This is a genomic window from Candidatus Brevundimonas phytovorans, assembly GCA_029203145.1.
GTDB lineage: Bacteria > Pseudomonadota > Alphaproteobacteria > Caulobacterales > Caulobacteraceae > Brevundimonas > Brevundimonas phytovorans.
The window spans coordinates 760,343-1,657,182 of sequence record CP119309.1 but is presented as its reverse complement, the minus strand read 5'-3'; the positions used below and the strand labels follow the sequence as shown (position 1 = coordinate 1,657,182).

At 66.6% G+C, this 896,840-nt stretch carries 881 protein-coding genes, 21 tRNA genes, 1 other RNA gene and 1 riboswitch (2 of these 904 running past the window's edge); of the genes, 424 read left to right on the top strand and 479 right to left on the bottom strand.

What is annotated here, in order from left to right:
• The 3 genes from P0Y52_08090 to P0Y52_08080 form a co-directional block, all read right to left on the bottom strand.
• Positions 1-1,243, bottom strand: partial view of an amidohydrolase gene (locus P0Y52_08090; protein ID WEK56518.1) — the 5' portion only. 500 nt of this gene lie to the left of the window's left edge; the window shows 1,243 of its 1,743 coding nt (coding positions 1-1,243); the start codon lies at positions 1,241-1,243; its stop codon lies beyond the left edge, outside the window.
• Positions 1,244-1,259: 16 nt separating this feature from the next.
• Entirely contained in the window at positions 1,260-2,708 is a 1,449-nt protein-coding gene (locus P0Y52_08085) for an alginate export family protein (protein ID WEK56517.1), read from the bottom strand.
• A 75-nt stretch (positions 2,709-2,783) separates the two neighbouring features.
• Entirely contained in the window at positions 2,784-3,488 is a 705-nt protein-coding gene (locus tag P0Y52_08080; GenBank protein WEK56516.1) for a polysaccharide export protein, read from the bottom strand.
• A 132-nt stretch (positions 3,489-3,620) separates the two neighbouring features.
• Here P0Y52_08080 and P0Y52_08075 point away from each other — a divergent pair, with 132 nt between their 5' ends.
• Positions 3,621-5,057 (top strand): chain-length determining protein, encoded by a 1,437-nt coding sequence (locus tag P0Y52_08075; protein WEK56515.1) that lies wholly within the window; start codon positions 3,621-3,623, stop codon positions 5,055-5,057.
• Between the two features lie 63 nt (positions 5,058-5,120).
• Entirely contained in the window at positions 5,121-5,822 is a 702-nt protein-coding gene (locus P0Y52_08070; protein ID WEK56514.1) for a hfsB, read from the top strand.
• On the opposite strand, the gene P0Y52_08065 is transcribed toward P0Y52_08070, so the two are convergent.
• From P0Y52_08065 to P0Y52_08045, 5 genes are read right to left on the bottom strand one after another with little or no spacing between them, the layout of a single operon-like run.
• Positions 5,819-6,766, bottom strand: a complete 948-nt coding sequence (locus P0Y52_08065) for a glycosyltransferase family 2 protein (protein WEK56513.1) — start codon at positions 6,764-6,766, stop codon at positions 5,819-5,821. The genes P0Y52_08070 and P0Y52_08065 overlap by 4 nt on opposite strands.
• A complete protein-coding gene (locus P0Y52_08060; GenBank protein ID WEK56512.1) occupies positions 6,763-7,503 on the bottom strand; it encodes a polysaccharide deacetylase family protein in 741 nt (246 codons plus the stop codon). The genes P0Y52_08065 and P0Y52_08060 overlap by 4 nt, the downstream gene beginning before the upstream one ends.
• Positions 7,500-8,432, bottom strand: a complete 933-nt coding sequence (locus P0Y52_08055) for a glycosyltransferase (protein WEK56511.1) — start codon at positions 8,430-8,432, stop codon at positions 7,500-7,502. Before P0Y52_08055 ends, P0Y52_08060 begins: the two co-directional genes overlap by 4 nt.
• Complete coding sequence (locus tag P0Y52_08050; GenBank protein ID WEK56510.1) at positions 8,429-9,880, bottom strand: lipopolysaccharide biosynthesis protein; 1,452 nt, start codon at positions 9,878-9,880, stop codon at positions 8,429-8,431. The genes P0Y52_08055 and P0Y52_08050 overlap by 4 nt, the downstream gene beginning before the upstream one ends.
• Complete coding sequence (locus P0Y52_08045; protein WEK56509.1) at positions 9,880-11,427, bottom strand: exopolysaccharide biosynthesis polyprenyl glycosylphosphotransferase; 1,548 nt, start codon at positions 11,425-11,427, stop codon at positions 9,880-9,882. Before P0Y52_08045 ends, P0Y52_08050 begins: the two co-directional genes overlap by 1 nt.
• A 139-nt stretch (positions 11,428-11,566) precedes the next feature.
• Here P0Y52_08045 and P0Y52_08040 point away from each other — a divergent pair.
• The 8 genes from P0Y52_08040 to P0Y52_08005 all read left to right on the top strand — a co-directional run bounded on the left by P0Y52_08040 (position 11,567) and on the right by P0Y52_08005 (position 15,313).
• A tRNA-Ser gene (locus tag P0Y52_08040) sits at positions 11,567-11,658 on the top strand.
• A gap of 197 nt (positions 11,659-11,855) precedes the next feature.
• On the top strand, positions 11,856-13,046 hold the full coding sequence (locus tag P0Y52_08035; GenBank protein WEK56508.1) for an integrase arm-type DNA-binding domain-containing protein: 1,191 nt from the start codon (positions 11,856-11,858) through the stop codon (positions 13,044-13,046).
• A 9-nt stretch (positions 13,047-13,055) separates the two neighbouring features.
• Positions 13,056-13,214 carry a hypothetical protein gene (locus P0Y52_08030; protein ID WEK56507.1) on the top strand — a complete coding sequence of 53 codons (159 nt, stop codon included), beginning with the start codon at positions 13,056-13,058 and terminating at the stop codon, positions 13,212-13,214.
• Positions 13,211-13,399, top strand: a complete 189-nt coding sequence (locus tag P0Y52_08025; GenBank protein WEK56506.1) for a hypothetical protein — start codon at positions 13,211-13,213, stop codon at positions 13,397-13,399. The genes P0Y52_08030 and P0Y52_08025 overlap by 4 nt, the downstream gene beginning before the upstream one ends.
• Positions 13,396-13,782, top strand: coding sequence for a hypothetical protein (locus tag P0Y52_08020; GenBank protein ID WEK56505.1), 387 nt, complete (start codon positions 13,396-13,398; stop codon positions 13,780-13,782). Before P0Y52_08025 ends, P0Y52_08020 begins: the two co-directional genes overlap by 4 nt.
• Complete coding sequence (locus P0Y52_08015) at positions 13,779-14,009, top strand: hypothetical protein (protein WEK56504.1); 231 nt, start codon at positions 13,779-13,781, stop codon at positions 14,007-14,009. Before P0Y52_08020 ends, P0Y52_08015 begins: the two co-directional genes overlap by 4 nt.
• A 108-nt stretch (positions 14,010-14,117) precedes the next feature.
• Entirely contained in the window at positions 14,118-14,819 is a 702-nt protein-coding gene (locus P0Y52_08010; GenBank protein ID WEK56503.1) for an SOS response-associated peptidase family protein, read from the top strand.
• A 221-nt stretch (positions 14,820-15,040) separates the two neighbouring features.
• Complete coding sequence (locus P0Y52_08005; protein ID WEK56502.1) at positions 15,041-15,313, top strand: hypothetical protein; 273 nt, start codon at positions 15,041-15,043, stop codon at positions 15,311-15,313.
• 43 nt (positions 15,314-15,356) lie between these two features.
• Here the strand turns inward: P0Y52_08005 and P0Y52_08000 are convergent, their stop codons facing one another.
• The 4 genes from P0Y52_08000 to P0Y52_07985 form a co-directional block, all read right to left on the bottom strand.
• On the bottom strand, positions 15,357-15,638 hold the full coding sequence (locus P0Y52_08000; GenBank protein WEK56501.1) for a hypothetical protein: 282 nt from the start codon (positions 15,636-15,638) through the stop codon (positions 15,357-15,359).
• Positions 15,639-16,031: 393 nt separating this feature from the next.
• Positions 16,032-16,169 (bottom strand): hypothetical protein, encoded by a 138-nt coding sequence (locus tag P0Y52_07995; protein WEK56500.1) that lies wholly within the window; start codon positions 16,167-16,169, stop codon positions 16,032-16,034.
• Positions 16,170-16,232: 63 nt separating this feature from the next.
• Complete coding sequence (locus P0Y52_07990) at positions 16,233-16,523, bottom strand: hypothetical protein (GenBank protein WEK56499.1); 291 nt, start codon at positions 16,521-16,523, stop codon at positions 16,233-16,235.
• A gap of 351 nt (positions 16,524-16,874) precedes the next feature.
• Positions 16,875-17,387, bottom strand: coding sequence for a hypothetical protein (locus tag P0Y52_07985; protein ID WEK56498.1), 513 nt, complete (start codon positions 17,385-17,387; stop codon positions 16,875-16,877).
• 577 nt (positions 17,388-17,964) lie between these two features.
• On the opposite strand from P0Y52_07985, the gene P0Y52_07980 reads away from it, so the two are divergent.
• A complete protein-coding gene (locus tag P0Y52_07980; GenBank protein WEK56497.1) occupies positions 17,965-18,147 on the top strand; it encodes a hypothetical protein in 183 nt (60 codons plus the stop codon).
• On the opposite strand, the gene P0Y52_07975 is transcribed toward P0Y52_07980, so the two are convergent.
• The 8 genes from P0Y52_07975 to P0Y52_07940 are packed head-to-tail and all read right to left on the bottom strand — an operon-like array spanning position 18,144 to position 27,079.
• Positions 18,144-18,452, bottom strand: coding sequence for a hypothetical protein (locus tag P0Y52_07975; protein ID WEK56496.1), 309 nt, complete (start codon positions 18,450-18,452; stop codon positions 18,144-18,146). The genes P0Y52_07980 and P0Y52_07975 overlap by 4 nt on opposite strands.
• Positions 18,449-18,934 carry a hypothetical protein gene (locus tag P0Y52_07970; GenBank protein WEK56495.1) on the bottom strand — a complete coding sequence of 162 codons (486 nt, stop codon included), beginning with the start codon at positions 18,932-18,934 and terminating at the stop codon, positions 18,449-18,451. The genes P0Y52_07975 and P0Y52_07970 overlap by 4 nt, the downstream gene beginning before the upstream one ends.
• A 46-nt stretch (positions 18,935-18,980) precedes the next feature.
• Positions 18,981-19,313, bottom strand: a complete 333-nt coding sequence (locus tag P0Y52_07965; protein ID WEK56494.1) for a hypothetical protein — start codon at positions 19,311-19,313, stop codon at positions 18,981-18,983.
• Positions 19,314-19,330: 17 nt separating this feature from the next.
• Entirely contained in the window at positions 19,331-23,143 is a 3,813-nt protein-coding gene (locus P0Y52_07960) for a hypothetical protein (protein ID WEK56493.1), read from the bottom strand.
• Complete coding sequence (locus P0Y52_07955) at positions 23,144-23,566, bottom strand: hypothetical protein (protein WEK56492.1); 423 nt, start codon at positions 23,564-23,566, stop codon at positions 23,144-23,146.
• Between the two features lie 8 nt (positions 23,567-23,574).
• The gene (locus P0Y52_07950) at positions 23,575-24,210 is read right to left on the bottom strand and encodes a hypothetical protein (protein WEK56491.1); all 636 of its coding nucleotides are present in this window, start codon (positions 24,208-24,210) and stop codon (positions 23,575-23,577) included.
• On the bottom strand, positions 24,210-24,794 hold the full coding sequence (locus P0Y52_07945) for a hypothetical protein (GenBank protein WEK56490.1): 585 nt from the start codon (positions 24,792-24,794) through the stop codon (positions 24,210-24,212). Before P0Y52_07945 ends, P0Y52_07950 begins: the two co-directional genes overlap by 1 nt.
• The gene (locus P0Y52_07940) at positions 24,794-27,079 is read right to left on the bottom strand and encodes a phage tail length tape measure family protein (protein WEK56489.1); all 2,286 of its coding nucleotides are present in this window, start codon (positions 27,077-27,079) and stop codon (positions 24,794-24,796) included. Before P0Y52_07940 ends, P0Y52_07945 begins: the two co-directional genes overlap by 1 nt.
• A 176-nt stretch (positions 27,080-27,255) precedes the next feature.
• On the opposite strand from P0Y52_07940, the gene P0Y52_07935 reads away from it, so the two are divergent.
• The gene (locus P0Y52_07935; GenBank protein WEK56488.1) at positions 27,256-27,630 is read left to right on the top strand and encodes a hypothetical protein; all 375 of its coding nucleotides are present in this window, start codon (positions 27,256-27,258) and stop codon (positions 27,628-27,630) included.
• Here the strand turns inward: P0Y52_07935 and P0Y52_07930 are convergent.
• The 14 genes from P0Y52_07930 to P0Y52_07865 all read right to left on the bottom strand — a co-directional run bounded on the left by P0Y52_07930 (position 27,627) and on the right by P0Y52_07865 (position 35,855).
• On the bottom strand, positions 27,627-27,764 hold the full coding sequence (locus P0Y52_07930) for a hypothetical protein (GenBank protein ID WEK56487.1): 138 nt from the start codon (positions 27,762-27,764) through the stop codon (positions 27,627-27,629). The two genes, P0Y52_07935 and P0Y52_07930, sit on opposite strands and share 4 nt — an antisense overlap.
• A gap of 173 nt (positions 27,765-27,937) precedes the next feature.
• On the bottom strand, positions 27,938-28,267 hold the full coding sequence (locus P0Y52_07925; GenBank protein ID WEK56486.1) for a hypothetical protein: 330 nt from the start codon (positions 28,265-28,267) through the stop codon (positions 27,938-27,940).
• Positions 28,267-28,701: a phage tail tube protein gene (locus tag P0Y52_07920; protein ID WEK56485.1), complete on the bottom strand. Its 435-nt coding sequence runs from the start codon at positions 28,699-28,701 to the stop codon at positions 28,267-28,269. Before P0Y52_07920 ends, P0Y52_07925 begins: the two co-directional genes overlap by 1 nt.
• A gap of 10 nt (positions 28,702-28,711) precedes the next feature.
• The gene (locus P0Y52_07915; protein WEK56484.1) at positions 28,712-29,104 is read right to left on the bottom strand and encodes a DUF3168 domain-containing protein; all 393 of its coding nucleotides are present in this window, start codon (positions 29,102-29,104) and stop codon (positions 28,712-28,714) included.
• A complete protein-coding gene (locus P0Y52_07910) occupies positions 29,105-29,548 on the bottom strand; it encodes an HK97 gp10 family phage protein (GenBank protein WEK56483.1) in 444 nt (147 codons plus the stop codon).
• Positions 29,535-29,870 (bottom strand): phage head closure protein, encoded by a 336-nt coding sequence (locus P0Y52_07905; protein ID WEK56482.1) that lies wholly within the window; start codon positions 29,868-29,870, stop codon positions 29,535-29,537. The genes P0Y52_07910 and P0Y52_07905 overlap by 14 nt, the downstream gene beginning before the upstream one ends.
• On the bottom strand, positions 29,870-30,064 hold the full coding sequence (locus P0Y52_07900; protein ID WEK56481.1) for a hypothetical protein: 195 nt from the start codon (positions 30,062-30,064) through the stop codon (positions 29,870-29,872). Before P0Y52_07900 ends, P0Y52_07905 begins: the two co-directional genes overlap by 1 nt.
• Before the next feature lie 9 nt (positions 30,065-30,073).
• Positions 30,074-30,385 carry a head-tail connector protein gene (locus tag P0Y52_07895; GenBank protein WEK56480.1) on the bottom strand — a complete coding sequence of 104 codons (312 nt, stop codon included), beginning with the start codon at positions 30,383-30,385 and terminating at the stop codon, positions 30,074-30,076.
• Positions 30,385-30,579 (bottom strand): hypothetical protein, encoded by a 195-nt coding sequence (locus P0Y52_07890; GenBank protein WEK56479.1) that lies wholly within the window; start codon positions 30,577-30,579, stop codon positions 30,385-30,387. Before P0Y52_07890 ends, P0Y52_07895 begins: the two co-directional genes overlap by 1 nt.
• Positions 30,580-30,672: 93 nt before the next feature.
• Positions 30,673-31,878, bottom strand: coding sequence for a phage major capsid protein (locus P0Y52_07885; protein WEK56478.1), 1,206 nt, complete (start codon positions 31,876-31,878; stop codon positions 30,673-30,675).
• Between the two features lie 62 nt (positions 31,879-31,940).
• Positions 31,941-32,600, bottom strand: coding sequence for an HK97 family phage prohead protease (locus P0Y52_07880; GenBank protein ID WEK56477.1), 660 nt, complete (start codon positions 32,598-32,600; stop codon positions 31,941-31,943).
• Positions 32,597-33,859, bottom strand: a complete 1,263-nt coding sequence (locus P0Y52_07875; GenBank protein WEK56476.1) for a phage portal protein — start codon at positions 33,857-33,859, stop codon at positions 32,597-32,599. Before P0Y52_07875 ends, P0Y52_07880 begins: the two co-directional genes overlap by 4 nt.
• A complete protein-coding gene (locus P0Y52_07870) occupies positions 33,856-35,379 on the bottom strand; it encodes a terminase large subunit (GenBank protein ID WEK56475.1) in 1,524 nt (507 codons plus the stop codon). Before P0Y52_07870 ends, P0Y52_07875 begins: the two co-directional genes overlap by 4 nt.
• On the bottom strand, positions 35,376-35,855 hold the full coding sequence (locus tag P0Y52_07865; protein ID WEK56474.1) for a hypothetical protein: 480 nt from the start codon (positions 35,853-35,855) through the stop codon (positions 35,376-35,378). Before P0Y52_07865 ends, P0Y52_07870 begins: the two co-directional genes overlap by 4 nt.
• Before the next feature lie 134 nt (positions 35,856-35,989).
• Here P0Y52_07865 and P0Y52_07860 point away from each other — a divergent pair, with 134 nt between their 5' ends.
• Positions 35,990-36,616 carry a DUF4145 domain-containing protein gene (locus P0Y52_07860; protein ID WEK56473.1) on the top strand — a complete coding sequence of 209 codons (627 nt, stop codon included), beginning with the start codon at positions 35,990-35,992 and terminating at the stop codon, positions 36,614-36,616.
• On the opposite strand, the gene P0Y52_07855 is transcribed toward P0Y52_07860, so the two are convergent.
• From P0Y52_07855 to P0Y52_07820, 8 genes are all read right to left on the bottom strand, one after another.
• Complete coding sequence (locus P0Y52_07855; protein WEK56472.1) at positions 36,613-36,825, bottom strand: hypothetical protein; 213 nt, start codon at positions 36,823-36,825, stop codon at positions 36,613-36,615. The two genes, P0Y52_07860 and P0Y52_07855, sit on opposite strands and share 4 nt — an antisense overlap.
• Before the next feature lie 641 nt (positions 36,826-37,466).
• A complete protein-coding gene (locus P0Y52_07850) occupies positions 37,467-37,736 on the bottom strand; it encodes a hypothetical protein (GenBank protein WEK56471.1) in 270 nt (89 codons plus the stop codon).
• Complete coding sequence (locus P0Y52_07845) at positions 37,733-38,470, bottom strand: hypothetical protein (protein WEK56470.1); 738 nt, start codon at positions 38,468-38,470, stop codon at positions 37,733-37,735. Before P0Y52_07845 ends, P0Y52_07850 begins: the two co-directional genes overlap by 4 nt.
• A complete protein-coding gene (locus P0Y52_07840; GenBank protein ID WEK56469.1) occupies positions 38,467-39,183 on the bottom strand; it encodes a hypothetical protein in 717 nt (238 codons plus the stop codon). Before P0Y52_07840 ends, P0Y52_07845 begins: the two co-directional genes overlap by 4 nt.
• Positions 39,119-40,030, bottom strand: a complete 912-nt coding sequence (locus P0Y52_07835) for a helix-turn-helix domain-containing protein (GenBank protein WEK56468.1) — start codon at positions 40,028-40,030, stop codon at positions 39,119-39,121. Before P0Y52_07835 ends, P0Y52_07840 begins: the two co-directional genes overlap by 65 nt.
• Positions 40,027-40,452, bottom strand: coding sequence for a helix-turn-helix domain-containing protein (locus tag P0Y52_07830; protein WEK56467.1), 426 nt, complete (start codon positions 40,450-40,452; stop codon positions 40,027-40,029). The genes P0Y52_07835 and P0Y52_07830 overlap by 4 nt, the downstream gene beginning before the upstream one ends.
• Positions 40,449-40,823, bottom strand: coding sequence for a hypothetical protein (locus tag P0Y52_07825; protein WEK56466.1), 375 nt, complete (start codon positions 40,821-40,823; stop codon positions 40,449-40,451). The genes P0Y52_07830 and P0Y52_07825 overlap by 4 nt, the downstream gene beginning before the upstream one ends.
• A complete protein-coding gene (locus P0Y52_07820; protein WEK56465.1) occupies positions 40,820-41,002 on the bottom strand; it encodes a hypothetical protein in 183 nt (60 codons plus the stop codon). Before P0Y52_07820 ends, P0Y52_07825 begins: the two co-directional genes overlap by 4 nt.
• Positions 41,003-41,082: 80 nt before the next feature.
• On the opposite strand from P0Y52_07820, the gene P0Y52_07815 reads away from it, so the two are divergent.
• Complete coding sequence (locus P0Y52_07815; protein WEK56464.1) at positions 41,083-41,517, top strand: hypothetical protein; 435 nt, start codon at positions 41,083-41,085, stop codon at positions 41,515-41,517.
• On the opposite strand, the gene P0Y52_07810 is transcribed toward P0Y52_07815, so the two are convergent.
• From P0Y52_07810 to P0Y52_07800, 3 genes are read right to left on the bottom strand one after another with little or no spacing between them, the layout of a single operon-like run.
• Positions 41,460-41,903, bottom strand: a complete 444-nt coding sequence (locus tag P0Y52_07810) for a hypothetical protein (protein ID WEK56463.1) — start codon at positions 41,901-41,903, stop codon at positions 41,460-41,462. The two genes, P0Y52_07815 and P0Y52_07810, sit on opposite strands and share 58 nt — an antisense overlap.
• A 60-nt stretch (positions 41,904-41,963) precedes the next feature.
• Complete coding sequence (locus P0Y52_07805) at positions 41,964-42,224, bottom strand: hypothetical protein (protein WEK56462.1); 261 nt, start codon at positions 42,222-42,224, stop codon at positions 41,964-41,966.
• Positions 42,225-42,268: 44 nt separating this feature from the next.
• The gene (locus tag P0Y52_07800) at positions 42,269-42,508 is read right to left on the bottom strand and encodes a helix-turn-helix transcriptional regulator (GenBank protein ID WEK56461.1); all 240 of its coding nucleotides are present in this window, start codon (positions 42,506-42,508) and stop codon (positions 42,269-42,271) included.
• On the opposite strand from P0Y52_07800, the gene P0Y52_07795 reads away from it, so the two are divergent.
• Both P0Y52_07795 and P0Y52_07790 read left to right on the top strand, forming a co-directional pair.
• Positions 42,507-42,932 carry a helix-turn-helix transcriptional regulator gene (locus P0Y52_07795; protein WEK56460.1) on the top strand — a complete coding sequence of 142 codons (426 nt, stop codon included), beginning with the start codon at positions 42,507-42,509 and terminating at the stop codon, positions 42,930-42,932. The two genes, P0Y52_07800 and P0Y52_07795, sit on opposite strands and share 2 nt — an antisense overlap.
• Before the next feature lie 42 nt (positions 42,933-42,974).
• Positions 42,975-43,295 carry a hypothetical protein gene (locus tag P0Y52_07790; GenBank protein ID WEK56459.1) on the top strand — a complete coding sequence of 107 codons (321 nt, stop codon included), beginning with the start codon at positions 42,975-42,977 and terminating at the stop codon, positions 43,293-43,295.
• Between the two features lie 199 nt (positions 43,296-43,494).
• Here P0Y52_07790 and P0Y52_07785 read toward each other — a convergent pair whose 3' ends face one another.
• Positions 43,495-43,713 carry a hypothetical protein gene (locus tag P0Y52_07785; protein WEK56458.1) on the bottom strand — a complete coding sequence of 73 codons (219 nt, stop codon included), beginning with the start codon at positions 43,711-43,713 and terminating at the stop codon, positions 43,495-43,497.
• Between the two features lie 198 nt (positions 43,714-43,911).
• Here P0Y52_07785 and P0Y52_07780 point away from each other — a divergent pair, with 198 nt between their 5' ends.
• Positions 43,912-44,553, top strand: a complete 642-nt coding sequence (locus tag P0Y52_07780) for a DUF1275 family protein (GenBank protein ID WEK56457.1) — start codon at positions 43,912-43,914, stop codon at positions 44,551-44,553.
• 11 nt (positions 44,554-44,564) lie between these two features.
• Here the strand turns inward: P0Y52_07780 and P0Y52_07775 are convergent, their stop codons facing one another.
• The 4 genes from P0Y52_07775 to P0Y52_07760 form a co-directional block, all read right to left on the bottom strand.
• On the bottom strand, positions 44,565-44,840 hold the full coding sequence (locus P0Y52_07775) for a hypothetical protein (GenBank protein ID WEK56456.1): 276 nt from the start codon (positions 44,838-44,840) through the stop codon (positions 44,565-44,567).
• Between the two features lie 184 nt (positions 44,841-45,024).
• The gene (locus P0Y52_07770) at positions 45,025-45,198 is read right to left on the bottom strand and encodes a DUF1328 domain-containing protein (GenBank protein ID WEK56455.1); all 174 of its coding nucleotides are present in this window, start codon (positions 45,196-45,198) and stop codon (positions 45,025-45,027) included.
• 265 nt (positions 45,199-45,463) lie between these two features.
• Complete coding sequence (locus P0Y52_07765) at positions 45,464-45,853, bottom strand: hypothetical protein (GenBank protein WEK56454.1); 390 nt, start codon at positions 45,851-45,853, stop codon at positions 45,464-45,466.
• 88 nt (positions 45,854-45,941) lie between these two features.
• Positions 45,942-46,163 carry a hypothetical protein gene (locus P0Y52_07760; protein WEK56453.1) on the bottom strand — a complete coding sequence of 74 codons (222 nt, stop codon included), beginning with the start codon at positions 46,161-46,163 and terminating at the stop codon, positions 45,942-45,944.
• Between the two features lie 185 nt (positions 46,164-46,348).
• On the opposite strand from P0Y52_07760, the gene P0Y52_07755 reads away from it, so the two are divergent.
• From P0Y52_07755 to P0Y52_07745, 3 genes are read left to right on the top strand one after another with little or no spacing between them, the layout of a single operon-like run.
• The gene (locus P0Y52_07755) at positions 46,349-46,609 is read left to right on the top strand and encodes a hypothetical protein (GenBank protein WEK56452.1); all 261 of its coding nucleotides are present in this window, start codon (positions 46,349-46,351) and stop codon (positions 46,607-46,609) included.
• A complete protein-coding gene (locus P0Y52_07750) occupies positions 46,609-47,145 on the top strand; it encodes a hypothetical protein (GenBank protein WEK56451.1) in 537 nt (178 codons plus the stop codon). The genes P0Y52_07755 and P0Y52_07750 overlap by 1 nt, the downstream gene beginning before the upstream one ends.
• The gene (locus tag P0Y52_07745) at positions 47,142-47,486 is read left to right on the top strand and encodes a hypothetical protein (protein WEK59418.1); all 345 of its coding nucleotides are present in this window, start codon (positions 47,142-47,144) and stop codon (positions 47,484-47,486) included. The genes P0Y52_07750 and P0Y52_07745 overlap by 4 nt, the downstream gene beginning before the upstream one ends.
• Before the next feature lie 5 nt (positions 47,487-47,491).
• Here P0Y52_07745 and P0Y52_07740 read toward each other — a convergent pair whose 3' ends face one another.
• Positions 47,492-48,130, bottom strand: a complete 639-nt coding sequence (locus P0Y52_07740) for a hypothetical protein (protein WEK59417.1) — start codon at positions 48,128-48,130, stop codon at positions 47,492-47,494.
• Between the two features lie 29 nt (positions 48,131-48,159).
• Between P0Y52_07740 and P0Y52_07735 the strand changes: the two genes are divergently transcribed.
• From P0Y52_07735 to P0Y52_07695, 9 genes are all read left to right on the top strand, one after another.
• Positions 48,160-48,651: a hypothetical protein gene (locus tag P0Y52_07735; protein ID WEK59416.1), complete on the top strand. Its 492-nt coding sequence runs from the start codon at positions 48,160-48,162 to the stop codon at positions 48,649-48,651.
• A gap of 5 nt (positions 48,652-48,656) precedes the next feature.
• Entirely contained in the window at positions 48,657-49,874 is a 1,218-nt protein-coding gene (locus tag P0Y52_07730) for a site-specific DNA-methyltransferase (protein ID WEK59415.1), read from the top strand.
• The gene (locus tag P0Y52_07725) at positions 49,871-50,602 is read left to right on the top strand and encodes a hypothetical protein (protein ID WEK59414.1); all 732 of its coding nucleotides are present in this window, start codon (positions 49,871-49,873) and stop codon (positions 50,600-50,602) included. The genes P0Y52_07730 and P0Y52_07725 overlap by 4 nt, the downstream gene beginning before the upstream one ends.
• 53 nt (positions 50,603-50,655) lie before the next feature.
• A complete protein-coding gene (locus P0Y52_07720) occupies positions 50,656-51,420 on the top strand; it encodes a hypothetical protein (protein ID WEK59413.1) in 765 nt (254 codons plus the stop codon).
• Positions 51,421-51,640: 220 nt separating this feature from the next.
• A complete protein-coding gene (locus P0Y52_07715) occupies positions 51,641-51,880 on the top strand; it encodes a hypothetical protein (protein ID WEK59412.1) in 240 nt (79 codons plus the stop codon).
• An 8-nt stretch (positions 51,881-51,888) separates the two neighbouring features.
• Positions 51,889-52,131, top strand: a complete 243-nt coding sequence (locus P0Y52_07710; GenBank protein WEK59411.1) for a hypothetical protein — start codon at positions 51,889-51,891, stop codon at positions 52,129-52,131.
• A 56-nt stretch (positions 52,132-52,187) separates the two neighbouring features.
• Positions 52,188-52,691, top strand: a complete 504-nt coding sequence (locus tag P0Y52_07705; GenBank protein ID WEK59410.1) for a MazG-like family protein — start codon at positions 52,188-52,190, stop codon at positions 52,689-52,691.
• Complete coding sequence (locus tag P0Y52_07700) at positions 52,688-53,107, top strand: thermonuclease family protein (protein ID WEK59409.1); 420 nt, start codon at positions 52,688-52,690, stop codon at positions 53,105-53,107. The genes P0Y52_07705 and P0Y52_07700 overlap by 4 nt, the downstream gene beginning before the upstream one ends.
• Positions 53,104-53,295, top strand: a complete 192-nt coding sequence (locus P0Y52_07695; GenBank protein WEK59408.1) for a helix-turn-helix domain-containing protein — start codon at positions 53,104-53,106, stop codon at positions 53,293-53,295. The genes P0Y52_07700 and P0Y52_07695 overlap by 4 nt, the downstream gene beginning before the upstream one ends.
• 471 nt (positions 53,296-53,766) lie before the next feature.
• Here P0Y52_07695 and P0Y52_07690 read toward each other — a convergent pair whose 3' ends face one another.
• A complete protein-coding gene (locus tag P0Y52_07690) occupies positions 53,767-53,967 on the bottom strand; it encodes a hypothetical protein (GenBank protein ID WEK59407.1) in 201 nt (66 codons plus the stop codon).
• 286 nt (positions 53,968-54,253) lie between these two features.
• Between P0Y52_07690 and P0Y52_07685 the strand changes: the two genes are divergently transcribed.
• The 4 genes from P0Y52_07685 (at position 54,254) to P0Y52_07670 (ending at position 58,201) form a co-directional block, all read left to right on the top strand.
• Positions 54,254-55,651 carry an ammonium transporter gene (locus P0Y52_07685; protein ID WEK59406.1) on the top strand — a complete coding sequence of 466 codons (1,398 nt, stop codon included), beginning with the start codon at positions 54,254-54,256 and terminating at the stop codon, positions 55,649-55,651.
• Positions 55,652-55,792: 141 nt separating this feature from the next.
• Positions 55,793-56,470: a TorF family putative porin gene (locus P0Y52_07680; GenBank protein ID WEK59405.1), complete on the top strand. Its 678-nt coding sequence runs from the start codon at positions 55,793-55,795 to the stop codon at positions 56,468-56,470.
• Positions 56,471-56,587: 117 nt separating this feature from the next.
• The gene (locus P0Y52_07675; protein WEK59404.1) at positions 56,588-56,890 is read left to right on the top strand and encodes an SCP2 sterol-binding domain-containing protein; all 303 of its coding nucleotides are present in this window, start codon (positions 56,588-56,590) and stop codon (positions 56,888-56,890) included.
• Positions 56,891-56,995: 105 nt separating this feature from the next.
• A complete protein-coding gene (locus tag P0Y52_07670) occupies positions 56,996-58,201 on the top strand; it encodes an acyl-CoA dehydrogenase family protein (protein WEK59403.1) in 1,206 nt (401 codons plus the stop codon).
• Positions 58,202-58,261: 60 nt separating this feature from the next.
• On the opposite strand, the gene P0Y52_07665 is transcribed toward P0Y52_07670, so the two are convergent.
• The gene (locus P0Y52_07665) at positions 58,262-58,498 is read right to left on the bottom strand and encodes a hypothetical protein (protein ID WEK59402.1); all 237 of its coding nucleotides are present in this window, start codon (positions 58,496-58,498) and stop codon (positions 58,262-58,264) included.
• 58 nt (positions 58,499-58,556) lie between these two features.
• Positions 58,557-59,162: a sigma-70 family RNA polymerase sigma factor gene (locus tag P0Y52_07660; GenBank protein WEK59401.1), complete on the bottom strand. Its 606-nt coding sequence runs from the start codon at positions 59,160-59,162 to the stop codon at positions 58,557-58,559.
• A 172-nt stretch (positions 59,163-59,334) separates the two neighbouring features.
• On the opposite strand from P0Y52_07660, the gene egtB reads away from it, so the two are divergent.
• Positions 59,335-61,482: an ergothioneine biosynthesis protein EgtB gene (gene egtB / locus P0Y52_07655; protein WEK59400.1), complete on the top strand. Its 2,148-nt coding sequence runs from the start codon at positions 59,335-59,337 to the stop codon at positions 61,480-61,482.
• Positions 61,483-61,571: 89 nt separating this feature from the next.
• Here the strand turns inward: egtB and P0Y52_07650 are convergent, their stop codons facing one another.
• Positions 61,572-61,802, bottom strand: a complete 231-nt coding sequence (locus P0Y52_07650) for a general stress protein (protein ID WEK59461.1) — start codon at positions 61,800-61,802, stop codon at positions 61,572-61,574.
• A 98-nt stretch (positions 61,803-61,900) separates the two neighbouring features.
• Positions 61,901-62,056, bottom strand: coding sequence for a hypothetical protein (locus P0Y52_07645; protein ID WEK59399.1), 156 nt, complete (start codon positions 62,054-62,056; stop codon positions 61,901-61,903).
• Positions 62,057-62,167: 111 nt separating this feature from the next.
• Between P0Y52_07645 and P0Y52_07640 the strand changes: the two genes are divergently transcribed.
• Positions 62,168-62,446, top strand: coding sequence for a hypothetical protein (locus tag P0Y52_07640; protein ID WEK59398.1), 279 nt, complete (start codon positions 62,168-62,170; stop codon positions 62,444-62,446).
• Between the two features lies 1 nt (position 62,447).
• Here the strand turns inward: P0Y52_07640 and P0Y52_07635 are convergent, their stop codons facing one another.
• Complete coding sequence (locus P0Y52_07635) at positions 62,448-63,149, bottom strand: MBL fold metallo-hydrolase (GenBank protein ID WEK59397.1); 702 nt, start codon at positions 63,147-63,149, stop codon at positions 62,448-62,450.
• Between the two features lie 170 nt (positions 63,150-63,319).
• Here P0Y52_07635 and tig point away from each other — a divergent pair, with 170 nt between their 5' ends.
• The 3 genes from tig to P0Y52_07620 all read left to right on the top strand — a co-directional run bounded on the left by tig (position 63,320) and on the right by P0Y52_07620 (position 65,883).
• Positions 63,320-64,663, top strand: coding sequence for a trigger factor (gene tig, locus P0Y52_07630; GenBank protein ID WEK59396.1), 1,344 nt, complete (start codon positions 63,320-63,322; stop codon positions 64,661-64,663).
• A 168-nt stretch (positions 64,664-64,831) separates the two neighbouring features.
• Positions 64,832-65,473: an ATP-dependent Clp protease proteolytic subunit gene (locus P0Y52_07625; protein ID WEK59395.1), complete on the top strand. Its 642-nt coding sequence runs from the start codon at positions 64,832-64,834 to the stop codon at positions 65,471-65,473.
• Between the two features lie 89 nt (positions 65,474-65,562).
• On the top strand, positions 65,563-65,883 hold the full coding sequence (locus tag P0Y52_07620; GenBank protein WEK59394.1) for a hypothetical protein: 321 nt from the start codon (positions 65,563-65,565) through the stop codon (positions 65,881-65,883).
• 26 nt (positions 65,884-65,909) lie between these two features.
• On the opposite strand, the gene P0Y52_07615 is transcribed toward P0Y52_07620, so the two are convergent.
• Positions 65,910-66,557, bottom strand: coding sequence for an HAD-IB family hydrolase (locus P0Y52_07615; GenBank protein ID WEK59393.1), 648 nt, complete (start codon positions 66,555-66,557; stop codon positions 65,910-65,912).
• A gap of 194 nt (positions 66,558-66,751) precedes the next feature.
• Between P0Y52_07615 and clpX the strand changes: the two genes are divergently transcribed.
• The 9 genes from clpX (at position 66,752) to P0Y52_07570 (ending at position 78,252) form a co-directional block, all read left to right on the top strand.
• Positions 66,752-68,020 (top strand): ATP-dependent Clp protease ATP-binding subunit ClpX, encoded by a 1,269-nt coding sequence (gene clpX / locus P0Y52_07610; protein ID WEK59392.1) that lies wholly within the window; start codon positions 66,752-66,754, stop codon positions 68,018-68,020.
• A gap of 362 nt (positions 68,021-68,382) precedes the next feature.
• The gene (gene lon, locus P0Y52_07605) at positions 68,383-70,782 is read left to right on the top strand and encodes an endopeptidase La (protein ID WEK59391.1); all 2,400 of its coding nucleotides are present in this window, start codon (positions 68,383-68,385) and stop codon (positions 70,780-70,782) included.
• Between the two features lie 139 nt (positions 70,783-70,921).
• Positions 70,922-71,197 (top strand): HU family DNA-binding protein, encoded by a 276-nt coding sequence (locus P0Y52_07600; protein ID WEK59390.1) that lies wholly within the window; start codon positions 70,922-70,924, stop codon positions 71,195-71,197.
• A 41-nt stretch (positions 71,198-71,238) separates the two neighbouring features.
• Positions 71,239-71,315 (top strand) — tRNA-Val (locus P0Y52_07595).
• Between the two features lie 219 nt (positions 71,316-71,534).
• Positions 71,535-74,951 carry a response regulator gene (locus tag P0Y52_07590; protein ID WEK59460.1) on the top strand — a complete coding sequence of 1,139 codons (3,417 nt, stop codon included), beginning with the start codon at positions 71,535-71,537 and terminating at the stop codon, positions 74,949-74,951.
• The gene (locus tag P0Y52_07585; GenBank protein WEK59389.1) at positions 74,936-75,784 is read left to right on the top strand and encodes a protein-glutamate O-methyltransferase CheR; all 849 of its coding nucleotides are present in this window, start codon (positions 74,936-74,938) and stop codon (positions 75,782-75,784) included. Before P0Y52_07590 ends, P0Y52_07585 begins: the two co-directional genes overlap by 16 nt.
• Complete coding sequence (locus P0Y52_07580) at positions 75,781-76,356, top strand: chemotaxis protein CheB (protein WEK59388.1); 576 nt, start codon at positions 75,781-75,783, stop codon at positions 76,354-76,356. The genes P0Y52_07585 and P0Y52_07580 overlap by 4 nt, the downstream gene beginning before the upstream one ends.
• Positions 76,353-77,492 (top strand): hybrid sensor histidine kinase/response regulator, encoded by a 1,140-nt coding sequence (locus P0Y52_07575; GenBank protein ID WEK59387.1) that lies wholly within the window; start codon positions 76,353-76,355, stop codon positions 77,490-77,492. Before P0Y52_07580 ends, P0Y52_07575 begins: the two co-directional genes overlap by 4 nt.
• 124 nt (positions 77,493-77,616) lie before the next feature.
• Complete coding sequence (locus P0Y52_07570) at positions 77,617-78,252, top strand: hemerythrin domain-containing protein (GenBank protein WEK59386.1); 636 nt, start codon at positions 77,617-77,619, stop codon at positions 78,250-78,252.
• A gap of 7 nt (positions 78,253-78,259) precedes the next feature.
• Here P0Y52_07570 and pdeM read toward each other — a convergent pair whose 3' ends face one another.
• A complete protein-coding gene (gene pdeM, locus P0Y52_07565; protein WEK59459.1) occupies positions 78,260-78,994 on the bottom strand; it encodes a ligase-associated DNA damage response endonuclease PdeM in 735 nt (244 codons plus the stop codon).
• Positions 78,995-79,005: 11 nt separating this feature from the next.
• A complete protein-coding gene (locus tag P0Y52_07560) occupies positions 79,006-81,447 on the bottom strand; it encodes a ligase-associated DNA damage response DEXH box helicase (GenBank protein WEK59458.1) in 2,442 nt (813 codons plus the stop codon).
• Positions 81,448-81,710: 263 nt separating this feature from the next.
• On the opposite strand from P0Y52_07560, the gene P0Y52_07555 reads away from it, so the two are divergent.
• The gene (locus P0Y52_07555) at positions 81,711-82,838 is read left to right on the top strand and encodes an FAD-binding oxidoreductase (GenBank protein WEK59385.1); all 1,128 of its coding nucleotides are present in this window, start codon (positions 81,711-81,713) and stop codon (positions 82,836-82,838) included.
• 16 nt (positions 82,839-82,854) lie between these two features.
• Here P0Y52_07555 and P0Y52_07550 read toward each other — a convergent pair whose 3' ends face one another.
• Together P0Y52_07550 and P0Y52_07545 are read right to left on the bottom strand one after the other, a co-directional pair.
• The gene (locus P0Y52_07550) at positions 82,855-84,459 is read right to left on the bottom strand and encodes a cisplatin damage response ATP-dependent DNA ligase (GenBank protein ID WEK59384.1); all 1,605 of its coding nucleotides are present in this window, start codon (positions 84,457-84,459) and stop codon (positions 82,855-82,857) included.
• The gene (locus P0Y52_07545; GenBank protein ID WEK59383.1) at positions 84,459-85,478 is read right to left on the bottom strand and encodes a ligase-associated DNA damage response exonuclease; all 1,020 of its coding nucleotides are present in this window, start codon (positions 85,476-85,478) and stop codon (positions 84,459-84,461) included. Before P0Y52_07545 ends, P0Y52_07550 begins: the two co-directional genes overlap by 1 nt.
• Before the next feature lie 151 nt (positions 85,479-85,629).
• Between P0Y52_07545 and P0Y52_07540 the strand changes: the two genes are divergently transcribed.
• Positions 85,630-86,871: a putative DNA modification/repair radical SAM protein gene (locus P0Y52_07540; protein ID WEK59382.1), complete on the top strand. Its 1,242-nt coding sequence runs from the start codon at positions 85,630-85,632 to the stop codon at positions 86,869-86,871.
• Positions 86,871-88,313, top strand: coding sequence for a UdgX family uracil-DNA binding protein (locus P0Y52_07535; protein WEK59381.1), 1,443 nt, complete (start codon positions 86,871-86,873; stop codon positions 88,311-88,313). The genes P0Y52_07540 and P0Y52_07535 overlap by 1 nt, the downstream gene beginning before the upstream one ends.
• A gap of 22 nt (positions 88,314-88,335) precedes the next feature.
• On the opposite strand, the gene P0Y52_07530 is transcribed toward P0Y52_07535, so the two are convergent.
• Positions 88,336-88,587, bottom strand: coding sequence for a hypothetical protein (locus P0Y52_07530; GenBank protein ID WEK59380.1), 252 nt, complete (start codon positions 88,585-88,587; stop codon positions 88,336-88,338).
• A 94-nt stretch (positions 88,588-88,681) separates the two neighbouring features.
• Positions 88,682-89,878: a hypothetical protein gene (locus tag P0Y52_07525; protein ID WEK59379.1), complete on the bottom strand. Its 1,197-nt coding sequence runs from the start codon at positions 89,876-89,878 to the stop codon at positions 88,682-88,684.
• Between the two features lie 152 nt (positions 89,879-90,030).
• Between P0Y52_07525 and P0Y52_07520 the strand changes: the two genes are divergently transcribed.
• A complete protein-coding gene (locus tag P0Y52_07520) occupies positions 90,031-90,243 on the top strand; it encodes a hypothetical protein (GenBank protein ID WEK59378.1) in 213 nt (70 codons plus the stop codon).
• Positions 90,244-90,257: 14 nt separating this feature from the next.
• Here P0Y52_07520 and P0Y52_07515 read toward each other — a convergent pair whose 3' ends face one another.
• Both P0Y52_07515 and P0Y52_07510 read right to left on the bottom strand, forming a co-directional pair.
• Positions 90,258-91,682 carry an amino acid permease gene (locus P0Y52_07515; GenBank protein ID WEK59377.1) on the bottom strand — a complete coding sequence of 475 codons (1,425 nt, stop codon included), beginning with the start codon at positions 91,680-91,682 and terminating at the stop codon, positions 90,258-90,260.
• 146 nt (positions 91,683-91,828) lie between these two features.
• A complete protein-coding gene (locus P0Y52_07510) occupies positions 91,829-95,137 on the bottom strand; it encodes an autotransporter outer membrane beta-barrel domain-containing protein (protein ID WEK59376.1) in 3,309 nt (1,102 codons plus the stop codon).
• Between the two features lie 303 nt (positions 95,138-95,440).
• Here P0Y52_07510 and P0Y52_07505 point away from each other — a divergent pair, with 303 nt between their 5' ends.
• Entirely contained in the window at positions 95,441-96,691 is a 1,251-nt protein-coding gene (locus P0Y52_07505; GenBank protein ID WEK59375.1) for a glycosyltransferase, read from the top strand.
• A gap of 100 nt (positions 96,692-96,791) precedes the next feature.
• Here P0Y52_07505 and P0Y52_07500 read toward each other — a convergent pair.
• Together P0Y52_07500 and P0Y52_07495 are read right to left on the bottom strand one after the other, a co-directional pair.
• A tRNA-Asp gene (locus P0Y52_07500) sits at positions 96,792-96,868 on the bottom strand.
• 111 nt (positions 96,869-96,979) lie between these two features.
• Positions 96,980-98,593: an AbgT family transporter gene (locus P0Y52_07495; GenBank protein WEK59374.1), complete on the bottom strand. Its 1,614-nt coding sequence runs from the start codon at positions 98,591-98,593 to the stop codon at positions 96,980-96,982.
• 210 nt (positions 98,594-98,803) lie between these two features.
• Between P0Y52_07495 and P0Y52_07490 the strand changes: the two genes are divergently transcribed.
• The 20 genes from P0Y52_07490 to P0Y52_07395 all read left to right on the top strand — a co-directional run bounded on the left by P0Y52_07490 (position 98,804) and on the right by P0Y52_07395 (position 117,350).
• Complete coding sequence (locus tag P0Y52_07490) at positions 98,804-99,181, top strand: NADH-quinone oxidoreductase subunit A (GenBank protein ID WEK59373.1); 378 nt, start codon at positions 98,804-98,806, stop codon at positions 99,179-99,181.
• A complete protein-coding gene (locus P0Y52_07485; protein WEK59372.1) occupies positions 99,151-99,762 on the top strand; it encodes an NADH-quinone oxidoreductase subunit B in 612 nt (203 codons plus the stop codon). The genes P0Y52_07490 and P0Y52_07485 overlap by 31 nt, the downstream gene beginning before the upstream one ends.
• On the top strand, positions 99,759-100,385 hold the full coding sequence (locus P0Y52_07480; protein ID WEK59371.1) for an NADH-quinone oxidoreductase subunit C: 627 nt from the start codon (positions 99,759-99,761) through the stop codon (positions 100,383-100,385). Before P0Y52_07485 ends, P0Y52_07480 begins: the two co-directional genes overlap by 4 nt.
• A 95-nt stretch (positions 100,386-100,480) precedes the next feature.
• A complete protein-coding gene (locus P0Y52_07475; GenBank protein WEK59457.1) occupies positions 100,481-101,659 on the top strand; it encodes an NADH-quinone oxidoreductase subunit D in 1,179 nt (392 codons plus the stop codon).
• A complete protein-coding gene (gene nuoE / locus P0Y52_07470) occupies positions 101,656-102,330 on the top strand; it encodes an NADH-quinone oxidoreductase subunit NuoE (protein WEK59370.1) in 675 nt (224 codons plus the stop codon). The genes P0Y52_07475 and nuoE overlap by 4 nt, the downstream gene beginning before the upstream one ends.
• Positions 102,330-102,596 carry a hypothetical protein gene (locus tag P0Y52_07465; protein WEK59369.1) on the top strand — a complete coding sequence of 89 codons (267 nt, stop codon included), beginning with the start codon at positions 102,330-102,332 and terminating at the stop codon, positions 102,594-102,596. The genes nuoE and P0Y52_07465 overlap by 1 nt, the downstream gene beginning before the upstream one ends.
• Positions 102,597-102,602: 6 nt before the next feature.
• Positions 102,603-103,916 (top strand): NADH-quinone oxidoreductase subunit NuoF, encoded by a 1,314-nt coding sequence (gene nuoF / locus P0Y52_07460; protein ID WEK59368.1) that lies wholly within the window; start codon positions 102,603-102,605, stop codon positions 103,914-103,916.
• 4 nt (positions 103,917-103,920) lie between these two features.
• Positions 103,921-105,966, top strand: a complete 2,046-nt coding sequence (nuoG, locus tag P0Y52_07455; GenBank protein WEK59367.1) for an NADH-quinone oxidoreductase subunit NuoG — start codon at positions 103,921-103,923, stop codon at positions 105,964-105,966.
• A gap of 3 nt (positions 105,967-105,969) precedes the next feature.
• Positions 105,970-107,046: an NADH-quinone oxidoreductase subunit NuoH gene (gene nuoH / locus P0Y52_07450; protein WEK59366.1), complete on the top strand. Its 1,077-nt coding sequence runs from the start codon at positions 105,970-105,972 to the stop codon at positions 107,044-107,046.
• A complete protein-coding gene (locus tag P0Y52_07445; GenBank protein ID WEK59365.1) occupies positions 107,046-107,258 on the top strand; it encodes a hypothetical protein in 213 nt (70 codons plus the stop codon). Before nuoH ends, P0Y52_07445 begins: the two co-directional genes overlap by 1 nt.
• Positions 107,258-107,749: an NADH-quinone oxidoreductase subunit NuoI gene (gene nuoI, locus P0Y52_07440; GenBank protein ID WEK59364.1), complete on the top strand. Its 492-nt coding sequence runs from the start codon at positions 107,258-107,260 to the stop codon at positions 107,747-107,749. Before P0Y52_07445 ends, nuoI begins: the two co-directional genes overlap by 1 nt.
• Positions 107,750-107,812: 63 nt before the next feature.
• Positions 107,813-108,439, top strand: coding sequence for an NADH-quinone oxidoreductase subunit J (locus P0Y52_07435; GenBank protein WEK59363.1), 627 nt, complete (start codon positions 107,813-107,815; stop codon positions 108,437-108,439).
• A complete protein-coding gene (nuoK, locus tag P0Y52_07430; protein ID WEK59362.1) occupies positions 108,439-108,747 on the top strand; it encodes an NADH-quinone oxidoreductase subunit NuoK in 309 nt (102 codons plus the stop codon). Before P0Y52_07435 ends, nuoK begins: the two co-directional genes overlap by 1 nt.
• A 13-nt stretch (positions 108,748-108,760) precedes the next feature.
• Entirely contained in the window at positions 108,761-110,830 is a 2,070-nt protein-coding gene (gene nuoL / locus P0Y52_07425; protein WEK59456.1) for an NADH-quinone oxidoreductase subunit L, read from the top strand.
• Between the two features lie 5 nt (positions 110,831-110,835).
• Positions 110,836-112,323, top strand: a complete 1,488-nt coding sequence (locus tag P0Y52_07420) for an NADH-quinone oxidoreductase subunit M (protein ID WEK59361.1) — start codon at positions 110,836-110,838, stop codon at positions 112,321-112,323.
• 7 nt (positions 112,324-112,330) lie between these two features.
• The gene (gene nuoN, locus P0Y52_07415) at positions 112,331-113,773 is read left to right on the top strand and encodes an NADH-quinone oxidoreductase subunit NuoN (GenBank protein WEK59360.1); all 1,443 of its coding nucleotides are present in this window, start codon (positions 112,331-112,333) and stop codon (positions 113,771-113,773) included.
• Between the two features lie 6 nt (positions 113,774-113,779).
• Positions 113,780-114,526 (top strand): biotin--[acetyl-CoA-carboxylase] ligase, encoded by a 747-nt coding sequence (locus tag P0Y52_07410; GenBank protein ID WEK59359.1) that lies wholly within the window; start codon positions 113,780-113,782, stop codon positions 114,524-114,526.
• Positions 114,523-115,329 (top strand): type III pantothenate kinase, encoded by an 807-nt coding sequence (locus P0Y52_07405; GenBank protein WEK59455.1) that lies wholly within the window; start codon positions 114,523-114,525, stop codon positions 115,327-115,329. Before P0Y52_07410 ends, P0Y52_07405 begins: the two co-directional genes overlap by 4 nt.
• Positions 115,330-115,335: 6 nt before the next feature.
• Positions 115,336-117,012, top strand: coding sequence for a ribonuclease J (locus tag P0Y52_07400; GenBank protein WEK59358.1), 1,677 nt, complete (start codon positions 115,336-115,338; stop codon positions 117,010-117,012).
• Entirely contained in the window at positions 117,012-117,350 is a 339-nt protein-coding gene (locus P0Y52_07395; protein WEK59357.1) for a DUF3088 family protein, read from the top strand. The genes P0Y52_07400 and P0Y52_07395 overlap by 1 nt, the downstream gene beginning before the upstream one ends.
• Positions 117,351-117,505: 155 nt before the next feature.
• On the opposite strand, the gene P0Y52_07390 is transcribed toward P0Y52_07395, so the two are convergent.
• The gene (locus tag P0Y52_07390) at positions 117,506-117,859 is read right to left on the bottom strand and encodes an isomerase (protein WEK59356.1); all 354 of its coding nucleotides are present in this window, start codon (positions 117,857-117,859) and stop codon (positions 117,506-117,508) included.
• 88 nt (positions 117,860-117,947) lie between these two features.
• Here P0Y52_07390 and P0Y52_07385 point away from each other — a divergent pair, with 88 nt between their 5' ends.
• From P0Y52_07385 to P0Y52_07370, 4 genes are read left to right on the top strand one after another with little or no spacing between them, the layout of a single operon-like run.
• The gene (locus P0Y52_07385) at positions 117,948-118,214 is read left to right on the top strand and encodes a DUF1467 family protein (protein ID WEK59355.1); all 267 of its coding nucleotides are present in this window, start codon (positions 117,948-117,950) and stop codon (positions 118,212-118,214) included.
• 58 nt (positions 118,215-118,272) lie between these two features.
• The gene (locus tag P0Y52_07380) at positions 118,273-119,589 is read left to right on the top strand and encodes a proline--tRNA ligase (protein WEK59354.1); all 1,317 of its coding nucleotides are present in this window, start codon (positions 118,273-118,275) and stop codon (positions 119,587-119,589) included.
• Positions 119,586-120,896, top strand: coding sequence for a lipoprotein-releasing ABC transporter permease subunit (locus P0Y52_07375; GenBank protein WEK59353.1), 1,311 nt, complete (start codon positions 119,586-119,588; stop codon positions 120,894-120,896). The genes P0Y52_07380 and P0Y52_07375 overlap by 4 nt, the downstream gene beginning before the upstream one ends.
• A complete protein-coding gene (locus P0Y52_07370) occupies positions 120,889-121,605 on the top strand; it encodes an ABC transporter ATP-binding protein (protein ID WEK59352.1) in 717 nt (238 codons plus the stop codon). The genes P0Y52_07375 and P0Y52_07370 overlap by 8 nt, the downstream gene beginning before the upstream one ends.
• Positions 121,606-121,614: 9 nt before the next feature.
• On the opposite strand, the gene msrA is transcribed toward P0Y52_07370, so the two are convergent.
• The gene (gene msrA, locus P0Y52_07365) at positions 121,615-122,250 is read right to left on the bottom strand and encodes a peptide-methionine (S)-S-oxide reductase MsrA (GenBank protein ID WEK59351.1); all 636 of its coding nucleotides are present in this window, start codon (positions 122,248-122,250) and stop codon (positions 121,615-121,617) included.
• A gap of 315 nt (positions 122,251-122,565) precedes the next feature.
• On the opposite strand from msrA, the gene dnaE reads away from it, so the two are divergent.
• Genes dnaE through P0Y52_07350 form a run of 3 tightly spaced genes read left to right on the top strand, consistent with a single transcriptional unit; the run spans position 122,566 to position 126,798 of the window.
• Positions 122,566-126,021 (top strand): DNA polymerase III subunit alpha, encoded by a 3,456-nt coding sequence (gene dnaE, locus P0Y52_07360; protein WEK59350.1) that lies wholly within the window; start codon positions 122,566-122,568, stop codon positions 126,019-126,021.
• Positions 126,021-126,434: a DUF3224 domain-containing protein gene (locus P0Y52_07355; protein WEK59349.1), complete on the top strand. Its 414-nt coding sequence runs from the start codon at positions 126,021-126,023 to the stop codon at positions 126,432-126,434. The genes dnaE and P0Y52_07355 overlap by 1 nt, the downstream gene beginning before the upstream one ends.
• Positions 126,435-126,447: 13 nt before the next feature.
• Positions 126,448-126,798: a GFA family protein gene (locus tag P0Y52_07350; protein WEK59348.1), complete on the top strand. Its 351-nt coding sequence runs from the start codon at positions 126,448-126,450 to the stop codon at positions 126,796-126,798.
• Here the strand turns inward: P0Y52_07350 and P0Y52_07345 are convergent, their stop codons facing one another.
• Positions 126,799-127,980 (bottom strand): S41 family peptidase, encoded by a 1,182-nt coding sequence (locus P0Y52_07345; protein WEK59347.1) that lies wholly within the window; start codon positions 127,978-127,980, stop codon positions 126,799-126,801.
• 217 nt (positions 127,981-128,197) lie between these two features.
• Here P0Y52_07345 and rpsB point away from each other — a divergent pair, with 217 nt between their 5' ends.
• The 16 genes from rpsB (at position 128,198) to P0Y52_07265 (ending at position 143,534) form a co-directional block, all read left to right on the top strand.
• Positions 128,198-129,043, top strand: a complete 846-nt coding sequence (gene rpsB, locus P0Y52_07340) for a 30S ribosomal protein S2 (protein ID WEK59346.1) — start codon at positions 128,198-128,200, stop codon at positions 129,041-129,043.
• Positions 129,044-129,145: 102 nt separating this feature from the next.
• Positions 129,146-130,087, top strand: a complete 942-nt coding sequence (gene tsf, locus P0Y52_07335) for a translation elongation factor Ts (protein ID WEK59345.1) — start codon at positions 129,146-129,148, stop codon at positions 130,085-130,087.
• 139 nt (positions 130,088-130,226) lie between these two features.
• On the top strand, positions 130,227-130,964 hold the full coding sequence (gene pyrH / locus P0Y52_07330; GenBank protein WEK59344.1) for a UMP kinase: 738 nt from the start codon (positions 130,227-130,229) through the stop codon (positions 130,962-130,964).
• Between the two features lie 39 nt (positions 130,965-131,003).
• Positions 131,004-131,561: a ribosome recycling factor gene (frr, locus tag P0Y52_07325; GenBank protein ID WEK59343.1), complete on the top strand. Its 558-nt coding sequence runs from the start codon at positions 131,004-131,006 to the stop codon at positions 131,559-131,561.
• A 29-nt stretch (positions 131,562-131,590) separates the two neighbouring features.
• Positions 131,591-132,358 (top strand): polyprenyl diphosphate synthase, encoded by a 768-nt coding sequence (uppS, locus tag P0Y52_07320; GenBank protein WEK59342.1) that lies wholly within the window; start codon positions 131,591-131,593, stop codon positions 132,356-132,358.
• Positions 132,358-133,176, top strand: coding sequence for a phosphatidate cytidylyltransferase (locus P0Y52_07315; protein WEK59341.1), 819 nt, complete (start codon positions 132,358-132,360; stop codon positions 133,174-133,176). Before uppS ends, P0Y52_07315 begins: the two co-directional genes overlap by 1 nt.
• On the top strand, positions 133,173-134,369 hold the full coding sequence (dxr, locus tag P0Y52_07310) for a 1-deoxy-D-xylulose-5-phosphate reductoisomerase (protein WEK59340.1): 1,197 nt from the start codon (positions 133,173-133,175) through the stop codon (positions 134,367-134,369). Before P0Y52_07315 ends, dxr begins: the two co-directional genes overlap by 4 nt.
• Before the next feature lie 23 nt (positions 134,370-134,392).
• Complete coding sequence (locus P0Y52_07305; GenBank protein ID WEK59339.1) at positions 134,393-135,610, top strand: M50 family metallopeptidase; 1,218 nt, start codon at positions 134,393-134,395, stop codon at positions 135,608-135,610.
• A gap of 53 nt (positions 135,611-135,663) precedes the next feature.
• Entirely contained in the window at positions 135,664-138,066 is a 2,403-nt protein-coding gene (bamA, locus tag P0Y52_07300) for an outer membrane protein assembly factor BamA (protein WEK59338.1), read from the top strand.
• 32 nt (positions 138,067-138,098) lie between these two features.
• On the top strand, positions 138,099-138,683 hold the full coding sequence (locus P0Y52_07295) for an OmpH family outer membrane protein (GenBank protein ID WEK59337.1): 585 nt from the start codon (positions 138,099-138,101) through the stop codon (positions 138,681-138,683).
• A gap of 8 nt (positions 138,684-138,691) precedes the next feature.
• Complete coding sequence (gene lpxD / locus P0Y52_07290; protein WEK59336.1) at positions 138,692-139,705, top strand: UDP-3-O-(3-hydroxymyristoyl)glucosamine N-acyltransferase; 1,014 nt, start codon at positions 138,692-138,694, stop codon at positions 139,703-139,705.
• The gene (gene fabZ / locus P0Y52_07285; GenBank protein WEK59335.1) at positions 139,702-140,166 is read left to right on the top strand and encodes a 3-hydroxyacyl-ACP dehydratase FabZ; all 465 of its coding nucleotides are present in this window, start codon (positions 139,702-139,704) and stop codon (positions 140,164-140,166) included. Before lpxD ends, fabZ begins: the two co-directional genes overlap by 4 nt.
• Entirely contained in the window at positions 140,163-140,951 is a 789-nt protein-coding gene (gene lpxA, locus P0Y52_07280; GenBank protein ID WEK59334.1) for an acyl-ACP--UDP-N-acetylglucosamine O-acyltransferase, read from the top strand. Before fabZ ends, lpxA begins: the two co-directional genes overlap by 4 nt.
• Complete coding sequence (gene lpxI, locus P0Y52_07275) at positions 140,948-141,796, top strand: UDP-2,3-diacylglucosamine diphosphatase LpxI (protein ID WEK59333.1); 849 nt, start codon at positions 140,948-140,950, stop codon at positions 141,794-141,796. The genes lpxA and lpxI overlap by 4 nt, the downstream gene beginning before the upstream one ends.
• Positions 141,793-142,959 (top strand): lipid-A-disaccharide synthase, encoded by a 1,167-nt coding sequence (lpxB, locus tag P0Y52_07270; GenBank protein ID WEK59332.1) that lies wholly within the window; start codon positions 141,793-141,795, stop codon positions 142,957-142,959. The genes lpxI and lpxB overlap by 4 nt, the downstream gene beginning before the upstream one ends.
• 107 nt (positions 142,960-143,066) lie before the next feature.
• Positions 143,067-143,534, top strand: coding sequence for an SMI1/KNR4 family protein (locus P0Y52_07265; GenBank protein WEK59331.1), 468 nt, complete (start codon positions 143,067-143,069; stop codon positions 143,532-143,534).
• Between the two features lie 67 nt (positions 143,535-143,601).
• On the opposite strand, the gene P0Y52_07260 is transcribed toward P0Y52_07265, so the two are convergent.
• The 5 genes from P0Y52_07260 to miaA all read right to left on the bottom strand — a co-directional run bounded on the left by P0Y52_07260 (position 143,602) and on the right by miaA (position 146,016).
• On the bottom strand, positions 143,602-143,769 hold the full coding sequence (locus P0Y52_07260; GenBank protein WEK59330.1) for a hypothetical protein: 168 nt from the start codon (positions 143,767-143,769) through the stop codon (positions 143,602-143,604).
• Positions 143,770-143,781: 12 nt separating this feature from the next.
• On the bottom strand, positions 143,782-144,279 hold the full coding sequence (locus P0Y52_07255; protein WEK59329.1) for a ClpXP protease specificity-enhancing factor SspB: 498 nt from the start codon (positions 144,277-144,279) through the stop codon (positions 143,782-143,784).
• Between the two features lie 118 nt (positions 144,280-144,397).
• Positions 144,398-144,761: a transfer-messenger RNA gene (gene ssrA / locus P0Y52_07250) on the bottom strand.
• A gap of 49 nt (positions 144,762-144,810) precedes the next feature.
• On the bottom strand, positions 144,811-145,083 hold the full coding sequence (locus P0Y52_07245; protein WEK59328.1) for a hypothetical protein: 273 nt from the start codon (positions 145,081-145,083) through the stop codon (positions 144,811-144,813).
• A 60-nt stretch (positions 145,084-145,143) separates the two neighbouring features.
• Entirely contained in the window at positions 145,144-146,016 is an 873-nt protein-coding gene (gene miaA, locus P0Y52_07240) for a tRNA (adenosine(37)-N6)-dimethylallyltransferase MiaA (GenBank protein WEK59327.1), read from the bottom strand.
• 77 nt (positions 146,017-146,093) lie between these two features.
• Here miaA and P0Y52_07235 point away from each other — a divergent pair, with 77 nt between their 5' ends.
• A complete protein-coding gene (locus P0Y52_07235) occupies positions 146,094-147,164 on the top strand; it encodes an Mrp/NBP35 family ATP-binding protein (protein ID WEK59326.1) in 1,071 nt (356 codons plus the stop codon).
• Between the two features lie 663 nt (positions 147,165-147,827).
• Here P0Y52_07235 and P0Y52_07230 read toward each other — a convergent pair.
• Positions 147,828-149,921, bottom strand: a complete 2,094-nt coding sequence (locus P0Y52_07230) for a DNA topoisomerase IV subunit B (protein ID WEK59325.1) — start codon at positions 149,919-149,921, stop codon at positions 147,828-147,830.
• 156 nt (positions 149,922-150,077) lie between these two features.
• Between P0Y52_07230 and P0Y52_07225 the strand changes: the two genes are divergently transcribed.
• Positions 150,078-151,232: a low temperature requirement protein A gene (locus P0Y52_07225; GenBank protein WEK59324.1), complete on the top strand. Its 1,155-nt coding sequence runs from the start codon at positions 150,078-150,080 to the stop codon at positions 151,230-151,232.
• On the opposite strand, the gene P0Y52_07220 is transcribed toward P0Y52_07225, so the two are convergent.
• The gene (locus tag P0Y52_07220; protein WEK59323.1) at positions 151,229-153,574 is read right to left on the bottom strand and encodes a UvrD-helicase domain-containing protein; all 2,346 of its coding nucleotides are present in this window, start codon (positions 153,572-153,574) and stop codon (positions 151,229-151,231) included. The two genes, P0Y52_07225 and P0Y52_07220, sit on opposite strands and share 4 nt — an antisense overlap.
• A gap of 151 nt (positions 153,575-153,725) precedes the next feature.
• Here P0Y52_07220 and P0Y52_07215 point away from each other — a divergent pair, with 151 nt between their 5' ends.
• Positions 153,726-153,911, top strand: coding sequence for a hypothetical protein (locus P0Y52_07215; GenBank protein ID WEK59322.1), 186 nt, complete (start codon positions 153,726-153,728; stop codon positions 153,909-153,911).
• Positions 153,912-153,921: 10 nt separating this feature from the next.
• Positions 153,922-154,245: a hypothetical protein gene (locus P0Y52_07210; GenBank protein ID WEK59321.1), complete on the top strand. Its 324-nt coding sequence runs from the start codon at positions 153,922-153,924 to the stop codon at positions 154,243-154,245.
• A gap of 82 nt (positions 154,246-154,327) precedes the next feature.
• On the opposite strand, the gene P0Y52_07205 is transcribed toward P0Y52_07210, so the two are convergent.
• Genes P0Y52_07205 through P0Y52_07195 form a run of 3 tightly spaced genes read right to left on the bottom strand, consistent with a single transcriptional unit; the run spans position 154,328 to position 155,693 of the window.
• Complete coding sequence (locus P0Y52_07205; protein WEK59320.1) at positions 154,328-155,047, bottom strand: SIMPL domain-containing protein; 720 nt, start codon at positions 155,045-155,047, stop codon at positions 154,328-154,330.
• Positions 155,037-155,279, bottom strand: coding sequence for a ribbon-helix-helix domain-containing protein (locus P0Y52_07200; GenBank protein ID WEK59319.1), 243 nt, complete (start codon positions 155,277-155,279; stop codon positions 155,037-155,039). The genes P0Y52_07205 and P0Y52_07200 overlap by 11 nt, the downstream gene beginning before the upstream one ends.
• A 3-nt stretch (positions 155,280-155,282) precedes the next feature.
• Entirely contained in the window at positions 155,283-155,693 is a 411-nt protein-coding gene (locus P0Y52_07195) for a YbaY family lipoprotein (protein WEK59318.1), read from the bottom strand.
• Positions 155,694-155,837: 144 nt separating this feature from the next.
• On the opposite strand from P0Y52_07195, the gene P0Y52_07190 reads away from it, so the two are divergent.
• On the top strand, positions 155,838-156,758 hold the full coding sequence (locus P0Y52_07190) for an EamA family transporter (protein ID WEK59317.1): 921 nt from the start codon (positions 155,838-155,840) through the stop codon (positions 156,756-156,758).
• Here the strand turns inward: P0Y52_07190 and P0Y52_07185 are convergent.
• The gene (locus tag P0Y52_07185; protein ID WEK59316.1) at positions 156,755-156,940 is read right to left on the bottom strand and encodes a DUF4169 family protein; all 186 of its coding nucleotides are present in this window, start codon (positions 156,938-156,940) and stop codon (positions 156,755-156,757) included. The two genes, P0Y52_07190 and P0Y52_07185, sit on opposite strands and share 4 nt — an antisense overlap.
• 132 nt (positions 156,941-157,072) lie before the next feature.
• On the opposite strand from P0Y52_07185, the gene P0Y52_07180 reads away from it, so the two are divergent.
• Together P0Y52_07180 and P0Y52_07175 are read left to right on the top strand one after the other, a co-directional pair.
• Positions 157,073-157,306 (top strand): DUF2171 domain-containing protein, encoded by a 234-nt coding sequence (locus P0Y52_07180; GenBank protein WEK59315.1) that lies wholly within the window; start codon positions 157,073-157,075, stop codon positions 157,304-157,306.
• 97 nt (positions 157,307-157,403) lie between these two features.
• Complete coding sequence (locus P0Y52_07175) at positions 157,404-157,799, top strand: YccF domain-containing protein (GenBank protein ID WEK59314.1); 396 nt, start codon at positions 157,404-157,406, stop codon at positions 157,797-157,799.
• 142 nt (positions 157,800-157,941) lie between these two features.
• Here P0Y52_07175 and fumC read toward each other — a convergent pair whose 3' ends face one another.
• Positions 157,942-159,333: a class II fumarate hydratase gene (gene fumC, locus P0Y52_07170; GenBank protein WEK59313.1), complete on the bottom strand. Its 1,392-nt coding sequence runs from the start codon at positions 159,331-159,333 to the stop codon at positions 157,942-157,944.
• A gap of 106 nt (positions 159,334-159,439) precedes the next feature.
• Between fumC and P0Y52_07165 the strand changes: the two genes are divergently transcribed.
• Entirely contained in the window at positions 159,440-159,790 is a 351-nt protein-coding gene (locus P0Y52_07165) for a RusA family crossover junction endodeoxyribonuclease (GenBank protein ID WEK59312.1), read from the top strand.
• A gap of 94 nt (positions 159,791-159,884) precedes the next feature.
• The gene (locus P0Y52_07160) at positions 159,885-161,180 is read left to right on the top strand and encodes an acetamidase/formamidase family protein (GenBank protein WEK59311.1); all 1,296 of its coding nucleotides are present in this window, start codon (positions 159,885-159,887) and stop codon (positions 161,178-161,180) included.
• Between the two features lie 94 nt (positions 161,181-161,274).
• Here the strand turns inward: P0Y52_07160 and gltA are convergent, their stop codons facing one another.
• Together gltA and gltX (P0Y52_07150) are read right to left on the bottom strand one after the other, a co-directional pair.
• Positions 161,275-162,576, bottom strand: a complete 1,302-nt coding sequence (gene gltA / locus P0Y52_07155) for a citrate synthase (GenBank protein WEK59310.1) — start codon at positions 162,574-162,576, stop codon at positions 161,275-161,277.
• Positions 162,577-162,641: 65 nt separating this feature from the next.
• Positions 162,642-164,057: a glutamate--tRNA ligase gene (gltX, locus tag P0Y52_07150; GenBank protein WEK59309.1), complete on the bottom strand. Its 1,416-nt coding sequence runs from the start codon at positions 164,055-164,057 to the stop codon at positions 162,642-162,644.
• A 165-nt stretch (positions 164,058-164,222) separates the two neighbouring features.
• Between gltX (P0Y52_07150) and P0Y52_07145 the strand changes: the two genes are divergently transcribed.
• The gene (locus P0Y52_07145; protein WEK59308.1) at positions 164,223-166,229 is read left to right on the top strand and encodes a ComEC/Rec2 family competence protein; all 2,007 of its coding nucleotides are present in this window, start codon (positions 164,223-164,225) and stop codon (positions 166,227-166,229) included.
• On the opposite strand, the gene lexA is transcribed toward P0Y52_07145, so the two are convergent.
• From lexA to P0Y52_07125, 4 genes are all read right to left on the bottom strand, one after another.
• Positions 166,210-166,902 carry a transcriptional repressor LexA gene (lexA, locus tag P0Y52_07140; GenBank protein WEK59307.1) on the bottom strand — a complete coding sequence of 231 codons (693 nt, stop codon included), beginning with the start codon at positions 166,900-166,902 and terminating at the stop codon, positions 166,210-166,212. The genes P0Y52_07145 and lexA overlap by 20 nt on opposite strands.
• Before the next feature lie 345 nt (positions 166,903-167,247).
• Positions 167,248-168,045 carry an indole-3-glycerol phosphate synthase TrpC gene (trpC, locus tag P0Y52_07135; protein ID WEK59306.1) on the bottom strand — a complete coding sequence of 266 codons (798 nt, stop codon included), beginning with the start codon at positions 168,043-168,045 and terminating at the stop codon, positions 167,248-167,250.
• The gene (gene trpD, locus P0Y52_07130; GenBank protein WEK59305.1) at positions 168,042-169,076 is read right to left on the bottom strand and encodes an anthranilate phosphoribosyltransferase; all 1,035 of its coding nucleotides are present in this window, start codon (positions 169,074-169,076) and stop codon (positions 168,042-168,044) included. The genes trpC and trpD overlap by 4 nt, the downstream gene beginning before the upstream one ends.
• Positions 169,077-169,080: 4 nt before the next feature.
• Positions 169,081-169,671, bottom strand: a complete 591-nt coding sequence (locus tag P0Y52_07125; GenBank protein WEK59304.1) for an aminodeoxychorismate/anthranilate synthase component II — start codon at positions 169,669-169,671, stop codon at positions 169,081-169,083.
• Positions 169,672-169,780: 109 nt separating this feature from the next.
• Between P0Y52_07125 and P0Y52_07120 the strand changes: the two genes are divergently transcribed.
• The gene (locus tag P0Y52_07120; GenBank protein WEK59303.1) at positions 169,781-169,969 is read left to right on the top strand and encodes a hypothetical protein; all 189 of its coding nucleotides are present in this window, start codon (positions 169,781-169,783) and stop codon (positions 169,967-169,969) included.
• Here P0Y52_07120 and trpE read toward each other — a convergent pair.
• Positions 169,966-171,507, bottom strand: coding sequence for an anthranilate synthase component I (gene trpE, locus P0Y52_07115; GenBank protein WEK59302.1), 1,542 nt, complete (start codon positions 171,505-171,507; stop codon positions 169,966-169,968). The two genes, P0Y52_07120 and trpE, sit on opposite strands and share 4 nt — an antisense overlap.
• A complete protein-coding gene (locus P0Y52_07110) occupies positions 171,504-173,429 on the bottom strand; it encodes a SurA N-terminal domain-containing protein (protein ID WEK59301.1) in 1,926 nt (641 codons plus the stop codon). The genes trpE and P0Y52_07110 overlap by 4 nt, the downstream gene beginning before the upstream one ends.
• Positions 173,430-173,560: 131 nt before the next feature.
• On the opposite strand from P0Y52_07110, the gene tpiA reads away from it, so the two are divergent.
• From tpiA to P0Y52_07095, 3 genes are all read left to right on the top strand, one after another.
• A complete protein-coding gene (gene tpiA, locus P0Y52_07105; GenBank protein WEK59300.1) occupies positions 173,561-174,310 on the top strand; it encodes a triose-phosphate isomerase in 750 nt (249 codons plus the stop codon).
• A gap of 93 nt (positions 174,311-174,403) precedes the next feature.
• On the top strand, positions 174,404-174,823 hold the full coding sequence (gene secG, locus P0Y52_07100) for a preprotein translocase subunit SecG (GenBank protein WEK59299.1): 420 nt from the start codon (positions 174,404-174,406) through the stop codon (positions 174,821-174,823).
• Positions 174,824-174,944: 121 nt separating this feature from the next.
• Complete coding sequence (locus tag P0Y52_07095) at positions 174,945-176,597, top strand: CTP synthase (protein ID WEK59298.1); 1,653 nt, start codon at positions 174,945-174,947, stop codon at positions 176,595-176,597.
• 9 nt (positions 176,598-176,606) lie between these two features.
• Here the strand turns inward: P0Y52_07095 and P0Y52_07090 are convergent, their stop codons facing one another.
• The 5 genes from P0Y52_07090 to P0Y52_07070 form a co-directional block, all read right to left on the bottom strand.
• Complete coding sequence (locus tag P0Y52_07090; GenBank protein WEK59297.1) at positions 176,607-177,164, bottom strand: RNA polymerase sigma factor; 558 nt, start codon at positions 177,162-177,164, stop codon at positions 176,607-176,609.
• Positions 177,165-177,172: 8 nt separating this feature from the next.
• Positions 177,173-177,613, bottom strand: coding sequence for a periplasmic heavy metal sensor (locus tag P0Y52_07085; GenBank protein ID WEK59296.1), 441 nt, complete (start codon positions 177,611-177,613; stop codon positions 177,173-177,175).
• Positions 177,610-177,885 (bottom strand): hypothetical protein, encoded by a 276-nt coding sequence (locus P0Y52_07080; GenBank protein ID WEK59295.1) that lies wholly within the window; start codon positions 177,883-177,885, stop codon positions 177,610-177,612. The genes P0Y52_07085 and P0Y52_07080 overlap by 4 nt, the downstream gene beginning before the upstream one ends.
• A gap of 130 nt (positions 177,886-178,015) precedes the next feature.
• Positions 178,016-179,425, bottom strand: a complete 1,410-nt coding sequence (glnA, locus tag P0Y52_07075; protein ID WEK59294.1) for a type I glutamate--ammonia ligase — start codon at positions 179,423-179,425, stop codon at positions 178,016-178,018.
• Positions 179,426-179,501: 76 nt separating this feature from the next.
• Positions 179,502-179,840, bottom strand: coding sequence for a P-II family nitrogen regulator (locus P0Y52_07070; GenBank protein ID WEK59293.1), 339 nt, complete (start codon positions 179,838-179,840; stop codon positions 179,502-179,504).
• Between the two features lie 119 nt (positions 179,841-179,959).
• Here P0Y52_07070 and P0Y52_07065 point away from each other — a divergent pair, with 119 nt between their 5' ends.
• Complete coding sequence (locus P0Y52_07065; GenBank protein ID WEK59292.1) at positions 179,960-180,784, top strand: NAD(P)H-hydrate dehydratase; 825 nt, start codon at positions 179,960-179,962, stop codon at positions 180,782-180,784.
• Between the two features lie 6 nt (positions 180,785-180,790).
• Here the strand turns inward: P0Y52_07065 and P0Y52_07060 are convergent.
• Both P0Y52_07060 and P0Y52_07055 read right to left on the bottom strand, forming a co-directional pair.
• Positions 180,791-180,875: transfer RNA gene (locus P0Y52_07060), tRNA-Leu, on the bottom strand.
• Positions 180,876-181,003: 128 nt separating this feature from the next.
• Positions 181,004-182,662 carry an amino acid permease gene (locus P0Y52_07055; protein WEK59291.1) on the bottom strand — a complete coding sequence of 553 codons (1,659 nt, stop codon included), beginning with the start codon at positions 182,660-182,662 and terminating at the stop codon, positions 181,004-181,006.
• A 160-nt stretch (positions 182,663-182,822) separates the two neighbouring features.
• On the opposite strand from P0Y52_07055, the gene hrpB reads away from it, so the two are divergent.
• Both hrpB and P0Y52_07045 read left to right on the top strand, forming a co-directional pair.
• Entirely contained in the window at positions 182,823-185,258 is a 2,436-nt protein-coding gene (gene hrpB / locus P0Y52_07050) for an ATP-dependent helicase HrpB (protein ID WEK59290.1), read from the top strand.
• A 62-nt stretch (positions 185,259-185,320) separates the two neighbouring features.
• Positions 185,321-186,610, top strand: coding sequence for an MFS transporter (locus P0Y52_07045; GenBank protein WEK59289.1), 1,290 nt, complete (start codon positions 185,321-185,323; stop codon positions 186,608-186,610).
• A 3-nt stretch (positions 186,611-186,613) separates the two neighbouring features.
• Here the strand turns inward: P0Y52_07045 and P0Y52_07040 are convergent, their stop codons facing one another.
• The 3 genes from P0Y52_07040 to P0Y52_07030 are packed head-to-tail and all read right to left on the bottom strand — an operon-like array spanning position 186,614 to position 189,617.
• Positions 186,614-187,426 (bottom strand): RNA methyltransferase, encoded by an 813-nt coding sequence (locus P0Y52_07040; GenBank protein WEK59288.1) that lies wholly within the window; start codon positions 187,424-187,426, stop codon positions 186,614-186,616.
• On the bottom strand, positions 187,426-188,337 hold the full coding sequence (locus P0Y52_07035) for a class I SAM-dependent methyltransferase (protein ID WEK59287.1): 912 nt from the start codon (positions 188,335-188,337) through the stop codon (positions 187,426-187,428). The genes P0Y52_07040 and P0Y52_07035 overlap by 1 nt, the downstream gene beginning before the upstream one ends.
• Before the next feature lie 17 nt (positions 188,338-188,354).
• Positions 188,355-189,617, bottom strand: a complete 1,263-nt coding sequence (locus P0Y52_07030; protein WEK59286.1) for a glycosyltransferase family 2 protein — start codon at positions 189,615-189,617, stop codon at positions 188,355-188,357.
• A 281-nt stretch (positions 189,618-189,898) separates the two neighbouring features.
• Here P0Y52_07030 and P0Y52_07025 point away from each other — a divergent pair, with 281 nt between their 5' ends.
• From P0Y52_07025 to P0Y52_07010, 4 genes are read left to right on the top strand one after another with little or no spacing between them, the layout of a single operon-like run.
• Positions 189,899-190,531: a TetR/AcrR family transcriptional regulator gene (locus P0Y52_07025; GenBank protein WEK59285.1), complete on the top strand. Its 633-nt coding sequence runs from the start codon at positions 189,899-189,901 to the stop codon at positions 190,529-190,531.
• Entirely contained in the window at positions 190,528-191,322 is a 795-nt protein-coding gene (locus P0Y52_07020) for an ABC transporter substrate-binding protein (GenBank protein WEK59284.1), read from the top strand. Before P0Y52_07025 ends, P0Y52_07020 begins: the two co-directional genes overlap by 4 nt.
• Positions 191,319-192,308: an iron ABC transporter permease gene (locus P0Y52_07015; protein ID WEK59283.1), complete on the top strand. Its 990-nt coding sequence runs from the start codon at positions 191,319-191,321 to the stop codon at positions 192,306-192,308. The genes P0Y52_07020 and P0Y52_07015 overlap by 4 nt, the downstream gene beginning before the upstream one ends.
• Entirely contained in the window at positions 192,305-193,072 is a 768-nt protein-coding gene (locus P0Y52_07010) for an ABC transporter ATP-binding protein (protein WEK59282.1), read from the top strand. The genes P0Y52_07015 and P0Y52_07010 overlap by 4 nt, the downstream gene beginning before the upstream one ends.
• Before the next feature lie 387 nt (positions 193,073-193,459).
• Here the strand turns inward: P0Y52_07010 and P0Y52_07005 are convergent, their stop codons facing one another.
• Positions 193,460-195,487, bottom strand: coding sequence for a lytic transglycosylase domain-containing protein (locus P0Y52_07005; GenBank protein WEK59281.1), 2,028 nt, complete (start codon positions 195,485-195,487; stop codon positions 193,460-193,462).
• Between the two features lie 115 nt (positions 195,488-195,602).
• On the opposite strand from P0Y52_07005, the gene dapA reads away from it, so the two are divergent.
• From dapA to prfB, 4 genes are all read left to right on the top strand, one after another.
• A complete protein-coding gene (gene dapA, locus P0Y52_07000) occupies positions 195,603-196,487 on the top strand; it encodes a 4-hydroxy-tetrahydrodipicolinate synthase (protein WEK59280.1) in 885 nt (294 codons plus the stop codon).
• Entirely contained in the window at positions 196,487-196,954 is a 468-nt protein-coding gene (smpB, locus tag P0Y52_06995) for an SsrA-binding protein SmpB (protein ID WEK59279.1), read from the top strand. The genes dapA and smpB overlap by 1 nt, the downstream gene beginning before the upstream one ends.
• 104 nt (positions 196,955-197,058) lie before the next feature.
• Complete coding sequence (locus tag P0Y52_06990) at positions 197,059-199,443, top strand: penicillin-binding protein 1A (GenBank protein WEK59454.1); 2,385 nt, start codon at positions 197,059-197,061, stop codon at positions 199,441-199,443.
• Positions 199,444-199,570: 127 nt separating this feature from the next.
• Positions 199,571-200,687 (top strand): peptide chain release factor 2 gene (gene prfB, locus P0Y52_06985; GenBank protein WEK59278.1). Its coding sequence is split into 2 segments (ribosomal slippage): positions 199,571-199,639 and positions 199,641-200,687, totalling 1,116 coding nucleotides; the frame shifts between segments, so codons are not numbered across the junction.
• A 50-nt stretch (positions 200,688-200,737) separates the two neighbouring features.
• Here the strand turns inward: prfB and P0Y52_06980 are convergent.
• The 3 genes from P0Y52_06980 to tyrS form a co-directional block, all read right to left on the bottom strand.
• Positions 200,738-201,295, bottom strand: a complete 558-nt coding sequence (locus tag P0Y52_06980; GenBank protein WEK59277.1) for a polymer-forming cytoskeletal protein — start codon at positions 201,293-201,295, stop codon at positions 200,738-200,740.
• Between the two features lie 103 nt (positions 201,296-201,398).
• Positions 201,399-201,866, bottom strand: a complete 468-nt coding sequence (locus P0Y52_06975; protein ID WEK59276.1) for a peroxiredoxin — start codon at positions 201,864-201,866, stop codon at positions 201,399-201,401.
• A gap of 12 nt (positions 201,867-201,878) precedes the next feature.
• On the bottom strand, positions 201,879-203,135 hold the full coding sequence (gene tyrS / locus P0Y52_06970; GenBank protein WEK59275.1) for a tyrosine--tRNA ligase: 1,257 nt from the start codon (positions 203,133-203,135) through the stop codon (positions 201,879-201,881).
• A 184-nt stretch (positions 203,136-203,319) separates the two neighbouring features.
• Here tyrS and P0Y52_06965 point away from each other — a divergent pair, with 184 nt between their 5' ends.
• From P0Y52_06965 to P0Y52_06955, 3 genes are all read left to right on the top strand, one after another.
• Positions 203,320-204,462, top strand: a complete 1,143-nt coding sequence (locus P0Y52_06965) for an anhydro-N-acetylmuramic acid kinase (protein WEK59274.1) — start codon at positions 203,320-203,322, stop codon at positions 204,460-204,462.
• On the top strand, positions 204,459-205,418 hold the full coding sequence (locus tag P0Y52_06960; protein WEK59273.1) for a DMT family transporter: 960 nt from the start codon (positions 204,459-204,461) through the stop codon (positions 205,416-205,418). The genes P0Y52_06965 and P0Y52_06960 overlap by 4 nt, the downstream gene beginning before the upstream one ends.
• A gap of 150 nt (positions 205,419-205,568) precedes the next feature.
• Positions 205,569-206,546, top strand: a complete 978-nt coding sequence (locus tag P0Y52_06955; protein WEK59272.1) for a TerC family protein — start codon at positions 205,569-205,571, stop codon at positions 206,544-206,546.
• A gap of 9 nt (positions 206,547-206,555) precedes the next feature.
• On the opposite strand, the gene P0Y52_06950 is transcribed toward P0Y52_06955, so the two are convergent.
• Positions 206,556-207,206: an alpha/beta hydrolase gene (locus P0Y52_06950; protein ID WEK59271.1), complete on the bottom strand. Its 651-nt coding sequence runs from the start codon at positions 207,204-207,206 to the stop codon at positions 206,556-206,558.
• Positions 207,207-207,367: 161 nt separating this feature from the next.
• Here P0Y52_06950 and P0Y52_06945 point away from each other — a divergent pair, with 161 nt between their 5' ends.
• Genes P0Y52_06945 through P0Y52_06890 form a run of 12 tightly spaced genes read left to right on the top strand, consistent with a single transcriptional unit; the run spans position 207,368 to position 216,953 of the window.
• On the top strand, positions 207,368-207,838 hold the full coding sequence (locus P0Y52_06945) for an Rrf2 family transcriptional regulator (protein ID WEK59270.1): 471 nt from the start codon (positions 207,368-207,370) through the stop codon (positions 207,836-207,838).
• Positions 207,835-208,971, top strand: a complete 1,137-nt coding sequence (locus tag P0Y52_06940) for a cysteine desulfurase family protein (protein ID WEK59269.1) — start codon at positions 207,835-207,837, stop codon at positions 208,969-208,971. The genes P0Y52_06945 and P0Y52_06940 overlap by 4 nt, the downstream gene beginning before the upstream one ends.
• Before the next feature lie 3 nt (positions 208,972-208,974).
• Positions 208,975-210,441: a Fe-S cluster assembly protein SufB gene (gene sufB, locus P0Y52_06935; protein ID WEK59268.1), complete on the top strand. Its 1,467-nt coding sequence runs from the start codon at positions 208,975-208,977 to the stop codon at positions 210,439-210,441.
• Complete coding sequence (locus P0Y52_06930) at positions 210,441-210,662, top strand: hypothetical protein (protein ID WEK59267.1); 222 nt, start codon at positions 210,441-210,443, stop codon at positions 210,660-210,662. Before sufB ends, P0Y52_06930 begins: the two co-directional genes overlap by 1 nt.
• A complete protein-coding gene (sufC, locus tag P0Y52_06925; GenBank protein ID WEK59266.1) occupies positions 210,662-211,411 on the top strand; it encodes a Fe-S cluster assembly ATPase SufC in 750 nt (249 codons plus the stop codon). The genes P0Y52_06930 and sufC overlap by 1 nt, the downstream gene beginning before the upstream one ends.
• The gene (gene sufD / locus P0Y52_06920) at positions 211,408-212,430 is read left to right on the top strand and encodes a Fe-S cluster assembly protein SufD (protein ID WEK59265.1); all 1,023 of its coding nucleotides are present in this window, start codon (positions 211,408-211,410) and stop codon (positions 212,428-212,430) included. Before sufC ends, sufD begins: the two co-directional genes overlap by 4 nt.
• Complete coding sequence (locus P0Y52_06915) at positions 212,409-213,662, top strand: cysteine desulfurase (GenBank protein WEK59264.1); 1,254 nt, start codon at positions 212,409-212,411, stop codon at positions 213,660-213,662. Before sufD ends, P0Y52_06915 begins: the two co-directional genes overlap by 22 nt.
• 5 nt (positions 213,663-213,667) lie before the next feature.
• Positions 213,668-214,069 carry an SUF system Fe-S cluster assembly protein gene (locus P0Y52_06910; GenBank protein ID WEK59263.1) on the top strand — a complete coding sequence of 134 codons (402 nt, stop codon included), beginning with the start codon at positions 213,668-213,670 and terminating at the stop codon, positions 214,067-214,069.
• 10 nt (positions 214,070-214,079) lie between these two features.
• On the top strand, positions 214,080-214,478 hold the full coding sequence (locus P0Y52_06905) for an iron-sulfur cluster assembly accessory protein (GenBank protein ID WEK59262.1): 399 nt from the start codon (positions 214,080-214,082) through the stop codon (positions 214,476-214,478).
• A 1-nt stretch (position 214,479) separates the two neighbouring features.
• Entirely contained in the window at positions 214,480-215,469 is a 990-nt protein-coding gene (locus P0Y52_06900; GenBank protein WEK59261.1) for a methionine ABC transporter ATP-binding protein, read from the top strand.
• Entirely contained in the window at positions 215,469-216,125 is a 657-nt protein-coding gene (locus tag P0Y52_06895; GenBank protein ID WEK59260.1) for an ABC transporter permease, read from the top strand. The genes P0Y52_06900 and P0Y52_06895 overlap by 1 nt, the downstream gene beginning before the upstream one ends.
• A gap of 18 nt (positions 216,126-216,143) precedes the next feature.
• A complete protein-coding gene (locus P0Y52_06890; GenBank protein WEK59259.1) occupies positions 216,144-216,953 on the top strand; it encodes a MetQ/NlpA family ABC transporter substrate-binding protein in 810 nt (269 codons plus the stop codon).
• A 4-nt stretch (positions 216,954-216,957) separates the two neighbouring features.
• On the opposite strand, the gene P0Y52_06885 is transcribed toward P0Y52_06890, so the two are convergent.
• The 9 genes from P0Y52_06885 to P0Y52_06845 form a co-directional block, all read right to left on the bottom strand.
• Positions 216,958-217,278 carry a YbjQ family protein gene (locus P0Y52_06885; protein ID WEK59453.1) on the bottom strand — a complete coding sequence of 107 codons (321 nt, stop codon included), beginning with the start codon at positions 217,276-217,278 and terminating at the stop codon, positions 216,958-216,960.
• Between the two features lie 15 nt (positions 217,279-217,293).
• Complete coding sequence (locus tag P0Y52_06880; GenBank protein ID WEK59258.1) at positions 217,294-217,821, bottom strand: dihydrofolate reductase; 528 nt, start codon at positions 217,819-217,821, stop codon at positions 217,294-217,296.
• Between the two features lie 52 nt (positions 217,822-217,873).
• Positions 217,874-218,545, bottom strand: coding sequence for an aquaporin (locus P0Y52_06875; protein ID WEK59257.1), 672 nt, complete (start codon positions 218,543-218,545; stop codon positions 217,874-217,876).
• Between the two features lie 91 nt (positions 218,546-218,636).
• The gene (locus P0Y52_06870) at positions 218,637-218,951 is read right to left on the bottom strand and encodes a phosphoribosyl-ATP pyrophosphohydrolase (protein ID WEK59256.1); all 315 of its coding nucleotides are present in this window, start codon (positions 218,949-218,951) and stop codon (positions 218,637-218,639) included.
• A gap of 5 nt (positions 218,952-218,956) precedes the next feature.
• Positions 218,957-219,814, bottom strand: coding sequence for a thymidylate synthase (locus P0Y52_06865; GenBank protein ID WEK59255.1), 858 nt, complete (start codon positions 219,812-219,814; stop codon positions 218,957-218,959).
• Between the two features lie 266 nt (positions 219,815-220,080).
• Positions 220,081-221,040, bottom strand: a complete 960-nt coding sequence (locus P0Y52_06860) for a CsgG/HfaB family protein (protein WEK59254.1) — start codon at positions 221,038-221,040, stop codon at positions 220,081-220,083.
• A 56-nt stretch (positions 221,041-221,096) separates the two neighbouring features.
• Complete coding sequence (locus tag P0Y52_06855) at positions 221,097-222,266, bottom strand: hypothetical protein (protein WEK59253.1); 1,170 nt, start codon at positions 222,264-222,266, stop codon at positions 221,097-221,099.
• 79 nt (positions 222,267-222,345) lie between these two features.
• Complete coding sequence (locus P0Y52_06850; protein ID WEK59252.1) at positions 222,346-222,894, bottom strand: DUF924 family protein; 549 nt, start codon at positions 222,892-222,894, stop codon at positions 222,346-222,348.
• Positions 222,895-222,969: 75 nt separating this feature from the next.
• Positions 222,970-223,046, bottom strand: a tRNA-Pro gene (locus tag P0Y52_06845).
• A gap of 212 nt (positions 223,047-223,258) precedes the next feature.
• Here P0Y52_06845 and P0Y52_06840 point away from each other — a divergent pair.
• Positions 223,259-223,332: transfer RNA gene (locus P0Y52_06840), tRNA-Gln, on the top strand.
• 70 nt (positions 223,333-223,402) lie between these two features.
• On the opposite strand, the gene P0Y52_06835 is transcribed toward P0Y52_06840, so the two are convergent.
• From P0Y52_06835 to cysG, 10 genes are read right to left on the bottom strand one after another with little or no spacing between them, the layout of a single operon-like run.
• On the bottom strand, positions 223,403-224,803 hold the full coding sequence (locus P0Y52_06835) for an FAD/NAD(P)-binding protein (protein ID WEK59251.1): 1,401 nt from the start codon (positions 224,801-224,803) through the stop codon (positions 223,403-223,405).
• The gene (locus P0Y52_06830; protein ID WEK59250.1) at positions 224,800-225,828 is read right to left on the bottom strand and encodes a sulfate/molybdate ABC transporter ATP-binding protein; all 1,029 of its coding nucleotides are present in this window, start codon (positions 225,826-225,828) and stop codon (positions 224,800-224,802) included. Before P0Y52_06830 ends, P0Y52_06835 begins: the two co-directional genes overlap by 4 nt.
• A 1-nt stretch (position 225,829) precedes the next feature.
• Entirely contained in the window at positions 225,830-226,690 is an 861-nt protein-coding gene (cysW, locus tag P0Y52_06825) for a sulfate ABC transporter permease subunit CysW (GenBank protein WEK59452.1), read from the bottom strand.
• An 11-nt stretch (positions 226,691-226,701) separates the two neighbouring features.
• A complete protein-coding gene (cysT, locus tag P0Y52_06820) occupies positions 226,702-227,547 on the bottom strand; it encodes a sulfate ABC transporter permease subunit CysT (GenBank protein ID WEK59249.1) in 846 nt (281 codons plus the stop codon).
• Positions 227,544-228,584, bottom strand: coding sequence for a sulfate ABC transporter substrate-binding protein (locus P0Y52_06815; protein WEK59248.1), 1,041 nt, complete (start codon positions 228,582-228,584; stop codon positions 227,544-227,546). Before P0Y52_06815 ends, cysT begins: the two co-directional genes overlap by 4 nt.
• A complete protein-coding gene (locus P0Y52_06810; GenBank protein WEK59247.1) occupies positions 228,584-229,603 on the bottom strand; it encodes a cysteine synthase A in 1,020 nt (339 codons plus the stop codon). Before P0Y52_06810 ends, P0Y52_06815 begins: the two co-directional genes overlap by 1 nt.
• 58 nt (positions 229,604-229,661) lie before the next feature.
• Positions 229,662-230,738 carry a phosphoadenylyl-sulfate reductase gene (locus P0Y52_06805; GenBank protein WEK59246.1) on the bottom strand — a complete coding sequence of 359 codons (1,077 nt, stop codon included), beginning with the start codon at positions 230,736-230,738 and terminating at the stop codon, positions 229,662-229,664.
• Complete coding sequence (locus tag P0Y52_06800; GenBank protein WEK59245.1) at positions 230,725-232,392, bottom strand: nitrite/sulfite reductase; 1,668 nt, start codon at positions 232,390-232,392, stop codon at positions 230,725-230,727. The genes P0Y52_06805 and P0Y52_06800 overlap by 14 nt, the downstream gene beginning before the upstream one ends.
• Positions 232,392-232,679 carry a DUF2849 domain-containing protein gene (locus tag P0Y52_06795; GenBank protein ID WEK59244.1) on the bottom strand — a complete coding sequence of 96 codons (288 nt, stop codon included), beginning with the start codon at positions 232,677-232,679 and terminating at the stop codon, positions 232,392-232,394. Before P0Y52_06795 ends, P0Y52_06800 begins: the two co-directional genes overlap by 1 nt.
• Positions 232,676-234,079: a siroheme synthase CysG gene (cysG, locus tag P0Y52_06790; GenBank protein ID WEK59243.1), complete on the bottom strand. Its 1,404-nt coding sequence runs from the start codon at positions 234,077-234,079 to the stop codon at positions 232,676-232,678. Before cysG ends, P0Y52_06795 begins: the two co-directional genes overlap by 4 nt.
• A gap of 130 nt (positions 234,080-234,209) precedes the next feature.
• On the opposite strand from cysG, the gene gcvA (P0Y52_06785) reads away from it, so the two are divergent.
• From gcvA (P0Y52_06785) to P0Y52_06765, 5 genes are all read left to right on the top strand, one after another.
• Positions 234,210-235,139: a transcriptional regulator GcvA gene (gene gcvA / locus P0Y52_06785; GenBank protein ID WEK59242.1), complete on the top strand. Its 930-nt coding sequence runs from the start codon at positions 234,210-234,212 to the stop codon at positions 235,137-235,139.
• Positions 235,140-235,248: 109 nt separating this feature from the next.
• On the top strand, positions 235,249-236,064 hold the full coding sequence (locus P0Y52_06780) for a ferredoxin--NADP reductase (protein ID WEK59451.1): 816 nt from the start codon (positions 235,249-235,251) through the stop codon (positions 236,062-236,064).
• A 108-nt stretch (positions 236,065-236,172) separates the two neighbouring features.
• Positions 236,173-237,117: a sulfate adenylyltransferase subunit CysD gene (gene cysD / locus P0Y52_06775; GenBank protein ID WEK59241.1), complete on the top strand. Its 945-nt coding sequence runs from the start codon at positions 236,173-236,175 to the stop codon at positions 237,115-237,117.
• Between the two features lie 11 nt (positions 237,118-237,128).
• A complete protein-coding gene (cysC, locus tag P0Y52_06770) occupies positions 237,129-238,967 on the top strand; it encodes an adenylyl-sulfate kinase (protein WEK59240.1) in 1,839 nt (612 codons plus the stop codon).
• 26 nt (positions 238,968-238,993) lie between these two features.
• On the top strand, positions 238,994-239,329 hold the full coding sequence (locus tag P0Y52_06765) for a ferredoxin family protein (protein ID WEK59239.1): 336 nt from the start codon (positions 238,994-238,996) through the stop codon (positions 239,327-239,329).
• On the opposite strand, the gene P0Y52_06760 is transcribed toward P0Y52_06765, so the two are convergent.
• The gene (locus P0Y52_06760; GenBank protein WEK59238.1) at positions 239,307-240,977 is read right to left on the bottom strand and encodes an ATP-binding protein; all 1,671 of its coding nucleotides are present in this window, start codon (positions 240,975-240,977) and stop codon (positions 239,307-239,309) included. The genes P0Y52_06765 and P0Y52_06760 overlap by 23 nt on opposite strands.
• Positions 240,978-241,280: 303 nt before the next feature.
• Here P0Y52_06760 and P0Y52_06755 point away from each other — a divergent pair, with 303 nt between their 5' ends.
• The 3 genes from P0Y52_06755 (at position 241,281) to P0Y52_06745 (ending at position 244,161) form a co-directional block, all read left to right on the top strand.
• The gene (locus P0Y52_06755) at positions 241,281-241,988 is read left to right on the top strand and encodes a hypothetical protein (protein ID WEK59237.1); all 708 of its coding nucleotides are present in this window, start codon (positions 241,281-241,283) and stop codon (positions 241,986-241,988) included.
• Between the two features lie 278 nt (positions 241,989-242,266).
• The gene (locus P0Y52_06750; protein WEK59236.1) at positions 242,267-243,328 is read left to right on the top strand and encodes a chemotaxis response regulator protein-glutamate methylesterase; all 1,062 of its coding nucleotides are present in this window, start codon (positions 242,267-242,269) and stop codon (positions 243,326-243,328) included.
• Complete coding sequence (locus P0Y52_06745) at positions 243,325-244,161, top strand: protein-glutamate O-methyltransferase CheR (protein WEK59235.1); 837 nt, start codon at positions 243,325-243,327, stop codon at positions 244,159-244,161. Before P0Y52_06750 ends, P0Y52_06745 begins: the two co-directional genes overlap by 4 nt.
• 20 nt (positions 244,162-244,181) lie before the next feature.
• On the opposite strand, the gene P0Y52_06740 is transcribed toward P0Y52_06745, so the two are convergent.
• From P0Y52_06740 to P0Y52_06730, 3 genes are read right to left on the bottom strand one after another with little or no spacing between them, the layout of a single operon-like run.
• A complete protein-coding gene (locus tag P0Y52_06740) occupies positions 244,182-245,792 on the bottom strand; it encodes a methyl-accepting chemotaxis protein (protein WEK59234.1) in 1,611 nt (536 codons plus the stop codon).
• Positions 245,789-246,313, bottom strand: a complete 525-nt coding sequence (locus P0Y52_06735) for a chemotaxis protein CheW (GenBank protein WEK59233.1) — start codon at positions 246,311-246,313, stop codon at positions 245,789-245,791. Before P0Y52_06735 ends, P0Y52_06740 begins: the two co-directional genes overlap by 4 nt.
• Positions 246,310-249,165 carry a hybrid sensor histidine kinase/response regulator gene (locus tag P0Y52_06730; GenBank protein WEK59232.1) on the bottom strand — a complete coding sequence of 952 codons (2,856 nt, stop codon included), beginning with the start codon at positions 249,163-249,165 and terminating at the stop codon, positions 246,310-246,312. The genes P0Y52_06735 and P0Y52_06730 overlap by 4 nt, the downstream gene beginning before the upstream one ends.
• Positions 249,166-249,498: 333 nt before the next feature.
• Here P0Y52_06730 and P0Y52_06725 point away from each other — a divergent pair, with 333 nt between their 5' ends.
• Together P0Y52_06725 and P0Y52_06720 are read left to right on the top strand one after the other, a co-directional pair.
• Complete coding sequence (locus tag P0Y52_06725; GenBank protein ID WEK59231.1) at positions 249,499-249,885, top strand: response regulator; 387 nt, start codon at positions 249,499-249,501, stop codon at positions 249,883-249,885.
• A gap of 1 nt (position 249,886) precedes the next feature.
• On the top strand, positions 249,887-250,249 hold the full coding sequence (locus tag P0Y52_06720) for a hypothetical protein (protein WEK59230.1): 363 nt from the start codon (positions 249,887-249,889) through the stop codon (positions 250,247-250,249).
• A 44-nt stretch (positions 250,250-250,293) separates the two neighbouring features.
• On the opposite strand, the gene P0Y52_06715 is transcribed toward P0Y52_06720, so the two are convergent.
• The 3 genes from P0Y52_06715 to P0Y52_06705 are packed head-to-tail and all read right to left on the bottom strand — an operon-like array spanning position 250,294 to position 253,262.
• Positions 250,294-251,307, bottom strand: coding sequence for an NADP-dependent oxidoreductase (locus P0Y52_06715; GenBank protein WEK59229.1), 1,014 nt, complete (start codon positions 251,305-251,307; stop codon positions 250,294-250,296).
• 32 nt (positions 251,308-251,339) lie between these two features.
• The gene (locus P0Y52_06710) at positions 251,340-252,431 is read right to left on the bottom strand and encodes an alkene reductase (protein WEK59228.1); all 1,092 of its coding nucleotides are present in this window, start codon (positions 252,429-252,431) and stop codon (positions 251,340-251,342) included.
• Positions 252,432-252,482: 51 nt separating this feature from the next.
• Positions 252,483-253,262, bottom strand: coding sequence for an SDR family oxidoreductase (locus P0Y52_06705; protein WEK59227.1), 780 nt, complete (start codon positions 253,260-253,262; stop codon positions 252,483-252,485).
• 103 nt (positions 253,263-253,365) lie between these two features.
• On the opposite strand from P0Y52_06705, the gene P0Y52_06700 reads away from it, so the two are divergent.
• Positions 253,366-253,959 (top strand): TetR/AcrR family transcriptional regulator, encoded by a 594-nt coding sequence (locus P0Y52_06700; GenBank protein WEK59226.1) that lies wholly within the window; start codon positions 253,366-253,368, stop codon positions 253,957-253,959.
• 132 nt (positions 253,960-254,091) lie between these two features.
• Here the strand turns inward: P0Y52_06700 and P0Y52_06695 are convergent, their stop codons facing one another.
• Complete coding sequence (locus tag P0Y52_06695; GenBank protein WEK59225.1) at positions 254,092-254,868, bottom strand: LytTR family DNA-binding domain-containing protein; 777 nt, start codon at positions 254,866-254,868, stop codon at positions 254,092-254,094.
• A 462-nt stretch (positions 254,869-255,330) separates the two neighbouring features.
• Here P0Y52_06695 and P0Y52_06690 point away from each other — a divergent pair, with 462 nt between their 5' ends.
• The gene (locus P0Y52_06690) at positions 255,331-256,344 is read left to right on the top strand and encodes a CocE/NonD family hydrolase (protein ID WEK59224.1); all 1,014 of its coding nucleotides are present in this window, start codon (positions 255,331-255,333) and stop codon (positions 256,342-256,344) included.
• A gap of 231 nt (positions 256,345-256,575) precedes the next feature.
• On the opposite strand, the gene P0Y52_06685 is transcribed toward P0Y52_06690, so the two are convergent.
• On the bottom strand, positions 256,576-257,409 hold the full coding sequence (locus P0Y52_06685; protein WEK59223.1) for an alpha/beta hydrolase: 834 nt from the start codon (positions 257,407-257,409) through the stop codon (positions 256,576-256,578).
• A gap of 50 nt (positions 257,410-257,459) precedes the next feature.
• Positions 257,460-258,158, bottom strand: coding sequence for a pirin family protein (locus P0Y52_06680; GenBank protein WEK59222.1), 699 nt, complete (start codon positions 258,156-258,158; stop codon positions 257,460-257,462).
• A gap of 122 nt (positions 258,159-258,280) precedes the next feature.
• Between P0Y52_06680 and P0Y52_06675 the strand changes: the two genes are divergently transcribed.
• On the top strand, positions 258,281-259,180 hold the full coding sequence (locus P0Y52_06675) for a LysR family transcriptional regulator (GenBank protein ID WEK59221.1): 900 nt from the start codon (positions 258,281-258,283) through the stop codon (positions 259,178-259,180).
• 136 nt (positions 259,181-259,316) lie between these two features.
• Here the strand turns inward: P0Y52_06675 and cobU are convergent, their stop codons facing one another.
• The gene (gene cobU, locus P0Y52_06670; GenBank protein WEK59220.1) at positions 259,317-259,838 is read right to left on the bottom strand and encodes a bifunctional adenosylcobinamide kinase/adenosylcobinamide-phosphate guanylyltransferase; all 522 of its coding nucleotides are present in this window, start codon (positions 259,836-259,838) and stop codon (positions 259,317-259,319) included.
• Positions 259,839-259,875: 37 nt separating this feature from the next.
• Positions 259,876-260,085: riboswitch (cobalamin riboswitch) on the top strand.
• Between the two features lie 134 nt (positions 260,086-260,219).
• On the opposite strand from cobU, the gene P0Y52_06665 reads away from it, so the two are divergent.
• The 10 genes from P0Y52_06665 to P0Y52_06620 are packed head-to-tail and all read left to right on the top strand — an operon-like array spanning position 260,220 to position 270,498.
• Positions 260,220-262,175, top strand: a complete 1,956-nt coding sequence (locus P0Y52_06665; protein WEK59219.1) for a TonB-dependent receptor — start codon at positions 260,220-260,222, stop codon at positions 262,173-262,175.
• 4 nt (positions 262,176-262,179) lie between these two features.
• Positions 262,180-263,190 carry a threonine-phosphate decarboxylase CobD gene (gene cobD / locus P0Y52_06660; GenBank protein ID WEK59218.1) on the top strand — a complete coding sequence of 337 codons (1,011 nt, stop codon included), beginning with the start codon at positions 262,180-262,182 and terminating at the stop codon, positions 263,188-263,190.
• Positions 263,187-264,035: an ABC transporter substrate-binding protein gene (locus tag P0Y52_06655; GenBank protein ID WEK59217.1), complete on the top strand. Its 849-nt coding sequence runs from the start codon at positions 263,187-263,189 to the stop codon at positions 264,033-264,035. The genes cobD and P0Y52_06655 overlap by 4 nt, the downstream gene beginning before the upstream one ends.
• The gene (locus P0Y52_06650) at positions 264,032-265,015 is read left to right on the top strand and encodes an iron ABC transporter permease (GenBank protein WEK59216.1); all 984 of its coding nucleotides are present in this window, start codon (positions 264,032-264,034) and stop codon (positions 265,013-265,015) included. Before P0Y52_06655 ends, P0Y52_06650 begins: the two co-directional genes overlap by 4 nt.
• Positions 265,012-265,788 (top strand): ABC transporter ATP-binding protein, encoded by a 777-nt coding sequence (locus tag P0Y52_06645; GenBank protein WEK59215.1) that lies wholly within the window; start codon positions 265,012-265,014, stop codon positions 265,786-265,788. Before P0Y52_06650 ends, P0Y52_06645 begins: the two co-directional genes overlap by 4 nt.
• The gene (gene cbiB, locus P0Y52_06640; GenBank protein WEK59214.1) at positions 265,778-266,722 is read left to right on the top strand and encodes an adenosylcobinamide-phosphate synthase CbiB; all 945 of its coding nucleotides are present in this window, start codon (positions 265,778-265,780) and stop codon (positions 266,720-266,722) included. Before P0Y52_06645 ends, cbiB begins: the two co-directional genes overlap by 11 nt.
• Entirely contained in the window at positions 266,710-268,182 is a 1,473-nt protein-coding gene (locus P0Y52_06635; protein ID WEK59213.1) for a cobyric acid synthase, read from the top strand. Before cbiB ends, P0Y52_06635 begins: the two co-directional genes overlap by 13 nt.
• Entirely contained in the window at positions 268,179-269,222 is a 1,044-nt protein-coding gene (gene cobT, locus P0Y52_06630; protein WEK59212.1) for a nicotinate-nucleotide--dimethylbenzimidazole phosphoribosyltransferase, read from the top strand. The genes P0Y52_06635 and cobT overlap by 4 nt, the downstream gene beginning before the upstream one ends.
• Positions 269,223-269,254: 32 nt before the next feature.
• On the top strand, positions 269,255-269,986 hold the full coding sequence (locus P0Y52_06625; GenBank protein ID WEK59211.1) for an adenosylcobinamide-GDP ribazoletransferase: 732 nt from the start codon (positions 269,255-269,257) through the stop codon (positions 269,984-269,986).
• Positions 269,983-270,498: a hypothetical protein gene (locus P0Y52_06620; protein ID WEK59210.1), complete on the top strand. Its 516-nt coding sequence runs from the start codon at positions 269,983-269,985 to the stop codon at positions 270,496-270,498. The genes P0Y52_06625 and P0Y52_06620 overlap by 4 nt, the downstream gene beginning before the upstream one ends.
• Before the next feature lie 229 nt (positions 270,499-270,727).
• Here P0Y52_06620 and P0Y52_06615 read toward each other — a convergent pair.
• Positions 270,728-270,817: transfer RNA gene (locus P0Y52_06615), tRNA-Ser, on the bottom strand.
• An 88-nt stretch (positions 270,818-270,905) separates the two neighbouring features.
• On the bottom strand, positions 270,906-271,835 hold the full coding sequence (locus P0Y52_06610; GenBank protein WEK59209.1) for a DMT family transporter: 930 nt from the start codon (positions 271,833-271,835) through the stop codon (positions 270,906-270,908).
• A gap of 137 nt (positions 271,836-271,972) precedes the next feature.
• On the opposite strand from P0Y52_06610, the gene P0Y52_06605 reads away from it, so the two are divergent.
• The 13 genes from P0Y52_06605 (at position 271,973) to P0Y52_06545 (ending at position 284,400) form a co-directional block, all read left to right on the top strand.
• Entirely contained in the window at positions 271,973-272,794 is an 822-nt protein-coding gene (locus P0Y52_06605) for a septal ring lytic transglycosylase RlpA family protein (protein ID WEK59208.1), read from the top strand.
• Between the two features lie 37 nt (positions 272,795-272,831).
• Positions 272,832-273,458 carry a dTMP kinase gene (gene tmk / locus P0Y52_06600; protein ID WEK59207.1) on the top strand — a complete coding sequence of 209 codons (627 nt, stop codon included), beginning with the start codon at positions 272,832-272,834 and terminating at the stop codon, positions 273,456-273,458.
• Positions 273,455-274,435 carry a DNA polymerase III subunit delta' gene (locus P0Y52_06595; protein WEK59206.1) on the top strand — a complete coding sequence of 327 codons (981 nt, stop codon included), beginning with the start codon at positions 273,455-273,457 and terminating at the stop codon, positions 274,433-274,435. Before tmk ends, P0Y52_06595 begins: the two co-directional genes overlap by 4 nt.
• Positions 274,432-275,217, top strand: coding sequence for a TatD family hydrolase (locus tag P0Y52_06590; protein WEK59205.1), 786 nt, complete (start codon positions 274,432-274,434; stop codon positions 275,215-275,217). The genes P0Y52_06595 and P0Y52_06590 overlap by 4 nt, the downstream gene beginning before the upstream one ends.
• Positions 275,214-276,023, top strand: a complete 810-nt coding sequence (locus tag P0Y52_06585; GenBank protein WEK59204.1) for an MBL fold metallo-hydrolase — start codon at positions 275,214-275,216, stop codon at positions 276,021-276,023. The genes P0Y52_06590 and P0Y52_06585 overlap by 4 nt, the downstream gene beginning before the upstream one ends.
• 75 nt (positions 276,024-276,098) lie before the next feature.
• Entirely contained in the window at positions 276,099-276,494 is a 396-nt protein-coding gene (locus tag P0Y52_06580) for a cupredoxin domain-containing protein (GenBank protein ID WEK59203.1), read from the top strand.
• A gap of 122 nt (positions 276,495-276,616) precedes the next feature.
• Positions 276,617-277,543, top strand: coding sequence for a type III polyketide synthase (locus P0Y52_06575; protein ID WEK59202.1), 927 nt, complete (start codon positions 276,617-276,619; stop codon positions 277,541-277,543).
• Positions 277,540-278,085, top strand: a complete 546-nt coding sequence (locus P0Y52_06570; GenBank protein WEK59201.1) for an isoprenylcysteine carboxylmethyltransferase family protein — start codon at positions 277,540-277,542, stop codon at positions 278,083-278,085. The genes P0Y52_06575 and P0Y52_06570 overlap by 4 nt, the downstream gene beginning before the upstream one ends.
• A gap of 284 nt (positions 278,086-278,369) precedes the next feature.
• On the top strand, positions 278,370-279,152 hold the full coding sequence (locus tag P0Y52_06565) for a hypothetical protein (protein WEK59200.1): 783 nt from the start codon (positions 278,370-278,372) through the stop codon (positions 279,150-279,152).
• A 144-nt stretch (positions 279,153-279,296) separates the two neighbouring features.
• The gene (locus P0Y52_06560) at positions 279,297-280,370 is read left to right on the top strand and encodes an efflux RND transporter periplasmic adaptor subunit (GenBank protein ID WEK59199.1); all 1,074 of its coding nucleotides are present in this window, start codon (positions 279,297-279,299) and stop codon (positions 280,368-280,370) included.
• A gap of 4 nt (positions 280,371-280,374) precedes the next feature.
• The gene (locus P0Y52_06555; GenBank protein ID WEK59198.1) at positions 280,375-281,580 is read left to right on the top strand and encodes an ABC transporter permease; all 1,206 of its coding nucleotides are present in this window, start codon (positions 280,375-280,377) and stop codon (positions 281,578-281,580) included.
• Complete coding sequence (locus P0Y52_06550) at positions 281,577-282,293, top strand: ABC transporter ATP-binding protein (protein WEK59197.1); 717 nt, start codon at positions 281,577-281,579, stop codon at positions 282,291-282,293. Before P0Y52_06555 ends, P0Y52_06550 begins: the two co-directional genes overlap by 4 nt.
• Positions 282,294-282,366: 73 nt before the next feature.
• Positions 282,367-284,400 carry an ATP-binding protein gene (locus P0Y52_06545; protein WEK59196.1) on the top strand — a complete coding sequence of 678 codons (2,034 nt, stop codon included), beginning with the start codon at positions 282,367-282,369 and terminating at the stop codon, positions 284,398-284,400.
• Between the two features lie 146 nt (positions 284,401-284,546).
• Here P0Y52_06545 and tatC read toward each other — a convergent pair whose 3' ends face one another.
• From tatC to P0Y52_06530, 3 genes are read right to left on the bottom strand one after another with little or no spacing between them, the layout of a single operon-like run.
• Positions 284,547-285,434, bottom strand: coding sequence for a twin-arginine translocase subunit TatC (tatC, locus tag P0Y52_06540; GenBank protein WEK59195.1), 888 nt, complete (start codon positions 285,432-285,434; stop codon positions 284,547-284,549).
• Positions 285,431-285,979 carry a Sec-independent protein translocase protein TatB gene (gene tatB, locus P0Y52_06535; protein ID WEK59194.1) on the bottom strand — a complete coding sequence of 183 codons (549 nt, stop codon included), beginning with the start codon at positions 285,977-285,979 and terminating at the stop codon, positions 285,431-285,433. Before tatB ends, tatC begins: the two co-directional genes overlap by 4 nt.
• A 26-nt stretch (positions 285,980-286,005) precedes the next feature.
• Positions 286,006-286,224, bottom strand: coding sequence for a twin-arginine translocase TatA/TatE family subunit (locus tag P0Y52_06530; protein WEK59193.1), 219 nt, complete (start codon positions 286,222-286,224; stop codon positions 286,006-286,008).
• Positions 286,225-286,334: 110 nt separating this feature from the next.
• Between P0Y52_06530 and rnhA the strand changes: the two genes are divergently transcribed.
• A complete protein-coding gene (rnhA, locus tag P0Y52_06525) occupies positions 286,335-286,787 on the top strand; it encodes a ribonuclease HI (GenBank protein ID WEK59192.1) in 453 nt (150 codons plus the stop codon).
• Positions 286,788-286,958: 171 nt separating this feature from the next.
• On the opposite strand, the gene P0Y52_06520 is transcribed toward rnhA, so the two are convergent.
• Genes P0Y52_06520 through P0Y52_06510 form a run of 3 tightly spaced genes read right to left on the bottom strand, consistent with a single transcriptional unit; the run spans position 286,959 to position 288,963 of the window.
• Positions 286,959-287,417, bottom strand: a complete 459-nt coding sequence (locus P0Y52_06520; protein WEK59191.1) for an NfeD family protein — start codon at positions 287,415-287,417, stop codon at positions 286,959-286,961.
• 3 nt (positions 287,418-287,420) lie between these two features.
• Positions 287,421-288,458: an SPFH/Band 7/PHB domain protein gene (locus P0Y52_06515; protein ID WEK59190.1), complete on the bottom strand. Its 1,038-nt coding sequence runs from the start codon at positions 288,456-288,458 to the stop codon at positions 287,421-287,423.
• A 25-nt stretch (positions 288,459-288,483) separates the two neighbouring features.
• Complete coding sequence (locus P0Y52_06510) at positions 288,484-288,963, bottom strand: NUDIX hydrolase (protein ID WEK59189.1); 480 nt, start codon at positions 288,961-288,963, stop codon at positions 288,484-288,486.
• Between the two features lie 77 nt (positions 288,964-289,040).
• Between P0Y52_06510 and P0Y52_06505 the strand changes: the two genes are divergently transcribed.
• The 4 genes from P0Y52_06505 to P0Y52_06490 all read left to right on the top strand — a co-directional run bounded on the left by P0Y52_06505 (position 289,041) and on the right by P0Y52_06490 (position 293,331).
• Complete coding sequence (locus P0Y52_06505; protein ID WEK59188.1) at positions 289,041-290,444, top strand: FAD-binding oxidoreductase; 1,404 nt, start codon at positions 289,041-289,043, stop codon at positions 290,442-290,444.
• Positions 290,445-290,538: 94 nt separating this feature from the next.
• Entirely contained in the window at positions 290,539-291,312 is a 774-nt protein-coding gene (gene yaaA / locus P0Y52_06500) for a peroxide stress protein YaaA (GenBank protein ID WEK59187.1), read from the top strand.
• A gap of 64 nt (positions 291,313-291,376) precedes the next feature.
• Positions 291,377-292,174 (top strand): 3-hydroxybutyrate dehydrogenase, encoded by a 798-nt coding sequence (locus tag P0Y52_06495; protein WEK59186.1) that lies wholly within the window; start codon positions 291,377-291,379, stop codon positions 292,172-292,174.
• 131 nt (positions 292,175-292,305) lie between these two features.
• Complete coding sequence (locus P0Y52_06490) at positions 292,306-293,331, top strand: patatin-like phospholipase family protein (protein ID WEK59185.1); 1,026 nt, start codon at positions 292,306-292,308, stop codon at positions 293,329-293,331.
• A 300-nt stretch (positions 293,332-293,631) separates the two neighbouring features.
• Here P0Y52_06490 and P0Y52_06485 read toward each other — a convergent pair whose 3' ends face one another.
• Together P0Y52_06485 and P0Y52_06480 are read right to left on the bottom strand one after the other, a co-directional pair.
• A complete protein-coding gene (locus P0Y52_06485) occupies positions 293,632-294,552 on the bottom strand; it encodes an L-threonylcarbamoyladenylate synthase (GenBank protein ID WEK59184.1) in 921 nt (306 codons plus the stop codon).
• Entirely contained in the window at positions 294,549-295,100 is a 552-nt protein-coding gene (locus P0Y52_06480; protein WEK59183.1) for a cytochrome b, read from the bottom strand. The genes P0Y52_06485 and P0Y52_06480 overlap by 4 nt, the downstream gene beginning before the upstream one ends.
• A gap of 122 nt (positions 295,101-295,222) precedes the next feature.
• On the opposite strand from P0Y52_06480, the gene P0Y52_06475 reads away from it, so the two are divergent.
• Complete coding sequence (locus P0Y52_06475) at positions 295,223-297,007, top strand: acyl-CoA dehydrogenase (GenBank protein ID WEK59450.1); 1,785 nt, start codon at positions 295,223-295,225, stop codon at positions 297,005-297,007.
• 43 nt (positions 297,008-297,050) lie between these two features.
• A complete protein-coding gene (locus P0Y52_06470) occupies positions 297,051-297,788 on the top strand; it encodes an energy transducer TonB (protein ID WEK59182.1) in 738 nt (245 codons plus the stop codon).
• On the opposite strand, the gene P0Y52_06465 is transcribed toward P0Y52_06470, so the two are convergent.
• On the bottom strand, positions 297,785-298,582 hold the full coding sequence (locus P0Y52_06465) for a serine protease (protein WEK59181.1): 798 nt from the start codon (positions 298,580-298,582) through the stop codon (positions 297,785-297,787). The two genes, P0Y52_06470 and P0Y52_06465, sit on opposite strands and share 4 nt — an antisense overlap.
• 64 nt (positions 298,583-298,646) lie before the next feature.
• On the opposite strand from P0Y52_06465, the gene P0Y52_06460 reads away from it, so the two are divergent.
• The 4 genes from P0Y52_06460 to P0Y52_06445 all read left to right on the top strand — a co-directional run bounded on the left by P0Y52_06460 (position 298,647) and on the right by P0Y52_06445 (position 301,880).
• A complete protein-coding gene (locus P0Y52_06460) occupies positions 298,647-300,869 on the top strand; it encodes a S9 family peptidase (GenBank protein WEK59180.1) in 2,223 nt (740 codons plus the stop codon).
• A complete protein-coding gene (locus P0Y52_06455) occupies positions 300,866-301,408 on the top strand; it encodes a GNAT family N-acetyltransferase (GenBank protein ID WEK59179.1) in 543 nt (180 codons plus the stop codon). The genes P0Y52_06460 and P0Y52_06455 overlap by 4 nt, the downstream gene beginning before the upstream one ends.
• A gap of 100 nt (positions 301,409-301,508) precedes the next feature.
• A tRNA-Asp gene (locus P0Y52_06450) sits at positions 301,509-301,585 on the top strand.
• 218 nt (positions 301,586-301,803) lie between these two features.
• Positions 301,804-301,880, top strand: a tRNA-Asp gene (locus P0Y52_06445).
• Positions 301,881-302,389: 509 nt separating this feature from the next.
• On the opposite strand, the gene P0Y52_06440 is transcribed toward P0Y52_06445, so the two are convergent.
• From P0Y52_06440 to lipA, 18 genes are all read right to left on the bottom strand, one after another.
• Positions 302,390-305,965: a M1 family aminopeptidase gene (locus tag P0Y52_06440; protein WEK59178.1), complete on the bottom strand. Its 3,576-nt coding sequence runs from the start codon at positions 305,963-305,965 to the stop codon at positions 302,390-302,392.
• 10 nt (positions 305,966-305,975) lie between these two features.
• Positions 305,976-306,866: an ABC transporter ATP-binding protein gene (locus tag P0Y52_06435; protein WEK59177.1), complete on the bottom strand. Its 891-nt coding sequence runs from the start codon at positions 306,864-306,866 to the stop codon at positions 305,976-305,978.
• An 85-nt stretch (positions 306,867-306,951) separates the two neighbouring features.
• Positions 306,952-307,902: a transcriptional regulator GcvA gene (gene gcvA / locus P0Y52_06430; protein WEK59176.1), complete on the bottom strand. Its 951-nt coding sequence runs from the start codon at positions 307,900-307,902 to the stop codon at positions 306,952-306,954.
• Positions 307,902-308,903: a cysteine synthase A gene (locus P0Y52_06425; protein ID WEK59175.1), complete on the bottom strand. Its 1,002-nt coding sequence runs from the start codon at positions 308,901-308,903 to the stop codon at positions 307,902-307,904. Before P0Y52_06425 ends, gcvA (P0Y52_06430) begins: the two co-directional genes overlap by 1 nt.
• Before the next feature lie 65 nt (positions 308,904-308,968).
• Positions 308,969-310,375 carry a dihydrolipoyl dehydrogenase gene (gene lpdA, locus P0Y52_06420; GenBank protein ID WEK59174.1) on the bottom strand — a complete coding sequence of 469 codons (1,407 nt, stop codon included), beginning with the start codon at positions 310,373-310,375 and terminating at the stop codon, positions 308,969-308,971.
• Between the two features lie 2 nt (positions 310,376-310,377).
• Entirely contained in the window at positions 310,378-310,857 is a 480-nt protein-coding gene (locus tag P0Y52_06415; GenBank protein WEK59173.1) for a glutathione peroxidase, read from the bottom strand.
• 72 nt (positions 310,858-310,929) lie between these two features.
• Positions 310,930-312,216, bottom strand: coding sequence for a pyruvate dehydrogenase complex dihydrolipoamide acetyltransferase (locus tag P0Y52_06410; GenBank protein WEK59172.1), 1,287 nt, complete (start codon positions 312,214-312,216; stop codon positions 310,930-310,932).
• Positions 312,213-312,518, bottom strand: a complete 306-nt coding sequence (locus P0Y52_06405; GenBank protein WEK59171.1) for a DUF5076 domain-containing protein — start codon at positions 312,516-312,518, stop codon at positions 312,213-312,215. The genes P0Y52_06410 and P0Y52_06405 overlap by 4 nt, the downstream gene beginning before the upstream one ends.
• Positions 312,518-313,861 carry a pyruvate dehydrogenase complex E1 component subunit beta gene (locus P0Y52_06400; GenBank protein WEK59170.1) on the bottom strand — a complete coding sequence of 448 codons (1,344 nt, stop codon included), beginning with the start codon at positions 313,859-313,861 and terminating at the stop codon, positions 312,518-312,520. Before P0Y52_06400 ends, P0Y52_06405 begins: the two co-directional genes overlap by 1 nt.
• Before the next feature lie 3 nt (positions 313,862-313,864).
• A complete protein-coding gene (gene pdhA / locus P0Y52_06395; protein WEK59169.1) occupies positions 313,865-314,896 on the bottom strand; it encodes a pyruvate dehydrogenase (acetyl-transferring) E1 component subunit alpha in 1,032 nt (343 codons plus the stop codon).
• A 114-nt stretch (positions 314,897-315,010) separates the two neighbouring features.
• A complete protein-coding gene (locus P0Y52_06390; GenBank protein ID WEK59168.1) occupies positions 315,011-315,343 on the bottom strand; it encodes a septum formation initiator family protein in 333 nt (110 codons plus the stop codon).
• Positions 315,344-315,480: 137 nt separating this feature from the next.
• Entirely contained in the window at positions 315,481-316,758 is a 1,278-nt protein-coding gene (gene eno / locus P0Y52_06385; GenBank protein ID WEK59167.1) for a phosphopyruvate hydratase, read from the bottom strand.
• A 99-nt stretch (positions 316,759-316,857) separates the two neighbouring features.
• Complete coding sequence (locus P0Y52_06380; protein WEK59166.1) at positions 316,858-317,472, bottom strand: hypothetical protein; 615 nt, start codon at positions 317,470-317,472, stop codon at positions 316,858-316,860.
• Between the two features lie 112 nt (positions 317,473-317,584).
• On the bottom strand, positions 317,585-317,767 hold the full coding sequence (gene rpmF, locus P0Y52_06375) for a 50S ribosomal protein L32 (GenBank protein WEK59165.1): 183 nt from the start codon (positions 317,765-317,767) through the stop codon (positions 317,585-317,587).
• 277 nt (positions 317,768-318,044) lie between these two features.
• On the bottom strand, positions 318,045-319,181 hold the full coding sequence (locus P0Y52_06370) for an NAD(P)/FAD-dependent oxidoreductase (protein ID WEK59164.1): 1,137 nt from the start codon (positions 319,179-319,181) through the stop codon (positions 318,045-318,047).
• Positions 319,175-319,411 (bottom strand): hypothetical protein, encoded by a 237-nt coding sequence (locus P0Y52_06365; GenBank protein ID WEK59163.1) that lies wholly within the window; start codon positions 319,409-319,411, stop codon positions 319,175-319,177. The genes P0Y52_06370 and P0Y52_06365 overlap by 7 nt, the downstream gene beginning before the upstream one ends.
• Positions 319,412-319,517: 106 nt before the next feature.
• The gene (locus P0Y52_06360; GenBank protein ID WEK59162.1) at positions 319,518-319,964 is read right to left on the bottom strand and encodes a type II toxin-antitoxin system RatA family toxin; all 447 of its coding nucleotides are present in this window, start codon (positions 319,962-319,964) and stop codon (positions 319,518-319,520) included.
• A gap of 7 nt (positions 319,965-319,971) precedes the next feature.
• On the bottom strand, positions 319,972-320,943 hold the full coding sequence (gene lipA, locus P0Y52_06355) for a lipoyl synthase (protein WEK59161.1): 972 nt from the start codon (positions 320,941-320,943) through the stop codon (positions 319,972-319,974).
• 197 nt (positions 320,944-321,140) lie between these two features.
• Here lipA and P0Y52_06350 point away from each other — a divergent pair, with 197 nt between their 5' ends.
• Positions 321,141-322,697, top strand: coding sequence for an AMP-binding protein (locus tag P0Y52_06350; protein ID WEK59160.1), 1,557 nt, complete (start codon positions 321,141-321,143; stop codon positions 322,695-322,697).
• Between the two features lie 108 nt (positions 322,698-322,805).
• Positions 322,806-323,228 (top strand): DoxX family protein, encoded by a 423-nt coding sequence (locus P0Y52_06345; GenBank protein WEK59159.1) that lies wholly within the window; start codon positions 322,806-322,808, stop codon positions 323,226-323,228.
• 21 nt (positions 323,229-323,249) lie between these two features.
• Here the strand turns inward: P0Y52_06345 and ygiD are convergent, their stop codons facing one another.
• From ygiD to P0Y52_06325, 4 genes are all read right to left on the bottom strand, one after another.
• Positions 323,250-324,005: a 4,5-DOPA dioxygenase extradiol gene (gene ygiD / locus P0Y52_06340; GenBank protein ID WEK59158.1), complete on the bottom strand. Its 756-nt coding sequence runs from the start codon at positions 324,003-324,005 to the stop codon at positions 323,250-323,252.
• A gap of 4 nt (positions 324,006-324,009) precedes the next feature.
• Entirely contained in the window at positions 324,010-324,612 is a 603-nt protein-coding gene (gene wrbA, locus P0Y52_06335) for an NAD(P)H:quinone oxidoreductase (GenBank protein ID WEK59157.1), read from the bottom strand.
• A gap of 88 nt (positions 324,613-324,700) precedes the next feature.
• Positions 324,701-325,168 (bottom strand): hypothetical protein, encoded by a 468-nt coding sequence (locus tag P0Y52_06330; protein ID WEK59156.1) that lies wholly within the window; start codon positions 325,166-325,168, stop codon positions 324,701-324,703.
• Entirely contained in the window at positions 325,143-326,030 is an 888-nt protein-coding gene (locus P0Y52_06325; GenBank protein ID WEK59155.1) for a D-alanyl-D-alanine carboxypeptidase family protein, read from the bottom strand. The genes P0Y52_06330 and P0Y52_06325 overlap by 26 nt, the downstream gene beginning before the upstream one ends.
• Before the next feature lie 112 nt (positions 326,031-326,142).
• On the opposite strand from P0Y52_06325, the gene P0Y52_06320 reads away from it, so the two are divergent.
• The 3 genes from P0Y52_06320 to P0Y52_06310 are packed head-to-tail and all read left to right on the top strand — an operon-like array spanning position 326,143 to position 328,787.
• The gene (locus P0Y52_06320; protein ID WEK59154.1) at positions 326,143-327,507 is read left to right on the top strand and encodes an MFS transporter; all 1,365 of its coding nucleotides are present in this window, start codon (positions 326,143-326,145) and stop codon (positions 327,505-327,507) included.
• Complete coding sequence (gene mazG / locus P0Y52_06315) at positions 327,508-328,296, top strand: nucleoside triphosphate pyrophosphohydrolase (protein ID WEK59153.1); 789 nt, start codon at positions 327,508-327,510, stop codon at positions 328,294-328,296.
• Positions 328,263-328,787 (top strand): hypothetical protein, encoded by a 525-nt coding sequence (locus tag P0Y52_06310; protein WEK59152.1) that lies wholly within the window; start codon positions 328,263-328,265, stop codon positions 328,785-328,787. The genes mazG and P0Y52_06310 overlap by 34 nt, the downstream gene beginning before the upstream one ends.
• 179 nt (positions 328,788-328,966) lie before the next feature.
• Here P0Y52_06310 and P0Y52_06305 read toward each other — a convergent pair whose 3' ends face one another.
• The 7 genes from P0Y52_06305 to dusB form a co-directional block, all read right to left on the bottom strand.
• Positions 328,967-330,595 (bottom strand): Na+/H+ antiporter, encoded by a 1,629-nt coding sequence (locus P0Y52_06305; GenBank protein ID WEK59151.1) that lies wholly within the window; start codon positions 330,593-330,595, stop codon positions 328,967-328,969.
• A 3-nt stretch (positions 330,596-330,598) separates the two neighbouring features.
• Complete coding sequence (gene hflX / locus P0Y52_06300) at positions 330,599-331,912, bottom strand: GTPase HflX (protein ID WEK59150.1); 1,314 nt, start codon at positions 331,910-331,912, stop codon at positions 330,599-330,601.
• Positions 331,913-332,158 carry an RNA chaperone Hfq gene (gene hfq, locus P0Y52_06295; GenBank protein ID WEK59149.1) on the bottom strand — a complete coding sequence of 82 codons (246 nt, stop codon included), beginning with the start codon at positions 332,156-332,158 and terminating at the stop codon, positions 331,913-331,915.
• Positions 332,159-332,265: 107 nt separating this feature from the next.
• Positions 332,266-333,126, bottom strand: a complete 861-nt coding sequence (locus P0Y52_06290; GenBank protein ID WEK59148.1) for a D-amino-acid transaminase — start codon at positions 333,124-333,126, stop codon at positions 332,266-332,268.
• On the bottom strand, positions 333,126-334,535 hold the full coding sequence (locus P0Y52_06285) for a sigma-54 dependent transcriptional regulator (GenBank protein WEK59147.1): 1,410 nt from the start codon (positions 334,533-334,535) through the stop codon (positions 333,126-333,128). Before P0Y52_06285 ends, P0Y52_06290 begins: the two co-directional genes overlap by 1 nt.
• Before the next feature lie 9 nt (positions 334,536-334,544).
• Positions 334,545-336,797 carry a PAS domain-containing sensor histidine kinase gene (locus P0Y52_06280; protein WEK59146.1) on the bottom strand — a complete coding sequence of 751 codons (2,253 nt, stop codon included), beginning with the start codon at positions 336,795-336,797 and terminating at the stop codon, positions 334,545-334,547.
• On the bottom strand, positions 336,797-337,852 hold the full coding sequence (dusB, locus tag P0Y52_06275) for a tRNA dihydrouridine synthase DusB (GenBank protein ID WEK59145.1): 1,056 nt from the start codon (positions 337,850-337,852) through the stop codon (positions 336,797-336,799). The genes P0Y52_06280 and dusB overlap by 1 nt, the downstream gene beginning before the upstream one ends.
• Positions 337,853-337,916: 64 nt before the next feature.
• Here dusB and P0Y52_06270 point away from each other — a divergent pair, with 64 nt between their 5' ends.
• Positions 337,917-339,053 (top strand): bifunctional 2-C-methyl-D-erythritol 4-phosphate cytidylyltransferase/2-C-methyl-D-erythritol 2,4-cyclodiphosphate synthase, encoded by a 1,137-nt coding sequence (locus P0Y52_06270; GenBank protein ID WEK59144.1) that lies wholly within the window; start codon positions 337,917-337,919, stop codon positions 339,051-339,053.
• Here the strand turns inward: P0Y52_06270 and P0Y52_06265 are convergent.
• Complete coding sequence (locus P0Y52_06265) at positions 339,050-340,354, bottom strand: diguanylate cyclase (protein WEK59143.1); 1,305 nt, start codon at positions 340,352-340,354, stop codon at positions 339,050-339,052. The two genes, P0Y52_06270 and P0Y52_06265, sit on opposite strands and share 4 nt — an antisense overlap.
• 287 nt (positions 340,355-340,641) lie before the next feature.
• Here P0Y52_06265 and P0Y52_06260 point away from each other — a divergent pair, with 287 nt between their 5' ends.
• Positions 340,642-341,472: a YihY/virulence factor BrkB family protein gene (locus P0Y52_06260; protein WEK59449.1), complete on the top strand. Its 831-nt coding sequence runs from the start codon at positions 340,642-340,644 to the stop codon at positions 341,470-341,472.
• On the opposite strand, the gene P0Y52_06255 is transcribed toward P0Y52_06260, so the two are convergent.
• Positions 341,438-341,680 (bottom strand): sulfurtransferase TusA family protein, encoded by a 243-nt coding sequence (locus P0Y52_06255; protein ID WEK59142.1) that lies wholly within the window; start codon positions 341,678-341,680, stop codon positions 341,438-341,440. The two genes, P0Y52_06260 and P0Y52_06255, sit on opposite strands and share 35 nt — an antisense overlap.
• Positions 341,677-342,171, bottom strand: coding sequence for a CinA family protein (locus tag P0Y52_06250; protein ID WEK59141.1), 495 nt, complete (start codon positions 342,169-342,171; stop codon positions 341,677-341,679). Before P0Y52_06250 ends, P0Y52_06255 begins: the two co-directional genes overlap by 4 nt.
• A gap of 84 nt (positions 342,172-342,255) precedes the next feature.
• Between P0Y52_06250 and P0Y52_06245 the strand changes: the two genes are divergently transcribed.
• Positions 342,256-344,532 carry a fused MFS/spermidine synthase gene (locus tag P0Y52_06245; protein WEK59140.1) on the top strand — a complete coding sequence of 759 codons (2,277 nt, stop codon included), beginning with the start codon at positions 342,256-342,258 and terminating at the stop codon, positions 344,530-344,532.
• A 48-nt stretch (positions 344,533-344,580) separates the two neighbouring features.
• On the opposite strand, the gene mfd is transcribed toward P0Y52_06245, so the two are convergent.
• Both mfd and P0Y52_06235 read right to left on the bottom strand, forming a co-directional pair.
• Complete coding sequence (mfd, locus tag P0Y52_06240; protein WEK59139.1) at positions 344,581-348,027, bottom strand: transcription-repair coupling factor; 3,447 nt, start codon at positions 348,025-348,027, stop codon at positions 344,581-344,583.
• Positions 348,028-348,038: 11 nt separating this feature from the next.
• On the bottom strand, positions 348,039-348,356 hold the full coding sequence (locus tag P0Y52_06235; GenBank protein ID WEK59138.1) for a succinate dehydrogenase assembly factor 2: 318 nt from the start codon (positions 348,354-348,356) through the stop codon (positions 348,039-348,041).
• 83 nt (positions 348,357-348,439) lie between these two features.
• On the opposite strand from P0Y52_06235, the gene recG reads away from it, so the two are divergent.
• Entirely contained in the window at positions 348,440-350,530 is a 2,091-nt protein-coding gene (gene recG / locus P0Y52_06230; protein WEK59137.1) for an ATP-dependent DNA helicase RecG, read from the top strand.
• Here recG and P0Y52_06225 read toward each other — a convergent pair.
• The 5 genes from P0Y52_06225 to kdsA are packed head-to-tail and all read right to left on the bottom strand — an operon-like array spanning position 350,527 to position 355,766.
• The gene (locus P0Y52_06225; GenBank protein ID WEK59136.1) at positions 350,527-351,318 is read right to left on the bottom strand and encodes a hypothetical protein; all 792 of its coding nucleotides are present in this window, start codon (positions 351,316-351,318) and stop codon (positions 350,527-350,529) included. The two genes, recG and P0Y52_06225, sit on opposite strands and share 4 nt — an antisense overlap.
• Positions 351,308-352,411: a DUF3089 domain-containing protein gene (locus tag P0Y52_06220; GenBank protein ID WEK59135.1), complete on the bottom strand. Its 1,104-nt coding sequence runs from the start codon at positions 352,409-352,411 to the stop codon at positions 351,308-351,310. The genes P0Y52_06225 and P0Y52_06220 overlap by 11 nt, the downstream gene beginning before the upstream one ends.
• Complete coding sequence (rfaD, locus tag P0Y52_06215; protein WEK59134.1) at positions 352,408-353,409, bottom strand: ADP-glyceromanno-heptose 6-epimerase; 1,002 nt, start codon at positions 353,407-353,409, stop codon at positions 352,408-352,410. Before rfaD ends, P0Y52_06220 begins: the two co-directional genes overlap by 4 nt.
• Positions 353,406-354,869, bottom strand: a complete 1,464-nt coding sequence (gene rfaE2, locus P0Y52_06210) for a D-glycero-beta-D-manno-heptose 1-phosphate adenylyltransferase (protein WEK59133.1) — start codon at positions 354,867-354,869, stop codon at positions 353,406-353,408. Before rfaE2 ends, rfaD begins: the two co-directional genes overlap by 4 nt.
• Before the next feature lie 18 nt (positions 354,870-354,887).
• The gene (gene kdsA / locus P0Y52_06205; GenBank protein ID WEK59132.1) at positions 354,888-355,766 is read right to left on the bottom strand and encodes a 3-deoxy-8-phosphooctulonate synthase; all 879 of its coding nucleotides are present in this window, start codon (positions 355,764-355,766) and stop codon (positions 354,888-354,890) included.
• A gap of 150 nt (positions 355,767-355,916) precedes the next feature.
• Between kdsA and sseA the strand changes: the two genes are divergently transcribed.
• Complete coding sequence (sseA, locus tag P0Y52_06200) at positions 355,917-356,759, top strand: 3-mercaptopyruvate sulfurtransferase (GenBank protein WEK59131.1); 843 nt, start codon at positions 355,917-355,919, stop codon at positions 356,757-356,759.
• A gap of 3 nt (positions 356,760-356,762) precedes the next feature.
• Here the strand turns inward: sseA and P0Y52_06195 are convergent, their stop codons facing one another.
• Together P0Y52_06195 and P0Y52_06190 are read right to left on the bottom strand one after the other, a co-directional pair.
• Positions 356,763-358,067 (bottom strand): dicarboxylate/amino acid:cation symporter, encoded by a 1,305-nt coding sequence (locus tag P0Y52_06195; protein ID WEK59130.1) that lies wholly within the window; start codon positions 358,065-358,067, stop codon positions 356,763-356,765.
• Between the two features lie 31 nt (positions 358,068-358,098).
• Complete coding sequence (locus P0Y52_06190; GenBank protein WEK59129.1) at positions 358,099-359,184, bottom strand: amino acid ABC transporter substrate-binding protein; 1,086 nt, start codon at positions 359,182-359,184, stop codon at positions 358,099-358,101.
• 96 nt (positions 359,185-359,280) lie between these two features.
• Here P0Y52_06190 and metC point away from each other — a divergent pair, with 96 nt between their 5' ends.
• Entirely contained in the window at positions 359,281-360,474 is a 1,194-nt protein-coding gene (gene metC / locus P0Y52_06185) for a cystathionine beta-lyase (GenBank protein WEK59448.1), read from the top strand.
• On the opposite strand, the gene P0Y52_06180 is transcribed toward metC, so the two are convergent.
• Positions 360,433-360,509: transfer RNA gene (locus P0Y52_06180), tRNA-Arg, on the bottom strand. The genes metC and P0Y52_06180 overlap by 42 nt on opposite strands.
• Positions 360,510-360,633: 124 nt before the next feature.
• On the opposite strand from P0Y52_06180, the gene P0Y52_06175 reads away from it, so the two are divergent.
• On the top strand, positions 360,634-361,638 hold the full coding sequence (locus P0Y52_06175; GenBank protein ID WEK59128.1) for an NADP-dependent oxidoreductase: 1,005 nt from the start codon (positions 360,634-360,636) through the stop codon (positions 361,636-361,638).
• Positions 361,639-361,695: 57 nt separating this feature from the next.
• Here P0Y52_06175 and P0Y52_06170 read toward each other — a convergent pair whose 3' ends face one another.
• The 3 genes from P0Y52_06170 to P0Y52_06160 all read right to left on the bottom strand — a co-directional run bounded on the left by P0Y52_06170 (position 361,696) and on the right by P0Y52_06160 (position 363,180).
• Positions 361,696-362,001, bottom strand: a complete 306-nt coding sequence (locus P0Y52_06170) for an ETC complex I subunit (protein ID WEK59127.1) — start codon at positions 361,999-362,001, stop codon at positions 361,696-361,698.
• A 79-nt stretch (positions 362,002-362,080) separates the two neighbouring features.
• Complete coding sequence (locus P0Y52_06165) at positions 362,081-362,383, bottom strand: sel1 repeat family protein (protein ID WEK59126.1); 303 nt, start codon at positions 362,381-362,383, stop codon at positions 362,081-362,083.
• A gap of 77 nt (positions 362,384-362,460) precedes the next feature.
• Positions 362,461-363,180: a glutathione S-transferase N-terminal domain-containing protein gene (locus tag P0Y52_06160; GenBank protein WEK59125.1), complete on the bottom strand. Its 720-nt coding sequence runs from the start codon at positions 363,178-363,180 to the stop codon at positions 362,461-362,463.
• A gap of 179 nt (positions 363,181-363,359) precedes the next feature.
• Between P0Y52_06160 and P0Y52_06155 the strand changes: the two genes are divergently transcribed.
• Both P0Y52_06155 and P0Y52_06150 read left to right on the top strand, forming a co-directional pair.
• Positions 363,360-363,914, top strand: coding sequence for an RcnB family protein (locus P0Y52_06155; protein WEK59124.1), 555 nt, complete (start codon positions 363,360-363,362; stop codon positions 363,912-363,914).
• 163 nt (positions 363,915-364,077) lie between these two features.
• Complete coding sequence (locus P0Y52_06150) at positions 364,078-365,040, top strand: RcnB family protein (GenBank protein WEK59123.1); 963 nt, start codon at positions 364,078-364,080, stop codon at positions 365,038-365,040.
• 202 nt (positions 365,041-365,242) lie between these two features.
• Here the strand turns inward: P0Y52_06150 and gatB are convergent, their stop codons facing one another.
• The 3 genes from gatB to gatC are packed head-to-tail and all read right to left on the bottom strand — an operon-like array spanning position 365,243 to position 368,505.
• On the bottom strand, positions 365,243-366,736 hold the full coding sequence (gene gatB / locus P0Y52_06145) for an Asp-tRNA(Asn)/Glu-tRNA(Gln) amidotransferase subunit GatB (protein WEK59122.1): 1,494 nt from the start codon (positions 366,734-366,736) through the stop codon (positions 365,243-365,245).
• A 2-nt stretch (positions 366,737-366,738) separates the two neighbouring features.
• The gene (gene gatA / locus P0Y52_06140) at positions 366,739-368,217 is read right to left on the bottom strand and encodes an Asp-tRNA(Asn)/Glu-tRNA(Gln) amidotransferase subunit GatA (GenBank protein WEK59121.1); all 1,479 of its coding nucleotides are present in this window, start codon (positions 368,215-368,217) and stop codon (positions 366,739-366,741) included.
• Positions 368,218-368,505, bottom strand: a complete 288-nt coding sequence (gatC, locus tag P0Y52_06135; protein WEK59120.1) for an Asp-tRNA(Asn)/Glu-tRNA(Gln) amidotransferase subunit GatC — start codon at positions 368,503-368,505, stop codon at positions 368,218-368,220.
• A gap of 119 nt (positions 368,506-368,624) precedes the next feature.
• On the opposite strand from gatC, the gene ruvX reads away from it, so the two are divergent.
• From ruvX to dprA, 5 genes are read left to right on the top strand one after another with little or no spacing between them, the layout of a single operon-like run.
• Complete coding sequence (gene ruvX / locus P0Y52_06130; GenBank protein WEK59119.1) at positions 368,625-369,089, top strand: Holliday junction resolvase RuvX; 465 nt, start codon at positions 368,625-368,627, stop codon at positions 369,087-369,089.
• A 40-nt stretch (positions 369,090-369,129) separates the two neighbouring features.
• Positions 369,130-370,113, top strand: coding sequence for an aspartate carbamoyltransferase catalytic subunit (locus tag P0Y52_06125; GenBank protein ID WEK59118.1), 984 nt, complete (start codon positions 369,130-369,132; stop codon positions 370,111-370,113).
• On the top strand, positions 370,110-371,408 hold the full coding sequence (pyrC, locus tag P0Y52_06120) for a dihydroorotase (GenBank protein ID WEK59117.1): 1,299 nt from the start codon (positions 370,110-370,112) through the stop codon (positions 371,406-371,408). Before P0Y52_06125 ends, pyrC begins: the two co-directional genes overlap by 4 nt.
• Before the next feature lie 15 nt (positions 371,409-371,423).
• Positions 371,424-372,059, top strand: coding sequence for a glycerol-3-phosphate 1-O-acyltransferase PlsY (gene plsY / locus P0Y52_06115; GenBank protein WEK59116.1), 636 nt, complete (start codon positions 371,424-371,426; stop codon positions 372,057-372,059).
• Complete coding sequence (gene dprA / locus P0Y52_06110; GenBank protein ID WEK59115.1) at positions 372,056-373,141, top strand: DNA-processing protein DprA; 1,086 nt, start codon at positions 372,056-372,058, stop codon at positions 373,139-373,141. Before plsY ends, dprA begins: the two co-directional genes overlap by 4 nt.
• Here the strand turns inward: dprA and P0Y52_06105 are convergent.
• The gene (locus tag P0Y52_06105) at positions 373,138-373,341 is read right to left on the bottom strand and encodes a hypothetical protein (protein WEK59114.1); all 204 of its coding nucleotides are present in this window, start codon (positions 373,339-373,341) and stop codon (positions 373,138-373,140) included. The two genes, dprA and P0Y52_06105, sit on opposite strands and share 4 nt — an antisense overlap.
• A 153-nt stretch (positions 373,342-373,494) precedes the next feature.
• On the opposite strand from P0Y52_06105, the gene topA reads away from it, so the two are divergent.
• Positions 373,495-376,155 (top strand): type I DNA topoisomerase, encoded by a 2,661-nt coding sequence (gene topA / locus P0Y52_06100; protein ID WEK59113.1) that lies wholly within the window; start codon positions 373,495-373,497, stop codon positions 376,153-376,155.
• 41 nt (positions 376,156-376,196) lie between these two features.
• Here the strand turns inward: topA and P0Y52_06095 are convergent, their stop codons facing one another.
• The gene (locus tag P0Y52_06095) at positions 376,197-376,484 is read right to left on the bottom strand and encodes a hypothetical protein (protein WEK59112.1); all 288 of its coding nucleotides are present in this window, start codon (positions 376,482-376,484) and stop codon (positions 376,197-376,199) included.
• Positions 376,485-376,769: 285 nt separating this feature from the next.
• Between P0Y52_06095 and P0Y52_06090 the strand changes: the two genes are divergently transcribed.
• The 4 genes from P0Y52_06090 to P0Y52_06075 all read left to right on the top strand — a co-directional run bounded on the left by P0Y52_06090 (position 376,770) and on the right by P0Y52_06075 (position 381,468).
• Positions 376,770-378,344 carry a DEAD/DEAH box helicase gene (locus tag P0Y52_06090; protein ID WEK59111.1) on the top strand — a complete coding sequence of 525 codons (1,575 nt, stop codon included), beginning with the start codon at positions 376,770-376,772 and terminating at the stop codon, positions 378,342-378,344.
• 90 nt (positions 378,345-378,434) lie between these two features.
• Positions 378,435-379,493 carry a GGDEF domain-containing protein gene (locus P0Y52_06085; protein WEK59110.1) on the top strand — a complete coding sequence of 353 codons (1,059 nt, stop codon included), beginning with the start codon at positions 378,435-378,437 and terminating at the stop codon, positions 379,491-379,493.
• Between the two features lie 41 nt (positions 379,494-379,534).
• Positions 379,535-380,311 (top strand): 1-acyl-sn-glycerol-3-phosphate acyltransferase, encoded by a 777-nt coding sequence (locus P0Y52_06080; protein ID WEK59109.1) that lies wholly within the window; start codon positions 379,535-379,537, stop codon positions 380,309-380,311.
• An 80-nt stretch (positions 380,312-380,391) separates the two neighbouring features.
• A complete protein-coding gene (locus P0Y52_06075; GenBank protein WEK59108.1) occupies positions 380,392-381,468 on the top strand; it encodes a PA0069 family radical SAM protein in 1,077 nt (358 codons plus the stop codon).
• 3 nt (positions 381,469-381,471) lie between these two features.
• Here P0Y52_06075 and P0Y52_06070 read toward each other — a convergent pair whose 3' ends face one another.
• The gene (locus tag P0Y52_06070; GenBank protein ID WEK59107.1) at positions 381,472-382,716 is read right to left on the bottom strand and encodes a TRAM domain-containing protein; all 1,245 of its coding nucleotides are present in this window, start codon (positions 382,714-382,716) and stop codon (positions 381,472-381,474) included.
• 156 nt (positions 382,717-382,872) lie between these two features.
• Between P0Y52_06070 and P0Y52_06065 the strand changes: the two genes are divergently transcribed.
• Positions 382,873-383,511 (top strand): glycine zipper 2TM domain-containing protein, encoded by a 639-nt coding sequence (locus tag P0Y52_06065; protein WEK59106.1) that lies wholly within the window; start codon positions 382,873-382,875, stop codon positions 383,509-383,511.
• Between the two features lie 73 nt (positions 383,512-383,584).
• Here P0Y52_06065 and P0Y52_06060 read toward each other — a convergent pair whose 3' ends face one another.
• The 5 genes from P0Y52_06060 to P0Y52_06040 all read right to left on the bottom strand — a co-directional run bounded on the left by P0Y52_06060 (position 383,585) and on the right by P0Y52_06040 (position 390,162).
• On the bottom strand, positions 383,585-384,319 hold the full coding sequence (locus P0Y52_06060; GenBank protein ID WEK59105.1) for a TlyA family RNA methyltransferase: 735 nt from the start codon (positions 384,317-384,319) through the stop codon (positions 383,585-383,587).
• The gene (locus P0Y52_06055; GenBank protein WEK59104.1) at positions 384,316-387,048 is read right to left on the bottom strand and encodes a valine--tRNA ligase; all 2,733 of its coding nucleotides are present in this window, start codon (positions 387,046-387,048) and stop codon (positions 384,316-384,318) included. Before P0Y52_06055 ends, P0Y52_06060 begins: the two co-directional genes overlap by 4 nt.
• 129 nt (positions 387,049-387,177) lie before the next feature.
• Entirely contained in the window at positions 387,178-387,741 is a 564-nt protein-coding gene (locus P0Y52_06050) for a DUF2497 domain-containing protein (GenBank protein WEK59103.1), read from the bottom strand.
• A gap of 171 nt (positions 387,742-387,912) precedes the next feature.
• A complete protein-coding gene (locus tag P0Y52_06045) occupies positions 387,913-389,394 on the bottom strand; it encodes a TolC family outer membrane protein (protein ID WEK59102.1) in 1,482 nt (493 codons plus the stop codon).
• Between the two features lie 138 nt (positions 389,395-389,532).
• Positions 389,533-390,162, bottom strand: coding sequence for a protein-L-isoaspartate O-methyltransferase (locus tag P0Y52_06040; protein ID WEK59101.1), 630 nt, complete (start codon positions 390,160-390,162; stop codon positions 389,533-389,535).
• Positions 390,163-390,295: 133 nt separating this feature from the next.
• Between P0Y52_06040 and P0Y52_06035 the strand changes: the two genes are divergently transcribed.
• A tRNA-Cys gene (locus P0Y52_06035) sits at positions 390,296-390,369 on the top strand.
• Positions 390,370-390,439: 70 nt separating this feature from the next.
• Here P0Y52_06035 and P0Y52_06030 read toward each other — a convergent pair.
• Positions 390,440-391,255, bottom strand: coding sequence for an RNA methyltransferase (locus P0Y52_06030; GenBank protein WEK59100.1), 816 nt, complete (start codon positions 391,253-391,255; stop codon positions 390,440-390,442).
• A 110-nt stretch (positions 391,256-391,365) separates the two neighbouring features.
• Between P0Y52_06030 and P0Y52_06025 the strand changes: the two genes are divergently transcribed.
• Positions 391,366-391,440 (top strand) — tRNA-Asn (locus P0Y52_06025).
• Positions 391,441-391,658: 218 nt separating this feature from the next.
• Here P0Y52_06025 and P0Y52_06020 read toward each other — a convergent pair.
• On the bottom strand, positions 391,659-392,441 hold the full coding sequence (locus tag P0Y52_06020) for a hypothetical protein (protein ID WEK59099.1): 783 nt from the start codon (positions 392,439-392,441) through the stop codon (positions 391,659-391,661).
• Positions 392,442-392,523: 82 nt separating this feature from the next.
• Here P0Y52_06020 and P0Y52_06015 point away from each other — a divergent pair, with 82 nt between their 5' ends.
• On the top strand, positions 392,524-393,129 hold the full coding sequence (locus P0Y52_06015) for a TIGR00730 family Rossman fold protein (protein WEK59098.1): 606 nt from the start codon (positions 392,524-392,526) through the stop codon (positions 393,127-393,129).
• A 116-nt stretch (positions 393,130-393,245) separates the two neighbouring features.
• Positions 393,246-393,542: a hypothetical protein gene (locus tag P0Y52_06010; protein WEK59097.1), complete on the top strand. Its 297-nt coding sequence runs from the start codon at positions 393,246-393,248 to the stop codon at positions 393,540-393,542.
• Positions 393,543-393,618: 76 nt separating this feature from the next.
• Here the strand turns inward: P0Y52_06010 and gltX (P0Y52_06005) are convergent, their stop codons facing one another.
• From gltX (P0Y52_06005) to P0Y52_05995, 3 genes are all read right to left on the bottom strand, one after another.
• Positions 393,619-394,953 (bottom strand): glutamate--tRNA ligase, encoded by a 1,335-nt coding sequence (gene gltX / locus P0Y52_06005; GenBank protein WEK59096.1) that lies wholly within the window; start codon positions 394,951-394,953, stop codon positions 393,619-393,621.
• An 84-nt stretch (positions 394,954-395,037) separates the two neighbouring features.
• The gene (gene dksA, locus P0Y52_06000; GenBank protein WEK59447.1) at positions 395,038-395,472 is read right to left on the bottom strand and encodes an RNA polymerase-binding protein DksA; all 435 of its coding nucleotides are present in this window, start codon (positions 395,470-395,472) and stop codon (positions 395,038-395,040) included.
• A gap of 185 nt (positions 395,473-395,657) precedes the next feature.
• Complete coding sequence (locus P0Y52_05995; protein ID WEK59095.1) at positions 395,658-396,083, bottom strand: flagellar assembly protein FliX; 426 nt, start codon at positions 396,081-396,083, stop codon at positions 395,658-395,660.
• A 181-nt stretch (positions 396,084-396,264) separates the two neighbouring features.
• On the opposite strand from P0Y52_05995, the gene P0Y52_05990 reads away from it, so the two are divergent.
• The 4 genes from P0Y52_05990 to P0Y52_05975 are packed head-to-tail and all read left to right on the top strand — an operon-like array spanning position 396,265 to position 399,763.
• Positions 396,265-397,383 (top strand): flagellar basal body P-ring protein FlgI, encoded by a 1,119-nt coding sequence (locus P0Y52_05990; protein ID WEK59094.1) that lies wholly within the window; start codon positions 396,265-396,267, stop codon positions 397,381-397,383.
• Entirely contained in the window at positions 397,383-397,682 is a 300-nt protein-coding gene (locus tag P0Y52_05985) for a rod-binding protein (protein ID WEK59093.1), read from the top strand. The genes P0Y52_05990 and P0Y52_05985 overlap by 1 nt, the downstream gene beginning before the upstream one ends.
• Entirely contained in the window at positions 397,679-398,119 is a 441-nt protein-coding gene (locus tag P0Y52_05980) for a flagellar basal-body protein FlbY (GenBank protein WEK59092.1), read from the top strand. The genes P0Y52_05985 and P0Y52_05980 overlap by 4 nt, the downstream gene beginning before the upstream one ends.
• Positions 398,120-398,173: 54 nt before the next feature.
• Positions 398,174-399,763, top strand: a complete 1,590-nt coding sequence (locus P0Y52_05975) for an EAL domain-containing protein (protein WEK59091.1) — start codon at positions 398,174-398,176, stop codon at positions 399,761-399,763.
• Positions 399,764-400,056: 293 nt separating this feature from the next.
• On the opposite strand, the gene P0Y52_05970 is transcribed toward P0Y52_05975, so the two are convergent.
• Positions 400,057-401,649 carry an ABC-F family ATP-binding cassette domain-containing protein gene (locus P0Y52_05970; GenBank protein WEK59090.1) on the bottom strand — a complete coding sequence of 531 codons (1,593 nt, stop codon included), beginning with the start codon at positions 401,647-401,649 and terminating at the stop codon, positions 400,057-400,059.
• Positions 401,650-401,877: 228 nt separating this feature from the next.
• On the opposite strand from P0Y52_05970, the gene P0Y52_05965 reads away from it, so the two are divergent.
• On the top strand, positions 401,878-402,402 hold the full coding sequence (locus P0Y52_05965) for a group III truncated hemoglobin (protein ID WEK59089.1): 525 nt from the start codon (positions 401,878-401,880) through the stop codon (positions 402,400-402,402).
• A gap of 113 nt (positions 402,403-402,515) precedes the next feature.
• Positions 402,516-405,455, top strand: coding sequence for an excinuclease ABC subunit UvrA (gene uvrA, locus P0Y52_05960; protein WEK59088.1), 2,940 nt, complete (start codon positions 402,516-402,518; stop codon positions 405,453-405,455).
• A 30-nt stretch (positions 405,456-405,485) separates the two neighbouring features.
• Here uvrA and P0Y52_05955 read toward each other — a convergent pair whose 3' ends face one another.
• Complete coding sequence (locus tag P0Y52_05955) at positions 405,486-406,379, bottom strand: hypothetical protein (GenBank protein WEK59087.1); 894 nt, start codon at positions 406,377-406,379, stop codon at positions 405,486-405,488.
• A 21-nt stretch (positions 406,380-406,400) separates the two neighbouring features.
• Positions 406,401-407,327 (bottom strand): hypothetical protein, encoded by a 927-nt coding sequence (locus tag P0Y52_05950; GenBank protein WEK59086.1) that lies wholly within the window; start codon positions 407,325-407,327, stop codon positions 406,401-406,403.
• 104 nt (positions 407,328-407,431) lie between these two features.
• Between P0Y52_05950 and trmFO the strand changes: the two genes are divergently transcribed.
• Positions 407,432-408,829 carry a methylenetetrahydrofolate--tRNA-(uracil(54)-C(5))-methyltransferase (FADH(2)-oxidizing) TrmFO gene (gene trmFO / locus P0Y52_05945; protein ID WEK59085.1) on the top strand — a complete coding sequence of 466 codons (1,398 nt, stop codon included), beginning with the start codon at positions 407,432-407,434 and terminating at the stop codon, positions 408,827-408,829.
• A 6-nt stretch (positions 408,830-408,835) separates the two neighbouring features.
• Here trmFO and P0Y52_05940 read toward each other — a convergent pair whose 3' ends face one another.
• Both P0Y52_05940 and P0Y52_05935 read right to left on the bottom strand, forming a co-directional pair.
• On the bottom strand, positions 408,836-409,558 hold the full coding sequence (locus tag P0Y52_05940) for a sterol desaturase family protein (protein WEK59084.1): 723 nt from the start codon (positions 409,556-409,558) through the stop codon (positions 408,836-408,838).
• A 113-nt stretch (positions 409,559-409,671) separates the two neighbouring features.
• Positions 409,672-410,877 carry an MFS transporter gene (locus P0Y52_05935; protein WEK59083.1) on the bottom strand — a complete coding sequence of 402 codons (1,206 nt, stop codon included), beginning with the start codon at positions 410,875-410,877 and terminating at the stop codon, positions 409,672-409,674.
• A 68-nt stretch (positions 410,878-410,945) separates the two neighbouring features.
• Here P0Y52_05935 and P0Y52_05930 point away from each other — a divergent pair, with 68 nt between their 5' ends.
• Positions 410,946-411,437 (top strand): MarR family transcriptional regulator, encoded by a 492-nt coding sequence (locus tag P0Y52_05930; GenBank protein ID WEK59082.1) that lies wholly within the window; start codon positions 410,946-410,948, stop codon positions 411,435-411,437.
• Between the two features lie 2 nt (positions 411,438-411,439).
• On the opposite strand, the gene P0Y52_05925 is transcribed toward P0Y52_05930, so the two are convergent.
• From P0Y52_05925 to P0Y52_05915, 3 genes are read right to left on the bottom strand one after another with little or no spacing between them, the layout of a single operon-like run.
• Positions 411,440-412,216 (bottom strand): sulfite exporter TauE/SafE family protein, encoded by a 777-nt coding sequence (locus P0Y52_05925; protein WEK59081.1) that lies wholly within the window; start codon positions 412,214-412,216, stop codon positions 411,440-411,442.
• 4 nt (positions 412,217-412,220) lie between these two features.
• Positions 412,221-412,754, bottom strand: a complete 534-nt coding sequence (locus P0Y52_05920; GenBank protein ID WEK59080.1) for a rhodanese family protein — start codon at positions 412,752-412,754, stop codon at positions 412,221-412,223.
• Between the two features lie 28 nt (positions 412,755-412,782).
• Entirely contained in the window at positions 412,783-413,106 is a 324-nt protein-coding gene (locus tag P0Y52_05915) for a metalloregulator ArsR/SmtB family transcription factor (protein ID WEK59079.1), read from the bottom strand.
• 72 nt (positions 413,107-413,178) lie between these two features.
• Here P0Y52_05915 and P0Y52_05910 point away from each other — a divergent pair, with 72 nt between their 5' ends.
• Complete coding sequence (locus P0Y52_05910) at positions 413,179-414,051, top strand: MBL fold metallo-hydrolase (GenBank protein ID WEK59078.1); 873 nt, start codon at positions 413,179-413,181, stop codon at positions 414,049-414,051.
• On the opposite strand, the gene P0Y52_05905 is transcribed toward P0Y52_05910, so the two are convergent.
• The 11 genes from P0Y52_05905 to P0Y52_05855 form a co-directional block, all read right to left on the bottom strand.
• Positions 414,048-414,680, bottom strand: a complete 633-nt coding sequence (locus P0Y52_05905; protein WEK59077.1) for a squalene/phytoene synthase family protein — start codon at positions 414,678-414,680, stop codon at positions 414,048-414,050. The genes P0Y52_05910 and P0Y52_05905 overlap by 4 nt on opposite strands.
• A 40-nt stretch (positions 414,681-414,720) precedes the next feature.
• Entirely contained in the window at positions 414,721-415,341 is a 621-nt protein-coding gene (locus tag P0Y52_05900; protein WEK59076.1) for a hypothetical protein, read from the bottom strand.
• 92 nt (positions 415,342-415,433) lie between these two features.
• The gene (gene secF / locus P0Y52_05895) at positions 415,434-416,405 is read right to left on the bottom strand and encodes a protein translocase subunit SecF (GenBank protein WEK59075.1); all 972 of its coding nucleotides are present in this window, start codon (positions 416,403-416,405) and stop codon (positions 415,434-415,436) included.
• A complete protein-coding gene (secD, locus tag P0Y52_05890) occupies positions 416,405-418,003 on the bottom strand; it encodes a protein translocase subunit SecD (protein WEK59074.1) in 1,599 nt (532 codons plus the stop codon). The genes secF and secD overlap by 1 nt, the downstream gene beginning before the upstream one ends.
• Positions 418,004-418,047: 44 nt before the next feature.
• The gene (yajC, locus tag P0Y52_05885; protein ID WEK59073.1) at positions 418,048-418,362 is read right to left on the bottom strand and encodes a preprotein translocase subunit YajC; all 315 of its coding nucleotides are present in this window, start codon (positions 418,360-418,362) and stop codon (positions 418,048-418,050) included.
• Positions 418,363-418,510: 148 nt separating this feature from the next.
• Positions 418,511-419,608 carry a M23 family metallopeptidase gene (locus tag P0Y52_05880; protein WEK59072.1) on the bottom strand — a complete coding sequence of 366 codons (1,098 nt, stop codon included), beginning with the start codon at positions 419,606-419,608 and terminating at the stop codon, positions 418,511-418,513.
• A gap of 125 nt (positions 419,609-419,733) precedes the next feature.
• Complete coding sequence (locus P0Y52_05875; GenBank protein WEK59071.1) at positions 419,734-420,378, bottom strand: protein-L-isoaspartate(D-aspartate) O-methyltransferase; 645 nt, start codon at positions 420,376-420,378, stop codon at positions 419,734-419,736.
• The gene (gene surE, locus P0Y52_05870) at positions 420,375-421,163 is read right to left on the bottom strand and encodes a 5'/3'-nucleotidase SurE (GenBank protein ID WEK59070.1); all 789 of its coding nucleotides are present in this window, start codon (positions 421,161-421,163) and stop codon (positions 420,375-420,377) included. The genes P0Y52_05875 and surE overlap by 4 nt, the downstream gene beginning before the upstream one ends.
• 160 nt (positions 421,164-421,323) lie before the next feature.
• A complete protein-coding gene (gene serS / locus P0Y52_05865; GenBank protein ID WEK59069.1) occupies positions 421,324-422,844 on the bottom strand; it encodes a serine--tRNA ligase in 1,521 nt (506 codons plus the stop codon).
• A gap of 246 nt (positions 422,845-423,090) precedes the next feature.
• The gene (locus tag P0Y52_05860) at positions 423,091-424,392 is read right to left on the bottom strand and encodes a YceI family protein (protein ID WEK59068.1); all 1,302 of its coding nucleotides are present in this window, start codon (positions 424,390-424,392) and stop codon (positions 423,091-423,093) included.
• Between the two features lie 70 nt (positions 424,393-424,462).
• A complete protein-coding gene (locus P0Y52_05855) occupies positions 424,463-425,173 on the bottom strand; it encodes a YceI family protein (protein WEK59067.1) in 711 nt (236 codons plus the stop codon).
• A gap of 180 nt (positions 425,174-425,353) precedes the next feature.
• Between P0Y52_05855 and mutL the strand changes: the two genes are divergently transcribed.
• Together mutL and P0Y52_05845 are read left to right on the top strand one after the other, a co-directional pair.
• On the top strand, positions 425,354-427,267 hold the full coding sequence (mutL, locus tag P0Y52_05850) for a DNA mismatch repair endonuclease MutL (GenBank protein WEK59066.1): 1,914 nt from the start codon (positions 425,354-425,356) through the stop codon (positions 427,265-427,267).
• A gap of 4 nt (positions 427,268-427,271) precedes the next feature.
• Positions 427,272-427,739 carry a low molecular weight phosphotyrosine protein phosphatase gene (locus P0Y52_05845; GenBank protein WEK59065.1) on the top strand — a complete coding sequence of 156 codons (468 nt, stop codon included), beginning with the start codon at positions 427,272-427,274 and terminating at the stop codon, positions 427,737-427,739.
• Here the strand turns inward: P0Y52_05845 and rsmD are convergent.
• Complete coding sequence (gene rsmD / locus P0Y52_05840; protein WEK59064.1) at positions 427,717-428,289, bottom strand: 16S rRNA (guanine(966)-N(2))-methyltransferase RsmD; 573 nt, start codon at positions 428,287-428,289, stop codon at positions 427,717-427,719. The genes P0Y52_05845 and rsmD overlap by 23 nt on opposite strands.
• Positions 428,290-428,292: 3 nt before the next feature.
• Positions 428,293-430,092 carry a pseudouridine synthase gene (locus P0Y52_05835; GenBank protein WEK59063.1) on the bottom strand — a complete coding sequence of 600 codons (1,800 nt, stop codon included), beginning with the start codon at positions 430,090-430,092 and terminating at the stop codon, positions 428,293-428,295.
• Between P0Y52_05835 and tadA the strand changes: the two genes are divergently transcribed.
• Positions 430,081-430,563 (top strand): tRNA adenosine(34) deaminase TadA, encoded by a 483-nt coding sequence (gene tadA, locus P0Y52_05830; GenBank protein WEK59062.1) that lies wholly within the window; start codon positions 430,081-430,083, stop codon positions 430,561-430,563. The genes P0Y52_05835 and tadA overlap by 12 nt on opposite strands.
• A gap of 31 nt (positions 430,564-430,594) precedes the next feature.
• Positions 430,595-431,011: an MliC family protein gene (locus P0Y52_05825; GenBank protein WEK59061.1), complete on the top strand. Its 417-nt coding sequence runs from the start codon at positions 430,595-430,597 to the stop codon at positions 431,009-431,011.
• A gap of 15 nt (positions 431,012-431,026) precedes the next feature.
• Here the strand turns inward: P0Y52_05825 and aroB are convergent, their stop codons facing one another.
• Positions 431,027-432,136, bottom strand: a complete 1,110-nt coding sequence (gene aroB, locus P0Y52_05820; protein ID WEK59060.1) for a 3-dehydroquinate synthase — start codon at positions 432,134-432,136, stop codon at positions 431,027-431,029.
• Positions 432,133-432,714: a shikimate kinase gene (locus P0Y52_05815; GenBank protein WEK59059.1), complete on the bottom strand. Its 582-nt coding sequence runs from the start codon at positions 432,712-432,714 to the stop codon at positions 432,133-432,135. The genes aroB and P0Y52_05815 overlap by 4 nt, the downstream gene beginning before the upstream one ends.
• Before the next feature lie 60 nt (positions 432,715-432,774).
• Between P0Y52_05815 and P0Y52_05810 the strand changes: the two genes are divergently transcribed.
• From P0Y52_05810 to P0Y52_05790, 5 genes are all read left to right on the top strand, one after another.
• A complete protein-coding gene (locus tag P0Y52_05810) occupies positions 432,775-433,677 on the top strand; it encodes a tyrosine recombinase (GenBank protein ID WEK59058.1) in 903 nt (300 codons plus the stop codon).
• A 17-nt stretch (positions 433,678-433,694) separates the two neighbouring features.
• Entirely contained in the window at positions 433,695-433,919 is a 225-nt protein-coding gene (locus P0Y52_05805) for a DUF1902 domain-containing protein (GenBank protein ID WEK59057.1), read from the top strand.
• Positions 433,920-434,174: 255 nt separating this feature from the next.
• Positions 434,175-435,125, top strand: a complete 951-nt coding sequence (locus P0Y52_05800) for an acetyl-CoA carboxylase carboxyltransferase subunit alpha (protein WEK59056.1) — start codon at positions 434,175-434,177, stop codon at positions 435,123-435,125.
• 88 nt (positions 435,126-435,213) lie between these two features.
• Entirely contained in the window at positions 435,214-435,789 is a 576-nt protein-coding gene (locus P0Y52_05795; GenBank protein ID WEK59055.1) for a response regulator, read from the top strand.
• Positions 435,786-436,274 (top strand): chemotaxis protein CheE, encoded by a 489-nt coding sequence (locus P0Y52_05790; protein WEK59054.1) that lies wholly within the window; start codon positions 435,786-435,788, stop codon positions 436,272-436,274. Before P0Y52_05795 ends, P0Y52_05790 begins: the two co-directional genes overlap by 4 nt.
• Here P0Y52_05790 and P0Y52_05785 read toward each other — a convergent pair.
• The 5 genes from P0Y52_05785 to P0Y52_05765 form a co-directional block, all read right to left on the bottom strand.
• The gene (locus tag P0Y52_05785) at positions 436,259-438,148 is read right to left on the bottom strand and encodes an ABC transporter ATP-binding protein/permease (GenBank protein ID WEK59053.1); all 1,890 of its coding nucleotides are present in this window, start codon (positions 438,146-438,148) and stop codon (positions 436,259-436,261) included. The two genes, P0Y52_05790 and P0Y52_05785, sit on opposite strands and share 16 nt — an antisense overlap.
• Before the next feature lie 49 nt (positions 438,149-438,197).
• A complete protein-coding gene (locus tag P0Y52_05780; protein WEK59052.1) occupies positions 438,198-439,214 on the bottom strand; it encodes a beta-eliminating lyase-related protein in 1,017 nt (338 codons plus the stop codon).
• A gap of 3 nt (positions 439,215-439,217) precedes the next feature.
• Positions 439,218-440,141, bottom strand: a complete 924-nt coding sequence (locus tag P0Y52_05775) for a mechanosensitive ion channel family protein (protein ID WEK59051.1) — start codon at positions 440,139-440,141, stop codon at positions 439,218-439,220.
• A 125-nt stretch (positions 440,142-440,266) separates the two neighbouring features.
• On the bottom strand, positions 440,267-442,078 hold the full coding sequence (locus tag P0Y52_05770; protein ID WEK59050.1) for an ATP-binding protein: 1,812 nt from the start codon (positions 442,076-442,078) through the stop codon (positions 440,267-440,269).
• Positions 442,079-442,179: 101 nt separating this feature from the next.
• Positions 442,180-442,482: a BolA family transcriptional regulator gene (locus P0Y52_05765; GenBank protein ID WEK59049.1), complete on the bottom strand. Its 303-nt coding sequence runs from the start codon at positions 442,480-442,482 to the stop codon at positions 442,180-442,182.
• A 45-nt stretch (positions 442,483-442,527) separates the two neighbouring features.
• On the opposite strand from P0Y52_05765, the gene P0Y52_05760 reads away from it, so the two are divergent.
• Positions 442,528-443,199: a J domain-containing protein gene (locus P0Y52_05760; GenBank protein WEK59048.1), complete on the top strand. Its 672-nt coding sequence runs from the start codon at positions 442,528-442,530 to the stop codon at positions 443,197-443,199.
• Here the strand turns inward: P0Y52_05760 and P0Y52_05755 are convergent.
• A complete protein-coding gene (locus P0Y52_05755; GenBank protein WEK59047.1) occupies positions 443,159-443,422 on the bottom strand; it encodes a hypothetical protein in 264 nt (87 codons plus the stop codon). The genes P0Y52_05760 and P0Y52_05755 overlap by 41 nt on opposite strands.
• A 131-nt stretch (positions 443,423-443,553) precedes the next feature.
• Between P0Y52_05755 and P0Y52_05750 the strand changes: the two genes are divergently transcribed.
• Genes P0Y52_05750 through cobS form a run of 3 tightly spaced genes read left to right on the top strand, consistent with a single transcriptional unit; the run spans position 443,554 to position 446,111 of the window.
• Entirely contained in the window at positions 443,554-443,982 is a 429-nt protein-coding gene (locus tag P0Y52_05750) for an organic hydroperoxide resistance protein (protein ID WEK59046.1), read from the top strand.
• Between the two features lie 4 nt (positions 443,983-443,986).
• Positions 443,987-445,096 carry an FAD-dependent monooxygenase gene (locus P0Y52_05745; GenBank protein ID WEK59045.1) on the top strand — a complete coding sequence of 370 codons (1,110 nt, stop codon included), beginning with the start codon at positions 443,987-443,989 and terminating at the stop codon, positions 445,094-445,096.
• Positions 445,097-445,106: 10 nt separating this feature from the next.
• Positions 445,107-446,111 carry a cobaltochelatase subunit CobS gene (gene cobS / locus P0Y52_05740; protein WEK59044.1) on the top strand — a complete coding sequence of 335 codons (1,005 nt, stop codon included), beginning with the start codon at positions 445,107-445,109 and terminating at the stop codon, positions 446,109-446,111.
• A 162-nt stretch (positions 446,112-446,273) separates the two neighbouring features.
• Here cobS and P0Y52_05735 read toward each other — a convergent pair whose 3' ends face one another.
• The 8 genes from P0Y52_05735 to P0Y52_05700 form a co-directional block, all read right to left on the bottom strand.
• Positions 446,274-446,702, bottom strand: coding sequence for a molecular chaperone DnaJ (locus tag P0Y52_05735; GenBank protein ID WEK59043.1), 429 nt, complete (start codon positions 446,700-446,702; stop codon positions 446,274-446,276).
• 7 nt (positions 446,703-446,709) lie between these two features.
• Positions 446,710-447,558 carry a division plane positioning ATPase MipZ gene (locus P0Y52_05730; GenBank protein ID WEK59042.1) on the bottom strand — a complete coding sequence of 283 codons (849 nt, stop codon included), beginning with the start codon at positions 447,556-447,558 and terminating at the stop codon, positions 446,710-446,712.
• 96 nt (positions 447,559-447,654) lie between these two features.
• A complete protein-coding gene (locus tag P0Y52_05725) occupies positions 447,655-448,296 on the bottom strand; it encodes an SPOR domain-containing protein (GenBank protein ID WEK59041.1) in 642 nt (213 codons plus the stop codon).
• 71 nt (positions 448,297-448,367) lie between these two features.
• The gene (locus tag P0Y52_05720) at positions 448,368-449,129 is read right to left on the bottom strand and encodes a chorismate mutase (GenBank protein ID WEK59040.1); all 762 of its coding nucleotides are present in this window, start codon (positions 449,127-449,129) and stop codon (positions 448,368-448,370) included.
• 284 nt (positions 449,130-449,413) lie between these two features.
• Positions 449,414-449,986 carry a prephenate dehydratase domain-containing protein gene (locus P0Y52_05715; protein ID WEK59039.1) on the bottom strand — a complete coding sequence of 191 codons (573 nt, stop codon included), beginning with the start codon at positions 449,984-449,986 and terminating at the stop codon, positions 449,414-449,416.
• The gene (locus P0Y52_05710) at positions 449,983-451,353 is read right to left on the bottom strand and encodes a 3-deoxy-7-phosphoheptulonate synthase class II (protein ID WEK59038.1); all 1,371 of its coding nucleotides are present in this window, start codon (positions 451,351-451,353) and stop codon (positions 449,983-449,985) included. Before P0Y52_05710 ends, P0Y52_05715 begins: the two co-directional genes overlap by 4 nt.
• Before the next feature lie 60 nt (positions 451,354-451,413).
• Positions 451,414-452,460, bottom strand: coding sequence for an enoyl-CoA hydratase/isomerase family protein (locus tag P0Y52_05705; protein ID WEK59446.1), 1,047 nt, complete (start codon positions 452,458-452,460; stop codon positions 451,414-451,416).
• An 8-nt stretch (positions 452,461-452,468) separates the two neighbouring features.
• Positions 452,469-453,605, bottom strand: a complete 1,137-nt coding sequence (locus P0Y52_05700) for an isobutyryl-CoA dehydrogenase (protein WEK59037.1) — start codon at positions 453,603-453,605, stop codon at positions 452,469-452,471.
• A gap of 259 nt (positions 453,606-453,864) precedes the next feature.
• On the opposite strand from P0Y52_05700, the gene hemB reads away from it, so the two are divergent.
• On the top strand, positions 453,865-454,869 hold the full coding sequence (gene hemB, locus P0Y52_05695) for a porphobilinogen synthase (GenBank protein WEK59036.1): 1,005 nt from the start codon (positions 453,865-453,867) through the stop codon (positions 454,867-454,869).
• Positions 454,870-455,037: 168 nt separating this feature from the next.
• On the opposite strand, the gene P0Y52_05690 is transcribed toward hemB, so the two are convergent.
• Positions 455,038-455,532: a flavin reductase family protein gene (locus P0Y52_05690; protein WEK59035.1), complete on the bottom strand. Its 495-nt coding sequence runs from the start codon at positions 455,530-455,532 to the stop codon at positions 455,038-455,040.
• Between the two features lie 132 nt (positions 455,533-455,664).
• Between P0Y52_05690 and P0Y52_05685 the strand changes: the two genes are divergently transcribed.
• Both P0Y52_05685 and P0Y52_05680 read left to right on the top strand, forming a co-directional pair.
• Positions 455,665-456,564, top strand: a complete 900-nt coding sequence (locus P0Y52_05685; GenBank protein ID WEK59034.1) for a flagellar motor protein MotB — start codon at positions 455,665-455,667, stop codon at positions 456,562-456,564.
• Positions 456,565-456,675: 111 nt separating this feature from the next.
• Positions 456,676-457,413: an arginyltransferase gene (locus P0Y52_05680; protein ID WEK59033.1), complete on the top strand. Its 738-nt coding sequence runs from the start codon at positions 456,676-456,678 to the stop codon at positions 457,411-457,413.
• A gap of 164 nt (positions 457,414-457,577) precedes the next feature.
• Here P0Y52_05680 and P0Y52_05675 read toward each other — a convergent pair whose 3' ends face one another.
• From P0Y52_05675 to parC, 3 genes are all read right to left on the bottom strand, one after another.
• A complete protein-coding gene (locus P0Y52_05675) occupies positions 457,578-458,600 on the bottom strand; it encodes a M48 family metallopeptidase (protein WEK59032.1) in 1,023 nt (340 codons plus the stop codon).
• A gap of 6 nt (positions 458,601-458,606) precedes the next feature.
• Entirely contained in the window at positions 458,607-459,176 is a 570-nt protein-coding gene (locus tag P0Y52_05670; GenBank protein WEK59031.1) for a LemA family protein, read from the bottom strand.
• A gap of 268 nt (positions 459,177-459,444) precedes the next feature.
• Positions 459,445-461,646: a DNA topoisomerase IV subunit A gene (gene parC / locus P0Y52_05665; protein ID WEK59030.1), complete on the bottom strand. Its 2,202-nt coding sequence runs from the start codon at positions 461,644-461,646 to the stop codon at positions 459,445-459,447.
• Between the two features lie 147 nt (positions 461,647-461,793).
• On the opposite strand from parC, the gene P0Y52_05660 reads away from it, so the two are divergent.
• Positions 461,794-463,524 carry a cytochrome c biogenesis protein DipZ gene (locus P0Y52_05660; protein WEK59029.1) on the top strand — a complete coding sequence of 577 codons (1,731 nt, stop codon included), beginning with the start codon at positions 461,794-461,796 and terminating at the stop codon, positions 463,522-463,524.
• Here the strand turns inward: P0Y52_05660 and recO are convergent, their stop codons facing one another.
• Together recO and P0Y52_05650 are read right to left on the bottom strand one after the other, a co-directional pair.
• Positions 463,525-464,256: a DNA repair protein RecO gene (gene recO, locus P0Y52_05655; GenBank protein ID WEK59028.1), complete on the bottom strand. Its 732-nt coding sequence runs from the start codon at positions 464,254-464,256 to the stop codon at positions 463,525-463,527. It abuts the gene before it with no gap.
• Positions 464,256-464,735, bottom strand: coding sequence for a nuclear transport factor 2 family protein (locus P0Y52_05650; protein WEK59027.1), 480 nt, complete (start codon positions 464,733-464,735; stop codon positions 464,256-464,258). The genes recO and P0Y52_05650 overlap by 1 nt, the downstream gene beginning before the upstream one ends.
• A 602-nt stretch (positions 464,736-465,337) precedes the next feature.
• Between P0Y52_05650 and P0Y52_05645 the strand changes: the two genes are divergently transcribed.
• Both P0Y52_05645 and P0Y52_05640 read left to right on the top strand, forming a co-directional pair.
• On the top strand, positions 465,338-466,846 hold the full coding sequence (locus P0Y52_05645) for an acetyl-CoA hydrolase/transferase family protein (protein WEK59026.1): 1,509 nt from the start codon (positions 465,338-465,340) through the stop codon (positions 466,844-466,846).
• 40 nt (positions 466,847-466,886) lie between these two features.
• Positions 466,887-467,927, top strand: coding sequence for an MBL fold metallo-hydrolase (locus tag P0Y52_05640; protein WEK59025.1), 1,041 nt, complete (start codon positions 466,887-466,889; stop codon positions 467,925-467,927).
• 57 nt (positions 467,928-467,984) lie between these two features.
• Here the strand turns inward: P0Y52_05640 and P0Y52_05635 are convergent, their stop codons facing one another.
• From P0Y52_05635 to folK, 11 genes are all read right to left on the bottom strand, one after another.
• Positions 467,985-469,226 (bottom strand): serine hydrolase, encoded by a 1,242-nt coding sequence (locus P0Y52_05635; GenBank protein ID WEK59024.1) that lies wholly within the window; start codon positions 469,224-469,226, stop codon positions 467,985-467,987.
• A 17-nt stretch (positions 469,227-469,243) separates the two neighbouring features.
• A complete protein-coding gene (gene era, locus P0Y52_05630) occupies positions 469,244-470,197 on the bottom strand; it encodes a GTPase Era (GenBank protein WEK59023.1) in 954 nt (317 codons plus the stop codon).
• Positions 470,194-470,907, bottom strand: coding sequence for a ribonuclease III (gene rnc, locus P0Y52_05625; GenBank protein WEK59022.1), 714 nt, complete (start codon positions 470,905-470,907; stop codon positions 470,194-470,196). The genes era and rnc overlap by 4 nt, the downstream gene beginning before the upstream one ends.
• Complete coding sequence (gene lepB / locus P0Y52_05620; protein WEK59021.1) at positions 470,907-471,833, bottom strand: signal peptidase I; 927 nt, start codon at positions 471,831-471,833, stop codon at positions 470,907-470,909. The genes rnc and lepB overlap by 1 nt, the downstream gene beginning before the upstream one ends.
• A 57-nt stretch (positions 471,834-471,890) precedes the next feature.
• The gene (gene acpS, locus P0Y52_05615; GenBank protein WEK59020.1) at positions 471,891-472,292 is read right to left on the bottom strand and encodes a holo-ACP synthase; all 402 of its coding nucleotides are present in this window, start codon (positions 472,290-472,292) and stop codon (positions 471,891-471,893) included.
• Positions 472,289-473,047, bottom strand: coding sequence for a pyridoxine 5'-phosphate synthase (locus P0Y52_05610; GenBank protein ID WEK59019.1), 759 nt, complete (start codon positions 473,045-473,047; stop codon positions 472,289-472,291). Before P0Y52_05610 ends, acpS begins: the two co-directional genes overlap by 4 nt.
• Before the next feature lie 32 nt (positions 473,048-473,079).
• Positions 473,080-473,664 carry an orotate phosphoribosyltransferase gene (gene pyrE / locus P0Y52_05605; GenBank protein ID WEK59018.1) on the bottom strand — a complete coding sequence of 195 codons (585 nt, stop codon included), beginning with the start codon at positions 473,662-473,664 and terminating at the stop codon, positions 473,080-473,082.
• Between the two features lie 47 nt (positions 473,665-473,711).
• A complete protein-coding gene (locus P0Y52_05600; GenBank protein ID WEK59017.1) occupies positions 473,712-474,491 on the bottom strand; it encodes a TIGR00730 family Rossman fold protein in 780 nt (259 codons plus the stop codon).
• A gap of 28 nt (positions 474,492-474,519) precedes the next feature.
• On the bottom strand, positions 474,520-476,673 hold the full coding sequence (locus tag P0Y52_05595) for a bifunctional (p)ppGpp synthetase/guanosine-3',5'-bis(diphosphate) 3'-pyrophosphohydrolase (protein ID WEK59016.1): 2,154 nt from the start codon (positions 476,671-476,673) through the stop codon (positions 474,520-474,522).
• 197 nt (positions 476,674-476,870) lie between these two features.
• Complete coding sequence (gene rpoZ, locus P0Y52_05590; GenBank protein WEK59015.1) at positions 476,871-477,230, bottom strand: DNA-directed RNA polymerase subunit omega; 360 nt, start codon at positions 477,228-477,230, stop codon at positions 476,871-476,873.
• Positions 477,231-477,323: 93 nt separating this feature from the next.
• Positions 477,324-477,866, bottom strand: coding sequence for a 2-amino-4-hydroxy-6-hydroxymethyldihydropteridine diphosphokinase (gene folK / locus P0Y52_05585; protein WEK59014.1), 543 nt, complete (start codon positions 477,864-477,866; stop codon positions 477,324-477,326).
• A 30-nt stretch (positions 477,867-477,896) separates the two neighbouring features.
• Here folK and P0Y52_05580 point away from each other — a divergent pair, with 30 nt between their 5' ends.
• Positions 477,897-478,478: an NYN domain-containing protein gene (locus P0Y52_05580; protein WEK59013.1), complete on the top strand. Its 582-nt coding sequence runs from the start codon at positions 477,897-477,899 to the stop codon at positions 478,476-478,478.
• Positions 478,475-479,119: a uracil-DNA glycosylase gene (locus tag P0Y52_05575; GenBank protein WEK59012.1), complete on the top strand. Its 645-nt coding sequence runs from the start codon at positions 478,475-478,477 to the stop codon at positions 479,117-479,119. Before P0Y52_05580 ends, P0Y52_05575 begins: the two co-directional genes overlap by 4 nt.
• Before the next feature lies 1 nt (position 479,120).
• Here P0Y52_05575 and P0Y52_05570 read toward each other — a convergent pair whose 3' ends face one another.
• Positions 479,121-480,338: an N-acetylmuramoyl-L-alanine amidase gene (locus P0Y52_05570; GenBank protein WEK59011.1), complete on the bottom strand. Its 1,218-nt coding sequence runs from the start codon at positions 480,336-480,338 to the stop codon at positions 479,121-479,123.
• 455 nt (positions 480,339-480,793) lie between these two features.
• Between P0Y52_05570 and P0Y52_05565 the strand changes: the two genes are divergently transcribed.
• Genes P0Y52_05565 through P0Y52_05555 form a run of 3 tightly spaced genes read left to right on the top strand, consistent with a single transcriptional unit; the run spans position 480,794 to position 485,809 of the window.
• Positions 480,794-483,484 carry a ribonuclease E/G gene (locus P0Y52_05565; GenBank protein ID WEK59010.1) on the top strand — a complete coding sequence of 897 codons (2,691 nt, stop codon included), beginning with the start codon at positions 480,794-480,796 and terminating at the stop codon, positions 483,482-483,484.
• A 54-nt stretch (positions 483,485-483,538) separates the two neighbouring features.
• Positions 483,539-484,975 carry a M48 family metalloprotease gene (locus P0Y52_05560; GenBank protein ID WEK59009.1) on the top strand — a complete coding sequence of 479 codons (1,437 nt, stop codon included), beginning with the start codon at positions 483,539-483,541 and terminating at the stop codon, positions 484,973-484,975.
• 30 nt (positions 484,976-485,005) lie between these two features.
• Positions 485,006-485,809 (top strand): thioredoxin domain-containing protein, encoded by an 804-nt coding sequence (locus P0Y52_05555; GenBank protein ID WEK59008.1) that lies wholly within the window; start codon positions 485,006-485,008, stop codon positions 485,807-485,809.
• Positions 485,810-485,825: 16 nt separating this feature from the next.
• Here the strand turns inward: P0Y52_05555 and P0Y52_05550 are convergent, their stop codons facing one another.
• From P0Y52_05550 to thiS, 3 genes are all read right to left on the bottom strand, one after another.
• Entirely contained in the window at positions 485,826-487,520 is a 1,695-nt protein-coding gene (locus tag P0Y52_05550) for a hypothetical protein (GenBank protein ID WEK59007.1), read from the bottom strand.
• Between the two features lie 72 nt (positions 487,521-487,592).
• Positions 487,593-488,381 carry a thiazole synthase gene (locus tag P0Y52_05545; GenBank protein ID WEK59006.1) on the bottom strand — a complete coding sequence of 263 codons (789 nt, stop codon included), beginning with the start codon at positions 488,379-488,381 and terminating at the stop codon, positions 487,593-487,595.
• A 119-nt stretch (positions 488,382-488,500) separates the two neighbouring features.
• Positions 488,501-488,698 (bottom strand): sulfur carrier protein ThiS, encoded by a 198-nt coding sequence (gene thiS / locus P0Y52_05540; protein ID WEK59005.1) that lies wholly within the window; start codon positions 488,696-488,698, stop codon positions 488,501-488,503.
• 763 nt (positions 488,699-489,461) lie between these two features.
• Here thiS and aroQ point away from each other — a divergent pair.
• The 4 genes from aroQ to aat are packed head-to-tail and all read left to right on the top strand — an operon-like array spanning position 489,462 to position 492,512.
• Positions 489,462-489,917: a type II 3-dehydroquinate dehydratase gene (aroQ, locus tag P0Y52_05535; protein ID WEK59004.1), complete on the top strand. Its 456-nt coding sequence runs from the start codon at positions 489,462-489,464 to the stop codon at positions 489,915-489,917.
• 40 nt (positions 489,918-489,957) lie between these two features.
• Positions 489,958-490,449: an acetyl-CoA carboxylase biotin carboxyl carrier protein gene (accB, locus tag P0Y52_05530; GenBank protein ID WEK59003.1), complete on the top strand. Its 492-nt coding sequence runs from the start codon at positions 489,958-489,960 to the stop codon at positions 490,447-490,449.
• An 8-nt stretch (positions 490,450-490,457) separates the two neighbouring features.
• On the top strand, positions 490,458-491,810 hold the full coding sequence (gene accC / locus P0Y52_05525; GenBank protein WEK59002.1) for an acetyl-CoA carboxylase biotin carboxylase subunit: 1,353 nt from the start codon (positions 490,458-490,460) through the stop codon (positions 491,808-491,810).
• A gap of 6 nt (positions 491,811-491,816) precedes the next feature.
• Positions 491,817-492,512, top strand: a complete 696-nt coding sequence (aat, locus tag P0Y52_05520) for a leucyl/phenylalanyl-tRNA--protein transferase (protein WEK59001.1) — start codon at positions 491,817-491,819, stop codon at positions 492,510-492,512.
• Here the strand turns inward: aat and P0Y52_05515 are convergent.
• Both P0Y52_05515 and P0Y52_05510 read right to left on the bottom strand, forming a co-directional pair.
• Entirely contained in the window at positions 492,479-493,150 is a 672-nt protein-coding gene (locus tag P0Y52_05515; GenBank protein WEK59000.1) for a DUF2155 domain-containing protein, read from the bottom strand. The two genes, aat and P0Y52_05515, sit on opposite strands and share 34 nt — an antisense overlap.
• Positions 493,147-493,539 (bottom strand): NADH:ubiquinone oxidoreductase subunit NDUFA12, encoded by a 393-nt coding sequence (locus P0Y52_05510; protein WEK58999.1) that lies wholly within the window; start codon positions 493,537-493,539, stop codon positions 493,147-493,149. Before P0Y52_05510 ends, P0Y52_05515 begins: the two co-directional genes overlap by 4 nt.
• A gap of 219 nt (positions 493,540-493,758) precedes the next feature.
• Here P0Y52_05510 and P0Y52_05505 point away from each other — a divergent pair, with 219 nt between their 5' ends.
• The 3 genes from P0Y52_05505 (at position 493,759) to P0Y52_05495 (ending at position 497,926) form a co-directional block, all read left to right on the top strand.
• Positions 493,759-496,401, top strand: a complete 2,643-nt coding sequence (locus P0Y52_05505) for a TSCPD domain-containing protein (protein WEK58998.1) — start codon at positions 493,759-493,761, stop codon at positions 496,399-496,401.
• Positions 496,402-496,460: 59 nt separating this feature from the next.
• The gene (locus tag P0Y52_05500) at positions 496,461-496,952 is read left to right on the top strand and encodes a pentapeptide repeat-containing protein (GenBank protein WEK58997.1); all 492 of its coding nucleotides are present in this window, start codon (positions 496,461-496,463) and stop codon (positions 496,950-496,952) included.
• Positions 496,953-497,017: 65 nt separating this feature from the next.
• Positions 497,018-497,926, top strand: coding sequence for a pentapeptide repeat-containing protein (locus P0Y52_05495; GenBank protein WEK58996.1), 909 nt, complete (start codon positions 497,018-497,020; stop codon positions 497,924-497,926).
• 72 nt (positions 497,927-497,998) lie between these two features.
• Here the strand turns inward: P0Y52_05495 and aspS are convergent, their stop codons facing one another.
• Positions 497,999-499,828: an aspartate--tRNA ligase gene (gene aspS, locus P0Y52_05490; GenBank protein WEK58995.1), complete on the bottom strand. Its 1,830-nt coding sequence runs from the start codon at positions 499,826-499,828 to the stop codon at positions 497,999-498,001.
• A 175-nt stretch (positions 499,829-500,003) separates the two neighbouring features.
• Between aspS and P0Y52_05485 the strand changes: the two genes are divergently transcribed.
• Genes P0Y52_05485 through P0Y52_05470 form a run of 4 tightly spaced genes read left to right on the top strand, consistent with a single transcriptional unit; the run spans position 500,004 to position 504,841 of the window.
• Positions 500,004-500,678, top strand: a complete 675-nt coding sequence (locus tag P0Y52_05485) for a DnaA/Hda family protein (protein WEK58994.1) — start codon at positions 500,004-500,006, stop codon at positions 500,676-500,678.
• Positions 500,679-500,729: 51 nt separating this feature from the next.
• A complete protein-coding gene (locus P0Y52_05480) occupies positions 500,730-502,961 on the top strand; it encodes an RNA degradosome polyphosphate kinase (GenBank protein WEK58993.1) in 2,232 nt (743 codons plus the stop codon).
• Complete coding sequence (locus P0Y52_05475; protein ID WEK58992.1) at positions 502,961-504,463, top strand: Ppx/GppA phosphatase family protein; 1,503 nt, start codon at positions 502,961-502,963, stop codon at positions 504,461-504,463. Before P0Y52_05480 ends, P0Y52_05475 begins: the two co-directional genes overlap by 1 nt.
• 9 nt (positions 504,464-504,472) lie before the next feature.
• Positions 504,473-504,841 (top strand): VOC family protein, encoded by a 369-nt coding sequence (locus P0Y52_05470; protein ID WEK58991.1) that lies wholly within the window; start codon positions 504,473-504,475, stop codon positions 504,839-504,841.
• A gap of 6 nt (positions 504,842-504,847) precedes the next feature.
• Here P0Y52_05470 and rnd read toward each other — a convergent pair whose 3' ends face one another.
• The gene (gene rnd, locus P0Y52_05465; GenBank protein ID WEK58990.1) at positions 504,848-505,999 is read right to left on the bottom strand and encodes a ribonuclease D; all 1,152 of its coding nucleotides are present in this window, start codon (positions 505,997-505,999) and stop codon (positions 504,848-504,850) included.
• 81 nt (positions 506,000-506,080) lie between these two features.
• Between rnd and purM the strand changes: the two genes are divergently transcribed.
• Positions 506,081-507,118 (top strand): phosphoribosylformylglycinamidine cyclo-ligase, encoded by a 1,038-nt coding sequence (gene purM, locus P0Y52_05460; GenBank protein WEK58989.1) that lies wholly within the window; start codon positions 506,081-506,083, stop codon positions 507,116-507,118.
• A gap of 77 nt (positions 507,119-507,195) precedes the next feature.
• On the opposite strand, the gene P0Y52_05455 is transcribed toward purM, so the two are convergent.
• Positions 507,196-508,788 (bottom strand): peptidase S10, encoded by a 1,593-nt coding sequence (locus tag P0Y52_05455; GenBank protein ID WEK58988.1) that lies wholly within the window; start codon positions 508,786-508,788, stop codon positions 507,196-507,198.
• Positions 508,789-508,959: 171 nt separating this feature from the next.
• Here P0Y52_05455 and purN point away from each other — a divergent pair, with 171 nt between their 5' ends.
• Together purN and P0Y52_05445 are read left to right on the top strand one after the other, a co-directional pair.
• On the top strand, positions 508,960-509,580 hold the full coding sequence (gene purN / locus P0Y52_05450; protein ID WEK58987.1) for a phosphoribosylglycinamide formyltransferase: 621 nt from the start codon (positions 508,960-508,962) through the stop codon (positions 509,578-509,580).
• A gap of 109 nt (positions 509,581-509,689) precedes the next feature.
• A complete protein-coding gene (locus tag P0Y52_05445) occupies positions 509,690-511,750 on the top strand; it encodes a peptidase M13 (GenBank protein WEK58986.1) in 2,061 nt (686 codons plus the stop codon).
• Positions 511,751-511,833: 83 nt separating this feature from the next.
• On the opposite strand, the gene P0Y52_05440 is transcribed toward P0Y52_05445, so the two are convergent.
• Together P0Y52_05440 and ndk are read right to left on the bottom strand one after the other, a co-directional pair.
• Positions 511,834-512,040 carry a hypothetical protein gene (locus P0Y52_05440; GenBank protein ID WEK58985.1) on the bottom strand — a complete coding sequence of 69 codons (207 nt, stop codon included), beginning with the start codon at positions 512,038-512,040 and terminating at the stop codon, positions 511,834-511,836.
• A 152-nt stretch (positions 512,041-512,192) separates the two neighbouring features.
• On the bottom strand, positions 512,193-512,612 hold the full coding sequence (gene ndk, locus P0Y52_05435; GenBank protein ID WEK58984.1) for a nucleoside-diphosphate kinase: 420 nt from the start codon (positions 512,610-512,612) through the stop codon (positions 512,193-512,195).
• Positions 512,613-512,708: 96 nt separating this feature from the next.
• Between ndk and P0Y52_05430 the strand changes: the two genes are divergently transcribed.
• Both P0Y52_05430 and P0Y52_05425 read left to right on the top strand, forming a co-directional pair.
• Entirely contained in the window at positions 512,709-514,592 is a 1,884-nt protein-coding gene (locus tag P0Y52_05430) for an ABC-F family ATP-binding cassette domain-containing protein (protein ID WEK58983.1), read from the top strand.
• On the top strand, positions 514,592-514,849 hold the full coding sequence (locus P0Y52_05425) for a DUF2164 domain-containing protein (protein ID WEK58982.1): 258 nt from the start codon (positions 514,592-514,594) through the stop codon (positions 514,847-514,849). The genes P0Y52_05430 and P0Y52_05425 overlap by 1 nt, the downstream gene beginning before the upstream one ends.
• 38 nt (positions 514,850-514,887) lie before the next feature.
• Here the strand turns inward: P0Y52_05425 and P0Y52_05420 are convergent, their stop codons facing one another.
• From P0Y52_05420 to P0Y52_05400, 5 genes are all read right to left on the bottom strand, one after another.
• Positions 514,888-515,154, bottom strand: a complete 267-nt coding sequence (locus P0Y52_05420; GenBank protein WEK58981.1) for a hypothetical protein — start codon at positions 515,152-515,154, stop codon at positions 514,888-514,890.
• A gap of 5 nt (positions 515,155-515,159) precedes the next feature.
• Positions 515,160-515,447, bottom strand: a complete 288-nt coding sequence (locus P0Y52_05415; protein ID WEK58980.1) for a hemolysin — start codon at positions 515,445-515,447, stop codon at positions 515,160-515,162.
• A 19-nt stretch (positions 515,448-515,466) separates the two neighbouring features.
• Complete coding sequence (locus P0Y52_05410) at positions 515,467-515,718, bottom strand: hypothetical protein (protein ID WEK58979.1); 252 nt, start codon at positions 515,716-515,718, stop codon at positions 515,467-515,469.
• 83 nt (positions 515,719-515,801) lie between these two features.
• Positions 515,802-516,263: a DNA polymerase III subunit chi gene (locus P0Y52_05405; GenBank protein ID WEK58978.1), complete on the bottom strand. Its 462-nt coding sequence runs from the start codon at positions 516,261-516,263 to the stop codon at positions 515,802-515,804.
• A 27-nt stretch (positions 516,264-516,290) separates the two neighbouring features.
• Positions 516,291-517,766: a leucyl aminopeptidase gene (locus P0Y52_05400; GenBank protein WEK58977.1), complete on the bottom strand. Its 1,476-nt coding sequence runs from the start codon at positions 517,764-517,766 to the stop codon at positions 516,291-516,293.
• Positions 517,767-517,862: 96 nt separating this feature from the next.
• Here P0Y52_05400 and P0Y52_05395 point away from each other — a divergent pair, with 96 nt between their 5' ends.
• From P0Y52_05395 to P0Y52_05360, 8 genes are all read left to right on the top strand, one after another.
• Complete coding sequence (locus tag P0Y52_05395; protein WEK58976.1) at positions 517,863-519,056, top strand: LptF/LptG family permease; 1,194 nt, start codon at positions 517,863-517,865, stop codon at positions 519,054-519,056.
• Positions 519,053-520,156 carry an LPS export ABC transporter permease LptG gene (lptG, locus tag P0Y52_05390; GenBank protein WEK58975.1) on the top strand — a complete coding sequence of 368 codons (1,104 nt, stop codon included), beginning with the start codon at positions 519,053-519,055 and terminating at the stop codon, positions 520,154-520,156. The genes P0Y52_05395 and lptG overlap by 4 nt, the downstream gene beginning before the upstream one ends.
• 41 nt (positions 520,157-520,197) lie before the next feature.
• On the top strand, positions 520,198-522,675 hold the full coding sequence (gene lptD / locus P0Y52_05385; protein WEK58974.1) for an LPS assembly protein LptD: 2,478 nt from the start codon (positions 520,198-520,200) through the stop codon (positions 522,673-522,675).
• Positions 522,676-522,779: 104 nt separating this feature from the next.
• On the top strand, positions 522,780-524,111 hold the full coding sequence (locus tag P0Y52_05380; GenBank protein WEK58973.1) for a peptidylprolyl isomerase: 1,332 nt from the start codon (positions 522,780-522,782) through the stop codon (positions 524,109-524,111).
• Positions 524,108-525,127, top strand: coding sequence for a 4-hydroxythreonine-4-phosphate dehydrogenase PdxA (gene pdxA, locus P0Y52_05375; protein WEK58972.1), 1,020 nt, complete (start codon positions 524,108-524,110; stop codon positions 525,125-525,127). Before P0Y52_05380 ends, pdxA begins: the two co-directional genes overlap by 4 nt.
• A 9-nt stretch (positions 525,128-525,136) precedes the next feature.
• Entirely contained in the window at positions 525,137-525,946 is an 810-nt protein-coding gene (gene rsmA / locus P0Y52_05370) for a 16S rRNA (adenine(1518)-N(6)/adenine(1519)-N(6))-dimethyltransferase RsmA (GenBank protein WEK58971.1), read from the top strand.
• Complete coding sequence (locus tag P0Y52_05365; GenBank protein WEK58970.1) at positions 525,943-527,079, top strand: aminotransferase class I/II-fold pyridoxal phosphate-dependent enzyme; 1,137 nt, start codon at positions 525,943-525,945, stop codon at positions 527,077-527,079. Before rsmA ends, P0Y52_05365 begins: the two co-directional genes overlap by 4 nt.
• A 230-nt stretch (positions 527,080-527,309) precedes the next feature.
• On the top strand, positions 527,310-528,356 hold the full coding sequence (locus P0Y52_05360; protein WEK58969.1) for a L,D-transpeptidase: 1,047 nt from the start codon (positions 527,310-527,312) through the stop codon (positions 528,354-528,356).
• Positions 528,357-528,641: 285 nt separating this feature from the next.
• Here P0Y52_05360 and gmk read toward each other — a convergent pair whose 3' ends face one another.
• The 8 genes from gmk to P0Y52_05320 form a co-directional block, all read right to left on the bottom strand.
• Positions 528,642-529,283: a guanylate kinase gene (gene gmk, locus P0Y52_05355; protein ID WEK58968.1), complete on the bottom strand. Its 642-nt coding sequence runs from the start codon at positions 529,281-529,283 to the stop codon at positions 528,642-528,644.
• Positions 529,273-530,172 (bottom strand): YicC family protein, encoded by a 900-nt coding sequence (locus tag P0Y52_05350; GenBank protein ID WEK58967.1) that lies wholly within the window; start codon positions 530,170-530,172, stop codon positions 529,273-529,275. The genes gmk and P0Y52_05350 overlap by 11 nt, the downstream gene beginning before the upstream one ends.
• Complete coding sequence (mltG, locus tag P0Y52_05345; GenBank protein WEK58966.1) at positions 530,169-531,359, bottom strand: endolytic transglycosylase MltG; 1,191 nt, start codon at positions 531,357-531,359, stop codon at positions 530,169-530,171. The genes P0Y52_05350 and mltG overlap by 4 nt, the downstream gene beginning before the upstream one ends.
• Position 531,360: 1 nt before the next feature.
• Complete coding sequence (fabF, locus tag P0Y52_05340; GenBank protein WEK58965.1) at positions 531,361-532,641, bottom strand: beta-ketoacyl-ACP synthase II; 1,281 nt, start codon at positions 532,639-532,641, stop codon at positions 531,361-531,363.
• A gap of 119 nt (positions 532,642-532,760) precedes the next feature.
• Positions 532,761-533,000: an acyl carrier protein gene (locus P0Y52_05335; GenBank protein WEK58964.1), complete on the bottom strand. Its 240-nt coding sequence runs from the start codon at positions 532,998-533,000 to the stop codon at positions 532,761-532,763.
• A gap of 184 nt (positions 533,001-533,184) precedes the next feature.
• Positions 533,185-533,925 (bottom strand): 3-oxoacyl-[acyl-carrier-protein] reductase, encoded by a 741-nt coding sequence (gene fabG / locus P0Y52_05330; protein ID WEK58963.1) that lies wholly within the window; start codon positions 533,923-533,925, stop codon positions 533,185-533,187.
• 122 nt (positions 533,926-534,047) lie between these two features.
• Entirely contained in the window at positions 534,048-534,992 is a 945-nt protein-coding gene (gene fabD, locus P0Y52_05325) for an ACP S-malonyltransferase (protein ID WEK58962.1), read from the bottom strand.
• Positions 534,993-535,588: 596 nt separating this feature from the next.
• Complete coding sequence (locus tag P0Y52_05320; protein WEK58961.1) at positions 535,589-536,872, bottom strand: Nramp family divalent metal transporter; 1,284 nt, start codon at positions 536,870-536,872, stop codon at positions 535,589-535,591.
• A 247-nt stretch (positions 536,873-537,119) separates the two neighbouring features.
• On the opposite strand from P0Y52_05320, the gene rpsF reads away from it, so the two are divergent.
• The 10 genes from rpsF to alr all read left to right on the top strand — a co-directional run bounded on the left by rpsF (position 537,120) and on the right by alr (position 546,571).
• A complete protein-coding gene (gene rpsF, locus P0Y52_05315) occupies positions 537,120-537,500 on the top strand; it encodes a 30S ribosomal protein S6 (GenBank protein ID WEK58960.1) in 381 nt (126 codons plus the stop codon).
• Positions 537,501-537,511: 11 nt separating this feature from the next.
• Positions 537,512-537,790: a 30S ribosomal protein S18 gene (gene rpsR / locus P0Y52_05310; GenBank protein WEK58959.1), complete on the top strand. Its 279-nt coding sequence runs from the start codon at positions 537,512-537,514 to the stop codon at positions 537,788-537,790.
• 1 nt (position 537,791) lies between these two features.
• Entirely contained in the window at positions 537,792-538,376 is a 585-nt protein-coding gene (rplI, locus tag P0Y52_05305; protein WEK58958.1) for a 50S ribosomal protein L9, read from the top strand.
• Between the two features lie 368 nt (positions 538,377-538,744).
• Positions 538,745-541,147, top strand: coding sequence for a TonB-dependent receptor (locus P0Y52_05300; GenBank protein WEK58957.1), 2,403 nt, complete (start codon positions 538,745-538,747; stop codon positions 541,145-541,147).
• The gene (locus P0Y52_05295) at positions 541,141-541,782 is read left to right on the top strand and encodes a DOPA 4,5-dioxygenase family protein (GenBank protein WEK58956.1); all 642 of its coding nucleotides are present in this window, start codon (positions 541,141-541,143) and stop codon (positions 541,780-541,782) included. The genes P0Y52_05300 and P0Y52_05295 overlap by 7 nt, the downstream gene beginning before the upstream one ends.
• Before the next feature lie 71 nt (positions 541,783-541,853).
• Positions 541,854-542,225 (top strand): hypothetical protein, encoded by a 372-nt coding sequence (locus P0Y52_05290; GenBank protein ID WEK58955.1) that lies wholly within the window; start codon positions 541,854-541,856, stop codon positions 542,223-542,225.
• A gap of 122 nt (positions 542,226-542,347) precedes the next feature.
• Positions 542,348-543,847 (top strand): replicative DNA helicase, encoded by a 1,500-nt coding sequence (locus P0Y52_05285; protein ID WEK58954.1) that lies wholly within the window; start codon positions 542,348-542,350, stop codon positions 543,845-543,847.
• Between the two features lie 113 nt (positions 543,848-543,960).
• Positions 543,961-545,088 carry a hypothetical protein gene (locus P0Y52_05280; protein WEK58953.1) on the top strand — a complete coding sequence of 376 codons (1,128 nt, stop codon included), beginning with the start codon at positions 543,961-543,963 and terminating at the stop codon, positions 545,086-545,088.
• 5 nt (positions 545,089-545,093) lie between these two features.
• The gene (locus tag P0Y52_05275) at positions 545,094-545,489 is read left to right on the top strand and encodes a hypothetical protein (protein ID WEK58952.1); all 396 of its coding nucleotides are present in this window, start codon (positions 545,094-545,096) and stop codon (positions 545,487-545,489) included.
• 44 nt (positions 545,490-545,533) lie between these two features.
• A complete protein-coding gene (gene alr, locus P0Y52_05270) occupies positions 545,534-546,571 on the top strand; it encodes an alanine racemase (GenBank protein ID WEK58951.1) in 1,038 nt (345 codons plus the stop codon).
• A 3-nt stretch (positions 546,572-546,574) separates the two neighbouring features.
• On the opposite strand, the gene P0Y52_05265 is transcribed toward alr, so the two are convergent.
• Positions 546,575-547,216: a YIP1 family protein gene (locus P0Y52_05265; GenBank protein WEK58950.1), complete on the bottom strand. Its 642-nt coding sequence runs from the start codon at positions 547,214-547,216 to the stop codon at positions 546,575-546,577.
• Between the two features lie 160 nt (positions 547,217-547,376).
• Between P0Y52_05265 and radA the strand changes: the two genes are divergently transcribed.
• The 6 genes from radA (at position 547,377) to P0Y52_05235 (ending at position 553,428) form a co-directional block, all read left to right on the top strand.
• The gene (gene radA / locus P0Y52_05260) at positions 547,377-548,750 is read left to right on the top strand and encodes a DNA repair protein RadA (protein ID WEK58949.1); all 1,374 of its coding nucleotides are present in this window, start codon (positions 547,377-547,379) and stop codon (positions 548,748-548,750) included.
• Between the two features lie 49 nt (positions 548,751-548,799).
• A complete protein-coding gene (locus P0Y52_05255) occupies positions 548,800-549,336 on the top strand; it encodes a CvpA family protein (protein WEK58948.1) in 537 nt (178 codons plus the stop codon).
• 82 nt (positions 549,337-549,418) lie between these two features.
• A complete protein-coding gene (gene purF, locus P0Y52_05250; protein WEK58947.1) occupies positions 549,419-550,924 on the top strand; it encodes an amidophosphoribosyltransferase in 1,506 nt (501 codons plus the stop codon).
• A gap of 6 nt (positions 550,925-550,930) precedes the next feature.
• Entirely contained in the window at positions 550,931-551,272 is a 342-nt protein-coding gene (locus tag P0Y52_05245) for a VOC family protein (GenBank protein WEK58946.1), read from the top strand.
• A gap of 43 nt (positions 551,273-551,315) precedes the next feature.
• A complete protein-coding gene (locus P0Y52_05240; GenBank protein ID WEK58945.1) occupies positions 551,316-552,077 on the top strand; it encodes an SDR family NAD(P)-dependent oxidoreductase in 762 nt (253 codons plus the stop codon).
• 10 nt (positions 552,078-552,087) lie between these two features.
• Positions 552,088-553,428, top strand: a complete 1,341-nt coding sequence (locus P0Y52_05235; protein WEK58944.1) for an O-antigen ligase — start codon at positions 552,088-552,090, stop codon at positions 553,426-553,428.
• A 98-nt stretch (positions 553,429-553,526) separates the two neighbouring features.
• Here the strand turns inward: P0Y52_05235 and der are convergent, their stop codons facing one another.
• From der to P0Y52_05190, 9 genes are all read right to left on the bottom strand, one after another.
• Entirely contained in the window at positions 553,527-555,152 is a 1,626-nt protein-coding gene (gene der, locus P0Y52_05230) for a ribosome biogenesis GTPase Der (GenBank protein ID WEK58943.1), read from the bottom strand.
• 32 nt (positions 555,153-555,184) lie between these two features.
• The gene (locus P0Y52_05225; GenBank protein WEK58942.1) at positions 555,185-556,606 is read right to left on the bottom strand and encodes a PQQ-like beta-propeller repeat protein; all 1,422 of its coding nucleotides are present in this window, start codon (positions 556,604-556,606) and stop codon (positions 555,185-555,187) included.
• Positions 556,607-556,629: 23 nt separating this feature from the next.
• Positions 556,630-557,364, bottom strand: coding sequence for a tetratricopeptide repeat protein (locus tag P0Y52_05220; protein WEK58941.1), 735 nt, complete (start codon positions 557,362-557,364; stop codon positions 556,630-556,632).
• Between the two features lie 202 nt (positions 557,365-557,566).
• Entirely contained in the window at positions 557,567-557,992 is a 426-nt protein-coding gene (locus tag P0Y52_05215) for a hypothetical protein (protein ID WEK58940.1), read from the bottom strand.
• Positions 557,982-558,539, bottom strand: a complete 558-nt coding sequence (locus P0Y52_05210; protein WEK58939.1) for an RNA polymerase sigma factor — start codon at positions 558,537-558,539, stop codon at positions 557,982-557,984. Before P0Y52_05210 ends, P0Y52_05215 begins: the two co-directional genes overlap by 11 nt.
• 25 nt (positions 558,540-558,564) lie before the next feature.
• Positions 558,565-558,942 (bottom strand): DUF6249 domain-containing protein, encoded by a 378-nt coding sequence (locus P0Y52_05205; protein WEK58938.1) that lies wholly within the window; start codon positions 558,940-558,942, stop codon positions 558,565-558,567.
• Positions 558,943-559,061: 119 nt separating this feature from the next.
• Complete coding sequence (locus P0Y52_05200; protein ID WEK58937.1) at positions 559,062-559,358, bottom strand: hypothetical protein; 297 nt, start codon at positions 559,356-559,358, stop codon at positions 559,062-559,064.
• A complete protein-coding gene (locus P0Y52_05195) occupies positions 559,348-559,875 on the bottom strand; it encodes an RNA polymerase sigma factor (protein ID WEK58936.1) in 528 nt (175 codons plus the stop codon). The genes P0Y52_05200 and P0Y52_05195 overlap by 11 nt, the downstream gene beginning before the upstream one ends.
• A gap of 27 nt (positions 559,876-559,902) precedes the next feature.
• Entirely contained in the window at positions 559,903-560,322 is a 420-nt protein-coding gene (locus P0Y52_05190) for a hypothetical protein (GenBank protein ID WEK58935.1), read from the bottom strand.
• A gap of 206 nt (positions 560,323-560,528) precedes the next feature.
• Here P0Y52_05190 and P0Y52_05185 point away from each other — a divergent pair, with 206 nt between their 5' ends.
• Both P0Y52_05185 and P0Y52_05180 read left to right on the top strand, forming a co-directional pair.
• On the top strand, positions 560,529-561,023 hold the full coding sequence (locus P0Y52_05185) for a hypothetical protein (protein ID WEK58934.1): 495 nt from the start codon (positions 560,529-560,531) through the stop codon (positions 561,021-561,023).
• Between the two features lie 10 nt (positions 561,024-561,033).
• A complete protein-coding gene (locus P0Y52_05180) occupies positions 561,034-561,273 on the top strand; it encodes a DUF2188 domain-containing protein (protein ID WEK58933.1) in 240 nt (79 codons plus the stop codon).
• Here the strand turns inward: P0Y52_05180 and P0Y52_05175 are convergent.
• Positions 561,270-561,623, bottom strand: coding sequence for an ArsC family reductase (locus tag P0Y52_05175; protein WEK58932.1), 354 nt, complete (start codon positions 561,621-561,623; stop codon positions 561,270-561,272). The genes P0Y52_05180 and P0Y52_05175 overlap by 4 nt on opposite strands.
• 204 nt (positions 561,624-561,827) lie before the next feature.
• Between P0Y52_05175 and P0Y52_05170 the strand changes: the two genes are divergently transcribed.
• A complete protein-coding gene (locus P0Y52_05170) occupies positions 561,828-562,475 on the top strand; it encodes a glutathione S-transferase family protein (GenBank protein ID WEK58931.1) in 648 nt (215 codons plus the stop codon).
• A gap of 7 nt (positions 562,476-562,482) precedes the next feature.
• Here the strand turns inward: P0Y52_05170 and P0Y52_05165 are convergent, their stop codons facing one another.
• Positions 562,483-563,802: an Hsp70 family protein gene (locus P0Y52_05165; protein ID WEK58930.1), complete on the bottom strand. Its 1,320-nt coding sequence runs from the start codon at positions 563,800-563,802 to the stop codon at positions 562,483-562,485.
• Between the two features lie 98 nt (positions 563,803-563,900).
• Positions 563,901-565,079 (bottom strand): Xaa-Pro peptidase family protein, encoded by a 1,179-nt coding sequence (locus P0Y52_05160; GenBank protein WEK58929.1) that lies wholly within the window; start codon positions 565,077-565,079, stop codon positions 563,901-563,903.
• 186 nt (positions 565,080-565,265) lie between these two features.
• Between P0Y52_05160 and P0Y52_05155 the strand changes: the two genes are divergently transcribed.
• A complete protein-coding gene (locus P0Y52_05155) occupies positions 565,266-565,859 on the top strand; it encodes a TetR/AcrR family transcriptional regulator (protein WEK58928.1) in 594 nt (197 codons plus the stop codon).
• 2 nt (positions 565,860-565,861) lie between these two features.
• Here P0Y52_05155 and P0Y52_05150 read toward each other — a convergent pair whose 3' ends face one another.
• The gene (locus P0Y52_05150) at positions 565,862-567,652 is read right to left on the bottom strand and encodes an alkaline phosphatase D family protein (protein WEK58927.1); all 1,791 of its coding nucleotides are present in this window, start codon (positions 567,650-567,652) and stop codon (positions 565,862-565,864) included.
• 66 nt (positions 567,653-567,718) lie between these two features.
• Positions 567,719-570,265 (bottom strand): TonB-dependent receptor, encoded by a 2,547-nt coding sequence (locus P0Y52_05145; GenBank protein ID WEK58926.1) that lies wholly within the window; start codon positions 570,263-570,265, stop codon positions 567,719-567,721.
• Between P0Y52_05145 and P0Y52_05140 the strand changes: the two genes are divergently transcribed.
• From P0Y52_05140 to P0Y52_05130, 3 genes are all read left to right on the top strand, one after another.
• Positions 570,207-571,460 (top strand): acyl-CoA dehydrogenase family protein, encoded by a 1,254-nt coding sequence (locus P0Y52_05140; GenBank protein ID WEK58925.1) that lies wholly within the window; start codon positions 570,207-570,209, stop codon positions 571,458-571,460. The two genes, P0Y52_05145 and P0Y52_05140, sit on opposite strands and share 59 nt — an antisense overlap.
• Complete coding sequence (locus tag P0Y52_05135; protein WEK58924.1) at positions 571,457-572,479, top strand: phosphotransferase family protein; 1,023 nt, start codon at positions 571,457-571,459, stop codon at positions 572,477-572,479. Before P0Y52_05140 ends, P0Y52_05135 begins: the two co-directional genes overlap by 4 nt.
• 464 nt (positions 572,480-572,943) lie before the next feature.
• Positions 572,944-577,848, top strand: a complete 4,905-nt coding sequence (locus tag P0Y52_05130; GenBank protein WEK58923.1) for an Ig-like domain-containing protein — start codon at positions 572,944-572,946, stop codon at positions 577,846-577,848.
• Between the two features lie 721 nt (positions 577,849-578,569).
• Here the strand turns inward: P0Y52_05130 and P0Y52_05125 are convergent.
• Complete coding sequence (locus P0Y52_05125; protein ID WEK58922.1) at positions 578,570-579,667, bottom strand: NADP-dependent oxidoreductase; 1,098 nt, start codon at positions 579,665-579,667, stop codon at positions 578,570-578,572.
• Between the two features lie 146 nt (positions 579,668-579,813).
• Between P0Y52_05125 and P0Y52_05120 the strand changes: the two genes are divergently transcribed.
• Entirely contained in the window at positions 579,814-580,314 is a 501-nt protein-coding gene (locus P0Y52_05120; protein WEK58921.1) for a nuclear transport factor 2 family protein, read from the top strand.
• Between the two features lie 2 nt (positions 580,315-580,316).
• A complete protein-coding gene (locus P0Y52_05115) occupies positions 580,317-581,474 on the top strand; it encodes a 12-oxophytodienoate reductase (protein WEK58920.1) in 1,158 nt (385 codons plus the stop codon).
• A gap of 58 nt (positions 581,475-581,532) precedes the next feature.
• Here the strand turns inward: P0Y52_05115 and P0Y52_05110 are convergent, their stop codons facing one another.
• The 7 genes from P0Y52_05110 to P0Y52_05080 form a co-directional block, all read right to left on the bottom strand.
• Positions 581,533-582,954 carry an aldehyde dehydrogenase family protein gene (locus P0Y52_05110; GenBank protein WEK58919.1) on the bottom strand — a complete coding sequence of 474 codons (1,422 nt, stop codon included), beginning with the start codon at positions 582,952-582,954 and terminating at the stop codon, positions 581,533-581,535.
• A 37-nt stretch (positions 582,955-582,991) separates the two neighbouring features.
• Positions 582,992-584,230 carry an FAD-dependent oxidoreductase gene (locus P0Y52_05105; protein ID WEK58918.1) on the bottom strand — a complete coding sequence of 413 codons (1,239 nt, stop codon included), beginning with the start codon at positions 584,228-584,230 and terminating at the stop codon, positions 582,992-582,994.
• An 85-nt stretch (positions 584,231-584,315) separates the two neighbouring features.
• Entirely contained in the window at positions 584,316-586,673 is a 2,358-nt protein-coding gene (locus P0Y52_05100) for a TonB-dependent receptor (protein WEK58917.1), read from the bottom strand.
• Between the two features lie 147 nt (positions 586,674-586,820).
• Positions 586,821-587,678, bottom strand: coding sequence for an SDR family NAD(P)-dependent oxidoreductase (locus P0Y52_05095; protein WEK58916.1), 858 nt, complete (start codon positions 587,676-587,678; stop codon positions 586,821-586,823).
• Positions 587,671-588,507, bottom strand: a complete 837-nt coding sequence (locus P0Y52_05090) for an acetoacetate decarboxylase family protein (protein WEK58915.1) — start codon at positions 588,505-588,507, stop codon at positions 587,671-587,673. Before P0Y52_05090 ends, P0Y52_05095 begins: the two co-directional genes overlap by 8 nt.
• Before the next feature lie 73 nt (positions 588,508-588,580).
• On the bottom strand, positions 588,581-589,771 hold the full coding sequence (locus P0Y52_05085) for an amidohydrolase family protein (protein WEK58914.1): 1,191 nt from the start codon (positions 589,769-589,771) through the stop codon (positions 588,581-588,583).
• A 130-nt stretch (positions 589,772-589,901) separates the two neighbouring features.
• The gene (locus P0Y52_05080; protein ID WEK58913.1) at positions 589,902-591,224 is read right to left on the bottom strand and encodes an MFS transporter; all 1,323 of its coding nucleotides are present in this window, start codon (positions 591,222-591,224) and stop codon (positions 589,902-589,904) included.
• Between the two features lie 259 nt (positions 591,225-591,483).
• Between P0Y52_05080 and P0Y52_05075 the strand changes: the two genes are divergently transcribed.
• Genes P0Y52_05075 through P0Y52_05005 form a run of 15 tightly spaced genes read left to right on the top strand, consistent with a single transcriptional unit; the run spans position 591,484 to position 605,372 of the window.
• Positions 591,484-592,356 (top strand): hypothetical protein, encoded by an 873-nt coding sequence (locus P0Y52_05075; GenBank protein ID WEK58912.1) that lies wholly within the window; start codon positions 591,484-591,486, stop codon positions 592,354-592,356.
• A gap of 11 nt (positions 592,357-592,367) precedes the next feature.
• Entirely contained in the window at positions 592,368-593,177 is an 810-nt protein-coding gene (locus P0Y52_05070) for a hypothetical protein (GenBank protein ID WEK58911.1), read from the top strand.
• A gap of 2 nt (positions 593,178-593,179) precedes the next feature.
• The gene (locus P0Y52_05065; GenBank protein WEK58910.1) at positions 593,180-594,079 is read left to right on the top strand and encodes an enoyl-CoA hydratase; all 900 of its coding nucleotides are present in this window, start codon (positions 593,180-593,182) and stop codon (positions 594,077-594,079) included.
• On the top strand, positions 594,076-595,161 hold the full coding sequence (locus P0Y52_05060) for a nitronate monooxygenase (protein WEK58909.1): 1,086 nt from the start codon (positions 594,076-594,078) through the stop codon (positions 595,159-595,161). The genes P0Y52_05065 and P0Y52_05060 overlap by 4 nt, the downstream gene beginning before the upstream one ends.
• A 12-nt stretch (positions 595,162-595,173) precedes the next feature.
• Positions 595,174-595,923, top strand: coding sequence for an enoyl-CoA hydratase family protein (locus P0Y52_05055; GenBank protein ID WEK58908.1), 750 nt, complete (start codon positions 595,174-595,176; stop codon positions 595,921-595,923).
• Positions 595,924-595,934: 11 nt separating this feature from the next.
• Positions 595,935-597,095 carry an acyl-CoA dehydrogenase family protein gene (locus tag P0Y52_05050; GenBank protein WEK58907.1) on the top strand — a complete coding sequence of 387 codons (1,161 nt, stop codon included), beginning with the start codon at positions 595,935-595,937 and terminating at the stop codon, positions 597,093-597,095.
• Positions 597,096-597,097: 2 nt separating this feature from the next.
• The gene (locus tag P0Y52_05045) at positions 597,098-598,174 is read left to right on the top strand and encodes an acyl-CoA/acyl-ACP dehydrogenase (protein ID WEK58906.1); all 1,077 of its coding nucleotides are present in this window, start codon (positions 597,098-597,100) and stop codon (positions 598,172-598,174) included.
• Positions 598,164-599,315, top strand: a complete 1,152-nt coding sequence (locus P0Y52_05040; protein ID WEK58905.1) for an acetyl-CoA C-acetyltransferase — start codon at positions 598,164-598,166, stop codon at positions 599,313-599,315. Before P0Y52_05045 ends, P0Y52_05040 begins: the two co-directional genes overlap by 11 nt.
• 11 nt (positions 599,316-599,326) lie before the next feature.
• On the top strand, positions 599,327-600,238 hold the full coding sequence (locus P0Y52_05035; protein WEK58904.1) for an SDR family oxidoreductase: 912 nt from the start codon (positions 599,327-599,329) through the stop codon (positions 600,236-600,238).
• 10 nt (positions 600,239-600,248) lie between these two features.
• The gene (locus P0Y52_05030) at positions 600,249-601,409 is read left to right on the top strand and encodes an acyl-CoA/acyl-ACP dehydrogenase (GenBank protein WEK58903.1); all 1,161 of its coding nucleotides are present in this window, start codon (positions 600,249-600,251) and stop codon (positions 601,407-601,409) included.
• Complete coding sequence (locus tag P0Y52_05025; protein WEK58902.1) at positions 601,406-602,185, top strand: SDR family oxidoreductase; 780 nt, start codon at positions 601,406-601,408, stop codon at positions 602,183-602,185. The genes P0Y52_05030 and P0Y52_05025 overlap by 4 nt, the downstream gene beginning before the upstream one ends.
• A gap of 32 nt (positions 602,186-602,217) precedes the next feature.
• Positions 602,218-602,646 carry a MaoC family dehydratase gene (locus P0Y52_05020; protein ID WEK58901.1) on the top strand — a complete coding sequence of 143 codons (429 nt, stop codon included), beginning with the start codon at positions 602,218-602,220 and terminating at the stop codon, positions 602,644-602,646.
• Positions 602,647-602,655: 9 nt separating this feature from the next.
• Positions 602,656-603,858 (top strand): acetyl-CoA C-acyltransferase, encoded by a 1,203-nt coding sequence (locus tag P0Y52_05015; GenBank protein WEK58900.1) that lies wholly within the window; start codon positions 602,656-602,658, stop codon positions 603,856-603,858.
• Positions 603,858-604,181, top strand: coding sequence for a 2Fe-2S iron-sulfur cluster-binding protein (locus P0Y52_05010; GenBank protein WEK58899.1), 324 nt, complete (start codon positions 603,858-603,860; stop codon positions 604,179-604,181). Before P0Y52_05015 ends, P0Y52_05010 begins: the two co-directional genes overlap by 1 nt.
• A gap of 9 nt (positions 604,182-604,190) precedes the next feature.
• Positions 604,191-605,372, top strand: coding sequence for an acyl-CoA dehydrogenase family protein (locus tag P0Y52_05005; GenBank protein WEK58898.1), 1,182 nt, complete (start codon positions 604,191-604,193; stop codon positions 605,370-605,372).
• A gap of 61 nt (positions 605,373-605,433) precedes the next feature.
• Here the strand turns inward: P0Y52_05005 and P0Y52_05000 are convergent, their stop codons facing one another.
• From P0Y52_05000 to P0Y52_04965, 8 genes are all read right to left on the bottom strand, one after another.
• Complete coding sequence (locus tag P0Y52_05000) at positions 605,434-606,204, bottom strand: SDR family oxidoreductase (GenBank protein ID WEK58897.1); 771 nt, start codon at positions 606,202-606,204, stop codon at positions 605,434-605,436.
• A complete protein-coding gene (locus P0Y52_04995; protein ID WEK58896.1) occupies positions 606,194-607,747 on the bottom strand; it encodes a FadD3 family acyl-CoA ligase in 1,554 nt (517 codons plus the stop codon). Before P0Y52_04995 ends, P0Y52_05000 begins: the two co-directional genes overlap by 11 nt.
• Complete coding sequence (locus P0Y52_04990; GenBank protein ID WEK58895.1) at positions 607,744-609,165, bottom strand: MFS transporter; 1,422 nt, start codon at positions 609,163-609,165, stop codon at positions 607,744-607,746. The genes P0Y52_04995 and P0Y52_04990 overlap by 4 nt, the downstream gene beginning before the upstream one ends.
• A 124-nt stretch (positions 609,166-609,289) precedes the next feature.
• Positions 609,290-609,985: an SDR family NAD(P)-dependent oxidoreductase gene (locus tag P0Y52_04985; protein WEK58894.1), complete on the bottom strand. Its 696-nt coding sequence runs from the start codon at positions 609,983-609,985 to the stop codon at positions 609,290-609,292.
• Complete coding sequence (locus P0Y52_04980; protein ID WEK58893.1) at positions 609,982-610,530, bottom strand: 6-carboxytetrahydropterin synthase; 549 nt, start codon at positions 610,528-610,530, stop codon at positions 609,982-609,984. The genes P0Y52_04985 and P0Y52_04980 overlap by 4 nt, the downstream gene beginning before the upstream one ends.
• 37 nt (positions 610,531-610,567) lie before the next feature.
• Complete coding sequence (locus P0Y52_04975; GenBank protein ID WEK58892.1) at positions 610,568-611,569, bottom strand: Rieske 2Fe-2S domain-containing protein; 1,002 nt, start codon at positions 611,567-611,569, stop codon at positions 610,568-610,570.
• 174 nt (positions 611,570-611,743) lie between these two features.
• Positions 611,744-612,709: a LysR family transcriptional regulator gene (locus tag P0Y52_04970; GenBank protein WEK58891.1), complete on the bottom strand. Its 966-nt coding sequence runs from the start codon at positions 612,707-612,709 to the stop codon at positions 611,744-611,746.
• A 151-nt stretch (positions 612,710-612,860) separates the two neighbouring features.
• Entirely contained in the window at positions 612,861-613,670 is an 810-nt protein-coding gene (locus P0Y52_04965; GenBank protein WEK58890.1) for an enoyl-CoA hydratase-related protein, read from the bottom strand.
• 215 nt (positions 613,671-613,885) lie between these two features.
• Between P0Y52_04965 and P0Y52_04960 the strand changes: the two genes are divergently transcribed.
• Positions 613,886-614,566 (top strand): SDR family oxidoreductase, encoded by a 681-nt coding sequence (locus P0Y52_04960; protein ID WEK58889.1) that lies wholly within the window; start codon positions 613,886-613,888, stop codon positions 614,564-614,566.
• Positions 614,567-614,982: 416 nt separating this feature from the next.
• On the opposite strand, the gene ligD is transcribed toward P0Y52_04960, so the two are convergent.
• On the bottom strand, positions 614,983-617,604 hold the full coding sequence (gene ligD, locus P0Y52_04955; GenBank protein ID WEK58888.1) for a DNA ligase D: 2,622 nt from the start codon (positions 617,602-617,604) through the stop codon (positions 614,983-614,985).
• A 378-nt stretch (positions 617,605-617,982) separates the two neighbouring features.
• Here ligD and P0Y52_04950 point away from each other — a divergent pair, with 378 nt between their 5' ends.
• Together P0Y52_04950 and P0Y52_04945 are read left to right on the top strand one after the other, a co-directional pair.
• Positions 617,983-618,183 carry a hypothetical protein gene (locus P0Y52_04950; protein ID WEK58887.1) on the top strand — a complete coding sequence of 67 codons (201 nt, stop codon included), beginning with the start codon at positions 617,983-617,985 and terminating at the stop codon, positions 618,181-618,183.
• A 187-nt stretch (positions 618,184-618,370) separates the two neighbouring features.
• A complete protein-coding gene (locus P0Y52_04945; GenBank protein ID WEK58886.1) occupies positions 618,371-618,634 on the top strand; it encodes a hypothetical protein in 264 nt (87 codons plus the stop codon).
• A 279-nt stretch (positions 618,635-618,913) separates the two neighbouring features.
• Here the strand turns inward: P0Y52_04945 and P0Y52_04940 are convergent, their stop codons facing one another.
• Complete coding sequence (locus P0Y52_04940) at positions 618,914-619,429, bottom strand: Crp/Fnr family transcriptional regulator (protein ID WEK58885.1); 516 nt, start codon at positions 619,427-619,429, stop codon at positions 618,914-618,916.
• Between the two features lie 425 nt (positions 619,430-619,854).
• Between P0Y52_04940 and P0Y52_04935 the strand changes: the two genes are divergently transcribed.
• The 4 genes from P0Y52_04935 (at position 619,855) to P0Y52_04920 (ending at position 622,880) form a co-directional block, all read left to right on the top strand.
• Entirely contained in the window at positions 619,855-620,463 is a 609-nt protein-coding gene (locus tag P0Y52_04935) for an NAD(P)H-dependent oxidoreductase (protein ID WEK58884.1), read from the top strand.
• Positions 620,464-620,841: 378 nt separating this feature from the next.
• The gene (locus P0Y52_04930) at positions 620,842-621,018 is read left to right on the top strand and encodes a DUF1328 domain-containing protein (protein WEK58883.1); all 177 of its coding nucleotides are present in this window, start codon (positions 620,842-620,844) and stop codon (positions 621,016-621,018) included.
• 887 nt (positions 621,019-621,905) lie between these two features.
• The gene (locus P0Y52_04925) at positions 621,906-622,136 is read left to right on the top strand and encodes a hypothetical protein (GenBank protein ID WEK58882.1); all 231 of its coding nucleotides are present in this window, start codon (positions 621,906-621,908) and stop codon (positions 622,134-622,136) included.
• Positions 622,137-622,403: 267 nt separating this feature from the next.
• A complete protein-coding gene (locus P0Y52_04920; protein WEK58881.1) occupies positions 622,404-622,880 on the top strand; it encodes a hypothetical protein in 477 nt (158 codons plus the stop codon).
• 780 nt (positions 622,881-623,660) lie between these two features.
• Here P0Y52_04920 and P0Y52_04915 read toward each other — a convergent pair.
• Positions 623,661-625,112, bottom strand: a complete 1,452-nt coding sequence (locus tag P0Y52_04915) for a recombinase family protein (protein WEK58880.1) — start codon at positions 625,110-625,112, stop codon at positions 623,661-623,663.
• Complete coding sequence (locus P0Y52_04910; protein ID WEK58879.1) at positions 625,109-626,491, bottom strand: recombinase family protein; 1,383 nt, start codon at positions 626,489-626,491, stop codon at positions 625,109-625,111. The genes P0Y52_04915 and P0Y52_04910 overlap by 4 nt, the downstream gene beginning before the upstream one ends.
• Positions 626,492-626,833: 342 nt before the next feature.
• Here P0Y52_04910 and P0Y52_04905 point away from each other — a divergent pair, with 342 nt between their 5' ends.
• Positions 626,834-627,091 carry a hypothetical protein gene (locus P0Y52_04905; protein ID WEK58878.1) on the top strand — a complete coding sequence of 86 codons (258 nt, stop codon included), beginning with the start codon at positions 626,834-626,836 and terminating at the stop codon, positions 627,089-627,091.
• A gap of 292 nt (positions 627,092-627,383) precedes the next feature.
• Here P0Y52_04905 and P0Y52_04900 read toward each other — a convergent pair whose 3' ends face one another.
• Positions 627,384-633,872, bottom strand: a complete 6,489-nt coding sequence (locus P0Y52_04900; protein WEK58877.1) for an IPT/TIG domain-containing protein — start codon at positions 633,870-633,872, stop codon at positions 627,384-627,386.
• A 326-nt stretch (positions 633,873-634,198) separates the two neighbouring features.
• Between P0Y52_04900 and P0Y52_04895 the strand changes: the two genes are divergently transcribed.
• The gene (locus P0Y52_04895) at positions 634,199-635,248 is read left to right on the top strand and encodes an AraC family transcriptional regulator (GenBank protein WEK58876.1); all 1,050 of its coding nucleotides are present in this window, start codon (positions 634,199-634,201) and stop codon (positions 635,246-635,248) included.
• A gap of 273 nt (positions 635,249-635,521) precedes the next feature.
• On the opposite strand, the gene P0Y52_04890 is transcribed toward P0Y52_04895, so the two are convergent.
• Complete coding sequence (locus tag P0Y52_04890) at positions 635,522-637,303, bottom strand: hypothetical protein (GenBank protein WEK58875.1); 1,782 nt, start codon at positions 637,301-637,303, stop codon at positions 635,522-635,524.
• Positions 637,304-637,338: 35 nt separating this feature from the next.
• Between P0Y52_04890 and P0Y52_04885 the strand changes: the two genes are divergently transcribed.
• The 4 genes from P0Y52_04885 (at position 637,339) to P0Y52_04870 (ending at position 642,051) form a co-directional block, all read left to right on the top strand.
• On the top strand, positions 637,339-637,659 hold the full coding sequence (locus tag P0Y52_04885) for a hypothetical protein (GenBank protein ID WEK58874.1): 321 nt from the start codon (positions 637,339-637,341) through the stop codon (positions 637,657-637,659).
• 22 nt (positions 637,660-637,681) lie between these two features.
• Positions 637,682-639,127, top strand: coding sequence for a hypothetical protein (locus P0Y52_04880; GenBank protein ID WEK58873.1), 1,446 nt, complete (start codon positions 637,682-637,684; stop codon positions 639,125-639,127).
• 346 nt (positions 639,128-639,473) lie between these two features.
• Positions 639,474-640,808 carry an RES family NAD+ phosphorylase gene (locus P0Y52_04875; protein WEK58872.1) on the top strand — a complete coding sequence of 445 codons (1,335 nt, stop codon included), beginning with the start codon at positions 639,474-639,476 and terminating at the stop codon, positions 640,806-640,808.
• A gap of 40 nt (positions 640,809-640,848) precedes the next feature.
• Entirely contained in the window at positions 640,849-642,051 is a 1,203-nt protein-coding gene (locus P0Y52_04870) for an HNH endonuclease (GenBank protein ID WEK58871.1), read from the top strand.
• A 197-nt stretch (positions 642,052-642,248) separates the two neighbouring features.
• On the opposite strand, the gene P0Y52_04865 is transcribed toward P0Y52_04870, so the two are convergent.
• Positions 642,249-642,491, bottom strand: coding sequence for a helix-turn-helix transcriptional regulator (locus P0Y52_04865; GenBank protein WEK58870.1), 243 nt, complete (start codon positions 642,489-642,491; stop codon positions 642,249-642,251).
• A 477-nt stretch (positions 642,492-642,968) separates the two neighbouring features.
• On the opposite strand from P0Y52_04865, the gene P0Y52_04860 reads away from it, so the two are divergent.
• The 6 genes from P0Y52_04860 to P0Y52_04835 all read left to right on the top strand — a co-directional run bounded on the left by P0Y52_04860 (position 642,969) and on the right by P0Y52_04835 (position 648,307).
• Positions 642,969-643,460, top strand: coding sequence for an RNA polymerase sigma factor (locus P0Y52_04860; GenBank protein ID WEK58869.1), 492 nt, complete (start codon positions 642,969-642,971; stop codon positions 643,458-643,460).
• A gap of 5 nt (positions 643,461-643,465) precedes the next feature.
• Complete coding sequence (locus P0Y52_04855; GenBank protein WEK58868.1) at positions 643,466-644,446, top strand: FecR domain-containing protein; 981 nt, start codon at positions 643,466-643,468, stop codon at positions 644,444-644,446.
• Positions 644,447-644,539: 93 nt separating this feature from the next.
• Positions 644,540-645,844 (top strand): type IV secretory system conjugative DNA transfer family protein, encoded by a 1,305-nt coding sequence (locus P0Y52_04850; protein WEK58867.1) that lies wholly within the window; start codon positions 644,540-644,542, stop codon positions 645,842-645,844.
• Positions 645,844-646,491, top strand: a complete 648-nt coding sequence (locus P0Y52_04845) for a hypothetical protein (protein ID WEK58866.1) — start codon at positions 645,844-645,846, stop codon at positions 646,489-646,491. The genes P0Y52_04850 and P0Y52_04845 overlap by 1 nt, the downstream gene beginning before the upstream one ends.
• 158 nt (positions 646,492-646,649) lie before the next feature.
• Positions 646,650-646,994 carry a helix-turn-helix transcriptional regulator gene (locus P0Y52_04840; protein WEK58865.1) on the top strand — a complete coding sequence of 115 codons (345 nt, stop codon included), beginning with the start codon at positions 646,650-646,652 and terminating at the stop codon, positions 646,992-646,994.
• On the top strand, positions 646,991-648,307 hold the full coding sequence (locus tag P0Y52_04835) for a type II toxin-antitoxin system HipA family toxin (GenBank protein WEK58864.1): 1,317 nt from the start codon (positions 646,991-646,993) through the stop codon (positions 648,305-648,307). The genes P0Y52_04840 and P0Y52_04835 overlap by 4 nt, the downstream gene beginning before the upstream one ends.
• A gap of 7 nt (positions 648,308-648,314) precedes the next feature.
• Here P0Y52_04835 and P0Y52_04830 read toward each other — a convergent pair whose 3' ends face one another.
• From P0Y52_04830 to P0Y52_04815, 4 genes are all read right to left on the bottom strand, one after another.
• Positions 648,315-649,346, bottom strand: coding sequence for a hypothetical protein (locus P0Y52_04830; GenBank protein WEK58863.1), 1,032 nt, complete (start codon positions 649,344-649,346; stop codon positions 648,315-648,317).
• Positions 649,343-649,864: a plasmid mobilization relaxosome protein MobC gene (mobC, locus tag P0Y52_04825; GenBank protein ID WEK58862.1), complete on the bottom strand. Its 522-nt coding sequence runs from the start codon at positions 649,862-649,864 to the stop codon at positions 649,343-649,345. Before mobC ends, P0Y52_04830 begins: the two co-directional genes overlap by 4 nt.
• 241 nt (positions 649,865-650,105) lie before the next feature.
• The gene (locus tag P0Y52_04820; GenBank protein ID WEK58861.1) at positions 650,106-650,981 is read right to left on the bottom strand and encodes a zincin-like metallopeptidase domain-containing protein; all 876 of its coding nucleotides are present in this window, start codon (positions 650,979-650,981) and stop codon (positions 650,106-650,108) included.
• Positions 650,982-651,051: 70 nt separating this feature from the next.
• Positions 651,052-651,345 carry a DUF736 domain-containing protein gene (locus P0Y52_04815; GenBank protein ID WEK58860.1) on the bottom strand — a complete coding sequence of 98 codons (294 nt, stop codon included), beginning with the start codon at positions 651,343-651,345 and terminating at the stop codon, positions 651,052-651,054.
• Between the two features lie 526 nt (positions 651,346-651,871).
• On the opposite strand from P0Y52_04815, the gene P0Y52_04810 reads away from it, so the two are divergent.
• From P0Y52_04810 to P0Y52_04785, 6 genes are all read left to right on the top strand, one after another.
• The gene (locus P0Y52_04810) at positions 651,872-653,617 is read left to right on the top strand and encodes a methyltransferase domain-containing protein (protein ID WEK58859.1); all 1,746 of its coding nucleotides are present in this window, start codon (positions 651,872-651,874) and stop codon (positions 653,615-653,617) included.
• A 221-nt stretch (positions 653,618-653,838) separates the two neighbouring features.
• The gene (locus P0Y52_04805) at positions 653,839-655,968 is read left to right on the top strand and encodes an AAA family ATPase (protein ID WEK58858.1); all 2,130 of its coding nucleotides are present in this window, start codon (positions 653,839-653,841) and stop codon (positions 655,966-655,968) included.
• Entirely contained in the window at positions 655,965-657,245 is a 1,281-nt protein-coding gene (locus tag P0Y52_04800) for an McrC family protein (GenBank protein ID WEK58857.1), read from the top strand. Before P0Y52_04805 ends, P0Y52_04800 begins: the two co-directional genes overlap by 4 nt.
• A 92-nt stretch (positions 657,246-657,337) precedes the next feature.
• Positions 657,338-657,964: a DUF5710 domain-containing protein gene (locus P0Y52_04795; GenBank protein ID WEK58856.1), complete on the top strand. Its 627-nt coding sequence runs from the start codon at positions 657,338-657,340 to the stop codon at positions 657,962-657,964.
• A 269-nt stretch (positions 657,965-658,233) separates the two neighbouring features.
• Complete coding sequence (locus P0Y52_04790) at positions 658,234-659,397, top strand: DNA cytosine methyltransferase (protein ID WEK58855.1); 1,164 nt, start codon at positions 658,234-658,236, stop codon at positions 659,395-659,397.
• A 4-nt stretch (positions 659,398-659,401) separates the two neighbouring features.
• Positions 659,402-660,127, top strand: a complete 726-nt coding sequence (locus P0Y52_04785; GenBank protein WEK58854.1) for a GIY-YIG nuclease family protein — start codon at positions 659,402-659,404, stop codon at positions 660,125-660,127.
• A gap of 719 nt (positions 660,128-660,846) precedes the next feature.
• Here P0Y52_04785 and P0Y52_04780 read toward each other — a convergent pair.
• Positions 660,847-660,975, bottom strand: coding sequence for a hypothetical protein (locus P0Y52_04780; protein ID WEK58853.1), 129 nt, complete (start codon positions 660,973-660,975; stop codon positions 660,847-660,849).
• A 169-nt stretch (positions 660,976-661,144) separates the two neighbouring features.
• The gene (locus P0Y52_04775; GenBank protein WEK58852.1) at positions 661,145-662,056 is read right to left on the bottom strand and encodes a WYL domain-containing protein; all 912 of its coding nucleotides are present in this window, start codon (positions 662,054-662,056) and stop codon (positions 661,145-661,147) included.
• Positions 662,057-662,123: 67 nt separating this feature from the next.
• On the opposite strand from P0Y52_04775, the gene P0Y52_04770 reads away from it, so the two are divergent.
• The 4 genes from P0Y52_04770 (at position 662,124) to P0Y52_04755 (ending at position 666,584) form a co-directional block, all read left to right on the top strand.
• Positions 662,124-663,104, top strand: a complete 981-nt coding sequence (locus tag P0Y52_04770) for a nucleotide-binding protein (protein WEK58851.1) — start codon at positions 662,124-662,126, stop codon at positions 663,102-663,104.
• A 14-nt stretch (positions 663,105-663,118) separates the two neighbouring features.
• On the top strand, positions 663,119-664,672 hold the full coding sequence (locus tag P0Y52_04765) for an adenylate/guanylate cyclase domain-containing protein (GenBank protein ID WEK58850.1): 1,554 nt from the start codon (positions 663,119-663,121) through the stop codon (positions 664,670-664,672).
• Positions 664,669-665,358, top strand: coding sequence for a hypothetical protein (locus P0Y52_04760; protein WEK58849.1), 690 nt, complete (start codon positions 664,669-664,671; stop codon positions 665,356-665,358). The genes P0Y52_04765 and P0Y52_04760 overlap by 4 nt, the downstream gene beginning before the upstream one ends.
• Before the next feature lie 800 nt (positions 665,359-666,158).
• Positions 666,159-666,584 carry a hypothetical protein gene (locus P0Y52_04755; GenBank protein WEK58848.1) on the top strand — a complete coding sequence of 142 codons (426 nt, stop codon included), beginning with the start codon at positions 666,159-666,161 and terminating at the stop codon, positions 666,582-666,584.
• 178 nt (positions 666,585-666,762) lie between these two features.
• On the opposite strand, the gene P0Y52_04750 is transcribed toward P0Y52_04755, so the two are convergent.
• The 5 genes from P0Y52_04750 to P0Y52_04730 are packed head-to-tail and all read right to left on the bottom strand — an operon-like array spanning position 666,763 to position 681,496.
• Positions 666,763-670,020: a DUF499 domain-containing protein gene (locus P0Y52_04750; protein ID WEK58847.1), complete on the bottom strand. Its 3,258-nt coding sequence runs from the start codon at positions 670,018-670,020 to the stop codon at positions 666,763-666,765.
• A gap of 49 nt (positions 670,021-670,069) precedes the next feature.
• The gene (locus tag P0Y52_04745) at positions 670,070-672,874 is read right to left on the bottom strand and encodes a DUF1156 domain-containing protein (GenBank protein WEK58846.1); all 2,805 of its coding nucleotides are present in this window, start codon (positions 672,872-672,874) and stop codon (positions 670,070-670,072) included.
• Complete coding sequence (locus P0Y52_04740) at positions 672,858-677,087, bottom strand: hypothetical protein (protein WEK58845.1); 4,230 nt, start codon at positions 677,085-677,087, stop codon at positions 672,858-672,860. The genes P0Y52_04745 and P0Y52_04740 overlap by 17 nt, the downstream gene beginning before the upstream one ends.
• Complete coding sequence (locus P0Y52_04735) at positions 677,084-680,587, bottom strand: helicase-related protein (GenBank protein WEK58844.1); 3,504 nt, start codon at positions 680,585-680,587, stop codon at positions 677,084-677,086. The genes P0Y52_04740 and P0Y52_04735 overlap by 4 nt, the downstream gene beginning before the upstream one ends.
• A gap of 24 nt (positions 680,588-680,611) precedes the next feature.
• Positions 680,612-681,496, bottom strand: coding sequence for a WYL domain-containing protein (locus P0Y52_04730; GenBank protein ID WEK58843.1), 885 nt, complete (start codon positions 681,494-681,496; stop codon positions 680,612-680,614).
• Positions 681,497-681,717: 221 nt separating this feature from the next.
• Here P0Y52_04730 and P0Y52_04725 point away from each other — a divergent pair, with 221 nt between their 5' ends.
• Entirely contained in the window at positions 681,718-684,372 is a 2,655-nt protein-coding gene (locus P0Y52_04725) for a PD-(D/E)XK nuclease family protein (GenBank protein WEK58842.1), read from the top strand.
• Positions 684,369-687,782, top strand: a complete 3,414-nt coding sequence (locus tag P0Y52_04720; protein WEK58841.1) for a UvrD-helicase domain-containing protein — start codon at positions 684,369-684,371, stop codon at positions 687,780-687,782. The genes P0Y52_04725 and P0Y52_04720 overlap by 4 nt, the downstream gene beginning before the upstream one ends.
• A 284-nt stretch (positions 687,783-688,066) precedes the next feature.
• Here the strand turns inward: P0Y52_04720 and P0Y52_04715 are convergent, their stop codons facing one another.
• Complete coding sequence (locus P0Y52_04715; protein WEK58840.1) at positions 688,067-688,432, bottom strand: hypothetical protein; 366 nt, start codon at positions 688,430-688,432, stop codon at positions 688,067-688,069.
• 436 nt (positions 688,433-688,868) lie between these two features.
• Here P0Y52_04715 and P0Y52_04710 point away from each other — a divergent pair, with 436 nt between their 5' ends.
• Complete coding sequence (locus tag P0Y52_04710; GenBank protein ID WEK58839.1) at positions 688,869-689,777, top strand: HEPN domain-containing protein; 909 nt, start codon at positions 688,869-688,871, stop codon at positions 689,775-689,777.
• A 6-nt stretch (positions 689,778-689,783) separates the two neighbouring features.
• Positions 689,784-690,023, top strand: a complete 240-nt coding sequence (locus P0Y52_04705) for a hypothetical protein (protein WEK58838.1) — start codon at positions 689,784-689,786, stop codon at positions 690,021-690,023.
• A 479-nt stretch (positions 690,024-690,502) separates the two neighbouring features.
• Here P0Y52_04705 and P0Y52_04700 read toward each other — a convergent pair whose 3' ends face one another.
• Positions 690,503-691,495, bottom strand: coding sequence for an endonuclease/exonuclease/phosphatase family protein (locus tag P0Y52_04700; protein WEK58837.1), 993 nt, complete (start codon positions 691,493-691,495; stop codon positions 690,503-690,505).
• A 122-nt stretch (positions 691,496-691,617) separates the two neighbouring features.
• Here P0Y52_04700 and P0Y52_04695 point away from each other — a divergent pair, with 122 nt between their 5' ends.
• A complete protein-coding gene (locus P0Y52_04695; protein WEK58836.1) occupies positions 691,618-691,908 on the top strand; it encodes an AlpA family phage regulatory protein in 291 nt (96 codons plus the stop codon).
• Here the strand turns inward: P0Y52_04695 and P0Y52_04690 are convergent.
• The 6 genes from P0Y52_04690 to guaB form a co-directional block, all read right to left on the bottom strand.
• Positions 691,865-693,118 carry a tyrosine-type recombinase/integrase gene (locus P0Y52_04690; GenBank protein WEK58835.1) on the bottom strand — a complete coding sequence of 418 codons (1,254 nt, stop codon included), beginning with the start codon at positions 693,116-693,118 and terminating at the stop codon, positions 691,865-691,867. The two genes, P0Y52_04695 and P0Y52_04690, sit on opposite strands and share 44 nt — an antisense overlap.
• A gap of 290 nt (positions 693,119-693,408) precedes the next feature.
• Positions 693,409-694,971, bottom strand: coding sequence for a glutamine-hydrolyzing GMP synthase (gene guaA, locus P0Y52_04685; GenBank protein ID WEK58834.1), 1,563 nt, complete (start codon positions 694,969-694,971; stop codon positions 693,409-693,411).
• A complete protein-coding gene (locus P0Y52_04680) occupies positions 694,968-695,702 on the bottom strand; it encodes a 5'-methylthioadenosine/S-adenosylhomocysteine nucleosidase (protein ID WEK58833.1) in 735 nt (244 codons plus the stop codon). The genes guaA and P0Y52_04680 overlap by 4 nt, the downstream gene beginning before the upstream one ends.
• Complete coding sequence (locus tag P0Y52_04675; protein ID WEK58832.1) at positions 695,699-697,126, bottom strand: RsmB/NOP family class I SAM-dependent RNA methyltransferase; 1,428 nt, start codon at positions 697,124-697,126, stop codon at positions 695,699-695,701. The genes P0Y52_04680 and P0Y52_04675 overlap by 4 nt, the downstream gene beginning before the upstream one ends.
• Positions 697,127-697,138: 12 nt before the next feature.
• Entirely contained in the window at positions 697,139-697,531 is a 393-nt protein-coding gene (locus P0Y52_04670) for an MAPEG family protein (protein WEK58831.1), read from the bottom strand.
• 241 nt (positions 697,532-697,772) lie between these two features.
• Positions 697,773-699,230 carry an IMP dehydrogenase gene (guaB, locus tag P0Y52_04665; GenBank protein WEK58830.1) on the bottom strand — a complete coding sequence of 486 codons (1,458 nt, stop codon included), beginning with the start codon at positions 699,228-699,230 and terminating at the stop codon, positions 697,773-697,775.
• 128 nt (positions 699,231-699,358) lie between these two features.
• On the opposite strand from guaB, the gene P0Y52_04660 reads away from it, so the two are divergent.
• The gene (locus P0Y52_04660) at positions 699,359-699,910 is read left to right on the top strand and encodes a DUF2061 domain-containing protein (protein ID WEK58829.1); all 552 of its coding nucleotides are present in this window, start codon (positions 699,359-699,361) and stop codon (positions 699,908-699,910) included.
• A gap of 67 nt (positions 699,911-699,977) precedes the next feature.
• Here P0Y52_04660 and P0Y52_04655 read toward each other — a convergent pair whose 3' ends face one another.
• Positions 699,978-700,700 carry an RlmE family RNA methyltransferase gene (locus P0Y52_04655; GenBank protein WEK58828.1) on the bottom strand — a complete coding sequence of 241 codons (723 nt, stop codon included), beginning with the start codon at positions 700,698-700,700 and terminating at the stop codon, positions 699,978-699,980.
• A gap of 81 nt (positions 700,701-700,781) precedes the next feature.
• Here P0Y52_04655 and P0Y52_04650 point away from each other — a divergent pair, with 81 nt between their 5' ends.
• Positions 700,782-701,246: a peptidylprolyl isomerase gene (locus P0Y52_04650; GenBank protein ID WEK58827.1), complete on the top strand. Its 465-nt coding sequence runs from the start codon at positions 700,782-700,784 to the stop codon at positions 701,244-701,246.
• Between the two features lie 156 nt (positions 701,247-701,402).
• On the opposite strand, the gene P0Y52_04645 is transcribed toward P0Y52_04650, so the two are convergent.
• Together P0Y52_04645 and P0Y52_04640 are read right to left on the bottom strand one after the other, a co-directional pair.
• The gene (locus P0Y52_04645) at positions 701,403-701,954 is read right to left on the bottom strand and encodes a hypothetical protein (GenBank protein ID WEK58826.1); all 552 of its coding nucleotides are present in this window, start codon (positions 701,952-701,954) and stop codon (positions 701,403-701,405) included.
• A gap of 11 nt (positions 701,955-701,965) precedes the next feature.
• Positions 701,966-702,922 carry a M28 family peptidase gene (locus P0Y52_04640; protein WEK58825.1) on the bottom strand — a complete coding sequence of 319 codons (957 nt, stop codon included), beginning with the start codon at positions 702,920-702,922 and terminating at the stop codon, positions 701,966-701,968.
• 141 nt (positions 702,923-703,063) lie between these two features.
• On the opposite strand from P0Y52_04640, the gene ligA reads away from it, so the two are divergent.
• From ligA to P0Y52_04625, 3 genes are all read left to right on the top strand, one after another.
• A complete protein-coding gene (ligA, locus tag P0Y52_04635; protein ID WEK58824.1) occupies positions 703,064-705,382 on the top strand; it encodes an NAD-dependent DNA ligase LigA in 2,319 nt (772 codons plus the stop codon).
• 14 nt (positions 705,383-705,396) lie between these two features.
• Complete coding sequence (locus P0Y52_04630; GenBank protein WEK58823.1) at positions 705,397-706,011, top strand: 3'-5' exonuclease; 615 nt, start codon at positions 705,397-705,399, stop codon at positions 706,009-706,011.
• Between the two features lie 178 nt (positions 706,012-706,189).
• The gene (locus P0Y52_04625; GenBank protein WEK58822.1) at positions 706,190-706,612 is read left to right on the top strand and encodes a DUF2147 domain-containing protein; all 423 of its coding nucleotides are present in this window, start codon (positions 706,190-706,192) and stop codon (positions 706,610-706,612) included.
• 58 nt (positions 706,613-706,670) lie between these two features.
• Here P0Y52_04625 and P0Y52_04620 read toward each other — a convergent pair whose 3' ends face one another.
• The 5 genes from P0Y52_04620 to P0Y52_04600 all read right to left on the bottom strand — a co-directional run bounded on the left by P0Y52_04620 (position 706,671) and on the right by P0Y52_04600 (position 711,714).
• Positions 706,671-707,657: an aldo/keto reductase gene (locus P0Y52_04620; GenBank protein ID WEK58821.1), complete on the bottom strand. Its 987-nt coding sequence runs from the start codon at positions 707,655-707,657 to the stop codon at positions 706,671-706,673.
• 92 nt (positions 707,658-707,749) lie between these two features.
• A complete protein-coding gene (locus tag P0Y52_04615; GenBank protein ID WEK58820.1) occupies positions 707,750-708,442 on the bottom strand; it encodes an LrgB family protein in 693 nt (230 codons plus the stop codon).
• Entirely contained in the window at positions 708,439-708,819 is a 381-nt protein-coding gene (locus P0Y52_04610) for a CidA/LrgA family protein (protein WEK58819.1), read from the bottom strand. The genes P0Y52_04615 and P0Y52_04610 overlap by 4 nt, the downstream gene beginning before the upstream one ends.
• A 4-nt stretch (positions 708,820-708,823) precedes the next feature.
• Complete coding sequence (locus P0Y52_04605) at positions 708,824-710,647, bottom strand: aminopeptidase P family protein (protein WEK58818.1); 1,824 nt, start codon at positions 710,645-710,647, stop codon at positions 708,824-708,826.
• Positions 710,648-710,847: 200 nt separating this feature from the next.
• Entirely contained in the window at positions 710,848-711,714 is an 867-nt protein-coding gene (locus P0Y52_04600; GenBank protein WEK58817.1) for a 50S ribosomal protein L11 methyltransferase, read from the bottom strand.
• A gap of 79 nt (positions 711,715-711,793) precedes the next feature.
• On the opposite strand from P0Y52_04600, the gene P0Y52_04595 reads away from it, so the two are divergent.
• Entirely contained in the window at positions 711,794-712,393 is a 600-nt protein-coding gene (locus P0Y52_04595) for a hypothetical protein (protein ID WEK58816.1), read from the top strand.
• Between the two features lie 99 nt (positions 712,394-712,492).
• On the opposite strand, the gene P0Y52_04590 is transcribed toward P0Y52_04595, so the two are convergent.
• The 3 genes from P0Y52_04590 to P0Y52_04580 all read right to left on the bottom strand — a co-directional run bounded on the left by P0Y52_04590 (position 712,493) and on the right by P0Y52_04580 (position 714,276).
• A complete protein-coding gene (locus P0Y52_04590) occupies positions 712,493-712,702 on the bottom strand; it encodes a DUF3126 family protein (GenBank protein WEK58815.1) in 210 nt (69 codons plus the stop codon).
• 95 nt (positions 712,703-712,797) lie between these two features.
• A complete protein-coding gene (gene cysE, locus P0Y52_04585; GenBank protein ID WEK58814.1) occupies positions 712,798-713,619 on the bottom strand; it encodes a serine O-acetyltransferase in 822 nt (273 codons plus the stop codon).
• A gap of 27 nt (positions 713,620-713,646) precedes the next feature.
• The gene (locus tag P0Y52_04580; GenBank protein WEK58813.1) at positions 713,647-714,276 is read right to left on the bottom strand and encodes an NUDIX hydrolase; all 630 of its coding nucleotides are present in this window, start codon (positions 714,274-714,276) and stop codon (positions 713,647-713,649) included.
• Positions 714,277-714,321: 45 nt separating this feature from the next.
• Between P0Y52_04580 and P0Y52_04575 the strand changes: the two genes are divergently transcribed.
• Positions 714,322-714,918, top strand: coding sequence for a nitroreductase (locus P0Y52_04575; GenBank protein ID WEK58812.1), 597 nt, complete (start codon positions 714,322-714,324; stop codon positions 714,916-714,918).
• A gap of 186 nt (positions 714,919-715,104) precedes the next feature.
• On the opposite strand, the gene P0Y52_04570 is transcribed toward P0Y52_04575, so the two are convergent.
• Positions 715,105-715,989, bottom strand: a complete 885-nt coding sequence (locus tag P0Y52_04570; GenBank protein ID WEK58811.1) for a DUF817 domain-containing protein — start codon at positions 715,987-715,989, stop codon at positions 715,105-715,107.
• A gap of 218 nt (positions 715,990-716,207) precedes the next feature.
• Here P0Y52_04570 and P0Y52_04565 point away from each other — a divergent pair, with 218 nt between their 5' ends.
• Positions 716,208-717,233 (top strand): DUF4238 domain-containing protein, encoded by a 1,026-nt coding sequence (locus tag P0Y52_04565; GenBank protein WEK58810.1) that lies wholly within the window; start codon positions 716,208-716,210, stop codon positions 717,231-717,233.
• A 25-nt stretch (positions 717,234-717,258) separates the two neighbouring features.
• On the opposite strand, the gene queF is transcribed toward P0Y52_04565, so the two are convergent.
• A complete protein-coding gene (gene queF, locus P0Y52_04560; GenBank protein WEK58809.1) occupies positions 717,259-717,720 on the bottom strand; it encodes a preQ(1) synthase in 462 nt (153 codons plus the stop codon).
• A 410-nt stretch (positions 717,721-718,130) separates the two neighbouring features.
• On the opposite strand from queF, the gene P0Y52_04555 reads away from it, so the two are divergent.
• From P0Y52_04555 to P0Y52_04525, 7 genes are all read left to right on the top strand, one after another.
• Positions 718,131-719,057: a nitronate monooxygenase family protein gene (locus tag P0Y52_04555; protein ID WEK58808.1), complete on the top strand. Its 927-nt coding sequence runs from the start codon at positions 718,131-718,133 to the stop codon at positions 719,055-719,057.
• 31 nt (positions 719,058-719,088) lie between these two features.
• Positions 719,089-719,784 (top strand): TorF family putative porin, encoded by a 696-nt coding sequence (locus tag P0Y52_04550; GenBank protein ID WEK58807.1) that lies wholly within the window; start codon positions 719,089-719,091, stop codon positions 719,782-719,784.
• A 52-nt stretch (positions 719,785-719,836) separates the two neighbouring features.
• Positions 719,837-720,067 carry a hypothetical protein gene (locus tag P0Y52_04545; GenBank protein ID WEK58806.1) on the top strand — a complete coding sequence of 77 codons (231 nt, stop codon included), beginning with the start codon at positions 719,837-719,839 and terminating at the stop codon, positions 720,065-720,067.
• A 170-nt stretch (positions 720,068-720,237) separates the two neighbouring features.
• Positions 720,238-720,450 (top strand): cold-shock protein, encoded by a 213-nt coding sequence (locus P0Y52_04540; protein WEK58805.1) that lies wholly within the window; start codon positions 720,238-720,240, stop codon positions 720,448-720,450.
• A 269-nt stretch (positions 720,451-720,719) separates the two neighbouring features.
• Positions 720,720-720,932 (top strand): cold-shock protein, encoded by a 213-nt coding sequence (locus P0Y52_04535; protein WEK58804.1) that lies wholly within the window; start codon positions 720,720-720,722, stop codon positions 720,930-720,932.
• 27 nt (positions 720,933-720,959) lie between these two features.
• On the top strand, positions 720,960-721,193 hold the full coding sequence (locus P0Y52_04530; protein WEK58803.1) for a hypothetical protein: 234 nt from the start codon (positions 720,960-720,962) through the stop codon (positions 721,191-721,193).
• 20 nt (positions 721,194-721,213) lie between these two features.
• Positions 721,214-721,477, top strand: coding sequence for a hypothetical protein (locus P0Y52_04525; protein ID WEK58802.1), 264 nt, complete (start codon positions 721,214-721,216; stop codon positions 721,475-721,477).
• A 22-nt stretch (positions 721,478-721,499) separates the two neighbouring features.
• Here the strand turns inward: P0Y52_04525 and P0Y52_04520 are convergent, their stop codons facing one another.
• Together P0Y52_04520 and P0Y52_04515 are read right to left on the bottom strand one after the other, a co-directional pair.
• The gene (locus P0Y52_04520; protein WEK58801.1) at positions 721,500-722,678 is read right to left on the bottom strand and encodes a PLP-dependent aspartate aminotransferase family protein; all 1,179 of its coding nucleotides are present in this window, start codon (positions 722,676-722,678) and stop codon (positions 721,500-721,502) included.
• Positions 722,679-722,682: 4 nt separating this feature from the next.
• Entirely contained in the window at positions 722,683-724,086 is a 1,404-nt protein-coding gene (locus P0Y52_04515) for a pyridoxal-phosphate dependent enzyme (protein WEK58800.1), read from the bottom strand.
• Positions 724,087-724,200: 114 nt separating this feature from the next.
• On the opposite strand from P0Y52_04515, the gene rnr reads away from it, so the two are divergent.
• Positions 724,201-726,516 (top strand): ribonuclease R, encoded by a 2,316-nt coding sequence (rnr, locus tag P0Y52_04510; protein ID WEK58799.1) that lies wholly within the window; start codon positions 724,201-724,203, stop codon positions 726,514-726,516.
• Positions 726,517-726,697: 181 nt separating this feature from the next.
• Positions 726,698-727,405 (top strand): NUDIX domain-containing protein, encoded by a 708-nt coding sequence (locus tag P0Y52_04505; protein ID WEK58798.1) that lies wholly within the window; start codon positions 726,698-726,700, stop codon positions 727,403-727,405.
• A gap of 16 nt (positions 727,406-727,421) precedes the next feature.
• Here P0Y52_04505 and P0Y52_04500 read toward each other — a convergent pair whose 3' ends face one another.
• Entirely contained in the window at positions 727,422-727,979 is a 558-nt protein-coding gene (locus P0Y52_04500; protein ID WEK58797.1) for a hypothetical protein, read from the bottom strand.
• Between the two features lie 135 nt (positions 727,980-728,114).
• On the opposite strand from P0Y52_04500, the gene rpmG reads away from it, so the two are divergent.
• Complete coding sequence (gene rpmG / locus P0Y52_04495) at positions 728,115-728,282, top strand: 50S ribosomal protein L33 (GenBank protein WEK58796.1); 168 nt, start codon at positions 728,115-728,117, stop codon at positions 728,280-728,282.
• Between the two features lie 103 nt (positions 728,283-728,385).
• Here rpmG and P0Y52_04490 read toward each other — a convergent pair whose 3' ends face one another.
• Positions 728,386-729,750: a PleD family two-component system response regulator gene (locus P0Y52_04490; protein WEK58795.1), complete on the bottom strand. Its 1,365-nt coding sequence runs from the start codon at positions 729,748-729,750 to the stop codon at positions 728,386-728,388.
• A 6-nt stretch (positions 729,751-729,756) separates the two neighbouring features.
• Positions 729,757-730,122 (bottom strand): response regulator, encoded by a 366-nt coding sequence (locus P0Y52_04485; protein WEK58794.1) that lies wholly within the window; start codon positions 730,120-730,122, stop codon positions 729,757-729,759.
• A gap of 120 nt (positions 730,123-730,242) precedes the next feature.
• On the opposite strand from P0Y52_04485, the gene P0Y52_04480 reads away from it, so the two are divergent.
• The 4 genes from P0Y52_04480 to P0Y52_04465 all read left to right on the top strand — a co-directional run bounded on the left by P0Y52_04480 (position 730,243) and on the right by P0Y52_04465 (position 733,555).
• Positions 730,243-731,505, top strand: a complete 1,263-nt coding sequence (locus tag P0Y52_04480) for a DNA polymerase IV (GenBank protein WEK58793.1) — start codon at positions 730,243-730,245, stop codon at positions 731,503-731,505.
• A gap of 55 nt (positions 731,506-731,560) precedes the next feature.
• A complete protein-coding gene (locus P0Y52_04475) occupies positions 731,561-732,019 on the top strand; it encodes a RidA family protein (GenBank protein WEK58792.1) in 459 nt (152 codons plus the stop codon).
• Positions 732,016-733,161 carry a GNAT family N-acetyltransferase gene (locus tag P0Y52_04470; GenBank protein WEK58791.1) on the top strand — a complete coding sequence of 382 codons (1,146 nt, stop codon included), beginning with the start codon at positions 732,016-732,018 and terminating at the stop codon, positions 733,159-733,161. Before P0Y52_04475 ends, P0Y52_04470 begins: the two co-directional genes overlap by 4 nt.
• A gap of 88 nt (positions 733,162-733,249) precedes the next feature.
• Positions 733,250-733,555, top strand: coding sequence for a CsbD family protein (locus P0Y52_04465; GenBank protein ID WEK58790.1), 306 nt, complete (start codon positions 733,250-733,252; stop codon positions 733,553-733,555).
• Between the two features lie 72 nt (positions 733,556-733,627).
• Here the strand turns inward: P0Y52_04465 and clpA are convergent, their stop codons facing one another.
• Entirely contained in the window at positions 733,628-735,928 is a 2,301-nt protein-coding gene (clpA, locus tag P0Y52_04460) for an ATP-dependent Clp protease ATP-binding subunit ClpA (GenBank protein WEK58789.1), read from the bottom strand.
• 13 nt (positions 735,929-735,941) lie between these two features.
• Complete coding sequence (gene clpS, locus P0Y52_04455; protein WEK58788.1) at positions 735,942-736,271, bottom strand: ATP-dependent Clp protease adapter ClpS; 330 nt, start codon at positions 736,269-736,271, stop codon at positions 735,942-735,944.
• 173 nt (positions 736,272-736,444) lie between these two features.
• Between clpS and P0Y52_04450 the strand changes: the two genes are divergently transcribed.
• Complete coding sequence (locus P0Y52_04450; protein ID WEK58787.1) at positions 736,445-736,948, top strand: nuclear transport factor 2 family protein; 504 nt, start codon at positions 736,445-736,447, stop codon at positions 736,946-736,948.
• Positions 736,949-737,018: 70 nt separating this feature from the next.
• Here P0Y52_04450 and phaP read toward each other — a convergent pair whose 3' ends face one another.
• The gene (phaP, locus tag P0Y52_04445; protein WEK58786.1) at positions 737,019-737,489 is read right to left on the bottom strand and encodes a TIGR01841 family phasin; all 471 of its coding nucleotides are present in this window, start codon (positions 737,487-737,489) and stop codon (positions 737,019-737,021) included.
• A gap of 266 nt (positions 737,490-737,755) precedes the next feature.
• Between phaP and P0Y52_04440 the strand changes: the two genes are divergently transcribed.
• Positions 737,756-739,192 (top strand): D-alanyl-D-alanine carboxypeptidase, encoded by a 1,437-nt coding sequence (locus P0Y52_04440; protein ID WEK58785.1) that lies wholly within the window; start codon positions 737,756-737,758, stop codon positions 739,190-739,192.
• Between the two features lie 18 nt (positions 739,193-739,210).
• On the opposite strand, the gene P0Y52_04435 is transcribed toward P0Y52_04440, so the two are convergent.
• Together P0Y52_04435 and P0Y52_04430 are read right to left on the bottom strand one after the other, a co-directional pair.
• Positions 739,211-739,777 carry a DUF2239 family protein gene (locus P0Y52_04435; protein ID WEK58784.1) on the bottom strand — a complete coding sequence of 189 codons (567 nt, stop codon included), beginning with the start codon at positions 739,775-739,777 and terminating at the stop codon, positions 739,211-739,213.
• Positions 739,778-739,846: 69 nt separating this feature from the next.
• Positions 739,847-740,203 (bottom strand): phage holin family protein, encoded by a 357-nt coding sequence (locus P0Y52_04430; GenBank protein WEK58783.1) that lies wholly within the window; start codon positions 740,201-740,203, stop codon positions 739,847-739,849.
• Positions 740,204-740,318: 115 nt separating this feature from the next.
• Between P0Y52_04430 and P0Y52_04425 the strand changes: the two genes are divergently transcribed.
• The gene (locus tag P0Y52_04425; protein WEK58782.1) at positions 740,319-740,756 is read left to right on the top strand and encodes an HIT family protein; all 438 of its coding nucleotides are present in this window, start codon (positions 740,319-740,321) and stop codon (positions 740,754-740,756) included.
• A gap of 1 nt (position 740,757) precedes the next feature.
• Here P0Y52_04425 and P0Y52_04420 read toward each other — a convergent pair whose 3' ends face one another.
• Positions 740,758-741,108 (bottom strand): DMT family protein, encoded by a 351-nt coding sequence (locus tag P0Y52_04420; GenBank protein ID WEK58781.1) that lies wholly within the window; start codon positions 741,106-741,108, stop codon positions 740,758-740,760.
• Positions 741,109-741,159: 51 nt separating this feature from the next.
• On the opposite strand from P0Y52_04420, the gene P0Y52_04415 reads away from it, so the two are divergent.
• Both P0Y52_04415 and P0Y52_04410 read left to right on the top strand, forming a co-directional pair.
• A tRNA-Thr gene (locus tag P0Y52_04415) sits at positions 741,160-741,235 on the top strand.
• 21 nt (positions 741,236-741,256) lie between these two features.
• On the top strand, positions 741,257-741,883 hold the full coding sequence (locus P0Y52_04410; GenBank protein ID WEK58780.1) for a TetR/AcrR family transcriptional regulator: 627 nt from the start codon (positions 741,257-741,259) through the stop codon (positions 741,881-741,883).
• Between the two features lie 83 nt (positions 741,884-741,966).
• Here the strand turns inward: P0Y52_04410 and P0Y52_04405 are convergent, their stop codons facing one another.
• Positions 741,967-743,838 carry a ferrous iron transporter B gene (locus tag P0Y52_04405; protein ID WEK58779.1) on the bottom strand — a complete coding sequence of 624 codons (1,872 nt, stop codon included), beginning with the start codon at positions 743,836-743,838 and terminating at the stop codon, positions 741,967-741,969.
• Positions 743,838-744,110 (bottom strand): FeoA family protein, encoded by a 273-nt coding sequence (locus tag P0Y52_04400; GenBank protein ID WEK59445.1) that lies wholly within the window; start codon positions 744,108-744,110, stop codon positions 743,838-743,840. Before P0Y52_04400 ends, P0Y52_04405 begins: the two co-directional genes overlap by 1 nt.
• A gap of 148 nt (positions 744,111-744,258) precedes the next feature.
• Between P0Y52_04400 and P0Y52_04395 the strand changes: the two genes are divergently transcribed.
• Positions 744,259-744,792, top strand: a complete 534-nt coding sequence (locus tag P0Y52_04395; GenBank protein ID WEK58778.1) for a cytochrome c family protein — start codon at positions 744,259-744,261, stop codon at positions 744,790-744,792.
• Positions 744,793-744,811: 19 nt separating this feature from the next.
• Here P0Y52_04395 and P0Y52_04390 read toward each other — a convergent pair whose 3' ends face one another.
• The 4 genes from P0Y52_04390 to P0Y52_04375 all read right to left on the bottom strand — a co-directional run bounded on the left by P0Y52_04390 (position 744,812) and on the right by P0Y52_04375 (position 750,828).
• Positions 744,812-748,045, bottom strand: a complete 3,234-nt coding sequence (locus P0Y52_04390) for an efflux RND transporter permease subunit (protein ID WEK59444.1) — start codon at positions 748,043-748,045, stop codon at positions 744,812-744,814.
• Complete coding sequence (locus P0Y52_04385; GenBank protein ID WEK58777.1) at positions 748,045-749,181, bottom strand: efflux RND transporter periplasmic adaptor subunit; 1,137 nt, start codon at positions 749,179-749,181, stop codon at positions 748,045-748,047. Before P0Y52_04385 ends, P0Y52_04390 begins: the two co-directional genes overlap by 1 nt.
• A gap of 109 nt (positions 749,182-749,290) precedes the next feature.
• Positions 749,291-750,067, bottom strand: coding sequence for a hypothetical protein (locus tag P0Y52_04380; GenBank protein ID WEK58776.1), 777 nt, complete (start codon positions 750,065-750,067; stop codon positions 749,291-749,293).
• Positions 750,064-750,828, bottom strand: a complete 765-nt coding sequence (locus tag P0Y52_04375; GenBank protein WEK58775.1) for a class II aldolase/adducin family protein — start codon at positions 750,826-750,828, stop codon at positions 750,064-750,066. The genes P0Y52_04380 and P0Y52_04375 overlap by 4 nt, the downstream gene beginning before the upstream one ends.
• A 164-nt stretch (positions 750,829-750,992) precedes the next feature.
• Between P0Y52_04375 and P0Y52_04370 the strand changes: the two genes are divergently transcribed.
• The 3 genes from P0Y52_04370 to P0Y52_04360 all read left to right on the top strand — a co-directional run bounded on the left by P0Y52_04370 (position 750,993) and on the right by P0Y52_04360 (position 753,474).
• Positions 750,993-752,129, top strand: a complete 1,137-nt coding sequence (locus P0Y52_04370) for a DUF2336 domain-containing protein (protein ID WEK58774.1) — start codon at positions 750,993-750,995, stop codon at positions 752,127-752,129.
• Positions 752,130-752,160: 31 nt separating this feature from the next.
• The gene (locus P0Y52_04365; GenBank protein ID WEK58773.1) at positions 752,161-752,937 is read left to right on the top strand and encodes an NAD kinase; all 777 of its coding nucleotides are present in this window, start codon (positions 752,161-752,163) and stop codon (positions 752,935-752,937) included.
• Between the two features lie 63 nt (positions 752,938-753,000).
• Positions 753,001-753,474, top strand: coding sequence for an Hpt domain-containing protein (locus tag P0Y52_04360; GenBank protein WEK58772.1), 474 nt, complete (start codon positions 753,001-753,003; stop codon positions 753,472-753,474).
• Between the two features lie 69 nt (positions 753,475-753,543).
• On the opposite strand, the gene P0Y52_04355 is transcribed toward P0Y52_04360, so the two are convergent.
• Positions 753,544-754,689, bottom strand: a complete 1,146-nt coding sequence (locus P0Y52_04355; GenBank protein ID WEK58771.1) for a DUF2336 domain-containing protein — start codon at positions 754,687-754,689, stop codon at positions 753,544-753,546.
• A 96-nt stretch (positions 754,690-754,785) separates the two neighbouring features.
• Positions 754,786-755,589 (bottom strand): transglycosylase SLT domain-containing protein, encoded by an 804-nt coding sequence (locus P0Y52_04350; GenBank protein WEK58770.1) that lies wholly within the window; start codon positions 755,587-755,589, stop codon positions 754,786-754,788.
• A 128-nt stretch (positions 755,590-755,717) separates the two neighbouring features.
• Between P0Y52_04350 and P0Y52_04345 the strand changes: the two genes are divergently transcribed.
• Entirely contained in the window at positions 755,718-756,452 is a 735-nt protein-coding gene (locus P0Y52_04345) for a TonB family protein (protein ID WEK58769.1), read from the top strand.
• Between the two features lie 9 nt (positions 756,453-756,461).
• On the opposite strand, the gene P0Y52_04340 is transcribed toward P0Y52_04345, so the two are convergent.
• Positions 756,462-757,478, bottom strand: coding sequence for an FAD-dependent oxidoreductase (locus P0Y52_04340; protein ID WEK58768.1), 1,017 nt, complete (start codon positions 757,476-757,478; stop codon positions 756,462-756,464).
• 48 nt (positions 757,479-757,526) lie between these two features.
• Positions 757,527-759,377, bottom strand: a complete 1,851-nt coding sequence (locus tag P0Y52_04335) for a phosphoenolpyruvate carboxykinase (GTP) (GenBank protein ID WEK58767.1) — start codon at positions 759,375-759,377, stop codon at positions 757,527-757,529.
• A gap of 214 nt (positions 759,378-759,591) precedes the next feature.
• Between P0Y52_04335 and P0Y52_04330 the strand changes: the two genes are divergently transcribed.
• Positions 759,592-760,218 carry a DUF938 domain-containing protein gene (locus P0Y52_04330; protein ID WEK58766.1) on the top strand — a complete coding sequence of 209 codons (627 nt, stop codon included), beginning with the start codon at positions 759,592-759,594 and terminating at the stop codon, positions 760,216-760,218.
• Between the two features lie 46 nt (positions 760,219-760,264).
• Here the strand turns inward: P0Y52_04330 and P0Y52_04325 are convergent, their stop codons facing one another.
• Entirely contained in the window at positions 760,265-760,759 is a 495-nt protein-coding gene (locus P0Y52_04325; protein ID WEK58765.1) for a hypothetical protein, read from the bottom strand.
• 312 nt (positions 760,760-761,071) lie between these two features.
• Between P0Y52_04325 and P0Y52_04320 the strand changes: the two genes are divergently transcribed.
• Complete coding sequence (locus P0Y52_04320) at positions 761,072-761,839, top strand: pseudouridine synthase (protein ID WEK58764.1); 768 nt, start codon at positions 761,072-761,074, stop codon at positions 761,837-761,839.
• Positions 761,840-761,992: 153 nt separating this feature from the next.
• Here P0Y52_04320 and P0Y52_04315 read toward each other — a convergent pair whose 3' ends face one another.
• The 8 genes from P0Y52_04315 to P0Y52_04280 all read right to left on the bottom strand — a co-directional run bounded on the left by P0Y52_04315 (position 761,993) and on the right by P0Y52_04280 (position 768,077).
• On the bottom strand, positions 761,993-762,757 hold the full coding sequence (locus tag P0Y52_04315) for an ATPase (protein WEK58763.1): 765 nt from the start codon (positions 762,755-762,757) through the stop codon (positions 761,993-761,995).
• Positions 762,758-762,779: 22 nt separating this feature from the next.
• Complete coding sequence (locus P0Y52_04310) at positions 762,780-763,454, bottom strand: HAD-IA family hydrolase (protein WEK58762.1); 675 nt, start codon at positions 763,452-763,454, stop codon at positions 762,780-762,782.
• On the bottom strand, positions 763,451-764,446 hold the full coding sequence (locus tag P0Y52_04305; GenBank protein WEK58761.1) for an RluA family pseudouridine synthase: 996 nt from the start codon (positions 764,444-764,446) through the stop codon (positions 763,451-763,453). The genes P0Y52_04310 and P0Y52_04305 overlap by 4 nt, the downstream gene beginning before the upstream one ends.
• On the bottom strand, positions 764,443-764,841 hold the full coding sequence (crcB, locus tag P0Y52_04300) for a fluoride efflux transporter CrcB (GenBank protein ID WEK58760.1): 399 nt from the start codon (positions 764,839-764,841) through the stop codon (positions 764,443-764,445). The genes P0Y52_04305 and crcB overlap by 4 nt, the downstream gene beginning before the upstream one ends.
• 49 nt (positions 764,842-764,890) lie before the next feature.
• Complete coding sequence (locus P0Y52_04295) at positions 764,891-765,385, bottom strand: hypothetical protein (protein ID WEK58759.1); 495 nt, start codon at positions 765,383-765,385, stop codon at positions 764,891-764,893.
• Positions 765,386-765,489: 104 nt separating this feature from the next.
• Positions 765,490-766,218 (bottom strand): RluA family pseudouridine synthase, encoded by a 729-nt coding sequence (locus P0Y52_04290; GenBank protein ID WEK58758.1) that lies wholly within the window; start codon positions 766,216-766,218, stop codon positions 765,490-765,492.
• An 11-nt stretch (positions 766,219-766,229) separates the two neighbouring features.
• Entirely contained in the window at positions 766,230-766,676 is a 447-nt protein-coding gene (locus P0Y52_04285; protein ID WEK58757.1) for a hypothetical protein, read from the bottom strand.
• Between the two features lie 84 nt (positions 766,677-766,760).
• Complete coding sequence (locus P0Y52_04280; GenBank protein WEK58756.1) at positions 766,761-768,077, bottom strand: replication-associated recombination protein A; 1,317 nt, start codon at positions 768,075-768,077, stop codon at positions 766,761-766,763.
• A 67-nt stretch (positions 768,078-768,144) separates the two neighbouring features.
• Between P0Y52_04280 and P0Y52_04275 the strand changes: the two genes are divergently transcribed.
• Positions 768,145-768,564 (top strand): VOC family protein, encoded by a 420-nt coding sequence (locus P0Y52_04275; GenBank protein WEK58755.1) that lies wholly within the window; start codon positions 768,145-768,147, stop codon positions 768,562-768,564.
• Here the strand turns inward: P0Y52_04275 and bla are convergent.
• The 3 genes from bla to P0Y52_04260 form a co-directional block, all read right to left on the bottom strand.
• Positions 768,561-769,442, bottom strand: a complete 882-nt coding sequence (bla, locus tag P0Y52_04270) for a subclass B3 metallo-beta-lactamase (protein ID WEK58754.1) — start codon at positions 769,440-769,442, stop codon at positions 768,561-768,563. The two genes, P0Y52_04275 and bla, sit on opposite strands and share 4 nt — an antisense overlap.
• 84 nt (positions 769,443-769,526) lie before the next feature.
• Entirely contained in the window at positions 769,527-770,915 is a 1,389-nt protein-coding gene (locus tag P0Y52_04265; protein WEK58753.1) for a trypsin-like peptidase domain-containing protein, read from the bottom strand.
• Positions 770,916-771,113: 198 nt separating this feature from the next.
• Positions 771,114-772,349: an ectonucleotide pyrophosphatase/phosphodiesterase gene (locus tag P0Y52_04260; protein ID WEK58752.1), complete on the bottom strand. Its 1,236-nt coding sequence runs from the start codon at positions 772,347-772,349 to the stop codon at positions 771,114-771,116.
• Between the two features lie 100 nt (positions 772,350-772,449).
• On the opposite strand from P0Y52_04260, the gene P0Y52_04255 reads away from it, so the two are divergent.
• Complete coding sequence (locus tag P0Y52_04255; GenBank protein ID WEK59443.1) at positions 772,450-773,370, top strand: ABC transporter ATP-binding protein; 921 nt, start codon at positions 772,450-772,452, stop codon at positions 773,368-773,370.
• Positions 773,360-774,217 (top strand): ABC transporter permease subunit, encoded by an 858-nt coding sequence (locus P0Y52_04250; protein ID WEK58751.1) that lies wholly within the window; start codon positions 773,360-773,362, stop codon positions 774,215-774,217. The genes P0Y52_04255 and P0Y52_04250 overlap by 11 nt, the downstream gene beginning before the upstream one ends.
• Before the next feature lie 16 nt (positions 774,218-774,233).
• Here P0Y52_04250 and P0Y52_04245 read toward each other — a convergent pair whose 3' ends face one another.
• The 29 genes from P0Y52_04245 to rpsJ form a co-directional block, all read right to left on the bottom strand.
• Positions 774,234-774,704, bottom strand: coding sequence for a GNAT family N-acetyltransferase (locus P0Y52_04245; GenBank protein ID WEK58750.1), 471 nt, complete (start codon positions 774,702-774,704; stop codon positions 774,234-774,236).
• Positions 774,705-774,810: 106 nt separating this feature from the next.
• A complete protein-coding gene (gene rplQ / locus P0Y52_04240) occupies positions 774,811-775,230 on the bottom strand; it encodes a 50S ribosomal protein L17 (protein ID WEK58749.1) in 420 nt (139 codons plus the stop codon).
• 118 nt (positions 775,231-775,348) lie between these two features.
• Positions 775,349-776,368 (bottom strand): DNA-directed RNA polymerase subunit alpha, encoded by a 1,020-nt coding sequence (locus P0Y52_04235; GenBank protein WEK58748.1) that lies wholly within the window; start codon positions 776,366-776,368, stop codon positions 775,349-775,351.
• Between the two features lie 94 nt (positions 776,369-776,462).
• Positions 776,463-776,852: a 30S ribosomal protein S11 gene (rpsK, locus tag P0Y52_04230; protein ID WEK58747.1), complete on the bottom strand. Its 390-nt coding sequence runs from the start codon at positions 776,850-776,852 to the stop codon at positions 776,463-776,465.
• A gap of 14 nt (positions 776,853-776,866) precedes the next feature.
• A complete protein-coding gene (rpsM, locus tag P0Y52_04225; protein ID WEK58746.1) occupies positions 776,867-777,235 on the bottom strand; it encodes a 30S ribosomal protein S13 in 369 nt (122 codons plus the stop codon).
• Positions 777,236-777,372: 137 nt separating this feature from the next.
• Positions 777,373-778,095: a TonB family protein gene (locus tag P0Y52_04220; GenBank protein WEK58745.1), complete on the bottom strand. Its 723-nt coding sequence runs from the start codon at positions 778,093-778,095 to the stop codon at positions 777,373-777,375.
• A gap of 61 nt (positions 778,096-778,156) precedes the next feature.
• On the bottom strand, positions 778,157-778,717 hold the full coding sequence (locus tag P0Y52_04215; protein WEK58744.1) for an adenylate kinase: 561 nt from the start codon (positions 778,715-778,717) through the stop codon (positions 778,157-778,159).
• Positions 778,718-778,741: 24 nt separating this feature from the next.
• Complete coding sequence (gene secY / locus P0Y52_04210; protein ID WEK58743.1) at positions 778,742-780,121, bottom strand: preprotein translocase subunit SecY; 1,380 nt, start codon at positions 780,119-780,121, stop codon at positions 778,742-778,744.
• A 147-nt stretch (positions 780,122-780,268) separates the two neighbouring features.
• Positions 780,269-780,862 carry a 50S ribosomal protein L15 gene (rplO, locus tag P0Y52_04205; GenBank protein WEK58742.1) on the bottom strand — a complete coding sequence of 198 codons (594 nt, stop codon included), beginning with the start codon at positions 780,860-780,862 and terminating at the stop codon, positions 780,269-780,271.
• 166 nt (positions 780,863-781,028) lie between these two features.
• Positions 781,029-781,223 carry a 50S ribosomal protein L30 gene (gene rpmD, locus P0Y52_04200; protein WEK58741.1) on the bottom strand — a complete coding sequence of 65 codons (195 nt, stop codon included), beginning with the start codon at positions 781,221-781,223 and terminating at the stop codon, positions 781,029-781,031.
• 5 nt (positions 781,224-781,228) lie between these two features.
• Positions 781,229-781,834, bottom strand: a complete 606-nt coding sequence (rpsE, locus tag P0Y52_04195) for a 30S ribosomal protein S5 (GenBank protein ID WEK58740.1) — start codon at positions 781,832-781,834, stop codon at positions 781,229-781,231.
• Between the two features lie 13 nt (positions 781,835-781,847).
• Positions 781,848-782,204 carry a 50S ribosomal protein L18 gene (rplR, locus tag P0Y52_04190; protein WEK58739.1) on the bottom strand — a complete coding sequence of 119 codons (357 nt, stop codon included), beginning with the start codon at positions 782,202-782,204 and terminating at the stop codon, positions 781,848-781,850.
• A gap of 3 nt (positions 782,205-782,207) precedes the next feature.
• Complete coding sequence (gene rplF, locus P0Y52_04185) at positions 782,208-782,741, bottom strand: 50S ribosomal protein L6 (GenBank protein WEK58738.1); 534 nt, start codon at positions 782,739-782,741, stop codon at positions 782,208-782,210.
• 1 nt (position 782,742) lies between these two features.
• A complete protein-coding gene (rpsH, locus tag P0Y52_04180; GenBank protein WEK58737.1) occupies positions 782,743-783,141 on the bottom strand; it encodes a 30S ribosomal protein S8 in 399 nt (132 codons plus the stop codon).
• A gap of 15 nt (positions 783,142-783,156) precedes the next feature.
• Positions 783,157-783,462 carry a 30S ribosomal protein S14 gene (gene rpsN, locus P0Y52_04175; GenBank protein WEK58736.1) on the bottom strand — a complete coding sequence of 102 codons (306 nt, stop codon included), beginning with the start codon at positions 783,460-783,462 and terminating at the stop codon, positions 783,157-783,159.
• Between the two features lie 19 nt (positions 783,463-783,481).
• Positions 783,482-784,042, bottom strand: a complete 561-nt coding sequence (gene rplE, locus P0Y52_04170) for a 50S ribosomal protein L5 (protein ID WEK58735.1) — start codon at positions 784,040-784,042, stop codon at positions 783,482-783,484.
• Positions 784,042-784,350: a 50S ribosomal protein L24 gene (gene rplX, locus P0Y52_04165; protein ID WEK58734.1), complete on the bottom strand. Its 309-nt coding sequence runs from the start codon at positions 784,348-784,350 to the stop codon at positions 784,042-784,044. Before rplX ends, rplE begins: the two co-directional genes overlap by 1 nt.
• 1 nt (position 784,351) lies before the next feature.
• Positions 784,352-784,720, bottom strand: coding sequence for a 50S ribosomal protein L14 (gene rplN, locus P0Y52_04160; GenBank protein WEK58733.1), 369 nt, complete (start codon positions 784,718-784,720; stop codon positions 784,352-784,354).
• A gap of 18 nt (positions 784,721-784,738) precedes the next feature.
• Positions 784,739-784,981, bottom strand: a complete 243-nt coding sequence (gene rpsQ, locus P0Y52_04155; GenBank protein ID WEK58732.1) for a 30S ribosomal protein S17 — start codon at positions 784,979-784,981, stop codon at positions 784,739-784,741.
• 10 nt (positions 784,982-784,991) lie between these two features.
• A complete protein-coding gene (rpmC, locus tag P0Y52_04150; protein ID WEK58731.1) occupies positions 784,992-785,189 on the bottom strand; it encodes a 50S ribosomal protein L29 in 198 nt (65 codons plus the stop codon).
• Positions 785,186-785,626: a 50S ribosomal protein L16 gene (gene rplP / locus P0Y52_04145; GenBank protein ID WEK58730.1), complete on the bottom strand. Its 441-nt coding sequence runs from the start codon at positions 785,624-785,626 to the stop codon at positions 785,186-785,188. The genes rpmC and rplP overlap by 4 nt, the downstream gene beginning before the upstream one ends.
• Before the next feature lie 6 nt (positions 785,627-785,632).
• Complete coding sequence (rpsC, locus tag P0Y52_04140; protein WEK58729.1) at positions 785,633-786,376, bottom strand: 30S ribosomal protein S3; 744 nt, start codon at positions 786,374-786,376, stop codon at positions 785,633-785,635.
• The gene (gene rplV, locus P0Y52_04135; protein WEK58728.1) at positions 786,376-786,756 is read right to left on the bottom strand and encodes a 50S ribosomal protein L22; all 381 of its coding nucleotides are present in this window, start codon (positions 786,754-786,756) and stop codon (positions 786,376-786,378) included. Before rplV ends, rpsC begins: the two co-directional genes overlap by 1 nt.
• A gap of 3 nt (positions 786,757-786,759) precedes the next feature.
• Entirely contained in the window at positions 786,760-787,038 is a 279-nt protein-coding gene (gene rpsS, locus P0Y52_04130; GenBank protein WEK58727.1) for a 30S ribosomal protein S19, read from the bottom strand.
• A 2-nt stretch (positions 787,039-787,040) separates the two neighbouring features.
• Positions 787,041-787,877 (bottom strand): 50S ribosomal protein L2, encoded by an 837-nt coding sequence (gene rplB / locus P0Y52_04125; GenBank protein WEK58726.1) that lies wholly within the window; start codon positions 787,875-787,877, stop codon positions 787,041-787,043.
• Positions 787,878-787,881: 4 nt separating this feature from the next.
• Complete coding sequence (locus P0Y52_04120) at positions 787,882-788,187, bottom strand: 50S ribosomal protein L23 (protein WEK58725.1); 306 nt, start codon at positions 788,185-788,187, stop codon at positions 787,882-787,884.
• Positions 788,187-788,825, bottom strand: a complete 639-nt coding sequence (gene rplD, locus P0Y52_04115; protein ID WEK58724.1) for a 50S ribosomal protein L4 — start codon at positions 788,823-788,825, stop codon at positions 788,187-788,189. The genes P0Y52_04120 and rplD overlap by 1 nt, the downstream gene beginning before the upstream one ends.
• Entirely contained in the window at positions 788,825-789,571 is a 747-nt protein-coding gene (rplC, locus tag P0Y52_04110; protein WEK58723.1) for a 50S ribosomal protein L3, read from the bottom strand. The genes rplD and rplC overlap by 1 nt, the downstream gene beginning before the upstream one ends.
• A 23-nt stretch (positions 789,572-789,594) precedes the next feature.
• Positions 789,595-789,900, bottom strand: a complete 306-nt coding sequence (rpsJ, locus tag P0Y52_04105; GenBank protein ID WEK58722.1) for a 30S ribosomal protein S10 — start codon at positions 789,898-789,900, stop codon at positions 789,595-789,597.
• Between the two features lie 630 nt (positions 789,901-790,530).
• Between rpsJ and P0Y52_04100 the strand changes: the two genes are divergently transcribed.
• Together P0Y52_04100 and P0Y52_04095 are read left to right on the top strand one after the other, a co-directional pair.
• The gene (locus P0Y52_04100) at positions 790,531-791,286 is read left to right on the top strand and encodes a hypothetical protein (GenBank protein ID WEK58721.1); all 756 of its coding nucleotides are present in this window, start codon (positions 790,531-790,533) and stop codon (positions 791,284-791,286) included.
• A gap of 226 nt (positions 791,287-791,512) precedes the next feature.
• Entirely contained in the window at positions 791,513-792,271 is a 759-nt protein-coding gene (locus P0Y52_04095) for a hypothetical protein (protein ID WEK58720.1), read from the top strand.
• 142 nt (positions 792,272-792,413) lie between these two features.
• Here the strand turns inward: P0Y52_04095 and P0Y52_04090 are convergent, their stop codons facing one another.
• From P0Y52_04090 to P0Y52_04080, 3 genes are all read right to left on the bottom strand, one after another.
• Complete coding sequence (locus P0Y52_04090) at positions 792,414-793,307, bottom strand: DUF2807 domain-containing protein (protein WEK58719.1); 894 nt, start codon at positions 793,305-793,307, stop codon at positions 792,414-792,416.
• A 107-nt stretch (positions 793,308-793,414) separates the two neighbouring features.
• A complete protein-coding gene (locus P0Y52_04085; protein WEK58718.1) occupies positions 793,415-794,323 on the bottom strand; it encodes a transcriptional regulator in 909 nt (302 codons plus the stop codon).
• Positions 794,324-794,337: 14 nt separating this feature from the next.
• On the bottom strand, positions 794,338-795,480 hold the full coding sequence (locus P0Y52_04080; protein ID WEK58717.1) for a GNAT family N-acetyltransferase: 1,143 nt from the start codon (positions 795,478-795,480) through the stop codon (positions 794,338-794,340).
• 156 nt (positions 795,481-795,636) lie between these two features.
• Between P0Y52_04080 and P0Y52_04075 the strand changes: the two genes are divergently transcribed.
• The gene (locus P0Y52_04075) at positions 795,637-795,801 is read left to right on the top strand and encodes a hypothetical protein (protein ID WEK58716.1); all 165 of its coding nucleotides are present in this window, start codon (positions 795,637-795,639) and stop codon (positions 795,799-795,801) included.
• A 127-nt stretch (positions 795,802-795,928) separates the two neighbouring features.
• On the opposite strand, the gene tuf (P0Y52_04070) is transcribed toward P0Y52_04075, so the two are convergent.
• The 4 genes from tuf (P0Y52_04070) to rpsL form a co-directional block, all read right to left on the bottom strand.
• A complete protein-coding gene (gene tuf / locus P0Y52_04070) occupies positions 795,929-797,119 on the bottom strand; it encodes an elongation factor Tu (protein ID WEK58715.1) in 1,191 nt (396 codons plus the stop codon).
• A gap of 122 nt (positions 797,120-797,241) precedes the next feature.
• A complete protein-coding gene (gene fusA, locus P0Y52_04065; GenBank protein ID WEK58714.1) occupies positions 797,242-799,320 on the bottom strand; it encodes an elongation factor G in 2,079 nt (692 codons plus the stop codon).
• A gap of 138 nt (positions 799,321-799,458) precedes the next feature.
• Positions 799,459-799,932: a 30S ribosomal protein S7 gene (gene rpsG, locus P0Y52_04060; protein WEK58713.1), complete on the bottom strand. Its 474-nt coding sequence runs from the start codon at positions 799,930-799,932 to the stop codon at positions 799,459-799,461.
• 78 nt (positions 799,933-800,010) lie between these two features.
• On the bottom strand, positions 800,011-800,385 hold the full coding sequence (rpsL, locus tag P0Y52_04055; protein WEK58712.1) for a 30S ribosomal protein S12: 375 nt from the start codon (positions 800,383-800,385) through the stop codon (positions 800,011-800,013).
• A 394-nt stretch (positions 800,386-800,779) separates the two neighbouring features.
• Here rpsL and P0Y52_04050 point away from each other — a divergent pair, with 394 nt between their 5' ends.
• Positions 800,780-801,826: a hypothetical protein gene (locus P0Y52_04050; protein WEK58711.1), complete on the top strand. Its 1,047-nt coding sequence runs from the start codon at positions 800,780-800,782 to the stop codon at positions 801,824-801,826.
• Between the two features lie 223 nt (positions 801,827-802,049).
• Here P0Y52_04050 and rpoC read toward each other — a convergent pair whose 3' ends face one another.
• Positions 802,050-806,246 (bottom strand): DNA-directed RNA polymerase subunit beta', encoded by a 4,197-nt coding sequence (rpoC, locus tag P0Y52_04045; GenBank protein ID WEK58710.1) that lies wholly within the window; start codon positions 806,244-806,246, stop codon positions 802,050-802,052.
• Between the two features lie 101 nt (positions 806,247-806,347).
• A complete protein-coding gene (gene rpoB, locus P0Y52_04040; GenBank protein ID WEK58709.1) occupies positions 806,348-810,463 on the bottom strand; it encodes a DNA-directed RNA polymerase subunit beta in 4,116 nt (1,371 codons plus the stop codon).
• Between the two features lie 307 nt (positions 810,464-810,770).
• On the opposite strand from rpoB, the gene P0Y52_04035 reads away from it, so the two are divergent.
• The 4 genes from P0Y52_04035 to P0Y52_04020 all read left to right on the top strand — a co-directional run bounded on the left by P0Y52_04035 (position 810,771) and on the right by P0Y52_04020 (position 816,428).
• Positions 810,771-811,292, top strand: coding sequence for an FKBP-type peptidyl-prolyl cis-trans isomerase (locus P0Y52_04035; GenBank protein WEK58708.1), 522 nt, complete (start codon positions 810,771-810,773; stop codon positions 811,290-811,292).
• A gap of 269 nt (positions 811,293-811,561) precedes the next feature.
• Positions 811,562-812,287, top strand: a complete 726-nt coding sequence (locus P0Y52_04030) for a hypothetical protein (protein WEK58707.1) — start codon at positions 811,562-811,564, stop codon at positions 812,285-812,287.
• Positions 812,288-812,445: 158 nt separating this feature from the next.
• Positions 812,446-814,389: a peptidase M61 gene (locus tag P0Y52_04025; protein WEK58706.1), complete on the top strand. Its 1,944-nt coding sequence runs from the start codon at positions 812,446-812,448 to the stop codon at positions 814,387-814,389.
• A 50-nt stretch (positions 814,390-814,439) separates the two neighbouring features.
• On the top strand, positions 814,440-816,428 hold the full coding sequence (locus P0Y52_04020) for a peptidase M61 (GenBank protein ID WEK58705.1): 1,989 nt from the start codon (positions 814,440-814,442) through the stop codon (positions 816,426-816,428).
• Between the two features lie 61 nt (positions 816,429-816,489).
• Here P0Y52_04020 and P0Y52_04015 read toward each other — a convergent pair whose 3' ends face one another.
• The 6 genes from P0Y52_04015 to P0Y52_03990 all read right to left on the bottom strand — a co-directional run bounded on the left by P0Y52_04015 (position 816,490) and on the right by P0Y52_03990 (position 820,681).
• Positions 816,490-817,170, bottom strand: a complete 681-nt coding sequence (locus P0Y52_04015) for a type 1 glutamine amidotransferase domain-containing protein (protein WEK58704.1) — start codon at positions 817,168-817,170, stop codon at positions 816,490-816,492.
• Between the two features lie 148 nt (positions 817,171-817,318).
• Positions 817,319-817,699 (bottom strand): 50S ribosomal protein L7/L12, encoded by a 381-nt coding sequence (gene rplL, locus P0Y52_04010; GenBank protein ID WEK58703.1) that lies wholly within the window; start codon positions 817,697-817,699, stop codon positions 817,319-817,321.
• A gap of 55 nt (positions 817,700-817,754) precedes the next feature.
• Positions 817,755-818,270 carry a 50S ribosomal protein L10 gene (gene rplJ / locus P0Y52_04005; GenBank protein WEK58702.1) on the bottom strand — a complete coding sequence of 172 codons (516 nt, stop codon included), beginning with the start codon at positions 818,268-818,270 and terminating at the stop codon, positions 817,755-817,757.
• A 315-nt stretch (positions 818,271-818,585) separates the two neighbouring features.
• Entirely contained in the window at positions 818,586-818,987 is a 402-nt protein-coding gene (locus tag P0Y52_04000; GenBank protein WEK58701.1) for an NUDIX hydrolase, read from the bottom strand.
• Between the two features lie 29 nt (positions 818,988-819,016).
• On the bottom strand, positions 819,017-820,018 hold the full coding sequence (locus P0Y52_03995) for an inorganic phosphate transporter (GenBank protein WEK58700.1): 1,002 nt from the start codon (positions 820,016-820,018) through the stop codon (positions 819,017-819,019).
• Positions 820,019-820,024: 6 nt separating this feature from the next.
• Positions 820,025-820,681 (bottom strand): DUF47 domain-containing protein, encoded by a 657-nt coding sequence (locus tag P0Y52_03990; GenBank protein WEK58699.1) that lies wholly within the window; start codon positions 820,679-820,681, stop codon positions 820,025-820,027.
• A 173-nt stretch (positions 820,682-820,854) separates the two neighbouring features.
• Here P0Y52_03990 and P0Y52_03985 point away from each other — a divergent pair, with 173 nt between their 5' ends.
• Positions 820,855-822,021 (top strand): aspartyl/asparaginyl beta-hydroxylase domain-containing protein, encoded by a 1,167-nt coding sequence (locus tag P0Y52_03985; protein ID WEK58698.1) that lies wholly within the window; start codon positions 820,855-820,857, stop codon positions 822,019-822,021.
• Positions 822,022-822,138: 117 nt separating this feature from the next.
• On the opposite strand, the gene rplA is transcribed toward P0Y52_03985, so the two are convergent.
• The 6 genes from rplA to P0Y52_03955 all read right to left on the bottom strand — a co-directional run bounded on the left by rplA (position 822,139) and on the right by P0Y52_03955 (position 825,590).
• Positions 822,139-822,825, bottom strand: a complete 687-nt coding sequence (rplA, locus tag P0Y52_03980) for a 50S ribosomal protein L1 (GenBank protein WEK58697.1) — start codon at positions 822,823-822,825, stop codon at positions 822,139-822,141.
• Positions 822,826-822,828: 3 nt separating this feature from the next.
• Positions 822,829-823,260 (bottom strand): 50S ribosomal protein L11, encoded by a 432-nt coding sequence (gene rplK / locus P0Y52_03975; GenBank protein WEK58696.1) that lies wholly within the window; start codon positions 823,258-823,260, stop codon positions 822,829-822,831.
• A gap of 622 nt (positions 823,261-823,882) precedes the next feature.
• Positions 823,883-824,458, bottom strand: a complete 576-nt coding sequence (gene nusG / locus P0Y52_03970) for a transcription termination/antitermination protein NusG (GenBank protein ID WEK58695.1) — start codon at positions 824,456-824,458, stop codon at positions 823,883-823,885.
• Positions 824,459-824,471: 13 nt separating this feature from the next.
• Positions 824,472-824,771, bottom strand: coding sequence for a preprotein translocase subunit SecE (secE, locus tag P0Y52_03965; protein ID WEK58694.1), 300 nt, complete (start codon positions 824,769-824,771; stop codon positions 824,472-824,474).
• Positions 824,772-824,841: 70 nt separating this feature from the next.
• Positions 824,842-824,917 (bottom strand) — tRNA-Trp (locus tag P0Y52_03960).
• A gap of 136 nt (positions 824,918-825,053) precedes the next feature.
• Entirely contained in the window at positions 825,054-825,590 is a 537-nt protein-coding gene (locus tag P0Y52_03955) for a nitroreductase/quinone reductase family protein (protein WEK58693.1), read from the bottom strand.
• Positions 825,591-825,687: 97 nt separating this feature from the next.
• Between P0Y52_03955 and P0Y52_03950 the strand changes: the two genes are divergently transcribed.
• On the top strand, positions 825,688-826,074 hold the full coding sequence (locus P0Y52_03950) for a hypothetical protein (GenBank protein WEK58692.1): 387 nt from the start codon (positions 825,688-825,690) through the stop codon (positions 826,072-826,074).
• Between the two features lie 68 nt (positions 826,075-826,142).
• On the top strand, positions 826,143-826,886 hold the full coding sequence (locus tag P0Y52_03945; protein ID WEK58691.1) for a helix-turn-helix domain-containing protein: 744 nt from the start codon (positions 826,143-826,145) through the stop codon (positions 826,884-826,886).
• 70 nt (positions 826,887-826,956) lie between these two features.
• Here the strand turns inward: P0Y52_03945 and P0Y52_03940 are convergent, their stop codons facing one another.
• From P0Y52_03940 to P0Y52_03925, 4 genes are all read right to left on the bottom strand, one after another.
• A complete protein-coding gene (locus P0Y52_03940; GenBank protein ID WEK58690.1) occupies positions 826,957-827,610 on the bottom strand; it encodes an outer membrane beta-barrel protein in 654 nt (217 codons plus the stop codon).
• Positions 827,611-827,782: 172 nt separating this feature from the next.
• Entirely contained in the window at positions 827,783-827,902 is a 120-nt protein-coding gene (gene cydX, locus P0Y52_03935) for a cytochrome bd-I oxidase subunit CydX (protein WEK58689.1), read from the bottom strand.
• Positions 827,903-827,924: 22 nt separating this feature from the next.
• Positions 827,925-829,073, bottom strand: a complete 1,149-nt coding sequence (cydB, locus tag P0Y52_03930; protein ID WEK58688.1) for a cytochrome d ubiquinol oxidase subunit II — start codon at positions 829,071-829,073, stop codon at positions 827,925-827,927.
• 27 nt (positions 829,074-829,100) lie between these two features.
• The gene (locus P0Y52_03925; protein ID WEK59442.1) at positions 829,101-830,663 is read right to left on the bottom strand and encodes a cytochrome ubiquinol oxidase subunit I; all 1,563 of its coding nucleotides are present in this window, start codon (positions 830,661-830,663) and stop codon (positions 829,101-829,103) included.
• 218 nt (positions 830,664-830,881) lie between these two features.
• On the opposite strand from P0Y52_03925, the gene cydD reads away from it, so the two are divergent.
• Both cydD and P0Y52_03915 read left to right on the top strand, forming a co-directional pair.
• Positions 830,882-832,498, top strand: a complete 1,617-nt coding sequence (gene cydD, locus P0Y52_03920) for a thiol reductant ABC exporter subunit CydD (GenBank protein ID WEK58687.1) — start codon at positions 830,882-830,884, stop codon at positions 832,496-832,498.
• On the top strand, positions 832,495-834,165 hold the full coding sequence (locus tag P0Y52_03915; protein ID WEK58686.1) for an ATP-binding cassette domain-containing protein: 1,671 nt from the start codon (positions 832,495-832,497) through the stop codon (positions 834,163-834,165). The genes cydD and P0Y52_03915 overlap by 4 nt, the downstream gene beginning before the upstream one ends.
• A 268-nt stretch (positions 834,166-834,433) precedes the next feature.
• Here the strand turns inward: P0Y52_03915 and P0Y52_03910 are convergent, their stop codons facing one another.
• From P0Y52_03910 to P0Y52_03885, 6 genes are all read right to left on the bottom strand, one after another.
• Positions 834,434-835,756 (bottom strand): hemolysin family protein, encoded by a 1,323-nt coding sequence (locus P0Y52_03910; GenBank protein WEK58685.1) that lies wholly within the window; start codon positions 835,754-835,756, stop codon positions 834,434-834,436.
• 105 nt (positions 835,757-835,861) lie between these two features.
• Complete coding sequence (locus tag P0Y52_03905; GenBank protein ID WEK58684.1) at positions 835,862-835,996, bottom strand: hypothetical protein; 135 nt, start codon at positions 835,994-835,996, stop codon at positions 835,862-835,864.
• A 73-nt stretch (positions 835,997-836,069) separates the two neighbouring features.
• On the bottom strand, positions 836,070-837,641 hold the full coding sequence (locus P0Y52_03900) for an ATP-binding protein (protein WEK58683.1): 1,572 nt from the start codon (positions 837,639-837,641) through the stop codon (positions 836,070-836,072).
• Between the two features lie 281 nt (positions 837,642-837,922).
• The gene (tuf, locus tag P0Y52_03895; protein WEK58682.1) at positions 837,923-839,113 is read right to left on the bottom strand and encodes an elongation factor Tu; all 1,191 of its coding nucleotides are present in this window, start codon (positions 839,111-839,113) and stop codon (positions 837,923-837,925) included.
• 60 nt (positions 839,114-839,173) lie between these two features.
• Positions 839,174-839,247: transfer RNA gene (locus tag P0Y52_03890), tRNA-Gly, on the bottom strand.
• A 96-nt stretch (positions 839,248-839,343) separates the two neighbouring features.
• Positions 839,344-839,427, bottom strand: a tRNA-Tyr gene (locus P0Y52_03885).
• Between the two features lie 210 nt (positions 839,428-839,637).
• Here P0Y52_03885 and rlmB point away from each other — a divergent pair.
• Both rlmB and P0Y52_03875 read left to right on the top strand, forming a co-directional pair.
• Positions 839,638-840,450: a 23S rRNA (guanosine(2251)-2'-O)-methyltransferase RlmB gene (rlmB, locus tag P0Y52_03880; protein ID WEK58681.1), complete on the top strand. Its 813-nt coding sequence runs from the start codon at positions 839,638-839,640 to the stop codon at positions 840,448-840,450.
• Between the two features lie 94 nt (positions 840,451-840,544).
• Positions 840,545-841,393 carry a TerC family protein gene (locus P0Y52_03875; protein WEK58680.1) on the top strand — a complete coding sequence of 283 codons (849 nt, stop codon included), beginning with the start codon at positions 840,545-840,547 and terminating at the stop codon, positions 841,391-841,393.
• 98 nt (positions 841,394-841,491) lie between these two features.
• Here P0Y52_03875 and metG read toward each other — a convergent pair whose 3' ends face one another.
• The 6 genes from metG to P0Y52_03845 all read right to left on the bottom strand — a co-directional run bounded on the left by metG (position 841,492) and on the right by P0Y52_03845 (position 850,007).
• Positions 841,492-843,201, bottom strand: coding sequence for a methionine--tRNA ligase (metG, locus tag P0Y52_03870; GenBank protein WEK58679.1), 1,710 nt, complete (start codon positions 843,199-843,201; stop codon positions 841,492-841,494).
• Positions 843,202-843,274: 73 nt separating this feature from the next.
• On the bottom strand, positions 843,275-844,621 hold the full coding sequence (locus P0Y52_03865; GenBank protein WEK58678.1) for an MATE family efflux transporter: 1,347 nt from the start codon (positions 844,619-844,621) through the stop codon (positions 843,275-843,277).
• A gap of 65 nt (positions 844,622-844,686) precedes the next feature.
• Positions 844,687-845,085, bottom strand: coding sequence for a DUF1489 domain-containing protein (locus tag P0Y52_03860; GenBank protein WEK58677.1), 399 nt, complete (start codon positions 845,083-845,085; stop codon positions 844,687-844,689).
• A gap of 172 nt (positions 845,086-845,257) precedes the next feature.
• Positions 845,258-847,240, bottom strand: a complete 1,983-nt coding sequence (locus P0Y52_03855) for a biotin carboxylase N-terminal domain-containing protein (GenBank protein WEK59441.1) — start codon at positions 847,238-847,240, stop codon at positions 845,258-845,260.
• Positions 847,241-847,436: 196 nt separating this feature from the next.
• On the bottom strand, positions 847,437-848,336 hold the full coding sequence (locus P0Y52_03850; protein ID WEK58676.1) for an enoyl-CoA hydratase-related protein: 900 nt from the start codon (positions 848,334-848,336) through the stop codon (positions 847,437-847,439).
• 78 nt (positions 848,337-848,414) lie between these two features.
• Entirely contained in the window at positions 848,415-850,007 is a 1,593-nt protein-coding gene (locus tag P0Y52_03845; GenBank protein WEK58675.1) for a carboxyl transferase domain-containing protein, read from the bottom strand.
• Between the two features lie 80 nt (positions 850,008-850,087).
• On the opposite strand from P0Y52_03845, the gene P0Y52_03840 reads away from it, so the two are divergent.
• Positions 850,088-851,914, top strand: a complete 1,827-nt coding sequence (locus P0Y52_03840) for a patatin-like phospholipase family protein (protein ID WEK58674.1) — start codon at positions 850,088-850,090, stop codon at positions 851,912-851,914.
• Here P0Y52_03840 and P0Y52_03835 read toward each other — a convergent pair.
• The 15 genes from P0Y52_03835 to P0Y52_03765 all read right to left on the bottom strand — a co-directional run bounded on the left by P0Y52_03835 (position 851,820) and on the right by P0Y52_03765 (position 861,044).
• Positions 851,820-852,611 carry a methyltransferase domain-containing protein gene (locus tag P0Y52_03835; GenBank protein WEK58673.1) on the bottom strand — a complete coding sequence of 264 codons (792 nt, stop codon included), beginning with the start codon at positions 852,609-852,611 and terminating at the stop codon, positions 851,820-851,822. The two genes, P0Y52_03840 and P0Y52_03835, sit on opposite strands and share 95 nt — an antisense overlap.
• Before the next feature lie 43 nt (positions 852,612-852,654).
• Positions 852,655-852,731 (bottom strand) — tRNA-His (locus P0Y52_03830).
• A gap of 82 nt (positions 852,732-852,813) precedes the next feature.
• A complete protein-coding gene (locus P0Y52_03825; GenBank protein ID WEK58672.1) occupies positions 852,814-853,563 on the bottom strand; it encodes a M48 family metallopeptidase in 750 nt (249 codons plus the stop codon).
• A 134-nt stretch (positions 853,564-853,697) separates the two neighbouring features.
• Positions 853,698-854,411, bottom strand: a complete 714-nt coding sequence (locus P0Y52_03820) for an energy transducer TonB (GenBank protein ID WEK58671.1) — start codon at positions 854,409-854,411, stop codon at positions 853,698-853,700.
• Between the two features lie 18 nt (positions 854,412-854,429).
• Positions 854,430-854,861 (bottom strand): biopolymer transporter ExbD, encoded by a 432-nt coding sequence (locus tag P0Y52_03815; GenBank protein ID WEK58670.1) that lies wholly within the window; start codon positions 854,859-854,861, stop codon positions 854,430-854,432.
• 5 nt (positions 854,862-854,866) lie between these two features.
• Entirely contained in the window at positions 854,867-855,781 is a 915-nt protein-coding gene (locus P0Y52_03810; protein ID WEK58669.1) for a MotA/TolQ/ExbB proton channel family protein, read from the bottom strand.
• Positions 855,782-856,223: 442 nt separating this feature from the next.
• Positions 856,224-856,299 (bottom strand) — tRNA-Phe (locus P0Y52_03805).
• 73 nt (positions 856,300-856,372) lie between these two features.
• Entirely contained in the window at positions 856,373-856,531 is a 159-nt protein-coding gene (gene yacG, locus P0Y52_03800; protein WEK59440.1) for a DNA gyrase inhibitor YacG, read from the bottom strand.
• Complete coding sequence (locus P0Y52_03795) at positions 856,531-857,565, bottom strand: ribonuclease E/G (GenBank protein WEK58668.1); 1,035 nt, start codon at positions 857,563-857,565, stop codon at positions 856,531-856,533. The genes yacG and P0Y52_03795 overlap by 1 nt, the downstream gene beginning before the upstream one ends.
• A 1-nt stretch (position 857,566) precedes the next feature.
• Positions 857,567-858,130: a Maf family protein gene (locus P0Y52_03790; protein WEK58667.1), complete on the bottom strand. Its 564-nt coding sequence runs from the start codon at positions 858,128-858,130 to the stop codon at positions 857,567-857,569.
• Positions 858,131-858,174: 44 nt separating this feature from the next.
• Positions 858,175-858,393, bottom strand: a complete 219-nt coding sequence (gene infA / locus P0Y52_03785) for a translation initiation factor IF-1 (GenBank protein ID WEK58666.1) — start codon at positions 858,391-858,393, stop codon at positions 858,175-858,177.
• A gap of 101 nt (positions 858,394-858,494) precedes the next feature.
• Positions 858,495-858,962 carry a UPF0262 family protein gene (locus P0Y52_03780; GenBank protein ID WEK58665.1) on the bottom strand — a complete coding sequence of 156 codons (468 nt, stop codon included), beginning with the start codon at positions 858,960-858,962 and terminating at the stop codon, positions 858,495-858,497.
• A complete protein-coding gene (locus P0Y52_03775; protein ID WEK58664.1) occupies positions 858,959-859,456 on the bottom strand; it encodes a DUF2948 family protein in 498 nt (165 codons plus the stop codon). The genes P0Y52_03780 and P0Y52_03775 overlap by 4 nt, the downstream gene beginning before the upstream one ends.
• Positions 859,446-860,735 carry a UDP-N-acetylglucosamine 1-carboxyvinyltransferase gene (gene murA, locus P0Y52_03770; protein ID WEK58663.1) on the bottom strand — a complete coding sequence of 430 codons (1,290 nt, stop codon included), beginning with the start codon at positions 860,733-860,735 and terminating at the stop codon, positions 859,446-859,448. The genes P0Y52_03775 and murA overlap by 11 nt, the downstream gene beginning before the upstream one ends.
• Before the next feature lie 102 nt (positions 860,736-860,837).
• Positions 860,838-861,044 (bottom strand): hypothetical protein, encoded by a 207-nt coding sequence (locus tag P0Y52_03765; GenBank protein ID WEK58662.1) that lies wholly within the window; start codon positions 861,042-861,044, stop codon positions 860,838-860,840.
• Positions 861,045-861,107: 63 nt separating this feature from the next.
• Here P0Y52_03765 and P0Y52_03760 point away from each other — a divergent pair.
• A tRNA-Thr gene (locus P0Y52_03760) sits at positions 861,108-861,182 on the top strand.
• 172 nt (positions 861,183-861,354) lie between these two features.
• Positions 861,355-864,651, top strand: a complete 3,297-nt coding sequence (locus P0Y52_03755) for an amidohydrolase family protein (GenBank protein ID WEK58661.1) — start codon at positions 861,355-861,357, stop codon at positions 864,649-864,651.
• A 75-nt stretch (positions 864,652-864,726) separates the two neighbouring features.
• On the opposite strand, the gene P0Y52_03750 is transcribed toward P0Y52_03755, so the two are convergent.
• From P0Y52_03750 to P0Y52_03735, 4 genes are all read right to left on the bottom strand, one after another.
• Entirely contained in the window at positions 864,727-865,383 is a 657-nt protein-coding gene (locus P0Y52_03750) for a DedA family protein (GenBank protein ID WEK58660.1), read from the bottom strand.
• A gap of 118 nt (positions 865,384-865,501) precedes the next feature.
• Positions 865,502-866,110: a hypothetical protein gene (locus P0Y52_03745; protein WEK58659.1), complete on the bottom strand. Its 609-nt coding sequence runs from the start codon at positions 866,108-866,110 to the stop codon at positions 865,502-865,504.
• A gap of 62 nt (positions 866,111-866,172) precedes the next feature.
• A complete protein-coding gene (gene msrB / locus P0Y52_03740; GenBank protein ID WEK58658.1) occupies positions 866,173-866,664 on the bottom strand; it encodes a peptide-methionine (R)-S-oxide reductase MsrB in 492 nt (163 codons plus the stop codon).
• A gap of 180 nt (positions 866,665-866,844) precedes the next feature.
• Positions 866,845-868,323 (bottom strand): hypothetical protein, encoded by a 1,479-nt coding sequence (locus P0Y52_03735; protein WEK58657.1) that lies wholly within the window; start codon positions 868,321-868,323, stop codon positions 866,845-866,847.
• Between the two features lie 151 nt (positions 868,324-868,474).
• Between P0Y52_03735 and P0Y52_03730 the strand changes: the two genes are divergently transcribed.
• Positions 868,475-868,858: a DUF805 domain-containing protein gene (locus P0Y52_03730; protein WEK58656.1), complete on the top strand. Its 384-nt coding sequence runs from the start codon at positions 868,475-868,477 to the stop codon at positions 868,856-868,858.
• On the opposite strand, the gene lipB is transcribed toward P0Y52_03730, so the two are convergent.
• A complete protein-coding gene (gene lipB, locus P0Y52_03725) occupies positions 868,855-869,571 on the bottom strand; it encodes a lipoyl(octanoyl) transferase LipB (protein WEK58655.1) in 717 nt (238 codons plus the stop codon). The genes P0Y52_03730 and lipB overlap by 4 nt on opposite strands.
• Before the next feature lie 63 nt (positions 869,572-869,634).
• On the opposite strand from lipB, the gene P0Y52_03720 reads away from it, so the two are divergent.
• The 7 genes from P0Y52_03720 to P0Y52_03690 all read left to right on the top strand — a co-directional run bounded on the left by P0Y52_03720 (position 869,635) and on the right by P0Y52_03690 (position 874,844).
• Positions 869,635-869,886: a FliM/FliN family flagellar motor switch protein gene (locus tag P0Y52_03720; GenBank protein ID WEK58654.1), complete on the top strand. Its 252-nt coding sequence runs from the start codon at positions 869,635-869,637 to the stop codon at positions 869,884-869,886.
• A 331-nt stretch (positions 869,887-870,217) separates the two neighbouring features.
• Positions 870,218-870,302 (top strand) — tRNA-Leu (locus tag P0Y52_03715).
• A gap of 63 nt (positions 870,303-870,365) precedes the next feature.
• Positions 870,366-871,781, top strand: a complete 1,416-nt coding sequence (gene mgtE, locus P0Y52_03710) for a magnesium transporter (GenBank protein WEK58653.1) — start codon at positions 870,366-870,368, stop codon at positions 871,779-871,781.
• A 41-nt stretch (positions 871,782-871,822) separates the two neighbouring features.
• Complete coding sequence (locus P0Y52_03705) at positions 871,823-872,671, top strand: lysozyme (protein ID WEK58652.1); 849 nt, start codon at positions 871,823-871,825, stop codon at positions 872,669-872,671.
• 42 nt (positions 872,672-872,713) lie between these two features.
• Positions 872,714-873,880 carry an isovaleryl-CoA dehydrogenase gene (locus P0Y52_03700; protein WEK58651.1) on the top strand — a complete coding sequence of 389 codons (1,167 nt, stop codon included), beginning with the start codon at positions 872,714-872,716 and terminating at the stop codon, positions 873,878-873,880.
• A gap of 52 nt (positions 873,881-873,932) precedes the next feature.
• Positions 873,933-874,121, top strand: coding sequence for a DUF3008 family protein (locus P0Y52_03695; protein WEK58650.1), 189 nt, complete (start codon positions 873,933-873,935; stop codon positions 874,119-874,121).
• Between the two features lie 81 nt (positions 874,122-874,202).
• Positions 874,203-874,844, top strand: coding sequence for an exopolysaccharide biosynthesis protein (locus P0Y52_03690; GenBank protein ID WEK58649.1), 642 nt, complete (start codon positions 874,203-874,205; stop codon positions 874,842-874,844).
• A gap of 283 nt (positions 874,845-875,127) precedes the next feature.
• Here the strand turns inward: P0Y52_03690 and flaF are convergent, their stop codons facing one another.
• Both flaF and flbT read right to left on the bottom strand, forming a co-directional pair.
• Positions 875,128-875,490, bottom strand: coding sequence for a flagellar biosynthesis regulator FlaF (flaF, locus tag P0Y52_03685; GenBank protein WEK58648.1), 363 nt, complete (start codon positions 875,488-875,490; stop codon positions 875,128-875,130).
• Positions 875,450-875,875, bottom strand: a complete 426-nt coding sequence (gene flbT, locus P0Y52_03680; GenBank protein ID WEK59439.1) for a flagellar biosynthesis repressor FlbT — start codon at positions 875,873-875,875, stop codon at positions 875,450-875,452. Before flbT ends, flaF begins: the two co-directional genes overlap by 41 nt.
• A 179-nt stretch (positions 875,876-876,054) precedes the next feature.
• Here flbT and P0Y52_03675 point away from each other — a divergent pair, with 179 nt between their 5' ends.
• From P0Y52_03675 to P0Y52_03645, 7 genes are all read left to right on the top strand, one after another.
• Positions 876,055-876,489: a hypothetical protein gene (locus tag P0Y52_03675; protein WEK58647.1), complete on the top strand. Its 435-nt coding sequence runs from the start codon at positions 876,055-876,057 to the stop codon at positions 876,487-876,489.
• Positions 876,486-876,692 carry a hypothetical protein gene (locus tag P0Y52_03670; protein ID WEK58646.1) on the top strand — a complete coding sequence of 69 codons (207 nt, stop codon included), beginning with the start codon at positions 876,486-876,488 and terminating at the stop codon, positions 876,690-876,692. Before P0Y52_03675 ends, P0Y52_03670 begins: the two co-directional genes overlap by 4 nt.
• Positions 876,693-876,768: 76 nt before the next feature.
• Positions 876,769-877,629: a MoxR family ATPase gene (locus P0Y52_03665; GenBank protein WEK58645.1), complete on the top strand. Its 861-nt coding sequence runs from the start codon at positions 876,769-876,771 to the stop codon at positions 877,627-877,629.
• A 91-nt stretch (positions 877,630-877,720) separates the two neighbouring features.
• A complete protein-coding gene (locus P0Y52_03660; GenBank protein WEK58644.1) occupies positions 877,721-878,623 on the top strand; it encodes a methyltransferase type 11 in 903 nt (300 codons plus the stop codon).
• Between the two features lie 156 nt (positions 878,624-878,779).
• Positions 878,780-879,373 (top strand): HD family hydrolase, encoded by a 594-nt coding sequence (locus tag P0Y52_03655; GenBank protein WEK59438.1) that lies wholly within the window; start codon positions 878,780-878,782, stop codon positions 879,371-879,373.
• Positions 879,374-879,381: 8 nt separating this feature from the next.
• A complete protein-coding gene (locus P0Y52_03650) occupies positions 879,382-880,338 on the top strand; it encodes an NAD regulator (protein ID WEK58643.1) in 957 nt (318 codons plus the stop codon).
• 95 nt (positions 880,339-880,433) lie between these two features.
• A tRNA-Ser gene (locus P0Y52_03645) sits at positions 880,434-880,523 on the top strand.
• A gap of 58 nt (positions 880,524-880,581) precedes the next feature.
• Here the strand turns inward: P0Y52_03645 and P0Y52_03640 are convergent.
• Positions 880,582-880,713 (bottom strand): hypothetical protein, encoded by a 132-nt coding sequence (locus P0Y52_03640; GenBank protein WEK58642.1) that lies wholly within the window; start codon positions 880,711-880,713, stop codon positions 880,582-880,584.
• A 227-nt stretch (positions 880,714-880,940) separates the two neighbouring features.
• On the opposite strand from P0Y52_03640, the gene P0Y52_03635 reads away from it, so the two are divergent.
• The 11 genes from P0Y52_03635 to P0Y52_03585 all read left to right on the top strand — a co-directional run bounded on the left by P0Y52_03635 (position 880,941) and on the right by P0Y52_03585 (position 896,392).
• Positions 880,941-882,386, top strand: a complete 1,446-nt coding sequence (locus P0Y52_03635; GenBank protein WEK58641.1) for an aldehyde dehydrogenase family protein — start codon at positions 880,941-880,943, stop codon at positions 882,384-882,386.
• 12 nt (positions 882,387-882,398) lie between these two features.
• Positions 882,399-883,163, top strand: coding sequence for an SDR family oxidoreductase (locus P0Y52_03630; GenBank protein ID WEK58640.1), 765 nt, complete (start codon positions 882,399-882,401; stop codon positions 883,161-883,163).
• The gene (gene leuB, locus P0Y52_03625; protein WEK58639.1) at positions 883,147-884,265 is read left to right on the top strand and encodes a 3-isopropylmalate dehydrogenase; all 1,119 of its coding nucleotides are present in this window, start codon (positions 883,147-883,149) and stop codon (positions 884,263-884,265) included. The genes P0Y52_03630 and leuB overlap by 17 nt, the downstream gene beginning before the upstream one ends.
• Positions 884,266-884,275: 10 nt before the next feature.
• Positions 884,276-885,562 (top strand): acetylornithine deacetylase/succinyl-diaminopimelate desuccinylase family protein, encoded by a 1,287-nt coding sequence (locus P0Y52_03620; protein WEK58638.1) that lies wholly within the window; start codon positions 884,276-884,278, stop codon positions 885,560-885,562.
• Between the two features lie 5 nt (positions 885,563-885,567).
• Positions 885,568-886,137, top strand: a complete 570-nt coding sequence (locus P0Y52_03615; GenBank protein WEK58637.1) for a cupin domain-containing protein — start codon at positions 885,568-885,570, stop codon at positions 886,135-886,137.
• 292 nt (positions 886,138-886,429) lie between these two features.
• Positions 886,430-888,625, top strand: a complete 2,196-nt coding sequence (locus P0Y52_03610) for a TonB-dependent receptor (GenBank protein ID WEK58636.1) — start codon at positions 886,430-886,432, stop codon at positions 888,623-888,625.
• Between the two features lie 191 nt (positions 888,626-888,816).
• Entirely contained in the window at positions 888,817-890,136 is a 1,320-nt protein-coding gene (locus P0Y52_03605; GenBank protein WEK58635.1) for an aspartate aminotransferase family protein, read from the top strand.
• Positions 890,137-890,188: 52 nt separating this feature from the next.
• Positions 890,189-892,777, top strand: coding sequence for an ABC transporter substrate-binding protein (locus tag P0Y52_03600; GenBank protein WEK58634.1), 2,589 nt, complete (start codon positions 890,189-890,191; stop codon positions 892,775-892,777).
• Complete coding sequence (locus tag P0Y52_03595; GenBank protein ID WEK58633.1) at positions 892,774-893,634, top strand: ABC transporter permease; 861 nt, start codon at positions 892,774-892,776, stop codon at positions 893,632-893,634. Before P0Y52_03600 ends, P0Y52_03595 begins: the two co-directional genes overlap by 4 nt.
• A gap of 2 nt (positions 893,635-893,636) precedes the next feature.
• The gene (locus tag P0Y52_03590) at positions 893,637-895,265 is read left to right on the top strand and encodes a dipeptide ABC transporter ATP-binding protein (GenBank protein WEK58632.1); all 1,629 of its coding nucleotides are present in this window, start codon (positions 893,637-893,639) and stop codon (positions 895,263-895,265) included.
• Positions 895,262-896,392, top strand: coding sequence for a P1 family peptidase (locus P0Y52_03585; GenBank protein ID WEK58631.1), 1,131 nt, complete (start codon positions 895,262-895,264; stop codon positions 896,390-896,392). The genes P0Y52_03590 and P0Y52_03585 overlap by 4 nt, the downstream gene beginning before the upstream one ends.
• A 170-nt stretch (positions 896,393-896,562) precedes the next feature.
• Here the strand turns inward: P0Y52_03585 and P0Y52_03580 are convergent, their stop codons facing one another.
• Positions 896,563-896,840, bottom strand: the end of a protein-coding gene (locus tag P0Y52_03580; protein ID WEK58630.1) for a zinc-dependent metalloprotease. It continues 2,182 nt past the right edge of the window; 278 of the gene's 2,460 nt are visible here — the last part of the coding sequence; its start codon lies beyond the right edge, outside the window — the gene reads right to left on this strand; it ends in the stop codon at positions 896,563-896,565.

Sequence of the window (896,840 nt, the reverse complement as noted above, 5' to 3'; positions counted from 1 at the left end):
GGACCGGACGGCGGTCCTTGGCGCCGTGCCGGTTCGTGGCGTCGCGCACGGCGCCGATCAGCAGGTCGATGGCGGCGTCGCCATTGGCGTGGACCTCGATCTGCCAATCGTTCCTGAAGGCCAGCTCGATGGCGTCCAGCGCCTGTTGCTCGGTCACGGCGGGATAGCCGCGATAGGAGGCGGGCTGGCCCTCGGGCGGGACATAATAGGGCTGCGACAGCCAGGCGGTCTTGCCCTGGGGCGAGCCGTCCAGCGTCAGCTTGACCCCGCCGATGCGGAACTTGCCGACATAGTTCTTGCGATACAGCGGGGTCGCCATGATGTCGGTCGAGGTCAGGATGTCGGGGAAGGACAGGATGTCGATCGGCAGCTCGCCCCGCGCAGCCAACTGAGCCACCATCCGGCAGCCGTCGGACGAGGATCGGCCGTCCTGGGCCGTGGTGTAGCCGAAGCTGGAATAGAAGCGGGCGCCTTCGCGGAGCATCTCCATATTGGCCTGGGCGTCCAGTCGGGTCAGCAGGGCGCCCATGACGGTGAACAGGGCGAGTTCCTCCATGACCCCGTTGGGCTGCTGCGAGCCCGCCTCGCGACGGAAGACCCCGCCATCGGGATTGGGCGTCGAAGCCGTGATCCCTGCCGCCGCCAGAGCCGCGGTGTTGGCCACGCCCAGATGGCCCGACTGATGCAGAAACAGGATCGGCACGCTGTCGGAAATGGCGTCCAGCTCGGTCCGGGTCGGGTGGCGATGCTCCTTCAGCTGGGAGTCGTCGTAACCAAAGCCGATGACCAGTTGGGTGTCGCGGACCAACTGCGCGTGCATATTCATCCAGTCACGGGTGATGCGTTGCAGCGCGGGGATGTCGTCGCCCTGACCGTCGGGGGCGGGCAGCAGGTTGGCGTAGCGCGCCTGTAGCCCCACCATCGAGACGTGGCCGTGAGGGTCGAAAAAGCCCGGGAGCAGGGCGCGCCCGTCCAGATTGATCGTCTGGGCGCCCCGGCCCGCCGCCGCGCGGGCCGCGTCCAGCGAGCCGACGGCGACGATGACGCCGTTGCGGACCGCCACGGCCTCGGCGCTCGGCATGGCGTCGTCGATGGTCACGATGGGCCCGCCGGTGAAGATCGTTGCTGGCGCGGCGCGGGCGGTCTGGGCCATGCTGCGGCCTCCCAGCAGGGTGGCGCCGGCCAAGGCGCCGGCTCCGGCGAGCAGGCTGCGGCGGCTGGACGGGGGGAGGATCAGGGTCATGGAGGCCTCGCTCAGCTCAATAGTTGGCGATCAGATTGACGTAGGCGCCGGACCAGAGGGGCGGGTCGGCCACGATGGACTTGATCCCCGCCTGCGGGTTGGAGATCGAGAAGCCGGCGGTCAGGAAGAGGTTGGGCGACACCACGCGGAAATATTCAAAATAGAGGTCGTCCGAGAGGTGGCGGCGCGTGACCCCGGTGATGGGGTTGTCCACGTTGTCGCCCTCGACCCGCGTCGCCTGGCCGAACTGGATAGGGCTGCGCAACTGGTCGGCTTCGATGCGGTGGATGCGAACCGTGAAGGTGTCCATCGGCGTCGGCGCGATGCTGGCCGCGACCTGCCAGGAGTTCACATTGGAGTTGATGAAGACCATCGACGACTTGGTGCCGGTGGACCAGGCCGAGGGGTTGCCCTCGTAGTAGAGGGGGTCGAACCGCTCCAGCCGGTCGGTGTCGGGATCGTCGCCGGAGAAGGTCTGATAACCGACGGTGAAGGTCGGCTTCCAGCGATGCTCGGCGAAGGTATAGCCGACCTGGGCGCGACCGGCCCAGGCGCGCAGGTCGATGCGGTCATTGCGCTCGAACGCCAGATCCGCCGCCATGAAGGCGTTGGGCAGGCCCGCGATCGGGGCGCGCGTATAGAGGTTCACGAACTGTAGCCCGTCGCGGGCGCCGGGAATGATGCTGGGGACGCCGACCCCGCCGGGCGGGGCCTTGGGATAGGGGGAGGCAGACTCGATCACCTGGCCCGCCGTCAGGCCGATCAGGGCGTTGGGGTTGGAGTCGTAGCGGAAGTCCACGCCCGCCAGCCGGTTGTGGCTGTCGTTGTCCGGCGACTCATTGGGGTCCAGATAGAAGGCCGTGGCCTTGAACTTGTCATGGCTGACCTCACCCAGGGCGGCGAAGGCCCAAGCCTTGCGCGGTCCCAGCTTCAGCGCCCCGCGCGAGAAGCCGCTGGACCCGCCGGCCTCGATCAGCATTCCGGTTCCGGCCTTGAAGACGCGCGGGCCGACGGACAGGTCAAAGGTCGTCTGATCACCTTGATAGCGCCAGCCGAGATAGCCTTCCTCCAGCGTCACCCGCCCGGTGTCGCCAGCGTCGAAGGCGTCCGTGCCTATGGTCATCGAACCGACGCCGGACAGGCCGCCATAGAGGGCGGCGCGGTCGCTGATGCGCCGCTCGAAGGTCAGGCCTGGCTTCACATAGGCCTCGAACCATTCAGCGTTGGAGTCGAAGTCGGTGACGCCGGCCACCGTCTTTCCGAAATCCCAGAACAGGTTTTGCTCGGCGACCAGATTCACCCCCGCCTGGAGGTGGGCGCGGACTGTGGCGCCGTCCTGAGCGTAGAGGACCATAGGGTCCTTGGCGTCGGGGGCCTGATCAGCGTTTTGGGCCGCAGCCAGCGACGGCGCGAGCGTCAGGATAAAACTGGCTGTGGCGACCCGATGCGCCGCGCGAATTCCCATGAACCCACAATCCCCGCCCTGAATGGGCGTCCCGCTCACGGCAACGTCTCAGCGAGCTTGGCGGTTCCGTTCCTGTCAGGTGGAGGCGTAGCCGCCGTTCAGCGCATAGCTGAAACCGATGGGCAGGGCGGACCGGAACAGGGTGAAGAAGGCGGCCAGTTCACCCAGGGTCGAGCGCGGCACGAAGATGATGTCGCCGCGATGCAGGGTGACGACCTCGGCCCGGCGCGGGCGCAGGTCGATGGGGCGCATCATGCGGACGCCGCCGGGGCCGCGACGGATCAGAGCGGCCTGGGCGGACCTGGCCGAGGGCAGGAAGCCGCCAGCCATGACCACGGCCTGATAGGCGTCGATGTCGCCCGGCATGTCGAACACGCCCGGATTGCGCACCTCGCCGTCGACCCAGACCTTGAGCGGGCCAGCCAGGCGCAGGGTCACTTCCACCTCGGGGCGGCGCAACTGGGCGGCGTAGCCCTCGGCGATGTCGGCCTCCAGCTCGGCCAGGGTGCGGTCCGCCGCCATGACGTGACCGAGCAGGGGCAGGGAGACGCGGCCGTCGGGCCCGATCTTGAGCTGACGGGTCAGTTCGGTCGCAGTGGGCAGGGCGACCTCGATCTCGTCGCCCGGAAACAGCAGGTATTCCGGCGCTATGTCGGTCCAGGGGGCGAAGGCCAGATCGGGGGCGTCCGTCGATGCGCCGGTCATCGCGCCGCGACCGCTGGCGCAGCCTGCCAGGCCAGCGGCCAGGCCCATCAGAACAAGGCGACGGTCAGGGGTCATGTTGGGCGCGAAACAACGGTCATTTTCAAATGAAGGCCAAGCTGGACCCTTATGGGTAACGCCCGGTTAACGCGGGTCCTTCAAGGGTAGAAGCGAAGTTCCCAGGATGGATGCGTCCGGCCCATGCCTTCTATGTCCCGTGCAGCCGCTCGACCGCGTTACGGCGTCCTGGACGTCGTGGCGCTGCTGTTTCGCGAGCTGTGGGTGATGCTGCTGGTCTTCGCCGTCCTGTTCGCTCTGGGCGGCGCGGCCGTGCTGACGCTGAAGAAGACCTATACCGCCGGGGCCAGTCTGTTTGTCGGCGTGGGTCAGGAATACGTCTATCAGCCGCGCGTGGGCCAATCGGAACGTGGCATGCCGCCGACCGCGACGGAGGTGGCCCAGTCCGAGGCGGCGATCCTGAACAGCACCGAGGTCAAGCGCCGCGTGGTGCGCGCCATGGGCGTCGAGAGCTTCCAGCACGGCAAGCCCTCGACCGCCAGCCGGGCCAAACAGGAAGACGACGCCGTCCGCGCGGTCGGGGCCGGCCTGGACGTGGTGGTGACGCCGCTGAGCCCGGTCGTCGGCCTGACCTACAAGAGCGACGACGCCGCCCTGTCTGCGCGGGTCCTCAATGCCGTCATCGAACAGTATCTGACCTATCGCCGCGAGGTCTTCCAGGACCGCGCCACGCCCGCCATCCAGACGCAGCGCCGGGCCTTTGAGGATGAGCTGGCCACGGCGGATCAGGCCTATGAAGAGTTTCTGCGCACCAATAATATCGGCGACTTCGCCACGGCCAAGGCGACGCTGGCGGCCACCTATCAGTCGGTCTTCGCCGAGCGGATGGGGGTGCAGGCGCAACTGAACCAGGCGGCGCAGCGGCTGATGACCCTGGCAGGGCAGCAGGGCCGCACCCCGGTTGAAATCGCCTTGCAACAGGACCTGAACATCTCGGCGCAGGATCAGATCCTGCAGTTGCGGACCCAGCGCGAGGACCTGCTGAGCCGCTATCAGCCCGACGCCCAGCCTGTGCGCGAGATCGAGGCGCGGATCGCGCAGATGCAGGCCTATGTCGGCACCGGAACGGCGGTGGGGGCCAAGGAAGTCCGCACAGGGCCCAATCCTGTCTGGGTCGAGCTGGAGACCACCCGGATCAACGCCCAGGCCGAGCGGGATTCCCTGGCTGCGCGTCTGGCTGTGCTGGATCGCCAGGTGACGGACCTGCGGGCGCGTCAGGCGCGCCTGACCGAGCTGGAATCGCGCAACGCCACCCTGGCCGGCAATCGCGAAGTCCTGACCGCGTCGATCCGCGAGTTCCAGCAACGCGAGACCCAGAGCCGGGCCGACAACGAACTGGTCAAGGCCGGCGCCGACAATGTGACGGTGATCGAGCGCGCCCAGACGCCCTCCAAAGGCAAGAGCCTGAAGGCGCCGCTGATGATCGCGGCCTTCCTGTTCGCCGGTTTCACGGCCCTGTGCGTGGGTCTGCTGCGGGTCTTCCTGCGGCGGGGCTTCGCCTTGCCGTCGACGGCGAGCCGCACCTTGCAGATGCCGGTGCTGGCTGTGGCCCCGATGAAGGCGGGCTGATCCCTTTGAACGTCGCCGGCCATGCTAGGCTGATGCTTCAATGGTGAGCGCGTAACCGATTCGATGGTCGATCTGACGACGGAAATGGCGGGACTGTGGGCGGCGCTGGGACCAGCGTCGGCCCATCGCGGCCGCGTCATCCAGTTCGCCGCCGCCACGACCGGCGACGGCGTCTCGACAGTGGCGCGGGAATATGCGCGGCTGGCCGCCGTGCGCGCCCGCAGACCCGTCTGGCTGATCGACGGGGATCTGACCCAGCAGGGACAGTTGGACGCCATCGCCGCAGAGCCTGAGCGGTTCGGCCGTCTGGCGGCGCCGGTCCAGGCCTCGCCGGACGGTTCGGCCTTCTATGCGGTGACGCCGCCGATGCGCGGGCGTGACGGCCTGCCGGTGGCCCCCGCGCGGCTGGTGACGGCGCGCGCCTGTCTGGGCGGGCGGCTGTTCGTCACGCGCTTCCATACCGAGCTGCTACGCGCCGGCCAGCGGGTCGAGCCAGTGGCGGAAGCCCGTTACTGGACCGCCCTGCGCGCCCATGCCGATACGGTGGTGATCGACACGCCCGCCGCCGACCGCAGCGACATGGCCATCACCCTGGCGCCCTTTGTCGACGCCACCATTCTGGTGGTCGCGGCCGAGACGACGGCGGCCAGCGAGCCGGTGGCCCTGCGCGACGAGATCGACGCCGTGGGCGGGCGCATCGCCGGGGTGGTGATGAACCGTTCGACCTGGACGCCGCCGCCCATGCTGAAGCGGCTGGTCGGCTAGGCCTTCTGACGCTCCAGCCGCGCCAGTTCGCGCGCGCCGTAGAAGTGCGGCTCGAAGCCCTTCATCCAGAACAGCTTGCCCAGACCGCGCGCGCTTCGGTCCAGCATCTCGGCGCGCCGGGGGCTGGCGATCAGGGTCAGGGCGAGCGCGGCGCTTCCCCAGACGACGGTCTGGGCGGCGCCGATCACCATCCAGCGCGCGACGGCGGGCCAGTTCCGGGCGGCAGCGGCGGTCTGGCTGGGGCCTTGTCCATAGGCGAAGGCGCGGGTCAGGGCGTAACGCAGCGTGGCCCTGTGCGGCGGGGCGAACTCGTCCACCCAGGCGTCAGCGGCCCAGCCGAATTGACCGCCGCGCGCCGCCAGGGCCGCGAACAGGGCGTCGTCCTCGCCGCCTGACTGATCCGCCGAGGTGTTGAAGGGGGCGACGCCGGGCAGGGCGGCGGCGCGCACCAGCAGGGCGTTGCCGCAGCCGTGAGGGTTGTCGATCCGTTGCGACTGCGCCGGGCCTTCGCGACCGAAGAAGCGTTCGAGGTAGGGGGTGGTCCAGCCGGTCCCGTCGGGCACGCGGCCCCGGATCGGGCCGAAGACGGCGTCCGCGCCGGTGGCTTTCTGGCCCGCCAGCAAAGCCGCCAGCCAGCCGGGCGAGGCGGCCTCGTCATCGTCGAGGAAGGCGATCAGGGGCGCGTCTGTGGCGGCCAGACCTTCGTTGCGGGCCGTGGCTACGCCCGGCCGAGGGGCGTGACGCCAGATCAGGGGCACGGGGGAGGCGGGGCGCAGGCGGTCGACAGCATCACGAGAACTGGCCGCCGGATCGTTGTCGACCACCACGATCTCGCGCAGGCGGTCGGCGACGCCGGTCTGGAGGAAGAGGGAGCGCAGGGCGCGCTCCAGACTGTCGGGGCGACGCAGGGTCGGGACAATGACGGCGACGTCGGGGGCGGTCACGCCAGGACCTCGCCCACCGTGCGGATGTCGCAGCCGACCTTTTGAGCATGGGCGATCAGGCGTAACAGGGCGTCGGGCGTGCAGCCCCAGGGCGAAGGGGCCTCGCGCACGTCGTGGGTGTAGAGGATCAGCCAGGCGTTCTCAGAGACGGCGCGGTCGATCCATTGGCGACCGACCACCTGACCGTCCGCCCCCTCGATGCCGACGCCGGGCAGTTGGTTCAGGTCGGCGCCGTCGTGGACCAACCCCTTGTGCACCCCGCGCAGCGAGGAATAGCGCCCGGCCAGCAGGCCCTTGGCGCGCGGCGAGACCTCGCCATAGGGATAGGCGAAGTGGATCGGGGCGGCGCCTAGGCCGCGCAGAGCGGCGTCGTTGGCGTCCAGATCGGCGGTCAGATCCGCCTCGCGCGTGCGATGGCAGTCCAGATGGTCGTAGGTATGGCCCGCGACCTCATGGCCGCGTCGGATCAGATCGCCGATCTCGCCGCTATCGGCGAAACGGCCCATATGGCCTTCCTGCCCGAACAGGCCGCCGCAGACGTAGAAGGTGCCGCGCGCGCCTTGGGCCTCAAGCGCCTCGGCGCCGGCGTGAGCGGCGCTGACGGGAATGTCGTCGAAGGTGAAGCTGACGGTCGGGCGGGTCAGATCCAGTCGCGCCGGGCGGCGGTGCGTCAGCCGGGCGAGGCGGCGGCGCAGCTTGCCCTTCAGGCTGAGGTCAGGCGTGTAGGGCTGGATCATATCGCCTCCGCATAGAGGGCGGCGCGGTAGAGGCGCAGGCTGAAGGCGCGCAAGGGCGTCGGCAGGGCGGACAGTCGGGCGGCGCGTTTGAACAGGGGGCGGATGGCCTTGAGGCCCGGCACGGCCTTCAGCTTTCGCGCCACGCGATAGCTGGGGTAGGCGGCGACGAAGTCAGGGTGTCGCGCGACGACGCGGGCGAAGTTGGGGGCCGACTGTTCGTACTTGGCGGCCAGAGCCTCGACTGTGTCCAGACCCATGTGGGTGGCCGGGTTGTCCAGATGCACCACCGCGAACCGGCGCGAGACGCGCATGGCCCACTCGACATCCTCCCAGCCCCAGCCCGAGAATCCGGGGTCGAAGGCCTCGGCGTCGAACACGTCGCGGCGGACCAGCAGGTTGGAGGTGAAGACGTACTTCTCGGGCTGCAGGGCGCGCTGATCGTGGGGCAGGCAGTCGGAGCGGGCGGCCATCTGGCGATGGACGGCGAAGCGGGCCTCGTCCGGGGCCTGCAACAGGGAGAAGCCGCCGAAGGCGACGGCGGGGGCTTGGTCGCGGGCCAGCGCCGCCCAGGTTTGCAGGAAGCGGTCGTGGTCGGGCCGCATGTCGCTGTCGAGAAACAGCAGGCTGGCCCCGCGTGCGGCCGAGGCCAGTCGGTTACGTCCGATGGAGCGGCCTTCGTTGGCGCTGAGGGTGATCAGGCGAGCGGGCAGGGTCAGGGCGTCGATCTGGGCCGTCAGGCGGGCGGTCAGCGCGGGATCAGCCGTGCCGTCGTCCAGAAGGACCAGTTCGGCCCGACCGTTCAGCGCCGACGCCTCACGGTCCAGCAGGGCCAGAAGGGCGGCGGGGTCGTCACGCAGGAAGGGGACCAGGACCGACAGGATGGGCTGGATCTCAGTCCGTGCGGGGTTGTCGTGCAGTCGGGCGTTCATGCGGCGGCCCTTCTGGCGCGAAGGGCGCCGATCAGGCGCTGTCCCAGCTGGCGAACGCCGCCCGCGTTCAGGCCCCAGGCGCAGGCGCCGTAGACGACCGCGCCGACGGAGGCGTCCAGCATCAGCTCGGCGAAGCCGCCGACGGGGGGCAGGACCCAGACGACCATAGCCATGACGCCGGCGGCCAGCGAGCAGCGGATCAGGGCGTTCCACGGGATCGGCAGCGGCAGGATGCGATGGCCGATAGAGGCCGAGGCGAGCAGGCCGACCGCGAAGCTGGCGGCCGTGGCCCAGGCTGCGCCGACGACGCCGAAGCGCGGGATCAGCAGCAGGTTGAGCGCCACATTGGTCACGGCCGGCACGCTCATCGCCAGCAGCAGCCAGCCGGTGCGGCGGCCCAGGGTGAAGGCCTGATGGAAGTAATAGACGGTCACGCCCGACAGGAAGGCGGACAGGGCGATCCACGGCGTCACCAGAATGGCCGCCTCGCGCAGGTCCTCGCCGATCATGAACTCTGACAGCGGTCGCGCGACCAGGGCGACGCCGACCGCCGCGGGCAGGCCGATCAGGACCAGGGTCGAGGCCTGTTCGCGCGCGGCCAGGACCAACTGGCGACGCCCGCCGCGCTCCAGCGCCATGACCAGGGCCGGTCCCCCGGCCGCGCCCAGCCAGATGAAGAGGACGTCCAGCGTCCGATTGGCGATGCTGTAGCCGGCATGATAGGCGCCGACCGCCGCCTCATCGAGGAAGATGGCCAGCAGGAAGCGGTCGGTCGAGGCCAGCACCAGCGAGAGCCCGAGCGAAGCCGCAATCGGATAGCCATAGACGGCGTAGGCCTTAAGCCGCTGGGAATCGACCACGCCCTGACGCGCCTCGCGCAGTTCGCCGGGCAGGAAGAAGGGCAGGGCCATCAGCGGGGCGATCAGCAGGCCCGCCAGCGGTGAGGCGCCGCCCGCGCCGCCCAGGGCGAAGGCCGCCCCGACGACGAACCCGGCGACCGTGTTCCAGATGTCCAGCGTGGCCGCCTGGCGCACCTCGCCCGCCGCCCGATAGCGCTCCTGGGCCAGCTTGGCGAAGCAGCGCACCGGAATGCCGACCAGGGCCACGGCCAGGGGGAAGCGGAATTCAGCCGGCATCGGCCAGAGCCAGACGGCCATCCCCGCCACCGGCAGGAAGACGGCGGTGACGATGAAGGCGGTGCGATAAAGGCTGGCGAAATGGCTGGCCATGTCCGCGCCTTGGCGCTGGGCGGCCCAGAAGCGCGCCATGGCGGCTTCCAGCCAGCTGAAGCTGGCCACATGGGCCAGGGTCATGACCGACAGGGCCAGGGCGTAGCGCCCATAGTCCTCTGCGCTGAGCAGACGGGTGAAGACGATGATGGTCAGAAAACCGACCAGACCCTGCATCACATTGGCCGGCAGGTAGCCCAGCACGCCGCGCCAGAACATCAGCGCACCGACATCCGGTCGCCCAGCAGGACAGGAATGGTGACGGCGATGATCCACAGATCCAGCCAGAAGGACTGTCGCTCGATATAGTCGATGTCCAGCCGCACCCGTCGGCGCACCTCGGCCTCGGTATGCAGGGGGCCGCGCGAGCCCTTGATCGCCGCCCAGCCGGTCATGCCGGGCTTGATGCGGTGACGATGGGCGTAGTCGGCGACCAGGCGTGCGGACTCGGTCTCGCCGGTCTTCATGCCGATGGCGTGGGGGCGCGGACCGACCAGGGACATCTCGCCGCGCAGCACGTTCAGCAGCTGCGGCAGCTCATCCAGGCTGCTGACCCGCAGGAAACGGCCGAGGCGGGTGATGCGGTCGTCGTCGGCCGTGACCTGACGGCTGGCGGTGGCGTCGGCGGTCTCATGACGCATGGTGCGGAATTTCCACACCACGATCTCTTCCTGATTGAAGCCGTGGCGGCGCTGGCGGAACAGGGCCGGACCGGGGCTGTCGAGGCGCACCAGGGCGGCGATCAACAGCAGCAGGGGCGCCAGCAGCAGCAGGCCGACCGAGGCCAGCACCAAATCCTGCAGGCGCTTGTGAAAGGCGCGGCGATCCGGCGACACGGTTCCCTGCATCAGGGCCAGCGGCGCCTGGGCCAGGCGTTCGAGCGCCGCATTGCGCTGCTTCGCCGTTCGGGGATCGACCAGCAGGGTCAGGGGAATGGGCAGGACGCCGAGGCGGTGGGTCAGCTCGCTGACGCGGGCCACGGCCTTGGGGTCGATGGCCAGGACGATGCGGTCGATATAGGGCGTCAGGCGATGGTTCAGCAGGGCGTCGACCTCGCCCAGGACCGGGACGCCCTCGACGGCGCGGGGCGAGCGCGCCAGGCGGTCGTCGAACACGCCGAGGACATTCAGGTCACGACGCTGCAAGGCCTCCTGGATCAGGGCCTCGGCGTGTCGCGTCGCGCCGACGACGACAAGATTCGGCGTCAGGGTTCCCCCGCGGCGCCAGCGCGCGACCAGATAGCTCCAGGCCATATGGGTCGCCAAGAGGACAGCCAGGGTCGCCACGGTCCATTGGCTGTAAACCGACCAGGGCGTGGTCACGCCGTGCAGGGCCAGGCCGGTTAGGCCGACCGCGAGACCACCCACCGCAACGATCGCGGCGACGCGCGCCAGATGCAGGGCCAGCAACTGGTCTCGCTCGAACCGGTAGAGATCCAGCGAGCGCAGCAGGGCCAGGACGGTCATGGCCCCGACCGCCAGAGGCAGGGCCTCGATGACGCGCGCGGCCATCAGGCCGTAGTCGATGGAAAGAAGCGCCAGGGCGAGGAAGCTCATCCCCCAGACGCAGACGATGTCCACGCCCCGGAAGTAGAAGACGCGAAGGCGAGCGGCCCCGCGCTGGCGGCTGTTCAGCCAGAGGTCGGGACGAAACGGCCCGCGTCGCGCCTGACCCGCCGTCAGCGAATCAGCCCCGCCCGCCGCCGCCGTCTGCTCGGCGTCGGCGGTTCGGGTCGGCGCGGTAAAGAGGGTGTCGGCGGACGTCATGAGAGAGGAAAAGCGCGATCTAACAGGCGTGAGGTTCAAGGTTTTCTCGCATATCGGCCATCTATGGCGCGTTAACGCGACAGTATTTCAGCTGCCCCGTTGCGCCGGGGCGAATGACTCGCTATCCACGCCGCCTGCCGGAGACGTGGCCGAGTGGCTGAAGGCAACGGTTTGCTAAATCGTCGTACCCTGTAAGGGGTACCGAGGGTTCGAATCCCTCCGTCTCCGCCAGAACCCCGTCCGCAGGGGTCCGTGGCAATCCACAGCAAACCTCCCAGACCCCTAGATTACCGGGCTTTTTGTCCGCTCTAGTCCATACCCGTTCGCTCGAAGCCAACGCTCGCTCTTAGGGCGGAACTTAGGGCGGACTTAGGGTGGCGACCGGTCCTGTCGTTCCTCTATGTTCTCTTTACGTTCACGGAGGCCGTATGGCGCGCGCGATCAACAGACTGACGTCCAGAGGAGCGAAAGCTCTTCGAGAGCCCGGCATGCACGCTGATGGCCAGGGGCTCTATCTGCGAATCGATCAGACCGGTGCCCGGCGTTGGGTCTGGATTTATTTCCGGCATGGAAAGCGTCGAGAGATGGGGCTGGGCTCCATTGAGGATGTGGAGCTGTCCGAAGCGCGTGCGGCTGCCAGCAGGGCCCGGCAGGACCTTGGCGAAGGTCTCGACCCCATCGAAAAGCGGCGCGCCGACGCGATCCCGCCGACGGCGCGCACATTCTCCGCCGTCGCCAACGACCTGATGGACGCCTTGGAGCCCAGCTGGCGCTCGCCGAAGCAGCGGGGGCAGTGGGAGGCATCGCTAACGCAGCACGCGCCGGCCATCTGGAAGGCGGACGTTTCGGCCGTCGACACTGAGATGGTTCTCGCGGCGCTGACGCCGATCTGGTCGGCTAAGGCCGAGACGGCCACGCGGGTGCGATCAAGGATCGAGCGGGTTCTCGATGCCGCGAAGGCGAGGGGGCTCCGCCAGGGTGAGAACCCGGCGCGTTGGCGGGGCCATCTCGCATCTCTTCTTCCGAAGGCCGCTCGCAACAAGGCGCACTTCGACGCCATGCCTTACGGCGATGTCCCGGCGCTCATCACCCTCTTGGCTGGCCGCAAGAGCGTGTCGGCGCTCGCGCTGCGCTTTCTGATCCTTACTGGAAAACGCTCAGGCGAGGTTCGGGGCGCGGACTGGTCCGAGATCAAGGGCGAGACCTGGGTGATCCCTGCTGAGCGCATGAAGGCGGGCAAAGAACACCGGGAGCCGCTGTCGCGGGCTGCCATAGCCCTGCTCGACGGCATCCCGCGGGACGTTCGGTCGGGCCTTATCTTCCCCGGTTGGAACGGTCCGCTCAGCGACATGACGCTCAGCAAGGTTCTCCGAGCCAACAATATCCCGAACGCCACGGTCCACGGCTTCCGGTCGTCGTTCAGAGACTGGGCCGGCGACTGCACGCACCACCCGCGCGAGCTGATCGAAGAGGCGCTGGCTCACCAAATCGGCAATGCCGTGGAGCGTGCCTATCGCCGGTCTGACGCTCTCGAAAAGCGGCGTGGCCTCATGGACGCCTGGGCCGACTTCTGCACGGGCAAGGTCGGGAACGTCACACAGTTTCCAAAGCGCGCGTAGGAGGCGCAGATGCACGAACAAGATGGGCCTGACGAAGCATTTGCCCGCGACCTGGCCGAACTGGACCGGGAGCTTGAAGCTCGCACCGATCACCAGATGCCGGAGAAGACCGTCAGCCTTCTGGCTGGGCTGGTCGCCGGCATGTCTCTGGTGGGGAGGCCCGCATGATGAGCGACGCCCCGGATGCTGAACTTGCCGACCTGATGTTGAAGCTGGTTGGGCTGGACCTGACCTGCGCTGACGGTCGGGCGGGCGCCGGCTTTATCTTGCGCGAGATCGAGGCCAAGGCGCCCGGCTCGATCGCCCGCATGCAGGCCGGGCTAGAGCGAAGTCGAGGCGTGCAGTTGCAATGATCGTGACGACCGTCGGCGCGCTGCTGGAGCAATGCGTTCGCGTTACATGGTCGTGCCAGTGGTGCAGAGACGGCGGCAAGGTCGATCTTCAGCGCATTGCCCGCCACAAGGGACTGAGCTTCTCCATGCTCAACCATCTTCCCCTCTGCACCAACGGTGATTGCAAGGGGATGATCCGGTTCCAGGCGCATCACGGCATGCGGTCGCACTGGTTGATGACGGCCGAGGGCGACCAGAAATTTCAGGCTCACAGCGACTGGCTGTTCCAGGCAAACATCATCGAAAGGCGTCGGCTCGCTCAGAAGCAACGAAGGGCGGGTCTACCGAAGGGGGAACCAAAGCCGACTCGTCCGACTGAATCGCCGGATAGGAGGTCGCCATGAAGAAGCTGGTTCAGGCCAAGGCCGGGGTGAAGTTGGAGCGTATAGAGCGCCTTGCGGCACGCCAGAAACGGGAGACCTTCTTCCGGTTGACCAGCCACAGGAAGACACCCGAGCGCCTGATCTTCGACGAAGCAGAAGCGCGACGCGCCTTTGCCCAAGAGGTGGCGATCTCACTGGAGGATGACGTGGTCCAGGGGCTGATCAAACTGGGCGCGTTGGACCACTGAACGCAAACACCCCCCGCCGGCGAGGGCGAGGGGTGTTCTGCTGCGAGGCAGCTGGAGCGCATCCTGCTCCGTCTTTTCAATGTGCCGGACGCGTGAGAGGTTCCCGTCATGTGCAACCTCTACCGACAGCGCAGCGGCCCCCAGGCGATCCTCGACCTGTCGCGCGCCATGCGGTCTGACGTCGGCAACATGGAGCCGCGGGACATCTACCCCGACTACGCGGCGCCCATCGTGCGCTGGGAGGGGGAAGATCGGATCCTGACCGCCGCGCGTTGGGGCATGCCGTCGTCACGCAAAGCGCTGATGGATGCGGCGACCAGGCGCGCCGACAAGCTGCGAGCCAAGGGCAAGGCCGTCGATTTCCCCAAGCTGCTGGAAATGGAACCGGACAGCGGCACGACCAACGTCCGCAACACGGCGTCCTCGCACTGGAAGCCATGGCTCAAACCTGAGCACCGCTGCTTGGTCCCCTTCACGGCCTTCAGCGAGCCGGGGCGAGACGCCGAAGGCAAGTACCGGCCGATCTGGTTCAAGCTGGCCGTCGACGACCCGGAGCCGCTGGCCTTCTTCGCCGGCGTCCACGTCCAGGACTGGACCTGCGTTCGCAAGATCAAGACCGGCATGGAGACCTGCGACCTGTTCGCCTTCCTGACGACCGAGCCCAGCGAACCGGTAAAGTCGGTCCACCCCAAGGCCATGCCGGTGATCCTGACCGAGCCCGACGAGATCGAGGCCTGGATGTCGGCGCCGTGGGAGATCGCGAAAGAGCTGCAGCGGCCTTTGCCAGATGGAGCGCTCGTCACATGCTGACGCCAAACCGCGTCGAACTGCTTGGTGGCCTGGTCGCCGTTGGGGGCATAGCTGTCGCACAAATATGGGAGCATCCATGGGCGTCATGGTTGGGCCCGATGGCGATAGTGACAGGCATTCTGGTCGTGCTGCTGCAGAGACCCCTGTCCAGAAGGCGCGGCCGGCGGCGCCGTCGGCGGTAGGAGTGCGCAAGGTCTCCCGACTCAGATAGACCGTCGGGCATGACCCCCGCCGAACTGAACGACGCGCTGGACGGCATGGCGAAAGCTGCTGGCGATGACGCCGACAAGCTGCCCGGCCTGATCTCGGTGCAGACCGACCACTGGGTGAACGTGCTGTCCGGCGTCAGGGCGACTTGCTCGGCCCTGCATGACGGGCTGCGGCACCGGGACATCGTGATCCACGTCGGTTCGGCGCAGGAGACCAAGGTGCTGACCCGCGCCGAGGCGGGCGAGCGGGGTCAACCGTATCGCGATCTGACGCCGCGCGCCTGAAACGACAAAAGCCCGCCCCGGCGAACCAGAGCGGACATATCAACTAGGCAGCGCCAGGGGCGCGGAGATTGGAGACTGTTTCAGCTTGTTGGAGGAGTAGCCGCCGCACAGAACGCAGGGCTCTCGAATCCAGACCATCGCCGCGGCCATCCGTCATGTCGATGACGACTTCCAACATGTCGGCAGCCTCTGCAGGATTTCTGGGGCTGTGACGCATGATGCGCTCCTCCAATCGGGAGAAGCGCGCCCATGTGAGATCGTCACCCTTTTCCTCGAGCGACATTTGACGCCAACGCTGTACTGCATGCTTGAAACCATTGGGCATCTGGCAGCTCCATTGCTTGACACCCTGATGAGGGGCTCAAGGTTGAGTCGCCACAACTTAATGGTTAACGATATCCACAGACATGTAAGTCTAGCCATAATGCCGGAGCCCGCGGTCTCGACCCTTGCAGACAGCGCCCGCGCCCCCATTTAGAACTCAGAGCTTCGGCTCGGTGAGCCCGTCTGAGTCCCAATGTGGCAGGCGGGCTTTTGCTTGTCTGGCCTAACCCGGCAGAAGCCTTCGCCACAGCGGCCTCTCTATTCGCCCGACCCCCGCCGTATCGACCGCATCGCTCCCCGTCACGATCTCGAAGCACGTCCGATGTTCAGCCGTTGGCGCGCCCCTCATTTGACCAGGTTGCTCGATCCGTACATCTGTCAGTCGGCGGGGGGCTCAATGGCTATGAGGCCAGTTTCTGATGATCATAGCTGCCACGGCCACCACCATCGCCACAGGTGTGCCCAGCACGATGCCGCGCCGCATCTTATGCGCCGCAAACAGGATTTCCCCCAGAATTGTGGAGATCAACATTCCGCTTCCCCCGAAACGATGACTGACATTTCCACATCCCCAGACGATCGTCGACGCCGAATCTCACTGAACGCTTTCACGCGGACACTCCAGCCCCTTCATTCCAATGGTGTCGAAGAAGCGGCATAGGCGGCCAACTTGTGCCCATCCAGCCTCGCCCCAGGCCTCGACCGCGTTGTCGTGCTGCTCGCCTGCGATGCGGCTGGTCAGCACCTCGTCAGACGGCACCGGCTTAGGCTGGACCCTCAAGTCCTCGGCACGGGGCAGGGCGGCGCCCGACGTCGCGCAGCTGGCGACAGCGACGCTGCAACTCACGATCATCAGGCACGCCATCAGGAAGGGCTTGCGCGGCATGGTCTCTCTCCTCTTGCCGGTTGCGGATGGTGGTGTTGTCGTGGACAGCCCCGTTCGCGGCGGTTTCCCGCGCGCTGGAGGCCTTGCTCTCGGCCTTGGCTTGCTCGGCCGCCTGACGGTCGCGAACGCTCTCAGCGCCCCTGTGAGCGCAGTATCCGCCGAAGATCAGGACGGCGGTGAGGACGGTGAGGATCAGCCAGGCGGTCGGGGTGAGGGCGCGGGCGACGCGGAGGGCAAAGGCGATCACTGAGCGATCCTCCCCGTCTCCATCTCGCGAGCCAGGCGCACGGCGCGCCCCTTCACCTGCTTGGCCCAAAGACTGGACCGCATGCCGGCCGCCGCCTGCGCATATCAGCCCGCCTCGATGTGGCCGAGCGTGTTCTTGAACCCTGACAGCCCCTCGAAAGCGAGCGTCTTTGGATCGTCCCAACCCATGTTGAAGTGCATGTTTTCGACTACGCGTCGGCGCACGGGGTCGAGACGCCTTAGCCACGGCAGGGCCGTGTGGATGACGGCGTTGTGCTCTCTGGCGTCTTCGATCAGCCAAGCCTCCGCAGTCGCTTCCGTGATGACCTGGCCTTCCTGAACGCCCCTCGCGCGGCCGTATCCGATGGTCCATGGAGCCCCCGAGCCTTTGCCTGTTCGAGCTCTTGGCGACAGCGGATCGGGATAGGCTTTCAATCTCAGGCCTTCGTCCTTCTTCAGCGCCGCGATCAGTTCGGGGTCTGGTTCGCCCGGCGCTCCGGCGGTGCGCGCCAAACCCATGGCGTCGGCCAAGGCGTCGATCATGGGCACCCACTCGGGCTTAAGCTTCGCGCCGGGCGCATAGGGGCGCACAGCATCGAACAGGGCCTTGCGGTCCATGTCGGTCTCCAGTTCCGATTTTGGGGTGGGGTTAGTCGGCGCCGGTAGATCTGCGTCGGCTTAATCTATGTTAGAGAGCGATCGTGCTTTCGATGCTCAAGTTGCCCGTTGCCTTTTGGGGGAGGTGATGGGGGCGATGCATGGCGACAGCGGTCATTTTGCGGTGCTGGCGAAGGGTGCCGGGTGGCGAAGACCGTGTCTGGTACGAGTACGCCCCGCTCGTGAACGGCCAAGCAAAGCGGCGCCCAAACCATATGATGGGGTCGGTCGAAAGTGCCGCACATCTCGCAGAGAGAGCAGGCTTCAGCGTCCACCCCGATGTACTTGATTACCGCGTCCAATAGCCCGGGCAGAAGAAGGACTGAGCTGCAGAGATGGAGAAACGTCCAGAACACGCCTTGCTGATTCTGTTGATCGGCGCGACGGCCATCTTCGCCATACTAAGCATCATCGTTTTCACTCAGGGAGTGATGGCGCTACTTTAGGAGACTGCTTCGATGGAAACGCGATTGATCGACAAGCTAGCCACCCGTGACCGGCAGCCCTGCAGCGCGCTGCTCCTTGCACCGAGGGCCTGATGGCTGAAGACCGCCAAAACCTGGAGCCGCTTCGCGTGTTGGTGCGCCAGGCAAAGGCCATGCCGTCGCTTATTGCGACCGACGCTTGGCGTTTGCAGATGACCGCTGCCCTGGCGGCCGCCCGCGCCGATGGGGTCAGGTCCGAGGAACTGGCGCGCTTCGAATTTATGTTGCTCGACTAGCCTTCAGTCCTCACGACCTCAACTGCACCGGGCTGGGCCGCCGCCGCAGCATCTATGGCTCTGTTCGCCATGTCCTGCTGTCCCGCGTTGACGACCTTGGCGAAATAGAAGCCCAGGATCAGCAGCATGCCGTCCTTGAATAGCCCGACGATGGTCTGGACGCTCTCGCGATAGTCGGCGGGTATGTGCGGGCCCACCCAAGCGATCATCGGCGTGTAGAGCAAGCAGCCGGCGAGGAAGCCCAGGGCCAGAATGGTGGTCGTCTGGGGCATGGGCGGGAAGCGGATGACAATGGGTAGGTTCATGCCGTGGCCCTCGCGTGCGCGTCGATCACGGCCTTGAGCTGCCGGATCTCGCCCTCTTGCTGGATAGTTTTCTCGGTCGCCGTGTCTCGCTCTGCGCGTAGGCGAACGACGTCGGCATGGGAGATCTCGAGTTGCCTCCTCAGATCGGCCACAAGCCGCGCCTGCTCAGCCTCCCGCGCGACGGCGGCGCGCACCTCGGCCTCGGCTTCAGCCACCCTCTGGCGAAACTCGTTGAGGGTGTCCTGCATGCGCTCGATCTCTTCGCGCAGGGATGCGGTCGTGCCGGTCAGGGCGCTGGCGATGGCGGCGATGACGGCCGCTTCCCCTGTCGCCTCGTCCTTGGCCGCCGTGGCGGCGACGGCGCGGCGCGAGGGTCTCTGAGCCCAGGCGGTCAGAACCCCGCCGAGGCCAAGGGCCGTCAGAAGCGCGACGATTCCCTCCCACGACGCGAAAGGCATGCCGATGTGATGGCCTGCGGACATGCGGGCTCCTAAGCGATGGGTGGTGTTTGGAGACGAACCGGGTTCGTCAGGCTTCCGGGTCAGCCGGGGCCTGGGGCTCTTCGGGCGCCGACGGCGCTGGCGGCGGGTTCACGAGGGCGTCCAGCCGGGCGAAATCCGCGTCCAGTCCAGTGCGCACGTCGACGAACCACTTCGCCACGCTGGGCATGTTTACAGCCGCCGACGTGCCGTTGGGCAGACCATCGAACAGCAGTTCCGCCACCTTGGCTTCGAAGGCCTGGGCCTCTGGGCCGGTCATCACGGCGCGGGCGGCTTCGACACGGTCCAGATAGAGGCTGGCAATGACCACTTCGGCAGCTTCGGCTTCGGCGATGGTCTTGGGCTTGGTGAACGTAGCCATGGGGAGTCCTGTTTGGGTTAAACTGAGGGGGTGTAGGTGACGTTGAAGTCGCCGCCGCTGATGGTGACGGTGCCCGTGCCCGCTGTGCGGCGGCCCTGAAGATTGAGAGTGATGGCGCCGGCTGGTCGGGTCTGGGCAAGAAGACCAGCGGGGCTCAGGGACAGGTCGATCAGGGACGACGAGCCACCGCCGGGCACGACTGCTAAACTGGAAGCGAGGGGAGAAGATGCGCCCTGCTCGATGACGCGGAACTCCAGGTTGGCGTCCACACCGCTTGTCGATGCCGCGAGACCACTGATCGCTGCTGTCCAGAAGCCGGCCGCCGCTCGGTTGGCGAATGTCACGCTGGCCACGGTCACGAAGGTTGTGTTGCTGATCGTCCCGGTAACGGCTCCCCGCCCTGCTGCTGCAGTTCCAACGCCAGCGACAGGCACGTCAGACCCGCCGAAGCGCGGCCCGCTGACCGCGTTCTGGCTCATGTAGACGTAGGCGTTGGCCTTGGTCTCCGAGCCTTCCGCCACCGAGGTCGGCCCTGTCCACCAGACCAGCTTTTGCGTGCCGCCAAACGCCTTGCCGTAGCGGGTGCGGGTGTTCTCGGTCGGGCTGTAGACGTACCAGTTGCCCGCCCGGTACTCGGTGCGCTCCCCGGCGCCGGGGTCGCGGATGCCGAAGGCGCTGGCCAGTATTTCGAACGCCGACGTCGTGCCGTCATTGGTCGAGCTGAAGCCGCTGACGTAGCCGTTGACGTCCAGCACCACGCCCTTGATCGCCTTGGCCGTGCCATTGGCCGATGCCGCGACGCTCTCCACCGTCGTCAGGCGCGCGGTGACGCCAGTGCCGGGCGTGTTGACTGTGGCCTCCAGGGAGGTGACACGGCTGGCGTCTGCCTTTCCTGTTTGAAGGTTCGCGGTAGCGGTCTCTAGGGTTGCGACGCGGGACGCCACATCCGGCAGGACTGAGCCCGTCGCAATCTCTTCGGGCGTCGCCTGGCGGAACTGCAGCCGATGAAGCGTCAGGTCTTTGGCGCTGAACGCCCCGCCCGAGAACGATGCGAGGTTGGTGTAGAAGTAGCCTTGGCAGGTCGTCGGCATCCCAGCCGCCCCGCCCAAGGGCGCGACGGTGAACATCTTGGAACCGCGATAGGTTACGCCCGGCGTCGTCGTCGGGTGATTGATCGCCAGATCGACTGTGGAGCCGTAATACCCCGTCGTCCGGTTGGCGCGGAACTGAACGCCGAAGCGCTTCAGGTCGCCGCTGTTGACCGTCACCTGATACTCGACGACCCAATACAGGGCGTCCGACGCCGGCGCGAAGCCAGCCGTCACGATGGGGAAGGAAGCGTTGCCTGTCCCCGGATCGACCAGACGCATCGCCTTGTCGCCGTAGATGAGCCCTGTGGTCTGGCGGGAGATCGTCAGGCCGGTCGGCGCCCCGACATTATCGGGTCGGGCGTTTGCTGCGGGCCAGAGTTGGAACCCGCCATCCTTCATCACGCCGTCGCCGCCAGCCGCGAACGCCTCAAGCAATTGTACCCGACTGACGTCCGCCTTCTGCGTCTGAAGGTCGATAGTCGCCGTCTCCTGGGACGCCATTCGCGCCAGTAGTCCAGTGCCAGGCGTGTCGACCTTGGCCTCTAGGGCAGTGACGCGAGATGCATCAGCCTTGCCGGTTGCAAGGTTCGCCGTCGCCGCCTCCTGCACTCCCATGCGCGCGACGAGGCCGGTTCCAGCCGTATTCACCGTGGCTTCTAGAGCCACAAGGCGGGTCGTCGAAGCCGTATCGTTCGTGGTGATGGCGGTCTCGGCCGCCGTCAGCCGAGCCAGAACGCCCGTGGTCGGCGTGTTGAGGCTGGCGAACATCGCGTCAGAGCGGGCCAGCAGACCGGTGCCCGGCGTGTAGATCGCCGCGTTCAGCGATCCGAGCCCAGTTTCGGCCGCATCGATCGCGTCCTGCATGGCGACGATGGTCGGCGCGGTCGGCGACGGGTCCAGCAGCGGCGCCGTGTAGGGCCCATAGACCTGCCGAGCGCTGTAGTTCTGGTTTCGCTGATACTGGACTGCGACGTAGTAGGTCGCGCCTGGCTGCAGGCCGTCCACCGGGATTTTCGTGACGGTCGGCGGGCCCTGATAGGCCTGCGTCCATGGCCCGGCCGCGGTCGGCCCATGCTCGACGATGATGGCTGTTGCGGTGTCATTGCTGACGATCCCGCCGAGGTCGAAGCCGGGAAGCTGGCCGCCGGCGGGCGAGGGCGGGCGGACGACGATCGTCCAGTCGTCGATCTCCGGCGGCGACACATAGGTCGGATCAACCGGCGTCAGGACCGGCGGCGACGGCGGCGTCGGGTTCTGGCCCATGGCGAAGGCGTACTTGCCGTCGGTCTCGCTGACGAAGGACACCCGCACCACGCCCGTTGCCGGATCATAGTCGGTCGTCAGGCACAGGCACTTCACCCCGTTCAGGACGAAGCCCGGTTCGGTGATGGTGAAGGCGTCGCCGGGGCGGATGCGCTGCAGGTGCGGCTTCAGCGGGATCACGCCCGCGATGCCCTCGCGCGTGTTCGCGATCTGGAGCGCCGCGAGTTGGGCCGCCTGCTTGGCGTTGGTCACATAGGGATAGTCGATCCCGCGCGTCCGCTTCGCCCCGTCCTCGGTCTGATAGGCGGCGGCCGTCACCTCATCGATGGCGGTCAGCTGCCAGCGATGCGCCTCGGACCAGAAGCGGGGGCGGATGGTGTTGATACGGTCGATGCGGCTGGCGGCCGTGTCGATCTCCAGCGGTCCTGCCGTGTCGGCGGCCGAGATGGTGACGATGCTCGCCCGGATCGACGCGCGCTGGATGCAGCTGATCTTGCCGGCGCGCTGGGCGTAGATGGCGCCGCCCGCTTGCAGGAAGGCGTCCAGCACCTGGCTCTTGTCGTCGTCGGTCGTTGGATAGGCGCCGACGGTCCAGGCATTGGCGTCGGCCACATTGGCGGCGGCGACGAAGGCCGGCACGTCAATGCCCGACAGCTTCGCCCCGATGCCGCCGACCTGATAATCGACCTGCGGCGCGCCCTTGCCGGTCGGGCCTTCCCACAGCCCCAGCGCCCACTTCAGGGCCCAGAGGATCGGGTTGGTGATGTAGACCCAGGTCGAAGGGTCGTTCAGACGACAGGCGCCGGAGCCGCCCGGATATGTGCTGTCGCGCCTCGGGTCCCAGCCCAGGAGGCCGCGGAAGGTGATGATCGGCTTCACCTCGCCGGTCGGATAGGCGGTCCCTTTCGAGTTCTCGCCCATCACCAGCAGGTAGCTGGCCTTGCCCGACAGCCTGTGGGCCGAGGTCCAGCCCGGCAGGCTGGCGCCTTTCTTGAGGCCGGTCGGCGAGACAAGGGCCGTATCCGGCTGAGCGCCCAGACGGTTTCGGTACCAGAGCTCGCCGGCGTACTGGCTGGTGATCGCCATGCCGGTGGCGTCGAAGGCCACCGTCTCGTCATCGGCGCGGACGCCCTCGAAGCCGTCAATCGGCCCGGCGCCCGACAGCACCGACGGGATGCCGTAGTACATGAGGTCAGGGCCGAAGGTCTTGCGATAGACCGCCGAGCCCGGCACGCCGATGCGCCCTGCGGCGAACGGGATGGGCCCGTCAGGATCGAGCGTCCATTCGAAGGTGCGACCCGCCGCGCCGACCTGCGGCTGCAGCGCCGACATGGCGGCCGAGATGGCCACGTTGGTCAGCACGTTCATGGCGACCGACTTCAGCGTCGTCATGAAGCCGACCTTCGCCGCTGTGGCGGCCACGGCCGGGGCGGCGCTGGCGGTGAAGGACGCGGCCGCAAGGGCGAGCTGAGGCATTCAGACCCTCCAGGCGGTGACGAAGTGCAGCGGGATCAGGACCTGGCAGACGCCGTCCTTGAACCCGAGGATGCGGCCGTTATCGAGCGCGACCGTCAGCGAGCAGCCGAAGGGATCGCCGTCGTCCATCGCCATGGCGATGATGTCGCCGGGCAGGGCGGCGGCCGGGGCGATGCGCGCGCCCGGCAGGACAGCATCCATCAACTCCACCAGATCCTTGAACCCGGCCTTGCGGATGTACCGGACGGCGCCCGCCTCGGTCGTGTGGCGCGCGGCGGTCAGCAGCTTGGCCCGCCGCCCCACCTTGTGCAGGGCGTGGGCCGCCAGCTTGCCGCAGTCCCGAACACCAGGCGCGTATGAGCGACCGGCAAAGCGGTCCATGCAGGCCTGCGTCGCCGCGGCCCGCTTCAGCATGGAAGTCATGCGTCAGCCTATTTTTTGGTCAGGGGGACGAAGGTGTTCAGCAGGCGCTTGAACAGGCCGGGGTTCTCGGGCCGGCTGCGCCACTCATTCTTGCGGGCGACGCCGTCGACGTACTGGAGACCCAGCTCGCCGGGCCAGATGCGGCTGTGGAAGGCGTGGTTCAGGCGCCAGTCGGCGTTCGGCTCCAGTTGGCGCTCGGCCTGGGTGCCGCACTCCAGCGTCAGGGACCAGCTGTCCCCGACCTGAAGCCGGGGCTTGTCGATCTCGCCGTCAAACTTCAGTTCGGGCAGACCCATCAGCCCGCCGGTGGCCGGATCGATGACGCCTTCCCACCACTGGACGCGCACGCCCTGGGTCGAGGGATTGCCGAGCGCGGCCGTGGCTACGTCCGACGCCGGCAGGATGACGATATCGACGCGCGTCGTCTGCGCATCAGCGCCGTCCTTGATCGACCCGACCGACGACAGGACGCCATAGACCGGATGCCGACCGAAGTAGGTCTCCGGCCCTTCGCCTTCGCCAGCGTCGAACACCGCAAAGCCGCCGTCGGTCAGGCAGATCGCGCCGCCCGGCATGTCGAACCGGACGAGGGTGCACTTGATTGGCGCGGGCTGCTGGAAGGCGGCGACGAGGGAAGCGTCCATCACTCGCGCTCCCTGACCGTGAACTGCAGGCCGACCAGCCGCTCGATTCCCACGGCCCACTCGCCAAGGTCACGGACGAACCCCTCGATCATCGGCTGCGCGATCTCGACCACGTCATTGTCGTTCGGCGGGCGGCGCAGCATCGTGCGGAGGGGGATGGTTGCGGTGCCGGCGACAGACGTCGCACTGGCCTTGGCGCGATAGAGGAAGCGCTGGCCTGCGGAGACGACCGAGAGGAACTGGCCCTTGCGGATGACGTAGCCGTTGGGCAGGCCGTCGATCACCAGCGACGTCCCGGCCTGACCCGCGCCCTTCACCAGCGGCGTGCCGGGGTTCGGGATCACAAGACCGGGCTGGAATACGCGCATCAGCACCGTGTCGCCCTCAGCCATCAGATCGTCCCAGTCCATCGACTGCACGTAGGTCATGACCGGCATGGAGAAGGTGAGGGCGTAGCGCGTGCCCTTGCGGAGCAGTTCCTGTTCGGCGCCGCCCATCGCAGGGGACAACACGTTCTTCGCCGACACCATGCCGATGGCCATCTTGGCGGGCGCCGGATCGGTCGGCAGCGTGAGGACAGCCATCAGCTACGCCCTCGGGTGTAACGGCTGGTCCGCGCCATGTCGGACGGGACCGTCTGGCGGGCGCCTGCGAAGGCCGCGCCGCCGGTCGCCGTCGCCATCTGCTGCATTTGCGCCAGAAGGTCTGCAGTCATGACCGCGCCGGTGAGGTCGAAGTGCATCGGCGCTTTGCCTCCACCGCTCAGACCCTGACCGGGTCGGCGAATATCCACCATCTCGCCCGGCGTCGCCTTGAACGCGACCAGAGAGCTGTCGATGCCGCCCGCACCGCCAACGCGGAACGAGCCGCCTGTCTTGAACCCCGGCAATTTGAAGCTCTTGAGCAGGCTGGCCCAGTCGAAGCCGCCGCCGGACGATCCGCCGCCAAACGCGTCGGACAGGCTTCGGCCAATGCCCTTGATTGCATCTTGAAACGTGTCGCCGACGATGGCGCGAAGAACGCCTTCCCAGTCACCACGCAGGGCGCTGTCGATGCCGGAGGCAAAGGCGTCCGCGAACTTCTCACGGCTGTCGGTGATCGCCTGGTTCATGCGGGCGATGGCGCTGTTGACGGCCTGCACGCCCGGCATATCGCCGACGTCAGTCAGTGTCTGGCCTTCCGGCAGGGAAAGACCACGGGCGTCCCAGCCCGCGTTCTCTCGCGCCAGGCCGGTCTTCCAAGCCGCCGCATCAGGCCCGCCGAGCGCAATGCCGTCCTGCAGCGCCTTCACCGTCTGCGCATGTTCGCGCCAGGCCCGCTCGCTGTCGGTCAGCAGGCCTTCCAGCGCGGCGTTCGCCCGGTCGCGAACCGCCTCAAAGGCCTCTGCCGTCGAGTTGGTCGCCTTTTGCGCCTGGGCCACCATGTTCTGGTCGAGACGCTGCATCCATTGGCCGATCTCAATGACCATGTCCGGGATGTATGAGTGACCGACGACGGCGTCGTACAGCTTGAAGAAGGCGTCCGAGACGCCCTTTACCTTGTCGATCACGCCGCGCAGGACGCCGAACAGCTTGCCCTGAAGCCAGGAGGTGACGCCCTCGACCAACTTGCGCATCGACGCGATCACGCCGGGGAATAGGGTCTCAAAGGCGTTGAGGATAGCGCCGACAGCGGCCTTCACTGCTTGCCACAGGAAGCCCCACATGGCGCTGAAGTCGCCACGCAGGAGGGCCCCGAGGGCACGGAAGACGTTAGTGATGATGTTGATGGCGCCGGTGATCAAATCGAGCGCAGCGCCGAACACCTGGGCAATGCTCTGTCCCCAAGCCTTCAACTGGGCAGAACTGGAGCCGCCTCCGCCGCCGAAGATGGCACCGAACACCTCGCCGATAGCGGCGACAGCTCCCTTCAGGGCGTCGAACAGCGGCTCGATTTTTGGGCCCAGTGTCTCTTTCAAAGCCGCGGCGAACTGCATCACCACAGGGATGATGTCGTCCTTGAAGGCAAGAAAGGCGAGAACTGCCGCACCGACCGCCAGAATGACCGGGCCGCTCATGACGGCGGCCACTGCGCCGAACACCGGCAGCAGGGCCCCCACCGCAGTCACCACCCCGCCGAGGCCGACCAGCAGGGGACCAATGGCCGCCGCGACCGCCGCTCCGATGGCGATGAACTTCTGAGTCTCGGGCGAGAGGCCTGCGAAAGCTCGGGTGATCTCAGCTACCTTGGCGATCAGCGGACCAATCACGTCGCGGACGATGGGCTCGAACGCGCCCTCCAGATCCATGAGCGCCGTCTTCATCGGCTTCCAGACGTCGGCGTTCCCGGCCGCCTCAGCCGCGCCGCCAAACTGGCGTTCAAGCTCACCGAGCATGATGCCTTGGGCGCCGGCTGTGTCGCCGACCGCGACCATGGCCTTGATCTGGTCTTTCTGCTGCGCGGTGAACTGGATGCCTGCCCGGCCCAAGGCTGCCAGGCCCTTCACCGGATCGTTCAACGCCTTGCCAACCATCATGGTGGCGCCCTGCAGATCACCCTGCATGCGGGCCGACAGGTTCAGGGCGGCCAGCTGGGCGCGGTCGAAGGCGTCGCCGGAGATACTGCCGAAGCTCAGCATATTCGCTGTCAGCTTCGTCAGGATCTCGTCGTCATCGACGCCAGAGAGATTGCGCAGCGCTTCGGCCGAGGCGGACAGTTGTTCGAAGGTCTTTCCGCTGGCGTCGCCCATGCTGGTCAGCGCAGCCTTGACCTGGCCGGCAGCATGGGCGGCGTCCTGACTGCCTTGCAGCAGATGGACGCCGAGGGCGATGAAGGGCGCCGTGATAGCCGCTGACATGCCCGCGCCGACCGTGGCGATACCCGCCCCCACGGACTGCATCTTGCCGCCGGCGTCCTTGAGGTGCTTCTGCGCAGCCGACAGGCCGTCGGTGAAAGCGCCGCTGTCGAGGCCAAGAACAACGCGCAGGGCGCCGACGGTAGCTGACACCATGTGTCCTCCTTGCGCGAAACGCTCGCGGCAGGCTCAATGCGGGGATGAGGATGATCTTGATCGCGACGGCCCTGGCTGGATTACAGGCCGAGCCACCCGCTAGGCCGCCCTTAGGGCCGCCCACGAATGCACTATTCAGCGGCGCACGGTCCGCTCTTGACGCGCGCCTGTTCGACTTCCCATCCGCTCGCTTCCGAGATGTGCGCGGCGACGCCAACGTGCTCTGCGGGTTCGTCAACGCCAAGAACCGCTTGGGCGCCTACACCGGTTGGAAACGGTTTGCCTACGTCGCGTTCGGCGACGATCCGTCGATTTACTTCGATGAACCCGACGGATCAGGCGACATCATGCTCGACGCAGCCTGCGGGGATGACGGATTGCGTCGGACCGGTCCGGACTACTCGGCCAGAATCTCAGCACCTCGCAACTAGACCGGGCGGGCCATCCTCATGGCGGCGAAGACGGCCTTCATCTCCTCGGGAGATTGCACCCTTGCCGGCACCGTTTCGCTCGTCAGGCTTTCGAGTGTCGGCATCCGCTTCGGGTTGTGATTGGCGAAACCCATCAGGCTCGCCGTGGTGTGGGCTAGCCAGGCGCGGTTCTTTCGTTCCGTCTCGGCCGCCTGACCCCTGGCTTGAAGGCAGAGCCGGTAGAGGCGGGGCGTCTGACGCCAGAAGGTGTCAGCGTTGAACCCCGCCTCGATCCAGAGTGAGAGCGCCCGCTCCCACCTCCAGTCCTCTACCGGGCCTTCGGAGGGCGGGCAGGATCCTTACCCTCCGACTTGCCGAACGACGCGGCCATCGCCTCGCCAATCAGCTCTCCGGCCCGCGCGATACCCACGTCGTGTATGATCCTGCCGGCCGCTTTCACATCCACGGCGGGATGGTGCTCGGAAAGGGCGGCGTGGAAGACGGCACGCACGGCGCTGGGTGACTTGATCTCGGCGGTCCCGTCCATCAGGCCAGGGACGACGGCCTCAAGCTCACACAGCGCATTGAAGTCCAGCAGGAGGGTGTAGTCCTGCCCGTCAGCCTGGAAGCCGACTTCTCCCTTGATCTGGTTCGCCATCAGTTAGGCCCCGGGGTGTAAGTGGGCAGGCCGGTGACCTTGATGGGCAGGCTGAAGCGACGAACGCTATCGACTTCGATGGCTTCGGACGGCTTGCCGGTCACGATGCCTTCAAAGTCCTCGGTGCCGCCGTCAGGATACTCGACGCGGAAGATGGTCACGCCGTCCGCCATGAACAGCGTCGAGGCTATGGCGTAGGCCGCATCGGTGAAGTTGAAAGTGACCTCGGCCTCGCCGGGGTCGCGCAGCGTGCCGCGGAACTCGCGCGTTCCGTTGGGGCTGGCGAGGTGGGTCACATCGACCGTCTCGCGTACCGGCTGAGGTGGCTGGATGGAAACAGCTTCGCCGATCTCGGTGTAAACGGCGGGCGGCCCGTCGTCGGTCTGATAGCTGAACTTGGTGCCCAGACCGATGGTGGCTTCAGAAGCGGCCATTGCGGATCTCCTATGCGATGGCGTGATGGACCATCAGGTCCAGGGAGGTTCGGTAGAGGGCGTTGCCGTCCTCATCGAATGTGTCGTCGCGCTCGTCTGCGATCAGGACGGCGTCGATACGGACGTCGCCGACCGTCCAGCGGACGCCGGACATGACGGCGTCCACGGCGCGCGCGGCGCGCTTGGCGTCGCCGTAGGTCGCGGCCCAACAATCGACCTGCATACGGCTAGCGACCAGGCCGGAGGCGCCCGTCAGGTGATAGTCGCGCTGCCCGTCGATGCGATGAAGAACGATGGCGGGTAGGGCGCCGCCCTGGTCGCGGCGGCCCGGCGTGATCCGTTGGGCGACAAGCGCTGTCACACCCGCTGACACCAGCAGGCGGTTGATCAGAGCGGCTTCCATTCAGCTGCCTTTCGCTGCGAGACGGGCGGTCTTTCGCGCCAGCCGCGCGGCGGCCTTGGCGATCTCGGCCCAGAGGTCTTCTCCAACACCGGGAAGCAGGTTCTCTTTCTCGGCGTCCCATGCGGGGCGGGCGAAAGGTTGAGGCCCATGTTGCGGCGCGCCGAACTCTTGAAGGTGCGCCTGCGGCTGCTGGCCTGGACCTGCATAGGCTTCGACCTCCGACACCTTGCGGTGACGGCGCGGGCGCTTCGTGGTGACTGTGATGCTGTCGCGAAGATCAGCGGCATGAACGGGCGCGTTCTGGCGCATGGCCTCAGCCACTGGCTCCAGCCGCGCCACCGCGACGCGTCGAAGGACATTGCGGCCCGTGGCCTTGGGCAACTGGCCCAGGGCATCATTGACCGCCCGCAGGCCCTCGACGCGGAAGTGCTTAGACCCGGCCATCGCCGCGTCCGACTGCCGACAGCTCCAGGCCCTCGCGTCGCCCGATCTCCTTTACGTGGGTGATCGCGTAGGTGCGTCGGTCGAAGATCAGCCGATCAGTCGGCGTGACATCGGCGACGGTAGAGGAATATCGGATCTGGAAACGAGCGCTGATCTCGGCGGCGCGCTCTCCGGCGCGGTATCGCTCCCCGTCTTTCACAGGCTCGTAGCTGGCCCAGACTGTGACCAGATCGGCCCAGGCTTCAACCGGAGCGTTGAACTCGTCCCGCGTGGTGGTGACACGCTGGATGGTGATGCGCCGATCCAGCTTTCCGGCCTGCATCAGTCGGCCTTCGGCGCGACGCCGCCCTTGGTTCCGTTCTTGTCGTGGTCGAGAGGATCAGCCTTCAGGGCGCCGGCGCGGCGAGCCTTGCCTGCAACGTCTTCGCTGACGGTCAGCTTGGCGCCCGCCGGATAGTCGGCGTGGCCGTTGGGCAGGCGATGGCGATAGAGTCTGGCGAACGTCACGGTGCGCATGGCGATATCCTAGATGCGGATGGTGCGATACGGCCGCAGGAGGTTCTCGACCGTGGGATTGAGGGCCACGATAGTGCCGGTGATGACCGACTCCCTGTTGGCGTAGATGCCCCCGAGGGTCAGAAGCGCAGCGGCTTTGAACGCCGCCTCGGCACCCTGAGGAACCAAACTGCGATCGCAGTAGTCGAGGCACGACAGGACCGCGGCGTCGGCATAGGCTTCGACTAGGGTGTCATCATCGCTTCCGTCGATGCGCAGGTGCTGCTTGGCTTCGGCGAGCGACATCAGCGGTCCGGTCGTGAGGACGACGACGTCCAGCATCAGTCGGCCGCCTTGTTCTCGGCCCTCGGCTCGGCCTTGTTCTGCGCCGCCGGTGCGGCCTTGCCCTTGAGCGGGACCAGCACGCCGTTGTCGACCAGGTGCGCGACTTCCGAGGCGTTGCCATCGTAGGTCTCGCCCGAATGATACAGGCGGTCGAACAGGACTTGCCGGGTGGCTTTGAACGATTGGATCATGGTGGCCTCCTTGCGAGGCGGTCGAGGTGTTCGGCCGCCACGAAAAGAGGCCCGGCAGGTTTGATCCCGCCGGGCGGTTCAGTTTCAGGGAGATCAGGTGACGCGGCCGAAATCGCCATAGATAAAGGCTTCGGGGCGATAGACCGCGAGGGCCAGACGCTCTTCAGCCAGGATGGTGACGAGGTTCTTGGTGAAGTCGTCGTTCACGTAGCCGGTCTCGACGCGAGCGTCCCAGCGGTCGAAGACCTGGGCGCCCAGCTTGAAGGCGCCGGTCAGGAACTTGTCGACCGCGATAGCTTGGGTCGTCACGACTGGCAGCGACCACAGGGTGGGCGAAGCCGTGCCCTGCGGGTTGCCGATGATGTAGCGGCCCTCGCTGTCCTTCAGGGTCTCGATGAACGCCCAGTCGATGGGGTTCATGACGTGGCCCGTCGCGGGATACTGGGCCAAGGCGGCTTGCAGCATGGCCAGACGCATCATGTCGATGCTGGTGGCACCGGAGATGGTGATCGGAGCGGCGTAGGCCGTGGCCTGCGGGATGATGCCGTGCAAGTTCTGGCCCGAGCCGCTGCCGTTCAGCAGTTGCTGCTCTTCGGCATAGGCCAGGCCGTACAGCAGGCGCTGGTCGATGGTCGAGCGGAGTTGCGACACATCGCTCAGGATCTGCTTCGACGCCTTCATCCAGTGAGCGATGACCTTTGCCGAGGTGGTGACCAGATCGAACTGCAGGTCCGACTCCGGCTTGGCGGCGCCTTCAGCGACCGGAGCAGCGCTGTTGGTGAAGCCGGTTTCCTTGACGTACTCCAGCGTCGAGCCGTCCATGCGGCCCTGGGAGAGCAGGTCGCGCACAGTCAGGCGACGTTGCGGCAGGGGCAGGATGCCCGGCAGGCGCGTGGTCTGCACGGCGTCACCGACCGAACCGGCGGCAGCGGTCGTTGCCGACGTAAGCGTGGCTTTGATCTGCAGGTCGCCGCCGCGCGCCGACTTGGAGAAGCCGGTGGCCTGGAAGCTTTTGAAGCCTTCCGACTCCACGAACTGGTCACCGATCGACTTCTCGCCCTGGTCGGGATCGCCGCCGCCGCGCGCCATCTTCTGTTCCAGATCGTCCAGACGGGCCTTGGCCTCGTTCATGGCCGTCAGGGCGCCGTCGATGACTTCCTTCTGGGCGCCGGTGGCGTCGATGCCCTTTTGGGCTTCGGCGACGGCTTTCTCGGCGAGAGCTTTCACGCCGTCCAGCTTGGTGTCGAAATCAGCCTTGAACTCGGTTGCCAGTTCGGCAGCAGTCTTTTGATCGCTCATGGCGACCTCCTTTAGAAATGTGGGGGGGGGTGTCATTGGAGCCCGCCGAAGCGGGCGAGGTGTCAGGCGCGCAGGGCTTTGAGGAAGTCCATTGCGTCATCGGCCTTCGCCTCGGGTTCCCCCCGAAGGTACGGCTTGCAGGCTGAGGCCATGGCGGCCGCAGCGCTCTTCGAGAAACCTGCTTCCCGCAGGTGGTCCTCAAACTGGCGGACGGTCGGGGCTTCGCCCGCCGTCAAAATGGATTTGACCGTGTCGATGCGAGCGGCCTGGCCGAGCGCGCCGAACGTGACTGGGCTGACCTCGCGGAGGTCGAGCTTCTTCAGGATGGTGACGCCGCGCTGATCAGGGTGCGGCGCCGACTCCAGCTCGCGATAGCCGATGGATAGCTCGTCCAGTGCACCTTCGCGGATCAGCGCATAGGCCTCGGCGGCCTTGGCCACGGTATCTTTCAGCAGCCGGCCAACCACCCGCAGCCCCTTGGCGTCTTCCTCCAGATCATCCCAGATGCCGATGGGCTGGTGGCTGTCGTGCTGCCACAGCATTTTCAGGCCGCGCTTCGATTTTTTCAGCCCGGCGATTGATGCCTTGAAGGCGCCGGGCGCGACCATCTCGCCGTAGCTGTCGATGACGTTGAAGGTCGAGGCGTAGCCTTCGATCACTCCATCATCGCCAACGGCTTTGACATCCAGGCCGAGGCCGCTGTCCTTGGTCTGAAGCATCATTCACCTCCTCCGGCGACGAGCGCGGGCGGGTTCGCCATTTTGATCGGGATGTTCTGCGACTGCATGCGCGGCACATCGCCGCCCGGAACCGGCGGCAGGTTTTCAAGGGCGCGGACCTCGTTGATGGTCATCGCGCCGATCTGGGTCATCTTCTGGTAGAACTCGGACCGGCCCTTGCTGTCGGCGCGGAGCAGGCCCTCAAGGTTGAACTCGACCACGATGCCGGCGACGCGGTCGGCCGGAGTCAGCAGCTGCTTGGCGATGGCCTGTTCGATGCGCTTCAACCGGCGCCGCAGAGTGAACTTCTGGAAGCGGAGCGTCTGCTCCTCCAGGCCGGTGCCCCAGCTGGTGGACTTCTCGGTGTGCCCGATCATGTGGGGCGGCACTTCGAAGAAGCGGCAGATCTCCTCGACGCTGAACGACCGGCTCTCGAGCATCTGCGCGTCTTCGGGCGACAATGAAATCTGATGCGGGGTGATCCCACCCTCCAGGAGCATCGGACGACCCGCATTCATGGCGCCCGCGTGTTTCTCCTGAAGCGCCTTCTCCAGTGGCCCTCGAACTGCTTCGCCCAGCGTCTTGTCGGCCGGTGCCGAGAAGATGAGCGAGGGGCGAACCCCATTGGCGAAGGTGGTCTGCGCCGCGGCGTTCACTGCCAACGACAGGCCGAAGACCTGACGGCCGTAGCTCAGCGTCGACAGGCCGCCGAGCGGCGATCCGCCGAAGCCGCGCACGTGGAAAACGTTCTCCTGCGGCTCGTCGAACGACTTGCCGTTCTCTGTCCAGCGGTAGCGAAGGGCGCCGTTCGACTGCCGGGTGATGGATGGGTTGAAGATCGGATGCAGAGCGACGATCCGCCCACCGTTGCGCTCGATCCGCGCATGCATGTTGCCGCGAAGCTCAAGGGCTGCCTGGCCGCCTTCCCAGAAATCGAGCGAGGTCTGATCATAGTTCGGGCTGTCGTGCAGCACGCGGTAGAGCGGGTGATCCCTGGCTGGCACGCGGTTGCCCGCCGCGTCGGTGCGATAGACCATGATCGGCAGCGATGCGATGGTCCCGGCCAGCAGGTTGACGCACGCCCAGGCCGCCGACAGGCCGAGAATGCCCGTCTCCGTGACAGCCACGCCCGCGTTTGAGTTGTCGACCCAGCCGTCAGGCCGCGTCGTGGTGAGATGCTGAACCAAGTCCGACTTAACGAGGTCCTGGTCTGCATCTCGCAAAACCAGCGGCTGATAATTTCGGTCAGCCTTCGTGATCACGCGGGCACTCCCAGGCTGGCGAGGTAGTCGTTCCATCCCGCCTCCTCACCTTCTGCGGGCCCTAGAGCCACGCCAACAGCCATCGCCAGACTGACCATGCCGTCGATGCGGCCAGTCGATTGGGACTTGTCCATTTTCCGATTGCCCGCCGCGTCCTGAACGAGGATCGCGTTGGCGGCGCACATGGTCATCACCGGGTGCCCGCCATGGCGGAAGCGGTGATGTAGAAACTCGATCTCGGCACGGTCGATGGCCGGCGCCATGCTGACGAAGCCCTGCCCGAACTCTTCGAACGGCAGGGTAACGTCCAGCCGGTCCAGCTCGGCCTGAAGCGTCTTCATCCTGTGGCGGTCGAACGCGATCTTGCGGACGTCCATGCCCTCGGTGATGCGGGCGATGTCGCGCGCGACGAAGCCATATTCAACCGCCGGGCCGGGCGTGGCCTCCATGAAGCCGTCGCGCACCCAGGCGTCATATGGCGACCGGTCCCGCTTCGACCGATCAACCAGCGTGGCTTCAGGGGTCCAGAAGGTCGGCAGGATGTGCCAGGCCCCACCCTCCTGAGCGATCAGGACCAGGGCGGTGAGGTCGGTTGTCAGCGACAGGTCGAGGCCGCCGTAGACCGGGTTGCGCTGGAAGACCTCCAGATCAACCGGGCCAGAGCATGCTTTCCAAATCGACGGGCTGACGAATGGCGTGTGCCGCGTCACCCGCTGGTTGAGGTAGAGGTTCCTGAAGCTGTTCTCGACCGAGGGCATGCGCGCCGCTTCGGCCGCCTTGTTCGTGATCTCGACCAGGGATCGGAATGTCCCGAGGGCGGGGTTCGCGGCCTCCCAGGCCTTGGGGTCGGTCAGTTCTGCGTCTTCCGGCGCCGCGTAGACGTGGCAGACGATGGTCGGGTCGCCCGACCGTTTGGCGTCGTCGATCCTGATCGACAGCATGTCGGCGTCGCTCGGCGCCTGCGTCGAGATGATCAGCTGCAGCGCGTCGTCGTAGGCGCCCTGCGCCGTCTCGATGGCCTCGATAAATGCGTCGAACTCGCCACGGACTTGGCCCATCTCGTCGTGGATGGCGAGGACGGGCGAAAGGCCGTGCGCCGTTCCGGCCTCGGCGGCGAGAGCCTGATACTCCGTGTTCATCGGCAGGCCGTGCAGCGTCTTCCCTGACGGGACGATCCGCACGATCTTCCGCAGCCGCTCCGACAACTGCACCATCTTGGCGGCGAGGTTGAAGACCACGGCTGCCTGCTTCCGGCTTCGGGCGCCGGACACGATCTGACTGTTCAGCCGGGCCTCGGGCCCGACAAGGTGCGCCAGCATGATGCCGGCGATGAGAGCGGACTTCCCGTTCTTCCGAGCGATCGACAGGATGCCGATGCGCGTGCCGTGCGGGTTGTCATAGACCTCCAGGATGAAGCGCTTCTGGAACGCATCCAACTTCATCGGCTTGCCGACCAGCTTGCCCTCTGGGGTAGGACAGAGCCGCTCGATGAAGGCGATGACCTTCTCGCCCCTCGTCACTGGAGCGCTGTCGGCCTCGCCAGCAGGTCTTCGTCCGCCAGAGGGTTACCGTCCTCGATCTCTTTGGCCTGGGCCCGGCGCTTCGCGACGTCGCGCGCTTCGCCAGCCGCCCGGCCGTGAATGTTCAGCGACTGCCGCGCCGCCTTGATTTGAGCGTGCAGTCCATGAACGACGGACACGCGCGGGTGCGTGGTCAGGCCGCCCTTCGGCCCGGTAGTGGTCACGCCCTCAGATCGCAGCAACCGGCGCTGCTCCACCAACATGGCCATAGCGTTCGCGAGATCCGACGCAATGGCCAGGTCGTGGCCATTCCATTCTGACTTCGCCCGCGCCGCGATGATGTCGTCCCAGAAAGGCAGCGCGTCCGACTCAAGCGGAGCGTGCGCTGGCGCTTCGATTTCCTTTGCCGCCCTGAGCATGACGGCAACCGCTTCGGTCGCGCTGTCGATGCGGGCCTTCCGAGGCTTGCGAGCCATGCCGCCTCCGCGTGCGCGCGCCTGCGCGAGAAAACTGGATTAGCGTTAGTTTTGTGGGCCCCCGCCGGTCCATAAGAGCGCGGCGCTGGACTTTTAAAGCCCCCCGTCTCAACTTGAGGAGGGGAGGATTATCAATGGGTGTATTTCGTCTGGACTGCCCGCACTGCTCTACGGCGCGGGTAGCCTGTGAAGTTGTTTGGCAATCGGATCGACGCGGCGAAAAGCTGATTTTGATGCTTTGCGGCTCGTGTCGCTTACCGATCACTGCGGCTGTTCGAAACAACTATGGCGCGCTACAGGATCTGATCCAGTTGAATGGTGATCTTACAAATGAACAGTGGTTCATTCGTGAGTCATGGCCAGAAGTAACAAAAGCAGCGGCTCCGGCTCATACGCCTTGGCCAGTCGCTAAGCGCTACATCGAGGGTGAGGAAGCATATAAGCGCAAGAGTTGGAACGCTGCTGTTGCGATGTTCCGATCTTCCTTAGATATCGCTACCAAGACCATGGCGGATGCGCCGGAGGGCGCGACCTTTTTCAAGCGCCTCGAATGGCTACACACCAATCATCGCATAACACCGGATATGTGGGCATGGGCTGACCGCGTGAGGATAGAAGGCAACGAAGCTCTGCATGATCCGGAAGATTTTACAGAAGAAGAGGCGAAGCCTCTGAGGTTATTCACCGAAACCTTCCTAAAGTATGTGTTCGAGTTACCGGGCGAGATTGCGACCTATCGGCAAGACACTGAGGAGGCCTAACGGTTCCAATGATGGTTCGGATCTAGCGGCACGCCATCGTCATCGCACCCGATGATGCGGCCGCGCTTCTCTTCCCGCTGCTTCGTGCTGTCGTGGTGAGTCTTGCAGAGGGACTGGAAGGGACCGGCGAAGAAGCCATCCTCGGTCTTCTTGCTGTCCTTAGTGACGTGGTCGACGACCGTGGCCGCCGTGACGCGTGGCAGGCACATGGCGCAGAGCGGATGCCTAGTTAGCTGATTAGCCCTGACGTCGCGCCAGCGCCTGGTGCGGTAGAGCCTACGGTACTGGAGAGCGGCTTCGCTTCTGGTGTCTTGGCCCATCGGTGATTGGCCCCAAGTGTTCCGGCCTTCCCGGCAATGAACGGCTCGCGCCGCCCGCACCCCGGTTGCTTTCTCAGCTCTAAGGTCCGTTGTGGTTGCCCTGCTGCGCTTGGGAGCCAGACCAGGGGAACGTGGTGCGAGGTTGTGGGAGGGGCACCGCAATGAATCGAGCCCCGGGCACCTTGCTAAAAGGGCGGGCGCTCTACCGACTGAGCTACCAAGGCGTGGTCAGGATCTGTCTGGGATCAACAGCTTGAGTAGCATGCCTAAAACCACAGCCGCTGCAAAGAATGGCCAACCTGCCGCTGCCCAGAATGCAAGGTTGATAACAACAAGCGGAGGCGGCACGTGCCTCGCGGTTCGTAGCATCCATGAAAAGACGACGACAGCGCCCAACACGTAAACGACTATCCCTGCCGTCATTACGCTAAGCTCCAAGGAAAAGGCCCGCCGGTTTCCCGCGGGCCTGATCTGGACGCGCGAAGCGCCGTTAGAGATTTGTCGCCTGATTTGCGCGGAAACGCAATAGCTCAGTACCGAGTGACGGCGCGACTATCGAGGTCGTTCAACTCGCGCTCAAGGTGGTGTACTTTTTGCTCAAGATCCCGAACGTCAGACTGAGCGTTGGCCGCCACATTCTGTGCCTCAACTGCTGCAGCCTGAGCCTCCTCGACGGCAGCCTTGGCTTCTTCCGCCATAGCAAGCGCGTCGCCCGCGATGGCCTCAGCATCGCTTTCCATTGCTGGCGAACAGCCTGCCAAGCATGCTCCCGCCAGCCCGATGATCAGATGTCGCCTCATGCCGCTTCCCCCATGCGCGGCGTCATCTTGAACGCCACAGACGCCATGTCCAGAGCCAGGCGAAGCTCTACCTCGACGGCAGCGGCCTTGCGATCGTCATTCCCGGCCAGTTGGCGAGGGGTGCTGCCCCGGCCGCAAACCGCCTCCAGCAGGGCGGCAAGGCGTTCAGATCCTGTCGCCCGAGCTATATGGGCGTGCACCGCGGCCAGCGCCTGTCGCTGAGCATGCCGCAACTCGGCGGCTGCCATGACCTGCTGGACGGTCAGGTCACCACCGCCGCCGTTGTCATTGGCGCTCGTCGAGAGGCCGTCTCTGTGCGCCGAGGCATGCAGAGCGGCGTAGCGGTCACCCGTTGCGATCTGGACGGCGGACAGCCGGGCAGGCTTTCGGCTGGTCAGCCATTGCCAGCCGTCGCGGGCGCGGACCGCGCCGACTTCGAACGTCTCCACCCCGCGCTCCGCAAGCAGCTCGTCCTGCTGGCGGCATGCCTGCGCGAGTTCACTCTCATCCGCCTTCCGCCGCAGGTCCTCTAGCGTGTCGTCGATCTCGTCCAGCAGCGTCTTGGCGACGCCGTACTGCATCAGCTTCAGGCGGTTCTCGACGTTGGCGATCTTGGGCAGAAGGTTGCAGCCGGGCGTCGCCTCGACCCGCCCGCGCACCAAGGCGGCACGGTCCGTCAGGCGGCGCCGCTCCAGCGCGATGGACTGCGCGGCCGTGGCCTTGATCGTCGTCATGCGGCTTCTCCGTACTGGTAGGGTTCGTGGTCGATGGGCGGGATGACCTTTCGGGCCTCCAGCATCGCCCGCATCTCGGCGCTCATGGCGCTGCCGGCGGGCAGGGGCGCGGACGGAGTCGGACGCAGGGCCTTCTTTCTCGCAGCGGCTGCCTTGGCCGTCGGCGTCTCAGCCAGGGCGGCGAGCGTCTTCGCCACCATGGCTTTGACCTCCTCAGGCGACGGACGGTCCTCGACCACCGGCTTGGGCTCGGCCGCCTTCTGGCTGGCGACCACCGCCGCACGGGCGCGATTGTAGGCCCGAGTGAAGCGGCCGCACGTCGGCGTCGTCCTGGCCAGATGCGCCAGCTTGCCCGGCTTCGGCGCCCACTCGCTGTCCGGCAGGGCGATGTAGGCCACCATGCCCGTCTCGATGCTCGCCGCCGTCATGCCGCTCAGCGCCTCGAAATAGTCGGCCCAGAACGCGGTCCACTCCACCTCGCTCCGCTCCATCCGCAAGTCGCCGAAGATCTGCTCCCGGCTCTTCACGATCAGCATGATCTCGTCCGGCGTGGCGGGGCGCAGGGCCTCCTGGCGCAGCGCGGGCAACAGCATGGCGGCCTCGGACCGCAGCACGTCGCTGGCGGCGATGACCTCGATGGCCTTGGCGTCAGAAGTTTCGACGAGCAGCCACGACCGCAGTGGCCCTCTCAGCGCCGGCAGTCGATCGGTCACGGTTTGCGCTGCGTTCGGCTGTGCGACGGGGAAGCTGTTCATGGGTCTGGTTTGCATGGCGGGCCTCCGGAATGTTCAGGGCTTGGCGGTTGTCGGCGATGGACTGGGCGATGGCGGCGTCGAAGAACTTCCACGACGCGATGGGCGGACCGCGCTTGGCGGCGATGGCGGTGACGACAGGCAGGACGTCGTGCTCCCAGCTCGCTCCGTCTCGGCGCCAGGCGGCGAGGCGGCCCAGCGTCGTGGTCAGGCCGGGCTGGCGGGCCGGGTCGAGACGGACCGTGTTGGCGGCGTGGGCCAGCAGCTCGGCGTGGTGCCGGGCGTCGCCCTCCGGCCAGTCGCTGACCACCACCTCGACGACCCGAACCACCGGAACCGGATCGTTCGCAGGCGCCTGTGCAGCAACAGCAGCACCTAGCGGTTCACCTAATGGTTCCCCTAGCGGTTCAAACGTAGTGAGCCCCGACACCGTGTCGGGTTGGTTTGGACAGGGTGTCGGGTTGGTCCGGACAGGCTGTCGGGTTGGTTCGCAAGCCGACTCTGTGTCGGGTTGAGCGGTGTCAGCCCTCTCCGGCGGGGTCGTGGCGATGAACTCGATCAAATCCGACGTGCGCGATCCGTCACGTCGACGACGGGCGTGGCGCTTGATCCAGCCACGGCTCTCGAAGACCGCCAGCGACCGCTCCACGCTCTTCACCGAGCAGGACGACTGGGCCGCCAGGGTGTCCTGTCCGGGGTAGCAGGTGCCGTCGGCGCCGACGTAGTTCGCCAGGACGAAGAGGATCGCCTTCTCCGTCGCTGTCGCGCACGGCTGGTCCAGCGCCCATGTGATGGCCTGGACGCTCATAGGGTCGCCAGCCCGGCCATGGCGATGCGGCCGCGGGCCTCAAGGATCAGGGCCTCCAGGTGCTTGGATGCTGCATCGATCTGCGCTGTCAGCATTAGGTCGACCGGATCGGCGGGCAGGGCACGGAAGTAATCCAGGGTGCCATTCACCTCAGCCGCGAAGGCAGCATCGGCCGCCATCAGGCTCTCGACCTTTCGGACCGCGTGCATGACGGTTGTGTGGTCGCGCCCGCCTAGGGCCCGCCCAATCTGCGGCAGGCTCAGGTGCGGACAGACGTCACGGATCACGTACATCGCGATCTGGCGAGGCCGCGCGACCGAGCGGATCACCCTGCGGCCAGTGATCTCGCCGAGGCTGATGCCGTGACGCCTGGCAACGAACTCCACCACAGCGCGGGCCTTGATCCGGCGTTCAGGCGTCATCGCGTCACCTTCCGGCGCAGCAGGCTGTAACGCGCCTCCGCCGTCCTCAGGTCGCAATCGACCGCTGACGCGATGGTGTTGGCGCCATGGCCCTCCCGGTAAAGCCGCTCCGAGGTGGCCAGCTTCTCTTCCGTCCAGGCGAAAGGGCGCGGTCGCGGACCGCAAACCGGCAATCCAACGTCGTTGGAGGCCTCCAGCCCCTGCAGGTCCTCACGGCACCGACCCATGACGTTGGCGATGGTCTGCCAGCCTCGGCCCTTGGCGCGCATCTCGCGGGCCATCTGGACCTCTTGGGGCGTCAGGCCGCCGCGGCGGGACGTGGCGAAGGCGCCGGTATTGGTCGAGTTCGCTCTATTGGTCGCGACTGTCATCTTGCGCCCCGCAGGCACTCGCTGGTCACGATGTTGCGGGCCGCCTTGAGCTTGCCGACTGCGGTCATGTCGCGGCGCTCGGTGGCGCGTTGCTCCAAAGCGTCGAACACGCCCTGCACCGTGGCGAAGGGGTCGGTCTGGCCATGCAGGAGGCTGTCCTTGCCCGTGAGCGCAAGCACGGCCGCGTGGAGGCGCGAGAAAACCGTTCCCAGCATCACAGCACCCCGTCGGTGGCCATGTGAAAGCGCCTGGTTTTGGAATGACCGGTCGCCTGAACGCGGCCGTCCGTGATCATTTCTCCCAGCCGTCGTTCGACAGTGCGGCGCTTCCAACCCAGAGCGGTCGCCAGGGGCACAATGCTATCGATGCCTTCCTTCAGGGCTCGCAGGACGGCGAGGCGCTGTGCTTCCTTGTATGTGACCGCCTCGGGCATGGCGTCGACGTCATCAGGCGCAACGTCAGCGAGGATTGCCCAGGCAAGCCTGCGGGCCTCCCCGTCCGAAAGTACGGGTCCATCCGGCAGCACGAGGCGGACACCCTCGGCCGTGATCTGGTGATGAGCGCGGCGCAAGGCGTGGCGACTTGTGCCGGCCGAAAAGCACCGACCGCCTTGAGCAAGACGCTGAGCGCCGAACATCACGCCACCACCCGCAGCGTCGGACGCATCCGCATGGTCGCGTCGAACGCGCGCTGAGCGGCTTCGAGGTTCTCGCGGGCGCGGTCCTGCGCCTTCTCGATCTCATGCGGCTCGCGCACGCCGTCGGCGTCGATCTCATAGACCGTGCTCAGGGCGGCTCCGCTGGCCGCGTTGGCGGCGACGTGGGCCGCCAGGGCGCAGTTCATGGCCTCGTCACCCTCGACCATGCGCGCCATGGCGCCGAAGACCACCGACTGGCCGCAGACCTGTTCCAGCTTGGCGATCTGCATCAGCGTCGGCAGGTCGTTGTTCGACGTGCTGATCAGCTGGCTCACGCGTTGGCGGCTTATGCCGAGGAAGACGGCGGCGGCGTCATGCGTCCCGACCGCCGTCACCAGCTGATCGAACAGGGCCTTGATGTGGGCAGGGTTGAGCTCGCTCATTGCGAAGTTCCGGTCTGGGGCAAGGTGACGACCGGGAAGCCCGGCCATACGGTCAAAGGGTCAGGCCGCTTGGGGCGGCGGCTCAGAGGGAGGTTCGGGTTGGTCGGTTTGGATGACGGTCAGGCGGGCGACGGTCGGGGCGATGGCGCGCAGGAGCGCCGTCGACAGGTCGGCCGTTTCACTGGCCAGGCGCGCCGCCTCGACCATCTCTTTGCGGACGCGGGCCACGGTGAACTCGTCCGCTCCCGATCGGCGCAGCCGGTGATAGTCCTCGACGTGCAGGACCACCGCCCGCACCGCCAGGATCAGGCTTTCGGTCATCGAGACTGGCCGTCCCGTCCCCTTGATGTTGCCCCCCGCCATGGTCAGGCGGCTTTCGGCTGCTGCGGTTGGTCGTTCGCGACCCGCAACTCAGAACAGACCGAGCCTGCGGCGACCTTGCCGTCGCTCCACTTCTCGATCCGGAGCGCCAGTCGAAGCGACGCCTCGCGCTTGCCGTTTTCGATTTCAGACAGCCAACCCTTGCTGGAAGGGCTGAGGCCAAGGGCCACGGCACACTGCTCAAGCGAGAGGCCGAGGGCTGCGCGATGATGAGCGAGTTTCATGCTGAAAGGTTCACATAGTTTGAACCTTTCGTCAATCTCAGAAGTTCACATGGTGGCGGGCGACTTCCTGTGGGGAAGTTCGCATCATGTGAACATGGAACAACCCGACGGCCCGGACTGGTATCTGCATGAGTGGTTCGCCACAGCGGGCCTCAAGCAGCATGACTTGGTCAAAAAGCTCGACTATCCGAAGAATACGGCTAGTCGGCTGTGGCATGGGCTCCAGCCCTTCCGCCGCGACCATATTCAAGCCATTTCAGAACTGCTGAACATCCGGCCGCATGAGCTGTTGATGCACCCAGACGACGCTATGCGGATCCGGCGTCTGGAGGCGGCTGTTCGCGAAGTGGCGAAGGAAGAAGCGGCGCCCACCGTCGCCAAGTCTGAGGCTGACAGCAAAAAGCGCACTGGGCGCGCAGCATAAACATTCACGGGTGAATGACGGATAACCTCGTGGGAGGGTCAAATGAACGTAGCGGCCACAACCGGCGGCAACGTTGCAATCATGGCGGCCATGATGCGCAAGCGAGCCATTGAGCATTTCCGGAAAGCCGGCGCGCTGAGCGCGGAGACAGCAGTGCCGTTGCCGCAAAAGCACTCGCGGTCGATGGTGGAGTGGCTGATCAAGCAAAAGGTGATCGTCCCGGCAGGCGAGGGGCTCTTCTACCTGGACCAGGAGGCGGATGCTCGATCTCTTCGAGCGCAAGGCCAAGCAGCCATCGCCGTCATTCTCGCGATGCTGGTGTTGCTGGCCTTTGTGGTGATCGGCCTGCTGCTGACGAACTAGCTAGGGAGGCGTGGGGGATGGAGCACGATGATCGAGATCCGCCGAAGCGCCCGCCCGATCGAGCTGACGTGTGGTTCCGCAGGATCGTCGGGCTGATCTTCGCTGCATTCGTGGTGATTGCCCTACAGCAGGCCTTCCAGGCGAGGCCCTCTGACCCAGCTGTGGTTGAGCAGGGCAGGGGAGGTGCTGGGTGACCTGCTCAACGGGCGGCGTTTTTGCTTTCGCGCTCTAGGGTGTCCGCCTCCTCACGATACCGCTGGGCGATCTGGCCGAAGCGATCGCGGTCAGCCTTGAAGGGTGAAAGCGTAGCCATGTTCTCGGCATTGCGCTGTAGCTGGCGAAGATCGACTAAGCGGGAGGAGCGGGTCATCATGAAGCGGAACTCGGAAACTGCACTCGGATAGCGGCTCTGGAGCAAGCCTGAGCCCCTTCCGACTACGGTCCGTTTGAGGGCTTGGATGACCTGCCAGTTCCCTGAGGTTGTTCAAAATTGTCGTGTAGTGCCCGAACGTCCTAAGTCACCAAGTCCGAAAGGGCGGGGATTTCGCCGCCAGGCTTGAGTGAAACTGACGGGATCGTTTTCCTGCTTGGCTTCCCGGCGTAATGATCGGGGACAATGATCCGTCTCGACGCCCGCTCCAGAACGCTCGCAGCCTGCCTATCCGCCGTCGCCGGATATGTTGATGTCGTCGGCTTCCTGATGACGGGCGGATTCTTCGTCTCGTTCATGAGCGGCAACTCGACACGGCTGGGGATCGGACTTGCCGGGGCAAGTGAAGCAGCGGTTGTCGCTGGCGGATTGATCCTGTCATTTGTCGCCGGGGTCGTGCTGGGAGCGAGCGTGGGGCGCGCAGCTCGGGGCTGGAAGGAACCGGCCATCCTCGGGCTCGTCGCGGTGCTGTTGATCCTGGCGGCCCTAACTCATTGGCTCGGCATAGGCCTGCTCGCCGCGCTGCTGCTCGCCTTGGCGATGGGCGCCCAGAACGCCGTGTTCGCACAGGACGGCGAAGTCAGCGTCGGCTTGACCTACATGACGGGCACGCTGGTCAAGCTGGGCAAACGGCTGACGGTCGCGCTCTGGGGCGGTGACCGATTTGGATGGTTTCCGTACCTGCTGCTTTGGGGCGGACTGCTAGCCGGGGCAGTGTTGGGGGCGATGGCCTATGCGCGCTTTGGTCCGAACGCCTTGGCTTTCGCTGGCGTTGCCATGCTGGTGCTGGCTGTCCTGTCGGTCAAATCACCCCCACAACCGCGATAGTTGCGGCCGGCTCAGGTTTCACCCCTGGCAGGGTCTTCACGTTCTTGAGCTTGAAGCTCCGCAAGCAACAACTCCGACTCCGCGTCGCACTCTGCCTTCGCTTGGTCGAGCCATCTGCTGATCGCAAACTGCCTTTGAACGATGTCCCTGAACTGGCCGGGAATATCGTCCTCGGCAGCTGCTTCATGCGCGAAAAGGGCCATCATGTCCGTGATCGCCTGCATGCGGCCCATGATCATGCCCAATCGTATGCTGGGGTCGTTCTGGAGGTCAGGGGCTTCTTCCATGTCGTCACCTAGCGCGTTGCGGGCTGATGGCGGTGAGCTTATCCTGAACTCATCCCTTTGGGGATCAGCGGCCTGGCTTGTAGGGCAATCCCCCCGGAGGCTCTCGCCGGGCTGCTTTGAAATTCACATGCGAAAACGGCGGCCCCGAGTGGAGCCGCCGCTTCTTGGATTTCGTGAGGGAAGGTCAGGTGACCTTCTTTGCCACTGTGAAACCGAGCACCAGGAAGACCGCGAAGATTATCAGCGCGAGGACCGCCAGGAACTTGGCTATACCCGCCGCCGCGCCAGCGATTCCGCCAAAGCCCAATAGGGCGGCGACGACGGCGATGATGGCGAAAATGATGGCCCACTTGATCATGATCGTTCTCCTTTAAGCGACACCAACGATCCCCCGGCTGAGCAGTTCCGGCTTTTACCACTTGGGGCGGGGTTCTCAGCACTGGGTTACATCAACGCCGTTGTCAGTTTTGAAGCGTGCGAATAGGCTCGCATTGCGTTTCTGGAAGAACGCACGCGGCCCGGCACCCCCTTGACCTCCGGGTCATGGCCGGCCGCACCTCATCCTCAATTGAAAACGGCGGCCCCGGATGGAGCCGCCGTCGCCAAATTTAGGTCTGTCGGCCTTATTCGCCGGTGGCGATCGGCTCCAGCAAGAAGCTCGGGACTTGGAACGTCAGGTTGGCGTTCGCCGGGTTGTCGCACTGCTTCTCGTTATAATAGGTCATGAGGTGGGTGCGGCGCTCGCTGACCAGCCGCTCGGCGTCGCGGGCGTTCAGGTAGTTGCCGGCGGCAGCAGGCCAGAAGAACAAGACGGCCGCAACGTTCGCCGCGTTCACGCCCTTGTCGCTGTCGGCGTCGCGCTTGACGGTGTCGAGCCGCGCAAACTCGTCCTTCAGCTGGGCGCAGGTCATGGCGCGGTCGCCCGGCTGCATGACGTTGACCTTTTCGGTCGTGGTGCATGCGGTCAGGGCCAGGCCAGCGCATAGTGTGGCGGCGATAGCGGTCTTCTTCATGGGAACCCCCCGGTTCGATAGATGGCGCAACCCTTTGTTGCACGCTGGCTAACTGATATCACACCGTTCGCTTATGTCGAGTGAAGGCTCAAGCGGACTCTTCTGCTTCCGGTGGGACGTCTCCCACGGTCGCCAAGGTTTCGATCCGGCTCCAGATGTCCCCGTCCTCGCGACACTCGATCTTGAAGAAGACCAGGCCATCGACGCGGCCCATCATGGCTTTGCCTCTGCGAAACGCAGCGTCTTCGCTGGGGAAGGTCAGCAGCTCGCCAGCGGCAAGCTCTCCGCGACGGCGCTTGAACTGCGCCACGTGATAGGTCTGGTCCTTCCTCATCCCGCCCCCAGAAGTTAACGCACACTGATCGTCGACCTACGAGGAGGAGTCGATAGGCGATGCGACAATCGCGGACGTTGGTTCAAATGGCGTGAACTATTTACTTGACGGTTGGTTCAAATGGTGTGAACCTTCTCCCCACACCAAGAGGGGAGGCGCCCATGGCCCACGACAGCTACATCGACATGCGCCCGCATCCGCTGGGCATCGGCTTCCATCCGAACTGGCAGGCTGTCCGTGACCGCCGCGCTGAGCGCGAGTGCAATCGGATCATGCGCGAAGCCTCCGAGGCCCAGAGCCAGGCGCGCCGTGAAGCCGCCGTTCAGGCCGCCGCCGGACGCGCCAGTCGGGTCTTCGTCTTCGCCGTCCAGGCGACCCCCATCATCGGCCTCGTCGGCTGCTTCTGGTGGGCGCTGGCCTGATGCGCGAGTTCTATTCCATCGTCAGCACCGGCACGCCGAAACGCGACATCGACCTGTTCGGCCGCACGACCGTCCGCATCGACGGCGCCCGCGAACCGGGCGGGGCAGGGGTCCCGGTCATCTACCTGTCGGCCTATGTCGACGATGCCGAGGTCTTCGCCCAGCGCCTGTGCGCGGCCCTCTCATGGCTGGACGACCGGCAGAACCTCGACAGCCCGGCCCCGCCGCCGGTCCAGCAGGTTGCGACAGTACCCGTTGAGGAAGAGGTCGGCCCCTACAGCCTGCCCGAATACGTCGAGGACGTGGACTGGTCCGAGCGCCTGTTCCTGCCCGAAGACCTGACCGCCACCGACTGGCGCGGCTGGGCCGAGGCCTTCGAGCGCCGCGTGGATCTCGCCATGTCCGACGGTCAACTCGCCATGCTGGAGGCCGAGAACGGCGCCGGGCTCAAGGCTTGCCCCTTCCGCTATCGCGGCGCCTTGGGCCGCAAGCTTCAGACCCGCTACGTCGAGACAGCCAGTCAGGTGGCGGCATGATTCGCGAGCATCCCCGCCGCCTGGTGGCCGATGAAGCCGTGCTGCTGCGCGCCGTCCGTCCCCTACAGCGTCTGAGCCGCTGCGCCTTCGCGGGCGTGCCGTTCCGCCTGCAGCCCGAGGTCATGGGCGGACACGACGACCGGCTGACCTTCCCTGAGGAACTGGTCCTGCGCCTGATCGCCAAGGGCTATCTGGTCGCTATCCAGCAGGCCGCACCATGGCCGGAGCGCAATGTTCCGGCGCGACCGTTCACCGTCATCCTGACCCAGGAGGGCGAGCGGACCCGCAACAGCCTCCTGAAGCAGAGCCGCGCCGTCGAGATCGACAGGGTGGCCGCATGAGCCGGTCAAACATTTCCAGATGGGATGACTGTACGGGGCCCAGGCAGTTGATCGAGGATCGCCTGTCCGATGCGCACAAGCCGATCGTACTCGTCCGAAATGGCCTGGACCCTTTTATACAGTTTCAGCGGATCGACGAACCCACGCGTGTCGAGCTGTCGATCGCCAGTCCTCGGATCATGACCTTCCGTTGCTGCAACCGTGCCGAAGTAGGCGTTTTTGAACTGTTCGGTTTGGCGATGAATGCGTGCCAAGCAGAGCGCCATCTCACCAGATGGATATCTATCTACAGGGAATGCTACGTACATTCTCGATACGTGTTCAAAGTTATCTGGCGTCACGTACGACCCCTCCTTCAATTCATTGAAGGCTGCAGCGCTGATGTCCGCCATCAGATAGCCGATGCTGCATACCAGCTCGACGGTGCGGACCACTTCGGCATTTGCAGCCAGCCGCGATTGCCGGCTTGCCGTCCAGGCGGCGAAGATCGCGGCGGCGACTGCCAGAACCGAGCCCACAGCCTGGAACCAGTCCGCAGCCGTCGATCCAGACCAATCAACGCCAGCTTCGAGCACTCTCGCGGCAGCGCCCGCGCAAAAAATAAAGCCGAGCGCCGCCCACATCGGCCAAAACCTACTGCTCAAACGCTGTTCCCCCGCGATTGGGTCTCAGCATGACCCGCTCGCTGTTCCAGATCAACGCCGAGCTGACGCGCCTCCGTGAGGAGAAGCGGGCCTTGAAGCGCAAGCACTACGCCCCCGGCCACGTCCGGTCCCGATCCTTCCGCCCCGAAGGCCCCGGCCAGCGCCAGCCGCGTGAGCGCGATAACCGCCACCTGGCCTTCATCCGCCGGCTGCCCTGCGCCGCCTGCGGGATCGCTGGACCCTGCGACGCCGCACACCTGAGGGCAGGGGACATCACCATCGGCAAGCGCCACACCGGCAAGGCCGAGAAGCCGTCCGACCGCTGGACGACGCCCCTCTGCCGGGACTGCCACACGAAGCAGCACTCCGGCGCCGAACTGGCCTTCTGGTCCGCCCTCAACATCGACCCCTTTGACCTGTGCCAGGCGCTCTTCGGCGTCTCGGGCGACACCACCGCTGGAGAAGCGATCATCAAAGCCGCCAACGACCACCGCCCCTCCGCAAACGCACAGGAGGCGTGAGGGGGATGGCTGTAACGATCCTTCTTGGAGATGTCCGTGATCGCCTGCGGGACATGGAGGCAGAGTCCGTCGATATTGTCGTGACCTCGCCGCCATACTGGGGGCTGCGCGACTACGACGTTTCGGGCCAGATGGGGCAGGAACCTACCCTGGCAGAGCACCTAGCCGTCATGGTGGAGGTGTTTGAAGAGGTCCGCCGGGTCCTGAAACCTCACGGCTCGCTCTGGTTGAACTACGGAGACTGCTACGCCACCGCTCCAAATGGCCGGTCTGCCGCCGACACGAAGGCTGAAGGCAAGGATGACCGCGCCTTCCGCGACAAGCCCATGTCGACCATCGGCGGCGGCATAAAACCCAAAGATTTGTGCATGCTGCCGAACCGTCTTGCCATCGCCCTGTGCGATGCGGGCTGGTGGGTCAGATCCGAGATCATCTGGGGAAAGACTAACCCCATGCCCGACTCCTCCGGCTCGCAGCGGCCCGCCACTGCGCACGAAAAGATCTTCTTGCTGACCAAATCCGCCGATGCCGACATTTGGAGGGCGCGCGACACTGGGGAACTGTCGTTTGCGCCGGACCTGACCGCGCAATGTCCGCTAATCACCGACCCGGCTAAATCCGCGCACCGTTGGATCAAGATCGGCAGCTATTACGACGCCGTAGCCTCGCTGCAGGGCCGGACCTCTGATGAAGATGCGGCGACCTACCGCGGGGGATCCTACGTCGGCGGCGAGCCTGGGCCGCGTGCTGTCACCGGCAACCGCCGGGTGAAGATGCCCGATGGGTGGGACACAGGCGAAGGCGGCCACGGATCGCACCATCGACAGGGCCGGGAAAAGGGCAAGAGCCGGACGGTCTCGCCACGTCACGAAGGCCACATCAACCACACCGGCATTGCAAATACGCCGCGTGGCGAGGGGCGCTACCTTCGGAACTATGAACCGGCACCGTTGACCGTTTTCGAGATGGCGATCCAACCGTTTAAGGGCGCGCACTTTGCGACGTTCCCCACTGAGCTGGTGGAGCGCTGCCTTCGCGCTGGCTGCCCGGCCGGCGGCAAAGTGCTGGATCCGTTCGGCGGCGCCGGCACCACGGCACTGGTGGCTGACCGCCTCGGGCTCGACTGCACCATCATCGAACTGAACCCCGAATACGCCGATATCGCTCGCCGCCGCATCGCTGGCGACCAGGGCATGTTCTCGGCCGTGGAGATCGCAGCATGAGGGTGCTCATCGGCTGCGAGTTCTCCGGCGTCGTTCGCCGGGCCTTCGCCGCGCGGGGGCACGATGCCTGGTCATGCGACCTGCTGCCCGCCGCGGACGGATCGAACCGTCACCTGGTCGGAGACGTGCGCGACTTCCTGAACGACGGATGGGACCTGCTCGCCGTCTTCCATCCGCCCTGTACGCGCCTTTGCAACTCGGGCGTCCGGTGGCTCAAGGAGCCGCCGACGAACCCTCCACGGGACTGCACGCCTGAGGAGTTGGCGGCGTGGCCCGGCATGACGCGGGACGAGAGACTGGCCGTGATGTGGCTGCACCTGGATCAGGGCGCGGCGCTGTTTTCCGACCTGTGGACCGCACCTGTCGAGCGGATCTGCGTTGAGAACCCGGTCATGAACCCTCATGCCCGTGAGCGCATCCGCGACTTCCGGCGTCCGGCTCAGACTGTCCAGCCTTGGTGGTTCGGTGAGAAGGCCTTCAAGGGAACCGGGCTCTATCTGCGCGGCCTACCCCCTCTGGTTGCGACCGACCGCCTGACGCCGCCGAAACCTGGAACCGACGAACACAAGGCGTGGTCGGCCATCCACCGCGCCCCGCCATCGGCTGATCGCTGGGCCTTCAGGTCCAAGACCTTCGACGGCATCGCCAACGCTATGGCTGACCAATGGGGAGACCTCGACGGCCTCACCCCTGATCAACGCGACCTTTTTGATGCGAGGACCGCATGACCGCCCCTGCCACGCCCCGAGTGTCCGTTCCGGTTTCCCTGCTGGAGCGAGCCGTGAACCTGTTGCCGTTGTCGGCACCGCGCAGGGAGATTTCCGCCATGCTCGCCGCCGCCCCTGTGCGCGAGGAAGGCGGGGCCGTGTCATCTGAGGTGCTGTTCCGCGCCCTGAGGAACTACAATCTCAGCAACATGTCGTGGGAGGATGACCCGCACGTCGGCTACCCATTGGTGGACCTTATGTCGAATGACGGAACCACCATTTCGACCGGCGAAGAGGAGATGCGCATTCTGGCTGACCACCTAGCCGCCGCCCTCGCCACCCGCGAGGAAGCCCCGGCAGATGCGTTGGCGTGTCAGAGTTGCGGCGGTGAAATCCAAGGCTGGACCTGCCAAGGGTGCGGGTTGTCGTTCACTGAGATTAATGGCCGCCTCCGCGCCCAGCCCCAAGCCCGCGAGGAAGCGCAGCCGGAGGCGGTCGAGGATGAACCGTGGCCTGACAGCCCGGTCGCCAACGCGATCCACGCCCTGTTCCAGCAAGACTTCTGCTTGGACAACGAGGAGGCGTCTACCGCTACGGGCGACGTTCTCAAGATCATCGACAATCACACCCCGCCCGCGCCAGAGGCTGAGAAGCTGCGGGCGGCGGTTGAGGCGTTGAAGCCGTTTGCGGCACTGGCCGACAAGTTCGGCTGCTGGTCCGTGGTCGAGGTATGCGCGCCGGACCCAGGCAACCCTTCACCCGTAATACAGCCCTTGCCACTGTCGGCTTTCGAGAAGGCGGCCCAAGCCCTCACCGCCCTGCAACAGAAGGGGCAGTGATGGACCTTCGCTTGTGCGACTGCGGCTCCAAGGCCCGCTACGTGACCTATCGTGTGTGCGAAGACGCCGTTGAAAGCTGGATCGAGTGCCGCCGAGGTTGTGTCCAGACTGATGAGATCGAGGATGCATACGGCGACTACGAAACCTCGGCCTACAACTGGAACCATCGAAAGCTGAAGGCTGACCAATCCCTATCCGCAGCACCTAGGGAGGCGGGGGAATGAGCAACTTCACAGTGAAGCAGCGCGCGATGATCTGCGAGAGCGACCCTGACGACGTGACGGGCGATGAGGGTTGTGGCGTCGAGCTTAAGAACGGCGCTGATTATGCCGTTGCGCGCAGCCTGGAGCGTCGCGGCTATGGTCACGTTCAGGGGCCGGGATGCCCGTTCTACGGCATGTATTGGAACAACTCGACGGGCTTGGTTGCACGTCAGGATATTCTGGCAGGTGACGCATGACCGCCCCGATGCCTGAGACCATTCGCGATGACGTTCAGCGCCGCGCCGAGAAATTGGCGCAGCGATGGGAGAACGCGAACCACGACATAGGGGTGCTGGAGCGACGTGTTGAGCGGATCGTGGCGATCCGAGACCAGATCGACGCCGAGATGAAGGAACTGGAGAAGGTCGCTGATCTGCTCGGCATGAAGCCGAAAAAGCCCAGCCTCTATTCCTGCCCCATCGACGAACTGACCGGGGAGACGTGGTGATGCCTGAGACCATGAGCCCGCGCGAGAAGGTGACGGCGCCTGCTATGAGCACAAATATGACCACGCACACGACCCTCCGCGCCGCCAATATCGCTCGCCAAGCCGAGTGGGATCAGGACAACCAGATCACCGCCGCCTATCGGGGCAACGAGCTGGCTGGCGAAGTCGGCGAGGCCTGCAATGTCATCAAGAAGCTGGAGCGCGAGCGGCTCGGCATCCTCGGCTCGCGCGCGACCGTCGACGAACTGGCGGACGAACTGGCCGACGTCCTGATCTGCGCAGACCTGATCGCCATGCACTACGGCATCGATCTGGAGGCTGCAGTGGCGCGGAAGTTCAACGCGACCAGCGAGAAGGTCGGCTTGGCAACACGGCTCGCGGCTGGCGATCGCGAAGGTAATGCGGCCGGCGAGGCCTATCAGGTCATCGGCACGCTGGCTGGCGCCGCGGGCCTGTTCGAACACCCCGAAGTGCAACGCGCTCTGGACCATTTCAGCGAGGGCGGCGCGGGTGAAATCTTGCCCTGGGGCGCGACGCTGCCGAAGGGCGATCCTACATGAGTGCGCTCGTCCTGATCTGCGCCACCCTCCTGATGTCCGACGGCGACAGCGGGCGGTGCGTGACCGCTGACGGCGAGCGCCATCGCGTTCGACTGGCCGGGATCGATGCCGGAGAAGTCGCGCCGTTCACCCGATGCCGCCAACGCCCCGATGTGTGGGCGTGTTCTCCAGCCGCACGGGCCACCGCCGAGCGCGCCAAGACCCGCGCCCGCCAACTCGCCGCCAACGGCGCCCGCTGCGGGATCACCGACACGGACCGCTATCGTCGAAACGTGGCGCGTTGCACGGTCAACGGCCGCGACCTGGGGGCCATCCTCGTTCGCGAGGGCCTGGCCATTTCCGAGACCAACTATGGCGATCCATACCGGCGCGAGGAGCGGCTGGCGCGGGAGCAGGGAAGGGGCATCTGGCAATGAGCGCTGCGAACGACAACAAGCTGGCCTATTCGCCGGCCGAAGCCGCCGAGGCTCTTGGGGTCGGCCGATCCACGATCTTCGACCTGATGAAAAACGGGCAGCTTCGGCGGGTGAAAATCGGGGCGAAGACGGTTATCCCCAGATCGTCTCTCGAGGCTTTGCTGGCCGAAACGCCCGACGCCGCTTAGGGCGTGACTTAGGGCGGAGCAGGAGATCGGCGCGCAAACTCCGTCATAGCGGAAAGGTAGCGCGCCCTCCGTCTCCGCCAGAAACCCCCGTCGTCGGGGGGCAGCCGAAAAATCGCAAACGTTCAAGCCCCGTTCCGGGTTCTGGGCCCATCAGGGATGATGGCGGCTGGCGTGACGTCGCGCCGGATGGTGATAGGCTGTCGCTATGAGAGACGTCCCGCACGCCCTTTCCAAATCCGGTCGCGTCTGGAAGGTAATGGCCGTCCTTGTCGCTGGGGCCACGGTTTCGGGCTGCTATTCCTGCTCGCTGAATGGCGGTTGGGAGGGACAGATGAACCCGTTCTGTGTCGAGAAGGATACTCTGATCGGGCCGTTGGCGTGGCCGGAGGGCGCCGCCTTGGGCGACGGCCTTCCACCTCGGGCGCTCTAGGCCGGGTAGGGCGGGGCGCCGCTTCTTTTGCTTTCCGTCGTTCATCGCGGTTCTGTCGGCGTGACGGGCGGCAATGCGGCTTCGTTCGCGAGCGGGCGGGCGAGATCCCTGGCCGAGACGCCGTTCTGGCGGAGGATGCGCCGTGCGATCTCCGGCGCGCCGATCAGCGGCAGGGGCTGGCCGAAGGTTCGGCGCCACAGGCGATTCAGGTGAGCGTCGTCGGAAGACAACTGGGGGGTCATGGCGCGGCCTCGCACATCGGGTTGCGGGCATCCTAGGGCCCCGCGACGGCGGCCATCGTAAAAGCCTGTAAAGTCGACGATCGCGGGTCTGTGTGTGGCGGTTTCGGTGAGTCTTTGAGGTAAATCTTCTCTTTCAGGCTCGATCGTGGGTGGTGAATGTCTCTCGCGTCGAGGAACGGCGTGACCTTGTGGTGAAAAATTCTCAGTGCGCCGCATTTTCCCTCTTGCCGAGTTAGCAAATGCAATAAAATGTTCGCAACTGCGAAACGCATGAGGGGATACAGGCATGACGCAGTTGAAAAATAGTCTACCGGGGCTTCTCGCCCTTCTTTGTCTGACCGGGGGATTGTTCGCGGTCGGTGCGGCGCTTGCGGCGCCGGACGCCGCGACCGTCGCCAACATCGCCAGTGCCGCTGTTACAGCGTCGGAGCCTGCTCCGGCGCTGTTTTTGCATCAGGTTCCGCTGGAGCTGGATGCGGCGGGCACGGCCTGGCTGGGGACCTCCACCGCCCTGGTCCTGCTGATGACCCTGCCGGGTCTGGCGCTCTTCTATGGCGGCATGGTGCGCCGCAAAAACGTCATCGCCACGATCACCCAGTCGGTCGCCGCCTTTGCGGTCGTGTCGCTGACCTGGTTCATCGCCGGCTACACCATCGCCTTCGGCACCAACGGAGATGCGGGGGTCAACCAGTATGTCGGCAGTCTGGACGCCTTGTTCCTGAACGGGGTGACGGTGGACACGGCGCATAGCCTGTTGCCGGGCATTCCAGAGTTCCTCTGGGTGTCCTTCCAACTGACCTTCGCCATCATCACCCCGGCGCTGATCACCGGGGCGTTTGCGGAGCGTCTGAAATACTCGGGGATGCTGCTGTTCACGGCCCTGTGGTCGCTGATCGTCTATGCCCCCATCGCCCACTGGGTCTGGGGCGGCGGCTTCCTGGGAGCGCAAGGGGTGCTGGACTTCGCCGGGGGCGCGGTGGTGCACGTCAACTCGGGCGTGGCGGGCCTGGTCTGCGCCCTGTTCCTTGGGCCGAGAAAGGGCTACGGCGTCGAGCCTATCACGGCGCACAATCCGGTTCTGACCATGATTGGCGCCTCGCTGCTGCTGGTCGGCTGGATCGGCTTCAACGCCGGTTCGGCGGGCGCCGCCAACGGCCTGATGGGCGCGGCCCTGATCAACACTCTGCTGGCGGCGGCCGCGGCCTCGCTGACCTGGAAGTTCGTCGAGGTCATCTACAAGAAGAAATGGTCGCTGATCGGGGTCCTGTCGGGCGTCGTCGCGGGTCTGGTCGCCATTACGCCGGCGGCGGGCTTCGTCGATCCCAAGGGCGCGGTCGTCATCGGCCTGATCGCCGGTCCGGCCTGCTACGTCTCGTCGGTCTGGCTGAAGAAGCTGCTGAAGTATGACGACAGCCTGGACGCTTTCGGCCTGCACGGCGCGGGCGGCCTGGTCGGCGCGCTGCTGACGGGCGTCTTCGCCTCCACCGCGATCAACAGCCTGTCGGAAGGGGCCAACATCGGGGCCCAGGCCCTGGGTCTGGTCTGGACCATCCTGTGGAGCGCGGTCGGCACGCTGATCATCCTGCTGATCTGCAAATACACCACGGGCCTTCGCGTCACCGACGCGCAGGAGGAAGACGGCCTGGACGCCCACCTGCACGGGGAAGTGCTGGACGGCGTCTGAGGAAGAGGGGCGGGACGCGGCGCCTCCCTGCCGCGTCCCGCCATCAACAAGCGAAACTTTCGAAAGAGGCCCCCTGGTCGCTGTTCATCAACGACTTTGCGGGCAGACGTGCGGCAACCACAGACATCAAGGGGATATGTCATGAAACGAGTTCTTATCGGCGCCAGTGCGCTGGTCCTGATCGCCGCCGGCTCGGCCCAGGCGCAAAGCCAGCCCGAGGTGGCGTTCAACATCGGCGTGGTCAGCGACTACGTCTTCCGCGGCGCCAGCCAGACCAATGAGGATCCGGCGATTCAGGGCGGGGTCGACGTGACCTTCGGCGGCGGCTTCTATGCCGGGACCTGGGCGTCCACGGTCGACTTTGGCGACGACACCGACGCGGAGGTGGATCTGTACGGCGGGTATCGCACCGAGGCGGCGGGCTATGCCCTGGACTTCGGCGTGCTGGGCTACCTCTACGTCAACGAGCCCGGCGCGGCGGACTACAACTTCGTGGAGTTCAAGGCGGCGGCGTCGCGGGCCGTCGGTCCGGCGACCCTGGGCGCGGCGGTCTATTATTCGCCCGACTTCTTCGGCGTGGATGATGAGGCGACCTATCTGGAAGCCAACGCCGCCTACGCCCTGGCCGACAAGTGGACCGTCTCGGGCGCGGTCGGCCATCAGTGGCTGGACGTCACCGACGACTACACCACCTGGAACCTGGGCCTGGCCTATGCCCTGACCGACAACCTGGCGGTGGACGTGCGCTATCATGACACGGACGTGGACGGGCCGCTGACCGACGACCGCTTCGTGGTGGGGCTGAAGGCCAGCTTCTAGGGACGGCGGGGCGGCGTCCGGGGCGCGACCGGTCGCCGCTTTCCCTAGCGTGATCTTGGCGCCGCCCTCGCAGCGGGCTACGCCTGCGCCTCAATCTTGCTCTTGGGAGAGACGCACTTGGACCTGAACGCCGTCACTGATCACATTCGTAGCGCCGTGGGCGACAACTCTGGCCTCGGCAAGACCGTCAAGCTGGACCTGGGCGATGTCGGCAAGATCTTCATCGACGGCGCCTCGACGCCGAACTCGGTGTCGAACGAAGACAAGCCCGCCGACGCCACCGTCTCGATGAAGTGGGACGACTTCGTCGCCCTGTCGGAAGGCAAGCTGGACCCGATGATGGCCTTCATGCAGGGCAAGCTGAAGATCGCCGGCGACATGATGATCGCCCAGAAGCTGGCGCCGCTGCTGAAGCGCTGATGCGTTTCTGAGCCACCAGAAAAAGAACGGCGCGGCTCCCTCGGGGCCGCGCCGTTTTGCTATCGGCGCTCGCAGAAGCGCGGTGAAGAGATTGAGGACACGACCATGGATTTCGCCCCCTCCGAACGCGGCCTGATGTGGCGCGAGCGTCTGTCGACCTTCATTGAGGCGCATGTCGTGCCGGCTGAGGCGGAATACCGCGCCCAGGTTCACGGCAATCCCAAGGTCCAGGCCCCCGTGATGGAGGCGCTGAAGGCCAAGGCGCGTGAGGCCGGGCTGTGGAACATGTTCCTGCCGGGCGAGCACGGCGCGGGTCTGACCAATCTGGAATATGCGCCGCTCGCTGAGTTGATGGGGCGGCGACTGTGGTCGGCCGAGGTGTTCAACTGCAACGCGCCTGACACGGGAAACATGGAAGTCCTGCATATGTACGGCGACGCCGCGCAGCAGGAACGCTGGCTGAAGCCGCTGATGGCGGGCGAGATTCGCTCGGCCTTCCTGATGACCGAGCCCGAGGTGGCCTCGTCGGACGCGACCAATATCCAGACCCGCATCGTCCGCGACGGCGACCATTATGTGATCAACGGCCGCAAGTGGTGGTCGACCAATATGGCGCACCCGAACGTCGCCATGACCATCGTCATGGGCAAGACCGACCCGAATGCGGCGCCGCATCAGCAGCAGAGCCAGATCATCGTCCCCGTGGACACGCCGGGCTTCCGCGTCGAGCGGATGCTGTCGGTGTTCGGCTATGACGAGGCGCCGATCGGTCACGCCGAGGTGGTGCTGGAGAATGTCCGTGTCCCGATCGAGAACCTGATTGCAGGCGAGGGGCGGGGCTTCGAGATCGCCCAGGGACGCCTGGGCCCGGGCCGCATCCACCATTGCATGCGCGTGATCGGCGCGGCCGAGGTCGCGCTGGAGCTGATGTGCCAGCGTCTGCTGACGCGCACCGCCTTCCGCAAGGCCATCGCCGAGCATTCGGTGTGGGAACAGCGCGTGGCCGAGGCGCGCACCAATATCGAGATGTGCCGCCTGCTGGTGCTGAAGGCCGCCTGGATGATGGACGAGGTCGGCGCCAAGAACGCCAAGTCCGAGATCGCCCAGATCAAGACGGCGGCGCCGAAGATGGCGCTGCAGGTCATCGACGACGCCATCCAGGCCTTTGGCGGGGCGGGTGTGTCCGGCGATACGCCTCTGGCCGAACTCTACGCCACGGTGCGGACCCTAAGGATCGCCGATGGCCCCGACGAGGTGCACAATCGCGCCATTGCTCGGCTGGAATACGCCAAGCACGGCGGCCGCCGCTGAAAAAAAAGGGGGCCGTGGCGGTCGCCATGGCCCCTGGTTCACCAGGTCAGGGTCTGATCGCTAATGACGCTTGTCTGGTCGGAAGACCTGATGGCGGTGGTGCGAGCCGATGCCGCCCTCCGTCACGTCGCTGATGAAGAAGTTGGGGCTGTGATGTTGGGGCGGCTCGGCGCCAAAGTGGCGGTTGAGCCAGCCTTTGAAACCGGTCTGTTTGGCTCTTGGCGCTTCGGGCGCGCCCGCGGCGGAGGCGTCCGTTTCGCTCGGAGTGCGGGGTTGGATATGCAGGGGGTTCATCATGTTCGACTCTCCCAAGTCTGCTGCTAGAACCGATCAAAAGAGGGGGTGTTCCTCCGGCCTAGCTGCCTTCGTCGATTACATTTTGGACAGCATCCGCAGGGGCTTCAATGTCCAGCAGGACGGCCAGTCGGTGGCGGGCGCGGTTGACCCGGCTCTTGATCGTCCCGACCGCGCAGCCGGAGATGTCGGCCGCTTCCTGATAGGACAGGCCCGCGGCCCCGACCATGACGATGGCTTCGCGATGCTCGGCCGGAAGGGCGTTCAGGGCGGCCTGTAGCGAGGTCAACTCGGCCGTCCATTCCTGGCTGGCCTCGGCGGTCAGACCGGCGGCGTAGCGGCCTTCCTCGTCCGCCACTTCGCGCCGGCGTTTGGCCGCGCCTGTGTACCAGCTATTGCGCAGGATGGTGAAAAGCCAGGCCCGCAGATTGCTGCCCGGCTCGAACCGCGCCCGGTGGGCCCAGGCCTTGGTCAGGGTCTCCTGCACCAGGTCGTCGGCGTCGGCGGCGTTGCGCGACAGGGTGAAGGCGAAGGCGCGCAGGGAGGGCAGGAAGCCGGTGATGGCGTGACGCCAGTCGGCCGGATCGACAATCCCGATGGGGCGAGAGGAGGCTGAATAGTTCGGGCCATTGTCCTGCGGCCCGTCAGGCACGCGAACATCGGGCATGCAACGGGAATCCTGAAAGCCGGGCGGCGCGGTCCGACAGTGGAGGGCGCGTGGCGGAAACGCGGGCTCTGCACGACCGTTCCGCGCGCCGGGCCTTGTGAGCGAGCGGAACCGTGCGCGTCAGGCGGCATTCAAAAGACGGATAGATCAGCCGTCAGCGAGAACCCAGCGAATGAGCCGACCCCTTCGGGCTTCCCCCGTCGTTGAGCAGGATGTGGCGGTCTATCGGCGGACAAGGGGCGTGTTGCGGCGCCTCGCGGCCGGGCTGTCGGCGGAGGACCTGGCGGCGCAGTCGATGACCGAGGCCAGTCCGGGAAAATGGCATCTGGCCCATATCAGCTGGTTCTTCGAGACCCTGATCCTGGCGCGGCGTCCCGGCTATGTCCCGGTCGATCCGCGGCTGAACCGGCTGTTCAACTCCTACTACGAGGCGCTGGGCGAGCGCGTGGACCGGGCCGAGCGCGGGCTGATGTCGCGGCCGTCGCTGGACGAGGTCATGACCTATCGCGACGAGATCGACCGTCGCATGGAGGCGCGCCTGGCCGAGGGTCTGGATGAGGGTCTGGAGCGGTATCTGTTCGACCTGGGGCTGCATCACGAACAGCAACATCAGGAGCTGTTTCTGATGGATATGCTGAACCTGATGGCGCGCTCGCCGCTGGACCCCGCCGCTTACGAAGCGGAGCCGCGTGTGGGTGCGGTTCAAGCTCGGCGGGGAGGCTGGGCGGCGTTCGAGGGGGGGCTGACGACGATTGGGGCGGGGCCCGAGAACTTCACCTTCGACAATGAGCGCCCGGCGCACCGGGTCTGGCTGGAGCCTTTCTCGCTGGCCGCCGATCTGGCGACCAACGGTGATTGGATCGCCTTTATCGACGACGGCGGCTATCGGCGGGCAGAGTTCTGGCTGTCGGACGGCTGGGCCCAGGTGAAGGCCGAAGGCTGGACCGCGCCCCTCTACTGGCGCGAGGAAACGGCGGGGTGGAGCACGATGACCCTGGCCGGGCGACAGCCTGTCGATCCCGCCGCCCCCGTGCGCCACGTCAGCTTCTACGAGGCCGACGCCTTTGCGCGGTGGTCGGGACGGCGGCTGCCGACAGAGGCGGAATGGGAGCAGGCGGCGCGGACGGAAGCGGGGGCCTTCTCGAACCTGACCGGCGAGGTCTGGCAGTGGACGGTCAGCGCCTACGCCCCCTATCCGGGGTTCCGGCCGACCGAGGGAACGGCCGCCGAGTACAACGGCAAGTTCATGGCCAATCAGATGGTCCTGCGCGGCGGAGCCTTCGCCACGCCGGAGGGGCATGCGCGACCCAGCTATCGCAACTTCTACTATCCGCATCAGCGCTGGATGTTCGCCGGGGTCCGGCTGGCGGCGGACGAGACGCAGATTGAGGAGACCGGCGTGAATGCGGCCTTTCGTCAGGACATGATCGACGGCCTGTCGCGCCGGGCGAAGGCCCTCCCGCCCAAGTGGTTCTATGACGCTGAGGGCTCTCGGCTGTTTGAGGAGATCACGCGTCTGCCGGAATATTATCCGACCCGGCAGGAGGCCGCCTTGTTGCGGCGGGTGGCGCCGGAATGGGCCAGGCGTTTCGGCCCGGACGCGGTTCTGGTCGAACTGGGATCAGGGGCCAGCGAGAAGACGCGTATCGTGCTGGACGCGGCGCGCGACCTGGCCGCCTATGTTCCCATCGACATCAGCCCGACCGCGCTGAACGAGGCGGCCGAGCGCATCCGCGGCGACTATCCGGGGCTGAAGGTCCTGCCGACGGTGGGGGACTTTGAACACCTGGCGCCGCCTCCCGCCGAGGCCGGCAAGGGGAGACGGGTCGGCTTCTTTCCGGGATCGACCATCGGCAACCTGACGCCCGAGGCGGCGGTCGCCCTATTGCGATCAGCGCGGGAGGTGCTGGGCGAGGGCAGCCTGTTCATCCTGGGAGTCGATCAGGTGAAGTCGCCGGACATCCTGGTCGCGGCCTATGATGACGCTCAAGGCGTGACCGCGGCGTTCAATCGCAATCTGCTGGTTCGGGCCAACCGCGAACTGGGCATGGATTTCGAGCCCGAGGCCTTCGACCACCTGGCGCTGTGGAACGCGGACCAGTCGAGGATGGAGATGCATCTGAAGGCGACACGGCCCATGACCGTGCGTCTGGGCAAGCTGGCCTTCCGCTTCGGCGCTGGCGAGACCATCCATACCGAAAGCTCGCGCAAGTTCGATCGGGCGTCGGTGGTGGCGCTGGCGAAGGCGGCGGGCTGGGAGATGGAGGCTTTTGAAGTCGGCTCGGATCCCGCCGTCGGGCTGGCCTTGCTGGTCGCCTGACCAGGGGGGGGCAGGCGACGCGGGAAAGGCGCGCAGCATAAAGGCGGCGCGCCCTTGGGCTGCGCCGCCTTGATGGGGGAGGTGAGGGCTTAACCCTTGGACGGGGTTTCGCTGTCGGTCTTGTTGCGCGAGCCGTGTGAGGCCTCGCCGCCCTTGCGGCCGGCCTGAGCGGCCAGGCTGCGATCCTGTGAGAAGCTTCGCTTTTCGCTAGGCACGCTGGCGCCGCCCTTGCGGGCGATTTCGCGTTGACGTTCGGGGTCCATCGAGGCGAAGCCTCGCTTGGAAACACCCGAGCCGCGGGTAGGCTGACCTTCGGCCATTTCGGCTGTTCCTTTCAAAGACGGTGGCGCTTGCCGGAAAGAACCCGGCGCCGCCGCCGTGGTTCCGAACAAGAACCATTTCCTTGTTCTGTGGACGGTCAGTCGTGGGGGCGGGAATCACCGGGGTCGCCGCCGCCCGGTTCGAGAGGCGGCAGCTCGTCCGGGCGCTCGCCGGGCTGAAGGTCGGGCTGGGGCGTGGCGGGCGGCTCGATTTCAGGCGCGCCCTGGGGCGTATCGGGTTCGATATAGGTCATGGATATCTCCTGTCGGACCGCTCCAACGCCTGGGGAGAGAAGGCGGTTCGATCAGGAACCCGCGGCGGATCGGCGGGTTGAAATGCGACCTCTCATCACAGGAGATTGCTTATGGCTGAGCCCTACACGTCCGCCGTTTCGCCGGAAGACATCATCAACGGCGTCTCGACGGAGAGCCTGAAACTGGAGCGGGAGGCGGACTCCATCCTCGCCCAGGGTGTCCCGCCGCGCCCGATCCGCCGGGCGGTCCGGGAGGACGCGGCAGAGGCGCGGGTCTGGGCCGATCGGCGCGTCAAAAGGGCGCGCGACGCCATTCGCGACCAGCCGACGCGGGCGACCCTCTACGCCCTGGGTATCGGCGTGATCGTCGGTCTGTTGGCCGCCCGATAGGTCAGGACGGACCGGAAGCCGGCCGGGCGATCGGCGCACGCGCCATCGCCTGATCCGACACATAGGGGTTCGAACGCCGCTCGGCCCCGAACGTGGAGTGGGGGCCGTGGCCCGGCACAAAGGTTACGTCATCGCCGAGGGGCCACAGCTTGGTCGTGATGGCGTTCAGTAGGGCTGCGTGGTCGCTGCGCGGGAAATCCGTCCGGCCGATCGAGCCCTGGAACAGGACGTCGCCGACCTGGGCGAAGCGGGCTTCGCGGTTGAAGAAGACGACATGGCCGGGCGTGTGGCCGGGGCAGTGGACGACCTCCCAGGTCGTCTCGCCGAGGGTCAGCACGTCGCCGTCGCCCAGAAAGCGCGTCGGGGTGAAGGTGCGGGCGTCGGGCAGGCCGTACTTCTGGGCCTGGGTGGGAATCAGGTCGATCCAGAACTGGTCCTCGGCGTGGGGGCCGATGATGGGGACGCCGGTCTTTTCCTGCATCTCGGCGGCGCCGCCCGCGTGGTCGAGGTGGCCGTGGGTGATCCAGATGGCGTCCAGCGTCAGGCCGCGCCGCGCGATCTCGCCCAGAATCGCATCCGCCGAACCGCCTGGATCAATCACAGCGGCCTTGTTCGTCCGGGTGCACCAGACGGTGGTGCAGTTCTGCTGCAAGGGCGTGACTGGCGTGATGAAGACGCCGATGGGGGAGGCGGGCTGGCTCATGGCCTCTCAGATAGCGGCAGCAGGGCGAGTAAGGAACCGGGCGCGTTGACCTTTCGGCCCCTTCTCGACATAAGAGCGGGCTTCGAGGCGCCGCTCCAAAAGGGCGGCCCTATTGCTTTATCCACCGCGCGCGCCGTTCGGCGTCGCCACAGAGCGTCAGAATCCCGACCATGCAAGTCGTCGAAAAGTCGAACGAAGGCCTCAGCCGCGTGCTCGCGGTGACCATCCCGGTAGCCGAGCTGAACGAAAAGCTGGAAGCGCGCATCAAGGAAGTTGCGCCCCAGATGAAGCTCAAGGGCTTCCGTCCGGGCAAGGTGCCGGCCGCCCACGTCAAGAAGACCTTCGGCCGTGACTTCATGGGCGAAATCATCAACGCCTCGCTGAACGAAACCAGCCAGAAAGCTCTGGAAGACGCCAAGCTGCGTCCGGCCGCCCCGGCCGAGATGAAGCTGATCTCGGACATGGACAAGGTCATCGCCGGTCAGGAAGACCTGGCCTATGAAATGTCGCTGGAAGTCATGCCCGACTTCACCCCGGTCGATCCCAAGACCCTGAAGCTGGAGCGTCCGACCTACACCGCTTCGGACGAGGATCTGGAAGAAGCCCTGAAGGAACTGGCCTCGCAGGCCAAGTCCTATGAGGACAAGAAGGGCAAGGCCGTGAAGGCCGCCGAAGGCGACCAACTGACCATCGACTTCGTCGGCAAGCTGGACGGTGAAGTGTTCGAAGGCGGCTCGGCCGAGGACGCCGACCTGGTGATCGGATCCAACCGCTTCATTCCGGGCTTCGAAGAGCAGCTCAAGGGCGCCAAGGTCGGCGAAGAGAAGACCATCGAGGTCACCTTCCCGGAAGACTACCAGGCCAAGAACCTGGCCGGTAAGCTGGCCACCTTCGACGTCACCGTGAAGGCCATCAAGGCCGAGGCCGAAGCCAAGATCGACGACGAGTTCGCCACCCGCATCGGCCTGGAGTCGCTGGACAAGCTGAAAGAGCTGCTGAAGGCCAATCTGGATCAACAGTACGCGGGCGCCGCCCGCTTCAAGCTGAAGCGCGCCCTGCTGGACCAACTGGACGAGGCGCACAGCTTCGATCTGCCGCCCAAGATGGTGGACGCCGAGTTCGAAGGCATCTGGGCCCAGGTGTCGGCTGACAAGGACGCCGGCCGTCTGCCGGAAGAAGACGCCAAGAAGTCGGACGACGAGCTGAAGGCCGAGTACAAGAAGATCGCCGAACGCCGCGTGCGCCTGGGTCTGGTGCTGGCTGAAATCGGCCGCGCCAACAACGTCGGCGTGACGGACCAGGAGCTTTCGGGCGCCATCATGGCCGAAGCCCGCAACTATCCGGGTCAGGAAAAGATGGTGCTGGACTTCTATCGCCAGAACCCCAACGCCGCCGCCCAACTGCGCGCGCCGATCTATGAAGAGAAGGTCGTCGACCTGATCGTCGGCGTCGCCGACGTCACCGACACGCCGATCTCGAAAGAAGAGCTGCTGAAGGAAGAAGACGAGGGCTAAACCCCTTCTTCTTCTCCAAGCTGAGGCTTCTGATCCCCGTCCCGGTTTTCCGGGGCGGGGATTTGCTTTTGAGCGCCGCCTTGCGCCAAGGCCTCATGAACGCGATATCGTAGGGGGACAGGCGCGCGCTCGGTGAGTCGCGTCCCTCATGCATTCGAGAAGGCCTTCATGCGCGATCCGATCGACTACATCTCCAACAACCTGGTGCCGATGGTGGTGGAGCAATCCAGCCGCGGCGAACGGTCGTTCGACATCTTTTCGCGCCTGCTGCGCGAGCGGATCATCTTCCTGACCGGTCCGTTCGAGGACGGCATGGCCTCGCTGATCTGCGCCCAGCTGCTGTTCCTGGAATCGGAAAACCCGAAGAAGGAAATCAGCATGTACATCAACAGCCCCGGCGGTCAGGTGACCTCGGCGCTCGCGATCTACGACACCATGCAATACATCAAGAGCCCGGTCTCGACCGTGGTCATGGGCATGGCCGCCTCGGCCGGTTCGCTGATCCTGACGGCGGGTGAAGCCGGCCAGCGCATCGCCCTGCCGAACGCGCGGGTCATGGTGCACCAGCCCTCGGGCGGCTTCCGCGGCACGGCCTCGGACATTGAGCGCCACGCCGAGGACATCATCGCCACCAAGCGCCGCCTGAACGAGATCTACGTCCACCACACCGGCCGGACCTATGAGGAAGTGGAGCGCACCCTGGACCGCGACCACTTCATGACCGCCGAAGAAGCCAAGGCCTGGGGCATCGTCGACCACGTCTATGACAAGCGCACGCAAGCCGACGACGACGGCGTGAAGACGGTCTGAACCTGAGGTTCATCGTCTGAGATAGCGAGGCGGGGTCCGGGGACGGGCTCCGCCTCGAATCGTTTCAACGCCCGTGCTATCAGGCGGCCATGCAGTACACGCGCGATTCCAAAGGCTCCGTCGAAGTCGACGGCGACATCTATGAGTGGGAGATCCGCCGGCAGCCTCAGCCCAAGGCGGGCGGGAAGTGGGAGGGCATGGCCGTTACCCTGTGCCTGGTGGACTTCAAGCGCGAGGCCATCATCCAGTTTCCGGCGCCGCTGCGTCCCAACGGCCGGCCGGACGTCGAGAAGCAGCGGGTCAACGTCGATGCGGTGCGCAACGCCGTGGTCTCGGCGATGGAGGCAGGTTGGAACCCGACCTCGCGCGGCAAGCCCATGGTCTTTGACGTGGACGCCGACGGTCACTGACCGTCGGCCCTGCGCGTCGGGCGTGCTCAGGGACGGGCGGTGAAGACGCGGAAGCCCTTTTCAGCGGCGATGGCGATCATTTCGGTGTCGCCCGAGGTGTCGCCATAGGCGGCGGCCAGCGTCATGTCGTCGCCATAGGCGGCGCGCAGACGGCGCACCTTTTCCTCGCCCCGGCAGTTCTCGCCCGCGAAGGCTCCGGTGACGCGGTCCTGAGAATCGAAAACAAGCTGCGTGCCCAGCAGGCCCTCGGCCCCCAGACGGCGGGCGAAGGGGGCGACGGTCGTTTCCGGCGAGGCGGTGACGATGACGCGGTGCGCGCCCTTCTCGCCCCAGGCCTTCCAGCAGGCGAGGGCGTCGGGGCGCATGAAGCGTCCCCAGACCTGATCGGCGTAACGCTCGGCCTCGGCCTCAAGCGCCTGACGCTCCACGCCGTGCAGGAATTCACGCACCGAGGCGGCCTTGATCCGGCCCCGGTCGCGGTCGCCGATGTAGGCCGCCAATGCGGGGGCCATCCTGGCCAGACCGATGGCCCAGCCCGCCGCGCCCGCGCGCCAACGCAAGAAGGCGGTGAAGCTGTCGCGAATCGTCAGGGTGCCGTCGAAGTCGAAGGCGACGATGGGACGGCTCCCCACAGGGGACTGGCGAAACGATTGTGCGGCGCCCATGTCTGACATTAGCCGTGATCCCCATAGAAACTGTGCTGTCCGCCCCTGTTAGCGACATTGTCGTGTCGCAACAGGGTTGTGGCGGAACGTGTGATGGGTGATTGTCTTTTTTTGAAGACCTTCGTGCATAGATTCACGGATCAATGACGAGGTAAGCGCCTTTCGTCCCATGTCGGGCCGGATCGCGGGAGTGAGAAGGGTCTATGACCAAAGCCGCCGGCACAGACGCCAAAAGCACGCTCTATTGCTCGTTCTGCGGCAAGAGCCAGCACGAAGTCCGCAAGCTGATTGCGGGACCGACCGTGTTCATCTGCGATGAATGCGTCGAACTGTGCATGGATATCATCCGCGAAGAGCACAAGATCGCCTTCAAGACGACCAAGGACGGCGTGCCGACTCCGAAGGAGATCCGCGACGTCCTGGACGACTACGTGATCGGCCAGAGCCACGCCAAGAAGGTGCTGAGCGTCGCCGTTCACAACCACTACAAGCGCCTGAACCACGCGACGAAGAACAACGACGTCGAACTGGCCAAGTCGAACATCATGCTGATCGGGCCGACCGGCTCGGGCAAGACGCTGCTGGCCCAGACCCTGGCGCGCATCATCGACGTGCCGTTCACGATGGCCGACGCCACGACCCTGACCGAAGCCGGTTATGTGGGCGAGGATGTCGAGAACATCATCCTGAAGCTGCTTCAGGCGTCGGATTACAACGTCGAGCGGGCTCAGCGCGGCATCGTCTACATCGACGAAATCGACAAGATCTCGCGCAAGTCGGACAACCCGTCGATCACCCGCGACGTGTCGGGCGAAGGCGTGCAGCAGGCCCTGCTGAAGATCATGGAAGGCACCGTCGCCTCCGTGCCTCCGCAAGGCGGCCGCAAGCACCCGCAGCAGGAGTTCCTGCAGGTCGACACCGCCAACATCCTGTTCATCGTCGGCGGCGCCTTCGCCGGCCTGGAGAAGGTGATCTCGGCCCGCGGAGCAGGGGCCTCCATCGGCTTCGGCGCCAAGGTCAAGGAAATCGACGAGCGCCGCACGGGCGACATCCTCAAGGGCGTCGAGCCGGACGATCTGATGCGCTTCGGCCTGATCCCCGAGTTCATCGGCCGTCTGCCGGTTTTGGCGACGCTGGAAGACCTGGACGAGGCGGCGCTGGTCACCATCCTGACCGAGCCGAAGAACGCCCTGGTCAAGCAGTACAAGCGCCTGTTCGAGATGGAGAACGTGACGCTGACCTTCACCGACGACGCCCTGTCGGCGGTCGCCAAGAAGGCGATCACCCGCAAGACCGGAGCCCGTGGCCTGCGTTCCATCCTGGAAGGCATCCTGCTGGAGACCATGTTCGAACTGCCGACCTTCGAAGGCGTCGAGGAGGTCGTGGTCAACGCCGAGGTGATCGAAGGCCGCGCCCAGCCGCTGCTGATCTATTCGGAAAGCTCCAAGAAGAAGGCCGACGGCGCCGCCTGATCGGATGCTGTGAAGTCGGAAGGGGGCGGCGCCGGCGACGGCCCGCCCCCTTTGCCGTTCCGGCCTGATCTGCGGCCCCGGCGCCACAGACCCGCCGCGGTGGAGATGACTTACCCGGCCGCCAACAGCGCATGAACCGGCCTCTGTGTCGGAGAGGGCCGATCAGGACGTCCACCGTGGCCGTCGAAACACGCATCTGTGGGCCATCCGCCCGCCACGCTTGAACACGGCGTCACACGAACCACATACTCACACGAAAGCCGCCGGAATCGGCGGGTCGTTCTGAGGAGTCCCGGCATTCGCGCCGAGGCGTTTCAGGGCGGCGGGCCGGAGATCTCCGATGGCCCAGGAAAGTACGCATCATGACCGAGAGCAAAATCCTCCCCGTCCTGCCGCTGAGAGACATCGTCGTCTTTCCGCACATGGTCGTGCCGCTGTTCGTAGGACGCGAGAAGTCCGTCCGGGCGCTGGATGAGATCATGAAGGGCGACAAGCAGATCCTGCTGGCCACCCAGAAGAACTCCGTCGACGACGATCCGGCGGCGGACGCCATCTATCAGACCGGCGTCCTGGCCACTGTCCTGCAACTGCTGAAGCTGCCCGACGGCACCGTGAAGGTGCTGGTCGAGGGCAAGGGCCGTGCGCGCCTGACCCGGTTCACCGACCGCGAGGACTACTACGAGGCCGAGGCCGTCGAGATCGCCGATGAAGAAGGCGACGCATCTCAGAGCGAAGCCCTGCTGCGCGCGGTGATCGAGCAGTTCGAAAACTATGTGAAGCTGAACAAGAAGGTCCCGCCCGAGGCCCTTAGCTCCATCCCCCAGATCAGCGACCCGTCCAAGCTGGCGGACAGCGTGGCCGCCCACCTGTCGGTGAAGATCGCCGACAAGCAGGGCCTGCTGGAAACCATCGACGTGCCCGCGCGCCTGGAGAAGGTCTATGGCCTGATGGAGGGCGAAATCAGCGTCCTTCAGGTCGAGAAGAAGATCCGCTCGCGCGTGAAGCGCCAGATGGAGAAGACCCAGCGCGAATATTATCTGAACGAGCAGATGAAGGCGATCCAGCGCGAGCTGGGTGAGACCGACGACACGCGCGACGAACTGCTGGAACTCGAAAAGCGCATCCGCAAGACCAAGCTGTCCAAGGAGGCCCGGACCAAGGCCGAGGCGGAGCTGAAGAAGCTGCGCAACATGTCGCCGATGTCGGCGGAATCGACCGTGGTGCGCAACTACCTCGACTGGCTCCTGTCCGTGCCGTGGGGCAAGGCCAAGACCAAGCCGATCGACCTGCAAAAGGCCGAGGACATCCTCGAGGAAGATCACTACGGCCTGGAGAAGGTCAAGGAACGGATCATCGAGTATCTGGCCGTCCAGGCGCGCACCGGCAACCTGAAGGGCCCGATCCTGTGCCTGGTCGGTCCTCCCGGCGTCGGCAAGACCTCGCTGGCGCAATCCATCGCCAAGGCGACGGGGCGTGAATACGTCCGCATGTCCCTGGGCGGCGTGCGCGACGAGAGCGAGATCCGCGGCCACCGCCGGACCTACATCGGCTCCATGCCCGGCAAGATCATCCAGTCGATGAAGAAGGCGAAGACGACCAACGCCTTCGTCCTGCTGGACGAGATCGACAAGCTGGGCTCCGACTGGCGCGGGGATCCGTCCTCGGCCCTGCTGGAAGTGCTGGACCCGGCCCAGAACTCGACCTTCGGCGACCACTATCTGGAGGTCGACTACGACCTGTCGCAGGTCATGTTCGTGACCACGGCCAACAGCCTGAACATGCCTCAGCCCCTGATGGACCGGATGGAGATCATCCGGGTCAGCGGCTACACCGAGGACGAAAAGGTCGAGATCGCCAAGCGTCACGTCCTGCCGAAACAGCTCAAGGATCACGGCCTGAAGGAAGGCGAGCTGATCGTCCCGGAAGAGACAATCCGCGACCTGATCCGCTACTACACACGTGAAGCCGGCGTGCGTTCGCTGGAACGCGCCCTGGGCGGCTTGGCCCGCAAGGCCGTGCGCGAGATGGCCAAGACCAAGGCCGTCTCCATCACCGTCGACGCGGCCAAGCTGGCCGAATATGCGGGCGTGAAGAAGTTCCGCTACGGCGAGACGGACGCTGAGGATCAGGTGGGCATCGTCACCGGCCTGGCCTGGACCGAGTTCGGCGGCGACATTCTGACCATCGAGGCGATCAAGATGCCGGGCCGTGGTCGCATGACCGTGACTGGCAACCTGAAGGAGGTGATGAAGGAGTCGATCTCCGCCGCCGCCTCCTACGTCCGCAGCCGCGCCCTCAGCTTCGGCGTCAAGCCGCCGGTGTTCGAGAAGACCGACATCCACGTCCACGTGCCGGACGGCGCCACGCCCAAGGACGGCCCCTCGGCCGGCGTGGCGATGACCGTGGCCATGGTCTCGGTCCTGACGGGCATCCCGATCCGCAAGGACATCGCCATGACCGGCGAGATCACCCTGCGCGGCCGGGTTACGGCCATCGGCGGCCTGAAGGAGAAGCTGCTGGCGGCCCTGCGTTCGGGTGTGAAGACGGTGCTGATCCCTCAGGAGAACGAGAAGGATCTGGAGGATGTGCCGGAGAACGTGAAGGCGGCGCTGGAGATCATTCCGATCTCGACCGCCGATGAGGCGCTGAAGTGGGCGCTGACCGGTACGCTGACGCCCGTGGAATGGGACGAGGCGGCCGAGCCGCTGCTGCCCGCGCCTCAGGCGGCGCCGACCCAGGACGGAACCGCCGTCAGCCACTGAGGCTGACTGAGCTTTCGAAGACCGACGCGCGGCCCGGGGCGACCCGGGCCGCGTTGTCGTTTCAGAGGCGAGCGTCTTTGACGCGGCGGCTCGGAAGCTCTTAAGTGCGCCCCGGGGAAAATGCTGGGGAGCAGAACCAATGAACAAGACCGAGTTGATCGGCGTCATGGCCGAGGCGGCGGGCATCAACCGCGACCAGGCCAAGCTGGCGCTGGAGGCCTTTACCGACAATGTGACGGCTGCGCTGACGCGCGGGCATGACGTGCGCCTGGTGGGCTTCGGCAGCTTTGTCGCCGTGGATCGCAAGGCCGGCGCCGCCCGCAATCCGCAGACCGGCGAGACCATCGCCCGCGCCGCGTCGCGCACCGCCCGCTTTCGGGTTGGGGAAGGATTGAAAAGCGCCTTGAACGGCTGAGCAGAGACAGGCATGAAGCGCGCCTGACGCACGCGTCATGAGGGCGGCTAGCTCAGCTGGTCAGAGCATCTCGTTTACACCGAGAGGGTCGGCGGTTCGAACCCGTCGCCGCCTACCAATTTTCAAGAAAAGTCAGATATTTGCCGCCCTGGGGTCTTCCTCGCGGGCGTGTCTTGCCGCCAAGGGGAGGCGTGGCCCTGCGCCATTCAGGTTCTGGATCAGCGATCCTTGAGAGCGCGATGCGGGCTTGGAAAAAGCAACACAGGTTATTGCGCTGTGCGCTCCGATCTCTAGGCAGGAAGATTCACGTCGCTTGCCCGAGGTCAGACTGCTGATGATGTTGTTCCGTCGCCCCTCCGCGGGCTCGAAGACCGAAGCCTGGTCCGCAGCAGGGCTGGGACTGGTTCTGGCCTTCTTTCTCGCGACGAGCGGCGTGGCCTGGCTCAACGTCCAGGTGCTCAAGGCGAACAACCAGCAGATCATTCATACCCATCAGGTGATCGTTGCGGTCGACGACCTTCTGTCGACCGTTCAAGACGCAGAGACCGGCCAGCGCGGATATCTGCTTACGGGCAATCCCATTTATCTCCAGCCCTACGACATCGCATCGGCCGCGGTGACGCGTCGTCTGGAGGATGTGGCGCGCCTGACCCAGGACAATCCGGTGCAGCAGGCCCATCTGAGCCAGGTCCGCAGGCACGTGGACGCCAAGATGAGCGAGTTGGAGGCTACAATCCAGGGGCGCCGCACCGAAGGTCTGCAGGCCGCCGTCGCCCGGATGAATACGGACCGCGGCAAGGCGGAGATGGACGCCATCCGGGCCCAGGTGAATCTGATGCGGCAGGAGGAGCAGAAGCTTCGCCTCGCACGCCTTGAGGCGATGGATGCGGCCTATCGCACCGCCTTGATCAGCGGCGTCCTGTCCGGCCTGCTGGGCGCCGCCCTGACTTTGGGCATCTACGCCCTCATCCGACGGAGCGTTCGTCAACGTGCGCGTCAGGAATGGATTCACAAGGGGCAGGTCGGTCTGGCGGACGCCATGATGGGCGATCAGTCGGTCGAGCAACTGGCGAACAGCATCCTGGCCTATCTGGCGCGCTACGCCGATGTTCAGGCGGCGGCGCTGTTCAAGGGGGAGGGCGGCGTTTTCCGGCGGGTCGCCGCGCTCGGCGTTCCGGCCGATGCGCCGATCCCAGACCGTTTCGGCTCGCGCGAGGGCCTGTTGGGACAGGTGGCCGCCGAAGGGCGCGCCATGGCCGTGCCGGATGTGCCCGAGGGCTATCTGACGATCGGCTCGGCGCTAGGGCGCGACAGGCCGCGGCACCTGATCATCGCTCCAGGCCGGGCTGACGGCGAGGTCAACGCCGTCCTCGAACTCGGCTTCCTGCATCTTCCCGACGATCGTCTGATGGCGCTTCTGGAGGAGACGGCGCCGTTGATCGGCGCCGGGTTGCGCTCGGCCCGCTATCGCGCCCGTCTGCAGGACATGCTGGAGGAGACCCAGCGTCAGTCCGAGGAGCTTCAGGTCCAGAGCGAAGAACTGCGGGTCTCGAACGAGGAACTGGAGGAGCAGGGGCGCGCCCTCAAGGAATCCCAGGCGCGGCTGGAACAGCAGCAGGCGGAACTGGAACAGACCAACAGCCAGCTGGAGGAACAGGCTCAGGTTCTGGAAACCCAGCGCGATGATCTGGAACGGGGATCGGCCGCGCTGGGGCTGAAGGCGCGGGAGCTGGAGCAGGCCAGCCAGTACAAGTCCGACTTCTTGGCCAATATGTCCCATGAGCTGCGAACCCCGCTCAATTCGCTCCTGATCCTGTCGAAGCTGCTGGCTGACAATCCTGACGAGACGCTGTCGGAGGAGCAGGTCAAGTACGCGCGCACGATCCAGTCCTCGGGCAATGATCTGCTGACCCTGATCAATGACATTCTGGACCTGTCCAAGATCGAAGCCGGCCATATCCAGGCGCGCCCCGAGGCGGTGTCCGTACAACGCCTGGGCGATGACATTCGGCAGATGTTCCAGCCGGTGGCCGATGATCGCGGCCTGGCCTTCGAGATCGACCTGGGATCGGGCGCTGATGCGCTGGAGACGGATCGCCAAAGGCTAGAGCAGATCCTGAAGAACCTGCTGTCGAACGCCTTCAAGTTCACCGAGAAGGGCAAGGTGACGCTGTCGGTTTCGGCGGTCGGCGCGGACGAGGTGGCCTTTGCGGTTTCGGATACGGGCATCGGCATCACCCCGGATCAGCAGAAAAGCGTGTTCGAAGCTTTCCAGCAGGCGGACGGCACCATCAGCCGTCGCTACGGCGGGACCGGTCTGGGCCTGTCCATCTCACGCGAGCTCGCGCGGCTGCTCGGCGGGCGTATTCGCCTGGAAAGCCGGCCCGGCGAGGGCAGCGTCTTCACCCTGACCCTGCCGCGCACCTACGACGCCGCCCACGTTGCGTCGCGAGAGGCCCCGGTGGCTGCTGCGGCTGGCGCTTCGGCCTCGGCCGCGCCTGTGACGGCGGAATCCAGGCCCCTGGCCCGTACTCTGGACGATGATCGCGATCATCTGGCGGGGGCGCGTCGCCTGCTTCTGGTGGTGGAGGACGACGACCGCTTCGCCGCCATCGTCCGCGACCTGTCGCGCGAGATGGGGTTCCAGTGCATTCTGGCGGGCACAGCTGAGGAGGCCGTGAAGCTGGCCAAGCGCTATCGGCCCAACGCCGTGGTGCTCGACATCGGCCTGCCCGACCAGTCCGGCCTCACGGTGCTCGATGTGCTCAAGCGTGACGACGAAACCCGGCATATTCCCATCCATGTCGTCTCTGCCGACGATCACAGCCAGACCGCGCTGTCGCTGGGGGCGATCGGCTATGTGATGAAGCCGGTGGCGCGCGAGGCCCTGGCCGAGGTGCTCCGAACCCTGGAGGAGAAGCTGACGCGCACGATGCGTCGCGTCCTCATCGTCGAGGATGACGTGGTTCAGCGCGAGGCGGTCAGCAAGCTGCTGGAATCCCGAGATGTAGAGACGGTGGGTGTCGGGACGGCGGCGGAATGTCTGCAGCAACTCAAGAGCCAGACATTTGACTGCATGGTGCTGGACCTGACCCTGCCGGACGCGTCGGGATTCTCCCTGCTGGAGACGCTCAGCCGCGAGGGCGGGCAGGGCTATCCGCCGGTCATCGTCTATACCGGCCGCGACCTGTCGCCGGAGCACGAGCAGCAGCTTCGCCGCTATTCCAGCTCCATCATCATCAAGGGCGCCAAGTCGCCTGAACGGCTGCTGGACGAGGTCTCCCTGTTCCTGCACCAGGTGGTGTCGGAACTGCCGCCCGAACAGCAGAAGATGATCCGCAAGGCCCGCCACCGCGACGCTGTGCTGGAAGGCCGGCGGATTCTCATCGTCGAGGATGATGTGCGCAACATCTACTCCCTGACCAATGTGCTGGAACCGCGCGGCGCCCGCATCGAGATCGCGCGCAACGGCAAGGAGGCGATCGAACGCCTGGAGCGGTCGGCTGAAGATCCGGCGCAGTCCATCGATCTGGTCCTGATGGACGTCATGATGCCCGTCATGGACGGCCTGACCGCCACGCGCGAGCTGAGGAAGGACCCGCGCTGGCGCGACCTGCCGGTGCTCATGCTGACGGCCAAGGCCATGCCCGACGATCAGGAGCGCTGTATTGCGGCGGGGGCCAACGACTACATGGCCAAACCCCTGGATGTGGACAAGCTGCTGTCGCTCGTACGTGTATGGATGCCGCGTTGAGCCCGGTCGCCCCCCACGAGGTGGAAGACATAGAGATCCAGTTGCTGCTGGAGGCGCTGTTCCAGCGCTACCACTATGACTTCCGTCATTATGCGCGAGCCTCCATCAAGCGCCGCCTGCTCCAGGCCCGCAGCCATTTCGGCCTGCCGAGCCTGACGGCGCTTCAGGAGCGCGTCCTGCACGACGCGGAGATGCTGCCGCAGCTTTTGGGTTTCCTGACGGTCCAGGTCAGCGAGATGTTCCGTGACCCCGCCTATTTCCGGGCCTTGCGCGAGCAGGTGCTGCCGCATCTGAGAACCTATCCGTCCCTGAAGGTGTGGATCGCGGGATGCAGCGCCGGCGAGGAGGTCTATTCACTCGCCATCCTGTTCCGGGAGGAGGGCCTGTTCGACCGGACGATGTTCTACGCCACGGACATCAATCCTGACGCGCTGCGGGCGGCGGAGGCCGGCGTTTACTCGCTGGATCGCATCCGAAAGTTCACTGAAAACCACCAGAAGTCCGGCGGTCGCACCTCGCTGTCGGACTACTACACCGCCGACTATGGTCGGGCGGTGTTCGACAAGTCCCTGAGGGCCAATGTCGTCTTCTCGGACCATAGCCTGGTGTCGGACGCGGTCTTCGGCGAGATGCAGCTGATCTCGTGCCGCAATGTGATGATCTATTTTGATCGTCCGCTTCAGGACCGCGCCGTCGGCCTGTTCAAGGACTCCCTGGCGCGCGGCGGCTTTCTGGGGATCGGCTCCAAGGAGAGCTTGCGCTTCTCGAAGCACGCCGGGGCCTTTGCGGACTTCGTGTCGGAAGAGAAAATCTACCGGATGCGCGAGCCATGATCCCTGATCCTGCCCGCGCCGTCGTGATCGGCGCCTCGGCCGGTGGCGTACAGGGGCTGCTCGCCATCCTTCCGGCGCTGCCTGGCGACTTTCCGCTGCCGATCCTGGTCGTGCTGCATGTGCCGGCGGACCGCAGCAATGTGCTGGCGCCCCTGTTCGCGTCCAAATGCGCGCTGACCGTCAAGGAGGCGGAGGACAAGGAGCCGGTGGAGCCTGGCGTGGTCTATTTCGCCCCATCCGACTATCATCTGTTGGCGGAGACGGACGGAACCCTGGCCCTGTCGTCCGATGAATTGGTCAACTATTCGCGCCCGTCGATCGACGTCCTCTTTGAAAGCGCCGCCGACGCCTATGGCGGGGGTCTGGTCGGGATTGTCCTGACCGGCGCCAATGAAGATGGAGCCGCCGGGCTGAGGGCGGTCGCCGCCGCCGGCGGTCTCGCTGTCGTCGAAGATCCGGCGTCCGCCTACGCCCGACCCATGCCGGAGGCCGCGCTTCGCGCCTGCCCGGCGGCGCAAGTGATGTCGCTCGCGCGCATTCTCGAATTCCTGAAAGGACTAGGACAAGCATGACTAGCCCGGAGAAGCCGATCCATCTCCTGCTTGTGGACGATCTCGAGGAGAACCTCCTCGCCCTGGAAGCTCTGCTGAAGCGTGACGGCGTGGTCTGTCTCAAGGCCCGGTCGGGCGACGAGGCGCTGGAGCTTCTGCTGGTGCATGAGTTCGCCCTCGCCCTGATCGATGTCCAGATGCCGGGGATGGACGGGTTTCAGCTCGCGGAGTTCATGCGCGGCAACGCCAATGCACGCCATATCCCCATCATCTTCGTCACGGCCGGCAGCGCCGATCAGCAGCGACGCTTCAGGGGCTATGAGGCCGGGGCGGTGGACTTCATCCAGAAGCCAGTCGAGACAGACATCCTCAAGAGCAAGGCGAACGTCTTCATCGAGCTTTACCGACAGCGGCAGGAAATCCAGTCCCATCGGGACGAACTGAAGGCCTATGCAGCCGCCCTGAGCGCCGCCGACCGTCGCAAGAACGACTTCATCGCCATGCTGGGGCATGAACTGCGCAATCCCGTCATGGCCTTCCGGGCGGGGCTTCATCTCCTTGAGCGTCAGAAGGACCCGGAGAAGGACGCCTTGATCCACGCCCGGATGGAGGTTCAGGCCCACCACCTGTCGCGGTTGATCGAGGATCTGCTGGACGTGGCCCGCATCGACCAGGGGAAGATCTCACTGAAGCGTGAGCGCGTGACGGTTCAGAGCATCATCGACTCGGCGGTCGACACCAGTCGGCCCAAGATAGACGCCGGGCGCCACGACCTGACGGTCGACATGCCGGGCGCCCCGATCTGGCTCGACGGCGACTTCACGCGCCTGTCCCAGGTGGTCAGCAATCTGCTGACCAATGCGGCCAAGTACACGCCGTCTGAGGGCCGCATCGAGGTGTCGGCGAACCGGGTCGAGGACCGGGTGCGTATCGATGTCGCCGACAACGGCGTCGGGGTGCCCCCTGAAATGCAGGCCCGCGTCTTCGATCTCTTCACGCAGTCGAGCGGGCCGGACGACCGGTCGAGCGAAGGTCTCGGCATCGGCCTCGCCCTGGTGCGCGAACTGGTCGAGATGCACGAGGGCGCCGTGGAGCTGGAAAGCGGGGGCCAGGGGGCGGGCAGCCGGTTCACCGTCTGGATTCCCGTCGCCGGCTAAGCGCGCCGCCGCGCCTGAACGACCTTCGCCGTTCGGAACCGGTCGGGCGGCGAAAGGTTCGTACTGCGAATGTAGAGCTTGTCGCTCGCCGATGGCGATCGACGGCCCTGAGCAGGAGCAGTTCATGCAGAAGACGAAGGCGGCGGACCACGCCAGGACAGCGAAACGCGCGCGCGCCGTGACGCCCGAAAAGGCCAAGGCGGAGGCCATCGCCAAGGCGAGATCATCGGCGCCAGATCTGGTCGCACGGATCGGCAGCACGCCGGCCACCAAGTTCCGGGGCGACCCGGACATCTTCGGTCGGCTGGTCGAGGATCATGATCGCCACCGCGCGCTTCTGGCGATGATGCACGAGACGCAGCCAGGGTCCGCCGAGCGCGAGGGGCTATTCGAAGAACTGGTTTACGAATTGAAGGCGCATGCCGCCGCCGAGGAGCAGGCCCTCTGGTCCAGCGTCTTGCGGAATCCCGCCACCACTGACTTCGCGCGCCACGCCATCGCCGAGCACAAGGAAATCGACGAACTTCTGGCGGATCTCGCCGCACGAGACATGGCGTCTCCAGGCTGGCTCCGCCGTTTCGCCGCCCTGCGCGACGAATACCTCCATCACATTCGTGAGGAGGAACAGGAGCAGTTTGTCGCTGCAGAAGAGGCGCTGACGCCCGCGGACCGCCGCCACATGCGCGCGGTCTTCAATCGGCGAAAGAAGGAAGAGAAGGCGACCGCAGAGATCGAAAAGAAGATCCGCCTGAAGCCGTAATCGCCGCCTAGCCGCGCAAGCTGCCGGGGAAGGCGCGAGGCGGGGAGCGATCGGGTTTCAGGCGTTCGGGCGGCAGGGGCGTGACGCGGCGGCCCAGCGCGAAGCCGACGGGACGAGTCTCGAACAGGGGAGCGAAGGCGGCGTCGAGAAGGTTCAGGCCTCCGGCGTAGGCGCCGAAGGCGGGCAGGATCAGGCGCTGGCCATCGGAAGCGAAGCATCGGCGGCGAACGCCGCCGGCCGGGCCGTGAATGCGGGCGCAAGGATGCAGGTGCCCGGCCACCTCGCCGCGAACCGGGCGCGGCGAGGGATCGTGACGCAGGGTGAGGCCGGCCGCCTGGACGACCGCCGCCGTTTCGCCGCCCAGGTCGCCGGCGCCGTCCGGGTCGTGGTTACCGCAGACCCAGATCAGTCGCAGCCGCGCGGCGAGGGCGCGGAGCCGGTCCTTTTCGGGCGCGGCGATCCGGCTTTCGGCGCCGCCGTCATGAAGGGTGTCGCCCAGCAGGACGACCGACCGGGGGGCCAGGGCGGCGACCTCCTGTTCCAGGCGGTTCAGCGTCTCGCGCGTGTCGTAGGGAGGCAGCATCTGTCCCCGGGCGGCATAGGCCGAGCCCTTTTCCAGGTGCAGGTCAGCGACGACCAGCATGGCTTCGTGCGCCAGCCATAGAGCGCCGGACGCCCGTAGCGTCGCCTCCACCCCGGCCAGGCGGACCGTCAGGGCCCCGTCGTGACTGCCGGCCGCCATCTCCGTCACGGTCAAGACATGGCCTCGTGGATCAGGGCGGCGTCCTCCAGCATCATGTCGGCGGCCGAGGTTCCGGGCGCGCGCTCCTTGCCGATCTCCATCAGCAGAGGGACGGCGAAGGGCGACAGGCGGGCCAGTCGCTCGACCCGTATGCGGCCGGAGATACGCGTCAGCAACTCAGCCAGACGCGCCACGTCCAGCAGGCCGCGCGCAGCGTCCTCGCGGGCGCAGGACAACAGCAGATGATCCGGGTCATGACGGCGCAGGGTGTCGTAGATCAGGTCGGCGGAGAAGGTGACCTGGCGGCTGTTCTTCTCGTGCCCGGGCATGCGCCGCTCGATCAGGCCGGAGATCAGGGCGCATTCCTTGAAGGCGCGTTTCATCATGAAGCTCTCGTCCAGCCAGGCTTCCAGGTCGTCGCCCAGCATGTCCTGCTCGAACAGGGCGTCGAAATCGAGGCCCTCCATCGGCCGCATGGCCCAGATGCACAGGGCGTAGTCGTTGGCCAGATAGCCGATCGGGCCCACCCCGGCCCGGTCGAGCCGCCGGGTGATCAGCATGGCGAGGGTGGTGTGGGCCAGCCGCCCCTCAAAGGCGTAGCAGACCATGAAATGCCGCTTGCCCCGGCTGAAGGTCTCCACCAGCAGGTCGTCCTCGCCCGGCAGGCTGGAGTGGTCCTTCTGCGCGTGCAGCCATTCGCAGACATCGGGCGGCAGACGCGACCAGGCGGCCTCGTCGCTCATCATTTTCCGCACACGCTTGGCGAGATAGGTGGACAGGGGGAATTTCGAACCGCCCCAGCTGGGGACCTTGGGCTCGTCCGAGGTCGAGCGGGTGACGATGGCGTCGGTCCCCTCGACCCCCTCGAAACGCCAGACCTGGCCCGCAAAGAGGAAGCTGTCGCCGGGCGACAACTGTTCAAAATACCACTCCTCGGCCTGACCGATCATGCGGCCTGATCCGCGACGGCCTGGCAGACGGATATTCAGCGTCTGGGAGGTGACGATGACGCCGACATTCATCCGGTGTCGTCGCGCCGTCTCTTCGTTCCGCACCCGCCACAGCCCGTCGAGGCCGCGGATGATGCGACGAAAGCGATCATAGGTCTTGAGCGCATAGCCGCCGGTCGAAACGAAATCGACCACCTGCTCCCAGGCCTCCCATGTCAGCCCGGCGTAGGGCGCGGCGCGGATCACTTCCTCATAGAGGGCTACAAGGTCGAAGGGCTCGGAGCAGGCGCAGCCCATGACGTGCTGGGCCAGGACGTCGCGCGCGCCGACGCGCGGCGGATCGCCGTCTAGGGCATTGTCCGCCACGGCCTCAGCCGCCGCCTGACATTCGAGCATTTCGAACCGGCTGGCGGGTACGAGCACGGCGCGAGAGGGGTCGTCCAGCCGGTGATTGGCCCGGCCGATGCGTTGAACCAGTCGCGATGAGCCCTTGGGCGCCGCCAACTGGATGACCAGATCGACCGCCCCCCAGTCGATGCCGAGGTCCAGCGTCGAGGTGCAGACGACGGCGCGCAGTTCGTTGCGCGCCATGGCCGCCTCGACCCGGCGGCGCTGTTCGGCGGACAGGCTGCCGTGGTGCAGGGCGATGGGCAGATTGTCGTCGTTCAGCCGCCACAGCTCCTGAAAAGCGAACTCGGCCTGCCAGCGGGTGTTGACGAAGACCAGGGTGGTCCCCGCTGTCTTGATGGTCTCATAGACCTCGGCCATGGCGTGCTGAGCGGTGTGACCGGCCCAGGGGACGCGGTTCTCGGACAGCAGAACCTCCAGCTGAGGCGGGGCGCCGGGCTGGCCCATGACCAGATCGTCGCCGCGATCCGACAGCCAGCGCCGCACGCGCGCCGGATCATCCACCGTGGCCGACAGGCCGACGCAGCGCAAATGGGGTGAGAAGCTTCGCAAACGGGCGAGGCCCAGCGCCAGCAGGTCGCCGCGCTTTGAGCCGTAGACGGCGTGGATCTCGTCGATCACCACGCAGCGCAGATTCTCGAAATAGTCGCGCGCCCCTTCCCAGGCGCAAAAGAGCGCCAGTTGTTCCGGGGTGGTCAGCAGGATGTCGGGCGGGGCGATCCGCTGGCGCTGGCGGCGGGCCTGGCCGGTGTCGCCGGTGCGGGATTCGACCACGATGGGCAGGTCCATCTCGCGCACCGGCGTCAGCAGGTTGCGCTCGACATCCACGGCCAGAGCCTTGAGCGGCGAGATATAGAGGGTGTGCAGGGATTTCGGCCCGTTGCGCGGCCCGCGCTCGGCCAGGTCGATCAGGCTGGGCAGAAATCCGGCCAGGGTTTTGCCGCCCCCGGTTGGGGCGATCAGCAGCACGTCGGAGCCCAGCTCAGCCTTCTCGATCATGGCCAGTTGGTGCGCGCGCGCCGACCAGCCGCGGCTGGCGAACCAGTCACGGAAGCGGGGCGGCAGCCGGTCGGAGGCGAGGTCGCAGGTGTCCAAGCGTGATGATCCCAGGGGCAGGAAGTCGAATATAGGCGCGTTCTTGTTCTGTTTCACCTCTGCATCGGAGATCGAGACTGAGGCCGGGCCTCGCCAAGGCCTGGACGAGAGCAACCCTCGCCCACAAGGCGCGTTCCGTCGTCCGGTCTCAAAGCAAGGCTTGGAGAGAAGGGCGAATGGCGGGACTGACCCGGAAACGAGATTTGAGGAGCGGCCGCTCCCTATGGGCCGACAGTGCTTTCCTTGGCGTGCCGGCTCGCCCCTTGAAGCAGGCGATCTCGGTCGACGTCGCTATTGTCGGCGCCGGGATCAGCGGCGCGCTGATGGCCCATGAGCTGTCGCGGGATCATGAGGTGGCGGTTCTGGATCGCCGCCCCCCGCTGACGGGGTCGACCCTCGCCTCGACCGCGCTCCTGCAATGGGAGATCGACCTGCCGTTGACGGCGCTGGCCAGGAAAATCGGGCAGGCCGACGCCCGACGGGCCTATCTGCGGTCCCGAAGGGTGGTGGACGACCTTGGGCGTATCGTGGCCGACGAGCAGATTCGATGCGGGTTTCAGCCCCGAAAGGCCCTCTATCTGGCTGGCGACGCCTATGGGCGGCGAGCGCTGGAGGCGGAGGCCGAGGCGCGGGCGGTGATCGGGCTGGACAGCCGGTTCCTGACGGCGGCCGAACTGGGGGAGCAGTTCGGCGTCGAGCGGACAGGGGCCATTCTGAGCGGGGGCTCGGCCAGCGCCGATCCGGCCCAGCTGGCGGCTGGCTTGCTTCGGCGCGCAGCGGGACGGGGCGCGCGGATCTATTCGCCGGTCAAGGTCATGCAGGCGGCGTCCGACCCGGACGGGGTCACGCTGCTGACCGACGAGGGCCTGGCCGTGCGGGCGTCGGCGGTGGTCTTCTGCTGCGGTTATGAGCGGCCGGAGGGCGTCTCGGCGCCGGATTCCGAGGTGATTTCGACCTGGGCTCTGGCCTCCAAGCCGGGAGCAAACCTTCCGGCCTGGCTGAGCGAGACCATGGTCTGGGAAGGAGCTGATCCCTACCTCTACATGCGCACGAGTCGAGACGGGCGCTTGATCGTCGGCGGCGAGGACGAGGCCTCGGCGACCGCGCATGCGGACCCCGCGCTGATGCACAAAAAGCGCGACCGAATCCTGGCCAATGTGAAGCGGCTTCTGCCCGAGGTGGAGATGGAGGTCGACTATGTCTGGGCGGGCGCCTTTGGCGAAAGCGCGACGGGGCTTCCCCATATCGCGCCGGTGGAGGGTTTGGATCACGCCTGGGCGGTGATGGGGTTCGGCGGCAACGGCATCACCTATTCTGTGATCGCCAGCCAGGTGGTCGCGACCGCCCTGAGGGGCCAGAATGACCCGGACGCCGATCTCTATCGTCGCTGACAGGGCGGGGCGCGGGCTAATCCAGCATCCGTTCGAGGGTCGCCAGTTCGTCCGCCTCCTTGGCCGGCTTGTCCCAGCGGATGCGGCTGATGCGGGGAAAGCGCATGGCGACGCCGGACTTGTGGCGCTTGGAGCGCTGCAGGCCCTCAAAGGCGACCTCCAGCACCAGGCCGAACTCGCGCGTGGCCGTGACGGAGCGGACGGGACCGAAGCGGTCGATCGTGTGGTCGCGCACGAACTTGTCGAGCTGCTTCAGCTCTTCGTCGGTGAAGCCGAAGTAGGCCTTGCCGACCGGGGTCAGCACATGGATGCCGTCCGCGTCCTCGGTCCAGACGCCGAAGGTGTAGTCGGAATAGAAGCTGGAGCGTTTGCCGTGGCCGCGCTGGGCGTACATCAGCACGGCGTCGATCAGGTGCGGATCGCGCTTCCATTTGAACCACGGCCCCTTGGGGCGACCGGCTTCATAGACGCTGTCCAGTCGTTTCAACATCAGCCCCTCAGCGGCTTGTGCGTCGCCCGACGGCGGCTCGGCCCGCTGGGCGGCGAGGGCGTCCCAGGTCTCGAACGGCACCAAGGGCGACAGGTCGATGCGGTCTGACCCGGCGGCGGCGACAAAGGCCTCCAACCGCGCGCGGCGCTCGACGAAGGGCAGGGCGCGTAAGTCTTCGCCGTCGGCCGCCAGCAGATCGTAGGCGCGTATGCCGGCAGGATGGCTGACCATCAGCTTGGCGTCGGCGGTCTTGCGGTTCAGCCGTTGTTGCAGGTCGCCGAAGGGGGCGGCCCGTCCGTCGCGCAGCACCAGAAGCTCACCGTCGATGACCCCCTCATAGGTCAGGGCGGAGACGACATCGGGAAAGGCGCCAGATACATCTTCGCCGGTGCGGCTGTAGAGGCGTTTGACTCCGCCCTCGCTGACGGCCTGAACCCGGATGCCGTCCCATTTCCATTCGGCGGCGTAGGCGGCGGGGTCCAGCCTGGGCAGGTCGATGGTTTCGTCAATCGGCTGGGCCAGCATGACGGGGCGAAAGCGGCCGTGCGCCATGGCCGAGGGGCGCTCGGTCTTGCCGTCCAGCCAGGCTAGAAGGTCGGCGTAGGGCGGGCTCTGCGCGTGCCAGACCTCCTGAATATCTGCGACCTCGACGCCGCCGAAGTCCGCCGCCGCCTGCCAGGCCAGCCGCGCCGACACGCCGACGCGCAAACCGCCCGTCACGAGCTTCAGCAAGGCCCAGCGTCCGTCGGCGTCGAGAGCGTCCAGCCACCCTTCCAGCAGGCCCTGTACCTCGGCGCGCTTGGCTGTGTTCAGGGTATCTACCACCTCGGACAGTTCGGGCTCGCGGTTGGCGCCGTGACGCGCGGGCCAGATCAGGGCGACCGTCTCGGCCAGGTCGCCGACATAGTCGTAGGAGAGGCGGAACAGTTCGGCGTCGACGCGTCCCTCGACCACCTGTCGGATCATGGCGGGCTTGGCGGCGGTGAAGGACAGGGCGCCGGTCAGGGCGGCCAGGGCCCAGCCCCGGTCGGGATCGGGCGCATCGGCCAGATGATCGCGGATCAGCCGGAGCTTGGCGTTGCGCGAGGCTGTGAAGGACAGTCGGTCGAGCAGGGCGGCGAAGGCGCGCATCAGTCGTCGTCCTCGTCTTCATAACCGACCAGGTGAAGGGCGCGGGCCGAAAGCCCCTGCAGTTCGGCCCAGCGGCGCAGGGCGTCGTCGCGGCCGTGGGTGATCCAGATCTCCTGAGGTGAGAGTTCGGTCAGGGTGGCGGTCAGCTCGTCCCAGTCGGCGTGGTCGGACAGGATCAGCGGCAGTTCGACGCCGCGCTGGCGCACCCGCGCCCGCACGCTCATCCAGCCCGAGGCGAAGGCGGTGACAGGATCGGGGAAGCGTCGGCTCCAGCGGTCGGCGATGGCGGAGGGCGGGGCGACGACGATACGCCCGGCGAAGTCGGCCTTTGATCCGGTCGCCGGGGCCAGAGGTCCCAGATCGACGCCGAAATGCTCGTAAAGACGGTTCAGCCGTTCGAGCGCGCCGTGGACATAGATGGTCTCGTCATAGCCGGCCTCGCGCAGCAACCGGATGACCCGCTGGGCCTTGCCCAGGGCGTAGGCGCCGACCAGATGGGCGCGCTCTGGGAACTGCTGGACGGAGCGCAGCAGGCGGCCGATCTCCTGCGTGTCGGGCGGATGGCGAAAGACCGGCAGGCCGAAGGTGGCCTCGGTGATGAAGACGTCGCTGGGCACCGGCTCGAAGGCGGCGCAGGTCGGGTCGCGCCGACGCTTGTAATCGCCCGAGGCGGTGATGGTCACACCGCCGTGGCGCACTGTCGCCTGGGCCGAGCCGAGGACGTGCCCGGCGGGGGCCAGCGACACCTCGACGCCGCCCACTTGGAGCCGTTCGCCATAGGCCAGGGCTTGTGTTTGCCCTGCGAAGTCGGCGCCGTAGCGCTCGCCCATGATGGCCAGGGTCTCGGGCGTGGCCAGGACGGCGCCGTGGCCGGCACGCGCATGGTCGGCGTGACCGTGGGTGATGACGGCCCGATCCACCGGGCGCGGCGGGTCGATGTAGAAGTCGCCTTCCTGGCACCATAGGCCGCCAGGCGTTGGTCGCAGGACCGAGGCGAAAGCGTGATCGGGCAGGGACATGCGCGTGAGGGTCGCTTTCAAGGCCAGTCGGACATCAGGGCCCGGCCCTGAACAGGGCAGGGAAACGGAGCCATGAAGGTCAGGGTTCCGCCGTCGTCTCCATCATACGGCCACGCTGGACCTTTCGGATCTCGGAACATATCATGAACATATGGCCCGTATTGAACTCAGGCGAAAGCTCTCCATCCTGTCCGATGCGGCCAAGTATGACGCCTCGTGCGCGTCGTCCGGCGCGCCTAAGCGCAACTCTCTCGACGGCAAGGGCGTAGGCTCGACCGAGGGCATGGGCATCTGCCACGCCTATACGCCGGACGGGCGCTGCGTCAGCCTGTTGAAGATCCTGCTGACCAATTTCTGCATCTATGACTGCGTCTATTGCATCAACCGCTCGTCCTCGAACGTCGAACGGGCGCGGTTCACGGTGGACGAGGTCGTCGATCTGACCCTGGCCTTCTACAAGCGCAACTATATCGAGGGGCTGTTTCTATCGTCCGGTGTCGTGCGCTCGGGCGACTATACGATGGAGCAACTGGTCGAGGTCGCGCGCCGTCTGCGCGAGGATCATGACTTTCGCGGCTATATCCATCTGAAGCTCATCCCGGAGGCGGATGAACGGCTGGTGGCGCTGGCGGGGCGGTATGCCGACCGGCTGTCGGCCAATATCGAGCTGCCGCGCGACGAGGCCCTGGGGCGGCTGGCGCCGGAGAAGGACGTCCGCCTGATCCGCAAGACCATGGGACAGGTGCGGCTGAGGCTGGAAGCGGCCAAGCCGGAGAAGCGCGACCGGCATCGGCCGCCCGCTTTTGCGCCCGCCGGTCAGTCGACGCAGTTGATCGTCGGCGCGGACGGGGCGCCGGACACGGAAATCCTCGACCGTAGCGCCTCTCTCTATGGCGGCTATGGCCTGCGCCGCGTCTATTATTCGGCCTTCAGTCCTATTCCCGACAGTTCCAGCATCCTGCCGCTGTCGAAACCGCCGCTGATGCGGGAGCATCGGTTGTATCAGGCCGACTGGCTGATGCGCTTCTATGGCTTCAGCGCGCCCGAGATCGGGGAGGGGGCATCGGACGGCATGCTGGATCTGGCGGTCGATCCCAAGCTGGCCTGGGCGCTGAAGCGTCGCGACATCTTCCCCACCGACGTCAATCTGGCGGCGCGCGAAGACCTGTTGCGCGTACCGGGGCTGGGGGTGAAGGCGGTGGATCGCATCCTGTCAGTCCGGCGCTATCGCACCTTGCGGCTGGAAGACGTGGCGCGGTTGACGCGGTCGATCGACAAGGTGCGGCCCTGGATCATCGCCCTCGACTGGACGCCGGGCGGTTTGACGGATGCGGAGGACCTGCGCGCGCGGCTGGCGCCGCAGCGGGCCCCGGAACAGTTGAGCCTGTTCTGATGCATAGGGTGGTTCTGGCCAGCGAGACGGATTTCGCGGGGTGGAAGGCGGGGGCGCGGGCGTTGCGTCTCGGCGGCGTCGAACCCGCCGGCGCATGCTTCGTCGCCGGAAAGGCGGTGCAGGGCGGGCTGTTCGGGTCGGACATCGAGACGCCGCCGCCGCAGGGTGAAGCCTTCGCCGTCCCGCGCGCCTTCCTGGACACGGCAGGCGACCTGATCCTGCACCGCGCGCCGGATCGCTTTGACTTGATGTATCGGCTGCTGTGGCGGCTGCAGGGCGAGCCCGATCTGATGCGGGTGGTGTCCGATCCCGATGTCGCAGCGGCGGCCGAACGGGTGAAGAATGTTCACCGCGCGGCGCACAAGATGAAGGCCTTCGTCCGATTTCGCGAGACGAGGGATGCGGACGGCGAGCGCTGGGTCGCCTGGTTCGAGCCGGCGCATCGCGTGCTGGAGAAGACGGCGCCCTTTTTCGCGCGGCGGTTCAGCACCATGCGGTGGTCGATCCTGACGCCCGACGGGACTGCTCATTGGGACGGCGAGGCCCTGACCTTTGGTCCGCCCGGTCGTCAGGACGAGGCGCCGCAGGAGGACGAGGTCGAGGATTTCTGGCGCACCTACTACGCTTCGACCTTCAATCCGGCGCGTCTGCGCACGCGCATGATGCAGTCGGAGATGCCGAAGCGGTACTGGAAGAACCTGCCCGAGGCGTCCCTGATCCCCGGACTGGTGGCCTCGGCGGCGACCCGCACCGAGGTCATGGTCTCCGAACCTTCGCCCCCGCCCAATGAGAAGTTCCAGCGTCTGCGCGCACCGACCGTCGATCGAACCTCGACCGATGACCTTGTCGCCGCGGACCTGGCGGATCTGGAGCGAGGGCTGCAGAACTGCCGTCGCTGCCCTCTATGGCGGGATGCGACCCAGGGCGTTTGCGGACGGGGACCGCACGAGGCGCGGCTGATGATTGTCGGCGAGCAGCCGGGGGATCAGGAAGACCTGGCAGGCCAGCCTTTCGTCGGGCCAGCCGGTCAGGTTCTCGACGCCGCCCTGGCCGAAGCGGGCATTGATCGCTCCGGGGTTTACCTGACCAATGCGGTCAAGCACTTCAAGTATGAGCCGCGCGGCAAACGCAGACTGCACAGAACGCCGAACGCGGGCGAGGTCCAGGCCTGCCGCTGGTGGCTGGATCAGGAGCGGCGGCTGGTGAAGCCCCGTCTGATCCTGGCTTTGGGCACCACGGCGGGGCTGGCGCTGCTGGGAAGAAAACCTGCGATCCAGGCGGAGCGGGGGCGGGTGGTCGAGGCGCCCGACAGCGCTCCGATCCTGCTGACAGTTCACCCGGCCTATATCCTGCGCCTGCCGGACGCCGAGGCGCGGTCCAGAGAGCGAGACGCCTTTGTCGCGGATTTGCGGGCCGCCAGGAAGGCGGTCGGATCGGGCTGAAAGGACGCGCGGGGGCGGCGTCTCAGGCGGCGGCGTCGAGCTCCTGCGTGAGGGCGCCGGGCAGCAGAGGGTCTGAAGGGAAGCCGAGTTGGGGATTGCTCCTCACCTCGATCAGGCGCTCGCCGTGGTAGAGGCATAGCGTCGAGAAGCCGAACCATTCCGCCATGACCGGACCCAGGGCCCGTCGGGCGCCGGCGTCGTCGCAGGCGTCCAGAACCCGAATTTCACGCGCCGGAACGCCGGGCATGTTAACGATGCAATAGTATGAAATCACGCCACTTTCCCCGATTTGGCGCTTCAAACGATCTTGCAGCCAAAGGGTTCCGTCCAAAGCCGCCTTGCCTTGGCCGCCGGCCGCTCTGACGGAGCTATCCTGTCAGAACCTCGGCGGCCTCGGGAAAGCGCTGGGCCAGACGGGCCGCCCAATCGGCGGCGGGGATGCGGGCCAGGCGCGCCTCTCGGGGGCGGGAAAGGACCAGGGCGGCGGCCTCGCGGTGTGCGGGCCAGTCCATCAGCAGCCGCATGGCCGCCTCGAAATCCGGGTGGGTCGCGGCATGGGCGAAGGCCCGGTCCAGGGCCTCTACGTCGTCGAAGTCGGGCAGGCGCGAGAGATAGTCGCGAAGAACGGGCGCCGACAGGTCGCGCTCGAACAGGCTCCACCGCATGTCCTGGGCCTCCTGTCGGTGTCCCTCGGCGTCCAGAACGTCGATGGAGGCGGCTTCCCAGGCCGGGGTCAGACGCGGGGCGCCTTCCTTTGGATTGTGGCCGAAGGTCCAGCGGCGGTTGAGCGGCGATGGGCTGAGGGCGGCCTCCAAAGCCGCGCGGGCCTCGGCGGTCCGACCCACCGCCAGCAGACGACGGGCGATGTCGGCGGCCAGGTCGGGCGATCCGGCCTGCTCGGGCGTGACAAGCGAGAGCCAGAGATCGAGGTCTTCAGCCCTGTCCGCCAGGCGGCGCACCAGATTCCGACCCGCCGGGGTCTTCCTGGCCGAGGCGTCCAGACTGTCGAGCAGGCGACGCGCCGTGCGGACGCCGAGCGCTTCGCCGGCTGCGGATATCCAGCGGCCATAGTCCTGAGGGCGTCGGCCAAGGGCGTCGATCAGGTCACGCAAGGCGTCGTCGTCCACGGTTTCGGCCAGAAGAAAGAGATCAGGCGCGGCCTCGTCGAAGATGGCGCCGAGTTCGCCCTTGGTGTCCTTCACGCGGGCGGCCAGGCCCGGATAGAGGTCGAACCAGCGGACCAGGACGGCCAGCGCCTGGCCGGGCGCCTCCGTCGCCAGACGCCCGCTGGCCATCCGGCGGTGGGCGTTCAGGTCGTCGATCAGTTCGCCGCGCTTGCGCCAGGAGACGCGGGTGCGGGCGGCGGCGAGGGCGGTCAGGCGCTTGTCGATCTCCTGCGCCAGGACGTCGGGGCCGAGTTCAGCCGCCAGTTCGAGGCGAAGGCGGCGTTTGAGGTTGGCGTTCCCGGCGCCGGCCTCGATCAGCAGATCCGCCAGGCGAGGCGCGCCGAGATGGGCAAGGTTGGCGGCGGAAAGCCGGTTCGAAATCCTGGAAGGTCGCGCCATGATGTCCCTTGGCCGGGCGAGGCCGCCCACAGGCTGAGCCTTATAGCATGGATGCTCCGAACAGGGCCGGGTGGCACAGGGCAGGCGACAGGATCCGCTCGACCGTGCAAAAGGCGCCGGCGCGGTCGTCGACCGTCAGATGAGGACGCTCCATGCCGAAGGTCGATGACACGGTCCATATCCGCTTTTCCATTCGCGGCATGTCAGGCCCTGTCTGGCAGACCAACGCCGTGATCGCCTCGGTGAGCGGCACGTCGCTGCTTCTCGACGGGCTGGATCGCCCGGCGCCGGCTGAGAAGTCCGAGCTGAAGCCCGCGGGGCCGGGGCGCTGGACCCTGGACTGGGAGGTTCGGCGCCGGCCCTGACGCTCTGTGACCGCTTACGGCCTGTCGTCGTCTTCTGCAGCCGCCTGTCCGGCCAGACTGTGACGGCGTCCATAGGCCAGATAGAGGGCCACGCCTGCCAGGTTCCAGATCAGGAACCAGAGCTGGGTCTTCTGCGGCAGGCTGGCCAACAGGTAGAGACAGCCAGCAATGGCGATCGGTCCCACCACCCAGGCCAGGGGCGTGCGGAAACCGCGCGGCGCGTCGGGTGCGCGACGGCGCATGATCAACATGCAAAGCGCCACGGCGCTGAAGGCGACCAGGGTGCCGGCGTTGGCCAGGGCGACGATCTCATCCAGGGGGAAGAAGAGAGCGATGGCCCCCACCACGGCGCCCGTGAACAGGGTGATTCGCACGGGCGCGCCGCGAGACGTGACCTTGGACAGGCCGTGCGGCAGTAGGCCGTCGCGCGCCATGACGAAGAAGATGCGGCTCTGGCCGTAGAAGAAGGCCATGATGACGGTCGGCAGGGTGATGACGGCGGTGACGGCCAGGAAGTGGGCGGCGCCGGGTTGGTTGATCTCGCGCAGGATGAGAGCCAGGGGCTCGGGGCTGTTGGCGAACCGCGTGAAGGGCGTGGCCCCCAGGGCGGCGAGGGCGATCACCGTATAGATGGCCGCGCAGGCCAGCATCGAGCCGACGATGCCGATGGCCAGGTCGCGTTTGGGGTTTCGGGTTTCCTCAGCGGCGGTGGCGATGGCGTCAAAGCCGTAGAAGGCCGAGAAGATGATGGCGGCGGCGGCCATGACGCCGCGCTCGATCCCGTCGGCGCCCATGTTGCGCGCAAAGCCGTAGGGACTGAAAGGCTCCAGGTTGGCGGCGTTGAAGTGGGGCAGGGCGAACCAGACGAAGACGGCCAGGGCCGACAGCTTGATCGCGACCAGCACCATGGTCAGGCTGGCGCTCTTGCGCGTGCCGGCGATCAGCAGACCGGCCACCACCGCGATGATGAAGAGGGCGGGCAGGTTGGCTACGCCGCCAGCGTGGGGCGCCTGCATCAGGGCCATGGGCGCGCCCAACCAGCTGTGCAGCAGCGGCGCGGCGTAGCCTGACCAACTGACGGCCACGGCGCTGACCACCAGGCTGTATTCCAGGATCAGGCTCCAGCCGATGATCCAGGCGATGACCTCGCCCATGACCACGTAGGAATATGTATAGGCGCTGCCCGAGGCCGGGATCATGGTCGCCATCTCGGCATAGGCCAGGGCCGCGCAGGCGCAGACGAAGCCGGCGATCAGGAAGGACAGCAGGACCGCAGGGCCGGCCTTGTCGGCGCCGATGCCGATCAGGGTCAGGATGCCCGTGCCGACAATGGCGCCGACGCCCATGGCGATCAGGTGCGGCCAGCTCAGGGTGCGGGCCAGGGCGGCGCCGTCCTGGGGCGTTGTTTCGATGCGCTTGCGGGTGTTCCAGCGGCCCATGCGGGGCTCCTGATCAGGTCGTGAAGGTAGAGCGGCGAGCCGGGGAAGGCCCCATCACAAAAGGCGGAGGGCCTGTGACGCCAGGCTCCCATGAAAAAGGGCCGCCGGATGAACCGGCGGCCCCTCTCGGTTTCAGATCAAACCGATCAGAACTTGAAGCTGGCCCGCAGCAGCAGGGTGTAACGGACGTAGTCTTCCAGCAGTTCGGCGTCGCCGGTGATGGCCAGCATGCCCAGATCGTTGCCGATGTTCAGGCGGAAGCCCAGGATGGGGCCGCCGCCCTCGATGCTGGCGGGGTCCAGGGTGAAGGCGTCGCCGCCCGAGGCGAAGCGGGCGATGGTCGTGCCGGCGTCGACCGAGAAGTTCTGACGCCAGCCGAGGCGAACCTCGGGGCGAATCCAGCCGTTCTGGCCGAAGCCATAGCCGATGTTCACGGCGGCGACGCCGGAGAAGATGTGGCTGTCGCGGTCGTCGATCTTGAGGTCGAAGCCGTCGCCGCCGCCCAATTCAGTGCGGGCGTCTTCGCTCAGCGAGAAGTACTCGCCGTAGATTTCAGGACGAACGTTCAGACGGCCGAAGTTGCGCTCGTAGGAGGCGCCGCCGGCGGCCGCCAGGGTGAAGCCGTGCCAGTCGGATTCGTTCTTCAGATTGATGCCGTCAGCGACCAGCTTGCGGGTTGCGTTGAACGAGGCGTAGCCGCCCGCCGCCCGCGCCCAGGTGGTCCAGTACTGGCCCTGAGCGCGCCAGTAGAGACCCAGTTCGAGCAGGTTGGCCGACAGGACCTCTTCGGCGGCGGCCTCGGGGTCTTCCAGGTCGGAGGACGTGAAGGCCGCAGTCAGGCCGATGGCGCCCATGTTGGTGCCGCGCTCGACGCCGCCCGCGACGCCGAAGCCCTCGGACCGGAAGCCGTAGGAATCGGTCTTGTCCTTGTCGGCGTAGAAGTTGATTTCCTGCACCCAGGCGCTGGTTTCGCCCGGCGCAGCCGAGGCGTTTCGACCCGTCAGGGCGCGGGTGACGGCGTCGACGCCGCTGGCCAGAGACAGCAGGGGACCGCCCGAATGGTCCGGCAGCATCTGCTCATAGATATCGAAGAAGCCCTCACGGCCGGTCTGGCTGAGGATGGCGTTGCGAATGGCCTCGTTCTGGCCCAGGGCGCCATAGATGGAGTCGTAGGCAGCTGATTCCACGCCGATCATGCCGGCCTCTTCGGCCGTGATGCGGCGGGCCACGACATCGATCTTGCCGTTGGCGATCTGCGCGGTGTCGGTGCTAACGACAAAGGCGTAGGGCGAATTCGACTGCAGGGCGTTCGGGTCGATGGCGCCGTCGGTGATGTTGAGCGTGTCCGCGTCAATCAGGGTGAAGCGGCTCTCGCCCGTGGGGTTGATCAGCGAGTTGAAGCGGACGCCCAGGCCGGCGTTCGCCGAAACCGTGGCCGTGCCGTTGACATTGAAGCCGCCGGAGGTCGCGTTTGCGGGATCGAGGGTCACGATCAAGGCGCCGTCGGCGCCGACGTTGAGGCCGGTCACGTTCAACTGGCCTGTGTGGCGAGCGTCCAGCGTGCCCTTGGAAATGTCGATGTCCAGCAGGCCGTCGGTGTCGGAAAGCTTGCCGGTCACGATTGCGCCGCCGGAAATGCTCAGGATGTCAGCGCCGGCGCCGAAGCTGATGTCGCCAGTGACCGTGCCGTTGCGGATGTCCAGAACATCGGCCCCTGAGCCCAGCCGGATCTCGCCAGTGATCAGTGGTTCCTTGCCGTCCGGCACGCCGTCGTTGTCCGCATCGGGCAATTCTGTGTCGGGAACGACGACGCCGTCCTGGATAAACGTGACGCCCGTCGTATTGGCGCTGAGATCGACGGCGATAGCCTCGCCGGTGACATCGACACCTGCCGTAGGCGAAATTCCGGTGGCGATCATGCCGGTGTTGCGGAAGCTGGTGACGGTTCCAGACTCGTCACGGAAGGCGACGGCGTCGCTTTTCGAGCCGCCGACGCCAGCTGTCACCTGACCGGAGTTGTCGAACGACGTCACATTGGCGCCGGACTGAATCAGGACGCCCGAGACGGTGTTTTCCGCATTGGTGACGCCGGTGGACTGAATGGTTCCAGTGTTGACCAGGGCCGGTACAGAGGCGCCGGCTCCAATAAGAACAGCTGTGCTGTCGGCGTTGACAGCGCTGGCGCCGATTGCCCCCTTGTTGAAGACGCCGCCGGCAACCGCAACGGACTGGCCCGTGCCGCCGATCTGCAAGCCATGAGCAGCAACGCCGGAATAGAGCCCGATCCCTTCAATGGAGCCGCGGTTGATGACGCCGTAGGCGTTGTCGCCTGTTCCTACAGCTCCCAGGGTGATGGCGTCGGCGGCGGAGCCGATCAGAACTGCAGGCGCGCCGCCAAGCGATTTGATCGTCGCGGTTCCTTCAGAGACGTCCGGGAGGCCGTCGCCGTCGCGATCAGTATCCTCTCGGTTCTTGATGCCGTCGCCGTCATCATCCTCGTCGCCATTCTTGACCCCGTCACCATCGTCGTCGCCGTCCACGCCGCCGATCAGGTATTGAGGCCCGGTATCGAAGAGTACGCCGCCGGTCACGTCGCCGGCGATTCTCACCGCCGGGCCGCCTTGAAGCAGGTCGTCGGCATCAAGCTCGTCCAGATAAAGGGCGTCGGCGTTGGCGCCAGTCTCCGGTCGGGCGGGTGGGGGAGTGGTATACCGATAGCCGGAGCTGCTGATCGCCCCCTGAATTTTCACAGCGCCCTGCACGTCGCCATCCAGGGCGAGGCCGACTGCGTTCTGCCCCTGAGCGCCGATGCTTCCAAGAATAGCGACGTCGCCGGTCACAGGGCCCGTGACATGAACACCAAACGAATTTTCGCCGCCAATACTGATGGTTCCCAGGCTGGTCAGCTTGCCGACGAGCGGCGCCTCAATGGCCACACCTGCCGAGTTATTGCCCTCGACCTTGATGGACCCGCCGGCTTCAATCAGCACATTGCCGGTCAGAGGGGCGGCGCCGGAGATGCGGATGCCGTAGCGATCCGTGCCTTCGGCGAAGGGGCCGTCCAGGTCGCCGTCCTTGTCGGTGTCGGTGTATTCAGTGATGGCGTCGCTGATGTCGATGGCGCCGCCGACGGTGACGTTGGCGGTGTTGCCGCCCTGGACCAGGATGCCGGTCGCACCGTTGGCGGCCTTCTCCATCTTGATGGAGGAGCCGGCGTCGAGGTCGACATTATGGCTGGAATTGACGGTGACAGCCGCACCGCTTGTGACGGCGATCGATCCGCCCGAGGCGAAGCGAATATTGTCGGGCGCGGTTCCCGTGGCGGTCGCGGTCGAGATCGGCGTGGTGCGCGCGGTCGAGATCACGGTCTCAGGCGTCGGCGTCGTTTGCGCCTGAACGCCGGCAGCGGCCATCAAGGGGGCGATCGCCACAGCGGTCGCGAGCAGAATACGCATAAGTTAGAAACCCCTCGTGGACACACGCGCAACGACGTCAGCCGTCCGTCTATCAGGCTCGGCGTCGCCATGCCCCAAATTTCTCGAATTTGAGGCGATTGCAAGGCCCGGCGTAGGCAGCCTCAGGTGAACGGCGCCTGAATGTCGTCGTTTTTGAGCGCCCGCGGTGCCTTGTGGAAAAGGACGCTTGAGCGCAGCCGTTTCCGGGGCTAGGGGCGATTCATGGTGAGTTCCAAACGTCATCCGCGCATCCAAAGCCGGTCCGGTCGCGTTGCGGCGTCGAGATCTGGAGAGACCGCCTCAATGACCATGAGCGATATCGATGTTCAGGAAGGCGAACTGCGCCTGATCCCTGGATTGGACGAAGAAGTCGCTGAAACCCTTAGGATCCTTAAGGCCTCGACCGCCGACCCGCGTCCACGGCTGGTGGACACCACCATGTTGTTCGCCCCGCGTTCGGGCGGAGTGAAACGCTATCTGCTGTCCAAGAAGGCCTGGCTGGAGGCGAATCGGCCCTCGGTCGCGCACACTCTGGTGGTGCCCGGAGCTCGGCATAAGGCGGGTGCGGACGGCATCGTCCAGCTTCATGCCGCCAAGCTGCCTTTCGGCGACGGCTATCGCTGGCCGAGCTCGGTGCGTCGCTGGGGCGCCTGGGTCGCCTCGATGAACCCGGCCGTGATCGAGGCCGGCGATCCCTACACGCCGGGGCAGGGCGCGCTGGAGGCTGGTCAGAGGGCGGGCTGCCCGGTCGTCGGTTTCTGCCACTCGGACCCGGCCGGTCTGGCGGCCCTGCATTTCGGCGAATGGGCCAAGAAGCCGGTCGAGAAGCGCTGGGCCAAACTGTTTTCGCAATTCGACCGCGTCGTCTCGCCCAGCCGCTTCATCGCGCGGCGTCTGGAGGAAGCGGGCGTCGGCGGCATCGTGATTCGCCCCCTGGGGGTCGAGGTCGACACCTTCCGCCCGGATCGCCGCGATCGCGACTGGTTGCTGAAGAAGCTGGGTCTGGGCGCGGACGCCCGCCTGCTGTGCTTCGCAGGTCGTCCGGCCAAGGAGAAGAACGTCGACGTGCTGATCGACGCCGTGCAGCGGCTGGGCGCGCCCTATCATCTGGTGCTGGTCGGCGCAGGCGCAGGGATGCCGCCCGAGGATCGCGTCATCTCCCTGCCCTATGAGAAGGACCCCAAGGCCGTGGCGCGGATCATCGCCAGCTGCGACGCCTTTGTTCACGCCAACGACAAGGAACCGTTCGGCCTCATCGTGCTGGAAGCCATGGCCTGTGGCCGCCCGGTCGTGGGCGTCAACGCCGGCGGCGTGGCCGAGACGGTCGATCAGAGCGTGGGGCAGTTGGCGGCGTCCGCCGATCCAGCGGACTATGCCGAGGCCATCGAGACCCTGTTCGAGCGTGATGTGGAGGCCCTGGGCCAGGCGGCGCGGGTCAAGATGGTTGAGCAGTTCGCCTGGAACCGGGTCTTCGAGGACCTGTCGATGCTCTATGGCGAACTGAGCGGCCGGCCCGAGTTCGTCATGCCGCAGGAGGTCGCGCCGCTGAACTAGCGGCGTGACGTTCGGCGCACGCGAAAGCGCTTGGCGGCGTTACTGATGATATAATGATATCAGCGGGGGCGGTGTGCGCCATTCCCTTCGCTGAAGAGAATGGCGCGAGTGACGGGACTCGAACCCGCGACCTCCGGCGTGACAGGCCGGCACTCTAACCAACTGAGCTACACCCGCGTTGCCCGCTGGGAAGCAATGCGTCCCGGCGAGGGGCGTCGTTTAGGCGGGCCGGCCGGTTACTGTCAAGCGATCCGACTGTGGATAAGTGGGAATATCGCGAGACCTCCGTTACTTGGCCGCTCCGGCGGCAGCCTGAGGCGGCGCCACGGGACCGGAGATGCCGCCATCCGCCGGCAGGTGTGAGGCGACGGCGGGCGGCGGGGGCTCGTAGTGGACGCCCACGCCCGGCCCGAGCGGCAGGTCCAACGCCACCCACGCCGCCACCATGATCAGGCCGGCGACGAGGAAGGCTCCAGCATAGGGCAGCATGGTGGCCATCAGCGACCCCAGACCGAACCGGGGATCCCAGCGCTGCGCGAAGGTCAGGATCAACGGGAAGTAGCTCATCAGCGGGGTGGCGATGTTGGTGACGCTGTCGCCCATGCGATAGGCGGCGGTCGTCATCTCGGGGCTGATGCCCAGCAGCATGAACATGGGCACGACGATGGGCGCCAGCGCCGACCACTTGGCCGAGGCCGAGCCGATGAACAGGTCGAAGACGCAGGACACCAGCACCACCACGATCAGCAGCAGGGGCTTGGGCAAGGCCAGTTCGCGCAATGACGCGGCGGCGTTGACCGCCAGGATGGGCCCCAGGCCCGACCAGTTGAACATGGCCACGAAGTGAGCGGCGAAGAAGGCCAGGACGATATAGGGGGCCAACTGGCTGATCCCCTCCCGCATCATGCGCACCAGGTCGTGGTGCGACTTGATCGAGCCGGAGCCGACGCCGAAGGCCGCGCCGGAACCGAAGAAGGTCAGAGCGAAGAAGGCGACCAGCGAACGATACAGAGGATTGTAGCGCTGGGCGGGTTCGGCGTCGGCGTCGACGAAGGGCGAGCCGGGCAACAGGGTGATCAGGGTCCACAGGGCGATCATGGACAGGATGGTCAGGCCCGCGAACATCAGGCCGCGCTTATCCATGCTGGAGAGGGGCTGCTTTTCCTCGGCAGTGGCGGGCGCGGCGGAGGAGGGGACCCAGGGGCCGAGGCGCGGCTCGATCACCCGGTCGGTCAGGAACCAGACGATGGGGGTGAAGACGAAGACGACGCCGACGATGAAGAACCAGTTGCCGGCGATGCTGACCGCATAGGACGGGTCGATCAGGTGGGCCGCGGGCTCGGTGATGCCCAGAATCAGCGCGTCGCTGGCGCCGGGAAACAGGTTGCCGGCGTATCCGCCCGAGACGGCGGCGAATCCAGCGGCCAGACCGGCCAGCGGATGGCGGCCCGCAGCGGCGAAGATGACGGCGGCCAGAGGAATGACCACGACGTAGGAGGCGTCGGAGGCGTGGTGCGACACCATGCCCGTCACCACCACGATCGGCGTCAGGATGAATCGCGGCGCGTTCAGAAGGGCGCCGCGAATGGCGGTCGAGAACATCCCCGTTCTCTCGGCGACCGAGGCGCCGTAAATAATTGTGATCACGATCCCCAGGGGCGGGAAATCGGCCAAGGTGCGCGGCATGCCGATGAAGAGCCGCTCCAGATTGGCGGGCGATAACAGGCTCTCGGCCTGCAGCACGTCGCCCGTCACCGGGTTGAGGGCGGACCAGCCCAGACCGGCGCCGATCAGGCTGAGCGCGATCAGGCCCAGGATCAGCCACAGAAAGAGAAAAACAGGGTCGGGCAGGCGATTGCCGACGCGCTCGATGGTGTTCAGCAAGCGGGCTGCCAGGCTCATGCTGCGACCTTGATTACAGAGGTATGGGAAAGTCGCCATTTACGCGTATGGGCCGTGCAACTGGCAACGGTGCGGGCTGCGGCAAAACGCGCGCAGGCTTGCGAACCATTCTCAACAAAAAACCTTTGCCGACATGGGTTTGAACCTGCCGAAGGTTGGGTCTAAGAAGCCCCGAATCCGCCCCCTCCCTCGGCGGGCGAGGCAGCTCGAATGAACGCATTTCTTCTGGAATACCTCCCGATCGTCGTTTTCCTGGCGATCGCCGCCGTCCTGGGCCTCGGCTTCATGCTGGCCGCCTGGGCTCTGGCGCCGAAAAACCCCGACACTGAGAAGCTGTCGGCCTATGAGTGCGGCTTCAACGCCTTTGATGACGCACGCATGAAGTTCGACGTCCGGTTCTATCTGGTGTCGATCCTCTTCATCATCTTCGACCTGGAAGTGGCCTTCCTGTTCCCGTGGGCGGTGTCGATGTTCGACCTGTCCACCGGCGGCATGGTCTTCGCCTTCTGGTCGATGATGGTCTTCCTCGGCGTCCTGACCGTCGGCTTTATCTACGAATGGAAGAAGGGAGCGCTGGAATGGCAATAATCGCGCCTTCGTCGCCCTTGGCGTCGCCCCTGGTCCCCGCCGGCTCCGCTGCGCGCTCGACCGTTGAGGGTTACGACCCCAAAATTCACGACAAGTTCTTCGAGGCGGTGAACACCGAGCTCGGCGAGCAGGGCTTCCTGACGACCTCGCTGGACGACGTCATCAACTGGGCCCGCACGGGTTCGCTGATGTGGATGTCGTTCGGCCTGGCCTGCTGCGCCGTGGAGATGATCCACCTGTCGATGCCGCGTTTCGACCTGGAACGCTTCGGCACCGCCCCGCGCGGTTCGCCGCGTCAGTCGGATCTGATGATCGTCGCCGGCACCCTCACCAACAAGATGGCTCCGGCCCTGCGCAAGGTCTATGACCAGATGCCGGACCCGCGCTACGTCATCTCGATGGGCAGCTGCGCCAATGGCGGCGGCTATTATCACTACAGCTACAGCGTCGTGCGCGGCTGCGATCGCGTGGTGCCGGTGGACGTCTATGTCCCGGGGTGCCCGCCGACCGCTGAGGCCCTGCTGTACGGCATCCTGCAGTTGCAGAAGAAGATCCGCCGCACAGGGACGATCGAGCGATGAGCGAACTGGTGCGCGTCGCGGAGCGCGAATCCGCCCTGACCCCGCTGGGAACCGAAATGGTGGCGGCTCTCGGTGTCGAGGCCGTCGTCGCCTATGGCGAGCTGACGCTGATCGCCCCGCGCGAGAACATCGTCGAGGTCATGGCGGCCCTGCGCGACCAATTCGGCTTCCAACTGCTGATGGACGCCTGCGGCGCCGACTACCCGGACCGCGCCGAGCGGTTCGAAGTTGTCTATCACCTGCTGTCGCTGACCCGCGCCGCGCGTGTGCGCGTCAAGGTCTCGACCGATGAGGTGAAGCCGGTTCCCAGCGTAACGTCCGTCTATCCGTCGGCCGGCTGGTTCGAGCGCGAAGCCTTCGACATGTACGGCATGATCTTCTCGGGCCACCCCGACATGCGCCGCATCCTGACCGACTACGGCTTCCAGGGGCACCCGCTGCGCAAGGACTTCCCGATGACGGGCTATGTCGAGGTCCGCTACGACGAAGAGCAGAAACGCGTGGTCTATGAGCCGGTGAAGCTGGCCCAGGAATATCGCAACTTCGACTTCCTCTCTCCGTGGGAAGGCGCTGAATACCCCGCTCCGGTCCTGCCGGGCGACGAGAAGGCGGGAGCCAAGTAATGGCTGTTGGCGAGAACACTCCGGCGACGGCCGCCCCCAAGGCGATCGACCCGTTCGAGGACTATGAAGACGGCCTGACCCCGCATGCGCGGGCGATGGACGACCGCAAGTTCACCATCAACTTCGGCCCGCAACACCCCGCCGCGCACGGCGTGCTGCGTCTGGTGCTGGAGCTGGACGGCGAGCTGGTGACGCGCGTCGACCCGCATATCGGCTTGCTGCACCGCGGCACCGAGAAGCTGATGGAGGCGCGCACCTACCTCCAGAACATCCCCTATCTGGACCGGCTGGACTACGTCTCGCCGATGAACCAGGAGCACGCCTTCTGCCTGGCCATCGAGCGCCTGCTGGAACTGGACGTGCCGTATCGCGGCCAGCTGATCCGGGTCCTGTACTCGGAAATGGGCCGTATCCTGAACCACCTGCTGAACACGACCATGCAAGCCATGGACGTGGGCGCCCTGACCCCGCCGCTGTGGGGCCACGAAGAGCGCGAGAAGCTGATGGTCTTCTACGAGCGGGCCTGCGGCGCGCGTCTGCACGCCAACTACTTCCGTCCCGGCGGCGTCCATCAGGACCTGACGCCGGAACTGGTCGACGACATTGGCCGCTGGTGCGCCGAGTTCCCGGCCAAGCTGGCGGACATCGAGAGCCTGGTCACCGAGAACCGCATCTTCAAGCAGCGCAACGTCGACATCGGCGTGGTGTCCAAGGAACAGGCTCTGGCCTGGGGCTTCTCGGGCGTCATGCTGCGCGGCTCGGACATCGCCTGGGACCTGCGCAAGGCCACGCCTTACGACTGCTATGCGGACCTCGAGTTCGACATTGCTGTCGGCAAGAACGGCGACTGCTGGGACCGCTATCTCTGCCGCATCGAAGAGATGAAGCAGTCGGTGCGGATCATGGAGCAGTGCATCCACAAGCTGCGCAACTGCCCCGGCGAGCCGGTCCTGACCGAAAACCACAAGATCACCCCGCCGCGCCGCGGTGAGATGAAGCGTTCGATGGAAGCGCTGATCCACCACTTCAAGCTCTACACCGAGGGCTTCAAGACGCCGGAAGGCGAGGTCTATGCGGCCGTCGAAGCGCCCAAGGGCGAGTTCGGCGTCTATCTGGTGTCGGACGGCACCAACAAACCCTACCGCGTCAAGCTGTCGGCCCCGGGCTTCCGTCACCTGCAGGCGATGGACTGGATGAACACGGGCCACATGCTGGCGGACGTGTCGGCTATCCTCGGCTCGCTCGACATGGTGTTCGGAGAAGTGGACCGATGAGCGTTCGTCGCCTCGCCAAGGAACAGCCTGAATCCTTCGCCTTTTCAAAGGATACGAAGGCCAAGGCTGAGTGGTGGATCAAGAAGTACCCGGAATCGCGTCGCCAGTCGGCGGTGATCCCGATCCTGTGGCTGGTCCAGAAGCAGGAAGGCTGGGTTTCGGAACCCGCCATCCGCGCCATCGGCGAACTGTTGGGCATGGCCTACATCCGGGTGCTGGAGGTCGCGACCTTCTACACCATGTTCCAACTGGAGCCGGTTGGTAAGGCCGCCCTGATCCAGGTCTGCGGCACCACCCCCTGCATGCTGCGCGGCGCCAATGAGCTGATGCGCGTCTGCAAGGAGAAGATCGGGCCCAAGGACGAACTGTCCGCTGACGGCCGTTTCACCTGGCAGGAAGTCGAGTGCCTGGGCGCTTGCGCCAATGCACCGATGGCCCAGATCAACGACTACTACTACGAAGACCTGACGCCCGAGACGATGGCCCAGATCATCGATGACTTCGCCGCCGGCAAGTCGCCGAAGCCGGGTTCGCGCGTCGGTCGTCACACGTCCGAGCCCGAAGGCGGCGCCAGGGTTCTGACGGACCCGACGCTGTACGACGGTTCGCGCGCCAAGAAGATCAAGTCGCTGCCGAACTCCAAACCGGTCGTCGAGAAGGCTCCGGCCTGATGACGCGACCGAACCTCGACAGCGATGAGGGCAGGGCGGCCTATCGGGCCGAACTGCGCCGAGTCGGCTGGCCCCTGCGTTGGGGCGGGCTGGCCTTGATCGTCATTGCCGCGGGCATGGTGCTGGCGGTCAAGGACGGCAAGTGGCTGTCGGAAGACCTGCTGATCGTCGCCTACGGCCTGCTGGCCGCTGGCTGGGCGATGGTCGTTACGGCTATTTTCTTGCGCACCCGCCACCACAAGCGCCGTCTGGCGGAAGGACTTTAAGGGCTCATGGTCGGAATCCTCGAAGACAAGGATCGCATCTTCACCAACCTCTACGGCTTCCATGACTGGGGCCTGGAGGGTGCGAAGCAGCGCGGCGCGTGGAACGCCACCAAGGACATGCTGGACCTTGGCCGCGACTGGATCATCACCAACGTGAAGAACTCGGGCCTGCGCGGACGCGGCGGCGCCGGTTTCTCGACCGGCTTGAAGTGGTCCTTCATGCCGAAGGAAGTGAAGGATCGTCCTCACTACCTGGTCATCAACGCCGATGAATCCGAGCCCGCGACCTGCAAGGACCGCGAGATCATGCGCCATGATCCGCAACTGCTGATCGAAGGCGCCCTGATCGCCTCCTTCGCGATGCAGGCCCATGCTTGCTACATCTACCTGCGCGGCGAGTACGTGCTGGAGCGCGAGCGCATGGAAGCCGCCGTCAAGCAGGCCTATGAGGCCAAGCTGATCGGCGACAACAACGTCCATGGCTGGGACTTCCACGTCTATATCCACCACGGCGCCGGGGCCTATATCTGCGGCGAAGAGACCGCCCTGCTGGAGAGCCTCGAAGGCAAGAAGGGCCAGCCGCGCCTGAAGCCGCCGTTCCCGGCGGGCGCTGGCCTCTACGGCTGCCCGACGACCGTGAACAATGTGGAATCGATCGCCGTGGTCGGCACCATCCTGCGCCGGGGCGCAGACTGGTTCGCCAGCTTCGGCCGCCCGAACAACACCGGCACCAAGCTGATGAGCCTGTCGGGTCACGTGAACACGCCCTGCGTGGTCGAAGAGGCCATGTCGATCCCGCTGCGCCAGTTGATCGAAGATCACGGCGGCGGCGTGCGTGGCGGTTGGGGCAACCTGAAAGCCATCATCCCGGGCGGCGCCTCCTGCCCGGTCATCACGCGCGAACAGGCCGAAACCGTGCTGATGGACTTCGACTCCATGCGCGAAATGCGCTCGTCGCTGGGCACCGCCGGCGTGACCGTCATGGACGAGTCCACCGACATCGTGAAGGCGATCGCCCGCATCAGCTACTTCTTCAAGCATGAGAGCTGCGGCCAGTGCACGCCTTGCCGCGAAGGCACCGGCTGGATGTGGCGCGTGCTGGAACGCATGGCCGTGGGCGACGCCGATCCGTCGGAAATCGACCTGCTGCTCGACGTGGCCGGTCAGGTCGAAGGCCACACCATCTGCGCCCTCGGCGACGCCGCCGCCTGGCCCGTTCAGGGCCTGATCCGGCACTTCCGTCACGAGATCGAAGACCGAATTCAAACCTACCGCAGCCGCCGCGCGAACTTCGCCGGCCACGCGATCGCGGCGGAGTAATCGTATGCCTATCGCCAAGGTCAACGGCGTCGAAACCGAGTTCGAACCCGGCATGACGGTTCTGCAGGTCGCAGAACTGGCCGGGCAAGAGATCCCGCGTTTCTGCTACCACGAGCGTCTGTCCATTGCCGGCAACTGCCGGATGTGCCTGGTTGAAGTGAAGCCCGGACCGCCGAAGCCGCAGGCGTCCTGCGCCCTGCCGGCCGCTGAAGGTCAGGAAATCTTCACCGACACGCCGATGGTCAAGAAGGCCCGCGAAGGGGTGATGGAGTTCCTGCTCATCAACCACCCGCTGGATTGCCCGATCTGCGACCAGGGCGGCGAGTGTGACCTGCAAGACCAGGCTGTCGGCTATGGCCGTGACGGTTCGCGCTACGGCGAGAACAAGCGCGCGGTCGAAGAAAAGAACATGGGCCCGACGGTCAAGACGTTCATGACGCGCTGCATCCAATGCACGCGTTGCGTCCGCTTCATCACCGAAGTGGCCGGCGTTCCTGACATCGGCATGATCTCGCGCGGCGAAGGCGCCGAGATCACGACCTATCTGGAAAAGAACATCGACAGCGAGCTGTCGGGCAACGTCAACGACCTGTGCCCGGTGGGCGCCCTGACGCACCGCCCGTGGCAGTACCACTATCGCCCGTGGGAGCTGAAGAAGACCGAGACCATCGACGTCATGGACGCCCTGGGCTCGAACATCCGCGCCGACGCGCGCGGCGCCGAGGTCATGCGCGTGCTGCCGCGCGTGAACGAGGGCATTAACGAGGAGTGGTTGTCGGACAAGAGCCGCTACGCCGTCGATGGTCTGCAAGCCCGTCGCCTCGACCGCCCGTGGGTGCGTGAAAACGGCAAGCTGCGCGTCGCCTCGTGGGACGAGGCGCTGGCCGCGGTCGCCACCAAGATCAAGTCGGCTTCGGCTGACCGCATCGGCGTCATCGCCGGCGACCTGCAGGACGCCGAGTCGATGAAGGCGACGCTGGACCTGTTCCGCGCCCTGGGCTCGGCCAACACCGACTGCCGTCAGGACGGCGCCGCGATCGGGCAGGGGGCTCGTGAGGGCTGGCTGTTCAACTCCGGCCTGCAAGGCATTGAAAACGCAGACGCCATCCTGATCGTCGGGGCCAACCCGCGCACGGAAGCGCCGCTGCTGAACACGCGTCTGCGCAAAGTTTGGCTGAAGGGCGCCGCCGAGATCGGCGTCATCGGCGAGCAGGTCGACCTGACCTATGACTACAACTACCTGGGCGCCGGTTCGAAGACCCTGGGCAAGCTGCCCAAGGCGGCTGTCGACTTCCTGACCAAGGCCGAACGCCCGGCGATCATCGTCGGCGCGGGCGCCCTGATCGGCGACACCGGCGCGGCTGTGCTGAACGCCCTGGGCGCGCTGGCCAAGAAGGTCGGCGTGGTCAAGGACGGCTGGAACGGCTTCAACGTCCTGCACACCGCAGCGGCGCGCGTCGGCGGTCTGGACATGGGCTTCGTTCCCGCTGACGGCGGTCTGGACGTCGCCGGCATGCTGAAGCCGGGCGCGCTGGACGTGCTGTTCCTGCTGGGCGCCGATGAGGTCAACGCCTCCGCCTCGGACGCCTTCCGCGTCTATCTGGGTTCGCATGGCGACCGTGGCGCGCACGGCGCCGACGTCATCCTGCCGGGCGCCGCCTATACCGAGAAGTCGGGCCTGTACGTGAACACCGAGGGCCGGGTGCAGATGGCCGAACGCGTCGTCTTCCCCAAGGGCGAGGCCAAGGAAGATTGGGCCATCATCCGCGCCCTGTCGGAACGGGTCGGCTGCAAGCTGCCGTTCGACACCCTGGAGCAGCTGCGCGCCAAGCTGATGGGCGACCATCCGACCTTTGGCCGCATCGACTATCTGGCCCCGGCGGCGTCGTTCGACGTGGCGGCCTTGGGCGCCAAAGGCGATCTGGGCGACGTCGCCTTCGTCTCGACCATCGTCGATCCCTACCTGACCAACCCGATCGCGCGCGCCAGCGAAACCATGGCCGAGCTGTCCGCCGAGCGGACTGCCCCGGTCGTTCTGGCGGCGGAGTAAATCATGGACGCTGCGACCTCCTTCTGGGCCACCCCCCTCGGCTGGACCCTCGCCACCCTCGGCGGCATTCTGATCGTCACGGTCGGGATTCTGATCTCGCTGGCCTTCCTGCTGCTGGCGGACCGCAAGATCTGGGCCGGCGTGCAGATGCGCAAAGGCCCCAACGTGGTCGGCCCCTTCGGCCTGCTGCAGTCCTTCGCCGACTTCTTCAAGTTCGTGCTCAAGGAAATTGTCGTCCCGTCGGGTTCCGACAAGGTCGTCTTCCTGGCCGCGCCGCTGATCACCTTCATCCTGGCCTTCATCGCCTGGGCCGTGATCCCGTTCGCGCCGGGCTGGGTGATCTCGGACCTGAACGTCGGCATTCTTTACATCCTGGCGATCAGCTCGCTGGGCGTTTACGGCATCATCATGGGCGGCTGGGCTTCGAACTCGAAGTACCCGTTCCTGGGTTCGCTGCGTTCGGCGGCGCAGATGGTGTCCTATGAGGTCTCGATGGGCCTGGTCATCATCAACGTCATCCTGCTGGCCGGGACGATGAACCTGACCGAGATCGTCACCCAGCAGACCGGGTGGATCTGGAACTGGAACATGTTCGGCGGCGGCCTGGACACCCTGCCGACCATCGTGGTCATGATCCCGATGACGATCGTCTTCTTTATCTCGGCCCTGGCCGAGACCAACCGCCCGCCCTTCGACCTTCCCGAAGCAGAGTCGGAACTGGTGGCCGGTTATCAGGTCGAATATTCGTCGACCCCCTACCTGCTGTTCATGATCGGCGAATACGCCAACATCGTCTTCATGTGCGCCATGATCAGCCTGCTGTTCTGCGGCGGCTGGAACCCGGGCTTCCCGACCGACTTCCTCGACAGCTGGCCGACCTTCCTGGCCAACCTGTTCTACTTCCTGGTTCTGGCGACCAAGATCGTCTTCTGGTTCTTCATGATCGCCCTGACCAAGGCCTTCGTGCCGCGCTACCGCTACGATCAGCTGATGCGCCTGGGCTGGAAGATCTTCCTGCCGACGTCGCTGATCGCCGTGGTGGCCGTGGCGGCCTGGCGCGTCTTCGCGGTAGGTGCGTGATGGGCGTGCGCGCCACAGCACTGATCGGCCTGGTTCTCCTGGGCGCGGCCGGCGGTTGCGCTGCGTATGAGGCCGAGCCCGTCTCGGTCTATCAATGGGAACGCAAGGTAGAGCGAATTCAGCGTGAAGACGCTGAACGTGCGCGCCTGTGCGGAACCCTCGACAAGGAAAGCGCGCGCTATGAACGCGAGTGCGCCGGAGTGAAATCGTAATGCTGACCCGTATCGTTCAGGCGGCCAAGGGCGCGATGCTGACCGACGTGTTCGGCGCCGTCGGCCTGTCGATGAAGTACATGATGAAGCCGAAGGCGACGGTGAACTATCCGTTCGAGCGCAACCCGCAGTCGCCGCGCTTCCGTGGCGAACACGCGCTGCGCCGCTATCCCAACGGTGAAGAACGCTGCATCGCCTGCAAGCTGTGCGAGGCCATCTGCCCGGCGCAAGCCATCACCATCGAGGCCGAACCGCGCGCCGACGGCAGCCGCCGCACGACGCGTTACGACATCGACATGGTCAAGTGCATCTACTGCGGCCTGTGCCAGGAGGCCTGCCCGGTGGACGCCATCGTCGAGGGACCGAACAGCGAGTTCGCCACCGAGACGCGCGAAGAACTGCTCTATGACAAGGCCCGTTTGCTGGACAACGGCGACCGCTGGGAACGGCTGATCGCGAAGAATCTGGAACTCGACGCTCCGTATCGCTAAACCGAGCCGCGATTCCGCCATGGGATCGCAGCGCAAGATTTTGAAGGGGGCTTTGTCCCACCCATGCTGCAAGGCATAGCGTTTTATCTTCTGGCGACGGTCGCCGTGGTTTCGGGCCTTCTGGTCGTGACCGCGCGCAATCCCGTGCACTCCGTCCTGTGGCTGATCCTCAGCTTCTTCTCGGCCGCCGGCCTGTTCGTCCTGCTGGGCGCAGAGTTCCTGGCCATGCTGCTGGTGGTCGTCTACGTCGGCGCCGTCGCGGTGCTGTTCCTGTTCGTGGTCATGATGCTGGACGTCGACTTCGTCCGCCTCCGCGAAGGCTACGCCCGCTACCTGCCGTTGGCCGCCATCGTGGCCGGGGTGCTGCTGGCCGAGATGATCATGGTGTCGATCACCGTGGTGCAGGGCGGTGCGGCCAAGGCCTCCATCGCCCCCGTGGTCGCCACGGCTGACGCCACCAACATCGAGGCGATCGGTCGCGTGCTCTATACGGACTACGTCTACTTCTTCCAGGCTGCGGGCATCGTGCTGCTGATCGCCATGATCGGCGCCATCGTCCTGACCCTGCGTCATCGTCCCGGCGTCCGTCGTCAGGACCTGGCCGCCCAGGCCAACCGCGAACGGGCCAAGGCCGTCGAGGTCAAGTCGGTCGCCACCGGCCAGGGCGTCACCCCCGAGGAGCTTCTGTGATGGACATCTCGCTCCAGCACTATCTGGCGGTCGCCGCCATGCTGTTCACCATCGGGGTGTTCGGCATCTTCGTGAACCGCAAGAACGTCATCATCATCCTGATGTCGGTCGAGCTGATCCTGCTCGCGGTGAACATCAACTTCGTCGCCTTCTCGACCTATCTCAACGACGTGTCGGGTCAGCTGATGGCCATGTTCGTCCTGACCGTCGCCGCGGCTGAAGCCGCTGTCGGTCTGGCGATCCTTGTGACCTTCTTCCGTAACCGCGGCGACATCGCGGTTGACGACGCCTCCGTGATGAAGGGCTGATCGGAACGTGACTATCCAGACTCTCGTCACTCTTGGCGTCTTCGCCCCCCTGCTGGGGGCGATGATCGCTGGCTTCTTCGGTCGCAGGATCGGGAACATCGCCTCGCAGTCGGTCACGACCGGCCTGCTGTTCTTCTCGTGCGCGGTCTCGTGGATCGTGTTCAGCCAGTGGACCTGGGGCGGGCTCGAAGCCTTCACCGTCCACATCGCGCCCTTCATCCACGTCGGCGACTTCCAGTCGAACTGGTCGATCCGCGTGGACGCCATGTCGGCCACCATGCTGATCGTGGTGACGACGGTGTCGTCGCTGGTTCACCTCTATTCCTGGGGCTACATGGCCGAGGACGACAGCCGTCCTCGCTTCTTCGCCTACCTGTCGCTGTTCACCTTCATGATGCTGGCGCTGGTGACGGCCGCCGACTTCCTGCAGATGTTTTTCGGCTGGGAAGGCGTGGGTCTGGCCTCCTATCTGCTGATCGGTTTCTGGTACAAGAAGTCCACGGCCTCGGCCGCCGCCATCAAGGCCTTCGTGGTCAACCGCGTCGGCGACTTCGGCTTCCTGCTGGGCATGATGACCATCTTCTGGATGTTCGGCACGATCCAGTTCGCCGAGCTGTTCCCGCAGATCGCCGGCAAGGTCGGCTCGGGCTGGGAATTCCTGGGCCACACCTGGTCGGCCCTCGATCTGGCCGGTCTGCTGCTGTTCATCGGCGCCATGGGCAAGTCGGCCCAGTTCTTCCTGCACACCTGGCTGCCGGACGCCATGGAAGGCCCGACGCCTGTTTCGGCCCTGATCCACGCGGCGACCATGGTCACCGCCGGCGTCTATATGGTCTGCCTGCTGTCGCCTCTGTATGAGCACGCGCCGACGGCGTCGCTGTTCATCGCCATCATCGGCGGCATCACGGCCATCTTCGCCGCGACCGTCGGCATGATGCAGAACGATATCAAGCGCGTGATCGCCTACTCGACCTGTTCGCAACTGGGCTACATGTTCTTCGCCGCTGGCGTGGGCGCCTATCAGCCCGCCATGTTCCACCTGTTCACGCACGCCTTCTTCAAGGCGCTGCTGTTCCTGGGCGCCGGTTCGGTGATCCACGGCATGCACCACGAGCAGGACATGCGGAAGATGGGCGGCCTGTGGAAGCTGCTGCCCGTGACCTATGCGGTCATGATGATCGGCACCATCGCCATCACCGGCCTGGGTCTGCCCGGCGTCGGCGGCTTCGCCGGCTTCTACTCCAAGGACTCCATCATCGAGAGCGCCTATGCGGCGGCGACGTCGGGCCACTCGGCTGCGGGCATGTTCGCCTTCGTCATCGGCATCTCGGCGGCCCTGCTGACGGCCTACTACTCGTGGCGCCTGGTCTTCATGACCTTCCACGGCACGGCCAAGTGGAAGGACGACGGTCATCACGCCGCCGACGACCACGCTTCGCACGCCCAGCTGGAGACCCACTCCGAGCCGCTCGACGGTGATGACCATGCGCACGACGACCACCACCATGGTCCGCTGTCGCCGCATGAGAGCCCGGCGCCCATGGTCCTGCCGCTGCTGGTGCTGTCGATCGGCGCCGTGTTCGCGGGCATGATCTTCGCCCCGCACTTCATCGGCCACCATGAGGCCGAGTTCTGGCGCGGCGCCATCTTCGTCGGCAGCGACAACCACGTCCTGCACGAGAGCCACAACGTCCCGACCTGGGTGAAGTGGTCGCCGCTGGTCGTCACCCTGCTGGGCACCTTCGCCGCCTTCTGGATCTACGTCCTTAAGGAAGGCGTCGCCAAGCAGTGGGCCGATCGCAAGGGCCCGCTGTGGACCTTCCTCTACAACAAGTGGTTCTTCGATGAGCTCTATGACGCCGTCTTCGTGAAGGGCGCCAAGGCGATCGGCGACTTCTTCTGGAAGATCGGCGACGTGAAGATCATCGACGGCCTCGGTCCCAACGGCGCCGCCTGGGCGTCGATGAAGTCCGGTGGCTGGCTGGCCCGCTTCCAGTCCGGTTTTGTCTATTTCTATGCATTCGTGATGCTGATCGGCGTGGCTGCGTTCCTTGCCTTCGCCATCTTCACGTGGGGAGCCTGAGCCTCGTGCCTCACATTCTGAGCATCGTCACCTTCCTGCCGCTGGTCGGCGCCGGCCTGCTGCTGCTGGCCTGCCTGACGAACAAGGGCGGTCAGGACGCCGCGGCTCCGGCCGCGCGCTGGATCGCCCTGGCCACTACGCTTGTGGTGCTGGCCGTGTCCGTCCTGCTGGTCGCCCAGTTCGATCCGTCGAACCCGGCCTATCAGTTCGTTGAAAACTACGCTTGGTTCGCCGGCGCCGGTTATCACCTGGGCGTGGACGGGATCTCGATCCTGTTCGTCCTGCTGACGGCCTTCCTGATGCCGATCTGCATCATCGCCAGCTGGAAATCGATCGAGACGCGCGTCGTCGAATACATGATCGCCTTCCTGGTGCTGGAGACCCTGGTCATCGGCGTCTTCACGTCGCTGGACCTCTTCCTCTTCTACATCTTCTTCGAAGGCACTCTGGTGCCGATGTTCCTGATCATCGGCATCTGGGGCGGGGCGAACCGGATCTACGCCTCGTACAAGTTCTTCCTTTACACCCTGCTGGGGTCGGTGCTGATGCTGCTGGCCATGCTGTGGATGGCCCATGAGACGGGCACCACGAGCATCCCCGAGCTGAAGAAATACGCCTTCGACCCCGCCGTTCAGCCCCTGCTGTGGCTGGCCTTCTTCGCCTCGTTCGCGGTCAAGATGCCGATGTGGCCTGTCCACACCTGGCTGCCCGACGCCCACGTTCAGGCGCCCACGGCCGGTTCGGTCATCCTGGCCGGCATCCTGCTGAAGCTGGGCGGTTACGGCTTCATCCTGTTCAACCTGCCGATGTTCCCGGTGGCGTCGCAGATGTTTACGCCCCTGGTGCTGACCCTGTCGGTCATCGCCGTGGTCTACACCTCGCTGGTCGCCTTCCGTCAGACGGACATCAAGAAGCTGATCGCCTATTCGTCCGTCGCCCATATGGGCTTCGTGACCATGGGCATCTTCGCCGGCAACGACACCGGCGTGCAGGGCGCGGTCTTCCAGATGCTGAGCCACGGCCTGATCTCGGGCGCGCTCTTCCTCTGCGTCGGCGTCATCTATGACCGGATGCATACCCGCGAGATCGCCTTCTACGGCGGCCTGACGGCGCGTATGCCCTGGTACGCCGCCATCTTCCTGATGTTCACCATGGCCAACGTCGGCCTGCCGGGCACCTCGGGCTTCATCGGCGAAGTGCTGACGATGACCGGCGCCTATAAGGTCTCGACCTGGGCCGCCCTGATCGCCGCCTCGGGCGTCATCTTCTCGGCGGTCTATGCCCTGACGCTGTTCCGCAACGTCATGTACGGCGAGATCACGAACCCGGCGCTGAAGACCATCACGGACATCGACAAGCGCGAGCTGCTGATCTTCGTGCCGCTGATCGTGGGCACCATCTGGCTGGGTCTCTATCCCAACGCCGTCCTCGACTACACCGGGCCGACCGTTGAGGCCCTGACGACCGCCTATCGCGCAGCCATTGGCGGGTGAGAGCATAATGACTGATCTGTCTTCCGCCCTTCAACTCGCCGCCCCGGAGCTGACCCTTGCGGTCGGCGGGCTGGTGCTGCTCATGCTCGGCGCCTTCACCGGCGAGAAGTCGACGCGCCTGATCTCGGGCCTGTCGATCCTGCTGCTGGCCGCGGCCTCGGTTCTGGCCGCAGTCGGTCCGCTGGGTACGGCCTTCAACGGCGCCTATGTGGCTGATCCGCTGGCTGTTTATGGCAAGGTCGCCATCTTCCTGTCGGCGGCCGTCGCCATCGTCCTCGGTGACGGCTGGATCCACCGCAACGGCATCGCCAAGTTCGAGTACCCCGTCCTGATCGTGCTGGCCTCGGTCGGCATGTCGATGATGGCCTCGTCGGGCGACCTGATCTCGCTCTACATCGGCATCGAGATGCACTCGCTGGCCCTCTACGTCCTGGCCGCCTATCACCGCGACAACCTGAAGGCCTCGGAAGCGGGCCTGAAGTATTTCGTCCTGGGCGCCCTGTCGTCGGGCCTGCTGCTCTACGGCGCCAGCCTGATCTACGGCTTCGCCGGTTCGATGCGCTTCGTCGACATCGCCGCCTTCGCCACCGCCAACCCTGGTCCGGGCCTGATCTTCGGTCTGGTCTTCCTGATCTGCGGTCTGGCGTTCAAGGTTTCGGCCGCGCCGTTCCACATGTGGACGCCTGACGTTTATGAAGGCGCCCCGACCCCGGTCGTGGCCCTGTTCGCCACGGCGCCCAAGATCGCCGCCATGGTCCTGATCATCCGCGTCCTGGTCGAAGGCTTCGGTGTCGCGCACGCCCAGTGGGCCCAGGTCATCATCCTGATCTCGCTGATCAGCTTCGCCGTCGGTTCGTTCGGCGGTCTGATGCAGAAGGACATCCAGCGTCTGCTGGCCTATTCGTCGATCATCAACATCGGCTATGCCCTGCTGGGCGTGGCGGCGGGCACTGAAGCCGGGGTTCAGGCCACGCTGATGTTCATGACCCTTTACGTCATCGACCAGTTCGGCTTCTTCGCCGTCCTGCTGTCGCTGAGCCGCAACGGTCGTCCGATCCGCAAGATCGCCGATCTGGCCGGTCTGAAGAAGGATCGCCCGCTGATGGCGGTCGCCCTGACCGTCCTGTCCCTGTCGGCTGTCGGCATTCCGCCGATGTCGGGCTTCTGGGGCAAGTTCTTCGTCTTCGGCGCCGCCGCAGACGCGGGCTACTGGATGGCCGGCGCCGCTGGTCTGGTCGCCTCGGTCGTGGCCGGCTTCTACTACCTGCGCATCATCAAGGTGATGTGGTTCGACGCCCCGGCGACCGACGTCGCGCCGGACAAGTCGCCGCTGGAAGCCAAGTGGATCGCGCTTGCGGCCGCCGCCTTCTGCTTCCCGCTGGTGATCGTCGCTCTGACTTGGCTGGAGCCGCTGACCCGCGCCGCCGCCTCTGGCGTCGGCGTCGGGTAAGGGCGCTTGACGGCCCCGGTCCTGATCCTCGACGAAACCGACTCCACCAACGCCGAGGCGCGACGCCGCGCCGAGGCGGGCGAGCCCGGTCCTCTATGGATCACGGCGCGGCGCCAGACAGCTGGCCGTGGCCGTCGCGGACGCAAATGGGAGAGCGAGAGCGGTAATCTCGCCTCCACCCTGCTGCTGCTGACGCGGAAATCCCCCGCGGAGGCGGCGCAGTTGACCTTCGCCGCGTCGCTGGCCGTGGCGGACCTGCTGGATCGTTACGTTCCGCCGGCTCTGGTCACGATCAAATGGCCCAACGACGTGTTGCTGGACGGTCGCAAGACCTCCGGCATCCTGATCGAGTCCGGCCCCGCGCCGTCAGGCGGCCTGTGGCTGGCCGTCGGCATCGGGGTGAACCTGAGCCAGACGCCGGACGAGACCGAACGGCCCGCCACCTGCATCGCCGAGCATCTGGCCAACGGAATCGTCTCTCCGCCGTCGGTGGAAGAGGCGGCCAAGGCCCTGGCCGAGACCTTTGGTGTCTGGCTGGATCGCTGGACCACCTTGGGCTTCCAACCCATTCTTGACGCCTGGACCGCGCGGACGCCTGGTCTGCACGGCCCCTGCACGGCGCGGTTGACCCATGAGACCCTGACCGGCGTGGCTGACGGGGTCGAGGCGGACGGCTCGCTGCGCCTGAAACTGCCGGACGGATCGCTGCGGGTGATCTCGGCCGGCGACGTCTTTTTCGGAGAGGCCGCCTGATGCTGCTGGCGATCGAGCAAGGCAACACGAACACCCTGTTCGCCGTTCACGACGGCCATGAGTGGATCGCGCAATGGCGCACGGCCACCGACGCCATGCGGACGGCGGACGAATACGCCGTCTGGCTGCATCAGTTGTTCGAGATGGGCGGGGCCAAGCTGAGTTCTGGCCTGAACATGAAGGATCTGGACGGCTGCATCATCTCCAGCGTGGTGCCGCAGTCGATCTTCAACCTGCGCAACCTGGCGCGGCGCTACATCCACGTCGAACCTCTGGTGATCGGCGAGAACGTCAACCTCGGCATCGAGGTGCGCATTCCCAAGCCCAGCGAGGCCGGGGCGGACCGTCTGGTCAACGCCATCGGCGCCCTCCAGGTCTATGAGGGCGACCTGCTGCTGATCGACAGCGGCACCGCCACGACCTTCGACGTGGTGTCCGGCGGGGCCGAGCGGGGGCAGGGCGCCTTCGAGGGCGGACTGATTGCGCCCGGCATCAACCTGTCGCTGCAGGCTCTTCACGAAGCGGCGGCCAAGCTGCCGCGCATCGCCATTCAACGCCCCGATGTCGTCATCGGGCGCGATACCGTCACCTCCATGCAATCCGGCGTCTTCTGGGGTTATATCGCCCTGATCGAAGGCCTGGTGGACCGCATCAAGACCGAGTGGGGCAAGCCCATGACGGTCGTCGGCACCGGCGGCGTCGCCTCCCTCTTTGAGGGTTCAACCCAATCAATCGACCGGTTCGATCCGGACCTGACTATCCGCGGCCTACTCGAAATCTGGCGGCGGAATACCCACCTCTAGGGACACATGACAAAGAAAACTCAAAACGACGAACTCGTCTTCCTGCCGCTGGGCGGCTCGAACGAGATCGGCATGAACCTGAACGCCTATGGCTTTGGCCCGGCGCACGACCGCAAGTGGATCCTCGTCGACGTCGGCGTGACCTTCGGCGACCCGTCCACGCCCGGCGTGGATGTGATCGTGCCCGATCCCTCCTTCCTGGAAGGCGAGAACATCCTGGGCATCGTGCTGACGCACGCCCACGAAGACCATATCGGCGCCCTGGGCTGGCTGTGGCCGCGCATTCAGGCGCCGCTCTATGCTACGCCCTTCACCGCCTATCTGATCCGCGAGAAGCTGCGCGACGCCAATATTCTGGATCAGGTCGAGCTGAACGAGATCCCGCTGGGCGGGGACCTGAACCTGGGTCCGTTCGACGTGACCTTCGTCACCATCACCCACTCGATCGCCGAGCCGAACGGCCTGGCTATCAAGACCCCGTTGGGCACGGTCCTGCACACCGGCGACTGGAAGATCGACAATGATCCGGTCGTGGGCGAGCGCACCGACGTCGAGACGATCAAGCGTCTCGGCGACGAGGGCGTGCTGGCCATGGTGTGCGACAGCACCAACGTCTTCGTGGACGGCGTGGCCGGCTCCGAAGGCGATGTGAAGGTGGCCATGGCCGACCTGATCAAGGACCTGAAGGGCCGCGTCGCCGTGGGTTGCTTCGCCTCCAACGTCGCCCGTATGGACAGCGTCATTCGCGCCGCCGAGGCCGCTGGCCGTCGCGTGGCCCTGGCCGGGCGGTCGATGCACCGCATCAGCGCCGCCGCCAAGTCGGTCGGGATGCTGAGCGACGTGAAGCCCTTCCTGTCGGAACAGGAGGCCCGCGTCTGGCCCGCCGACGAGATTCTCTATCTCTGCACCGGCAGCCAGGGCGAGGTCCGTGCGGCCCTGTCGCGCGTGGCCGAGGGTACGCACCCCTTCATCAAGCTGGGCAAGGGCGACCACTGCATCTTCTCGTCGCGTGTCATCCCGGGCAACGAGCTGTCGATCGGTCGTCTGCAGGACAAGATGGCCGACCGGGGCGTGCGCCTCTACACCGAGAAGGACCATCCGGGCATCCACGTCTCGGGCCACCCGTGCCGTGACGAACTGCGCGAGATGTACAGCTGGGCCCGTCCGCAGATCGCGGTGCCGACCCACGGCATGCGCCGTCACCTGATGGAACACGCCAACCTGGCCAAGGACATGCAGGTCCCCGAAACCGTGACGCCGCGCAACGGCGACATGGTGCGTCTGGCCCCCGGACCCGCCGCGATCATCGACGAAGTGCCCTCGGGCCGTCTGTTCGTCGACGGCGGCATGCTGGTCGAAGAGGCGGGCGAGGCCCTGCGCGAGCGCCGGCACGCGGCCTCCAACGGCGTCCTGGTCGTCAGCTTCGCCATGGACAAGCGCGGCAAGATCGTCAGCGACATCGACGTGCGCGGCATCGGTCTGCCGGGCGACGAGGACCGTCCTCTGGGCGACATCCTCGACGATCTGGCCGAGCGCGCCGAACAGGCGGTTCGCAAGCTGAAGGGCGAGGCGCTGGACGATGAACTGGTGGTCGAACAGGCCGTCAGCCGCGTGCTGAAGAAGGCCAGCCAGCAGATCTGGGATCGCCGTCCCATCGTCGAAACCGTGATCCTGCATCTGTAATGACGGACCGGCTCTATCTGCTGAACGCCGACTGGTTCGACGAGCAGGGCGGGCCCTGGTATTGCCCGCCCGGCGCCCGGATCGAGGGCGTGCTCGGCCTCTATCCGCGCCTGCGCGAGCAGGTTCAGGTCACGCATCTGGACCACCCCCGTCCTCGCGCCGCCGTGGTGGCCGAGGTGGGGGAGGCCAACCAGAGCTGCCCCCTGCTGGTGCTGGACGGCGAGTTCGACTGGCCCGACGCCCAGGTCAGCGCAGAGACCGGCGCCCGGTTCTTGCAGGACGACGACATCCTGCCCTACTGGGCGGCGCGCTACGGGATCGGGCGACCGCACCCGTAAATAGGGTTCTTTTCCTCCCCACGTGTGGGGAGGGGGATCACGAAGTGGTGGAGGGGGCGGCGCAAACCTTAGCCGTCGTGTCGCCCCCTCCGTCTCGTCGGCTGCGCCGCCGATCCACCTCCCCATGAAATGGGGAGGAAAGGACGAACTCAGCGCTACAGCGTGACCTTGCGATAATTTTCCTTGTCCAGATTGCCGATCTCGACGGAAATCTGCGCCGGACCGGCATAGGGCTTCACCCCCGCCAGCAACGCCGCCTGAACGGCCTCGCCCAGCGCCGTCTTCTGCTCCTGGGTCCGTCCGGCCAGGATGCGCAGGTCGCAGTGGACCATGGCCTGGGCCGGGTCGCCGTCGGCGATGATCAGGTCGTCGCAGCGCACGATGCGGGTCTTGCAGGCCTGGGTCGTCGCCCCGACCAGGTCTACGCATAGCTGGTGGATCTCCAGCGCCAGGGCGCGCCAATCTGTCCCGTCGAAATGGGGGGAGTGTTCCAGGGTGATCTGTGGCATGAGGGCGTCCTTGTTTCGCGCCTTTCTTAGCCCGCTGCTGACGCGGGCGGAATGCGGAGGGCGCACGAACTGATGGATGGAATGCTCGATGCCTCTTGGCCCCTTTACCCTGGTGGCGCTGTATCTGACCTCCTGGTGGATCGTGCTGTTCACCATCCTGCCGCTGGGTTCGTCGAAACAGACCGAGACGCCGCCGACCGACGGCAGCCAGTGGGGCGCACCCGCTGATCCGCAGCTGAAGAAGAAATTCATCACCACGACCTGGGTGTCGGCCATCGTCTGGGCCGTCATCGTCTTCATCGTCTGGTCCGGGTGGATGCCGCTGCCTGACTTCAGCCGCGGACCTGCGCTCTAGCTTTCGCCCCATTCGCCCGGTTAACCTCGGGCCAGACTGATTTTGCAGAGATTCTCCCATGCGCCTGTCGCGCTTTTTCCTGCCGACCCTCAAAGAAGCCCCCTCCGACGCCCAGATCGTGTCGCACCAGCTGATGCTGCGCGCCGGGATGATCAAACAGGAGGCCGCCGGCATCTACGCCTGGCTGCCGCTGGGACTGCGCGTCCTGCGCAAGATCGAAGGGATTGTGCGTCAGGAGCAGGAGCGGGCAGGGGCGGTCGAACTGCTGATGCCGACGCTGCAACTGGCCGACCTGTGGCGTGAGAGCGGCCGCTACGACGCCTATGGCCCCGAGATGCTGCGCATCACCGACCGTCATGAGCGCGAGCTGCTGTACGGACCGACCAACGAGGAAATGGTCACGGATATCTTCCGGGCCTATGTGAAGTCGTACAAGGCCCTGCCGCTGAACCTCTTCCACATCCAGTGGAAGTTCCGCGACGAGCGCCGTCCGCGCTTCGGCGTCATGCGCGGCCGCGAGTTCCTGATGAAGGACGCCTATTCCTTCGATCTGGACGAGGCCTCGGCCCGCATCGCCTACAAGCGCATGTTTGCCGCCTACCTGAACACCTTCTCGCGTCTGGGCCTGAAGGCGGTGCCGATGCGCGCCGACACCGGCCCCATCGGCGGCGACCTGAGCCACGAGTTCATCGTCCTGGCCGAGACCGGCGAGAGCGAGGTCTTCTGCGACCGCAAGCTAGTCGAGATGGATGCGCCCGGCCACAACCTCAGCGTCGAGCAGCTGGAAGGCGTCTTCAACGAGCGCACGGCCCTCTACGCCGCGACTGAGGAAATGCACGACGCGGCCCAGTTCGAGGCCCAGACCGCCGAGGGCGACCGCCTGTCGGCGCGCGGCATCGAGGTCGGCCACATCTTCTACTTCGGCACAAAATACTCGGCCCCGATGAAGGCCAAGGTCGCTGGACCCGACGGTCAGGACACCGAGGTCCACATGGGCAGCTACGGCGTCGGCGTGTCGCGTCTGATGGGCGCCATCATCGAGGCCAGCCACGACGCGGGCGGCATCATTTGGCCCGACTCTGTCGCCCCGTTCGACGTGGTGGTGATCAATCTGCGCGCCAACGACGAAGCCGTCTCAGCCGCCTGTGAAGAGGCCGTGGCCAAACTCGAAGCCTTGGGCAAGGACGTCCTCTACGACGACACCGACGAGCGTCCGGGCGGCAAGTTCGCCACCGCTGACCTGATCGGCGTGCCGTGGCAGCTGACCATCGGTCCCAAGGGTCTGGCTGACGGCGTGGTCGAACTGAAGCGCCGCGCCACCGGCGAGAAGCAAACCCTGCCGCTGGACGCCGCCCTGGAGCTGCTGACGAAATGACCGACGCCGCGACGGCCCCCGCGCCGCCTGCCGTAAAGCCTGCCGGTCCCTTCTCCGCCTGGGAGATCGGACTGGCCCTTCGCTACCTGCGCGCCAAGCGCAAGGAGGGCGGGGTCGCCCTGATCGCCATCATCAGCTTCGTCGGCATCATGCTGGCCGTGGCGGTGCTGATCAGCGTGATGAGCATCATGGCCGGCTTCCGCAGCGAACTGTTGGGGCGGATGCTGTCGTTCAACGGGCATATGTATGTTCAGGGCCCGGTCCTGACCTCTCCCGACCGCGAGGCGGCGCTGAAGCGGATTTCCGACGTGCCCGGCGTGGTCTCGGTGTCGCCGCTGACGGAATCGCCCGCCATGTTCCGCGCGGGCGGTCAGATGACGGGCGGCGTCGTCCGCGGCGTGCGTCCGCAGGATCTCGCCTCGACCAAGTTCGTCTATGACAGCCTGACGCCCGAGATGCGCGCCTCCTTCGGTCAGGGCGCCTATGGTGGCGACAACATCCTGATCGGCAAGGCTCTGGCCGACCAGATGGGTCTGAGCGTGGGCAGCGCCCTGTCTATCTATTCGCCGACCGGCGCCGACAGCGCCTTTGGCAACCTCGGCGGTCTGGAAAAGACCTATCGCGTTGGCGGCATCTTCAGCTCCGGCACCGCTGACTACGACCGCGCCTTCATCTTCATGCCGCTGGAACAGGCCCAGCTCTTCTTCGGCAAGGACGGCCTCTGGGACGTGATCGAGATGAAGGTGGCCGAGCCCGATCAGGTTGAAACCCTGCTGACGCCGGTGCAGCAGGCCGCCGGGCCGGGCAGCATCGTCACCGACTGGCGCGTGCGTCTGGCCGCCTTCTGGGGCGCCCTCAAGGTCGAGCGCGTGGCCATGAGCATCATCCTGGGTCTGGTCGTGGCCATCGCCGCCATGAACATTATTTCCGGCATTGTCATGCTGGTGAAGAACAAGACCCGCGATATCGCCATCCTGCGCACCGTGGGGGCCAGCCCCTCGTCGATCCTGCGCATCTTCTTCATATCGGGCGCGGCCATCGGCATCGGCGGCACCATCGCCGGTCTGGTGCTGGGCCTGCTGTTCTGCCTGAACATCGGCGCGATCCAGCACTTCCTCGAGGCCCTGCTGGGGGTTCAGCTGTTCAACGCCGACGTCTATATGCTGGACGCCATTCCGGCCCTGGTGGATCCGTGGGACGTGACCTGGGTCGCGGTCTTCTCCTTCTTCATGAGCTGCCTCGCCAGCCTGCCGCCGTCGTGGAACGCGTCGCGGATCGACCCGGTGGAGGCCCTGCGCTTTGAATAGTCCGCTGAACACCACGCCGACGCTTCGCCTGCGCGGGATCACCCGCACCTATCCGACCGCCTCGGGCGGGCTGACGGTGCTGAAGGGCGTCGATCTGGACATCATGCCGGGCGAGGTCGTCGGCCTGATCGGACCCTCAGGTTCGGGCAAGTCCAGCCTGCTGCACGCCGCTGGATTGCTGGAGCGTCCCACCAGCGGTCAGGTCATGATCGACGGCGAGGACGTCGGCGGTCTGGACGAGCGAGCGCGCACGCGTCTGCGTCTGTCGCGCATCGGTTTCGTCTATCAATTCCACCACCTGCTGCCGGAATTTGATGCGCGGGATAACGTGGCGCTGCCGATGCGCATCGCCGGTCATTCCGAGGCTGAGGCGCGCCGCCGGGCCGAGGCTCTGCTGACCAGCCTGGGTTTGGGCGAACGCTTCCTGCACCAACCCGCCCAGTTGTCGGGCGGCGAGCAGCAGCGCGTCGCCATCGCCCGCTCGCTGGCCAACAGCCCGCGCCTGCTGCTGGCCGACGAACCCACTGGCAATCTGGACCCGACCAATAGCCATGCGGTGTTCGAGTCCCTGCGCGAACTGGCCAAGACCACGGGCGTCGCCGCCCTGATCGCCACCCACAATATGGAGCTGGCCGGTCACATGGATCGTGTCTTCGCCCTGAAGGATGGCCATCTGGAAGAACGCGCGGCCGAGGCTCAGGCCTACTAGGCGGGCCTGTTAGCCCACGGCGGCGGCCCCCCACAGGGCGCGCAGCCTCGCGCTGCGGCCGCAGCCGATGCGATAGGCTTCGTACTGGGCCGGGTGTCGACGGGCGAAGTCCTGATGCTCTTGGCCTGCGGGCCAAAACCGCATCGCCGGATAGACCGGGGTGATGAAGGGTCTTGTCGCCTTGGCCCCCAGCGCCGTTTGCGCCGCTGCGCGCGACGCCTGGGCCGTGGCGGTCTGGGCCTCGGTGGCATAGACCGCTGTGACATAGGACGGACCCTGATCGCAGACCTGTCCTGTGGGATCAGTCGGGTCGATGGTGCGCCAGTAGCGATCGACCAGGGTGCGGTAGCTGAACACGGCGGGATCAAACGTCACCAGCACCGCCTCGCGATAGCCGGTGCCGCCACGCACGACGCGTTCATAGGTGGGGTTGGGCGCCGTGCCGCCGACGAAGCCCGACACCGCCGAACGCACGCCAGGCAGGCCGTCGAACGCCTTTTCTTCGGTCCAGAAGCAGCCGCCGGCGAAGATGGCGGTCTGATAGCCTGGCGGGGCCGGCTCCAGCGCGGCGGCCTTCACCGGCGCTTCGCCCGGCGAGCAGGCCGCAGCCAATATCAGGACAATCAGAGGCGGCAGACGCGACATGACAGGCTCCCGGTCATTCTCCCCTCGGTACGAACGATATGGGAAGACGGATGGCTTTGCACAGCGAGCCGCTTGCAATGAGAACAAAGGGGGAATATAGAACGTTTCAGGAACACGCTAACTGGGGATAAGCCGATGTCGCGTTGGGTGAGGGATATGCTGTCGCTTGCGTCGTGCGGCGGCTTCGTCTGGATGATCTGGCAGGCGTCTTTCCTGGTGACGTGATCGCCGCATCGACTCCCTGCATGATCAAACTTCGGCCGCGCGGCGGTCGGACATGAGAGGTCTCGGCAGCCGGGACCAGCGGAGTTTGTATTGACGGAAGCGGCCAACAGTCAGGGTTTTGTCCATCTGCGGGTCCGCAGCGCCTATTCCCTGCTGGAAGGGGCGATTAAGGCCGGCAAGATCGGCAAGATGGCCGCAGACGCGGGAATGCCGGCGGTCGGCGTTGCTGACCGCGCCAACCTGTTCGGCGCGCTGGAGTTCAGCCAGACCGCCAAGGACGCCGGGGTTCAACCCATCGTCGCCTGCGCCCTGCCGGTTCTGGGCATCGGCGGCCAGGTCGCCGAGCGTTGGGCCAAGACCCCGACCGTCGTGTTGCTGGTCCAGAACGAGCAGGGCTGGCTCAATTTGTGCGCCCTGTCGTCCGCTGCTTACCTCGACGCTGGCGAGATGTCCGAGCCAGGCGTGCCCTGGTCGCAGGTTGTGGATAAGTCCGAGGGGCTGATCCTGCTGTCAGGCGGTCCGGACGGCCCGATCGACCCCCTGTTCGTCCAGAACAAACATGGTGATGCGCTGTCTTCTCTTGAGGAGATGAAACGCGTCTTTGGTGATCGTTTCTACGTCGAGTTGCAGCGCCACGGTCTGCCGCAGGAGCCGATCGCTGAGGCGGGGCTGGTGGAATGGGCTTACGCGCATGACGTGCCTCTGGTCGCCACCAACGACGTCTATTACGCCAAGGCGGCGCAGGCGAAGTCGCATGACGCCCTGTTGTGCATCTCTGACGGGGCCTTCACCGGCCAGGAAGACCGGCGCCGCATCACCGGGGAACACTGGTTCAAGACGGCGGAGGCCATGCGTCAGCTGTTCTCGGACCTGCCCGAGGCCTGTGACAACACCATCGACATCGCCCGCCGCTGCGCCTTCCTGGTGCCCACGCGCGCGCCCATCCTGCCGCGCTTCGACACCGGCGCCGGCCGCTCCGAGCCCGACGAACTGGCGCACCAGGCGCGCGAGGGGCTAAAGGCCCGTCTGCAACAGGTCACGCCCGCCGCCCCAGAAGAAGAATACTGGACCCGCCTCGAATGGGAGGTGGGCATCATCCAGCAGATGGGCTTCCCAGGCTACTTCCTGATCGTGGCCGACTTCATCAAATGGGCCAAGATTCACGGCATTCCGGTGGGGCCGGGGCGGGGTTCCGGCGCGGGCTCGCTGGTGGCCTGGTCGCTGACCATCACCGATCTGGACCCCTTGCGGTTCGGCCTGCTGTTCGAGCGCTTCCTGAACCCCGAACGCGTCTCCATGCCCGACTTCGACATCGACTTCTGCCAGGAGCGGCGGGAAGAGGTGATCGACTATGTGCAGGACCACTACGGCAAGGACCGGGTGGCCCAGATCATCACCTTCGGCACGCTGCAGGCGCGGGCCGTGCTGCGCGATGTCGGCCGTGTGCTGCAGATGCCGCTGGGGCAGGTGGACCGGCTCTGCAAGATGGTGCCGAACAACCCGGCCAACCCGGTCACTCTGGCCCAGGCTATTGATCTGGAGCCGCGCCTGAAGGAAGCGCGCGACGCCGAACCGGCGGTGCGGACCCTGCTGGAAACCGCGCTGGAGCTGGAGGGGCTGTACCGCAACGCCTCGACTCACGCCGCCGGCATCGTGATCGGCGACCGGCCGCTGACCGAACTGGTGCCGCTCTATCAGGATCCGCGTTCGACCATCCCCGCCAGCCAGTTCAACATGAAGTGGGTTGAGCCGGCGGGTCTGGTCAAGTTCGACTTCCTGGGCCTGAAGACCCTGACGGTGCTGGACCGGGCGCGGGAGTATCTGGAACGGCGCGGCGCGGCGCCGGAATGGAACCTGCTGCCGCTGGACGACGCGAAGACCTATGAGCTGATGGCCTCGGGCCAGACGGTCGGGGTGTTCCAGCTGGAATCCCAGGGCATGCGCGACACGCTGCGCAAGATGCGCTGCGGCTCCATCGAGGAAATCACCGCCCTGATCTCCCTTTATCGGCCGGGGCCGATGGAGATGATCGACACCTATATCGACCGAAAATTCGGCCGGGCCGAGGTGGACTATCTGCACCCGTCGCTGACCGAGGTGCTGACCGAGACCTATGGCGTCATCATCTATCAGGAACAGGTGATGAAGATCGCCCAGGTCCTGGCGGGTTACAGCTTGGGCGAAGCCGACCTTCTGCGCCGGGCCATGGGCAAGAAGAAGAAGGAGGAGATGGATTTCCAGCGCCTCCGCTTCGTCAAGGGCGCCTCCGAGAAGAACGTGCCCGAGGCCCAGTCCGGCTCCATCTTCGATCTGGTGGCCAAGTTCGCGGGTTACGGCTTCAACAAGTCGCACGCCGCCGCCTATGCGCTGATCTCGTTCCAGACGGGCTGGCTGAAGGCCAATCACCCGGTCGAGTTCTTCGCGGCCTCGATGAGTCTGGACCTGTCGAACACCGACAAGCTGGCGGTCTTCTATCAGGACTGCCGCCGCTTCGAGGTGCCGGTCCTGGCCCCGGATATCAACCGATCCTCGGCGGACTTCGACGTCCAGTGGAAGGACGGTCAGGGCAGCGTCCTCTATGCGCTCGGCGCCATCCGCAACGTGGGTCTGGAGGCGATGAAGCACGTCGTCGAGGTGCGCGAGGCGGGCGGGCCGTTCACTGACCTGTTCGACTTCCTGGAACGGGTTGATCCCAAGGCGGTCAACAAGCGGGCGCTGGAAGGCCTGGCCAAGGCGGGCGCCTTCGACAGCCTGAACCCCAACCGTCGCCAGTTGTTCGAACAGGCCGACATCCTGATCGCCTATTGCCAGAGCGTCGCCGCCGAGCGGGCCTCGTCGCAGGTCAGCCTGTTCGGGGCGGATCAGGCGGGGGCTTCGCGTCCTCGCCTGCGCAGCGTCGAACCCTGGGCCGGGCCGGACAAGCTGGATCAGGAACTGGCGGCGGTCGGCTTCTACCTGTCGGGCCACCCGCTGGAGGATCTGACGCCCGCGCTGAAACGCAAGCGCGTGACCTTTGTGGCCGAGGCGCAAGGGTTGGCCGAGGCCGGCCACGAAGCCTTCCTGATGGCCGGCGTCGTGCGTCGTCGTCAGGAGCGGGCCAGCGCCAAGAGCGGCGAGAAGTTCGCCTTCGTCACCTTTTCGGACCCGACGGGCGAGTTCGAATGCCTGTTCCCGCCGGAACAACTGCGGCGATGCCGGGATATCCTGGAGGTCGGGACCTCGGTTCTGGTCAAGGTGCGCGCCAAGTCGGCGGACGGCGAGGTGCGTTTCTTCGGCGACGACGCCAGCCGAATGGAGACCCTGCTGGACGACACCCAGATCGGGCTGCGGGTCGTGCTGTCGGCGCAGTCGGCGGACGCCGAGGCGCTGAAGGCGCGGCTGGACCGGGCGCGGGCCCAGGGCAAGGGCGGCGAGGTCTGGCTGCAGGCGACGCTGGGCGGCCGCACCGAGGTCGAGATCAAGCTGCCGGGGCGTTATCGCCTGGATGCGGCCCTGCGCGGGGCGCTGAAGTCGGCGCCGGGCGTAATCATTCTGGAGGATGCCTGATGACCGATGGTTTGGCTGTGAAGCATGCGCGCGGGACGTTCGATGTCCTCATCACCCCGGTTCAGCCGGCAGAGGGTACGGCGGCGGACGCGCCGGGCCGGATGCTGCTGGCCAAGACCTTTCACGGCGACCTGATCGGGACCGCGGTCGGGGAGATGCTGGGCGCCATGGGGCCGGATCGGTCGGGGGCCTATGTGGCGCTGGATCGGGTGCATGGCGTGATCGACGGACGGGAGGGCGCCTTCACCCTAGTGCATCGCGGTCTGATGGATCGGGGCGCACAGGAACTGCTGATCACTATCGTGCCCGGATCCGGCGCGGACGGGCTGGCAGGGATCGCCGGGGTGTTTCACCTGACGATCGCGAACGGCGTTCACCACTACGATCTGGAATACAGTCTGCCGACATCCTGAAGGAGGATCGACCATGGCCGTGCATAAGGGGTCCTGCCACTGCGGCGCGGTGGCCTATGAGGTCGAGGTCGGGCTGGAGGGCCTGGTCGAGTGCAACTGTTCGCACTGCTATCGCAAAGGCTTCGTTCTTGCCTTCGCGCCGCGCGCCGCTTTTCAGCTGACGGCGGGCGAGGGGGCCATGACCTCCTACTTCTTCAACCAACACAAGATCGACCATCGCTTCTGCAAGACCTGCGGGGTTCAGCCCTTCGGCTATGGCGTGGCGCCGGACGGGTCCGAGGTGGCGGCGATCAATGTGCGGACGCTGACCGACGTGGAGCCCTGGGACTGGACGGCGAAGCGGGTGGACGGGCGCAGGTTCTGATCAATCCGGGTCGGGGCGGAACTGCTCGCGCGGCGTGCCGTCGACGGCGTAGAGCCGCTCGACCGGAAGCTTGATCACAAGTCCGGTGCGCGGCAGGCGCAGATCATAGATGGCGCCCAGCAGGCCGGCCATGGGCTGGCCGACCACGCGCGCGCCCTGAGCGTGGAGACCGATGGCCAGGCCTTCGCCCATGCTGCCGGTCCAGCGTCCGACGCGGACCTCGACGGGGCCGTGATGGCGCTTGCCCGCGCGGGGCAGGACCTGTTCGACCCAGCGGCGCTCTATTCCCGTCGCGCGCGCCTCCGCGGGCAAGACGTGGATCTGGTAGGCGGCCGGGGCGTCGACGAACCAGCCCATAATCCCGCGTGCGACGATCGTATTGCCGCCGCTGGGCGTTTCGCTCAGGTCGATGACCACCAACTGATCGTCGGACGCGGTGGCCATGGCCGCGTCAAAGGCCGCGATGGCGGCTTGGTCCCCGAGGGAATCGTTCACCCGGATGACGAGGGCGTCTCGCTCAAGACGGCTTTCGACCGGGGCCTGGTCTCGCGGCGCTTTGTAGAGACTGGGCAGGTTCAGGCGGCGGGCGGTTCCGTCGGCGTCGGTGATCGTCAGGTCGCGCGGGCGGTCGCGGCGGCCGGCGGCCAGGACGCGCGCGGCGTAGCCGGCGCGGTCGCCTTCGGGCGGTAGGCCGATGTCACGCCAGAAGGCGGTGACGGCGTCGCGGGTCGTCTGATCTCCCACGGCCGTCAGTCGATCGCCCGGCTGAACGGCGGCCGCCTGGGCCGGCGAGCCCGCGCGAACGGCGGTGATGATCCAGACCCCGTCCCGCGGCTCGATCCACAGATCCGAATAGCTGGGCGTGACCGCCCAACTGTCAGCGAAGGATGAGCCGGTGATGGCGTGGTGATCAGCCAGGGCGGTCAGAGCGTGTTCCGCATAGCGCAGCAGGCCGGCCTGGTCATGAACCGCCTCGGCTTCGGCCCTCAGAATATCCGTCTCGGGAAAGGCGCCGCCGGGCAGACGTTCGACATAGGCATACTGTTCCGCGACGAGGGCGGGCAGGGACAGGGCGTCGTTCCGATAGTTGTCGGCGGTGTGATCAGGCGTCTGGGCGGCGGCGGCGGCAGCCACGATCAGGACGGCCAATGGGGCGGCGAAGAGGGTGTGGGAAATCCGCATCCGACTATCAGGCGGGGCTTCGAAAGCGCGGACAAGTTAAATCCCGATCATGTTCTCGCCCTTGCGTTTTTTCAGTGATGCGCCTAGAGAGCGCGCGCACTTCGCACGTGGGCGTGGCGCGGTCCGGGGAGACATCCCGGCCTGCACCGTTCCGAGGGACCGTCCGGTCCTTTTAATCGCTCACGCTAGGTTTGATCGGAAAAAGGACACCACGATCATGGCTCTGCCTGAATTCTCGATGCGTACGCTGCTGGAAGCCGGCGCTCACTTCGGCCACCAGACGCACCGCTGGAACCCGAAGATGGACCGCTACATCTTCGGCTCGCGCTCGAACATCCACATCATCGACCTGTCGCAGACGATGCCGCTGTTCCACCAGGCTCTGGTGGCTGTGCGCGACGTCGCCGCCAAGGGCGGCCGCGTTCTGTTCGTCGGCACCAAGCGTCAGGCTGCCGGCCCGGTGGCTGAAGCCGCCACGCGCTGCGCTCAATACTACATGAACAACCGCTGGCTCGGCGGCACGCTGACCAACTGGCGCACCGTTTCGGGCTCGATCGCCCGCCTGCGTGAACTGGAAGGCCTTCTGGCCAACGGCGGCGAAGGCCGTGTCAAGAAAGAGCTGCTGACGCTGCAGCGCGAGAAGGACAAGCTGGAACTGTCGCTGGGCGGCATCAAGGACATGGGTTCGATCCCGGACATCATGTTCGTGATCGACACCAACAAGGAAGCGATCGCGATCCAGGAAGCTCGCAAGCTGAACATCCCGATCATCGCCATCCTGGACACCAACTCGGACCCGGACGGCATCACCTACCCGGTCCCGGGCAACGACGACGCCGCCCGCGCCATCCAGACCTACTGCGACCTGATCGCCGACGCCGTCCTGGACGGCCTGGCCGCCGGCGCTTCGGCTTCGGGTATCGATCTGGGCGCTTCGGAAGCTCCGGTCGAGCCGATGCTGCGCGAAGCCGCTGCTGCTCCGGTTGAAGCCGAAGCCGCTCCGGCCGGCACGGAAGCTGTCGCCGCTGAAATGCTGGCGACTGAAGAAAAGGTCGAGGGCTAAGACGCCCTCAAGGCCCGGTCGCTGATCGGGCCTGCTGCCAAACTGACATGCGGCCGGGCTATTCAAGCCCGGCCGCTCATCTGATTTTCCAGGAGACTGAACATGGCCGAGATCACTGCCGCCCTCGTGAAGGAACTTCGCGAGCGTTCGGGCGTCGGCATGATGGACTGCAAGAAGGCGCTGGTCGAAAACGACGGCAACATCGAAGCAGCAATCGACTGGCTGCGCGCCAAGGGCCTGTCCAAGGCCGCCAAGAAGGCTGACCGCGTCGCCGCTGAAGGCCTGGTCGCCGTCGCGTCGAAGGAAGACGGCAAGGGCGAAGTCGCCGCCGCCATCGAATTCAACGCGGAAACCGACTTCGTCGCGCGTAACGACCTGTTCCAGAACGCCGCCAAGTCCTTCGCCCAACTGGGTCTGGACCACCACACGCTCGAAGCCCTCCACGGCGCCGAGCTGGAAGCGGGCAAGACGGTTCAGGACGAAGTGACCAACATGATCGCCACCATCGGCGAGAACATGCAACTGCGTCGCGCCGCCCGCCTGTCGGTGTCCGAAGGCGTCGTTTCGACCTACGTCCACAACGCTGTGTCGCCGGGCGTCGGCCGCATCGGCGTTCTGGTGGCTCTGGAAGGCGAGGGCGACAAGACCGCTCTGCGCGAACTGGGCCGCAAGATCGCCATGCACGTCGCTGCGACCGCGCCGCTGTCGCTGAACACCGACGACCTGGACCCGGCCGCCATCGAGAAGGAACGTGCTGTTCTGATCGAAAAAGCCAAGGAAGAAGGTCGTCCGGAAAACATGATCGAAAAGATCGTGGAAGGTCAGATCAACAAGTTCCAGAAGGACGTGGTGCTGTCGAAGCAGCCGTTCGTCATGGACCCGGACGTGACCATCGAACAACTGGTCGCCAACTCGGGCAAGGAACTGGGCTCCTCGAACCTCAAGCTGGCCGGCTTCGTCCGCTTGGCCCTGGGTGAAGGCGTCGAGAAGGTCGAAGTCCCCGATTTCGCGGCCGAAGTGGCCTCGATGATGGGCGGCAACTAAGATCGAAGTTTCTTCCTGAAAGGGAAGAATTTTCAAAAGGGCGCGTTCGGCTTTGATGGCCGGCGCGCCCTTCGTCTATGATGAACCGCCGATTCACCTCGCGCGGATGCCTAACCCCAGTATCCACGGACCCAGACCCATGCCCGACGCCTCTCCTGAATTCCGATACAAGCGCGTCCTGCTCAAGGTCTCGGGCGAGGTCCTGATGGGCGATCAGTCCTATGGCATCGACATGAAGACCGTCGATGTCGTGGCGGCGGCTGTCGCCCAGGTGGCGCGCGCGGGCGTCGAGATCTGCCTGGTCATCGGCGGCGGCAACATCTTCCGCGGCCTGTCCAAGGCCGCCGAGGGCATGGACCGCGCCAATGCCGACTACATGGGCATGCTGGCCACCATCATGAACGCCATGGCCATGCAGGGCGCACTGGAGAAGATCGGTGTCGATACGCGGGTCCAGAGCGCCATCCCCATGGCCGCCATCGCCGAGCCCTACATCCGTCGTCGCGCCATGCGGCACCTGGAAAAGGGCCGGGTGGTGATCTTCGCCGCCGGCGTGGGCGCGCCTTTCTTCACGACCGATTCCGGCGCGGCGCTGCGGGCCGCCGAGATGGGCTGCGACGCCTTGCTGAAGGGCACCAGCGTGGACGGCGTCTATACCGCCGACCCCAAGAAGGACCCCTCGGCCACCCGTTACGAGACGCTGACCTATCAGGAGGTCCTGGCCAAGGACCTGCGGGTCATGGACGCCTCGGCCATCGCCCTGATGCGCGACAGCGACATTCCGATCGTGGTCTTCTCGATCCAGGAAGAGGACTCGCTGCGCCGGACCCTCCGCGGCGAAGGCACCTTCACCGTCATTACCAACAAGGCCGCGTAAGCGGCTCTCGACCCGAACGACAGACCAAGGACAACCACCATGGCCAAGCCCGACCTCAAGACCTATCGCGACCGCATGGAAAAGGCCGTCGCCTCGCTGAAGGAAGACTTCGCGGGTCTGCGCACCGGCCGGGCCAACTCGGGTCTGCTGGACCCGGTTCAGGTCGAAGCCTATGGCTCCAACTCCCCGCTGAGCGCCGTGGCCGCCATCAGCGTGCCGGAGCCGCGTATGATCTCGGTCAATGTCTGGGACAAGGGCATGGTCGGACCCGTCGAGAAGGCCATTCGCGCCGCCGGCCTGGGTCTGAACCCGATCGTGGACGGCCAGACCCTGCGTATCCCGGTGCCGCCGCTGACCGAAGAACGCCGCAAGGATCTGGTCAAGCTGGCCGGCAAGTACGCCGAGCAGCAGAAGATCGCTGTTCGCAACGTGCGCCGCGACGCCAACGACGACCTGAAAAAGGCTGAAAAGGCGACCGAGATCAGCCAGGACGAACAGAAGAAGATGGAAACCGAGGTCCAGAAGGACACCGACGCCGCCATCAAGAAGATCGACGAGGCCTTGAAGGTCAAGGAAGTCGAGATCATGCAGGTCTGACGCAGAGCGCGTCAGGAGGGATTGCAGCAATGTCGGCCGAGACCGTCGCCACGGCGCCTGAAAAGGGGCCTCGTCACGTCGCCCTGATCATGGACGGCAACGGTCGCTGGGCCGAGCGTCGCGGTCTGCCGCGCGTCATGGGCCACCGCGAGGGCGTCCAGGCGCTGCGTCGCACGATCAAGGCGGCGCCGGACTTCGGCATTCGCTGCCTGACGGTGTTCGGCTTCTCGACCGAGAACTGGAGCCGCCCCGCGGACGAGGTTTCGGACCTGATGGGCCTGGTCCGGGCCTTTGTCGGCAGCGACCTGAAACGGCTGGAGGCGGGGGGCGTGCGTATCCGTATCCTGGGCCGTCGCAAGGGTCTGCCGGCCGACATCGCCGCCATCGTCGACCGCGCCGAGGCGCAGACGGCCCACAACGACGGCTTTCTGTTGCAGGTGGCCTTCAACTATGGCGGCCGCGCCGATCTGGTCGACGCGGCGCAGCAGCTGGTCGATCAGGCGCGGGCCGGACAGTTCGTCGGCGATGTGACCGAGGATGATCTGGGGGCTGGCCTGTCGACGGCGGGGGCGCCGCCGGTCGATCTGATCGTGCGAACATCGGGCGAACAGCGGCTGTCCAACTTCCTGCTGTGGGAAGCGGCCTACGCCGAACTGGTTTTTCAGGACATTCTCTGGCCTGACTACGGTGCAGAGGCGCTGGGCGAGGCGGTGTCCCTCTATGGTGGTCGCGAGCGGCGCTATGGCGGCCGCGACGCCCTGCCGGAAGTGGCGTCAGTGAAGGCGGCGGCGAACTGATGGCTTTGAAAATAGGCGACATCGGCCTGAGAGCGGCCTCGGCCGTGGTCCTGGCGCCGGCGGCGGTCCTGGCCACCTGGGCCGGCGGCGGCTGGTTCTGCGCCCTGGTGGTGGCGGCCTGCGGCCTGCTGGCGTTCGAGTGGGCGCGAATGAGCGCGCCGCGGTTCTGGCGTTCGGTGGGAGCGGCGGTCGCGCTGGCGCTGATCATCGCCGTGGTGGCTGCGCACATCGGGCAGATGTCGCTGGCCCTCATCCTGCTGGTCTTCGGCGCGCTGGCGGCGGGCCTGTTCGCCCGCTCGCGCGGCGGCGAGGCGCTGGACGCCGCCTATGGCGTTCTCTACCTCGGCTGGCCCTGCGTCCTCCTGATCTGGCTGCGCGACCTCAACGACGCCCAGGGCCTCTACTGGACGGTGCTGGTCTTCGCCGTGGCCTGGGCGTCCGACATCCTGGCCTATCTGGTCGGCAGCGCCGTGGGCGGGCCCAAGCTGTGGCCGCGCTTTTCGCCCAACAAGACCTGGTCCGGGTTCATCGGCGGCCTGATCGCCGGGATGATCGCCGGCGCCGCCATGGCCGGCTGGCTGGAAATGGGCCGTCTGAACATCTTCTGGGGCGGCGTGCTCGGCCTCGCCGCAGCCCTGGCCACGATGGCCGGGGACCTCTGGGAATCGGCCTTGAAGCGCCGCTTTGGCGTCAAGGATGCGGGCAACATCATTCCAGGCCACGGCGGCCTGCTGGACCGGGTGGACGGCCTGATGTTCGCGGTCGTGGTCGTGGCGGCGGGCCGCGTGATCGTCCTGATGCTGGGGCAGGGGACATGATCACCCGCAAGGTCAGCGTGCTGGGTTCGACCGGCTCGGTCGGCACTTCGACGCTGGACCTGATGGATCAGGCCGAGAAGGCGGGCTCCGGCGCGTTTCAGGTCGAGGTTCTGACCGGCGGGAACAATATCGCCCGTCTGGCCGAACAGGCTCGGCGCTGGCGGCCCAGGCTGGCGGTGACGGCTGATCCAGCGCGCCTGTCGGAACTGCGCGACGCGCTGGCCGGAACCGAGATCGATATCGCCGCTGGGCCCGAAGCCATCGTCGAGGCGGCGACGCGGCCCGTGGACTGGGTCATGGCCTCCATCGTGGGGGCGGCTGGACTGCGCTCGGCCTGGGCGGCCGCCGGCACCGGCGCGACCCTGGCCCTGGCCAACAAGGAAAGCCTGGTCTGCTGCGGTCCGGCCCTGATCGAGCGGGTCAAGCGCAGCGGCGGCAAGCTGATTCCCGTCGACTCCGAGCACTCCGCCATCTTCCAGGTGTTTCCTGCAGAGGCGCCCGAGCAGGTGGCCAAGCTGGTGCTGACCGCCTCGGGCGGGCCGTTCCGGACTCTGCCGCGCGAGGCCATGGGCCGCATCACGCCGGAACAGGCTGTGGCTCACCCGAACTGGAGCATGGGCGCCAAGATCTCGGTCGACAGCGCCACCATGGCAAACAAGGGTCTGGAACTGATCGAGGCCGCCTATCTGTTCGGCATGGGCGGTGACCGGATCGATGTCGTGGTCCACCCTGAATCAATCATCCACAGCCTTGTGGAATATGTGGATGGTTCGACCCTGGCCCAGATGGGGCCGCCGGATATGAAGACGCCGATCGCCTGCGCTCTGGCCTGGCCTGACCGTATGGCCTGGCCCGCGCCCAGGCTGGACCTTGCAGCGCTGGGCCGTCTGACCTTTGAGGCGCCCGATATGGCGCGCTTTCCCGCGCTCAAGCTGGCGCGAGAGGCTCTGGCGGCGGGGGGCGTGGCGCCCATCGTCTTCAACGCGGCGAACGAGGTCGCGGCCCTGGCCTTCCTTGACCGCCGGCTGGGCTTTCTCAATATTGCCGCAGTCGTCGCCGACACCTTGGAGCGCGCGACGATTTCGGGGGTGAGTTCCGGTTCCGACGACGCCTGTGACGCGGCCTTGGCCGTTGACGCGGCGGCCCGACGGATTGCGAACGACATCATCGCCTCGCTCGCGATTGCTGCCTGAGGGCGACAGGAGACATGACTGGGATGCTAGGTGTTCTTGGGCAGGCCCTGATCTATGTCGTGCCGTTTTTACTGGTGCTGACGCTGGTCGTCACCGTCCATGAACTGGGCCACTTCCTGACCGCGCGGGCCTTTGGCGTGAAGATGGAGCGCTTCTCCATCGGCTTTGGTCGCGCCATCTTGCAGCGCACGGACAAGCGCGGCGTTGAATGGCGTCTGGGCTGGCTGCCGCTGGGCGGCTACGTCAAGTTCGCGGGCGACCTGGACGCCACGGGCGTGCCGGACAAGGCGGGCCTGGAGGCCCTCAAGAAGGAAGTGATCGCCGCCCACGGGCCTGGCGCCGAAAAAGACTACCTGTATTTCAAACCCTTGTGGCAACGGGCCCTTGTGGTTGCGGGCGGTCCGATCGCCAACTTCGTGCTGGCCATCGCCATCTTCACCCTGCTGTTCAGCCTGGTCGGGGTCGAGCTTCGTCCGGCGCGGGTCGTGCAAGTGATGCCGGATTCTCCAGCCGCCGCCGCGGGCTTCATGCCGGGCGATCTGATTACCCGCGTCAACGGCAAGCTGATCGTGGACGGCGGAGAGGTGAGCAAGGTCGTGGCGCTGAGCAGCGGCGATCCGGTTCAGTTCACGGTCGAGCGCGCGGGCGCCGAGGTGCTGCTGACCGGGACGCCGGAACGCAAGATGGAAGACAACCCCATCGCCGGACGGGTTTCGGTCGGCCGTATCGGTTTGGTCATGGGCTCCAGCCGCGATGAGGTGCGCCACGTCCGTTATGGACCGATCGCCGCCGCGGGCCGTGGGTTCCAGGAAACCGGCAACATCCTGAGCACCACCTTCACCTATATCGGCCGCATCTTTACGGGCCGCGAATCGGGCGATCAGTTCAGCGGCCCCTTGGGCATCGCCAAGGCTTCGGGGGCCCTGACCCATGCGGCGGTGGCGGCCAATCCTGATCCCCTGGCCATGGCTGGAAATCTCCTGCTGACGCTGACCAGCTTCGCCGCCATACTTTCGGTCGGAATCGGCTTTCTAAATCTGCTGCCTGTTCCGGTTCTGGATGGGGGGCATCTGATGTTCTACGCTTATGAAGCGGTGGCGCGTCGGCCTGTCGCCGCTCAGGTTCAGGAGGCGGGCTATCGCGTCGGTCTTGCTTTGCTCGCCAGTTTAATGTTGTTCGCGACCTGGAACGACCTGCAGAAACTCAATCTCTTCAAATTCCTCGGCGGGCTCGTCTCGTGAGCCGACGCCAGCCCCCGATGGTTCCCCGAATGATTCAGAACGACAGTCGCCTCATGATCCGAACCCGTGGCCGTATCCTTGGACCCAGCGCATTGGCGTTGGCTGTCGCCGCCGGCCTTGCCGGACCGACGCTGGCGCAGACGGCGCCCGCCGCCGTGACCGCTGGCGCGCAGCAGGATCCGCAGGTCGTGGTCGCCGCCCCGGCCGAGGACCGCGCGGTCGTCAGCCGCATCCTGGTGCGCGGCAATCAGCGCATCGACCAGACCACGGTCCTGTCCTATCTGCCGATCCAGCCGGGCGACACCATCGACGCCGCGACCATCGACGTTGCGGTTCGCACCCTGTCGCGCACCGGCCTGTTCGCCAACGTGCAACTGGGCCTTCAGCCCAATGGCGACCTGGTGGTCGAGATCGCGGAAAACCCGATCATCAACCAGGTGACGTTCGAGGGTAACAAGGCCCTCACGCAGAAGAAGCTGACGGACGAGGTCACGATCAAGCCGCGCGGCATCTATACCCGCGCCCGCGTCCAGGAGGATGTCGGCAAGATCATCGAACTGTACCGCCTGTCGGGCCGTATCTCGGCCACCGTGACGCCCAAGCTGGTCCAGTTGGAACAGAACCGCGTCGATGTGGTCTTCGAGATCGACGAAGGCCCCGAAACCGGCGTCGCCGCCATCACCTTCCTGGGCAATACGGCGTTTTCGGACAGCGACCTGCGCGACGTCATGGTCACCAAGGAATCGTCCTGGTGGCGTCTGTTCAGCTCGAACGACAACTATGACCCCAACCGTCTGGATTACGACCGCGAGCAACTGCGGAAGTTCTACACCAACCGGGGCTATTACGACTTCCGTATCCTGTCTTCCGTGGCGGAACTGAAGCCGGACAACAGTGCTTTCGGCATGACGATCACCGTGGAAGAGGGCGACCGTTACAAGTTCGGCGACGTCAAGGTCGTGACCGAAAACGACCGCCTGAACGCCGATTTCCTGCAACGTCTGCTGCCGATCCGCTCGGGCGACCTGTATGAAAGCGACCGGATCGAGCGCGCCGTCGACGCCCTGACCTTTGCGGCGGGCTCCGCCGGTTACGCCTTCGTCGAGATCAACCCCAGCTATCGCGCCAACCCCGAGACCGACACGGTCGATGTGACCTTCAACCTGAAGGAAGGCCAGCGCGTCTATATCGACCGCATCAACGTCGTCGGTAACACCCGCACCCTGGATTCCGTCATCCGTCGCGAACTGATGGTCGGCGAGGGCGACGCCTTCAACCGGTCGCTGGTGGAGCGGTCGCGCAACAACCTGCGCGCCCTGGGCTTCTTCAAGGACGTCAAGATCGAGGAAACGCGTGGCAGCGCGCCGGATCGCAGCGTCGTCAACGTGACGGTGGAGGAGCAGCCGACGGGTGAACTGTCGGTCGGCGCGGGCTTCAGCTCGGTCGATTCCTTTGTGCTCAACCTGGGCATCACCGAGCGCAACTTCCGCGGGCGCGGCCAGAACGTCGTGGCCCGCGCCGAGTGGGGTTCGCTGCGCCAGCAGATCGACTTCCGCTTCACCGAGCCGAAGTTCCTGGGCCGTGACCTGCGGGCCGGTTTCGACCTGTTCCACACCCGCTACGACCTCAGCGAATACTCCTCGTACGACTATCGCTCGACGGGCGGCGGTCTGCGGCTCAGCTACCCCCTGAACGGCTATTCGCTGTTCAGCGTCCGCTACTTCCTGAAGAATGACGAAGTCATCATCCCGAGCGGCTACTGCGGCAGCGGCCAGGGGTCGTCGGCCCTGTGCGATCAGGCCGGCGCCTTCATCAACTCGTCGGCGGGCTATACGCTGATGGTTGACCGCCGTAACGATCCTGTGCGCCCTACGCGCGGTTGGTCGGCCTCGGTGCGTCAGGATCTCGCCGGCATCGGCGGCGACGTGAACTATCTGAAGACCGAGGCGGACGCTTCCTGGTACTATGGCATCAGCCCTGCCTGGGTCGTGAGCGTGCAAGGCTCGACCGGCTATGTCACCGGCTGGAACGGCGATCCGATCCGCATCAACGACCGCTTCTTCAAGGGCGGCAACACCTTCCGCGGATTCGAGACGGCCGGCATGGGCGCGCGCGACCTGACGACGACCGACGCCCTGGGCGGCAACTTCTACGCCATCGGCACGGTTGAACTGACGGTGCCGAACTATCTGCCCGACGAATACGGCATCAAGACCTCGCTGTTCGCCGATGTCGGCACCCTGGGCCTGCTGGACGACCGCTATACGGTCAACTCCGTCACCGGCCTGCCCAACCCGAACATCGTCGACAACCTGGCCCTGCGGGCCGCGGCGGGCCTCAGCATCCACTGGCGTTCGCCGATGGGACCAATCCGCTTCGACCTGTCGAAGGTTCTGTCGAAGGAAGATTACGACAAGACCGAGACCTTCCGCTTCTCCACCTCGACCCAGTTCTAACCGCAGCCTTCCAGACTGCTCAAAGGTTCAAGATGAAACTGTTTGCTATCGGCGCCGCCGCCCTTGTCTCGCTCTCCGCTTCGGCGGCCATGGCCCAGGCGCAAGGTCCGGCCAACCCCGGTCCGGCCATCCCGGGCGTCTGCGTCTATTTCAACCAGCAGGCGCTGGCCCAGTCGACGGTCGGCCAAGCCGTTCAAGCCCGCATGGAGCAACTGGCCAAGGACGTTCAGGGTGAAATCGCTCCCTACGCCACGCAGCTGCAGACCGAGTATCAGGCCCTGCAACAGGGCGCGTCGACCATCCCGGCCGACCAACTGAACCAACGCCGTCAGGCCCTGCAACAGCGCGCCCAGGAAGCCCAGCAGCTGGAACAGACCCGCGACGGCGAACTGCGCTACACCCTGGCTGAACAGCGCAAGAAGATCTCGGAAGCCATCGAGCCGATCCTAGTCGCCGTCTATCAGGAAAAGGGCTGCGGCATCCTGGTCGACCGTGAGAGCGTCTTCATCATGAACCCGGCCATGGATGTGACGCCGCTGGTCATCCAGCGCCTGAACGCGGCCCTGCCGACGCTCAGCTTCAATCGTATGCCGGTTCCGGCTCAGCCGCAGTCGTAAGACGGGCCATGCCCGATCCGAGGTTCTTTCAGACCCTGTCGCCCCTGACGGTCGCCGCCCTCGCCGAGCAAATCGGCGGGGAGGTGGTCCGGGGCGGCGACGTCGTCATCTCGGCCGTTGCGCCCCTGTCCTCAGCGGACCGGGGCGCGATTGCGTTTCTGGGCGACCGGAAGTTCGCGGCGGCTCTGGCGGAAACCCACGCGGGCTGCGTCATCCTTCCGGCCTCGGCGGTCGAGGCGGCGCCATCGGGCGCGGCGGTGATCGTGTCCGGTGAAGCCCAGGCCGCCTGGGCGCGGGCTTCGGCCCTGCTGCACCACCCGATCCGGCTGGATCGCGTGGCCAGCGTCGCAGAGGCTATCGAGGACGACAGCGTCGTCATCGAGCCGGGCGTGGTGCTGGGCGAGGGCGTCCGCATCGGTCGCGGCACGCGCATCGGCGCCAATACTGTTGTCGGTCCGGGCGTTCAGATCGGCCGTGACTGCCTGATCGGTTCCAATGTCTCCATCGGCTTCGCTCTGCTGGGCGATCGGGTGAAGTTGCTGTCGGGCGCACGCATCGGCGAGGCGGGCTTTGGCGCCGCCGGGTCGAAAGCCGGGCCCGTGGATATTCCGCAACTGGGCCGCGTCATTCTGCAAGACGGCGTCACCGTCGGGGCCAACTCGTGCATCGACCGCGGCGCCTATGGCGACACCGTGATCGGTGAAAATTCCAAGATCGATAACCTGGTCATGATCGGCCACAACTGCGTCATCGGCCGCAACAACCTGATGGCCGGTCACGTCGGTCTGGCGGGATCGGTCACGACCGGCGACAACTGCATCTTCGGCGGACGGGCGGGCGTGGGCGACCACATCACCATCGGCGAAGGGGCGCGTGTCGCGGCCGGCGGCGGCGTCCTGGCCGATGTGCCGCCGGGCGAGACCTGGTCCGGCTATCCTGCAAAACCCCTTCGCCAATCCTTGCGTGAAGCCATCTGGCTGGCCAAACAGGCGTCCCAGAAAAAGACCCCGAGAGAATCATGAGCGACGCTGACAGGATCGACTACGCGGAAGTCATGCGGCGGCTGCCGCATCGCTATCCCTTCCTGCTGGTCGACAAGGCCGAGGCTTTCGTAGCGGCGACCTCTATCGTGGGGATCAAGAACGTCACCCACAACGAGCCCTTCTTCCCCGGCCACTTCCCGATCGATCCGGTCATGCCGGGCGTCCTGATCGTCGAGGCCATGGCCCAGACGGGCGCTTTGCTGATGTCCAAGTCGCTGGACGTGGCGGTGGCCGACAAGGTCATCATGTTCATGTCCATCGACGGCGTGCGCTTCCGCAAGCCCGCCCGTCCGGGCGACCAGCTGCGCATGGAGGTCAAGGTGATCCGCGCGCGCGGCGACGCCTACAAGTTCCGTGGCGAGACCTTCATCGACGGCAAGCTGGCCGCCGAAGCCGAGTTCATGGCCATGGTCGTGACCGTGGCGGAACCCGCCCAGTGACCATCCACCCGACCGCCGTCATCGACGCCTCGGCCCAGATCGCTGACGGGGTCGTCATCGGTCCCTGGTGCATTGTCGGCCCCGGCGTGAGCCTGGCCGAGGGCGTCAAGCTGATCAGCCATGTGGTGGTCCAGCAGGACACCAGCGTGGGCGCGCGGACCGTAATCCATCCCTTCGCCGTCATCGGCGGCGACCCGCAGCACAATGGCTACAAGGGCGAGCCGGTGCGGCTGGAGATCGGCTCGGACAACGTCATCCGCGAGCACGCCACCTTCAACCGGGGCACGCCGCAGGGGACGGGCGTGACGCGGGTCGGTTCGAACAGCCTGTTCATGACCGGCGCCCACGTTGGCCACGACTGCGTCGTCGGCGACAATGTCGTCATGGCCAACAACGCCACCCTGGGCGGCCATGCCCAGGTCGGGGACAAGGTCTTCCTGGGCGGCCTGTGCGCCGTGCACCAGAACGGTCGGGTGGGGCAGGGCGCCATCGTCGGCGGTCTGGCCGCTGTGACGCGCGACGTCATCCCCTACGGCTCGGCCTGGGGCAACCACGCCAGCCTGCACGGCCTCAACCTGATCGGGCTGAAGCGCAAGGGTTACGGCAAGGACGCGGTGCGCCGCCTGCTGGCCGCCTTCCGCGACCTGTTCGAGGGCGAGGGCGTCTTCGCCGAGCGCCTGGACCGGGTCGAGGCGATCTATGCCGACCTGCCCGAGATCATGGAGATCGTCGCCTTCATCCGCGACGGCGCCAAGCGGCCGCTCTGTCTGCCGGACGCGGAATGACAAGCCCGGCTTTTGGGGCGCCCAAGCTGGCCCTGATCGCGGGTTCCGGTGATCTGCCTATCCGTATTGCGACGCGGTGCGAAGTCGAGGGGCGGGCAGTCTTCATCATCCGTCTGGCGGGCTTCGCCGACGAGCATCTGGTGCGCTGGCCGGGCGAAGAGTTCGGCATGGCCGAGATTGGCCGTATCCTGAAGGCGATGAAGGCTGAGGGCTGCGAGGCCGTCTGTTTCGCGGGCTATGTGAACCGGCCTGACTTCAAGAATTTGAAGCCCGACTTCAAGGGCGCGACCCTGCTGCCCGGCATCGTGGCGGCGGCGACCAAGGGCGATGACGCCCTGTTGCGCAAGATCCTGTCGGTGTTCGAGGCCGAGGGGTACGCAGTCGAAGGCGCCGACGACATTCTGGGCGGCGAGGCCCTGGCGCCCGGCGCGCTCGGCGCCGTGTCGCCGACGGCGGAGCAGCTTGCCGACCTGAAGAAGGCCCTGCACGTCGCTGAAAAATCAGGTGAACTGGATATCGGTCAGGGCGCGGTCGTCTGCGACGGATTGGTGTTGGCGGTCGAGGCGCAGGAAGGCACCGACGAGATGCTGCGCCGCGTGGCGGGGCTGCCCGCAGACCTGCACGGCGCGCCCGGCGCGCTGAAGGGCGCGCTGGGCAAGGCGCCCAAACCGATTCAGGACCTGCGCGTGGACATGCCCGTCATCGGCTCCACGACGGTCGAACTGGCCGCCGCTGCGGGTCTGGCGGGCATCGGCGGGTTCGCAGGGCGGCTGATCATCATCGACCATGAAGCCTTGGTCGCGACGGCGGATCGACTGGGCCTGTTCGTCTGGGGCGTACGATGAGCCACTCCCTGAAGATCATGCTGGTCGCCGCCGAGGCCTCGGGCGACGCCCTGGGCGCCGGTCTGGCGCAGGCCTTGAAGACGCGGCTGGGATCGGATGTCAGCTTTGTCGGCGTCGGCGGTCCCAAGATGGCCGCCGAGGGCGTCGTCAGCCCCTTCGACATCGCCGAACTGTCCATCCTGGGCTGGATCGAGGGACTGAAGGCCTATGGTCTGGTCAAGCGTCGGGTGGCCGATACGGTGGCTCTGGCCAAGGCTGAGCAGCCCGACGCCGTGGTCCTGATCGACAGCTGGGGCTTCACCATCCGCGTGGCCAAGGCCCTGCGCGAGGTGCTGCCGGGCGTGCCGCTGATCAAGTATGTCGGCCCCCAGGTCTGGGCCTCGCGTCCGGGCCGGGCCAAGACCCTGGCCGCCAGCGTCGATCATCTGCTGTCGCTCTACAGCTTCGACGCGCCCTGGTTCGAGCGCGAGGGTCTGCCGACGACGGTCGTTGGCTCTCAGGCTTTGCACGTCGACATGGCCAGCGCCGACGGCTCCCGGTTCCGCGCCGCGCGCGGCATCGCCGCCGAAGCGCCCCTGCTGCTGGTCCTGCCAGGTAGTCGCCCCAGCGAGATCACGCGGATGACGCCGGTCTTCGAGGAGACAGTGAAGCGTCTTAAGGCGGCGAACCCGTCGCTGGAGGTGGCCGTGATCGCCGCCGGCACGGTCGCCGCCGACGTGGCGGGCCGCGTCGCCGCCTGGCCCTTCCGCGCCCATCTGGCGCCCGAAGCCGACAAGTATGATGCGATGAAGGCCGCCAATGTCGCCCTGGCTACCAGTGGCACGGTCTCGACCGAATTGGCCCTGGCCGGCGCGCCCATGGTCATCGCCTACAAGATCGACGGCCTGTCCTACCTGCTGATGAAAAACCTGGTGACGGCCAAGCACATCACCCTGTTCAACATCGCCGCCGACGACCGCATCGCCCCCGAGTTCATCCAGAACGACGCCACGCCCGAGAAACTGACCGAGGCGGTGGGGCGCCTGTTGTCGGACCCGCAGGCGGCGGCCGATCAGGCTGCGCGCCAGACGGCGGCCCTTGATCTGATGGGGCGAGGCGGTCCCGATCCGTCAGAGTTGGCGGCGGACGCGGTGTTGCGAGTTATCGCGGCACGTAAGAGCTGAATGGCCGGTTCAGGCCAAAGACTGTTTCGACCCATAGGCGACATGTACAACGTCGGCTAGCCTAGCAGCCAAGCTGGCAATCATGCCCACAACGCTCAGGGGGCATAATGCGCGCGCTCGCCGATTTTTCATCGAAATGGTCGCATCCCGAATACCCGCCTGTACGGGTCCTAGTTGCCGACCTCAAGCGAGCGGAGGATCAGCTCGATAGCCGCTTGCCTAGCGACTACCGTGATGCCGTCCTCAGCATTGGCTTGCCGAGGCCGACAACTGCTCTTCTGCACAGCATCTGTGAAGAGGAAGCCGATTTTTCGGATGTGGCAGAGTTTCTCGCAGCAGACGAGATGGTCGAAACGACCCAGGCATGGCGACAGATGGGTTTGCCAAAAGACAAAATCGCCTTTGCTTCGGATTGCATGGGCAATTTGTTCGTCTTTGATAGCGGTGGGCTAAGCCAAAATTCCCAAGTGTGGTTCTTCGACCACGATAGCGGCGAGATCGCACTCTTAGCGGCGTCTTTTGACAGTTGGCTTCAGCGGTATCTGGACCTGAAGTTCGTGTCATTGGACGATTGAACCAAGACCACGAACTCCCGCTTTCCACCCTAAGGCTGCCACCAGAAAGTCTGGTGAGTAGCCCCGGCTAGCGCGTCATCCAGGGCTTGTTCGAGCCGGATTTGACCGTGATGGACTGGTCGCGCTGGAGGCCGCCTTTTTGCGGCGGGCCGGGGCGGGTCTTCTGGGCGGCCTGTTTCAGGCGCAGCGCGCGCTGGGCGGGCGTTTCGGCGGGCTTGTCGTCGGGGGCGGTCATGAGGGCCAGCGCCTATTTCTTGCGGAACTGGTCCAGGGAGACGACCTTGGGGCCGTCGTCGTCGCCCGAGGGGGGCGGGGCGGCGTTCGGGTCGCGGGCCGGCGGCGTCAGGGGCGCGATCTCGGCCTCGACGATTTCCGGCTCTTCGAACTGCAGCAGGAACTGGACGCTGGGGTCGTAGAAACGGGTCACGGCCGAATAGGGCATGGCCAGAACCTTGGGCATGCCGCCGAACTTCAGCATGATCGAGAAGCGGTCGTGCTGGACGTCGAGATCCCAGTACTGGTGCTGCAGGACGATGGTCATCTCGTCGGGGTACTTGGCCAGAACGTCGGGCGGCACCGAGACGCCGGGCGCCCGCGTCTTGAAGGTGATGTAGAAATGGTGCGCGCCGGGGATGCCGGCCGGCTCGGCGGCGCGTTCCAGCGCAGAGCGGATCACGCCGCGAAGGGCGTCCTGGGCGAGTTGCTCATAGAACATCTCGTCGACCGGGGGAGATTGATCCGTCATCGGGAGCCTCGAAACTGGGTACGCGCGACTGTTACCCGCGACAGGCGAGCGACGGAAGATGCGGATTTGAGGAAAGCGCCGGGATTCTGTTGCCAGGCTCCCGCAATGTCTCAGAGGAAGTGGAGGGCTTCTGTTGCCAGGCGCCCTCCGGGCCCCGCCTGAGGATCTGAACCCCCAGGACTTAAGTGTTCGAAATCAACCGAACCGCATTACGCGGCGAGGCGGACTTCTCCAGCGAAGTTATCGTTCGCAGTTATAAAATGGCCCGATACGGTGGGCCAAGACGGGCAAAAGCATCCTCTTTACACGTCCGTCGATGCTAGTCGGCCCCGCAGCTCCCGCCGATAACGCGGTGAGAGATTGGTGGAGCCGCCGGGAATCGCACCCGGGTCCGGTCCGCTTATTACAGGCGCGTTTATCGCCATAGTCCGGGCGAACCCGGACAGGATCAATATAGGCCGCTGAATGGCGGACGCAAGCTGATCAAGCCAATATCAGCAGAGCTGCTGACCCGATCAAACCCGGAAAGGCTCAGTTGCCATCCAAGGTTGGATTGTTGGTCGGATTGCCATTGGTGGTGCGCTCGATGATGTGCTCGGCGTTCTGGCGACGCAGATCACGATCTGCGATCGTCGTGCAAACTCGGCGAGGCCGATTGGAGCCCATGACCGTTTCGCGGCGGCAAACCACACCCTGTCGACGAGAGGGCGGGGCTGACGTTTCTGCTGACGCCGCCGCTTGTCCTGAGGCGGGCGGCGGCGTTTGACCGGAGAGGAAAGCGGCGAAAATGAAGGCGATCAACATGACCTGGTCCACTCTGACTTGTTATATGAAAACGATGTTATACGCGTCCGAACTACCTGGCTAGATACGCCGCCAGTCCGAGGTCTGGTTGCGGAACCAGGTGAGCTGGCGCTTGGCGTAGTGGCGGGTGGACAGGCGGATGGCGGCCATCGCCTGATCCAGGGTCATGACGCCCGTCAGGTGGGCGGTCAGTTCGGGGACGCCGACGGCCTTCATGGCGGGCAGGATAGGATCGAGGTTGCGGGCCAGCAGGGCGCGGACCTCGTCCACGGCGCCGTTGTCGATCATCAGGCGGACACGGGCGTCGCAGGCGGCGTAGAGGCGGTCGCGGGGCGGCTCGACCACGAGGGCGTCGTAGGAACCGGGGGCCAGAAGCGGCTGGGTGTCGGCCTTCCAGTCGCTCAGCGAGCGGCCGGTGGCCTGGGCCACGGCGAGGGCGCGGATCAGACGCTGACGGTCGCCGGGGGTGATGGCGGCGGCGGATTGGGGATCGGCCTCGGCCAGACGGCGGCGGAAGGCGGCTTCACCCCCGGCGTCATAGGCGGCCTGGACCGCGTCGCGCAGGGCGTCGGGCACGGCGGGAATGTCGGCCAGACCGCGTGTCAGGGCGTTGAAGTAGAGGCCGGTGCCGCCGACCAGCAGGGCGGGGCGACCTTGCGCCGCCAACTCGTCCAGCAGCGGCATGACGGCGCGGGTCCAGCGGCCGACGGACCAGGATTCGGCGGCGTCGGCCACGCCATAGAGGCGGTGCTCGGCGCGAGCTTCGTCCTCGATTGACGGGCGGGCGGTCAGGATGCGCAGGTCCTTATAGAGCTGCTGGCTGTCGGCGTTGATGATGACGGCGCCGGTCCGTTCGGCCATGTCCATCGCCAGACGCGACTTGCCCGAGGCGGTCGCGCCGGCGATCAGGGTGAGGCGGGGGGCTTTGGTCAAGGAAACAGGCTCGCGAACAGGATCAGAGGGCGATAGAACGCCCGCGACCGGCCCGGCAAGGGCCAAGGAGCAGAGCCTTGATCGACCGCACCGCTGTAACCGCCGCCCTCGACGCCGTCATCGACCCGAAATCGGGCCAGGGGCTGGCCGCCGCCGGTCTGGTTCAGGGGCTGATGGTGGGCGAAGACCGTGCGGGCTTCGTCATGGAGGTTCCGGCGGGCGAGACGGCCATCTACGCCCCCGTGCGCGACGCAGCCGAGGCGGCGCTGAAGGCCATGCCGGGCATGGCGCGGGTTTCCGTCGTGCTGACAGCCGAGGCCGTGGCGGCTGCGGCTCCCCGTCGCACGGCGGGCCTGTCGAAAGCCGCGACCGATCAGGGGCGGGCCAAGGCGCCGGTTCCGACCGAGCGTCCGGCCCATGTGAAGCGGGTTCTGGCCGTGGCCAGCGGCAAGGGCGGGGTCGGCAAGTCGACGGTGGCGGTGAATCTGGCGGCGGCGCTGGCGGCGAGGGGCCTTTCGGTCGGGATTCTGGACGCCGACGTCTATGGGCCGTCGCTGCCGACCATGCTGGGATTGTCGGGCCAGCCGGACTATGTGGACGGGGCCATCGTGCCGCACGTCGCGTTTGGGCTGAAGGCCATGTCGGTGGGGCTGTTGACCAAGGCCGACGACGCCATGATCTGGCGCGGACCGATGGCCTCGCAGGCCATCACCCAGATGCTGACCCAGACGCGCTGGGGCACCGAAGCAGCGCCGCTGGACGTTCTGGTGGTGGACCTGCCGCCCGGCACCGGCGACGTGCAGCTGACCCTGATCCAGAAGACGCCGCTGGACGGGGCGGTCATCGTCTCCACCCCGCAGGAGGTGGCGCTGGCCGATGCGCGCCGGGCCCACACCCTGTTCCAGCGCGTCAATGTGCCGACGCTGGGCCTGATCGAGAACATGAGCGGCGAGGTCTTCGGGCGCGGCGGCGCCGAGGCCGAGGCGGCGCGGCTGGGCGTGGCCTTCCTCGGCGACCTGCCGCTGGATGCGGCCCTGCGTCAGGCGGGCGACGCAGGGCAGCCGCTGGTTTCGGCGGAACCGGACGGCGAGGTTGCGGCCCGGTTCGCGGCGGTGGCGGCCAGGGTGGCCGAAGGTCTCGGCCTCTGAGGGCTTGAGGGTCTGAAAAGACTTAGAAATCTGCTGCGTCGTCGGGGCGGTGATAGCCCCGCCGCCGGATGGCGTTGCACTGCGTTTGAAAAAAACAGTGCAATTAGTGCAATCGGCGGGGGCGGTTTCCTGTCCCGCTCCAGCTCGGCTTGAGCTGACAGGAGCGGGGACGGGATCACGGCGTTGCTGGTGTCAGTGCGCGTGGTCGAGCCGGGGGCCTGGGCGGACCGTGGCGGGCGGTGATGTCAAAGAACAGCCCGCAGTTTGGGCCGATCTGGCGCCTGGGCGAGCAGATGACGCTGCTTGCCGGATTGGGGCCTTTGATTTCAAGGTCTTGCGCCGCCGACTTATGATGGCAGGGCGGCGATAGCGCGCGCAAATTTCCCCTTCGGGCCGGGTTAGCCGTTGAGGCGGCGGCTTTGCCGAAGGCGGCCGTCGACCCTCATCCGGCCCTGCGGGCCACCTTCTCCCGTAGGGAGAAGGAAGGCGGGTTGGGGAGGGGGCGCGCGCCACACTTTACTCGCTCATCCCGGCGAAGGCCGGGATCCAGATCGTATGACGGAGAGGCTGGCTTCAAATGACGCTATGGCGTCACCGGCTGTCAGCATCGCGCCTTACAATCTGGATCCCGGCCTTCGCCGGGATGAGCGGATTTTGGTGATATCAGACGTCCAGATCCGCCATGGCGAAGCGGGCGTTTTCCTGGATGAACTGGTAGCGGGCCTCGGCCTTGCGGCCCATCAGGCGTTCGACCAGGTCCTCGATCTCTTCCTCGCTGTCGGGCAGGGAGACGCGCGCCAGGGTCCGCTTCTTCGGGTCCATGGTGGTTTCCTTCAGCTGGGAGGCCATCATCTCGCCCAGGCCCTTGAAGCGGCCGATCTCGACCTTCTTGCCCTTGAAGACCGTGGCTAGCAGCTCGTCGCGGTGGGCGTCGTCGCGGGCGTATTCCGAGAGGGGACCGGCGCTGATGCGGTAGAGCGGCGGCAGGGCCATGAAGAGGCGCCCCTGACGAATGGTCTCGGGCATGGAACGGTAGAAGAAGGTGATCAGCAGGGCCGCGATGTGGGCGCCGTCCACGTCAGCGTCGGTCATGATGACGATACGCTCGTAGCGCAGGTCTTCGATGTTGAAGCGGGCGCCGGGCTGGACGCCCAGAGCCAGGGCCAGATCCGACAGTTCGATATTGGCGCGCAACTTGTCCGCCGTCGCCGAGGCCACGTTCAGAATCTTGCCGCGCAGGGGCAGGATGGCCTGGGTGGTGCGGTCGCGGGCCTGTTTGGCCGAGCCGCCAGCCGAGTCGCCCTCGACGATGAACAGTTCGGTGCCCTCGGCGGCCTGACGTGAGCAATCCGACAGCTTGCCCGGCAGGCGCAGCTTGCGGGTGGCGGCGGCGCGCTGGACTTCCTTGTCCTTGCGGCGGCGCAGGCGGTCTTCGGCGCGGTCGATGACGAAGCCGAGCAGGGCGTTGGCCTGCTTGGGGCTTTCGGTCAGCCAGTGGTCGAAGGGGTCGCGCAGCAGCTGTTCGGTCAGACGCTGGCCTTCGGGCGAGGACAGGCGGTCCTTGGTCTGGCCCTGGAATTCCGGGTTGCGGATGAAGACCGAAATCAGGGCGCCGGCGTTGGCGATGACGTCCTCGGCCGTGATCTGGGCCGCGCGCTTCTCGTTGATCAACTCGCCATAGGCCTTCAGGCCCTTGACCAGGGCCGAACGGAAGCCCGCCTCGTGCGTGCCGCCGTCGGGGGTCGAGACCGTGTTGCAGTAGGAGCCGATGAAGCTGTCGGCGTCGCCGAAGCCGATGGGCGACCAGGTGACGGCCCATTCCAGCGCGCCCGCCTCGCCCTTGCGCTCGGCGCGCCCGGCGAAGACGGGGGTGACGGTTTCCAGCTCGCCCACGCGCTCGGCCAGGGCGTCGGCCAGACCGCCGGGGAAGTGCAGGGTGGCCTCAGCCGGGGTGGCGTCGGTGATGCGTTCCGGGGCGCAGGTCCATTTGATCTCGACGCCGCGGAACAGATAGGCCTTGGCGCGCGCCATGCGGTAGAGGCGGGCGGGCTTGAAGGCGGCGCCGACGCCGAAGATCTGCTCATCCGGATGGAAGCGGATGCGCGTGCCCTTCTTCTTGGAGGGACCGACCTGCTGGATGGGGGCCTGAACCAGGCCGCGGCTGAAGGATTGCCGCCATTCGAATCCGTCGCGCCAGACGGTGACGTCCAACTGGTCCGACAGGGCGTTGACCACCGAGACGCCCACGCCGTGCAGGCCGCCCGAGGTCTCATAGGCCTTGCCCGAGAACTTGCCGCCCGAGTGCAGCACGGTCATGACGACTTCCAGCGCCGACTTGCCCGGATGTTTGGGGTGTGGGTCGACGGGGATGCCGCGGCCGTCGTCGCGGACCGACAGGAAGCCGTCAGCGTCCAGATCGACGGTGATCAGCTTGGCGTGGCGGGCCACAGCCTCGTCCATCGCATTGTCGAGGACTTCGGCGAACAGGTGGTGCAGGGCGCGCTCGTCTGTGCCGCCGATATACATGCCAGGGCGTTTGCGGACGGGCTCCAGCCCCTCCAGCACTTCGATCGAGGAAGCGGAGTAGCCGGTGGCGGCGGCCGTCGCCGTGCTGGCGTGCGTGGCCAGCTCGACCTTGGGCTCATGCGCGACGGGCGCGGGCGCTGGGACCGCCGCAGGGGCGGGCGCGGGCGCCTTTTCAGGCACGCTCGGTTGGGTGGGTTCAGCGTCGTCGAGCGTGGAGAAAAGGTCAGCCATCTACGCAGTCTGCGATGATTCGGGGACCGGACAGGTAGGCCCCGCGCCGGGCAGGAGCAAGCCTTGCGGCCATTGGCGCCCGATATCCACCGATTGGCTGGACGCGCGGGAACGACGGACGCAAGCTTGGGTGGAATTCAAGGGATAGAGCCGGTCATGACCAGTCTGATGCGCGTCCGTCGGGACGGGGAGCACGCCAAGGTCGGCTTCGTCGAGTTGTTCTTCGATCTGGTCTTCGTTTTCGCCATCACCCAGGTCAGCCACCTGTTGCTGGCGCACCTGACGCCGCTGGGCGCGCTGGAGGCGGCCATCCTGCTGGCGGCGGTGTGGTGGGTGTGGATCGACACCAGCTGGATCACCAACTGGCTCGATCCCGAGCGCGGCCCCGTGCGCTTGATGCTGTTCGGGCTGATGGCGGCGGGGCTGATCCTGTCGACTTCGCTGCCGCAGGCCTTTGGCGACAAGGGACTGGTCTTCGCCTGCGCCTTCGCCGTCATGCAGGTGGGGCGCAGCCTGTTCACCCTGTGGGCGGTGCGCGGATCGGCGGTTCAGAGGGCCAATTTCCAGCGGATTTCAGCCTGGGCCGTGCTGGGAGCCGTGTTCTGGATCGGCGGAGGCCTGGCCGAGGGGCAGGCGCGGCTGCTGATCTGGCTGGTCGCATTATCGCTGGATTTCACGGCGCCGGCGCTCGGCTATGTCGTGCCGGGGCTGGGGCGGTCCGTCACGACGGACTGGGATGTCGAGGGCGCGCATCTGGCCGAGCGGGTCGGCCTGTTCGTCATCATCTGCCTGGGGGAATCCATCATCATCACCGGCGCGACCTTCGCTGAGCTGGCCTGGACCCCGGCGGTCGTGGCGGCCTTCGTCTCGGCCCTGGTCGCGGCGATCACCATGTGGTGGCTCTTCTTCAGCGAGGCGCACGAGGCGGCGTCGGAGACCTTTGTCCACGCCGCTGATCCCGGCGCAGTGGCGCGGCGGGCCTATACCTATTGCCCGATTATCGTCGTGGCCGGGATCGTGGTGACGGCGGTGGGGGACGAACTGACGCTGGCGCATCCGCTGGGGGCGACAGCGACAGCGACCGCCGCGGTGCTGATCGGCGGGCCGCTGCTGTTCCTGCTGGGCACCAGCCTGTCGATCCTGGCGGTCTGGGGCAAGGTCGCCTGGCCGCGCGTGGCGGGCATGGCGGCGCTGGGGCTGGCAGCCGCCGCCAGCCCGCTGCTCACGCCGGTGGCGCTGACGATGCTGTCGACTACGGTTCTGGTGGTGGTCGCGATCTGGGAGAGCGTCGGCCGTCGTCAAGCAGCCTAGGGGGCGACCTTCTCGACGAAGCTGTCGATGACCTTCTTCTCGCCGGCCTTTTCGAAGGTGACGATCAGCTTGTTGCCCTCGACGGCGCGGACGGCGCCGTAGCCGAACTTCTGGTGGAAGACGCGGTCGCCGCGCGACCAGCCGGAGCCGGTCTTGGGATCGGCGGTGGCGATCAGGCGCCCTTCGCCCTCGATCACGGCGCGGCGGGCGTAGGCGGGCTTGGGCGTCTGGGTCGAGGTGAAGCTCTGGGCGCGCTTCCAACCGGGGCTGGAATAGCCGGCGCCGAAGGAGGGGGCGTCGTCCCAGCGGCTCTTGGCCTCTTTCATGCCGGTCGAGGCGCCATAGTAGCCGGTGTCCGACTGCGGCTCGACGTGGGCGAGGGGCAGTTCGTCGACGAAGCGGCTGGGCAGTTGCGAGGTCCAGCGGCCATAGACCAGGCGGTTGGCGGCGAAGCTGATGCGCGCGTCCTGCTTGGCGCGGGTGACGCCGACGTAGGCCAGGCGGCGTTCCTCCTCCAGACCCTTCACGCCCTTTTCGTCGATGCTGCGCTGCGAGGGGAAGACGCCTTCCTCCCAGCCGGGCAGGAAGACCAGGGGGAACTCCAGCCCCTTGGCGCCGTGCAGGGTCATGATTTGCACCGCGCCGCTTTCGGATTCGGGCGCGGCCCGGTCGAGGTCCATGACCAGGGAGACGTGCTCCAGATAGCCCTGCAGCGTCTCGAACGACTGCATGGCCTGGGTCAGTTCCTTGAGGTTGTCCAGGCGTGTCTGGCCGCTGGTGCGGTCGGCCTTCTGCATGTCGGTGTAGCCGCTCTCGTCCAGCAGGGTCTCTGTGACCTGCCAGTGGGGCGTGCCCATGGTCGCCAGATCGCGCCAGCGGTCGAGGTCACGGACGAAATTGGCCAGGGGCGTGCGGGTGCGGGCCTGAAGCTCATCCGTCGTGATCAGGTGGCGGACGGCCTGCATGGCCGACACGCCGTTCTCGCGCGCGATGTGCAGGATCTTCTGGACGCTGGTGTCGCCGATGCCGCGCTTGGGCACGTTGACGATGCGCTCGAAGGCCAGATCGTCGTCCTCGGACTGGATCAGGCGCAGGTAGGCGTGGGCGTCGCGGATCTCGGCGCGCTCGAAGAAGCGGGGGCCGCCGATGACCTGATAGGGGACGGCCAGCATGACGAAGCGCTCTTCGAACGCCCGCATCTGGAAGGAGGCGCGGACCAGAACGGCCATGTCCCGGTATTTCATGCCCGACTTGCGGGCGGTTTCGATCTCGTCGGCGATCAGGCGGGCCTCGGCCTCGCCGTCCCAGACGCCGCGCACGCGCACCTTGTCGCCGCTGTCGTCCTCGGTCCACAGGGTCTTGCCCAGACGGTCCTGATTGGTGGCGATCAGGGCCGAGGCGGCGCCGAGGATATGCTTGGTCGAGCGGTAGTTGCGCTCCAGCTTGACGATCCTGGCGCCGGGGAAGTCCCGCTCGAAGCGCAGGATGTTGTCCACCTCGGCCCCGCGCCAGCCGTAGATCGACTGATCGTCGTCGCCGACGCAGCAGACATTGCCGGTCGAGGAGGTCAGCAGCCGCAGCCACAGGTATTGGGCGACGTTGGTGTCCTGATACTCGTCCACCAGGATGTAGCGGAAGCGGTTTCGATATTCCGCCGCCAGATCAACGTGCTGGGACAGAATGGTGAGGTTGTGCAGCAGCAGGTCGCCGAAGTCGCAGGCGTTCAGCGTGGCCAGCCGCTTCTGATAGGCGGCGTAGAGGGCGTGGCCCTTCCCGTTGGCGAAATCCTCGCCCGGCGGCAGCTTCTCGGGCGTCCAGCCGCGGTTCTTCCAGTGGTCGATCAGGTGGGCCAGCGACTTGGGCGTGTGCTTCTTGGTGTCGATATTGGCGGCTTCGAGCAGCTGTTTCAGCAGCCGTTCCTGATCGTCGGTGTCCAGGATGGTGAAGCTGGACTTCAGCCCGACCAGTTCGGCGTGACGGCGAAGGATCTGGGCCGCGACCGAGTGGAAGGTGCCGAGCCAGCGCAGGCCCTCGGCCGAGGGGCCGATCAGGTGGGTGATCCGCTCGCGCATCTCGCGCGCGGCCTTGTTGGTGAAGGTGACGACCAGCAGTTCCCAGGGCTTGGCCCGGCCTGTGGCCAGGATATGGGCCAGGCGGGTGGTCAGGACGCGGGTCTTGCCGGTGCCGGCGCCGGCCAGGACCAGGACCGGCCCCTCGGTCGTCTCGACCGCCAGCCTCTGTTCGGGGTTCAGACCGGACAGGTAGTCGCGAACGCCGGCGACGCCGTCGGGCGACGGGGCGCGCGCGAGGTCGGATATGCGGGGGGCGGGCAGGTCGGTCACAGGATAAGCGGCTCACGCTAGGCGGATTCGAAACGAGAACATAAGCAGCACAGAGGCCAAAGTCAGGCCCCGATTGAAAATGGCCGGCGGGAACCGCCAAGCCTGACCCTCGTTCTCTCGACCTCAGGGGATGCGAAGGAAGGGAAAGCCAATGGCAGAGAGTTCAAGCGGAGGCGGCAACGCCGGACTGGCCTTCATCGTCGGCGGCCTGGTGGTCGTGGTGGCGGTTCTGGCCTGGTTCCTGTTGGGTCGCGGGGGCGCGCCCGAGACAAAGAATGTCGATGTCGACGTCAAACTGCCCGAGGTGTCGGCCCCGGCCGTGCCGAGCGGCCAATAGGAGGGCGGACATGACCGATCCCAATATCCCGCCCTCTGACGGCGTGGCGTCTGATCGCGTGGTGCATCAGACGACGATCAATACCGCTCCGCCCCAGCGAAAGGGCGGCGGCGCCTTGGCCTTCATCGTCGGCGGTCTGATCGTGGCCGTGGCCGTGATCGGCTGGGTTCTCTATTCCGATGGGCGGCCGATGGCCCCGCCGGAGCGGCCGGAGGTCAATCTGGACATCAATGTCCCGGCGCCCAAGCTGCCGGAGGCGCCGCGTCTGCCCGATGTGCCGCGGCCAGCCGAACCGCCGACGGTCACGGCGCCGACCCCGGAGCCCGCGACCTGACGCTGACCTGTCGGTTGAGAAGTTTCGTCGTCGCCAAAGCCCTCATCCCGGCCATCGCCGGGATGAGGGAGTGAGTTGATGCCTATTTCAGCCGGTAGCTGATGGTGGTGACGACGCGGACCTTCTTGTTCAGGGAGGTGGCTTCGTCGCCGAAGCCGTCGCGGGGCAGGATTTCGAAGGAGCCCTGACCGGCCGACTTGATGGGGCCGAGCGGGGCGCCGGAGTCCTTGGCGAACTGGACCGCGCCGGTGCGGGCGGCGGCGGTGGCTTCGGCGATCATGACGGGCCGCACGTCGTTCAGCTTGGTGAAGATGTAGGACGGCCCCTGGAAGTCCTGCAGCACCACGCCCTGATGCACCAGATCATTGAGGTTGCGGGTCGTGGTCTGGACCCGGTCCACGTCATTGGTCCGCACGATGACGGTCTGGTTCAGGATGAAGCGGGGACCGCCGGTCTGGCTGGCGTATTCGCGCGAGCGGGTGTCGGCCACGCCGAGCTGGCCCAGATCGACCGAGGCGTCGGGATAGCCCTGAGCCTTGAGGAACTGGCGCACGATGGCCAGGTCGCCGTCGATGCGGGCCTGAACGTCCGACAGAACCTCGCCCGAGGCCGTGAAGCGGATGGGCAGGACGGCGAGGTCGGCCTTTACGTCCTTTTCCGCGAGGCCGCGCACGGTGACGGAGCGGTCGCCGGCGCGGGCGTTGACCACACCCTGACCGATCAGGGCGCCGCCGCCGATCAGGCCGATGGCCAGAAGTCCGCCGATGACGGCGGCGGGGATCAGGCGGTTGTCAGGGCTCATCGTTCTCTCCGGCAAAGCTGCGGTCGCCGCTCGCCCATTGCAGAGCCAGGACGCGGCAGGCCGAGGCGAGGGGGCGACGGCCGCGCCAGGCGTCGATGCGGATCAACAAGGCGGCGCGTCCGAGGTTCAGTTCAGCCCCGATGGCGTCCAGAACGGCCCAGAACTCTGGCTCCAGCGCCACTGAGGTGGCGTGGCCGGACAGGAGGACGGAACGCTTGGCGAGGCTGCTCACGGTTTAGCGGACGCCGACCATGATGATGTCGGCCTTGTTCGGCGCACCGTTGGTCAGGACCGAATGCCGGGTGTCGGTGGTGAAGCGCAAGACGCCGGCCGGGTCGCGGATTTCGGCGCGGACGGCATAGGTGTGGCGCGGGTCGATCTGGGCCTTGGGCGCCGACAGGGTGACGGCGTAGGGCGGGCCGCGGCCCTCCAGCGGCATGGTCGTTTCAGCCAGGACGCGTGCGGGGGCGTCCATCAGGCTGACATCCTCGAGCTTGACCGTCAGGACATGGCCGGGCGGCAGCAGGATGCGTTCGCGATAGGCGGCGGTGACTTCGATCGGGGTCGAACCGGACTCGGGGCCGGCGACACTGGAGCAGGCGGCGACCACCAGGGCCAGCGGGGCGATCAGCGGAAGAAAGCGCATGACGAAATGTCCTGTCTGAGGGAGCCAGCTTAGCAGAACGCGCCAGCAAGGCATAAGGCTGCAAGTTGGGGGCGGCGCTGTCGGGGAAGCGGTGATAACGAGGTTCCGGTTTCGTTTCCCTTGAGTCGCCGTTGAGGCCCGCCTGTGACCCAGTCTGCAAAGCTTCCCCTGTCGCCGGCCGCCCTGGCCCTGGCCGGGATCGGCGTCTGCGCCCTGATCTGGGGCACGACCTGGTATGCGATCACCTTCCAACTGGGGGCGGTCGATCCGGTGGTGTCGGTTGTGATGCGCTTCGCCATCGCGGCGGCGGTGCTGGCCCTGGTGGTCAAGGCGACGGGCGGCAAGCTGGCCATGACGCGGCCGCAGCACCTGATGGCCATGGGGCAGGGGCTGTTCTCGTTCTCGATCAGCTACGCCTTTGTCTATGCATCCGAGGAGAAGATCGCCTCCGCCGTGGTGGCGGTGATCTTTGCGGCCCTGGCCTTCCTCAACCTGATCCTGTTCCGCGTGGCCTCGAAGCAGAAGGCGGCGCCGGCCGCCTGGTTGGGCGCGGGCATGGGGGTGATCGGGGTGGCGGTGCTGTCGGGCGGCGAGGTCATGGGCGCCGGCTTGGGTCTGCACGCGGTCGAGGGCGTGACCTTCGCCGTGATCGCCGTCGTCGCCTCGGCATTCGGCAACTGGTTCGCCTGGAAGGGTCAGCAGGCGGGGGCTCAGGTCCTGCCCGGCACGGCCTGGGCCATGGCCTATGGCACGGGCGCGCTGGCGCTTTACGGGCTGGCGACCGGGGTGTCGTGGTCGGTGGCGTGGAGCCCGGCCTATGTGATCTCGCTGCTGTATCTATCTCTGTTCGGCTCGGTGATCGCGTTCGGGCTGTATTTCACCATCGCCCGAATGAGGGGCTTTGCCCTGGCCAGCTATGTCTCGGCCCTGACGCCGCCGATCGCCATGCTGGTGTCGGTGATGTTCGAGGGCGCGCGGTTCGGCTGGATCGCCCTCCTGGGGCTGGCCCTGGTGCTGGCGGGGCAGTTGTTCCTGATCCGGGCGCCGAAGCGGTCGGCGGCCTAGCTCTCAGGTTCATCCAGCTTGTGGCCGTCCAGACGGGCGGCGTCGCGGTCGCGTTCCGTCTGGGTGGTCAGGCGCTCGACCTTGGTGCGGCCAAACGCCAGGCGGTTGCCGTCGGCGGCGCGCTTGGCCTCAGCCTTGTCGCGGGCTTTGCGCGCCTTGTTCAGGTTGACGATCTCGCCCATCAGGCGTGGCCTCTGTCAGACGCGGGATGGACGGTCAGCGACATCGTGAGCTCCTGTGATCGACCATTGTGATGGACCCGAACGCGGCCTGGACCGTTTCACCATCACCCGCAATCAGTAATGGAGACAACCATGGTAAGCGCCTCGATGATCAAGGAACATCTCGAAGTCGTGGGTTCGGACGGCGGGCACGTCGGCCGGGTGGACCATGTGATGGGCGATCAGATCGAGCTGGCCAAGATGGATCTCGGCTCCGGCCTGAAGCACCATATGATCCCGGTCAGTTGGGTCGATCACGTCGATGAACACGTCCATCTGAACATGACCAAGGACGAAGCCAAGGCGCGCTGGGTCGTTAAGCACTAGGCCGCCTTACCGCGAATTTACCCGGGCCCCGCTGTCACAGGCGGGGCCTTTTCGCCATATCAGGGGCGTTGCGCGATCTCGCGCCGGGGAGACGACCTTGATCCGACTGATCCTGAACCTGCTGTGGTTCTTCCTGGGCGGCTTTGTTTCTGGGCTGGCCTGGCTGTTCGGAGGGCTGTTGCTGGCCCTGACGGTGGTGGGCCTGCCGTGGGCGTTCGCGGCCTGGCGGATCGCCAGCTATTCCTTCTGGCCGTTCGGGCGCGAGATCGTCTGGCGTGATCCCAATCCCGCCGATCTGGGAGCGGGTTGCCTCGGTCTGGGGCTGAACGTGATCTGGCTGGTGCTGGCGGGCTGGTACATCGCCCTGGCCCATATCCTGATCGCCGTGCCGCAGTTCGTCAGCCTGATCGGCATCCCCTTTGCGCTGAAGAACGTCGAGCTGGCCAAGCTGTCGCTGGCCCCCGTGGGGCGGACGATCAGGGACAAGCGCTGACCTCAGTGAGAGCGTCATTAGGCTTTCGAGCGCGTCTGAAGCCAAAGGACTGGACCCCGGCCTCCGCCGGGGTGAGCGGGGAAACAAAAAACGCCGGTCAGGGCGAACCTGACCGGCGCTATGTCTAGTGTGTCGCTCAGTCTCAGCCCGGCGAGATCATCTTTTCGGGGCGGACGGCCTCGTCGAACTCGGCGTCGGTCAGGTAGCCGCCGCCGACGGCTTCCTGGCGCAGGGTGGTGCCGTTCTTGTGGGCGGTCTTGGCGATCTTGGCGCAGGCGTCGTAGCCGAGCTTGCCGTTCAGGGCCGTGACCAGCATCAGCGAGTTGTTCAGGCCGCGCTCGATGTTGTCGACGCGCGGCTCGATGCCGACGACGCAGTTGTCGGTGAAGCTGATGGCCGCGTCGGCGACCAGTCGGACCGACTGCAGGAAGTTGTAGGCCATGACCGGGTTGTAGACGTTCAGCTCGAAGTGGCCTTGCGAGCCGGCGAACGACAGGGCGGCGTTGTTGCCGAACACCTGGGCGCAGACCTGCGTCAGGGCTTCGCACTGGGTCGGATTGACCTTGCCCGGCATGATCGACGAGCCCGGCTCGTTTTCCGGCAGGGCCAGTTCGCCCAGACCCGAACGCGGGCCGGAACCGAGGAAGCGGATGTCGTTGGCGATCTTGAACAGCGAGGCGGCGACCGTGTTGATCGCGCCGTGGCTGAAGACCATGGCGTCGTGGGCGGCCAGGGCTTCGAACTTGTTCGGCGCCGTGGTGAAGGCCAGGCCGGTGATGGCGGCGATGTTGGCGGCGACCTTTTCAGCGAAGCCGATGGGGGCGTTCAGGCCGGTGCCGACGGCGGTGCCGCCCTGGGCCAGTTCCATCAGCTTGGGCAGGGTCTGCTCGATGCGCTCGATGCCGTTGGCGACCTGTTGCGCATAGCCGCCGAACTCCTGACCGAGGGTCAGGGGGGTCGCGTCCTGGGTGTGGGTGCGGCCGATCTTGATGATGTGGGCCCAGGCCTTGGACTTGGCGTCCAGGGCGGCGTGCAGGTGCTTCAGCGCGGGCAGCAGGTCGTTGACCACCTGTTCGGCGCAGGCGACGTGCATGGCCGTCGGATAGGTGTCGTTCGACGACTGGCTCATGTTGACGTGGTCGTTGGGGTGGACCGGCTTCTTGGAGCCCATCTCGCCGCCCAGCATCTCGATGGCGCGGTTCGAGATCACCTCGTTGGCGTTCATGTTCGACTGGGTGCCCGAACCCGTCTGCCAGACGACCAGCGGGAAGTGGTCGTTCAGCTTGCCTTCGATGACCTCATTGGCGGCGGCGATGATGGCGTCGGCCAGCTTGGCGTCCAGCTTGCCCAGATCGCGGTTGGTCTCGGCGGCGGCGCGCTTGACGATGCCCAGGGCGCGGACGACCGGCAGGGGCATCTTTTCCCAGCCGATCTTGAAGTTGCCGAGCGAACGCTGGGCCTGTGCGCCCCAGTAGCGGTCCGAGGCGACCTCGATGGGGCCGAAGGTGTCGGTTTCGATACGGACGTTGCTCATGGCGCTGCGCTTCTCATCAGACGTGGCGGGAGGATGCCGGGCGGTGTAGCACGCAGACGCGGCGGGGCAAGATCGGCCCGACCATTGGCTAAAGGAGCGAGCGCACGTGGAAGGCTGGATCGGGACAGGCAAGGTGCGCGGGCGAGAGGTCGGCGACACGGTCGAGATCACCATCGACGGCCTGACCACTCAGGCCAAATACTACAAGCCCCTGGCCTATGAGTTCTTTCGCAAGGAATGGAGCGCGCGGCCGTCCTGGGGCGACTATGTCGTCGAGATCCGCATGGAGCACGTCGGCGACGCGCCGTGGATGGACCTGGACAACCTGGCCAAGGCCCTGCTGGACGCCATCAAGGGCTATTTGTTCCACGACGACAGCCAGGTGGCGCGGCTGCTGGTCGAACGGAATGAAGGCGAACGCGAGCGGATCACCATCCGGGTGTTTCCGAGGACATAGGGGCGCCGGCGGCGTCCACCGAAGGGTTGCCGAAGCTTAACTTGCCGGATCATCCGCCCCGGCTACCGTCGATATCTTCTCGGGGAGATCGTCGATGCGTGGCCTTGCCGCTGTCCTGTTGTTGCTGTCGGCGTCGCCCGCGTGGGCCGAGACGCAGACCTGGGTTCTCTCGGTTGATCGATGGGGCAATGCCGAACGGAGCACGCTGAAGCTTGAGGACAAAGGCGACCTGCTTTCGGGTCGGTTGAACGACCTGGCGGTCGAGGGGCGGCGTGAGGGGGATCGCCTCGTCTTCACCGCTGTGGACTCTGACGGCGGCCGCTATCGCTTTGAGGCGTCGCAGGCGGGCAATGTCCTGTCCGGCTGGGCCGACTACCCCGACACCAACACGCCCGAGGCGCGCGCCAGGCACGCCTTCACCGCGCAACGGCTGGAAATCCCCGCCGGTCCGCCGCAACGGCGCACCTATGACCCCGAAACCTTCTCCAACGCCTTCACGGCAGAGCGGGCGCCGGTCATGGTGATCCGTCCGGGCGACATCATCGCCACGCGCACGATCGATTCCGGCGGCGTCGATGAGCACGGCCGCACCGTGGCCCTCTATGGCAATCCGCAGACGGGGCCATTCTTCGTCGCCGGGGCCAATCCCGGCGATGTCCTGGCTGTCCACATCCGAAAGTTGGCGCTGAACCGGGACTACGCCGACAGCCTGGACGGCTTCACCAGCAGCGCGATGCCGCTGAGGCTGGCTGCGCGGTCGGCTGACCTGGGCCAGCGGGTGCGGTGGCGACTGGATCGCGCCGCCGGAACGGCCCGGCTGGAGAATCCGCCCGCCGGATTGAAGGACTATGTTGTTCCGGTGCGACCGATGCTGGGCGGCGTCGGCGTGGCGCCCGACTTCGGCTTCGCGCCCTTCTCGGCCGGCGATACCGGCCGTTTTGGCGGCAATATGGACTTCAACCAGGTCGGACAGGGCGCGACTCTCTATCTGCCGGTCTATCAGCCGGGGGCTCTGCTTTTCCTCGGTGACGGGCACGCGCTTCAGGGCGATGGCGAGACCACCCAGTGGGCGCTGGAGACCTCGCTGGACGTGGAGTTCAGCGTGGAGGTTTTGCCGGCCCGTCCGCTTTCCAGCCCGCGTGTCGAAACCGCGGACGCGATCACGGTCATTGGTCAGGCCGGTTCACTGGATGAGGCGGTGCGCGCGGCGACAGGCTCTATGGTCCAGTGGCTGGAGCAGGACTACGGCCTCAGCCTCTCGGAGGCGTCCTTGATCCTGGGAACGGCGGCGGAATACAGGGTTGTCACGCTGGCGGGCCGCAACGCGGGGATGGCGCTCAGTCTTGATAAGGCGCGACTGCGAGACCTGCCCAAAAAGCCAGGGGAATAGAGGGGCGGCGTCGCCGCTCTCACGCTATGAGGAGACAAACAAAAAGGCCGGGGTGTGAACCCCGGCCTTTTCCATTTCAGCCTATGGCCGTCGATCAGCCGCGCTGTTCGATCGGCACGTAGTCGCGCTGCGTCGGGCCGGTGTAGAGCTGACGCGGGCGACCGATCTTCTGCGAGGGATCGGCCATCATTTCCTGCCACTGCGAGATCCAGCCCACGGTGCGGGCCAGGGCGAACAGGACGGTGAACATGGTGGTCGGGAAGCCCATCGCCGACAGGGTGATGCCCGAATAGAAGTCGACGTTCGGGAACAGCTTGCGCGAGGTGAAGTACTCGTCCGACAGGGCGACGCGCTCCAGTTCCTTGGCGACCTGGAACAGCGGGTCGTTCTCGCGGCCCGTGGCGGCCAGCACTTCATAGGCCGACTGCTGCATGACCTTGGCGCGCGGATCGTAGTTCTTGTACACGCGGTGGCCGAAGCCCATCAGCTTGTACTTCTTGTCCTTAACGCCCTGAATGAACTCGGGAATACGGTCCGGCGTGCCGATTTCCTTGAGCATGTTCAGCGCCTCTTCGTTGGCGCCGCCGTGCGACGGGCCCCACAGGCAGGCGATGCCGGCTGCGATACAGGCGAAGGGGTTGGCGCCCGACGAGCCGGCCAGACGGACGGTCGAGGTCGAGGCGTTCTGCTCGTGGTCGGCGTGCAGGGTGAAGATGCGGTCCATGGCGCGAACCAGGGCCGGATCGACCACATAGTCCTCGGCCGGAACGGCGAAGCACATGCGCAGGAAGTTCTCGGCGTACGACAGGTCGTTGCGCGGCGAGATGAAGGGCTGGCCGACGTGGTACTTGTAGGCGCGGGCGGCGATCGTGGGCATCTTGGCGATCAGGCGGATGGCCGAGATGTCGCGCTGCACCGGATCATGGATGTCCAGGCTGTCGTGATAGAAGGCCGACAGGGCGCCGACGGTGCCGACCATGATCGACATGGGGTGAGCGTCGCGGCGGAAGCCTTCGAAGAAGCGGTCGAACTGAGCGTGCAGCATGGTGTGCCGCGTAATGCTCTCTTCGAACTTCTCATATTGCGCTGCGGTCGGCAGTTCGCCGTGCAGCAGCAGGTGGCAGACTTCGATGAAGTTCGACTGCGAGGCCAGCTGGTCGATCGGATAGCCGCGGTGCAGCAGGACGCCTTCGTCGCCGTCGATGAAGGTCAGGGCGCTTTCGCACGCCGCCGTCGAGGTGAAGCCGGGGTCAAAGGTGAAGGCCCCGGTCGCGCCGTACAGCTTGCGGATGTCGACGACGTCCGGTCCGGTGGAGCCCGAAAGGACGGGAAGTTCCACGGTCTTGTCGCCGTAGGCGAAGGTCGCCGTGCCGGCGGGTTTAGCTTGTTCAGTCATCTAGGCCCCTTGTTCTTCTTCCGGCCGGGCGCGGGGAGGCGTCCAGTCTGCATGGTTATGGGTGATCACTTAGTCTGTTGCAGCGCATCATCCAAGCGCCCGAGACCTTCGTCGCGGCCCAGGGCGGCAAGAATTCGCGCAATGTCCGGCGAGACGGAGCCGCCGGTGAGGGCGCCGCGCATGGAAGGCCCTATTTTTCCGAAGCCTACACCTTCTTCCTCGGCGAAAGCCTTAAGCTCGGCTTCGAGGGCGAAAACGTCCCAGCTCTGGAAAAGACGGAGCCGTTCACGGAGTCGTGAAAGTCGGTCGCGGCCTTCGCCGGTCAGCAGACCCACGGTTTTCTCGTCCAGCGCGAGCGGACGCGCCTTCAGCACGAAGTCGGTCTGGGCCGCCAGATCGACAATGGTCTTGGCGCGATCCTTGACGAAGGGCATGGCGCGCAGCAGGCGGGACTCGTCGTCGGGTTGCAGGGCGCGACCCTTGGTCAGGTGGGCGTCGAGGGTCAGCTTGGCCAGACGGTCGTCGTCGGCCAGACGAATCCAGTGGGCGTTGACGTGGGCCAGCTTGTCGAAGTCGAGGCGGGCGGGCGCCTTGCCGACGCCGGGCAGGTCGAACCACTCCAGCGCCTGTTCATCGCTGAACAGTTCGTCGTCGCCGTGCGCCCAGCCCAGACGCGCCAGATAGTTGCGCATGGCCTCGGGCAGATAGCCCATTTCGGCGTATTCATGGACCGCCTGGGCCCCGTGGCGCTTCGACAGCTTGGCGCCGTCGGGGCCGTGGATCAGCGGGATGTGGGCGAAGGTCGGGCGGGCCCAGCCGAGCGCGTCATAGATCAGGCTCTGGCGGGCGGCGTTGTTCAGATGGTCGTCGCCGCGAATGACGTGGGTCACGCCCATGTCGTGGTCGTCCACCACCACGGCCAGGTTATAGGTCGGCGCGCCGTCCGAGCGCAGGATGACCAGATCGTCCAGCGACCCTGAATCCCAGCGCACCGGGCCCTGAACTGCATCCTCGACCAGGACGGAGGTGTCCAGCGGGCGGCGGAAGCGAACGGTGAAGGGCTTGGCCAGATCGTCGACGCTCGGCTCACGGTCGCGCCAGGGCGAGACGAATTCGCGACCCTCGGCCTTGGCCTGATCGCGTAGCGCGCCGGTTTCCTCGGCGGTCAGGAAGTCGCGGTAGGCGTGGCCCGAGGCCAGCAACTGCTCGGCGACCTCGCGGTGACGGTCGGCGCGGGCGAACTGGAAGACGGGCTCTTCGTCGCCGAAGAGCTCCAACCAGGACAGGCCGTCGAAGATGGCCTTGACCGCCTCGTCGGTCGAGCGTTCGCGGTCCGTGTCCTCGACGCGGATCAGGAATTTCCCGCCCCGGCTCTTGGCGTAGAGCCAGTTGAATAACGCGGTTCTCGCCCCGCCGATATGGAGGTAGCCTGTGGGCGAGGGGGCGAAGCGGGTGACGACAGTCGAGGAAGGGGAGGTCATAACAAGGGGTCCGTTGCGGAGGCCCTTATACGCCCGCGCGCGCCAAAGCGAAGCCTTGCCGGACGGGTTCTTGACGGCGTTCGTGCCGAAGTCGCGGACCAGACGGATCGTTGGCGGCTGTGGGCGCCGGTCTTCTTTGGCGGCGGATGCGCGACCTATTTCGCTTTGAAGAGCGAACCGGCGACTTGGCCGCTGATACTGGCGGCGGTGCTGGCCTTCGCCGTTTGGCTGGCGGCGCGACGGTTCGGGCTGGCGCGGCGGTGGACCCTGATCCTGTTGATGCTGGCCTGTCTGTGCGGCGGGGCGGCGGCGGCCAAGCTGAGGACCGAGGCCGTCAGCGGGCCGATTGCGCCGGCCTTGGCCGAGCCGACTGTGGTCGAGGCCTGGGTCATGGATGTCGAGAGTCCCGGCGAGCGCGGCGCGCGAATCGTCGTGGCGCCGGTGCGGATCAGGGGGCTGGCGCCCGAGGCGACGCCGGTGCGGCTGCGGGCCACGGTGCGGGGCGAGCCGCCCGCGCCGGGGGAGGCGGTGCGGCTGTTCGGCAATCTGAACCCGCCGCCGTCGCCGGCTAGTCCGGGGGCCTATGATTTTGGCCGCAACGCCTATTTCCAGGGCATGGGCGGGACGCTGTTCGCCCTGGGCCAGACGCGGCCGACGGTGCTGGCCGAGCCGCCGTGGCGAGTGCGGATGGCGATGAAGATCAATGCCGCCCGCTATGCCCTGGCGCAGCGGATCGTGGCGCGGCTGGGCGAGCGGACCGGCGGGATCGCCGCCGCCATGACCACGGGGCACGAGACGTGGATCGGGCGCGAGGATCTGGACGCCATGCGCGATTCCGGGCTGGCGCACATCCTGTCGATCTCGGGCCTGCACATGGCCATTGTCGGGGGCTTTGTCTTCTTTGGGGTTCGACTGGGCGTGGCGGCCTGGCCGTGGCTGGCGCTCAGGGTGTCGGGCAAGAAGGTGGCGGCGGTCGCGGGCCTGATTGCGGTCGGGACCTATCTGGTGGTGTCGGGGGCGCCGCCGCCGGCGGAGCGGTCGGCCATCACCGCCTCCATCGCCTTTTTCGCCATCCTGCTGGATCGACAGGCGGTGACCATGCACGCCCTGGCGGTCGCGGCCTTTGCGGTGCTGTTGCTGCAGCCCGAGGCCATCGTCACGCCGGGGTTCCAGATGTCGTTTGCGGCGACGGCGGCCCTGGTGGCGCTGGCCGAGGTCTGGCCGCGCCGGATCAAGGAGATTTCGGCGCCCTGGCCGATCGTGGCGGCGCAGCGCCTAGGAAGCTGGCTGCTGATCGCCTGCACCGCCAGTCTGGTGGCGGGCATGGCGACCGGGCCGTTCGCCATGCAGCATTTCAACCGCACCGCCGTCTATGGCCTGATCGCCAATCTGGCCACCTCGCCGGTCGCGGACTTCATCCTGATGCCGGCGCTGGCGCTGGGGGCCGCGCTGGAGCCGCTGGGGCTGGGCGCGCCTTTCCTGTGGCTGGCGGGCAAGGGCGTCGAGATGATGCTGGCCATCGGCCACTGGACGGCGGGTCTGCCGGGCGCGGTGCAGACGGTGGCCAGCGCCCCGGCGGCGGCCTTGCCGGTCGCCTTTATCGGCATCCTTTTCATCTGCCTGTGGCGGGGAAGGCTGCGCTGGCTAGGCCTGCCGTTGGCGGCGGCGGTGCTGATCTGGCCGCGCCCGGCTGCGCCCGATCTGTGGATCGGCGATGGCGGGACCAATGCGGCCTGGCGGCAGGTGGATGCGGCGGTTGTGGCAAGGCCCGGCGTAAGGCAGTTCGCGGCGGACCTGTGGTCGCGGCGGCGCGGGCTGGAACTGACGCCGAGGCCGGAGGCGGGCTGGACCTGCAAGCGGTCCTTCTGCGCGCCGGAAGCACCTGAGGCCGGGCCGGTCGCGCTTTGGTGGGGCAAGAAGGCGCCGTCGGCGGAGCAACTGGACGTTCTGTGCCGGTCGGCGGCAGTCGTCAGCAGCCGCGCCGAACTGCCGTCGCTGCCGGCCTCATGCGCCGGGCGGCTGGTGCTGGACGGCGTGGACTATGGGCGCGGCGGCTCGGTCGAGCTGTGGCGCGTCGGCGCGGGCTGGAAGGCGGTGTGGGCGGCTGACGTGCGGGGGCAGAGGCCCTGGACGCGTCAGGCCGATCCCGACTTCAGTGATAGCGGCGGATGAGGCCGACCAGCTTGCCCTGAACCGCGACCTGATCCGAGCCGTAGATCTTGGTCTCGTAGTTGCGGTTGGCGGGCTCCAGAGCGATGGAGGCGCCCTTCTTGCGCAGGCGCTTCAGCGTGGCCTGTTCGCCTTCGACCAAGGCTACCACGATCTCGCCGGACGAGGCGTCGGCGGTCGATTTGATGATGACCATGTCGCCGTTGAGGATGCCGGCCTCGATCATCGAGTCGCCCTCGATCTCGAGCAGATAGTGTTCGCCCGCGCCCAGCATGGCTTCCGGCACCGGATAGCGGGCGGTCTCATGCTCGATGGCGTCGATGGGGGTGCCCGCCGCGATCTTGCCCATCAGGGCCAGTTCGCGGCTGTCGTTGGCGGGCTCAGCCGCCTTGGGGCGACCGCCGCCCTCGATGACGCCGGGCTTGAAGCCCGCATGGCCGCGCGGCGCGCCTGCGGTGGCCTGTTCCGGCAGCTTGGTCACTTCCAGCGCGCGGGCGCGGTGGGCCAGGCGGCGGATGAAGCCGCGCTCCTCCAGCGCCGTGATCAGGCGGTGGATGCCCGACTTGGACGCCAAATCCAGCGCCTCCTTCATCTCGTCGAAGGAGGGCGAGACGCCCGTTTCCTGAATCCGTTCGTGAATGAACATCAGGAGTTCGTGCTGCTTCTTGGTGAGCATGGGCGCAAGGCTTCCAGAACAAGGCGTGAACCGTTGTCGATGTTCTGTAAGTGTTCTTGCTGAATGTCAACTCGGCCGCATTGAGCGGGCGTTGCCGCTCAATGCGGCCTCTCTGGATGTCGCGTAAGGGTGGGAAGTCGGCATCATTCGAAGGCAGCGGGAACTTGGAAGAACGTCAGCTCATAGTCGATGCTGTCCAAGCCTGGTTCATCGTTGAAATGCACTTCAAACGCCCGCTCGGGATAATCGGCAGCGAGTTTCAGCTGATATAGATAGCTTAGCCGGAGCGCCTCAAGGTCTGCTACGGTCGAAAGCGGACATTTACCGCTCAGCCGATATCCGACATTAGCCCAACGACAGCAGGGCCTTGGTCGCAGCCTCCACGTCGTGCTGACGCATCAGGCTTTCGCCGACGAGGATGGCCTGGGCGTGGGCGTCGGCGACGCGCTGGACATCGTCAGGCGTGAAGATGCCGCTTTCGGCGACCAGCAGGGCCTTGACCGGGCTGAGCATGGACAGGCGCTCGGTGGCGTCGAGGTCGACCTCGAAGGTGCGCAAGGACCGGTTGTTGACGCCGACCAGATCACCCCCGAGCGCGCAGGCGCGGGCCATTTCGGACTCGTCGTGGGTCTCGATCAGGGCGTCCATGCCGAAGCGCTCGGCCTCGGCCAGCAGGTCGGCGGCCAGGGCGTCATCCACCATGGCGAGGATGATGAGGATGCAGTCGGCGTCCAGGGCGCGGCTCTCGGCCACCTGCCAGGGATCGACCAGGAAGTCCTTGCGCAGGCAGGGCAGGGCGACCGCGTCGCGCGCGGCGACGAGGAAGGCGTCGTCGCCCTGGAAGCTGGGACCGTCGGTCAGGACGGACAGGCAGGTGGCGCCGCCGCGCTCATAGGCTTTGGCGAGAGCCGGCGGGTCGAAGTCGGCCCGGATCAGGCCCTTGGACGGGCTGGCCTTCTTGATCTCGGCGATCAGGGCCGGGCGGCCGGTGTCCTCGGCCTTGCGTTCCAGAGCGGCGCGGAAGCCGCGCGGGGCCGAGGCTTCACGGGCGAGGGCCTCGATGGCGTCCTGAGAGGTGGCGGCCTTGCGGGCGGCCACGTCGTCGCGCTTGTAGGCGGCGATCTTCGCCAGAACGTCGGTCATGCGGCCTCGGGGTCGATAGGGGTGTTGGTGACGCGCACCAGGGTTTCCAGCGCGCGGGCGGCGCGGCCGTCGTCGATGACGGCGGCGGCCAGTTCGGCGCCTTCACGCAGGTCGGCGGCGCGGTCGGCCACGACCAGGGCGGCGGCGGCGTTCAGCACGACGATGTCGCGATAGGGGCCGCGCTCGCCCGCCAGCAGGGCCGTCAGCGCGGCGGCGTTGTGCTCGGCGTCGCCGCCGCGCAGGTCGTCCAGCGTCGCCAGCGGCAGTCCGGCGTCGGCGGGGGTGACGGTGAAGCGGCGGACGGCGCCGTCCTTCCACTCGGCCACCTCGGTCGGGCCTGTGGTGGTCAGTTCGTCCAGACCCTGACCATGGACGGTCCAGGCGCGCCGGGCGCCGAGACGGCCCAGCACCTCGGCCAGAGGCTCCAGCAGGGCGGGATCATAGACGCCCATGACCTGACGGTTTGCATGGGCTGGATTACAAAGCGGCCCCAGAAGGTTGAAGACCGTACGGAAACCGATCTCGGCCCGCACCGGGCCGACGTGGCGCATGGCCCCGTGATAGGTGGGGGCGAACAGGAAGGCGATGCCGGCCTGATCCAGGGCGCGGGCCTGTTGCGGGACGGTGGCGTCGAGGTTGACGCCCAGAGCGGCCAGCACGTCGGACGAGCCGGACTTGGAACTGATGGCGCGGTTGCCGTGCTTGGCGACCTTGAGCCCTGCGCCCGCCAGGACGAAGGCGGCGGCGGTCGAGACATTATAGGTGTGCTGGCCGTCGCCACCGGTGCCGCAGGTGTCGATCACCTCATCAAACGGATGATCCAGCGACAGGGCGGCGTCGCGCATGGCGGTGGCGAAGGCGACGATCTCGTCCACCGTTTCGCCGCGGATGCGCAGGGCGGTGACGGCGGCGGCGACCTGGGACGGGGTCGGTTCGCCGCGCAGGCAGGCGGAGAAGAAGGCATGGGCCTCGTCCGGCGTCAGGACGCGCCCGTCCACCAGCTTGCCCAGCAGAGGCTTGAAACCATCCATGGCGTCAGACCGTGGCCAGACGCTTGACGCCCGCCAGATCGAGGAAGTTGGCGATCATGTCATGGCCATGCTCGGTGGCGATGGATTCCGGGTGGAACTGCACGCCGTGGATCGGCCGGGTGCGGTGGGCCAGACCCATGATCTCGCCGTCGGCGGTCCAGGCGGTGACTTCCAGCTCATCCGGCAGGGTTTCGCGACGCACGGCCAGCGAGTGATAGCGGGTGGCGGTGAAGGGCGAGGGCAGGCCGGCGAAGACGCTGCGGCCCTCATGCAGGATCGGCGAGGTCTTGCCGTGCATCAGGGTCTTGGCGCGGATGACGTCGCCGCCGAAGGCCTGACCGATGGCCTGATGGCCCAGGCAGACGCCGAAGATGGGCATGTCCAGCGGCGCGGTCGTGATCAGGGGCAGGCAGATGCCCGCCTGATCCGGGGCGCAGGGACCGGGCGACAGCAGCACGGCCTCGGGCTTCAGCGCCCAGGCTTCTTCCACCGTCAGGTCGTCGTTGCGGACGACATGCGTCTGGGCGCCCAACTCCGCGAGGTAGTGGACGAGGTTGTAGGTAAAGCTGTCGTAGTTATCGACGACGAGGATCATGACAGGGTTCTTAAGGTGGGAGGGACGACGCGCCAAGCGAAGGCGGGAGGAAAGCGGACGTTAAGCTGTCCGCGCGATACAGGAGCATCGCCATCGGAAGAAATCCGTCTTGACCCGCTTAGAAGCCATCCGCGACGCCCAGGCCCTGCTCGATGAGCCGGCCACAGAGCAACCCAAGCCGCTGCGCCTGCTGGCGGCGGCGGCCTTCGCCGCGACGGCGGCGGTGATGCTGGCGGGGACCATGGTCGTGGGCCCCGGCGTGTCGTTCGACCAGGGCTCCACGGTTTCCAATCCTTAGATCTTGCCGTCGGCGCCCTGGCCACGCGTGGTCGCGTTGAATCGCCACGCGTCCTCGGCCGCCTTCATCGGAGCGCGAGCCTTGGCCAGGGTTTCGGCGTATTCGGCGGCAGGGTCGCTGTCGGCCACGACGCCGGCGCCGGCCTGAACGAAGATCTGGTTCTGGGCGAACATGGCGGTGCGCAGGACGATGCAGATGTCCGCCTCGCCATTGGCCGAGATATAGCCCACGCCGCCGCCATAGCCGACGCCGCGCTTCTCGGTTTCCAGTTCGTCGATGATCTCCATGGCCCTTACCTTGGGCGCGCCCGACAGGGTGCCGGCGGGAAGCGCCGCCAGCAGCGTGTCCACGGCGTCCAGCCTGGGATCAGCGGCGCCGTGCACGTTGGAGACGATGTGCATGACTTGGCTGTAGCGCTCGACGACGAAGCTTTCCGTCACCTCGACCGAGCCGGGCGATGAAACGCGGCCCACGTCGTTGCGGCCCAGATCGAGCAGCATCAGGTGCTCAGCGCGCTCCTTGGGATCAGCCAGAAGCTCGGCTTCCAGCGCCTTGTCAGCCTCGGGCGTGGCGCCGCGCGGGCGGGTGCCGGCCAGCGGGCGGATAGTGACGCGACCGTCCTTCAACCGGACCAGGATTTCCGGGCTGGAGCCGGCCAGCTGGAAATCGACATAGTCGAGGAAGAAGAGATAGGGCGACGGGTTGCCGCGACGCAGCGAGCGATAGAAGGCGAACGGGTCCTGGCTCCACGGCGCCGAGAAGCGGTGCGCCAGCACGACCTGGAAGATGTCGCCAGCGGTGATGTAGTCCTTGGCCCTGGCGACCATGGCGTCGAAGCCAGCGGCGTCGACGGGGGTGTGGAAGTCGGGCGCGGGCGCCGGCTCGGCTTCGCGCTGGATCGGCAGCGGGCTGCGCAGGCGCTCAACGAAATCGTCGAGGCGGGCGATGGCGGCGTTGAACGCGGTGTCGGGATCAGCGGCGCTATCGGGATAGGCGGCGGCGATCAGGACGATCTCGTGCTTCACCGAATCGAAGATGGCGACCAGCGACGGGCGCGCCATGACGGCGTCGGGCAGGTTCAGCGGGTCGGGGTTGGCCGGGCCCAGCGGCTCCAGCAGACGCACCATGTCATAGCCGAAGACGCCGAACAGACCGGCGGCCATGGGCGGCAGGTCGTCGGGCAGGTCGAACCGGGTGGCGGCGATCAGGGCGCGCAGGGACTCCAGCGCGGGCCGGTCTTCGGGCGTGAAGCGATCGGCCAGGACCGCCTCGCCGCGCGCCATCTCGGCCTGGCCGTCGCGGCAGCGCCAGACGACGTCGGGGGCCAGGGTGACGATTGAGTAGCGACCGTTGACGGCGCCGCCTTCGACCGACTCCAGCAGGCTGGCGTAGGGCCGCCCGTGCCCGACCTTGAGGAAGGCCGAGACGGGCGTCTCCAGGTCGTCGATCAAGCGGCGAACGACGACCTGGGGGCGGCCTGAGGTCAGGCCAGTGACAAACGCGGTGCGTTCAGCTTCCTGTCCGACGCCCTGGCTCATTTCTTGGCAGGCGCGGGGACCGGAGCCGCCGGAGCGGCTGCCGGGGCTTCGATGCCCAGGGCGGCGATGGCGGCGGCCGGGTCGTTCTTGGCTTTCACGCGGGCGGCGCCGGCGTTGAAGCTTTGCTCGACCATGGCGTTAGCCAGCTCCTGGGTCAGGCGCGGACGGACCTGCTCGACCAGCGGGGCGGCCAGGGCCGGCACGGCGCCGTGGATGGCGTCGACGTGGCCGACGACAAAGCCGGTCTGGGTCTGGCCGGTGAAGACCTGGCCCTTGCCTTGGCCGAACAGGCCGCGCAGGACGCCTTCGCCCAGTTGCGTCTGGCTTTCACGGCTCTGCTGGACGGCGGTGCGGGTCGTCAGCTGGGCGCCGACCGAGGCGGCGACCTTGGCGATGTCCTCGCCGCCGCGCACGCGTTGGGCCAGTTCCTCGGCCTTGGCCGAGAGGCGACGGGCGTTCTCCCGCATGGTCCATTGCTGGGCCAGGGGGGCGCGAACCTCGGCCAGGGTCGGCAGGGCGGACGGGCGAATGTCGTCGACGCGGACGGCGAAATACTGGCCTTCGCCGGCGTCAATGATGTCGCTCTCGCCGCCCTTGGACAGGGCATAGGCCTGTTCGAAGATCTGACGCGGGGCGTTGATAGGCTGACCGTCGGGCAGGCGGCCCTCGGCGGTGAAGGGCGGCAGCTGGATCAGGCGGGCGCCGACGGCCTGAGCCGCATCGGCCAGGTTCTTGCCGTCCTGACGGGCCTTCTCGTACTGCTCGACCTTGGCGTAGGTCGCGCCCTTGACGTCTTCGGCGCGCAGTTCCTCGACCAGAGCGCTGCGGACGCTTTCCAGCGTGGCCGGCGCGCCGGCGGTGACGGCGGTGACCTTGGCGACCGTGAAGCCGAGACGGCTCTGGATCGGGTTGGAGACCTGATTGGCGGGCAGGGCGAAGACGGCGGCGCCCACGGCCGGGTCGCCCACGGCGCTCTGCGGCGTGTCGTTGTAGTTGCTGGCCTCGATCTTGTTGGCGGCGGCGACTTCGGCCGGCGTCTTGCCGGCGCGCAGGTCGGCGGCGATGCGGTCGGCGGCGGCCTTGGTCGGCGCCGTCAGGGTGACGAAGGTGCGCTTCTCGGCGTTCGACAGGGCGGCCTTGCGGAACTCGAAGCGCTCACGGATGCGCTCCTCGGTGATCGGCGTCGGCTGGCTGTTGGGGCCCGGATTGAACAGCACGATCGAGACCATGCGGAATTCGGGACGGCGCAGTTGGGCGGCGTTCTCGTTGATGAAGGCGGTCAGTTGGGCGTCGGTGGGCGCCGGAGTCGATCCCGCCATGGCCTGGGTCACATCGAACCAGCGACCGTCGCGGGTCTCCAGCGCCTGACCGGCGAGCAGGGCGCCATAGATGCGCGGCACGCGGGCGCCGGCGAAGACAGCGGCGCCGAACTGGCTGGCGACGTACTGGTCGCGCAGGTCCTGTTCCAGCATTTCCGAGGTCAGGCCCTGGGCGGCGAGCGCCTGTTCATAGCGGTCCTGATCAAACTGGCCGCTGACCTGATTGAAGAAGGCCGGGATCTGGCGGATTTCCTTCAGCACCAGCTCCTTGCCGGGGCGGATGCCGGCGTTCCAGGCCCAGGCGAGGAAGCCCATGCGTTGGGTCTGGCTTTCCAGATACTGGGTGTGGATGTTCTCCTTGACCATGTCCTCGAAGGACACGGGGCGACCGGCCTGCTCCTGCAGGTTGTTACGCACCCGCTCGAAGTCGGCGCGGAACTGCTGGGCGCCGACGCTGCGGTCGCCGGCGTCGATGACGTGCTTCGGACCGAGGTTGGAGAAGACATCCGACTGAGCGCCCACGATCAGGAAGCTGAGGATGATCAAGGCGAACAGGCCCGCAGCCCATTTCGACTTGGAGAAGTTGCGGAACAGCGTGATCATCGAGAAAGAACCTGACGAGGGCCGGCGTCAAAGGGGCGCCACGCTCGCCTATACGGGCAGTCCCTAGGGCGCCGCAAGCGGACGCACCCCAACATCTTGGCTTCCGCGACAACGGGACCTAAACAAGCCGCATGAAACAATCTGCGAAGCTGGTCGCCGGCAACTGGAAAATGAACGGCCTGGGCGCGAGCCTGGGCGAGGCTGAAGCCCTGGCGAAAGCCTTGCAGGAACAGGCTGCGGCTTGCCGCGTGGCCCTGTGCCCGCCCGCGACGCTGACGGAGCGGATGGCGCGCGCCCTGGCGGGCGGCTCGGTCGAACTGGGCGGGCAGGACTGCCATGCCGAAGCCTCGGGCGCCTTCACCGGGTCGGTGTCCGCCGCCATGCTGGTCGATGCTGGGGCCAGCCTGGTGATTCTGGGGCACTCGGAGCGCCGCGCAGGATTTGGCGAGACCGACGCCGATGTCGCCGCCAAGGTCGAGGCCGCTCTGGCCGCCGGTCTGGAGCCCATCATCTGCATCGGCGAGACCCTGGCCGAGCGCGAAGCCGGGGAGGCGGTCGAGGTGGTCAGCCGTCAGGTCGCCGGTTCGCTGCCGTCGTCGCTGGCGGGCAAGGCCTTCGCCGTGGCCTATGAACCGGTCTGGGCCATCGGCACCGGCCTGACGCCGACGCTGGAACAGATCGAGGAAGTCCACGCCGCCGTCCGCGCCGCCATGGTCGCCAGGCTGGGCGAGGGCGGTCGCGTCGCGCCGATCCTTTATGGCGGCTCGGTCAAGCCGTCGAACGCGGCGGAAATCCTGGCTGTGGCGGAGGTGGGCGGCGCCCTGGTCGGCGGGGCGTCGCTGAAGGCCGAGGACTTCCTGGGCATTGTCCGCGCCGTCTAGGCGAGGATTTCGCGCCACATTTCGTTCGGCGTTTGCCCCGGTCCCGCATCGGTGTTAGACGCCGCCGCTTGATCGGCGCATCTGCGCGCCCACATGATTGACACCATGCTCCAGACCATCTTGCTCGTCGCCATGATCCTGATCTCGGTCGCTTTGACGGCCGTGATCCTGCTGCAACGCTCTGAGGGCGGGGCCCTGGGCATGGGCGGAGGCCCGTCGGGCTTCATGACCGCGCGCGGCGCGGGCAACCTGCTGACGCGGGCCACGTCGATCCTGGCCGTCGCCTTCTTCGTCTGCGCCATCAGCCTGACCATCGCCGGCAACTTCGCCCGCGGTTCGCGTTCGGTGATCGACGCCGACGCCGTGGGCGCCATCGCGGTCGGCAATGAGCAGCCGGCGGCGCCGGCTGAACAGGCCGCCCCGACACCGGCCGCTCCCGCGGCGCCCTCGCTGGACGATCTGGAAGCCAGCCTTCCGGCCTCCGCGGCTCCGGCCCCCGCGCCGGCGCAATAGGCCCCCGACAGCTAAGAAATCCCGGAAAGCGCGCCGCAGGGCGCGCTTTCTTCTTATGTTCAACAGATGTTTTGCGTCGGGCCATGCTCCCGCCGCGAATCATGGAGTAAGGTGTCCGCCCATGGCTCGCTATGTGTTCATCACCGGCGGCGTGGTTTCCTCGCTAGGAAAAGGCCTCGCCTCCGCCGCTCTCGGCGCTCTTTTGCAGGCACGAGGTTACAAGGTCCGTCTGCGCAAGCTGGACCCTTATCTGAACGTCGATCCGGGGACGATGAGCCCCTATCAGCACGGCGAGGTCTTCGTGACCGACGACGGCGCCGAGACCGACCTCGATCTGGGCCACTATGAGCGCTTCACCGGCGTCTCGGCCGCCAAGTCGGACAACGTCACGACCGGGCGCATCTATTCGACCATCCTGGAGAAGGAACGTCGCGGCGACTATCTGGGCGCGACCGTCCAGGTGATTCCGCACGTCACCGACCAGATCAAGCAGTTCTGCCTCAGCCCGGCCAAGACGGACGCGGGCGAGGACGTGGACTTCGTCCTGGTCGAGATCGGCGGCACCGTCGGCGACATCGAGGGTCTGCCCTTCTTCGAGGCCATCCGCCAGCTCGGCCAGGACCTGCCGCGCGGTCAGTCCTGCTTTGTCCACCTGACCCTGCTGCCCTTCATCAAGACGGCCGGCGAGATGAAGACCAAGCCGACGCAGCACTCGGTCAAGGAGCTGCGCTCCATCGGCATCCAGCCCGACATCCTGCTGTGCCGCTGCGAGCAGCCGATCCCGGCCGAGGAAAAGCGCAAGATCGGACAGTTCTGCAACGTGCGCGAGAGCGGCGTCATCCAGGCGATGGACTCGGCCGACATCTACGCCGTGCCGTTGGACTACCACCACGAAGGTCTGGACAGCGAAGTCCTGGCCCACTTCGGCATCACCGACGCGCCTCAGCCCGACCTGTCGAGCTGGGAGGAGATCGTGCGTCGTCGCCTGCATCCGGACGGCGAAGTCACCATCGCCGTGGTCGGCAAGTACACCGTGCTCAAGGACGCCTATAAGTCCCTGATCGAGGCCCTGCATCACGGCGGGGTGGCCAACAACGTCAAGGTCAACATCGACTGGGTCGAGGCCGACACGTTTGAAGGCGACCCCCAGGCCTGCCAGGAGCGTCTGCAGGGCGCCCATGCGGTCCTGGTCCCCGGCGGCTTCGGCGAGCGCGGGGCCGAGGGCAAGATCGAGGCGGCGCGCTTCGCGCGTGAGCGCAAGATCCCTTACTTCGGCATCTGCTTCGGCATGCAGATGGCGGTGATCGAGGCGGCCCGGAATCTGGCGGGTTTCCCCAAGGCGACCTCGACCGAATTCGGCCCGGCGGAAGAACCCGTCGTCGGTCTGATGACCGAGTGGACGCAGGGCAATCAGCGCGTCCTGCGTCAGCAGGGCGGCGACCTGGGCGGCACCATGCGTCTGGGCGCCTATGATTCGACTCTGATCGCGGGGTCCAAGATCGCCGACATCTACGGCTCCACAGAGATCAGTGAGCGCCACCGTCACCGCTATGAGGTGAACATCAACTATCGCGAGGCGATCGAGCAGAAGGCCGGTCTGGTCTTTGCGGGTCTGTCGCCTGACGGCGTCCTGCCGGAAACGGTCGAGCGAACGGACCATCCCTGGTTCATCGGCGTCCAGTACCACCCGGAGCTGAAGAGCCGCCCGTTCAAGCCCCACCCCCTCTTCGCCAGCTTTATCGGCGCCGCCGTGGTGCAGAGCCGCCTCGTCTAGAACGAGGGGCTAGGGCGTGCGGCCCAGCGCCGCCCCCAGGGCCCGCCGGGCGCGCGCGATCCGGGTCTCGACCGCCTTGGGCGTCACGCCGATCAGGCGGGCGATCTCGGCGTGCGAGAGGCCCTCAAGCGTGGCCAGCAGCAGGGGGGTCTTCAAGGTGTCCGGCAGGCTCGCCACGGTGCGATCCAGAGCCGCCATGCGCCGCCGGTCATCCAACTGAACTTCGCCAGCGGGGGCGTCGTCGCCGACCGCCAGGGCTTCGGGCGCATCCAGACCCATGACGCCGCGCACGGCGCGTCTGACAGCGCGCTTGCGGCCCCAGTCGCGGCATTTGTTGATGGCGATGGCCCTCAGCCAGACGGCGAAGGGCCGCGCGGGGTCGTAGCGACGAATGGCCAGCCAGGCCGCGACATAGGTTTCCTGAACCAGGTCATAGGCGTCGTCGTCTTCGCCCACATAGCGGCGGACGAAGCGATGCAGGTCGGCCTTGGTGGCCTCCATCAGCGCGGTGAAGGCTGCGCGGTCGCCGCGCGCGGCGCGCGCCGGCAGGGAAGCCTCGTCTTCCACCCTCGGACCTATCGGGTTTCTTGCAGCAAGGCGTCGGAGATGCCGCGATCAAAGACGCGGGTCTGTTCGGGCGTCAGGACGGCGCGCATCTCGAAGACATGGGCGATGGTCGCCTTTTGCAGCGCGCCCATGGCGTCATGGAAATGATCGACGGCGGCCTGGACCTGGGGGCTGTCGCCCTGATTGGCGGCGATGGCGGCGGCCAGTTCGCGGTTGGCGGCGCGGACGTCTTCTTCAAGCGCGGGACGGGTCGTGGCGAAGCGGTCCTCGACAACCTTGAGGCGGGCGGCCTGTTCGGGGGTCAGGTCGAGATCATTGTGGACGATGTCGTGCAGGCTGGGCGCCGCGCGTTGCTGCGACACCCATCCGGCCCCGAGCCAGACTCCGGCGCCGCTGACCAGGGCGGCCAACAGAGCCGTCAGGGCGATGGACTTCCAGCTCGCGATCATCGACTGGCCTCCAGCCGGAACAGGGGGGAGGAGGCGCTGGCCAGACTGAAGACCTGGATTTCGGAAGGGGGCGCGGGGCGGGTGAGGGCGAACAGGCCGCCATTGGCCACGCCGACGACCAGGGCCATGGCCAGGGCCGCCATGCGGACCTGACCCAGGCGCCGTTCGGACTGTAGCTGCTCAATCCGGCCCCAGACATCGGTCTCGAGATTGCCCAGTCGGGATTCCTCGACCTGTGCGTTTCCGATCAGCCTGTCGATCTGGTGCGTCATCGCTTCGCCCTCGCCTTGCCTGTCTGTCTATACGCGTCCTCGAGGCGGCGCCCTCAGCCTGGACGCCAGTTCATGAAAAAGGCGCCGGACGTTGCCGCCCGGCGCCTTGATCGTCAGCCTGATCCGGGGATCAGCAGCTGTAGTACATGTCGAACTCGACCGGGTGCGGGTGCAGTTGCAGGCGGGCGACTTCTTCCGACTTCAGCGCGATGTAGCTGTCGATGAAGTCGTCATCCATGACGCCGCCCTTCTTGAGGAAGGCGCGGTCGGCGTCGAGCGCATCGAGGGCTTCCTTCAGCGAACCGGCGACCTCGGGAATCGAGCCGCGCTCTTCCGGCGGCAGGTCGTAGAGGTTCTTGTCGGCGGCCGCGCCCGGATCGATGCGGTTCTCGATCCCGTCCAGACCGGCCATCAGCAGGGCGACGAAGGTCAGGTAGGGGTTGCCCATCGGGTCGGGGAAGCGGGCTTCCAGACGCTTGGCCTTGGGCGAGGAGACGTGCGGAATGCGGATCGAGGCCGAACGGTTGCTGGCCGAATAGGCCAGCTTCACCGGGGCTTCATAGCCGGGGACCAGACGCTTGTAGGAGTTGGTGGTCGAGTTGGCGAAGGCGTTGATGGCCTTGGCGTGCTTGATGATGCCGCCGATGTACCACAGACATTCCTGCGACAGGCCGGCGTACTTGTCGCCTGCGAACTGGGGCTTGCCGTCCTTCCAGATCGACATGTGGACGTGCATGCCCGAGCCGTTGTCGGCGAACATGGGCTTGGCCATGAAGGTCGCCGACTTGCCGTAGGCGGCGGCCACGTTGTGGATCACGTATTTGTAGAGCTGCAGGCGGTCGGCCATGGTCAGCAGGTCGCTGAACTTCAAGCCCAGTTCGTGCTGCGCCGGGGCGACCTCGTGGTGATGCTTCTCCGGGTCCATGCCCAAGTCCTTCATCACGCCCAGCATTTCACCGCGCAGGTCCTGGGCGGAGTCGACCGGGTTGACCGGGAAGTAGCCGCCCTTGTGACCCGGGCGGTGGCCCAGGTTGCCCTCGGCGTATTCAGCGCCGGTGTTGGACGGCAGTTCGATCGAGTCGAAGCTGTAGCCGGTGTTGTGCGGCGCGGTGTTCCAGCGCACGTCGTCGAAGATGAAGAACTCGGCTTCCGGGCCGAAATAGACCACGTCGCCCACGCCCGAAGACTGGACATAGGCCAGGGCCTTCTTGGCCATCGAACGGCTGTCGCGGTTGTAGGGCTCGCCCGTGTCGGGGCTCAGGACGTCGCAGAACAGGAAGAGCGTCGTCTGCTGATAGAAGGGGTCGATGTAGGCGCGCGTCAGGTCCGGCTTCAGCAGCATGTCGGACTCGTTGATGGCCTTCCAGCCCGCGATCGACGAACCGTCGAACATGGTGCCTTCTTCGAGGAATTCCTCATCGACCATGCCGATGTCGAAGGTCACGTGCTGCAAGCGGCCGCGCGTATCGGTGAAACGGATGTCGACGTACTGGACGTCCTTGTCCTGGATCTCTTGAAGGATCTTTTGGGCGGCGCTCATGCTCGAAGTCCTGTTGGTTCGGGGAGGAGAGGAGGAACGAAAGGCGGCCGCCCGCAAGGGACGGCCGTGGTGGTGGTCAGATCGCCTGGGCGCCGGTTTCGCCGGTGCGGATGCGGATCACGTCTTCCAGAGCGGAGACGAAAATCTTGCCGTCGCCGATCTTTCCGGTGCGAGCTGCGGTCTGGATGGCGTCAACGACCGCAGGAGCCAGATCATCGGCCACGACGACCTCGATCTTGATCTTGGGCAGGAAGTCGATGACGTACTCGGCGCCGCGATAAAGCTCGGAATGACCCTTTTGACGGCCATATCCCTTGGCCTCAAGCACGGTCATGCCCTGGACTCCGATATCCTGGAGAGCGTCTTTCACTTCATCCAGCTTGAACGGCTTGATGACGGCTTCAATCTTCTTCATGGCGAGTCCCGAGCGGGCTCCTTGGTTGGTCCGACGCTCGGGTCGTAAAGGGACATTGCATTGCACCATAAGGCAAGCAATTTTCGTGCTCAGAGGACATCCGTGAACGGAATTCGATCATGAACCCGATCAACGACCCCATGACATGGCTAAGCCTGCTGCCCTGGCCTGGCGCGGAGGCGCACAAGCATGCGCGCGGACGGCTCGGCGTGGTGTCGGGCGGCGCCCTGTCGACCGGCGCGGCGCGGCTGGCGGCGCGGGCGGGTCTGAGAATCGGCGCTGGCCTGGTGAAGGTCTTCTGCCCGCCGGATGCGGCGCCGGTCCTGGCGCCGAGGCTGGAGGCGATCATGCTGGCCAGCTTCGCCACAGCCGAGCAACTGGCTACGTTGGCTCAACCGATGGACGCCGTGGTGATCGGCCCCGCAGCGGGCCTGACAGAGGCGACGGCGGCCAATGTCGCGGCTCTGGGACGCTCTGGCGCGGCGCTGGTGATCGACGCCGACGCCCTGACCCTGTTTCGCGACCGCCCCGACGACCTGTTCGCCTGTCTGCACCGGGGCGACGTGCTGACGCCGCATGAGGGGGAGTTCGAACGCTTGTTCCCTGGTCTGCTGACTAAGGGGCGTGAGGCGGCGGCTGTAGAGGCCGCAGAGCGGGCAGGGGCGGTCGTGGTGCTGAAGGGCAGCGCCACGGTCATCGCCGCCTCTGACGGGCGCTGTGTGGTCAACGGCAACGGTTCGCCCTGGCTGGCGACGGCGGGCAGCGGCGACGTGCTGGCCGGGATGATCGGCGGGCTGCTGGCCCAGCATATGGACAGCTTTGACGCGGCCTGCGCGGCGGTCTGGATGCACGCGGACGCGGCGCATCGTTTCGGGCCGGGGCTGATCGCCGAGGATTTGCCGGACCTGGTCCCGACGGTTCTGGCCGACCTTTATCGCGGCTGAAGCCTGTGGTGCGGATGAGAGGACTCGAACCTCCACGCCTCTCGGCGCCAGAACCTAAATCTGGTGCGTCTACCAGTTCCGCCACATCCGCATAGGTAGGCCGATGCCTGTAGGCGAGGGCGCGGGATTGGGCAATCGGCCATCGCACCACCAGCCATGAAAAAAGGCCCCGGATCGCTCCGGGGCCTTTCTGTCTCGCAGGAAAGATTGATCCGAGGATCAGTCCTTCTTGTTGTCGACCCCGTGGCCGAGCGCTTCGACGGCCGTTTCCAGCGTCGAGTCCTCGGTGATGTCGATGCCCTTGGCCAGCTTGGAGTGAGCGAAGCCGTAGAGGGCGTAGATCAGGGCGCCGACGACGGCGTAGACGCCGAGGATGGTCAGCGGCAGCGGATTGTCGTTCAGGGCGTGCTGGATCATCGGGATGAAGTTGAACGAGGCCAGCGCCAGGCAGGCCACGATACCCAGAACTGCGGTGACAACGCCGCCGGGGACCTTGAACGGACGCTCCATCTCAGGGTGCTTGATACGCAGCACGATGACCGACAGGCAGACGATGGCGAAGGCCGTCGCCGTGCCCAGCGACACCAGGTCGCCCAGGATCGAGATCGGCAGGAAGGACGCCGCGATCGCGATCACGATGCCCAGCAGGATGGTGCCGATCCAGGGGGTGCGGAACTTGGGGTGGATGGTGGCGAACACCTTCGGCAGCAGGCCGTCGCGGGCCATGGTGTAGAAGATGCGCGTCTGGCCGTAGCAGAGCACCAGCATGACCGAGGACAGGCCGGTGACGGCGCCGATCTTGATCAGGAAGGCGATCAGGTTCAGCTGACCGCTGGGCGCAGCGGCCAGCGGCACATTGGCCCATTCCAGACCCATGCGGTCGATGGCGACGGCGATCGGGGCCGGCGAGGCCAGTTCCAGGTAGGGAACCACGCCGGTCATGACAGCAGCCACAGCCATGTAGATCAGGGTGCAGACGAACAGGGCGCCCAGAATGCCGACCGGCACGTCCTTGGACGGGTTCTTGGCTTCGGCAGCTGCGGTCGAGACGGCCTCGAAACCCACGTAGGCGAAGAAGATGATCGACGCGCCGCGGAAGATGCCGCCGACGCCGAACTGGTCCCAGGTCGCGCCTTGAGCCGGGATGAAGGGCTGCCAGTTGGCCGGGTTGATGTACTGGATGCCGACCGCGATGAAGGTCAGCAGGACGATGATCTTGATGACGACGATGGCGTTGTTGATGTTGGCCGATTCCGACACGCCAAGCACCAGCAGGCCGCAGACGGCGGCGATGCCGATGGCTGCAACCAGGTTGAACGTGCCCGTCATCGGGAAGCCCGCATCAGGGCCGCTGGCGATGTACTGGATCAGGGGCGTCGCCCACTGGGGGCCTTCACCGCCGGCGAAACTTATCGTTGGGAAGAGACTGGCGCTTAATCCGAAGTCGTTCAGGATCGACACGACATAGCCGGACCAGCCGACCGCGACGGTCGAGGCGGCGACGCCGTATTCCAGCACCAGCAGCCAGCCCATGATCCAGGCGAAGACTTCACCCAGGGTGCCATAGGCATAGGTGTAGGCCGAACCCGACACGGGCATGGTCGAGGCCAGTTCCGCATAGCAGAGCCCCGCCAGACCGCAGGCGATGCCGGCGATCACAAAGGAGAACATGATGGCCGGACCGGCGTGCGCCGAGGCGACCTGACCCGTCAGAACGAAGATACCGGCGCCGATAATGGCGCCGATGCCCAGGCTCATCAGATTCATGGGGCCCAAGGTCCGTTTCAGCTCGCTCTTGGCGGCTTCCTTCTGGATCTGGGCAATGGATTTCTTGAGAAATAGCTGGTTGCCAGTTGGCTTTACGCCGTTTGCGGACATGTAGTCGCGCCCCCATCGATACACACGGCAGGCCCTCCCCGGGCTGCCTTCTTGGGGCCGGACGCTAACCATGGATCGGCCCGCGCGCAACGCGGTTTCCGAATGATGAAGTGATGACGACGCTTTCGTGAACCGGGGCGTTGCGGCTAAGGCCCATCGGATGCTGCCGATTCACGCCGTACTGGAGCCGCTGAAGGCGGCCTTGGCCGCGACCCCTGCGGTCGTTCTGGCCGCCCCGCCAGGGGCGGGCAAGACCACCGTCGTGCCTCTGGCCCTGTTGGATCAGCCCTGGCTGGGCGACCAGAAGGTGCTGGTGCTGGAGCCGCGAAGGCTGGCGGCGCGGGCGGCGGCGGACCGGATGGCGACAACCCTGGGCCAGAAGGCGGGCGGAACCGTCGGCTATCGCACCCGGCTGCAAAGCCGCATCGGCCCCGAGACCCGGATCGAAGTCATCACCGAGGGCGTCTTCACGCGGATGATTCTCGACGACCCGGCGCTGGAGGGCGTCGGCGCGGTCCTGTTCGACGAATTCCACGAGCGCAGCCTGGACGCCGATCTGGGGCTAGCCCTGGCGCGTGAGAGCCAGTCGGTGCTGCGCGACGACCTGCGGCTGCTGGTCATGTCCGCGACGCTGGATATCGCGGGGGTGTCCAAGCTGCTGGACGGCGCCCCGGTGATCGAGGCCGAGGGGCGGATGTTCCCGGTCGAGACCCTCTATCTGGGCCGAAACGCCACTGAGCGATTCGAGGACGCCGTGGCGCGGGCGATCATGCTGGCGCTGGGCGACCAGACCGGGTCCGTGTTGGTCTTCCTGCCGGGGCAGGGCGAGATCCACCGCACGGTTCAGCGTCTGAACGAGCGGCTGCGCGATCCCTCCGTCGATGTGGTCGCCCTCTATGGCGCGCTGGACAAGGGCGAGCAGGATCGGGCCATCGAACCGGCGCCGCCCGGACGGCGCAAGGTGGTGCTGGCGACCTCGGTGGCGGAAACCAGCCTGACCATCGAAGGCGTGCGGGTGGTGATCGACGGCGGCCTGTCGCGCGTGCCGCGGTTCGAGCCGTCCAGCGGTCTGACCCGGCTGGCGACGGTCAAGGTCAGTCGGTCCTCGGCGGAGCAGAGGCGAGGGCGGGCCGGGCGTGTCGAGCCGGGTGTCTGCTATCGCCTGTGGGACGAGGAGCAGACGCGGGGTCTGGTCCCGCATCAACGGCCGGAGATTCAGGAAGCCGACCTGACCGCCTTCGCGCTGGACCTGGCGCGCTGGGGCGCAAAGTCGGTCGAGGGTCTGGCCCTGCTGGACCCGCCGCCCGCCGGAGCGCTGGCCGAGGCGCGGAAGGTGCTGACACGGCTGGGGGCGCTGGACGCCAAGGGTGATCTGACGGCGCACGGGCGGCGGTTGACCCGCATCCCCCTGCCGCCGCGACTGGCGCACATGGTGGCGATTGCCTCGGATCAGGACGACGCCCTGAGCGGGGCGAAGATAGCGGCCGTGTTGAGCGAGCCGGGCCTAGGCGGTAACGCTATCGATCTGCACGACCGGCTGAAGGGGTTGGAGCGCGACCGTTCGCCAAGGGCGCGCGATGCGATGAAGCTTGCCGAGCGCTGGGCGCGGGCGGCGGGCGGCGGGCAAGGCGGCGAGGCGGATGCCGGTCTGTTGCTAGCCGAGGCCTTCCCCGAGCGGATCGCGCGGGCGCGCGGCAAGCCGGGCGAGGTGCTGCTGGCGTCCGGGCGTGGTGCCTTCCTCGATCCAACCGAACATATGGCGCGCGAGCCTTGGCTGGCGGTGGCGGAACTCGGCGGCGGCGACGCGCGCGACCGCATTCGTCTGGCTGCGGCGCTGGACGCGGCGACGCTGGAGACCGATCTGGCCCACCGGATCGAGGTCGAGGACCGCTTGGCCCGCGAACCGTCGGGCAAGCCGGTGATCCGCCGTATCCGCCGGATCGGGGCGTTGGTGCTGGACGAGAAGGTCGTCGGCGCGCCGGATCGGGCGACCATGACGGCGGCGCTGAAATCCGAAGTCGAGGCAGCGGGGCTGAAGGCCTTGAACTGGGGCGAGCAGGCGGGGGCGCTGCGGGCGCGGCTGGCCTTCCTGCACGGGCTTGATGCGACCTGGCCCGAGGTATCGGACGAGGGGCTGCTGGCGCTGCGCGAGGACTGGTTGTGGCCGCTGCTGGACGGGGCGCGGTCGCTGGGCGACATCGGCGACGCCAAGCTGGCTGAGGCTCTGCGTGGGCTGATCCCGTGGGATTTGCAGCGCAAGCTCGATGAGTTGGCCCCACCGCGCCTGACCACGCCGTTGGGTTCGGCCTCGATAGACTACGCCGCCGAGGGCGGGCCGCGCGTCGAGATTCGGGTGCAGGAGCTGTTCGGGGTGAAGGCCCACCCCACGGTCGGCGGCGGGCGGGTTCCGCTGACTCTGTCCCTGCTGTCGCCCGCGCGGCGGCCGGTGCAGGTGACGAAGGATCTGGTCGGGTTCTGGAGCGGGTCATGGGCGGCGGTGCGCAGCGAGATGCGCGGACGCTATCCGCGCCACCCCTGGCCGGAAGACCCCGCCAATGCCGCCCCGACCAACCGGGTCAAACCGCGCGGGACATAGGCCTGTCTTGACGGCGGACCGCGATGCGCCGCAATGACCTTGCATCAATGCAAGGATTTCGCGTGGCCGACGCTGCACTCTCACCGCCTTTTGCCTCCAAGCGGAGAATTCTGTTCGCCAGCCTGATCGGCACGACGATCGAGTTCTTTGACTTCTACATCTACGCCACGGCGGCGGTGCTGGTGTTTCCGGCCCTCTTTTTCCCGGGCGAGGACGCCACGACGGCCATGTTGGCCTCGTTCGCCACCTTCTCCATCGCCTTCTTCGCGCGGCCGGTCGGAGCCGTTGTCTTCGGCCACTTCGGCGACAAGGTGGGGCGCAAGGCGACGCTGGTCGCCGCCTTGATGACCATGGGGCTGTCGACGGTGGCCATCGGCCTGCTGCCGACCTACCAGTCCGTCGGCCTGCTGGCGCCCCTGCTGCTGGCCCTGTGCCGCTTCGGTCAGGGTCTGGGTCTGGGCGGCGAGTGGGGCGGGGCCATCCTGCTGGCGACCGAGAATGCGCCTCCGGGCAAGAAGGCCTGGTACGGGATGTTCCCGCAACTGGGTGCGCCGATCGGCTTCATCCTGTCGACCTTGAGCTTCATCATCCTGACGGCGACCCTGCCGAACGAGCAGTTCCTGAGCTGGGGCTGGCGCATTCCCTTCATCGCCAGCTCGCTGCTGGTCTTTGTCGGCCTCTGGGTCCGCCTGCGGATCACCGAGACGCCGGAGTTCAAGAAGACCATCGACAAGGCCGAGCGGGTCGAGACGCCGATCCTGACCCTGTTGGCGCGGCACAAGTTCGCCCTGCTGACCGGGACGCTGGCGGGGATGGCGACCTTTGTTCTCTTCTATCTGATGACCGTCTTCGCCCTGGGCTGGGGCACTACGGCGATGGGCTATACGCGCGAGCAGTTCCTGCCGATCCAACTGCTGGGGGTCTGCTTCTTCGGGCTGTTCATTCCGTTGTCGGCCTTGGCGGCGGATCGCTGGGGGCAGGGGCGGACCCTGCTGGCGGCCTCGGTCGGCATCGCCCTGTTTGGGATGGTGCTGGCCCCGCTGTTCGGCAGCGGCGGGCTGGCCGGCGTGGTGGCCTTCTTCATCATCGGCTTCAGCCTGATGGGCTGCACCTATGGGCCGCTGGGCGCTGCGCTGGCGCGGCCCTTCCCGACGGCGGTGCGTTACACCGGGGCGTCGATGACCTTCAATCTGGCGGGGATTCTGGGGGCGTCGCTGGCGCCGTTCGCGGCGACCTGGCTGGCCGGTCACTACGGCTTGCAGGCCGTGGGCGCCTATCTGGCCGTCGCCGCCGTCCTGACCATTCTGGCCCTGCTGGGCATGAACCGGATCAAGACGGACGGCGAGGCGTAGGGCCTAGATGTCTGTGCCGTAGGCCGCGTCGGTCACGGCATAGACCATGATGCCGGTGGCGATGGCCAGGTTCAGGCTGTCGGCCCGGCCGCGCATGGGGATCTTGACGTTCAGGTCACAGGCGGCGGCCAGTTCGTCGGTCAGTCCGGCCTGTTCGTTGCCCATCAGGATCAGGGCCGGATGGCGCACAGGGCTGTCGCGATAGCCATGCTGGGCGTCCAGACGCGTGCCGATGACGCTACCCGGCCACTTGGCGCGCCAGGTCAGGAAGTCTTCCTTAGAGGTCCGACTGATGGTGACGGCGAAGACCGAGCCCATGGTGGCGCGCACGGCCTCGACCGAGAAGGGATCAACGCAGTCGCCAATCAGGATGACGCCGCCGCAACCGGCGGAATCCGCCGTGCGGATGATGGTGCCCAGATTGCCCGGATCGCGCACCTGCTCCAGCGCCACCCAGCAGGGCTTGGCGTCGGGCTGGATAGCCTCCAACGGGGTATAGACTTGCTCGAACACGCCCAGAACCGTCTGCGGATTGTCGCGACGGCTGATCTTTTCGAGGATGGCGTGGGTGACGACGATGATCTGGCCGCCGGCCTTGATGGTTTCGGCCTTGGCGCGGTCTAGCAGGGGGTGAGGCCGAGCCTCTTCGCCGACCAGCAGCATGACCGGGGCGCGGCCCTGATCCAGCGCCTCGCCGATGAATTTCAGACCTTCGGCCAGGAAGCGCCCGGTCAGGTCGCGTTCCTTGCGCATATGCAGGGCGCGGACCGACTTGATGGTGTCGTTGGTCAGGGAGGTGATGACGCGCTCGTACATCAGGCGGGACCCCCATCTTTACTCCAACGCGCGAAGAAGCTGAGGCCGATGGCGCGGGCGTTCGGGCCATCCTCCGACAGGGCCAGTTCGCCCCAGTCGATGCGCCCGCCGCGGTCATGGGTCGCCTCGGCCATGGCGTGGGCCAGAGACAGGCCGGAAATCCGCGCGGCATAGGCGTTGAGCAGCAGGAAGGAGGCGTCGTCGGACAGCAGGGCGGCGCAGTCCTTCAGCAGCTCGGGCATGTCCTCGAACAGCCGCCAGACCTCGCCATTCGCGCCGCGACCGTACTTGGGCGGGTCCAGGATGATGCCGTCGTACTTCGAGCCGCGACGGACCTCGCGGGCGACGAACTTGCGGGCGTCCTCGACGATCCAGCGGATCGGGTGGTCGGACAGGCCGGACTGTTCGGCATTCTCGCGGGCGTAGGCCACGGACTTCTTGGAGGCGTCGACGTGGGTCACGTGCGCGCCAGCGGCGGCGGCGGCCAGACTGGCCACGCCGGTGTAGCCGAACAGGTTCAGGATCTTGGGCTGGGTCAGCGTGCGGATGCGGGCGTCCATCCATTCCCAGTTCGCCGCCTGCTCGGGGAAGAAGGCCAGATGGCGGAAGGGGGTGAAGCGGCCGGTGAAGCGCACGTCGCGCCATTTCAGCGGGAAGGCGTCGATGGGGCCATGGGTGTCGAAGCGCCAGCGACCGGCGTCCTCTTCTTCCTGCTGCGGATCGAAGACGGCGGTGGCAAGCTCGAAGGCGGCCGGATCCCGCGGCGCCCAGAAGCATTGCGGCTCGGGCCGGACCACGGTGAAGCGGCCGTAGCGCTCCAGCTTGCGACCGTGGCCGCTGTCCAGCAGCGCATAGTCGGACCAGCCTCGCGTGACGAGGGTTTCGGGCGTGGAGGAGAGAACGGGAGCCATCTGCGGCTGATAGGCGCTCAGGCGGCTGCTCGTCCAGCGTCGGCGACCAATGGCTCGCTGATCGCCGGGAAATCCTGGGGCGCGACGTCGGGCTTGTGGGCTGTCTTGTCCCAACGGTGAGGCTCGGCGATCAGTCGGACCAAGGCGTGGGCGAAGGCCAGGCTGAGCAGCGACCAGTAGGCGGGGGCCGCCAGCATGTCCCAACCGCTGAACGGCGTACTGGCCCGTCGGGCGCCGATGGCGGTCGTCAGAACAGCCGCCGACGTGCCGCTCAACAGAATCCCCAGCCCCAGCCAGGGCGTTGCGGGCAGTTGCCGCGCCAGCATCGCTGTCAGGAAGAAGGTTGTAATCCAGGCGAGCGACAGGGCGTGCAGGGCGGCCGACGCCAGGGCCGCGCCGAGCGTCAAACTCATGGCGCTCCACCCTCGCCAGCCCATGCCGGCAGCGAAGCGGGTATGGACGAGCAAGGTCTGCATATAGCCCTTCAGCCAGCGGGTCCGCTGGGGCAGCCAGTGAAGCAGGCGACCGGGCGGCGTTTCATAGGTGGGGCGGGCGAGCACGCCGAGCCGCCAGCCGCGCCGCCAGATGCGAAAACCCAGGTCGGCGTCCTCGGTCACGTTCCACGCGTCCCAACCGCCCAGGGCGCGCAGGGCGGACACCCGGAAATGATTGCTGGTGCCGCCGAGCGGGAAGGGCAGGCCCATGCGCGCCATCGCCGGCAGGGTGATCTCGAACAGGGCGGCGTATTCGGCGGCGAAATGGCGATCCAGGAAGGGGGAGTTCTCATAGCCCTTGTAAAGACGTCGGATACGCAGCGGGGCTTGCAGGCAGGCCAGGTCGTCGTCCTCTGCGGCGAACCGGGCCGCCGCCTCTTGCAACTGCAAGGGGTCAGGGTCGTCTTCAGCGTCATAGACGGTCAGGAAGTCGCCTCTGGCTACGGCCAGGGCGTGATTGAGGGCGCGGGGCTTGGTGGTGGGCGTGCCCTGCGGAACGATCAGGACGTGCAGCCAGGCGGGCCGGTTGAGCGCCAGGGCGGCGTCGATCGTGACCTGATCGTGGGCCTCCAGCGCCAGGTAGCCGTCCAGCAGATGCGGCGGGTAGTCCAGCCGCGACAGACGCTCGACCAGATGAGGCAGGATCGCGGCCTCGTCATGAAGCGCGACGACAATGGAATAGCGTGGCCAGCGATCGGGCGCCGCCGGCGCCGCCGGGCCAGGGCGTTGGCTGACGAGAATGGTCAGGAGCCGCCAGCCGACGATGATCAGAAAGCTGATCTGCACGAGGTAGGTCAGGGTCCGGCCGACGAGGGAAAGGGTCAGCGCCGAGGCCGTCGTGGCGACGATTAGAAGAATGGCTACCCAGAGTTGCCCTGGAGTCGCCGTGATCTTCGCATTGTCCGCAAATAGACCTGTCGCCGGGCCTTTGGGCCATCGTCCGTGCATCAGGTCCCCCGACCTGTGGTTGTTGACGCTTATTAACTTTAGTGTTTGCGAAATGGCAAGCGATTGGCGATTCGCAGCGGGGCGGCTATGCAGGGGGCTTCCCGAATTGGAGTTCTGGATTGTCCGGCGACTCGACCCCCCCGCCGCGCTCGGCCCGCAAGCCCAAGGGCGAAGGCCATGTTCGGCGCGCAGAGATACTGACGGCGGCGGAGCGCATCTTCGTCGAGCACGGCTATGAGGGCGCGACGATCCGCAAGATCGCCGACGAAGTCGGCCTGTCGTCGACCGCGCTCTACATGCATTTCGCCGACAAGAGCGAGATGCTGCATGAGATCTGCCGCGGGGCCTTTGAGGCGCTGATCGCCTCCCATCAGCAGATCCTGGCTGCGGACGAGGCGCCCGAGGCGCGGCTGCGGCGGATGATCGAGGCCTATATCCAGTTCGGCTTCGACAACCCCAACGCCTATCGGCTGACCTATCTGACGCGGCCGGTCGAGGCGCGCGAGGGCGCGCAGACGGTCGCCCAGGAGACCGGCGCCGAACTGTTCCGTTCCTTCGCCGCCGTGGTCGAGGAGGCTGTGGCGGCCGGGCGGATGCAGGGGGACCCCGCCACCATCGCCCAGGCCATCTGGGCTTGCGGTCACGGCATCGTTTCCCTTCGGATCACCAAGCCCTATTTCGAATGGGCGGATAAGGACGAACTGACCCGGACCATGCTGGACGCCCTGTTCGCGGGGCTGCTCAGGTCGTGAGGGCGGTGCGCGGGGCCTGGCTGGCCCTTTTGGTTCTGACGCCGACGGCCGCCGAGGCGCGCCCCTTGCGGGTGCTGTCGCTGGATCAATGCGCGGACCAGTATGTGCTGGCCCTGGCGCCGGAGGCCGAGCTGGCCCTGTCGTCGCGGGCGGACGATCCCGATTCCTGGATGCGGCAGGCGGCGCGGGGCCGGCCCAAGGTTCGTCCGACGCTGGAGGCCGCCGTGGGGTTCCGGCCGGACGTGGTGGTCCGCTACTGGGGCGGCGAGCCGCGCCTGCTGGCGGCGCTGGAAAAGCGTGGGACGCGCGTGCTGAACATTGATGACGCCACAGACATGGACGGGGTCCGCGAGAACCTGAGGGCCGTGTCGCAGGGGCTGGGGCAGGAGGCGCGGGGCGAGGCCCTGGCGGCCCATATGGATCGGCGGCTGGCCCAGGCGGCGGGGGCAGGGCGTGGACGGGAAGTCGTCTATGTCACGCCGGGCGGCTACACGAGCGGGGCGGGCTCGCTGATCGACGCCGTGCTGAGGGCGGCGGGGTTCCGCAACGGCGTGACGGCGCCGGGCTATCAGCCGCTGGGGATCGAGAAGATCGCTCTGAGCCCGCCGGCCCTGTTTGTGCGCGGCTTCTTCCAGCAGTGGCGAGCGGACTGGCGCGGCGCGGGTCGACATCCGGTGGTTCAGAGGGCGGCGCGGGGGCGGACGGCGGCGGACCTGCCCGCTTCGGCGCTGGGCTGCCCGGCCTGGTTCGCGGCGGACGCCGCCGCTCAACTGGCGGAGGCCGGGCGATGAGGCGCCATCTGATCCTGAATTTGGGGCTGGCGGCGGCCATCCTGCTGGCCGTGATCGCGGCGGTCCTGTTCGGGGAGACGGCCTTGTCGGCGGCCCAGTACGGGCAGGCCGTGGCCGATCCCGCGTCGGGGCCGGGCGAGGTGCTGTGGCAGGTGCGGGCGCCGCGCGCGGTCTGCGCCCTGATGGTCGGGGCGGCGCTGGGGCTGGCGGGGGCTGTGCTGCAAGGCCTGTTGCGGAACCCGCTGGCGGACCCCGGCGTCTTGGGCGTATCCGCCACGGCGGCGCTGGGCGCGGCGGGGGCCATCGTGCTGGGGGCTGCGGCCATCCCCGGTCTGGTCGAGGGCGCGGCCCTGATCGGAGCGGCGCTGGCGGGCCTGTTGCTGGTGGCCATCGCGGCCAGGGTGCGGGCGCCCGAGGCGCTGATCCTGTTCGGGGTGGCGCTGTCGAGCTTCGCCGGGGCGCTGACGGCCCTGATCTTCAACCTGTCGCCGTCGCCGATCGCCTCGGCCGAGGTGATGAACTGGCTGCTGGGCTCGGTGCAGAACCGCAGCTGGATCGACGTGGCCTGGGTCGCGCCGGCGCTTGCCGTGGCCGCTGTCTTCGCAGCCGGGGCGTCGCCCGGCCTGCGGATGCTGACCCTGGGCGAGGAGGCGGCGCGGGCTTCGGGCCTGTCGATGGGCCGGATGCGAGTTCTGGCCCTGATCGCGTCGGCGGTCGCGGCGGGGGCGGCGGTGGCGGTCGCCGGGGTGATCGGCTTTGTCGGTCTGGCGGCGCCGCATCTGGTGCGGGCGGCGGTGCGCGGTGATCCGGGGCGGCTGCTGTGGCCCTCGGCGCTGGCGGGCGGGCTGATGCTGGTGCTGGCCGATCTGGCGGCCCGGCTGGCGCCGACGGATCAGGAACTGAAGCTGGGCGTCTTCACGGCCCTTGTCGGGGCGCCCCTGTTCGCCCTGATCGCATGGCGCGCGGCGCGGGAGTGGCGGCTGTGAGCGCCTTGCTGGAGCTGGACGGCGTGGTGGCGCGCATGGGAGCGGCGACCGTGCTGGACGGGGTCAGCCTGTCGGTCGGCGCAGGTGAGCTGGTCGCTCTGTGCGGCCCGAACGGCGCGGGCAAGTCCAGCGCCATTCGCGCGGGGCTGGGCCTGACGCCCGTGCAGAGCGGCGCGGCCAGGCTGGGCGGCGAGGATGTGCGGCGTCTGTCGGAACGCGAGCGCGGGACGCGGGCGGCCTATCTGCCGCAGGAGCGTCATATCGCCTGGAACCTGCAGGCCATCGAGGTCGCGGCTCTGGGCGCGCCCTTCCTGTCAGGCGCCGAGGCGCTTGAGCGGGCGCGGGCGGCGCTGGGCGAGGTCGGGGCGGGGCACCTGGCCGAGCGCGGCGTGGCCGAGATGTCGGGCGGCGAGCGAGCGAGGGTGCTGCTGGCGCGGGCCCTGGTGGTTCAGGCGCCGCTGCTGCTGGCGGACGAGCCCATCGCCGGGCTGGACCCTGATGCTCAGCTGTTGGTGCTGGAGCGTCTGAGGGCGCGGGCCGACGCGGGCGGGGGCGTGCTGGTCAGCCTGCACGACCTGACGCTGGCGGCGCGAGTGGCGGACCGGGTGGTCGTGCTAGGCGCTGGCCGCGTGGTCGCAGATGCAGCGCCGGTCGAGGCCCTGTCGCCCGCCGTGCTACGGTCTGTCTTCGGTCTGAACGGGGTTTGGGTCGAGGGGCCCGACGGGCCCCTGTTGGCGGCGAGGCGGCTTTCCGGCGGCGGCTGAGGGGCGGGCTGATTGCACGGTGCGGCGAAAAAAACAGTGCAATTCGTGCAATGGGCGGGTCGTGAATGCCGCTGTCATCCTCGGGCTGGACCTGAGGATCGGGGGGGCCTCCGCCCCGCCTTGGCCAGGGTGAGCGCGCGCCCGGCGCTGGATCCTAGGGGCAAGTCCGAGGATGACGGCATTGAGGGGTGTGGGGCGACGGCGGGGTCGCGAGGCGATTGTTGCGATGTCAAAGACCAGGAAGGCGATCCTAGTCCGGTTTTGGAGCGCGGCGCGCTGAAGGCTGGAAATGGGGCTGGAAGGCCCGCCGTGTCTGGGTTGGCTCTGCTGAAGATAAAAACATGGCCTTGCCCCTCTCGTGATCCGAGAGGGGCAAGGCGCATGGCGTTACGGCTGATACGAACGCGGGCCGCTGTTCGGCGGCGTGCCGCGCGCGAGGTCGGCGGAAGGGGTCAGAGGCGCAGAGCCGCCGTTCAGTCGGGCGCGATAGACCTGCATGTTCTCCATCACCCGCATCATGTAGTTGCGCGTCTCGGTGAAGGGGGCGCACTCGATGAAGTCGATGGGGTCGACCTGCTGGCTGCGCGGGTCGCCGCAGCGGGCCACCCATTGCGGCGGGCGGGCCGGACCGGCGTTGTAGCCAACCGTCGCCAGCAGGGGCGAGCCGCCGAAATTGTTGATCAGTTCGCCGAGGTGATAGCTGCCCAGCTTCATGTTGAAGTCAGGATCCCACAACTGTTCCGCCGAATAGCTGATCCCCATGCGGCGGGCCACGCCCTGACCGGTGGCGGGCAGAAGCTGCATCATGCCGCGCGCATCGGCGCCGGAGCGGGCGAGGGGATCGAAGCTGGATTCCTGACGCGCGATGGCCAGGCTGAACTCCGGCGGCGCAGCGCCCGAGACCACTGGCGGCATCCGCAAGGGATACATCCGTTCCGGCATGACAAAGCCGCGCTGGCTGGCGGCGCGGCCGACCATCATGGAGCCGAATTGGTCGCCATAGCCCTGCATCAGGTCGAACACCTGGGCCAGGTCGTAGGCGGGCAGGGTGTCGTCGAGGTGATAGGCGAAAACCCGCAGCAGGGTCTTTTCGCCCGCCGCGCCGAGGATGCGCGTAGCACGCACGACCTCATTGCCCTCGAAGCGGTTGACGTCCTCGGGCGTGGGAGCCGGGTCGCCGGGCAGGGTCAGGGTGGTGATCCCGGCCTTTTCGGCGGCGAGTTGGCCGTAGAAGGTCTGCCAGTGTTCGGCCCCGGCCTTGTACCAGGCCTGGGCGCCAGCCCGGTCGCCGCGGGCCTCGGCGGCGCGGCCCAGCCAGTAGAGAGCGCGGCCCTGGGTGATCGGGGTCGAGGAGCTGTTGCGCAGGATTTCGAAGTGCTGAGCGGCCGAGGCGGGGTCGTTCAGCTTGGTCAGGGCGACCCAGCCGGCGAAGAACTCGGCATCGACCTTGCGCTCGCCCGAGGGGAAGCCGTGGCCGTTCATGGCGGCGTAGGCGGCGCGGGGATTGCCCTGCTGCAGGGCGTCGAGGAAGTAGTTGCGGCGCTCGGTCCAGAGGGTGTCCTGGCCCTCCTTGTGCGACGGCGCGGCAGGCAGGGCGGACAGGAGCGGGAAGGCCTCGGACTGACGACCCGCCGAGCGCAGCAGACGCACACGTTCCAGAACCACGGCCGGGTCGTTGGCGACGGCGGGGCTGAGGCCGGCCACAATGGCGTCGGGCGCATAGGCGGTGCGCAGGGCCATGACGGCGTTGGCCACGGCCTGACGGTCGGCGGGAACCATGGCGACCATGGCGCGCGTGGCCGGGCCGTGCGGGCCCAGCAGCAACATATTCAGGCGGGCGACATGATCTTCAGCGTTCAGCCAGCCGCCCCAGCGGTTGGCGATCGTGGACTGCTGGGCTTCCTCGAAGGAACGGGTGCGCCACCAGTCGCGGATCAGGTCCTGAGCTTCGCGACGCTGGCCCTTCTGATCCAGAGCGGCCGCCAGGGCGATGGCGCCGTCAGCCGTCGTTGGGGCCGTGCCGTTGAAGAAGGCGATGACGGTGTCGGGCGAGGCGTTGGCCATGCTGAGGGCGCGCTCTCCCGCCGCCCGGCGCGAATCACCGCGCGGCCAGTGGGCCAGGTCGGTCTGGGCGCGGGCCAGATCAGTGAAGGACAACTGCCTGTCAGAGGTGTCGACCAGGGCCCATTCGACCAGCTTCTTCGCCGTGGGGTCGGAAATGCGGCTGATGACCGACTGCGTGCCGATCACGTCGCGGGCGCGGGCCGAGGCGAGGCCTTGCTGGAACAGGGCCATGTCCTGGCCGCTGAGAATGCCGTTCTGGCTGGAGGCATAGGGCGCAGGCGCGCTGTTCAGCACGTCCTGGGTTGGCGGAGTCAGAATCGCCAGGGCGGCGGCCACAGTCGTCGCGATCATCAGATGTCCGATCCTCATTCATCACTGGTTGCGGCCGAGCGGCGAGCAACCTACGCTCCCTGCCTCTTCAAAAGGGCGGACGCCGCCCGAAACACCGCGCAGGTAACTTGTTTCAATGACCGCCCCCTTGTTCAAGGGCGTGATCACCGCCTTGATCACACCTCTTCGTGACGGAAACGTGGACGAAGGGGCTTTTGAAAAACTCCTGGAACGTCAGATCGCTGCTGGCGTCCATGGCGTGGTCCCTGTCGGCACGACCGGGGAAAGCGCCACCCTGAGGATGGACGAGCACAAGCGCGTCATCGAGCAATGCGTGACCATCGCCGCCGGCCGCGTGCGCGTGATCGCCGGCGCCGGCTCGAACGCCACCCATGAGGCCATCGAGCTGTCGGCCTTCGCCAAGCAGGTCGGCGCCGATGCGACCCTGGTGGTGACGCCCTACTACAACAAGCCCTCGCAGGACGGCATGATCGCCCACTTCGAGGCGATCTCCGACGCCGTTCAGATCCCCATGATCCTCTACAACGTGCCGAGCCGTTGCGGGGTCGATCTGTCCAACGAGGCGGTCGCGCACCTGGCGAAGAATCCCAACATCGTCGGCATCAAGGACGCCACCAGCGACATCTCGCGCGTCAGCTGGATGCGCAACCATATCAATGGCCCGTTCGACCTGATCAGCGGCGATGACGCCACCTGGCTGGGCTATGCGGCCAGCGGCGGCGTGGGCGTGATCTCGGTGACGTCCAATGTCGCACCCGAAGCCATGGTCGCCATGTATGACGCGGTCGCGGCCGGCGACTACGCCACGGCGCGGACCTGGCAGGACCGTCTGATCAACCTGCACAAGGCCCTGTTCCTCGACAACTCGCCGTCGCCGGCCAAGTACGCCCTGGCCAAGCTGGGCCTGTGCCGTGAGGAAGTCCGTCTGCCGCTGTCGCTGACCCGCGACGCCGTCAAGCCGCAGATCGACCAGGCGATGGCGGAAGCCGGGGTCGCCTGATGTCCGCTGATGCGCCCAGGAAGGTGATCGCCGAGAACCGGCGCGCACGCTTCGACTATTTCCTCGAGGACTATATCGAGGCCGGGATCCAACTGCTGGGAACCGAGATCAAGGCGCTGCGCGACGGTCGCGCCAACATCGCCGAAAGCTATGCGGCGGTGGAGGGGCGTGAGATCGTCCTGATCAACTCGGACATTCCGCCCTACAAGCAGGCCAACCGGTTCAACCATGAGCCGCGCCGCCACCGAAAGCTGCTGCTGCACCGCAAGCAGATCGACAAGCTGATCGGCGCCGTCCAGCGCGACGGGCGAACCATCATTCCGGTGCGCCTGTATCTGAACGAAAAGGGCAAGGCCAAGCTTGAGATCGCTCTGGCCAAGGGCAAGAAGCTGCACGACAAGCGCGAGGCCTCGGCCGAGCGTGATTGGCAGCGCGACAAGGCTCGCCTGATGCGCGACAAGGGCTGAGTTTGCGGTTCCGCTTTGCGGCGGGACCGACGCGCGATAAACGACGATTTCATGGGGCGCGTCTTGCGGAGTTCACGGTGAAGATAGCCGAACGCTGGTTCGTGATGGCGGGCGTCGCCTTGCTGGGCGGCATCGCTGTGGCCGGGCTGGTCGTGGCCATCTATGCGGCCTGGGTGCTGCATGACATGCCGGATGCGTCCGAGTTGGCGGACTATCGCCCGGCGACCGCCACGCGCGTCTTCGCCGGCGACGGCACCCTGATCGGCGAGTTTTCGGACGAACGGCGCATCTACGTCACCTATGACCAGGTGCCGGAGCAGGTCATCCACGCCTTCCTGGCGGCTGAAGACAGCCACTTCTTCCAGCACGGCGGCATCGACGTGTCCGGTATCGGTCGGGCCATGTTCAAGAACGTGTTCAACGTCCTGTCGGGACGGCGGCTTGAAGGTGGTTCGACCATCACCCAGCAGGTGGCCAAGAACGTCCTGCTGACCAACGAATCCAGCCTGAACCGCAAGCTGAAGGAAGCCATCCTCTCCAGCCGTCTGGAAGCGACCCTGACCAAGGAGCAGATCCTTGAGCTTTATCTGAACGAGATCTACCTGGGCTACCGCTCCTATGGCGTGGCCTCGGCGGCCTACAACTATTTCGGCAAGTCGCTGAACCAGCTGACGCCGGACGAAGCGGCCTTCCTGGCGGCTCTGCCCAAGGGACCGAACAACTATAATCCCAAGCGCCACCCGGCCGCCGCCAAGGGGCGTCGCGACTGGGTTCTGGGCGAGATGGCCGACAACAAGTGGCTGACGCAGCAAGAACTGGCGACGGCCCTGGCGCGGCCGCTGAACACCCGCGCAGCCCCGCGTCGCGCCGAATACGCCGACGCCGACTTCTTCGTTGAGGAGGCCCGCCGCCGCGCCATCGGCCTGTTCGGTCAGGAAGAGGTCAATCGCGGCGGCTACTACATGCGCACGACGCTGGACCCCAAGCTGCAATCCGCCGCGCGCGACGCCCTGATGAACGGCCTGGAACGCTATGACCGCCGCCACGGCTGGCGCGGGGCCTGGGGCACGACCGACTTCGCGCCGGGCTGGCAGGCCGACGCCCTGAAGAAGAACACCCCGCCCGAGCGCCGCACCTGGCAGGCCGCCGCGGTGGAGAGCGTCAGCGGCAACAACGTCCGCATCCGCACGGCGCGGGACGACCGCACCGGGTCGCTGATCGCGTCCGACGCCGCCTGGGCCAACGCCAACCGCCCGCTGAAGCGCGGCGACCTGATCTTTGTCGAGCCGCAGGGCGGCCAGTTCGCACTGAAACAGGTGCCGGCCGTGAACGGCGCCCTGGTGGCGATCGAGCCGCAGTCGGGCCGCGTTCTGGCGATGGTGGGGGGCTATTCCTACGCCCTGTCCAGCTTCAACCGGGCGACCCAGGCCAGGCGCCAGCCGGGCTCGGCCTACAAGCCCTTCGTCTATGCGGCGGCGCTGGAGGGAGATTTCAACCCCGCCAGCATCGTGCTGGACGCGCCGATCAGCTTCCCCGGCGGCGCCAATGGCGGTCGCTGGACGCCTGAGAACTACAGCCGCCAGTACTACGGTCCGCAGACCCTGCGTCGTGGTCTGGAGCTGTCGCGCAACGTCATGACCGTCCGTCTGGCCCAGGCCGTGGGCATGAAGAACATCGTCGACCTGTCCAAGAAGATGGGCGTGGTCGACGACATGTCGCCGAATCTGGCCATGTCGCTGGGGGCTGGAGAGACGACGCCGTACCGGATCACCGCCGCCTACGCCGCCTTCGTCAACGGGGGGCGCCGCATCGACCCCTATCTGATCGAGATGGTTCAGGATCGGAACGGTCAGACCATCCACCGCGCCGACCGTCGCCAGTGCCGCGATTGCAGCCGCGGCTTCAGCGGCCAGGAGTCGCCGCGTCTGCCGGATCGCGGGACCCAGGTCATCGACCCGATCACCGCCTATCAGATCAGCTCGATGCTGGAAGGCGTCATCCAGCGCGGCACCGGGGCCGGGGCGCGCAGCCTGGGCCCCTGGGTCGGCGGCAAGACCGGCACGACCAATGAGTACCGCTCGGCCTGGTTCGTCGGCTTCTCCAGCGACGTGGTGGTCGGCGTCTTCGTCGGCTTTGACGATAACCGTTCGCTGGGCGGCGGGGAGGCGGGCGCGGCGACCGCCGTGCCGATCTTCACCGACTTCATGCAGGTGGCCCTGAAAGAGCGTCCCGCGCGGCCCTTCGTCCGGCCCAAGAACGCCGTCTTCCGCACGGTCAACGGCATCGAGGAAGCCTTCCGACCCGGCACCGAGCGTCAGATCCGCGAAGAGGCGCCGCGTCCGGTCCAGCCCGTCGGTCCGCAGAACTACAACGACGTGGTCCGCCGCGAACAGGAGGCCGCACAGGCGCCGGCCGCCGCTGCGCCCGCCGCCGTCGCGCCGCCGCCGCCGAAGAAGCAGCCGGCTGAGGACTTGAGCGGACTCTACTGAGGCTCTAGGTAGGCCCATCATTCGGCGCGCCTGTCCGCAGGCGCGCCGAATATCGTTGCTTTCCCTATCGGTCCGCACGCGATGCGGCCCTGCTTGAGGGAAGGCGTTTGTTTCGCAGGAGATTGCGATGAGACCGGATGTCGAGGCCATGAAGGCCGACATCGAGCAGAGCGCCGCTCTGCTCAGGAGGCGTCTTTGACTGGGATGTCTCCCTTCGAAAACTGGATGAGCTGAACGCTCGGGTCGAAGATCCGACCCTTTGGGACAACCCGGAACAGGCCCAGGCCGTCAGCCGCGACCGCTCGCGTCTGGAAGCTCAGATCAACAGCGTCCGCGAACTGGAAAGCGCGCTGGAAGAGGGCGTCATGCTGGCCGAAATGGCCGACGAGGAGGGCGACGAAGCCACCCTCGAAGAGGCGCGTGAACAGTTGCGCGCCGTCAAGGAACGCGCCGCCCGCGCCGAACTGGAAGCCCTGCTGTCCGGCGAGGCCGACGGCAACGACGCCTATCTGGAAGTGAACTCCGGCGCCGGCGGCACCGAGTCCAACGACTGGGCCGGGATGCTGCTGCGGATGTATTCGCGCTGGGCCAAGGCTCACGGCTACGAGGTCACGATCGAGGCTCACGAAGAGGGCGAACAGGCGGGGGTCAAGTCGGCCACCATCCTGATCGAAGGCCCCAACGCCTATGGCTGGCTGAAGTCGGAATCGGGCGTGCACCGTCTGGTCCGCATCAGCCCCTATGACGCGGCGGCCAAGCGCCACACCAGCTTCGCCTCCATCGGGGTGTCGCCGGTTGTGGACGACACCATCGAGATCGACATCAACCCGTCCGACGTGCGGACCGACACCTATCGCGCGTCCGGCGCCGGCGGTCAGCACATCAACAAGACGGACTCGGCCGTGCGTCTGACGCACATTCCGACCAATACCGTGGTCGCCTGTCAGGCCGGCCGTTCGCAGCACCAGAACCGCGACATGGCGTGGAAGATGCTGCGCGCCCGTCTGTACGAGCTGGAACTGCAGAAGCGTGAGGCGGCGGCGCAAGCCCTGGCCGACGCCAAGACCGACATCGGCTGGGGCCACCAGATCCGATCCTACGTCCTGCAGCCGTATCAGATGGTCAAGGACCTGCGCACCGAGGTCGAGACCTCGGATACGCAGGGGGTTCTGGACGGCGATCTGGATCAGTTCATGGGCGCAGCCCTGGCGGCCCGGGTCGGCGAGACCCGCGACGGCAACTAAAAAAGGGGCGGCCCGGCGGGCCGCCCCTTTTCATGTGTTCGTTGCGCCGATCAGGCGGCGGGCTTGGCTTCAGCCTTCTCAGCCTTGGGCGCGGAGAGAGCCGCCGGCTTTTCGGGGGCGTCCAGCATATTGGCGCCGGGCGTGTCGCGCTTGGCCTGGGTGCAGCGGCCCTGGAACCAGGCGCCCTGTTCGATCGACAGTTGCTCCTGGGTGATATCGCCCTCGATGCGGGCGGTGGCGAACAGCTTGACCTGTTTCGCCACGATGGCCCCCGAGACGCGGCCGCGCACCTCAAGGATGTCGGCGTGGACGGTGCCCTCGACCGAGCCGCCTTCGCCGATGGTGACGCGGACGACACGGATGTCGCCCTTCAGCGAGCCGTCAACCTGAAGCTCGCCGGCGCCCGAGATATTGCCTTCGTATTTCACGCCGGCCGACAAGGTCGAGAGGCTGGACGAGCGCGCGGCGGCCGGGCGCGAAGCCTCAGGCGCGCGCGAGGCGACGCTGGGCGATGCCGAAGGCGTGGCGGCGGGCGTCGGTTCCGGCGCAGGGGGGATGCCCATGCCGCTGGACGGGCCGCTGTCGTAAGGCTTGCTCTTGTTGAACATGGTGCTCTCCGCATCTCGCCAGCAAGGCCGGCCTAATCCTACTCATAGCCCCTTGGGCGGCAGTTAGGAGCAGGTCGACGGCTGAGGCAAGCTTGGCCTCGGATCAAAGCGAGCGAACGGCCTGAAGCACCTCGTCGGCGTGGCCCTTGACCTTGACGCTGCGCCAGACGCGGCGGACCAGGCCCGCGCCGTCGATCAGGAAGGTGGCGCGTTCGACGCCCATATATTCGCGGCCATAGAGCTTCTTCATCACCCACGTGCCGTAAGCCTCGCAGACCACGCCGTCCTCGTCGGAGCCCAGAATGACCTTGAGGTCATGCTTGGCCTTGAAGCGGTCGAGCTTCTTCACCGCGTCGCGCGAGACGCCGATGACGACGGCATTGGCGGCGGCGAACTGATCGGCCAGGGCCGAGAAGTCCAGACCCTCGGTCGTGCAGCCGGGGGTGTCGGCCTTGGGGTAGAAGTAGAGGACGACCGACTGGCCCTTCAGCCCGTCCAGCGTGACGCGGCCGTCGCCATCGGTGGCGAGATCAAACGCGGGGGCGGCCTGGCCTTCGGTGATGTCGGTCATCCTCTTTGCTCCTTAGACCGGCCGAACCAGGACGATCTTCTTCTTGCCGGCGGCCAGTTTCAGCACGCCGTCAGCGTTGACGTCGGCGTCTTCGATCAGGCGGGCGCCGTCAGCGATGGCCTCGTCGTTCAGGCGCAAGCCCCCGCCTTGGGCCAGGCGACGGGCCTCGCCGTTGGACGTGGTCAGACCGGCCTTGGTGACGACGGCGGCGATCATGGCGCCGATCACCTCGTCCTTTGGCAGTTCGACGGTGGGCAGGTCGGCGGACAGCTGGCCCTTCTCGAAGGCGGCTTCGGCGGCGGCGCGGGCGGTCTGTGCAGCCTCCGAGCCGTGCAGCATCGAGGTCGCGGCGTCGGCCAGGGCCTTCTTGGCTTCGTTGATGCCGGCCCCTTCCATCGCTTCGTAAAGCGCGATCTGGTCCAGCGGCAGGTCGGTGAACAGGCGCATGAAGCGGCCGACGTCGGCGTCCTCGACGTTGCGCCAGAACTGCCAGTAGTCGTAGGGGCTGAGCTGCTCGGCGTTCAGCCAGATGGCGCCCTGGGCCGTCTTGCCCATCTTGCCGCCCGAGGCCGTGGTCAGCAGCGGCGTGGTCAGGCCGAAGGAGGCCTTCTGATCCACGCGACGCACCAGATCGACGCCCGAGGTGATGTTGCCCCACTGGTCAGAGCCGCCCATCTGCAGCGTCACATTCAGCGAGCGGTTCAGCTCCAGGAAGTCCACCGACTGCATCAGCATGTAGTTGAATTCGAGGAAGGTCATCGGCTGCTCGCGCTCGAGGCGCAGCTTGACCGAGTCGAAGCTCAGCATCCGGTTGATGGTGAAATGCGTGCCGTAGTCGCGCAGGAACTCGACGTAGCCGAACTTGGACAGCCAGTCGTTGTTGTCGACCATGACGGCGTCGGACGGGCCGTCGCCAAAGGTCAGGAACTTCTCGAACACGGTCTTGATCGAGGCGATGTTGGCCTGGATCGTCTCGTCGGTCAGTTGCGGGCGCGAGGCGTCCTTGCCGGTGGGGTCGCCGACCTTGGTGGTGCCGCCGCCCATGAGGACGACGGGCTTGTGCCCGGCCTGCTGCAGACGGCGCAGCATCATGATCTGGATCAGGCTGCCGACGTGCAGCGACGGCGCCGTGGCGTCGAAGCCGATGTAGGCCGTCACGATCCCGTTCGAGGCGGCGTCGTCCAGCTCCACCGGGTGCGTCACCTGGTGGATATAGCCGCGCGATTGCAGGGTCTTGAGAAAGTCGGACTTGAAGGCTTGGTCGGTCATGGACGGTTCCGTAGCAGGGATGCCGGCGGCCGTCTTCCTTATCGAGGAAGCCGCACCGCCAGCGAAGGCGGCACGAGATCGCGGCCGCTCGCTAGCTCAGCGAACGGTAATAGAGGCCGGAAATGGCGCGGGCGGCGATCATGGGCGCTAGCTACGGCGTGCGCGACGTGGCAGTCAACCCGCCATGACGACCTCCTCCTCGACAAAGACCCTCCGCGTGCTCGGTTTCATGACCGGCACCTCGCTCGACGCCGTGGACATGGCGGTGATCGAAACCGACGGCGAAAATATCATCAGCTTCGGCCCGGCCGGCGAGATGAAGCTGGACGCCGAGACGCGCGCCATCGTCGAGGACGCCATCGAGGACGCCCTGGACTGGGAGCGCGACGAGGAAGAACCCGACAGCTTCGAGGACGCCCGCATGGCGGTCGCGGACGCCCATCTGGCGGCGGCGCTCAGCTTCATGGCGGTCAACGGGGTCAAGGCCAGCGGGCTGGATCTGGTCGGGGTGCATGGCCAGACGGTGCTGCACGAGGCGCCGACGCCGGAGCTGCCGGGCCGGACGGTGCAGCTGATCGACGCCCTGAGCGTGGCCGAGGGGCTGGGCGTGCGCACCGCCTATGACTTCCGCAGCGCGGACGTGGCGGCGGGCGGGCAGGGGGCGCCGCTGGCCCCCGTCTATCACGCGGCGCTGGTGAAGAAGTCGGGCCTGAGCGGGCCGGTCGCCGTGCTGAACCTGGGCGGGGTCGGCAACATCACCCTGATCCGCGCCGACGGCGGGCTGGAAGCCTTCGACACAGGCCCGGCCAACGGCATGGTCGACCTGCTGGTCCAGTCGCGCGGCAAGAAGCGCATGGACGAGGGCGGCAGACTGGCGGCGGCGGGGACCGTCGATCAGGCGGTTTTGGCCGGCTATCTGGCGCATCCCTATTTCGCCGCGACCGGGCCGAAATCGCTGGACCGTTTCGATTTCTCGCTGGACCCGGTGGCGGCCCTGTCGCTGGAAGACGCGGCGGCGACGCTGACGGCCTTTGCCGCCGAGGCTGTGGCCCTGGGCGTGGCGCGCTGTTCCGAGAAGCCGGCCAAGGTCGTGGCCTGCGGCGGCGGGCGGCACAATCCGGTCCTGCTGGCGGCGATCCGCGAGCGCGCGGGCGTGCCGGTGACAACCGCCGAGGACGAGGGCTGGCGCGGCGATTCCATCGAAGCCGAGGCCTTCGCCTTCCTGGCCGCACGCTGCCTGCTGGGCCTGCCGATCAGCTATCCCGGCACGACGGGCGTGCCCGAGCCGATGACCGGCGGCCGTATCGTGGAGCCCGGCGAACAGTGACCACGGCCGCGACGCAGCGTCTCTGGGGCGTCGCCAGCGGGGCGGCGGCCGGCGCACTGTGGGGTCTGGTGTTTCTGGCGCCCAAGCTGGCGCCCGAGGCCTCGCCCATGATGCTGACGGCGGGGCGCTATCTCGCCTATGGTCTGATCGCCGCCCTGCTGATCGCGCCGCGCTGGCGGCGGGTGACGGCGGCGCTGGATTTCAAGGCGTGGCGGGCGCTGGCCTGGCTGAGCCTGGCCGGAAATATCGTCTATTTCGTCTTTCTGGTGGTCGGCGTCCATTTCGCGGGGGTTGGGGCCTCGGCCCTGATCGTCGGCATGGTGCCGGTCGTGGTCGCCCTGTGGGGGCTGAAGGACAAGGATTCCCCGCCGCTGACGCGCGTGGCGCCGCCCATTGCGGCGGCGGCCCTGGCGGTCGGCCTGATCGGCTGGGAATCGCTGAGCCGGGGCGGGGGCGTGGGTCACGACGGGGTTCAGACCCTGATCGGTTTGGTCTGCGCGCTGGCGGCCCTGCTGTCGTGGTCGGCCTTTGCGGTCGGCAACAGCCGTTGGATGGGCCGGCTGCCTGAGGTTTCGCCGCATGACTGGTCGCTGCTGACCGGCGTGGTGACGGGCGGGTTCGCCCTGGTGCTGGCCGCGCCGGCGGTGCTGACCATGGGGGTCTGGTCGGGCGAGGTCTGGTTGCGGTTCATGGGTGTCAGCCTCGGCGTGGCGATCTTCGCGTCCATCATCGGCAACGCCTTCTGGAACCAGGCCAGCCGCCTGCTGCCCCTGACCATGCTGGGGCAGATGATCGTGTCGGAAACCCTGTTCGCCTTCCTCTACGGCTTTCTGTGGGAAGGTCGCGGCCCGACGCTGATCGAGATCGTGGCCATGATCCTGATGGTCGTCAGCGTCGTCTGGTGCGTGCGGGCGCACCGCCCGGCGGCGGTCGCGGCGGCGGAAGGCGATCACTAGGCGGTTTGACGCAGGGCTGAACAACCTGGTCCTTTCGGCGTTTCAGGCTCAGCGGACCGGGCCCCTCTGGCGACTGGCTTTCAGGTCGTGATGTCGGACCGCGCCGACTGCCCGTTCGGGCGTCGGCGGCGTGAGCGGTCAGAGGCGTCGATGGAATTCTTGGCGGTCGAATGGATGGGCAAGCCCGCGTGGATGTGGGCCGGCTTTCTGGTGGTCGTGGTCGCCCTGCTGGTGTTCGACCTGGGCGTCCTGCACCGCAAGGCGCACGAGATCGGCGTGCGCGAAAGCCTGCTGCTGTCGGCCTTCTATATCGGGGTCGCCCTGCTGTTCGGGGTCTGGGTCTGGGTGCGGCTGGGGGCGGACAGCGGGCTGGACTACCTGACAGGCTTCGCCATCGAAAAAAGCCTGGCGATGGACAATGTCTTCGTGATCGCCATGATTTTCAGCGCCTTCGGCATTCCGCGCCTGCACCAGCACCGTGTCCTGTTCTGGGGCGTGCTGGGCGTCATTGTCCTGAGGGCGGTGATGATCGCAGCGGGCTCGGCCCTGGTCAGCCGCTATGAGTGGGCGCTCTATGTCTTTGCCGTCTTCCTGATCTTTACCGGCGGCCGGATGATCGCCACCAGCCCCAAGGAGGAGGCCGAGACAGGCCAGGGCGTGGTCAGATGGCTGAGGCGGCGTATGCCTGTGACAGACGAACTGCACGGCGCCCGGTTCTTCGTCCGCGAAAGCAATGCGGTCGGGCGGATGGTCTGGCACGCCACGCCGCTGTTTCTGGCCCTGGTGACGATCGAGTTCGCCGACGTGATCTTCGCGGTGGACTCGGTGCCGGCGATCTTCGCCATCACGACGGACCCCTACATCGTCTACACGTCCAATATCTTCGCCATTCTGGGTTTGAGGGCGCTCTATTTCGCGCTGGCGGCGGTAATCCACCGCTTCGCCTATCTGAAGCAGGCGCTGGCGATCCTGCTGGTCTTTATCGGGGGGAAGGTCATCGCCGCGCCGCTGATGGGGCTGGAGAAGTTTCCGCCGGCGATCTCGCTCTGCGTGACGGCCGCCATCCTGGCCGCAGGTATTCTGTGGTCGGTATGGAAGACCCGGGCCGAAACCCGGGCCGACACATAAGGCCATCGATCAGGCTGGTTTTTCTTCCAGACGCTTGTCCAGATAGGCGCCGACGCGACGCTCGACCGCACCGATATGGTCCTGCCAGAAGTGGCTCGCGCCTTCTTCCAGTTCGTAGTCGATGACGATGCCTTTCTGCGTGCGCAGCTTGTTGACCACGCGCTCGACCTCGACCGGCGGCACCACGGTGTCGGCGGTGCCGTGCAGGAAGAGGCCAGACGCCGGGCAGGGGGCCAGGAAGCTGAAGTCGTACATGTTCGAGGGCGGCGACACCGAGATGAAGCCGTCCGTCTCAGGGCGGCGCATCAGCAGTTGCATGCCGATATAGGCGCCAAACTGATAACCGGCGACCCAGGTCTGGGTGGCGGCGGGGTTGTTGGCCTGCAACCAGTCCAAAGCGGTGGCCGCGTCGGCCAGTTCACCGATGCCGCTGTCGAACTCGCCCTGGGACTTGCCGACGCCGCGCGAGTTGTAGCGCAGGGTGGCGAAGCCACGCTGGACGAACAGCTGGTGCAGGGTCACAGCCACCGGGTTGTTCATGTGCCCGCCCGCCTTGGGGTGCGGATGCAGGATCAGGGCGATCGGCGCGTTCGGGCGCTTGCCGGGCGAATAGCGGCCTTCGATGCGGCCCGAGGCGCCGGGAAGAATGACTTCAGGCATGGATCAGCGGAATCCTGTCTTCAACTGTCGTTTCGCGGGCGGACAATACTTGACCAACGCGGTAGGACTTTCTAAGTCGAGCCAGCGTGGCGCACTTGTCTGCGAGGGCGCGGGTTCTAACACATGAGCCCCGAAAAGCGTGAAATTTTTGAGGGCATTCCATGCGCCTGTCGACAAAGGGACGATACGCCGTGATGGCGATGGCCGATCTGGCGCGCAATGGCGCGGACCGGGCGGTGTCGCTGGCCGAGATCGCGACACGTCAGGAAATCTCCCTCAGCTATCTGGAACAGCTGTTTGCGCGGCTGCGTAAAAGCGGTCTGGTCAAGAGCGTGCGCGGTCCCGGCGGCGGCTATCGGCTGGCGCGGGAGGCCTGCGAGACCGCCGTGGCCGAGATCGTTCTGGCCGTCGATGAACCGATCCGCGCCACGCGCTGCGTCGGCGCCGGATCGCCCAAGGGCTGCATGATCAAGGGCGAACGCTGCATCACCCACCACCTCTGGGAAGATCTGGGGCAGGAGATCCACCGCTATCTCGCCAGCGTCAGTCTGGAAGACGTGATCCAGAACCGCACCGGTCAGGCGCGGCTGGGGGCGGCCCCGGCGGCCGCGAGCATGGAGGCGGCGGCGTGAGCGTCTACCTCGATTACAACGCCTCGGGTCTGGTGCGTCCTGAGGTTCAGGAGATCATGGCCAAGGCCCTGGCTGACAATGGCAATCCCTCGGCGGTCCACGCCGCCGGGCGTCGGGCGCGGGCGCGGGTCGAGACGGCGCGGGCCCAGGTGGCGGAACTCGTCGGGGCTGACCCGACCGCCGTGGTCTTTACGTCCGGCGGCACGGAATCCAATGCTCAGGCCATCGTCAGCGCCCTGGCTGCAGGCTGCGAGCGGCTGATCGTCGGCGCGACCGAGCACCCTTGCGTGGCTGAGGCGGCGACGGCGTCCGGCGCGCCGGTCGAGGTGCTGCCGGTCGATGGCAACGGCGTGGTCGACCTGGCCTGGCTGGCCGAGGCGCTGGCGCGTCCGGGCCGGGCCGTGGTCGCCATCCATCATGCCAACAATGAAAGCGGCGTGATCCAGCCCATCGCCGAGGCGGGGGCTCTGGTCCGTGCTGCGGGCGGCTGGCTGCACGTCGACGCCATCCAGTCGGCGGGCAAGGCGCCGGTCGATATGCGGGCGCTGGACGCGGACAGCCTGACCCTGTCGGGGCACAAGCTGGGCGGGCCGCAGGGCGTGGGCGCTCTGGTGCTCAAGGAAGGCGTGGCCGCCGTGCGTATCCTGCACGGCGCGGGTCAGGAGCGCGGCCTGCGCGCCGGGACCGAGAACGTGCCGGGGATCACTGGCTTTGGCCTGGCGGCGGATTGCGCCGCGCGCGATCTGGACGCGGCCATGGCGCACGTCGTCTGGCGCGACGCGGCCGAGGCCAGGGTCAAGGCGGCGGGCGCGACCATCATTGGCGGGGCCGTCGAACGTCTGCCCAACACCCTGTTCATGGCCGTCGAGGGCTGGGACAGCCCGCAGCAGTTGATCACGCTCGATCTGGTCGGGGTCATGGTCTCGGCCGGCTCGGCCTGTTCGTCGGGCAAGGTCAAGCCGTCCAAGGCGATCAGCGCCATGGGCCTGCATCATCTGGCGACCGGGGGCGTGCGCGTCTCGGGCGGCTGGGGCACCACGCAAGGCGACTGGGACCGGTTCGCCGAGTCCTGGGTCACGGCCTGGAACAAGCATCAAGCGCGCCTGTCTGAGCGCGTGAAGGAAGTCGCGTAAGTCATGGCTGCTGTTAAGGAAACTGTCGAAGCTGTCGCCGCGCTCGAGAAGTATGAGCATGGCTTCACCTCGGACATCGAAACGGAATATGCGCCGCGCGGCCTGAACGCCGACATCGTCCGCTTCATCTCCGAGAAGAAGGGCGAGCCGGAATGGATGCTGGAATGGCGTCTGGCCGCCTATGAGCGCTGGCTGGCGATGGAGGAGCCGACCTGGGCGGCGGTGAAGTATGAGCCGGTGGACTATCAGTCGCTCTTCTACTACGCCGCGCCGAAGCAGAAGGAAGGGCCGAAGTCGCTGGACGAGGTCGATCCCGAGATTCTGGAGATCTACAAGAAGCTGGGCATCCCGCTGAAGGAGCAGGAGGTCCTGGCGGGTGTGCAGGGCGCCCCCAAGGTGGCCGTGGACGCCGTGTTCGACAGCGTCTCGGTCGTGACCACCTTCAAGGAGGAACTGGCCAAGGTCGGCGTGATTTTCATGCCGATTTCCGAGGCCTTGCGCGAATATCCTGATCTGGTGCGGCAATATCTGGGATCGGTCGTGCCGGTGTCGGACAACTATTTCGCGGCGCTGAACAGCGCGGTCTTTTCCGACGGGTCCTTCGTTTATATCCCGCCGGGCGTGAAATGCCCCATGGAGCTATCGACCTATTTCCGCATCAACGCCAGCCAGACCGGCCAGTTCGAGCGCACCCTGATCATCGCCGACAAGGGCTCTTACGTCTCCTATCTGGAAGGCTGCACCGCGCCGATGCGCGACGAGAACCAGCTGCACGCCGCGGTCGTTGAGATCGTGGCCCTGGACGACGCCGAGGTGAAATACTCGACGGTGCAGAACTGGTATCCTGGCGACGCCGAGGGCAAGGGCGGCATCTACAACTTCGTCACCAAGCGCGCGGACTGCCGCGGCGACCGCTCAAAGGTCAGCTGGACCCAGGTCGAGACCGGCTCGGCCGTCACCTGGAAGTACCCGTCCTGCATCCTGAAGGGCGAGGAAAGCTCGGGCGAGTTCTACTCAATCGCCATCACCAATGGGCATCAGCAGGCCGACACCGGCACCAAGATGATCCATCTGGGCAAGAATTCGAAGTCGCGGATCATCGCCAAGGCGGTGTCGGCGGGGAAGTCGGATTCGACCTATCGCGGCCTGGTCTCGGTGCATCCCAAGGCGACGGGCGTGCGCAACTTCACCCAGTGCGACAGCCTGCTGATCGGCAAGGAGTGCGGCTCGCACACCATCCCCTATATCGAGGCCCGCAACGGCTCGGCCCAGCTGGAGCACGAGGCGACGACGACCCGCCTGTCGGAAGACCAGCTCTTCTACGCCCAGCAGCGTGGCCTGTCAGAGGAGGAGGCCGTGGCCCTGCTGGTCAACGGCTTCGTCCGCGACGTGATGCAGAAGCTGCCGATGGAGTTCGCCGTAGAGGCGCAGAAGCTGGTGGCGATCAGCCTTGAGGGGAGCGTGGGGTGATGGAGCCTTGGTTCCGGCGCCGCTGGTACGGATGGCAGCCAATACACCCGACCGGCTATCGCATTTGGTTGGCGACGGCCGCCATCGCGGTTCTCGGCCTTGCGGGGATGTTGGTTTTTGCCTGGATCAACATCTGGATTTCGGCGGCGATCTTCATCGCCTTTATGATTGCTTCCTTCCCGCTCAATGCGGTGATCATTTCTCGAACTGAAAAAGCCTGATGCTCTCGATCAACAACCTCCATGTCTCGGTCGCTGACAAGCCGATCCTCAAGGGCCTGACGCTCGAAGTGCCGGCGGGCGAAGTCCATGCCGTCATGGGGCCGAACGGGGCCGGCAAGTCGACGCTGGGCTACAGCCTGTCGGGTCGTCCCGGCTATGAGGTCACGGACGGGTCCGCCTCGTGGAACGGTCAGGACCTGCTGGACCTGGACCCCGCCGAGCGCGCCGCGGCGGGCGTCTTCCTGTCCTTCCAGTATCCGATGGAGATTCCCGGCGTGCCGGCCATGACCTTCATCCGCACGGCGCTGAACGCCCAGAAGCGCGCGCGCGGCGAGGAGGAGGTCTCGGCCCCGGCCTTCCTGAAGCAGGTCAAGGCGGCGTCGCAGGCGCTGAAGATGGACTTCGACATGCTGAAGCGACCGCTGAACGTCGGCTTCTCCGGCGGTGAGAAGAAGCGGATGGAGATCCTGCAGATGGCCCTGCTGGAACCGTCGCTGCTGATCCTGGACGAGACGGACTCCGGCCTCGACATCGACGCCCTGCGCATCGTGTCAGAGGGGGTGAACGCCCTGCGTCGCGCCGACCGCTCCATGCTGGTCATCACCCACTATCAGCGCCTGCTGGACTATATCAAACCGGACAAGGTGCACGTGCTGGCCGCTGGCCGCATCGTCGCCTCGGGCGGGCCTGAACTGGCGCTGGAGCTGGAGGCGGAAGGGTACGACAAGTTCCTGCCGACCGCAGCATGAGCGCGGCGCCGCAGATCGACCTGACCAATCCCGAGACCTTTCCCTCTCGGCGCACGGAAGCGTGGAAATACAGCGACCTGAAGCGCTGGCTTCGCGAAGCGCCGGAACCGTCGGGCACGGCGCTGGTCGGCGCGCCGGGGCCGTTTTACGACCTGGGCGGCGAGGCGATCGTCTTCGCCAACGGGCGCCCGGTCGGCGTCACCGACTTCATCGCCTCGGGCGTGCAGACCCTGCGTCTGCGCTTCATTTCCGACGCGGTCGGCACCGGCCACACGGCGGCGGCGCGGATCGTCGCTCGCCCCGGCGCGCGCCTGCTGCTGCTGGAGACGCACGAGGGCAAGGGCTCGGCCTATGTCGCTCACAACAAGATCGAGATCGATGTCGCCCGCGACGCCGAGGTCACGCGGATCGTCCTGATCGAGGAGCCCGAGGACGCCATCTCGGTGATCAACGCCGAGGTGCGGCTGGAGGCTGGCGGTCGCTATCGCCAGACCATCATCACGACCGGCGCCAAGCTGCAACGTATAGAGACGCAACTGAGCCACGGGGCCGAGGGCGCCGATGCGCGTCTGGACGGCCTCTATCTGCTCAAGGGTTCGCGCCATGCGGACCTGACGACCGTGGTCGATCACCGCGCCGCCGACGGCACGACCAGCCAACTGACCAAGGGCGTCGTTCACGACACGGCGCGCGGCGTGTTTCAGGGCAAGATCATCGTCGAGCGCGGGGCCGACGGCACCGACGCCCGCATGGCCCACAACGCCCTGATCGCCAGTGAACGCGGCGAGATCGACGCCAAGCCGGAGCTGATCATCTATGCCGACGACGTGCAGTGCGCCCACGGCAATACGGTCGGGACGCTGGACGAAAGCGCGCTCTTCTACATGCAGCAGCGCGGCATCCCAGCCGACGAGGCCCGCGCCCTGCTGGTCCAGGCCTTCCTGTTCGAGGTCATCGACCGCATCGAGGACGAGGCGGCCAAGGAGGTTGTTCGCGCATGGCTGACGGCCAGACTCTGAAAGATGTGCCTGTGAAGACCTTCGACCCCTACGCCGCGCGGGCGCAGTTCCCGATCCTGTCGCGACAGGTGAACGGCAAGCCGCTGGTCTATCTAGACAACGCCGCCTCGGCGCAGAAGCCGCGCGCGGTGATCGACGCCCTGGTGGCGTCGATGGAGGGCAGTTACGCCAACGTCCACCGGGGCCTGCACACCTTGTCGAACGAGGCGACCGAGGCGTTCGAGGCGGCGCGCGAGATCGTCGCCCGCTTCCTGAACGCGCCGTCGGGTGAGAACATCGTCTGGACCAAGGGCGGGACCGAGGCGATCAATCTGGTCGCCAACGGGATCGGCCTGAGCATCGAACCGGGCGACGAGATCATCGTCAGCGAGATGGAGCACCACTCCAACATCGTGCCCTGGCACCTGCTGCGCGAACGCAAGGGCGCGGTGCTGAAATGGGCGCCGATCAAGGACGACGGTTCGCTGGACATTGCGGCCTATGCCGAACTGCTGGGGCCGAGGACCAAGGTCGTCGCCGTGACGCATATGTCCAACGTCCTGGGCACCATCAACCCGATCACCGAGATCACCCGTCTGGCCCATGCGGCTGGCGCGCGGGTGCTGGTCGACGGCTGTCAGGGCGCGGTTCACGCCACGCCGGACGTTCAGGCTGTCGGCTGCGACTGGTATGTGATCACCGGCCACAAGCTCTATGGCCCGACCGGCGTCGGCGCCCTCTATGGCACGACCGAGGCTCTGGAGAGCCTGCCGCCCTATCAGGGCGGGGGAGAGATGATTGAGACGGTCGAGAAGGACCGGATTACCTACGCGCCGCCGCCGCATCGCTTCGAGGCCGGCACGCCGCCGATCCTGGAGGCCATTGGTCTGGGCGCGGCGCTGGAATGGCTGTCCGGCTTCGACCGTCAGGCGGTGGCCGCGCACGAAATGGCCCTCTATGACCACGCCCGCGCCCGGCTGGCCGACGCCGGATGGCTGCGGGTTCTGGGCGAGGCCGAGGGCAAGGGTGCGCTGCTGACCTTCTCGGTCGAGGGCGCTCACGCCCATGACGTGGCCCAGATCATGGACCGCTACGGCGTCGCCGTGCGGGCCGGTCTGCACTGCGCCGAACCGCTGGCGAAAAGACTGGGCGTGACCTCGAGCACGCGCGCCTCCTTCGCCCTATATAACACCGTGGAGGATACAGACGCCTTCGTGGATGCGCTGATCAAGGCGCGAAACTTCTTCGTGTGATGAGTATGGACGACGCCAAGACCGAAACCGCCATCAGCGACAGCGACGCCTTCGCCGCCAGCTGGGACGAGCCGCAAAAGAGCGCCCTGTCGCAGGCTGAGCTGGACAAGCTGACCGACGACCTGATCGAGGCGCTGAAGACGGTGTACGACCCGGAAATTCCGGTCGACATCTATGAGCTGGGCCTGATCTACAAGGTCGATGTGTCCGACGACCGCGACGTTCTGGTCGAGATGACGCTGACGGCGCCGGGCTGTCCCGTGGCTGGCGAAATGCCGGGCTGGGTCGAGGAGGCGGTCAAGAAGGTGCCGGGCGTGAAGTCGGCGCGGGCCAATCTGGTGTTCGACCCGCCGTGGGACTCCTCCAAGATGAGCGACGAGGCCAAGCTGGCCCTGAACATGTTCTGAGGACGCAGCGATGACCGAGCTTCAGACCGCCGCCCGACCGCGCCGCCCCCGTCCCAAGGCCGTGACCCTGACCGACGCCGCCGCCGCGCGCGTGCGCGAGATCATGTCCAACGCGGAGAAGGACTACGTCGGCTTGCGCGTCGGGGTGAAGAACGGCGGCTGCGCCGGGCAGGAATACACCTTCGCCTATGCCGAACAGATCGAGCCGCTGGACGAGGTGGTCGAGGACAAGGGCGTCACCATCCTGATCGAGCCCAAGGCCGTGCTGTTCCTGATCGGCTCGGAGATCGACTATGAGACGACCAAGCTGGCGTCCAAGTTCGTGTTCCGCAATCCGAACGAGACCGACGCCTGCGGCTGCGGCGAGAGCGTGACCATCATCCCCGCCGCCGCCCTGGACGCCGACTAGAATGATCCGACTGGAGGGTGTGACCCGGCGCTATCGCAGCGCGGCGGGCGAGCGCACTGCGCTGGACGCCGTTGACCTGACCATCGGGCGCGGCGAGGTGTTCGGCGTGGTCGGGCGTTCCGGCGCGGGCAAGTCGACCCTGATCCGCGCTATCAACCGGCTGGAGACGCCCGACGCGGGCCGCATCTTCGTCGACGATCAGGAAATCACGGCGTTGAAGCCCGCCGAGTTGCGCGCCGCCCGGCGGCGGATCGGCATGATCTTCCAGCATTTCAACCTGCTGAACGCCAAGACCATCGAGGACAATGTCGCCTTTCCCCTGCGGCTGGAGGGGCGGCCCGAGGCCGAGGTGAAGGCGCGCACGGCGCAGTTGCTGGATCAGCTGGGTCTGGCGGAACACGCCAAGAAGCATCCGGCCCAGCTGTCGGGCGGTCAGAAGCAGCGCGTCGGCATCGCCCGCGCCCTGGCCTGCGGTCCCAGCGTCCTGCTGTGCGACGAGGCGACCAGCGCATTGGACCCAGAGACGACCGAGGACATCCTGACCCTGCTGGACGGTCTGAACCGCGACCTGGGCCTGACCATCGTCCTGATCACCCACCAGATGGAGGTGGTGCGCCGCGTCTGTGACCGCGTGGCGGTGCTGAAGGACGGTCGGATCGTGGAGCAGGGCGCGACGGCCGACGTCTTCCTGCATCCGCAGCACGCCGTGACCCGCGCCATGCTGGCCGAGGGCGAAGAGGCGTTCGACGCCTCAGTCGTGCCCGCCGGCGCGCGGATGGCCAGGCTGACCTTCCGCGGCGGCTCGACCTATGAGCCCGAGCTGAGCCGCGTGGCGCGGACGGTGGGCGTGGACTATTCCATCCTGTCGGGGCGGATCAGCCGTATCCGGGGCGAGCCCTATGGCCAGTTGGTCGTGGCCTTCACCGGCGGCGACGCCGAGGCGGCCGTGGCGCAACTGACCGCGCGCGGCGTGACGGTAGAGGCGGTCTGATGTTCGACAACGTTGATTGGGCCGAGATCGGCCGCGCCACCATCGACACCCTGTTGATGCTGGGCGGGTCGCTGGTGCTGACCGTCATTCTGGGCGTGCCGCTGGGCGTGCTGCTCTATCTGTCGGGCAAGGGGCGGTTGGCCTCGAATCCTGTGCTGAACGCCGGGCTGTCGCTGATCGTCAACGTGCTGCGATCGGTGCCCTTCATCATCCTGCTGATCGTCATGCTGCCGGTGACGGTGCTGCTGGTCGGCACCTCGCTGGGGGTGGCTGGCGCCATTCCGCCTCTGGTCGTGGGGGCCGCGCCCTTTTATGCGCGACTGGTCGAGACGGCGCTGCGCGAAGTGGACAAGGGCGTGGTCGAGGCGACCCAGGCCATGGGCGGCTCGACCTTCCAGATCGTCACACGGGCCCTGCTGCCCGAGGCCATGCCGGGCATCATCGCCGGAGTCACGGTCACAGCCATCGCCTTGGTCAGCTACACCGCCATGGCGGGCGTGGTCGGCGCGGGGGGTCTGGGCGACCTGGCCGTGCGCTTTGGCTATCAGCGCTTCCAGACCGATGTCATGGTCGTGACCGTAGTTCTGCTGCTGATCCTCGTACAAATTCTGCAGATGATCGGCGACCGTCTGGTCGCTAAGGTCTCGCACCGCTGATTTCCTGAGAGCCCGCCCATGATCCGCCGTTCGCTGCTGCTGTCCGCCGTCGCTGTCCTGACGCTCGCCGCCTGCGGCCAGGGCGCGGGCAAGAAGGCCGGCGCTGAAGGCGCGCCGCTTCTGGTCGGCGCCACCGCCGTGCCGCACGCCGAGATCCTGGAGGTCGTGAAACCGATCCTGGCCGCCGAGGGCGTGCCGATCGAGATCAAGGTCTTCAACGACTACGTTCAACCGAACGTGCAACTGTCTGAAAAACGGCTGGATGTGAACTACTTCCAGACCAAGCCCTATCTGGACGAGTTCAATGCCGCGCGCGGCGCCGATCTGGTGGTGGTCGCTGGGGTTCATGTTGAGCCGCTGGGCCTCTATTCCAGGAAGCACACGACGCTGGCGGCGATCCCGAACGGGGCGCAGGTGGTGCTGCCGAACGACGCCTCGAACACCGGGCGTTCGCTGCTGCTGCTGCAAAGCGCCGGCCTGATCACCCTGCGCGACCCGGCCAATCCGCTGCAGACGGTGCGCGACATCGCGACCAACCCCAAGGGCCTGAAGTTCCAGGAGGTCGAGGCCGCCACCATTCCGCGCATCCTGCCCCAGGTCGATGCGGCGGTGATCAACACCAACTATGCGCTGGACGCCGGGCTGAAGCCGAAGACGGACGCCCTGTCGCTGGAAGGCGCCGACAGCCCCTACGTCAACTATCTGGTGGCGCGCCCGGACAACCAGAACGACCCGCGCGTTCAAGCCCTGGCTACGGCGCTGCGCAGTCAGGCGGTCAAGGACTTCATCGCCAGGAAGTACGACGGGGCGGTGATCCCCGCCGCCTGATCCGTCAGGCCGGTTCGACCACCACGGCCGTGCCATAGGCCAGGACCTCGGTCACGCCGGGCATGATCTCGTTGGCGTCGTAGCGCATGGCCAGGATGGCGTTGGCGCCCATGTCGCGCGCATGGGCGACCAGTTCGTCATAGGCTTCCTGACGCGCGGCCTCGGCCAGCTTCACATAGGCGCCTACGCGCCCGCCGATCATCGACTGCACACCGCCGATGGCGTCGGAGATGACGTTGCGAGAGCGCACGGTGACGCCGCGCACCATGCCGATATGGCGTACGATGCGGTGGCCGGGCAGGTCATTGGTGGTGGCGACGAGCATGGTCATGTCTCCGATCTAGCGGCGGTCCAGGGTGCGGAAGGTGAAGGCGTGGTCGTCCTTCTCGCCCGCCGGATGGGGCTCGGACGCCGTCTCGACGAAGGCGCTCTCGTCAAAGGCAGGGAAACGGGCGTCGCCTTCCGGCTCGGCGTCGACCTCGGTGATGTAGAGGCGCTGGGCGCGGGGCAGGGCCATCTCGAACAGGGCGGTGCCGCCGATGATGCAGACCTCGTCCACGCCGTCTTCCTCGGCGGTTTCACGGGCGATGGACAGGGCCTCGCCCAGATTGGAGCAGACCAGCGCGCCCTTGGACATGCCTTCAGACTCATAGGAGCCGTCCTTGGTCAGGACGATGTTCAGGCGGCCGGGAAGGGGTTTGAGCGGCAGGCTTTCCCAGGTCTTGCGGCCCATGATGCAGGGCTTGCCGACGGTGATGGCCTTGAAACGTTGCAGGTCGGAGCGCAGCCGCCACGGCAGGTCGCCGTCGCGTCCGATGACGCCGTTTCTGGCGCGGGCGACGACGAGGGCGATCTTGGGAATGGACACTGGACAGGCTCCGAAAGACGGGGGCGGCTGAACACCGCCCCCTTATCCGGACTTAGGCCTCTGGCTCGAGCAGTTTCAAGCGGAAGAAGAGCGCGCCGATCACCGCGCCGACGGCAGGGGCGACGAAGAAGACCCAGACCTGGCTCAGGGCCTGGCCGCCAGCCAGCAAGGCTGGGCCGAAGCTGCGAGCCGGATTGACCGACACGCCCGTCACCTGGATGCCGACGATGTGGATGACCGCCAGGGTGATGCCGATGGCGACGCCGGCGAAGGCGCCATGCCCCTTGGCCCCCGTCACGCCCAGAATGGCGATGATGAAGATGGCTGTGGCGACGATCTCGAAGATCAGGGCCGCGTGCAGGCCGTATCCGCCGGGCGATCCGGCGTCGAAGCCGTTCTGACCCAGATTGGCGAAACCAGTCTTGGCGATCAGGCCGAGGATGGCCGCGCCGACGACGGCGCCGATGAACTGGGCGATCCAGTAGATGACCATGTCCCTGGCGCTCATCCGCCCGGCGACGAAGACGCCCAGGCTGACCGCCGGATTGACGTGGCAACCCGACACCGGCCCGATGCCATAGGCCATGGCGATGATGGCGAAGCCGAAGGCCAGGGCGATGCCCAACTGTCCCACATGGTCGAACCCGCCCAGCACGGCGGCGCCGCACCCGAACAGCACCAGAACCATCGTCCCGACCAGTTCGGCCGCAAACTTCTTCAACATGACAACCCTCCCGTTTCATGCGCCCGCAGCGACGCGGATCAGGGGAGGGTGCGCCGAGTCTCAGGCGTTCACCATACGATGTTACGGGAGTTTACGCTTCGGTCTTGAGCGCTTCCGGCGCCAGCCACTTCAGCCATTTACGCTGCATGGCGGCTTCGATGTCGATGCCTGCGTGGTCGCAGTAGATCAGCAGCATCCCCAGCACGTCGGCGGCCTCGTCGCCGAGGGCAGAGGCGTCGGGCGCGCCGCGGGCGCGTCCGGTGAGGTTGAGGTGTTCCTTGGTCAACTCGCCGAGTTCCTCCTGCAGCTTGAGCAGGGCCCAGTCACGGTCGCGGTCGATGGAATGCTCGCGTGCATAGATGTCGGAGATGCGGAGGACGTCCGCCTTGAGGTCAGCGATCTTCATGGGGGTCAGACCGCGACGGCGGCCTTGATGTGCGGCCAGGGGGCGTAGTCGCTGAGGACGAAGTCCGACAGCTCATAGGCGAACAGGTCCGACTTGGGCGCGACGGTCAGGGTCGGCAAGGGCAGGGGTTGGCGGCTAAGTTGCAGCTCGGCCTGCTCCAGATGGTTCAGATACAGGTGGGCGTCGCCGAAGGTGTGGACGAAGTCGCCGGGCTCCAGCCCCAGCACCTGAGCCAGCATCAGGGTCAGCAGGGCGTAGGAGGCGATGTTGAACGGCACGCCGAGGAAGACGTCGGCGCTGCGCTGATACAGCTGGCAGCTCAGTTTGCCGTCGGCGACGAAGAACTGGAACAGGCAGTGGCAGGGCGGCAGGGCCATGTCGTCGACGTCAGCCGGGTTCCAGGCGCTGACGATGTGGCGGCGGCTGTTGGGATTGGTCTTCAGGCCGTGGACCAGCTTTTCGATCTGGTCGATGCTCTGGCCGTTCGGGGCGGCCCAGGAGCGCCATTGCTTGCCATAGACGGGGCCGAGGTCGCCGTTGGCGTCGGCCCATTCGTCCCAGATGCCGACGCCGTTGTCCTTGAGCCAGCCGATATTGGTCTCGCCGCGCAGGAACCACAGCAGCTCGATGAAGATCGAGCGCGTGTGCAGCTTCTTGGTGGTCAGAAGGGGAAAGCCCTTCGACAGGTCAAAACGGATCTGCCGCCCGAAGACGCCGAGAGTTCCGGTGCCAGTGCGGTCGTCGCGGCGCACGCCGTTGTCGAGGATGTCGCGCAGCAGGTTGAGATACTGCCACTCGGGGTGATCGGCCGGGGCCGCCCCGCTGAGCGTTTCCAGATCGGCGAGGGCGAGTGCGGCGGTCATGGGAAGGGAGGATGCCGCTGATTCGTGTCGCTGGGCAGACGTCTGATTCGCTTGCTCACAGAAAAGTCGGGTTCCTTATCCCCGCTCATCCCGGCGGACGCCGGGATCCAGTAAGAGCCACTGCACACCGAACCGAAATGACCTTGGATGCAGCCAAAGGACTGGATCCCGGCGTCCGCCGGGATGAGCGGTTACGAGAGGGCAACAGAAAAGCGCCCGCCGATGAGGTCAGCGGGCGCTCTTCCATTTAGTCGGTTCGGCCAGGATCAGCGACCCGGAGCCAGGCGTTCGTTCTGGACCCATCCGAGGTTGTCGTTGTCGTCAAGGACCTCCCACCAGGGGCCCTCGCGGTTGCCGGTCGGATAGAGGCGCAGGCCCGTGGGCAGGGCGCGCACGACCGAGCCGCCATTCGGCCGCGAGCGCAGCGTCGAGGCTTGCTGCACCGTATAGCTCTGGACCGGCGCTTCATGGGCCGGCGAGCCGCCGTCGAGGCCGCCCATCTGCATGACCATGTCGGCATAGGCCTGGATGAAGGCCTGCGACACGATGCGGCCGATCTCGGTGTTCTCGTAGCTGCCGCCGCCGAGCGCGCCCGCGCCGAAGCCGCCGGCGCCCAGGCCCCAGCTCATGTCGCTCTTGGAGGCGTAGCCTTCGGCCACGGCCGCCGTTTCCGAGGTGCGGACATTGGTCAGGGACAGGACCGTATTGGCCTCCATCCGGCGCGTGCGCAGACCGCCGACGATGGCGCCGGCGCGGCCGCCGATGGCGGCGCCGGCCAGGCCGGCCAGGGCGCTGCCGCCCGAGTTGGCGTTCTGGCTGGCGATTTCGCCGACGAGGACAAAGTCCGCCGCCCGCACCTGACCGCCGCCGACGTTGGAGCCACGCTGCAGGTTGCCGCCCGAGGCCAGTTCACGCTCGCGCTGGGCGACGCTCATGCCTGTGCCGCGGTCCACCAGGGTGAAGCAGCCCGAACGCTGGATCACGACGCGCAGCAGGGTTTGCGGCGGCGAAAGCTGCAGCTCGCGCCAGTAGTCGGACTGACCGTCGGCCAGGGTGAGGGTGCCCAGGCTGCGGGCGCAGCGCGGGATCTGGGCCATTTGCGCGTCCTGGGTCTGCTGGGCGTTGCTGCGGCGCGCCTGAGCTTCCGAGGCGGTCGGCAGGGCAGAGGCGGCCATCAGCACGGCCAGGGCGGGGGCGAGGCCGCGGGCCATCATAGGCTTGTTCAAGGTAAACTCCTGTAGGGTTCAAGCGCCGCCGCCCTGACATGAGCGGCGGGCGATGTTCAGTCTTCGGTCGTCAGGCGATCGCGCTGCAGCCACCCGACGTTGTCGTCGGCGTCCAGAACTTCGATCCAGTCTCCGTCTGTGTTGCCGGTCGGGAAGACGGTGTCCTCGGCGGCCATCGGGCGAACGACGTCGCCGCCCGGCGCGCTGCGCAGGATGGACGCTCTGGCGAGGGTGTAGCTGGTCGCGGCAGGTTGCGGGGCGCCGCGCTGTTCCTGACGCCCGCGTCCCGGCCGGGCGGGTTCAGGGCGACGCGCGGCCTGGGCGGCTTCTGCGCTGGCCTGGGCGCGGAGGGCTTCACGGTTGGCAAGGGTGACTTCCGGCACCGTCGAGCCCGTGCCGCCCAGGCTGGTCACGAGGTCGGCGTAGCCGCGAACGAAGGCCAGGGCGACGGTCTTGCCCTCATCCTCGGTCTCATAGCCGGCGCCGACGCGGCCGCCGAATTGATTGTCGCGGATGCGCAGGCGGCGCCAGTCGTCCTTGTTCGCCAGCGCGCGAGTGTAGCCCACGGTTTCCGCCAGGGGCACGCTGGACAGGGAGAAGACGACCTGAGCGCCCTCCTTGCCCTTGGCGAGGTCCTTCTTGAGGTCCTTGATGGCGTTGACGGTGCGATTGCTCAGCGCCTGGTCCAACTGATTGCCGGCCGCGTTGGCGCCCGCAGAGAGCATCTGGGACATGCCTGCGCCCATTTCGGCGCCTTCGCCCCCCGTGACCGCGGCGACGCCGGCTTGCAGCAGTATGCGCCCCCCACTGGAGGCCAGGGAGCCAAGCAGGCCCCGACGGCTGTCGCCGCTGTCCGCTTCGATCGGATTGGCCAACTCGGCGACCAGGACGAAATCTGCGGTGCGGATGCGCCCGGCGGCGCCCAGGCCGCGTTCGCGCTCGACCACGTCCATGCCCGGCCCGCGTTCGATCAATGTGAAGCAGCCGGATTCGCGGACCAGATAGCGCAGCAGTTCAGACGGCGCGCCGAGGCCCAGTTGATTGAACAAGGCCCCTTGGGTGTCGGCGATCGTCACCGTGCCGAGGTTCTGAGTGCAACGCGGCGTTTCGTTGATGACCGTCGCCGCCGACTCGTTGCTGCGGCGACCAAAGATCTGCGCTTCGGCCGGGGATGTCAGCAGGAGGGTCAAGGCGGCGGCAGTCAGACCGCGTGCAAAATGGGTCATGATTATGGCTTATGGTTGTTGAAAAAGCCTCATTTCTCTAGCTTTGCCATATCGAAAAAGCAACCGCGAGCCGTGGCGTTCAGCCCGCAAAGCCGCCTGATTTCAGGAAGATCGCCTCATCCTCGGTTGTTTCTCGACCCAGGGAGGCGTTGCGATGAGGGTATCGCCCGAAGCGGGCGATGATGTCGCGATGGATGACGGCGAATTTGAAGGTGTCCGGCGCTTCTTCCGGGTTCAGCAGGGTCAGAAGTCTTTCCTGGTCCGCCAGGGATTCGGAATGCATCAGGGGCATGAGGATGAAGGGGCGCAGGTCGGCGGCCACATGGCGGTCGTGCCCGCGTGCAATCGCCGCCTTGGCGAACATCAGCGCCAGTGAGTCGGTGGCGAACATGTGCGCGGTGTCGCGGAAGGCGTTGCGCGGCAGTTGATCCAGCAGAAGGATCAGGGCCAGCGCGCCCTCGGGCGTGGCGGCCCAATGATCGAGGTCGCGGCGGGCGGCGGCGAAATGCGCTTCCTGGAATCCTTCGATGAAGGCCGTATCGAAGGCGGCGTCCTTGGCGAACCACTTATCAGGTCCGGCTTTGATCCAGAAGGCGACGATGTCGGCGGGGTCAGGCAGGGGGCTCATGCCGCCAGCTTAGCGTGCACCGACGCGAAAGCACGGCCCCGCGAGGGGAAAATCATCTGACGATGTAAGGAAAAATGGTCGGAGTGAGAGGATTCGAACCTCCGACCCCTGCGTCCCGAACGCAGTGCTCTACCAGACTGAGCCACACTCCGACATTTCTTCCCGGCGCGGGCCAGAGGCCGTTGTTGCGTCGAGGAGGGGGCTTATAGCCACCCGTTCCGGACCTCGCAAGCGGGGATTTTGCGGCTTTTAAAAAAGTCGCTGCTCGATGAAAATTCTTTTGTTTTCAGTGTTGCATCCCCGAAAAGCTTGGCGTATTTCACCGCTCCTCGCAGCGACGAACTGCGGGGCGCACTGGTCCTGCTGGGGAATGGTGTAATGGTAACACTACGGTTTTTGGTACCGTCATTCTAGGTTCGAGTCCTAGTTCCCCAGCCAACCACCCGATGGTTGTAAACATCATCCAGAGATGTAGCCGCTCAATGATCTTGGGCGGCTTTTTTATTTCTCAGCGATACTCAGCAAGGTTCGGGTGTGGGGCGTCGGGCTGCGTGGGCGGTCTGTATTCCTGATTCCGTTGCAAGGTTTTAACCACCGCGCGGGCGATGCTCACGGCGTCCTCGCGCAGGTCGGGGACGGCGGTGGCTTCCCAGAACAGGCTGCGGGTCAGGGGACCGATGGCGAAAAGGCGGCTGTGGGTCGCCAGCCGCCCGTCGATCAGCCGCCCTTTGGCGTCGACCGCGAGACCGAGACCCAAGGCGGCGGGGGCGGCCAGCCCCTGTTTCAGCAGGTTTTTCAGCAGGGGATCGGTGCTGTGAACGATGTCGCCGCTCGGCCCGCTACAGTTGATCACCGCATCGAAGCGATGGGCGCGGGGCTGCAGATCGCCGCGACCGTGCAGAATCACCTCGACCTCGCTCTCGCCGGACGTAAGGGCGCTGATCCGGGCAGCCGTCACCTGCAGTTCCTCGGACGCCAGCATGGCCGTCACCTCGCGCGCGACGCCGGGGGCGAGGCGGTGGCGATGATTGTCCCATAAGGCCCGGAGATGCCGCAGGAAGCGGCTGCGTTCGGGCAGGGACCAGGCCGCCCAGAGGTCACGGGCGGAATGGCGCACGTCGTCGACGACGACGCGCCAGTCGTCTTTCAGGCCCGCCTGCCGAGCCTGTCTGAAGACCGCAGCGGGACTGCCGAGATACAGGCGACGAGGCGAGGGCATAGGCGTCGAGGCGTGACTGCGCGGCAGCAGACCGTGGCGCGAGGCGGCGGTGAAGCGGCGGCCGGGCCGGCGCAGGGCGATGGCGGTGTCCACCATGGTCAGACCCGTCCCGATCAGCAGGATGTCGTCGGCGTCGGCAGGCAGGGCGTCCAGGGCGCTCCACGGATCGCTGAGATAGCGTTGGGAGCCGATCAGGTCGGGGTCCAGACCGGGGGGTGCGGCTGGACTGAGGTTGCCCTGGGCCAGGACCACGGCGTCGGCGAACGTCGAGCTGCGGCCGTCCAGCATGATCTTCCAGCGGCCGTCGTCCGGGCGGATGGCGCTGACCTCGCCTCGGATCAGGCTCAGGCGTTGGCCGTCGCGGTCGGGGCGCAGGGCGTCGTCGAGTAGATGGGCCAGATAGCGGCCATAGTCGCCGCGCGTAATGAAGTCGTCGCGGGCGAACCAGGCGGGCTGCTCGGCCATCCAGTCAGTCAGATGATGCGGCCGGTCGGGAAAGGCGCTCATGTTCGACAGGCGGACGTTGAGCAGGTGCTTGGGGTTGCCGGTCGCATAGGCGGGACCGAGGCCGAAGACGCCGCGCCGTTCGATCAACTGCACCGAGAGGTCGGGCGACAGGCGCAGCAGGTTCAGCGTGGTCAGCAGGCCGCTGAACCCCGCACCGACGACCGCGACCGTCGGGCCGCTCATGCGCTTTTCGCCAGAACATGGAAGCGGCGGGGATGCAGCCGGACCGCTTCGCCGGGCGCCAGGGTCGTCAGGGGATCGCCGACAGGACGTTCCAGCTCCAGGCGGCGGCCATGCAGGGACACCGCCACGCGGGCGCGGTCGCCGCGCCTCAGGCTGGACATGACGATGCCGACCAGGCCCGTATCGCCGGCCTCCAGATCTTCGGGCCGGATGCAGAGGAAGGCGTCGCCGGTCGGGGCGTCGGACGGCGCGCGCCAGTCGTTCGACACGACCTCGCCCCGCGCCACGGTGGCCTGAAGCTGCAACCCTTCGCCGAGGAAGTCGTGGACGAAGGCCGAGGCGGGGCGGTCGTAGAGGCCTTGCGGCGTGTCGACCTGTTCGATGCGCCCCTGTTTCAGGATGGCGACGCGGTCGGCCAGTTCCAGCGCCTCCTCCTGATCGTGGGTGACGAGGACGGTCGTGACGCCGGTCTGCTCATGCACCTGACGCAGCCAGCGGCGCAGGTCGCGGCGGACGCGGGCGTCGAGGGCGCCGAAGGGTTCGTCCAGCAGCAGAAGGCGCGGTTCGATGGCCAGGGCGCGGGCCAGGGCGACGCGCTGACGCTGGCCGCCGGACAACTGACTGGGGTAGCGGGCGCCGTAACCCTCCAGCTGGATCAGCCGCAGCAAGTCCCGGACTCGGTCGGCGATCTCGGCGCGGCCGGGGCGGGTGGCGCGCGGGCGGACCTTCAGGCCAAAGGCGATGTTGTCGGCCACCGTCATGTGGCGGAACAGGGCGTAGCTCTGGAACACCATGCCGACGCGGCGCTCGCGCGGGCTGAGGGCCAGGAAGTCCTCGCCGTTGAACAGGACCTGCCCGGCGGTGGGGCTGTCCAGACCTGCCATGATCCGCAGCAGGGTGGTCTTGCCGGAACCGGAAGGGCCAAGCAGAGCCAGGAACTCGCCGTCGCGCACCGTCAGGCTGACGTCGTCCAGAGCGGGGGAGCCGTCATAGGCGCGGGTGATGGACTGGATGTCGAGGGTCATGTCAGCGCCGCCCCCTCGCGGCGAGGTCGTCGGCGTGGCGGTGCTCGAGGAAGGACTTCAGCACCAGGGTCACAAGCGCCAGAACCGCCAGCAGGGCGGCGGTCGCGAAGGCGCCGACGAAGTCGTACTCGTTGTAAAGAATCTCGACGTGCAGCGGCAGGGTGTTGGTCAGGCCGCGAATATGGCCGGACACGACTGATACGGCGCCAAACTCGCCCATGGCTCGGGCGTTGGCCAGCAGGACGCCGTACAGCAGGGCCCAGCGCACGTTGGGCAGGGTGATGAAGAAGAAGATGGCGGAGGGACGCGCGCCCAGCGTCAGGGCGGCGAGTTCCTCGTCCGACCCCTGTTGCTGCATCAGGGGGATCAACTCGCGCGCCACATAGGGCAGGGTGACGATGATCGTGGCCAGGACGATGGCGACCGGGGTGAACATGATCTGCAACCCGGTGGCGTTGAGCCAGGGCGCGAACCAGCCCGAGGCGCCGAACAGCAGGACCCAGACCAGGCCGGAAATGACCGGCGACACCGACAGGGGCAGGTCGATCAGGGCCATCAGCAGGGTCTTGCCGACGAAGTCGAACCGGGTGACGCACCAGGCGGCGGCCAGACCGAAGACGGCGTTCAGCGGCGTGGCGATGGCCGTGGTCAGCAGGGTCAGGCGGGCGGCCGACCAGACGTCGGGATGGGACAGGCTGGTGATGGCCGCGCCCAGACCTTTTCTCAGGGCCTCAACCAGGATGACGCCCAGAGGCGCCAGCACGATCAGGGTGAGCCACAGCAGGGCCAGACCGATGAGCAGCCGACGACTGGCCGTGCGGCGGCGATAGCGAGAGGGCGTCGCCGGGGGCGCGCCGGTCATGACCTCCACCGTCATACGCCTTGCCTCGCGATCAGGCCTTGCAGGCCGTTGAAGCCGAGCAGGATCAGGAAGGACAGGATCAGCATGGCCATGCCGATGGTCGCCGCGCCGGCGTAGTCGAACTGCTCCAACTGGGTGACGATGAGCAGAGGGGCGATTTCGGAGCGCAGCGGCATATTGCCGGCGATGAAGATGACCGAGCCGTATTCCCCGACCCCGCGCGCGAAGGCCAGACCGACGCCGGACAGCAGGGCGGGCAGGATGGCGGGCAGGATGACCCGCGTGGCGCTCTGCCACGGCGAGGCGCCTAGGGTCTCGGCGGCGGCCTCGACCTCCTGATCCAGATCCTGAAGCACGGGCTGGATGGAGCGGACGACGAAGGGCAGGCCGACGAAGATCATGGCCACGACCACGCCGACGGGGGTGTAGGCGATCTTGATCCCCAGCGGCGCCAGCAGGCCCCCGATCGGCCCGTTCTGGGCGTAGAGGGCGGTCAGGGCGATGCCGGCCACCGCCGTCGGCAAGGCGAAGGGCAGGTCGATGACGGCGTCGGCCAGCCGCTTGCCCGGAAACTCATAGCGGGTCAGCACCCAGGCCAGCAGGCCGCCCATGACCGCATTGACCGCAGCGGCGATGGCGGCGGCGACGAAGCTGAGCCTGAGGGCGGCCTGGGCGCGCGGTGAAGTGACGGCGGCGACGACGCCATCCAGTCCATGCTCCCAGGGCCTGATCGCCAAGGCCGTCAGAGGGATCAGCACGAAGAAGGACAGGTAGGCGACGGTGACCCCCAGCGAGAGGGAAAAGCCGGGCAGGGCGCTGGGCGCCTTCCAGAACGAGCGACCGGCCTGTCGGGTCATGGTCGTCGGCCGGGCTGATAGATCTGATCGAACAGGCCGCCGTCAGCGAAGTGGCGCTTCTGGGCGGCGGTCCAGCCGCCGAAATCGGAGATGTCGGCCAGCGTCAGGTGGGGGAAGCGGTCAGCGAAACGCGCCGCCACGGCCGGGTTACGCGGGCGATAGAAGTGCTCGGCGGCCAGAACCTGGGCGGGTTCATCATAGAGCTGGGCGAGATAGGCCTCGGCCCGGTCGCGCGTGCCCTTGCGGTCCACGACGCTGTCGACCACGGCCACCGGCGGTTCGGCCAGGATGGAGAAGGGCGGGGCGATGATGTCGACCTTGTCCGGCCCCAGTTCCTTGGCGGCGAGGAAGGCCTCGTTCTCCCAGGTCAGCAGGACGTCGCCGATGCCGCGCTGGACAAAGGTGGTGGTCGATCCGCGCGCGCCGGTGTCCAGCACAGGCACGCGGCGGAACAGTTCGGTGACGAACGCCTGAGCCGATTGCTCGGCGCCGCCTGGACGCCGCAGGGCGTCGGCCCAGGCCGCCAGATAGTTCCAGCGCGCGCCGCCCGAGGTCTTGGGATTGGGGGTGATGACCTCGACGCCGGGCTTCAGCAGGTCGGGCCAGTCGTGGATCCCTTTCGGATTTCCTTTGCGCACCAGAAACACGATGGTCGAAGTGTAGGGCGAGGCGTTGTCGGGCAGGCGGGTCTGCCAGTCGGGCTTGATAAGGCCGCGCGCGGTGATCTCGTCGATGTCGGAGGCCAAGGCTAATGTGACCACGTCGCCGGGCAGGCCATCGATGACGGCGCGGGCCTGCTTGCCCGATCCGCCGTGCGACTGTTCGACGGCGAAGGGCGCGCCGCCTTTTTCACGCCAGCGGGCGAGGAAGGCCTCATTGTAGGCGCGGTAGAATTCGCGCGTCGGATCATAGGAGACGTTGAGCAGGGCGGCCTGCGTCCCCTGGCTCTGGGCGCAGCCGCTGAAGGCCGGGGCGATGAAAGGAAGCGCGGCGGCGCCGATCAGAAGACCGCGGCGGTTGGGGATCAGGCCGGTCATTATGCGAGTTCCCTGACGTTTTCAGTCACCCAATGGGGAGTCGGCAGGCCCTTGCTGCGCAGGAACTCCGGATTGAACAGGCGAGAGGCGTAGCGCGTGCCCGGGTCGCACAGGACGGTGACGATGGTCTTGCCCGGTCCGAGGTCGCGGGCCAGTCGCACGGCGCCGGCCAGATTGACGCCCGACGATCCGCCCAGCGATAGGCCTTCGTGGGTCACGAGATCGAACAGAATGGGCAGGAATTCAGCGTCTTCGATCCGATAGGAGAAGTCGGGCGTGAAGCCTTCCAGATTGCCGGTGATGCGGGCCACGCCGATGCCCTCGGTGATCGAACTACCTTCACCGGTCATCTGGCCTTGAGTGAACCAGTTGTGGAGCGAGGCGCCGGCCGGGTCCGCCAGGCCGATCTTCACCGCCGGATTGCGCTCGCGCAGGAAGGCGGCGACGCCGGCCAGGGTGCCGCCGCTGCCGACGGCGCTGACGAAGGCGTCGACCTTGCCCTGGGTCTGTTCCCAGATCTCGGCGGCGGTGCCTTCATAGTGGGCGGCGCGGTTGGCCGTGTTGTCGAACTGATTGGCCCAGAAGGCGCCGTTTGGTTCGCTGAGGTTCAGCTTTCGCGCCACTTCTTCGGAGTAATGCACGAAGTGGTTGGGGCTGGAGAAGGGGGCGGCGTCCACCTCGATCAGCCGGGCGCCCAAGGCGCGGATGGCCAGCTTCTTCTCTTCCGACTGGGTGCGCGGCATGACGATGACCACGCGGTGGCCCAGAGCCGCGCCGACCAGGGCCAGACCGATGCCGGTGTTGCCCGCTGTGCCCTCGACGATCACCCCGCCGGGGCGCAACGCGCCCGAGGCCTTGGCCTTCTGCACGATAGACAGGGCGGCGCGGTCCTTGATGGACTGGCCGGGGTTCAGGAACTCCGCCTTGCCCAGAATCTCGCAGCCGGTGGCGTCCGACAGGCGGTTCAGGCGGATGAGCGGCGTGTCGCCGATGAGGTTGACGATGCTGGCGATGGACACGGGATGTCTCTGCTTCAGGTCTTGTAATGGGAGCGGGGGATGGGACGGAGAGAGAGCGTCAACAGGCCGGGGCCAGCGTCCGTCCGTGGATGCCGCACTCTGTTTTCTCCTGACCGGCCCAGCGACCGTCGCGGGCGTCCTCGCCGGTCTTGATGGCGCGGGTGCAGGGCCAGCAGCCGATGGAGGGGTAGCCCTGCTCGACCAGAGGGTGGCGGGGGAGTTGGTGATCGCGAAGCCAGGCCTCGATCTGCTCGGCGGTCCAACTGGCGAGAGGGTTGACCGTCAGCACCCCGTCAGCCGCCTCGAACGGTGCGAGCGACGCGCGGTGGGTGTTCTGGAAACGCTTGCGGCCGGTGATGCGGGTGTCGAACCCGGCCAGGGCCTGGGCCAGCGGCTGCACCTTGCGGACATCGCAGCAGGCGTCTGGGGCGCTGCGCCACAGGTCGCCGTTCGGGTCCGTCTTGGACAGGGCGGCGGCGTCGGGCGTGATGTCTCGCACGTCGGTCAAGCCGAGGCGGTCGGTCAGCGCACGACGATAGGCCAGGGTCTGAAAGAAGTGCTGACCGGTCTCGAGGAAGAGCACCGGCAGGTCGGGTTGAATGCGAGAGATCAGGTGCAGGAGCACCGCCGCCTCGGCGCCGAAGGAAGAGATGGCGGCGGCCTTGCGGCCCAGTTCCGGGGCCAGCGCTGCGCGCAGCAGGTCTTCCGAGTCAGCGTCGCCCCATTGGGCGTTCAGGCGCGCGGCCAGGGCGATGGCGTCGTCGCTGGCGGACGCGGCGTGGCGTTGACGCCAGACCAGACGGTCGTCGCTGGAAGCGGTTTGATAGGCCGCGCTGAAGGCCTGATCCATGCGCCGCCACGGCGTGGGGTCGGCGCCCGGCGCCAGTTCGACGGCGTCAAAGCCGCTGCGGCGCAGATGCCTGGCCTGATCGGGCAGGACCTTGCCCGCCGCGATCAGGCGGCCCTGATAGCCTTGGCCGCGCAGGATGGCGGCCAGCGAAAAGCCGCGTCCGTCACGAAAGGCCTCGAACTCCAGGATCAGGCTGTCATTGGCGGCGGCCGCCGCGCGGATGTCCTGCTCTGGCGTGGAAACACTCAGGCGGACGCCGTCCTGGGCTTGCTCAAGCAGTTGCATAGATCGGCTCATAGATGGCGGTGCGGAAGGGATCGGCGCCGAGGCGGCGGACCGTGTCGATGAACAGCTCGCCGTCGGTGCGGATCTCCAGATAGCGGTCCAGGGCGCGGGCGATGGCGGGGGCGACCTCGTCGGCGGGCAGGCTGCGTCCGACAATCTCGCCCAGAGCCGCCTGCTCGTCGGGCGAGCCGCCGACGGTGATCTGATAATATTCCTCGCCCTTCCGATCGACGCCGAGGACGCCGATGTGGCCGACGTGGTGGTGGCCGCAGGCGTTGATGCAGCCGCTGATGTTGATGCGCACCGGCCCGAGTTTTTCCTGCAAGGCCGCGTCGGCCAGCTGGCGCGACAGGGCCTGCGCCACCGGGATGGAGCGGGCGTTGGCCAGGCTGCAATAGTCCAGGCCGGGGCAGGCGATGATGTCGGTGGCCAGGTCGGCGTTGGCCGTGGCCAGACCGGCCTCGCGCAGGCGGCTCCATACAGCGTGGGCGTCCTCCAGCCGGACGTGCGGCAGGACCAAGTTCTGTTCGTAGGAGGCGCGGACTTCGTCGAAGGAATAGCGTTCGGCCAGGTCGGCGACGACCTCCATCTGATCCGCTGTGATGTCGCCCGGCACGCCATCAATGGGCTTCAGCGAGATGATGATGGCGCCATAGCCGGCCTGCTTGTGCGATCGCAGGTTTGAGCGGGTGAAGCGCGCGAACTCGGGGTTCAGGCGCCGGGCGCCGTCATAGGCGGGGCTGACGGCGGGCAGGGCCTCGAACGGCGGCGGGGTGAAATAGGTCTGTATGCGCGCCAGTTCTTCGTCGGGAATGTGCAGGTCTTCGAGGCGCAGGATGGCGAACTGGCGCTCGACCTCGTCGCGGAAGGCGTCGATGCCGATGGCGGCGACCAGGATCTTGATGCGCGCCTTGTGGATGTTGTCGCGCCGCCCCAGCAGGTTGTAGGCGCGCAGGATGGCGGTCAGATAGGCCAGCAAGGACTGCCCCGGCACCGCCGAGGCGATCTCTTGCGCGATGTGAGGCAGGCGCCCCTGACCGCCGCCGACGAAGACGCGAAACGCCGTCTGACCGTCCTCGCCGCGCACGATCTGAAGCCCCACGTCGTGGGTGCGGATTGCTGCCCGGTCCTTGGGCGCGCCGACAATGGCGATCTTGAACTTGCGCGGCAGGAAGGAGAATTCCGGGTGGATCGTCGACCACTGACGGATGATCTCGCACCACGGGCGTGGGTCTTCGATCTCGTCGGCGGCGACGCCGGCGAAGACGTCGGTCGTGACGTTGCGGATGCAGTTGCCGGAGGTCTGGATGGCGTGCATCTCGACCTCGGCCAAATCGCTGAGGATGGCCGGCAGGTCCTGCAGCGCGGGCCAATTGAACTGGATATTGGTGCGGGTGGTGAAGTGGCCGTAGCCCTTGTCATAGGTGCGGGCGACATGGGCCAGTTGGCGCATCTGACGGCTGTTCATCACGCCATAGGGGACCGCGATCCGCGCCATATAGGCGTGCAGTTGCAGATAGACGCCGTTCATCAGCCGCAGAGGCTTGAACTCGTCCTCGGTCAGCGCGCCGCTGCTGCGGCGTTCGACCTGATCGCTGAACTCCGCGATGCGCTCGCGGACCAGGGCGGCGTCGAACTCGTCATAGCGGTACATCAGGCGGTCTCGTTTCGGACGACGAAGCCGAGGCTGTGGCCGACCGTGGGGCCAGCCGAGCGGATGCGCTCCTTCAGCCGGTCGCGGCCGGTGGGGGTGCGGTCCTCGACCTCGATCAGGTAGGGATTGACGAAGACGGCCGGGCGCGACTGGGCCAGGGCCAGGGCGGTTTCGGCGGCCTCGGCGTCCAGCGGACGGGCGGCGGCGATGGTCTCGACGGCTGCGTCGGCCTCGCCCAGATAGATGACGCGCCCGTCATTGAGGCGGTTGGCGGTCAGCAGTTTCATGCGGCGACCTCGATCAAGGCGCGCTCTTCACTGGCGACGGCCAGGGCGGCGGTCTCGCCGATGAACAGCAGGGCCGGGCCGGTCAGATCCATGCGGGCGACCAGGGCGGCGAGGCCGTCGAGGCGACCCTTGAACGTGCGCTGTTCAGGGCGGCTGCCGTTCTCGACCACGGCGACGGGGGTGGCGCCGTCGCGACCGGCGGCGATCAGGCTGGAGGCGATGCCCTCGGCCTGACCGGATCCCATGTAGACGGCGAGGGTGTGGTTCGGCGCCGCCAGACGGGTCCAGTCCGCGCCCTGACCGCCCGGCTTGGGCTGGCCGGTCACGAAGGTGACGGCCTGGGCGTGGTCGCGATGGGTCAGGGGCAGGCCGGTGGAGGCGGCGCAGGCGAGGGCGGCGGTGATGCCCGGCACGACGATGGCCTCGATCCCGGCGGCGCGGACCGCCTCCAGTTCTTCGCCCCCGCGTCCGAAGACGAAGGGATCGCCGCCCTTCAGGCGAACGACGCGGTGGCCGGCGCGGGCCTCGTCGATCATCAGTTGTTCGATCTGATCCTGCGGCACCGAATGGTCGCCGCGCGACTTGCCGACATAGATGCGTTTGGCGTCGCGACGAGCGCGGTCCAGCACCTCGGTCGAGACCAGCTTGTCGTGGATGATGACGTCGGCGTCTTGCAGCGCGCGCAGGGCCTTGAGGGTCAGAAGTTCGGGATCGCCCGGCCCGGCGCCGACGATGTGGACCATGCCCTGGGCGGCCTCATCATGCGGCGAGGCGGCGACGTTCAACAGGCGGACCATCTCGCGGCGGGCCTCGGCCATGCGGCCGTCGGCGGCGAGGTCGGCGGCGGGACTGCGGAAGGCCTTTTCCCAGAAGCGGCGGCGCGCGAGGAAGTCGGGGATGGATTCCTTCACCGCGCCGCGCAGTTCGCCCGCCAGCTTGGCGACCGAGGCCACGCCCTGCGGCAAGACGGCTTCGATCCGGGAGCGCAGATCGCGGGCAAGGATAGGGGCGTTCCCGCCAGTGGCCACGCCCACGACCACGTCATCGCGGTCGATCAGGGCCGGGGTGTGGAAGTCGCTGGAGGCGGGTTGATCGACGATGTTGGCCTGGGCCCCGGCCTTGCGGGCGGCCTCGGCGATGTCGCGGGCGAGGGTGAGATCATGAAGGGCGATGAAGACCAGCCGGGCGCCGGTCAGGTCGGCTGCGTCGGGAATACGCGTCGCCGGCGTCGGAGCGCCCTGCGGCGTTTCCAGCGCAGCGGGCGCGCCGTCAGGGGTGAACCAGACCAGCTCAGCCGGGCTGCTCAGGAACAGTCGCAGCTTCGCCAGGGCCGGTTCGCCGGCGCCGACGACGACGACTTTCGTCCGTTCCAGGGGGATAGATGCCAGAAAGACGCGCATCGGACGATTCCATGATCTGCTGCCTTCCGCCTTCGCTATTGCGTGGCGGCTCGACATTCAGCATCCGTCGTGCACGATCCTTCCACAAACCAGATTGTCTTCGACGCCCTGATAGGTTTTCTACAAGCGCATGGTTCGACCGCTTTTGCCCCTCAACGCCCTGCGTGCCTTCGAAAGCGCGTCACGGCATCTCAACTTCTCGCGGACGGCGGATGAGCTGTCGGTGACGCCGGGGGCTGTCAGTCAGCAGATCCGCTTGCTGGAGGAGATCATCGGCGGGCCGCTGTTCACGCGAGAAGCGCGCGGGTTGCAACTGACCGAGCTGGGGCGGGCGGCCATGCCGCTGCTGCGCGAAGGGTTCGAGCGGCTGATGGACGCCTCGGCCATCCTGCGTGAGCCGCCGCTGAACCGGACGGTGGCGATCAGCGTCGCGCCGTCCTTTGCGTCCAAATGGCTGATGCCGCGCATGGACGATTTCCACGCCGCCCACCCGGACATCGAGGTCTGGATTTCCGCGGATATGGAGCCGGTGACTGTGGGCAAGGGCAAGGTCGATCTGGCCATCCGTTATGGTCCCGGCGACTATCCCGGCCATGTGGTCGAGCGCCTGCTGACCGAGACCGTGATCCCCGTCTGCTCGCCCGCCCTGATGGCCGCGCCGCACCCGATCCGCACCGCCGAGGACCTGACCCGGCACACCTTGCTGCACGACATGTCCGAGGACGGCGACGCCTCCCGGCCCGACTGGGCCATGTGGCTGAAGGCGCGGCACGCCAGCCATGCCGACGCTCGACGCGGCTCGCGTTTTGACCAGTCCAGCCTGTTGATCGAGGCGGCGGCGGCGGGACGGGGCGTGGCTCTGGCCAAGCGTACCTTGGCCCAGGCCGATCTGGCCACCGGGCGTCTGGTCGCGCCCTTCGCGGACGGCAGCCAGGTGCTGGGTTTCGCCTACTACGTCGTTCTTCCGAGGGACCGCCCGGCTTCGCCCGGAACCAAGGCCTTCGTGGCCTGGCTGAAGAAGCAGGCCATCGACTACGACAACAATCTGGACCAGCTCTGACACCGCCGTCAGATTTTCTGCACGGTCAAAACAGGATTGATCGTTTCCTCGACTGACGCGTCCCGCCCTATGTCGAAGGCCTTCAAGCAGGAGGTCGGTCGTGAGCGAAGTGGCAGTTCTGGAACGTTCCCGTGTCGCGGCGCCCGCGCCCTGGACGCCGCAGCGGGTGCGCTGGGTGCGGCGCTGGACCGATCATCTGTTCAGCTTCGCCATCGACCGGCCCGAGGACTTCCGCTTCCGCTCCGGCGAGTTCGTCATGATCGGCCTGCCGTCGCTGGACGGCGCGGGCAAGCCGACGCTGCGGGCCTATTCCATCGCCAGTCCGTCGTGGTCCGACGAGCTGGAGTTCTTCTCCATCCGCGTCGAGGACGGGCCGCTGACGTCGCGTCTGGTCGATATCCAGCCGGGTGACGAGGTCTTGCTGGGCAGGAAGCCGACCGGGACCCTGGTGCTGGACGCCTTGAAGCCAGGGCGTCGGTTGTTCCTGATAGGGACCGGGACCGGCCTGGCCCCCTGGCTCAGCGTGGCGCGCGATCCCGAAACCTATGAGCGGTTCGAGCAGGTGGTCGTCACCCATACGGTGCGTCAGGTCGCGGATCTGGCCTATCGCGACTTCCTGCAAACCGAGCTGTTTGAAGACCCTCTGGTCGGGGAAACGGCGCAGGGCCGTCTGACCTATTATCCGACCGTGACGCGCGAAGCGTTCGACACGCCGGGCCGCATCACTGACCGGATCACCAGCGGCGCCTTCTTCGACGATCTGGGCCTGGAGCGTCGGTTTGATCCGGCGTCTGACCGCATCATGCTGTGCGGCTCGACCGCCATGATCCGCGAGGCGGCGGCCCTGCTGGAAAGCCATGGCCTCAGCGAAGGCTCAAACGCCGAACCCGGCGACTATGTGCTGGAACGCGCCTTCGTCGGCTGACCCCGCAGATTTCCTATCGGCCGGCACGAGATCATATCGTTCGACGCGGACCGGCCCTCCACGCTTCAAATATCCCTCGTTCATGACGACCAGTGAGGACCGCAGCCTATGCAGGCGACCGTCGAAAAGCAGAAAGACGCCACCGCGCGTCGCGTCCTGCCCCCGCATTTGCGTCAGCTTGAGGCCGAGGCGATCGAAATCCTGCGTGAGGTGGCGGCGACCGCGCGCAACCCGGTCATGATGTATTCGATCGGCAAGGATTCCGGCGTCCTGCTGCATCTGGCCGCCAAGGCCTTCTATCCGGGGCGGCCGCCGTTCCCGCTTCTGCACGTCGACACGACGTGGAAGTTCCGCGAGATGATCACCCACCGCGATCATGTGGCCGGCCTCTATGGCGCGCGGCTGCTGGTCCACACCAATCATGAGGCGCTGGCGCGCGGGATCAGCCCGATCACCTCGGGATCGTCGGCCCACACCCAGGCGATGAAGACGGATGCGCTGAAGCAGGCGCTGGACCTGCATGGCTTTGACGTGGCCATAGGCGGCGCGCGTCGCGACGAGGAGAAGTCGCGGGCCAAGGAGCGCATCTTCTCGTTCCGGGGCGCGGACCACAGCTGGGACCCGCGTCGCCAGCGGCCGGAGCTGTGGCGGTTGTGGAACTCGAACCTGGGGCCGGGCGAGAGCCTGCGCGTCTTCCCCCTGTCGAACTGGACCGAGCTGGACGTGTGGGAATACACCCAGGCTGAGGGCATCCCTGTCGTGCCGCTGTATTTCTCCGCTCTGCGACCAGTCGTGGTGCGCGACGGCGCCCTGATCGTCCGCGATGATGAGCGTTTGCCGTTGCGCGAGGGCGAGACGCCTGAGTTGCGGCGGGTCCGCTTCCGCTCGCTGGGTTGCTATCCGTTGAGCGCGGCGGTGGAGTCCGAGGCGGACAGTCTGGACGCCGTCATCCGCGAACTGCGCGCCACCAAGCAATCCGAGCGTCAGGGACGGCTGATCGACGCCGACGAGACCGCCTCGATGGAGCGCAAGAAGCGCGAGGGCTACTTCTGATGGACGGCGCCGTGACGGCCTTTCCGCCGAAAACCCGGCGCGAGGAACGCGACCTGCTGCGTTTCCTGACCTGCGGCTCCGTGGACGACGGCAAGTCGACCCTGATCGGGCGGCTGTTGTTCGAGACGGGGCAGGTGCCCGAGGATCAGCTGGCGACGCTGGAGCGCGATTCGCGCCGGTTCGGCACCGACGGGACCAACCTGGATTACGCCCTGCTGCTGGACGGGCTGGAGGCCGAGCGCGAGCAGGGCATCACCATCGACGTGGCCTATCGCTATATGTCGACGGCGCGCCGCAGCTTCATCGTCGCCGATACTCCGGGGCATGAGCAATATACGCGCAACATGGCCACCGGCGCCTCGACCTGCGACGCGGCGGTCGTGCTGGTCGATGCGGTCAAGGGCGTCACGGCCCAGACGGCGCGGCACAGCCGCATCGTCGCCCTGTTCGGCATTCGCCACGTCATTCTGGCGGTCAACAAGATCGATCTGGTCGCGGACGATCCTTCGGCGTTTGAGCGTATCAGAGACGCCTATGCCGATCTGGTGGCGGATCTGGGCTTCCGCTCGGTGACGGCGATTCCGGTCAGCGCGCGTCGGGGCGACAACCTGACAGCGCGGTCGGCCGCCACGCCCTGGTACGACGGTCCTAGTCTGATCGAAGCGCTGGAAGATCTGCCGGTGGCCGAGACCGGCGCTGCGCGGCCGTTTCGCCTGTCGGTCCAGTATGTAAACCGGCCTCATGCCGATTTCAGAGGTTACGCCGGAACCATCGCCTCGGGCGAGATCAGGGTCGGCGACGCTCTGGCGGTTTGCCCCAGCGGGCGGACGGCGGCCGTGTCGCGCATCCTGTCCGGCGATGTCGATGTGGCCGAGGCGCGGGCTGGCGAGGCCGTGACCCTGGTTCTGGCTGAGGATGTGGACGTGGCGCGCGGCGACGTCCTGGCGCCTGCCGATGACCGCCCGGCGGCCTCTGATCGGCTGGATGTGCGACTGCTTTGGATGGGGGATCGGCCCTTTGATCCGGCGCGGCGGTATCAGGTCAAGCTGGGCACCCGCACCCTGCCGGCACGTCTGACGCTGGCGGAGGCCGCGGTCGGTCTGGCGCCCAATGAGGTAGCAGACGGGCGCCTGGCCCTGCCGTCGCCGGTCGCCGTGGACGCCTTCCGAGACGATCCGGCTCAGGGCGCTTTTGTCCTGATCGACCGAGCGACCGGCGTCACGGTGGCGGCAGGCGTGGTCGTCGGCGCCTCCGATCAGGCGGCCCATATTCATCACAGCCCCGCCGCCGTCTCACGCGAAGCGCATGAACTGCTGAACGGCCATCGTGGCGGCGTGGTGTGGCTGACGGGCCTGTCCGGCGCGGGCAAGTCTACCGTGGCCCAGGCCCTGCAGCAGAGCCTGCATGGGCAGGGCTGCCGCACCGTTCTGCTGGACGGCGACAACCTGCGCCATGGGTTGAACCGCGATCTCGGTTTTTCGGACGAGGATCGGGCCGAGAACGTGCGGCGGACCGGCGAGGCGGCGCGGCTGTTCGCCGATACGGGCGTCATCGCCATCTGCGCCCTGATCTCACCGCGTCAGGCGGACCGGGAGGCCGTACGGGCGCGCTTTGACGACCATCGCTTCGTCGAGGTCTTCGTGGACGCTTCGCTGGAAAGCTGCCAGGCGCGTGATCCCAAGGGGCTCTACGCCAAGGCGTCTGCGGGGACGCTCGCCAGCTTCACCGGGATCGCCGCCCCCTATGAGGCGCCCAGCGCTCCGGACCTGACCTTGGCCACCGAACAGTTGTCGCCGTCCTCAGCGGCCGATGCGGTGCGTCGACTTCTTGCAGAACGCGGCTGGCTCTAGGCCGCCGCTCCGACTGGATTATCCCTTTGACCTATCTCGTCACCGACGCCTGCGTGAAATGCAAGTTCATGGACTGCGTCGAAGTCTGCCCTGTCGACTGCTTCTATGAGGGCGAGAACTTCCTGGTCATCTCGCCGGACGACTGCATCGACTGCGGCGTCTGCGAGCCGGAATGCCCGGTGGACGCCATCAAGCCGGACACGGAAGACGAGCCCGACGGGAAGTGGCTGAAGATCAACGCCGACTACGCCAGGCTCTGGCCCAATATCACGCTGAAGGGCGAGCCGCCCGCTGACCGCGCCGTCTATGAGCGCGAAACGGGCAAGTTCGAGAAGTACTTCAGCGAGAAACCTGGGCGGTGACGCCGCCGGTCTTGATGGCCTGGGAAATGGCGGCGAACAGCTTGTCGACTTCGATCGGCTTCGCGATCAGGCCGTCCATGCCCGCCTGACGATACTCGTGCAGTTGGTGATCCATGGCGTTGGCCGTCAGGGCCAGGATAGGCGTGCGGGCCTGGCCGTTGTCCAGTTCTCGGCGACGGATGATCGAGGTCGCGGTCGGGCCGTCCATTTCCGGCATCTGGACGTCCATCAGAATGAGGTCCCAGGGCCGATCCTCCCAGGCGGCGACAGCCGCACGCCCGTTCTCGACAATGACAGGGGCAATGCCGACCTGCCGCAACAGGGTGTCGATGACCAGTTGATTGGCGCGATTGTCTTCTGCGACCAGCAGGCGGACCTGGCGGGCGTCTTCGGCGGACTCCGTTGTACGGGCCAGGTCGGGCAGGGCGGGGGCGTGACCGACGTGTTCCAGCGGCAGTTGAACGGTGAAGGTCGCGCCTTCATCGAGGGAACTGTCCGCCGATATGTCGCCGCCCATCAGACGGACCAGATCCCGGCAGATGGCCAGACCCAGGCCGGTGCCCCCGAAACGGCGCGTCGTCGAAAGATCGCCCTGCTCGAACTTGTTGAACAGGCGCGTGAGGGCGTCGGGCGAAATGCCCATCCCCGTATCCCGCACGCAGATCATCAGCAGGGCGTCCTGGCGATCCACGTCCACCTGGACCAGGCCTCGTTCGGTGAACTTGATCGCATTCGAGATCAGGTTGTTCAGGACTTGGCGCAGCCTTAGCGGATCGCCGAGATAGGCGCCCCTGGCGCGAGGGGCGACGTGCAGGTCGAACTGCAGGCCCTTCTGCGCCGCCAACGCGGAAAAGGTGTTGTGAGTCCCGGCCATCAGGTCGTCGAGGTCGAACTCGAGAGTCTCCATCTCCAGCTTGCCAGCCTCGATCTTGGACAGGTCCAGCATGTCGTTGAGGATGCCGAGCAGGCTCTCCGCCGACTGGCGGATGACCTCCAGGCGCTCGGCCTGCCTGGGCGGCAGAGGGTCGCGCGCCATAGCCTGAGCCATGCCGAGGACGCCGTTCAACGGGGTGCGCACCTCATGGCTCATGGCGGCCAGGAAGGCGGACTTGGCGGCGTTGGCGGCATTGGCCTCGCTGACCGCCTGGTTCAGTTCGGCCTCGGCCTGCAGGCTTTCGGAAATGTCGCGGATGATGGCGGTGTAGATCATCCCGCCGCGGGTCGTGGTCTTGGACAGGCCCACCTCGATTGGCGCCAGTCGTCCGTCCTTGGTCAGACCGGTCACGTCCTGGCGATTGCTCATGCGTCGGCTCAGGATGGCGCCGGCGGCGAAACCCTGAACCCGCTGCTGGTGGGCCTCACGCCGGTCGTGCGGAATGAGCAGGTCGATCGACTGCCCCAGGATCTCAGGCGCGGTATAGCCAAAGATGACCTCCGCGCCCTTGCTGAACAGCAGAATCCGCATGTCCTGATCGGCGACGATGATCCCCTCGGACGAGATGTTCAGGATGCTGCTGAAGATGTCCTCGAGGGTTTCGGGAAGGCCGGCCTGAACCGCCAACGTCTTTTTCAGTGCGTCGCGGGCATGTCGCCAGCGCGACCGGGAGTCATTGGCGCTGGGTTGTTCGCCGCCATTGGAGCTCTTCATGGTTGGGATTTTCCCGGCCGGTCTCTGTTCAAGGGTGTGGATCGGCGCACGCCGCCTGCCATCCCTTCATAGCGAGAAACTGGCCGATTCAAGATCGGCGTTTTCTCATTGTAAGAAAATTATTCCCGTAAAATCATTACGTTGCATCAAAAAGGCATCGTCCTTATCCTGGGCGGCGATTCAGTGCGCCTGAGGGGCAAGGGCGTGGGTTGGCGCGGACCGGCCGCGGCCGCAGGTGGTGTCGAGGCAGGATGAGGCGAGGGTGCAGGCGCGGGGGTTTCCGCGTGCGTTGCGGGGCGCGGTTTGTTGAAGGTCGCGGGCGATGCCCAGCAAGCCCGAGGCCGCGTTCGGCGTCAGGTCGCCGGGACTGAACCCACGCTGAAGCGCCTTTTCACCGGCCATGACATCGAGGTCCTCCGTGAACAGGCCGCAGCAGAAGCTGAATTCCGGGAATTGACGCCGGGTGGTGGCGCGATCTTCGAGCAGGTGAAGGCCTTGGCGTCGGGGGGAGCGGGCCATGTCACGATAGGCCTGATGAACGACCTCCCTGTCGCCCTCCAGGGCGTGAAGCAGATGGCCCTCGCGTGCGAAGATGATGCCGGTGACGCCGAGATCGGCGTGAAGGGCCTGGGCTTCGTCATGGAGGGCGGTCAGGGCCGGCCGGAGGCTTTCCTCGCCCTGTCTCGCGATCCGGCTATGGCAGATCAGCCGATGCAGATGCGGCGTCGATTGCGGTTCGGCAGCAAGGCCGGAGGGGCGCAGGGCGGCTTGTCGCATGGGGCGAAGCAGCACGCCGACCTTGCCGGTGTCGTCGCCGTCGAACTGCACCCCGATGGTTTCAAAGGCGTCCTGGATCGCGCGCAGCGTCCGGGCGTTGGCGTCTACCGGCCCGCGGAGACGTTCCAGCCGTTTGATGGTCTCAAGGCTGAGGCCGGAAATTTGCGCCAGCTCGGTTTGCTCGATCCGCGAAAGGGCGCGGGCGGCGCGTATTTGCTCGCCTGTAAGCATTAGAATATTGAAAGCCATCGTTTACGTAAAGAAATCGGATTGCACCCAGGGTGTAAATTAATGCCCACAAAGGTTTGTAATAGGCATTTCTGATGTTGTTACATACCTGATGTAAGTTATCCGATGATTCCATCTCCCCATATGCTGATCGCGTTTCGTTACGAGTTTCCTCATAACTATTTGACGTTTAGTCATTGCCGCAGTTTTTTGTAGGCGCCGAGCGAATTAAAGATGAACGGCTTTCTTGAAACGTTCAGTGGCGATGTCTTGGGGGGAAGGCAATGATGAACGCCTCACAGGCGATTAAAGTCATAATTGTTGACGACTCAGCTGTTGTTCGCGGTGTCCTGCGGCGCCTGCTGGAGGCGGAGCCTCAGATTGAAGTCGCGGCGGCGGCGTCGAACGGCGAGTTGGCCCTGAAGGAACTGCGCCAGCATGCAGCGGATGTCGTGCTGCTGGACATCGAGATGCCGGTCATGGACGGGATGACGGCGCTGAGGCGGATCGTCGTGGACTACCCGGCGGTCAAGGTGATCATGGTTTCGACCCTGACGCGCCGCAACGCCGAGATCAGTCTAGAGGCCTTGAGGATCGGCGCCGCCGACTATGTGGCCAAGCCTGAAGCGGGGATCGCCACCGCCGCCGAGTTCGGACGCGACCTGATCGCGCGGGTGAAGGCGTTGGCGACGCGTCGGCCTTCGCGCGTGAGCCTCGCCTCGAGCCCGACCTCCGTGCCTCGCTATGCGCCCACGCGCCGGCCTGTGGTGCGAGCTCTGGGGATCGGCGCTTCGACCGGCGGGCCACCCGCCTTGCTGAACCTGTTCCGGGCCTTGCAGGGCGGGGTCGGGTGGCAGCCTGTCTTTGTGACGCAGCACATGCCTGCGACCTTCACCACGCTGCTGGCTGAGCAGATCGGACGTGCGGCGGGCCGTCCCTGCGTCGAGGGCAAGGACGGCGAGCCGGTACGGCCTGGCCATATCTATGTCGCGCCCGGGGGGTGGCATATGCGGCTCGAGAATGGTCCGACCTCACCCGTCATCCGGCTGGACCAAGGGGCGCCCGAGCACTTCTGTCGCCCGGCTGTAGATCCCATGCTGCGAAGCCTGGCCGCCGTCTATGGCGACGGGGCGCTCGCGGCCATCCTGACGGGCATGGGTGCGGACGGCGCGCTGGGTTGCGAGGCGGTGGTGCGCGCCGGGGGGCGATTCATCACCCAGGATCAGGCGACCAGCGCCGTCTGGGGCATGCCCGCGGCGGCGGCGGCGACCGGGCTGGCCGAGGCGGTTCTGCCGCTGGACGACATCGGGCCCTGGCTTAGACGCGTGACGGAGACCGCCGCGTGACCGGGCCGGATTTCGAGCACTTCTGTCGTCTGGTGAAGGACCGTTCGGGTCTGATTCTGACCGCGCACAAGGGCTATCTGGTCGAGAGCCGTTTGGCCCCGCTGGCGCGGGCCGAGGGTCTGGCGGGCGTGCCGCAGCTGCTGGAGCGGTTGCGCCTCGGCGGGGCATCGGCGGAGCCGCTTCTGGTTCGCTGCGTCGAGGCGATGGCGACGCACGAATCCTTCTTTTTTCGCGACGGCACGCCGTTCAACCTGCTGGCCGGGCGGGTCCTGCCGCAACTGGTCGAGGCGCGGGCGGCGACGCGGACGCTGCGAATCTGGTGCGCCGCCTGTTCCAGCGGTCAGGAGCCCTATTCCATCGCCATCCTGTTGAAGGAGATGGGCGCTCAACTGGCGGGGTGGCGGCTGGAGGTTGTGGCCACCGACATGTCGCGACCGATCCTGAGGAAGGCGGAGGAGGGGCTCTACAGCGACTTCGAGGTTCGTCGGGGGCTGACCGACGCGCGCCGCGATCGCTGGTTTTTGCGCGAGGGGCACGGCTGGCGCGTCAGCCCCGACTTGCGGTCGCTGGTCAGTTTCCGTCCGCACAACCTGTTGAGCGACAGTCTGCCGGGCGTGTTCGACGTGGTCTTCTGCCGCAATGTCCTGATCTATTTCGACGTGGATCAGAAGCGGGCCGTGCTGCAACGCATGGCGCGGACCCTGGCCGAGGACGGCGGCCTGTTTCTGGGCAGCGCCGAGACGGTGCTGGGCGTGACTGACGCCTTTGAACTGACCCCCGGCGCGGCGGGGCTGTTCCGCCGCGCCTCAGGCAAGGCCGCCCGCACCGTCTGAACGCTGCGGGCGGCCATGTCCTAGCCGCGCATGAAGGACTCGATCTCCGCGCGCAGGGTGTCGAGTTCGCGCGCCTTTTCCGTCAGGGCCGCCGTGGCCGACAGCATGTCGGTCGCCGCCTGAGCATTGTCCGAGGCGGCGGCGGTCACGGCCACGATGTTGGACGAGACCTCACGCGTGCCCATGGCGGCTTCCTGGACGTTGCGGGTGATCTCCTGCGTGGCCGCGCCCTGTTCCTCGACCGCGCTGGCGATGGCCGAGGAGGCTTCGCTGGCGCGTTCGATGGTGCGGCGGATGCTTTCAATGGCGCTGACGGCGGCGTGGCTGGCCTTCTGGATCGAGTTGACCTGATCGGCGATCTGCTTGGTCGCGCGCGCCGTCTGATCGGCCAGGTTCTTCACCTCCGAGGCGACCACGGCGAAGCCCTTGCCGGCCTCGCCCGCGCGAGCGGACTCGATGGTGGCGTTCAGGGCCAGCAGCTTGGTCTGGGCGGCGATCTCCTGGATCAGGCCGACGACCTCGCCGACGCGCTCGGCTGAGTCCGCCAGGCCGCGCATGGTCTCGTCGGTGGACAGGGCTTCCTCGACCGCGTGGCGTGAGATGCTGCTGGACTGCTCGACCTGACGGGTGATCTCCTGGATCGAGGCTGACAGTTCTTCGGCGGCGGCAGCCACGGTCTGAACGTTGGACGAGGCCTCGTCCGAGGCGACGGCGACGGCTGAGGCCTGGCTGTTGGTCTCCTCGGCGCTGGCGGCCATGCCCTGGGCCATGGTGCTGAGGGCGGCGGCGGCGCCGGCGACGTCCTGGCTGAAGTCGTTGACCCGGTCGATGAAGCGGGCCTGTTCGGTCACGACCCCCCAGGTCAGCATCATGCCTGTCATCCGCCCCTCGGGGTTCTTCACGGCGGCGATGTTGAGGTCCAGCTTCTGATCGCCCAACTGGATCATGGCCCGGTGCGGCAGGCTGCGCGGATCGGCCAGCATGCGGCGCTGATGCTCGGGGTGCTTGTGGAAGATGTCGATGGACTGGCCCAGCATCTGATCGACCGGGATCGGCAGCAGGTGTTGCAGCGGGCGCAGGGTCTCGATGGAGCGGCGGTTCACATAGGTCAGACGCAGCTCTTCGGGCTCGCACAGCATGACGTTGAGCGGCATGTCGTCCAGCATCTGCAGCAGGCGCTGGTTGTCGCGCTCGGCCTTGACCCGTTCGGTCTGGAGCGACCAGGTCGTCATGGCGGCGACGTAACGGCCCTGGTCATCCAGCACGGCGCTGACCAGCAGGTCCAGGAACTCGCCGCCGATCTCGATGGTGGCTTGATGGGGCAGGTTGCGCGGGTCGGCCAGCATCCGGCGCTGATGCGCCGGGGCCTTGTGGAAGACGTCGATCGAGGCGCCGACCAGATCGTCGGCCCGGATCGGCAGGACGTGTTCAATCGATCGCAGCGTCGTCAGCGTCGCCTTGTTGGCATAGGTGATCTGGAAGTCGATCAGGTCGCAGATCATGACGTTGAACGGGGCGTCTTCCAGCAACTGCCGGAAGTCGGGCGTCCATTCGGCCGAGGCCTGAGCGGTCTGGTCCAGGCTGCGAGGGGCGAGGGGACGGGCGCTGCGCGCCGTGGCTCCGTTGGTCATGATCGGTCTCCGTGAGTGACAAGGTCCGCCGTGCGGCGAGGGGTATCGGGGGTGTCGCCGACAGGCGGCGGGGCCAGGGTCAGGACCGCCTCAGTCCGCAGCACCAGCATGAGGTCATCTTTCAGCCGGTAGAGGCCGTCGCACAGGTCGCGCCAGGCGGGCGACAGGGTCGGCGGCGTCGGCTCGTGCGCCGAGGGCGGCAGCCACAGCACGTCGCCGACGTCATCGACCATCAGGGCGTAGAGCTCGCCTGAGGCCTGTTCGACGATGACCGAAACGCCGCTGGCTCTTTGGTCTTCGGCTTGTGGCGGCAGGCCGAGGCGGCGGCGCATGTCGATGGCGGTGACGATGCGGCCGCGCAGGTTCAACGAACCGGCGATCTCGGGCGGGGCCAGGGGCACGCGGTTGATCGCGGTCTCGGCGATCACGTCCTGCACCTCCAGCACCGGCACGCCAAAGGTCTGGCCGCCGATCTGGACCGAGACCAGCCCGGCCTCGGTCGTAGGGTTGAGCGCGTTCACGCCGCCGCGCTTTCGGGCGTCAGGGCGCTGGAAACGGCGTCCAGCAGTCGGGTGGCGTCCAGCGCGGGACCGCCGCCGTTCAGCAGGCTGAGGCTGAGAAGCGGCGTGGCGTGCCACTGCTCGGCGCTGGCCAAAATCCGGGCGAACTCGCGCGCGCGGCTGGGCTGAAGGTCGGCTAGGATCAGGTCGAAGACCTCGTTGGCGTCGTGGTGGGCCAGAGCCGCCTCGGCGTCCGGGGCGACGATCACGACATAGCCGGCGCGCGCCAGCAGCGGCCCCAGCAGCAACTGGGTGAAGGTGCTGGGGTCTATGATCAGCAGACGTTTCAGGCCGGCGATGGGGGCGGAGAGGGCGTCGCCGGATGGGCTGGCCTCCGTCGTCGCGGCGGCGTCGAAGGCTCGCCGCCAATAGGCGTCGACGTCGATCAGGTCGGCGGCCTGGTCCATGACGATCAGGCTGCCCAGCGTCAGTCCGCCCGCGCTGTTGATCTCGGGCTGGGCTGCGGTCTCGACGATGTCGACGATCTCGCCGATCAACATGCCCAGGGCCTGATCGCCGCGCGCGAAGACCAGCAGGGGGCGACGACCGGGGCCGCTCCAGTCCGGCGCGCGACCGTCGGCGCCGAGGATCGGCATGAGCCGTCCACGGTATTGAAGCACGGCGCGGCCTTCGACCTGTTCGATCTGGGCGGCCTCGACCTCTTCGATGCGGGACACGGTGGTCAGCGGGGCGGCGCGCAGGGTCGCGTCGGCGGCGCGGAACAGGAGCAGGGCTTCCTCCTTCGGCGGCGGGGCGGCGTTGGCCTTGCGGGCGGCGTCGCTGGCGAGCCCGGCCAGGTGGCCGGAAATCTGATCGACCCCGGCGGTGCGCGCCGTGCCCTTGGGGTCCAGGATCAGGATGACCGCCCCGTCGCCGAGGATGGTCGCGCCGGAATAGAGGTTGAGGTGGCGCAGCACCCCGGCCACCGGCTTGACCACGATCTCCTCGATATCGAAGACCCGGTCGACGATGACGCCGAAGGTGCTGGCTCCGAAATGGGTGACGACGATGCAGGTTTCGTTGGCTGCCTTGCCCTGGGTTTGGGGCGGGGCCTCGTCGTCCAGCTTGAGCAGGCGTTGTAGCGACACCAGCGGCAACAGGCGCTCGCGCAGCCGCAGGACGGGCGCGTCTTCGATCTGTTCGATACAGCGGCCCGAGGCGCCGCTGGCGCTGACCAGTTCGATGATCGACGACTGGGGCAGGGCGAACCGCTCGCCGCCCGCCTCGACGATCAGGGCCGAGACGATGGTCAGGGTCAGGGGGATGCGGACGGTGAAACAGGCGCCTTGACCCTCGGTGGATCTCAGTTCGATCACCCCGCCGATCTGTTCGATGTTGGAGCGCACCACGTCCATGCCGACGCCCCGGCCCGAGACGCTGGTGACCTGGGACGCCGTCGAGAAACCGGCGCGGAAGATCAGTTGCATCGCCTCGGCGTCGCTCATCTGCTCGGCTTCGGCGGCGGTCAGCAGGTCCAGAGAGACCGCCTTGGCTCGCAGGCGCGACACCGACAGGCCGCGCCCGTCGTCGGACACCTCGATGACGATGGCCCCGCCTTCGTGGCGCGCGGCCAGGGTGATGCGGCCCGCCTCGGACTTGCCGGCGGCGCGGCGCTGTTCCGTGGTTTCCAGTCCGTGATCGGCGGCGTTGCGGATCATGTGGGTCAGCGGGTCGCGGATCAGCTCCATGACCTGTCGGTCCAGTTCAGTCTCCTGACCGGACATATGCAGTTCGATGCGCTTGCCGAGTTCCTGCTCAAGATCGCGCACCAGACGCGGCAGCTTCGCCCAGGCGCCGCCGATCGGCTGCATCCGGGCGACCATGACCTTCTCCTGGATCTCGCTGGTCACTTGATTCAGGCGATGCAGCGGACCTTTGAAGGGGCTTTCCGGTTCCAGCCGCAGGGTCTGGATCATCTGGTTGCGGATCAGCACCAGTTCGCTGACCGAGCGCATCAGCTGTTCCAGCACCTCGACGTTGATGCGGATGGTGGCGGCGGACTTGCCGACGCCGGCGACGAACGCGACGTCTTCAGGCGCGGGCGGGGCCGAGGCCGGTGCGGCGGCGTTCGTCCCGATCTGAGCGCGGATGCGCAACTCCGCCACGTCCTCGGGCGAGGCGTCCAAGGCCTCCAGCGCCGCCGCGACTACGCTGAACAGGGTGTCCAGCATTTCGGCGTCAAGGCGAATCTCGGCGATATCCTCCAGCGCCCGGCTCAGGGTGGCGGCCTCGCTGCCGCGAGCGGCGCCCAGCAGGCCCTGCAACAGGGCCGCCTGCAACAGGATGGGGTCGGCGGCGCCGAGCAGAGACTCAAACGGGGCCAACCGCATCAGGCGCGCAGCGGCCGCCTCGGCGGCGGCGTCCAGTGTAGCGTCGCCGCCAATTCGTTCGATCAGGGGTCTGGTTGAGGTCGCCGGAGGCGGCGAGGCCGACGCGACGGCCACGCAGGCCGCTTCGAGGCGATGTATCAGCGCGCCGTCCTCGCCGGTCGGCTCTTGGCCCGTTGCGTCCAGAACGTCGATCAGGCCGCGGATCACGTCCACGGCTTCCAGGATGGTGGTGACGGCGGCGGAGGTCACGATCAGAGAGCCGTCGCGGAAACCGCCTAGAACCTCTTCCGCCGCGTGGGCGATCCTTTGAAGTCGCACCAGGCCGATGAAGCCGCACGCGCCCTTGATGGTGTGCATCAGGCGAAAGACGCTGGCCAGGGGCTCGGGGTCGTGCGGATTACGCTCGAAACGCACAAGTTCGCTGTCCAGCGCCTCTAGGCCCTCGCGGGTCTCAGCGATGAAGTCGCCCAAGATCTCGTCCACGGCCCCTCCTGATAGTTGAGGCGCAGTTCCGTAGGGCCTGGCGCCATGCGAACGAATGCGTGGGATGGCGCTGTTATCTGTAGATTCGGAGTTTTCGCTAGGTGGAAAGATGGTTCCGATAATTTATCCAAATATAGTCGGTGTAAAATACCGCTATCAAACGGCTCCTCTGGTATTTGTAGTGGCGCACTACGATGAAAAATATACGCTCTAGGTGTAACTATTGATTTTTATATTCTTCAATTCGTCATTTTGATCTGAATCAATGTCCAGAATTTGTTCAGAATATCGGTGTTCTTGTTTTGGGGTCACGGAGGGTGATTGGGGGAAGGCATGGCTGTCGATAAATCGATGAAGATCCTGGTTGTTGACGACTACAAGACAATGGTTCGGATCGTGCGCGGGCTGTTGAACCAGCTCGGCTTCATGAATGTGGACGAGGCGACGGACGGGCCGACGGCGCTGACGATGATCGCCGCGAATGGATATGGACTGGTCCTGTCCGACTGGAACATGGCGCCGATGACGGGGTTCGAACTGTTGAAGGCGGTGCGCGCCGAGCCCAAAACCAGGGCCTTGCCCTTCGTGCTGGTCACGGCTGAGGCCAAGATCGAGAACGTCATCGCCGCCCGGCAAGCGGGCGTGAACAGCTACATCATCAAGCCCTTCACGCACGCTGTGCTGAAGCAGAAGCTGACGGCCGTGCTGGGGGAATTCTGACATGGCGGCCGCCGCCTTCGCCGACCTGGTCAGCGAGATACGGCAAGAGCTGGCGACGGCGACAGAGGCGCTTCTGGCGGTCCACGAGGCGGGTTTGGACGACATCGCCAGGTTTCGGGACGGCGATGACGCGGCGCTGTGCCGGCTGGAGGGTCGTCTCCTGGGGCTGTTGGAACTGTGCGCCTTTGAAGACGTGATCGGCCAGCGTTTGACGCAACTCAGCGGCGCCATCTCACCTGCTAGCCTACCAGCCTCAGGCGTGGTCAAGCTTGAAAACGGTCCCGCCCTGCGCGGTCAGGGCCTGGCTCAGGCGGACATCGATGATCTGCTCAGCACCCACGATCCGCGGGCGGTCTCCGACTAGGCCGCGAGCCGGAGTGGCGGACAGGGCGTTTGAGTGGACGGCGCTTATTGCGCATCCTCTTTGAGAGTGACCACGACCTTGCCCTTGGCCCGGCCGGTCTCGAGGTAGGCGAGGGCGGCGTTCAGGTCGGCGAAGGCAAAGGTGCGATCCAGCACCGGCCGGATGTCGCCGGCTTCGATCAGGGCGGTGATCCGCCGCAGCTGTTCGCCGCCCGCACGCATGAACAGGAAGGAATAGTCGATCCCCTTCGCGGCGGCCTTGTGTCTGATCTTGCGGCTCAGAAGACCTATGATCAGCTTGAGGATCGGGTTCAGGCCCTGGGCCTTGGCGAAGGCGGGGTCCGGCGGCCCCGAGATCGAGATCAGCTTGCCGCCGGGTTTCAGGACATTCAGAGAGCGCTCCAGCGTCTCGCCGTCCAGGCTGTTCAGCACGACATCGTAGCCCGACAGTTCGCGGGCGAAATCCTGGGTCCTGTAGTCGATGACGACATCGGCCCCCAGGCTGCGGACCAGTTCGGCGTTGGCGGCGCTGGCGGTCGTGGCGACCGCCGCGCCGAGGTGTTTGGCCAACTGGATGGCGAAGACCCCGACGCCGCCCGAACCCGCATGGATCAGAACCTTCTGGCCTGGGCTCAGCCCGGCGCGCTCGACCAGGACCTGCCAGGCCGTCAGGGCGACCAGGGGGAGGCCGGCCGCTTCCTCCATGGTCAGGTTGACGGGCTTTGGCGCCGCATCGGCTTCGTCGACCGCGATGAACTCGGCGAAGGTCCCGATCCGGCCGTCACGAGGGCGGGCGTAGACGGCGTCGCCGAGCTTGAACCGCCTTGCGCCAGATCCGACGCGAACGACCTTGCCCGCCACGTCGTGACCGAGCACCAGGGGCGGTCGATAGGGCAGGATGGCTTTGAATTCGCCGTCCCGAATCTTGGAGTCGAGCAGGTTCAGACCCGCAGCATGCACTTCGATCAGGACGTCGTTTTCACGCAGCGCAGGCTCGGGCAGCTCGCCCAGACGCAGAACGGCCTTCCTGGCGTAGCGGTCGAGGATATAGGCCTTCATCGGGGATCTCCGTTCCGCAGGTCGTCTGTCGCTTATTGGCGAGCCGCGTCGAGGGCGGGATAGTCGGTGTAGCCCTCGGCGCCGCCGCCGTAGAGGGTCGCCGGGTTGAGATCGGCCAGGGGCCCGCCGGTCTTCAGCCGTTCCACCAGGTCGGGATTGGCGATGAATGGGCGGCCAAAGGCGAACAGATCGGCCTCTCCGGCGTCCAGTCGTGTCTCGGCGAGCGTCCGGTCGTAGCCGTTGTTGGCGATGTAGGTGTTGGCGAAGCGCCGGCGCAGCGAACCGTAGTCAAAGGCGGCGTCGTCGCGGGGGCCGCCGGTCGCGCCCTCGACTACGTGGATGTAGACCAGCCCGAGCGCATTCAACTGATCGACGATGTAGTCGAACTGGGATTGCGGGTCGCTGGACGAGATGGCGTTGGCGGGGGATGCGGGCGAAAGCCGGATGCCTGTGCGATCAGCCCCGATCTCCTCGGCGACGGCGGCGGCGACCTCCAGCATCAGACGCGCGCGATTTTCGACCGATCCGCCATAGGAGTCCGTGCGGACATTGGCGCCGTCCTTGGCGAACTGGTCCAGAAGATAGCCGTTGGCGCCGTGGATCTCGACGCCGTCGAACCCGGCCGAGATCGCATTCGCTGCGGCCCGGCGGAAGTCCTGGACGATGCCGGGGATCTCTTCAAGCTCAAGCGCACGAGGCTCCGACACATCGACGAAACCGTTGTTGACGAAGGTCTTGGTCGCGGCCCGGATGGCGGACGGCCCGACAGGCGCCGCGCCGCCGGGCTGAAGGTCAATGTGCGAGATGCGCCCGACGTGCCAGAGCTGGATAAAGATGCGCCCGCCCTCGGCGTGAACGGCCTCAGTCACCCTGCGCCAGCCCTCGATCTGGGCTGCGTCATAGATGCCGGGGGTGTCCTGATATCCCTGGCCCTGTTGAGAGATCTGCGCTGCTTCTGTGATAATCAGCCCGGCCGTGGCGCGCTGGCGATAATAGTCCACGGCGAGGTCGCCGGGCACGAAGCCCGGTCCGGCCCGGTTGCGCGTCAGGGGCGCCATGACGATCCGGTTGGACAGTGTGATGGGACCGAGGGCGTAGGGGGCGAACAGGCTGGTGTCGGGCATGGGGATCTCTGATCTCTCACAGGGTCTGTGACGGGAAGGGCGTCAGGAGGGTTAGCGGTAGCGGTCGGCGGGCACGGTGGCGGCGAAGCCGGGCAGCATGGCCTGGCGGGCGCCTTGGAAGGCGTCCCACAGGGCGGCGTTCTGAAGCGGCGGGATGGTGACCGGCTCCCGCCGGTCGAAACCGACCAGTGCGGCGTCCACCAACTCGGCAACCTCCATAAGCGGCGGCAGCTTTTCGGGGTCGGCGCCCGACCGTTCCCATATCTCGGTTCGGGTTCCGGCGGGTAGGACCGCCTGAACATAGACGCCCTTGGGGGTGAGTTCGATAGCGAGCCCTTGGGACAGATAGAGGACGAAGGCCTTGGTCGCGCCATAGATCGACAGGCCGAACTCAGGCGCGAGGCCGACGACGGAGCCGATGTTGACGATGGCCCCCCGCCCTTCCCGAGCGAAGCGCGGCGCGGCGGCGTTGGCGAGTTCGACCACCGCTGACACGTTCAGGGCGATAAGCTTCTGGAGGTCGGCGCCGGATTGATTGGCGAACTGGCCGCCGATGCTGGCGCCGGCATTGTTGACCAGCACCCCGATCCGATCATCCTGGCGCAGGCGGCTGGAGACCGTTTCGAGATCCGGGCCATGCGTGAGGTCAGCCTTCCGAATTTCGATCGAGACACCGGTTTCGGCCCGCAGCGTCGCGGCTAGCGTCTCCATTCGCGCCGCGTCCCGAGCGACAAGCACCAGATCGTGCCCGCGGCGGGCAAAGCGGTCGGCGTAGGCGGCGCCGATACCGCTTGAAGCGCCGGTGATCAGAACGGACGGCAGATCAGACATGGATGCGGCTCCTTGAGGGTCTTTTTCATGATGGGCATCATCTTAGTTGCCAAATATGATGCCCATCATCTAAGTGTCAACAGACGGTTCGAAGGATTTCGGAATGAGAGTGACGCGCGAGCAGATGCAGGCCAACAGGACGCGAATCCTGGACGCCGCCGGACGGCTGTTCCGCGAGAAGGGCTTCGAGGCGGTCAGCGTGGCGGAGGTGATGAAGGCCGCCGGCCTGACCCACGGCGGCTTCTACGGGCACTTTGAATCAAAGGACGATCTGATCGCCCAGACGATCGCCCACATCTTCGGCACGGAGCGGTCAGGCCCCGAGGATCTAGTCGAGATCCTCGACGCCTATCTGTCCCCCAGGCACCGCGACAGCGTCGCCAGAGGGTGTCCTACGGCCGCCTTGATCGCCGACGTCCGCCGTCAGACCCCGGCTGCGCGCCAGGCGATGACCTCTGGTTTCAAATCCCAGATTGATCGCATCACGTCAGCAATCGGCCAGACAGAATCGCCAAACGCCCGGCGGGCGGCGATCGGCGCCTGGGCGTCTCTGGTGGGCGCGCTGGTCATGGCGCGCACCGTCGACGATCCCGCCCTGTCCGATGAGATCTTGCAAGAAGCGCGAAACTGGATCGACGACAGCACACGAGGACAGCGTCGGGACGGAGAGGCTGTTTCGGTCTCGTCCGGGGCCTGAGATCGGCGGGGTTTCATCGCATCCGCCCCCGTCGAATGTCGGGGCTCGGTGGTGATCGAAGGACCGTGCCTGGCGCATTCACGTCGTGGCTGCATGTCATCGGTTGACATAGCGAATGGTCGGACCCGCTTTTTAGAACCAGCCGGCCTCTTTCAATCGGGCAATGTAGGTCCGGCTGACGGGGGCCCTCCGGTTGCCAGTGAGGCTTATCTCGCCGCCGCCACGATGCCAGCGCACCTCTTCGATTGCGTCAGCCGCCACCCACCAGGAGCGGTGTACCCGCCATCCGTGCGCTTGCGCCAGGTCCTCCATCGCGTCCGAAAAGCGAAGCGTGATCAACTCCGGGCCAGCGTCGGTATGGACCTTCAGGTAATGATCGTGGGCCTCGACAGCGATCAAGCGCGCCCCGCGACGCTTGGCTGAAAGCCGTCGCCGGAACGCCGCCTCGGCCTCGGGCAGCGGCGGCGCGACGATGGTTCGCGCCTCGACCCGCACAGGCAATTGCCGCCAAACCAGGGCTCTGACCGTCATGGCCGCCAGCATGATCGGCAAGACCTGCCAGAGCAGCGGCATGTAGATCGGCCATCCCAGGATCTCGCCGAAGAGGAAGCACTGAGTGGTCAGGACGAACAGCGCCACGAGCGGCGTTGCGAGCGTCGAGGTTGCAACCACCCGTTTCCACGCCACAGGCAAGCGTCGGCCGAACCCTTCGTCCACCGCGACGGCGATCAGTCCCCCGCCCAGCATGCAGGCGATCCAGTAGGCGTAACGGGTTCCGATTGGGGCGCTGTCCGAGTCGAAGGGGCCGAGAAAGCCCAGCAGCACCCCCATCGCAACGAGCATGACGGCGTCGATCACCCGGCGTCGCGCGGTCCCCGTTCCGATGATGACCTTGTCGCTGTGACCCATGCAGCCCCGTTCGCGCACCTGTGGCGCCGTTCGCGAATTCGGGCCTAGCGAGCCGTCGCTCCCGGAGCAATGGCGTTGGGCGAGAACACACCCTTCACGCAGGAAAAACCCGTGTCGCAATCCTGGCTCGCCAGCACGCTGGCCTTCATCATCTTTTCAGCAGCATTCCCTGCGGCCGCCCAGTTGCCAGGCGCCGATGTCGATGCGCGACCGGACCCGGCCGTGGCGTGCCACGTGGGGATCTACCGACTTGAAGACGGCAGTTGGGTGGATGTCGCACCGCTTGAGAGCAGGGGGCTTCGGTGGCGTCGCCTGGACGGGACCTCGGCGAAGATGATGCCGGGCGCCGACGGTCATTGGGTCAGCACGCTGGGCTGGACTACCCGTGTCGAAGGCCCGCAACCTCAGCTTGGGCGCTGCGACGAGGCGCGGATCGCGTTTGAAGGGAAGCCTGGCCATCGGATGGCCCTGGACACCCTGGCCACGACATTCATCGGGCAGGGCGGAACCCGTCTGAACGGACGCCTGATCCTGCCGCCGGGAGATGGACCAGTTCCGATCATGGTCGAGGTGCACGGGTCAGAAGGCGCCAATGCGCTGGACTTCAACCCCTTCCAGCGGTTCGCGCCCGCGTCGGGTGTCGGCGTCTTTGTCTACGCCAAGCGAGGGTCGGGCGGATCGGAGGGGCGCTATACGCAAGACTTTCATGTGCTGGCTGAAGACGCAGCGGCAGCGGTGTTGGAGGCGCGCCGTCTTGCCGGAACGCGAGCTGGACGGGTCGGTCTGCACGGCGCGAGCCAGGGCGGCTGGATCGCGCCGCTCGCCGCCAGCCAGACACCTGTCGACTTCGTCACCGTGGCCTTCGGCCTAGCCTATGGCGCGCTTTCGGAAGACAGCGATCAGGTGATTCTGGATCTCAAGGCCAAGGGGTGGGGCGCCGACGTCCTCGAACAGGCGCGCGCGATCACCGACGTCTCCAGCGCCTTCATCGCCTCCCACGGCAAGACTGGCTTTGGCGATCTGGAGGCCGTGCGGGCCAGATATGGCGCGGAGCCCTGGTTCGCGGACATCAAGGGCGAGTTCACCGGCTTTCTGTTGAACACGCCGAACGATCAGATCATCGCCATGGCCCCTGTCCTCGATCTGGGGACATCCTGGGACTATGATCCCCTGCCGGTGCTGAACAGTCTGGATACGCCCATGCTGTGGATCCAGGCGGAAAATGATATCGGCGCCCCGCCTGACGCGACCCGCAAGCGGCTCATTGATCTGGCGGCGCAGGGCCGACCCGTCACCCTGCTGGAATACCCGGATACCGACCACGGCATTGTCCGGTTCGAAACGGCGCCAGACGGCGCGAGAACCTCGCTCGGCTATGCCTCGGGCTACTATCAGGCGGTGCTGGACTGGGCGCGGACAGGCCGGCTGGACGGAACCTATGGCGACGGACGCCTTCTCGCGCGCGCAGCGCCGTAGACCGAACTGGCGGGCAGGGCGCCGGCCACGGCCTGTCGCCGCTCCATGAATAAGGACCCCGAGCACGGCCAGAATGGAGACGGCGCCCCAGACCACCTGGCCGCCCAGCAGGGTCAGGTCGCTCTCGACATGGACGATCTCGTCCTCGGCCATCGAGAATTAGTCGCGGTCCAGCACGACCGCCCCGTGTCGCACACGGGGCGGCCCTTTTGATGAGGATTACTGAGGAATTCAGCCTTCGATGAAGGCCAGCAGGTCGGCGTTGATGACGTCTGCGTTGACGGTCGCCATGCCGTGCGGATAGCCGGGATAGACCTTGAGCTGGCCGTTCTTCAGCAACTTGATGGCCTTGTGGGCGGAATCTGCGATCGGCACGACCTGGTCGTCGTCGCCATGCAGGATCAGGGTCGGAACCTCGATCGCCTTCAGGTCCTCAGTGAAGTCGGTTTCCGAGAAGGCCTTCACCCCGTCATAGTGGGCCTTGGCGCCGCCCATCATGCCCTGACGCCACCAGTTGTCGATCACCCCGGCGACCGGCTCGGCGCCGGGGCGGTTGAAGCCGTAGAAGGGGCCGGCCGCCACGTCGCGATAGAACTGCGCGCGGTTGTTGGCGACGCCTTCTCGGAAGCTGTCGAAGACCTCCAACGGCAGACCTTCGGGATTGGCTTCGGTCTTGAGCATGATCGGAGGCACGGCGCCGATCAGAACAGCCTTGGCCACGCCCCGACCGGCGCCGTATTTTGCGACATAGCGAGCCACTTCGCCGCCGCCAGTAGAGTGGCCGATATGGACGGCGCCCTTCAGGTTCAGGGCTGCGGCCACGGCTTCGAAGTCGGCGGCGTAATGATCCATATCGTGACCATCGGAGACCTGGGTCGAGCGCCCATGGCCGCGACGGTCATGCGCGATGACGCGATAGCCTCTGTTGACGAAAAACAGCGTCTGGGCGTCCCAGTCGTCCGAGCTGAGCGGCCAGCCGTGGTGGAAGACCAGGGGGCGCCCGTCGCGCGGCCCCCAGTCCTTGTAGAAGATGTCGACGCCGTCGGAGGTGGTGACGAAGGGCATGGTCGGATTCCGTTGAATGAGGGTTCTGAAGGACGCTTACAGAGAGACAATCAGGCGGCGTCGACGAGCACGATTTCGCTGTCGGTCAGGGCGGTGACGATCAGGGTCTCGACATCGCGAACGGCCAGGCCGTCGCGAGCGTTCCCGACCACGCCGTTGACGTCGATGGAGCCCTTGGCGGGGACCAGGTAGGCGCGGCGCTGGGCGCCCAGAGGATAAGACGCCGTCTCGCCGGCCTTAAGCGTGGCCGCTACGACGCGGGCGTCGGTGCGAAGCGGCAGGGCGTCGGCATCGTCCTCAAAACCCGAGGCCAGGACCACGAACTGTCCGGCGCGGTCGCCCTTGGGGAAGGGCTTGGCGCCCCAGCTGGCGTCTTCGCCACGACGGGTCGGCTCGATCCAGATCTGGAAGATCCGAGTGGTTTCGGATTCCAGGTTGAACTCGGAGTGACGCACGCCGTTGCCGGCGCTCATGACCTGAACGTCGCCGGCTTCGGTACGACCCCGGTTGCCCAGGTTGTCCTCGTGGGTGATGGCCCCGTCGCGGACGTAGGTGATGATTTCCATGTCCGAGTGCGGGTGGGGAGGGAAGCCTGTTCCCGCCTGGATTTCGTCGTCGTTCCAGACCCGCAGCGAACCCCAGCTCATGCGCTTCGGGTCATAGTAGTTGGCGAAGGAGAAGTGGTGCTTGGCGTTCAGCCAGCCGTGGTTTTCGCCGCCGAGGCTGTCGAAGGGGCGCAGTTCGATCATGGTCTTGATCCTGAATGTCTCTCAGAGCCCGGAACCGCCCGGCGCTCTTGTGTGAAATCAGGATAGCGATCAGGTTGAGTTCAGAAATAGAAACGAATGAAACTCATCGTTTCGGAGAAGTGATGTCAAAGCTCCCCGATCTTGAAGCCATGGCGATCTTCGCCAAGGTCGCTGAGACCCAGTCCTTCTCGGGCGCTGCGGACGCCCTGGCCCTGTCAAAGGCGACGGTGTCCAAGGCGGTGTCGCGACTGGAGCTGCGCCTGGGCACCACCCTGCTGCACCGGACGTCGCGCCGCTTTTCCCTGACGGATTCAGGACGGTCGATGGCGGCGCGCGCCAGTCTGATGGTAGCCGAGGCGGAAGCCGCCGAGGGCGAGGCTCTGGATCAGGCTGTCATGCCGCGCGGGCTGGTGCGTCTGGCCGCGCCCATGTCGTTCGGCATGGCCTATGTGGCGCCGGCCCTGCCTGAGTTCCTGGCTACACACCCTGACGTATCGGTGGATCTGCACCTGTCGGACGCGACTGTGGATCTGGTGGGGGAGGGCTTTGACTGCGCCCTTCGCATCGCCGCACTGCCGGATTCGTCGCTTACCGCTCGTAAGCTAAGGCCAGTTCGTCGCCATCTGGTGGCTTCTCCCGACTATCTGGAGCAACGAGGCCGTCCGACCCATCCTGATGATTTGGCCCGTCATGCCTGCCTTGGATACGCCTATTTGCCTAGCGGCGAGACCTGGCGTCTGGTGCATGAGAGCGGAGAAGAGGTCTTGGTGCGCCCGACCGGCCCGCTGCGCGCCAACAACGCCGACGCCTTGACCGCCGCCCTGTGCGCCGGCCTGGGCATCGCCGTCCAGCCGGACTTCATCTACGGGCGGGACGTCGCCGAGGGGCGGCTAGAGACCGTCATGACGGATTGGGCCTTGCCGCCTATTTCCGTCCACCTTGTCGCGCCCGGCGGCGGACCGCGTCCGGCGCGTGTCGCCGCGTTGATGGACTATATGACAAGACGTTTCTCGGCGTCCTGACGCCCGGATCGGATCCAGCCGCGCTGTCAGTCGCCAGGTCTGCTTTGCCTCATTGAACCGATGCCCGCATCTGGCGCTGAACAGCCATACACGCCGAGATCTTCATGGAGGGGGACAGGGCGGCGCGTCCGGGGCTCTAGGCGGGATGAAGGGCCAGGCGCATCCCGGCGACGATTAGGCAGGTGCTGTCAGCGACAGCCGCGATCCGCTGGTTCAATCGCCCGGCCGCATCGCGAAAACGGCGCCCAAGCGCGGTCTCCGGCACCAATGACCAGCCGACCTCGTTGCTGACGACCCAGGCGGCGGCAGGACAGGCCGCAAGCGCGCTGGCCAGGTCGTCAATGGCGGCGGCGACGTCGCGGCCGCCAAGCATCTGATTGCTGAGCCACAGGGTCAGGCAGTCCACGACCACGACATCCTCAGGCCTCAGGTCGCGGATGGCCGCGGCCAGGTCCAGCGGAACCTCGCGGGTACGCCAGCCGTCGCCGCGTTCTTCACGGTGGCGGTTGATGCGGTCGCGCATCTCGTCGTCGAAGGCTTCGGCGGTGGCGAGCATCAGGGGAGGGCGGCCCGTGCCCGCAGCCGCCCGTTCGGCCTGCTTTTGGGCATAGGCGCTCTTGCCCGAGCGGGCGCCGCCCAGGACCAGGGTTAGGCTCATTGATCGTCTCCGGTTGACCTGAGCAGCGCGCGGTCCTACTGCCACCATCGCGTCAGGTTCCCCGTGAGGGGATCAAAAGGGAACGGAGTTTAATGCTCCGGCTGTTCCCGCAACTGTAAGCGGCTAGCCCGCGCGTCAATAGCCACTGGCGATCTGGACGGTTTCGACCCGAAGGATTTCTGGGAAGGCGACGCGCACCGGCGTTGATCCGTGAGCCAGGAGACCTGCCTGTCGCCGTCGTTCTCCGCGCGGTCGGGATGTGCCGAGCGGTCGAGGTGACTCGTGTGACGACAGTCGTAAACCAGCCGCGCCAGCGGTCCCTTCCGCGTGTCCGATGGGCATTTGGGAGGCTGTTGGCCGGCGTCGTCAAGGAGCCGCCGGATGAACCGGATCGCCTATGCCACCCTCGCTGCCGCCAGCCTTCTGGCCGCATTCCCCGCCGCCGCCGAAGATCTGGATCAGAAGGCCGCCGCGCCTGACGTGGCCGGTCGCGCCGGCGCCACCGCCGTGGCCGACGTCATCGTCACCGCCAACCGTTCGGCCCAGCCCATCGAGCGCGTCGGCGCCTCGGTCACGGTCCTGACCCAGGCCGCCATCGAAGCCCGCCAGACCCCCGCCGTGGCCGAGCTTCTGGCCCAGACGCCGGGCGTCAGCTACACTCGGAATGGCGGCGTCGGCGCTGCCGCGGGCGTCAACATTCGCGGCGCCGAGAGCCAGCACACTGTCGTCCTGATCGACGGGGTCAAGCTGAACGACCCGTCCTCGACCCAGGGCGGCTTCAACTTCGGAAACCTGCTGGTCGGCGACACCGCACGCATCGAGGTCCTGCGCGGCGCCCAGTCGACCCTGTGGGGTAGCCAGGCCATCGGCGGTGTGGTCAACATCGTCACCGCCGAACCGACCGAGGCCCTGCAAGGCTCGCTCGACGCCGAAGCGGGTTCGCGCGGCACGACCTACTTCCGCGGCGGCGTCGGCGGCGCCAATGACCGTCTGAGCTGGCGTCTGGCGGCCAGCCGCTATGATACCGACGGCTTCTCGGCCTATGCGACGGGAACCGAGGACGACGGCTACACCAACACCGGCCTGTCGGGCCGCCTGAACCTGAAGATCACGGACGCCGTCTCGCTGGACCTGCGCTCGGTCTGGTCCAGCGGTCAGAATGACTTTGACGCCTGGAACGGCGACAGCCGCGAGTACGGCAAGACCAAGGAATTGGTCGGCTATGCGGGCCTCAACTTCGACCTGCTGGACGGCCGTTTCCGCAACCGGATCGGCTATGCCTACACCGACACCAACCGCCGCAACTACAACCCGGAGACCCTGGCTCAGCCGCTGACCTTCGACGCAGCGGGCGAGAACCGTCGCTGGGAATACCAGGGCACGTTCGCCGTTACCGAGGCGCTGAACACCACTTTCGGCATCGAGAGCGAGCGTTCGGAAATGCGCACCCGCTCGCCGTCGGCCTTCAATCTGAACCCGGCCTTCGCGCGCGGTCAGGCGGACCTGGACAGCGCCTATGCCCAGGTTCAGTGGACCGTGCTCGACGGCCTGACCCTGACCGGCGGCCTGCGTTACGACGACCACGCCCAATACGGCGACAACCTGCTGGGTCAGGTCGCGGCGGCCTGGGCTCTGAACGACGGCGACACTGTGGTGCGCGCCAGCTGGGGGCAGGGCTTCCGCGCGCCGGGTCTGTATGAGCTTTACAGTGAGTACGGCAATCTGACGCTGCAGCCGGAAGAGTTCGACAGCTGGGAAGTCGGCGTCGAGCAGCGTCTGTTCGATCGCGCCGTGGTTTCGGCGACCTACTTCAACCGTCAGGCTGATAACGAGATCCGTTACAACGGCTGCGACTTCGGCACGACCGACCCGCTGTGCACGGTGAACGGCGTCGGCCGCTGGGGCTATTACAAGAACGTCCAGAAGACCGAGGCGCAAGGCGTCGAACTGGTCGCTCGCGTCGATGTGACCGACCGCCTTAACCTCAGCGCTAACTACACCTGGACCGACGCCAAGAGCGCCTCGGGCGCGACGGACGGCAAGCGTCTGACGCGTCGCCCCGAGCACATGGCCAACCTGGCCGCCGACTACGCCTTCGCCTTTGGCCTGAAGACGGGCGTGGCGGTGCGCTATGTGGGCGAGACGTTCAACAACGACGCCAACACCGTCGTCGTGGGCGAATACACCCTGGTCGACCTCCGGGTCTCCTATCCGATCGATGACAACCTCGAGGTCTATGGCCGGATCGAGAACGCCTTCGACGAGGACTATCAGACGGTCCTGAACTACGGCACGGCCGGTCGCGGCGTGTTCGGCGGCGTTCGCGTCCGGTTCTGATCTGATGCATGACGCCGCGTTTCTGACGACGGCGACCCGGCACGGCGGCGGTCTGATGAGGGCCGCCGCCGCCTATCCCGACGCGCCGCGCCCCTGGCTGGACCTGTCCACCGGGATCAACCCCGAACCATGGCGCGGGCCGCGTGCGGCGGAGGCCGAGTTGAACCGCCTGCCTGATCCCGGCGCCCTGGTCGCGCTGGAGACGACGGCGGCGGCGGCCTTCGGCGCGACGACGGATCGGACGGCTGCTGTGGCCGGGGCCGAGGCGGCGATCCGTCTTCTGCCTCTGTTGCTGGGCGTGCGTTCGGTCGAGATCGTCGGTCCGACCTATGGCGCTCATGCCGAGGCCTGGCGGGCGGCGGGCGTAGCGACGCGCCTGATCGCACCGGATCAGGCGGCGGCGTCGCAGGCGGGAGTGCTGGTCATCGTCAATCCGAATAATCCCGACGGCCGCCTGACCCGGCGCGCCGACCTGATCGCCATGGCGCGCGAGCGCTCGGCGGCGGGCCGCTGGCTGGTGGTGGACGAGTCCTTCATCGAATGCGCGCCCGACGACAGCGTGTCGGATTTGGCCGAACCGGGCCTGATCGTCCTGCGCTCGTTCGGCAAGTTCTATGGTCTGGCCGGGGTAAGGCTGGGCTTCATGCTGGCCGCGCCGGATGTGATCTCACGCCTGCGCGCCCTGCTGGGCGACTGGCCTGTCGGCGCCGACGCCCTGATCATGGGGCGGGGCGCCTATGCCGACAGCAGATGGCGGCGGCGGACCGAGGCGGCCCTGGCGGATCGCGCTGATCGGCTCAATGATCTGCTAGTCCACGCCGGATTTCAGATCATTGGCGGAACCAGCCTATTTCGCATGACGCGCACGCCCCACGCGGCGCGTTGGTTTCAGCACCTGTGCCGGGCGGGCATCCTGACCCGGCCCTTCGATCATACGCCCGACGGTCTGCGCTTCGGCGTGCCGACCGAACGCGATCTGCCGCGATTGGCCCGCGCGCTGGAGACCTTCTCGTGAGGACGACGCGGCGGGGCGCATTGGTCGGTGCAGGCGCGGCCCTGATCGCCGCGCCCGCCGTGGCCAAGCCCGCGCCGCGTCGCGTCGTTTCCCTGAACGCCTGCCTCGACGCCATCTTGGTTCATGTCGCCGACCGGGGCCAGATCGCGGCGCTCAGCCACTATGCGCGCGAGCCGGTTGGCTCGACCATTTCCGAGGTGGCGAAGACCCTGCCCTTCACCTGGGAGACGGCCGAGGAGGTTATCGCCCTGCGCCCCGATCTGGTGCTGACCAGCCGCCACAGCGCGCTCGCAACCCGCAATGCGCTGGGGCGGATGAACATCCCTACGGAGTTGTTCGCCGTTCCCGACAGCGTCTCAGCCAGTCTGGATCAGGTGCGGGAGGTCGCGCGTCTGGTTGGTCGCCCGGCGCGAGCCGCGGCCCTGATCGCCCGCATTGAGACCGCCATCGCCGCCGCCGCGCCGCCGCCGGGATCGCGACCGCTCAAGGCCCTGATCTATCAGCCCAACGGTTTCGCCGCCGGGCGCGGCACCCTGATGGACGAGATGATGACCCGCGCCGGGTTCGATAACGTCGCCGGGCGCTATGGCCTCGGCAAGTGGGGCAATGTCCCGGTCGAGCGCTTGCTGGCCGATCCGCCTCAGGTCCTGCTCAGCGGCACGCCCGCCCTGGGCTCGCGCACCTGGGCCGACCGGGTGATGCGCCACCCGGCGCTGGCCTCGCTGTCAGGTCGGATGGTCCAGGCGCAACTGGACGAGAAGCTGCTCTATTGCGGCGGCCCGGTGCTGATTCAGACCGCCGCCGCCCTGGCTCGGGCGCGCCGCTCGGCGCTGGAGGCCCTATGACCGTGCCGCGACCCTTGATCATGGCGGGGCTGCTGGCCCTGATCGCCGTCCTCTTCGTCGCCAGCATGAGCGCTGGACGCGTCTGGATTCCATGGAGCGACTGGGCCAGCCAGCGTGGTGGTCCGGCCTGGGCCATCCTGTTTGAACTGCGCCTGCCGCGCACCATCCTGGCTCTGATGGTCGGGGCGGTTCTGGGACTGACCGGGGCGGCGCTGCAAGGCTACACCCGCAATCCGCTGGCCGATCCGGGGATGCTGGGCGTCTCGACCATGGCGGCGCTCGGGGCGGTGCTGACCTTCTATCTGGGTGCGGCGGCGAGCGCGCCCTGGGTGTTGCCCGGTGCGGCCATGCTCGGGGCCGGACTGGGCGTGGTCCTTCTACTGGCCTTGGCGGGGGCGACCAGCAGTGTCGTCACCTTCATTCTGGCGGGCGTGGTGATCCAGACCATGGCCGGAGCGGGGGTGGCCTTGGCGCTGAACCTCGCGCCCAACCCCTGGGCGGTGAACGAGATCGTCAACTGGCTGATGGGCTCGTTGGCCGACCGCAGCGTGGTCGAACTGAAGCTGGCCGCGCCGGGCATGATCCTGGGGGCTCTGCTGTTGCTGACGCAGGGTCGAACGCTGGACGCCCTGATCCTAGGCGAGGCCGGGGCGCGGTCGTTGGGGGTTCGGCTGGATAGGGGGCGTTTGATGCTCGCCCTAGGTGCGGCGCTGGCTGTCGGCTCCGCGGTGGCGGTGACAGGGTCTATCGGCTTCGTCGGCCTGATCGTGCCTCATCTGCTGCGACCGCTGATCGGGGCCCGGCCCGGCGGGCTGCTGCTGCCCTCGGCTCTGGGCGGCGCGGTCCTGGTGCTGGCGGCGGATATTCTGGTGCGGCTGACCCCGTCGGCCGCCGAGATCAAGCTGGGCGTGGCCATGGCGGCTCTGGGCGGGCCCTTCTTCCTGGCCCTGTTGATCGGCATGCGGAGGAAGCTGGCGTGAGCCTTCTGAGCGCGGAAAATCTGTCGGTCCGTCTGGGCGACAAGGCGGTGCTGAACGGCGTCGGCGCGGCCTTTGCGCCGGGACTGGTGACGGCGGTGGTCGGACCGAACGGGGCGGGCAAGTCCACGTTGCTGGACTGTCTGGCGGCCCTGCGAAAACCCGATGCCGGTCAGGTGACGCTGGACGGTCGCGCCCTGCGTACCCTGCCGCCGCGGGAACGGGCCCGCCGGATCGCCTATCTGCCACAGAACGCCGAGATCGCCTGGGCGGTGAACGGGCGCACCTTCGTCGGTCTGGGCCGCACCCCCCATGTCGGCGCCTGGGGCCTGACCGCCGAGGACCGGGTCGCCGTGGACCGCGCCATGGCCGTGACCGGCGTGGAGGCGTTTGCCGATCGCGTCGTCTCGACCCTGTCGGGCGGCGAACGGGCGCGCGTCCTGATCGCCCGTGCTCTGGCCGGCGATCCGCAATGGCTGCTGGCCGACGAGCCTCTGGCCGGTCTGGACCCCGGCCATGTTCTGGACGCCTGCGACCTGTTCCGGCGACTGGCGGATGAAGAGGGGCGTGGCGTCGTCATCACCCTGCACGACCTCGACGCCGCCCTGCGCGTGGCCGACCGCGTGATCGTTCTGGCCGAGGCGCGGGTGCTGGCCGACGGCGCGCCGGTCGAGGCCCTGTCGCCCGAGGTGCTGAAAGCAGCCTATGGCGTCGAGGCCCGCACGCTGGACGGCCTGCGTGGCCCGGTGCTGGAGATGGTCGGCCGTGCCCGCTAGCGTACCGACGCCCTGGATCGTCGCGGGCGCCCTGTTGCTGGAAGGCGCGATCGGCTGGCCGCGCCGTCTGAGCCATCCGGTCGTCTGGATCGGCGGTCTGATCGCGACGCTGGAACGGCGCTGGAACCGCGCGGCGTGGTCGGCGAAGTCACGGCGCGCGCTGGGCGTCCTGACGGTTCTGATCCTGCTGGTCGTGGCGGGCGGCGCGGGCTGGGGCCTTGAAGGGCTGGCCGCCACGGCGCCCTTCTGGCCGGGACAGGCGATCCTGGTGATCTGGGGGGCGACGGGCCTGGCGGCGCGCAGCCTGTTCGACCACGTCCGCGCCGTGGCGCGTCCGCTGGCGGCAGGCGATCTGCCCGCCGCGCGGCTGGCCGTGGCCATGATCGTCGGCCGCGACGTAGAGGCGATGGACGAAGGCGAGGTGGCCGGCGCCGCCTTGGAAAGTCTGGCCGAGAGCTTTTGCGACGGGGTGGTCGCGCCGGTCTTCTGGTTCGTGGTCGGCGGCCTGCCGGGTCTGTTCGTCTACAAGGCGGTCAACACCGCCGACAGCATGATCGGCCATATGGAGCCGCGCTGGCGCGCTTTCGGCTGGGCGGCGGCGCGCACCGACGATGTGATGAACTGGATCCCGGCACGGATCGCCGGGGCCTTGATCGCGCTGGGCGGTTGGCAGGGCTGGCGCGTCATGTGGCGCGATGCGGGCAAGCACGCCTCGCCCAACGCCGGCTGGACCGAGGCGGCCATGGCGGGCGCGCTTCGGGTTCGGTTGGGCGGGCCGGTTCGCTATGACGGAATCACCACCTACCGCCCCGATTTCGGCGACTGGGCGCCCCCGCGCGCCCATGACCTGAACCGAGGTCTTCGCGTCTATGGCATGGCTTGCGTTGTTCTGATGTTGCTGCTGATCGCCGGAGGTTTCGCATGGGCGCGCTGATGATCCAGGGGTGCGGCTCGGACGTGGGCAAGTCGGTGCTGGTTGCGGGCCTGTGCCGCCTGTTCACCAATCGCGGCCTGACAGTGCGGCCGTTCAAGCCGCAGAACATGTCCAACAACGCCGCCGTCACCGCGCCCGGCGCCGAGGGGCAGGTGGGTGAAATCGGTCGCGCCCAGGCGCTGCAAGCCCTGGCTTGCCGCGTTCCGCCAAACGTGGACATGAACCCGGTCCTGCTGAAACCGCAGAGTGATACGGGCGCGCAACTGGTCGTGCGCGGGCAGGTCGAGGGCGTCTGGCAGGCGGCGGGCTATCAAGGGCGCAAGGCCGCGCTTCTCGATGTCGTGCTGAAGAGCTTCCGCACACTGGAGGCGGAAGCTGATCTCGTGATTGTCGAGGGGGCGGGTAGTCCGGCCGAGACCAATCTGCGCGCTGGAGACATCGCCAACATGGGCTTTGCGCGGGCCGCACATGTACCGGTGATTCTGGTCGGCGATATTGATCGGGGCCATGTCATCGCGTCCCTGGTTGGGGCCCATGCCGTGTTGGAAGACGAAGACCGATCCATGATCAAAGGCTTTTTGATCAACAAGTTCAGAGGTGATCCGTCGCTATTCGATGAAGGACGGGCCGAAATCGCAAGACGCACCACATGGACGGACCTGGGTATGGCGCCCTGGATGAGTGACGCCCGATCTCTGCCGGCGGAAGACGCGGTCGTGTTGGACAGGGCTGGCCGCGAGGGGGACGGTCGAGTTCGTATCGCCGTCCCCATGTTGTCGCGCATCGCCAATTTCGACGACTTCGATCCTTTGAGACACGAGCCGGGCGTGGACTTCGGCTTCGTTCCTCCCGGCCAGCCCCTGCCGGGCGACGCCGACCTGCTCATTCTTCCGGGGACCAAGGCGACGCTAGCCGATCTGGCTTTTCTGCGGGCGCAGGGGTGGGACGTGGACATCGCCGCCCACGCGCGGCGAGGGGGAAGGGTCCTGGGCGTTTGCGGCGGCTATCAGATGCTGGGACGGACGATCAGCGACCCGGAGGGCGTCGAAGGCGTGGCCGGAACTGCGCCGGGCCTGGGGTTGCTGAACGTAGAGACCGTGCTGGCGGGCCAAAAAATCTTGCGCCGGGTGAGCGGCTGCATGGTCTCCTCCCGCGCCGTCTTCGAGGGCTATGAAATTCACATCGGCTCGACCAACGGTCCTGATACTGGGCGCCCTGTTGCTGTCGTCGATGGGCAGCCGCACGGCGCGCGTTCGCCCGACGGGCGAATTGCGGGGCTCTACGTCCACGGCCTGTTTGACCGGGCGGACGCGCGACACGCCTTGCTGGCGGAAATGGGCGTGGCGTCCGACGGCGTCGATCAGACGGACCGTGTCGATCAGGCGCTGAACCGCATCGCCGCCGTTTTGGAACAACACTTCGACATCCCGGCCCTGAGCCGGATCGCGGGTTTGACATGACCGACCTGACCGAACTTCTGGCCGTCCCAGCCCTGGATAGAAGGCTGGAGCCTGCCTTGCGGCGGGCGCTTGACGGTAAGGCTAAACCGCCCGGGGCTCTCGGCCGGATCGAGGAATTGGCCCTGGTTCTGGGCCTGATCCAGGGGCGCATGCAGCCGATGATCGAGCGACCCGTGCTTCTGGTCTTCGCGGGCGATCACGGTCTGACCCGCTCGGGGGTGGCGGCCTTTCCCCCTGGCGTAACCGTCTCCATGGTCGATGCCCTGCTGGCGGGCAAGGCCAGCGCCAATGCCTTCGCCCGTGTCGTTGGCGTCGAGGTCCGCGTGATAGATGCGGGCGTCGCCGCCGATCTGTCCCACCGTTCGGGGCTGGTTCAGGCCAAGGTCGGCTGGGGCACGGCTGACGCCTCGGTCGAGCCAGCCATGACGCGCGTTCAGGCCGAGGCCGCCCTCTTGGCCGGAGCGCGTGTGGCAGTCGAGGCGATCGCCAACGGCGCCGATCTGATCGCGCTCGGAGAAATGGGAATAGGCAACAGCGCCTCGGCCGCCCTGTTGATGCATCGGCTGGCTCCCGCGTCCCTGGAGCAATGCGTGGGGCAGGGGGCGGGTCATGCGCCAGAAGGCATGGCGAGGAAGCGGGAGGTTTTGGCCAAGGCGGCGGCGCGATCGGACGTCACCACGCCCTTCGACGTCCTGAGCCAGTTTGGCGGCTATGAAATCGCCATGATGGCCGGGGGGCTGCTGGCGGCGGCCCACGCTGGAGTTCCCGTGCTGGTGGACGGCTTTATCGGCACAGCAGCGGCCCTGTTGGCGGTGCGCCTGGCGCCGGCCGCGCGCCATTATTGCCTCTTTGCTCATGCCTCGGCGGAGGCAGGGCACCGTCTGATGCTGGAGGCGATGGAAGCGCGTCCCTTGCTGCAACTGGACATGAGGCTGGGCGAGGGAACCGGCGCCTTGCTGGCCGTGCCCTTGGCAAAGGCCGCCTGCGCCCTGCTGTCCGAGGTCGCGGACCTGTCTGAAGTATTGGAGGCGGCGGTTTGATCCGGCATGAGGGAAGGCTGTTCGTCTGCGCCGTGCAGTTCCTGACCCGGATCCCAACGCCGCCTTTGGTCGGTTTCCGATCAGAATGGATTCAGCAGAGCGCGCGCTATTATCCACTGGTGGGCCAGATCGTCGGGGCACTGTCGGCGCTCGTCATCTATGGCGCGGCCCAGGTCTGGAGCGCGTGGATCGCAGCCCTGCTGGCCGTGGCGGCAGGCGTCGTCCTGACCGGCGGTTTCCACGAAGATGGACTGGCCGACACGGCCGATGGTCTGGGCGGCGGGCTGACACGCGCGCGCCGGCTGGAGATCATGAAGGACAGCCGATTGGGCTCCTACGGCGCCTTGGCGCTGGGTCTGACCCTGGCGCTGCGCGTCGCGGCCCTGGCCATGCTGACGCAGGTTTCGCCTCTGCTTGCCGCCGTTGCCTTGTTGGCGGCGCATGGGTTGGGGCGTGCGGCGGCGGTCATGGCGATGACGATCATGCCCTATGGCGGCGACCCTGGCATGGCCAAGGAGGGCAGGCCGGATCGTGCCTCGCTGGCGGGACTGACGGTGGCCGTTCTCACCGCTCTATGGCCCCTGAGTTTCTTCACACCTGCCATGGGAGGCGGAGGCGTGGCGCTGGGCCTGTTGCTCGGCGCCGTTCCCGCTTGGCTGGCCTGGCGCCTGATCGGCGGGCGCACGGGTGACGTTCTGGGCGCGGTCGAGCAGGCGTTCGAGGTCGGCTTCCTGCTGGGCGTCGCCGGGCTGGTGGTTGGATGAAGCTGATCGTCGCGCCCCTGCGTGAGGTCGGCGGTCTGCTGGCGCGGTATCAACCGTCGCATCTTGTCAGTCTGGCCTCGCCAGGTCACGTCGACGATCCTCTGGCCGATCCGCTGGTTCATCGACTGGACCTGAGGTTCAACGACATCGCCGAGGTTCGGCCGGGCCTGACGCCGCCGAGCCCGGCCGACATCAACGCCTTGTTGGTCTTCGCCGAGAGCTGGAACGGGGTTCGGCCTCTGTTGATTCACTGCTGGGCAGGGATCAGTCGGTCTACGGCGGCGGCCTATGCCGTCGCCTGCGCCAAATCTGCCCCTGGCGGAGAAGCGGATTGGGCCGAACGCCTGCGCGCCGCCGCTCCCACCGCCACGCCCAATCCGCTGATCGTGGCCCTGGCCGACCGTCATCTGAACCGCAACGGCGCCATGACCCGCGCCATCGCCGCCATGGGGCGTGGGGCTGAGGCGGCCTGGGGCGAGCCTTTTGAACTCGACCTGTCGTCCAGACCGTGACCGGCCCGAGGGCATGAAGGGTCACTTCATCGCCCGCCTGCCGGCGGAGCCCACATCGCCGTGACGACGGGGGAAAGCGAGATTGTCTCAGGGCATGGAGGCGACGCTGTCGGACGACAGTCGCGGCCTCAACCGTCATTCTGGCCCATGTCGCTCTCGAACAGTGCGCGCCCAGCGAGGCGCCGTCATCCGGGCGTCGTGGCGCTAGATCGATTTTATTCAAGAATGGTGGCGGACAGGGTGGGATTCGAACCCACGGTAGGCTTCCACCTACGGCGGTTTTCAAGACCGCTGCCTTAAACCACTCGGCCACCTGTCCAGCGCGAGTCGAGACAGCGCGCGGAGGCGTGCATAGCGTCAAGTTCGCCGTCGCCCAAGCATAAAGCGCGGCTGGCGCGCATGGAGGGTCAGGCGGGGCGTGGAGCGGATGGGCGCGTCACCAGCCAGATGCCGGCGCAGACCAGGAACAGGGCGGCCAGATAGCTCCACCGCATAAGGTTTTCGCCCAGGAAAAGAGCGGACAGCGACACTCCGAACACCGGGATTAGAAAGTTGAAGGCTGCGATCATGCCGACCGGATTGTGCTTCAGCAGCAGGCTCCACACCGCGAAGGCGACCGCCGACAGCAGCGCCGTATAGAGCAGCAGGGCGCCCGACTGAATTCCCAAGGCCTCCAGATGGCCGCCGCCCGCCATGCCCAACCCGGTCAGGATTACGCCGCCGATGAACAACTGCCAGCCGGTCATGACCATCGGGTCCATGTCGGCGGACAGGCGCTTGCCATAGATGGAGGCCGCCGCCAGCACGAAGGCGGCGATAATGATGAAGCCCTCGCCCAGAAGGCTGAATTCGAAGCCCAGGGCGCCGCCGCCCAGGTTGACCACGACAACGCCCAGGAAGCCGATCAGGCAGCCCAACACCTTGCGTCGGTTGAGCCGGTCGTCAGCATAGAGGATGTGGGCCAGGACGACGCTGAAGAAGACGCCGGTGGCGTTCATGATCGACGACTTCACCCCGCTGGCGTGGGCCAGTCCGATATAGAAGAAGACATACTGGATCGTCGTCTGAGTCAGGCCCAGCAGGGCGACCTGGCGCATCTGGCGCTCGTTCAGCGCCAGGATCGGCTTCTTCATCGCCGCCGCAACAATCAGCAGGATCAGGCCCGCGAGCGCGAACCTCCAGCCCGCGAACAGCATCTGGCTGGCGATGTCGGAAGGCGCGATATGCAGCAGGGCGTAACCGGTCTTGACCGCCGGAAAGGCGCTGCCCCACAGGAGGCAGCACAGGGTCGCCAATGCGAAAACGCCCGAACGGGTCTGGGAGAGGGAGGAGTTCAAGGCGCTCGCTTCAACAAGTGGCGCGGGCGCGATGCCGTCGCCGCGACGCCAGGACGCATAGCTTCAAACCTGCCGTTAACCAAACCGGAAACGTCCTCGGCCAGGATCTCCCTGAGTAGGCAGGAGTGCGTAAAGCCATGATGGCGAGATTGCTGAGGGGCGCGTTGACCGCCGCCGCCTTTTCCACCCTGGCGGCGTGCGCCAGTTTCGGAGGAGGGCGGGATGCCCCGCTGGGGCCGCCGGTCGTGACCGATCCCGCGCCCATCGTCTCCGGCACGATGCGGCCCTATCAGATCCGCGGTCGCTGGTACCGTCCGGCCGAACAGCCCGCCTATGACGAGGTCGGCATGGCGTCCTGGTACGGCGCGCAGCATAACGGCCGCCCCACATCGACCGGCGAATTGTTCGACATGAACGCCCTGACGGCGGCGCATAAGACCTTGCCGCTGCCGAGCCTGGTCGAGGTGACCAACCGCGCCAATGGTCGTCGTGTCATTCTTCGTGTCAATGATCGCGGGCCCTTCGTCGACAGTCGGATCATCGACCTGTCGCGGGCGGCGGCCGAGGAGTTGGGTCTGCTGTCGCAAGGCGTGGGCGAGGTGCGCGTCCGCTACGTCGGCCGCGCGCCGAGGACGGGCGGAGGATCGGCGATGCGGCGGGCGGAGGTCGCGCCCACGCCACCGCGGCCCTATAGCCCGCCGTTGACTGGGGGCGCGCCTGCGGCGGCGGATCGATCGGCCTACTGGGTTCAGGCGGGGGCCTTCTCCGACCGTGGGGCGGCCAAGCGAATCGCTGACCGTCTGGGCGGCCGGGCGACAATTCAGGACCTGAGCGGCGGCGGTCAGCCTCAGTTTCGGGTGATCATTGGTCCCTGGCCCGACGCCAACGCCGCCGAACAGGCCCGTCAGGCTGTCATCGCACGCGGGTTTGGCGACGCCCTGTTGATATCAGGCGGTTAAGGCTTGCCTGGCGCGCGGCGGTCGCCATTGTGCGCGGGTGCAGCGCGGTAAGTTCATCACATTCGAAGGCGGCGAGGGAGCCGGAAAGACCACGCAGGCGCGCCTGTTGGTCGAGCATCTTCGCTCGCTTGGAATCGACGTCGTTCAAACGCGTGAGCCAGGCGGCTCGCCGGGCGCCGAGGATATTCGCAACATCGTCGTCGCAGGGGACGCCGGGCGCTGGTCGCCGCGCACCGAGACCCTGCTGATGTACGCGGCCCGCTCTGACCATTTGGAGCGCACGATTCGCCCGGCCCTCGACGAGGGCAAGTGGGTGGTCTGCGATCGTTTCGCCGATTCCAGCCGCGTCTATCAGGGGGCCGGCGGCGGCGCGCCCGAGAGCCTGATCGAGGCGCTGGACGCCGCCATCGTGGCCGAGGATCAGCCGGACCTGACCCTGGTGTTCGATCTGCCGGTCGAGGTCGGGCTGGAACGCGCCTTTGGTCGCGGCCTGTTCGAGACCCGGTTCGAGTCCAAGGGCCTGGCCTTCCATCAGAAGCTGCGCGAGGGCTTCCTGGGCGTGGCGCGCCGTCACCCGGAACGCTGCGTCGTGATCGACGCCACTGGTGAGCTTGAGGCCGTGTCCGAACGGCTGTGGAGCGCCGTGTCCGAGCGGCTGCTGTGAGCGAACACCCGCGCGACCGGTACGATCTGGTCCCGGACGTCGCGGCCGAAGAGGCTTTTCTCGACGCCCTGAATCGCGGGCGGTTGCACCATGCCTGGCTCCTGTGCGGCGTCGAGGGCAGCGGCAAGGCGACCTTTGCCTATCGCGCCGCGCGCCGACTGCTGGGGGCTGCGCCCGACCCCTCCCGCGGGCCGCTGGGCGCCGCGCCCTATGACCCGGTCAGCCAGTTGGTCGCCGCTCAGTCCCACCCCGATCTGCTGGTGATGGAGCGGCTGGTTGAAGGCGGCAAGCAGAAGAAGACCATCTCGGTCGATCAGGCGCGCGACCTGCCGGGCTTCTTCGCCAAGAGCCCGTCTCAGGCCCAGTATCGCGTGGCTATCATCGACGCCGCCGATGATCTGAATGTCAACGCGGCCAACGCCTTGCTGAAGATTCTTGAGGAACCGCCTGAGCGCGGCGTCCTGCTGCTGGTGACCCATGCGCCGGGCCGGCTGCTGGCCACGATCCGCTCGCGTTGCCGCCGCCTCAGCTTCCCGATCTGGACGCCGGATCAGTTGGAGACCTTGGTGCGCAACCGGACGGGCGCCGACCCTGATGATGCGCGACTGGCTGCCGATATGGCTGGCGGATCGCCCGGCGCGGCCCTGGCCCTGTCCTCTGGCGCCATGCAGGAAGTCGACGCCCTGGCGCGCAGTTGGGTGCTGGGCGACGCTGTGGATCGCGCCGAACAGATGGCGGTCGCGGACGGGTTTCGCGGAGCCGAGGGACAGGCCCGGTTCGAGGCTCTGATGGATCGCCTGATCGCGGCGGTGAAGATGCGCGCCCTGGAGGCGCCGGCGGGGCAAGGCGCGCGCTGGGCCGAACTGTGGACCCGGCTGGCCGAGTTGCCCGATCGTACGGCGGCCATCAACCTGGATCGCGCCGACGTTCTGGCTGGCGCGCTCGCCGATATCGCCCGCACCAAGGCCCTTCGATGATCATCGACAGTCACGTCAACCTGCACGCCCATCAGTTCGACGAGGATCGCGACGAAGTCATCGCTCGCGCCCGTCAGGCCGGCGTGCGCCTTATGGTCGAGATTTCGGACAAGCTGTCGACCTTTGAGGCCACCCACGGCCTGGCCATGGCCCACGACGACATCTGGTGCACGGTCGGCGCTCACCCGCATGAGGCCAAGGATCACGTCGCACTGACGGCTGACGACCTGGTGGCCCTGGCTCAGCGCCCGCGCGTCATCGGCATCGGCGAATGCGGTCTGGACTTCCACTATGACTTCAGCCCGCGCGACATTCAGGCGGCGGTCTTCCGTCAGCATATCGAGGCGGCGCGCCGAACGGGTCTGCCGCTGGTGGTGCATACGCGAGAAGCCGACGACGTGATGGCTGATATCCTGCGCGAGGAGCACGCCAAGGGGCCGTTCAAGCTGTTGATGCACTGCTACACTAGCGGCATCGAACTCGCTGAAACAGCAGCGGAACTTGGCGCCTGGTTTTCCGTTTCCGGGATCGCCACCTTCAAGGCGGCAGAGGACGTGCGCGAGGTTGTTCGCCGGATGCCCGAGGATCGGATCATCGTCGAAACGGACTGCCCCTATCTGGCGCCCATCCCGCATCGAGGGCGTCGCAACGAGCCGGCCTATGTCGGGCTGGTGCTGCAAAAGCTGGCCGAAATCCGGGGCTGGTCGCCTGAGGAGGCGGACCACCGCACGACCGACGCCTTCTTCGCCCTGTTCGACCGCATTCCCCGGCCCGCCGAATGAGCAAGTCGGGCGAGCTGGAGATCGTCATCCTCGGATGCGGGTCATCCGGCGGCGTGCCGCGCGGCGACGGCGACTGGGGCGACTGCGATCCGGCCGAGCCCAGAAATCGGCGCACCCGCTGTTCCATGCTGGCGCGACGTCACGGTCCCCAGGGGACGACCAGCGTCCTGATCGACACCTCGCCCGACCTGCGGCAACAGGCTCTGGCCGCCGAAATCCAGCACGTCGACGCCGTCCTCTACACCCACGACCACGCCGACCAGACGCATGGCATCGATGATCTGCGCGTCTTCGCCATTCATGCGCGGCACCGCATCCAGGCCTGGATGGACCCCGCCACGCATCAGGCCCTGACGACCCGCTTCGACTACATCTTCGAGAGCCACCACGGCTATCCGGCCATTCTGGAGGCGCATCGCATTCCCCCGCACGGCCAGACCTGGAGCGTCGAGGGCGCGGGCGGGGAGATCCCCGTCGTGACCTTTGATCAGGCCCATGGCCCGATCCGCTCGGTCGGCTATCGCATCGGGCCGGTCGCCTATTCCAGCGACGTATCCGATCTGGATGAGGCGGCGCTAGAGGCGGTGCGCGGCGCTGACCTCTGGATCATCGACGCCCTGCGCTACACGCCCCATCCGACCCACGCCCATGTCGACAAGGCGTTGGACTGGATAGCCCGGGCCCAGGTCGGTCGAGCCGTTCTGACGAACCTGCATATTGATCTGGATTACAATGCGTTGTCGGCGGCTTTGCCTGAAAACGTCGAGGTCGCCTTTGACGGCTGGAGTGGCCGTTTCGATCTGTAGTTCACCCACCGGGATCAGGCTCTGAACCGACGCTCAGCAACGACGTTGTACGGGTTTCGGATGAGGATCGACGCCATGCTTCGCACAGGCCTTACGATCGCCGCAGCCGTCGCCGCCCTGACCCTGGGCGCGGCCTTCTCGCCCCCTCAGCAAGCCAGCCCCCTGGTCATTGAGGTGCAACTGAAGAACTATGCCTTCGCCCCGTCGACGCTGCGACTGCCACACGGCGTTCCGGTCGTGTTGAGACTGATTGAAACCGCCGGCTCCCACAGTTTCGCGGCGCCCGAGTTGTTTGCGGCCTCGACGCTGGACCCCGCCACCGCTCAACTGGTGCATGACGGCAAGGTCGAGGTCGGCGAAGGCGGCGTCGAACTGCGCTTCACGCCGAACACGCCCGGAACCTACGCCTTCCATTGCACCCATTTCATGCATTCGTCGTTCGGCATGAAGGGCACGGCGGTCGTGGAGTAGTGCCGTCGCCGGTCGCTCTGCTAGCGCTTTCCACGGCGTCGCCGCCGCACGTCCTGCGCCAGGACGAGGTCGCGGCAGCGGCGCGTTGGCTGCTCCAGGATCGTTTTCCCGGCTTTAACCGTATGGCGCCGGTTTTCACCACGGCGGGCATCGATACGCGCCAGTCCGCCATGCCGATCGACTGGTTCTTCGCGCCGCGCGGCTGGCCGGAGCGGACAGACGTCTATCTGAGGGTCGCCGTCGATCTGTTCGTTGAGGCCGCGCAGAGGGCGCTGGATGAGGCGGGCCTGCAAGGTTCCGACGTCGACGCCATTGTCACCGTATCCTCCACCGGCATCGCAACCCCCAGCCTGGAGGCGCGGGCGATGGAGCGGATGGGGTTTCGCCCGGACGCGGCGCGCATTCCTGTCTTCGGCCTGGGCTGCGCCGGCGGCACGACGGGTCTGGGCCTGGCCAGCAAGCTGGCGCTGGCGACGCCGGGCAGCGTGGTCCTGCTGGTCGTGGTCGAGCTTTGCACGCTGTCGTTCCGCATGGAGAACCTGAGCAAGGCCGACATCGTCGCCACAGCCCTGTTCGGCGACGGCGCGGCCGCCTGCGTCCTGCGAACGGGCGAGGGCGGGTTCGCCCGGATCGACGGCGCGGCGGAGCTCACCTGGCCGGACACGCTGAACATCATGGGCTGGCGTGTCGGGGAGACGGGCTTTGGCGTCGTCTTCGACCGGGCCATTCCGCCCTTCGCCAAAAACCACCTGCGGCCGGCGATGGAGGAGATGCTGGCGGCGCAAGGGCTGGCGATGGACGACGTGGACCGCTTCCTGTGCCATCCAGGCGGGATGAAGGTCATCGACGCCATTGAAAGCGCTCTGTCGCTGGACCCTGGCCGATTGGATCACGAGCGGGCTGTCCTGGCCGAACACGGCAACATGTCGGCGCCGACCGTCCTCTATGTCCTGGACCGGACCAGAAAGGCGGACATGCCTGAAAGATCAGTTTTGGTCGCCCTGGGTCCCGGCTTCACCGCCAGCACCGTCAGCCTGAGCGCCCGATGATCCTTTCGGTCGTCATCCTCAGCCTCGTGACGGCCCAGCGGATCGGCGAACTGGCGTTGGCCCGAAGAAACACGCGACGGCTGATGGCGCGTGGCGCAGTCGAGGCCGGCGCCGGCCACTATCCCTTCATCGTGGCCCTTCACGCCGCCTGGCTGATCGGTCTGTGGCTCCTGGCCTGGGATCGACCGCCAAACATGGGACTTCTTGCCGTCTTTATCGGATTGCAGGCTGCGCGGGTCTGGGTCATCGCGACGCTGGGTGATCGCTGGACAACGCGGATCATCTCGCTGCCTGGCGCGCCCTTGATCCGCCGCGGGCCCTATCGCCTCTTGTCCCACCCAAACTACGTGGTTGTGGCCGCCGAGATCCTGATCCTGCCCCTGACCTTCGGCCTGATCTGGTTCGCCCTGATCTTCAGCGCGTTGAACGCCGCCATGATGAGGGTGCGGATTCGCGCCGAGGTTCGAACCTTCAGTGTCGCCGGCGGCGCGGGCGCGGACGAAGCAATCCGCTCGCCGCGGCCGGGTCGTGACGGCGCATAGGAGCCGACCAAAAAGCGCGCGTCCAGCGACCCGAAACCCTTTGAGATTCGCAGGACGTATGGTGTCGGAGAGGGAAGAAGATGTCGGTCATGGCCTGATCGCGCAGGAAATTCTGCGACATCCTGATCCACCTGCGGGCATGACGCGTAAACTCGCCGCTGTCTGACAGCATCAAATCGTTTTTTGTGCCAGTGAGATGTCACACTGGCTTGCCGGGGCGCTTTTCCGGCGCTCGCGATGTGGGCGTCAAGGCCGCGTTTCGGCGTCATCAAGAGGGATGAAGAATGTTCAGGACGATCTTGCTTTCCACCGTCGTCGCGCTTTCGGCGGCCGGCGCGACCCAGGCTCAGACGGCGCCCGGCCGCTGGACCGTCAGCCTTGAGGCTGGGGCTGAGTTTCCCACCAGCGGCGATGTGCATGGCGGGGCGACCGCAACCGTGCCGAACCTCGGCCCGCTCAATCCCGCTCTGGAAGGAGTGGACGCCGAGTTGCGGATCCAATCGCGCAGCTTCGACGACATCTATGGCGAGGGCATGAATATCGGCGCAGAGTTCGCCTATGGCCTGAGCAACAACGCGGAAATCTTCGGGTCGCTGCGCTACATGCAGGCCGATGAGGGTCGGGTTCAGGTCGGCGGCGCCTTCGTACCGGCGCTGGATACCACCCTGCCGGTCTATGGCACGTTCGACGAGTACAAGGCCTATGCTCTTGAAGCCGGCTACCGTCAGTATTTCGGCTCCGGCCCGCTCAAGCCCTATGTCGCCGGACGTGTGGGCGCGGTCTTCACCGACAAGATCAACGCTACGTTCGAAATCCCGGACGCCGCCATCACTATCGCCGACGCGCCCTTCTATGACAGCTCAACCAGCTTCACGGCCGGTCTGGATGTCGGCCTGTCCTACGCCTTCAACGAGCAGGTGTCGGTGCAGGCCGAGACGGGCATTCGCTATATCTCCAGCCTCAGCGACGACGACAGCGCCATCGGCGGTCTGGGACTGGCGTCGATCAATGGCGTTGGTGATCGCACCTATATGCCGCTGACCGTGCGGGCGCGGTTCGCCTTCTAATGCCGAGGCCCCGGGGCTGCTGCCTGGCTCCGGGGCCATCTTCTTGAGCGTCAGGTGCTTTGCACCTGAGGTGAACCGCTTGCCGATCCGCGGCGTCCGCCGCAGGATCGTTTTCGTCGCAGACGGCGATGTCAGAGAGCCTTCATGCGGCCCAATCGAAAACAACTGACCATCCTTTGCCTGGTCGTACTGGTCGGGCTGGCCGCAACCGTTGCGGTCCTGTGGCGCCGGCCGCCTGAGGTGGCGGTGAGTGCGGTCAAGCCGCAAACGGTGGAACTGGGGCTGTCGGTCGTCGGTCGGGCCCGTTCCCTTGACCTGGTTCAGGTGGCGTCGCCCAATCCGGGCCAGGTCGTGCGCCTGATGCACGACGACGGCGACCGCGTCGCGGCCGGGGAGCCCCTGGCGGTCATTCTAGCCACCGTAGAGCAAGCCCAGACTGAGGCCGATCTGGCGCGCGAACGCGCTGCCCGTGCCGAGGCGGCCGACGCCCGCCTGAAATACAACCGCACCCGGACGCTCAGCGAGCGGGGCTTCGCCGCGCCCGCCGCTCTGGACGCCGCCCTGACCACGCTTCAGGCGGCCGAAGCCAATGTGGCCGCCGCCGCCGCCGCCGTGCGCGCCTCGGCTGAACGCGCACGCGAGTTCACCATCCGCGCCCCGATGAGCGGCGTCGTGCTGGTGCGGCCCATCGACAACGGTCAGGTGGTGGCCGCCGGCGAGACCCTGTTCGAACTGGGATCGTCCACCGGGGTCGAGATTCGGGCTGAGGTGGAGGAAGCCTATGCCGACGCCCTTCGTCCGGGGATGACGGCCCGCGCTGCCCTGTCTGGAAGCGCGGCGATCTTTGGGGCGCGCGTGACCGAAGTCTCCCCCCAGGTCGACGCGGCCACGGGCGGGCGGCTGGTGAAGCTGGCGCCTGAGGCGGGGCCGTCCCTGTCGCCGGGTCGCTCGGTCGACGTGACCATTGTCGTGGGTCAACGGCCGGGCGCCATCGTCCTGCCGCGCAGCGCCATCGTGGACGCCACCGCCGCGCCCAAGGTCTATGTGGTCGACGCCGGCGACATCGTGCGTGAACGCGCCGTCGTGGTGGGGCGCTGGCCCACGGTGAACGCCCTGATCGAGCGCGGCCTGACGGCGGGCGACCGCGTGGTTCTGGACCCCGCCTCGGCGCGCGTCGGCGCCCGCGTCCGTCCGGTAGCGCCCAAGACGGGTGGTTGAGGCCGTGTTCGCCTTCAAGGTCGCGCGGCGGTATCTGCTATCCAACCCCAGTCAGACCCTGCTGCTGATCGCGGGGGTGGCCCTGGGCGTGACGGTGTTCGTCTTCATCACCGCCCTGATCGCCGGCCTGGCCGTGCGGCTGACCGATCAGGTCACGGGCGACAGCGCCCATGTCAGCCTGGAGCCCCCGACCCGCGTGGCGCGGGTCCTGGCGGGGCCGGACCTGCCGGTGGAATCGCTAGCCCTGGTGTCCACCTTTCAGCGCAAGCAGATCCGCGACTGGCCGATGATCGTCGATCTTCTGCGCGCCAATCCTGCCGTTTCGGCCATCAGTCCACAGATCTCGGGCAGCGCCTTCCTGGTCAAGAGCGAGGCGGTGTCGCCGGTGTCGATCCTGGGCGTGGACCCGCAGGGTATCGACGCCATCTCCCAGATCACGCCGAAGATCATCAGCGGCGACGGCGATCTGGGCGCGGACGGCCTGCTGATCGGGGTGCGCATGGCCGAGGATCTGGGCCTTGGCACCGGTCAATCCATCCTGCTGCGGACCGACCGCGGCGTGGAACGCCAGCTGACGGTAAAGGGCGTGTTCCGCACAGGCTTGGAGAGTCTGGACGAAAGAGTGGCCTTCATGTCGCTGCAGACGGCCCGGCCCCTGTTCGTCCTGCCCGAGGGCGTGACCAATATCGAGGTCAAGTTGAAGGACCCGGACGACGCCCGCGCGGTGGCGCGTTTTCTGGCCGATGCGACGGGCCTGCGCGCCACGCCCTGGCAGGAAAAGAACCTGAGCCTGGAGGACGCGCTGAAGGCGCAGGGCCAGACCGGAACCCTGATCCAGATTTTCTCGCTGATCTCCATCATCATCGGCGTGGCCAGCGCTCTGGTCCTGTCCGCCTATCGACGGCGCGGCGAGGTCGGCATCATGCGCGCCTTCGGCGTGCCGGGCGGTTTCATCCTGTGGGTTTTCCTGCTGCAGGGCCTGATCATCGGGCTGGTCGGCGCCCTGATCGGCTGCGTCAGCGGCTACGGCCTGTGCGTCTGGCTGGAGGGAATCGTCAAGCCTGACGGAACTTCGGCCCTGCCCATTGCGCCGGAGCAGGGGGGCTATGTCGCCGCTCTGGTGCTGACCACCCTCGGGGCGGTGATCGCCTCGATCCTGCCGGCTCGTTCGGCCTCGAAAGTCGATCCGCTGGAGGCGATTCAGCAATGACGCGCGTGTTGCAGGCGCGGGGGATCGAAAAGGTCTTCCGCAACGGGGAGGAAGAGACCCGCGTGCTGAAAGGCGTCGACCTGGATCTGGACCGGGGCGAGTTGGTCGCCCTGCTGGGGGCTTCGGGATCGGGCAAGTCGACCCTGCTGTCGATCATCGGCCTGTTGCTGCGTCCGTCGGCAGGCTCTCTGGCGATCAGCGGCGAAGCGGTTGACGGCCTGTCCGAAGCTCGGCGGGCGCGGTTCCGCAACGAACGGCTAGGCTTCGTCTTCCAGTTTCATCACCTGCTGCCCGACTTCACCGCCATGGAGAATGTCGCCTTTCCCGCAGCCGCGCCCGCCGGCGGGATTTCGCGCCAGATGCGCGACCGCGCGCGGGGCCTTCTGGCGCGGGTGGGGCTGGAAGATCGCATCGACTATCCGGCCACACGCCTGTCAGGCGGCCAGAAGCAGCGCGTCGCCATCGCCCGCGCCCTGATGAACCAGCCCGACCTGATCATCGCCGATGAGCCGACGGGCAACCTGGACCGCGAATCGGCCGACCGCGTGCTGGACCTGATGCGCGAGGTGAACCGGGAGGAGGGGGCCACATTCCTGATCTGCACCCATGACGAGGGCGTCGCCGCCCGGTGCACCCGCCGCCTGACGCTCAACGACGGGCTGCTCATCTCCAACCATGCGGTCGAAGACGACAGGCGGATCGAGATTACGTAGGTTTCCTTATGGACGCCCAGATTAACTCACGGTCAATGCGGCGGGTAGAAAGGGTAGAACCTGTGAGGTGTGCATGTTGATCCCCCAAAAACCGCATGACGAGATCGAGCGGCTGGCGATGGTCCGCTCCCTGGGCACAGAAGGGTATCGGGACGATACTGTCCTGGCCGGGATTCTTGATCTTGTGCGCCGCCATTCCGGCGCGCCTGCCGCCTTCATCTCTTTGCTGGATGAAGATCATCAGAAGTTTATCGCCCGAAGCGGCCTGGATCTGACCGAGACAGACCGCTCTATCGCTCTATGCGGGCACACTATTTTGCATCCCGAGGACGTTTTGTGGGTGCCCGATGCTCGTCTGGACGAGCGGTTTCACGACAACCCCCTGGTGGTGGGCCCTCCGGCCATCTGTTTCTACGCCGGCGCCCCTCTGGTGGTGAACGGTCGGGCGGTGGGAAGTCTCTGTCTGGTCGCCCCGGAACCGCGCGAGCATGACGCCGGTATCGCTGTCCTGCTTCAGGATCTGAGCCGGATTGTCGCCGAGCGGCTGGCCGGGCTGCACCGTTACCGGGCGCTGGAGCGCGCCCTTGAGGCGGCATCGGATGCCGTCATCATGGCGGACGAGAACAGCCGCTACATCCACTGGTCCATCGGCGCCGAGCGCCTGTTCGGCTATTCGGCTGCAGAAGCCCTGGGACAGACCGGTGAACTGATCGGCCTGACCTGTCATGACATCGAGACCCTTGCCCGCAGCGAGGGATTCGAGCCCCGCCACGGCGAGCTTGACGGGGCGCGCGCCGAGGCCAAGGCCACATGCAAGGACGGCTCGATCATCGATGTCGAGGTGTCTCTGGCTGTCTGGCATGAAAACGGCGTCAGGCGCACCAGCGCGACCCTCCGCAACATCTCGGAGCGCAAGGCGCAAAAGGCAGCCCTGATCCGCTCCAAGACCGAAGCCGAGGCCGCCAGCGTCGCCAAGAGCGCCTTTCTCGCCAACATGAGCCATGAGCTGCGAACCCCGCTCAACGGGGTCATCGGGGTGGTGGAACTCTTGACGGACACGCCGCTGTCCGATCACCAGAAGGAACTCGCGGGGATCATCCAGACCTCCGCGGACCAACTGCGAAGCCTGATCGGCGACATCTTGGACCTGGCGCGGATCGAGTCTGGCGAGATCGAGATCGCTCAGGAAGTCTTCGATCTGTCCGCCGAGGTGGAGCGTGCCTGTCAGCTTTGCGCGCTGAAGGCCTCTGAGAAGGGGCTCGACCTTGTCCTGTGTCACGACGACGACATCGGACTTGTCGTCGGCGATCCCCTGCGGCTACGGCAGGTGATCATCAACCTGCTGAACAATGCGATCAAATTTACCGACTCCGGGTCGGTGTCCATCAGCGTGATGCGGCTCGCGGACGATGTCTTCCGTTTCGAGGTGTGGGACACCGGCATCGGGTTTTCGCAGGAACAAAGCCGAAGCCTTTTCGAGCGGTTTCAGCAGGCCGACGGCGGCATCAACCGCCGATATGGCGGCACCGGGCTGGGACTGTCGATCTGTCGCGAGCTGGTGGAAGCCATGGGCGGCTCCATCGACTGTCGGTCGACGCCCGGCACGGGCTCGGCCTTCTGGTTCGACATCAAGTTGCCGCAGGGCAGGGCGGCGCCTGAACGCGAAGCGGCCCCGGCGGTTGAGGGCGACGGCCCGCGCCTAACGCACATCCTGGTCGCGGACGACAGTGAAACCAATCGCCGTGTGGCCGAGCTTATCCTGTCGGCGGCCGGTATCATGACCACGGCGGTCGAGGACGGGGTTCAGGCCGTGGAAGCCTGTCGCGCCACCCAATTCGACGCCGTGTTGATGGACATGATGATGCCGCAAATGGACGGCCTGGAAGCAACCCGCGCCATTCGCGATCTGGAAACGGCGCAGGGGCTGGGCCGGACCCCCATCATCATGCTGACCGCCAACACCCTGGCCGAGCATGTGGCGCGCGCGCTTCTGGCCGGCGCCGACCTTCACCTGCCCAAGCCGATCACGGCCTCGGCCCTCTACGAGGCCCTGGACCAGATCAGCGCGTCCGGCGGCTCGTCCAACGTACTGTCCGCCCAGGCCTGACGGCGCGAATCCGACTCCGTACAGCTTTTGCGCCCGCTGCAAAGATGGCGACCTTCGCATAATATATCTTAGGCGCTTAGGATCGTGCGCGAAAAGCTCGTGTCTAGTCGAGCGCGATACGTCGCGCGGGCCCTTCCTGGTGATGCCTAGGCGGTCACGCCTTCGGCGGCGTCGGCCTTCTTGCGGCGCAGTTCGATGATGCGGACGCACCAGATCGAGATTTCGTAGAGCAGCACCATGGGCACGGCGAGCATCAGTTGGCTGATGGGGTCCGGAGGCGTGACGACGGCGGCGACCACGACCACGGCCACGATGGCGTAGCGGCGGCCCTTGGCCATGACCTTGGAGCTGATCAGGTTGGCCAGGCCCAACAAGGTCATGACGACCGGCAACTGGAAGCAAAGGCCGAAGGCCAGGATCAGCGCCGTCACCAGGTTGAGGTAGTCCGACACCTTGGGCAGCAGCTCGGCCGAGACGCCCTGCCCGATGATCTGTTGGCTCAGCGAGAACCACATGACGAAAGGCAGCATGACGAAATAGACCAGGGCTGCGCCCAGCAGGAACAGGACCGGCGCGCCGACCAGGAACGGCAGGAAGGCGCCCTTCTCGTTGCGGTAAAGACCCGGCGCGACAAAGCGATAGAGCTGCCAGGCCAGGACCGGGAAGGCCACGATCACGGCGCCCAGACCCGCTAGCTTCATCTTGGTGAACAGGATTTCCAGCGGCGCCGTGTAGATCAGCTTGACGCTCTGGTGGTCCACGTCCGGCACCGGGATCAGCCGCGCCGTGCCCAGGATCAGATCGAACGGCGAGACATGGCCGTGCGCGCCCACCGTCTGATGGAAGGCCGCCGACACCACATAGGGCTGGACCAGAAACAGGTAGAGCTTCTCGGAAAAGGCGAAGCAGCCGATGAAGGCCACAATGAAGGCCACCACGCAGATCAGCAGCCGCCCGCGCAGCTCGATCAGGTGATCCATCAAGGGGGCGCGCGAGGCCTCGATCTCGGCCTCGTCCCGGTCGAGCGATGTCATTGATCGACCTTCTTCTTACGCACGGTCTTGGGCTTGGTCGCAGCAGCCTCGGCGACGGCGACGCCGGCCTTCGACGCCGGCTTGCGAGCCGTCTTGGGCTTTGCAGTCGTCTTGACCTTGGGAGCAGCGACGACGGGCGCGGCGACCGGTTCGAGTGCAGGCTGGAAATCGTCCGGCCATTCGTCCACGCCTGTGGCGACCGTCGCGGCTTCCCCCACGGGCGCAGCCAGGGCTGGAGCCTCCAACGGCGCCTCAAGATCCTTGCGGATGTCCTTGAAGGCCGCCTCGGCCTCGACGCCGAGCGGGTGCATCCCCTGCCCCGTCCGCAGAGCCTCGACCTCCTTGCGAAGGTCGTCCAGCTCGGACTGGCGCGCCATTTCGTCGAAGCTCGCGCGGAATTCGTTGGCCATGCCGCGCGCCTTGGCGACGAACTGACCGACCTTGCGCATCAGCACCGGCAAATCCTTGGGCCCTACGACAAGCAGGGCCACCAGACCGATGACAAGGATTTCGAACCCGCCGACTCCAGGGCCAAGACCACCCATGATTCAGCGTCTTTCCGCGAAGGCGATCAGCGGTTCAATTCTTCTTTTTCGGCCTCGGTGCGGGGCAGCGAGCTGACGCCGTCCTTCGGGCCCTTGGAATCCGTGTCGTCTTTCAGGCCGTCCTTGAAGGCGCGGATGCCCTTGGCGGCGTCGCCCATGATGCCGGACAGCTTGCCGCGTCCGCCGAACAGAAGGGCGACGACGACGATGACGATGGCCCAGTGCCAGATGCTCATGGAGCCCATGGCGTTACCTCCTCAAAGGAACCACGGAAGCGGTCCCATCCGACTGATTGTTGTGCGTCATATAGGCTGACTGATGGCGGCGCGCCAAGGGACGCTGTAGGGACCCGACCATGAGTCTCGTTGATCATGTCATCATCCATACCGACGGCGCCTGCAAGGGCAATCCCGGTCCCGGCGGCTGGGGCGCCATTCTGCAAACTGGCGGCGGTCACGAGAAGGAACTCTGGGGCGGCGAACCCAACACCACCAACAACCGCATGGAGTTGATGGCCGCCATCGCCGCGCTGGAGGCCCTGAAGCGCCCCTGCCGCGTCGACCTGCACACCGACAGCAAATACGTCATGCAGGGCATCACCGAGTGGATCCGGGGCTGGAAGGCCCGCGGCTGGAAAACCGCCGACAAGAAGCCGGTCAAGAACGACGACCTCTGGCGACGCCTGGACGAGGCCCGCAGCCGCCACGAGGTCAAATGGCACTGGGTCAAGGGCCACGCCGGCCACGTCCTGAACGAACGGGCCGACGCTCTGGCGAATCGCGGCGTCGACGAGATGCGACGCCGCTAGGCTGCATATCGGCAGCCATTCCGCTCCCTTTTCCGCTCATCCCGGCGAAGGCCAGGATCCAGATACAGAACTCGAGCGGCGGCCATTCGAGGCGAGTGCGCCCAAGACGACAGACTCGCGTCTTACAATCTGGGCCCCGGCCTTCGCCGGGGTGAGCGATAATAGGCGACCTCAGAGGGCGCGCACCCGCAGACGCGGACCGGCGACCGATTCGACCACCACGCTCTCGCCGGCCAGGGGCGCCGCGCCTTCGATATCGGCCGGCCATTCGGCGCCCGAGACGAAGACCCGGCCGCGACCGTCGACAAAGGCCTCGACCACCCGCGCCCGCGCACCGACCAGGCGCAGGTCGCGGTCGTTGATGTCCGGCTCATCGGTCGGATTGACCCGCTTGATCAGAGTCCGCGACGCCAGGGTGGCGATCACGGTCAGGGCGGCAAAGATCCCCGCCTCGACCGGCAATCCGAGGTTGGGCGAGATCGCCGCGATCAGCGCGACGACGCCCGCCGCCACCGCAGGCCACAGCAGCCACTCGGTCGAGGCCGCAGCCTCGATCGCCAGCAGGACCACGCCGATGGCCAGCCACAGCCAGAAGGGCTGAGAAGCATAGAGGTTCTGGATGAAGTCCATGACCTACTCCGTGGTCGGCACAGCGCCGCCGGGACGACGCGGCGCGACCGTGCGGGCCGGCGGCGGGGCGGCGGGCGAAGGCGCGGGCGTGCGCGCCGGCTCGCGACGAACGTCCGTGCGGCTCTGCTGCTGCTCCTTGGCCAGACCGACCAGTTCGCCCAGACCGGCGATGGTGCCGACCAGACCGCCCATTTCGGCGGGCACGATGACCGTCTTGGCCGTCGGGTTGCGGGCCAGTTCGGCGAAGGCCTCGACGTATTTCTGGGCCACGAAGTAGTTGATGGCGTTGACGTCGCCGCGGGCGATGGCCTCGGACACCATGGCGGTCGCCTTGGCCTCGGCCTCGGCTTCACGCTCGCGGGCCTCGGCGTCGCGGAAGGCGGCTTCGCGGCGCCCTTCAGCCTGCAGAATGGCCGACTGCTTGGCGCCCTCGGCGCGGGCGATGGCGGCCTGCTTCTCGCCCTCGGCCTCGGTGATGACCGCGCGCTTCTCGCGCTCGGCCTTCATCTGACGCGCCATGGCGTTGGTGATGTCGGCGGGCGGGGTCAGGTCCTTGATCTCGATTCGGTTGACCTTGACGCCCCACGGCTCGGTCGCCGCGTCGATGACGGTCAGCAGACGCGAGTTGATCGAATCGCGCTGGAACAGGACCTCGTCCAGCTCCATCGAACCGACCACGGTGCGCAGGTTGGTCATGCACAGCTGAGTGATGGCGTAGGGCAGGTTTTCAACGCGATAGGCGGCGGCCGAGGCTTCCATCACCTGAATGAAGACGATGGCGTCGACCTTCACCATGGCGTTGTCCTTGGTGATGACCTCCTGCTGGGGCACGTCCAGGACCTGCTCCATCATGTTCATGCGCCGACCGACCCGTTCGACGAAGGGAGTCAGGATGCTGATGCCCGGCTTCAGCGTCTTGGTATATTTGCCAAAGCGTTCCACCGTGAATTCACGGCCTTGCGGCACGATCTTGATGACGCTGAACAGGAAGATGATCGCGAAGGCCGCGAACACCACAAAGAAGAAAATCGAGAAATCCATAAGCCCCTCCGGTTGAGAGCGGAGCTTAACGGTCGCCCTGCCCTCGCGCCACCGAATCCGGTTCACCGGCGATGACAAGGCCGTCAGCGCCCCCTCTCGCTCCATGGGACGCCGCCATCGCCCGCGCCCGACGAATGATCCGCCGCGTCTCGGACCAGTCCACCCGCCGCAGCGCGTCCTCGAACGGCACGAACACCGCCTCGGCGGCGTCGTCGCCCGCCACCGGATCGCCGCCCGTCCACAGCGCGGCGTAGTCGATCAGGACATAGTGCCGCCCCGCCTCTGGAAACAGGCCGTCGACCACGTCGATCAGACCGATCAACTCCGCCTCAACGCCCGTCTCCTCGCGCAGTTCACGCAAGGCCGCGTCGGCCAGCCGTTCGCCCGGCTCCAGTCGCCCGCCGGGCAGGCTCCACTCCCCCTGACGCGGCGGCGTGCCGCGCCGGATCAGCAGGACTTCGTCGCCTTTCAGGCAGACCACGCCCACAGCCGGGGTCGGAATCATGTTTTCTCCGCAAATTGACCGCCTGGAGGCAGGGTTTTGCGCTTCCACCACGCCACGCCTTTTGCCACAAGGCGGATATGACCCTCCCCACGCCCGCCGCCATCGAAGAGCTGAAAGCCGCCCTGCCCGGCGCCTGGACCCAGGACGCCGACGACATGGCCCCCTGGCTGACCGAATGGCGCGGGCGCTGGACGGGCGAAACCCCGATCCTGCTGCAGCCGCGCACGACCGCAGAAGTCGCCACAGCCGTCGCGATCTGCGCCCGCCACGGCGTCGCCGTCGTCACCCAGGGCGGCGGCACCGGCCTGGTCGGCGGCCAGATTCCGTTCGGCGAAGTCCTTTTATCCACGCGCAAGCTGCGCACCGTGCGCGACGTCACGCCGCTGGACGACGCCATGACGCTGGAGGCCGGCGTCACCCTGCTGGAGGCGCAGCAACTGGCCCGGGAGAAGGACCGCTTCTTCCCGCTCAGCCTCGCCGCTGAAGGCTCGGCCACCATCGGCGGCGTCATTTCGACCAACGCGGGCGGCACGGCGGTGCTGCGCTACGGAATGATGCGCGACCTGGTGCTGGGCATCGAAGCCGTCATGCCCGACGGCCAGGTGTTCAATGGCCTTAAGCGCCTGCGCAAGGACAACACCGGCTATGACCTGAAGCAGCTTTTCATCGGCGCCGAGGGCACGCTGGGCGTCGTCACGGCGGCGACGCTGAAGCTTTTCCCCATCATGCGCAGCCGCGCCACGGCCATCGTCGGGCTGGAAAGCCACCACGCCGCCGTGGCCCTGCTGGCCCGCGCCAAGGCCGAGACCGGCGGCGGGGTTGAGGCCTTCGAGCTGATGAAGCGTCTCGGCATGGCCCTGGTGCTCAAGAACATTCCCGACACGCGCGAGCCGCTGGAATCCACGCCCGCCTGGTACGTCCTGATCGAGCTGACCTCGGGCGAGCCCGGCGGCGCCGATTCGGCCATGGAGCGGCTGCTGACCGCCGCTTTCGAGGAAGGCCTGATCATCGACGCCGCCATCGCCCAGAACGACGCCCAGAAGGCCGCCTTCTGGCGTCTGCGCGAAGAACACTCGGCGGGGCTCAAGCCCGAGGGCGGCGGCTGGAAGCACGATGTCTCGGTCCCCGTGTCGCAAATCGCCGACTTCATCGACGAGGCCACGGCGGCGGTCGAGAAGTTCCACCCCGGTTGCCGTGTCTCGGTCTTCGGCCACGTCGGCGACGGCAACCTTCACTATGACGTGATCCCCGGCGTCGGCGAAGATGTCCCCGCCTTCATCGCCCGCTGGATGCAAGGCTCCGAAATCGTCCACGACATCGTGGCCCGCTACAACGGCTCCATCTCGGCGGAACACGGTCTGGGGCGGCTCAAAACCGACGAGGCGCGCCGTTACAAGTCGCCGCTGGAGATCGCGACCATGCAGGCTGTCCGTCAGGCCATCGACCCGCAGCGGATCATGAATCCGGCGGTCCTCTTCTAGGCCTCACGACCGCATGTGACGCCGCCGACGGTTCAAATCGTCACGGAAGCGGCCTATGAGGCCCGCTTCCCGATGTTTCGGAGCCTGTGTCGCCTTGCTGATCGTCCTGTCCCCGGCCAAACGGCTGGACTTCACGCCCCCTGCCCTCAACGTGCCCGCGACCCCGCGTCGCTGCGCCGATGAGACCGCCGAGCTGGCCAAGGTGACGCGCAAGCTGAGCCGGGCCGACCTGCGCCGCCTGATGTCGATCTCCGACGCTCTGGCCGACCTGAATTACGAACGCTTCCAGGCTTTCGACAACGAGACGACCGAGGGCGCGCTCCAGGCCGTCTTCGCCTTCGCCGGCGACGTCTATGATGGACTGGACGCGCGCTCGCTGGCCCCCGCCGATCTGGCCTGGGCTCAGGATCACCTGCGGATCCTCTCGGGCTTCTACGGTCTGCTGCGTCCGCTGGACGCCATCCAGCCCTATCGGCTGGAGATGGGCACGCGCCTGAAGACCCCGCGCGGCGCCACCCTCTACGACTTCTGGGGCGAGCGCATCTCGCTGCGCCTGAACGAGGACGCGGCGCCCCTGCCCGACCGCACCCTGGTCAATCTGGCCAGCCAGGAATATTTCGGCGCCGTCGACGCCAAGGCGCTGAAGCTGCCGGTCATCACGCCCCACTTCAAGGAACGCAAGGACGGCGAGGCCCGCATCATCTCCTTCTTCGCCAAGAAGGCGCGCGGCGCCATGGCCCGCTACGCCATCGAGAATCGCATCGAAAAAGCCCAGGATCTCAAGGCCTTCGACCGCGACGGCTACCGCTTCGACAAGGCGCTTTCGACGGATGCGGACTGGATATTCATCAGAGAGGGAAATTCCTGATCGCCAGATTGAACGACTGCGGTTAGGCTGCTTGGCAGCATACTAATCCACGGGTTTTCTCTGCATGTTCGCCATGAACGATCTCAAGGGCCAGGTCGCCGTCGTCTCCGGCTCGACCTCCGGCATCGGCCTGGCTCTGGCCCGCGCCGTCGCGCAATGCGGCGGCGACGTGGTTTTGAACGGCCTGGGCGATCCGGCGGTCATCGAACAGACCCGCGCCGATCTGGCGGCTGAGACCGGCGTCCGCGTCCTCTACCACCCCGCCGACATGACCCAGCCGGATCAGATCGCCGACATGGTCGCCACGGCGCACCGCGAACTGGGCCGCCTCGATATCCTGGTCAACAACGCCGGCATCCAGCACGTCGAAGCTGTCGAAAACTTCCCCGCCGAGGCGTGGGAGAAGATCATCTCGATCAACCTGTCCTCGACCTTCTACGCCACCAGGGCGGCGATCCCGATCATGAAGGCGCAAGGCCGCGGGCGCATCGTCAACATCGCCTCGGCCCACGGCCTGGTCGCCAGCCCGTTCAAGTCGGCCTATGTCGCCGCCAAGCACGGCGTGATCGGCTTCACCAAGACGGTGGCGCTGGAATTGGCCCAGCAGAACATCACCTGCAACGCCATCTGCCCCGGCTTCGTCGAGACCCCCATCGTCGCCAAGCAGATCGAGGATCAGGCCCGCACGCGCGGCATGACGCCCGAGGACGTGATGAAGAACGTCATCTTGGGCTCGCAGCCGACCAAGCGCTTCGTCACGACTGACGAACTGGCGGGCATCTTCCTCTATCTGGTGTCCGATCTCGGCGCCTCGGCCAACGGCTCGCACTTCTCTGTCGATGGCGGCTGGACCGCGCAATAGGCCGCGCCCCCGTCATCCCGGAAACGGCGCAGCCGTTATCCAGGACCGCTAGAGACACGACTGTCCCGGCGCTCGCGCTTCCGGCGGCCCCGGCTCTTCGCTACGCTGTGGCCGGGATAACGGAGTGAGGTATGGCGACGAAACGCAAACCCATCTGCCTGGCGCTTCAGGGCGGCGGCTCGCACGGCGCCTTTCAGTGGGGCGTGCTGGACCGGCTTCTTGAGGCCGACCTTCTCGACATCCGCGCTGTCACCGCCGCCTCGGCGGGGGCGATGAACGCTGCGGCCCTGATCACCGGACTGGAACAGGGCGGCGCCGAGGGCGGCCGCGCCGCGCTGGACAAGCTGTGGCGTGAGGTCAATCAATCCGGCGGCCGCAACGTCTTCGGCGACAGCGCTATCTGGTCCAAGGCCCTTACCCCCGGCTGGCTCAAGGACAGCCCGATGTGGAAGGCGGGCGAGACGCTGGCCATGTCGATGAGCCCTTACTCTTTCAACCCGTTCAACCTGAACCCGTTGAAGCGCGTGCTGGAAACCGCTGTCGATTTCGATGCTGTGCGGGGCTCCAAGATCCAGCTGATCGTCTCCACCACGGCGGTTCGCGCCGGTCGGTCGCGCCTGTTCCGAACACCTGAGATCACCCCCGACGTTCTGCTGGCCTCGGCCTGCCTGCCGCATCTGTTTCAGGCGGTCGAGATCGAGGGCGAGCCCTACTGGGACGGCGGCTATCTGGCCAATCCGGCGCTGTGGCCGCTGTTCTACGCCGACACGCCGGACGACCTCCTGCTGCTGCCGCTGAACCCCTTCGTCCGCGACGATGCCCCGCGTGAGGCAGGCGAGATCATGGATCGGCTGAACGAGATCCTGTTTAATGCGCCGCTGGTGGCCGAACTGCGCGCCGTCGCCTTCGTTCAGGACCTGATCGCCGAGGGCAGGCTCAGCCGCAACGAGGACCGCCATCGCGCCGTCCGCATGCACGCCATCGAGGCCGACGACTGGCTGGGCAGTCTGTCGCTGTCGACCAAGTTCGACACCGAATGGAGCTTCCTCAACGACCTGAAGTCGCGCGGACGGCAAGCGGCGGAGCAATGGTTGGAAACCTGCGCGCCTCAGGTCGGCCAGGCCTCAAGCGTCGATCTGAAGGCCCGTTTCCTTTAGGCGAAGAAGCTGCGGTCTGCGCACTGTCGCGGCTCCGCTATCGCAACGCCGTGCGCCAATCCCTGATAAAACCCGGCGTCGCGAGCCCCCACGGCCAAATGGCTCGCCTGAGCGACCGGTCGCGTCACACTGCAGACCTTCAGACGGTCTTTGACAAACCCGCTCGCCGCCGTCCGCATCAGGACCCCGGCTCCCGCCCCACGCCCAGCCGCCTCGCTTAACAGCCCGGCGCGCTGCGGCTGCGCCCTCCGCTCATTGCACCAATTGGACTGTTTTTTTCTTAGCGCAGTGCAACGGCGATCAGCCGACGAAGCCCGCCGCGCGTCGCAGTCGATCATTGATCGCCTCGCCCAACCCCGTCGCCGGGATCGGCGACACGGCGATGCCGGCGGGCTTGGTGCGGTCGGCTTCACGCAGCAGGCGGAACAGATTGGCCGCCGCCTCGCGCAGATCGCCGGTCGGGCTCAGGCTCCAGCGCGGCTCGCCGACGGCGGGGCCAAAGCCCAGCAGGATTTCGCCTTCCTTTGCCGCCTCGGCCTCGATCCGCACCGGGGCGTCGGGGGCGTAATGCAGGGCCAGTCGGCCGGGCGAGCGATGCCCCTGCCCGTTCTCGGCCAGCGGCCCGACCACGGCCTCCAACTCCTCGCGCGTCACCGAACCGGGACGCAGCAGGGCCACCTGACCGTCCAGCACGGACACGACGGTGCTCTCGACACCGACCGCGCACGGCCCGCCGTCCACGGCGGCGCCGACCGCATGGCCGGTCTCCTCCAGCGCGTCGTCAAACGTCGTCGGACTGGGGCGGCCCGAACGGTTGGCCGAAGGCGCGACGACCGCCCCGCCAAAGGCCGCGATCACCGCCCTGGCGCGCGGATGCCCTGGCACCCGCACAGCCACGCTGTCCAGACCGGCGCGGGCCAGATCGCAGACCCGCTCGCGGTCCCGCACCGGCGCCACGATGGTCAGGGGGCCGGGCCAGAAGGCCTCGGCCAACGCCCGCGCGCGGTCGTCGAACACGGCGATCGTCTCGGCGTCCAGGGCGTTGGCGACGTGCGCGATCAAGGGGTTGAAGCGCGGTCTTCCCTTGGCTTCAAAGATGCGCGCCACCGCTTGCGGGTTCGAGGCGTCAGCCGCCAGCCCATAGACCGTCTCGGTCGGCAGCATGACCAGCCGGCCGGTCTTAAGCGCCTCTGCGGCGATCTCAGGGGTGTCGCCCTTCATGGCCGGCGCGGGATCAGGGGGATCATGCGGTGCAGCACGTTGTCCCGGTTGATGAATTGGTGCTTCAGCGCGCCGCCGACATGCAGGACGATCAGCAGATAGAGCAGCTTGGCCACCATCTCGTGCGTGTCCATAAACTGGCCCGCCGCCTCGCGCCCGCCGCCGATCGGCAGCAGGGGCCACTGGAACAGGCCGAACCAGCTGATGTCGCGCCCGGCGGCCGACGACGCCAGCCACCCGGTCAGCGGCATGATCAGCAGGACGGCGTAGAAGGCGATTTGTGTCCCGCGCGACAGAATCCGCTCCCACCTCGGCGTCTCCGGCGGCAGGGCGATCAACGGGTTGGCCAGTCGCCACCCCAGCCGCGCCAGCGTCAGCACCAGAATCGTCACCCCCACGGCCTTGTGGGTCTGGGTGAACTCTCGCGATAGCGCGCCTTCGGTCGCGTCGTGGGCCATGATCAACAGGATTTGCGCCACCACGGCCAAGGCGATGACCCAGTGCAGGATCAACGACACGGTCGAATAGCGGTTTCGAGGCTCGGCCAAGGTCTTTCCTTCCGCGACGGCACTGGGGCAGAGATTGCCGCGAACCACGACCAAAGTCCAAGCACCCTTGCATCATCGCCGCCCTCGGCGTCAGAAGCATGTTGAAGATTCTGGAGACCGCCATGAGCTACCGCGCCCCCGTCCGTGACCTCGCCTTCGCCCTGGAGGCCGTCGCCGGCATTGATCAGGTCGCCGCCACGGGCGCCTTTCCCGACTATGACGCCGACGTCATGGGCGCGGTGCTGGAAGCCGCCGGTCAATTCTCGGAACAGGTCCTGGCCCCGCTGAACCGCCCGGGCGACCTGGCCGGCGCCAAGTATGCGGACGGCGCCGTCACCGCCGCCCCCGGTTTCGCCGAGGCCTACAAGCAGTTCGCCGAAGGCGGCTGGACCAGCCTGACCGCCTCGGTCGAGGCCGGCGGCCAGGCCCTGCCCAAGGCGCTGGAACTGGCGGCCTATGAAACCGTCCACGCCGCCAACATGGCCTTCGGCCTCTGCCCCATGCTTTCCCTGGCCTCGATCGAGGCGCTGGAAGCGGTCGGCACGGAACACCAGCGGACGACCTATCTGCCCAAGCTGGTCTCGGGCGAATGGACCGGGGCCATGGTCCTGACCGAGCCGCACGCCGGCTCCGATCTGGGCGCTCTGACCACCACGGCCACCCCGAACGGCGACGGCACCTATGCCCTGAACGGCCAGAAGATCTTCATCACCTGGGGCGACCACGACGCCACGGACAACATTGTCCACCTGGTGCTGGCCCGCCTGCCCGACGCCCCTGCCGGCCCCAAGGGCATCAGCCTGTTCCTGACGCCCAAGTTCGCGGTCAACGCCGACGGCTCGCTGGGCGAACGCAACGCCTTCCACCCGGTCGGGGTCGAGCACAAGCTGGGCATCCACGCCTCGCCCACCTGCGTCATGGCCTATGAGGGCGCCCGCGCCGAACTGGTCGGCCGTCCGAACGAGGGCCTGGCCCATATGTTCGTGATGATGAACGCCGCCCGCCTGGCCGTCGGTGTCGAGGGCGTCGGCATCGCCGAGCGCGCCTATCAGCACGCCCTCGCCTATGCCCTGGACCGCCGTCAGGGCCGCAGCGTCTGGACCGGCGAGAAGAACGCCCCGATCTTTGACCACCCCGACGTGCGCCGCACCCTGGGCGTCATGAAGGCCAAGATCGCCGCCGCCCGCGCCATCTGCCTGTCCACCGGCGTCGCCGCCGACCTGGCCAAGCACGCCGCCACCGAGGCCGACCGCAAGCTGTGGAAGGGCCGCGAGGACCTGTTCACCCCCATCGCCAAGGCCTGGTCCACCGACATCGGCTGCGAGGTCGCCTCGCTGGGCGTTCAGGTCCACGGCGGCATGGGCTTCATCGAGGAAACCGGCGCGGCCCAATACTATCGCGACGCCCGCATCAGCCCGATCTACGAGGGCACCAACGGCATTCAGGCCATGGATCTGGTCGGCCGCAAGCTGTCGATGGACGGCGGCCAGTCGGCCCACGCCCTGATCGCTGACATGAAGGCGACCCTGGTCGAGATTGACCGCCTCTATGTCGGCAAGCCGGTCGAGCGCTTCGCCACGGCCATCGAGGCCGTCGAGGACGCCACCCTTTGGCTGCTGGACCGCAAGGCCGCCGCTGATGGCGCCGCCGACGTCCTGGCCGGCGCCGACGCCTATCTGAAGCTGATGGGCGACGTGGTCGGCGGCTGGATGCTAGCCAAGGGCGCCCTGGCCGCGAAGGCGCGTCTGGACGCCGGCGCTGGCGATCCCGTCTGGCTGCAAGGCAAGCTGGACCTGTATGAATTCTACGCCGCCAACGTCCTGGGCCACGCCTCCAGCCGCCTGGCCGCCGTGGGTCAGGGCGGTGAGCTGCTGCAGGGCCTGAGCGTGGAAGCACTGGCGGGTTGACGAATATCGACGGTATGGGAGGCTTCAGCTTGAAGGAGCCTTCATGCCGTTGATCACCGCCTTGCTGTTGAGCCTCGCCGTGTCGGGCGAGGACCCGGAAGTGGTCAACGCCACCTGGGTCACCGCGCCCGTCGCCCGTCCAGAGGACTATCCGCGCTTTGCCCGCATCGTCAGGGCCGAGGGCCATGTCACCGTGCAATGCGACGCCCTGCCGACGGGCGCCCTGTCGGCCTGCACGGCCATGTCGGAGAAGCCAGCGGATCTGGGATTCGGAGACGAGGCCGTGCGTGTGGTCCAGCGCGGCCTCGCCGCTCCACGCACCGTGGACGGAACCCCGGTGACCAGCCGCATCCAGACGCGCATTCCGTTTCGCATCTCCTCGGAGCCGTCCCCGCCGCCCGGCCCCTGGACGGGCCCCCAGCCCACCGCTGGGCAAAGGGAGTCTGCACGGCGCTGGGCTGTGCGGGCGGTCTCACGAATGCCTCGCCTCGCCCGCTTTGGGCTGGAAGATCTGCCGAGTGATCGTCGAGCCGTCGTGACGGCATGGATCACCGAACTGTATCCTGATCGTCAGAAGACCCAGGAGATATTCACCGTCGCCGCCGCACGCCTGCTGGCCGAGATCGGCCTTCCCGAGATGCCGCCGACCCGTCCGCTCGATGAGGCAACCTGGAACAGGCGCTTCGCGGCGGCGAGCGCAGACCAATTCGATGGCGCCGCCGCCGATGCGGAGCTTCGCCGCCGCTACTGCGCCCGCTACGAGTGTGGGCCCTCGCGCTAGGGACTTGGCGCGTCCAGCAGGGCAATCGCCTCGCGGACATATTGGGCATGGGCGACGACGCCCAGTTCCAGCCCCTCGCCGCCGCCCTGGACCTCCTGCACCAGAACGCCGGCGATATAGGGGTGATCCGGGCTCGGTCCGCCGGGCAGGCGATCAACCGCAGGCGTCCAGAAGACCGGCCCGCCCGAGTTGCCTTGCGACACCGCGAAATCCAGCAGGAAGATCGGGAAGTGGCGGATCGGCGTCAGCGGCCAGGAACTGATCCGGCCCAGGCGCAGGATGGGGAAGCCCGCCTTGTTGGCCGACAGGCCGTGGGGATAGCCCAGGGCCATCAGTTCGTCGCCCGGCCCGACGCGCCAGCGGTCGAAGGTGGTCTCATCCGCCAGCCAGCCCAGCGGGATCGCCGCCTGGGCGAAGGCGGAGGGCGCGGTGATCTCCATCACCGCCACGTCCCGCTCGGGATGCTGGGTCCACAGCGGCGTCCCGTCAGCGTCGCGGATGGTCAGGTTTGCGGGCGTGAACTTCCAGGCGCCGTCGGCTTCGGCCGTGCGCCATCCGATGCGGGCCTCCGCCGCCGGCATGACGTTCAGCACATGGGCGGCGGTGACCAGAACCACGCGCGGCGAACCGTCGGGGCGAGGCGCGGAGATCAGGAAGCCTGTGCCGACCTTCCTCGTGCTCTGGTCCAGAGGCTGGTCGATCTGCACTGTGGCGTTGATCAGGCCGACGGTGAGGTCCCAAGGGGCGGGCGCGACGGCGGCGGGCGGTGCGGGCGGAACATCCTGAGAGATCATGTCGCCATTTGACGCCGCCCGTCGGCGGGCACAAGGTCCGCCCGAACCATTGGGGAGCCTATTGATGAATCGCCGCGAACTGATCGCCTCGACCGCCGCCGCCGGCCTCGCCGCCGCCTCCCCTGCCCTCGCCCGTTCGACTACCGGAGCCTCGATGTCCCTGCCCCAACCGCCCGTCGCCAAGAAGGTCCCCGTCCGCATCGAGCAGTTGGGCCGTGTCCGCACCGACGACTATCAGTGGATGAAGGACGACAACTGGCAGGCCGTGCTGCGCGATCCGTCGCTGATCAAGGCCGACGTCAAGGAACACCTGACCGCCGAGAACGCCTATCGCGAGGCCGTCATGGCCTCGACCCTGCCGCTGCAGGCGGCGATGTTCGAAGAGATGAAGGGCCGCATCAAGGAGGACGACAGCTCCGTCCCCGCCGCCGACGGCGCCTGGGAGTATTTCACCGAGTACCGCACCGGCGAGCAGCACCCGCGCTATATGCGGGTCGAGCGCCAGGGGACCTGGATGGTCGACGGCCAGCCCGTGACCAAGACCTTCATCAAGGCCCCGACGCCTCAGCTCCTGCTGGACTGCAACGCCCTGGCCGAGGGCAAGGCCTATTCGGAAGTTTCGGCGACCGAGCACAGCCCCGACCACGCCCTGTTCGCCTATGCCGAGGACGCCCAAGGCTCCGAGGTCTTCAAGATCTACGTCAAGGACCTGGCCACAGGCGAGGTCCTGCCCAACCCCATCGAATCGGCGACCGAGAACTTCACCTTCTCGCCCGACAGCCAGTGGATCTTCTGGACCAACCGCGACGACAACGGCCGCCCGGACAAGATCTTCCGTCGCCCGGCGCGCGGCGGCGAGACCACCCTGGTCTATGAGGAAACCGACGACGGCATGTTCCAGAGCGTCAGCCGCACCTCGGATGACGCCTTCATCGTCATCGGCATCGGCAACCAGGAAACCTCGGAAGGCCGCATCATTCCGGGCGCGACGCCCACGGCGACGCCGGTCGTGGTCGAGCCGCGTTATGAGGGCCGCCTCTATGATCTGGACCACTGGGGCGACCGCTGGGTGATCCGCACCAACGCCGACGAGGCCATCGACTTCAAGGTGGTCGAGGCCCCGACCGACGCCCCGGCCAAGGCCAACTGGAAGGACCTGATCCCGCACACGCCAGGCCGCTTCATCGAGGGCGTGGCCATGGTGAAGGACTATCTGGGCCGTCAGGAGCGCGCCGACGCCAATACGAAGATCGTCATCCGCGACCGCGCCGGCGCCGAGCACGAGATCGCCGTGGACGAGCCCGCCTACGCCCTGTCGCTGGGCGGGGCGTCGGAGTTCGACACCACGGTCATGCGCTATGGCTACAACTCGCCGTCCACGCCGACCTCGACCTATGACTACGACCTGAAGACGCGCGAGCGGACTCTGCGCAAGGTTCAGGAAGTGCCCTCGGGCCACAATCCGGCGGACTATGTGGTCGAGCGTCTGAACGCCCCGGCCTCGGACGGCCAGCTGGTGCCGGTGACGGTGCTGCGCCGCAAGGACACGCCGGTCGACGGCTCGGCGCCGCTTCTGCTCTACGGCTACGGCTCCTACGGCATCCCCATGCCGGCCAGCTTCTCGACCAACCGGCTGTCGCTGGTGGATCGCGGCTTCATCTATGCCATCGCCCATATTCGCGGCGGTTCGGACAAGGGCTGGGGCTGGTTCCTGGACGCCCGGCGGATGACCAAGAAGAACACCTTCACCGACTTCATCGCCTGCGCCGAACACCTGATCGACCGGAACTACGCCACGGCGGGCAAGATCGTCGCCCAGGGCGGGTCGGCCGGCGGTCTGCTGATGGGGGCCGTCACCAATATGCGCCCCGACCTGTGGGCCGGGGTGATCGGCAGCGTGCCCTTCGTCGACGTCATCAACACCATGTCGGACACCAGCCTGCCGCTGACCCCGCCCGAGTGGCCCGAGTGGGGCAACCCGATCGAGGACGCCGCCGCCTACGACTATATGTACAGCTACAGCCCCTATGATCAGGTCGAGGCCAAGCCCTATCCGGCGGTGCTGGCGACCGGCGGCCTGTCCGACCCGCGCGTCACCTACTGGGAGCCGGAAAAGTGGGTGGCCAAGCTGCGGCCCGCGACCACCTCGGGCAATCCGGTCCTGCTGAAGATCAACATGACGGCGGGCCATTTCAGTTCGTCGGGCCGCTTCGACTATCTGAAGGATGTCGCCCACGACTACGCCTTCGCCGTCTGGGCCGTCGACAAGGGCTGGCTGAAGGCGTGATCATCCGAGCGACCACGGACGCCGACCTGATGGCCATCACGGCCATCTACGCCGACAGCGTGCTGAACGGCACGGGGACGTTCGAGCTGGACGTCCCCACGGTCGAGGAAATGCGGGCGCGCCTGGCCGCGCCCGCAGCGCTCGGCCTGCCCGTCCTGACCGCCGAGATCGATGGGCAGGTCGCGGGCTATGCCTATGCCGGGCCCTACCGCCTGCGCGCCGCCTATCGCTTCCTGGTCGAGGACTCGATCTATGTGGCCGAGGCGTTTCGCGGGCGCGGGGTCGGCAAGGCCCTGTTGGAGGCCCTGCTGAGCGCCTGTGAGGCCCTGGGAATGCGTCAGATGGTGGCGGTGATCGGCGACAGCGCCAACGCCGGCTCCATCGCCCTGCACGCCGCCGCAGGCTTTGAACACGTCGGCGTCTTCCATGCCGCGGGATGGAAGTTCGACGCCTGGCGCGACGTGGTCTTCATGCAGAAGGCGCTGGGCCTGGGTGCGACCGTCGCGCCGGACGCCAACGGTCTGGATTGCGGACACTAGAAGCTGAATTTTCAGCTATTTTTGGCGTTTCTCGACATTGCGCTTGACCGCATCGTGAGACGCCCTTATTCGCCCTCTTCTCCTCCTCGCGGAGGGGAATGCGGGTGTAGCTCAGTTGGTTAGAGTGCCGGCCTGTCACGCCGGAGGTCGCGGGTTCGAGTCCCGTCACTCGCGCCATTTTCTTCAGCGAAGAGAATGGCGCGCCCCGCCCATCACCAAGAACGTCCCCTCTAATTTTATCCTGACCATCAGGCCGTTCGCTTGCGCGTTCTTGCGCCCCGAAATCGCGCCCCGCTGGACCGTGCGCGACCTTTTTCGGCAGGCCGAACGTTCGGCGCTTGACCGCATCGTGAGACGCCCTTATTCGCCCTCTTCTCCTCCTCGCGGAGGGGAATGCGGGTGTAGCTCAGTTGGTTAGAGTGCCGGCCTGTCACGCCGGAGGTCGCGGGTTCGAGTCCCGTCACTCGCGCCATTTTCTTCAGCGAAGAGAATGGCGCGCCCCGCCCATCAAGAGCCTGTAGTTCCTCAAAAATAGAGACCAGACGCCAAGCTTGGCCTTGAGGCTGAGTCTGTATTTCGTGCTGGTCAGAGCCCCTGTGGGGCGGCGCGATTGCACCCTTGTCAGAAAAAAAACAGTGCAAATCGTGCAATGGGCGTCGCTCGCAGCCGCCCTTGCAGCCGCCCTGGGAGCCACTCTTGCAGACGGGCTCGCTGAGCCTCGGTGGAGGCCACGACCCTAAACGGGCGATGGCGGCCAGGAATGTCAAAGACAGCCTCTAGTGTGATCCCGCTTTAGCCTCAGGCGAGCCGATCTGATCGAAGACACCGCAATCCTGGGATTTTACCGGGATTGGCGCAGCCGGTTGTGAAAGCCGGCCCTGCATGGCGTGGGGCACGGGCGGAATGAACGCGCAGGGACGCTCAAGAAAAAAGGGGGAGAGCTTTCGCCCTCCCCCCTCTTTGTTCCTGCTCGCCGGCCAATCAACTGACCGGTTTGACGTTGTCGTCCGAGTTGCGGTCGATCCAGCGGTTGTAGGGGTCGATCCCTGCAAAGGCCGGCTTCTTGTCCGTGACGAAGCGGAAGACCTGGGTTCCGCTGCGCAGGGGCCGACGCTCCATCAGCATGACCGACCTCTGGTCGAACACCCCCTTGCCCGGCTCGGCCGAGAACAGGCCGACGTCGAAGGTTTCGTTCAACGGGGCCTCCGTCTCCTCGCCCTTGCCGTCGGCGTAGAGCTTGCGGGCCTCGACCGTCAGGGCGACGTCCCACTTGCCGTCGGCGCGCTGGGTCGCCGTGACCGACTTGGCCTTCACGTCATACAGGGTGATCTTTTCGAACAGGTCGGTGATCAGGGCCTGCTTGTCCGCCGGGGCCTCGGCGCGCAGCGCCGCAACCAGGTCCAGCGAGCGCGGATAGGGCGCGGACTTGAAGGCGTACTGCGCCAGCACCCGACGCAGGGCGCGATTGACCGCCTCCTCGCCGATCTGATCGCGCAGCAGATACAGGACCAGGCCGCCCTTCTGATAGTGGATGTACTGCTGGTTCTCGACCCGCATCAGCGGCATCTCTTCCAGCCGCTCCATGCCGCGCGAGCGCAGGTAGCGGTCCAGCTCATACTTGAGGAAGCGACGGATCTTGTCGGGTCCGTAGAGCTTCTCCATCACCATCAGCGCCGAGTATTGCGCCAGGGATTCCGACAGCAGGGTCGATCCCTGCTGGTTCGATCCGACCACCTGGTGGGCCCACCACTGGTGGCCGACTTCGTGGGCGGTGACATAGGTGACGTAGTCGATCTTCTCCTCGTCGCTGAGGTCAGCGATGAAGCCCAGCCCTTCCGAGTAGGGCATGGTGTTGGCGAAGGCCTGAGCATAGGTGGCGTAGGCGGGGAACTCGATGATCCGGGCCTGACGGAACTGATACGGGCTGAAGGCCGTGCCGTAGTAGTCCAGCGCCGACTTCATGCCGTTCAGCATCCGCTCGACGTTCCGCTCGTGGCCCTTCTGATAATAGACGGCCAGTTCGATGGGGCCGTGCTGCTGCTTGGCCACCTGGTAGTCCGCTGACTGCACCGAGAAGAAGTTCAGCACAGGGGCCTCGGTGACGAAGCGGGCCGTGCGGCGGCCGTCCCTGGTTACGTCCGACACCTTGTAGCCCGGCGCGATCGGGGTCTGATCGGCCACCGTGGTCACGGTGATGTCGGCATTGACCCAGTCGGCGCCGATGTAGTTGTGGCCGCGCGCGCTTTCGTCCTCCAGCTTGGCCATGCGCAGTTCGGGCGGCAGGCCGTACTTGCGGCGCTTGGCCCGGTCGGACAGCAGGCCGTCGCGGCCCATGCCGATGGTCAGGCCGAACTCGCCATTGCTGACGAAGCTGCCGTTGTCGACGATCCGCGTCGTGTCGCCGCTGTTCTTGAAGCCGCGCTGCTCCAGCACCGTTTCAAAGGCGACGGTGCGCTTCTCGCCCGGCTGCATCGGCGTGGCGAAACGATAGATGCGATACTCGAACTCGGGCCACGCCTTGGCCAGGGTCGCGCCCTGAACCTCGATCTTCTCGATCTTCAGGCCGTGGTTCCAGCGCAGGTGCACCTCGTTCAGCGGCGCCGCCGTGCGGTTCTCGATGACATAGGTCCCCTTGGTCGTCAGGCGCGGCTGGTGCGGATAGAGGTCCAGGTCCAGCTTGACGTCGGTGATCGCGGGCTGAGGCGTCTTCTCGTACTTCAGCAGGGTCTTCTCATAGTCCGCCAGCAACTGCTCGCGCTGATCGCGGGTGCGATACTCGTTCCAGACGTTGGTGTTGACGTAGGCGTAGACGCCCAGGGCCACGAAGGCGGTCAGGGCGACGCCGCCGACCACGCCCGCCGGTCCCATCAGGCGACGCGGCAGACGCTTGAGGCGCGGCATGAAGCGCGTCTCCGCGCCGCGACGCCACAGGCCATAGGCGATGACCAGCAGGACGATGGCGAAGGCCGACCAATAGGCCTGCATCCAGCCGGCGTATCCGGCGAACTTGCCCAGACCGTTCATGTCCGACAGCGGCATCCCCGTCCCCGCGCCATAGCGATAGAGGACGTGGTCAAAGCCCATGTTGGACAGGACGATGGTCGAGATCAGATAGACCACCATGACGGCCCAGCCGACAAACTTGTTGGGCGACAGCGACTGGACAAAGATGGCCAGCACCGCCGTCAGAGCGAAGCTGATCGACTGGGGCACGACATACCAGAACAGGTATTTGCCGATCTCATAGTTGGTGTAGCCCTTGATCGTCTGCACGATCATCCCGGCCAGCGAGGCGGCCAGCAGGGTCGAGACCAGGACCAGGATCAGGGCCAGGGTCTTGGGCAGCAGGAAGGTCCAGTCGGGCGTCGCCGTGGAATCGATGATCTCATGCGTGCGGCGCTCGCGGTCGCGCCAGACCAGTTCGCCCGAATAATAGATCGAGATGATCATCACGATCAGGCCGAACGAGCCGCCCAGGGTCTCGATCACGACCCGCGTCACCGGCAGGACCGGCGCGCCGTAGATCTCGCCCGCGAACAGCAGGACGGCGACGCCGAAGGCGAAGCCCAGCGCCAGCATGACGCCATAGGCCGGGCTCTTGAACACGGACTTCATCTCGAAGGCGGTGCGCGAGACGAGCTGGGTCCAGCCGGCCTTGAAGCCATAGGTCGGCGCGGCCAGCGGCGCGATGGGCGCCGTGGCATCCGGCGCGGCCTCGGCCAGGGCCTTCAGCTTCTCCTGCTTGCGCAGCTTCGATCCGCGCGGAGACGGGCGATAGAGGGGATAGGCGACGGCCAGGAAGGCCAGGCTGATCCCCAGCCACAGCAGCTTGTTGCCCAGCAGGATGCCGGTCAGCGGCGCGTTGAGCGTGTTCCGCTCTGCCGCCGTCCAGTATTTGGTCGCCAGACCATAGGCGCCGGCGCCGAAAGGCTCCAGCCAGGCCACCAGGGTCTCCAGCTCCGGCTTGGAGCCGAACACTGTGGTCGTGGTCATGTAGAGGATGAAGACCCCGACGACGCCGACATAGGTGGCCATCATCGAGCGCGTCACCGTCGCCAGGGTGAAGAAGACCGCCGAGCTGAACAGCAGCCCCGGCAGGCCCATGACGACGAAGCCATAGAGGTAGTCCAGTGGACGGAAGGGCCCGACCGTCTCCTTGTCCACCCACGGCATCAGGGTGCCGATCAGGATGCCGAGCGCGACGCTCAGGAAGGCCAGGCCCACCACGGCGAAGGCGCCGAGGAAGCGACCATAGAGGTAGTCAAACTTCGACAACCGGCTGGCCTGGATCATGGGGCCAAAGCCGGTCGTGGCGTCACGCACCACGACGTTGGCGACAATGGCCGTCGTCGCCAGCATGAAGAAGAGGTTGAAGGCCAGATGGGCCTGCGCGATCGCATAGGGCGCGTTTTTCAGGACGTTGCCGCCCGTGCCCAGGCTGACGTTCGGACTGGCGACCAGACCGAAGCTCAGCAGGAAGAAGAGGATGGAAATGACCCAGAAGGCGGGCTGGCGAAGCTGATAGCGGAACTCGAAGGCCGCGACTTTCCCGAACATGATCCGGGCCTCAGGCGGCTTGAGCGGCGGGACGGCGCGAGGCGGCCAGGGTCGAGAAATAGACATCCTCCAGACCGCCCGAGGCCGGCTCGAAGCCCTCGCCCGGCTGGGCGTCGGCCAGGACGTGGATCACGGTCTGACCGGCGAACAGGCGCGTGGAGATGACCTCGAAACGGGCGCGGTGTTCCGGCAGCGCCTCCTTGGCGATGGCCTTCTTCCACACGCGACCGGACATCTGCTTCATCAGCTCCAGCGGCGCGCCTTCCAGCTGGATCTTGCCGCCCGCCAGCACCGCCATGCGCGGGCACAGGTCGGCCACGTCCTCGACGATGTGGGTCGACAGGATGACCACCACGTTCTCGCCGATCTCGGCCAGCAGGTTGAGGAAGCGGTTACGCTCCTCCGGGTCCAGACCGGCGGTGGGCTCATCGACGATAATCAGGCGCGGATTGCCGATCAGGGCCTGGGCGATGCCGAAACGCTGGCGCATCCCGCCCGAGAAGCCGGCCAGGGCCTTGTTGCGCACGCTCCACAGATTGACCTGGTTCAGCAGGGCCTCGACCGTCTGCTTGCGGTCCTTGCCGTCGGCGATGCCCTTCAGCACCGCCATGTGGTCCAGCATGTCGTAGGCCGAGACGCGCGGATAGACGCCGAAGTCCTGGGGCAGATATCCCAGGGTGCGGCGCAGCAGTTCCGGCTGGCGGATCACGTCGATGTCGCCGAAACGGATCTCGCCCGAGGTCGGGGTCTGCAGGGTGGCGATCGTGCGCATCAGCGTCGACTTGCCCGCGCCGTTCGGCCCCAGCAGGCCGAACATCCCGGTCGGGATCGTCAGGCTGACGTCGTCCAGAGCCCGTGTCCCGTTGCCGTAGACATGGACCAGATTGTTGATGGTCAGCATTGAGCGCCCCCGCGTGTAAAAGGTGCTTTACGCTGACGGATTCAACGCCTGCTCTTCAAGTTACAAATCGGACAGGAAAGCCCGATCAGAGGTCGTCCACGCGCTGCTCCGCCGCCTGCACCTCGGCCTTCATCCAGCGGACGAAGGCGCGGGCGGGTTCGGACACGCCGCTGCGTCGGGTCAGGACGTGGTAGGCCATCTCGGTCGAAAGCGCCCCGTCGGCGAAGGGCGACACCAGCCGCCCCGACGCCAGATCCTCGGCCACGAAGGCATAGGGCGCCAGGGCCACGCCCTGACCGTGGGCGGCGGCTTCGATGGCCAGCGCCGTCTGATCGAAGCGCGGTCCGGCGGTGGCGTCGACGCCGTCCACGCCTCGCGCCTTCAACCATGAGGCCCAGTCGGGACGCGGCTCTTCCAGCTCACCAGCGCGCAGGTGGATCAGGACGTGCTGCGCCAGATCGGCCGGGCGCTTCAGCGCCTTGGGCCCCGTCAGCAGGGCCGGGCTGCACACCGGAGTGACATCCGCCGACAAAAGACGCTCGGACCGCACGCCAGAATAGTCGCCGCGACCGTAGCGGACGGCCACATCCACCCGTCCGCCGCCGACGTCGGCCAGCCGCATGTCCGCCGACATCCACACCTCGACCTCGGGGTGGGCCGCCGCGAACCGGGCGATGCGCGGGGCCAGCCATTTGGCGGCGAAGGACGGCGGGACGCTGACCGCCAGGGCATGACGACGGTCCGGGCGATACAGCAGGTCCCCTGCCCGCTTCAGATAATCGAAGCCGTCGTGCAGAAGCGGATAGAGTTCCGCCCCCAGATCGGTCAGGGCGATCTGGCGCCCCTCGCGGTGGAACAGGGGCGCGCCCGCGTGCTGCTCCAGAATGCGGATCTGCTGACTGATGGCGCCGGGCGTGACCGAAAGCTCCTCGGCGGCGCGGGTAATGTTCAGACGGCGGGCGGCGGCCTCGAACGCCTTGAGCGCGTTCAGCGGCGGAATGCGGCTGTCGACGGCGACGTCCTTCTTGCCGCTCATCAGGCGAGCCAGTCCGGGGTCGGCAGGCCGCGCGCGGTCAGGAAGGCGGGGTCATAGACCTTGCTGGCGTAGCGCTGACCGGAGTCGCACAGGACGGTGACGATGGTCTTGCCCGGTCCCATATCGCGCGCCATGCGGATGGCCCCGGCGATATTGACCCCGCTGGACGGGCCCAGCGACAGGCCCTCATGCTTCACCAGGTCGAACAGGATGGGCAGGAACTCGGCGTCCTCGATCCGGTAGGGGTGATCGACCGCCAGCCCGTCCAGATTGCCGGTGATGCGGTTGACGCCAATGCCCTCGGTGATCGAGGAGCCCTCGCCGGCCAGCTTGCCCTCGGTGAACCAGCTGTAGAGGGCGGCGCCCGGCACGTCGGCCAGACCGATGGCGACCTCGGGCTTCTGTTCACGCAGGTAGGCGGCGCAACCCGCCAGCGTCCCGCCCGAACCGACGGCGCAGATGAAGCCGTCGATGGCGCCGTCGGTCTGTTTCCAGATTTCCGGGGCGGTGCCTTCGTAGTGGGCTTCGCGATTGGCCAGGTTGTCGAACTGATCGGCGTAGAAGGCGCCGTTCGGCTCGCTCTCGTTCAGTTCCTCGGCCAGACGGCGGGAATAGGCGACGAAGTGGTTGGGGCTGGCGAAGGGCGCCGGATCGACCTCGATCAGGCGCGCGCCGTGCAGGCGAACCGCCCGCTTCTTCTCATCCGTCTGACTGCGCGGCATGACGATGACGACGGGGTGGCCCAGAGCCGCGCCGACCAGGGCCAGACCGATGCCGGTATTGCCCGCCGTGCCCTCGACGATGACGCCGCCGGGCTTGAGCGCGCCCGAGGCCCGCGCCTTGCGAATGATGCTGAGCGCCGCGCGATCCTTGATCGAGCCGCCGACGTTCATGAACTCGGCCTTGCCGAGGATTTCACAGCCTGTCAGCTCCGACGCGCGCTTGAGGCGCACCAGAGGCGTGTTGCCGATCAGGCCGAGAACATCAGGCGCGACGATCATGGAAAATCCGAACTGGGAGAAGACGCAGTTCTCTTAGCCACAGTTCAGATTTTCTAACAACCGGATCAGATGTGGATGACGCGTCCGTAGGCGTCCAGAGCCGCCTCGTGCATGGCTTCGGACATGGTCGGGTGCGGATAGACGATGCCGTGGATGTCTTCCTCGGTCGCTTCCATGGTGATGGCGGTGACGTAGCCCTGGATCATTTCCGTGACTTCGTGGCCGATCATGTGGGCGCCGATCAGGGCGCCGGTCTGGGCGTCGAAGATGACCTTGACGAAGCCGTCGACCTCGCCCGCGGCCACGGCCTTGCCGTTCACGCGGAACGGGAAGCGGCCGATCTTGACCTCGCGCTTGTCGGCGCGTGCGCCCTGTTCGGTGACGCCGACCGAGGCGACCTGCGGCTGGGCGTAGGTGCAGCCGGCGATGGGCGAATGGACGTTCGGCGTCTTGTAGGCGGCGATGTGCTCGGCGGCGTGGATGCCTTCGTGCGAGGCCTTGTGCGCCAGCCAGGGTGCGCCGGCGCAGTCGCCGATGGCGTAGAGACCCTTGACGTTGGTCTGGCAGTGGCTGTCGGTCTTGATGTGGCCGCGGTCCAGCTCGACGCCCAGCGCCTCCAGACCGATGCCGTCGGTGTTGGCGGTGATGCCGACGGCCGAGATGCAGACCTCGGCCTCCAGGGTTTCGGCCTTGCCGTTCACTTCAACAGCGACCTTCACGCCCTTGGAATCCTTGGTGACTTTCGTGACCTTGGCGCCGACCTTGAACTTGATGCCGCGCTTCTCGAACGACTTCTGCGCGGCCTTGGAGACCTCTTCGTCCTCGACCGGCATGATGCGGTCGACGGCTTCCACCACGGTCACTTCAGCGCCCAGGGCGCGATAGAAGCTGGCGAACTCGATGCCGATGGCGCCCGAGCCGATGACGACGAAGGTCTTGGGCAGCTTCTTGGGCGCCAGGGCGTCGCGGTAGGCCCAAATCTTGTCGCCGTCCGCTTCCAGACCGATCTGCGGCAGGGCGCGGGCGCGGGCCCCGACGGCCAGCATGACGGTCTTGGCCTCGATGGCGCGCGTGCCGCCGGCCTTCAGGGCCACGACGACCTTGGGCGCCACCGCGCCCTTTTCGAGCGTGGCCGATCCCTCGATCACCTCGATCTTGTTCTTCTTCATCAGGAAGCCGATGCCCTTGTTCATCGTCGCCGCGACCCCGCGCGAGCGCTGGATGATGGCGTCGAAGTCAAAGGCGGCGCCCGTCGCCGACAGGCCGTATTCCTTCAGGTGGCTCAGGCTCTCGAACTTCTCGCCCGACTTCAGCAGGGCCTTGGTGGGGATACAGCCCCAGTTCAGGCAGATGCCGCCCAGGTTCTCGCGCTCGACGATGGCGACCTTCAGGCCCAGTTGGCTGGCGCGGATCGCCGCGACGTACCCGCCGGGGCCCGAACCGATGACGACGAGATCGAATTCAGCAGCCATGGTCAGATCAACTTCTCGATGTCGGCCTTGATGGCCTCAGGTTCAGTCTGGGGCGAATAGCGCGCGACGACGCGGCCTTCGCGGTCGGTCAGGAACTTGGTGAAGTTCCACTTGATGGCCTGGGAGCTCAGGAAGCCGCGCTTCTGCTGGGTCAGCCAGGCATAGAGGGGGTGACGGTTCGGCCCGTTGACCTCCACCTTGTCGAACAGGGGGAAGCTGACGTCGAAGCTGGTGGCGCAGAAGGCGGCGATCTCCGCCGCCCTGCCCGGCTCCTGCTGGCCGAACTGGTTACAGGGAAAGCCCAGCACCTCGAACGGCGCGTCGGCGAAGTCGCGGTGCAGCTTCTCCAGCCCGTCATACTGACCGGTGAAGCCGCACTTGGACGCCGTATTGACGATCAGCAGCGCCTGACCGCGATAGCGGTCCAGCGCCACGTCCGTGCCGTCGATGGCGCGGGCGGAGAAGTCATAAACCGAGGTCATGACCCCTCTCCTCCCACTTTTTCAGCACATGATCTCATCCGAAAACCGCTGACACTTTTCGGGATCATGTGACTAGGCCAGCATCGCCACGGGATCTTCGATCAGCGGCTTGAACGCTTGCAGGAAGCGAGCGCCCGTTGCGCCGTCGACCACGCGGTGATCGCAGGTCAGGGTCACGGTCATGACGGTGGCCACGGCCAGTTGCCCGTCCTTGACGACAGCCCGTTGTTCGCCAGCGCCCACGCTCATGATGCAGCCCTGCGGCTCATTGATGATCGAGGTGAACTGCTTGATGCCGAACATGCCCAGGTTGGACACCGAGAAGGTGCCGCCCTGGAACTCTTCCGGCTTCAGCTTGCGTTCGCGCGCGCGCTTGGCCAGGTCCTTGGACTCGGTCGCGATCTGCGCCAGGCCCTTGGTCTCGGCCTTCTTGATGATCGGGGTGATCAGGCCGCCGTCGATCGCCACCGCCATCGAGACGTCGGCGTTGTGGTGCATGGCGATGCCTTCGGGGGTGTAGGAGGCGTTCGCCTCCGGCACGATCTTCAGCGCCAGGGCAGCGGCCTTGATGACGAAGTCATTGACCGAGACCTTGATGCCCTGCGGCTCCAGCATCTTGTTCACCTTCGCGCGGACGGCCATCAGCTGGTCGATCTCGACGTCGATGAAGAGCGGGAAGTGCGGGACGTTCTGGATGCTGTCGACCATGCGACGCGCCACGGCCTTCTTCATCCCGTCCAACGGGATCAGGTCGTAGCTGCCGTCCGGGATGCCCATCTGGGCCAGCGACTGAGCCTGACGCGGGGCGATGCCCGTGGGCGCAGCGGCGGTCGTGGTGGAGGCGGCCGGTTGAGCGGCGCCCTTCGGAGCCCCCTCGACATCGCGCTTGACGATGCGGCCGTGCGGGCCGGTGCCCTTGATCGACTTCAGATCGACGCCGTTCTGGGCGGCGATGCGACGGGCCAGGGGCGAAGAGAAGATGCGCTCGCCGCTGGCCGATTTCGGCGCAGCCGGAGCCGGTGCTGCGGGAGCAGCAGCCTTGGGCGCTTCAGCCTTGGCCGGAGCGGCCTCAACCTTGGGCGCTTCAGCCTTGGCGGCAGGGGCAGGCGCACCCGCGCCGCCCTCATCCTTCAGGCGAGCGATCGGAGTGTTGACCTTCACGCCTTCCGTGCCTTCAGCGACCAGGATGTCGGTGACTTCGCCTTCATCGACGGCCTCGACTTCCATCGTGGCCTTGTCGGTCTCGATCTCGGCGATGACGTCGCCGGCGGAGACGACGTCCCCGACCTTGACGTGCCACTTGGCCAGAACGCCCTCTTCCATCGTCGGAGACAGGGCCGGCATCAGGATGTCGGTCATTGAGCGGACTCCGTGTTCGCAGCCTGTGCCTTGGCGTGGGCTGCGTCCCAGCTGTCGCAGATGGCCTTGAACGCCGTCGCCTGATCAAAGCCGTGATGCTCGGCGTAGGCGTGGGAATAGTGCCAGGCCAGTTCCGCCAGGACGACGCCGATATTGCCGGGCTCAGCCAGAGCCGGGCGGATGTTCATGATAGGGCCGGCGCCGTTCCACCAGACGCGGGCCAGTTCAATCACCTGATCCTCGGGGGCGTTCAGGCCCTCGGGGATCGGCAGGGAACGTTGTTCCAGAGCAGCGGCGTCCATCAGGCCATCACCTGCTTCACGGCGGCGACGATCTTGTCCACGCCCGGCAGCGACAGCACTTCCAGGTTGGCGGCGTAGGGCAGCGGCACGTCTTCCTGGTGCACGCGCAGCGGCGGCGCATCCAGATAGTCGAAGGCGTGTTCGATCACGCGAGCCACGACCTCGGCGCCGACGCCCATCGGGCCCCAGCCTTCTTCGGCCGAAACCAGACGGCTGGTCTTCTTGACGCTTTCGACGATGGTTTCGTGGTCCAGCGGGCGCAGAGTGCGCAGGTCGATGACCTCGGCCTCGATGCCTTCCTCGGCCAGCTTCTCAGCGGCCTGGAGGGCGAAGCCGACCATGCGGGCGTGGGCCGTGATGGTCACGTCCTTGCCTTCGCGACGGACCTTGGCCTTGCCGATCGGCAGGACGTAGTCATCGCCTTCCGGCACGTCGAACTCGGCGCCGTACAGCATTTCGTGTTCGAGGAAGACGACCGGGTTCGGGTCACGGATGGCCGCCTTCAGCAGGCCCTTTGCGTCAGCGGCGTCATAGGGCGCGATGACCTTCAGGCCCGGAATCTGGGCGTACCAGGCCGAGTAGTCCTGGCTGTGCTGGGCGCCAACGCGGCTGGCGGCGCCGTTGGGACCACGGAAGACGATGTCCGCACGGATCTGACCGCCCGACATATAGAGGGTCTTGGCCGCCGAGTTGATGATGTGGTCGATCGCCTGCATGGCGAAGTTGAACGTCATGAACTCGACGATCGGCTTCAGGCCCGCCATGGCGGCGCCGACGCCGAGGCCGGCGAAGCCGTGCTCGGTGATCGGGGTGTCGATGACGCGACGCTCGCCGAACTCCTGCAGCAGGTCGCGGCTGACCTTGTAGGCGCCCTGATACTGGGCGACTTCCTCACCGATCAGGAAGACGCGGTCGTCACGACGCATTTCCTCGGCCATGGCGTCGCGCAGGGCGTCGCGCACGGTCGTCTTGACCAGCTTGGCGTCGGCCGGAATTTCCGGGTCGCGCAGTTCGACCTTGGGCGCAGCCGGAGCCGCAGCAACCGGAGCCGGAGCGGCCTCGGCTTTAGGCGCTTCAGCCTTGGGCGCAGGCGCGGGCGCGCTGTCTTCACCGGCCAGACGCGCGATCGGCGTGTTGACCTTCACGTTCTCGGAGCCTTCCGGCACCAGGATTTCCAGCACTTCGCCTTCATCGACGGCTTCGACTTCCATCGTCGCCTTGTCGGTTTCGATCTCGGCGATCACCTGGCCGGCCGACACGGTGTCGCCTGCCTTGATGTGCCACTTGGTCAGCGTGCCCTCTTCCATCGTGGGGGACAGCGCCGGCATCAGAATGTCGGTCACGGATCAGGCCTCCACGTAGACGTCAGTATAGAGCTCGGACGGATCCGGCTCCGGGCTTTCCTGTGCGAACTGCACGGCTTCGGCGACGATGGCTTTCACCTCGTTGTCGATGGCCTTCAGCTCTTCCTCGGTCGCCTTGGCGGCGGCGAGCAGCATCTTCAGATGGTCGATGGGGTCGCGGGTCTTCTTGACCTCGTCGACCTCTTCCTTGGTGCGGTACTTGGCCGGGTCCGACATGGAGTGGCCGCGATAGCGGTAGGTCTTCACTTCAAGGATGTAGGGACCTTCGCCAGCGCGGGCGCGGGCCACGGCGCGGGCGGTGGCGTCGCGCACGGCCAGGACGTCCATGCCGTCAACCTGCTCGCCCGGAATGCCGAAGCTGGCGCCGCGCATGTAGAGCTCGGTCGTGGACGACGAGCGTTCGATGCTCGTGCCCATGGCGTACTGGTTGTTCTCGATGATGTAGATGGCCGGCAGCTTCCACAGCTGGGCCATGTTGAAGCTCTCGTAGACCTGCCCCTGGTTCGAGGCGCCGTCGCCGAAATAGACGAAGGAGACGCTGTCATCGCCACGGTACTTGCCGGCGAAGGCCAGGCCGGTGCCCAGCGCCACCTGGGCGCCGACGATGCCGTGACCGCCGTAGAAGCCGGTCGCGGTGTCGAACATGTGCATCGAACCGCCCTTGCCCTTGGACGAGCCGCCGATGCGTCCGGTCAGCTCGGCCATGACGGCGTTCGGGTCCATGCCCGCGGCCAGCATATGGCCGTGGTCACGGTAGCCGGTGATGATCTTGTCGTGGCCCTGCTTGACGCTCTCCTGAACGCCCACCGCCACGGCCTCCTGGCCGATGTAGAGGTGGCAGAAGCCGCCAATCAGGCCCATGCCGTAAAGCTGGCCCGCGCGCTCCTCGAAGCGGCGGATGAGGACCATCTCGCGGTAGAAGCGCAGCAGGTCTTCCTTCGAAGCCTGGGGCGTGTTCGGAATCTTGGTGTCGTCCGCGCTGGACGAGGATTTATGAGCGGCGGCTTTCGCCATCCGGCATCTCCCGGCTGCGCCCCCAGTTTCAGGGACTCTTATCGTTACGGAAAGGGGCTTTAGCAGCCTTCGTTCCCGAAACGCAAAGCGCGCTGGTCTGGCTGTAACAATAGTTCAGGAGGTGCGGATCGCGTCAGGGTTGTGCGCGGCCGGACTGCTCAGGCGAACCACGTAGTCGCGGGGATCGGCAAAGCCGAGCACCGCCCTCGCCCGCTCTTCCAGCAGATCCTTCGAGAGACTCTCGGTCCGCAGATAACGCACGCGCACTTCCAGGTCGCGGCGCTGCTCCGTCAGGTGGGCCAACTGGGCCTCGCGCTTGGCGAGAAGCGCATCACGCTCGCCGCCGCTCAGCAGACCGCGCTGCCCGGTCAGGGCCTGAACGCCCAGATAGAGGATCAGAAACAACAGGAAGGCGGACGGAAGATAGGGCTTCATCTGTTCGGGCACGACGGACGCTCCTTCTGAGCGTGAACACAGTTTCCTGATCCTGACTGAAAATGCCTAACGAACCGTAGCTTGGCCGTAATTGCGAACGCCGCCTCCGAGGTTCGGAGACGGCGCTCAGCACTTCTTTGTGAGAAGGCCTATTTCAGCAGCATGCCGTCGCCGAAATAGACGGCCTGGTCGCCCAGCATCTCTTCGATGCGCAGCAATTGGTTGTACTTGGCCGTCCGGTCCGAACGCGCCAGCGAACCGGTCTTGATCTGTCCGCAGTTGGTGGCGACGGCCAGGTCGGCGATGGTCGAGTCCTCGGTTTCACCCGAACGGTGGCTCATCACCGAGGTGTAGCCGGCGCGGTGCGCCATATCGACGGCGTCCAGAGTCTCGGACAGGGTGCCGATCTGGTTGACCTTGATCAGGATGGAGTTGGCCAGGCCTTCGCCGATCCCGGCGGCCAGACGGCGCGGGTTGGTCACGAACAAGTCATCGCCGACCAGCTGAACGCGGTCGCCCAGACGGTCCGTCAGCAGCTTCCAGCCGTCGAAGTCGTCTTCGGCGCAGCCGTCTTCGATCGAGACGATGGGGAAGCGTTCGACCAGATCGGCAAGATAGCCGACCATGCCGTCGGCGTCGAAGGACTTGCCCTCGCCCGTCAGGTTGTACTTGCCGTTCTTGAAGAACTCGGTCGAGGCGACATCGAGGCCCAGGTGGAAGTCCTCGCCGGCAAGGTAGCCGGCGGCCTGACCTGCCTTGGTGATGAAGGCCAGGGCTTCTTCGGCCGAGGCCAGGTTCGGGGCGAAGCCGCCCTCGTCTCCGACGTTGGTGTTGTGGCCGGCATCCTTCAGCGCCTTCTTCAGCGCGTGGAAGATTTCAGCCCCCATGCGCAGGGCGTCCGAGAAGCTGTCGGCGCCGGTCGGCAGGATCATGAACTCCTGAATGTCGATCGGATTGTCGGCGTGGGCGCCGCCGTTGATGATGTTCATCATCGGGGTCGGCAGGACGCGGGCCGAGACGCCGCCGATGTAGCGGTGCAGCGGCAGGTTCGAGCTGAGGGCGCTGGCCTTGGCCGCAGCCAGCGACACCCCCAGGATGGCGTTGGCGCCGAGACGGGCCTTGTTGTCGGTGCCGTCCAGTTCGATCAGAGCCTCGTCCAGACGGCGCTGGTCTTCGGCGTCCATACCGGACAGGGCGTCGAAGATCTCGCCGTTGACGGCGTCGACCGCCTTCTGGACGCCCTTGCCGCCCCACATGTCCATGTCGCCGTCGCGCAGTTCGACGGCTTCGTGCGCGCCGGTCGAGGCGCCCGACGGCACGGCGGCGCGGCCAAAGCTGCCGTCTTCCAGAGTGACGTCCACCTCGACCGTCGGATTGCCCCGGCTGTCGAGAATCTGGCGGGCGACGATGTCGGCGATGTCAGTCATGAGGAAGGCGCTCTGTCAGGAGAAGAAGGTGCGACGGCCGGTTTAGACCAGCCGCCGCCGAATCGCCAACCGGGCGACGCGTCTTCCCTGATTTCGGCGTCAGCTGCAGCCTTCGACGTTCTGAATGCTGGGGCCGCCCGCGTGGATAAAGGCGACCTTGCCGTCCTGACCGATCTCGAACACCAGACCGCGCGCGGTCGGGTCGGTGACATAGGCGCCCTGCAACTGAGGCTTGCCAGGCCAGACGGTGACATAGGCCGAGGGCGCGCCCTCATACTTGTGCGGCGTCACGGTAGCCGCGGCGCCGTAGCGGGCCTTCAACTGCTCGCCGTCATCGCCCACGCCGACGCCGTCCTCGGTCTTGATGGTCGAACCCTTCTTGGCGGTCAGGCGCGTCAGAACACCATTCTCCAGCATGACCAGCACGCCCTCGGGCGCGCGGGCCGGATGGTAGTAGCGACACTCTGCGGGGTTCGCTTCAGCCGCATTGGTAGAAGGCGGTCCCACGGCCGCGTCCACCTCGGCCTGGGTCATGCCGATCTTCAGCGGACCATAGCCCAGCGGCGTCAGGACGGTGGCGGAGGCGGCGTCGGCTGCTGCTGCTGGTGCGGCGGCTTCAGGGGCCGTCGCCTCGGGCGTCTTGGCGGCTTCCGGGGCGTTGCAGGCGGCCAGGGCCAACAGGGCGACGGAACAGAGGACGGTGTTGCGGATCATGTGGAGCGCTCCAGGTTCAGCTTCACGGCACACAACGCACGAAAACGGCGCGCGATGTCATCGCGCGCCGTTAAAATCTATCGTCCGGCCGAAGCCGAGGCCGTAATGAAGACTAGTCTTCCTTCGGCGTGATGACCTGACGGCCGCGATAGGTGCCGGTCTTCAGGTCAATGTGGTGCGGACGCTTCAGCTCGCCCGTGTCCTTGTCTTCGACATAGGAGTTGGCGCCGAGGGCGTCGTGTGCGCGACGCATGTTGCGACGCGAGGGGGATACTTTGCGTTTCGGAACGGCCATGTCCGTCTCAATCTCTAAGTCGGTGCGCCGTGAAGACGCGAAAACATACAGTGGCGGCCCCCCGATAAGAGCCGCCACGCGAGGCCGGGCTTATGCATGAAGACGCTGCCGATTTCAAGGGCGTCCGTCGGATGAGCGTCGATGGATGGCGATAGCCCGATTTTCGTAGGGAATACGGCGGTTTCGCGACCGGATCAGGGGCCGATAGGCCCCGATCCCCAGGCCAGGGCGCCGCGCGGTTCACGATTGGCCGACCAGAGTGATTCGCCGCGCCTTGTCAGACCGAGGCTTTCGTCAGGGTCTCCGCGACCGCTTCGCCGATGGCCAGGGAACTGGTCAGGCCGGGGCTCTCGATGCCGAACAGGGCCATCAGGCCGTCGATGCCGTGATGCTCGCGGCCATGCAGTTGGAAGTCCGGCTGCGGCTCGCCGGGGCCGTGCAGCTTGGGCCGGATGCCGGCGTAGTCGGGCGTCAGCCGCTCGACCGTCACCCCCGGCCAGAAGCGGCGGATATAGCCCGCGAACGCCTCAGCCTTGGCCGGATCGACCGAATAGTCCTCGGTCTCGACATAGGCCAGGTCGGGGCCGAACACCCCCTGCCCACCCAGATCCTTGCGATAGTGGGTGCCCAGCGCCCCTGGAATGGGCGGCGGGTAGATCAGTCGGTTGAACGGCGCCGGGCCCGTCAGACGGAAATAGACGCCCTTGCCGAGGTGACGCGCCGGGATGTCAGTCGCGGGATAGCCGTCAATGGCGGCGGCGACGGTCTGTGCCGACAGGCCGGGGGCCGTGACCAGCAACCGCGTCGTCAGCACCGCCCCGCCCTCCCCCGAATCTGAGCTGCCCGCCGTGATGCGGAAACCGCCGTCAGGCAGCGGCTCGGCGCGCTCGAACGGCGTGGAGAGGACGACTGAGCCGCCTACGTCCTCGATCTCGCCCTGCAGGGCCAGCATATAGCCGTGGCTGTCGAACAGGCCGCTTTCGGGCGACAGGATCGCGGCGTGGGCGTTCAGTTCCGGCTCGAGCGCCCGCGCCTGGGTGCCGGTCAGATGTTTCAGCCCCTCCACGCCGTTGGTCGTGGCCTGCTGGAAGATGGTCTCGATGCGCTCGACCTCGGCTTCCTCGGTCGCCACGACCAGCTTGCCGCATTTCCAGTGGTCGATCTTGTGACTGGCCAGGAAGTCATAGAGGGCCCGTCGCCCCTCGACGCAGAACTTCGCCTTCAGCGAACCGGTCGGATAATAGAGCCCGCCGTGGATGACCTCGGAGTTTCGCGAGGACACGCCCTGACCGATGTGGGGCTCCTTCTCCAGCACCAGCACCGACAGGCCGCGTCTGGCCAGCGCCCGCCCGCAGGCCAGCCCCACAGCCCCCGCCCCCACGACCGTCGCGTCGAAGTCGAAAGGCGTCAGCATAGGTCAGGCACCTTAACGCTGATGAATATTGCTAATGGCCACAAAACCAGGGTCAGAAAGCCCCACCATGCCCGGGGCTCGTTGCGGACTATGAAGGCATTCCATCCGTTGATCAGCACGCCGATTATGCCGAAAGGCAAAGTCACGCCAGCCAAGACGAAGAGGTAGGCTGGCCATCCTGCACAGGAATCGCCCCCCATTCCCGACATGGCTGCAAACAGCAGCAACATGGGGGAGCCTAGGATAAAGGCGGCTGTCGACAGGATGAGAGCCACAAGCAAGAGCCTGCTACGACGCTTGGTCAAGACGGACTCGTGTTCCGACATTGCGCCCCCTTCAGCGAAAACGCCGAGCCGCTTCACCTTCAAAACAAGCTATCAGCTTGTCGACCGCACGGTCGAAGTTCGCGTGCAGCATCATGTCCAGCATGCGCGACTTGAAGGCGAAGTCGATAAAGAACTCCAGCCGGGTCCCCTCGGGGTGCGGATGGAACTCCCAGCGGTTCTTCAGGTGCTTGAACGGACCGCGGATCAGCCCGACCTCGACCTTGGGCGCGTGGATGTCATGACGGACCCAGGTCGAGAACCGCTCGGTCAGGAAGGCGAAGCCCACGCCCGCCTCGGCGTCCAGCAGGCGGACACCCGGCGCCTCCTCGCGCTTGTTCCAGACGCGCATGGAGGTGATCCACGGCACGAACTCTGGATAGGCCTCAACGCCCGCGACCAGGTTGGCCAGATCTTCGGGCGCATAGGGAAGGATGCGCGTAACGCGATGGACCGCCATTCAGGGCTTAGCGAGCCGCACGGCCTGCCTGGGCCTGACGTGCAGCCTTCAGGCGAGCGAAGTCGTCCCCGGCGTGGTGCGACGACCGCGTCAGCGGCGACGATGACACCATCAGGAAGCCCTTGGCGCGGGCGATGGCCTCATAGGCCTTGAACTCTTCCGGCGTGACGAAGCGGTCGATGGCGGCGTGCTTGCGCGTCGGCTGGAGATATTGACCGATGGTGATGAAGTCGACGCCGGCGGACCGCATGTCGTCCATCACCTGCATGACCTCTTCCTTGGTCTCGCCCAGACCGACCATGATACCGGACTTGGTGAACTGGTTCGGGTCGCGCTCCTTGACCATCTGCAGCAGACGCAAGCTGTGGAAGTATCGGGCGCCGGGGCGGATCTTCAGATAGAGGCGCGGAACGGTTTCGAGGTTGTGATTGAAGACGTCGGGCGTGGCGTCGATCATGACCTCGGCCGCGCCGTCCTTGCGCAGGAAGTCGGGCGTCAGAATCTCGATGGTGGTGTTGGGCGCCTGCAGGCGGATCTGGCGCACCACTTCGGCGAAGTGGGCGGCGCCGCCGTCGGCCACGTCGTCGCGGTCCACCGAGGTGATGACCACATGGTTCAGGCCCATCTGCTGGACGGCCAGGCCGACCTTGGCGGGTTCTTCCGGGTCCAGGGCCTGCGGCAGGCCGGTCTTGACGTTGCAGAAGGCGCAGGCCCGCGTGCAGGTGTCGCCCATGATCATCAGGGTGGCGTGCTTCTGGCTCCAGCACTCGCCGATGTTCGGGCAGGCGGCTTCTTCGCAGACCGTCACCAGACCCTTGGAGCGAACAATCTCCCGGGTCGCATTATACTGACCCGAGCCGGGCGCCTTGACGCGCAGCCAGTCAGGCTTCTTCAGCACCGCCGATTCCGGGCGGTTCTGTTTTTCCGGGTGACGCAGCTCTGAAGGCTTCTTCGTCAGGGTGTCGATCAGCGTGACCATAGCCGGCGGTCTGGCTCCTGTGCAGAAGGGCGGTATGTCGGCTTTCCGACCGCCAATGGCAAGCCACAGACGGTTTCAGTGAGGAAGATGCGACGTTCACGCGACGTTACGCATCTTTTCAAGGCGACCTTACGTCACTAGGTTCCGGCCTCTTGTAACCGAGAGAGCCGCTGAGAGCTCTCCGAAGGAGGACGTGCTTGCGGGCTGCCCTGGATCCCAAGGTCTATGACGAATCCCTGTTCGACGCGCTGATTGAGGCGCGCGCCCGCTTTGGCGACAAGGAAATCCTGGAGGACCAGGATCGTCACCCCCTGACCTATACCGGCCTGATCCGCGCCGCCTTTGTGCTGGGTCGCAAGATCGCCGCCATGACGAAGGCGGGCGAGCGCGTCGGCGTCCTTCTGCCGTCCAGCGCGGGCGTGGTGGTGACCTTCTTCGGCCTGCACGCCTTCGGCCGCGTGCCGGTCATGCTGAATTTCACCTCGGGCGAGGCCAATCTGAAGGCCGCGCTGAAGACGGCGGGCGTCACCAAGATTCTGTCGGCCAAGCGCTTCGTCACCCAGGCCAAGCTGGACGACCTGATGACCGCCCTGGGCGAGGTCGCTGAGATCATCTGGCTGGATGACGTGCGCAAGACCATCGGCCTGGCCGACAAGCTGTATGGCCTCAGCGCCGGCATGGCCCCGCGCCGCTTCCGCACAAAGACCGACCCGGATTCGCCGGGCGTGGTCCTGTTCACCTCGGGTAGTTTCGGCGCGCCCAAGGGCGTGGTGCTGAGCCAGCGCAATCTGGTCGCCAACGCCCGTCAGGTCGCGGCCCACATCGACCTGAAGCCGGAGTGGGTCATGTTCAACCCGCTGCCGACCTTCCACTGCTTCGGCCTGACCGGCGGGGTCATCCTGCCGCTACTGCAAGGGATGAAGGCGTTCGAATACCCCTCGCCCCTGCACGCCAAGCAGATCACCGACCTGCTGCCGCAGGTGAAGGCCTCGATCCTCTTCGCGACCGACACCTTCCTGAACCAGTACGCCCGCGTGGCCGAGCCGGGTGACTTCGCCACCCTGCAGTTCGCTGTCGCCGGGGCCGAGAAGGTCCGCGAGGAAACCCGCGCCGCCTTCAACGCCAAGTTTGGCGGCCTGACTTTGCTGGAAGGCTATGGCGCGACCGAGGCTGCGCCCGTGGTCGCGGTCAACCATCCCGACCGCAACCGTCCCGGCACCGTCGGTCAGATCATGCCGGGCATGGAATACCGCCTGGACAAGGTCGAGGGCATTGAGGGCGGCGGCCGGCTGTACCTGCGCGGTCCCAATGTCATGGCGGGCTATATCTCGTCGACTGACCCCGAGAGCATCGAGCCGCTGGAAGGCGGCTGGCATGACACGGGCGACATCGTCGACATCGACGCCGAGGGCTACATCACCATCCTGGGCCGGGTGAAACGCTTCGCCAAGGTCGGCGGCGAAATGGTCTCCCTGTTGGGCGTCGAGGACATGGCCGGCGCCGTCTGGCCTGACCATCGCCACGCGGCGGTGTCCGTGCCCGACAGCAAGCGGGGCGAACGTCTGATCCTGGTCACAGACCACCAGGGCGCCGCCTCGGCCGAGTTGTCCGAGTGGGCCCGCGTCAACGGCGCGCCGGAGCTGGGCGTGCCGAAGAAGATCATCAAGATCGCCGTCATTCCGGTACTGGGCACCGGCAAGACCGACTATGTCGCCATCCAGAAGCTGGTTGAGGAAGCTCTGAAGGCCGCCTGATCAGGATGGCTTGCGGCGCGCGCTGCTTCGCCTAACCTCCGCCCTTGCGCCCCGCGTCGGTTCGGTTCCCGGACCTGACGGTCGGACGCCAACGGGAGGAAAAAACGAATGGCGAGTGCAGCGTCTATTTCGGGCTGGGCCCCGCGTTTCCAGAGCGTTCTGCGGATCGTCGCCGGTCTGCTGATCCTTCAGCACGGTGCGCAGAAGATCCTGGGTTTCCCGCCCGGCGGACAGGGCGGCGGCTTCGACGCGTCCAGTCTGTCGACCCTGGCGGGCTGGTCTGGTCCGATTGAACTGGTCGGCGGCGTCCTGATGGTGCTGGGCCTGTTCAGCCGCCCGACCGCCTTCATCCTGTCGGGCTTCACCGCCGTGGCCTACTGGATGGTGCACGCGCCGCAGAGCCCCTATCCGATCAACAATGGGGGCGAACTGGCCGCGCTCTACTGCTTCGTCTTCCTGTATCTCTTCTTCGCCGGTCCGGGCCCGATCGCTCTGGACAGCATGATGCGCAGCGGCGGCCGCCGCCGCTGACCGATCAGATCGGCGCCTGGATCAGCCGATCCGGGCGCCGGTCATCGAGATCGAGCCGCCTTCGATGGCGTCGTTAAAGAAGCGCACCGCCTCGCCCGGCGTTTGCTGAGCCGCGACGTAGAGCAGCGGCAGATAGTGTTCGTCGGTCGGCACGCTGAGCTCGGCCTGTTCGGCCAGATGCACCCAGTCGATCAGGGCGTCGTGGTCGCCCGCGACAAAGGCGCGCTTGACCGCCTCGTTGAAGTCGATGGCCCAGTCATAGGGCTCGCCGCCCGCCCGCTTCCAGGTCCGCAGATTGTGCACGAAATCGCCAGAACCGGCGATCAGCACCCCTTCGTCCCGCAGAGGTTGAAGGCGCTTGGCCAGTTCATAATGGCCGCGCGTGTCGAGGGTGCGGTCCAGCGACAGCTGAACGATCGGCACGTCGGCTTCAGGCCAGACATGGGCCAGCACCGACCAGGCGCCGTGGTCCAGTCCCCACTGCGTCGTCTGTTGCGCGCCCGTCAGTTCCGCCACCCGGGCCGCCAGCGAGGGCGAACCGGGCGCGGGGTACTGCATGGCGTGAAGTTCGGGCGGGAAGCCACCGAAATCATGGATGGTTTCCGGCTGTTCCTGCGCCGTCACGCCCAGCCCGCGGGTCTCCCAGTGGGCCGAGATCATGACCACGCCCTTGGGCTTGCCGATCTCTTCTCCCAGCGCGCGCCAAGCGTCCGCGAAGGGACCGCCCAGAGCGTTCATCGGAGAGCCGTGACCAAAGAAGATAGCGGGCTGGCGCATGATCTTAACCGTGCAGCTTCTTCGCGATTTCCGCGACATGCTGACCCTGGAAGCGGGCGCCGTCCAGTTCGTTCTGGCTGGGCATGCGCGACCCGTCGCCCTTGGTCAGGGTGGTGGCGCCGTAGGGGGTGCCTCCGGTGATTTCGTCCATGTTCATCTGACCGGCGAAGGAATAGGGCAGACCCACCACGACCATGCCGTGGTGCATGAAATAGTTGTGCAGGCCGGCGAAGGTGGTTTCCTGACCGCCATGCTGGGTGGCGGAGGCGCTGAAGGCGCTGCCGACCTTGCCGATCAGCTTGCCCTGTCCCCACAGACCGCCGGTCTGATCGAGGAAGGCGCGCATCTGCGATGCGGCGGTGCCGAAGCGGGTGCCGGCGCCCAGGATGATGGCGTCATAATCAGCCAGTTCGTTGACCTCGGCGATCGGCGCGGCCTGATCCATCTTGTAGCCCGAGGCCTTGGCCAGGTCGGCGGGCACGGTTTCCGGCACGCGCTTGATGTCCACCACGGCGCCTTCGACGGCGCGCGCGCCCTCGGCGACGGCTTCGGCCATCTGTTCGATATGGCCATAGGTCGAGTGATAGAGGACGAGAATCTTGGGCATCAAACGCTCCGCTAAATCTGACTGACGCAAAAGCAACTGCATCAGTGCCTGATTTAGCGACATGTTGCGGCGCCGCAAGTCCCCGTCGTCAAATTTCCACACGATGCGCCAAGGGGCAGACCCGATCATAGAAGGCTTGGCCGGCCGGGGCGCGCCCGCCCCGCGACAGGATGAAGCGGTGCTCGACCACCATGGCCTGCTGCTCGATATTCAGACCGCGCCAATCGCACAGGTCGTCCAGCGGATAGTCGTAGGCGGCGGGACCGTCGCCCGCGCGCAGCTTTTCGGTCAGCAGATTCACGCCGTTCTGCGCCTGCCAGACATGGACCATTTCGTGGACGAAGACGGCCTGGGTCCGCAGCGGCGCGCGCGACAGGTCGGGCTCCAGCGTCTTGCTCGGCCAGACAATCCAGTCGCGCCCAAACCAGCGGCCCGGCACAAAGGCGCGGTCGAACGGCCAGGGTGAGGCCAGAAAGCGGACGTCGTCCAGTCTCAGCGCCGCGCCGAAGACCTCGCGCGCCAGCGCCGCTTCACCGTCCGCCAGCGGCCGTATCATTGCCTGTCCATTCCCAATGCCAAGGTTCAAAGACATAGGGCGTGAAGCCGAAACGGGAAGCATTGGCCACCAGCCAGCGATAGGCCGGACCTTGGGCCATGTGGCGACGGCTCAAGGGGTCGGTCGAGTCCACGCCCATGCCCGCGACATGGCCGACGTGGATATCGACGGCGGTTCCGGTCCGGTGCGGCGAGCAGACGGCGCGGCGAACTCCGTCGCAATTGCCTTGGGAGGCGCAGCGGGCCGCGTCGGCCTCAGGATCGCGGAAGCCCGAGAATATCTGCATCAGTTCGGGGTCGGCCGCGATGGCCGGCACCTCGGCGCGGGCGGCGGCGGCCATGCGGCGATAGGCGTCCAGCACGTCGCGACGCAGCAGGCGCGTCATCCGCTCGGCGTGTTCTTCCTGCGGCGACAGATAGCCCAGCAGGCTGATCGGCGGCGGTTCGGGGCACTCCCCCCTCACCCGCGCCATGACGAAGGGGCGCCGCTCCTGCCAGAGACCACGAAACACTTGAAACGTCGGCTGGTCGAACTGGCCGGTCGCCGTCAGGCCTCGACGCGCCTGAAAGCCCGCCAGGGCCTCAGCGAAACCCGCTGACGCCGGGTCGCACGGCGAACCGATCTCGCGCTGGATCAGGGGGGCATAGGTCTCCCATCCCCACTCCGCCGAACCGAACGGCGACCATTCCAGGGTGTAGAGCGAAATGCCGTTGGCCAGGGCCGCGCTGTCCCAGGCCGTGGTGGGCCGGTCGCAGATCTGGGCGCCGCCATCGGACGCGGCGTCGTCTCGGGCCTGAGCCGCTCCGGCGGCGCCGAAGACCGCCAGAAAGGCGGCGGCAAGGATCGCAAATCGCACTGACATGACGCCAGCAGGCCCCAGCTTGCCGGGAACCGCAAGGGCGTCTTCGCCTGTTCGCAGAAAACCGGCATGGTGAAGCTGCGGCCGACTCAGGCCGACCATGTTCGGACGCCTGATGTCATCCGCTTCCACTGCTGACGCTCCCCGCCGCTCCAATGCCGTGCTAGCCGCCTTTTCCGGGCCGTGTCTGCCGCTGGCGGCGTTCGGCGTCGCCCTGCCCGTCACCCTGCCGGAGTTTTACGCCACGCACGTTGGGCTGGAGCTGGGCGTGGTGGCCGCCGTCTTCATGGCCGTGCGGCTGATCGACATCGTCTTCGACCCCTTCATCGGCTGGGGCATGGACAAGACCAAGACGCGGTTCGGCCGCTATCGTCCGTGGATGATCGTCTCGACGCCGATCCTGATGCTGTCGGCGCTGATGATGTTTGTCCTGGTCCAACCGGGCGCCGGGCCCGCCTATCTGTTCGCCTGGCTGCTGGTCCTCTACCTCGGCTTCTCCATCGGCACCTTGGGCCAACTGGGCTGGGCGGCGGTTCTGGCGCCCCAGTATGACCAGCGCAGCCGGGTCTATGGCTGGTGGCAGGTGTTCAACATCATCGGCGTCATCCTGATCCTGATCCTGCCGACCGTGGTGGTGAAGACCGGCATCGGCGACTACGCCGACGGCGTGCGGATCATGGGCTGGGCCATCCTGATCGCCCTGCCCGTCACCATCGGCCTGGCCATGGTCGCCGTGCCCGAACCCGTCAACGTCGGCGCGCCGCCGCACGGCGGGCCGAGCGCCTATCTAGCCCTGTTCGGCATGAAGACCGTGCGCAAGCTGCTGATCGCCGACCTGCTGCTGGGCGTCGCGCCAGGCATCACCGGCTCGCTGCTGTTCTTCTTCTTCGGCCAAATCAAGGGCTACGACCACACCCAGGCCTCGCTGTTCATGCTGTTCTATTTCGTGGCGGGACTGGTCGGGGCGCCGATCTGGGCCTGGCTGGCGACCAGGATCGGCAAGGACAGGGCGCTGGCTGTCGCGAGTCTGATCTTCGCCGGCCTCTATATCGCCGCCACCCTGGTCCCCGGGGGCAACTTCGCCGTGACCGCTGTGGTCATGTTCATCGCCGGCCTGCCCTATGCGGCGGGCCTGTTCCTGCTGCGGGCCATGATGGCCGATGCGGGCGACGAGGTGCGGCTGGAGACGGGCGTGGATCGCACCGGCCTGATGTTCTCCATCCTGTCGGCGACGACCAAGATCGGTCACGTCGTGGCGCTGATCCCCTACCTGATCCTGCAATGGGTGGGGTTCAAGGCCCTGCCCGGACCGGCAGGCAACAGCGAGTTTTCGCTGCTGGCGCTGCAAATCCTGTTCATCGCCGTGCCGGGTCTGCTACTGGCGGCGGCCGCCTGGGTGCTGAAGGGCTATCCCCTGACGCCGAAACGGCATGATGAAATCCGCGAGGCCTTGGCCCTTCGCGACGCCGGGACCGCCTGAATGACCCACTCCGTCGACCGCCTGAAAGAGATCATGGTTCGCCTGCGCGATCCGAACGGCGGTTGCCCCTGGGATGTCGAGCAGACCTTCGCCACCATCGCTCCCTATACGATCGAGGAGGCCTACGAGGTCGCCGACGCCATCGAGCGGGCTGACATGGAGGAACTGAAGGTCGAACTGGGCGACCTGCTGTTCCAGGTCGTCTTCCACGCCCGCATGGCCGAAGAGGCCGGGCATTTCGCCTTTGACGATGTGGCCGACGCCATGGCCGACAAGCTGGTCCGCCGCCACCCGCACGTCTTCGGCGAGGAAGCCGCCAAGCCCAGCGGTTCGGCTCAGAAGGCGCGTTGGGAGGACATCAAGGCGGCCGAGCGCAAGGCCAAGGCCCAGCACGGCGTCCTCGACGATGTGCCGGTCGGCCTGCCCGCCCTGACCCGCGCCGCCAAGTTGACCCGGCGCGCCGGCCGCGTCGGCTTCGACTGGCCCTCGACGGACGAGGTCTTCAACAAGCTGGCCGAAGAGGTCGAGGAACTGCGCGTCGAGATCGCCGCCGGCGACAAGGAAAAGGCGCGCGAGGAACTGGGCGACCTGCTGTTCGTCGTCGCCAACCTGGCCCGCAAGCTGGAGGTCGAACCCGAAGACGCCCTGCGCGCCGCCAACGCCAAATTCATTCGCCGCTTCGGCTTCATCGAAGCCGAACTGGCCAAGGACGGCCGCACGCCCGAACAGTCCGACCTGGCCGAAATGGACGCTCTGTGGGACGCCGCCAAGGCGGCCGAGAAGGCCTGATCCTGGCGGCGTTCGACCTCATCATCTTTGACTACGACGGCGTCGTCGCCGACAGCGAACTGCTGAACAACACCATCCTCGCAGACCTGCTCACAGACGTCGGGATGCCGACGACGCTGGATGACGCCCTTTCGGCCTATGTGGGCAAGCGTTGGCTGGACTGCCTCGCCCTGATCGAGGCGCGGTTCGGCCCCTGCCCAGAGGGGCTGCACGACGAGTGGACCCGGCGTTGCCACGCCCGCGCGCCAGTGGAGCTTGCTCCCGTCGCCGGGGCGCTCGACTTTTTGGAGTCACGGGGCGAGCGCCGCTGCATCGCCTCGTCCAGCCCGCTTGACTGGATCACCATGGGGCTGACCCGCTTCGGACTGGCCTCGACGTTCGGCGGCCCGGTTTCAGTGCGACCGTCCACGTCACCCGTGGCAAGCCCCACCCCGACCTGTTCCTGCATGCCGCCGCCGAAATGCAGACCGATCCCGCCCGAACGCTTGTGATCGAGGACAGCCCAAGCGGCGTGGCGGCGGGGTGCGCCGCCGGGATGACCGTCGTCGGGCTTTGCGCCGGTGGGCATATGCGCGAGGGAGACGGCGATCGTCTGCGACACGCAGGGGCTCATCACATCGCCGACGATTATGCCGCGATCAGCGCCATCCTCGACGCCTGAACAGGCCCGTCACACGTAGCGCAGTTCCTGAAGGTCGATCTCGCGGATCAGACGCCGCGCGATTTCTTCGTCCACCAGTCGCTGTCGACGCAGACGGACCAGTTCGTCGCGTTCCGCGGCGAGGCCCGCCAGGCGCAGTTGGCGCTCGATCTCGTCGCCCCGCTGGGTGCGGGCGATGTCGTCGCCTTCGTTATGGCTGCGGTTCTCGATGCGACGACGATAGACCTCCATCAAGCGGGCGGCGGTCTCGGCGTAGAGGTCGGGGTCGGAGCGGCCCTCGGCCATGGCATGCTGACGATCCTCGATGGCGCGCAGGGCGGCGGACGCCGCGGCGACGCGCGAGCGGTCTTCTTCTTCAAGGTGCGAAGGTTCGGGCGGCAGCTCGACGTTCTTCAGCAGGCGCGGCAGGGCGACCGTGGCCAGCACCAGTGAGACGATGATCACCCCCGCCGCCAGGAAAATGGCCAGGTTGCGCGCCGGCATGGGCGAGCCGTCGCTCAGCACGAAGGGCAGGGTCAGGATGCCGGCCAGGGTGATGGCCCCACGCACGCCGGCCAGAGACATGACGGCGACCAGCCGCAGCCCCACACGGGGCGGCGCTCCCTGCCCCCGCTTGCGGTAGAGGGTCAGCTTCAGCGAGGTCCAGACCCAGACGAACCGCAACGCCGCCAGGGCTGCGACGATGGCGAAGACATAGACGGCCAGCCACCAGACTTCTCGGTGCTGGGTCGTCTGGATGACCTCGGCGGCGCGCGCCATGATGGAGGGCATCTGCTCGCCCAGAATCACGAAGATCAGGCCGTTGGCGACAAACTGCACCGTATCCCACACGACGGCGCGACGAATGCGGGTCGCAGCCATGGCCGAGCCCTGACGCTCGGTGAAGCTCATGGTCACGCCGGCGGCGACGGCGGCCAGGATGCCCGATCCGTGCACCGCTTCGGCCGCCAGATAGGCCGCAAATGGAATCAGGATGCTGATCAGGATCTGCCCGCCGACGTCTTCGCCCCAGCGGCGGCTGATCCAGCCCTTGAGCAGGCCGATGGCCAGGGTCACGACGATGCCGACGGCGATTCCCGAGACAGCGAGCCAGGCGAAGGTGCCGATGGCGTGGGTCAACGAAAAGGCCCCCGTCGTCGCCGCAATCACGGCGATCCGCATGCAGGTCAGGCCCGTCGCGTCGTTGAGCAGGGACTCGCCCTCTAGAATATGCATCAGCCGCTTGGGGATCGGCGCGCGCGCGGCCACCGCCGACACGGCGATGGGGTCAGTCGGCGACAGGATGGCGGCCAAGGCGAAGGCCACGGCCAGAGGCATGGCGGGGATCATCCAGTGGATCAGGAAACCCAGGCCGACGACGGTGAAGACCACCAGGCCCAGCGCCAGCTCCAGGATCACCACCCGGTCGCGGAACAGCGCCTCGTTGGGAATGCGCCAGCCATCGACGAACAGCAGCGGCGGCAAGAACAGCAGGAAGAAGATGTCCGGCTTCAGGTCCACCGCCTGACCCGTAATCAGAACGACCAGCGCCCCCAAGCCGATCTGCACCAGCGGCAGAGCGATCCGCGTGATCCGCGCCACCCACCCTGACAGCACGACGGCCAGCAGCAGGAAAAGGATCGTCTCAATCAGGTGCATGGGTCAGTCAATGATGTCGGGGTAGAGGCGCTCCAGCCGCCCTAGGGCCGACGGATGCAGCCGCACGACCAGATGGGTCCGACCGTCGGCGTCGGTGTCGCGGAAGGTGACGCGGCCGTTCTCGTACAGCCAGGCCAGGGCTTCGCCCTGATGGGGCTGCAGCGTCAGGCGCGTCTCGGGATCGTCATCGATCAGGCCGGCGATGGTTTCACGCAGGGGCTCGATGCCCTCGCCGGTCCAGGCCGAGACCGCGACGGCCTTGCCCTCGCGGGCCAGACGCTCGGCCTGGCCCGTAACGGCTTCGCGCACGTCGGGGTCCAGCAGGTCGATCTTGTTCCAGACTTCCAGAATGCGGCGGGTCTTGCCCTCCGGCGTCGGAATCTGTTCCAGCACCGCCTCGACGTCCTTGGCCTGGGCGTCGCTGTCGGGCGAGGCGATGTCGCGGACGTGCAGGATCAGGTCGGCCTCGCCCACCTCTTCCAGCGTGGCGCGGAAACTCTCGACCAGTTCGTGCGGCAGGTCGGAAATGAAGCCCACGGTGTCGGCGATGATGGCCGGACGCCCCTGCGGCAGACGGATGGTGCGCTGGGTCGTGTCCAGGGTGGCGAACAGCAGGTCCTTGGCGAAGACCTCGGACCCGGTCAGCCGATTGAACAGGGTCGACTTGCCCGCATTGGTGTAACCGACCAGCGCCACCGAAGGGAAAGGCACCTTCTTGCGCGCCTTGCGATGCAGACCGCGCGTGCGGCGCACTTCTTCCAGCTCAGCCTTCAGGCGGACGATGCGGTCGGCGATCAGGCGTCGGTCCAGTTCGATCTGGGTTTCGCCCGGGCCGCCGGTCGAGCCCGTGCCGCCGCGCTGGCGCTCCAAGTGGGTCCAGGTGCGGACCAGACGCGAGCGTTCATAATCCAGCCGGGCCAGTTCGACCTGCAACCGGCCTTCCTTGGTCCGCGCGCGGCGCCCGAAGATTTCCAGGATCAGGCCGGTGCGGTCGATGACCTTCACCTCCCACGCCTTCTCCAGATTACGCTGCTGCACCGGCGACAGGTCGTCGTCGATGACCACGGCCTCGGCGTCGGCGGCGCGAACCAGCGCGGCCAGTTCCTCGACCTTGCCGGACCCGAACAGGGTGGCAGGCGTGGTGGAGCGCAGGCGCACGATCTCTTCGGCGCGCACGTCGAGGTCCAGCGCGCGGGCCAGGCCCGCGGCTTCCTCAAGACGCTCTGAGGCCAGTCGTGGACTGTCCGAGCGACGATCGGGATGAATGACGACCGCCCGGATCAGCGGAACGGCGTGGTCGATAAGCTTGGAGGTCAATCAGTCTTCTTCGGCGTCAGGCTCGTACAATTGCACGGGCGCGGACGGCATGATGGTCGAGATGGCGTGCTTGTAGACGAGCTGCGACTGGCCATCGCGACGCAGCAGCACACAGAAGTTGTCGAACCAGGTCACAATGCCCTGAAGCTTGACGCCGTTGACCAGAAAGATGGTCAGCGGGGTCTTGGTCTTACGGACGCTGTTGAGGAAGGTGTCCTGAAGGTTCTGACGTTTGTCTTGCGACATGGCAGGTTGGTCCTGTTCTTGGTTCTTTTTCGCCGACGGGATCAGCCGGTGCGGACTCGTCGGTCCGCACGCAACCTTAGACGCGCCTCCGCAGTCGCGGCAACGCCCTAAATGGCCTCTCTGCGCGCCTGTTCAAGATAGACCTTGCGCAGGCGGGTCGCGATCGGGCCGGGCTTGCCATCGGCGATCCGGGCGCCATCCAGCGACACGATGGGCATGACGAAGGAACTGGCGGCGGTGACGAAGACTTCCTTCGCGCGCTTGGCTTCGTCGACGCTGAACGGACGCTCGTCCAGTTCGATGCCCTCGGCCTCGACCAGTTTGAGGATGGCCGTGCGGGTGATGCCGCGCAGGATGTTGGCCTGGGTGTCGCGGGTGCGCAGCTTGCCGCTCTCGTCGACGATCCAGGCGTTGGTGGACGAACCTTCCGTCACCAGCCCCATCTCATCGACCATCAGGCACTCATAGGCGCCCTTTTCGCGGGCGGCCTGCTTGGCCAGGACGTTGGGCAGCAGGCCCACGGTCTTGATGTCGCAGCGGCCCCAGCGGATGTCGGGCATGGTCACGCCCGCCGCCCCCCTGGCGGCCAGAGCCTCGCCCTTGGCCAGGTCGATGGTCTTCGACGTAACGATGACGCTGGGCGGGATGTCCTTCGGGAAGGCGTGGTCGCGCGGCGAGGTCCCGCGAGTGACCTGAAGATAGACGATGCCGTTGCGCACCCGGTTGCGCCGGATGGTCTCCTTGAGCACGCGCTCCAGGGCCTGGGCCGTCATGGGGATAGGGATGCGAAGCTCGGTCAGGCTGCGGGCCAGGCGCGTCATGTGACCATCGAAGTCGGCCAGTCGGCCGTCGAACACCGACCAGACCTCATAGACGCCGTCGGCGAACTGGAAGCCGCGATCCTCGATGTGGACCGTGGCGCCGCTGTGGGCCTGATAGGTCCCGTTGACATAGGCGATCCTGGACATCAGGCGCCCTCTCCTTCTTCGTCTTCGCCGCCGCGAGCGGGCGAAACGCCCAGCGACTTCAGTTTGCGATGCAGTGCGGATCTTTCCATGCCGATGAAGGCGGCCGTGCGCGAGATATTTCCGCCGAAACGCATGATTTGCGCCGCCAGATAGTCCCGCTCGAACACTTCGCGCGCCTCGCGCAGAGGCAGGGCGATGATGCGGTCGGCGCCGAGCGATGACGCCCCGCCCGACGAGGCCACCTCCTGCGGCAGCATGTCGGCCGTGATCGGCTCGTCCGCATCGCCTGTCGCCAGGATCAGCAGGCGCTCGACGTTGTTGCGCAGTTGCCGGACATTGCCCGGCCAGGGATGGACCTGCAGCACCGCCAGGGCGTCGTCGGCGATCCGACGATGCGGCAAGCCCTGCGACGCCGAGAGGTTGTCGACGAAATACTCGATCAGTTCGGCGATATCCTCGCGACGCTCCGACAAGGGCGGCACGCGGATTGGCACCACGTTCAGACGGTGGAACAGATCCTCGCGGAAGCGGCCCTCGGCGATCTCCACCTTCAGGTCGCGGGCGGTCGAGGTGACGACGCGGACATCGACCTGGACATCCTGTTCGCCGCCGACCCGGCGGAAGCGCTGCTCGACCAGGACGCGCAGGATGCGGCTCTGGCTCTCACGCGGCATGTCGCCCACGTCGTCCAGATAGAGGGTTCCGTTGTGGGCGCGCTCGAAGACGCCGATCTTGCGGGGGCGACCGTCCCCGCCCTCTTCGCCGAACAACTCCACATCCAGACGTTCCGGCGTCATGCCGGCGGCGGAGATGGCGACGAACTCGGACCGGGCGCGCGGGCTGGCGTCGTGGATCTGGCGGGCCACCAGCTCCTTGCCCGAGCCCGGCGGGCCCGAGATCAGCACGCGGCTGTTGGCAGGAGCCACCTTGGCGATGGTGCCGCGCAGCAGCTGCGCCGCCGCCGACTTCCCGATCAGGCCGGTCGGGGCCATGGTCTGCGCCCGCAGACGCCGATTCTCGCGCTTCAGCGAGGCCGCTTCCAGCGCGCGCTCGACCACCACCACCAGTCGGTCCGACTTGAACGGCTTCTCGATGAAATCATAGGCGCCGCGCTTCAGGGCGCTGACGGCGGTCTCGATATTGCCGTGGCCCGAGATCATGACGACCGGCAGGTCCTCATCCAGGCCCTTGACCACGTCCAGCAGTTCCAGCCCGTCCAGACCGCCGCCCTGCATCCAGATGTCGAGCACGGCCAGCGACGGCTTGCGCGCCCGGATCGCGGCCAGGGCCTCGTCCGAGTTGGCGGCCGTGCGGACCGAATGGCCCTCGTCTTCAAGCAGGCCCGAGACCAGCTCGCGGATGTCCGCCTCGTCGTCCACGACCAGAATGTCGGCACCGGTATTGCGCATGACGCCTCTCTACTCCGCCGCTCGCGCCGCGCCGGAGGCACGGTGAGCAGCCTTGCTGTCTTGGGTCAGGGGGAAGGTCAGGCACACGCGTGCGCCTGACAAGGTCTCGGCGTCGGCCAGCTTCAGCTCGCCGCCGTGGTCTTCACAGATACGCTTGACGATGGCCAGGCCGAGGCCCGTGCCCTTCTCGCGTGTCGTGACATAGGGTTCCGTCAGCCGGTCGCGATCCTTGGCCGGCAGGCCGATCCCGTCGTCCTCGATGACGAAGGTGGCGATGCCGCCCTCGACCGTCAGCCGGGCGATGATGCCGGTCGCGCCGGCCGCCACGGGCTCGCGCAGCCGTTTGGCGCTCACGGCCTCGCCCGCGTTCTTGAGGATATTGGCCAGAGCCTGCCCAACCATGCGTCCGTCGCACTGCAGCACCACGTCCGGCAGGGGTTCGATCAGTTCGACGCCGATGTCCGCCGCTGCAACGCGCTGGGCGAAGACGGCCTCGCGCAGCATCTCGGCGGGGTTCTCGCGGGTGAAGCGCGGCGCCGGCATTCGGGCGAAGGAGGAAAACTCGTCAACCATGCGGCCGATATCGCCTACCTGACGGATGATGGTCTCGGTGCAGCGGTCGAAGACCTCGACGTCGTCGCCGACTTGAGAACGGTATTTACGCCGCAGACGCTCGGCCGACAGTTGGATCGGCGTCAGCGGGTTCTTGATCTCGTGGGCGATACGGCGCGCCACGTCGCGCCAGGCGGCGTTGCGCTGGGCCGTCACCAGTCGGGTGATGTCGTCGAAGGTCAGCACCATCTCGCCGCCCTGCCCCCCCTCGATCCGAACCCGCAGGCGTCGCGTCTCGCCGCCGCGGCTGACGTCGATGTCTTCCTCGATATGGGCCTCGGCGCGCTCGGACAGCTCGGCCAGTTCCGGCGCGACCTCGGCCAGCAGCCGTCCCTGCACGTCCGCCTCGTCGATGGCCAGAAGCTGACTGGCGCTGTCGTTGATGGCCGAAATCCGTCCCACGCGGTCCAGGCCGATGACCCCGGCGCTGACGCCCGACAGCACGGTCTCAATGAAGCGGCTGCGGCCACGCGCGTCGTCGCTGGCGGTCTTCAACGCCGCCTGCTGGGTCATGATGTCGCCGGTCATCCGGTTGAAGGCCTCGGACAGGACGATCAGTTCTGATGGCGCGCCGGTGTTGTCGACGCGCGCGCTCAGGTCGCCGCCCGCCACCTGATCGGCCGCCTTCACCAACCGGCCAATGGGCGCCGAGATCGAACTGGCGGCCGACATGGCAAGCCATACCGCACCGACCAGAACCAGCAGCGCCGTTTCCAGATAGCTGAGGGCGAAAGCCGCCTGAATCCGCGCCCGGCTTTCCTCGGCGGCGCGATAGGCGGCGATGGATTCCTCGCCGTTGCGCATCCGCTGGATCAGGCCCGGCGCCAGCGGTCGCACGACATAGAGGTAGGCGTGACCATAGTCAGGCAGCGGATAGAGGGCCCGAACCATGTCGGGGTTCTCGGTCACGGTCGTCGGCGCGACCTCGCCGGCCGCCACGGTCTCGAAGGCTTCACGCGGCGGCGCGACATAGGGCGGCGCGCCGGGTTGCTCGCCGCTGGCCAGCACCTCGCCGTCACTGTTGAGGATATAGAGGGCGGGATAGCCGAAGAAGTCGCCGATCTGGGCCAGGGCGCGCGAAAACTGGATGCGGTTGTCGAACAGGCCGCGCACGCCGCCCAGTTCAGTGGACATGGTCTCCAGATCGACCTCCAGTCCCGCGCCGACGTCGGCGACATAGGCCCGACCGATCTCGGCCCCGTTTTCGACGGCCGAGCGGACATTGGTGCTGAACCACTGATCCACGCCCCGGTTGACCAGAACCCCGAACACCAGGGCGATCAGCACCGCCGGCACGACCGCCACCAGAGAGAACAAGGTGACAAAGCGCAGATGCAGCCGCGCGCCCGGATCATTGCGGTTCCGCGTCAGACGCAGCACGCGTCCGCCGATCACAGCCGCCAGACCGCCGATCAGGATCAGATTGGCCAGGAGAATAAAGAGAACCGCCCGGCTGGCTGCGGTGCGCGCGTCGCCGCCCGCCGTCGCGCCGGGGGCGATGGCCACCAGCCAGATGGCCGCCGCTGTGACCAGAAAGGCCACGACATAGGCGGTGCCGAACAGGGCCCGAACACGACTGCCAGAAAGACGCCCCCAGAGCGATCGCTCGGGGCCTTGGCCTTCGGTCTGCGCGGCGGGGAGGTCCGTCATTACCTCGCAGCTTCAACCAGCTGTGGCTGGTTTTCAACACCAGAGTTGCTGAATTGATCCACCGCAGGTCGCCAAAGCGCTGAAAGCGCCTGTTCGACCTCGTCCGGGGTGTCCAATCGGCACAACCGCGCCTTGGCGGCGCGACGTTCCAGAGGGGCGTCGGGCCAGGGCGCCTGTTCGACGTACCAGCCCAGATGCTTGCGGAACATCTTCAGCCCCAGCGGCAGACCGTAAAAGGCGACCGAGGCCCGCAGGTGCTCGATGACGATGTCCAGCCGCTCCGCCCGGCCCGGCTCCTGCAACCGCGTCCCGTCAGCCAAGGCTCGCTCCAGATGCGCCGCCAGCCAGGGCCGGCCATAGACCCCGCGTCCCAGCATCAGGGCGTCCGCGCCCGATTGGCTCAGCGCCTCGCGGGCCTGTTCCGCCGTGATGATGTCGCCGTTGACGATGACCGGGATGCTGGACACCGCCGCCTTGACCTCGCCCACAGCGCCCCAGTCGGCCTGGCCGGTATAGAACTGCTTGCGCGTGCGGCCGTGGACCGTGACCGCCTTGACGCCCAGGTCCTCGGCGCGGCGCGCCAGTTCGGCGGCGTTGCGGCAGTCGTCGTCCCAGCCCAGGCGCATCTTGACCGTCACCGGGCGGCTGACCGCGTTCACCGCCGCCTCCATCAGACGGCAGGCCAGATCGGGCGTCCGCATCAGGGCCGAGCCACAGGCCGAGCCGGTCACTTCCTTGGCCGGACAACCGAAGTTCAGGTCGATGATGTCCGCGCCCGCCGCTTCAGCCATGCGCGCGCCCTGCGCCATGACTTCGGGATCGCGACCGACCAACTGGATCACCGTCAGCGGCAGACCGCCGCCGACCGCCGCTCGTCGCACCACGTCGGGCCGCCCACGCGCCAACTCGGCCGAGGCCACCATCTCGGTCGCCACATAGGCGGCGCCCAGCTTCGATGCGAGCAGCCGGAAGGGCAGATCCGTGATCCCGGTCATCGGGGCCATCAGCACCCGCCCGGCGATCCGCACGTCCCCGATTTGCAATCCTGCGTTCATGCCGCCCTTACCGCCGACTGTTGCCCCTCTCGTCAAGCGGAACTGGGGCGCTTAGAAGGCCGACATGGCATTCTCAGCAATCGTAGTGGCCGCCGGTTCAGGGTCTCGGGCCGGTGGAGACAAGCAGTGGCGGGCCGTCGGCGGGCGGCCGATGGTCCGCTGGTCCGTCGAGGCCCTGCTGACGGCGGGCGCCGATTCGGTCGTCGTCGTGGTCGCGCCGGGCGCCGAGCCGCGCGCCGTGGAGGCTCTGACGGGTCTGTCGGGCTGGCGCACAGCGGCGGGCGGCGCCACAAGGGCCGCCTCGGTTCAGGCCGGCCTCACAGCGCTCGAGATCGGGGACGATTCTCCGGTGCTGATCCACGACGCCGCCCGCCCCTTCCTCAGCGGCGTCGTGATCAACCGCCTGTTGGAGGCCTTGAACGATGCCGATGGCGCCCTGCCTGCCCTGCCCGTGGCCGACAGCCTGCGTCGCGGCGTCGAGGGCCTGGTCGTCGGCGGGGTCGAGCGCGACGGCCTATGGCGCGCCCAGACGCCGCAAGCTTTCCGCCTCAAGACCATCCGCGACGCCTACGCCGCCTGGACTGAGGCCGACGCACCCACCGACGAAGCCGCCGTGGTCGAACGCGCCGGCGGCCGGGTGCGGCTGGTCGAGGGCGACGCCCGTTTGATGAAACTGACCTATCCCGAGGATTTCGCCATGGCCGAGGCCTTTGCCCCCAAGACCCTGCGTATCGGCCAGGGCTATGACGTGCATCGCTGGGGACCGGGAACTTCGGTCTGGCTGTGCGGCGTCGAGATTCCGCATGACCAGACCCTGATCGGCCACTCGGACGCTGACGCGGGCCTGCACGCCCTGACCGACGCCATTCTGGGGGCCATCGCCGACGGCGACATCGGCGACCACTTCCCGCCCAGCGATCCCCAGTGGAAGGGCGCCGCGTCCGACCGCTTCCTGGTCTACGCGGCCCAACGCGTGGCCGCGCGCGGCGGACGCATCGTCAATGTCGACGTCACCCTGATCTGCGAACAGCCCAAGGTGAAGCCGCATCGTCTGGCCATGCGCGAGCGCCTTGCGAACCTGCTGAAGCTTCCTCTCGACGCGGTCAGCGTCAAGGCCACCACGACCGAGGGTCTGGGCTTCACCGGCCGGGGCGAAGGCCTGGCGGCTCAGGCCGTGGTCATGGTCGAACTGCCGGCCTAGGCCTTGGGCAGGTCGGCCGACGCCCGCTCCAGCACGGCGGCGGGGGTTTCGCCGGGCTGCATTTCGGCCACGCCGACATCGAACTCGACCACGAAGGGCGAGCGGTCCTTGCCGGCGTCGAAGGCGGTGCAGGCGATGACCGCCGAAATCCGCTCGGCCGCCAGTCGCGCCGCCGCCACGCCTGTCGCGGGCAGGACCAGGGCGAACAACTCAGGCCCCAGACGCGCCGCCGTGTCCTCGACCCGCACCAGACGCGACACCATGGCGCCGATCTGCGGCATGGCGCGATCCAGCCAGCCGCCGCCGCGCGCCTGAGCCACCGGATCGCGATCGGCCACCCTCAGCACGCAGACCGACAGGGCGCGATTGCGCAACCGCGCGCCCTCGGCGACGCGGGCCAGATGCGCGGCGAACAGATCGCGGGTGAACAGGCCCGTGGCCGCGTCCATCAGGTCTGACCCGCGCACGGAATCCAGCGCCCGGCGGATGGCCTGACGGCGGCGATGATTGCGCGCCAAGGCGAGCACCCGCTCCGCGGTCTCGTCTTCCGGCGTTTCCGCCGCCGCCACGTCGGCGAAGCCCCGGCGAAACAGATCGGCCAGCTCGACCTCGCCCGCGCCACGCAGATAGAGGATCAGCGGGATATGATAGAGGCGGGTGTTGCGCTTCATGCCCGAGGCGATCGACAGGGCCGGGGCATGATCCTGACCGCCCCACAGGACGGCGGCGTCAAACGCCCGCTCGTGCAGATAGTCGAAGGCCGTATAGGGCGTCGGCGCAGCGACCACCTCGGCCCCGGAGGCCGACAGGGCGTTGGACATGGCCAGGAAGCGGCGATCCGCCGCCCCCGCCGTCAGGATCTGCAACGGCGTTTCGCCCACGTCGGGCGCGTTCAGGGTCACGCCGTGAGCGGCGAAGGTCGCCTGGCGCAAGCGGAATTCTTCTTCGGCGATCCCGGCGCGCGTCAACTGTTCCAGTCGCAGGGCGGCCTGGGCCGGATGCGGCGGCGACGACATCATCAGATCCACATCGTCGCCGGCGCCCTCGCCGCCCCCGATCATCAGGATGGGCAGGTAGCGCGGCGCGGCGGCGTCTCGCAGTCGAGCGACGACCGTCTGCCCCTCCAGCCCGCGCGCTTCAACGATGGCGGCGTCGACCATGAGGTCCTTCACCCCCATGACAGCGGCGTCCAGCGTCCGCGCCGTCATCGTGGGCCAGCCCACCTGGTCCAGCCCCTCGCACAGAGGGCCGATCAGGGCGTCATCAACAGCGACGACCAGTACGCGCGGATCGGAATCCAAGACTTTCTCCTAGTGGCCTGGTCGGTTCGCCCCCGACACCGATGTTCCAGGCTGCGTGGATGATACTGACGCCGCCCCCGGTCTAGCAATGGGGACTGCGCCCGCCAGCGTTACAAATTAAGCGACCCCGCCAGAGGGTATCGCCGCGCGCCGAATGCGGTTAATCGGTCGCTTTGACGACGACCGAGGCTTCCGGCTTGAACCCACGATCCCGATTGACGGCCCTGCCCCTGTTCTGGAGCAAGCTGGCGGTTCGCGCCTTCACTCGCAGTTGGGGCCGCGATGTCATGCTCTATACGGGCGGCGTCTCCTTCTTCGCCCTGCTGGCGGTCTTCCCGGCCATCGCCATCCTGATCGGCTTCTACAAGGCGGTCCTGTCCATCGGTCAGGTCAGCGAGCAGGCGGCGGCGCTGGCCGACGTCCTTCCGCACGCGGCGCGCGCCATATTTGTCGGCGAGGTTGACCGCCTGGCCCACACCTCCGCGCGCACGGTTTCCGCCCAGAGCGCCCTGGCCCTGGTGATCGGCGGTTATGCCGCGCACCGCGGGTTCAAGGCCTTGCTGGCCGGACTTAACCTGATCCATGATGAGACGGAGCCGCACGGCTTCTTCAAGTTCAATCTTCTGGCCGTCTTCGTCGCCCTGTTCGCCTTCGCTCTGTTCACCGTGGTCTCGGGCGCGGTCGTGACGTCCCGACTGCTGGAACATACCCAGGCAGCGCGACCTCTGGCCTGGCTGACGGTGCCGCTGGACGGTGTGTGGCCGTCGCTGGGCCTGTGGCTGGGGCTGACCATGCTCTATCGCTACGCCATGTCTCACAAGACGCGCGTGGCCTGGGGGCCGGCCATGCTGGGCGGGCTTACGGCGACGGTCATGTCGTCGGTCTTTTCGTGGTTGTGCGCCATCTACGTCGAGCAGATCGCCCAGCTTGGCGCCACCTATGGCTCGGTCGGCGCCGTGGTGGTGCTGCTGATCTGGCTGTCGTGGAACGTCAACGCCATCTTCTACGGCGGCGCCTTCGCCACCGAACTTGAGATCGCGTGGAAGCCGGAAGAGCCGGAAATCGAAACCGGCGGTTCGGTCGTCAATCTTTCGGAACGGCGCCAGTCTCGACAGTGATCCGCAGGGCGCCGTCCACGTCCTCGATCTCGCAGATCCGGCCGCCCTGCTCGCGCATCAGATAGGGCACATCGATCCGCGCCATTGGATCGGTGGCCAGCAGGATCAGGCGCGCGCCAACGGGGGCGGTTTCCATCGCCTTGCGCAGCCGCAGGCTCGGCACCGGACAACGGTGGCCACGCGCATCCACGACAACCGGCTGGTTCACGCCGACACCGCTTCCAGAAGCAGGCTCAGGGCGACGCGAACGCTTTCCAGCCGCACGGCTTCGCGCCCAACATCGCCGAAGCGCCGCTCGACGTGCACGATTGCCCCGTCAGGGCCGGCCGCCGCGAAATGGACCAGGCCGACGGGCTTTTCCACCGAACCGCCGCCCGGCCCCGCTACGCCGGTGATGGACACCGAAGCCGACGCCCGCGACCGGGCGACCGCGCCCAGGGCCATGGCCCGCGCCACAGGTTCCGACACCGCCCCGAACCGCGCCAGCAGGTCGTCGGGGACGCCCAGCATCTCGGTCTTGGCCTCATTGCTATAGGTGACGAAGCCCCTATCCAGAACCGCCGACGACCCCGCAATGGCCGTCAGGGCGCCGGACACCAGGCCGCCGGTGCAGCTTTCCGCCGTGGCCACCATCACGCCGGCCTTCAGAGCCGAGGCGATGACGGCGGCGGACAGGGCCTGAATATCATCGGGGAACATGGCGCTGGCTCCGTCTGCGAGTCGGTCTAAACCTGCTGAACAGGTGGCGGGTCTGTCGACCCAGCCGATGCCAGCGGATCGCGAATGACCGATTCCACCATGACGACGGCCCTTCGCAAGTCTGATGCGATAACACCCGCGCTGTTCGCCGTCGCCATCTTCACGTCGGCGTCGCTGGTTTTTGTGGTCCAACCCATGGCCGCCAAGCTGATCCTGCCCATGCTGGGCGGGTCGCCGTCGGTTTGGAACACCTCCATGGTCTTTTTCCAGACGGCGCTGCTGATCGGCTACGGCTACGCCCACCTGTTGCAGCGGGTCCGGTCGCTGAAGGGCCAGGCCGTCATCCATCTTTGCCTCCTGCTGGCCGCAGCCCTCTTCCTGCCCTTACAGATCAGCGGCCTGTTGGGCGAGCCAGATCCCGCCGCGCCCACGGCCTGGCTGCTGGCTACGCTGGCCCTGTCGGTCGGGGCGCCGTTCGCGGTTCTGTCGGCCACCGCGCCCCTGCTTCAGGCCTGGTATGCGCGAGTTCGCGCCGGTCATGCGGACGGCCAGAACCCCTATGTGCTCTATGCGGCCTCCAACCTCGGGAGCTTCCTGGCCCTCCTCGCCTACCCGGCCCTGATCGAGCCGCTGATGTCCCTGTCGAGCCAAAGGACAGGCTGGACCGGCGGTTACGGCCTGTTCGTCCTGCTGGTGGTGGGACTGGCCGTCGCGGTCTGGCGTCGCCGGGTTCAGGACGCACCCGAGCCCGCGCCCCTGGCCGTCAGCGCAACCATCCCCTGGCGCGAGAAGGGCATACTGGTCCTGCTGGCCGCCGCCCCGTCCAGCCTGATGCTGGGCGTCACCGCCCACCTGTCAACCGACGTGGCCTCGGCGCCCTTCCTGTGGGTCGCGCCTCTGGCCCTCTATCTGCTGACCTTTGTCATCGCCTTCCAGGCCAGGCCCTGGATCAGCCTGCCGACGACGCTTGTGATCCAGGCTGCCTTGGGCGCCATTGTCGTCAGCCTGGTCGGCATGGCCACGGGCCATTGGCTGCTGCTCTTGCTCGGGCATCTGGCGGCCTTCTTCTTTACGGCCCTGATGTGCCACCAGCGGCTGGCGGCCCGGCGGCCGGCGCCGGATCGTCTGACCGAATTCTATCTGTTGCTGTCGCTGGGCGGCGTCGTTGGCGGGGCGTTCAACGCCCTGATCGCGCCGGCCATCTTCAATGGCGTCTGGGAATACCCCTTGGTCATGGTGCTGGTCGGTCTGGCCCGCCCCTGGGGCGACGGCGCCCTGTCACGGCGCGAGATCATCCTTCTGTTGATCGGCATCGCCACGGCAGCGGCGCCGCCGATCATCCTCGAGATCATGCGCTATAATCCCGAGTTCCGCGCCCTGCTCAGCGATCAGGCGCGGCTGCAGATGGTGCAGTTCATTCTGGGCGGCGCAGCGATCTGCGCCTTTCTGGTGCGCGACCGTGCGATCCTGTTCACCATCGTCATCGCCGTCATCACCCTGTCCGCCCACCACGTCGCGAGGGGCTATGACTGGAACCTGACAGAGCGCAGCTTCTTCGGCGTCATGCGTGTCGCCGTCACGCGAGACGATGGCATGGGCGGCGATGTGCACGTCCTGATGCACGGCACCACCCTGCATGGCGCCCAGGCGCGGGCGCCGGGCTTCGCCTGCATGCCGACCATGTACTATGCACCCGCCACGCCACTGGGTCAGGCGGCCCAGCGCATCCAGCAGCGCACACCCGCCGCCAAGATCGGCATCGTGGGTCAAGGCTCGGGGGCCATGGCCGCCTACAAGCGCGCCGAAGACGAGATGACCTTCTTCGAAATCGACCCCATGGTGGACCGCGTGTCGCGCGATCCGTCCTGGTTCACCTATATCTCGAAATGCGCCGACGGCCCGATCCGTACCGTTCTGGGCGACGCCCGCCTGACCATGGCCAAGGAGGCGCCCGGAACCTATGACCTGCTGGTCATCGACGCCTTTTCGTCAGACGCCGTGCCGACGCATCTGCTGACGGTCGAGGCGATCCAGGGCTATCTGAACCTGCTGAAGCCCGACGGCGTGGTGGTGCTGCATCTGTCCAACCGCAACCTCGAGATCACCATGCCGGCCGTCGCCGCCGCACGCCAGCTAGGCGCCGCAGACCTGCATCAAATCTATATAGAGCGGCCCGACGCGCCTGAAATGGCCGAGGCCTCCACCGAAGCCCTGGCCCTATCACGCACGCCCGAAGGCCTGGCCGACTTCAAGGGCGACGGGCGCTGGCGCAAGCTGGCCCCGACCGAGGTGCGGCCCTGGACCGACGACTACGTCAACCTGTTCGGCGCCTTGGTCCGCCAGATGAAGGGACACGGCTAGTCCAGCATCCCGGAAGCGGCCCAGCCGCTATCCGGGACCTCTGGCTGGCTAAGCCGCCCCCGCCACCCGCGCCAGATCGGCGGTGATGCGCTCGGCCACCTTCAGACGGTCGCCGGGCGTCGGCCATTCGCCCTTCACCACGATCTTCTGATCCGGACGCAGCTTCCAGAAGGCCTGGTTCTTCTGGATCAGGCCGACCAGTCCCATCGGGTTGGGGAAGCTGTTGTTGCGCAGGGTCAGCACTGCGCCCTTCGGCCCGATGTCGATGCGCTCGATGCTGGCGGTGCGGCAGTTGGCCTTGATGCCGACGATCCGCAGAAGCTGCTGCGCCTCGTCCGGCAGCGGGCCGAACCGGTCGATCAGTTCGGCGGCCAGGGCTTCGCGATCCTCGCTGCGTTCGGCGTCCGACAGACGACGATACAGGCTGAGGCGAACGTTCAGGTCCGGCACGTAAGCTTCTGGAATCAGGACCGCCGCGCCAACATTGATCGACGGCGACCAACCTCGATCCGCCACTTCTTCGCCCTGCTCGCGCAGCTCGGCGACGGCGTCTTCCAGCATCTGCTGATACAGCTCGACGCCGACCTCGCGGATGTGGCCCGACTGCTCGTCGCCCAGCAGGTTGCCGCCGCCGCGCTGATCCAGATCGTGGCTGGCCAGTTGGAAGCCGGCGCCCAGATTGTCCAGCGACTGCAGGACCTGCAGACGCTTCTCGGCCGACAAGCTCAGCGGCCGTTTGGGGTCCGTCGTCAGATAGGCGAAGGCGCGCGCCTTGGACCGGCCGATGCGGCCCCTGATCTGGTGCAACTGGGCCAGGCCGAACATGTCGGCGCGGTGGACGATCAGGGTGTTGGCCGTCGGAATGTCGATGCCGCTCTCGACGATGGTGGTCGAGACCAGCACGTCATAGCTGCCGTCATAGAAGGCGCTCATCACGTCTTCCAACTGGGTCGGGGTCATCTGGCCGTGACCGACGACGAACTTCACCTCGGGCACCTGCTCACGCAGGAACTTCTCGATTTCCGGCAGTTCCTTCAGACGCGGCGCGACATAGAAGGCCTGACCGCCGCGATACTTCTCGCGGAGCAGGGCCTCGCGCACCAGCACCGGGTCCCACGGCGTGACATAGGTCCGCACCGCCAGACGGTCGACCGGCGGCGTGGCGATGATCGACATCTCGCGGATGCCCGACAGCGCCATCTGCAAGGTGCGCGGAATGGGCGTGGCCGTCAGCGTCAGCAGGTGAACATCGGCCCGCAGGGACTTCAGCTTCTCCTTGTGCTTGACGCCGAAGTGCTGCTCCTCGTCGACGATCACCAGGCCCAGATCACGGAAACCGACCTGTTCGGCCAGCACGGCGTGGGTGCCGACGACGATCTCGAACGTGCCGTCCTTGAGGCCTGCGCGCGTCTCGTTGGCGTCCTTGGCCGTGACCATGCGCGACAGGTGCCGCACCGTGATCGGCCATCCGGCGAAACGCTCGCTGAAGGTCTTGAAGTGCTGACGCGCCAGGAGGGTCGTCGGGCAGACGACCGCTACCTGTTGCCCCGTCATGGCCACGACGAAGGCGGCGCGCAGGGCCACTTCCGTCTTGCCGAAACCGACGTCGCCGCAGATCAGGCGATCCATCGGCGTGCCCTTGCCCAGGTCCTCCAGCACGTCGCCGATGGCGTTCAACTGGTCGTCGGTTTCCTCGTAGGGGAAGCGGGCGCAGAACTCGTCGAACAGGCCGGACGGCGGCACGATGGCGTCGGACACGCGCATGGCGCGCTTGGCGGCCAGGGCGATCAGACCCTCGGCCATGGCGCGCAGACGCTCCTTGGCCTTGGCCTTGCGCCCCTGCCAGCCGGCCCCGCCCAGACGATCCAGTTGCACCCCGTCGGCGTCCGTGCCGTAGCGCGTCAGCAGGTCGATGTTCTCGACCGGCAGATAGAGCTTGCTGTCGCCCGCGTAGAGCAGCTCCAGGCAGTCGTGCGGCGCCTCCTGAATCTCCAGCGTCTTCAGGCCCTCATAGCGCCCGATGCCGTGATCCAGGTGGACCACCAGATCGCCCGCCGTCAGGGCCGAGGCCTCGGCCAGGAAGTTGGAGGCCCGACGTTTGCGCCGAGGCCGCGCCAGACGGTCGCCCAGGATGTCGGTCTCGGAAATGACCGCCACCTCGTCGGTGACGAAGCCATGCTCGACCGGCAGGACGGCGCGCAGATAGATGTCCTTGGGCGAGGCCAGAACGTCGGCCCAATCGCGCACCGGCAGGACGTGCTCCAGACCGTGATCGCCCAGCATGGCCGCCAGACGCTCGGACGAGCCCTCGCTCCACGAGGCGAACAGGACCCGCTTGCCGTCGGCTTTCAGCCGCTCGGCGTGCTGGGCCACGGCGGCGAACAGGTTGACGCTGTCCTGGGTGCGTTCGGCGGCGAAGCTGTGGCCCAGACGCCCGCCGGCGTCCTCTCCGCCTCGCGTCGTATCGGCGGCCAGCGGCGACAGGCGGCGCACGGCGCGACCGGCCAGGGCGCTGTTCCACTCGCCTTCGTCCAGATAGAGGCTCTGCGGCGCGGGCGCGCGATAGGCCGCGCCGCCCTTGCCCTTGGCCGCCTCGCGCCGCGCCTCATAGGCGTCGGTCGTCAGGGTCCAGCGCTCCGCGCGCGCCTGCTCGACCTGACTGTCGAGGAAGACCGGCGCCGTGTCGGGCAGGAAGTCGAACAAGGTGTCGAGGCGCTCGTAGAAGAGCGGCAGCCAGTGCTCCAGCCCCTGACGCCGCGCGCCCTCGCTGACGGCGGCGTACATGGGTTCGTCGCCCGCTGCGCCGAACAGGTTCAGATAGCCGGTGCGGAAGCGCGAGATGGTCTCGGCGTCCAGCAGCACCTCGGAGACGGGTAGCAGGGAAACCTGCTTCAGCTGCCGCGTCGAGCGCTGGGTCTCGGGATCAAAGGCGCGGATCGATTCCAGCTCGGACCCGAACAGGTCCAGACGCACCGGCTCGTCAAAGCCCGGCGGGAAGACGTCGATGACGCCGCCGCGAATGGCGTACTCGCCGCGCTCCGACACGGTCGAGGCGCGCACATAGCCGTTGGCCGAGACGTAGCGTTCCAGCGCCGCCGTATCCAGATCGCGGCCGACGCGGGCCTCGAACCCGGCCCCGGTGACAGCCTGACGCGGCGGCGTGCGCTGGGTCACGGCGGCGATGGTGGCGACGACCAGCAGAGGCTTGGTGTCCGACGGATCACGCTGGGCCAACCGGGTCAGGGTGGCCATCCGCTGAGCCGCGACCGCGGCGGTCGGGCTCAGCCGGTCATAGGGCAGACAATCCCAGGCCGGGTATTCAAGAAGTTCAATGTCCCTGGCGAAGAAGCCGAGCGCTTGGGTGAAATTTCCTGACCGCTGATAATCCCGCGCCACCAGCAGGCCCACGCCGCCCTGCGCCTTCAGCCGCTCGGCGACGACCAGCGCATCCAGCCCCTCGGGCGCGCCGCCCAGTTCGACGTCACGCCGCGCCATCGCCTCACTCATCAACCGATACCCTTGGCCACTTCCGCCGCAACGTGTTCGCGCATGAAAGTCCGGATGCGCGCCAGCATCGGCCCGTCGAACTCCGGCGGCGTCGGCTCCTTCTCGATGATCCAGGCGTAGAGGTACTGATCCTCTTCATCCAGCAGGGTCTCGAGCTGATCCAGCTCCTCGTCGCTCAGCGTCGGTCCAACCTGATCGGTGAAGGGGCCCAGCACCATGTCGGCTTCGCGGAAGCCGCGTCGCCAGGCGCGATACGAGATCCGACCCAGGCGCTGGTGCTTCAGATTGTCCTCTGGACGTGCGTCAATTTCGGCCACGCGGTTCCTTGCCCGGTCCGTTCATGTGAAGAGTTCGATCAGATAGCGTTCCCGTTCCGTTTTCGCCAGCTATGCTGAGGCTAATGCGGCCCGAGATTCTCTTTCCCCTGTTTGCCGACGTCTCCACCCTGAAGGGCGTGGGGCCCAGAAGCGCGCCTCTCGTGCACAAGCTGGCGGGTCCGCTGGTGCGCGATGTCCTGTTCCTGTCGCCGTCCGGAATCATCCAGCGCCGCCGCACGACCGCCGCCGCCGCCGTCGAGGGCGAGATCGGCGTCTTCGACGTTCTGATCGACCGACTGATCCCGCCGCACAAGATCGGCGCCCCGCTGAAGATGCGAGCGTCAGACGAGACCGGATTCGTTCACCTGATCTGGTTCGCGGGTTCGCCGCGCCATATCGAGAGCCTGGCCCCGCGCGGCGAGCGGCGGCTGGTCACAGGCAAGGTCGAGCGCTTCAATAACGAGGTGCAGATCGCGCACCCCGACTACATCCTGCCGCTGGACAAGGCGGACGAGATTCCGCTGTCCGAACCCGTCTATCCGGCGACGCAGGGGCTGACCTCGCGGGTGGTGAGGAAGCTGGCGCAGGGCGCGCTGGCGTTGGCTCCAGAGTTGGCCGAGTGGCAGGACGCCGCCTGGCTGGCGGCCCGGCGCTGGCCCGGCTGGCGCGCGGCGCTGGAGACCCTGCACGCACCCGCGTCCGAAATGGACCTGACGCCTGAGGCGCCGGCGCGTCAGCGCCTGGCCTACGATGAACTGTTCGCCCACCAGTTGGCTCTCGCGCGACGACGCCGCGCGCGTCAGATCACACCGGCGGCGCGGATTACGGCGGGCGAGGCCTCGCGCCGGATGCTGGCCGGCCTGCCCTTCACCCTGACCGGCGCCCAGGCCCGCGCCATCGAGGAAATCCGCGGCGACCTGGCCTCGGGCGAGCAGATGGGTCGGCTGCTGCAAGGCGACGTGGGTTCGGGCAAGACCGCCGTCGCGGCCCTGGCCTTGGCCGACGCCGCCTCCAGCGGCTTCCAGTCCGCCCTGATGGCTCCGACTGAAATCCTGGCGCGTCAGCACTATCAACGCCTCGGCCCGATGCTGGAAGAAGCCGGGATAGCGACCATTCTGCTGACCGGCCGCGACACGCAAGCCGAGCGACGCAAACGGCTGGCGGCCTTGGCCTCCGGCGAGGCCCAGGTCGCCATTGGCACCCACGCCCTGTTCCAGGACGCAGTGCAGTTCAAACGCCTAGCCCTGGCCGTCATCGACGAACAGCACCGCTTCGGCGTCAATGAGCGCCAGAGACTTCAGGCCAAGGGCGACCCGAGCCTCGGCGGCGTCCATCTGCTCACCATGTCGGCCACCCCGATTCCGCGCACGCTGGAACTGACACAGTACGGCGAACTGGAAGTCAGCCGCCTGATGGAGAAACCGCCGGGCCGCACCCCGGTCGCCACCGCCGTGGTGCCTCTGGTCCGCATCGGCGAAGTGGCCAAGCGACTGAAGGCGGCGATCGACAGCGGCGCCCAGGCCTATTGGATATGCCCTCTGGTCGCCGAGTCCGAGGCCATCGATCTGGCCGCCGCCGAGGAACGCGCCAACGATCTGCGCCGCATCCTGCAGGTCGAGGTGGGCCTGGCTCACGGCCAGATGCCGGGCGCCGAGCGTGAGGCCGTCATGGCCGAGTTCGCGGAAGGGCGCATCCCGCTATTGGTCGCCACCACGGTCGTCGAGGTGGGCGTGGACGTGCCCAACGCCTCCATCATGGTCATCGAACACGCCGACCGCTTCGGTCTGGCCCAACTGCACCAACTGCGCGGTCGGGTCGGACGCGGGGCCAAGTCCAGCACCTGCATCCTGTTGTACGGCGGTCAGGACGGGGCGTTAGGAGAGACCGCGCGCGAGCGCCTGGAAACCCTGCGCCGCACCGAAGACGGCTTCGAGATCGCCGAGGAGGACTTCCGTCTGCGCGGCGGCGGCGATCCTCTGGGCCTGAAGCAAAGCGGCTTCCCCGCCTATCGCTTCGCCGACCCGATCAAGCACCGCTCGCTGATGCTGGCGGCGTCGGATGACGCCCGCCTGATCCTGGGCCGCGATCCCGACCTGGCCAGTCCGCGCGGCGAGGCCGTGCGGGTGCTGGAATCCCTGTTCGACTGGCGCACCGACCGGCCAAGCGTGGACTAGAAGCCGACCGCCCGCTTCACAGCTGCCCGAACGCGGTCCTCGGCCATCTCGACGATCCGGGCCAATTCGGAAGGGCGTCGAGCCGAATTCTTGGCTGCGGCCCCTGCGGCATAGGCGCCTTCGCGACGCTGGGTGATGTCGGACACGTCGTCGGCCTGGATCGCCAACTGCGGCTGGCACAGCTTGACCGAGAACCGCCGTCCGATCTCGCGGCGCATCCAGCGATCGACCGCGCGCTCGCGGGCGATCCAGCCCCAGACGTTGGTCTCGTCGGGCAGGTGTGCGATCAGCCAATCTCTCAGCGGCCCGTTCACCACATAGGCATGGGTGTCATGAACGCCATGGATCGCCATGAGGCCGTCGACCGTCTCTCCCACGCCGATCGGCTCTCGCCCTCCCAGATACAGCATGTCTCCGACCGTCGAGGCCTGCGCCGTGGACAGGGTCTTGGACAGGGCCGCGGGCGACCCGGCGGGAATGGCGTCATCCTCCATGATCAGCACGCGCGCCCAGCCCAGACGCCGCGCCTCACGCAGGGCCCTGGCGTGCGACAGGGTGCAGCCAGCGCGGCCCGCCCAGGTCTGGTCGCGCTTGCGACCCCTGAACCACGGCCTTTCGCTATAGCCAGGCAGTTTCTGGCCGTCGGACGCCGACAGACGAACGACCCGGTCCCATGGCAGGACGTCCCGCCAGGCGTCCTGAAACGCCGCCCAGCGATCCGGGCGGCGGTCCAGGTTCAAGACGATGACGCCGTCGACGCCCCACGATTCGGCAGCATCAAGCGGCATTGGATTTTTCCCAGGCGCCGATACGATTCATCACGTCGGCTTCGATATCGGCATAGAAGAGGTTGAAAGGCGGAATCTTGCGGCGATCGGCCCAGGAGCCCTTCGGCCGGAAGGATTCAGAGTTCAGCGGCGAGCGCCACAGTATCCCGTCGCGGCACTCGGCGGCCACGATCCGGCTCTGGAAGGCCGGTCGCGCGCCCCATTCCAGATTGGTCGCATTGGTGGCCCCGCGACTGTCGCGCATGGCCGACGTGGGGTGCTGGGTCGAACCCGTCACCGGATTGACGCAGGCCGTGGGAGCCTCGTTGGCGCCGACCAACGCGCCGCGTTGGTCCCAGACCAGGGCGCGTCGCAACACCCGCTTGGCTTCGGTTTCGTCGCCCTGCTCCACCGATCGCCAGGCTAGGGCGCAGCCGAAGGCGTCTCGGCTCTGACAAAGCGGGACGTCCGTGAACCGCGCCTCGGAGATCAGGCCTTCCATGAGGTAGGCGGCCACAAGTCTTTGTTTCAGCGCAGGCTGGTTTGCGATGCGATCATGCAGGAGGCGATCGACCAGATCTGCGCCCTGCTCCACCCCGACCAGCACAATCGGGCCAGAGGGATGGGCCTGAAGCCAGCGGCTGAAAGCCTCATCAACATCCTGGTAGGCGAAGGCCCGCGCCTCTCGCGCGTCCTCACGCAGAGTCAGTCGGGTATAGAGGCTGGCCTGGCGATAGCGCGGCGCGCTGACGTCGCCGGCCCGCCCAAATGGCGCGGCATAGTTAGGCAGGACCCCACGACGAAGGTCGTCGTCGGCGTCTCGGTCATCGATGGGGCCGTTCCAGTGCTTGCCGCCTTCATAGGTCGTCGAATGCACGAAGAAGACATGGGCGGCGCCTGCCTCCGGCGCGCGCGCGTCACGCAGCGCCCAGGCTGAGGCCAGACCATAGTCCGGCGCGGGCGGCGGCTCATAGGTCTGGAACGGCACCTGGGGGTCCAGCCCCGCCTTCAGGATGTCGCCTCGCCAGACAGCGACAGCGGCCACCAGAATGAAGACCAGCACAAAACCCGTAACGCCGACCCATTGACGCAAGGTCAGGCTGGGAAATCTCATCGATAGGAATCCGGCTGCGACAGGAAGCCCTGGACGTAACGACGCACGCCCTCTTCCAGCGGCGTCGACTGGCCGCCGAAGCCCAAGGCGCGGATGCGGTCCATGCTGGCCTCGGTGAAGTACTGATACCGGTCGCGGATCGCCTCGGGCATGTCCACATAGGCGATGGAGGCTTCCTTGCCCGCTGCCGCGAAGGTGGCGCGCGCCAGGTCGGCGAAGGACCGCGCCTGACCCGATCCGGCGTTGAACACGCCCGACACGTCCGGCGTCTGCAGCAGCCATTCGATGATGTTCACCACGTCGTCGACATAGACGAAGTCGCGCAACTGGCCGCCATCGGGATAGTTGGGGTTGTGCGATTTAAACAGGCTGACCGTCTCGCCCGCCTGAACCTTGGGCCAGATCTGGGCTACGACCGACTTCATGCCGCCCTTGTGGCCCTCGTTCGGGCCATAGACGTTGAAGAATTTCAGCCCTGCCCACTGACGCGGCGCCTGATGGCGATCTGCCTGACGCACCGCATACTGATCGAACAGGTATTTCGAATAACCATAGGCGTTTAGCGGGCGAAGCGCATTCAGGCTCTCAGGATCGTCGCGATCCTCGAAACCTGTCTCGCCGTCGCCATAGGTGGCCGCCGATGAGGCGTAGATCATCCGCACGCCGCGCAGGGCGCACCAGTCCCAGATGTCGCGCGACAGGCTGAAGTTGGTGCGCAGGATCAGGTCGGCGTCCGGCTCGGTCGTCGAGGAGATGGCGCCCATATGCACCACGGCCTCGATGCGGTCGGCGTGGCGTTCCAACTGCTCGAACAGCTCTTCCGGCGCCCAGATGTCCGCGATCGAATGCTTGGCGATGTTCTTCCACTTGGCGAGGTCGGCGGTTTCCAGCCGGTCGCAGACCACCACGTCCCAGGCGCCCGCTTCGCATAGGCGCGCCACAATGTTGGAGCCGATGAAGCCGGCCCCACCCGTCACGACGATCATGCGAGGGGTCATTCGGCGGCTCCGGTCGTCATCTTCTCAATGGTCTTCGTGGTGGAATAGCCGTCGGCAAAATCAGCCAGACGAACCACGCCGCCCCAGCTCTCGACCTCGCTCGCGCCGACCACCTTGTCCTTGGTGTAGTCCGCGCCCTTGATCAGGACATCGGGGCGCAGCCGCTCGATCAGGGCCATCGGCGTCGGATCGTCAAAGGCCGTCACCCGGTCCACGCTGGCCAGACCGCCGATGACGGCGGCGCGGCTGTCCAGATCATTGACCGGCCGCCCCTCGCCCTTCAGGCGGCGCACCGAGGCGTCGGTGTTCAGCGCCACCACCAGCCGGTCGCACCAGCTGCGCGCCTGGGCCAGATAGGCGACATGGCCGCGGTGCAGGATGTCGAAGCAGCCGTTGGTGAAGCCGACCTTCAGGCCCTGACGCTTCCACGCCTCGACCTGATCCGACAGTTCGTCCAGCGGCGTGACCTTGGACTGGGCCAGGGTCGCGTGCTGGCTCATCTCGGCCTCGATCAGTTCGGCGGGCGTGACGACCGCCGTACCGCTCTTGCCGACCACCACGCCCGAAGCGAGGATGGCGAACTGAACCGCCGTCTCCAGCGACGCGCCCGCACCCAGCGCCAGACCCAGGGCCGCCAACGAGGTGTCGCCGGCGCCGGACACGTCATAGACCTCGCGCGCCCGACCGGGGAAATGCACCACAGCCCCGTCGCGACGGGCCAGGGTCATGCCCTTGCCGGCCCGCGTGACCACGACCGCCTTGGCCGTGCTGGCCGCCAGCAGGGCTGCCAGAGCGGCCTCTACCTCGGCGTCCGTCTCGACCGGCAGGCCGGTCGCGCCCGCCAGTTCGCTGGCGTTCGGCTTGATCAGGTCCACCGCGCCATAGCGGGCGAAGTCGCGGCCCTTGGGGTCGACGATGACCGGCGCGCCGTATTCACGGCCAGCCCACAGCGCCGCCGCGATCAGGGCGTCGTCCACCACGCCCTTGGCGTAGTCGGACAGCAGGATGGCTTGGGCGTCCTTGAACACCGTCTTCTCGCCATAACCGCCGACGGCCGGCTGCTCGTCGTCCAGCCGCAGCAGTTGCTGACCGGCGGCGACAAACCGCGTCTTGACGATGGTGGCCGCGCCCTCGGGACGGACAAGGGCGTCCTCGACCCGGTCCTCTGCAGCGATGAGATCGGACAGTTCGGCGCCCGCCGCATCCTGACCGACGACCGCGCCCAGCCGGGCAAAGCCGCCCAGAGCCGCGACATTGCGCGCCACATTTCCGACGCCGCCGGGCATGGCCACGGTGCGGCGCGCGCGCAGGACAGGGATCGGCGCCTCGGGCGAGATCCGGCTGACCTCGCCATAGACATAGCGGTCCAGCATCAGGTCGCCGACGCAGGCGACCTTCAGCTCATGCACCTGCGCCAGCAAACCTTGCAGCGCGCCCAAATCAAGTGATCGTTCAGCCATGACGCCGAACTACCGGATTCAGGCCGGGTTCGCCATCGGCGCCTTTGCGCCGACCTTGATGGCCAGGTCGTCGAAGGCGATCAGCTCGGCGGCCAGAGCCTCGAACTGGTCCAGCGGCACCATGTTGGGGCCGTCCGACGGGGCGTTGTCGGGGTCTTCGTGCGTTTCCAGGAAGACGGCGTCCACGCCCACGGCCACGGCGGCCCGCGCCAGAACCGGCACGAACTCACGCTGGCCGCCCGAAGACGTGCCCTGCCCGCCCGGCTGCTGCACGCTGTGGGTCGCGTCGAACACGACGGGACAGCCGATTTCACGCATGATCGGCAGCGAGCGCATATCGCTGACCAGGGTGTTGTAGCCGAAGCTGGCGCCGCGCTCGCAGGCCATGACATTGGGGTTGCCGGCGCCGACCACCTTGGCGATGACATTCTTCATGTCCCAGGGCGCCAGGAACTGACCCTTCTTGATATTGATCGCCTTGCCGGTGGCGGCGGCGGCCAGCAGCAGGTCGGTCTGGCGCGACAGGAAGGCCGGGATCTGCAGCACGTCCACGGCCTCGGCCACGCCTTCGCACTGGGCCTCGGAGTGGACGTCGGTCAGAGTCGGCAGGCCGGTCACTTCACGGATTTCGGCGAAGATCGGCAGGGCGTCCTTCAGGCCGATGCCGCGCGCGGCGGTGGCGCTGGTGCGGTTGGCCTTGTCGAAGCTGGTCTTGTAGATGATGCCGACATCCAGACGCTCGCCGATTTCCTTCAGCCGATGGGCCGTCTCCAGCGCGTGCTGGCGGCTTTCCATCTGGCAGGGGCCGGCGATGAAGACGATACGACGTCCGCCGCCGATCACGACGGGCTTTTTGAGGCCAGCGGACAGTTCGATGACGGCGTTGGGACGGTTCACGGCGGCGCTTTCGGCTGTTTGAATCGATAAAGTCGCGGTTTGTGGCGCAACTTTGCGTCCGACAGGTGGCGTCGAACCCTCAGCTTCGCAACCTACAGGGCGACTCAGCGCCTGACCACACAGCTGGGCAGCCTGTGTTATCGTGCCGCCATGCACACGCCCTCGAACAGCCCCCTGATCTCGACGCAAGAGCTGGCGGATCGCCTCGGCGCGCCTGATCTGCGGATCATGGACGCCAGTTGGTGGCTGGATGGACGGGACGCCCGCGCGGATTTCGAGGCGGAACGGCTGCCCGGCGCTGTCTTCTTTGATCTGGAGGCGATCTCCGACCACGACGCCCCCTATCCGCATATGCTGCCGACGCCGCTGGCCTTCGCTGAGGCCATGAGCGCGCTGGGCGTGGCGGAGAGCGACGACATCGTCGTCTATGACGCCCAGGGCTTGTTCTCAGCCGCGCGGGTCTGGTGGACGCTGCGGATCATGGGCGCGAAACGGGTGCGCGTTCTGGACGGCGGCTTGCCGAAATGGCGCGCCGAAGGACGGCCCTTGGAACATGGCCCCGTCGCCGCAAGAGACGCCTCGACCTTCAATCCCGTCTTTGCCGCCGACAGCGTGGTCGATCTGGAACAGGTCCGCCAGGCGCTGGGCGGCGAGGTTCAAGTGGTGGACGCCCGAGGGGCCCCGCGTTTCCGCGGACAAGCCGCCGAACCGCGCGCGGGCGTTCGCTCCGGCCATATGCCCGGCGCGCTGAACCTGCCCTTCGGCCAATTATTGAACGCGGATGGCACATTGAAGCGCGGTCCGGCGCTGCAAGCCGCCTTCCGCGACGCAGGGGTCGATCTGGATCGCCCCGTCATCACCAGTTGCGGCTCCGGCGTGACCGCCGCCATCCTGACCCTCGGCCTGGCCGAACTGGGCCGGTCGTCGCGGCTCTATGACGGGTCATGGGCCGAATGGGGTGCGCGCGATGACGCTCCGGTCGAGGTCGGCTGACTCTTAGGCCGCGGCCGGAATTGCCGCGTCGGTGTCCTCCTCTCCGCGCGACACCACAGTCGCCACGACCAGATCGCCCGTCACGTTCAGCGTGGTGCGACACATATCCAGGAAGCGGTCGACGCCCAGGATCAGGCCGATCCCTTCCGGCGGCACGCCCACCATGGCCAGGATCATGGCGATGACCGGAAGCGACCCCGCCGGCACGCCCGCTGTGCCGACCCCGCCCAGAATACAGACCAGCATGACGATGAGCTGCTGACCCAGGCTCAGATCAACGCCGAAGAACTGCGCCAGGAACAGCACCGTAACCCCCTCGAACAGGGCCGTGCCGTTCTGATTGGCCGTGGCCCCGACCGTCAGGACAAAGCGGGCGATCTTGCGGGGCAAGCCCAGGTTCTGCTCGGCCACACGCAGCGACACCGGCAGGCTGGCGTTCGACGAGGCGGTCGAAAAGGACACCACCATGGCCTCGCGAATGTCGCGGAAGAACTTCAACGGCGACATCCCGCCCAAAGTCGCGATGCAGATCGGATAGACCACGAACATGTGGATCGCCATCGCGCCTACCGCCACGGCGACAAAGGCCGCCAGCCTCACCAGCAGTTCCCACCCGAAGAGGGCCGCCAGATTGAACATCAGGCAGGCGATGGCGATGGGCGCCAGTCGGATGACCAGGTTGATCAGTTTCATCATCACCTCGAACAGACCTTCGATGGTCTGTTGCAGGCGATCCGTCGCCGGGCTCTTGGTCATCACCAGCCCGATGCCGAACAGCAGGGCGAAGACCATGACCGGCAGGATTTCGTTCTGCGCCGCCGCCGTGAAGACATTGGACGGCACCAGATCGAGGAAGAAGTCGCCCGCGCGAACCGAATCCGGCGCGCTGCCGACGATAGAGGCGGCGCCGCTGCGCCCCTGCTCCAGCAGTTGCTGGGCCAGCGCTGGGTCCACGCCGTCGCCGGGTCGGAAGACATTGACCATGACCAGGCCGATGATCACAGCGACCGCCGAAATAAAGACCGTGAACAGCAGGCTCTTGGTCCCAGCCCGCCCCAGGGTCTTCAGGTCGCCCATCTCGGCCACGCCCACCACCAAGGCCGAAAACAGCAGCGGCAGCACCAGCATGAAGAGCAGCCGCAGGAAGATCTGCCCCGCCGGCCCGGTAATGTTGGCGGTCAGCCACTGAACCCAGGGCGTCTCGCCGCCGATCGTCAGGTTGACCGCCAGCCCGCCCAGCAGCCCGACCAGAAAGCCGATCAGCATCAACAGATGCAGCGGAAGTTTCGGTCTGGTCGTGGCGGTCATGCATCCCCCGATCAGGCGACCGACCGGCGCCCTATCGGATCGGCAGGGCGTAGATCAGGCCGCTGGGCCGCGCGCTCCATTGCGCGTTCAGGCCTCTGGCCAGATTCAGCGCCGATTGCTGGCCAAGGTTCCGCTCGAAGATCTCGCCGTAGTTGCCGCCCGCCGCGATGGCGTCCCGCGCCCAGGTCCTTGGCAGGCCGACGGACGGCCCGAATTCCCCTTCGTCACCCAGCAAGCGACGGATGCGCGGTTCCTGGCTGTCGCGGGCCAGAGCGGCCACATTGCCCTTGGTCACGCCCAGTTCTTCGCCCAGCATCAGGGCGTTCAGGGTCCAGCGGATCACCGCCGTCCACTGATCGTCGCCGCGCCGCACGACCGGCCCCAGCGGCTCCTTGGAAATCACATCCGGCAAGATGGCGTGCTGTTGCGGATTGGCCAGGGTCGTTCGCGCCGCCGCCAGGGCCGAGATGTCGGCGGTGAAGGCGTCGCACTCCTCGCGCGCATAGGCCTGACGCGCCTCCTCCTCGGTCTTGACCATGACGGGGCGGAACTCGATCCCGCGCGTGCGGAAATAGTCCTCGACGTTCAGTTCCGTGGTGGAGCCGGTCTGCACGCAGATGCGCGCGCCGTTCAGTTCAGAGGCGCTGTTCAGGTTCAGCGCGCGGCGCACCAGGAAGCCCTGACCGTCGTAATAGTTGATCCCGGCGAAGCTCAGGTCGCCACCGGTGTCGCGGCTCATGGTCCAGGAGGTGTTGCGCCACAGGACGTCCACACGACCGTCGCGCAGAGCCTCGAACCTCAGCTCGGCCGTCAGCGGCACGAATCGCACAGCATCGGGATCACCGAAGATGGCCGCCGCCGTCGCTCGGCAGAAGTCGACGTCAAACCCGCGCCAGGCCCCGCGATTGTCGGTGTAGGCGAAACCGACGAGCCCCTGATTGACGCCGCAGTTCAGATGCCCGCGTTGCTTGATCGCCGCCAGGGTTGGGCTGGAGACCTCCGCCGGCATGGTCGTCGCGGTCGGGCGCGAGGTCGGGGTCGTCTCGGCGTGATCGGTCTTGCCTTGCCGCTCGCAGGCGGCCGTGGCCAGCAGCAGCGCCAGCGATATTCCCGTCACGATCCTCGACGCCCGCATTCCGGCACCCTCTCCAGCTTGCGCCCCCGCCTTCTTTAGAGCCCTCTAGGCGCCGAACCGCAACCCGCCGGAGCCTTCATGCCTCGCCTTTCCGACCGGACCCGCCTGATCGCCTCCGCCACGCGACGAGGCCAGGGCCGCCGCCCGGTCAATCCGCCGCTGGAGCGCGCCTCAACCATGCTCAGCGACGACCCGGCTTCGATGCAGGATTCGACGCCGGGACCTGTCTATGGCCTGGACGGGACCAGCGCCGCCCGCGAACTGCGCGCCGCCTTGGCCGATCTGGAGGGGGCGAGCGAGGCCTTCCTCGTCCCGTCCGGCCTCGCCGCCGTCACCGTCCCCCTGCTAGCCCTGCTGCGCCCGGGCGACGAGGTCGTGACCAGCGACGCCGCCTATGGCCCCACGCGCCGCTTCCTGACCCGGCACATGGCGGCCCGCGGCGTCGTCACGCACTTTCATCCGGCCGGCGCCTCGACCTCGGACATCCTGGCGCTTTGCAATGAGCGGACCCGCGTCCTGCTGATCGAATCTCCGTCGTCCCTCACGTTCGAGATCGTGGACGTGCCGGCCCTGGCCAAGGCCTGCAAGGCGCGCGGCGTGCTGACGGTGATGGACAACACTTGGGCGGCGGGGCTGGCGTTGCGCCCACTGGCCCACGGCGTTGATGTCAGCGTCCAGGCCGTGACCAAGTACGCGGCCGGCCATTCCGACCTGCTGATGGGCGCCATCGCGGTTCAGGACGCCGGGATCGCCCGCGCCATCCTGCACGCCATCGAAGACATGGGCTGGCACGTCTCGCCCGACGACGCCTGGCTGGCGCTGCGCGGCCTGCGCACCCTGCCCCTGCGCTACAACGAGGCGCTCAAGTCCGCGCTTCAGGTCGCCGAGTGGCTGCAAGCCCGGCCCGAGGTCGAGCGCGTCCTGTTCCCGCCCCTGCCCGGCTCGGTCGGTCACGACCTGTGGCGACGCGACTATTCCGGCGGCGCGGCCCTGATGGGCCTCGTCATGAAGGGCGGCGACAAGGCCTCGGCCCACGCCCTGATGGGCGCCCTCAACCTGTTCGGCATGGGCTATTCCTGGGGCGGCTTCGAGAGCCTGATCACCCACGAGACCCCGCAACTGGCTCATCGCCAGCACACGCCCGACCTGCCGGGCCAGTTGCTGCGCCTGCACGTCGGACTGGAAGACCCCGCCGACCTGATCGAAGATCTCGATAGGGGTTTCGAGGCGTGGCGCGCCCAGCAGGACTCGAACCTGCAACATCCCGCTTAGAAGGCGGGTGCTCTATCCGGTTGAGCTATGGGCGCCGGAGCGGGTGTCTGCCTATGAGGGTTCGCGCGCGGCGGCAAGGGGCGACATCGGACAGGAGTCCGTCGCTTGTCCATATTGGTAAAATTATTTTACAATAACGCTCGCTTTCGGAGTTTCACCATGTCTGATCTTCCCACCCGCCTTGTCCAGTTGACCACTCGCCCCGACGGCGATCTGGCGGCGTCGAACCTGGAGATTGTCGACGGGATCGCCCCCGCACCCGCCGAGGGCGAGGTTCAGGTGCGGAACCTCTGGATGTCCGTGGATCCCTATATGCTGAACCGCCTCTATGATCGGCCCAACTATGTGCCGCCGTTCAAGCTGGGCAAGCCGCTGGACGGCGGGGCCGTGGGCGAGGTCGTCGCCTCGGCCCACCCTGATTTCCAGCCCGGCGACCTGGTGCTCAACACCTATGGCTGGCGCGAGGTCTTCACCGCGCCCGGCAAGCGGCTGACGCAGATCGTGCCGAGCTCAATCGCTCCGCAGGACCATCTGGGCGTGGCGGGACTGACGGGCATGACGGCCTATGTCGGCCTGCTGCGTATCGCGGGCTTGAAGGAAGGCGACACCGTCTTCGTCTCGGCCGCCGCCGGCGCCGTGGGCACGGCGGCCTGCCAGATCGCCAAACTGAAAGGGTGCCGCGTCATCGGCTCGGCCGGCGGCGCGGCCAAGACCGCCTTCCTATTGAACGAGGTCGGGGTGGATCATGCCATCGACTATCGCGCCGAGGCGGACCTGTCCACCGCTCTGGCGGCGGCCGCGCCTGCCGGGATCGACGTCTATTTCGAGAATGTCGGCGGCGACCATTTCAACGCCGCCCTCGACAACGCCGCCATCGGCGCCCGCTTCGCCCTGTGCGGCATGATCGCCCAATACGGCAACGGCCAACCGCCGCTTCAGGCGCGAATGTTCCACGCCATCAGCAAGCGCATTCGTCTGGAGGGCTTCCTTCTGGGCGACCACGACGACTTGAAGCCGGCCTTCGAGCGCGACATCGCCGCCTGGCTGGCGGACGGCTCGGTCAAATCCTTCACGACCGTCAGCGAGGGCCTGGCGTCCGCGCCCGAGGCTTTCCGCAGCCTGCTGACCGGCGGCAACATCGGCAAGGCGCTGGTGCGCCTCTAGACATGAAAAAGCCGCCCGGAGCGATCCGGGCGGCGCTTTCTTCAAGCCTTGCCGACCCTAGTGGGTCCAGGACTGCTTGCGGTTGGTGGCAAAGTTGTCGGCATAGGCCTTGAGGATGATCGGCGCTTCCTGCGGTTCGTGCAGGCGGAAAGCGATGCCGTGGCGTTCGGCGTATTCGATCGCCTCTTCCTTGGTCTCGAAGTTCAGGCGCACCTGTCCGTTCATGTCGGTGGTGCTGGTCCAGCCGGTCAGCGGGTCCTGGGTCCGCGCCGAGGCGGGTTCGAACTCCAGCCGCCAGTCGTGGGTCTTGGCCTTGCCCGACTGCATCGCGGTCTTGGCCGGGCGATAGATGCGAGCGAGCATGGGCGTAATCCTTGAGCGACGTGTCTTGGCCGGGTCCATAACCCGACCTCGTCGCCCGGTCCAGCCGTCCGCCGCGACTTCAGGCGGCCAGAGCGCTCGAACCGGCGTCGATCCAGCGGCGCGCGGCGCGCTGGGCCTCGGCGATCTCGTCGTGCTCCATCTCCTGGCTCAGGTCGCGGCGATATTCCCGCGCCTCGACTGACCCCTTCATGGCCGCCAGGTTGAAGATCATGTGGGCCGAGACGCGGTCGATGGGACAACCGTCCAGACCCGATGAATAGGCCAGCCCCAGTCGGAACAGGGCGTCCCCGTCCATGTCGATGGTCGGCAGCGGCAGGGCCGCGGTTTCGATAGCCTCAGGCGCGGTAGGGTGCGCGGTCATAGCCAGTCCTCCAGGCCTTGGTCATTCTGACCCTGCCTTTCGAGCCTTATTCAAATACCGCCGGTTTGAAATTAGCGTTAACGGCCCCGCTGTCCAAACAGAACGGCGCGCGCGGCTTCCGCAGCCTTGCCCGATGCGGCCAGATTGGCCCGCCATTCCTCGCCGACCGCCCTGCCCGCCTTGACCGCGGGCCGCGCGCCGACCCGCTCCATCCAGGCGGCCAGATGCGGGAACTCGCTCAGGTCCTGCCCCTGATGATTTGGCAAAATCCAGGGCCAAATCGCCATGTCGGCGAGGGAATAGTCGCCCGCGACATAGTCCCGGTCCGCCAGGCGGCGGTTCAGCACGCCGTAAAGTCGGTGGGTCTCGTTCGTGTAGCGTTGCACGCCATAGGCGATCTGACGCTGGTCCCGGATCATGGCCGGGGCGTACTGGCGGAAGTGATGGGTCTGCCCCGCCATCGGCCCCAGGCCGCCCACCTGCCAGAACAGCCACTCGTCAACCTCGACCCGCGCCCGCAGATCAGCAGGGTAGAAGCGCCCCGACTTGGCGCCCAGATATTGAAGGATGGCGCCGGACTCGAAGATGGAGAGCGGCTGGCCGTCCGGTCCTTCGGGATCGACGATGGCGGGCATCCGGCCATTGGGGCTGATGGCCTGGAAGGCTGGCGTGAACTGCTCGCCCGCGCCGATGTTCACCGGCTTGACCACATAGGGCAGGCCCATTTCCTCCAGGGCGATGGAGATTTTCCAGCCGTTCGGCGTGGGCCAATACCAGAGCTCGATCGGCTGGGTCATCGCGGTCGCCTTCACTCGTGTCGGATCGTCCAGAGATGGCGCGCCCGAGATGAACAGACAAGGCTGAAACCTGACGGCGCCGTTCAGGACGAGTTCATGCGCCCGGGCCGACCTTGGCCTTCTGTTTCAACGGGCTGTCCGCAAGCTTCTTCGGCGCCCAGACCACGGAGACGAACCAGATGAACCGCCTCACCAAGGCCGCCATCGTCGCCCTGGCGCTGACCACCACGGCCGCGCCGTTGGCGGCTCAGGCCCAGAACCGCGATCACCGCGAGTATCGGCAGGAGCGCCGCGAGGATCGACATGATCGCCGCGATGATCGTCGCGACTATCGCCAGGATCGCCGCGAAGACCGACGTGAGTGGCGCGCCGACCGCCGCGACGACCGTCGGGACTATCGCCAGGATCAGCGCCGCGCCGAACGCTGGGATCGCAACAATCGTGACTGGTGGCGCGGCCGCCCCGAGTTCCGCGACTATCGCGGCGCGCGCAACGGCTACTGGTACGCGCCGGGCCGCGGCTACTACCGCGTGGATCCGCGCTATCAGAGCTATCGCTGGCGCCAAGGCGGCTACCTGCCCTCGGCCTATCGCGGCTACTACGTCGACGATCCCTATTATTACAACCTGCGTCCGGCGCCGCGTGGGTATCGCTATGTCCACGCCAACAACGACATCCTGCTGATCGCGGTCGCCACCGGCCTGATTGCTAGCGTGCTGCACGACGTCTACTAGGCCTCGCGCAGGTCTTGGGAAACGCCCCGCAAAGCTCAGCTTTGCGGGGCTTTTTTCATGACGCTTTCTGTATGTTTCCATCGACCGGCGTTCAGCCGTGGTTCATGGCGCAAGCGCCAGATTGATGCTCAAGCCGCCCTCTCGGCGTGCGAGGAAGAAGACCATGAAACGTTCCCTGATGGTGTTCACGGCCATCGCCAGCTTCGCCCTTCCGGCCCTCGCGCCCGTCGCGACCCTGGCGCAGTCGCGACAAGCCCAGGCCGAAGACAGCCCGCGCCAGCGTCCGCAACACCGCGCAGAGCGCAGCGATCAGTCCGTGTCACCCCGACAGAGGGCCGAAGCGCGGCCTGAGCGGCCGGAGACGCCACGCCCGTCGCGCCCGACCCGCCCCGAGGGCGAACGCCCGGCCGCGCCGACGCGCCCCACGGATCAGGGTCGCCCCCCGGCGCCTCGCCCCGAGCAACCGAACAGGCCGAACGGCCCCGACCGACCCGATCGTCCGGGACAGGATCGGCCGGATCGGCCCAACGCGGGGCCAAATCGTCCTGGCGCTCAGCAGCCCGGTCGCCCGAGCCGCCCGGACGGCGACCGGCCCGACCGCCCCAATCGTCCGGCTCAGCCGAACCGCCCCGACAGGCCTGACTGGAACCGCCCTGACCGCCCAGGCGCCCAGCAGCCCAACCGACCTCACAGGCCTGAGCGCCCTGGATCGGATCGTCCGAACCGCCCGGACCGGCCGAACTGGAGCAACAACCGCGACTATCGCGACTTCCACAACCGCTGGAACCGCGACCAGTGGCGGCGCGAATGGGATCGTCGCCACCGCAGCGACTGGTGGCGCAACGACAGCCGTTTCCGGGGCTGGAACGGCGTGCGGCTCGGCTTCTATTTCGCACCGGGTTACGGCTACTATAGCGTGCCGCGCAGCTACTGGAACCGTCAGTACCAGGTTGGTCAGTACCTGCCTGAGGTCTTCTGGCGCTATCAGGTCAACGACTGGCGGACCTATGGCCTCGGCTACCCGCCTGAAGGGACGCGCTGGGTCTATGTCGACAACACGATCTATCTGATCGACGACTACGACGGCTACATCATCGACGTCGTCCGCGACGCCTGGAACTGGTAGCCGGGTAAACAGAAAGGCCCCGAGGATCGCACCTCGGGGCTTTTTTGTGGGCCGCGGTCAAAAGGCTCCGCCTTTTCGACCCGACGCGGCCTGGCGCTGCGCGCGTGCTCAAAGACGTCGCTCAAGCAGCGAGCGACCGCGTCGCGAGCGTTAGCGACCAACGGGGGTCTGGGGGCCAAAGCCCCCAGGCAAGGCTCTTAAATCAAAGCCCGAGCTTTGATTTAAGGATGTCATTCACCGCCGCCGGGTTGGCCTTGCCGCCCGTCGCCTTCATGACCTGACCGACGAACCAGCCGAGGGCTTGCGGCTTCTCGGCCACCGCCGCCGCCTTGTCCGGGTTGGCGGCGATGATGTCATCGACGGCCTTCTCGATGGCGCCAGTATCAGTCACCTGCTTCAGGCCGTGCTTCTCGACGACCTCGGCGGGCGAGCCTTCGCCGTTCCAGACGTAGTCGAAGACCTCCTTGGCGATCTTGGACGAGATGACGTTCGTCTCGATCAGTTCGACCAATTGGGCGACGTGCGCCGCCGGCAGCGGGTTCTGGCTGAAGTCCTTGTTGTCAGCCGCCAGACGCGCCGAGACCTCGTTCGTCACCCAGTTGGAGACCAGCTTGGCGTCACGCCCCTTGGCGGCGGCTTCAAAGTAGTCGGCCTTGGCCTGTTCCGAGATCAGCACCACGGCGTCGTATTGCGACAAACCGTAGTCCGCCATCAGGCGACGGCGCTTCTCGTCCGGCAGTTCCGGCAGGTTGGCCTTGATCTCGTCGATCCAGGCCTGCTCGATTTCCAGCGGCAGCAGGTCAGGGTCGGGGAAGTAGCGATAGTCCATCGCCTCTTCCTTGGAGCGCATCGAGCGCGTTTCGCCCGCCGTCGGATCATACAGACGGGTTTCCTGCGTGATCGAGCCGCCGTCCTCGAGGATCTCGATCTGACGGCGCGCTTCGTAATTGATCGCCTGAGAAATGAAGCGGAAACTGTTGACGTTCTTGATCTCGCAACGCGTGCCCAGGAAGCCGAAGTCGCCGGTTTCCTTGAACTTGGCGTAGTTGCCGACGCGGCAGACCGAGACGTTGACGTCGGCGCGCAGGTTGCCCTTGTCCATGTCGCCGTCGCAGGTGCCGAGATAGATCAGGATGGTGCGGATCTTCTTGACGTAGGCGACCGCCTCTTCCGGCGTGCGGATGTCGGGGCGCGAGACGATCTCCATCAGCGCCGTGCCGGCCCGGTTCAGGTCGACGAAGCTTTCCGTCGGCGACAGGTCGTGGATCAGCTTGCCCGCGTCCTGCTCCAGGTGCAGGCGCTCGATGCCGACGTTGAAGAAGGAACCGTCCTCGGCCTCGACCTCGACCACGCCCTCGCCCACGATCGGGTGATACAGCTGGCTGATCTGATAGCCGGTCGGCAGGTCGGGATAGAAGTAGTTCTTGCGGTCGAACTGGCTCTTCAGATTGATCTGCGCCTTCAGGCCCAGACCCGACTTCACCGCCTGCTCGACGCAATGCTTGTTCAGGGTCGGCAGCATGCCGGGGAAGCCGGCGTCGACCAACGACACCTGCTCGTTCGGACCCGCGCCGAAACCGACGGCGGCGCCCGAGAACAGCTTGGCCTTCGACGCCACCTGGGCGTGAATTTCCAGCCCCATGACGATTTCCCAGTCGCCGGTGCGACCTTTGATCAGTGTTTTGTTGTCAGACATGCTCACCACCACTTGGCCGGTTTGGCGACGAAACCGGCGGAGTCTTCCAGTGCGGCCGCGACCTGGAAGACGGTCGCCTCATCAAGGGCCTTGCCGATGACCTGAAGGCCCAGCGGCAGACCATCGCTGCTCAGACCGGCGGGCACCGAGATGCCGGGCAGACCGGCCAGGTTGGTCGTCACCGTGAAGACGTCGTTCAGGTACATGGTCAGCGGGTCGATCTGCTTGTCGCCCAGCTTGAACGCCGCCGTCGGGGTCGACGGGGTCAGGATGGCGTCCACCTTGCCCCAGACATTGTCGAAGTCCTCGGCGATGCGACGACGCACCTTCAACGCCTTGACGTAGTAGGCGTCATAGAAGCCCGCCGACAGCACATAGGTGCCGATGGTCAGGCGGCGCTGGACCTCCTTGCCGAAGCCTTCGGCGCGCGAGGCGGCATAGAGGTCGTCCAGCGACGAGAAGTCCTCGGCGCGGTGGCCGAAGCGCATCCCGTCATAGCGGGCCAGGTTCGACGAGGCCTCGGCCGGGGCCACGATGTAGTAGGCCGGCAGGGCGTATTTGGTGTGCGGCAGGCTGATCTCGACGATCTCGCAGCCGGCAGCCTTCAGCCAGGCCACGCCCTGCTGCCACAGCGCCTTGATCTCTTCGGACATCCCGTCGATCAGGTATTCCGCCGGGACGCCGATGCGCAGGCCCTTGACCGACTGACCGACCGACTGGGTCCAGTCGGGCGTCGGGATGTCGAGGCTGGTCGAGTCCTTGGCGTCGAACGAGCACATGGACTTCAGCAGGATGGCGGCGTCCGTCACCGTCTTGGTGATCGGCCCGGCCTGATCCAGCGACGAGGCGAAGGCCACCATGCCGAAACGGCTGGCGCGGCCATAGGTGGGCTTGATGCCGACCGTGCCGGTAAAGGCGGCGGGCTGACGGATCGAGCCGCCGGTGTCCGAGGCCGTCGCGGCCAGACACAGATCAGAGGCCACAGCCGAAGCCGAACCGCCCGACGAGCCGCCCGGCGTCAGCTCGGCGTCCGAACCCTTGGCCTTCCACGGGTTCTTCACCGGACCAAAGGCCGAGGTCTCGTTGGCCGAGCCCATGGCGAACTCGTCCATGTTGAGCTTGCCCAGCATGACCGCACCTTCGCGCCACAGATTGGCGGTGACGGTGGATTCATAGGGCGGCACAAAGCCGCGCAGCATGTTGGAGCCCGCCGTCGTCTGCACGCCCTCGGTGCAGAACAGGTCCTTGATGCCCAGCGGCGCGCCTTCCAGGTCGCCGCCCTCGCCCTTGGCCAGCTTGGCGTCGGAGGCGCGCGCCTGTGCCAGCGCCTTGTCCGCCGTCACTTCGACATAGGCGTTCAGCGCCGGGTTCGACGCCTCGATGTTGGTCAGGAAGGCGCGGGTCAGCTCCTCCGACGAGAAGGTCTTGGCCTTCAGGCCGTCAACGGCGTCTTTGAGCGTAAGCTTGGTGAGGTCAGACATCTATTCGACCACCTTGGGCACGACGAAGAAGCCGTCGGCAGACTTCGGGGCGTTCGACAGGACAGCGTCCACCTTGGCGCCGTCGGTGACGACGTCTTCGCGCAGGCGCAGGGGCTGGGCGACGTTGGAAGTCATGGGCTCGACACCCTGCACATCGACCTCGTTCAGCTGTTCGATCCAGTTCAGGATGCCGTTCAGCTCCTGGGCCAGCGGCTCCAGGCGGTCCTCGGGGGTCTTGATGCGGGCGAGGTGGGCGACACGCCTCACCGTCGCGGCGTCGATAGCCATGGAAATCTCCGAAATTCATCCAGTCGGGGCGCAAGGGAGTCGCCCAGACTGACTCCTGTCGTGGGTTAACCGCCCGATGCGGCTTCGACAAGCGTTCCGCATTGCAATATGGGGAGGCCGTGCCCGTATTCGACCTTACAGACCTGCCCGCCGCCTGCCCGCCCGACACCGCTTGGATGGGGCTCGATCTGGGCGAGAACACCATTGGCGTGGCGGTGTCCGACACCAGCCGCATGATCGCCAGCCCGCTGCAGCTGATCCGCAAGGTGAAGTTCAGGCAAGACGCCGAGCAACTGATCAAGCTGATGAACGGTCGCAACGTCTCGGCCCTGGTCATCGGCCTGCCGCTGAACATGGACGGAACCGAGGGGCCCCGCGCCCAGTCCTGCCGCGCCTTCGCCCGCAATCTGGAACGCCTGCGCCCCGTCAACGTCGCCTTCCAGGACGAGCGCCTGTCGACCACGGCGGTCGAGCGTTTCCTGATCGACGAACTGGACCTGAGCCGAAAACGCCGCGCCGACGTCGTGGATCGCACCGCCGCCGCCTGGATTTTGCAGGGCGCGCTGGACCGTCTGCGCGCCTGATCTTCCCCTCAAGCAGAGTCGGCTCTATAGCGGCGTCTCGATGACCCATGCCGCTTCCGTCACCGAAACCATCGAGGAGCGACTGACGCCGTTCCCCCGCGATCACTTCCTCGCCGCCGGCGACCTGAACCCGCCCGCCGCACTGGCGCTGCTGGATCTCGCCGACGCCTTCGTCGATTTCAACCGACAGTCGGCCAAGGGCATCGACCTGATGCGCGGCCAGACGGTCGTGAACCTCTTCTTCGAGAACTCGACCCGCACCAGTTCATCGTTCGAGATCGCCGCCAAGCGTCTGGGCGCCGACGTCGTCACCATGCCGGTCTCGGCCTCCTCGGTCGCCAAGGGCGAGACCCTGATCGACACGGCGGTGACGCTGAACGCCATGAAGCCGGAAATCCTGGTGGTGCGTCATGCCTCCTCGGGCGCTGTGGATCTGTTGTCGCAAAAGGTCGGCTGCGCCGTCGTCAACGCCGGCGACGGTCGCCATGAACACCCGACGCAGGCCCTGCTCGACCTGCTGTCCTTACGCCGCGCCTTCGGCGACGTGGGCGGCCTGACGGTGGCCATCTGCGGCGACATCGCCCACAGCCGCGTGGCCCGCTCCAACGTCGCCTTGCTGTCGATGATGGGGGCGCGCGTGCGCCTGATCGGCCCGCCGACTCTGGTGCCTGGCGACGCCGATCGCTGGGGCTGCGAGGTCTTCCACGACATGAAGGAAGGTCTGGCCGGCTGCGACGTGGTCATGATGCTGCGCCTTCAGCTGGAACGTATGACCGGCGCCCTGATCCCCTCGACCCGCGAGTATTTCCGCTTCTGGGGTCTGGACCGCGAGAAACTGGCCTGGGCCGCGCCGGGCGCCAGGGTCATGCACCCCGGCCCGATGAACCGCGGCGTGGAGATCGATTCCGACGTGGCCGACGATCTGACCGTCTCCCTGATCCAGGATCAGGTCGAGATGGGCGTCGCCGCCCGCATGGCCGTCCTGGCCGCCCTCGCCCACCGCCGCGCGGGAGCCGCCGCATGACCGTCGCTCCGAACACGCTGGCCATCATCAACGCCCGTCTGCTCGATCCCGCCAGCGACTACGACGGCCCCGGCGCCGTCCTGATCCAGAACGGTCGCATCGTCGAGGTCGTCCACGGCCAGGCGACCCAGCGTCCCGACGGCGTCACCGTCATCGACGCGCAAGGCCGCTGCCTCGCCCCCGGCCTGATCGACATCCGCGTCAAGACTGGCGAACCGGGCAACGAGCCCAAGGAAACCCTGAAGTCGGCCAGCCTGTCGGCGGCGGCGGGCGGCGTCACCACCATCGTGGTCCAGCCCGACACCGACCCGGCCATCGACGACCCTGCCCTGATCGACCACATCCAGCGGCGCGGCGCGGCGCTCGACCTGGTCAACGTCCGCGCGGCGGGCGCAGCCACGCAAGGGCGCGACGGACAGCGCATGGCCGAGATCGGCCTGATGCACGAAGCGGGCGCCCTTTATTTCACTGACGGCGACCGGGTCATCGTCAACACCCGCACCCTGCAACGGGTGATGAGCTACGCCGCCGCCTTCAACGCCCTGATCGCCTGCCGTCCGGCCGAGCCCTGGCTGTCGGAAGGCGCCGTCGCCACCTCCGGCGAACTGGCCACCCGTCTGGGCCTGTCTGGCGCCCCCGCCATCGCCGAGCGTATCCAGCTGGAACGCGACCTGGCCCTGGTCGAACAGACCGGCGCCCGCTTCCTGGTCGATCAGATCTCGACCGAGGGCGCGCTGGAGACCCTGGCCCGCGCACGCGCTCGCGGGCTTGAGGTCTCGGCCTCGGTCTCGATCAACCACCTCTGCTTCAACGAGATCGACATCGGCGACTACCGGACCTTCTACCGGCTGGACCCGCCCTTGCGCCCCGAAAGCGACCGTCAGGCCCTGGTCGAGGCCGTCCGCGACGGCCTGATCGACGCCATCACCTCGGCCCATGCGCCCGAGCCCGCCGAGAACAAGCGCCGCCCCTTCGCCGAGGCCGCGCCCGGCGCCGTGGGTCTGGAGACCCTGCTGCCCGCCGCCCTGATGCTGCACCACGAGCATGGGCTGGACCTGCTGGACGTGCTGCGTCCGCTGACCCAGGGCCCCGCCGGTCTGCTGGGTTTGGACGCCGGCGTTCTCGCGACGGGCGCGCCCGCAGACCTCGTCCTGTTCGATGCGGGCGCGCCGGTTGTGGTCGATGCGGCCACGCTTCGTTCGAAATCGAAGAATTCGCCCTTCGACGGGCGTCGCCTGCAAGGCAAGGTCTTGCTCACGGTCGTCGGTGGACGCATCGTCCACGACGCACGCTAAACGGGAGAGAATCACTTGCAGGATCTGGCCGCACCGGCGCTTCTCACGCTCGGGCTTGTCGCGATTGGCGGATACCTGCTCGGTTCAATTCCGTTCGGGGTCATCCTGACCCGCGCTGCGGGCGCCGGGGACGTGCGCAATATCGGCTCGGGCAATATCGGCGCGACCAATGTCCTGCGCACGGGCCGCAAGGACCTGGCCATAGCCACCCTGATCCTCGACGCTGGCAAGGGCGCGGTCGCCCTGCTGATCGCGCGCTATCTGTTTGGAGAAGTCGCGGGCGCCATCGCCGGCGGCGCGGCCTTCATGGGGCATCTGTTCCCCGTCTGGCTGGGCTTCAAGGGCGGAAAGGGGGTCGCGACCTTCTTCGGCCTGATCCTGGCCGCCTGCTGGCCTCTGGGCTTGATGGCGGCGGCGACCTGGCTGATCGTGGCTTTCGCGCTGCGCTATTCCTCGCTGGCGGCCCTGGTCGCGGCGGCGGCCACGCCCTTCTACGCGCTTCTGCCCCTGTCGATGCTGAACCTTCCGGCCCCCGCGCCCATCCTGATCCTGGCGATCTTCACAGCTGTGCTGATCTATATCCGCCACCATGAGAACATCGCCCGGCTGCTGAAAGGCGCCGAGCCCAAGATCGGGGCCAAGAAGGCTTGACCGCGCTGTCCGACGCCGAGCGCTTCGCCCGGCTTCGGCTGGCCCGCACCGACCGCGTCGGTCCCGTGGCCTTTTCCCAACTGCTGCAACGCTTCGGGTCCGCCGTCCGTGCGGTTGAGGCCCTGCCTGATCTGGTGCGACGCAGCGGGCGCGACGGCTACGCTTTGCCCGCTGTCGAACGGGTCGAGACTGAGCTGGCGACGGGCGAGCGTGTCGGCGCGCGACTGATCCTGCTGGGCGACGCCGACTATCCCGACCTGCTGGCGGCGGTCGATCCGCCTCCGCCCCTGCTGTGGACCCGCGGCGACATCACCCTGCTGTCGCGCCCCTGCATCGGCGTCGTCGGCGCCCGCATCGCCTCGGCGGGCGGTCAGCGCATCGCGCGTGGCCTCTCGCAACAACTGGGCGAGGCCGGCCATGTCGTCGTCTCGGGTTTGGCGCGCGGCATCGACGCGGCGGCGCACCTGGGCGCCTTGCCGACCGGCACGGTCGCGGTGCTCGGCGGCGGCGTGGACGACATCTATCCGTCCGAGAACGCCGACCTCTATCGCCAGATCGTCGAGCAGGGCTGCATTGTCTCGGAAAGCCCGGTCGGCGCCCGCGCCCAGGCCCGCGACTTCCCTCGCCGCAACCGCATCATCTCCGGTCTGTCGCGCGGCGTGATCGTCGTCGAGGCCGAGATTCGCTCCGGCTCCCTGATCACCGCCCGCCTGGCCAATGAACAGGGCCGCGACGTCTTCGCGGTTCCTGGATCGCCGCTGGACCCACGCTCCAAGGGCCCCAACGAACTGCTGCGCCAGGGCGCCATCCTCTGCGAGGGGCTGGAGGACGTCGAGCGCGCCTTCTCTACCCTTCGGACCCTGCGCGAGCCCCCCGGCGCCTCGCCCTTCGACGGCGTGCCCGAGGACCTCGACGAGGCCCTGATCGAACAGGTCGCCGCCCTGCTGTCGCCTGTGCCGACGCCGCGCGATGAACTGGCGCGAGCGCTCGACCTGCCAGTCGGCGTCGTGGCGGCGGCCTTGCTGGAGCTCAACCTCGCGGGTCGCGCCAGCCTCTTGCCCGGCGGGCTCGTCTCAACCTAGCGCGAGGTCGGCGCGGCCTGTCGAGCCATTTGGGCGGCGCCTTCCAGCACCGCCGCCAGAGCCTCATCGCCGTCCCATCGCGCCATCCCCGCCAGCTCTGCGGCCATCCCGGCGACGTATTCCCGAACCGGATAGTCCGCGAGATCGGGCGGCGTCCGCCCGTCGCGTTCCGGCGTCTGCGGTCCTGCTGCTTGCGGCACGCTCAAACCCTCCAGTTGACCGCCTCAGTTAGACACAACCCATAGTAGCATCGCAAGGTCGTAAACACGCTAAAGGCGCGCATGCAAACGTCGCGATTGACTTCCCCTCCGACGCCAACCACGTTCGCGCCCCGATTTCCCGAACAGAGCGCCATGAATCTCGTCATCGTCGAGAGCCCCGCCAAGGCCAAGACCATCAATAAATACCTGGGCTCCGGCTACGAGGTGCTGGCTTCCTACGGCCATATCCGCGACCTGCCGTCCAAGGACGGTTCCGTCCTGCCCGACGACGATTTCGCCATGGTTTGGGAGGTCGACGCCAAGGCGTCCAAGCGCCTGTCCGAGATTGCGGAGGCGGCCAAGCGCGCCGACCGCGTTATTCTCGCCACCGACCCCGACCGTGAGGGCGAGGCGATCAGCTGGCACGTTCTGGAAGTCCTGAACAAGAAGAAGGCGCTGAAGGACACCGAAGTCCAGCGCGTCACCTTCAACGCCATCACCAAGTCCGCCGTTCTGGAGGCCATGGCCAATCCGCGTCAGCTGGATATGGAACTGGTCGAGGCCTATCTGGCCCGCCGCGCGCTGGACTATCTGGTGGGCTTCAACCTGTCGCCCGTCCTGTGGCGCAAGCTGCCCGGCGCCCGCTCGGCGGGTCGGGTGCAGTCGGTCGCCCTGCGCATCGTCGTCGATCGCGAGATGGAGATCGAGAAGTTCAAGGCTCAGGAATACTGGTCGGTCGAAGCCGATCTGGTCGCCGACAGCCCGCCCTTCACCACCCGTCTGGTCAAGCACGCCGGCAAGCGCATCCAGCGCCTGGACATCCCGACCGAGGAGATGGCCTTCGCCGCCCGCGACGCCATCCAGGCCGGCGACTTCACCATCAAGTCGGTCGAGAAGAAGCCCGCCAAGCGCTCGCCCGCCCCGCCCTTCACCACCTCGACCCTGCAACAGGAAGCCTCGCGCAAGCTGGGCTTCACGGCCCAGCGCACCATGCAGGCGGCGCAGAAGCTGTATGAGGGCGTCGACGACACCGGCGGCCTGATCACCTATATGCGGACCGACGGCCTGTTCGTCAGCCCCGAGGGCATCGCCCAGGCGCGCGAGGTCATCGCCGACCGCTTCGGCCCCGCCTATGTCCCGGCCGAACCGCGCTACTACAAGACCAAGGCCAAGAACGCTCAGGAAGCGCACGAAGCCATCCGCCCGACCAACATCGCGCGCCACCCGGAATCTCTGCGCCTCGAAGGCGACCTGCAGCGCCTCTACGAGTTGATCTGGAAGCGCATGGTCGCCTCGCAGATGGAGAGCGCCCGCCTGGACCGCACCACGGTCGAGATCGAGACGCCCGACGGCCTGACCGGCCTGCGCGCCACAGGTCAGGTCGTCGCCTTCGACGGCTTCATCGCCGCCTATGAAGAAGGCCGCGATGAGAAGCAGAAGGGCGCTGACGACGAAGAGGACGAAGGCGGTCGCCTGCCCGCGCTGAAGGAAGGCGCCAAGGCCAAGGTCGAGGCCATCCGCACCGACCAGCACTTCACCGAGCCGCCGCCGCGCTTCTCGGAAGCCACCCTGGTCAAGAAGCTGGAAGAGCTGGGCATTGGTCGTCCCTCGACCTACGCCTCGATCCTGACGACCCTGCGGGATCGCGAATATGTCCGCATGGACAAGAACCGCTTCTATCCCGAGGACAAGGGACGGCTGGTCACGGCCTTCCTGGAGCAGTTCTTCACGCGCTGGGTCGAATACGACTTCACCGCCGCGCTGGAGAGCCAGCTGGACGAGGTGTCGGCCGGCGAACTGGACTGGAAGGCGCTGCTGCGCAGCTTCTGGACCGACTTCCACGCCGCCACGCAAGCCGCCGGCGAGCTGCGCACCACGGCGATCCTGGATCACCTGAACGACGCCCTCGGCGCCCACATCTTCCCGGACAAGGGCGACGGTTCGGACCCGCGGGAATGCCCGCTGTGCCATCAGGGCCAGCTCAGCCTGAAGACCAGCCGCTTCGGCGCCTTCATCGGCTGCTCACGCTATCCCGACTGCAAATACACCCGCCCCGTGGCCTCGCCTGACGGCGCCGAGGGCGGTGCAGACGGCGGCGACCGCGAACTGGGCGTCGATCCGGCCACCGGCCAGCCGGTGCAGCTCAAGATCGGTCGTTTCGGCCCCTATGTCGAAACCACGCCCCCCGGCGAGGAAAAGCCCAAGCGCTCGTCCCTGCCCAAGGGCTGGAGCCCTGCCTCCCTGACGCTGGAACAGGCCCTGCGCCTGCTGGCCCTGCCGCGCGAAGTCGGCCCTCACCCCGAGGACGGCAAGATGATCACGGCGGGTCTGGGTCGTTACGGCCCGTTCGTCCTGCACGCCGGCACCTACGCCAACGTCTCGGACATCGACGAGGTGTTCGAGGTCGGCATCAACCGCGCCGTCGCCCTGCTGGCTGAAAAGCGCGCCGGTCGCCCCGGTCGCGGCTCGGCGACGGCTCCGCTGAAGGAACTGGGCGCTCACCCGGACGACGAGGCTCCCGTTCAGGTCATGGCCGGTCGCTTCGGCCCCTACGTCAAGTGGGGCAAGGTCAACGCCACCCTGCCGAAGGGCATGGCGCCGGAAGACCTGACGCTGGAAGCCGCCCTGCCCCTGCTGGCCGCCAAGGCCGGCGCGGCGCCGAAGAAGAAGGCGACTGCCGCCAAGAAACCCGCAGCGAAGAAGGCTCCGGCCAAGACTGCTGCGGAGAAGAAGCCGGCTGCGGCGAAAAAGCCGGCGGCCAAGAAGCCTGCCGCCAAGAAGGCCGCGCCCAAGAAGGCGGCTGACGCCGAGTAGATCGCTAAAGCCCTCCCGGTCCGCCCCGCGGATCGGGAGGCCTAGCGCCCGGCCACCAGTTCGTTGCGCACTCGACGCCCTAGCGGATCACGCCCGGGCCAGGTCTGGCCCACCGAGGCCTCAACCAGGGTGGTGCAGAATCGCGACAGCAGCATCCTCGGCCGGATCCCGTTCAGACAGACGCGCTCGCCCTCAATGGCCCAACGCGCCGTCAATCGGCGCCCATCCGAGAAGGCCGCGCGATAGCTCCCGTCCCGATCGAACCAGTGTTTGACCCAGGCCCCGTCGGGATAGTGGGAGACGATCGTGTTTCCGAAAGCCGATTCCATCTCCGCTTGGGCCGGCAGCGCCGTCGCGCAGCAAACAGCCAAGGCGAACGCAAGCGTTTTCAACCGCATACGACAACCCTTCCCTACCCCAAGGCGACTTTACAGACCTGTAAGGCCTTGCCAACCACCTGGTTCCCGAACGGAAATACTTGACTGAGGCGTAGGGGTTTCCATATACCGCCGCAGGCTCGGGATAGGACTGGCGATGCGCGCCGCCCACTCGCCCACAAGGGGCGGTTCCGTAAGCTGAAGACGTTACGACGTTTCCTCCGTCCTCAAGGTTACATGACAGAATTCACCAAGCTGGGCCTCTCGGCCACGACCCTCCAAGCGGTCGCCGATACGGGCTACACCGAAGCTACCCCCATTCAGGCCGCCGCCATCCCGGTGGCCCTGGCCGGCCGCGACGTCCTGGGCATCGCCCAGACCGGCACTGGCAAGACCGCCGCCTTCACCCTGCCCATGATCGACCGCCTCGGCTCGGGCCGCGCTCGGGCTCGCATGCCGCGCGCCCTGGTCCTGGCCCCGACCCGCGAACTGGCCGATCAGGTCGCCGAGAACTTCGCCAAATACGCCAAGGGCACCAAGCTGAGCTGGGCCCTGCTGATCGGCGGCGTGTCCATGGGCGACCAGGTGGCCCTGCTCAACAAGGGCGTCGACGTCCTGATCGCCACGCCGGGCCGTCTGCTGGACCTGTTCGAACGCGGCAAGATCCTGCTGACCGGCGTCGAAATGATGGTCATCGACGAAGCCGACCGTATGCTGGACATGGGCTTCATCCCCGACATCGAGCGCATCTTCAAGCTGACGCCGCCGCGCCGCCAGACCCTGTTCTTCTCGGCTACGATGCCGCCCGAGATCACGCGCCTGACGACGCAGTTCCTCAAGGATCCCACCCGGATCGAGGCCTCGCGTCCGGCCATGACCGCCGACACCATCACCCAGTATATCGTCCGCATCCCGACCTCGGACCCCAAGGCCAAGCGCACCGCGCTGCGCGCCCTGGTCGGCCGCGAGGACGTGAAGAACGGCATCGTCTTCTGCAACCGCAAGTCGGAAGTCGATATCGTCGCCAAGTCGCTGAAGACCCACGGCTTCGACGCCGCGCCGATCCACGGCGACCTGGATCAGTCGCTGCGGATGAAGACGCTCGCCGACTTCCGCTCGGGCGAACTCAAGATCCTGGTGGCCTCGGACGTCGCCGCGCGCGGCCTGGACATCCCGGACGTCAGCCACGTCTTCAACTACGACGTCTCGCACCACGCCGACGACTATGTGCACCGCATCGGCCGCACCGGCCGCGCCGGCAAGCTGGGTCAGGCCTTCATGATCGTCACCCCGTCCGACGACAAGTCGCTGGATAAGGTGCTGAAGCTGATCAAGATGGACCCGCAGGAACTGACCCTGGAAGGCATCGACTTCGCCTCCATCAAGGATCGCCCGCGCACGGACGACGCCAAGGGCCGCAGCCGTAGCCGCAGCGACCGCCCCCGCCCCATCCCCAAGAGCGACAACGTCGCCTCGATGGAGCCGATCACCACGCCCCTGCCCCGCACCGAGAAGGTGGAGGAAGCCCGCGAGGAGGCCCCGCGCCGTTCGCGCAGCCGGCGCTCGACCAAGACGGAAACCGCCGTCGAGACTGTGGACGCTGTCATGGCCGCCGCCTCGGACACGTCGCCGGAACCCGAAGCCGCGCCCGCCAAGGTCGAACCTCAGCGCCGCGAACGCACCCGCGACCGCGCCCCGCGCGACGGCAAGAAGCCCGAAGCGCAGAAGGAGCCGCGTCTTCAGGCCGCGCCCGGCGGCTTCGGCGACGATATCCCCGCCTTCCTGCGTCGCCCGGTCGTTTTTTCCGACTAATCAGCAACCGCCCCCATGGTCGGCTTAACCGGTCATTACGGTTCCTCACTCTAGGATCTACGTAACAATACTTGGGGCGCGAGAATCAGAATGACGGCGCAGGTCGAAACAGCCCTTCGGGGCCCGGAAGCTTATGGCCTGGCGCACCGCATCGTGGACGCCATGCAGGAGGCCTCCGTCTGGCCGACCCCGCTGAATTTTGAACTCTGGCTGCACTATCTCAGCGACCCCGACGGGGCCCTGGGCCGCGAGCTTCAACGGCTGCTGGCCAGCGACGGCCCCTTCACGGACGCCACCGCTGAAATGCTGGCGGCCGAGTTCCTGCCCCGCGGCCGCCTGTCGGAGGAAATTCGCGACGTCGGCGCCGTTCTGAACCGCGAACTCGCCGCCGTGGCCGAGGCCATCGACAACGCCCGCAAGACTCAGACCGCCTATGGCGAGACCCTCAGCACCGCCTCCGCCCGGATGCAGGATGCCGAGGGCCCGACCGATTTGACGGCCATCGTCAGCACCCTGTCCACCGCCACCCGCAAGGTCCAGCGCCATACCTCGGCTCTGGAAAAGAGGCTGGAATCCTCGAACCGCGAAGTCGTCCGCCTGCGCGAGCACCTGGAACAGGTCCGGCGTGAAGCCATGACCGACGCCCTGACCAACCTGGCCAACCGCAAGACCTTCGACGAACAACTCGCGCGCCTCTGCGACGAGGCTGAGGCCGAAGGCAAGGGCCTGACCCTGGCCATCGTCGACATCGACCATTTCAAGCGCTTCAATGACACTTGGGGCCATCAGACCGGGGACCAGGTGCTGCGCTACGTCGCCAGCGTCCTGGGCCGCATCGCCCGCAATCCGCGCGTCGCCGCCCGCTATGGCGGCGAGGAGTTCGCGGTCATCTTCCCGGGCGAGACCCCCGGCGCCGTCGAGGCGGCTCTGAACGCCATCCGCGAAGAGATCGGTTCGCGCTCGCTGCGTCGCCGCTCCACCAATGACGATCTGGGCGCCGTGACCATTTCGGTTGGCTTCGCCGAACGCCGCCCGGGCGAAACCGCTCTGGGCGTGCTGGAGCGCGCCGACGAGGCCCTCTACGCATCCAAGCGCGGCGGCCGCAACTGCGTCACCAACGCCGATCTCAAGGAACAGGCCGCCGCCTAAGCGGTTGCCGAACCGCCCCCTCACCGTGTCATAACGACGGGATGAGAAGCTTCACCTTCAATATCGCCTACTGGATCCTGTCGATCGCCTATTGCCTGGTCGCGGCCTTCGCCGCCCTCGTGCCTGGCCGTCGCGCGACCACCTGGGTCATTCGCCGCTATGTGCGCCGGATGGTTCAGTCCATGCGCCTGTTGGCCGGCATCAAAATACAGGTTCGCGGCAAGGAACGACTGCCGCAGGGCGGTTTCATCGTCGCCTCGAAGCATCAGAGCTGGGGCGACGGCTTCGCCACCTATGACCAGTTCGACGACCTGGCCTTCGTCACCGGCGACCACCTCGAGAAATTCCCCCTGCTTGGCACGGTCCTGAGGAAACTTGGCGCCATCGTCGTCAACAGCTGCGGCGGCCACACCGCGCGCGCCGCGCTCAAGGAACGCGCCGCCGACGCCCACAGGGAAGGCCGCAAGATCCTGATCTACCCCGAAGGCCATCTGGCCAAGGTCGGTGAGAAGTTCCGCTACCGCTCGGGCGTCTGGCACATGTATCGCGACTTCGACATGCCGGTCGTGCCCTTGGCCACCAATCTCGGCCTGTTCTGGCCTCAGGAAGCCTCACGCAAGACGCCGGGGACCGCCACGCTGGAGTTCCTCGAACCCATCCCGACCGGCCTGCCCAAGGACGAGTTCCTGGCCCGTCTCGAAGCCGCCATCGAAGGCAAGACCGCCGAGTTGATCGCCGAGGCCACCGGCCGTCCGGTCGCTCCCGCCGTCCAAGTTCCCACGCCACACGAAGTCGCGCTCGCGGCCGCAGCAGCCTGAAAACACTCGCCGTTTCGGACGACGATAGCCCTGGTTCATTTTGTTCTTGATTTGTTCCGGTCCTGTGCCATCCTCCCTGCATGAAGACGGCGATGAAAGGACGCGGCGCACGCTCCAACGACTCGGGCCGGTATGAAGCCGACCGGCGCGAGGAATTCGACGACGGCTGGACGGATGGAGACGAAGCGGCCGCGCCGCTGCGGACCACCCTTTCGCCGGAACACGCCCGCACCATCATCGCCAAAAACACCAGTCCCGACGTCGGCTTCGATCGCTCCATCAACCCGTACAAAGGTTGCGAACATGGCTGCATCTACTGCTACGCCCGTCCGTCCCATGCCTGGATGGGCCTATCCCCGGGTCTGGATTTCGAGAGCCGGATCTTCTTCAAGCCCCACGCGGCGAGTCTGCTGGAACAGGAGCTCGCCAGGCCCCGATACGTCTGCAAGCGGATCCACATAGGCGGCAACACCGACCCCTATCAGCCGGTCGAACGCGAGACCCTTTCCACGCGCTCGATCCTGCAGGTCATGCAGCGGTTCAGACAGCCGTTCAGCATCATCACCAAGTCGGTGCTGATCGCCCGCGACGCCGACATCCTCGGCTCGATGGGACGCGAGGGCCTGGCCTCGGCCATGATCTCCATCACCACCCTGGATCGCGGTCTGGCCCGTGCGATGGAGCCGCGCGCCTCGACCCCCGCCAAGCGGCTGGAGGCCATCAGCCGCCTGGCCGACGCGGGCTGTCCTGTCGGCGTCGGCTTCGCCCCCGTCATCCCGGGTCTGAACGACCACGAGATGGAGGCCATCCTCGAGGCGGCGCAAAAGGCCGGCGCAACCTCGGCCATGTACGTGACCCTGCGCCTGCCGCTGGAGATCAAGGACCTGTTCCGCGAGTGGCTGGCCGACGCCCGGCCCGAGCGCGCAGCCCGCGTCATGTCCCTGATTCGCCAGACGCGCGGCGGCAAGGACTACGACCCCGACTGGTCCCAGCGCATGAAGGGAACCGGCCCCGTGGCCGAGCTGATCGCCACCCGGTTCAAGGCGGCGATCAAACGCTACGACCTGGACACGCCCCGCACGCCGCTGGACGTGACACAGTTCCGTGTCCCGCCCGACATGAGGCCCCAGATGGACCTGTTCGACCTCGCGTCCTGAACCCTAGCGGCGGAAAACGCCTACCAGTTCGACGTGGGTCGACCACAGGAACTGGTCAATAGGCGTGACCTTCTCCAGTCGGAAGCCGCCGTCGATCAGGATGCGCGCGTCGCGGGCGAAGGTCTGCGGGTTGCACGACACGCCGACGACCACGGACGCCTTGGTTCCCGGCAACTGCTGGGTCTGTTCCAAGGCCCCGGCCCGCGGCGGATCGATGACCACGGCCTCGCAGCCTTTCAGGTCATAGGGCGACAGCGGGCGGCGGAACAGGTCGCGCGCCTGGGCCTCGATGGTCTTCAGACCCTGGGCCGTGGAGATGCCCGCCTTCAGCGCCGCAATCGACGCCGCCGACGAATCCGCCGCGATGACGCTGGCCACCTCGGCCAGGGGGAAGGTGAAGGTGCCGGCGCCGCAGAACAGATCGGCGACCTTCTTGGCCCCCCTCACCGCTTCCACCGCACGGCTGACCATGGCCGCCTCAGCCGCCGGCGCCGCCTGTAGAAAGGCTGCGGGCGGCAGGGGCACGGTCGCCCGGCCGAAGGTAATACGCGGCTGGCGCGCCATCACCAGGGTGTCTCCGTCCAGACTCAGCCGCGCCAGACCGCCCTCGGCCGCCGCCGCTATGGCCCGCGCCGTCACGTCCGCCGTCAGGCCGCCCGACTTCTTCTCGACCCCGGTGACGTCCACATCCAGCCCGGTGTCGGTCAGGGTGACGTGCAGCGTCGGCGCGGACTTCGGGTGCCCCAGGAAGGGCGCCGCCACCTTGGCCAGCCCCGGCAGGGCGGCGACCAACGCCGGATCCGACACCGGACAATCGGTCAGTTCGACCAGCCGCCACGACCGCCGCGCCTTGAAGCCCAGCAGGACGCGCCCGCCCGGTCCGCTGCGGGCGTGCAACGCCAGGCGACGGCGGCTGGCCTGAGGCACGGCGACGGTCGCCTCGACCTCCGTCTCGATGCCTTCACGCGCCAGGGTCTGGATCACCACGTCGCGCTTCCACGCCAGATAGGGTTCATCCGCCCAATGCTGCATCGGCGCCACGCCGCACTCGGCATAGGTCTCGGAATGAATGGGGCGGCGATCGGGGCTGGCGGCGATCAGGTCGAACTGCTCGGCCCGTCCGTCCTTCACCTCGGCGGAGATCACTTCGCCCGGCAATGCGCCTGGCACAAAGACGAGGCCGTTGGGCGTTTCGGCGATCCCGTCGCCCTGGTGGCCCATGCGGGCGATGGTCAGCGTTTGCGTCATGGCGCGGCTTCTACCCTTTCCCGCGTCGAATCTGAAACCTGAACGAAGATGAACGACACGATCAAAAGCCGTTCAGCTTCGACCGCCTATCTGATGATGCAACAGACAGCGCACCGCAGCCGTTTCGCTTCGGGACTTGTCACAGGAACACGAACGATGATCGCTCATCTGCCCAGGAAGGCATCCGCCGCCGCTGTCGCCGCCCTCGCCGTGGCTGGCTCGCTCATGGTTCCCGGCGTCGTCAGCGCCCAGACCTATGGCTACGGCTATCCCCCCGCCTACAACAGCTATGGCTCGCAGGGCCGCTACAACGATCCCTGCGTCGGCGATCAGCGCAACCGCACGACGACCGGCGGCGTGCTCGGCGCCACCATCGGCGCCGTGGCCGGCTCACAGCTGGCGGCGCGCGGTCGCCGTACGGAAGGCAGCGTTCTGGGCGGCGTGCTGGGGGCCGCCATCGGCGCTGGCGTCGGCAACAGCTCCGCCAACTGCGACAGCCGTTATCGTTCCAATACCGGCTACGGCTACAGCCAGCCCTATGGCGGAACCTATGTTCCGCCGGCTTATGGCTACGACAACTCCGGCTATGACCGTCGCTATGACGACCGTTATGACCGCGACTACCGGGACTACGACCAGGGCTATAGCCAGCCGGCCCCGGACTATCGCTATCAGAACAACAACGACCAATGCCGCCTCGCCGAGAGCGTCATTCGTCTGCCCGACGGTCGCAACGAGACGCGCTACGTGCGCACCTGCCCCGACCAGAACGGCCGCTATCGCGTCGTCGATTAAGTTTCAGCCCCCCTGTCGATCGACGACGTGAAGAGGGCCGCCGGTTATCCGGCGGCCCTCTATTCTGTGGGGCTCAGGTTCGTTTGGCCCACATCAGGAACTCGATGTTGCCGTCGCCGCCGGTGATCGGGCTTTCCGCCGTTTCCCGCACCGTCCAGCCGACGGTTTCCAGCCAGGCCCGCACGCCCTCGACCGCCGCCGCATGGACCTCGGGATCCTTGACCACGCCCTTCTTGCCCGCATCCTGAGGCCCTGCCCCTTCGAACTGCGGTTTGACCAGGGTGATCAGGTCCGCGTCCGGCGTGGCCAATGCCAAGGCCGCCGACAGCACTTTCGCCAGGCCGATGAAGCTGACGTCGCAGACGATCAGCGCCGGCGCCTCGGTAATGTTCTCGGACGACAGATCGCGCGCGTCCGTCCGCTCCAGATTGACCACGCGCGGATCGGCGGCGACCTTCGGGTGCATCTGGCCAAAGCCGACATCCACCGCAAAGACCTGAGCCGCGCCGCGATCCAGACAGACCTCGGTAAAGCCGCCGGTCGAGGCGCCGACATCCAGAACCGTCCGCCCCTCGACGGCGACCGGCCACAGGTCCAGCGCCCGTTCCAGCTTCAAGGCGCCGCGCCCCACCCACCGGTGGGCGGCGGCATAGCCGATCTCGGCGTCTTCACTGACCGACTGTGAGGCCGCCTTGGCGGGCGCACCTTCCACCGTGACGCCGCCCGCCTCGATGGCCGCCTTGGCCTTGGCCCGGCTCTCAGCCAGGCCCCGCGTGACCAGAAGCTGATCCAGACGGACCTTCCTCACGCCCCGGCCATCGCATCCAGACGCGCCAGCGCGGCCTGCAGCTTGACCTTGCCCTCTTCGGCCTCGGCCAGCTTGGCGCGCTGTTCATCGACGACTTCCGGCGCCGCGCGCGACACGAAGTTGGGGTTGCCCAGCTTCTTGTTCACGTGGCCGATGTCGCTCTCGAAGACCGCGATCTCCTTCTCCAGACGCGCGCGTTCGGCGGTCAGGTCGATGATCCCGGCCAGCGACAGCGCCGCCGTGGTTCCGCCCGAGACAAAGGTCACGGCCCCGGCGGGCGCGGCCTCGGCCGAGTTGACCTCGGACACGCGGCCCAGGGTCAGGATCAGGTCGCGGTGGCGCGCGATGCGCTCGGCGGTCACGGCGTCCGGCGCGATGAAGGCCAGCGGAGGCTTGGCCGACGGCGGCACGTTCATCTCGGCCCGCAGGGCGCGGATTTCACCGACCAGATCGACCAGCCAGCCGATCTCGGCCTCGGCCGAGGCGTCGATGAAGGCGTCGGGCAGGACCGGCCATTCGGCGCCGATCAGCAGGCCGTCGCGGGCCGGCCCTTCCTTGCCCAGTTCGGCCCACAGCTCTTCGGTGATGAAGGGCATGACCGGGTGCAGCAGCTTCAGCGTCTGGTCGAGGGTCCAGGCCGTCATGGCGCGCGTCTCGGCCTTGGCGGCCTCATCCGCGCCGTTGAACACCGGCTTGGCCAGTTCCAGATACCAGTCGCAGAAGACGTTCCAGACGAAGCGGTACAGGCCGCTGGCGGCGTCGTCGAAACGGCCGCCTTCGATGGCGTCCGACACGGCGCGCTCGGCCTTGGTCAGCTCGCCGCGGATCCAGCGGTTGATGGTCTGCTGGACCGTCGCGGGATCAAAGCCCTCGACGCGCTTGGCCTCGTTCATCTGGCTGAAGCGCGCGGCGTTCCACAGCTTGGTGCCGAAATTGCGATAGCCTTCAATGCGCTGCTTCGACAGTTTGATGTCGCGCGTGCCCGACAGGATGGCCATGGTGAAGCGCAGCGGGTCGGCGCCCAGCTCGTCGATGATGCCCAGCGGGTCGATGACGTTGCCCTTGGACTTCGACATCTTCTGGCCCTTCTCGTCGCGGACCAGACCATTGATGATGACGCGCTTGAACGGGACTTCGCCCATGAAGTGCTGCCCCATCATCATCATCCGGGCGACCCAGAAGAAGATGATGTCCGCCGCCGTCACCAGGTCGCTGGTCGGATAGAAGCGCTCCAGATCCTCGGTCTTCTCGGGCCAGCCCATGGTCGAGAAAGGCCACAGGGCCGAGCTGAACCAGGTGTCCAGAACGTCCTCATCCTGCGTCAGGGCCTTGCCGCCCGCCTGAGCGATCGCCTCTGCTTCGGTTTCGGCGACGTAGATCTTGCCGTCAGCGTCGTACCAGGCCGGAATGCGGTGCCCCCACCACAGCTGGCGCGAGATGCACCAGGGCTCGATGTTGCGCAGCCATTCGAAATAGATCTTCTCATACGACTTGGGCTCGAAGACCGTATCGCCGTCCTCGACCGCCTTCAGCGCCGGCTGAGCTAGCGTGTGGGCGTCAACGTACCACTGATCCGTCAGCCACGGCTCGATGACCACGCCCGAACGGTCGCCGTGCGGAACGACGTGCTTGGTCTTCTCGATCTCGCGCAGCCAGTTCTCTTCCTCGGCGCGGGCGACGATGGCCTTGCGCGCGGCGAAGCGGTCCAGACCGACCAGTTCAGCCGGGATTTCCGGCACGTCGTCGTTGGTGATGCGCGCAAAGGCGTCCATCACGTTCAGCGCGGCCAGACCGGCGCGCTTGCCGACGCCGAAGTCGTTGAAGTCGTGGGCCGGGGTGATCTTCACCGCGCCCGAGCCCTTGGTCGGATCGGCGTAGTCGTCGGCGACGATGGGAATACGACGCCCGGTGATCGGCAGGATCACCGCCTTGCCGACCAGACCCTTGTAGCGCTCATCCTCGGGGTGAACCGCAACGCCGGTGTCGCCCAGCATGGTTTCCGGGCGCGTGGTGGCCACGACGATGAAGTCGCGCGTCTCGAACTCTGTCGCCTTGCCGTCCTCATCGAAGGCGACCGGGTGCTCATAGGTGACGCCGTCGGCCAGCGGATAGGCGAAGTGCCAGTAGTGGCCGTCCTGCTCGCGCTGTTCGACTTCCAGGTCGGAAATGGCCGTCTGGAAATGCGGGTCCCAGTTCACCAGACGCTTGTCGCGATAGATCAGACCGTCCTGATGCAGCTTGACGAAGACCTTGCGGACGGCGGCGTTCAGCCCCTCGTCCAAGGTGAAGCGCTCACGCGACCAGTCGCAGCTGGCGCCCAGGCGGCGCAGCTGGCGCACGATGGTGCCGCCCGATTCCGCCTTCCACTCCCAGACCCTTTCGATAAAGGCGTCGCGGCCCATGTCGCGGCGTCCCGGCGCGCCCGCGGCGGCCAGTTGACGCTCGACCACCATCTGGGTGGCGATGCCCGCATGGTCGGTGCCGGGCAGCCACAGCACGGCCTTGCCCTTCATCCGGTGATAGCGAGCCAGGATGTCCTGCAGCGTATTGTTCAGCGCGTGGCCGATGTGCAGCGAGCCCGTCACGTTCGGCGGCGGGATGACGATCGAATAGGCGTCGGCTGCGCCGTCCGTGGCCTTGGCGTCGCGCGGCTTGAACAGGCCGCTCTCTTCCCACTGGGCATAGAGGCGCGGTTCGGCGGCCTGGGGTTCGAAGGTCTTCTCGAGCATTTTATTCTCTTTAGCGCCCTACCGCTCCGCACGCGGTGCGTCGCTGCATGAGGGTGGGTTTCTGAAAAAGCGAAAGGGCGGCCCCGCCGGAGCCGCCCTCAATGACTTAGTGTCTGGTGAAGCGAAGGGCTAGCCGGCGTTGCGGGCGATGCGTTCTACTTCCTTGCGTACCTGGGCCTCGACGATGCCCGGCAGGTTGGCGTCCAGCCAGTCCTTCAGCATCGGGCGCAGCATGGCCTGAACCATGGCCTCGACCGTATTGCCGCTGACGAAGGGCATGTCCTGCGGGGCGGACGCCGGCGCTTCCGGCTTCTGGAAGGTGGCGGCCAGACCGGCGAAGGCCGAGGCGGCGCTGGCGGCGGCGCTTTCACCGACCAGGGAATCATAGACCGGCGCGGCGATCGGCTCGGCCGCCGGTTCAGCCGCCGGGAACGGGGCCACGTCAGCGACTTCCAGATCACCGATCGACTCGGCGGCGGGCGCCTCATAGCGCTCGGTCAGTTCCAGAACCTCGTCTTCGACCGGGGCCGGTTGAACGGCAACGGCCACGGGCTCAGGCTCCGGAGCGGCTTCCACAACCGGCTCGGGCGCGGCTGCAGCGGTTTCGGCCGGCGCGTCGTCTTCAGAAATGATCCGGCGAATCGACGCCAGAATTTCTTCCATCGTCGGTTCCTGGGCGGTCTGGTCGGTCATGGCAGAACCTTGGGCGAGCGGGGCTGAACCTGAAAGGGACCGCCGACAGGCGCCGGACGGCGCGCGACGATCAGGGGTCAAGCAAGCAGACTCGCCCTCCCCCTAACCTGTCGTCGCACCATCGCCCGTCGGAATCAACGGACGTTTTTCGCCTGTCAGGCTAATCCCGGCTTAGTTGCGCGGCGCCGTGCGGACGATTTCGCCCTTCAACTGGGCGTCGATGGGCGCATCTTCGACGTCGGTCGCGGGCGTAACGACCGGCGAAGCGACGCGATCCAGGGCCTCGACCACGCCATCCCAAGGCAGTCCGCCGCGGTTGCGGACCGCATTATAGTTGGCCTCGGCGTCATAGGCGTCGATCGTGGGGTCCAGGTTCGGTCCGCCCAGACGGCCCATGGCGGCCAGAAGCTGAGCCTGGGCCACGTACTGATTGCGACGGGCGCTGGCCAGCGTCACCTGAGCCGAGCGCAGCTCCAGTTCCTGGTTCAGCACGTCCAGGGTGGTGCGCAGGCCGACCTGAGCCTCCTGACGCACGCCCTCGGCGGCGACCGAGGCGGCGCGAACGGATTCCTGACCGGCCTGCAGCGTCGATTTGGCCGCGACGGTCTGGGCGTAGGCTGAACTGACGCTCTGCAGCACGCCGCGACGTTCGCCCTCGACGCTGATCTGGGCCGCATTGGCGCGTTCCAGCGACTGGGCCACCCGCGAGCGCGTCAGACCGCCGGTGAACAGCGGGACCGACACGGTGGCGCCGGCGTTGAAGGCGGTACGGTCCGTCAGATCAAAGCCCGAAAGGTCACTGGCCGTGCCGCCATAGGAGGCCGTCAGGCGCGCTGACGGCAGATACTCGGAGCGGGCGGCCGCTACGCTGGCCTCGGCGGCCTGCAGGGCATAGGTCGCCGAGCGGACGCGGGGGTTCTCGACCAGGGCCACATCCAGCGCACCGTCGAAATCGGTCGGCAGTCCCGGCAGGACCGGCAGAGCTTCCATATCGGCCGGCGCCTGGCCGACCACGGCGGCATAGGCGGCGCGCGACACCGACAGCTGGGCCTGGGCGTTGGCCAGATCGGCGTCGGACTGCGCCAGACGCGCCTCGGACTGGGCCACGTCGGTACGGGTGATCTCGCCCACTTCAAAGCGGGCGTTGGATTCGTCCAACTGGCGACGCAGGACGGTGATGTTCTCCTGGCGGATGCGCAGGATCTCCATGTCCCGCACCACGTCGGCATAGGCCTGAATGACCGAAGTCATCACCTGCTGCTCGACTTCACGCAGGTTCTCGCGACCGGCGCGGACATTGGCTTCAGCCGCGTCGATCCCGCGCGCGGTGCGGCCAGCGGTCCAGATGTTTTGCGACAGGCTGACGCTGGCGGTCGCGCCGTCGCTTTCCACCACGCCCAGGCCGTCGGTGTCCACGCGGCTGTATTCGACGCCGCCGGAAGCGCTGATGGTCGGGCGCAGGCCTGAGCGCGCCTGGACAATGGTTTCGTCCAGAGCCCGCTGATTGGCGCGCTGGGCCAACAGGGTCGGATTGGTGCGATAGGCCAGGCCGATCGCTTCCTGCAGGGTTTCCGCCCACGCGGGGGCCGCGCCGGCTCCCATCGCGAGAGTGACCAAAGCGACCGAAGCGAGCGCGCGCGAGCGTTTCAACATGAACCTGTTCCTGCCTGACGCCCCCGATGGCGCGCCTGAAGTGCCTTCAACGGCGTAGTTGGAGGCAAGCCTCGCCTTACGCCAGTTAAGTTTTTTTCACGCTAACGACAACAAAGTCCGTCGCTCGCCTGCGCGTCTTTAAAGAGCGAAGGCCGGCGCGGGAATCAACTCGGCCAGCACCGGCGGAGCGCAGTCAAACAGCTCACGGCGCGAGACGCCTTCCCGACCACGGACATAGAGGACAGCCTTGCCGACCGGCCCGTCGCGCTCGACCACGGCCAGACGACCGCCGGGACGCAGGGCCGCGATCCACGATTCCGGGCGAACCGGCACGGCGGCCTCGCTGACGATCAGATCATAGCCCTCGCCTTGCGGCTGGCTCAGCGGCGCGACCACGGTGGCGACGCCTTCGTCTGCCAGGGCGGCGCCCGTCACCTCGAACACGGCGGCGTCCGAATCCTGCACCGTCACGTTCAGGCCCATCCGCGCCAGAACAGCGGCGGCGTAGGGTCCGGCCAGCACCAGGGCCTTTTCACCGGCGCGGGCGTCCAGCGCCTGCATCAGCTTGCCGAGATCGCGCGGCAGCATCAGGCGGCGATCACCTGCGACTTCCGGTTCAATGTCGGCATAGGCCGAGAAGGCGCGGTCGGCGGCGCAGAATCGCTCGCGCTCGACGGCGCCGAAAGCCGCCTGCAGGTCGCGGTCGGTGACGTCGTTCACCCGGACTTGCGAGTCCAGCATGACCTTGCGTGCAGCGGCGAAATCCATGGTTCAAGCGTCCTTCGGGTCGGCGTAAGCGAATAAATCTGCGGCGCTTATAGGTCCGTGCGTTGCAGCCGACAATCCGATCTGATAGCTGACGCCCCTCGCGATGGTTCGGGGCTCGGTTTTGAGTCTCAATGGCCTGATGGCGGAGTGGTGACGCAGAGGACTGCAAATCCTTGCACCCGGGTTCGATTCCCGGTCAGGCCTCCATCGCGACAAACAGTCAGCCGCCCTTCGGGGCGGCTTTCTTGTTTCTGGACGTCAGATCAGGGTCTCGCGTTCATTCCTCGGCGGCGCCGGCGGTCGTCAGGTGGTGCAGCGCCACCGCGCTGGTGGCGGCGACATTCAGCGAATCAAAGCCGCCCGACATGCGAATCGCCAGGGGTCGACACCGCGCGATGACCTCGGCCGACAGCCCCGGCCCCTCCGACCCCAACAGAATCGCCGTGCGCGGCGCGGGCTTGAGCCGAGACAGGGTCTCGCTTGCTGACGGCGTCAGCGCCAGAACTTCGAATCCACGCGCCTCCAGCGCCTCGACCATCGCCGTCGCCGTCACCCCTTCGACGAAAGGGGTTCTCAACGCCGCACCGACCGAGACCCGGATGGCCTTGCGGTAAAACGGATCGCAGCAGGTCTCGTCCAGCAGCAGTCCGACCGCCCCGAACGCCGCGGCATTGCGGAACAGGCCGCCCATGTTGTCGTGATTACCGATGCCGCAGGCCCCGACCACCACAGCCCGCGCCGGCAGGCCGTCCAGAAAGCGCTCAAGACCCACCGGCTCGGGCTTGCGGCCCAGGGCCAATATGCCCCGGTGCAGATGAAACCCCGCAATCCCGTCCAGCACATCCTGCGGCGCGGTGTGGACAGGCACATCCGCTGGAAGACTCTCCAGCACGTCGCGCAACGCCTCCAGCCGCTTCTCCGCGATCAGGACCGCCACGGGCGCGCAGCGCGACGCCGCCGACGCCAGCCCCCGCAGGACCACCTCCCCCTCGGCGACGAACAGGCCCTCGCGACCCGTCAGGTCGCGCTCCTTCACGTCACGAAAGGCGGAAATGCGGAGATCGGCGATATCGGAGACAGGGATCAAATTCATGCCGAACCTTGTAGCGCGCGCCTTTGAATAAATTTCGGCGTTTTCTGCACTTTATCCGTTGCATGAATCAAAAAGGCGTTGCTATACAGCGGCCTCCCCCGAGGGGACGTTCCGCGGTAGCTCAGTGGTAGAGCAGCCGACTGTTAATCGGCTGGTCGTAGGTTCGAATCCTACCCGCGGAGCCACTCGGGGGCATTAAGCCCACAAATCATGGCAGAGCGCTCCGCTCGCTGAATGTGGCTCCCTCCACGACATAGCCCCTAAGGTTTCGATCTTCGAAGCGCCCTGCCCGCGCATCCGGGCCAGAAAAAAACCCGACGCATTTCGCGTCGGGTTGAAGTCGTTCGGTGATGGTGGGTGTCCTCGATAGAAAAGAAGACACGGCTTTGATCGACCGGTTTGGTTAATTGGGCGTTAACGATAAAGCGCGCCCGGCGTCGGGGAACCAACTGGTCTGGCGCGCCGCGGGCGAAAGCAGGCGTGTCAGACGCCACCCCTGGTCCACACGCTCGATCTGACCCAGCGCGGCGCCGCCCGCCGGGCCGGGATAGATGAAGACGGCCCCGCCCGCCCGGATCGTCATGCGTCGATCGCCTGCGCCTGGCAGGGGCGCCGTCCAGCGTCCATCCGCGCCGGCGACCGCCTCGACCGTCGCGCCGCCGTCGGTCGAGACGGACACCCGCACGCCCGGCCTGGCCCGGCCCGCCGCAACCAGCCCCTGCCCGTCGCCATCGACCGAATCCAGCGCGGGTCCCGGCGACAGCCGCCGACTGGCCCCGCCTTCGATCAGCATGGCCGCCAGCAGGGTCTGATCGCCTCCGCCCGGCTCGCCCGCCAGAAGCAGGCGTTCGGGTCCTGGCGCCGGAAACTGGCCGATCCGAACCTCGGGCGTCAGCAACAGGGGCGCCGGCATCACGCCGACATAGAGCTCGAATCGCCCCGAGGCGTCGGCGCCGGCGGCGAAGGCGGTGTCCTGATCGCCCCGCAGCACCACACGCGCGCCCGGCGGCGCATCGCCGCGGATGACCAGACCAGGCCCCTGACGCACGACGGCGCTGATGCGCGGCGCAGCCGCCCACCCCCCGTCCTGCGGAGCTTCCTCGCCGTTGGAGCGTTCAACGGGGGCGTTGCAGCCCGCCAGCATCATGGCGAGGCCGATCCCTGCGACGACAATCCGACGTTTCATCCTGACCCGCGTAGCGATATGCCTGTTTCCCTCAGATAGCGCGGTCGACGCCGCCCTGTCTCCCTTCCTGTATCGAGGCCCCATGTCTTTGCCGCCCGCCACCATTGCTCCCTTCGACGGCCGTTCGGTCTGCCTGTTCTGCGGTTCGTCCGACGGGGCCGATCCGCAGTACGTCCAGGCCGCCAGCGCCTTCGGCAAGGCCACGGCCGAGGCGGGCTGGCGCCTGGTCTATGGCGGCGGCGGCGTCGGCCTGATGGGCGCCTCGGCGCGTGCGGCCCACGAAGCCGGGGGCCGCGTCGTCGGCATCATGCCAGCCTTCCTGCGCAGCCGCGAACGCCTGTTCGACGACGTCGAGACCGTGGTCGTCACCTCGATGCATGAGCGCAAGCAGCTGATGTACGATCAATCCGACGTCTTCGTCGTGGCTCCCGGCGGCATCGGGACCCTGGAAGAAGCCATCGAACTGCTGTCGTGGAAGCGGCTGGATCTGCACGCCAAGCCGGTCATCTTCCTGAACCTGAACGGCTTCTGGGAAAACTACTTCGCCCTGATCCGCCACAGCGTGGAGGAAGGCATGACCCCCGCCAGCTTCCTGGACGCCTACATCAGCGTCGACACGGTCGAGGACGCTGTGATCGCCATGAAAAAGGCTGACGAAACGCCGCACTTGAAACATGATCATCGGTAAGTAAACGTGGGTCAGTAAACGCCGATCCGTTACCCCGAAACCGCATTGACAGTTTCCAAAGAAAACGGACTATGGCGTCACAGGGCTATGCGCCCAACCCATTCGGAGTCTTGCCTATGCGTGCTCTTCTCGTCGCCGCGGCCCTGTTCGTCGCTGCTCCCGCCTTCGCTGCCGATGCCCCGGCCACCAGCCTGACGCTGGCGGATGCGGCCAAGGCTCCGGCCGGCCGCGTCATCGTCGACGGCGCCGCCTGGCGCTGCGAAGGCGCAACCTGCACCGCTACGGGCGGAACCAGCCAGCCTGCGCCGCGCGCCTGCCGCCGCGTGGTCGCCAAGCTCGGCCCGGTCACGGCCTTCAGCTACAAGGGCGAGACCCTGGACGCTCAGGCTCTGGCGACCTGCAACGCCGGCTGATCCCGGCGCAGCGCCCAACGAAAAAGGCCGCCTTCGCGAGAAGGCGGCCTTTCTTGTATCCGACGGCGTTTGCGGCTTAGGCCGCCTCGCCCTTCAGGCGACGCACGATGGTCTCGCGCCCGATCAAGGGCGCCATGGCCGCCATGTCCGGTCCGTGCGCCTGTCCGGTCAGGGCCAGACGCAGCGGCATGAACAGGCCCTTGCCCTTGGCGCCGGTCTTTTCCTTGACCGCCGTCGTCCAGGCCGACCAGGCGCCCGCGTCGATGACCTCGGGCAGCACTTCCAGCGCCGCAGCGGTGAAAGCCGGGTCCTCGATCACCGGCGTGACCGGGCCAGTGACGATCCTGGCCATGTCGGCCACGTCGGCGAACTTGTTCAGATTGCCACGGACCGTGTCCCAGAAGACCTCGCCCAGATCGACGCCCAGCGCCGCCAGACGCGGCTGCGCCTCGACATAGGTCATGGCGTGCAGGGCCTGGGCGTTCAGACGGTCCAGGTCGGCAGTGTCGTAACGCGCCGGCGAACGGCCCATCTTGGAGAAGGCGAAGGCCTGGCCCAGGGCCTCGACCGACGCCGCGATCTCCAGATTGTCCGAGGTGCCGATCTTGCCCAGGTGGCTGGTGATGGCGATCGGCTCATAGCCCTGGTCGCGCATGTCGCTGATCGACAGCGAGCCCAGACGCTTGGACAGGGCCGCGCCGTCGGCGCCGACCAGCAACGGCATGTGGGCGAAGCCCGGAACCTTGGCGTCCAGGGCTTCAAAGATCTCGATCTGGGCCCCGGTGTTGGTGACGTGATCCTCGCCCCGGATGATGTGGGTGATGTCCATGTCGATGTCGTCGACGACCGACGGCAGGGTATAGAGGAACAGGCCGTCCTCGCGGATCAGCACCGGGTCCGACATCGAGGCGGTGTCCACCTCGGCGTGACCGCGCGCCAGGTCTTCCCAGGCGACCCGCTTGCCGTCCAGCTTGAAGCGCCAGTGCGGGCGGCGGCCCTCAGCCTCATAGGCGGCCTTTTCGGCGTCGGTCAGCTCCAGCGCGGCGCGGTCGTAGATGGGCGGCAGGCCGCGCGACAACTGCACCTTGCGGCGGCGATCCAGCTCATCCGAGGTTTCATAGCAGGCGTAGAGACGGCCCGACGCCTTCAGGCGCGCGGCGGCCTCCTCATAGCGGTCGAACCGCTTGGACTGGTTGTAGCGCTCGTCCCAGGTCAGGCCCAGCCAGGTCAGGTCGGCCTCGATGCCGTCCTCATACTCTTGCGTCGAACGCGCCACATCGGTGTCGTCGATGCGCAGCACGAACGAACCGCCCTGCCCTTTTGCGAACAGCCAGTTCACCAGAGCGGTGCGGACATTGCCGACGTGCAGCTTACCCGTGGGAGACGGAGCGAAACGAACCTTGACGGACATGGGGGATCAACGACCTCGATAGGAAGGCGGCTTGGTCGCGCCGCCGTCCGCTCAAGTCAAGTCGATCCGCCCAATCAGTTCAGATCAGTCGTCGCGATGAACCCGTTCGCGGCGTTCATGCCGCTCCTGGGCTTCGACCGACAGCGTCGCCGTCGGCCGCGCTTCCAATCTGCCCAGGCCGATCGGTTCGCCCGTATCCTCGCAATAGCCGTAGGAACCATCCTCGATCCGGCGCAGCGCATCCTCGATCTTGGAGATCAGCTTGCGTTGCCGGTCGCGGGTCCGCAGCTCAAGCGCTCGGTCGGATTCCGACGAGGCCCGGTCCACGATGTCCGGATGGTTCTCGGTCTCGGCTTTCAGATTGACCACGGTGCCTTTGGATTCGCGAAGGATGTCTTCCTTCCACGCCAGAAGCTTGGCCTTGAAATAGGCCAACTGCCGCTCGTTCATAAACGGCTCGTCGTCGGTAGGACGGTACACGACCGTATCCCCCTCGATCACAGACGCTAATGCGTTCATCGCACTCACGCTCATCTATCTGCGCCCCCCTGCGGCGCAATGGCCGTATAGGCAAGGTCGAGAGTCGCGGCAATGGCGTTCGCGAGTCCGTGTTCTTGTTAAGCTGCATTAACGCGGCGCGACTGTGGCAAATTGCCCTCACTTGCCGTCCAGAACCGCAGATTTCGGTGGGCTTTCCGCGACTTCTAGGCGCGCGCCCGAGCCGCTTCGGCCTTGGCCATTTCCACGGCGGCGCGCAGATCAATCTGATCCAGCACGCCTTTCAGGCCCGGATCGGCGTCATCCGGCCGTTCCTCGCGCAGGCTACGCGCCAGCCGTTCCAGCGCCGGCGCCCCGTCCTGGCCGCTCAGCATGGCCAGTTTCAGCTCGTCCAGCCGGTCCAGCAGCCCGCCGCCGCGCCGAATCGCCCGGCGGCGACGCTCCGTGGCGTCCTCGACCCCTTGCAGAGCCATCAGGGCGGAGACCCCCGCCACGCTGGACGCCGACGAGGTCGCCGACGCCGATGCAGGTCCGGACGCCCCGCCGCTAGCCGGCAGGCTGAAGCCGCCCGCAGCCCTGGCAGGCCGCGAACCTTGCGATGATGATGCGCCCGAGGGGCCCGTGACCTTCATGATCAATGCTCCCGATCAGTCAGGACCATCGGTCACGACCGTCACCGCTTGGTTAACGCCCCGGCAGAATCTGCCGCCAAACCCCAACCTGCCTCAGGCCGCACACTGAAATTCCACAGGATTTTCGACGGCACGAACTTCGCATGGTGAATCACGAACGCCTCAACAGGACGTCTGTCGTATGCAGAAGTTGCTCACCGCCCTCATCGCCTCCGCTTCCGCCGCCCTGATTCTGGCGGCGGCGCCGAATGCGGCCGAGGCCCAGTCGCGCATCAAGGACATCGTCTCCATCGAGGGCGTCCGCACCAACCAACTGGTCGGCTACGGCCTGGTGGTCGGCCTCAACGGCACCGGCGATTCCTTGCGCAACTCGCCCTTCACCCGCCAGTCGCTGGAAGGGATGATGGAGCGCCAGGGCGTCAATATCCGCGGCGCCAACCTGAACACCAAGAATGTCGCGGCGGTCATGATCACCGCCGACCTGCCGCCCTTCGCCACGCCGGGCTCGCGCCTGGACGTCGCCGTCTCGGCCATGGGCGACGCCAAGAGCCTGCTGGGCGGCACCCTGCTGGTCACGGCCCTGCAAGGCGCCGACGGCGAGATCTACGCGGTGGCGCAAGGTTCGGTTCAGACCGGCGCCGTCTCGGCCTCGGGCGGCTCGGGTTCTTCGGTCACGCGCGGCGTGCCGACGGCGGGCCGCATCGCCTCGGGCGGCGTGGTCGAGCGCGAGACCGGCTTCGATCTGTCGGCCATGCCCATCGTGCGCCTGACCCTGCGCAACCCTGACTTCACCACGGCCCAACGCGTCGCCGCCGCCATCAACCAGTCCTATCCCGAGAGCGCCTTCGCCGAGAACGGCACGGTCGTCGCCATCCGCGCGCCCCAGACCATGGGCATGGCCGGCTTCGTCAGCCGCGTCGAGAACCTGCCGGTCCGGGTCGATACCCCCGCCAAGGTCATCATCGACGAGGTCAACGGCGTCATCGTCATGGGCGACGCTGTGCGCATCTCCACCGTGGCCATCGCCCAGGGCAACCTGACCGTCTCGGTTCAGGAGAACCCAATGGTCAGCCAGCCCGAGCCCTTCAGCCGCGGGGGCCAGACAGTCGTCGTGCCGCAATCCAATGTCTCGGTCGAAGAAGAGACCGGCCGCCAGATGCGGATCGTCAACGGCGGGACCTCGCTCTCGACCCTGGTCAACGGTCTGAACGCCCTGGGCGTCAGCCCGCGCGACATGATCAGCATCCTGCAGGCCATCAAGGCCGCGGGCGCCCTGCAAGCCGACATCGAGGTGATGTAATGGACGCCCTGCCCGTCGCCACAGGCTTCCTCGCCAACCCGACCGCCCCGCGCGGCCAGTCGCCCGAACAGATGCGCGAAACCGCCCAGGCCTTCGAGGCCAGCTTCCTGTCGCAGATGCTCAAGCCCATGTTCGAGGGCCTGGAGACCGACGGCCAGTTCGGCGGCGGCGAGGCTGAATCGACCTGGCGCAGCTTCCTGATCGACGCCATGGCCAAGCAGGCCGTCAAGACCGGCGGCATCGGCCTGTCCGACACAGTCATGTCAGAAATGCTCAAGATGCAGGAACAGCCCGCGTGACCGCCGACGTCGAAACCTCCACCCTGCGCGCCCGCCAGCTGACCAATCTGACCCAGGCCCTGACCGAGCGCCTCGCCGCCGAAAGCGCCGCCTTTCGCGCTCATCGCGCCCAGGATGTCGCCGCAGGCATGGCCGAGACCCAGGAACTGGCCAACCTCTATCGCCGTGAATCGGCTCAGGCCAAGGCCGCTCCGGCCTTCCTGACGGTCATTCCTGCCGAGGTTCGCGACGCCCTGATCGCCGCGACCCAGGATTTCGAGGCCGTTCTGGCGGACCACGCCTCAACGGTCGACGCCGCGCGACAGGTGTCTGAAGGGCTGGTCCGCACCATCGCCGCCGAGGTCGCGGGCGCCCGTGCTCAAGGCGTCGGCTACGGCGCTTCTGGCCGCGCGACCGAGGGCGATGGACGGGCTGTGGCCCTGAATCGAAAAGCCTGATCCGAGCGCGCCAAATCCGCGTTTTCTTAACCGCAGGCGCCGCATGATTGGGGCATGAGCCTCAAATCCCGCCTCCTTGGTCTGGCCTTCGCCGCCGCCGACGCCTTGATCGAGGTGGACGACAAGGCTCAGATCACCTTCGCTCTGGGCGCCGGGCCGGTGGCGGGACAGACGTCCGCCAGCTGGATCGGACGCCCGCTCATCGCCCTGCTGGCTTCGTCCAGCCGCCCCGCCGTCATGGAAGCCTTGCAGACCCTGATCGCCGGCGGCCGCAGCGAGCCCCTGGCGGTTCTTGCCGACTGTGGCGACGGCCGGGTGCGCCGCGCCGTCTTCCGCGCCTTCGTCCTGCCGGAACTCGCGCCCGCCGTATCCTGCGCCTTGGTCTATGAAGGTCCGCCGTTCGCGCTGTCGGCTCAGGTCGCCGCTTCGGGCCTGGCGGACGCCGACGGCTTCATGGCGCTCGCCCGCGACGGCCTCAGCGGCAAGACCGAGGCCGCCCTGCAACGCCTGGCCATGGCCTTTATCGAGGTCCAGGGTCTCAGCGCCGCCAATCACGCCGCCAATGAACGCGTCGCCGCCCGCATCGGGGCCCGCCTGCAACTGGCCGCGCACGACGGGGCCAGCGCCGGCCAGTTGACGACCAATCGCTACGCCCTGATCAAGACGGCGGACGACGGCCGCGATCTCGAAGCCGAGGTGCGCGAGGCCGGCCTGGCCGAAGGCCTGACCCTGACCTCCCGCGCCAGCGAGGTCGCCGTCGGCTCCGACGCCCTGTGCGCCCTGCGCGCCATGCGCTTCGCCATCGAGGGCTGTCTCAAGGACAACAGCGCCCAGCCCGAACTCAGCTTCGCCGACTCCCTGTCGCGCACACTCAAGGACGCCGACCGCTTCCGCGGCATCGTCCGCGACAAGGAGTTCGCCCTCTTCTATCAGCCCATCGTCGATCTGAAGACGCGGGCGGTCCACCATTTCGAAGCCCTGGCCCGCTTCGGCCAGTCCGGCGGCCCCGCCTCCGCCATCCGCATGGCCGAGGAACTGGCCCTGATCGAGAGCTTCGATCTGGCCGTCGCAGAAAAGATCGTCCATCGGCTGCGTCAGCCGGGATCGGGTCTGCTCAAGATCGCCATCAACGTCTCCGGCGCCTCCCTGGCCAACGACGCCTATGTCGCGGCCCTGCTGCGGATGACGGCGTCGGAACCCGACAACCGACGCCGCCTGATCGTCGAAGTCACCGAAACCGCCGCCCTGGCCGACATCGGCGCCGCCAACCGCCGCCTCAGCGCCCTGCGCGACGCCGGGATCAAGGTCTGCATCGACGACTTCGGCGCGGGGGCCGCCGCCTTTGACTACCTGCACGGCCTCTCGGTGGATGCGATCAAGATCGATGGTTCCTTGGTGCGCGGCATCGAAGGCGACGCTCGCGCCCGCACGATGATCGGCCACCTGGTTGGGCTGTGCGGCTCCCTGAACCTGACCACCATCGCCGAGATGATCGAAACCGAGGAGGCCGCCCAGGCCCTTCAGACGCTCGGCGTCAACCACGGCCAGGGCTGGCTGTTCGGCCGCGCGGAGCCCGAGCCCGTCACGACCGGCCCCGTCGCCCAGCGCGCCCGCCGTCAGGGCGTGATTGAGGCCTGGGGCTGACCTAGTTCGACGCCCCAATCCCAAGGATTTTCAGGGATTGCGAACAACTCGCCTCCTTTCGCTCGCCCTGGTCACGGCCTGAGCCATATTAGCGACGGTCTTTGACACGTCGATCTTCCTTCCCTGTCCCGCTGGAAGAGGGCTTGAGCCTCCCAGAGCGTAGCGATCGGGACAGGCAAAAGGGTGAGGGTTCAACCTCGCGGTCGGCGTCAGCCGCTGCTCGGGCCGCCTTCTCCCATCGGAAGAAGGGCAGAAACGCCACCCCGCCCATTGCACCAATTGCACTGTTTTTTTCACCGTACCGTGCAATCCGCCCGCTCCAGCCGAACCTCCCGCTCCACCCCCACATGGTCCAGAAAGTCCCGATCATGACTGACCACCACCAGCGCCCCGTCATAGGCCGCCAGCGCCGCCTCGATGGCCGCGATGGAATCCAGATCCAGATGGTTGGTCGGCTCGTCCAGAATCAGCAGCTGTGGCGGCTTCGCCCCCGTCATCACACAGGCCAGCGCCGCCCTCAGCCGCTCGCCGCCTGACAGCGTCCCCACCGTCCGATGGGCCGCCGTATTGCGGAACAGGAACCGCGCCAGAGCCGCATGGGCCTCGTTCGGCGTCCCTTCCGGGTTCAGCCGCCGCCAGGCCTCGATCAGGGTCTCGTCCGGTTTCAGGATCGCCGCCGTCTGATCCAGCAGCGCCGCCGCCACAGGCCGTTCGATCCGCCCGGCCGTCGGCTCCAGTTCGCCCGCGATCAGCTTCAGCAGCGTGGTCTTGCCCGCCCCGTTCGGCCCGGTGATCGCCACCCGCTCCGACCCGGTCAGGCGCAGCGTCACAGGCCCGACGATCAGCCGCCCCTCGGGACTGCGCCACGCCACACCGTCCAGCCCCAGCACGGTCTTCCCCGCCGCCAGCCCCGTTGAAGGCATGGGCACGGACAGCAGCCGCGCCTGCTCGACCCGCTCGCGCGCCTCCGTCAAGCGCGCCTCGACCTCGGCGCGCCGACGCTCCGCCAGCCGCCCTTCCCGCGCCCCAGATTCCTCGGCCCGCTGCGCCTTGGCGTCGAGCATGATCTTGGGATCGGACGTCCCCGCCCGATGCGCCCGGCCCGCCTTGTCGCGCTTGGCCTTCTTCTCCAGCGCCGTCTGCGCCTCGCGCGCCGCCCGTCCGACCTCACGCTCAGCGCTGTCCAGATCGCGTTCCGCCGCAGCCCGCTCCGCCTCGCGCCGCTCGACATAGAGGTCCCAACCGCCGCCATAGACGCGCGCGCCCAGGCTCGAAAGCTCCACGATCCGATCCATCCGCCGCAGCAAACCCCGGTCGTGACTGACGGTCAGCACCCCGCCCGGCCAGCGCCCCACCACCTCGGCCACCAAAGCCCTCGCCTCGGCGTCGAGATGGTTGGTCGGCTCGTCCAGCACGATCAGGTCCGGCGCCGCCAGCATCAGGCCCGCCAGCCGCAGCCGCGTCTGCTCGCCCCCGCCCAGGCTGGCCGTGAGGCGATCCAGCGCCAGCCCGGCCAAGCCGACCTGCGACAAGGCCTCGTCCAGCCGCGCCTCCAGCGTCCAGTCCGCCTCGGCCATGTCCTCGACCGAGCCCTCGCCCGCCAGCACCCGCGCCAGCACAGCTAGAGGCTCCGCCGCGCCCAGGGTCTCCGCCACGGTCTCGCCGGGCGCAGGCTCATAGGTCTGCGCCAGCCAGCCCACCGTTCCGGCGCGCGAGACCGTCCCCTCTGCGGGTTCGGCCAGACCGGCGACAAGGCGCAGCAACGTGGTCTTGCCCACGCCGTTGCGGCCCACGACGGCCGTGCGCTCGCGCCCGAAGGCGAGGCTCAGATTATCGAAGAGGGGGTGTCCGTCAGGCGTGCGGGCCGCGACGCTGCTGAGCGTCACGAACGCGGATACGGACGGGCTGTGGCTTGGGTTGAGCGAGGACAAAGGCGAGCACCAGCAGCGGAGCGGAAAGGGCGATACCGATTTCCAAAGCGCTGATCATGATCGTCGTGCCTCCTCGTCAAATACGTTGGCTGATTGGAAAGATGGGTCCTGATCTTTCGCAGCGCAACCCCAATTCTCCTGCTGCGCTTTTGCATTGCAGCGCGGCAGGCCTATCTTCAGGCCATGACCGCGCCCGACCGAACCGTCGCCTTCCGCATCGACAAGCCCCTGCCCGACCGCGCCGAGGCCGCCGCTCGCCGCGCCGCAGCCGTCCAGCGAATCCGGGACGAGACCGGCATCGACGAGGCCCTGATCGACGCCCTGGTCGAGGGCTTTTACGCCCGTGTTCGCGACGACGACGTCATCGGCCCCATCTTCGCCGAGCGGATCGACGACTGGGGGCCGCATCTGGAACAGATGAAGCTCTTCTGGTCCTCGGTCGCCCTGGCCACCGGCGTCTATCAGGGGCGCCCCATGCCCAAGCACCTTCCCCTGCCCATCGACGCCCGCCACTTCGACCGCTGGCTGGCGATCTTCGAGGCCGCCGCCCGCGACCTCTGCCCGCCCCTCGCCGCCGACCACTTCATCGCCCGCGCCCGCCAGATCGCCCAAAGCCTGGAACTAGGCGTCGCCAACGCCAACGGCGTCCTCGTCGGCCCTGGCGAACGCTACCGCCGCCCCGAACCCGCCTGGACGCCTGAGGACTGAGCAAAAGTTCTCATATTGTTCTTGCTGTTTCGACCAAATTCATCCCCATATAGCGTCGTCTCCCCGAACCGTTTTCGGGGTCTCCCGCGTTCCCGCTTACCGTTTCCGGGCCCATGACCGAAAAGCACAACTTCATCCGCGTTCGCGGCGCCCGCGAGCACAACCTCAAGGGCGTGGACGTCGATATCCCGCGCGAGAAGCTGGTCGTGATGACCGGGCTGTCGGGGTCGGGCAAGTCCTCCCTGGCCTTCGACACCATCTATGCCGAGGGCCAGCGTCGCTACGTCGAGAGCCTGTCGGCCTATGCGCGTCAGTTCCTGGAACTCATGGGCAAGCCGGATGTGGACCTGATCGAGGGCCTGTCGCCGGCCATCTCCATCGAACAGAAGACCACGTCCAAGAACCCGCGCTCGACGGTCGGCACGGTCACTGAAATCCATGACTACATGCGCCTCCTCTGGGCGCGCGTCGGCGTCCCCTATTCGCCCGCCACCGGCCTGCCGATCGAGAGCCAGACCGTCAGCCAGATGGTCGACAAGCTGACCGCCCTGCCCGACGGCGAGCGCATCCTGCTGCTCGCCCCGGTCGTTCGTGGCCGCAAGGGCGAGTACAAGAAGGAGATGGCCGAGTGGCAGCGCAACGGCTTCCAGCGGGTCAAGATCGACGGCGAATTCTACGCCATCGAGGACGCGCCCGCGCTCGACAAGAAGTTCAAGCACGACATCGATATCGTGGTGGACCGCATTGTAACCAAAGAAGGTCTTGAACCCCGCTACGCCGACAGCATCCAGACCGCGCTGAACCTGGCCGACGGCATCGCCACCGCCGAATGGGCCAACGCGCCTGATGGCGAAGAGCCGCGCAAGATCGTCTTCTCCGAGAAGTTCGCCTGTCCGGTGTCGGGCTTCACCATCAGCGAGATCGAGCCGCGGCTGTTCTCGTTCAACAATCCCTTCGGCGCCTGCCCGACCTGCGACGGTCTTGGGGTCAAGCTGGCCTTCGACGCCGATCTGGTCATCCCGGACCGTGACAAGACCCTGCACAAGGGCGCGGTGGCCCCTTGGGCGCGCGGCCCCTCGCCGCTCTACACCCAGACCCTGCAGTCCCTGGCCCAGCACTACGGCTTCTCGATGGACAAGGCCTGGCGCGACCTGCCGGAACAGGCCCAAAAGGTCATCCTGCAAGGTTCCGGCGGCGAGAAGATCAAGTTCGTCTATGACGACAACGCCCGCAAATACGAGGTCGCCAAGGCCTTTGAAGGCGTCCTACCCAATCTGGAGCGCCGCTGGCGCGAGACCGACAGCGCCTGGGTCCGCGAGGAACTGGGCCGCTATCAGTCCGAGACGCCGTGCGAAGTCTGCGGCGGCAAGCGTCTGAAGCCCGAGGCCCTGGCGGTCAAGGTCGGCGGCGCCGATATCGCCGAGATCAGCTGGCTCTCGATTTCAAAGGCCTACCTCTGGTTCTCGACCCTGGAAGAGAACCTGACCGACAAGCAGCGTGAGATCGGTCGCCGCATCCTCAAGGAGATCACCGACCGGCTGCGCTTCCTGAACAATGTCGGCCTCGACTACCTCAGCCTGTCCCGCAGTTCCGGCACCCTGTCGGGCGGCGAGAGCCAACGCATCCGCCTGGCCTCGCAGATCGGCTCGGGCCTGACCGGCGTCCTCTATGTGCTCGACGAACCCTCCATCGGCCTGCACCAGCGCGACAACACCCGCCTGCTGGAGAGCCTGATGGGTCTGCGTGACCTCGGCAACTCGGTCCTGGTGGTCGAGCATGACGAGGAGGCGATCATGACCGCCGACTATGTCATCGACATGGGCCCGGCCGCCGGCGTCCACGGCGGCGAAATCTGCGCCCAGGGCACGCCCGCCGAGGTCATGGCCAACCCCAACTCCCTGACCGGCCAGTACCTGACCGGCGCGCGCGAGATCGAACTGCCGCTCGAGGGCCGCCGCCCGGTCGACCGCAAGCGGATGCTGAAGATCAGCGGCGCCACCGGCAACAATCTGAAGAACGTCACGGGCGAGATCCCGGTCGGCCTGTTCACCTGCGTCACCGGCGTGTCTGGCGGCGGCAAGTCCACCTTCACCATCGAGACCCTGTACAAGGCCGCCGCGCGCCGCCTGCACAACGCCTCGGACGCGCCCGCCAACTTCGACCGCATCGAGGGGCTGGAACAGTTCGACAAGGTCATCGACATCGACCAATCGCCGATCGGCCGCACCCCGCGCTCGAACCCGGCCACCTATACCGGCGCCTTTGGCCCCATCCGCGACTGGTATGCCGGTCTGCCCGAGTCCAAGGCGCGCGGCTATGGTCCCGGCCGGTTCAGCTTCAACGTCAAGGGCGGCCGCTGCGAGGCCTGTCAGGGCGACGGTCTGATCAAGATCGAGATGCACTTCCTGCCCGACGTCTATGTCACCTGCGACGTCTGCAAGGGCAAACGCTACAACCGCGAAACCCTGGAAATTGTCTTCAAGGGCAAGAGCATATCCGACGTTCTGGATATGACGGTTGAAGAGGCCGCCAGCTTCTTCAAGGCCGTCCCGCCGATCCGCGACAAGATGCTGACCCTGGCCCGCGTCGGGCTGGGCTATGTCAAGGTCGGCCAGTCCGCCACCACCCTGTCGGGCGGCGAGGCGCAGCGGGTCAAGCTGTCCAAGGAACTGTCCAAACGGGCCACGGGCAAGACCCTCTACATCCTCGACGAGCCGACGACCGGCCTGCATTTCGAGGATACGCGCAAGCTGCTGGAGGTGCTTCAGGAACTGGTCGAGGCCGGCAACACCATCGTCGTCATCGAGCACAACCTGGATGTCATCAAGGTCGCCGACTACCTGCTGGACTTCGGTCCCGAGGGCGGCGACGGCGGCGGCGAGATCGTGGCTGTCGGCACCCCGGAGCAGGTCGCGGACAACCCCGCCAGCTGGACCGGAAAATACCTCAAGGAGGTGCTGGATCGCCACGAAGAACGCCGTCAGGCGCGCGTGGCCGCCCTGCCGGAAGTTCAAAAGGCCGAGAAAAAGCCCCGCACCCGCAAGAGCGCCTGACCGGATCGGTCAGGCGCCCTCGCCGTCAGTTCAGGGGCGCGCCGCGCCCTTGAGCTGCAGATAGGCGGCCGAGAACGGCGCGTACATGATCACGATCTGGGCCGCCGACAGGACGGCCTGGACCACCAGCGACACCGCAAGCATGGGGCCCAGCGCGCTCAGCAGGCTGGGGACGCTCGCCCCCTCCATGGTGATCAGGCGCTCGTTCCCGCCGACCATCAGGCTCAGCGGCGCCGCCACGGCCGAGCCCAACAGGCCGACCAGCATGGCCAGGACCCCGGCGATGATCGCCATGCCCAGCAGAGGCCAGAACACCTTCTGACCCGTCATGGCGAAGGCAGGCTTCACCACGATCCGCCCCTCGGCGAAGGTCGCCGGCACGACCAGGCTGAGCCGAACCGACAGCCAGATCAGCAGGCCGATAATCGCCAGCGACAGCAGAACCACGACCAGCCACAGCGCCGGCAGGGCCATGGCGGCCCCCATCGCCATGCCGACGATCATGAAGCCGATGAACAACACCGCGCACATGATCAGGGACACGATCAGGCTGGCGCCCAGCACCCGCAACTCGTCCTTGCCGAGGCGCAGGTAGCCGAACTTGCGGTCTTCGGGCCGGATGACCGACCGCGTGATGGCGGTGCTGATCACGGCGCTGAACAACAGCCCCAGCGGCATGGCCCAGACAAGGATGAAGCCATAGGCCTGCGCGAGCCGTTCCATGACTTCCGGCGAAGGCTCGGTCTGGCCCTGCGCCTGCATCTCGGTGATCACAGACATGACGGTGACGAAATGCGGTCCGACCAAGAGGAACAGCAGGCCAAAGAAGACGGCATAGGCCGCAGCCCACGACAGGACGGCGGCAGGCGCGCGTCGCGTCAGGCGGAATCCCTCAAAAGCGCAGTCGGTGGCGGAAAAAGTCATACGGTCGTCCTCTATTCCCGATCAGCCTAGCGCAACCGGACCCGCCTCGTCCTGCGGCCCTTGCGCCAGAAGCGAACGACAGGCGTCGGCATAGGGCGCCATCATGACCGTGGTCAGGAATCCCTGCAGCCACGACAGGGGCACGAAGGCGACCAGCGCCCAGGGGATCAGAACGCCCCAGTTGACCGTCGGCGGCGCGCCCTGATCCAGCATGGCCGCTAAACTGAAGACATTGATCCCCGCCGCCAGGAACAACACGACGGCGAGCACGGCCAGCAGGGCCAGTTCGGTCGCCAGCACCACGACGATGACGGCCAGGCTCAACCCGAGCAGCCGCAACACCTGCCCCTTCGACACCATCCACCCCTGCACGAAGGCGAAGTCGCCCAGCGCCACGCTGGTCGGCATAATCAGGCAGGCTCGCAACAGGACGCCCCAAACGGCTACCCCCGCGGCCAGCGCCGTCAACAGACCAAGCGCCACGGCGACCATTTCGGATATGAACCACAGGCCGGCGCCGATAGCGAAGGCGACCAGACCGATCACGATGGCGGCGGCGTAGAAGGCGACGATCATGGCCAAGGCGACTACGGCGACGCGCACCTCATCCATACCCAGCCGCAAGCCCGCGAAGGGCGCGGGACGCCCCGGAAACAGCACGGCCCTGAAAATCGCCGCTGTCACCACCACCCAGATCAGCATCTGCAGGATGTTCGCCAGCCCTGACAGGGCCTGAAACTGAATCATCTGCCCGACAAAGGCGGCCGAGGGTTCTCCCGACGCCATATCCGTCAGGGCCATCGACCCAAACAGACGCAGCATCAAGGCCCCGATCAACAAGGAGGGCGCCACGGACACCATGCCCCAGACCCAGACTTGCAGAGGCCTGCGCCGCGTCAGCCGAAAGCCGGATGCCAGGGCCTCACCGATGGAAAACGCCTTGGTCATGCCGGGCTCCTCTGAAGCTGGGTCATACTCCAGAGCGAGGCTGCTTCGCCAGCCCGTCGTAATGACAGGCTGACGTGGGGCTCGCGGCCCGCTAGAAGGCCGCCATGTCGAACGCAGCCTCCTCTCCCAAACCCATTCACGTCATTGGCGGCGGCCTCGCCGGCTCCGAAGCCGCCTGGCAGATCGCCCAGGCGGGCGTGCCTGTCATCCTGCATGAAATGCGCGGCGTTCCCGGCGTGAAGACCGACGCCCACCATACCGACGGTCTGGCGGAGCTGGTCTGCTCCAACTCCTTCCGTTCCGACGACTGGGAGCATAACGCCGTCGGCCTCCTGCATCAGGAAATGCGAGAGCTGGGCTCGATCATCATGGCGGCCGCCGGCGACCATCAGGTCCCGGCGGGCGGCGCCCTGGCCGTCGACCGCGACGGCTTCTCCCAGGCCGTGACAGCCAAGCTGGAAGCCCACCCGCTCGTCACCATCGTCCGCGAGGAAATCAACGGCCTGCCGCCCGAGGACTGGGACAACGTCATTGTCGCCACCGGCCCGCTGACCTCGCCTGCGCTTGCCGAAGCCATCCTGAAGCTGACCGGCGAGGAAAGCCTCAGCTTCTTCGACGCCATCGCCCCCATCATCCACGCTGACTCGATCGACTTCGACATCGCCTGGCGTCAGTCGCGCTATGACAAGGAAGGCCCCGGCGGCGACGCCGCCGCCTACGTCAACTGCCCGATGGACAAGGCCCAGTACGAGGCCTTCATCGACGCCCTGCTGGACGGCCCCAAGGCCGAGTTCAAGGAGTGGGAGAATGTCCCCTACTTCGACGGCTGCCTGCCCATCGAGGTCATGGCCGAGCGCGGTCGCGAGACCCTGCGTCACGGACCGATGAAGCCCGTCGGGCTGACCAATCCGCGCGATCCGAAGGTCAAGTCCTACGCCATCGTCCAGCTGCGTCAGGACAATGCGCTGGGCACGCTCTACAATATGGTCGGTTTCCAGACCAAGCTGAAGCACGGCGCTCAGGCCGAGACCTTCCGCATGATTCCCGGCCTGCAGAACGCCCAGTTCGCGCGCCTCGGCGGTCTGCACCGCAACACCTACCTGAACAGCCCGCATCTGCTGGACAAGCAGCTGCGCATGAAGTCCATGCCGCGCCTGCGCTTCGCCGGTCAGGTCACGGGGGTCGAAGGCTATGTCGAAAGCGCCGCCATGGGTCTGCTGACGGGCCGTCTGGCCGCGGCGCAAGCTCTGGGCCGCGACCTGTCGGCCCCGCCGCCGGAAACCGCCATGGGCGCCCTGGTCGAACACATCACCGGCGGCCACCTGGAGGGCTCCAAGTTCCAGCCCATGAACATCAACTACGGCCTTCTGCCTCCCCTGGAAGCGCCCAAGGTGGATGAAGCCGGCCAGAAAATCCCGCTGAAGGAACGCGGCCGCGCCAAGAAGCGCCTGATGAGCCTGCGCGGCCTGACGGCGCTGAAGGCCTGGCGCGACGCGGGCTGATCGACTTCAGCCGTCGACGTCCTTGAGCATCAACATCTGGCCGATCAGCCTCTCCTTGTCGTCCGGAAAGCCGCACTCGACATCGACGGTCCCTGGGTTGCGCCAAGTGCCGAACATCATGTCGATGATCGGCAGGCCGTAGTTGCTGGCGTGGACGCCCCGCTCGTGGTGCAGCCGATGCATCTCGGGGCGTTGCACGATAAAGCCTAGCCACTGCGGCGTGCGTAAATCGGCGTGGGCGATCAGATTGAACAGGGTCACATAGAGCAGAGCCAACCCCGCCGCCGGGGCGTGAACGCCCAGCACCACATAGGCGACAAAGGCGTTGAGCAAGCTTGCCAACAGAGCGTCGAACGGATGGACGTAGAAGGCCGTCAGCGCCTCGATCCGTGTCGGGCTATGATGCAGTTGATGGACCCAGCGCCAGAGACGGTCCGAACCATGGACCGCGCGATGATAGCCATAGGCCACAAGGCTCGAACACAGGAAGGTGGCCACACCGCCCCATCCGATACCCAGCCGATCACCGAGCCCCAGCAGCGAATGGCCGTCGATCCAGCCCTTGAACAGAAACCCTGCAGCGACGACCACGGCCAGGTTGGCGGCGTTCAGCCCGCCCGCATAGATGCGCCAACGCTTGTCGCATGACGCGCCTGAAGCGGGCGCGATGACCTCCCTCGTGAAGATGATCGAGAAGATGGCGAAGGTCGCGAAATAGACCAGCAGCATGAGCGTCCCTGGCCCGCGACATGACAGCGGTATATTGAGGCCCGATAGGCGGCGCGAACAAGCGGTAAACGTCTCGCTCTCTACTTACGCACGCTGGCGGGCGTCCTCCAACCTCAGCGCAGCTTGGGCAGGCCTGGCCGGAACGCCAAAGTCATTACGCCAAGAACCACGACGCCGAAGCCCATCAGGACCCAGGCCCCCGTCAGGTCGGCCATGTGGTCGCGCAGCAGGCCGGCGGCCAGGGGCGACAGGCTGGCGATGATGTAGCCGCCGCCCTGAACGAAGGCGAGAAGGTCCCCGGACCGGGCGGGATCGTCGATCTGATCCATGGCCAGGATCAGCGTCAGGGGGAAGATGGCGCCGATGCCAAGTCCCATGACTACAACGACCGGAACCGCCAGAGCGACCGGCGCGACCACCAGCCCGGCCAAACCCATCAGGGCAAGGACCAGAGCCGTCAGGATGGGCCCGCGTCGGTCGGGAAAGCGCCCAATCAACACCGAGACCAGAACCCCGGCCATGACCTCGGCCCCGGTCATGCCGCTGAGCAGATAGCCCGCCGTCGCCCTCGCCTGCCCGAGATCCACGTAGAAGGGCGGCAGCCAGGCCAGGACCAGGGTATAGGCCGAGGTGCCCAGCCCCATGATGACGATCAGGCGCCACGCCCGGCCCTGACGCCAGAAGGGCGTCTCGGGATGGACCACCTCAATCACGGCGTCTCGATCTGGCTCTTCCGCCGCCTGATCGCGCGCGGCCAGCAGCCAGACGACCGCCGCGATAAAGGCGGGCGCCGACCACAGCGCCAGCGTCCAGGCCCAGCCGACCGCCTCGGCCAGGCCGGCCGCGCTCGCCGCCGCCACCGCCGCCCCGCCCATGATGCCCGTGGTGTAAATAGCCATCACCGTGCCGAACCGCGTCGGAAAGGCCCGCTTGATGACGACTGGCGCCAAGGCCTGGATCAAGGCCACGCCAACGCCGACGACCGCCGCGCTGGCGATCAGTCCGGCTGTCTCCCTGAACAAGGCCCGCGCCAGGCAGGCCCCGCCGATCAGCAGCGCGCCCAGCAGAATGCCGCGCCGCTCGCCCAACCGACACCGCAAGGGCCGGATGGACAGGGCGCCGAGGCCGATCATCAGCACCGGGAGCGTGGTCAACAGGCTGGCGGCGGTGGAATCCATCCCCGTCGCGTCTTCGATGAGGTCCAGCAGCGGCCCGACCGCCGCCATCGCCGGCCGCAGGTTCAGCGCCAGGGCGAAGATGGCCGCCAGCAGCAGCAAGGACGCGCCGCGCGCCGGCTCGGCTTCGGACCGTGCGGTCATCGGACAGGACTCCACTTGAAAATCGCGCTAGTCTCTCGACCTCAAGTATCTCGATGTCAAGATAACCCATGCCCGATAGAGCCTCTCGCGCCGCCGCCCAATGGGCCGTCCAGCGCCCCGACATGGACATGCTGCCGATGGAGGCGCTGGGCCGTCTGCATGAGGCCTCCATCCTGGTCGCGCGCGAGCGCCAGGCCCCCCTCTACGCCCGCTACGGCCTGCACCAGGGCGAGTTCGACGCACTGGCGACCCTGCGCCGCTCGGGCGCGCCCGAGGGCCTGACGCCGACCGCCCTGTTCGAGGCGGCGATGATGTCGTCCGGCGGCATGACGGCCCGCATCGACCGGCTGGAAAAGGCCGGGCTGGTTGAACGCCGCCCTCACCCGACCGACCGACGCGCCACCCTGGTCCGTCTGACGGACAAGGGCCTCGACCTGATCGAAACCATCATGCCGGAACACGAAGAAGCGGCGCGAGACATCCTCGCGCCGCTCTCGCCTGACGAGCAGAAGACCTTGAACACCCTGCTGGCCAGGCTGATCGGCGGACTCTGCGACTGAGGTCAGCCGCCCGTGATCGCCTTGAACGCCACATAGACAGCGACGATCAGGATCAGGCCGGCGAACAACTGACGCCCCAGGGCTGCGTTCGCGCCCAGCCGCCTGGACAGCGGCAAGCCCGCCATCGTGCCCGCCGCGCCGCCGACCGCCATGGCCGCGACCACGCCCCAGTCGACCAGGCCGGACAGGCTGTAGTTGATTGCCGTGCTGGCGCCGAAAGCCGCGACGCTGAGCAGCGACGTCGCCTGCGCCGCCGCCAGGGTCATGCCGGTGGCCCACATCAGACCCGGCACGATCAGGAAGCCGCCGCCGATGCCGAAGAAGCCTGAGGCCACGCCGACGCCGGCGCCCGACACAGCGATGCGCGGAGCCAGGCCGCGATTCAGGCGGACTCCGGGATTACCGGCGTCCGTCTTGGGCCGCAGCATAGCCAAGCCCACCGCCGCCATAGCCACGGCGAAGACCAGCAGCAGGTGATGACCGTCGATGGCCTTCGCGACTGACGATCCAGCCCAGGCCGCCGCCGATCCCACCACGGCGAACAGAACGGCGCAGGGCCACCGCACCCGCCCGGCCTTGGCCTGACCCGCCAGGGCGGTCAAAGCGTTCAACGACACCCCCGCGGCGGAGGCCCCGATGGCCATATGCGGATCGCGCACGCCGACGACATAGAGCAGCAGCGGCACAGCCAGAACCGACCCGCCGCCGCCGAACACCGTCAGCAGCAGGGCGACGACGCCGCCGCTGAGGGCGGCCAGAAGAAGCTGGATCGGATCCATGACCTCAGACCCGCTTCATGTTCCGGTTCCACGGCATGACCGCCAGCAGGCGCGCCATGCCGCAGAAGCCCGTCGCCCCGGCCACGAACAGGCCCGCCCCGACAAAGGCGCTGAGGCCCCAGAAGGCGGGATGCGCCAGCGTACCCAAGAGGGCGCCGACCAGGATCAGACCGCCCGCCGCCATCTGCACCTGACGCATCAACTCCAGGGGCTGCTTCGTGTCGGTCTTGACCGGCAGGCCGGCCTTCTTCCAGGCGTCCAGGCCGCCGGCCAGCACATGGGCCGGGCCGTCGACGCGCGCGGCCAGCCGGTCGCAGTGCCCCGCCGTGCGGTTGCCGCTGCGGCACATGAAGATGACGTCCTTGCCCGGCGTCAGAGCCAGATGAGCGGCCTCGAACGCGGACAGGGGAGCGGCGACGGCGCCCACGATATGTTCGCGCGCATGTTCGTCGGGTTCGCGGATATCGACCAGCACGGCGGTCCGCGCCTTCAGGCGAGCGGCGACTTCAGCGGGCGACAGGGAGACAAGCGGATTCATGGTCATAGTCCTTAGGATTGGGGGGACCTCAGGCCGAAGCCGGAGGACAGAAGATTTCGGCCAGAACGCCGATCACCTGCAGGGCGGCGGGATCGGCGATGCGATAGAAGACGGCGGTGCCGCTCTTTCTCGCGCTGACCAGCCCGTCGTCGCGCAGGCGCGCCAGATGCTGGGACAGGGCTGATTGCGACAGGCCGACCAGCGGCAACAGGTCCGCGACCTGCCGCTCGCCGTCGCCGATCTGGCACAGGATCATCAGGCGGTTCTCGTTCGACAGGGATTTCAGCAACCGGGCGGCGTCGCCCGCATTGGCTTGAAAGCGCTCCAGTCCGATGGCGTTCAGGTCGATCATGCAGCCAATATATGAGCACTTGTTAAATTAGCAACTACTAATATATTGGTCGCAGCCAAGGAGGCAGACATCGTGACCCCAATCCCCACTGACAGGCCTGACGTCGTCGGCTTTTTCGACGCCGCGACCCACACCGTGACCTATCTGGTGTCGGACCCGGCCACAGGCGCCGCCGCCATCATCGACCCTGTGCTGGACTACGATCCGGCGGCGGCGCGCACCTCGACCGGTTCGATCGAGCGGGTGCTGGAGGCTGTCCGTGACCGAGGCCTGAAGCTGGAACGGGTGCTGGAAACCCACGCCCACGCCGACCATCTGACCGGCGCCGACGAAATCCGTAACCGAACCGGCGCGCCCGTCGGCATCGGCGAAAAGATCACCCGCGTGCAGAAAACCTTTGGCGACCTGTTCGAGGCCGCCGACGTGACGCCTGACGCCTTGGTCTTCGACGAGACCTACGCCGACGGCGCCCGCTTCGCCCTGGGCTCGCTTTCAGTTGAAGTGATGCACACGCCCGGCCACACGCCGGCCTGCGTCAGCTATCGCATCGGCGACGCCGTTTTTGTTGGCGACACCCTGTTCATGCCCGACTACGGCACGGCCCGCTGCGACTTCCCCGGCGGCGACGCCAGGACCCTCTATCGCTCGATCCAGAAGATCCTGGCCCTGCCCGACGCCACGCGCGTCTTCGTCGGTCACGATTACCTGCCGGAGGGCCGCACTGACTTCCGATGGGAAACCAGCGTGGGCGAGGAGAAGGCCAATATCCACCTGGCGGGACGCACCGAGGACGACTACGTCGCCATGCGCGAGGCCCGCGACGCCACCCTGCCCCCGCCGCAACTGATCCTGCCGGCGTTGCAGGTCAACATTCGCGCGGGCGCCCTGCCCCCGGCCGAGGCGTCAGGAAAGCGCTTCCTGAAGCTGCCGCTGAACGCGATCTAGATCTGGCCGCGCAGCACGGCCCAGAACAGACGCAACCGCTTCAGCGGCTCTGGCTCGTCTGCACGGATCAGCGTCGCATGGGCGACGGCGGGAAAGCCCGCGGTCGGCAAGCGTTTGAGCGCGGCGTTGGCGGCGGCGGCCTGAGTCTTCGCTTCCTCTCCACGCCCCGTCTGCGACAGGGCCCACAGACGACCGGCCTCAATGACGGCGGCGTCGTGTCCCTCGCCCGCCAGAATCCGCGCTGCGGCCTGCATGGGGCCAACGTAAAAGGCGTCCAGGTCGTGCGGCTCGCCATGCACTCGGCCGATGTGGGCCTCGATCAGGGCGTCAAAGGGCGCGCGGTCCAGCCCATGACGGGCGACGGCGGCGGTCAGGGCCTCCAGCACGGGATGGCCGACGCGCGGGGTATTGGCGAAGACGCCGTCCAACTGTTCGGCCCACCATGTGTAGCGCATCTCCGCCAGCATGGGCTGGGTGACGCGGGTGGGAATGGACAGCAACTCCGCCTCAAGGGCGTAGAGGGCGATCAGGTCCGCGCGCGCCTGAACATCGGCCACGAACCGGCTGGACATCCATCGGTCGGGGTCGGCGGCGCGGACCTGGGCATCGAGATCAACAGAGGTAGTCATCCCGCAAGGCCATCGGCCATTGCGGGATGCGGTGCAAGCCTCAGCCGAACAGGGTCTGATACATGGCCATCGAGGTCAGCATCGGCAGCGACAGCAACAGGTTGGTGCGGCTGCCCAGCATGGCGATGCGCGCGGCCTTGGCCTTCCGCTCGTCATCCACGGCGACGATGCCCAGCGCCCGCTTCTGATTCGGCCAGATCACGCCCCAGACGTTCAGGAACATGACGATGGCCAGCCAGACGCCGATGCCCATCAAGGTGAACTGCTGGTCGCCGGCGTTCAGACCGCCGGCCAGACCGAAGCTGAGCACTTCCATCGCATAGGCGTGGCCGCGCGTGAACATGACGGCCAGACCGGCCAGCACCGTCACCAGCGCCGACCATCGGAACCAGAACAGGGCCTCGGGCGCGATGTGCTTGCTGACGGCGGGTTTCAGCTCGGCCGGGATCGCGGGCATGACCCGGATCTGCACGAAGTTGAAGTAATACAACAGGCCGATCCACAGGATGCCGGCGACGACGTGGACCCAGCGGAAGGCCGCCTGGGCGAAGCCGAGATCGAAACCGCCCGGCGCGATGCGGCCGAAGGCGAAGATCATGACGCCTGCCAGCACGATGCTGAGCAGGAAAGTCGTTCTGAAGTTTGAAAGCAGTTTGGCCATGCGCCCCTCCCCGGGTCGGAATCAGGAAGCGTGACCTTACTCCTCCCTCCCCGCCGGGGGGAAGGAGGAGCATTTACAGGTGAACCTGTCCCTTAGGGGCGGCTGGCCATGCCGAACTTGACCGGCTTGGCGTCTTCATCGATGGAGCCGCCGCGCTTGACGCCCCAAAGCAGGATGATCGGCGCGCCGACATAGATCGACGAATAGGTGCCGATGACGATGCCGATCATCAGAACGATGGAGAAGCCGAACAGGGCCTCGCCGCCGTAAAGAGCCAGAACTGCCAGAACGCCCACGGCGGTGACGCCGGTGATGATGGTGCGCGACAGGGTCTCGTTCAGCGACAGGTCGATGACCTCGCGCAGGGGCATGGTCTTGTACTTGCGCAGGTTCTCGCGAAGACGGTCAAAGACCACGACGGTATCGTTCATCGAATAGCCGATGACGGTCAGAATGGCCGCCACGGTGTTGAGGCTGAACTCGAACCGGAACAGGGCGATCAGGCCGAAGGTCAGGATCATGTCGTGCACCAGACCCGCCACGGCGCCCAGGCCGAACTGCGGCTCGAACCGGAACCAGATGTAGACGAACATCAAAGCAATGGCCGCGGCGAGGGCCAGCAGGCCGCTGGTGAACAACTCGCCAGAGACCTTGGAGCCCACGACGCTGACGCCGGAGTATTTGACCTCGCCGACGGCGTCGTCGATCGCCTTCTCGACCCGGGCGACGACGGCGCTTTGACCCTCGTCTTCAGGAATCTGGAAGCGAACGATGGCGCTGGCGGCGCTGTCGATGCCCTGAACCTGGACATCGCCCAGACCCAATTCACTGACGGCGCTGCGCACCTGATCCAGTTCCAGCACCTGGCCGGCCGGCTTGGACACTTCCATCGAGGCGCCGCCCCGGAAGTCGATGCCCATGTTCAGGCCGGGATAGAAGCAGCCGACGATCGACGCGATGCACAGGATTACTGAGATCACGCCGGCAGCGGGCGCGTATTTGACGAACCGGAAGTTCGTCTTCTGCGGAAGCAGTTTGATGAGGGGCCATCCACGCATCGCCATCACTCCGCGATCGGCAGTTTTTTGGGTTTGGCGATTTTCAGCCAGTACCCGAGCAGGACCTGGGCGACCATCACCGAGGAGAACATGGAGGTGAACACGCCGATGGTCAGCGTCCAGGCGAAGCCGCGAACCGGCCCCGCGCCGAACATGAACATGATCAGCGCCGCCACCAGGGTCGTCAGGTTGGCGTCAACGATCGTGCCCATGGCCTTGTTGAAGCCGGCGTCCATCGAGGCGATGACCGACCGACCGGCCCGCGCTTCGTCACGCATCCGCTCATAGATCAGCACGTTGGCGTCCACGGCCACGGCGAAGGTCAGCACCAGACCGGCGATGCCGGGCAGGGTCAGGGTCGCGCCGAACAGGGACATGGCGGCGATGATCAGGATGCCGTTCAGCATTAGACCCAGCACAGACACGCCGCCGAACAGCAGGCCATAGGCCCCGATCATGAAGACGCAGATCAGGATGAAGCCGATGATGGTCGAAACCATGCCGGCCTGAACCGCGTCGGCGCCCAGCTCGGCGGTGACGACGCGGCGTTCCTCGACCTTCAGCGGCGCAGGCAGGGCGCCGCCGTTCAGCAGATTGACCAGTTCCGCAGCCGACTCGATCGAGAAGTTGCCGGTGATCTGGCCCGTGCCGCCGGTGATGGCGCCCTGGATCGTCGGGGCCGAGATGACCTTGCCGTCCAGGATGATGGCGAAGGGTTTGCCGATGTTCTGAGCGGTGGCCTCGCCGAAACGACGCGCGCCCTGACCGTCAAAGCGGAAGTCGATGGCCGGGCGGCCGTTTTGATCCGAACCGACGCCGGCGCGGGTCAGGTTTTCACCCGAGACCAGAATGCGCTTCTTCACCAGATAGGGCGTGTTCTGATCGTCGGTCAGCAGTTCAGCGTCCGGCGGCACGCGGCCGGCCATGGCGTCCTGCAAGCCGGTGCTCGAGGTGTCCACCATCTGGAAGGTCAGTTGGGCGGTGCGACCGACCAGACGTTCCAGTTCCGCCGGATCGCTCTGCCCCGGCGCCTGGACGACGATACGGTCGGCGCCCTGACGGGTGATGGCGATTTCCTTGGTGCCCGAACTGTCCAGACGACGGCGCACGACCTCGATGGACTGATCCACCGCCGTCGCACCCATGCTGTTCAGCGTGGCGTCGGTATAGGCGAAGCGAATGCGGTTGCCGCTCAGACGCGTGGCCGTGCGATCCGGCTGGCCGTTGGCCGCCGCGCCGGTCTGCGCCAGCTTGCGAAGCTCGGTCAGCGCCGTGTCGAACTGGGCCGGATCGGCGATGGTGACGACCACCCCGCCCGTCTCGCGCTGCATGGCGCCGATGTTGACCTGTTGCTCGCGCAGGGCGACCCGCACGTCTTCCATCAGGTTGGTGACGCGCTTGGCGCGCATCTCCGGCACATCGACCTCGAGCAGGAGGTAGGAGCCCCCTTGCAGGTCAAGACCCAGGTTCAGGCCGTTCTTGGGCAGCCAGCCGGGCAGCGCGTCGCGCTGCGCCTGACTGAGCACGCTCGGGAAGGCCAGCAGCAGCCCGAAAACGAGCGACAGCACGACCAGGGTGACTTTCCAGCGCGCTAGCTGAATCATGTCATTGCTCTATTTCGGGCGGGCGTCAGCGGCGAAAGAGCCGCTCAGCCCTTGTCGTTGGCGGCGATGGCGGTGCGGTTGCGCACTTCGGCGATCATCGCCTTGACCACGCGGACGTTCACGCCCTGCGAGATCTCGACCATGGCCTCGGCGTCCTCGACGCGCGTCACCTTGCCGACCATGCCGTTCGACAGGACGACTTCGTCGCCGCGCTTGACGCCGGCGATCAGGGCCTGATGAGCCTTCATCCGCTTTTGCTGCGGGCGGATCATCAGGAAGTAGAACAGGATGAAGATCGCGACGATCGGCGCGATCTGCACCACGATGGCCATCAGGCCGCCTTCGGAACCAGTAGGCATGGAAACTCCCCGAACCGGGCCAACCTCGAAACGGGGGCCCCATTAAAACAAGGCGCGGAACCTAGGGCGCGCCGTGCCGATTTGCAACGCGGCCTGACGTCTCCTGCGTGCAGCCGATGGCGCCCGGACAGGCCGGGCCGCCATTTCGTCAGCGCGGAAGGACGCCCAACGGATCGACCGCAACCGGGTCATCACCCCGCATCTGGCGCGTCTCGAAGTGGATCGAAGGACGACCATCGCCTGCGGTCAGGCCGACCGTGCCGATCGCCTGACCCGCGCGGACCTCGGCGCCGTCGCGCACCGTGGCCGAGCCCAGATGACCGTAGACCGTGCGCCAGCCGTCCTTGTGGACGATCAGCACCGTCAGGCCCTGCCCCACCAGATCGTCGCCGACATAGGCCACGCGTCCGGCGGCGGCGGCCTTGACCTCGGCGCCGGCGGCCGCGCCGATGTTGATCCCGTTGTTGCGCTCGCCCATGCCGACCGGGCCGAAGCGGCGCAGGATGTCGCCCCGCACCGGCCATTGCATCGCCAGAGCCTGGCCCACGGCCGCCCCTTGAAGCGGCGAGGCCGGCGTCGAGGAGGTGATGGCGGGCGCACGCGGCGGCGGCAGGGCGGCGTTGCCGCTGGGCGGCGGAGGCGGCGGCGGAACCACGCCATTGTTCGGCGTCCGAACGCCGACCGGCGACGGTCCGGTGGCATAGGGGTCCGAGCCCGTGTCCACGGCGCTGTCCGGCAGAATGATGCGCTGACCCTGGCTGATGGCGCCGCGCGGACCCAGGTTGTTCAGGTCGATCAGCGTCTGGACCGGGGTCTGGAAGCGACGCCCGACGCCCGAAATCGTGTCGCCGGACTGGATCACATAGGCGACGCCCGGAATGACCGGGCCGCTGGTCGGACGCGGCGGCGCAGGGTTCGCGGGCGACGTCGGCGCGCTGGTCGAGGGATAGGCCGGTCCGCCAGCGGGCGGCAGTCCGCCGCCCTCGATGCTGCCCGACGGCGCGCGCGGCCCCTGCTCTTCGTATGGGCGCGCGGGCGGCGGCGTCTGAGGCTGGACCGGCTGGGCGTAGTAGGGATTGCTGTTTGGAGCGGCGCCCGGCTGCTGAGCCGGATAGGCGCCCTGCCCGCCGACCGGCATGGGCCGGGTCGAATAGCGCGGCTCATCTGGATAGGTCGAACACGCCGTGACCACCAGCGCCCCGCCGACGATGACCGTCGCCCTGATCCAGCCGTTGAAGCCGCCCATGCGCCCCTCCTTCTTAACCTTAAATACGTTCGCTCCCGGTGTGCCCCGGAAGCGCCGCCAAGCCAACCCGCCAAACAGCGCCAAAGTGGGGCGGAAAGGTTAACCGCGCGCCGAAACGCGAGCCCCTACCCCTCCTTCGCCGTCCCTTCGACCAGGGGCACAAACCGCACTTCACACAGGCTTTCGCGACGGAAGCTGCCGTCGTCCTGGCCAGTATAGCGGTTCAGCATCTGCACCGAACCACGCCCCACCGGCGCGACCAGAACTCCGCCGGGCTTCAACTGTTTCAGCAGCTCGGTCGGCTCGTGCGGCGAGGCCGCGGTGACCATGATGCGGTCAAAGGGCGCCTGCTCCAGCCAGCCCTGTCCGCCGTCTCCGTGGCGGGTGAAGACGTTGTCGACGCCGAGCAGCTTCAGCTTGGCCTCGGCCTCGGTCAGCAGGCTCTTGTAGCGTTCCACCGAATAGACAAAACGCGCCAGGCGGCTGAGCACCGCGCACTGATAGCCGCTGCCGGTGCCGATCTCGAGCACGCGGTGGCGCGGACCGACCTCCAGCGCCTGGGTCATCAGGCCGACGATATAGGGCTGGCTGATCGTCTGGGCGCAGTCGATCGGCAGGGCCTGATCTTCCCAGGCCTGATCCAGAAACTTCTCGTGGACGAACAGCGACCGGTCGACGGATTCCATCGCCTTCAGCACCCGCGCATCCGTCACCCCCTGCCGCCGCAGCGACAGGATCAACCGGCCCGCACGATCGTCCGAGAGGCTCATCCGGCGGGTCCTTTGGGGGGCGCGCCGCCCAGCACTTTTTTCAGGTCATTGACGCTGCGCATATGCGTCAGGTCGATATGCAGCGGCGTGACCGAGATCCGGCCCTCGTCCATGGCCCGCAGGTCGGTGCCCTCCGCGTGCTCCTGCGGGGCGCCGCGGAAAGCCATCCAGTAGTAGTCGCGACCGCGCAGGTCCGTGCGGCGGATGGCGTGCATCTCGCCGATGTCGCGGAAACCCTGCTTCGTCACCTCGACCGCCTTGACCAGCTCCGGCGGCAGCTTGGGGAAGTTGACGTTCATGACCACGCCGTCCTCCCATTTCTGCTCCAGCAGCCGCGCGATAATGCCGGGAGCGAAGGCTTCGGCCGTCTCCCAGTGGGCCACCACGTCGTCGTGGAAGCGTTCCAGCGACTGCGACAGGGCGATGGATCGGATGCCGAAGGCCATGCCCTGCAACGCGCCGGCCACCGTGCCGGAATAGCTGACGTCCTCGCCGACGTTGTGGCCGCGATTGACGCCCGACAGCACCAGATCGGGCTTCGCGGGCATCAGGTCGTTGACCGCCAGGATGACGCAGTCGGTCGGCGTGCCGGTCACGGCGAAACGCTTGTCGCCCAGCTGGTTGACGCGAAGGGGCTCGGTCAGGGTGATCCCGCGCCCCTTGGCCGACTGCTCGGTCTGGGGCGCGACGACCCAGACGTCGTCCGACAGGGTGCGAGCGATCCTCTCGAGACATTCAAGGCCTTCCGCCTCGATGCCGTCGTCATTGGTGAGGAGAATTCTCATTCAGCAAACTCGTATTCCTTCGCCCCTTGGGGGAGAAGGTGGGCGCCAGCGGCGCTCGGATGAGGGGTAGGCTTAAACAGTTTGAGCGTCGAGAGCGTGGACACCGCCCCCTCAACCGTCGTGCTTCGCACGCCACCTTCTCCCCCGAGGGGAGAAGGAATCATGCAGCGCCTCCGACCGACTTCAACCCGCCCATATAGGGCAGCAGCGCGCTCGGCACGGCGATCGAGCCGTCCTCCTGCTGATAGTTCTCCATCACCGCGACCAGGGTGCGGCCGACCGCCAGGCCCGAGCCGTTCAGGGTGTGCAGGAACTCGGTCTTCTTCTCGCCCGCGCGCTTGAACCGGGCGTCCATGCGGCGGCTCTGGAAGTCGCCGCAGTTCGAGACCGAGCTGATCTCGCGATAGGTGTTCTGCGACGGCAGCCAGACTTCGAGGTCATAGGTCTTCTGCGCCGAGAAGCCCATGTCGCCCTTGCACAGCAGCACCTTGCGATAGGGCAGCTCCAGCGCCTGCAACACCGCCTCGGCGCAACCGGTCATGCGTTCATGCTCGGCCTCGGAATCCTCGGGCCGGCAGATGGAAACCATCTCGACCTTGCTGAACTGGTGCTGGCGGATCAGGCCGCGCGTATCGCGCCCCGCCGACCCGGCTTCAGCCCGGAAGCAAGGCGTCAGCGCCGTCAGACGCATGGGCTCGGCCACCTCGTCCTCGCCCAGGATCTGCTCACGTACGAGGTTGGTCAGGGAGACTTCGGCGGTGGGGATGAGGTAGCGACGGTCTGAAAATTCGCCACCCTCAATCCGAGCTACGATAGCCGCAACTTCTCGCTCCGTGACTTCATCACGGATCTGTTCCACTGCGCCTTCATATGCGGCCTCAGCGTCTTCGGCATCCAAACTGTCCTTGAGGTCCGTCTCAATCAAGGCAAGCCTTGCAGCCGCAGCCTTACCGGTAACGTCACCACGATGCTCGCTGACACGGCGAACGGCATCCCAGTCGATAGCTTCCGCTTTGAAAAGGTCTTCCTCAAATTTCGGCAACTGCCCGGTCCCGAACATCGCGTCGTCCTTGACCAAGAACGGCGGGTTCACTTCCAGATAGCCATGCGTGTCGGTTTGCAAGTCCAGCATGAACTGACCGATGGCGCGCTCCAGACGCGCCAACTGGCCCTTCAGCACGGCGAAGCGCGAGCCGGACATCCTGGCGGCGGCCTCGAAGTCGAGCAGGCCCAGGGCCTCGCCCAGGTCGGCGTGATCCTTGGCCGGTCCGGTCGTGCGGGGCTTACCCCACTTCAGAACTTCGACGTTGTCATTCTCGTCGGCGCCGTCCGGCACATCAGCAGCGGCCAGGTTCTTCAGCCCCGCCAGCAGGTCGCGCAGTTCGGCGCCCTTTGCGGCTTCGGCCTCGCCCGCCTCGGCGATCTCGGCTTTCAGCGCCTCGACCTCGGCCTTCAGCCGGTCGGCCTCGGCCATGTCCTTCTTGCCCATGGCGGCGCCGATGGCCTTGGAGGCGGCGTTGCGCTTGGCCAGCGCCTCCTGCCCCTTGGTCTGGGCGGCGCGCAGGTCCACGTCCAGCGCCAGAATGCGAGCCACCACCTCAGCGGCGTCCTCCACCCCGCGCGACGACCAGCCGGCGACGAAGGCTTCGGGGTTGTCGCGGATGGCTCTGATGTCGTGCATGGCGTCAATCTTCGGACGTTCGAGAAGAAGCCGAAGGCTGTAACGCCCCGCGCGGAGTCGGGCAAACCCCTAAGCGCTCTCACCTTCGTCATCCTCCGACGCAGCGAAGCGGAGATCGGGGGACCCAGCGGCGCCGAAGGCGATCTTCACGGTCAATGCGGCGGATGGTTCTTTCGCCCTCCGGGCGCCGCTGGGTTCCCCGGTTCCGCGCAAGCGCGGCCCGGCGAATGACGAAAGTAGAAGGCGTTACGACGCCCGCTTCGCCGTCACCCTGATCTCAACCCCGATCGCCTTGGACACCCAGTCCCCGCTGGCGTCCGACATCATGCCGAGGTCCAGCAATGTGCGGTCCAGCTCCAGCTTGCCGGCCACCGTCGCCACGCCGTTCGCCTCGTCAAAGGTGAAGGGCAGGACCACCGGCACGGTCACAGTCTTGATCCGCAGCGTCCCTGTCGCCTCATAACGGTCGCCGCCCAGGGCCTTGAACGTCGTCGCCTCGAACCGCGCGGTCGGATAGGCGCTCGGGTCGAACCATTCGGAGCCTGTCAGGCTGCCTTCCTGCGTCGCGTCGCCGGTCCTGGCCGTGCCGGTCTTGACCAGCACCACGGCCTTGGAGCCCGCCAGATCAGCCGGATCGAACCAGACCTGACCCTCCCACTGCTCGAACCGCCCCTTGAAGGCCTTGCCCGCGTGGGTGCCGGTGAATTCGATGGTCGAGGCCGCCTGATCGATGGTCCAGGCCGTCGCCGTCCCCGGCGTGACCGCCGCCTCGACCTGAGCGGGCGCAGCCGCAGCATGGGCCTCGGCCCCTGCCCCCTCAGCCAGAGGCGCAGGCTTGGCCGCGATGCCGCCCGCCACCGCCAGCGCGGCGATGAAGCCCAGCCCGGCCAGACGCTCGGTCCGGCGCAGCAGGGGCTTGGGCTCGGGCGCCGTCCGGCCCTCACCATGTTTCAGCGCCGGGATCATGTGGGCCAGAACCCCGTCGCGATTGATGAACTGGTGCTTCAACGCCGCCCCGACGTGCAGAACGATCAGCACGACCGCGCCCCAGGCCATCAGCCCGTGAGCTCCCATGGCTTGGAAAGCCACGGCACGGCGCAGACCCGCCGCCGCCTCGCCTATGAACGGCAGGTGCGGCACGGTGAACAGGCCGAACCAGCTGGTCGCCACCGCCAGCGGCATATCCGTCGCCACGGCCCAGCCCGCCGACACATAGAGCCAACCCGTCAGCGGCAGGGCCAGCATCAGGCCATAGAAGGCCGCATGGGTCGCCCGCGCCGCGAACGTCTCCCAGGTTTCCATCTCCGCCGGCATCCCCGGCGTCCGGTGCGTCAGTCGCCAGACCAGCCGCAAGGCCGTCAGCGCCAGGATCAAAAACCCGACCGACTTGTGAATCTGGAACACGCGATAGGCCAGCGCCTGACTGCCCGGCGCATTGATCGCCTCGCTCATCCACCAGCCCATCGGGATCATGGCGATGATGGCGATCGCGATGGCCCAATGCAGGGCGATGGCGACGGGAGTGTAGCGGCTGGGGGACGCGGTCATGAAAAAGCTCGCAGAATACTCAAAGAAAACGGGCGGGACCGTCTGGCCCCGCCCGCTCAATCATCCCGGCTTAGGCGGCCGGGGCAGCGGCGGCCGGAGCCACCTGCTGCAGGAACTCGCCGTCAAAGCGGATGGTGGTTTCGTCGCCCACTGGACCGACCGGCATGCCGAAGTCCGAGCGCTTGAACTTGCCTTCAGCCGCGAAGCCGATGGCCGGGACCTGCATGAAGGGGTGCTTCTCGATCTCGCCGCCGAACGTGGCGTCCAGCGTCACCGGCTTGGTCACGCCCAGGAAGGTCAGGTCGCCCGTCACCTTGGCCGTGCGCGGGCCGGTCAGTTCCACCTTGGTCGACTTGAAGGTGATCTGCGGGAAGGCGCCGGCGTTCAGGAAGTTCTTGTTCTTGGCGATATCCTCGCTCCAGCTCTTGAAGCCGGTGGCCGCGTGGGTGCCGGTGTAGTCGCCCGGATAGTTGGCGTCGACCGAGGTCGGGTCGATGCTGACCTCGACCGAGCTATTGGCCAGGTTGGCCGGGTCGAGCGTGATCTTGGCGTCGAACTTGTTGAAGCGCGCCGTGTAGTTGGAAATCGTGTTGTGGCCGATCGACCACTGCAGCGAGGCGTGGGTCGGGTCCATGACATAGACGCCGGCCGGGGCCTTCAGCTCGACCGGAGCGGTCGAGGCGGCGTCCGCGGCGGGCGCAGCGCCCTTGTCGGCGGCGGGGCTGCAGGCGGCCAGCAGGGCGGCGGCCGAAACGGCGAGGATGGCGGCTTTGATCTTCATGGGATGGACCTCGTTGATGGTTCGGGCTGGACACGAGGTCCAGAAACGGTTGCTCTGTCCGTCGGCGCGCCGCTCGGACTGCAACAGTATAAGTTGCGATTGCAGTCCTTCAAGCCCCATGCGTGCAAAAATGCGGATTGAGGTGCGCCTTGCGCGTCGCCCGCCTATCTTGCGACTCACATGCCCATTCGCCGCCTCCCCCCCGAAACCGTCAACCGCATCGCCGCCGGCGAGGTGGTCGAACGCCCCGCCAGCGCCATCAAGGAACTGGTCGAGAACGCGCTGGACGCGGGGGCCTCGCGCGTCGAGATCCAGGCGGACGGCGGCGGTCTGACCCGCATCCTGATCGCCGACGACGGCAAGGGCATCCCGAAAGACGAACTACCGCTGGCGGTCGAACGACACGCCACCTCCAAGCTGGAGCCCGACGACGCGGGCGACGTGGACCTGCTGCGCATCCACACCCTCGGCTTCCGCGGCGAGGCCCTGCCCTCCATCGGCTCGGTCGCCCGCCTGACCATCACCACCCGCGCCCGCGAAGAGGCCGACGCCTGGGCCGTGACCGTCGACGGCGGCGACCAGCGCCCGGTCGCCCCCGCCGGCTTCCCCGGCCCGCACGGCGCCCGCGTCGAGGTCCGCGACCTCTTCTACGCCACCCCCGCCCGCCTCAAGTTCATGAAGTCCGAGCGGTCCGAGGCCATGGCCATCTCGGAAGAGATCAAGCGTCAGGCCATGGCCCACGAAGCCGTCGCCTTCACCCTGTCGCTGGACGGCAAGGTGACGCTGCGCCTGCCCGCCGAGCATCCGGGTTTCGAGGGCCGCCTGAAGCGCCTCGGTGCCCTGCTGGGCCGCGACTTCGAGGCCAACGCCCTGCTGATCGATCAGGAGCGCGACGGCGTGCGCCTGTCCGGCTATGCGGGCCTGCCGACCTATTCGCGCGGCAATGCGGCGCATCAGTTCCTGTTCGTCAACGGCCGCCCGGTGCGCGACCGCCTGCTGCAAGGCGCCCTGCGCGGCGCCTATGCCGACTTCCTGGCCCGCGACCGCCATCCGGCGGCGGCCCTCTTCCTCGACATCGATCCGCTCTACGTCGATGTGAACGTCCACCCGGCGAAAGCCGAGGTCCGCTTCCGCGACCCCGCCCTGGTGCGCGGCCTGATCGTCGGCGCCCTGCGCCACGCCCTGCACGCGGCGGGCCACCGCGCCTCGACCACGGTCGCCGCCGACGCACTGTCGGGCTTCCGCCCGCACACCGGCGAGGCCCTCTACAGCCCCTCCTCCCCCTCGGCCCAGTCCTTTGGTCAGGCGGCGCCGGGCTGGAGCGGCTGGCAGGGCTGGTCGCAACCGGCCGCCGCCGCCCAGAACCTGCCCGGCCTCAACGAACGCTCCGCCCGCGTCGAGCACACCTGGAGCGGCGAAGCCGCCGCCCCCAGCTTCCGCACCCTGGGCGAAATCCAGGCCGATCACGCGGGCCAGATCGCGCCCGGCGCCCAGGCCCCCGCCGACCTGATCGACTACCCCCTCGGCGCCGCCCGCGCCCAGCTTCATGGCACCTATATCGTCGCCCAGACCCGCGACGGCCTGGTGGTGGTGGATCAGCACGCCGCCCACGAACGTCTCGTCTATGAGCGGATGAAGACCCAGATGGCCACCGGCGCCGTCACCCGCCAGGCCCTCCTGACACCCGAAGTGGTCGAACTGGACCCCGCCGAGGCCGAGCGCGTCGCCGCCAAGGCCGAGGAACTGGCCGAAATGGGCCTGATCGTCGAAGCCTTCGGGGTCGGCGCGGTCCTGGTCCGCGAAACGCCCGCGCTTCTCGGCGACACCGATGTTCAGGGCCTGATCCGCGACATCGCCGACGACCTGTCCGAACACGGCGCCGCCCTGTCGCTGAAGGAGCGCATGGCCGAGGTCTGCGGCACCATGGCCTGCCACGGCAGCGTCCGCGCCGGCCGCGTCCTCAGCGCCCCCGAAATGAACGCCCTGCTACGCCAGATGGAGGCCACGCCCCACTCCGGCCAGTGCAACCACGGCCGCCCGACCTATGTGGAATTGAAGCTCAACGACCTCGAAAAGCTGTTCGGGCGCAGATAGTTCAATGGGCTACAGCGTCCTCTTCGTCTGCCTCGGCAACATCTGTCGCTCGCCGCTGGCCGAGGCCGCCTTCCGCGCAGAGGCCCTCCGCCTGAAGCTGGACGTAGTGGTCGATTCCGCCGGCACCGGCGACTGGCACGTCGGCGCTCCACCCGACCCGCGCGCCCAGGCCGTGGCGCGTAAGAACGGCGTCGACATCTCCGCCCTGCGCGGGCGTCAGGTGAAGCCCGCAGACTTCCGACGCTTCACCCACATCATCGCGCTGGACGAGGACAACCTCGCCAACCTGCGCCGCCTCGCCCCCGCCGACGCCACGGCGAACCTCAGCCTGCTTCTGGATCACGTCGAGGGTCGTGAAGGCCACCCGGTCGCCGATCCCTATTTCGGCGACGACGACGGCTTTGATATCACCTGGGCCGATGTGACCGAGGGCGCGCGCGGTCTGGCGCTCAGCCTGCGTCAGCGCGCCTGAGGAACAACACCCGCGCCGCGCCATAGTCGCGGGCATCCAGCCGTTCATAGCCGGGCGTGTCGATGTCGGGCTCGTCAGAACCGCGCTCGAACACGACGATGGCGCCAGGCTTCAGCCAGTCGCCGGCCAGCAGTCCCGCCAGCGTCTGCTCGCCCAACCCCTTGGCGTAGGGCGGATCGAGGAAGGCGATGTCGAAGGCCTCCCCCACCGAACCCGGCCGCTCGCCCAGATCGGTAGCGCTGCGGCGATGCACCCGCGCCCGCCCGAACAGGCCATAGGCGTCCATGTTCTCGCGGATCACCCCGCGCGCGCTATCGTCGGTCTCGACAAAGACGGCGAAGGCCGCGCCGCGCGACAGGGCCTCGAACCCCAGGGCGCCCGAGCCGGCGTAGATGTCCATCACCCGCGCGTCGTGCAGGCTTTCGCCCCATGACGCGTGTTCCAGCACGTTGAAGATGGCCTGGCGCGCCCGATCCGAGGTCGGGCGCGTGTTCTGTCCTTCAGGCGCCAGGATGGCCCGGCCCTTCAGGCTGCCCGCAACAATCCGCACGGCTTAGCCGCGAGGACCGCCGCGGCCGCCCGAGGGCTTGCCGCCGAAGGGTTTGCCGCCGCCGGGACGCGAGCCGCCCGGCTTCGAGCCGAAACCGCCGGGCTTGCCGCCCGAACGCGGAGCGCCGTCACGGGGCTTGAAGTCACGCTGCGGACGGTCGCTGGAACCACCTTCGCGCGGCTTGAAGTCGCGTTGGGGACGATCACCGCCTGAACGGGGCGCGCCGTCGCGGGGCTGGAAGTCGCGCTTCGGACGATCGCCGAAACCGCCTTCACGCGGCTTGAAATCGCGTTGCGGACGATCACCGCCTGAACGGGGCGCGCCGTCGCGGGGCTGGAAGTCGCGCTTCGGACGGTCGCCGAAACCGCCTTCGCGCGGCTTGAAATCGCGTTGCGGACGATCGCCGCCCGAACGGGCGCCGTCGCGGGGCTGGAAATCACGCTTGGGACGATCACCGAAACCGCCCTTGGCGCCGTCACGCGGGGCGCGACGGTCATCAATGAGCTGAGGCTCCGACCGATTGAACGGCTTGCGCGGACGGTCCGACCATTCGCCGCCCTGGGCGGCTTCGGGCCGGGCGCGCGGCTTGAAGGTCTTGGTGTGCTCAAACCTGGGCGCGGCCTTGGCCCAGCCCTCCTTCTTGGCGGGGCGGTCGCGACGGTCGGCGGCGTTCTCAGTCGCCTCGGTGGCGGCGCGGACGCGGCTCGGCTTGCGCGAAGGGTCCGACATGGCCGAACCCGAACGGCCCGCCACGATGGGCGAAGACGTGCGGCGGCCCGGAATCGGTGCAGGCGTCGAAACCGTATTGCCGGTCGGCAGGTTCTCGGGGCGGATGTGCTCGGCCAGCATTTCGCGGATCACGCGCGGACCGACTTCCTCGACCGCCCCGACGGGCAGAGTGCCCAGCTGGAACGGACCATAGGCCAGACGGATCAGGCGGTTCACGGTCAGACCGATGGACTCCAGAACCTTGCGGACTTCGCGGTTCTTGCCTTCGGTGATCGACACGCTGATCCACAGGTTTGCCGAGCTGCGCTCGCCGTCCTCTTTTTCCTTAGCCTTGTCGATGGTCGCTTCCATCGGGCCGTAGTGAATGCCGTCAACGGTGCAGCCGGTCTTCAGCTTGTCCAGCTCGGCCTGGGTGATGCGACCGCGGGCGCGGGCTCGGTAATGGCGCACCAGGGCCGTGTCCGGCATTTCCAGCGCCCGGCTCAGTTCGCCGTCGTTGGTCAGCAGCAGCAGGCCTTCGGTGTTCATGTCCAGTCGGCCGACCGAGATCACGCGCGGCAGACCGCTGGGCAGGGCGTCGAACACGGTCGGGCGGCCCGCCGGGTCGTTGTGGCTGGTCAGCAGGCCGGCCGGCTTGTGATAGCGCCAGACGCGGGTCGCCTGGGCCGAGCCCATCGGCTTGCCATTGACGGTGATGACGTCGTCGCGCGTCACCAGGGTGGCCGGCGTGTCCAGAATGCGGCCGTTGACCGCCACCTTGCCCAGACCGATCAGGCGTTCGACCTCGCGGCGCGAGGCGATGCCGGCGCGGGCCATGGCTTTGGCGATTCGCTCGCTGCGAGCGGGCGTAGCCGATTCCTTGCCGACGGAGGCGCCTTTCGGGCCGCCCTTGCCGGCGCCCTTCACAAAAGGCTTGTCGTCGCGATCATCCTTGCGGTCGCCGCGTGGCGGGCCTTTGCGGTCTGCGAAGCCGCCCTTTTCGGGGCGCGCGCCGGCGAATTTACGGGGACCGCGTGGGCCGTCGTCTTGACGGAAGCGGGGGTTCTTGTCGTTGTCTTTGGGATGGCGATCCATGATGAGCGGTTCATGAGCATGGCGCTCGATCTGGCGCAAGCTGCGGCGCAAGCGGGCGAAGTGCCGGTCGGCGCAGTAATTGTCGATGAATCGACCGGCAAAGTGGTTGGTCGTGGGCAGAACGGCCCCATAACAGCCCATGATCCGACGGCTCATGCCGAGATCGTGGCCCTGCGTGATGCTGCGGCAACGTTGCAGAATTATCGCCTGACCGACCTGACACTTTATGTAACGCTGGAACCCTGCGCCATGTGCGCCGGCGCCATCAGCCACGCCCGCATCGGGCGGGTCGTCTGGGGGGCCGACGATCCCAAGGGCGGCGCCGTCGTCAACGGCGGTCGCTTCTTCGATCAGCCGACCTGCCACTGGCGCCCCGCCGTCGAGGGCGGCGTCATGGCCGAACCCGCCGCCGAGACCCTGCGCGCCTTCTTCCGCGCCCGACGCGGAACGCGCGCCGCCACGGTGCGTTGACGGCATAAGCTTGACCTTGGAGGCGCTTCGTTTGCCGCACCTGATCCCTCGCGCCGCCCCTGCCCTCGTCCTGACCGCCCTGCTTGCCGCCTGCGGCCCGGAACCGCGCGAAGCCCCCAACGACGGCGAGGCGGTCCGCGAACGGGCCATCGAGGCCCAGACCGCGCGCCGGCGCACCGGCGCCGAGGTTCAGGACCGCGCCCTCAACCGTGTCATCCGCACCGTCTATCTGTGCAACAACAGCGAGCGCCTGTCGGTCGACTTCGACAATCCGCGCCAGATGGCGACGGTGCGCAACTCGTCCGGCGAAGCCGTCGACCTGTTCCAGGAACGCGCCGCGGACGGCATCTGGTATCGCGCCAGCGGCTATGAACTGCGCGGCAAGGGCGTCCAGGCGACCTGGACGGCCGACAACCGTGATCCCACAGAATGCCGCGCTGTGGACTGACGAAGGCGCTGCGCCTTACGCCGCCGCCCCTTCCTCGATCAGGAAGGCGCGCGCCGCTTCCGCGTCCACATTCTTGTCGGTGAAGACCTCGCCTATGGCCCGCGCCAGGATCAGCGTCAGCCGCCCGCCCTCGGCCTTCTTGTCCCCGGCCATCCGCCCGATCAGGGCGTCAGCATTGAAAACCTGATCCACGTCGGCCAGCCGCGTCGGCAAATTGGCAGCCTTGATCCCCTCTTCGGCCTTTTCGGCGTCCGCCGCTGAACACAGTCCCTGACGGGCCGAGAAGCGGAAGGCCATGGCGCAACCCAACGCTACTGCCTCGCCGTGGGTCAGGGCGTCGCCAAAGCCCAACTCAGCCTCCAGCGCATGACCAAAGGTGTGTCCGAGATTCAGCAGGGCGCGCCGCCCCGCCTCCTTCTCGTCCTCGCCGACGATCTGGGACTTGATCTCGACCGAACGGATCACCGCCCGCTCCAGCGCATCCGGGTCCCCGTCGGCCCCGGAGGCCCCCTCGCCGCCCAGCCAGTCGAAGAAGGCCGCGTCGCAGATCAGCCCGTGCTTCAGCACCTCGGCCCAGCCCGACCGCACCTGTCGCAGCGGCAGGGTCGCCAGAGCCTCGATGTCGGCCAGCACCAGTCGCGGCTGATGGAAGGCGCCGATCAGGTTCTTGCCGCGCGGCGTGTCGATGGCCGTCTTGCCCCCCACCGAGGAATCCACCTGGGCCAGCAGGGTCGTCGGAACCTGCACAAAGTCGATGCCGCGCATGAACAGGGCCGCCGTCAGCCCTGCCAGATCGCCGACCACGCCGCCGCCCAGGGCTACGACCAGACTCTTGCGGTCCAGCCCCTCGGCCAGCAGGCGGTCCAGCACGGCTTCCAACTGTTCAAAGGATTTCGACGCCTCGCCCGCCGGAACGGTGACGATCCCGGTCGTCAGGCCTGCGCCCTCCAACGCCGCCCGCACCGTCTGGCCGTGGATAGCCGCCACCGTCTCATCACTGACGACGAAGGCCTTGGTCGGCTTCAAGGCGGCGACGCGCGCCCCCGCCTCTTTCAGCAGCCCCCGCCCGACCACGACCTCATAGGCGGCGAAGCCTTCGCCACCGACCCGGATCGTCGTCGTCATCGCTTGCTCTCCTCGCGGGCGTGGCGCCGCAGTTCTCGATAGATCGCCTCGACCGCCTGGCCGTGCGAACCCCCGCCGACGTCCACCGTCAGATCAGCCTCGGCATAGATGGGATAGCGGGCCTCGGCCAACTGGCTCAGGGCCTCCAGCGGGTCGCGTCCGCGCAGCAGGGGCCGGGTGTCGCGACGCTGCACCCGCTCGGCGATCACCTTCAGATCGGCGCGCATCCAGACGCTGACCGAATGCTGCTTCATCAGGGCGCGGGTCTCGGGGTTCAGCATGGCCCCGCCGCCGGTCGCCAGCACGATAGGCGGGCCTTCCAGCAGACGCCGCATGATTCGCGCCTCGCCCGCCCGGAACTCGGCCTCGCCCCGGCTGGCGAAGATTTCGCTGACGCTCATTCCGGCGGCGGCTTCAATTTCATGGTCGCCGTCGTGAAAGGGCAACCCCAGCCGTTGCGCCAGCCTGCGCCCCACCGTCGATTTGCCCACGCCCATCAGCCCCACCAGGGTTATGGTGCGGTCGAGCGCCAGGTTAGGCGACAAGGGCGAGGAATCGGGCGAGGCGTCGGCAGGCATGGTTCCCATATCCTCTACACGACACAGCCGTTCGCTCCACACCTCTGTTGAGGTCGCCGCATGACGCCCCAGGTCGAGGCCTTTCTGGAAATGATGGCGGTCGAGCGCGACGCCTCGCCCCACACCCTGTCCGCCTATGGTCGCGACCTGGCCGACGCCGAGGCCTGGCTGGGCGACGCGGGCGGCCTGATGGCCGCAAACGAAGCGGCGCTGGAGGCCTGGTTCGCCGATCTGTCCCGACGCGGCCTGTCCGCCGCCACCGCCGCGCGCCGCCGCTCCTCGGTGCGCCAGTTCTACCGCTTCGCCCTGGGCGAAGGCTGGCGGACCGACGACCCTTCCCGCCGCATCGACGCCCCGAAACAGGGCCGCAGCCTGCCCAAGACCCTCAGCCGCGACGAGATCGAGGCTCTGCTGATCGCTGCCGGCGCCGCCGACAGCGCAGCGGGCCTGCGCCTCGTGGCCTTGGTGGAAATGGCCTATGCCTCCGGCCTGCGCGTCTCCGAACTGCTGGGGCTCAAGGTTGAGGCCGTGCGCCGCGATCCCGCCTATCTGATCGTGCGCGGCAAGGGCGGCAAGGAGCGGCTGGCTCCGCTCAACGCCGCCGCGCGCCAGGCGATCAAGGCCTGGCTGGACGCCCGCGACGCCGCACGCAAGCCCAACTCGCCCGACAGCCCTTGGCTCTTTCCCTCGCACGGCAAGACCGGCCATCTGACCCCTCGCCGCTTCGCCCAGTTGCTGGATCAGGCGGCCCTTGCGGCCAACATCGACCCGGCCCGCGTCAGCCCTCACGTCCTGCGCCACGCCTTCGCCACCCACCTGCTGGAAGGCGGCGCCGACCTGCGCGTGGTCCAGACCCTGCTGGGCCACGCCGACATCTCGACGACCCAGATCTACACCCACGTCGCCACCGACCGGCTGGCCCAGGTCGTCCATTCCAGGCACCCCTTGGCGAAGGACGACTGAAAGCCCATAGTTCGCCCATGGCACGCACCTTCTACGTCAAGGCGATCTGGGACCCGGAAGCACAGGTCTGGTGCAGCGAATCCGACATTCCCGGCCTGGTGCTCGAAACCGCGACCTTGGCTGAGTTCGAAAGTCTGGCGCGGCAGTTCGCGTCCGAACTTCTGGCCGAAAATCTCGACATCCATGGTCCGGTGCCTATCCGCTTCGAGGCTTCGGGCGGCTTTGAAGTTCTGGCGGCTTGAAATGCTGACGATGAGCGTGCGTTGCCCGGTGCTTCGCGCAATTGCCCAATGAGCGGGTTCTGAAAGGACCGGCATCCCAAGGTCGCCCATACTGTCATCGTCCCGCGTTCCAAGAGCCGTCACACCGCCAACACCGTGCTCAAACAGGCCGGTCTGCCCAAGGCTTTCTGAACCCCGCTTGCCCCACGGCGTTCACCGCTCTAGTTTCCGCCGCTTTCCGTAGCGCCAACCGCGCTTCCTCCTCACGGACGCCTTATGGCCACGCACTACCTCGAATTCGAAAAGCCCATCGCTGAGCTGGAAGCCAAGATCGCGGAGTTGTCGCTGCTCGCGCCGACCAGCGGGTCGTTCGAGACCGAGATCGCCGCTCTTCGCAAGAAGGCGGACGCCCTGCGCGTCAAGACCTACGCCAACCTCGATCCCTGGATGCGCACCCAGGTCGCGCGCCACCCGCAGCGTCCGCATTTTGTCGATTACGTCGACAGCCTGTTCACTGATTTTGTGGAACTGCACGGCGATCGTCAGTTCGGCGACGATCAGGCCATCATCGGCGGTCTGGCCCGCTTCCGCGGCCAGGCGGTGGTGGTCATGGGCCACGAAAAGGGTCACGACACCCAGACCCGCATCACCCACAATTTCGGCATGGCGCGGCCCGAGGGCTATCGCAAGGCTGTGCGCCTGATGGACATGGCCGAACAGTTCGGCCTGCCGGTCCTGAGCTTTGTCGACACCGCCGGCGCCTATCCGGGTCTGGGCGCCGAGGAGCGCGGTCAGGCCGAGGCCATCGCCCGCTCGACCGAGCGCGGCCTGACCCTGGGCGTCCCCTCCATCGCCACCGTGACGGGCGAAGGCGGCTCGGGCGGGGCCATCGCCATCGCCGCCGCCAGCCGTGTGCTGATGCTGGAACACTCCATCTATTCGGTCATCTCGCCTGAGGGCGCGGCCGGCATCCTGTGGCGTGACGGCAAGCGCGCCAAGGACGCCGCCATGGCCATGAAGATCACCGCCCCTGACTTGATCGCCATGAAGATCGTCGATCGCGTCATCCCCGAACCCCTGGGCGGCGCCCACACCGCGCGCGAAACGGCCATTCAATCGGTCGGCGATGTCCTGGAAGACGAGCTGAAGACGCTGTCGACGCTGTCGGCGGATGAGATCCGCAAGGCCCGCGCGGATCGCTTCTACGCCATCGGTCGCGCCGGCTGATCCTTCGCATTGCATGACGGCCCTGGGCCGTCGAAGCTGACGCCATGCGATTCGTGCCTGTCATACCCACCCTGCCAGGGCCCCCGTCATGCGCAGCATGAACGGGGTCGGCGAATCCCTGCGCGAAAGCGCGGTGTTTAACTTTGCGGGCGCGGTGACCATGGTCATCGACGATTCCCCGTTCGCGCTGGAATTGACGACCCAGGCCATTCTCGGCTTTGGCATCAAGGTGCGTCACGCTTGCAGCAGCGCCGCCGAAGCCATCGCTGTCCTGCGTGACCACCCTGTCGATCTGATCCTGGTCGACTGCGAGATGCCGGGTATGAGCGGCTATGAGTTCGTGCGGTGGCTGCGCCGCTCGGGTCTGGAGCCCAACGCCTTCGCCCCCGTCATCATGACCGCCGCCCACGTCCGCCGCTCCAAGGTGTCCGAGGCCCGCGACTGCGGCGCCAACTTCCTGATCACCAAACCGTTCAGCGCCGGCGTCCTGCTGGAGCGCATCGTCTGGGTCGCCCGCGACGCCCGCCCCTTCCTCGAGGTCGGCGACTATTTCGGGCCTGACCGGCGCTTCCGCTCGGAACCCTGGAAGGGTCTCGAGCGTCGTTCAGAAGAAATCCGCAAGGCTGAATTCGAAGCCCAACGCAGAGCGTCGATCGAGCTATGACCGTCATCACGCACAACCGCCGCCGTTCTCGCCTCTCGACTCTGATCGACCAGCCAGGCGGCATCAGCGCCGGCGTCGCCCTGACCCAGGCCAAGGCCAATCTGGCGGAGATGGCGGAACGCAGCCGCGCGGTCATCGAGGAGCAGGTCGCCGCCCTCGCGGCCTTGCGGCCAGCGGCCGTCGCCCCGGAGGAGGCCGCACGCCTTCTGGATCAGGCCTACGACCATTCCAGCGCCCTGATCGACGCGGCGGGTCCGTTTGAACTCAAGGATCTGTGCGCGGCGGCCGCCAATCTGTGCGACCTGATCGACGCTGCGCCCGAGGACAAGCCTTTCGACTGGCGCATCGTCACTGTGCACGCCCAGGCCCTGCGTCTGCTGCTGACCCTGCCGGCCGAGGCCGCCGAGGCCCGCACCCAGGTCCTGGCCAGTCTCAAGGACGTGCTGAAGGCCAAGGTTCCGGGCGGGGCTCAGTCCGACGACTGAGCCTGACTCTTGGCGCCCCGCGTCTGCTTCCGCCACAGGCTGGCGTATTCCCCGCCCTGACGCGCCACCAGTTCATGATGGGCGCCGCGCTCTATGATGCGCCCGGACTTCAGCACCAGAATCTGCTCGGCGTCGGCCACGGTCGACAGGCGGTGCGCCACCACCAGGGTCGTGCGTCCCGCGCGCGCCTTGCGCAGGGTTTTCTGGATCGCGGCCTCGGTGCGGCTGTCCAGGGCGCTGGTCGCCTCGTCCAGGATCAGGATGCAAGGATCGGCCAGCAGGGCCCGTGCGATGCCGACGCGCTGACGCTCGCCGCCTGACAACTTCAGCCCTCGCTCGCCCACGCGCGTCTCCATCCCCTCCGGCAGGTCGCGGATGAAGTCCGCCAGTTCCGCCGCCTCGGCCGCCGCCCAGATGGCGGCCTCGTCTGCTTCCGGTCGGGCAAAGGCGATGTTGGCGCGGATGCTGTCGTTGAACAGGGCCACATCCTGCGGCACCAGGGCCACCGCCGCCCGCAACGAGGCCTGCGTCACTGACCGCGCATCGTGGCCGTCGATCAGCACCCGTCCCTCTTTCGGGTCCAGCAGGCGCAGGGCCAGCTTGACGATGGTGGACTTGCCCGCCCCGGACGTCCCGACCAGGGCTGTCGTCGTTCCTGCCGGGGTGACAAAGCTGACGTCGTCCAGACCCGCCGCGCGCGCGTCGTGGCGGAAGCCGACATGATCAAACACCAGTTCCGCGCCTTGCCCGCGCTCGGGTCGCGGCAGGTCGATGGCGTCAGGGGCGTCGGCCACCTGCGGCGCCTGACGCGTCACCTTCAGCATCTCCTCCATGTCGATGAAGGATTGACGAATTTCCCGATAGGCGAAGCCCAGAATGTTCAGCGGCGCATACAGCGAGATCATGATCAGCACCGCCGCCGTCACGTCGCCCGGCCCCATGCGCCCCGCCGCCGCCTCGAATCCGGCCATGACGGCCATGATCCCCAGGCCGATGTTCATGATCAGGCCCTGAATCAGGTTCAGCGCCGCCAGCGAGGTATTGGCCTTCAAGGCCGCATCGACATAGGTGGACAGCGACTGGTCATAGGCTTCGGCCGCGCGCGTCTCGGCGCCGAAAGCCTTGACCGTCTCGTAATTGAGCAGGGCGTCGACCGACAGGCCCGCCGCCTCGCTGTCGGCGGCGTTCATGGCGCGGCGATGCTCCAGCCGCCAGTTGGCCATGGCGAAGGTCGTCGCCGCATAGACGGCCACCACCCCGATCGCGACCGCGCCAAAGCGCCAGTCATACTTGCCGCTCAGCACCGCCGCCGCCAGCACCAGCTCGACCACGGTCGGGCCGAGGTTGAACACCAGAATCCGCAGCAGGAAGTCCACGGCGCGCGAACCGCGATCCATGGTCCGCGACAGGGCGCCCGACCGTTTGGTCTGGTGGAAGTCCAGCGACAGGCTGAGCGCGTGGGCGAAGGTCTCCGCCGCCGTCTTGCGCTGGGCCGCCGCCCGCACCGGGGCGAACAGAACGTCTGACAGTTGCGGCGTCGCCGCCGACAGGAAGCGCACCACGGCCCAGCCCACGGCGAAGGCCGCAAAGCCCCAGCCGACCGCCGCCGCTGCGCCCTGCCCCGCCGCCAGATGGTTGACCGCCGCGCCCAGAATCAGGGGCGCCAGCACGCCCAGCCCCTTGCCCGCCAGCGTCAGGCCTATAGCGCCCGCCACGCGCCAGGGCAGTTGCGGCGCGCCGGAACGACCGACCACGCGCAAAAGGTCCGTCAGCGCCTGCCAGGTCGGCGGCGCCTCCTGCTTCACTTCGCCTTGGCCGGCGGCCATGGCCTTGACCGTGGAATCTCCGCGTCGGCCGGATCTTTCACCGCGCATGGTCATGCTCCAGCATATGGGGGGCGCCGCGCCGGAGCGAAACCGACATTCAGTTCAGGCTCGATATCGCTTCAACCAGTTCATCCACCGCGTCCTCGGTCGTGGCCCAGGAACAGACGAAGCGGACCGAACCATCGTCGAACTGGTAGCAGGCCCAGCCCAGAGCGTTCAGACGCTGATGCGCCTCGTCCGGCATCCGCACGAAGACGGCGTTGGACTCGACCGGATGGGCCAGGACGAAATGGGACCGGGCCTCGATGCCGTCAGCCAGCCTCTGCGCCATCAGGTTGGCGTGGGCAGCGCCGGTTTCCCAGGCGCCCGCTTCCAACAGCCCCAGGATCGGCGCCGCCAGGAAGCGGGCTTTCGAGGCCGTCTGACCAGCCTGTTTCAGCCGGTTGTCGATCCGACGGGTCAGGGCCTTGTTGAAGATGACCAGAGCCTCGGCGCAGTTCGCGCCCGCCTTGGCTCCGCCGAACACCAGGATGTCCACGCCCAGACGCGGAATATCCTTCAGGTCGAACCCCGCGGCCGCGGCATTGGCCAGCCGCGCCCCGTCCATATGGACGCCCAGCCCCGCCTGCTTGGCCGGTTCGATCAGATGACGCAGTTCTTCCTCGGAATAGACGGCGCCGTATTCGGTGGCCTGGGTCAGGCTCAGGGCCGCCGCTGGCTGGCGATGGCCGACGACCGGCTCGTCCAGCGCAGCGCGCAGGGCCAGGCCGTCGATCTTGCCCGAATAGCCCGGCAGGCCGATCAGGCCGACGCCCTGGCCGAAGAAGCCCGGTGCGCCCGTCTCGTCGGTGCAGATATGGGCCGCATGGTGCGTCAATACCGCCTCATAGGGCTGGGCCAGCATGGAGACGGCGATGGCGTTGGCCGCCGTACCGCTGAAGACGAAGCGCACCTCGGCGTCGGCGTCCAGACGCTGACGGATCATATCGGCGGCCCGCGCCGTGGTCTCGTCGGCGCCATAGGCCCGCGCGAACCCGCTATTGGCCGCAGCCAGGGCGTCGAGCGCAGCAGGAGCCATTCCGGCCGTATTGTCTGATCCGAAATCGTAACGCACGCGTCAGTCTTCCTCTTGTGCCGGCGCCATGACGACGCGAGCGAATTGGGCGTCCCTGGCCGGGACCTCGACCTGATGCGGGAAGGGTATCTCGATTCCGGCGGCGTCCAGCGCCTCCTTGCCGCCTTGCATCAGATCGGCCTGGGTCTGCCACCAGTCGTTGACCTTGACCCAGGCGTGCAAGGTGATCTGCACCGAGCTGTCCAGCAGGCCGGTCACGCCGGTCCAGGGCGTCGGGTCCTTCAACACCTTGTCATGGCCTGCCGCGACGCCTGCCAGCAGGTCGCAGGCGTCCTTGAGGTTCTCGCCGTAGCCGACGGTGAACTTGATCTCGATCCGCCGCGTCCGCTGCCCCGTCAGGTTGATGATGACGTCGCTCAGGACCTTGGAGTTGGGAATGACGATCTTGTGGTTGTTGGCGTTGGTCAGTTGGGTGGTGAACAGGTCCAACTTCTGCACCGTGCCTGAGGCGCCGCCGACATCGATCACCTCGCCCACGCGATAGGGCCGCAGCATCAGCAGCATGACCCCCGCCGCCACGTTCGACAGCGTGCCCTGCAAGGCCAGGCCGACCGCCAGCGAGGCGGCGCCGAGCACCGCGATGATCGAGGTCGTCTGCACCCCCAGACGTTGCAGCACGGCGATCAGCCCGATGATGATGACGACCACCCGCACGACCTGAGCGGCGAAACTCAATACGGTCTGGTCGTGACGGAAGGCGCGCAGACGTCCCAGCACCCGCCGCGTCACGCCCGACGCCCAGCGCGCGATGAACAGGGTGGCGACAAAGATCAGCGCCGCAATGGTCAGGTTGATCGCCAGATCGCCCGCCATATCAGCCAGCTTGGCCAGAATGGCGGCGTCGAGCGTCAGGCGCTTCTCACCGACGACGACGGCCTGCGTCAGGGTTTCGTGCAAGGAAGACATGACCTTGGGTCTAGCGCCTGCCCCCGCGAATGGAAGCCCCGCGCCTCAGGCTTTTCCTCTAAAGCCCGCAATCCGCGATGAAACTGATGGACGGCGTGCAGCCCCGGACGCGGATCCGCCGAGGCTCAGGCGGCGACCGCCGACGTCTCGACCGTTTCCACCGATTGACGCAGCGCCGTCCGCCCGCCCGGCACCTGGGCCATCAGCCCCGCAAGGCTGCGGAAATCAATCGGCTTGTTGAGATAGGCGTCTGCGCCTGCCGCCAGCCCCGCCTCGTGATCCTCGATCCGCGCCGAGGCGGACAGGACGACGATGGGCGTATCGACGTTCACGCCGCCGCCCTCGCGGATCATATGCGTCGCCGTCAGCCCGTCCATGACCGGCATGTTCACGTCCATGATGATCAGGTCGAACCGCTGGTTCTTGGCCAGATCAACGGCCAGCTGGCCGTTCTCCGCCGTGCTGGTGCGGTGCCCCGCCGACCCCATCCAGGCCTCCAGGATCATGCGGTTGACCGGGTGATCCTCGACCACCAGCACATCCATGCGATCGCCGCCGTCGATATCGGCGTCGATGATCTCGACCGGCTCGGCGCGGCTCCACTCCACCACCTCGCCCTCGATCGACAGGGTGAAGGTCGAACCTTCGCCCAGACGCGAGCTCACGCTGATGTCGCCGCCCATGATGTGCGCCATGCGACGGGCGATGGTGAGGCCCAGGCCCGTTCCGCCAAATCGGCGCGTCGAGGAATTGTCGACCTGGGTGAAAGGCTGGAACAGACGATCCAGGTCCTCGCGCGAAATCCCCGAACCACTGTCCGTGACCGAAAACTCGAACCCGACCCGTCGATCCGAGATCCGGCGACCGCGCACGGTGTAGCGGATTTCGCCCTGATCCGTGAATTTGACGGCATTCGACAGCAGGTTCTGAACCACCTGGCAGACCCGCAGCGGATCGCCGCGCACAACCGCCGGAATCTCGCCCTCAAGCGTCGAGATCAGGCGCAAGCCCTTGGCCTCCGCCTGGGCCTCGAACGGACCCGTGATCCGGCGGTGCAGGTCGTCGACCTCCACGTCCACGATGTCGAAGCTCATCTTGCCGGCTTCGATCTTGGTCATGTCGAGGATGTCGTTCAGCAGGCTGAGCAGGTTGTCGCCAGAGTTGCGGATGATCGACAGATACTCGCGCTGCGTCCCTTCCAGCCGGGTGGCGCTCAGCAGTTGGGCTGCGCCCAGCACCCCATTCATCGGCGTGCGCAGTTCGTGCGAAATCACGCCCAGGAAGCTGGACTTGGCCTCATTGGCCGCATCCGCCTTGTCGCGCGCGGCTTCCAGTTCCTCGATCAGGTGGGCCTGATGCTCCTGGAAGGCGCGGATGCGGTCTTCGCGCAGGACCGTCATCGTCACCAGCACGAACAGGCTGGCGGCCGTGAAGGGCACCAGGGCGAGGAACGGCCAGAACAAGGGCCCGCCGGCCAGGCTGACGGCGATAATCGCCGCCGCCACACCATAGGGCGATGAAATCATGATCGCCTGACGCGGCGAACTGCGCAGCTGGGCGAAAACCAGCACATAGCCCGACACCAGCAGGGCAATGGCCAGCTCGTGGCCAAAGGCGGAAGGCGAGAACCAGGCCAGAAGCGGCGCCACGGCCCAAACGGCGGTGGTGACGGTCGCCACGGCGGGGAAGACCATGCCCCAGCCCGCGCCGACGCGCTGACTCACGCGCTTTTCGACCTCGCCGCGCAGGGCGCCGGCGGCCAGGGTGGCGACGAACCAGATCAGCCCCGGAACCAGTCCGACCGTGGCGACGACGCCGACAGCCCAACTGACGATGATCAGATAGCGCAGATAGTGGGTTTGCAGGATCGCGGTCAGCGCCTGTGCGGCCTCGCCGGGCGCCTGCCCGTCCAGCCCCTTGATCCCATCTCCCACCATTCGCACGCCCCCGCCATTGCAAATAAGTCCGGAGCGGACGCTAGGTTGAAGGTTCTAAGACGAGGTGAATAGGTTTTTTTACGTATCGAAACGGAACAAGATCAGGCGCCGGCGGCCTCGGACACGGTCATGGCCCGCACCGCCAGGGCGTGAACCGGCCCGGCCAGTTCCTCCTTGAGGGCAGCGTTGATCGCCCTCTGACGCGCCACGCGCGCCTGCCCTTCAAAGGCGTCCGACACGATCGTCAGCTGGAAATGGCTTTCGCCGCCGTCTCTGGCGTCCATGCCGCCCTCATGATGATGGCCGGCGTGCTTCCAGCTGTCGTCTTCCAGCTCAATCCGCTGAGGGGCGAAGGCCGCGGTCAGTTTTTCGCGGATAAGTGTCGCAATCGGGCCGTCTGACATGGGTCGTTCCTTGAAGCTGTCCAAATCGAGCTTACACTGACGGCGATGTCCGCGTCCTTTGAATACAAACCCCGCTTCACCGACATTCGCGTGAAGCCGCCCAAGCCCGATGAGGAAAAGGCCGAGGCCGACGTCCTGCATCGGAAGAAGGGTGAGAAGTCGTGCGAATGGCCGGACTGCACCCGCCCCGCGACCGCCAAGGCTCCGAAGTCGCGCGAGCAACTCGCCGATTTCTACGAGTTCTGTCAGAGCCACGCTGGCCAGTACAACAAGAACTGGAACTTCTACGCGGGCATGAGCGAAGGCCAGATCCGCGCCGCCCAGGAAAACGAGGCCATGACCGGCGGCCGCCCGACCTGGGAGATGAAGGCCGGCAAGAACACGCGGGAAGCGGCAGCGGCCGCCGCCAAGATGGGCGGGGCGACCACGGAGGGCGCCGGATCGTGGCGAGACAGCTACGGCCTGTTCGGTCGCCGCACTCAGGAACAGGCGGGCCCCGCCGCCGCCGAGGTGCATCGCATCGGCAAGATCGAAGCTGGGGCCCTAGCCGACCTGGGCCTCAAGCCCGGCGCGGACAAGGCGGCCATCAAGGCCCGCTATCATGAGATGCTGAAACGCTTCCACCCGGACACCAACGGCGGCGACCGTGGCGCCGAGGCCAAGCTTCAGGCCGTCATCAAGGCTTGGAAAGTCTTGAAAAAGGCCGGGCACGCCTGAGGCTTCTCAGCAGGCCGCCGGCCTGGGGCGGACCGTCAATACGCATGACGCTCTCGCCCGCGCCGTCCCAGATTTCGGCAAAGGCGCTGCCAGCCTCATCGAGCATGACGCGGCGCGTTTCGCTGACGGCTTCCGGCCAACTGTCCGCGTCCAGAGCGAACATCTGAGGCGTGCCTTCAGTCGCGTCATAAACATAGCAGAAGTACTGCGCGTTCGTATGCATGGCCTCTTCCCCGACGGAAGTTGTGAGCGAATTGTTAACACCACCTTGTGGTTCTCCCGAATCACAGAACCGTTGTTTCTGAACGACTGAGCCCCATATCCGAATCCTTCGATCACCAAAGGAGTCGCCTCATGGAAGTTCTCTACCGCGCCCACGCCACGGCATCGGGAGGTGGCCGCGACGAGGGCCGCTCCGCCACCGATGACGGCAAGATCGACGTTCACCTGTCCGTCCCGACTGAAATGGGCGGCAAGGGCGGCGATGGGACCAATCCCGAACAGCTCTTCGCCACCGGATACGCCGCCTGCTACCTCGGCGCCCTGCGCCTGGTCGCGGGCAAGGCCGGAACCCCGGTCGGCCCCGACACCAAGGTCGCCGCCGGCGTCGGCTTCGGCAAGAACACGCGCGGCGAGGGGTTCAACCTCGATGTCACGCTCCACATCACCGACCACGGCCTCGATCAGGCGGTGATCGAGGACCTGATCCACAAGGCGCATCAGGTCTGCCCCTATTCCAACGCCACGCGCGGCAATATCGACGTGACGTTGAGCGCCGGCTGAGGCCATGAGCGCCGCGCCCCAGGTCCTGATCGTCGGCGCCGGTCCCACGGGACTGGCGGCGGCCCTCTTCCTGTCCCGGCGCGGCGTGCCTGTTCGCCTGATCGACGCCGCCGAGACGCCCATCGCCACGTCAAAGGCGCTCGGCGTCAATCCCCGCACCCTCGACCTGCTGGAACCGACCGGCGTCACCGCCCGCATCCTGGCCGAGGCCGGAACCGCCGCCCGGCTGCATATCCATCGTCACGGCCAGACCCTGGCCGTGGTCCATCTGGACGAAATCGACGTTGGCGCCCGCTTCCCTCTGTCCATCTTGCCCCAGGCCCGCACCGAGGCCCTGCTGACCGAGGCCCTGGCTGCGCGCGGCGTCACGGTCGAACGCGGCCTGGCCCTGACCGGCCTGTCGCAAGACGCCGAGGCCGTCACCGCCACCCTATCGTCCGGCGAGCACGTGCGGACGCCGCTGCTGTTCGCCGCCGACGGCGCCCATTCCACCGTGCGAAAGGCGCTAAACCTCGGCTTTCCTGGCGACGCCTGGGCCGAGCCCTGGCAGTTGATCGACGTCGAGCTGGACGGCCCGCCAGCCGACGAGGCCTGGATCGACTTCCGCGACGACGCCGTCTTCGTCTGCCTGCCCTACTCTGGCACGCGCTTCCGCCTGATCGGCTTCGGCCCGCCGCTGCTGGACAACCTGCCCGAGGGCTGGCGCGCCGGCGCCGTGCTCTGGCGCTCGGACTTTCACATCTCGCACCGTATGGCCTCGGCCATGAGCCTGGGGCGCGTCGCCCTGGGCGGAGACGCCGCCCACATTCATTCACCTATTGGGGCGCGCGGCCTGAACCTGGGGATTGAGGACGCCTACATCTTCACCGACTGCGCCGCCGATTTCCTCAGCGGCCAGACCGACCGAATCGAGGACTACGACCGCCTGCGTCGTCCGGTGGACAAGGCCGTGGTGCGCCGCGTCCGCGCCCTGACCAGCTTCGTGCGCAACACCGGCGCCGGGGCCGATCTGGCCCGCCGCGCCGCCATTCCTGTCGTCACCCGCCTGCCCTTCCTGATCGAACGTGTCGCCCGCATCGGTCTGGGTCTCGACCACCCGGTCGTGCTGCGCTAATCGACCTGTCATGACCTCCCCCCTCGACGCCTCGCCCGATCCCCTGGTCACGCTGGAGCCGCACCGCAAGGTGACGGTCAGGGAGGCGTTCGGCGTCGATTCCGACATGGTCGTGCCCGCCTTCGACACGCGCGACAGTCATGTGCCCGAGATCGACGAGAGCTATCGCTTCGATCCGCAGACGACCCTGGCCATCTGCGCCGGCTTCGCCTTTGACCGCCGCGTCATGGTTCAGGGCTATCACGGCACCGGCAAGTCGACCCACATCGAGCAGGTCGCCGCCCGCCTGAACTGGCCTCTGGTCCGCGTCAATCTGGACAGCCACATCAGCCGTATCGATCTGGTCGGCAAGGACGCCATCGTCCTCAAGGACGGCAAGCAGATCACCGAGTTCCGCGAGGGCATCCTGCCCTGGTCGCTGCAACGCCCGGTCGCCCTGGTCTTTGACGAATACGACGCGGGCCGTCCCGACGTCATGTTCGTGATCCAGCGCGTGCTGGAGGCCCAGGGCCGCCTGACCCTGCTGGATCAGAACCGCGTCATCCGCCCGAACCGCTGGTTCCGACTGTTCTCGACCACCAACACCATCGGCCTGGGCGACACCTCGGGCCTCTATCACGGCACCCAGCAGATCAACCAGGGTCAGATGGACCGCTGGAACATCGTCACGACGCTGAACTACCTCGACCACGACGTCGAAGCCGAGATCGTCGCCGCCAAGATCCCCGAGTGGAACGACGCCGAGGGCAAGCGCCGCATCGCCGCCATGGTCCGCGTCGCCGACATGACCCGCAACGCCTTCATGAACGGCGACATCTCGACCGTCATGTCGCCCCGCACGGTCATCACCTGGGCCCAGAACGCCATCATCTTCGGCGGCGACCTGGCCCTCAGCTTCCGTCTGACCTTCCTGAACAAGTGCGACGAACTGGAACGCCCCACCATCGCCGAGTTCTACCAACGCGCCTTTGGCGAGGACCTGCCCGAAGCCGCTACGCGGGTGAAGGTGGGGTAACTCTCTTCCTTCTCCCCTTGCGGGAGAAGGTGGCGGCCGCAGGCCGACGGATGAGGGGTTTCTCGACATTTAACGAGGGTGCGCGCTTCTGAGCGCTGCGCGACCCCTCATCCGACCCGCTTGCGCGGGCCACCTTCTCACGCAAGGGGAGAAGGAAAGCCCCTACCCCTTCAGCAGCCGATCCCGCGCCGCATTGACCCGCGCCGCCAGCCCCTCAGTCCCGCCCTGATCGGGATGCGCCCGCGCCATAAGCCGACGCCAGGCAGCTTGTACCGCCTCAGGCGTGGCGTCAGGGGAAACGCCGAGAATGGCCCGCGCCTCAGCTTCCGTCAGCCGCTCAGCCCCCGGCGCACGCGGCGGCACGGTGCGAACCCGCGATTGAACCGCCAGCCACAGCCCCGCCCCCGCCAGCCCGATCGCCGCCAGCCAGACCCCACGCGACGCAGCCAGAACCGCCCCCGCGAACAGGGCCGTGCTGAGGATGGTCGCGGAAATGCGCCAGTGGCCGCGCCGGGCGCGCTCGGTCTGACGCCCCAGCCGGGCCAGCGCCCAGACCGCCACGGCGGCCAGCCCCAGCCAGATCAGGCCCATGCGACGATCAGGCCGCCGCCGCGTCCAGCGGAGCCAGCGATCCGCCCGCCGCGTCTTCCAGACCCATGGCCTGCATCAGGTTGCGCATCTCCTGACGCGCCGCGACGTGGGCCAGCGACACCGAAACCGGGCGGATGTCGTTCGACAGGTCGGCGACCGTCAGGCCGAACGGGAACAGCTCGCGATAGATGACCCGGTCGCGAAGACCCGGCCCGACGCGGAAGCCGACGCGCTTGGCCAGCTTCTTCATCTTCTCCTCCAGACGGCGACGGTTGCGCGCCTCGGCCACGGCCAGACGGTTGGTGACGACGATCCAGTCGATCGACACCTGACGGCCCTCGTTGATGGCGCGGTGCTTGCGCGCCTCCCAGACGCTCTCGGAGTAGATGGACGGCTTGAGCAGATCCAGCGTCACCGGATCGACCTCGCCCAGCAGGTCGAAGTCGACGAAGCTGTCGTTCATCGGCGTGACGATCTGGTCGGCGCGACCATGGGCGGCACGCGACAGGGCCGTATCGCCGCCGGGGGTATCGATCAGGATGATGTCGGCCACGCCCTGCGCCTCGGCATAGGCCGCGTCGAAGCGCGCCAGTTGCTCGGCCTCGTCGGCCTTGGCCAGCGCCTTGCCGTCGCCCATGTCGGGCACGATCGGCAGGGGCAGGTTGTGGCCGTTGGCCGCGGTCCAGACGGCGCGGTTCGAGAAGAACCGCTCCATGGAGCGCTGGCGCAGGTCCAGGTCGATGATGGCGACCTTCTTACCCGCGTGCAGCAGGCCGGTGACGATGTGAATGGCCAGGGTGGACTTGCCCGCCCCGCCCTTTTCATTGCCGATGACGATGACCTGAGGCTGCGCCATTTTGTGTTCCGTTGTTTCGACGGGCGCGACTCATAGGTGCGCTCCCCATCCCAGACGCCCTAGATCGGGCCAAGGGCGTCAGTCGTCAACGAAACCTTAAGCCGCGCCTGTGGACGACGCCGCCTCTGCGGCCCGGACGCACCAGGGATCGGACGCCGCCGCACGCTCGCACAGCGCCTTGGCCTGGGCCGAACCGGCCCGGACCTTCAGCCGAACCAGGCGCCGACCTTGAACCTCGACCGGCTCGAACACCGGGCTCAGGCCTTGGCTGCCCTGCCCCAGACGCTCCCATGCCGCCTGGGCCGAAGCTTGACTGGCGTAGGCGCCGAGCTGGATCAGCACGGCGTTCGAAGGCGAGGCGACCGCCTGCGGCCGCGCGGGCTTGGCGGCCTGCTGTTGCTGCGCCGCCTGCACAGCGGGCGGCGCTTCAGGGTCGATGAACACGGAGGGCATGGCCGGCAGGACAGCCGCCGCCTTGCTCGTCAGCCCGTCGCGGGCGTCCCATAGCTGATGCGGCGTCAGAAGCTCGACCTTCAGCGGACGCCGCGCCGGCTCATCGACCTTGCGCGAAGCGGCAGTTGCCCTCACTGGCTCAGCCTGGCTTGTCAGAGGAATGGCCGCGATCTGATCCGCCACGCCTTCGAGCCGATGCGGATCGGCCTCCGCCATGCCACAGCCGGACAGCAGCGCCGCGAGGGCGCCGACCGATCCGAGCCGCAGGATGACGGAAGCGTTCATGCCGCCATGCTGAACGCAGTCTTTTGAGACAGGGTTGAGGAACAGGCTTAACGCGCGTTAAGCCCTCGCCTTCAGCCGATGGCGCCGACGCAGCCTTCCACGTCGCCCGGCGCCACGTCGGCGTCGGTCAGGGCCAGGGTCCAGCCGTGGTTGGTGTTCAGGCCCCAGCGGCGCGCGCCCGAGCCGTCGCCGGCGTCGCCGCCGACCGTCACCACCACGCGGCGGCCCGTCGGCAGGGCCGGCGGATCGATCTTGCCCACGGCCAGAGAGGTCGGGGTGTCGCCGCCGTAGCCGTCGAAAACGCTCAACATCGACCATTCGCGACGCAGACCCATCCACCAGGCGTCGTCGGTGTTGATCGACAGCACCGCGACGCCATGACCTTCGGCGGCGTGCGCCAGCGCGGCCTGCGGATCGCGGACCAGCTTGATGTCGGCGGCGGCCCCGAAGCGCAGACGGGCGCCGTCCACGGCCTTGGCCGGGTCGATGGGGGCCCAGACGTGGACCTGCAACCGACCCTGACGGGCCAAACCCCAGCCGACGATCTCGCGCCACAGGTGCTCGACCGCCTCGCGGTTTTCAGGTTCGCACTGCTTCAGGACGCGCGCCTGTACGGCCTGTTCACGGTCGGGACGCAGCTTGGTGTGCGGGCCGGTCGGCGCGTCCTTGGCCTTGCCCACCTGGGCGGCAATAGCCAGGCGGCGCTCGAACAACTCAAGGATCTGGTCGTCCAGGCTGTCGATCTCGGTGCGCAGGGCGGCCAGCGCCTTCTGCTCGGGCGACAGTTCGGCTTGGTCAGCGGGCCAGACTTGCTGGATATTGGAATTGGGCATGGGATTGGGCTTTCAGCATTCGAATTTCGATGGGGGGATGCGTGTGATCGCGTCGCCGCTCTGCGTCAGAGCGGTCGCCGGTGAGACAGTCAGAGTTTGGAAAAACTCGACGCCTCAGCCGGCGTATCGAAAGCCGTAATAGCCGTAGCCAAAATAAAAGCCGGCCACCGCGCGCGTGGTGGTTTCAAGGGTCAGTTGTGCGCGCAGCGAGGACATGAATCCGGTCCGGTTTCAGGATCAGGGTCGATCCGATCCCCTCTTAAGCGCGCAAACTCTATGCGCGGTCAAGCCTTGGGAGAGCTAAGCAGGACAAATCGCGTCCGATTGTCGCTGAAATCCTGCAAATCGTTGCGCAGAACCGACAGTCCATAGACCTCCGCGGCGCGCGCGGGCGCCACCGCCGCGCGGGTCAGATCGCCCGCTTCAGCCACCGCAGCGGCGGCGCCGCCGGTGTCAAACACCTCGACCGAGGCGATCTTCATCTCGCCCAACGCCTTCGAGCATTGCTGCAAGGCGACTGGGTGGCTCTCGGCTGTCCTGATGTCCGCCAGCCGCGCTTCCGGCAGGGCCATCAAGGCCAGGCGGATCGGCCGCCAGGCTTCGCTGACCTCCGTCAAACCCGCCTCCCGCACCAGGCTTGCGGCGGGCTCAACCACGCCGATGGTCGAGTTCTCGACCGGAATCAGCGCGAACTGGCAGTCGCCGGACAGCAGGGCCTCAATGGCTCCCTGAAAGGTCTCGAAGCCGACCGCCTCGTCCCACGGGCGCAGGTCGAGGCAGGCTTCATGGCTGAAGGCGCCGGGCGCGCCCTGATAGGCGACGCGGCCCGACCCTTCGTTTTCGGCTGCCGAGGTCACGCGGCCTCGGCGCGCGCCTGACGCCCGGCCTTGAGGCGTTCAGCCACAAGGAAGGCCAGCTCCAGCGACTGATCCGCGTTCAGGCGCGGGTCGCAGTGGGTGTGATAACGGCTCGACAGCTCGTCCTCAGTCACCGCCTGGGCGCCGCCGATGCATTCGGTGACGTTCTGGCCGGTCATCTCCAGGTGGACGCCGCCGGGGTGGACGCCCTCGGCCTCAGCCACATCGATGAAGGTGCGGACCTCGCCCATGACGCGGTCGAACGGCCGGGTCTTGTAGCCGTTGGCGGCCTTCAGCGTATTGCCGTGCATCGGGTCGATCGACCAGATGACGCGCTTGCCCTCGGCCTTCACCGCCCGCATCAGGGCCGGCAGACGATCGCCGACCTTGTCGTGGCCAAAGCGGCCGATCAGGGTCAGACGGCCTGGAATATTGTTCGGGTTCAGGGCGTCGATCAGCGGCAGGATGTCTTCCGCCGTCATGGTCGGCCCGCACTTGACGCCGATGGGGTTCGAGATGCCGCGCATGAACTCGATATGCGCGCCGTCCAGCTGACGGGTGCGCTCGCCGATCCACAGCATGTGGGCCGAGGTGTCGAACCACTCGCCTGACGAGCCTTCCAGGCGCGTCAGGGCGCTCTCGACGTTCAGCAGCAGGGCTTCGTGACTGGTGAACACCTCGACGCGCGACAGGTCAGGATGCGTTTCCGGCGTGACGCCGACCGCCTCCATGAAGGCCAGGGCCTCGGTGATCTTGTCGGCCAGCTCGCGATAGGCCGCGCCCGCGCCATTGTCGGCGAAGCCGAGCGTCCAGCGGTGGATGTTGTACAGATCGGCATAGCCGCCGCCGGCGAAGGCGCGCAGCAGGTTCAGCGTCGAGGCCGACTGGTTATAGGCCTTCAGCAGGCGCTGCGGATCGGGCACGCGCTCTTCCGGCGTGAAGCCCATGCCGTTGATGATGTCGCCGCGATAGGACGGCAGCTCGACGCCGCCGATTTCCTCCAGCGGCGATGATCGCGGCTTGGCGAACTGACCAGCGATGCGGCCGACCTTCACCACCGGCTTGCGCCCGGCGAAGGTCAGGACAACCGCCATCTGCAGGATCAGGCGGAAGGTGTCGCGAATGTTGTCGGTCGAGAACTCCTTGAAGCTCTCGGCGCAGTCGCCCCCTTGAAGGAGGAAGGCGTCGCCCGCCTCCACCTGTGCGAGATGCTGGGTCAGTTTGCGGGCTTCGCCAGCAAAGACCAGGGGCGGCATGGCCCGCAGCTCGTCTTCGACACGGGCCAGTTCGGCCATGTCAGGATAGTCCGTCGGCATATGCACGACGGGCTTGTTTCTCCAGGATTCAGGGGTCCAGCGCGTACTCATGCCGCCTAGATAGCCCTCAAGGCGACTTGGAACAACAAATGTTGCGCCGCAGCGACGTTTTCAGAGCGGCGACCAGGCCTCGTCTGCGGGCAGAGGCGCAAACAGGGCGTCCAACGTCGCGTCGCTGACGCCCGAAAGGTCGGCGGGCGACCACTTCGGCGCATTGTCCTTGTCGACGATGACGGCGCGGACGCCTTCCTGGAAATCATGGGTGCGCACCACCCGACCGCCCAGGGCGTATTCCATCGCCATGTTGTCGGCGAACGACGCGAGAGTCGCGCCGATGCGGATCTGACGAAGCGACACCTTCAGCGACTGCGGCGACTTGGTCTTCAGCGTCTTCAACTGCGCCAGCGCCCATTCCGACCCATCGGCCTCCAGCGCGGCGAAGATCTCCTCGACCGTATCGAAGGCGAACAGCCGGTCGATGGCCTCGCGGTGCGCATCCAGCGGCGCCGGCCCGGCCTCGCCCGCCACGCGGTCGGCCACGGCCTTGGGATCAGCCGGATGGGCGAGAAGTTCGTCCTTCAAGGCCGCCGTCGCGCCGCTCTCGACGAAATGGGTGTGGATGCCCAGGGCCACCGTATCCGCCGCCTTCAGCCGCGCCCCCGTCAGCGCCAGCCAGACGCCCGTCTGTCCCGGCAGACGCGACAGGAACCAGCCCCCGCCCACATCGGGGAACAGGCCGATGCCCGTCTCAGGCATGGCGTAGGTGGTCCGCTCGGTGGCGATGCGCACATCCGCCGGCTCGCTGATGCCCACGCCGCCGCCCATGACGATGCCGTCGACGATGGCCGCGATCGGCTTGGGATATTCGAACATCAGATGGTTCAGCCGATACTCGGTCTTGAAGAAGGCCTTCGCCTCCGACGCATCCCCCGCCCCGCTCTCGGCGATCATGCGAATGTCGCCCCCGGCGCAGAAGCCGCGCTCGCCCGCATGGTCGATCAGCACCGAGCGCACAGCCTCGTCGTCGCGCCAACTCAGCAGCGCCTCGGTCATCGCCTCGCACATCGCCCGGTTCAGGGCATGGATCGCCTTGGGCCGGTTCAGGGTGATGCGACCGACGCCGTTGTCGACGCGGGTGATGACTTCAGCTTCGGCCATTTGATCGCTCATCGCGCCAGCTCCCGCGCGATGATGACGCGCATGATCTCATTGGTGCCTTCCAGAATGCGGTGCACCCGCAGGTCGCGCACGATCCGTTCCAGCGGATAGTCCTTCAGGTAGCCATAGCCGCCGTGGATCTGCAGCGCCTCGTCGGCGATGTGGAAGCAGGCGTCAGTGGCCAGCCGCTTGGCCATGGCGCACCACTTGGTCTTTTCCGGGTGATTGTTGTCGATGGCCCAGGCCCCGCGCAGCACCATCAGGCGCGCCGCCTCCAGGTCCGTCGCCATGTCGGCCAGACGGAACTGCAGCGCCTGAAACTGGCCGATAGCCTGACCGAACTGCTTGCGCGTGGCGACGTAGTCCTGCGCCGTCTCCAGCGCCAGCCGCGCCCCGCCCAGCGAACAGGCGGCGATATTCAACCGCCCGCCGTCCAGACCGGCCATGGCATATTTGAAGCCTGCCCCCTCTTCGCCCAGCAGGTTGGCGACCGGAATCCGGCAGTCGTCAAAGCTGACCACGGCGGTCGGCTGGGCGTTCCAGCCCATCTTCTTTTCCTGTGCGCCGAACGACAGGCCGGGCGTCCCCGCCTCGACCACCACGGCGCTGACGCCCTTGGCCCCTTCGCCGCCCGTGCGGACCATGACCACATAGACGTCGGACGTCCCGGCGCCCGAGATGAAGGCCTTGGACCCGTTCAGCACGAAATGATCGCCGTCGCGCACTGCGGTCGTGCGCAGCGCCGCCGCGTCCGACCCCGAGCCCGGCTCGGTCAGGCAATAGCTGGCGATCTTGTCCATCGTCGTCAGCGACGGGACGAAGCGCGACCGCAGATCGTCAGACCCGAACTTGTCGATCATCCACGTCGCCATATTGTGGATCGAGATGAAGGCCGCCGTCGCCACGTCCCCGCGCGACAGCTCCTCAAAGATCAGCGCCGCCTCGACCCGCCCCAGGGCCATGCCGCCGTGCTCTTCGCCGGTATAGATGCCGCAGAAGCCCATCTCGGCCGCGTGGCGCATGACATCGACCGGGAAGTGCTTGTCCTCGTCCCACCGGGCCGAATGCGGCGCCAGCTCGGCGTCGGCAAAGGCCCGCGCCGCGTCCTGAATGGCGCGCTGGTCGTCGTTGAGGGCGAATTCCATGATCTTTTACTCCCGACTCTAGCCCTCTGACGGGGCGTTCATGCTGCTTTTAGCCAAGCGCTTGGGAAACGTCACCCCGACAACGCCCTGCGCCGCATCCTGTGTCCGCTCGTGACGCAGAGGCGCGCTAGTCTCTGCCTCTCGAAGAGACGTTTTCAGACTATTCAGACGAATTGGACTCTGTTTTTTCGCCGCTGAGGTCCGATATGCGACCGCCAAGGCCGTTTCCCTGCCCCGCCTACCGGACTATGAGCCCTGCATGACCATGCCGTTCCAGCCCGCCGCCTTCCCCTACGCCCGCCCGCGTCGCCTGCGCTCGCAGCCCTGGGTGCGCCGTCTGGTCGCCGAGACGACCCTGACGCCCGCCGACCTGATCTGGCCGATCATCGTCCATGACGGGTCCGACGACCGCCAAGCGGTCCCCTCCATGCCGGGCGTCTTCCGCCTGTCTCCGAAAGAAGCCGCCAAGGCCGCCGTCGAGGCGCGCGATCTGGGCATCCCGATGATCGCCCTCTTCCCGAACGTGGACGGCGCCATCAAGGACAGTGTCGGCACCGCCGCCAGCGACCCGGACGGCCTGATCCCCGACTGCATCAAGGCCATCAAGGACGCAGCCCCCGAGATCGGCGTCATGACTGACGTGGCGCTCGACTGCTACACCGACCACGGCCACGACGGCGTCATGGAGAACGGCCGCATCGTCAACGACGCCAGCATCGAACGTCTGGTGGAACAGGCCTTCATTCACGCCCATGCCGGCGCCGACGCCGTCGCCCCGTCCGACATGATGGACGGTCGTGTCCAGGCCATCCGCGAGGCGCTGGAAGCCAACGGCCTGCCCGACACCCTGATCATCAGCTACGCCGCCAAGTACGCCTCGGCCTTCTACGGCCCCTACCGCGACGCGGTGGGCTCGTCCAAGTCCCTGACCGGCGACAAGAAGACCTATCAGATGGACTACGCCAACGCCGACGAGGCGCTGCGCGAGGTGGCGATGGACATTTCCGAGGGCGCCGACGCCCTGATCGTCAAGCCGGGCCTGCCCTATCTCGACATCGTCAAGCTGGTCTCGGACACCTTCAAGATCCCGACCTTCGCCTATCAGGTGTCCGGCGAGTACGCGATGATGCATGCCTCCATCGCCAACGGCTGGCTGGAGGAAGACCGCGCCATCCTGGAAACCCTGCACGCCTTCAAGCGCGCCGGCGCCTCCGGCGTCCTCACCTACTTCGCCCCCAAGGCGGCGAGGCTGCTGGGGGCGTAAATCCCACTTCCGTCATCCTCCGGCGAGCGCAGCGAGACCGGGGGACCCAGCGGCGCCCGGAGGGCGAAAGCCCACGCGCCGCACTTGCAATAGAGATCGCCTTCGGCGCCGCTGGGTCCCCCGGTCAGCGCCGCTGCGCGGCTTGCCGGAGGATGACGAACAGAAAGTTCACGCTCCCGGATCGACCGCCTGCCCGTACTTGCCGCGGAAATAGGTCAGGGCGTCGCCGGGGTGAGCCTCGAAGGCGGCGACCCGGCCCACGATCACCAGATGGTCGCCCATGACGATGCGGTCATGGGTGGTGCAGTCCAGCCGCGTCACGGCGTTGCGCAGGCGCGGCGGCGCGGGATCGCCAACCTCGAACTCATCGTCCGACAGGGTGCAGACGCCCCAGGCGAAGCGGTCCGACATGGCCTGATCCTCGACCGGCAAGACGTGAACCGCGAACCGCTCGGCGCCGGCAAAGGCGTCGTGACGATCCGACTTGATGTCCATGCACCACAGCACCAGCGGCGGATCCAGCGACACCGAGGTAAAGCTGTTGACCGTAATGCCCAGCGGCCCCTCGGCCGTATGGGCCGTCACCACGCAGACGCCGGTGGCGAAACCGCCCAGCGCCTTGCGATAGGCCTTGGCGTCGAATTCGGAAGGAGATGAGGTCATGGTCACAGGCCTGACCTAAGCCGTGGCTCGCCGCGCGGCAAGGTGGCGTTCGGAAACGCCCGCACCGCAACCGCTTCTTAACGGCCCGCGTGTGATTCACGGCTAACAGACGACGTTAAGATTGGCCTGCCCATGTCCGTGAGCGATCGCCCGATCCTCATCAAGAAGGTAAAGAAGGTGATCGCCGGCGGTCACCACGGCGGCGCGTGGAAAGTCGCCTACGCCGACTTCGTCACGGCCATGATGGCCTTCTTCCTGCTGATGTGGCTGATCAACACGACCGACCCGGAGCAGAAGCGCGGCATCGCCGAATACTTCGCCCCGGCCAACGTCTCCGCCTCGACCTCCGGGTCCGGCGGCATTCTCGGCGGCACGGCCCTGGGCGACGACGGCGCCAAGAGCTCCGGCTCCATGGCCATGATCGAACAACTGGCGCCCGAGGCCCCGGAAACCTCCGAAGAGGCCGGTCAGAGCACCAATCTGGCCGGCGCCAGCGAATCCGCCCTGCGGGCCGAGATCGCCAGGCGTGAGGCCGCCGACTTCGCCAGCGCCGCCGAATCCCTGCGTCAGGCCATGCAGGCCATGCCCGAGCTGGCCGAGCTGTCCAAACAGCTGATCATCGACCAGACGCCCGAGGGCCTGCGCATCCAGCTGGTCGATCAGGAAGGCCGCTCGATGTTCGAGAACGGCTCGACCCGACCCAACCCGCGCGCCCAGCTGCTGCTGCGGGCCATCGCCAAGGTCATCAACCAGCTGCCCAACCGCATCTCCATCACCGGCCACACCAGCGCCGTCGCCGGTTCCAGCCGCGCCAGCGGCGCGGGCGACTGGTCCCTGTCGTCGGCCCGCGCCGACGCTTCCCGCCTTGTGCTACAGGGCGCCGGAGTCAACGCTGACCGGGTTTATTCGGTGGCGGGCAAGGCGGGTTCGGACCCTCTCTATCCCGATGATCCGTCGCTGGCCGGCAACCGCCGCATCGCCATCGTCCTGCTGCGCGAGGCTCCGGTCCTGCCCACGGACACCAGCCTGTGACCGCAGGCGCCGACGTCTCGGCGCTTGCGAAATCCTCCGGTTGCGCGCCAAATCGAGACATGACGACCCACGCGCAAACCTGCCGATACGATCGGGCTCGGACCTAAGGCCGTGACCCAGCATTTTCCGACCCGGCAGCTGCGGTTTTTCATGACCGCCAACGCGCCCTGCCCCTATCTGCCCGGCCAGTTCGAGCGCAAGGTCTTCGCCAACCTGCCCTTCAGCGACGGCGCCGACGTCAACGACGCCCTGACCCAGGCCGGCTTCCGCCGCAGCCAGAACATCGCCTATCGCCCGGCGTGCGAGGCCTGCGCGGCTTGCGTCTCGGTCCGCATTCCGGTGGCCGACTTCGCCTTCTCCCGGTCCCAGCGCAAGATCCTGAACCGCAACGCCGATCTGTCGCGCGATCTGGTCGAGGCCGAGGCGACGATGGAGCAGTTCGACCTGCTGCGCCGCTATCTGACCGCCCGCCACCCCGGCGGCGGCATGAGCGACATGGGCTGGTCCGACTATGTGTCGATGGTCGAGGATACGGCCGTCCGCACCCACCTGATCGAATACCGAACGCCCGCCACCGACGAGGCCCCCGGCGATCTGATCGGCGTCTGCCTGACCGACCTGCTGCATGACGGCCTGTCGATGGTCTACAGCTTCTTCGACCCCGATCTGGAACGCCGCAGCCTGGGCCAGTTCGCCATCATGGATCACCTGCGTCAGGCAGGCCAGGTCGGCCTACCCTACGTCTATCTCGGCTACTGGGTCCAGGGCTCGCCCAAGATGGACTACAAGGCCAGGTTCCGCCCGATGGAAGCGCTGCGCCCGCTAGGCTGGGAACGGCTGGAAGACTAGCGCCGCGCCTCTCCCTCCCCTTCATGGGGAGGGTGGCTGAGGCTGAAGGCCGAAGCCGGGTGGGGGCGGCCCGGCTATTCAAGCGCATTACCCAGGACCACCGCGCCCTCCCCACCCGGTCGCTTCGCGACCCCCCTCCCCATGAAGGGGAGGGAGAAGATGCCTCAGGTCGTCGGAACCGCCGTCCCCGACGTGACCGACGGCGTCGGCCCCTCGTCCCGACCGCCCGCGAACTTCACCAAGGCCGCAATCCGCTTCTCAATCGGCGGGTGGGTGGCGAACAGGCCGGAGAAACCCGCCTTGTCCGCCGTATTGTCCAGGAACATGCCGCGCAGTTCGTCCGGCGCCCGCAGCTTGGACTGGCCCGACACCTTCCTCAGCGCCGAGATCATGGCGTCCGGATTCTTGGTCAGCTCTACCGCCCCCGCATCGGCCACATACTCCCGCGTCCGCGACAGGGTCATGCGGATGACCGCCGCCAGGCCGAAACCGATCACCCCGATGGCCAGACCGATCAGGATCAGCGGCATGGCGTTCTTGTTGTTCCCGCCGCGACCGCCGCGCACATAGAACAGGCTGCGGAACACCAGTTCGGCGACCACGCTGATGATCCCCGCAAAGATCGAGGCGATCACCATGGTCCGCACGTCCTTGTTGATGACGTGGGTCAGTTCATGGGCCAGGACGCACTCCATCTCGTCCCGGCTGAGGGTCTGCATCAGGCCGCGCGTGACGGTGACGCTGTAGTTCCCCTCATGCAGGCCGGACGCATAGGCGTTCAGCGACGGGCTCTCGATGATCCGCAGCGTCGGCGTCCGCAGCCCACGCGAGATCGCCAGGTTTTCGAGCAGGTTGTAGAGCTCTGGCTCCACCCGCCGCTCCACCTTCCTCGCCCCGGTCATGGCGTCGATCATTACCTGATTGCCGAAATAGGCGATGACGAACCAGATGCCGGCCACGACCAGCGCCGTCGGCACGGTCCAGCCCAGCATGGACGCCGCCAGCGCCAGATCCTGCGACAGACTGCCGCCCGAGTTGGGCAGCAGACCGAACCCCATCATCAGCACCTGGATGCCGAACAGGATCAGCACCAACAGCACCGGGAACCCGGCCAGCAGGATCGCCGAGCGGGTGTTGTTCTGCCAGATGTGGGTCTTGAGGCCGACGGCCTGACCGAAAACCGCCATTGGGGCTTAGAACTTCACCGTCGGCGGGGCCGCGTTCAGGGCCGCACGTTCACCCTCGCCCACGTCGAAGAAGGGCTTGTCCGAGGCAAAGCCGAACATGCCGGCGAACAGCACCGTCGGGAACTGGCGGCGCACGGCGTTGAACTCGCTGACGGCATTGTTGAAGAAGCGGCGCGCGGCGGCCAGCTTGTTCTCGATGTCCGACAGGTCCATCTGAAGCTGCTGGAAGTTGGCGTTGGCCTTCAGATCCGGATAGGCCTCGGACACGGCGAACAGACGTCCCAGAGCGCCGGTCAGCATGTTCTCGGCCTGCACCTTCTCATCAACGGTGCGGGCGCCGGCGGCGGCGGCGCGGGCCTGGGTCACGGCGTCCAGGGTGCCGCGCTCGTGCGTGGCGTAGCCCTTCACCGTCTCGACCAGGTTGGGGATCAGGTCCTGACGCTGCTTCAACTGCACGTCGATGTCGGCGAACGACTGGTTCGCGGACTGATCCAGCGCCACCAGTCTGTTGTAGGCGCCGACGACGACGAACAGCAGAACGACGACGATAACGGCGATGATGATCAGGGTGATCATTGAGCCTCCTCCAGCATTGCAGGAGGAATATGGGGGGCCGCAGCCTCAGCAACCAATGAATTCGTCGTCACCAAGGCTCAAGGCGAGAGCACTCTTTCCTTCGTCATCCTCCGGGCCGCGCCCAGCGCGGAACCGGGGGACCCAGCGGCGCGCAAGAGCGCGAACCTGTCAAAGACTTCGCCGGGGCTTTCGCCGCGCCGCCGCGCGGCGCCGCTGGGTCCCCCGGTCGCTCCTGCGGAGCGCCGGAGGATGACGGCGACTTTTTTTGCTAGCGGAACTTGCGCATCCCGCGCGGCCCCTGACGACCGGCGCCGGCGCGCTTGCCCAGCCAGTCCTTCCAATCGGGCCAGTTGCGGCGACGACCGCCCCCGTCGGCCCATTCTGGTCCCGCCTCAGCGTTGAACACCGCCACGTCGGCCAGACCGCCCTGCTTGTAGCTCTGCAGCTTCACGCCCTTGCCACGGCCCATTTCAGGCAGTTCAGCGATGGGGAAGATCAGCGCCTTGATGTTCTCGCCGATGACCGCGACGTGGTCGCCAGTCACCCGCAGCATGGCCAGCATGTCGCCGTTCAGCACCTGCTTGCCGCCGCGTTTCTGGGCCAGGAGGTCGTTTTCCGGCGCGACGAAGCCGTAACCGGCCTTGGACGCGACCAGAAGCTTCGCATTCGGTTCGTGCGCCACCACATTGATAATCTCGGCCTTTTCGTCGAGATCGATCATCAGACGCAGCGGCTCGCCGTGACCGCGCCCCGACGCCAGCTTGTCGGCGCCGATGGTGAAGATGCGCCCGTCCGAGGCGCCCACCAGCAGCTTGTCCGTGGTGAAGGTCGGCACCAGGAAGGCCAGGCTGTCGCCCTCCTTGAACTTCAGTTCCGACGGGTCCTCGACCTTGCCCTTGGCGGCGCGGATCCAGCCGCGCTCCGACAGGATGACGGTGATGGCTTCGCGCGGGATGAAGGCTTCGGGCGCCACAAAGGCCGAGGCGTCGACCGCCTCGCCGATGGTGGTGCGGCGCGGGGAGATCAGCGCCTTGCGCACGACCTCCAGCTCCTTGGAAATGGCCTTCCACTGCTTGCCTTCCGAAGATGTCAGCGCCTTCAGTGCCGCAAGTTCCTCGGCCAGAGCATTGAATTCCTTGTCGATGGCCATTTCTTCGATCCGCGCCAATTGGCGCAGACGGGTGTCGAGGATGTAGTCGGCTTGCGGCTCGCTCAGACCAAAGCGCGCGATCAGGACCGCCTTCGGCTGCTCCTCCTCGCGAACGATGCGGATCACCTCGTCCAGGTTGAGGAAGACGATGCGCAGGCCTTCCAGCAGGTGCAGTCGCTTCTCGACCCGCTCGATCCGCCATTGCGACCGGCGGTTCAGCACCACGCGGCGGTGATCCAGGAAGGCTTGCAGGCAGTCCTTCAGGCCCATGACGCGCGGCGTGCCCGTGGCGTCCAGCACGTTCATGTTGATCGGGAAGCGGACCTCCAGATCGGACAGCTTGAACAGGCTCTCCATCAGCATCTCGGGCTCGATGGTGCGGTTCTTCGGCTCCAGGATCAGCCGGATGTCTTCCGCCGACTCGTCGCGCACGTCGCCCAGCAGGGGCGCCTTCTTGTTCTCGATCAGGTCGGCCAGGGCCTCGATCAGGCGGCTCTTCTGCACCTGATAGGGCATCTCGGTGACGATGATGCGCCAGACGCCGCGACCCAGGTCCTCGGTCTCCCAGCGCGCGCGCAGGCGCACCCCGCCCCTGCCCGTCTCATAGGCGTCCAGGATCGAGGCATGACCTTCCACCGACACCCCGCCGGTCGGGAAGTCCGGCCCCGGCACGATCTGCACCAGCTCCTCAGTCGTCGCCTCGGGCCGCTCCAGCAGCAGCTGACAGGCGTCGATCAGTTCGCCGACGTTGTGCGGCGGGATCGAGGTCGCCATGCCCACCGCAATGCCCGACGATCCGTTGGCCAGCAGGTTGGGGAAGCCCGCCGGCAGCACCACCGGCTCCTCGTCCTGATCGTCATAGGTGGCGCGGAAATCGACCGAGTCCTGATCGATGCCGTCCAGCAGGAGGACGGCGGCGGGCGTCAGCTTGCACTCGGTGTAACGCATGGCGGCGGCGCTATCGCCGTCGATGTTGCCGAAATTGCCCTGACCGTCGACCAGCGGATAGCGCTGGGCGAAGTCCTGGGCCAGACGGACCAGAGCCTCATAGATGGAGGCGTCGCCGTGCGGGTGATAGCCGCCCATGACCTCGCCGACGACCTTGGCGCACTTGCGCGCCGCCGCCTGCGGGTTCAGCCGCATCTGGTGCATGGCGTACATGATGCGCCGGTGCACCGGCTTGAAGCCGTCGCGCACGTCGGGCAGCGCGCGGTTGGTGATCGTGGACAGGGCGTAGGCGAGGTAGCGCTTGGACAGCGCCTCGCTCATCGGCTCTTCAACGATGCGGCCGCCTTCGGGCGTCGGAGTGTGGATGGTCATGTGTTTTCGAATCGGAGATCGGACGCCGGAAGTCTAGCCCACTGACGGAATCAGAAGGGGGTAAAGTCGGGAAAACCGGCGCCCTGCATCCAGATGGCGCATTGAGGCGTATCCTCTCCCGAGGGCGATACGCCCAAGGACGACGCCATGCTCCTGATCCTGCTGTCCTATCTGGCCGGGGCGCTGACCATTCTCAGCCCCTGTATCCTGCCGGTCCTGCCCTTTGTGTTTGCACGCGCGGGCCAGCCCTTTGTGAAAAGCGGCCTGCCCCTGCTGCTGGGCATGGCCCTGACGTTCGCGGGCGTGGCGACGCTGGCGGCGGTCGGCGGCGGCTGGGCGGTGCAGGCCAATCAGGTCGGGCGCTGGATTGCCCTGGCGGTCATGGCGGTGCTGGGGCTGACCCTGGTGTTTCCGGCCCTGGCGGATCGACTGACGCGGCCTCTGGTCGCGCTGGGCTCGCGCCTGACCGAAAAGGCCAGCGCGGAGCAACAGACGGGCGGCGGCGTCTGGCCCTCCTTCCTGCTGGGCGTGGCGACCGGCCTGCTGTGGGCGCCGTGCGCCGGGCCGATCCTGGGCCTGATCCTGACCGGCGCCGCGCTGCAAGGGGCCAGCGTCGGCACCACCCTGCTGCTGACCGCCTACGCCGCCGGGGCCGCGACCTCGCTGGCCCTGGCCCTGCTGATCGGCGGCAAGGTCTTCCAGACGATGAAGAAGTCGCTGGGCGTCGGCGAATGGGTGCGAAAAGGTCTGGGCGTGCTCGTCCTGATCGGCGTCGCCGCCATTGCGCTCGGTCTCGACACCGGCCTGCTGACCCGCCTGTCCAGCGGCGGCACCAACCGCATCGAGCAGAGCCTGCTCAGCCGCTTTGGCGCGGGTCAGCCCGTGAACGCCCCCGTCGCGCCGCTAAACGCCCTGCCGATCGAAGGCGCCATGCCGCCGCTGACCGGCGCGACCGAGTGGATCAACAGCCCGCCCCTGACCACCGAACAACTGCGCGGCAAGGTCGTGCTGGTCGATTTCTGGACCTACTCCTGCATCAACTGCGTGCGGACCATCCCCTATGTCCGCGCCTGGGCCGAGAAGTATCGCGATCAGGGTCTGGTGGTGATCGGAGTTCACACGCCCGAGTTCGCCTTCGAGAAGTCGCCCGCCAACGTCCGCGACGCCGTGCGCCGCTTTGGCGTCACCTACCCCGTGGCCATGGATAACGACTTCGCCATCTGGCGGGCGTTCCAGAACAACTACTGGCCGGCCCACTACTTCGTCGATGCCAAGGGGAACATCCGCTACCATCACTTCGGCGAGGGCGACTACGAGCACTCCGAGCGGGTCATCCAGCAACTGCTGAAGGAGGCCGGGGCGACCGGCGTCGATCAGGCCGTGGTTCAGGTGCGCGGTCAGGGCGCCGAGGCCGCCGCCGACATGGCCGAGGTCGCCTCGCCCGAAACCTACGTCGGCTACGCCCGCGCCAAGCACTTCGTCTCGCCCGGCGGCTTCGGCTTCGACGTGCGAAAGACCTATGCGGCCGCGCCTCTGAAACTGAACGACTGGAGCCTGTCCGGCGACTGGATCGTGCGGCCCGAACATGCCGACCTTCAGGCGCCGGGCGGACGCCTCGCCTTCCGCTTCAAGGCCCGCGACCTGCATCTGGTCATGGGGCCCAGCAACATGGGCCAACCCGTGCGCTTCCGCGTCCGCATCGACGGCCAGGCGCCGGGCGCCGACGCCGGCGTGGATATCGACGCTCAGGGCCTGGGGCGGATCGACAGCCAGCGCCTCTATCAACTGGTGCGCCAGTCGGGCGGCGCCCGCGAACGCACCTTCGAGATCGAATTCCTCGACCCCGGCGTTCAGGTCTTCGCCTTCACCTTCGGCTGACTAGAGGCGCCCGGCCTCGGCCAGCCGCTCGATCATCCATACCCGCGCGGGCGGCAGCGGCTTGTTCAGGGCGTGGAAGACGAACTGCTCAAGAAAATGCCCGGTCAGGTCCAGCCCCGCCTTCACATCACCTTCCCCCAACCCCGCCTGCGCCCCCAGCATGAAGGGCGGCAGGTTCAGCAGCTTGTCGGCATAGGGTGCGCCCGCCTCGCGACTGACGGCGCGGCCCGTGCGCGGGCTGACATAGATCAGGTCATCCATCGACCCCGTGGCCGCACACCGCGACAGATCCAGCCCAAAGCCCAGGTCGTCCAGCAGCCCCGCCTCGAACCGCACGAAGATGGCGGGCCAGACCTCGGGCACGGCAAAGGCCCCCATCATGGCCTCGAAGGCCAGAAACGCCCCCGGATGCGGCTCGCGCTCCGGCAAGGCCCCTTGCGCCACCGCCGCCGCTGCGTTCAGCCCGACCAGGGCCAGAGGATCGTCAAACAGGGCCGCCGGCCCCTCGCCCACAGGCTCCAGCCTTGCAGATCCCAGCTGGTCCGAGGTCCGCGACCGCAAATCCGCCACCACCCTCGCCCCGGCCTGGAGGAAGGGCCGCATCTTCCGCGACGCCCCGCCCGCTACATAGGCGGCGCGTCGTCCGTGCCGCTCGGTCAGCAGTTCGACCACGGCCCCGGTATCGCCATGCGCCCGCGCCGACAGGACGAAGGCGTCGTCCTGAACCTCCATCAGTCGGCCTTGATCGCATCGACGACGGCGCGCGCCTTGTCGTTCGGCACGGCGAAGCTGAGGACATACTGCTCGATCTTCCAGCCGTCCTCAGTCAGGCGCAGCACGCCGGAGCCGCGCGTCGTGCCATAGGCGTCGTTGTCCAGCACCTCGTCGAACCAGGCGACGCAGCGGCAGTCGATCGGGGCGATCGTCACCACCCGCCCCGACGGACGATAGGTCCAGCCCTTGCCTTGCGAGAAATAGGGCATGGCGTAGGCGCGGAACTCCGGCAGGGTCCACCGCTCGGTCACGTCCGTACCGATGAAGCGGCCGTCCGCCGTGAAGGTCGCGAAATAGGTCTCGCCGTCGGCCTTTGACGCCGCAGCGTGCATGGCGTCCAGCACGCGCTCGACGGGGGCGGTCTCGGCTTCGGCGGCAGGCGCGGCCTGGACCGGAGCGGCGGACAGTTGGAGCATCATCAGAGCGGCGGTGATCATGGCTTTGTTCTAGTCCTGTTCTCCAACAGGTGAAAGAACCTCTCGCCTTCCTTCTTCACAAGCAGCAGAGCGCGCTTCCTTCTCCCCTTGCGGGAGACGGTGGCAGTCCGATGAGGGGTCTCGCCGCCCTCGAAAGTCGTGCGCTTGATCCACTGTCGCGCGCCCCTCATCCGACCTCCACCCGCAAGGGGAGACGGAACGACGCCCCCTCCCGCTCACCCCGGCGGACGCCGGGGTCCAGTCCTTTGGCTGCAAACGCCGCGCGCGGAGCACGTACTGGATCCCGGCGTCCGCCGGGATGAGCGGTGAAAGGGCCGCGCTTTCACATCGAGCCCCGCCCAGCCCTTCCACCGCCCGGTTCCGCCGAGGCGGACAAACCTGTTCCTTCTCCCCTTGCGGGTGGAGGATGCTCGCCCTGCGAGCTGACGACGGTCGGCGCCCTGATCGCCAGGTTCGGCGTCCGAGGGGTGGAAACTGGGCGGCTGACGCCTTTGTGATCACGGACTGTTACGACCAAAGCCGTATTGGAATCAGGGTGATGCGGCGCCTATGTCCGCCTCACTTCCCCGCGCCCTCCCCGGGCCGCAGCCGTCAGGTTTCCGATGTCCCGCGTCCGCAACGCCGCCCTGCAATCGAAGATCATGTCCGCCCAGGACGCCGCCGCCCTGATCCCGGCCAATTCGACCGTGGGCATGAGCGGCTTTACCGGCTCGGGCTATCCCAAGGTGGTGCCGATGGCCCTGGCCGAGCGGATCGAGGCCGAGCACGCGGCGGGCAATCCCTTCAAGCTGAAGGTCTGGACGGGCGCCTCGACCGGGCCGGAACTGGACGGCGCCCTGGCCAAGGCGGACGGCATCGAGTTCCGCCTGCCCTACAACTCCGACCCCATCGCCCGTGAGAAGATCAACCGGGGCGAGATGGAATACCTGGACATGCACCTGTCGCAGGTGGCGCCCGTCGCCTGGCAGGGCTTCCTCGGCCCGCTGGAGACCGCCGTGGTCGAGGTCTCGGGCATCCGCGAGGACGGCGCCCTGATCCCTTCCTCCTCCATTGGCAACAACAAGACCTGGCTGGACCGCGCCGACCGCATCATCCTGGAGGTCAACAGCTGGCAGAACCCGGCGCTGGAGGGGATGCACGACATCTACTACGGCACGGCCCTGCCGCCGAACCGTGTGCCGATCCCGCTGACCAAGCCGACCGACCTGATCGGCGAGACCGTCTTCCGCGTCGATCCGTCGAAGATCGCCGCCATCGTCGAGACCGACAGCCCTGACCGCAACCTGCCCTTCGCCGCGCCGGACGCCAGCGCCACGGCCATCGCCGGGCACCTGATCGAGTTCCTGCAGCATGAGGTGAAGCTGGGCCGCCTGCCCGCCCATCTGCTGCCGCTGCAATCGGGCGTGGGCAATGTCGCCAACGCCGTGCTGGCGGGACTGGCGACCAGTCCGTTCGAGAACCTGACCGCCTATACCGAGGTGCTGCAGGACGGGATGCTGGACCTGCTGGACTCGGGCAAGCTGACCGTCGCCTCGGCCACCGCCTTCTCGCTCAGCCCCGAGGCGGCCGCCGACCTGAACAGCCGGATGGAGCAGTTCCGCGGCAAGATCATCCTGCGCCCGCAGGAAATCTCGAACCACCCGGAGATCATCCGCCGTCTGGGCTGCATCGCCATGAACGGCCTGATCGAGGCCGACATCTACGGCAACGTCAACTCGACCCACGTCATGGGCTCGCGCATCCAGAACGGCATCGGCGGCTCGGGCGATTTCGCCCGCAACGCCTACATCTCCTGCTTCGTCACGCCGTCGACGGCCAAGGGCGGCAAGATCTCGGCCATCGTGCCCATGGCCAGCCATGTCGACCACATCACCCAGGACGTGCAGGTCATCGTCACGGAACAGGGCCTGGCCGACCTGCGCGGCCTGTCGCCCAAGCAGCGCGCCCAGGTCATCATCGCCAACTGCGCCCACCCCGACTATCGCGACGCGCTCAGCGACTACTACGCCCGCGCGCTGAAAGGCTCCTATGGGCTGCAATCGCCGCACCTGCTGACCGAGGCCCTGTCCTGGCATCAGCGCTTCATCGAAACAGGGTCGATGAAGCCCTAGAGCTCTGATACCGTCGATACCCGAAGCGGGGGAGCGACGGATGCCACACGACAGATTGAAGGGCGCCGGCCCGAAGCCGAAGGCGAGGTCGTCACGCCGCCTGGTCTGGGGTCTGGTCCTGGGTGCGGGAGGGCTGGCCGTCGCGGCCCTGGTCGGGGCCCTTGTGCTGCGGCCTTCGATCGACGGCTATCCGACCCTGCCCATACGACCTGACGCCGCCGCGCCCGCCCGGCTGACGGTGCGCTTCCTCGGCGCCTCCACCGTGGCGCTGGACGACGGTCAGGACGTGGTCCTGATCGACGGCTATCTCAGCCGTCCGGGGTTGGTGACGTTGCTGACCCGCCCCTTGAAACCAGATCAAGCGGCGATCGCCCGCCACATGAAGCACGCCGGACTGAACCGAATCTCGGCCATCTTCGTCGCCCACACCCATTTCGATCACGCTCTGGACTCAGCCACCCTGGCGAAATCGCGCGGCGCCGCCCTCTATGGGACCAAGACCCTGGCGGCCATCGCGGCAGCCGAGGGAGCCCCCTCGCCGGTTCATCTTCTGCAGGCGGGCCAGCCGATCACCATTGGACGTTTTCAGGTCACGCCCTTTCCTACCCCTCACTCTCCCGGCGATGTCGCGGCGGGTGCAGACGCCGCCGCCTTCAAGCCCCCCGCCCGCGCGCGCGCCTATCCCGAGGGCGGCAACCATTCATTTCTGGTCCAGAACGGAAGCTGCCGTATCCTGATCGTACCCAGCGCGGGCCTGCCGGGCCAAACCTTCAGGAATGTCCGGGCGGATGTCCTTCTGCTGGGCGTCGGGCAGTTGTCGCGACAAGGCCCAGAGGCGGTCGACGCCTATTGGCGCGACACCGTCCTCGCCAGCGGGGCGCGGGTGGTGGTCCCCATCCACTGGGACGATTTCACCCGGTCTCTGGATCAGCCGCTGGCGCCCCTGCCCTATGCCCTCGACCGCCTCGACCAGACCCTGGATCGCCTTACCGAGCTGGCTGGCGACGACATTCAGGTACGCCTGCCGACCGCCTTCACCGCTATCGACTGGTCGGGTTTGCCTGCCGGGGGCTGCGCCTAGTTCCTTTTGAAGTCTCCGATCCGCCGTTGGATCGCATCACTCTCGATCGATTTCGTTCTAGCGGTGCAGACTGGTCGGGAAGGGTCGTCCCAGGGCCTCGGCCATGGCCTGCTGGCTCAGCATGAAGACCAGGTCCCGCTGGTGGTAGTTGTTGGACAGGACAACCACCGTCACATCCGCTTCGGGCTGATAGAGGACCAGGTTGCGGAACCCAGCCCAACTTCCCGTGTGATAGATCTGCTTGTCGTCGAAGGCGGGTGAAACCTGCTCGCCCAGGCTGTTGACGTAGATGCCGTAGCCATAGGCCCGGTGCGCGCGGCCCCGCTCCTTGGGGGTCCCCTCAGGCGCATGGTCAGCGATCATCTGGGCGTAGGAGTTCTCACTCAGGACGTGGCCGTTGTGCAGGGCCCGGTTCCACACCAGCATATCGTCCAGGGTCGAATAGAGGGCGCCGGCGCCGAAGACGACGCTGACGTTGGCGATCGGCTGGGCCGCCAGACCGCCGGGGAAGTTGGCGTATCCCATGGCTAGGCCCTGCGCGTCGGCGTGGGCGTCCGATCCCGTATCCTTCAGGCCCAGAGGCTTGAGGATGGCGTCGTTCAGATAGGTCTCAAAGGGCTTGCCGCTGGCCTTGGCGACGATCTCGGCAGCCAGGTTATAGGCGGCGTTATCGTAGCGAATCTTGGTGCCCGGCTCGAACTGCAGGCCGTATCTGGCCGACGTCTCGGTCAGTTCCTGCGGCGTGCGCGGGGTAACGCGGATGCGCCCCCACTCCGACTGGGCCATCAGGTCGGGAATGCCCGAGGTGTGCGACAGCAGGTGATGAATGCGTAACGGCTTCCACGCGTCCGGGCAGGGCTCGATCCATCTACAGACTGGATCGTCGACCGACAGCCTGCCCTCGTCCTGCAGCTTCAGGATGGCCGCGGCGGTGAACTGCTTGGACACCGAGGCCAGCCGGAAGCGGGTGTCCAGCTTCAGCGGTTGATCGTTTTCGTAGTTGGCCTTGCCATAGACCTGCCGGAACAGGACCTGATCGCCCTTGGCCACCAGGATGGCCCCCATGAATTGTTTGCGCTCGCCGAGATAGTCCAGGCGCGCCTTCAACTGCGGCAGGGCCTCGACGACCTCGACCGGGGGTCGCTCGGGCAGGCGGATCTTGGTCGCTGTCGCGGCCTGGGTCTCCGGTGCGACGGCGTGGACGATCCAGGCGCCGGCGCCGGCGCAAACCAGGGCGACCGCAGCCAGGGATCCGAGGAACCAGGGCCGCCCGCCTGCCGTTTTGGGAACTACAAACACGATACTAAACTACGATCCTAGACGTCGAACTCCAAGCCGAACTGGGCGTAAAGGGCGCGGCTGTCCTGCCATTTCGGGTCGACCTTGACGGTCAGGAACAGGTGAACGGGGCGGTCCAGCAGCTCGATCAGCTCCTCGCGCGATTTCTGGCCGATCCACTTCAGGGTCTGACCGCCCTTGCCCAGAACGATGGGGCGCTGGCTTTCGCGCTCGACATAGATGGTCTGCTCGATGCGCGCCGAACCATCGGCCTTTTCCTCGAACGCGGTCGTCTCGACCGCCGCCGAATAAGGCAGTTCTTCGTGGACACGCAGATAGACCTTCTCACGGGTGATCTCGGCGGCCAGCACGCGCACCGGCACGTCGGCCGACTGATCTTCCGGGTAGAGCCAAGGCCCGACGGGCATGGAACGCGCCAGGCGCTTCTTCAGGTCGTCCACGCCGTCGCCGCTCAGGGCCGAGATCATATAGACCTCTTCATAGACGCCGGTTTCGAACAGCCGCTGCGACAGGGCCAGAAGGGTATCGCGGCGCATCCCGTCGATCTTGTTCAAGCCCAGGATGACCTTGGTGCCCGTCGCCTTCAGGTTGGCGATGATGGTCTCGGTGTCTTCGGCCGAGCGACGGTCGGCGGCGGTGCCTTCACGACCTTCGGCGTCAATGTGCGACTGGGCGTCGATCAGGTGCAGCACCACGTCGGCGTCCTGAGCCCCGCCCCAGGCAGAGGCGACCATGGCGCGGTCCAGACGACGGCGCGGGGTGAAGATGCCAGGCGTGTCCACCAGAACGATCTGGGCGTCGCCCTCGATGGCGATGCCGCGCACGGGAAAGCGCGTGGTCTGGACCTTCTGGGTCACGATCGAGACCTTGGAGCCCGTCAGGCGGTTCACCAGCGTCGACTTGCCGGCGTTGGGCGCGCCAATGATGGCGGCGAAGCCCGCGCGCTGGTTCGGGTTGAGGGTCTCGGTCAAATTACGCCTTCTCGTTTCAACAGCGCCGTGGCGGCGGCTTTTTCCGCCTCCTGACGCGAACGTCCTGTTTGTTTAACGGGGTCGAAACCGACCACCGTCGCCTCGACCACAAAGGTCGGAGCATGATCTGATCCGGTGCGTTCCACCACCCGATAGGTCGGCAGCGGACGCCCCTGGCCTTGCGCCCACTCCTGCAGAGCGGACTTGGGATTGGTTACGGCCGGCGCCGGCGGAGACGCGAACTCCTCGGCCCATGCGATGTCGAACATGGACTTGGCCGCCGTCAGGCCGCCGTCGCGATAAACGGCCGCCAGGATAGCCTCGACAGCATCGGCGATGACTCCGGCCTTTCTGCGGCCGCCCGTCTTCGTCTCGCCCGCAGACAGGCGCAAAGCCGCGCCGACGCCCAAGCGTTCGCCGACGCGGGCGCAGGCGCTCTTGTCCACCAGGGCGTGCAGACGCGCCGAAAGCTGGCCCTCGTCCGCCGACGGAAAGTCCCGCGTCAAACGGTCAGCGACCAGCAGGCCCAGCACCCGGTCGCCCAGGAACTCCAGACGTTCGTTGTCAGGGATGGTGCGGCCGTCGACCTGTCCGCCGCCCTCGCCCACGCTGGCGTGGGTCAGGGCGCGTTCCAGCAAGCCTGGATCGGCGAAATCATGGCCCAGCCGACGCCGGAGCGCGGCGACGGCCTCGGCCCTTGCGTTCGCCATCAGTCCAGAATCTTGAAGAACCGGCTGGGACGCAGATTGGCGAACCAACTGACCGGATTGAACAGCGACGCGCCCGGCGACCATGAGAACATGATGATCTCGGCCTTGCCGACCAGGTTCTCGGCTGGGACCATGCCTACGCCCGAGGACATTTCGACACGGCTGTCGATCGAGTTGTCGCGGTTGTCGCCCATCATGAAGAAGTGACCGTCGGGCACCTCATAGACCGGGGTGTCATCCAGATCGCCGCCGGGTCCGAAGTCCTGGGTCATGAAGCTCTTGCCGTTGGGCAGGGTTTCGCGGACCTTGGCGATCGGGCGCGGGCCGAACATGTCGGCCATCTCAGCCCGGCTGACGACGACGTCCTTCACCGGAGCGCCGTTGATGTAGAGCTTGTTGGCGATCATCTGCACCTTGTCGCCCGGCAGGCCGATCACGCGCTTGATGTAGTCGGTCTTGTTGTCGCGCGGCAGCTTGAACACGACGATGTCGCCGCGCGCCGGGTCCTTGCCCAGAATGCGGCCGTCGAACAGCGGCGGACTCCACGGGATCGAGTGCTTCGAGTAGCCATAGGACCACTTCGACACGACGATGTAGTCGCCCTCATAGAGGTTGGGCTCCATCGAGGCCGACGGGATAGTGAAGGGCTGGAACAGCAGCACCCGCAGCACGAAGGCGATCAGCAGGGCGAAGACGACGGTCTTGATGATCTCGACCGTCTCGTTGCTCGCGGACTTCTCTTTTTTCACACGTTTGGCTTTCTTGGGACGCGGCGTGGCGTAGATCGGCTTGTCGCTGTCGAGGGCTTCGGGATCGTCGCCCATATCGAAGGGGGCGTCGCCGTCGTCGCTCCAGATCGGTCGCTGCTCGGTCGGGTCGATGGCAGGATTGCCGGCGCCGCCGTTCGCCTTGGGGTCGTCGCTCATGGTCTGCTCGAATCCCCCGCAGAACGCGGGGTAGAAAGCCTGAGGCGTAAAGGCTGATTACGCCACGGGCAAGGCTTCGATGACCACGAAAGCGAGAGCATAAGGGTGTTCGTCGCTGAGGGTCAGATGGATGCGCGGTTCATGCCCCGGCGGGGTTAGACGCGCCAGGTGTTCGGCGGCGTGGCCGGTCAGGGCCAGGGTCGGCTGACCCGACTTCAGGTTCACCACCCCCATGTCGCGCCAATAGACGTCGGATCGCATCCCGGTGCCCAGCGCCTTGGCGCAGGCCTCCTTGGCCGCGAACCGCTTGGCGTAGCTCCAGGCCGGGTCCGGCTTGCGGTCCGAACGGGTGCGCTCGATCTCGGTAAAGACGCGGTTCTTGAAGCGGTCGCCAAATCGGGTCAGCGACGCCTCGATCCGCCGGATGTCCGACATATCGGCGCCAATGCCGATGATCACCGGCCTGCTCCCCCGATCGCTTCATCCATCGCCGTGCGCATCCGGCGAATGGCGGCGTCCAGTCCGACAAAAACCGCCTCCCCGATCAGGAAGTGGCCGATATTCAGCTCCTTGATCTCGGGGATGGCCAGGACCACGCTGGCGGTGGCGTAGTCGAGGCCGTGACCGGCGTGGACCTCCAGCCCCAGGATGTCGGCCTGGGCGGCGGCGGCGCCCAGACGGTCCAGCTCGAAGGCGCGCTCGGCCGGATCCGTCAGGTGGCAATAGCGGCCGGTGTGAAACTCGACCACCTGGGCGCCCACGGCGGCGGCGGCCTCGACCTGGGCTTCAGACGGTTCGATGAACAGGCTGACGCGGATGCCTGCTTCAGACAGCGCCTTCACCACGGGGGCAATGCGCGCCTCGTGGCCCGCGACGGCCAGACCGCCCTCGGTCGTGACCTCCTCACGCCGCTCCGGCACCAGACAGGCGGCGTGCGGACGGTGACGCAGGGCGATGGCCAGCATCTCTTCCGTCACCGCCATCTCGAAGTTCAGCGGCTTGTTCGCGCGACGGCACAGGGCCGTCAGCACGTCGATGTCGGCGTCGGTGATGTGACGACGATCCTCGCGCAGGTGGGCGGTGATACCGTCCGCCCCCGCCGCCAGCGCCGCCTCGGCCGCGCGGGCAGGATCGGGATGGGCGCCGCCGCGCGCGTTACGAACCGTGGCGACGTGGTCGATGTTGACGCCCAGACGAACCCGCTCGCGCTTCATCCCGTGCTCTTTCTTCTTACTTGGCCAACGTCTTACTTGGACAACCGGCGGCTGCCCGGATCCTCGACCGGCAGAGCGGCCAGTTCGGGCGGCAGGGCGTCGGCCGGATAGGCAGGGACATCCAGCGTCGCCAGGGCGATCAGCGGCACGCCCACGTCGGCGCGTCCGCCCGAGCGGTCGACGATGCAGGCGGCGGCGACGACTTCGCCCCCGGCCTTCTGGATGGCGGCGATGCATTCGCGCGACGACAGGCCGGTGGTGACGATGTCCTCGACCATGACGACCTTCTCGCCCGGTTCGACGGTGAAGCCACGGCGCAGCTTGAACTCGCCGCCTTCGCGCTCGACGTAGAGCGAGCGCACGTTGAGGTGCCGCGCCGTCTCATAGCCAGGGATGATGCCGCCGACGGCGGGCGAGATCGCCACATCCACCGGACCGACCGTAGCCACGATTTTCTCGGCCAGAGCCTTGCACAGGCGCTCGCAGCGGCGCGTGTCCATGAAGACCAGGTTCTTCTGCAGGAAGACCGGGCTGTGCAGGCCCGACGACAGGACAAAATGGCCTTCGCGCAGGGCGCCGGCGTCGCGGAATTCGTTGAGGACGTCTTCAGTGTTCATGAGAGCGTCCCTTAGACCCTGCATCCCCGCCCCTCAAGCCGAGCGACCTACTTGATGTCGCAGTTCGGCTTCAGTCCGCCTTCCAGCAGCTTCGTCCAGACGGTCTCGGCGTCGTCGGCAAAGGCGAACAGCGCCATGTCCGAGGCCTTGACCATGCCGTGCTCAATCAGGGTGTCGAAGTTGATGACCGAGCGCCAATAGGCCTCGTCGAACAGAACGATGGGGATCGGCGGCGCCTTGTCGGTCTGACGCAGGGTCAGGATCTCAAACAACTCGTCCAGCGTGCCGAACCCGCCGGGGAAGACCACCAGACCATTGGCCCGCATGGCCAGATGCATCTTGCGCATGGCGAAATAGTGGAACTGGAACGTCAGCTCCGGCGTCGACCAGGGGTTCGGAACCTGTTCGTGCGGCAGGGTGACGTTGAAGCCGATCGACGGCGCGCCCGCTTCGTGCGCGCCCTGGTTGGCGGCCTGCATGATGCCAGGACCGCCGCCAGTGGCGATGACGTTGTCGCGCACCTCGCCCGGCGCCCCGCGGAAGGCCCCGCCCCGCTCCGAGGCGATGCGGCCGAACTGGCGCGCCTGTTCATACCAATAGGCGTGACGACCGCCGCCGTTGGCGCCGACGCGAGCGCTGCCGAACACCACGATGGTCGAGCGCACGCCCCAGGCCTTCAGCGCCTCCTCGGCCTTTTCGTACTCCATCAGGAAGCGCACGCCGCGCATCGATTCCCCCAGCAGGAAGTCTCGATCGAGGGCGGCCAGACGATAGGAGGGCGACGCCAGTTGAGCGGCGTTGGCGAGTTCTTGCTGTTCAGGAGACATTTCGGCCTTCAGTCAGACGCGCGGGCGATCAACCGCGCGCGCGGTCCACGGTATCGACGGACGGGTTGGCGCGCAGCGCGGCGATGATCATGGTGGCGTGGCGGGCGTCCTCGACCTCGACATCAATATCCACGTCGAAGAAGTCCTGCTGACGATGCGCCATCGACAGGTTCAGGATATTGCCGCCGGCCTCGCCGATGATGGTCGCCACCTGCCCCAGAACGCCGGGCGCGTTGCGGATGGTGGCGCGCAGACGAGCCGCCGCCACCGCATCCTGCTCAGCTTGAGGCGTCCATTGCAGGTCTTGCCAGACGCTGTCGTCGTCGGCGAAATCGGCCAGGCTCTGACAGTCGATCGTATGGACCGTCAGCCCCTTGTCGGGTTCCAGGATGCCGACGATGCGGTCGCCCGGCACAGGGCTGCAACAGGCGCCGAAATGGATGCTGACTCCAGGCGTCAGGCCGCTGCCGCGCACGAACAGGCGGGCATGTTCATTGCCGATCCGTTTGCGCTCCGGCCCCGCTTTCAGCTGGCCCTTCAGTGCGGGGAACATGGTTTCGGCGATCTTGGTCGCCGCCAGACGGCCCCGGCCAATGGCGTCGAACATATCGTCTTCGGTGGCGATGGCGTGGGTTTCCAGCACCGGCTTCAGTGAAACCTCGGCCAGGGACTTGCCGGCGCGCTCCAGCGTCTGCTCCAGCGTCGCCCGCCCCAGACGCACGAACTCGTCGCGCTCTGACGTTCGGATGTGGCGGCGAATGGCCGAGCGGGCGCGCCCCGTGACGGTCAGGCTGCGCCAGTCGGTCGGCACCTCGCGCTTGGCGCCGCGAATGATCTCGACCACGTCGCCGTTTTGCAGCGCCGTGCGCATAGGCTTCAGTTCGCCGTTGATCTTGACGCCTACCGCTGTGTCGCCGACCTCGGTGTGGACCGCATAGGCGAAGTCCAACGCCATGCCCCCGCGCGGCAAGGTGATCAGCGCGCCCTTGGGCGTGAAGACGAAGACCTGATCCAGGTACATTTCGAGCTTGGCGTGCTCGACCCAGTCCTCGCCGCCCTCGCCGTGCTCGATGACCTGAACCAGGTGGCGCAGGTTCAGCAGCGGGTCGCGCCCGCCGTCCGCCTCCATCGCCTCGCGGTCAAAGCCGTAGGAGTGGTTCTTGTAGGCCCAGTGCGCCGCCACGCCGTCCTCGGCGACCCGGTCCATGATCTCCGTGCGGATCTGCATCTCGATGCGCAGACCGCCCGGTCCGACGACCGTGGTGTGCAGCGAACGATAGTTGTTCGACTTGGGCGTCGAGATGAAGTCCTTGAACCGCTCGGGCACCATGGGCCAGGCCCGGTGGATCACGCCCAGGGCGCGGTAACAGTCGTCTTCGGCCTCCACTATGACCCGGAAGCCGTAGATGTCCGACAAGGACGAGAAGCCGACCGACTTCCGCTGCAGCTTGCGCCAGATCGAATAGGGAGTCTTTTCACGCCCCTTGACCTGCGCCGCGATGCCGGCCTCGTTCAGCACGGTCTCGATCTCGCGCGACACGCCCTCGATGGCGCGGCCGTGTTCCAGCTTCAGCGCCTCCAGACGGCGCTGAATGGCGACGCGCGCGGTGGCGTTCAGGTGCTCGAACGCCAGTTCCTCCAGCTCGGAGGCGATGGAGTGGATGCCGATGGAGCGGCCCAGCGGCGCATAGACTTCCAGGGTCTCGCGGCTGATGCGCTCGCGCTTCTCCGGCTTGACGTACTGGAGGGTGCGCATGTTGTGCAGGCGGTCGGCCAGCTTGACCAGTAGAACGCGCACGTCCTTGGAAATGGCCAGGATGAACTTGCGCAGGTTTTCAGCCTGACGCGTGTGCTCAGCCTGAAGCTCCAGCCGCGACAGCTTGGTCACGCCCTCGACCAGGACAGCGACCTCCTCGCCGAACATGGCCGCGATGTCGTCGCGCGTGGCCGAGGTGTCCTCCACCACGTCATGCAGCAAGGCCGTGACGATGGTGGCCGTATCCAGCCGATAGTCTGTCAGGATGCCCGCGACCTGGATCGGGTGCGCGAAATAGGGATCGCCAGAGGCCCGCAACTGCGAGCCGTGCATCTTCATCGCATAGACATAGGCCTTGTTCAGCAAAGCCTCGTCCGCGGTTGGGTCGTAGGCCTTGACCGCCTCGATCAGTTCGAACTGGCGCATGATCGGGGCGCGTTTGGCTTCGGACGCTTGGGACACGGACTGGGGAGACTCGGACTCGAGGGGGGCTTCAGACGACAACGGCGCCGCCCCGGAAAGGAGCGACGCCGTCTGGTCTATCTGATTCGCGACCTTGTCCGGCGACGAGCCCGCGGAGGACCGCGCCGGAAGGATGGTTACGCCGTTGACTGGCTCAGCCGTCAGTAGCGTTCCTCCTGGCCGCCGTCCCGGTCGCTTTGCAGCGCGCGGATCAGTTCGGCTTCGGCCATGTTCATGTGCTGCGGCTCGGCCAGCAGCGCCACGACTTCGGCTTCATCCTCGGCTTCCGTCCGCTCATCGACGCGTTGCAGCGTGGTGATGATATTCTCGCGCAGCTCGGTCGGCACGACGGTGTCGTCGGCGATTTCGCGCAGCGCCACGACAGGGTTCTTGTCGTTGTCGCGATCGATGGTCAGGGCGGCGCCATTGGCGATGTTGCGGGCGCGGTGGCCGGCCAGCAGAACCAGACCAAAGCGGTTCGGCACCTTCTCGATGCAATCTTCGACAGTGACGCGGGCCATGAAATTCCTCAGGCGGCAGGGAGAACCGCACAAAATATAGGGTTAGGCGTGATTGTGCAACGCCGCGAAGGCCGGAATACGGCGCAAACCTCCCTATAGACGCCGCAACGGTCGGGCGTCGACCCCGACCGTGCAGGTCGCAGCCAGGTCTTTCGCTGCAGCCTCGGCCGTCGGGTGCCGCCACTCCGGCGCGATCTCGGCCAGGGGACCCATGACGAACAGCCGATCGGCCGCGCGTGGATGCGGCAGGATCAGCCCCTCCAGATCGCCGCTGAGCCGCCCATAGGCGATCAGGTCCAGGTCCAGGGTACGTGGCGCGTTGCGCACGCTACGACGCCGATCAAACACATCCTCCATCCGCGACAGCTTGCTCATCAAGGCTCCAGGGTCATGCGCCGTCCGCACGACCACCACCCCGTTCAGGAAGGGCGGATCGGACGGGTCGGGCCAGGCCTGCGACGACCACCATGACGACCGCGCCAGAACATCAATGCCTTCGGCCCGGAACCGAGCCAGCGCCGCCTCAAGCGCTTCTTCACAAGAGACCCAGACGCCCTTGTCATTGCACCCCAGGGCGACGATGACTGCTTCATCCAGATCGAGGTCGCCATCGGGGATTTCGGTCGGGACGCTCATATTCTCGACCATTTCCACGGACTCATATTCATGACCGGCCACACGAGCGACCGCATCGCCCTGTTCATCGACGGCGCCAACCTCTACTCGGCGGCTCGCGCGCTCAACGTCGATCTCGACTTCAGAAAGCTGTCCGACTGGTTCGGCCAGAAGGGCCAGCTGGTGCGCGCCTATTATTACACGGCGGTGGTCGAGGGCGAAGAGTTCTCGCCGGTCCGCCCCCTGGTCGACTGGCTCGACTACAACGGCTTCACGGTCGTGACCAAGCCGGTGAAACGATTCACCGACGCCCAGGGCCACAGCCGCATCAAGGGCAATATGGACATCGAGATCGCCGTCGACATGCTGGAGCTGGCCCCGCGGCTGGATCACATCTTCCTGTTCTCGGGCGACGGCGACTCCCGCCGACTGGTCGAGGCCATCCAGGCCAAGGGCGTGCGCGTCACCGCGGTTTCGACGACACGTTGCCAGCCGCCCCAGATCGCCGACGAACTGCGCCGTCAGGCCGACGCCTTCATCGACCTGTCCGACGTCATGACCCATTTCAGCAAGCCCAAGACCGCGATGAACCAGGGCGTCGCTCGCACCCTGGACCGGAGCGATCGGGCATGAACCGCCCCTTGAACCCTGAACCGGCGCGCGACTGCCCCCTGTGCCCGCGCCTGGTCGCCTATCGGCAGGAGAACATCCGCCAGAACCCCGACTGGTGGAACGGCCCTGCCCCCTCCTTCGGCGATCCCAACGCCCGCCTGCTGATCGCGGGCCTGGCGCCCGGTCGTATGGGCGCCAACCGCACAGGTCGCCCCTTCACCGGCGACCACGCCGGCTGGCTGCTGTTCGACACCCTGAGGAAGACCGGTTTCGCCCACGGGACCTACGATCCTGACGGCAAGGACGACCTGACGCTGACCGACGCCATGATCACCAATGCGGTGCGCTGCGCCCCGCCGCTGAACAAGCCGACAGGGGACGAGGAAAACACCTGCCGCCCTTTCCTGATCGACCGCCTGGCCGCCCTGCCCCGCCTGAAGGTCATCGTGACCCTGGGCGACGTGTCGCGACGCAGCATCCTGCGGACGCTCGGCTATCCCGGCACGGCCATTCCCGCCGGGCATGGTGTCGAGGGCAAGGTCGGCGGCTACACCATCATCAACAGCTATCACTGCTCGCGGCTGAACACGAACACGGGCCGCCTGACGCCGGAAATGTTCGAGGAAATCTTCCACCGCGCCAAGCAGGCGCTGGAGGAATAGGTCAGCCGCCGCCGGCGACCTCGCCGGCCACCATGACCGGCGCCGAGGGCTCGCGGAAGTAGCGGTCGATGCCTTCAGCGACCGAGCGCATCAGGCGGCGACGGGCGCGCTCATCCGTCAGCACCTGCTCATCCTGAGGATTGGTGATGAAGCCCATCTCCAGCAGGATAGCCGGAACGTCGGGCGCCAGCAGGACGGCCAGACCGGCGTCGCGATGACTGCGCCGCAGCAGCGGATGGCTGTCGCCTTCCAGATGGGTCAGCAGGACGCGCGCGAACTGGGCCGAGCGGTTCTGAGTGGCGCGCTGGGTCATGTCCAGCAGGATACGATCGACCGAAGGATCACGTCCCGGCAGGCGCAGATCGCGCTGCCAGTCCTCACCGCGCGTGAACTCGCGCACCGCGCGGCCCGCCCCCTGTTCCGACAGGGTATAGACGCTGGCTCCGCGCAGGGCGGGATCGGTCCCGGCGTCCGCGTGCAGAGAGATAAAGAGATCAGCCCCCGCATCGCGCGCGATCTGCACCCGGCGGCCATGAATGACATAGACGTCGCTGTCGCGCGTCAGGCGCACGCGATAGCGGCCTGTGCGCTCGATTGCAGCCTTCAATTCGCGCGCGGCGGCCAGGGTGACGGCCTTTTCCTGGGCATGAACGCCTTGCGCGCCCGGATCGCGGCCGCCATGACCGGCGTCGATGACGATCAGCGGCTTTTCCTTGCGCGCCTGCTCGCGACGCGGCGGCGTGCTGGCGGCCACCGCAGCGGCGGCGCCCGTCGCCTTCAGGTCGATGACGTAACGATAGTGCGGAACCCCGTCGCCGGGCGGCAGCAGGAAGCGGCGCTCGATCTCGGCGCCGCGCGCCAGGTCCAGACGGATGCGGGAAGAGGTACCAGCGGAACTGACTTCATAGCCGCGCACCAAGCCCGAACCGTTGCCGTCCAGCCCCCGGCCCGGCGCCACATCCGACAGGGCGACGATCACCCGCCCCGTCGCGCCGTCCTCGATCACCTGTCCGCGCGTGGTCTTTCCCAGGTCCAGCACGACCCGCGTGCGCTGGGCGTCACCGCCGAAACGAATGCCCGAAATCTGACCATCCGGTCCAAAGGCCAAGCCGCGCCCAGCCGTCAGCACGACGGCGCAAATCACGACGAAGGCCAAGGCCGTCATCGCCCATTCGCGCACGCCCCAACGGGCCAGATTGTTACGCCACCGGCCATACATGGACGGACTTCACCCTTCTGGTTCAGAAGACAGGATGGGCCAAGCCACTAAGGATTTCGTTAATACCTGTAACGGTCGTGGTTCTTTTATTTTCCGCTACATATGCCTATGATCTGTTCCGCAAGCGAATGATCGCGCCCCCTGTGGTTTCATCAGGGTTCGGGCGCGCCCTCCTCGCGGCGCTGACTTTCACCTCATTCCGAGGATCGCCCGGCCTGGCCGACGATCCGAAGATACGGGTCCGGGACGCGGCCTTGAACGGCGCGTTCGGATCCAGGACCGACAGAACCTCATGGGCCGACCCGCCTGCGCTCCCGACCGGCAGACCATTGCCGCTCTCGCACTTCGCGAGGGGATGACGCGCGCCCTGGCCCCCATTTCCATTCGGCGAGCCGCCCCCTTGTCCGCGGATGCATCCGCAGGGCCCGGCCTGGCGCGCCAGAGAGAGACCATCCATGTCAAAAACAATGCTGATCGATGCGGCGCACGCGGAAGAAACCCGCGTCGCCATCGTGGACGGACGCCAGGTTGAGGAATTCGATTTCGAATCCACGGCCCGCCGCCAGCTTCGCGGCAACATCTATCTCGCCAAGGTCACGCGCGTAGAGCCCAGCCTCCAGGCGGCCTTCATCGAGTACGGCGGCAATCGTCACGGCTTCCTGGCCTTCAACGAAATCCACCCGGACTACTATCAGATCCCGGTCGCCGACCGCGAAGCCATCATGGCCGAAGCGCATTCGGACGACGACGATCACGATGATCTGGGCCGTGAAGGCGACGATGAGTCCGAAGGCGGTCTGGCCGACGAGGAACGTCTGAAGCGCCGCCTGATGCGCCGCTACAAGATCCAGGACGTCATCAAGCGCCGTCAGATCCTGCTGGTGCAGGTCGTCAAGGACGAGCGCGGAGCCAAGGGCGCGGCCCTGACCACCTGGCTGTCGCTGGCCGGCCGCTACTGCGTCCTGATGCCGAACACCGGCAAGGGCGGCGGCATCAGCCGCAAGATCACCAACACCTCCGACCGGCGCCGCCTGAAGGCCGCCGCCTCGGCGCTGAAGGTGCCCAAGGGCATGGGTCTGATCATCCGCACGGCCGGCGCCAAGCGCACCAAGGCCGAGATCAAGCGCGACTATGAATACCTGCTGCGCCTGTGGGAGACGATCCGCGAGAACACGCTGAAGTCGAACGCCCCGGCCGTCATCTACGAAGAAGAGAACCTGGTCCGCCGCGCCGTGCGCGACATGTACGACAAGGACTTCGACGGCATTCAGGTCGAAGGTCTGGAAGGCTTCAAGGAAGCCCGCGACTTCATGCGCGTACTGATGCCGTCGCAGGCCAAGAAGATCCACCTGTACCAAGGCTCAAAGCCCCTGTTCGCCGCCAATGGCATCGAAGAGGTCCTGACCCAGATTCACCAGCCGGTCGTGCCGCTGAAGTCAGGCGGCTATCTGGTGATCAACCAGACCGAAGCCCTGGTCGCCATCGACGTGAACTCGGGCCGCTCCACCAAGGAGCGCAATGTCGAGGCCACCGCGACCAAGACCAACCTGGAAGCCGCCGTTGAGGCCGCTCGCCAACTGCGTCTGCGCGACCTCGCCGGCCTGATCGTCATCGACTTCATCGACATGGATGAAGGCAAGAATAACCGCGCCGTCGAGAAGGCGCTGAAGGACGCGCTGGCCAAGGATCGCGCCCGCATCCAGATGGGCCGCATCTCGGGCTTCGGCCTGATGGAAATCAGCCGCCAGCGCCGCCGCCTGGGCGTGATCGAAGGCGCTACCGAGGTCTGCCCGCACTGCCAGGGCGCCGGCCGTATCCGCTCGGCGGAATCGGCGGCCCTGGTGACGCTGCGCGCCGTGGACATCGAGGCGGGCCGCAACGGCGCCGGTTCGGTCAACCTGCGCGTCTCGACCGCCGTCGCCCTCTACATCCTGAACCACAAGCGCGAATATCTGCAGCGCCTGCTGGAACAGCGCGGCCTGAACGTGGTCATCCTGATCGACGACACCCTGGCTCAGGGCGAGCACGCCATCGAGCGCACCGCCACCAACGAAGACTTCATCCCGTCCGTCACCCATATCTCGGCGGCCGAACTGGACGACGGCTTCGACGACAGCGCCTTCGACCATGAGGACGAAGACGAGGACGATGAGATCATCGCCGGCGACGACGAGGACGACGCTGACCTGGATCGCGAAGACAACGACGACGATGAGCCGCGCGAGCGCTCGGAATCGCACGACGGCGAAGGCCGTGGTCGTGGCCGTCGTCGTCGCCGTCGTGGCGGTCGCCAGGAAGAGGGCTCGGATGAAGCCGCCGCCGTGGACGTGGTCTCGGCTGACGACGAAGACGACGACAGCGAGGCCGGCCGTCGCCGCCGTCGCGGTCGCCGTGGCGGACGCCGCATGCGTGAAGACGGCGAACGCGACGCCTTCACCTGGGTGCGCGGCCGCACGCCGTCGCTGGACGACCCTTACGTCTGGTTCGACCCGATCAACCCCACGCCCTCGCCCCGCAGCGAGCGTGCGCCGGTCGAAGCCTCCTCTGAAGCGCGCGACGTCGAGGAAGTCGTCGGTGAACGCCCCGAGGGCGAACGCGCTGAACGCGAAGGCGGCCGCTCGCGCCGTCGTCGCGGTCGTGGTCGCGGTCGTGACCGTGGCGGCCTGCCGCATGACGCCAAGGTCGAAGACCGCGCCGGCAACGAGGGCTTGCCTCCCGTCGGCTCGCCGGACACGCCCATCGCCACGGTCATCCCCACGGATGACGCCGTCGCAGCGGAAGCTCCTGAAGCGGTCGTCGAAGCGGCTGAAGCGCCCAAGCGTCGCCGCGTGCGCCGCAAGGTCAGCGCCGATATCGCCGGCGTCGCCGTGATCGAAGCCCCCGTTGAAATGGACGTCGAAGCGGCTGTCGAGGCTGAACCCGTCGTCATCCCCGCCCAGTTGGACGTGGAGCCGGTGGTCGCCGCCAAGGTCGAGGCCGCCATTGAGCAGGCTACGGCGCCAGCACCTGCTCCTGAGCCGGTCATCCTCGTCGAGCCGACGCCTGCGCCGGCCCCCGAGGTCGACGTAGCCTCCATCATCGCCGAAGACCCGAACCAGATCGGCGCCCCGCCCGAGAAGCCGAAGCGCGGCTGGTGGCGCCGTTGATCGGACACGATTAGGCTTGAAGACACGGGGGAGACTGTCGCTCTGGAGTACGTCATGACCAGGCTTCCCCGTGTCGCTACCTCTGCCGCCACCCGCGTGGCCTCCCGCCTCCTCGTGTCCGCTACGGCCGCCGTGGCGGTGCTGGCGGCGGCGGGATCGGCCTCGGCCCAGAGCCTGATCCGCGACACCGAGATCGAAGGCATCATCCACGAGTGGTCCGAGCCGGTCTTCGTGGCCATGGGCCTGGACCCGACCGAGGTGGAGATTCTGCTGGTCAACGACCAGGACCTGAACGCCTTCGCCACGCGCGGGCGCATCATGGGCCTGAACACCGGCCTGATCCTGCAGACCAAGACCCCCAACCAGCTTCTGGGCGTGATCGCCCACGAGGCCGGCCACATCAAGAACCGCCACACCCTGCGCGACGGGGCTCAGAACGCCGGCATGCAGCCGATGATCATGACCATGGCCCTGGGCGCCCTGGCCGCGATCGCCGGCGCGCCGGACGCGGGCGCGGCGCTTCTGGCCTCCAGCCAGTATTTCGGGACCCTTGGCGCCCTGCGCTACATGCAAAGCCAGGAAGGCGAGGCCGATATCACCGGCGCCCGCGCCCTGGAACGCGCCGGGGAATCCGGCAAGGGCATGGTCGAGTTCTTCGAGAACTTCCGCTCGCAGGAAGTCTTCTCGGATCAGCGCCGTTACCCCTATTTCCGCAGCCACCCCCTGTCCTCGGCCCGCATCGAGGCCCTGCGCCGTCCCGTCGAGGCCGCCCCCCACTACAGCCATCAGGACAGCCCCGAGCGGATGGCCCAGCACGCCCTGGTGGTCGCCAAGATCCGCTCCTTCATGGAATCCCCGAACGCGGCGCTGCGCGACTACCCGTCGTCCGACACCTCCCTGCCCGCCCGTTACGCCCGCGCCATCGCCTGGTATCGCGACGGCCAGACGGACAAGGCGCTGGATGCGGTCGACGCCCTGCTGACCGAGCAGCCCGCCAACCCCTACTTCTGGGAACTGAAGGGCCAGATCCTGTTCGAGGAAGGCCGTCCGGCCGAGGCCATCGGCGCCCATCAGAAGGCCGTCGAGCTGAAGCCCGACGCCCCGCTGCTGAAGATCAATCTGGCTCACGCCCTGATCGAGACCAACGACGCCGCCAATCTGGAAGCGGCCGTCGATCAACTGAAACGCGCCGTTGCGCTGGAGAAAGACAACACCCTGGCCTGGCGCCTGCTGGGTCAGGCCTACGCCAGTCAGGGCAAGGAGGGCGAGGCGCGTCTGGCCTCGGCCGAATACTGGTTCGCCCTGGGCCGCACGGAACAGGCCAACCAGTTCGCCATGCGCGCCCGCGACATGCTGGACCGCAACTCCATCGAATGGCGCCGCGCCACCGACATCGTCTTTTCGTCGGGCGCTTCGCAAAAAGACATCGACGACGCCGAACGCCGCAACGAGCAGCGTACCAATCGCGGCGTCATCCTGCCCAACGGCTAAGGCCGCCCAGTTTCTGATACCGAGACCCGCATGACCGACGACGCCCGCCCTGACGCCCCCCTGACCCCAACGCCCGCGCCGAAAGGCAGCATCCTGTCGTCGCTGTCAGGCAAGACGCTTGCCGGCGCCGCTCTGGCTGTGTCGGTCGCGGCCCTGGGCCTCTCGGCGGCCCCCTACCTGACCGGCGGCGACTTCGGCGGGCGGGTGCGCGCCTATCTGATCCAGAACCCCCAGGTGCTGGACGAGGTCCTGCAAGCCCGTCAGGCGCATGAGGACAACGCCCGCGTCGACACCATCAACGCCGCCGCCAAGGCCAACCCGGCCCTGCTGGCCCCCGACGCGCGCGACCCCAGCTTCGGCCCCGTCGACGCCAAGGTGACGGTGATCGAGTTCTTCGACTTCCGCTGCCCGGGCTGCAAGGCCGTGGCCCACGACTACCGCGCCCTTATGGCCGCCCACCCAGAGGTGCGCTTCGTCTTCAAGGACTGGCCGATTCTGGACCGGGGCGACGACGTCACCTCGCAATACGCTGCGCGCGCCGCGCTCGCCGCGCATCAGCAGGGCAAGTATCTGGAGGTCTATGACGCCCTGATGACCGAGCGCGCCCTGGACCGCGCCGCCATCGACGCCATCCTGGTCAAGCAAGGCGTGGACATGACCAAGGCTCAGGCCGCCATCGCCTCGCCCGAGATGACCCGCCACGTCACCGACATCCACACCGTCGCAGCGACCCTGGGCCTGCAAGGCACGCCGACCTTCTTCATCAACGGCAAGGCCAGCGCCAGCATCGAACCCGGCGAAGTCGCCAAGCAGATCGAAGCGGCGAAACGCTAACCCTCGTCGTGGAAAACTAAGCCGCCGCCAGCGTCCGCTCGCCGCCGATCCACTCGATGTTAGAACGTCGCGTCGCCTCAGCGGCGGCGTCGACGTTCCCCAGCGCCTTTTCGGCCTCGGCCAGGACGAAGTAGCTGTAGGGATCGCTGGGCCAGTCGCTCAGCAGTTCCTCGATCTTGGCCTTGGCCCCGGCGGCGTCGCCATTGGCCAGCATCGCCGCCGCCAGACTACGGCGCGTCGGATACCAGATGACCGGCGGATCGCCGCCCTCGTCTTCCATGGCCTGTATCTGCGCCGCGCGCGTAAAGGCGGCGACGGCGGCTGTCGCATTGCCCTCGATCATGGCGGCGCGGCCTTCCAGAATCCGCTGGGACAACTCCGCAAAGACCGCACGCTGCTCGGCCATCGGCCCGACGAACTGCGAGGCCTCACGCACCGTCTTGATGGCCTCGGCCTCGGCACGAACGGCGGCCGCGTCGCCCGCCCGTGCGGCGGCCTCGCCACGCGCATAGCGCCAGCTGATGCGCAGCAGAGGATGGGTCTCCGGCGGCGCCTTCAGCGCCGCCACCTGCTCGGGCGTGCCAAAGCGGCCATAGAGGGCGTAGGCGTTGTTGGCGACGATCTGCCGCCAGTAGTCCTGGGCGCCGATGTTCGGATAGGTGCTCAGGAACCAGTCGGCGAGCTTCAGCCCCTCCTCGCCGCCCCCGGCCATCAGGGCGCCGCCCATGCCGAAGTGGATGTTGTGGCCATGCAGCCGCATCGCCGGCACCCCGCCCGGCGGCTTGGCCAGGGCGTCATAGCGCCGGTCCAGCGCCACGGCGTTGACGTTGGACATCATCGCATCCCGGTAACGCCCGACGCGGTAGTAGGTATGCGACGGCATATGCACCAGATGGCTGGCCGCCGGAGCCAGCAGGGCCAGCTTCTCGCCGTACGGAATGGCCTTGTGCGGGTCGTCCGACCACTCGGTCAGGTGGATATAGAGGTGGATCGCGCCCGGATCGTTCGGGTTCTTGGCCAGCGCCTGCTCCAGCAGGCCCATGGCGCGCGGGATGGCCGGATCAGCCGCCTTGCCCTCGTCGTCCCACCATTCGTCGGCGGCCAGCAGCCAGGCGTCGGCGGTGATGTTGGCGATGGCGCCGTCGTCGGGGTTCTGACGCGCGATGCGGTCCATGCGCTGAGCGAAGCGGTCGGCGCGGCTCTTTTCCGAGCCGGAATAGCGCTGGATCAGGGCGTCGATCATCTGTCGCTGCACCGGCGTGGCGTCGCGAGCCAAACGGCGGGCGTCACGCGCGGCCTTCCGAGCCGCCTCTATCGAGGCCTTGTCCTGACCGCCGCCGTTCAGATTGGGGCCGATGGCCCAGGCCTCGCCCCAGGCGCACATGCCGCACGACGGGTCCAGCGCCCGCGCCTTGCGGAAGGCGCGCACCGATTCGGTGTGCTCGAACGCCCAGCGCAGCCTCACCCCGTGGTCGAACCAGGCCTGGGCCTCGGGATTGACCGTATCGATCTTGAACCCGCCCGTGCCGAAGCCCTCGACCATGACGATGTCGTTGGTCGGGATGACCTCGATGGCCGAGCCGCCGGGACCGCAAACCTGCGGCTGCTCCAGCAGGTCGCGCACCGCCTTGTCCGCCGTCGCGTCTGCCACGGCCATCGGCCCGAACATGCAGGCCGCCATGGCCGTGCAGGCCATCAATCCAAAACGCATCTTCCCTCTCCCACAGCCGAGAAGAGAGTGCGCCCGGATCAGGAATGCAGCAAGTCGCGCCCCTGTCGCAGCCTAGATCAGACCCGCCAGCGGCGAGGACGGATCGGCATAGAGGCGCTTCTTCATCCGCCCGGCCAGATAGGATTCACGACCGGCGATCACCGCATGCCTCATGGCGCTGGCCATCAGGATGGGATCGCGCGCCTCGGCGATGGCCGTGTTCATCAGCACGCCGTCGCAGCCCAGCTCCATGGCGATGGCGGCGTCCGAGGCCGTGCCGACGCCCGCGTCGACCAGGACCGGCACCTTGGACTGCTCGACGATCAGGCGGATGTTGATAGGGTTCTGCACGCCCAGACCCGAGCCGATCGGCGCGCCCAACGGCATGATGGCCACCGCCCCCGCGTCCTCCAGCTTGCGCGCATAGACGGGGTCGTCGGTGCAATAGACCATGACCTCGAAGCCCTCAGCGGTCAGCAGCTTCAGCGACCGCAAGGTCTCTTCCATGTCGGGGAACAGGGTGCGCTGGTCCGCCAGAACCTCCAGCTTCACCAGGGTCCAGCCGCCCGCCTCGCGCGCCAGACGCAGGGTCCGCACCGCGTCCTCGCCGGTGAAGCAGCCGGCCGTATTGGGCAGATAGGTGTATTTTCTGGGATCGATGAAGTCCGTCAGCACCGGCTGGTTCGGATCGGTCAGGTTCACCCGGCGCACGGCCACGGTGACGATTTCAGCGCCCGAAGCCTCGGCCGCCGCCGCGTTCTGGGCATAGTCCCGGTACTTGCCGGTGCCCACGATCAGGCGCGAGTTGAAGGTGCGGCCGGCGACGGTCCAGCTGTCGGTGCGGGGGGCGGTATCGGTCATGCCCCTGACCTAGCGCCACGCTGCGCCGGGGGGAAGCGCCGTTGCCGGATTTGATGGCTTGCCCCTCTCAACCCGTTATCCCGGCGGACGCCGGGATGAGCGGAGTTCAAAGTATTGCTTCACCCGCCCCCGACGAACTGCACCAGCTCGATCCGATCGCCCTCGGCCAGCGCCGTTTCGCCGTGCAAAGAGCGCGGCACAATCTCCAGATTGCGCTCGACCGCCACCTTCTTCGGGTCCAGCGACAACTCCTGAACCAGACCCAGAATGGTCGTGGCGGCGGTGTCCCGCCCCTCGCCGTTGACTTCGATACGCAAACTGTTCGCTCCAAGGGTGCGCGCGGAGGGCGAGCCTCGCTCAATTAGCGGTGATAATGGGGGTTTGCATCCGAGACATCAAATCCCTGAGCCAATGACCGCAAACGACCCGTAGCGGACATTTCCAGGCCAGGTCGCGATGGCAATGAACGCCCGATTGCGGATAATCTGCGTGAGCCTACTATGACCTATGAATAGATTTTCGCGGATCATCTCGGCAGGACTTCTAGCAAGCGCGCTCGGGCTGTCTGCCTGTGACCCTGGCTTGGATAGCAGGCAGATTATAGCTCGGGTGGTATCGCCCGACGGCAAGCGCGATGCGATCTACGCAACGAATCTGGGCGGCGGCGCGACTGTTGGGCCCTATGAGGAGGTGTTTGTCGTGGACCGAGGTGCTTCGCTACGGATGAGCGAGCGAGTTGCTAGTCTAGAGAGAGTTTGTCATCTCGACGTGCGTTGGCTGGACGATGATCTAATCGAAATCACTTATTTTGCGCGACGAGCGACAGAGGACCGGAGTGTGTCCAGACCGGCTTCCGTTGGCGTCCGCTACCGGTGGCTGGGGCGGGACGCTGCGAACGGCTGCTAACCACCCTTAACGGACGCTGACAGCGCCCGCCTGAGAGCGCCTCCGAGCCTCCTGCGCCGTGCTGCACCTGCCCCGGCGTCAACCTTTTCAACGGCCCGCTTTGCGCCGCGCCACACCTGAGCTACAACGCGCGCTCGATTCCGCGCGGACACGGCGCGCCTGTTTTGCGAGCGAATGCCCGAAACCCTGACTCTCTACGTCCTGAACGGCCCCAACCTGAACCTTCTCGGGGTTCGGGAGCCGGATATCTATGGCCATGAGACCCTGGCCGACGTGCAGGCCATGTGTGAGGCGGCGGCCGGCGGCGCGCGCGTCGTCTTCAGGCAATCGAATCACGAGGGCCAACTGGTCGACTGGATTCAGGAAGCCCGGAGCGAGGCCAGCGCCCTGGTCATCAACCCCGCCGCCTTTACCCATACCTCGGTGGCCCTGCTGGACGCGTTGAAAACGTTGAGCCTCCCGGTCGTCGAATGCCACCTGTCGAACCCCGCCGCCCGCGAGGCGTTCCGGCATCATTCCTATGTTTCCCTGGCCGCGACCGGCGTCATCGCCGGCTTCGGTCCCCGCAGCTACGAACTGGCCGTCCGGGCCGCTCTGGACCTGGCGCGCCGCGCCGGGGCTCAGGGCTGACCCCCTCGCGCCGCAAGAAGATCAAGTAGAAGAGACCCCCATGTCCGACGACAAGCACAAGAACGAAGGCATCGACGCCGGCCTGATCCGCAGCCTGGCCGACATCCTCAACGAAACCGACCTGACCGAGATCGAGGTCGAGCGCGGCGAACTGCGTATCCGCGTCGCCCGCGAAATCACCATGACGGCCGCTACGCCGATCCAGTACGCCGCCGCGCCGGTCGCGCAGGCCGCGCCCGCCGCCGCTGCTCCGGCCGCCATGCCGTCAGACCCGGCCACCATGGTTTCGCGCAAGGGTGAAGAAGTGAAGTCGCCTATGGTCGGCACCGCCTACCTGCAAGCCTCGCCGGAAGCCCCCCAGTTCGTGAAGCCGGGCGACAAGGTCAAGAAGGGCCAGACCCTGCTGATCGTTGAAGCCATGAAGACCATGAACCCGATCCAGGCGCCGCGCGACGGCGTCGTGGCGGAAATCCTGGTCGGCGACGCCCAGCCCGTCGAATACGGCGAAGCTCTGGTCCTGCTGGAAGCCTGAGACCCGATATGTTCACCAAGGTCCTGATCGCCAACCGCGGCGAAATCGCCCTGCGCATCCACCGGGCGTGCAAGGAGATGGGCATTTCCACCGTCGCCGTGCACTCCGAGGCCGATCGCGGCGCCATGTGGGTGCGGCTGGCTGACGAAAGCGTCTGCATCGGCCCCGCGCCGGCGGCCAAGTCCTATCTGAACATCCCGCAGATCATCGCGGCGGCGGAAATCACCGGCGCCCAGGCGATCCACCCGGGCTATGGCTTCCTGTCCGAGAACGCCCGCTTCGCCGAGATCATCGAGGCCCACGGCCTGACCTTCATCGGTCCCAAGCCCGACCATATCCGGGTCATGGGCGACAAGATCACCGCCAAGAAGACGGTCATGGAGGCGGGCATTCCCGTCGTCCCCGGCTCTGACGGCGAGGTCGAAACCGTCGAAGCCGCCATCGAGGCGTCCAAGACCATCGGCTTCCCCCTGATCGTCAAGGCGGCCGCTGGCGGCGGCGGACGCGGCATGAAGGTCGCCCTGACCGCCGATGATCTGGTCGAGGCCGTGCAGACGGCTCAGACCGAGGCCAAGGCCGCCTTCGGCAACGGCGCCGTCTATATGGAGCGCTACCTCCAGAAGCCGCGCCACATCGAGATCCAGGTCATCGCCGACAGCCACGGCAACGTGGTCCATCTGGGCGAGCGCGACTGCTCGCTGCAACGCCGCCACCAGAAGGTGCTGGAAGAAGCCCCCTCGCCCGCCCTGTCGGCGGAAGGCCGCAAGGCCATCGGTGAGACGGTCAACAAGGCCATCGCCGCCATCGGCTACCTGGGCGTCGGCACCATCGAGTTCCTGTGGGAGGACGGCGAGTTCTTCTTCATCGAGATGAACACCCGCCTGCAGGTCGAACACCCGGTCACGGAAATGATCACGGGCGTCGATCTGGTCCGCGAACAAATCCGCATCGCCGCCGGCCTGCCGCTGTCCTTCACGCAAGAGGACATCCATTTCGAAGGCCACGCCATCGAGGTGCGGATCAACGCTGAAAACGCCGAGACCTTCACCCCGTCGCCCGGCACCATCACGGACTTCCACGCCCCCGGCGGCCTGGGCGTGCGTCTGGATAGCGCCATCTACGCCGGCTATTCGATCCCGCCCTACTACGACAGCCTGATCGGCAAGCTGATCGTGCATGGCCGCGATCGCGAGGAAGCCCTGGCTCGCCTCAAGCGTTCGCTGGGCGAGATGGTCATCGGCGGCGTCGACACCACCATTCCCCTGTTCCAGAAGCTGTTGCAGGAGCCGGACATCCTGTCGGGCGACTATGACATCCACTGGCTGGAAAAGTGGGCCGCCGCCCAGAAGGCCAAGGCCTAACCCCTCTTGGACGAACCCGAGTTCAGCGCCAGCAGCCCCTCCAGCGTCTTCGGACCCGAGGCGTTGCTGGCCTGCTACGCTCGGGGCGTCTTCCCCATGGCCGAAGCGCGCGACGATCCGCGCGTCTTCCTGGTCGAGCCGGACCAGCGGGGCGTCGTGCCGCTGGATCGCTTCCACATTCCCACGCGCCTGCGCCGCACCGTTCGGGGCGAGCCCTATCAGGTGCGCGTCGATACGGCCTTCAATGCCGTGCTGGACGCCTGCGCCGCCTCCATGCCGGGACGCGAGGACACCTGGATCAATGATCCGATCCGCCGCCTCTATCTGGAACTGCACGCGCGCGGCCACGCCCACAGTATCGAGTGCTGGCAGGACGAGGTTCTGGTCGGGGGTCTCTACGGCGTGACGCTAGGCGGCGCCTTCTTCGGCGAGAGCATGTTCAGCCGGGCGCGCGATGCGTCAAAGGTCGCCCTGGTGCATCTCGTGGCGCGGCTGCGGCTGGGCGGCTGGAGCCTGCTGGACGCCCAGTTCCTGACCGAGCATCTCAGCCAGTTCGGCGCCGTCGAGACGCCGCAGGCGGCCTATCTGCGGCTGCTCAAGCCCGCCCTGCGCCTGACCCCGGACAAGTCGGCCCTGACCGCGCCCCTGACAGGCGCGGAGGCCGTGACCTATGCCTTACAGCCGACCACCCAGGCGTCGTAGATCGGGTGTTGCAGGCCGCTGATGGCCGGCGACGAGGCGAACATCCAGCCCTTGAAGATCTGGCGGGCCTCGGTCGGCACGGCGATGCCGCGCGGCTGAACCCCGACTTCCAGGTAGGCGATGGCGTCCTCGGTCTGCTCGTCCGAGGCCGAAACCTCGCAGGCGCGCGCGCTGAAGATCAGGGTCTTGTTGAAGCGCACCGGGCGGCCGCCGACCTCGACCTCGAACAGCATCGATTCGGCCGTGACCTTGTCGATGGCCTGAATGATCGCCACGGGCCGACGCTGGCGGCGACCGGGTGTGGCCACGGCCTCAGGCACAGGCTTGGGCGCCACGGCCTCGACTTCCGGAGGAACGTCTTCCTGAACCGCCGCGATCTCGGCCTCAGGCGTCGCCACGACGACAGGCGCGCCGGGGGCCGCCGTCGGAACGGTCGAAGGCGACGCCGGCGTCGCCGGAGTTTGGGGTGAAGGGGCTTGGACAGGCGCCCGGTTGGCGTCCCGCAGCGCATCACCGACCGGGTCCTGGATCGGAACCGCGTCCTGCGGCAGATCCATCAGGGCGCTGGCCATGCCGGCGCCCGCGACCGCCAGTCCCGCTGCGGCCACGCCGACGAGCAGGAGGCGGCGTGCGGTCATTCCGGGCTCCAGGCCTGATAGTCGCCGGTGGCGGCGGGACGCTTGCCTTCATTGACCAGCGAACCCTGCGGTCGCCACGCCATCGGCGTGCCGGTCATGTTGGGCAGGTGATCCTTTTCCCAGGCGCGGCGCGGCAGCGGCTTTTCGGCCGGGGTCTCGTCATAGGTGTAGCGCAGCCAGCCCTGCCATTCCGGCGGAACCTTGGTCGCCTCGGCATAGCCGTCATAGATGACCCAGCGGCGCTTGCGGCCGTCATAGCTGACGTTGTCGCGCGACTGGTAATAGCGGTTGCCGAATTCGTCCGTGCCGACCAGTTGGCCGCGCTTGCCGACGGTGAACAGGGTGCCGATCGTGGCGCCGTTCCACCAGGTGAAGATCTTGCTCAGCACGTCGTCGTACTCACTTGTATCCCGCCGCTCGGGGAGGTCCGACGACGCAAGCGCGATCATAGAAACCGCAGCCGTCCGCGTCCAGTCCGAGCGAAGCGCACAGCGTCGCCGCTCGACATCAACATCTTGGGGGTAACACGCCCCAAAGGCCCAAGATTTATTGAAACGACTTTTGAGGCGTCGTTAATGTGCTGATCAGGACACGCGCGGAGACGTCAGATGCGCATCAAGGCCCGTTTCGCCCCCCTCGCCGCCACCGTGGCGCTTGAACCCCGTCGGATTGAACGCCCTGGCGTCGTGACGTCGATGCTGGCGCCCGCCGACTGGTCCGATGCTCGCGTGGAAGCCTGGCTGGACTGGGCCGACAGCCTGCCGACCGACCTGCCGCAGGACGTCGCCGCTCTGGACGAAGATCATGCGGCCTTGCTGGGCGGCGCCGCCGACCGCTGGGCCCATCGCCTCGGCGCCTGGGGCCGGGAACTGGGTCTGTTCGACAGCGCCGACGACGCCGAGACCTTCACCGACGAGCTTTGGGCCTCCCTGCTCCTCGGTCTTGCTGCGCCCGGCGCCGCCGAGCGTCCTTCCGCTGACGCCTACCTCTCCCTCAGCGAACCGGGCGCCACGCGGCGTCTGGCCGACCTGACTGCGGCCCGTCGCGGCGCGCGTCTGGCCGCCCAGGCCGCGGAGGCCCTGTCGGAAGCGCTCGCGGGTGTCGCCGACGCCGTGGACCGCTGCCAAGGCCCGCGCGACGCCTGCGCCGATCCGTCCGCCAACCCCGCCCTGGCCCGCGCCGCTCTGACCGCCCGCCGCTGCGGCGCCGGCGACGCCGACATCATCCGCGCCGTCGAGGGTGAAAGCCCCGTTATCGCCGCGCCCGCCCCGACTCGACACGGCCTCACGCCCGTCCTCGCTCCGCGCGACAGCATCGCCTCGGGCGGTCCCGAAGCCGCCGCGGTGGCCGAGGCCGCGCTGGAAGGCGATCTGGCCCTGACCTTCACGCCCCGCGACGCCGAGGCCCTGTCCGACGCCGCCCTGGAGGCCCGGACCGCCCTCCACCTGCCCGCCCTGGCCGCCTTCACCGGCGAGGGCTTCGATGAGGCTCTGGACGATCTGAGCCGCCTCTGGGTCATTGCGCTGGAGATCGAGACAGCCATCGGCGTCTCCGCCGACGCCGGCCGACGCGACGCCGTGCGCCCCATCGCCATTGGCCTGTCTGGTCTGGCCGACTGGGTCCTCGCGACCAACGCCGACGACGCGACCGCTCTCGCCGTCTCGATTGGCGCGCGACTGTCCGCCGCCGCCAACGCCGCCTCGGCGGACCTCGCCGCCCGGCTTGGTCCCTGCGCCGAATGGGACGCCGTCAGCGACGAGGTCGTGGACGCCGCCGCCCAGCGCGGTCAGGACGTCAAGACGCTGAAACGCGGCGGTCGCCGTCACGCCGCCATCAACCTGTTCGTGCGCGACGCCGAACTGGAACTGCGCCTCGGCGCCTCGCCCTTCGCCGCGACCGACCTGTTCCAGACCGAGGACGGCGAGACTGAGCGTCGTCTGCGTCCCTCGCTGGCCCGCGCCATCGCTCGCGCCGGCGGCGACGTCGAGGACGCCGAGCGCCGCCTGTTCGGCCGTCGTACCCTGATCGGCGCGCCAGGGGTCAACCATTCGGCGCTGCGCGACCTGGGCTTCACCGATGTCGAGCTTGAGGCCGTCGAGCTCGCTCTGGGACAGACCGACCAGTTGTCTGCGGTCTTCGCCCCACCCGTCCTGGACGCGGGATTCATCGGCGATGTTCTGGGCCTGTCGGTCGAGGACGGCGCCGACCTGCTGCCGCGCCTGGGCTTCGACGCCGCCGCCATCGAGGCTGCCCGCGCCTCAGCCTTCGGTCACGCCGATCTGTGCGGCTGGGAGGCTGCGCCCCAAGCGCTGCAAGGCCTGCTGGCGGCCGATCCCGCCGCCTTCGAGGCCGAACTGCGCCGCGCGGTCGAGCCTTTCAGCGACGTCCCCGACATGACCCCCGACCTTATCGACTGGCGCGCCGGCCCGCTGCAAGCCGCCCGCGCCCTTGGCGAGGCCGCGCGTGAAGGTCGCCGCGCCGTCGCCCTGCGCCGCTGTGCGCCGCCCGCCGGCTTCCGGCTGGACCTGGCTGAGCCGGAAAACGCCCCGTCCCGCCGCCCCGAGCCCGAGGCCAGGACCGTCGAACGGGTGATCGAAAAGGTCATCGAGCGCGACCGCACCCGCCGCAAGCTGCCCGACCGCCGTAAGGGCTATATCCAGAAGGCGGCTGTCGGCGGCCACAAGGTCTATATCCACACCGGCGAATACGAAGACGGTGAGCTGGGCGAGATCTTCATCGATATGCACAAGGAAGGCGCCGCCTTCCGCAGCCTGATGAACAATTTCGCCATAGCCATCTCGATCGGCCTGCAATACGGCGTGCCGCTGGACGAGTTCGTCGACGCCTTCGTCTTCACCCGCTTCGAGCCGGCAGGCCGCGTCACCGGCAATGATTCGATCCGCTCCGCGACCTCGATCCTCGACTACATCTTCCGCGAACTGGGCGTCTCCTATCTCGAGCGTCAGGAACTGGCCAACGCCGAGCCCGAGGGCAATCCAGATGGTCTGGGCGCGGCGACGAACGACGCCGAACCGGTTCCCGCCGCCCGCTTCATCTCCAAGGGCTTCGCGCGCGGGGCCGCCCCCGACAACCTCGTCGTCGTCCCATTTGGGCGCAAGGCCGAGACGCCGCGCGACGCCGCCCCGACCGAAGCCGTCGCCTGTCCGGCCTGTGGCGATCTGAGCCTGCAGAATCGCGGCGGCGGCTGGATTTGCGACACCTGCGGGGCCGCGCCGCAGATGCAGGGCTGACCCAGACGCCCTTGCGGCCCGCTTCTTGCTGCGAGAGCGTCAAATCCCGGAGCCTTCGCATGAACCGTCTCGCAATCGCACTCGCCGCCGCTCTGGTCGCCGCGGTCGCCCTTCCCGCCGCCGCCCAGAACGCCTCCCAGATCACCAGCGTCCGCAACGGCGCCAGTTGCCCCGGCTGCAACCTGTTCCAGGGCGACTTCTCGGGTCTGGAGGTGCGCGGCCTCAATCTGGCCGGCGCCCGTCTGCGTCAGGCCGACCTCAGCCTGAGCGTCATGAACCGCACCCGCTTCTCGCGCGCCGACATGCGCGACGTCGAGGCCTATGGCGGCGTCTTCTCGGGCTCGAACTTCGCCGGGGCGGACCTGACCAACGCCAGCTTCGTCGGCGCCTATCTCGACGGGGCTACCCTTTCGGGCGCCCGACTCAGCGGGACCAACCTGTCGGGCGCGCAACTGGCGCGGGCCGTCGGCCTGACCCAAAGCCAGCTCAATCAGGCCTGCGGCGACGACGCCACCGTCCTGCCGTCGGGCCTGCGCATTCCCGCCTGTTGAAGGTCGCCTTCGTTACCGCGATTTAAGTAGGGTTATTCGGCCAGCAGGCGCATCTAGATAGCGTGATGAAACGCCCGCTCGCCCTCCTCCGTCGCCTGGCCCCCGCCGCCGCCGCCCTCACCGGCGGGTTGGCTGGCGTGCTGGTCGCCGCCCCCGCTTTCGCCGGGGTGGTGAACCTGTCGCAGATGCAGGACCGCGACGTGGCGCGCATGGTCTCGCTGGGCGGCAGCTGCAATCGCTGCGAACTGTCCGGTCGCGACCTGTCGGGCGCCACGTTCACCGGCGCCAGCTTCACCAACGCCACCCTGGTCGGCGCCACCCTGCGCGGAGCCGAACTGCTCGGCTCCAACTTCGCCGGCAGCGATTTCAGCCGCGCCGACATGCGCGGCGTCGAGATGATGGGCGCCAACTTCACCAGCAGCACCTTCATCAGCGCCAACCTGACCGGGGCCGAGGCCACCGGCGCCAATCTGATCAGCACCAACTTCCAGGACGCCAACCTGTCCTCGGCCGAGTTGAACGGCGCCAACTTCAACCGGGCCGTCCTGACCCGCACCAAATTCAACAGCAGCGAGATGTTCGGCGCCACCCTGGCCAATGTCCGCGCCACGGGCGCCGACTTCTCCAACGCCGAGATCAACGCCTCCAACCTGACCAACGGCGTCTTTGATCGGGCCTCGTTCCGCAACGCCTCGCTGGACAGCGCCCGTCTGACCGGGGCCAGTTTCGACGGCGCCAACTTCTCGGGTGCCTCGATGACCCGCACAGACATTCGCGGCGCCGACCTGTCCGGCGCCCGCGGCCTGACCCAGGATCAGGTGCATGACGCCTGCGGAGACGGCGCGACCCGCCTGCCCGGCGGCTTGACCGTGCGCTCCTGCGGCGGCGTCCGCGTCATCCGTACGCCCCCGGCCCCGCCCGCGCCGCCGGTCCCGCCGCGCCAGCGCAATCTGGTCGTCGCCTCCGGCCACTAGGCCAAGCCAGACCCCCAAACAAAAAGGGCGGCCCGCGAAGGCCGCCCTTTTCAATTCGGCTGACGCCGCCGCCTACTTGAGCGGCAGGGCCGTGCGGATCGACAGTTCCTTCAACTGCTTTTCGGCGGCCTCGGCGGGCGCGCTCATCAGCAGGTCCTGGCCCTGCTGGTTCAGCGGGAAGGCGATGACCTCGCGGATAGCCGTCTGGTTGGCCAGCAGCATGACGATACGGTCAATGCCCGGGGCCAGACCGCCGTGCGGCGGGGCGCCGAAGCGGAAGGCGTTCAGCATGCCGCCGAACTGCTCCTCGACCACGGAGGCGTCGTAGCCGGCGATCTCGAAGGCCTTCAGCATGATCTCGGCCTTGTGGTTCCGGATCGCGCCCGAGCACAGCTCATAGCCGTTGCAGACGATGTCGTACTGATAGGCGCGGATGGTCAGCGGGTCCTGGGTTTCCAGCGCCTCCATCCCGCCCTGCGGCATCGAGAAGGGGTTGTGGCTGAAGTCGACCTTCTTCTCTTCTTCCGACCATTCGAACATCGGGAAGTCGACGATCCAGCAGAACTTGAACTGCTCTTCGTCGACCAGCTTCAGCTCGGTGCCGACGCGGGTGCGGGCCAGACCGGCGAACTTGGCGAAGACGGCGGGGTCGCCGGCGGTGAAGAAGGCGGCGTCGCCCTTGCCCAGACCCAAGCTCGCCATCAGGGCCTCGGTCGGCTCCTGGCCGAGGTTCTTGGCGATCGGGCCGCTCCAGGCCTGCTGGTCGTCCGACCAGAAGATGTAGCCCAGACCCGGCTGGCCCTCGCCCTGCGCCCACGAGTTCATGCGGTCGCAGAAGGCGCGCGAACCGCCGGTCGGGGCCGGGATGGCCCAGACGGCGTTCTTGGCGTCCGCGCCCAGGATCTTGGCGAACAGACCGAAACCACCGTCGCGGAAGTGGTCCGACACGTCCTGCATCTTGATCGGGTTACGCAGGTCCGGCTTGTCCGAACCGTACCACTTCATCGACTGGGCATAGGTCAGACGCTCAAAGCCCTTGTGCTCGAACGTCTCGCCGAAGTCGTTGGTGAAGGTATGGACGCCGTCGATGGGCGAGACCGGCTTGCCGTCGCCAAACTCGTTGAAGACGCCGTTCATCAGCGGCTCGATGGCGGCGAAGACGTCTTCCTGCGTGACGAAGCTCATCTCGACGTCGAGCTGATAGAATTCCAGCGAACGGTCGGCGCGCAGGTCTTCGTCGCGGAAGCAGGGCGCGATCTGGAAGTAGCGGTCGAAGCCCGAGACCATCAGCAGTTGCTTGAACTGCTGCGGGGCCTGCGGCAGGGCGTAGAACTTGCCCGGATGCATGCGCGACGGCACCAGGAAGTCGCGCGCGCCTTCCGGCGACGACGCCGTCAGGATCGGAGTCTGATACTCGAGGAAGCCCTGCTCGACCATGCGCTGGCGGATCGAGTGGATGACCTTGGAACGCAGGACGATGTTCTTGTGCAGGGTCTCGCGGCGCAGGTCGAGGAAGCGGTTCTTGAGGCGGATTTCCTCAGGATATTCCGGCTCGCCGAAGACCGGCAGCGGCAACTCGGCGGCTTCCGACAGCACTTCAACGGCCAGGACGCGCACTTCGATCTCGCCGGTGGGCAGGTTGGCGTTGGTGGTTTCGGCCGAGCGGCTGACCACTTCGCCGTCGATCTTGATGACGCTTTCGGCGCGCAGACGCTCGACGGCTTCAAAGCCCGGCGTCTCCGGGTGCAGCACCAGTTGGGTCAGGCCATAGTGGTCGCGCAGGTCGATAAACAGAAGCCCGCCGTGGTCGCGCTTGCGGTGAACCCAGCCCGACAGACGAACATTCGCGCCCGCATCCGTCGAACGGAGGGCGCCGCAGGTATGGGTGCGATAGGCGTGCATGATCGGATATCGTCTGAAAACGGCTGTAGAACAGCGTGAATTAGGAGGGGCGAAAGGCCCATCATCGCCCCGGAAAGTCAAGGCTGGCGGCTAAATCCACAGCGCCGCACGGTTGTCCACCGCCCCAGAGAACCTGCCCACAGCGCATCTGGCGGCCTCTGCTATGGTTCAGGTCATGACCGCCCTCGGGACCGACATCCATCAACTGCGCCTGCCTCTGCGGCAGGAAGCGTCGCAACGCGCGGCGGATTTCGTCGTGTCCGAATCCAATTCGGCGGCCAGCGCGGTGCTGACGATCTGGCCCGAGATGGCCGGTTCCGTCCTGTCGATCTTCGGCCCGCCCGGCAGCGGCAAGAGCCATCTGGCCGCCGCCTGGGTCGAGCGCACCGGCGCGGTGGCCCTGCACGGGGCCGAGGCCGCCCTGGTCGATCCGCTGGAGTTGGAGGGCCAGTTCGTCCTGCTGGACCGCGCCCAGGACGCCGACGACGAGAGCCTGTTCCACCTCATCAACCTGACCCAGTCCGGCGGCGGCGCCCTGTTGCTGGTGTCGCGCGATCCGCCCGCAGCCTGGGCCTGCGACCTGCCCGACCTGCGCTCGCGCCTGAACGCCATCCGCACCGTGGGCGTCGAGGCCCCCGACGACGCTGTGCTGGGCGCCATGCTCAAGCGCGCCTTCGCCACCCGCAACATCACCCCGGGCGAGGAAGTGATCGACTATCTGGCCCGCCGCATCGACCGCTCCGCCGCCGCGGTTGAACGCATCGTCGACCAGTTGGACGCCTATCACCGCCCCGTCACACGGGTTCTGGCCCGTCAGGTTCTCGGCGACAGCGACGAACTGTCTGACTGATCGGGTCAGATCGCGGTTGCAGCCGTCACAGGGCCGCGCGACAACAGTCAAATGACTGAAATCGCGCCGATCGCCGTCGACACCACCGGTGAGGAAGTCCCCTCCTCGCGCGCCCCGCAGCTGGAGCTGTCCGAGGCGCTGATGGGCTCGCCCGATCGCTTCATCAACCGCGAGCTGTCCTGGCTGGCCTTCAACGGGCGCGTGCTCGAAGAAGCCGCCAACGAGGGCCATCCGCTGCTGGAGCGGGTCCGCTTCCTGTCGATCTCCGCCAACAACCTCGATGAGTTCTTCATGACCCGCGTGGCGGGCCTGAAGGGGCAGGTGCGCGAGCGCGTCCGCGTCGTCTCGCCCGACGGTCTGACCCCCGCGGAACAGTTGGAGCAGGTCAACGCCGCCGCCGGCGGCCTGATGGCCGAGCAGCAGAGGCGCTGGCGCGTCCTGCGCAAGGAAATGGCCGCCGCCGGCATCGAGGTGGTCGAAGGCTCCAAGATCACCCGCACCGAGCGCGAGCGGCTGGAGCCCGAGTTCCTGAACCAGTTGTTCGCCGTGCTCACGCCCATGGCCATCGACCCGGCCCACCCCTTCCCCTTCCTGCCCAACCTCGGCTTCTCGCTGGCGCTGAAGCTGCGCCGGAACAGCGATAACCGCATCCTCTACGCCCTGGTGCCGGTCCCGACCCAGGTGCGGCGCTTCTGGGCCCTGGCCACGGACGGACGCTCGGCGCCGGGGCGCAAGCGCTTCGTCTCGCTGGAAAACCTGCTGCTGCTGTTCATCGACCACCTGTTTCCGGGATGCGAAATCCTGGAAAAAGGCCTGTTCCGCCTGATCCGCGACTCGGACATCGAGATCGAGGAAGAGGCCGAAGACCTGGTCATGGAGTTCGAGGAGGCGCTGAAACAGCGCCGCATGGGCTCGGTCGTCCGCATCAAGATCCAGGCCTCCATGCCCGAGGATCTGCGCAACTTCATCATCGCCGAACTGCACGCCCAGCCGCAGGACGTGGTTCTGGTCGAGGGCATGCTGGGGCTGGCGCAACTGGCCGAACTGATCCCCGGCGGCCACCCTGACCTGAAGTTCAAGGGCTATGAGCCGCGCTACCCCGAGCGGGTGCGCGACAACGGCGGCGACATCTTCGCCGCGGTCCGCGAAAAGGACATGCTGATCCACCACCCATTCGAGAGCTTCGACGTGGTGGTTCAGTTCCTGCGGCAGGCGGCGCGCGACCCCAACGTCATCGCCATCAAACAGACCCTCTATCGCACCTCCAAGGACAGCCCCATCGTCGCCGCCCTGATCGAGGCGGCCGAGAACGGCAAGAACGTCACCGCCCTGATCGAGCTCAAGGCGCGCTTTGACGAAGAGGCCAACCTGCGCTGGGCGCGGCAGATGGAACGGGCCGGCGTCCACGTCGTCTTCGGCTTTGTGGAATACAAGACCCACGCCAAGCTGAGCGTGGTGGTGCGGCGCGAGGGCGAGGCCCTGCGGACCTACTGCCATTTCGGCACCGGCAACTATCACCCGACCACGGCCAAGATCTACACCGACCTCAGCCTGTTCACCTGCGAGCCGGTGCTGGGCCGCGACGCCACGCGGGTGTTCAACTACATCACCGGCTACGCCGCACCGGACGAGCTGGAGGCCCTGGTCGTCTCGCCGCTGAACATGAAGACCAGCCTGCTCGAAATGATCGGCAAGGAGATGTCGGCCGCCGCCAAGGGCAAGCCCGCCGCCATCTGGGCCAAGATGAACGCCCTGGTCGATCCCGAGATCATCGACGCCCTCTATCGCGCCAGTCAGTGGGGGGTGCGGATCGAACTGATCATTCGCGGCATCTGCTGTCTGCGTCCGGGCGTGCCGGGTCTGTCTGAGAACATTCGGGTCAAGTCGATCGTCGGCCGCTTCCTGGAGCACAGCCGGATCGTCGCCTTCGCCAACGGCCACGACCTGCCCAGCAACAAGGCCAAGCTCTACATCTCGTCCGCCGACTGGATGCCGCGCAACCTGGATCGCCGCGTCGAGCTGATGACGCCCATCCTGAACGCCACCGTCCACGATCAGGTGCTGGATCAGATCATGGTCGCCAACCTGAAGGACGACGCCCAGAGCTGGACCCTGGCCGCGGACGGAACCTATCGCCGCGTCACGCCCTCCGGTTCGGACCGTCCCTTCTCGGCGCACAAGTATTTCATGACCAACCCCAGCCTGTCGGGCCGCGGGCGCAAGGTGAAGACCCTGCCCGGCGCCCTGTCCTATTCGGGACTCAAGCCGCGGAAGCGCCGCTGATGGGCGTCGAGGCCGAATACCCGTCGCGTCAGATCGCGGTCATCGACATCGGCTCCAACTCGGTGCGCCTGGTCCTCTACCGGCTGGAAGGCCGCGCGGTCTGGACCATGTTCAACGAGAAGGTCCTGGCCGGTCTGGGGCGGGATCTGGCGGCGACCAAACGCCTGTCCGTGCCGGGCGTCGTCTCGGCCATGACGGCCCTGCGCCGCTTCGCCGCCCTGATCGAGGGCGTTCAGCCGGATCAGACCATCGTCGCCGCCACCGCCGCCGTGCGCGAGGCCGAAGACGGGGTCGAGTTCTGCGCCCGCGTGGCCGCCGAAACGGGCTTGCAGGTCCGCGTGCTCAGCGGCGAGGAAGAAGCCCGCTATTCCGCGCTCGGCGTCCTGGCCGGCGCGCCGGGATCGCAGGGCGTGGCCGCCGACATGGGCGGCGCCAGCCTGGAACTGACCCGCATCGGCGACGGCGGTCGCCACCGTCCGCTGGACAAGGGCGTGACCCTGCCGCTCGGCCCCTTCGCCCTGACCGATCCCAAGGGATTCGACATCGACCGGCTGCGCGCCCGGATCGCCAAACGTCTGGCCCCCGTGGCCGCCCCCTTCGCCAGCGAGGCCCTGCACGCGGTCGGCGGGGCGTGGCGCAGCCTGGCCCAGATGCACATGGCCATGACCGACCATCCGCTGCGGATCGTCCACGAATACGCCATGACCGCCGCCGACGCCCGCGATCTGGCCCGCCTGGTGGCGCGTCAGTCCAAGGGCGCGCTGGAAAAGCTGCCGGGCGTGTCAAAGCGCCGGGCCGAGACCCTGCCCTACGCCGCCTTGGTGCTGGATGGCCTGATTGAGGCCCTGGGCCTGAAGTCGATCACCTTCTCCGCCTGGGGCGTACGCGAGGGCCTGCTTTACGCCGGCCTGTCGCCCGAAATGGCGGCGGTCGATCCCCTGCTGGCCGGTTGTTCGGCCTGGGGCGGCCGTCAGGGCGTCGACCCGGCTCTGCCCCGTGCTCTGGACGGCTGGCTGCAGCCCGTCGTCTCAGCCATGCCGGAGGCCTTCGGCGAGGAACGCGACGCGGTCCTGACCTCTTCGGTCTGTCGTCTCGCGGACCTCGGCGCGCGCCTGCATCCTGACCACCGGGTCGATCTGGTCTTCGATCAGGTCCTGCGCTCACCCATTCCAGGCCAGACCCACGCCGAACGCGCCTTTCTGGCCGTGGCCATGAACGCCCGCTATGGCGGCGAGGCCAAGACGCCCGCTCCCGGCGCTGTGGACCGCCTGCTGTCTGCCCCGGGCCAGAAGCGCGCCCGCGCCCTTGGCCTGGCCATGCGGCTGGCCTGCGACCTGTCGGGCCGCTCGCCGCAACTGTTGGCCAACGCCGCCGCCACGGTCGAAAAGGGCGCCCTGCGGATCACCGCCGCCGAGGGCTACGCCGACATGCTGCTGGGCGAACAAACCCGCCGCCGCGCCAAGGCCCTGGCCGAGGCCATGAACCTGACGCTGAAAATCTAGGGAACGACCATGCCAGTCACCGGAATCGGCGGCTTCTTCTTCCGCGCCAAGGACACCAAGGCCCTGGCCGACTGGTATCTGACCCACCTCGGCGTCGGCGCGCCGGAAAACGTCTGGATATGGAACCAGCAGGCAGGGCCGACGGTCTTCGCCCCGTTCAAGGAAGACAGCGACTATTTCGCCGCCGATCACCGCTGGATGCTGAACCTGCGGGTCGAGGGTCTGGACGACCTGATCGCCTCCCTGACCGCCGCGGGGATCGCGGTCATCACCAAGCCGGAATGGGACGCTGCCCCCGAGATCGGACGCTTCGCGCGCATCCATGACCCCGAGGGCAATCCGATCGAGTTGTGGGAGCCGGCGTCGCCGCCGGCTTGATCCCGACTAACCTTCGATCTCGACGACTTCGACCCGCGAGCCGTTCAGCACCAGAGCAATCTCGCCGCGCTTCAGCTTCAGCGCGTCGTCGCCGAACAGCTGGCGACGCCAGCCCTTCATGGCTTCGACGTCAGCGTTGTCGTCGTTGGCGATCTTTTCCAGATCGGCGACGTTGGCGATCAGCTTGGTGGCCACGCCGGCGTTGTCGCTCTTGGCCTTCAGCAGCACCTTCAGCAGTTCCACCACCGAGGGCGGCGCCGGCTGGCTGTGGGCCGGACGTTCCAGCTTGGGCGCATGGGCTTCCGGGTCGGCCAGGACGCGCTTCAGTTCCGCGGCCAGTTCCAGACCCAGGCGCGAACCGCCAAAGCCCTTGGGCACGGAACGCAGGCGGTTGAAGGCCTCGGGATCGGTCGGGGCCTGGGTCGCGATCTCATCGATGCCTTCATCCTTCAGGATGCGGCCGCGCGGCTGGTCGCGTTCCTGCGCGGCGCGCTCACGCCAGACGGCGGTGGCGACGAAGGCGGCCAGATATTTGGCGCTGAACTTCTTGGGCTTCAGACGCTTCCACGCATTCTCCGGCGTGGTGTCATAGAGAGCCGGATCGGTCAGGGCGCCCATTTCGGACATGACCCAGTCCAGACGGCCTTCTTTTTCCAGGCGGTCGCGCAGCTTGGGATAGAGGGCGGCCAGGTGGGTCACATCGCCCAGGGCATAGACCAGTTGCGCCTCCGACAGCGGACGGCGCGCCCAGTCGGTGAAGCGGCTGCCCTTGTCCAGTTCCTGGCGCAGCATCTGGCGGACCAGCTGTTCATAGCTGACTTGATCGCCGAAGCCGGCGGCCATGGCGGCGACCTGGGTGTCGAACATCGGCTTGGGCATGGCGCCCAGGCGGTTGAAGATTTCGACATCCTGACGGGCGGCGTGGAAGACCTTGATGATCGATTCGTCGCGCAGCAGCGCGAGGAAGGGCTCCAGGTCCAGTTCCTCGGCCAGCGGGTCGATGATCGCGGCGTCGGTGGGCGAAGCCGCCTGGATCAGGCACAGCTTGGGCCAGTAGGTCGTCTCGCGCATGAACTCGGTGTCGACCGTGATAAACGGGGCCTTGGCCAGCCGTTCACAGAACTCGATTAGCGCGTCATTGGTGGTGATTGGCGTCATTCCGATGCTATAGCCCCGCGCGACGCCGTTGTGGCAAGAGCGCCGCGACAGATTTTCGCCCCCGATTTCGAGCCGTGACCGATGAGCGACACCCCAGAAGCCCCGAATTCCGGCCTCACCTACGCCGATGCGGGCGTGGACATCGACGCCGGAGAAATGTTGGTCGACGCGATCAAGCCCCTCGCCAAGTCGACTCGCCGCCCCGGCGCCGAGGCTTCGCTGGGCGGATTCGGCGCCCTGTTCGACCTGAAGGCCGCCGGTTTTGAAGACCCGCTGATCGTCACCACCACGGACGGCGTCGGCACCAAGCTGAAGATCGCCATCGAGACCGGCCGTCATGACGGCGTGGGCGTCGATCTGGTCGCCATGTGCGTCAACGACCTCTTGGCGCAAGGCGCCGAGCCGCTGATGTTCCTGGACTACTACGCCACGGGCAAGCTGGACGTGGACGCCGCGCGCCGCGTCGTCGCCGGCATCGCCGAGGGCTGCCGTCAGTCGGGCAGCGCCCTGGTGGGCGGCGAGACGGCCGAAATGCCCGGCATGTATTCGGGCGGCGACTATGATCTGGCCGGCTTCTCGGTCGGCGCGGTCGAGCGCGGTCAGGTCCTGCCCTATCTGGACCAGCAGAAGGCCGGCGACATCATCATCGGCCTGGCCTCGTCGGGTCCGCACTCGAACGGCTATTCGCTGATCCGCAAGGTGGTCGAGAAGTCCGGCCTGGCCTGGGGCGACGACGCCCCCTTCGCCAAGGACCGCACCCTGGCCCAGGCCCTGATGGAGCCGACCCGCATCTATGTGAAGCCGGTCCTGCCGCTGATGAAGGCCGGCCTGATCAAGGGCGCGGCCCACATCACGGGCGGCGGCCTGATCGAAAACCCGCCGCGCTGCATCGCCGAGGGCCTTCAGGCCGCGTTCGACTGGAACGCCTGGGCCCTGCCCCCGGTGTTCCAATGGCTGGGTCAGGTGGGCGGCATCTCCGACCACGAACTGCGCCGCACCTTCAACTGCGGCGTCGGCTTCATGCTGATCGTCTCGCCGGAAAACGCCGAGCCGGTTCTGGCCGCCCTGCTGAACGCCGGCGAAGAAGCCTTCATCTGCGGACAACTGGAAGCCGCCTGAACTTCCAACGCCGAAATGACAAAGGCCCCGGTCGCGAGACCGGGGCCTTTTTCTTTGGCGCTGAGCCTGGGCCCAGATCAACGAACCCCGCCGTTCTGGGTCTCGTCGTAGAACCTGGCCAGATCGACGTGCAGTTCCTCCAGCGCCTTGCGGCTCGTGTACATCATGTGTCCGCCCTCATAGTAGGTGAACTCCAGGTTCTGGCGCAGCCTGGGCTCCAGCATCATCTGGGCCAGGTCGTACTCGGTCGAGAAGAAGGGCGTGGCGGCGTCGTAGTAGCCGTTCAGCGACAGCACCTTCAGATGTGGGTTACGCCGCATAGTCGTGGCCAGATCGACCGCCGTGTTCGGCGTGGTCTGCATCCCGCCGACCGGCGGCCGGTGGCTCCAGTTCCAGTTGAAGCCCGGCAGGCCGCGCGCCGACTGGCGATAGTCCATGTCGGTCCGGTAGTTCAGCGTATTGGCGATGTAGTCGTTGAAGATGCCGAAATAGGCGCCGGTGACGGCGCTGCTCGACGGGTCTTCTTCCGGCTCGCCGCCCACGGCGTCGGCGTCCATGCCCAGATAGCGGGTGTCCAGACGGCCGATGGTCTCGCGCCGATCCCGCAGCAGCTCCTTGCGGAACGGCGACAGCTCGACCCGCAGGTTGGCGTTGTCGATGAAGGTGGGCGAAACGCCGATCAGTTCGCTCATCTGCTGGGCGATCTGGGCCCGCTCGGCGTCCGAGATCATGTGCCCCTTGGCCAGGGCCGCCGCATAGGGCCCCATGGCGAAGTCGCGCGCACGCTGGACGTGGGCCTCGACCGTCGCGGGGCGGTTCGGCACCTTGTTGTGATACCAGGCCGTCGCCGCATAGGTCGGCAGCAGGGTGATGAAGTTCTGCGCATAGCCCGGCTGGCGCACGCCGTAGTTCATGATCGACGACAGCAGGATGACGCCATTCAGCGACATCCCCCGGCTTTCCAGCTGATGCGCCACCGCCCCGGTGCGCAGGGTGCCGTAGCTTTCGCCCAGCACGTACTTGGGGCTGGACCAGCGGTTGAACTTGGAGGTGTAGCGCATGATGGCGCGGGTGAAGGCGTCCGCGTCCTGATCCACGCCCCAGAAGGCCGAACCCGGCGTCTCGGCCAGGGGGCGCGAATAGCCGGCCCCGACCATGTCGATGAAGACCAGGTCGCTCTTGTCCAGCAGGGTCATGTCATTGGGACCGACGTTGAAGGGCGCCGGGCGCTCGACCACCGGATCATCGGTCAACACGCGCACGGGGCCGAATGCGCCCATGTGCAGCCACACCGTCGGCGAGCCCGGCCCGCCGTTGTAGAGGTATGTCACCGGACGGCGCCCGACCGGCTGCCCGTCCAGGGTGTAGGCGACATAGAACAGGCTGGCCGTCGGCATCCCGGCGTCGTCGCGGATCGTCAGGGTGCCGGCTGTGGCCTTGTAGCGCATGGTGCGGCCGTGGGCGGTGATCGAATGGCTGGTCGTCACCTCCTTCTCTTCCGGCGTGGCGCGGGCCCAGTTGCGCTCGACCTGCTCGGCGTTGGCGTTGCGCAGACGGTCGGCGGCCGAGCGGACCGGGCCGGAGCCGCCCCCGGACGCGTCCTGCGCCATGACGGTCATGGGCGCGGCCAGCATGGCCGCCGCGCAGGCGACGGTAAGCAGATGACGCATTGTGAAACTCCCCCTCACGCGCCGGACACCCCGGCGCCGGGACGCTAGCGCCAAGCTGGGCACTCCGGCAACGGACTTTGTACCGTCCCGAATAACGACATGGGCTTGCCAAGCAGCGGCTGCGGCCGCATCCCTCGCGCGTCCTCCCCGATCCGACGACCGAGCCGCGCCATGCCGACTGAAACCGCCCAGCCCCCGATCCCGAGGCCCAAGACGCGCGTGGCCGTGCTGATCTCCGGCTCCGGCACCAACATGGCCTCGCTCATCGCTGCGGGTCAGGCGGCTGACGCGCCGTATGAGGTCGTGGTCGTCATTTCCAACATCGCCGACGTAGCCGGTCTGGATAAGGCGCGCGCCGCCGGGGTCGAGACCCTGACGGTCGAGCACAAGCCGTTCGGCAAGGACCGTGAGGCGCATGAGCGCGCCATCGACGCCCTGCTGGTGGAACGCGAGGTCGAGGTCATCGCCCTGGCCGGCTACATGCGCCTGCTGACGCCCTGGCTGGTGCAGAAATGGGCGGGGCGGATGCTGAACATCCACCCGTCGCTGTTGCCCCTCTATCCGGGCCTCAACACCCACGCCCGCGCCATCGCGGCCGGCGACGCCGAGGCGGGCTGCACCGTCCATGTGGTCACCGAGGGCGTCGATGAAGGCCCCGTCCTGGGCCAGGCGCGCGTGCCGATCCTGCCCGGCGACACGGCCGACACCCTGGCCGAACGGGTCAAGGAAGCGGAACACACCCTCTATCCACGGACGCTGGCGGCCTTCGTCACGCGCCAGAGGCAGGCCTAACCTTAACGATTTTTAATGCGACAGGCGGTCGCAGGGGGGAGCAGGTTCCCGGCCAAGATCGGCCCGGCCCTGTCGGAGACCGCTCGCTGTTTCCACATGGGAAGACCCGATGTCCAAGACCCGCCTGATGGGCGCCGCCGGCCTGGCGCTCGCCTTCGCGCTCTCCGCCCAAGCCGCCTCGGCCCAGAACGCCCACGCCGGCCACGCCGCCGCTGCCGACGCCCCTCAGATCCACCCCTGGGGCTTTGACCTCGGCGGTCGCGACCTGGCGGTGAAGCCCGGCGACGACTTCAACGAATACGCCAACGGAACCTACCTGCGGAACACCGAAATTCCCTCGGACAAGGCCCGTTTCGGCCCGTTCGACGTCCTGTACGAAAACGCCCAGGGCCAGCTGAAATCGATCATCGAGGCCAGCGCCGCCAACCCCACCAACGCCAACGCCCAAAAGGTCGGCGCCCTCTACGCCAGCTTCATGGACGAAGCCCGCGTCAACCAGTTGGGCGCCCAACCCCTGGCCGCTGACCTGGCTGCCGTCCGCGCCGTCGCGGACCACAGCGGCATGGCCCGCCTGATGGGCGAGAGCCACGCCGGCTTCGGCGGCTCCCTGTTCGGCGTCGATGTGTTCGAGGACCTGCAGAACCCTAACCTCAACTCGGCCTACATGGGCCAGGGCGGCCTCGGCCTGCCCGACCGCGACTACTACCTGAAGGCCGACTTCGCGCCTCAGCGTGAAGCCTATGTCGCCTACATCACCCGCGCCCTGACCGCCGCCGGTTGGGACAACCCGGCGCAGGCCGCCGCCGACATCCTCGCCTTCGAGACCAAGGTCGCCGAGAAGCACTGGACCACGGTCGAGCGTCGCCAGATCGACAAGATCTACAACCCGGCCCCCACCGCAGACCTGGCCAAGCTGGCCCCCGGCTTTGACTGGACCGCCTTCCTGCAAGGCGCCCAGATCTCCAACGTGCCGACCATCGTCCTGATGGAAAACACCGCCATCCCCGGCATCGCCCAGGTCTTCGCCGACACCTCGCTGGACACGCTGAAGGCGTGGGAAGCCTTCCAGATCGTCGATCAGGCCGGGCCCTATCTGTCCGACGCCTTTGTCGACTCGCGCTTCGAGTTCCGCGGCAAGACCCTGCGCGGTCAGCCCGAAAACCGTCCGCGCTGGAACCGCGGCGTGGCCCTGGTCGACGGCCAGCTGGGCGAGGTTCTGGGCCAGGAATACGTTCGCCTGCACTTCCCCGCCTCGTCCAAGACCCAGATGGAGGCCCTGGTCGCCAACCTCAGCGCCGCCATGACCGAGCGCCTGAAGAAGCTGGACTGGATGAGCGAGCCGACGCGCGAGCAGGCCCTGCTCAAGATGTCGAAGTTCGGCGTCAAGATCGGCTATCCCGAGAAATGGCGCAGCTATGACGGCCTGGAGCTGTCCGCCGGCGACCTCTACGGCAACGTCGAGCGCGCCTCGGCCTTCGACTGGGCCTGGAAGCGCGGCAAGATCGGCCAGCCGGTCGATCCGCTGGAATGGGGCATGACGCCCCAGACGGTGAACGCCTACTACAACCCGCCGCGCAACGAGATCGTCTTCCCCGCCGCCATCCTGCAACCGCCCTTCTTCGACCCGCACGCCGATCCGGCGGTCAACTATGGCGGCATCGGCGCCGTCATCGGCCACGAGATCACCCACGGCTTCGACGATCAGGGCCGCAAGTCGGACGCCGACGGCGTCCTGCGCGACTGGTGGACGCCCGAGGACGCTGCGCGCTTCGACGCCCGCGCCAAGGTCCTGGGCGCCATCTACGATGCTCAGGAGCCGATTGCGGGCACGCCCATCAACGGCGACCTGACCATGGGCGAGAACATCGCCGACCTCGGCGGTCTGCTGATGGCCCTGGACGCCTATCACCGCAGCCTGAACGGCCAGCCGGCGCCCGTCATCGACGGCCTGACCGGCGACCAGCGCGTCTTCCTCGGCTGGGCTCAGGTCTGGCGCGAGAAATCGCGCGAGGCCGCGCTTAAGGAGCAACTGACGACCGACCCGCACTCGCCGGGCGCCGCCCGCGCCTCGACCCCGCCGCGCAACATCGACGCCTGGTACGCCGCCTTCGGCGTCACGCCCGATCAGGCGCAGTACATCGCCCCGGAAAGCCGCGCCCGCATCTGGTAAACGGCGCGTCCGACAGCGGACACGAAAACGGCGTCAGCTTCGCAGCTGACGCCGTTCTTGTATCCGGGCCAGGCCCGATGAAATCAGTGCGACTTGGGCGTGGTCACAGCCCCCGCCACCGCGCCGATGGCCGCGCCGGCGACGGTCGCGCCCGTATTGCCGCCGATCGCCTGACCGGCCACCGCGCCGCCCAGGGCGCCCGAGGCGGCGCGTTGTTCCGTGGTCGTACCGCAAGCCGCCAACAGGCCGACGACGCCGATAACCGGAGCCAGTTTGAGGATCGTCTTCATGGGCGGTCTTCCTTGATGGCTGAACAGGTAACAGGACCGTGAAAACGAAACGGCCCGCCTCCGGTTCCGGAGGCGGGCCGAATTGTCGCGACTAAGCCGCGTCGGATCGGGAGTTCCCGAAGGGCCGACGATCGCGGCCCCTCAAAAGCTCCTTAGCCAACGATGTCGGCGTCGGTGAAGAACTGAGCGATTTCGATGCCGGCGTTTTCCAGCGAGTCCGAACCGTGGACCGAGTTCTCGCCGATCGACAGGGCGAACAGCTTGCGGATCGTGCCTTCGGCGGCGTCGTTCGGGTTGGTGGCGCCCATGACTTCGCGGTACTTGGCGACAGCGCCTTCGGCTTCCAGCACCTGCACGACGACGGGCTCAGCGATCATCTGGCCAACCAGTTCGCCGTAGAAGGGACGCTCGGCGTGCACTTCGTAGAACTTCTTGGCTTGGGCTTCGGTCAGCTTGATGCGGCGCTGGGCGACGATGCGCAGGCCTGCGCCTTCGATGACGGCGTTGATCGCGCCGGTCAGGTTGCGGCGCGTGGCGTCGGGTTTGATGATCGAGAAAGTGCGTTCGGTCATGGGAAGACTCTTTGCGGTTTGGTAGTTTGAGGGTCGCGGGCTTATAGCGGCGCCCTCCCCGCTTTCCAACCGCCACCTCAACGTCAGTCGTTTTCCATGCTCCAGATCACCAACCTGACGTTCAACGCCTGGGGCCGCCAGTTCCTCGACGACGCCTCTGTCAGCCTGCCGCCCGGCGCCAAGGTCGGCCTGGTGGGCCGCAACGGCATTGGCAAGTCGACGCTGTTCAAGCTGATTCTGGGGGAGCTGGCCGCCAACGGCGACGAGGTCAGCCTGCCCAAGACCGCCCGCGTCGGCTCGGTGGATCAGGAACACCCGGCCACCCCCGACAGCGTGCTGGACACCATTCTGGAAGCGGACGAAGAACGCCACACCCTGCTGACCCGGCTGGAAACGGCCGAGCCTGAGGAGATGGGCGAGATCTGGGCGCGCCTGATCGACATCGACGCCGATTCAGCCCCCGCCCGCGCCGGTGAGATCCTGGCCGGTCTGGGCTTCAGCCAGGCCGACCAGCAACGCCCCATGTCCGAGTTCTCGGGCGGCTGGCGCATGCGCGTGGCCCTGGCGGCGGCCTTGTTCTCCGAACCGGACATGCTACTGCTCGACGAACCGACCAACTACCTCGATCTGGAAGGCGCCCTGTGGCTGGAAAGCCGCCTGCAGAAGTATCCGCACACGGCCCTGATCATCAGCCACGACCGCGAACTGCTGAACAACTCCTGCACCCACATCCTGCACCTGGCGAACCGTAAGCTCGAACTCTACACCGGCGGCTACGACATGTTCGAGAAGGCGCGCGCCGAGAAGGCCCGTCTGCAACTGTCGGCCAAGGCCAAGCAGGACGCCGAGCGCGCCCACCTGCAAGCCTTCGTGGACCGCTTCAAGGCCAAGGCCTCCAAGGCCGCCCAGGCCCAGTCACGGATGAAGCGCCTGGCCAAGATGGAGCCGGTCTCGACCACCATCGAGGAACGCGTCGCCCCCTTCACCCTGCCGTCGCCGCCGCGCCCCCTGGCGCCGCCGCTGATCCGTCTGGAACGCGCCAATGTCGGCTATGAGACCGGCAAGCCCATCCTGCGCAATCTGTACCTGCGCATGGACCTGGACGACCGCATCGGTCTGCTGGGCGTCAACGGCGCGGGCAAGTCGACCTTCGCCAAGATGATCGCCGGCGCCCTGACCGTGTCCGACGGCGAACTGCATCGCGACCGGAAGATGCGCGTGGGCTGGTTCCACCAGCATCAGATCGAGGCCATGGACCCGACCGACACCCCGCTGGAGATCATCCGCCGGGCGATGCCGGAGGCCAGCGAAAGCAGCCGCCGCTCCAAGCTGGCCCAGTTCGGTCTGGGCTTCGAGAAGCAGGAAACCACGGTCGAGAGCCTGTCGGGCGGCGAGCGCGCCCGTCTGCTGCTGAACATGGTGGCGATGGATGCGCCCCACGTCCTGATCCTCGACGAACCGACCAACCACCTGGACATCGACAGCCGCCGCGCCCTGCTGGACGCGCTGAACGAGTATAACGGCGCCGTCATCCTGATCACTCACGACCGCTCGCTGATGGAGATGGTCGCAGACCGCCTGTGGCTGGCCGCCGACGGCACGGTGAAGCCCTATGACGGCGACATGGACGACTATCAGAAGTTCGTCCTCGACCGCGCCAAGGCCGCAGCCGTCAAACCAACCCAGATCAAGGACGAGGCCGTCGCCGCCGCCCCCTCGCAGAGCGGAAAGAAGAAAAACGACAAGAAATCAGGACCGTCGCCCTCGACCCTGCGTCATGCGGTGAAGAAAGCCGAAGAACGCATGGCCGCCCTGGCCGCCGAGGTCGGCCGCATCGACGACGACCTGGCCAACGCCGCTGTGTCGAACCCGAAGGCGCTGGAAGGCTTGACGCGCGCCCGCGCCAAGACCCAGTCCGATCTGGAGGCCGCCGAGGCCGCCTGGATGGAGGCCGAAGAAGCTCTGGCCGCCGTGTCCTGATGAGCAAGCCGATCCAGTTCACCAAGGAGGAGCGCACCGCCATCGGCGGCCGCATCCGCGACTTCTTCTGCAAGGAGCTGGATCAGGACATCAGCCAGCTTCAGGCCGAGATGGTGCTGGAATTCTTCGGCGGTCAGATCGGCGGCTGGTTCTACAATCGAGGCTTGGCCGACGCCCAGGCCGTAGTCACGGCCAAGGCCGAGGACATCGCCGACGCCATCTACGCTCTGGAACGCGAAAGCGGGACGGGCCGCTAGACCCGCCCCGCTTGGCGTCATTCAGACTTGTAAGCGGATCAGCCGCAGTCGACCTTTTCGATGATGCCGGTCTTGTCGTTGAAGCGGATATTGGTCCGCTCCGCCTGGTAATCCATCGTCGCCGGGCAGGTCGTGCAGATGATGCGGACATTGGCGTTGGAAGCAAAATCCACCGCCCCGACATGGCTGCCGATCAGCGACTGGCCCGCCGCCGGATCGCAACGCTGGGCCTGATCGACCGGCTCAGCCGTCGTGACCGGGGCGCAGGCCCCGAGGGCGACCAAAGCCGCCCCCAGGATTGGCAAGGCCCTTATCCGCACGAAACGCGCGTCACGACATTGGTGGTGTCGTCATAGGTGAAGGTCACGCGGTTATCGCGATAGTCCATGGTGGCGGCGCAGCTGCTGCACAGGACACGGAAGATGCGGCCGGCGGGCGCGGTCGGAATGGCAGAGCGGTTACGCCCCACATACTCCTGATAGTCGCCGGCCTTGCACATCACCGGCGTCGGCTCGCCGCCCGGCGCGGTCATGCCCGGCGCGCAGGCGGACAGCGCCACAGCGCCCGCAAAGGCCGTCAGCATCAGAATCGTCTTCATGGCGTCTCTCCTGTTCGACCTAGCCGCAGCTCACGCGCTCGACGATGCCGGTTTGCTGATTGTAGAATATATTCAATCGGTAAGGCGAATAGTCTTCAGTGACGGGACAGGTGGTGCAGACCACCCTGCGGTTCACCACATCCACCGGAACGGGTATCTCGGTGCGTGGTTTCCCGACCAGCCATTGCAGATCTCCCGCCTTGCACATATCGGCCTCGCCTTGCGGCATGCGCGTGCCGACCGGCTGGCTCTGCCGGGCCTGCTCGACCATGCTGGGTGCGGAGGCGCGCGTCGTGGGCGACGAGGATGAGCAGCCGGCGACCGCCAGCAGCCCCAAGGCGGCAAGAGAGACGATCAGGCCGCCTTTTCCCAGCGCCCCTCGTCCGTCTGCTTCCAATAGGCCAGATTGGCGCCGACCGCCTTCAGCGTGCGCCAGCGTTCGCGCGCCTGCTGCAACGCCTGTTCGTTTCGACCGTCGAAAATGATGAAGCACCGCTCGTACCCTTCCGTGGCCCCCAGCTCTGACTCATCCACGATGAACAGCGCCTGAGCACCATTCAGGTTCTCGCCCGATTCGGACAGAAGGATGGGCTGGCGAACGGCGTGCGCCTCTGAGGCCAGGCCATGCGGCAGGAAGCTGTCGGCGCGCCAGGTCCACAGGTGCTCGTCGATGTCGTCGAGGCGATGCGCAACCGCCCCGCGCACAAGGGCGCGCCAGCCCCGCTGGAGGGTCTTCTCCAGCAGGCCCGGCAGCACCTGATCCAGCGTCGAGCGCTCCAGGTGGTAGAACCAGATTTCCGGCTTTGCGTCAGACACCCGGCCCTACCCTCTGAAAACGTCGGATCAGGCTTCGTATTTGTCAGCGACCATGCGGTCCAGCAGACGCACGCCATAGCCCACGGCGCCGTCCGGCACGGTCGGGTTGCGGCTGTCCTTGACCCAGGCGGTCGAGGCGATGTCGATGTGCGCCCACGGCACGCCGTTGGTGAAGCGTTGCAGGAACAGGGCGGCGGTGATCGAGCCCCCGGCGCGGCCGTTGCCGGTGTTCTTCACATCGGCGATCGGGCTGTCGATGTGACGCTCGTAGGCCGCCGGGATCGGCAGGCGCCAGACGTTCTCGCCGACCTTGGGACCGGCGGCCAGGATGCCGTTGGCCAGGTCGTCGTTGTTCGAGAAGACGCCGGCGTATTCCAGACCCAGCGAGATGATGATGGCGCCCGTCAGGGTGGCCAGGTCGATCATGAATTTCGGCTTGAAGCGCTCCTGCGTGTACCAGAGCGCATCGGCCAGAACGAGGCGGCCTTCGGCGTCGGTGTTCAGGACTTCAACCGTCTGGCCCGACATGGACACGACCACGTCGCCCGGACGCTGGGCCTTGCCGTCAGGCATGTTCTCGACCAGGCCGAGGACGCCGACCACATTGACCTTGGCCTTGCGGCCCGCCAGGGCGTGCATCAGGCCGGCCACAGCGGCGGCGCCGCCCATGTCCCACTTCATCTCTTCCATGCCGTCGGCCGGCTTCAGGCTGATGCCGCCGGTGTCGAAGCAGACGCCCTTGCCGACGAAGGCGATGGGGGCCTCGCCCGCCTTGCCGCCGTTCCACTGGATAACGGCCAGCTGGCTTTCACGCTCCGAGCCCAAGCCGACGCCCAGCAGGGTGTGCATGCCCAGCTTTTCCATCTCGGCTTCGCCCAGAATCTCGACCGTGGCGCCCAGGGCTTCCAGCTCTTTCACGCGGCGCGCGAACTCGGCCGGGTAGAGGACGTTGGCCGGCTCCGAGACCAGATCGCGCGAGAACAGGACGGCGTCGGCCACGGCCGACAGCGGCTGGAAGGCGGCCTCGGCGGCGGCGGCGTCCGCGGTGACGACGCGCACGGTCGTCACCGACGGAATCTTGTCGGCCTTCTGCTTGGTCAGATATTTGGCGAAGCGATAGGCGGCCAGACGCACGGCGAAGCCGACGCGGGCGGCCTGTTCCGCCGACAGGTGGGCGGCGTCGATGGTCAGGACTTCCGCGCCTGACAGCTTGGCGGCGTGATAGGCGGCGGCCGCAGCGGTCTCGACCGCCAGATCGTCAAACTTGTCCGCCGCACCTGCGCCGACCAGCAGCACCGCGTTGGCGTCGACGCCGGCCGGGGCCGCCACGGTCAGGTGGCTGTTGGGGGCGCCGGTGAAGCGGCTGTTGCCCATCGCCTTGCTGAGAGCGCCCGAGGCGGCGGCGTCCAGGGCCGAGCCCGTGCCAGCCAGCACCCGGCCGTCATGGACCAGGACGGCAAGGATTTGAGCGGCGCTGGGGGAAGCGACGAACTCGATTTTCATGAAACCTACTCCAGGCCGAGGTTCTATGCCCCGGTCGTGCTTGAATCAGACATGGGCGCACCGGCTGTTTCGCCGTTGCGCTCGGATGTGTATTACATGGCCCGCATCGCTCGCGGCTGCAACTCGCTCGCCCCCAAAACCCTTTCTTTCCAGACCATGACGCTGATTCAGGGCTATCTTTTCCGCCAGATCGGTCTGCCCGTCGTGGCGGCGTGCGCGGCGCTGGCCGGAATCGGCCTGTTGAGCCAGAGCCTCGATCAGCTCGAGGTCATCGTCGAGCGCGGCCAGAGCATCTGGGTCATGGCCAAGCTGACCCTGCTGACCCTGCCCCAGTTAATCGCCGTCATCCTGCCCATCGGCCTGTTCGTCGGCGCCCTGATCGCCCTGACACGGCTGCAACGCGAGCAGGAACTGACCGCCGCCTATGCGGCGGGCGTCAGCCGCTGGTCGCTGATCCGGCCCGCGGTCCAGATCGCGGTCATCGTGGCCGTGGTCGCCCTTCTCTCCAACGTCTTCGTCCAACCCTGGGCCCAGCGCGAGGCGCGGCGTCAGGCCTTCGCCATCCGCACCGATCTCGCCGCCCTGCTGGTCGAGGAAGGCCGCTTCGTTCAGGGCCCTGGCGGCCTGACCGTCTATGTGCAGCAGATCGAGCAGAACGGCCTGCTGAAGAACCTGTTCGTCTATCTCGACAACGGCAAGACGGTGACGACCTGGGACGCCGAAACCGCCCGCTTCGGCCGCATCGACGGGGTCCCGATCCTGACCATGCAGAACGGCTCTATGCAGCGCTATTCGTCGCGCGACGTGCTGAACCAGCTGTCGTTCGACCAGCAGGTCTTCGACCTGTCGCCCTACACCAAGACGACCGAGCGCATCCGCTTCAAGCCGTCCGATCTGTGGCTGACGGAACTGTTCGATCCCACGCCTGCTCTGCTGGAAAGCGCCGGCACGCGCGGCGAACTGATGGCCGAGGCGCATTCGCGCCTGGCCTCGCCCCTCTACGCCCTGGCGGCCATGGCCCTGGCCCTGACCGCCATCCTGGGCGGTTCCTTCAGCCGGACCGGCTACAGCGGCCGCATCGCCAAGGCGGCGGGCGTGTTTCTGGTGGTGCGCGTCGTCGGATACGGCCTGGTCGCCGCCAGCGCCTGGAACGGGGCGCTGAACCTGCTGCAATACCTGCTGCCGCTGGGCGTCAGCTTCGTCGCCCTGCGTCTGCTGTTCCGCGCGCTCAAGCCGCACCGGCGGCGAGTCTGGGCCCCCTATGAGCGTTTCAAGGCGAGGTTCGCATGAGGCTCCGTCTCGGCCGCATCGAGCGCTACGTCCTGGTCCAGCAGTTCCGCGCGCTGGCCGTCGCTCTGGCGATCATCTCCGCCCTGGTGATGCTGATCGACTTCGTCGAGGTGTCGCGCGGGCTGAACTCGTCCGGCGAGTTGTCCGGAGCCCGCATCTTCGGCCTGGTGCTGCTGAAGTCGCCCAGCGTCATCATCCAGCTTCTGCCCTTCGTTTTCCTGTTCGGCACCCTGGCGGCCTTCGTCGGCCTGAACCGCCGCAGCGAGTTGATCGCCATGCGCGCGGCCGGCGTCTCGGCCTGGCGCTTCGTCCTGCCGGCCGCCGGCGCCGCCCTGGTGCTGGGCGTTGTCAGCGTCACCGTCTTCGGTCCCATGGCGGCCGCGGGCGACGGCCTGTGGCAGCGCGAGCGGGGCCGTATTTCCGGCTCGACCCCCGGCTTGGAGGCGCAACAGGCCGTCTGGCTGCGGGAAGGCGACGCCGCCCGGCAGATGATCATTCGCGGCGGACGACAGGACCCGGCCAGCGGCCGCCTGCTGGACGCCAGCTTCTTCATCTACACCACCACCCCGGACGGCAGGCGCACCTTCACCGAGCGCATCGACGCCGCCACGGCGTCGCTGACCGCCGGCCGCTGGCGCCTGACGGACGCCACCGGGGCTCAGACGGGGCAACGCGCCGTGCGCTACGCCACCCTCGACCTGCCCTCGAACCTGGCCGACGAAGAAGCGTTCCAGCGATTCGCCCGGCCCCAGTCGACGCCCTTCTGGTCCCTGCCCAACCAGATCCAGCGAATCGAGGACGCCGGTTTCGCCTCGACCGCCTATCGACTGCGCCTGCAACAGCTTCTGGCGACGCCCCTGATGTTCGCCGCCATGTCGATTCTGGCCGCCGCCTTCTCGCTGCGCCTGATGCGTCTGGGGGATCTGGCGCGGATGACCGTGGCGGCCGTGGTGCTGGGCTTCGCCTTCTTCTTCGTGAACCAGTTTTCGTCGGCCATGGGCTCGGCGGAGGTCGTGCCGCCCTTCCTCGCGGCCTGGCTGCCGCCTGTATTGACGGCGCTCGCCGCCTTTACCTTGCTGTTCTATACAGAAGACGGCTAATCGGACGGTTTCCGGTCGCCCGGCAAATGAGTGGATTCCGCATGAGTGATCGCCGCATTCCCCGTGAGGGAGCCCTGCGCGTCCGGCTCCTGGCCGGCGCGGCGCTGATGGCGTGCATGCCCGCCCTGCCGGCCCTGGCCCAAGAGGCGACACAGGAGGCGGCCCAGCCTTCCGCGGCTGCGCCCCCGCCGACGACGCCGGGCGCCGACGGCCTGACGCCCGGCAGCCTCTATGTGAACGCCGACGCCGCCAGCCGCGAAGGCGATGTCGTCACCGCCCGCGGCACGCCTGAGGACCGCGTCTTCGCGCGCACCCGCGACCACAGCATCCGCGCCGAAGAAGTCACCTACGACCTGAAAAGCGGCGTCGCGACCGCCGCCGGTCGCGCCGAAGTGGTCGCCCCCGACGGCGCCGTCCTTCACGCCAGCCGTGTCGAACTGGATTCCGACTTCACCGCCGGCGTCGCCGTCGATCTGGCGCTGCGCCTGGCCAACGGCGCCAGCCTGATGGCCGCCACCGCCGTGCGCCGTTCGGAACACGTCAGCGAACTGAACCGGGTCATCTTCACCCCCTGCCCGATCTGCGACGTGGACGGGCCCAAGCAGCCCAGCGTCTCCATCGAGGCCGACAAGGCGGTCCAGGATCAGGACCTGCGCGCCATCCTGTATCGCAACGTGGTCTTCCGCGTCGGCGGGGTGCCGGTCTTCTACCTGCCGGCGTTTGCGCACCCCGATCCCAGCGTCGATCGCGCCTCGGGCTTCCTGATCCCTCGCGTGGACTGGGACGAAGGCCGCGGAGGCTCGGTCGAGGCGCCCTATCTGGTGGTGGTGTCGCCGTCCGAGGACTGGCTGATCAGTCCGCAGATCAACACCAAGGTTGCGCCCCTGCTGAACCTGCAATGGCGTCGCCGGTTCGAGACCGGGACCATCGTCGCGCGCGGCGGCTACACCTATGGCCGCAACTTCGGCGACTTCGACCTGGACGGCGACGGCGACACTGAAAGCAATGTCCGCTTCGGCGACCGCACCAGCCGCAGCTACCTTCTGGCCCACGGCAAGTTCGATATCGAAGGCCCCTGGCGCTTCGGCTTCACCGCCGAGCGGGTGTCGGACAAGACCCTGTTCGACCGTTACGACGTCAGTTCTCCCTATCAGGACAACGGCCTCTATTACGGCGACCGCCGCCGCCTGATCAGCCAGGTCTACGCGGAACGCCAGACCGAGCGGTCCTATCTGTCGGTGGCCGCCTTCTCGATCCAGAGCCTGCGACTGGACCCGCGCTATTCGGCGACGGATTTCCGCGACCCTGACGGCTTCAAGGTGTTCGAGCGCGAGAACACCCTGCCTCTGGTGGCGCCCATCATCGACGCCCGGTGGGAGCCGGAAGGTCCCGTCTTCGGCGGACGCCTGCGCCTGCGCGGTTCGGCGGTCGCCCTGACCCGCGACGCCTATGTCGGCTTCCCCACCCTGCGCCCGGAACTGATCCCTGTCGGCCCGACCGATGGCCTCCCGGGCGTGGACAGCCGCCGCATCACCGGCCAGGTCGACTGGCGACGGACCATCATCACCCCGATGGGCCTGCGGTGGGAGCCCTTTGTGGACGCCCGCCTGGACGTCTATTCCGTCGACGACCTGCCGCCCATGCTGGGTCAGACCTCCGACGTTCTGTCGCGCGGCCGCGCCAGCGCCGGCGTGGACGTCAGCTATCCGCTCTATCGCCGCCTCAGCGCCTCTTCCGACCTGATTCTGGAGCCGATGGCCCAGTTGTCCGCCTCGACCAGGGCCGATCTGGACCCGCGCATCCCCAACGAAGACAGCCAGACGCTGGAACTGGACGAGACCTCCCTGTTCCGCATGGATCGCTTCCCCGGTCAGGACCTGATGGAAGGCGGCGTGCGCTTCACCGCCGGCGCCCGCGCCACTCTGCGCTGGGACGATATGCGCTCCGCCAGCCTGTTCTTGGGCCGCAGCATCCGCGCTGACGACCAGCGCGAGTTCCTGACGCCGATCCCGGACGATCCGGCCCGCCTCTATGATCCCGCCGGTGTCGCGTCGCGCACCTCCGACTGGGTCGTTCAGGCGACCTTCTCGCCTTCGGACCGTATCCGCGGCTGGTTCCACGCCACCGTGGACGGCAGCGGCGAGGTTCGCCGCGCGGAAACGACCGTGGACGGGCGCTGGGGGCGTCGCAACGCGGCCAGCATGAGCTACATCATCGACCGCTCGAACCCGGTCGCCGGCCCGCTCAACCGCAACTATGAATTCGTTCAGCTTTCCGGCCAGCAATTCGTCCACGGGAACTGGGGCGTGGCGGTCAACGGCATCGCCGACCTGGAACGCGACGTCATCACCCGCTCCGAAGTCGGCCTGTTGTTCGACGACGACTGTTTCCGATTCGAACTGGGCTGGCGCCGCGACAACACCCGCGTGCGCCCGACCGGCCCCTCCGAGGGCGTCTATATCCGACTTAACCTCGCCACTTTCGGAGGTTCAGGTTATGATCGAAATGATATGCGGTAAGCATGGCGTGCAGGGGCGTGCGCCCAAGATGGCTCGGAACGTCTGATGGCGCCGCCGATCCGTGTCGAGACCGCTTTAGGGAATCAGGACTGACGATGCGTTTGATGCGTTACACGACCGGCGTGGCAATGGCCGCGCTCATGGCCTGCACGGCTGTCGGACCGTCCTTGGCCCAGACGGCCCCCGCCGCCGGCACCCTGAACCCCGCCGCCGAGGAGGCGCCGCAACGCGCGCGCGCCGCCGCGCCGCAGTTCCGCATGTCCGACGGCATCATCGCCACCGTCAATGACCGGATCATCACCGGCTTCGACCTGCGTCAGCGGATGCTGGTCCTGATGGCCATGACCCAGGTCCAGCCGACCGAAGAAAACATCGGCGCCATCCAGCAACAGGCGCTGAACGACCTGATCGAACAGCATCTTCAGGCCGCCGAACTCACCAAGTTCGAACAGCTCAAGATTTCTGACGCCGAAGTGGATCAGGAAATCGCCGGCATGGCCCGCGAGGCTGGGACGACGCCTGAAAACTACATGGCCTTCCTGGAACAGGGCGGCATCCGTCCCCAGGCCTTCCGCGAGCAGCTTCGCACCGAGATCGGCTGGCGCGAACTGGTCGGCGGCCGCTTCCGCGACCGCGCCAAGGTGACGCGCGCTCAGGTCGAGCAGGCCATGCGCCAACTGACCGAGTCGGCGACCAAGCCTCAATATCTGGTCGGCGAAATCTACATCGAGGCCAACCGCGTCGGCGGTATGCAGGAAGCCGTCAACGGCGCCCGCCAACTGGTCCAGCAGATGATCCAGGGCGCGCCCTTCATGGCCGTCGCCCGACAGTTCTCCGCCGCCCCTTCGGCGGCCCGCGGCGGCGACGCCGGCTGGGTGGTTCAAGGTTCGGTCCAGCCCGCCCTGCAACAGGCGATGGAGACGCTGGAGGTCGGCCAGCTGTCCAATCCCATCCCCGTCGATGGCGGCGTCTATATCCTTTACATGCGTGACAAGCGTTCCGGCGCGGCCACCAGCCTGGTTCAGATGAAGCAGGTCATGGTCGAACTGCCGGAAACCGCCAGCGAGGCCGAAGTCGCCGCCGCGAGCCAGCGTCTGGAGGCCCTGCGCACCGGCCTGACCTGCGACAACATCCTTGAGCGCGCCCGTTCGGAACAGGGCCTTCTCGGCGCCGACCTGGGCGAAAGCGACGTGGCCAACCTCCTGCCGCAGTTCCAGCAGGTCGCCCGCTCTGCCGACGTCGGCTCGGTCAGCAGCGTCGTCCGCAGCCCGCTGGGCGTCCACCTGCTCGCCGTCTGCGGTCGCCGTCTCGGCGGCCCGGAAGCACCCTCAGCGCAACAGGTCGAAGCCCGCCTGCAAAATCAGAACTACGCCATGCTGGGCCGCCGCTATCTGCGCGACCTGCGGGCCGACGCCCTGATCGAAGTCAAGCAATGACGACCGGGCGGCCGCTCATCGTAACGATGGGCGACCCCGCCGGCGTGGGGCCAGAGATCATCGCCAAGGCGTGGCCCATTCTGGCCACGCCGCCCGGCCCGCTCGCCCCCGTCACACCCTTCGCCGTCATCGGCGACGCCGACGTGCTGGCCGGGCACGGCGTCAAGGTCGAGCAGATCTTCAGCCCGTCAGAGGCCGCCGCCGTCTTTGGCCGCGCCATTCCCGTCCTGCACCACCCGGCCCCCGCCCCGGTCACGCCGGGCCAGCCCGATCCGCGCAACGCCGTCGCCGTGGCCGACTGGATCGAGCGCGCTGTTGATCTGGTCATCTCGGGCGAAGGCTCCGGCGTCGTCACCGCCCCCATCGCCAAGGCGCCCATGTACGCCTCGGGCTTCCGCTTCCCCGGCCACACCGAGTTCATCGCCGAACTGACCGCCGACATGCCGTTCAGCGGTACGCGCGGCCCGGTCATGATGCTGACGGCCAAGGATCTGCGCGCCTGTCTGGTGACTATCCACGTCGCCATCGACCAACTGCCCGAGCTGGTGACGGCGGACCGCGTCATGCGCGTCGCCCGCGTCGTCCACGAATCGATGAAGCGCGATTTCGGCATCGTCGCTCCGCGCCTGGCCATGGCCGCCCTGAACCCTCACGCGGGCGAAGGCGGCTCGATCGGCCTGCAAGAGATCGAGATCCTGCGCCCAGCCGCCGCCGCCCTGCGCGCCGAGGGGCTGAACATCACCGATCCCCTGCCCGCCGACACCCTGTTCCACGACGAAGCCCGCGCCCGCTATGACGCGACGGTCTGCCTCTATCACGATCAGGCCCTGATCCCGGTCAAGACGCTGGACTTCTGGGGCGGGGTCAACGCCACGCTCGGCCTGCCCATCGTCCGCACCTCGCCCGACCACGGCACCGGCTTCGACATCGCCGGCAAGGGCATCGCCCGCGCCGACAGCTTCATCGCCGCCGTGCGACTGGCTTCAGAGATGGCGGCGGCGCGCGCCACGCGCTAAGGCGTCCGTATGACGGACCTTCCCTCCCTTCGCGAAACGCTCGACGCCCACGGCCTGCTGGCCAAGAAGAGCTTCGGCCAGCATTTCCTGCTGGACCTCAATGTGACGCGCAAGATCGTCCGCTACGCCGGTCCCTTCGAGGGCCGCGCCGTGATCGAGGTCGGCCCCGGCCCCGGCGGCCTGACCCGCGCCATTCTGGAAAGCGACGCAGGGCGCGTGGTTCTGGTCGAGAAGGACCCCCGCTTCATCCCCCTGCTCAGCGAACTGGACGACGGCTCCGGCCGCCTGACCATCGTCGAGGGCGACGCCCTGAACGTGCGCGAGGCGCAACTGGCCGACGGCCCGACCCATCTGGTGTCGAACCTGCCCTATAACGTCGGCACCCCCCTGCTGATCAAATGGCTGACCGGGCCGTGGCAGCCTTGCGCCCTGACCCTGATGTTCCAGAAGGAAGTGGCCGAGCGCATCGTGGCCGGCCCCGGCGACGACGCCTATGGCCGTCTGGCCGTCATCACCCAGGCCGTGGCCGAGGCCCGCATCGTCATGCACCTGCCCGCCGCCGCCTTCACCCCGCCGCCCAAGGTGGCCTCCGCGGTCGTGCATGTGGTCCCGCTGGCCGATCGCCCCTCGCCCGAGCGGCTGAAGAAGCTGGAGCGCGTCACCGCCGCCGCCTTTGGCCAGCGCCGCAAGATGCTGCGCTCCAGCCTGAAGCAACTCGGCGGCGCCGCCCTGTGCGAAGCCGCCGGCATCGAACCCGACGCCCGCGCCGAAGTCATCGACATCGCCGGCTTCCTCCGCCTGGCCGACGCCCTGCAATGACCGTTGAAATCGACCCCTTCCGCGCCATCAGCGTCAGCCGACTGGCCCATGAGCTGAAGGCCCAGGGCCGCTCCATCATCCATATGGAGTTCGGCCAGCCCTCGACCGGCGCGCCCGACGCCGCCATCGCCCAGGCGCACCGCATTCTGGACTCAGAGCCCGGCGGCTACTGGGAAAGCCCGGCCCTGCGCGCCCGCATCGCCAAGCTCTACGACGACCGCTACGGCGTCAGCGTCGATCCCGAGCGGGTCGTCATGACGGCGGGCGCCTCGCCCGCCCTGGTGCTGGCGCTGATGATGCGTTTCCAGCCCGGCGACCGGGTGGCCATCGCGCGTCCCGGCTACGTCGCCTATCGCAACACCCTGAAGGCCCTGCACATGGCGCCGGTCGAGATCGACTGCGGCCCCGAGGTGCGCTTCCAGTTGACCGCCGAGGCCCTCCGCGCTCTCGATCCCGCGCCCGCTGGCGTCATCATCGCCAGCCCCGCCAACCCGACCGGCACCATCATCCCCGAGGCCGAGCTCAAGGCCATCGCCGAGGTCTGCCGCGAGCGCAACATCTCGGTCATCTCGGACGAGATCTACCACGGCCTGTCCTACACCGGCCCGACGCCGTCCATGCTGCAGTTCGAGCCGAACGCCCTGATCGTCAACAGCTTCTCCAAATACTGGAGCATGGCGGGCTGGCGCCTGGGCTGGCTGCTCCTGCCCGAGGCCGAGGTGCCCCAGGCCCGCGCCCGCGTCGGCAACATGTTCCTGACGCCCGCCACGCTCAGCCAGCACGCCGGCCTGATCGCCATGGACTGCGAGGACGAGTTGGAGGCCAATATCGACGTCTATCGCGCCAACCGCGCCCTGATGCTCGACGCCCTGCCCGCCATGGGCCTGCGCTCCATCGCTCCGCCGGACGGCGCCTTCTACATCTACGCCGACATCGGCCACCTGACCGACGACAGCATCGGCTTCTGCGAGGCCCTGTTGCGCGAAACGGGCGTGGCCACCGCCCCCGGCGTCGACTTCGACCCGGTCAACGGCCACCGCTTCATCCGCTTCAGCTTCGCCGTCTCGACGCCCCAGGTCGAGGACGCCCTCAACCGCATCAAGCCCTTCTTCGCGGCGCGCCAAGCTGGGTGAACTAGAACTAGGCTGATCCTCCCCCGTTTACGGGGGAGGGGGACCGCCGTGGGCGGTGGAGGGGGCTGATACAGACGCTCCGCCAACTCACTCTGCGTCGCCTGATTGAACTCGCCCCCTCCACCATGCTGCGCATGGTCCCCCTCCCCCGCTTCGCAGGGGAGGATCAAAGGGAGGAACGTCTCAGCGCCTAGGCGCGTTCGTCAGGGCCCGAAACCTTCGGAGCCTTCATGCCGAAATCGCGTCTCGTCGCTTCCGCCGCCCTGCCCTTCGCCCTGGTCTTCCTGACCGCCTGCGGATCGCCCGCCGAGACGCCAAAGCCTGAACAGCCGTCGGCCGCGGCCGCTCCAACCGTGACGCGCGACGCCATCGAAGCGGCTATGTTCGAGGCCGTGCCGCCGCCACCCGCCAACGCCCAGACGGCGCCCGCGACGCCCGATCCCGCCATCGCCCGCGCCCAGATCCTGCTCGACCGCGCCAACTTCTCGCCCGGCGTCATCGACGGCCTGGGCGGCGACAACACGCGTCAGGCCATCGCCGCCTTCGAAAAGGCCGCAGGTCTGCCGGAGGACGGCGTGCTGGACGCCGAGGTCTTCCGACGCCTGACGGCGGGCGACACGGGCAAGGTCATGGCCGACTACACCATCACCGCCGCCGATCTGGCCGGGCCCTTTATCGGTCAGGTCCCCTCCGACCTTCAGGCCATGTCGAAGCTGACCACAGTCGGCTACGCCACGCCGCTGGAAGCCTTCGCCGAGAAGTTCCACATGACCGAGGGTCTGCTGCGCGCCCTCAACCCCGGAGTCGATTTCGGCAAGGCGGGTCAGAGCATTATCGTCGCCGCCGTCGCTCAGACCGATCTGGCCGGCGATGTGGCGCGCATCGTGGTGGACAAGACCGAGCGTTCGGTCCGCGCCTACGACTCCAATGACAAGCTTCTGGCCTTCTATCCGGCCACCATCGGCAGTTCGGCCCGGCCCGCGCCCTCCGGCGACCTGACCGTGATCGGCGTCGCGCCCGAGCCCAACTACACCTACGACCCCGACCGGGTCAGCTATGATCGGGGCGACCGCAAGGTCATCGTGCCGCCGGGGCCGAACAATCCGGTCGGTTCAGTCTGGATCGACCTGTCGCGCGACACCTACGGCATCCACGGCACGCCTGATCCGTCCAAGGTGGGCAAGACCTTCTCCAGCGGCTGCGTGCGGCTGACCAACTGGGACGCCGAACAGCTGGCGTCCAAGGTCAAACCGGGCGTGCGGGTGATCTTCCGCTAACTGCCAGCCGTCATCCCTGAAGCGGCACAGCCGCTATCCGGAACCGCAGGATGCGCTCCCTTCGGGGCAGTCAAGGCTCCCCGCTTCCCCTTCCGTCATCCTCCGGCGAGCATCGCGAGACCGGGGGACCCAGCGGCGCCGAAGGCGATCTTTAACCGCAAGCGCGGCGCGTGAACCTTCGCCCTCCGGGCGCCGCTGGCCGGAGGATGACGGAGGTGGGTGTGAGCACCTCAAGTTAGCGCTCAACCCCTCTACCAATGGGAGAGGGCTAAGCGGTCATGGCCGTCAGACCACTTCCTTCAGAAGCGCGGCCTTGTAGCCCTCAACCCACAGGTTGCGGTGACGACGGCTGCGTTCGGCGTGATAGATGTGGGCCAACTCGGCGTAGCTGCTGTCGAAGTCCTCGTTGACCAGGACGTAGTCGAACTCGTCGCAGTGCTCGATCTCGCCCTTGGCGTTGGCGACGCGGCGTTCGATCACATCCTCCGCGTCCTGCGACCGCGTCACCAGACGACGGCGCAGTTCTTCCAGGCTGGGCGGCATGACGAAGACGCGGACGGCGTCGCCGGGGCATTTCTCGGCCACATCGCGGGCGCCCTGCCAGTCGATGTCAAACAGGACGTCGCGGCCCTCGGCCAGGGCGCGGTTCACCGGGGCGGCGGGCGAGCCGTAGCGGTTGCCGTGCACATCGGCCCATTCCAGGAAGGCGTCGCCGTCGATCAGGCGCTGGAATTCCTCGTTGGTCACGAAGTTGTAGTCACGACCGTCGACCTCGCCCGGACGGATGCCGCGCGTGGTCATCGAAACCGACAGTTCCAGCCTCTTGTGGTCCGCCATCAGGCGGCGGCACAGCGACGTCTTCCCGGCCCCCGACGGACTGGCCACGATCAGCAGGACGCCACGGCGGGGAGTGCGGTTATTCGACATTCTGAACTTGTTCTCGAAGCTGCTCGATGACGGCCTTCAGTTCGAGGCCGATTCCGGTGAGCGGCGTGGTAGCGGATTTCGAGCAGAGCGTGTTCGCTTCCCGCATGAATTCCTGCATCAGGAAGTCGAGTTTTCGTCCGGCGGGGGGTTGCTGCAACAGTGTCCGCGCGGAATCGACGTGGGCGGTCAGGCGATCCAGCTCTTCGCGCACGTCCGCCTTGGTCGCCAGGGCGGCGGCTTCGAGGAAGATTCGCTCCTCCAGACCCGGCGCATCCGGCGCCAGTTCGCTGATCCGGCGCGTGAAGCGTTCGCGGATCGCCTCGGTCTGGCTTGAGGCTTCCAGCTCGGCGCGCGCGACCAGAGCCTCGATGGTCCCGACAAAGTCGTGAATCACCGGCGTCAGTTGCTCGCCCTCGCGCTGACGCGAGAGCTTCAGGGCGTCCAGCGCCTCTTCGATGGTGACGGCGATGGCGGCCTCGACGGCGGCGCGCGCCTCGGGGTCCTCGTCCTCCTCGGCGACCTCGATGACGCCGCGCAGCGACAGCAGGCCATCGGCCGAAGGCGGCGTCGCCCCCTCTTCCGCCAACTGGTTGGCCAGCTTCAGATAGGCGGCCAGCACGGCCTCGTTGACGCGCGGCGCGGGCTCCGCCCCCTCGGCCCGCTTGGCCGAAACGCCCACCGTCACCTGGCCCCGGTTCAGACGAGCTTGAGCCGCCGCCTTGGTCAGCCGCTCCAGATTGTCGAAGCCGCCAGGCCCGCGATAGCGCACCTCCAGCGCGCGCCCGTTGACCGAACGCGCCTCGACGGTCCAGGTCCAGCCGCCCAGCGCGCCGTCGGCCCGGCCAAAGCCGGTCATGCCAGAGATGCGGCCTGAAATAGGATTGCTCATTGCGGGGCCGCCGTCGGAACCGAGATCACCTTGGCGCCCGGCGGAATGACCACGGCCGCCCCCTCGCCCATCGGCGTCGCCGCCGCGTCGGGGACCGAGGCCGCCTGACCCGGCGGCAGCCCCGCCTTGCGCCGCTCGACCTCGCGCCAGCGCGCCACGTTCAGCAGGTGCTCGGGATAGGTGCGGGCGAAGACGTGCCCGCCCGTGCCGTCGGCGACGAAGAAGACGTATTCCGACCGCGGCGGGTTCAGCACCGCCTTCAACGCCTCCTCGCCCGGGTTGGCGATGGGCGTCGGCGGCAGGCCGTCGATCAGATAGGTGTTCCACGGCGTCTGCGCGCGCAGTTCAGAGGCGCGTATGCCGCGTCCCAGCGGGCGCCCCTTGGTCACGCCGTAAACGATGGTCGGATCGCTCTCCAGCCGCATCCCCAGCCGCAGCCTGTTGGTGAAGACCGCCGCAACCTGGGGCCGTTCCGAGGCCAGGCCGGTCTCCTTCTCGACGATGGAGGCCAGGACCATGGCTTCTTCCGGCGTGGTGACGATGGTGTTGGGCGACCGTGCGGCCCAAAGGGCGGCCAGCTTGGTCTTGGCGGCGCGCTGCATCCGCGCCACGACCGAGGCGCGGGTCTCGCCACGCGACACCTCATAGGTGTCCGGCCACAGGCTCCCTTCGGCGGGAACCTCGACCTCGCCGGTCAGGACCGGCTGCTTCATCAGGATGTCGACCGCCTGGGCCGAGGACCAGCCCTCCGGCAGGGTCACGTAGTGGCGCACCGCCTTGCCGTCGACCAGCAGGCCGACCACGGTGGCCAGCGAGGCCCCCGACGGCACCTCGTACTCGCCCGCGCGGATCTTGCGGTCGGCGCCGCTCAGGCTGACGGCGGCGCGGAACAGGTCGGTCGAGCGGATCACGCCCGAGGACTTCAGATTGGCGGCGATGGCCGACACGCCCGCCCCCGACGGCAGGGTGACGACGGTCGCGTCCCCCTCCGCCGCCTTCGGCCCCGGCCCCCAATAGACCACCCACAGGCCGATCAGGGCCGCCGTCACGAAGACGCCCAGCGTCCCCGCCGCCGTGATCAGGCCGACGCCGAAACTCGATTTAGATGCTCCCCCGCCTCGCTTCGGCACGCGGTTCCTGGGGATGCGAACCTTGGGCGTGGGACGACGCGACGGAGCCTTGGCCAAATCAGTCGACCTTCTTGAAGATCACGGCCGCATTGGTGCCGCCGAAGCCAAAGCTGTTGGACATGGCGACATCGATCTTCATCGGCTTGCCCTTGTGCGGCACCAGGTCGATAGCCGTCTCGTGCTCGGGGTCGTCCAGGTTGATGGTCGGCGGCGCGATCTGGTCGCGGATAGCCAGAACCGAGAAGATGCTCTCGATGGCCCCGGCGGCGCCCAGCAGGTGGCCCGTCATCGACTTGGTCGAGGACACGGCGACGTCCTTGGCGTGATCGCCGACCAGCCGCTCGATGGCGCGCAGTTCGATCCAGTCGGCCATGGTCGAGGTGCCGTGGGCGTTGACGTAGTCGAGGTCCGACGGCTCCATCCCGGCGCGCTTCAGCGCCATCTTCATGGCCCGCAGACCGCCGTCGCCGTCCTCGGACGGCGCGGTGATGTGATAGGCGTCGCCGCTCATGCCGTAGCCGACGACCTCGGCGTAGATCTTGGCGCCGCGCGCCTTGGCGTGTTCGTATTCCTCCAGCACCATGATGCCGGCGCCCTCGCCCATGATGAAACCGGCGTGGCCGCGGTCATAAGGACGCGACGCCTTCTCGGGCGTGTCGTTATAGGCGGTGCACAGGGCCTTGCAGGCCAGGAAGCCGGCGATGCCGATCGGCACGACCGAGCTTTCCGCGCCGCCCGCCACCATGACCTCGGCGTCGCCCAGGGCGATCATCCGGGCCGCGTCGCCGATGGCGTGGGCGCCGGTGGCGCAGGCGGTGACGACCGAGTGATTCGGTCCCTTCAGCCCATGGCGGATCGAGATCTGGCCCGAGGCCAGGTTGATCAGCGCCGAAGGGATGAAGAAGGGGCTGACGCGGCGGACGCCCTGTTCCTTCAGAATGATGGCTGTGTCGGCGATGGGACCCAGGCCGCCGATGCCGGAGCCGACCATGACGCCGGTGGCTTCCTTGTCGTCCTCGCTCTCGGGCTTCCAGTTGGCATCGGCCAGAGCTTCATCGGCAGCGGCGATGGCGTAGAGGATGAAGTCGTCGACGCGCTTCCTGTCCTTGGCCGACATCACCTGATCAGGATCAAAGACGCCCGGCTGATCCGGCGCGCCGCGTCCACGACCGTCCACGGACGGCACTTCGCCGGCGATGGTGCAGCCATAGCCTTCGGTGTCGAAGCAGGTGATCGGACCGATGCCCGAGCGGCCCTCGACGATGCCCTGCCAGACATGTTCCACGCCCGAACCGAGCGGAGTGACAAGGCCGAGGCCCGTGATGACGACGCGGCGCATGGTTCGCGCTCCTTGGACTGTAAGAATCGTGACCGGAAACAATAATGGCCGCCGGACGGTCCCGCTAGGGGCCCGCCACGGCGGCCATCACTCAGGAAGTGCGACGGATCGCAGCTGGATTAACCAGCCAGCTTCTCGTCGATGAACTTCACAGCGTCGCCGACGGTCTGGATGTGCTCAGCGGCGTCATCCGGGATTTCGACGTCGAATTCTTCTTCGAAGGCCATGACCAGCTCGACGTTGTCGAGCGAGTCGGCGCCCAGGTCGTCGATGAAGGAGGCTTTTTCCGTGACCTTGTCCGGATCGGCGTCCAGGTGGTCGATAACGATCTTGCGGACGCGTTCGAGGGTGTCGGACATGAGTGTCTCTCTGCCTGTTGTTTGTCGCCGTGAAGGCGGGGTCTCATTGGTTCGCCGTGTCACGGCAGCTCTTGGGAGGCAAGCCCCCGAAGAGACTCACAACCGCGAAGCGTTCCCGCCCTTTAGCACAGCCATCGGGGCGGGAAATAGATTGTTGCGCGTCGTGATGACGACGCGCAACGCCTTAAATCATCGCCATGCCGCCGTTCACGTGCAGGGTCTGCCCCGTGACATAGGCGGCTTCGTTGGACGACAGATAGACCGCAGCCGCCGCGATTTCCTCGCCCGTGCCCAGTCGGCCTGACGGAATCTTGGTCAGGATGGCCTCGCGTTGCTGGTCGTTCAGCACGTCAGTCATCGGCGAAGCGATGAAACCGGGCGCGATGCAATTCACCGTGATCCCGCGCGAACCCACTTCCTGAGCCAGCGACTTGGAGAAGCCGATCATGCCGGCCTTGGACGCCGAATAGTTGGTCTGGCCGGGGTTGCCGGTCACGCCGACCACCGAGGTCACGCCGATGATCCGGCCCGAACGGCGTTTCATCATGCCCTTCACCGCCGCGCGGGTCAGGCGGAAATAGCTCTCCAGGTTGATCTGGATGACGGACTGGAAGTCCTCGTCCTTCATCCGCATCAGCAGGCCGTCCTTGGTGATGCCGGCATTGGCGACCAGGATGTCCAGCGGACCGCCGGCGGCTTCCTCGGCGCGCGCGACCAGACCGTCGACCGAGTCCGGGTCCGACAGGTTGGCGGCGGCGAAGAAGGCGCGCTCCCCCAGTTCCTTGGCCAGGTCAGCCAGCACCGCTTCACGCGTGCCCGACAGCACCACGGTCGCGCCCTGAGCGTGCAGCGAACGCGCAATGGCCCCGCCGATGCCGCCGGTCGCGCCGGTCACAAGAGCGATCTTTCCCGAAAGGTTGAACATTGGTCTCTCCTCTTCCTTCTCCCCTTGCGGGAGAAGGTGGCCCGAAGGGCCGGATGAGGGGTCGCGCCGACCCCTCCATTAATCTCATTGCTTGAGCACCTTCTCCCGCAAGGGGAGAAGGATCAAAGGCTTTTCGCGAACGCTTCCAGGTCTTCCGGCGTGTTCAGCGCCAGGCTCTCGGCGTCGGGGGCGATGCGCTTGGCCATGCCGGTCAGGACCTTGCCCGAGCCGATCTCGGCGAAGCGGGTCACGCCGCCGTCGGTGGCCATCCACTCCATGCTCTCGCGCCAGCGCACGCGGCCCGTGACCTGCTCGACCAGCAGGCGACGCAGGACTTCCGGGTCCGTTTCCGGGCGAGCGGTGACGTTGGCGACCACCGGCACGGCCGGGGCGAAAATTTTAGCGTCCGCCAGGGCGCCGGCCATTTCATCGGCGGCGGGCTGCATCAGCGGGCAGTGGAAGGGCGCCGAGACGTTCAGCGGAATGGCGCGCGCGCCCAGTTCCTTGGCCTTCTCGATGGCGCGGTCCACGGCGGCCTTGTCGCCCGAGATGACGACGTTGCCGTTGTTGTTGTCGTTGGCGACGACGCAGACGCCGACTTCCGAACCCGCAGCGGCGGCGGCTTCGGCCAGGGCCAGGTCGGTCTTGGGACCGATCAGCGAGGCCATCGCGCCCTTGCCCACCGGCACGGCGCGCTGCATGGCCTGACCGCGCAGCTTCAGCAGGCGGGCGGTGTCCGACAGGCTGATCGCCCCGACGGCCGTCAGGGCCGAATATTCGCCCAGCGAGTGACCGGCGACGAAGCCGGCCTTGGTCACGTCCACGCCGAACTCGACCTTCAGCACCCGCGCCGCCGCCGCCGATACGGCCATCAGGGCCGGCTGGGCGTTCTCGGTCAGGGTCAGCTGGTCTTCCGGGCCTTCGCGCATCAGGTCGAACAGCTTCTGGTTCAGCGCGTCGTCGACCTCGGCGAAGACCTCGCGAGCGCTGGCGAAGGCCTCGGCGAGAGCAGCGCCCATGCCAACGCTCTGGCTGCCCTGTCCGGGGAAGAGAAGCGCGAGGGTCATGCGAAACGATCCGTGGTCCGTTGATTCAAGGCGCCGAGGCGTAGGCGAAACCCGCCCCTACGGCAAGAACTCGCCCTCTCGCGCCGAAACCTTGTGCAAAACCGAACGCGCCAATCCCCATGAATGACAGGGATTGAACCGCTCTCGCCCCCATCGACGCGCGCCCACCCAAACCTGAGCCACAATGGCCTCATGATCCGTCACAGCCCCGCCCCCTTTAAATCCTCCCCCGTTCACGGGGGAGGGGGACCGCCGCAGGCGGTGGAGGGGGCGGCCACAGTCACAACCTCTCGAGCCATTCCGCCCAACACGCCCGCCCTGAAACTCTCGCCGCCTATGCCCGACCTCGCCCCCTCCACCATGCTTTGCATGGCCCCCCTCCCCCGCTTCGCAAGGGAGGATCGCAGACCCCGCCGATTGCACCCATTGCACCAATTGCACTGTTTTTTTCATTGCACCGTACAACCCTCTCCCGCTGGGAGAGGGCTTGAGCGCCCAAGAGCCGAAGGCGATTGGCCGCGCAAAAGGGTGAGGGTCGCCGCTCTAAAGTCGGCCCTAGCCGTAGCCCTGCAATCCCTGCTGACGCCATGCGCCCCTCAGAACAGCCCCGCCAGTTCCTTGCCCGCCAGCACCGCGAACAGCAGCCCCGCCGCCGCCAGCAGGGCGTTCGACAGCCCATGACTGCGCCATTCCCTCGCCACCCGGTCACTGTTCAGCAGCCACAGCAGGGTTCCGGCCAGGAAGGGCATGAACAGGCTGCCCAGCACGCCATAGGCCACGATCAACCCGAACGGCCGGTCCATGAACAGCAAGGCCATCGGCGGAAAGGTCAGCCACAGGGCATAGCCCCGGAAGGCCCGGCTGCGGTCGCCGCGCACCGCCTCGTCCCCCGCCCTGCCCCGCACATGGGCGGTGAAGTCGGCGAACATCAGGCTGACGCCCTGCCAGACGCCCAGCAGGCTGGAGAAGCTGGTGGCCCAGAAACCGACCAGGAACAGGATGGAGATCGGCCGTCCGAACCGCTCCCTCAGCACCTGATCCAGATCCAGCAGGCCACGGTCGCCGCCTTGCAGGGCGATCCCCGCCGCGTGCAGCAACTCGGCCCCGACGATCAGCATGGCCACCACGAAGACCCCGGTGACGACATAGGCGACCCGGTTGTCCAGCCGCATCACCGCCATCCAGCCCGGTCCCTTCCAGCCCTTGGCGTTCAGCCAGTAGCCATAGGCCGCCATGGTGATGGTTCCGCCCACCCCGCCGATCAGGCCCAGGGTATAGAAGACCGATCCCTGCGGCAGGGTCGGCCACAGGCCGGTCAGCAGGGCCGGAATATCCGGCGTCACGATCACGGCCAGCCCGACGACGGTGACGAACATCACCCCGACGCAGGCCGTCATCACCTTCTCGAACAGGCCGTAGCCGCCGAACCAGACAAAGATCAGCCCCGCGATCCCGCTCAGCATCCCCCAGGCCTTCAGGTCCAGCACCGGGAACAGGGCCGCCAGCGGCAGGGCCGTCGCCGTCATGGCCGCCGCGCCATAGACGAAGCCCCAGATGACCACATAGAGGCCGAAATAGAGCCCGGCCCAGTTCAGCCGCCCGCCGATGGCGCCGGGCAGCAGCCCCCGCCCCAGGCTGGACCAGCCGTCAAAAATCGTCCGCTCGCTGGCCAGGGTCCAGCGCCCCACGGCCTCGGCCAGGGCGATCTTCAGCACCGTCCCTATGATGGCCGCCCACAGCAGGGCGTAGCCGAAGCGCGAGCCGGCGATCAGGGTCGCCACCAGGTCCCCCGCCCCCACGCCCGTCGCCGCCACGACAATCCCCGGCCCGATCAGGGACCAGCGCCTTTTCAGGGCGGGGTTAGGCTCGGATGGGGTCATGCGGCGTCTCCGGTCAGGCTGGGACCCTCCGCTGTTTCGCCCTTGCCTGGCAACACGGCCCGCCAGCCTTGCGTCAGCCTTGCTCTGGCGGCCTTTTTCCCCTATACGCGCCGCCTTTCCAGGGCTTCGGTCCTGATGCGGAACGCCAAAGGGTTCGGGAAGTCCTCCCGGCCGCCGCTTCAGGAGCCATCGTGGACAGGACTTACCCGGTCCGTTTCACGCCGACGCCCACAAGGGAGACTACCGCATGGCTCTTTACGAGCACACGGTCATGACGCGCCAGGATATCTCGGCGCAACAGGCCGAAGCGCTGAACGACACCATCAAGGCTCTGATCGAAGAAGGCGGCGGCAGCGTCGCCAAGATCGAGTACTGGGGTCTGCGCAACCTGACCTACCGGGTCAAGAAGAACCGCAAGGCTCACTATTCCCTGCTCGCCATCGACGCCCCGGCTGCCGCCGTGGCCGAAGTCGAGCGTCAGCTGTCGCTGAACGAAGACGTTCTGCGTTGGTTGACCGTCCGCGTCGAGGAACTCGACCTGGAACTGTCGCCCCTGCTGGCCCGTCGTGAACGTGAGCGCGATCGTGATCGCCCCGCGCGCACCGACGAAGCTGCGGCTTCGGAATAAGGAACCGGATCATGACCGACACCACCGCACCCACCCCGGGCGCTCCGGCCGGCTCCGGCTCCGCCGGCCGTCGTCCGTTCTACCGCCGCCGCAAGGTCTGCCCGTTCTCGGGCGCCAACGCGCCGAAGATCGACTACAAGGACGTGAAGCTGCTGCAGCGTTACGTTTCCGAACGCGGCAAGATCGTGCCCTCGCGCATCACCGCCGTTTCCGCCAAGAAGCAACGCGAACTGGCCAAGGCCATCAAGCGCGCCCGCTACCTGGCCCTCCTGCCGTACGTGGTGAAGTAAGATGAAGGTCGTTCTGCTGGAACGCGTCGAGAACCTCGGCGCCATCGGCGACGTCGTCACCGTCAAGGACGGCTTCGCTCGTAACTACCTGCTGCCGCGCGACAAGGCTCGCCGCGCGACCTCGGCCAACCTGAAAGCGTTCGAACTCGACCGCGCGGCTATCGAAGCCCGCAATGAGAAGAACAAGGCCGACGCACAGAAGGTCGCCGACAAGATCGACGGCCAGACCTACGTCATGATCCGTCAGGCCGGTGAAACCGGTCACCTGTACGGTTCGGTCGCCGGTCGCGACGTGGCTGAAGTCATTCAGTCCGAAGGCGGCAAGGTCGAGCGTTCGCAAGTCGTGCTGAACGTCGCGATCAAGGCCCTGGGCGTCCACGAAGTGCCGGTTCGCCTGCACCCCGAGGTCCGCGCCACGGTCAAGATCAACATCGCGCGTTCGGCCGAAGAAGCCGAGCGTCAAGCGAAGGGCGAGGATGTCATCCGCGCCCAGTTCGACGACGAGCGTAACGCCGCCGAACAAGCCGCCCAAGAACTGATCGAAGGCGGCGCCGGTCAACAAGAAGGCTTCGGCGACGAAGCCTGATCTGTCGACTGACGGTATCGATCAAGGGGCGCGTCCTTCGGGACGCGCCCCTTTTTCTTTGGCTCATTCATTTAGCTTTTCTACGCATTCAGCGACATATTCTCGATATTCCGCGCCGCTTTCGCACCGCAATATCGCCATGGCTCATCCTCCCCGATGGGCGGGAGACGATGATGCGAATGCGCCTGTACGCCACCACACACCGCCCGGTCGTTCGACCGGCGCGATGTCGTCCAGCCCGCCGCTGATCGCCTTCCGGCCGGTCCGCCGCCGGCCCTGACCACCCAGACAATAGACGCAGTCCACACGCGCCCCTCAACGGCGTCGCCGGCCCCTTGCGCCCAATTCAGAAAAGCTGACCTCTCGAGATGACCCGCCCCTTCGCCTACCGTTCCAGTCTGTTCCTCGCCGCTTCCGGCGCCGCCCTGCTGATCGCGGGCGCGGCCTCGGCCCAGGAAGCCCCCGCCGACACCACATCCGTGGACGACATCGTCGTCACCGGCAGCCGCGTCCCCAGCCGCTCGCGCCTGGACACCCTGGCCCCCGTCGATGTCGTAACCGCCGAGACCCTGTCCAACCGCGGCACGACCGAGTTCGCCGCCGCCCTGGCCCAGACCGTGCCGTCGCTCAGCTTCGCTCGCCCGTCGGCCAATGACGGCTCCGACTCCATCCGCCCGGCTACCCTGCGCGGCCTGTCGCCTGACCAGACCCTGGTCCTGCTGAACGGCACGCGCCGTCACGCCTCGGCCCTGGTCAACGTCAACGGTACGGTCGGGCGCGGCTCAGCCGCCGTCGATCTGAACGCCATCCCGACCGGGGCTCTGGACCGGGTCGAGGTGCTGCGCGACGGAGCCTCGGCGCAATACGGCTCGGACGCCATCGCCGGTGTCATCAACCTGCGCCTCAAGGAGGCCCGCGAAGGCGGCGGCGCCAGCATCACCTACGGCCAATACGCCACGACGGTCGAGACGGCTCGCGGCAAGCGTGACGAGACCGACGGCCGCACCGTCACCGCCTCGGCATGGCAGGGTCTGGGCCTCGGTTCGGACGGCTTCCTGACCCTTTCGGCCGAGTATCTGAACCGCGAGCCGACCAACCGCTCGGACCTGGACCCGCGCGTGACGCCCAACGCCGTCACCGCCCGCCTCGGCGACCCCAAGGTCGAGCAGTGGACCGTCTTCGCCAACGCCGGCAAGCCGCTGAATGCAGACTGGGAAGCCTATGGCTGGGCTGGTTATCAGGACCGCGACAGCGAAGGCGCCGCCTTCCCGCGCCTGGCCAACAACGCCAACAACGTGCCCGCCATCTACCCCAACGGCTTCCTGCCCAAGATCGCCATCAACTCGAAGGACCTGTCGCTGGCGGGCGGCGTGAAGGGCGAGATCGCCGGATGGAGCGCCGACTTCAGCCTGGTCTATGGCCGCAACGCCCTGGATTTCCGCACCGAGGACTCCCTGAACGCCACCTATGGCGCAGCCTCGCTGACCAGCTTCGATTCCGGCAGCCTGATCTATGACCAACTGGTCTTCGGCGCCGACTTCACCCGCCAGTTCGAGGTCGGCCTCACCGGCCCGCTGAACTTCGCCTGGGGTCTGGAGGCCCGTCGTGAAGGCTACAAGATCGAGGCGGGTCAGCCGGAATCCTGGAACCGCGGCCCGCTGGGAAGCAACACCGCCCTGGCCGGCGGCGCGCAGGGATTCCCCGGCTTCCAGCCCTCGAACGAGGTGGATGAAGACCGCGACGCCGTCGCCGTCTACGCCGACGTCGAAATCCCGCTGACCGACAAGTTCACGGTCGAGGGCGCCCTGCGGGTCGAGGACTATTCCGACTTCGGCGACGCCCAGACCGGCAAGCTGGCGGCGCGCTACGACTTCAGCCCCAACTTCGCCCTGCGGGGTTCGATCTCGACCGGCTTCCGCGCGCCCTCGCTGCAGCAGAGCTTCTTCACCTCGACCTCGTCGGTGATCCAGAACGGCGCCGTGGTTGAAACCGGCACCTTCCCGGCCACTAGCGCCGTCGCCACGGCCCTCGGCGCCCGCGCGCTGAAGCCCGAAACCTCGACCAACTATTCGCTGGGCGCCGTCGTACGCCTGGGCAACTTCGACCTGACGGTGGACGCCTACAAGATCACCATCGAGGACCAGATCGTCCTGTCCGAGCTGATCAACCGTAGCTTCTCGCCCCAGGTCGCCGGCCTTCTGGACCCGCTGGGCGTCCAGGCCGCGCGCTTCTTCCTCAACGGCGTGACGACCGAGACCGAGGGCGTGGACATCGTCGGCCGCTACCGCCTGCGCACCGAAAGCGCCGGGAACTGGGACTTCACCGTCGCCGCCAACGTCAACGACGTGAGCGTGACCAAGCTGCCGACCTCGTCGTCGGTGCTGAACCCGGTGCCGACCCTGTTCGCCCGCAGCCGCATCCTGACCATCGAGGAAGGCACGCCGGATACGAAGGTCTCGACCTCGGCCGACTGGAGCCAGGGCCGTTGGGGCGCGACGGCGCGGGCCACCTACTACGCCAGCGTCCTGCAAGCCGGCTCGACCCCGGCCAACGACTACTCCACCGGGGCCAAGACCACGGTCGATCTGGAAGGCCGCTTCCAGATCACGGACCGTGTCGGCGTCGCCGTGGGCGTGGACAACGTCTTTGACGAATACCCGGACGCCGTGCCGCTGGCCCTGAACAGCAACGGGGTTCTGGGCTTCCCCTACTACTCGCCCTTCGGCTTCAACGGCCGCTACGGCTACGCCCGTCTGAGCGTGAAATGGTGACGACGGCGGGACCCGAGCGCGAGGGAGCCCTCCCCTCCGCCTCGCGCCGGGCCCTGCTGGTCGGGGGCGGCGTGGCGGCTGCGGCGGCGACCGCCGCCGCTGCGTCCCGCCCGGCCGAAGCGGCGGTGCAGGTCGGCGACGACAGCACCCTCAGCCCCTGGGGCGCCCGCCCCAAGGGCCCGCCCGAGCCGCTGCCACGCGGGATCGACCTGCCCGCCGATCCCCGCGCCTATAGCGAGATCAGCAGCTATCACGCCCATATCTATTTCAACGAGGACACGGCCTATCGCGCGGCCCATCTGCGTGACTGGGTCATCCATCGATTCAAGGTCGAGCTGGGGGAATGGAACGAGGGACCGCGCGGCCCGCACACCACGCCCTCCTTCTACTTCGGCTTCGCCAAGGAGCAGGTCCCGACGGTCATCCCCTGGCTGATGCTGAACCATCTGGGGCTGAAGATCCTGATCCACCCCAACACCGACGATCCCTACGCCGACCACCTGATCAACGCCCTGTGGATCGGCGAGACCCAGCCGGTGAACGCCTTCCGCATGGTCCGCTCGGCCAAGGCGGCGGGCGGCGATATCGAGCGGGTCTATCCCAATACCCTGCCGACCCTGCCGCTGGAAACCTGACCACGTTCAACGGCCATTGTTCCGCCACGGACCGGACGCCAAGCTGGGCCATTCCAATCGGAGGGGTTCGCATGAAGAAGACCACGCTCATCCTCGCGCTCGCCGCCAGCCTGTGGGCCAGCAGCGCCAGCGCCATGACGGTTCAGGAGTTCCTGACCTCGGCCAACCGCATCCCGCGCAACCCGACCGCCCTGCTGCGGTCGGACACGCGGCGGCTGATGAACGAGATCAACGGCGCCTTCAAAACCGTCGGTGATGAGCAGAAAGCGGCACAGGCCGCGAACCGGCGCGCCGCCACCTGCATTCCGGAAGGCGCCAAGATCAGCCTGTCGCCCGACATGATCCTGACCCGCTTCAACGCCATCCCGACGGCGCGGCGCAACATCAGCGTGACCCAGGCGGTGCGGGAATGGATGGCGGCGGAGCATCCCTGCCCGGCCTGAGGCCTAGCCCGACCGCTGATCCGACAGGGGTTTTCAGGACCGTCCACAGACGCCGTCGAATGTCCACGATCAAGGCCATGGCCGGGTCTGACGCAGGCGTCGCTTAGGGCTATGGCTAGCCCATGAACGCCTTCGCTCCCATGCCCTACGGAAACACAGACCAGGTCTCCGTCTCGTCCATGCCCCACAACCTGGAGGCGGAGCAGGCGCTGCTGGGCTCGCTGATGTTCGACAACGCCGTGTTCGAGCGGCTGAGCGACCGACTGCGCGGCTCGCATATGTACGAGCCCTTCCATCAGCGGCTGTTCGAGGCGATCGAGGATCACATCCGCCAGGGGCTGCTGGCCGAGCCGACCATTCTGATGGAGCGGTTCAAGCAGGACCCGGCTTTCCACGAGTTCGGCGGCCTGCGCTACCTGGCCGACCTTGTCGACCGCGCCCCTCCGGCGGCCAACGCCCCCGACTATGCCCGCGTCATCTATGACCTGGCCCTGCGTCGCGACCTGATCCGCATCGGCGGCGAGATGATCAAGGAGGCGCCCAACCCAGAGACGCCCGCCGACGAACAGATCGAACAGGCGGAACAGACCCTCTATTCGCTGGCCGAGACGGGCAAGCCGTCGTCGGGCTTCGTCAGCTTCTCGACCGCCCTGGCCGGGGCCGTCGAAATGGCGGGCGAGGCCTATCAGCGCGAGGGCAAGCTGGCCGGTCTGGCCACTGGCCTGAACGATCTGGACCGCAAGCTGGGCGGCCTGCACCCCTCCGACCTTCTGATCCTGGCCGGTCGTCCGTCGATGGGTAAGACCGCGCTCGCCACCAACATGGCCTTCAACGTGGCCCGCGCCTATCAGTGGGAGCCGACGCCCGAGGGCCGCAAGACGGTCAACGGCGGCGTCGTGGCCTTCTATTCGCTGGAAATGAGCGCCGAACAGTTGGCCATGCGTATTCTGGCCGACGCATCCGGCGTATCCTCGGACAAGCTGCGCAAGGGCGAGATCGACGCCTCGGACTTCGGCAAGCTGCGCGACGCGGCGGTCGAGATCGGCGAGAGCCCCCTCTATATCGACGCCACCGGCGGCATCTCCATCTCCAAGCTGGCGGCGCGGGCGCGACGTCTGAAGCGGATGGAGCACGGCCTCGACCTGATCATCGTCGACTACCTGCAACTGGTGACGACGGGCGAAGGCGGCGGTCAGAAGAACCGGGTGCAGGAAGTGTCCGAGATCACCGGCGGCCTGAAGGCCCTGGCCAAGGAACTGGGCGTGCCGATCATCGCCCTGTCGCAGCTGTCGCGTCAGGTCGAGCAGCGCGAAGACAAGCGCCCGCAACTGTCCGACCTGCGTGAATCCGGCTCGATCGAGCAGGACGCCGACTGCGTCATGTTCGTCTATCGCGAGAGCTACTACCTGGGCCGGGCCGAGCCGCGCGAAGGCTCCGAAGAACACCTGCAATGGCAGCAGGACATGGACCGCCTGCAAGGCCAGGCCGAGGTGGTCATCGGCAAACAGCGTCACGGCCCCATCGGCATCGTCAAGCTGGCCTTCGACGCGGACACCGTCCGCTTCGGGAACCTGGCCCACGACGACCGCTACGGCAGCGCCTTCGCCGATATTCCTGAGTAGGGTGAGGACGGCCTGAAACCGACTGAAAGCCTGAGCTTTTCGTTGACTCACAAATCGCCGATCGCAATAGGATTTCCCTATCTCTTTTGAGAGACCAAGATTCGGGGGAATCCATGAAACTGGCTATCTGCGCGATCGCATGCGCATCGCTTCTCGCCGCCTGCGCCACCACGCCCGTGCCGAACGCTCGTCCGCTCAACACGGCGCAGATCGAGGCGATGGGCCCCACGCCGGTCGTTCTGGCTGAGGAAAACGCAGGGGTCAGCAAGAGCTGGTTCATGGCCGACAGTTCCGCAGCCGGGGCGCCCTATGGCCTGATCGGCGCCCTGACCTCGGTCGTGATGGACGCCATCATCAACTACGGCCCCTCCAAACGCGCAGAGAAGTCGGCGTCAGAAATCGCCGAGATCATTTCCCTCGAAGAATTGAACGCGTCGCTGGTTCGGGAATTCCAGTCTCAAGCCGCCGCATCCGCGGCTGCTCAAGGCGTGCGCTTCACCGAGATCTCGACCGCCCAGCGTCTGATTGACGAGACGCCCAGCGACGACGCCATCAATGTCTCGGCGTCCTACGTCCTTGCCGAAGACGCCAGCACCCTGCGCATCGTCTTTGAGGTTACGTATCATAACGCCGCCCTGCCCTATGTGACGCCCTATGCGTTCGAGGGCGCCCCGCCCAAGGCAGAGACCACGGGTCCGACCTATCGCAACACCTTCACCTACTTCTCTCGGTCGCTGCCCGCACCCGAACTGACACCGGAACTGCGCGAGCGCCTGATCGCCTCGATCCAGGAAAGCGCGCGCGACGAAAACGGCGCCCTGCCCGCGGAAGACACTGACGAGTTCAAGTCGATGACCAAGGAACTGGAACAGGCTCAGGACAACAGCCTGACCAAGGGAGAGATCGCCATCTTCCTCACCCGCGAATGGCTCAAGGACAACGGCGCCCAGCTGAAAGCGGAAATCGCGAACGCCCACGCCTTCGTCGCACGTTACGCCCTGCTTGACCTCAACCGGACCGTGGTTCCGTCTATTGACGGCGGATCTGACACCTTGGTGGAAACACAAGCGGATGGTCGCACCATTCTGCGCGTCGGATCGGGGGCGACAGCCGGATCCTACACCTCCTTTGCCGGCCATGCGGGCAGCTTCTCAACTTACGGAAACGCCGTATCCATCGCCAAGGACCGGACCGAGCGTATGCAGGAACTACGCAAGGAATCGCGTCGCAAGACGGAGTAGTCATCATGCCCGTCACCCGCCTCACAGCGGTCACGGTGATAGGGGGAGTTCTCCTCTCCCTGTCGCTGACGGCCTGTGTCAGCCATGAATACGCCCGCATCGATCCGGCGAAGAAGACCTACTTCGGCTACACGGACTCGCAGAATGCGGACGGCACGCACATGATCCGTGTCTATCTGCCCGCCACCATCCCCGACCCCAATCTGGCCCGCCAGTACTGGGATCGCCGCGCGGCAGAAATCTGCGGCCACACGGACTATCGCGGCAACATCTATGCCGCGATCCGCCAAACCTTCGTGAACCCCGGCTATGGCGCGCAGGCTGGCAACTACATTATGGAAGGCATGCTCGACTGCAGCTCGAAGCCCGTAGAAGCCGTATTGGCGACGGCCGCCGACTGAAGTCTTGCTTCGCAAACGGCTGCGTCCCGGCTATGCAAAAGCTCATGTCCCTCCCCGCCTCCCTCACCGTCGATCTCAACGCTCTGGCGCGCAATTTCCACACCCTGCAGGCCCTGACGGGCGTGCCGGTCAATCCGGTCGTCAAGGCCGACGGCTATGGCCTGGGGGCCGCCGCGGTGGCGAAAAGGCTGATGGCCGAGGGGGCGCGGACCTTCTTCGTGGCTCGGGCGGCCGAGGGCGTGCTGCTGCGCGAGGCCCTGGGCGCTGAGCCGGTCATCTATGTGCTGGACGGCTGCCACGGCGCGTCGGCAGGCCTGATCAAGGCGGCGAACCTGCGCCCTGTGCTGAACCAGCCGGGTCAGATCGCGGCCTGGACGGCAGCGGGCGGCGGCGCCTGCGGTCTGCAACTGGACACCGGCATGAACCGGCTGGGCTTCCGCGTCGAGGATGCGCCCGAGCCCTTCGAGGGGCTGGAGCTGGTGATGACCCATCTGGCCTGCGCCGATGAACCCGCCCATCCGCTGAACCGAGCGCAGCGCGACGCCTATGCCGCCGCAGTGACGCGCTATCCCGGCGTGACGCGGTCCTTCGCCAACTCGGGCGGCTGCTTCCTGGGAGCGGACTTCGCCTTTGACGTCGTGCGGCCGGGCATCTGCCTCTACGGCGGCGGGCCGGAGGGCAAGCCCGACAGCCGCATCGCCCCGGTCGCCACGCTAAACGCCCAGATCATGCAGGTGCGCGATGTGCCGGCGGGCGAGACGGTCGGCTATTCGCAGGGCTATCGCGCCGAGGCGCCGATCCGGGTGGCGACCTGCGGGACCGGCTATGCCGACGGCGTCATGCGCAGCAATAGTCCACGCGGTCAGGTCTGGGTCTCAGGCGAGCTTCGTCCCATCCTCGGCCGGGTGTCGATGGACGTGCTGGCGGTGGACGTCACCGGCCTGGACGTGGCGGCCGGCGACACGGTCGAGATCTTCGGCGCCAATCGTCTGGTGGACGACGCGGCGACGGCGGCGGGAACCATCAGCTACGAAATGCTGACCTCGATCACGCCGCGCGTGCCGCGCCTGTACGTCGGCTAGGCTCTAGCTGAGCGCCAGCGCGCCCAGACCGACCGTGCCGACCACGAAGCTGGCGACGACGCCAGCGGCGATGGCGCCGACGACCATCCACAGCACGATGGCGGAGACAACGACGACTGCCGTGTAGCCCAGGGCCTTGTCCTGCGGCGCCTTCATCACGGTCGGCAGGCCGAGGTAGAGCAGGTAGAAGCCGTAGAGCCCCAACAGGCCGCCCAGCCAGGCAAGCGCCGGGAACAGGTTGAAGATCGACGCCACCCAGGCGGCCGTCATCGAATAGACGGCGACCTTCATCGCCTGCACCTTGTCCCTGGTCCCGTTGAAGGTCGGCGCCAGGGCGTCGATGATCAGGCCCAGAACGAAGACCGACAGCAACGACAGGCCCCAGGTGACGATGGCGCCCAAGAGGCCGCCGACCACGGGCGTGCGCATCACCGAGCCGAAGATATGGATCGGGAACAGCTGTCCGCCGATCAGGCTGGCCACCGGGCCGATCGCGGCCAGCAGCATGGCGTAGCGGGCGAACAGGCTGCGCGTCGTGGCGTATTCGGCGTCGATGACGGGCCACTCCAGCTTGGGCCGCATCAGGATGTTCTGCACGCGGGCGACGAGGCCCGGATCAATGGCGGGCGGGTTCGGAGCGGTCATGGGGGCCTCGGCGGGGGTGAGTCGTAACGACGCTATAGCTTGGCAGGATGACGGGCATATGAGTGGCAATGCAACCCGCGCACCTCGCCCTGCGTCAGACCCGGACGCAGACCTGCGCATCCCCACTCGCCCGCGCCGCGATTCCTGCTAGGTCAGGGTCATGGCGCGCGACACCCTTCTCTATGTCTGTCAGTCCTGCGGGGCGGTTCACAACAAGTGGGCGGGGCAATGCTCCGGCTGCGGCGAGTGGAACTGCCTGTCCGAGGAGTCCAAGTCAGCCCCGCCCGGCGCGATGAAGCCCGCCTCCACAGCGCGCGGGCGCGGGCTTCAATTCGAAACCCTGCAATCCGACACCCCCGAGCCGCCGCGCATCGTCACCGGCGTGACCGAGTTCGACCGCGTCTGCGGCGGCGGCGTGGTGCCCGGCTCGGCCATCCTGCTGGGCGGCGATCCCGGCGTGGGCAAGTCGACCCTGCTGCTGGAGGTCACGGCCAAGGCGGCGCGCAACGGCGCCCGCGTGGCCTATATCTCGGGCGAAGAGGCCATCGAGCAGATCCGCGCCCGCGCCAAGCGCATGGGGGTGGCCGACGCCGCCGTGTCCCTGGCCTCGGCCACGGCCCTGCGCGAAATCCTGACGACGCTGAAGCGCGACAAGTTCGACATAGTCATCATCGATTCCATCCAGACCCTGTGGTCCGACGCCCACGAAGCCGGGCCGGGCTCCGTCACGCAGGTCCGCGCCTGCGCCGCCGAACTGGTGCGGCTGGCCAAGGATGGCGGCCCCGCCATCATCCTGGTCGGCCACGTCACCAAGGACGGCCAGATCGCCGGGCCGCGCGTGGTCGAGCACATGGTCGACGCCGTACTCAGCTTCGAGGGCGAGCGCGGCTATCCCTTCCGCATCCTGCGCGCGGGCAAGAACCGTTTCGGGGCCACCGACGAAATCGGCGTCTTCGAGATGAGCGACGTCGGCCTGCGCGAAGTCACCAACCCGTCAGCCCTCTTCCTCGGCGAAGGCAAGGACCGCGCGCCCGGCGCCGCCGTCTTCGCAGGAATCGAAGGATCGCGGCCAGTTCTGGTGGAAATTCAGGCACTTGTAGCCCCCTCCGCATACGGCACGCCAAGACGCGCGGTCGTCGGCTGGGACAATGGTCGCCTCGCCATGCTGCTCGCCGTACTGGAAGCGCGCTGTGGTCTCGGCTTCGGCGACAAGGACGTCTATCTGAACATCGCCGGGGGCCTGCGGATCAGCGAGCCCGCCGCCGACCTGGCCGCCGCCGCCGCCCTGATCAGTTCCGCCCTGGACAAGCCCCTGCCGCAGGGTTGCGTCGTCTTCGGCGAGATCGGCCTGTCGGGCGAGGTTCGCGCCGTCAATCGCGCCGAAGCCCGGCTGAGAGAGGCGAAAAAGCTCGGCTTCGACCGCGCCCTGGCCCCGGCCCAGGCCAAGGACAAGGTCAAAAAAGGCGACGTGGCGCTGACAACCGCCGGGCTGCTGACCGAGGTGGTCGAGCGAATCTCTCAAAACCGCTACTGAGGCGGCTTCTGCCCCCCAGCGCCCCCTTCTTCCAAGGACCCTAGTTCGCGTGACCGGCTACGACGTCTTTGTCATCCTTGTGCTTCTGGCCTCCGGCGCCGCTGGCTGGTTCCGGGGCGGCGTGCGCGAGCTGACGGCTCTGTTCAGCTTCTTTCTGGCCGGCTTGCTGGCCCTGATCACCCTGCCCTGGACCGCGCCGTTCGGGCGGTCGCTGGTCGATCCCGACTGGGCCGGGTCCGTGCTGGCCGTGGGCCTGACGTTTCTGATTCTCTATTTCGGCCTGCGCTTCCTCGGCTCGGCTATTTCCAAGGGGGCGCGCGGGAACACGCTCGGCGTCTTCGATCAGACCTTTGGTCTGGCCCTCGGGCTGGTGAGGGCCCTGGCCCTGATCGGCGGCGCCCACCTGACCATCATGGGCGTGATGACCGACAATCCCCCGCGCTGGCTGACCGACGCCGCCCTGGCTCCGGTCAGCGCCAAGGCCGCCGAGGTCATCCAGATCGTGCTGCCGACGCTGGGAAAAGGCGCCGACGCCCTAACACCGGTCGTCGGATCTTCCGTCCGCGAAGGGTTTTCGGATCAATGAGCCTTGCCCCAGCCCCAATAGCGGACTACGTGCGCGGCGCCACCGCCTGAGTTACCCTGTTCCCGGTCATCGGAGCCTGACGATGCGCCACCATATCGCCGATCCCATCGTTCACCGCGAACACTGGCGCGAGCCGGAGGATGACCAGCTCCGTCTGGAGTGCGGCGTCTGCGGCGTCTGGGGGGCGCCCGAGAACGAAGCGTCGTCTATCGTGGCCCTGGGCCTGCACGCCCTGCAGCATCGCGGTCAGGAAGCCTGCGGCATCGCCAGCGTCTTTGAAGACCGCTTCTATACCGAGCGCCATCAGGGCCTCGTCGGCGAGGCCTTCGGCAATGCCGAGCTGACCACCCGCCTGCCCGGCGGCGCCGCGGTCGGCCACACCCGCTATTCCACCGCCGGCGGCAGCTTCCTGCGCAACATCCAGCCGATGTTCGCCGATCTGGACCAGGGCGGCATCGCCATCGCCCACAACGGCAACCTGACGAATTTCAAACACCTGCATGCGCAGCTTGTGTCGGAAGGCGCCATCTTCCAGTCCACCTCGGACTCCGAGGCCATCCTTCACCTGATCGCCCGCAGCCGTAAGGCCAAGATCGTCGAGCGCTTCATCGACGCCCTGGGCCGGATCGAGGGCGGCTACGCCCTGGTCGCCCAGACCCGCTTCAAGATGATCGGCGCCCGCGATCCGCTGGGCATTCGCCCCCTGGTGCTGGGCAAGGTCGGCGAGGCCTGGGTGCTGGCGTCCGAGACCTGCGCTCTGGACACCATCGGCGCCACCTTCATCCGCGACGTCGAGCATGGCGAAGTGGTCGTCATCGACGAGGACGGCCTGACCTCGATCAAGCCCTTCCCCGCCCGCGCCGCCCGACCCTGCCTGTTCGAATACGTCTACTTCGCCCGCCCCGACAGCATCGTGAACGGCCGCTCGGTTTATAATGTCCGCAAGGAAATGGGCCGTCGTCTGGCGCGCGAGTTCCAGGTCGAGGCCGACGTGGTCGTGCCGGTGCCGGACTCCGGCGTTCCCGCAGCCCTGGGCTATGCCCAGGAAAGCGGCATCCCCTACGAAATGGGCATCATCCGCAGCCACTATCTGGGCCGCACCTTCATCCAACCCAGCCAGGGCGCCCGGCAGAAGGGCGTGCGCATGAAGCACAGCCCCAACCGCGCCGCGCTGGAAGGCAAGCGCGTCGTGCTGATCGACGACTCGATCGTGCGCGGCACCACTTCGCTGAAGCTGGTTCGCGCCGTGCGCGCGGCGGGCGCCAAGGAGGTCCACCTGCGCTCGGCCAGCCCGCAGATCCTCTTCCCCGATTTCTACGGCATCGACATGCCCGAGCGGACGCAGCTGATGGCGGCGACCCACACGATGGACGAGATGCGCGCCATCCTGGAGGTCGACTCGCTGGGCTTCCTATCCATCGACGGCCTCTATGACGCCATGGGCGTGGGTCCGCGCGATCCCGCCCAGCCGCAGTTCACGGACCACTATTTCACGGGCGACTATCCGACCCGTCTGGTGGACCGCGAAATCGAGGAAGGCGGCCGCGACGCACGCGGTTCGCAACTTTCCCTGCTGGTGACCGCTTAAGGCGGGATGATCCAGCTCGGCTACTTCACGCTCGACACACCTGACATCGAAAAGGCCCGCGCCTTCTACGCGGGTCTGTTCGGTTGGACGTTCGACGAAGACGCCTCGCACCCGACCTACGCCCATGTCAGGGATTCCGAACCGGCATTCGGAATCACCAAGGGCGAGCACCGGGCCTTTCCGCATCTGTATTTCCGCGTGGACGACATTCACGCGACCTGCGCCCGCGTGAGAGAGCTGGGCGGACACGCGGCCATGCCGTCGCAAAGCCCGTCGGGCCTGTCCGCCATCGTCGCCGACGATCAGGGCGTCAGCTTCAGCCTGTGGCAGCCCGCGCCGGGCTATTGAACTGAGCCTTTCGCCCGACGACGGGTCGCGCTATCAGCGCACCATGTCCGAACACGCTTCTCTTCCCCTCGCCAACCGTATTGCTCTGGTCGTCGGCGCCTCGCGCGGCATCGGCTATGAGACCGCCCTGGCCCTGGCAAAGGCCGGCGCTCATGTCGTGGCGACGGCCCGCACGCAAGGCGGTCTGGAAGAGTTGGACGACGCCATCTTTGCGGCCACGGGTCGCCACGCCACGCTGATCCCTTTCGATCTGGTGGATGGCGGGGCCATCGACCGTCTGGGCGGCGCCCTGTTCGAGCGGTTCGGCAAGCTGGACATCTGGGTTCAGGCCGCCGCCACGATGGGCCCGTCGGGTCTGACGCCGGTCGCTCACGCTGAACCCCGCGAGTTCGCCAAGGTCGAGAAGATCAACTTCACCGGCGTCTATCGTCTGATCCGCTCGCTGGAGCCGCTGCTGCGCGCCTCTGACGCCGGTCGCGCCATCTATCTGACCACCAGCGTCGCCACTGCCCCGCGCGCCTTCTGGGGCATGTATGCGGCCACCAAGGCCGGGGCCGAGGCCCTGGTCAAATGCTGGGCCGACGAAATCGAAAGCACGCCCGTCCGCGCCGCCATCGTCGATCCGAGCCGGATGCGCACCCAGTTGCGCGCCCAGGCCTTCCCCGGCGAAGACCCCGAGATCCTGCCCCATCCGTCCGAGATCGGCCCCCTGATGGTCGAACTGGCCCGCCCCGACCTGACCCCGCCCCTGACCGTCAGCTTCAAGGATTGGAAGCAGGGTCAGTCGGCCGGCGCTCCGGTCTAGGACCACGGCCATGTCGATCCAGTCGTCGGGGGCGCGACTTTCAGGACCGACGGCGCAAACCGTTCGCGCGTCGCGCCCGGCCCCCGTGGCCCGCGCGCGGCCCTATGCGGAGATCCTGGCCTTTCTGGCCTCCGTCCTGATCGTCCTGATCTATTCCCAGTCCTGGGCCGCGCCCATGACAGGTTATGGCGCGCGTTCGGCCGACTTCCTGCGCAACGGCTATTATCCGGCCTATGCCCTGGCGGTCGGTCTGGTCCTGACCCGACCAGGCGTAGCGCTTCAGGCTCTGGCCCGCTCGCCGCTGATGCTCCTGCTGCTGGCCCTGACCGCGGCCTCCTTCATGTGGTCGGTCTCGCCCGATGTGACGCTGCGCAGAGTTCTGGCCCTGCTGTTCACGACCCTGGGCGGCGTCGCCCTGGCCTCCCGCTGGCGCTGGGCCACCCTGACCGAGATCTTCGCTACGGCCATGGCGGTGATGATGCTCGCCTCCCTCTTCCTCGGCGCCCTGATGCCCGACTGGGGACGGATGCACGAGATCTTCCCCGGCGCCTGGCGCGGCCTCTGGCTGGAAAAGAACGCCTTGGGCGAGAACATGGGCCTGGCCGCCCTGTTCATGGTCGCAGCAGCCGTCATGGTCCCTGCGCGACGGCGGCTGTGGCTGGTCCTGGCGGCCGTCGCGGCCATGCTGGTCATCCTGTCTACCTCCAAGACTGGCCTGGTGGTGCTGATCCTGTCCTTCGCCAGCATGGGCTTCGTCGCCCTGGTCAAGGCAGGCCCCAAGCGCGCCGTGGTCGGCACTTGGCTGGCCGTCGTGGTCGCCTGCGCCGCCATTCTGCTCATCACCATGCGCAGCGATCTGTTGTTCGACCTGCTGGGCAAGGACGCCACCCTGACCGGTCGCACCCAGATCTGGGCCGCCATCATGCATCAGATGGAGCAGCGTCCCTGGACCGGCTTCGGCTATGGCGCGGTCTGGGACGACACCTCGCCTGGCGGCGCCCACGCCTGGATCACCTATGAGGCCAAGTTCAGCGCCGCACACGCCCACAGCGGCTGGATGGAGGTCTATCTGGCGCTCGGCATACCCGGCATTATCCTGCTGGCGGCCTGGTTCATCGAGATGTGGGGGCGTTCGTTGTGGGCCGCCTATACCCGGCCCTCCGGCTGGTTGCTGATGCCGATGATGACCGCCTACTCCCTGACCATGCTCACCGAGAGCATCACCATGAACTGGCACAGCCTGCGCTGGGTCCTGATCGTGGCCCTGGCGCTCAAGGCGGTCATCGGCGATCAGGACGCCCCGCCCCGCGTCGTCCCCTTGGGCGCACGGGCGCGCGGAACCGCGCGCTAACCCCGACTGCGATCATAACGGCCAAGGCCGCAAAGCAGAAGGGCGAGCCGTCGTCGCCGACCGCTCGCCCTTCAACCCTGGCTGCCTGTGACGGCGGCCTACTTCTTCGGCGCGTGCTTCTGGCCGGTGCGGACCCGGCCCGAACGCGAGACCTGACGCGCACCGCCACGGGCGCCCTTCTGGATCGCGATGGACTGACCAGCCTTCTTGCTGGAACTGGCTTTCAGACCGCCCAGCGCCTTGACCTTGGGCTTGATGCCCGACTTCTTCTGTTCCAGCGCCTTGCCGGGCAGGTTGGACAGGGCCTCAGCGGCCTTCTCGGCCTTGAGCACCTTGCGCGGCGCGGTCTTGGCCGTGCCCTTGTAGCGTTCGGGACCGGATTTGGCGCCGCCCTCGGCATAGGGGTTTGGCGCGCCCGACTTGACCGTCAGGCGGATCGGGGTGCCGGGCAGGTCGAAGCTTTCACGCAGGCTGTTCACCAGATAGCGCTGATAGTGCTCCGGCATGTCCGAGGCGCGGCTGGCCATCAGCACGAACGTCGGCGGACGGGCCTTGGTCTGGGCCATGTATTTAGGCTTCACGCGCTTGCCGTTGACGGCGGGCGGCGGATGCCTCTGCGTGGCCATGGCCAGCCAGGTGTTCAGGTCCTTGGTCTTGACCTTCACCGACCAGGTTTCATAGGCCTTGATGATGGCCGGCATCAGCCGCTCGACGCCGCGACCGTTGTGCGACGACAGGGCGACGAAGGGCGAGCCCTTCAGCTGCGGCAGCTTGTTTTCGGCCAAGGACTTGAGCTCTGCCATCTTGGCCTGCGGCTCTTCTTCCAGGTCCCACTTGGACGCGACATAGACCAGGGCGCGGCCTTCGCGTTCGACCAGGTCGGCCAACTGCAGGTCCTGGGTGTCGAAGGCGTCGTCCTTGTCCATCACCAGCACGACCACCTCGGCGAAGGTAATGGCGCGGATGGTGTCGGCGACCGACAGCTTTTCCAGCTTCTCCTGGACGCGCGCCTTGCGGCGCATCCCGGCGGTGTCGACGAAGCGGATCGCCTTGCCTTCGTATTCCCAGTCGACCGAGATGGAGTCGCGGGTGATCCCCGCCTCGGGGCCGGTCAGCAGCCGGTCTTCGCCCAGCATCCGGTTGATCAGCGTCGACTTGCCCGCATTGGGGCGACCGATGATGGCGATGCGGATCGGCTTGTCCGGTTCGTCGATCTCTTCGATGAAGATGTCGGCCGAAGCCGCCAGCAGGGCCTGATACAGATCGGCCATGCCCTCGCCGTGCTCGGCCGAGATGGCGACCGGCTCGCCAAAGCCCAAAGCGTGGGCTTCGCCGACGCCGCCGCCGCTCTCGCGGCTTTCGGACTTGTTGGCCAGCAGGATGATCGGCTTGTGCACCTTGCGCAGACGCTCGGCGAAGATGCGGTCCAGCGACGTCACGCCCTCGCGGGCATCCATCATGAACATGACCACTTCGGCGTCGTCCAGCGCGGCCTCGGTCTGCTCGCGCATCCGGGCTTCCAGGCTGTCGTCGGTGACGTCTTCGTAGCCGGCCGTGTCGATCAGCGTCAGATCCATGTCGCCGATATTGCCGTCGGCATAGCGACGGTCACGGGTCACGCCCGGGCGATCATCGACAAGCGCCAAACGCTTGCCGACGAGTCGGTTGAACAGTGTCGACTTGCCCACGTTGGGCCGGCCGACGATGGCGACTTTTAGAGCCATGTCGGCTTTCTAACTCAAAAACAGAGAAAAGGTCAGCGGATGCTGACCAGTTCGCCCTTGTCCGTCAGGACATAGAGCGCGCCGTTGTAGGCGGCGGGAGCGATATAGGCGGCTGCGCCCAGTTTGAGGCTGGCTTGCTGGGCGCCGGTTTTCGGATCAAAGGCCACGGCCTCGCCGTCCGAATTGACCAGAACCAGACGGTTGGACGCCAGAATCGGGCCCGACCAGGTCGGACGCACCGTGCGCTTGCCGAAGCCGAGGACGCCGCCCTCCTTGCGGACGCGACCCTCGTTCAGATCGCGGGTCCAGTAGACCTGACCGTTCTCGCGGTTGACCACGGTCAGTTCACCGGCCTTGGACACGACATAGACCACGTCGCCGACCGGCAGGGGCGCGTTGACGCCCGCGACCGGCAGCGACCATTTCGGCTGGCCCGAACGGATATCCATCGACTGCAGGACGCCGGAATGGCTGATGGCGTAGACCGAGCCGCGGCTGATGACGGGGCGACCGGCGATGTCGCGAATCTCGGACAGGGCGCTGGTGCGGCTGGTGCGCGACAGGACCTCTTGCCACACAGGCTGACCGTTCGACGCGCGAAGGGCCACCAGCTCGCCCGAGGAGAAGGGCGCGATGACCGTATCGCCGCTGACCGCCGGGCTGGCGGCGCGCATGATGCGGGCCGGCTCGGTGATGCCGCGATAGGACCAGTCCTGCTGACCCGTATTGGTGTTGAAGGCGATCAGTTGGTTGTCGACGTCGATGACAAAGACGCGCTGTCCCGCCACCGTCGGCGCGCCGTGGATCGGCAGGTCGACCGTCGAACGCCACAGGACGGCGCCCGTCGCAGCGTCCAGCGCCGTCATGGTGCGATAGCCCGAGGAGACGAAGACCTTGCCGTCGCTGACGGCCACGCCGCCGCCAAAGCCGCCGCCGCCCGCGCCGCCGCCGAAGCCGATGCCCAGGAAGCGCGAACCCTTGTCGTGTTCCTCGACCTTGACGTCGGCTTTCCACAACACAGCGCCGGAACCAGCATCGACGGCGGTGACGCCGGCCTCGCCGTCCAGCACGAAGACCTTGCCGTTGTCCGCCACGACCGGAGCCATGACCTGACGCGTATCGCTGGAGCCGGCGCCGATGTTGCGCTTCCACGCGACGGTGAAGTCAGGCGCCGCGATGACGTGTTCCACCGCGTTCTCGGCGTTGCCGCCGGGCTGGGTCCAGGCCGTGGCGGCCTGCGGGCCCGGCAGGAAGAAGTCACGCCCCGACAGGGCGGCCGACGGCGCCAGTTGTTGCTCGAATTCCAGGATCGAGATGCGTTGCCCCTCGGTCGCCTTGGCGACATCCTCCTTGGCCTTGCCCAGACCGAACGGCAGGGCGTTGCGCACCGTGCCGCAAGAAGCGACGGTCAGGGCGAGGCCGCACAGCAGGGCGACTTTCAGCGTACGGTTCATGGATGGCGTCCTGAAAGCGGCGATTACGGGCGAGCGGCGGCGGGCGCCGCCTCTGCAGCGGGGGCCTGAGCTTGGGCCGGGGCTTGAGCCTGGGCGGCGGCGGGCGCCGGCGCAATGACGGGCGCCGGCGTCGCGGCGGCGGCTTTCACAATGGCGGCGAGTCCGGCGGCGGTGCCGGAATCAACCGCCTGAACCCCCGCTTGGGCGCGCTGGCGAATCGAATCAGGCACGTCCTGGCCCAGTTGCAGCTGGACGAAGATCTGGCGGGCGTCGGCGGTCTTGCCGTGTTGCAGCAGGGCCATGGCCTGGGCTTCCTGGGCGAAGGCGTGCAGCGGACGCTTGTCTTTCGCCAGAGGTTCCAGACGCTTCTGGATGTCGGCCAGCGGGGCCGTGTCCATGACCAGGAAGGCGGCCTTCAGCGCGGCGGCGTCGGCGATGATCGGATCGCCCGCGGCCTTGGCGGCGTCGTCGAACAGCTTGACCGCGTCATCGGTCTTGTTGGCCGAGACGGCGATTCCGGCCTGCTGCATCAGGGCCAGGGCCTTGTAGGCGCCATTGCCAGACTTGGCGGCCTCGGCGAAGGCGGCGTCGGCGCCCGACGGGTTGTTGGCCTGAAGCGCGGTCATGCCGCGGTCATAAGCGGCCGAGGCCTTATCGGCCTGATTGGTCTGATAGCTCTGCCAGCCCCACCAGGCCAGGGCGGCGACCAGGGCGACCGCCAGCAAGCCCGCGCCGATCGGCAGCCAGGTGCGGGCCATACGATTGTATCGATCGGAGCGAAGCTCCTCCTCGACTTGTTCGAAGACATCAACCACGAAACGTCGCCCCAAAAACCGCTGCCAAGACTGGTCGCTAAACCGGCGCGACCCTAGAGGGTCGTCGCCGCGCCCGCAACGCAGGCGTTCGCGCCACGACCCGAAATTTCAGCAGTAGGTCGTGACTTCGGCAGGAAAACGGCGGTCAGATTTCCTGGGACAGCTTAACGACGCCCGCCGCCAACAGGGCGACCAGCACCCCGGCTGTGGCCCAGAACATCTGCATCCCGCCCATGGCGCTCATGTCCAGGCCGCTCAGCCCCAGCCGATCCAGCAGGGACTGGACAGCCAGACCCGCGTCCACACCCGCCATGCTCAGACCCTGCGCGACAGGTTCAGCGCCCGTCGAAGCGGACGCCGACGACTCGGTGAAGTTGAAATTGACGTTCAGGACCTCACGGACCGCGATGAGCCCCCCGACCAGGCCAGCGACCGAAAGAGCCACGGTGCGGAACCGCGAGGTTTTCGACAGTTTCGCCGCCACGCCGGCCTCGAACTGGGCCGAATCGGCGAAGCCGGGCGCCCGCGCGAACAGGCGTTCGATAGCTGGATCGAATTCATCAACCGACATGGGATGCGCTCCCGTGAGCAACCGGTTCCGGCTGGAGCCGGGCCCGAAGTTTATCCAGACCACGCTTGACATGAGATTTCACCGTTCCAAGCGGCAAATTAATGGCGGCCGCGATTTCGGGATGGGACAGGCCCGCCCCGTGACACAGGGAGACGCACAGGCGTTCCGGCTCGGTCAGCCCCTTCATCGCCTCGTCCAGATCCACGCGCCCGGCGCTGTCGACATGGGGTGCGACCTCGTCGTTCTCGATCTCGGCCACATAGCGGGCGTCCTTCGAGCGACGCTTCAGATACAGGCGCGCAGCGATACGCTTGATCCAGGCGCCGAACGTCCCCTCGCCCCGAAACTCGGCGCACTTCTCGAACGCCAAGAGAAAGGCGTCCTGAGCCACGTCGTCGGCGAGAGCGGGCTGCGCCCCCATCCGACGCAGCAACCCGCGCACCGCCGGACTGTGGCGACGCACCAACTCTCCGAACTCGCGACGCCCGCCCGCCGCCGACAGGGCGGCGAGCTCGACATCATGCAGGTCGCGTAAAGGCTTGGCCATGACGGTCCCCCCTCCCCGTCGCCCCTCAGCCCTTGTTCTTGTTGAAGACGCTCAAGACGATGAAGGCCAGACCGATCATGCCGGGCACGGCGGCGATGCCGACCAGCGGATAGAAGGCGTCCATCTCGGCGAAGCTGACCGCATAGCCAAAGAGCGCGAAGCCGAGGCTGACCGCCAGCAGGATGACCCCGACGCGCAGGTCGCGAGACGCGGTCGCCGGCGGCTTGATGTTTTCCTTGCTGAGCGCGTCGATGACTTCGGGCGGCAGCGGCTGGCCCCTCTCGATCGCCGAGCGCAGCGTCGCCTGCATCTCCTTGCGCTCCTTGCTCTTCAGCCAGGCTGGCACAAGCACGATCGCGCCGATCATGATGAAAAACGCGATGGGAATGAATTCTTCGGCCATGGGTTTCGCCCCTTCTTGAAATGTTGGAGCCGAGCGTGACGCTGCGGCCTTCTGATAACAAGAGGCGGTGATCGCACCGATCAGATGCAGGCCCCGGCATGAACTCTTTGTAAGGTGGCTCAGCCCGGCGTCAGACGGCGCACCGCCTCGAAGGCCGCCGCCAGGGCGACGGCGCTCAGACCCAGCATCCCCAGCACCGGGGCCAATTCGCTGCCCCCGGTCCAGACCCTTTGCAATACAGGTTGCAGGGCCCACAGCACCACTGCCGCCACCAGCGCCCAGGGCAGACCCGCCAGGACCGACAGGACGGCGCGACGCCGCGCGATCCTCTGGGCCACGACCGCCATGAAGACCAGGTCGCGCGCGGGCGCGGCCTGTTGGGCGAAGATCGCCGCCAGCTTCTGTTCAGGCGTCATCGGAGCCTCCCAGCGCCTCGAACAGACGCGCGCGACCGCGTGCAACATGGGACTTCACCGTGCCCAAAGGCAAGGACAGGGCCAGCGCCGTCTCGGCGTGCGACCAGCCGTCGGCCAGGCACAGGGCGACGCAGGCCCGCACATCCGGCGTCAATCCCGCCATGGCCTGGGCCAGGGCCAACCGCTCGGCGGGCGAGACGCCGCTCGGCGCCTCCAGGGTCTCCAGCCACGCGGCCTCCCGCGCCGCGCCGCGCCGGGAGGCGCGAATGCGGTCCTGCGCCCGCCGCCAAGCTATGCCCAGAAGCCAGCTGCGAAAGCTCGAAACGTCCTTCAGTCGATGCAGGGAACGCCAGGCGGTCAGGATGGCCTCCTGCGCCACATCGTCCGCCTCGGCCCAGCCCCCGCCCAGGGTGCGGCGCAGGAACCCCCGCACCGCCGCCTGATGCCGCTCGATCAGGCGGGTGAAGGCCGTGTCCGATCCCGCTCGCGCCTGCGCGGCCAGTTCCGCATCGGTCATGATCGTCCGCCCCCCGGCGCGCGCCGCTCAGGAGCGTCCGTCCTGCCGTGCGATGGCGTTGATCAGCGCCCAGATCGCCACGGCGCCCATGGTGACGCCCACGACCATGAAGGCGCCGCTGCCGCCGTCGATGCCGGTAAAATATCCGGTCGCCGCAAAACCGACCGCCAGGGCGAAGAACAGCCCAAACAGCGACCAGTAGTTCGCCGGTCGACGAGCACAGGACGACGACCGCCCGGTCGTGTCCCAGAGATCGACGTCCTTCTCCGCCTCACCGACCATCTTCAACAAGACCTCGGGCGGCTCCTGCCCGCGCTCGGCGTAGGTGCGCATCAGGTCCAGCGCGTCCTTCTGTCGGCGATAACGAAAGAAGCTCGACACGCCCCCGCCGACGATCCACGCCAGCGGAAACATCAGCCACCAGAAGTCACGAAACAGGCTTTCCATCGCTCTTACCCCTGCGCCTCGGCGACCATCGCCCCTGCGCTTTCATAGAGTAGTCGTCGCCGAACGCGGAAATGGATGCGGGCGACTTCGCATTTTGTCACCACAGCGTGACTCGACAGCGCCCCCCGGTCGATCAACGCTGACGGTGCGGCGTTGTTCGCGCGTGCAGTGGCCTTGATCCTTCCTCCTGACCCTGAGGTGTCGCCATGCTGCCCCAACTGTCTGCGCTGGGCTGGTTTCATACGCTCGGCAGCCTGCCCGCCGTGCCCATCGGCCTGATCCTGCTGCTGATGCACGGCCGGATCGACCCCGCCACGCGGCTGGGCAAGGCCTATCTGTTCTTCATGTTCATCGGCGCCATCTCGGCCATTTTCGTCATCCGCACCCCGCCGGGGGCCGCCGTGGCGGCGCTCAGCCTGATCTCCCTGACGGTCGGGGCGACGGTCGGCTTCATCAAGCCCCTGATCCGCTATCGCTGGTCGATCGAGACCATCGCGCTGAGCGTCTCCTACTTCACCCTGCTGCTGCCCAGCGTCACCGAGACCCTGACCCGGCTGCCGGCGGGCGATCCCGTCGCCTCGGGCGTCGAGGACCCTCTGGTCGTCGGCTTCCAGCTGACCGTTCTGGTCCTGCTGATCCTGGGCGTGACCCTGCAACTCCTGTCCCGCCGTCGTCGCCTGTCGGCGGTGGCCCTCGCGTAAAGGAAACCGCGTGACCCGCATCATCTATCGCATCGTCCCCCACGACGGGGGCTGGGCCTACAAGCTGGGCGACAGCTTCTCCGAGACCTTCGCCACGCATGACGCCGCCCGCGCCGCCGCCGTCGCCGTGTCGCGCGAGCAGCAGGTGCCGGACCGCACCTCATGGATCGAGTTCGAGGACAGTTCGGGCCAGTGGATCACCGAACGCGCCGACGGCCATGACCGCCCGGAAACCGAGGTCGAGGACTAGGCTGCGAAGGCCTCGGCGTAGCGTTCAGGCTTGAAGCCGACCAGCGTCCGCCCGTCGCCCAGGTCCAGCACCGGCCGCTTGATCATCGACGGCTGGGCCAGCATCAAGGCCACAGCCTTGTCAGCGTTCAGGTCGGCCTTGTCCGCGTCCGGCAGCTTGCGGAAGGTGGTCCCGGCGCGGTTCAGCACCGTCTCCCAGCCATGCTCGGCGATCCAGCGTTCCAGATCGGCCTTGTTCGCGCCGGCGACCTTGTAGTCGTGGAAGGCGTAGTCCACGCCGTTATCATCCAGCCAGACCCGCGCCTTCTTCATCGTGTCGCAGGCCTTGATGCCGTACAGGGTGATGGCCATGGGGCGCTCCTCGCAAAACTGAGCCGCGATCTGGCATCGCGAGGCGGAGGGGTCAAATTCCGCAGTGTGGCTGGAAGCGAATATCCGCTCGCGACCCGTTGCGGACCTATTCGGGCGCCGCTTGTAAGGTCGCAGACCTACTGCTGAAATCTTCCGCTTCCCACCCGTCGAGGACATTTGGCACTTCCGCTGAAGGAGACGCGCATGAAGCTCTACGCCCACCCCTTTTCGTCCTTCTGCCAGAAGGCGCTGATCGCGCTGTATGAGAACGACACGCCGTTTGCCTTCGAACTGCTCGAGGGCGAGGCCGCCTTCGCGGAACTGACGGCGCTGTGGCCAGTGCGCAAGTTCCCGGTATTGCAGGACGGCGAGCGCACCGTCGTCGAGGCCACCGGCATCATCGAGCACCTGGCCGTGCATCATCTCGGCCCGGTGCGCCTGATCCCTGCCGATCCCGCCGATGCGGTCGAGGTGCGGATGATGGACCGGGTGTTCGATCACTATGTCTCGAGCCCGCAGCAGAAGCTGGTGGCTGACGCTCTGCGGCCCGAGGGCGACCGCGATCCCTATGGCGTGGCCGAGGCGAAGCGGATGCTGGCCACCGCCTACGCCTGGCTGGACGAACGGCTGGCGGGGCGGGAATGGGCGACTGATCACGGCTTCAGCCTGGCCGACTGCGCCGCCGCGCCCGCGCTCTTCTACGCCGACTGGTCGCATCCTATCGACGACCGGTTCGCGACGCTGAAGGCCTATCGCGCCCGGCTGCTGGCCCGGCCGTCGATGGCGCGGGCGGTGGACGAGGCGCGGCCCTACCGTTCCTATTTTCCGCTGGGCGCGCCGGATCGGGACTGACGCGCGATCAGGCCGCCTTCTGGCTCCACAGGTCCAGATCGGCTTCACGCCCGATCAGGGCCAGCCCCGAGGCGATGGATTCGAACTCGCCGCCGGTCTCTATGCGGTCGGCGCCGAAGCGGCGGATGAAGATGTCGCGCACCGCCGGGACGAAGGAGGTGCCGCCGGTCAGGAAGACGCGGTCGATCTGCGTCCCCTCCAGACCCGACTGAGCCATGGCTTCGTCGACGGCGGCCTCCATGGCCTGAAGCTCGGGCGCGATCCAGCCCTCGAAGTCCGTGCGTTTGACCGGCTTCTCGATCCGCACCGATCCGGCGACAAAGGAGAAGACCGCCTCCTCGTCCCGCGACAGGGCCTCTTTCAGACCCGAGACGGCGCGGTAGAGGGCGTAGCCGTGGTTGTCGTCCAGCACCTCGATCAGGCGTTCGATCTTCTCGGGCTCCAGCGCGGTGGAGGCCAGGCCACGAATGTCGCGCATGTCCTTGGACGCGCGCAACAGGGCCAGTTGGTCCCAGCGCGCAAAGGCGCTGTAGTAGCGCTGCGGGATCGGCAGGCGGTTATCAAAGGCCCGGTAAAGGCTGCCCTTGCCCAGTTCCGGCGAGACCAGCTGGTCGATGATCCGATAGTCGAAGGCGTCGCCCGCCACGCCCACGCCCGACCGGGCCAGAGGCGTGGACTTCAGCGCGCCGTCGGCCCGCTCGAACCGCACGATGGAAAAGTCGCTGGTGCCGCCGCCGAAGTCGGCGACCAGGACATTGGCGTCCTGTTTCAGTTCGCGCGCAAAGAAGAAGGCCGCGCCGACGGGTTCGTAGGCGTAGCGGATGTCGGTGAAGCCCAGACGGGCGAACGCCGCCTCATAGCGTTCCAGCGCCAGGGCCTCGTTGGGATTGCCGCCGGCGAAGGTGACGGGACGGCCGACGATGATGCGCGGCGGCAGATCGTCCATCGCCCCGTCGGCATGGTGCTTCAGCCGCAAAAGGAAGGCCGACAGCAGGTCCTCGAAGCGATAGCGGCGGTTGTCGATGCGCGTCTCGGTGAAGGCGGCGCTGGCGGCGAAGGTCTTGAACGACTGGATGAAGCGGGTGTCCAGCGGGTCCTCGACATAGGCGTCGATGGCCCAGGGGCCGGCCTCGATCACCCGCTCGGGCGAGCCGCCGTCGCGCGCTTCGTGCAGTTGGAAGCTCAGCGCCGAGCGGAAGGCGAACAGGTCCTTCTCCTCGACCTGGAACCGCACCAGGGTCGCGGGGCCGTCGCCGTGCGTCAGCGACACCACCGTATTGGTCGTGCCGAAGTCAATGCCGATGGTGGCGGGGGTCGCGGACGTCATAGGAGGAGAACCTGCGGGGGGAGCGGTCGCGGTTCCTAGCCCCCTGCCGGCTGGCGTCAAGGGCGACTGGACTGCGAACCGTCATCCGAGGGGCGTCATCATCCCGCGGCGACGTTTTCGCCGAACGGGTCATCCAGACTGTGCGACGGCGGGGTGAACCAGACCGGCCCTCTGTCGTCCATATAGAAATGATCTTCCAGGCGAACGCCGAAGCGGCCGGGAATGACCAGCATCGGCTCGTTGGAGAAGCACATTCCAGGTTGAAGCAGGGTCGCATCGCCGCGCACCAGGTTGGGCGCCTCGTGGATGTCCAGACCGACTCCGTGGCCGGTGCGATGCGGCAAACCGGGCAGCTGGTAGTCCGGGCCATAGCCAAGGCCGGTCAGGTAGTCGCGCGCGCCCGCATCCACGCTCTCGCACGACGCCCCCAGGCGCGCCGCCTCAAAGGCCCGCGCCTGGGCCTGCTTCTCGTGGTTCCAGACCCGACGGAAGTCGTCGCTGGGCGTCCCGAAGACATAGGTGCGCGTGATGTCGGAGTGATAACCATCCATCAAGGCGCCCGTGTCGATCAGCACCACGTCATCGACCTTCAACGCCCGGTCGCCCTCGCCGCCGTGCGGCAGGCAGGTGTCGTCGCCGAAAGAGACGAGACAGAAGGACGAGCCGCCCTCGCCGCCCAGCTTGCGATGCTCGGCGTCGATGAACCGCTTGACCTCGGACGTCAGCACCCCGGCCTGCAGCCAATGCCGCGTACGACGCTGCACCTCCAGGGTGATGGCCTTGGCCCGGATCAGAAGCGCGATCTCCGCCGGCGACTTCAGGCTACGCTGAGCGGTGATCAGGGCGCCGCCGTCGGTCACGCGATCCGCGCCCAGCCTCCGGCTGAGGCCCAGCCAGATGAAGGCCGCCGCCTGATCGTCAACGGCCAGCCGACCGTCTGGCGACAGCCGGGTCGCCACCTGCGCATAAGGGCTCTCATCTTCTTCCCAGGTGAAGATGTCGCCGGCCACCGCGTTCGCCGCCGCAGTCAGCCCCCTGATCTTGTCCCGTTCGAACTGGGGACAGATGTACTCCAGCCGTCCATCCGCATGGATCAGGGCCGCGGTCAGCCGCTCCGACGGATGCCAGTCCAGCCCCGTGAAATAGCGTAACGACCGTGTCGGCCCGAGCAACAGGGCCGCGAGGCCTTCCGCCCGCAAGCGCGCGGCCATGGCCTCCAGGCGCGTGCGCCGCTCATCGGCGGAGATAGGGGCGGCGGCAGGGGCGGAAAATGTCATGGTCGACGCCTATCCGGGATGTGGATGGAAGCAAGACGCTCCAGGCCGGTGCGGGGCTGGACGCGCCAATCCTCAAATCGGGATCACGACATGCAGGGATAATCAACATTAAGGCAAATGAGAAAGCTTTATTTGATTTGAATTTTTATTAATAATATCATCACGATCTCAAATGGAGACTCATCCTTGACCGAGCAAAAGAAGGCGCGCGGACGCCCTATCGACTTGGAAAAAAGTCGCCAAATCGCAATTGCGACATGGAACGTTTTGTCAGAACGCGGTTATGATGCTCTGACTTTTGATGCCGTGGCCAGTGAAGTCGGATGCAACCGCGCCACCATCTATCGACGGCATGCGTCAAAGGCAGAGCTCGTGGCCTCGGTTTTGCGCGAAACCCTGTTGTCGTTCGCCCCGATCATCGACGAGGAAACCGCCCCGCGCGACGCCCTGCATGCCTTGGTGGATACGGCTGTGGCCTACCTCTCTGACGCGCGCCCGGCCGCCATTCTCCACATCGCCTCGTTGGCGCGGCGCTCGCCAGAAGTGGCCGATATTCTCGACATCCACCTCAAATCGACCGAACCCTATTATATTCGCCAGTTCAGACGTCTGGCCCCGAAGGCCGACATCGAACAACTGCAGTTCGTGACTCACACGCTTCTGGGCAGCGTGGTCTACCATCTGACCTTTCGGCCGATCCAACTGACGCCCCAGCAGATCGACGCCTTGGTGGACAGGGCGATCGCCATGTTGCCTATCGGCAGCGACGACCGCCCCTAGGCTCAGACCTCCTCGACAGGCCCAACCCCGCCCGACAGATTCGGGCGAACGCGATACGACTTCAGGACAAACCGCTGATAGTCGCGCTGACGTACCGTGCTCACGCCGATCAGGTCGATCCGGGCTTCGTCCGCCCGCAAGGTCACAAGGCCGTAGCCCTTGGTCAGGTGCTGACAGAAGCGCACCTCGGGACAGGCTTCGGAAAAGGCCGCCCCCAACTCCACATCGCCCAACATATTTCCCAGGCTGCTGCTGGTGATAGCCGTGACCCCCACCTCAGCGGCGACACGCCGATCCTCGGCATCGTGCAGTTCACTGACCCAAAAGGCATGACTGTCGCCCGACAGGACCAATGGACGGCTGCCCGTTTCGACGAACATGCGATCCATGCGGGCGCGGGCCGCGGGGTAAGAATCCCATCCGTCGAATTCGAAAGGCACGTCTGTCGGCAGGGTCTCCAACTGCTGAAGCCAGGGTCGCAGGATCGGGGACGCCTGTTCGAAGGCCTGCGCCCACCGCGCCTTACCCATGAAGCCGACGATGTCCGCGCCGGTCGTGCGCGCCATGACCATCTGATTGCCGATGACCTGCCAGGGTTTCCCAGCTTTGACCGAGCCTTCGAGACGATCACGCAGCCACGCCTCCTGGGCGACGCCGTAGACGCTGCGCTCAGGCCGGGAAATGGAACGGAGGATGGAGGCGGGATCGATCCTCACTCCATAGGGCGCCAGCGCCGGTCGCCCCTGACTGAACGCCGTCAGGATTTCGCGCCTCAGAGCCGGATCGGTGATCACGACAGGCTGATCCGGGTTACTCAGATCCACCGCATTCCACGTCACATCCGCGGGATTACGCAGATTGATCTGACGATCCCGACCGAGGAAACGATTTTCGACCATGATCAAGGTCGCCAGATCGCCCAGCTCGAAGGTGCGGTTGATCGCCAGCAAGGAGGCGCCGGGCTCAGGCTCGCGAATGGGAATCCACTCATAGAAGGCGCGAACAGCGGCGTCGCGGCGGTCGCTCCACACGCCATCTTCAGCCTGATGGTTCTGGGCCCCGCCGCTCCAGGCGTCGTTGGCCGTCTCGTGATCGTCCCAGACGCAAATCCACGGCGCCCGAGCGTGCGCCGCCTGCAGATCGGCGTCCAGCTTGTAGCAGGCGTGCCGCTCGCGATAGTCGGCCAAGGTGCGCGCTTCATGCGCCGGCGTGGGCGCACGGCCGATTTTCTGGCCAATGCTCATGCCCAGCTGGTCAGGCCCGCCCCCGTACTCGTAGATATAGTCGCCCAGGTGCAGCACCAGGTCGACACGCTCAAGTTCGGCGATGTCGCGATAGGCGTTGAAGAAGCCGGTCGAATAGAGCGAGCAGGACGCCACCGCCAAAACCATTTCCGACACCCGCCCCACCGGCAGGGTGCGCGCGCGGCCCGTCGCCGAAACCTGATCGCCGCAGCGGAAGCGATAGAGATATTCAGTATTCGGCCGCAGCCCAGTCACATCGACCTTGACGGTGAAGTCGCGGGCGCTGTTCGTCGTGACCACGCCGCGGCGGACACCACGCTGAAAGTCTGCATCCTCGGCCAACTCCCATTCCACGGAAACGGCGGCGGCGTCAGCGCTTCGGGGCGTGGCTCGAGTCCACACAATAACCCGGTCCCGCAGAGGATCGCCCGAAGCGACGCCGTGCAGAAAATCAGCCGGCTCGTTGGAAGCCGCCGCCGCCTGCCCCGCGGTCGCCGCACAGGCGGCCAAGCCGACAAGGCCAAGGGCCGCGCGTCGGTCTAGTTTCATGTTTCTGTTCCTTGAGGAAAGGGCGGCGAACGCAGCGCAGACGCCGCGCCCGGCCGCCCGTTGTCATCAGAATCGGGCGCTGACCTCGAACCGAACGTTGCGGCGCGATCCCACGATAAAGGTCGGCATGCCGAAGGAATCCCCGGTATTCCCGGCGTCCACGACGTATTTCTCATCCAGCAGGTTCTCGCCAAAGACGGTGAAGGACCAGCTGCCGCGCTCGGGCGTGAAGTTGATGCGAAGATTGAATAGGCCGAAAGCGTCCTGATATTCGTCGACCGACTTGTCCGAAAACGCCGGCCGCGAACGAACCTGAAGATCGGCGCGATCATTGTCGTCAGAGAAGAAGATCTTTGACTGCCAACTGTAGACAGGCGTTATGGTGAACTCCCCCAGGTCGGTCGGGATGACTGCATTTGCCCCCACGGCGTACTTGTTGTCAGGGCTGTTGCGGAAACGGTTGCCGTCATAGGCGCCGCCGCTGAATCGAGCATGATTGTAGGCATAGCTTCCAAACAGGGACAGGCCGCCCGCGAGCCGCCAGGTTGCCTGGGTTTCGAAGCCGGTCGCCTCAGCCGCTCCGGCATTCACCGGCTCAAGACGATCGCCATTGCGCTGGAAGGTCTGGAAGTTCGAGTAGTCGAAGCGATAAACCGAGGCGTCGCCGAACAAAGCTCCATCGAAGAGCCGGTATTTGACGCCGACTTCGGCCGACGCCAACTCCTCGGCAGGCAGGATTCTGGCCCCGCCGGACGGGTCCAGATCGATCCCCTCCGGACGCTTTCCAACGCCATAAACCGCATAGACGTTCACATCAGGCGTCAGCGCATACCTGACCCCTGCACGACCTGTCGTCAGGCTGGAGGAATGGCTGCCCCTGACAACTGCGCCACCCGGCGTCATGGTCATCAACAGGGCCGCGCCCGTCAGGCGCGATACGCCCGCCGGGGTGCTCACCTGCATCGAGACCGCCTTGTCGTCCCAGGTCAGGCGGCCGCCGACAAAGGCCTGGAGGCGGCCGGACAGGTGGAAGGTCCCATCCGCGAACAGATCATAGGTCTCGATATCTGCGGTCTGGCGCCGGCGATCCAGGTGGAAGGGCTTGTAGTTGGCCGCAGCCGCGCCCAGGGCGGCGTTGATCTGGTTGTTCGTCAGGCCGTTCGGCGCATAGCGATGCAGCACTCCCGACAATAGCAACGCCATGGCGCGCTCATCGGCCCCAAGGTCCGTCGCCTGGGCGTTGCTGGCGGTGAAATAGCTGGCGCCGACAAAGCCCTCGAGCGGGCCAGAGCGTCGAATGTTGAGGCGAACTTCCTGTGAGAACTGCTCGCCGTCGTTGCACAGATCATAGGCGATGATGTTGGTCGGCGTGCCGTCGATGTCGCCCGCCTGACAGGCCGTGTACCAGCGGTAGCCGCTGATCGCGGTCAGATCGAGACGATCCGTCAGGGTCAGATCCGAGGTCCCGCTCAGCCCGACGATCTCGCGTCGGCTATAGGCCTGCGCCAGGTCGCCGAAAGTGCTCAGATGAGTAGGCGTCCAGAAGCGACGATCGCCTTCCAGAGCGCCAGTTTGCTGGTTGCGAGGGGCGAAGACGTTGGATTTGAAAGCACCGCCGCTGTCCGTATCATCGACGTCATAGGTCCCCGCGAAGCGGAAGCTGAAGACGTCATTGGGCATGTAGCGCGCCGTCAGACGATAGGCCTGGCCGTCAACGCTGTTGTAGGTTCCGCCCTGCGTGTCCTTCAGAAAGCCGTCTCTCTGCCGCGTCAACGCGCCGAAACGCAGACCGAAGCTGTCGCTGACGGGGATGTTGACCACGGCCTGCAACAACCGCTGGCCATGGTCTCCGGCGCCCGCCTTGGCCTCCAGCCCAAGGGTGTCGCCCGGCATTTTCTGGAAGATGGAAATACCGCCGTTCAACGCCGAGCGGCCATGCAGGGTCGACTGCGGCCCCTTCTCGACCTCAACCCGATCCACATCGAACATCTCGCCGTAAGCCGAAGCGATCTGAGTAATCGGAACCCCGTCCTGAAACAGCGCCACCCGCGGCTCAGCCGCCGGAGAGGTATCGTCCGACGTGATGCCTCGCAGCGAGATGCCCGGCAAAAGACGGTCCTGCAACTGGATCACCAGTCCCGGCGTCATCTGGGCGACACGGTCGAGCTCGGTCGCCCCCAGCCGCTCCAGCGTCGCGCCGTCATAGGCGCTGATCGACATGGGCACTTCGGAGATTCGCTGCGTGCGCTTCTGCGCCGTCACGATGATCTCTCCGACTTCCGAAGCCGGCTCAGGAACAGGCGACGTCTGCGGTTGCGACTGCGCATAGGCGGACCCCGCCCCCCAAAGCATGGTCGCCGCCAATAGGCAGGATTTCTTCATAGCTAACGGTTCCTCCCGAAACACTCGATGCCCTTCGACATCGCCCGGCCATTTACGGCTCGCTGGTGTACCGAAAATATGTGACACGCTCGTTGCAAGTTGGCAAACATCGTTTTCGCAATCGGGCGGCCAGTCCGAACGACACGCTTTTGACGATTGAGGAGACGCAAAGATGGACTTCAGCCCGACCTCACGCGAACGCGCATTCCAAGGGCGCGTCCGCGCCTTCATGAATGACAAGGTCCGCCCGCGCGTGCCCGCGGTTCATGCCGAAATCGCCGGCGGCGACCGCTGGACCGCCCCCCTTCCCTCAATCGAAACACTCAAGACCGAGGCTCGCGCCGCCGGACTGTGGAACCTGTTCATGCCGCCGGCTCCAGCGGGCATGACCGAAGCCGACGACGATTTCGAATTCACCGGCGAGCGCCTGACCAATCTGGAATACGCCCTCTGCGCCGAGGAGATGGGGCGCATCGACTGGGCCAGCGAAGTGTTCAACTGCTCCGCGCCCGACACAGGCAACATGGAGGTGCTGCACCGCTACGGCACGCTCGAACAGAAACACCGATGGCTGACGCCGCTGATGCAGGGCGAAATCCGATCGGCCTTCCTCATGACCGAGCCGGCGGTCGCCTCATCGGACGCCACCAATATCCAGACCGACATTCGCCGCGACGGCGACGACTATGTGATCAACGGCCGGAAATGGTGGTCGTCCGGCGCCGGCGATCCGCGCTGCAAGGTCGCCATCGTCATGGGCAAGACCGATCCCGGCGAGAAGCCCCATCGCCAGCAGTCGATGATCCTGGTCCCGCTGGACGCCCCTGGGGTGACGGTCGAGCGCGCCCTCACCGTCTATGGCTACGACCATGCCCCGCACGGTCACATGGAGATCACCCTGACGAACGTGCGCGTACCCGCCGCCAACATCCTGCTGGGTGAGGGTCGAGGGTTCGAAATCGCCCAGGGGCGCCTGGGCCCCGGCCGCATCCACCACTGCATGCGGACCATCGGCGCCGCCGAGGAAGCTCTGGAGGCCATGGCGCGTCGCCTGCTGTCGCGCACAGCCTTCGGCAAGCGGCTCGGCGAACACTCGGTCTGGGAAGAGCGGATCGCCCGCGCACGGATCGATATCGAAATGACCCGTCTGCTCTGCCTGAAGGCCGCCGACATGATGGACCGTACGGGCAACAAGGCCGCCCGGGATGAGATCGCCATGATCAAGGTGCAGGCGCCGACCATGGCGCTGCGCATCATCGACGACGCCATCCAGGCCCATGGCGGGGCCGGTGTCTCGCAGGACTTCGAGCTGGCGGCCATGTGGGCCAATATCCGCACCCTGCGCTTTGCGGACGGTCCCGACGAGGTTCATGCCCGCGCCATCGCCCGCGCCGAGTTCGCTCGCTATGCGGAGACTGGCCAGTGAGCGACATCGACACCGCGCGGCTGGCGGACTGGCTGGCGACCCTTCTGCCAACGGCGCAGACAGCCCTTGCGCTGGACAAGTTCCCCGGCGGTCAGTCAAACCCGACCTACAGGATGACCGTCGATGGCCAGGCCTATGTCCTGCGCCGCCGCCCCTTTGGCGACCTCCTGCCCTCGGCCCATGCCGTGGATCGGGAACACAGGTTGATTTCCGCCCTATCCTCGGCAGGCTATCCCGTCCCCAAGCCCCTTGCCCTGTGTCGGGATGAGGTCGTCATCGGCGCCGAATTCTACGTCATGGAGATGGTCGAAGGCCGCACCTTCTGGAACGGCGCCCTGCCCGACCTGTCGCCCGACGAAAGACGCCAGGGTTATGAGGCCATGGTCGATGCGCTGGCCGCCCTGCATACGCTGGACTACCAGGCTCTCGACCTTGACGACTTCGGACGGCCTGGCAACTATTTCGAACGTCAGGTCAGCCGCTGGACCAAACAGTACCGCGCCGCCCAGACCGACGACCTGTCCGAGGTCGAAGCCCTGATCGAGTTCCTGCCGCGCACCATCCCAGAACAGACGCGAACCTCAATCATCCACGGCGACTATCGCATCGACAATCTGATCTACGCGCCCGACGCCATGACGGTCAGGGCCGTGCTGGACTGGGAACTGGCGACATTGGGCGATCCCCTGGCCGATTTCGCCTATCTGGCCATGAACTGGATTCTGCCCGCAGACGGACGCTCCGGCCTGAACGGCACGGACTTCTCCGCGACCGGAATCCCGACGCTGGACCAGATCACGCGCCGATACTGCGTCCAAACCGGACGCGACGACCTGCCGGATCTGCACTGGTATTTCGCCTTCAACCTGTTCCGCCTGGTCGGGATCATTCAGGGCGTCAAGAAGCGAATGCAGACCGGAAACGCGTCGAACCCCAAGGCCGCCGACACCGTCGCGATGCTGTCGCCCCTGGCCCATGCAGCCTGTAGAGAGGCCCGCCTAGCCGGGGCCGACTTTTAAGCCGGCAGCCGGTCCGACCGCCGGCGCTTCAAGACTACCAAAGACCCCCGGAAAGGCTCGGAAGGACTGGCAAGGTCAGTGATCTATGAGCGCCTGCGGAGGCGATGTCGAAACAGCGTGGAAAGCCGACACTGGCAATGATCTGGCGTCCAATCTGGGCCCAGCCGTTGCCGACTTCTTATTCCTACTTCCCCTTCCCGCCGCCTGTCGCTGACACGCCAGCCCGTCGAACTTTTCCAACCCCGAAGCGCGCATCAAAGACGCTATCGCTTTCGTTCGGGCCGTCGGCGGCTTCGCTGACCACTGCCGCACCGTGTCGCGCTAGCCCCGGTGAAAAAGTAAACTCAACGTTTACTACCCCTCTGTCCTGACATCCGATTTGAAGTGTGCGACTGGCGACCGAGGTTCCGGGGCAAGGGCTCTGTGAACCGAGTGGGCGCTTTGGGGGCGCCGGGGATGATCTGATGTTCAATGTCGTGACGACCGTCGCCGGTCGGGCGAAGCGCATTGCCGTTTCCGCAGGCTTCGGCCTGGCTGTTCTGGGTTTCGCCGGAGCCGCCGCGGCGTCGCCAGGGTGTGACGCGATCAATGCGATCTGGGGCGGAGGCGTGACCTTGAACAACGGCCTCGAACTGTACGAGCCCTGGCCCCTGCCGCCGATGAAGGCAGGCGACGAGGTCGTCTACGTTGCATCGACGACAGGCAGCACCAATACGCATATTCCCAGCGGGGGCGGCTTCGCCCTTTACAAGAACGAAGGTACCGCCTGGCCTGACGACATCCTGATCGAAGAATACGGGTCACAAGGCGCGGAACTTTCGCTGAACGGCCGGTATGTCCTGACTGACGACAACGTCGGCTTCATCGTCTATGGCTGGAGCGGCTCAGGCGACGCTACGCTTCGCGCGACCGTGACCTGCACGGCGGCAGCAGCCGCACCGACCATCACCAGCCTGTCGCCCAGCACCGGCTCGGCGGACGGCGGCGACAGCGTCGTCATCACCGGTACAGACTTCACCGGCGCGACCGCCGTCATGTTCGGCTCCATGAACGCGGTCTCGTTTACGGTGAACAGCGCAACCCGGATCACTGCAATCGCGCCGGCCAATCCCGGCGGGGGCGCGGCCCCGGTCACGGTGACCACGGCCTTGGGCAGCAGCAGCGCGAGCGGAGCCTCGACCTATACCTATGTCCAGCGGCCCGCGGCGCCGACATTCACCAGCGCGCCGCCGCTGATCACGAACGCAACCTCGGCGACCTTTGCGTTCGACCTGTCGGCCGGGGCGAGCGCCCTCTCTTCGCTAGATGGGGCGGCTTTCCAGCCTGCGACCAATCCCTTGACCTTCACCGCCCTCAACGACGGCGCGCATACATTCAGGGTGAAGTCCGTCATCTCTGGCGTCGAGAGCGACGTAACCACCTACGCTTGGACGATCGACACCATCGTCCCGGCGCCGCCTGTAGTGACCCCCCTGACTCCGGGGGCGAACCGGAGGCCGACGTTCCAGGGCACGGCGGAGATCGGTTCCATGATGCGCGTCTTCGTCGACGGCGCCCTGGCCGGCACGGTGATAAGCGACGGCTCCGGCAACTGGATGATCATCAGCGGAGACCTCGTGGACGGTCCGCACACTGTTCAGGCCTCGGCCGCTGACGCGGCCGGCAACGTCTCGTCGCTGTCGCTTCCGGTTTCTTTCGTGACGGCTTCGCCTCCGGTCTCATCGAACCTGAGCGTGTCGATACCCTATGGCGTCCCCAACGTTGTGATCGCCTTGGCGAACCAGATCACCGGCGTTCACACCAGCATAACGATAGTTAGCGCGCCGACACATGGTGAGGTTGAATGGTCGGGCTCGTCGGTCATCTACACGCCGACCATCGGCTATTTCGGCCCGGACACCTTCACCTATACGGCCACGGGTCCTGGCGGGACCTCGACTGCGGCCACGGTCAGCCTGACGGTGGCGGCGCCGGGCGCGCCGGTGGCGGCTAATGTCACCGGCGTCGCGGTGGCCTATGACAGCGCGGGCCAGGCCATTGACCTGTCGGCGTCGATCACGGGCGTTCACGCCAGCATCGCCATCGGCACGGCGCCGGGCCACGGTACGACCAGCATTTCGGGCGATGTCGTCACCTACAGGCCGAACGCCGGCTATTTCGGCGCGGACAGCTTCACCTATACGGCGACAGGCCCTGGCGGGACCTCGGCTGCGGCGACCGTCAGCCTGACGGTGGCGGCGCCGGGCGCGCCGGTGGCGGCTAACGTCACCGGCGTCGCGGTGGCCTATGACAGCGCGGGACAGGCCATTGACCTGTCGGCGTCGATCACGGGCGTTCACGCCAGCATCACCATCGGCACGGCGCCTGCGCACGGCACGGCTACCATTTCGGGCGACATCGTCACCTACAGGCCCAACGCCGGCTATTTCGGCCCGGACAGCTTCACCTATACGGCGACAGGCCCTGGCGGGACCTCGGCTGCGGCCACGGTCAGCCTGACGGTGGCGGCGCCGGGCGCGCCGGTAGCGGCTAACGCCAACGGTGTCGCGGTGGCCTATGACAGCGCGGGCCAGGCCATTGACCTCTCGACGTCGATCACGGGCGTTCACGCCAGCATCGCCATCGGCACGGCGCCTGCGCACGGCACAGCCAGCATTTCGGGCGACGTCGTCACCTACAGGCCCAACGCCGGCTATTTCGGCGCGGACAGCTTCACCTATACGGCGACAGGCCCTGGCGGGACCTCGGCTGCGGCCACGGTCAGCCTGACGGTGGCGGCGCCGGGCGCGCCGGTGGCGGCTAACGCCAACGGTGTCGCGGTGGCCTATGACAGCGCGGGCCAGGCCATTGACCTGTCGGCGTCGATCACGGGCGTTCACACCAGCATCGCCATCGGGACGGCGCCTGCGCACGGTACGACCAGCATTTCGGGCGATGTCGTCACCTACAGGCCGAACGCCGGCTATTTCGGCGCGGACAGCTTCACCTATACGGCCACGGGTCCTGGCGGGACCTCGACTGCGGCGACCGTCAGCCTGACGGTGGCGGCGCCGGGCGCGCCGGTGGCGGCTAACGTCACCGGCGTCGCGGTGGCCTATGACAGCGCGGGACAGGCCATTGACCTGTCGGCGTCGATCACGGGCGTTCACGCCAGCATCACCATCGGCACGGCGCCTGCGCACGGCACGGCTACCATTTCGGGCGACATCGTCACCTACAGGCCGAACGCCGGCTATTTCGGCGCGGACAGCTTCACCTATACGGCGACAGGCCCTGGCGGGACCTCGGCTGCGGCCACGGTCAGCCTGACGGTGGCGGCGCCGACGGCGCCGGAAATCGATCCACCTGCGCCGGTCGTCGTTCAGCCGACGCCGGGCGGGGCAGCCACGGTCGACTTGCCGCCCGCGTCCTCGGGCACGGTGACGAGTTATCGCGTGGAGGATCAGCCCGCGCACGGTCAGGTCGTCATCCAGCCGCCCGGCGCCGGGGCGTCGGGCTGGAGCGTGGCCTATACGCCAGCGCCCGGTTTCATGGGCGAAGACACCATCGCCGTGGTGGCTGTGGGACCGGCGGGCGAGTCCGCTCCCGCCACCATGACCTTCCGCGTGCTGGGCGCGGCGCCGGACCTGCAAGGGACGACGCTGGACGGTGCGACCCTAACGTTCGAGCCGACCGCCAGCCTGACGGGCGGCCCCTTCCAAGGCCTGGCGATCACCCGCCAGCCGAACTCCGGCACGGCTCAGGTCGATGGCTTGAGGATCATCTACACCCCAGCGGCCAGCGCGGGGTCGGCGTCGCGCCGCATGGCTATGCGATCGGCCTCAGTCGCTCCGGCGGCTGGCCCGGTCTCGATGGAATACACCGTCATCCTGCCCTTCGGCGCCTCCCTGCCGGGGACCATCGAGATCGAAGCGGCTGCGACCACTCCCACCCTGACGCCTTTGATCGCCACCACCCTGGCCGGGCGTCCAGTGACGGTGTCGTTGACGGACACGGCGACGGGCGGACCCTTCGTGGCCGCCACGGTGGTCAGCGTTTCGGACGACGCCGGGACCGCGACCCTGACCGAGGGCGGCGTTGCGGGGAACCGCACCTATGCCCTGACCTTCACCCCCGCCGGCGATTTCACCGGCCTGGCCAATGTGACCTACAGCCTGTCCAACGCAGGCGGCGCGGCGACGGGCGTGCTGGCGATCACGGTCGAGGCGCGTCCCGATCCCTCGCTGGACCCGGATGTGCGTGGGCTGGTCTCGGCCCAGGCGGATACGGCCCGCCGTTTCGCCCGTTCGCAGGCCGACAACTTCCATCGCCGTCTTGAACAGGTGCGTCGCGGGGGCGTTACGGGCCTCAGCAACCAGATGCGCATGAACCTTGGCGACGGCGGCCTGAACCAGGATCCCCGTGAAGCCCTGCGTCAGCAACTCGGCCAGTCGCCCGGCGACCGCGATGACGGTTTCAACACTCTCGCGGCGGTCCGCGCGCGCGCGGTGGATGGGGATGAGACGCCCGCAGCCAATGCGCCCGTAGCCTCTGCTTCGCCGGGCAAGGTCGGCGTCTGGACGGCGGGCGCCATCGACTGGGGGCGTCGCGACGCCCAGGGTCAGCGCGACTATCGCTTCAGCACCTCAGGCGTCAGCGCGGGCGTGGACATGGCGATCTCGGATCGTCTGATCGCCGGCGTCGGCGTCGGTTATGGCCATGACCGCACCAAGGTCGGCGACAACGGAACCCTGTCCGAGGGCGACAGCTATGTCGGCGCCCTCTACGGCAGCTGGCGCGCCACCGGCGATCTGGTCGTCGATGGCGTGCTGGGCTACGGCGCGCTGGAGTTCGACAGCCGACGCTGGTCGTCGGACGCCGACGACTTCGCCTTCGGCGAGCGCTCGGGCTCGGTGCTGTTCGGTTCGGCCTCGGTCGCTCTGGAGCGCCGCAGCGCGGGTCTGGCCTGGGCGCCTTACGCCCGCCTGCAGTTCGGCAAGGTCGAGCTGGACGGCTATTCCGAAACGGGGGCGGACGTCTTCGCCCTGACTTATGACGCGATGACGGTCGACACCCTGGCCACGGCTCTGGGGACCAGCTTCGACTGGACCCTGCAACGTCGCTCGGGCGTGCTGACGCCCAGCCTGCGCGTCGAATGGCGTCACGAGTTCGAGGGCGCGGACGACCAAGCCGTCTCCTACGCCGACTGGCTGGCCAGCCCCGACTATCTGGTCGGTCTGGAGCGCTGGGCTCGCGACAGCGTGAGCCTGGGGGCCGGTGTGCAGTGGCGGGCGGTGTCGGGCTGGAGTTACGGCGTCGACTATCAGGGACAGTTGGGCTCGGACCTGTCCAGCCACGGTCTGAGGTTGCGACTGATGAAGCTGTTCTAGAACAGAAAGGGGCGGTCCTCGCAGACCGCCCCTTGCCTGTCTGACCCGGCTCACCGGCCTGGCTGGCCAGTCCGGATGAAGTGGGGCGCCTGTCCCGCCCGATGGGACTCTTCATCGAACGGCGCCGAAACCAACGACTATCTCATGGTGCACAGTCTGGCGGTGGCGGCAGGGGGGCGCGGCTCCGATGAAGCCGGCTGGATCGCCGCGGCGTCTTGGGAGCGGTATCTCCAGCATGAAAGGCGAGCCGCAAATATACGGCGCCCAGACAATCGCCCGGTCAGACGAGCATCCGACGCTTGAGCCGTATGACCGGGCTCTAGTCCCCGACAGCCGTCACACTGTGCTGCGCGTCCTGACACCGGTCGAATGAGAGCCAGAAGCTGACCTTCAGCATGGGCCCCAAGCAAACCGTGCCCCTGCAGCATCCTTAGATCTGCTACCGCAGACCTGCAGGATCGCGCGCCCTTCCCTCACTCCCACTCGATTGCTCGGCACCTCACAAGGCGCTGTTTTGTAAGCACCTTTCGTTGACTTAAGATAATACACCGGCGACGGTGCCGTCAGCCAGTAGTGGCTATTGAAAACAATGGCGAAACTGGCAGCGAAAAAATTCGAGTGATGTCGCCTTCTATCGCCCCCCCTTGCGAGACTGAAGCTGGCGATCCTTCGTCACCGCTGAGCCGATCTTATCCGTGAAATCATAGCGGCGGGCACGACATCAACTGCGCGATGGATATTCCTGCATAACCTTAGCTGCAGGAGCCGGGGGCAGACCAGACTTGACATCCGCATCCTCGATCCGCAGCAGCTGCTTGCCCTGACTGGCGCTGCTGAACAGACGCAGGAAGGTTGCGGGGATGGCGTCGAACCCCTGCTGGATGTCGGTACGATACTGGATCTGGCCGGCGCGCAGCCAGCCCTCCAACTCGGCCATGGCGACGGGAACCTCAGCCAGATGATCCAACAAGATGAAACCGCGCATCTCGGCGCGCTGGGCGATCATCCGCATCAGGTTGCGGGGACCGGGTGCGGGCGTCGCGTCGTTATAGCCAGCGATGGCGCCGCACAGGACGATCCGGCCGAAGCGCGCGATGTGGGCGATCCCGGCCTCGAGGGTTTCACCGCCGACATTATCGAAGAAGAGGTCGATCCCGTCGGGCGCAAGGGCCGCCAGCCGCGCGGCGACATCCTCATGCCGATAGTCGATAGCGGCGTCGGCGCCGTAGTCCTCGACCAGCCAGCGGCATTTCTCCGTCCCGCCGGCGATGCCGATGACTCGCGCGCCGTTCAGATGCGCAATCTGCACCGCCAGCGACCCGACCGCGCCCGCCGCGCCCGAGATCAGGACCGTGTCGTCCGCGCCGAGCCGACCGACCGTCTTCAGGCCGACCCAGGCGGTCAGGCTGGCGCCGCCCAGAACGCCCAGAGCCTCCTCCGGCGTCACGCCCTCCGGGATCAGCACCGGCGCCGCCTCGCCCGCCCGCGCCACGACGGCGTAGTCCTGCCAACTGAACAGGCCCCGCACCAGGGCGCCCTCGGGGTAGGCAGGATTGGTCGAGGCGACCACGCGCGCCGCCGCGCTGCCGCGCACCGGCTCGCCGATGGCTATGGGCGGCATATAGCTGAGCCTGTCGTCCATCCAGCCGCGCTGGGCCGGATCGAAGCCGAACAACACCATGCGCACAAGGACTTCACCGGCGGCCAGATCAGCGACCGGCACGGAGGCGTCACGGCGCGCGAAGTCTTCCAGGCGCACCTGGCCTTGGGGACGGCGCGCGAGCACCCATTGGCGATTGACGCGGTCGGCGACGGACATGGCGCGGCTCCGGCTGTGTGATGGGGAACACTATCCGGGGGCCGATCCGCCACAGCCAGACGCCCCGCCGGAACAGAGCGTTTCCGGGGAACCGGCTAATCATCGGCGCGGAATGTCGGATGCTGCGAACAAACAAGGGATACGTCATGTCCGATACCGAAGCCCGCCTCGCCCGGCTGGAAGCCCAGCTTCAGGCGTTGCAGGACCATGTCGCCGTCTGTCAGCTCATCGCCCGCTATGGGCCCCAGGCCGACACCGCCGACACCTATGAGCGCGGGCTGAAGGTCGGGGCGTTGTGGGCCGAGGACGGGGTCTATGAACTGGCCGAGGGCTGGGCGGGTCAGGGGCCGGAAGGGATCGCGGGTCTGCTCGACAACGACGTGCACCGCGCCCTGGTGCGCGATGGCGCGGCCCATATTCCCAGCGTGCCGCATGTAGCGGTCGATGGCGACCGCGCCACGGCGGTCAACTATTCTCGCGTCTATAAGCACGTGGACGGCGCCTTCACGGTGTGGCGAGTATCGGTCAACCACTGGACGCTGGGTCGCACCGAGGAAGGCTGGAAGGTGCTGCGCCGCACGAACCGTCTGCTGAACGGCTCCGACGAGGCCCGCGCCGTGCTGCGCACCATCGACCAGGCGGCCTGACCATGGACATGAAGGTCGACGCCCCGGTCCAGACAGACGTTCTGTTCACGCCGCTGACGATCCGCAACCTGACTCTGGCTAACCGCATCGTCATGTCGCCGATGACCCGCTACTTCTCGCCGGGCGGCGTGCCGGGCGAGGACGTGGCCGCCTATTACCGCCGTCGGGCCGAGGGCGGCGCCGGGCTGATCGTCACTGAGGGTGTGGGCGTGGATCATCCCTCCGCCGTTGACGACCCGGCTATTCCCCACATGCACGGCAAGGCCGCCCTGGACGGCTGGCGGCGCGTGGTCGCGGAGGTCCACGCGGCGGGCGGGCGCATCTTCCCGCAACTTTGGCATCAGGGACCGCTGCGCGATCCGTCGCGGTCGCTGCGTCCCGACCTGATTGGCGCCCGGCCCTCTGGGCACTGGGGCAGGCCCGGCCACACCTCCTATGGCGACGACTATGTCGATGCGATGCGGGCGCCGACCGAGCCCATGACCACAGCCGAAATCAAGGCCGTGATCGCGGCTTTCGCCAGCGCAGCGCGCAACGCCATGGAGGTCGGCTTTGACGGGATCGCCCTGCATGCCGGGCACGGCTATCTGATCGACAGCTTCCTGTGGGCCGACACCAACCTGAGGACCGACCGCTATGGCGGCGACGCGGCCCGCCGCGCAGCCTTCGGCGCCGAGATCGTGGCGGCGGTGCGGGCCGAGATCGGCAACGCCCCGATCATGTTCCGCTTCTCGCAGCACAAGCAGCAGGACTACGGTGCCCGCCTCGGCCATACGCCAGAGGACCTGGGCGCCCTGCTGAAGCCCCTGGCCCAGAGCGGCGTCGATCTGTTCGACGCCAGCGGGCGGCATTTCGACCGTGCGGCCTTTGACGGCTCACCCCTGTCGCTGGCGGGCTGGGCGCGTCGGCTAACGGGCAAGCCCACAGTCGCCATCGGCGGGATCGGTCTGGGCAATGGTCTGGGTGAAACCCTGAGCGGCAGCAGCGAAACCACGCCTCTCGACAATCTGGACGCGGTGCGCGAGCGGATCGCGCGCGGCGAGTTCGATCTTGCCGGCGTCGGCCGGGCCATCCTGAACGACCCGCAGTGGCCGCAGCGCGTCAGAACCGGCCAGTCCGCCCTGCCCTTTGACCGGGCCAACCTGCGTCGTCTGGCCTGACAAAAGAGAACGGCGCCGTCCCGAGGGGCGACGCCGTCTGTCTCCGTCTGGCCGCGCGTCAGGCGTGGCCGAGCGTGGCCTTGACCTCCAGGAACTCGGCGAAGGCGTGATCGCCCCATTCACGGCCATTGCCCGACTGCTTGAAGCCGCCGAAGGGCGCCATCAGGTCAGGTCCCGCGTTGTTGATGATCACCTGACCCGCGCGCAACTGGCGGGCGATGTCGCGGGCATGAGCAATGTCGCCGGACTGCACATAGGCGGCCAGGCCATAGACGGTGTCGTTGGCGATCTCGACCGCCTCTTCCTCGGTGTCATAGGGAATGATCGAGAGGACCGGACCGAAGATTTCCTCGCGGGCGATGGTGGCGTCAGGTGCCACGTCGGCGAAGACGGTCGGTTTGACGAAATAGCCGGCGGTCAGGCCGTCTGGACGCCCGACGCCGCCGGCGACCAGGGTCGCGCCCTCATCGATGCCCTTGGCGATCAGGGTCTGGATCTTGTTCCACTGCACGTCCGACACCACCGGACCCAGGGTGACGTCGCCGGTCGGATCGCCGACGGTCAGACCCTCGGCGGCGGCCTTGGCGGCGGCCTTGACCTCGTCCATCCGCGCGCGAGGGACCAGCATCCGTGTGGGGGCGTTACAGGACTGGCCGCTGTTGTTCATGATGCGGGCCACGCCCGCCGCCACGGCGGCCGGAATGTCGGCGTCGTCCAGAATGATGTTGGCGGACTTGCCGCCCAACTCCTGATGTACGCGCTTGATGGTGGGGGCGGCGTTTCGGGCCACCTCGACGCCCGCGCGGGTCGAGCCGGTGAAGCTGACCATGTCCACGCCAGGGTGGCCGGACAGGGCCGCGCCGACACCCGGCCCGTCGCCGTTGATCAGGTTGAACACGCCCGCCGGAACGCCCGCCGCGTCCATGATTTCGGCCCAGAGAAGGCCCGACAGGGGCGCGACCTCTGACGGCTTCAGCACCATGGTGCAGCCCACGGCCAGGGCCGGGGCGACCTTGCAGCCGATCTGGTTCGACGGCCAGTTCCACGGGGTGATGAAGGCGCAGACACCGATGGGCTCGCGGCTGATCAGGGTCGAACCCCGCGCCTCCTCGAACTCATAGTCCTTGAGCACGGCGATGGCCGTGCTCAGATGGGCCGCGCCCATATAGGCCTGAGCATTACGCGCCAGTGCGGCGGGGGCGCCCATCTCGGTCGTGATGGCCAGGGCCATCTCGTCCTGACGACGGACGTACTCGGCCAGGATGGCTTCCAGCAGGTCGATCCGTTCCTGCCGCGAGGTTCGGCTGAAGCTGATGAAGGCGCGCTGAGCCGCCTTGACCGCGCGATCCACGTCTTCCGCCCCGCCCAGGCTGATGCGGGCCACGGCCTGCTCGGTCGCCGGGTTGATGACATCCAGGGTGCGGGCCGCAACGGGATCGACCCAGGCGCCGTCAATGTAGAATTTCAGATGGTCGGTCATGACGCCTCCAGGGACGAGGGAATTGGGCAAGATATAATCACAGCGCGACCGCCTTCATCGCCGTCGCACGGTCGGCCAGCCTTGCGCGACAAACGGGCGTGCGGCGGCCGATCAACTGGCGTCCGACCAGAAACTCGGCGGGCGCGTTGACAGCTTCGACGGCCTGTATCAGGTCGCCCGCCATGTGGAACAGGGCGAAGCCCGGGGCGTCAGGGACGCCGCGCACGACCATGTCGTCGCAGCTGATCGGCACGCCCGCGATCTGCAGCTTGAGGTCATACTGGTCCGACCAGAACCACGGCGTCTCGGGTTCCGGAGCGGGCCGTCCCACGATGGCGGCGGCGGCCTGACGCGCCTGCTCCAGCGCATTCGGCACGCTCTCTAGCCGCATGACCGTATCATAAAGCGGCAGGGGTCGTCGGGTCACATCGCCGATGGCGAAGATCGCCGGGTCGCTGGTTCGCGCCGCCAGGTCGACCAGGACTCCGTCCTGGCACTCCAAGCCCGCCGCCCGCGCCAGCTCGTCGTTGGGCTGGGCGCCGACCCCGACCAGAACCGCGTCGCAATCCAGCACGGAGCCGTCGCCGAGATGGACGGCCTTCACCCGCCCGTCCTCGCCGCTCAGGCGCTCAACCGTGGCATCGAGAATGAAATGAACCCCGCGTTCGCGGTGATAGGCTTGGAAGAAGCGTGACAGAATCGGACAGGCGACGCGGGCCAGGATGCGACTTTCGCGCTCCACGATGACCAACTCGGCGCCGAGCGCACGGGCCGAGGCCGCCGCCTCCAGGCCGACATAGCCGCCGCCGATCACCACCAGCCGCTTTACGCGATGGCGCACTGGCGCAAGCGCCGCCTTCAGCGCCTCGGCGTCAGCGGCTGTGCGCAAAGCCATGACGCCGTCCAGCTCAACGCCGTCGATATCCAGCCAGCGCGCCCGTGCGCCCGTCGCCAGGATCAGGTGATCGTAGGCCAATGTTTCGCCATCGCTCAGCCGAACCGTCTGTCCGGCTCGGTCAATGGTCTCGACCGTCTGCGCCAGGCGCAGATCGACCTGGTTGTCGCCATACCATTCGGGGGCCTTGAGACGCAGGGCGTCTTCATCAGCCTCGCCTTTCAGCCAGGCCTTGGACAGCGGCGGTCGTTGATAGGGGGCCACGGGCTCGGCGCCGATCAGGGAGACTGCGCCGACGTGGCCGTACTGGCGCAACAGGGCGGCGGCGGTTCCGCCCGCATGTCCGGCTCCGACGATGACGATGCGCGCGCTGTCGCTCATGAACCCTGGCTCTACCCGGAAAACAAAAGTCCCGATCAGGAGACCGGCGAGGCTGAGGCCGCCGATCTCCTGCCGAGATGTCGGCCTAGAACTTCACGCTGGCCTGCAGACCCAGGCTGCGCGGATCGCCCCACTGGCGGATGGTGAACAGGGTCAGGTTGATGCCCGATACCCAGTATTCCTCATCCAGCAGGTTCTTGCCCCACAGCGAGATTTCAGCCGTGCGTCCGTCGCCGATGTTGATGTCGGCGAGCGAAAGGCGACCGTCCAGAAGGCCGTAGGCCTTGCGGTAGGACAGCGGGTCGTTGGTGATCCCGCCCGCCTGCTCGCTGCGCCAGCTGTAGTTCAGGCTGGCCACGACCTCGCCGCCCGCCACGCCCGGCCAGCGATAGTCGACCCCCAGGGTGTAATTGTGCTTGGGGATCAGCGGGAAGACGTAGGTGTTGGTCACGTCCTGGCCCGAGGGCAGGATGAACTCGTCATACTCGGCCTTGGTGTAGCCGTAGCCGAAGTTGATCCGCAGGTTGTCGACGGGCCGCACCGTGCCTTCCAGCTCGACGCCCGACATATGGGCCTTGCCGGCGTTGATGATGGTCGTCGTGATCAGGGCCGGCACGAAGACCCCGACCTGGAAGTCGCGGTAATCGCTGTAATAGACCGCCGCCGACAGGTTCAGGCGACGGTCGAACCACTGACCCTTGGTGCCGATCTCATAGGCCGTCAGCTTCTCGGGCTCATAGGGCGTCATGAAGCTGGCGTTGGTGGCGGCGACGTCGTTGTTGCCGCCGCTCTTGAAGCCCGTCGCCACACGACCATAGACGTTCCAGTCTTCGGCCAGCTTCCACGACGCATTGAACTCGGGCGTGAACTCCGACCACGAACCCGTCGCCGTTAGCGGGATCAGGTCGGACGGACCGATATTGCCCGGACCGGGAAGCGCGCCGAGAGCCGGGCCACCGCTGCGCGTGATCGGGTTGCCGGCAGCGTCGCGCTGGAACACGCCCGAACCCGGCGCCGCCGGATTGGCCAGATAGGCGCTATAGGACTGGCTCAGCGAGGTCGCCGACTTCTCGTCCTTGTTGATCCGCCCGCCCAGGGTCAGGCTGAGCCGCTCGTCGAAGGCGGTCGGCGTCCAGGTCATCTGACCATAGGCGGCGATAGAGGTGTTGTCGGCGGAGCGCTCCTGAAGGTCGTACTTGTTGCCGCCGAACTGGAAGTTCCAGCGCGGGTTGAAGACGCCGTACTCTTCCTTGAAGCCGAACAGACCGAAGGTGTACTTCACCGGGCCGTTCGCGCCGATCAGCTGCAGTTCCTGCGACCACTGCTCGTAGTTGTTGTTGAGCGTGAAGTGCATCAGGTCCACGCCCGTCCCGTCAAAATCGGTCTGGCTGCGCGATTTCATGTTCCGGTAGGCCGAAATCGACTTGATCGTGACGTCGCCGAAGAAGGGCACGGCGTCGGCGTTGTACTCGGCCGTCAGCGAGTGACCCTTGACGAAGAAGTCGCTGCGGTTGGCGTAGTCGTTGGCGATGCCGTCCGGGCGCGAGGTGTAGATGGCGTTCTGGATATAGGGATAGAGGGAGGCATAGGCGCCGCCCGGCCCGATGGCGCCCGGTGCGCTGATCGCCAGCATTGCCGGCGAGCTGCGGCTGGAGGTGTCGTCGTAGCCGTAGGCGACCTTGATATCCTCAGTCGGACGCCAGACCACATCGACGCGACCAGCTTGCTGGTTCTGCTCGCCGAAGGTGGAGAAACGGGCGTTGGGATGGGTGTTGTCGAAGAAGCCGTCGCGCGTGCGGCCCGAATAGGCGACCTTGACGTCAAAGGCGCCGATGCCCTGGCCGATCTCGCCGATGCGCGGCAGATCCAGCGACAGCCGCTGCTCGAACAGGTCGGCGCTGCCGACGCCCAGCATGAACTTGCCGCCGAAGACGCCGGTCGGTTGGCGTGTCACCAGGTTGACGGCGCCGCCGATGGTGTTCTTGCCGTACAGCGTCCCTTGCGGGCCGCGCAGCACTTCGATGCGTTCCAGGTCCACCGTGTCGAAGGCGGCGCCCGTCGACTTGGCGATCGGCACGCCGTCTATGTACATGCCGACGGGCTGGTCGCGGCCCAGGCTGGTGTCGGCAGAGGGCGCCAGGCCGCGCATCGAGATCAGCGGCCCGAAGGCGCCGCCGACCGTCTGGTTGATCTGGATGTTCGGCACATAGCCGCCGATGGCGGAAATGTCGGCCACCCCGGCGCGTTGCAGAGCCTCGCCCCCCAGGGTCGAGACCGAAAGCGGCACGTCGATCAAGCGTTCTTCGCGGCGTTGAGCCGTGACCACCACGTCAGAAAGGCTGGTCGCCTGTTCGGGCGGCGCGGCGTCCTGAGCCATGGCCATGGCGGGCCAGGCGCCGGCCAGAGCCGTGCCGGCCAGCAGAATGGTCGCGGTGCGAGTCATGCGTCGTGTCATGTAACCCTCCCTAATAGCCTATGACCATTTTCTGATCTAATTGGCTGTTTTTATTTTGTTTTTACATAACGTCACTGTGGATCTACGGCAGAGACGAGCCCCCTCCTCCTCGCCGTGTTCCAGTCTTCTGCGGCCTTAGCCTCCGAGCCCGATGGGGGCGCTGCGGGCCAGTATGCTGTCGGTGCGGCGGCGGATGTTGCCGTCCGACCGCTCGCTTTCCGGCAGGAGCCAGAAGCGACCCGCCGCGACCCCGTCCAGGGCGAAGGCGGCCACTTCCTCCGGCTCCGTGACCGGGACCCCGCCGTTCTGCTGGGCCAGTTCCGCCATCGACTTGCCAGCGGGCTGCGGGCTGGCCGGATCGACATAGTCGGCCGGTCGCGCCGAGCGCATCAGGTTGGTGTTGACCAGGTGCGGTCCGGGGAACAGCAGCGCCGCCTTAACCTTGGCGTCCTGGGCCGTGAGCTGATGATGGAGCACCTCCGTCAGGCTCGTCACCGCTGCCTTTGTCGAGGCGTATACGGGAGTTCGCGCCGAGGGCACCAGCCCGCCGTTGGTGGAGGTGGTGTTGACGACATAGCCGTCTTCACCCCCCGCCAGCATCCGGGGCACGAAGGCCCGGATGCCGTGGACCACGCCCATGACGTGGATGTTGTGGCCCCACTCCCAGTCCTTGAGCGCCAGGGTCCAGATCGGCTCACGGAAGTCGCCCAGACCGACGCCGGCGTTGTTGAACAGCAGGTGGACCGCGCCGTGACGGGCATAGGCCTGATCAGCCAGGGACTCGATGGAATCCTGCTTCATCACGTCGGCGACGACGCCGACGACGTCACCGCCCTTGGCGCGCAGGTCGGCGGCGGTGGCTTCCAGCGCCTCGGCGTTGATGTCGCTGAGAACCACCTTGGCGCCGCGTTCGATCAGGGCTTCACCCAGAGCGCGGCCCACGCCGCTGGCGCCGCCGGTGACGACGGCGACCTTCCCCTTCAGATCACGCATCCTGAAGCGCCGCCTCCGAAGCGAGCGCGATCTCGATGCCGCCGGTCGGGTTGTCGTCGTAGCGGCCGAACCAGAAGGGCTGCAGCCACTCGCCCGGCACCTTCTCGAGGATTTCGCCGCCGGTGATGCTGCGACCTTCCGAGTATTCCATCTTCAGCAGCTTGCGCACCGGCACATCGACCAGCGGGTCGGCGGCGGACTCGCGCAGCGTGACTTTGCCGCCATTGACGACATGGTGCATGTCCCAGTCACGATCCCAGTTCAGCTGGGTCAGGAAGACATCGCCGTCGAAGCCGAAGCCGTTGTCGATGCCCGGCATGCCCTTGTAGCAGAACAGGTTCTCAGTGAACTTCTTGCCGCCCAGGCTCTCGCCGATCTGACCTTCCAGCTCGACGAAGGCGATGCCGTTGCGGGTGCAGGTGACGTGCAGGCGGTCGCCGTCCTTGGTGAACTTGACGTCGGCGATCTTCTTGGGCTCGCCGAAACGCTCACGGCCGCTGATGACGACGAACTCGCCGCCCATGGGCATGGCCAGAACGTACCAGCCGGTCTTGCCCTTGTAGGTGGACTCGACGCCGACCGTCATGGCCGCCGACACGACGACATTGTCGGGCGTCGGACGCATTTCAACATAAGAGAACTGGATCAGGATCTTCGGCGTCGCCGTCGGCTGCAGCGGCTTGGGCAGCAGGGCCGCCACGATCTCGGGATCGGTCTCATAGAAGGCGCGCAGGGTCTGCACGGTGTTCTTGAGCCCGCCGCCAGAAGCGCGAGCCTCCATCGCGGCCTTGAGTTTATTCACGTCCTGAACGTAGCGAAGCTTGGCCAACGTCGTCTCTCCCAGTCGTTTTTTATGAGGATTTGGACGGGAGCGGCGCGAACGCGACCGCTCCCGGTCGGTATCAGGCGGCGGCCTTGATGAAGTTGGTCTTCTGCGGGCCGATGCGGGCCGCGATGGCGTTCAGCGCCTTCTCATCCAGGTCGTAGACTTCCAGGGCGTTGCCCGCGAACATCCTGGAGATGTCGGCTTCGGGCAGCCCGCCCAGGCTGGCGATCATCTTGGGCAGGGTGTGGGGCCAGGTGCCCTCGGGGTGGGGATAGTCAGTGCCCCACAGCACCCGGTCGATGCCGATGTTGTAGTAGGACTCGGTGGTCTCTTCGTCCGGCAGGGCCGAGCAGCCGACCCAGATGTTGCGCTTGAAGTATTCGCTCGGCTTCATCGACAGGTTGGAGCGGTGATCGCCCAGCTTGCCGCTGGTGTGCTTGACCGAGGCGCGGACGTCCATCAGCTCCAGCATCCACGGGAACCAGAACTCGCCGCCCGCTTCGGTGAAGGTGACTTTCAGGTTCGGGAACTGCTCGAACACGCCGCCGAAGATCAGGGCCGACATCGGGCGGGTCAGGAAGAAGGCGTACTCCGAAAGGTAGATGCCGATCCAGCCAGGCTGGGCCGTGTCATAGGCCGGCGCCGCGCCCGAGTGGAAATTCACGGGCATGTTGAACTCTTGCAGCATGGCCCACATCGGGTGGTATTTCGGATGGTTGTAGAAGTCGTAGCCCTCCATCAAGGTCGGCAGGACCACGCCCTTCAGACCATTCTCCTTGGCCCAACGGATTTCCTTGAGGTTCTCTTCCATGTCGTAGAGGGCCGGGATGATGGCCAGGCCGATGCGGCGCACCGGGTCCATCTGACAGAACTCGGCCATCCAGCGATTGTGGGCGCGGGCGCCCGCCCATTGCAGGTGCGCGTCCTTCAGGACTGGCCTCAGGCCGATGTCGGCGCCGAAAGGCGGGGCGTTCCGCTCGGTGATGCCATCGGGATAGAGGACCTCGGCGGCGACGCCGTCCTCATCCAGAATACGGCTGCGGATCGTCGAGTCCCAGGCGCCCTCCATGCCTTCGCCGGCATCGGCGCGCCATTTGTTGTTGAAGTCGTCGAGGAGGAAGTTCTTCTCGTGCTGTTCGCGGGCCGCGATTTCCTTGACGATGCGCTCGTCAAACTCGGCTCGATACTGCGGGTCCAGATACTCGCGATACTTTTCCGGGGGCAAACCGGCATGACCATCGGACGAAATTACCAGATACCGATCCACGGAACACTCCCACGTTTCTTTGACCATCACGAACTAGTCTGTTCGTCAGCCGATTTTTAAATCTTGATGGAGCGATTATTACCCGACGCTCGTCGACAACAAGCACGTGGACGCAGACGGTTTATCCGCATCAGGAAACAATCGAAGTCCGCGCCAGGCCGGGCTCGCCGCGCCGCAGCGAGGGGTTTTTCCAGGCGTAGAGCGCCAGTCCGGCCATGACGACGCAGTTCAGGATGAAAGGCGCCGCAGGTGCGAACTCGTAAAGCAGCACCCCGATCACAGGGGTGACGACGATGGCCGCCCCCGACAAGCTGGAGACCATGCCCGCCACGAGGCCTTGCTGATCAGGGCGAGCCGCCAGCGAAGAGCCCGCCGTAAAGCCGGGCCGGCAGAAGCTGAAGCCCAGGGTCAGCACCACATAGCCGAGCGTCAGAAGCCAGATGTCGCCGGCGAAAACGGTGATCAGATTGCCCGCCAGCGCCAGAACCGCCCCAGCCCGCAACAGTTGTCGCGGCGACATCTTCAGCCCAGGGATCAGGACCCACTGACCCGCCAGGCCAGCCGCCGCGCCCGCCGCCATGGCGATGCCGATATAGCCCTGAGCCTCCGCCGCCGGCAGGGCCATCTCGTCCATGATGACGAAACCCAGGGTATAGACATTGATCGCCTGGGCGCAGGCCGAAAGCAGGCCGTACCAGAGATAGGGTCCGATGTTCTTGTCGCGCCAGACTCCGGTTCCCGCCTTGGCGCGGGCTGGCTTGCCGCCCGCCGCGTTCGCCTTCAGCCCCGCCTCGCGCACCGACACGGGCGGACGATCCGACGGAATCATCACCGCCACCGCAATCAGAATCGCCGCCGCGATCAGGGCGAAGATGGTCATGGGCCCAGCCAGACCAAGGAAGCCGAAGACCAGAAGCGGCGACACCGCCGGACCAATGATGGTTCCCATGCCCAGGGCGCCGGCCAGGGCCGACAGGGCGGCCGTCCGATCCTTCTCGGACGTGCGCTCGGCCACATAGGCCTGGCTGGACGAAGCGGTCGCCGAGCCCAGCAGACCGAACACCCCGCGGATCGCGGCGAAGGCCAGAAAGACCGCCATCGGCGCCAGCAGGGCCTGCAGCCCGGCCCAGACCACCAGGGCGCAGCCCAGCATGGAGAAAACAAAGCCGCCCAGCCCCAGCATCATCATCGGCTTGCGCCCCCGCACGTCCGAGACCCTGGCCCAGTACGGCGCGCTGATGGCCCACAGCAGGGCCGACAGCGAGAAGATCGCCGCCACAAGATGATCGGAAATGCCTATGGCGCGTCCGATAGCGGGCATGACTGAAACCAGGCCCAGGTTGCCCACGGCCATGGCCATCGACACCACGAAGATCAGGGCGAACACGCCTTTGGACAGGGTGGTTTCCCCCGTCAGGGGCGCGCCGGGGGTGTTGCGAAGTCTCTGAAGCAAACGGGTCTCCCGCGCGGCGACCTTATGAATGTCGCGGGCGGACCAGGCCGCCGATCGGGAAAATAGAGCCCAAGCCGACCGCCGCGATAAGGCGCGAAACACGACCAGAGTGTTTCGCCAGCAGCCCTATTTCGGGGGGCCGTCCGCATTGTCTTCGGACGCAAACAATCCGTTCCTTTGGGGACCCTTCACCGTCTCCGGCCGGTCTCATAGCGTCGTGACAGGAACCAATCTTCCCTGCTTCACGGAGTGTCACGGCGTGCTGGATAAACGGCTGGATCTGGATGGCTTTGTCGCCAGCCTGCGCGACGGAATGACCATCGGAATCGGGGGTTGGGCCACGCGCCGCAAGCCCATGGCCCTCGTGCGCGCCATCGCGCGTTCTGACCTTAAGGACCTGACCATCGTCGGCTACGGCGGCCCCGACGTCGGGGTCTTGGTGGCGTCGGGCAAGGTGAAGAATCTGATCTTCGGCTTTGTTTCTCTGGATCATTTCCCCTTGGACCCGCATTTCCGCGCCGCACGACAGGCGGGCGCGCTTGAGATTCTGGAACTGGACGAAGGCCTGCTGCACTGGGGCCTGCGGGCCGCGGCCATGCGCCTGCCCTTCCTGCCCGCCAACTTCGGCCTGGCGACGGACATTCCCTCGCAGGGCATCAAGACGATCCGCTCGCCCTATGAGGACGGCCAGACCTTGCTGGCCATGCCGGCGATCAAGCTGGACGCCGCCATTCTGCACGTCCACCGCGCAGATCAGGCGGGCAATACCCTGATCTTCAGCCCCGACCCCTTCTTCGACGACCTGATGGCCCGCGCCGCCGATCAGGTCTTCGTCTCGACCGAACAGGTGGTGACGACCGAGGGGCTGGATCTGCCCACCAACGCCCGCTTCCACCCGTTCGAGCGCAGCGTCGTCACCGGGGTCATCGAAGCCCCGCTGGGCGCCCACCCGACCGGCGCCTCGCCGGACTACGGGATCGATATGGCCCACCTGAAGACCTACGTCGGCGCCACCTCGCCAGAGGACTGGGCCGACTATCGAGCTCGTTTCATCGACGCGACGCCCGACGCCTATCTCGCGGCGGTCGGCGGCGCCGACCACGTCCGCGCCCTGCCCGCGCCGATCTATTGAGGCCCGCCGACATGACCCAGACATCCTACACCCTGGCCGAACTTTGCATCGCCGCCGCCGCCGACGCCTGGCGCAACGACGGCGAGGTTCTGGCCACCGGCATCACCCTGATGCCGCGCCTGGCCGCCGGTCTGGCGAAGCTGACCGTCAACCCGGCCCTGATGCTGACCGACGGCGAGAACCACTTCGTCTCGGAACCCGTCCCGGTCGGCCCGCGCAACGGCTATGTGCCCAAGGTCGAGGGTTGGATGCCGTTTTCCCGCACCTTCGACAATCTGTGGGGCGGCAAGCGTCACGCCATGGTCGTGCCGACCCAGATCGACCGCTTTGGCCAGACCAATATCTCGGTCATCGGCGACCACGCCAAGCCCAAGGCCGCCCTGCTGGGTGCGCGCGGCTATCCGGGCAACTCGATCAGCCACCCCAACAGCTATTTCGTGCCGACCCACAACACGCGGTCCTTCGTGGCGGGTGAAGTCGATTTCGTCTGCGGCGTCGGCTACAACCCAGCTCGTTGGCCTGATGGGAAAAAGCCCGCCGGCCTCGACCTGCGGATGGTCATCACCGACCTGGCCGTGCTGGACTTCAGCGGCGCCAACAAGGCGATGCGGGTGCGATCCCTCCACCCCGGCGTCACCTTCGACGAGGTTCAGGACAAGACCGGCTTCGCCCTGGCGCGGCCCGAGACCATCCCTGAAACCGCAGCGCCGACGCCTGAGCAGCTGTCGATCATCCGCAACCGGCTGGACCCGCACAACCTGCGCGCCACCCTGTTCAAGGGCGACCCCGCCGGCGACCGCCGCCTGCAGGACGCGGCCTGACCATGAGCGACCTGGTCCCCCCGAAAGACGTCGAGATCACCTACGAGACCGAGACGCCCGTCGCCTATGCGGTCGAGGGGCCGGTCGCCTGGATCACCATGGATCGCACGGCGTTCCATAACGCCCAGAACTCACAGATGACCTATGCGCTGGACGACGCCTTCCGCCGCGCCGTCGATGACGATGCGGTCAAGGTCATCGTCCTGCGCGGGGCGGGCAAGCATTTCTCGGCCGGCCACGACATCGGCACCCCGGGCCGCGACCTGCACAAGAGCTTTGATCGTCGCCATCTGACCTATGACCACGTCAACAAGCCGGGCGCAGAGCTGCTCTACGCCCGCGAGCACGAGGTCTATCTGGGAATGTGCCGTCGCTGGCGCGACATCCCCAAGCCGACCATCGCCATGGTTCAGGGGGCCTGCATCGCTGGAGGCCTGATGCTGGCCTGGGTCTGCGACCTGATCGTCGCCTCCGACGACGCCTACTTCCAGGACCCGGTCGTGCGTATGGGCATTCCCGGCGTCGAATACTTCGCCCACGCCTTCGAGATGCACCCCCGCATCGCCAAGGAGTTCCTGTTCCTGGGCGAGCGGATGCCCGCCGCCCGCGCCTATGAACTGGGCATGGTCAACCGCGTGGTCGCCCGCGATCAGCTGGAGGACCAGACCCGCGCCATCGCCGAGAAGATCGCCGTCCTGCCGCGCCTCGGCCTGTCGCTGACCAAGCAGGCGGTGAACCACGTCGAGGATCTGCGCGGCAAGCGCACGGCGATGGACGCCGTCTTCCACATGCACCACTTTGCCCACGCCCAGAATGATCTGGTCAGCGGCAACAGCCTCGGCGGGCTGGACGGCAAGGCCATGGCCGCCGGCAACAAGCGCACGGACGAGGGCAAGGCATGACCCTCAATACCGAACTGACTGCCCGCCTCGGCTGCCGCTATCCCATCATCCAGACGGCCATGGGCTGGATCGCCACGCCTGAGCTGGTCGCCGCGACCAGCGAGGCGGGGGCCTTCGGCTTCCTCGGCGCCGCGGTGATGCGGCCCGACGAACTGCGTCAGGCCATCGCGCAACTGAAGGCGCTGACGACCAACCCCTTCGGCGTGAACTTCCACATGTTCCAGCCGGGCGCCGCCGAGATCGTCGAGATCATCCTGGCCGAGCGCGCTCAGGTCCGCGCCGTCAGCTTTGGACGCGGTCCCGACAAGGCGATCATCGCCCGCTTCCGCGACGCCGGTATCGTCTGCATCCCCACCGTCGGCGCGCTGAAGCACGCCCGCAAGATGGTCGAACTGGGCTGCGATATGATCACGGTCCAGGGCGGCGAAGGCGGCGGTCATACCGGCTCGGTCGCCACCACCGTCCTGCTGCCTCAGGTTCTGGACGCCGTGAAGGTGCCGGTCGTGGCGGCGGGCGGTTTCAGCGACGGACGCGGCCTGGCCGCCGCCCTGGCCTATGGCGCCGCCGGAATCGCCATGGGCACACGCTTCCTGATGACCGCCGAAAGCCCGGTGCCGGGCGTGACCAAGGCCCACTACGTCAAGGCCGGTCCCGACGACATCCTGGTTTCGACCAAGGTCGACGGCCTGCCCCAGCGCATGATCCGCAACCGGCGTCTGGCGCGCATCGAGAGCGCCGGTCCCGTCTCCATGTGGCTGCGCGCGCTGGAAAGCGCCCTGATGATGAAGAACGCCACCGGGGCCTCCGTGCCTGAGCTTCTGGCCGCCGCCCGCGCCATGACCAGCCACGGCGGGCTGACCCTGGCCCAGGCCATGATGGCCGCCAGCGCCCCCATGCTGATCCAGCGCGCCGTGGTCGAAGGCCAGCCGGACGACGGCCTGATGGCCACCGGCCAGGTGGCGGGACGTCTCGGCGACCTGCCGACCTGCCACGACCTGATCGAACAGATCGTCGCCCAGGCCCGCGCGCGGCTGGAGGCTGTGACCAGTTCCCTCGCCCCCAACCTGACAACAGCGGCCTGACGGGAACCCCATATGCCCATCCGCACCGACATCAACGACCGCATCGGCGAGGTCATCCTCGACCACCCGCCGGTCAACGCCCTGGACTCCACTCTGTGGAACGCCCTGCCGGGGCTCATCACCGAGGTCGGCAGCCGCGAAGACGTGCGCTGCGTCCTGATCCGCGCCGAGGGACGGGGCTTCTGCGGCGGCGTCGACATCAAGGAGATGCAGGCCCATCCCGAGCGGATCGTGGCCCTGAACCGGGGCAACTACCTGACCTTCAAGGCCGTGCGCGACTGCCCCGTGCCGGTCGTGGTCGCGGCCCACGGCTTCGTCATCGGCGGCGGCATCGGCATCTGCGGCGCGGCGGACACCGTCATCGCCTCGGACGACTGCTACTTCTCCCTGCCCGAGATCGACCGGGGCGCCATGGGCGGGGCCTCGCACCTGTCGCGGATGCTGCCCCTGCACACCGTGCGCGCCGCCTTCTTTACCGGCGGCAGGATCACGGCTCAGGACGCCTGGCGTCTGGGCGGCGTCGAGAAGCTGGTCCCGCGCAATCAGCTCCACGCCGAGGCCCGCGCCTTTGCCGCCGTCATCGCCGCCAAGAGCCGCACCGCCCTGGTTCTCGCCAAGCAGGCGCTGAACGGGCTGGAGCCGCGCGATGTCGACCACGGCTACCGCTTCGAGCAGGGCTTCACCCTGGAAATGTACATGCACGCGGACAGCCAGGCCTCTCGCGACGCCTTCGTCCACGACAACAAGACCGCCCAGTTCTGAAGGTCCTCCCAGTGAACCTGAGTTACACCCCTGAGCAGACGGCCTTTCGGCACGAGGTGCGCGCCTGGATGGCCGGCCATGTGCCCGCCAAGCCCCTGCCCTCGTTCGACACCGTCGAAGGCTTCGAAGCCCACCGCGAGTGGGAGCGCACCCTGAGCCGGGGCAATTTCGGCATGGTGACATGGCCGAAAGCCTATGGCGGCCGGGCGCTGGACCTCGTCCAGTGGCTGATCTTCGAAGAGGAATACTACCGGGCGGGCGCGCCGGGCCGGGTCAATCAGAACGGCATCTTCCTGCTGGGCCCGACCCTGATGGAGTTCGGCACGCCGGAGCAAAAGGCGCGCTTCCTGCCCGCCATGGCCGCCGGCGATGAAATCTGGGCCCAGGCCTGGTCCGAGCCGCAGGCGGGCAGCGACCTGGCCGCCGTCGCCGCCACCGCCGTCATCGACGGCGACGACTATGTCCTGAACGGCCACAAGATCTGGTCCTCGCGCGCCGTCTTCGCCGACTGGGCCTTCGTCCTGGTCCGCACCGAGGCGGGGTCGTCGCGGCACAAGGGTCTGTCCCTGCTGATGATGGACCTGAAGACGCCCGGCGTCCGCGTCCAGCCGATCCCGCAGATCGACGGCGAGGCCGGCTTCGCCGAAATCTTCCTCGAGAACGCCCGCGTGCCCGTCGCCAACCGGCTGGGCGAAGAGGGTCAGGGCTGGCACGTCTGCATGGCCACCGCCGGGTTCGAGCGCGGCCTGATGCTGCGCAGTCCGGCCCGTTATCAGGAGGCCGCGCGCCGACTGGCCGCCCTCTATCGCCGCCATGAAGCTGAGGTCGATCCGGCGCTGGGGCGCGACGTGGCCCAGGCCTGGATGAACGCCGAGGCCTATGCCCTGTCGATCTATTCGACGGCCTGTCGCCTGACGGCGGGCGGCACGATCGGGGCCGAGGCCAGCTGCAACAAGATCTTCTGGTCCGAGATGGACATCGCCCTGCACCAGACGGCCATGGCCATCCTGGGGCCGCGCGCCGAGCTGTTGACGAGCGCGCCCGACGACGAGGAAACCGGCGATTGGCTGGTCGGATACCTGTTCTCGCTGGCTGGGCCGATCTACGCCGGATCAAACGAGATCCAGCGCAACATCATCGCCGAGCGCCTGCTCGGCCTGCCGAGAGGCTGATCATGGATTTCACCTTCTCCGACGAACAACAGGCCATCGCCGAGGTCGTTCGCAGCCTGCTGCGGGCCGAATGCACGGGCGCGCATCTTCGCCGCCTGATGGACAGCGGGCATGCGCGCGACAATGCGCGCTGGCGTCAGATTATCGATCTGGGCCTGACCGGCGTCATGGTCCCTGAGGCCAGAGGCGGCCTGGGTCTGGACGAGATCGACTTCGTCCTGATCGCTCAAGCCTGTGGCCACGCCGACCTGCCCGAGCCTCTGGTCGAACTGGCGGGCGTGGTCCTGCCCCTGCTGGCGGCGGTCGATCATCCGCGCGCGACTGAGTGGCTGGACAAGGCGCTGGCGGGCGAGACGACCGTGGCCTTGGGCCACCCTTCCAATCCCTTCATCGCCGACGCCGAGACGGCGGGCGCCCTGTTGCTGGTCCACGACGGCGCCCTGCATCTGGTCGAGCGCTCGGCGGTTGAACTGATCGCTCAACCCAGCATCGATCCCTTCCGTCGCCTGTCGCGCGTGGTCTGGACGCCGTCCGCCGACACCCTGATCGCTGCCGACGCGACGGCGGCCCCCTTGCTGGAGATCGCCTTCGAGCGCGGCGCCATCTTCGCCGCCGCCCAGTGCATCGGTCTGGCGGGACGCAACGTCGAACTGGCCGTCGACTACGCCAAGGAACGCACCCAGTTCGGCAAGCCCATCGGCGTCAATCAGGCGGTCAAGCACCTGCTGGCCACGGCTCAGGTCAAGATCGAGTTCGCCCGCCCCGTCGTCTTCGCCGCCGCGACCGAGCGCGCCGCCGACAACGCCCTGTCGCGCGCCCGCGCCTCGCACGCCAAGCTGGCCGCAACCGAGGCCGCGTCTCTGGCCGCCCGCACCGCCATCCAGGTCCACGGGGCCATGGGCTATTCGTGGGAGGTGGACGTCCACTTCCTGTTGAAGCGCGGCCTGGCGCTGACCGGCGCCTGGGGCGACGAAAGCTTCCACCGCGCGCGGGTCAAGACGCGCGCCCTCTCCTCCCCCGACATCGACCACAGCTTCGCCTGGGCCGCCCTGAAGGAAGACGCCGCCCATGCCGCATGAGGCCTATATCATCGACGCTGTCCGCACCCCGGTCGGGCGCAAGAAGGGCGGACTGGCTCACGTCCATTCGGCCGATCTGGGCGCCCACGTCCTGTCGGCCCTGATGGCGCGCGTCGGGGTCGATCCCGGGGCGGTCGAGGACGTGGTCTTCGGCTGCTGCGACACCATCGGTTCTCAGGCCGGCGACATCGCCCGCTCTTGCTGGCTGGCGGCGGGCCTGCCCGAACACGTCCCCGGCGTGACCATCGACCGCCAGTGCGGATCGGCCCAGCAGGCGGTGCATTTCGCGGCCCAGGGCGTGATGAGCGGAACCCAGGATCTGGTCGTCGCCGGCGGCGTGCAGAACATGAACGCCATCCCGATCTCGGCGGCCATGCTGGCCGGCCAGGCCTATGGCTTCGCCGACCCCTTCCGCGGCTCGACCGGCTGGCGGGCCCGCTATGGCGAACAGGAGGTCGGCCAGTTCCGCTCGGCCGAAATGATTGGCGACAAATGGAACATCAGCCGCGCCGAGATGGAGCAATTCGCGCTGGAGAGCCATCAGCGCGCGCTCGACGCCGCCGAGGCCGGACGTTTCGACAACGAGATCATCCCGCTGGAAGGCGTGACGCGCGACGAGACCCCGCGCCAGACCTCGCTGGAAAAGATGGCGACGCTTCAGCCGCTGACGCCCGGCGGCCGCATCACCGCCGCCGTGGCCAGCCAGACCGCCGACGGCGCCGCCGCCCTGCTGATCGCCTCGCCTAAAGCCGTGAAGGATCACGGCCTGAAGCCTCGCGCCCGCATCCACCACATCTCAGTGCGCGGCGATGACCCGATCTGGATGCTGACCGCGCCGATCCCGGCCACCGGCCACGCGCTGGAAAAGACCGGCCTGAGGATCGAGGACATCGACCTTTTCGAGTGCAACGAGGCCTTCGCCTCGGTCGCCATGGCTTGGATGAAGGAGCTCGGCATTCCGCGCGACCGGGTCAACGTCAACGGCGGCGCCATTGCGCTCGGCCACCCGCTGGGGGCCACCGGAGCGCGCATCATGACCACCATGCTCAACGAACTGGAGCGCCGTGGCGGCCGCTACGCCCTCCAGACCATGTGCGAGGGCGGCGGTCAGGCCAATGTCACCATCATCGAGCGTCTGTGAGGGAAGCGTCCATGTTCGGTATCTGTGAAGGCCGCGTGGTCATCGTCACGGGCGCGGGCGGCGGGTTGGGCCGGGCCTACGCCCTGGCTCTAGCCGCCGAGGGGGCGAAGGTCGTCGTCAATGACCTGGGCGTCGGCACGCACGGCGAGGCCGCTCAGATGGTCGGCGCGGCTCAGGCCGTGGTCGATCAGATCATTGCGGCGGGCGGCAAGGCCGTCGCCAACACCGACGACGTGACCGAGGTCGAGGGGGGGCAGCGCATGGTCCAGACGGCGCTCGACGCCTTTGGCGACCTGCACGCCGTGGTCAACAACGCCGGCTTCGTGCGCGACCGGATGTTCGTCTCCTGCACGCCCGAGGAATGGGACGCTGTGCTGCGCGTCCACCTGCGCGGCCATTTCTGCGTCAGCCGCGCCGCCGTCGACTACTGGCGCGCCAAGCAGAAGGCGGGGCGCAATCCTGACGCCCGCATCATCAACACCTCGTCCGGCGCGGGCCTTCAGGGGTCGATCGGTCAGAGCGCCTATTCGGCGGCCAAGGGCGGCATCGCCAGCCTGACCCTGGTGCAAGCCGCCGAACTGGGCCGCTATGGGATCACCGCCAACGCCCTCGCCCCGGCGGCGCGCACCCGGATGACCGAGACCGCCTTCGCCGCCGCTATGCAGGCGCCCGAGGACGGTTTCGACGCCAACGATCCCGCCAACGTCGCACCGACCGTCGTCTGGCTGGCCAGCGCCCAGTCCGCCGAGGTGACGGGCCAGGTCTTCGAACTGCAGGGCGGGCGAATCATGCTGTCCGAAGGCTGGCGCAACGGCCCCGGCGTGGACCAGGCCCGCCGCTGGCGTCCGTCCGAGGTCGGCGCCGTCGTCCAAGACCTGTTGGCCCAGCGCACCCCGGCGCAAGCCGTCTATGGCGCGGGCTGAGGGCGGGCGGATGAACATCACCCTCAGCGACGAACAACTGGCCATCGCGGAAAGCGCCCGGGCGTTTCTGGACGAACACGGCAGTTCGGCCCGCCTGCGCGCCGCCATCGAATCCGCCGACGGCTGGGACGCTGAACAGTGGCGCGCCATGGCCCAGGAAATGGGCTGGCTGGGCGTCGCTGCGCCGGAACGCTTCGGCGGCAGCGACCTGGGCCTGGTCGAGCTGGCCATCCTACATGAAGAGGCCGGACGCACCCTGACGGCGGCCCCGCTGTTTCCCACCCTGGGTCTGGCCCTGCCCGCCCTGATGTCGGCGGGCTGCGAAGCGCGCCAGGCCGAGTTCCTGCCCCGGCTGATCGAGGGCGAAATCCGCGCCGCCGTCTGCCTGACCGGCGCCAGCGGCGCGCCCGTTCCCGGCGATGTCGCCATCCATCTGACGGCGGACGGCGACGGCTGGACGCTGAACGGGACCGCCGAATACGTCCTGATGGGCCACGCCGCCAATCTGCTGATCGTCATCGCCCGGATCGAAGGGACGACGGGCTGGGAGGGTCTGAGCCTGCTCGCCCTCGCCGCCGACAGGCCAGGGATCAGCGTCGAGCGCCTGACCAGTCTGGACCTGACCCGACCCTTCAGCCGCGTGCGCTTTGATCAAGTCCGCGTCAGCGACGACGCCCTGCTGGGCGCGCCCGGCCAGGCGGCCTACGCCATCCGCCGAATGCTGGCAGTCGGAACCGTCATGCTGGCCGCCGAGCAGCTGGGCGGGGCCGAGCGGACGCTGGAAATCACCACTGAATACGCCAAGCAACGGGTCCAGTTCGGCCGCGTCATCGGCTCGTTCCAGGCCATCAAGCACAAGCTGGCCGACATGATGATGGCCGTGGAATCCGCCCGTTCGGCCCTCTATTACGCCGTGCGTCTGCTGGATGTGCCGGACGAGATGGAAGAGGCCGCCGCTGTCGCCGGGGCCTGCTGCTCCGAGGCCTTCCTGCAATGCGCGGGCGACGCCATCCAGATCCACGGCGGCATAGGCTTCACCTGGGAGCATGACGCCCATCTCTATTTCAAGCGCGCCCGCGCCAGCGCCGCCCTGCTGGGCGGCCCCTCACATCACTACGAAGCCGTCGCCGGCCTGATGGGTCTGGACGAGGCGTCGGAGCCCGCCACATGACCCCTGCCCCGCCCTATCCGGTCGCTCGCAACCTGTTGCAGGGCAAGACCGCCGTCATCACCGCCGCCGCCGGCACCGGCATCGGCTTTTCCGTCGCCAAGCGCTTCGCCGAGGAAGGCGCGACCCTACTGATCAGCGACCTGCATGAGCGTCGCCTGAACGAGGCCGCCGACGCCATCGAGGCCGCCGTCGGCCAGCGCCCGGCCACCCAGTTGTGCAACGTCACCGTCGAGGCCGAGGTCCAGGCCCTGGCCGCCCGCGCGGTCGAGGCGCTGGGCCGGGTCGATGTCCTGGTCAACAACGCCGGATTGGGCGGCTCGACCGCCGTAGTGGACATGGCCGACGGCGAATGGGCCCGCGTCATCGACGTGACTCTGACCAGCGTCTTCCGCATGAGCCGCGCCTTCCTGCCGATCATGTACGCCCAAGGCGCCGGCGCCGTGGTCAACAACGCCTCGGTTCTGGGCTGGCGAGCGCAGAAGCTTCAGGCCCACTACGCCGCCGCCAAGGCCGGGGTCATGGCCTTCACCCGCTGTTCGGCGCTGGAAGCCGCCGAGCATGGCGTGCGCATCAACGCCGTCGCCCCCTCCATCGCCATGCACGCCTTCCTGGCCAAGGTAACGACGCCGGAACTGCTGCAGTCGCTGGCGGCGCAGGAGGCCTTTGGCCGTCCCGCCGAGGTCTGGGAAGTGGCCAACGCCATGCTGTTCCTGGCCTCGGACCTGTCGTCCTACATGGCCGGCGAAGTGCTGTCGGTCTCGAGCCAGCGGGCCTGAGCCGGATGCGCGTCTTTGAGACCCCACAGGCCATGCTGGGCCTGAGCGACGAAGCGCTCAGCGTCAGCGACTGGGTCGAGATCGATCAGGACCGGATCGACGGCTTCGCCCACGTCACCGGCGACGACCAGTGGATCCACGTCGATCCCGAACGCGCCAGGAGCGGCCCCTTCGGCGCCACCATCGCCCACGGCTATCTGACCGTGTCGCTGGCCAACCTCTTCCTGCCCCAGATCATCGAGGTGCAGGGCTTTTCGGTGGGCGTAAACGTCGGCTGCGACAACATCCGCTTTCTCGCCCCCGTCCGGGTCGGATCGCGTCTGCGCGGCTCGGGCGTCCTGCTGCACGCCGAGGAAGCCAAGGCCGGATCGGTCCAGGCCACCGTCCGCATCACCATCGAGATCGAGGGCGAGGCCAAGCCGGCCTGCGTCCTCGACGCCATCAGCCGCTATTATCCGTAAAGAGATTTCATGCGCCAAGCCGTCATCGTCAGCGCCGCCCGCACCCCGATCGCCAAGGCCTATCGCGGCGCCTTCAACGACACCGAAGCCACGGCCCTGTCCGGCCATGTCGCCGCCGAGGCCGTGCGCCGGGCGGGCGTCGATCCCGCCAGCATCGAGGACGTCATCGTCGGCTGCGCCGCCCAGCAAGGCACGCAAGGCTACAACATCGGCCGCCTGACCGCCGCCGCCGCCGGCTTCCCCGACAGCGTCGCCGGCATGGCTGTTGACCGGATGTGCGCCTCGGGCCTGATGGCTATCGCCACGGCTTCAAAACAGGTGCGCGACGACGGCATGGAAATCGTGGTCGCGGGCGGGGTCGAGTCCATCACCCTGACCCAGAACAAGCACAAGAACGCCTATCGCGCCCGCAACGAGAGCGTCCTCGCCCATTCGCCGCATATGTATATGCAGATGATCGAGACCGCCGAACTGGTCGCCGACCGCTATGGGATCAGCCGCGAGGCGCAGGATCAGTACAGCTTCGAGAGTCAGCGGCGCACCGCCGCCGCCCAGGCCGCGGGCCGCTTCGCCACCGAACTGGCGCCCCTGACCACGCGCAAGCAGGTCGTGGACAAGGCCACCGGGGCGATCAGCCATGAGACTGTCACCCTGACCGCCGACGAAGGCCCGCGCGCCTCGACCACGCTGGAAAACCTCGCAGCGCTGGAGCCGGTGTTCAAGGACGGCGACATCATCAAGCAGGGCCGCCACATCACCGCAGGCAACGCTTCGCAGCTGTCGGACGGCGCCGCCGCCGTGGTGCTGATGGAGGCCGCCGCCGCCGAGCGCGCGGGCCTGTCGCCGCTCGGCGCCTGTCTGGGCATGAGCGTCGCCGGCTGCCGCCCCGACGAAATGGGCATCGGCCCGGTCTTCGCCGTGCCCCGGCTGCTGGCCCGTCACGGACTGAAAGTCTCCGGCATCGGTCTGTGGGAGCTGAACGAGGCCTTCGCCTGTCAGGCCCTCTATTGCCGCGACACTCTGGGAATCGACCCGGAACTGTTCAATGTCGACGGCGGGGCCATCGCGGTGGGCCACCCCTTCGGCATGACCGGGGTGCGCACGGCGGCCCACGTTCTGTTTGAAGGCAAGCGTCGCGGCGTCAAGCACGCCGTCGTGACCATGTGCGTCGGCGGCGGCATGGGCGCCGCCGCCCTGTTCGAGGTGTTCTGATGCCCCAGATCTTCGTGACCCAGCAGGACGGCCGGCAACTGGCGCTGGAGGTTCCGTCCGGGCGGCGGCTGATGGAAGCCCTGCGCGACGGCGGCACCACGGTCGAGGGCACTTGCGGCGGCGCCTGTTCGTGCGGCAGCTGCCACGTCTATGTCGACGACGCCTGGCTGGCCAAGCTGACCCAGGCCGAGGGCGACGAGCGCGAGATGATCGAGGCCATCGGCGACCTGATCGAGGTCCGTCCCACATCGCGTCTCGCCTGCCAGATCCAGATGAGCGACGCCCTGGACGGCCTGACCCTGACCATCGCCGAAGCCATCTAGGAGGCTGGGATGAGCCGCAATTTCGCACCCGAACACGAGGGCTTTCGTCGTCAGGTCGCAACCTGGCTGGACGAGCAGCTGTCCGGCCCCTTCGCCCACCTGCGCGGGCTGAACAACCACGTCGACGCCATTGCCGAACGCCGGGAATGGGAGGCCGCGCTGGGCGAGGCGCGCTACGGCTGCATCGGCTGGCCCGAGGCATGGGGCGGTCGCGGCGCCAGCATCGCGGAACAGGTCATCTTCGCCGAGGAATACGCCCGCGCCAAAGCGCCCTCGCGCATCGGACACATCGGCGTCGAGCTGGCCGGGCCGACCCTTCTGCTGCACGGCACGGAAAAGCAGAAGCAGCAGTTCCTGCCCGGCATCGCCTCGGGCGCCGACATCTGGTGCCAGGGCTATTCCGAACCCAACGCGGGGTCGGACCTGTCGAACGTGCGCACCACCGCCTGGCTGAAGGACGGTCGCTGGATCATCAACGGCCAGAAGGTCTGGACCTCGATGGCCCAGTTCTCGGACTGGGTCTTCGTCATCTGCCGCGCCGATTCCGGCACGCGCGGAGCCAGCGGCCTGGCCTATCTGCTGGTGCCGATGGATCAGCCCGGCGTCACCGTCCGCCCCATCCGCCAGATGACCGGCGAGGCCGAGTTCAACGAGGTCTTCTTCGACAACGCCGAGACGGCGGCCGAGAACATCGTCGGCCAGCCGGGCGAGGGCTGGAAGGTCGCCATGGCCACCCTGGCCTTCGAGCGCGGCGTCTCGACCCTGGGCCAGCAGATGCATTTCAGGAACGAGCTGGAAGAGCTGGTCGCCCTCGCAAAAACCAATGGCGCGGCGCGCTCGCCCTTGATCCGTCAGCGCCTGGCCAAGGCCCATGTCGGCCTGACCGTCATGCGCGCCAGCGCCCTGCGGATGCTGGCCAATCAGGACCCGCAGACCCCGACCTCGGGCGCCTATACCTACAAGCTCTACTGGGCGCTATGGCATCGCTCGCTGGGCGAACTGGCCATGGATGTTCAGGGTCTGTCGGGTCAGATCGGCACGGGTGAAGCTGACTTCAACGCCCTGACCCACATGCATCTGATGTCGCGTGCCGAGACCATCTACGCCGGCACCAACCAGATCCAGCGCAACATCATCGCCGAACGCGCCCTGGGCCTGCCCCGCGAAGCCCGCGGCGCCCTGCACGCCTGACAGCATAAAAACTGGGCCTCTCCGCATCGGAGAGGCCCAGTTCGCCGGTCCTGGCCGGAGCCTAGACCAGGTTGAGGAAAGAAGGCCGTTCGCCGCCGCCGTCGACCGACAGCCGCGTCCCGCTGACGTAGGACGCCAAGGGCGAAGACAGATACAGAACCGCATTGGCGATATCGCGCCCGACGCCCATGCGCTTCAGCGGCAGGGCCTCGGCGATGGCGGCGTGACCCGCGCCATAGTGATCCGCCGCGCCCTCGGTGGCGATCAGACCGACGATGACGGCGTTGACGCGGATTTTCGGCCCCCACTCCATCGCCAGGCTCTGGGTCAGGTTGATCAGCCCCGCCTTGGCCGCGCCATAGATGGCCGTGCCCGGCGAGGGCCGCACGCCGGAGACGCTGCAGATGTTGACGATGGAGCCGCCGTTCGGCTGCGCCTGCATATGCCGCCAGGCGGCCTGCGAGACGTGCAGGGGCGCCATCAGGTTCAGCGCCACGATGGCGTCGCTGAAGCGGGGCGAGGCGGTCGAGGCCTCGGCCATGGGCGAGCCGCCGGCATTGTTGACGACGATGTCCAGCCGTCCGTGGCGCTCGACCACGCCATCGACCAGGGTCCGTACCTGATCGGCGACGCGCACGTCGCAGGGTACAAACTCGGCCTTATGGCCGTCATGCGTCGGCAGGGTTTCTGGCGCGCTGCGACCGCAGACGACGACGCGACATCCCGCCTCCAGCAGAGCCTCAGCGATGGACTTGCCGATGCCCTTGGCCCCGCCCGTGACCAGAGCCACCTGCCCGGCCAGATCGACCGTGACCGAACCCTCACCCGACATGGCGCAGACCTTCGTCGGAAGGCATGGCGGCCAGCAGGAACTTCTGCACCTTGCCCGCCGGATTGACCGGCAGGGCGTCGATGAAGGCAAACAGGCGCGGGACCTTGTAGTTGGCCATGTTGGCGCGGCACCACTGGCGGATTTCCTCGGCGTTGGCCTCGGCGCCAGACCGCAGAACGATGAAGGCCTTGCCGATCTCGCCCATGCGTTCGTCGGGCGTACCGATCACCGCCACCTGGGCGATGGCCGGGTGGGCCGACAGGATGCGTTCGATCTCAGCCGGATAGCAGTTGAAGCCGCCGGTGATGAACATGTCCTTCATCCGGTCCGTGACCCGCAGATAGCCGTCGGCGTCGAAACAGCCGATGTCGCCGGTGTGCAGCCAGCCGTCGGCGTCCACCGCCTCGGCGGTCGCGGCCGCGTCCTCGAAATAGCCGGCCATGACGTTGAAGCCGCGCACCCAGATCTCGCCCTCGCGCCCGGTCGCGACCGGCTCGCCGAGACGATCGACGCACATCACCTCGACGCCGGGAATAGGCTTGCCGCAGCTGTTGGCGATGCGTTCGACGCCGTCGCCCATCTGGCTCATCGTCACCATGCCCGAGCTCTCGGTCAGGCCATAGGCGGTCAGGACATTGCGGATGCCCAGTTCATCCTGCATCCGCTGCACCAGCGACGGCGCCACCGAGGCGGCCCCCGTCACGGCGACGCGGATAGAGGACAGGGTCACGCCCGTCTCGGCGCTGCTGGCCAGCATCTGCTGGAAGATGGTCGGCGGTCCGGGCAGGACCGTGATGCCCTCGGCCTCGATCAGCTCGACTACCCGCACCGGATCGAACGTCGCCATCGGATAGGCCGTCGCCCCCTTCAACAGGCAGGCCAGCCAGCCGGCCTTGTAGCCAAAGGTGTGGAAGAAGGGATTGACGATCAGATAGCGGTCGCCCTCGCCCAGCCCGGCGCAATCGGCCCAGCAGGTGAAGGCCTGAACGCTCTGGGCATGGCCGCTGACCACGCCCTTGGGATGGCCCGTGGTGCCCGAGGTGAAGAGGATGTCGGCGGGGTCTTCACCCTTGACCGCCAGCATGGCGGCGCGGGCGCGCTCGAGATCCTGGCCAGTTGCCGCGAAGGCGGTCCAGTCGCCGTCCAGCGTCAGCGTCCGCTCCAGATGCGGCAGGTCCAGCCCGTCCAGCAGGGTGCGGTAGTCCTGTCCCAGGAAGTCGCCGACCGTCAGCAGGATGCGGGCGCGGGTCTTGTCGAGAATGTACTGCGCCTCCAGCCCCTTCAGCCGGGTGTTCATGGTCACGACCACCCCGCCGGCCGACTGGACCGACAGGCAGGCGACGATCCATTCCGCGCTGTTCGGGGCCCAGATAGCGACCCGGTCTCCGGGGTTGAGGTCTGTCTCGATCAGGGCCGCCGCGCCTTGCAGCACGCGCTGCTCCAGCTGGGCGAATGTCAGGTGTTCATCATCGACGATGGCCAGGGCCTCGCCGAAGCGGGCGGCGGCGGCGATCACCGCCTGAGGCAGGGTGGCGACGCTCATGGCTTCTTCTTCTCGTGCCATTCGCCCATTTCGATCATGGCGTTGCGATAGGGCTTGCGGGCCATGAAGAACATCAGCGCCACCAGCGGGCCGATGATGGCCGGCAGGATCGCCAGCGAGTAGCGCAGCGCATTGTCGTCATGGAAAACGAACTGGGTCACGGCGGCGATAACGCTGGAGCCCAGGGCCATGCCGATGGTGGTCACGCACATCAGCATCAGGGCCGTCATCTGACCGCGCAGGCGGCTGGGGGTGATGTCCTGCAACGAAGCCAAAGCGACGCTGTTGGTGCCTTGGCCGATGAAGGTGGCGATCCCCATCAACAGCAGGGCCCCGCCCGCCGTCGGCATCAGCGGCCCAACTACCAGAGGCGCGACCTTTACCAGCGTCACCCAGATCATGATGTTCAGATTGGCGCCCGGATGGCCGCGACGCATGAAGAAGCCCGAGAACCAACCCCCGGTCAGATTGCCCAGACCGCCGCAGACGATCATCAGGATGCCGAAGGAATAGCCCGCCTCGGTGGCGCTCATCCCATAGGTGCGGATCAGGAAGGTCGGGTACCAGATGGCCGTGCCGATCGCGAGCATCCCCAACAGGGAGACCGAGCCGATCAGCGAGGAATAGACCTTCCAGCGACGGGCGAGGAAGGCCCCGGTTTCACGCAGGGTCAGGCGCTCGACGCCGATCACCGCCGTCGGCGATGCATGGCGTTTAGGCTCGCGGATCATGGCGACAAGACCGGCGACCAGCAGGCCCGGCAGGCCGACGACGAAGAAGACCATCTGCCAGGGCTGAACCAGGCCGATGATCGGGACGACCACCGCGCCGTGCGCCTTGGCCAGCTGCAATACATAGGCGCCGATGACGAGCGCCAGCCCGCCGCCGACCGGATAGCCCAGGGCGAAAACGCTGATGGCGAAGGCGCGGCGCTTGGGCTCGAAATAGTCGCTGATCAGCGAATAGGCGGTCGGGCCGAGAGTGGATTCCCCGATGCCCACCGCCACCCGCGCGCCGAACAGATGACCAAAGGTCCGCGACAGACCGCTGGCCGCCGTGGCCAGACACCACAGGACGATGCCGCCGGCCAGAAGCTTGCCGCGATTGCGGCCGTTGTCGACGATGCGCCCGATCGGCACGGCGGCGACCGCGACCAGAAGCACGGTGGCGAAGCCCTGGACCAGACTGATCTGGAAGTCGTCCAGCTTCAGATCCTGGCGGATGTCCGACACCATCAGGGTCATGACCCGAGAGTCGATCGCCGAGATCGTGTAGCAGACGAACAGCAGGATCACGACCGCCCAGGCATAGGCGTTCGACGGCTGTTTCTCGACACTGGCTGCAGGTTCGCCAGCCTTCATCGCCGGCTCGTCATCGGGGATCACCCGGGTTACTGGCGCATCATCCAGGACGGTCATCAATGATCTTTCTCAGGGATGAAAAGGGCGACGGAAGCGATCCGATCACTCGACTATATTCAGCGGCGCCATCGGGATAAGTCCGCCTGAACGACGGCTTTGTTTCCCATCACGAACACTCGGCTCACCGTTCGATCTGGCCCAGGTTGGCGTGCAGAACGGCCCCGTTCAGGGCCGGACTGTCGGCGCAGACGCGGATCAGCTCGGCGATCTCCTCGGGCTTCAGCAGGCGACCCGCCGTCACCATGCCGGTGATCGCCTCCACCGCGTCGCCCACGTGGGCGCGCAGCATTTCCGTGTCGGTGAAGCCGGGGCAGATGCAGGCGGTGTGGACGCCGCTGCCCGCCAGATCCTGACAGGTCGCCCGCATCAGGCCGACCATGCCGTGCTTGCTGGCGACATAGGAGGCGGCGCCCGGCACCGCCTTCTCCGCCAGGGTCGAGCCGACATAGAGGATGGAGGACCCCGGCTTCATCATCGGGGTCAGAGCCTGGTTCAGGGCCTGGGGCGCCGCCAGATTGGCGCTGAGCACGGCCAGAAAATCGCGGGGCGACAAGGTGGCGACGGTGTCATGCCGATGGATGGCGGCGTTGTGAATCAGGACCGTCTGGTCCCAGTCGGCCACGCGCTGAATCAGGACCTCTGCCCCGCGCTCGACCGAGCCCAGGTCGGTGATGTCGCCGGCCAGATGTTCGATCTCCGCAGTCGGCGGCGCTGATCGTGACAGGCTGATCACCTCATAACCGAGGCTCTGGAACAGCCGCGCCGTGGCCAGACCGATGCCGCGGCTGCCGCCGGTCACGACGACGCCGCGCCTCATGCGCCGACACTCCGCCAGCGGCACTGGGCCGACTGACCGGGGCCGGACGAAACCTCCAGCGCGATCTCGGTCACGCCCCAGCGCGCCGACCAGGCCTCCTGCGCCACCAGCCGGTTCAGCAGATAGGCGGCCAGTTCCTCGACGGTCGTATTGCGGATCGGCAGCAAGCGCACGTCGTCGGCGGGCAGACGGAACTCGTCCTCGCCGAACACAATGACCACGCTGCGCCCGACTGTGCTGACGGCCAGCGAGGGCGCCAGCGTCGGGATCAGGACATACTCGTCCAGCTCCTCGCACAAGGCTCGAAGCGCGCGTTTGATGATGTTGTAATCAAACGCCATTCCATGCGCCGTCACACGCGTCGAGATGATCGCGGCGACATTGAAATTATGGCCGTGCAGCCGTTCCCGCGCGCCATCAGCGAACAGAGTGAAGTGGCCGGCGGAGAACTTGATGTCCTCCTTGTCGATCCGGATCGAGCACTGCTGGATCGGAATCGGCGCGGGCTCGTGCGCGCGCTTTTCCGATCCCATCGCCATTCCCATCAGAACGCCTGTCTACTCGGTAAAGGGAAAGGTGCGGCTATTCAGCTGCGACGCGGGCGGCGGGGTCGCCGTCGAACTGGTAGAACTGCTCGAAATACTCGCGGAAGCGCAGGACCGGACCGTCGCCGTCGCACAACAGCGGGCGGACGCGGTGAATCTTGGTGTGCCAGATGGGAATATCCCCCTCGACACCCGATTGACCGATGATGCCGGCGATAGAGCGGCGGATCATCTCATTCTCGGGCGCGCCTTCCGGGAACTTCGGATGGCGGAATTCGAATCGTAGCTCGACCTTGTCATGCTCGACCGGGGTGGCCAGGACCTGGAGCAGAAGGTCAGCCATGCCCTTGAAACGGGTCGACTTCTGACCCGCGCCGGTCTGCAATGTGCGGACCTCGGTATCCAGGGTGCGGACCGTGCCGTCCGGCAGCTCCATCGTGCGCTGGCCGGCGGCCAGGCTGCGGCGGATGTGGCCCTCATAGTGGCTCTCGCCCTCGGGCACCGCGTCCATCTTGTGCACGTACTTGAAGTGGGCCAGGTCGACGCCGTTCTCGGCGATCTCCTGCGGATTGCTGTCGAAGGTCCACTCATAACGGATCGGCGCGCCCCAGTCGGGCGATGACACCTCGTCCAGCACCTCGACCTCGAACATCGGCGCCACGCCCTGCGGGTGATGCCAGGCCCAGACCACGCCGTTGGTCTCGGTGATCGGATAGGTCTTCAGGCAGCCCGGCTTGCGCGCCGCCGGCGGAATGATCCGCGAATAGGGGATCTCCTTGCAGGCGCCGCTCAGGTCGAAGGCCCAGGAGTGGAAGGGGCAGCGAATGGTCTCGCCCTCGACGACCCCGCCGTGACCGATGTGGGCACCCAGATGCGGACAATAGGCCTCGGCCAGACCGGCGACGCCGCCCTCGGTGCGATACAGCACCAGATCCTCGCCGAAATAGCGGACCGGCTTGACGTCGCCGACCTCCAACTCATTCGAATAGGAGACAAAGAACCAACCGAACGGAATCGGCATGGGGAACCGGTCGACCATGGATAATCCTCCCAAAGCGCCGGTTGGCCCGACGTCTAAAGTTCAGCGATAGCGGTGCCTGCCCGCCTGTGACGGTGCAGACTGAGCCCGCACGTTATCAAGATCGGACGCAGCGATAAGGCGTCGTGGTCAGACTGAGCGTTCGTACGGACGGACAATCGGTCCGCGCGGGCTTCAGCTGACCTTCTCCATCTCGAGCGAACTTCCGCCCGCCAGGAAGACGTCCAGCTCGGCCAGCGAGGTCTGCATCCACGGCCGCAGCTGGGTGCGGGCGAAGCGGCTGGAAAGAAAGTCGAGCAGCAACCGCAGCGTCGCCGGCACCGGCGTGCCCGGCGCGAAAATGGCCCAGGCCTCACGGTCGTAATAGCTCCACTCGTCCTCGACCGCGACCAGAGCGCCCGACGCCAGTTCGCTGCGCACGAAGGCGATCGGCAGCTGAGCCAGACCCAGGCCGCGCACCGCCGCGACCCGCAACGCCGCTCCCTTGTTGCTCTTCCACCGGCCATTGACCCGCACCTTCTCGGCGCCGTCGGTGGAGTTGAACCACCAGTGGCCGCTCAGGTCCGACAGGCAGATGTGGTTCTTCAGGTCGGCGATCCCCTTGGGCGTCCCGTGCTCGGCCAGATAGGCGGGCGAGGCGCACATGCAGAAGGACAGGTAGCCGATCCGGGCGGCCCGCAGACTAGAGTCGATCAGGTCGCCGTAGCGGATCGCGACATCGAAATCCTCGCCGATCAGATCGACTTCGCGCGAGCCCGCGTGGACCTCGATGCCCACGCCGGGATACTGGCAGGCGAAGTCCGCGATGACCGCCGAGATGAAGTTGACGTCAAAGGTGTCGTTCAACGACACCTTCAGCTTGCCGGTCGGCGTCTGCTGCATCTGCGCCGCCTCGTGACTGGCCGAGGCCAGCGAGCGGCGCATGTCCCGACACGAGGCGTAGAAGCGCTCGCCGATGGCGGTCATCGACACCTGGCGCGTGGTGCGTTTCAGCAGCTGCACCCCCAGTCGCGTCTCCAGCTCGCTGACCCTCTTGCTGACGAAGGACTTGGAGGCGCCCAGTTGGTCGGCGGCGGCGGTGAAACTGCCCGTCTCCACAACCGAAATATACTCTTCGATGCCGTCCCAGATAGAAATCACAGCCTCCCCCGGCCACACGCTACGCGGTCCATCGCCTCACGCCCCCACGTGCTGCATCCGGCCCTGACGCTCACCCTACATGTCCGCCTGATCATGACAATTGTTCGCGTGACGAAACTATTCAGAAAACTGACGATCCAGCGCTTCATGGCTAGCGACCCACAAACAGGGGCGCGCGGCGTTCCATGAAGGCCCGCGGCCCCTCGCGCGCATCCTCGCTGGCCATGACCACGGCCTGACATTCTTCTTCGATCTGAAAGGCCCCAGGCAGGTCGCAACCGCTGGAGCGCAGAATCGCCTCCTTGGCCTTGCTCAGAGCCAGAGGCGCCCCTTCGGCAATCCGGTCGCAAAGATCCCTGGCCGTGGCGCGCACATCCTCGGGGGCTACGACGCGATTAATCAGACCCATCGTCAGGGCGCGGTCAGCCTCGATGACGCTGGCCGCCAGGATGATCTCCATGGCGTTCGTCCAGCCGATCTGACGCGGCAGGCGCGCCAGAGATCCGCCGCTGGGGATCAGGCCGTGCCGCACCTCGCTCAACTGAAAGGTCGAGGCCGTCGACGCCACGCGGATGTCCGCGCCCAGCATCAGCTCGAACCCGGCGGCCACCGCCAGTCCGTTAACCCCCGCCACCACGGGCTTGAGAAAGTCGGTGTGGCGCAGCAGGGCGCGGTCCACCAAAGACTGGTGCTCATCGACCCAGCGCTGTTCGTAGGCCGTATCGGGCGCCTTCGCCCCTGTCGCCAACGGCGCCAACGAACCCAGGTCGGCCCCGGCGCAAAAGGCCCGGTCGCCCGTTCCGGTCAGCAGCACCACTCTGACGCTATCGTCCTGTGCGATCTGGTCCCAAGCCTCGGCCAGGCGGACCATCATCTCGGCGTTCAGGGCGTTGTGCTTCTCTGGCCGGTTGAGCTTCACAACCGCCACTCCGCCGTCGTTCTCGACCTGAACAAGAGACATGAAGCCGATCCATCAGCACCGGGAACCTGCCCCGGAGGAAAGACAGTTAAGGCGGTAAAGCCCCGCTCCGACAACGGCTAGGCGCCGAGGAAGCTCGCTGGAAAATCACTGTTTACGTAGGAGAGGCTTTTAGGCGAAGGCCGGGCTCGGCGCCCGCCTTGACCCGACCGCGCCGCCGCCCGAAGCTGCACGAAAGCCGAATACGAGAGAGTGCGATGAGCAAGCGAGTCACAGTGATCACCGGCGCATCAGGCGTGCTCGGACGGGCCATCGCGGACGCCGCCCTGGCGCGCGGCGACGCGGTGGCCGCCATCGACTTCGGTCCCGTTGAGCGTGCTGACGGCGACGACTGGATGCGCCTCGGCGGCGTCGACCTGACCGATCCCGCCGCCGCCGCGAGCGCCATCGACGCCGTGGTTCAGCGGTTTGGCCGCATCGACTGCCTGCTGAACGCGGTCGGCGGTTTCGTCTGGCAGATGACCGACGGCCCGCTGGAGAACTGGGAGCGGATGCACCGGATGAACCTGACGACGGTGCTGAACGCCTGTCGCGCCGCCCTGCCCCATCTGTCGCAATCGACCGCCGGACGCATCGTCAACGTCGGCGCCCTGGGCGCGCTTCAGGCCGGCGCCGGCATGGGCGCCTATGCCGCTTCAAAGGCCGGCGTGCATAAGCTGACCGAAGCCCTGGCCGAAGAGACCAAGGCGACCGCCCTGACTGTCAACGCCGTCCTGCCCTCCATCATCGACACCCCCGCCAACCGCGCCGACATGGCCGACTCCGACTTCTCGACCTGGGTCCAGCCGAGTGAGCTGGCGGCGGCCATGCTCTTCCTCGCCAGCGACGCCGCCTCGGCGGTGACGGGCGCGCTCCTGCCGGTCAAGGGGCGCGTCTAGCGGCAGCCTCCGCCGACGCGGGCTTCCCTCACTCCCACGCGATGGCGCAAAACCCGTATAACTATTTGTATTTACAGAAATTTCCCTCAAGCTCGACCAGCTAACGCTGATCCAGAAACCGACGAAATTCAAGTATTCTGAAAACATTGAGAAAATTAACCGATGTAAAAAACGCGTGATTACGTCATCTTTCGAGACGTATTGACAACACGGGACCACCAGTTTTCCAGCCGAACCGGCAGGATGCATCCAGAGATGCAGAATACCATACGGAGCGTTACTTTGAAAAAAATTATCCCGTCTCGTAGAGGCCTCAAGGTTATCTCGTCCGCCAGCCGGCCGCAGCCGTAGAGACCGTCCGCCGCGGACCTTCGCCCGCATTCTTTGGCTTATACGCTCATCCGCACGGCCTGAGCTCAGGCCCGGCCTAGACGCTCGATCGCAACGGCAAGAGGACGTGCTGACTGATCATAATCCTCCCAGGCCGTAAGCTTGCGGACGAGGGCGGGCGCGCTGCGCACGGTAAATCGAAGCGGGTCCAGCCCGCGTTTCACCTGGCTCCAGTTCAGCGGCATAGAAACAGGCGCCCCTAGGCGGCCTCTCGGAGACAGGGGGGCTACCGCCGTCGCCATGCGATCATTGCGCAGATAGTCGAGGAAGATCCTTCCTGTCCGATCCTTCTTCGCCATGGTGATGAGATAGCGGTCCGGGGCTTCCGCCGCCATGCGCTTGCAGACGTCTCGCGCAAAGGTCTTGGCCGTGTCCCAGTCGATCCCCTCGGCGATTACGGGGGTCACAACATGCAATCCCTTACCCCCCGTCGTTTTGCAGAAGCTGACCAGGCCCAGCCGGTCCAGTCGATCACGGATTTCCTTGGCGCCTTCTATGACGGCCTCGAACGCCACATCGGGGGCAGGATCGAGATCGAAAACCAGACGCCCTGGCTGGAGCGGCGCAAAGGGCGCGCAGTTCCACGGGTGCAGTTCCAGAGCGCCGACCTGGGCGGCGGCCACAAGGGCCTCGACCCGGTCAAATTGCAGGTAGGGCTTCTTGTCCCCCCGCACCTCTACCTCGGTGATCAGGTTGGACTGCCCCTTGCCCGAATGCCGTTGAAAGAACTTCTGCTCGCCCTCTATGCCGTCAGGCATCCGGATAATGGAACAGGGGCGGCCCTTTACGTGCTGCAGCATCCACTCGCCGACCGCTGCATAGTATTCTGCGAGGTCCTTCTTGGTGACAGGACCGCCCTGCCCGTCGTCCGGCCAAAGAGGTTTGTCAGCATTCGAGATAGTCATTCCCATGACAGAGGCTGAGCCCCGCGGCTTGACGACCCGCGTGCTAAGCTCAGCTGCCTCCGGGTCAATGAGAACCGTCGTCTTGGCGGGCGCCGGAACCTCTGCTTGCACCTCAGCGGCCGGCTTGTCTTCGCGAAGTCCCTTGAAAGCCGCCTGGCGGATCGCCCCGTCGCCGGTGAATCCCGCGTACTCGATTTCCGCCACCAGTTCGGGTCGGATCCAGTGGACTCCGGCCGTCTTCCTGGGGCTCATCTTGCCCTTAAAGGGGCTCTGCCCGGTCTCAAGAGCCTTCAGGCGCGGCATGATGCGCGCCACCGTATCGCGACCGAAGCCCGTTCCGATCCGCCCGACATGGACAAGTTCGCCGTTCCTGTAGACGCCAGCAATAAGAGAACGGAAGGCGTCGCCTGTCGTCGTCCATCCGGCGATGACGACTTCGTGCCCCTGACGGCATTTGGACTTCGTCCAGGTGGCGCTGCGGCCTGACTGATAGGGCGCGTCGAGCCGCTTCGACACTATGCCTTCCAGATCCATGCGGCAGGCGGATTGCAGGACAGCATCCCCCGCCGAAACGAAATGATCGACAAAGCGCAGGTTGGTCGGCGCACCGGAAAGCGCAGTTGCAAGGCGTGCCTTGCGTTCGGAAAGCGGCATGTCCCGCAAGTCTTCCCCTTTGCTGAACAGAAGATCGAAGGCGAAGAAAACAAGGTCCCGTGTGCCTCCTTCGGAGATCGCAGCCTGCAGCGCCGCAAAATCAGGAGCGCCGGCATGATCCAGCGCCACCACCTCCCCGTCCACAATTCCGTCGGTCAGTTCGGCGCCGGCTGACACGATCTCGGGAAACTTCCGCGACCAGTCGAGTCCCTTTCGTGTCCGGATCGCAGCCCTTCCCTTCTCCGTCCGAAGCTGCATGCGGTAGCCGTCAAACTTGATCTCATGCGCCCAATCAGGCCCGCGCGGCGGCTTCGCAGACGACATGGTCAGCTGAGGCTCGATGAATTCGGGAAGCGCAGTGGCCGCAGAAGGCCTGGCGACAGCCTTTCCGCGACGAGGCGCCGGACTGACTGTCGAATGGGTCGCCCGCGCGCTCTCCCATACGGCGCCGGCGTCAGGGCCCTTCCGGGTCAAAAAGGGCTTTACGGCCTTTCGTTTGCCGCCGGCGATTTCCTCCATCGTGCGCCCGGAGGCGACCGAACGATCAGCGTCATCAGGTCCGCCGGCATTGCCCTCGACGGCGCCTTCGTCACGGTGCTTGATGAGCATCCATGCAGGTTTGGTCTTCTTCCTCTCGTCGGATTTCATCCGCACGAGGACCCAGGACCCATGCATCCGCTCCCCTTCCATAACGAACTTCAGTTCGCCCTTGGCGAGCGCGGCGCTCACGGCTTCAAATCCCTTTTCGGGCGCCCAGTAACCCCGGTCCCAGAGCATGACGGTTCCCCCGCCATACTGGCCCTTGGGAATCGTGCCTTCGAAATCGCCGTAGTCGAGAGGGTGGTCCTCCACCTCCATGGCCAGCCTGCGGTCCCCGGGATCCAGCGACGGGCCTTTCGGCACAGCCCATGAGCGGAAGCTGCCTTCCCATTCCAGACGCAAGTCAAAATGAAGATGGCTGGCGGCATGCTTCTGGATCACGAAGCGCAGGGCTGCGGACGGCCCCACGCTAACTTGCTCGCCTGACGGCTCCGCTGTCTTCGAGAAGTCCCTCATGCTCTTGTAGGCAGCGAGCTTGGCGGTCGTCATTCCATCCTCCGGCTTGTCCGTTGCAGGGAACGGCCGGTCTCGCCTAATGATCCTGTCACGCCCGCCAATGACGTCTTGTCGACGCAGGCGCATCGTGCAGCCTCCTGCCCTATCCGTACTGCCGATCATCCGGGCCAAGGCGGCCTGAACGTGCCGTCTTTCTATGTTGACAGAACGGTGCGCCGAGCAGTGGAACGACAGGCCGTCAGAAGGTTGAGCGGCCGTCTTCGCTGGGGACCACCGCCAGCGCGACGCCTCATCGGTCGAGGCTGTGGCAGTCGGGTTCCCCGGCGTTTTCAAACTTTTCGTGTAGCGCAGCCGTAGGAACGGCCCCGGCTCCTGACGCTTGGTTTCCTGTAACCATTGAGGGAGACAGACATGACTGACGTCCAACCGGAACGCGATCAAGAGCAGGATCCGTCCGCCACAACGCCGCAGCCCGACGAAAACCCGCAGCAGCGGGAGAACCTTCGGGATCAGGCTCAGCGACAGCCGGGCAAGGACGATCCGGCCCCTGCCACTGGCGGTGAAGGCTCTGCCGGCGCAGGCGGGCCCGACGGCTTCGGGGCCGGCGCCTGAGATGAGCGATCCTCGACCGACTCAAGACAACAACGCTGGTCCGAACGACGATCCACAGGACCACGACAGCCTTCAGCAACAAGCTCGACGGGAGACGTCCAAGGCCGAAGGTGAAGATTCTGAAGAAGATCGGGAGCGGCCCTCGACAGCAACTCCGATCGCAAATCCTGATTGAAGGGAGGTCCATATGACCAGCGCAAGATCCGATCCCGACCCCGATCAGAAGCGGCGTCAGCCTGGAAAGACCGACACGGCGGGTATTGGCCAGGGTGAAGACAGCCTGCAGAAGCAAGCGGCTCGAGAAGCCACGCTCGACCGGAGTGGCGACAAACGAGCCGCAGACTTCCTGTCAGACGAAAACGGCAACCTCACCAAGGTCCAGGCCGACACGGCCCCCGAAGGCGATCCGCAGGAAGCCCAACGCGGACAAGGGCAGGAAATGCCGTCCTGAACCTGTGATGCCCGTCCCAAAGGGCGGGCGTCTTCTTTTTCACCGATCAGCAGAACTTCACTGAGCGTCGCTTGCCTGGGCCGGGATCGGCGATCCCCAACATCGGCAAGCTGCGTCCCCAGATTACGACGACTGGACCGGAAGAATGCGTCTGTGACTGATCGACATCACGGAGCAAATCTCAGGCGCTATGCCGCCGGAAATAACGCTCCGGAGACGCATGGGCTCATCCAGCTCAGAAGGAAAAGGCACGCCAGTAGACCGCCGTTTCTGTACAGGTCACCTGCTTAGCGGTTCGGTCCTCAGGTGCAGATAGCGCTCGTTGAAATCAGCAATTTCCGCCAAGCGCTGCCAGGACGGTATAAAAATCGTCCGTCTGTCGCGCACCACAAAACCTTGAGCACTCATGGATCGCAGAGTTCGGTTGACGTGGACTGAGGTCAGACCGACGGCGTCGGCGAACTGCTCTTGAGTGATAGGCAGTTCATAGGCGTGGTCGCCGGTCATGCCAGCGACGCGGAGACGTATAGCGAACTCGCACAGAAGGTGGGCCATGCGGCTGCGCGCATCCCGCCGGCCGACATTGAGGACCCACTCTCGGAAGATCGACGCCTCAACCAGGATGCGCCGGGTGATGGCGCGGTTTAGCGAGGGGTTGCCTTCGACGGCGGCCTGCAGGTCGCGCATAGCGATCAGCGCAACCTCGCCCCGGGTCAACATCTGGATGCTATGGTCAGCGACATCAAGAAAGAGGTGTTGGAAGTCCAACGCCTCGCCCGGAATGTGGATGGACACGATTTGTCGTGCACCGCCGCTCGTCTGCTTCTGTCGGTAGGCGAAGCCAGATAACAACACAGCGCAATAGGTCGGTCGCTCCCCTTCGGAAACCAGATAGCTGGACGACTCAAATACCCTTCAGCGATTTTTCACCATAACCTAGAAGCGGATCGTAGAACCGAATGTAAGTTAGGTTTCTGCTGCAATAGGCCTTGAGCCTGCCCGGGTATGGGCGGCCGGGGATACGGCGGATAGATTTCTGCATGACGAAAAGGTCGGCGCTGGGCCTGCGGAGCTGGCCCCTGCAGAACGGCTCTTTCCGCACTTAGCAGGGTGAGGGCAGGATCGATCAGGGCGACCGGATTGCGTTCCGAACCGGTGCGAACAACCGGAACAGACTCTCTGTCTCCAGGGTTCAAACGCAACATCACAGGATCCTTCCCATGGCGCTGACTGCCCAACCGATCAATTGCAGCCTCAAGCTCACCCGCGGAGGCCGTAGCTCTACCGACGCCATGATCGCCCTTATCACGGCCGCTCTCGAGGAAAAGGATGTCCGGGTCGCCGACACCCTTCGTATGGCCGACTACGCCATAGCGCCCGGCGTCACGTCCGACGAGGGCGAGGGTGACGACTGGCCTCGCCTTCGCGAGCAGATTCTGGCGGCCGACATCCTGATCTTCGGCACGCCAATCTGGCTGGGCCAGGCTTCCAGCGTCGCCAAGCGCGTCTTTGAGCGGATGGACGCCTTCCTGGACGAGATCGACGATCAGGGCCGCATGCCTAGCTATTCCAAGATAGCCGTGGCGGCGATCGTCGGAAATGAGGATGGCGCCCACGCGACCTCGGCCCAGCTGTTCCAGGCCCTCAACGATGTCGGCTGGACCATTCCGGCCGTGGGCGCCTGTTACTGGGTGGGCGAAGCCATGGGCTCCACCGATTTCCAGGACCTGCCGCAAACGCCTGAGGCCGTCGCCAAAACCGCGAAGATGCTGGCCGCCAACGCCGCTCATCTTGCCGCCGTGCTGAAAGGCAGCCCCTACCCCGGTTAGGCCGGACCCGACATCCTAATCTTCTGCAGCGGACCGGCTATCAGGCCCATAGGCGAGTTCACCCTGGGCCAACGCCCTGCGCCCTACCGACACGGCCCGCGCCAAGCTTGCGGATCCGATTTCGAGCCAGATCTGCTGGCCCTGAACCAGAGCCGCGCTCCCAACCGACAGACGGGCGTAATGTCCGCACCCCACGACGACAAAGCGCCTCAGCCCCCGCGCCGCCTTCAGAGACGTTCTGCATGGGATTTCAGACTGCGGACGCCGTCCAACAGGAAAGGAACGGTCAAAGCATTCAGGGCGTTGGTCGGCAGTGGAATGATCGGCATGGAGGTGTCGAAGTTTCACCTCCGTCAACAATGTTCAGAGGACCGTTCCATGCTTCGTTGGGCCATCATCTTCTTCATCATCGCCCTTGTCGCCGCCGTGCTCGGCTTCGGCGGCATTTCGGGCATGTCGTTCGAGATTGCGAAATTCGTCGCCATCATCGCCGTCATCCTTTTCGTGGTCTCTCTGGTCGTTGGAGGCATGCGCGGACGCGGTCCGCGAATCTGACGCCCTGCTTCAGTCGCACCGAACAGGCCCCGGTCGTCGCCGGGGCCTTTTTCCTGTTCGCCACCCCGGCGGCCCTGGTTTCCGTCTGGCCAGTCCCGCCCGAAACCCAACTCTCGTGCACCGCCACCGTCGAACGCGCGAGGGCAACCGGCAGTTGAGGACGTCGCTATGTCCGATACCCGACCCAAACCTGAGAACTCGAAGGACCTCGAGGCCTGGCGGTCCGAACAACGACCCTCAGGATCACGACAACAGATAGTGCCGCGAGATCACGGCAAGCTGCACAATGGTTTGAGGCCGGACCCTGTCAGAGACAAAAAACGGCCCGGAGCGCCGCAAAGGGGGGCTGTTGCGCTGCCGGGCCGTTCCTCGATTCTCCTCCCCAGGAGAATACGCCCGAGAAAACTCGCAAAGCGTCGCCGTGGTTCCCCGTCAAAGCAGAATCGAAACGCCCCGCGCCAGCACGACCCCGCTCGCTATAAAAATGACCCCGGCGGTGGCGATGAAGACCACAAACAAGCCTCGCTGAAGGGTGACGGCCCTCATCCGCGCAACAGGGCTTCGAAATCGGCCAGGGTTTCGGAGCTGACGCCGCAGGCCCGGGCCGCCGCGATCGCCGCTGTCATCTCAATCCGCCATTCCTCGTCCTGAATGAGACGTGGCGTGGCCCGCGCACGTCGCCGCAGCGTCTCCAACGGGTCCACAAACTCAGTCTCGCAATCACCCACGGCGTCCTCCCTCAAAGCCGAGCGTCATATTGCCTCAAAACCCCGCGCCTCGAAAAGCGCCGGCATTCTCCCCGACTCTGCGCGCCAGGTGAGCACGAGGTCCTCGAACCGGGAACCAAAGCCGTCCTCTCGGTCTGAATCCCCAGACAGGAGGTCCTCATGAAGAAGATGGTTCGAGCCCATGCGGGCGTGAAGCTGGAGCGTATCAAGCGTCTCTCTGCGCGCCAGAAGGATGAAACCTTCTACCGACTGACCAGTAGCCGAAACACGCCCGAGCGGGTGATCTTAGACGAGGATCAGGCCCAGCGCGCTTTCGCGCGTGAAGTCGCCGCCTCCCTCGAGGACAAGGTGGTCAAGGGTTTGATTGAACAAGGCGCGCTGGACCACTGACGAAAAACCCCTCGCCGATCCGGACGAGGGGCAAGGATGGGTTCAACTCGATAGAGGGTGAGCGGCGCCGATGGCCGGACCACCGCTCGAACAGCTGATGCTGTCCGGCCCGAACGGCTCCTCATTGGCTCAGGTTCCAAAGACTGGAAGCGAACTTAAATGACGGCCATCGGGCAAGGCCGTCTTCATCCGAAGGGCACCGGTCCTCACAAGCGGAACCATTGCTCGCGCCGCGCCATTTGAGCCCAGCAACGAAGAGGAAGAGTCATGGACGACTTCAAGCGCGACGACCCGAACGTGATCACGCCCATCGGCAGCACGATCCGCCGCGCGCCCGAGACGATCATCGTCGAGCGCGAACGCAACACAGCCCTTTGGTGGGTGGTCGGCATTCTTCTGGCCGCGGTTGTTTTCGGCCTCATCTATATCCTAATGCGTCCAGCCGAGGGACCGACCGACGCTGAGCTCCGCGTCGTCCAGGCCGAAGCGGCCGCCGACAATGCGAGACAGACTGCCGAGGCCGCCCTGGTCCAGAACCAGATCAGCAGCACCCGTGACAGCGTGGCCATCGCACAGGCTCAAAGCGCTACCGCTCGGGCTGAAGCGATCCGCGCCCAGGCTGAAGCCCGGGTCGCTGAAGCCCGCGCTTCGGAGCCGGTATCGGTCGAGCGTCAGACCGTCGTCACGCCGCCGGCCAACAGCACCGCCGTCGTAACCACCACCACGCCCCCGCCCGGCAATTAAATTCAGCATGTGGAGGCGAGGAATTATCCGCGCCTCCACCCAAGCTCGCGACCATGCCTTCCTTGTGCGATGCGCGTGAGCTCAGCATGCAGCCTCCCAGAGGCGACTTTCAAAAGCTGCTGGCTTGCGGGGCGGACTTCTCGCGATCTCGGCATGCTCTGCGTCATCACCCCCAACGTCGAACTGGGCGGACGCGGCTATGGCGCGGACTTGGCCGCCCTCGAGAACATCCGCACCTATCTGGAGAGTCTCGCCTAGCGCCGAGCCTGGTGGAAATTCGCGGCGCTGATCTGGCGCTCGGCGTCTCGCAGACCGAATTCCGACACGGGCTTTAAGCCTTGCCGCGGAGCCAGGACATAAAGATGTTGAATATGACGCCGCCGGAAGCAGACGGCCGCAACCGTCGGGCATGCCGGCCCTTGCCACGATAAACCTCGAAGCCGCCCTTGCCGCGTCCGTGGCCCGTCCATCCCGCTTGAGTCTTGCGTCCTGATTCCATGAGGTCAGTGTGGCCCGCCCAGAACCCGAACGCCATCGATCGGCGCTCTGGATCAGGCATTCTGGCGTCCGTACCCGAAGGCGACGGTCCGACCCGCTCGGCGAGAGACGCGTCGGACCGTCTACGGGGCGAGGTCGGTCGCCGCCGCGACTCGTATTTAAGGCAAAGCTTGCTCGACGCCTACGACGGGTTCGTGACGGGAGGACGCCTCTGGCGCGGCGAGACATCGCCCAGGTGTCCCCTATCTTCGACGAACCCCACCTTACAGGGTCTGGCCGTTCTCAACTCTCATTCGGGGGGCGCCGAGGTCGCCCCACGCGAGGCCCCACGGGGAGACCCGCAGCCTCATAGGCTTCGGCAATCGAGCCGAACAACGACCTTATCCGGCTATCTCCCGGCATCCCAGGCGTCGCCTTGATCAGCTTAAGAGAGATGCGCCCATGCAGTTTGTGGAGAGCCCGCAATGCCTCGATCGTCTGCTCCCGATCAAGCGGCGTGCCGTTCGGATTCAACCCTCGGCGAAAGCCGGTATATTGATAGCCGACCCGCTCATAGGCTGCTCTAATCGTGCCGAAGTGACTGCGGTACATGGTGGGCGACGCCATGTTCTCAGCCTCCCGAATGGCTTCGAGCGTGGGCCTGCGGCTGGCCAGCAAGCGCCGCAACTCACGCACCATCTCTTCCTCCGTCTTGCCCCGACCTCGTTTCAGAGCCCCCATCCGCTCCTGCGCCGCGACGAAGGTGTCGATGTCGACAATGGGATCCAGGACCCGGACGTAGGTCCATTGGGACCGGTCGACATAGATGGTTCGCTTCCCGAGCTCGACCTTGGACTTCCCATAGGCCTGAAAGCCGACAACGAGTTCGCGTTTGAGTATTTTCTGTACGCGATCGCCGTTCCAGGGCGTTCCGTCACGCCACATGACGCCCTGATGGGTGAGGAACCTCGCGATCCCCGATTGACTGCGGGCCTCATGGACGAAAAGCTCAAAAATCCGCTGTATGACCACACGCTCTTCAGGAGGACCCCAGACGTAGCGGACTTCCTGATCGAGCCGCGATTTCCACTGTCCGTCCGGCAGAGTCGGCCCCGCGCTCCCATCCGCGTTCACGACCTGCCGCAGAAAACCGTACACGGCGCTGCCCCCGAGCGCGCGCCCTCGGGCCGCCTTCGCCCAGCGTCCGGCGCGAACCTTCACGGACAGGTCCCGGCTGTACTCCCCGGCCATGACTCTTTTGAGCTGCTTGAAGACGGAGCCGAAGGTGTCGTCGGTGAAAAGCTCGGCGCAATAGACCACCGAAAGCCCAGCTTCCCGACATAGGTATTCATAATGCGCCGCCTCATCGGCGTCCTGGAACCGACCCCAGCGACTGACGTCGAAAACGAGGATGGTCGAGAATGGCGCCTCGCCTGAAAGAACGTCCGAGAGAAGCCGCTGCAGACCTGACCGCCGATCTACGGTCACTCCGCTTTTCCCTGCATCCTCGTAGGTGCGGACAATCTCGATCCCGCGGCTCTCGGCGAAGCTCCCGATATAGGCGCGCTGATTGGCCAGAGAATAGCGCTGGTGGTCTGTCGACATGCGCAGGTACTGGGCCGCGCGATCCGGCTGCTGCTGGATATTTGAAGTGTCCGGAGACAGGACGATGGCGCCGTCAGCATCTCGCCCGAAATGGCGCCTCAACTTGGCCGGAAGGTCATCCCTTTCGAAGGGCGGCTCTTCTCCCATCATATGCCCGCCGCCAGATAGGCGGCCGTGACCGTGCCGAACGTTTTTTGGATCAGGCCTACGGATGGAAGGCGACGATCCGCCTGGATCAGCGAAACATTCACCCTTCCCTCTTCTCCATGCAGCCGACGCAGCCCATCCAGGATGGCCTCCCGGGAAAGCGGCTTCCCGTCCGGCGCCGCTCCTCGCGAGACGCGCGGTTTCACGTAGCCTGCCAACTGCCCTGCCTCCGCGAGGGTGCCAAATCGCGAGATGTAAAGCCTCGCGTTGGGGATTCCCGGGCAGGTATCGATCAAGGCGCCGGAAAGCCTCCCCTCTCTTTCAAGCAGTGCTCTGAGACCGGAGATCAGTTCCTCGTTGGTATGAGCATATCTGCCGTCGAGCGCTCGAAACCGCGCCTGAGCCGCCTCAAAGATTTCTTCTGACACGATCCCTTCGAAGATCCGGATTTCTCCCCAGCGGCCCTTGTCCCTCTCCAGACCACGAACGCCCAGTACGGTTCGCGAACGGCCGTAATGCTGCAGCCCTTTCGAAAGCGGGTCGCGAAGAATCCTGGCGATGCGTCGGCGGGTCCAGGGCGACCCATCCGTCCAGAACACCCGCTGGTCCGACAGGGTCGCGGCGATATCCGCCATCGACTTACCGCCTTCGACAAACATCCGAAAAATGCGCTCTACAACCAGAGACCGCTCCCCGGTCGCAGGGACAAGGCGCAAGGATTGAAGCGGATGAGAGCGAAAATCTCCGCACCGCAGAACAGGCCCGAACGCTCCGTCAGACTCAATGATCTGCCGGTCCACCAAATACCGAGGCCATGCCCCCGGCGCGCGGCCCGCCTCGGCAGCCCGGCGCTTTCCTCTACGCGTCCTGTCCGAAATCTGGCGGACATAGTCCGCCGCCATTACGCGCTTGACCTGCTTGGCGAGTTGCCCCGGGGGGCCGGCGGCCACCAGATCGCGGCAGTAGGTCACCGAGACGCCGTGAGTTCGACAGACGAACTCGTAGTGGGCGGCCTCGTCCAGATCCTGAAACCGTCCCCACCGGCTGATATCAAGAACCAGGACCTGAGCGAAATTCGCTTTTCCCGTGACCACGTCGAAGAGAAGCCGACTCAAGCCTGACCGCTTCTCCAACGTCATGCCGCTCTTCCCGACATCCTCGTAGACCGCGACGAGGTCAAAGCCCTGGCTGCCGGCATAACGTTCGAGCTCCCTCCGCTGCAGAGCCAGCGAAGCCGGCTGTCGCCCCGTCGAAACCCTGAGATACATGGCCGCACGACGATCAACCGGCTCCGGCCTCGCCTCCTTCGCCGCGGGCCGGATTCGCCGCACCACCCAAGCGTCTACATGCGCCGAATACTCCCGCGCCTGGCACATTCCCATTCAAGCCACTCCATCCCTCAAAGGATGGGAGACGACGATGGAGGCCGGACACCCTAACTGGGACCTCAATCGCCCCCGCTTTCAAACACGCAGCCCATAGTCGACCTCGTAAGACCTCGCCGAGGCTGCCGGCGACCACTTCGATGCATGCGAAATGTGGAGGTCTCAGCGCCTCAAAGCGCGGCGAGCGCCAAGCCAAGGCTGCAGAAAACAATAGAAATCAGATCGCCTCCCAGACCTTGTTGAGAACCTGAGCCGCCAGCGCCGCCTTGTCCTGCGGCAGAAAGCGACCATAGTGAGCTGCAGCCGCGATCGCAGATAGCCGGCCTCCAGCCGATAGCGATGCTCGATGATGTCGAGGACCTTCAGGCTCGCGGGCGTCTGCGGGATCTTCAAACCGCGCTGCCAAGCCGCGAGGGTGGTCCTGTCCGTCAGGCCGCCGGCGGCAACCACTGCACGGTGCAGCCGATAGGAATTCTCGCCGTGTCGTCGGATCTGCAGATCGAGGGCGGCGTGGAAATCCTCAGGATGCTCATGAACCTCCCACAGGCTGGGGGATGGGTGACGATGGGCAGCGGCGGGCGGCCCCGTTTTCTCTGAACTGACACGCCAACTGTCGAGGCGGGTACAGGCTTCGGACTGCGCACAAAAACTCCACTTGAAACATCGCCTTGCCGGCGGGGAGTGGAGAGACGAACCAGCAGGCGGCAGCCCCTAATTGATGGCGCAGAATGTCACCGTCATTCGGGCCCCCTACCAACGCCAAAGGCGTCAACGCGCCAACACCGGACATTCGTTGTGAGGAAGGCAGACGCTCGCGGCGTCCTCGTCGTCACACCAAGCCGCCGCGCGTACAGTCCGGGGCCGCGACTTCGCCGCGGCCCCGATAGCATCACCAGCCGTACTTCATCCCGATCTGGGCGCCGTGGCTGGTGCTGGCGTCGCCGAGCGCGCCGCGGTAGCCGAGGCTGAGCATCAAGCGGTCGCTCAGCGACCACTCGGTCCCCAGGTCCAGGTTGATCGCGTTGCGTGACCAGGCGTTCAGCGGGACCAGATAGGTCGGGCTGGTCGTCCAGTCGGCGTAGCGAACCCCCTGGGCGCCGATGTCCTCCAACTCGTGCGACCACTCGACACGCGCCGTCGGCCGGAACTGGCCGTAGCGACGGCTGTCCAGGGTCCAGCGCCAGGAGGCGCCGAGGTTGGCCGACAGGCTCTTCTGCTCGATCTCATCCCAGTTCAGGGCGGAAAGGCCGCCGCCGGTCTCGGTGAAGCCGTCCAGCGTGATGTCGCGGGCGTCCAATCGAGCATAGAAGTCGCTGGTCACTCGTTCGCTGCGCAGGACCCGGCCAAAGGCGGCCGAGGCGAAGCGCACCTCGCCGGATCGGTCGCCGTCGGCATAGCCGTCCGCCTGACCGGCCAGACCCTCGACCCAGCGCCGGGACGTGAAGTCCAGGTTGGCGAAGCCGAAGACGCCGTCGACATAGAAGGCCTGGGCCGGACGCCAGCTGGCGTAGAGCGCGCCAGTGACGGCCTTGCCCTGAGTGACCGAGCCATTGTCGCCGATCCGGGTCTTGTCCTCGCCATAGCCGACGCCGCCGCCGAGGATCAGCTGATCCGAGACCTTGACGTCGACGCCCACCGTCGCGCCTTGCGTCGTAAAGCGGCTGTCGCGCTGGCCCGTCGCGTCCTGACGGCCCCAGTCGACCGAACCGGAGGTCCACAGGCCCACGGAGGCGCCAGCGCCCTCGGCCGCTTGCGGCGCCGCATTCAGACGGTCATCGCTTGTAGCGACCGTTGAGGCGGCCTGCGCCCGTCCCGCCCAGAGGTCCAGACCTAGCATCTCACGGTCTCGGTCGTTGCCCAGAGCGCCGGGGTCGAGGTTGCGGTCCTGGCCCAGTTGACGCCGCAGGGCCTGTTGCGGATCGCGGTCTCCGTCAGCGCCGCCCAGCCCCAGGTTCAGGCTCAGACCATTGGACGAGCCATTGGACCCGTCGTGCAGGTCGCGCAGGCGCTGCTGGAAGTTGTTGATCTGGGCGTCGGCGAAGCGACGGGCTGCGGTGACCTGGCTGGTCGCCACCCCCTTCACCTCGGGATCCAGCGACGGGTCGGGGCGCGCCTCGACCGTGACGGTCAGGGTGCTGTTGGTCGTGCCCGAAGCATTGCTGAGGCTGTAGGTCACCACGGCCTCGCCCGAGAAGGTCCCGGTCGAGACGAAGGTCAGATCATAGGCGCCGCCGACTTTGGAGATGGTCGCCTCGCCCGCCGTCACCGGGGTCACAGAGACCACGGCGGCGCCGGTGAAGGGGCCGCCCGCGACGTCGCCGAGACGGACCGTCACTGGCACGCCCTGCAGGGTCTGGGCGACCAGGGCCTCTGATCCGGGCATGGCGTTGGAGGTCAGCGACACCCGGCCCGCCGCCGAAGGGCCGAACGGTAGATCGACGACATAGTCGAACGTGGTCGTGCCGCCGTTGGCGCCGGGCGTAAACTGCAGACTCAGTCCGTTCACGGTCGCCGCGCCGAAGCCCGGCGCGCTGGTGATGCGCAGGGCCTGGAACGGTCCGCCGACCAGTCCGGCGGTCGGTGTGAAGGTCACCGAAGCGCCCGCCAGCACTGCGCCCGACAGATCCGGCGCCTTGCCCGCCACCTGGAAGGTGAAGGTCACCGGGGATGAATCTCCGCCCGGCCCATAGGCCACCACGGTCACCGTGTCCTCGCCCATGAAGTTCGCGGCCGGCGTATAGACCAGTCGATAGGGGCCAGCCGCCTGAGGCGCGGCCGAAGCCCGGGCCTGCATTGGCGCCGCAGCGGTTCCGTTCGTGACCTCCGCCACACCGAACTGGCTGACGGCCGTAATACGATAACCGTCAATCGGGCCTTGGCTGAGGGAGCCAAGATCAATGCTGACCGATCCCGAACCGCCGGCAGACGGCGGCACCACAACCGGATCTGTAGGCGTATCAATTTCCGGTCGTGGCGGTCCCCCCACGGTCAGCGTTACCGTGGCCACAGTCGAAGTTCCGCCCAGCCCCGTTGCGGACCAGGTAAAGCTGTCAGAGCCGGAATAGCCCGCGTTCGGCGTATAGGTGATCACGTCGCCTGCGACGCTGGTTACGCCATGCGCCGGCGCGGTGGCCACGGCGATGCTGTCGTGCTCGCCGCTGATTGCGCCGCTGAGGTCAATCCCCGTCGGGGTATCGTAGATCACGGTCTGGCTGATGTTCGCCAACGAAGGCGCACCGACATAGGTGTACTGATCGGCAGCCGAGGTCGCGCTGATTCCACCCGCGGTCGTAACACGGACATCCACTGCCCCGGTTCCGGCCGGGGTCGTCGCCGTGATCTGCGTCGCGCTGTTGACCGTGTAACCCGTCGCCGCCGTCGCCCCGAAAGTCACCGCCCTTGCGCTGGAGAATCCCGTTCCGGTGATGGTCACCGTCGTCCCACCCGTGGCCGGACCCGAGGACGGCGAGATCGAACTCACCGTCGGCGCGCCGACATAGGTGAACTGGTCAGCCGCACTGGTGGCGCTGGTTCCGCCAGCGGTCGTGACGCGCACGTCCACCGTCCCCGATCCAGCCGGGGCAGTCGCCGTGATCTGCGTCGCGCTGTTGACCGTAAAGCCGCTCGCCGCCGTAGCGCCGAAAGTCACCGCCGTCGCGCTGGAGAAGCCCGTGCCGGTAATCGTCACCGTCGTCCCACCGGACGCCGGACCCGCCGTCGGCGAGATCGAACTCACCGTCGGCGCGCCGACATAGGTGAACTGGTCAGCCGCACTGGTGGCGCTGGTTCCGCCTGCGGTCGTGACGCGCACGTCCACCGTCCCCGATCCAGCCGGGGCAGTCGCCGTGATCTGCGTCGCGCTGTTGACCGTAAAGCCGCTCGCCGCCGTAGCGCCGAAAGTCACCGCCGTCGCGCTGGAGAAGCCCGTGCCGGTAATCGTCACCGTCGTCCCACCGGACGCCGGACCCGCCGTCGGCGAGATCGAGGTCACCGTCGGCGCACCCACATAGGTGAACTGATCGGCGGCCGAGGTCGCGCTGGTTCCGCCTGCGGTCGTGACGCGCACGTCCACCGTCCCCGATCCAGCCGGGGCAGTCGCCGTGATCTGCGTCGCGCTGTTGACCGTAAAGCCACTCGCCGCCGTAGCGCCGAAAGTCACCGCCGTCGCGCTGGAGAAGCCCGTGCCGGTAATCGTCACCGTCGTCCCACCGGACGCCGGACCCGCCGTCGGCGAGATCGAGGTCACCGTCGGCGCACCCACATAGGTGAACTGATCGGCGGCCGAGGTCGCGCTGGTTCCGCCTGCGGTCGTGACGCGCACGTCCACCGTCCCCGATCCAGCCGGGGCAGTCGCCGTGATCTGCGTCGCGCTGTTGACCGTAAAGCCACTCGCCGCCGTAGCGCCGAAAGTCACCGCCGTCGCGCTGGAGAAGCCCGTGCCGGTAATCGTCACCGTCGTCCCACCGGACGCCGGACCCGCCGTCGGCGAGATCGAGGTCACCGTCGGCGCACCCACATAGGTGAACTGATCGGCGGCCGAGGTCGCGCTGGTTCCGCCTGCGGTCGTGACGCGCACGTCCACCGTCCCCGATCCAGCCGGGGCAGTCGCCGTGATCTGCGTCGCGCTGTTGACCGTAAAGCCGCTCGCCGCCGTAGCGCCGAAAGTCACCGCCGTCGCGCTGGAGAAGCCCGTGCCGGTAATCGTCACCGTCGTCCCACCGGACGCCGGACCCGCCGTCGGCGAGATCGAGGTCACCGTCGGCGCACCCACATAGGTGAACTGATCGGCGGCCGAGGTCGCGCTGGTTCCGCCTGCGGTCGTGACGCGCACGTCCACCGTCCCCGATCCAGCCGGGGCAGTCGCCGTGATCTGCGTCGCGCTGTTGACCGTAAAGCCGCTCGCCGCCGTAGCGCCGAAAGTCACCGCCGTCGCGCTGGAGAAGCCCGTGCCGGTAATCGTCACCGTCGTCCCACCGGACGCCGGACCCGCCGTCGGCGAGATCGAGGTCACCGTCGGCGCACCCACATAGGTGAACTGATCGGCGGCCGAGGTCGCGCTGGTTCCGCCTGCGGTCGTGACGGTGATGTCGACCGTACCAGTACCGGCTGGCGATGTCGCCGTAATCCGGGTCGCGTTGACGACTGTGACCGCGACCCCGTTAGCGGCGCCGAACTTCAGCGCCGTCACGCCCGTGAAGCCTGTCCCGGTGATCACCACGCTCGTACCGCCCGTGGTCGGACCCGCCGTCGGCGAGATCGAACTCACCGTCGGGACCGGCGGATTGACGGTCAGGGAGTAGGCGCGCGCTCCAAAGAAGGGACCCGTCCCCGTCGAACTGTCGGCAGCGCGGACGGTGAAGTTAAATGTTGCTGCCCTGCTCGGCGTGCCCTCAAGCACGCCGGCAGGCGTCAGCGTCAAACCATCCGGCAACGTGCCTGCAGAGATCACATAGTTATAGGGCCCCGTTCCGTTGGCTGCCGAAATCTGCTGGCTATAGGCAACAGCCACTTTTGCGGCCGGCACGGTCGTCGGAGCGATGGTGATGGTCGGCGCCGCCACGGTCATCGTATAGGCGCGGGCGGTTGAATAGGGCGCGCCGGCTCCCGTCGAACTGTCGGTCGCGGTAACGGAGAAGTTGAACGACCCACCCGCCGTGGGCGTGCCCGAGAGCGTGCCGTTCGAAGTCAACGACAGGCCCGCCGGCAGGGCGCCCGCAGTGACCGCATAGCTATAAGGCGCGACGCCACCCGCCGTACTGAACGTCACGGCATAGGTTTGGCCGACCGTCTCCCCACCCGAAAGAGCGGAAGGGCTCAACGAAAGCGTCGGCGCCGCCGCCTCACGGGTGACCGACGTCGTATACGTCTTGGTGGTCCCTCCATCCTGCGCCGTAACCACCGTGGTGATGGTGTTCGTCCCGACCGACAGGGCAATGGCGCCCGACGCAGAGCCCGATGCCAAACTGACGCCGTTCACGGTCACAGTCGAATTGGAGCTGGAAACCGTCGGCGTTACTGTGATCGCCGCCGTCGTGTTCGGAACCGAAGCCGTATAGCTGGTCGTTGCCGATGCGAAACCAGGCGTCAGGCTTCCCGACGATAGCGCCAGTGAGGAAAGGTTCGCATTGGTTGACGCCGCAGCCCGTATCACCGTCGTCGTATAGGTCTTGGTCGTCGTTCCATCCTGCGCCGTGACCACCGTGGTGATGGCGTTCGACCCGATCGCCAGGGCGATGGCGCCCGACGGCGAGCCTGATGTCACGGCGACGCCGTTCACGGTCACTGTCGCAGCGGCGTTGGAAACCGTGGGCGCTATATTGATCGACGTGGTTGTATACGAAACGGACGCCGAATAGCTGGTCGTTCCGGTGCTGAAAGTTGGCGACAGCGTTCCCGCCGAGATCGACAACGCCGACAGGTCGGCAATCGACGATTTGTAGGTGAACTGGCTGGCGGCCGAGGTGGCGCTGGTCCCGTCCGGCGTGGTGATCACGACGCCGACCGTGCCTGAGCCTGCTGGCGATGTAGCCGTGATCCGGGTGGCGCTATTGACCGTATAGCTGGCCGCCGCAGTAGCCCCGAACGTCACTCCCGTCGCGCCAATGAAGCCCGTGCCGGTGATCGTCACAGACGTGCCGCCCGACGTCAGGCCGCTGGACGGTGAAATGGCCGTTACGGTAGGCGCCGGCGTGCCATAGGTATAGCCTGCGGACACGCGGCCCGTGGCCCCGCCTTGAGTCGTCACCAAAACTTCGACAGGGCCTTCAACGCCGGCGGGAACCGTGGCGGTCAGCGAGGTCGGGCTGTTGACCACGACATTGGTGGCTTCATCCCATTCGAACACGACCGTCGTCGATCCGGCAATGAAGTTGGCCCCATTTATCGTGACCGTATTGCCGCCGACGACAGGACCGCTGTTAGGCGTGATGGAACTGATAATCGGGTCCGGCGGCGACTGGACAACAAGGCTGAGGACGCCGTTGTAAGTGGTCTGTGTCGGCACGCCGTTCGACATCAGCGTGACAACTGGTTGTTCATTAAGCGTCTTGCCGACGTCGCCTACCTGGGTGACGTAATTGGCGACACAGGTGACATTCTGGTTGGTCACTCCGGCGCTATAGCCGGTGCAATTGTAAACGGCGCCGATCTCGCTAGCCACAGAGATGCTGGAGACGACGCGGGTGCCAGAGTTGTAATTGACTGTGAAAGTGGCGGTCTTTCCCATGCCCTGAACGACGCCAGGGCTAACGGAGGCGTTGGTGATCGTCTGCGCGGCGGCGGACCCGGCCATAACGGACAGGACTACCATCATGGCGGCCAAAACCACGCGAGCGTGACGTTTGACGCGCGCAACCGCGTTCTCGAAAAGACCAGACATTAATTTGTTCCCCGACACGCCTTGCGACGCTCTGCCTCGCGGTCATCGTTGACGACTACAAAGCTAATTCAACGGGTCGCCTACCATCACTCGCTAAACAGGGGAATGTCTGTAAATCTCACCGTGCTGCGACGTACAGACATTCTTCAACCACAGGCTTCATCTCGCGCCCGCTTGTTTAGATGAATCGATGGATGGTCGTTGATTATTGGCCCGTCGCGGGCTCCGCCGCGCCGTCAGGATTACAGTTGCCCAGTTCGCATACGATTTCGTGGAACGTTTCGACCCGGACCCTTCCGGACGCTTTTGAGCGATACGTGGTCGGCATGGCGGATATCTATGAGGTGTCCGGCGTCAGCGAATATGATCGGCTCAACTTCTTCAACGCCTCTCGCAGCACGCTAAGCGCCGCCGGCGGGATCGGCGAGGGGCGCTCCGTGCGCCAAACCCTGGCCCGGGGACACGCGATGCTGCGGCGCTCGGATGTCGATGGCCTGAACCTGCTGGTCAACGCCACGGCCACGGTCGCAGACTGCGACGGCCGAACGGTCCGAGCCGAGCCGGGCGCCCTTCAGTTTCGTGACATGAGCCGGCTCGTCGCCTCGCGTCTCGATTCCGTGGACGTGATGAGTATCATGATCCCGCGCAACCTGGCCCCACCCTCCCTGCTCGGCCCCGTCATGCACGGCCTGGCCCTGCCCCCGACCGTTTCCGGCGTTCGCCTGGTGCGCGCCCATATGCGCGCGCTGCTCGACGAGGCCGAACACCTGTCGGACGCAGCGTTGGATACGGCGATCCAGTCCCTTCTACTGATCGCTGGTCGTGTCGCCGGAATCGAAACGCCGATAGGCGCGCCTGAACTGCCGGCCCTTCAAATAACGGTGCGACGCAGTGCAGTTGACTATATCGAGCGTCGCCTTCTGGCTGGCGACATCGTCTTCGACATCGACCTCCTGCTTCCCTCCATCGGCGTATCACGCGCCACGCTCTATCGCGCCTTCGACGGTGGCGGCGGCGTGAGCCGCTACATCCAGGACCGCCGGCTGCACCATGCGCGTCTTGCGCTCCAGCGCCGCAACGACGTGCAAAAGACGATCGCCGAGATCGCGTACGATCATGGTTTCGCCTCCCCGAACCACTTCAGCCGCCTGTTTCGAACGCGCTATGGATACCCGCCTTCGGAAGTCGAAGCTCAGGAAGCGAAACACGACGTGGCGATGTCGGACGGCCCGATTCGTCACGACCTTTTAAGCGCCTGGCTGTCTGAGATCGGAGCCGCAGCTAGACCGTCCCTGCAGCTTTTCAGTAAGCTCGAGTCTTCACACCCGGTCCCTGCTTTAAGCGCTGACAGCGGTCCTCCCGAACCGCCGATTTGAGTAAGAAGCCTTCATTGACTCGGACGCATCTATTCCGGCTACGCCCGCACACTGTGTAGAGGAACCGACAAGCTTCGAACTGCGCACAAAAACTCCACTGGAAACATCGCTTTACAGGCGACGGGTGGAGAGACGAATGCAGGGCCTCCAGACCCTAAATGCTCGCGCAGAATATTGCAGATCTGTCGCCACCCTCCGGCAGCGAGGGCTTCGAAGCGCCACTAACAGACTTTGACGCCTCGCTCGAAACCTGACCTTGGAGCGGCTCGCCAGTTAGCGGAGGGCCACCTTCCGGCTATGATCGACCACGACCGCGTCAGGCGGGCGGTGGTCGAGACTATCGAAGGGGTGGTGACCGTCCGACATGAACTCATCGACCATGCCTTGGCGGTCCGCCCAACTGCGCCACTCCCCTTGCGGGAAATCGATCAGTGGGCCTGGGCCGACCCCCTCGTAGGACACGGTCCGACCGTCCATGGGGAACTCAGGCGTCACGATCACGACCGCCTCGTCAACCTTCTCAGCGTATGTTGCGAGGACGTGCTGGATCAAGGCCATGTCGCCGTCGGATCGTTTGAGGAGGCGCTCCAGCGTCTTGAAAGCGATGATCCCTGTGGTCTCCCCGCCGAAGAACATCCCACCGTTGTCCGATGTGATCACTAGGTGGTGGAGGAGCACAATGAAGCCATCGAAATGGGGGTGGCCACCCTTGGGCAGATGGCGGGCGATGAACCCCATCCCCGCCTCCGTACGTAGGAAAGCCTTCAAGGCGTCCGCCTGTCGGAAGGCCTTGGCAACGCCATCGGCGTTCAGCGCCTTAAGCTGGTCCTTGGCCCATTTGGGCGGGATCGGGCTCTTGAGCTCGCAGATGAAAATGACGTAGCCGAGCGTCGGCTCCTCGGAGATCACCATGAGGTCGACATCGGGGAGCGTTGGGTCGATGTCCCGCAAGGACACCTCAGTGTGGCAGGTGAACCCTTCCGCCTCCCAGGCCGCCTTGACCCGCTGGACGAAAGCCGAGCCGATCACATTCGAGACCGATCGCAGGAAGGTCAACGGCCGTCGCTGCGCCACCACCCGCAGGAGGTTTACTAAGCCCTCGTCCGTCGCGAAGTGGTGCGGGCGCATCAGGATCGGCCCCTCGCCGCCCGCTTCCCGGAACAGCGAGAAGTAGGAGCCGTCGAGCCGGTCCGTAGCGGCGCGGTCGTCGTAGACGATGTCCTTTAGGATCGCCCTCGCCCGATCAGGCGCAAGCTCGAGGTCATCCTCGAGAGCTGTGAGAAAGTCGTCCTGAGGCAGGTGAATCGCTCCTATAAAGCCCCGGTCCTGCGCCAAGTAGCGATGGTAGAGGGCCTTAGCGGTCAGTACGCGGTAAACGGACAAGAACTCGGCATAGGTGTAGCCGCCCAGGTTGATGTCGCTGTCGGCCGGCACGAGGTTGAAGTAGGCGCTTAGCTTCAAGTCGACTTCCCGCTCGATCAAACCCCACGCTTCTCGTGTCTTAGGCGTGTCGGCCCCTTCGGGCTCGTCCGCGAGGAGGGCGTGAATGCGGGCCCCATCGTCCTTGAAGCTCTGGAACAGTGACATGGAGCCAAGGAGCTGGTCGTTGAAGACGGTGAAGAACTGCCGGGGCAGGCTTTTGTCGGCAAAACGGGCCTCGACCCGGTCGGCCAGAAACGCCCAACTGACAGACTCTTTGGCGTTGTAGGTGTAATAGAGAAGCTCGCGGACCATGTAGTAGTGGCCCGCGAATTCGAGATCATCCATCATCTGGACGCGGAAGTAATTATCCGTGAGATCGGGCATGACCCCGGTCGAACCGGACACGAGGTAGGGCCCAAGTATTGCCAACGCCCGATCGATGTGCCCGGGGCCACTAGGATCATCAGACCGCGCAGCAACGTGCTCATACCAATCGCATACGAGTCGGAGCGTTGCTGTGGCATCCCAAGTGAAGATGGGCCGGCGCGTGAGCGCCTTGTCGAGATCGCGTTCGAAGGCCTGCACTTGGCGCTTGAGATCGGCATCGAGAATCTGGTCAGGGGTCTTCGGCATGACTGGACGCTAGTGCAGCCTCTAGGATTCCACCAATGGCGTGGAGACGATCGTTAGGCGGCGAACACCCGACGCGTGACTGGGGTAGTTATGACCAGATCGCGGTCCGCGTGAAGCACCCCCGGGTCAAGATCGTCGGCGGCGGCATGGCCGATATGTTTGAGGAAGTGTTCCGCTACAACGACGAAGACCGGACGATCTACGCCTCCGCCATGTCGTCTAAATATCCCGAGAAAGATCTGAAATATACAGCCGCGACGACCGAGACTCTCTATAGGAAATGGCGGACGTGGCGATGTCAGACCACTTTCCGCTATGGGTCAAGATCGCAACCGATTTCACCCATGACTATCTGACCAAGATTGCGACTGAGGCCTGATGAACCGCTACTTTGTCCGAGGCGAGGGTCGCCACGAACCACCGCGCCGCGCCTATGCTAGGATAGACCATATCGAGCTCGCCGATGGTGACGGCGAGGGTGATGTCGTCATCGCCTTCGATGCAGTCGATGCCGAATGGGACGGCTTCACTCGAGATGGTCCCTTCAGCCTCGACAGGCCTGGAGACGAGATCGCTTGGCTCTGGAAGCGCCGGTTCAAGGGTGGAGTGACGCAGTTCGAAGGGCCTGATCCCTTCGACGAAATTCCTCTGTATGAGATCGAAGTCAGCTTGCCTCGACATCGGATCAATCTGCATGTGCTTCAAGAATACGTTCGGGGTACAGAGCTGGGCTGGGTCCAGATCGACCTCGGCCCCGATGCTTCGATTCCATGCGATGTCTATGGCGGCCTTTTCATGCCCGCGATCCCATCCAAGCATGAGGCCTCATTCGTCTCCGAAGAAACCTCTGCGGCTCTGGATCGTATCTTCAACATGGACGATTGGCCGTCAGCCGATCCGGCCGAGGTGGAACGAATCTTGGCGTCTCGCTGTCGCCTCGATCAGCTCATTGCTCTCGACATCGGCCAAGGCTCGGCAAACGCTTTGGTCTGCGAATGTGGAGCGCCGAACTACTATTTCGACGTCGGGTGCGGGGTCTACCGCAACGCCAAGACTGCCCCCACGTCGCTGGAGTTTTGCACCCACGCCCATCCGCCGGTAATCCTGTCGCATTGGGATGCGGATCACTGGTCTGCGGCGTCTCTCGATGCCGACCTCCGCAAGCGCGACTGGATCGCGCCAAGGCAAACCGTCGGCCCCAAGCATCTGGCGTTTGCCGCGACCATCCTGAACGATAATGGCGCGATCCACATCCTCGACCGCATCCCGGGTGCCCCGCCGATCTCGTGGTCTCGACGCGCTCAGACCTTTGAGCTGCGACACTGCACTGGCAAAAGTCGCAACGGGTCAGGTCTCGCCCTCGTCGTGACCGACCGTGACGTTGACCGATCCTGGGTGCTCACCGGTGATGCCGGCTATCATGAAATCGGTGGGCCGGCTCCGGCCCCCGTCTCCGCCGTGACCGTTCCCCACCATGGAGCGAGAATGGCGGCCAAGAGTAAGCCGCCGAAACCCTCCGAAGGCTACGCCCGGCTCCTCTATTCGTTCGGACCTGGCAACAGCCACGGCAGCACCAACGTCAGACATCCGACACAACACGCGATTGACAAGCATCTGACGGCAGGGTGGTCGCACACCATGTGGTCAAAGGACTGCGGTGGCGAAGGTGTTGGGGTTCCACCTGTCCTCACCACCGCCGATCATGCGGCTTCATCTCCGCACGATCATTTGGGCGGCGCAGCGGCCGGATGGACCTCGCCGCCGTCGCCGCCCGACCATCTTGTAAACGACTGCCATAAGAAAATGCCAGTCACTCAGGTCTGACGGCTCTTCCGCCAGTGAACTCAGATTGAGCGCTCGTCGGGCGTAGCGGCTTCAACGTCGTCGGTCTCGGGCACCTTGAGCGTCGCGGCAAAGAGGCGCGTAACAAGCTTTCAACACTTAGCGCCAGGAGCAGCGCAGGCGCAGTGCGCCTGCGCATTCACCGCTCCGTGGAGCCTAAGACACCGGCTCGGTAAACTGATGGCGAATCAACCTTGTTTTGCGTCAGCAGCAACAAGGGTGATGTAACCGCAGAAGGGCTTTATTCTTGGGATATGCAGAAGCCCGGGAGGCTGAGGGCAAGCGACTGTGCGCTGCATGTGTCGCCGACGCCCAATTGAAGGCCTTGATGGAGGCCGACGGCGTTCAAGCCTCATGCGATTATTGCCAACAGATTGAGCCGACGCTGACGATCGGCGAGATCGCGGATCGGGTCGCAGCCATATTCGACGCCCATTTCGTGCGGTCCTCATCTCGGCCTGACGCCTTCCAGACCGCCATGCTCATGGACCGCGAGAGCGATTACGAGTGGGAGCGATCCGGCGAACCGGTCGCCTATGTGATCGCCGAGATTTTGCGTTCCGAGCCGGAACCGGCGAACGACCTCCAGGCGGTGCTGGAAGACAGGCACAGCACATGGGACGATCAAGATGAGACAGAGTTCGACGGCGACAGCCACTATGTGCAGAAGCGGATCGACGATTCCGAATGGCAAATCGCCTGGGATCGCTTCGAGACTGAGTTGAAAACCGAAACACGGCTTCTGACGAGGACCGGTTTGACGCGGCTAGAAGCCGTTTTCGGCGGTTTGGAAGACCTTCGTACTTGGCGAAACGGCGCCTTGATCGTGGAGGCGGGCCCTGGGAGCCCCTACGCCACCGCCTATCGCGCGCGCGCCTTCCAATCCGAAGACAAGCTTGAAGAAGCGCTCGTCCGACCAGACCTCCACCTTGGACCGCCCCCGCAGCGGCTGGCCGCCGCCGGGCGGATGAATTTCCAAAACATAGCGGCCTTCTACGGCGCGACGGATGTAGAAACGGCCTTGGCGGAAGTACGGCCGCCGGTCGGCAGCCATGTCGCTGTCGTCCAGTTCGACATCTCTCGTCCGCTGCGGCTCTTGGACCTGACCGCCGTCACAGCGACCGCGGCCCACGGCAGCTATTTCGACTCCGGCTATGTCGAATTCAGTCGCCGTGTGAAGTTCCTAAAACGGCTAGCCGAGCGCATGACCTTGCCCGTCATGCCCGACGACGTGCTCTCGGAATATCTACCGACCCAGACCATAGCCAACTATCTGGAACACATCTTAGAACCGCCTCTGGACGGGATCATCTTTCCGTCGTCGCAGGTCGAGACCTCATCTGGGCTCAATATCGTCCTCTTCCGCAAGGCGGCCCGCGTCGAGAGCCTGTCTCCAACGGATGGGGTCGAACTCGCACTTCGCCGAGGCGAGTGGTTCGGCGACGAATGGGAGCAAGGCTACACCGTCGTGGAACGCCGAGCCGCCTCGACGACGCGCCCTGCTGAGGTTGAGGAAGAAAATTGGCCCTCTGGGCCGCCAACCACGCCGGATGAGCGGCCTGTGACCCTCCGCGTCAACACCGAAACTTTAGCGGTTCATAAGGTGCAATGGGTGAAGGTTCGCGCTCCAGGGCGCCGGGTCTATCGAACGCGCGCAGGCTGAGTTCATATTGACTGGCGTAAATGCCTTGCGCGGGGGACGCATGTTTGAAATCGGAAAAACCTACACGCGAGCCGAAGTCCAAGAACGTATAGGCGCGCCGATTTCAAGCGGGGGCGACTGGGGCATGGGCTATGCGGAGTTCGGCGGCCGCACTTGGATATTCTGCAATATCGGCTCGGCAGGTCGCACCGGCGCCGACTACGACAACTATTGGAGCGGCGATCGCCTCATCTGGCGCGGAAAGCCCCACACCAAGCGCGGGCAACCTCAGGTCGAGCGCATCCTATCCGGCAAAGCGCTGGCCGAAATTTTCTTCCGCACCGGAGACCGCAATCCCTTCATCTACGCAGGTGAAGGAACCGCGCTGAGCGCGAGTGGGGAAGAACCCATAACGGTGGAGTGGGCGCTACCGAAAGGCCGCCCGCCTGCGCCGCTGACCGCCGATAAGATTGCGGCCAGCTTGAGCGACCTCGGCTTTCAGGTTGGCCCGATCGGAAGCAAGAGCCAGAGAGCCGAGCGTGACGGCCTCGTCCTCTACATCAAACGCGACACCAAGTTGACGCCGCTCGTTCTCCACCCGAAGTGGCAGGATCATATTTTCGATCTCGAGCAAATTCCGGGCGTTTGGCGCGCCAAAGGCGACTTCTTCTATCACCAGTCCATGCTGACGGACTTCCCGAAGCGTTTGCACACCGGCAAGACGCCGACCCACTACGGCTTGGATATGGAGGTCAACTCACGCCACGCACTTCGCGAACTGACCGTATTTATGAGCGAATGGCGGCAAAGACCAAGCGCGCCTCTTCCGACAGACTGGTCCGAACCGTCCGACGCCATGGACGTCGACCCCCGAACTGAAACCGAATCCGTCCGCGCCGCTAGGTTGGGCCAAGGCAAGTATCGTAATGATCTTCTGGCTCTTTGGCAGGGCCGCTGCGCCCTAACCGGTCTGGCCATGCCGGAAGCCATCCGCGCATCTCACATCAAGCCTTGGCGCCTATCCTCTCCACAAGAACGCCTAGACCCTAAAAACGGCCTGCCCCTTCTCGTGCACATCGACCATCTTTTCGATCGCGGCCTAATCAGCTTTGACGAGGCTGGAGATATTCTCTTGTCACCAAAGCTCGACGCTCAAAAGCTGGTAACCTTCGGCCTGACAAACGATATGAGGATCAATGGACTTTCCATTGAAACGAAAGATTTTTTATCGTTCCACCGCACAGAAATCTTTATCGACGAATAGGGCCGACGGCTGCGATGGGCTCCGCTCCCAAAGTCCTGTTCTTCTAGGTCAGCTCGATCTCTCGGGTGCCAGTCGGCGCCGGTGGCCTCCTACGTCGGATCGTGCCAAAAATGAAATCGGCGGGCTCCTGAACCGAATATCCTAGGCTGCTGTCACGGCGGCAAGGACGGAACCCCGCGCTTCAATGCCCAGCCCCCTCAATCCACGTCGATAAGGCCTCGTCTCACGCCGACCACGACCGCTTCAATCCGCGTGCGAACGCCCAATTTGGAGGCCGCCTTCTCGAGATAGCTGTCGACCGTACGGGCTGACAGACCAAGTATGGCGCCGATATCGGTCGAGCTCTTGCCCTGGCTGACCCAGGCGAGACATTCGAGCTCGCGCGGGCTCAGTCCGGGCATGACCGGCCATGCGGCCTGGCTGTTCAGGTTGGCGTCCATTCCTCCCTCCACAAGCTGCTGCCATCGTCCGTACACGCCAGAAATGGTGATTCTCTACGCCTTAGAGTTGCGGTTGGACCGCAACTTCCCTGCGGAACCGACCACCACCTCATGGTTGAACCCGGAGCGGCTGCCGCCTAGGACTGGAACGTCGGGCGCCGCGAAACAGGCACGGAGCTTGAGCCGGGGGCCCCTTGGGGCAAGGCGGCGCTCCGTTGGCAAATAGCGGGCCTCGTTCCGCGAGGATTCCAACGCCCGACCCCCTCGCCTTGCGTCCGGATTCGGTTTGATTCATGCTCGGGCGTCGGCCCTGCGCCGACAGGGGCTTGGAATCCCCTTTGCGGACTCAGATTTGGAAAGCGCGATGGCTGCGTGAGTTGTCGTCGTATGTGACGCGGACTGTGTCCTGCGTCCGGATGATCATGGCTGACCAAGACCCACGGGATTCCCGGCCCGCCCTGGAGGCGGGAGATCGACGTGAGCGACGTCAAGGAAATGAAGGCGGATGCGCTGGAGGGCCTGAACGCCCTCTATCGCCAATATGCACGCTGGCTCGACGGCAGGCTGCGGGCGCACGTCGACCCTGAACAGGCCGCGGACGTGGTCCAGGAGACCTACCTCCGCGCCGCTCCCTATTCGGCAGGCCTCATCCGGCACCCCCGAGCCTTCCTCCTGCGGATCGCCATGAACGTGGTTCGGGACGAGAGCCGCCGCCGCAAGAGACGGGGAACTTCGGAGACCTTCACGGAGGCCGCCGATCCGGGCGAAGCGGCCGGCCAGATGGAGGCCCTGATGTTGAAGCAGGCGGTGCTGACCATGCCCGCCCTTTACCGTGAAGTTTTCGTCCTGAGCCGTTTTGCCGGTATGAGCTATCCTGAGATCGCCGCAGCGCGCGGGCTGAGCGTCAAGGCGGTGGAGTGGCGTATGTCTAAGGCGTTGCAGCACTGCGTCGAGCAACTGGACGGATAGGCGGGATGACGATCGATAAGGAACGGGACGTCCGCCGGCATGAAGCCGCGACCTGGTTCGCCCGTCTCGGTCAGAAGCGCGTGTCGACGACCGATATCCACGACTTCTTCGAATGGCGGAAGGATCCGGCCAATGCGCGCGCCTACGAGCGCGTGGAGAAGGCCTGGGACACGAGCCGGACGCTTGCCGAGGATCCCGACATCGCCGCCCTGACGGCGGAAGCCCTGGGGCAGGCGCCGCCGAGAGTGCGGGCCCGCCACATGGTGTCGCGCCTGTGGAAGCCGATCGCGGCCAGCGCCATGGCGCTCGCCGCCCTGGGGCTGATCTCGGTCTGGACCCTGAACCGGCCGCATAGCTACGCCACGGGCGTTGGCGAACAGCGCACCCTGCGTCTGGCCGACGGCTCCCAAGTCATCCTCGACACCGACAGCCGGGTGGAGGTCCGCCTGCGCTCAGACCGCCGGTCCGTGATCCTGCTCTCCGGCCAAGCCTTTTTCAACGTCGAGGGCGATCCGGCCCGCCCCTTCGTGGTCACCGCCGGCGACACCACAGTTACCGCCGTCGGCACGCGGTTCGATGTCCGGAGGCTGGACCAAGGTGCCCGGGTCACCCTGATCGAGGGCCGCGTCGACGTGGGAACCTCCAGCGCATCGAAACCCGCCTGGTCCCTGACGCCGGGCCAGCAGGTCGTCACCGCCCGACGCAGCCCTCAGGTCCTGACGATCGACGCCGCCCGTGAAACAAGCTGGACCTCTGGGCGCCTGATCTTCGCCGCGACCCCGATCCGCGAGGCCGTCGCCGAGGTCAGCCGCTACAGCGAACGCCGGATCGAACTGAAGGGCGCGGGCATCGCGCAGATTCCCGTCAGCGGCGCCTTCGACACAGGCGACACCGACGCCTTCATCGCCGCGCTTTCCGACCTCTACGGCGTCACAGCATCCACGGGCGCCGACGGCGCCATCATTCTTGAGGCGCCGAAGACCTGAGGAAAATAATCTTCAGGCGGAGTTAGGGGGCCCGCGCCTTCCCGGCGTCTCTGCCCGTCCCGCACCACGCGGGGGGAGCAAACGGGGAAGATCATGCGTATCGGTTTGGGGACGACCACAGCACTTTCAACCGCCCTTGTCGCCTGCGTCGCGCCGGCCTGGGCTCAGTCCGCTGACGCCGTAAGGCGCTATGACGCGCCCGCCGGCCCGCTCGCCCGGTCCCTGAGCGTCTTCATCGAGCAGAGCCGCCTTCAGATCCTCTATCCGACCGCCCTCGTGGAAGGCCGGACCTCGCCCGGCCTTCAGGGCGACTATACCGCGGAGGCCGGCCTCGCCGCTTTGCTGCGCGATACGGGTCTGGCCTTCCGCAGGACCCGCCCGAACGTCTACGTGCTGTACGATCCGAACGCGCGCGCCGGGCTGGACGACGACGAACTGACCGTGGTGGACGATGTGGTCGTCACGGGCAGTCTGATCCGCGGCGTCGGCGACGGACCCTCCCCCGTGGTGAGCATCGATCGTGACAGGATGGACCGCGAGGGACGGGCCACCGTGGCCCAGCTTCTCGCCGCCCTGCCCCAGAACTTCGGCGGGACCGCCAATGAGGGCGCCCTGAACAACGGCGGGGATCGTTCGGGGACCAACTCGACCTACGCCAATGGCGTCAATCTTCGCGGACTGGGCAGCGACGCCACCCTGGTGCTGATCAACGGCCGCCGCATGGCGGGCACGGGCGCCAAGGGGGATTTCGCCGACGTCTCCTCCATTCCTACGGCCGCGATCAGGCGGGTTGACGTCCTTCTCGACGGCGCCTCCGCCCTCTACGGGCCGGACGTCGCCGAGGAGATCATCTCCAACTGCGCCGTCGAGGTCGCCTTCGCGCCCAAGGAGCTGAAGACGGCCCGGGATCTCAGCGAACGGCTCGGCGCCTATACCTACGCCGCCCTGTCCCGCAGCCGCCCCGCCATGCTGGGCGCCGGAAAGCGCTCCATCACCCAGTCCGACCAGAAACGCCCCCTGATGCTGCCCCAGGAGCTGATGCAGATGGACGCCGAGGCCCTCATCGTCCTCAAGGCCGGCCTGCCGCCCATCCTCGGCCGCAAGCTTCGCTTCTTCTCCCATCCCGCCCTGAAGCGCCGGCCGGTCGCGCCTCCGGACGTGCCGCCCATCCCTCCACCGACGGCGCCCCCGCCTCGTTCGACGCCCAGTCCCACGCCGCCCCCTTCGGAGCCGGTCAGTGACGAATGGAGCTACGAGGGGCTCGTCCGCTCGCTTGAGCGCGAGGGCGCTCCCCTGCCTCCGCCCCGCGGCGCTGGCGAGGCCGAGGTCAGGATCTGGATTGACGGCCTCATCGACCATGCAGCCGCGCCGCGAAACCGCTCTGCCGGGAGAGACTGATGGCCATAAACAGAACCGCCCAGCCCCCAGGCCGCGAGACGGAGAATAGTCTCGGACCTCCGCCCGGTCCGCAGAAGGCCCCGGTCTCACGCCGCAAGGGCGACCTGCCCGAGGGGCTGGAGGCGAAATACCTCGTCGAGCACGACCGGAGAGGCAGGGCTGAACGCTTTCACCGGGACAACCGGAGCGGAGAGGCGCTTTTCCGGGATCATGGCCGGCGCCTCACCGCGCGCGAGCCCTATCCCGACGTGGTCAGGGACATGCTGCGGATCGCCGTCCACCGCGGCTGGCGTGAAATCGTCGTCAGCGGCGATCCGGCCTTCCGACGAGAGGTATGGGTCCAGGCCCAGGCTCTCGACCTCCGGGTCCGGGGCTATCGCCACCGGGAGATCGACCGTCAGGCGGCGGAGCGAAAGACCCCGCCCCGCAAGACAGCCCGGAAGGACGAAGACCGGATCCGGGCTGAAAACCAGGCGCCGACGCGGATGGCCCAGGTCGCCGTCGCCGTCCGCGCCCTCATCAAGGACCCCGCCGCCCGGGAGCGCCTGATGCAGCGCGCCGTCGCCCGCGTCATTCATCATCTCGACGCCGGCCGGCGGTTCGAACGCGATGCCGGTCAGACGCGGATGCGGGATAGGGATCGCTAAACCATAAACATCTACATATGAGCTATCATGCGTTCAAAGTGACATTAATGGTCATATATGAGCGATAACAACTCACCCTATATGGACTCCTCACAATCACTCATATATAGACGATATCATATCCGATGAGCGACAATCGTTCATATATGGAGGATTGAATGCCGATCGCTGAGGCGGAAATCGATCGCCAGGCTGAACGCCTGGGCCGCGGACTGGCGGCTGAACGTCTCAGCCGGAATCTCTCCCAGGCGCAGCTCGCGACAGAGGCAGGACTGTCGCTCAGCACCCTGCGCCGCCTGGAAGACGGAAAGAACATCTCCCTCGACAACCTCATCCGCGTGATGGACGCCCTGCAGATCGCCGGCCGCCTCGACGCCCTGACGCCCGCCCTGGACATCCGCCCGGTCGAACGGGTGCGCCCGGCCGGCCGGGAGCGTAAGCGGGCGGCGCCCGCCGCCTCGCCCCCGCCCGCCTCCCGCTGGGCCTGGGGCGACCAGTCATGACCGACGCCGTCATCCGCCTGTGGGGCACCGACATCGGCGCCGTCAGCTGGGTCGAAGACCGCGGCCACGCCGTCTTCCAGTACATGCCCGACTTCCTCGGCAGCGGGGTGGAGCTGGCGCCGCTCGCCATGCCGCTCAACGCGGCGCCCTACGCCTTCCCCGAACTGCCGCGGGACGCCTTCAAGGGCCTGCCCGGCCTCCTGGCGGACTCCCTTCCCGATAAGTACGGCAACGCCCTGATCGACGCCTGGCTCGCGCGCGAAGGCCGCGACGCCGCCAGCTTCAATCCCGTGGAACGCCTCTGCTACATCGGCACGCGCGGCATGGGCGCGCTCGAGTTCCACCCGACCATCCTCAAGACCGAGCGCCGCTCGCGTCCCATACAGATCGACGCCCTCGTCGACCTCGCCAACCAGGTCCTCGACGCCCGCGCCGACCTGCACGGCGTCCTGTCTGGCGAGGACGACCGCGACACACTGGAGGAGATCCTGCGCGTCGGCACCTCGGCCGGCGGAGCCCGCGCCAAGGCGGTGCTCGCCTGGAATGAGGCCACCGGCGAGTTCCGCTCCGGTCAGCTTCCGGCGGACGCCGGCTTCACCTACTGGCTGATCAAGTTCGACGGGGTGAGCAACAACCGCGACAAGGAACTGGCCGATCCCCAGGGTTTCGGCCTGATCGAATACGCCTTCTCACGCATGGCGGCCGACGCCGGCATCGATATGTCCGAATGCCGCCTCCACCAGGAGGGCGGCCGCAGCCACTTCATGACCCGGCGTTTCGACCGGACGTCGACGGGCGACAAGCTGCACATGCAGTCCCTGGCGGCCATCCGTCATTTCGATTTCAACGCCGCCGGCGCCTACGCCTACGAACAGGCCGTCGAGACGATCCGCAGGCTCGGCCTGCCGGCGGTCGACATCGAGCAGCAGTTTCGCCGCGCGGTCTTCAACATCCTGATCCGCAACCAGGACGACCACGTCAAGAACATCGCCTTCCTGATGGACCGCACCGGCGCCTGGCGGCTCTCCCCCGCCTATGACATGGCCTATGCCTACAACCCGTCAGGTCCCTGGACCCGGCAACATCAGATGAGCCTGAACGGCAAGCGCGACGACTTCGACCTGGAGGACCTCGTCGCCTTCGGGGGCTACTGCGGCTTCAACCGCCGAAGAGCCCTCGCCCTGATCGCGGAAGTCAGCGCCCCGGTCTCGGCCTGGCGCGCCTACGCCGACGACGCCGGCGTCTATGAAGCCGACGCCGTCCGCATCCAACGCGCCCTCCGCCTTGAGCTGAAAGCGGCCAAAGCCGACTGACATCGCCTCAACGCGAACGCCCCCGAGGATCCGGATCAGGCGACCTGGTCGCTCCGCTATCGGCACGGTCCCGGACCGCCGCGATCTCGTCACGCAGACGCATCCGCCGGGTTTCGGGCTTCGGAAGGCTGCGGACGAAGGCCTCGACTGAGCGACCGAGCTCACGGTCCTGCGGATCATCGGAGCGCGCAAGCGCCAGCGCCTCCGCCACATAGGCGCGCCGGATGAGACGCTGGCGTTCGATCGCCTGACGCTCCCAGACCGCCCCTTCGCCCTCCCCGCCCGCCGCCTCGCGCAAGGCGCCCGCCAACACCTTGGGCATGGGGCCCGCCCCCGCCTCAAACCGCTCTCGCGCCTTGCGAACAGAGGTCCGCTCCGCCTTGCGCACCACGCCCCGCGTCCGACGCGGCGTCGCCTCCGCTTCGACGCCGCGCTCTCGCAGGGCTGCAGCGAAGACCTCCCGCCACCTCTGGAGATCCGCCTTCCTGGGATTCAGCCGCGCGCCGTCACGGCCTGACATCCTCACCGTCAGGTGGACGTGCGGATGCCGGTCCTCGTCGTGCAGGACGAAGACGTAAGAGAAGCGCTCGCCGAACACATGCTCCGCAAAGGCCCGCGACGCGTCCTCCACACGAAACGGCGCGATGCCCGCCGGCATGCTCAGCACGATCGACATGGAGACCGCCGCTCGCCGCCGCATAGGCTCCGCCGATAACTCTCCAGCCCAGTCGTCCGCCAGCGTCCGCACCTCGGCGCGCCCCTTCAACCGTTCGCCGTCCGGGCCTTCCAGGGACAAGCGTCCGTTGCGGGAGATATAATCGAGGTGCCGGGCGAGATGACCGGCGTCATGCGTCTTGCCGGTGATCTTGACCATGGCCTCCGGCGCCCGCCGCGCCACACGTGCAAGCGTCGCCCGCGCGCCCTGGCCGCGTCCCTCTCCCGCCCGCCCAAGCACCGACCGGGTGATCCGCGCCCGCGCCGGCTGGACCGGCGGCCGCAGCGCCTCCTCGAAACCCGAAGGCGGCCGGAAGTCCGTCATGAGCCGGCCGACCAGTAGTCGAGGTTGCCCTCGAACGCCCGCCGCAGGCCCGACAGGCCGCCTCTAACCTCCTCTGCAAAGGCGAGGACGCGATCCAGCTCAACACCAGGCGCCCGCCCACCCGGGACCGTCGCATTCACGGTCCGGGCGATCTGGTTCAGGTTCACGCCGATCCGGCGCAGGTCGCGCTGGATCTCGATAAAGGCGACGGCCTCCCCCGGCGAAAGCTGCGGCTGGCCGTGGAGCCGCCGGCGCACGAGGGCGACCACCCACTGGGTGCGCGACAGGCCGACCCTCGTCGCCTCAGCCTCTACGGCGGCGAGATCGGCAGCGCCAAGCCTAAGGGTCAGTTTCCCGGTCAGCGGCTCCGCCGACGCCGGTCCGGAACGCGGATCCCCATCTCCGGCCGAGGCCTCGATCAGCCGCCTCAACAGCCTCGACCGCCCGCCGCACGCGCTCGCCGCCGCATCGAAGCGGCGAGCCAGGTCGGGCGGAAGGCGAACAGTGAAGCGGTCCATGGGGAAAGGGCTCTGTCAGACATTGCCGGCGCAAAGCCTATCCTGCCCTAGACCTCCAACCGCCTCGCCCCGTAGGCCTACGGAAGACCCTGCCCTCGCTTCGACGTACTGGAAACCGCCGCTCGACCAACGCGCTCAACCGGGGGTGGAGCGCACCGTCCAATGACAGCGGCCCCCGACAAAGGAAAGGCCGCGCCTGGTCGGGACGCGGCTCAAACCTCAAAGCTAGGAAACCGGCACGTCAAGGATGCGCTTCATGCAGCCTGGCCACCGCCCGTTGCGCATGGGCCGCCGCCGAGAACAGGAACCGTTTGTCGGCCTTCAGCACGTCGAGCCAGTGGCCGAGATAGGCGGCGTGGTCCTCCCGCGGCTCCAGTTCTAGTTCCAGGTCGGCGCAGAGGAAGGCGGCGCCCAGTTCGGCGACAAGCTCCTCGCGGGCGTAAGCCTGAGCCGAGCGGCTGAAGTCTCGGGCCAGCCGTGTTTCATGGCCCGTCCAGTGGATGCACTCATGGCCAAGAGTGGCGTAGTAGGCGCCCGCGTCGCGGAAGGTCTCGAACGGCGGCATCTGCACCCGGTCCGACGCCGGGACGTAATAGGCCGCCGATCCGCCATGACGGATGTCGGCCTCCAGCCCTGCGAAAAAGCGTTCGATCCTTTCCAGCCGTTTGTCGGGATTGATCGGCTCCGGCGGCGTCGGCCGGCAAGCGTCCGGCAGATCGTCGATCTGTTCGACGTTAAAGACAGTGTAGGCCTTCAGGAACGGGATGCGCTGTTCGACCTCATCGCCCGCCTCGTCGGTTTCGGTGCGCACGATCCGGTTAGCGTAGACGACCGTGGAGCCCTTCTCGCCTTTGCGAACGTGGGCGCCCAGCGCAAGCGCCTGACGGAAGGTCATCCAGGTCGGCGAGGCGAAGCCTCGGTTGAAGGCTTCCGACCAAAGCAGCAGGATGTTGACGCCGGTATAGGGCGTGCCGTCGTGGCGAAGCGGACGGGTGACGGGACGTCCTCCGGTCCAGGGCTGCGTCCAAGGCCGGACGCCGGCCTCCAGCTGGTCGATGATCTGGTTGGTGATCCGGGTGTAGATGTCCGGACGAGCGGGATCGGCGGGGCGCGTCATGGCGGCCTCCTCGGAGATGAGTTGTTCGGATGAAGGGGCGGCGGCACGCATCACGCGCCGCCGCTCCGGTTCAGCGGGACCAGATCAAGCTGTGCCCGCCCTCGACCTCGACCAGGGAGGCGTAGATCGGCGCCGGGAAGCTCGGGTCGTCCAGCTTGACCGAAAGGTATCCCCGGTTCTCGCGGGAGGTCTTCCTCCAGGCGGCGCCGAACTCGGTCTGGCCCGCGAAGATGCGGTAGTCCGGCGCCTTGTCGTCCGCCTTATCGTTCGGCCGGAAGGTCGCCGCCTTGACGTCGAGGGTCAGGGTCGTGATCGACCCAGCGTAGCCCTCGCCCTGGGCGGTGAAGGTTCCAATAGCGGCCACGTCAGTCTCTCCTTTGCTTCGGGCCACGCCTGCCGCGGCCTCGATGGCGACCGGAAGACCGGGGCCCGGGCGGCGCGCAGGCGGAGCGAAGCGACGCCCCGCAGCAAGGCGGAGGACCGGAAGCCAGGGTTTCTTGTGCCGCGAGGAGGCCTTCGGCCGGGGAAGAAACTCGAGCGCGCGGTTGCGCCCTGCCGACCGGATTCCGGTCAGATCCGCCTTTCGAGAGGCCGCACAAGCGTGACTGAAAGAGGCCAGGGCAGAATACACAGCCGCGTCAGGCCTTCTACGTCCACGGGAGCGCAGCAGCCCACGAGCCGCTGCTCGTTCATGGAAAGGCGCAGTCGCGATCTGGAGGTGCTGATCGACAGGCCATCTGCTCGGTTCGCCTTCTCAGATTAAGCGGGGATCTCGTGCCAATGCGTGGCGAAACCGTACGGCCCTGGGAGCTTGAACAGCTCCGATCTGAAGCGCTGGAACACTGAAGGCTGCTCCCCTAGGTTGGGTGCAGGGACGGAGATGAGGTGCAATGAGGGCGGTGGCGGGATACGACGCCCAAGGAGCGGAGCTAGCCGCTCAATATGAGGGCCTGCAATCGGACGAGGTGCATGGCGCCTTTCTAGATTTGCTGCCGCCCGGCTTGGATCGCCTCGCTTTGGACATCGGTGCAGGCTCGGGCCGTGACGCAGCTTGGCTAAAGAGCCGCGGCTTTGACGTTGTCGCGGTCGAGCCCTCGCGGGCGATGAGAAGCGCTGCCGCCGCCTATCACGCCGGCAAAGACATCCGTTGGCTCGAAGACCACTTGCCGGCCCTGACCGTCACCCACCGCCTCGGATTGTCGTTCGACGTCATCCTCCTCAGCGGCGTCTTGATGCACGTGCCGCCGGACGAGCGCCGCCGCGCCTTCCGAAAGATTGTCGCCCTCCTGAAACCGGGCGGGCGTCTTCTCATAACTGTGCGCGACGGAGCGGGCGCGCCAGACCGGCCAATGTGGCCGATTCCCCGCGGCGAGATGGAGGCCCACGCCCGCGCGCACGGCCTGACGATGCTGCGGATCAGCGAGAGCGCCGACCTTCAGGGGCGCACCGGTGTTCAATGGACATCCTATGCGCTGCAAATGCCTGACGACGGTGCAGGCGCGCTGCCCCTGATACGGGGGATCATCCTCAACGATGAAAAGTCGTCGACCTATAAATTGGGCCTTCTGCGCTCCCTTGCGAGGATCGCCGACACCGCGCCGGCCCTAGCAGTCGAACGGCTGGATGCGGACATTGTCGAGGTTCCACTGGGCGCCGTAGCTCTGAACTGGCTGCGTATGTACCTGCCGCTCGCTCGAGACGAACTGCCGCAATTGCCGGGCAATCGCGGCGCGGAGAGGCTGGGCTTCGCCGGCCCAGCATTCCGCCAACTGCTTGTCGATCAAGTGGTTGGCCAGGACCTGCGCATAGGCGCCCGGTTCACTGGCGATCGAGCGACTGCCATCGCCCAGGCGCTGGGGGATGCACGCTCCACCATCTGTCGCATGCCTGCACGCTACACGCGGTATCCGAACTCCGACGCTCCGGTTTTCGAGGTAGCGCCGGCGCGTTCCACCAAACACCAGGGCGAAATCATTATGGACGCCGAAACCCTGCGTGGGTTCGGCTCTATTGGTGTTCCAGGCCCTGTTTGGCGCACCCTGCTACGGCTAGGCGCGTGGGTCGAGCCAGTTTTGGTCAGGGAATGGGCACGTCTAATCGAGGGCTTCGCCCTCAGAATGGGACGGCCGATCGCGCTGGGAGAATGCGAAGCTGCCCTACAATGGCTCGATCCGGTTCGCGACACGGCGCTCGCGCGCAAGGTTGGCCGGCGCCTGATCGACGGAAACCAACCGGTGGAATGCATATGGACCGGCGGGCGCCTGACCGCTCAGGGTTTTGACATCGATCACTGCCTGCCTTGGACGGCATGGCCCAGCAGCGATCTGTGGAATCTGTTTCCGGCGCGCGCGAGCATAAATCGCAACTCAAAGCGCGATCGTTTGCCATCTGCATCCGCTCTCATGGCAGCCCGGAATGGCATGGAGAGGTGGTGGCGACAGGCTTGGGAAGCGGACGATGCCCTGGCGCAGCGCTTCTGGCTGGAGGCGGAAGCGGCGCTGCCGCTTGGCTCCTCCCGGGACCTGGATGACGTTTTCTCCGGCCTGGAATGGCGTAGGTTGAGATTGCGGCAGGACCAGCAGATCCAAGAATGGAGCGGTCCGGATAGCGCGAAAGATTCGATAGGCTTCCGGTAGTCCCCTTTAGGAAAGCGACCGCCGTTAGGTCGATCATGCCAGAGTCGCAGCCAAGCAGGGCGCGCCGACGCCAGCGCAGCGCCTTGAAGCCCTGCTAATGAGGGTGCTGAGGGCGGATCCAATCGCCTCTGCGTTCACCCAGAGACCTGAATTGCGGCGAGATTGACTTCGTTCGTCGCGCCCGCAAGGTTCGATTTCACGGCGCCAGGGGGATCGAACACGTGTCACGCTATAATCCGCACCATGCCAATGCCGAGCCGGTGTTCGAAGCTGCGCGACGTTGGCTGGAGCGCTGCCTGATCGAGGACGGCTCAATCTTCTCAAACGAGGAGATCTGGACCGCAGATCATGTGCGCGAGGTGGTGGATTATTTCGTTCGCCGTCCGGACGAGGGTGAAGGCGTTTTCTTCGAGAAGCTAAAAGCGCAAATGGAGCCGAGCTCTCCTAGCGCGAAGCGGCTGATGGCTGAGTTGCTCTGGGCCCTCAGCCTCTTTCCTAGTAATGTCAAACCGAAGTCCAAGCGCAATCTGGTCCGCTCCGTCTGGCGATGGTCCGGAAGCGAGCTCCCCGAGGACGCCGACGCCCTGTCGGACGAAGTTTTGGGCGGCCTCGGGTCCGGCGGCCCCGGGTACAACAACCATCGCTGGCGCGAACTCCGCTTCCTCATCAACCTGACGGAGGCGGCGAAAGCTATGCCGCGCGCCGATCGAGCCGCGACATTTAAAGATCCTTGGATTTTCAACGACTGGGTGGCGAACCTTCCGGACGACGGCAACCGTCAGCTCAAGCTGGTTCTTCCACACCTCATTCATCCCGCCGAGTTCGAACGCATCGCTTCGATTGGTGCGGTTCGCAAGATTCTCAAATCCTTCGGCGGCGTCGACACTCGGCGCTTCAATACGATGTCCAAGCGTGAGCGTGATGAAGCGCTGCTGGGGATACGCTCGCGCTTGGAAAGCGAAGTCGGCAGAGAGATCGATTTTTATCACGAGCCGCTTAAATCGCGCTGGGCCGACGAGACCGTCCCTGAGTTCGAAATCGACGAGAACTCAGGGGAGCAGAAGGCCCCGAACCGGCCTCCACTCAACCAGATCCTGTACGGACCTCCAGGGACCGGGAAAACCTATACGACGATAGACCGCGCACTCGGCATCGTCGATCCGGAGTTCTATGCCGACAACATCGGCGATCGCGCCTCGCTGAAGGCTAGGTTCGACCAGCGGGTGAACGAGGGCGCCATCGCTGTCGTGACCTTCCACCAGAGTCTGAGTTACGAGGACTTCGTCGAAGGCCTGAAGGCGGAGGTCGATGACCAGGGGCGGCTTCGTTATTTCGTCGAAGACGGCATTCTGAAGCGAATGTGTCTCCCCACGAGCGCCGTCGACGGTTTCGTACCGGGACGCGTCTTCTCGCGCGACTACCGAGTCCTGCGGTCTACGTCCGAGATACTATGGCTTCGAAAGCCAAACGGCTCGGAACTCCCCTTGCCATGGCTGCTATTGAACGAGCTTGCAGAGCTGGTGAGGAGCGAGAAGGTCAGTTTGGACGATATCCGAGCTGGAGACGTGTTCGAGAGGGTTCCGACGGTTCGCCTCGAGAAGTACATTGTCAACGGCTACAAGAATATCTTGCCAGAGATCGTCCAGTCGATTTTAGCTAGCGCGACAATCAAGCCGACGAACCAGGCGTCGCCACGGGTGTTGATCATCGACGAGATCAACCGTGGCAACGTCTCCCGCATCTTCGGGGAGCTCATCACCTTGATCGAGCCCGACAAGCGGCTCGGCGAGCGTGAACAGCTAACCGTCACCCTCCCCTATTCCAAACAGACCTTCGGACTACCCAATTCGCTGCATCTGATCGGCACGATGAACACGGCGGATCGGTCTCTGTCGGCCATGGACATCGCGCTTAGGCGCCGCTTCGAATTTGAAGAAATCGAACCAAATCCTACGCTCCTGGATTTCGAAATCGAAGGCGTCGAAATCGGTTTGTTGCTTGCGGCGCTGAACGCCCGGATCGAGCTTCTCCTCGACCGCGAACACCGGATCGGTCACGCCTATTTCACCGGCTTAGAGGGCGCCCAGTCGTTGAAAGATTTGGCGAACGTGTTTCGCCATCGCGTCATTCCACTCCTGCAGGAGTATTTCTTCGACGACTGGAGCCGCATCGCCCTGGTCTTGAACGACCGCTCGAAGGAACCTGAGGACCGGATCGTCGTAGAGCGGGAGCGCGACGCTCAAGCGCTTTTCCCCGCATCGGAGACCGAAATCCCGATGCGCCCGGCGTGGGCCGTGAACTGGAGCGCTCTAGAGCGCCCCGGCGCCTACCAACGCATTCTGCTCAAGTGACCGTCGTCAGCGTTCGCGAGTTCGCGACCCTGACGACGGACGTCGTTGAACCCACGCTCGACCGCGCCACGCTGGCGTCAGAGGACTTCGCCTGGCTGGCCCGACGAACGGCGAAGACAGACGCCGGTGCGCGTCCCGTACGGTTCGAAGGCCTTCGCACTCTGAAGGTCCTAAACCTCGTGGGGGTGATACGCCTTCCAAGCGGCGTCGATCTCGAGATCCTGCCGAAGCACACCGAGGCGGGAGACAGCCTGCCCGCCGCCCGGCGATTGCTTTTCCGCATGATTGCGGCAGCTCACGACATACCGGCGCGCGAAATCGAATTGGCCGATCTGCAGGTCCTCGATCGGCCGTTCACGGAGTGGATGGCGAAAACCTTCATCGAGCAGGTCGCCCAACTGCTCGGACGAGGCTTGCGGTTTGACTACCTGCGCCAGGAAAGCCGCGAACCCTATCTGCGGGGGCGTCTCGACCTGGCGCGCCAGCTCCGCGCAGGGCCATCGGCTCTGCTCGACTTTCACATCTCTCACGACATTTTCACGATAGATCGGCCGGAGAACCGTTCGATCCGGGCCGCGGTCGATAAGATTGCACGGTTCACTCGCGCCCCCGCCACGTGGCGGATCGCCCGGGAGCTCTCAGCGTTGTTGGCCGAGGTCCCGCCAAGCCTCGACGTCCAGTCCGATCTGAGTCGCTGGCGCGACGACCGGACAATGGCGCACTACCGCGCGGTCCGGCCTCTCTGCGAACTGATCCTAACAGAACGGACTCCGTTCGCTGTGAGCGGGCAGGACCAGGCGCTCTCGATGCTGTTTCCGATGGAGCGGTTATTCGAAGCCTTTGTCGAACGCTCGATCCGCCGAGCGCTTCCGGATCACCGCATCCATCGCCAGCCGCGAACGCATAGTCTGTGCCGCTACGACGAGCGCCCATGGTTCGATCTTCGCCCCGATCTGGTCGCGCGTCGTGGCGAGGAAACCCTGGTGATCGACGCGAAATGGAAACGCCTCCATTCGGATCCAAGCCTTCGCTTCGGCATCGCTCAATCGGACGTCTATCAGCTGCACGCCTATGGTCAGGCCTATCTCGGCGGGCACGGCGAGTTGCACCTCGTCTACCCTCGCACAGCCGATTTTCCGACGACCCAAGGCCCGCTGCGGATGAAACCAGGCCTGCGCCTTCATATCCGGTCCATCGATCTCGAAAGCGGCGCGCTATCTCCTCTCGAAGCGAACCTGCCCAAGACCCAGGTGAGTATGATGGCGGGCGCTAGCTGATGCCGTACCGGCCGCTTAAGATCTGATCCCTCTACGTATTCTCCGCCGCCGCTACAGCGGATCTTGGACGAAACATTCACCGGAAAATCGCCATGGATTTGGATGTTCCGTTTTCCGAAAAGGACGACGCCAAGCGGCTAGGAGCCCGCTGGAATCCTCAACGTCGCACTTGGTACGTGCCGCCAGGTGTAGATCCCCATCCGTTTGCGCGTTGGCGGCCGGGCGAACCAGAGGCGCAGCCATATCGAGTTTTGTCGCGCGAAACCTATCTTGTGACCGCCGCCGAGGAGTGTTGGCGCTGCAAGCGAGCCTTCCAGGCCGTCGCGTGCCTAATGGCGCCTGGCTTCGTGCTGAATGAGCAGCCAAATGGCAGCAGGGAAGAACGGAGCGCTGACTGGGCGTTCGCCGAATACATCACACGGCTTCCGCCTGACGCTGTAGGTTTCATACAGAGCGTTCAGCCTGCATACCGACAAGGCTTCAGCAGTACGACCGACAGTCGTTATTATGCCAACCACTGTCCATCATGTCGTGCGCTTCAAGGCGACTTCCACCTCTACTCCGAACCTGACGGGGCTTTCTGGCTGGTATCGGCGATGGACGCTGCACGTATGCAAGCCCGGCGGTTCCCCGGCGATTTTCTCGCCGACGCGGATATCGCGTTCAGCGAGAACGTCGCGTGGCGGATTCCTGGAGTCCGCGTCCGAACTTCCCCATAAGGGTGGCCGCCAACGTCCGCCCCCTGCCGCCGCGACGTCTCTTCGCCCGGGCGTCCCAATGGCGGTTTGGCTGAAGTCGTTGGAGGGCGGTCGGTGCGCGATTGCGCGCCAGTCGTTCCGCGCCAAGGGCGGACAAAGCTGCACACACGCGAGCGAACAAACAAAGAACTGGACGATCTCACCCCGGCCCGCCAACATGTCTACATGTGCGAATCTCGCCCGTCTCCTCATGGCAGGAGCGCAGATCTCAATACGCGTTGGAGACCCGCATGGCCGCGCTAGACGTCGACCAGTCCTTCTATGAGTTCTTCGCGGGCGGCGGCATGGCGCGCGCAGGTCTGGGCGATGATTGGACCTGCCTGTTCGCCAACGACTTCGACGCAAAGAAGGGCTTCGCCTATCAGGCCAACTGGGGCACCGGCGGCGAGCTGACGGTCGGCGATATTCGCGCTCTCGAAGCCGCGCATCTTCCGGGATCTCCTGGCCTCGTGTGGGGAAGCTTCCCCTGCCAGGATCTCTCTCTGGCTGGCGTCGGCAAAGGCCTAGCTGGAGAGCGCTCGGGCACCTTCTACGCCTTTTGGGACATCATCCGCGGACTGGCCGCCGAAGGCCGCGCGCCAGCCATGGTCGCCGTGGAGAATGTTTGCGGCGCTCTGACCTCCCATGGGGGCGCTGACTTCCATGCGATGTGCAAGACTTATGCGGACGCCGGCTATCGGTTCGGGGCCCTGGTGATCAACGCAGATCTCTTCGTGCCGCAGTCTCGCCCGAGGCTGTTTGTCATCGGCGTGCGCGCGGACCTGGAGATTGCGCCAGAACTGGTGTCGCCCGAGCCTATCGAGCCTTTCCACACCCGAGCTTTGAAAAAGGCGGTTTCGAGCCTCCCGGCTGAGGTGGCTGATAAGCTCGTCTGGTGGAATGTGCCAACGCCTGAACGGCGGGCTAGCACCTTCGCCGACCTCATCGAAGATGATCCCGATAGCGTGCCCTGGCACAATCAAGCCGAAACCAAGAAGCTCCTCGACATGATGTCGCCGGTGAACTTGGCGAAGGTGGAAGCGGCCAAGCGCGCCGGGCGACGTATGGTCGGCGGCGTCTATCGCCGAACCCGTTTTGACGAGACCGGCCAGAAGGTTCAGCGCGCTGAGGTCCGGTTTGATGACATCGCCGGCTGCCTACGCACCCCAGCTGGCGGCTCCAGTCGACAAATCATCATGGTTGTCGATGGTCATCGCGTCCGCTCGCGCCTGATCTCGTCTCGCGAGACTGCTCGCCTGATGGGCCTGAGCGACAGCTATGTCCTGCCCAGCCGCTACAATGAGGCCTATCACCTGACCGGTGACGGCGTGGCCGTCCCCGTAGTCCGCCACTTGGCGCAGCATGTGTTCGAGCCGCTGCTGGGTACGGCCAGCGCTCTGCGCAAAGCGGCCTGACCCCATGGCGATCGACACTTGGGATAGAGACGCCTCCCAGTTACCTCCGTTCGAAACGGAGGACCTGCGCGCCAATCTCGCCGCCTTCCTAGATACGCCCTTTGACGATCCTGCAGGTCATAAGGTCAGGGTCGGCAACTACAAGTGGGGCGTCTACGCCTTCTTCGACTACGACGGCGAGCCGATCTATGTGGGCCAGACCAATGAGATGCTGCGGACCCGCATCCGCCGGCACCTGACCAACCAGCGCACGGACGCCGTCGCCATGTCGGTGCTGGATCCGTTCGAGGTCTATGAAATCGAGGTTTGGCCCCTTCCCGAGCTTCAGGCCGTCGGCGGCAAGGATGTAACCGCCAAACAGCGCCTGGACGCTCTAGAGCGTCTGATCACGGAACAGGCCGTCGAGCGCTCCAATTTCAAGGCGATCCTCAACGAGAAGGATCCCCCACCCGGCCTGCTCGCTGTCGAACCCCCGCCCTCACTGCGCGGCCGCATCGTCTCGAATCGCGTGTATGAACTGCGGTCGCATCCGGACTTCCGGATCGCGCGTCGCGCCTTGATCATCTCGCGACTGGCGCAGGTGATCTCAGAGCGGAAGGTCCAGGGCGGCCTTCGACGCGTGCTTCAAACGCAAGCGCGACGACTCCAATGGCTTGCCGAGCGCCGTTACGAAGCGCTCGGCGGTGAAGCGTCAGTCGAACAGGAGACGGCGATAGGCGCCGACGCCTAAAGCCTCCTCGGTCTGCGCCGGCGGCTTCGTAGACGCGGCGCAAGGTCTAAGAACGCCTTGCCCTCCGCAGTGATGCGCAGACTTGGAACATCATCAACCTGCTCACGCCCCTGGTTCTGCGTTGAGTCAGATTGTCGTTAGGTTGAGGCCGCCGACGCGCAGAAGCGGTCTTTTGACTGCCTCCAAGAAGCGGACGTTCAACACCGCGGCTGCGCGAGCGGGATGTGCCTCGCCAAGATCGTGGAACGGGGAGCGAAACATGAGATTGGTCTTGAGGCTCGGCTCTGACGGCCGCACCTATCCGGATACGGTGGGTACAACTGGGGATCTCGATGACGGCGTCGTCGGACCCCAAGGGCTCGTCAGCTTGATCGAGTCACAGCTGGGGATGGGCGGCCCGGCAGTGTCCAGGTCGGCTCGGGTGGCCTCCTAGCTCACCAAGCTTCGCGCCGCAGGTGTCGACCGTTTTTTGGGGCGATCGTTCGAGAGGACGCTTGTTCCACCGCCGAGGCCTTGCTGGACTTGCGCAACGCCTTGGTGGCGGGTGGGTGGTGCGGGCAGCGGGTCGGCGTGCCCCGCGTAGACGATCTGGCCATGTCGAACAGGTTGGGACACCGCTACCTCCGGGTCTGTCTTGACCGGCTTGCGCTCGCCACTCGCAGCATCTCCGATCGACCTGCCTAAGAATTATGGCGATCGAGCTTGTCGAACCTCGCTCACTACTTCTTCCAGGTGTCGCCCTGTTGGTCGACGCCCCGGGGCAGCGCCGCAGCTAACGCTGCAGCGCTGCCCCTGATCGCAAAAAAGCCCTGGATAAAGCCTTCGCGATAGTCGTTGTCGTCGATCATTAAAATCAACCCTCGCGTCGAAACGAGGCAACTCTCGCTCACGATGTCTTCTACCGGAGCTTGGCTGTCGCGCAGGCGCTTTTCAAGGCTCGCGGGAGCCCAACTTTTGGCTCCCCAATGACCTGACCATCATCCAGCTGAGCTAACCAGCCACGAACGAGTTCTTGCGCTAATGAGACCGTCGCGCTTGCACCATCAATTGGGCCGCCAACCTGGTCTTGGCAATCACCTCCTGCACTTGGTCAAGGTTTTCCAAGCGGATCTGCAGCCGATCAGGCCTGAGCGCGCTCTCCGGGATGAGGCGCTCAAGATCAAGGTTATGCCGCTTAATGAAGTAGTAGGCCAGCGCCAAGCGCATCTCGATCAGGCGCACGCCATCGACCATTCCGAAGTCGCACTCGATGGCGCGGCGCTGGTCGTCGGTCAGGCCCGGATGCGGCGTCAGGCGCATCTCGATCATCGTGCTCCATTCCAGATCGGCCGACGCATCGATGTCTGCGGGCTTGGCCTCGCCGAAATCGTCGATCCGGGCGAGCACGAAGTCGCGAAACTCCCCGCTCTCGCAACACAGTGAGCGCGCATGCCAACGATACCCATCGAAGGCCAGGGCGTGCGGCGCGATCTCGCGCCACTTGTTCGTGGACAGCGACTGGTAGTGGACCGCGATCGTCTGGCGTTCGCGGATCGCGTCGAGGATCTTGCGCAGCGCCACCGGTTCGACGGAGCGCACGATGTCCGGCGCGGCATCGAAGGGCGGCAGGGTTGAGAACCAGAGATCCTTGGAGTCCAGCGTCCCCGTCAGGAACGCCCTGATCTGGAGCAGCAGCCTGTCGGCCGAGAGCTTCAGGAACCGGGGCAAGAAGGTGCCGCCCCGCACGTACATCTTGGCGGACTTGTCGTAGGCGAGGTTGTCAGGCTCGAACTCTTGGTAGTGGCGCAGGTCCACGGAGGCCTGCGGCGTGGAGATGCCGAACGCCTGCTCCAGGCTCTCACGGCGCACGCCGCCATCCCAGAAAACCTTCCACTCGATGAACTCGAAGCGGCGCTGGACAGCGCTGGAGAAGTCGGTCGGCGTACGCATATAAAATACTCCCATCAAGGGTCTTGATCCATATAGATCCAATACCCATATACTTTCTGAAGATAGAGTGACGGGTTTTGCCGATCACCGCAACGACACGGCCGCGCAGGGCAGAAAGCAAGCGAGAGATGATGGAATGAAGGAACGTTTTGAAGGGCCCGAAAGGATTGAAGCGGCGGTCGACGCGTTGAAGGCCACCACGATAGTGCGGGGCGACGAAGCGCTCGCCACGGCTATCGCCAAGGCCGGCCATGCGATCGACTTGGCCAAGGATCAAGTGCTTATCAGCGAGGGCGACGTCGACACCGACCTCCATTTCCTGCTCGCCGGCAAGGCCCGGATCGAGGTGAAGGGCGTCACGGTCAACCAACGCGGCCCCGGTGACCACGTCGGCGAGATCGCCGCACTGGATCCGACCCAGAAGCGTGCGGCCTCGGTAGTCATCACCGAGCCGGGCGTAGCCTGGAAACTGCCTGAGCCGGCCCTGACCCAGATCGCCAAGGATCACCCCAACATCTGGCGGCGGTTGGCGATCGAACAGGCCAAACGCCTGGTCCAGCGCAACGCCCTGGTTCGCCCCGCCAACGCAGCGCCCAAGATCTTCGTGATCAGCTCCTCGGAAGCAGCCGAGATCGCCAACGAGATCCAGCTGGGATTGGCGCACAGCGGCGCGCTGGTGATCCCCTGGGGCCAGGGGGTTTTCCGGACGTCGGAGTATGCGATCGAGTCGCTGCAGCGAATGGTGGAGCAGTGCGATTTCGCCATCGCTGTGATCGCTGCCGACGATGTCACCCTCTCGCGGGACCGCCTCCATCTTGTCGCGCGGGACAACGTCACGTTCGAGCTGGGGCTCTTCATGGGCCAGCTCGGCCTCGAACGCACCATCTTGGTGGAGCAGCGTAACGCCCAGGTAGAGCTTTGTTCCGACCTCAGGGGCATCACGACACTGACCTACCCCGCCGGAGCCGACGAAGACCTCTCCGCTCGCATGGGCACGGTCTGCACGCAGATTTCTCGTCACATCGAGCGCATCGGCGTTCGGCGGTAGGAGGAGCATAAGTCATGACCTGGTCCCACAACGCCGCCGCCGAGCGGATCGAGCGCCACCGCCAGAACGCCCCCGAGACCGACATCAAGGTCTCCGAATTTGCCGAGTACATGCGCTCGCGCCGAACGTTGGTCGAGACCGCGCGCGCCGCCGACGCGGCCACCAGCGAGCCGCTCTGGTTCGTTCCGCGCAACCGCGCCGTCACCACTCACGGGGCGCACATCTATGCCAACCTCTTAGAATACAACACCGTCCTGATGGAAGCCGGTCGCGAGACCGAGGCCAGCCACGAACGCGCCCTGCAGCTGCTTCACCTGCACTACAGCGCTTGCGAACACCTCCTGGCCGCGTTCGACATCGAACGCGTGGACTTCCACGGCTCGCGCCTGCACGCCGTGGTGCTGACGCCGGAGGGGCGTGATCGCGAGGCCGAGCGCATCAACAAGGCGATCGCCTTCGCCGCGGCGTTCCGGGAGATGGTCGCCGAAGGCGGGCGTCGGTATGACGACCTGCAGACTTCCGTCCGCATCGGAATCGACAGCGGCCCGGCGGTGGCGGTCAATAGCGGCCGGCGCAGCGAACCGGAGCCGCTGTTTATCGGCTCTCCGGCCAACCACGCCGCCAAGCTGGCGGCCGGCGATGTTCCCGGCATCTACCTGACCCCGCGCGCCCAGGCCGTTCGCACCGGCGTCGCGCCGCTGGCGGCCAGCCGGATCAGCGAGGAAGTCGAACGGAACATCCTGCGCGGCGCGTCGGGGCAGGCTCCCAGCCCTTTCCGCCGCTCTTTCGAGGACGCCCGGTCGCGCTTCATCGAGGACCAAGACGCGCTGGTCAAGGCTAACGGCGGCGTCCGCCCGGCTGTGTTCAACTTCCACTACCGCGAGCCGCCGTTGCGCTCGATCCGGTTCCAGGACCACCCGCCGAGCAACACGATCCGTCTGGAATTGGCCTCGCTGTTCGCCGACATCGACGGCTTCACGGCTTACGTCGACAACGCCATCGCGACCGGCGGCATCGCACGGGCCGTGGCCAACCTGCATGTGCTCCGCGCGGAAATGGCCGACGTCCTGCAGCTGGACTTCGGGGGGCGCAAGGTGCGCTTCATAGGCGACTGCTTGCATGGCGTGCTCGCCGTGGGCACCGCGCGTGAAGTCGACGCCCGCGAGACCGTGCGCCGAGCCACGATGGCCGCCGCCGGTATCCGCTCGTCGTTCGACCTCTGCAAGAAATCGCTGACGGGCATCGAGACCTTGGGCATCGCCATCGGCATCGAGTACGGCCCGACGCCCATCTGCCGACTGGGCCTGCGTGGCGAGGCGAGCATCCGCTGCTCCTCGAGCAAGGCCACCTGCGTGTCCGAGGCACGTCAGGGCGACTGCAACGGCACGGAGACCGCCATCGGCGACCGAGCGTACCGCGAGGGTGGCGCGATGGTCCAGAAACTCTTCGGGCCCGAGCACACGATCCGCAACCTCACCTACCCGTCGGCCGTGGCCCTGCTGCAGGGCCTGCCGCCTGGCCCGTCAATTCACGTGCAGGAGCCGCTCCAGGCGCACCTGTCCCTGTGAAATCGCAACTGCACCTGCTGGCGCAAGCCTGTCCGGCTTGGTTCGAGATACTCGACCAGGTGCCGGATAGGCTTGACGGCCTCGCGCGCGTGGAGCCTTGGGATATCGACGGCGTCCCGCTGACCCTGCGGAACGATGAGCCCCTGACGGTCGGGGAAACCATCCCCGGTGCGGTGTTTCCGGCCCGCTGCCCGGAGCGCCACATCCAAGCCGATCAGACGTTCTGCGTCGGCCTCAACCGCCCGCGTGTCACCTCTTTGCGCCACGCCGAGAGCTGGTGGTACAACCTGCATCAATTCATGGAGTGCCAGGCGATCGCAGCGGCGACAGGGCTCTGGCCGCCACGAAACGCGCTGGATCACGGTGAGGCCGGCGCCTACCAGCAGAGGGCCTTGAAGATCGCGCGCAAGCTTCGGATCGAGGAGGCCTACTGGGAGGCCTATTTCGGCCATCCATCGTGGCTCTCGACCCCGTCGCAGCTCTGGAGCCACCCAAAGGATCAGCCGCCTGCGACGCGCCTCAGGAAGCCCAAGGTGAAGAAGACGCTGCAGGCCCAAGGCCTGCTTCTTGAGCTCGTCTTCGTGGAACGCCGCCGCCGCCACGCCATGGCAGCCTACCGCAAAAATGCGATCTACTATGGCAAATGCTGCGGTCAGATGCGCGATTGCGCCCTGGCCAAGGCATAATTGCAAGGAAACTGACGAGTATGGCCGAGCTTAGCTGACGGGCCGTCAGCGGAGCTTCCCAAGGCCAGCGATGAGTCAGGCGCGGTAGCTCGCGATGTCGGCGATGCGCCGATATTGTTGAAAAGTCCGGCGACCGCTGAAGCAACGCAAATTCGGTGCTGGTCGCGTATTTTGACCCCAACAAAATCAATCAGTTAGTTTTCTAAAGCGGCGTCGAATGGGGCCAACAAGGCCTATCACGGCAGGCTTTCGGACTTTTTCAACAGTATCTGCCAGCAGCGAACATTGGTAGATTGCCGAACTCCGGACACTCCGCTGGACTGTCGCATGCGCACCACGGACCAGCACTAGTCGGGCTGCGCGGCCGGGCGAGCCACGGTCTGGAGGACATCGCCTCGTGGGAACCCAGCTATCGCGATCACATGGACGGGGACGGCGACGGCCTGTGCTGCGAACCGTGCCGCTGACCCAAAGATCGAGCCGACTTCAGGTTGTCCATCCCGCGTCGCGGTGAGACGATTCCGCCCTTGTTCGATCCGCAGGGAGTGACACCGTCGGCGATGAGGCCGGAAGGGAGATGACATGCATATCGGCCGCGCCGTCACCATGGCGCCCGCAACCCGCGCCCGCGCCGTCGAGGCTCCGGCGATCCGCAACCTGATGAGCCTGCGCACGGCCCGCACCCTTGACGCGCCCGCCCTGATCAACCGCCATCGCTACGACGCCCCATCCGCCTGCGGCATCTCGTCTATGACGTCTGGAAGGCCGGACGGCCGCGCCTCGTCTGCGACCTGTGCCAGGTGCCCGCCTACATCGTCTCCAGCCCGGACAAGGCCTTCTTCTTCCGGCACGCCTCGGAGGACGGGCCCTGCCCGGCCGTTACGCGGGACTTCGGGACCGAGGACGACCTGCGCGCCCGCAAGTACGCCGGCCTGCCGGAGAGCGAGCCGCACCGCCGGGTGAGGTGCCTACTGATGCGCTCGATCGCTGCCGACCCCGAGTTCGTGGACGGGGCCGAGGAAGCCGACTGGCGCGCCGACGTGAAGGGTCTCGGATGCCGCCGGGCCGACGTCAGCGCCCGGCGTGGAGATCTGCGGATAGCCTTCGAAGCCCAGCTCAGCACCACCTTCCTGTCCGTCATCACAGGCGCCGCGCCTTCTACCAGGCCGAAGGCGCCCGGCTGGTCTGGGTCCTGGCGAGCTTCGATCCCGACCGCCGCCGCATAAATAGCCCTGGGGGGCCGTCTTAATGCCCAGCTGAACCGCGGCACACCTAGGCATCATTTCTGTCTTTCGCGACGCATTCAGCATGGCGGCCCTGACGTGTTAAAACGTTCGAAGAAACACGTCAGGGGCGACAAGATAAAAGCGACCTATGCGATCCCTTCACTTCGCAGATCGATGATCACTCGACGGATTTTTCTATAAATCCCAAAGTATTGGCGTTCTCGACCAGGGTCCGCACCTTGGAGCGTTCGAGACCTTCAGGCACTTCCGCCTCGATCTCGAGCCTGAGTTTCACCTGACTGCCGGGAAGCGTCGTGAGCTGTTCGACAATCGCCTCGACAATCTGGTGGATGTCCCGGGCCGGTCGATCCGGCGAAATCATCACGGCGCCGGAAAACCGCGTCGGCTTCTTTTCCGGCGCAGGCGTGGTCGGCGCGTCCTCCATGGGCGGCCCATCGGCCGGCGTGCTGTCGCCCGGCCCTGAGGGCGTGTCGCCCGATCCAGGCTGCACCGGCGCCGGGCGGCGGGCCTCGGCCACCTCGGGCGTCACGATGACGCTGTCGCTGTCGATCACGACCACGGCGCTGGCCGCCCGTTCGATCGCCAGCCCCAGATAGGTGTCGGACTTCTCCTCCCATCGCTCGGCATAGGCGAACGGACCGGGCAGCATGCCGCTCACCGCCGCCTGCACCGCCTTGACCAGCACGTCCTGGCCCTTGAGACGCGGCAGATAGATGTAGCGGTTGAGATATTCCCGCAGGTCCTTGAGCGACAAATGCGGCTTGTCGTTCCAGATATATTTCTGCAGGTCACGGTCGAGGCGCGACGGCCCCAATTCCGTCAGCAGGCCTTCCTCGGCCACCAGCTTCTTGCTCGCCCGGGCCAGCAGCCCGTCCTGCGCCGGAATCTTGCCCGACACCCACTCCCAATCCGCCTGCGCGCTCTCCTGGGCGGGATAGTGCAGATAGCACCACGCCTCTTTCAGGCGCGTCTTCATCGTCTCGTTCGCCTCAGTCAGCTTCGCCTTGGCCAGCGCACTGTCGCTCTGGGTGAGGTTCAGCCGCTCGGTGTCGCGCACGATCTCGCCCCACGCCAGGGACGCGCGCACGGCGTCTTTCAGATGATCGAGCTGGCGAGCCTCCGCGGCGATGAACACCAGCATGTTGCGATAGACGCGCGGCGTGCTGCCGCGCTGGGTGAGGATGTCCTTCGCCTCGACCAGCGCGTCCGAACCCTCACGCCCGTTATGCGGATGCTGGACGCCCAGCACGACGACACGCACGCCGCCCGCCTCATCGGGAACTTCGGCCGACGAGGCCGGCGCCACCTGAACCGCGTCGAAGTGCCCGCGATCGGCAAGCCCGTTCACATATTTTCCAAGTTCGGCATCGATCATCACATCGACCAGCGCAGCCTCGATCTGCGCCGCCTTGTCCGCTGCGATGCGGTTGAGGCTCGCCGACATCGAGTACCAGTAGCGGCCAAGATCGGCGTGCATGAACTTGGCCTGGTTGGTCAGCCGGCGCAGCGCATCGCCGAAGATCGCCGGACGCTCGCCCGGCTGCACGACGCCGAGATTGATCTGTTTGTCGTCGAGGCCAGTGTTCTGCTGCTGATGCGTCGGCGCCGTGCCCATGAAGATCGCGCGGGCGACGCGGCGCGTCGCCGAATAGCGGTTCAGGTTGGGTGCCGATTGATCGACCTTGTAGGGGGTGGAGGCCGTGCCATCGACGTCGCCGGCGATGATCGATTGCCAGGTCACGTCGAGATAATGGAGCAGTTCCGGCTCCACGCGCGGCGAACTCACCGCCACGCTGCCCGGCATGATCATCACCGACGGGTCGGCGTTCATCCAAAGCTCGTGGATCGCCTGCGCCATCAGGCGCAGAACGCCGCGCGTGCGCTGGAACTTCTCGAGCGAACCCCAGCTCGTATAGAGCTGGTCGAACAGCTCAGGATGGATCGGATAGGCCTTCTCCAGCTTGCGCCGATAGTCTTCATCCGCGCAGCCTTGCGGGAAGTCGTTGGCGTTTTCCCGATACAGCTTGGCGAACTGCTTGAGCGTATTGTCGCGATGATGGAACTTGTCGCCGGGGATTTCCTTGAACAGTCGCCGCCGGACGATCTCATAGCTCTCTTCCTGGCTCGCCGGCCGCCACGAGGATTCCACGCGGCTGAAGGTCTGCTTGAGGCGCGCGAGCGCCTCTTGACCGCCTTCGCCGCCGACCTCGATCTGCGACGCCGGCAAGGAGGCGACCAGCAGGGTGCCGGGGCTGGCCTTGACCGCCTCGGTCAGCGACTGGACGAAGGACAGGTTCGCGTCAAACGATCCGGACGGCAGTCCCTCGACCTTGTAGATCTGGCGCAGATAGGCGACCCATTCGTCGATCAGGATCAGGCACGGCGCATATTTCTTGAAGAGCGCCTCCAAAAGGTTGGAGCCTGGCGCAATGCCGCTGGCGTCATTTTCCGCCACCATGGCGAAGGCGTCTGCGCCGCCGAGTTGCCAGGCGAGTTCACCCCAGGTCGTGCGGATCTTCAGGTCGCCCTCGGCGTGGAGCACGTCCTGCGGACCTCGCGACGTGCCGACAAGGACCGCCCGATTGACGGCCTTCGGCACGGTCAGGCCGAGCTTGTCCAGCAACTGATCGAGGCCCGACAGGTCCTGCACCGGCGTCGGCCCGGCCATGTGATAGAGGGCCAGCATCGAGTGGGTCTTGCCGCCGCCGAAGTTGGTCTGCAGCTCGACGACCGGATCGCCCCCGCTGCCGGACAGCCGCTTGGCCGCGCCGATCAGCAGCGTGCTCAATCCTTCCGTCAGATAGGTGCGGCTGAAAAACTGACGCGGATCGCGGTATTCGGGCGGCGCGCTGCCCGAATGCACCTTGGCGAGATCGGCCGCGAACTCGGCCTGCTGGAACTCGCCGGTGGCGACATCCTGGTGCGGCTCGACTACCTCGCGCCACGGCAGCAACCCCGCCACGGTCTCGACCGAGATTTCGAGCCGCTGGGTCTTCCGGCGTTCCTCATTGCGCGCCAGTTCGCTGAACTTGGTGCGCAGGATGGTGTCGCGCATCTTGCCGAGCTGCTCGGCCGTCTCCCCGGCGCTGATCGCCTCCATCAGCCGACGCATGGAATCGAGCGCGCGCTCGGCGTCGTCATAGGTGAAAGTCTCATTGTGCGACAGCTTGTTGCGCACGTCGCCCAACTCGTTGACCAGCGAGCGCTCCGCACGGCCAAGAACGGTCTTGAACGCCTCAGCCCAGAACCGATCCATCGCGTTGAACAGCGCGGCCTGATCCCAGCCGACCTCGCCGTTGCTGTTCGGGCGCAGGTTCGGCAGCTTCTCCAGAACCTGGACCTGCCAGTGCCCCTTGAGGGAGGTCTCTAGCCTCTTTTCGACGAAGGGGATCAGCGCCGACGGCAGCAGCTCCATCCCCTCAAACACATATTGGCGCGTACTTTTTGCCACGTCCCGTTCCCCCTTAAATATCCAACCGGATCTGACGATCGCCGCTTGTGTCGTGAATGGCCGCCGCGGCCTTTGTCAGCTCGGTCCAGTCGGCGATCAGGGCGTTGTAAGCCGTGGCCTCTTTGGCATCCTTCCGCTTGTTAGCGCTGATGTCGTAAAGGCAGTAGGCGAGATCTTTCACGGCCTCGGCCTGGGTGTTGATCTTCTTCATCAGGACGGCGGTGTCGTGGGAGATGCCGTCCTTCTCGTGCAGGCGGACCAGGTGCTGGAGGCATTCCCACACCGTCAGGTGGCCATCACTTTCCGGCTCCCAATCCCCGGCGAGTTCGTCGCGAGAGAGGATACGGACCTTGCCGGCGGCGCTTTCGACGATACCGGCGTGCTTGACGCTATCGACAGAGATACCGCGCGCGGTGGCGATGCTGTTGGCCGTACCGTATTCGCCCTTGCCCATGCCATTCTGCTCAAACCAGGTGATGGCGAACCGCGTGTCCGCGTCGAACTCGCCCTGGATGCCGCCGAGATATTCATCCAGTTCCCGGTTGATGAGCTGAAGCGCAGTTTTCACGCTCATCGGGCTGTCGTCGGATTCCAGCACGGCCTTGTAGCGCGAGAACACACCCATGCCGGGGCCGATGGCCGACTGCGGCATGTCTGCCGGCGCAATATTGGCAGCCTGAAGCTCGGCGATCGCCGGCGGCAGCTCGCGTTTCAAAGCACGGATGAATTCGGCACGTGAGATGATTTCGGCCGTGGCTTCCTTCTTTCGGCACACGAGAACGACCGAATTGGCGAGGGCGTTGGTGCCCTTGGCGATCAGCCGCCCGGGGCTTTCGGTACGAATGGGCCATGTGCCGAGCACAGAAAAACCAGCGGAAATAACCGCTTGCAGAAAGGTGGACCAGCCCGTTGAGCTGATTCCTTCCTGCTCAACTTCACTTTGCTTGAAAGCATAGTAGATCGTGGCGGGAAAATCTGCGGCCGTTCCGTCAGCCATTCTTCCAATTGCCGCCGTCATTCCTTCAAGGAAAAACTTCTCCGCTGCATCCGCACCGCCGTGCCGATAAGGGGTCGCAACCAATTCTTCAGTTTTCGGCGTCGCCAAAACACCGAAAATCGATGGGTAGATTTCTTTTAGACTAGGCTTGAGCCAGCAAAAGAAAAAATCTGAAAGGTCTGCGTATCCGATGTTGTCATAATAGGGCGGATCGGATGAAATTACCGTTCCAGCCTCATAAATCACTTCCCCAGCATTCACTTGTTTAACAGATCCAATTCCTGACGCGGGGAAATCTGCAATTGCCCTGCTGATCTTATCGACCGGCGTCGACCAATTCCCCCCTGAGTTCGAGAAGAAGTTGACTTCAGCATAATCCCAGACCATCGGAATCGCTTGGCGAGCAAAAGTTTCGCGCAGGGCTCCTCGATCGCTCATCCAGCTTGTCACGGTTGAGCCGAGGTTTGTTAATTTCGAGATCGCGAAAGCCAAATATACACTCACCGCCTCCGCATATGCCTTTGCGCCATCACCACCATCACGCAGCGGGGCCGTGTTGGAGGATTTGCTTGCAGCCGACGCATCAACCTCGACCTGCGCACGCACCTCATGCACTAGGCTGCTAAAGGTATTCAGGGCCACCAACTGACGATCAGTGAATAGATCACCGAAGGTCGTGAGTCCGTAGTCTACCGTCCAGAAATTGCGAGGATCGTTCGGCAGGCTGGCCTCGGGCTTCCACGCAGGCTTTGCCGACAAGGCCAGCGTTCTGTGCATATCCGTAGGTGCAACATAAGCACGGGTGCGATGGCCTTCGGCGACGATCGCGATCAGCGTCTGGCCCATCTTACCAGCGCGTCCGTTGCTCTTCACATAGTCAGGGGTGATGGCGGTATCCGACATAAGGCATCGGAAATTCGCGCCACGACCCGCCTTGGTCCCTTCCTTAGCCGCGGCGATCTCGGCTTTGGTTCCGCCATGCCTAATCCGATAGGAAATGGTCTTGGCCTGCTTATCGACGATAGGCTCGACCCAAGCCTCCTTGCCGGTCTTGGTGCTGAGCAGGAAGCTTGAAGCGATCGGCACCTGGACGTTGGCAAACGCTGGATCGGGACTAGGCACCGTTCGCGCCCAGATCCAGGCAACTACTGTCGCTTGGCCGCCACCATATTCCTTGGACAGCTCCACCTGCGGATATAGATTCCCGATGCGCTCCCACGCCTTCTCGCGCATCCACTCGCCATAATATTTGACGTCCTCGGCGAGCCCCTCGGCGTTGCGGTAGAATTGCCGGTCCTTCGCGCCCGGATGGATGGGCTGCTTGTCCTTGAACCTCGGCGGGATCTCGATCATCGCCTTGCCGATCATCACCGCGACCGGGTTCAGGTCGGACCCATAAGCGGGCAGACCGAGGCGTTGCGCCTCCAGCGGGATCGAACCGCCGCCCGAGAACGGATCATAGACCGGCGGCAGCTCGCCGCCGCAGCTATTGCGGATCTCGGCGCGGGCGCGTTCCAGCACTTCCTCGTTGGTCGAGTTCTCCCACACCACAAGTTCCTCAATGATGCCGAACAGGCGCTTGCGTTCGGCCTCCTGCGCTTCGGGCGTGGGGAATTTCCCGGGGTCGCTCGACGGATCATCGACAAGCTGGGCGAACAGCACCGCGCGGCACGCCGCCAGCGGCCGCCGCGCCCACCACATATGCAGCGTGGACGGATGCCCATGCCGGATGGACTTTTCGCGTGCGGAGGCGGCGTTGATCGCTTCAAGCGGGATCGCAACCTCAATCAATTTCTTCTTGGTGTTAGTCGTCGAGGTCATAAACCAGCCTGTAGGTTGCGGGATGGATGGTCAGTTCGCCGCCGTCGCGCAGGGCGCGCAGGCGGGCGCCCGTCATCTCGACGGGACCACCCTCCGGGTTGATAAGAATGAAGGAATAGAGGTCCGGCTTCTGGTCGAGCAGCCCCCAGAGATCGGCCTCGAGCTGGAGCGGTTCGTGCTCCAGACAATGGTCCTTGGGATAATAATGCCGCAGAACCTCGCCGCCTGCCGAGCGGCGCTCCCACGGAAAACGTGTCCCGTTGGCGCGACCGATCCAGCTCCCGTCCGCATGGAAAAAACGGTCCTCGCCGTCAGCCTTGTAGCCTTCAGCCAACGCAAACCGCGCCATGACACTGGGGCGAGGCGGCTTCGGCGCGACGCGGGGCCTGCTCGCCATCTCCGTCTCGATCAGCTCTCGATCCGGTTCCACGGTTGGCGAGACGAGCTCAGGCTTCGGCGCCGTCTCATCTTCGTCCGCCAGGAGGAGATCATCCGCATCCACCGGCTCGGCATCACCGCGTTCGTCTTCCGCGGCCTGGTCGACGCCATCATCATCGCCAGGTTCGGCAGGGAGTTGGACTTCGACGATCGGAGCGGCGGCGATTTGCTGGGGACCGAGCGTGAAATTCTCCTCGAGATATTCTTTGATATCCTCGGGCGACCGCTCGAACGCATAGGCGAGCGCTGCGCGAATGTCCGCGCTCAGGGGCCTGCCGATCTCTTCCGGCACCCGCTTGGCGAGCTTGGCCTTGGATAATGGGCTGACAAACAGTTTGCGCTCGAGCCACAGAATATCGGTGAGCCGTGCGGTCCCCGCCGGGACGCCCTCGAGATAGGGCACAACCTCCAGCTTGGGGGTCTGGACCCAGATCGTCGCCGCGATCGCTTCCGCCAGCGCCCGCACACGCTCGGTCTCGACCGCATCGGCAAGCTCAATCCGCCCGAGCTGGGTTCCGAAGGCCGTGAGCCAGGCGCGGTGATCGTCCATGCCGGCCAACAGCGACGGCTGGTGGAAGCGTTCTTCGACAAGGTCCGACAAGGCCGGCAACGCCGAGAACGGCGGCGCCTGCAGAATCTCCCCCGACAGTCGCTGAAAATCAGCGGTCTTGCGCTTGACCCATTCGTGCAGATGGCTCCACCGGAACAGGGTCTGCATGCTCAGGCCATAGCCGAGCGTCTCGATCGGCGCCCACTCGCCCACGAGGTTCAGCCAGTGCGCGCACTCTTCCCAGATGCGGGTCGGGTATCGGACCAACAGGGTGCGAACCCGCCGGGCGTCGTCGGTCGACAGCACCTTGCCCGAGGCCAGCGTCCCGAGCCATTGCAACGCCAGGTCCGCCGAAGGGCGATCGGCGACGCCGATACGATGCCACAGACTGAGATCGAGCACGGACCCGCGCACGACCGCTGCGCCAGGAACATCCTCCTCGTCCCCCGCCAGGAAGGCGCCGCCTGACGTCACCCACGTGCCGTCCTGGGCGAGGATCAGTTTCTCCGCCTTGAAGGCGGTTCTGATGTTCTGCGCGTCGGCAGTCGAGCAGCCGTCGAGCAGCTGGTCGAGCCGACGATACCATTTCTCAACCTCATGGGCCGGAGCCTTGTCGGATTTCGCCAGGGCGCGCAGCCGGTCGAGCAAACGTCCGGGGCCGCTCGGCGTGCTGCGGACCCCGAGAAGATCGAGCAAAGGGCGCGTCGTCTCCCGGTCGAGCAGTGCATGCACAAAGGGCTCGACGTCGATCAAGGCTTCTGTCTCGGGCGTCCGGCGCACCAGGTCCGCCGGAAGCTGGATTATGTTGCGCGTGTCGGGAAGGCAGGGTTTTGCGCGCAGCTTCATCAACCAGTCCGCCAGCAGGCGTTCTGATGTGACCGATCGCGTTGAGCCCGTGGTCGCGACCTGCGACAGGCGAGCGCTGACGGCGCGCGACCAATAGGCGTCGCGCTGATCCAGGATTTTGCCGGCGATCTTGGCCCAGATGCCGGCGTCCGCCTTCGACAACGCCTCCCAATGCCGCCAATAGTCGGACGAGAAGTCCCAGTCCTCAATGACGAACTGGTTGGTGACATAGGGATAGTAGAGCAGGCCGCGCGCACCGCGCGCCTGCGCCTCCGCGGTAAGTTGCTGCCGGCCATAGACGCTCTGGCGCTTCTGAACGAGCGGCGCGAATGTTAAAAGCCCCCCACGGCCGGACGACACCCAGCGGAGCCAATCTTCGCGCGAGCAGGATTTGAAGCTTGCTACATAGTCGCCGTGCAAAAGCTGCGCCGCCCGCACCGTCTCGGGCAGCAGCTCTTCCAGCGCGCCATTCTCATCAAACAGAACGCCCTTGCCGATCGGCCGAAGCGTCCGATCGGCGCAGGCATAGCGGAAGGATTCCCCAACGGTGACGCCGAGCTTGGCTGCGATCTGAGCGAGCTGGACGCACTCGGCCAGCTTCGGTTGCCCCGAGCCGAAATAGTCGGCGGCGACGCGTTCGATCACGGCGTTGACGTCACTCGTGCCGTCGAGACCGATCTCTTCCAGCACCGCGAAAGCCGCCTCGATCGGGTCGTTGCGGCCTTCTCCCTCCGCCTTGTCACGGCGCTGTTCGGCGAGGAACCGGGTCCAGTTCTGGTTAAGCACGATCAGATGGCTGGCGAGGAACTCCCAGTCTTCCTCCGACTGAAGCAGCTTCTTCTCGCCAAGCCGAACGATCTCCGACGCCGCGTAGAGCACGTCCTTGCCCTGCACCGGCACAATCCGCAGGCTGTCGGCGTCATGGCACTGCCAGCCCGTCACCTCGGGCGCGATATAGGCCCACAGGTTCAACAGATGCCGCCAGGTCGAGGGCCGAGGGAGGTGATGGCTCCGCAGGCGTTTCAGCAGATCAGACTTCGAGAACTCCTCGACCAGCCCCCAATGGACCAGCTTGGTCCGATCCCTCGACGAGACATGCTGGCACAGGGCGGGACGGGCCGTGGCGTCGAGCAACGCCATGGCCTGGTCAGCCGGCCAAATGTCGAATATCGGCCGCGGAACGGTGACGGCGCCCTTGGCGGCGACAAGCTGTCCCTCTTCGGTCAGCAACAACGAGCGCCCATCGATCGCCGCGTCAAACGCCAGCTCGACGATCGCACCACACGCCCCCTCGAGCGTCGTCGCTTCCCGGTCAACATCGGGAAGCAGACCATAGGCGTCCGCCCGATCCTGCGCGCTGGCGCCGGCCTTCTCCAGCCACTCCATCATCGCGCTTGCGGCAAGGTCGCCGGCCCGGTTCAGAAGCCAGCGATTGGTCGGCGAGGTCTCCGGATCCTTGATCTTGAGACGCGCTGGGTCCTGGATGAAGGGCGCATTGCAAGCGAAGGGAAGCGCCGTTTCAACCCCGGTCGGCAGCACGACATAGAGTCTGCCCTTCGCGCCCAGCACGATCTCGACCCGGCAGGGCGGGAAATCACCACTGTCTTCAGCGCCCAGCATCCGCTCCTTGCGGATCTCGTCGAGCGCCTCGTCCGGAAAGGCTTCCTCGCCCGATCGCACCAACAGGAAGGGATCGTCCGCCTTCTCATCGAGGGCCATCCATTCGCTCTCGGCAATGGGGCCGGGCCCAAGGCTCTGCCAATGCACCTCGCTGTCGCCGATCCGCAAGCGTCGGATTTTCTTGAAGAAGAGCAGTGAAACCGGGCTCTTCAACCATTCATCGAGGTTCTTTTCGACCTCCCGCCGCACCCGCGCATCGGCGATCTCCACTTCGACGCGCGTGACGCCCGACGTCAGATTGCGACCGTCGATCCAATGCGGCTGGGTGAACCGTGCGCGCTCGAAGGCGACCGCCAGGGTCGGCGTGACAAGCTCGACACGATCGCCCAGGCTGAAGGTGCTCTTGAACCCGATCCCTCGAAACCCGATCGTGTGAAGGGCCCGCTTGTTGGAATAGCCGAAGCGGCAGATCGAGGCGAAGTGGGCCTCAATGAAATCCTCGCCATTGTGCTCGAACACGAAGCGCTCATTCTCGATGGACACACAGGCTTCGCTGGCGCCAGCATCGTCGGCGTTCTGGAGCAACTCAGAGAGGATATGGCGAGGGCTCTGGACCTGCTTGAAAAGCTGGTGCCAAGGCCCTGCAAGTTCAGGATCAGCCTCAAGCTGATCCCATCGCTTGGTGGCGCGGTCCTGGATCGGCTGGAAATAGTCGGGCCACGCGGCCGACGCCGTCGCCATCTGGGAGGTCGCGGTCATAACGGCGCCTCTGCGCGCTCCAGCAAGCGTCGCAGATCGAACTGGATCGCCGTCTCGAGGAACGACGGTTCCCGTTCCACAAGCGGACCGCGAACGTAACGAGGGGCCTGAGCGATGTCGGCGTTGACCGAGACGATCGCCAAGATGAACTTCTCCGGCTCATGCAGGGAGGTGATGACCTCCTGCCGCGTGATCATCACGCTGTCCGCCCCGTCGATACGACCCTTGACCTCGATGAAGCGCAGATGCCCCGACTTCGGATCCTGCGAGGCGATGTCGTAGCCGATCTTCTGGGCCGAGACGTCGGCCGGCACATTGCCCAGCGCCCGCTCCGCGGCCATGACCGCCTCCATCGCCGCAAGCTCAATCCGTCGGCGCGCGGCGGGGTCTACCGCGAAGTGGTCAGGAACGCCTGGCGCCTGACGCGCCTCGAGCAGACCGCGCGGAATGACGACCATGCCGCCACGCACGCGCGGCGGCTGCGATGAGATGAACCGCTCGCGCTCAAGCTGGTCCATACGGCGCTTCTGCCGTTCCGCCAGATCTTCCGCCCGGCGCTGGGCGTTCTGCCAGTTCACCCGCGTCTTCTTGCCGGCTCGCTCTTCCTCCTTCAGTTCGAAGGCGCGCGCGTCCCAGTAGTTAATCTCCTTCTTGAGCCGCGCGCGAACTTCCTGCTCGACCTTTTCGATCTCGGGCAGACGCCGCGCCTTGACCTCGCCGACATGACCCTGGGCGAGCTCGACCGTCGCGAACCGGATCGCGGCCTTTTCCAGATCCGTGGTCAACCAGCTTTCATGCAGAAGCTCGCGGACGCTTTCGACCTCCTCCGGCGTGGCGGGCCGCAGATTCAAATGCGGCGCGATGCCCGCATTGACGGTGTTGCCGGCCTTGTCGATGGCGGCGAACTGCAATCGCTGCGAAATCACATGCGGTTTGCCGGCGCTGGTCACACGGCCGTCCTGGACGCTGTGCTCCAGCAAGAAGATCGCCGACAACGCGTCACCGGCATCGGTGTCGTCCACCAGAATCGCCCCCTGGCGCATGATCTGCTCATATTGTTCGCGGATCAGGCTGATCACCGCTTCGAGCAACGGATGGCCGGGGCAGACGAAGGCGGCGACCGGCTGCTGGTTGATCTTGTTCTTCTCGAAGCAGATCCGCTCATATTGCGTCTGGATCGGCGCGCCGGTCCCGAGCTGACGATCGCGCTCGCGAATGCGTACCGGCACATGGCTGATTTCCCAACGCCCTTCCTCTCGGCGCTTGATCCGGCCGCCCAAATGCTGGAACGCCTCGACAAAGAAGCTCTGGATATGGTGCGGTTGCAGGCGCAGCGCTTCGGCCCGCTCCATTTCCAGGCGCAGTTCCTCGACCCTGGCCTCCGGCATGGTGTCGTTGGTCAGCGCGCGGCGGCGCAGCAGTTCCAGCAGATGTCCCTGATCGACGGCGCCATCGACCTGCTGGAAGAGGCGCGCCTTGACGTCCTCCTGCTCGCCGTACTGGATCGCCTCGAACAGCAGATCCTTGAGCGCCACGCCGTCGAACAATTCGCCGAGCACGTCATAGACACGACCGCCCAAGGCCTCGCGCGCCGCCTCGAGCTTTTCCAGCAGCCGCGCATAGACCTCGCCCTCGCGCGTATCGGCGGCGACGAGATTCCACAGATGACACACCTCGGCCTGGCCGATGCGGTGGATACGGCCGAAGCGCTGTTCGATCTTGTTCGGGTTCCACGGCAGGTCATAGTTGACCATGAGGTGGCCACGCTGAAGGTTCACGCCTTCGCCCGCCGCATCGTTGGCGATGAGGACGAGCATGTCCTTGTCCTGCATGAAGCGCTCAACGACCTTGCGTCGCTCTTCGCGCGACACCCCGCCATGGATCACCTCCACGGCCTCGGGATTGCCAAGCCGCGCCCGCACCTTGTCAAGCAGGTAGTGGAGCGTGTCCTTGGGCTCGGTGAAGATGATCAGCTTGCGGCGATTACCGGCCGCGTCGATCATGAGATCGTCATCGAGGATACGATTGAGCTGGCTCCACTTCGTGTCCACGCCCGAGCGCAGCACGCCCAGCGCCATGGTTTCCAGACCCTTCAGCGTCTCGACTTCCAGGGCGAGTTGCTCGACCGTCTCGGCCGTCGTCGCGCCCGTCGAGATCAGATCCTCAAGCTCGTCGATCTCCTCCTGGCCATATTCCTCGATATTGCGCAGTATGTCGGCGTTGACCGCCGGTTCGCCCATGCCCGACCGGCGCCCTTTGGCGGCAAGACGCGCCTCGCTCAGTTCGTGCTCGAGCCGCTCGCGCCGGCGCTTGAGCGACTGGTAGATGGCCGCTGGCGACGATGCGAGACGCCGCTGGAGAATCTGCAAGGCGAAGCCGACATTGTTGCGCTTCTTCCCGTCGCCCTCGGCGAAGCGCTGCACCCGGTTCATCTCGGTGCGCACATATTCAGTGACAGCGGTGTAGAGCGCGGCCTCCCCTTCCGAGAGCTGATACTTGACCGTGCGCGCCCGGCGCTCGGGGAAGAGCGGCCGGCCATCGAACTTGAGCAGTTCCTCCTTGGTCAGTCGCCGCATCATGTCTTCGGTATCGGCATAGTGGACGCCGTCGCGGAACCGGCCCTCGAACCGGTCGCCGTCGAGCAGCGCCATGAAGAGCTGGAAGTCCTCTTCCTTGCCGTTATGCGGCGTCGCCGACATGAGCAGCAGATGCCGGCAGACCTGGCCGAGCTTCTGACCGACCTGATAGCGGCGCGTATATTTGACCTCACCGCCGAAATAGGTGGCCGACATGCGATGGGCTTCGTCGCAGATGATGAGATCCCATTCGCGCGCGCTCATGAGCTTCTCCTGAAGCTCCTCGTTGCGCGCCAGCACATCGAGACGAACGATCAGCCGATCCCGGTCGCTGAACGGATTACCCGACCGCGAGTTCTCGATCATGTCGCGAGAGAGGATGTCGAATTCGAGATTGAACTTCTGGCCGAGTTCGTCCTGCCACTGCTCGACCAGGCTGCCCGGCGCGACGACGAGGCAGCGCTCAAGATCGCTGCGGGCGATCAGCTCCTTCATCAGCAGCCCGGCCATGATCGTCTTGCCGGCGCCGGGATCGTCGGCGAGGAGAAAACGCAACGGCTGGCGCGGCAGCATTTCGCCATAAACGGCGGAGATCTGATGCGGGAGCGGATCGACCAGGCTGGTGTGAATCGCCAGATACGGATCGAAATAGTGCGCCAGCTTGATGCGGTTGGCCTCTGTCACCAGACGCAGCAAGGCGCCATCGGCGTCGAACGACCACGGCCGCCCGTTCTGCTCGACGTCAAGACGGTGCTCGTCGTCCCGATAAAGAACCGCCTCGGCGACCGCGCCATTGTGATCGCGGAAAACGACATTGACCGCCTGATCGCCGATCCAGTCGACCGAAATGACATGCACAGCCTGCGCCGAGGCCACGCCCCGCACGGATGCGCCGTTCTTTATGTCCTCAAGCCTTGCCGCCATCAGTCAGCGCCCCCCCCGTTTCGTTCATAGCTGAAGCTCCGCCCGCTCGAGCGCGGCCTCAGTTTCTTTGCGGTTAATTGTCACGATATGCTGGGTATGGGCGCTTTGTTTTGCAGCATCACCCAGCAACCCCAGGCGCTTCAAAACATAGAAAAGCATCGCATAACGCACCGTGAGCACGCCATTACCCTGATCGAGCCCGTAGTCTTTGGCCACGACCTTCTTCTGGCTCGCCGTCAGCGCGGGATGCGGGCCGATCATGACGTCGAAATAGTTGTTCCACAGCCAGTCCCGCTCGCCAGTCTCCCCCGGCTCGCCCTTCGCCCCCACATCCAGAATGCGCGGAAGCAGGAAATCCTTGAACTTATGCTCAAGGTGGCAATAGGCCCGGGCGTGCCAGCGAAAGCCGTCATAGCCGAAGGCGTGGGGCGTGATGCGCCGCCAGATCGGGTCCGGTCGCGCCGTGTTCATCGACTGATAGAAGACCTCGATGGAGACGCCCTCGCGGCTGGCGTCAAGGATCTTGCGCAAAACCTCAATGTCGATGTCGCGCCTCGGCGTCAGCGCGACATCGACGCTGGGCAGGGCCGCAATCCAGGAATCATGTGACGGCACAGCCCCTTCGGCGACCGAGCGAAGCTGCGCGAGATAGACGTAAGGATCAGGATCGAGGAAGCGCAACATGAACTTCTCGGCGGCGACATAGCGCTTGGCGCGCGTGTCATATTCCATGTTTCCAGGCGCCCGCTCCTGATAGAGCGTCAGATCCTTCGACGCCTGAGGAACCGACACGCCAAACGCCTCCACCAGGCCGGCGCGATTGATCGAGCCCTCCCAGAACAGCCGGAACTCAATGAATTCGAGCCGGCGCCCCACCCCCCACTTCAACGTCGTCGCCGCCTCTGCCATCGCTTCTGTCTCGGTTTAATGAGCATAAAAACTATATGGACAACCAATGTCCGTCCGTGTAATTATTATTCCCATTAGGGGCTTTCGTCAATGGACGATCGGATGCAGGCGGGAGGGAGCATGTACGGCAGCACTCGGGACAGCACACCGGCTGGCAGGCGGCGTTCGCCGCCGCTGACGCGGCGCCCCAACGTCGAGAGACGCCCGGAAGGAGAGCGGCCATGACCATCGCCTATCGATCCACCCTGGTCGTTCACGGCCGCCTCGCCATACGGGAAGGCCGCCTGGCGGCAGGGCGTGACGGCCGTCACGGTCTCCAGATCATGTCGTTCGAGCAGGCCGCGGTGCGGCTGGCCGGCGGTTTCGTCCGTCCGATCGACGACGAGAGTCTGCGCGCGGCCATCCAGGCCGCCCTGCCTGTGACGCCGATGGCCGAGCTGGACAGCATCAAGGCCCTGCCAGGCATGATCGATGCAGCGGCTGACACCCTGCATAAAGCCTGGCGCGCCGGCATCGACCTTGCCGCGCGCGCCGCCGATCATCCTCGTCTCGGCGCAATCGCGCGCCTCGAAGCCGCCGTCCTCGATCAGCTTCCGGCCGGCATGATGCGCCCCCTGGACATCGTCGCCGCCGCAACCGTCCGCCTCGCGCATGCGCCGGCGGTGCTCGGTCCGATGGAAATCATCGGCCTGACCGAACTCTCGCCCTGCTGGCGCTCGCTGCTTCAGGCGCTCACCGCCCATATTCCCGTGCAATGGACCGCCGGCCCAAGGAACGCGCCTGCATGGCTAAAGGGCATGGACGTCGCCGTGTCGCGCGCGCCGGCGCAAACGCCCGAAGTCAGCGCCATGAGCGCGGCGACGGCCTATCACGAGGCCATCGAGGCGATGCGCTGGGTGCGAAGCCTCCTGGCCGCAGGGGTATCGCCCTCGGAAATCGCCCTCGCGACCGCTTCGCCCGCGGACTATGACGATCACTTCCTGGCTCTGCGCGCCGACGCCAATATCGACTTGCACTTCGTTCACGGCGTCCGGACCGTCGCCACGCGCGAAGGCCAGGCCGCCGCCGCGCTGGCCGACATCGTCGTACGCGGCCTGTCGCAGTCGCGGCTGCGCCGCTTGGCCACGCTGTGCCGGGACAGCGGACCTTTCGAAACCCTCCCCGAAGGCTGGCTGCGCGTCCTGCCGACAGACGCCCCGCTTTCGACATCGGGCGCCTGGAACCGTCTGCTCGCCCGCCTGACGCCCGAAGACTGGCCCGATGGTGCCGATCACGCCCCGGCGCTGCGCGCAGGCGTCGAGCTTCTGACCCAAGGCCCCTCCGCCGCCGCCGAGATCGGCGACGCCTTCCTCAAGGGCCGGGCGCTCGCGATCTGGCGCAAGGCGCTGCTCGCCGGGCCTGCCGCCTCGATCGACGCGACGCTGGAAACCTTGAAGCAGGACGACGGTCTGGAAGCCTGCGTCTGCGTCGCCTGGATGCCGGCCAGCGCGCTTGCGGCGTCGCCGCGCCGCTTCGTGCGGCTCCTGGGCCTCAACTCCTCGCGCTGGCCGCGCGGGATCGCCGAAGACCGGCTGATCCCGGACCATATCATCCCGACCCCGGTGCTCGATCCGCTGCCGGTCAATCTCGCTGACCGCCGCGACTTCGAGACGATCCTCGCCACGACCGCCGGCGCGGTCGTTCTGTCACGCGCCCGGCGCGATGCCGACGGACGCCTGCTCGGACGCAGTCCGCTGCTCGCCGGGCATGGCGATGAAACCTACCTGCGCCGCAACGCGACGCCCGCCCACGCCTTCAGCGAAACCGACCGTCTCATGGCCCGGCCGCAGGACTTCGCCGTCGATCCGCAAGCGATCGGCGCGCAGGGCTGCTGGCGTGACTGGCGACAGACCGAGATCACGCCCCATGACGGGTTGGTGCGCGCCGACCATCCCCTTGTGCTCGCCATCCTCGATCGCACCCAGTCGGCCAGCTCGCTGCGCCGCCTGCTGCGCAATCCGCTCAGCTTCGTGTGGATCTATGCCTTCGGATGGCGCGAGCCGCAGAGTAGCGCCGAACCGCTGGTGCTCGATGCGCTCGGGATCGGCGATCTCGTCCACATGGTTCTCGACAGCGCCCTGCGCGATCTCGAAACCGGCGGCGGGCTCGCCGCCGCCGACAGGGAGACCATCGAAACGGCGGTCGCCCGGGCCGCACAAGCCGTCGCCGCCGATTGGGAGAGCGTGCGTCCGGTTCCGCCGGCCGTCATCTGGGGCCGCATCCTCGACGACGCACGCCTGATGGCCGGCCGCGCCCTAGCCTACGGCGACGAAATCCTGCCCGGCGCCCGCGCTTTCGGCGAGGTGCCGTTCGGCGGCTCGCAGCCAAAGTCGGACGCGGCCGCGCCGTGGGACACGAACGCGCCGGTCACGATTCCCGACACCGGCTTCAACATCGCCGGCTATATCGATCGGCTCGATATTTCGGGCGACGGCAAGCGTGCGCTCGTTCGCGATTACAAGACCGGCCGGCCGCCACGCGGCGACATTCGCCTGAACGGCGGACGCGAGCTGCAGCGCTGCCTCTATGCCTTCGCGGTGAAGGCGCTCCTCGGCGACGACGTCACCATCAGCGCTTCGCTGCTCTACCCGCGTGAGCCGGTCGATCTCCAACTCGACGATCCCGAGGCGGTGCTTACCGAGATCACGGGCTATCTCCGGGCGGCCAGAACCAGCCTCGCCGGCGGCGCGGCCCTGCCTGGCCCCGATACCGGCGGCGACTATGACGATCTCGCCTTCGCCCTGCCGGCCAACGCCGGCGCCACCTATTGCAAACGCAAACTCCCCGCCGCGACCGAGCGGCTGGGCGAAGTCGCTCGGATCTGGGAGGCGGAATGATGAGCAGCGTGTCCACAGGGCTGAAGGACGACGGCGCGCGCCGCGCCGCGATCAGCGTCCACGACCGGTCGATCCTGGTGGAGGCCGGGGCGGGATCGGGCAAGACTGCCGTCATGGCAGGACGCATCGCCGCCATGCTGGCCGAAGGTGTCTCGCCGCGCGCCATCGCCGCTGTCACCTTCACCGAACTTGCGGCCAGCGAACTGCTGTCCCGTGTCCGTGAATTCGTCGCCGACCTCTCGACCGGCAAGATCGCGACCGAACTGCGCATCGCGCTGCCCGACGGCCTCACCCAGACCCATCGCGACAATCTCGCCGCCGCCAGCGCCGCGATCGACGAAATCACCTGTTCGACCATTCACGGCTTCTGCCAGCGCCTGATCAAACCCTATCCGGCGGAGGCCGACATCGATCCCGGCGCCGGCGTCATGGATCGCAACCAGGCCGATCTCACCTTCCTCGAAATGGTCGACGATTGGCTGCGCGAGCGCCTGTCCGGCAACCAGGGCGGCATCCTCGCCGAGATGGTGCTGCACAGCCCCGGCGAAACCGTGGCGCTGGTCCACAAGATCGCCGAGAATCTGCGCCGCCGTCGCACGCTCGCCGCGCCGCCTGTCTCCCCGCTCGACGGCCACCTGACGGCGTTCAGACAGGCGACGGCGGATTTCGCGGGCTTCATGGATGCGGCAGCGGCGACCGAACCTGAAACCGTAGTGATCGTCGACCGGCTCATCGAAATGGCGACCGCCTTGGCCAGCGGACCTGATCTGGCGACACCGGCCGGTCTCGTCGGGCTCCTCACCTCGCGGCCTCATCCGGACCTTTGTACCAAGGCCGGCGCCTTCGCGTCCTACCGCAAGAAGGGCAAATGGGCGGCCGCGGCGAAGCAGGCCGGTCTCTCCAAGGCCGATGGCGAGCGGCTGAACGACGCCGCCGACGCCCACTACACGGCCTGCTGCGACGCCTGGACCCTGCTTCTCCAGGCCGCGGCGAGCCGGACCCTCGCGGCTCTGATTGAGGAAGCGCGTCCGATCCTGGACCGCTACCGCGCCCACAAGCGCGCCAGCGCTCAACTCGATTTCGACGATCTGATTTTCGCCGCGCGCGATCTGCTGCGCGACCATGACGACGTTCGCCGCGCGCTCGGGCGGCGCTTCGCCCACGTCCTCGTCGATGAGTTCCAGGACACCGACCCGCTGCAGACCGAGATTTTCTGGCGTCTGTGCGGCGAGCCGGTCGACGGCGATGACCAATGGACCCAGTTCCACATCCGGCCGGGGGCGCTCTTCCTGGTCGGCGACCCCAAGCAGGCGATCTATCGCTTCCGCGGCGCCGACGTCGGCGCCTATGTGCAGGCCCGCGACGCCTTTCGCGCCCAGCACCCCGACAGCCTCCTGTCGATCTCCACCAATTTCCGCTCCTGCGCCTCGATCCTCACCTTCGTCAATGAGCGCTTCGAGGCCGTGCTATCGGCCGATGGACAGCCGGGCTTCACCGCTCTGGACCCGTTCCATGAAGACCGAGGCGGTCTGTGCGTGGCGGCCATCGACATCGCCGTCGCGGACGAGAACGGCAAGGCGAGCGCCGAGCAGCAGCGCGACGCCGAGGCTGACGCCATCGCCGAGCTGTGCGCGCGGCTGATCGACAGCCAGCCCGTCATCGACCGGCGCAGCGGGACCGAACGGCCCTGCCAGCCGGGCGACATCGCCCTGCTGGCGCCGACCGGTGCGGAGCTGTGGCGCTATGAAGAGGCCCTGGAGCGCCGGGGCATTCCCGTGGCGACCCAGGCCGGCAAGGGCCTGTTCCGGCGTCAGGAGATCCAGGACCTGATCGCGCTGACCCGCGTCCTCGCCGATCGCCGCGATACCCTGGCGCTCGGCGCTCTGCTGCGCGGACCTCTGGTCGGCCTCACTGAGGAAGAATTGCTGGACGTCGTCTGGGGGCTTCCGCGCGCCGAGGACGAACCCGCTCGAATCCCGCGTCTCGACCTCGGCGTCGACCCGGCGGTCATCGACCATCCGCTCGTGCGCGAGGTTATCGAGCGGCTGCAATCGCTTTTCCGGCGCGGCAACAGCACGACCCCGCACGCGCTGCTCTCGCAGGCCGTGGACGTCATGCGGGTTCGCCCGATCCTCCTTGATCGCCATCGTGGTCAGGCCGAGCGCGCGCTGGCCAATGTCGATCTCTATCTCAGCCTGTCGAGCGGCTACGCCGTGCGCGGCCTGCGCGCCTTCGCCGAAGCGATGGCGGCGGCCTGGTCCGACGAAGCCCGCGCGGTCGAAGGCCGGCCTGACGCCCAGGAAGAAGCCGTCGCGCTCTTCACCATGCACGCGGCCAAGGGGCTGGAATGGCCGATCGTCATCCCCATCAACACCATGACCGGCGTCATGGCGCCGGATAGCGCCGTCATCGACCGCCAGACAGACACCTTTTATTGCCCGGTCCTGGGCGTCGCGCCCGACGGCTACGAGACCGCGCGCCAGGAGGAAAAGGACGAACTGGATCGCGAACGCATCCGGCTTTGGTATGTCGCCGCCACGCGGGCCCGCGAACTTCTCGTTCTGCCGCGGCTCGATACGACGCCATCGAAATCGGCCTGGATCGGTCTGGTCGATCTCTCGCTTGCCGACCTTCCCGGCCTGGATGTCGCGCATCTGCCTGCCGGGATCACGACCGCCGGCGCCGGAGCGGTCAATGGCCAGACGCGCGCGAGCTTCGCCGCGGAAGCCGAAACCATCGCCGCCGGACAGACGCAGCTGACCTGGCTTGCGCCCAGCCGCGACGAAAACGCCGCCGGAGCCATCCTTAGGGAAGAAGAGACGGCGATCTGGGCCGGGACGGCCGACGACCCGTCTCCCGAGCTGGACGCCGCCGCCTTGGTCCAGGGCGGCCGTGAACGGGGCCTGATCCTGCACAAACTCATGGAAGAAGTGTTGACCGGCGAAACCGAGCAGACAGTGGCGACCCTTGCCGAACGCGCCGGCGCGCTGATCCGCGCCCTGGGACGAACCCCGGTCGCCGATCCGGCGACGGGCCTGTCGAGCGAAGAGCTGGCGGGCTGCGTCGCCCGGACCCTGGCGCTGCCCGACATCGCAGCCCTGCTGCCGAAGCTCCAGGCCGAGTTTCCTGTCTATGCCGTGCATCAGGCCGACGGGACGGAGACGGCGACGGCCGGGATCGCGGACGCCCTGACCCTGACCGACGCAGGCCAGGCCGCCGTCGTCGTGGATTGGAAAAGCGATGTGACGCCGGCGCCCGGAACACTCGATCACTATCGGGCGCAGGTTCGTGCCTATCTTGACATGACCGGCGCCGAACGCGGCCTGATTGTGCTGATGACGTCCGGCAACGTCATTCCGGTCCAACCGACGAACCCGCCATCGTCCCATTCTGAGCATGGGGTCGGATGAACCCATGTCATCTCTTGGATGGATCGATTTCGATGAAGCCGAGCGCCAGCGCGCCCAACGCATCATAGCGCTCTTCCAGGAGCGTGGAACCCGCGACGAGTTGGGCTTGGGGGCGATAGGGGGGTCTCCGAACCGGAAAGCCGCGTGCCGCCCACGCCCGTTACGACCTTAGGGCTTACGGGGCGACTGATCCGCGAGGTCGGCGGTCGGCTCGGGAATCGGCCCCTACTCTGCGAGCTTGTTGTAGTCGATGGCACCCCACCGGCGCAGAAACTTCGCTTCAGTCAAACCCTTGCCGTCGTCCTGATGGTGGGGACCTTATCATCACCCTTCTCAGCCCAATGGATATCGACGCGCCTCGCCCAGGCATCCCAGGCGTTTGCGACCAACTCGACGATCGCGATCTCAGCGTCGGTGATGATCGCGCCAGCATGGCGATCCAGAAATCGCTCGTCGAACAACAGGACCTGCGTGTCCGCCATCGTATACTCCCCCGCAATCAGGAGTAGTGCCGCGCCGCTTCGCGAGGTCCATCCGTAACTTCGCCGCGCGCCATCGATCCGGGCATCGACCTTCTCCAACGGGAGTCGCCCCGCCCCGCAAAAGGAAGTCTGACCATGCTGTATGCCGAGCTCCAGTGCGCTTCCCATTTTTCCTTCCTTCGCAGTTCTAGCGGGTGTTATGAGCTGTTCACACAAGCGGCAGCCTGCGGTCTGGAGGCGCTCGCCGTCACGGATACGCAAGAACGACCTGATCGCCTTGTCCTGGTCGTCGGTGCGGGAGAACGCGATCGTCGGGGAGACCGGCACCAAAAGCCGTCAGTCCGAACCGCCGCTATGAGTCAGGTGTGGCCAATTGGAAAGGGTAAAGGTACGGGCGTTGGAACCTCTGCGTGGAGGCCCGGAACTTTCAGGCGGCACCGCGACGATTCTCCGGCGAACCGGCCCTACGGCGAACAGACGACGCCCTATGGAACCGGCGCCCGCATCGGCTAGCGTAGCGATTATGGACGCGACAGCCTAGGTATACGCTGATCGGGTTGTTTCGACTCTTGCTTGTCGGCTTCGCATTTCGGAGACTCGGGGCATGAAACGTCCGCTGAGGAAATTGCCGCTCGCGAAACAGCGTGAACTCGACGCCGCCGTCGAGATCATTCAGGACGGCTTCGCCAAGGCCGTTTCCACGCGCCGGGCCGACCGGCTGAAGAACGGCCGCATCCTCAAGATCATCCTGTTCGGCAGCTATGCGCGCGGCGACTGGGTCCACGATCCGGTTGGGCGCTACTTCTCGGATTTCGACCTTCTCGTCGTCGTCGACCACGAAGACCTGACCGACTTTGAGTTCTGGGAGGACGTGGAGAAGCGCCTTCTGGCCGAACTGTCGGCGGGCGCCATGCGCACCCCCGTCAGCCTGATCGTCCATAGCCTGGACGACGTGAACTGGAAGCTGGAGCACGGCCGCGGCTTTTTCATCGACATCGCCCGTGATGGCGTTGTCCTCAATGATACCCCCGGCGTCGCCTTTTCCGAGCCGCAGCCCCTGCCCCCGTCGACGGCGCTGGAAGAGGCGATCGAGTATTTCGAGGAATGGCAGGAGGACGCGTCCCGCCGGAAAGAACTGGCCGAGTTTGCGGTGTCCAAAGGCTTCAATAGCGAGGCCGCATTCGAACTGCATCGCGTCGCCGAGACAATCTACCAAGGCCTCTTGCAGGTCCTGACCTTCTACTCCCCTAAGAGCCACAACCTCATCCGCCTCCGCAACATGACGGAGCCGCTGGAGCCCCGCCTCCGAGACGTCTGGCCCCACGACACCAAGTTCCAGAAGCGCTGCTTCGAACTCCTCCGCGCCGCCTATGTGAAGGCGCGCTACTCACGCCACTACCGCATCACCGACGAAGAACTGGCCTTCATCATCGAACGGATCGAGGTACTGCGCGATGTTGTGCGCGAGGCCTGCGAGGTCCGGATCGAGGAACTCCGGCGTCTAGCCGAATAGATGGGCATGGCCTCGCTCGACAGGACCATCGCTCGTCTGAGCCGCTACGTTCGTTCGCGCTCCAATCTACGCCCCGCTGTCCTCTTCTCTGCTGGTGTTATGACAGGCCTGCTAGGCGTCGGCTGCGGCCTGTCCAATATCGCCCCAAATGCCTTCGCCTTGTCGCTCAGTCTTACCGGGGTCGCCCTTGTAGCGGTCGCCGTGGCGACGTTCATGCTTCGGCCCAACGCCGCGAACGACAACTAAAAAAAACCCGACCTCGCGGACGGGCGCGCGGACGATTTTTCTAACGGCTCGCTTTCTATTCGCGGCGAAGCAAGAGGCGTCGTCAGATGCGTCCGACCTCTCTTCCTTCCGCCTCCGACGTTCGACATCGACCGCAGGCGCTGTCCTGAATACGGGCGGCAGCCACCCTCTGTCTTCCACCAGAGCCTTCCTGTCTGCCTCTTCTGGGCAAGGGTTGCAGGCACGCGAGAGGCGCGCCTGAAACCCTGCGCGTCGGCGAGACCGGGGTAGCAAGGGCCAGGACGGAACGGCCGGAGGGGGATCGCCCGACCTGCACAAGCCTCAATCCCTGAAGGCTATGAACCCGTGTCGGCGCGGAAGGTCGGGGAGACCGGCCGGTCTGGCGGCGCAGCCGCGCATCCTGGCACGCGCGAGGGCGGAGCCCTTAGATCTGCGGCGCCACAGGCGCTGCTATCGGCGAGATCGGCGGCGTCTGCAGGTCAGCCCCGGATTCTCACCGAAACGGGGCAATGGTCCGACGGGTGGTCGGCTTCAAGCGCGTCGTAGGTGTACTCCTCAAAGGAATCCGGCTCGATCCGGGCGGCCGCCTCACGCCCGGCGACGATATGGTCGATGAAATCGCGATAGCGGGCCTTGCATTCGGCCGGCCGGCCGCCGGCGGCCTGGACAAGCGCCGCCGCGTCAGGGTCGCCATCATTGATTTCAGCGAAGAAGGCGTCGTTGCGGCTGGCGATCCGTCGGTTCCAGTCGCCGAGTACGACAAACGCCTCTCCGGCCCGCGCACGGCTGTCGATCCAGCCCTCCAGAACAGGCGCTTGATCAAACAGGATAGGACAATCGGGATCGGAGGCCGCGCGCCCAGAGTTGCAGCCCGACTTGAGGTGGACGGCCAAGAGACGAAGCGGATTGTCGCGGCCGACCGTAATGTCCACGCCCCAGCGCAGATTGGGATTACCGAGCGCAAGCGCCGAGAGGTCCTCGTTCCGGCGCCACGCCACGCCCTTGCGGACGGCGAAGCCCACCGACTGGTTCTGGATGTTGAGACCCGGCTTGCCGCGGCATCCGCCGCCCGTCCCGCTGGCCGGACGCGACGAAAAGACGATGTCATACTTTGCCGGATCGAAGACCCTGCGCGCGGCGGCCTCGCTCTGGACCTCTTGGAAGGCGATCACATCGGCGTTCAGGGCATCGGCATGACGGCGCAGAAGGGCGTAGTCCGCCTCTGTGCGGGGTCGGCATCCCTCCCCGTCTCTCTCCGCCAGATGTTCGATATTCCAGGTCGCCACCTTAAGCGCCCCTTTGGGCTGAGGCGACGGCATCCCGGCGCAGGCCGACAGGAGTACGGCGGCGGTCAGGGCGAGTGATATCTGAATCTTCATACGCGCACTCCTAAGCGCGACCGCAGCCGACGCAAAGCTTGGACCAGATCGCCCGAGCCGTGATCGCGCGCAGCCGCAACAGGACAGCCCCACGCCCTTCGCTTCGCAGCACTGTGCGCATGCGTCGACCCGCAACCTGGCGGGCGCAAGGCTGACGGCTGGCCGCTCCTTCAGCTTTCGCCTTCGATTCCCATAGGCTTTTAAGGAGAGCGACGATGAACCGGTCCGACCCTCCGCTGACGCGGTCGATCAGAAAGGCGCAGCTGCTTCAGATGGTCCCCCTGGCGGACAGCACCATCTGGGAGATGGAACAGCGGGGCGAGTTTCCGAAACGCTTCCTCCTGACCCCGCGATGCGTCGTCTGGGATCTGGCGGAGGTCGAAGCCTGGCTGGCGTCGCGCCGACGTCGGCCGATCCGCCCGGCGACGCCGCCGGACGTCCGCAAACGCATCTCCCGTCCCGTCAGAGACGCGGATCGAAACGGGGTCCTTCCGTTTCAGGGATAGAGAGCGCGGGGGTCCATGACCGGCCTGCCTCCCAGGCGTCGACGGCATTCGACCATTCCTGGGCCATATGCCGCCGCTGCGCCTCGAACTCCGCCTTGTTGTAGACGCCCCGCGATGACCGCTCCTCATGAGCGAGACACTTCTCGATCCAGTCCGAGTTGAAGCCCATCTCGTGCAGCAGGGTCGAGGCCGTCCGGCGCAGGTCGTGGACGGTAAAAGGCTCGAGCGGCAGTTCCTGGTCGCGGGCGCGCTCGGCGATGGCCATGGTCACCCGGTTGAAGGTCGCCCGCGACATGGGCGCATCGGCGTCGTAGCGCGACGGCAGGATGTAGCGGGAATTCCCGGAACAGGTCTTCAAGGCGATCAGGATGTCCAGCATCTGGGTCGACAGATAGACGTTGTGGGGGCGCGACCGCTTCATCCGTTCCTTAGGGATGGACCAGACCGCGTTGTCGAAGTCCACCTCATCCCATGTCCCGTCCTGTAGCTCGCTCTTGCGGACCATGCTCAGCAGGATGAATTTCAGGCCCAGGCGGATCGTCGGCAGGGTAGCCACCTCCTCCAGTAGCCCGAGCATAATCCGGATCTCGGACGGCGACAGCGACCTATCGCGGGGCCGAAAGCGTGCGATGGCCGCCGGCGCCACGCCGTCGGCCGGGTTATCGATCTTCTCGCCATGGAGGATGGCCCAGGCATAGATCTGCTTGACGATGTCCCGGACATGGATAGCCGTGGCCGGCGCGCCCCGGTCCACGATGGACTTGCAATGGGCCCGTAGATCGTCCGGCGTGATCTCAGTCAGAAGCCGGTTGCGCCATTGCGGCAGAACCTCCCGGTTGAAGATGGACCGCCGCATGTTGCGCGTGCTGTCCGCCATGGGCGCGTCGTCCATCCACTTCTGCGCCACATGAGCGAAATCCCGGGCCTCCCTTAGCCGTCTCTTGGCGCGCTGCTTTTCGAGCGCGGGAGACACCCCCTCAGCGATCGAACGCTTCGCCTCAATCAACTTCTCACGCGCCTGCGCGAGGCTAAGCCCGGCCTTCCCATAGCGTCCGAGCGTCAGCGTCTCCCGCCGCCCGTTGAACCGGTAGTCGTATCGAAAAGTCATCGCCCCGCCAGGCGAGACATAGACGTATAGGCCGTCCCTGTCGGTATACTTACAAGCTTTTGATTTTACGCGTAAATTCTTGAGCGCAGCGTCCGTCAGCATGCCAATTCCCTCCACAAATACCGTCAGGCGAAAATGGGCAAATTTGACGGGGTTTTTCTCTTTAAAATCAGCGGTTTGATTGAGAAAAATACCGTCAGCAGCCTCGCCACTGACGTGACGGTATGGAGCAGAGGCGGCGGAGGCAACGGCCGCGAGACCGTCAGAAATGCCGTCATCACAAAAGCGAGACCCTCCGAAAGGCTTCGAAGGGTCTCGTCAGAATTCACTTTTGCGTCAGTGACTTACAAGTGGTTTCGGAAGCGACGCCGAAAGCTACCAAAAGGCCTGAATTATTCCCACTCGATCGTGCCGGGGGGCTTCGACGTCACGTCATAGACGACGCGGTTGACGCCTCGCACCTCGTTGATGATGCGCGTGGCGGTCTTGGCTAGGATGTCCCAGGGGAACTGGTAGAAGTCGGCGGTCATGCCGTCGGTCGAGCTGACGGCGCGCAGGGCCAGGACCTTTTCATAGGTCCGGGCGTCGCCCATGACGCCGACCGTCTTGACCGGCAGCAGGACGGCGAAGGCCTGCCAGATGTCGTCGTAGAGACCGGCCTTGCGGATTTCGTCCAGATAGATGGCGTCGGCATCCTGAAGCGTCGCGACCGCTTCCGGCGTGATCTCGCCCGGAATACGGATAGCCAGGCCCGGCCCCGGGAAGGGGTGACGGCCGACGAAGGCGTCGGTCAGACCCAGTTCGCGGCCCAGGGCGCGGACCTCGTCCTTGAACAGTTCGCGCAGCGGCTCGACCAGCTTCAACTTCATGAAGTCCGGCAGGCCGCCGACGTTGTGGTGACTCTTGATCACCGCCGAGGGGCCGCCCGTAGCCGAGACGCTCTCGATCACGTCGGGATAGAGGGTGCCCTGAGCCAGGAATTCGGCGCCTTGGATCTTGGCGGCCTCCCGGTCGAAGATCTCGATGAAGACGCGTCCGATGGTCTTGCGCTTGGTTTCCGGGTCCGAAATCCCGGCCAGCTCACCGAGGAATTCCTTCGACGCATCAACGTGCACCAGCGGAATGTTGTAGTGCTCGCGGAACAGTTCCGTGACCTGCTTGGCCTCGTCCTTGCGCAGCAGGCCGGTGTCCACAAACACGCAGGTCAGCTGATCGCCGATGGCTTCGTGGATCAGGACGGCGGCGACGGACGAGTCCACCCCGCCCGACAGGCCGCAGACCACCTTGGCGTCGCCGACCTGCTCGCGGATCTTGGCGATCTGCTCGTCGCGATAGGCGGCCATGGTCCAGTCGCCGGTCAGGCCGGCGATGCCGTGGGTGAAGTTCTTCAACAGCACGGCGCCGCGCGGGGTGTGCATCACCTCCGGGTGGAACTGCACGCCGTAGATCTTGCGCTCCTCGTTGGCGATGGCGGCATAGGGCGCGCCTTCCGAGGTGGCGATGACGTGGAAGCCTTCAGGGATGGCGGTGACGCGGTCGCCGTGGCTCATCCACACGGTCTCGCGGTGATCGACGCCGCCGATGCCGGCGAACAGCGGGCTTTCACGCGTGATGACGATCTCGGCGCGCCCGAACTCGCGATGGTGACCGCTCTCGACCTTGCCGCCCAGCTCGGCGCAGATAGTCTGTTCGCCATAGCAGATGCCCAGCACCGGCACGCCGGCGTCGAACAGAGCGTGGTCAGCCTTGGGGCTGTCGGCGTCGGTGGTGGAGTTGGGGCCGCCCGACAGGATGATGGCCTTGGGCGACACCGCCCTCAGCGCCTCGCCCGCCTTGTTGAACGGGTGGATCTCGCAATAGACGCCGGCTTCGCGCAGACGGCGCGCGATCAGCTGCGTCACCTGACTGCCGAAATCGACGATCAGGACGGCTTCGTGGGTGTGTGGCGCGGTCATGAGGGCTCAGAATCCGAAGCGGGCGTTGATGGGGCGGGTTCTTGACGGGTGAAGACGTCGGGATCAAGTCGCGAAGCCGGGACATCGGCCAAGGCGGCCAACCCTTGCGTCGTCAGCACCTCGGTCAGACGGTCCCAGGCGGCGGCCAGGTTGGCGTCGACGTGATGCAGGGTGGAGGTCCAGTCCTCAAGCTTCGTCAGCTCGCTCTTGCCGTCGCTGACCCCGCGCAGGGCGATCAGAGGCACGCCGAAGGTCTGGGCGACGCGCAGCAGGGCGAAGGTCTCCATGTCCACCATCTCGGCGTCGATGGCGTCATAGGCGGCGCCCGAAACGACATTGGCGCCGGTCGACAGGGTCGCGGTCGGCACGCCGGGGATGGGGCAAGGCAGAGGCAGGACGGCGGGCAGGTCGAGCAGAGGCGTCCTGCCCTTCTCGAAGCCCAGCGGACTGGCGTCCATGTCGCGATAGGATACGGACGAGGCCTGGTAGACCGCCGCATGGTCCAGATCGCGCGACCCGCACGAGCCTAGCGACACGATCAGGTCCGGCAGCACGTCCTCGGCTTCCAGCCGCGTCAGCGCCGCCGTCAGGGCGATGGCCGCCTCGACCGGGCCGATGCCGGTCATCAGCGGCGTGATACGCGCCTGAAGGGCGGCGCCGTACTCAGCCGGCGCCGCCATGACGGGCAGGACCGTCAGGCCATAGATGTCTTCGGAACGCCCCTCGCTCACGCCGTCCGCTCATAGACGGCGACGAAGAAGCCGTCGGTGCCGGTCGAGGCGGGCGACAGGCGCAGGCGATGACCGCCCTCGGCTATCGCGCCCAGACGCTCGCGCGCCGCATCCGTCAGGGCCGGGCTGTTCAGGGCCTCGGCGATCGGCACGGGGGCGAACTCGGGGTGGTTTTCCTCAAAGGCGTCGGCCGAAGCTTCGTTCTCGCCGCGCAGCATGGAGCAGGTGATGAAGACCAGACGACCGCCCGGCTTCACCAGCGCCGAAGCGCGGTCCAGAATCTGAACCTGCAGGGCGTGCATACGCTCGATCTCGGACGGCTTCAGACGCCAGGCGTCTTCGGGGCGACGACGCCAGGCGCCGGAACCACTGCACGGCGCATCGACCAGAACCACGTCGGCCTGGCGGACCAGGTCCTCGACCCCGCCCCCGTTCTGGCCCAGCAGGCGCAGGTCGGCGTTGACGCTGGCGCGGGCCAGGCGCGGACGGATGTTGTCCAGACGCTTTTGCACCACGTCATAGGCGAACAGGCGGATGGTGCTGGTGATCTCGACCGGCTTGGCCTTGGCTTTAGGCTGGGGCGCAGCGTCATCCCCGCCGACCGGCGACCAGACGGCGACCGGGGCAGCGTCAGCCTGAGCCTTGGGCGCCTTGGTCACGACCGGCTGGCCCTGCATGGCCAGACCCAGGGTCTTGCCGCCGCCGCCGGCGCAATAGTCGACGACCGTCATGCCGGGCTCAACCCCCGCCAGCCAGCAGGCGACCTGACTGCCTTCGTCCTGAATTTCGATATGGCCCTGCTTGAAGATGTCCATCGCCTGAACATCCGGCGCGGGCTCCGCCGCCAGACGCAGACCCCAGGCCGACCAGGGCGTGCGCTGCGGGGCCAGACCGGCCGCGCGCAGTTCCGCCTCGACCGCCGCGACCGTGGTCTTGGCGCTGTTGACCCGCAGGTCGATGGGCGCGCGCGGCGCCATCAGGGCGTGGGCTTCTTCGGTCCAACGGTCGCCGAAGGTGATCTTGAAGTCCTCGACCACGAACTCGGGCAGGCCGGCGGCGACCCAGCCCGGCAGTTCGCCCGGCTCGGCGGTGATGCGGCTGCGCTCCTGCTTGGACAGCGGACGCGGGCCGTAGCCGTCGCCCGAGTGCAGGGCTTCGATCTCTTCCAGCGGCAGGCCGTCGATCAGCGACAGCGAACCGATGACCAGGGCGCGACCGTCTTCACGACCGCCCATGGCCCAGACCAGACGGCCGCGGGCGCGGATGACCTTGTAGACGCGGTCGGCGATGGCGCGACGGTCCCCCGACCCCGCATAGCGGTTGGCGGCGCCCCAGGCCTTCAGCACCACCTCGGCCGGCTGGCGGCTGTGGGCGATGCTGTCGAGGACGGAGGCGGCGGCGGCGAGGCGGGCTGCAGGGGTCAATCGGGTCTCGGATCAGTTAAAAAGGGCCGCAAGGATCATGAACAGTCCCGCAAGCGAGACCAGCCAGACCAGCGACCGGATGTAGGGCACGCCAAAGGCGTAAAGCGGAATATAGGCGACGCGCGCCCAGAAATAGAGGGCGGCGCCCCACAGGGTCAGAGCGCTTTCCGCCCCCGTGACGTGGGCGATCAGGACAGCGCCGATGAAGAGCGGCAGGGTCTCGTATAGGTTGGCTTGGGCTCTTTCGAGGCGACCGATGACAGGGTTATGCGATTCCGGCGTCTGATCGCGCGCGCCGGCGTTCCACTTGGAGCCAAACTCCAGGGTCCGCGCGCCCGCCGGCAGGAAGATCTGCACCAGGGCCAGTAAAAGCACCGCCGCCAGATAGGTCAGTTCAATCGTCACGTCCTACCCCTCCTTTGCTCACTGGAGCATCCTCTCTCAACGCCGCTCATCCCGGCGAAGGCCGGGATCCAGATACAAACGGGGCGACCGGCTTGCTGAAGCGCTTTTGCTCCAAAAATCCTTGGCGACGAGCCCTACAATCTGGATCCCGGCCTTCGCCGGGATGAGCGGTTAAGAGGAAGCCCAGCCTCCCCAAAAACAAGCCCACCCCCGATCCGAAGACCGGGAGCGGATCAAGGCGTCAGCCCTGACGATAGTTCGGCGCTTCGCGCGTGATCATCACGTCGTGGACATGGCTTTCACGCAGGCCCGCATTGGTGATGCGCACGAAACGGGCGCGCTCCTGGAACGCCTTGATCGTACCAGCGCCCACATAGCCCATGGAGGCGCGCAGCCCCCCGACCATCTGGTGCAGCACCGGCGCGATCGGGCCCTTGTAGGCCGTCTGGCCTTCGATGCCCTCGGGGACCAGCTTCTCGGTCGAGACCTCTTTCTGGAAGTAGCGATCCGCCGAACCGGCGCCCATGGCCCCGACCGAGCCCATGCCGCGATACGACTTGTAGGACCGGCCCTGGTACAGGAAGACCTCGCCGGGGCTTTCGTCGGTGCCGGCGAACATCGAGCCCATCATGGCGACGCTAGCGCCCGCGGCGATGGCCTTGGCCAGATCGCCCGAGTACTTGATGCCGCCGTCGGCGATGACCGGCGAACCGCTGTCGCGGGCCGCGCGGGCGGCGTCCATCACGGCGGTCAGTTGCGGAACGCCCACGCCCGCGACGATGCGGGTGGTGCAGATGCTGCCGGGACCGATGCCGACCTTCACGGCGTCTGCGCCCGCGTCGATCAGGGCGCGGGTGGCGTCATAGGTGGCCACGTTGCCGGCGATGATCTGCAGGCGGTTGTTCTCGCGCTTGATGCGCTCGACCACCTGAGCCACCGAGGCCGAGTGGCCGTGGGCGGTGTCGATCACCACCACGTCGCAGCCCGCGTCGGCCAGGGCCATGGCGCGCTCATAGCCGGAATCGCCAACCGTGGAGGCGGCGCCGACCAGCAGACGGCCCTGCTCGTCCTTGGCGGCGTTCGGGAAGGCGTGGGCCTTCTCGATGTCCTTCATCGTGATCAGGCCGACCGCGCGATAATCTTCGTCGACGACGATGACGCGTTCGATCTTGCGGGTGCGCAGCAGGTTCCACGCCTCTTCACGACCGGCGCCTTCGCGCACGGTGATCAGATCGCCTGTGGTCATCAGGGCCGAGGCCTTGATCGACGGATCGCTCTCGAAACGCATGTCGCGGTTGGTCAGCATGCCGACCAGCTTGCCCGTTGCCGGATCGACCACCGGGAAGCCGGAAATCTTCTTGGCGGCGACGATCTGGCGAACCTCGCCCAGGGTCGTGTCGGGCGACACCGTCACCGGGTTGATGACCATGCCGCTTTCATAGCGTTTGACGGTGCGGACCTGTTCGGCCTGCTCCTCGATGGTCATGTTGCGGTGAAGCACGCCCAGACCGCCGGCCTGGGCCATGGCGATGGCCAGACGGCTTTCAGTCACTGTGTCCATGGCGGACGACAGCAGCGGGATGTTCAGTTTGATGTTGCGCGTCAGCTGGGTCGAGACATCCGCCATCGCAGGCATGATCTCGGACGGGCCGGGTTCGAGCAAAACATCGTCGAAGGTAAGGCCTTCGCGTATCTCCATAGGGAGTCTCCGTTTTGCGGGCCGCGTATAACGCCCCATGGCGGGGAACCGCAACCCCAAGCGCGGGCTATAGGAAGAATAAGAGGAATTGCCTTGCGCCCCGGCGCCTTCAGATCCAAGCATTGCGAATGGTTCGCACATTAATCCAGACAGCCCGACGTCTCGCGCTCAAGGTCGCGAGCTACGGGCTCATGCACCTGATAGTGGCGATTCTGGTCGCCTTCGCTCTGACACGCGACTGGCGCATCGCTTTGGCGGTCGGGGTGGTCGAGCCCATCTTCCAGACCCTGGCCTATTCCATCCACGACCGGATCTGGCACCGCATCGAGCAGCGCCGCATGCTGTCCGGCCTCGAGGAAACTGCTGAGGCCGTCACCGCCCGTCTGGAGCTGATGACCCTGGCGGAGCAGCATCGCGCCCACGGCGGCCATCAGGGCCACAGCCACGCCCTGCCCCGCAGCCTGAAACAGGTGGCGATGAAGACCGTGACCTATGGCGTCATGCACTTCACGGTGGCGGTGCTGGTCGCCTTCGCCCTGACGCGCGACTGGCGCATCGCCCTGGCCATCGGCACGGTCGAGCCCCTGGTGCAGACGGTCTTCTTCACCCTGCACGACCGCATCTGGACCCGCATCGAGGCCAAGAAGGCCCGTCGCGCGGCGGAAGTCGCAACTGCCTGATCCTTTTCCGTCATCCCCCGGTCTGCGCCGCTACTCGGCTTGCCGGATGATGACGAAAGAAGAAGAGCTACCGCTTGTTCAGCGCCACCAGAAACACCTCGGCGCTGCCCTTGCGGCTCGATTCCGGCTTCACGTATTTCACCGTCTCGAACTCGTCGCGCAGCCGCGCCAGAACCCCGCCGGCGTCGCCGCCCTGGAAGTTCTTGGACACGAAGTTTCCGCCCGGTTTCAGCGTGCGAATGGCGAAGTCGGCGGCGATCTCGATCAGGGCGATGATCTTCAGGTGGTCCGTCTTGCGGTGGCCCACGGTGTTGTGCGCCATGTCCGACAGCACCAGATCGGGGCGTCCGCCGATGGCGTCGATCAACTGCTGGTCCACGCCCGGATGAGTGAAGTCGGCCTGAATCAGGGTCGCGCCGGGAATCGGCTCGATCATCAGCAGGTCCACGCCCGCCACCGCCGCCGCCCCGCGATCCAGCGCCACCTGCACCCAGCCGCCAGGCGCCGCGCCCAGGTCGATGACGCGCGAGCCCTTCTTGATCAGGCGGAAGCGGTCGTCGATCTCAATCAGCTTGAAGGCCGCCCGGCTGCGCCAGCCCTCGGCCCGCGCGCGCTCGGACCACTTGTCCGAAAGCTGGCGCTTGATCCACTGCTGGCTCGACATGGATTTGGTGTCGGCCGTCTTCATCTTCTGGCCCAGGCCGCGCCCGGCGGCGGTGCCGCCCGTGGGCGGGCGAACCATCCGGCGGCGTTCCGGCGGCTTCTCGATGGGCTTTTCGTCGTCAGTCATGCTTCCCACATAGCCGTGACAGCGTTCAGCCGCTATGACCCGCGCACAATTCTAGCCCACACCCACGCAAGGAGAGCCTCAATGGCCGACCAAACCCTGACCTTCACCCTCGACACCGGCGACGGCGAAGAGCGCAACGTCGTGATCAAGCTGCGCGACGACCTGGCCCCCGGCCACGTCGCCCGCATCACCGAACTGGCCTCGGAAGGCTTCTACGACGGCGTCGTCTTCCACCGCGTCATCCCGGGCTTCATGGCCCAGGGCGGCGACCCGACCGGCACCGGCACCTCGGGCTCCAAGAAGCCGAACCTGAAGGCTGAATTCTCGAAGGAGCCGCACGTTCGCGGCGTCTGCTCGATGGCCCGCACCTCGGACCCCAACAGCGCCAACTCGCAGTTCTTCATCTGCTTCGACGACGCCCGCTTCCTGGACGGCCAGTACACCGTCTGGGGTGAAGTGATCGAAGGCATGGAACACGTCGACGCCCTGCCCAAGGGCGAGCCGCCCCGCGCTCCGGGCAAGATCGTCAAGGCGACCGTCGCCTAAACCTGGCTCCTCCCCACTCTGTGGGGAGGGGGACCACGATGTGGTGGAGGGGGCGGCGCAGACGTCAACGTCGAGTCGCCCCCTCCGTCACGGCCGCTATCGCAGCCGCGCCACCTCCCCATCACTACGTGATAGGGAGGAAAGAGCATCAGCGGATCAGTCCCCCGCCCACCACCGCATCGACACGCCGTTGAAGGTCCGGTTTCCGACCTTGAGCGTCCCCTTCAGGACCACGCCCTTGTCTCCCAGATTGCGCCGCGCCGTCGCCAGCGCGCCCTGGTCGAGCTTTCCATCGAATGACACCGCGCCCAGGCCTCCCGACAGGGCCTGAACCCGCACGCGGTCCTCGGTCACATTGTAGGCCGCCGGGATCAGCCGCAGGCGACGACGGTTCCCGTTTTCCAACGGCGGCCCGACCATATCTTCGAACTCGATCATGACGGGCGCAAAGCCCGCCGGACGCTCGCCGCCCTCCCAGGCGATGAAGTCCGGGACCTGCCCCATGAAGACGTGCTGCAGCCGCCAGTTATCGACCCGCACCTCTTCGGTGGGGATGTAGTAGCCGGAGACATCCTCGGGCAGATCATGAACAAAGGCCGCCGCCCTGGACGCCGTCGCTGGTTCCGGCGCCCCCGCCGGCCGCTCGCAGGCCGCCAGCGCCAGAAGGCCGGTCAGCCCCGCCATCGTTACACGCGCGACGCGTCTCACGGCAGCCGTTCTCACTGGTCCAGCCAGGCGTCCAGCGCCCGGAAGCTCTCGATGGCCAGTTCGGTGGAGGCCTGGAAAACCGCCGGGTTGACCCGCTCATAGTCGTCGCTGGGGCGGTGATAGTCGGGGTGATAGTTCACGCCGAAATAGAGGAAGGGCAGCCCCACGGCGTTGAAGGCGCCGTGATCGGACGAGTCGACCCAGTTGTCCTCGCCCTTGTCTTCAGGCGTGTCCTTGCCGAAGGCCAGAGCCACCCCGCCGCGCGCGGCGATCCGCTCCAGCAAGGGGCGGAAATATGGATGTTGATAGGTCCCCGTGACCCACAGCTTGCCGTCCGTCTCTGCGCGGGCGGTCATGTCGTAGTTGATGTTCATCGAGATCGAAGACAGCGGCATCGGCGGCGCCTGGACAAAATGCTTGGCGCCCAGCAGCCCCCGCTCCTCGCCGTCCAGGGCGACGATCAGGACGGTGTGTTCCGGCGGGCTTGCCTTCAGCCGCTTGGCCAGCTCCAGCATGGTCGCGACACCCGAAGCGTTGTCGTCGGCGCCGTTGTAGATCTGGCCCTCATGCACGCCGACATGGTCGTAGTGAGCGGTGACGACGATGTATTTGTCGCCCACCCGCGTGCCGGGAATGACGCCCAGGATATTGGTCCCACGATAGGTCTTGGGGCCTTCGCGCGTGCGGCCCTGCATTTCCCACGGCTGCAAACGTCCCATGGGCGAGGGCTGGACGCCCAGGGCCTCCAACCGACCGACGATGTAGTCGCGCGCCTTGGCCCCGCCTTCCGATCCCGTGTCGCGGCCCTGCATGTCGTCCGCCGACAGGATTTGCAGGTCGCTCATCAACTGGCTGTAGTCCGCCGTCGTGACGGGCTGTGCTGGCGTCGCGACAGGCGTCGTGGTCTCACAGGCGGCCAGCGTCAGGGCGGCGGCGATGGCGGTCAGGCTGGCGAAAACAGGACGCATGGAGGGCTCCGGGAAATCAGTCGGCGGGACGCTAGCGGGCGTCGCGCCCTGCGTCAGATTACGATTCTGTCATGGACGCTGCGATCCCGCCGCCGCCAATGCTAAACAGCGCGACTGATGAAGGCTGACCGCGCGATTCCCATGTTTGAAACTCCCGTCGAAACCCTGACCGAAGACCAGGCCCGCGAGGAGTTGGCGCAGCTCTCGGCCGAACTGGCCCGCCACGACGCCCTCTACTACGCCGACGCCGCGCCGGAGATTTCCGACGCCGACTATGACGACCTGAAGCGCCGCGCCCTGGCCATCGAGGCCGCCTTCCCCGCCCTGACCAGCCCCGTCTCACCGTCACAGCGCGTCGGCGCGCCCGTCTCCAGCCAGTTCGCCGAGGTCCGTCACGGCGTGCCCATGCTGTCGCTGGACAACGCCTTCGACGAGGGCGAGGTGCGCGACTTCGTGGCCCGCATCGCCCGCTTCCTGAAACTTCCGGGCGATGAACCCATCGCCTTTGTCGCCGAGCCCAAGATCGACGGCCTGTCCGCCAGCCTGCGCTATGAGAAGGGCGTTCTGGTCCAGGGCGCCACGCGCGGCGACGGCAAGACCGGCGAGGACGTGACCGCCAACCTGCGCACGCTGGCCAGCATCCCGCAGACCCTGACCGGCTCGGGCTGGCCCGACGTCATCGAGATCCGGGGCGAGGTCTATGCCCCCAACGACGCCTTCGACGCCTTCAACGCCGCCGCCGAGGCCGAAGGCCGCCGCACCTACGCCAACCCGCGCAACTTCGCCGCCGGTTCGCTGCGTCAGAAGGACCCGAAGATCACGGCCCTGCGCCCCCTGACCTTCTTCGCCTACGCCTGGGGCGAGACCTCCGCCCCCTTCGCCGACACCCAGCACGGCGCGCTGGAGGCCTTCCGCGCCTGGGGCTTTCAGGTCAACGACCGCTCGACCCGCGTCGAGGGGGCCGAAGGCCTGATCGAGGTCTATCGCGGACTGGAAACCGACCGCGCCCGCCTCGGCTACGACATCGACGGCGTGGTCTATAAGGTCGACCGTCTGGACTGGCAGCAGCGCCTCGGCTTCATCGCCCGCAGCCCCCGATGGGCCATCGCCCACAAATTCCCGGCGCAACAGGCCACGACCGTGCTGGAAGGCATCGACATCCAGGTCGGCCGCACCGGCTCCCTGACCCCCGTCGCCCGCCTGCACCCCGTCACCGTCGGCGGCGTGGTGGTCCGCAACGCCACCCTGCACAACGAGGACGAGATCGCCCGCAAGGACGTGCGCATCGGCGACACCGTCATCCTGCAACGCGCCGGCGACGTCATCCCCCAGATCGTCGGCGTGGTCGAAAACCTGCGCCCCGCAGACGCCGTCCCCTTCGCCTTCCCCCACGTCTGCCCCGTCTGCGGATCGGAGGCCGTGCGCGAGGGCGACGAGGTCAAGCGCCGCTGCACCGGCGGCCTGATCTGCGACGCCCAGATCGTCGAGCGCTTGAAGCATTTCGTCAGCCGCCGCGCCTTCGACATTGAAGGCCTTGGGGAAAAGCAGCTGATCGCCTTCCATGCGCGCGGCTGGATCAAGGAGCCGGCGGACATCTTCCGCCTCGCCCGCGACGAGGAAAAACTGGCCCTGCTGCGCAACGAAGACGGCTATGGCGAGACCAGCGTCCGCAACCTGATCGCCGGCATCAACGCCCGCAGGACCATCAGCCTCGACCGCCTGATCTTCGGCCTCGGCGTGCCCGACATCGGCGAACAGACCTCTCTGGTCCTGTCGCGCGCCTTCGGCAGCTGGACCGCCTTCCGCGACGCCTGCATGGCCGCCTCGAACGGTCTGGCCAGCGACGACTGGAAGACGCTGGCGGGAACCCACGCCATCTCCACCCGCGTCCTGACCCTGATGGCCGAGGCCCGCCCGCCCGCCGACGATCCCTGGCCCGCCGCGCCGATGGATCAGAAGATCGCCCTCGCCTTCCCCGGTATGGCCGCCCCCGCCCGCCGTTCGCTGGCGGAAATCTCCGGTGACTGGACCGACCTGACCCGCTGGGCCGCCGTGGCGCGCACCGAAGGCCCGTCCGAAATCCTGAACCAGATCGCTAGCGTCTCCGGCGTCGGTCCCGTCGCCGCCGAGGCCCTGGCCCACTTCTTCCACGAGCCGCACAATCAGGCCGTCATGGACGCCCTGCTGGCCGAATTGGACGCGGTCGAGGACGTGGCCGCCCCCGTGACCGACAGCCCCGTGGCGGGCAAGACCGTGGTCTTCACCGGCTCGCTGGAACGCTTCACCCGCGACGAGGCCAAGGCCCGCGCCGAAAGCCTGGGCGCCAAGGTCTCGGGCTCGGTATCCAAGAAGACCGACTATGTCGTCGCCGGTCCCGGCGCGGGGTCCAAGCTGAAGGACGCCGAGAAACACGGCGTCGCCGTCCTGACCGAGGACGAGTGGCTGGCCCTCATTGCCTGAATGATGATCGCCTGATGCAAGCCGTCGCCATCGACTTCGAAACCGCCAACGAGCAGCGCGCCAGCCCCTGCTCCATCGGCCTCGCCTGGATCAACGACGGCGTCATCGAATCCGTCGAGCATCATTACATCCGCCCGCCGGGGATGCGCTTCGCCAGCTTCAACATCGCCTTCCACGGCATCGGCCCGGAAAAGGTCGAGGACGCCGAGGAGTTCCCCGCCGTCCTGGCCGCCATCGCCCCGCGCCTGCAGGGCCGAACCGTGCTGGCCCACAACGCCGCCTTCGACGTCAGCGTCATTCGCGGGACCTGCGACCACTACGGCCTCGCCTATCCCGAGTTCGACTACCTCTGCACCGTCAAGCTGGCCCAGATCACCTGGCCCGACTTCGCCTCGCACAAGCTGAACAACGTCTGCGCCGAACTGGGCATCCAGTTCAAACACCACGACGCCGCCGAAGACGCCTTCGCCTGCGCCTCGGTGGCGCTGGAAACCCTGCGCCTGCACGACGCCGCCTGCGCCAGCACGCTGGCCAGCGCCACCGGCATCAGCCTCGGCCGCCTGTATGCCGGCGGCTACAACCCCTGCTCTTCCGCCGGCTCGCGCCCGCGCCGCCCACGCACGGCCTGACCGACGACAGAAGGCCAGAAAATACATCACCTTAGTCAGGCACCGCTCAACAATATTGACCTAAGGTCATGTAATCATTGAGCGATGCTCATAATTCAGGCCTTGTTTCGGACCGAAACCGGGATCACCCTTCGCCCAAAGGATCGATGCAACGATCCGTGTGAAGGAATACGCCCCGATGAAGTTCTCCGTTCTGGCGGCCGCCGCCGTCGTCGCTGCAGCCTTGGCCTCGCCCGCTCTCGCCGGCGACCCGACCGGTCTGTGGCAGACCCCGACCAACGGCGGTCAGGTCCGCATCGCCCGCTGCGGTCAGGCCCTGTGCGGCACCCTGATCACCTCGGATCATATCCGCGCCGACCCGAACCAACGCGACGCCCGCAACAAGGACGCGGCCCAGCGCAACCGCACCCTGCGCGGCCTGCCCATGCTCAGCGGCTTCACGGGCGGCCCGACCGAATGGCGGGGCGGCTCGGTCTATAATCCCGCGGACGGCGGCACCTATCGCGGCACCATCACCATGACCGGCGACAATTCCTTGCGCCTGCGCGGCTGCATCGTCGCCCCGCTGTGCAAGACCCAGACCTGGACCCGCATCCAGTAACTCGCTTCAATCCTCCCCTCCCCCATTTCGCAAGCTACATGGGGGAGGATTGTATGGATCAGCGGTTCAGCGCCGCTCGCCCAGCGGCGGCGTAGCGTTCGCCCGAGGCCGCCCCCTTGGGAAAGACCGCCTCAATCCGCGTCAGGTCTTCCGACGTCAGCACGATCTCCGTCGCGGCGATATTCTGCTCCAGGGTGGCGATCCGGCGCGTACCGGGGATGGGGATCAGGTCCTCGCCCTGGGCCAGCACCCAGGCCAAGGCCAGTTGCGCCGCCGTCACGCCCTTGTCGGCGGCGATGGCCGAGACCGCCGCGACCAGATCCAGATTCTTCTGAAAGTTCTCGCCCATGAAACGCGGGTTCGAGCGACGGAAGTCATCGGCCGGCAGGTCGTCGATCGACTTGATCTCGCCCGACAGGAATCCCCGCCCCAGCGGGCTGTAGGGCACAAAGCCGATGCCCAGTTCGCGCACCGTGGCGAATATCTCGTCCTCGGGCTCGCGGCTCCACAGCGAATACTCGGTCTGCAGGGCCGTGATCGGGTGCGTCGCGTGGGCTTTGCGGATGGTCGCCGGCGCGGCCTCGGACAGGCCGAGGAAGCGGACCTTGCCCTCGCTCACCAGGTCCGCCATCGCGCCCACCGTCTCCTCGATCGGCGTGTCGGGATCGACGCGGTGCAGGTAGTAGAGGTCCACATGATCAACGCCGAGGCGGCTCAGGCTGCCCTCGATGGCGCGGCGGACATTGGCGGGCGAGCCGTCCACGCCCAGGGCCGTGCGGTCCGCATTGTAGCCGATGCCGAACTTGGTGGCGATGAAGGCTTCGTCACGCCGGCCCTTCAGCGCCTTGCCCAGCAGCAGTTCATTGGTGTGCGGGCCATAGACTTCCGCTGTATCGAACAGGGTCACGCCCAGGTCGAGCGCGCGGTGGATCACGTCGATCGACTGCCCCTCGTTCGAGCCGCCGTAAAAGGCGCTCATGCCCATACAGCCCAGACCAACGGCCGAGACTTCAGGGCCGCCTTGGCCCAGCTTGCGCATCTTCATGAGCGCATTCCTTCTGATGTGAGGGGGCCGACGGCGCATCCGCCAGCGACGGGCAGATGGGCGCCACGCCGCCTTATTTCAAGATGCGCGGCTCAGATCAGGCTGGCGACGACGGACAGGATCGTCGCCGTCACCACCGCATTCAGCGCCATGCCCAGACTGGCGAAGGCGCCCGCCGTCTGATCCACCTGAAAGGCCCGCGCCGCGCCGAAGCCGTGCGCCGAAACCCCGACTGCAAACCCCCTTGCCCGATAGTCCCTGATCTTCAGCAGGTTCAGCAGCGGCGTCGCCGTCATCGCCCCGATCACCCCCGACATCAGCACGATGACCGCTGCCAGCGCCGGTATCCCGCCCAGTTGCGAGGCCACCGCCATGCCGACCGGCGTGGTCGTGGCGCGCGGGGCGATGGAAGCCATGATCTCAACCGGCGCGCCGAACAGCCAGACGATGCCCACGGCGCTGACGATGGCCGTCACCGCCCCGGCCAGCAGGGCGCAGGCCAGGGGCTTGGCCAGCCGCCGGATCGTCGCCCGCTGCGCCCAGATCGGCACGGCCAGCCCCACCACCGCCGGTCCCAGCAGGAAGCCCAGCACCTGGGTCGCCTCGGCATAGGACGCATAGGGCGTCCTGGTCGCCAGCAGGACCCCGATCAGCACCGGCGTCGCCAGCAGCACCGGATGGCACAGCGGATGGCGCCCGCTGCGCCGCGACAGCACATCCGCCGCCTCGAACACCACCAGCGTCACCGCCAGCCAAAACAGGGGCATCGCGATCAGATCGCTCACGACGCGCTCTCCCCCGTCTCTGGCCCGCCTTCAGGCTCCGGCTCGCGCCTCGCCACGACGCGGAACACCAGGGCCGTGACCGCCAGCGTCAGCAGGGTCGACACCACCACCGCCACGACGATGCCGAGGCCATAGCGCGACAGGATCGCCCCCTCCTCCATCACGCCCACAGCCGCCGGCACGAACATGATCGACAGGTGCGCCGTCAGCCAGCCCGTCACCTGGGTCAGCGTCAGCCGCTCCCTCGGCACGAAGGCCAGCCAGGCCAGCAGCAGCACCATGCCGATCACCGACCCCGGCAGGGGCAGGCCCGTCAGCCGGTGGATGATCTCGCCCGCCAACTGGCAGACGAGCAGCAGGGCGATGGCGCCGATCATCGGATCAGAGCGGCGCCGTCTGCGCCTTCAGCCAGGCCAGCGCCGCCTCGTCCTTCTGCACGCCGTCCGCCAGCAGAGGCCCGACCTTGGCCAGAACCTCGGCGTGATAGGCGTCGACATAGGCGCGCTCGTCGGCGGTCAGCCGCGCCACGTCGATCAGACGACGATCCAGCGGCGCCAGGGTCAGTTGCTCGAAACCGTGCATGGGCCGCTCGCCGCCCGCAACCTGGGTCGGCGCCGTCACGACCTGCAAGGTTTCGATGCGGATGCCCCACTCGCCTTCTCGGTAGTAGCCCGGCTCATTGGACAGGATCATGCCGGTCAGCAGCGGCTGGTCCGTGCCCCATCCGGCGATGCGCTGCGGCCCCTCGTGTACGCCCAGATAGGAGCCGACGCCGTGGCCCGTGCCGTGGTCGAAGTCGAAGCCCGCATTCCACAGCGGCTGGCGCGCCACGGCGTCCAACTGGCGCCCCGAGGTCCCGGCGGGGAAGCGGATCGTCGCCATGGCGATATGGCCCTTCAGGACCAGGGTGAACATGCGGCGCTGATCCGCCGTGCCCTCGCCGATGGCCATGGTGCGGGTCACGTCCGTGGTCCCGTCCAGATACTGACCGCCGCCATCCACCAGCAGCAGCGAACCCTTCTCCATCGGACGGATCTTGGCCCCGACCGGCTTGTAGTGCGGCAGGGCGCCGTTCGGGCCGACGCCGGCGATGGTGTCGAAGGACAGGTCCTTCAGCATGCCCGTCGCCTCGCGGAAGCCCTCCAGCGCCTCGACCACCGCCCGCTCGTCAGGCAGGTCCTTCTGGGCGACCGTATCGACCCAGTGCAGGAAGCGGGTCAGGGCCGCGCCGTCGCGGATATGCGCCTGACGACTGCCCTCGATCTCGACGGCGTTCTTCTGCGCGCGCGGCAGGGCGCAGGGGTCCATGCCGCGCACGATGGTGGCGCCGGCCGTTTCCAGCCGGTCGAAATACCAGGCCGAGGACACCGCCGGATCGATCAGCACCTTCTGCCCCGACAGGGCGTCCAGCGCGTCGGGCAGCGCTTCGGGCGCCTCCAGCGTCACAGCGTCGCCCAGCCAGCCCGGCAGTTCGTTCGTCACCTTGGCGGGGTCGAGAAAGACCTTGGCCGTGCCGTCGGCCTTCACCACCGCCTGCCCCAGCGGCAGAGGCGTGCGGATCACGTCGCCGCCGCGAATGTTGAACAGCCAGGCCAGCGACGACGGCGAGGTCAGCACCGCCACCTCGGCGCCCTTGTCGGCGATGGCCTGACCGATGCGGGCGCGCTTGGACGTCGCATTCTCGCCGGTATAGCGATCTTCGTGCGGGACCACCGGCGCCTGCGGCTGAGGCGGGCGAGCATCGCCCCAGGCCAGGTCGATGGGATTGGGCTCGACGGCTTTCAGCGTCGCCCCGGCCTTCTCGACCGCCGCGCGCAACGTCGCCAGCGCATCCGGGCTGTGCAGGCGCGGGTCGTAGCCGATGACCGAACCGGCGCTCAGGGTCTCCAGCCAGGCGGCCAGCCTGTTCAGCTCGACCCGCTCGAACAGGGCCGGGTCCGTCTGGGCCTTGGCCTGAACCGTATAGCGGCCGTCGACGAAGACGGCGGCCTTGTCTTTCAGCACCACGCCCGCTCCAGCAGAGCCGGTGAAGCCGCTGACCCAGGCCAGTCGCTCGCTGGCCTCGGGCAGGTATTCGTTCTGATGCTCGTCCTCGTGCGGGACCAGCAGGCCGTCCAGCCCCTGCTTCGCCATCTCGGCGCGCAACAAAGGCAGGTGCTTGGCCCCGAAAGAGGGATCGGTGGTTTCGTCGAATGTCTGGCGCATGGGGCTCTCTTATCCCTTCTCCCCTTGTGGGAGAAGGTGGGCGCCGGAGGCGCTCGGATGAGGGGGCGGTTTCAGCGGGCAGAGGGGACAGACCGTGCGTGAAGCCGACCTCCCCCTCATCCGTCATGCTCCGCACGACACCTTCTCCCTCAAGGGGAGAAGGATATTAGAGGCGCTAACGCCTTCGGCTGCTTGAGCGACTATTTCTTGCGCAACTGCAGCGCCGTCCATGCATCATGGTGGATCGTCTGCTCGACCACGAAGCCCAGCGGCAGATAGGCTTCCAGAATCCGCTCTTCCTGCGTCCGCAGCAGGCCCGAAAGGATGGCCACACCGCCCGACTTCAGCGCCTGGCCGATCTCGGGCGCCAGAAACACCAGGGGCGCGGCCAGAATGTTGGCGAAGACCAGGTCATAGGGCGCGTGCTGGGCGATGCGCGGATCGCTCAGGCCGTCGGCGAAATAGAACTCGCACTTGGCGTCGTTGATCTGGGCGTTCTCGTTGGCGATGCGGGCCGAGGGCTCGTCGATGTCGGTGCCGACGGCGATGGGCGAGCCGGTCTTGGCGGCGGCAATGGCCAGCACGCCCGTGCCGCAGCCGACGTCCAGAACCTTGTCGAACTTTTCGGTCTTCAGCAGGTTGTCGAAGGCCTCCAGGCAACCGACCGTCGTGCCGTGGTGGCCGGTGCCAAAGGCGGCGCCCGCGTCTATCTTCAGATTGACTCGGCCCTCGGGGATCTTGCCCTGATCATGCGCGCCGTAGACGAAGAAGCGCCCGGCCTCGACCGGCGGCAGGCCCGACAACGACATGGCCAGCCAGTCGGCGTCGGCCAGCTTCTCGACAACGACCTCCAGACCCGGCGTCGCGCGCAAGGTTTCAGCGACGCCCTCGGCTTCCTCGTCCGTGGTCGGGAAGGCGTCGATGCGCCAGACGCCCTTGTCCTCGTCTTCTTCCAGGATCGAGTAGGTCGCGTTTTCCAGCATGGGGTTGGCGTCGATCGCGGCGGCGGCGGCCTCGGCGGCCTCGCGTTCGCCGCGTGCGATTACCTGAAGTGCGGACTCGGACATTTCTCAAACACCGTTATGATAACGAATCACGAGTGCGGGCGTGCGGATCGCCCGTGTCCATTGAGGGGTCCGGGTATCCATGGCTAAAGCACCGTCTGAATCGAAAACTGCTGCGCCGAAAGCGGCGCCTGCCGCTTCCAAGCCGAAACCGGCGGCAAAGTCGAGCGCTACGGCGCCCAAGGCCGCTGCAAAACCGAAGGCTGCGCCGAAAGCCGCTGCGCCCAAGGCCGCCGCCGCCAAGCCTGCTGTAAAGGCTGCTGTAAAGGCTGCTGCACCCAAGACGGCTGCGAAGCCCGCGGCCAAGGCTGCGCCGAAGACCGCGGCAAAGCCGGCCGCCAAGGCCGCCGCCGTCAAGAGCACCGCGGCATCTCCGAAGGCCGCCAAGCCTGAGACGGCGCCGGCCAAGACCGCGACCAAGTCTGCCGCCGCCAAGCCCGCCGCCCCCAAGAAGGTCGCAGCGCCCAAGGCAGCCGCCCCCAAGACCGCCGCTCCCAAGGCTGCGGCGCCGAAACCCGCCGCCGCGCCCGTCGAGGCTCCGAAGCCCGTCGCCGCAGCCCCTGCCCCGACCCCCGCGCCCGAAGCGCCCAAGCCCGCAGCGGCGCCGCAACCGACGCCCGTCGCCGCTGCGCCCCAGCCTGAAAAGAAGAAGGGCTTCTTCGCCCGCCTGTTCGGCCTCTAGGACCGCGCTCAGGCCCTGAAAACGACAAAAGGCCGGAGGGTTCGCCCCTCCGGCCCTTTTCGTTGCCTGCTTTCCAGAGAAGCCTCTGGAGGCGCGGCCTCAGTCCTGCGGCAGGTCTTCGGCCAGGATCGCCATCTCGAACATGAACGAGCCGGCCTCGTCCTCGTCCTCGAACACCACGCCGATGAACTCGTCATCGACATAGACCTCGGCGGAATCGGCCACCTTGCGGGCCTTCACCTTGATGCCGCCGTGGTTGAAGGTGCGCTTCAGGTGCGTCTCGACGCGCTTCAGATCAGATTCTTTCACGGGGGTAGCCTCGCTGGTGTCTCGTTGACGGCGGAACCTAGAGAAGCCGCTTCCTCATGGGAAGCCCGCGTATCGGGCGTCCACAGGCGGCAGGGTCAGATCACGTAATCATAGGCGATGTCGGCCAGGGTATGGTCCATCGTCCGCGCGGGCGCCGCGTCGGTCGGACAGGCCACAACCTTCGCCGGCACCCCGGCCACGGTGCAGCCCGCAGGCACCGGCTTCAGCACCACCGACCCGGACGCCACCTTGGCGTAGTCCCCAACCACGATATTACCCAGCACCTTGGCCCCCGCCCCCAGCAGGACGCCGCGCCCGATCTTCGGATGGCGGTCGCCGCGCTCGGCTCCGGTCCCGCCCAGGGTCACGGCATGCAGCATCGACACCTCGTCGCCGACCACCGCCGTCTCGCCGATGACGATGCCGGTGCCGTGGTCGATGAAGACGCCCGAACCGATCCGCGCCGCCGGATGGATGTCCACCTGGAACAGCTCCGAAATCCGGCTCTGAAAGTGAAACGCCAGGGTGTCGCGATCCTGGCCCCAAAGCCAGTGGGCCACGCGCCACGCCTGCAAGGCCTGGAAGCCCTTGAAATACATGAAGGGCTGCAACAGCGAGCGGATCGCCGGATCGCGGTCCTGCACCGCCTTCAGATCAGCCTCCGCCGCCGCCAGGATGCCGGGGTCCGCCGCAAAGGCTGACAGCGCCACCTCGCGCAGCGACATGGCCCCCAGTTCCGCGTCGCCCAGCTTGCGCGCGATCTGGAAGCTGAGCGCGCCCGCCAGATCGTCGTGCGCCAGCACCACCGCATTCATCTGCGAGGCCAACCGAGGCTCCTCGCGCGCGGCGTCTTCGGCTGCGGCGCGCAACTGCGCCCACAGGTCCGGCTCTTGCGGCACGATTTCCAGCTTGGCCATCGGGCCTCCCGTTTCCTTCATGCGATCCTACGCCCCCAGCATGGCCTGCGCCAGCGCGGCGGGCAGTTCGCCTTCGCGCGCCATATGGTAGGCCTTGTAGGCCGTCGCCACCGTCAGGCTGTCGCGCACCGCCCCGCGCTCGATCTCGGCCAGCAGGTCGCGGAACGGCACGCGCGCCACGACGATCACCTCGGTCGGATCGGGATCGACCGGAACCGCGCTCAGCCCCCAGGCCACCCAGGTCATGGCGCGCTCGTCGGTGATCGAGTTCGACAGGTCCATGTCCAGCGCCGCGCGCCAGTGTTCCGCCGCCAACCCCGCCTCCTCGGCCAGTTCGCGGCGCACGGCGTCGAACGGGTCCTCGTCCATCGGCGCCCCGCCCTCGGGCATTTCCCAGGAGTAGCGCATCAGGGTGAAGCGATGTTGGCCCACCAGCGTCACCATCCCGTCCTCATGCAGCGGCAGCACCCCCGTCCCCACGTTCTTGGGCCGCATCGCCACATAGTCGGCAGCCATGCCCGTCGGGGCGATCGCCGGATGCCGCGTCACCGTCATCCACGGCGTGTCGATCAGGACGCTGTCGCCATGGCTCTGCCATTTCGGCGGTTCCGGCAGGGCTTCGGCCCAGCGAGGCTTGATGTCGGGAATATCGTGCATCCCTCCGCTATGGCGCCGGGCGCTGCGAAATCCTAGCTAGGCGGCATGACCGATCTCAACGCCGCCCTGCCCCTGCCCGTCCGCTCCGACGCCATGCTGACCCGTCTGGCCAACCGCCGCTCGGCCTCGGCCCAGTTGCTGGCCGCCCCCGGCCCGTCCGAGGCCGAGATCGAGCAGATCCTCCACCTCGGCGCCCGCACCCCCGACCACGGCAAGCTCTTCCCCTGGCGCTTCGTGGTGCTGGGCCCGCAGAGCCGCACCGAACTGTCCGAAGCCCTCGCTGTCCTCGCCGAAAGCCAGAACCGCATCGACAAGGACCTGGCCGTCCTGGCCAAGCTGGCCAATCCGCCCCTGACCATTCTGGTGATCTCGACCCCCGTTCAGGGCCACAAGGTCCCGGTCTGGGAGCAGCAGCTGTCCGCCGGCGCCGTCTGCATGAACCTCGAACACGCCGCCGACGCCCTCGGCTATTCCGCCAGCTGGATCACCGACTGGTACGCCTACGACCCCGCCGCCGTCGCCCTGTTCGGCGTCCAGGACGGCGAGACCATCGCCGGCTTCATCCACCTCGGAACCCTGACCGAAGCCCCCCTGGAACGCCCCCGCCCCAACATGGCCCACAAGGTCGAGCGCAGGCCCTGACCTTCAATCCTCCCCTGCTTGCGGGGGAGGGGGACCATGCGCAGCATGGTGGAGGGGGCGAGAGCAAGCGGCACGATCGAACCTCTCGGCGCCGCACTAGTGGCTTGAGGTCGAGCGCGCATCCGCCCCCTCCACCACCTTCGGCGGTCCCCCTCCCCCGTTGCACGGGGGAGGATCAGAAGCGCCCTAGCGCCCCTCCTCCTCCGGCCGGTGCACCAGCGACACCAGCACCACCGAAATAATCATCAGCAGGAACCACGCCCCCAGCTTGTTCAGGCTGACCATCTCCCACCCGTCCGCCTGCCCCGGATAGACCCAGGCCCGCGCGAACGTCCCCAGGTTCTCGGCGAACCAGATGAACAGCGCCACCAGCCCATAGCCCAGCAGCAGCGGCATCGACCGCCGCCGCCGATCTGCGGTAAAGTAGAACCAGCCCCGCCCGAACAGCAGCACCGTCGCCGCAAACAGCGCGATCCGCACGTCCGGCAGCCAGTGATGGGCGAAGAAGTTGACATAGATGGCCGCCGCCAGAACCCAGGTCGTCCACAGCGGCGGATAGCCCCGCACCCGGATATGGAAGATGCGCTGCACCCGCGCGATATAGCTGCCCACCGCCGCATACATGAAGCCCGAGAACAGCGGCACCGCCCCGATCCGCAACAGCGAGTCCTCGGGGTAGATCCACGACCCGTGCCAGGTCTTGAACAGCTCCATGATCGTCCCGGCGATGTGGAACAGGAAGATGACCCGCGCCTCCTCCCAGCTCTCCAGCCTGAAGGCCAGCATCAGCCCCTGAATGACCAGCGCCCCGATCACCAGAACATCATAGCGCGCCACCGGCGCCCCGCCGCCCATCCCTGTTTCTGGCCACAACACCGGCCACAACAGATGCGTCCCCACCAGCAGCCCCAGCAAGGCCCCGCCGAACAGACAGGCCCACCCCTGCTTCAGCCCGAACCACAGAAACTCATAGGCATACCCCCGCCACCGCCCCCGATCCGCCCACGCCTCCGCGCGAGCCATCAGACGACGGCCCCAGGCTTCGAGCGGGAGACGGGGGGATGAGGTCATGGGAGGAGACTGAGGATCAATATCGACGCTGGAAAGAATTTTGGAGAGATTTGAGCGTCAAGAATGCAGCCCTGCATTTGCTCCGGAAAGCAGTCATTGTTCCGCTCGTGCCTCAAATGGAGACTCAGCGGAGACTGAACCACTACGAATTTTACCATGCAGTCATTTGAAAAATTACGCGGGCTGGATCTGCGGCCGCACCAAAGGTCTATGGACGTATGAGCCAAGCAACATCAGGTTCTCCCAAAAACGAAAAGAAGCGCCATCACTTCATTCCGATCACTTATCTTGAAGGCTTCACCGACGATCGGGGAAGGATCCAAGTTTATTTTGCCGACAAAGGGGGAGAGCCCCAACCCATCGTCCCCACAGAGATCGCATTCAGAAAATACTATTACTCCCAACCGACACCTGACGGCGGCAAAAACAACAATCTTCTGGAGGACCTATTTTGCAGCGAGGTCGAACAATTTTGGCCCGCAGCGCGCGAAGCGGCTCGTACTAATTCCATCACCCCTGAATCATGGTCACATCTCCACGTCATGGTCGCGTCCCTACGCGCTCGCGTACCGGCTACACGCGAGCTTATTGAGAGCGCGTTGGCAGCTCAAGTTAGGGGTATAGCGGCGAAGATGGATCGTGAAGGTCGCCTTCCACCCATGCCAGATGGGCTGGATGACATTTGGTCAAAGATTGATGTCAGCATAGACCCCCATCAGTCCATCCATGCAATGCCAAGCATCTTGCAGAGCACGAACGCGGTGGTCATGAATCTAGGTTTCGAGATTCTCCACAATCGAACCTCAACCCCTTTCATCACTAGCGACAATCCAGTCTGCTTCTACGATCCCAGACTGCCAGATTCGCAAAGACTGCCCTACAACCTTGATCGGAAGCCAGAGCGCGCGGAACTGCAATTCCCGATAGACTCTTGGACAATGCTCCGCGGAAAGACCACGCTGAAGGGCCATCAAGGTTCGCGCGGTCCGTTCTCTCGCACGATCACGGATGAGAGCGTTGTACGCCGGATAAACCGCTGCACAGCACGCTACGCCTACCGGATGTCATTTGCGTGCGACCGCACCTCCGAAACCTTAATTACCCGATTTGCTGACCGCTCACCCGTTCTTCGCTCAAACTGGCTCGAGATCGAAGGCGGCGATCTATTCTGGATGCAGACTCAGTTCGGACCTCGACCAACATTGCCGAAATGGAAGGGTAGCAAGCCTCTTGAGAGCGCATAAAGCGCCGGCTTCCTCTCCCTGCCCCTCACCCCCGCCCGCGATAGGTCGCCACCCCCTGATCGGGCAGCCAGACGCCTTCAATCGGTGCGCCGGTTTGCCAGAAGACGTCGATGGGGATGCCGCCGCGCGGGTACCAGTAGCCGCCGATGCGCAGCCATTTCGGTTGCAGCAGGTCGGCCAGGCGCTTGCCGATGGCCACGGTGCAGTCCTCGTGGAAGGCGCCGTGGTTGCGGAAGCTGGTCAGGTACAGCTTCAACGACTTCGACTCGACCAGCCAGTCGCCGGGCACATAGTCGATGACGATGTGGGCGAAGTCGGGCTGGCCCGTCACCGGGCACAGGCTGGTGAACTCGGGCGCGGTGAAGCGCGCCACATAAAGCGTGTCGGCGTGCGGATTGGGCACGCGTTCCAGCACCGCCTCTTCGGGATTGGTCGGGGCGGCGGTCTGGGCGCCGAGCTGGGACAGGCTGTCGGTATAGTGCGTCATGCCCGCCATTTAGGCGCTTGCACCGCCAAAGAAAATCCTGACCCGGCGACGGTGTTTCCACAATCGACCTGGCGCCCCTTCCAGCCATGGTAGAATGCCGGTCTCGAACGGATGGGCTGAGGGGGATTTCAGACGATTCAGACGAATTGGACTCTGTTTTTTGGCGCGGCGAACCTCACCCTTCTCCCCTCGGGGGAGAAGGTGGGCGCCGGAGGCGCTCGGATGAGGGGGCCCGTTCAGCGCGCAAAACGGATGGACGTAAATGCGCCAGGCGCACCCCTCATCCGTCTCGCTCCGCGAGCCACCTTCTCCCCCAGGGGGAGAAGGAAGCCGAACGCATTGCCTTCCCCCGCGACACCCGGTTAGCGTCCCTTAAAACAACCCGCAGAAACCATCCCAGGAAACGACCCGTGGCCATTCCCGCTTCCCTGCAGTCCGGTCTCAAGCTGCCGGTCATCGCCTCGCCCATGTTCCTGGTGTCTGGCCCGGATCTGGTGGTCGAGGCCTGCAATGCGGGCGTGATCGGCACCTTCCCCTCGCTGAACCAGCGCACGACCGAGGGCTATCGGGACTGGGTGCAAGAGATCAAGTCGCGGCTGAAGCCGGACGCCGCCGCCTTTGGCGTCAACCACATCGTCCACCCGACCAATCCGCGCCTGATGGCCGACATGATGGTCTCGGTCGAAGAAAAGGTGCCGCTAATCATCACCTCCCTGGGCGCGGTGCGGGACGTGGTGGACGCGGTCCACGGCTACGGCGGCGTTGTCTTCCATGACATCGCCAATGTCCGCCACGCGAAGAAGGCCGCTCAGGCCGGCGTCGACGGCCTGATCCTGGTCGCCAACGGCGCGGGCGGTCACGCGGGCGTGGTCAATCCCTTCGCCCTGATCAACGAGGTGCGCAGCTTCTATGACGGGACCATCATCCTGGCGGGCTGCCTGTCCACGGGTCAGGACGTGGCCGCGGCCCTGATGATGGGCGCCGACTTCGCCTATATGGGCACCCGCTTCATCGCCACGGCCGAAAGCGAAGCCCAGCCCCATTACAAGGACCTGATCGTCGCCTCCGGCTCGGCCGACATCACCTATACGCCCGCCGTCTCGGGCATCCCCGCCAACTTCCTGACCCCCTCCCTGGTTGAGAACAAGATCGACCCCGCCGCCCTGCCCGAACACAAGCTGGACATGGGCGAGGAAGCCAAGGCGTGGAAGACCATCTGGTCCGCCGGCCAAGGCTCGGGTTCGATCCACGACAGCCCTACTACGGCTCAGCTTGTGGCGCGGTTGACGGATGAATTTTCGCAAGCCTGTGACAAATTCGACAAGAAGCGCCTCTAGGAGCGGCCTCGTCGCTTTCACGAGGCCCTCCATGCTCCGCACCCTGACGAACGCCGCCCTGCTCGCCGCCGCCCCGCTGGTTCTGCTGGCCTCCGGGGCTCATGCCCAGGATGCGGGCAAGTGGTCCTTCTCCGCCGGCGCCGCGACCGACAACCGCTCCAAGGACGCGTCCAAGTCCGACGGCGATCCCTTCGTCTATGGCGAGGCGGAATGGGAAAGCGCCAGCGGCCTCTTCTACGGAAAGGGCGGGCTGGAAACCATCGACAGCGGCGGCTCCAATCTCGAAAACGAGCTGGCCCTGGGCGTCCGCCCCGAGTTCGCCGGCTTCGACTTCGACCTGAGCGTCGCCCACAAATACCGCTTTGACGCCGACCCCGGCTATGATGACGACGCCTGGGAGTTCACCGCCGACATGAAGCGCTCGATCGGTCCGGCCAGCGCCCGCCTGCGGCTGCAGCACTCGCCTGACGGCACCGGCTCGACCAAGGCCTGGACCTGGACGGCGCTGCGCGGCGGCTGGGACTTCACGGACAAGCTGAACGTCTCCGCCGAGGTCGGCTATCGCGATCAGGACAACAGCGTCGACTACACCGGCTGGAACGTCGGCGGCTCCTATGCCCTGACGCCCAAGGTCGAGTTGGACCTGCGCTGGTACGACACCGACGCCGACGTTCCGGGCGAGCAATACAAGAGCGCCCTGGTGGCCGGGGTCAATTTCGCCTTCTGACTTTCTGGCGATCATCGGTGGCTAATCGGCGGAAAGTCCCTAGGTTATAGGCATGACTTTCCGTCCGACGACCTTAGAACGCGCTTATCAACTGGCTGAGAGCGGCGCCTGCCGCACCGTCAGCGATGTCAAACAGGCCCTGCAGAGCGAGGGCTACGACCGTATTCAGGACAGCCTGTACGGCGGCACCATCACCGCCGCCCTGCGCAAGCGTTGCCAGGAGCACTATGTCGGCGGTTCCAGCGAAGCGACGGCCGCCGTCGAGGAAGAAGAAGACGCCTAGGTCGAAGGGGTCTTGCCTTGGACGCCAAGGCCGTCCATATTCTGTCTGTCGATCTCTCTGCGTAACGCTGCTGCCCTTTGCTCTGCGCACCGAGGACTAAGCCGATCCATTCAGACCCGACAGGCCGAAGGGATGTTCCTTTTGGCCAACGACTAGCGGAGGTCCTGAAAATGGCTACCGGCACTGTTAAATGGTTTAACTCCACCAAGGGCTACGGCTTCATCCAACCCGATGACGGCGGCAAAGACGTGTTCGTGCACATCTCGGCTGTCGAAGCTGCCGGCCTGCGTGGCCTCGACGAGAACCAAAAGGTCTCGTACGAAATCGAGCGCGACCGTCGCTCGGGCAAGGAATCGGCTGGTCAACTGAAGACCGAAGGCTGATTTCTCGCACCGTTCATTCGGTGCGGATTTCGAACGGCGGCGATGGCTTCGGCTATCGCCGCCGTTTTCGTTTGCGGCGTCCGATTTCAACCAAATGAGGCCCTGCCCTTGCTAATGGGGGCCAAAGCGCCCACCTTCCCTGTGTCGATCTCTCTGCGAAACGCTGCTGCCCTTTGCATCGCGCACCGAGGTCCAAAGCCGATCCCATTCAGACCCGACAGGCCACCAGGATATCCTTCCTGCGGCCACTCAAACGGGGAGTCCTGAAAATGGCTACCGGCACTGTCAAATGGTACAACTCCACCAAGGGCTATGGTTTCATCCAGCCCGATGATGGCGGCAAGGACGTCTTCGTCCACGCCACGGCCGTCGAGGCCTCTTCGCTCGGTTCGCTGAACGAAAACCAGAAAGTCTCCTACGAAATCGAACGCGACAGCCGCAGCGGCAAAGAATCCGCTGGCCGTCTTCAGGCGGCTGACTAGGCCGACGCCACGCATGTCGCTCCGGCGTTGACGCCCCGAACCACGGCCGCCCAGCGCGACCAGCACGCCATCGCCTTCGAAGGCGAAGTGGTGAAGCTGCTCCCCTTGGGTCGCCGTCGGGTGCGTTTGAACAACGGGCATATGGTGACGGTGCTGGCGTCTTTCGGGCGACCGAACGACGTCAGCCTGATCGGCGACCGCGTGGTCGTCGAGATCGCCTTCAATCAGTTGAAGGGCTGGCGCCTCGTGCGCCAGCCCTGATGCGCTCTCAGGAGACGCCGATGACCACGCTTGCTGAAAAAATCCCCACCCTGAGCGAAGTCGACCTGAAGGCTCTGCGCGCCAACGCGGCGCGTCTGGTCGAGCACGGGTCGGGCGTTCAGGTGACGACGGCGGCGGACATCCTGCCGATGATCGACGCCCGTCTGGCCGAAATCGCGGCGGCGCCCAAGCCCGCCGCACCGCCCCGGAAACGCGCCGCGCCCAAGAAGAAACTGGCGCCCGTCACGGGCCATCAGACCGCCCTGCCCGACAAGACGGTCTGATTTCAGGTCAACACGAAGGGTTTCAGCTCAGGGCCTGATCCAGATCAGCGATCAGGTCTTCGACATCTTCGACACCGACCGACAGCCGGATCAGGTTGTCGGTGACGCCGCCGGCCTCGCGCACATCCTTGGGCACGCTGGCGTGGGTCATGATCGCCGGGTGGTTCACCAGGCTTTCGACCCCGCCCAATGACTCCGCTAGGGTGAAGACGCGCACCCGCTCCAGCACCCGCTTGGTCCGCTCCAGATCGCCGTCGATCAGCACCGTGACCATGCCCCCGAAGCGGCCGTTCATCTGGCGCGCCGCCAGCTCGTGCTGCGGGTGGCTGATCAGGCCCGGATAGATGACCTTGGCCACGCCGCCATTCTTTTGATCGGCCCGGTCTTCCAGCCAGCGCGCCACGGCCATGGCGTTCTCGTTGTGCGCCTTCATGCGCAGACCCAGGGTCTTAAGACCCCGGTTGGCCAGGAAGGCGTCGAACGGCCCCATGACGCCGCCGATGGAGTTCTGCAGGAACTTCAGCTGGGCCGCCATCTCGGCGTCCTTGGCCACCAGAACGCCCGCGACGATGTCGGAGTGACCGTTCAGATATTTGGTCGCCGAGTGCATGACCACATCCGCGCCCAGGGCCAGCGGCTGCTGGCTCCACGGCGTGGCGAAGGTGTTGTCGACCACCAGGATCAGCTTGTGGGCCTTGGCGATCTTCGACAGGGCCTCGATATCGGCCAGCTTCATCAGCGGATTGGTGGGGGTCTCGACCCACAGCATCCGCGTCTTGTCAGTGATGGACGCCTCGACCGCCGCCAGATCGGTCAGGTCGATGTAGCTGAAGTCCAGCCCCATGGACCGGCGCCGCACCCGCTCGAACAGCCGCCACGAGCCGCCATAGAGGTCGTCGCCGGTGACGATGTGCGAACCGGCGTCCAGCAGCTCCAGCGCCGTCGAGGTCGCCGCCATGCCCGAACCGAAGCCGAAGGCCTGAACCCCGCCCTCCAGATCGGCGATGCAGGCCTCAAAGGCCTCGCGCGTCGGGTTCTTGCCGCGCGCATACTCATACCCCTTGTTCACGCCCGGGCTTTCCTGGGCGTAGGTCGAGGTGGCGTAGATCGGCGTCATCACCGCGCCCGTGGTCGGGTCGGGCTTCTGGCCGGCATGGATGGCGCGGGTCGAGAAACCCTGGCTGTTCTTCAGGTCTGCCATGGTCTTACCGGTTCAGGCTGAGGTGGTTGATCAGGTCGGTGCGCGCGATCAGGCCGACGAAGGTCTCGCCGTCCAGAACGATGGCCACGCGGTCGCGGTCGAAGATCGGGATCAGGGCGTCCAGGCCTTCCTTGACCTGAAGCGTGTCCAGATCGCGCGTCATGGCCGAGGAGACCGGCTTGGCGAAGCGTTCCTTACGGGTGATCTCGTCGGTGTTCATGATGTGGACGATGTCGCTCTCGTCCAGAATGCCGACCAGACGACCATCCTGAATGACCGGCAGTTGCGACACGCCGTCGCCCTTCATCCGCTTGAAGGCGGTGTCCAGGGTGTCGTCGGGGCCGATCACCACCACGTCGCCATTGGCGTATTTGCGGGTGATCAGGTCCGACAGGTCGCCGTGCATCTCGCGCTGGGTCAGACCCTGCTCGGCCAGCCAGGCGTCGTTATAGACCTTGGACAGATACTTGGCGCCGGTGTCGCAGACGAAGGTCACGACCCGCTTCGGTTCCGTCTGCTCGCGGCACCAGCGCAGGGCCGTGGCGATCAGGGTGCCCGACGACGACCCGGCCAGAATGCCTTCCTTCAGCAGCAGTTCGCGCACCGTGGCGATCGCCTCGGAGTCAGGGATGGAATAGGCCATGTCGATCAGGTCGGGATCAGCTGTGTCCGGCATGAAGTTCTGACCGATACCCTCGACCGAATAGCTGCCGTCCGGTCCAGCCACGCCCTCGTTGATCAGGCCGGCCAGCGCCGAACCGACCGGGTCGGCCAGGATGATCTTGGCGTTCGAGCCCTGCGACTTGAAGTATTGCGCGTTGCCCGTGATCGTCCCGCCCGAGCCGATGCCGGCGACGAAGGCGTCGATCTGGCTCTCCATCTGCTCGTAGATTTCAGGGCCGGTCGTCTTGAAGTGGGCCTCGGAGTTGGCGTCGTTGGCGAACTGGTTGACGAAGTAGCCGCCGGGGATCTGCTGGGCCAGGCGCTCGGCCATGTCGGTGTAGTATTCCGGGTGGCCGTGCGGCACGTCCGAACGGGTCAGGCGCACGTCGGCGCCCATGGCGCGCAGGTGCTGGATCTTCTCCTTGGACATCTTGTCGGGGATGACCAGCAGGACCTTGTAGCCCTTCTGCTTGCCGACCAGGGTCAGGGCCAGGCCCGTATTGCCCGCCGTGGCTTCCACGATGGTGCCGCCCGGCTTCAGCCAGCCGGCGTTTTCAGCCGCCTCGATCATCGACAGGGCGATGCGGTCCTTGATCGAGCCGCCGGGGTTCTGGCTCTCCAGCTTCAGGAACAGGCGACAGGGGCCGGTGTCGATCCGCGTCACCTCGACCATCGGCGTCTTGCCGATCAGGTCCAGCAGCGAGCCCACGGGACGGGACAGGACGGGGGCGTCGGACATCGACATACGGAAGGCTCCGGAAAAGGCGTGTTTAGCGGCGGAAGCTGGGCGTCGAGGCCCTCGCGGTCAACTCACGCAAGTTTTCACCTATTTGGCTCGAAGCGCATTACATAGGACGCAATGACCAAGACGCCCAAACGCCCCGCCGCGGGTCTGCCCGACCGAGACACCCTGATCGCCTTCCTGCGCGAAGCCGGCGAGGCCGAAAAGGCCGACATCGCCCGCGTCTTCGGATTGAAGGGCATCGAACGCCGCCAACTGCGCGAAATGCTGAAGACGCTGGAGGCCGAGGGCGTCCTGGGCAAGCGCGGCCGCAAAGGCTTTGCCGAGGCCGGCGCCCTGCCCGCCGTGGGCGTGGCCGATGTCGTGGATCGCGACGCGGACGGCGAGCTCTACGTCGAACTGGTCAAGGGCGGCGAGGACGCGCCGCGCGCCCTGCTGCTGCCGGACCGCGAGGGCAAGACGCCCGCGCCCGGCATGGGCGATCGCCTGCTGGTCAAGTTCACCCAAGGCGCCGAGGGCTGGGAGGCCCGATTGGTCAAGCGGCTGGACGCCGGGACCAACCGCGTCCTGGGCGTGATCCGCAAATCGGCGCGCGAGACCCGTGTCGAGCCGGTCGACAAGCGCTCCAAGGACGTGCTGCTGATCCCCAGCGCCCTGGCGGGCGACCTGCGCGACGGCGACCTGGTCCTGGCCTCGATCGAAAAGAGCGATCATCGCCACGGGCCCAGGCGCGGCAAGGTCCTTGAGACCATCGGCCGCGAGGATGATCCCCGCGCCGCCTCCATCATCGCCATCCACGCCCACGGCCTGCCCACCGGCTTCTCGGAACAGGTGGAGCGTGAGGCCGAGGATCAGGCCCTGCCGACGCTCAAAGGGCGCGAGGACCTGCGCGAGGTTCCCTTCATCACCATCGACCCGGCTGACGCGCGCGACCACGACGACGCCGTCTATGCCGAGCGCGACACGGACCCGAAAAACCCCGACGGCTGGATCGTCTGGGTCGCCATCGCCGACGTGGCCGCCTATGTCCGCCCCAACTCGGCGCTGGACCGCGAGGCGCGCGACAAGGGCAACTCGACCTACTTCCCCGACCGCGTCGAACCCATGCTGCCGGAGGTCCTGTCCAACGGCCTGTGCAGCCTGAAACAGGGCGAGAACCGCGCCTGCATGGCCGTGCGCATGATCTTCGACAGGGACGGCAAGAAGACCGGGCACAAGTTCATGCGCGGCCTGATGCGGTCGCAGGCCAAGCTCAGCTACGAACAGGCGCAGGCCGCCATCGACGGCCAGCGGGACGACACGACGGGTCCGATCATGGACGCCATCCTCTATCCGTTGTGGAACGCCTATTCGACCATGCTGAAGGGCCGCGAACGCCGCAGCCCCCTGGCTATCGAAAGCCCCGAGCGCCGCATCATCATGGCCCCCGACGGCGGCATCGCGGCCATCGAACCGCGCAAGTCGCTGGAGGCCCACCGCCTGATCGAAGAGATGATGATCCAGGCCAACGTCTGCGCCGCCGAGACGCTGGAGAAGACGCGCACGCCGCTGATCTATCGCGTCCACGAAGCGCCCAGCCAGGAGAAGATCTTCAACCTGGCCGACTTCCTGCACACCATCGCCAAGCCGTGGAACAAGGGCGAGGCGCCGACCACCAAGCGGTTCAACAAGCTGCTGGACGAGATGCGCGATACGCCCCACGCCGAGGTGGTCAACGAGGTGGTCCTGCGCACCCAGATGCAGGCGGTCTATAGCCCGGACAACGTCGGCCACTTCGGTCTGCACCTGGACCGCTACGCCCACTTCACCTCGCCGATCCGGCGCTATTCCGACCTGATCGTCCACCGAGGGCTGATCCGCGGCCTGAACCTGGGCTCGGACGGCCTGACGGACCGCGAGATCGCCGAGCTGACCGCCATCGCCGAACAGGTGACGTCGACCGAGCGCCGCTCGATGGCCGCCGAACGCGACGCGATGGACCGCTACATCGCCGCCTTCCTGGAAGACCACGTCGGCGCGACCTTCAGCGGGCGCATTACCGGCGTCACCCGCTTCGGCCTGTTCGTGCGTCTGGACGAGACGGGCGCCGACGGTCTGGTGCCGGTCTCGACGCTCGGCAGCGAGTACTTCACCCACGACGACCGCGCCCACGCCCTGGTCGGCGAGCGCACCGGCAAGCGCTTCACCCTGGGCCGTCGCGTCGAGGTCAAGCTGATGGAGGCCACGCCGGTCACCGGCGGTCTGGTGCTGGAAATGGTGTCCGAGCCGGACCCCCGCGATCCCAACGCCCCGGCCCCGCGCTATGGCATCCGTGGACGCGGCGGCGATGGCCCGCCCAAGCGTGGGAAAGGCCGCCCCGGCGGTCCCAAGCCCCGCAACGGCGCCAAGCCCTCCGGCGGCCTAAAGGGGGTTCGCAAGGGCAAGCGGAAGTGACCAGACAATCCTGCGCCCTTCTCCCCTCGGGGGAGAAGGTGGGCGCCGCAGGCGCTCGGATGAGGGGGCCGTTTCGGCCTGCTGAACAGTTGAGGTCACGCGCGCAGCCGCTCTCCTCCTCATCCGTCATGCTCCGCACGACACCTTCTCCCCCAGAGGGGAGAAGGAAGGGACTTCACGCATGAAACCCCAACCCTTCGACGCGGCTCAGGACCTGGCCGACGCCCCGCGCACGGGCGGCGGTCAGAAGCCCAAGGACGCCGCCACCCTGATCCTGACGCGCGGCGGCGACCGCCCTGAGGTGCTGATGGGTCGGCGCGCGCCCGGCCACGTCTTCATGGCCTCGAAATGGGTCTTCCCCGGCGGCCGCCTCGACCGTTCCGACTTCACCGCCGCCGCGACAGGCGAGCTGTCGTCCGACGTCGCCCGTCGGCTGGAGGCCGAAATGCCCGCCCGCCGCGCCCGCGCCATGGCCCTGACCGCCGTGCGCGAGACGTTTGAGGAAACCGGCCTGATCCTGGGTCGGCCCGCGCCGCCCGCCTCGGTCGCCGGGCCGTGGCGCGAGTATCGTCAGGCAGGCGCCGTGCCCGACCTATCGGTCCTGTCCTACATCGCCCGCGCCATCACCCCGCCGGGCCGCACGCGCCGCTTCGACGCCCGCTTCTTCATGGCCCCGGTCGAGGCCCTGCGTGATCCCGACCGCATCGAAGGCTCAGGCGAACTGGACGAGATCGCCTGGCTGCCGCTGGACGAGGCCCGCGCGCTGGACCTGCCCGCCATCACCCGTTTCGTCCTGGGCGAGATGGCCGAGCGCCTGACGCACCCCGACCGCCCCTTGCCCTTCGTCCGCATGGTGCGGGGCCGTCATGTGGTCGAACACCAGGACTGACGCCCCGCAGCAGCCCCTATTGGGCGACGGGCTTGGTCAAGTCGAACTCGACGCGGAAGTGGCGGTTGGGGCGACGCAGCTCATAGGCGAACATCTGCGCCGGATGGACCTCCATCGCCCAGGTGTTGGTGGTCGAGACCGAGGCGTTGTTAGCGTTGAACAGGTCGATGGATTCCTGATCGACCGGGAATTCCTGGCGCTCGGCCGTACCCGTCCCCGCCGTGTCGCCGCCGTACCAGTGCAGGACGTCGGTCGTGCCGTCGTCGTGGCGGTGATCGTGCTTCAGCCGCAGCCCGGTGGCGGTGCGCGTCACCACCCAGGTGCGCGAGCGGTCTGCGCCGACCCAGAAGGGAATGCGAATCTCTTCGGCTGAGCAATCCCGCACATGCATCAGCAGACGCTGGCTGGCGAAATCCGAATCGGCGGCGTCAGTCGTGACCACCTTGCCCTCGAATCTCTGGCCGCACAGAGCGCTCAGGTTCTTGAAGAAGGCGTCCTGCGGCGTCTCGGCCCGCGCGGCGGCGGGCAGAGAAGACAGGGTCAGGGCGGCGGCCGCGAGGGCGATCGAGGTCATGGCTTTCATTCCGCCAGCCTAGCCGCTAGAAGCCAATCCTCAACGCGACATCGCGGGCGTTGACTTTAGTCTCCGCCTGAGTATGTTCCGCGCCTCTCGTTTCATGCGGCTTTCGCCGTCGCAAAGGTAATTCCGATGGCCAAACCGGCTTCCATCAAGATCCGCCTGAACTCCACCGCTGACACCGGATTCTTCTACGTCACCAAGAAGAACGCCCGTACGATGACCGAAAAGATGGTCGTCAAGAAGTACGACCCCGTCGTCCGCAAGCACGTCGAGTTCAAGGAAGGCAAGATCAAGTAAGGGCCTAACCGCCCGAGCCTTACGGCTCGCTTGACTGCAGAATTCAAAACGCCCGGCTTTTCGGCCGGGCGTTTTTCGTTGTTCGATCAATAGCTAAAACCGCCTAGGCCGCGCGGGCGACGACCTTGTTCCGCCCCGAAGCCTTGGCCTCATAGACGCCCTCGTCCGCCCGCTTCAGCAGGGCCTCAGGCGTATCATCGACGCCCGTGGTCGCCGCCACGCCGACCGAGACGGTGATGTTCAGATGCGCCTTGCCCTCCATCACGCGGAAGGGCGCCGCGCCAACGTCGCGCCTGATCCGTTCGGCGATGCGCTGGGCGTCTTCCAGGGTCGTGCCGGGCATGACGACCACGAATTCCTCCCCGCCGAATCGGCAGGGCAGGTCCACGGCGCGCACATTGGTGGCCAGCCGTACCGAAAATTCGCGCAGCACCTCGTCCCCGGCGTCGTGACCGAAGCCGTCGTTGACGGCCTTGAAGTGATCGATGTCCAGCACCAGCACCGCCACCGGCTCGCCACCGCGATTGGTGCGCGCCACCAGGGCCTGAAGCTGATTGGTCATGTAGCGACGGTTATGCAGCCCGGTCAGGGCGTCGGTGACAGCCATCTCCAAGCTATGATCCAGCTTTTCCCGCAGAAAGTCGCCATAGCGCTTGCGCCGTACCTGGGTCCGCACCCGCGCCGACAGCTCTTCAGGATCGACCGGGCGGGTCAGGATGTCGTTGGCGCCCAGATCCAGCGCCTTCAGCAACCGGGGCCGGTCCTGCGAATCGACCAGGGCCAGAATCGGCAGCCGCCGTGTTGGCTCCTTGGACCGCGCCTGGGCGATCAGCCTCAGCCCGTCAAAACCCTCTGAGGTCACGTTGACGATCATCAGATCGACCGGCCCGCGCGCCGCCTCCAGCGCCGCCGCCGGATCGGCCTCGATCAGGGGCCGATGCTCCACCGCCAGCTCCTGCGCCACCTTGGCGGCTTGCAGGGCGTTGTCGTCCACCACCAGAACGCGCCCGCCAGAGCCCTTCAGCCGCGCCACGCCGGCGGTGTCGACGCCGACGCGTCGCCCGCTTTCCTCGCGCTCGCGCAGTTCGTCCATGACCATCTTCAGTCGGGTCAGGCTCTTGACCCGCGCCATCAGGATGACGTCGTCCAGGGGCTTGGTCAGAAAGTCGTCAGCGCCGGCCTCTAGCCCGCGAATACGGTCATGCCGCCCGTCCAGAGCCGTCACCAGCACCACAGGAATATGCCGCGTTCGGGGCTCGTCCTTCAGGCGGCGACAGGTCTCGAACCCGTCCATGCCGGGCATCATGACGTCCAGCAGGATCAGGTCAGGCTGTTCAGAGATGGCCAGGCTGATCGCCGTCAGCCCATCGCCGCAGGTCAGCGGGTCATAATACTCGATGGTCAGCTTGGCTTCGAGCAGTCGGACGTTGGTCTCGACATCGTCCACCACCAGGATGCGCGCGCTCATGCCGCCCTACCCCAGATGCTTGCGGATCGTCTCGAGGAAGGACACCACCGAGATCGGTTTGGAGATATAGGCCTCGCAGCCCCCCTGCCGTATCCGTTCTTCATCGCCCTTCATGGCGAAGGCGGTGACGGCGATGACGGGGATATGGCTCAGCTCTTCATCGTCCTTGAGCCATTTGGTCACTTCCAGCCCGGAAATCTCCGGCAACTGGATGTCCATCAGGATCAGGTCAGGGCGATGCTGACGCGCAATGGCCAGCGCCTGCAGCCCTTCGCGGGTCTGCAGGGTCTCGTAACCCTGGGAATCGAGCAAATCATGAAAAAGCTTCATGTTCAGCTCGTTATCCTCGACGATGAGGACTTTCTTGGACATCCGCCACCCGGCTGTTTCGCCAACAATTCGCGCGGTTGCGCAGGGCTTTTCGCCTTCTTCGGATGCACTGTGAAGCGCGCAGTCTTAAGTTGAGATGAAGCTGAAGAACCGGAGTTCATTTTGAGCCTGAAGGCCGTCTGCCGCGACTGCCTGTGGACCGGCGACCGCAAGGTCGACCGGTGTCCTTCGTGCGCCTCGCGCCGGGTCATCAGCCACGACGAACTGGGTGAGCTGACCATCGCCCATCTGGACTGCGACGCCTTCTACGCCTCGGTCGAGAAGCGCGACCGGCCTGAACTGCGCGACAAGCCGGTCATCATCGGCGGCGGCAAGCGTGGCGTCGTCTCGACCGCCTGCTACGTCGCCCGCCTCCACGGCGTCGGCTCGGCCATGCCCATGTACAAGGCGCTGAAGGCCTGTCCCGACGCGGTCGTCATCAAGCCTGACTTCAAGAAATACGTGACCGAGAGCGAGCGCATCTTCGGCGCCGTGGCGCGGCTGACGCCCCTGGTCCAGACCCTGTCGCTGGACGAAGCCTGGATCGACCTGTCGGGCACCGAACGCCTCAACGGCGGGCCGCCCGCCTTCCAACTGATCCGCCTGCAAAAATGGATCGAGGACGAGATCGGCCTGAGCGTCTCCATCGGCCTGGCCCCCAACCGCTTCCTGGCCAAGATCGCGTCGGAGTTGGACAAACCGCGCGGCTTCTCGGTCATCGGCGCGGCCGAGGCCAAGGGCCTGCTGGCCGCGCGCTCGGTCAACATCCTGCCCGGCGTCGGGCCGGTGTTCGGGCGCACCCTGCGCTCGGACGGCTTCGCCACGGTCGGCGATCTGGCCGCCGCCGACGTCAAGGACCTGATCCGCCGCTACGGCGAGACGGGCCTGCGCCTTTACGACCTCAGTCACGCCCGCGACGCCCGCCCTGTGCGGCCTGACCACGACCGGCGCGGCATGAGCGCCGAGACCACCTTCAACGACGACCTGACCAAGGCCGAGGATCTGGAGGCCGAGTTGTGGTCCCTGTGTGAGAAGCTGGCCTCAAAAGCCCGTCGCGACGGCGTGGCCAGCCGGGTGGTGGTGCTGAAGCTGCGCAAGGCCGACTTCAAAATCGTCACCCGCCGCATCACCCTGGCCGAGCCGGTGCAGACGGCGCGGGTGCTGTTCTCGGCGGGGCGCGACCTGCTGAAGCCCGAACTAGGCGAGGCCTATCGCCTGATCGGCATCGGCCTGGCCGAAATCGCCGAGGCGGGCGCCGCCCCCGCCGGCCTGTTCGCGACGCCTGAGACCCGCGCCCTGAAGACCGAAACCGCCATCGACGCCCTGCGCGCCAAATTCGGGGCCGCCGCCGTGGTCGCGGGCCGGGCGCTGAAGAAGCCCGGATGACGCGGACCGCCCGGCGCGCTACACCCCGCCCGAACCCCTCAACGGAGTCTCCGACATGAGCATCCACGCCCGCATCGCCGAACTCGGCATCACCCTGCCTGAGCCCGCCAAGCCGGTCGCCAGCTACGTCTCCTATGTCCAGTCGGGCAACCAGGTCCTGATCTCGGGCCAGCTGTCGAACGACGCCAACGGCGGCATCAAGGGCACCGTCGGCGTCGACGTGACCCCGGAACAGGCCGCCGAGGCCGCCCGCCTGTGCGGCATCAACCTGCTGGCCCAGATCAACGCCGCCGTCGACGGCGACCTGGACCGCGTCGTCCGCATCGTCAAGCTGGGCGGCTTCGTCCAGGCCGGCCCGGACTTCATCGCCATCCCGGCCGTCATCAACGGCTGCTCGGACCTGATGGTCCAGGTCTTCGGCGACGCGGGCAAGCACGCCCGTTCGGCCGTCGGCGTCTACAAGCTGCCGCTCGGCTTCGCCGTGGAAATCGACGCCATCATCGAGGTGAAGTGAGCTTCACGCTTCAGGTCAACGACGGGATCGCCTCGATAGGTCGGGAGGCGTGGGACGCCTGCGCGGCCCCGACCGGCGATCCCTTCGTCTCCTACGACTTCCTGCACGCCTGCGAGGCGTCCGGCAGCGCCGTCCCGTCCCAGGGCTGGGCGGCGCGCCACCTGTCCCTGCACGACGAAGACGGGGCCGTGATCGGCGTCATGCCCCTCTATCTAAAGGGGCACAGTCAGGGCGAATACGTCTTTGACCACAGCTGGGCTGACGCCTGGCAGCGCGCCGGCGGGCGCTACTACCCCAAGCTTCTGGGCGCCGTGCCCTTTACGCCTGCGACCGGACCGCGCTTTCTGAACGCGCCTGACACCGACGCCGCGACCGTGCGCGAGGCCCTGCTGCAAGGCGCGCTGACCCTGGTCGAGCGCCTCGGCGTCTCGTCCCTGCACGTCAACTTCCCGAACGAGCCGGAATGGCGCGCCATGAGCGAGGCGGGCCTGCTGCCCCGCCGCGACATCCAGTTCATCTGGCGCAACGACGGCTATCAGAGCTTCGACGACTTCCTGGCCGCCCTGTCGTCCAATCGGAGGAAGACCATCCGGCGCGAACGGCGCGACGCCCAGGCCGGGCTCGACATTCGCGTCCTGACCGGCGCCGACATCACCGAGGCCCACTGGGACGCCTTCTTCGCCTTCTATATGGACACCGGCGACCGCAAATGGGGCCGCCCCTACCTGACGCGCGACTTCTTCGCCCGCGTCGGCGCGACCATGGCCGACCGGATCGCCCTGGTCATGGCATTCAGGGACGGCACGCCCATCGCCGGCGCCCTGAACTTCATTGGCCGCGATGCCCTCTATGGCCGTCAGTGGGGCGCGCTGGAGGAGGTCCCGTTCCTCCATTTCGAGCTCTGCTATTATCAGGCCATCGACTTCGCCATTGCACGCGGCCTGTCCCGCGTCGAGGCGGGCGCCCAGGGCGAGCACAAGATCGCGCGCGGCTACCTGCCCTCCCCGGTCTATTCCGCCCACTGGATCGCCGACCCAGCGCTGCGTGACCCCGTCGCCCGCTACCTCGACAACGAACGCCCGGCGGTCGAGGCCGAGATGGCGGCGATGACGGCGGACCTCTCGCCCTATCGCGCTCGCTGACAGGTCGTCGCATCGCCAAGTTCAACGGAACTTGCTGCGTCGCAATACGCTTCCTTTGTGAGTCTCCTCCTCACATCCAGGGATCACCATGACCGATCAACGTATCGAAGGCGTCGCGACGGAACTGCAGGGTAAGGCCCAGAATGGCCTCGGCCGCCTGACCGGCGACAGCAAGCTGCAAGTCGAAGGCAAGCTGAACGAGGTCAAGGGCAAGGCGCTCGACGCCTACGGCCGTGTCATCGACGGCCTGGACGGCATGGTCGACAAGGCCCCCGCAGACCTGCGCGACCCGGCCCGCAAGGGTCTAGACTTCGCCCGCCGCAAACCTCTGCTGACCACCGGCATCATCGCCGGCGCGGCCATGCTGTTGGGCGCTCTGGGTCGTCGCCGCTAAAAGCCGTACCCAAGGCGAACAAAAAAGGCCCGGGCGCTATGCCCGGGCCTTTCTCATTGGGCCTGATCAAAATCAGGCCGTTTCCTCTTCCTCCTCCTTCACCGCCGCGCCCTTGGCGGGGGTGATGTCGAAGGCGATCTTGCCGTCCTTCAGCTCGACCTTGACGTGTCCACCGCGGGTCAGGCGACCGAACAGGATGTCGTCGGCCAGCGGCTTCTTGATGTGTTCCTGAATGACGCGGGCCAGAGGCCGTGCGCCATACAGTTCGTCGAAGCCGTTCTTGGCCAGCCAGTCGGTGGCTTCGTCCGTCAGTTCGATGGTGATGTTGCGATCCGCCAGCTGGGCCTCCAGTTGCATCACGAACTTCGTCACCACCGAGCGGATCGTCTCGGCGCCCAGCGGTTTGAAGGCCACGATGGCGTCCAGACGATTGCGGAACTCCGGCGCGAACAGACGCTGGATGGCCTTGTCGTCCTCGCCCTCGACCTTGCCCCGGCCAAAGCCGATGGAGGCGCGGGCATTGTCGGCGGCCCCGGCGTTGGTGGTCATGATCAGGATGACGTTCCTGAAATCGACCTTCTTGCCGATGGCGTCGGTCAGGACGCCGTTGTCCATCACCTGCAGCAGGATGTTGTAGACGTCGGGGTGGGCCTTCTCGATCTCGTCCAGCAGCACCACCGAGTGCGGATGCTGATCAACGGCGTCAGTCAGCAGCCCGCCCTGGTCATGGCCGACATAGCCCGGAGGGGCGCCGATCAGCCGGCTGACCGTGTGACGCTCCATGTATTCCGACATGTCGAAGCGCTGCATCTCAATGCCGAGCGTGGCGGCGAGTTGCTTGGCCACCTCGGTCTTGCCGACGCCCGTCGGGCCGCTAAACAGGAAGGCGCCGATGGGCTTGTTCGGATCTCGCAAACCCGCCCGCGCCAGCTTCATCGCCGAGGAGACCTGATCGATGGCCTGTTCCTGGCCATAGACCGTCCGCTTCAGATCGGATTCCAGCTCGCGCAGGGATTCCGTGTCCGACTTCGAGACCGACTTCGGCGGGATGCGGGCCATCTTGGCGATAACGGCTTCGACCTCCTTCTGACCGATGACCTTCTTGCGCTTGGATTCTGACAGCAGCATCTGCGACGCCCCCGCCTCGTCGATCACGTCGATGGCCTTGTCCGGCAGCTTGCGGTCGGTGATGTAGCGCGCCGACAGGTCGACCGCCGTGCGGATGGCGGCGTCGGTGTAGCGCAGCTTGTGGTGGGTCTCGTAGGTCGTCTTCAGACCCTTGAGGATCTTCACCGTATCCTCGATCGTCGGCTCGTTGACGTCGATCTTCTGGAAACGACGCACCAGGGCGCGGTCCTTCTCGAAGTGCTGGCGATACTCCTTGTAGGTGGTCGAGCCCATGCAGCGCAGGCTGCCCGAGGCCAGGGCCGGCTTCAGCAGGTTGGAGGCGTCCATCGCTCCCCCCGACGTGGCCCCGGCGCCGATCACCGTGTGGATTTCGTCGATGAACAGGACCGCGTTCTCGTGCGTCTCCAGTTCCTTGACGACCTGTTTCAGCCGCTCCTCGAAGTCGCCGCGATAGCGGGTGCCGGCCAGCAGCGCCCCCATGTCGAGCGAGTAGATGGTGGCGTCCTTCAGAACGTCGGGCACCTCGCCGTTGACGATCTTGCGGGCCAGGCCCTCGGCGATGGCCGTCTTGCCGACGCCGGGGTCGCCGACCAGCAGAGGGTTGTTCTTGGTCCGGCGGCACAGGATCTGGATCGAGCGTTCGACCTCGGCATGACGGCCGATCAGGGGGTCGATCTTGCCCTTGCGGGCCTTCTCGTTCAGGTCGATGCAATAGGCTTCCAGCGCCTCTCCACCGGATTTGACGGCGGCGGCGTCCTCCGCCTCTTCGGGCGAGCCCTTGGCGGGACGGGTCTCGGTCGCGCCCGGCTTCTTGGCGATGCCGTGGGCGATGAAGTTGACCGCGTCATAGCGGGTCATGTCCTGCTCTTGCAGGAAGTAGGCGGCGTGGCTTTCGCGCTCCGAGAAGATGGCGACCAGGACATTGGCGCCCGTCACCTCTTCGCGGCCCGACGACTGGACATGGATGACCGCGCGCTGGATCACGCGCTGGAAGCCCGCCGTCGGCTTGGCGTCGTCGCCGTCGGCCGTGGCCAGGGCGGCCAGGTCGTTGTCGACATAGAGGGTCAGCGCGGTTTTCAGCGCAGCGAGATCCACATTGCAGGCCGTCATGACCGCCGACGCATCCGTGTCGTCGATCAGGGCCAGCAGCAGGTGTTCAAGCGTGGCGTACTCGTGCCGACGCTCGTTCGCATAGCTGACCGCGCGGTGCAGGGTCTCTTCGAGAGGACGAGAAAAGGAGGGCATGGGAAGGATCCTCTCAGTCTTTTTCCATCGTGCATTGCAGAGGATGCTGGTGACGGCGCGCCGTCTCGACCACCTGGGCGACCTTGGTCTCGGCCACTTCGTAGGTGAAGACGCCGCACACCCCGACGCCATGCTGGTGCACATGCAGCATGATGCGGGTCGCGTCTTCGCGGCTCTTCTGGAAGAACCGCTCCAGCACATAGATGACGAACTCCATCGGCGTGTAGTCGTCATTCAGGATCAGCACTCGATAGAGCGAGGGCCGCTGAAGCTTCGGCTTTGTTTCGGTGACGACGGCGGCGCCACCGCCTCCGCCTTGTTCACCTGGCCGTCTCGTAGGCATTCGTTGTCCGTCTTCGGGGGGAGTCGATAGCTCAGATAGGCAATGATGGCCTGATTTGTAGGGGCGTCCAGTCACAGCCTTCGTGAGCGGCCCAGCTAAACAAAGATTCACGGGACATCGGCTGCGGGCCGCCGCACCAATGCACCTCGGTTTCGCCGCTGCTGGACGCCTCCATGACCCTGATCGCCGGACTTATCGCCGCACTGATCCAGACAACCGCCCCTGCGGTCGTGATCCCGGATGAGGCGAGGCTGGCCCCCATCATCGCCGAGCGCGACGCGGCCCTGTTCACCACCATGTTCGACCGTTGCGATCCAGACGCCTTGGCCGATCTGGTGACGGACGATCTCGAGTTCTACCACGACCGAGGCGGGCTGACGGCGACACGGACCGCCTTCGTCGCGGACTACGCCAAGGGCTGCGAAGCAAGAAAGGCGCCCGACGCCTGGCGCTCGCGTCGCGAACTCGTGCCCGGCACGATGAAGGTTTACGCCATCCCCGGCGTCGGCGCCGTCGAGGAGGCCAGCCACCTCTTCTATGAGCGTCAGGGCGACGGGCCGGAAACCCTGGTCGGCCGCGCCCGCTTCTCCATGCTGTGGCGACTGGAGGACGGCCGCTGGCGTCTGGCTCGCGCCTTCAGCATCGACCACGCCGCCGTATCGAATGAGGCGCACTGAACCCCGGACGCAAAAAGACCCCGGCGTTTCCGCCAGGGCCTGATTGTACGCTACTGAAGGTTCAGATCGCTTAGCGGGCGGCCTGGAAGCTCTCGACGGTCGCGGTGACGCGCTCGTTGATCGGCTTGAAGCTGTCCTTCACCGAGGCGGTGAAGATCTCGGTCGCCTTGCCGAACTGGGCCAGATAGGCCTCGGCGGCCGACTTGGCCCACGAGGTCTGCAGTTCGACCAGTTCCTGCACCGAACGCGCCTGGCTCAGCGACTGGGCGGCGGCGACGCCGTCTTCCCAGCTCTTCTTCGAGAAGGCGAGCGTCTCTTGCGACAGGGCCTCGGCGCCCTTCTGGGCGGCGGCGGCCGACTCGACGACGGCTTCGAGGTTCTTCTTGCCGTGCGCGTTCAGCTCGGTCAGCGAGGCGACGGACTTGTCCACGCCTTCGCGGAAGGCCTTGGCGCCCGCAGCTTGAATATTCTCTGCCTGGGCCTTGGCCTTGGCGGTCGTCTGTTCAACGGTCTTCTTAACAGTCTCGGCGGCGTCGGCCATTGGGACTCTCCTGAAGCGATAAAGGGTCTCGCGACGAACGGCGTTCATTGCGACAGGGGTCATATGGTGCAAGTGCGAAAAGACTTCAAGTGAAAATTGTGCGACGCAACATAGAGAGGTCGACCACCTCCCTATGGCCACGCCGATCACAACTCCGTTGACGGCTTGTTAACCCTCTCGAAACCCACGCGGCCGATGTTAGCTTTTGTAAAGCGCGATGATCGGGGTCGTCTTCGCGCCACAGTGACAAGGCTAGTAGATTGACCATGAACGCTGCATTCCGCCGTCGCTTCCTGGCCGCCCTGGTTCTGGGGGGCCTTGTCCTGACGCCCGCGCTCGGCGCGCCGCCGCCCGTGGCCCAGTCTGCCGATAATTCGCGCTACGCCTCCATTGTGGTCGACGCTGCTTCGGGCGAGGTGCTGTTCTCGCGCTTCGCCGACGCCCGGCGCTATCCCGCCTCGATCACCAAGGTGATGACCCTCTACCTGACGTTCGAGGCGCTGGAATCCGGCAAGGTCAAGCTGACCGACACCCTAACCGTCTCGCCGCGCGCCGCCTCGCAGCCGCCGTCCAAACTGGGTCTGGCCGCCGGTCAGTCGATCAGCCTCGACGACGCCATGCGCGCCACGGCCGTCCGCAGCGCCAACGACATGGCCGTGGTTCTGGCCGAGCACATCGGCGGCTCGGAAGCGCAATTCACCGCCCGGATGACCGCCAAGGCCAAGGAATTGGGTATGGACCACACCCGGTTCACCACCGCCAACGGCCTGCCCGACACGCGGCAGGCGACCACCGCCCGCGACCTGTCGATCCTGAGCCGCGCGGTGATGCGCGACTATCCGCAGTATTATCGCTACCTCGGCTTGCACGAATGGTATTTCAACGGTCGCGATTACCGGAACACCAATGGTCTGCTGGCCACCGGACGCGGCTATGACGGCATCAAGACCGGCTTCACCAACGCCTCGGGCTACAACCTCGCCGCCTCCTCGGTGCGCGACGGCAAGCGGATCATCACCATCGTCATGGGCGGGCGCTCGACCGCCAGCCGCAACGCCCACGTGGCCGAACTGATGGACACCGGCTTCGAAGTCCAGCGCCGCCGCAGCCAGGGCGAACGCATCCAGGTGGCCCAGACCTTCTTCGAACAGCGCGGATACGGCATCAGCGCTGATCCCAATCCGCCGGTCGAATACGCCTCGGCCTCGGACGAGGATGGCGAAGGCGTCGGCGCGACCGCCGTGGCCTATGTCGCCGGTCCCCCGCCCGCCGCCCTGCCGACCCAGGTCACGCCGCCGCCCTCGGCGCGCGCCGCGGCTCCCCGCACCCCCGCGCCGGTCCAGCGCGCCGAGGCCGCGCGCACGCCGGAAACCCTGACCGCCTCGCTGAACGGCGGCGCCGCATCGAGCAACCGCCGCGCCGCCGCGCCCGCGCGCACGCCGACACGCGAAGCCGCCCGCGCGCCCGCTGGCCGCTGGACCGTTCAGGTCGGCGCCTTCCGCGATGAAGCCGTCGCTCGCAACTGGCTGAACGATGTCAGCCGCCGCTTCAGCACCCAGTTCACCTCAGCCCAGCGCGACGTTCAGAACGCCGACGGCTGGTATCGTTCGCGCTTCACCGGCATGACTGAAGCCGCCGCTCAGGCCGCCTGCGAAGCCCTGGGCGAGCGTCGTGTCACCTGCATGGTCATCCGCCCCAGCTAAGGGCTTTCGGCCGGCGCCTTATCGACCTTGGCCGTTGTTCCAGCCGCCCTCGGCCAATCGACGCGCATAGTCGCGCACGTCCGTCGGCCAGTTCTGGATCGCCTCGTCAAAGGCGGTCCCGTCGCCGGCGAACAGCATCCGTGTCGCCTCCTCATAGCCGGGCTGATCCCCTGCCAAGGCTGTCATGAAGCGATAGGCGGCCTCGCGGATGCGGCGCACGCGGTCCGGCCCCTCGGCCTCGCGCAGGGCGTTCTCGACCAGCTTCCGCAACGCCACCGACGCCCCGCCCGGCTGCGCCGCCAACCAGTCCCAGTGCCGCGGCAACAGGGTCACTTCGCGCGCCGTCACCCCCAGCCTGGGCCGCCCAGGACCGCGCTTCTCGACAGGCTGCGACGGCAACCGCGCCATGACGTCGGCCAGATCGCCGCGCAGGTCGAACTCCACCGGCCGGGCGTCGGCGTCGTCAAAGATCAGCACCGGCTCGCCCGCGTCATGCGCCGCCTTCACAGCCGCCAAGACAGCAGACAGGGGGCCCGAAGCGATCAGGCGATTTCCGGCAAAGGCGGTGCAGCTGGCGGTCGTCATCTTCGCTCCTTGAACAGCGCCAAGGATTTATCCGGGCAATATCAACGCGTCAATATTACCCGGATTTATTCAGCGCGCGCGCTCGCCCTCGCCGAACAGGGAGGCGGCGATCCAACTGACCACGCCCGTCACGATGGCGGCGCCGATGCCGGCCCACAATCCATTGACTGCGAATCCGCCCAGGAACCAGGCCGTCAGCCCGATCATCGCCGCGTTCACCACCAGCAGGAACAGGCCCAGGGTCACGATGGTCAGCGGCAGGGTCAGGATGACCATGATCGGCCGCACTATGGCGTTGACGAGGCCCAGGATTACGGCTGCCGCCACCAAAGACCCGGTCGAGGTGAAATCCACCCCCGGCACGACCCTGGCGGCCAGCCACAGCCCCAGGGCGGTAACGACGGCCTGAACGATGAAACGCAGCATGCAAGACGATCTCCGTGAACCTTGACCATATAGTGCGCCAGATCACGTTTCGCTCCCGTGCGAAATTCGCCCTGCCCTGCTAGCCTTGCTCCGACCTCTCTGACGGAGCCCCCCCATGAGCCTTCACGGCGCCTACGACCCCGACAACATCTTCGCCAGAATCCTGCGCGGCGAGATTCCCAGCGTGAAGGTGTGGGAAGACGACGACGTCCTGGCCTTCATGGATGTCTTCCCCCAGTCCGAAGGTCATGTCCTCGTGGTGTCCAAGACCTCGCAGGCGCGCAACCTGCTCGAGATCGAGCCCGAGGTCCTGACCACGCTGACCGCCGCCGTCCAGCGCACCGCCCGCGCGGTGGAAAAGGCGCTGAAGCCCGACGGTCTCAGCCTGATGCAGTTCAACGGCGAAGCGGGCGGCCAGACCGTCTTCCACCTGCATTTCCACATCATCCCGCGCTGGGCGGACCGCGCGCTCAAGGGCCACGGCCACGCTCCCATGGCCGACACCGAACAGCTCAGGGCCCTGGCCGCCCGGATCGCCGCCGAACTGGACTGAGCTACAGCGGGCCCTTGAAGATGAAGAAGGCCCCGCCCGCGATCAGCGAGAAGCCGACCAGATGGTTCAGGGTCAGCTTCTCGCCGAGGTAGAGCACCGAGAAGACAGCGAACACCAGCAGGGTGATCACCTCCTGCATGGTCTTCAGCTCGGCCGCCGAATAGACCTGATGGCCAATGCGGTTGGCGGGCACGGCCAGGCAGTATTCGAAGAAGGCGATGCCCCAGCTCAGGATCACCACGATCCACAAGGGTTTGGCTCCGAATTTCAGGTGGCCATACCAGGCGAAGGTCATGAAGACGTTCGACAGGGCCAGCAAAAGGATCGGCGTGAGATAGGGCGTCATCGGCATGTGCGGACTGTGCTTGCGTCTGAGAGATTCCGCCAGCATAAGGCGCGCAACGCCGGTTTAGCTCAGTTGGTAGAGCGCCAGTTTTGTAAACTGGATGTCGCGGGTTCGATTCCTGCAACCGGCACCATTTCTTCGGCCGCCTCCCTCCATGACCGAGACGACCAACAAGCTGGGCCACAAGATCGGGACGCGCGGGGCGCGGACTCGCCGGGCCATTCTCGACGCCCTGCGCGGCCTGCTGAACCACAAGCATCTGGGCGAGATTCGCGCCGCCGACGTGGCGCTGGCGGCGGGCGTGTCCGCGCCGACCTTCTACACCTACTTCAGGTCCGTCGAGGAAGGCCTGCTGGTCCTGTGCGAAGAGGCCGGTGAGGACTTCCAGCGTCTGGCCAAACATATCCACGCCGACTGGACCGGGGACCGCGCCTTCGAGGCCGTGCGCGCCTATGTGCTGGAAGTTCTGGCCCTGTGGGGCGACCACGGCCCGGTGCTGCGTGTCGAGCACATGCTGGCCGACAAGGGCGAGCCTGAGTTTGCCGAGAGCCGCATCAAGCGGATGCGTCGCCTACACCTGGCGCTGGAACGCCGCATCGCTCAAGCCAAGGCCGGCGGGGCCCATCCCGATGGCCTGAGCCCGCGCCTGACCTCTTACGAGACCGCCAATCTGGTGGAATCCGTCGCCGCTGGCTTCGCCCTGATGCGCCGCGCCGACACCGCCGAGGCCATTGTCGACACGACGGCGCATATCGTGGTCAAGCTGACTACCGGCAGATAGGCCCGAATTACGCCTTCGGAACGAACAGGCGCGCCCTGCAATCTGGATCCCGGCCTTCGCGGGGATGAGCGACAGCGGGGTGTTTAGCCCCCGCCCAGCGCCACGGCCGTGTGATAGACGATGAAGGCCGCCAGATAGGCCAGACCGAACATATAGCCGACCATGATCAGGGTCCATTTCATCGAGCCCGTCTCGCGACGCACGACGCCGATGGTCGGCAGGCACTGGGGCGCGAAGACATACCAGGCCAGGAAGGCCAGACCCGTGGCCAGCGACCAGTTGGCGGACAGGACCGAGGCCAGGGCGCCGACGTTCTCTTCGGCGCCGGCGACGGCATAGACCGTGCCCAGAACCGCCACGGCGACTTCGCGTGCGGCCATGCCGGGGACCAGAGCCACCACCATCTGCCAGTTGAAACCGATGGGGGCGAAGATGGGCTCCAGCGCCTTGCCGATCATGCCGGCGAAGGAATAGTCGATGGCCGGTCCCGTCGCGCCTTCCGGCGGATAGGGGAAGGTCGACAGCGCCCAGACGATGATCATCAGGGGCAGGATGATCTTGCCCGCGCGACGCAGGAATATCTTGGCGCGCAGCCACAGATTGAACAGCACGCTCTTGATGTCGGGCATCTTGTAGGCGGGCAGCTCCATCATGAAAGGCTCGACCGCCCCTCGCCAGAAGACCCTGCGCACCACTAGCGAGACCAGCAGCGCGCTGATGATGCCGCTGGCGTAGAGGCCGAACATGACCAGACCCTGCAGGCTGAAGAAGCCCCAGACCGTCTCATTCGGGATGAAGGCGCCGATGATCAGGACATAGACCGGAATGCGCGCCGAGCAGGTCATCAGCGGCGCGATCAGGATGGTGGTCAGGCGGTCGCGCTTGGCCTCGATCACCCGCGTCGCCATGATGCCGGGAATGGCGCAGGCGAAGCTGGACAGCAGGGGAATGAAGGCGCGGCCATGCAACCCCGCCCCGCCCATGATCTTGTCCATCAGGAAGGCCGCGCGGGCCATGTAGCCGAAATCTTCCAGCACGATGATGAAGAAGAAGATGATCAAAATCTGCGGCAGGAAGACCAGCACGCTGCCGACCCCGCCGATCAGACCGTCGACGATCAGGCTTTGCAGCAGACCATCCGGCAGCACCGCCGCCACCCAGCCGCCCACCAGCGCGAAGAAGGCCTCGATGCCGTCCATGGCGGGCGTGGCCCAGGTGAAGACGGCCTGGAACATGAGGAACAGCACGCCCATCAGGATGAGCAGACCGGCGACCGGGTGCAGCAGCACGCTGTCGATCTTGCCGGTCAGGGTGTCGGGGCGCTCAGGCGGGCGGACGCAGGCCTTGACGATCCGCTCGGCCTCGCGATGCGCGGCGCGGATTTCGGCGGGGGACGGCGCGTGCCAGTCGTTGTGGCTCTCGCCCACCGCCAGATCGGCCTGTCCTTGCGCGGCGGCGACCAGTTCGGCGATGCCGCGCTTGCGCGTGGCGACCGTGGTGATCACCGGCGCGCCGATCTCGGCCGACAGCTTCTCCAGGTCGATGCGCAGGCCCTGACGCTGGGCGATGTCGTACATGTTGAGGGCCAGCACCATCGGCCGCCCGACCTGCTTCAGCTCCAGCGCCAGACGCAACACCAGCCTCAGGTTGGTGGCGTCGGCGACGCAGACCACCACGTCCGGCGGGCTCTCGCCCGGCAGGGCGCCCAGGACGGCGTCGCGGGTGACTTCCTCATCCAGACTGCGCGCGCGCAGCGAATAGGTGCCCGGCAAATCCAGCACCGACAGGGTGCGGCCGTCAGCGGCGGTAATCCGCCCTTCCTTGCGCTCGACGGTGACGCCCGCGTAGTTGGCGACCTTCTGGTGGGCGCCCGTCAGGGCGTTGAACAGGGCGGTCTTGCCGCTGTTGGGATTGCCGACGAGAGCGATACGGGCGGTGCGAACGGCCATGTCCATCAGACAGCCTCCCCGTCCAGAAGAATGGTCAGACTGGCCGCCTCCTGCCGACGCAGGGCCACGCGCATGTCATCCACCCTGATGGCGATGGGATCGCGACCAAACAGACCCTCGTGCAGCAGTTCGACGCGCGCGCCCTCGACGAAGCCCAGCTCCAGCAAGCGCCGCTCCAGCTCGATCTCGTGATCCTGATGGTGACAATGCGTGCCGACCTGAACGATGACGCCGCGGTCGCCGCGACGGGCCTGGCTGAGTTTGATGGTGTCGGTCATGGCGCTCATTACGACGGCGCCTTGCGCCGCTCACTTAAGTTGACAGTGATTATCAGCTGCGAACGGTTCGCGTCCAGTAACGATCACCGGCGCCGTTGCGACTAAACGCCCATCGGCTATCAAGGGCATCTGGCCTATGGAGTCCGCCATGCGCACCATCCTTGCAATTTCCGCCGTCCTGACCGCCTCGCTGGCCCTCGCCGCCTGCGGCGACAACTCGGCGCCCGCCGCCGATGCGACGCCCAAGGCCCCGCCCCCGCCCGCCGCGACCGAGGCTGAAAAGCTCGCCATGCTGGCCGCCCTACCCGCCCCCTATAATGCCGGCGACCTTGAAAACGGGCGTCGCGCCTTCGCCCGCTGCCGGTCCTGCCACACCATCACGCCGGGCGGGCCGAACATGGCGGGGCCGAACCTTTACGGCGTCTTCGGCCGTCAGGCCGGGGCGCTGGACAAGTACAGCTATTCCCACGCCCTGCGCACGGCAGGCTTCGCCTGGGACGCCGACAAGCTGGATCACTGGCTGGAGAATCCCAAGACCTTCCTGCCCGGCAACAAGATGACCTTCGCCGGCCTGCGCGACGCCACCGACCGCCGCGACGTCATCGCCTTCCTGAAGGTGGAGACGGGCTATACCCCGGAAACGGCGAAGGCCGACGCAGCCGCGACGGCCCCCGCTTCCTGATCATTCAGCCCAGCGCAGATTAGCCGGGGGTCATGTCCGGCGTCTTGCCGTCGGCGATCTCCTGGGCCTCCCACTCCTCGATCTTGCGAGCGGTGTATTCCGGCGACTTGGTGAAACGCGCCAGCACGCCATAGATGACCGGCACCACGAACAGGGTCAGCATGGTGGCGAACATGGCCCCCGTGAAGATGACCACGCCGATGGTCTGGCGGCTGCCCGCGCCCGCGCCTTGCCACAGCATCAGTGGCAGGGCGCCGAAGGCGGTGGCGATCGAGGTCATGATGATCGGGCGCAGGCGCAGCGACGACGACTCGATGATCGCCTCACGGATGGTCCGCCCCTGATCGCGCAGCTGGTTGGCGAACTCGACAATCAGGATCCCGTTCTTGGCCGCCACCCCGATCAGGATGATCAGGCCGATCTGGCTGTAGATGTTCAGGCTGGAGCCGGCCATCAACAGGCCGAACAGCCCCCCAGCCGCCGCCAATGGCACCGTCAGCATGATGACCGCCGGGGTGATCCAGCTCTCGAACTGGGCCGCCAGCACCAGGAAGACCAGCAGCAGGGCCAGACCAAAGGCCCAGCCTACGGCGCTGCCCGCTTCCTGCTGATCCCGCGCCGCGCCGCCCCAGCGGACCGTCGCCAGGCCCTGCGGCTGCTTGGCGACCTCGGCGTTGAGGAAGGCCACGGCGTCGTCGATGGTGGTGCCGGGGTTCAGGTCGGCCTGAAGGGTGATGGCCCGCTGGCGGTCCAGACGGCGACGGTCAGGCGTATCGCCGGACGTCTGGGTCGTGACCACCGCCGACAACGGCACCAGCTGGCCCGCGCCGGTCGAGACATAGAGGGCTTCCAGATCGCCCACGCCGCGACGGTTGTCGCGATCGGTCTGCAGGATGACGTCGTATTCCTGACCGCCCTTGATGTAGGTGGTGGCGCGACGAGACCCGAACATGGTCTCCAGCGCCCGGCCGATCTGCTGCGACGACACGCCCAGAGCGGCCGCCTTCTGCGGATCGACATCGACCAGCAGGCGCGGCGCGTTCGGCTCATAGTTGAGACGCGGACGCGACAGGCCAGGGTTCTCCTGCGCCGCCGCCAGGATCGGCTGCAGCCAGTTGTAGAGCGGGCCATACTCGGCCCCTGTGACGATCATCTCGACCGAATTGGAGTTGCCGCCGCCGCGCTGGAAGGCGCCGGGGGTCGAGGCGTTGACCTGGGCGTCGGTCTGGCTGCGCAGCTTGCCGTTCAGTTCCTGGGCGATCTCGTCGGCCGACCGCTTGCGCTCGGACCAGTCGGACAGGTTCAGCACCCCGTTGCCGGAGTTGTAGCTGCCGCCGCCGAAGCCGGGCGACGAGATCAGGTAGTTGGCCGCCTCGCCGTTCTCGCGGTACTCGGCCAGGATCGGCTCCAGCCCCAGCATGATCTTGCGGGTGTAGTCGAAGCCTGCGCCTTCCGGCCCCTGAACCCGGATCTGGACGCGACCGCGGTCCTCGTTCGGCACCAGCTCGTTGGGCAGGACCATGAAGATGCCCGCAGCGCCCGCCGCGACCAGAACGATCAGCCCGATCACCCCGCCGACAGCGGCGCGACGGCCCAGCAGGGCGTTCAGCGAGTTGGCGTAGGAGTGCTTCAGCGCATCCATGGCCCGGTCGACGCGACGCGCCACCCAGCCGCCGGACTGCGCCGGCTTCAGTATCTTGGACGCCAGCATGGGCGACAGGCTCAGCGCCAGGAAGGCCGAGAAGGCCACGGCCGCGGCGATGGCCGCCGCCAGTTCGACGAACAGTCGGCCGACATACCCGGGCAGGAACAGCAGGGGCGCGAACACCGACAGCAGCACCACCGTCGTCGCCACGACGGCGAAGAAGACCTGACGCGCGCCACGCTCGGCGGCGATCAGCGGCGGCTCGCCGTGATCCAGACGGCGCTGGATATTCTCGACCACCACGATGGCGTCATCGACCACCAGGCCGATGGCCAGCACCAGGGCGAGCAAGGTCAGCAGGTTCAGCGAGAAGCCGAGCGGGGCCAGGACGATAAAGGTCGCCAGCAGACAGATGGGCGCCACCACCGAGGGGATGATCGCCGCGCGCAGGCTGCCCAGGAAGACGAAGTTGACCAGAGCCACCAGCGCCATCGAGATGCCGATGGTGATCCAGACCTCGTCGATGGCGTGAGAGGTGAAGACCGAGTTGTCGGACCCGACTTCCAGCGTCGTGCCCGGCGGCAGGGTCGGCTTGACCTGCTCCATCAAGGCGCGCGCGCCTTCGGAAATCGCCAGGTCGTTGGACTGGGCCTGACGCGTGACGGCCAGACCGATCTGATCGACGCCATTGCCGCGGAACAGGCGGCGCGCCTCGGCGGGCGCCTCCTCGATCCGGGCGATGTCGCCCAGCCGCGTCACATAGGCGGCGTTGCCCTGCAGGGCGCCGGTCACGCCATTGGTCATGGAGGTGGATGCGGCGGCCAGGGTGCCGGACGCCTGCGCGCCGGTCGCGGTCGAGGCCGAACCGCGTGTGCCGATCGGCAACTGCGCGAAGTCGGCAGGCCGCGCATAGGTGCGGGCCACGCGGACCGTATAGTCTTTCTGCGTCGATTCCAGCGAACCGGCGGGCAGTTCGACGTTCTGGTTGCTCAGCGCCGTCTCGACGTCGTTGACGGTCAGACCGCGCGCGGCCATGGCGGCGGCGTCCAGCCAGATACGCATGGCGTAGCGCTGCTCGCCAAAGATGTTGACCTGGGCCACGCCCGGCACGGTGGCGAAACGGTCCACCAGATAGCGGTCGGCATAGTCCGTCAGCTCCAGACGGTTCATCGTCGTGGAACGCAGGAACATGATCATGATGGGCTGGCTGTCGGAGTCGGCCTTGGCCACTTCCGGCGGGTCGGCCTGATCCGGCAGACGCCCCTGCACGCGCGAAACGCGGTCGCGCACGTCGTTGGCGGCGTCGTCGATATTGCGGTCCAGCGAGAACTCGATGTTCACATTGGAGCGGCCGTCGCGGCTGGTCGAGTTGATGCGTTCGACGCCCTGAATGCCGGCGATCTGCTGCTCGATCGGCTCAGTGATCCGGCTTTCGATGACCTCGGCCGAGGCCCCGGCGTAGCTGGTGCTGACCGAGACCACCGGCGGATCGACGTCCGGCAGTTCGCGCACCGGCAGGAAGAAGAAGGCCGCCAGGCCGATGACGCACAGGACGATGGCCCCCACCGCCGCAAAGACGGGGCGGCGGACCGAAACATCGGACAGCATCATTTGCGGGCCGCCTGAGGCGCGCGGGCGCCGCCCTTTTGCGCGCCGCCGCCCACCGTGACCGGCGCACCGGGCTGGATGCGGTTCAGGCCCGAGGCGACCACGCGGTCGTTATTGTCCAGCCCCGACAGGATTTCGACGAAACCGCCCTCGACGGCGCCGGTCTGCACCTCGACGCGCTGGGCGGTCGTGCCCTTCTCGCCGCGGGCGATGCGATAGACGAAGGCGCCCTGCCCTTCATACTGGACCGCGGCCTCAGGCACCGCCAGGCTTTGTCGACGACCCTGCTGCACGGCGACGCGCATCATCATGCCGGGACGGATGCGGTTTCCGGGGTTGGCGAATTCGGCGCGGGCGATGACGGCGCGCGTCTGTTCGTTGACGCGCGTGTCCAGCAGGGCGATGCGCCCCTCGACCGTCTGGTCGGCATATGCGTCCGCCGTCGCCGTCAGCGGCGTCCCGACCTGAAGCACTCCCAGATAGCGTTCCGGCAGAGGGAAATCGACGCGAATGGCGCTGGTGTCGTCCAGGGTGGTGATGACCGATCCGGGCGAGATCAGCGTCCCCGGCGTCACCGTCGTCAGACCCAGCACCCCGGCGAAGGGCGCGCGCAGCACGCGGTCACCGCGACGAGCTTCGGAGGCCGCCACGGCGGCACGGGCGGTCTGCAAGGCGGTTTCGGCCGTTTCGGCGGTGACGCGCGGGGCCACGCCGCGCTCAGCCAGAATCTTGTAGCGGTCATATTCCCGCTGGGCCTGGGCCAGTTGCGCCCGCGCCTGAATCAGATCGGCGTCTTCCTCGCGCGCCTGAAGCTCGACCAGGGGCGTGCCCGCCGCGACCCGCTGGCCGTCGGTGAACATGACGCGCGTGATCAGCTCGGTGGTGTTGGAGGTGATGTTGACCGAGCGCTTGCTGCGCGCCACGCCCAGAACCCGGATCTGGTCGGCGAACTCACGCGGCGCAGCGACCGCCTCGGCCACCGCCTGACCACGTCCGCCGCCGGGACCGCCGCGACCGCCTGGACCGCCGGGACCGCCCTTGTTGTCGTCAGCCAGGGTGATCTTCAGCACCGCCGCCAGGACCATGAGCCCCACCAGACACGCCGCCACGATAATGAAAAAATGGCGTTTAAACACGCGACGCAGTCTCCCCGACAACAAGCGGTCCCGCTTAACGGGTCACGGCCGTTAGGCAAATAAAGTATCTGTAACGTTGGCCGGTTGAGGTTCCGTCGCGGAAACGGCGTCAGAAACGTCGCCATACCCCGAAAATCGGCCCGCCAGCCGCCGGGGTATCCCGACCGGCCACGGCCTGACGCCATCCGCCCTGCAGACTCCAGGCGCCGAAGTCGCGAACCGCCGTAACCTCGACCGACAGCCAACGGGCGCCGTCGCCGTCCACCGCCCCGCCGAAACCTTGCGCCATCAGCATCCAGCTCTGGCCTACATGGGCCCCCGCCGTCACGTCGATCCGCACCTCGTCCGGCAGACCCTGACGCCAGCGCCGCGCTACCTGGGCCTCGACAAAGCTGCGTTGCGGCGCCCATTTGACGCCCGATCCGTCGATCGAACGACCGGCCAACAGCCGCATCTCCCAGTCGCTGTCGCCCACACCTGGCGAGGCATAGCCGGCGTTGCGTCCCTCCCCGGCCTGAGCATAGCCGGCATAGACGGCCACGACGCTCGCCTCGTCACGCCAGGCCTGCCAGCGGGCGCCGATCTCGACCGGCCCTCGCCCTTCATAGTCGGCATAATCGTCGCGCCCCGACTGCCACTCGCCCTTGACCTGCACGGTCAGTCGGTCGCTCAGCCCATACTCGACCAGCAGGGAGGCTGCGCGATCCACGCGATCCGCCGGCAGATCGACCCTGCCGCCCGCGACAAAGCTCTCGTCGGCGCGCATGTCCTCGTACTTCATGATGGCCTGTCCCTGCCCCTTCGGCAGGTTCCAGGCTCCAGCGGCGGCCGGGGTCCCCGCCCCCGCCAGTCCCGCGATGATCAGAAGCCCCCCGACCGCTCTCACACGTCGTAGCCCGGCGATTTTCGTTCCAGCTGACGCAGAGCCCCCGGCCAGGCCAACGACGAGACAAAGCCGATGCCGCGTCCTTGATCTTTCGTCTCGGCCTGGGCCGCGTCCGGCGCGATCAGGACATTCTCGCGCCCGCCCGACAGAGCCGCCACCTGCTGGGCGCAGGCCCGTTCCAGGAAGAAGATCCCGACCCAGGCCTGGGCCGCCGTCTCACCGACCGCCATCGTGCCGTGGTTGCGCAGCAGCATGAGGGGCTTATCGCCCAGATCGGCCACCAAACGCTCGCGCTCGTCGTGGTTCAGCGCCAGACCTTCATAGCCGTGATAGGCCACCTGGTGCTGCAGCAGGCAGGCGTTCTGGCTGATGGGCAGCAGACCATGCTGCTGGGCCGCCACCCCCACCCCGTTCACCGTATGCAGGTGGATGACGAACTTGGCGTCCTCGCGCGCGGCGTGCACCGCCGAGTGAATGGTGAAGCCGGCCGGATTGATGAAGCTGGTCGTGTCCTGAACGATGTTGCCGTCCAGATCGACCTTCACCAAGGAAGAGGCGGTGATCTCGTCGAAATACCAGCCGTAGGGATTGATCAGGAAGTGATGCTCCGGCCCCGGCACGCGGGCCGAGACGTGGGTGAAGATCATGTCGTCCCAGCCGTGCAGCGCCACCAGCCGATAGAGCGCCGCCAGTTCAACGCGCGCCTGCCACTCGGCCTCCGACACCCGCGACTTCAGCGACGCCGCCGATCCATCCGCCATGACAGCCTCCCTTATCATTGTTCCCTTGAACCTCGCGCCGCGCCGCCGCGCCGTCAAGCGACCGGCGTTCACCCCGGAAGGTTTTCGTTAACCCTGTTTTCACGCCATCGGGACGACTATGCCGCGCGGCCGAGGCGGCCGTCTTTCGATCCGCGGAGCCGCCCGTGTCCACAGTCGTCCCGCTAGACCCCGAAAAGCCCTCGCAGGCGGTGCCCTTGGCAGGTCTGAACCAACTGCTGGACCTGGCCAGGACGCGCTCGCCCGACGATCAGCATCGCCTGCTGATGGGGGTGGCCAGCCTCTATGAATCCGCCGCCGACCATGGCGGCGCGCCCGACGCCCTGGCCGACATCTTCATCGCGCTCACCCGCAGCGCCGAGCGCGAAATCCGCCAGGTTCTGGCCCAGCGGCTGGCCAAGGCGGAATGGGCGCCCGCCGCCCTGGTGCGCATGCTGGCCGCCGACGAAATCCAGATCGCCCGCCCCGTGATCGCCGCCAGCCCCCTGCTGCTGGATGACGACCTGCTGCACCTGCTGGCTGACTGTTCGATCGAGCACCAGATTCAGGTCGCCCTGCGCCCCGACCTCGGCGCCGCCGTGGCCCGCGCCATCGTCGCCGGACGCGATCCGGCGGTCATGACCGCGCTCGCCACAAACCGCAGCGCCCGGATCGAGGCCGAAGCCTTCGCCGAACTGGTGGATCAATCCCGCCAACTGGCCGCCCTGCGCGCGCCCCTGACCCGCCACCCGTCGCTGGACGAAGACCTGGCGCTGCGCCTGTATCAATGGGTCGGCGAGGCCCTGCGCCAAGCGATCAGCGACCGCTTCACCCTCGACCCCGCTCAACTGGCGCAGGCCGTTCAGGACGCCGCTCAAACCTCCGTCCGAGCCACCGCCGCCGAATGGGACACCGCGTCGCCTCGCGCCGACGACTCCGACGCCCGACTGGTGGCCAAGCTTCACGCGGCGGGCCAGCTGCGTCCGGCCTATCTGATCCGTGCCCTGCGCGAGGAAAAACTGGGCGTCTTCGCTCACGGCCTGGCGGTTCTGGGCCGCTTCGAGGTGTCGCAGATTCACCGCGCCCTGGCCGGAGACACGGCCCGCCCGCTGTTCCTGGCCTGCATCGCTGTAGGCCTGGACCGCGCCGCCTTCCCCGCCTTGTTGACCGAGATCCGCAAGCTGAACAAAGGCTTCCCGCGCGATCCTGACAGCTCGGCCTGGCGTCTGGCCGAACGCTCGGCGGATCAAGCCGCCTATGAATTTCGTCTGCTGATGGCCGACATCGACGCCGCTTCCGTTTGACACGGAGGCTCCGCTCCGCTTGCCTGCCTGCGTGAACACGCCCGCCCCCCTCGCCCTGACTTTTGTCGCCAGCGACCGCCCCGAAGCCGAGGCGGCCCGGCTGCGCCTGACTGAACGCTATGGCTCGGTCCCCGTGGCTGAAGCCGACGTCATCGTGGCCTTGGGCGGCGACGGCTTCATGCTGGAGACGCTGCACAACAACCTCCAGCTCCGCACGCCGGTTTACGGCATGAACCGGGGCTCGGTCGGCTTCCTGATGAACGACTATGACGAGGACGACCTGCTGGCCCGCCTGGCCGAGGCCGACCGCACGGTCATCCACCCGCTGCAGATGGACGCCTGGGTCGAGAGCGGCGAGGTTCACAGCGGCCTGGCCATCAACGAGGTCTCCCTGCTGCGCCAGACACGCCAGACCGCCAAGCTGCGCGTCAGCATCAACGACAAGGTCCGGCTGGAAGAACTCAGCTGCGACGGCTGCATGGTGGCCACGCCCGCCGGCTCGACCGCTTACAACCTGTCGGCGCACGGCCCGATCATCCCCCTCGACGCCCCCAGCCTGGCCCTGACGCCGATCAGCGCCTTTCGGCCCCGGCGCTGGCGCGGGGCCCTGCTGTCGCACACCGCGCGCGTCCGTTTCGAGGTGCTGGAGCCCGACAAACGCCCCGTCAGCGCCACCGCCGACAATTTCGAGGTCCGCCGCGTCACCCGCGTCGAAGTGCGCGAACGCCGCGACATCAGCCTGACCATGTTGTTCGACGCCGGACGCTCGTTTGAAGAACGCGTCATGGCCGAGCAATTCGCCAGCTGAAACGTCACGGGTTTTTAAGGCTCCGTCGCGTAAGCTTGCACCCAGAGTTCAGGAGCCCGTCACGTGAGCAACCCTCCCCAGGTCATTCGCCCACCCAATCCCCTGCGCGCCAAGGTCGGCGGCTTCGGCGGCATCGACGCCAACGCCATCGCCAAGGCCGAAGCCGCCCTCAAGGCCATGTCGGCCCAGTTCGGCCAATGGCTGCAGGATGAAATCGTCAAGCTGGATCAGGCCCAGGCCGACATCCGCGCCAAGGGCTACACCCCCGAAACGGCAGAGGCGCTGTATTTCCGCGCCCATGACCTGAAGGGCCTGGGTGCCACCTACCAGTATCCGCTGGTCACGCGAATCGCTGGCTCCCTGTGCCGGATGATGGACGACGCCGACAAGCGGATGCAGGCGCCTGTCGCCATCCTCGACGCCCATATCGACGCCATCCGCGCCGTGGTCCGCGACGAAATCCAGACCGACGAACACCCCGTCGGCCGCGAACTGGCCGAAACCCTGGAAGCCCGCGTCGCCGAACACCTGGCCTGACATCGGCTTGCGCCCATAGAAAAAGGCGCCGCCGATGCCGGGGGCGCCTTTTTTCGTGACCGAAGGGGATCAGGCGGCGCTGACGGCCGCCGCCTCGACGTCGAGGGCCGGGGGACGATCCAGCCGCTCCATCAGATAGGCCAGGTCGTCGCGCGACGTATTGGGGCGCTGGCTGAGGAACCGTTCCAGCATCCGCTGGCGGAAGGCCTCGCTGGCCGTGTCTCCGCCCTCGGCCTGAAGCGCGCGCCAGGTATCGACGCCCGCGCGGAAGGCCTGGAACAGGCGCGGCGGCAGACCGGCCCGGTCGTAAATGGCCTTCAGCCCCAGCGGCCCGGCGTCATGCACCATCAACCAGGCCCGATGATGCGGCGTGCCGGTCAACTCAGCCAAGGCGTGTTCGAACAGGGCCATCTGCCCCCGCGCCAGGGCGCGCAGCAGCAGAGAGGCGTTCAGCGCCTTGCGGGCGTTCAGTCCGGCGACAAAGGCCGGCAGGTCGTTGCTGACCCGCGCCTGATCGACCAGATCGACCGTCACCCGCTCGCGCGTGAACCGGGCGAACTGAATGGCCGTCTCCGGCGCCACGGCGTGACGCGTGACCAGATGCTCACGCACCGCGTCGCTGGCCAGGGCCACCAGGCGCTCCGTCACCGACAGGGGCAGAACCTGACGATAGGCGATGGCCGAAACAATCTCGGGGGTCTGACCGAAGCGGTCGATGACCACGCCCAGGGCGTCCTCGGAAATGTCCGCATTGTCATTGGCCGCCAGCGTCCGCACCGCCGACTGGCACCCCTCGGTCGCCAGCACGGTGGCGACGTCGCGCGGGACGCGGTCACGGCCCGCCACCGCGTTCTGACGCACCGCCGATCCGGCACGGATGATCTCGATCAGATCGTCGTCGGTGAAGGCCGGCGAGCATCCAATGATCGGCAGAGCCACGCTGTCGACGTCGGCGACCAGGCGGCGCGCCACCTCTCGCGGCATCAGATCAGAGGACTTCAGCGTCACGGCCAGGGCGCGCCGCACCAGCTCGGCAGCGTCGTTGGCCAGGACGTTCAGAATTTTTTGCGCCGCCGCCCGGTCCGCCGCATCCAGAGCCATGCGGTCGATGCTGCGGCACAGCTTGTGCGCCGCCGCCGCTCGCTCGTCTTCCGCGTCCGACTTGATCAGACGCCTGATGTCGCTTTCCGTCAGTCGGGCGCGGTAGGCGGTCATGAGGAAGCTCGTGAGCTGGCGAGGCGAAGAATCAATCGTCACGCTTAGCGTTACATAGTTAACACCTCATTAGGAATGAGGCGAAACCACGTTCTTTTACGCAGCCGTCTCCGAGGGCGGTCCGAAGGCCCCGCCGAAGCCGCTGCTCTTGCCGCCCTGGCCGTCCTGACCCAGCAAAAGCGCCAGCAGGCTCTGGTCCTGCTTCAACCGATCCAGCCGTGCCGCCAGCATCCGATCCTTGTCGCTCAGATCCGGACTCGTGCTCAGCGTCGAACCGACACCCGCCGCCGGCGCCCCCTCGCCCGCCGTGCGTTGCAGGTTGGCGTGGACCTCGGCCACCGTGGCGTGGCGGCCGTTGCGATAGAAGATCGAGCGATTGGCCGAGGCCGCATCCGGGAACAGGGAGACCGCGCTGGCGCCGGGCCGCGACTGCATGGCCTCCATCAGCTTGGCGGCGCCCGCCGGGCCGAGGAAGTGGGCGGCGTAGAGGTCGCCGGCGCCCGGCTCCTGCCCCGTTCGACCGCGCAGATAGGCGGCGTTTGAGGCGGTCAGCTCCGCCGCCATGGTCGAGGCGGCCTGAGGATCAAAGCGCAGGTCCAGAACCACATTGCGAGCCGAGCCCTGCACCCGCCAGCGGCCGTCGTCGCCGCGCTGGATCAGATCGGCGTATTGGCCGTAACCGTGCTTGGCGCCGTGCTGCTTCACCGTGGCCAGCCAGGTCTGCTCGATGAACTGGAACAGGCCCGAAGCCGACGAGGTGCCGGCCCGCGCGGACGGGTTCATCGCGCTCTCGCGACGCGCCGTCTTCATCAGGAAATCGAAGTCCACGCCGGTCGTGCTGGACGCACGCCGGATGGCCGCCTCAACCCCGCCGGATGATGGAATCGCTCCTACGCTCATGTGTTGACGGTCGCTAACTAAGGTTAATGAAAACCTAACCGGCAAGCGCCGCAATAATGCCGCAAGCTGAGCGCGACCTTTGTTACGTGGTCTCTGGGGAGGGCCAACGACAGGAGGCGTTGAAGGCCATGATGATCAGAACCGCGGGCGGCCCCGGACTGGTGAGCCCGATAGACTTTTCCGAACGAAAGAAGCCGATTCCGCGCTGGATGTGGGCGGCCATCGGAGTTTCGGCCCTGGTCCACGTCGGAGCCGGTGTCTGGCTCTACAACCAGAGATTCGTGCTGGCGGATATTCCTGTGCTGGAGGACGGACCAGTCACGACGGTCGACCTGACCCCCTATCCCAAGCCGCCCGAGCCCGTGGTCGCCCCCAAGGCGCCGCCCGCGCCCACGCCGCCGATCCATCGCGCGGAAACCGTCATTCCGTCCGAGGTTCCGCCGCTGGTGGTTCCGGTCGCGCCCGTGACTTCAGCGAATGCAGGACCGGTGATCAACCTGACCGCGCCGGCCAGCGAGTCCTCAAGCGGCACGACCGTCTCGGTCGAGCCCGTGCGCTCGCCTCCAGTCATCACCAACCCCGATTGGGTGCGCAAGCCTTCGGCCGAGCAGATGATGCGAGCCTATCCTTCCGCCGCCGAGGCGCGGGGCGTCAGCGGCGTCGCCAACCTGTCCTGCCTTGTGAAGGTGGACGGGACCCTGACCGGCTGTTCCGTGTCATCCGAAACGCCGGGCGCCCAGGGCTTTGGGCGGGCGGCTCTGGGCCTGACGCGCTACTTCCGTCTCAGCCCGCGCATGGTGGACGGCCAGGCCGTCGACGGGGCCCGCGTCAGCATGGCCATTCGCTTCAACCTGCCGGAATAGGGCAACCCTCTAAGGCTGGATGAAGCGCCGGGGGGCAAGGGTCGGTTCTTTCGAGGACCGACCCTCAACCTCGTCCACCACCACCCCGGCGACCAGCGGACCCAGCAGCCAGCCGTTGCGACGCGGCCCCAGGGCCAGGTGCAGCCCCTGCCCGACCGCCCCCGCCATCGGCAGACCATCCGGCGTGGCCCCGCGCACCCCGGCGCGCCACTCAATCTCCAGCGGACGCGCCGCTTTATCCAGCACGGCCCAGGCCGCCGCCAACATCCGAGCGCAACGCTCGGGATCAGGCGTCAGCGACCGCTCGCCCGGCTCCATCGTCGCCCCGATCACACACCCCTCGCCCATCGGCGCGATATAGGCGCCGGGACCGCGCAAGACATGATCGGTCAGCCGCTCGTTCACCAGACCGATCTGCCCCCGGATCGGCGTAATCAGCGCCAGCAACCCCGCGACAGCTTCGGATAGGCCGTCCAGCCCCGCCCCCGCCCCGGTCGCCAGCACCACCTGATCGGTCTCGACCGGCCCCGCAGTCGTCTCGACGCGCCAGCGAGCATCAAGCCGCGTCAGACCCGTCGCCCGGCCTTCAATGATGCGAACGCCTCGCCCCAGCGCCGCCAGGGCCTGGGCCGGCTCGACCTTCCAGTCTTCGTGCGTGGTCAGCCGCGCCGTCTCGCGGTCGTACTCATGCGCAAAGCCCAACGCCGCCAACCGCGCCGCCAGAACCTCAACGTTCCCGCCCCGCCACTCGGCCAGGTCGCGGTTCAGCCTGACGCCGGTCGCCAACGCGAAATCCGCCCAGGTGTCGCGGGCCCGGCGCAGCAGTTCGGCGTGGTCAGGGCTCAGGTCATCGACTGCGCTTTCCATCGCCGGGGCGATCATCCCCGCCGCGACGCCCGAGGCGTTCAGACCGCCCGGATCGACCACGGTCACGGCATGGCCGCGCCGCGTCAGTTCAGCCGCCGCGCACAGGCCCAGAACGCCCGCGCCGACCACCAGGATGTCTTGAGAATTGAAAAGGGGCACGGTCAGTCCTTCGACCTCCCGCGCCCCGATTTCAACCCGGCTTTTGTCTTACTCAGCCGCGAGCTTGGCGGCGCGCGCCTCTTCCAGACGCTTGGTCAGGGCTGTGTGCTGGCCCCACAGGGCCTTGGGCAGCCGCTCGCCGAACTTCTCGTAGAAGGCCGGGATCAGGGCCGCTTCCTCGGTCCAGACGTCGGCGTCGACATCCAGCAGGATCGTCAGGTCGGCGTCCGACAGGCTCAGGCCCGACAGGTCCAGCGCCGCCTTGGTCGGCACGCGACCCACCGGAGTGTCCAAGGCCTCGGCCTGACCGTCCAGGCGCTCGACGATCCACTTCAGCACGCGGGCGTTGTCGCCAAAGCCCGGCCAGACGAACTTGCCGTCCTCGTTCTTGCGGAACCAGTTGACGAAGAAGAGACGCGGCAGCTTGGACGCATCCGCCTTCTCGCCCAGCTTCAGCCAGTGGGCGAAATAGTCGCCCATGTTGTAGCCGCAGAAGGGCAGCATGGCGAAGGGATCGCGGCGCAGTTCGCCGACCTTGTTCTCGGCGGCGGCGGTGCCTTCCGAGGCCACGGTCGAGCCCATGAAGACGCCGTGCTCCCAGTCGAAGGCTTCCGTCACCAGCGGCACGGCCGAAGCGCGGCGACCGCCGAACAGGATGGCGTCGATCGGCACGCCCGCCGGGTCTTCCCACTCGGGCGCGATGGCCGGGCACTGTCCGGCGGGGGCGGCGAAGCGGGCGTTCGGGTGAGCGGCAGGCTCGCCCGACGCCGGATCATGCGGCTGACCCTTCCAGTTGGTCAGGCCCGCCGGCGCCTCCTTGGTCAGGCCCTCCCACCAGACATCGCCGTCAGCGGTCAGGGCGACGTTGGTGAAGATGGTGTTCTTCGCCAGGGTCTCGAGCGCGTTCTGGTTGGTGTTGCGGCTGGTGCCGGGCGCCACGCCGAAGAAGCCCGCTTCCGGGTTCACGGCGTACAGACGACCGTCCTCGCCGAAACGCATCCAGGCGATGTCGTCGCCGACGGTCTCGGCCTTCCAGCCCGCCAGCGCCGGTTGCAGCATGGCCAGGTTGGTCTTGCCGCAGGCGCTCGGGAAGGCGGCGGCCACATACTTGGACACGCCCTCGGGGCTGGTCAGCTTGAGGATCAGCATGTGCTCGGCCAGCCAGCCCTCGTCGCGGGCCATGATCGAGGCGATGCGCAGGGCGTAGCACTTCTTGCCCAGCAGGGCGTTGCCGCCGTAGCCCGAACCATAGGACCAGATTTCGCGCGTCTCAGGGAAGTGGACGATCCACTTGTCGTCGTTGCAGGGCCACGGCACGTCGGCCTGACCTTCAGCCAGCGGCGCGCCCAGGGTGTGAACGGCGGGCACGAAGACGCCGTCGGCGCCCAGCATGTCCAGCGCCGGCTTGCCCATGCGGGTCATGACGCCCATCGACACGGCGACATAGCCGCTGTCGGTGATCTCGACGCCCAGGGCGGAAATCTTGGAGCCCAGCGGGCCCATGCAGAAGGGAACGACGTACATCGTCCGGCCCTTCATGCAGCCGTCGAACAGACCATCGAGACGATCGCGCATCTCGATCGGATCGGCCCAGTTGTTGGTCGGGCCGGCGTCGGCCTCGTCTTCCGAGCAGATGAAGGTGCGGCTTTCGACGCGGGCCACGTCCTTGGGGTCCGAGGCGGCGTAGTAGCAGCCGGGGCGCTTGGACTGATCCAGTTCCTTCAGCGTGCCCTTGGCGATCAGGTCGGCGACGATGGCCGACTTTTCGGCTTCCGAGCCGTCGCACCAATGCACCCGGTCCGGCTTGGTCAAAGCCGCAATCTGCTCGACCCAGGCGACCAGACCCTTGTGGGCGGTGGGGGCCGGAGAGAGTCCGGGAATCGATACGTCTGCAGTCACAACATGGTCTCCTGAACCGTGCCGCCCAACGATCTGACGCCGTCGTGACGAGTCGGACGCTGATCACGCCCTGTTTCAGGCGCAATGCCATCTGAGGCGACGCTAGGTCAACCGTTGCAGGAATTCACTTCTGTCAGAATAAACTTGCTGCGGCGCAGCAAGTTTTCAGGTCGCGATGCGCCCTGGGCAGGGATATCAAGACCCCATGCGCACCATGGACACTCTCACCGCCCTCCCCGACGGCGCCCTCGCCGCCCCGGCCTCTGCTCGCAACGCCGAGCCGATTCTGACCCTGTTGCGCGCCCACCTGCCAAAACGCGGTCGGGTGCTCGAGATCGCTGCGGGATCGGGCCAGCACGCCGTAACTTTTTCCGGCGCCCTGCGCGGGGTGGACTGGACGCCCAGCGACCCCAGCCCGGAAGCACGCAGCAGCATCGCCGCCTGGGCCGCCGAGGCCGACCATCCCAATCTTCAGCCGCCGCTGGCGCTCGACTGTCTGGACGAGCGTACCTGGCCGAACGGGCCCTTCGACGCCGTCATCTGCATCAACATGGTGCACATCAGCCCTTGGGCGGCGACCGAGGGCCTGATGAAGCTGGCGGAACGCGTCCTGCATCACCCCGGCGGCCTGCTCTATCTTTACGGCCCCTATCGCGAGGCCGAGGCGCCGCTGGCGCTGTCGAATGAAGCCTTTGACGCCAGCCTGAAGTCCCGCGACCCGGCCTGGGGCCTGCGCGACCGGGACGTGGTTGTCGCCCTGGCCCGATCGCACGGCCTGTCGCTGACGTTGCGGACGGACATGCCCGCCAACAACATCAGCCTTCTGTTCAGACGAACCTGATCGACGCTGGTCCCCCAGGCGCCCTCAAGCTCCGCCCGCTTCAGGCTCAGGCGATGGTCGCGACCACCGCCGACAGTTCTGCGCGCTCGGCGATCAGCGCCACCTTGTCGCCCTGGAAGACCGCGCCCGGCGCCTCCGCCGTCACGCCAAAGGCTTCAGCCGCCAGGGCCACGCCGTCAGCAAAAGCCAGCACCGGCAAGCCCTGCGCCTTGGCCAGTCCCAGCAGCGCCTTGACCTGAGCCACGCCCGCCTCGTCCGCCTCGCCGCCCGGCACGACCACGCCCTTGACCCGTCCGCTGATGATGTCATCCGCCGTCGCCGTGGCCAGCACGGTCACGCCGCTGCTGATCAGGCTGGCCTCACCGGTCGAGATCGGCGCCAGGGAGACGCCGTCAAAGCGCAGCGCGGTTTCCATGTCGCCCAGAGGACCGAAATCCATGCCCTTGCGCATGATCAGGCCCATGCGCAGGCGCATGGGGGCGGGGCGATTGAAGCCGGGACGAGTGCGGGGGGCGGTCGAATTGTTGCGTTGAGCGGACAAGACGTCTCCTTCAAAGGTTATCGTTCAATATTCAGTCGTCTGTTCAGAATGGATCAGACGAAAAGCCCCGCATGGGAAACTGAAAACAAGAATCGCCGCGTCACGGCGCGGCCGGACGCGATCTGGATCAGTTCGTTGGGGTGACTGAACATATAGGCCCGCTGCGCTCAGGGTCAATGACAGAGCCGGCTCATATGATCTCAGCGATATTCAAAGACGATTTATGATTTCTTTTCCGTCCTGCCCCGCGTGGACGGCTTGCCTGCCCGCCCCCCGGCCTTCTACAGAGCGCCATCCTCAAGGACCGACGCCATGGCTTTCACTCGCACCTATGACGGCCCCGAGCCTGTCCGCATCAACAAGTGGCTGGGCCAGACCGGCGTCTGCTCTCGACGTGAGGCCGAGGCTCTGATCGCCGCCGGCATGGTCACGATCGACGGCGAGAGCGTCACCGACGCGGGCCGCAAGATCGAGCCGGGCCAGACTCTGACCCTGAACGACCGGGGCGAAGCCGCCCTGGCCTCAGGCGTCACCATCCTGATCCACAAGCCCCTGGGCTATGTCTCGGGTCAGCCTGAGCCGGACAAGATCCCCGCCGTCCGCCTGCTGACCGCCGAAAACCTGATCGGTGAAGGCACGCCTCCCGCCGAGGACGCCTCCCTGCCCCCCATCGGCCGTCTGGACGAGGACTCGCGCGGCCTGCTGATGCTGTCGTCGGACGGGGTGGTGGCCAAGGCCGTGATCGGCCCGCAGTCGAAACTGGACAAGGAATACCTCGTCCGCATCGAAGGCGACGTCACCGAGAAGAAGCTGGCCCTGCTGCGACGCGGCCTGATGCTGGACGGCCGCATCCTGAAATACGCCAAGGTCTCGCGCATGGAGCAGAACCGCCTGCGCTTCATCCTGACCGAGGGCCGCAACCGCCAGATCCGCCGGATGTGCGAGATGGTGGACCTTGAGGTCATCGACCTGCTGCGTATCCGCGTCGGCCCCATCCATCTGAACAACCTGCCCGAGGGCAAGTGGCGGATGATCACGCCCGAGGAACGCGACGCCCTGATCCGCGGCGACTTGAGCTAACCCCTCCATCTTCCGCTCATCCCCGCGGAGGCGGGGACCCAGGGCTTTGGCTACAGACCCTCCGATTCATCGGGCCGCGCTAAAGCAGACGTTGGCGTGGGAGGCTCTTGTTGGGTCGCCGCCTCAGCGGGGATGAGCGGGATTGGTGCGGCCTCAGCCCCGCAGCGCCTCAAACCACCGCTGCAACAGGGTCGCCTCGTCGCGGTGAGCCGCCACGCGAGCCGCGGCTTCCTCGTCCACGCCCCAGCGCTCCTCGGTAAAGGCCTCGTCCAGACGCGACAGTTCCAGCGCCGCCGCACCCGACAGCGCCCCGCGCTGCACGGCCAGCCCCAGGACCGCCGAGCCGAACAGCGGCACCGCCGTCGCCAGGCCCGTCAGGACGTGGTCGTCCATCGCCAGCGCCAGCGCCTTGACCCGCTCCAGGGCCTCAGGCGCCTGGGCCCTATGCACAATGCCCTCGGCCGTGTGCAGGGCCACGCCCAGTTCCTTGGCCGCCCAGTCGCGCCACGGCCCCCATTCGGCCTGCTGACGTTCGATCAGGGCCGTCGGATGTTCGGCCAGATAGCAGATGACGTCCGATCCGGCGTAGGCGGCGATCTCGGCGGCCACCGGCTCGCGCGTCTGGCTGACCCGGTCGATGGCGGTCGAGGCCAGTCGGGTGGCCGGCATGGTCGCCGGGACCAGGAACTCGCCTTGCGCCGCCCACTCATCCGCCACCAGCCGCGCGGCGGCCTCGGTCGGCAGGGTCAGCGTGTTCCCCGCCGGCGTCTTGGGCGTCCGCCCATCCAGACGCACCGTCCAGCCATTGGCGTCTTCTGACACGTCGGCGACCGTCCAGAAGCGCTTGATGCGCTCCTCGGACTCACGGAAACCCTTGCGGGCGGCGACATTGGGATCGAGCGGGGGGATGTGGGACATAGGCGGTCTCAGGCAGCCAATCTTAAGCAGCAAGCGCGGTCGAGGCGAAGCGCTCCAGCGCCGCCTCCAGATCAGGACAGTCGATGGCGACGTGACGCGCGCCCGCCGCCACCTGTTCCTCAGGGGTATGGAAGCCCCAGCCGACGCCCAGCGGATGCACGCCCGCATTCAGCGCCATCGTGATGTCGTGGCTGGTGTCGCCGATCATCGTGGTCGAGGCCGCGTCGGCCCCGCAGGCGGTCATGGCGGCGAACAGCATGGCAGGGTCGGGCTTGCCCGGACCGTCCGCCGCGCAATGGCTGGACAGGAACAGGTCACTCCATTCCCGCCGCGCCAGATTGCGGGCCACGCCGCGCCGGTTCTGGCCCGTCGCCAGCGACAGGAGCCAGCCGTCGCGCTTCAGCCGGCGGAGCGTGTCCATGACGCCAGGATACAGGGGCTCCTCGTGCCCGGCGTCATACATGTCGCGGAAACTGGCTTGAAACGCCGCCACGAATTCGGCCAGTTCGGCCATCGTCAGGCCGGGCTCCAGAACATGCAGAGCCTTCTCCAGCGTCAGCCCGACGATCTGGCGCACCCGGTCATAGGATGGCTCAGCCAGCCCCAGCACCCCCGCCGCCTCGCAACACGCCCGATGGATCGAGGCGCGACTGTCGACCAGGGTCCCGTCGATGTCGAAAACGGCGAGCGGCCTCATCGCTGGCGCTTGACCCCTTCGAACGGATCGGTGTCGCACTCGTCTTCGGTGAAGCCGAAGTGGGCGAAGCCCGCCTCGATCTCTGGGCTCAGCGGGGCCTCGACGATCAGGGTGCCGCCGCCGGGATGATCCAGCTCGATGCGGCGGGCGTGCAGTTGCAGCTTCAGAATGCCGCTCAACTGCTTGGAGGCGTCGGTGCCGTACTTGTGGTCGCCCAGGATGGGGTGGCCGATGGCCGCCATGTGGGCGCGCAGCTGGTGAGTGCGACCGGTGAAGGGGCGCAGCGCCATCCACGACGCGCGGTGGGCGGCGCGGCTGATGGTGGCGAAGGCGGTCTCGGCCGGTTCGCCCTTGGGGTCCTTGGGCTCGGCCGGACGCATCATCTCATAGTCGTTGATGCCGGTCTTCTTCAGCGCCAGGTCGATCTGGCCGTGCGTCGGCTTGGGGGTGCCGATGACGATGGCCCAATAGGTCTTCTTGGCCTGACGGCGGGCGAAGGCCCCGGCCAGACGCTTGGCCGCCTCGGGCCCCTTGCCCAGCAGCAGGACGCCCGAGGTGTCGCGGTCCAGACGGTGGACCAGACGAGGCCGGTCCATCCCCTCGCCCCAGGCCGACAGCAGGCGGTCGACGTGCTTGGTCGTCTTGGTGCCGCCCTGCACGGCCAGACCGTGCGGCTTGTTCAGGGCGATGACCATGTGATCTTCATAGAGGACCAGCGACTTGGCGTAGGCGATGTCGCGTTCGGTCAGTTCGTGGACGTCGCCGGGCTTGCGCGGATTGGCGTCGGGCAGCGGCGGCACACGCACGGCGGCGCCGGCGGTCAGGCGGTCCTGCGGCTTGACCCGCGAACCATCGACGCGGATCTGGCCGCTGCGAGCCATCTTCTCGACCTGGATATGGGTCAGGTGCGGCCAGCGCCGCTTGAACCACCGATCCAGACGGATGTCGTGTTCATCCTCAGCAACATAGAGGGTCTGGACTTCGCGGCTCATGCGCCCACTCCGGTAAACAGTTTGCGCGCGATCATCAGGCCGACGAACAGGGCGGCGATGGAAATGACCACCGAACCCACCGCATAGACGAAAGCCGTGGCCAGTTCACGGCGTTCGATCATCAAAGCGACTTCCAGCGAAAAAGCCGAGAAGGTGGTGAAGCCGCCCAGCACGCCGACGGCGGCGAACAGGCGCACACTCTCCTGCCCCGCTCCCGCCTTCAGCGCCAGCCAACCGGCCAGCAGCCCCATCAGCAGACCGCCCGTGACGTTGGCCGCGAACGTGCCCCACGGCCAGCTTGCGCCCGGCGCCAACCGCCCGACCGCCAGGCCCAGCCCATAGCGGGCCACAGCCCCCAGGGCCCCGCCGACGGCGACAAGAAGAAATTGCATCATGCCGGGCTTCTACACCGACACAGCGGGAATGACAGCGGTCGGCGGCGCTCTACAGCCGGTTGCGGATCGCGTCCTGAACCCGGCGCGCGTCATAGGCCTCGGGGCGATCCGGCTTGGCGCCGCGCCCCATGACGATTTCCAGCGTGGTCGAGGTCGGCTGCGGCCCGCTGAGGTCGAAGCCCAGACCCACGCCGACGCCGGACGCGCGATAGCCGCCGTATCGGCTGGACCCTGCACCGATCGAGACGCTGGGACGCACGCCCCCGGCGCTGTCAGGCCGTCCGTCGATCCAGCGCTGCGTCACCTCGAACCAGTCATAGCCCTGATCGACCGTCAGTTGCGCCGCGCGAAACAGGGCGCGATCAACCACAGGGCCCGGCGCGCCGACACCGTTGTAGGTGACGCGGAAACGGTTGGATTCGATCTGCTGCTCGCTGAACCCCTGCCCCCGCGCACCCTGCTGCGGCCCATAGGGGGCCAGGCTGGCGCAGGCGCTCAGCGCCAGGGCGGAGGCGGCGATCAGACCAAAGGTGAGACGTTTCATGCGAAATCTCCTGCCCGATTAGCGCCGAGCCAGGCCCGATGTTCCGCCATGAAGCTGAACCGGCGCTGAACAGGCGATCCTCCCCCGCTACGCAGGGGAGGATTTCAGAGCCCCGCCGCCGCCTGCAAGGCCGCGAAGTCCGCAGGCGGCGCCGCCTCCAGCGTCACGCGCTCCCCACCTTCGGGGTGCGGGAAGGACAGCTTGGCCGCATGCAGCATCAGGCGCGGCGCGCCGCGACCGGCGAAGGTCAAGGCCCCGCCGTAGCGCACATCGCCGACCAGAGGCCGACCGATCGAGGCCATGTGAACCCGCAGTTGATGCATCCGCCCCGTCTCGGGCGACAGCTCGACCAGGGCGCCGTCCTCGCTGGCGGCCAGGGTGCGATAGCCGCTGACGGCGCCTTGCGCGCCCGGCGCATCGAACTCGACCACCCGCATATAGCTTTCGCGCCCGATCTCTTCGCGGCGCAGGGCGGCGGTGATGCGGCCCGACTTGTGCTCAGGGGCTGCGGACACCAGGGCCAGATAGGTCTTCTGGAACCGGCGCATCTGCATGGCCTTGCCCAGGAAACCCGCGGCGGGCTTGGTCTTGGCCGCCAGGATGACGCCCGAGGTGTCACGGTCCAGCCGGTGCACCAGTTCCGGCCGCTTGCCGTTCGAGCGCGCAAAGGCCCACAGCAGGTCGTCCAGGGTATGGGCCTGAATGCGGCCGCCCTGACTCGACAGGCCCGACGGCTTGTTGAAGGCGATGATATGCGCGTCCTCGTGGATGACCCACGAACGAACGGCGGCGATGTCTTCTTCGGTCAGGGAAGCGGGCTGGCGGGTTTTCACCCGCCGAGCCTTTAGCGGAGGACGCCCTTCTTCGCCATGGTCCAGGCGTACCAGATGAAGAAGACGCAACCGGCCCCGATGACGACGTTCATCACCCAGGCGTTGGGTCCCGCCACAGCCGATGCATCGGACAGGACATGGCTGTAGATCTGCCCGCCGACGAAGCCGAGGAACGACAGGACGAAGACGGGTGTGGCCCACCGCCGGCGCGCCAACAGCAGTACAGCGCCCAAGAGGCCGCCCCACACCCCGATGGCCCAGGTCGCGTGCGTCCAGGCGGGCATGGCGACGAAAGAGGCGATCTGCGCGTCGGTCATGCCGAAGGCGCGCAGGTGCGCCTCACCCTTCAGATGGGTCATCGTATAGTCCCAGCAGCCAAAGGCGTTCCACAGAACCGCCACGACGCCCACGACCCACAGATGCCAGGGCGTCGCCGCTCGTCTCGCAATATCGATCATTATTCCCTCCCCAGGTTGCCGATCACAGGGAGGCTAGGCCGGAACCGCCATGCTTAACAATGAACGGCGATCAGGTTGGGCGTGTCAGTCGCCCTGCGCCCGCGCCCGCATCGCCGCCCAGCGTTCCAGCCGCGCCTTGACCTTCTCCTCATGCCCCTCGCCCTTGGGCCTGTAGAAGGTGCGCCGCTCCATCTCGTCGGGGAAGAAGTTGGCGCCCGAGAAGCCCTCGGGCGTGTCGGGGTCGTACTGGTAGCCCTTGCCGTAGCCGAGCGACTTCATCAGCTTCGTAGGCGCATTGCGGATATGGGCGGGCGGCATCAGGGAGCCGGTTTCGTGCGCCGCCTTCTTGGCCGCCTTGAAGGCTTCATAGACCCCGACCGACTTGGGCGCCGTGGCCAGATGGACCACCGCCTGAGCCAGCGCCAGTTCGCCCTCGGGCGAGCCGAGGAAGTCGTAGGTGTCCTTGGCGGCGTTGGCGACCATGATGGACAGGGGGTCGGCCTGACCGATGTCCTCGACCGCCATCCGCACGATGCGCCGCGCCAGATAGAGCGGATCCTCGCCTCCGTTCAGCATCCGCGCCAGCCAGTAGAGCGCCGCGTCCGGGTCTGACCCGCGCACCGATTTATGCAGCGCAGATATGAGGTTATAATGTTCCTCGCGCGACTTGTCGTAGGCGGGCGCCCGCTTCTGAAGCACGCCCGCCAGAGCCTGAACGTCCAGCAGATCGCCTCCCCGGTCTGGGCCAGGCAGGTCGAACAGCACCTCCGACATGGTCAGCAGATAGCGCCCGTCGCCGTCGGCCAGGGCCAGCATGGCGTGGCGCGCCTCGGGCGTCAGCGGCAGGGGCCGCTCCATCAGGGTCGCCGCCCGATCCAGCAACTGGTCCAGCGCCGCGTCGTCCAGCCGCTTCAGCACATAGACCTGGGACCGCGACAGCAGCGCCCCGTTCAGTTCGAACGACGGGTTCTCGGTCGTGGCCCCGACCAGCGTCACCACCCCCTCCTCGACGAAGGGCAGGAAGCCGTCCTGCTGGGCGCGGTTGAAGCGGTGGATCTCGTCCACGAACAGCAGGGTCTGTTGCCCCGCCGCCCGGCGCATCCTGGCCGCCTCGAACGCCTTCTTCAGGTCGGCAACGCCTGAGAAGACCGCGCTAATTGATTGATATTCATAGCCCGCCGCCTTGGCCAGAAGCCGGGCGATGGTGGTCTTTCCGGTGCCCGGCGGCCCCCACAGGATCATGGAGCCCAGACGCCCGGCCTCGATCATGCGGCGGATCGGCCCGCCCTCGCCCAGCAGATGGTCCTGCCCCACGACCTGATCCAGCGTCTGCGGGCGCAGACGGTCAGCCAGAGGCGCGTCAGGAGGATGGATGCCGGAGGCTTCAAACAAATCGCTCATGGAACGGCAGAGATAGGCGTTCGTTCAGCCGATTACACGCACTACTATCGGCGCGAACGGAGGAACCATGTCCGAATCCCAGCCGAACCAGGGCCCGACCGGCGGCCTCACGCCTCATCTGACCATTCCGTCTCGGGGCGGCGCGGCGGCGATCGAATTCTATGGTCGAGCCTTCGGCGCCGAAGAGATCATGCGCATGCCGGCCGAGGACGGCGAGCGGCTGATGCACGCCCACCTCCGAATCAATGGCGCCAGCCTCATGCTGGCCGACGAATTCCCCGAATGGTCCGGCGAGGCCGACATCACGCCCAAGGGCGTCACCCTGCACCTTCAGGTCGATGATCCCGACGAGTGGTGGACCCGCGCCCTGGTGGCGGGCGCCGTCCCCGTCATGCCGCTGGAGGACCAGTTCTGGGGCGACCGCTACGGCCAGGTCCGCGACCCCTTCGGCCACACCTGGTCCATTGGCGGCCCGAAGAAGGCCTAGGACGCTTCGCGATCTAGTCGCGCCTGCAGCCGGCCCCGCGCCCGCTCCGCATAGGCGCGACAGGCTGACGGATCGAGGAAGGGGTTGGGCGTGGCCCCGGCCTCCAAGGCCGCGATCTTGACGTCGCCGCCCGAGTTGTCGGGATGAGCCGAGATCAGCAGATCACAAGACAGCGCCTCCACCCGATCGATTGAGGCGCGCAATGACGCCGTCACATCGGGGTGGGCCGTATAGGTGAAGACACCGTTCGCCACCGCATTCAGGCTGGAGGCGAACACCACGTCCACGCAGGTCTCGCCTTCACACGCCTTCCAGGTCCAGCTGACGCTGCCGGGCGTATGCCCCGGCGTGAAAACCGCCGTCACCGCCGTAGCGCCCAGACGCACGGCTTCCCCGTCGCCGATGCCGCGCGCATTGGGGACCGGCGGATGTTCAGGAATGTCCGCGGCCTGCGGATCATGGGCGTCGATCCGGCCCGTGCGCAGGGCGGCGGCGCCGATGGGGCTGGTGATCACCTCCGCCCCGCTGTCGCGCGCCAGGGCGGCCAGGCCGCCCGAATGGTCATAGTGCGCCTCGGTGTTCAGGATGTAGCGGATGTCCTCCACCTTGAACCCCAGCTGGCGAATGTTCGCCTTCGTCGCCTCGACGGTCTGCTGCAGGGCGCCGTCGATCAGGATCAGACCATCGCCGGTGTCAATCAACACCAGGCTGAGACCGCCGGTGCCGACAAAATAGGTCTTGCCGTACAGCTTCAACGGCGTTTGCGGCTTCACCCAGTCGGCGTTGCCGGGGATCGGCTGCGTCAGGGGATCGTCATGAACGGCGCCCCCGCTTGCGGACATCAGGGCGAGCGCGGCGGCGAAGGGCAAGAACATCATCCCGCCATTCCACACACGCCATCCCCGCACGCAAGCCGCGCCAAACCGAACAGCGCAGCTATCCCCAGCCTCGTCTCCGGCGACTTAGGGCAGACGGCCCTTCAGGCTGCGACCGCCGCGCACGATGGTCAGCTCCGTTCCCCGCTGCGCCCGCCCCAAGGCCGCGACCGAGGTCGCCGGTCGCCCATCCACCTGAACGATCAGGTCGTTGGGACGCAGGCCGATACGGGCGGCCAGGCTGTTGCGCTGCACCCCCGTCACCACCACGCCGCTGACGAAGGGATCGCCGCCCAGCCGGTCGGCCAGCGCCGGGTTCAGCGCCACGCCTTGCAGACCCGCCAGCGCGCCCTGCGCCACGACCGCCCCCTGCCCCGGTTCGGCCTGACCCGGCAGGGCCGAAACCCGCGCATTGATCGTCTGGGTCCTGCCGTCGCGCAGGATGGTCACGGCCACCGTGTCGTTCGGCGACTTGGTGCCGACGCGGAAGTTCAGCCCGCCCTGGTCGTTGATCTCGGCCCCGTCGATGGCGGTGATGACGTCGCCTTCCTCCAGCCCGGCGCGCGCGCCGGGTCCCTGCGGATAGACCTCGGTGATGATCAGGCCCTGCGGCCGCGACAGGCCCAGGCTGCGGGCGATGTCGGCGCTGACGGTGTCGCCCTTCACGCCCAGCCAGGGCCGGACCACGGCCTTGGCCCCGCCGATGGCCGAGTCCACCACCCGTTTCACCATGGTCGCCGGCACCGCAAAGCCCACCCCGGTCGAAGACCCGGTGCGCGAGAAGATGGCCGTGTTGATGCCGATCAGATCGCCGTCCATGTCCACCAGCGCCCCGCCCGAGTTGCCGGGATTGATGGCCGCGTCGGTCTGGATGAAGGAGCCGGAATCGCTGATCCCGGTCTCGGTGCGGTTCACCGCCGAGATGATGCCGTTGGTCACGGTCTGACCCACGCCGAACGGATTGCCGATGGCCAGGACCAGATCGCCGACCTGCTGTTCTTCCTGATCGTCGATGCGCAGGGCCGGCAGCGTCCCCTCGACGCCCTGCAACTGCAACACAGCGATGTCCGAACGCGAGTCCGCCAGCAGCACCTTGGCCGCATATTCGCGCCGGTCGTTCAGGGTGACGCGGATCTCCTGCATGTTCTCGATGACGTGGTTGTTGGTCACCACGATCCCGTCGCCGCGCACGATGACGCCCGAACCGATCGAGCCGGTCACGCGCGACTGCGGCCCGCCGCCGAACATCTCAAAGAAGGGATCGCGCACCTGCTGCACGCCGCGCGCCGAGATGTTGACCACGGCGGGCGCCGCCTCTCGCACCACGGGGGCGAAGCTGGACTTCATGGCGCCGGCGTCGCGCGGGGCCTGACGCGGCTGTTCGGCGAAGACGCCCTCCTGCGCCTTCGACGGTTGCGGCTGACCGCAGGCGGACAGCATCAGGGCGGCGGCGAGGGCCAGTCTGGAAGTCTTCATATCGTCAGAGTCTCGTTCGGAAGGCTTTGCCGCATTGCGCAACGGTTTTGGGACAGGATCAAGGCCAACAGCCAAGCCTGAGGCCCGCCCGGATCAAACGGCCGTGACCTCCGGCGAGTTCCTCTCCCTCCCGTCATCCCGGAAGCCCGCAGGGCTATCCGGGACCGCAGAAAACGCCCCATCTTGAGGTGAACGACCTCAGCGCGTCGTCACCGGCAGCGTATCCGCCGCCCGCCCGTCGCCACGCGGCGCATCGACGCCCAGCAGACGCGCCAGGAAGGGCTGAACATCCACGCTGTCCAGATCGGTCAACCGCCGCCCCTGAACCACGCCCGGTCCATGGGCGATGAAGATGGCCGCCATCTCAGGCGACTGGTTGTCATAGCCATGCGCCCCGCCCGGCTTGGTCACCGGCCGCGCCCTGGTCGTGAAGGTCCAGCCCGGCTCGGAAGCACAGACGATGGCCGAAACGCGCGGGTTGGAGCCCAGCACGAAGCGCGCCGGAATCTCGCTCTTCTTCCAGCAGTCCAGATGCGGGCGGGACCCCAACAGGGCCGCCTCGACCTCGGCCTCGTGACCGGCCACGGGGTTCAGGAAAGTGACGGCGCCGGAATAGACGATCTGGATCGCCGCAGGGTCGATCAGGTCGTCGATCCACGTCACCCGCTCGGGCGAGGTCGCCGCCATGCCGTGGTCCGACACCACCACCAGCACCGTGCGCTCATAGAGACCCCGCGCCTTCAGCCCCTCCACCAGACGCCCGATGGAGGCGTCGACCGAGCGGATCGCTTCGGCGGTCTCTGGCGCGTCGGGACCATAGTGGTGGCCCTGGGTGTCGACGATGTCGAAATAGAGAGTGGTCAGTTGCGGCCGCTGATCCGCCGGCAGGTCCATCCATTGCAGCACCCGGTCCACGCGCGCATCGCCCGGCATGCCCTGATCGAAGCTGGTCCAGTAGGTCGGACGCACGCCGCGAATATCGGCCTCCGAGCCCGGCCAGAACATGGTGGCGGTCTTGACCCCTGCCTTCTCGGCCGAGACCCAGATCGGCTCGCCCTGGTCCCACCAACGGCGGTCCGTCACGGCCTGCTTGTTGCCCAGACTGAACCGCCCCAGCTCGGCGTCGATCATGTTGTTGCCGACGATGCCGTGGTGGTCGGGGTGCAGGCCCGTGACTAGGGTGTAGTGATTGGGGAAGGTCACGCTCGGGAAGGACGGCCGCATCGGCCCTGTCGCCCCCTCGCCCGCCAGTCGCGACAGGTTGGGCGTAATGCCCCGATCCAGATAGTCGGCGCGGAAGCCGTCGATGGAGACCAGCATGACCAAAGGCCGTTCAGAGGCCAGCGCGGCTTGAGGCTCAGCCTGTTGAACAGGGGTGCTGGCGCAGGCCGTCAGCAGCAGGGCCAGACACAGGCCCGCAACGCGAGAAAACATGGGGAACTCCGAAGCGACTTCGGGGAGATTGCCTAAGCTTAATCTGCGACAGGCAGAAGACGCCTTGCTGCTTTATCCCCATCGCGCCAAGCTCGACCGCATGACCGCTGTGATCGAAACGACCGGCCTGACCAAGACCTATGGCGCCGTGCGCGCTCTGGACGGGCTCAGCCTCTCCATCCCGCGCGGCGGGGTCTACGGCGTGCTGGGGCCGAACGGCGCCGGCAAGTCCACCCTGTTCCGCATCCTGCTGGGCCTGATCCGGCCGACGACGGGCGACGTCCGGGTTCTAGGCCAGCACGCGGGCGATCCCGCCGTCATGCGCCGCATCGGCTCCATGATCGAGACGCCCCGCTTCCCGCCCTACATGACCGCGCGTCAGGTGCTCCAATGGCTGGCGCTGGCGCACGGCCGCAAGGACGCCGCCATCGACGCCTGGCTGGATCGCGTCGGCCTGACCGAGGCCGCCCATCGCAAGGTGCGCGGCTTTTCGGTCGGCATGTTGCAGCGCCTCGGCGTCGCCGCCGCCCTGATGACCAGGCCGGACCTCGTCATCCTCGATGAACCGACCAGCGGCATGGACCCGCCCGGCATCCAGGAGATGCGCGCCCTGATCCGCAGCCTGGCCGACGACGACGGCGTGACCATCATCCTGGCCAGCCACCAACTGCTCGAGGTCCAGCGCGTCTGCGACCGCGTGGCCATCTTCAATCGCGGCGCCCTGGCCGCCGAGGGCAAGGTCAGCGAACTGACCGCCTCAGGCGAGCGTCTGCGCCTGTCAGCCACGCCTCTGGCCACGATCATGGGCGTGCTGGGCGACAAGGCGACGCTGGACGGCGACGCTGTCCTGGCCGCCATCCCCCGCGCCGAAGGCCCCGCCCTGCTGCGCGCCCTGATCGAACAGGGCGTGGACATCGACGAGGCCCGCTGGGTCGGCGCCGATCTGGAAAGCGTCTTCATGGCCGAGACCGGCCCCGCACGCACCGACGCTCAAGTCCGGGAGGCCCTCCATGCTGGCTGACGCCGTCCGCTCCGAATCCTGGCGCCTGCTCAAGAACCGCACGGTCCTGTCGTGGAGCCTGATCTTCGTGCCGCTGGTGTGGCTGGCCGTCCTGATCGGCGGCGCCGTGATCGACGCCAAGGTCGACCGTATGGCCGCCCAGTTGCCGCCTCAGCTGGCCTCAGCCCGGGCCGCCCTTGATCTGGGCGACACCCTGCTGTCCGCCGCTGGCCAATTGGCCAACCCTGCCCTGTTGGCCTTCCTGCTGATCGGCGCGGCGACCGTCTTTTCCAGCGACTACCGCTGGGAGACCTGGCGCCTGATCACCGCGCGCAACAGCCGCCCCAACCTGATCATGGGCAAGGTCGGCGCGGTCAAGCTGATGACCCTGGCGGGCCTGATCCTGTTCCTGGCGGCCGCCCTGCTCGGCGCAGCTATCAAGGGCGTCGTCCTCGACCAGGATCTGGTGTTCCGCTTCGGCGGCGAGGAAGCCCTGACCTTCGGCCTCCTCTTCCTGCTGGCCTTCGTGCGGGTCGTCCAGTTTCTGCTGCTCAGCCTGCTGACGGCCGTCCTGACGCGCTCTCAGCTGGCGGCCCTGTTCGTGCCTCTGGTCATCGGCGTCGCTCAGGCCTTCCTCGTCACCCTCGCCCCCATTGTGGGATGGAGCGCCGCCGACTGGCAGACCCTGCTGCTGTTTCCTGGCGCTGCCTATGAAGCCTTGAAGGCGGTCATCCTGGGCGGCGTCCCGACGGCTGTCCTGCAAGACGGCGTCGTGCTGCGCGCCGTCGCCAGCCTGGCCCTGTGGTCCCTCGTCCCGTTCAGCCTGGCCCTGTGGTGGTTCAGCCGTCAGGACCTGTCGAAAGAGTAGGCGACGCGACGCGCCGCTACAGCCGCTTCTCCATCCAGACGTCTGCCCGCGCATAGGGCGTCGGCTGCGGCGGCAGGTGCACGAAACCGAAGCGGGCGTAGAGACCCAGCGCCGGCCCCAGCGTCGAACTCGTCTCCAGATAGAGGCGGTGGGCGCCCGCATCCCGCGCCGTCGCCTCACAGACCTCCAGCAGGCGCAAGGCCAGGCCCCCGCCCCGCGCCTCCGGCCGCACCGTCATCTTGGTGACTTCGAACCCGCCGTCCGCCATGGCGATCAGGCCGCAGCAGCCGACGGCCACGCCATCCCGCTCGGCAAAGAAGATATGGCCGCCCTTGGAGAGGATCTGCCCCTCGGGGTCGTCGAGGGTCAGATGATCCTTGGCTTCCAGGACAAAGCCGCCTTCCACAAGCCAGTCGGTGTTCAGCCGTTTCCAAGCGTCCGCATGGACGGGGGTATAGGCGACGATGCGATCTTCAACCGTACTCATGCCGCCCTATCGCCCGCTCGCCGCGAGGCGACAAGCGTGCAGACAAACGAAAAGGGCGGCCGGATCGCTCCAGCCGCCCCTTCAATGTCTCAAGCCGATGAAGCGATTAAGCTTCGTCGTCGCCTTCGATCGCATAGACCGGACCCGAGTCCAGGCCCTTGGCGGCGGTGTCGCGGTCGACGAACTCGATCACGGCCATCGCGGCGTTGTCGCCGTGACGGAAGCCGGCCTTCATGATGCGGATGTAACCGCCCGAACGTTCGGCGTAGCGCGGGCCGATCGTTTCGAACAGCTTGCCGACTTGCGGCACGTCGCGGACGGCGCTGATGGCCTGACGACGAGCGTGCAGGTCGCCCTTTTTAGCCAGCGTGACCAGCTTCTCAACGAAGGGACGCAGTTCCTTCGCCTTCGGCAGGGTGGTCGTGATCTGCTCGTGCTTGATCAGCGAGGCGGCCATGTTGGCGAACATGGCTTGGCGGTGGCTGACCGTACGGCCGAGCTTGCGGTAAGCGGCGCCGTGGCGCATCGGGGTCTCTCCTACTCAACCCTGGTTTCCGGCCTTAACAAAGGGGCGGGACCTGGGGCCTTGTTCATTCTAACCGCCCCATCCGCGCCCCGAAGGGCGCTGGGCGGAGGGTTGATGATCAGATCTGGTCGTCGAACTTTTTGGCCAGATCTTCGATGTTTTCGGGCGGCCAGTTCGGCACGTCCATGCCGAGCGACAGGCCCATCGTCGCGAGAACTTCCTTGATCTCGTTCAGCGACTTGCGGCCGAAGTTCGGGGTGCGAAGCATTTCGCCCTCGGTCTTCTGGATCAGGTCGCCGATGTAGACGATGTTGTCGTTCTTCAGGCAGTTCGCCGAACGGACCGACAGCTCCAGCTCGTCGACCTTCTTGAGCAGGGCCGGGTTGAAGGGCAGGTCGGGCTTGCCGTCCGTGGCCTCAACCGCCTTGGTCGGCTCGTCGAAGGTGATGAAGATCTGCAGCTGGTCTTGCAGGATGCGGGCAGCGTAAGCCACCGCGTCAACCGGCGAGACGGCGCCGTTGGTTTCAACTTCCAGGATCAGCTTGTCGTAATCCATCGACTGGCCCTGGCGGGTCGGCTCGACGCGATAGGCGACACGCTTGACCGGCGAGTACAGGGCGTCGACGGCGATCAGGCCGATCGGCGCATCTTCCGGGCGGTTCAGTTCGGCGGCGACGTAGCCCTTGCCGTTCTGGACCGTCAGTTCCATGCGGATCGAAGCGCCATCATCCAGGGTGCAGATGACGTGATCGGGGTTCAGAACCTCGATGTCAGCCGGAGCTTCGATCTGAGCCGCCGTGACGACGCCGGGGCCCGTGGCGCGCAGAGTCATGCGCTTGGGGCCTTCGGCGTGCATGCGCAGCGCCAGTTGCTTGATGTTCAGAACGATGTCGACCACGTCTTCCCGCACGCCTTCCAGCGACGAGAACTCGTGAACAACGCCGTCGATCTGGATGGCCGTGACCGCCGCGCCTTGCAGCGAGGACAGCAGAACGCGACGAAGCGCGTTGCCGAGCGTCACACCGAAACCACGTTCGAGGGGCTCAGCGACCAGACGCGCCTTGCGCAGCGGGTCGGAGCCGCCCTCGACTTGCGGCTTCTCGGGACGGATCAGCTCTTGCCAGTTTCTTTCGATCATAGAGTCCCTCGAACGGATTTCGTCGGCTCCGGCCTTGTCGACGAGGCCATGGTGGAGCCGACGGAGATTGGGGGTGCCTGAAACGTGGTCGCGATTAAACGCGGCGACGCTTGGGCGGACGGCAACCATTGTGCGGCATCGGGGTGACGTCGCGGATGGTCGTGATCGTCAGGCCGACGGACTGCAGAGCGCGAAGCGCCGACTCACGGCCGGAACCCGGACCCGAGACGTTGACTTCCAGCGTCTTCACGCCGTGCTCTTGAGCCTTCTTGCCTGCATCTTCAGCAGCCATCTGGGCGGCGTAAGGGGTCGACTTACGCGAACCCTTGAAGCCCATGTGACCAGCCGAAGACCAGGAAATCGCGTTCCCCTGGGCGTCCGTGATCGTGATCATGGTGTTGTTGAAAGAGGCGTTCACGTGAGCGACGCCCGACGTGATGTTCTTGCGCTCGCGCTTCTTTACGCGACCCGGTTCCTTGGCCATCGATCAGCCCTCTCTTACTTCTTCTTGCCGGCGATCGGCTTGGCCGGACCCTTGCGGGTGCGGGCGTTGGTGTGCGTGCGCTGACCGCGGACCGGCAGGCCCTTGCGGTGACGCAGGCCGCGGTAGCAGGCCAGGTCCATCAGACGCTTGATGTTCATCGACGTCTCACGGCGCAGGTCGCCTTCGACGGTGTGGTCCTTGTCGATCGTTTCACGGATCTGCAGGACTTCGGCGTCAGTCAGTTGGTTCACGCGGCGAGCCGGCTCAATGCCGACCTTCGCGGTGATTTCCTTGGCGGCGTGTGCGCCGATGCCATGGATGTACTGAAGCGCGATTTCGACGCGCTTGTTGGTCGGAATGTTGACGCCAGCGATACGGGCCACGAGAATCTCCAGATACGCTTAAACAGACGCGGAAACCGCTCCGGTCAACAGACCAGGAGCGTGTGCGCCCTTCGCGGAAGCCGCCCTTATACAGGGGATTCGGATGGCGTCAACGGGCGCGCCGACGCGGCGGCCGATCAAGGCATGAACTCCACACCCACAGTGACCTCGCGTCCTTCAACAGGGCGACCATCGCGCGTCGGAGGACGAAAGCGGAAATAGGCTGAGGCTGCAAGAGCCGCCTCGCCGAATCCACGCCCGGACGGCGTCTCGTCCACAACCCGGCAATCCTCCAGTCGCGTGTCGATACGGATACGGCAGGTGATGCTGGCCCTGCCGTTGAGACGCTGGCGGAAGGCCTCGCGCGGATGCAGCCGCCTCAACTGGTCCTTGGTCGGCCCCTGGATCAGACGCGGAGGGCCGTCCCCGGCCGCCGGTCCCGAGCCAGAGCCCTGTCCGGCGCCGGATCCGGTCCCCTGGCCGCCCTGCCCCTGCCCCGCGGTCGGGCTGGCCTCCGGCCCCACGCCGATGACCAGCGGCGGCGCGGGCGCTGGCTTGGCCGGGGCCGCCACCTCCGGTGGACGCTCGCTCTTCTTTGGCGGCTGATGAACCCGCGAGGGGGCGGCAGGGGCGCCGCCGCCTTCGGTCGGCGCGGCCTTGGGCGGAGCCGGCGGGCGCGGAGCCGGCGGAGGCGGAATTGGCGACGGCCGGACGAGCTCTACCTCGACCGGCCGCGACAAGACTATGGGGGGCGACTGGGGCTGCAGACGCCCCAGCTGAACAAACAGCCCCAGATGCAGCGCCCCGATGGCCAGAACCGCCGTGGCGAACCTGGCGTTTCGAGACAATCTGCTGCTCATCTTCGCCCCTTGAAGCGGATACCCGAACGTCTAACGCCCGAACCCCGCTTCCGATCAGAGGCTAGGCCAGAGCGCCGTCGATGGCGGCGGCGACAGCGGCGATGTCGCCCATGCCATCGATCTCGGTCAGCTTGCCCTGGGCTTCATAATAGGGAAGCAGCGGGGCGGTCTGGGCGTTGTAGACCCCCAGGCGATCCTTGAAGGTGTCGGGATTGTCGTCCGGGCGGCCCTGCTCGGCGAACCGCTTGGCGATCCGGGCGGTCAGGGCTTCGTCATCGACCTTGAGGCGGACGACGCGGTCGATCCGGGCGCCGCGCTTGGCCAGCATGGCGTCCAGAGCCTCGGCCTGGGCCACGTTGCGCGGAAAACCGTCGAAGATGGCGCCGCCAGCGGCCTCGGCCTCCGGCAGTCGGTCTTCGATCAGGGCGATGACGATCTCGTCGGTGACGAGGTCGCCGCGCGCCAGCACGTCCTTGACCTTGAGGCCCAGCTCCGAGCCGGACGCGATGGCGGCGCGAAGCATGTCGCCGGTCGAGAGCTGGATCATGCCCCGCTCCTCGACCAGACGCTTGGCTTGCGTGCCTTTGCCGGCCGCGGGCGGCCCGAACAGGATCAGGTTCATCGTACGGGCTCCCCTACCCGATTATCAGCGCCGGGCGGGGGCGCTGCCGCCCCGACCGCCACGACCACGCAGCTTGGCCTTCTTGATCAGACCTTCGTACTGGTGGGCCAGCAGTTGGGACTGGATCTGGGCCACAGTGTCCATCGTGACCGACACGACGATCAAGATAGACGTTCCTCCGAAGTAGAGGCTGTTGCCCATGCTGCTGACCAGGAACTCGGGCAGCAGGCAGACGGCGGTGATGTAGGCGGCGCCGATCACCGTCAGGCGCGTCAGGACATAGTCCAGATACTCGGCCGTACGCTTGCCCGGACGAATGCCCGGCAGGAAGCCGCCGTACTTGCGCAGGTTCTCGGCCGTGTCCTCGGGGTTGAAGGTGATCGAGGTGTAGAAGAAGCAGAAGAAGACGATCAGGACCGCATACAGGATCATGAACAGCGGCTGGCCGTGCGTCAGCTGCGCCGTCACCAGCGGCAGCCAGCTCATCCACTCGGGCAGATTGGCCTGGGCGGTGAAGGTGGCGACCGTCGTCGGCAGCATCAGCAGCGACGAGGCGAAGATGGCCGGGATGACGCCGGCGGTGTTGACCTTCAGCGGCAGGAAGGAGCGTTCGCCGCCCGTCATGCGGTTGCCTTCCTGGCGCTTCGGATACTGGATCAGAAGCCGGCGCTGAGCGCGTTCCATGAAGACGATGAAGACGATCACGGCCACCGCCATGATGGCGATGAACAGCAGGGCGAAGACCGACATCTGGCCCTGTTGGGCCAGGCCCAGCAGGCGGGCCACGGTCGACGGCAGAACCGCCACGATACCGGCGAAGATGATCAGCGAGATGCCGTTGCCGACGCCGCGCGCCGTCACCTGCTCACCCAGCCACATCAGGAACATGGTGCCGCCGGTCAGGGTCGTGACCGTCGAGATGATGAAGAAGATGCCCGGTTGGTCGATCAGACCGGCCTGGGCGTTGAGGCCCGCAGCGATGCCGAAGGACTGGGCCAGCGCCAGGAACACCGTCAGGTAACGGGTGTACTGGTTCAGCTGCTTGCGACCGCTTTCGCCGCCTTCCTTCTTCAGCTTCTCCCAGGGCGGATAAACCGCGCCCATCAGCTGCACGATGATCGAGGCCGAGATGTAGGGCATCACGTTCAACGCGAACACGGCCATACGCTCGACCGCGCCGCCCGAGAACATGTTGAACATGTCCAGGATGCCGCGCTGGCCATCAGGGTTCTGGAAGAAGGCCAGGAAGGCCTCGGAATTAATGCCCGGAATCGGAACATAGGTGCCGATCCGATAGACCAGCAGCGCGCCCAGCGTGAACAGCAGGCGTTTGTGCAGCTCCGTCGCTTTCGCGAAGGAGCCCATGTTCATATTGGCGGCGAGTTGTTCAGCGGCCGAAGCCATTACGCGGTCCCCACGACTATGCCCGTCGTCAGATAGGCGGAAAGCGGCCGTCTTGCGAGGGCCGCTTTCATGATTTTCGTCATCCCGGTGCGGACAATCCCGGCGAACGCCGCATCAGCAGCGCTCGCACGGGATGACGATATCGATTTAGGCCTTGGCCGCAGCGCGTTTGGCGCGGGCCGAGATCTTGTTGGCGTCGCCCAGCGGGGTCTTGGCCGGCGGGACCTTGCCCTTGGCGGCTTCGCGCTTGGCGACGCGAGCAGCGGCCTTGGCTTCAGCGGCGATGCGCTGTTGCTCGACCGAACCGCCAGCGGCTTCGATGGACTTGATGGCGCCCGACGAGGCCGACCAGACGACCAGGTTCAGCTTGGCCTTGAGTTCGCCTTCACCCAGAACGCGCACGCCGTCCTTGACGCGACGGATCACGCCGGCGGCCACCAGGGCGGCGCCGTTGATCTCAGCCTTGGCGTCCAGCTTGCCGGCGTCGATGGCTTCCTGCACGCGCCACAGGTTCACTTCGGCCAGCTTCAGAGCGTTGGCGTTGTTGAAGCCGCGCTTGGGCATACGCATGTACAGCGGCATTTGACCGCCTTCGAAGCCGCCGATGGCGACGCCCGAACGCGACTTCTGACCCTTGACGCCGCGACCGGCGGTCTTGCCCTTGCCCGAACCCGGGCCGCGGCCGACGCGCATACGCTTCTTGTGGGCGCCTTCGTTGTCGCGAATTTCGTTCAGTTTCATATGCCTGATCCTTTCGGGTGCTAGCGCCAGGGTGATCGCAATGATCGCGCCTGACTCGGCGTTGGATAAATTGAAGGGCCGCTTCTAGGCGGCCCGACGCAGCATCGCAAGATGCTTCTTCAAAAGAGAAACGCCCTCCCCCGTGACCGAGGAAGGGCGCATCCGCTTATTTTTCGACCACTTCGACCATGTGGGCGACCTTGGCGATCATCCCGCGGACCGAGGGGGTGTCTTCCAGCGTCGACTCACGGCCGATGCGGTTCAGACCCAGACCCGACAGAGTGGCGCGCTGATCAGCCTTGCGGCGGATCGGGCTGGCCGTCTGGCGGACCGTGACGGTGGCTTTTTCGTTCTTGGCCATGTCTATCAGCCCTCGACAGCTTCAGGCGCCGAGGCGCCGTCGTTGCGGCGGCCCATCAGGTCGGCGACCTTCTTGCCACGCTTTGCAGCAACCTGACGCGGCGACGATTGAACCTTCAGAGCTTCGAAGGTCGCGCGGATCATGTTGTACGGGTTCGACGAACCGGTCGACTTGCCGACGACGTCTTGGACGCCGAGGGTTTCGAGGACCGCACGCATCGGACCGCCGGCGATGACGCCCGTGCCGGGAGGGGCAGCGCGCATCATGATCTTGCCAGCGCCCCAACGGCCGTTGCCGTCGTGGTGCAGGGTGCGGTTCTCACGAAGAGGCACGCGGATCATGGTCTTCTTGGCTTCTTCAGTCGCCTTGCGGATGGCTTCCGGCACTTCACGCGCCTTGCCATGACCGAAGCCGACCCGGCCCTTGCCGTCGCCCACAACCATCAGGGCTGCGAACGAGAAACGACGTCCGCCCTTAACGGTGGCGGCGACGCGGTTGATGTGCACCAGCTTTTCGACGATGTCCGAATCCGGACCGTCGACAGCGGGGGCGTTACGGTCGCGGCGGTCGCGGTTCTGACCACCTTGTCCGCGTTGGGGTTCACGAGCCATGCTTCTCGATCCCTTAGAAGTTCAGGCCGGCTTCACGCGCGGCCTCCGCCAGCGCCTTGACGCGGCCGTGATAGATGTAGCCACCGCGGTCGAAGACGACGTCGGTGACGCCCTTCTCCTTGGCGCGTTCGGCGATCAGCTTGCCAATGGCGGTCGCAGCAGCGACGTCCGAACCCTTGGAACCCTTGCCGCCTTCCAGCGACGAGGCGGCGACCACGGTGACGCCCTGGGCGTCGTCGATGATCTGAGCCGAGATGTTCTTGTCCGAGCGGAAGACCGACAGACGCAGGCGACCGTTGGCGACAGCCTTGAGGCGACGACGGTTGCGTTCGGCGCGGCGCTTGGCTTGTTGTTGCAGAGAAAGAGCCATGACTTACTTCTTCTTGCCTTCCTTGCGCCGGACGGTCTCGCCCGAGTAACGCACGCCCTTGCCCTTGTAGGGCTCCGGCGGACGCAGCTTGCGGATGGTGGCGGCGATTTCACCAACGACCTGCTTGTCATTGCCCGAGATCTTGATCTCGGTCTGCTTGGGCACGACGAAGGTGATGCCGGCGGGCGGTGCGACGTCGACTTCATGCGAGAAGCCGAGTTGCAGCGACAGCGACTGACCCTTCAGGGCGGCGCGGTAACCCACGCCGACCAGTTCCAGGGTCTTCTCGAAGCCTTCGGTGACGCCGACAACCATGTTGTCGACCAGGGTGCGCGACAGACCCCACATCGCGCGAGCGCGAGGCGTGTCCATACGCGGCGCGAGGGTCAGGCCCTCGTCGCCCTGGGTCACTTCGATTTCGTCGGCCACGGTCCAGGTGCGTTCGCCCTTGGGACCCTTGACCGAGACGGTCTGACCGTTGAGCGTGACAGTCACGCCCTTCGGCAGAGCAACGGTTTTCTTGCCAATACGGGACATATCAGTAGACCCTGCAGAGGACTTCGCCGCCGACGTTAGCGTCGCGGGCGTTGGCGTCGGACATGACGCCCTTCGAAGTCGAAAGGATCGAGATGCCGAGGCCGTTCTTGATCGGCTTCAGATCGTTGATGGCCGAATAGACGCGGCGGCCAGGCTTCGACACGCGGGCGATCTCAGCGATCACCGGCTGGCCGTCGAAGTACTTCAGCTCGATCTCGAACTGCGGGAACTCGCCGGGGTTTTGAACCAGCGAATAGCCGCGGATGTAGCCTTCGTCCTGCAGCACGTCGAGGACGCGCTGGCGCAGACGCGAGGCCGGGGTCAGCACCTTGGAACGCTTGCGGGTCGCCGCGTTCTTGATGCGAGCGATCATGTCGCTCAGGGGATCGTTGATCATCATATCTGTTCGCTCCCCTTACCAGCTCGACTTGGTCAGGCCGGGGATCTGCCCCAGGTTGCCCAGCTCGCGCATGGCGATCCGGCTCATCTTCAGCTTGCGGTAGAAGGCCCGCGGACGGCCCGTCACTTCGCAGCGGTTGCGGATGCGCGACGGAGCCGAGTTGCGCGGCAGCTCAGCCAGCTTCAGGCGAGCGTCGAAACGCTCTTCCAGCGGCAGGCTCTCGTCGTTGGCGGTCGCCTTGAGGGCGGCCCGCTTTGCGGCATACTTCGCAACCAGAGCCTTGACGGCTTCGTTACGGTTTACGGCGCTTTTCTTAGCCATTGTTCTCTTCCCTTCCCGCTCAGTTCTTCACGAACGGGAACTTGAACTCGGTGAGGAGAGCCTTGGCTTCCGCATCGGTCTTGGCCGTGGTGCAGACAACGATGTCCATGCCCCACATCTGGTCGATCTGGTCGTAGTTGATCTCGGGGAACACGATGTGCTCCTTCAGACCCGTGGCGTAGTTGCCACGACCGTCGAACGAGGTTCCCTTCAGGCCGCGGAAATCCTTCACGCGCGGCAGCGCGATCGTGATGAACCGGTCCAGGAATTCGTACATCTGGGCGCCGCGCAGCGTAACCTTGCCGCCGATGACCATGCCTTCACGCAGCTTGAAGCCGGCGATGGAGTTACGAGCCTTGGTCGGCACAGCCTTCTGGCCGGCGATGGCCGTCAGATCCTTGAGGGCCAGGTTGACCTTCTTGGAGTCGGCGACAGCTTCACCGATACCCATGTTCAGGACGATCTTGTCCAGCTTGGGGACCTGCATCTCGTTGGTGTAACCGAACTGCTCTTTCAGGACGGCGCGGATGCGGTCCTGATACTCGGTCTTGAGACGCGGCGTGTACTTGGTGTCAGCCATTAGATGACGTCTCCCGTGGTCTTGGCGAAGCGAACCTTGGCGTCGCCTTCGACCTTGAAGCCGACGCGGGTCGCCTTGCCGTTGGCGTCGGCGACTGCGACGTTCGACAGGTGAAGCGAGGCTTCCTTGTGCTTGATGCCGCCTTGCGGGTCAGCCTGGGTCGGGCGCGTGTGGCGCTGAACCATGTTGACGCCTTGCACGACGACGCGATTTTCGGTCGGCAGGACCTTCAGCACCTGGCCGGTGCGTCCCTTGTCCTTGCCGGTCAGGACGACGACTTTGTCGCCCTTCTTGATCTTGGCGGCCATATTACAGGACCTCCGGAGCCAGGGAGATGATCTTCATGTGGTTCTTGGCGCGCAGTTCGCGAGGAACCGGGCCAAAGATCCGCGTGCCGACCGGCTCGTTTTGCTTGTTGACGATGACGGCGGCCGACTTGTCAAAACGAATGACCGAGCCGTCCTTGCGCTGGATGTCCTTGGCGGTGCGCACGACGATGGCGCGAACAACGTCGCCCTTCTTCACGCGGCCGCGAGGAATAGCTTCCTTCACCGAGGCGACAATAGTGTCGCCCACCGAGGCGTAGCGGCGCTTCGAGCCGCCCAACACCTTGATGCACATGACCCGGCGAGCGCCCGAATTATCGGCGACCTCCAGGTTAGTTTGCATCTGGATCATAGGATCCGATCCTTTTCTTTAGGAAGCCGAGGCGGGGGAAACGACTTCCCAACGCTTCAGCTTGGACTTGGGGGCGCACTCGACGATGCGTGCGACGTCGCCGACTTTGAGGGCGTTGCCCTCATCGTGAGCGTGGTACTTCTTGGACAGACGGACGATCTTTTTCAGGACCGGGTGCAGCAGAGTGCGCTCGACCTTCACGACGACCGTCTTGTCGCCCTTGTCGGACACGACCACGCCTTCAAGAATACGTTTGGGCATAGGTGTTTCCTTAAACCGCTGCGCGCTTCTCACGCAGAAGCGTGGAGATGCGAGCGATGTCTTTGCGGACTTCACCAACGCGGTGAGTCTTTTCCATCTGACCGGTAGCGGCCTGGAAGCGCAGGTTGAACTGTTCCTTCTTGAGCTTCAGCAGCTCGTCGGCCAGTTGGTCGGGGGTTTGGCCCCGGAGATCGGCGATCTTGGTCATGCCGCTTCCTCAAGGTGAGCGATGCCGGCGTCCAGGCGAGTGACCACCTTGGTGCGGACCGGCAGCTTGGCCGCGCCGAGGCGCAGAGCTTCGCGAGCCACATCGTCCGGCACGCCGTCGATTTCGAACAGGATGCGGCCCGGGTGGCAGCGTGCGGCCCAATGGTCCACGGCGCCCTTGCCCTTACCCATCCGGACTTCAGCCGGCTTGCCCGTGACGGGCAGATCCGGGAAGACCCGGATCCAGACGCGGCCCTGACGCTTCATCTGACGCGTGATCGCGCGGCGAGCCGCTTCGATCTGGCGAGCAGTGATACGCTCGGGTTCCACCGTCTTCAGGCCATAGGAGCCGAAGTTCAGCGAGAAACCACCCTTGGCCGAGCCATGGATGCGGCCCTTGAAGGCCTTGCGGTACTTGGTCTTTTTAGGTTGCAACATGACCTATCAGCCCTCACGACCACGGCGCGGACCGCGATCACCGCGGGGGCCGCCACGGCCTTCGTTGGACGACGGACCCGAGGCTTCCAGGGCCCAGCGCTTGTCTTGAGCCATGGGATCGTGCTCGAGCACTTCACCCTTGAAGACCCAGACCTTCACGCCAATGATGCCGTAGGTCGTCTTGGCTTCATAGAAACCATAGTCGATGTCGGCACGCAGGGTGTGAAGCGGCACGCGACCTTCGCGGTACCATTCCATACGCGCGATTTCCGCACCGCCGAGGCGACCCGAGACGTTGATCCGAACGCCCTTGGCGCCCAGACGCATCGCCGACTGCATCGAACGCTTCATGGCGCGGCGGAAGGCGATCCGGCGCTCCAGTTGCTGGGCGATGTTTTCAGCGATCAGCTGCGCGTCGGTTTCCGGCTTGCGGACTTCGACGATGTTCAGGTGAACTTCGCCTTCGGTGCGCGCCGAGATGTCCTTGCGGAGCTTCTCGATGTCAGCGCCCTTCTTGCCGATCACGACGCCCGGACGGGCGGCATAGATCGTCACGCGGCACTTCTTGTGCGGACGCTCGATGATGATGCGCGAGACGCCGGCGGCGAGCAGGCGCTCCTTCAGCCACGTGCGCAGCTTCAGGTCCTGGTGCAGCAGGCGGGCGTAGTCGGCGCCGCCGGCGAACCAGCGGCTGTCCCACGTGCGGTTCACGCCAAGGCGCAGACCGACCGGATTGATTTTCTGTCCCATCAGGCGGCCTCGCCGGCTTCACGGACCACGATCGTGATCTCGCTGAACGGTTTCAGGATGCGCGACGAGCGACCACGAGCGCGGCTCGCGAAACGCTTCATCACCAGGTTCTTGCCCACGAAGGCCTCGGCGACAACCAGGTTGTCGATGTCGAGGTTGTGGTTGTTCTCGGCGTTCGAAACGGCCGAATACAGAACCTTGCGGACGTCGGTGGCGATGCGCTTGCGGCTGAATTCAAGCTCGTTCAGCGCCTTCTGAACCGGCAGACCGCGGATCGAAGCGGCGACCAGGTTCAGCTTTTGAGGGCTGATGCGAACGTTGACCAGCTTGGCGCGAGCCTCGGTGGCGCCGACGCGGCGGGGGTTGTTGGACTTGGCCATCAGTTACTTCCTTTTGGCCTTCTTGTCCGCTGCGTGACCCGGGAAGTTCCGGGTCGGCGCGAACTCGCCAAACTTCATGCCGACCATGTCTTCGTTGACCATCACCGGCACGTGCTTTTGGCCGTTGTGGACGCCGAAGGTCAGACCGACAAACTGCGGCAGGATGGTGGAACGACGCGACCAGGTCTTGATCACATCCTTGCGGCCCGACGTTTGAACGGCGTCGGCCTTCTTGAGCAGATACCCGTCGACAAACGGGCCTTTCCAGGAGGAGCGGGCCATTCTTAGCGAGCCTTCTTCACGTGGCGAGTACGGATGATGTACTTATCCGTAGCCTTGTTCTTGCGAGTGCGGGTGCCCTTGGTGTCCTTGCCCCACGGCGTAACCGGGGTACGACCACCAGAGGTCCGGCCTTCACCACCACCATGCGGGTGGTCGATCGGGTTCATGGCGACGCCGCGAACGTGCGGACGCCAGCCCATGTGACGAACGCGACCGGCCTTGCCGAGGTTCTGGTTCATGTGGTCGGGGTTCGAAACCGCGCCCACCGTGGCCATGCAGCCGTCCAGGACCATGCGCAGCTCGCCCGAGCCGAGACGGATCTGGGCGTAGCCCTGATCGCGACCCACCAGCTGGGCGTAGGCGCCGGCCGAACGGGCCAGCTGAGCGCCCTTGCCCGGCTTCATTTCGATGTTGTGGATGATCGTACCCACCGGCATCGAACGGAGCGGCATGGCGTTGCCCGGCTTCACGTCGGTCTTTTCGCCCGAGATCACCGTGTCGCCGGCCTTAAGGCGTTGCGGCGCGATGATGTAGGTCTTCTCGCCGTCGGCGTAGGTCACCAGAGCGATGAAGGCCGTGCGGTTCGGGTCATATTCCAGACGCTCGACCGTACCGATCGCGTCGAACTTGCGACGCTTGAAGTCGATCTTGCGGTACAGGGTCTTCGCGCCGCCGCCGCGGAAGCGGACAGCGATACGACCACCTGCGCCACGACCGCCGGACTTCGTCAGGCCTTCGGTCAGCGACTTCTCGGGACGGCCCTTGTGGAGCTCGGACCGGTCGACCAGCACCAGGGCGCGGCGGCCCGGCGACGTCGGATTGTAATGCTTCAGAGCCATCTGATTAGAGCCCCGTCGTCACGTCGATCGACTGACCATCGGCCAGCGTCACGATTGCTTTTTTGATGTCCACGCGACGGCCCAGGATGCCCCGGAAGCGCTTGGTCTTGCCCTTTTGAACCAGGGTGTTGACCTTGAGGACGTTGACTTTGAACAGGCTTTCGACCGCAGCAGCGATCTCGTCCTTGGTCGCCGTGCCGGCGACGCGGAAGACGACCTTGTTCTGCTCCGACAGGATCGTGGCTTTTTCCGTGATGATCGGAGCCAGGATGGTGTCGTAGTGTTTGGCGGTGGGTTGAGCGGCGGCCATTATGCGGCTTCCTTCTCAGCGAAGCGCGCCTCGATGGCTTCAACAGCCGCCTTGGTCAGCACCAGTTTGTCGGCCCGCAGGATGTCATAGACGTTCAGGCCGGCGTTCGGCAGCACGTCGATGTGCGGGATGTTGCGAGCGGCCAGGCCGAAGTTGGTTTCGACTTCCGGACCCGCGATGATCAGGGCCTTGGTCCAGCCGAGCTTGCCGAAGGTCTCGCGCAGCGAGGCCGTCTTGGCTTCCTTGACCGAAACGCTGTCGACGACGATCAGATCGCCGGCCTTGACCTTGGAGCTCAGCGCATGACGCAGAGCCAGGGCGCGGACCTTCTTGGGCAGCGAGTAACCGTGGTCGCGAACGACCGGGCCAAAGGCGCGCGAACCACCAACGAACTGCGGTGCACGGCGCGAACCGTGACGAGCGCCGCCGGTGCCCTTTTGCTTGTACATCTTCTTACCCGTACGAGAGTTCTCGTTGCGGGTTTGAACCTTGTGCGTGCCGGCGCGGCGCTTGGCCAGTTGCCAGTTGACGTAACGGGCCAGCAGGTCGCCGCGGATGTCCGAGATGCCGAAGACGGCTTCCGACAGTTCCACGTCGCCGGCAGCCTTGCCGTCGAGCTTGATGACAGAGAGTTTCATTACGCTTCACCGCCTTCGGTCGCTTCAACGGCCGGCGCTTCAGCCGGGGTCGAGGCGGGTTGAGCAGCCTTGGTCGACTTGACGGCGCCCGGGAAGGGAGCGTCAGCCGGGCGAGCCTTCTTAACGGCGTCGCGAACCTTGACGTAGCTGCCGTCGTGACCCGGGACAGCGCCCTTGATCAGGATCAGGCCACGCTCGGCGTCCACGCGGACGACGGTCAGGTTCTGCTGGGTGACGACTTCCTGACCGTAATGGCCAGCCATCTTCTTGCCCTTGAAGGTCTTGCCCGGATCCTGGCGTTGGCCGGTCGAACCGTGCGAACGGTGCGACAGCGACACGCCGTGCGTGGCGCGCAGACCGCCGAAGTTCCAGCGCTTCATGGCGCCAGCGAAGCCCTTACCGATGGTTTCGCCCTGGATGTCGACCTTCTGACCCACCAGGAAGTGTTCGGCCGACAGTTCGGCGCCCACGTCCAGCAGACCTTCCGCGTCAACGCGGAACTCGGTCACATAGTGCTTAGGTTCAACCTCGGCCTTGGCGAAAACTTCGCGCTGAGCCTTGTTGGTGTTTTTTGCCTTCTTGGTTCCGGCGCCCAGTTGCAGGGCGACGTAGCCGTCCCGCTCTTGAGTGCGCTGACCCACGACCTGACAGCCATCAAGCTGCAGAACCGTGACCGGAATATGTGCGCCGTCTTCAGCGAAGACGCGCGTCATTCCCAGTTTCTTGGCGATCACGCCCGTACGCATGTCGGATCCCGCCTCTTTCTTTCTTAAATCTTGATCTCGACGTCCACACCGGCCGACAGGTCGAGCTTCATGAGCGCGTCCACGGTTTGCGGGGTGGGGTCGATGATGTCGAGCACGCGTTTGTGCGTGCGGATTTCAAACTGCTCGCGCGACTTCTTATCGACGTGCGGCGAGCGGTTCACGGTGAACTTTTCGATCAGGGTCGGCAGCGGGATCGGACCACGAACGGTCGCCCCGGTGCGCTTAGCGGTGTTGACGATCTCGCGCGTCGAAAAGTCGAGGACGCGATGATCGAAGGCCTTGAGCCTGATGCGGATGCTTTGATCCATATCGGTTGTTATTCCCAAGCGGTCGGAACCGCGTCCCTGTGAACCATTTCAAAGACCGAAGCCTCGGGCAGAGCCCCAAGGAACGCAAATCCGCAAAAACGATTGGCCCACGCAGTTACCCGCGAAGGCCATTGAAGTCCCAAGAATGCTGCAAAGAACAGTAACTTAGGTCGTCCCTGCGAACCGCGTCTGCACCCGAAAGTGCACAGCCGGTCCAACAAGAAGCGTGCTTATGCCCGTCGATTCCTTTTTCGTCAAGCGCGGAAACCGTGGCGTGGCGGGGGTTTGAGACTTTCGCCCACACTCGCCTCCGCTCGCGCCCGCGGCCTTCGCCGAGACCTCGAACCCGCCCGCACTCCCCTCTTTATATAGGGGCGCCGGATTGCCGATTCTCGCGCCGATCTTAACGCCTGAGGCGAAAGCGCGGCCACATGACGGGGCCGTTAAGGGTCCGCCTCATTCCCGCACCGGCCATAGACGCAAACATGCCACAATGCGTCACACTTAGGCAACATCGGCCTCAAACCGCTGCAAGATGACAAGTTCATTACAGCAAAGCGCGCATTGGGGGCCTATCTCCGCGTCGTCGTCGAGGTGCGAACCCGGCGGCGCACAAAAAGGATAAACACAATGAAAATCGCTCTCCTCGCCACGGTCGCCGCCGCGACCCTGATCGCCGCTCCCGCCTTCGCTCAAGACGCTGTCGGTTCGGCCGGCATCGCCTACGTCCACACCGACACCGAAGGCTTCAAGACCGACGGCGCAAACCTGAACGGCGTCGGCGCCTTCAAGGTCGCCCCGGAATGGACCGTGACCGTCAACGGCGACGTCAACTACGCTGACAGCGACTTCGGCGACGACACCGCCGCCTCGGCCGCCGCCCACCTGACCAAGACCTTCGGCGCCGACCTGCGCGCCGGCGGCTTCGTGGCCGTGTCGGACATCGGCGACGAGAACACCTTCACGGTCGGCGCTGAAGTCCAGAAGTACCTGGCTTCCGCAACCCTGACCGGCCTGGTCGCCTACACGGACGCCGAACTGGGCGACGTCTGGACCTTCGGCGGCGACGCTGCCTACTACGTCAACCCGTCGCTGCGCCTGAACGCCGGCGTGTCGTACAACAACGTCGACACCGACCTGGGCGACGTTGACGCCTGGGCCTACGGCGTCGGCGCCGAGTACCAGTTCGCCAACAGCCCGTTCAGCGTCTACGGCTCGGCTCAACGCGCCACGCTCGACATCGCCAACGTCGACGTCGACTCCGACACCTTCATGATCGGCGCTCGCTACAACTTCGGCGGCACCCTGCAGTCGCTGGACCGCGCCGGCGCCAACCTGGGCCGCACTCTGGCAAGCGTTCCGCGCCTGCCGCTCTTCGGCTTCTAAGACTTACGAAGACCTCCGACTTCGGTCGGTACCGAGAGGCCCCGGCGGAGCGATCCGCCGGGGCTTTTTTGTGATCTCTGGCGCACACCCTGAGTTGCACCAGCGACACAGCCGGCGTCACTTCACGCACCGGCCTACGGATGAGTACTTACAAGCTTTGCCATACACGGCTATCCCGCCCATCCCGACGCCCCGGCGCCGGGTAATAGAAAACAGGGATACTCTCGTGAAAATCGCTCTCCTCGCCACGGTCGCCGCCGCGACCCTGATCGCCGCTCCCGCCTTCGCTCAAGACGCTGTCGGTTCGGCCGGCATCTCCTACGTCAACTCGGACATCGAAGGCTTCGAAGCCGACGGCGCCGTCATCGACGGCTCGGTCGCCGGCTCCGTCTTCGGCGACTGGACGGTCACTCTCGACGCCTCGCTGAAATACTCCGACGCCGACAACTTCATGGGCGACACCACGACCGCCGCCGCGGCTCACGTCAGCCGCGTCTTCAACGGCGTCCGCGTCGGCGGTTTCGCCGCCTTCCAGAGCAACGAAGTGTACGACATCTCCTCGTTCGGCGCCGAAGCTCAGAAGACTTTCGACCGCGCGACCCTGACCGGCTCGCTCGCCTACAGCGACTTCCTGGGCGCCAAGGCCTGGAACGTCGGCGCCGACGCCGCCTTCTACCCCATGCCGGCCCTGCGCCTGAACGCCGCCGCCAACTATGAGACCATCAAGGACGGCATCTTCGGCGACACGGACATCGACTCGTGGACCTATGCCGTTGGCGCGGAATACCGCGTCGCCGCCACGCCCTACAGCGTGTTTGGCCGCTACGAGAACAAGTCGTTCGACGACCTGGACATCGACGTCGACACCTTCAAGATCGGTGTCCGCTACAACTTCGGCGGCTCGCTCCAGGATCAGGACCGCGCGGGCGCCAACATCGGTCGCGCCACCTTCGCGCCGGGGAACATCCTGAGCTACGCCAACTAAGGCTCTCGCCTTTGGCAACGGGCCCCGACGGAGCGATCCGTCGGGGCTTTTTCCTGTCTGAAGACCGACCGGATCCGAGGCATGAAAAAGGCCCGGGGGGTTCCACGCTCCCGGGCCTCCTCCTGCGGCTGGCGTGCTCGGATCAGCGTCCGATACGCACCTCGCCGGAACCCACGATCGATCGCGACACCGGCCCCGTCACTTCGGCCACGCGCACGTCGCCCGAACCGGCGATCGACGCCTCCAGGCTGGCCGCCGTGCCGTCGAAGCGCACATTGCCCGATCCGGCGACCGCGACTTCCAGCGTCGAGGCGCGACCGCCCCGGATCGTCACGTCGCCCGAACCGCCGATGGAGACCTCAGCCGGTCCGTTCACCCCGGCCACGATGATGCTGCCCGAACCGCCGATATTGGCTTCCAGATCGCCGGTATTGCCCGCAAAGATCGAACCCGAGCCGCCGACCGAGGCCTCGAGTGACCGCGAAGTCCCCGCCCGCACCGTGCCCGAGCCGCCTACGCCGATCTCCAGCCGACCATCGACATTGGCCACCGTCCAGTTGCCGCACCCCCCCGCGCCCAGGTCCACCGAACGCGCGCCGCGCCCCACCGAGCCATAGACGCCGCTGCCCGAGCTGACATCCACGTCGCGCGGCGTGCGCAGCACCACCAGGGGCGCGTCTTCCAGACGGACCCGCCCCTTGCCGGCCAGCACGACCGTGGCGCCCTCGCCCGGTTGGCGCGCATCGATCGAACCGTTGTTGCATTCGCGGATGCTGTCGTTGCTGAACTGCAGCAAGCTGCGGCGACGGCCCAGGCCGCCGTCGATACGCACCTTGTCGCCGCGCCGTTCGACCGTCAGTTGCGGCAGGTCCGCCGCGCCGGGCGTGATCTCGACGGCGATGTCGGCGCGGTCCTCGGGAATGACGATGACACGGGCCACCGCATTACGGATTTCCGCCTCCTGCGCGGCGGCGGGCTGGGCGGCGGCGAATGCGGCCAGAACGGCGGCGGCGGCGGCGTAGGCGGCGATCTTCATGGCGGTGTCCCTCTCCTGAATGTGAGATGAAACTGGCCGCGACCGCCGCCCAAGTCATTTTAAATCGAGGTCATGAAGTCGTTGTAAGAAACCGGCCTTGCGGCGGTTCAGGCCTTCAGGGCCCCCGCCCCGTCGGCCACGCCGATCTCGGGTTCGAACTGCCGCTCGAAATGGGCGATCCGGCTTTTCAGCGCGCCCATCCGCTTCAGCCCCAGCGACGCCGCCCAGCGCAGGGCCAGCTCTCCCTGCCCCATCCGATCCGTCTGTCGCGGCGCCCCGCCCCGGCTGCGCGCCACGGCGTTGGTGTAGAGGGCCCCGTTGCGCCAGCGCGACGGCCAGGTCTGAAAGTCCATCGACAGGGAGACGCAGAACCGGTCCAGGTTCTCCACCCGGTGCGGCGCATAAAGCGGCCAGGTCAGCGCCTGCCCCGGCTCCAGATCGATGACCTGCGCATCGCCCTCGAACGCCAGGCTATAGGGCAGCTCCTCGGTCGTCTGGCGCGCCACCACCTGTTCCATGTTGCGCTCCGGCAGATGCGCCTCGTCGCCCGGATAGACGAAAATCCGCTTGCGCCCTCTCAGGTGGAACAGCACCACTCCCGCCGCGTCGAAATGATAGGGCACGCGCGCCTTGGGCGAGGACAGGATCAACTGCCCCGCATTCTTGACCGCCTTCAACCCTGGATAGGCCTGCTCGATCCGGCGATACTCGGCCATCGCGGCCGCCCACAGTTCGGGCCAGCCGGTCTCAAGCCCGCGCAGGTTGACCCACAGGCGTCCCTGCTGGATCGCCTCGAGCAACTGGCTTCCATCCAGACGCCCGCGCGCGCCGGTGCGCAACGACACCTGCCCCTCGTCGTCGTAGTCGTACAGGTTGATGTCGAACAGGTCCGCCGGATAGCGGTCCAGCAGGGCCGCCAGCGCGGCGTCCTCGGCAAAGCCCTGGGCGATCAGACTGTGCGGATGAACCCCCGCCTCGGTGATGGGGCCGGGATAACGCGTGCGGCGATCAGACATGGTCGGTTCCTTCATCAGGCGGCGGCCCCTGCTCGGCCCGCGGCCTTGGACAGGGCGGCGCGCGCCGCCAGCCCCGCCCCCTTCAGCCGGCCTGCCGCGCTCGTCTCGCAGGCCTCGATGACATTCCAGCGCCGCCGCACGCTGTCGACCAGGCGCGCGCCGCCGGCCATCGCCAGCAGGGCCGCCCCGGCCTCGCCCAGGGTCGACGACAAGCCCGGCTTCAGAATGACCGCCTCGGCCACCGGCTGAACCGTGTCGCAGAAGTAGCGCTTGTAGGTCTCGCCGCCAAAGCCGTAGTCGAAGTCGCGATAGCCGCGCTCGGCCCCCAGACGGATCGTCTCCATGCTCAGCATGATGCCGGGCGAGCACCGCGCCAGGCTGGGCACATAGACCGGAAACCAGAAGTGGAACCGCCGTCCCGCGTGCAGCGAATACTCCATCGCCGCGATCCGTCCTCCGGCGCGCAGCACCGCAATCGAGGCACCGAAATCGTCCTGCTCGTGCGCCATCAGGGCGTGCAACAGGTCGCGGGTCCAGCCGCAGGCGAAGACGTCATGCCGCCCCGTGCGCCGATACTGGTCCCGTTTCAGCACGATCAGTTCGTCCAGCAGAGCCTCGTCGCGAAGACCGATCTGCACCTCCACGGCGCCGAACTCGGTCTCCATGCTGCGCCGCGCCCGCTCCTTGTCCTTGAAATATTTGCCAAAGGCCCGACGGCGCGCCGCGTACCAGGCGTCGTAGCCGCCCTCGTTCGGGATGGTGGTGCGAAAGCTGTCGCTGACCGCCGCGCCCGGCGCCTCTCCCACCCAGCCGTTGACGCTGAACCGCGCGCCGCCCAGCAGCCGCGCCGCCTCGGCCAGCGTCGGACGCTCGCCCCTGGGGCCGATCACCCCGTGATAGTCGTTCATCGGCGCCGCCACCGGCAGCACCGCCCCGCCCCGCCGCTGATGCGGGAAGTAGCCGACCACCACCCCGTCGCGCTTGAAAATCGCCACCGCGCAAGCCGGGCTGATCCGCGCGGCGATCTGCGCGAACTCGACGCGGAAATAGGGGCTGGCGAGATCCGGGTCCGCCATCGACCAGGCGTTCCACTGCGCGCACGCCTCGGCGCCCAGGCTGTCCAGGTCGCAGATTTCGATCGTCAGCACACCGGGCATGAGCCTTCCTTCTTCCGCGACGCCACCAGCAAGTTCCATTCCGCCCGCCGTCTCTAGTTCAGCTCCGTTTAGACACGGTTTAGAGCCGCGGTCGCCGCGCCCGGCGGAGCGCTGGCCCGCCCCAGGCGTTGTCCTGTCTCAACAAGGGACCGAACCATGCCTGACCCCCGCCCCGACGACCGACAGATCGAGAATGAGGATCTCAAGCCCGACCGCCCCGGTCGTCCTCCCAGACCCGCCACCGAGCCTGACGGCGCCAAGGGCTCCAGCAACTCCGGCCAGACCGCCGCCGACCCGGCCACCGGGCGGCCCAATCCCTGAATGCAGAAACGGCCCCCGGATTGCTCCGAGGGCCGCTCTGTTACGCTTTACGCTTGGCCTACCGCCCTTGCGGGCTTCTTGAGGCCGGTACGCTTACTGTTCGGGTCCGAAGACCCGGATCGATCGCTTAGGCGATGATCTTGGCGACGACGCCGGCGCCGACGGTGCGGCCGCCTTCACGGATGGCGAAGCGCAGGCCCTGATCCATGGCGATCGGGGTGATCAGTTCGACGCTCAGCTCGGCGTTGTCGCCGGGCATGATCATCTCGACGCCTTCCTTCAGGTGAACGATGCCGGTCACGTCCGTCGTGCGGAAGTAGAACTGCGGGCGATAGTTCGTGAAGAACGGCGTGTGACGGCCGCCTTCTTCCTTCGTCAGGATGTAGGCTTCGGCCATGAACTTGGTGTGCGGGGTGATCGAACCCGGCTTGCACAGCACCTGGCCGCGCTCGACGTCTTCACGCTTGGTGCCGCGCAGCAGCACGCCCACGTTGTCGCCGGCTTGACCCTGGTCCAGCAGCTTGCGGAACATTTCGACGCCCGTGCAGGTCGTCTTCTGGACCGGACGGATGCCGACGATTTCGACTTCTTCGCCGACCTTGACGATGCCCTTTTCAACGCGACCCGTGACCACGGTGCCGCGGCCCGAGATCGAGAAGACGTCTTCGACCGGCATCAGGAAGGGCAGGTCAACCGGACGTTCCGGCTGCGGGATGTAGGCGTCGACCGTTTCCATCAGCTTCAGCACTTGCTGCTCGCCGATTTCCGGGTTCACGCCGTCGGTCGCGGCCTTGGCCGAACCCATCGTCACCGGGATGTCGTCGCCCGGGAACTGGTAGGACGAGAGCAGCTCGCGCACTTCCATTTCCACCAGCTCGAGCAGCTCGGCGTCGTCGACCAGGTCGACCTTGTTCATGAAGACCACCAGGGCCGGCACGCCGACCTGACGGGCCAGCAGGATGTGCTCGCGCGTCTGCGGCATCGGGCCGTCAGCGGCCGAAACCACCAGGATCGCGCCGTCCATCTGAGCCGCGCCCGTGATCATGTTCTTCACGTAGTCGGCGTGGCCGGGGCAGTCGACGTGCGCGTAGTGACGGTTGGCCGTCTCATACTCGACGTGTGCCGTGTTGATCGTGATGCCGCGGGCTTTTTCTTCCGGGGCGGCGTCGATGTCGGCGTAGTTCATCGCCTTCGCGCCACCGGCCTTCGCCAGCGTCATCGTGATCGCAGCCGTCAACGTCGTCTTGCCGTGGTCAACGTGACCAATCGTGCCGATGTTGCAGTGCGGCTTGGTGCGTTCGAACTTTTCCTTGGCCATTCTCTAGCTCCTGGGTCCCCGAACCGGGGGTCCTATTGGTTTGGGGATGAGGCGGGCGGTCTGCGCGCAAACCGCCCGGGTTTCAAGTGCGCCCGTCCATATAGGACGGGACAGCGACGTTGTTAGGCGTACTTCTTGATCACTTCGTCGGCGACGTGTTGCGGCACCGGCTCGTAGTGGTCGTACTGCATGGTGAACTGGGCGCGGCCTTGCGACATGCCGCGCAGGGTGTTCACGTAGCCGAACATGTTCGCCAGCGGCACGAAGGCGTTGATGACGATGGCGTTGCCGCGCATGTCCTGGCCCTGGATCATGCCGCGACGGCCGTTCAGGTCGCCGATGACCGAGCCGAGGTATTCCTCGGGGGTCACGACCTCAACCGCCATGATCGGCTCGAGCAGCTTGGGCGAACCCTTTTCCTTCAGTTCGCGGAAGGCGGCGCGGGCCGCGATTTCGAACGCCAGCACGCTGGAGTCGACGTCGTGGTACTTGCCGTCCGTCAGGGTCGCCTTGAAGTCGATCAGCGGGAAGCCGGCCAGCAGACCGTTTTCCTTGATGGCCGTCAGGCCCTTTTCGACGCCCGGGATGTATTCCTTGGGCACCGCGCCGCCGACGATGGCGTTTTCGAACACGAAGCCCGAACCCGGTTCACCCGGCTCGAACGTCAGCATGACGCGGGCGAACTGACCCGTACCGCCGGTCTGCTTCTTGTGGGTGTAGTCGATGTCGACCTTGCGGCCGAGCGATTCACGATAGGCCACCTGCGGCGCGCCGATCGTGGCGTCGACCTTGTAGGTGCGGCGCAGGATGTCGATCTTGATGTCCAGGTGCAGCTCGCCCATGCCCTTCAGGATCGTCTGGCCCGACTCGTGGTCGGTCGAGACGGTGAAGGACGGATCTTCCGAAGCCAGCTTGGCCAGAGCCACGCCCAGCTTCTCTTGGTCGGCCTTGGTCTTGGGCTCGACCGAGATCTCGATCACGGGCGCCGGGAATTCCATCTTCTCAAGGATGACGGGCGACTTCAGCGGATCGCACAGGGTGTCGCCCGTGCGGGTTTCCTTCAGGCCGGCCAGGGCGACGATGTCGCCGGCGTAGGCTTCCTTGATGTCTTCGCGGTTGTTCGAGTGCATCTGCAGCATGCGGCCGACGCGCTCGCGCTTGTCGCGCGACGAGTTCAGCAGCGACATGCCGGTTTCCATCTTGCCCGAGTAGAGGCGGCAGAAGGTCAGCGAGCCGACGAAGGGGTCGTCCATGATCTTGAACGCCAGGACCGACAGGGGCTCGTCGTCCGAAGCCTTGCGCGTGACCGGCTCTTCCGTCTTGAAGTCGATGCCCGGCGTGGGCGGAATGTCGGTCGGCGAAGGCAGGTAGTCGATGACGGCGTCGAGCAGGGGCTGAACGCCCTTGTTCTTGAAGGCCGAGCCGCCGAGGATCGGGTAGAAGGCGCCGGTCAGCACGGCCTTGCGAATGCACTTCTTCAGGACTTCGACCGAGGGCTCTTCGCCGCCCAGGTAGGCTTCCATGGCCTCGTCGTCCAGCTCGACAGCGTTGTCGATCAGGTATTGACGGGCGGCGGCGCATTCGTCGGCCATGTCAGCCGGGATTTCGCGGATATCGGCGTCGGCGCCGACGGCGTCGGTTTCCCAGACGTAGGCCTTCATCTCGACCAGGTCGACCACGCCCTTCAGCAGGTTCTCGGCGCCGATCGGCAGTTGGATCGGCACAGCCTTGGCGCCCAGACGGTCGCGGATCGACTGGACCGAAGCGGCGAAGTCAGCGCCGATCTTGTCCATCTTGTTGACGAAGACGATGCGCGGCACGCGGTACTTGTCGGCCTGACGCCAGACGGTTTCCGTCTGCGGCTCCACGCCGGCGTTGCCGTCCAGCACCGTCACGGCGCCGTCGAGCACGCGCAGCGAACGTTCGACTTCAATGGTGAAGTCCACGTGGCCGGGGGTGTCGATGATGTTGAGACGCTTGCCTTTCCAGAAGGCGGTCGTGGCGGCCGAGGTGATGGTGATGCCGCGCTCTTGTTCCTGGTCCATCCAGTCCATGGTGGACGCGCCATCGTGCGTCTCGCCCATTTTGTGGTTCTTGCCGGTGTAGAACAGGATCCGCTCGGTCGTCGTCGTCTTGCCCGCGTCGATGTGGGCCATGATGCCGAAGTTGCGGTAGTCTTCGATTTTATGTGTGCGGGGCATTGGACTTGCCTTCGGGGTGCTTCGCGGACGCGACGGGCGCCCAAGATGATATCGGATAAGACAGCGCGGGCGATTTAGCTCAAACCGCCCGCGCTTGATAGTCTCAGATAAGCGCGCCTGATGGCGCTTTGAAGACGCTTACCAGCGGTAGTGGCTGAAGGCGCGGTTGGCTTCGGCCATCTTGTGGGTGTCTTCACGCTTCTTGACTGCGGTGCCGCGGTTGTTCGAGGCGTCCAGCAGCTCAGCGGCCAGCTTTTCCGTCATGGTGTTTTCACCGCGCTTGCGCGCAGCGTTCACCAGCCAACGGATGGCCAGGGCGCGGCGACGGTCGGGGCGGACTTCGACCGGCACCTGGTAGGTGGCGCCGCCGACGCGACGCGAACGGACTTCGACCGACGGCGCGACGTTGTCGAGCGCGGTGTGGAAGGTTTCGACCGCGGTGTGGTCTTTCTTCTTCTCGGCCAGAATGTCGAAGGCGCCATAGACGATGTTTTCGGCGACGGCCTTCTTACCTTCGTACATGACGTAGTTCATGAACTTGGTGACGATCAGATCGCCGAACTTGGGATCCGGCAGAACTTCACGCTTCTGGGCGCGGTGACGACGCGACATAGGTTATTCCTTGCAGTGCCCGGCAGACGCCGGGAAAATCTCTGAGGGTCCAGACCAGCAGGCCTGAAAACGGTTCGCTTACTTCGGACGCTTGGCGCCGTAGTGCGAACGACGCTGCTTGCGGTCCTTGACGCCTTGCGTATCGAGCACGCCGCGCAGGATGTGGTAACGCACGCCGGGCAAGTCCTTCACGCGGCCGCCGCGGATCAGAACAACCGAGTGCTCTTGCAGGTTGTGACCTTCGCCGGGGATGTAGCAAACGGCTTCATAGCCGTTCTTGGCCAGACGGACCTTGGCGACCTTACGCAGAGCCGAGTTCGGCTTCTTCGGGGTCGTGGTGTAAACGCGGGTGCAGACGCCGCGACGCTGGGGCGAACCCTCGAGGGCCGGCACCTTGTTACGGGTGGGCTTGGGCTTGCGCGGCTTGCGGATCAGCTGGTTGATCGTAGGCATACGATTTCGTCTCTTTTCGATATGGAGGCGTGTGCCTTTCGGCCGGGGCGCCTCATGAGCCTTCTTTTGGACGCTGCCGAAGCACCGCCCGGGTGTTGTTTCCGAGTGAGCCGAAACAGCCAAACGAAAAAGCCGGAACGCGCGCTTTGGGCGTTCCGGCGGGCACAGCCCGTCCGTTCAATTGTCACGATCTCGACAGACAGCGAACCGCCTACGTCTCGAAAGTGCGCGCGATGTACGCGGGATGGGTGAAGGCGTCAAGTGATTCACCCTTGGTCGCTCCCGGCCAGCCCCCGCCCTCCCCGCGAATTCACCGTTCCCTGATCCCGCAAACTCGTCTCTATATGGCCATGCTTGCCTTGGCATCATGCTCGACGACGATTGGGGAGCCGCTATGAGCCTTGCAGTTCTGGCCCGCGCGCCGATGCGGCGTCGGCGTCCCGGCGTGCGGCGCGCTCTGATGGCGGGGGCTTCCACGCTTCTGCACACGGTCGTGCTGGGCGCCATGATCCTGCTGGCGTCCAGCGAGGATCATCCCGCTGCGTCGCCGCCGCCGCCCCCTGTCATCCAGCTGGAAATCGAGCGCCAGCCTCTGCCGCCTCTGCCGCCCCAGCCGCGCCCGCCGGTCCCCCGCCCCCTGCCCCTACCGGCGCCCGAACGCGCGATCCCGGAGCCGGAGCCCGAGCGGCCGACCCCGACGGTCAAGCCCCCGCTGCTGTCGCCCCCCACGCCCCAACCCGCGCCTCAGCCGGCGCCAAAGAGCGTGGCCGTTGCGCCGCCGACGCCCCTGCCCGCTCCCTTGCCGGCGCCCCAGCGCGCGCCTGCGCCCGTCCCCGCGCCCCTGCCCGCTCCTGCGCCCGCCGCCGCCGAGCGCGCGGCGCCGACGCCGGCTCCCACCCTGCCGGTCCGCGCGCGCAAGAAGGACGAGGACGAGGCCCGCAACGGCTTGCCCGCCGCCCCCGCCCCGCGCCTGGCCAATCCGGCGCCCGGCGCGCCCTCGGCGGCCGCGGCGGGGGTCAGCGGCATCTCCGACGCCTGGCGGGTCGCCCCCGAAGGCCAGGACGGGCGCAACGCCCGCGCCCTGCGCACCTCCCCCGCCGGCTGCCCCTCCACCCGCGTTCTTCGGCCGGGCGAGCAGGCCGTCTGCGACGAACGTTTCAACGCCCGCGCCGCCGAAGGCGCCGCCCGCGGCCCCATCACCGGCAGCGGCAACGCCGAACGCGACGCTCGCTTCGCCCGCGAAGGCGCGCGCGAGATGCAGCGTTTCGAGGCCCAGCGCCGCCCTCTGTCCGGCGGCGTCGGCGTCATGCCGCCCCAGGACTGCCCCGGCTCCAACTTCGGCGCGGGCTGCGCCGGCGCCCACCTCGACCCATCCATGCGCCAGGGCGCCACCACCAACGTCCAGCAGGACAGCAACAAGCTGCCCGACCCACGTCCCTGACTTTCCTCCGGCCCCCAGGTAGCCCACGCGGTGGGCCCAACAAGAACCGGCCTCAAGCAGCCCAACGGGCGGTAGGCCCAACAAGAACCGGCCTCAAGCAGCCCAACGGGCGGCAGGCCCAACAAGAACCGGCCTCAAGCAGCCCAACGGGCGATAGGCCCAAAAGAAAAGAGCGGCGCTGTCACCAGCGCCGCCCTCTTCAGTCTTCAGTTCCGAAACCGGATCAGCCTTCCGACTGCTCCAGCTCCAGGGCCAGATCGGCCGGCAGCGGCTCGATGGCTTCTTCGCGGGCCTGGGTCAGTTCCGCGTCGCGCTGGTTGGCCAGCTTCTGCAGCGAGCGCAGATAGGCGCCCGTGCCCGCCGGGATCAGACGGCCGACGATGACGTTTTCCTTCAGGCCTTCCAGCATGTCCTTCTTGCCGTGGACCGAGGCGTCGGTGAGGACGCGGGTGGTCTCCTGGAAGGACGCCGCCGAGATGAAGCTGCGGGTCTGCAGCGACGCCTTGGTGATGCCCAGCAGGACGGGCTGCGTGGTGGCCAGACGACCGCCGCGCTTCTCGACCTTGGCGTTTTCCAGAACAGCTTCGGCCACTTCGACGGTGTCGCCGCGGATCAGGGTGGTTTCACCCGAATCCAGGACTTCGACCTTCTGCAGCATCTGACGGACGATGACTTCGATGTGCTTGTCGTTGATCGGCACGCCTTGCAGTCGATAGACCTCCTGCACTTCGTTCACCAGATACTCGGCCAGCGCCTCGACGCCCTGGATGCGCAGCAGGTCGTGCGGATCCGGGTTGCCGTCGATGATGTAGTCGCCCTTCTGGATCAGATCGCCGTCGTGGACGGAGATGTGCTTGCCCTTCGGGATCAGGAACTCGACCGCCTCGCCTTGGTTGCCGTCGGCGTCCAGTTCCGGGGTGATCTTGATGCGGCGCTTGTTCTTGTAGTCGCGACCGAACTCAACGCGGCCATCCATCTCGGCGATGACGGCGCAGTCCTTCGGACGGCGGGCTTCGAACAGTTCGGCGACGCGCGGCAGACCGCCGGTGATGTCGCGGGTCTTGGCGCCTTCGGTCGGAACGCGGGCGATGATCTCGCCCGGCTTGACCTCGTCGCCGTTGGACACGGACAGAACGGCGCCCACGGGCAGCAGGTAGCGGGCGTCAGAGCCCGAGGCCAGCTTGGCGTAGGTGTCGCCCAGGGTCACGCCCATGGCCGGACGCAGGTCCGAACCGCGGGGGCTGGCGCGCCAGTCGGAAACCACGCGCTGGGCGATGCCCGTCGCTTCGTCGGTTTCTTCGCGGACAGACAGACCCTCGATCAGGTCTTCGAAGCGAACGACGCCGCCGACTTCGGTCAGGATCGGGGTGGTGTAGGGGTCCCACTCCGCCAGACGTTGGCCCTTGGCGATGTCGGCGCCTTCCTTGACGCGCAGGCGGGCGCCGTACGGGACCTTGTGGGTCTCGCGGTCCTTGCCGTCCACGACCACGGTGACGACGACGTTGCGGCTCATGGCCACCAGGTCGCCGTGCGCGGCGGTGACGGTCGGGCCGACGATCTTGGCCTTACCGGCGTTGGTCGCCTCGTAGAACGAGGTTTCCGCCACCTGGGCCGTACCGCCGATGTGGAAGGTACGCATCGTCAGCTGGGTGCCCGGCTCGCCGATCGACTGAGCCGCGATCACGCCGACGGCTTCACCGATGTTGACGTTGGTGCCGCGCGCCAGGTCACGACCATAGCACATGCCGCAAATGCCGGCTTCGGCTTCACAGGTCAGGGCCGAACGGACCTTGATCGACTGGACGCCGGCCTTGTCGATGACCTCGATCTCTTCTTCCTGCAGATAGGTGTCGGCAGGGAAGAGGATGGCCTCGCCGCCCGGCTCGCGGATGTCCTCGGCCGCATAGCGACCCAGGACGCGCTGGCCCAGCGAGACCAGAACGTCGCCGCCTTCGACCACGGCGCGCAGGGTGATGCCGCGCGTCGAGCCGCAGTCTTCCTCGGTGACGATCGAGTCCTGCGCCACGTCCACCAGACGACGGGTCAGATAACCCGAGTTGGCGGTCTTCAGCGCGGTGTCGGCCAGACCCTTACGGGCGCCGTGGGTGGAGTTGAAGTATTCAAGGACGGTCAGGCCTTCCTTGAAGTTCGAGATGATCGGCGTCTCGATGATCTCGCCCGAGGGCTTGGCCATCAGGCCGCGCATGCCGCCCAGTTGCTTCATCTGCGCCTGCGAACCACGGGCGCCGGAGTTGGCCATCATGAAGACGGAGTTGATGTCCGGCTCCTCGCCCTTGATCAGGACGCGGGGCTGGGCGATTTCCGCCATCATCTCGTCAGCGATCTTGTCCGTGGCCTTGGACCAGGCGTCGACGACCTTGTTGTACTTCTCGCCCTTGGTGATGAGGCCGTCAGCATATTGCTGCTCGTACTCTTCGACCTGGGTGCGGGTTTCCGCGACCATCTGTTCCTTCTTGGCCGGGATGACGATGTCGTCCTTGCCCACGGAAATGCCGGCCTTGGCGGCTTCGCGGAAGCCCAGTTGCATCATCTGGTCGGCGAAGATGACCGTCGCCTTCTGACCGCAGTGACGATAGACCTGATCGATCAGGTTACCGATTTCCTTCTTGGTCAGGTTCTTCTCAAGCAGGTGGTAGCCGATGTTGGCGTTGTGCGGCAGCAGCGCGCCCAGCTTCATCCGGCCCGGCGTCGTGTCGATGACCTTGGTGACGACAACGCCTTCCGAGTTCATCTCGGTCCAGCGGGCCTTGATCTTGGTGTGCAGCTTGACGACCTTGGCGTCCAGCGCGGCGTCGATCTCGCCCATGTTGGCGAACAGCTTGCCTTCGCCCGGCTGGTTATCCTTCACCAGCGACAGGTAGTAGAGGCCCAGGACGATGTCCTGCGACGGCACGATGATCGGCTTGCCGTTGGCGGGCGACAGGATGTTGTTCGTCGACATCATCAGGACGCGCGCTTCCAGTTGCGCTTCCAGCGACAGCGGGACGTGAACAGCCATCTGGTCGCCGTCGAAGTCGGCGTTGAAGGCGGTGCAGACCAGCGGGTGCAGGCGGATGGCCTTGCCCTCGATCAGCTTGGGCTCGAACGCCTGGATGCCCAGACGGTGAAGCGTCGGCGCGCGGTTCAGCATCACCGGGTGTTCCCGGATCACTTCTTCCAGGATGTCCCAGACCTGCGGCTGCTCGCGCTCGACCATGCGCTTGGACTGCTTGACGGTGCCCGACAGGCCCTTGGCGTCCAGACGCGCATAGATGAAGGGCTTGAACAGCTCCAGCGCCATCTTCTTGGGCAGGCCGCACTCGTGCAGCTTCAGCTCGGGGCCCACGGTGATGACCGAACGGCCCGAGTAGTCGACGCGCTTGCCCAGAAGGTTCTGACGGAAGCGGCCCTGCTTGCCCTTCAGCATGTCGGCCAGCGACTTCAGCGGACGCTTGTTGGCGCCCGTGATGACGCGACCACGACGGCCGTTGTCGAACAGGGCGTCGACCGACTCTTGCAGCATCCGCTTTTCGTTACGGATGATGATGTCGGGCGCGCGCAGCTCGATCAGGCGCTTCAGGCGGTTGTTACGGTTGATGACCCGGCGATAGAGGTCGTTCAGGTCCGACGTCGCGAAGCGACCGCCGTCCAGCGGCACCAGCGGACGCAGTTCCGGCGGGATGACCGGGACGATCGTCAGGATCATCCACTCGGGCTTGTTGCCCGACTCGAGGAAGGCCTCGATCAGCTTCAGGCGCTTGGACGCCTTCTTGGCCTTCATTTCCGAGGGGCTGTCGGCCAGCTCGCCGCGGTGGCGTTCGGCTTCGGCGTGCAGGTCGATGCCCATCAGCAGGTTGCGGACGGCCTCGGCGCCGATTTCAGCCGTGAAGCCGTCGTCGCCGTACTCTTCCTGATAGCGATAGAACTCGTCTTCCGTCAGCAGTTGGTTCTGCTTCAGCGGGGTCAGGCCCGGCTCGGTGACGATGTAGTTTTCGAAGTAGAGGACGCGTTCCACGTCCTTCAGCGCCATGTCCAGCATCAGCGAGATGCGCGACGGCAGCGACTTCAGGAACCAGATGTGGGCGACCGGGGCGGCCAGGTCGATGTGACCCATGCGCTCGCGGCGAACGCGAGCCAGCGTGACTTCAACGCCGCACTTCTCGCAGATGATGCCCTTGTACTTCATGCGCTTGTACTTGCCGCACAGGCATTCGTAGTCCTTGGTCGGGCCAAAGATACGGGCGCAGAACAGGCCGTCGCGCTCGGGCTTGAACGTACGGTAGTTGATGGTTTCCGGCTTCTTGATCTCGCCGAACGACCACGAACGGATCTTCTCCGGCGAGGCCAGGGCGATCTTGATCTGGTCGAAGGTCGGCGTGACCGGGACCGGGTTGAAGATGTTCAGGACTTCCTGGTTCATCTTTTTTCCTTCTGCGGGAATGCCCCGCGAAAATTCATTCAGAGAGGAGAGGCGGTCGGACCGCCCTCCCCCGCCAGGCGGGAGAGGGCTTCAGTTTCCGATCAGCTGTTCTCCAGCTCCACGTTCAGGCCCAGCGAGCGCATTTCCTTGATGAGCACGTTGAAGCTCTCGGGAATGCCGGCCTCGAAGCTGTCGTCGCCGCGGACGATGGCCTCGTAGACCTTGGTGCGGCCAGCCACGTCGTCGGACTTCACCGTCAGCATTTCCTGCAGGGTGTAGGCGGCGCCGTAGGCTTCCAGAGCCCAGACCTCCATTTCCCCGAAGCGCTGTCCGCCGAACTGCGCCTTACCGCCCAGCGGCTGCTGGGTGACGAGCGAGTACGGGCCGATGGAGCGGGCGTGGATCTTGTCGTCGACCAGGTGGTGCAGCTTCAGCATGTAGACGTAGCCGACCGTGACCGGACGCTTGAACTGCTCGCCCGTCTGACCGTCGAACAGGATCGACTGGCCCGAACGATCCAGACCGGCCGATTCCAGCAGATCCTCGATGTCCGAAATGTGCGCGCCGTCGAAGACCGGGGTCGCGAAGGGCACGCCCTTGGCCAGGTTCTGCGCCAGCTCGATCAGGTCTTCGTCCGATTCCGGCAGCGGGGTGTCGGCGCCGTAGATTTCGGTCAGACGCGACACCAGGGCCTCGCGCATGCCGCCGTCCATCCACTGCTCCAGCAGACCCGTGATCTGCTTGCCGAGGCCGGCCGAAGCCCACCCCAGGTGGGTTTCGAAGATCTGACCGATGTTCATGCGCGAAGGCACGCCCAGCGGGTTCAGAACGATGTCGACGTGGGTGCCGTCGTCCAGGTGCGGCATGTCCTCGATCGGCAGGATCTTGGAGATGACGCCCTTGTTCCCGTGACGGCCGGCCATCTTGTCGCCCGGCTGAAGCTTGCGCTTCACGGCCACGAAGACCTTGACCATCTTCATGACGCCCGGCGGCAGTTCGTCGCCGCGCTGCAGCTTCTCGACCTTGTCTTCGAAGCGACGGTCGAGCGCCTTACGGGCGTCCTCGAACTGCTTCTTCATGGCCTCGAGCTCGCCCATCGCCTTCTCGTCGTCGAGGGCGATCTGCCACCACAGGCCCTTGGACACTTCGGCCAGCTTCTCTTCGGTCACTTCGCCGCGTCCCATGCCCTTCGGGCCCGAGACGGCGTCCTTGCCGAGCAGCAGCGGCTTCAGGCGGCCATAGACGTTGCGCTCAAGGATCTTGAGCTCATCGTCGCGGTCCTTGCCGAGGCGTTCGATTTCAGCGCGTTCGATGGCCACGGCGCGCTCGTCCTTGTCGACGCCGTGACGGTTGAAGACGCGCACGTCGACGACCGTGCCGGCGACGCCGGGCGGCAGACGCAGGCTGGTGTCGCGCACGTCCGAAGCCTTCTCGCCGAAGATGGCGCGCAGCAGCTTCTCTTCCGGCGTCATCGGGCTCTCGCCCTTCGGCGTGACCTTGCCGCACAGGATGTCGCCCGGCTGGACTTCGGCGCCGATGGCCACGATGCCCGCTTCGTCGAGGTTGCGCAGGGCTTCCTCGCCGACGTTGGGGATGTCGCGGGTGATTTCTTCCGGGCCCAACTTCGTATCACGCGCCATCACTTCGAACTCTTCGAGGTGGATGGAGGTGAAGATGTCGTCGCGCACGATGCGCTCGGAGATCAGGATGGAGTCTTCGAAGTTGTAGCCGTTCCACGGCATGTAGGCGACCAGGACGTTACGGCCCAGAGCCAGTTCGCCCAGGTCCGTCGACGGGCCGTCAGCGATGACGTCGCCGGCCTTCACCTCATCGCCCACGCGCACGATCGGGCGCTGGTTGATGCAGGTCGACTGGTTGGAGCGCTGGAACTTCGACAGGCGGTAGATGTCGACGCCCGAACGACCCGCGTCCACGTCGCCGGTGGCGCGCAGAACGATACGCGTGCCGTCGATCTGCTCGACCACGCCGTCACGACGGGCGATCACGACAGCGCCGGAGTCCACGGCCACGACCGCTTCCATGCCGGTGCCGACCAGCGGCGCGTCCGACTGCACCAGAGGCACGGCCTGACGTTGCATGTTGGCGCCCATCAGTGCGCGGTTGGCGTCATCGTTTTCAAGGAAGGGGATCAGGGCCGCAGCGACCGAAACGACCTGCTTCGGCGACACGTCCATCATGTCGACGTCGGCCTTGGTCAGCAGCTGGGATTCACCGTTGATCCGGCCGGGGACCAGATCCTCGACGATCTCGCCGTTGTTCAGTTCGATGTTGGACTGGGCGATAACGTGCTTCGCCTCTTCCATGGCCGAGATGTAGACCACCTCGTCCGTGGCCTTGCCGTCCTTCACGCGACGATAGGGGCTCTCGATGAAGCCGTACTTGTTGACGCGCGCGTGGGTGGCCAGCGAGTTGATCAGACCGATGTTCGGGCCTTCCGGCGTTTCGATCGGGCAGATGCGGCCATAGTGCGTCGGGTGAACGTCGCGGACTTCAAAGCCGGCGCGCTCACGGGTCAGACCGCCCGGGCCAAGCGCCGAAAGGCGACGCTTGTGGGTGATCTCCGACAGCGGGTTGGTCTGGTCCATGAACTGCGACAGCTGCGACGAGCCGAAGAATTCACGCACCGCAGCCGCGGCCGGCTTGGCGTTGATCAGGTCGTGCGGCATGACCGTGTCGATATCGACCGAGGACATGCGCTCCTTGATGGCGCGCTCCATGCGCAGCAGACCGACGCGGTACTGGTTTTCCAGCAGCTCGCCGACCGAACGCACGCGACGGTTGCCCAGGTTGTCGATGTCGTCGATCTCGCCGCGGCCGTCCTTCAGGCCGACCAGGATCTGCAGCACCTTCAGCACGTCGTCCTTTTGCAGGACGCGGATTTCGTCGGAAACCTCGGGGGTCTCCAGACGCATGTTCATCTTGACCCGGCCCACGGCCGACAGATCGTAGCGTTCGCTGTCGAAGAACAGCGAGTTGAACATGGCTTCGGCGGCTTCCGGGGTCGGCGGCTCGCCCGGACGCATGACGCGATAGATGTCGAACAGGGCGTCTTCACGGCCCGTGTTCTTGTCGATGCGCAGGGTATTGCGCATGTAGGCGCCGACCGTGACGTGGTCGATGTCCAGCACGTCGATGGTGGTGAAGCCGTGCTCTTCCAGCAGGGCGATCGACTCCGCATCCAGCTCGTCGCCGGCCTCGGCGTAGATCTCGCCGGTCTCATAGTTGACGGCGTCGGCGGCCAGATACTTGGTCAGCAGGGCGTCAGCCGCCAGCGACAGCGAGGTCAGACCGCCGTCAGCCAGCTTCTTGGCGGCGCGGGCGCTGATCTTCTGACCGGCCTGGGCGACCACTTCGCCGGTGTCGGCGTCGACCAGGTCGAATTCCGGCTTCACGCCGCGCCAGCGTTCCGGCTTGTAGGGCGTGACCCAGCCTTCGCCGCGCTTCTCGTAGGGGACGGTCTCGTAGAAGGTCTTGAGGATTTCCTCGCCGTCCATGCCCAGGGCCAGCAGGAAGCTGGTGGCCGGCAGTTTGCGACGACGGTCGATACGGACGAAGACCACGTCCTTGGCGTCGAACTCGAAGTCCAGCCACGAACCGCGGTAGGGAATGACGCGGGCGGCGAACAGCAGCTTGCCCGACGAGTGGGTCTTGCCCTTGTCGTGGTCGAAGAAGACGCCCGGCGAACGGTGCATCTGCGAGACGATCACGCGCTCGGTGCCGTTGACGATGAAGGTGCCCTTGTCCGTCATGAGCGGGATATCGCCCATGTAGACGTCCTGCTCCTTGATGTCCTTGACCGAACGGGCGCCCGTTTCTTCCTCGGTCTCAAAGACGATCAGGCGCAGCTTGACCTTCAGCGGCGCGGCATAGGTCATGTCGCGCTGAATGCATTCCTCGACGTCGTACTTGGGGTCCTCGAACTCGTAGGACACGTACTCCAGGACGGCGCGCTCGTTGAAGTCCTTGATCGGGAAGACCGACTTGAAGACCGCCTCGATGCCCTGCTCCTTGCGAATTCCGCTGCGCACTTCGCGCTGCAGGAACTGCTCGTAGGAAGCGCGCTGAACCTCGATCAGGTTCGGCATCTTCACCGCTTCGGGGATACGCCCGAACGAGTGACGAATGCGCTTCTTGCCGGTGAACGAGGTGGCGGAGGCGATCTTACCCAGGGCGAGACCGTCAGTGGAGTTTGCCATTCTGTTTTCCCAATCGCGAGCCGATAAAGACCCGACGTCAATGCAGCAGCCACGGCCCGCCAATCCGGCGATCCGTGACCATTAATTCTCGCGGCGCTCACCCTCGATCCGCTGGGGATCAGAGCGCCTGATATGCTCGCCCCTTGGGAAAGGGACGGCGCCTGCGCACCGGTCGGAGGGCGACAAACCGGGCTTGGGCGCTTTCGCGCGGGATTCATGGAATCTGCGGAGCGCGCATATATACGCGGATCGGCGGCGAAATAAAGGCCCCTGACGCAGTTTCAATCGGCGTGATAAGCGTGGGCGTATGAACCGCATCGCCCTGCCCGCGCTCGCCGCGTCCGCCCTCGCCCTGACCCTGTCGGCCTGCGCCTCGGCGCCCGCCACCATCGCCCAGGTCGTCCCCCAAGGCCCCGCCACCCAGGAAAACTGGGAGGTCGGCCAGGCCGCCTATCTGATGTGGAACGGCCAGCAGCGCGGCTGGACCACCACCCCGTCCGGCCTCCAGTACCGCCGCGTCGGCAAGGCCAACCCCAAGGGCGTCCAGCCGGTCGCCGCCGACACGGTCAAGGTCCACTATCGCGGGACCTTCATCGACGGCCGCGAGTTCGACAGCTCCTACTCGCGCAACGAACCGACCAGCTTCCCGCTGAACCGCGTCATCAAGGGCTGGACCGAAGGCGTCGCCCTGATGCGCACCGGCGAGACCTACGAATTCGTCATCCCCGCCGACCTCGCCTACGGCCCGCGCTGGATGGGCACGGAAATCCCCGCCAACTCCGTCCTGCGCTTCACCGTCGAACTGCTGGAAGTGACCCCGGCGAACTGATCCCCGCCAGATCCGGGGGTATCGTCACCCTCGGGCTTGTCCCGAGGGCCTATCGTTCTGCCGCACGCCTCGGGCCGTCATGACGACGGGCGCTTGCCGCGCATGCGTCGCTCTCGAAGCCGCCATAGACCCTCGGGACAAGCCCGAGGGTCGCCTTTCTCCGTCCAGCCCACACAATCGGGCCGCCCAATCCCTTGCCGCACAAGGGATCGACGCCCGTCGCGCCCCTTCTACGCGCCCTACCTGCCCCCGCCCCTATCCTTGCGGGCATGAGCATTCCCTCCGACACCCCGGCTCCGGCCCGCACCCGCCGCTCCAGCGAACTCTGGGCCCTGGTCCGCGCCGACTATCTGGCGGGCGGCAGCGCCCCCGAGGTGTGCGAGCGCCACGGCCTCAGCCTGTCGACCTTCCGCCACCGCGCCCGCGTCGAGGGCTGGCGTCGCGCCGATCAGGTTGAAACCCCGGTGGACGCGCCCTTTGTCTATGAGCGCGAATACGACCCCGGCGACTGGCGCAACTTCGCCGAGGAACTGGATCGCCCCGCCCCTGTCGAGGGCATGAGGCCGCCCGCCGCCTATCCGCACGCCTCGCCGCCCGGCTCCCCAAACGCTCACCCCGCCGACTACGAAGTCCACGACGGCTTCTGCGCCCGGCCGCCCCGCATCAGCCCCGCTGCGCCGCCCCATCCTGACTTCGACCTTCAGGGGCCGAGCGAGGTCCTGCTCGAAGCCTACGCCACCCCGACCGAACTGGCCGATGTCGCCTGGCTCAACGCCGAACAGGCCATCCGCGCCGGCCGCATGATCGAGGCGCGCGGCTGGACCCGCATCCATCGCGACCTCGCCGCGACCAGCCGCCCCTCCGCCGAAACCCGCGTCGCCCACGCCCGCGCCGACCTCCTGCGCGTCGAAAAGGAAAAGCGGAAGGAACGCGCCCGGCTGCAGGACCTGCAGCATCAGGTCGCCCTGGCCAAACAGGCGGCGGACGCGCCTTGAGCCATCCGCGACGGCCTCCCGGCCCATTGCACGAATTGCACTGTTTTTTTCGCTGCACGGTGCAATCCCGCCCTCCCTCGCTTGACGCCGGGGCTGTCACAATGTGGTCTGCGGCCCAGTTCGAGCCGCGTTGGGGCGGCCCTTGGGAATATCTGTCCATGAAGCGTTTCGCCCTGGCCGTCAGCGCCGCCGCCCTGCTGATCTCAATCGGCTCGCCTGCGCTCGCGCAGGTCGGCACGCCCGCCCTGCCCGTGGCGCTTGCGCCCATCCCGGCCCCGCGCGACGCGGCCTATCCCGGCGTCATCAGCCTCGACGTGGACGCCACCGACATCGACCGCCGCCTGGTTCAGGTGCGCCAGACCATTCCTGTCGCCCAGGCCGGGCCGATGGTCCTGCTCTATCCGCAATGGCTTCCGGGCAACCACAGCCCCGCCGGCCCCGTCGCCAACGTCGGCGGTCTGACCTTCACCGCCAATGGTCAGCGGCTGGAGTGGGTGCGCAACACCGCCAATCCCTGGGCCTATCAGATCGAGGTCCCCGCCGGCGTCAGCCAGATCGAGGTCGCCTTCCAGTGGCTGACCCCGATCGAGGGCAATCAGGGCCGCGTCGTCGTCACGCCCGAGATGCTGAACATCCAGTGGGAGAAGGCCCTGCTCTATCCGGCGGGCTACTACTCGCGCCAGATCACCTTCAAGCCGACGCTGAAGCTGCCCGCCGGCTGGAACTACGGCGCCGGTCTCGACACCGTCAGCTTCGAGAACGGTCTGGCGACCTTCGCCCCCATCACCCTCGACCACCTGGCCGACAGCCCCGTCTTCGCCGGCCAGCACTATCGCCAGATCGACCTGGATCCGGGCGGCCGCTCGCCCGTCCGCCTCAACGTCGTGGCCGACACCGCCAAGATGCTGGAAGCCTCCGACGAGCATATCCAGCTGCACCGCAACCTGGTGGCCCAGGCCGACCGCCTGTTCGGCGCCCGCCACTACAACCACTACGACTTCCTGCTGGCCGTGACCGACAAGCTGGGCGGCATCGGCCTGGAGCATCAGCGCTCCTCCGAGAACAGCGTCGATCCCAAATACTTCACCGACCGCGAAGGCACGCTCGCCGACCGCGACCTGCTCGGCCACGAATACACCCACAGCTGGAACGGCAAGTGGCGTCGCCCCGCCGACCAGATGACCCCCAACCTCAACGAGCCGCTGCAGAACTCCCTGCTCTGGGTCTATGAGGGCCAGACGCAGTACTGGGGCCTGGTCCTGACCGCCCGCGCCGGCCTGATGTCGAAGCAGCAGGCGCTGGACGTTCTGGCCATGACCGCCGCCAGCTTCCAGAACATCCCCGGCCGCCAGTGGCGCGCCATGCAGGACACCACCAACGACCCCATCATCAGCCAGCGCCGGCCGCAGCCCTGGGGCTCCTATCAGCGCAGCGAGGACTACTACCGCGAGGGCTCGCTGATCTGGCTGGACGCCGACACCCTGATCCGCGAGCAGACCGGCGGCAAGAAGTCGCTGGACGACTTCGCCAAGGCCTTCTTCGGAACCCAGGACGGCGACTGGAACCCCGCCCCCTACACCTTCGACACCGTCACCTCGACCCTGAACGGGGTCCAGGGCAACAACTGGGCTGCCTTCCTGCGCGAGCGCCTGGACGCGGTCGGCCCCAACTCGCGCGGCCCGCTGGACGGCATCGAGCGCGGCGGCTACCGCCTTGTTTTCAAAGAAGAACCTTCCGGTTACATGGACGCCCTCTACAAGGAGCTGGGCCGCAACGACTTCACCTATTCGCTCGGCTTCATGATGAACAAGGCGAACAAGATCACCTCGGTCGTCTGGGGCGGCCCGGCCTTCGAACAGGGCCTGACGTCCGGCTGGGAAGTGGTCGCCGTCGGCGGTCGCGCCGCCTCGGCCGACGCCCTCAAGGAGGCTGTCAGCGCCGCCAAGGGCTCCGCCGCCCCCATCGAGCTGATCCTCAGGAACGGCGACGTCTTCAAGACCGTCCGCTTCGACTACCACGACGGCCTGCGCTACCCCCATCTGGAGCGGATCGAGGGGACGCCCGACCGCCTGGGCGACATCCTGTCGCCTCGCCGTCGCTGACGCCGCCTGCCAAGCCTTACGCCTGATTACCTCTGAGTTCTGGATACCCGATGACCCGACGCCTGCCTGCCGCCGCCCTCGCCCTGTTGCTGACCTCGGTCGCCTCGACCGCCCTGGCTCATGCCCCGCAGGCCTGGACCGGCCCGCAGGCGCCGGCCGCGCCGACGCCTCAGAACACGCCCCTTGGCCTGCCCCGCGCCCTGCCGCCCATCCCGGCCCCGACCGCCGAGACCTACCCCGGCGTCATCAAGTATGAGGTCGACGCCACCGACGTGGAGCGCAAGATCGTCCGCGTCCGCCAGACCATCCCGGTCACGGCGGGCCCCCTGGTCCTGCTCTATCCCAAGTTCCTGCCCGGCAACCACGCCGCCACCGGCCCGATCCAGCTGATCTCGGGCGTGACCGTAACGAGCGGCGGGACCCGGATCGACTGGCTGCGCGACACCATCGACCCCTACGCCTTCCACGTGGACGTGCCCCAGGGCGTCAGCGAGATCGTGGTCGAGTTCCAGTGGCTGACCCAGCCCGACAACGCCACCTGGCGCGTGGTCATGACGCCGGAGATGGTCAACCTGCAGTGGGAGAAGGCCCTGCTCTATCCCGCCGGTTACCGTTCGACCGGCATCACCTTCGCCCCCTCGATCCGCCTGCCCGAGGGCTGGAAATACGGCGTGGCCCTGGACACCGAGCGCTATGAGAACGGCGTGGCGACCTTCCGCCCGACCGACCTCTACACCCTGATCGACAGCCCCCTGTTCGGCGGCGCCCATTTCCAGCGCATCGAGATCGACCCCAGGGGCGAGGCCGTCCACCTGAACATCGTCGGCGACGAGGCCAGGAACCTCGCCCCGACGCCAGAACAGATCGCCAAGTTCGAGAACCTGGTCGCCCAGACCGACCGCCTGTTCGGCGCCCGCCCCTATGACCGCTACGACTTCCTGGTCGCCGCCACGTCCAAGATGGGCGGCATCGGGCTGGAGCATCACCGCTCGTCCGAGAACAGCGTCACGCCCGACTTCTTCACCAACTGGGGCAAGGACCTCGGCGACATCGGCCTCCTGCCGCACGAGTTCGTCCATGCCTGGAACGGCAAGCGCCAGCGCCCCGCCGACGAACTGACCGCCAACCACAACATCCCGACCCAGAACACCCTGCTGTGGGTCTATGAGGGCCAGACGGAATACTGGGGCGACGTTCTGACCGCCCGCTCAGGTCTGGCCTCAAAGGAGGACATTCTGGCCAGCCTGGCCGACAACGCCGCCTTCTATGACAACCAGCCGGGCCGCGCATGGCGTCCGCTACAGGACGTCAACAACCACAACCTGCTCGGCTACCGCACCAGCAATCCCTATTCGTCGTGGATGCGCGGCACCGGCGACTACTACCGCGAAAGCCTGCTGATCTGGCTGGACGCCGACACCCTCATTCGTGAGGCGACCAACGGCAGGAAGTCGCTGGACGATTTCGCCAAGGGCTTCTTCGGCGGCGACGACGGCTCCTGGGCCCCGCGCGGCTACACCTTCGAGGACGTGGTCGCGGCCCTCAACGCCGTCCACCCCCACGACTGGGCGACCTTCCTGCGCACCCGCCTAGACGCCAATGGCCCCGACGCCAAGGCCCCGCTGGACGGTCTGGCCCGCGGCGGCTACCGCCTGACCTATACCGACAGCCTGACCGCCGGAGAGAAGCGCATCCAGTCCGGCTGGGCCACGGACTTCCAGTATTCACTGGGCTTCACCCTGTCCTCGTCGAACAAGCTGACCGGCATCCGCTGGGGCGGCCGCGCCTTCGAGGCCGACATCGGTCCGGGCTGGGAACTGGTCGCCGTCAACGACCGCGCCGCCTCGGCCGAGGTCCTGCGCGACGCCGTCACCGCCGCCAAGGGCACGGACAGGCCGATCTCGCTCCTGCTCAAGAACGGCGACCGCTACCGCACCGTGGCCTTCGACTACCACGACGGCCTGCGCTATCCGCGCCTGGAACGCATCCCCGGGACGCCCGACCGCATCGGCGACATCCTCAGCCCCCGTCGCCGCTAGGCCACGCTAGAAACAGAAACGGCCCGGGATCGCTCCCGGGCCGTTTTCGTATGAGCCTCGCTTAGGCCTTCAGCAGCTTCAGCAGGGCTTCGGCGGCTTCCCGCGACGAGCCCGGGTTCTGCCCCGTAACCAACGTCCCGTCCGTCAGGACATAGGAACTCCAGTCGGCGCCCTTGCTGTAGCGCCCGCCGTTGGCGGCCAGCATGTCTTCCACCAGGAAGGGCACGACTTCGGTCAGGCCCACAGCCTCTTCCTCGCTGTTGGTGAAGCCGGTGACGGCCCGGCCCTTGACCAGCGGCTCGCCGTCCGCGCCTTTCACGTCCTTCAGCACGCCCGGCGCATGGCAGACGAAGCCCGTCGGCTTCCTCGCAGCGGCGAAGGCTTCAATCAGGCTGATGGACACGGGGTCATTGGCCAGATCCCACAGCGGGCCGTGACCGCCGGGGTAAAAGACGGCGTCGAAATCCTCAGCCTTCACATCGACCAGTTTGACCGTGTTCGCCAGAGCAGCCTGCGCCTCCGCGTCGGCCTTGAAGCGGCGGGTGTCGTCGGTCTGGGCGTCCTCGGCGTCGCTCTTGGGGTCCAGCGGCGGCTGCCCGCCCTTGGGCGAGGCGATGACGATCTCGGCCCCGGCGTCCTTCAGGGCGTAATAGGGAGCGGCGAACTCTTCCAGCCAGAAGCCGGTCTTGTGGCCGGTGTCGCCGAGTTGGTCGTGGGAGGTCAGGACCATCAGGATCTTCATGGGGGGCATCCTTGTGTGAGGGGTTCAGATGGTCCCGCCCTCCCCGTCCCGCCAGTCTCGCGCAAAAGAAAACGGGCCGGAGGTTTCCCTCCGACCCGTTCCTTGAAGTCTGAGCCTCGGCCCGAGGGCCGAAACGCAAAATCCGATCTTACTTGATCTGGATCTTGGCGCCGGCTTCTTCGAGCTTCTTCTTCAGCTCTTCAGCGACTTGCTTCGAGACGTTCTCGACGACGTTCTGCGGAGCGCCTTCGACCAGGTCCTTGGCTTCCTTCAGACCCAGGTCCGTACGGACGCCGCGGACTTCCTTGATCACGTTGATCTTCTTGTCGCCGCCGTCGATCAGGACAACGGTGAACTCGGTTTGCTCTTCAGCAGCTTCAGCCGGAGCAGCAGCGCCGCCAGCAGCAGCAACGGCGACCGGTGCGGCAGCCGAAACGCCCCACTTGTCTTCCAGCAGCTTCGACAGTTCAGCGGCTTCCAGGACGGTCAGAGCCGACAGTTCTTCAACGATCTTGGCGAGATCAGCCATTTTAGTCTTCCTTCGGTAGGATGAGGTTCAGAGAGATATGCAGAGATGACGAGGCTTAGGCGGCGTCTTTGGTCGCGTAGGCGTTGAAGACGCGAGCCAGTTGGCCGGCGGGTGCTTGCAGAACGCCAGCGACCTTGGTCGCCGGGGCTTGCAGCAGGCCGATCAGCTTGCCACGCAGTTGGTCCAGCGACGGCAGCTTGGACAGGGCGTCGACGCCCGCGGCGTCCAGCACCTTGTCGCCCATGAAGCCGCCGAGGAGCTTGAACTTGTCGTTGCCCTTGGCGAATTCAGCCGCGACCTTCGCAGCAGTGACGGGGTCGGCTGCATAAGCAATACCCACGGGACCCTTGAACAGGTCGTGGTACTCGCTGCCTTCCTCGACGCCCAGCGCCTTGAGCGCCAGACGGTTTTTCACCACCTTGAACGCGCCGCCTTCTTTACGAAGGCGACCACGCAGGTCTTCCATCTCCGCAACGGTCAGACCCAGGTTGTGGGTCACGACCACGGCGCCCGCGTCGGCGAACACGCTCTTCAGCGATTCGATCGACTCGGCTTTTTGTGCGCGGTCCATTGCGGTCTCCAGTTTTGGTATTCGCCGCCGGGCTAATTCCCGACGACGGATTTGGCTATCGCGCCGCGCATTGCTGCACAGCGTTCAGGCCGGTCTTATTGTCCGAAGGAAGCGTGGCCAGTCCTGCCGAGAACGGCTGAACGAAGGTCTTTGCATCCCCATCTCCCCACGGCGCCAGAGGGCTCTCTGGACGATTATGACGCGGGTGGCCCCCACGTCCCGAAGTTCTCGGACAGGATCCGTCTCGGCCGAAGCCTTGACGAGAAGCCGCGCTCTATACACGGCCTGAGGCTGAAATCAACGGCGCCGAGGGATTTAGGGACGAAAAGCCCGGATCAGTTGCGCCAGGTCATCCTCATGCACCGCATCCGCCGCCTCGCCCTGGGGCATCCAGCGGCGATCGCGTTGCAGGTCTTCGGGCCAGGCGCCCAACTGGATCAGGACCTCCAGCGGATAGACGGCCACCACGCAGGTCTGAACCGCCCCCGACTTCAGCCGCTTGCCATAGCGGAAATGGCCGATGGGAGTCTCCAGCGTCTCGCCCTGGACGCCGGCCTCCTCATAGGCTTCCTGAGCCGCCGCCTGGGGGTCGGTCTTGCCGACCATGCGGCCGCCCTTGGGAATGACCCAGCGGCGCGTCTCGCGCGAGGTGATCATCATCACCTCCACGCCGTTCTCACCCTCACGCCAGGGCAGAGCCGCGACCTGGCGGGTCACGGAGGTTTCGGTTCTGGCCGGGGCGGTCATCAGGTCAGGAACAGGCCGCCGAGGAAGTAGAAGACGGCGCCGATGGCCGCAGCCGCCGGCATGGTGATGAACCAGGCGGTGACGATGCTGCGGGCGATGCTCCAGCGGACGGCCGAGACCCGCTTGGCCGCGCCAACGCCGATGATGGCGCCGGTGATGGTGTGGGTCGTCGATACCGGGATGCCCAGGCTGGTCGCCGCGAACAGGGTGATGGCCCCGCCCGTCTCGGCGCAGAAGCCCTGCTGCGGGCTCAGGCGCGTGATGCGCGAGCCCATGGTGTGGACGATCTTCCAGCCGCCGAACAGGGTGCCCAGGGCGATGGCCGCCTGACAGGTGATGACCACCCAGAAGGGCACATGGAACTCGCCGCCCAACATGCCGCGCGAATAGAGCAGGATAGCGATGATCCCCATGGTCTTCTGCGCGTCATTGCCGCCGTGCCCCAGGGAATAGGCCGAGGCCGACAGGAACTGCAGACCTCGGAATATCCGGTCGGCAAAGGCGGGGTTGGCCCTGGCGAACAGCCAGGACACGATCAGCACCAGCAAGAGGGCCAGCAGGAAGCCGATGGCCGGCGACATGAAGATGGCGCCGACCGTCTTCAGCACCCCGGCGATGACCACGGCGCTGGTTCCCGCCTTGGCGACGCCCGCGCCCAGCAGGCCGCCGACCAGGGCGTGCGAGCTAGAAGAGGGAATCCCGGCGATCCAGGTGATCACGTTCCAGCAGATCGCCCCCATCAGGGCGCCGAAGATGACCTGATCCGAGATGACGTCGGGTGAAATGATTCCCCGCCCGATCGTGTCCGCCACGTGCAGGCCGAAGAAGAGGAAGGCGATGAAGTTGAAGAAGGCCGCCCAGCCGACCGCATAGATCGGCGGCAGGACCCGCGTGGCGACGATGGTGGCGATGGAGTTGGCCGCGTCGTGCAGGCCGTTCAGGAAGTCGAACAGCAGGGCGACGCCGATCAGGAAGACCAGGATCAGGAGGGCGTGATCCATCGGACCCTACAGGTGCTCGACCAGGACGCCGTTGATGCGGTTGGCCACATCCTCGAAGCGGTCGATGATCTTCTCGAGGTGGTCATAGACCTCGCCGCCGATGATGAACCACAGCGTGTTGCCGCCGGTCATGTCGTGGCGGTGCAGGGCGTAGAGCGCCTTCATCCCCTCGTCGTAGAGGGTGTCGCTCTGGCTTTCGAGCACGGCGATCTGTTCGGTCAGGACGTTCAGACGCTCATGGTTCTTGCGCATGGCCGGCAGGAGGGAGACAGCCTCGACCGTCAGAGCGCCGCACTGGACGGCGATGTCGGCCAGTTCGCGCATCTTGGGGGCGAACTCGCGCATTTCGTACAGGGTGACGACCTTGGCCGTCTTCTGCATCTGGTCGATCGTGTCGTCCAGCGAGTCGGTCAGGCCGCGAATGTCCGAGCGGTCAAACGGGGTGATGAAGCTGCGGCGCACCGCGAACATGACCTCGCGCGCGATGTCGTCGGCCTCATGCTCGTGGTCGACGATCTTCTGGCACCATTCAGGCGTGGCCTCGCCGCCGTCCATCATCCCGCGAAGGGCCTCAGCGCCCTTCACCAGGGTCGCGGCATGGGCGTCGAACAGGCGGAAGAAGTTGTCTTCCTTGGGCAGCAGCGCCTGGAACCAGCTCAGCATCAGTCGTCTCCGAAAGGGCCGCGCGAAGCGACTGCGCCCCAAGACCGGAATTACCCCCCCGCCGTCAAGTCGTCCGAACACGGAAATCAGGCTTTCCCACAATCCCGGTTGACGCCCAGAGCGGCACTGCAACATTACGTGTGATTCATGTTTGCGGCGAAATTGAGAGACGCATGACCAACCATAACCCTGCGCAGGAACACCTCCTGATCCAGGCCGGTCAGGCGCTGGCCCGTCGCGATCCCCATCAGGCTCTGATGCTGCTGGACCGGGCCGACGCCCTAGGACGGACCCACAACGCCACGCTGAACCGCGCGGTGGCGCTTCGTCTGCTCGGAAACTTCCAGGCCTCGTTAGCCGTTCTGGACGAGGCCCTAGACATGAAGCCCTATGATTTTACGGCCCTGCTGGCCAAGGGCGCCATGCTGGAAAAGGTCAACCAGCCCAAGGCGGCGGTGGACGCCTATCGGAACGCCTTGAAAATAGCGCCGCCGCGCGCCCACTGTCCGCCCGCCGTCATGACGCAGATGGATTACGCGGCGCGGATGGTCGATCAGTACGCACGGGCGTTGGGCGATTTTATGCGGCAGCGCCTTGCGGGTCTGCGCGCCGATGTCGGCGAGGCGGCGCTGGATCGGTTTGACGAGGGCCTGGAGATTTATGCCGGTCTTATCCAGCCGCCGAAACAGCAGCCCCTGTTGCTCAACTATCCGCGGCTCCCCGCCATACCCTTCTACGACCGCAGCTTGTTTCCCTGGCTTCCGCAGTTGGAGGCTGCCACCGCGGTCATCCAGGACGAACTGACCGGCCTCCTCGACACCGCCTCTGACGAGTTCGCGCCCTACATCGCCTACCCCAAGGGAGCGCCCGTCAATCAGTGGGCGGAGTTGAATCACTCGCGCAAATGGAGCTCGTTTTTTCTGTGGCGCGACGGGCAGCGGCAGGACGCCGCCTGCGATCGCTGCCCCCGTACCGCCGCCCTGCTAGAAAGCCTGCCGATGGCCGACCAGGAGGGTTTCGCCCCAACCGCAATCTTTTCGGCGCTGGAGGGCCGGACCCACATTCCGGCGCATACAGGATCATCGAACGTCCGGCTGCTGGTCCACCTACCGATCACCCTGCCCGGGCCCGCACGCTTCCGCGTCGGCAACACCGTCAGGTCTTGGGAGATGGGCAAGGCCTGGGTCTTTGACGACACCATCGAGCATGAAGCATGGAACGACGCCGACGACCTGCGCGTCATCCTGATCTTCGATGTCTGGAACCCCTATCTGGACGACAAGGAAAAAATCCTCATCACCGAGATGATGAAGGCCCAGCGCGACTTCCTAGCCATCTAGGCGGCGTAGGCCAGCAGAGGCCCCCAGCCGCGTCAGGCGCGGCGGGTCAGGCCCCGAGAAAAAGGCCCCGGAGATCGCTCTCCGGGGCCTTGCTCATTTTCAACTCGAAGCTCGAGATTAAGCCAGCGAAGCCGGATCGATCTTGAAGCCCGGGCCCATCGTCGACGACAGGGTGATACGCTTGACGTACGTCCCCTTGGCGCCGGCCGGCTTGGCCTTGTTCAGGGCGTCCACGTAAGCCTTGACGTTGGCTTCCAGGGCGGCCTGGTCGAAGGAGGCCTTGCCGATGCCGCCGTGGGCGATACCAGCTTTTTCGACGCGGAACTCAACGGCGCCGCTCTTGGCGTCCTTGACGGCTTGCGCCACGTTCGGGGTCACGGTGCCGACCTTCGGGTTCGGCATCAGGCCGCGCGGGCCCAGCACCTTACCGAGGCGACCGACCAGAGCCATCATGTCCGGCGACGCGATGACGCGGTCGAAGTCCATGAAGCCGCCAGCGATCTTTTCGTACAGATCTTCTGCGCCCACGATGTCGGCGCCGGCAGCCGTGGCTTCAGCAGCCTTGGCGTCCTTGGCGAAGACGGCGACGCGAACGTCGCGGCCCGTGCCCGACGGCAGGTTCACAACGCCACGGACCTGTTGGTCGGCGTGACGCGGGTCAACGCCCAGGTTGACGGCGATTTCGATCGACTCGTCGAACTTGGCCTTGGCGTTGTCCTTGACGAGCTTGATGGCGTCCGAGAACGACAGCAGGTCCTGGGTGACGCCGGTACGGGCTTTCTGAGCCTTGGTTTGCTTAGCCATGGATTAGCCCTCCACCACTTCGATGCCGATCGCGCGGGCCGAGCCTTCGATGATGCGCATGGCAGCGTCGATGTCGTTGGCGTTCAGGTCTTTCATCTTCGCTTCGGCGATCTCGCGCACTTGCGCTTGCGTGACCTTGCCGGCGAGTTCGCGGCCGACGAGCTTGGAGCCCGACTTAATGCCAGCGGCCTGCTTCAGGTAGAAGGTGGCCGGCGGGGTCTTGGTGATGAAGGTGAAGGACTTGTCCTGATAGACCGTGATCACGGTCGGCAGGGGCGTACCCTTGGCCACCTTCTCGGTGCGTGCGTTGAACTCCTTGCAGAAGCCCATGATGTTCACGCCGCGCTGACCCAGAGCCGGGCCGATCGGGGGCGAAGGCGTGGCCGAACCGGCCGCAACTTGCAGTTTGATATAGCCGAGAATCTTCTTGGCCATTGGTCTCTCCTATGGATGACCCCGACAGAAACTGAGGGGACCGGTGAGCCGTGGTGCGGCATGGCTGCCTCCCACGGATTTGCCGCCGGACGACTCGAAGGTCCTCTGGCGGAGGCGCGCATGTAGCAGGCAGGCCCTGGAAAGGCAAACCGGAGGGCGGCATTGCACTGCAAGGCGAAAAAAAACAGTGCAATTGGTGCAATCGCCGGCAGAGGAAACCGCCCACGCCGCCGCCTGCCGCAGAGAGAGGGCTGCGGCAGCGAGGACCGGATCGGAGGGGCGGCCTGGCTCCCCCCGCAGATCCTGGCGAAGGCCGGCAGCCGAAACCGCATGGCCCGCGCCTGAGCGGCGGCGATGGAGGAAGATGGGGCGGTGAACGATGTCGATGACCATGCCGCGCAGTCTAGTCCTGGCCGGACCTGGGGCGCGCCAACGGCGTCGAGATCCGGGCAATCCCGGAAATTTACAGGGTTTGGGACGCGGGATTAGGCACAACGGGCGGCGGATCGCGTGAGCCGGGTCGCGGCGGCGCTGCCTCCGACGACGAGAAGGGTGCGGCCCAAACGCAAAACGGCGGCCCGTAGGCCGCCGCTGCACGTCGTTCAGGCGATGATCGAAGCGATCAGCCGGCGGTCTTTTCGACCTGGTTGTATTCCAGATCCACCGGGGTCGGGCGGCCGAAGATGGAGACGGCCACGCGCAGGCGGGCGTTGTCTTCGTCGACGCTCTCGACCTGACCGTCGAAGCTGGCGAACGGACCGTCGATGACCTTGACGGTTTCGCCGATGTCGAAGCGGATGGTGGGCTTCGGACGCTCGACGCCCTCTTCCACGGCGCCGATGATGTTCTGAACTTCACGTTCAGAGACCGGCAGGGGCTTGGTGCCGCCCGCCGCGCCCAGGAAGCCCGTGACCTTGGGCGTGTTCTTGACCAGGTGGTAGGCGTTGTCGGTCATCTCCATCTTCACCAGCACATAGCCGGGGAAGAATTTGCGTTCCGAGTTCACCTTGCGGCCACGACGGATTTCGACGACTTCCTCGGTCGGAACCAGGATTTCGGAGAAGGCGTCTTCCAGGCCCTGCTGCTTCGCCTGCTCGCGCAGTTGCTCCGCGACCTTCTTTTCGAAGTTCGAGTAGGCGTTGACGATATACCATTTGTGGCGGGGATTGGCCGCCGGCTTGGGCGCTGCATCAGTCATGTGCGCGTCTCCTTTATTGGCCAAGGCCGAGAATGAAGCGGGACGCAAAGCCGAGACCCGTATCGACGATCCAGAAGAAGGCCGAGGCGACCAGAACCATGATGAAGACCATCACGGACGTGATCCACGTCTCCTTGCGGCTGGGCCAGACGATCTTGCGAGCTTCAGCGCGAACCTGGCTGAAGAACTGGGCAGGGGTCGTTTTCTTCTTGGGTGCAGGCGCGTCAACGGCGACCGTGGCGGCGCCGGATGCGGCGGCTGCGGTCTGGTTTCCCACGGTGCGGCGACCGCCGGGGGTCTTCGCCTTGGCCATATGACGTCTCTTCTACCTCTGGAACCTGTCGCCTCACATGGGAACTCCCAAGCGACCGCGACAGGGGGAATGGCAGGAGCGGAGGGACTCGAACCCACGACCCTCGGTTTTGGAGACCGATGCTCTACCAGCTGAGCTACACTCCTAGTGTCCCGGACAAAGATCAATGCGCCGTGAGCAAGCTCGACGGCGCTAACCTCGCCAGAGGGGGGCATATGCCTGACGGCCGAGGGCATTTCAAGGGGCGTTTCACGATAACCACCGATAGATGCGCAGGTTTGTTCAGAACAGCCGCGCCACCGCGCTCGGCGCGTAGCTGACGCCCTGCACGACGCGTTCGGGATCGCCGATCGAGAAGGCCTGAGCGCGGCTGCGGCCGTCGATCACGGCGACCGCCTCGACCTGTTCGGGAATCACCTTGACCACCGCCACCGCATCGCCGCCAGGGGCCCAGGGGCTGATTTCCGGCGAGCGCTTGATGATCAGGTCGTTGAGGCGCTGGACCTCGTCGCCGTCCGTCACCTCTTCCGCCCGGCCGTCGATGGACAGGCCGACCGCCTCCCCTTCCCCGGCCACGCCGCGCACGGCCACCCCCACGCGCGGGTCGGCGGCGAGGTTGCGCAGCTTCTCGCTGTCGCGGGCGGTGACGAAATAGAGGTTCAGGCCGTCGTTCAGATAGCCGAGGGTGCTGGCCTGGGGCCGGCCGTCGGCGCGGTTGGTCGCCAGGGTCATCAGCCGCTGGCCGTCGAGCAGCTTGAGGATGGCGGCGACCGCCGCGCCGTGGATGGGGATCACGCTGGAGGCGGATGCTGCGGTCATGGCTGAACTCCTTGGCTGAGAGAACCTGCGGCGGGGCGGCAGGGTTCACCTTGACACAGATCAAGGCGACGGGACCCCAGGGGCGCGAAATGGTCGCATGACCGAGTCACGCCTCATGCCAGACGCGCCGCGCCTGGACATCGTTCCGCTGACCGAGGCCGAGGCGCCCGCCGAGTTCGCCCTGGCCCGGCTGTGGCGACCCGATCTTGAGCCTGACCAGTGGCGGACCTTTCTGCGGGACTGGCGCGCGGCCCCGGACAGCCGCGGCATCCTGAGCGCGCGCAGCCAGCGCGGCGGGGTGCTGGGCTTCGTCAGCTGGTGGCGGCAGCCCGATCTGGAATACGGCGAGACCCTGTGGGCCGGGCCGTTCGTGGTGCGCGAGATGGGGGTGCGGCCCCTGGTGCGGCAAAGCCTGGCGGTCGAGCTGACAGCGCTGGCGCATCGGCTGGGCGCCAAGCTGCGCTACGCCGACGCCCAAGGCTAGGACAGCCTGCCCTATTTCGCCCGTGACGCCCGTTCAGCTAGACTGCGGCCGAACGCTGGAGTCGACCGATGCACGCCCCTAACGCCGCCTTGGCCGAGAACGCCGACGTCCGCCTGGAAGACGTGCACCCCTGCTCGACCTGCGGGGCGCGTCCGCTGGGGGTCTGCGCCGACCTGAAGGGGCACGAGTTGCAGAACATGGCCTGCGCCAGCGAGACGGTGACGGCCCAGCCGGGACAGGCCCTGTTCCATGAGGGTGATCCCAACCCCTTCGTCTTCAACGTCGTGGACGGGGCGGTGAAGCTGTATCGTCTGCTGCCCGACGGCCGGCGCCAGATCACCGGCTTCCTGTTCCAGGGCGACTTTCTGGGGTTGGGCGGGCGCGGGCCGTCCAGCTTCACCGCCGAGGCCCTGACGCCGCTCAGCGCCTGCCGCTTCCGGCGCGGCGACTTCGACCAGTTGCTGAACGCCCTGCCCGCGCTGGAGCATCGGCTGGTGGCCATGGCGGGCGACGAGCTGATGGCGGCGCAGGAGCAGATCGTTCTGCTGGGCCGCAAGACGGCGCGCGAGCGCATCGCCAGCTTCCTGACCCGCCTGTCGGCGCGGCAGGTGCAGCTGGGGGGCGCCGAAGGCCGGGTCCACCTGCCGATGACCCGTCTGGACATCGCCGACTATCTGGGCCTGACGATCGAGACGGTCAGCCGGGTCTTCACCCAGTTCAAGACCTCGGGCCTGATCCAGCTGCTGCCCAACAACGCCGTGGCCCTGCCCGATCCCGAGGCCTTGAAAGCATTGGGCGAAGGCGCGGCCTGAATCAGAGGGGCGTAGGGGTGCGGGCTGACGACCCGCACCCCCGCCCCGCATCGACGCGAAAGCTCTGACCTCAGAACTTGCGGCCGACGCCCACCGACACGACCCAGGGATCAAGGCTGACGCTGCTCTTCAGCGCGCCGTTGTTGATCCTGGCGTCCGTGTCGAACCAGACCTTCTTGGCGTCGAGGTTCAGGGTCCACGGCCCCGACAGGTTCCAGTCGGCGCCGGCCTGCAAGGCCATGCCGAAGCCGTTGTCGAGATCGAACTCGAAGCCGTTTTTGTCCTTGCCGTCGAAGAAGGCCATGTAGCTGACGCCGGCGCCGACATAGGGGCTGATCGCGGCGTTCGGGGTCGGGCGGTATTGCAGCGTCACGATGGGGGGCAGGACCCAGGTCTCGTGCACGGCCACGTCGGTCGCCCCGCCCTTGGCGCGGACCTCATGCTGGGTGGCGCCGAGGATGGCCTCGACGGCCCAGTGGTCGGCGACGAAATAGGTGAAGCCCAGGGTCGGCATCCAGTCGTCGCTGACGTCGACTTTCAGACCGCTGTCGGCGCCGGCGGCGGTGACGATGGCGTCATCGGCCTGCGGCAGGACGCCGGTCATGCGGGCGGTGACGATCAGCGTGCCCTTGCCGACGGGCTCGGGGGCGGCGGTTTGGGCCGAGGCGGCGCCCGCCAGGGTCAGAACGCTGGCGGCGGCCAGAAGGGCGGCGGCGGTCTTCATCGGTATCAATCCCCGACAATCGCCGGATCGAGGGAGGGTCCGGCTTCGATGTCGAGAACACGGTCGCATGGAGGCTGAACCGACGCCTTGATCCAGCGCAAGTCTCAGGAAAGCCGCACGAAAAAGCCTCCCCGACCGAGGTCGGAGAGGCTGATGTCGTCAACGGGAAGGGTCAGGGTTCGGAGCGGCCCTCGTCCCCTTCGTCGAACAGTTGGAACTCGTGCCAGACGCCGTTCAGCACGCCGAACGCCACCGCCAGGCCGAGGCCCAGGATCCAGGCGAAATACCACATGAGACGATCTCCTTTCGCGGGATCAATAGAGGTCGGGGTTGGTCTTGAGGGCGGCGGTGCTGGTCCGGCCCCACAGCACCCGATAGACCCAGGCCGTGTAGAGCAGCACGATCGGCATGAAGACCACGACCACGATCAGCATGATGAACAGGGTCGTGTGGCTGGACGAGGCGTTCCACACCGTCAGGCTGGACTGCGGGTTGATCGAGCTGGGCAGGATGAAGGGGAACATCGACAGGCCGACGGTCGAGATGATCCCCACCGCCGAGGCCGAGGAGCCGCCGAACGCCAGGGCCGGCGACCGGCGCCACATGCCGATCAGGCCCGCCGCGGCGCCGAGGAAGCCCAGGACGGGAGCGATGACCATCCACGGATAGAGGCCGTAGTTGTCCAGCCAGGCGCCGGGCGCGGCCTCGACCGTGGTGCGCAGCGGGTTGGAGAAGCCCGCCGTGTCCAGGGCGCCGGTGATGCGGAAGCCGATGTCGCCGAAGGCGATGAACAGGCCGCCGACCGCGAACAGCACCAGGCTGAGCAGACCAGCGACGGTGCCAATGGCGCGGGCGCGGTGCAGCACCGGCCCCTGCTCGCCCTTGATCGACAGCCAGGCCGCGCCATGCAGCACCAGCATGCAGACCGACAGCAGGCCGCAGATCAGGGTGAAGGGCGAGAACAGGCCCAGCAGCGTGCCCTCGTAGAAGGAGCGCAGGTCGCTATCCAGACGGAAGGGCGCGCCCAGCAGGACGTTGCCGACGGCGACGCCGAACACCAGGGCCGGGACGAAGCTGCCGATGAACAGGCCCCAGTCCCACATGGAGCGCCAGCGCTTGTCGGGACGCTTGGACCGATACTTGAAGGACACCGGCCGCAGGATCAGCGCCGCCAGCACCAGGAACATGGCCAGGTAGAAGCCGGAGAAGCTGACGGCGTAGACGAAGGGCCAGGCGGCGAAGATCGCCGCGCCGCCGACGATGAACCAGACCTGGTTGCCTTCCCAGGTGGCGCCGACGGTGTTGATCACCATGCGGCGCTCTTCGTCGGTCTTGGCGACGAAGGGCAGCAGGGCGCCGACGCCCATGTCGAAGCCGTCCGTCAGGGCGAAGCCGATCAGCAGCACGCCCAGCAGTCCCCACCAGATCAGGCGGAGCGTGGTGTAGTCGAGGGGAAGTTCCATCTCTCTTGTTTCCTTGAACGACCGGGGTCAGGCGACCGCCGGTTCGCCTTCCGCCTGAGGGTCTTCGACGATGTCGTGCTGGTTGAAGGGGCCCTTCTTGATCGCGCGAAGGATCAGGCCGACCTCGATCACCGCCAAAGCGCCGTACAGGACGGTGAAGCCGATGATGGTGGTCCACAGCTGCGGCACGGTCAGGCTGGAGGCGCCCAGGAAGGTCGGCAGGACGCCTTCCACGGCCCAGGGCTGACGGCCCACCTCGGCCAGGACCCAACCCGACTCGATGGCGATCCACGGCAGGGGGATGGCCAGCACCGCCAGGCGCAGGAACCAGCGCGTCTCATGCTTGCGCAGGGTGCAAAGGACAAAGGCTGTGGCGAACAGGCCGATCATCAGGAAGCCGATGCCGGCCATGATGCGGAAGACCCAGAACATCAGCGGCACGTTCGGCACCGTATCCCAGGCCGCCTGCTTGATCTGCTCCGGCGTGGCCTGACGCGGATCGGCGACATAGCGCTTCAGCAGCAGGCCGTAGCCCAGGTCGTTGCGCACGGTTTCAAACTGAGCCCGCGCGGCCATGTCGGTGTGGTCCGCCTTGACCTTTTCCAGAGCGTCCACGGCGATGACGCCGCGTTCGATGCGGTCCTCGGCCACAGCGACCAGCTCCAGGATGCCAATCACCGGCTTGTCGATGCTGCGCGTCGAGATCAGACCCAGGACATAGGGAATCTTGACCTCGAAGTGGGTGTGGCGGTCTTCCATGCTGGGGATGCCGAAGGCGGTCAGGCCGGCGGGCGCCGGTTCCGTGCGCCACATAGCCTCCAGCGCGGCCAGCTTCATCTTCTGGTTGTCGGTCAGGGCGTAGCCCGACTCATCGCCCAGGACGACGACCGACAGCGACGACAGCAGGCCGAAGGCGGCGGCCACGGTCATCGACCGCTTGGCGAAGCCGACGTGCTTGCCCTTCAGCAGATAGAAGGCCGAGATGCCCAGAACGACCACGGCGGCGCAGACGTAACCGGCCGAAACGGTGTGGACGAACTTGGCCTGGGCCACCGGGTTGAAGATCACCGCCATGAAGTCCACGACTTCCATCCGCATGGTGTCGGGATTGAAGGCGGCGCCGACCGGGTTCTGCATCCAGCCGTTGGCGACCAGGATCCACAGAGCCGAGAGGTTGGTGCCGAGCGCCACCATGAAGGTGACGAACAGGTGCCCGACGCGCGGCAGCTTGTCCCAGCCGAAGAACATCAGGCCGACGAAGGTGGCTTCCAGGAAGAAGGCCATCAGCCCTTCGATGGCCAGCGGGGCCCCGAAGATGTCGCCGACGTAGTGCGAGTAGTAGGACCAGTTCATGCCGAACTGGAATTCCATGGTCAGGCCCGTGGCCACGCCCAGAACGAAGTTGATGCCGAACAGCACGCCCCAGAAGCGGGTGATGGTCCGCCAGATAGGCCGACGCGTCATCACATAGATGCTCTCCATGATGACCAGCATGAAGGAGAGGCCCAGGGTGAGGGGCACGAACAGAAAGTGGTATAGCGCCGTCAGTGCGAACTGAAGGCGTGACAGGTCTACGACCGCCAGGTCGATCATGGGCTCAGGCTCCTGACCGCCAGCCCCCATCGACCGGCGTTCTACTATAACCTAAAGCTTGCCTTCACGGCACGCCTTGATCCTGATCAAAGCCCGGAGGGGACGACTCGCTCTAGACGGCGTTTCGCCCAAGGCTGTTTCGTCACAAGGACGATCCGCCCAATGCGCCTTCGCGCTGGTTTATGTCTGTTCGCGCGGACGGAGCAGGAGAGACGATGACGGCCCAGCCGATCGATGCAGACGCCACGCCGGCCCGATGGCTGAAGGCGGCCCTGTCGCCGCGCAAGCGGATCATGGCCCTGGCCAGCGGCCTGGTGATCGCCGACGCGGCGCCCGCCGTGGGTCTGGCCGCCGGTCTGGCCCTGGCCGTCGGCGCCCTGCCCCAAGGAATCAGTCATGCCATCCCCGGCGCCCTGCTGGCGGTCGGGTCCCTGCTGGCGCGCGGCGTTCTGGCCCAGTGCGCCACGGTGGTCGGCGCCCGCGCGGCCCGCGCGGTCAAGGGCGACCTGCGCCGCCAGGTGCTGAGCGGCGCCTTCTCGGGCCGTCTGTCCGACGCCGAAGCCATGACCGCGACCGTCGAGGGGGTCGAGGCGCTGGACGGCCATGTCTCGCGCTTCCTGCCCGCCCGCATGGCGGCGGTCGTCACGCCCCTGCTGCTGATCGCCGCCGCCGCCGTGGTCAGCCCCTTCACCGCCGGCATTCTCCTCTTCACCTTGGCCCCCTTCGTCATCGGCATGGCCCTGACCGGCATGGCGGCGGGAGCCGAAAGCCGGCGGCAGTTTCAGGCGCTGGAACGGCTGTCCGGCCTGTTCCTCGACCGCATCCGCGCCCTGCCCGCCATCCTCGCCTTTCAGGCCGAAGCCCCGCAGACGGCGGTGATCGCCCGCGCCTCCGACACTCTGGCGCAGCGCACAGGCAAGGTGCTGAAGATCGCCTTCCTGTCCTCGGCGATTCTGGAGTTCTTTTCGGCTCTGGCCGTGGCCCTGGTCGCCGTCTATTGCGGCTTCAACCTGCTGAAGCTGCTGCCCTTCCCGGCGCCGGATCACCTGAGCCTGACACAGGCCTTCTTCCTTCTGGCCCTGGCGCCGGAAGTCTATGTGCCGATGCGCCGCCTGTCGGCCGCCTATCACGACCGGCAGGCCGCCGAGGCCGCAGCGCCCAGCCTGCGTCGACTGACCGAGACCGCAGAGGCGGCGCCCGCACGTCCGCCGGTCCCCGCCAGCGCCCCGGCCATCGCCTTTCGCGACGTCGCCATCGCCTATGAGGCGGGCGCGCCCGTCCTGAGCGGATTCAATCTGGAGATCGCACCCGGCGCGACGGTGGCCCTGCTGGGCGCCAGCGGATCGGGCAAGAGCAGCCTGCTGCACCTCTTCCTCGGGCTGTCGCCCTTGAGCGGCGGCGAGGTCGAGGTCGGCGCGGCCCGCCTGTCGGACCATCCCGAACTGACCGCCTGGATCGCCTGGGCTGGTCAGGCGCCGGTCGTGGCCCCCGGAACCCTGGCCGACAACATCGCCCTGGCCTGGCGCGCCGCCCCGCCCCACCGCGTCATGGAGGCCGCCGCCCGCGCGGGCTTTGCCGGCGACCTGAACCGCGTCATCGATGAACGCGGCGGCGGACTGTCGGGCGGCGAGCGACGGCGGCTGGGCCTGGCCCGCGCCTTCCTCAAGCCCGCGCCCATCCTGCTGCTGGACGAGCCTACCGCCAATCTGGACGCCGCGTCCGAGGCCGCCCTGCTGCCCGTCATCCGCGCCGCCGCCGAGGGGCGCACCACCTTGATCGCCACCCATTCCGAGGCCGTCGCCGCGTTGGCTGACGTGGTGGTGCGGCTGTGAGCGCCGCGAAGGCGAATGGCGTCGCCCGCCTCAAGGGTCTGATCCGGGCGCAGGAACGCCGTCAGGGGGGGCGCCTGCTGGCGGCTTCGGTCTGCGCGGCCCTGGTGTCCGCCGCCGCCGTCATGTTGCTGGGCGTGTCCGGCTGGTTCATCACCGCCTCGGCCCTGGCCGGACTGGCGGGGCCGCTGGTCGCCCACAGCTTCAACTTCATGGTGCCCAGCGCCCTGATCCGGTTTCTGGCGATTGCCAGAACCGGCGGACGGTACGGCGAGCGCATCACCGGCCATGACGCGGCGCTCAAGGCCCTGGCGGCGCTGCGTCCGCAACTGTTCGAGGGGGTCGCACGCGGCCCCGTGACCCGCGCCCTGACGCTGGCCGGGGGCGAGGCTTCGTCGCGGATGGTGCAGGACGTGGACGCCATCCAGAACCGCTTCGTGCGTCTGTCCGCGCCCTGGGGCGCCGCCGCCGGCCTGATCGCCGGTCTCGGCCTGGCCCTGCTGACCGGCTGGACGACCGCCCTGGTGATCGCCGGCGCCAGCGCCCTGGGCGTCGTCGCCGCCGCCCTGGTGGCGCGCGGCCTGGCCGAGCCCGCCGGCCGCGCGGTTCAGGCGGCGTCCGGCGCGTTGAAGACCGAGTTCGCCGCCCTGGCCGCCGCCGCGCCCGAGCTTCAGGCCTATGGCGTCAAGCCCTGGGCGATCGGGCGCCTGGCCGAAGGCGGGGCGCAGTTGGAGCGCGCGACCGAGCGTCTGGCGGCAGCCGGCGGTTGGATCATGCTGACCCAGTCAGGCGCGGTCGCCCTGGCGGTGCTGGGCGTGATGGCGACCGCGGGCGCGGCCTCTCCGCCCCTGATCGCCCTGGCCATCCTGGCCGCCGTCACCACAGCCGAGAGCGCCGGGGCCTTGCTGACCGCCTTCCGCCACCGTGGCGCGGTCAATGCGGCGGTGGAGCGACTGGGCGACTTGCTGGAGGCGCCTGCCTCGTCGCCTGCTACGGAAACCGTCTCGCCCGTCGCGCCGGTCGTCGGCCTGGGCGCAGACCTCTCGCTGACCCCGCCGATGCGTCTGGCCGTCACCGGCCCGTCGGGCGCGGGCAAGACCACCTTGATCGAGCGCTGGATGCACCTGCGCGCGCCCCTGCCTGGCGAGGCGACCCTGGGCGGCGTGGACGTCGCCCTCGTCTCGCCCGACGCCGCCCGCGCCCTGTTCGCCTATGCGCCGCAACAGGCCGTGCTGCTGGCCGGAACGGTGCGCGAGAACTTGCGGCTGGCCCGGCCCGGCGCCGACGACGAGGCCCTGTGGGCCGCGCTGGAAGACGCCGATCTGGCCGATCGCGTCCGCGCCGCGCCCGCTGGGCTGAACGCGCCGCTGGGCGAGAACGGGGCCCGGCTGTCGGGCGGCGAGCGTCGCCGCCTGGGTCTGGCCCGCGCCTATCTGCGCCCCGCGCCCTGGCTGGTGCTGGACGAGCCGACCGAGGGTCTGGACGCCGCCACGGAGGCGCGCGTGCTGGACCGGCTGGCCCGCCGTCTGGACCGCACCGGCCAGGGCCTGATCCTGGTCAGCCATCGCCCCGCGCCCCTGGCCCTGTGCGATCAAGGCGTATCGGTCATCGGCCTGTCGCCCTCCGGCGCGGTCCAGACGGCGCGGCGCGAGGCGCGGACGACAGCCTGAGGTTTCGCATGCCTTTGATCTCCATCAAGGCGAAGCCGTCCGCAAACGGCTTTGCTGGGATCAAAGGAGATACCTCATGCCCGCAGACGTCGTTCCCGCCATCGCCGCCATTGTCTCGGCCTTCCTGATCTTCATGGCCGTGCTCGGCTTCGTCTCCGTCTGGAGCAACATGGACGGCAAGCCCAAGGCCTGAGGGCGGATAGGGCATGAAAAAAGCGCGCATCCGCCAAGCGGGTGCGCGCTTTTCACATGATTGCTGAAGACCCGATCAGTGGGTGTCAGTCGGGCCGTTTTCCTGTCCAGGGATGATGGAGCGGAACAGCAGCTTGTCGATGCGGCGGTCGTCCATGTCGATGACCTCGACCTCGAACCGGCCCAGTTGAAGGATTTCGCCCTCCTGAGGCAGACGCGACAGATGGTGCAGCACCAGACCGGCGACCGTGTGGAAGCTCTCGTGCTCGCCGAAGTCCTCGCCCAGAACATCGCCCAGTTCATCCAGATCGGCCTGGCCGTCGACGGCCCAGGAACCGTCCTCGCGCTTGCGGATCGACTGGCCCAGTTCGTCGTGGCTTTCGTTGAAGTCGCCGGCGATCATTTCCAGCAGGTCGGTGGCCGTGACCACGCCTTCAAAGGCGCCGTATTCGTCGACGACGAAGGCCATGTGGACCTTGGAGCCCTTGAGGATCTCCAGCGCCTTCAGCACCGAGGTCGACTGCGGGATGAAGGCGGGCTCGGCCACAAGCTTCTCGATGTCGAAGGAGCCGTCGGTCAGCAGGCTGTCCAGCAGGTCCTTCTTGTGGACCACGCCCAGCGGGTTATCGACGTCGCTCTCGCGCGCGACGACGATGCGTGAATAGGGGCAGGTGCGGATTTCCTCGCGCAGCACTTCCTCGGTGTCGTCCAGGGCGATCCAGAAGACCTCGTGACGCGGCGTCATGGCCACGCGCACGGCGCGGTCGCCGAGACGCAGGATTTCCTCGATCATCACCTGTTCTTCAGGCTCGATCAGACCCGCGGACGTGCCCTCGGCCAGGATGCTCTCGACCTCCTCCTGAGTGACGTCCGAACCGTCACGGTCCTTGACGCCCATGACCTTGAGAATGCCCGAGGTCGAGGCGGTCAGCAGCAGGACGAAGGGCTTCATCAGCAGCGCCATGGTCGAGATCGGCGCCGCCATCTTGGAGGCGATGGTCTCGGGGAAGATCAGGGCCAGACGCTTGGGCACCAGTTCGCCGACGATCAGCGAGACATAGGTGATCAGCACGACCACCAGGGCCGTGGCGAAGAACTGCGAATAGGGGGCGAAGGCCGGGAAGGCGGCTTCCAGAATTCGGTCCAACTCGCCTGCGATGGTCGCCTGACCATAGGCGCCCGCCAGAATCCCGATCAGGGTGATGCCGACCTGAACCGCCGACAGGAACTGGGTCGGCTCCTCGGACAGCTTCAGAGCCGCTCGGGCCCCGCGGTCTCCGCGCTCGGCACGGCTTTGCAGCTTGGATTTACGCGATGAAACGACCGCAAGTTCGGTCATGGCGAAAAGGCCGTTCAGCACTACGAGCAGCAGCACGACGACGATAGCGATGGTCAACATCGAAAGGGGAGAAACCCGCGGCGCGGCGCGACAATCGGCGTCCGCGTGGCAATAGTAAGGCTGATCGCCCTGCCGCGCCAGTCATTCATGCGGCGGACGACCGCTTCAACCGGTTCGGCCCACGCCCACCGAGCCATAGACGCCCGAGGTCGGCGCCCCCGCGCCGTCCTGGACGGCCGCGCAGGCGCTCATGCCGATAAGGGTGCCGATGAAGAGACCCAGCCTGATCGCGCGTCGCATTTATAGTTACCCATTCCTTAACGTCGTGATGCAACGTCAGGCGGCGCGTCTCGTTCCCCGCCTTCAGGAAGGCTCAGGCCGCGCGGGCGTCCTGAGCCCAGGCCTCGGCGGCGGCCATGCCCTGCTCCAGGCCCCGCAGCAGGATTTCCAGCGTCACCGGCTTGGCCACCAGGGCGTCCGCCCCTGCCGTCATGGCGCGCTGATGGTGGACCTCGGTCGTATTGGCCGTCAGCATGATGATGGGAGTGCGCGGCGCGTGATGCGCCGCTTCGTGCGCCCGGATCAGATCAATGGCGGTCAGCCCATCCATGACCGGCATCTGCATGTCCATCAGGATCATGTCGAAGCCGCCCGTCAGAAAATGGTCTAGGCCCTGGCGGCCGTCGTCGGCGGTTACGATGTCAAAGCCGAGAGGCTCCAGCAGGCAGCGCACCACCATCTGATTGGCCTGATTATCCTCGACCAGCAGGATCTTCAGGGGCCCGGCGCCGACCTCGACGCCAGGGTCGGCGGGCGCGTCGGAGTGCGCGCTGAGCCGCTGAATCGGCAAGACGACGGTGAACAGGCTGCCCTTCCCCGGCGCCGAGCGCGCCGAGATCTCGCCGCCCATGAGCTCGGCCAGAGACCGGCAGATCGACAGCCCCAGCCCCGTTCCGCCGAACTCGCGCGAAATGGTGTCGTCGGCCTGGACGAAGGGATTGAACAGCCGCTCCGCCGCCTCGGAATCGAAGCCGATCCCCGTATCCTGGACCTCGATCCGCAGGCGATCGCCGTCGGCGCCCGCCGTCACATCCACGCGCACCTCGACGGTCCCCGCCGGCGTGAACTTGACCGCGTTGGAGACAAGGTTGGACACGATCTGGCTGATCCGCACCCCGTCGCCGAGAACGCGCCCCTGGGCCGCGTCCGAAAAGACCGCCGACAGGGCCACGTCGCGGGCCTCGGCCGTCGCGCGCCGCATCTCGACGACGGCGGCGATGTCGGCGCGCAGATCGAAGGGCGCCGGGGCGAGACGGAACTGGCCCGCCTGCATCTTGGACAGGTCCAGCATGTCGTCCAGCACCCGACGCAGGGAATCCCCGGCGCCGGTGATCAGCGACAGCATCTGGGTCTGGCGGTCGGTCAGCGAGGTGTGGGCGAGAGCCGAGGCCAGCCCCAGGACGGCGTTGAGCGGCGTGCGGACCTCGTGGCTGATGTTGGCGAAGAAGCGATCGCGCACCTGGGCGGCGCGCCGCGTCTCCTCCTGGGCGATCTCCAGCGCCTTCAACGCCCAGACGTGGTCCGAGACCTCGAAGCGGATGGCGGTATAGGTCTCGGGTCGGCCGTCGGCGTCCAGGTTCGGCACGATGGTCGTGTCGACCCAGTAGATGTCGCCGTTCTTCTTGCGGTTCTGGATCGTGCCGCGCCACACCGCGCCGCTGGCGATGGTGCGATACAGGGACTGGAAGAAAGCGCGCGGGTGGTGGCCGGAATTGACCAGCCTGTGGTTCTGGCCGACCAGCTCAGCATAGCTGTAGCCGCTGACCTCGGCGAACTTCTGATTGCAGTAGAGAATCTGGCCCGCGCGATCGGTGATGGCCACGATCGCCGCTTCGTCCAGCGCTACGGACAGGCCCGCGCGACGCGGCCAATCGATCTCAGTCATGACGATCCCTTTTCACCGGGGAGCCATGCGCCGATTTGAACGCCGCTTCGTTAATATCGTTGTTTTTCAGGGACTTTTGAGATCCCCAAGGATCTGATCCAGCAACTCCGGCCAGACCGCCGCCGACCCGGCCACCGGGCGGCCCAATCCCTGAATGCAGAAACGGCCCCCGGATTGCTCCGAGGGCCGCTCTGTTACGCTTTACGCTTGGCCTACCGCCCTTGCGGGCTGCGTGAGGCCGGTACGCTTACTGTTCGGGTCCGAAGACCCGGATCGATCGCTTAGGCGATGATCTTGGCGACGACGCCGGCGCCGACGGTGCGGCCGCCTTCACGGATGGCGAAGCGCAGGCCCTGATCCATGGCGATCGGGGTGATCAGTTCGACGCTCAGCTCGGCGTTGTCGCCGGGCATGATCATCTCGACGCCTTCCTTCAGGTGAACGATGCCGGTCACGTCCGTCGTGCGGAAGTAGAACTGCGGGCGATAGTTCGTGAAGAACGGCGTGTGACGGCCGCCTTCTTCCTTCGTCAGGATGTAGGCTTCGGCCATGAACTTGGTGTGCGGGGTGATCGAACCCGGCTTGCACAGCACCTGGCCGCGCTCGACGTCTTCACGCTTGGTGCCGCGCAGCAGCACGCCCACGTTGTCGCCGGCTTGACCCTGGTCCAGCAGCTTGCGGAACATTTCGACGCCCGTGCAGGTCGTCTTCTGAACCGGACGGATGCCGACGATTTCGACTTCTTCGCCGACCTTGACGATGCCCTTTTCAACGCGACCCGTGACCACGGTGCCGCGGCCCGAGATCGAGAAGACGTCTTCGACCGGCATCAGGAAGGGCAGGTCAACCGGACGTTCCGGCTGCGGGATGTAGGCGTCGACCGTTTCCATCAGCTTCAGCACTTGCTGCTCGCCGATTTCCGGGTTCACGCCGTCGGTCGCGGCCTTGGCCGAACCCATCGTCACCGGGATGTCGTCGCCCGGGAACTGGTAGGACGAGAGCAGCTCGCGCACTTCCATTTCCACCAGCTCGAGCAGCTCGGCGTCGTCGACCAGGTCGACCTTGTTCATGAAGACCACCAGGGCCGGCACGCCGACCTGACGGGCCAGCAGGATGTGCTCGCGCGTCTGCGGCATCGGACCGTCAGCGGCCGAAACCACCAGGATCGCGCCGTCCATCTGAGCCGCGCCCGTGATCATGTTCTTCACGTAGTCGGCGTGGCCGGGGCAGTCGACGTGCGCGTAGTGACGGTTGGCCGTCTCATACTCGACGTGAGCCGTGTTGATCGTGATGCCGCGGGCTTTTTCTTCCGGGGCGGCGTCGATGTCGGCGTAGTTCATCGCCTTCGCGCCACCGGCCTTCGCCAGCGTCATCGTGATCGCAGCCGTCAACGTCGTCTTGCCGTGGTCAACGTGACCAATCGTGCCGATGTTGCAGTGCGGCTTGGTGCGTTCGAACTTTTCCTTGGCCATGGCCAAACTCCTGTGGCCCGGGTCCAAAGCGGAGGGGCGCTTCTGCTCAGTTCAAAAATCTGGAGCGGGTAGACGGGATCGAACCGACATCCTCAGCTTGGAAGGCTGCTGCACTACCATTGTGCTATACCCGCGCGAAGAATGCGTTGCCCCAACCCCGTGAGAGGCCGGCGTTTCCGCACCCGATTCCTTTTCTGGGTTCCCGTCCTCTCGGCCTCGAAAAATGCGCGTGGTGGGGGAAGAAGGACTCGAACCTTCGAAGCTTTCGCAGGGGATTTACAGTCCCCCCCCTTTGCCACTCGGGACATTCCCCCAGCGCGCATTTTCAAAACCGGTCTGGATACGCAACTCTACGATCTTTCGATCATTTTTGTCGCGAAAGCCTTCGTGTCCGGCGACGCCTGTAATAGAGGAAGCGCCTGACCCGAAGCCCTAGGGCCCAAATCGGAGGCCGTCTTATAGTGTCGTCATTTTCAGAACGCAACGACCGGAAACCCGGTAAAAAGCAGTCTTTCCACAAACGCGTGGAAAGTCGGCCCGAGAAAGGTTGGTCGCCTGTCCCAACAGGCCGTTCCGGGGGCGATTCAGCCCCCAAGGGCCCGCGCGGCAAGGCGGAATCGGATAATTTTGTCTGGGGCCGCCATCCCGTTTTGGCCGCCTTGGCCAATCCGGCCCGCCGCGGAATGGGCCGTTTGATGGTCACAGAGGACCGAGCCGCTGAAATCGAACGGGAAAATCTGGCGAATGGCCACCGAATCGAGGTGATTGATTCGACCGCCCTGGCCCGGATGCTGCCCGCCGGCGCCGTCCACCAGGGCATGGTCTTCAAGGTTCAGCCGCTGGAAGGCGTCTCGCTGGAAGACATCGCCGAAGACCCGCAGGGCGTCATCGTCCTGCTGGACCAGTTGACCGACACCCAGAACGTCGGGGCCATCTTCCGCTCGGCCCTGGCCTTCGGCGCCAAGGGAATCGTCGTTCAGGACCGGCATTCGCCCGCCCTGGCCGGCGCCCTGGCCAAGGCGGCGGCCGGCGCGACCGAGCGCCTGCCCTGCGCCCGCGTGACGAATCTGAGTCGCGCCCTGGAAAAGCTGGCCGATCTGGGCTGGCGCGCCGTCGGTCTGGATGGTTCGGCCGAGCTGACGCTGGAACAGGCGCTGGATTCGCGCCCGACCGTTCTGGTCATGGGGTCCGAAGGCGACGGCGTGCGCCGTCTGGTCGCCGAGCATTGCGACGTCATGGCCAAGATCCCCATGCCCGGCGGCTTCGAAAGCCTGAACGTGTCGAACGCAGCGGCCATCGCCCTGTATGAAGTCGCCCGCGCCCAGAGCGCCGGCTGACCCTCGCCACTCCCGCCGGCCGAGGGTCGGCGGGAGTGTGACTTTGCCGCTGCGACGTCTTGGCGCAGCTTTCCCCGGGGCCTAAGAAACCGGGATGGAATTCCTCTCAGACCCCCACCTCCTCAGTCAGGCCACCGCCCTCGGCAAGGTCCTGATGATCGACCTGGTCCTGGCCGGCGACAACGCCGTGGCCGTAGGCCTGGCCGCCGCCGCCCTGCCCCAGGAACAGCGCCGCAAGGCCATTCTGGTCGGTCTGGCCGCCGCCGTCGTCATGCGCATCGGCCTGGCCCTGATCACCGTCCAGCTTCTGGCTATTGTCGGTCTGCTGCTGGCCGGCGGTTTCCTGCTGCTGTGGGTGTGCTGGAAGATGTGGCGCGAGCTGCGCGAACAGGCGACCCACGATCAGGCCGAAGCCGAGGCCGAGATCGAGCGCGCCCTGGCCATCGAACACGGCGGCGGGCCATCCCCTGAGGAACTGGGCCTGAAGCGCAAGACCTTCGGCGCGGCCCTGATCCAGATCATGATCGCCGACCTGACCATGAGCCTGGACAATGTGCTGGCGGTCGCCGGCGCCAGCCACGACCACCCCTGGATCATGGTCTTCGGCCTGATTCTATCGATCGCCCTGATGGGTCTGGCCGCCAGCTTCATCGCCAAGCTGCTGAACCGCTATCGCTGGATCGCCTATATCGGCCTGGCCATCGTCCTCTATGTCGCCCTGCACATGGTCTGGGACGGCGGGCGCTCAGTCATCGTGCGCACCGGCCACGCGGATGAGTTCAACGCCTCGGTGCCGCCGAGCTTCCTCACCATCAGCCCCGAGGAACAGGCCAAGCACATGAAACACGCCAGCGTGGGCAGCAAGGACGCCACCCCCGCCGGCCTGCCCGGCGCGCGGGAACAGCGAACGACGCCGCCCGTCGAGGCCGCGCCCGCCGACTAGCCAGACAGCAAAAAGGCCCGGAGCGATCCGGGCCTTTTCTTTTGGACGTCATGGCGCTGGATCCTCGGGTCAAGCCCGAGGATGACGGCGGTGGGGACCTACCCCTCGGCGCCGCCGAAGCGTTCGGTCCATTCGGCGACCTGGGCGTCTTCGATCTTGGCGAACAGGACGGCGGGCGCGGCCACCGTCTGACCGGCGGGCACCAGGGTCAGCAGATCGGCGTCAGCCTGCGGCCACGACAGGTCCGTCGCGCCGACGGTGGCGCCGATGCGCTCGGCGCTGCCGGGCATGATGGGCACGGTGATGCGGGCGAACAGGGCGACCAGCGACAGGCCGGTGCGGACGACCACGGCGGCGCGCTCGCGGTCGGTCTTCAGCGCCGTCCAGGGGGCGGATTCCTGCAGATACTCGTTGCCCAGCACCCAGAGAGCGCGCGCGGCCTGAGCCGCCTTGCGGAACTCCATGGCCTCGAACTCGGCGGTCAGGGTTTCCAGACCGGCCTTGATGTCGGCGGCCAGCTTGACCTCCAGCGGACCGGCCTCGCCGCCCTCGGGCACGACGCCGTCGAACTTGGATTCCGTGAACTTGACGATGCGGTTGACGAAGTTGCCCAGGACGTCGGCCAGGTCCTTGTTCGTCGCCGACTGGAACTGCTCCCAGGTGAAGGCCGCGTCGGAATGCTCCGGGCCATAGGCCGTCAGGTGCCAGCGCCAGTAGTCGGCAGGCAGCAGCTCCAGCGCCTGATCCATGAAGACGCCGCGGCCCATGCTGGTCGAGAACTTGCCGCCGTACCAATTCAGCCAGTTGAAGGCCTTCAGCTGATCGACCGTCTTCCACGGTTCGCCCGAGCCCAGGATGGTGGCGGGGAAGCTGACGGTGTGGAAGGCCACATTGTCCTTGCCCATGAACTGGACGTAGCGGACGTCGTCCGCGCCCTCGTCCAGACGCCACCACGAGCGCCAGTTTCCGCCCGTCGCTTCCGCCCATTCCTCGGTCGCGCCGATATATTCGATGGGGGCGTCGAACCAGACGTAGAAGACCTTGCCCTCCATGCCCGGACGCGGGCCGCCGTCGGGACCGACGACCGGCACGCCCCATTTCAGGTCGCGGGTGATGCCGCGATCGATCAGGCCCTCGTCCAGATGCTTGTAGGCGATGGAGCGGGCCAGCGGCTGCCAGCCTTCCGAGCGGGCGTCGACCCAGGCGCGGACGTCGTCGGCCACCTTGGTCTGCAGGAGGTAGAGGTGGCGGGTGTCGCGGACCTCCAGATTGCGGCTGCCCGAGACCGAGGAATAGGGATTGATCAGATCCATCGGGTCCAGCAGGCGGCCGCAATTGTCGCACTGGTCGCCGCGCGCCTTTTCATAGGCGCAGTGCGGACAGGTGCCCTCGACATAGCGGTCGGGCAGGAAGCGGGCGTCGTCGATCGAGTAGATCATCCGGTCGACGCGCTCCTCGATCAGGCCGCGCTCTTCCAGCACCTTGGCGAAGTGCTGGGTCAGGCGGGTGTTCGGGGCGTTGGAGCTGCGACCAAAGATGTCGAACGACAGGCTGAAGGCGTCGGCGGCGCGGCGCTGAACCTGATGCTGCTCGTCGCAATAGGTGCGGACGTCCTGACCGGCGGCGGCGGCGGCCAACTCGGCCGGGGTGCCGTGCTCGTCGGTGGCGCAGACATAGAGGACATCGTGGCCGCGCCCGCGCATGAACCGCGCCCAGACGTCGGCGGGCAACATGGACCCGGCCAGATTCCCAAGGTGCTTGATGCCGTTGATGTAGGGCAGCGCCGAGGTGATGAGGATGCGGGCCATGGTCGTCCAGTCTGCGGGAGGAAGCAGACGGATATAGAGGGCCGTTACGCCCGCGTCACCCCGCCGTCATGCCTCAGGCCGGCAGCCGCCTGGCGATCCGCACGAAGCGCCCGGTCAGCAGCGCGCCCGAGATCAGGCTGGCCACGATGACCGACCAGACCAGACCATCCACGCCGATCCGGTGCGCCAGCCACCAGCCCAGCGGGATCATGATGACGCCGTAGGAGAAGATGTGCATCAGCGTCGGCCAGACCACGTCGCCCGCCGCGCGGTTGGCCTGGGCCGCGACGACCTGCTGGGCGTCGGCGACGAAGAACAGCGTCGCCAGCACCAGGGCCGGGGCCGCGATGGCCAGGATGGCCGGGTCGGTCGTATAGGCGCCGACCACCAGGGGCGCGGTCAGCCACAGGCCGATGGCGATGATGAAGGCGAGCACCGTCACCACGCCGATGCCGGCAAGGCCCCCGCGCATGACCCCGGCCCGATCGCCGCCGCCGTAGCTGCGGCCCACCAGGACGGCGGTCGCGGACGACAGGCCCATGGGCACCATGAAGACGATGGCGGAGACGTTGATGACGACCGCCCAGCTGGCGGTCTCGGCGGCGCCCAGCTGACCGGCGAAGACGGTCATGGCGGCGAAGGCCCCGACCTCGATGAAGTTGGACGACCCGGCGCCGACGCCGACCTTGACCTGTTCGCGCTCGACGGCCTTGTCGCGCTTGGGCTTGTTGAACAGGCCCCAGGCCTTGGCCTCGGGCAGGCGCAGGATGAAGATGACGAGGAAGACGGCCAGCGCCGTGCGCGCGCCGAAGGTGGCCCAGGCCGAGGCCTGGGCGCCGTGCAGACCGAGGCCCAGAATGTCCGGCACCAGCAGCAGGTTCAGACCCAGGTTGACCGCATTGGCCACCCACATGGCGACCATGCCGGCCTTGGGCCGATGCAGGCCCTCAAGGAAGAATTGCGCGGCGACCGAGATCAGATAGGCGGGCATGGACAAGGCGAAGATGATCAGCACGGGCGAGGCGCCCTCACCCAGCCCGTCTTCCAGACCCATGTGCTTCAGGCCCAGCGGCCCCAACAGGATCAGGGCGATCATGGAGACGACGCCGATCTGAAGCGCATAGACGGTTCCGCGACGCAGCACCGCGCCGACCTCGTCCTTGCGGCCCTCGCCCAGCAGGCGGGCGGTCATGACCTGGACCCCCATCATCAGGCCGACCGCCGTGGTCAGCACGACCGACGACGGCGCCCAGGCCAGAGAGTGGAAGGCCAGCTCGCGGCTGGCGTAGTGGCCGACGACGATGGCGTCGGTCAGGCCCATGGTCATGATGCCCAGACGCGCCAGCACGACCGGCCAGGCCAGCTTCAGCAGCTCGGACAGGGTTTCGCGGGTCTTGAAGCTGAACAGGGCGTTGGTCATGGGAGCCGGGACAGGCCACGACGGCGAGCAAAGGTCAACACTTGCGGCCTAAAGCCACGAAAGGGTCACCAAGCGCCCAGTTCGCGCAGCTCTCGCGCCAGGTCGTCGGGCAGGTCCGTCGCCTCGGCCACGGACAGGTCCGGCGGCGCGTCCTTGGGCTCGAAATAGCGCCAACCCTGGAAAGGTCGCCGGGCGAGAGGCGCGGTGCGGATGACCTGGCTGTCCAGCTTGATCTCGCAGCGGCTGTCCTTGCCCTCGCCGACGGTCGTGATGTCGAGGATGCGCTGACGGCAGGTCACGGAACCCTTCATCACCCAGTAGAGCGAGCCGCCGTCCTCGATCTCGGCAGCGCGCTTGGGCGTCATGCGGGTGTGGACGATGCGCCAATCGGAACGGGCGGCGTTCGCTTCCAGCGTCTCGACCTCGGACACGCCGACGCAGAGTTTGATCATGTGAAGGGGCATGGGCGTGCAGATAGTCTCTTGGCCGGATCGGCGAAACCACCTCTTCCGTCATCCCGGGGCCGCGCAGCGGAACCCGGGACCCAGGCGTCGGCTCTGATCCAGCCCTGTTCGAGTTTGAAGCCAAGGTCTGGGTCCCGGATCGGCCTGACGGCCGTCCGGGATGACAGCAGGGTTAGTCGACGGCTTTCACCACGGCCAGAACCGCGCCGTCCACCACCTGATCGCCGACGGCGACGTTGAACTCGGCCACGACGCCGTCGAAGGGCGCGGTCAGGGCGTGCTCCATCTTCATGGCTTCGAGAACGACGATGGGCTGACCCTTGGTGACGGCGTCCCCGGCCTTGGCGGGGGCGGCGACGATCTTGCCGGGCATGGGGGCGCGCAGGCCGCCGTCGGAGGTGGAGCCGCCAGCAGCAGCTGTCAGACGAGGAAGGAACTCGAATACATCGCCTTCCTCAAAGACCACGACGCGGCCGTCGCCCGTTTCAGCCATCGCGACCTGTTCACCGTTGATGAAGACAAAAGCAGGCGAGCCCAGCGCCTGGAAAGTTCCATCGTCGGTGCGAAGATCAAAGGTGGAATGACGCGCCGCGCCACCGTGAACGCCGAGCAACTCACCCTGCACACGCTCGCCGTCGTGATAGAGCGTAACCCCAGTCTTGGCTGAGGCGTTCATACGGAACGCGAACAGGCCGTCGTTCCAAGGCGGAGCTGCAGTGTAATCGAAGACGGCTTCGTCAGCGCGGATTCCGACTGCGGCAAGTGCAGCCGCGATACTTAGCGAAGAAGGCTTCGCAGCGATCAGCAACGCCTCCTCCGCCCCAATGAAGCCCGTGTCCACGTCGCCCTCGACGAAGCGCGGGTGGTCGAGGCAGCGGGCCAGGAAGCCGGCGTTGGTGCGGACGGGCCAGACCTCGACTTCGCGGCAGGCGTCGGCCAAGCGGGCGGCGGCGGCTTCGCGGGTGGCCTCGTGGACGATCAGCTTGGCGATCATGGGATCGTAGAACTGGCTGACCTCGCCGCCCTGCTCCACGCCGGTATCGACGCGAATATCGTCAGGCAGGACGAAGTGATCCAGTTTGCCGATGGAGGGCAGGAAGCCGTGGGCGGGGTCCTCAGCGTAGAGGCGGGCCTCCATGGCCCAGCCCTTCATCGGGATATCGGCCTGCGCCAGCGGAATGGGTTCCCCCGCCGCGACACGCAGTTGCCATTCGACCAGATCGACGCCGGTAATGGATTCCGTCACCGGGTGTTCGACCTGCAGGCGTGTGTTCATCTCCATGAACCAGATGCGGTCGGCCTTCAGCCCGTCGGAGGCGTCGGCGATGAACTCGATGGTGCCCGCGCCCTGATAGTTCACGGCTTTCGCCGCCCGTACCGCAGCCTCGGTCACCGCTGCCCGCGTTGGGCCGTCCATGCCCGGCGCCGGGGCCTCTTCGATCACCTTCTGGTGGCGGCGTTGCAGCGAGCAGTCGCGCTCGTGCAGGTGGACGACATTGCCGTGGCTGTCGCCAAAGACCTGCACCTCGATGTGGCGCGGACGGGTGATGTAGCTCTCGATCAGGACGCGCGGATCGCCGAAGGAGGACTGGCCCTCGCGTTGGGCCGAAGCCAGACCATCGGCGAAGTCTTCAGCCCGGTCGACCTTCTTCATGCCCTTGCCGCCGCCGCCGGCGACCGCCTTGATCAGGACGGGATAACCGATGCGCGCCGCCTCGGCCGTCAGGGTTTCGAGCGACTGGTCCTCGCCCTGATAGCCGGGGGTGACGGGCACGCCCGCCTCGATCATCAGCTTCTTGGCCGCGTCCTTCAGGCCCATGGCGCGGATCGAGGACGGCTGCGGACCGATCCACACGATGCCCGCCGCCGTGACCGCCTCGGCGAAGTCGGCGTTCTCGGACAGGAAGCCGTAGCCGGGGTGGATGGCCTCCGCCCCGGTCGCCTTGGCCGCCGCCAGCACCTTGGCCGCATCCAGATAGGATTCGCGCGCCGCCGCCGGGCCGATCAGCACCGCCTCGTCCGCCTCGCGCACATGCAGGGCGGCGGCGTCAGCCTCGGAATAGACGGCGATGGTGCGCAGGCCCATGCGGCGGGCGGTGCGGAAGACGCGGCAGGCGATCTCGCCGCGATTGGCGACCAGGACGGACTTGAACATGGCGGTCTTGAACTCTGCCTCTGCGAGATAACCGGCGGTCTGCCCCATCTTGCTCCTCCCTGTTCGCAAAGCGAATGGGGAGGTGGCGCGGCGCCGAAGGCGACGTGACGGAGGGGGCGACTCCACGGCTGACGTTAGCGTCGCCCCCTCCACCACTTCGTGGTCCCCCTCCCCACGCGTGGGGAGGAAAGTAGTCTTACTGCGCCCAGCTCGGCGCGCGCTTGGCGAGGAAGGCGCGGACGCCCTCCTGGCCTTCTTCCGAGACGCGGGCGCGAGCGATGCGCTTGGCGGTCTCTTCCAGCAGACGGTTGTCGATGGCCTCGCCCGCCAGGTCGTTCACCAGACGCTTGGCCTCGCCCATGGCGCCGGGCGCGCAGGTGGTCAGGCTGTCGGTCAGCATGGAGATGAACTCGTCCATCGAGCCTTCCGGCAGGACCATGTCGATCAGGCCCGCGTGGGCCGCATAGTCAGCGTCAAAGGTGTTGGCGGTCAGGAACAGCTGGCGGGCGCGACGGGCGCCGACGGCTTCGATGACATAGGGGGCGATGGTCGCGGGGATGAGGCCCAGCTTGACCTCGGAGAAGGCGAAGCGCGCACCCTCGACCGCCACGGCCATGTCGCAGGCGGCGACGATGCCCGCCCCGCCGCCCATGGCCGAGCCCTCGACCAGAGCCACCGTCAGCGCCGGCACGTCGTGCAGGGCCTTGAGCATTTTCGCCAGACCCATGGCGTCGTCGCGGTTGTCGCTCTCGGACCAGCCGGCGGCGTCGGCCATCCAGTTCAGGTCGGCGCCGGCGCTGAAGGTCCCGCCCGCGCCGCGGATGAAGACCACCCGCACCCGGTCGGCGCCCTGCAGGGTCTCGAAGGCCTCGAACAGGGCCGCAATGGTGGCGGCGTCGAAGGCGTTCTTCTTCTGCGGCCGGTTGATGGTGATGAAGACCACGCCCGACGGCAGGGCGTCGATCTGCACCAGATCATTGTCGGCGTCCGGCGCCGGATCGGCGACGAAGGGATGGGCGATGGCGTTGATCTCGGCGGCCTCGGCGTCGGTGACGTCCAGGGCGTTCAGGTCGGCTTCGGTGGGTTGGTCGGTCATGGTCGGCTCCTTCGCCGAAGTGAAACGCGGCAGCAGGGCTTTGGTCCTTGCTGCGGATCAAAGTTGAGCTTTCGCCGCTTACATCCGGAACACGCCGAAGCGCGTCTCGGGGATGGGGGCGTTGAGGCTGGCGCTGATGGCCAGGCCGAGGACGTCGCGGGTCTGGACCGGGTCGATGACGCCGTCGTCCCACAGGCGGGCGGTGGCGTAGTAGGGGTTGCCCTCATCCTCGTACTTCTGACGGATCGGGGCCTTGAAGGCCTCGGCTTCGTCGGCGCTCCAAGTGTCAGCGTCGCGGTGAACCGTGGCCAGGACCGAGGCCGCCTGCTCGCCGCCCATCACCGAAATGCGGCTGTTGGGCCAGGTGAAGAGGAAGCGCGGCGAATAGGCCCGGCCGCACATGCCGTAGTTGCCGGCGCCGAAGCTGCCGCCGATCAGGACGGTGAACTTGGGCACCTCGGCCGAGGCGACCGCTGTCACCAGCTTGGCGCCGTGCTTGGCGATGCCCTCGGCCTCATACTTGCCGCCGACCATGAAGCCCGAGATGTTCTGCAAGAAGAGCAGCGGGATCTTGCGCTTGCAGGCCAGTTCGATGAAGTGCGCGCCCTTCTGGGCGCTCTCCGAGAACAGGACGCCGTTGTTGGCCAGGATGGCGACCGGATAGCCCCAGATACGGGCGAAGCCGCAGACCAGGGTCGTGCCGTACAGGGCCTTGAACTCGTCGAAGTCCGAGCCGTCGACGATGCGGGCGATGACCTCGCGCACATCATAGGGGGCGCGCACGTCGTCGGGGATGATGCCGTAAAGCTCTTGCGGGTCCAGGGCCGGGGCGCGCGGCTCGCGCACGTCCAGCGGCACATCCTTGACCGTGTTCAGGTTGGCGACGATGGAGCGGACGATCTCCAGCGCGTGTTCATCGTTCTCGGCCACATGGTCGACCACGCCGGACTTGCGACCGTGGGTTTCGGCGCCGCCCAGTTCCTCGGCCGAGATGACCTCGCCGGTGGCGGCCTTCACCAGCGGCGGACCGGCCAGGAAGATGGTGCCCTGGTTGCGCACGATCACCGTCTCGTCGGACATGGCGGGCACATAGGCGCCCCCCGCCGTGCACGAGCCCATGACGCAGGCGATCTGCGGGATCGACTTGGCCGACATCCGCGCCTGGTTGAAGAAGATGCGACCGAAGTGGTCGCGGTCGGGGAAGACCTCGGCCTGGTGCGGCAGGTTGGCCCCGCCCGAATCGACCAGATAGACGCAGGGCAGATTGTTCTGCTCGGCGATTTCCTGCGCCCGCAGGTGCTTCTTCACCGTCATGGGGAAGTAGGCGCCGCCCTTCACCGTGGGGTCGTTGGCGACGATCATGACCTCGCGGCCCGAGACCCGGCCGACGCCGCAGATCATGCCCGCGCCGGGGGCTTCATCCCGATACATCCCGTTGGCGGCCAACTGGCCGACTTCGAGGAAGGGCGAGCCGGGGTCCAGCAGGCGCTCAACTCGGTCGCGCGGCAAGAGCTTGCCCCGCGCCACATGGCGGTCACGGCTGGCGTCGGACCCGCCGCGCGCGGCCTTGGCCACCTTTTCATAAAGCGCGTCCCGCAGGGCGCGATTGTGCGCATCCAGCGTTTTGAAAGCAGGACTGTTGCGATCGACGGCGGAAATCAGCTTGGGCATGCCCAAGGTTTAGGAGGCTTCCGCGTCCGGGGGAAGCGTCCGCTTTCCTGTCGCACAGATTCCGGCCTAAACCATGCCGCATGGCTGCTGAACGTCACGACACGCCGCCCGACACGCTGGAGGCCGCCCTCGCGCGCGTCTTCGAGGGCACCAGGAACACCCGCGCCAGCTGGTTCGCCCTGACGCGGGGCGAGCGGCTGTTCTCGGCGGGTGATCCCGCCGACACCCTCTATCTGCTGCGCGCCGGGCGACTGGGCGTGTTTCGCGAGGACAACGGGCGCGGGCCTCAGTTCGTCGGCGTCATCAAGCCCGGCGATCCGGTCGGCGAGATGGCCATGCTGGCGGGCACGACCCACATGGCCAATGTCGTGGCCCTGCGCGACAGCGACGTGGTCGCCCTGCCCCGCGACGCCTTCTTCGAGGCCGCCCGCGCCGAGCCGTCGCTGATGGCGGAACTGGGTCAGGTCATGCTGACCCGCGCCCGCGACCGCAACTCGACCGGCGCAGACGCCAGCGTCTTCGGCTTCATCTCCGCCCGCGCCCAGCCGATTCGCAGCTTCGTCGAGCGCGTCGCCCGCGCGGTCGAGGCCCAGGGCTTCACCTGCCGCATCATCGACCACACGGCCCTGTCGTCCGCCGCCGAATGGTTCTCGGGCGTCGAGGACGCCCACGACTATGTTCTCTACATCGCCGAATCCGACGAGCCCGGCTGGGCTTCGCTGTGCGCCCGTCAGGTAGACCGGGTCTTCGTGGTGGGCGACGCCGACCGGGCGCCGCATCCGCCCTTCCCTCCGCCGCAGGTCGAGGACGAAGCCCATCCGCTGACCGATCTGATCCTGCTGCGCCCCGCCCATATGGGACGCCCGACCCGGACCCGCGCCTGGCTGGAGGCCTTCAAGCCCGGTCGCTGGTTCCACGCGGTCGAGGGCCTGTTCGACGACACCGCGCGGATCGCCCGCGTCGTCACCGGTTCGGCGGTCGGGGTGGTGCTGTCCGGCGGCGGGGCCAGGGCCTATGCCCACATCGGGGCGCTGAGAGCCCTGCGCGAAGCCGGAATGCCGATCGACTTCATCGGCGGTTCGTCCATGGGGGCCGTCATCGCCGCGGGGCCTGGCCTGGGCTGGTCGGACGAGGAACTGGACGAGCGCATCCGCAAGGCCTTCGTCGTTTCCGACCCCCTGTCGGACATCGCCTTCCCCATCATCGCCATGACCCACGCCCGCAAGGTCCAGCGCCTGATGCAGGACGCCTATGGCGACGTGGCCATCGAAGACATGCCCCTGCCCTTCTTCGCCGTCTCGACCAATCTGACCTCGGGCAAGGTCGAGGTGCATCGCGAGGGCATGCTGCGTCACGCCCTGCGCGCCTCCATCTCCATTCCCGGCGTCATGCCGCCCGTGGTGATGAATGGTCAGGTGCTGGTGGACGGCGCGGTGCTGCGCAACTTCCCCAGCGAGGTCATGCGGCGGCTGACCTATGGACCCGTGGTCGGCGTGGACGTGTCCCAGACCCGCGGCGTCGATGCCAAGGCGCTGGAAGACCCGCCGTCCTGGTGGCGCTGGATCGCCTCAGGGGCGTGGAAGAAGGGTCCGCCCATCGTGTCGATTCTGATGCGCGCGGCCACCCTGACGACCGAGGCCGAACTGAAGCAGGCGCGGGCCGACACCGACCTGCTGATCCTGCCCCGGCCGGAGGGCGTCGATATTCGTGACTGGAAGGCCTACGAGCCCGCCGTGGCGTCAGGCTATGCCGCCGCCCAGGCTGCGCTGACGACGCTGACATGCCCGGTCGAGCACCTGCACCGCCACCGCGTCAGCGCCTTTGCGCCACGAGAAACAGACGAGGAAATGGTAGAAGAGTCGCCCCGTCCTGACGTCTCGGAAACGCCGCCGACAATGGCGCGCTGAGGGCGATCAGGAAGGCGTCGCGCAAGGCCGGGTCGCCCGCCAGCGCCGTCAGATAGGGCCGCAGCGCCGTGCCCTTCATCCATTCCAGCACCGCGTTGTCGCCCGCCAGCACGTGCAGATAGGTCGTGGACCAGAGGTCGATGTCGTCGCAAAGCGGGGCCAGGGCTTCGTAATAGGCCTCGGCCGGCAGGAGGGGCGCGATCGTGCCCACGCCGCTCAGGACCGAGGCCCAAGGCCCCTGGGCCGCCGTCTCGCGCATGATCGTATGGTGGCGCGTCTCCCACGCCATCGGCATCTGCACCGCCAGCAGACCGCCGGGCGCCAGAGCCCCGGCCAGATGCGCGAACAGGGCCGCATGGTCGGGCAGCCATTGCAACGAGGCGTTGGCCAGAATCAGGTCGGCGGGGCGCTCCGGCGTCCAGGTTGCGATGTCTCCGAGCGACCAGTCGACATCGGTGGACAGGGCGCGGGCCTGATACAGCATGGCTGCGCTGGCGTCCAGGCCATGCACGGCGGCGTGCGGATGACGGCGCTTCAGCAGGGCCGCGTGCTGACCGGTTCCACAGCCCAGGTCCCAGATCTCTGCGGGGGCGAAATCCTCGGGCAGACGCACCAGAAGATCGAGCGCGGCGCGGTCGCGCTGGGCTTCAAACCGATTGTACTGGCAGGGATCCCACAAGGGGGAAGCGTCGCTCATGTCGTCACCACTCCAGATCGCCAAAAGCGATTCGCTGGGGTGATGGTACCGCCTCTCAGGCTTGAACTGAGGACCTCCGGTTCCACAAACCGGCGCTCTAACCAACTGAGCTAAGGCGGCGCGATCAACGCGAGGCCGGTTCTCTAGCGGGCCTCGCCCCGGTCAGCAATACGCATTTGAAGGAAATTCACTTTATCCCCCGTCAGTTCCAGCCGCGGCTGGCGATATACTGCTGCAAGGCGGTGATCCGGGTCTGATCCGACGGGTGGGTCGAGGCGAATTCGGGGGTGCCCGACTGACGCTGCTGCGCCATCAACCGCCAAAGCGCGATGGATTCCGAGGGCTTGTAGCCGGCAGCGACGACGTAATCGACGCCGAGACGGTCGGCCTCCAGCTCATGATTGCGCGAGAAGGGCAGCAGCAGTCCCAGTTGCGCGCCCAGTCCGCCGATGGCGCCCACGGCCTGAGAATAGTCCCCTGCCCGGCCCTGAACCGCCCCCAGCACCAGACCCGTGGTCGACTGGGTCGAATAGCGTTCAGCGGCGTGGCGGGCGACGACGTGGCCGACCTCGTGGCCGAGCACCGTGGCCAGTTGATCGTCATTCTGCACCAGCTTCAGCAGGCCCGTGGTCACGCCGATCTGGCCCGACGGCAGGACAAAGGCGTTGGGGCTGGCGTCATCGAAGACGGCGTAATCCCAGGTCCGCCCGGCCAGCCCCGCCGCCTGAACCACGCGGCCGCCGACGCGGCGCACGCGCTCATTCTGGGCGGCGTTGGTCGAGACCTTTTGCGACTTCAGCGTCTCGGCCCAGGCGGCGTTCGACTGCTGAATCAGGGCGCTGTCATCCACGATCAGAAACTGATTGCGGCCCAGGCTCTCATTATAGGCGCAGGCGCCCACGCCGAGGCACAGGGCCGTTGCGGCGGCGATAATGGCGGCGGGTTTCTTCACGGCGTTTCCTCCGGTTTCGCGCACCAGAATGCGCAGGCTTCAACCGAAGCGCCACCCTTGGCTCAGGGCCTGGCCCAAAGAAAAACGCCCCGGAGTTTCCTCCGGGGCGTTCAACTTGATCTCGTGAGAGATCTTTAGTCCAGACGGAAGCGGGTCGTGAACTCGACGCGGGCGCCGACGGCGGCGCCGTCAACAGTCCGCGGCGCCAGACGACCCGAACGGGCCGCCCGAAGAACCGCTTGGCCGAAGCCGGCGCCGGCCGGATCTTCGTCCACCACGCGGCAGTCCGACAGACTGCCGTTAGGCGCAACGGCGCAGTTCACCTTGGCCGAACCGGTTTCGATACCGCGCGATTGGGCGCGTTCCGGGAACTCGGGTTGGACCTGGCGAGACCAGCTCGGGTTGGTGATGACCGAAGGTTTCGGCGGAGCGATAGGAGCCGGCGGAGGCGGAGGCCCAGGAATGATCTGGGGCGGGCCCGTGTATTCCTGACGGTCTTCCTTCTTCGTCGGTTCGATGGCCACAGTCACCGGAGGCGGAGGCGCCTGGGTGTTGATCTGCGGTTCACGCACCTGAAGCTTCGGCGGCGGAGGGGTGTCCGGCGGGGGCGGCGGCGGCGGCGGCGGCGGAGGCGGCGGAGGCGGAACCTCCATCAGCTCGACGTCGACGGCCTCGTCCTCGTAGGTCATTTCCTTCAGCACGAACTTGTTGTGATACAAGTACAGGCCCGCCAGGCCGTGAACGATCACCGACATGGTGATGCCCACGATGGCGCCGGTCGAAAGCTTCTTCTTCTTCTTCGGCGGATCCAGGATCGGATCGCGGTGGACGTGAGGTTCAGCTGTCATGCTATGCGCCCCGCCCCCTTACGAGTTGTCTTCGCCAACCAGGGCGACGCTGTAGAAACCATTGTCCTGGAGGGCGTTCATGACCTGCATGAAGTCGCCGTACCGGGTCTGTTGGTCTGCACGAATGAAAATACGCTCTTCCGAAGGGTTCCTGCGCCCGATCTGCACCCGCAGGTCATCGCCCAGAGAACCAGGAGAAGACTTGAGGTCGCCGATCCACACGTCGCCATCGTTCTGGATGGAGATGAAGACCGGCGTCGGCGGATTCTTACCCGGAGGCGCAACGGCGCGAGGCAGTTTCACCGGCACCGACACGGTGGCGAGCGGAGCCGCCACCATGAAGATGATGAGGAGAACGAGCATGATGTCCACGAAGGGTGTGACATTGATCTCGGCATTCGCCTCGACGGTGTACTTGCCGCCGCCGGAACCGGAAAGTTTGGCGGCCATCCGTCTTACGCTCCCTTGTCGAGCTGACGCGAGATGGCGTTGATCAGTTCAGCGTTGAAGCCGTCCGAGCGCGTGCCGTAGTTCGAGATGCGCGTGTTGAAGTAGTTGTAGAAGATAACGGCCGGGATAGCGGCGAACAGGCCGATACCGGTAGCCAGCAGGGCTTCAGCAATACCCGGAGCAACGACGGCCAGGTTGGTCGTGTTGGACTCGGCGATGCCGATGAAGGAGTTCATGATGCCGTAAACGGTGCCGAACAGACCGACGAACGGACCGGTCGAACCGACCGAAGCCAGGAACTGCTGGCCGCCCGAAAGGCGCTTGGGCAGACCCGATTGCACGGCGGCGACGGCGGTTTGCGCACGCAGCAGAGCCGAGTCGCGGTGATCGCCGGTCACTTGCAGACCTGCTTGACGCGACAGTTCGATTTCTTCGGTGGCGGCAGCGGCCATGTCGGCCAGCGGGTTGCCGTCAAACTCTTCCGAGGTCGAAACGCGACGCATGTCAGCGATGGTGCGAGCGCCGCGGAAGGCTTCCAGGAAGCGGTCGGTGGCTTTGTTCAGGGCGCCGAACTCGAGCAGCTTGATCAGCAGCAGGGTCCACGAGAAGACCGAGGCCAGCAGCAGGCCGATCATGACGACCTTAACGACGGCCGTGGCTTCCAGGAACATGGAGACCGGGGTGATGCCGCCGCCGCCATGACCGCCGCTGACCGAGTCAGCAACCGTCGAGGGGTCAGCAGCGGGAGCGGCGTCTGCGGCGGGAGCAGCAGCATCGGCAGCCGGAGCGGCGGTCGAGGCAGCGGCTGCCGGGGCAGCGGCCGGGGTTGCGGCGTCTTGCGCCAGAACCGGCGAGCTCGCCATCAGGACGGCAGCGCCGGCCATTGCGAGGAGGATATTCGTCTTCTTGCTATCGAGCATTGTTCGCCAGTTCCTGCTTTGGTCTGACACGTGGAACCCAAGACACGGACCGCGTCAGTCGGCCGTCCCTATAATGAAATTTCGCCACCGTCCGGATCGAGCCCGACGAGTGGACCACCCTCCTGCCACGATCGTTCGAAAACAACCGTCGCCGCCAAGGTCCTGGACACAATATCCCGGTAGCCCCGACCTGCAAGCAGGAATGCGGTTAAGACCCTTTGGCGAACGCCTATCTTAGCGTCAAGTGCGCAAAGTTTCTTTTCCCCTTCGCACCGGCGGCAATCGGGAAGTTCGGCAAAATATTTGCGGTTTTTGTAATGAAGGCGACACGAAAACGTCGCATCACGCCATGTTACGGGAATGCAATTCCCAAGGCGGAATTTAGGCCATTTTACGGCGCAACTTTCCCCGGTCGGCGAAGAAGCTGAGTTTTAAGAGGAAGTGGTGCCTGGAGGCGGGTTCGAACCACCGACACGCGGATTTTCAATCCGCTGCTCTACCAGCTGAGCTATCCAGGCGCCGCGACGTCGTCGCGAGAGGCGGGTCTATAGGCGAGGCCGGCGGGGCTGTCCAGACGCCAATTCACTCAATTCAGCGATCTTTTTCATCTTCCGCTGCTTCGTCCGTCGGAACGGCGTAGCCGCCGGTGAACCAGCGCTGCAGGTCAACGTCGGCGCACCGCTTCGAGCAGAAGGGCTTGTAGGCCGGGTCCGGCTTCTGACGCCGGCAGATGGGACAGAGCGACATTATCAGGCCTCTTCTATTCTAAGTGCGCCGACAGCCATCGACGCGTCGGCCTGGCCCCCGGCTCTCGGCCCCAGCGCCTCGATGAATGGCGCGGCGCGAGCGACGACGTCCGGCGCGCCGCGCACGATCAGGCGCGGGGTGGCGGAATCGGACAGCAGGGCCAGGCGCAGCTGACGCACCATATCCAGGGCGCGGGTCTCAAGCGTGGGGCGGCCGCCGGCCTCCAGCAGCCGCTCGTCCAGCGGCGTCCGTCGCCAAGGCAGGGAGACCTGCATCAGGCCGAACCGGCTCAAGGGACCGAACGCGGCCTGGGGTTCAGCCGAGAAGGCGGCGCGCACGCCCTTCATCAGCGTGTCGCCGTGCAGGCCGACGCCGATCAGGTCGATCACCACCAGTCCGCCCCATCCCTTCAGGGTCAGCAGGCGCGCCGCGTGCGACAACCCGGCGCGGTTCGCCGCCTCTCGACCCTTGCGGGAATCGCGGCCCGGCGCGGGCGCGTGATCGATATCGACGGCGATCAGGGCGCGGGTGCGCTGGATCATCAGGTCCAGACCGCTGGCGGGATCGACGATAGAGGCCGACAACCCATCCTCCTCGGCCTCCAGGGAGGCTCGAATGGCGGCTGCGCCCGTCTGAGGCGGGACGCCCGGCGCAAGTACGGCCAGAATCGCCGCCACATCCGGTCCCGGCGCCAGCAGGCGCGGCTCGCCCGACGCCTCGCCCAGACGGCGCAACACCGGCCCCTTGCGCTCGCGCGGTTCAGCCGTGACCTCGACCTCGATCTTGGCCCCCTCCCCCGGCCTGTCATTCTGCCCCAGCGGCAGGAAGCCGAAAGGCTCGCCCCCGCCCAGATCGACGAAGGCGCCGCGCAGCCCCGGTTCGAGCCGCGCGACACGCCCGACGCAACGCGCGCCCAGCCGATCGCTCGGCCGGTCGCTGTCACGCTGGATAATCAGATGGGTGAAGAGGCCGTCGCGGGCGATGACGCCGCGGGTCTCGCCCGGCGTCTGATCGAGGAAGACCTCGATATCGGCCATGTCAGGCGGTCCTGGGCCGCCAGCCGGCGCCCCGAAGCAGATTGGCCGCCTCATAGAGGGGCAGACCCATGACCGCCGGATGGCTGCCGACAATCCGACGCACGAAAGCGGCGGCCGCGCCCTGGATGCCGTATCCGCCCGCCTTGCCGCGCCACTCGCCCGAGGCGACGTAGATAGCGATCTCTTCGGGCGACAGGGTCTTGAACGAGACGCGAGTGTCGACGACGCGGCAGGTCGCCTCGCCGTCGGCGATCACGACGACGCCGGTGAAGACGCGGTGATTGCGGCCCGACAGCAGTTCGAGGAAGCGTTTGGCCTCGGCCTCGTCCGCCGGCTTTTCCAGCAGGCGGCGGCCCAGGGCGACGACCGTGTCGGCAGCCAGGACGATGGCGTCGGGCGAACGCGCCGCCACGACCTCGGCCTTGCCGCGCGCCAGGCGCTCGGCCAGACGCGCCGGGGTCTCGCCCTTCAGCGGGGTCTCGTCGATGTCGGCGGGATCAACATGATCGGGAACCACCCCGATCTGCGCCAGCAGCTCAATGCGGCGCGGGCTCGACGAGGCCAAAATCAGCCTCGGAGCCGAAAGGTCAGGACGCGACACGCGCGTCCTTACTTGAAGCGATAGGTGATGCGGCCCTTGGTCAGGTCGTAGGGCGTCATTTCAACCAGCACCTTGTCGCCCGCCAGGACGCGGATGCGGTTCTTGCGCATCTTGCCGGCGGTGTGGGCGATGATCTCGTGGTCGTTTTCCAGCGTCACGCGGAAGGTGGCGTTCGGCAGCAGTTCGCTGACGGTGCCGGGGAACTCGAGAAGCTCTTCCTTGGCCATGCGGTCTCTCTCACCCGAAAAACAGCTTAAGGCTCGCGTCGGGTGTGAACGCGAGCCGTGAAGGAGGCGCCTAATGCACCAAAACGCCGAAATAGTCGAGTTCAGCCGCGTCGATAGACAGCGCAAACCAGCGTGAACAGCCGGCGAGCGGTTTCCTTGTCGATCTCGACCTTGCCCTCAAGGCGACCTTTAAGCAGTTCAGCGCCCTCGTTGTGCAGGCCACGACGGCCCATATCGACCGACTCGATCTGACTGGGCGAGGAGCCACGCAGGGCCTCGTAATAGCTTTCGCAGATCAGGGCGTAGTCGCGGATCACCGTCTTCATCGGCGACAGCGACAGGACGTGGGTGCGGGCGAAATCCGGTCCGGCGATGTCGAAGGCCAGGCGGTTGTCCTGTGACGACAGGCGCAAAGTGTAGGGGCCGCCCTCAGCGCCCTCGGGCGCGAAGCTGTTCTGCTCGACCAGATCAAAGATGGCGACGCGGCGCTGATGTTCGATCTCGGCCGTCGCCGCCGGAAGCGTTCCGGCGTCAATCTCGATGGAGGACAGGGTGTGCGGACCGCTCATGGCTTGGCCTCGTCGGAAGGGGTCTCGTCCAGATGGGTGGGGGCCATGCGGGCGGGCCAGCGGTCCGACAGGTCGGTCAGAACAGCGTCCAGACATTCCACGTCGATCCGCAGGTCGCCGCCCCCGGCGAACATGAGGATGACCCGGCCGCCGGGGGCCTCGGTCGGCTCGAAGTCCAGGGCCAGCAGTTCCAGCGCCGATTCGGGCAGGCGCGGCAGGCGGCGGCTCTTGACCGCCTCGACGTCGCCGAACTGCATGGCGGACATGACGCGCGTGCCGCCGCATTCCCAGCAGAAGCGCGACAGGATGATGGTCAGGCGCCGCGCCTCCTTTTCCCAGCGAATGTCGACCGGGCGCAGGATGGCGTCCTGAAGCGCAGCCGAGATGATCTGCAGGTCCACCGCATCCTCGGCCAGCAGACGCAGAGGCTCTACGGGGGCCAAGGCCTCGGCCGCCGCGTCGTTGTCAGAGATCGACTCGACCTCAGTGCTCATCCGCCTCGCCTTTCACGCGCCGGACATCGGCGCCGCAGGCTCCCAGCTTTTCTTCCATCCGCTCGAAGCCGCGATCCAGATGATACACACGACCGACCGTGGTTTCGCCCTCGGCGACCAGACCGGCCATGACCAGGCTGATCGAGGCGCGCAGATCGGTGGCCATGACGGGGGCGCCGTGCAGCTTCTCGACGCCGCGCACATGGGCCTCGCCCGCGTGCACCGAGATGTCCGCGCCCAGGCGGGCCAGTTCCGGCGCGTGCATGAAGCGGTTCTCGAAGATGTTCTCGTGGATGACGCTCGTGCCTTCGGCCGTCGTCATCAGAGCCATGAACTGGGCCTGCAGGTCGGTGGCGAAGCCCGGATAGATCTCGGTCGTGATGTTGACGGCCTTCAGCCGCTGAGTCGGGTCGCGGCGCACGATGACGCCGTCGGCGGTGGCTTCAACCTCGACGCCGGCTTCGACCATCTTGTCGGTCAGGGCGGTGATCAGGTCGGCGCGGCCCTTGGTCAGGCGCACCTCGCCCCCGGCCATGGCGGCGGCCAGGGCATAGCTGCCCATCTCGATCCGGTCGGGAATCACCGACCAGGTCGCGCCGTTCAGCGACGACACGCCGGTGATGGTCAGGACATCGGTGTCCAGACCCTCGATCCTGGCGCCCATGGCGATCAGGCAGCGGGCCAAATCGCCGATCTCAGGCTCCCGCGCAACGCGCTTCAGCACCGTGGTTCCCTTGGCCAGGACGGCGGCCAGCAGGGCGTGCTCGGTCGCGCCGACCGAGACGAAGGGAAACTCGATCTCCGCCCCTTGCAGCCCCTTGGGCGCGCGGGCCGAGACGTAGCCCTCCTCCAGCTCGATCTCGGCGCCCATGGCGGTCAGGGCCATCAGGTGAAGGTCGACCGGGCGGGCGCCGATGGTGCAGCCGCCGGGCAGCGAGACCTTGGCCTCGCCCGAGCGGGCCAGCAGCGGCCCCAGGACGTTGAACGAGGCCCGCATCTGGCGAACCAGATCATAGGGGGCGAAGGTGGAGGTCAGGGTCGGCGCATGGAACAGGGTCTCCTGCCCGTCTGCGCCGTTCCGCTCCGTCACCTCGACGCCGAACTGTTGCAGCAACTGGCCCAGGAAACGGGTGTCGGCCAGACGCGGCATATTGGTCAGCAGCAGGGGCTGATCCGTCAGGATCGAAGCCGCCATCAGCTTGATGGCCGAATTCTTGGCGCCGCTGACCTCGATCTGGCCGTTCAGGCGGTTGCCGCCGTGGATGACGATGCTGTCCATGGAATCTTTCGCGGCCGGAAACACTGCGCCCCGGCGAACCGCTTATCTAGCAAGCCCTTACGCCCTCGCGAAAGAGCCGTGTGCGCGTGGGGACGATGTCTTTCAGTTACGCTCTGCGACGGGACGCGGCGCGGCGGCCGGCGCCTTGCGGCGCTTCAGGTTGGTGCGCAGGGCGGCGGCCAGGCGAATGGCCCGTTCGGCCTTGGCCTTCTGTTCGCGGGTTTGCTCCACGACCGGAGCTAGGGGAACGGCGTCTTTGGGCGGGGTATCCATGAGGCGCAGCAGACCGCGTGCAAAGTTTTTGATCAAGCATGCATTTTCCGCTTGTGCCTCCCCGAAGTCGTTGGCTATACGGCCGCTTCCTCAGTGAGGGCCGCCGTAGCTCAGTGGTAGAGCGCATCCTTGGTAAGGCTGAGGTCGTGGGTTCGATTCCCCCCGGCGGCACCATCCAGACCCTTGCAGATCAATGATTTGCAAGGGTCTGGTCCAATCTTCCGACAATCAGATGCGATGTCCTGACGCGGGTGATTTGGCTGCGTTCGGCGCCTGACGTCTGGTCAAGACCGCTCGCCGCCCGCTAGACCTTTGAACCTCAGTTTGAGGGGTTTGGGGGCTTTCCATGAAGCGTAGTTTGTTGACCACCGTCGCGGCCCTGGCCGTGGCCTTCCCGGCGTTCGCGCAAAATGCGCCGGCCAGCGATTCGACGGCGACCGCCGCCACGACGCCGGACAAGCCCAAGTGGGACGTCCAGAACCCGCCGGGTCCGTCGCACGACGCGACCATCGACGTCACCGAAGGCACCTGGATGTCGCTGGACGTCAGCCCTGACGGCCGCGAAATCGTCTTCGACCTGCTGGGCGACATCTACGTCATGCCGATCACCGGCGGCGAGGCGCGCGCCATCGCCTCGGGCGTGGCCTGGGACATGCAACCCAAATACTCGCCGGACGGCCGCTCCATCGCCTTCACCTCGGACCGGGGCGGCGGCGACAACCTGTGGGTCATGGACCGCGACGGGTCGAACGCCAAGCAGGTGTCAAACGAGACCTTCCGCCTGCTGACCCAGCCCGACTGGTCGCCGGACGGCCAGTTCATCGTCGGCCGCAAGCACTTCACCTCGTCGCGCTCGCTGGGCGCAGGCGAGATGTGGATGTACCACCGCGCGGGCGGCGGCGGCGTGCAGCTGACCGAGCGTCGCACCCAGCAGAAGGACACGGGCGAGCCCGCCTTCTCGCCCGACGGCCGTTACATCTACTTCAGCGACGACTCCACGCCGGGTGGTCAGTTCGAATATTCCAAGGACCCGAACACGCAGATCTATGTGATCCGGCGTCTGGATCGCGAGACGGGCGAGGTCACGCCCTTCGTCACCGGCCCGGGCGGCTCGATTCGCCCCACCCCCTCGCCCGACGGCAAGTCCCTGGCCTTCATCCGGCGCGACCGGTACAAGTCCGTCCTCTACGTCATGGATCTCGAATCGGGCCGCGAGACCCCGATCTACGACGCCCTGGACCGCGACCTGCAGGAAACCTGGGCCATCCACGGCGTCTATCCGACGATGAGCTGGACGCCGGACAACCGCGGCATCGTCTTCTGGGCGGGCGGCAAGATCCATCGCATCGACGTGGCGTCCAAGGCCGTCAGCGAAATCCCCTTCCACGTCGCCGACACCCGCCGCGTGCAGGAGGCCGTGCGCTTCCCCGTCGAGGTCGCGCCTGACCAGTTCGACGTGAAGATGGTCCGCTGGGCCCAGACCTCGCCGGACGGCTCCAAGGTGGTGTTCGAGGCCCTGGGCAACCTGTGGATTCGCGACCTGAGAAACGGCGTCGCGGGCGCTCCGCGCCGCCTGACGCGCCAGAGCGACCATTTCGAGCTCTACCCCTCCTGGTCCCGCGACGGCCGCTCCATCGTCTACACGACCTGGAACGATCAGGACCTGGGCACGCTGCGGGTGATTCCCGTCGGCGGCGGCGAGGGCCGCGTCATCAGCGCCCATCCGGGCCACTATCTGGAGCCGCAGTTCTCGCCGGACGGCCAGACCGTGGTCTATCGCACCTCCAGCGACGGCTTCCTGCGCACCGCCTTGTGGAGCCGCGAGCCGGGCGTCTATCGCACCTCGGTGCGCGGCGGCGAGCCGACCCTGATCACCGACGAGGGCTCCAACCCGCAGTTCGGCGCTCGCAACGACCGCGTCTTCCTGACGGCGCGCGACGGCGACAAGCGCGTGCTGAAATCCGTCAACCTGTCGGGCCACGACGAGCGCACCCACCTGAGCAGCGAATGGGCGGCCGAGTTCTCGGTCTCGCCTGACGAGCACTGGGTGGCCTGGACCGAGCGCTTCAACGCCTATGTGACGCCCTTCGTCGCGACGGGCCGCGCCGTCACGGTCGGCGCCGACACCAAGGCCCTGCCCCAGACCCGCGTCACCCGCGACGCGGGCGAATGGCTGCACTGGTCGGGCGATTCCAGCCGCCTGCAATGGTCGATGGGGCCGGAGCTGTTCTCACGTCCGCTGAGCGAAAGCTTCGCCTTCGCCGAGGGCGCGCCCGCCGACCTGCCCAAGCCCGCCGAGCATGGAATCAAGATCGGCTTCAGCGCCGACTACGCCAAGCCGACCGGCCGCGTGGTCCTGAGCGGCGCCCGCCTGATCACCATGAAGGGCGACGAGGTCATCGAGGACGGCGTGGTCGTCATCAACGGCAACCGCATCGAGGCCATCGGCCCGCGCGGCTCGGTGACGGTTCCCGCCGACGCCCGCGTCATGGACATGGCCGGCAAGACCATCATCCCCGGCCTGGTGGACGCCCACTGGCACGGCAGCATGGGCTCGGACGAGATCATCCCGCAGCAGTCCTGGGTCGACTACGCCGCGCTGGCGTTCGGCGTGACCACCATCCACGACCCCTCCAATGATTCGAGCGAGATCTTCGCCCACAGCGAACTGGCCAAGGCCGGGCGCGTCGTGGCGCCGCGCATCTTCTCGACCGGCACCATTCTGTATGGCGCCGCGACGCCCTTTACGGCCCAGGTCAATGATCTGGACGACGCCCTGTCCAACCTGCGCCGGATGCAGGCCATCGGGGCCTGGAGCGTCAAGAGCTACAACCAGCCCCGCCGCGACCAGCGTCAGCAAATTCTGGAGGCCGCGCGCCAACTGGGCATGATGGTCGTGCCCGAGGGCGGGTCCCTGTATCAGCACAACATGAGCATGGTGGTGGATGGCCACACCACGATCGAGCACTCGATCCCGCTGGCCCATCTCTATGCCGACGTGCACCAGCTGTGGCGTCAGACCAAGGTGGCCTACACCCCCACCCTGATCGTGGCCTATGGCGGCAACTGGGGCGAGAACTACTGGTATCAGGCGACGGACGTGTGGAACGATCCGATTCTGACCCAGTATGTGCCCCGCCGTATCCTGGACAGCCGCGCCCGTCGTCCGGTCCATGTGCAGCCGGATGAGTTGAACCACATATCCATCGCCCGCGAGGCCAAACGCCTGGCCGACGAGGGCGTGTCGGTGCAGATCGGCGCCCACGGCCAGCGCGAAGGCCTGGGGGCTCACTGGGAGCTGTGGATGTTCGAACAGGGCGGCATGACCCCGCACGAAGCCCTGCGCGTCGGCACCCTGAACGGCGCCACGGCCCTGGGCATGGACAAGGACATCGGCTCGCTGGAAACCGGCAAGCTGGCGGATCTGGTGGTGCTGGACGCCAACCCGCTGGAGAACCTGCGGAACACGGTCAAGATCGGCTACACCATGATCAACGGCCGCATCTTCGACAACCACATGAACGAGGTCGGCCAGGCCCCCCGTCAGCCCTTCTGGCACCAGAGCGCCGAGGGGCAGGCCTGGAGCGCAGGCGCCGCTTCCGCCGAGGCCGACGCGCACGGTCATGCGCACGGTCACGACTGACCGGCGTCAGCGCTGAAAACGAAGAAGGCCCGACCATCCGGTCGGGCCTTTTTTCATGCTCGTCTAGAGGACAGCCTACTTGACCGCCGCCGCCAGCAGGGCCGAGCGTTTCGCCGCCCTGCCCTTCAGCCAGCGCATCCCAACGACCGCCACGACGACCAGAGCGCCAAAGGCGATCAGCATCAGGGTCGGACCGTGGGCCTCGCTCATGAACTCCAGCTGCGCCAGACCCTTGGCGGCCAGATAGCCGGGCGCCAGCATGGCCAGGACCCAGACAAGGGCCGAGGTGACATTGGCCAGCTGGAAGACGCGCTGGCGCATCCGCAGCACGCCGACCATAACCGGCACAAAGGCGCGCAGCGGGCCGAAGAAGCGACCGATGAAGATGGAAGCCACGCCGTAGCGGCGGCAGTAGAGCCGCGTCCAGGCGATCTTGCGACGATGGGGCAGCAGCATGGGCTGGCGCAGCACGCCCGTGCCCAGACGGCGACCGATCCAGTAGGAGATGGCGTCGCCCATGACCGCGCCGATGACGCAGCCAGCGATGACGCTGACGGGGTCGAGCACGCCTGCCGCCACCAGACCGCCAGCGGCGACCAGAAGGCCCGTGGCCGGCACGAAGGCGCCGATCACGACCAAGGATTCCAGAAAGGTGACTGCCCCTAGAACGACCCCGGCCCAGACATGGTGTCTGGCGATGAAATCGGCGGCCGAACTAAGCAAACTATCCATACTGGTCCTCTATCTCCCGACGCATATGGGAGATCGCCGCCCAAAGGGAATGCGGCGATGGGACGCCCCGGTCGAAACATGCCGCGCCGTGGCGCGAACGCCTCAGTCCGAGATGGGGCTAGTTACCGCCGATTTGAATCGAGACACCGGCCGACTTGGTCGTCACGTCCTCGTTGCGCAGCTCGGAACGGCTGCGCAGAGGGGCATAGGTCCGGCTGCGATAGCCGCCCTCATAGCCGAACGGCTCGACCAGCCCGAACGGGCGGCCATAGCCGCCGCCATAGGGATAGCCCCACGGCGAACCGTAGCCATAACCCCAGGGGCTGTTCTTGGTTTGGCTGACCATGAGGTTCAGCGTGCCCGTTTCGCCCAGCGGCAAGGAGACGGCCGCCGAATAGTCCTGATAGCCGCCTGTCCCCATGCCGACGCTGACCTGGCCGTGCATCCTGCGCGGTCCGGCGTCCGCTTCGGCCCAGGGATCAATCGGCGCAGGGGCCGCGCTGGCCGTGCGCTCGCCGATCCAGCGAGAAATCTGCTCGTCCGTCGACAGGCCGTGCGGGGCGGCGCTTTGAACCGTCGTGCTGGGCGAAGCATCGGTGGTGGCTTCAGCCAGGGCGGCGGCTGTGACCGTCGGAATAGCCTGCTGGCCGCGCGGCGCAGTCGCGACCACGCCCTCCGGGTCCATGTTCGCCAGCAGCATCGCGGCGGCGGCCAGTTCGATCATCATGCGCCCATACTCCCGTTCACCCCCACCCTAACCGCAAATGCGGCCCCAAAACGACTATTCGCTCAGGCGGTCCCGTCGCCGCGTCCCAGAGGGTCCGGCAGGGCGGCGCCTTCAGGCACGAAGCTGAGGGCCACCGAGTTGATGCAGTAGCGCAGGCCGGAGGGCGGCGGACCGTCGGGGAAGACGTGGCCCTGATGGCTGTCGCAGCGGGCGCAGCGGGTTTCGACACGGACCATGCCGTAGGTCTCGTCACGAACGGCGCGAACGTGCGCCTCGTCCACCGGGACGCTGAAGCTGGGCCACCCGGTGCCGCTTTCGAACTTGGTCGCCGAACGGAACAACGGCAGGCCGCATTCCCGGCAGCAGAAGACCCCGGCCCGCTTTTCGCCCAGCAAGGTCCCGCAGAACGGCGCCTCGGTGCCATGGGCCAGCAGGACGCGCTTCTCCTCCGGCGACAGGTCAGCCTCCAGGGCGATGCGCTGGCTCTCGCTCGGCGGCGTCAGATCAAAGCCCGAGGGCGAACGCAGCGGCGTGGGGGATTCGGTCTGGGTCATGAGCCCAAAATAGGAAGGGCCGGACGATGTTTCCACCGTCCGGCCCCAATAGATCAGATCGCTTCGCAGCCCCTAACGGGCCTCAAGTAGCGCAAGCGCGGTAGGCCCTAGAACATGGCCTCAAGTAGCGCGAAGCGCGGTAGGCCCACTCATGAAATGAGCGCGAAGCGCGGTAGGCCCCTAGAAGAGTGTCCCCACCCAGGCGCGCACGGCGGCTTCGTCGGTCGGGTTGCCGGTGTAGGCCAGACCCTGCGCCGGGACATAGCCCTGGTTGTTGCCGCGCTGACGCGTGGTCCAGGCCTTGTGGCCATAGCTGAGGTCCGAATAGTTGGACGGCAGACGCTGCACGGTCGGCTCGATGAAGATCGAGTCCACGGCGGTCGGCGAACCGGCCAGACGAACGTTCGGCAGGCGGGTCAGCAGGTCGAGGGTGTCCAGGCAGCCGTTGGTGCAGCCGCCGTCAACCAGAACCACGACCTTGCCCTGGACCGGGTTGGCGGCGCCGGTGTCGGCCACAGAGGGACGGCCCGGCATGACGAAGGTCTGCTGGCCGGCGGCCAGAGCGGCGTCAAAGGCGGCGACGATGGCCTGGGTCTGTTCGATCACAGCGGCCGATTCCTGCACGAAGCGGGGATCGGCCTGCATCCGGCCTAGGGTGTCGGCGAACCACTGACGGTTGGTCGGAGTGGCGCGATAGGTGATCTGACCGGCTTCCGGCTGGCGGCTGACGGTGAACTCCGGCGTCCAGAGACGGTTGGCCAGGCCATAGCCGCGCGAAGTGGCGTTGACCGAGTCGCCCTCGGCGCCGCGCAGGTCGATGACCAGGCCCTGGGCGCCGCGCAGGGTGTCGATCTGGCCCTCGACCTGGGCGAAGAAGGCGTCCCAGCCGGCGTTGTCTTCGAGCGAGTTGACGTGCAGCCACGGACGGCCGTCAACCTGCTCGATCGAAAGCTTGGCCGCGCCCGGCGTAAAGACCGAAGCGCGGTAGGCGGCTTCCAGATTGGCCGGGGTGGCGGGTTGCGGGCTCAGCGAGATCTCGCGGGCGCGGCGGCCGATCTGGAACTCGCAGGTCGAGGGCACGCCGCCGGCCATGGGATTGTTGCGGTTCCAAAGCAGATAGGGCGCGGTGCGGACGCGCGCAGCCTCGGTCGTCAGGTCGCCTTCAAAGCCATCCAGCTTGGCCTTGGCGAATTCGGCGATCGGCTGAAGGTTGCAGCTCTTGACCACGGCGCCGACCGGCGGCGCGCCGCGCACGCCCGGCTGGACGTAGGAGACGACATACTCGCCGTTGCGCCAGGCCGTCGCCACGCCGGGCCAGCCGGTGGCGAAGAAGGGGCTGGCCCCCTCGAAGGTCGGGCTGGTGGCGATGTTGGAGTCACGGAAGCCGTTGGCGTAGTAGCGCAGCAGGTAGGCGTGGCTTTCGCCGCTGTTGACCTGGCTGGCCTTGGACATCGCGTCCTGCAGGCCCGCGTCGATCCAGCCGCGGAAGGCTTCGCTGGCGGCGCCCGGCACCACGGCGGCGGGGTGGTTGGCCTTCAGGGCGTCGTGCGTGGCCTGAAGGTCCTGACGCGCGAGATCGCTGAAGTTCTGCGCCGAGGCGCTGCCGGCCGCGAGGGCCAGGGCGAGAACTGCCGCCGAGGCGGTGAGCAGACGTTGCATGGAGGATACTCCCAGAAGGCCGTCGAAACGCGGTTTCGCCGTGTTTAAACCCAAGAAAGGGCCCCGTTAAAGCCCCGCGACGAATTGACCGCCACGCTTGCCGCCGTTCCCGCCCGTTTACTCGGGCCGGACAGGGCCCTAATCCGGGCGGATGCAGCGCTTCTCTGATCTGTTTCTGACGTCCAGCGGCCGCATCGGCCGCATCGCCTTCCTCGTCGGGGCGGGCGCCGTGCTGTTGCTATGGGCGGCCTTCGACCTCTGGGCGCCGCTCAAGGCGCATGACATCGTCGGCTGGCTCGTCGCGGCGGCCCTGCTCTATTGCGGCGCCTGCCTGCTGTCGCAGCGGCTGCATGATCGAGGACGGTCGGGATGGTGGAGCGGGCTCATCCTGCTGGCTTTCGCCATGGCCTGGCCGCGCCCGGCGGCGCCGTTCGACTGGATCGCTCTTGGGCTGCTGATGATGGTCTGCGTCGATCTGGTGCTGCTGCCGGGCCAGAAGACCTTCAACCGCTACGGCGCACCGCCCAAGGCCTAGAGCGGCGGCTCGCCGGTTTGAGCCGGGCCGAACACTCGCTGGAAAGAGGCCTTCAAGGCCCCGTCCGCCTCATCCATCGTCGCCAGAACGCCCAGATCGACCAGACTGGTGACGCCGTGCTCGGTGATGCCGCAGGGCACGATGCCGCCGAAATGGTCCAGATCCGGCTCCACGTTCAGGCTAATGCCGTGGAAACTGACCCATTTGCGGACCTTGACGCCGATGGCGGCGATCTTGTCCTCGCGGCTCCAGCCCGCGCCCTTGCGCTCGACCCAGACGCCGACGCGGCCGTCGCGCATCCCCGCCTCGACCCCGAACTGATCCAGGGCGCCGATGATCCAGTCTTCCAGACCATGGACGAAGGCCCGCACGTCCTTGCCGCGCTTGTTGAGGTCCAGCATGACATAGGCCACGCGCTGGCCCGGCCCGTGATAGGTGAACTGCCCGCCCCGCCCCGTCCGGTGGACCGGAAAGCGGTCGGGCGCCAGAAGGTCGTCGTCCTTGGCCGAGACACCCGCGGTATAGAGGGGCGGATGCTCCAGCAGCCAGACCACCTCCTCGGCCTCACCCGCCGCGATGGCGGCGACGCGGGCCTCCATCGCCGCGACGGCGGGTTCGTAGTCGACATAGCCGGTCGAGACCGCCCATTCGACGGCACGGCCGTCGAGGCGGATCAAAGATGACGGGGCGATACTTAACGGGTCGGCAAGCATGACGCTTCAATGTGTCTCTCGACGCGGCGGCGCAAGGGCCGCCCGTTGATTGTGAGTATCGTCTTGAGCCAGATCGAAGCCGTCGAAGTCGAGATTTCGGTCGTGCTGGGCCGTTCGGTCCTGCCGATGCAACAGCTGCTGCGCATGGGTCGCGGCGCGGTGATCCCGCTCGACGCCTCCGAACGCGACGAGGTCTGGATCCTGGCGAATAATCATCCGGTCGCGCGCGGCGAGATCGAGATTCGTGATGACCGCATCGCCATCACCGTGACCCGCACCGCCGACATCTACGACTTCATGGCCGGCGCGGCTTAATGCTGGAGCCGCGGTCAGAAGGCTCCGCCTTCTCGACCCGACGCGGCTCAGTTTATGTTGGAGTCGCGGTCAAAAGGCTCCGCCTTCTCGACCCGACGCGGCTCAATTTCCCGCTTTCCTCCCTGTTTGCGGAGCGAATGGGGAGGTGGCGCGGCGCGATAGCGTCGTGACGGAGGGGGCGACTCCGCGTCAGCCGTTTGCGCCGCCCCCTCCACCACTTCGTGGTCCCCCTCCCCATGAAATGGGGAGGAAAATCATCCCCTTCGCCTATTTCCGCAAAACCCCCTTTTCTTTCCGTCGCCTCTCCGCTATTGCCCGCCCTCCGATGCGAGCGGTCGTGGCGGAATTGGTAGACGCGCAGCGTTGAGGTCGCTGTGGGGCAACCCGTGGAAGTTCGAGTCTTCTCGACCGCACCATCGATCTGACAGGGCGACATTCGGCCTCCTACCAGGGCTGAAAACATTCGGGGAGGCAGACACGTGACCCACACGGATTCCGCCTCCCCGGCCCCTGCAACTGAAATCGAAACCGAAGATCACGTCGCCCTCGGCGAGGACTACGCCCTGACGGCGTCCTTCGTCGAAAAGGTCGTGGACGCCGCCGACGACGGCGACGGCATGCGCCTGCGCGGGTTGCTGGAAGACCTGCACCCCGCCGACGTCGCCGACCTGATGGGCTTCCTGACGTCCGAGCACCGCGCCGTGGTGGTGCAGTGGCTGCCGCCGGAGCTGCTGGCCGACACCCTGCCCGAGCTGGACGACGGCATCCGCGAGGAAGTGCTGGAGCGGGTGCCCCACCTGACCCTGGCCGAGGCCCTGCAGGAGCTGGACTCCGACGACGCCGCCGCCGTGGTCGAGGACTTGGAGGACGACCAGCGCGAGAAGGTGCTGGCCGCCATGCCCGAGGTCGATCGCGCCGCGATCGAAAGCTCGCTGGGCTATCCTGAGGACTCCGCCGGCCGCCTGATGCAGCGCGAGGTCATGGCCGCGCCGCAGTTCTGGAACGTCGGCGACACCATCGACCACGTCCGCCGTCAAGGCGAGGACCTGCCCGAGCTCTTCTTCGACATCTATGTCGTCGATCCGGTGAACCGCCCGGTCGGCGGCGTGGCCATCAGCCGCCTGCTGCGCGCGCCGCGCGAGACGCCGCTGACCGAGCTGATGCAGCCGGTCAACGCCATCGACGTCGATGTCGATCAGGAAGAAGTCGCCTACATCTTCGAGAAGTACAATCTGATCTCGGCCCCCGTCGTGGACACTGGCGGGCGTCTGGTCGGTCAACTGACGGTCGATGACATCGTCCATATCATTCAGGAAGAGAACCGCGAGGACATCCTGCGTCTGGCCGGCGTCTCGGACGAGGATCGGTCTTCGGGCGTCCTGGAAATCGTGCGCGGCCGCGTGCCGTGGCTGGGCATCAACCTGTTCACCGCCGTGCTCGGCGCCGGGGTCATCGCCTTCTTCGAGGGCACGATCCAGCAGATCGTGGCCCTGGCCGTCCTCATGCCCATCGTCTCGGCCATCGGCGGAAACGCCGGGACGCAGGCCCTGACTGTGACGGTGCGCGCCCTGGCCACGCGGGAACTAACCTCGTCCAACGCCGCCCGAACCTTCTGGCGCGAGATGACGGTGGGCTTGGCCAACGGCCTGGTTCTGGCGCCCCTGATCGGCCTGGCGGCGGGCTTCTGGTTCCACGAATGGCGTCTGGGCGCGGTCATCGCCGCGGCCATGATCCTGAACCTGCTGGTGGCGGCCACTGTCGGGGTGCTGACGCCGCTGACCCTGTCCAAGCTGAAGTTCGACCCGGCTGTGTCCTCGGCCGTCTTCGTCACCGCGACCACGGACTTCTTCGGCTTCCTGATCTTCCTCGGCCTGGCGACCATCGTCCTGCTGTAGGGGGGCGTCCTGCTCTGACCCGACGCCGTTCGGAACGCGGCTTGCTGCTTCGCCTGGCGGGCGAGCGCGCCCGTTTCGAAATGGGTCAGTCCGTGTCCGCAGCCCCGTCACAGCGTCTGAAGGTGTCCCGTGAGGGCCTGCTTCTGATCAAGAGCTTCGAGGGCTTCCGCCCCCGGACCGTGCGTCGTCGCGACGGCACGCCGGTCATCGGCTATGGCCACGTCAAGTCGGCCCGGCCTGGCGCGACCATCACCGAGGCCGAGGCCGAACTGCTGCTGCAATATGATCTGCTGCCGGTCGTCGAGGCCATCAACCATCGCGTCTCGATCCCGCTGAACCAGCATCAGTTCGACGCCCTGGCCAGCTTCATCTTCTCGGTCGGGGTCCAACGCTTCGAGAGCTCGGACGTGCTGGAGCAGTTGAACGCCGGCGCCCCTGCGCGCGCCGCCGAGGCCCTGAGCGGCTGGCCCGACCGGGTGCAGCCGCCTGTCGATGCCCCCTATCGCCGGCGCTCGGCCGAGCGGGCCCTGTTCGACGCCGCGCCCGACCGCCCCGCCCCGCTTGATCTGCTGCTGACCGCCCCGGTCCAGGGTCCGGGCGCCCTGGCCCCTGTCGAGGACGATGCGCCCGCGACGGTGCAGGTTCTGCGTCACGAAAGACGCGCGTCAGCGGCCGCTCGGAACGACACTGGCGCGGTCGTCTTCATCGGCGGCATCGGCCTCTTGGCCTTCGCGGCGGGAATCGCCGCCTTCCGCCGGGTTCTGGCGGGTCATGAAGCGACCGACGGCACCATCCTGATCGGCGGTGTCCTGGCCGTGATCGGCCTGGTGTTCATCGCGGCGGCGGGCTGGAACCTGACGAGAAAGCGGGACGATAAAAGCGTCGCATAAGGCCGCTTTGCGAAGGCCGTGCGCGATGCTACGCCTTGCGGCATGAGCATTCCCTTCGCGCCCCAATCCATGGAATTCGGCCTCGGCGAGAACGCCGACGCCATTCGTGAAACCACCGCCCGCTGGGCCGCCGACCGACTGGCCCCCCTCGCCGCCGAAATCGACGAGAAGAACGAGTTCAAACGCGAACTCTGGCCTGAGATGGGCGAGCTGGGCCTGCACGGCATCACCGTCGAGGAAGAGTTCGGCGGCCTCGGTCTCGGCTACCTCGAACACGTCGTGGCGATGGAGGAAGTGTCGCGCGCCTCGGCCTCGATCGGCCTCAGCTACGGCGCCCACTCCAACCTGTGCGTCAACCAGATCCGCCGCTGGGGCACGCCCGAGCAGAAGCAGAAATACCTGCCCAAGCTGATCTCGGGCGAGCACATCGGCTCCCTGGCCATGTCGGAAGCCGGTTCGGGCTCGGACGTCATGTCGATGCGCACCCGCGCCGACAAGAAGGGCGACCGCTACGTCCTGAACGGCACCAAGTTCTGGATCACCAACGCCCCCTCGGCCGACACCCTGGTGGTCTACGCCAAGACCGATCCCGAGGCCGGCTCCAAGGGCTGCACCGCCTTCATCGTCGAGCGCGGCATGAAGGGCTTCTCGGTCTCCAAGAAGCTGGACAAGATGGGCATGCGCGGCTCCGACACCGCCGAACTGGTGTTCGAGGACTGCGAAATCCCCGAGGAGAACGTCATGGGCCCCGTCGGCGGCGGCGCCGGCGTGCTGATGAGCGGCCTGGACTATGAGCGCGCCGTCCTGTCGGGCGGGCCTCTGGGCATCATGCAGGCGGCGCTGGACGTCGTCCTGCCCTACGTCCGCGAGCGCAAGCAGTTCGGCAAGCCGATCGGCTCCTTCCAACTGATGCAGGCCAAGGTGGCCGACATGTACGTGGCCCTGAACAGCGCCCGCGCCTATGTCTATGCCGTGGCCCGCGCCTGCGATCAGGGCAAGACCACCCGCTACGATGCCGCTGGAGCGATCCTGCTGGCCTCGGAAAACGCCGTGAAGGTGTCGCTCGAAGCCGTTCAGGCCCTGGGCGGCGCCGGCTACACCAGGGAGTGGCCGGTCGAGCGGCTGGTCCGCGACGCCAAGCTCTATGACATTGGCGCCGGCACCAATGAAATCCGCCGCTTCCTGATCGGACGCGAACTGCTGGGCTGACGGAACTGGACGGCGGGCCGGCGGTTTTTCCTCCTCACGCAGGAGAGCCGTCATGCCCGCCAAATCCGCCGCCCAGCAAAAGGCCGCCGGGGCCGCCCTGTCGGCCAAGCGGGGCGAGACCCCGCGGTCGGCGCTGAAGGGCGCGTCCAAGGCTATGATCGACTCCATGACCGAGGCCCAGCTTGAGGCCCTGGCGCAGACGCCGCGCGCCGACAAACCCCGGCATGTGACGAAACATTAAGCCGCAACCCATGCGTCAGGGATGGCGTGGGGCGCCCGCCGCCCCTAACTTGGCGAACCTTCGCGCCCCGAGTCTCGCCTGATGACGCTTGTTCCCACGCTACTGCCGCCGGATGAGGACCGGACGTTTTCCGACGTTCTGGAATCCCTCGGTCATGGGGACGATCCCAAGCTGACCATGCGCGAGATGGTCGAGGCCTTCGGCGAGCGGGGTTTTGGCGCCGTCATCCTGATGCTGTCGTTGATGGCCCTGATCCCCTGGCCCCCAGGCGGCAAGGCCGTCTTTTCAGTACCGATCATCCTGATCGCCGCCGAACTGGCCCTGCAACGCGACAGGGTATGGTTGCCGCGCTGGTTGATGAAGGCCTCGGTCAGCCGCGCCACCTATCAGAGCGCCAGCCAGAAGATCCTGCCTCGTCTGCGCCAGGTTGAACGCCTGACGCGGCCCCGCATCCCGGTCCTGACGGGCGAGGCGGCGGATGTGGTTATCGGGGTCATCTGCATCCTGCTGGCGCTGATGATGGCCTTGCCCGTGCCGTTCGGCGACGCCCTGCCCGGCCTGACCCTGGCGATCTTCGGCCTGGCCATCATCCAGAGGGACGGCGTCTTCATCATCGCCGGCCTGATCGGAACCGCTGTGTGCGGCGTCTATCTGGCCCTGGTCTGGACCACGGTCGTCGCCATAATCCACGGCATCGCCCACTGGATCAGCACATTATTCTAGCGCTCAAGTAGCGCGCAGCGCGATAGCCCACACATCAAGACACAAAAAGCGCCGCCGGGTTGCCCCAGCGACGCTTCATTGTCTGACCGCGAAGGGTCGAACCGCTGCCTTCCCGAAGGATCAGGCCCGGACCTCCCGCGAGGTCCAGATCGCGGCTGTCGCTCGCGATTGATGACAATGAGACACTGGCCACCTCCTTTCAGCTGCTGAAACAGGAAGGTCAGGCTAGGGCCGGTCGCGGCCCTTCGTAAAGCCTGCTCCCGCCTTCGTGATCAGGCTGCGATCAAGCGGCCTGAGCCGGCGGCGCCAGGCCCTGCATGACCATGCGATTGATGTCGATCAGGGTCTCGAAATCCCCCTCGCCGCGCATCACCGCCGAGCTGTGCCGGCCAATGAACAGGTCCAGAGAAATGATCTGGGCCCGCAGCGCCTGCGGCATGGCGTTCGAGGGTTCGCTGCACGACGTCGACAGGGTCGACCAGAGCCTGCGGTTCCAGTCGATCGCGTCGATCCGCGTGGTGATGTCCGACTTGTCGACCGTGGCCGCGTGCATCAGGGCGCGCGTCACCTGGCCGAACAGCCGGTATTCCATTTCGCGCGGTGATTCAGCCCGCGTCGCCGCCGTCTTGTACGCTTGAAGCGACATTGCCGAGCCTTTGGTCTTCGTAATCGACGATCTTACGGGCGCCCATCAGGGCCTTGTAGTACTGCCGCGCCAGCACATGCTTGGAGCAGGAAACGCATTCCGTCAGGATATCCGGGTTGCGAACCGCCCCCATGAACTCCGTCAGGCGCAAAGCAAATTCATCATAGAATTTAGGAGCTTCGTTCTCGTCGAGATACATCATCATGACGGGGAAATAGATGCGGCGCGCGGGCGTGGTGACGTCCTCGGGCTGCATGATGTCCTTTTCGCGCAGGACGCTGGCCTTGTTCTGAAGGACCAGGACGCCGCGCCGGTCGCCGTTCTGGACGACAGCGCCGTTCAGGACGAATTTTTCGCCGGGCTTGAGCGATAGTTTCAGCGGCAAAGCGACTCTCCGTAGCGCGCCCCAACCTGAACGGCCGGCAGCTGACGAACTGTAAAGCGACGTGGTTAACCATCCCTTCACTCGCGGCTGCGGGAAATTCCAGTCAACAGCGACGGCCGCCGAAAGAACGGAACGTCGCGCCAGCCTGCGCCGTTACCTCTTCAGCAAGGAGGCGCATGATGGGCAACCCGGACCACGATTTCGACGCCCAGGACCAGGCCGAGGTCTATGACGAGACCCATATCGACGACGAGGGCGAAGGCGACCTCTCGCTCGATGAGGTCGAGGATGTTCTGGACGTCACCCAGACCGAGGGCGACGCGGACGACGAGCCCTTTGATGAGGACGATCTCGATCTGGAACGTGACCTGGCCCTGGACGGCGTCGAGGCCGAGGCCGACGCCCTGCTAGGGGTCGATTCGGTCCGCGTAAGCGAGGCGGACGCCCATGGTCAGGTCAGTGCAAGCCCCGACGAAGTCGAACTGGTTTACGCCGGCCTGATGCGCAACCGGCGCGGCGCCCAGGCCAGCGCGGCCCACTGGGAGGCCCGGCGCCTTTCCGACGATGACATCGAGGACCTGGGCTACGGCCCCGACAGCGAGGAGAGAGCATGAGCGATCATCACCCCACCAAGACCCAGGAAGACTGCGACACCAACACCCCGCCCGCCAAGTCTGCAGCGCGCGAGGAGGGCAAACCCGACCAGTTGAAGGACAAGGCCAAGGAGGCGGAAAACCGTCAGGAAGCCCTGCTCGATGAAGGCGTCGAGGAAACCTTCCCTGCCAGCGACCCGGTTTCGGCGAAACGCATCACCTGAGCTGCGCCCGCCCGTCTGTTCAGGCGGGTTCTGATAAGCTACCTGCTCCTATCCCCCCGATTGGAGCAGGTCTTTCATGAGCCGGTTCGAAGGCACGTCCGACTATATCGCCACCGACGATCTGAAGATCGCGGTCAATGCGGCGGTGGCGCTGGAGCGACCGTTGCTGATCAAGGGCGAGCCGGGCACCGGCAAGACGGTTCTGGCCTATGAGCTGGCCCGCGCGCTGAACGCGCCGCTGATCACCTGGCACGTCAAGTCGACGACCAAGGCCCACAACGGCCTTTATGAATACGACGCCGTCAGCCGCCTGCGCGACAGCCAGCTGGGCGACGAGCGCGTCCATGACGTCCGCAACTATCTGAAGAAGGGCAAGCTGTGGGAGGCCTTCACCGCCCCGGCCCGCCCCGTCCTGCTGATCGACGAGATCGACAAGGCCGACATCGAGTTCCCCAACGACCTGTTGCAGGAACTCGACCGCATGGAGTTCTACGTCCAGGAGATTGACGAGACGATCCGCGCCGAGGTTCGGCCCGTCGTGATCATCACCTCGAATAATGAAAAGGAACTGCCGGACGCCTTCCTGCGCCGCTGCTTCTTTCACTACATCCGCTTCCCCGACGCCGAGACCATGCAGGACATCGTCGAGGTCCACTTCCCCGGCATCAAGCCGCGCCTGGTCGCCGAGGCGCTGAAGACCTTCTACGAAATCCGCGACACGCCAGGTCTGAAGAAGAAGCCCTCGACCTCGGAACTTCTGGACTGGCTGAAGCTGCTGCTGGTCGACGATGTCTCGCCGGAGACCCTGCGCGAAAAGACGCCCGGCAAGCTGATCCCGCCCCTGCACGGCGCCCTGCTGAAGAACGAGCAGGACGTGCACCTGTTCGAGCGACTGGCCTTCCTGAACCGCCGCGAAGGCAGCCGCCCCGGATCTTGAGGCCGCCGCGATCCAGCCGCCTTCGATTACCGCGATTTCACTGGAATAGCTGCGCCTTGCGCGCACAATCGGGTTCGAACAGGAGCCGACCATGCATCACCTCCTCTGGCCCGTCTGCGCGCTCGCCTTGATGACCGCCGGTTGCGACAACGGCGGCACGGTGCGCATCACCTCGACCTCGTCCGGCAAGGATGCGGCGGGGGTGCTCAAGGTGGTCGACGCCCTGCAATGCCCGCAGACGCAAGGCGTTCTGACCCGCAAGGGCTCGGCCCAGGCGGACGGCACCACCTGCATCTACAGCGGCCCGCGCGGCTCCGAAGTCACGCTGCAACTGGTGAGCCTGAACGGCGGCTCGACGGACAGCGTGCTCAAGGGATTCGAGAACCGCCTCAGCGCCGACCTGCCCGAAGCCATGGCCGAGGCGCGCGCCGATGAAGCCCGCGCCCGCGCCGATGCGGAACGCGCGGAGGCCGAGGCCGCCCGCGCCGAGGCCGAGGCCGAACGTGCCGGTCAGAATGCCGAACGCGCCGCCGCGATGGCCGGCGCCGCCTCCGCGGACTCCGCCCACATCAGCGCCCCAGGCGTGCGCATCGACGCCCAGGGCGACAAGGCCACCGTTCGTCTGCCCGGCATGCATATCGACGCCGACGGCGACCGCGCCAACATCAGGATCGGCGGCCTGACCATCCGCGCCGACGACAGGAACGGCCAGGTCAAGGTCCGCTCCAGTCCGTCCTCGAGCGAATCCGTGACCATCGACGCCGGCGACAGCGGCGCCCGCATCCGCACCGTCACCCCGGGCGAGGCTGTGCGCGCCACCTTCCTGATGACCGCCGATCAGTCCTCGCGCACCGGCTGGCGCGTGGTCGGCTATGAGGCGCGCGGCCCCGCCGGCGGCCCCATCGTCGTCGCCACCGTGCGCGGCAAGGATCGCAACGAAAACCGTGTGTTCGAGGCCGCCAAGGCCTTGGTGACGCTGAACGTCGGGGATTAACCCCCACGAATCGCAACGCCTGCCCTTGATCGGGCGTTCGGGATGCGTCACCTCACCTGCCCCATGCGCAGGACCACGAACTTGCCCGAAGAACACGAAGACCTGGCGCCCAAGCCCAAGCCCAGAACCCCCAAGCCTCCGCGGGCCTGGCAGCGGATGCTGTCCGGCCGTCGCCTGGACCTGCTCGATCCGTCGCCCTTCGACATCGAGATCGAGGACATCGCTCACGGCCTGGCCCGCGTCGCCCGCTGGAACGGCCAGACGATCGGCGAGCACGCCTTCTCGGTCGCCCAGCACTCGCTGGTGGTCGAAGAGATCGCCGCCCACATCCGCCCGGGTCTTGAGCCCAAGTGGCGCCTGGCCGCCCTGCTGCACGACGCCTCGGAATACGTCATCGGCGACATGATCTCGCCGTTCAAGTCGGCGCTCGGCGCCGGCTACAAGGACTTCGAGGCCCGGCTGGAGGCCGCCATCCACGTCCGCTTCCAGTTGCCGCCCAAGACGCCGCAGACCATCAAGGTCCTGATCAAGAAGGCCGACCGCGCCTGCGCCTTCTATGAGGCGACGCAGCTGGCCGGCTTCAACAAGCGCGAGTCGCTACAGATCTTCGGCGCCCCGCCCGCCGGTTACGACCTGATCATCGACCCCCTGCCCGCCTCGGTGGCGCAGCAACGCTATCTGGACCGCTACCGCGTTCTGGCCGAAGCTGTCGGCATCCTGCCCGGCGCCGACGCCTGGCACACGGAATAAGGAACGGCATGGCGCAAGGGGGAGCGGCACAAGGCACTGAACAGGGCGTGCGCATCGGTCTGTCGGCCGTGGTCATCGCCCTGCGCGCCGGTCAGGCCGTGGTCCTGACCACCCACGCTGCGGACGGCGCCCCAGCCCTGCCCTTCGGCCCGTTCGATCCGGCGCGTGACCGCACTTTCGAACTGGCCCTGCGCGCCTTCGTGACCCAGCAGACCGGCTTTCCGCTGGGCTTTGTCGAGCAGCTCTACACCTTCGGGGATGCGGGCCGCGCCTCGCCGCGCGCCACGCCCGGCCCTGAGCGCGCGCGCGAGGTCTCGGTCGGCTATCTGGCCCTGACCGCCGACGCGCCCGAGGCCCCCGGCCTGGACGCCGCCTGGACGCCCGTCTTCGACATCTTCCCGTGGGAGGACTGGCGCGACGGTCCGCCCGCCGTGATGCAGACGCTGGCGCCGGCCCTGCGCGCCTGGGCCGACGGCGACGCCCGCCGCCTGGGCCGCGCCGAGACCCTGTTCGCCCTGACCCCGGACCGTCGCTGGAACGAAGAGCGGGTGCTGGAACGCTATGAGCTGCTCTACGAGGCCGGACTGGTCGCCGAGTCGGCCCGCGACCATGACCGCCCGGCGCCGCCGCTCCTTCCCGATCTGCCGATGGCCTCCGACCACCGCCGCATCGTCGCCACCGCGCTCGGCCGTCTGCGCTCCAAGCTGAAGTACCGCCCGGTCCTGTTCGACCTGACCCCCGACACCTTCACCCTGTCCGCGCTACAGGCCGCCGCCGAGGCCGTCGCAGGACTGTCCTTGCACAAGCAGAACTTCCGTCGCGGCGTCGAACGCGCCGGTCTGGTCAAGGCCACAGGCGTGTTCTCCAGCGACACCGGCGGCCGTCCGGCAGAGCTTTTCCGCTTCGTCGGCGCCGATCCTCTGGGCGGTCCCGCACCCGGCCTGACCCTGCCCGGACAGCGCTGAAACTTTTATCGAATTTCTTCGCTGGAATCGCTTGCGGCCCGCCGCGCCTTTGACTAGAGAAGCCCCTCGCTCGACCAAGCGAATATCGGCCCCGCGGAGAGGTGGCAGAGTGGTCGAATGTACCGCACTCGAAATGCGGCGTACGTGGAAGCGTACCGTGGGTTCGAATCCCACCCTCTCCGCCACCGGCCTTTGATCAAGACAGTCGCCCTTCGGGGCAAAAGCGATCCGTAATCGCCGCGCCTAGCCGACGATGGCCGCATAGAGACTGACGCCGAACGCGGCCAGAACCGCCAAGGCTGACAGGATGGCGCCGATCGCGCCGATGACCAGGATGACAATCAGCAGGATGTCCTGCAGCGACGAAGGCTTCATCGCGCAAGCCTAGCCTTGCCCTACCCGCACGTCGAGCCACCCACGCTGAGCGGTCGCTTCGGTCGCTCATGATCACAGGTCGGCCATTCGATCAGAATTCCGATCACCAACAACAGAAAATCAGTCACTTGCGTCTCAGCCAAAAAGGGCTTGTTGCGTAATCCATAATCAGGCCCACTGACTTTCGAGCGTTCGCGACGGCGAGCGATGATGGTGAGCAGAGCTTGATGGTCGCGCCCTTCCCCACGGATCAGGTCTTTATCGGCGGCCGGTGGCGGGCGGCGAGCGGCGGTCAGACCCTGGCCATTGAGAACCCTTCAAACGGCGAGACCCTGGGTGTGCTGGCGGCGGGCGTAGCTGCGGACATCGACGCGGCGGTCGAGGCCGCGCGCGCGGCGCTGGTTGGGCCCTGGGGCCGCATGACGGCAGTCGAGCGCGGGCGGGTGCTGGCGCGCATGGGCCGCGAAGTCGAAGCCCGCATCGACCTGCTGGCCGAGCTTGAGGCGCTGGATGTCGGCAAGCCCCTGAAACAGGCGCGCAACGATGTCGTCGCCCTGGCGCGATATCTGGAGTTCTACGCCGGGGCGGCGGACAAGCTGCACGGCGAGACCATTCCCTTCCTCGACGGCTACACGGTCTACACCCTGCGCGAGCCGCACGGGGTGACGGGTCACATCATCCCCTGGAACTATCCGATGCAGATCATCGGCCGGTCGGTGGTGGCGGCGCTGGCGGTCGGCAATGCGGCGGTGCTGAAGCCCGCCGAGCAGGCCTCGCTGACGGCTCTGGCCTTTGCTCACATCGCCGCCGACTGCGGTCTGCCTGCGGGCGCGCTGAACGTCGTGACTGGCACGGGGGCCGAGGCCGGCGCGGCGCTGGCGGCTCATCCAGGCATCAACCACCTATCCTTCACCGGCTCGACCGGCGTCGGCGTGGCCATCCAGCAGGCGGCGGCGGTCAACGCCGTGCCGGTGACGCTGGAGCTGGGCGGCAAGTCGCCGCAACTGGTGTTTGATGACGCCGATCTGGACAAGGCCCTGCCATTCTTGGTCAACGCGGGCGTCCAGAATGCGGGCCAGACCTGTTCGGCGGGATCGCGCATCCTGGTCCAGCGCGGCGTCTATGACGAGGTGGTGCGCCGCATGGGCGAGCGTTTCCGCGCCCTGACCGTCGGCCCGGCCATGGACGACCGCGACGTCGGCCCTCTGGTGTCGAAGAAGCAGCAGGCCATGGTCGAGCGTTATATCGAAAGGGGCCGCGCCGACGGCCTGATCGCGGCGCAGGCGACGCTGCAGGACCTGCCGGAAGGCGGCGCCTATGTGGCCCCCACCCTGTTCGCCGGGGTCGCGCCCGATCACCCGCTGGCGCAGGAAGAGATCTTCGGCCCCGCCGTCGTCGTCATCCCCTTCGACACCGAGCAGGACGCGATCGCCATCGCCAACGGCACCGATTACGGCCTGGTCGCCGGGGTCTGGACCGCCGACGGCGGACGGCAGATGCGGCTGGCGAAACGGCTGCGGGCCGGACAGGTCTTCATCAACAATTACGGCGCGGCGGGCGGGGTCGAACTGCCCTTCGGCGGCGTCGGCAAGTCGGGCCACGGTCGCGAGAAGGGGTTCGAGGCGCTCTACGCCTTCACCACGCTCAAGACCGTCGCGGCCCATCACGGATAGGGGAGTCTCGCGTTGGAGGGGAACAGATCGAAGCGGCTGGAGGGCAAGCGAGCGATCGTCACGGGGGGAGCCTCCGGCTTCGGCGCCGGCATCGCGCGCCGCTTCGCCGAGGAAGGCGCCCGCGTCATCGTCGCCGACCTGAACGGGGACGCGGCCCGCGCCCTGGCCGCTGAACTCGGCGACGAAGCTCTGGGCGTGAAAGTGGACGTGGCCAGCGCCGCTGACGTGACCACTCTGGCCGAGGCGGCGAACCGTCTGCTGGGCGGCGTCGATATCGTGGTCAACAACGCCGGGGTCGGCCACAGGCCCCAGCCGCTGGACGAACTGTCGGACGAGATGTTCGACCGCATCGCCAACGTCAATATGCGCTCCATCTATCTGATGTCTAAGGCCTTCGTACCGGTAATGAAGGCGCAAGGCTCCGGCGCCATCCTGAACATCGCCTCGACCGGCGGGGTCAGCCCGCGCCCCAATCTGACCTGGTATAACGCCTCGAAAGGCTGGGTCATCACGGCGACGCGGGCGATGGCGGTCGAACTGGCGCCCTTCCAGATCCGGGTGAACGCCCTGAACCCGGTGGCGGGCGAGACGCCTCTGCTGAAGACCTTCATGGGAGAGGACACGCCCGAGGTCCGGGCGAAATTCCTGGCCTCCATCCCCATCGGCCGCTTCTCGACGCCCGAGGACATGGGCGCCGCCGCCGCCTTCCTCTGCTCCGACGACGCGTCGATGATCACCGGCGTGGCCATGGAGGTGGACGGTGGCCGATGCATCTGACCGCCCGTTCAAGCTGCTGGTCCTGCCGGGCGACGGCATCGGGCCGGAGATCATCCGCGAGACCCTGCGCGTCGTCGACTGGGCCCGGAACGCCGGGCTGCGGATTGAACTGAGCGAGGGACTGGCGGGCGGCGCCAGCATCGACGCCGTGGGCGCGCCCATCAGCGAGGATGTGGTGGCTCAGGCCCTGGCCTCCGACGCCGTCCTGTTCGGCGCCGTCGGCGGGCCGAAGTGGGACCACCTGCCCCGCGCTCAACGGCCCGAGATGGGCATTCTGCGGCTGCGTCAGGCGCTGGACCTCTACGCCAACCTGCGCCCCGCCGTCTGTTTCGACGAACTGCTGGACGCCTCGGCGTTGAAGCCGGAACTGATCCGGGGCCTCGACATCCTGATCGTGCGCGAGGCCACCGCAGGCGTCTATTTCAGCCTGCCCCGCGCCAACGAGATCAGCCCTGACGGCCAGCGCCGCGCCTATGACACCCAGGCCTATACCGAGGCCGAGATCGCCCGCGTCTGCCGCACGGCCTTCGAGATCGCGCGCGGTCGCCAGCGCCGCCTCTGCTCGGTGGACAAGGCCAATGTCATGGAGACCGGCGCCCTGTGGCGCACTGTGGCGACCGAGGTCGCCGCCGACTATCCCGATGTGGAACTGACCCACATGTATGCCGACAACTGCGCCATGCAGTTGGTGCGCCGCCCGGCCCAGTTCGACGTCATCGTCACCGACAACCTGTTCGGCGACATCCTGTCGGACGCGGCGGCGGCCCTGACCGGGTCGCTGGGCCTGCTGCCCTCGGCCTCGCTGTCGGGGCTGGAAAACCCCGGCCGCAGCCGCGCCCTCTATGAGCCGATCCACGGTTCGGCGCCGGACATTGCGGGCCAAGGCATCGCCAATCCGATCGGGACCATCCTGTCCTTCGCCCTGTGCCTGCGTCACTCCTTCGACCGTACCGATCTGGCCGACCGACTGGAGCGCGCCGTGCGCCGCGTTGTGGCCCAGGGCGTTCGCACCCCGGATATCGCAGAGGCGGGCGTCGCCCCCGTCTCGACCATCCAGATGACCGACGCGGTGCTGGCCGCGTTGGACGCCGTTCCCCAGTGAGGCCCGACCGATGAGCGCCCCCACAATGCAGACCGTCATGGACCTGATCGACGGTCGCACCGACGAACTGGTCGCCCTGACCCAGGACCTGATCCGCTTTCCCACCGTCAACCCGCCAGGCGAGGCCTATCGCCCCTGCGCCGAATACATCGGCGAACGGTTGAAGAAGCGCGGCTTCACCGTTGAATATGTTCGCGGCGAGGGCTCGCCGGGCGACAGCGACGCCTATCCCCGCACCAATGTCATCGCCCGCTGGACCGGCAGCGAGCCGGGGCCTTGCGTCCACTTCAACAGCCATATCGACGTGGTCGAGGTCGGCGCCGGCTGGACCGTCGATCCCTTCGCAGGCGTAGTGAAGGACGGCCGCGTCTATGGCCGGGGCGCCTGCGACATGAAGGGCGGGCTGGCCGCCTCCATCATCGCGGTGGAGGCCCTGATCGATTCCGGCCTGCCCCTGCCCGGCGCGCTCGAAGTCTCTGGCACGGTGGACGAGGAATCCGGCGGCTACGGCGGCGTCGCCTATCTGGCCGAGCGCGGCTGGTTCTCCACCCCGCGCGTCGATCACGTCATAATCCCCGAGCCGCTGAACGTGGACCGGGTCTGCATCGGCCACCGGGGCGTCTGGTGGGCCGAAATCGAGACCAAGGGCCGCATCGCCCACGGCTCCATGCCCTTCCTCGGCGATTCCGCCATCCGCCACATGAATGCGGTGATGCAGGCCTTCGAGGACAAGCTCTATCCGGCCATGGCGGGCCGCCATTCCGAAATGCCCGTCGTGCCCGAAGGCGCCCGCCAGTCCACCATGAATATCAACTCGATCCACGGCGGCCAGAGCGAGGACTTCGACGGCCTGCCCGCGCCCTGCGTCGCCGATTCCAGCCGCATGATCATCGACCGTCGCTTCCTGATCGAGGAGACGCTGGACGACGTGAAGGGCGAGGTGAAGGCCATCCTCGACGGGCTGGCGGCGCAACGCCACGGCTTCCGCTACGAGATGCGTGACCTGTTCCAGGTGGCCCCCAGCATGGCCGACCGCGACGGGCCCGTGGCCAGCACCACCGCCGCCGCCATCGAGACGGTGCTGGGCAGGAAGGCGCAGTTCGTCTGCTCGCCCGGCACCTATGACCAGAAGCATATCGACCGCATCGGCAAGCTGAAGGACTGCATCGCCTACGGCCCCGGCGTGCTGGATCTGGCGCACCAACCCGACGAATGGGTCGGCATCGACGACATGACCAACTCGGCCAAGGTCATGGCCCGCGCAGCCTATGACCTGCTGACCCGCAAGCGAGGATGACCCCGATGGCCCGCGGAGACGGAGACAACGGCGACAACATCATCGGCCCGCGCCTGCGCGCCCTGCGGGACCGGCTGGGCCTGTCGCAACGCGCGCTGGCGCGAAAGGCGGGCGTGCCCTCCAGCACCGTCAGCCTGGTCGAGAGCGGCCGGACCAGCCCCTCGGTCGGCTCGCTGAAACGCCTGCTGGACGCCGCCGGCGTGTCGCTGGGCGAATTCTTCAGTTCCGAGTTCGAGACCCCGACCAAGCACTTCTATCGCCACGACGAACTGACCGACATCTCGCGCGGCGAGGTCTCCTATCGCCAACTCGGCTCGGGTCAGGACAGCAGCCTGCAGATCCTGCATGAGACCTATCAGCCCGGATCCGACAGCGGCCGGGTCATGCTGTCCCACGAGGGGGAGGAAGGCGGCCTGATCATAGCCGGGCGGCTGGAGGTCACGGTGGACGGTCAATCGCGGGTGCTGAAGGCAGGCGACGGCTACCTGTTTCCCAGCACGCTGCCGCATCGGTTCCGCAACGTCGGCGACGTGCCCTGCGTCGTCATCAGCGCCTGCACGCCGCCCACCTTCTGATGTTGCGATGCGATTGCTCGGAATAGTGAGCAAGCGGAATGGAATTCCTCATTAAGTCAGAGAACTGACCCATCAAAGAAACAGGCTTGCACAGCGAGCGAATTCGCCAGCTACTTCGTGCGTGACAATGAGGTGACACCGGAAGGAGGACAGGGACGCGGCAGCGCTTGCTGCATTGCACAACGTCTCTGGACTGAGAAATATGCAGGGGTGGCGGGACCTTCGTCCCGCTCACGACCGCGACGAGATCGCTCAGAACGATCCGCGCGGTTTCATTGGGAGGGATGAGGCGATGAATCGTCTTTTGGTCAGCGTATCCGCCGGGGCGCTCGCGGCCCTGTGTTCCACCACCGCCATGGCCCAGCAGGCGCCGCCGGATCGGGCCACGACGATCGACGAGGTCATCGTCACCGCCCAGCGGCGCGAACAGGCGGCCCAGGACGTGGGCATCGCCCTCAGCGTCCTGAGCGGTGAAAGTCTGGTCCAGCAGGGCATCACCAACGTCAACCAGTTGCAGAACGCCACGCCCAACCTGGAGGTCGAGCCAGCCTTCGGCGGCGGCGCCGCCCAGTTCCGCCTGCGCGGCGTCGGCTTCCAGGACTACGCCTCGAACAATTCGCCCACCGTCGGCGTCTATGTGAACGAGGTCGCCTATCCGGTGCCGGTCATGACGCAAGGATTGATCTTCGACATCGACCGGGTCGAGGTGCTGCGCGGTCCGCAAGGCACCCTCTATGGTCGCAACACCACCGGCGGCGCCATCAGCTTCGTCACCAAACGCCCGACAGACGAACTGTCCGCCGGCTTGATGACCGAGTGGGGCAGCTACAACCAGTTCCGCGCCGAGGGCTACGTCTCCGGTCCTCTGGCCTCGACCGTCCGTGGCCGACTGGCCCTCTCGACCGAACAGGGCGGCGCCTGGCAGCACAATCGCGTCACCGGCGAGAGCCTGGGCGACGCCGACCGCACCGGCGCCCGCGCCCTGCTGGACTGGACGCCGAGCGACAGCCTGTCCTTCCTGCTGGATGTCCACGGCGGCGTCGACAAGTCCGAGAACCAGGGCCTGTATCTGATCAGCGACCTGCACACCCGTCTGGGCGCGGGTCCGGTAATTCCGGCCGACAAGGATCGCTCCAAGACCGGCTGGGGCCTGTCCCCGCGCTTCGCCGCCGAGATCGGGCGCGACGTCAACGCCAAGCCGGGCCGCGACAACTCGTCCTGGGGCACATCTTTGAACGCCAACCTGGCGCTCAAGGGCCTGAACCTAAACAGCATCTCCAGCTTCGAGACGCTGAAGCGTGATGAGTACGGCGACTGGGATTCCAGCGCCTCGGTCGAGGCCGACACCTTCTTCGGCAGCGACGTGGACGTGATCTCCCAGGAACTGCGCCTGTCCTCGGACAACGACAGCGCCCTGACCTGGGTGGCGGGCTTCTACTATTCCAAGCAGGACCTGAACGAGCGCTATTCGTCGGACTTCATCGACATCTACGGCACCTACGCCCAAGTCACCTATGATCAGAAGGTCGAGTCCTGGAGCCTGTTCGGCCAGGCGGAATACGCCTTCTCCGACCAGTTGAAGGCCATCCTGGGCCTGCGCTACGAGGAAGAAACCCGTGAGCTGGAAGGCTTCGGTTCGGCCTTCGGCGGCGCCACCGCCCTGCCTCCGACCAGCGTCGACACCAAGATGACGCCCCTGACCGGCAAGGCGGCGCTGGAGTTCAAGCCTACCGACAACCTGCTGATCTACGGTTCGGTCAGCCGGGGCGCCAAGTCGGGCGGCTTCACCACCTACAACACCGGCGACCGCAGCGGCATCGCGCCCTTCGACCCGGAAATCCTCTGGGCCTACGAGGTTGGTTTCAAGGCCGATCCTTCGCGCGCCATTCAGATCAACGGCGCGGCCTACTACTACGACTACAACGGCCAGCAGGTGCTGTCGGCGGTTTGCGGCGTCAACGGCCCCGTCGGTCGCTTCACCAACGCCGACTCCAAGATCTACGGCGCCGAACTGGAGGGGGTCTTCCGCCCCGCCGCCGGTCTGCGGATATCCCAGAACGTCAGCTACAAGCAGGGCGAGTACACCGACTTCGTCGACCTCGACATTCCCAAGTGCCAGCAGACGCCGCGCGTCACCGCCTTCATCGACAAGTCCGGAGACGAAATCCCCTTCCCGGCTCTCAGCTACAGCGGCTCGATCTCCTATGATTGGACCGTCAGCGGCTTCGCCGTCACGGCCGAGACCAACTACTCCTATCGCGACGAATACCCGTCGTGGCTGGGCCCCAAATACGATGTCGAAGCCTATTGGCTGGCCAACGCCAGTGTCACGGTCGGTCCCGAGGACGCCAACTGGTCCGTCACCTTCTGGGCGCGCAACCTGTTCGATCAGGACTACGACCTGACACGCAACTTCTTCACCAGCGCCGACATCGCCCAACCAGGTCGTCCGCGCACCATCGGCGCGCGCCTGAGCCTGCAGTACTGACGGCTCCGCGTCGTGAGGAAGGCGGCTGCTGTCGCCTTCCTCACCCCTTTTCGCGACGTGATGGCGGCGCCCACGATCCTGATCGCAGCCTCGGATGACGACAAGGTTTTCAATAACTTGTTGTCGATCAATAACAGGCTTTCCTTGCGCGCCCATTCCACGACTACTGGTCGCCTCGAAAGGAGCCATGCATGACCGCACGAGCCGCCAACGACCTTGATCCCTTCTGGTTGCCGTTCACCGCGAACCGCAGCTTCAAGGCGCATCCGCGGCTGTTGGCCTCGGCCAAGGACATGCACTATTTCACGCCGGAGGGTCGCCCGATCCTGGACGGAACCGCAGGTCTCTGGTGCGTCAACGCCGGCCACGCGCGCCGGCCCATCGTCGAGGCCATCCAGCGTCAGGCCGAGGTGCTCGACTACGCCCCGACCTTCCAGCTCGGGCATCCGCTGCCCTTTGAATTGGCCGCTCGGCTGGGAATGCTGTTTCCCGCCGACATCGACCACGTCTTCTTCGCCGGCTCTGGCTCGGAGGGCGTGGATACGGCGCTGAAGATCGCCCTGGCCTATCAGCAGGCCAGAGGCCAGCCCGAGCGCACCCGTCTGATCGGACGGCAAAAGGGCTATCATGGCGTCGGCTTCGGCGGCATTTCCGTCGGCGGGCTTGAGAATAACCGCCGCGGCTTCCCTACCCTGCCCGGCGTCGATCACCTGTCGCACACGCTGAACCTGGACGAAGCCGCCTTCTCGCGCGGCCAGCCGACCTGGGGCGCGCATCTGGCCGACGATCTGGAATCCCTGATCTGGTCGCATGGGGCCGAGACCATCGCCGCCGTCATCGTCGAGCCGCTGTCGGGATCGGCTGGGGTGATCGTGCCGCCAGTCGGCTATCTGGAGCGTCTTCGCGAACTCACGACCCGCCACGGCATCCTGCTGATCTTCGACGAGGTCATCACCGGCTTCGGTCGCATCGGCGGAGCCACCGCGTCCGAGACCCTGGGCGTCATTCCCGACCTGCTGGTCTGCGCCAAGGGTCTGACCAATGGCGCCGTGCCAATGGGCGCGGTGGGGGTGCGCGGCGAGATCTATGACGCCGTGGTCAACGACGCCTCGGCCCCCGGCATCGAGTTCTTCCACGGCTACACCTATTCCGGCCACCCCCTGGCCGCCGCCGCAGGTCTGGCGACGCTCGATGTCTATGAGAGCGAGGGCCTGTTCCAGCGCGCCACGGACATGGCCCCCTATTGGGAAGAGGCCGTGCACAGCCTGCAAGGCCTGCCGCACGTCATCGACATCCGCAACCTGGGCATGGTCGCCGCCGTCGAACTGGCGCCGCGCCCCGACGCACCTGGCGCCCGCGCCACCGAGGTCTTCCACCGGGCCTTTGACGAGGGGTTGTTGATCCGCGTCACCGGCGATGTGATCGCCCTGTCGCCGCCCCTGATCATCAGCCGCGAGCAGATCGACGAACTGGTCGGACGGCTGGCCGATATTCTGCGAAACACGCCCTGACGCCGTGCGCGATTTGGGCGATGCTGCATCATCAATCAGGAGGCGAGGCCGCGTGAAGCGAGGCTGGGAGCGTAGCGTATGGGATCGGCTGGGCCGCGCGCTGCTGGGGGCGACGCTGCTGGTCAGCCTGACCGTTCTCTCGCCCACGCATGAGGCTGAGGCCGCCCCCGTCCGCGATCGTCTGGTGCTGGGCCTGCCGCTGGAGCCGCCGAACCTCGACCCGACCTCCGGCGCCGCTGCCGCCGTGGACGAGGTCGTCTACGGCAACGTCTTCGAGGGCCTGACCAGACTGACCCAGAACGGCGCTGTGGCCCCGGCCCTGGCGGAATCGTGGGAGGCCGCGCCTGACGGCCTCAGCTGGACCTTCCACCTGCGGCGCGGCGTGACCTTTTCCGACGGTTCGCCGTTCGACGCCTCGGTCGCCAAGTTCTCGCTGGACCGCATCACCGCCGAGGGCTCGACCAACGCCCAGAAGACCCTGTTCGCGCCGATCCAGAGCGTCGAGGTCGTCGATCCGGCAACGATCCGCATCCGCCTATCCCGCCCGATGGCGACCCTGCCCTATGTCCTGGCCTGGGGCGACGCGGTCATGGTCTCGCCCAAGAGCGCGACGACCAACGCCGTCAACCCGGTCGGCACCGGCCCGTTCAAGCTGCAAGGCTGGCAGCGCGGCAGTCAGCTGACGCTGGTGCGCCGTGACGACTACTGGGGCGCAGCGCCCCGCCTGAACACCGTCGTCTTCCGGTTCATCGGCGACCCGACCGCCGCCTTCGCCGCCGTCAGCGCGGGCGACGTGGACGCCTTCCCCAACTATCCCGCGCCAGAAAACGTGGCCCAGTTCCAGCGCGACCCGCGTTTCCGCGTCGTCGTCGGCGCATCGGAAGGCAAGGTCATCCTGGGCATGAACAACAGCCGCCCGCCGTTCAACGACGTGCGGGTTCGGCGCGCCGTCTCCTACGCCATCGACCGCAACGCCCTGATTCAGGGGGCCATGTTCGGCTTCGGCCAACCCATCGGCAGCCACTATTCGCGCCAGGCGGCGGGCTATGTCGACCTGACGCAGGCCTATCCGCACGACGCGGCCAAGGCGCGTCAGCTGTTGGCCGAGGCGGGCTATCCCGACGGTCTCGACGTGACCCTGCGTCTGCCGCCCCGCCCCTATGCCCGGCGCAGCGGCGAGGTGCTGGCCTCGCAACTGGCGCAGGCGGGCATCCGCGTGAAGATCGAGAATCTGGAGTGGGCCCAGTGGCTGGATCAGGTGTTCAAACGCCGCCAGTTCGACCTGACCATCGTCGAGCACGTCGAGCCGATGGATTACGACATCTATGGCCGCAAGGACTACTATTTCGGCTACGACAGCCCCGCCTTCGACGCCCTGCTGGCTCAGGCTGACGCCGCCCCGGACGAGCCGACGCGGTTGCGTCTGCTGGGCGATCTGCAACGCCGCATCACCGACGACGCCGTCAACGCCTTCCTGTTCCAGTCCTCGCGCATCGGCGTGTGGAAGGCCGATCTGAACGGCCTGTGGATCAATGGCCCCATCGCCGCCAACGACGTCACCGGGGCCTACTGGAGCGGCGCGGGCGCCGCGTCCGCCGCCACCGCCGAGCGCGCCGGGGGCGGTCTGCCCTGGGGCTGGACGTCCTTGGTCGCGGGCGTGGCCCTGCTCGTCGTTGTCGGCTGGCGCTTCGGCGCGGCCTGGCTGCTGAAGAAGCTGGGGGGCCACGCCCTGACCCTGCTGGCGGCGACCGTGGTCATTTTCCTGCTGCTGCAAGTCGTGCCGGGCGATCCGGCCAGCTACATGATGGGTCTGAACGCCAGCCCGGAGGCCATCAACGCCCTGCGTCAGCAGATGGGGCTGGAGGGCTCGGGCCTCGAGCGCTACCTCGCCTGGCTGGGCGACCTGCTGACCGGCCAGTTCGGCACCAGCTACACCTATCAGGTGCCGGTCGGGGGCCTGATCGCCGAACGTCTGGCCGTGTCCGCGCCGCTGGCCCTGATGGCCACCCTCCTGTCGCTGGCCGTCGCCCTGCCCATCGGCGTCATGGCCGCCAGCCGGCGCGGAACCGCCGTCGACACCGGCCTGATCGGCGTCACCCAGGTCGGCGTCGCCCTGCCTAACTTCTGGATCGCCATGCTGCTGATCCTGCTGTTCTCGGTGAACCTCGGCTGGTTCTCGGCGGGCGGCTTCCCCGGATGGAACGCCGGCTTCTGGCCCGCCTTCAAGGCCCTGATCCTGCCCGCCGTGGCGCTCGCAGCGCCGCAGGCCGCCATTCTAGCTCGCGTCCTGCGCACCGCCCTGCTCGACACCATGAACGAGGACTATGTCCGCACCGCCCGCGCCAAGGGTCTGTCGGTCAATCAGGCCCTGTGGCGCCACGCCCTGAGGAACGCCTGGATCCCCGTCCTGACCATTCTGGGGCTGCAGTTCCCCTTCCTGCTGGCGGGCGGCATCATCATCGAGAACGTCTTCTCCCTGCCCGGCCTGGGCCGACTGGTCTTCCAGGCCATCACCCAGCGCGACCTGATCGTGGTGCAGAGCGTGGTGGTGGTGTTGGTCTTCGCCGTGGTTCTGGTCAGCTTCCTGATCGATCTGGCCTATCTGTTCGCTGATCCGCGCCTGAGGGGACGCCGCGCATGACCGACGCCCCTGCTCCCCTCGCCATGGTCGCCAAGCCCCGCGCGCCCTGGCCGCTGTCCCTGATCGTCGGCGGCGCCCTGACCGTCGTGGTGCTCCTGACCGCCCTGATCGCCTTCGTATGGACGCCCTATGACGTCGAGGCGGTCAACATCGCCGCCAAGCTGACCGCCCCCTCGGCCGCCCACCCCTTCGGCACGGACCATTTCGGTCGCGACGTCCTGTCGATGATCATGGTCGGGGCGCAGAACTCGCTGGCCGTGGCGCTGGTCGCGGTCGGCATCGGCGCCGGCGTCGGCGTGCCTCTGGGTCTGACCGCCGCCGCGCGCGGCGGCTGGATCGACGACCTGGTCATGCGCGGCAACGACCTGATCTTCGCCTTCCCCGCCCTGCTGCTGGCGGTCATGATCACCGCCGTCATGGGGCCGGGCGCGATCAACGCCATCATCGCCATCGGCCTGTTCAACATCCCCGTCTTCACCCGCGTCGCGCGCGGCGCGGCCATGGGCCTTTGGACCCGCGAATACGTGCTGGCGGCACGCACCGCGGGCAAGTCCAAGGCCCTGATCTCGGTCCAGCACATCCTGCCCAATCTGATGAGCCTGCTGGTCGTGCAGGCGGCCATCCAGTTCGCCGTCGGCATCGTCGCCGAGGCGGGACTGTCCTATGTCGGCCTCGGCGCCCAGCCGCCCATGCCCAGCTGGGGCCGGATGCTGGCCGAGGCCCAGACCATGATCGGCTTCGCCCCCTGGCTGGCCATCATGCCCGGCCTGGCCATCTTCATCACCGTCCTGGGCCTCAGCCTGACCGGCGACGGTCTTCGCGACCTGTTCGACCCGCGCGTACGGCGGGAGCGTTGAGCATGAGCGTTCTCGACATCCGCGACCTCAGCCTGTCGATCGGCGCCACGCCGATCCTGAAGAAGGTGTCGCTGTCCGTCGCCCCCGGCGAAATCCTCGGCCTCGTCGGCGAAAGCGGCTCGGGCAAGTCGATGACGGCGCTGGCGATCATCGGCCTGACGCCGCCGCGCGCCACCGTGACCGGCGAGATCCACCTGAACGGCCAACTCATCTCCGGGGCCTCCGACGCCGCCCTGCAAAAGGTGCGCGGCCGCGACGTAGGCATCATCTTCCAGGAGCCGATGACGGCCCTGAACCCCGTCATGACCATCGGCGATCAGGTCGCTGAAACAGTCCGGCTGCACAAGGGCGCATCGCGCAAGGAGGCGCTCGCCGTCGCCCGCGCGGTGCTCGACCGGGTCGGCCTGCCCGCCGAACGCTTCCCGCTCGGTCGCTTCCCGCACGAACTGTCGGGCGGCCAGAGGCAGCGGGTCGCTATCGCCATCGCCATCGCTCTGACGCCGAAACTGCTGATCGCGGACGAGGCGACGACGGCGCTGGATGTCACCACACAAGCCCAGGTTCTGGACTTGCTGAAACGGCTGGTGCGCGAGGACGGCATGGGCCTGATCCTGATCACCCACGACCTCGCCGTGACAGCCGAAACCGCCGACCGCGTGGCGGTGATGAAGGACGGCGAACTGGTGGAAGAGGGCGACACGCGCCGCATCTTCACCGGCATGACCCACCCCTATTCGCAAAGACTTCTGGCCAACGCCACCCATGCCCCGACGCGGAAAGCCGCCGTCCAGTCCGACGCGCCGCCGGTGCTGCAGGTCGAAGGCCTGGTGCGCGAATACGCGGGCGCGCGGCGCCTGTTCGGCAAGACAGACGCCTTCCGCGCCGTGGACGACGTCAGCCTGTCGATCCAGCCGGGCGAGAGCGTCGGCCTGGTCGGCGAAAGCGGTTGCGGCAAGTCCACCCTGCTGCGCGCCATCCTGGCGCTGGAAACGCCGCAAGCCGGGCGCGTCCGGGTCAGGGGCCGCGACATCACGACGGCCAAGGGCGCGGCGCTGAAGGCCATCCGCCGCGACATTCAGGTGGTGTTCCAGGACCCCTACGGCAGCTTCGATCCGCGCTGGACCGTGGCGCGTCTGGTGGCCGAGAACTTCCACCTGCTGGACGCCCAACCCTCGCCCGCCGAGGCCCGTCGTCGCGTCGATCAGATGCTGGAGCAGGTCGGCCTGCCCGCCTCGGCCGGCGACAAGTACCCGCATGAGTTTTCCGGCGGCCAGCGCCAGCGCATCGCCATCGCCCGCGCCCTCATCACCGACCCCGCGGTCATCGCCCTGGACGAGGCCGTTTCGGCGCTGGACGTGTCGATCCGGGCGCAGATTCTCGACCTGCTGGCCGACCTGTCCAGCCGTCTGGGCCTGTCCTACCTCTTCGTCACCCACGACCTGACCGTGGTGCGCGCCGTGACCGACCGGCTGCTGGTCATGCAGGCGGGGCGGATCGTGGAACAGGGGGCGACGGCGTCCGTCTTCGCCGCCCCTTCGCACCCCTATACGCAGAAACTGCTGGCGGCGACGCCGGATCTGGCCCGAAATATCGGCGCGCTCGACGCCGCCCCTAAGGAGACCGTTCGATGAACCGCAGAACCCTGCTCGGCTCGGCCCTGATCGGCGGCGCCGCCGCCACCGCCGCGGGCGCCGCATCGGCCGCCCCGAACACGGAACAGACCGCGCCTCCGCGCGCCAGCGGCCGCACCGGCCCACTGAACCTGATCACTGATGTCGAAGGCATCAAGATCGGTCAGGCCCATGACGCGGGCGTCCGCACCGGCGTCACCGTCATCCTGGCCGAAAAGCCCGCTGTCGCCGCCGTGGATGTGCGCGGCGGCGGTCCCGCCGGACGCGAGACCGACGTGCTGAAACCCGAAAACCTGGTGCAGGAGGTGGACGCCATCGTCCTGTCCGGCGGCTCGGTCTACGGTCTGGCCTCGGGCGACGGCATCGCCGCCTGGATGGGGATGCGCGGGCGCGGTTATGGCATGGGGGGCGCGCCGGGCGTGCCGCCCTCACCCATCGTCCCGACCGCCTGCCTCTATGACCTGGCCAATGGCGGGAACAAGAAGTGGGAGATGGACCCGCCCTATCGTCGTCTGGCGGTTGAGGCGCTGGAGGCCGCAGGCGACCGCTTCGACCTGGGCACCGCCGGGGCCGGCTATGGCGCCGAGGCCGGCGCGCTGAAGGGCGGCATCGGCTCGGCGTCTGCCCTGATGGCCAACGGCTGGACCGTCGGCGCCATCGTCGCGGTCAACAGCGTCGGCGCCGTGGTGGCCCCCGGCGGCAAGACCTTCTGGGCCGCGCCGTTCGAAATCGGCGACGAGTACGGCGGTCTGGGTTCGGCAGGCCTCGCCGCCTCGGCCGAGGACTGGGGCCTTTCGAAAGGCCGCGCCCGCCCGCGCGAGAACACCACCATCGCCTGCATCGCCACCGACGTGGCCCTGACCCGCGTGGAGTGTCAGCGTCTGGCCATCATGGCCCAGGACGGCATGGCCCGCGCCATCCGCCCCAGCCATGCGCCGTTCGACGGCGACACCCTCTTCTGCCTGTCGACCGGCAAGAAGGAGATCGAGAACCCGGCCATGCGTCAGGTCGCCGTGGCCCAACTGGGCAACGTCGCCGCCGACGTCCTGGCCCGCGCCATCGCGCGCGGCGTCTATCACGCCACCAATTATGAAGGTCAGACCGGCCAGACCTGGCGGGAGCTGTAAACCCTCAATCCTTCTCCCCTCGGGGGAGAAGGTGGCATGCGTCAGCATGACGGATGAGCGGGCGGTCGGCTGCGCCGCAACGTCCAGATGTCGAGGGCGGACAAAGCTCCCCCTCATCCGACCCGCTCACGCGGCTCACCTTCTCCCCCGGAGGGGAGAAGGGTTTTAAGTCAATGCCAGTCGTCGCTGCCGATCGGGGCGCCCGGCGGCACGGCCTGCGCGACGGGCAGGGTTTCGCTCAGCGCCTTCAAGCCTTCAGCCGGGCCGGTCAGAGCCTCGGCCAGCCAGACGCACTGGGCCGTTTCCAGCCGGTCACCATGGCACCGCTTCAACTGCTCGCCAAAGCGACGCGCGCTATCGCGCACCGCCCCCTGGGCCGTGGGCGACAGGTCCTTGCCCTGCATCAGGGCCGCCAGATGCGCGGCGTAGCGCGCCCGCGTCACACGGC

Coding starts and splice junctions, on each gene's coding strand:
- P0Y52_08085 (WEK56517.1), bottom strand. CDS start 2,708: ATGGGAATTCGCGCGGCGCATCGGGTCGCCACAGCCAGTTTTATCCTG.
- P0Y52_08080 (WEK56516.1), bottom strand. CDS start 3,488: ATGACCCCTGACCGTCGCCTTGTTCTGATGGGCCTGGCCGCTGGCCTG.
- P0Y52_08075 (WEK56515.1), top strand. CDS start 3,621: ATGTCCCGTGCAGCCGCTCGACCGCGTTACGGCGTCCTGGACGTCGTG.
- P0Y52_08070 (WEK56514.1), top strand. CDS start 5,121: ATGGTCGATCTGACGACGGAAATGGCGGGACTGTGGGCGGCGCTGGGA.
- P0Y52_08060 (WEK56512.1), bottom strand. CDS start 7,503: ATGATCCAGCCCTACACGCCTGACCTCAGCCTGAAGGGCAAGCTGCGC.
- P0Y52_08055 (WEK56511.1), bottom strand. CDS start 8,432: ATGAACGCCCGACTGCACGACAACCCCGCACGGACTGAGATCCAGCCC.
- P0Y52_08050 (WEK56510.1), bottom strand. CDS start 9,880: ATGTTCTGGCGCGGCGTGCTGGGCTACCTGCCGGCCAATGTGATGCAG.
- P0Y52_08045 (WEK56509.1), bottom strand. CDS start 11,427: ATGACGTCCGCCGACACCCTCTTTACCGCGCCGACCCGAACCGCCGAC.
- P0Y52_08035 (WEK56508.1), top strand. CDS start 11,856: ATGGCGCGCGCGATCAACAGACTGACGTCCAGAGGAGCGAAAGCTCTT.
- P0Y52_08030 (WEK56507.1), top strand. CDS start 13,056: ATGCACGAACAAGATGGGCCTGACGAAGCATTTGCCCGCGACCTGGCC.
- P0Y52_08025 (WEK56506.1), top strand. CDS start 13,211: ATGATGAGCGACGCCCCGGATGCTGAACTTGCCGACCTGATGTTGAAG.
- P0Y52_08020 (WEK56505.1), top strand. CDS start 13,396: ATGATCGTGACGACCGTCGGCGCGCTGCTGGAGCAATGCGTTCGCGTT.
- P0Y52_08015 (WEK56504.1), top strand. CDS start 13,779: ATGAAGAAGCTGGTTCAGGCCAAGGCCGGGGTGAAGTTGGAGCGTATA.
- P0Y52_08010 (WEK56503.1), top strand. CDS start 14,118: ATGTGCAACCTCTACCGACAGCGCAGCGGCCCCCAGGCGATCCTCGAC.
- P0Y52_08005 (WEK56502.1), top strand. CDS start 15,041: ATGACCCCCGCCGAACTGAACGACGCGCTGGACGGCATGGCGAAAGCT.
- P0Y52_08000 (WEK56501.1), bottom strand. CDS start 15,638: ATGCCCAATGGTTTCAAGCATGCAGTACAGCGTTGGCGTCAAATGTCG.
- P0Y52_07995 (WEK56500.1), bottom strand. CDS start 16,169: ATGTTGATCTCCACAATTCTGGGGGAAATCCTGTTTGCGGCGCATAAG.
- P0Y52_07990 (WEK56499.1), bottom strand. CDS start 16,523: ATGCCGCGCAAGCCCTTCCTGATGGCGTGCCTGATGATCGTGAGTTGC.
- P0Y52_07985 (WEK56498.1), bottom strand. CDS start 17,387: ATGGACCGCAAGGCCCTGTTCGATGCTGTGCGCCCCTATGCGCCCGGC.
- P0Y52_07980 (WEK56497.1), top strand. CDS start 17,965: ATGGCTGAAGACCGCCAAAACCTGGAGCCGCTTCGCGTGTTGGTGCGC.
- P0Y52_07975 (WEK56496.1), bottom strand. CDS start 18,452: ATGAACCTACCCATTGTCATCCGCTTCCCGCCCATGCCCCAGACGACC.
- P0Y52_07970 (WEK56495.1), bottom strand. CDS start 18,934: ATGTCCGCAGGCCATCACATCGGCATGCCTTTCGCGTCGTGGGAGGGA.
- P0Y52_07965 (WEK56494.1), bottom strand. CDS start 19,313: ATGGCTACGTTCACCAAGCCCAAGACCATCGCCGAAGCCGAAGCTGCC.
- P0Y52_07960 (WEK56493.1), bottom strand. CDS start 23,143: ATGCCTCAGCTCGCCCTTGCGGCCGCGTCCTTCACCGCCAGCGCCGCC.
- P0Y52_07955 (WEK56492.1), bottom strand. CDS start 23,566: ATGACTTCCATGCTGAAGCGGGCCGCGGCGACGCAGGCCTGCATGGAC.
- P0Y52_07950 (WEK56491.1), bottom strand. CDS start 24,210: ATGGACGCTTCCCTCGTCGCCGCCTTCCAGCAGCCCGCGCCAATCAAG.
- P0Y52_07945 (WEK56490.1), bottom strand. CDS start 24,794: ATGGCTGTCCTCACGCTGCCGACCGATCCGGCGCCCGCCAAGATGGCC.
- P0Y52_07930 (WEK56487.1), bottom strand. CDS start 27,764: ATGGGTTTCGCCAATCACAACCCGAAGCGGATGCCGACACTCGAAAGC.
- P0Y52_07925 (WEK56486.1), bottom strand. CDS start 28,267: ATGGCGAACCAGATCAAGGGAGAAGTCGGCTTCCAGGCTGACGGGCAG.
- P0Y52_07920 (WEK56485.1), bottom strand. CDS start 28,701: ATGGCCGCTTCTGAAGCCACCATCGGTCTGGGCACCAAGTTCAGCTAT.
- P0Y52_07915 (WEK56484.1), bottom strand. CDS start 29,104: ATGGAAGCCGCTCTGATCAACCGCCTGCTGGTGTCAGCGGGTGTGACA.
- P0Y52_07910 (WEK56483.1), bottom strand. CDS start 29,548: ATGGCCGGGTCTAAGCACTTCCGCGTCGAGGGCCTGCGGGCGGTCAAT.
- P0Y52_07905 (WEK56482.1), bottom strand. CDS start 29,870: ATGCAGGCCGGAAAGCTGGATCGGCGCATCACCATCCAGCGTGTCACC.
- P0Y52_07900 (WEK56481.1), bottom strand. CDS start 30,064: ATGCGCACCGTGACGTTCGCCAGACTCTATCGCCATCGCCTGCCCAAC.
- P0Y52_07895 (WEK56480.1), bottom strand. CDS start 30,385: ATGCTGGACGTCGTCGTCCTCACGACCGGACCGCTGATGTCGCTCGCC.
- P0Y52_07890 (WEK56479.1), bottom strand. CDS start 30,579: ATGATCCAATCGTTCAAAGCCACCCGGCAAGTCCTGTTCGACCGCCTG.
- P0Y52_07885 (WEK56478.1), bottom strand. CDS start 31,878: ATGAGCGATCAAAAGACTGCTGCCGAACTGGCAACCGAGTTCAAGGCT.
- P0Y52_07880 (WEK56477.1), bottom strand. CDS start 32,600: ATGATGCTTCAGACCAAGGACAGCGGCCTCGGCCTGGATGTCAAAGCC.
- P0Y52_07865 (WEK56474.1), bottom strand. CDS start 35,855: ATGGCTCGCAAGCCTCGGAAGGCCCGCATCGACAGCGCGACCGAAGCG.
- P0Y52_07860 (WEK56473.1), top strand. CDS start 35,990: ATGGGTGTATTTCGTCTGGACTGCCCGCACTGCTCTACGGCGCGGGTA.
- P0Y52_07855 (WEK56472.1), bottom strand. CDS start 36,825: ATGTGCCTGCCACGCGTCACGGCGGCCACGGTCGTCGACCACGTCACT.
- P0Y52_07850 (WEK56471.1), bottom strand. CDS start 37,736: ATGAGGCGACATCTGATCATCGGGCTGGCGGGAGCATGCTTGGCAGGC.
- P0Y52_07845 (WEK56470.1), bottom strand. CDS start 38,470: ATGACGACGATCAAGGCCACGGCCGCGCAGTCCATCGCGCTGGAGCGG.
- P0Y52_07835 (WEK56468.1), bottom strand. CDS start 40,030: ATGAGCGTCCAGGCCATCACATGGGCGCTGGACCAGCCGTGCGCGACA.
- P0Y52_07830 (WEK56467.1), bottom strand. CDS start 40,452: ATGACGCCTGAACGCCGGATCAAGGCCCGCGCTGTGGTGGAGTTCGTT.
- P0Y52_07825 (WEK56466.1), bottom strand. CDS start 40,823: ATGACAGTCGCGACCAATAGAGCGAACTCGACCAATACCGGCGCCTTC.
- P0Y52_07815 (WEK56464.1), top strand. CDS start 41,083: ATGACCGGTCGCCTGAACGCGGCCGTCCGTGATCATTTCTCCCAGCCG.
- P0Y52_07810 (WEK56463.1), bottom strand. CDS start 41,903: ATGAGCGAGCTCAACCCTGCCCACATCAAGGCCCTGTTCGATCAGCTG.
- P0Y52_07805 (WEK56462.1), bottom strand. CDS start 42,224: ATGACCGAAAGCCTGATCCTGGCGGTGCGGGCGGTGGTCCTGCACGTC.
- P0Y52_07795 (WEK56460.1), top strand. CDS start 42,507: ATGCTGAAAGGTTCACATAGTTTGAACCTTTCGTCAATCTCAGAAGTT.
- P0Y52_07800 (WEK56461.1), bottom strand. CDS start 42,508: ATGAAACTCGCTCATCATCGCGCAGCCCTCGGCCTCTCGCTTGAGCAG.
- P0Y52_07790 (WEK56459.1), top strand. CDS start 42,975: ATGAACGTAGCGGCCACAACCGGCGGCAACGTTGCAATCATGGCGGCC.
- P0Y52_07780 (WEK56457.1), top strand. CDS start 43,912: ATGATCCGTCTCGACGCCCGCTCCAGAACGCTCGCAGCCTGCCTATCC.
- P0Y52_07775 (WEK56456.1), bottom strand. CDS start 44,840: ATGGAAGAAGCCCCTGACCTCCAGAACGACCCCAGCATACGATTGGGC.
- P0Y52_07770 (WEK56455.1), bottom strand. CDS start 45,198: ATGATCAAGTGGGCCATCATTTTCGCCATCATCGCCGTCGTCGCCGCC.
- P0Y52_07765 (WEK56454.1), bottom strand. CDS start 45,853: ATGAAGAAGACCGCTATCGCCGCCACACTATGCGCTGGCCTGGCCCTG.
- P0Y52_07755 (WEK56452.1), top strand. CDS start 46,349: ATGGCCCACGACAGCTACATCGACATGCGCCCGCATCCGCTGGGCATC.
- P0Y52_07750 (WEK56451.1), top strand. CDS start 46,609: ATGCGCGAGTTCTATTCCATCGTCAGCACCGGCACGCCGAAACGCGAC.
- P0Y52_07745 (WEK59418.1), top strand. CDS start 47,142: ATGATTCGCGAGCATCCCCGCCGCCTGGTGGCCGATGAAGCCGTGCTG.
- P0Y52_07735 (WEK59416.1), top strand. CDS start 48,160: ATGACCCGCTCGCTGTTCCAGATCAACGCCGAGCTGACGCGCCTCCGT.
- P0Y52_07730 (WEK59415.1), top strand. CDS start 48,657: ATGGCTGTAACGATCCTTCTTGGAGATGTCCGTGATCGCCTGCGGGAC.
- P0Y52_07725 (WEK59414.1), top strand. CDS start 49,871: ATGAGGGTGCTCATCGGCTGCGAGTTCTCCGGCGTCGTTCGCCGGGCC.
- P0Y52_07715 (WEK59412.1), top strand. CDS start 51,641: ATGAGCAACTTCACAGTGAAGCAGCGCGCGATGATCTGCGAGAGCGAC.
- P0Y52_07710 (WEK59411.1), top strand. CDS start 51,889: ATGCCTGAGACCATTCGCGATGACGTTCAGCGCCGCGCCGAGAAATTG.
- P0Y52_07705 (WEK59410.1), top strand. CDS start 52,188: ATGACCACGCACACGACCCTCCGCGCCGCCAATATCGCTCGCCAAGCC.
- P0Y52_07700 (WEK59409.1), top strand. CDS start 52,688: ATGAGTGCGCTCGTCCTGATCTGCGCCACCCTCCTGATGTCCGACGGC.
- P0Y52_07695 (WEK59408.1), top strand. CDS start 53,104: ATGAGCGCTGCGAACGACAACAAGCTGGCCTATTCGCCGGCCGAAGCC.
- P0Y52_07690 (WEK59407.1), bottom strand. CDS start 53,967: ATGACCCCCCAGTTGTCTTCCGACGACGCTCACCTGAATCGCCTGTGG.
- P0Y52_07685 (WEK59406.1), top strand. CDS start 54,254: ATGACGCAGTTGAAAAATAGTCTACCGGGGCTTCTCGCCCTTCTTTGT.
- P0Y52_07680 (WEK59405.1), top strand. CDS start 55,793: ATGAAACGAGTTCTTATCGGCGCCAGTGCGCTGGTCCTGATCGCCGCC.
- P0Y52_07670 (WEK59403.1), top strand. CDS start 56,996: ATGGATTTCGCCCCCTCCGAACGCGGCCTGATGTGGCGCGAGCGTCTG.
- P0Y52_07665 (WEK59402.1), bottom strand. CDS start 58,498: ATGATGAACCCCCTGCATATCCAACCCCGCACTCCGAGCGAAACGGAC.
- P0Y52_07660 (WEK59401.1), bottom strand. CDS start 59,162: ATGCCCGATGTTCGCGTGCCTGACGGGCCGCAGGACAATGGCCCGAAC.
- egtB (WEK59400.1), top strand. CDS start 59,335: ATGAGCCGACCCCTTCGGGCTTCCCCCGTCGTTGAGCAGGATGTGGCG.
- P0Y52_07650 (WEK59461.1), bottom strand. CDS start 61,802: ATGGCCGAAGGTCAGCCTACCCGCGGCTCGGGTGTTTCCAAGCGAGGC.
- P0Y52_07645 (WEK59399.1), bottom strand. CDS start 62,056: ATGACCTATATCGAACCCGATACGCCCCAGGGCGCGCCTGAAATCGAG.
- P0Y52_07640 (WEK59398.1), top strand. CDS start 62,168: ATGGCTGAGCCCTACACGTCCGCCGTTTCGCCGGAAGACATCATCAAC.
- P0Y52_07635 (WEK59397.1), bottom strand. CDS start 63,149: ATGAGCCAGCCCGCCTCCCCCATCGGCGTCTTCATCACGCCAGTCACG.
- tig (WEK59396.1), top strand. CDS start 63,320: ATGCAAGTCGTCGAAAAGTCGAACGAAGGCCTCAGCCGCGTGCTCGCG.
- P0Y52_07625 (WEK59395.1), top strand. CDS start 64,832: ATGCGCGATCCGATCGACTACATCTCCAACAACCTGGTGCCGATGGTG.
- P0Y52_07620 (WEK59394.1), top strand. CDS start 65,563: ATGCAGTACACGCGCGATTCCAAAGGCTCCGTCGAAGTCGACGGCGAC.
- P0Y52_07615 (WEK59393.1), bottom strand. CDS start 66,557: ATGTCAGACATGGGCGCCGCACAATCGTTTCGCCAGTCCCCTGTGGGG.
- clpX (WEK59392.1), top strand. CDS start 66,752: ATGACCAAAGCCGCCGGCACAGACGCCAAAAGCACGCTCTATTGCTCG.
- lon (WEK59391.1), top strand. CDS start 68,383: ATGACCGAGAGCAAAATCCTCCCCGTCCTGCCGCTGAGAGACATCGTC.
- P0Y52_07600 (WEK59390.1), top strand. CDS start 70,922: ATGAACAAGACCGAGTTGATCGGCGTCATGGCCGAGGCGGCGGGCATC.
- P0Y52_07590 (WEK59460.1), top strand. CDS start 71,535: ATGTTGTTCCGTCGCCCCTCCGCGGGCTCGAAGACCGAAGCCTGGTCC.
- P0Y52_07585 (WEK59389.1), top strand. CDS start 74,936: ATGGATGCCGCGTTGAGCCCGGTCGCCCCCCACGAGGTGGAAGACATA.
- P0Y52_07580 (WEK59388.1), top strand. CDS start 75,781: ATGATCCCTGATCCTGCCCGCGCCGTCGTGATCGGCGCCTCGGCCGGT.
- P0Y52_07575 (WEK59387.1), top strand. CDS start 76,353: ATGACTAGCCCGGAGAAGCCGATCCATCTCCTGCTTGTGGACGATCTC.
- P0Y52_07570 (WEK59386.1), top strand. CDS start 77,617: ATGCAGAAGACGAAGGCGGCGGACCACGCCAGGACAGCGAAACGCGCG.
- pdeM (WEK59459.1), bottom strand. CDS start 78,994: ATGGCGGCCGGCAGTCACGACGGGGCCCTGACGGTCCGCCTGGCCGGG.
- P0Y52_07550 (WEK59384.1), bottom strand. CDS start 84,459: ATGCGCGCCTTCGCCGCCCTGCTCGACCGACTGTCCTTCACAGCCTCG.
- P0Y52_07545 (WEK59383.1), bottom strand. CDS start 85,478: ATGTCCCTGCCCGATCACGCTTTCGCCTCGGTCCTGCGACCAACGCCT.
- P0Y52_07540 (WEK59382.1), top strand. CDS start 85,630: ATGGCCCGTATTGAACTCAGGCGAAAGCTCTCCATCCTGTCCGATGCG.
- P0Y52_07535 (WEK59381.1), top strand. CDS start 86,871: ATGCATAGGGTGGTTCTGGCCAGCGAGACGGATTTCGCGGGGTGGAAG.
- P0Y52_07525 (WEK59379.1), bottom strand. CDS start 89,878: ATGGCGCGACCTTCCAGGATTTCGAACCGGCTTTCCGCCGCCAACCTT.
- P0Y52_07520 (WEK59378.1), top strand. CDS start 90,031: ATGCCGAAGGTCGATGACACGGTCCATATCCGCTTTTCCATTCGCGGC.
- P0Y52_07515 (WEK59377.1), bottom strand. CDS start 91,682: ATGGGCCGCTGGAACACCCGCAAGCGCATCGAAACAACGCCCCAGGAC.
- P0Y52_07510 (WEK59376.1), bottom strand. CDS start 95,137: ATGCGTATTCTGCTCGCGACCGCTGTGGCGATCGCCCCCTTGATGGCC.
- P0Y52_07505 (WEK59375.1), top strand. CDS start 95,441: ATGACCATGAGCGATATCGATGTTCAGGAAGGCGAACTGCGCCTGATC.
- P0Y52_07495 (WEK59374.1), bottom strand. CDS start 98,593: ATGAGCCTGGCAGCCCGCTTGCTGAACACCATCGAGCGCGTCGGCAAT.
- P0Y52_07490 (WEK59373.1), top strand. CDS start 98,804: ATGAACGCATTTCTTCTGGAATACCTCCCGATCGTCGTTTTCCTGGCG.
- P0Y52_07485 (WEK59372.1), top strand. CDS start 99,151: ATGGAAGAAGGGAGCGCTGGAATGGCAATAATCGCGCCTTCGTCGCCC.
- P0Y52_07480 (WEK59371.1), top strand. CDS start 99,759: ATGAGCGAACTGGTGCGCGTCGCGGAGCGCGAATCCGCCCTGACCCCG.
- P0Y52_07475 (WEK59457.1), top strand. CDS start 100,481: ATGGACGACCGCAAGTTCACCATCAACTTCGGCCCGCAACACCCCGCC.
- nuoE (WEK59370.1), top strand. CDS start 101,656: ATGAGCGTTCGTCGCCTCGCCAAGGAACAGCCTGAATCCTTCGCCTTT.
- P0Y52_07465 (WEK59369.1), top strand. CDS start 102,330: ATGACGCGACCGAACCTCGACAGCGATGAGGGCAGGGCGGCCTATCGG.
- nuoF (WEK59368.1), top strand. CDS start 102,603: ATGGTCGGAATCCTCGAAGACAAGGATCGCATCTTCACCAACCTCTAC.
- nuoG (WEK59367.1), top strand. CDS start 103,921: ATGCCTATCGCCAAGGTCAACGGCGTCGAAACCGAGTTCGAACCCGGC.
- nuoH (WEK59366.1), top strand. CDS start 105,970: ATGGACGCTGCGACCTCCTTCTGGGCCACCCCCCTCGGCTGGACCCTC.
- P0Y52_07445 (WEK59365.1), top strand. CDS start 107,046: ATGGGCGTGCGCGCCACAGCACTGATCGGCCTGGTTCTCCTGGGCGCG.
- nuoI (WEK59364.1), top strand. CDS start 107,258: ATGCTGACCCGTATCGTTCAGGCGGCCAAGGGCGCGATGCTGACCGAC.
- P0Y52_07435 (WEK59363.1), top strand. CDS start 107,813: ATGCTGCAAGGCATAGCGTTTTATCTTCTGGCGACGGTCGCCGTGGTT.
- nuoK (WEK59362.1), top strand. CDS start 108,439: ATGGACATCTCGCTCCAGCACTATCTGGCGGTCGCCGCCATGCTGTTC.
- nuoN (WEK59360.1), top strand. CDS start 112,331: ATGACTGATCTGTCTTCCGCCCTTCAACTCGCCGCCCCGGAGCTGACC.
- P0Y52_07400 (WEK59358.1), top strand. CDS start 115,336: ATGACAAAGAAAACTCAAAACGACGAACTCGTCTTCCTGCCGCTGGGC.
- P0Y52_07395 (WEK59357.1), top strand. CDS start 117,012: ATGACGGACCGGCTCTATCTGCTGAACGCCGACTGGTTCGACGAGCAG.
- P0Y52_07390 (WEK59356.1), bottom strand. CDS start 117,859: ATGCCACAGATCACCCTGGAACACTCCCCCCATTTCGACGGGACAGAT.
- P0Y52_07385 (WEK59355.1), top strand. CDS start 117,948: ATGCCTCTTGGCCCCTTTACCCTGGTGGCGCTGTATCTGACCTCCTGG.
- P0Y52_07380 (WEK59354.1), top strand. CDS start 118,273: ATGCGCCTGTCGCGCTTTTTCCTGCCGACCCTCAAAGAAGCCCCCTCC.
- P0Y52_07375 (WEK59353.1), top strand. CDS start 119,586: ATGACCGACGCCGCGACGGCCCCCGCGCCGCCTGCCGTAAAGCCTGCC.
- msrA (WEK59351.1), bottom strand. CDS start 122,250: ATGTCGCGTCTGCCGCCTCTGATTGTCCTGATATTGGCTGCGGCCTGC.
- P0Y52_07355 (WEK59349.1), top strand. CDS start 126,021: ATGACCGATGGTTTGGCTGTGAAGCATGCGCGCGGGACGTTCGATGTC.
- P0Y52_07350 (WEK59348.1), top strand. CDS start 126,448: ATGGCCGTGCATAAGGGGTCCTGCCACTGCGGCGCGGTGGCCTATGAG.
- P0Y52_07345 (WEK59347.1), bottom strand. CDS start 127,980: ATGCGGATTTCCCACACCCTCTTCGCCGCCCCATTGGCCGTCCTGATC.
- rpsB (WEK59346.1), top strand. CDS start 128,198: ATGGCTCTGCCTGAATTCTCGATGCGTACGCTGCTGGAAGCCGGCGCT.
- tsf (WEK59345.1), top strand. CDS start 129,146: ATGGCCGAGATCACTGCCGCCCTCGTGAAGGAACTTCGCGAGCGTTCG.
- pyrH (WEK59344.1), top strand. CDS start 130,227: ATGCCCGACGCCTCTCCTGAATTCCGATACAAGCGCGTCCTGCTCAAG.
- frr (WEK59343.1), top strand. CDS start 131,004: ATGGCCAAGCCCGACCTCAAGACCTATCGCGACCGCATGGAAAAGGCC.
- uppS (WEK59342.1), top strand. CDS start 131,591: ATGTCGGCCGAGACCGTCGCCACGGCGCCTGAAAAGGGGCCTCGTCAC.
- P0Y52_07315 (WEK59341.1), top strand. CDS start 132,358: ATGGCTTTGAAAATAGGCGACATCGGCCTGAGAGCGGCCTCGGCCGTG.
- dxr (WEK59340.1), top strand. CDS start 133,173: ATGATCACCCGCAAGGTCAGCGTGCTGGGTTCGACCGGCTCGGTCGGC.
- P0Y52_07305 (WEK59339.1), top strand. CDS start 134,393: ATGCTAGGTGTTCTTGGGCAGGCCCTGATCTATGTCGTGCCGTTTTTA.
- bamA (WEK59338.1), top strand. CDS start 135,664: ATGATCCGAACCCGTGGCCGTATCCTTGGACCCAGCGCATTGGCGTTG.
- P0Y52_07295 (WEK59337.1), top strand. CDS start 138,099: ATGAAACTGTTTGCTATCGGCGCCGCCGCCCTTGTCTCGCTCTCCGCT.
- lpxD (WEK59336.1), top strand. CDS start 138,692: ATGCCCGATCCGAGGTTCTTTCAGACCCTGTCGCCCCTGACGGTCGCC.
- fabZ (WEK59335.1), top strand. CDS start 139,702: ATGAGCGACGCTGACAGGATCGACTACGCGGAAGTCATGCGGCGGCTG.
- lpxI (WEK59333.1), top strand. CDS start 140,948: ATGACAAGCCCGGCTTTTGGGGCGCCCAAGCTGGCCCTGATCGCGGGT.
- lpxB (WEK59332.1), top strand. CDS start 141,793: ATGAGCCACTCCCTGAAGATCATGCTGGTCGCCGCCGAGGCCTCGGGC.
- P0Y52_07265 (WEK59331.1), top strand. CDS start 143,067: ATGCGCGCGCTCGCCGATTTTTCATCGAAATGGTCGCATCCCGAATAC.
- P0Y52_07260 (WEK59330.1), bottom strand. CDS start 143,769: ATGACCGCCCCCGACGACAAGCCCGCCGAAACGCCCGCCCAGCGCGCG.
- P0Y52_07255 (WEK59329.1), bottom strand. CDS start 144,279: ATGACGGATCAATCTCCCCCGGTCGACGAGATGTTCTATGAGCAACTC.
- P0Y52_07245 (WEK59328.1), bottom strand. CDS start 145,083: ATGTTGATCGCCTTCATTTTCGCCGCTTTCCTCTCCGGTCAAACGCCG.
- P0Y52_07230 (WEK59325.1), bottom strand. CDS start 149,921: ATGGCTGACCTTTTCTCCACGCTCGACGACGCTGAACCCACCCAACCG.
- P0Y52_07225 (WEK59324.1), top strand. CDS start 150,078: ATGACCAGTCTGATGCGCGTCCGTCGGGACGGGGAGCACGCCAAGGTC.
- P0Y52_07215 (WEK59322.1), top strand. CDS start 153,726: ATGGCAGAGAGTTCAAGCGGAGGCGGCAACGCCGGACTGGCCTTCATC.
- P0Y52_07210 (WEK59321.1), top strand. CDS start 153,922: ATGACCGATCCCAATATCCCGCCCTCTGACGGCGTGGCGTCTGATCGC.
- P0Y52_07205 (WEK59320.1), bottom strand. CDS start 155,047: ATGAGCCCTGACAACCGCCTGATCCCCGCCGCCGTCATCGGCGGACTT.
- P0Y52_07195 (WEK59318.1), bottom strand. CDS start 155,693: ATGCGCTTTCTTCCGCTGATCGCCCCGCTGGCCCTGGTGGTCGCCGCC.
- P0Y52_07185 (WEK59316.1), bottom strand. CDS start 156,940: ATGGGCGAGATCGTCAACCTGAACAAGGCGCGCAAAGCCCGCGACAAG.
- P0Y52_07180 (WEK59315.1), top strand. CDS start 157,073: ATGGTAAGCGCCTCGATGATCAAGGAACATCTCGAAGTCGTGGGTTCG.
- fumC (WEK59313.1), bottom strand. CDS start 159,333: ATGAGCAACGTCCGTATCGAAACCGACACCTTCGGCCCCATCGAGGTC.
- P0Y52_07160 (WEK59311.1), top strand. CDS start 159,885: ATGCGTGGCCTTGCCGCTGTCCTGTTGTTGCTGTCGGCGTCGCCCGCG.
- gltA (WEK59310.1), bottom strand. CDS start 162,576: ATGACTGAACAAGCTAAACCCGCCGGCACGGCGACCTTCGCCTACGGC.
- gltX (WEK59309.1), bottom strand. CDS start 164,057: ATGACCTCCCCTTCCTCGACTGTCGTCACCCGCTTCGCCCCCTCGCCC.
- lexA (WEK59307.1), bottom strand. CDS start 166,902: ATGCTCACCAAGAAGCAGCACGAACTCCTGATGTTCATTCACGAACGG.
- trpC (WEK59306.1), bottom strand. CDS start 168,045: ATGACCGACGTTCTGGCGAAGATCGCCGCCTACAAGCGCGACGACGTG.
- trpD (WEK59305.1), bottom strand. CDS start 169,076: ATGGATGGTTTCAAGCCTCTGCTGGGCAAGCTGGTGGACGGGCGCGTC.
- P0Y52_07125 (WEK59304.1), bottom strand. CDS start 169,671: ATGATCCTCGTCGTCGATAACTACGACAGCTTTACCTACAACCTCGTC.
- trpE (WEK59302.1), bottom strand. CDS start 171,507: ATGAGCCAGGGCGTCGGACAGGAAGCTGAACGCACCGCGTTTGTCACT.
- P0Y52_07110 (WEK59301.1), bottom strand. CDS start 173,429: ATGATCACGCTGTTCCGCAACTTCTCCAAGTCGAAATGGGCTGCGGGC.
- tpiA (WEK59300.1), top strand. CDS start 173,561: ATGAAACAATCTGCGAAGCTGGTCGCCGGCAACTGGAAAATGAACGGC.
- secG (WEK59299.1), top strand. CDS start 174,404: ATGATTGACACCATGCTCCAGACCATCTTGCTCGTCGCCATGATCCTG.
- P0Y52_07095 (WEK59298.1), top strand. CDS start 174,945: ATGGCTCGCTATGTGTTCATCACCGGCGGCGTGGTTTCCTCGCTAGGA.
- P0Y52_07085 (WEK59296.1), bottom strand. CDS start 177,613: ATGATCGCGAGCTGGAAGTCCATCGCCCTGACGGCTCTGTTGGCCGCC.
- P0Y52_07080 (WEK59295.1), bottom strand. CDS start 177,885: ATGACGCACCAGATCGACAGGCTGATCGGAAACGCACAGGTCGAGGAA.
- glnA (WEK59294.1), bottom strand. CDS start 179,425: ATGAGCGCCGCCCAAAAGATCCTTCAAGAGATCCAGGACAAGGACGTC.
- P0Y52_07070 (WEK59293.1), bottom strand. CDS start 179,840: ATGAAGAAGATTGAAGCCGTCATCAAGCCGTTCAAGCTGGATGAAGTG.
- P0Y52_07065 (WEK59292.1), top strand. CDS start 179,960: ATGAACCCGATCAACGACCCCATGACATGGCTAAGCCTGCTGCCCTGG.
- P0Y52_07055 (WEK59291.1), bottom strand. CDS start 182,662: ATGTCCGCAAACGGCGTAAAGCCAACTGGCAACCAGCTATTTCTCAAG.
- hrpB (WEK59290.1), top strand. CDS start 182,823: ATGCTGCCGATTCACGCCGTACTGGAGCCGCTGAAGGCGGCCTTGGCC.
- P0Y52_07040 (WEK59288.1), bottom strand. CDS start 187,426: ATGTACGAGCGCGTCATCACCTCCCTGACCAACGACACCATCAAGTCG.
- P0Y52_07035 (WEK59287.1), bottom strand. CDS start 188,337: ATGGCTCCCGTTCTCTCCTCCACGCCCGAAACCCTCGTCACGCGAGGC.
- P0Y52_07015 (WEK59283.1), top strand. CDS start 191,319: ATGAGGCGCCATCTGATCCTGAATTTGGGGCTGGCGGCGGCCATCCTG.
- P0Y52_07005 (WEK59281.1), bottom strand. CDS start 195,487: ATGATCGCGACGACTGTGGCCGCCGCCCTGGCGATTCTGACTCCGCCA.
- dapA (WEK59280.1), top strand. CDS start 195,603: ATGACCGCCCCCTTGTTCAAGGGCGTGATCACCGCCTTGATCACACCT.
- smpB (WEK59279.1), top strand. CDS start 196,487: ATGTCCGCTGATGCGCCCAGGAAGGTGATCGCCGAGAACCGGCGCGCA.
- P0Y52_06990 (WEK59454.1), top strand. CDS start 197,059: ATGGCGGGCGTCGCCTTGCTGGGCGGCATCGCTGTGGCCGGGCTGGTC.
- P0Y52_06980 (WEK59277.1), bottom strand. CDS start 201,295: ATGTTCAACAAGAGCAAGCCTTACGACAGCGGCCCGTCCAGCGGCATG.
- P0Y52_06975 (WEK59276.1), bottom strand. CDS start 201,866: ATGACCGACATCACCGAAGGCCAGGCCGCCCCCGCGTTTGATCTCGCC.
- tyrS (WEK59275.1), bottom strand. CDS start 203,135: ATGACCGACCAAGCCTTCAAGTCCGACTTTCTCAAGACCCTGCAATCG.
- P0Y52_06965 (WEK59274.1), top strand. CDS start 203,320: ATGACGACCTCCTCCTCGACAAAGACCCTCCGCGTGCTCGGTTTCATG.
- P0Y52_06955 (WEK59272.1), top strand. CDS start 205,569: ATGGAATTCTTGGCGGTCGAATGGATGGGCAAGCCCGCGTGGATGTGG.
- P0Y52_06950 (WEK59271.1), bottom strand. CDS start 207,206: ATGCCTGAAGTCATTCTTCCCGGCGCCTCGGGCCGCATCGAAGGCCGC.
- P0Y52_06945 (WEK59270.1), top strand. CDS start 207,368: ATGCGCCTGTCGACAAAGGGACGATACGCCGTGATGGCGATGGCCGAT.
- sufB (WEK59268.1), top strand. CDS start 208,975: ATGGCTGCTGTTAAGGAAACTGTCGAAGCTGTCGCCGCGCTCGAGAAG.
- P0Y52_06930 (WEK59267.1), top strand. CDS start 210,441: ATGGAGCCTTGGTTCCGGCGCCGCTGGTACGGATGGCAGCCAATACAC.
- sufC (WEK59266.1), top strand. CDS start 210,662: ATGCTCTCGATCAACAACCTCCATGTCTCGGTCGCTGACAAGCCGATC.
- sufD (WEK59265.1), top strand. CDS start 211,408: ATGAGCGCGGCGCCGCAGATCGACCTGACCAATCCCGAGACCTTTCCC.
- P0Y52_06915 (WEK59264.1), top strand. CDS start 212,409: ATGGCTGACGGCCAGACTCTGAAAGATGTGCCTGTGAAGACCTTCGAC.
- P0Y52_06910 (WEK59263.1), top strand. CDS start 213,668: ATGGACGACGCCAAGACCGAAACCGCCATCAGCGACAGCGACGCCTTC.
- P0Y52_06905 (WEK59262.1), top strand. CDS start 214,080: ATGACCGAGCTTCAGACCGCCGCCCGACCGCGCCGCCCCCGTCCCAAG.
- P0Y52_06900 (WEK59261.1), top strand. CDS start 214,480: ATGATCCGACTGGAGGGTGTGACCCGGCGCTATCGCAGCGCGGCGGGC.
- P0Y52_06895 (WEK59260.1), top strand. CDS start 215,469: ATGTTCGACAACGTTGATTGGGCCGAGATCGGCCGCGCCACCATCGAC.
- P0Y52_06890 (WEK59259.1), top strand. CDS start 216,144: ATGATCCGCCGTTCGCTGCTGCTGTCCGCCGTCGCTGTCCTGACGCTC.
- P0Y52_06885 (WEK59453.1), bottom strand. CDS start 217,278: ATGCTCGTCGCCACCACCAATGACCTGCCCGGCCACCGCATCGTACGC.
- P0Y52_06875 (WEK59257.1), bottom strand. CDS start 218,545: ATGTTGAAGAAGTTTGCGGCCGAACTGGTCGGGACGATGGTTCTGGTG.
- P0Y52_06870 (WEK59256.1), bottom strand. CDS start 218,951: ATGAAGATCGCTGACCTCAAGGCGGACGTCCTCCGCATCTCCGACATC.
- P0Y52_06865 (WEK59255.1), bottom strand. CDS start 219,814: ATGACCGCCGCACTCGCCCTCGCCGATCTGGAAACGCTCAGCGGGGCG.
- P0Y52_06855 (WEK59253.1), bottom strand. CDS start 222,266: ATGACCCATTTTGCACGCGGTCTGACTGCCGCCGCCTTGACCCTCCTG.
- P0Y52_06850 (WEK59252.1), bottom strand. CDS start 222,894: ATGAGCCCCCTGCCTGACCCCGCCGACATCGTCGCCTTCTGGATCAAA.
- P0Y52_06835 (WEK59251.1), bottom strand. CDS start 224,803: ATGAGCGGCCCGACGGTCGCGGTCGTCGGTGCGGGGTTCAGCGGCCTG.
- P0Y52_06830 (WEK59250.1), bottom strand. CDS start 225,828: ATGACCCTCGACATCCAGTCCATCACCCGCGCCTATGACGGCTCCCCC.
- cysW (WEK59452.1), bottom strand. CDS start 226,690: ATGACCGGCGCGCCCCCGGCGACGCCCTCTCGCTATCGCCGCCGCACG.
- cysT (WEK59249.1), bottom strand. CDS start 227,547: ATGACCCGACAGGCCGGTCGCTCGTTCTGGAAGGCGCCCAGCGCCCTG.
- P0Y52_06815 (WEK59248.1), bottom strand. CDS start 228,584: ATGACCGGCCTGATCCCCAACCGCCGCGGTCTTCTGATCGGCGCCGCC.
- P0Y52_06805 (WEK59246.1), bottom strand. CDS start 230,738: ATGCAACTGCTTGAGCAAGCCCAGGACGGCGTCCGCCTGAGTGTTTCC.
- P0Y52_06800 (WEK59245.1), bottom strand. CDS start 232,392: ATGTACCGCTATGACGAGTTCGACGCCGCCCTGGTCCGCGAGCGCATC.
- P0Y52_06795 (WEK59244.1), bottom strand. CDS start 232,679: ATGAAACTGCTGACCGCCAACCGCCTCAATGACGGGCGCGTCATCTAT.
- cysG (WEK59243.1), bottom strand. CDS start 234,079: ATGCGCGTCTTTCTGGCATCTATCCCCCTGGAACGGACGAAAGTCGTC.
- gcvA (WEK59242.1), top strand. CDS start 234,210: ATGGTTCGACCGCTTTTGCCCCTCAACGCCCTGCGTGCCTTCGAAAGC.
- cysD (WEK59241.1), top strand. CDS start 236,173: ATGCAGGCGACCGTCGAAAAGCAGAAAGACGCCACCGCGCGTCGCGTC.
- P0Y52_06760 (WEK59238.1), bottom strand. CDS start 240,977: ATGAAGAGCTCCAATGGCGGCGAACAACCCAGCGCCAATGACTCCCGG.
- P0Y52_06750 (WEK59236.1), top strand. CDS start 242,267: ATGATGAACGCCTCACAGGCGATTAAAGTCATAATTGTTGACGACTCA.
- P0Y52_06740 (WEK59234.1), bottom strand. CDS start 245,792: ATGACCAACGGAGCCACGGCGCGCAGCGCCCGTCCCCTCGCCCCTCGC.
- P0Y52_06725 (WEK59231.1), top strand. CDS start 249,499: ATGGCTGTCGATAAATCGATGAAGATCCTGGTTGTTGACGACTACAAG.
- P0Y52_06720 (WEK59230.1), top strand. CDS start 249,887: ATGGCGGCCGCCGCCTTCGCCGACCTGGTCAGCGAGATACGGCAAGAG.
- P0Y52_06715 (WEK59229.1), bottom strand. CDS start 251,307: ATGAAGGCCTATATCCTCGACCGCTACGCCAGGAAGGCCGTTCTGCGT.
- P0Y52_06710 (WEK59228.1), bottom strand. CDS start 252,431: ATGCCCGACACCAGCCTGTTCGCCCCCTACGCCCTCGGTCCCATCACA.
- P0Y52_06705 (WEK59227.1), bottom strand. CDS start 253,262: ATGTCTGATCTGCCGTCCGTTCTGATCACCGGCGCTTCAAGCGGTATC.
- P0Y52_06700 (WEK59226.1), top strand. CDS start 253,366: ATGAGAGTGACGCGCGAGCAGATGCAGGCCAACAGGACGCGAATCCTG.
- P0Y52_06695 (WEK59225.1), bottom strand. CDS start 254,868: ATGGGTCACAGCGACAAGGTCATCATCGGAACGGGGACCGCGCGACGC.
- P0Y52_06690 (WEK59224.1), top strand. CDS start 255,331: ATGGCCCTGGACACCCTGGCCACGACATTCATCGGGCAGGGCGGAACC.
- P0Y52_06685 (WEK59223.1), bottom strand. CDS start 257,409: ATGCCCTTCGTCACCACCTCCGACGGCGTCGACATCTTCTACAAGGAC.
- P0Y52_06680 (WEK59222.1), bottom strand. CDS start 258,158: ATGATCGAACTGCGCCCCTTCGACAGCCTCGGCGGCGAAAACCACGGC.
- P0Y52_06675 (WEK59221.1), top strand. CDS start 258,281: ATGTCAAAGCTCCCCGATCTTGAAGCCATGGCGATCTTCGCCAAGGTC.
- cobU (WEK59220.1), bottom strand. CDS start 259,838: ATGAGCCTAACCCTGGTCCTGGGCGGCGCCCGCTCGGGCAAGAGCGCC.
- P0Y52_06665 (WEK59219.1), top strand. CDS start 260,220: ATGAACCGGATCGCCTATGCCACCCTCGCTGCCGCCAGCCTTCTGGCC.
- cobD (WEK59218.1), top strand. CDS start 262,180: ATGCATGACGCCGCGTTTCTGACGACGGCGACCCGGCACGGCGGCGGT.
- P0Y52_06650 (WEK59216.1), top strand. CDS start 264,032: ATGACCGTGCCGCGACCCTTGATCATGGCGGGGCTGCTGGCCCTGATC.
- P0Y52_06635 (WEK59213.1), top strand. CDS start 266,710: ATGGGCGCGCTGATGATCCAGGGGTGCGGCTCGGACGTGGGCAAGTCG.
- cobT (WEK59212.1), top strand. CDS start 268,179: ATGACCGACCTGACCGAACTTCTGGCCGTCCCAGCCCTGGATAGAAGG.
- P0Y52_06620 (WEK59210.1), top strand. CDS start 269,983: ATGAAGCTGATCGTCGCGCCCCTGCGTGAGGTCGGCGGTCTGCTGGCG.
- P0Y52_06605 (WEK59208.1), top strand. CDS start 271,973: ATGATGGCGAGATTGCTGAGGGGCGCGTTGACCGCCGCCGCCTTTTCC.
- P0Y52_06590 (WEK59205.1), top strand. CDS start 274,432: ATGATCATCGACAGTCACGTCAACCTGCACGCCCATCAGTTCGACGAG.
- P0Y52_06585 (WEK59204.1), top strand. CDS start 275,214: ATGAGCAAGTCGGGCGAGCTGGAGATCGTCATCCTCGGATGCGGGTCA.
- P0Y52_06580 (WEK59203.1), top strand. CDS start 276,099: ATGCTTCGCACAGGCCTTACGATCGCCGCAGCCGTCGCCGCCCTGACC.
- P0Y52_06575 (WEK59202.1), top strand. CDS start 276,617: ATGGCGCCGGTTTTCACCACGGCGGGCATCGATACGCGCCAGTCCGCC.
- P0Y52_06570 (WEK59201.1), top strand. CDS start 277,540: ATGATCCTTTCGGTCGTCATCCTCAGCCTCGTGACGGCCCAGCGGATC.
- P0Y52_06565 (WEK59200.1), top strand. CDS start 278,370: ATGTTCAGGACGATCTTGCTTTCCACCGTCGTCGCGCTTTCGGCGGCC.
- P0Y52_06560 (WEK59199.1), top strand. CDS start 279,297: ATGCGGCCCAATCGAAAACAACTGACCATCCTTTGCCTGGTCGTACTG.
- P0Y52_06550 (WEK59197.1), top strand. CDS start 281,577: ATGACGCGCGTGTTGCAGGCGCGGGGGATCGAAAAGGTCTTCCGCAAC.
- P0Y52_06545 (WEK59196.1), top strand. CDS start 282,367: ATGTTGATCCCCCAAAAACCGCATGACGAGATCGAGCGGCTGGCGATG.
- tatC (WEK59195.1), bottom strand. CDS start 285,434: ATGACATCGCTCGACCGGGACGAGGCCGAGATCGAGGCCTCGCGCGCC.
- tatB (WEK59194.1), bottom strand. CDS start 285,979: ATGGGTGGTCTTGGCCCTGGAGTCGGCGGGTTCGAAATCCTTGTCATC.
- P0Y52_06530 (WEK59193.1), bottom strand. CDS start 286,224: ATGGGCTCCATGAGCATCTGGCACTGGGCCATCGTCATCGTCGTCGTC.
- rnhA (WEK59192.1), top strand. CDS start 286,335: ATGAGTCTCGTTGATCATGTCATCATCCATACCGACGGCGCCTGCAAG.
- P0Y52_06520 (WEK59191.1), bottom strand. CDS start 287,417: ATGGACTTCATCCAGAACCTCTATGCTTCTCAGCCCTTCTGGCTGTGG.
- P0Y52_06515 (WEK59190.1), bottom strand. CDS start 288,458: ATGGATTTCTCGATTTTCTTCTTTGTGGTGTTCGCGGCCTTCGCGATC.
- P0Y52_06510 (WEK59189.1), bottom strand. CDS start 288,963: ATGATTCCGACCCCGGCTGTGGGCGTGGTCTGCCTGAAAGGCGACGAA.
- P0Y52_06505 (WEK59188.1), top strand. CDS start 289,041: ATGACCCTCCCCACGCCCGCCGCCATCGAAGAGCTGAAAGCCGCCCTG.
- P0Y52_06495 (WEK59186.1), top strand. CDS start 291,377: ATGTTCGCCATGAACGATCTCAAGGGCCAGGTCGCCGTCGTCTCCGGC.
- P0Y52_06490 (WEK59185.1), top strand. CDS start 292,306: ATGGCGACGAAACGCAAACCCATCTGCCTGGCGCTTCAGGGCGGCGGC.
- P0Y52_06485 (WEK59184.1), bottom strand. CDS start 294,552: ATGAAGGGCGACACCCCTGAGATCGCCGCAGAGGCGCTTAAGACCGGC.
- P0Y52_06475 (WEK59450.1), top strand. CDS start 295,223: ATGAGCTACCGCGCCCCCGTCCGTGACCTCGCCTTCGCCCTGGAGGCC.
- P0Y52_06470 (WEK59182.1), top strand. CDS start 297,051: ATGCCGTTGATCACCGCCTTGCTGTTGAGCCTCGCCGTGTCGGGCGAG.
- P0Y52_06465 (WEK59181.1), bottom strand. CDS start 298,582: ATGATCTCTCAGGATGTTCCGCCCGCACCGCCCGCCGCCGTCGCGCCC.
- P0Y52_06460 (WEK59180.1), top strand. CDS start 298,647: ATGAATCGCCGCGAACTGATCGCCTCGACCGCCGCCGCCGGCCTCGCC.
- P0Y52_06440 (WEK59178.1), bottom strand. CDS start 305,965: ATGTTCGGGAAAGTCGCGGCCTTCGAGTTCCGCTATCAGCTTCGCCAG.
- P0Y52_06435 (WEK59177.1), bottom strand. CDS start 306,866: ATGCTGACCATCAACAATCTGGTCCATGTCTACGGCAACGGGACACGG.
- gcvA (WEK59176.1), bottom strand. CDS start 307,902: ATGAGCGGCAAGAAGGACGTCGCCGTCGACAGCCGCATTCCGCCGCTG.
- P0Y52_06425 (WEK59175.1), bottom strand. CDS start 308,903: ATGATCGTCGCGCCTGATGTTCTCGGCCTGATCGGCAACACGCCTCTG.
- lpdA (WEK59174.1), bottom strand. CDS start 310,375: ATGGCTGCTGAATTCGATCTCGTCGTCATCGGTTCGGGCCCCGGCGGG.
- P0Y52_06415 (WEK59173.1), bottom strand. CDS start 310,857: ATGACCTCGGTTTATGACTTCTCCGCCCGCGCCATCGACGGCACGGAC.
- P0Y52_06410 (WEK59172.1), bottom strand. CDS start 312,216: ATGACCGACATCCTGATGCCGGCCCTGTCTCCGACGATGGAAGAGGGC.
- P0Y52_06405 (WEK59171.1), bottom strand. CDS start 312,518: ATGGACGCCGCTGCTCTGGAACAACGTTCCCTGCCGATCCCCGAGGGC.
- pdhA (WEK59169.1), bottom strand. CDS start 314,896: ATGGCGAAAGCCGCCGCTCATAAATCCTCGTCCAGCGCGGACGACACC.
- eno (WEK59167.1), bottom strand. CDS start 316,758: ATGACTGACATCGCCGACATCGTCGCCCGCCAGATTCTCGACAGCCGG.
- P0Y52_06380 (WEK59166.1), bottom strand. CDS start 317,472: ATGATCCGCAACACCGTCCTCTGTTCCGTCGCCCTGTTGGCCCTGGCC.
- rpmF (WEK59165.1), bottom strand. CDS start 317,767: ATGGCCGTTCCGAAACGCAAAGTATCCCCCTCGCGTCGCAACATGCGT.
- P0Y52_06370 (WEK59164.1), bottom strand. CDS start 319,181: ATGCTGACGCCTTTCGACTTCGACGCGACGGTCGTGGGGGCGGGGGCT.
- P0Y52_06365 (WEK59163.1), bottom strand. CDS start 319,411: ATGTTGCTGCTGTTTGCAGCCATGTCGGGAATGGGGGGCGATTCCTGT.
- P0Y52_06360 (WEK59162.1), bottom strand. CDS start 319,964: ATGGCGGTCCATCGCGTTACGCGCATCCTTCCCTATGCGCCCGAAGAT.
- lipA (WEK59161.1), bottom strand. CDS start 320,943: ATGGTCACGCTGATCGACACCCTGACGAAGAAGCCTTCAGAGCTGCGT.
- P0Y52_06345 (WEK59159.1), top strand. CDS start 322,806: ATGGCGAGTGCAGCGTCTATTTCGGGCTGGGCCCCGCGTTTCCAGAGC.
- ygiD (WEK59158.1), bottom strand. CDS start 324,005: ATGCGCCAGCCCGCTATCTTCTTTGGTCACGGCTCTCCGATGAACGCT.
- wrbA (WEK59157.1), bottom strand. CDS start 324,612: ATGCCCAAGATTCTCGTCCTCTATCACTCGACCTATGGCCATATCGAA.
- P0Y52_06330 (WEK59156.1), bottom strand. CDS start 325,168: ATGATACGGCCGCTGGCGGACGGTGAAGCGGCGCTGGCGCGCGAGGTC.
- P0Y52_06325 (WEK59155.1), bottom strand. CDS start 326,030: ATGTCAGTGCGATTTGCGATCCTTGCCGCCGCCTTTCTGGCGGTCTTC.
- P0Y52_06320 (WEK59154.1), top strand. CDS start 326,143: ATGTCATCCGCTTCCACTGCTGACGCTCCCCGCCGCTCCAATGCCGTG.
- mazG (WEK59153.1), top strand. CDS start 327,508: ATGACCCACTCCGTCGACCGCCTGAAAGAGATCATGGTTCGCCTGCGC.
- P0Y52_06305 (WEK59151.1), bottom strand. CDS start 330,595: ATGCACCTGATTGAGACGATCCTTTTCCTGCTGCTGGCCGTCGTGCTG.
- hfq (WEK59149.1), bottom strand. CDS start 332,158: ATGTCGCAAGACAAACGTCAGAACCTTCAGGACACCTTCCTCAACAGC.
- P0Y52_06290 (WEK59148.1), bottom strand. CDS start 333,126: ATGTCCAGGATCGCCTATGTCAACGGGACCTATCAGGCCCACAGCGGC.
- P0Y52_06285 (WEK59147.1), bottom strand. CDS start 334,535: ATGCGCAATACCGGTGCCGACATTCTGGTCGTGGACGACGAGGCGGAC.
- P0Y52_06280 (WEK59146.1), bottom strand. CDS start 336,797: ATGACGGACCTCCCCGCCGCGCAGACCGAAGGCCAAGGCCCCGAGCGA.
- dusB (WEK59145.1), bottom strand. CDS start 337,852: ATGAACGCAGGATTGCAAATCGGGGACGTGCGGATCGCCGGGCGGGTG.
- P0Y52_06270 (WEK59144.1), top strand. CDS start 337,917: ATGGCATTCTCAGCAATCGTAGTGGCCGCCGGTTCAGGGTCTCGGGCC.
- P0Y52_06260 (WEK59449.1), top strand. CDS start 340,642: ATGCTCTATACGGGCGGCGTCTCCTTCTTCGCCCTGCTGGCGGTCTTC.
- P0Y52_06250 (WEK59141.1), bottom strand. CDS start 342,171: ATGTTCCCCGATGATATTCAGGCCCTGTCCGCCGCCGTCATCGCCTCG.
- P0Y52_06245 (WEK59140.1), top strand. CDS start 342,256: ATGACCGATTCCACCATGACGACGGCCCTTCGCAAGTCTGATGCGATA.
- mfd (WEK59139.1), bottom strand. CDS start 348,027: ATGGCGCGGCGTGACGTCGAACTGGGCGGCGCGCCCGAGGGGCTGGAT.
- recG (WEK59137.1), top strand. CDS start 348,440: ATGCGGCCCGAGATTCTCTTTCCCCTGTTTGCCGACGTCTCCACCCTG.
- P0Y52_06225 (WEK59136.1), bottom strand. CDS start 351,318: ATGCCGCTTGATGCTGCCGAATCGTGGGGCGTCGACGGCGTCATCGTC.
- P0Y52_06220 (WEK59135.1), bottom strand. CDS start 352,411: ATGAGATTTCCCAGCCTGACCTTGCGTCAATGGGTCGGCGTTACGGGT.
- rfaD (WEK59134.1), bottom strand. CDS start 353,409: ATGACCCCTCGCATGATCGTCGTGACGGGTGGGGCCGGCTTCATCGGC.
- rfaE2 (WEK59133.1), bottom strand. CDS start 354,869: ATGGCTGAACGATCACTTGATTTGGGCGCGCTGCAAGGTTTGCTGGCG.
- sseA (WEK59131.1), top strand. CDS start 355,917: ATGCACACGCCCTCGAACAGCCCCCTGATCTCGACGCAAGAGCTGGCG.
- P0Y52_06195 (WEK59130.1), bottom strand. CDS start 358,067: ATGACCGCCACGACCAGACCGAAACTTCCGCTGCATCTGTTGATGCTG.
- metC (WEK59448.1), top strand. CDS start 359,281: ATGCCTCGCCTTTCCGACCGGACCCGCCTGATCGCCTCCGCCACGCGA.
- P0Y52_06175 (WEK59128.1), top strand. CDS start 360,634: ATGTCTGATCTTCCCACCCGCCTTGTCCAGTTGACCACTCGCCCCGAC.
- P0Y52_06170 (WEK59127.1), bottom strand. CDS start 362,001: ATGCTCGCTCGCATCTATCGCCCGGCCAAGACCGCGATGCAGTCGGGC.
- P0Y52_06165 (WEK59126.1), bottom strand. CDS start 362,383: ATGACCGCGCACCCTACCGCGCCTGAGGCTATCGAAACCGCGGCCCTG.
- P0Y52_06160 (WEK59125.1), bottom strand. CDS start 363,180: ATGACCCAGCCGATCGAGCTCTGGTATTGGCCCACGCCGAACGGCTGG.
- P0Y52_06155 (WEK59124.1), top strand. CDS start 363,360: ATGAACCGCCTCACCAAGGCCGCCATCGTCGCCCTGGCGCTGACCACC.
- P0Y52_06150 (WEK59123.1), top strand. CDS start 364,078: ATGAAACGTTCCCTGATGGTGTTCACGGCCATCGCCAGCTTCGCCCTT.
- gatB (WEK59122.1), bottom strand. CDS start 366,736: ATGTCTGACAACAAAACACTGATCAAAGGTCGCACCGGCGACTGGGAA.
- gatA (WEK59121.1), bottom strand. CDS start 368,217: ATGTCTGACCTCACCAAGCTTACGCTCAAAGACGCCGTTGACGGCCTG.
- gatC (WEK59120.1), bottom strand. CDS start 368,505: ATGGCTATCGACGCCGCGACGGTGAGGCGTGTCGCCCACCTCGCCCGC.
- P0Y52_06125 (WEK59118.1), top strand. CDS start 369,130: ATGACCCATGCCGCTTCCGTCACCGAAACCATCGAGGAGCGACTGACG.
- pyrC (WEK59117.1), top strand. CDS start 370,110: ATGACCGTCGCTCCGAACACGCTGGCCATCATCAACGCCCGTCTGCTC.
- topA (WEK59113.1), top strand. CDS start 373,495: ATGAATCTCGTCATCGTCGAGAGCCCCGCCAAGGCCAAGACCATCAAT.
- P0Y52_06095 (WEK59112.1), bottom strand. CDS start 376,484: ATGGAATCGGCTTTCGGAAACACGATCGTCTCCCACTATCCCGACGGG.
- P0Y52_06090 (WEK59111.1), top strand. CDS start 376,770: ATGACAGAATTCACCAAGCTGGGCCTCTCGGCCACGACCCTCCAAGCG.
- P0Y52_06085 (WEK59110.1), top strand. CDS start 378,435: ATGACGGCGCAGGTCGAAACAGCCCTTCGGGGCCCGGAAGCTTATGGC.
- P0Y52_06080 (WEK59109.1), top strand. CDS start 379,535: ATGAGAAGCTTCACCTTCAATATCGCCTACTGGATCCTGTCGATCGCC.
- P0Y52_06075 (WEK59108.1), top strand. CDS start 380,392: ATGAAGACGGCGATGAAAGGACGCGGCGCACGCTCCAACGACTCGGGC.
- P0Y52_06070 (WEK59107.1), bottom strand. CDS start 382,716: ATGACGCAAACGCTGACCATCGCCCGCATGGGCCACCAGGGCGACGGG.
- P0Y52_06065 (WEK59106.1), top strand. CDS start 382,873: ATGATCGCTCATCTGCCCAGGAAGGCATCCGCCGCCGCTGTCGCCGCC.
- P0Y52_06055 (WEK59104.1), bottom strand. CDS start 387,048: ATGCTCGAGAAGACCTTCGAACCCCAGGCCGCCGAACCGCGCCTCTAT.
- P0Y52_06050 (WEK59103.1), bottom strand. CDS start 387,741: ATGACCGACCAGACCGCCCAGGAACCGACGATGGAAGAAATTCTGGCG.
- P0Y52_06045 (WEK59102.1), bottom strand. CDS start 389,394: ATGTTGAAACGCTCGCGCGCGCTCGCTTCGGTCGCTTTGGTCACTCTC.
- P0Y52_06040 (WEK59101.1), bottom strand. CDS start 390,162: ATGGATTTCGCCGCTGCACGCAAGGTCATGCTGGACTCGCAAGTCCGG.
- P0Y52_06030 (WEK59100.1), bottom strand. CDS start 391,255: ATGAATTTGATCCCTGTCTCCGATATCGCCGATCTCCGCATTTCCGCC.
- P0Y52_06020 (WEK59099.1), bottom strand. CDS start 392,441: ATGAAACGTCGGATTGTCGTCGCAGGGATCGGCCTCGCCATGATGCTG.
- P0Y52_06015 (WEK59098.1), top strand. CDS start 392,524: ATGTCTTTGCCGCCCGCCACCATTGCTCCCTTCGACGGCCGTTCGGTC.
- P0Y52_06010 (WEK59097.1), top strand. CDS start 393,246: ATGCGTGCTCTTCTCGTCGCCGCGGCCCTGTTCGTCGCTGCTCCCGCC.
- gltX (WEK59096.1), bottom strand. CDS start 394,953: ATGTCCGTCAAGGTTCGTTTCGCTCCGTCTCCCACGGGTAAGCTGCAC.
- dksA (WEK59447.1), bottom strand. CDS start 395,472: ATGAACGCATTAGCGTCTGTGATCGAGGGGGATACGGTCGTGTACCGT.
- P0Y52_05995 (WEK59095.1), bottom strand. CDS start 396,083: ATGAAGGTCACGGGCCCCTCGGGCGCATCATCATCGCAAGGTTCGCGG.
- P0Y52_05990 (WEK59094.1), top strand. CDS start 396,265: ATGCAGAAGTTGCTCACCGCCCTCATCGCCTCCGCTTCCGCCGCCCTG.
- P0Y52_05985 (WEK59093.1), top strand. CDS start 397,383: ATGGACGCCCTGCCCGTCGCCACAGGCTTCCTCGCCAACCCGACCGCC.
- P0Y52_05975 (WEK59091.1), top strand. CDS start 398,174: ATGAGCCTCAAATCCCGCCTCCTTGGTCTGGCCTTCGCCGCCGCCGAC.
- P0Y52_05965 (WEK59089.1), top strand. CDS start 401,878: ATGACCGCGCCCGACCGAACCGTCGCCTTCCGCATCGACAAGCCCCTG.
- uvrA (WEK59088.1), top strand. CDS start 402,516: ATGACCGAAAAGCACAACTTCATCCGCGTTCGCGGCGCCCGCGAGCAC.
- P0Y52_05955 (WEK59087.1), bottom strand. CDS start 406,379: ATGACTTTTTCCGCCACCGACTGCGCTTTTGAGGGATTCCGCCTGACG.
- P0Y52_05950 (WEK59086.1), bottom strand. CDS start 407,327: ATGACCAAGGCGTTTTCCATCGGTGAGGCCCTGGCATCCGGCTTTCGG.
- trmFO (WEK59085.1), top strand. CDS start 407,432: ATGTCGAACGCAGCCTCCTCTCCCAAACCCATTCACGTCATTGGCGGC.
- P0Y52_05940 (WEK59084.1), bottom strand. CDS start 409,558: ATGCTGCTGGTCTATTTCGCGACCTTCGCCATCTTCTCGATCATCTTC.
- P0Y52_05935 (WEK59083.1), bottom strand. CDS start 410,877: ATGACCGCACGGTCCGAAGCCGAGCCGGCGCGCGGCGCGTCCTTGCTG.
- P0Y52_05930 (WEK59082.1), top strand. CDS start 410,946: ATGCCCGATAGAGCCTCTCGCGCCGCCGCCCAATGGGCCGTCCAGCGC.
- P0Y52_05925 (WEK59081.1), bottom strand. CDS start 412,216: ATGGATCCGATCCAGCTTCTTCTGGCCGCCCTCAGCGGCGGCGTCGTC.
- P0Y52_05920 (WEK59080.1), bottom strand. CDS start 412,754: ATGAATCCGCTTGTCTCCCTGTCGCCCGCTGAAGTCGCCGCTCGCCTG.
- P0Y52_05915 (WEK59079.1), bottom strand. CDS start 413,106: ATGATCGACCTGAACGCCATCGGACTGGAGCGCTTTCAAGCCAATGCG.
- P0Y52_05905 (WEK59077.1), bottom strand. CDS start 414,680: ATGACTACCTCTGTTGATCTCGATGCCCAGGTCCGCGCCGCCGACCCC.
- P0Y52_05900 (WEK59076.1), bottom strand. CDS start 415,341: ATGGCCAAACTGCTTTCAAACTTCAGAACGACTTTCCTGCTCAGCATC.
- secF (WEK59075.1), bottom strand. CDS start 416,405: ATGGCGATGCGTGGATGGCCCCTCATCAAACTGCTTCCGCAGAAGACG.
- secD (WEK59074.1), bottom strand. CDS start 418,003: ATGATTCAGCTAGCGCGCTGGAAAGTCACCCTGGTCGTGCTGTCGCTC.
- yajC (WEK59073.1), bottom strand. CDS start 418,362: ATGCCTACTGGTTCCGAAGGCGGCCTGATGGCCATCGTGGTGCAGATC.
- P0Y52_05880 (WEK59072.1), bottom strand. CDS start 419,608: ATGGGCGGCTTCAACGGCTGGATCAGGGCGACGGTCATCGTCGGCGGG.
- P0Y52_05875 (WEK59071.1), bottom strand. CDS start 420,378: ATGAGCCTCTCGGACGATCGTGCGGGCCGGTTGATCCTGTCGCTGCGG.
- surE (WEK59070.1), bottom strand. CDS start 421,163: ATGAGAATTCTCCTCACCAATGACGACGGCATCGAGGCGGAAGGCCTT.
- serS (WEK59069.1), bottom strand. CDS start 422,844: ATGCACGACATCAGAGCCATCCGCGACAACCCCGAAGCCTTCGTCGCC.
- P0Y52_05860 (WEK59068.1), bottom strand. CDS start 424,392: ATGACCGCGTCCCCCAGCCGCTACACTCCCGTCGCCATCGCCCTGCAT.
- P0Y52_05855 (WEK59067.1), bottom strand. CDS start 425,173: ATGAAGATCAAAGCCGCCATCCTCGCCGTTTCGGCCGCCGCCCTGCTG.
- mutL (WEK59066.1), top strand. CDS start 425,354: ATGCCCATTCGCCGCCTCCCCCCCGAAACCGTCAACCGCATCGCCGCC.
- P0Y52_05845 (WEK59065.1), top strand. CDS start 427,272: ATGGGCTACAGCGTCCTCTTCGTCTGCCTCGGCAACATCTGTCGCTCG.
- tadA (WEK59062.1), top strand. CDS start 430,081: ATGGCGATCCATGATGAGCGGTTCATGAGCATGGCGCTCGATCTGGCG.
- P0Y52_05835 (WEK59063.1), bottom strand. CDS start 430,092: ATGGATCGCCATCCCAAAGACAACGACAAGAACCCCCGCTTCCGTCAA.
- aroB (WEK59060.1), bottom strand. CDS start 432,136: ATGACGACGACGATCCGGGTCGGTGGCGAAGGCTTCGCCGCCTATGAG.
- P0Y52_05815 (WEK59059.1), bottom strand. CDS start 432,714: ATGCCTGCCGACGCCTCGCCCGATTCCTCGCCCTTGTCGCCTAACCTG.
- P0Y52_05810 (WEK59058.1), top strand. CDS start 432,775: ATGACGCCCCAGGTCGAGGCCTTTCTGGAAATGATGGCGGTCGAGCGC.
- P0Y52_05805 (WEK59057.1), top strand. CDS start 433,695: ATGGCACGCACCTTCTACGTCAAGGCGATCTGGGACCCGGAAGCACAG.
- P0Y52_05800 (WEK59056.1), top strand. CDS start 434,175: ATGGCCACGCACTACCTCGAATTCGAAAAGCCCATCGCTGAGCTGGAA.
- P0Y52_05795 (WEK59055.1), top strand. CDS start 435,214: ATGCGCAGCATGAACGGGGTCGGCGAATCCCTGCGCGAAAGCGCGGTG.
- P0Y52_05790 (WEK59054.1), top strand. CDS start 435,786: ATGACCGTCATCACGCACAACCGCCGCCGTTCTCGCCTCTCGACTCTG.
- P0Y52_05785 (WEK59053.1), bottom strand. CDS start 438,148: ATGCGCGGTGAAAGATCCGGCCGACGCGGAGATTCCACGGTCAAGGCC.
- P0Y52_05775 (WEK59051.1), bottom strand. CDS start 440,141: ATGTCTTCCTTGCACGAAACCCTGACGCAGGCCGTCGTCGTCGGTGAG.
- P0Y52_05770 (WEK59050.1), bottom strand. CDS start 442,078: ATGGTGGGAGATGGGATCAAGGGGCTGGACGGGCAGGCGCCCGGCGAG.
- P0Y52_05765 (WEK59049.1), bottom strand. CDS start 442,482: ATGTCAGACGGCCCGATTGCGACACTTATCCGCGAAAAACTGACCGCG.
- P0Y52_05760 (WEK59048.1), top strand. CDS start 442,528: ATGTCCGCGTCCTTTGAATACAAACCCCGCTTCACCGACATTCGCGTG.
- P0Y52_05755 (WEK59047.1), bottom strand. CDS start 443,422: ATGCATACGAACGCGCAGTACTTCTGCTATGTTTATGACGCGACTGAA.
- P0Y52_05750 (WEK59046.1), top strand. CDS start 443,554: ATGGAAGTTCTCTACCGCGCCCACGCCACGGCATCGGGAGGTGGCCGC.
- P0Y52_05745 (WEK59045.1), top strand. CDS start 443,987: ATGAGCGCCGCGCCCCAGGTCCTGATCGTCGGCGCCGGTCCCACGGGA.
- cobS (WEK59044.1), top strand. CDS start 445,107: ATGACCTCCCCCCTCGACGCCTCGCCCGATCCCCTGGTCACGCTGGAG.
- P0Y52_05735 (WEK59043.1), bottom strand. CDS start 446,702: ATGGGCCTGATCTGGCTGGGGCTGGCCGCCGTGGCGGTCTGGGCGCTG.
- P0Y52_05730 (WEK59042.1), bottom strand. CDS start 447,558: ATGGCGCAGCCTCAGGTCATCGTCATCGGCAATGAAAAGGGCGGGGCG.
- P0Y52_05725 (WEK59041.1), bottom strand. CDS start 448,296: ATGAACGCTTCCGTCATCCTGCGGCTCGGATCGGTCGGCGCCCTCGCG.
- P0Y52_05720 (WEK59040.1), bottom strand. CDS start 449,129: ATGCCCAATTCCAATATCCAGCAAGTCTGGCCCGCTGACCAAGCCGAA.
- P0Y52_05710 (WEK59038.1), bottom strand. CDS start 451,353: ATGAGTACGCGCTGGACCCCTGAATCCTGGAGAAACAAGCCCGTCGTG.
- P0Y52_05705 (WEK59446.1), bottom strand. CDS start 452,460: ATGGCCGAAGCTGAAGTCATCACCCGCGTCGACAACGGCGTCGGTCGC.
- P0Y52_05700 (WEK59037.1), bottom strand. CDS start 453,605: ATGGAATTCGCCCTCAACGACGACCAGCGCGCCATTCAGGACGCGGCG.
- hemB (WEK59036.1), top strand. CDS start 453,865: ATGACCATGCCGTTCCAGCCCGCCGCCTTCCCCTACGCCCGCCCGCGT.
- P0Y52_05690 (WEK59035.1), bottom strand. CDS start 455,532: ATGACCTCATCTCCTTCCGAATTCGACGCCAAGGCCTATCGCAAGGCG.
- P0Y52_05685 (WEK59034.1), top strand. CDS start 455,665: ATGTCCGTGAGCGATCGCCCGATCCTCATCAAGAAGGTAAAGAAGGTG.
- P0Y52_05675 (WEK59032.1), bottom strand. CDS start 458,600: ATGGCGGTTTTCGGTCAGGCCGTCGGCCTCAAGACCCACATCTGGCAG.
- P0Y52_05670 (WEK59031.1), bottom strand. CDS start 459,176: ATGATCACCCTGATCATCATCGCCGTTATCGTCGTCGTTCTGCTGTTC.
- parC (WEK59030.1), bottom strand. CDS start 461,646: ATGACCATCCACACTCCGACGCCCGAAGGCGGCCGCATCGTTGAAGAG.
- P0Y52_05660 (WEK59029.1), top strand. CDS start 461,794: ATGCTCCTGATCCTGCTGTCCTATCTGGCCGGGGCGCTGACCATTCTC.
- recO (WEK59028.1), bottom strand. CDS start 464,256: ATGGAGGTTCAGGACGACGCCTTCGTCCTGTCGGCGCGGGCGCATGGC.
- P0Y52_05650 (WEK59027.1), bottom strand. CDS start 464,735: ATGATCACCGCCGCTCTGATGATGCTCCAACTGTCCGCCGCTCCGGTC.
- P0Y52_05645 (WEK59026.1), top strand. CDS start 465,338: ATGTCCCGCGTCCGCAACGCCGCCCTGCAATCGAAGATCATGTCCGCC.
- P0Y52_05640 (WEK59025.1), top strand. CDS start 466,887: ATGCCACACGACAGATTGAAGGGCGCCGGCCCGAAGCCGAAGGCGAGG.
- rnc (WEK59022.1), bottom strand. CDS start 470,907: ATGGCGAACGCAAGGGCCGAGGCCGTCGCCGCGCTCCGGCGTCGGCTG.
- lepB (WEK59021.1), bottom strand. CDS start 471,833: ATGAGCGACGACCCCAAGGCGAACGGCGGCGCCGGCAATCCTGCCATC.
- P0Y52_05610 (WEK59019.1), bottom strand. CDS start 473,047: ATGAAGCGCGAGCGGGTTCGTCTGGGCGTCAACATCGACCACGTCGCC.
- pyrE (WEK59018.1), bottom strand. CDS start 473,664: ATGAACACTGAAGACGTCCTCAACGAATTCCGCGACGCCGGCGCCCTG.
- P0Y52_05600 (WEK59017.1), bottom strand. CDS start 474,491: ATGTCTCCTGAACAGCAAGAACTCGCCAACGCCGCTCAACTGGCGTCG.
- P0Y52_05595 (WEK59016.1), bottom strand. CDS start 476,673: ATGCGCCAGTTCGAACTGATCGAGGCGGTCAAGGCCTACGACCCAACC.
- rpoZ (WEK59015.1), bottom strand. CDS start 477,230: ATGGCCCGCGTCACTGTCGAAGATTGCATCGAGAAGGTGCCGAACCGC.
- folK (WEK59014.1), bottom strand. CDS start 477,866: ATGAGCGTCCCGACCGAAATCCCCGATGGCGACCTCGATCTGGATGAA.
- P0Y52_05580 (WEK59013.1), top strand. CDS start 477,897: ATGACCGGCCACACGAGCGACCGCATCGCCCTGTTCATCGACGGCGCC.
- P0Y52_05575 (WEK59012.1), top strand. CDS start 478,475: ATGAACCGCCCCTTGAACCCTGAACCGGCGCGCGACTGCCCCCTGTGC.
- P0Y52_05570 (WEK59011.1), bottom strand. CDS start 480,338: ATGTATGGCCGGTGGCGTAACAATCTGGCCCGTTGGGGCGTGCGCGAA.
- P0Y52_05565 (WEK59010.1), top strand. CDS start 480,794: ATGTCAAAAACAATGCTGATCGATGCGGCGCACGCGGAAGAAACCCGC.
- P0Y52_05560 (WEK59009.1), top strand. CDS start 483,539: ATGACCAGGCTTCCCCGTGTCGCTACCTCTGCCGCCACCCGCGTGGCC.
- P0Y52_05555 (WEK59008.1), top strand. CDS start 485,006: ATGACCGACGACGCCCGCCCTGACGCCCCCCTGACCCCAACGCCCGCG.
- P0Y52_05550 (WEK59007.1), bottom strand. CDS start 487,520: ATGCGTTTTGGATTGATGGCCTGCACGGCCATGGCGGCCTGCATGTTC.
- P0Y52_05545 (WEK59006.1), bottom strand. CDS start 488,381: ATGACCGATACCGCCCCCCGCACCGACAGCTGGACCGTCGCCGGCCGC.
- aroQ (WEK59004.1), top strand. CDS start 489,462: ATGCCCGAAACCCTGACTCTCTACGTCCTGAACGGCCCCAACCTGAAC.
- accB (WEK59003.1), top strand. CDS start 489,958: ATGTCCGACGACAAGCACAAGAACGAAGGCATCGACGCCGGCCTGATC.
- accC (WEK59002.1), top strand. CDS start 490,458: ATGTTCACCAAGGTCCTGATCGCCAACCGCGGCGAAATCGCCCTGCGC.
- P0Y52_05515 (WEK59000.1), bottom strand. CDS start 493,150: ATGACCGCACGCCGCCTCCTGCTCGTCGGCGTGGCCGCAGCGGGACTG.
- P0Y52_05505 (WEK58998.1), top strand. CDS start 493,759: ATGCGCATCAAGGCCCGTTTCGCCCCCCTCGCCGCCACCGTGGCGCTT.
- P0Y52_05500 (WEK58997.1), top strand. CDS start 496,461: ATGAACCGTCTCGCAATCGCACTCGCCGCCGCTCTGGTCGCCGCGGTC.
- P0Y52_05495 (WEK58996.1), top strand. CDS start 497,018: ATGAAACGCCCGCTCGCCCTCCTCCGTCGCCTGGCCCCCGCCGCCGCC.
- aspS (WEK58995.1), bottom strand. CDS start 499,828: ATGCACGCCTATCGCACCCATACCTGCGGCGCCCTCCGTTCGACGGAT.
- P0Y52_05485 (WEK58994.1), top strand. CDS start 500,004: ATGACCGCCCTCGGGACCGACATCCATCAACTGCGCCTGCCTCTGCGG.
- P0Y52_05480 (WEK58993.1), top strand. CDS start 500,730: ATGACTGAAATCGCGCCGATCGCCGTCGACACCACCGGTGAGGAAGTC.
- P0Y52_05475 (WEK58992.1), top strand. CDS start 502,961: ATGGGCGTCGAGGCCGAATACCCGTCGCGTCAGATCGCGGTCATCGAC.
- P0Y52_05470 (WEK58991.1), top strand. CDS start 504,473: ATGCCAGTCACCGGAATCGGCGGCTTCTTCTTCCGCGCCAAGGACACC.
- rnd (WEK58990.1), bottom strand. CDS start 505,999: ATGACGCCAATCACCACCAATGACGCGCTAATCGAGTTCTGTGAACGG.
- purM (WEK58989.1), top strand. CDS start 506,081: ATGAGCGACACCCCAGAAGCCCCGAATTCCGGCCTCACCTACGCCGAT.
- P0Y52_05455 (WEK58988.1), bottom strand. CDS start 508,788: ATGCGTCATCTGCTTACCGTCGCCTGCGCGGCGGCCATGCTGGCCGCG.
- purN (WEK58987.1), top strand. CDS start 508,960: ATGCCGACTGAAACCGCCCAGCCCCCGATCCCGAGGCCCAAGACGCGC.
- P0Y52_05445 (WEK58986.1), top strand. CDS start 509,690: ATGTCCAAGACCCGCCTGATGGGCGCCGCCGGCCTGGCGCTCGCCTTC.
- P0Y52_05440 (WEK58985.1), bottom strand. CDS start 512,040: ATGAAGACGATCCTCAAACTGGCTCCGGTTATCGGCGTCGTCGGCCTG.
- ndk (WEK58984.1), bottom strand. CDS start 512,612: ATGACCGAACGCACTTTCTCGATCATCAAACCCGACGCCACGCGCCGC.
- P0Y52_05430 (WEK58983.1), top strand. CDS start 512,709: ATGCTCCAGATCACCAACCTGACGTTCAACGCCTGGGGCCGCCAGTTC.
- P0Y52_05425 (WEK58982.1), top strand. CDS start 514,592: ATGAGCAAGCCGATCCAGTTCACCAAGGAGGAGCGCACCGCCATCGGC.
- P0Y52_05415 (WEK58980.1), bottom strand. CDS start 515,447: ATGAAGACGATTCTGATGCTGACGGCCTTTGCGGGCGCTGTGGCGCTG.
- P0Y52_05410 (WEK58979.1), bottom strand. CDS start 515,718: ATGGTCGAGCAGGCCCGGCAGAGCCAGCCGGTCGGCACGCGCATGCCG.
- P0Y52_05400 (WEK58977.1), bottom strand. CDS start 517,766: ATGAAAATCGAGTTCGTCGCTTCCCCCAGCGCCGCTCAAATCCTTGCC.
- P0Y52_05395 (WEK58976.1), top strand. CDS start 517,863: ATGGCCCGCATCGCTCGCGGCTGCAACTCGCTCGCCCCCAAAACCCTT.
- lptG (WEK58975.1), top strand. CDS start 519,053: ATGAGGCTCCGTCTCGGCCGCATCGAGCGCTACGTCCTGGTCCAGCAG.
- lptD (WEK58974.1), top strand. CDS start 520,198: ATGAGTGATCGCCGCATTCCCCGTGAGGGAGCCCTGCGCGTCCGGCTC.
- P0Y52_05380 (WEK58973.1), top strand. CDS start 522,780: ATGCGTTACACGACCGGCGTGGCAATGGCCGCGCTCATGGCCTGCACG.
- pdxA (WEK58972.1), top strand. CDS start 524,108: ATGACGACCGGGCGGCCGCTCATCGTAACGATGGGCGACCCCGCCGGC.
- rsmA (WEK58971.1), top strand. CDS start 525,137: ATGACGGACCTTCCCTCCCTTCGCGAAACGCTCGACGCCCACGGCCTG.
- P0Y52_05365 (WEK58970.1), top strand. CDS start 525,943: ATGACCGTTGAAATCGACCCCTTCCGCGCCATCAGCGTCAGCCGACTG.
- P0Y52_05360 (WEK58969.1), top strand. CDS start 527,310: ATGCCGAAATCGCGTCTCGTCGCTTCCGCCGCCCTGCCCTTCGCCCTG.
- gmk (WEK58968.1), bottom strand. CDS start 529,283: ATGTCGAATAACCGCACTCCCCGCCGTGGCGTCCTGCTGATCGTGGCC.
- P0Y52_05350 (WEK58967.1), bottom strand. CDS start 530,172: ATGAGCAATCCTATTTCAGGCCGCATCTCTGGCATGACCGGCTTTGGC.
- fabF (WEK58965.1), bottom strand. CDS start 532,641: ATGCGCCGCGTCGTCATCACGGGCCTCGGCCTTGTCACTCCGCTCGGT.
- P0Y52_05335 (WEK58964.1), bottom strand. CDS start 533,000: ATGTCCGACACCCTCGAACGCGTCCGCAAGATCGTTATCGACCACCTG.
- fabG (WEK58963.1), bottom strand. CDS start 533,925: ATGTTCAACCTTTCGGGAAAGATCGCTCTTGTGACCGGCGCGACCGGC.
- fabD (WEK58962.1), bottom strand. CDS start 534,992: ATGACCCTCGCGCTTCTCTTCCCCGGACAGGGCAGCCAGAGCGTTGGC.
- P0Y52_05320 (WEK58961.1), bottom strand. CDS start 536,872: ATGACCCCATCCGAGCCTAACCCCGCCCTGAAAAGGCGCTGGTCCCTG.
- rpsF (WEK58960.1), top strand. CDS start 537,120: ATGGCTCTTTACGAGCACACGGTCATGACGCGCCAGGATATCTCGGCG.
- rpsR (WEK58959.1), top strand. CDS start 537,512: ATGACCGACACCACCGCACCCACCCCGGGCGCTCCGGCCGGCTCCGGC.
- rplI (WEK58958.1), top strand. CDS start 537,792: ATGAAGGTCGTTCTGCTGGAACGCGTCGAGAACCTCGGCGCCATCGGC.
- P0Y52_05300 (WEK58957.1), top strand. CDS start 538,745: ATGACCCGCCCCTTCGCCTACCGTTCCAGTCTGTTCCTCGCCGCTTCC.
- P0Y52_05295 (WEK58956.1), top strand. CDS start 541,141: ATGGTGACGACGGCGGGACCCGAGCGCGAGGGAGCCCTCCCCTCCGCC.
- P0Y52_05290 (WEK58955.1), top strand. CDS start 541,854: ATGAAGAAGACCACGCTCATCCTCGCGCTCGCCGCCAGCCTGTGGGCC.
- P0Y52_05285 (WEK58954.1), top strand. CDS start 542,348: ATGAACGCCTTCGCTCCCATGCCCTACGGAAACACAGACCAGGTCTCC.
- P0Y52_05280 (WEK58953.1), top strand. CDS start 543,961: ATGAAACTGGCTATCTGCGCGATCGCATGCGCATCGCTTCTCGCCGCC.
- P0Y52_05275 (WEK58952.1), top strand. CDS start 545,094: ATGCCCGTCACCCGCCTCACAGCGGTCACGGTGATAGGGGGAGTTCTC.
- alr (WEK58951.1), top strand. CDS start 545,534: ATGTCCCTCCCCGCCTCCCTCACCGTCGATCTCAACGCTCTGGCGCGC.
- P0Y52_05265 (WEK58950.1), bottom strand. CDS start 547,216: ATGACCGCTCCGAACCCGCCCGCCATTGATCCGGGCCTCGTCGCCCGC.
- radA (WEK58949.1), top strand. CDS start 547,377: ATGGCGCGCGACACCCTTCTCTATGTCTGTCAGTCCTGCGGGGCGGTT.
- purF (WEK58947.1), top strand. CDS start 549,419: ATGCGCCACCATATCGCCGATCCCATCGTTCACCGCGAACACTGGCGC.
- P0Y52_05245 (WEK58946.1), top strand. CDS start 550,931: ATGATCCAGCTCGGCTACTTCACGCTCGACACACCTGACATCGAAAAG.
- P0Y52_05240 (WEK58945.1), top strand. CDS start 551,316: ATGTCCGAACACGCTTCTCTTCCCCTCGCCAACCGTATTGCTCTGGTC.
- P0Y52_05235 (WEK58944.1), top strand. CDS start 552,088: ATGTCGATCCAGTCGTCGGGGGCGCGACTTTCAGGACCGACGGCGCAA.
- der (WEK58943.1), bottom strand. CDS start 555,152: ATGGCTCTAAAAGTCGCCATCGTCGGCCGGCCCAACGTGGGCAAGTCG.
- P0Y52_05225 (WEK58942.1), bottom strand. CDS start 556,606: ATGAACCGTACGCTGAAAGTCGCCCTGCTGTGCGGCCTCGCCCTGACC.
- P0Y52_05220 (WEK58941.1), bottom strand. CDS start 557,364: ATGGCCCGCACCTGGCTGCCGATCGGCGCGGGCTTGCTGGCGGTCGCC.
- P0Y52_05215 (WEK58940.1), bottom strand. CDS start 557,992: ATGTCGGTTGATGAATTCGATCCAGCTATCGAACGCCTGTTCGCGCGG.
- P0Y52_05210 (WEK58939.1), bottom strand. CDS start 558,539: ATGGCCAAGCCTTTACGCGACCTGCATGATGTCGAGCTCGCCGCCCTG.
- P0Y52_05205 (WEK58938.1), bottom strand. CDS start 558,942: ATGGCCGAAGAATTCATTCCCATCGCGTTTTTCATCATGATCGGCGCG.
- P0Y52_05200 (WEK58937.1), bottom strand. CDS start 559,358: ATGACGCCTGAACAGAAGCTGGCGGCGATCTTCGCCCAACAGGCCGCG.
- P0Y52_05195 (WEK58936.1), bottom strand. CDS start 559,875: ATGACCGATGCGGAACTGGCCGCGCAGGCGCGAGCGGGATCGGACACG.
- P0Y52_05190 (WEK58935.1), bottom strand. CDS start 560,322: ATGGAAAGCCTGTTTCGTGACTTCTGGTGGCTGATGTTTCCGCTGGCG.
- P0Y52_05185 (WEK58934.1), top strand. CDS start 560,529: ATGCTGCCCCAACTGTCTGCGCTGGGCTGGTTTCATACGCTCGGCAGC.
- P0Y52_05175 (WEK58932.1), bottom strand. CDS start 561,623: ATGGCCATCACCCTGTACGGCATCAAGGCCTGCGACACGATGAAGAAG.
- P0Y52_05170 (WEK58931.1), top strand. CDS start 561,828: ATGAAGCTCTACGCCCACCCCTTTTCGTCCTTCTGCCAGAAGGCGCTG.
- P0Y52_05165 (WEK58930.1), bottom strand. CDS start 563,802: ATGACGTCCGCGACCCCCGCCACCATCGGCATTGACTTCGGCACGACC.
- P0Y52_05160 (WEK58929.1), bottom strand. CDS start 565,079: ATGACATTTTCCGCCCCTGCCGCCGCCCCTATCTCCGCCGATGAGCGG.
- P0Y52_05150 (WEK58927.1), bottom strand. CDS start 567,652: ATGAAACTAGACCGACGCGCGGCCCTTGGCCTTGTCGGCTTGGCCGCC.
- P0Y52_05140 (WEK58925.1), top strand. CDS start 570,207: ATGGACTTCAGCCCGACCTCACGCGAACGCGCATTCCAAGGGCGCGTC.
- P0Y52_05145 (WEK58926.1), bottom strand. CDS start 570,265: ATGAAGGCGCGGACGCGCCCTTGGAATGCGCGTTCGCGTGAGGTCGGG.
- P0Y52_05130 (WEK58923.1), top strand. CDS start 572,944: ATGTTCAATGTCGTGACGACCGTCGCCGGTCGGGCGAAGCGCATTGCC.
- P0Y52_05125 (WEK58922.1), bottom strand. CDS start 579,667: ATGTCCGTCGCCGACCGCGTCAATCGCCAATGGGTGCTCGCGCGCCGT.
- P0Y52_05120 (WEK58921.1), top strand. CDS start 579,814: ATGTCCGATACCGAAGCCCGCCTCGCCCGGCTGGAAGCCCAGCTTCAG.
- P0Y52_05115 (WEK58920.1), top strand. CDS start 580,317: ATGGACATGAAGGTCGACGCCCCGGTCCAGACAGACGTTCTGTTCACG.
- P0Y52_05110 (WEK58919.1), bottom strand. CDS start 582,954: ATGACCGACCATCTGAAATTCTACATTGACGGCGCCTGGGTCGATCCC.
- P0Y52_05105 (WEK58918.1), bottom strand. CDS start 584,230: ATGAGCGACAGCGCGCGCATCGTCATCGTCGGAGCCGGACATGCGGGC.
- P0Y52_05100 (WEK58917.1), bottom strand. CDS start 586,673: ATGACTCGCACCGCGACCATTCTGCTGGCCGGCACGGCTCTGGCCGGC.
- P0Y52_05095 (WEK58916.1), bottom strand. CDS start 587,678: ATGCGTGATCTGAAGGGGAAGGTCGCCGTCGTCACCGGCGGCGCCAGC.
- P0Y52_05070 (WEK58911.1), top strand. CDS start 592,368: ATGACCCAGACATCCTACACCCTGGCCGAACTTTGCATCGCCGCCGCC.
- P0Y52_05065 (WEK58910.1), top strand. CDS start 593,180: ATGAGCGACCTGGTCCCCCCGAAAGACGTCGAGATCACCTACGAGACC.
- P0Y52_05060 (WEK58909.1), top strand. CDS start 594,076: ATGACCCTCAATACCGAACTGACTGCCCGCCTCGGCTGCCGCTATCCC.
- P0Y52_05055 (WEK58908.1), top strand. CDS start 595,174: ATGCCCATCCGCACCGACATCAACGACCGCATCGGCGAGGTCATCCTC.
- P0Y52_05045 (WEK58906.1), top strand. CDS start 597,098: ATGGATTTCACCTTCTCCGACGAACAACAGGCCATCGCCGAGGTCGTT.
- P0Y52_05040 (WEK58905.1), top strand. CDS start 598,164: ATGCCGCATGAGGCCTATATCATCGACGCTGTCCGCACCCCGGTCGGG.
- P0Y52_05035 (WEK58904.1), top strand. CDS start 599,327: ATGTTCGGTATCTGTGAAGGCCGCGTGGTCATCGTCACGGGCGCGGGC.
- P0Y52_05030 (WEK58903.1), top strand. CDS start 600,249: ATGAACATCACCCTCAGCGACGAACAACTGGCCATCGCGGAAAGCGCC.
- P0Y52_05025 (WEK58902.1), top strand. CDS start 601,406: ATGACCCCTGCCCCGCCCTATCCGGTCGCTCGCAACCTGTTGCAGGGC.
- P0Y52_05020 (WEK58901.1), top strand. CDS start 602,218: ATGCTGGGCCTGAGCGACGAAGCGCTCAGCGTCAGCGACTGGGTCGAG.
- P0Y52_05015 (WEK58900.1), top strand. CDS start 602,656: ATGCGCCAAGCCGTCATCGTCAGCGCCGCCCGCACCCCGATCGCCAAG.
- P0Y52_05010 (WEK58899.1), top strand. CDS start 603,858: ATGCCCCAGATCTTCGTGACCCAGCAGGACGGCCGGCAACTGGCGCTG.
- P0Y52_05005 (WEK58898.1), top strand. CDS start 604,191: ATGAGCCGCAATTTCGCACCCGAACACGAGGGCTTTCGTCGTCAGGTC.
- P0Y52_05000 (WEK58897.1), bottom strand. CDS start 606,204: ATGTCGGGTGAGGGTTCGGTCACGGTCGATCTGGCCGGGCAGGTGGCT.
- P0Y52_04995 (WEK58896.1), bottom strand. CDS start 607,747: ATGAGCGTCGCCACCCTGCCTCAGGCGGTGATCGCCGCCGCCGCCCGC.
- P0Y52_04990 (WEK58895.1), bottom strand. CDS start 609,165: ATGACCGTCCTGGATGATGCGCCAGTAACCCGGGTGATCCCCGATGAC.
- P0Y52_04985 (WEK58894.1), bottom strand. CDS start 609,985: ATGAGGCGCGGCGTCGTCGTGACCGGCGGCAGCCGCGGCATCGGTCTG.
- P0Y52_04980 (WEK58893.1), bottom strand. CDS start 610,530: ATGGGAATGGCGATGGGATCGGAAAAGCGCGCGCACGAGCCCGCGCCG.
- P0Y52_04975 (WEK58892.1), bottom strand. CDS start 611,569: ATGGTCGACCGGTTCCCCATGCCGATTCCGTTCGGTTGGTTCTTTGTC.
- P0Y52_04965 (WEK58890.1), bottom strand. CDS start 613,670: ATGTCTCTTGTTCAGGTCGAGAACGACGGCGGAGTGGCGGTTGTGAAG.
- P0Y52_04960 (WEK58889.1), top strand. CDS start 613,886: ATGAGCAAGCGAGTCACAGTGATCACCGGCGCATCAGGCGTGCTCGGA.
- ligD (WEK58888.1), bottom strand. CDS start 617,604: ATGACGACCGCCAAGCTCGCTGCCTACAAGAGCATGAGGGACTTCTCG.
- P0Y52_04950 (WEK58887.1), top strand. CDS start 617,983: ATGACTGACGTCCAACCGGAACGCGATCAAGAGCAGGATCCGTCCGCC.
- P0Y52_04945 (WEK58886.1), top strand. CDS start 618,371: ATGACCAGCGCAAGATCCGATCCCGACCCCGATCAGAAGCGGCGTCAG.
- P0Y52_04935 (WEK58884.1), top strand. CDS start 619,855: ATGGCGCTGACTGCCCAACCGATCAATTGCAGCCTCAAGCTCACCCGC.
- P0Y52_04930 (WEK58883.1), top strand. CDS start 620,842: ATGCTTCGTTGGGCCATCATCTTCTTCATCATCGCCCTTGTCGCCGCC.
- P0Y52_04925 (WEK58882.1), top strand. CDS start 621,906: ATGAAGAAGATGGTTCGAGCCCATGCGGGCGTGAAGCTGGAGCGTATC.
- P0Y52_04920 (WEK58881.1), top strand. CDS start 622,404: ATGGACGACTTCAAGCGCGACGACCCGAACGTGATCACGCCCATCGGC.
- P0Y52_04915 (WEK58880.1), bottom strand. CDS start 625,112: ATGATGGGAGAAGAGCCGCCCTTCGAAAGGGATGACCTTCCGGCCAAG.
- P0Y52_04910 (WEK58879.1), bottom strand. CDS start 626,491: ATGGGAATGTGCCAGGCGCGGGAGTATTCGGCGCATGTAGACGCTTGG.
- P0Y52_04905 (WEK58878.1), top strand. CDS start 626,834: ATGCTCGATGATGTCGAGGACCTTCAGGCTCGCGGGCGTCTGCGGGAT.
- P0Y52_04900 (WEK58877.1), bottom strand. CDS start 633,872: ATGTCTGGTCTTTTCGAGAACGCGGTTGCGCGCGTCAAACGTCACGCT.
- P0Y52_04895 (WEK58876.1), top strand. CDS start 634,199: ATGGCGGATATCTATGAGGTGTCCGGCGTCAGCGAATATGATCGGCTC.
- P0Y52_04890 (WEK58875.1), bottom strand. CDS start 637,303: ATGCCGAAGACCCCTGACCAGATTCTCGATGCCGATCTCAAGCGCCAA.
- P0Y52_04885 (WEK58874.1), top strand. CDS start 637,339: ATGGCGTGGAGACGATCGTTAGGCGGCGAACACCCGACGCGTGACTGG.
- P0Y52_04880 (WEK58873.1), top strand. CDS start 637,682: ATGAACCGCTACTTTGTCCGAGGCGAGGGTCGCCACGAACCACCGCGC.
- P0Y52_04875 (WEK58872.1), top strand. CDS start 639,474: ATGGAGGCCGACGGCGTTCAAGCCTCATGCGATTATTGCCAACAGATT.
- P0Y52_04870 (WEK58871.1), top strand. CDS start 640,849: ATGTTTGAAATCGGAAAAACCTACACGCGAGCCGAAGTCCAAGAACGT.
- P0Y52_04865 (WEK58870.1), bottom strand. CDS start 642,491: ATGGACGCCAACCTGAACAGCCAGGCCGCATGGCCGGTCATGCCCGGA.
- P0Y52_04855 (WEK58868.1), top strand. CDS start 643,466: ATGACGATCGATAAGGAACGGGACGTCCGCCGGCATGAAGCCGCGACC.
- P0Y52_04850 (WEK58867.1), top strand. CDS start 644,540: ATGCGTATCGGTTTGGGGACGACCACAGCACTTTCAACCGCCCTTGTC.
- P0Y52_04845 (WEK58866.1), top strand. CDS start 645,844: ATGGCCATAAACAGAACCGCCCAGCCCCCAGGCCGCGAGACGGAGAAT.
- P0Y52_04840 (WEK58865.1), top strand. CDS start 646,650: ATGCCGATCGCTGAGGCGGAAATCGATCGCCAGGCTGAACGCCTGGGC.
- P0Y52_04835 (WEK58864.1), top strand. CDS start 646,991: ATGACCGACGCCGTCATCCGCCTGTGGGGCACCGACATCGGCGCCGTC.
- P0Y52_04830 (WEK58863.1), bottom strand. CDS start 649,346: ATGACGGACTTCCGGCCGCCTTCGGGTTTCGAGGAGGCGCTGCGGCCG.
- mobC (WEK58862.1), bottom strand. CDS start 649,864: ATGGACCGCTTCACTGTTCGCCTTCCGCCCGACCTGGCTCGCCGCTTC.
- P0Y52_04820 (WEK58861.1), bottom strand. CDS start 650,981: ATGACGCGCCCCGCCGATCCCGCTCGTCCGGACATCTACACCCGGATC.
- P0Y52_04810 (WEK58859.1), top strand. CDS start 651,872: ATGAGGGCGGTGGCGGGATACGACGCCCAAGGAGCGGAGCTAGCCGCT.
- P0Y52_04795 (WEK58856.1), top strand. CDS start 657,338: ATGGATTTGGATGTTCCGTTTTCCGAAAAGGACGACGCCAAGCGGCTA.
- P0Y52_04790 (WEK58855.1), top strand. CDS start 658,234: ATGGCCGCGCTAGACGTCGACCAGTCCTTCTATGAGTTCTTCGCGGGC.
- P0Y52_04785 (WEK58854.1), top strand. CDS start 659,402: ATGGCGATCGACACTTGGGATAGAGACGCCTCCCAGTTACCTCCGTTC.
- P0Y52_04780 (WEK58853.1), bottom strand. CDS start 660,975: ATGATCGACGACAACGACTATCGCGAAGGCTTTATCCAGGGCTTTTTT.
- P0Y52_04775 (WEK58852.1), bottom strand. CDS start 662,056: ATGCGTACGCCGACCGACTTCTCCAGCGCTGTCCAGCGCCGCTTCGAG.
- P0Y52_04765 (WEK58850.1), top strand. CDS start 663,119: ATGACCTGGTCCCACAACGCCGCCGCCGAGCGGATCGAGCGCCACCGC.
- P0Y52_04750 (WEK58847.1), bottom strand. CDS start 670,020: ATGGAGCTGCTGCCGTCGGCGCTGATCCCCTTCGTCGAAAAGAGGCTA.
- P0Y52_04745 (WEK58846.1), bottom strand. CDS start 672,874: ATGACCTCGACGACTAACACCAAGAAGAAATTGATTGAGGTTGCGATC.
- P0Y52_04740 (WEK58845.1), bottom strand. CDS start 677,087: ATGACCGCGACCTCCCAGATGGCGACGGCGTCGGCCGCGTGGCCCGAC.
- P0Y52_04735 (WEK58844.1), bottom strand. CDS start 680,587: ATGGCGGCAAGGCTTGAGGACATAAAGAACGGCGCATCCGTGCGGGGC.
- P0Y52_04730 (WEK58843.1), bottom strand. CDS start 681,496: ATGGCAGAGGCGGCGACGACGTTGAAGTGGGGGGTGGGGCGCCGGCTC.
- P0Y52_04725 (WEK58842.1), top strand. CDS start 681,718: ATGACCATCGCCTATCGATCCACCCTGGTCGTTCACGGCCGCCTCGCC.
- P0Y52_04720 (WEK58841.1), top strand. CDS start 684,369: ATGATGAGCAGCGTGTCCACAGGGCTGAAGGACGACGGCGCGCGCCGC.
- P0Y52_04715 (WEK58840.1), bottom strand. CDS start 688,432: ATGGGAAGCGCACTGGAGCTCGGCATACAGCATGGTCAGACTTCCTTT.
- P0Y52_04710 (WEK58839.1), top strand. CDS start 688,869: ATGAAACGTCCGCTGAGGAAATTGCCGCTCGCGAAACAGCGTGAACTC.
- P0Y52_04705 (WEK58838.1), top strand. CDS start 689,784: ATGGCCTCGCTCGACAGGACCATCGCTCGTCTGAGCCGCTACGTTCGT.
- P0Y52_04695 (WEK58836.1), top strand. CDS start 691,618: ATGAACCGGTCCGACCCTCCGCTGACGCGGTCGATCAGAAAGGCGCAG.
- P0Y52_04690 (WEK58835.1), bottom strand. CDS start 693,118: ATGCTGACGGACGCTGCGCTCAAGAATTTACGCGTAAAATCAAAAGCT.
- guaA (WEK58834.1), bottom strand. CDS start 694,971: ATGACCGCGCCACACACCCACGAAGCCGTCCTGATCGTCGATTTCGGC.
- guaB (WEK58830.1), bottom strand. CDS start 699,230: ATGGAGATACGCGAAGGCCTTACCTTCGACGATGTTTTGCTCGAACCC.
- P0Y52_04660 (WEK58829.1), top strand. CDS start 699,359: ATGGTTCGCACATTAATCCAGACAGCCCGACGTCTCGCGCTCAAGGTC.
- P0Y52_04655 (WEK58828.1), bottom strand. CDS start 700,700: ATGACTGACGACGAAAAGCCCATCGAGAAGCCGCCGGAACGCCGCCGG.
- P0Y52_04650 (WEK58827.1), top strand. CDS start 700,782: ATGGCCGACCAAACCCTGACCTTCACCCTCGACACCGGCGACGGCGAA.
- P0Y52_04640 (WEK58825.1), bottom strand. CDS start 702,922: ATGCGTCCTGTTTTCGCCAGCCTGACCGCCATCGCCGCCGCCCTGACG.
- ligA (WEK58824.1), top strand. CDS start 703,064: ATGTTTGAAACTCCCGTCGAAACCCTGACCGAAGACCAGGCCCGCGAG.
- P0Y52_04630 (WEK58823.1), top strand. CDS start 705,397: ATGCAAGCCGTCGCCATCGACTTCGAAACCGCCAACGAGCAGCGCGCC.
- P0Y52_04625 (WEK58822.1), top strand. CDS start 706,190: ATGAAGTTCTCCGTTCTGGCGGCCGCCGCCGTCGTCGCTGCAGCCTTG.
- P0Y52_04620 (WEK58821.1), bottom strand. CDS start 707,657: ATGAAGATGCGCAAGCTGGGCCAAGGCGGCCCTGAAGTCTCGGCCGTT.
- P0Y52_04610 (WEK58819.1), bottom strand. CDS start 708,819: ATGATCGGCGCCATCGCCCTGCTGCTCGTCTGCCAGTTGGCGGGCGAG.
- P0Y52_04605 (WEK58818.1), bottom strand. CDS start 710,647: ATGCGCCAGACATTCGACGAAACCACCGATCCCTCTTTCGGGGCCAAG.
- P0Y52_04600 (WEK58817.1), bottom strand. CDS start 711,714: ATGTCCGAGTCCGCACTTCAGGTAATCGCACGCGGCGAACGCGAGGCC.
- P0Y52_04595 (WEK58816.1), top strand. CDS start 711,794: ATGGCTAAAGCACCGTCTGAATCGAAAACTGCTGCGCCGAAAGCGGCG.
- cysE (WEK58814.1), bottom strand. CDS start 713,619: ATGGCCAAGCTGGAAATCGTGCCGCAAGAGCCGGACCTGTGGGCGCAG.
- P0Y52_04580 (WEK58813.1), bottom strand. CDS start 714,276: ATGCACGATATTCCCGACATCAAGCCTCGCTGGGCCGAAGCCCTGCCG.
- P0Y52_04575 (WEK58812.1), top strand. CDS start 714,322: ATGACCGATCTCAACGCCGCCCTGCCCCTGCCCGTCCGCTCCGACGCC.
- P0Y52_04570 (WEK58811.1), bottom strand. CDS start 715,989: ATGACCTCATCCCCCCGTCTCCCGCTCGAAGCCTGGGGCCGTCGTCTG.
- P0Y52_04565 (WEK58810.1), top strand. CDS start 716,208: ATGAGCCAAGCAACATCAGGTTCTCCCAAAAACGAAAAGAAGCGCCAT.
- queF (WEK58809.1), bottom strand. CDS start 717,720: ATGACGCACTATACCGACAGCCTGTCCCAGCTCGGCGCCCAGACCGCC.
- P0Y52_04550 (WEK58807.1), top strand. CDS start 719,089: ATGCTCCGCACCCTGACGAACGCCGCCCTGCTCGCCGCCGCCCCGCTG.
- P0Y52_04545 (WEK58806.1), top strand. CDS start 719,837: ATGACTTTCCGTCCGACGACCTTAGAACGCGCTTATCAACTGGCTGAG.
- P0Y52_04540 (WEK58805.1), top strand. CDS start 720,238: ATGGCTACCGGCACTGTTAAATGGTTTAACTCCACCAAGGGCTACGGC.
- P0Y52_04535 (WEK58804.1), top strand. CDS start 720,720: ATGGCTACCGGCACTGTCAAATGGTACAACTCCACCAAGGGCTATGGT.
- P0Y52_04525 (WEK58802.1), top strand. CDS start 721,214: ATGACCACGCTTGCTGAAAAAATCCCCACCCTGAGCGAAGTCGACCTG.
- P0Y52_04520 (WEK58801.1), bottom strand. CDS start 722,678: ATGGCAGACCTGAAGAACAGCCAGGGTTTCTCGACCCGCGCCATCCAT.
- P0Y52_04515 (WEK58800.1), bottom strand. CDS start 724,086: ATGTCGATGTCCGACGCCCCCGTCCTGTCCCGTCCCGTGGGCTCGCTG.
- rnr (WEK58799.1), top strand. CDS start 724,201: ATGACCAAGACGCCCAAACGCCCCGCCGCGGGTCTGCCCGACCGAGAC.
- P0Y52_04505 (WEK58798.1), top strand. CDS start 726,698: ATGAAACCCCAACCCTTCGACGCGGCTCAGGACCTGGCCGACGCCCCG.
- P0Y52_04500 (WEK58797.1), bottom strand. CDS start 727,979: ATGACCTCGATCGCCCTCGCGGCCGCCGCCCTGACCCTGTCTTCTCTG.
- rpmG (WEK58796.1), top strand. CDS start 728,115: ATGGCCAAACCGGCTTCCATCAAGATCCGCCTGAACTCCACCGCTGAC.
- P0Y52_04490 (WEK58795.1), bottom strand. CDS start 729,750: ATGAGCGCGCGCATCCTGGTGGTGGACGATGTCGAGACCAACGTCCGA.
- P0Y52_04485 (WEK58794.1), bottom strand. CDS start 730,122: ATGTCCAAGAAAGTCCTCATCGTCGAGGATAACGAGCTGAACATGAAG.
- P0Y52_04475 (WEK58792.1), top strand. CDS start 731,561: ATGAGCATCCACGCCCGCATCGCCGAACTCGGCATCACCCTGCCTGAG.
- P0Y52_04465 (WEK58790.1), top strand. CDS start 733,250: ATGACCGATCAACGTATCGAAGGCGTCGCGACGGAACTGCAGGGTAAG.
- clpA (WEK58789.1), bottom strand. CDS start 735,928: ATGCCCTCCTTTTCTCGTCCTCTCGAAGAGACCCTGCACCGCGCGGTC.
- clpS (WEK58788.1), bottom strand. CDS start 736,271: ATGCCTACGAGACGGCCAGGTGAACAAGGCGGAGGCGGTGGCGCCGCC.
- P0Y52_04450 (WEK58787.1), top strand. CDS start 736,445: ATGACCCTGATCGCCGGACTTATCGCCGCACTGATCCAGACAACCGCC.
- phaP (WEK58786.1), bottom strand. CDS start 737,489: ATGGCCGACGCCGCCGAGACTGTTAAGAAGACCGTTGAACAGACGACC.
- P0Y52_04440 (WEK58785.1), top strand. CDS start 737,756: ATGAACGCTGCATTCCGCCGTCGCTTCCTGGCCGCCCTGGTTCTGGGG.
- P0Y52_04435 (WEK58784.1), bottom strand. CDS start 739,777: ATGACGACCGCCAGCTGCACCGCCTTTGCCGGAAATCGCCTGATCGCT.
- P0Y52_04430 (WEK58783.1), bottom strand. CDS start 740,203: ATGCTGCGTTTCATCGTTCAGGCCGTCGTTACCGCCCTGGGGCTGTGG.
- P0Y52_04425 (WEK58782.1), top strand. CDS start 740,319: ATGAGCCTTCACGGCGCCTACGACCCCGACAACATCTTCGCCAGAATC.
- P0Y52_04420 (WEK58781.1), bottom strand. CDS start 741,108: ATGCCGATGACGCCCTATCTCACGCCGATCCTTTTGCTGGCCCTGTCG.
- P0Y52_04410 (WEK58780.1), top strand. CDS start 741,257: ATGACCGAGACGACCAACAAGCTGGGCCACAAGATCGGGACGCGCGGG.
- P0Y52_04405 (WEK58779.1), bottom strand. CDS start 743,838: ATGGACATGGCCGTTCGCACCGCCCGTATCGCTCTCGTCGGCAATCCC.
- P0Y52_04400 (WEK59445.1), bottom strand. CDS start 744,110: ATGACCGACACCATCAAACTCAGCCAGGCCCGTCGCGGCGACCGCGGC.
- P0Y52_04395 (WEK58778.1), top strand. CDS start 744,259: ATGCGCACCATCCTTGCAATTTCCGCCGTCCTGACCGCCTCGCTGGCC.
- P0Y52_04390 (WEK59444.1), bottom strand. CDS start 748,045: ATGCTGTCCGATGTTTCGGTCCGCCGCCCCGTCTTTGCGGCGGTGGGG.
- P0Y52_04375 (WEK58775.1), bottom strand. CDS start 750,828: ATGGCGGATGGATCGGCGGCGTCGCTGAAGTCGCGGGTGTCGGAGGCC.
- P0Y52_04355 (WEK58771.1), bottom strand. CDS start 754,689: ATGACCGCCTACCGCGCCCGACTGACGGAAAGCGACATCAGGCGTCTG.
- P0Y52_04350 (WEK58770.1), bottom strand. CDS start 755,589: ATGAGCGTAGGAGCGATTCCATCATCCGGCGGGGTTGAGGCGGCCATC.
- P0Y52_04345 (WEK58769.1), top strand. CDS start 755,718: ATGATGATCAGAACCGCGGGCGGCCCCGGACTGGTGAGCCCGATAGAC.
- P0Y52_04330 (WEK58766.1), top strand. CDS start 759,592: ATGGACACTCTCACCGCCCTCCCCGACGGCGCCCTCGCCGCCCCGGCC.
- P0Y52_04320 (WEK58764.1), top strand. CDS start 761,072: ATGGCTTTCACTCGCACCTATGACGGCCCCGAGCCTGTCCGCATCAAC.
- P0Y52_04315 (WEK58763.1), bottom strand. CDS start 762,757: ATGTCCCACATCCCCCCGCTCGATCCCAATGTCGCCGCCCGCAAGGGT.
- P0Y52_04310 (WEK58762.1), bottom strand. CDS start 763,454: ATGAGGCCGCTCGCCGTTTTCGACATCGACGGGACCCTGGTCGACAGT.
- P0Y52_04305 (WEK58761.1), bottom strand. CDS start 764,446: ATGAGCCGCGAAGTCCAGACCCTCTATGTTGCTGAGGATGAACACGAC.
- crcB (WEK58760.1), bottom strand. CDS start 764,841: ATGATGCAATTTCTTCTTGTCGCCGTCGGCGGGGCCCTGGGGGCTGTG.
- P0Y52_04295 (WEK58759.1), bottom strand. CDS start 765,385: ATGAAACGTCTCACCTTTGGTCTGATCGCCGCCTCCGCCCTGGCGCTG.
- P0Y52_04285 (WEK58757.1), bottom strand. CDS start 766,676: ATGATCGATATTGCGAGACGAGCGGCGACGCCCTGGCATCTGTGGGTC.
- P0Y52_04280 (WEK58756.1), bottom strand. CDS start 768,077: ATGAGCGATTTGTTTGAAGCCTCCGGCATCCATCCTCCTGACGCGCCT.
- P0Y52_04275 (WEK58755.1), top strand. CDS start 768,145: ATGTCCGAATCCCAGCCGAACCAGGGCCCGACCGGCGGCCTCACGCCT.
- bla (WEK58754.1), bottom strand. CDS start 769,442: ATGATGTTCTTGCCCTTCGCCGCCGCGCTCGCCCTGATGTCCGCAAGC.
- P0Y52_04265 (WEK58753.1), bottom strand. CDS start 770,915: ATGAAGACTTCCAGACTGGCCCTCGCCGCCGCCCTGATGCTGTCCGCC.
- P0Y52_04260 (WEK58752.1), bottom strand. CDS start 772,349: ATGTTTTCTCGCGTTGCGGGCCTGTGTCTGGCCCTGCTGCTGACGGCC.
- P0Y52_04255 (WEK59443.1), top strand. CDS start 772,450: ATGACCGCTGTGATCGAAACGACCGGCCTGACCAAGACCTATGGCGCC.
- P0Y52_04250 (WEK58751.1), top strand. CDS start 773,360: ATGCTGGCTGACGCCGTCCGCTCCGAATCCTGGCGCCTGCTCAAGAAC.
- P0Y52_04245 (WEK58750.1), bottom strand. CDS start 774,704: ATGAGTACGGTTGAAGATCGCATCGTCGCCTATACCCCCGTCCATGCG.
- rplQ (WEK58749.1), bottom strand. CDS start 775,230: ATGCGCCACGGCGCCGCTTACCGCAAGCTCGGCCGTACGGTCAGCCAC.
- P0Y52_04235 (WEK58748.1), bottom strand. CDS start 776,368: ATGATCGAAAGAAACTGGCAAGAGCTGATCCGTCCCGAGAAGCCGCAA.
- rpsK (WEK58747.1), bottom strand. CDS start 776,852: ATGGCCAAGGAACCGGGTCGCGTAAAGAAGCGCGAGCGCAAGAACATC.
- P0Y52_04220 (WEK58745.1), bottom strand. CDS start 778,095: ATGAGCAGCAGATTGTCTCGAAACGCCAGGTTCGCCACGGCGGTTCTG.
- P0Y52_04215 (WEK58744.1), bottom strand. CDS start 778,717: ATGAACCTGATCCTGTTCGGGCCGCCCGCGGCCGGCAAAGGCACGCAA.
- secY (WEK58743.1), bottom strand. CDS start 780,121: ATGGCTTCGGCCGCTGAACAACTCGCCGCCAATATGAACATGGGCTCC.
- rplO (WEK58742.1), bottom strand. CDS start 780,862: ATGAAACTGAACGAAATTCGCGACAACGAAGGCGCCCACAAGAAGCGT.
- rpmD (WEK58741.1), bottom strand. CDS start 781,223: ATGGCCAAGAACGAAAAAGCCACCGTCACGGTCCGCCAGACGGCCAGC.
- rpsE (WEK58740.1), bottom strand. CDS start 781,834: ATGGCTCGTGAACCCCAACGCGGACAAGGTGGTCAGAACCGCGACCGC.
- rplR (WEK58739.1), bottom strand. CDS start 782,204: ATGGCTCTTTCTCTGCAACAACAAGCCAAGCGCCGCGCCGAACGCAAC.
- rplF (WEK58738.1), bottom strand. CDS start 782,741: ATGTCCCGTATTGGCAAGAAAACCGTTGCTCTGCCGAAGGGCGTGACT.
- rpsH (WEK58737.1), bottom strand. CDS start 783,141: ATGATGATCAACGATCCCCTGAGCGACATGATCGCTCGCATCAAGAAC.
- rpsN (WEK58736.1), bottom strand. CDS start 783,462: ATGGCTAAGAAAAGCGCCGTAAACCGTAACGAAGCCGTCAAGGCTCTG.
- rplE (WEK58735.1), bottom strand. CDS start 784,042: ATGGCTGACACCAAGTACACGCCGCGTCTCAAGACCGAGTATCAGGAC.
- rplX (WEK58734.1), bottom strand. CDS start 784,350: ATGGCCGCCAAGATCAAGAAGGGCGACAAAGTCGTCGTCCTGACCGGC.
- rplN (WEK58733.1), bottom strand. CDS start 784,720: ATGATCCAGATGCAAACTAACCTGGAGGTCGCCGATAATTCGGGCGCT.
- rpsQ (WEK58732.1), bottom strand. CDS start 784,981: ATGCCCAAACGTATTCTTGAAGGCGTGGTCGTGTCCGACAAGGGCGAC.
- rpmC (WEK58731.1), bottom strand. CDS start 785,189: ATGACCAAGATCGCCGATCTCCGGGGCCAAACCCCCGACCAACTGGCC.
- rplP (WEK58730.1), bottom strand. CDS start 785,626: ATGTTGCAACCTAAAAAGACCAAGTACCGCAAGGCCTTCAAGGGCCGC.
- rpsC (WEK58729.1), bottom strand. CDS start 786,376: ATGGGACAGAAAATCAATCCGGTCGGTCTGCGCCTTGGCGTGAACCGC.
- rplV (WEK58728.1), bottom strand. CDS start 786,756: ATGGCCAAGTCCAACAACCCCCGCCGCGTCGGCGCCACCGAGGCTCGC.
- rpsS (WEK58727.1), bottom strand. CDS start 787,038: ATGGCCCGCTCCTCCTGGAAAGGCCCGTTTGTCGACGGGTATCTGCTC.
- rplB (WEK58726.1), bottom strand. CDS start 787,877: ATGGCTCTGAAGCATTACAATCCGACGTCGCCGGGCCGCCGCGCCCTG.
- P0Y52_04120 (WEK58725.1), bottom strand. CDS start 788,187: ATGGCCGCCGCTCAACCCACCGCCAAACACTACGACACCATCCTGGCT.
- rplD (WEK58724.1), bottom strand. CDS start 788,825: ATGAAACTCTCTGTCATCAAGCTCGACGGCAAGGCTGCCGGCGACGTG.
- rplC (WEK58723.1), bottom strand. CDS start 789,571: ATGCGTACGGGCGTGATCGCCAAGAAACTGGGAATGACGCGCGTCTTC.
- rpsJ (WEK58722.1), bottom strand. CDS start 789,900: ATGGATCAAAGCATCCGCATCAGGCTCAAGGCCTTCGATCATCGCGTC.
- P0Y52_04100 (WEK58721.1), top strand. CDS start 790,531: ATGAAAATCGCTCTCCTCGCCACGGTCGCCGCCGCGACCCTGATCGCC.
- P0Y52_04090 (WEK58719.1), bottom strand. CDS start 793,307: ATGAAGATCGCCGCCTACGCCGCCGCCGCCGCCGTTCTGGCCGCATTC.
- P0Y52_04085 (WEK58718.1), bottom strand. CDS start 794,323: ATGTCTGATCGCCGCACGCGTTATCCCGGCCCCATCACCGAGGCGGGG.
- P0Y52_04080 (WEK58717.1), bottom strand. CDS start 795,480: ATGCCCGGTGTGCTGACGATCGAAATCTGCGACCTGGACAGCCTGGGC.
- P0Y52_04075 (WEK58716.1), top strand. CDS start 795,637: ATGCCTGACCCCCGCCCCGACGACCGACAGATCGAGAATGAGGATCTC.
- tuf (WEK58715.1), bottom strand. CDS start 797,119: ATGGCCAAGGAAAAGTTCGAACGCACCAAGCCGCACTGCAACATCGGC.
- fusA (WEK58714.1), bottom strand. CDS start 799,320: ATGCCCCGCACACATAAAATCGAAGACTACCGCAACTTCGGCATCATG.
- rpsG (WEK58713.1), bottom strand. CDS start 799,932: ATGTCGCGTCGTCACCGCGCCCAGAAGCGTGAAGTTCTGCCGGATCCC.
- rpsL (WEK58712.1), bottom strand. CDS start 800,385: ATGCCTACGATCAACCAGCTGATCCGCAAGCCGCGCAAGCCCAAGCCC.
- P0Y52_04050 (WEK58711.1), top strand. CDS start 800,780: ATGAGCCTTGCAGTTCTGGCCCGCGCGCCGATGCGGCGTCGGCGTCCC.
- rpoC (WEK58710.1), bottom strand. CDS start 806,246: ATGAACCAGGAAGTCCTGAACATCTTCAACCCGGTCCCGGTCACGCCG.
- rpoB (WEK58709.1), bottom strand. CDS start 810,463: ATGGCAAACTCCACTGACGGTCTCGCCCTGGGTAAGATCGCCTCCGCC.
- P0Y52_04035 (WEK58708.1), top strand. CDS start 810,771: ATGAACCGCATCGCCCTGCCCGCGCTCGCCGCGTCCGCCCTCGCCCTG.
- P0Y52_04030 (WEK58707.1), top strand. CDS start 811,562: ATGAGCATTCCCTCCGACACCCCGGCTCCGGCCCGCACCCGCCGCTCC.
- P0Y52_04025 (WEK58706.1), top strand. CDS start 812,446: ATGAAGCGTTTCGCCCTGGCCGTCAGCGCCGCCGCCCTGCTGATCTCA.
- P0Y52_04020 (WEK58705.1), top strand. CDS start 814,440: ATGACCCGACGCCTGCCTGCCGCCGCCCTCGCCCTGTTGCTGACCTCG.
- P0Y52_04015 (WEK58704.1), bottom strand. CDS start 817,170: ATGAAGATCCTGATGGTCCTGACCTCCCACGACCAACTCGGCGACACC.
- rplL (WEK58703.1), bottom strand. CDS start 817,699: ATGGCTGATCTCGCCAAGATCGTTGAAGAACTGTCGGCTCTGACCGTC.
- rplJ (WEK58702.1), bottom strand. CDS start 818,270: ATGGACCGCGCACAAAAAGCCGAGTCGATCGAATCGCTGAAGAGCGTG.
- P0Y52_03995 (WEK58700.1), bottom strand. CDS start 820,018: ATGGATCACGCCCTCCTGATCCTGGTCTTCCTGATCGGCGTCGCCCTG.
- P0Y52_03990 (WEK58699.1), bottom strand. CDS start 820,681: ATGCTGAGCTGGTTCCAGGCGCTGCTGCCCAAGGAAGACAACTTCTTC.
- P0Y52_03985 (WEK58698.1), top strand. CDS start 820,855: ATGACCAACCATAACCCTGCGCAGGAACACCTCCTGATCCAGGCCGGT.
- rplA (WEK58697.1), bottom strand. CDS start 822,825: ATGGCTAAGCAAACCAAGGCTCAGAAAGCCCGTACCGGCGTCACCCAG.
- rplK (WEK58696.1), bottom strand. CDS start 823,260: ATGGCCAAGAAGATTCTCGGCTATATCAAACTGCAAGTTGCGGCCGGT.
- nusG (WEK58695.1), bottom strand. CDS start 824,458: ATGACTGATGCAGCGCCCAAGCCGGCGGCCAATCCCCGCCACAAATGG.
- secE (WEK58694.1), bottom strand. CDS start 824,771: ATGGCCAAGGCGAAGACCCCCGGCGGTCGCCGCACCGTGGGAAACCAG.
- P0Y52_03955 (WEK58693.1), bottom strand. CDS start 825,590: ATGACCGCAGCATCCGCCTCCAGCGTGATCCCCATCCACGGCGCGGCG.
- P0Y52_03950 (WEK58692.1), top strand. CDS start 825,688: ATGACCGAGTCACGCCTCATGCCAGACGCGCCGCGCCTGGACATCGTT.
- P0Y52_03945 (WEK58691.1), top strand. CDS start 826,143: ATGCACGCCCCTAACGCCGCCTTGGCCGAGAACGCCGACGTCCGCCTG.
- P0Y52_03940 (WEK58690.1), bottom strand. CDS start 827,610: ATGAAGACCGCCGCCGCCCTTCTGGCCGCCGCCAGCGTTCTGACCCTG.
- cydX (WEK58689.1), bottom strand. CDS start 827,902: ATGTGGTATTTCGCCTGGATCCTGGGCCTCGGCCTGGCGGTGGCGTTC.
- cydB (WEK58688.1), bottom strand. CDS start 829,073: ATGGAACTTCCCCTCGACTACACCACGCTCCGCCTGATCTGGTGGGGA.
- cydD (WEK58687.1), top strand. CDS start 830,882: ATGACGGCCCAGCCGATCGATGCAGACGCCACGCCGGCCCGATGGCTG.
- P0Y52_03910 (WEK58685.1), bottom strand. CDS start 835,756: ATGTTGACCATCGCTATCGTCGTCGTGCTGCTGCTCGTAGTGCTGAAC.
- P0Y52_03905 (WEK58684.1), bottom strand. CDS start 835,996: ATGCGACGCGCGATCAGGCTGGGTCTCTTCATCGGCACCCTTATCGGC.
- P0Y52_03900 (WEK58683.1), bottom strand. CDS start 837,641: ATGACTGAGATCGATTGGCCGCGTCGCGCGGGCCTGTCCGTAGCGCTG.
- tuf (WEK58682.1), bottom strand. CDS start 839,113: ATGGCCAAGGAAAAGTTCGAACGCACCAAGCCGCACTGCAACATCGGC.
- P0Y52_03875 (WEK58680.1), top strand. CDS start 840,545: ATGGAATTCCTCTCAGACCCCCACCTCCTCAGTCAGGCCACCGCCCTC.
- metG (WEK58679.1), bottom strand. CDS start 843,201: ATGGCCCGCATCCTCATCACCTCGGCGCTGCCCTACATCAACGGCATC.
- P0Y52_03865 (WEK58678.1), bottom strand. CDS start 844,621: ATGACCAACGCCCTGTTCAGCTTCAAGACCCGCGAAACCCTGTCCGAG.
- P0Y52_03860 (WEK58677.1), bottom strand. CDS start 845,085: ATGCCCCTTCACATGATCAAACTCTGCGTCGGCGTGTCCGAGGTCGAG.
- P0Y52_03855 (WEK59441.1), bottom strand. CDS start 847,240: ATGTTCAAGTCCGTCCTGGTCGCCAATCGCGGCGAGATCGCCTGCCGC.
- P0Y52_03850 (WEK58676.1), bottom strand. CDS start 848,336: ATGACCGACCAACCCACCGAAGCCGACCTGAACGCCCTGGACGTCACC.
- P0Y52_03845 (WEK58675.1), bottom strand. CDS start 850,007: ATGCCCAAGCTGATTTCCGCCGTCGATCGCAACAGTCCTGCTTTCAAA.
- P0Y52_03840 (WEK58674.1), top strand. CDS start 850,088: ATGGCTGCTGAACGTCACGACACGCCGCCCGACACGCTGGAGGCCGCC.
- P0Y52_03835 (WEK58673.1), bottom strand. CDS start 852,611: ATGAGCGACGCTTCCCCCTTGTGGGATCCCTGCCAGTACAATCGGTTT.
- P0Y52_03820 (WEK58671.1), bottom strand. CDS start 854,411: ATGACAGCTGAACCTCACGTCCACCGCGATCCGATCCTGGATCCGCCG.
- P0Y52_03815 (WEK58670.1), bottom strand. CDS start 854,861: ATGGCCGCCAAACTTTCCGGTTCCGGCGGCGGCAAGTACACCGTCGAG.
- P0Y52_03810 (WEK58669.1), bottom strand. CDS start 855,781: ATGCTCGATAGCAAGAAGACGAATATCCTCCTCGCAATGGCCGGCGCT.
- P0Y52_03795 (WEK58668.1), bottom strand. CDS start 857,565: ATGGCCGATATCGAGGTCTTCCTCGATCAGACGCCGGGCGAGACCCGC.
- infA (WEK58666.1), bottom strand. CDS start 858,393: ATGGCCAAGGAAGAGCTTCTCGAGTTCCCCGGCACCGTCAGCGAACTG.
- P0Y52_03780 (WEK58665.1), bottom strand. CDS start 858,962: ATGAGCGGTCCGCACACCCTGTCCTCCATCGAGATTGACGCCGGAACG.
- P0Y52_03775 (WEK58664.1), bottom strand. CDS start 859,456: ATGAGCACTGAGGTCGAGTCGATCTCTGACAACGACGCGGCGGCCGAG.
- murA (WEK58663.1), bottom strand. CDS start 860,735: ATGGACAGCATCGTCATCCACGGCGGCAACCGCCTGAACGGCCAGATC.
- P0Y52_03755 (WEK58661.1), top strand. CDS start 861,355: ATGAAGCGTAGTTTGTTGACCACCGTCGCGGCCCTGGCCGTGGCCTTC.
- P0Y52_03750 (WEK58660.1), bottom strand. CDS start 865,383: ATGGATAGTTTGCTTAGTTCGGCCGCCGATTTCATCGCCAGACACCAT.
- P0Y52_03745 (WEK58659.1), bottom strand. CDS start 866,110: ATGATGATCGAACTGGCCGCCGCCGCGATGCTGCTGGCGAACATGGAC.
- msrB (WEK58658.1), bottom strand. CDS start 866,664: ATGACCCAGACCGAATCCCCCACGCCGCTGCGTTCGCCCTCGGGCTTT.
- P0Y52_03735 (WEK58657.1), bottom strand. CDS start 868,323: ATGCAACGTCTGCTCACCGCCTCGGCGGCAGTTCTCGCCCTGGCCCTC.
- P0Y52_03730 (WEK58656.1), top strand. CDS start 868,475: ATGCAGCGCTTCTCTGATCTGTTTCTGACGTCCAGCGGCCGCATCGGC.
- lipB (WEK58655.1), bottom strand. CDS start 869,571: ATGCTTGCCGACCCGTTAAGTATCGCCCCGTCATCTTTGATCCGCCTC.
- P0Y52_03700 (WEK58651.1), top strand. CDS start 872,714: ATGAGCATTCCCTTCGCGCCCCAATCCATGGAATTCGGCCTCGGCGAG.
- P0Y52_03695 (WEK58650.1), top strand. CDS start 873,933: ATGCCCGCCAAATCCGCCGCCCAGCAAAAGGCCGCCGGGGCCGCCCTG.
- P0Y52_03690 (WEK58649.1), top strand. CDS start 874,203: ATGACGCTTGTTCCCACGCTACTGCCGCCGGATGAGGACCGGACGTTT.
- flaF (WEK58648.1), bottom strand. CDS start 875,490: ATGTCGCTTCAAGCGTACAAGACGGCGGCGACGCGGGCTGAATCACCG.
- P0Y52_03675 (WEK58647.1), top strand. CDS start 876,055: ATGGGCAACCCGGACCACGATTTCGACGCCCAGGACCAGGCCGAGGTC.
- P0Y52_03670 (WEK58646.1), top strand. CDS start 876,486: ATGAGCGATCATCACCCCACCAAGACCCAGGAAGACTGCGACACCAAC.
- P0Y52_03665 (WEK58645.1), top strand. CDS start 876,769: ATGAGCCGGTTCGAAGGCACGTCCGACTATATCGCCACCGACGATCTG.
- P0Y52_03660 (WEK58644.1), top strand. CDS start 877,721: ATGCATCACCTCCTCTGGCCCGTCTGCGCGCTCGCCTTGATGACCGCC.
- P0Y52_03655 (WEK59438.1), top strand. CDS start 878,780: ATGCTGTCCGGCCGTCGCCTGGACCTGCTCGATCCGTCGCCCTTCGAC.
- P0Y52_03650 (WEK58643.1), top strand. CDS start 879,382: ATGGCGCAAGGGGGAGCGGCACAAGGCACTGAACAGGGCGTGCGCATC.
- P0Y52_03640 (WEK58642.1), bottom strand. CDS start 880,713: ATGAAGCCTTCGTCGCTGCAGGACATCCTGCTGATTGTCATCCTGGTC.
- P0Y52_03635 (WEK58641.1), top strand. CDS start 880,941: ATGGTCGCGCCCTTCCCCACGGATCAGGTCTTTATCGGCGGCCGGTGG.
- P0Y52_03620 (WEK58638.1), top strand. CDS start 884,276: ATGAGCGCCCCCACAATGCAGACCGTCATGGACCTGATCGACGGTCGC.
- P0Y52_03615 (WEK58637.1), top strand. CDS start 885,568: ATGGCCCGCGGAGACGGAGACAACGGCGACAACATCATCGGCCCGCGC.
- P0Y52_03610 (WEK58636.1), top strand. CDS start 886,430: ATGAATCGTCTTTTGGTCAGCGTATCCGCCGGGGCGCTCGCGGCCCTG.
- P0Y52_03605 (WEK58635.1), top strand. CDS start 888,817: ATGACCGCACGAGCCGCCAACGACCTTGATCCCTTCTGGTTGCCGTTC.
- P0Y52_03595 (WEK58633.1), top strand. CDS start 892,774: ATGACCGACGCCCCTGCTCCCCTCGCCATGGTCGCCAAGCCCCGCGCG.
- P0Y52_03590 (WEK58632.1), top strand. CDS start 893,637: ATGAGCGTTCTCGACATCCGCGACCTCAGCCTGTCGATCGGCGCCACG.
- P0Y52_03585 (WEK58631.1), top strand. CDS start 895,262: ATGAACCGCAGAACCCTGCTCGGCTCGGCCCTGATCGGCGGCGCCGCC.